At 61.8% G+C, this 847,917-nt stretch carries 825 protein-coding genes, 13 tRNA genes, 15 pseudogenes and 2 riboswitches; of the genes and pseudogenes, 374 read left to right on the top strand and 479 right to left on the bottom strand.

Going from position 1 to position 847,917, the window contains the following annotated elements; genetic code table 11:
- A partial coding sequence (locus ACFSOZ_RS13020; RefSeq protein ID WP_379098107.1) for a L,D-transpeptidase family protein occupies positions 1-1,285 on the top strand: 1,285 nt, incomplete at its 5' end.
- A gap of 1 nt (position 1,286) precedes the next feature.
- Here ACFSOZ_RS13020 and ACFSOZ_RS13015 read toward each other — a convergent pair.
- The 5 genes from ACFSOZ_RS13015 to ACFSOZ_RS12995 form a co-directional block, all read right to left on the bottom strand.
- Positions 1,287-1,769: a hypothetical protein gene (locus ACFSOZ_RS13015; protein ID WP_379098206.1), complete on the bottom strand. Its 483-nt coding sequence runs from the start codon at positions 1,767-1,769 to the stop codon at positions 1,287-1,289.
- Positions 1,770-1,913: 144 nt separating this feature from the next.
- A complete protein-coding gene (locus ACFSOZ_RS13010; RefSeq protein ID WP_379098104.1) occupies positions 1,914-2,393 on the bottom strand; it encodes a hypothetical protein in 480 nt (159 codons plus the stop codon).
- Positions 2,394-2,528: 135 nt separating this feature from the next.
- Positions 2,529-3,236, bottom strand: coding sequence for a lysozyme inhibitor LprI family protein (locus tag ACFSOZ_RS13005; RefSeq protein ID WP_379098203.1), 708 nt, complete (start codon positions 3,234-3,236; stop codon positions 2,529-2,531).
- Between the two features lie 194 nt (positions 3,237-3,430).
- Positions 3,431-3,688, bottom strand: coding sequence for a PepSY domain-containing protein (locus tag ACFSOZ_RS13000; protein WP_379098101.1), 258 nt, complete (start codon positions 3,686-3,688; stop codon positions 3,431-3,433).
- A gap of 156 nt (positions 3,689-3,844) precedes the next feature.
- Positions 3,845-5,515: a winged helix-turn-helix domain-containing tetratricopeptide repeat protein gene (locus ACFSOZ_RS12995; protein ID WP_379098098.1), complete on the bottom strand. Its 1,671-nt coding sequence runs from the start codon at positions 5,513-5,515 to the stop codon at positions 3,845-3,847.
- Between the two features lie 88 nt (positions 5,516-5,603).
- Here ACFSOZ_RS12995 and ACFSOZ_RS12990 point away from each other — a divergent pair, with 88 nt between their 5' ends.
- Positions 5,604-6,032, top strand: a complete 429-nt coding sequence (locus tag ACFSOZ_RS12990) for a hypothetical protein (protein WP_379098095.1) — start codon at positions 5,604-5,606, stop codon at positions 6,030-6,032.
- A 198-nt stretch (positions 6,033-6,230) separates the two neighbouring features.
- On the opposite strand, the gene ACFSOZ_RS12985 is transcribed toward ACFSOZ_RS12990, so the two are convergent.
- From ACFSOZ_RS12985 to ACFSOZ_RS12975, 3 genes are all read right to left on the bottom strand, one after another.
- On the bottom strand, positions 6,231-7,253 hold the full coding sequence (locus tag ACFSOZ_RS12985) for a glycosyltransferase family 4 protein (RefSeq protein WP_379098092.1): 1,023 nt from the start codon (positions 7,251-7,253) through the stop codon (positions 6,231-6,233).
- Entirely contained in the window at positions 7,217-8,074 is an 858-nt protein-coding gene (locus ACFSOZ_RS12980; protein WP_379098089.1) for a glycosyltransferase family 2 protein, read from the bottom strand. The genes ACFSOZ_RS12985 and ACFSOZ_RS12980 overlap by 37 nt, the downstream gene beginning before the upstream one ends.
- 251 nt (positions 8,075-8,325) lie before the next feature.
- Positions 8,326-9,000, bottom strand: a complete 675-nt coding sequence (locus ACFSOZ_RS12975) for a peroxiredoxin-like family protein (protein ID WP_379098086.1) — start codon at positions 8,998-9,000, stop codon at positions 8,326-8,328.
- 114 nt (positions 9,001-9,114) lie between these two features.
- Here ACFSOZ_RS12975 and ACFSOZ_RS12970 point away from each other — a divergent pair, with 114 nt between their 5' ends.
- Positions 9,115-9,528 (top strand): RraA family protein, encoded by a 414-nt coding sequence (locus ACFSOZ_RS12970; RefSeq protein ID WP_379098200.1) that lies wholly within the window; start codon positions 9,115-9,117, stop codon positions 9,526-9,528.
- 90 nt (positions 9,529-9,618) lie between these two features.
- Here ACFSOZ_RS12970 and ACFSOZ_RS12965 read toward each other — a convergent pair.
- Positions 9,619-9,876, bottom strand: a pseudogene (locus ACFSOZ_RS12965) (GcrA family cell cycle regulator); the annotation flags it as partial.
- 457 nt (positions 9,877-10,333) lie between these two features.
- Here ACFSOZ_RS12965 and ACFSOZ_RS12960 point away from each other — a divergent pair.
- Positions 10,334-10,687 (top strand): hypothetical protein, encoded by a 354-nt coding sequence (locus ACFSOZ_RS12960; RefSeq protein ID WP_379098083.1) that lies wholly within the window; start codon positions 10,334-10,336, stop codon positions 10,685-10,687.
- Between the two features lie 194 nt (positions 10,688-10,881).
- Here ACFSOZ_RS12960 and ACFSOZ_RS12955 read toward each other — a convergent pair.
- Positions 10,882-10,956: transfer RNA gene (locus ACFSOZ_RS12955), tRNA-Val, on the bottom strand.
- 143 nt (positions 10,957-11,099) lie between these two features.
- Positions 11,100-11,780 carry a phosphoglycolate phosphatase gene (locus ACFSOZ_RS12950; RefSeq protein WP_379098080.1) on the bottom strand — a complete coding sequence of 227 codons (681 nt, stop codon included), beginning with the start codon at positions 11,778-11,780 and terminating at the stop codon, positions 11,100-11,102.
- Between the two features lie 361 nt (positions 11,781-12,141).
- Here ACFSOZ_RS12950 and rpiA point away from each other — a divergent pair, with 361 nt between their 5' ends.
- The 4 genes from rpiA (at position 12,142) to ACFSOZ_RS12930 (ending at position 16,193) form a co-directional block, all read left to right on the top strand.
- The gene (gene rpiA, locus ACFSOZ_RS12945) at positions 12,142-12,873 is read left to right on the top strand and encodes a ribose-5-phosphate isomerase RpiA (RefSeq protein WP_379098077.1); all 732 of its coding nucleotides are present in this window, start codon (positions 12,142-12,144) and stop codon (positions 12,871-12,873) included.
- The gene (locus tag ACFSOZ_RS12940) at positions 12,860-13,480 is read left to right on the top strand and encodes a DUF2059 domain-containing protein (RefSeq protein WP_379098074.1); all 621 of its coding nucleotides are present in this window, start codon (positions 12,860-12,862) and stop codon (positions 13,478-13,480) included. The genes rpiA and ACFSOZ_RS12940 overlap by 14 nt, the downstream gene beginning before the upstream one ends.
- A 116-nt stretch (positions 13,481-13,596) precedes the next feature.
- Positions 13,597-14,985 carry a glutathione-disulfide reductase gene (gor, locus tag ACFSOZ_RS12935; protein WP_379098071.1) on the top strand — a complete coding sequence of 463 codons (1,389 nt, stop codon included), beginning with the start codon at positions 13,597-13,599 and terminating at the stop codon, positions 14,983-14,985.
- Positions 14,986-15,029: 44 nt separating this feature from the next.
- Positions 15,030-16,193 (top strand): serine hydrolase domain-containing protein, encoded by a 1,164-nt coding sequence (locus ACFSOZ_RS12930; RefSeq protein ID WP_379098068.1) that lies wholly within the window; start codon positions 15,030-15,032, stop codon positions 16,191-16,193.
- A 61-nt stretch (positions 16,194-16,254) separates the two neighbouring features.
- Here the strand turns inward: ACFSOZ_RS12930 and mgtE (ACFSOZ_RS12925) are convergent, their stop codons facing one another.
- Both mgtE (ACFSOZ_RS12925) and ACFSOZ_RS12920 read right to left on the bottom strand, forming a co-directional pair.
- Positions 16,255-17,619: a magnesium transporter gene (gene mgtE, locus ACFSOZ_RS12925; RefSeq protein WP_379098065.1), complete on the bottom strand. Its 1,365-nt coding sequence runs from the start codon at positions 17,617-17,619 to the stop codon at positions 16,255-16,257.
- 273 nt (positions 17,620-17,892) lie between these two features.
- On the bottom strand, positions 17,893-19,785 hold the full coding sequence (locus tag ACFSOZ_RS12920) for an ABC transporter ATP-binding protein/permease (RefSeq protein WP_379098062.1): 1,893 nt from the start codon (positions 19,783-19,785) through the stop codon (positions 17,893-17,895).
- Positions 19,786-20,457: 672 nt separating this feature from the next.
- Between ACFSOZ_RS12920 and ACFSOZ_RS12915 the strand changes: the two genes are divergently transcribed.
- The gene (locus ACFSOZ_RS12915) at positions 20,458-20,886 is read left to right on the top strand and encodes a hypothetical protein (RefSeq protein ID WP_379098060.1); all 429 of its coding nucleotides are present in this window, start codon (positions 20,458-20,460) and stop codon (positions 20,884-20,886) included.
- Positions 20,887-20,932: 46 nt separating this feature from the next.
- Here ACFSOZ_RS12915 and ACFSOZ_RS12910 read toward each other — a convergent pair whose 3' ends face one another.
- Both ACFSOZ_RS12910 and ACFSOZ_RS12905 read right to left on the bottom strand, forming a co-directional pair.
- Positions 20,933-21,613, bottom strand: a complete 681-nt coding sequence (locus ACFSOZ_RS12910) for a DsbA family oxidoreductase (protein WP_379098057.1) — start codon at positions 21,611-21,613, stop codon at positions 20,933-20,935.
- A gap of 17 nt (positions 21,614-21,630) precedes the next feature.
- The gene (locus ACFSOZ_RS12905) at positions 21,631-23,451 is read right to left on the bottom strand and encodes an extracellular solute-binding protein (protein ID WP_379098055.1); all 1,821 of its coding nucleotides are present in this window, start codon (positions 23,449-23,451) and stop codon (positions 21,631-21,633) included.
- 232 nt (positions 23,452-23,683) lie between these two features.
- On the opposite strand from ACFSOZ_RS12905, the gene ACFSOZ_RS12900 reads away from it, so the two are divergent.
- Complete coding sequence (locus ACFSOZ_RS12900) at positions 23,684-24,313, top strand: invasion associated locus B family protein (protein WP_379098052.1); 630 nt, start codon at positions 23,684-23,686, stop codon at positions 24,311-24,313.
- Positions 24,314-24,386: 73 nt separating this feature from the next.
- Here ACFSOZ_RS12900 and hspQ read toward each other — a convergent pair whose 3' ends face one another.
- Both hspQ and ACFSOZ_RS12890 read right to left on the bottom strand, forming a co-directional pair.
- On the bottom strand, positions 24,387-24,710 hold the full coding sequence (hspQ, locus tag ACFSOZ_RS12895) for a heat shock protein HspQ (RefSeq protein ID WP_379098049.1): 324 nt from the start codon (positions 24,708-24,710) through the stop codon (positions 24,387-24,389).
- A gap of 175 nt (positions 24,711-24,885) precedes the next feature.
- Complete coding sequence (locus ACFSOZ_RS12890) at positions 24,886-26,094, bottom strand: UbiH/UbiF family hydroxylase (RefSeq protein ID WP_379098046.1); 1,209 nt, start codon at positions 26,092-26,094, stop codon at positions 24,886-24,888.
- Positions 26,095-26,164: 70 nt separating this feature from the next.
- On the opposite strand from ACFSOZ_RS12890, the gene ACFSOZ_RS12885 reads away from it, so the two are divergent.
- The 8 genes from ACFSOZ_RS12885 to ACFSOZ_RS12850 all read left to right on the top strand — a co-directional run bounded on the left by ACFSOZ_RS12885 (position 26,165) and on the right by ACFSOZ_RS12850 (position 34,442).
- Positions 26,165-27,103: a DUF2182 domain-containing protein gene (locus ACFSOZ_RS12885; RefSeq protein WP_379098043.1), complete on the top strand. Its 939-nt coding sequence runs from the start codon at positions 26,165-26,167 to the stop codon at positions 27,101-27,103.
- Positions 27,104-27,117: 14 nt separating this feature from the next.
- Positions 27,118-27,732: a DUF1326 domain-containing protein gene (locus ACFSOZ_RS12880; RefSeq protein ID WP_379098039.1), complete on the top strand. Its 615-nt coding sequence runs from the start codon at positions 27,118-27,120 to the stop codon at positions 27,730-27,732.
- Positions 27,729-28,568 carry a phosphatidylcholine synthase gene (gene pcsA / locus ACFSOZ_RS12875; RefSeq protein ID WP_379098036.1) on the top strand — a complete coding sequence of 280 codons (840 nt, stop codon included), beginning with the start codon at positions 27,729-27,731 and terminating at the stop codon, positions 28,566-28,568. The genes ACFSOZ_RS12880 and pcsA overlap by 4 nt, the downstream gene beginning before the upstream one ends.
- A 22-nt stretch (positions 28,569-28,590) precedes the next feature.
- Complete coding sequence (locus tag ACFSOZ_RS12870; protein WP_379098033.1) at positions 28,591-29,568, top strand: quinone oxidoreductase family protein; 978 nt, start codon at positions 28,591-28,593, stop codon at positions 29,566-29,568.
- Positions 29,569-29,701: 133 nt separating this feature from the next.
- Positions 29,702-31,279 (top strand): ABC transporter ATP-binding protein, encoded by a 1,578-nt coding sequence (locus ACFSOZ_RS12865; protein ID WP_379098030.1) that lies wholly within the window; start codon positions 29,702-29,704, stop codon positions 31,277-31,279.
- Positions 31,276-32,406 carry an ABC transporter permease gene (locus tag ACFSOZ_RS12860; RefSeq protein ID WP_379098027.1) on the top strand — a complete coding sequence of 377 codons (1,131 nt, stop codon included), beginning with the start codon at positions 31,276-31,278 and terminating at the stop codon, positions 32,404-32,406. Before ACFSOZ_RS12865 ends, ACFSOZ_RS12860 begins: the two co-directional genes overlap by 4 nt.
- On the top strand, positions 32,406-33,326 hold the full coding sequence (locus ACFSOZ_RS12855) for an ABC transporter permease (protein ID WP_379098024.1): 921 nt from the start codon (positions 32,406-32,408) through the stop codon (positions 33,324-33,326). Before ACFSOZ_RS12860 ends, ACFSOZ_RS12855 begins: the two co-directional genes overlap by 1 nt.
- Before the next feature lie 48 nt (positions 33,327-33,374).
- Positions 33,375-34,442, top strand: a complete 1,068-nt coding sequence (locus ACFSOZ_RS12850) for a BMP family ABC transporter substrate-binding protein (RefSeq protein ID WP_379098021.1) — start codon at positions 33,375-33,377, stop codon at positions 34,440-34,442.
- Positions 34,443-34,489: 47 nt separating this feature from the next.
- On the opposite strand, the gene ACFSOZ_RS12845 is transcribed toward ACFSOZ_RS12850, so the two are convergent.
- The 7 genes from ACFSOZ_RS12845 to ACFSOZ_RS12815 form a co-directional block, all read right to left on the bottom strand.
- On the bottom strand, positions 34,490-35,596 hold the full coding sequence (locus ACFSOZ_RS12845) for an acyltransferase family protein (protein ID WP_379098018.1): 1,107 nt from the start codon (positions 35,594-35,596) through the stop codon (positions 34,490-34,492).
- Positions 35,597-35,694: 98 nt separating this feature from the next.
- A complete protein-coding gene (gene rimO, locus ACFSOZ_RS12840) occupies positions 35,695-37,008 on the bottom strand; it encodes a 30S ribosomal protein S12 methylthiotransferase RimO (protein WP_379098015.1) in 1,314 nt (437 codons plus the stop codon).
- A gap of 148 nt (positions 37,009-37,156) precedes the next feature.
- Entirely contained in the window at positions 37,157-37,816 is a 660-nt protein-coding gene (locus ACFSOZ_RS12835; RefSeq protein WP_379098011.1) for a TerC family protein, read from the bottom strand.
- Positions 37,817-38,001: 185 nt separating this feature from the next.
- Positions 38,002-38,409 carry a DUF930 domain-containing protein gene (locus ACFSOZ_RS12830; RefSeq protein ID WP_379098008.1) on the bottom strand — a complete coding sequence of 136 codons (408 nt, stop codon included), beginning with the start codon at positions 38,407-38,409 and terminating at the stop codon, positions 38,002-38,004.
- Positions 38,410-38,465: 56 nt separating this feature from the next.
- On the bottom strand, positions 38,466-39,164 hold the full coding sequence (locus tag ACFSOZ_RS12825; RefSeq protein ID WP_379098006.1) for a DUF2161 domain-containing phosphodiesterase: 699 nt from the start codon (positions 39,162-39,164) through the stop codon (positions 38,466-38,468).
- Positions 39,165-39,208: 44 nt separating this feature from the next.
- The gene (locus ACFSOZ_RS12820; protein ID WP_379098004.1) at positions 39,209-40,006 is read right to left on the bottom strand and encodes a sterol desaturase family protein; all 798 of its coding nucleotides are present in this window, start codon (positions 40,004-40,006) and stop codon (positions 39,209-39,211) included.
- Between the two features lie 104 nt (positions 40,007-40,110).
- Positions 40,111-41,034 (bottom strand): class I SAM-dependent methyltransferase, encoded by a 924-nt coding sequence (locus tag ACFSOZ_RS12815; protein WP_379098001.1) that lies wholly within the window; start codon positions 41,032-41,034, stop codon positions 40,111-40,113.
- Between the two features lie 145 nt (positions 41,035-41,179).
- On the opposite strand from ACFSOZ_RS12815, the gene ACFSOZ_RS12810 reads away from it, so the two are divergent.
- Genes ACFSOZ_RS12810 through ACFSOZ_RS12800 form a run of 3 tightly spaced genes read left to right on the top strand, consistent with a single transcriptional unit; the run spans position 41,180 to position 44,631 of the window.
- Positions 41,180-41,938: a TylF/MycF/NovP-related O-methyltransferase gene (locus ACFSOZ_RS12810; protein ID WP_379097998.1), complete on the top strand. Its 759-nt coding sequence runs from the start codon at positions 41,180-41,182 to the stop codon at positions 41,936-41,938.
- Positions 41,939-41,953: 15 nt separating this feature from the next.
- Positions 41,954-43,981, top strand: coding sequence for a glycosyltransferase (locus tag ACFSOZ_RS12805; protein ID WP_379097995.1), 2,028 nt, complete (start codon positions 41,954-41,956; stop codon positions 43,979-43,981).
- The gene (locus ACFSOZ_RS12800) at positions 43,981-44,631 is read left to right on the top strand and encodes a class I SAM-dependent methyltransferase (RefSeq protein ID WP_379097992.1); all 651 of its coding nucleotides are present in this window, start codon (positions 43,981-43,983) and stop codon (positions 44,629-44,631) included. Before ACFSOZ_RS12805 ends, ACFSOZ_RS12800 begins: the two co-directional genes overlap by 1 nt.
- A 74-nt stretch (positions 44,632-44,705) precedes the next feature.
- Here the strand turns inward: ACFSOZ_RS12800 and ACFSOZ_RS12795 are convergent, their stop codons facing one another.
- The 5 genes from ACFSOZ_RS12795 to ACFSOZ_RS12775 form a co-directional block, all read right to left on the bottom strand.
- Complete coding sequence (locus ACFSOZ_RS12795; protein ID WP_379097989.1) at positions 44,706-46,043, bottom strand: HlyD family type I secretion periplasmic adaptor subunit; 1,338 nt, start codon at positions 46,041-46,043, stop codon at positions 44,706-44,708.
- Entirely contained in the window at positions 46,043-47,836 is a 1,794-nt protein-coding gene (locus tag ACFSOZ_RS12790; protein ID WP_379097986.1) for a type I secretion system permease/ATPase, read from the bottom strand. The genes ACFSOZ_RS12795 and ACFSOZ_RS12790 overlap by 1 nt, the downstream gene beginning before the upstream one ends.
- Positions 47,837-47,853: 17 nt before the next feature.
- A complete protein-coding gene (locus ACFSOZ_RS12785) occupies positions 47,854-49,344 on the bottom strand; it encodes a calcium-binding protein (protein ID WP_379097983.1) in 1,491 nt (496 codons plus the stop codon).
- Positions 49,345-49,514: 170 nt separating this feature from the next.
- Positions 49,515-52,229 carry a M10 family metallopeptidase C-terminal domain-containing protein gene (locus ACFSOZ_RS12780; RefSeq protein WP_379097980.1) on the bottom strand — a complete coding sequence of 905 codons (2,715 nt, stop codon included), beginning with the start codon at positions 52,227-52,229 and terminating at the stop codon, positions 49,515-49,517.
- 662 nt (positions 52,230-52,891) lie between these two features.
- A complete protein-coding gene (locus tag ACFSOZ_RS12775; protein ID WP_379097977.1) occupies positions 52,892-55,156 on the bottom strand; it encodes a CAP domain-containing protein in 2,265 nt (754 codons plus the stop codon).
- Between the two features lie 600 nt (positions 55,157-55,756).
- Between ACFSOZ_RS12775 and ACFSOZ_RS12770 the strand changes: the two genes are divergently transcribed.
- Positions 55,757-56,110, top strand: a complete 354-nt coding sequence (locus ACFSOZ_RS12770; protein ID WP_379097974.1) for a hypothetical protein — start codon at positions 55,757-55,759, stop codon at positions 56,108-56,110.
- Between the two features lie 227 nt (positions 56,111-56,337).
- Here the strand turns inward: ACFSOZ_RS12770 and ACFSOZ_RS12765 are convergent.
- The 3 genes from ACFSOZ_RS12765 to ACFSOZ_RS12755 form a co-directional block, all read right to left on the bottom strand.
- Positions 56,338-56,427 (bottom strand) — tRNA-Ser (locus ACFSOZ_RS12765).
- A gap of 96 nt (positions 56,428-56,523) precedes the next feature.
- Positions 56,524-57,681: a tyrosine-type recombinase/integrase gene (locus tag ACFSOZ_RS12760; protein ID WP_379097971.1), complete on the bottom strand. Its 1,158-nt coding sequence runs from the start codon at positions 57,679-57,681 to the stop codon at positions 56,524-56,526.
- Positions 57,671-58,183 carry a hypothetical protein gene (locus tag ACFSOZ_RS12755; RefSeq protein WP_379097968.1) on the bottom strand — a complete coding sequence of 171 codons (513 nt, stop codon included), beginning with the start codon at positions 58,181-58,183 and terminating at the stop codon, positions 57,671-57,673. Before ACFSOZ_RS12755 ends, ACFSOZ_RS12760 begins: the two co-directional genes overlap by 11 nt.
- Before the next feature lie 156 nt (positions 58,184-58,339).
- Here ACFSOZ_RS12755 and ACFSOZ_RS12750 point away from each other — a divergent pair, with 156 nt between their 5' ends.
- From ACFSOZ_RS12750 to ACFSOZ_RS12695, 12 genes are all read left to right on the top strand, one after another.
- Positions 58,340-58,519 carry a helix-turn-helix domain-containing protein gene (locus tag ACFSOZ_RS12750; RefSeq protein WP_379097965.1) on the top strand — a complete coding sequence of 60 codons (180 nt, stop codon included), beginning with the start codon at positions 58,340-58,342 and terminating at the stop codon, positions 58,517-58,519.
- A complete protein-coding gene (locus tag ACFSOZ_RS12745; RefSeq protein ID WP_379097962.1) occupies positions 58,520-58,729 on the top strand; it encodes a hypothetical protein in 210 nt (69 codons plus the stop codon). It abuts the gene before it with no gap.
- Positions 58,704-59,078, top strand: a complete 375-nt coding sequence (locus ACFSOZ_RS12740) for a hypothetical protein (protein WP_379097959.1) — start codon at positions 58,704-58,706, stop codon at positions 59,076-59,078. The genes ACFSOZ_RS12745 and ACFSOZ_RS12740 overlap by 26 nt, the downstream gene beginning before the upstream one ends.
- Positions 59,075-60,202 (top strand): DUF3631 domain-containing protein, encoded by a 1,128-nt coding sequence (locus ACFSOZ_RS12735; RefSeq protein WP_379097956.1) that lies wholly within the window; start codon positions 59,075-59,077, stop codon positions 60,200-60,202. The genes ACFSOZ_RS12740 and ACFSOZ_RS12735 overlap by 4 nt, the downstream gene beginning before the upstream one ends.
- A gap of 100 nt (positions 60,203-60,302) precedes the next feature.
- A complete protein-coding gene (locus ACFSOZ_RS12730) occupies positions 60,303-60,776 on the top strand; it encodes a hypothetical protein (RefSeq protein WP_379097953.1) in 474 nt (157 codons plus the stop codon).
- Between the two features lie 50 nt (positions 60,777-60,826).
- Positions 60,827-61,804 carry a hypothetical protein gene (locus tag ACFSOZ_RS12725; RefSeq protein WP_379097951.1) on the top strand — a complete coding sequence of 326 codons (978 nt, stop codon included), beginning with the start codon at positions 60,827-60,829 and terminating at the stop codon, positions 61,802-61,804.
- Between the two features lie 175 nt (positions 61,805-61,979).
- Positions 61,980-62,195, top strand: a complete 216-nt coding sequence (locus tag ACFSOZ_RS12720; RefSeq protein ID WP_379097948.1) for a hypothetical protein — start codon at positions 61,980-61,982, stop codon at positions 62,193-62,195.
- A 217-nt stretch (positions 62,196-62,412) separates the two neighbouring features.
- Positions 62,413-63,021: a MerR family transcriptional regulator gene (locus tag ACFSOZ_RS12715; protein ID WP_379097946.1), complete on the top strand. Its 609-nt coding sequence runs from the start codon at positions 62,413-62,415 to the stop codon at positions 63,019-63,021.
- A 32-nt stretch (positions 63,022-63,053) separates the two neighbouring features.
- Complete coding sequence (locus ACFSOZ_RS12710; RefSeq protein WP_379097943.1) at positions 63,054-63,215, top strand: hypothetical protein; 162 nt, start codon at positions 63,054-63,056, stop codon at positions 63,213-63,215.
- A gap of 5 nt (positions 63,216-63,220) precedes the next feature.
- A complete protein-coding gene (locus tag ACFSOZ_RS12705; protein WP_379097941.1) occupies positions 63,221-64,135 on the top strand; it encodes a head maturation protease, ClpP-related in 915 nt (304 codons plus the stop codon).
- The gene (locus ACFSOZ_RS12700; RefSeq protein WP_379097939.1) at positions 64,135-66,384 is read left to right on the top strand and encodes a phage tail protein; all 2,250 of its coding nucleotides are present in this window, start codon (positions 64,135-64,137) and stop codon (positions 66,382-66,384) included. The genes ACFSOZ_RS12705 and ACFSOZ_RS12700 overlap by 1 nt, the downstream gene beginning before the upstream one ends.
- The gene (locus tag ACFSOZ_RS12695) at positions 66,384-66,701 is read left to right on the top strand and encodes a hypothetical protein (protein ID WP_379097937.1); all 318 of its coding nucleotides are present in this window, start codon (positions 66,384-66,386) and stop codon (positions 66,699-66,701) included. Before ACFSOZ_RS12700 ends, ACFSOZ_RS12695 begins: the two co-directional genes overlap by 1 nt.
- Before the next feature lie 130 nt (positions 66,702-66,831).
- Here the strand turns inward: ACFSOZ_RS12695 and ACFSOZ_RS12690 are convergent, their stop codons facing one another.
- The 3 genes from ACFSOZ_RS12690 to ACFSOZ_RS12680 all read right to left on the bottom strand — a co-directional run bounded on the left by ACFSOZ_RS12690 (position 66,832) and on the right by ACFSOZ_RS12680 (position 67,867).
- Complete coding sequence (locus ACFSOZ_RS12690; protein WP_379097934.1) at positions 66,832-67,272, bottom strand: hypothetical protein; 441 nt, start codon at positions 67,270-67,272, stop codon at positions 66,832-66,834.
- Between the two features lie 80 nt (positions 67,273-67,352).
- Positions 67,353-67,574 (bottom strand): hypothetical protein, encoded by a 222-nt coding sequence (locus ACFSOZ_RS12685; protein ID WP_379097931.1) that lies wholly within the window; start codon positions 67,572-67,574, stop codon positions 67,353-67,355.
- Entirely contained in the window at positions 67,571-67,867 is a 297-nt protein-coding gene (locus ACFSOZ_RS12680) for a hypothetical protein (RefSeq protein WP_379097928.1), read from the bottom strand. Before ACFSOZ_RS12680 ends, ACFSOZ_RS12685 begins: the two co-directional genes overlap by 4 nt.
- A gap of 556 nt (positions 67,868-68,423) precedes the next feature.
- Between ACFSOZ_RS12680 and ACFSOZ_RS12675 the strand changes: the two genes are divergently transcribed.
- The 6 genes from ACFSOZ_RS12675 (at position 68,424) to ACFSOZ_RS12650 (ending at position 74,531) form a co-directional block, all read left to right on the top strand.
- Positions 68,424-69,086, top strand: coding sequence for a hypothetical protein (locus ACFSOZ_RS12675; protein ID WP_379097926.1), 663 nt, complete (start codon positions 68,424-68,426; stop codon positions 69,084-69,086).
- Positions 69,076-69,342, top strand: a complete 267-nt coding sequence (locus ACFSOZ_RS12670) for a hypothetical protein (protein WP_379095150.1) — start codon at positions 69,076-69,078, stop codon at positions 69,340-69,342. The genes ACFSOZ_RS12675 and ACFSOZ_RS12670 overlap by 11 nt, the downstream gene beginning before the upstream one ends.
- Before the next feature lie 867 nt (positions 69,343-70,209).
- A complete protein-coding gene (locus ACFSOZ_RS12665; protein WP_379097923.1) occupies positions 70,210-71,454 on the top strand; it encodes a septal ring lytic transglycosylase RlpA family protein in 1,245 nt (414 codons plus the stop codon).
- A 103-nt stretch (positions 71,455-71,557) separates the two neighbouring features.
- On the top strand, positions 71,558-72,724 hold the full coding sequence (locus ACFSOZ_RS12660) for a D-alanyl-D-alanine carboxypeptidase family protein (protein ID WP_379097920.1): 1,167 nt from the start codon (positions 71,558-71,560) through the stop codon (positions 72,722-72,724).
- Positions 72,725-72,804: 80 nt separating this feature from the next.
- On the top strand, positions 72,805-73,479 hold the full coding sequence (gene tmk, locus ACFSOZ_RS12655; protein ID WP_379097917.1) for a dTMP kinase: 675 nt from the start codon (positions 72,805-72,807) through the stop codon (positions 73,477-73,479).
- The gene (locus ACFSOZ_RS12650; RefSeq protein WP_379097914.1) at positions 73,476-74,531 is read left to right on the top strand and encodes a DNA polymerase III subunit delta'; all 1,056 of its coding nucleotides are present in this window, start codon (positions 73,476-73,478) and stop codon (positions 74,529-74,531) included. Before tmk ends, ACFSOZ_RS12650 begins: the two co-directional genes overlap by 4 nt.
- Positions 74,532-74,653: 122 nt before the next feature.
- On the opposite strand, the gene ACFSOZ_RS12645 is transcribed toward ACFSOZ_RS12650, so the two are convergent.
- Positions 74,654-75,511 carry a hypothetical protein gene (locus tag ACFSOZ_RS12645; RefSeq protein ID WP_379097911.1) on the bottom strand — a complete coding sequence of 286 codons (858 nt, stop codon included), beginning with the start codon at positions 75,509-75,511 and terminating at the stop codon, positions 74,654-74,656.
- A 5-nt stretch (positions 75,512-75,516) separates the two neighbouring features.
- Positions 75,517-76,617: a hypothetical protein gene (locus ACFSOZ_RS12640; protein WP_379097909.1), complete on the bottom strand. Its 1,101-nt coding sequence runs from the start codon at positions 76,615-76,617 to the stop codon at positions 75,517-75,519.
- Between the two features lie 332 nt (positions 76,618-76,949).
- Between ACFSOZ_RS12640 and metG the strand changes: the two genes are divergently transcribed.
- The 3 genes from metG to ACFSOZ_RS12625 are packed head-to-tail and all read left to right on the top strand — an operon-like array spanning position 76,950 to position 80,119.
- Complete coding sequence (metG, locus tag ACFSOZ_RS12635; RefSeq protein ID WP_379097906.1) at positions 76,950-78,503, top strand: methionine--tRNA ligase; 1,554 nt, start codon at positions 76,950-76,952, stop codon at positions 78,501-78,503.
- Positions 78,503-79,297, top strand: coding sequence for a TatD family hydrolase (locus ACFSOZ_RS12630; protein ID WP_379097904.1), 795 nt, complete (start codon positions 78,503-78,505; stop codon positions 79,295-79,297). The genes metG and ACFSOZ_RS12630 overlap by 1 nt, the downstream gene beginning before the upstream one ends.
- Positions 79,298-79,300: 3 nt before the next feature.
- Positions 79,301-80,119 carry an MBL fold metallo-hydrolase gene (locus ACFSOZ_RS12625; RefSeq protein WP_379097901.1) on the top strand — a complete coding sequence of 273 codons (819 nt, stop codon included), beginning with the start codon at positions 79,301-79,303 and terminating at the stop codon, positions 80,117-80,119.
- A 16-nt stretch (positions 80,120-80,135) separates the two neighbouring features.
- Here the strand turns inward: ACFSOZ_RS12625 and ACFSOZ_RS12620 are convergent, their stop codons facing one another.
- Positions 80,136-80,852 carry a GNAT family N-acetyltransferase gene (locus ACFSOZ_RS12620; protein WP_379097899.1) on the bottom strand — a complete coding sequence of 239 codons (717 nt, stop codon included), beginning with the start codon at positions 80,850-80,852 and terminating at the stop codon, positions 80,136-80,138.
- Between the two features lie 318 nt (positions 80,853-81,170).
- Between ACFSOZ_RS12620 and ACFSOZ_RS12615 the strand changes: the two genes are divergently transcribed.
- Entirely contained in the window at positions 81,171-81,701 is a 531-nt protein-coding gene (locus ACFSOZ_RS12615) for a dihydrofolate reductase family protein (protein ID WP_379097896.1), read from the top strand.
- 178 nt (positions 81,702-81,879) lie between these two features.
- Here ACFSOZ_RS12615 and ACFSOZ_RS12610 read toward each other — a convergent pair whose 3' ends face one another.
- Positions 81,880-82,356, bottom strand: a complete 477-nt coding sequence (locus ACFSOZ_RS12610; RefSeq protein WP_379097893.1) for a RidA family protein — start codon at positions 82,354-82,356, stop codon at positions 81,880-81,882.
- A 197-nt stretch (positions 82,357-82,553) separates the two neighbouring features.
- Between ACFSOZ_RS12610 and ACFSOZ_RS12605 the strand changes: the two genes are divergently transcribed.
- A complete protein-coding gene (locus tag ACFSOZ_RS12605) occupies positions 82,554-83,249 on the top strand; it encodes a TetR/AcrR family transcriptional regulator (protein WP_379097891.1) in 696 nt (231 codons plus the stop codon).
- A gap of 55 nt (positions 83,250-83,304) precedes the next feature.
- Positions 83,305-84,216, top strand: coding sequence for an agmatinase (locus tag ACFSOZ_RS12600; protein WP_379097888.1), 912 nt, complete (start codon positions 83,305-83,307; stop codon positions 84,214-84,216).
- Between the two features lie 600 nt (positions 84,217-84,816).
- Here ACFSOZ_RS12600 and ACFSOZ_RS12595 read toward each other — a convergent pair.
- From ACFSOZ_RS12595 to ACFSOZ_RS12575, 5 genes are all read right to left on the bottom strand, one after another.
- On the bottom strand, positions 84,817-85,473 hold the full coding sequence (locus ACFSOZ_RS12595) for a glutathione S-transferase family protein (protein WP_379097886.1): 657 nt from the start codon (positions 85,471-85,473) through the stop codon (positions 84,817-84,819).
- A gap of 40 nt (positions 85,474-85,513) precedes the next feature.
- Entirely contained in the window at positions 85,514-86,386 is an 873-nt protein-coding gene (locus ACFSOZ_RS12590) for an aldose 1-epimerase family protein (RefSeq protein ID WP_379097883.1), read from the bottom strand.
- A gap of 200 nt (positions 86,387-86,586) precedes the next feature.
- Complete coding sequence (locus ACFSOZ_RS12585; RefSeq protein WP_379097880.1) at positions 86,587-87,303, bottom strand: Bax inhibitor-1/YccA family protein; 717 nt, start codon at positions 87,301-87,303, stop codon at positions 86,587-86,589.
- A 23-nt stretch (positions 87,304-87,326) separates the two neighbouring features.
- Entirely contained in the window at positions 87,327-88,100 is a 774-nt protein-coding gene (locus ACFSOZ_RS12580; protein ID WP_379097877.1) for an anti-sigma factor family protein, read from the bottom strand.
- Positions 88,097-88,630, bottom strand: a complete 534-nt coding sequence (locus ACFSOZ_RS12575) for a sigma-70 family RNA polymerase sigma factor (protein ID WP_379098198.1) — start codon at positions 88,628-88,630, stop codon at positions 88,097-88,099. Before ACFSOZ_RS12575 ends, ACFSOZ_RS12580 begins: the two co-directional genes overlap by 4 nt.
- A gap of 222 nt (positions 88,631-88,852) precedes the next feature.
- Here ACFSOZ_RS12575 and ACFSOZ_RS12570 point away from each other — a divergent pair, with 222 nt between their 5' ends.
- Positions 88,853-90,037: an amino acid aminotransferase gene (locus ACFSOZ_RS12570; protein WP_379097874.1), complete on the top strand. Its 1,185-nt coding sequence runs from the start codon at positions 88,853-88,855 to the stop codon at positions 90,035-90,037.
- An 89-nt stretch (positions 90,038-90,126) separates the two neighbouring features.
- On the top strand, positions 90,127-90,951 hold the full coding sequence (gene mazG / locus ACFSOZ_RS12565; protein ID WP_379097868.1) for a nucleoside triphosphate pyrophosphohydrolase: 825 nt from the start codon (positions 90,127-90,129) through the stop codon (positions 90,949-90,951).
- A gap of 6 nt (positions 90,952-90,957) precedes the next feature.
- Here the strand turns inward: mazG and hflX are convergent, their stop codons facing one another.
- The 8 genes from hflX to dusB all read right to left on the bottom strand — a co-directional run bounded on the left by hflX (position 90,958) and on the right by dusB (position 101,095).
- Positions 90,958-92,349, bottom strand: coding sequence for a GTPase HflX (hflX, locus tag ACFSOZ_RS12560; protein WP_379097865.1), 1,392 nt, complete (start codon positions 92,347-92,349; stop codon positions 90,958-90,960).
- Positions 92,350-92,595, bottom strand: a complete 246-nt coding sequence (hfq, locus tag ACFSOZ_RS12555; RefSeq protein WP_006202172.1) for an RNA chaperone Hfq — start codon at positions 92,593-92,595, stop codon at positions 92,350-92,352. It abuts the gene before it with no gap.
- Positions 92,596-92,740: 145 nt separating this feature from the next.
- Entirely contained in the window at positions 92,741-93,604 is an 864-nt protein-coding gene (locus ACFSOZ_RS12550) for a D-amino-acid transaminase (protein ID WP_379097862.1), read from the bottom strand.
- 100 nt (positions 93,605-93,704) lie between these two features.
- Positions 93,705-95,066 (bottom strand): nitrogen assimilation response regulator NtrX, encoded by a 1,362-nt coding sequence (ntrX, locus tag ACFSOZ_RS12545; RefSeq protein WP_023768848.1) that lies wholly within the window; start codon positions 95,064-95,066, stop codon positions 93,705-93,707.
- Positions 95,056-97,341 carry a sensor histidine kinase NtrY-like gene (locus ACFSOZ_RS12540; protein WP_379098195.1) on the bottom strand — a complete coding sequence of 762 codons (2,286 nt, stop codon included), beginning with the start codon at positions 97,339-97,341 and terminating at the stop codon, positions 95,056-95,058. The genes ntrX and ACFSOZ_RS12540 overlap by 11 nt, the downstream gene beginning before the upstream one ends.
- 129 nt (positions 97,342-97,470) lie before the next feature.
- Positions 97,471-98,931 (bottom strand): nitrogen regulation protein NR(I), encoded by a 1,461-nt coding sequence (gene ntrC, locus ACFSOZ_RS12535; protein ID WP_379097859.1) that lies wholly within the window; start codon positions 98,929-98,931, stop codon positions 97,471-97,473.
- Complete coding sequence (locus ACFSOZ_RS12530; protein ID WP_379097856.1) at positions 98,928-100,070, bottom strand: two-component system sensor histidine kinase NtrB; 1,143 nt, start codon at positions 100,068-100,070, stop codon at positions 98,928-98,930. Before ACFSOZ_RS12530 ends, ntrC begins: the two co-directional genes overlap by 4 nt.
- On the bottom strand, positions 100,067-101,095 hold the full coding sequence (dusB, locus tag ACFSOZ_RS12525) for a tRNA dihydrouridine synthase DusB (protein WP_379097853.1): 1,029 nt from the start codon (positions 101,093-101,095) through the stop codon (positions 100,067-100,069). Before dusB ends, ACFSOZ_RS12530 begins: the two co-directional genes overlap by 4 nt.
- A 243-nt stretch (positions 101,096-101,338) precedes the next feature.
- On the opposite strand from dusB, the gene ACFSOZ_RS12520 reads away from it, so the two are divergent.
- The gene (locus ACFSOZ_RS12520) at positions 101,339-102,562 is read left to right on the top strand and encodes a bifunctional 2-C-methyl-D-erythritol 4-phosphate cytidylyltransferase/2-C-methyl-D-erythritol 2,4-cyclodiphosphate synthase (RefSeq protein ID WP_379097851.1); all 1,224 of its coding nucleotides are present in this window, start codon (positions 101,339-101,341) and stop codon (positions 102,560-102,562) included.
- Positions 102,559-103,047 carry a CinA family protein gene (locus ACFSOZ_RS12515; protein WP_379097849.1) on the top strand — a complete coding sequence of 163 codons (489 nt, stop codon included), beginning with the start codon at positions 102,559-102,561 and terminating at the stop codon, positions 103,045-103,047. Before ACFSOZ_RS12520 ends, ACFSOZ_RS12515 begins: the two co-directional genes overlap by 4 nt.
- A gap of 83 nt (positions 103,048-103,130) precedes the next feature.
- Here the strand turns inward: ACFSOZ_RS12515 and ACFSOZ_RS12510 are convergent, their stop codons facing one another.
- From ACFSOZ_RS12510 to ACFSOZ_RS12430, 17 genes are all read right to left on the bottom strand, one after another.
- A complete protein-coding gene (locus ACFSOZ_RS12510; RefSeq protein WP_379097846.1) occupies positions 103,131-103,589 on the bottom strand; it encodes a type II toxin-antitoxin system RatA family toxin in 459 nt (152 codons plus the stop codon).
- Positions 103,590-103,703: 114 nt separating this feature from the next.
- Positions 103,704-104,669: a lipoyl synthase gene (gene lipA, locus ACFSOZ_RS12505; protein WP_379025166.1), complete on the bottom strand. Its 966-nt coding sequence runs from the start codon at positions 104,667-104,669 to the stop codon at positions 103,704-103,706.
- A gap of 136 nt (positions 104,670-104,805) precedes the next feature.
- The gene (locus ACFSOZ_RS12500; RefSeq protein ID WP_379097844.1) at positions 104,806-105,063 is read right to left on the bottom strand and encodes a GlsB/YeaQ/YmgE family stress response membrane protein; all 258 of its coding nucleotides are present in this window, start codon (positions 105,061-105,063) and stop codon (positions 104,806-104,808) included.
- A gap of 99 nt (positions 105,064-105,162) precedes the next feature.
- Entirely contained in the window at positions 105,163-106,608 is a 1,446-nt protein-coding gene (lpdA, locus tag ACFSOZ_RS12495) for a dihydrolipoyl dehydrogenase (protein ID WP_379097841.1), read from the bottom strand.
- A gap of 16 nt (positions 106,609-106,624) precedes the next feature.
- Positions 106,625-107,263: an SGNH/GDSL hydrolase family protein gene (locus tag ACFSOZ_RS12490; protein ID WP_379097838.1), complete on the bottom strand. Its 639-nt coding sequence runs from the start codon at positions 107,261-107,263 to the stop codon at positions 106,625-106,627.
- On the bottom strand, positions 107,260-107,682 hold the full coding sequence (locus ACFSOZ_RS12485) for a hypothetical protein (RefSeq protein WP_379097835.1): 423 nt from the start codon (positions 107,680-107,682) through the stop codon (positions 107,260-107,262). The genes ACFSOZ_RS12490 and ACFSOZ_RS12485 overlap by 4 nt, the downstream gene beginning before the upstream one ends.
- 14 nt (positions 107,683-107,696) lie before the next feature.
- Positions 107,697-109,067, bottom strand: coding sequence for a pyruvate dehydrogenase complex dihydrolipoamide acetyltransferase (locus tag ACFSOZ_RS12480; RefSeq protein ID WP_379097832.1), 1,371 nt, complete (start codon positions 109,065-109,067; stop codon positions 107,697-107,699).
- An 18-nt stretch (positions 109,068-109,085) separates the two neighbouring features.
- The gene (locus ACFSOZ_RS12475) at positions 109,086-110,471 is read right to left on the bottom strand and encodes a pyruvate dehydrogenase complex E1 component subunit beta (RefSeq protein ID WP_379097829.1); all 1,386 of its coding nucleotides are present in this window, start codon (positions 110,469-110,471) and stop codon (positions 109,086-109,088) included.
- Positions 110,472-110,486: 15 nt separating this feature from the next.
- Positions 110,487-111,524, bottom strand: coding sequence for a pyruvate dehydrogenase (acetyl-transferring) E1 component subunit alpha (gene pdhA / locus ACFSOZ_RS12470; protein ID WP_379097826.1), 1,038 nt, complete (start codon positions 111,522-111,524; stop codon positions 110,487-110,489).
- Between the two features lie 194 nt (positions 111,525-111,718).
- Positions 111,719-112,042: an FtsB family cell division protein gene (locus ACFSOZ_RS12465; RefSeq protein ID WP_379097823.1), complete on the bottom strand. Its 324-nt coding sequence runs from the start codon at positions 112,040-112,042 to the stop codon at positions 111,719-111,721.
- A 162-nt stretch (positions 112,043-112,204) separates the two neighbouring features.
- Positions 112,205-113,479, bottom strand: coding sequence for a phosphopyruvate hydratase (eno, locus tag ACFSOZ_RS12460; RefSeq protein WP_379097820.1), 1,275 nt, complete (start codon positions 113,477-113,479; stop codon positions 112,205-112,207).
- A gap of 485 nt (positions 113,480-113,964) precedes the next feature.
- Positions 113,965-114,330, bottom strand: coding sequence for a PRC-barrel domain-containing protein (locus ACFSOZ_RS12455; RefSeq protein ID WP_112395111.1), 366 nt, complete (start codon positions 114,328-114,330; stop codon positions 113,965-113,967).
- Positions 114,331-114,413: 83 nt separating this feature from the next.
- Positions 114,414-114,617 (bottom strand): dodecin family protein, encoded by a 204-nt coding sequence (locus ACFSOZ_RS12450; protein WP_019858016.1) that lies wholly within the window; start codon positions 114,615-114,617, stop codon positions 114,414-114,416.
- A gap of 116 nt (positions 114,618-114,733) precedes the next feature.
- Positions 114,734-115,579 (bottom strand): 3-deoxy-8-phosphooctulonate synthase, encoded by an 846-nt coding sequence (gene kdsA, locus ACFSOZ_RS12445; RefSeq protein WP_379097817.1) that lies wholly within the window; start codon positions 115,577-115,579, stop codon positions 114,734-114,736.
- Complete coding sequence (locus ACFSOZ_RS12440; RefSeq protein WP_379097814.1) at positions 115,576-116,466, bottom strand: VOC family protein; 891 nt, start codon at positions 116,464-116,466, stop codon at positions 115,576-115,578. Before ACFSOZ_RS12440 ends, kdsA begins: the two co-directional genes overlap by 4 nt.
- A gap of 44 nt (positions 116,467-116,510) precedes the next feature.
- On the bottom strand, positions 116,511-116,801 hold the full coding sequence (locus ACFSOZ_RS12435) for a Dabb family protein (RefSeq protein WP_379097810.1): 291 nt from the start codon (positions 116,799-116,801) through the stop codon (positions 116,511-116,513).
- Positions 116,802-116,899: 98 nt separating this feature from the next.
- On the bottom strand, positions 116,900-117,034 hold the full coding sequence (locus ACFSOZ_RS12430) for a hypothetical protein (protein ID WP_379097807.1): 135 nt from the start codon (positions 117,032-117,034) through the stop codon (positions 116,900-116,902).
- A 134-nt stretch (positions 117,035-117,168) separates the two neighbouring features.
- Between ACFSOZ_RS12430 and ACFSOZ_RS12425 the strand changes: the two genes are divergently transcribed.
- Both ACFSOZ_RS12425 and ACFSOZ_RS12420 read left to right on the top strand, forming a co-directional pair.
- Positions 117,169-117,234: a hypothetical protein gene (locus ACFSOZ_RS12425; protein WP_379098192.1), complete on the top strand. Its 66-nt coding sequence runs from the start codon at positions 117,169-117,171 to the stop codon at positions 117,232-117,234.
- A 161-nt stretch (positions 117,235-117,395) separates the two neighbouring features.
- Entirely contained in the window at positions 117,396-118,652 is a 1,257-nt protein-coding gene (locus ACFSOZ_RS12420) for a class I SAM-dependent methyltransferase (protein ID WP_379098189.1), read from the top strand.
- A 46-nt stretch (positions 118,653-118,698) separates the two neighbouring features.
- Here ACFSOZ_RS12420 and ACFSOZ_RS12415 read toward each other — a convergent pair whose 3' ends face one another.
- Together ACFSOZ_RS12415 and ACFSOZ_RS12410 are read right to left on the bottom strand one after the other, a co-directional pair.
- Entirely contained in the window at positions 118,699-120,681 is a 1,983-nt protein-coding gene (locus ACFSOZ_RS12415; protein WP_379097804.1) for a bifunctional 2',3'-cyclic-nucleotide 2'-phosphodiesterase/3'-nucleotidase, read from the bottom strand.
- Positions 120,682-120,830: 149 nt separating this feature from the next.
- Positions 120,831-122,096: an NAD(P)/FAD-dependent oxidoreductase gene (locus ACFSOZ_RS12410; RefSeq protein ID WP_379097801.1), complete on the bottom strand. Its 1,266-nt coding sequence runs from the start codon at positions 122,094-122,096 to the stop codon at positions 120,831-120,833.
- Between the two features lie 165 nt (positions 122,097-122,261).
- Here ACFSOZ_RS12410 and ACFSOZ_RS12405 point away from each other — a divergent pair, with 165 nt between their 5' ends.
- Positions 122,262-122,912 (top strand): 5-formyltetrahydrofolate cyclo-ligase, encoded by a 651-nt coding sequence (locus tag ACFSOZ_RS12405; RefSeq protein WP_379097798.1) that lies wholly within the window; start codon positions 122,262-122,264, stop codon positions 122,910-122,912.
- A gap of 713 nt (positions 122,913-123,625) precedes the next feature.
- Here the strand turns inward: ACFSOZ_RS12405 and ACFSOZ_RS12400 are convergent.
- On the bottom strand, positions 123,626-124,099 hold the full coding sequence (locus ACFSOZ_RS12400; protein ID WP_010909317.1) for an Lrp/AsnC family transcriptional regulator: 474 nt from the start codon (positions 124,097-124,099) through the stop codon (positions 123,626-123,628).
- 156 nt (positions 124,100-124,255) lie between these two features.
- On the opposite strand from ACFSOZ_RS12400, the gene ald reads away from it, so the two are divergent.
- On the top strand, positions 124,256-125,371 hold the full coding sequence (gene ald / locus ACFSOZ_RS12395) for an alanine dehydrogenase (protein WP_379097795.1): 1,116 nt from the start codon (positions 124,256-124,258) through the stop codon (positions 125,369-125,371).
- Positions 125,372-125,591: 220 nt separating this feature from the next.
- On the opposite strand, the gene ACFSOZ_RS12390 is transcribed toward ald, so the two are convergent.
- The 5 genes from ACFSOZ_RS12390 to ACFSOZ_RS12370 form a co-directional block, all read right to left on the bottom strand.
- Positions 125,592-126,059 carry a DUF1203 domain-containing protein gene (locus ACFSOZ_RS12390; protein WP_379097792.1) on the bottom strand — a complete coding sequence of 156 codons (468 nt, stop codon included), beginning with the start codon at positions 126,057-126,059 and terminating at the stop codon, positions 125,592-125,594.
- Positions 126,060-126,160: 101 nt separating this feature from the next.
- Complete coding sequence (locus ACFSOZ_RS12385) at positions 126,161-126,724, bottom strand: GNAT family N-acetyltransferase (protein ID WP_379097789.1); 564 nt, start codon at positions 126,722-126,724, stop codon at positions 126,161-126,163.
- A 5-nt stretch (positions 126,725-126,729) separates the two neighbouring features.
- Positions 126,730-127,581, bottom strand: a complete 852-nt coding sequence (gene sseA, locus ACFSOZ_RS12380) for a 3-mercaptopyruvate sulfurtransferase (protein WP_379097784.1) — start codon at positions 127,579-127,581, stop codon at positions 126,730-126,732.
- A 128-nt stretch (positions 127,582-127,709) separates the two neighbouring features.
- Positions 127,710-128,453, bottom strand: coding sequence for an alanyl-tRNA editing protein (locus ACFSOZ_RS12375; RefSeq protein WP_379097781.1), 744 nt, complete (start codon positions 128,451-128,453; stop codon positions 127,710-127,712).
- The gene (locus ACFSOZ_RS12370; RefSeq protein ID WP_379097778.1) at positions 128,453-129,487 is read right to left on the bottom strand and encodes a cysteine synthase A; all 1,035 of its coding nucleotides are present in this window, start codon (positions 129,485-129,487) and stop codon (positions 128,453-128,455) included. Before ACFSOZ_RS12370 ends, ACFSOZ_RS12375 begins: the two co-directional genes overlap by 1 nt.
- Positions 129,488-129,713: 226 nt before the next feature.
- Here ACFSOZ_RS12370 and ACFSOZ_RS12365 point away from each other — a divergent pair, with 226 nt between their 5' ends.
- Positions 129,714-130,535: an SDR family oxidoreductase gene (locus ACFSOZ_RS12365; RefSeq protein ID WP_379097775.1), complete on the top strand. Its 822-nt coding sequence runs from the start codon at positions 129,714-129,716 to the stop codon at positions 130,533-130,535.
- A 96-nt stretch (positions 130,536-130,631) separates the two neighbouring features.
- Positions 130,632-131,606 (top strand): alpha/beta hydrolase, encoded by a 975-nt coding sequence (locus tag ACFSOZ_RS12360; protein ID WP_379097772.1) that lies wholly within the window; start codon positions 130,632-130,634, stop codon positions 131,604-131,606.
- 104 nt (positions 131,607-131,710) lie between these two features.
- On the opposite strand, the gene ACFSOZ_RS12355 is transcribed toward ACFSOZ_RS12360, so the two are convergent.
- Positions 131,711-133,123: a DEAD/DEAH box helicase gene (locus ACFSOZ_RS12355; RefSeq protein WP_379097770.1), complete on the bottom strand. Its 1,413-nt coding sequence runs from the start codon at positions 133,121-133,123 to the stop codon at positions 131,711-131,713.
- 411 nt (positions 133,124-133,534) lie between these two features.
- Between ACFSOZ_RS12355 and ACFSOZ_RS12350 the strand changes: the two genes are divergently transcribed.
- Complete coding sequence (locus tag ACFSOZ_RS12350) at positions 133,535-135,067, top strand: acyl-CoA carboxylase subunit beta (protein ID WP_379097766.1); 1,533 nt, start codon at positions 133,535-133,537, stop codon at positions 135,065-135,067.
- Between the two features lie 60 nt (positions 135,068-135,127).
- Here ACFSOZ_RS12350 and ACFSOZ_RS12345 read toward each other — a convergent pair whose 3' ends face one another.
- Both ACFSOZ_RS12345 and ACFSOZ_RS12340 read right to left on the bottom strand, forming a co-directional pair.
- Positions 135,128-137,131 (bottom strand): hypothetical protein, encoded by a 2,004-nt coding sequence (locus ACFSOZ_RS12345; RefSeq protein WP_379097762.1) that lies wholly within the window; start codon positions 137,129-137,131, stop codon positions 135,128-135,130.
- Positions 137,128-138,660, bottom strand: a complete 1,533-nt coding sequence (locus tag ACFSOZ_RS12340; protein ID WP_379097759.1) for an NAD(P)H-hydrate dehydratase — start codon at positions 138,658-138,660, stop codon at positions 137,128-137,130. The genes ACFSOZ_RS12345 and ACFSOZ_RS12340 overlap by 4 nt, the downstream gene beginning before the upstream one ends.
- Positions 138,661-139,019: 359 nt before the next feature.
- Between ACFSOZ_RS12340 and ACFSOZ_RS12335 the strand changes: the two genes are divergently transcribed.
- Both ACFSOZ_RS12335 and glnA read left to right on the top strand, forming a co-directional pair.
- Positions 139,020-139,358, top strand: a complete 339-nt coding sequence (locus ACFSOZ_RS12335) for a P-II family nitrogen regulator (protein WP_006205430.1) — start codon at positions 139,020-139,022, stop codon at positions 139,356-139,358.
- Between the two features lie 64 nt (positions 139,359-139,422).
- A complete protein-coding gene (glnA, locus tag ACFSOZ_RS12330; RefSeq protein ID WP_379097757.1) occupies positions 139,423-140,832 on the top strand; it encodes a type I glutamate--ammonia ligase in 1,410 nt (469 codons plus the stop codon).
- Positions 140,833-141,576: 744 nt separating this feature from the next.
- On the opposite strand, the gene ACFSOZ_RS12325 is transcribed toward glnA, so the two are convergent.
- Both ACFSOZ_RS12325 and ACFSOZ_RS12320 read right to left on the bottom strand, forming a co-directional pair.
- Positions 141,577-142,041: a hypothetical protein gene (locus ACFSOZ_RS12325; protein ID WP_379097754.1), complete on the bottom strand. Its 465-nt coding sequence runs from the start codon at positions 142,039-142,041 to the stop codon at positions 141,577-141,579.
- Positions 142,042-142,207: 166 nt separating this feature from the next.
- Positions 142,208-143,248: a glutamine synthetase beta-grasp domain-containing protein gene (locus tag ACFSOZ_RS12320; protein ID WP_379097751.1), complete on the bottom strand. Its 1,041-nt coding sequence runs from the start codon at positions 143,246-143,248 to the stop codon at positions 142,208-142,210.
- Positions 143,249-143,564: 316 nt separating this feature from the next.
- On the opposite strand from ACFSOZ_RS12320, the gene ACFSOZ_RS12315 reads away from it, so the two are divergent.
- Positions 143,565-143,762, top strand: coding sequence for a DUF2735 domain-containing protein (locus tag ACFSOZ_RS12315; RefSeq protein WP_379097749.1), 198 nt, complete (start codon positions 143,565-143,567; stop codon positions 143,760-143,762).
- Between the two features lie 88 nt (positions 143,763-143,850).
- Here ACFSOZ_RS12315 and ACFSOZ_RS12310 read toward each other — a convergent pair whose 3' ends face one another.
- The 13 genes from ACFSOZ_RS12310 to ACFSOZ_RS12250 all read right to left on the bottom strand — a co-directional run bounded on the left by ACFSOZ_RS12310 (position 143,851) and on the right by ACFSOZ_RS12250 (position 158,939).
- Complete coding sequence (locus ACFSOZ_RS12310; RefSeq protein ID WP_379097746.1) at positions 143,851-145,740, bottom strand: MFS transporter; 1,890 nt, start codon at positions 145,738-145,740, stop codon at positions 143,851-143,853.
- A 192-nt stretch (positions 145,741-145,932) separates the two neighbouring features.
- Positions 145,933-146,724 carry an ATP12 family chaperone protein gene (locus tag ACFSOZ_RS12305; protein WP_379097743.1) on the bottom strand — a complete coding sequence of 264 codons (792 nt, stop codon included), beginning with the start codon at positions 146,722-146,724 and terminating at the stop codon, positions 145,933-145,935.
- A gap of 11 nt (positions 146,725-146,735) precedes the next feature.
- Complete coding sequence (locus tag ACFSOZ_RS12300) at positions 146,736-147,608, bottom strand: DMT family transporter (RefSeq protein ID WP_379098187.1); 873 nt, start codon at positions 147,606-147,608, stop codon at positions 146,736-146,738.
- Between the two features lie 47 nt (positions 147,609-147,655).
- Positions 147,656-148,636, bottom strand: a complete 981-nt coding sequence (locus tag ACFSOZ_RS12295; RefSeq protein ID WP_023757961.1) for an RluA family pseudouridine synthase — start codon at positions 148,634-148,636, stop codon at positions 147,656-147,658.
- Between the two features lie 60 nt (positions 148,637-148,696).
- On the bottom strand, positions 148,697-149,071 hold the full coding sequence (crcB, locus tag ACFSOZ_RS12290; RefSeq protein WP_379097740.1) for a fluoride efflux transporter CrcB: 375 nt from the start codon (positions 149,069-149,071) through the stop codon (positions 148,697-148,699).
- Positions 149,072-149,103: 32 nt separating this feature from the next.
- On the bottom strand, positions 149,104-149,475 hold the full coding sequence (locus ACFSOZ_RS12285) for a DUF779 domain-containing protein (RefSeq protein WP_379098184.1): 372 nt from the start codon (positions 149,473-149,475) through the stop codon (positions 149,104-149,106).
- A 123-nt stretch (positions 149,476-149,598) separates the two neighbouring features.
- Positions 149,599-151,116: an aldehyde dehydrogenase gene (gene adh, locus ACFSOZ_RS12280; RefSeq protein ID WP_379097737.1), complete on the bottom strand. Its 1,518-nt coding sequence runs from the start codon at positions 151,114-151,116 to the stop codon at positions 149,599-149,601.
- Positions 151,117-151,258: 142 nt separating this feature from the next.
- Complete coding sequence (locus ACFSOZ_RS12275; protein ID WP_379097735.1) at positions 151,259-152,230, bottom strand: helix-turn-helix domain-containing protein; 972 nt, start codon at positions 152,228-152,230, stop codon at positions 151,259-151,261.
- A 176-nt stretch (positions 152,231-152,406) separates the two neighbouring features.
- Entirely contained in the window at positions 152,407-154,065 is a 1,659-nt protein-coding gene (locus ACFSOZ_RS12270; RefSeq protein WP_379097732.1) for a hypothetical protein, read from the bottom strand.
- A gap of 339 nt (positions 154,066-154,404) precedes the next feature.
- On the bottom strand, positions 154,405-155,235 hold the full coding sequence (locus ACFSOZ_RS12265) for an aspartyl/asparaginyl beta-hydroxylase domain-containing protein (RefSeq protein ID WP_379097728.1): 831 nt from the start codon (positions 155,233-155,235) through the stop codon (positions 154,405-154,407).
- Between the two features lie 183 nt (positions 155,236-155,418).
- Positions 155,419-156,096, bottom strand: coding sequence for a DUF930 domain-containing protein (locus ACFSOZ_RS12260; protein ID WP_379097726.1), 678 nt, complete (start codon positions 156,094-156,096; stop codon positions 155,419-155,421).
- Positions 156,097-156,101: 5 nt separating this feature from the next.
- On the bottom strand, positions 156,102-157,409 hold the full coding sequence (locus ACFSOZ_RS12255) for a replication-associated recombination protein A (RefSeq protein ID WP_379097723.1): 1,308 nt from the start codon (positions 157,407-157,409) through the stop codon (positions 156,102-156,104).
- 42 nt (positions 157,410-157,451) lie between these two features.
- Positions 157,452-158,939 (bottom strand): DegQ family serine endoprotease, encoded by a 1,488-nt coding sequence (locus tag ACFSOZ_RS12250; RefSeq protein WP_379097721.1) that lies wholly within the window; start codon positions 158,937-158,939, stop codon positions 157,452-157,454.
- Between the two features lie 215 nt (positions 158,940-159,154).
- On the opposite strand from ACFSOZ_RS12250, the gene ACFSOZ_RS12245 reads away from it, so the two are divergent.
- A complete protein-coding gene (locus ACFSOZ_RS12245) occupies positions 159,155-159,685 on the top strand; it encodes a hypothetical protein (protein ID WP_379097718.1) in 531 nt (176 codons plus the stop codon).
- 70 nt (positions 159,686-159,755) lie between these two features.
- Here ACFSOZ_RS12245 and rplQ read toward each other — a convergent pair whose 3' ends face one another.
- The 31 genes from rplQ to rpsL form a co-directional block, all read right to left on the bottom strand.
- Positions 159,756-160,187 carry a 50S ribosomal protein L17 gene (rplQ, locus tag ACFSOZ_RS12240; RefSeq protein ID WP_056588614.1) on the bottom strand — a complete coding sequence of 144 codons (432 nt, stop codon included), beginning with the start codon at positions 160,185-160,187 and terminating at the stop codon, positions 159,756-159,758.
- A 39-nt stretch (positions 160,188-160,226) separates the two neighbouring features.
- A complete protein-coding gene (locus ACFSOZ_RS12235; RefSeq protein ID WP_023812081.1) occupies positions 160,227-161,237 on the bottom strand; it encodes a DNA-directed RNA polymerase subunit alpha in 1,011 nt (336 codons plus the stop codon).
- A 105-nt stretch (positions 161,238-161,342) separates the two neighbouring features.
- The gene (gene rpsK / locus ACFSOZ_RS12230; protein WP_006205444.1) at positions 161,343-161,732 is read right to left on the bottom strand and encodes a 30S ribosomal protein S11; all 390 of its coding nucleotides are present in this window, start codon (positions 161,730-161,732) and stop codon (positions 161,343-161,345) included.
- Positions 161,733-161,858: 126 nt separating this feature from the next.
- Complete coding sequence (rpsM, locus tag ACFSOZ_RS12225) at positions 161,859-162,227, bottom strand: 30S ribosomal protein S13 (RefSeq protein ID WP_006205445.1); 369 nt, start codon at positions 162,225-162,227, stop codon at positions 161,859-161,861.
- A gap of 191 nt (positions 162,228-162,418) precedes the next feature.
- Entirely contained in the window at positions 162,419-163,015 is a 597-nt protein-coding gene (locus tag ACFSOZ_RS12220) for an adenylate kinase (protein WP_379097715.1), read from the bottom strand.
- On the bottom strand, positions 163,012-164,352 hold the full coding sequence (gene secY / locus ACFSOZ_RS12215) for a preprotein translocase subunit SecY (protein WP_379097713.1): 1,341 nt from the start codon (positions 164,350-164,352) through the stop codon (positions 163,012-163,014). Before secY ends, ACFSOZ_RS12220 begins: the two co-directional genes overlap by 4 nt.
- 183 nt (positions 164,353-164,535) lie before the next feature.
- Positions 164,536-165,009, bottom strand: coding sequence for a 50S ribosomal protein L15 (rplO, locus tag ACFSOZ_RS12210; RefSeq protein ID WP_027028844.1), 474 nt, complete (start codon positions 165,007-165,009; stop codon positions 164,536-164,538).
- Positions 165,010-165,031: 22 nt separating this feature from the next.
- Positions 165,032-165,229, bottom strand: a complete 198-nt coding sequence (gene rpmD / locus ACFSOZ_RS12205) for a 50S ribosomal protein L30 (RefSeq protein ID WP_023736690.1) — start codon at positions 165,227-165,229, stop codon at positions 165,032-165,034.
- Between the two features lie 24 nt (positions 165,230-165,253).
- Positions 165,254-165,817, bottom strand: a complete 564-nt coding sequence (gene rpsE, locus ACFSOZ_RS12200) for a 30S ribosomal protein S5 (RefSeq protein WP_006333394.1) — start codon at positions 165,815-165,817, stop codon at positions 165,254-165,256.
- A gap of 135 nt (positions 165,818-165,952) precedes the next feature.
- The gene (rplR, locus tag ACFSOZ_RS12195) at positions 165,953-166,312 is read right to left on the bottom strand and encodes a 50S ribosomal protein L18 (protein WP_023757972.1); all 360 of its coding nucleotides are present in this window, start codon (positions 166,310-166,312) and stop codon (positions 165,953-165,955) included.
- An 87-nt stretch (positions 166,313-166,399) separates the two neighbouring features.
- On the bottom strand, positions 166,400-166,933 hold the full coding sequence (gene rplF, locus ACFSOZ_RS12190) for a 50S ribosomal protein L6 (protein ID WP_379097710.1): 534 nt from the start codon (positions 166,931-166,933) through the stop codon (positions 166,400-166,402).
- 92 nt (positions 166,934-167,025) lie between these two features.
- A complete protein-coding gene (gene rpsH / locus ACFSOZ_RS12185) occupies positions 167,026-167,424 on the bottom strand; it encodes a 30S ribosomal protein S8 (RefSeq protein WP_006205453.1) in 399 nt (132 codons plus the stop codon).
- 12 nt (positions 167,425-167,436) lie between these two features.
- A complete protein-coding gene (rpsN, locus tag ACFSOZ_RS12180; protein ID WP_013895695.1) occupies positions 167,437-167,742 on the bottom strand; it encodes a 30S ribosomal protein S14 in 306 nt (101 codons plus the stop codon).
- Positions 167,743-167,769: 27 nt separating this feature from the next.
- Positions 167,770-168,369: a 50S ribosomal protein L5 gene (gene rplE, locus ACFSOZ_RS12175; protein WP_111548980.1), complete on the bottom strand. Its 600-nt coding sequence runs from the start codon at positions 168,367-168,369 to the stop codon at positions 167,770-167,772.
- A complete protein-coding gene (gene rplX / locus ACFSOZ_RS12170; RefSeq protein ID WP_013531428.1) occupies positions 168,362-168,676 on the bottom strand; it encodes a 50S ribosomal protein L24 in 315 nt (104 codons plus the stop codon). The genes rplE and rplX overlap by 8 nt, the downstream gene beginning before the upstream one ends.
- Before the next feature lie 12 nt (positions 168,677-168,688).
- On the bottom strand, positions 168,689-169,057 hold the full coding sequence (gene rplN, locus ACFSOZ_RS12165) for a 50S ribosomal protein L14 (RefSeq protein ID WP_006205457.1): 369 nt from the start codon (positions 169,055-169,057) through the stop codon (positions 168,689-168,691).
- Positions 169,058-169,129: 72 nt separating this feature from the next.
- Positions 169,130-169,369: a 30S ribosomal protein S17 gene (rpsQ, locus tag ACFSOZ_RS12160; protein ID WP_010909280.1), complete on the bottom strand. Its 240-nt coding sequence runs from the start codon at positions 169,367-169,369 to the stop codon at positions 169,130-169,132.
- 11 nt (positions 169,370-169,380) lie between these two features.
- Positions 169,381-169,581: a 50S ribosomal protein L29 gene (gene rpmC / locus ACFSOZ_RS12155; RefSeq protein WP_006205459.1), complete on the bottom strand. Its 201-nt coding sequence runs from the start codon at positions 169,579-169,581 to the stop codon at positions 169,381-169,383.
- 13 nt (positions 169,582-169,594) lie between these two features.
- Positions 169,595-170,008, bottom strand: coding sequence for a 50S ribosomal protein L16 (gene rplP, locus ACFSOZ_RS12150; RefSeq protein ID WP_013531427.1), 414 nt, complete (start codon positions 170,006-170,008; stop codon positions 169,595-169,597).
- A 27-nt stretch (positions 170,009-170,035) separates the two neighbouring features.
- On the bottom strand, positions 170,036-170,761 hold the full coding sequence (gene rpsC / locus ACFSOZ_RS12145; protein ID WP_023672753.1) for a 30S ribosomal protein S3: 726 nt from the start codon (positions 170,759-170,761) through the stop codon (positions 170,036-170,038).
- A complete protein-coding gene (gene rplV / locus ACFSOZ_RS12140; protein ID WP_006205462.1) occupies positions 170,761-171,150 on the bottom strand; it encodes a 50S ribosomal protein L22 in 390 nt (129 codons plus the stop codon). Before rplV ends, rpsC begins: the two co-directional genes overlap by 1 nt.
- A 2-nt stretch (positions 171,151-171,152) precedes the next feature.
- Positions 171,153-171,431 carry a 30S ribosomal protein S19 gene (gene rpsS / locus ACFSOZ_RS12135; RefSeq protein WP_006205463.1) on the bottom strand — a complete coding sequence of 93 codons (279 nt, stop codon included), beginning with the start codon at positions 171,429-171,431 and terminating at the stop codon, positions 171,153-171,155.
- Positions 171,432-171,447: 16 nt separating this feature from the next.
- Positions 171,448-172,281 carry a 50S ribosomal protein L2 gene (rplB, locus tag ACFSOZ_RS12130; protein ID WP_027026960.1) on the bottom strand — a complete coding sequence of 278 codons (834 nt, stop codon included), beginning with the start codon at positions 172,279-172,281 and terminating at the stop codon, positions 171,448-171,450.
- A 22-nt stretch (positions 172,282-172,303) separates the two neighbouring features.
- Positions 172,304-172,597, bottom strand: coding sequence for a 50S ribosomal protein L23 (locus ACFSOZ_RS12125; RefSeq protein ID WP_379097707.1), 294 nt, complete (start codon positions 172,595-172,597; stop codon positions 172,304-172,306).
- The gene (gene rplD, locus ACFSOZ_RS12120) at positions 172,594-173,214 is read right to left on the bottom strand and encodes a 50S ribosomal protein L4 (protein ID WP_006333366.1); all 621 of its coding nucleotides are present in this window, start codon (positions 173,212-173,214) and stop codon (positions 172,594-172,596) included. The genes ACFSOZ_RS12125 and rplD overlap by 4 nt, the downstream gene beginning before the upstream one ends.
- Positions 173,214-173,927 carry a 50S ribosomal protein L3 gene (gene rplC, locus ACFSOZ_RS12115; protein WP_379097705.1) on the bottom strand — a complete coding sequence of 238 codons (714 nt, stop codon included), beginning with the start codon at positions 173,925-173,927 and terminating at the stop codon, positions 173,214-173,216. The genes rplD and rplC overlap by 1 nt, the downstream gene beginning before the upstream one ends.
- A 61-nt stretch (positions 173,928-173,988) precedes the next feature.
- Positions 173,989-174,297, bottom strand: a complete 309-nt coding sequence (gene rpsJ / locus ACFSOZ_RS12110) for a 30S ribosomal protein S10 (protein WP_010909272.1) — start codon at positions 174,295-174,297, stop codon at positions 173,989-173,991.
- Positions 174,298-174,366: 69 nt separating this feature from the next.
- A complete protein-coding gene (tuf, locus tag ACFSOZ_RS12105; RefSeq protein ID WP_013531404.1) occupies positions 174,367-175,542 on the bottom strand; it encodes an elongation factor Tu in 1,176 nt (391 codons plus the stop codon).
- Between the two features lie 66 nt (positions 175,543-175,608).
- Positions 175,609-177,699, bottom strand: coding sequence for an elongation factor G (fusA, locus tag ACFSOZ_RS12100; RefSeq protein ID WP_379078891.1), 2,091 nt, complete (start codon positions 177,697-177,699; stop codon positions 175,609-175,611).
- 29 nt (positions 177,700-177,728) lie between these two features.
- Positions 177,729-178,199: a 30S ribosomal protein S7 gene (rpsG, locus tag ACFSOZ_RS12095; RefSeq protein WP_008875664.1), complete on the bottom strand. Its 471-nt coding sequence runs from the start codon at positions 178,197-178,199 to the stop codon at positions 177,729-177,731.
- 75 nt (positions 178,200-178,274) lie between these two features.
- Complete coding sequence (gene rpsL / locus ACFSOZ_RS12090) at positions 178,275-178,646, bottom strand: 30S ribosomal protein S12 (protein ID WP_006333356.1); 372 nt, start codon at positions 178,644-178,646, stop codon at positions 178,275-178,277.
- A 463-nt stretch (positions 178,647-179,109) separates the two neighbouring features.
- Here rpsL and ACFSOZ_RS12085 point away from each other — a divergent pair.
- The 3 genes and pseudogenes from ACFSOZ_RS12085 to ACFSOZ_RS12075 all read left to right on the top strand — a co-directional run bounded on the left by ACFSOZ_RS12085 (position 179,110) and on the right by ACFSOZ_RS12075 (position 181,537).
- Positions 179,110-179,392, top strand: a pseudogene (locus ACFSOZ_RS12085) (transcriptional regulator).
- A gap of 16 nt (positions 179,393-179,408) precedes the next feature.
- Positions 179,409-180,521, top strand: coding sequence for a PLP-dependent cysteine synthase family protein (locus ACFSOZ_RS12080; RefSeq protein ID WP_379097702.1), 1,113 nt, complete (start codon positions 179,409-179,411; stop codon positions 180,519-180,521).
- Between the two features lie 89 nt (positions 180,522-180,610).
- A complete protein-coding gene (locus tag ACFSOZ_RS12075) occupies positions 180,611-181,537 on the top strand; it encodes a Gfo/Idh/MocA family protein (protein ID WP_379097699.1) in 927 nt (308 codons plus the stop codon).
- Positions 181,538-181,567: 30 nt separating this feature from the next.
- Here ACFSOZ_RS12075 and ACFSOZ_RS12070 read toward each other — a convergent pair whose 3' ends face one another.
- The 12 genes and pseudogenes from ACFSOZ_RS12070 to ACFSOZ_RS12015 all read right to left on the bottom strand — a co-directional run bounded on the left by ACFSOZ_RS12070 (position 181,568) and on the right by ACFSOZ_RS12015 (position 198,344).
- Complete coding sequence (locus tag ACFSOZ_RS12070) at positions 181,568-181,948, bottom strand: hypothetical protein (RefSeq protein WP_379097696.1); 381 nt, start codon at positions 181,946-181,948, stop codon at positions 181,568-181,570.
- 161 nt (positions 181,949-182,109) lie between these two features.
- On the bottom strand, positions 182,110-186,306 hold the full coding sequence (gene rpoC / locus ACFSOZ_RS12065; RefSeq protein ID WP_379097694.1) for a DNA-directed RNA polymerase subunit beta': 4,197 nt from the start codon (positions 186,304-186,306) through the stop codon (positions 182,110-182,112).
- A 131-nt stretch (positions 186,307-186,437) separates the two neighbouring features.
- Positions 186,438-190,574 carry a DNA-directed RNA polymerase subunit beta gene (rpoB, locus tag ACFSOZ_RS12060; protein ID WP_379097691.1) on the bottom strand — a complete coding sequence of 1,379 codons (4,137 nt, stop codon included), beginning with the start codon at positions 190,572-190,574 and terminating at the stop codon, positions 186,438-186,440.
- Between the two features lie 251 nt (positions 190,575-190,825).
- The gene (gene rplL, locus ACFSOZ_RS12055) at positions 190,826-191,203 is read right to left on the bottom strand and encodes a 50S ribosomal protein L7/L12 (RefSeq protein WP_095089666.1); all 378 of its coding nucleotides are present in this window, start codon (positions 191,201-191,203) and stop codon (positions 190,826-190,828) included.
- A gap of 54 nt (positions 191,204-191,257) precedes the next feature.
- The gene (rplJ, locus tag ACFSOZ_RS12050; protein ID WP_095089664.1) at positions 191,258-191,776 is read right to left on the bottom strand and encodes a 50S ribosomal protein L10; all 519 of its coding nucleotides are present in this window, start codon (positions 191,774-191,776) and stop codon (positions 191,258-191,260) included.
- A gap of 415 nt (positions 191,777-192,191) precedes the next feature.
- On the bottom strand, positions 192,192-192,890 hold the full coding sequence (rplA, locus tag ACFSOZ_RS12045) for a 50S ribosomal protein L1 (RefSeq protein ID WP_379097690.1): 699 nt from the start codon (positions 192,888-192,890) through the stop codon (positions 192,192-192,194).
- A 4-nt stretch (positions 192,891-192,894) separates the two neighbouring features.
- Positions 192,895-193,323 carry a 50S ribosomal protein L11 gene (rplK, locus tag ACFSOZ_RS12040; protein WP_006333334.1) on the bottom strand — a complete coding sequence of 143 codons (429 nt, stop codon included), beginning with the start codon at positions 193,321-193,323 and terminating at the stop codon, positions 192,895-192,897.
- 160 nt (positions 193,324-193,483) lie between these two features.
- Positions 193,484-194,011: a transcription termination/antitermination protein NusG gene (gene nusG / locus ACFSOZ_RS12035; protein WP_013531409.1), complete on the bottom strand. Its 528-nt coding sequence runs from the start codon at positions 194,009-194,011 to the stop codon at positions 193,484-193,486.
- A 27-nt stretch (positions 194,012-194,038) separates the two neighbouring features.
- Entirely contained in the window at positions 194,039-194,242 is a 204-nt protein-coding gene (secE, locus tag ACFSOZ_RS12030) for a preprotein translocase subunit SecE (protein WP_013531408.1), read from the bottom strand.
- A 412-nt stretch (positions 194,243-194,654) separates the two neighbouring features.
- Positions 194,655-195,779, bottom strand: a complete 1,125-nt coding sequence (locus ACFSOZ_RS12025; protein WP_379097687.1) for an NAD(P)/FAD-dependent oxidoreductase — start codon at positions 195,777-195,779, stop codon at positions 194,655-194,657.
- 87 nt (positions 195,780-195,866) lie between these two features.
- The gene (locus ACFSOZ_RS12020; protein WP_379097685.1) at positions 195,867-197,408 is read right to left on the bottom strand and encodes an amino acid ABC transporter permease/ATP-binding protein; all 1,542 of its coding nucleotides are present in this window, start codon (positions 197,406-197,408) and stop codon (positions 195,867-195,869) included.
- Positions 197,409-197,503: 95 nt separating this feature from the next.
- Positions 197,504-198,344 (bottom strand): annotated as a pseudogene (locus ACFSOZ_RS12015) (ABC transporter substrate-binding protein).
- A 205-nt stretch (positions 198,345-198,549) separates the two neighbouring features.
- Here ACFSOZ_RS12015 and ACFSOZ_RS12010 point away from each other — a divergent pair.
- Both ACFSOZ_RS12010 and ACFSOZ_RS12005 read left to right on the top strand, forming a co-directional pair.
- Positions 198,550-199,629: a LacI family DNA-binding transcriptional regulator gene (locus tag ACFSOZ_RS12010; protein ID WP_379097682.1), complete on the top strand. Its 1,080-nt coding sequence runs from the start codon at positions 198,550-198,552 to the stop codon at positions 199,627-199,629.
- 555 nt (positions 199,630-200,184) lie between these two features.
- Complete coding sequence (locus ACFSOZ_RS12005) at positions 200,185-202,221, top strand: NERD domain-containing protein (protein WP_379097679.1); 2,037 nt, start codon at positions 200,185-200,187, stop codon at positions 202,219-202,221.
- Here ACFSOZ_RS12005 and ACFSOZ_RS12000 read toward each other — a convergent pair.
- A protein-coding gene (locus ACFSOZ_RS12000) for an IS630 family transposase (RefSeq protein WP_379018015.1) occupies positions 202,193-203,136 on the bottom strand; the annotation gives its coding sequence in 2 pieces (ribosomal slippage) (positions 202,193-202,800 and positions 202,800-203,136; 945 coding nt in all). The two genes, ACFSOZ_RS12005 and ACFSOZ_RS12000, sit on opposite strands and share 29 nt — an antisense overlap.
- Before the next feature lie 111 nt (positions 203,137-203,247).
- On the opposite strand from ACFSOZ_RS12000, the gene ACFSOZ_RS11995 reads away from it, so the two are divergent.
- From ACFSOZ_RS11995 to ACFSOZ_RS38735, 6 genes are all read left to right on the top strand, one after another.
- A complete protein-coding gene (locus ACFSOZ_RS11995; protein ID WP_379097676.1) occupies positions 203,248-204,573 on the top strand; it encodes a hypothetical protein in 1,326 nt (441 codons plus the stop codon).
- 158 nt (positions 204,574-204,731) lie between these two features.
- Entirely contained in the window at positions 204,732-205,514 is a 783-nt protein-coding gene (locus ACFSOZ_RS11990; protein WP_379097674.1) for a HamA C-terminal domain-containing protein, read from the top strand.
- Entirely contained in the window at positions 205,501-209,019 is a 3,519-nt protein-coding gene (locus ACFSOZ_RS11985) for a DEAD/DEAH box helicase (RefSeq protein ID WP_379097671.1), read from the top strand. The genes ACFSOZ_RS11990 and ACFSOZ_RS11985 overlap by 14 nt, the downstream gene beginning before the upstream one ends.
- A gap of 15 nt (positions 209,020-209,034) precedes the next feature.
- Positions 209,035-209,799 carry a competence protein CoiA gene (locus ACFSOZ_RS11980; RefSeq protein WP_379097669.1) on the top strand — a complete coding sequence of 255 codons (765 nt, stop codon included), beginning with the start codon at positions 209,035-209,037 and terminating at the stop codon, positions 209,797-209,799.
- Between the two features lie 606 nt (positions 209,800-210,405).
- A complete protein-coding gene (locus ACFSOZ_RS11975; RefSeq protein WP_379097666.1) occupies positions 210,406-212,613 on the top strand; it encodes a KAP family P-loop NTPase fold protein in 2,208 nt (735 codons plus the stop codon).
- A 111-nt stretch (positions 212,614-212,724) separates the two neighbouring features.
- Positions 212,725-213,081: a hypothetical protein gene (locus ACFSOZ_RS38735; protein WP_465264459.1), complete on the top strand. Its 357-nt coding sequence runs from the start codon at positions 212,725-212,727 to the stop codon at positions 213,079-213,081.
- 163 nt (positions 213,082-213,244) lie between these two features.
- Here the strand turns inward: ACFSOZ_RS38735 and ACFSOZ_RS11965 are convergent, their stop codons facing one another.
- Positions 213,245-214,159 (bottom strand): ArdC family protein, encoded by a 915-nt coding sequence (locus tag ACFSOZ_RS11965; RefSeq protein ID WP_379097661.1) that lies wholly within the window; start codon positions 214,157-214,159, stop codon positions 213,245-213,247.
- A 610-nt stretch (positions 214,160-214,769) separates the two neighbouring features.
- Between ACFSOZ_RS11965 and ACFSOZ_RS11960 the strand changes: the two genes are divergently transcribed.
- From ACFSOZ_RS11960 to ACFSOZ_RS11925, 9 genes and pseudogenes are all read left to right on the top strand, one after another.
- Complete coding sequence (locus ACFSOZ_RS11960) at positions 214,770-215,939, top strand: ImmA/IrrE family metallo-endopeptidase (RefSeq protein ID WP_379097658.1); 1,170 nt, start codon at positions 214,770-214,772, stop codon at positions 215,937-215,939.
- A gap of 6 nt (positions 215,940-215,945) precedes the next feature.
- Positions 215,946-216,410: a DUF4411 family protein gene (locus tag ACFSOZ_RS11955; RefSeq protein ID WP_379097655.1), complete on the top strand. Its 465-nt coding sequence runs from the start codon at positions 215,946-215,948 to the stop codon at positions 216,408-216,410.
- 1,348 nt (positions 216,411-217,758) lie between these two features.
- Positions 217,759-218,901, top strand: a pseudogene (locus ACFSOZ_RS11950) (IS701 family transposase); the annotation flags it as partial.
- Between the two features lie 419 nt (positions 218,902-219,320).
- Positions 219,321-219,839, top strand: coding sequence for a Ros/MucR family transcriptional regulator (locus tag ACFSOZ_RS11945; RefSeq protein WP_379097650.1), 519 nt, complete (start codon positions 219,321-219,323; stop codon positions 219,837-219,839).
- 66 nt (positions 219,840-219,905) lie between these two features.
- A complete protein-coding gene (locus ACFSOZ_RS38730; protein ID WP_465264458.1) occupies positions 219,906-220,268 on the top strand; it encodes a sunset domain-containing protein in 363 nt (120 codons plus the stop codon).
- 789 nt (positions 220,269-221,057) lie between these two features.
- Positions 221,058-222,110, top strand: coding sequence for an ABC transporter substrate-binding protein (locus ACFSOZ_RS11940; RefSeq protein WP_379098181.1), 1,053 nt, complete (start codon positions 221,058-221,060; stop codon positions 222,108-222,110).
- Positions 222,111-222,141: 31 nt separating this feature from the next.
- A complete protein-coding gene (locus ACFSOZ_RS11935) occupies positions 222,142-223,023 on the top strand; it encodes an ABC transporter permease (protein ID WP_095204548.1) in 882 nt (293 codons plus the stop codon).
- Positions 222,999-223,745 carry an ABC transporter ATP-binding protein gene (locus ACFSOZ_RS11930; RefSeq protein ID WP_379097647.1) on the top strand — a complete coding sequence of 249 codons (747 nt, stop codon included), beginning with the start codon at positions 222,999-223,001 and terminating at the stop codon, positions 223,743-223,745. The genes ACFSOZ_RS11935 and ACFSOZ_RS11930 overlap by 25 nt, the downstream gene beginning before the upstream one ends.
- A gap of 48 nt (positions 223,746-223,793) precedes the next feature.
- A complete protein-coding gene (locus ACFSOZ_RS11925; protein ID WP_379097644.1) occupies positions 223,794-225,140 on the top strand; it encodes an LLM class flavin-dependent oxidoreductase in 1,347 nt (448 codons plus the stop codon).
- 429 nt (positions 225,141-225,569) lie between these two features.
- Here the strand turns inward: ACFSOZ_RS11925 and ACFSOZ_RS11920 are convergent, their stop codons facing one another.
- The 7 genes from ACFSOZ_RS11920 to ACFSOZ_RS11890 form a co-directional block, all read right to left on the bottom strand.
- On the bottom strand, positions 225,570-225,806 hold the full coding sequence (locus ACFSOZ_RS11920; RefSeq protein ID WP_143748446.1) for a hypothetical protein: 237 nt from the start codon (positions 225,804-225,806) through the stop codon (positions 225,570-225,572).
- Between the two features lie 74 nt (positions 225,807-225,880).
- Entirely contained in the window at positions 225,881-227,194 is a 1,314-nt protein-coding gene (locus ACFSOZ_RS11915) for an O-antigen ligase family protein (RefSeq protein ID WP_379097641.1), read from the bottom strand.
- Positions 227,191-228,330 (bottom strand): tetratricopeptide repeat protein, encoded by a 1,140-nt coding sequence (locus tag ACFSOZ_RS11910; protein ID WP_379097638.1) that lies wholly within the window; start codon positions 228,328-228,330, stop codon positions 227,191-227,193. The genes ACFSOZ_RS11915 and ACFSOZ_RS11910 overlap by 4 nt, the downstream gene beginning before the upstream one ends.
- 7 nt (positions 228,331-228,337) lie before the next feature.
- The gene (locus ACFSOZ_RS11905) at positions 228,338-230,713 is read right to left on the bottom strand and encodes a GumC family protein (protein ID WP_379097636.1); all 2,376 of its coding nucleotides are present in this window, start codon (positions 230,711-230,713) and stop codon (positions 228,338-228,340) included.
- A gap of 45 nt (positions 230,714-230,758) precedes the next feature.
- Positions 230,759-231,535: a polysaccharide biosynthesis/export family protein gene (locus tag ACFSOZ_RS11900; RefSeq protein ID WP_379097633.1), complete on the bottom strand. Its 777-nt coding sequence runs from the start codon at positions 231,533-231,535 to the stop codon at positions 230,759-230,761.
- Positions 231,532-232,344 (bottom strand): tyrosine-protein phosphatase, encoded by an 813-nt coding sequence (locus ACFSOZ_RS11895; protein ID WP_379097630.1) that lies wholly within the window; start codon positions 232,342-232,344, stop codon positions 231,532-231,534. The genes ACFSOZ_RS11900 and ACFSOZ_RS11895 overlap by 4 nt, the downstream gene beginning before the upstream one ends.
- Positions 232,345-232,672: 328 nt before the next feature.
- Entirely contained in the window at positions 232,673-233,182 is a 510-nt protein-coding gene (locus ACFSOZ_RS11890) for a hypothetical protein (protein WP_379097627.1), read from the bottom strand.
- Positions 233,183-233,940: 758 nt separating this feature from the next.
- On the opposite strand from ACFSOZ_RS11890, the gene ACFSOZ_RS11885 reads away from it, so the two are divergent.
- A complete protein-coding gene (locus ACFSOZ_RS11885) occupies positions 233,941-235,815 on the top strand; it encodes a hypothetical protein (protein WP_379097624.1) in 1,875 nt (624 codons plus the stop codon).
- A gap of 3 nt (positions 235,816-235,818) precedes the next feature.
- Here the strand turns inward: ACFSOZ_RS11885 and ACFSOZ_RS11880 are convergent, their stop codons facing one another.
- The 19 genes from ACFSOZ_RS11880 to nusG (ACFSOZ_RS11790) form a co-directional block, all read right to left on the bottom strand.
- On the bottom strand, positions 235,819-237,102 hold the full coding sequence (locus ACFSOZ_RS11880; protein ID WP_379097621.1) for a hypothetical protein: 1,284 nt from the start codon (positions 237,100-237,102) through the stop codon (positions 235,819-235,821).
- 304 nt (positions 237,103-237,406) lie between these two features.
- The gene (locus ACFSOZ_RS11875) at positions 237,407-237,853 is read right to left on the bottom strand and encodes a hypothetical protein (protein ID WP_379097618.1); all 447 of its coding nucleotides are present in this window, start codon (positions 237,851-237,853) and stop codon (positions 237,407-237,409) included.
- Positions 237,850-239,193, bottom strand: a complete 1,344-nt coding sequence (locus ACFSOZ_RS11870) for a DUF4910 domain-containing protein (RefSeq protein ID WP_198421179.1) — start codon at positions 239,191-239,193, stop codon at positions 237,850-237,852. Before ACFSOZ_RS11870 ends, ACFSOZ_RS11875 begins: the two co-directional genes overlap by 4 nt.
- Positions 239,186-239,986, bottom strand: a complete 801-nt coding sequence (locus ACFSOZ_RS11865; RefSeq protein WP_379097615.1) for an AAC(3) family N-acetyltransferase — start codon at positions 239,984-239,986, stop codon at positions 239,186-239,188. Before ACFSOZ_RS11865 ends, ACFSOZ_RS11870 begins: the two co-directional genes overlap by 8 nt.
- Before the next feature lie 179 nt (positions 239,987-240,165).
- Positions 240,166-240,561, bottom strand: coding sequence for a hypothetical protein (locus ACFSOZ_RS11860; protein ID WP_379097612.1), 396 nt, complete (start codon positions 240,559-240,561; stop codon positions 240,166-240,168).
- A gap of 283 nt (positions 240,562-240,844) precedes the next feature.
- A complete protein-coding gene (locus tag ACFSOZ_RS11855) occupies positions 240,845-242,038 on the bottom strand; it encodes a glycosyltransferase family 4 protein (protein WP_379097609.1) in 1,194 nt (397 codons plus the stop codon).
- 10 nt (positions 242,039-242,048) lie between these two features.
- The gene (wecB, locus tag ACFSOZ_RS11850) at positions 242,049-243,179 is read right to left on the bottom strand and encodes a non-hydrolyzing UDP-N-acetylglucosamine 2-epimerase (RefSeq protein ID WP_378925785.1); all 1,131 of its coding nucleotides are present in this window, start codon (positions 243,177-243,179) and stop codon (positions 242,049-242,051) included.
- 109 nt (positions 243,180-243,288) lie between these two features.
- Positions 243,289-244,227, bottom strand: a complete 939-nt coding sequence (locus ACFSOZ_RS11845; protein ID WP_379097606.1) for a dTDP-4-dehydrorhamnose reductase family protein — start codon at positions 244,225-244,227, stop codon at positions 243,289-243,291.
- 133 nt (positions 244,228-244,360) lie between these two features.
- Positions 244,361-245,389: a polysaccharide biosynthesis protein gene (locus ACFSOZ_RS11840; RefSeq protein WP_379097603.1), complete on the bottom strand. Its 1,029-nt coding sequence runs from the start codon at positions 245,387-245,389 to the stop codon at positions 244,361-244,363.
- Between the two features lie 13 nt (positions 245,390-245,402).
- The gene (locus ACFSOZ_RS11835) at positions 245,403-246,575 is read right to left on the bottom strand and encodes a glycosyltransferase (protein WP_379097600.1); all 1,173 of its coding nucleotides are present in this window, start codon (positions 246,573-246,575) and stop codon (positions 245,403-245,405) included.
- A 70-nt stretch (positions 246,576-246,645) separates the two neighbouring features.
- Positions 246,646-248,109 carry a capsular polysaccharide export protein, LipB/KpsS family gene (locus ACFSOZ_RS11830; RefSeq protein ID WP_379097597.1) on the bottom strand — a complete coding sequence of 488 codons (1,464 nt, stop codon included), beginning with the start codon at positions 248,107-248,109 and terminating at the stop codon, positions 246,646-246,648.
- Complete coding sequence (pseI, locus tag ACFSOZ_RS11825; protein WP_095204568.1) at positions 248,106-249,170, bottom strand: pseudaminic acid synthase; 1,065 nt, start codon at positions 249,168-249,170, stop codon at positions 248,106-248,108. Before pseI ends, ACFSOZ_RS11830 begins: the two co-directional genes overlap by 4 nt.
- Before the next feature lies 1 nt (position 249,171).
- The gene (gene pseH / locus ACFSOZ_RS11820) at positions 249,172-249,726 is read right to left on the bottom strand and encodes a UDP-4-amino-4,6-dideoxy-N-acetyl-beta-L-altrosamine N-acetyltransferase (protein ID WP_379097594.1); all 555 of its coding nucleotides are present in this window, start codon (positions 249,724-249,726) and stop codon (positions 249,172-249,174) included.
- Complete coding sequence (gene pseG, locus ACFSOZ_RS11815) at positions 249,723-250,850, bottom strand: UDP-2,4-diacetamido-2,4,6-trideoxy-beta-L-altropyranose hydrolase (RefSeq protein WP_095204569.1); 1,128 nt, start codon at positions 250,848-250,850, stop codon at positions 249,723-249,725. Before pseG ends, pseH begins: the two co-directional genes overlap by 4 nt.
- A 7-nt stretch (positions 250,851-250,857) precedes the next feature.
- Positions 250,858-251,559 (bottom strand): pseudaminic acid cytidylyltransferase, encoded by a 702-nt coding sequence (gene pseF / locus ACFSOZ_RS11810; protein WP_095204570.1) that lies wholly within the window; start codon positions 251,557-251,559, stop codon positions 250,858-250,860.
- A complete protein-coding gene (gene pseC, locus ACFSOZ_RS11805; protein WP_379097590.1) occupies positions 251,556-252,716 on the bottom strand; it encodes a UDP-4-amino-4,6-dideoxy-N-acetyl-beta-L-altrosamine transaminase in 1,161 nt (386 codons plus the stop codon). Before pseC ends, pseF begins: the two co-directional genes overlap by 4 nt.
- Before the next feature lie 30 nt (positions 252,717-252,746).
- Positions 252,747-254,003, bottom strand: a complete 1,257-nt coding sequence (locus ACFSOZ_RS11800; protein WP_379097587.1) for a lipopolysaccharide biosynthesis protein — start codon at positions 254,001-254,003, stop codon at positions 252,747-252,749.
- A 78-nt stretch (positions 254,004-254,081) separates the two neighbouring features.
- Positions 254,082-255,365 carry a sugar transferase gene (locus ACFSOZ_RS11795; RefSeq protein ID WP_244571432.1) on the bottom strand — a complete coding sequence of 428 codons (1,284 nt, stop codon included), beginning with the start codon at positions 255,363-255,365 and terminating at the stop codon, positions 254,082-254,084.
- A 439-nt stretch (positions 255,366-255,804) separates the two neighbouring features.
- The gene (nusG, locus tag ACFSOZ_RS11790) at positions 255,805-256,368 is read right to left on the bottom strand and encodes a transcription termination/antitermination protein NusG (protein ID WP_379098178.1); all 564 of its coding nucleotides are present in this window, start codon (positions 256,366-256,368) and stop codon (positions 255,805-255,807) included.
- 869 nt (positions 256,369-257,237) lie between these two features.
- Between nusG (ACFSOZ_RS11790) and glmS the strand changes: the two genes are divergently transcribed.
- The gene (gene glmS / locus ACFSOZ_RS11785) at positions 257,238-259,061 is read left to right on the top strand and encodes a glutamine--fructose-6-phosphate transaminase (isomerizing) (protein ID WP_379097584.1); all 1,824 of its coding nucleotides are present in this window, start codon (positions 257,238-257,240) and stop codon (positions 259,059-259,061) included.
- Between the two features lie 82 nt (positions 259,062-259,143).
- Positions 259,144-259,500, top strand: coding sequence for a VanZ family protein (locus ACFSOZ_RS11780; protein ID WP_379097581.1), 357 nt, complete (start codon positions 259,144-259,146; stop codon positions 259,498-259,500).
- Between the two features lie 1,482 nt (positions 259,501-260,982).
- Here ACFSOZ_RS11780 and ACFSOZ_RS11775 read toward each other — a convergent pair.
- Positions 260,983-261,378, bottom strand: coding sequence for a hypothetical protein (locus ACFSOZ_RS11775; RefSeq protein ID WP_379097578.1), 396 nt, complete (start codon positions 261,376-261,378; stop codon positions 260,983-260,985).
- 82 nt (positions 261,379-261,460) lie between these two features.
- Positions 261,461-262,834, bottom strand: coding sequence for an integrase (locus ACFSOZ_RS11770; protein WP_379097575.1), 1,374 nt, complete (start codon positions 262,832-262,834; stop codon positions 261,461-261,463).
- Positions 262,835-263,354: 520 nt separating this feature from the next.
- Between ACFSOZ_RS11770 and ACFSOZ_RS11765 the strand changes: the two genes are divergently transcribed.
- The 4 genes from ACFSOZ_RS11765 (at position 263,355) to ACFSOZ_RS11750 (ending at position 270,493) form a co-directional block, all read left to right on the top strand.
- A complete protein-coding gene (locus ACFSOZ_RS11765; protein ID WP_379097572.1) occupies positions 263,355-264,047 on the top strand; it encodes a hypothetical protein in 693 nt (230 codons plus the stop codon).
- A gap of 218 nt (positions 264,048-264,265) precedes the next feature.
- On the top strand, positions 264,266-266,725 hold the full coding sequence (locus ACFSOZ_RS11760; protein ID WP_379097569.1) for a beta strand repeat-containing protein: 2,460 nt from the start codon (positions 264,266-264,268) through the stop codon (positions 266,723-266,725).
- 1,505 nt (positions 266,726-268,230) lie between these two features.
- Positions 268,231-268,968 carry an antitoxin Xre/MbcA/ParS-like domain-containing protein gene (locus ACFSOZ_RS11755; RefSeq protein WP_379097566.1) on the top strand — a complete coding sequence of 246 codons (738 nt, stop codon included), beginning with the start codon at positions 268,231-268,233 and terminating at the stop codon, positions 268,966-268,968.
- Between the two features lie 367 nt (positions 268,969-269,335).
- Complete coding sequence (locus tag ACFSOZ_RS11750) at positions 269,336-270,493, top strand: porin (RefSeq protein ID WP_379097563.1); 1,158 nt, start codon at positions 269,336-269,338, stop codon at positions 270,491-270,493.
- 111 nt (positions 270,494-270,604) lie between these two features.
- Here the strand turns inward: ACFSOZ_RS11750 and ACFSOZ_RS11745 are convergent, their stop codons facing one another.
- Together ACFSOZ_RS11745 and ACFSOZ_RS11740 are read right to left on the bottom strand one after the other, a co-directional pair.
- Positions 270,605-271,000 carry a hypothetical protein gene (locus ACFSOZ_RS11745; protein WP_379097560.1) on the bottom strand — a complete coding sequence of 132 codons (396 nt, stop codon included), beginning with the start codon at positions 270,998-271,000 and terminating at the stop codon, positions 270,605-270,607.
- A gap of 573 nt (positions 271,001-271,573) precedes the next feature.
- A complete protein-coding gene (locus ACFSOZ_RS11740; RefSeq protein ID WP_379097557.1) occupies positions 271,574-271,825 on the bottom strand; it encodes a hypothetical protein in 252 nt (83 codons plus the stop codon).
- Between the two features lie 289 nt (positions 271,826-272,114).
- On the opposite strand from ACFSOZ_RS11740, the gene ACFSOZ_RS11735 reads away from it, so the two are divergent.
- Positions 272,115-272,555, top strand: coding sequence for a Ros/MucR family transcriptional regulator (locus ACFSOZ_RS11735; protein ID WP_379097555.1), 441 nt, complete (start codon positions 272,115-272,117; stop codon positions 272,553-272,555).
- A 69-nt stretch (positions 272,556-272,624) separates the two neighbouring features.
- Here ACFSOZ_RS11735 and ACFSOZ_RS11730 read toward each other — a convergent pair whose 3' ends face one another.
- Both ACFSOZ_RS11730 and ACFSOZ_RS11725 read right to left on the bottom strand, forming a co-directional pair.
- Positions 272,625-272,981: a DUF2958 domain-containing protein gene (locus tag ACFSOZ_RS11730; RefSeq protein ID WP_379097553.1), complete on the bottom strand. Its 357-nt coding sequence runs from the start codon at positions 272,979-272,981 to the stop codon at positions 272,625-272,627.
- Positions 272,982-272,990: 9 nt separating this feature from the next.
- Positions 272,991-273,200: a hypothetical protein gene (locus ACFSOZ_RS11725; RefSeq protein WP_379097551.1), complete on the bottom strand. Its 210-nt coding sequence runs from the start codon at positions 273,198-273,200 to the stop codon at positions 272,991-272,993.
- 212 nt (positions 273,201-273,412) lie between these two features.
- Between ACFSOZ_RS11725 and ACFSOZ_RS11720 the strand changes: the two genes are divergently transcribed.
- Both ACFSOZ_RS11720 and ACFSOZ_RS11715 read left to right on the top strand, forming a co-directional pair.
- Positions 273,413-273,652 carry a hypothetical protein gene (locus tag ACFSOZ_RS11720; RefSeq protein WP_379097548.1) on the top strand — a complete coding sequence of 80 codons (240 nt, stop codon included), beginning with the start codon at positions 273,413-273,415 and terminating at the stop codon, positions 273,650-273,652.
- Between the two features lie 254 nt (positions 273,653-273,906).
- Entirely contained in the window at positions 273,907-274,440 is a 534-nt protein-coding gene (locus ACFSOZ_RS11715; RefSeq protein ID WP_379097546.1) for a HEPN domain-containing protein, read from the top strand.
- On the opposite strand, the gene ACFSOZ_RS11710 is transcribed toward ACFSOZ_RS11715, so the two are convergent.
- Positions 274,383-274,676: a hypothetical protein gene (locus ACFSOZ_RS11710; RefSeq protein WP_379097543.1), complete on the bottom strand. Its 294-nt coding sequence runs from the start codon at positions 274,674-274,676 to the stop codon at positions 274,383-274,385. The genes ACFSOZ_RS11715 and ACFSOZ_RS11710 overlap by 58 nt on opposite strands.
- Positions 274,677-274,964: 288 nt before the next feature.
- On the opposite strand from ACFSOZ_RS11710, the gene ACFSOZ_RS11705 reads away from it, so the two are divergent.
- On the top strand, positions 274,965-275,426 hold the full coding sequence (locus ACFSOZ_RS11705) for a hypothetical protein (protein WP_379097541.1): 462 nt from the start codon (positions 274,965-274,967) through the stop codon (positions 275,424-275,426).
- Positions 275,427-275,492: 66 nt separating this feature from the next.
- Here the strand turns inward: ACFSOZ_RS11705 and ACFSOZ_RS11700 are convergent, their stop codons facing one another.
- Positions 275,493-276,074, bottom strand: a complete 582-nt coding sequence (locus ACFSOZ_RS11700; RefSeq protein WP_379097538.1) for a recombinase family protein — start codon at positions 276,072-276,074, stop codon at positions 275,493-275,495.
- Positions 276,075-276,297: 223 nt separating this feature from the next.
- On the opposite strand from ACFSOZ_RS11700, the gene ACFSOZ_RS11695 reads away from it, so the two are divergent.
- The 3 genes from ACFSOZ_RS11695 (at position 276,298) to ACFSOZ_RS11685 (ending at position 278,674) form a co-directional block, all read left to right on the top strand.
- Positions 276,298-277,287, top strand: coding sequence for a hypothetical protein (locus ACFSOZ_RS11695; RefSeq protein ID WP_379097535.1), 990 nt, complete (start codon positions 276,298-276,300; stop codon positions 277,285-277,287).
- Complete coding sequence (locus ACFSOZ_RS11690) at positions 277,287-277,715, top strand: hypothetical protein (RefSeq protein ID WP_379097532.1); 429 nt, start codon at positions 277,287-277,289, stop codon at positions 277,713-277,715. The genes ACFSOZ_RS11695 and ACFSOZ_RS11690 overlap by 1 nt, the downstream gene beginning before the upstream one ends.
- Before the next feature lie 206 nt (positions 277,716-277,921).
- Positions 277,922-278,674, top strand: coding sequence for a hypothetical protein (locus ACFSOZ_RS11685; protein ID WP_379097530.1), 753 nt, complete (start codon positions 277,922-277,924; stop codon positions 278,672-278,674).
- 142 nt (positions 278,675-278,816) lie between these two features.
- On the opposite strand, the gene ACFSOZ_RS11680 is transcribed toward ACFSOZ_RS11685, so the two are convergent.
- A complete protein-coding gene (locus tag ACFSOZ_RS11680) occupies positions 278,817-280,757 on the bottom strand; it encodes a ParB/RepB/Spo0J family partition protein (RefSeq protein ID WP_379097528.1) in 1,941 nt (646 codons plus the stop codon).
- 518 nt (positions 280,758-281,275) lie between these two features.
- Here ACFSOZ_RS11680 and ACFSOZ_RS11675 point away from each other — a divergent pair.
- On the top strand, positions 281,276-282,265 hold the full coding sequence (locus tag ACFSOZ_RS11675) for a hypothetical protein (protein ID WP_379097525.1): 990 nt from the start codon (positions 281,276-281,278) through the stop codon (positions 282,263-282,265).
- Position 282,266: 1 nt separating this feature from the next.
- On the opposite strand, the gene ACFSOZ_RS11670 is transcribed toward ACFSOZ_RS11675, so the two are convergent.
- The 3 genes from ACFSOZ_RS11670 to ACFSOZ_RS11660 are packed head-to-tail and all read right to left on the bottom strand — an operon-like array spanning position 282,267 to position 285,008.
- Positions 282,267-283,079, bottom strand: a complete 813-nt coding sequence (locus ACFSOZ_RS11670; RefSeq protein WP_379097523.1) for a ComEC/Rec2 family competence protein — start codon at positions 283,077-283,079, stop codon at positions 282,267-282,269.
- A gap of 4 nt (positions 283,080-283,083) precedes the next feature.
- The gene (locus ACFSOZ_RS11665) at positions 283,084-283,923 is read right to left on the bottom strand and encodes a hypothetical protein (RefSeq protein WP_379097520.1); all 840 of its coding nucleotides are present in this window, start codon (positions 283,921-283,923) and stop codon (positions 283,084-283,086) included.
- Between the two features lie 2 nt (positions 283,924-283,925).
- The gene (locus ACFSOZ_RS11660; RefSeq protein WP_379097517.1) at positions 283,926-285,008 is read right to left on the bottom strand and encodes a ComEC/Rec2 family competence protein; all 1,083 of its coding nucleotides are present in this window, start codon (positions 285,006-285,008) and stop codon (positions 283,926-283,928) included.
- Between the two features lie 447 nt (positions 285,009-285,455).
- Here ACFSOZ_RS11660 and ACFSOZ_RS11655 point away from each other — a divergent pair, with 447 nt between their 5' ends.
- From ACFSOZ_RS11655 to ACFSOZ_RS11640, 4 genes are all read left to right on the top strand, one after another.
- A complete protein-coding gene (locus ACFSOZ_RS11655; protein WP_379097514.1) occupies positions 285,456-286,304 on the top strand; it encodes a hypothetical protein in 849 nt (282 codons plus the stop codon).
- Between the two features lie 65 nt (positions 286,305-286,369).
- The gene (locus ACFSOZ_RS11650) at positions 286,370-287,899 is read left to right on the top strand and encodes a phospholipase effector Tle1 domain-containing protein (RefSeq protein WP_379097512.1); all 1,530 of its coding nucleotides are present in this window, start codon (positions 286,370-286,372) and stop codon (positions 287,897-287,899) included.
- 542 nt (positions 287,900-288,441) lie between these two features.
- The gene (locus tag ACFSOZ_RS11645; RefSeq protein WP_379097509.1) at positions 288,442-289,029 is read left to right on the top strand and encodes a hypothetical protein; all 588 of its coding nucleotides are present in this window, start codon (positions 288,442-288,444) and stop codon (positions 289,027-289,029) included.
- A gap of 95 nt (positions 289,030-289,124) precedes the next feature.
- Complete coding sequence (locus tag ACFSOZ_RS11640; protein WP_379097506.1) at positions 289,125-289,634, top strand: hypothetical protein; 510 nt, start codon at positions 289,125-289,127, stop codon at positions 289,632-289,634.
- A 427-nt stretch (positions 289,635-290,061) separates the two neighbouring features.
- On the opposite strand, the gene ACFSOZ_RS11635 is transcribed toward ACFSOZ_RS11640, so the two are convergent.
- A complete protein-coding gene (locus ACFSOZ_RS11635; protein WP_379097503.1) occupies positions 290,062-290,607 on the bottom strand; it encodes a hypothetical protein in 546 nt (181 codons plus the stop codon).
- 324 nt (positions 290,608-290,931) lie between these two features.
- On the opposite strand from ACFSOZ_RS11635, the gene ACFSOZ_RS11630 reads away from it, so the two are divergent.
- Both ACFSOZ_RS11630 and ACFSOZ_RS11625 read left to right on the top strand, forming a co-directional pair.
- A complete protein-coding gene (locus ACFSOZ_RS11630) occupies positions 290,932-291,093 on the top strand; it encodes a hypothetical protein (protein WP_167392335.1) in 162 nt (53 codons plus the stop codon).
- Positions 291,094-291,099: 6 nt separating this feature from the next.
- Positions 291,100-292,353 (top strand): hypothetical protein, encoded by a 1,254-nt coding sequence (locus ACFSOZ_RS11625; RefSeq protein WP_379097499.1) that lies wholly within the window; start codon positions 291,100-291,102, stop codon positions 292,351-292,353.
- Between the two features lie 328 nt (positions 292,354-292,681).
- On the opposite strand, the gene ACFSOZ_RS11620 is transcribed toward ACFSOZ_RS11625, so the two are convergent.
- From ACFSOZ_RS11620 to istA (ACFSOZ_RS11610), 3 genes are read right to left on the bottom strand one after another with little or no spacing between them, the layout of a single operon-like run.
- Complete coding sequence (locus ACFSOZ_RS11620) at positions 292,682-292,903, bottom strand: hypothetical protein (protein WP_095085189.1); 222 nt, start codon at positions 292,901-292,903, stop codon at positions 292,682-292,684.
- A complete protein-coding gene (gene istB, locus ACFSOZ_RS11615; protein WP_206073656.1) occupies positions 292,900-293,676 on the bottom strand; it encodes an IS21-like element helper ATPase IstB in 777 nt (258 codons plus the stop codon). Before istB (ACFSOZ_RS11615) ends, ACFSOZ_RS11620 begins: the two co-directional genes overlap by 4 nt.
- Positions 293,666-295,165, bottom strand: coding sequence for an IS21 family transposase (istA, locus tag ACFSOZ_RS11610; RefSeq protein ID WP_095085188.1), 1,500 nt, complete (start codon positions 295,163-295,165; stop codon positions 293,666-293,668). The genes istB (ACFSOZ_RS11615) and istA (ACFSOZ_RS11610) overlap by 11 nt, the downstream gene beginning before the upstream one ends.
- A gap of 1,157 nt (positions 295,166-296,322) precedes the next feature.
- Here istA (ACFSOZ_RS11610) and ACFSOZ_RS11605 point away from each other — a divergent pair.
- Positions 296,323-297,261: an HNH endonuclease gene (locus ACFSOZ_RS11605; protein ID WP_379097496.1), complete on the top strand. Its 939-nt coding sequence runs from the start codon at positions 296,323-296,325 to the stop codon at positions 297,259-297,261.
- Between the two features lie 52 nt (positions 297,262-297,313).
- On the opposite strand, the gene ACFSOZ_RS11600 is transcribed toward ACFSOZ_RS11605, so the two are convergent.
- The 3 genes from ACFSOZ_RS11600 to ACFSOZ_RS11590 all read right to left on the bottom strand — a co-directional run bounded on the left by ACFSOZ_RS11600 (position 297,314) and on the right by ACFSOZ_RS11590 (position 302,663).
- Complete coding sequence (locus ACFSOZ_RS11600) at positions 297,314-301,936, bottom strand: hypothetical protein (protein ID WP_379097493.1); 4,623 nt, start codon at positions 301,934-301,936, stop codon at positions 297,314-297,316.
- A gap of 145 nt (positions 301,937-302,081) precedes the next feature.
- The gene (locus ACFSOZ_RS11595; protein ID WP_379097490.1) at positions 302,082-302,438 is read right to left on the bottom strand and encodes a DUF2958 domain-containing protein; all 357 of its coding nucleotides are present in this window, start codon (positions 302,436-302,438) and stop codon (positions 302,082-302,084) included.
- 9 nt (positions 302,439-302,447) lie between these two features.
- Positions 302,448-302,663 (bottom strand): hypothetical protein, encoded by a 216-nt coding sequence (locus tag ACFSOZ_RS11590; RefSeq protein ID WP_379097487.1) that lies wholly within the window; start codon positions 302,661-302,663, stop codon positions 302,448-302,450.
- Positions 302,664-303,586: 923 nt separating this feature from the next.
- On the opposite strand from ACFSOZ_RS11590, the gene ACFSOZ_RS11585 reads away from it, so the two are divergent.
- From ACFSOZ_RS11585 to ACFSOZ_RS11570, 4 genes are all read left to right on the top strand, one after another.
- A complete protein-coding gene (locus tag ACFSOZ_RS11585; RefSeq protein ID WP_379098175.1) occupies positions 303,587-304,459 on the top strand; it encodes a phage integrase N-terminal domain-containing protein in 873 nt (290 codons plus the stop codon).
- A gap of 26 nt (positions 304,460-304,485) precedes the next feature.
- Entirely contained in the window at positions 304,486-304,761 is a 276-nt protein-coding gene (locus ACFSOZ_RS11580; RefSeq protein WP_379097484.1) for a hypothetical protein, read from the top strand.
- Between the two features lie 227 nt (positions 304,762-304,988).
- Entirely contained in the window at positions 304,989-306,704 is a 1,716-nt protein-coding gene (locus tag ACFSOZ_RS11575) for a type IV secretory system conjugative DNA transfer family protein (protein ID WP_379097481.1), read from the top strand.
- A complete protein-coding gene (locus ACFSOZ_RS11570; RefSeq protein ID WP_379097478.1) occupies positions 306,701-309,274 on the top strand; it encodes a M48 family metalloprotease in 2,574 nt (857 codons plus the stop codon). Before ACFSOZ_RS11575 ends, ACFSOZ_RS11570 begins: the two co-directional genes overlap by 4 nt.
- Positions 309,275-309,304: 30 nt before the next feature.
- Here the strand turns inward: ACFSOZ_RS11570 and ACFSOZ_RS11565 are convergent, their stop codons facing one another.
- The 10 genes from ACFSOZ_RS11565 to tuf (ACFSOZ_RS11520) form a co-directional block, all read right to left on the bottom strand.
- On the bottom strand, positions 309,305-309,751 hold the full coding sequence (locus ACFSOZ_RS11565) for a hypothetical protein (RefSeq protein WP_379097476.1): 447 nt from the start codon (positions 309,749-309,751) through the stop codon (positions 309,305-309,307).
- 21 nt (positions 309,752-309,772) lie between these two features.
- Positions 309,773-310,087: a hypothetical protein gene (locus ACFSOZ_RS11560; RefSeq protein ID WP_379097473.1), complete on the bottom strand. Its 315-nt coding sequence runs from the start codon at positions 310,085-310,087 to the stop codon at positions 309,773-309,775.
- 38 nt (positions 310,088-310,125) lie between these two features.
- Entirely contained in the window at positions 310,126-310,584 is a 459-nt protein-coding gene (locus tag ACFSOZ_RS11555; protein ID WP_379097471.1) for a hypothetical protein, read from the bottom strand.
- 80 nt (positions 310,585-310,664) lie between these two features.
- Positions 310,665-311,729 (bottom strand): MobA/MobL family protein, encoded by a 1,065-nt coding sequence (locus ACFSOZ_RS11550; protein ID WP_379097468.1) that lies wholly within the window; start codon positions 311,727-311,729, stop codon positions 310,665-310,667.
- A 209-nt stretch (positions 311,730-311,938) separates the two neighbouring features.
- Complete coding sequence (locus ACFSOZ_RS11545; RefSeq protein ID WP_379097465.1) at positions 311,939-313,156, bottom strand: site-specific integrase; 1,218 nt, start codon at positions 313,154-313,156, stop codon at positions 311,939-311,941.
- A 110-nt stretch (positions 313,157-313,266) separates the two neighbouring features.
- Positions 313,267-313,342: transfer RNA gene (locus tag ACFSOZ_RS11540), tRNA-Trp, on the bottom strand.
- Positions 313,343-313,422: 80 nt separating this feature from the next.
- Positions 313,423-313,974: a putative glycolipid-binding domain-containing protein gene (locus ACFSOZ_RS11535; RefSeq protein WP_379097462.1), complete on the bottom strand. Its 552-nt coding sequence runs from the start codon at positions 313,972-313,974 to the stop codon at positions 313,423-313,425.
- Positions 313,975-314,004: 30 nt separating this feature from the next.
- On the bottom strand, positions 314,005-314,487 hold the full coding sequence (locus ACFSOZ_RS11530; RefSeq protein WP_379097459.1) for a group II truncated hemoglobin: 483 nt from the start codon (positions 314,485-314,487) through the stop codon (positions 314,005-314,007).
- A 221-nt stretch (positions 314,488-314,708) separates the two neighbouring features.
- On the bottom strand, positions 314,709-316,376 hold the full coding sequence (locus tag ACFSOZ_RS11525) for a COG3904 family protein (RefSeq protein WP_379097456.1): 1,668 nt from the start codon (positions 316,374-316,376) through the stop codon (positions 314,709-314,711).
- A gap of 152 nt (positions 316,377-316,528) precedes the next feature.
- Positions 316,529-317,704, bottom strand: a complete 1,176-nt coding sequence (tuf, locus tag ACFSOZ_RS11520; RefSeq protein WP_013531404.1) for an elongation factor Tu — start codon at positions 317,702-317,704, stop codon at positions 316,529-316,531.
- 333 nt (positions 317,705-318,037) lie between these two features.
- Here tuf (ACFSOZ_RS11520) and ACFSOZ_RS11515 point away from each other — a divergent pair, with 333 nt between their 5' ends.
- Both ACFSOZ_RS11515 and ACFSOZ_RS11510 read left to right on the top strand, forming a co-directional pair.
- Positions 318,038-318,835, top strand: a complete 798-nt coding sequence (locus ACFSOZ_RS11515; RefSeq protein WP_379097453.1) for a DMT family transporter — start codon at positions 318,038-318,040, stop codon at positions 318,833-318,835.
- Between the two features lie 185 nt (positions 318,836-319,020).
- Positions 319,021-319,158 carry a hypothetical protein gene (locus ACFSOZ_RS11510; protein WP_164548697.1) on the top strand — a complete coding sequence of 46 codons (138 nt, stop codon included), beginning with the start codon at positions 319,021-319,023 and terminating at the stop codon, positions 319,156-319,158.
- A gap of 42 nt (positions 319,159-319,200) precedes the next feature.
- On the opposite strand, the gene ACFSOZ_RS11505 is transcribed toward ACFSOZ_RS11510, so the two are convergent.
- On the bottom strand, positions 319,201-319,458 hold the full coding sequence (locus ACFSOZ_RS11505) for a GlsB/YeaQ/YmgE family stress response membrane protein (RefSeq protein WP_379097449.1): 258 nt from the start codon (positions 319,456-319,458) through the stop codon (positions 319,201-319,203).
- Between the two features lie 129 nt (positions 319,459-319,587).
- On the opposite strand from ACFSOZ_RS11505, the gene ACFSOZ_RS11500 reads away from it, so the two are divergent.
- Positions 319,588-320,052 (top strand): YidB family protein, encoded by a 465-nt coding sequence (locus ACFSOZ_RS11500; protein WP_379097446.1) that lies wholly within the window; start codon positions 319,588-319,590, stop codon positions 320,050-320,052.
- Positions 320,053-320,198: 146 nt separating this feature from the next.
- Here the strand turns inward: ACFSOZ_RS11500 and ACFSOZ_RS11495 are convergent.
- Together ACFSOZ_RS11495 and ACFSOZ_RS11490 are read right to left on the bottom strand one after the other, a co-directional pair.
- Positions 320,199-320,272 (bottom strand) — tRNA-Gly (locus tag ACFSOZ_RS11495).
- Between the two features lie 88 nt (positions 320,273-320,360).
- Positions 320,361-320,445: transfer RNA gene (locus ACFSOZ_RS11490), tRNA-Tyr, on the bottom strand.
- A 202-nt stretch (positions 320,446-320,647) separates the two neighbouring features.
- Between ACFSOZ_RS11490 and ACFSOZ_RS11485 the strand changes: the two genes are divergently transcribed.
- The gene (locus ACFSOZ_RS11485; protein WP_379097443.1) at positions 320,648-321,502 is read left to right on the top strand and encodes a TrmH family RNA methyltransferase; all 855 of its coding nucleotides are present in this window, start codon (positions 320,648-320,650) and stop codon (positions 321,500-321,502) included.
- A 128-nt stretch (positions 321,503-321,630) separates the two neighbouring features.
- On the opposite strand, the gene ACFSOZ_RS11480 is transcribed toward ACFSOZ_RS11485, so the two are convergent.
- The 3 genes from ACFSOZ_RS11480 to gcl form a co-directional block, all read right to left on the bottom strand.
- Positions 321,631-322,566 (bottom strand): 2-hydroxy-3-oxopropionate reductase, encoded by a 936-nt coding sequence (locus ACFSOZ_RS11480; protein ID WP_379098172.1) that lies wholly within the window; start codon positions 322,564-322,566, stop codon positions 321,631-321,633.
- Positions 322,567-322,654: 88 nt separating this feature from the next.
- On the bottom strand, positions 322,655-323,452 hold the full coding sequence (otnI, locus tag ACFSOZ_RS11475; RefSeq protein WP_379097441.1) for a 2-oxo-tetronate isomerase: 798 nt from the start codon (positions 323,450-323,452) through the stop codon (positions 322,655-322,657).
- 23 nt (positions 323,453-323,475) lie between these two features.
- A complete protein-coding gene (gene gcl, locus ACFSOZ_RS11470; RefSeq protein ID WP_379097438.1) occupies positions 323,476-325,257 on the bottom strand; it encodes a glyoxylate carboligase in 1,782 nt (593 codons plus the stop codon).
- A gap of 213 nt (positions 325,258-325,470) precedes the next feature.
- On the opposite strand from gcl, the gene bhcR reads away from it, so the two are divergent.
- On the top strand, positions 325,471-326,292 hold the full coding sequence (gene bhcR / locus ACFSOZ_RS11465) for an HTH-type transcriptional regulator BhcR (RefSeq protein WP_379097435.1): 822 nt from the start codon (positions 325,471-325,473) through the stop codon (positions 326,290-326,292).
- On the opposite strand, the gene ACFSOZ_RS11460 is transcribed toward bhcR, so the two are convergent.
- The 4 genes from ACFSOZ_RS11460 to ACFSOZ_RS11445 all read right to left on the bottom strand — a co-directional run bounded on the left by ACFSOZ_RS11460 (position 326,293) and on the right by ACFSOZ_RS11445 (position 327,995).
- A complete protein-coding gene (locus ACFSOZ_RS11460) occupies positions 326,293-326,652 on the bottom strand; it encodes a hypothetical protein (protein ID WP_379097432.1) in 360 nt (119 codons plus the stop codon).
- A gap of 211 nt (positions 326,653-326,863) precedes the next feature.
- Positions 326,864-327,166: a BA14K family protein gene (locus ACFSOZ_RS11455; RefSeq protein WP_379097430.1), complete on the bottom strand. Its 303-nt coding sequence runs from the start codon at positions 327,164-327,166 to the stop codon at positions 326,864-326,866.
- Between the two features lie 224 nt (positions 327,167-327,390).
- Complete coding sequence (locus ACFSOZ_RS11450; RefSeq protein ID WP_379097428.1) at positions 327,391-327,588, bottom strand: hypothetical protein; 198 nt, start codon at positions 327,586-327,588, stop codon at positions 327,391-327,393.
- A 239-nt stretch (positions 327,589-327,827) separates the two neighbouring features.
- Positions 327,828-327,995, bottom strand: a complete 168-nt coding sequence (locus ACFSOZ_RS11445; RefSeq protein WP_379097425.1) for a hypothetical protein — start codon at positions 327,993-327,995, stop codon at positions 327,828-327,830.
- Positions 327,996-328,154: 159 nt separating this feature from the next.
- Between ACFSOZ_RS11445 and ACFSOZ_RS11440 the strand changes: the two genes are divergently transcribed.
- Positions 328,155-328,230 (top strand) — tRNA-Thr (locus tag ACFSOZ_RS11440).
- Positions 328,231-328,346: 116 nt separating this feature from the next.
- On the top strand, positions 328,347-328,937 hold the full coding sequence (locus ACFSOZ_RS11435; RefSeq protein WP_379097422.1) for a cupin domain-containing protein: 591 nt from the start codon (positions 328,347-328,349) through the stop codon (positions 328,935-328,937).
- Between the two features lie 27 nt (positions 328,938-328,964).
- Here ACFSOZ_RS11435 and ACFSOZ_RS11430 read toward each other — a convergent pair whose 3' ends face one another.
- Both ACFSOZ_RS11430 and ACFSOZ_RS11425 read right to left on the bottom strand, forming a co-directional pair.
- Positions 328,965-329,531 carry a DUF2569 family protein gene (locus ACFSOZ_RS11430; protein WP_379097419.1) on the bottom strand — a complete coding sequence of 189 codons (567 nt, stop codon included), beginning with the start codon at positions 329,529-329,531 and terminating at the stop codon, positions 328,965-328,967.
- Between the two features lie 112 nt (positions 329,532-329,643).
- Complete coding sequence (locus ACFSOZ_RS11425; RefSeq protein ID WP_379097416.1) at positions 329,644-330,258, bottom strand: TetR/AcrR family transcriptional regulator; 615 nt, start codon at positions 330,256-330,258, stop codon at positions 329,644-329,646.
- A 91-nt stretch (positions 330,259-330,349) separates the two neighbouring features.
- Here ACFSOZ_RS11425 and ACFSOZ_RS11420 point away from each other — a divergent pair, with 91 nt between their 5' ends.
- The 5 genes from ACFSOZ_RS11420 to ACFSOZ_RS11400 are packed head-to-tail and all read left to right on the top strand — an operon-like array spanning position 330,350 to position 334,926.
- Positions 330,350-331,441, top strand: coding sequence for a polyamine ABC transporter substrate-binding protein (locus ACFSOZ_RS11420; RefSeq protein ID WP_379097413.1), 1,092 nt, complete (start codon positions 330,350-330,352; stop codon positions 331,439-331,441).
- A 13-nt stretch (positions 331,442-331,454) separates the two neighbouring features.
- Complete coding sequence (locus ACFSOZ_RS11415; protein WP_379097410.1) at positions 331,455-332,318, top strand: ABC transporter permease; 864 nt, start codon at positions 331,455-331,457, stop codon at positions 332,316-332,318.
- A gap of 1 nt (position 332,319) precedes the next feature.
- Positions 332,320-333,102, top strand: a complete 783-nt coding sequence (locus ACFSOZ_RS11410) for an ABC transporter permease (protein WP_379097407.1) — start codon at positions 332,320-332,322, stop codon at positions 333,100-333,102.
- Positions 333,099-334,163 carry an ABC transporter ATP-binding protein gene (locus ACFSOZ_RS11405; RefSeq protein WP_379097404.1) on the top strand — a complete coding sequence of 355 codons (1,065 nt, stop codon included), beginning with the start codon at positions 333,099-333,101 and terminating at the stop codon, positions 334,161-334,163. Before ACFSOZ_RS11410 ends, ACFSOZ_RS11405 begins: the two co-directional genes overlap by 4 nt.
- 1 nt (position 334,164) lies before the next feature.
- Positions 334,165-334,926, top strand: a complete 762-nt coding sequence (locus tag ACFSOZ_RS11400) for an MBL fold metallo-hydrolase (RefSeq protein WP_379097401.1) — start codon at positions 334,165-334,167, stop codon at positions 334,924-334,926.
- A gap of 3 nt (positions 334,927-334,929) precedes the next feature.
- Here the strand turns inward: ACFSOZ_RS11400 and ACFSOZ_RS11395 are convergent, their stop codons facing one another.
- The 7 genes from ACFSOZ_RS11395 to ACFSOZ_RS11365 form a co-directional block, all read right to left on the bottom strand.
- Positions 334,930-335,628 carry a TetR/AcrR family transcriptional regulator gene (locus tag ACFSOZ_RS11395; RefSeq protein ID WP_379097398.1) on the bottom strand — a complete coding sequence of 233 codons (699 nt, stop codon included), beginning with the start codon at positions 335,626-335,628 and terminating at the stop codon, positions 334,930-334,932.
- Positions 335,629-335,739: 111 nt separating this feature from the next.
- The gene (locus tag ACFSOZ_RS11390; protein ID WP_379097395.1) at positions 335,740-337,167 is read right to left on the bottom strand and encodes an amidase; all 1,428 of its coding nucleotides are present in this window, start codon (positions 337,165-337,167) and stop codon (positions 335,740-335,742) included.
- A 98-nt stretch (positions 337,168-337,265) separates the two neighbouring features.
- The gene (locus tag ACFSOZ_RS11385) at positions 337,266-338,300 is read right to left on the bottom strand and encodes an ABC transporter substrate-binding protein (protein ID WP_379097392.1); all 1,035 of its coding nucleotides are present in this window, start codon (positions 338,298-338,300) and stop codon (positions 337,266-337,268) included.
- A 40-nt stretch (positions 338,301-338,340) separates the two neighbouring features.
- Positions 338,341-339,141, bottom strand: coding sequence for an ABC transporter permease (locus ACFSOZ_RS11380; protein WP_111548624.1), 801 nt, complete (start codon positions 339,139-339,141; stop codon positions 338,341-338,343).
- Entirely contained in the window at positions 339,134-340,054 is a 921-nt protein-coding gene (locus ACFSOZ_RS11375) for an ABC transporter permease (protein WP_379097389.1), read from the bottom strand. The genes ACFSOZ_RS11380 and ACFSOZ_RS11375 overlap by 8 nt, the downstream gene beginning before the upstream one ends.
- Positions 340,055-340,059: 5 nt before the next feature.
- Positions 340,060-341,151 (bottom strand): ABC transporter ATP-binding protein, encoded by a 1,092-nt coding sequence (locus ACFSOZ_RS11370; RefSeq protein ID WP_379097386.1) that lies wholly within the window; start codon positions 341,149-341,151, stop codon positions 340,060-340,062.
- 362 nt (positions 341,152-341,513) lie between these two features.
- Positions 341,514-342,479 (bottom strand): NAD-dependent epimerase/dehydratase family protein, encoded by a 966-nt coding sequence (locus ACFSOZ_RS11365; RefSeq protein ID WP_379097383.1) that lies wholly within the window; start codon positions 342,477-342,479, stop codon positions 341,514-341,516.
- 71 nt (positions 342,480-342,550) lie between these two features.
- Between ACFSOZ_RS11365 and ACFSOZ_RS11360 the strand changes: the two genes are divergently transcribed.
- From ACFSOZ_RS11360 to ACFSOZ_RS11350, 3 genes are all read left to right on the top strand, one after another.
- Complete coding sequence (locus ACFSOZ_RS11360) at positions 342,551-342,685, top strand: hypothetical protein (protein WP_379097381.1); 135 nt, start codon at positions 342,551-342,553, stop codon at positions 342,683-342,685.
- 522 nt (positions 342,686-343,207) lie between these two features.
- A complete protein-coding gene (locus ACFSOZ_RS11355; protein ID WP_379098169.1) occupies positions 343,208-343,981 on the top strand; it encodes an NAD kinase in 774 nt (257 codons plus the stop codon).
- Between the two features lie 191 nt (positions 343,982-344,172).
- Complete coding sequence (locus ACFSOZ_RS11350) at positions 344,173-345,759, top strand: DEAD/DEAH box helicase (protein WP_379097378.1); 1,587 nt, start codon at positions 344,173-344,175, stop codon at positions 345,757-345,759.
- A gap of 134 nt (positions 345,760-345,893) precedes the next feature.
- Here the strand turns inward: ACFSOZ_RS11350 and ACFSOZ_RS11345 are convergent, their stop codons facing one another.
- Positions 345,894-346,787 (bottom strand): LysR family transcriptional regulator, encoded by an 894-nt coding sequence (locus ACFSOZ_RS11345; protein WP_379097375.1) that lies wholly within the window; start codon positions 346,785-346,787, stop codon positions 345,894-345,896.
- A gap of 119 nt (positions 346,788-346,906) precedes the next feature.
- Between ACFSOZ_RS11345 and ACFSOZ_RS11340 the strand changes: the two genes are divergently transcribed.
- Together ACFSOZ_RS11340 and ACFSOZ_RS11335 are read left to right on the top strand one after the other, a co-directional pair.
- On the top strand, positions 346,907-347,788 hold the full coding sequence (locus tag ACFSOZ_RS11340; protein WP_379097372.1) for an NmrA/HSCARG family protein: 882 nt from the start codon (positions 346,907-346,909) through the stop codon (positions 347,786-347,788).
- Between the two features lie 47 nt (positions 347,789-347,835).
- On the top strand, positions 347,836-348,108 hold the full coding sequence (locus tag ACFSOZ_RS11335) for a DUF2798 domain-containing protein (RefSeq protein ID WP_379098166.1): 273 nt from the start codon (positions 347,836-347,838) through the stop codon (positions 348,106-348,108).
- A 185-nt stretch (positions 348,109-348,293) separates the two neighbouring features.
- On the opposite strand, the gene ACFSOZ_RS11330 is transcribed toward ACFSOZ_RS11335, so the two are convergent.
- The 8 genes from ACFSOZ_RS11330 to ACFSOZ_RS11295 all read right to left on the bottom strand — a co-directional run bounded on the left by ACFSOZ_RS11330 (position 348,294) and on the right by ACFSOZ_RS11295 (position 356,782).
- The gene (locus ACFSOZ_RS11330; protein WP_379097369.1) at positions 348,294-348,902 is read right to left on the bottom strand and encodes a hypothetical protein; all 609 of its coding nucleotides are present in this window, start codon (positions 348,900-348,902) and stop codon (positions 348,294-348,296) included.
- A gap of 344 nt (positions 348,903-349,246) precedes the next feature.
- Complete coding sequence (locus tag ACFSOZ_RS11325) at positions 349,247-349,897, bottom strand: YiaD family glycine zipper/OmpA-like lipoprotein (protein WP_013531371.1); 651 nt, start codon at positions 349,895-349,897, stop codon at positions 349,247-349,249.
- Between the two features lie 153 nt (positions 349,898-350,050).
- Positions 350,051-350,419, bottom strand: coding sequence for a GFA family protein (locus ACFSOZ_RS11320; protein ID WP_379097365.1), 369 nt, complete (start codon positions 350,417-350,419; stop codon positions 350,051-350,053).
- A gap of 152 nt (positions 350,420-350,571) precedes the next feature.
- Positions 350,572-350,949 (bottom strand): hypothetical protein, encoded by a 378-nt coding sequence (locus ACFSOZ_RS11315; protein ID WP_379097362.1) that lies wholly within the window; start codon positions 350,947-350,949, stop codon positions 350,572-350,574.
- A 182-nt stretch (positions 350,950-351,131) separates the two neighbouring features.
- Positions 351,132-351,548: a GFA family protein gene (locus tag ACFSOZ_RS11310; protein WP_379097359.1), complete on the bottom strand. Its 417-nt coding sequence runs from the start codon at positions 351,546-351,548 to the stop codon at positions 351,132-351,134.
- 64 nt (positions 351,549-351,612) lie between these two features.
- Positions 351,613-352,744, bottom strand: a protein-coding gene (gene prfB, locus ACFSOZ_RS11305; protein ID WP_379097356.1) for a peptide chain release factor 2 whose coding sequence is annotated in 2 segments (ribosomal slippage) — positions 351,613-352,677 and positions 352,679-352,744 — 1,131 coding nt in all. Because the reading frame shifts where the segments join, the coding sequence is not laid out codon by codon here.
- Positions 352,745-352,861: 117 nt separating this feature from the next.
- On the bottom strand, positions 352,862-355,318 hold the full coding sequence (locus tag ACFSOZ_RS11300; RefSeq protein ID WP_379097353.1) for a penicillin-binding protein 1A: 2,457 nt from the start codon (positions 355,316-355,318) through the stop codon (positions 352,862-352,864).
- Positions 355,319-355,531: 213 nt separating this feature from the next.
- Positions 355,532-356,782, bottom strand: a complete 1,251-nt coding sequence (locus tag ACFSOZ_RS11295; RefSeq protein WP_379097351.1) for an N-acetylmuramoyl-L-alanine amidase — start codon at positions 356,780-356,782, stop codon at positions 355,532-355,534.
- A gap of 650 nt (positions 356,783-357,432) precedes the next feature.
- Between ACFSOZ_RS11295 and ACFSOZ_RS11290 the strand changes: the two genes are divergently transcribed.
- A complete protein-coding gene (locus ACFSOZ_RS11290; protein ID WP_379097348.1) occupies positions 357,433-360,417 on the top strand; it encodes an Rne/Rng family ribonuclease in 2,985 nt (994 codons plus the stop codon).
- 110 nt (positions 360,418-360,527) lie between these two features.
- Here ACFSOZ_RS11290 and ACFSOZ_RS11285 read toward each other — a convergent pair whose 3' ends face one another.
- Together ACFSOZ_RS11285 and ACFSOZ_RS11280 are read right to left on the bottom strand one after the other, a co-directional pair.
- Positions 360,528-361,457 carry a glutaminase gene (locus ACFSOZ_RS11285; RefSeq protein WP_379097346.1) on the bottom strand — a complete coding sequence of 310 codons (930 nt, stop codon included), beginning with the start codon at positions 361,455-361,457 and terminating at the stop codon, positions 360,528-360,530.
- Between the two features lie 4 nt (positions 361,458-361,461).
- Positions 361,462-362,610 carry a pyridoxal phosphate-dependent aminotransferase gene (locus ACFSOZ_RS11280; RefSeq protein ID WP_379097341.1) on the bottom strand — a complete coding sequence of 383 codons (1,149 nt, stop codon included), beginning with the start codon at positions 362,608-362,610 and terminating at the stop codon, positions 361,462-361,464.
- Positions 362,611-362,755: 145 nt separating this feature from the next.
- Here ACFSOZ_RS11280 and ACFSOZ_RS11275 point away from each other — a divergent pair, with 145 nt between their 5' ends.
- The 6 genes from ACFSOZ_RS11275 (at position 362,756) to aat (ending at position 368,076) form a co-directional block, all read left to right on the top strand.
- A complete protein-coding gene (locus ACFSOZ_RS11275) occupies positions 362,756-364,150 on the top strand; it encodes a M48 family metalloprotease (RefSeq protein WP_379097338.1) in 1,395 nt (464 codons plus the stop codon).
- Between the two features lie 70 nt (positions 364,151-364,220).
- Positions 364,221-365,024 carry a DsbA family protein gene (locus ACFSOZ_RS11270; protein ID WP_379097336.1) on the top strand — a complete coding sequence of 268 codons (804 nt, stop codon included), beginning with the start codon at positions 364,221-364,223 and terminating at the stop codon, positions 365,022-365,024.
- 148 nt (positions 365,025-365,172) lie between these two features.
- A complete protein-coding gene (gene aroQ, locus ACFSOZ_RS11265) occupies positions 365,173-365,607 on the top strand; it encodes a type II 3-dehydroquinate dehydratase (RefSeq protein WP_379097334.1) in 435 nt (144 codons plus the stop codon).
- Positions 365,608-365,633: 26 nt separating this feature from the next.
- Positions 365,634-366,092: an acetyl-CoA carboxylase biotin carboxyl carrier protein gene (gene accB, locus ACFSOZ_RS11260; protein ID WP_379097331.1), complete on the top strand. Its 459-nt coding sequence runs from the start codon at positions 365,634-365,636 to the stop codon at positions 366,090-366,092.
- A gap of 10 nt (positions 366,093-366,102) precedes the next feature.
- Positions 366,103-367,446, top strand: coding sequence for an acetyl-CoA carboxylase biotin carboxylase subunit (gene accC / locus ACFSOZ_RS11255; RefSeq protein WP_379097327.1), 1,344 nt, complete (start codon positions 366,103-366,105; stop codon positions 367,444-367,446).
- Positions 367,447-367,458: 12 nt separating this feature from the next.
- Positions 367,459-368,076, top strand: a complete 618-nt coding sequence (gene aat / locus ACFSOZ_RS11250; protein ID WP_379097324.1) for a leucyl/phenylalanyl-tRNA--protein transferase — start codon at positions 367,459-367,461, stop codon at positions 368,074-368,076.
- A gap of 12 nt (positions 368,077-368,088) precedes the next feature.
- On the opposite strand, the gene ACFSOZ_RS11245 is transcribed toward aat, so the two are convergent.
- The 3 genes from ACFSOZ_RS11245 to ACFSOZ_RS11235 all read right to left on the bottom strand — a co-directional run bounded on the left by ACFSOZ_RS11245 (position 368,089) and on the right by ACFSOZ_RS11235 (position 369,681).
- Positions 368,089-368,475, bottom strand: coding sequence for a hypothetical protein (locus ACFSOZ_RS11245; protein WP_379097322.1), 387 nt, complete (start codon positions 368,473-368,475; stop codon positions 368,089-368,091).
- 75 nt (positions 368,476-368,550) lie between these two features.
- Positions 368,551-369,141, bottom strand: a complete 591-nt coding sequence (locus tag ACFSOZ_RS11240) for a DUF2155 domain-containing protein (RefSeq protein WP_379097319.1) — start codon at positions 369,139-369,141, stop codon at positions 368,551-368,553.
- A 141-nt stretch (positions 369,142-369,282) separates the two neighbouring features.
- A complete protein-coding gene (locus ACFSOZ_RS11235; RefSeq protein ID WP_379097316.1) occupies positions 369,283-369,681 on the bottom strand; it encodes an NADH:ubiquinone oxidoreductase subunit NDUFA12 in 399 nt (132 codons plus the stop codon).
- A gap of 242 nt (positions 369,682-369,923) precedes the next feature.
- Between ACFSOZ_RS11235 and panB the strand changes: the two genes are divergently transcribed.
- Both panB and panC read left to right on the top strand, forming a co-directional pair.
- Positions 369,924-370,754 (top strand): 3-methyl-2-oxobutanoate hydroxymethyltransferase, encoded by an 831-nt coding sequence (gene panB, locus ACFSOZ_RS11230; protein WP_379098163.1) that lies wholly within the window; start codon positions 369,924-369,926, stop codon positions 370,752-370,754.
- A complete protein-coding gene (gene panC / locus ACFSOZ_RS11225; RefSeq protein WP_379097313.1) occupies positions 370,751-371,602 on the top strand; it encodes a pantoate--beta-alanine ligase in 852 nt (283 codons plus the stop codon). Before panB ends, panC begins: the two co-directional genes overlap by 4 nt.
- Before the next feature lie 6 nt (positions 371,603-371,608).
- On the opposite strand, the gene ACFSOZ_RS11220 is transcribed toward panC, so the two are convergent.
- The 7 genes from ACFSOZ_RS11220 to ACFSOZ_RS11190 all read right to left on the bottom strand — a co-directional run bounded on the left by ACFSOZ_RS11220 (position 371,609) and on the right by ACFSOZ_RS11190 (position 377,189).
- Positions 371,609-371,953: a VanZ family protein gene (locus ACFSOZ_RS11220; protein WP_379097310.1), complete on the bottom strand. Its 345-nt coding sequence runs from the start codon at positions 371,951-371,953 to the stop codon at positions 371,609-371,611.
- Between the two features lie 169 nt (positions 371,954-372,122).
- Positions 372,123-372,821 (bottom strand): AIM24 family protein, encoded by a 699-nt coding sequence (locus ACFSOZ_RS11215; RefSeq protein ID WP_379097307.1) that lies wholly within the window; start codon positions 372,819-372,821, stop codon positions 372,123-372,125.
- Between the two features lie 159 nt (positions 372,822-372,980).
- On the bottom strand, positions 372,981-373,466 hold the full coding sequence (locus ACFSOZ_RS11210; RefSeq protein WP_379097304.1) for a GNAT family N-acetyltransferase: 486 nt from the start codon (positions 373,464-373,466) through the stop codon (positions 372,981-372,983).
- A gap of 16 nt (positions 373,467-373,482) precedes the next feature.
- On the bottom strand, positions 373,483-374,178 hold the full coding sequence (locus tag ACFSOZ_RS11205; RefSeq protein ID WP_379097301.1) for a hypothetical protein: 696 nt from the start codon (positions 374,176-374,178) through the stop codon (positions 373,483-373,485).
- A complete protein-coding gene (gene gatB, locus ACFSOZ_RS11200) occupies positions 374,175-375,680 on the bottom strand; it encodes an Asp-tRNA(Asn)/Glu-tRNA(Gln) amidotransferase subunit GatB (RefSeq protein WP_379097298.1) in 1,506 nt (501 codons plus the stop codon). The genes ACFSOZ_RS11205 and gatB overlap by 4 nt, the downstream gene beginning before the upstream one ends.
- A gap of 230 nt (positions 375,681-375,910) precedes the next feature.
- The gene (locus ACFSOZ_RS11195) at positions 375,911-376,342 is read right to left on the bottom strand and encodes a CBS domain-containing protein (RefSeq protein WP_379097295.1); all 432 of its coding nucleotides are present in this window, start codon (positions 376,340-376,342) and stop codon (positions 375,911-375,913) included.
- 88 nt (positions 376,343-376,430) lie between these two features.
- On the bottom strand, positions 376,431-377,189 hold the full coding sequence (locus tag ACFSOZ_RS11190) for a rhomboid family intramembrane serine protease (protein WP_379097292.1): 759 nt from the start codon (positions 377,187-377,189) through the stop codon (positions 376,431-376,433).
- Between the two features lie 390 nt (positions 377,190-377,579).
- Between ACFSOZ_RS11190 and ACFSOZ_RS11185 the strand changes: the two genes are divergently transcribed.
- The 3 genes from ACFSOZ_RS11185 (at position 377,580) to ACFSOZ_RS11175 (ending at position 379,844) form a co-directional block, all read left to right on the top strand.
- Positions 377,580-378,212, top strand: coding sequence for a PAS domain-containing protein (locus tag ACFSOZ_RS11185; RefSeq protein ID WP_379097289.1), 633 nt, complete (start codon positions 377,580-377,582; stop codon positions 378,210-378,212).
- Between the two features lie 119 nt (positions 378,213-378,331).
- Positions 378,332-378,949: a PilZ domain-containing protein gene (locus ACFSOZ_RS11180; RefSeq protein ID WP_378925879.1), complete on the top strand. Its 618-nt coding sequence runs from the start codon at positions 378,332-378,334 to the stop codon at positions 378,947-378,949.
- 286 nt (positions 378,950-379,235) lie between these two features.
- Complete coding sequence (locus ACFSOZ_RS11175; RefSeq protein WP_379097286.1) at positions 379,236-379,844, top strand: transglutaminase-like cysteine peptidase; 609 nt, start codon at positions 379,236-379,238, stop codon at positions 379,842-379,844.
- Positions 379,845-380,211: 367 nt separating this feature from the next.
- On the opposite strand, the gene ACFSOZ_RS11170 is transcribed toward ACFSOZ_RS11175, so the two are convergent.
- On the bottom strand, positions 380,212-380,409 hold the full coding sequence (locus tag ACFSOZ_RS11170) for a hypothetical protein (protein ID WP_379098212.1): 198 nt from the start codon (positions 380,407-380,409) through the stop codon (positions 380,212-380,214).
- On the opposite strand from ACFSOZ_RS11170, the gene ACFSOZ_RS11165 reads away from it, so the two are divergent.
- From ACFSOZ_RS11165 to ACFSOZ_RS11150, 4 genes are all read left to right on the top strand, one after another.
- Positions 380,374-380,577: a hypothetical protein gene (locus ACFSOZ_RS11165; protein WP_379098160.1), complete on the top strand. Its 204-nt coding sequence runs from the start codon at positions 380,374-380,376 to the stop codon at positions 380,575-380,577. The genes ACFSOZ_RS11170 and ACFSOZ_RS11165 overlap by 36 nt on opposite strands.
- A gap of 214 nt (positions 380,578-380,791) precedes the next feature.
- Entirely contained in the window at positions 380,792-381,178 is a 387-nt protein-coding gene (locus tag ACFSOZ_RS11160; RefSeq protein ID WP_379097283.1) for a hypothetical protein, read from the top strand.
- Positions 381,179-381,900: 722 nt separating this feature from the next.
- On the top strand, positions 381,901-382,653 hold the full coding sequence (locus ACFSOZ_RS11155; protein WP_379097281.1) for an NYN domain-containing protein: 753 nt from the start codon (positions 381,901-381,903) through the stop codon (positions 382,651-382,653).
- Between the two features lie 117 nt (positions 382,654-382,770).
- A complete protein-coding gene (locus tag ACFSOZ_RS11150; RefSeq protein WP_379097278.1) occupies positions 382,771-383,331 on the top strand; it encodes an ankyrin repeat domain-containing protein in 561 nt (186 codons plus the stop codon).
- Between the two features lie 38 nt (positions 383,332-383,369).
- Here the strand turns inward: ACFSOZ_RS11150 and ACFSOZ_RS11145 are convergent, their stop codons facing one another.
- Complete coding sequence (locus tag ACFSOZ_RS11145; protein ID WP_379097275.1) at positions 383,370-383,897, bottom strand: gamma carbonic anhydrase family protein; 528 nt, start codon at positions 383,895-383,897, stop codon at positions 383,370-383,372.
- Positions 383,898-383,916: 19 nt separating this feature from the next.
- Complete coding sequence (locus ACFSOZ_RS11140; RefSeq protein ID WP_379097272.1) at positions 383,917-384,258, bottom strand: DUF6949 family protein; 342 nt, start codon at positions 384,256-384,258, stop codon at positions 383,917-383,919.
- A gap of 124 nt (positions 384,259-384,382) precedes the next feature.
- Here ACFSOZ_RS11140 and ACFSOZ_RS11135 point away from each other — a divergent pair, with 124 nt between their 5' ends.
- A complete protein-coding gene (locus tag ACFSOZ_RS11135) occupies positions 384,383-385,114 on the top strand; it encodes a hypothetical protein (RefSeq protein WP_379097269.1) in 732 nt (243 codons plus the stop codon).
- Between the two features lie 170 nt (positions 385,115-385,284).
- On the opposite strand, the gene ACFSOZ_RS11130 is transcribed toward ACFSOZ_RS11135, so the two are convergent.
- The 3 genes from ACFSOZ_RS11130 to ACFSOZ_RS11120 form a co-directional block, all read right to left on the bottom strand.
- Positions 385,285-385,488, bottom strand: a complete 204-nt coding sequence (locus tag ACFSOZ_RS11130; RefSeq protein ID WP_006200852.1) for a DUF3126 family protein — start codon at positions 385,486-385,488, stop codon at positions 385,285-385,287.
- A 153-nt stretch (positions 385,489-385,641) separates the two neighbouring features.
- Positions 385,642-386,490 carry a serine O-acetyltransferase gene (cysE, locus tag ACFSOZ_RS11125; RefSeq protein WP_379097267.1) on the bottom strand — a complete coding sequence of 283 codons (849 nt, stop codon included), beginning with the start codon at positions 386,488-386,490 and terminating at the stop codon, positions 385,642-385,644.
- A 282-nt stretch (positions 386,491-386,772) separates the two neighbouring features.
- Positions 386,773-387,384 carry a VOC family protein gene (locus tag ACFSOZ_RS11120; protein WP_379097264.1) on the bottom strand — a complete coding sequence of 204 codons (612 nt, stop codon included), beginning with the start codon at positions 387,382-387,384 and terminating at the stop codon, positions 386,773-386,775.
- A 210-nt stretch (positions 387,385-387,594) separates the two neighbouring features.
- Here ACFSOZ_RS11120 and ACFSOZ_RS11115 point away from each other — a divergent pair, with 210 nt between their 5' ends.
- Positions 387,595-388,197: an HD domain-containing protein gene (locus ACFSOZ_RS11115; RefSeq protein WP_379097261.1), complete on the top strand. Its 603-nt coding sequence runs from the start codon at positions 387,595-387,597 to the stop codon at positions 388,195-388,197.
- 6 nt (positions 388,198-388,203) lie between these two features.
- On the opposite strand, the gene ACFSOZ_RS11110 is transcribed toward ACFSOZ_RS11115, so the two are convergent.
- From ACFSOZ_RS11110 to ACFSOZ_RS11095, 4 genes and pseudogenes are all read right to left on the bottom strand, one after another.
- The gene (locus ACFSOZ_RS11110) at positions 388,204-388,575 is read right to left on the bottom strand and encodes a hypothetical protein (RefSeq protein WP_379097258.1); all 372 of its coding nucleotides are present in this window, start codon (positions 388,573-388,575) and stop codon (positions 388,204-388,206) included.
- A gap of 26 nt (positions 388,576-388,601) precedes the next feature.
- On the bottom strand, positions 388,602-389,369 hold the full coding sequence (locus ACFSOZ_RS11105) for an alpha/beta fold hydrolase (protein ID WP_379097255.1): 768 nt from the start codon (positions 389,367-389,369) through the stop codon (positions 388,602-388,604).
- Between the two features lie 20 nt (positions 389,370-389,389).
- A pseudogene (locus ACFSOZ_RS11100) lies at positions 389,390-389,954 on the bottom strand (DUF192 domain-containing protein).
- A gap of 24 nt (positions 389,955-389,978) precedes the next feature.
- On the bottom strand, positions 389,979-390,575 hold the full coding sequence (locus ACFSOZ_RS11095; RefSeq protein ID WP_379097252.1) for a cold-shock protein: 597 nt from the start codon (positions 390,573-390,575) through the stop codon (positions 389,979-389,981).
- 217 nt (positions 390,576-390,792) lie between these two features.
- Between ACFSOZ_RS11095 and ACFSOZ_RS11090 the strand changes: the two genes are divergently transcribed.
- Entirely contained in the window at positions 390,793-391,233 is a 441-nt protein-coding gene (locus ACFSOZ_RS11090; RefSeq protein WP_379097249.1) for a VOC family protein, read from the top strand.
- 145 nt (positions 391,234-391,378) lie between these two features.
- Positions 391,379-391,672 carry a DUF2218 domain-containing protein gene (locus tag ACFSOZ_RS11085; RefSeq protein ID WP_379097246.1) on the top strand — a complete coding sequence of 98 codons (294 nt, stop codon included), beginning with the start codon at positions 391,379-391,381 and terminating at the stop codon, positions 391,670-391,672.
- Positions 391,673-391,683: 11 nt separating this feature from the next.
- Here the strand turns inward: ACFSOZ_RS11085 and ACFSOZ_RS11080 are convergent, their stop codons facing one another.
- Complete coding sequence (locus tag ACFSOZ_RS11080; RefSeq protein ID WP_379097243.1) at positions 391,684-392,244, bottom strand: DUF1697 domain-containing protein; 561 nt, start codon at positions 392,242-392,244, stop codon at positions 391,684-391,686.
- Positions 392,241-393,497 (bottom strand): threonine ammonia-lyase IlvA, encoded by a 1,257-nt coding sequence (ilvA, locus tag ACFSOZ_RS11075; protein WP_379097240.1) that lies wholly within the window; start codon positions 393,495-393,497, stop codon positions 392,241-392,243. The genes ACFSOZ_RS11080 and ilvA overlap by 4 nt, the downstream gene beginning before the upstream one ends.
- A gap of 206 nt (positions 393,498-393,703) precedes the next feature.
- Between ilvA and ACFSOZ_RS11070 the strand changes: the two genes are divergently transcribed.
- From ACFSOZ_RS11070 to ACFSOZ_RS11060, 3 genes are all read left to right on the top strand, one after another.
- The gene (locus ACFSOZ_RS11070) at positions 393,704-395,107 is read left to right on the top strand and encodes an aminopeptidase P family N-terminal domain-containing protein (RefSeq protein WP_379097237.1); all 1,404 of its coding nucleotides are present in this window, start codon (positions 393,704-393,706) and stop codon (positions 395,105-395,107) included.
- 100 nt (positions 395,108-395,207) lie between these two features.
- Positions 395,208-396,281 carry an alpha/beta hydrolase gene (locus ACFSOZ_RS11065; protein ID WP_379097234.1) on the top strand — a complete coding sequence of 358 codons (1,074 nt, stop codon included), beginning with the start codon at positions 395,208-395,210 and terminating at the stop codon, positions 396,279-396,281.
- 145 nt (positions 396,282-396,426) lie between these two features.
- Positions 396,427-397,590, top strand: a complete 1,164-nt coding sequence (locus ACFSOZ_RS11060) for an alpha/beta hydrolase (protein WP_379097232.1) — start codon at positions 396,427-396,429, stop codon at positions 397,588-397,590.
- Positions 397,591-397,710: 120 nt separating this feature from the next.
- On the opposite strand, the gene ade is transcribed toward ACFSOZ_RS11060, so the two are convergent.
- Entirely contained in the window at positions 397,711-399,528 is a 1,818-nt protein-coding gene (gene ade / locus ACFSOZ_RS11055; protein ID WP_379097229.1) for an adenine deaminase, read from the bottom strand.
- A 94-nt stretch (positions 399,529-399,622) separates the two neighbouring features.
- Entirely contained in the window at positions 399,623-400,000 is a 378-nt protein-coding gene (locus ACFSOZ_RS11050) for a SecDF P1 head subdomain-containing protein (RefSeq protein WP_379097226.1), read from the bottom strand.
- Between the two features lie 185 nt (positions 400,001-400,185).
- On the opposite strand from ACFSOZ_RS11050, the gene ACFSOZ_RS11045 reads away from it, so the two are divergent.
- A complete protein-coding gene (locus ACFSOZ_RS11045) occupies positions 400,186-400,851 on the top strand; it encodes an outer membrane protein (protein ID WP_379097223.1) in 666 nt (221 codons plus the stop codon).
- Between the two features lie 275 nt (positions 400,852-401,126).
- Positions 401,127-401,212 (top strand) — tRNA-Leu (locus tag ACFSOZ_RS11040).
- Positions 401,213-401,355: 143 nt separating this feature from the next.
- Here ACFSOZ_RS11040 and ACFSOZ_RS11035 read toward each other — a convergent pair.
- Complete coding sequence (locus ACFSOZ_RS11035) at positions 401,356-401,634, bottom strand: hypothetical protein (RefSeq protein WP_379097220.1); 279 nt, start codon at positions 401,632-401,634, stop codon at positions 401,356-401,358.
- A 1,134-nt stretch (positions 401,635-402,768) separates the two neighbouring features.
- The gene (locus ACFSOZ_RS11030; RefSeq protein WP_379097217.1) at positions 402,769-403,476 is read right to left on the bottom strand and encodes an SMI1/KNR4 family protein; all 708 of its coding nucleotides are present in this window, start codon (positions 403,474-403,476) and stop codon (positions 402,769-402,771) included.
- A gap of 571 nt (positions 403,477-404,047) precedes the next feature.
- Between ACFSOZ_RS11030 and ACFSOZ_RS11025 the strand changes: the two genes are divergently transcribed.
- Positions 404,048-405,469: a hypothetical protein gene (locus ACFSOZ_RS11025; RefSeq protein WP_379097214.1), complete on the top strand. Its 1,422-nt coding sequence runs from the start codon at positions 404,048-404,050 to the stop codon at positions 405,467-405,469.
- A gap of 2,329 nt (positions 405,470-407,798) precedes the next feature.
- Entirely contained in the window at positions 407,799-407,930 is a 132-nt protein-coding gene (locus tag ACFSOZ_RS11020; RefSeq protein WP_379097211.1) for a hypothetical protein, read from the top strand.
- Between the two features lie 39 nt (positions 407,931-407,969).
- Here ACFSOZ_RS11020 and ACFSOZ_RS11015 read toward each other — a convergent pair whose 3' ends face one another.
- A complete protein-coding gene (locus ACFSOZ_RS11015) occupies positions 407,970-408,548 on the bottom strand; it encodes an NUDIX domain-containing protein (protein ID WP_379097208.1) in 579 nt (192 codons plus the stop codon).
- Between the two features lie 154 nt (positions 408,549-408,702).
- On the opposite strand from ACFSOZ_RS11015, the gene ACFSOZ_RS11010 reads away from it, so the two are divergent.
- The 4 genes from ACFSOZ_RS11010 (at position 408,703) to ACFSOZ_RS10995 (ending at position 410,964) form a co-directional block, all read left to right on the top strand.
- Positions 408,703-409,806, top strand: a complete 1,104-nt coding sequence (locus ACFSOZ_RS11010) for an NADH:flavin oxidoreductase/NADH oxidase (RefSeq protein WP_379097205.1) — start codon at positions 408,703-408,705, stop codon at positions 409,804-409,806.
- A gap of 137 nt (positions 409,807-409,943) precedes the next feature.
- Positions 409,944-410,261 (top strand): SH3 domain-containing protein, encoded by a 318-nt coding sequence (locus ACFSOZ_RS11005; RefSeq protein ID WP_379097202.1) that lies wholly within the window; start codon positions 409,944-409,946, stop codon positions 410,259-410,261.
- 153 nt (positions 410,262-410,414) lie between these two features.
- Positions 410,415-410,693, top strand: coding sequence for a DUF982 domain-containing protein (locus ACFSOZ_RS11000; protein ID WP_258593171.1), 279 nt, complete (start codon positions 410,415-410,417; stop codon positions 410,691-410,693).
- A gap of 31 nt (positions 410,694-410,724) precedes the next feature.
- Complete coding sequence (locus tag ACFSOZ_RS10995; protein WP_013532013.1) at positions 410,725-410,964, top strand: DUF2188 domain-containing protein; 240 nt, start codon at positions 410,725-410,727, stop codon at positions 410,962-410,964.
- A gap of 141 nt (positions 410,965-411,105) precedes the next feature.
- Here ACFSOZ_RS10995 and ACFSOZ_RS10990 read toward each other — a convergent pair whose 3' ends face one another.
- Together ACFSOZ_RS10990 and ACFSOZ_RS10985 are read right to left on the bottom strand one after the other, a co-directional pair.
- A complete protein-coding gene (locus ACFSOZ_RS10990; RefSeq protein WP_379097198.1) occupies positions 411,106-411,384 on the bottom strand; it encodes a hypothetical protein in 279 nt (92 codons plus the stop codon).
- A gap of 53 nt (positions 411,385-411,437) precedes the next feature.
- On the bottom strand, positions 411,438-412,451 hold the full coding sequence (locus tag ACFSOZ_RS10985; RefSeq protein ID WP_379097194.1) for an alpha/beta fold hydrolase: 1,014 nt from the start codon (positions 412,449-412,451) through the stop codon (positions 411,438-411,440).
- Positions 412,452-412,630: 179 nt separating this feature from the next.
- Here ACFSOZ_RS10985 and ACFSOZ_RS10980 point away from each other — a divergent pair, with 179 nt between their 5' ends.
- The 6 genes from ACFSOZ_RS10980 (at position 412,631) to ACFSOZ_RS10955 (ending at position 420,463) form a co-directional block, all read left to right on the top strand.
- Positions 412,631-413,374: a competence/damage-inducible protein A gene (locus ACFSOZ_RS10980; RefSeq protein WP_379097191.1), complete on the top strand. Its 744-nt coding sequence runs from the start codon at positions 412,631-412,633 to the stop codon at positions 413,372-413,374.
- Between the two features lie 82 nt (positions 413,375-413,456).
- Positions 413,457-414,290 carry a universal stress protein gene (locus ACFSOZ_RS10975; protein WP_379097188.1) on the top strand — a complete coding sequence of 278 codons (834 nt, stop codon included), beginning with the start codon at positions 413,457-413,459 and terminating at the stop codon, positions 414,288-414,290.
- Positions 414,291-414,404: 114 nt separating this feature from the next.
- The gene (gpt, locus tag ACFSOZ_RS10970) at positions 414,405-414,905 is read left to right on the top strand and encodes a xanthine phosphoribosyltransferase (RefSeq protein WP_006200882.1); all 501 of its coding nucleotides are present in this window, start codon (positions 414,405-414,407) and stop codon (positions 414,903-414,905) included.
- 210 nt (positions 414,906-415,115) lie between these two features.
- A complete protein-coding gene (locus tag ACFSOZ_RS10965; protein WP_379097185.1) occupies positions 415,116-415,604 on the top strand; it encodes an NUDIX hydrolase in 489 nt (162 codons plus the stop codon).
- A 127-nt stretch (positions 415,605-415,731) separates the two neighbouring features.
- Positions 415,732-416,043, top strand: a complete 312-nt coding sequence (locus ACFSOZ_RS10960; protein ID WP_379097182.1) for a PilZ domain-containing protein — start codon at positions 415,732-415,734, stop codon at positions 416,041-416,043.
- 637 nt (positions 416,044-416,680) lie between these two features.
- Positions 416,681-420,463 carry a vitamin B12-dependent ribonucleotide reductase gene (locus tag ACFSOZ_RS10955; protein WP_379097179.1) on the top strand — a complete coding sequence of 1,261 codons (3,783 nt, stop codon included), beginning with the start codon at positions 416,681-416,683 and terminating at the stop codon, positions 420,461-420,463.
- A 164-nt stretch (positions 420,464-420,627) separates the two neighbouring features.
- Here ACFSOZ_RS10955 and ACFSOZ_RS10950 read toward each other — a convergent pair whose 3' ends face one another.
- From ACFSOZ_RS10950 to ACFSOZ_RS10940, 3 genes are read right to left on the bottom strand one after another with little or no spacing between them, the layout of a single operon-like run.
- Positions 420,628-421,242 (bottom strand): hypothetical protein, encoded by a 615-nt coding sequence (locus ACFSOZ_RS10950; protein WP_379097175.1) that lies wholly within the window; start codon positions 421,240-421,242, stop codon positions 420,628-420,630.
- A gap of 4 nt (positions 421,243-421,246) precedes the next feature.
- Entirely contained in the window at positions 421,247-421,768 is a 522-nt protein-coding gene (locus ACFSOZ_RS10945) for a hypothetical protein (RefSeq protein ID WP_379097172.1), read from the bottom strand.
- Positions 421,769-421,811: 43 nt separating this feature from the next.
- Positions 421,812-422,783, bottom strand: a complete 972-nt coding sequence (locus tag ACFSOZ_RS10940) for a DUF3592 domain-containing protein (RefSeq protein ID WP_379097168.1) — start codon at positions 422,781-422,783, stop codon at positions 421,812-421,814.
- 252 nt (positions 422,784-423,035) lie between these two features.
- On the opposite strand from ACFSOZ_RS10940, the gene ACFSOZ_RS10935 reads away from it, so the two are divergent.
- Complete coding sequence (locus ACFSOZ_RS10935) at positions 423,036-423,407, top strand: VOC family protein (RefSeq protein ID WP_379097165.1); 372 nt, start codon at positions 423,036-423,038, stop codon at positions 423,405-423,407.
- Positions 423,408-423,431: 24 nt separating this feature from the next.
- On the opposite strand, the gene ACFSOZ_RS10930 is transcribed toward ACFSOZ_RS10935, so the two are convergent.
- Both ACFSOZ_RS10930 and ACFSOZ_RS10925 read right to left on the bottom strand, forming a co-directional pair.
- Positions 423,432-424,040, bottom strand: coding sequence for a class I SAM-dependent DNA methyltransferase (locus ACFSOZ_RS10930; protein ID WP_379097162.1), 609 nt, complete (start codon positions 424,038-424,040; stop codon positions 423,432-423,434).
- A 53-nt stretch (positions 424,041-424,093) separates the two neighbouring features.
- Positions 424,094-424,255 carry a hypothetical protein gene (locus ACFSOZ_RS10925; RefSeq protein ID WP_379097159.1) on the bottom strand — a complete coding sequence of 54 codons (162 nt, stop codon included), beginning with the start codon at positions 424,253-424,255 and terminating at the stop codon, positions 424,094-424,096.
- 104 nt (positions 424,256-424,359) lie between these two features.
- Between ACFSOZ_RS10925 and ACFSOZ_RS10920 the strand changes: the two are divergent.
- A pseudogene (locus ACFSOZ_RS10920) lies at positions 424,360-424,653 on the top strand (LysR family transcriptional regulator); the annotation flags it as partial.
- An 84-nt stretch (positions 424,654-424,737) separates the two neighbouring features.
- On the opposite strand, the gene ACFSOZ_RS10915 reads toward ACFSOZ_RS10920, so the two are convergent.
- The 3 genes from ACFSOZ_RS10915 to istA (ACFSOZ_RS10905) are packed head-to-tail and all read right to left on the bottom strand — an operon-like array spanning position 424,738 to position 427,248.
- Complete coding sequence (locus tag ACFSOZ_RS10915; protein ID WP_095090155.1) at positions 424,738-424,986, bottom strand: hypothetical protein; 249 nt, start codon at positions 424,984-424,986, stop codon at positions 424,738-424,740.
- Positions 424,983-425,756: an IS21-like element helper ATPase IstB gene (gene istB / locus ACFSOZ_RS10910; RefSeq protein ID WP_095090157.1), complete on the bottom strand. Its 774-nt coding sequence runs from the start codon at positions 425,754-425,756 to the stop codon at positions 424,983-424,985. Before istB (ACFSOZ_RS10910) ends, ACFSOZ_RS10915 begins: the two co-directional genes overlap by 4 nt.
- Entirely contained in the window at positions 425,749-427,248 is a 1,500-nt protein-coding gene (gene istA / locus ACFSOZ_RS10905) for an IS21 family transposase (protein ID WP_379097156.1), read from the bottom strand. The genes istB (ACFSOZ_RS10910) and istA (ACFSOZ_RS10905) overlap by 8 nt, the downstream gene beginning before the upstream one ends.
- A gap of 630 nt (positions 427,249-427,878) precedes the next feature.
- Here istA (ACFSOZ_RS10905) and ACFSOZ_RS10900 point away from each other — a divergent pair.
- Entirely contained in the window at positions 427,879-428,703 is an 825-nt protein-coding gene (locus ACFSOZ_RS10900; protein ID WP_379097153.1) for a LysR substrate-binding domain-containing protein, read from the top strand.
- A gap of 9 nt (positions 428,704-428,712) precedes the next feature.
- Here the strand turns inward: ACFSOZ_RS10900 and ACFSOZ_RS10895 are convergent, their stop codons facing one another.
- The 5 genes from ACFSOZ_RS10895 to ACFSOZ_RS10875 all read right to left on the bottom strand — a co-directional run bounded on the left by ACFSOZ_RS10895 (position 428,713) and on the right by ACFSOZ_RS10875 (position 432,771).
- The gene (locus ACFSOZ_RS10895; RefSeq protein ID WP_379097150.1) at positions 428,713-429,810 is read right to left on the bottom strand and encodes a glycoside hydrolase family 25 protein; all 1,098 of its coding nucleotides are present in this window, start codon (positions 429,808-429,810) and stop codon (positions 428,713-428,715) included.
- A 185-nt stretch (positions 429,811-429,995) separates the two neighbouring features.
- Complete coding sequence (locus tag ACFSOZ_RS10890) at positions 429,996-430,784, bottom strand: phosphodiester glycosidase family protein (protein WP_379097147.1); 789 nt, start codon at positions 430,782-430,784, stop codon at positions 429,996-429,998.
- Between the two features lie 164 nt (positions 430,785-430,948).
- Positions 430,949-431,821 (bottom strand): undecaprenyl-diphosphate phosphatase, encoded by an 873-nt coding sequence (locus tag ACFSOZ_RS10885; protein ID WP_379097144.1) that lies wholly within the window; start codon positions 431,819-431,821, stop codon positions 430,949-430,951.
- A gap of 200 nt (positions 431,822-432,021) precedes the next feature.
- Positions 432,022-432,219, bottom strand: coding sequence for a hypothetical protein (locus tag ACFSOZ_RS10880; RefSeq protein WP_379097141.1), 198 nt, complete (start codon positions 432,217-432,219; stop codon positions 432,022-432,024).
- A gap of 153 nt (positions 432,220-432,372) precedes the next feature.
- The gene (locus tag ACFSOZ_RS10875) at positions 432,373-432,771 is read right to left on the bottom strand and encodes a GFA family protein (protein WP_379097138.1); all 399 of its coding nucleotides are present in this window, start codon (positions 432,769-432,771) and stop codon (positions 432,373-432,375) included.
- A 117-nt stretch (positions 432,772-432,888) separates the two neighbouring features.
- On the opposite strand from ACFSOZ_RS10875, the gene ACFSOZ_RS10870 reads away from it, so the two are divergent.
- Complete coding sequence (locus ACFSOZ_RS10870; protein WP_379097135.1) at positions 432,889-433,608, top strand: isopenicillin N synthase family oxygenase; 720 nt, start codon at positions 432,889-432,891, stop codon at positions 433,606-433,608.
- A complete protein-coding gene (locus tag ACFSOZ_RS10865; protein ID WP_379097132.1) occupies positions 433,506-433,946 on the top strand; it encodes a 2OG-Fe(II) oxygenase family protein in 441 nt (146 codons plus the stop codon). The genes ACFSOZ_RS10870 and ACFSOZ_RS10865 overlap by 103 nt, the downstream gene beginning before the upstream one ends.
- 49 nt (positions 433,947-433,995) lie before the next feature.
- Here ACFSOZ_RS10865 and ACFSOZ_RS10860 read toward each other — a convergent pair whose 3' ends face one another.
- The 3 genes and pseudogenes from ACFSOZ_RS10860 to ACFSOZ_RS10850 form a co-directional block, all read right to left on the bottom strand.
- A complete protein-coding gene (locus tag ACFSOZ_RS10860; RefSeq protein WP_379097129.1) occupies positions 433,996-434,952 on the bottom strand; it encodes an alpha/beta fold hydrolase in 957 nt (318 codons plus the stop codon).
- A 45-nt stretch (positions 434,953-434,997) separates the two neighbouring features.
- Positions 434,998-435,484: pseudogene (locus ACFSOZ_RS10855) on the bottom strand (SRPBCC family protein).
- Positions 435,485-435,609: 125 nt separating this feature from the next.
- Positions 435,610-435,858, bottom strand: a complete 249-nt coding sequence (locus ACFSOZ_RS10850) for a ParB N-terminal domain-containing protein (protein ID WP_008875526.1) — start codon at positions 435,856-435,858, stop codon at positions 435,610-435,612.
- Between the two features lie 154 nt (positions 435,859-436,012).
- On the opposite strand from ACFSOZ_RS10850, the gene ACFSOZ_RS10845 reads away from it, so the two are divergent.
- The 6 genes from ACFSOZ_RS10845 to ACFSOZ_RS10820 are packed head-to-tail and all read left to right on the top strand — an operon-like array spanning position 436,013 to position 442,075.
- On the top strand, positions 436,013-437,656 hold the full coding sequence (locus tag ACFSOZ_RS10845) for a N,N-dimethylformamidase beta subunit family domain-containing protein (RefSeq protein WP_379098157.1): 1,644 nt from the start codon (positions 436,013-436,015) through the stop codon (positions 437,654-437,656).
- Between the two features lie 10 nt (positions 437,657-437,666).
- On the top strand, positions 437,667-439,040 hold the full coding sequence (locus ACFSOZ_RS10840) for an aminotransferase family protein (protein ID WP_379097126.1): 1,374 nt from the start codon (positions 437,667-437,669) through the stop codon (positions 439,038-439,040).
- Positions 439,041-439,044: 4 nt separating this feature from the next.
- The gene (gene kce, locus ACFSOZ_RS10835; RefSeq protein WP_379097123.1) at positions 439,045-439,974 is read left to right on the top strand and encodes a 3,5-dioxohexanoate:acetyl-CoA acetone transferase; all 930 of its coding nucleotides are present in this window, start codon (positions 439,045-439,047) and stop codon (positions 439,972-439,974) included.
- Between the two features lie 41 nt (positions 439,975-440,015).
- Positions 440,016-440,525 (top strand): 2-thiouracil desulfurase family protein, encoded by a 510-nt coding sequence (locus ACFSOZ_RS10830; protein ID WP_379098155.1) that lies wholly within the window; start codon positions 440,016-440,018, stop codon positions 440,523-440,525.
- Positions 440,526-440,528: 3 nt separating this feature from the next.
- Positions 440,529-441,050, top strand: coding sequence for a GNAT family N-acetyltransferase (locus tag ACFSOZ_RS10825; protein WP_379097120.1), 522 nt, complete (start codon positions 440,529-440,531; stop codon positions 441,048-441,050).
- Positions 441,047-442,075: a histone deacetylase family protein gene (locus ACFSOZ_RS10820; protein WP_379097117.1), complete on the top strand. Its 1,029-nt coding sequence runs from the start codon at positions 441,047-441,049 to the stop codon at positions 442,073-442,075. Before ACFSOZ_RS10825 ends, ACFSOZ_RS10820 begins: the two co-directional genes overlap by 4 nt.
- A gap of 15 nt (positions 442,076-442,090) precedes the next feature.
- On the opposite strand, the gene ACFSOZ_RS10815 is transcribed toward ACFSOZ_RS10820, so the two are convergent.
- The 3 genes from ACFSOZ_RS10815 to ACFSOZ_RS10805 all read right to left on the bottom strand — a co-directional run bounded on the left by ACFSOZ_RS10815 (position 442,091) and on the right by ACFSOZ_RS10805 (position 445,070).
- Positions 442,091-443,359 (bottom strand): cysteine desulfurase-like protein, encoded by a 1,269-nt coding sequence (locus ACFSOZ_RS10815; RefSeq protein ID WP_379097114.1) that lies wholly within the window; start codon positions 443,357-443,359, stop codon positions 442,091-442,093.
- A 50-nt stretch (positions 443,360-443,409) separates the two neighbouring features.
- Positions 443,410-444,477: an aldo/keto reductase gene (locus tag ACFSOZ_RS10810; protein ID WP_379097111.1), complete on the bottom strand. Its 1,068-nt coding sequence runs from the start codon at positions 444,475-444,477 to the stop codon at positions 443,410-443,412.
- Positions 444,478-444,596: 119 nt separating this feature from the next.
- Positions 444,597-445,070: a hypothetical protein gene (locus ACFSOZ_RS10805; protein WP_379097108.1), complete on the bottom strand. Its 474-nt coding sequence runs from the start codon at positions 445,068-445,070 to the stop codon at positions 444,597-444,599.
- Positions 445,071-445,253: 183 nt separating this feature from the next.
- On the opposite strand from ACFSOZ_RS10805, the gene ACFSOZ_RS10800 reads away from it, so the two are divergent.
- Positions 445,254-445,631, top strand: coding sequence for a hypothetical protein (locus ACFSOZ_RS10800; RefSeq protein ID WP_379098209.1), 378 nt, complete (start codon positions 445,254-445,256; stop codon positions 445,629-445,631).
- A 57-nt stretch (positions 445,632-445,688) separates the two neighbouring features.
- Here ACFSOZ_RS10800 and ACFSOZ_RS10795 read toward each other — a convergent pair whose 3' ends face one another.
- Positions 445,689-446,195 carry a DUF1993 domain-containing protein gene (locus tag ACFSOZ_RS10795; protein WP_379097105.1) on the bottom strand — a complete coding sequence of 169 codons (507 nt, stop codon included), beginning with the start codon at positions 446,193-446,195 and terminating at the stop codon, positions 445,689-445,691.
- Between the two features lie 140 nt (positions 446,196-446,335).
- Here ACFSOZ_RS10795 and ACFSOZ_RS10790 point away from each other — a divergent pair, with 140 nt between their 5' ends.
- On the top strand, positions 446,336-447,388 hold the full coding sequence (locus ACFSOZ_RS10790) for a DUF1176 domain-containing protein (RefSeq protein WP_379097102.1): 1,053 nt from the start codon (positions 446,336-446,338) through the stop codon (positions 447,386-447,388).
- 29 nt (positions 447,389-447,417) lie between these two features.
- On the opposite strand, the gene ACFSOZ_RS10785 is transcribed toward ACFSOZ_RS10790, so the two are convergent.
- The 7 genes from ACFSOZ_RS10785 to ACFSOZ_RS10755 are packed head-to-tail and all read right to left on the bottom strand — an operon-like array spanning position 447,418 to position 453,761.
- The gene (locus tag ACFSOZ_RS10785) at positions 447,418-448,314 is read right to left on the bottom strand and encodes an alpha/beta hydrolase family protein (RefSeq protein WP_379097099.1); all 897 of its coding nucleotides are present in this window, start codon (positions 448,312-448,314) and stop codon (positions 447,418-447,420) included.
- Between the two features lie 32 nt (positions 448,315-448,346).
- Positions 448,347-449,957 carry an NTP transferase domain-containing protein gene (locus tag ACFSOZ_RS10780; protein ID WP_379097096.1) on the bottom strand — a complete coding sequence of 537 codons (1,611 nt, stop codon included), beginning with the start codon at positions 449,955-449,957 and terminating at the stop codon, positions 448,347-448,349.
- Complete coding sequence (locus tag ACFSOZ_RS10775; protein WP_379097093.1) at positions 449,954-450,658, bottom strand: XdhC family protein; 705 nt, start codon at positions 450,656-450,658, stop codon at positions 449,954-449,956. The genes ACFSOZ_RS10780 and ACFSOZ_RS10775 overlap by 4 nt, the downstream gene beginning before the upstream one ends.
- 6 nt (positions 450,659-450,664) lie before the next feature.
- The gene (locus tag ACFSOZ_RS10770; protein WP_379097090.1) at positions 450,665-451,003 is read right to left on the bottom strand and encodes an XdhC family protein; all 339 of its coding nucleotides are present in this window, start codon (positions 451,001-451,003) and stop codon (positions 450,665-450,667) included.
- A 49-nt stretch (positions 451,004-451,052) separates the two neighbouring features.
- Positions 451,053-452,303 carry a vWA domain-containing protein gene (locus ACFSOZ_RS10765; RefSeq protein ID WP_379097087.1) on the bottom strand — a complete coding sequence of 417 codons (1,251 nt, stop codon included), beginning with the start codon at positions 452,301-452,303 and terminating at the stop codon, positions 451,053-451,055.
- 4 nt (positions 452,304-452,307) lie between these two features.
- Positions 452,308-453,237: an AAA family ATPase gene (locus tag ACFSOZ_RS10760; RefSeq protein WP_379097084.1), complete on the bottom strand. Its 930-nt coding sequence runs from the start codon at positions 453,235-453,237 to the stop codon at positions 452,308-452,310.
- A complete protein-coding gene (locus ACFSOZ_RS10755; protein ID WP_379097081.1) occupies positions 453,234-453,761 on the bottom strand; it encodes a flavin reductase in 528 nt (175 codons plus the stop codon). Before ACFSOZ_RS10755 ends, ACFSOZ_RS10760 begins: the two co-directional genes overlap by 4 nt.
- 191 nt (positions 453,762-453,952) lie before the next feature.
- Here ACFSOZ_RS10755 and ACFSOZ_RS10750 point away from each other — a divergent pair, with 191 nt between their 5' ends.
- Both ACFSOZ_RS10750 and ACFSOZ_RS10745 read left to right on the top strand, forming a co-directional pair.
- Positions 453,953-455,023, top strand: a complete 1,071-nt coding sequence (locus tag ACFSOZ_RS10750; protein ID WP_379097078.1) for a branched-chain amino acid ABC transporter substrate-binding protein — start codon at positions 453,953-453,955, stop codon at positions 455,021-455,023.
- The gene (locus ACFSOZ_RS10745; RefSeq protein ID WP_379097075.1) at positions 455,023-456,048 is read left to right on the top strand and encodes a P1 family peptidase; all 1,026 of its coding nucleotides are present in this window, start codon (positions 455,023-455,025) and stop codon (positions 456,046-456,048) included. Before ACFSOZ_RS10750 ends, ACFSOZ_RS10745 begins: the two co-directional genes overlap by 1 nt.
- A gap of 9 nt (positions 456,049-456,057) precedes the next feature.
- Here the strand turns inward: ACFSOZ_RS10745 and ACFSOZ_RS10740 are convergent, their stop codons facing one another.
- Complete coding sequence (locus tag ACFSOZ_RS10740; protein ID WP_379097072.1) at positions 456,058-456,312, bottom strand: DUF2171 domain-containing protein; 255 nt, start codon at positions 456,310-456,312, stop codon at positions 456,058-456,060.
- A gap of 234 nt (positions 456,313-456,546) precedes the next feature.
- Here ACFSOZ_RS10740 and ACFSOZ_RS10735 point away from each other — a divergent pair, with 234 nt between their 5' ends.
- From ACFSOZ_RS10735 to purB, 3 genes are read left to right on the top strand one after another with little or no spacing between them, the layout of a single operon-like run.
- Complete coding sequence (locus ACFSOZ_RS10735) at positions 456,547-457,272, top strand: DUF2259 domain-containing protein (protein ID WP_379097069.1); 726 nt, start codon at positions 456,547-456,549, stop codon at positions 457,270-457,272.
- Complete coding sequence (locus tag ACFSOZ_RS10730) at positions 457,269-457,793, top strand: hypothetical protein (protein ID WP_379097066.1); 525 nt, start codon at positions 457,269-457,271, stop codon at positions 457,791-457,793. Before ACFSOZ_RS10735 ends, ACFSOZ_RS10730 begins: the two co-directional genes overlap by 4 nt.
- 59 nt (positions 457,794-457,852) lie before the next feature.
- Complete coding sequence (gene purB, locus ACFSOZ_RS10725) at positions 457,853-459,160, top strand: adenylosuccinate lyase (protein WP_379097063.1); 1,308 nt, start codon at positions 457,853-457,855, stop codon at positions 459,158-459,160.
- A gap of 74 nt (positions 459,161-459,234) precedes the next feature.
- Here the strand turns inward: purB and ACFSOZ_RS10720 are convergent, their stop codons facing one another.
- Positions 459,235-460,047, bottom strand: coding sequence for a VOC family protein (locus tag ACFSOZ_RS10720; RefSeq protein ID WP_379097060.1), 813 nt, complete (start codon positions 460,045-460,047; stop codon positions 459,235-459,237).
- Between the two features lie 91 nt (positions 460,048-460,138).
- On the opposite strand from ACFSOZ_RS10720, the gene ACFSOZ_RS10715 reads away from it, so the two are divergent.
- Together ACFSOZ_RS10715 and ACFSOZ_RS10710 are read left to right on the top strand one after the other, a co-directional pair.
- Positions 460,139-460,288, top strand: a complete 150-nt coding sequence (locus ACFSOZ_RS10715) for a hypothetical protein (RefSeq protein ID WP_379097057.1) — start codon at positions 460,139-460,141, stop codon at positions 460,286-460,288.
- The gene (locus ACFSOZ_RS10710; protein ID WP_379097055.1) at positions 460,285-460,839 is read left to right on the top strand and encodes an RBBP9/YdeN family alpha/beta hydrolase; all 555 of its coding nucleotides are present in this window, start codon (positions 460,285-460,287) and stop codon (positions 460,837-460,839) included. Before ACFSOZ_RS10715 ends, ACFSOZ_RS10710 begins: the two co-directional genes overlap by 4 nt.
- 6 nt (positions 460,840-460,845) lie before the next feature.
- Here ACFSOZ_RS10710 and ACFSOZ_RS10705 read toward each other — a convergent pair whose 3' ends face one another.
- Together ACFSOZ_RS10705 and ACFSOZ_RS10700 are read right to left on the bottom strand one after the other, a co-directional pair.
- A complete protein-coding gene (locus ACFSOZ_RS10705) occupies positions 460,846-461,619 on the bottom strand; it encodes an HpcH/HpaI aldolase family protein (RefSeq protein WP_379097052.1) in 774 nt (257 codons plus the stop codon).
- A 109-nt stretch (positions 461,620-461,728) separates the two neighbouring features.
- Positions 461,729-462,049 carry a DUF1476 domain-containing protein gene (locus ACFSOZ_RS10700; RefSeq protein WP_379097050.1) on the bottom strand — a complete coding sequence of 107 codons (321 nt, stop codon included), beginning with the start codon at positions 462,047-462,049 and terminating at the stop codon, positions 461,729-461,731.
- A gap of 275 nt (positions 462,050-462,324) precedes the next feature.
- On the opposite strand from ACFSOZ_RS10700, the gene purC reads away from it, so the two are divergent.
- The gene (gene purC / locus ACFSOZ_RS10695; RefSeq protein WP_111542508.1) at positions 462,325-463,119 is read left to right on the top strand and encodes a phosphoribosylaminoimidazolesuccinocarboxamide synthase; all 795 of its coding nucleotides are present in this window, start codon (positions 462,325-462,327) and stop codon (positions 463,117-463,119) included.
- 44 nt (positions 463,120-463,163) lie between these two features.
- Positions 463,164-463,406 carry a phosphoribosylformylglycinamidine synthase subunit PurS gene (gene purS, locus ACFSOZ_RS10690; protein WP_379098152.1) on the top strand — a complete coding sequence of 81 codons (243 nt, stop codon included), beginning with the start codon at positions 463,164-463,166 and terminating at the stop codon, positions 463,404-463,406.
- A gap of 39 nt (positions 463,407-463,445) precedes the next feature.
- On the opposite strand, the gene ACFSOZ_RS10685 is transcribed toward purS, so the two are convergent.
- On the bottom strand, positions 463,446-464,645 hold the full coding sequence (locus ACFSOZ_RS10685) for a hypothetical protein (protein WP_379097047.1): 1,200 nt from the start codon (positions 464,643-464,645) through the stop codon (positions 463,446-463,448).
- A 245-nt stretch (positions 464,646-464,890) separates the two neighbouring features.
- On the opposite strand from ACFSOZ_RS10685, the gene ACFSOZ_RS10680 reads away from it, so the two are divergent.
- The 5 genes and pseudogenes from ACFSOZ_RS10680 (at position 464,891) to ACFSOZ_RS10660 (ending at position 467,908) form a co-directional block, all read left to right on the top strand.
- A complete protein-coding gene (locus ACFSOZ_RS10680; protein WP_379097045.1) occupies positions 464,891-465,442 on the top strand; it encodes an RNA 2'-phosphotransferase in 552 nt (183 codons plus the stop codon).
- Positions 465,439-466,107 carry a phosphoribosylformylglycinamidine synthase subunit PurQ gene (purQ, locus tag ACFSOZ_RS10675; RefSeq protein WP_379097042.1) on the top strand — a complete coding sequence of 223 codons (669 nt, stop codon included), beginning with the start codon at positions 465,439-465,441 and terminating at the stop codon, positions 466,105-466,107. The genes ACFSOZ_RS10680 and purQ overlap by 4 nt, the downstream gene beginning before the upstream one ends.
- An 87-nt stretch (positions 466,108-466,194) precedes the next feature.
- Positions 466,195-466,860, top strand: a complete 666-nt coding sequence (locus tag ACFSOZ_RS10670) for a glutathione S-transferase family protein (RefSeq protein ID WP_379097039.1) — start codon at positions 466,195-466,197, stop codon at positions 466,858-466,860.
- Positions 466,857-467,264, top strand: a complete 408-nt coding sequence (locus ACFSOZ_RS10665) for a hypothetical protein (protein WP_379097036.1) — start codon at positions 466,857-466,859, stop codon at positions 467,262-467,264. Before ACFSOZ_RS10670 ends, ACFSOZ_RS10665 begins: the two co-directional genes overlap by 4 nt.
- A 4-nt stretch (positions 467,265-467,268) precedes the next feature.
- Positions 467,269-467,908 (top strand): annotated as a pseudogene (locus tag ACFSOZ_RS10660) (Pr6Pr family membrane protein).
- Positions 467,909-467,978: 70 nt separating this feature from the next.
- On the opposite strand, the gene ACFSOZ_RS10655 reads toward ACFSOZ_RS10660, so the two are convergent.
- Positions 467,979-468,230 (bottom strand): DUF1127 domain-containing protein, encoded by a 252-nt coding sequence (locus tag ACFSOZ_RS10655; RefSeq protein WP_379097033.1) that lies wholly within the window; start codon positions 468,228-468,230, stop codon positions 467,979-467,981.
- Between the two features lie 93 nt (positions 468,231-468,323).
- On the opposite strand from ACFSOZ_RS10655, the gene ACFSOZ_RS10650 reads away from it, so the two are divergent.
- The 4 genes from ACFSOZ_RS10650 to ACFSOZ_RS10635 all read left to right on the top strand — a co-directional run bounded on the left by ACFSOZ_RS10650 (position 468,324) and on the right by ACFSOZ_RS10635 (position 473,089).
- Entirely contained in the window at positions 468,324-469,742 is a 1,419-nt protein-coding gene (locus ACFSOZ_RS10650; RefSeq protein ID WP_379097031.1) for an aminotransferase-like domain-containing protein, read from the top strand.
- A 162-nt stretch (positions 469,743-469,904) separates the two neighbouring features.
- Positions 469,905-472,136: a phosphoribosylformylglycinamidine synthase subunit PurL gene (gene purL / locus ACFSOZ_RS10645; protein ID WP_379097028.1), complete on the top strand. Its 2,232-nt coding sequence runs from the start codon at positions 469,905-469,907 to the stop codon at positions 472,134-472,136.
- Between the two features lie 70 nt (positions 472,137-472,206).
- On the top strand, positions 472,207-472,725 hold the full coding sequence (locus ACFSOZ_RS10640) for a hypothetical protein (RefSeq protein WP_379097025.1): 519 nt from the start codon (positions 472,207-472,209) through the stop codon (positions 472,723-472,725).
- Between the two features lie 130 nt (positions 472,726-472,855).
- Positions 472,856-473,089, top strand: coding sequence for a BolA/IbaG family iron-sulfur metabolism protein (locus tag ACFSOZ_RS10635; RefSeq protein ID WP_010909092.1), 234 nt, complete (start codon positions 472,856-472,858; stop codon positions 473,087-473,089).
- Between the two features lie 19 nt (positions 473,090-473,108).
- Here ACFSOZ_RS10635 and ACFSOZ_RS10630 read toward each other — a convergent pair whose 3' ends face one another.
- Positions 473,109-474,308 carry a ZIP family metal transporter gene (locus tag ACFSOZ_RS10630; RefSeq protein WP_379097022.1) on the bottom strand — a complete coding sequence of 400 codons (1,200 nt, stop codon included), beginning with the start codon at positions 474,306-474,308 and terminating at the stop codon, positions 473,109-473,111.
- Complete coding sequence (locus ACFSOZ_RS10625) at positions 474,305-475,435, bottom strand: multicopper oxidase domain-containing protein (RefSeq protein ID WP_379097020.1); 1,131 nt, start codon at positions 475,433-475,435, stop codon at positions 474,305-474,307. Before ACFSOZ_RS10625 ends, ACFSOZ_RS10630 begins: the two co-directional genes overlap by 4 nt.
- 402 nt (positions 475,436-475,837) lie before the next feature.
- Here ACFSOZ_RS10625 and grxD point away from each other — a divergent pair, with 402 nt between their 5' ends.
- Positions 475,838-476,173 (top strand): Grx4 family monothiol glutaredoxin, encoded by a 336-nt coding sequence (gene grxD / locus ACFSOZ_RS10620; RefSeq protein WP_379027203.1) that lies wholly within the window; start codon positions 475,838-475,840, stop codon positions 476,171-476,173.
- A gap of 132 nt (positions 476,174-476,305) precedes the next feature.
- Positions 476,306-477,574 (top strand): multidrug effflux MFS transporter, encoded by a 1,269-nt coding sequence (locus ACFSOZ_RS10615; RefSeq protein WP_379097018.1) that lies wholly within the window; start codon positions 476,306-476,308, stop codon positions 477,572-477,574.
- Between the two features lie 83 nt (positions 477,575-477,657).
- On the opposite strand, the gene ACFSOZ_RS10610 is transcribed toward ACFSOZ_RS10615, so the two are convergent.
- The 4 genes from ACFSOZ_RS10610 to rpsD form a co-directional block, all read right to left on the bottom strand.
- A complete protein-coding gene (locus tag ACFSOZ_RS10610) occupies positions 477,658-478,065 on the bottom strand; it encodes a hypothetical protein (protein WP_379097016.1) in 408 nt (135 codons plus the stop codon).
- An 87-nt stretch (positions 478,066-478,152) separates the two neighbouring features.
- On the bottom strand, positions 478,153-478,980 hold the full coding sequence (locus tag ACFSOZ_RS10605) for an inositol monophosphatase family protein (RefSeq protein ID WP_379097014.1): 828 nt from the start codon (positions 478,978-478,980) through the stop codon (positions 478,153-478,155).
- Complete coding sequence (gene ttcA, locus ACFSOZ_RS10600; RefSeq protein WP_379098149.1) at positions 478,970-479,857, bottom strand: tRNA 2-thiocytidine(32) synthetase TtcA; 888 nt, start codon at positions 479,855-479,857, stop codon at positions 478,970-478,972. Before ttcA ends, ACFSOZ_RS10605 begins: the two co-directional genes overlap by 11 nt.
- Positions 479,858-480,109: 252 nt before the next feature.
- Positions 480,110-480,727, bottom strand: coding sequence for a 30S ribosomal protein S4 (gene rpsD, locus ACFSOZ_RS10595; protein WP_023773182.1), 618 nt, complete (start codon positions 480,725-480,727; stop codon positions 480,110-480,112).
- Between the two features lie 392 nt (positions 480,728-481,119).
- Here rpsD and ACFSOZ_RS10590 point away from each other — a divergent pair, with 392 nt between their 5' ends.
- A complete protein-coding gene (locus ACFSOZ_RS10590; RefSeq protein ID WP_379097011.1) occupies positions 481,120-481,317 on the top strand; it encodes a hypothetical protein in 198 nt (65 codons plus the stop codon).
- 118 nt (positions 481,318-481,435) lie between these two features.
- Here the strand turns inward: ACFSOZ_RS10590 and ACFSOZ_RS10585 are convergent, their stop codons facing one another.
- From ACFSOZ_RS10585 to ACFSOZ_RS10575, 3 genes are read right to left on the bottom strand one after another with little or no spacing between them, the layout of a single operon-like run.
- Positions 481,436-481,624 carry a DUF3008 family protein gene (locus ACFSOZ_RS10585; protein WP_378918235.1) on the bottom strand — a complete coding sequence of 63 codons (189 nt, stop codon included), beginning with the start codon at positions 481,622-481,624 and terminating at the stop codon, positions 481,436-481,438.
- 60 nt (positions 481,625-481,684) lie between these two features.
- Entirely contained in the window at positions 481,685-482,473 is a 789-nt protein-coding gene (gene murI / locus ACFSOZ_RS10580) for a glutamate racemase (protein WP_379097009.1), read from the bottom strand.
- A complete protein-coding gene (locus ACFSOZ_RS10575) occupies positions 482,466-483,386 on the bottom strand; it encodes an RNA methyltransferase (RefSeq protein WP_379097006.1) in 921 nt (306 codons plus the stop codon). The genes murI and ACFSOZ_RS10575 overlap by 8 nt, the downstream gene beginning before the upstream one ends.
- 873 nt (positions 483,387-484,259) lie before the next feature.
- On the opposite strand from ACFSOZ_RS10575, the gene ACFSOZ_RS10570 reads away from it, so the two are divergent.
- From ACFSOZ_RS10570 to ACFSOZ_RS10555, 4 genes are all read left to right on the top strand, one after another.
- On the top strand, positions 484,260-484,946 hold the full coding sequence (locus ACFSOZ_RS10570) for a right-handed parallel beta-helix repeat-containing protein (RefSeq protein ID WP_379097003.1): 687 nt from the start codon (positions 484,260-484,262) through the stop codon (positions 484,944-484,946).
- Between the two features lie 440 nt (positions 484,947-485,386).
- Complete coding sequence (locus tag ACFSOZ_RS10565; RefSeq protein ID WP_379097000.1) at positions 485,387-486,364, top strand: right-handed parallel beta-helix repeat-containing protein; 978 nt, start codon at positions 485,387-485,389, stop codon at positions 486,362-486,364.
- Between the two features lie 219 nt (positions 486,365-486,583).
- Positions 486,584-487,795, top strand: coding sequence for an NADP-dependent isocitrate dehydrogenase (locus tag ACFSOZ_RS10560; RefSeq protein ID WP_379096998.1), 1,212 nt, complete (start codon positions 486,584-486,586; stop codon positions 487,793-487,795).
- Between the two features lie 17 nt (positions 487,796-487,812).
- Entirely contained in the window at positions 487,813-488,436 is a 624-nt protein-coding gene (locus tag ACFSOZ_RS10555; RefSeq protein WP_379096995.1) for a glutathione S-transferase family protein, read from the top strand.
- A gap of 53 nt (positions 488,437-488,489) precedes the next feature.
- Here ACFSOZ_RS10555 and ACFSOZ_RS10550 read toward each other — a convergent pair whose 3' ends face one another.
- From ACFSOZ_RS10550 to recA, 3 genes are all read right to left on the bottom strand, one after another.
- Positions 488,490-489,320 (bottom strand): PhzF family phenazine biosynthesis protein, encoded by an 831-nt coding sequence (locus ACFSOZ_RS10550; RefSeq protein WP_379096992.1) that lies wholly within the window; start codon positions 489,318-489,320, stop codon positions 488,490-488,492.
- Positions 489,321-489,345: 25 nt separating this feature from the next.
- The gene (gene alaS / locus ACFSOZ_RS10545) at positions 489,346-492,015 is read right to left on the bottom strand and encodes an alanine--tRNA ligase (RefSeq protein ID WP_379096989.1); all 2,670 of its coding nucleotides are present in this window, start codon (positions 492,013-492,015) and stop codon (positions 489,346-489,348) included.
- 274 nt (positions 492,016-492,289) lie between these two features.
- On the bottom strand, positions 492,290-493,387 hold the full coding sequence (recA, locus tag ACFSOZ_RS10540; RefSeq protein ID WP_111542534.1) for a recombinase RecA: 1,098 nt from the start codon (positions 493,385-493,387) through the stop codon (positions 492,290-492,292).
- 202 nt (positions 493,388-493,589) lie between these two features.
- Between recA and ACFSOZ_RS10535 the strand changes: the two genes are divergently transcribed.
- Complete coding sequence (locus tag ACFSOZ_RS10535) at positions 493,590-494,471, top strand: IS1595 family transposase (RefSeq protein ID WP_379096985.1); 882 nt, start codon at positions 493,590-493,592, stop codon at positions 494,469-494,471.
- A gap of 61 nt (positions 494,472-494,532) precedes the next feature.
- On the opposite strand, the gene ACFSOZ_RS10530 is transcribed toward ACFSOZ_RS10535, so the two are convergent.
- Positions 494,533-495,087: a hypothetical protein gene (locus ACFSOZ_RS10530; RefSeq protein WP_379096982.1), complete on the bottom strand. Its 555-nt coding sequence runs from the start codon at positions 495,085-495,087 to the stop codon at positions 494,533-494,535.
- Between the two features lie 1,104 nt (positions 495,088-496,191).
- Here ACFSOZ_RS10530 and ACFSOZ_RS10525 point away from each other — a divergent pair.
- Complete coding sequence (locus ACFSOZ_RS10525; protein ID WP_379096979.1) at positions 496,192-497,136, top strand: carbohydrate kinase family protein; 945 nt, start codon at positions 496,192-496,194, stop codon at positions 497,134-497,136.
- A 75-nt stretch (positions 497,137-497,211) separates the two neighbouring features.
- The gene (locus ACFSOZ_RS10520; RefSeq protein ID WP_379096976.1) at positions 497,212-498,129 is read left to right on the top strand and encodes a pseudouridine-5'-phosphate glycosidase; all 918 of its coding nucleotides are present in this window, start codon (positions 497,212-497,214) and stop codon (positions 498,127-498,129) included.
- 11 nt (positions 498,130-498,140) lie between these two features.
- Here ACFSOZ_RS10520 and ACFSOZ_RS10515 read toward each other — a convergent pair whose 3' ends face one another.
- A complete protein-coding gene (locus tag ACFSOZ_RS10515; RefSeq protein ID WP_379096973.1) occupies positions 498,141-498,464 on the bottom strand; it encodes a TfoX/Sxy family protein in 324 nt (107 codons plus the stop codon).
- Between the two features lie 90 nt (positions 498,465-498,554).
- Between ACFSOZ_RS10515 and ACFSOZ_RS10510 the strand changes: the two genes are divergently transcribed.
- Positions 498,555-499,052: a GFA family protein gene (locus ACFSOZ_RS10510; protein ID WP_379096970.1), complete on the top strand. Its 498-nt coding sequence runs from the start codon at positions 498,555-498,557 to the stop codon at positions 499,050-499,052.
- A gap of 33 nt (positions 499,053-499,085) precedes the next feature.
- Here ACFSOZ_RS10510 and sufA read toward each other — a convergent pair whose 3' ends face one another.
- From sufA to ACFSOZ_RS10470, 8 genes are all read right to left on the bottom strand, one after another.
- Positions 499,086-499,466 (bottom strand): Fe-S cluster assembly scaffold SufA, encoded by a 381-nt coding sequence (gene sufA, locus ACFSOZ_RS10505; protein WP_379096967.1) that lies wholly within the window; start codon positions 499,464-499,466, stop codon positions 499,086-499,088.
- 88 nt (positions 499,467-499,554) lie between these two features.
- Positions 499,555-500,055 (bottom strand): DMP19 family protein, encoded by a 501-nt coding sequence (locus tag ACFSOZ_RS10500; RefSeq protein ID WP_379096964.1) that lies wholly within the window; start codon positions 500,053-500,055, stop codon positions 499,555-499,557.
- A gap of 7 nt (positions 500,056-500,062) precedes the next feature.
- On the bottom strand, positions 500,063-500,455 hold the full coding sequence (locus tag ACFSOZ_RS10495) for an SUF system Fe-S cluster assembly protein (RefSeq protein ID WP_379096962.1): 393 nt from the start codon (positions 500,453-500,455) through the stop codon (positions 500,063-500,065).
- A 5-nt stretch (positions 500,456-500,460) separates the two neighbouring features.
- Positions 500,461-501,702, bottom strand: a complete 1,242-nt coding sequence (locus ACFSOZ_RS10490; RefSeq protein WP_379096959.1) for a cysteine desulfurase — start codon at positions 501,700-501,702, stop codon at positions 500,461-500,463.
- Between the two features lie 105 nt (positions 501,703-501,807).
- Positions 501,808-503,076, bottom strand: a complete 1,269-nt coding sequence (gene sufD, locus ACFSOZ_RS10485; RefSeq protein WP_379096956.1) for a Fe-S cluster assembly protein SufD — start codon at positions 503,074-503,076, stop codon at positions 501,808-501,810.
- A 19-nt stretch (positions 503,077-503,095) separates the two neighbouring features.
- Positions 503,096-503,851, bottom strand: coding sequence for a Fe-S cluster assembly ATPase SufC (gene sufC / locus ACFSOZ_RS10480; protein WP_379096953.1), 756 nt, complete (start codon positions 503,849-503,851; stop codon positions 503,096-503,098).
- A 317-nt stretch (positions 503,852-504,168) separates the two neighbouring features.
- A complete protein-coding gene (gene sufB / locus ACFSOZ_RS10475) occupies positions 504,169-505,686 on the bottom strand; it encodes a Fe-S cluster assembly protein SufB (RefSeq protein ID WP_379096950.1) in 1,518 nt (505 codons plus the stop codon).
- A 187-nt stretch (positions 505,687-505,873) separates the two neighbouring features.
- Complete coding sequence (locus ACFSOZ_RS10470; RefSeq protein WP_379096948.1) at positions 505,874-507,037, bottom strand: cysteine desulfurase family protein; 1,164 nt, start codon at positions 507,035-507,037, stop codon at positions 505,874-505,876.
- Positions 507,038-507,278: 241 nt separating this feature from the next.
- Here ACFSOZ_RS10470 and ACFSOZ_RS10465 point away from each other — a divergent pair, with 241 nt between their 5' ends.
- Together ACFSOZ_RS10465 and ACFSOZ_RS10460 are read left to right on the top strand one after the other, a co-directional pair.
- Positions 507,279-507,953 (top strand): alpha/beta hydrolase, encoded by a 675-nt coding sequence (locus tag ACFSOZ_RS10465; protein ID WP_013532163.1) that lies wholly within the window; start codon positions 507,279-507,281, stop codon positions 507,951-507,953.
- 19 nt (positions 507,954-507,972) lie between these two features.
- Positions 507,973-508,641, top strand: a complete 669-nt coding sequence (locus ACFSOZ_RS10460; protein ID WP_379096945.1) for an FMN-binding negative transcriptional regulator — start codon at positions 507,973-507,975, stop codon at positions 508,639-508,641.
- Here ACFSOZ_RS10460 and ACFSOZ_RS10455 read toward each other — a convergent pair.
- From ACFSOZ_RS10455 to ACFSOZ_RS10440, 4 genes are all read right to left on the bottom strand, one after another.
- Entirely contained in the window at positions 508,638-509,294 is a 657-nt protein-coding gene (locus ACFSOZ_RS10455) for a phosphatase PAP2 family protein (protein ID WP_379096943.1), read from the bottom strand. The two genes, ACFSOZ_RS10460 and ACFSOZ_RS10455, sit on opposite strands and share 4 nt — an antisense overlap.
- 183 nt (positions 509,295-509,477) lie before the next feature.
- Positions 509,478-511,127 (bottom strand): ArnT family glycosyltransferase, encoded by a 1,650-nt coding sequence (locus tag ACFSOZ_RS10450; protein ID WP_379096940.1) that lies wholly within the window; start codon positions 511,125-511,127, stop codon positions 509,478-509,480.
- A 57-nt stretch (positions 511,128-511,184) separates the two neighbouring features.
- Positions 511,185-511,520 (bottom strand): lipid-A-disaccharide synthase N-terminal domain-containing protein, encoded by a 336-nt coding sequence (locus tag ACFSOZ_RS10445; protein ID WP_379096937.1) that lies wholly within the window; start codon positions 511,518-511,520, stop codon positions 511,185-511,187.
- Complete coding sequence (locus ACFSOZ_RS10440; RefSeq protein ID WP_379096934.1) at positions 511,513-512,247, bottom strand: glycosyltransferase family 2 protein; 735 nt, start codon at positions 512,245-512,247, stop codon at positions 511,513-511,515. The genes ACFSOZ_RS10445 and ACFSOZ_RS10440 overlap by 8 nt, the downstream gene beginning before the upstream one ends.
- A 419-nt stretch (positions 512,248-512,666) precedes the next feature.
- Here ACFSOZ_RS10440 and tyrS point away from each other — a divergent pair, with 419 nt between their 5' ends.
- Complete coding sequence (tyrS, locus tag ACFSOZ_RS10435) at positions 512,667-513,920, top strand: tyrosine--tRNA ligase (protein WP_379096931.1); 1,254 nt, start codon at positions 512,667-512,669, stop codon at positions 513,918-513,920.
- Between the two features lie 6 nt (positions 513,921-513,926).
- Here the strand turns inward: tyrS and ACFSOZ_RS10430 are convergent, their stop codons facing one another.
- Positions 513,927-517,298, bottom strand: coding sequence for a hypothetical protein (locus ACFSOZ_RS10430; protein ID WP_379096928.1), 3,372 nt, complete (start codon positions 517,296-517,298; stop codon positions 513,927-513,929).
- 95 nt (positions 517,299-517,393) lie between these two features.
- Here ACFSOZ_RS10430 and ACFSOZ_RS10425 point away from each other — a divergent pair, with 95 nt between their 5' ends.
- The 8 genes from ACFSOZ_RS10425 (at position 517,394) to ACFSOZ_RS10390 (ending at position 524,852) form a co-directional block, all read left to right on the top strand.
- On the top strand, positions 517,394-517,861 hold the full coding sequence (locus ACFSOZ_RS10425; RefSeq protein WP_379096925.1) for a peroxiredoxin: 468 nt from the start codon (positions 517,394-517,396) through the stop codon (positions 517,859-517,861).
- A 149-nt stretch (positions 517,862-518,010) separates the two neighbouring features.
- The gene (locus ACFSOZ_RS10420) at positions 518,011-519,315 is read left to right on the top strand and encodes a M23 family metallopeptidase (RefSeq protein ID WP_379096922.1); all 1,305 of its coding nucleotides are present in this window, start codon (positions 518,011-518,013) and stop codon (positions 519,313-519,315) included.
- 273 nt (positions 519,316-519,588) lie between these two features.
- Positions 519,589-521,028 (top strand): FAD-binding oxidoreductase, encoded by a 1,440-nt coding sequence (locus ACFSOZ_RS10415; protein WP_379096919.1) that lies wholly within the window; start codon positions 519,589-519,591, stop codon positions 521,026-521,028.
- Positions 521,025-521,768, top strand: coding sequence for a FadR/GntR family transcriptional regulator (locus ACFSOZ_RS10410; RefSeq protein ID WP_379096916.1), 744 nt, complete (start codon positions 521,025-521,027; stop codon positions 521,766-521,768). Before ACFSOZ_RS10415 ends, ACFSOZ_RS10410 begins: the two co-directional genes overlap by 4 nt.
- A gap of 2 nt (positions 521,769-521,770) precedes the next feature.
- Positions 521,771-522,208 (top strand): VOC family protein, encoded by a 438-nt coding sequence (locus ACFSOZ_RS10405; RefSeq protein WP_379096913.1) that lies wholly within the window; start codon positions 521,771-521,773, stop codon positions 522,206-522,208.
- Positions 522,209-522,298: 90 nt separating this feature from the next.
- Positions 522,299-523,327, top strand: coding sequence for an ABC transporter substrate-binding protein (locus ACFSOZ_RS10400; protein ID WP_379098146.1), 1,029 nt, complete (start codon positions 522,299-522,301; stop codon positions 523,325-523,327).
- The gene (locus ACFSOZ_RS10395; protein ID WP_379096910.1) at positions 523,327-524,100 is read left to right on the top strand and encodes an ABC transporter ATP-binding protein; all 774 of its coding nucleotides are present in this window, start codon (positions 523,327-523,329) and stop codon (positions 524,098-524,100) included. The genes ACFSOZ_RS10400 and ACFSOZ_RS10395 overlap by 1 nt, the downstream gene beginning before the upstream one ends.
- Positions 524,097-524,852: an ABC transporter permease gene (locus ACFSOZ_RS10390; RefSeq protein WP_379096907.1), complete on the top strand. Its 756-nt coding sequence runs from the start codon at positions 524,097-524,099 to the stop codon at positions 524,850-524,852. The genes ACFSOZ_RS10395 and ACFSOZ_RS10390 overlap by 4 nt, the downstream gene beginning before the upstream one ends.
- 26 nt (positions 524,853-524,878) lie before the next feature.
- On the opposite strand, the gene ACFSOZ_RS10385 is transcribed toward ACFSOZ_RS10390, so the two are convergent.
- Both ACFSOZ_RS10385 and ACFSOZ_RS10380 read right to left on the bottom strand, forming a co-directional pair.
- Complete coding sequence (locus ACFSOZ_RS10385) at positions 524,879-526,111, bottom strand: M20 metallopeptidase family protein (protein ID WP_379096904.1); 1,233 nt, start codon at positions 526,109-526,111, stop codon at positions 524,879-524,881.
- Positions 526,098-527,276: a M24 family metallopeptidase gene (locus ACFSOZ_RS10380; RefSeq protein WP_379096901.1), complete on the bottom strand. Its 1,179-nt coding sequence runs from the start codon at positions 527,274-527,276 to the stop codon at positions 526,098-526,100. The genes ACFSOZ_RS10385 and ACFSOZ_RS10380 overlap by 14 nt, the downstream gene beginning before the upstream one ends.
- Positions 527,277-527,397: 121 nt before the next feature.
- On the opposite strand from ACFSOZ_RS10380, the pseudogene ACFSOZ_RS10375 reads away from it, so the two are divergent.
- Positions 527,398-527,559, top strand: a pseudogene (locus ACFSOZ_RS10375) (SDR family NAD(P)-dependent oxidoreductase); the annotation flags it as partial.
- Positions 527,560-527,665: 106 nt separating this feature from the next.
- On the opposite strand, the gene ACFSOZ_RS10370 reads toward ACFSOZ_RS10375, so the two are convergent.
- Positions 527,666-528,652 carry a LuxR C-terminal-related transcriptional regulator gene (locus ACFSOZ_RS10370; protein ID WP_379096898.1) on the bottom strand — a complete coding sequence of 329 codons (987 nt, stop codon included), beginning with the start codon at positions 528,650-528,652 and terminating at the stop codon, positions 527,666-527,668.
- A gap of 171 nt (positions 528,653-528,823) precedes the next feature.
- On the opposite strand from ACFSOZ_RS10370, the gene ACFSOZ_RS10365 reads away from it, so the two are divergent.
- The 4 genes from ACFSOZ_RS10365 to ACFSOZ_RS10350 all read left to right on the top strand — a co-directional run bounded on the left by ACFSOZ_RS10365 (position 528,824) and on the right by ACFSOZ_RS10350 (position 536,507).
- On the top strand, positions 528,824-531,883 hold the full coding sequence (locus tag ACFSOZ_RS10365; protein WP_379096895.1) for a beta strand repeat-containing protein: 3,060 nt from the start codon (positions 528,824-528,826) through the stop codon (positions 531,881-531,883).
- A gap of 316 nt (positions 531,884-532,199) precedes the next feature.
- Positions 532,200-532,748, top strand: coding sequence for a hypothetical protein (locus ACFSOZ_RS10360; protein WP_379096892.1), 549 nt, complete (start codon positions 532,200-532,202; stop codon positions 532,746-532,748).
- A 38-nt stretch (positions 532,749-532,786) separates the two neighbouring features.
- Positions 532,787-535,987, top strand: a complete 3,201-nt coding sequence (locus ACFSOZ_RS10355; RefSeq protein ID WP_379096889.1) for a hypothetical protein — start codon at positions 532,787-532,789, stop codon at positions 535,985-535,987.
- A gap of 292 nt (positions 535,988-536,279) precedes the next feature.
- Positions 536,280-536,507 carry a hypothetical protein gene (locus ACFSOZ_RS10350; protein ID WP_379096886.1) on the top strand — a complete coding sequence of 76 codons (228 nt, stop codon included), beginning with the start codon at positions 536,280-536,282 and terminating at the stop codon, positions 536,505-536,507.
- A gap of 26 nt (positions 536,508-536,533) precedes the next feature.
- Here the strand turns inward: ACFSOZ_RS10350 and ACFSOZ_RS10345 are convergent.
- Positions 536,534-536,609, bottom strand: a tRNA-Val gene (locus tag ACFSOZ_RS10345).
- 217 nt (positions 536,610-536,826) lie between these two features.
- Between ACFSOZ_RS10345 and ACFSOZ_RS10340 the strand changes: the two genes are divergently transcribed.
- Positions 536,827-536,903: transfer RNA gene (locus tag ACFSOZ_RS10340), tRNA-Asp, on the top strand.
- Positions 536,904-537,397: 494 nt separating this feature from the next.
- A complete protein-coding gene (locus ACFSOZ_RS10335; protein ID WP_379096883.1) occupies positions 537,398-537,625 on the top strand; it encodes a hypothetical protein in 228 nt (75 codons plus the stop codon).
- A gap of 60 nt (positions 537,626-537,685) precedes the next feature.
- Here the strand turns inward: ACFSOZ_RS10335 and ACFSOZ_RS10330 are convergent, their stop codons facing one another.
- Positions 537,686-538,033 carry a hypothetical protein gene (locus tag ACFSOZ_RS10330; protein ID WP_379096880.1) on the bottom strand — a complete coding sequence of 116 codons (348 nt, stop codon included), beginning with the start codon at positions 538,031-538,033 and terminating at the stop codon, positions 537,686-537,688.
- A 501-nt stretch (positions 538,034-538,534) separates the two neighbouring features.
- Positions 538,535-538,726 (bottom strand): hypothetical protein, encoded by a 192-nt coding sequence (locus tag ACFSOZ_RS10325; RefSeq protein ID WP_379096878.1) that lies wholly within the window; start codon positions 538,724-538,726, stop codon positions 538,535-538,537.
- Positions 538,727-538,844: 118 nt separating this feature from the next.
- Between ACFSOZ_RS10325 and ACFSOZ_RS10320 the strand changes: the two genes are divergently transcribed.
- Entirely contained in the window at positions 538,845-539,912 is a 1,068-nt protein-coding gene (locus tag ACFSOZ_RS10320) for a cyclic nucleotide-gated potassium channel (protein ID WP_379096875.1), read from the top strand.
- A gap of 220 nt (positions 539,913-540,132) precedes the next feature.
- Positions 540,133-540,399, top strand: a complete 267-nt coding sequence (locus ACFSOZ_RS10315; RefSeq protein ID WP_379096872.1) for a hypothetical protein — start codon at positions 540,133-540,135, stop codon at positions 540,397-540,399.
- A gap of 158 nt (positions 540,400-540,557) precedes the next feature.
- Here the strand turns inward: ACFSOZ_RS10315 and ACFSOZ_RS10310 are convergent, their stop codons facing one another.
- On the bottom strand, positions 540,558-540,773 hold the full coding sequence (locus ACFSOZ_RS10310; protein ID WP_379096869.1) for a hypothetical protein: 216 nt from the start codon (positions 540,771-540,773) through the stop codon (positions 540,558-540,560).
- A 101-nt stretch (positions 540,774-540,874) separates the two neighbouring features.
- Between ACFSOZ_RS10310 and ACFSOZ_RS10305 the strand changes: the two genes are divergently transcribed.
- The 6 genes and pseudogenes from ACFSOZ_RS10305 to ACFSOZ_RS10280 all read left to right on the top strand — a co-directional run bounded on the left by ACFSOZ_RS10305 (position 540,875) and on the right by ACFSOZ_RS10280 (position 544,437).
- Positions 540,875-541,033: a hypothetical protein gene (locus tag ACFSOZ_RS10305; protein WP_379096866.1), complete on the top strand. Its 159-nt coding sequence runs from the start codon at positions 540,875-540,877 to the stop codon at positions 541,031-541,033.
- A 107-nt stretch (positions 541,034-541,140) separates the two neighbouring features.
- Positions 541,141-541,347 carry a hypothetical protein gene (locus tag ACFSOZ_RS10300; RefSeq protein ID WP_379096863.1) on the top strand — a complete coding sequence of 69 codons (207 nt, stop codon included), beginning with the start codon at positions 541,141-541,143 and terminating at the stop codon, positions 541,345-541,347.
- Between the two features lie 508 nt (positions 541,348-541,855).
- The gene (locus ACFSOZ_RS38725) at positions 541,856-542,140 is read left to right on the top strand and encodes a hypothetical protein (protein ID WP_465264457.1); all 285 of its coding nucleotides are present in this window, start codon (positions 541,856-541,858) and stop codon (positions 542,138-542,140) included.
- A gap of 45 nt (positions 542,141-542,185) precedes the next feature.
- Positions 542,186-542,540, top strand: a pseudogene (locus tag ACFSOZ_RS38720) (IS1 family transposase); the annotation flags it as partial.
- A gap of 31 nt (positions 542,541-542,571) precedes the next feature.
- Positions 542,572-542,856 carry a hypothetical protein gene (locus ACFSOZ_RS10285; protein ID WP_379096855.1) on the top strand — a complete coding sequence of 95 codons (285 nt, stop codon included), beginning with the start codon at positions 542,572-542,574 and terminating at the stop codon, positions 542,854-542,856.
- Positions 542,857-544,155: 1,299 nt separating this feature from the next.
- Positions 544,156-544,437 carry a hypothetical protein gene (locus ACFSOZ_RS10280; RefSeq protein WP_379096853.1) on the top strand — a complete coding sequence of 94 codons (282 nt, stop codon included), beginning with the start codon at positions 544,156-544,158 and terminating at the stop codon, positions 544,435-544,437.
- Positions 544,438-545,409: 972 nt separating this feature from the next.
- On the opposite strand, the gene ACFSOZ_RS10275 is transcribed toward ACFSOZ_RS10280, so the two are convergent.
- The 10 genes from ACFSOZ_RS10275 to ACFSOZ_RS10230 all read right to left on the bottom strand — a co-directional run bounded on the left by ACFSOZ_RS10275 (position 545,410) and on the right by ACFSOZ_RS10230 (position 554,309).
- Entirely contained in the window at positions 545,410-545,871 is a 462-nt protein-coding gene (locus ACFSOZ_RS10275; RefSeq protein ID WP_379096850.1) for a hypothetical protein, read from the bottom strand.
- A 358-nt stretch (positions 545,872-546,229) separates the two neighbouring features.
- Complete coding sequence (locus tag ACFSOZ_RS10270) at positions 546,230-546,475, bottom strand: hypothetical protein (protein WP_379096848.1); 246 nt, start codon at positions 546,473-546,475, stop codon at positions 546,230-546,232.
- Positions 546,476-546,801: 326 nt separating this feature from the next.
- Positions 546,802-546,993, bottom strand: a complete 192-nt coding sequence (locus ACFSOZ_RS10265) for a hypothetical protein (protein ID WP_379096845.1) — start codon at positions 546,991-546,993, stop codon at positions 546,802-546,804.
- 605 nt (positions 546,994-547,598) lie between these two features.
- Positions 547,599-547,901 carry a DUF1330 domain-containing protein gene (locus ACFSOZ_RS10260; protein ID WP_379096843.1) on the bottom strand — a complete coding sequence of 101 codons (303 nt, stop codon included), beginning with the start codon at positions 547,899-547,901 and terminating at the stop codon, positions 547,599-547,601.
- 251 nt (positions 547,902-548,152) lie between these two features.
- A complete protein-coding gene (locus ACFSOZ_RS10255) occupies positions 548,153-548,413 on the bottom strand; it encodes a hypothetical protein (RefSeq protein ID WP_379096841.1) in 261 nt (86 codons plus the stop codon).
- Between the two features lie 129 nt (positions 548,414-548,542).
- Positions 548,543-549,529, bottom strand: a complete 987-nt coding sequence (locus ACFSOZ_RS10250; protein WP_379096838.1) for a 2-hydroxyacid dehydrogenase — start codon at positions 549,527-549,529, stop codon at positions 548,543-548,545.
- Between the two features lie 28 nt (positions 549,530-549,557).
- A complete protein-coding gene (locus ACFSOZ_RS10245) occupies positions 549,558-550,514 on the bottom strand; it encodes a cyclase family protein (protein ID WP_379096836.1) in 957 nt (318 codons plus the stop codon).
- Positions 550,511-551,530: an ABC transporter permease gene (locus tag ACFSOZ_RS10240; RefSeq protein WP_379096833.1), complete on the bottom strand. Its 1,020-nt coding sequence runs from the start codon at positions 551,528-551,530 to the stop codon at positions 550,511-550,513. Before ACFSOZ_RS10240 ends, ACFSOZ_RS10245 begins: the two co-directional genes overlap by 4 nt.
- 29 nt (positions 551,531-551,559) lie before the next feature.
- Entirely contained in the window at positions 551,560-553,086 is a 1,527-nt protein-coding gene (locus ACFSOZ_RS10235) for a sugar ABC transporter ATP-binding protein (protein WP_379096830.1), read from the bottom strand.
- A gap of 101 nt (positions 553,087-553,187) precedes the next feature.
- A complete protein-coding gene (locus ACFSOZ_RS10230) occupies positions 553,188-554,309 on the bottom strand; it encodes a substrate-binding domain-containing protein (RefSeq protein WP_379096828.1) in 1,122 nt (373 codons plus the stop codon).
- Positions 554,310-554,554: 245 nt separating this feature from the next.
- Here ACFSOZ_RS10230 and ACFSOZ_RS10225 point away from each other — a divergent pair, with 245 nt between their 5' ends.
- Together ACFSOZ_RS10225 and ACFSOZ_RS10220 are read left to right on the top strand one after the other, a co-directional pair.
- Positions 554,555-555,535 (top strand): LacI family DNA-binding transcriptional regulator, encoded by a 981-nt coding sequence (locus tag ACFSOZ_RS10225; protein ID WP_379096825.1) that lies wholly within the window; start codon positions 554,555-554,557, stop codon positions 555,533-555,535.
- A complete protein-coding gene (locus ACFSOZ_RS10220; protein WP_379096822.1) occupies positions 555,532-556,563 on the top strand; it encodes a CobW family GTP-binding protein in 1,032 nt (343 codons plus the stop codon). Before ACFSOZ_RS10225 ends, ACFSOZ_RS10220 begins: the two co-directional genes overlap by 4 nt.
- A 28-nt stretch (positions 556,564-556,591) precedes the next feature.
- Here the strand turns inward: ACFSOZ_RS10220 and ACFSOZ_RS10215 are convergent, their stop codons facing one another.
- The 3 genes from ACFSOZ_RS10215 to ACFSOZ_RS10205 form a co-directional block, all read right to left on the bottom strand.
- Positions 556,592-556,960, bottom strand: coding sequence for a hypothetical protein (locus tag ACFSOZ_RS10215; RefSeq protein WP_379096820.1), 369 nt, complete (start codon positions 556,958-556,960; stop codon positions 556,592-556,594).
- Between the two features lie 232 nt (positions 556,961-557,192).
- Positions 557,193-557,504 (bottom strand): hypothetical protein, encoded by a 312-nt coding sequence (locus tag ACFSOZ_RS10210; protein ID WP_379096817.1) that lies wholly within the window; start codon positions 557,502-557,504, stop codon positions 557,193-557,195.
- Between the two features lie 398 nt (positions 557,505-557,902).
- Positions 557,903-558,085 carry a hypothetical protein gene (locus tag ACFSOZ_RS10205; protein WP_379096814.1) on the bottom strand — a complete coding sequence of 61 codons (183 nt, stop codon included), beginning with the start codon at positions 558,083-558,085 and terminating at the stop codon, positions 557,903-557,905.
- A gap of 312 nt (positions 558,086-558,397) precedes the next feature.
- Here ACFSOZ_RS10205 and ACFSOZ_RS10200 point away from each other — a divergent pair, with 312 nt between their 5' ends.
- The 8 genes from ACFSOZ_RS10200 to ACFSOZ_RS10165 all read left to right on the top strand — a co-directional run bounded on the left by ACFSOZ_RS10200 (position 558,398) and on the right by ACFSOZ_RS10165 (position 564,315).
- Positions 558,398-559,177 (top strand): alpha/beta hydrolase, encoded by a 780-nt coding sequence (locus ACFSOZ_RS10200; RefSeq protein WP_379098143.1) that lies wholly within the window; start codon positions 558,398-558,400, stop codon positions 559,175-559,177.
- A gap of 230 nt (positions 559,178-559,407) precedes the next feature.
- Positions 559,408-560,358, top strand: a complete 951-nt coding sequence (locus ACFSOZ_RS10195) for a helix-turn-helix domain-containing protein (RefSeq protein ID WP_379096812.1) — start codon at positions 559,408-559,410, stop codon at positions 560,356-560,358.
- A gap of 177 nt (positions 560,359-560,535) precedes the next feature.
- Positions 560,536-561,588 (top strand): type III polyketide synthase, encoded by a 1,053-nt coding sequence (locus ACFSOZ_RS10190; protein WP_379096809.1) that lies wholly within the window; start codon positions 560,536-560,538, stop codon positions 561,586-561,588.
- Positions 561,585-562,079 (top strand): isoprenylcysteine carboxyl methyltransferase family protein, encoded by a 495-nt coding sequence (locus ACFSOZ_RS10185; RefSeq protein WP_379098140.1) that lies wholly within the window; start codon positions 561,585-561,587, stop codon positions 562,077-562,079. Before ACFSOZ_RS10190 ends, ACFSOZ_RS10185 begins: the two co-directional genes overlap by 4 nt.
- Before the next feature lie 69 nt (positions 562,080-562,148).
- Positions 562,149-562,358, top strand: coding sequence for an NAD(P)-binding protein (locus tag ACFSOZ_RS10180; RefSeq protein WP_379096807.1), 210 nt, complete (start codon positions 562,149-562,151; stop codon positions 562,356-562,358).
- 195 nt (positions 562,359-562,553) lie between these two features.
- Entirely contained in the window at positions 562,554-562,949 is a 396-nt protein-coding gene (locus tag ACFSOZ_RS10175; RefSeq protein WP_379096805.1) for a BA14K family protein, read from the top strand.
- Between the two features lie 79 nt (positions 562,950-563,028).
- Entirely contained in the window at positions 563,029-563,523 is a 495-nt protein-coding gene (locus tag ACFSOZ_RS10170) for a DUF3455 domain-containing protein (RefSeq protein WP_379096802.1), read from the top strand.
- Between the two features lie 360 nt (positions 563,524-563,883).
- The gene (locus ACFSOZ_RS10165; RefSeq protein ID WP_379098137.1) at positions 563,884-564,315 is read left to right on the top strand and encodes a cupin domain-containing protein; all 432 of its coding nucleotides are present in this window, start codon (positions 563,884-563,886) and stop codon (positions 564,313-564,315) included.
- 88 nt (positions 564,316-564,403) lie between these two features.
- Here the strand turns inward: ACFSOZ_RS10165 and ACFSOZ_RS10160 are convergent, their stop codons facing one another.
- Positions 564,404-564,859, bottom strand: coding sequence for a carboxymuconolactone decarboxylase family protein (locus tag ACFSOZ_RS10160; RefSeq protein ID WP_379096799.1), 456 nt, complete (start codon positions 564,857-564,859; stop codon positions 564,404-564,406).
- Between the two features lie 209 nt (positions 564,860-565,068).
- On the opposite strand from ACFSOZ_RS10160, the gene ACFSOZ_RS10155 reads away from it, so the two are divergent.
- From ACFSOZ_RS10155 to ACFSOZ_RS10145, 3 genes are all read left to right on the top strand, one after another.
- Positions 565,069-565,866 carry a copper homeostasis protein CutC gene (locus tag ACFSOZ_RS10155; protein ID WP_379096796.1) on the top strand — a complete coding sequence of 266 codons (798 nt, stop codon included), beginning with the start codon at positions 565,069-565,071 and terminating at the stop codon, positions 565,864-565,866.
- On the top strand, positions 565,863-566,360 hold the full coding sequence (locus tag ACFSOZ_RS10150; protein WP_379096793.1) for a GNAT family N-acetyltransferase: 498 nt from the start codon (positions 565,863-565,865) through the stop codon (positions 566,358-566,360). Before ACFSOZ_RS10155 ends, ACFSOZ_RS10150 begins: the two co-directional genes overlap by 4 nt.
- Positions 566,361-566,452: 92 nt before the next feature.
- Entirely contained in the window at positions 566,453-566,938 is a 486-nt protein-coding gene (locus ACFSOZ_RS10145) for an SRPBCC family protein (protein ID WP_379096791.1), read from the top strand.
- A gap of 71 nt (positions 566,939-567,009) precedes the next feature.
- On the opposite strand, the gene ACFSOZ_RS10140 is transcribed toward ACFSOZ_RS10145, so the two are convergent.
- From ACFSOZ_RS10140 to ACFSOZ_RS10125, 4 genes are all read right to left on the bottom strand, one after another.
- Entirely contained in the window at positions 567,010-568,032 is a 1,023-nt protein-coding gene (locus ACFSOZ_RS10140; protein ID WP_379096788.1) for an acyltransferase family protein, read from the bottom strand.
- 176 nt (positions 568,033-568,208) lie between these two features.
- Positions 568,209-569,006, bottom strand: a complete 798-nt coding sequence (locus tag ACFSOZ_RS10135; protein WP_379096785.1) for an FAD binding domain-containing protein — start codon at positions 569,004-569,006, stop codon at positions 568,209-568,211.
- Positions 569,007-569,018: 12 nt separating this feature from the next.
- The gene (locus ACFSOZ_RS10130; protein ID WP_379096782.1) at positions 569,019-571,370 is read right to left on the bottom strand and encodes a xanthine dehydrogenase family protein molybdopterin-binding subunit; all 2,352 of its coding nucleotides are present in this window, start codon (positions 571,368-571,370) and stop codon (positions 569,019-569,021) included.
- A gap of 118 nt (positions 571,371-571,488) precedes the next feature.
- Positions 571,489-571,989: a (2Fe-2S)-binding protein gene (locus ACFSOZ_RS10125; protein ID WP_379096779.1), complete on the bottom strand. Its 501-nt coding sequence runs from the start codon at positions 571,987-571,989 to the stop codon at positions 571,489-571,491.
- Positions 571,990-572,253: 264 nt separating this feature from the next.
- Between ACFSOZ_RS10125 and ACFSOZ_RS10120 the strand changes: the two genes are divergently transcribed.
- From ACFSOZ_RS10120 to ACFSOZ_RS10105, 4 genes are all read left to right on the top strand, one after another.
- The gene (locus ACFSOZ_RS10120; RefSeq protein WP_379096776.1) at positions 572,254-573,438 is read left to right on the top strand and encodes an FIST N-terminal domain-containing protein; all 1,185 of its coding nucleotides are present in this window, start codon (positions 572,254-572,256) and stop codon (positions 573,436-573,438) included.
- A gap of 1 nt (position 573,439) precedes the next feature.
- Positions 573,440-574,780, top strand: a complete 1,341-nt coding sequence (locus ACFSOZ_RS10115; RefSeq protein ID WP_379096773.1) for a hybrid sensor histidine kinase/response regulator — start codon at positions 573,440-573,442, stop codon at positions 574,778-574,780.
- A gap of 23 nt (positions 574,781-574,803) precedes the next feature.
- Positions 574,804-575,217: a hypothetical protein gene (locus tag ACFSOZ_RS10110; RefSeq protein ID WP_379096770.1), complete on the top strand. Its 414-nt coding sequence runs from the start codon at positions 574,804-574,806 to the stop codon at positions 575,215-575,217.
- Positions 575,218-575,680: 463 nt separating this feature from the next.
- Positions 575,681-575,968 (top strand): hypothetical protein, encoded by a 288-nt coding sequence (locus tag ACFSOZ_RS10105; RefSeq protein WP_379096767.1) that lies wholly within the window; start codon positions 575,681-575,683, stop codon positions 575,966-575,968.
- A gap of 120 nt (positions 575,969-576,088) precedes the next feature.
- On the opposite strand, the pseudogene ACFSOZ_RS10100 reads toward ACFSOZ_RS10105, so the two are convergent.
- A pseudogene (locus ACFSOZ_RS10100) lies at positions 576,089-576,301 on the bottom strand (response regulator transcription factor); the annotation flags it as partial.
- 844 nt (positions 576,302-577,145) lie between these two features.
- On the opposite strand from ACFSOZ_RS10100, the gene ACFSOZ_RS10095 reads away from it, so the two are divergent.
- From ACFSOZ_RS10095 to ACFSOZ_RS10080, 4 genes are all read left to right on the top strand, one after another.
- Positions 577,146-577,628: a hypothetical protein gene (locus tag ACFSOZ_RS10095; RefSeq protein WP_379096764.1), complete on the top strand. Its 483-nt coding sequence runs from the start codon at positions 577,146-577,148 to the stop codon at positions 577,626-577,628.
- Between the two features lie 26 nt (positions 577,629-577,654).
- Positions 577,655-578,086, top strand: a complete 432-nt coding sequence (locus ACFSOZ_RS10090; protein ID WP_379096761.1) for a hypothetical protein — start codon at positions 577,655-577,657, stop codon at positions 578,084-578,086.
- Between the two features lie 181 nt (positions 578,087-578,267).
- A complete protein-coding gene (locus tag ACFSOZ_RS10085) occupies positions 578,268-578,993 on the top strand; it encodes a hypothetical protein (protein ID WP_379096758.1) in 726 nt (241 codons plus the stop codon).
- Between the two features lie 4 nt (positions 578,994-578,997).
- Positions 578,998-579,492: a hypothetical protein gene (locus tag ACFSOZ_RS10080; RefSeq protein ID WP_379096755.1), complete on the top strand. Its 495-nt coding sequence runs from the start codon at positions 578,998-579,000 to the stop codon at positions 579,490-579,492.
- A 63-nt stretch (positions 579,493-579,555) separates the two neighbouring features.
- Here the strand turns inward: ACFSOZ_RS10080 and ACFSOZ_RS10075 are convergent, their stop codons facing one another.
- A complete protein-coding gene (locus tag ACFSOZ_RS10075; RefSeq protein ID WP_379096752.1) occupies positions 579,556-580,239 on the bottom strand; it encodes a response regulator in 684 nt (227 codons plus the stop codon).
- 266 nt (positions 580,240-580,505) lie between these two features.
- On the opposite strand from ACFSOZ_RS10075, the gene ACFSOZ_RS10070 reads away from it, so the two are divergent.
- The 3 genes from ACFSOZ_RS10070 to ACFSOZ_RS10060 all read left to right on the top strand — a co-directional run bounded on the left by ACFSOZ_RS10070 (position 580,506) and on the right by ACFSOZ_RS10060 (position 583,030).
- Complete coding sequence (locus tag ACFSOZ_RS10070) at positions 580,506-581,201, top strand: fumarylacetoacetate hydrolase family protein (RefSeq protein ID WP_379096749.1); 696 nt, start codon at positions 580,506-580,508, stop codon at positions 581,199-581,201.
- Between the two features lie 4 nt (positions 581,202-581,205).
- A complete protein-coding gene (gene maiA / locus ACFSOZ_RS10065; RefSeq protein ID WP_379096746.1) occupies positions 581,206-581,856 on the top strand; it encodes a maleylacetoacetate isomerase in 651 nt (216 codons plus the stop codon).
- Positions 581,857-581,989: 133 nt separating this feature from the next.
- The gene (locus ACFSOZ_RS10060) at positions 581,990-583,030 is read left to right on the top strand and encodes a zinc-dependent alcohol dehydrogenase family protein (RefSeq protein WP_379096743.1); all 1,041 of its coding nucleotides are present in this window, start codon (positions 581,990-581,992) and stop codon (positions 583,028-583,030) included.
- A gap of 113 nt (positions 583,031-583,143) precedes the next feature.
- On the opposite strand, the gene ACFSOZ_RS10055 is transcribed toward ACFSOZ_RS10060, so the two are convergent.
- Positions 583,144-584,007, bottom strand: a complete 864-nt coding sequence (locus ACFSOZ_RS10055) for a DMT family transporter (protein ID WP_379096740.1) — start codon at positions 584,005-584,007, stop codon at positions 583,144-583,146.
- 107 nt (positions 584,008-584,114) lie between these two features.
- Here ACFSOZ_RS10055 and ACFSOZ_RS10050 point away from each other — a divergent pair, with 107 nt between their 5' ends.
- Positions 584,115-585,518, top strand: coding sequence for an aminotransferase-like domain-containing protein (locus ACFSOZ_RS10050; RefSeq protein ID WP_379098134.1), 1,404 nt, complete (start codon positions 584,115-584,117; stop codon positions 585,516-585,518).
- A 17-nt stretch (positions 585,519-585,535) separates the two neighbouring features.
- Here ACFSOZ_RS10050 and ACFSOZ_RS10045 read toward each other — a convergent pair whose 3' ends face one another.
- Complete coding sequence (locus tag ACFSOZ_RS10045) at positions 585,536-586,426, bottom strand: LysR family transcriptional regulator (RefSeq protein ID WP_379096737.1); 891 nt, start codon at positions 586,424-586,426, stop codon at positions 585,536-585,538.
- A gap of 132 nt (positions 586,427-586,558) precedes the next feature.
- Between ACFSOZ_RS10045 and ACFSOZ_RS10040 the strand changes: the two genes are divergently transcribed.
- A complete protein-coding gene (locus tag ACFSOZ_RS10040) occupies positions 586,559-588,019 on the top strand; it encodes an MFS transporter (RefSeq protein WP_379096734.1) in 1,461 nt (486 codons plus the stop codon).
- Between the two features lie 56 nt (positions 588,020-588,075).
- On the opposite strand, the gene ACFSOZ_RS10035 is transcribed toward ACFSOZ_RS10040, so the two are convergent.
- The 3 genes from ACFSOZ_RS10035 to ACFSOZ_RS10025 form a co-directional block, all read right to left on the bottom strand.
- Positions 588,076-588,573, bottom strand: coding sequence for a MaoC family dehydratase (locus ACFSOZ_RS10035; protein ID WP_379096731.1), 498 nt, complete (start codon positions 588,571-588,573; stop codon positions 588,076-588,078).
- A gap of 194 nt (positions 588,574-588,767) precedes the next feature.
- A complete protein-coding gene (locus ACFSOZ_RS10030; protein ID WP_379096729.1) occupies positions 588,768-589,196 on the bottom strand; it encodes a phasin family protein in 429 nt (142 codons plus the stop codon).
- Positions 589,197-589,305: 109 nt separating this feature from the next.
- Entirely contained in the window at positions 589,306-590,601 is a 1,296-nt protein-coding gene (locus ACFSOZ_RS10025) for a DUF445 domain-containing protein (protein ID WP_379096727.1), read from the bottom strand.
- A 271-nt stretch (positions 590,602-590,872) separates the two neighbouring features.
- Between ACFSOZ_RS10025 and rirA the strand changes: the two genes are divergently transcribed.
- Positions 590,873-591,337, top strand: a complete 465-nt coding sequence (rirA, locus tag ACFSOZ_RS10020) for an iron-responsive transcriptional regulator RirA (protein WP_258594224.1) — start codon at positions 590,873-590,875, stop codon at positions 591,335-591,337.
- A gap of 168 nt (positions 591,338-591,505) precedes the next feature.
- Here rirA and ACFSOZ_RS10015 read toward each other — a convergent pair whose 3' ends face one another.
- Genes ACFSOZ_RS10015 through hemP form a run of 5 tightly spaced genes read right to left on the bottom strand, consistent with a single transcriptional unit; the run spans position 591,506 to position 595,650 of the window.
- Positions 591,506-592,294, bottom strand: a complete 789-nt coding sequence (locus tag ACFSOZ_RS10015) for a heme ABC transporter ATP-binding protein (RefSeq protein WP_379096723.1) — start codon at positions 592,292-592,294, stop codon at positions 591,506-591,508.
- Between the two features lie 23 nt (positions 592,295-592,317).
- Entirely contained in the window at positions 592,318-593,421 is a 1,104-nt protein-coding gene (locus ACFSOZ_RS10010; RefSeq protein WP_379096720.1) for a FecCD family ABC transporter permease, read from the bottom strand.
- Positions 593,422-593,433: 12 nt separating this feature from the next.
- A complete protein-coding gene (locus ACFSOZ_RS10005; protein WP_379096717.1) occupies positions 593,434-594,342 on the bottom strand; it encodes a heme/hemin ABC transporter substrate-binding protein in 909 nt (302 codons plus the stop codon).
- A gap of 11 nt (positions 594,343-594,353) precedes the next feature.
- Positions 594,354-595,421 carry a hemin-degrading factor gene (locus tag ACFSOZ_RS10000; protein ID WP_379096714.1) on the bottom strand — a complete coding sequence of 356 codons (1,068 nt, stop codon included), beginning with the start codon at positions 595,419-595,421 and terminating at the stop codon, positions 594,354-594,356.
- 22 nt (positions 595,422-595,443) lie between these two features.
- A complete protein-coding gene (gene hemP, locus ACFSOZ_RS09995) occupies positions 595,444-595,650 on the bottom strand; it encodes a hemin uptake protein HemP (RefSeq protein ID WP_379096711.1) in 207 nt (68 codons plus the stop codon).
- A gap of 200 nt (positions 595,651-595,850) precedes the next feature.
- On the opposite strand from hemP, the gene ACFSOZ_RS09990 reads away from it, so the two are divergent.
- From ACFSOZ_RS09990 to ACFSOZ_RS09970, 5 genes are all read left to right on the top strand, one after another.
- Entirely contained in the window at positions 595,851-598,082 is a 2,232-nt protein-coding gene (locus tag ACFSOZ_RS09990; RefSeq protein ID WP_379096708.1) for a TonB-dependent hemoglobin/transferrin/lactoferrin family receptor, read from the top strand.
- 5 nt (positions 598,083-598,087) lie between these two features.
- Entirely contained in the window at positions 598,088-598,531 is a 444-nt protein-coding gene (locus ACFSOZ_RS09985) for a hypothetical protein (RefSeq protein WP_379096705.1), read from the top strand.
- 91 nt (positions 598,532-598,622) lie between these two features.
- Positions 598,623-599,645: a TonB family protein gene (locus tag ACFSOZ_RS09980; protein ID WP_379096702.1), complete on the top strand. Its 1,023-nt coding sequence runs from the start codon at positions 598,623-598,625 to the stop codon at positions 599,643-599,645.
- A 60-nt stretch (positions 599,646-599,705) separates the two neighbouring features.
- Entirely contained in the window at positions 599,706-600,020 is a 315-nt protein-coding gene (gene hmuQ / locus ACFSOZ_RS09975) for an antibiotic biosynthesis monooxygenase family protein (RefSeq protein WP_379098131.1), read from the top strand.
- A gap of 1 nt (position 600,021) precedes the next feature.
- The gene (locus ACFSOZ_RS09970; RefSeq protein WP_379096699.1) at positions 600,022-600,393 is read left to right on the top strand and encodes a bleomycin resistance protein; all 372 of its coding nucleotides are present in this window, start codon (positions 600,022-600,024) and stop codon (positions 600,391-600,393) included.
- A gap of 16 nt (positions 600,394-600,409) precedes the next feature.
- Here the strand turns inward: ACFSOZ_RS09970 and putA are convergent, their stop codons facing one another.
- Positions 600,410-604,018 (bottom strand): bifunctional proline dehydrogenase/L-glutamate gamma-semialdehyde dehydrogenase PutA, encoded by a 3,609-nt coding sequence (putA, locus tag ACFSOZ_RS09965; RefSeq protein ID WP_379096696.1) that lies wholly within the window; start codon positions 604,016-604,018, stop codon positions 600,410-600,412.
- A gap of 162 nt (positions 604,019-604,180) precedes the next feature.
- Between putA and ACFSOZ_RS09960 the strand changes: the two genes are divergently transcribed.
- Entirely contained in the window at positions 604,181-604,633 is a 453-nt protein-coding gene (locus ACFSOZ_RS09960) for an Lrp/AsnC family transcriptional regulator (protein WP_027029407.1), read from the top strand.
- 6 nt (positions 604,634-604,639) lie between these two features.
- Here the strand turns inward: ACFSOZ_RS09960 and ACFSOZ_RS09955 are convergent, their stop codons facing one another.
- Together ACFSOZ_RS09955 and ACFSOZ_RS09950 are read right to left on the bottom strand one after the other, a co-directional pair.
- Positions 604,640-605,839, bottom strand: a complete 1,200-nt coding sequence (locus tag ACFSOZ_RS09955) for a cytochrome-c peroxidase (RefSeq protein ID WP_379096693.1) — start codon at positions 605,837-605,839, stop codon at positions 604,640-604,642.
- A 7-nt stretch (positions 605,840-605,846) separates the two neighbouring features.
- Positions 605,847-606,296: a FixH family protein gene (locus ACFSOZ_RS09950; RefSeq protein ID WP_379096690.1), complete on the bottom strand. Its 450-nt coding sequence runs from the start codon at positions 606,294-606,296 to the stop codon at positions 605,847-605,849.
- A 151-nt stretch (positions 606,297-606,447) separates the two neighbouring features.
- Between ACFSOZ_RS09950 and ACFSOZ_RS09945 the strand changes: the two genes are divergently transcribed.
- Entirely contained in the window at positions 606,448-607,371 is a 924-nt protein-coding gene (locus ACFSOZ_RS09945) for a sugar kinase (protein ID WP_379096687.1), read from the top strand.
- A gap of 9 nt (positions 607,372-607,380) precedes the next feature.
- Here ACFSOZ_RS09945 and ACFSOZ_RS09940 read toward each other — a convergent pair whose 3' ends face one another.
- The 3 genes from ACFSOZ_RS09940 to ACFSOZ_RS09930 all read right to left on the bottom strand — a co-directional run bounded on the left by ACFSOZ_RS09940 (position 607,381) and on the right by ACFSOZ_RS09930 (position 611,098).
- Positions 607,381-608,403, bottom strand: coding sequence for an aldose epimerase family protein (locus tag ACFSOZ_RS09940; protein ID WP_379096684.1), 1,023 nt, complete (start codon positions 608,401-608,403; stop codon positions 607,381-607,383).
- A gap of 91 nt (positions 608,404-608,494) precedes the next feature.
- The gene (locus tag ACFSOZ_RS09935) at positions 608,495-609,952 is read right to left on the bottom strand and encodes an NAD-dependent succinate-semialdehyde dehydrogenase (protein WP_379096681.1); all 1,458 of its coding nucleotides are present in this window, start codon (positions 609,950-609,952) and stop codon (positions 608,495-608,497) included.
- Positions 609,953-610,147: 195 nt separating this feature from the next.
- Entirely contained in the window at positions 610,148-611,098 is a 951-nt protein-coding gene (locus ACFSOZ_RS09930) for an AEC family transporter (protein WP_379096678.1), read from the bottom strand.
- A 112-nt stretch (positions 611,099-611,210) separates the two neighbouring features.
- Between ACFSOZ_RS09930 and ACFSOZ_RS09925 the strand changes: the two genes are divergently transcribed.
- The 11 genes and pseudogenes from ACFSOZ_RS09925 (at position 611,211) to ACFSOZ_RS09875 (ending at position 621,828) form a co-directional block, all read left to right on the top strand.
- Positions 611,211-612,104 carry a caspase family protein gene (locus ACFSOZ_RS09925; protein WP_379096675.1) on the top strand — a complete coding sequence of 298 codons (894 nt, stop codon included), beginning with the start codon at positions 611,211-611,213 and terminating at the stop codon, positions 612,102-612,104.
- A gap of 26 nt (positions 612,105-612,130) precedes the next feature.
- Positions 612,131-614,230 (top strand): tetratricopeptide repeat protein, encoded by a 2,100-nt coding sequence (locus ACFSOZ_RS09920; RefSeq protein WP_379096672.1) that lies wholly within the window; start codon positions 612,131-612,133, stop codon positions 614,228-614,230.
- A gap of 97 nt (positions 614,231-614,327) precedes the next feature.
- Positions 614,328-614,876: a histidine phosphatase family protein gene (locus tag ACFSOZ_RS09915; RefSeq protein WP_379096669.1), complete on the top strand. Its 549-nt coding sequence runs from the start codon at positions 614,328-614,330 to the stop codon at positions 614,874-614,876.
- A gap of 204 nt (positions 614,877-615,080) precedes the next feature.
- Positions 615,081-615,154: transfer RNA gene (locus ACFSOZ_RS09910), tRNA-OTHER, on the top strand.
- 1 nt (position 615,155) lies between these two features.
- Positions 615,156-615,222, top strand: a tRNA-Leu gene (locus tag ACFSOZ_RS09905).
- 372 nt (positions 615,223-615,594) lie between these two features.
- Positions 615,595-616,737 carry a slipin family protein gene (locus ACFSOZ_RS09900; RefSeq protein WP_379096666.1) on the top strand — a complete coding sequence of 381 codons (1,143 nt, stop codon included), beginning with the start codon at positions 615,595-615,597 and terminating at the stop codon, positions 616,735-616,737.
- 177 nt (positions 616,738-616,914) lie between these two features.
- Positions 616,915-617,196: an acyl carrier protein gene (locus tag ACFSOZ_RS09895; RefSeq protein ID WP_010909964.1), complete on the top strand. Its 282-nt coding sequence runs from the start codon at positions 616,915-616,917 to the stop codon at positions 617,194-617,196.
- A gap of 56 nt (positions 617,197-617,252) precedes the next feature.
- A pseudogene (locus ACFSOZ_RS09890) lies at positions 617,253-618,444 on the top strand (beta-ketoacyl-ACP synthase).
- 50 nt (positions 618,445-618,494) lie between these two features.
- Complete coding sequence (locus tag ACFSOZ_RS09885; RefSeq protein ID WP_379096663.1) at positions 618,495-619,766, top strand: beta-ketoacyl-ACP synthase; 1,272 nt, start codon at positions 618,495-618,497, stop codon at positions 619,764-619,766.
- A gap of 36 nt (positions 619,767-619,802) precedes the next feature.
- Entirely contained in the window at positions 619,803-620,831 is a 1,029-nt protein-coding gene (locus ACFSOZ_RS09880; RefSeq protein WP_379096659.1) for a zinc-binding dehydrogenase, read from the top strand.
- A 13-nt stretch (positions 620,832-620,844) separates the two neighbouring features.
- Positions 620,845-621,828: a lipid A biosynthesis lauroyl acyltransferase gene (locus tag ACFSOZ_RS09875; protein ID WP_379096654.1), complete on the top strand. Its 984-nt coding sequence runs from the start codon at positions 620,845-620,847 to the stop codon at positions 621,826-621,828.
- 67 nt (positions 621,829-621,895) lie between these two features.
- Here the strand turns inward: ACFSOZ_RS09875 and ACFSOZ_RS09870 are convergent, their stop codons facing one another.
- Positions 621,896-622,324, bottom strand: a complete 429-nt coding sequence (locus ACFSOZ_RS09870; RefSeq protein WP_379098128.1) for a L,D-transpeptidase — start codon at positions 622,322-622,324, stop codon at positions 621,896-621,898.
- 217 nt (positions 622,325-622,541) lie between these two features.
- Between ACFSOZ_RS09870 and ACFSOZ_RS09865 the strand changes: the two genes are divergently transcribed.
- The 5 genes from ACFSOZ_RS09865 to ACFSOZ_RS09845 all read left to right on the top strand — a co-directional run bounded on the left by ACFSOZ_RS09865 (position 622,542) and on the right by ACFSOZ_RS09845 (position 629,013).
- Positions 622,542-623,822 (top strand): acetylornithine deacetylase/succinyl-diaminopimelate desuccinylase family protein, encoded by a 1,281-nt coding sequence (locus ACFSOZ_RS09865; protein ID WP_379096651.1) that lies wholly within the window; start codon positions 622,542-622,544, stop codon positions 623,820-623,822.
- A gap of 161 nt (positions 623,823-623,983) precedes the next feature.
- A complete protein-coding gene (locus tag ACFSOZ_RS09860) occupies positions 623,984-625,462 on the top strand; it encodes an ABC transporter substrate-binding protein (protein ID WP_379096648.1) in 1,479 nt (492 codons plus the stop codon).
- Between the two features lie 118 nt (positions 625,463-625,580).
- The gene (locus ACFSOZ_RS09855) at positions 625,581-626,528 is read left to right on the top strand and encodes an ABC transporter permease (RefSeq protein ID WP_379096645.1); all 948 of its coding nucleotides are present in this window, start codon (positions 625,581-625,583) and stop codon (positions 626,526-626,528) included.
- Entirely contained in the window at positions 626,525-627,394 is an 870-nt protein-coding gene (locus tag ACFSOZ_RS09850) for an ABC transporter permease (protein WP_379096643.1), read from the top strand. Before ACFSOZ_RS09855 ends, ACFSOZ_RS09850 begins: the two co-directional genes overlap by 4 nt.
- Positions 627,391-629,013 (top strand): ABC transporter ATP-binding protein, encoded by a 1,623-nt coding sequence (locus tag ACFSOZ_RS09845; protein WP_379096640.1) that lies wholly within the window; start codon positions 627,391-627,393, stop codon positions 629,011-629,013. Before ACFSOZ_RS09850 ends, ACFSOZ_RS09845 begins: the two co-directional genes overlap by 4 nt.
- A gap of 4 nt (positions 629,014-629,017) precedes the next feature.
- Here ACFSOZ_RS09845 and ACFSOZ_RS09840 read toward each other — a convergent pair whose 3' ends face one another.
- Both ACFSOZ_RS09840 and ACFSOZ_RS09835 read right to left on the bottom strand, forming a co-directional pair.
- Complete coding sequence (locus tag ACFSOZ_RS09840) at positions 629,018-629,503, bottom strand: NUDIX domain-containing protein (protein ID WP_379096637.1); 486 nt, start codon at positions 629,501-629,503, stop codon at positions 629,018-629,020.
- A gap of 45 nt (positions 629,504-629,548) precedes the next feature.
- The gene (locus ACFSOZ_RS09835) at positions 629,549-629,980 is read right to left on the bottom strand and encodes a TerB family tellurite resistance protein (RefSeq protein ID WP_379096634.1); all 432 of its coding nucleotides are present in this window, start codon (positions 629,978-629,980) and stop codon (positions 629,549-629,551) included.
- 151 nt (positions 629,981-630,131) lie between these two features.
- Between ACFSOZ_RS09835 and ACFSOZ_RS09830 the strand changes: the two genes are divergently transcribed.
- The 4 genes from ACFSOZ_RS09830 (at position 630,132) to ACFSOZ_RS09815 (ending at position 632,565) form a co-directional block, all read left to right on the top strand.
- Positions 630,132-630,917, top strand: a complete 786-nt coding sequence (locus tag ACFSOZ_RS09830; RefSeq protein ID WP_379096631.1) for a TSUP family transporter — start codon at positions 630,132-630,134, stop codon at positions 630,915-630,917.
- Between the two features lie 53 nt (positions 630,918-630,970).
- Positions 630,971-631,141: a hypothetical protein gene (locus ACFSOZ_RS09825; protein WP_023812274.1), complete on the top strand. Its 171-nt coding sequence runs from the start codon at positions 630,971-630,973 to the stop codon at positions 631,139-631,141.
- 102 nt (positions 631,142-631,243) lie between these two features.
- On the top strand, positions 631,244-632,074 hold the full coding sequence (locus tag ACFSOZ_RS09820) for a helix-turn-helix domain-containing protein (RefSeq protein ID WP_379096628.1): 831 nt from the start codon (positions 631,244-631,246) through the stop codon (positions 632,072-632,074).
- 71 nt (positions 632,075-632,145) lie between these two features.
- Positions 632,146-632,565, top strand: a complete 420-nt coding sequence (locus ACFSOZ_RS09815) for a VOC family protein (protein ID WP_379096625.1) — start codon at positions 632,146-632,148, stop codon at positions 632,563-632,565.
- 2 nt (positions 632,566-632,567) lie between these two features.
- Here ACFSOZ_RS09815 and ACFSOZ_RS09810 read toward each other — a convergent pair whose 3' ends face one another.
- Together ACFSOZ_RS09810 and ACFSOZ_RS09805 are read right to left on the bottom strand one after the other, a co-directional pair.
- Positions 632,568-634,043, bottom strand: coding sequence for a cobyric acid synthase (locus ACFSOZ_RS09810; protein ID WP_379096622.1), 1,476 nt, complete (start codon positions 634,041-634,043; stop codon positions 632,568-632,570).
- On the bottom strand, positions 634,043-634,657 hold the full coding sequence (locus tag ACFSOZ_RS09805; protein ID WP_379096618.1) for a dimethylsulfonioproprionate lyase family protein: 615 nt from the start codon (positions 634,655-634,657) through the stop codon (positions 634,043-634,045). Before ACFSOZ_RS09805 ends, ACFSOZ_RS09810 begins: the two co-directional genes overlap by 1 nt.
- Before the next feature lie 143 nt (positions 634,658-634,800).
- Between ACFSOZ_RS09805 and ACFSOZ_RS09800 the strand changes: the two genes are divergently transcribed.
- The 3 genes from ACFSOZ_RS09800 to mmsB are packed head-to-tail and all read left to right on the top strand — an operon-like array spanning position 634,801 to position 637,338.
- Positions 634,801-635,970, top strand: a complete 1,170-nt coding sequence (locus tag ACFSOZ_RS09800; RefSeq protein WP_379096615.1) for an isobutyryl-CoA dehydrogenase — start codon at positions 634,801-634,803, stop codon at positions 635,968-635,970.
- A gap of 55 nt (positions 635,971-636,025) precedes the next feature.
- Positions 636,026-636,394, top strand: a complete 369-nt coding sequence (locus tag ACFSOZ_RS09795; RefSeq protein ID WP_379096612.1) for a four helix bundle protein — start codon at positions 636,026-636,028, stop codon at positions 636,392-636,394.
- Between the two features lie 59 nt (positions 636,395-636,453).
- Positions 636,454-637,338 (top strand): 3-hydroxyisobutyrate dehydrogenase, encoded by an 885-nt coding sequence (gene mmsB, locus ACFSOZ_RS09790; RefSeq protein WP_379096610.1) that lies wholly within the window; start codon positions 636,454-636,456, stop codon positions 637,336-637,338.
- Positions 637,339-637,620: 282 nt separating this feature from the next.
- On the opposite strand, the gene ACFSOZ_RS09785 is transcribed toward mmsB, so the two are convergent.
- The 7 genes from ACFSOZ_RS09785 to ACFSOZ_RS09755 form a co-directional block, all read right to left on the bottom strand.
- On the bottom strand, positions 637,621-638,265 hold the full coding sequence (locus ACFSOZ_RS09785) for a cytochrome c oxidase assembly factor Coa1 family protein (protein WP_379096607.1): 645 nt from the start codon (positions 638,263-638,265) through the stop codon (positions 637,621-637,623).
- A gap of 89 nt (positions 638,266-638,354) precedes the next feature.
- Complete coding sequence (locus ACFSOZ_RS09780) at positions 638,355-638,720, bottom strand: hypothetical protein (protein ID WP_379096604.1); 366 nt, start codon at positions 638,718-638,720, stop codon at positions 638,355-638,357.
- A 146-nt stretch (positions 638,721-638,866) separates the two neighbouring features.
- Positions 638,867-640,246, bottom strand: coding sequence for an aspartate aminotransferase family protein (locus tag ACFSOZ_RS09775; RefSeq protein WP_379096601.1), 1,380 nt, complete (start codon positions 640,244-640,246; stop codon positions 638,867-638,869).
- A gap of 50 nt (positions 640,247-640,296) precedes the next feature.
- On the bottom strand, positions 640,297-640,422 hold the full coding sequence (locus ACFSOZ_RS09770) for a capsid protein (protein ID WP_379096598.1): 126 nt from the start codon (positions 640,420-640,422) through the stop codon (positions 640,297-640,299).
- Between the two features lie 157 nt (positions 640,423-640,579).
- A complete protein-coding gene (locus ACFSOZ_RS09765; RefSeq protein WP_379096595.1) occupies positions 640,580-642,652 on the bottom strand; it encodes a prolyl oligopeptidase family serine peptidase in 2,073 nt (690 codons plus the stop codon).
- A 70-nt stretch (positions 642,653-642,722) separates the two neighbouring features.
- Positions 642,723-643,898, bottom strand: a complete 1,176-nt coding sequence (locus ACFSOZ_RS09760; protein ID WP_379096592.1) for an MFS transporter — start codon at positions 643,896-643,898, stop codon at positions 642,723-642,725.
- Positions 643,895-645,076, bottom strand: coding sequence for an MFS transporter (locus ACFSOZ_RS09755; RefSeq protein ID WP_379096589.1), 1,182 nt, complete (start codon positions 645,074-645,076; stop codon positions 643,895-643,897). Before ACFSOZ_RS09755 ends, ACFSOZ_RS09760 begins: the two co-directional genes overlap by 4 nt.
- A 253-nt stretch (positions 645,077-645,329) precedes the next feature.
- Between ACFSOZ_RS09755 and ACFSOZ_RS09750 the strand changes: the two genes are divergently transcribed.
- From ACFSOZ_RS09750 to ACFSOZ_RS09740, 3 genes are all read left to right on the top strand, one after another.
- Entirely contained in the window at positions 645,330-646,907 is a 1,578-nt protein-coding gene (locus ACFSOZ_RS09750; protein ID WP_379096587.1) for a trimethylamine methyltransferase family protein, read from the top strand.
- Between the two features lie 82 nt (positions 646,908-646,989).
- Positions 646,990-649,560: a GcvT family protein gene (locus ACFSOZ_RS09745; RefSeq protein WP_379096584.1), complete on the top strand. Its 2,571-nt coding sequence runs from the start codon at positions 646,990-646,992 to the stop codon at positions 649,558-649,560.
- A gap of 9 nt (positions 649,561-649,569) precedes the next feature.
- Positions 649,570-650,925: a M24 family metallopeptidase gene (locus tag ACFSOZ_RS09740; RefSeq protein ID WP_379096581.1), complete on the top strand. Its 1,356-nt coding sequence runs from the start codon at positions 649,570-649,572 to the stop codon at positions 650,923-650,925.
- Here the strand turns inward: ACFSOZ_RS09740 and ACFSOZ_RS09735 are convergent.
- Positions 650,890-651,717 (bottom strand): phosphate/phosphite/phosphonate ABC transporter substrate-binding protein, encoded by an 828-nt coding sequence (locus ACFSOZ_RS09735; protein WP_379096578.1) that lies wholly within the window; start codon positions 651,715-651,717, stop codon positions 650,890-650,892. The two genes, ACFSOZ_RS09740 and ACFSOZ_RS09735, sit on opposite strands and share 36 nt — an antisense overlap.
- Positions 651,718-651,800: 83 nt before the next feature.
- Positions 651,801-652,811 (bottom strand): fatty acid desaturase, encoded by a 1,011-nt coding sequence (locus ACFSOZ_RS09730; protein WP_379096575.1) that lies wholly within the window; start codon positions 652,809-652,811, stop codon positions 651,801-651,803.
- Between the two features lie 229 nt (positions 652,812-653,040).
- On the opposite strand from ACFSOZ_RS09730, the gene ACFSOZ_RS09725 reads away from it, so the two are divergent.
- Positions 653,041-653,898, top strand: a complete 858-nt coding sequence (locus ACFSOZ_RS09725; protein ID WP_379096572.1) for a helix-turn-helix domain-containing protein — start codon at positions 653,041-653,043, stop codon at positions 653,896-653,898.
- Between the two features lie 131 nt (positions 653,899-654,029).
- Positions 654,030-655,052, top strand: coding sequence for a betaine--homocysteine S-methyltransferase (gene bmt / locus ACFSOZ_RS09720; RefSeq protein WP_379098125.1), 1,023 nt, complete (start codon positions 654,030-654,032; stop codon positions 655,050-655,052).
- Between the two features lie 19 nt (positions 655,053-655,071).
- Here the strand turns inward: bmt and ACFSOZ_RS09715 are convergent, their stop codons facing one another.
- The 3 genes from ACFSOZ_RS09715 to ACFSOZ_RS09705 all read right to left on the bottom strand — a co-directional run bounded on the left by ACFSOZ_RS09715 (position 655,072) and on the right by ACFSOZ_RS09705 (position 658,273).
- The gene (locus ACFSOZ_RS09715; protein ID WP_379096569.1) at positions 655,072-655,359 is read right to left on the bottom strand and encodes a hypothetical protein; all 288 of its coding nucleotides are present in this window, start codon (positions 655,357-655,359) and stop codon (positions 655,072-655,074) included.
- 203 nt (positions 655,360-655,562) lie between these two features.
- On the bottom strand, positions 655,563-657,710 hold the full coding sequence (locus ACFSOZ_RS09710) for a vWA domain-containing protein (protein ID WP_379096566.1): 2,148 nt from the start codon (positions 657,708-657,710) through the stop codon (positions 655,563-655,565).
- A gap of 2 nt (positions 657,711-657,712) precedes the next feature.
- Entirely contained in the window at positions 657,713-658,273 is a 561-nt protein-coding gene (locus ACFSOZ_RS09705) for an RNA polymerase sigma factor (RefSeq protein ID WP_379096563.1), read from the bottom strand.
- A 156-nt stretch (positions 658,274-658,429) separates the two neighbouring features.
- Here ACFSOZ_RS09705 and ACFSOZ_RS09700 point away from each other — a divergent pair, with 156 nt between their 5' ends.
- The 6 genes from ACFSOZ_RS09700 (at position 658,430) to ACFSOZ_RS09675 (ending at position 660,829) form a co-directional block, all read left to right on the top strand.
- Positions 658,430-658,753, top strand: coding sequence for an ArsR/SmtB family transcription factor (locus ACFSOZ_RS09700; protein WP_379096560.1), 324 nt, complete (start codon positions 658,430-658,432; stop codon positions 658,751-658,753).
- Entirely contained in the window at positions 658,750-659,160 is a 411-nt protein-coding gene (locus ACFSOZ_RS09695) for an SRPBCC family protein (RefSeq protein WP_379096557.1), read from the top strand. Before ACFSOZ_RS09700 ends, ACFSOZ_RS09695 begins: the two co-directional genes overlap by 4 nt.
- Positions 659,161-659,218: 58 nt before the next feature.
- Positions 659,219-659,440 (top strand): hypothetical protein, encoded by a 222-nt coding sequence (locus tag ACFSOZ_RS09690; RefSeq protein WP_379096554.1) that lies wholly within the window; start codon positions 659,219-659,221, stop codon positions 659,438-659,440.
- A gap of 10 nt (positions 659,441-659,450) precedes the next feature.
- Positions 659,451-659,897, top strand: a complete 447-nt coding sequence (locus tag ACFSOZ_RS09685) for a DUF1801 domain-containing protein (RefSeq protein ID WP_379096551.1) — start codon at positions 659,451-659,453, stop codon at positions 659,895-659,897.
- A 93-nt stretch (positions 659,898-659,990) separates the two neighbouring features.
- Positions 659,991-660,383: a VOC family protein gene (locus ACFSOZ_RS09680; protein WP_379096548.1), complete on the top strand. Its 393-nt coding sequence runs from the start codon at positions 659,991-659,993 to the stop codon at positions 660,381-660,383.
- A gap of 44 nt (positions 660,384-660,427) precedes the next feature.
- Positions 660,428-660,829 (top strand): DUF1801 domain-containing protein, encoded by a 402-nt coding sequence (locus tag ACFSOZ_RS09675; RefSeq protein ID WP_379096545.1) that lies wholly within the window; start codon positions 660,428-660,430, stop codon positions 660,827-660,829.
- A gap of 32 nt (positions 660,830-660,861) precedes the next feature.
- Here ACFSOZ_RS09675 and ACFSOZ_RS09670 read toward each other — a convergent pair whose 3' ends face one another.
- From ACFSOZ_RS09670 to ACFSOZ_RS09655, 4 genes are all read right to left on the bottom strand, one after another.
- Positions 660,862-662,040, bottom strand: coding sequence for a BaiN/RdsA family NAD(P)/FAD-dependent oxidoreductase (locus ACFSOZ_RS09670; RefSeq protein ID WP_379096542.1), 1,179 nt, complete (start codon positions 662,038-662,040; stop codon positions 660,862-660,864).
- Positions 662,041-662,103: 63 nt separating this feature from the next.
- A complete protein-coding gene (locus ACFSOZ_RS09665; protein ID WP_379096539.1) occupies positions 662,104-662,841 on the bottom strand; it encodes a dienelactone hydrolase family protein in 738 nt (245 codons plus the stop codon).
- 105 nt (positions 662,842-662,946) lie between these two features.
- A complete protein-coding gene (locus ACFSOZ_RS09660) occupies positions 662,947-663,636 on the bottom strand; it encodes a hypothetical protein (protein ID WP_379096536.1) in 690 nt (229 codons plus the stop codon).
- An 89-nt stretch (positions 663,637-663,725) separates the two neighbouring features.
- Positions 663,726-665,300 (bottom strand): trimethylamine methyltransferase family protein, encoded by a 1,575-nt coding sequence (locus ACFSOZ_RS09655; RefSeq protein ID WP_379096533.1) that lies wholly within the window; start codon positions 665,298-665,300, stop codon positions 663,726-663,728.
- A gap of 275 nt (positions 665,301-665,575) precedes the next feature.
- Between ACFSOZ_RS09655 and ACFSOZ_RS09650 the strand changes: the two genes are divergently transcribed.
- Positions 665,576-666,274: a corrinoid protein gene (locus ACFSOZ_RS09650; protein ID WP_027029468.1), complete on the top strand. Its 699-nt coding sequence runs from the start codon at positions 665,576-665,578 to the stop codon at positions 666,272-666,274.
- Positions 666,275-666,336: 62 nt separating this feature from the next.
- Here the strand turns inward: ACFSOZ_RS09650 and ACFSOZ_RS09645 are convergent, their stop codons facing one another.
- A complete protein-coding gene (locus tag ACFSOZ_RS09645; protein WP_111547486.1) occupies positions 666,337-666,492 on the bottom strand; it encodes an entericidin domain-containing protein in 156 nt (51 codons plus the stop codon).
- Positions 666,493-666,556: 64 nt separating this feature from the next.
- On the opposite strand from ACFSOZ_RS09645, the gene ACFSOZ_RS09640 reads away from it, so the two are divergent.
- Positions 666,557-667,189 (top strand): DUF1638 domain-containing protein, encoded by a 633-nt coding sequence (locus tag ACFSOZ_RS09640; RefSeq protein WP_379096530.1) that lies wholly within the window; start codon positions 666,557-666,559, stop codon positions 667,187-667,189.
- Here the strand turns inward: ACFSOZ_RS09640 and ACFSOZ_RS09635 are convergent.
- Positions 667,186-668,109: an NAD-dependent epimerase/dehydratase family protein gene (locus ACFSOZ_RS09635; RefSeq protein ID WP_379096527.1), complete on the bottom strand. Its 924-nt coding sequence runs from the start codon at positions 668,107-668,109 to the stop codon at positions 667,186-667,188. The two genes, ACFSOZ_RS09640 and ACFSOZ_RS09635, sit on opposite strands and share 4 nt — an antisense overlap.
- A 120-nt stretch (positions 668,110-668,229) precedes the next feature.
- Here ACFSOZ_RS09635 and ACFSOZ_RS09630 point away from each other — a divergent pair, with 120 nt between their 5' ends.
- The 7 genes from ACFSOZ_RS09630 (at position 668,230) to ACFSOZ_RS09600 (ending at position 675,019) form a co-directional block, all read left to right on the top strand.
- The gene (locus tag ACFSOZ_RS09630; RefSeq protein WP_379096524.1) at positions 668,230-668,805 is read left to right on the top strand and encodes a DUF4893 domain-containing protein; all 576 of its coding nucleotides are present in this window, start codon (positions 668,230-668,232) and stop codon (positions 668,803-668,805) included.
- A gap of 91 nt (positions 668,806-668,896) precedes the next feature.
- A complete protein-coding gene (locus ACFSOZ_RS09625; protein ID WP_379098122.1) occupies positions 668,897-669,670 on the top strand; it encodes a formyl transferase in 774 nt (257 codons plus the stop codon).
- 203 nt (positions 669,671-669,873) lie between these two features.
- Complete coding sequence (locus ACFSOZ_RS09620; RefSeq protein WP_379096521.1) at positions 669,874-670,176, top strand: virulence factor; 303 nt, start codon at positions 669,874-669,876, stop codon at positions 670,174-670,176.
- Positions 670,169-670,795: a methylenetetrahydrofolate reductase C-terminal domain-containing protein gene (locus ACFSOZ_RS09615; RefSeq protein ID WP_379096519.1), complete on the top strand. Its 627-nt coding sequence runs from the start codon at positions 670,169-670,171 to the stop codon at positions 670,793-670,795. Before ACFSOZ_RS09620 ends, ACFSOZ_RS09615 begins: the two co-directional genes overlap by 8 nt.
- The gene (locus tag ACFSOZ_RS09610) at positions 670,792-671,883 is read left to right on the top strand and encodes a methylenetetrahydrofolate reductase (protein WP_379096516.1); all 1,092 of its coding nucleotides are present in this window, start codon (positions 670,792-670,794) and stop codon (positions 671,881-671,883) included. Before ACFSOZ_RS09615 ends, ACFSOZ_RS09610 begins: the two co-directional genes overlap by 4 nt.
- Positions 671,884-671,964: 81 nt before the next feature.
- Positions 671,965-672,939: a methyltetrahydrofolate cobalamin methyltransferase gene (locus ACFSOZ_RS09605; protein ID WP_136621339.1), complete on the top strand. Its 975-nt coding sequence runs from the start codon at positions 671,965-671,967 to the stop codon at positions 672,937-672,939.
- Positions 672,890-675,019, top strand: coding sequence for an ASKHA domain-containing protein (locus ACFSOZ_RS09600; RefSeq protein ID WP_379096513.1), 2,130 nt, complete (start codon positions 672,890-672,892; stop codon positions 675,017-675,019). Before ACFSOZ_RS09605 ends, ACFSOZ_RS09600 begins: the two co-directional genes overlap by 50 nt.
- Positions 675,020-675,089: 70 nt before the next feature.
- On the opposite strand, the gene ACFSOZ_RS09595 is transcribed toward ACFSOZ_RS09600, so the two are convergent.
- Positions 675,090-676,094, bottom strand: a complete 1,005-nt coding sequence (locus ACFSOZ_RS09595) for an acyltransferase family protein (RefSeq protein ID WP_379096511.1) — start codon at positions 676,092-676,094, stop codon at positions 675,090-675,092.
- Positions 676,095-676,421: 327 nt separating this feature from the next.
- Here ACFSOZ_RS09595 and ACFSOZ_RS09590 point away from each other — a divergent pair, with 327 nt between their 5' ends.
- Complete coding sequence (locus ACFSOZ_RS09590) at positions 676,422-676,607, top strand: hypothetical protein (RefSeq protein WP_379096508.1); 186 nt, start codon at positions 676,422-676,424, stop codon at positions 676,605-676,607.
- 234 nt (positions 676,608-676,841) lie between these two features.
- Positions 676,842-677,789, top strand: a complete 948-nt coding sequence (locus ACFSOZ_RS09585) for an alpha/beta hydrolase (protein ID WP_379096505.1) — start codon at positions 676,842-676,844, stop codon at positions 677,787-677,789.
- A 133-nt stretch (positions 677,790-677,922) separates the two neighbouring features.
- On the opposite strand, the gene ACFSOZ_RS09580 is transcribed toward ACFSOZ_RS09585, so the two are convergent.
- Positions 677,923-678,822: a LysR substrate-binding domain-containing protein gene (locus ACFSOZ_RS09580; RefSeq protein WP_127291815.1), complete on the bottom strand. Its 900-nt coding sequence runs from the start codon at positions 678,820-678,822 to the stop codon at positions 677,923-677,925.
- A 228-nt stretch (positions 678,823-679,050) separates the two neighbouring features.
- Between ACFSOZ_RS09580 and ACFSOZ_RS09575 the strand changes: the two genes are divergently transcribed.
- From ACFSOZ_RS09575 to ACFSOZ_RS09565, 3 genes are all read left to right on the top strand, one after another.
- Positions 679,051-679,236: a hypothetical protein gene (locus ACFSOZ_RS09575; protein WP_378915037.1), complete on the top strand. Its 186-nt coding sequence runs from the start codon at positions 679,051-679,053 to the stop codon at positions 679,234-679,236.
- 339 nt (positions 679,237-679,575) lie between these two features.
- Complete coding sequence (locus tag ACFSOZ_RS09570) at positions 679,576-679,710, top strand: hypothetical protein (protein WP_013894968.1); 135 nt, start codon at positions 679,576-679,578, stop codon at positions 679,708-679,710.
- Between the two features lie 347 nt (positions 679,711-680,057).
- On the top strand, positions 680,058-680,996 hold the full coding sequence (locus tag ACFSOZ_RS09565) for a GlxA family transcriptional regulator (protein ID WP_379096501.1): 939 nt from the start codon (positions 680,058-680,060) through the stop codon (positions 680,994-680,996).
- A 127-nt stretch (positions 680,997-681,123) separates the two neighbouring features.
- On the opposite strand, the gene ACFSOZ_RS09560 is transcribed toward ACFSOZ_RS09565, so the two are convergent.
- The 12 genes from ACFSOZ_RS09560 to ACFSOZ_RS09505 all read right to left on the bottom strand — a co-directional run bounded on the left by ACFSOZ_RS09560 (position 681,124) and on the right by ACFSOZ_RS09505 (position 696,283).
- Positions 681,124-681,468 (bottom strand): peptidase inhibitor family I36 protein, encoded by a 345-nt coding sequence (locus ACFSOZ_RS09560; RefSeq protein ID WP_379096498.1) that lies wholly within the window; start codon positions 681,466-681,468, stop codon positions 681,124-681,126.
- Between the two features lie 112 nt (positions 681,469-681,580).
- Positions 681,581-682,426, bottom strand: coding sequence for a DUF1194 domain-containing protein (locus ACFSOZ_RS09555; protein WP_379096495.1), 846 nt, complete (start codon positions 682,424-682,426; stop codon positions 681,581-681,583).
- 94 nt (positions 682,427-682,520) lie between these two features.
- Entirely contained in the window at positions 682,521-685,082 is a 2,562-nt protein-coding gene (locus ACFSOZ_RS09550; RefSeq protein WP_379096491.1) for a GcvT family protein, read from the bottom strand.
- A 159-nt stretch (positions 685,083-685,241) separates the two neighbouring features.
- Complete coding sequence (locus tag ACFSOZ_RS09545; protein ID WP_379096488.1) at positions 685,242-686,000, bottom strand: FkbM family methyltransferase; 759 nt, start codon at positions 685,998-686,000, stop codon at positions 685,242-685,244.
- The gene (locus ACFSOZ_RS09540) at positions 685,997-687,229 is read right to left on the bottom strand and encodes a hypothetical protein (RefSeq protein WP_379096485.1); all 1,233 of its coding nucleotides are present in this window, start codon (positions 687,227-687,229) and stop codon (positions 685,997-685,999) included. Before ACFSOZ_RS09540 ends, ACFSOZ_RS09545 begins: the two co-directional genes overlap by 4 nt.
- A 23-nt stretch (positions 687,230-687,252) precedes the next feature.
- Positions 687,253-688,683: an aspartate aminotransferase family protein gene (locus tag ACFSOZ_RS09535; RefSeq protein WP_379098119.1), complete on the bottom strand. Its 1,431-nt coding sequence runs from the start codon at positions 688,681-688,683 to the stop codon at positions 687,253-687,255.
- 105 nt (positions 688,684-688,788) lie between these two features.
- On the bottom strand, positions 688,789-689,796 hold the full coding sequence (locus ACFSOZ_RS09530; protein WP_379096482.1) for an NAD-dependent epimerase/dehydratase family protein: 1,008 nt from the start codon (positions 689,794-689,796) through the stop codon (positions 688,789-688,791).
- On the bottom strand, positions 689,793-690,224 hold the full coding sequence (locus ACFSOZ_RS09525; RefSeq protein WP_379096479.1) for an EamA family transporter: 432 nt from the start codon (positions 690,222-690,224) through the stop codon (positions 689,793-689,795). The genes ACFSOZ_RS09530 and ACFSOZ_RS09525 overlap by 4 nt, the downstream gene beginning before the upstream one ends.
- 124 nt (positions 690,225-690,348) lie before the next feature.
- Positions 690,349-691,701 (bottom strand): FAD-binding oxidoreductase, encoded by a 1,353-nt coding sequence (locus ACFSOZ_RS09520; protein ID WP_379096477.1) that lies wholly within the window; start codon positions 691,699-691,701, stop codon positions 690,349-690,351.
- A gap of 2 nt (positions 691,702-691,703) precedes the next feature.
- Positions 691,704-693,137: a UbiA family prenyltransferase gene (locus ACFSOZ_RS09515; protein WP_379096475.1), complete on the bottom strand. Its 1,434-nt coding sequence runs from the start codon at positions 693,135-693,137 to the stop codon at positions 691,704-691,706.
- Positions 693,138-693,363: 226 nt separating this feature from the next.
- Positions 693,364-693,627, bottom strand: a complete 264-nt coding sequence (locus ACFSOZ_RS09510) for a hypothetical protein (protein ID WP_167392187.1) — start codon at positions 693,625-693,627, stop codon at positions 693,364-693,366.
- A gap of 166 nt (positions 693,628-693,793) precedes the next feature.
- Positions 693,794-696,283: a mechanosensitive ion channel family protein gene (locus ACFSOZ_RS09505; RefSeq protein WP_379096472.1), complete on the bottom strand. Its 2,490-nt coding sequence runs from the start codon at positions 696,281-696,283 to the stop codon at positions 693,794-693,796.
- 230 nt (positions 696,284-696,513) lie between these two features.
- Between ACFSOZ_RS09505 and ACFSOZ_RS09500 the strand changes: the two genes are divergently transcribed.
- From ACFSOZ_RS09500 to ACFSOZ_RS09480, 5 genes are all read left to right on the top strand, one after another.
- Complete coding sequence (locus tag ACFSOZ_RS09500) at positions 696,514-697,773, top strand: sarcosine oxidase subunit beta (RefSeq protein ID WP_379096469.1); 1,260 nt, start codon at positions 696,514-696,516, stop codon at positions 697,771-697,773.
- A 9-nt stretch (positions 697,774-697,782) separates the two neighbouring features.
- Positions 697,783-698,079, top strand: a complete 297-nt coding sequence (locus tag ACFSOZ_RS09495) for a sarcosine oxidase subunit delta (RefSeq protein WP_379096466.1) — start codon at positions 697,783-697,785, stop codon at positions 698,077-698,079.
- Positions 698,076-701,072, top strand: a complete 2,997-nt coding sequence (locus tag ACFSOZ_RS09490; RefSeq protein ID WP_379096464.1) for a sarcosine oxidase subunit alpha — start codon at positions 698,076-698,078, stop codon at positions 701,070-701,072. The genes ACFSOZ_RS09495 and ACFSOZ_RS09490 overlap by 4 nt, the downstream gene beginning before the upstream one ends.
- On the top strand, positions 701,065-701,652 hold the full coding sequence (locus ACFSOZ_RS09485) for a sarcosine oxidase subunit gamma (RefSeq protein WP_379096461.1): 588 nt from the start codon (positions 701,065-701,067) through the stop codon (positions 701,650-701,652). Before ACFSOZ_RS09490 ends, ACFSOZ_RS09485 begins: the two co-directional genes overlap by 8 nt.
- A gap of 171 nt (positions 701,653-701,823) precedes the next feature.
- Positions 701,824-703,266: an MFS transporter gene (locus ACFSOZ_RS09480; RefSeq protein ID WP_379096459.1), complete on the top strand. Its 1,443-nt coding sequence runs from the start codon at positions 701,824-701,826 to the stop codon at positions 703,264-703,266.
- Positions 703,267-703,343: 77 nt separating this feature from the next.
- Here ACFSOZ_RS09480 and ACFSOZ_RS09475 read toward each other — a convergent pair whose 3' ends face one another.
- Positions 703,344-704,048, bottom strand: a complete 705-nt coding sequence (locus ACFSOZ_RS09475) for a nitroreductase (protein WP_379096456.1) — start codon at positions 704,046-704,048, stop codon at positions 703,344-703,346.
- 204 nt (positions 704,049-704,252) lie between these two features.
- Here ACFSOZ_RS09475 and ACFSOZ_RS09470 point away from each other — a divergent pair, with 204 nt between their 5' ends.
- The 5 genes from ACFSOZ_RS09470 to ACFSOZ_RS09450 all read left to right on the top strand — a co-directional run bounded on the left by ACFSOZ_RS09470 (position 704,253) and on the right by ACFSOZ_RS09450 (position 711,892).
- Complete coding sequence (locus ACFSOZ_RS09470) at positions 704,253-704,816, top strand: helix-turn-helix domain-containing protein (RefSeq protein WP_379096453.1); 564 nt, start codon at positions 704,253-704,255, stop codon at positions 704,814-704,816.
- A gap of 99 nt (positions 704,817-704,915) precedes the next feature.
- Complete coding sequence (locus tag ACFSOZ_RS09465) at positions 704,916-707,369, top strand: GcvT family protein (RefSeq protein WP_379096450.1); 2,454 nt, start codon at positions 704,916-704,918, stop codon at positions 707,367-707,369.
- Complete coding sequence (locus tag ACFSOZ_RS09460) at positions 707,366-708,271, top strand: homocysteine S-methyltransferase family protein (protein WP_379096447.1); 906 nt, start codon at positions 707,366-707,368, stop codon at positions 708,269-708,271. The genes ACFSOZ_RS09465 and ACFSOZ_RS09460 overlap by 4 nt, the downstream gene beginning before the upstream one ends.
- Positions 708,264-709,445 carry a pyridoxal phosphate-dependent aminotransferase gene (locus ACFSOZ_RS09455; RefSeq protein ID WP_379096444.1) on the top strand — a complete coding sequence of 394 codons (1,182 nt, stop codon included), beginning with the start codon at positions 708,264-708,266 and terminating at the stop codon, positions 709,443-709,445. The genes ACFSOZ_RS09460 and ACFSOZ_RS09455 overlap by 8 nt, the downstream gene beginning before the upstream one ends.
- Positions 709,442-711,892, top strand: coding sequence for a GcvT family protein (locus tag ACFSOZ_RS09450; RefSeq protein WP_379096441.1), 2,451 nt, complete (start codon positions 709,442-709,444; stop codon positions 711,890-711,892). The genes ACFSOZ_RS09455 and ACFSOZ_RS09450 overlap by 4 nt, the downstream gene beginning before the upstream one ends.
- 46 nt (positions 711,893-711,938) lie before the next feature.
- Here ACFSOZ_RS09450 and ACFSOZ_RS09445 read toward each other — a convergent pair whose 3' ends face one another.
- Genes ACFSOZ_RS09445 through ACFSOZ_RS09415 form a run of 7 tightly spaced genes read right to left on the bottom strand, consistent with a single transcriptional unit; the run spans position 711,939 to position 718,501 of the window.
- Positions 711,939-712,526, bottom strand: a complete 588-nt coding sequence (locus ACFSOZ_RS09445; protein ID WP_379096438.1) for an NAD(P)H-dependent oxidoreductase — start codon at positions 712,524-712,526, stop codon at positions 711,939-711,941.
- Entirely contained in the window at positions 712,526-713,107 is a 582-nt protein-coding gene (locus tag ACFSOZ_RS09440) for an NAD(P)H-dependent oxidoreductase (RefSeq protein WP_379096434.1), read from the bottom strand. The genes ACFSOZ_RS09445 and ACFSOZ_RS09440 overlap by 1 nt, the downstream gene beginning before the upstream one ends.
- Positions 713,107-714,510 carry an FAD-binding oxidoreductase gene (locus ACFSOZ_RS09435; protein ID WP_379098115.1) on the bottom strand — a complete coding sequence of 468 codons (1,404 nt, stop codon included), beginning with the start codon at positions 714,508-714,510 and terminating at the stop codon, positions 713,107-713,109. Before ACFSOZ_RS09435 ends, ACFSOZ_RS09440 begins: the two co-directional genes overlap by 1 nt.
- The gene (locus tag ACFSOZ_RS09430; RefSeq protein ID WP_379096432.1) at positions 714,510-715,811 is read right to left on the bottom strand and encodes a cytosine deaminase; all 1,302 of its coding nucleotides are present in this window, start codon (positions 715,809-715,811) and stop codon (positions 714,510-714,512) included. The genes ACFSOZ_RS09435 and ACFSOZ_RS09430 overlap by 1 nt, the downstream gene beginning before the upstream one ends.
- Positions 715,812-715,815: 4 nt before the next feature.
- Positions 715,816-716,667 (bottom strand): ABC transporter permease, encoded by an 852-nt coding sequence (locus tag ACFSOZ_RS09425; protein WP_379096430.1) that lies wholly within the window; start codon positions 716,665-716,667, stop codon positions 715,816-715,818.
- Positions 716,654-717,484, bottom strand: coding sequence for an ABC transporter ATP-binding protein (locus tag ACFSOZ_RS09420; RefSeq protein WP_379096428.1), 831 nt, complete (start codon positions 717,482-717,484; stop codon positions 716,654-716,656). The genes ACFSOZ_RS09425 and ACFSOZ_RS09420 overlap by 14 nt, the downstream gene beginning before the upstream one ends.
- A 12-nt stretch (positions 717,485-717,496) precedes the next feature.
- A complete protein-coding gene (locus ACFSOZ_RS09415; RefSeq protein ID WP_379096425.1) occupies positions 717,497-718,501 on the bottom strand; it encodes an ABC transporter substrate-binding protein in 1,005 nt (334 codons plus the stop codon).
- Between the two features lie 265 nt (positions 718,502-718,766).
- Between ACFSOZ_RS09415 and ACFSOZ_RS09410 the strand changes: the two genes are divergently transcribed.
- Positions 718,767-719,150 (top strand): RidA family protein, encoded by a 384-nt coding sequence (locus ACFSOZ_RS09410; RefSeq protein WP_379096423.1) that lies wholly within the window; start codon positions 718,767-718,769, stop codon positions 719,148-719,150.
- A gap of 157 nt (positions 719,151-719,307) precedes the next feature.
- Positions 719,308-720,111, top strand: a complete 804-nt coding sequence (locus tag ACFSOZ_RS09405; protein ID WP_379096420.1) for a creatininase family protein — start codon at positions 719,308-719,310, stop codon at positions 720,109-720,111.
- 68 nt (positions 720,112-720,179) lie between these two features.
- Here ACFSOZ_RS09405 and ACFSOZ_RS09400 read toward each other — a convergent pair whose 3' ends face one another.
- The 6 genes from ACFSOZ_RS09400 to cobD form a co-directional block, all read right to left on the bottom strand.
- On the bottom strand, positions 720,180-721,037 hold the full coding sequence (locus ACFSOZ_RS09400; protein ID WP_379096418.1) for a sigma-70 family RNA polymerase sigma factor: 858 nt from the start codon (positions 721,035-721,037) through the stop codon (positions 720,180-720,182).
- 10 nt (positions 721,038-721,047) lie between these two features.
- On the bottom strand, positions 721,048-721,935 hold the full coding sequence (locus tag ACFSOZ_RS09395) for an alpha/beta fold hydrolase (RefSeq protein WP_379096415.1): 888 nt from the start codon (positions 721,933-721,935) through the stop codon (positions 721,048-721,050).
- Positions 721,936-722,049: 114 nt separating this feature from the next.
- The gene (locus ACFSOZ_RS09390; RefSeq protein WP_379096412.1) at positions 722,050-722,364 is read right to left on the bottom strand and encodes an EthD family reductase; all 315 of its coding nucleotides are present in this window, start codon (positions 722,362-722,364) and stop codon (positions 722,050-722,052) included.
- A 52-nt stretch (positions 722,365-722,416) separates the two neighbouring features.
- Positions 722,417-722,722, bottom strand: coding sequence for a putative quinol monooxygenase (locus ACFSOZ_RS09385; RefSeq protein WP_379096410.1), 306 nt, complete (start codon positions 722,720-722,722; stop codon positions 722,417-722,419).
- A gap of 98 nt (positions 722,723-722,820) precedes the next feature.
- Positions 722,821-723,333, bottom strand: coding sequence for a tyrosine phosphatase family protein (locus ACFSOZ_RS09380; protein ID WP_379096406.1), 513 nt, complete (start codon positions 723,331-723,333; stop codon positions 722,821-722,823).
- Positions 723,330-724,379, bottom strand: coding sequence for a threonine-phosphate decarboxylase CobD (gene cobD, locus ACFSOZ_RS09375; RefSeq protein ID WP_379096403.1), 1,050 nt, complete (start codon positions 724,377-724,379; stop codon positions 723,330-723,332). The genes ACFSOZ_RS09380 and cobD overlap by 4 nt, the downstream gene beginning before the upstream one ends.
- Here cobD and cbiB point away from each other — a divergent pair.
- Positions 724,378-725,346: an adenosylcobinamide-phosphate synthase CbiB gene (gene cbiB / locus ACFSOZ_RS09370; protein WP_379096400.1), complete on the top strand. Its 969-nt coding sequence runs from the start codon at positions 724,378-724,380 to the stop codon at positions 725,344-725,346. The genes cobD and cbiB overlap by 2 nt on opposite strands.
- A gap of 16 nt (positions 725,347-725,362) precedes the next feature.
- On the opposite strand, the gene cobO is transcribed toward cbiB, so the two are convergent.
- The 4 genes from cobO to ACFSOZ_RS09350 are packed head-to-tail and all read right to left on the bottom strand — an operon-like array spanning position 725,363 to position 727,509.
- Positions 725,363-726,007 carry a cob(I)yrinic acid a,c-diamide adenosyltransferase gene (gene cobO, locus ACFSOZ_RS09365; RefSeq protein WP_379096397.1) on the bottom strand — a complete coding sequence of 215 codons (645 nt, stop codon included), beginning with the start codon at positions 726,005-726,007 and terminating at the stop codon, positions 725,363-725,365.
- Position 726,008: 1 nt separating this feature from the next.
- A complete protein-coding gene (cobU, locus tag ACFSOZ_RS09360; protein ID WP_379096394.1) occupies positions 726,009-726,524 on the bottom strand; it encodes a bifunctional adenosylcobinamide kinase/adenosylcobinamide-phosphate guanylyltransferase in 516 nt (171 codons plus the stop codon).
- Positions 726,517-727,314 carry a CbtA family protein gene (locus tag ACFSOZ_RS09355; protein ID WP_379096392.1) on the bottom strand — a complete coding sequence of 266 codons (798 nt, stop codon included), beginning with the start codon at positions 727,312-727,314 and terminating at the stop codon, positions 726,517-726,519. Before ACFSOZ_RS09355 ends, cobU begins: the two co-directional genes overlap by 8 nt.
- A gap of 15 nt (positions 727,315-727,329) precedes the next feature.
- Positions 727,330-727,509 carry a CbtB domain-containing protein gene (locus ACFSOZ_RS09350; RefSeq protein WP_379096389.1) on the bottom strand — a complete coding sequence of 60 codons (180 nt, stop codon included), beginning with the start codon at positions 727,507-727,509 and terminating at the stop codon, positions 727,330-727,332.
- A 36-nt stretch (positions 727,510-727,545) separates the two neighbouring features.
- Positions 727,546-727,742, bottom strand: a riboswitch (cobalamin riboswitch).
- A 219-nt stretch (positions 727,743-727,961) separates the two neighbouring features.
- On the opposite strand from ACFSOZ_RS09350, the gene ACFSOZ_RS09345 reads away from it, so the two are divergent.
- Complete coding sequence (locus ACFSOZ_RS09345) at positions 727,962-729,137, top strand: aromatic ring-hydroxylating oxygenase subunit alpha (RefSeq protein ID WP_379096387.1); 1,176 nt, start codon at positions 727,962-727,964, stop codon at positions 729,135-729,137.
- 3 nt (positions 729,138-729,140) lie between these two features.
- Here the strand turns inward: ACFSOZ_RS09345 and ACFSOZ_RS09340 are convergent, their stop codons facing one another.
- The gene (locus tag ACFSOZ_RS09340) at positions 729,141-730,340 is read right to left on the bottom strand and encodes an MFS transporter (RefSeq protein ID WP_379096384.1); all 1,200 of its coding nucleotides are present in this window, start codon (positions 730,338-730,340) and stop codon (positions 729,141-729,143) included.
- Between the two features lie 221 nt (positions 730,341-730,561).
- Between ACFSOZ_RS09340 and ACFSOZ_RS09335 the strand changes: the two genes are divergently transcribed.
- Positions 730,562-731,557, top strand: a complete 996-nt coding sequence (locus tag ACFSOZ_RS09335; RefSeq protein ID WP_379096382.1) for a heparan-alpha-glucosaminide N-acetyltransferase — start codon at positions 730,562-730,564, stop codon at positions 731,555-731,557.
- Entirely contained in the window at positions 731,554-732,030 is a 477-nt protein-coding gene (locus ACFSOZ_RS09330) for a methyltransferase family protein (protein WP_379096379.1), read from the top strand. Before ACFSOZ_RS09335 ends, ACFSOZ_RS09330 begins: the two co-directional genes overlap by 4 nt.
- 37 nt (positions 732,031-732,067) lie before the next feature.
- Here ACFSOZ_RS09330 and ACFSOZ_RS09325 read toward each other — a convergent pair whose 3' ends face one another.
- Positions 732,068-733,243 carry an ROK family protein gene (locus tag ACFSOZ_RS09325; RefSeq protein WP_379096376.1) on the bottom strand — a complete coding sequence of 392 codons (1,176 nt, stop codon included), beginning with the start codon at positions 733,241-733,243 and terminating at the stop codon, positions 732,068-732,070.
- 114 nt (positions 733,244-733,357) lie between these two features.
- On the opposite strand from ACFSOZ_RS09325, the gene ACFSOZ_RS09320 reads away from it, so the two are divergent.
- The 5 genes from ACFSOZ_RS09320 (at position 733,358) to ACFSOZ_RS09300 (ending at position 739,826) form a co-directional block, all read left to right on the top strand.
- Positions 733,358-734,629, top strand: coding sequence for an ABC transporter substrate-binding protein (locus ACFSOZ_RS09320; protein ID WP_379096373.1), 1,272 nt, complete (start codon positions 733,358-733,360; stop codon positions 734,627-734,629).
- Between the two features lie 61 nt (positions 734,630-734,690).
- Positions 734,691-735,575, top strand: coding sequence for a carbohydrate ABC transporter permease (locus tag ACFSOZ_RS09315; RefSeq protein ID WP_379096370.1), 885 nt, complete (start codon positions 734,691-734,693; stop codon positions 735,573-735,575).
- Positions 735,575-736,426 (top strand): carbohydrate ABC transporter permease, encoded by an 852-nt coding sequence (locus ACFSOZ_RS09310; RefSeq protein ID WP_379096367.1) that lies wholly within the window; start codon positions 735,575-735,577, stop codon positions 736,424-736,426. The genes ACFSOZ_RS09315 and ACFSOZ_RS09310 overlap by 1 nt, the downstream gene beginning before the upstream one ends.
- Positions 736,427-736,493: 67 nt before the next feature.
- Positions 736,494-737,639, top strand: coding sequence for an ABC transporter ATP-binding protein (locus tag ACFSOZ_RS09305; RefSeq protein WP_379096364.1), 1,146 nt, complete (start codon positions 736,494-736,496; stop codon positions 737,637-737,639).
- Positions 737,640-737,681: 42 nt separating this feature from the next.
- The gene (locus tag ACFSOZ_RS09300; protein WP_379096361.1) at positions 737,682-739,826 is read left to right on the top strand and encodes a beta-galactosidase; all 2,145 of its coding nucleotides are present in this window, start codon (positions 737,682-737,684) and stop codon (positions 739,824-739,826) included.
- 42 nt (positions 739,827-739,868) lie between these two features.
- On the opposite strand, the gene ACFSOZ_RS09295 is transcribed toward ACFSOZ_RS09300, so the two are convergent.
- Both ACFSOZ_RS09295 and mgtE (ACFSOZ_RS09290) read right to left on the bottom strand, forming a co-directional pair.
- A complete protein-coding gene (locus ACFSOZ_RS09295) occupies positions 739,869-740,255 on the bottom strand; it encodes a MerR family transcriptional regulator (protein WP_006203215.1) in 387 nt (128 codons plus the stop codon).
- A 151-nt stretch (positions 740,256-740,406) separates the two neighbouring features.
- Positions 740,407-741,825: a magnesium transporter gene (gene mgtE, locus ACFSOZ_RS09290; RefSeq protein ID WP_379096359.1), complete on the bottom strand. Its 1,419-nt coding sequence runs from the start codon at positions 741,823-741,825 to the stop codon at positions 740,407-740,409.
- Positions 741,826-742,222: 397 nt separating this feature from the next.
- Here mgtE (ACFSOZ_RS09290) and ACFSOZ_RS09285 point away from each other — a divergent pair, with 397 nt between their 5' ends.
- The 7 genes from ACFSOZ_RS09285 (at position 742,223) to ACFSOZ_RS09255 (ending at position 751,125) form a co-directional block, all read left to right on the top strand.
- Positions 742,223-742,897, top strand: coding sequence for a LuxR C-terminal-related transcriptional regulator (locus ACFSOZ_RS09285; protein WP_379096356.1), 675 nt, complete (start codon positions 742,223-742,225; stop codon positions 742,895-742,897).
- Positions 742,898-743,032: 135 nt separating this feature from the next.
- Positions 743,033-744,223: an aminotransferase class V-fold PLP-dependent enzyme gene (locus ACFSOZ_RS09280; RefSeq protein WP_379096353.1), complete on the top strand. Its 1,191-nt coding sequence runs from the start codon at positions 743,033-743,035 to the stop codon at positions 744,221-744,223.
- A 13-nt stretch (positions 744,224-744,236) separates the two neighbouring features.
- Positions 744,237-745,217, top strand: a complete 981-nt coding sequence (locus tag ACFSOZ_RS09275) for an HpcH/HpaI aldolase/citrate lyase family protein (protein WP_379096350.1) — start codon at positions 744,237-744,239, stop codon at positions 745,215-745,217.
- 20 nt (positions 745,218-745,237) lie between these two features.
- On the top strand, positions 745,238-746,422 hold the full coding sequence (locus tag ACFSOZ_RS09270; protein ID WP_379096348.1) for a malate--CoA ligase subunit beta: 1,185 nt from the start codon (positions 745,238-745,240) through the stop codon (positions 746,420-746,422).
- 13 nt (positions 746,423-746,435) lie between these two features.
- A complete protein-coding gene (gene sucD, locus ACFSOZ_RS09265) occupies positions 746,436-747,335 on the top strand; it encodes a succinate--CoA ligase subunit alpha (RefSeq protein WP_379096345.1) in 900 nt (299 codons plus the stop codon).
- A gap of 77 nt (positions 747,336-747,412) precedes the next feature.
- On the top strand, positions 747,413-748,381 hold the full coding sequence (locus tag ACFSOZ_RS09260) for a 2-hydroxyacid dehydrogenase (protein ID WP_379096342.1): 969 nt from the start codon (positions 747,413-747,415) through the stop codon (positions 748,379-748,381).
- Positions 748,382-748,440: 59 nt separating this feature from the next.
- Positions 748,441-751,125: a phosphoenolpyruvate carboxylase gene (locus ACFSOZ_RS09255; protein ID WP_379096339.1), complete on the top strand. Its 2,685-nt coding sequence runs from the start codon at positions 748,441-748,443 to the stop codon at positions 751,123-751,125.
- A 136-nt stretch (positions 751,126-751,261) separates the two neighbouring features.
- On the opposite strand, the gene ACFSOZ_RS09250 is transcribed toward ACFSOZ_RS09255, so the two are convergent.
- Positions 751,262-751,346: transfer RNA gene (locus ACFSOZ_RS09250), tRNA-Leu, on the bottom strand.
- Positions 751,347-751,580: 234 nt separating this feature from the next.
- Here ACFSOZ_RS09250 and lipB point away from each other — a divergent pair.
- Positions 751,581-752,324 (top strand): lipoyl(octanoyl) transferase LipB, encoded by a 744-nt coding sequence (lipB, locus tag ACFSOZ_RS09245; protein WP_379096336.1) that lies wholly within the window; start codon positions 751,581-751,583, stop codon positions 752,322-752,324.
- 70 nt (positions 752,325-752,394) lie between these two features.
- On the opposite strand, the gene ACFSOZ_RS09240 is transcribed toward lipB, so the two are convergent.
- From ACFSOZ_RS09240 to mce, 6 genes are all read right to left on the bottom strand, one after another.
- Positions 752,395-753,645, bottom strand: coding sequence for a site-2 protease family protein (locus tag ACFSOZ_RS09240; RefSeq protein WP_379096333.1), 1,251 nt, complete (start codon positions 753,643-753,645; stop codon positions 752,395-752,397).
- A 523-nt stretch (positions 753,646-754,168) separates the two neighbouring features.
- Positions 754,169-754,861: an ABC transporter ATP-binding protein gene (locus tag ACFSOZ_RS09235; RefSeq protein WP_184873474.1), complete on the bottom strand. Its 693-nt coding sequence runs from the start codon at positions 754,859-754,861 to the stop codon at positions 754,169-754,171.
- Complete coding sequence (locus tag ACFSOZ_RS09230; protein ID WP_379096330.1) at positions 754,858-756,144, bottom strand: lipoprotein-releasing ABC transporter permease subunit; 1,287 nt, start codon at positions 756,142-756,144, stop codon at positions 754,858-754,860. The genes ACFSOZ_RS09235 and ACFSOZ_RS09230 overlap by 4 nt, the downstream gene beginning before the upstream one ends.
- Entirely contained in the window at positions 756,141-757,469 is a 1,329-nt protein-coding gene (gene proS / locus ACFSOZ_RS09225; protein ID WP_379096327.1) for a proline--tRNA ligase, read from the bottom strand. The genes ACFSOZ_RS09230 and proS overlap by 4 nt, the downstream gene beginning before the upstream one ends.
- A 629-nt stretch (positions 757,470-758,098) precedes the next feature.
- Positions 758,099-758,383, bottom strand: a complete 285-nt coding sequence (locus ACFSOZ_RS09220; protein ID WP_379096324.1) for a DUF1467 family protein — start codon at positions 758,381-758,383, stop codon at positions 758,099-758,101.
- Positions 758,380-758,784 carry a methylmalonyl-CoA epimerase gene (mce, locus tag ACFSOZ_RS09215; protein ID WP_379096321.1) on the bottom strand — a complete coding sequence of 135 codons (405 nt, stop codon included), beginning with the start codon at positions 758,782-758,784 and terminating at the stop codon, positions 758,380-758,382. Before mce ends, ACFSOZ_RS09220 begins: the two co-directional genes overlap by 4 nt.
- A gap of 155 nt (positions 758,785-758,939) precedes the next feature.
- Between mce and ACFSOZ_RS09210 the strand changes: the two genes are divergently transcribed.
- On the top strand, positions 758,940-759,836 hold the full coding sequence (locus ACFSOZ_RS09210; RefSeq protein ID WP_379096318.1) for an MBL fold metallo-hydrolase: 897 nt from the start codon (positions 758,940-758,942) through the stop codon (positions 759,834-759,836).
- Positions 759,837-759,855: 19 nt separating this feature from the next.
- Here ACFSOZ_RS09210 and ACFSOZ_RS09205 read toward each other — a convergent pair whose 3' ends face one another.
- The 17 genes from ACFSOZ_RS09205 to ACFSOZ_RS09125 form a co-directional block, all read right to left on the bottom strand.
- A complete protein-coding gene (locus tag ACFSOZ_RS09205) occupies positions 759,856-761,526 on the bottom strand; it encodes a ribonuclease J (protein WP_379096315.1) in 1,671 nt (556 codons plus the stop codon).
- A 35-nt stretch (positions 761,527-761,561) separates the two neighbouring features.
- Entirely contained in the window at positions 761,562-762,383 is an 822-nt protein-coding gene (locus ACFSOZ_RS09200) for a biotin--[acetyl-CoA-carboxylase] ligase (protein WP_379096312.1), read from the bottom strand.
- A 5-nt stretch (positions 762,384-762,388) separates the two neighbouring features.
- Positions 762,389-763,825, bottom strand: coding sequence for an NADH-quinone oxidoreductase subunit NuoN (nuoN, locus tag ACFSOZ_RS09195; RefSeq protein ID WP_379096309.1), 1,437 nt, complete (start codon positions 763,823-763,825; stop codon positions 762,389-762,391).
- An 18-nt stretch (positions 763,826-763,843) separates the two neighbouring features.
- Positions 763,844-765,349: an NADH-quinone oxidoreductase subunit M gene (locus ACFSOZ_RS09190; protein WP_379096306.1), complete on the bottom strand. Its 1,506-nt coding sequence runs from the start codon at positions 765,347-765,349 to the stop codon at positions 763,844-763,846.
- A complete protein-coding gene (gene nuoL / locus ACFSOZ_RS09185) occupies positions 765,349-767,322 on the bottom strand; it encodes an NADH-quinone oxidoreductase subunit L (protein ID WP_379096303.1) in 1,974 nt (657 codons plus the stop codon). The genes ACFSOZ_RS09190 and nuoL overlap by 1 nt, the downstream gene beginning before the upstream one ends.
- 10 nt (positions 767,323-767,332) lie before the next feature.
- Complete coding sequence (gene nuoK, locus ACFSOZ_RS09180; protein WP_019858930.1) at positions 767,333-767,641, bottom strand: NADH-quinone oxidoreductase subunit NuoK; 309 nt, start codon at positions 767,639-767,641, stop codon at positions 767,333-767,335.
- 1 nt (position 767,642) lies between these two features.
- The gene (locus tag ACFSOZ_RS09175) at positions 767,643-768,263 is read right to left on the bottom strand and encodes an NADH-quinone oxidoreductase subunit J (protein WP_379096300.1); all 621 of its coding nucleotides are present in this window, start codon (positions 768,261-768,263) and stop codon (positions 767,643-767,645) included.
- Between the two features lie 127 nt (positions 768,264-768,390).
- A complete protein-coding gene (gene nuoI / locus ACFSOZ_RS09170) occupies positions 768,391-768,882 on the bottom strand; it encodes an NADH-quinone oxidoreductase subunit NuoI (protein WP_023812382.1) in 492 nt (163 codons plus the stop codon).
- Positions 768,882-769,925: an NADH-quinone oxidoreductase subunit NuoH gene (nuoH, locus tag ACFSOZ_RS09165; RefSeq protein ID WP_095087231.1), complete on the bottom strand. Its 1,044-nt coding sequence runs from the start codon at positions 769,923-769,925 to the stop codon at positions 768,882-768,884. Before nuoH ends, nuoI begins: the two co-directional genes overlap by 1 nt.
- A gap of 2 nt (positions 769,926-769,927) precedes the next feature.
- A complete protein-coding gene (nuoG, locus tag ACFSOZ_RS09160; protein ID WP_379096296.1) occupies positions 769,928-772,009 on the bottom strand; it encodes an NADH-quinone oxidoreductase subunit NuoG in 2,082 nt (693 codons plus the stop codon).
- Between the two features lie 73 nt (positions 772,010-772,082).
- A complete protein-coding gene (locus ACFSOZ_RS09155) occupies positions 772,083-772,778 on the bottom strand; it encodes an NADH-ubiquinone dehydrogenase (protein ID WP_379096293.1) in 696 nt (231 codons plus the stop codon).
- Between the two features lie 101 nt (positions 772,779-772,879).
- Complete coding sequence (nuoF, locus tag ACFSOZ_RS09150; RefSeq protein WP_379096290.1) at positions 772,880-774,184, bottom strand: NADH-quinone oxidoreductase subunit NuoF; 1,305 nt, start codon at positions 774,182-774,184, stop codon at positions 772,880-772,882.
- 10 nt (positions 774,185-774,194) lie between these two features.
- The gene (locus ACFSOZ_RS09145) at positions 774,195-775,502 is read right to left on the bottom strand and encodes an NADH-quinone oxidoreductase subunit E (protein WP_379096287.1); all 1,308 of its coding nucleotides are present in this window, start codon (positions 775,500-775,502) and stop codon (positions 774,195-774,197) included.
- Complete coding sequence (locus ACFSOZ_RS09140) at positions 775,503-776,693, bottom strand: NADH-quinone oxidoreductase subunit D (protein ID WP_379025246.1); 1,191 nt, start codon at positions 776,691-776,693, stop codon at positions 775,503-775,505.
- Between the two features lie 9 nt (positions 776,694-776,702).
- Positions 776,703-777,308, bottom strand: a complete 606-nt coding sequence (locus tag ACFSOZ_RS09135; protein ID WP_379096284.1) for an NADH-quinone oxidoreductase subunit C — start codon at positions 777,306-777,308, stop codon at positions 776,703-776,705.
- A 4-nt stretch (positions 777,309-777,312) separates the two neighbouring features.
- Positions 777,313-777,894: a NuoB/complex I 20 kDa subunit family protein gene (locus ACFSOZ_RS09130; RefSeq protein ID WP_379096282.1), complete on the bottom strand. Its 582-nt coding sequence runs from the start codon at positions 777,892-777,894 to the stop codon at positions 777,313-777,315.
- On the bottom strand, positions 777,885-778,250 hold the full coding sequence (locus tag ACFSOZ_RS09125; protein ID WP_010910112.1) for an NADH-quinone oxidoreductase subunit A: 366 nt from the start codon (positions 778,248-778,250) through the stop codon (positions 777,885-777,887). Before ACFSOZ_RS09125 ends, ACFSOZ_RS09130 begins: the two co-directional genes overlap by 10 nt.
- Before the next feature lie 330 nt (positions 778,251-778,580).
- Here ACFSOZ_RS09125 and ACFSOZ_RS09120 point away from each other — a divergent pair, with 330 nt between their 5' ends.
- From ACFSOZ_RS09120 to ACFSOZ_RS09080, 9 genes and pseudogenes are all read left to right on the top strand, one after another.
- Positions 778,581-779,789, top strand: a complete 1,209-nt coding sequence (locus ACFSOZ_RS09120) for a winged helix-turn-helix domain-containing protein (protein WP_379096279.1) — start codon at positions 778,581-778,583, stop codon at positions 779,787-779,789.
- A 54-nt stretch (positions 779,790-779,843) separates the two neighbouring features.
- Positions 779,844-780,440 (top strand): DUF6348 family protein, encoded by a 597-nt coding sequence (locus ACFSOZ_RS09115; protein ID WP_379096276.1) that lies wholly within the window; start codon positions 779,844-779,846, stop codon positions 780,438-780,440.
- Positions 780,441-780,641: 201 nt separating this feature from the next.
- Positions 780,642-780,845, top strand: a riboswitch (cobalamin riboswitch).
- Positions 780,846-780,884: 39 nt separating this feature from the next.
- Positions 780,885-781,313, top strand: a complete 429-nt coding sequence (locus ACFSOZ_RS09110) for a DUF1636 family protein (RefSeq protein ID WP_379096274.1) — start codon at positions 780,885-780,887, stop codon at positions 781,311-781,313.
- 2 nt (positions 781,314-781,315) lie between these two features.
- Positions 781,316-782,353 carry a cobalamin biosynthesis protein CobW gene (gene cobW / locus ACFSOZ_RS09105; protein WP_379096271.1) on the top strand — a complete coding sequence of 346 codons (1,038 nt, stop codon included), beginning with the start codon at positions 781,316-781,318 and terminating at the stop codon, positions 782,351-782,353.
- Between the two features lie 18 nt (positions 782,354-782,371).
- Positions 782,372-785,947 carry a cobaltochelatase subunit CobN gene (locus ACFSOZ_RS09100; RefSeq protein WP_379096268.1) on the top strand — a complete coding sequence of 1,192 codons (3,576 nt, stop codon included), beginning with the start codon at positions 782,372-782,374 and terminating at the stop codon, positions 785,945-785,947.
- A pseudogene (gene cobG / locus ACFSOZ_RS09095) lies at positions 785,944-787,297 on the top strand (precorrin-3B synthase). The gene ACFSOZ_RS09100 and the pseudogene cobG overlap by 4 nt, the downstream one beginning before the upstream one ends.
- 2 nt (positions 787,298-787,299) lie before the next feature.
- Positions 787,300-787,932, top strand: coding sequence for a precorrin-8X methylmutase (locus ACFSOZ_RS09090; protein ID WP_379096265.1), 633 nt, complete (start codon positions 787,300-787,302; stop codon positions 787,930-787,932).
- The gene (locus tag ACFSOZ_RS09085) at positions 787,929-788,687 is read left to right on the top strand and encodes a precorrin-2 C(20)-methyltransferase (RefSeq protein ID WP_379096262.1); all 759 of its coding nucleotides are present in this window, start codon (positions 787,929-787,931) and stop codon (positions 788,685-788,687) included. Before ACFSOZ_RS09090 ends, ACFSOZ_RS09085 begins: the two co-directional genes overlap by 4 nt.
- Positions 788,684-789,448 carry a precorrin-3B C(17)-methyltransferase gene (locus ACFSOZ_RS09080; RefSeq protein WP_379096260.1) on the top strand — a complete coding sequence of 255 codons (765 nt, stop codon included), beginning with the start codon at positions 788,684-788,686 and terminating at the stop codon, positions 789,446-789,448. The genes ACFSOZ_RS09085 and ACFSOZ_RS09080 overlap by 4 nt, the downstream gene beginning before the upstream one ends.
- On the opposite strand, the gene ACFSOZ_RS09075 is transcribed toward ACFSOZ_RS09080, so the two are convergent.
- The gene (locus ACFSOZ_RS09075) at positions 789,436-790,194 is read right to left on the bottom strand and encodes a cobalt-precorrin-6A reductase (RefSeq protein WP_379096257.1); all 759 of its coding nucleotides are present in this window, start codon (positions 790,192-790,194) and stop codon (positions 789,436-789,438) included. The genes ACFSOZ_RS09080 and ACFSOZ_RS09075 overlap by 13 nt on opposite strands.
- 1 nt (position 790,195) lies before the next feature.
- Here ACFSOZ_RS09075 and cbiE point away from each other — a divergent pair, with 1 nt between their 5' ends.
- The 8 genes from cbiE to ACFSOZ_RS09035 are packed head-to-tail and all read left to right on the top strand — an operon-like array spanning position 790,196 to position 797,301.
- Positions 790,196-791,437 (top strand): precorrin-6y C5,15-methyltransferase (decarboxylating) subunit CbiE, encoded by a 1,242-nt coding sequence (cbiE, locus tag ACFSOZ_RS09070; RefSeq protein ID WP_379096254.1) that lies wholly within the window; start codon positions 790,196-790,198, stop codon positions 791,435-791,437.
- The gene (locus ACFSOZ_RS09065; RefSeq protein WP_379096251.1) at positions 791,434-791,820 is read left to right on the top strand and encodes a cobalamin biosynthesis protein; all 387 of its coding nucleotides are present in this window, start codon (positions 791,434-791,436) and stop codon (positions 791,818-791,820) included. Before cbiE ends, ACFSOZ_RS09065 begins: the two co-directional genes overlap by 4 nt.
- A complete protein-coding gene (gene cobM / locus ACFSOZ_RS09060; RefSeq protein ID WP_379096248.1) occupies positions 791,817-792,581 on the top strand; it encodes a precorrin-4 C(11)-methyltransferase in 765 nt (254 codons plus the stop codon). Before ACFSOZ_RS09065 ends, cobM begins: the two co-directional genes overlap by 4 nt.
- Positions 792,578-793,396 carry a uroporphyrinogen-III C-methyltransferase gene (cobA, locus tag ACFSOZ_RS09055; RefSeq protein ID WP_379096245.1) on the top strand — a complete coding sequence of 273 codons (819 nt, stop codon included), beginning with the start codon at positions 792,578-792,580 and terminating at the stop codon, positions 793,394-793,396. Before cobM ends, cobA begins: the two co-directional genes overlap by 4 nt.
- Positions 793,393-794,706: a cobyrinate a,c-diamide synthase gene (locus ACFSOZ_RS09050; protein ID WP_379096242.1), complete on the top strand. Its 1,314-nt coding sequence runs from the start codon at positions 793,393-793,395 to the stop codon at positions 794,704-794,706. Before cobA ends, ACFSOZ_RS09050 begins: the two co-directional genes overlap by 4 nt.
- Before the next feature lie 3 nt (positions 794,707-794,709).
- The gene (locus tag ACFSOZ_RS09045; RefSeq protein ID WP_379096240.1) at positions 794,710-795,486 is read left to right on the top strand and encodes an adenosylcobinamide-GDP ribazoletransferase; all 777 of its coding nucleotides are present in this window, start codon (positions 794,710-794,712) and stop codon (positions 795,484-795,486) included.
- 40 nt (positions 795,487-795,526) lie between these two features.
- Complete coding sequence (gene cobT / locus ACFSOZ_RS09040) at positions 795,527-796,537, top strand: nicotinate-nucleotide--dimethylbenzimidazole phosphoribosyltransferase (protein WP_379096238.1); 1,011 nt, start codon at positions 795,527-795,529, stop codon at positions 796,535-796,537.
- 23 nt (positions 796,538-796,560) lie between these two features.
- Entirely contained in the window at positions 796,561-797,301 is a 741-nt protein-coding gene (locus ACFSOZ_RS09035; RefSeq protein WP_379096235.1) for a hypothetical protein, read from the top strand.
- 69 nt (positions 797,302-797,370) lie between these two features.
- Here ACFSOZ_RS09035 and ACFSOZ_RS09030 read toward each other — a convergent pair.
- Positions 797,371-797,446 (bottom strand) — tRNA-Lys (locus ACFSOZ_RS09030).
- A gap of 208 nt (positions 797,447-797,654) precedes the next feature.
- Positions 797,655-798,563: a PhzF family phenazine biosynthesis protein gene (locus tag ACFSOZ_RS09025; protein ID WP_379096232.1), complete on the bottom strand. Its 909-nt coding sequence runs from the start codon at positions 798,561-798,563 to the stop codon at positions 797,655-797,657.
- Between the two features lie 101 nt (positions 798,564-798,664).
- On the opposite strand from ACFSOZ_RS09025, the gene ACFSOZ_RS09020 reads away from it, so the two are divergent.
- Genes ACFSOZ_RS09020 through ACFSOZ_RS09010 form a run of 3 tightly spaced genes read left to right on the top strand, consistent with a single transcriptional unit; the run spans position 798,665 to position 801,889 of the window.
- Positions 798,665-799,957 (top strand): efflux RND transporter periplasmic adaptor subunit, encoded by a 1,293-nt coding sequence (locus ACFSOZ_RS09020; RefSeq protein WP_379096229.1) that lies wholly within the window; start codon positions 798,665-798,667, stop codon positions 799,955-799,957.
- A 4-nt stretch (positions 799,958-799,961) separates the two neighbouring features.
- On the top strand, positions 799,962-800,669 hold the full coding sequence (locus ACFSOZ_RS09015) for an ABC transporter ATP-binding protein (protein WP_379096226.1): 708 nt from the start codon (positions 799,962-799,964) through the stop codon (positions 800,667-800,669).
- 2 nt (positions 800,670-800,671) lie between these two features.
- Positions 800,672-801,889, top strand: a complete 1,218-nt coding sequence (locus tag ACFSOZ_RS09010; protein WP_379096223.1) for an ABC transporter permease — start codon at positions 800,672-800,674, stop codon at positions 801,887-801,889.
- A 116-nt stretch (positions 801,890-802,005) separates the two neighbouring features.
- On the opposite strand, the gene ACFSOZ_RS09005 is transcribed toward ACFSOZ_RS09010, so the two are convergent.
- Both ACFSOZ_RS09005 and ACFSOZ_RS09000 read right to left on the bottom strand, forming a co-directional pair.
- The gene (locus tag ACFSOZ_RS09005; RefSeq protein ID WP_379096220.1) at positions 802,006-802,491 is read right to left on the bottom strand and encodes an SRPBCC family protein; all 486 of its coding nucleotides are present in this window, start codon (positions 802,489-802,491) and stop codon (positions 802,006-802,008) included.
- A gap of 13 nt (positions 802,492-802,504) precedes the next feature.
- A complete protein-coding gene (locus ACFSOZ_RS09000) occupies positions 802,505-802,867 on the bottom strand; it encodes an ArsR/SmtB family transcription factor (protein ID WP_379096217.1) in 363 nt (120 codons plus the stop codon).
- Between the two features lie 167 nt (positions 802,868-803,034).
- On the opposite strand from ACFSOZ_RS09000, the gene ACFSOZ_RS08995 reads away from it, so the two are divergent.
- A complete protein-coding gene (locus tag ACFSOZ_RS08995) occupies positions 803,035-803,277 on the top strand; it encodes a hypothetical protein (RefSeq protein ID WP_379096214.1) in 243 nt (80 codons plus the stop codon).
- 122 nt (positions 803,278-803,399) lie between these two features.
- Here ACFSOZ_RS08995 and ACFSOZ_RS08990 read toward each other — a convergent pair whose 3' ends face one another.
- Both ACFSOZ_RS08990 and ACFSOZ_RS08985 read right to left on the bottom strand, forming a co-directional pair.
- Positions 803,400-804,116 (bottom strand): NUDIX hydrolase, encoded by a 717-nt coding sequence (locus ACFSOZ_RS08990; protein WP_379096211.1) that lies wholly within the window; start codon positions 804,114-804,116, stop codon positions 803,400-803,402.
- A 6-nt stretch (positions 804,117-804,122) separates the two neighbouring features.
- A complete protein-coding gene (locus ACFSOZ_RS08985) occupies positions 804,123-805,235 on the bottom strand; it encodes an endonuclease/exonuclease/phosphatase family protein (protein WP_379096208.1) in 1,113 nt (370 codons plus the stop codon).
- Between the two features lie 184 nt (positions 805,236-805,419).
- Here ACFSOZ_RS08985 and ACFSOZ_RS08980 point away from each other — a divergent pair, with 184 nt between their 5' ends.
- Positions 805,420-805,962: a BA14K family protein gene (locus ACFSOZ_RS08980; protein ID WP_379096205.1), complete on the top strand. Its 543-nt coding sequence runs from the start codon at positions 805,420-805,422 to the stop codon at positions 805,960-805,962.
- Positions 805,963-806,079: 117 nt separating this feature from the next.
- On the opposite strand, the gene ACFSOZ_RS08975 is transcribed toward ACFSOZ_RS08980, so the two are convergent.
- On the bottom strand, positions 806,080-806,523 hold the full coding sequence (locus tag ACFSOZ_RS08975) for a MarR family winged helix-turn-helix transcriptional regulator (RefSeq protein ID WP_379098112.1): 444 nt from the start codon (positions 806,521-806,523) through the stop codon (positions 806,080-806,082).
- On the opposite strand from ACFSOZ_RS08975, the gene ACFSOZ_RS08970 reads away from it, so the two are divergent.
- Positions 806,413-806,970, top strand: coding sequence for a cupin domain-containing protein (locus ACFSOZ_RS08970; RefSeq protein ID WP_379098109.1), 558 nt, complete (start codon positions 806,413-806,415; stop codon positions 806,968-806,970). The genes ACFSOZ_RS08975 and ACFSOZ_RS08970 overlap by 111 nt on opposite strands.
- 203 nt (positions 806,971-807,173) lie before the next feature.
- Here the strand turns inward: ACFSOZ_RS08970 and ilvC are convergent, their stop codons facing one another.
- Positions 807,174-808,193, bottom strand: coding sequence for a ketol-acid reductoisomerase (gene ilvC / locus ACFSOZ_RS08965; protein WP_379096202.1), 1,020 nt, complete (start codon positions 808,191-808,193; stop codon positions 807,174-807,176).
- A gap of 25 nt (positions 808,194-808,218) precedes the next feature.
- On the bottom strand, positions 808,219-808,872 hold the full coding sequence (locus ACFSOZ_RS08960; RefSeq protein WP_379096199.1) for a TetR/AcrR family transcriptional regulator: 654 nt from the start codon (positions 808,870-808,872) through the stop codon (positions 808,219-808,221).
- Between the two features lie 154 nt (positions 808,873-809,026).
- On the opposite strand from ACFSOZ_RS08960, the gene ACFSOZ_RS08955 reads away from it, so the two are divergent.
- Positions 809,027-809,458: an anthrone oxygenase family protein gene (locus ACFSOZ_RS08955; RefSeq protein WP_379096196.1), complete on the top strand. Its 432-nt coding sequence runs from the start codon at positions 809,027-809,029 to the stop codon at positions 809,456-809,458.
- Between the two features lie 43 nt (positions 809,459-809,501).
- Here ACFSOZ_RS08955 and ACFSOZ_RS08950 read toward each other — a convergent pair whose 3' ends face one another.
- Positions 809,502-809,960: a MarR family winged helix-turn-helix transcriptional regulator gene (locus ACFSOZ_RS08950; protein ID WP_379096195.1), complete on the bottom strand. Its 459-nt coding sequence runs from the start codon at positions 809,958-809,960 to the stop codon at positions 809,502-809,504.
- Positions 809,961-810,138: 178 nt separating this feature from the next.
- Between ACFSOZ_RS08950 and ACFSOZ_RS08945 the strand changes: the two genes are divergently transcribed.
- Positions 810,139-810,867 (top strand): glutathione S-transferase family protein, encoded by a 729-nt coding sequence (locus tag ACFSOZ_RS08945; protein ID WP_379096191.1) that lies wholly within the window; start codon positions 810,139-810,141, stop codon positions 810,865-810,867.
- Here the strand turns inward: ACFSOZ_RS08945 and ACFSOZ_RS08940 are convergent.
- Both ACFSOZ_RS08940 and ACFSOZ_RS08935 read right to left on the bottom strand, forming a co-directional pair.
- The gene (locus tag ACFSOZ_RS08940; protein WP_379096188.1) at positions 810,815-811,999 is read right to left on the bottom strand and encodes an FAD-dependent oxidoreductase; all 1,185 of its coding nucleotides are present in this window, start codon (positions 811,997-811,999) and stop codon (positions 810,815-810,817) included. The genes ACFSOZ_RS08945 and ACFSOZ_RS08940 overlap by 53 nt on opposite strands.
- Positions 812,000-812,131: 132 nt before the next feature.
- Positions 812,132-812,542, bottom strand: coding sequence for a winged helix-turn-helix transcriptional regulator (locus ACFSOZ_RS08935; RefSeq protein ID WP_379096186.1), 411 nt, complete (start codon positions 812,540-812,542; stop codon positions 812,132-812,134).
- A 133-nt stretch (positions 812,543-812,675) separates the two neighbouring features.
- Here ACFSOZ_RS08935 and ACFSOZ_RS08930 point away from each other — a divergent pair, with 133 nt between their 5' ends.
- Complete coding sequence (locus ACFSOZ_RS08930; RefSeq protein ID WP_379096183.1) at positions 812,676-813,569, top strand: SDR family oxidoreductase; 894 nt, start codon at positions 812,676-812,678, stop codon at positions 813,567-813,569.
- Positions 813,570-813,609: 40 nt separating this feature from the next.
- Here the strand turns inward: ACFSOZ_RS08930 and ACFSOZ_RS08925 are convergent, their stop codons facing one another.
- From ACFSOZ_RS08925 to ACFSOZ_RS08915, 3 genes are all read right to left on the bottom strand, one after another.
- Positions 813,610-814,650, bottom strand: coding sequence for an SDR family oxidoreductase (locus tag ACFSOZ_RS08925; RefSeq protein WP_379096180.1), 1,041 nt, complete (start codon positions 814,648-814,650; stop codon positions 813,610-813,612).
- A gap of 34 nt (positions 814,651-814,684) precedes the next feature.
- Positions 814,685-816,604, bottom strand: coding sequence for a potassium transporter Kup (locus tag ACFSOZ_RS08920; protein WP_379096177.1), 1,920 nt, complete (start codon positions 816,602-816,604; stop codon positions 814,685-814,687).
- 103 nt (positions 816,605-816,707) lie between these two features.
- Positions 816,708-817,448: a pyridoxine 5'-phosphate synthase gene (locus ACFSOZ_RS08915; protein ID WP_379096174.1), complete on the bottom strand. Its 741-nt coding sequence runs from the start codon at positions 817,446-817,448 to the stop codon at positions 816,708-816,710.
- 113 nt (positions 817,449-817,561) lie between these two features.
- Here ACFSOZ_RS08915 and ACFSOZ_RS08910 point away from each other — a divergent pair, with 113 nt between their 5' ends.
- Positions 817,562-817,978 carry a SpoIIAA family protein gene (locus tag ACFSOZ_RS08910; protein ID WP_379096171.1) on the top strand — a complete coding sequence of 139 codons (417 nt, stop codon included), beginning with the start codon at positions 817,562-817,564 and terminating at the stop codon, positions 817,976-817,978.
- Positions 817,979-818,014: 36 nt separating this feature from the next.
- On the opposite strand, the gene ACFSOZ_RS08905 is transcribed toward ACFSOZ_RS08910, so the two are convergent.
- From ACFSOZ_RS08905 to ACFSOZ_RS08870, 8 genes and pseudogenes are all read right to left on the bottom strand, one after another.
- The gene (locus ACFSOZ_RS08905) at positions 818,015-819,142 is read right to left on the bottom strand and encodes an ATP-dependent DNA helicase (protein ID WP_379096168.1); all 1,128 of its coding nucleotides are present in this window, start codon (positions 819,140-819,142) and stop codon (positions 818,015-818,017) included.
- A gap of 168 nt (positions 819,143-819,310) precedes the next feature.
- Entirely contained in the window at positions 819,311-819,697 is a 387-nt protein-coding gene (locus ACFSOZ_RS08900) for a nitrile hydratase accessory protein (protein ID WP_379096165.1), read from the bottom strand.
- Positions 819,684-820,343, bottom strand: coding sequence for a nitrile hydratase subunit beta (nthB, locus tag ACFSOZ_RS08895; protein WP_379096162.1), 660 nt, complete (start codon positions 820,341-820,343; stop codon positions 819,684-819,686). The genes ACFSOZ_RS08900 and nthB overlap by 14 nt, the downstream gene beginning before the upstream one ends.
- Positions 820,340-820,945, bottom strand: coding sequence for a nitrile hydratase subunit alpha (gene nthA, locus ACFSOZ_RS08890; protein WP_379096159.1), 606 nt, complete (start codon positions 820,943-820,945; stop codon positions 820,340-820,342). The genes nthB and nthA overlap by 4 nt, the downstream gene beginning before the upstream one ends.
- Positions 820,946-821,019: 74 nt before the next feature.
- Positions 821,020-824,181: an efflux RND transporter permease subunit gene (locus ACFSOZ_RS08885; protein ID WP_379096156.1), complete on the bottom strand. Its 3,162-nt coding sequence runs from the start codon at positions 824,179-824,181 to the stop codon at positions 821,020-821,022.
- Positions 824,178-825,419: an efflux RND transporter periplasmic adaptor subunit gene (locus tag ACFSOZ_RS08880; protein WP_379096153.1), complete on the bottom strand. Its 1,242-nt coding sequence runs from the start codon at positions 825,417-825,419 to the stop codon at positions 824,178-824,180. The genes ACFSOZ_RS08885 and ACFSOZ_RS08880 overlap by 4 nt, the downstream gene beginning before the upstream one ends.
- Before the next feature lie 204 nt (positions 825,420-825,623).
- Complete coding sequence (locus ACFSOZ_RS08875) at positions 825,624-826,220, bottom strand: LysE family translocator (RefSeq protein WP_379096151.1); 597 nt, start codon at positions 826,218-826,220, stop codon at positions 825,624-825,626.
- Between the two features lie 130 nt (positions 826,221-826,350).
- Positions 826,351-827,297: pseudogene (locus ACFSOZ_RS08870) on the bottom strand (acyl-CoA desaturase).
- A 176-nt stretch (positions 827,298-827,473) separates the two neighbouring features.
- Here ACFSOZ_RS08870 and ACFSOZ_RS08865 point away from each other — a divergent pair.
- On the top strand, positions 827,474-827,869 hold the full coding sequence (locus tag ACFSOZ_RS08865; RefSeq protein WP_379096148.1) for a metalloregulator ArsR/SmtB family transcription factor: 396 nt from the start codon (positions 827,474-827,476) through the stop codon (positions 827,867-827,869).
- A 7-nt stretch (positions 827,870-827,876) separates the two neighbouring features.
- On the opposite strand, the gene ilvN is transcribed toward ACFSOZ_RS08865, so the two are convergent.
- The 3 genes from ilvN to ACFSOZ_RS08850 all read right to left on the bottom strand — a co-directional run bounded on the left by ilvN (position 827,877) and on the right by ACFSOZ_RS08850 (position 831,805).
- Complete coding sequence (gene ilvN, locus ACFSOZ_RS08860; protein WP_379096145.1) at positions 827,877-828,449, bottom strand: acetolactate synthase small subunit; 573 nt, start codon at positions 828,447-828,449, stop codon at positions 827,877-827,879.
- An 84-nt stretch (positions 828,450-828,533) separates the two neighbouring features.
- Positions 828,534-830,315, bottom strand: a complete 1,782-nt coding sequence (locus ACFSOZ_RS08855) for an acetolactate synthase 3 large subunit (protein WP_379096142.1) — start codon at positions 830,313-830,315, stop codon at positions 828,534-828,536.
- A gap of 257 nt (positions 830,316-830,572) precedes the next feature.
- Positions 830,573-831,805: a DUF6600 domain-containing protein gene (locus tag ACFSOZ_RS08850; RefSeq protein ID WP_379096139.1), complete on the bottom strand. Its 1,233-nt coding sequence runs from the start codon at positions 831,803-831,805 to the stop codon at positions 830,573-830,575.
- Positions 831,806-832,113: 308 nt separating this feature from the next.
- On the opposite strand from ACFSOZ_RS08850, the gene ACFSOZ_RS08845 reads away from it, so the two are divergent.
- Complete coding sequence (locus ACFSOZ_RS08845) at positions 832,114-833,916, top strand: NAD(P)/FAD-dependent oxidoreductase (protein WP_379096136.1); 1,803 nt, start codon at positions 832,114-832,116, stop codon at positions 833,914-833,916.
- A 54-nt stretch (positions 833,917-833,970) separates the two neighbouring features.
- On the opposite strand, the gene ACFSOZ_RS08840 is transcribed toward ACFSOZ_RS08845, so the two are convergent.
- The 4 genes from ACFSOZ_RS08840 to tmpA form a co-directional block, all read right to left on the bottom strand.
- Positions 833,971-835,128, bottom strand: coding sequence for a PcfJ domain-containing protein (locus tag ACFSOZ_RS08840; protein WP_379096133.1), 1,158 nt, complete (start codon positions 835,126-835,128; stop codon positions 833,971-833,973).
- Positions 835,129-835,634: 506 nt separating this feature from the next.
- Entirely contained in the window at positions 835,635-835,841 is a 207-nt protein-coding gene (locus tag ACFSOZ_RS08835; RefSeq protein WP_379096130.1) for a hypothetical protein, read from the bottom strand.
- Positions 835,842-835,871: 30 nt separating this feature from the next.
- Complete coding sequence (tmpB, locus tag ACFSOZ_RS08830) at positions 835,872-836,456, bottom strand: (R)-1-hydroxy-2-trimethylaminoethylphosphonate oxygenase (RefSeq protein WP_379096127.1); 585 nt, start codon at positions 836,454-836,456, stop codon at positions 835,872-835,874.
- Positions 836,453-837,604 (bottom strand): 2-trimethylaminoethylphosphonate dioxygenase, encoded by a 1,152-nt coding sequence (gene tmpA / locus ACFSOZ_RS08825; protein ID WP_379096124.1) that lies wholly within the window; start codon positions 837,602-837,604, stop codon positions 836,453-836,455. The genes tmpB and tmpA overlap by 4 nt, the downstream gene beginning before the upstream one ends.
- 118 nt (positions 837,605-837,722) lie before the next feature.
- On the opposite strand from tmpA, the gene ACFSOZ_RS08820 reads away from it, so the two are divergent.
- Positions 837,723-838,607 carry a LysR family transcriptional regulator gene (locus tag ACFSOZ_RS08820; RefSeq protein WP_379096121.1) on the top strand — a complete coding sequence of 295 codons (885 nt, stop codon included), beginning with the start codon at positions 837,723-837,725 and terminating at the stop codon, positions 838,605-838,607.
- Positions 838,608-838,611: 4 nt separating this feature from the next.
- Here the strand turns inward: ACFSOZ_RS08820 and ACFSOZ_RS08815 are convergent, their stop codons facing one another.
- Genes ACFSOZ_RS08815 through ACFSOZ_RS08805 form a run of 3 tightly spaced genes read right to left on the bottom strand, consistent with a single transcriptional unit; the run spans position 838,612 to position 840,056 of the window.
- A complete protein-coding gene (locus ACFSOZ_RS08815; RefSeq protein WP_379096118.1) occupies positions 838,612-839,139 on the bottom strand; it encodes a GNAT family N-acetyltransferase in 528 nt (175 codons plus the stop codon).
- A gap of 40 nt (positions 839,140-839,179) precedes the next feature.
- The gene (locus ACFSOZ_RS08810) at positions 839,180-839,488 is read right to left on the bottom strand and encodes a hypothetical protein (protein WP_379096115.1); all 309 of its coding nucleotides are present in this window, start codon (positions 839,486-839,488) and stop codon (positions 839,180-839,182) included.
- A gap of 4 nt (positions 839,489-839,492) precedes the next feature.
- On the bottom strand, positions 839,493-840,056 hold the full coding sequence (locus tag ACFSOZ_RS08805) for a helix-turn-helix domain-containing protein (protein ID WP_379096111.1): 564 nt from the start codon (positions 840,054-840,056) through the stop codon (positions 839,493-839,495).
- A gap of 155 nt (positions 840,057-840,211) precedes the next feature.
- Here ACFSOZ_RS08805 and ACFSOZ_RS08800 point away from each other — a divergent pair, with 155 nt between their 5' ends.
- A complete protein-coding gene (locus ACFSOZ_RS08800; RefSeq protein ID WP_379096108.1) occupies positions 840,212-842,047 on the top strand; it encodes an ATP-binding protein in 1,836 nt (611 codons plus the stop codon).
- 226 nt (positions 842,048-842,273) lie between these two features.
- Here ACFSOZ_RS08800 and ACFSOZ_RS08795 read toward each other — a convergent pair whose 3' ends face one another.
- Together ACFSOZ_RS08795 and miaA are read right to left on the bottom strand one after the other, a co-directional pair.
- A complete protein-coding gene (locus ACFSOZ_RS08795; RefSeq protein ID WP_379096105.1) occupies positions 842,274-843,065 on the bottom strand; it encodes a GGDEF domain-containing protein in 792 nt (263 codons plus the stop codon).
- Positions 843,066-843,194: 129 nt separating this feature from the next.
- Positions 843,195-844,163, bottom strand: a complete 969-nt coding sequence (gene miaA, locus ACFSOZ_RS08790; protein WP_379096103.1) for a tRNA (adenosine(37)-N6)-dimethylallyltransferase MiaA — start codon at positions 844,161-844,163, stop codon at positions 843,195-843,197.
- Between miaA and serB the strand changes: the two genes are divergently transcribed.
- Together serB and ACFSOZ_RS08780 are read left to right on the top strand one after the other, a co-directional pair.
- Complete coding sequence (gene serB / locus ACFSOZ_RS08785) at positions 844,153-845,040, top strand: phosphoserine phosphatase SerB (RefSeq protein WP_379096100.1); 888 nt, start codon at positions 844,153-844,155, stop codon at positions 845,038-845,040. The two genes, miaA and serB, sit on opposite strands and share 11 nt — an antisense overlap.
- Positions 845,037-845,609 carry a GNAT family N-acetyltransferase gene (locus tag ACFSOZ_RS08780; protein WP_379096097.1) on the top strand — a complete coding sequence of 191 codons (573 nt, stop codon included), beginning with the start codon at positions 845,037-845,039 and terminating at the stop codon, positions 845,607-845,609. The genes serB and ACFSOZ_RS08780 overlap by 4 nt, the downstream gene beginning before the upstream one ends.
- 48 nt (positions 845,610-845,657) lie before the next feature.
- Here the strand turns inward: ACFSOZ_RS08780 and ACFSOZ_RS08775 are convergent, their stop codons facing one another.
- The 3 genes and pseudogenes from ACFSOZ_RS08775 to ACFSOZ_RS08765 form a co-directional block, all read right to left on the bottom strand.
- A complete protein-coding gene (locus ACFSOZ_RS08775; protein ID WP_379096094.1) occupies positions 845,658-847,175 on the bottom strand; it encodes a DegQ family serine endoprotease in 1,518 nt (505 codons plus the stop codon).
- A 273-nt stretch (positions 847,176-847,448) separates the two neighbouring features.
- Positions 847,449-847,637 carry a DUF2065 domain-containing protein gene (locus tag ACFSOZ_RS08770; RefSeq protein ID WP_379096091.1) on the bottom strand — a complete coding sequence of 63 codons (189 nt, stop codon included), beginning with the start codon at positions 847,635-847,637 and terminating at the stop codon, positions 847,449-847,451.
- A gap of 6 nt (positions 847,638-847,643) precedes the next feature.
- A pseudogene (locus ACFSOZ_RS08765) lies at positions 847,644-847,917 on the bottom strand (hypothetical protein); the annotation flags it as partial.

Below are 847,917 nucleotides of genomic sequence, written 5' to 3'. Positions count from 1 at the left end.
CCGCTTCGAGATGGCGCTGTCGGCCCGCGTGCTGCGCTATGCCCATGATGCGCAGAACGGCCGCGTTGAGCCCAACCGCATGACCGGCTACTATGATTTTCCGGCCAAGCCGATCGACCTGGTGGGCGTGCTGAAAACGCTGGCGCACACCCAGGAAGTGCGCACCTACCTTGAATCGCGGCATCCGCAGAATGCGGAATACCAGGCGCTGCGTGTCGAACTGGAGTCCCTGCAGGCCAGCGCCGAGAACGAAATCGTCGTCGACCCCAAGCTGTTGCTGAAGCCGGGCGAAACCAGCCCGGAATTGCCGAAGCTGCTGACCTTGATCGCACGCAATCTCGACGACGAGATGGGCGGCGCCTATGGCGAAGTCCTGTCCAGGCTGGCCACCAGCCAAGTCTATGACCCGGAACTGGTTCCAATCATCAAGGCTGTGCAGCAGAAGGCAGGCATGAAGGGTGACGGCGTCATCGGTCCGCGCACCGTCGCGACGCTGGCCGGGACCTCCAAGGCCGACAAGCTGCTGAAGGTGGAAGTGGCGCTGGAGGAACTGCGCTGGCTGCCCTCCGACCTCGGCAGCCCGCGTGTCTTCATCAACCAGCCGGCCTTCACCGCGAGCTATATCGACAATGGCGAGGAAAAGCTGAAGACGCGCGTTGTCGTCGGCCGGACCACCAACCAGACTGCCTTCTTCTACGACCAGATCAAGCAGGTCGATTTCCATCCTTATTGGGGCGTGCCCCAGTCGATCATCGTCAACGAGATGCTGCCCAGATTGCGCAATGATCCCGGCTATCTCGACCGGGCCGGCTACGAGGTGACCGACTCGCGTGGCAAGCGCATCCCGTCGTCCGCGGTCAACTGGGGCGCTTATGGCGCCAACATTCCCTACAGCGTGCGCCAGCAGCCGAGCGAGGCCAATGCGCTGGGCGAGCTGAAGATACTGTTCCCCAACAAGCATGCGATCTACATGCACGACACCCCGCAGAAGTCGTTCTTCAAGCAGGACATGCGCGCGCTCAGCCATGGCTGCGTGCGGCTGCAGGATCCGCGCGGCATGGCGGCGGCGGTGCTCGGTACCTCGGTCGACTATATCGCCGAGAAGCTGAAGCACGGGCATTCGACCGAGGATGTGACACGCAAGATCCCGGTCTATGTCGCCTATTTCACCGCCTGGCCTGACATGTCCGGCAAGGTTGAATATTTCGGCGACGTCTACGATCGCGATTCGCGGCTGAAGCAGGCCCTGGACGCCACCGAAGCGGTTCGCTCACCGTCGAGTTGAGCTAACGCTGCAACAGCGGTCGCCGGAAGCCGGCGTCCCGCCCGGCGATCAGCCAATAGACCAATCCGGCGACAAGGCCGGCAGCGGCGATGATGCCGATGTCGGCCCAGCGCTCGGGGTCCATGTCCTCCGCTGAACTTGGCCAGATCAGGACGAAACCGGCGGCGGCGGCCGCGGCACCGAAGACCATGTGCAACAGGACGTTGCGCAACGAAAAGAGCTCGGCAATCAGCGCGAAGATGAGCGTCTGCAGCGCGGTCACGACTATGGTCAGGAAATAGACGAACAGGCCGAGCGGCGGCACCACCAGGACCGCTATCGGCGAGACGCCCATGACGTCGAAATAGCTGGGCGCGTTGGGCAGGGAACTGAGCGCGGCGTAGATCGCCGCGACCGCGATCAAGCCCACCAGAACCGCCACCAGGTAGCCGGCCAACATCATCAGTATGCGCTTCAGCACGTGCTTCGCCGTCGCCATGCCCATCCCCCATGCGGCGCCCAAGCGTCCAGTCAGCCATCAAAGCGGGACTGACGCAAGGGGAGGCGCGCCTTCGTGGTAGGTCAGCTTGAAATCTGACGCTGCGCTTTTTGCCGGGCGGCGTTCTTCGCTAGGCTCTGGACATATTTGTCAGTTCCTCGGCATTTGGGGTGGCACAAGTTGAACGTACGGCGTCGTCGGCTCCTTATCAGAGCGAATGCGGCTCGGGGCCGGCTTCCCGTGTTTGCCGAGCGACCTAATGTATTGATAGAGCGATTGCATATCGCTCTCCTCCATCGCTCGGAGATTGTACCAGGGCATCGGCGGAGACGTTCTAATGCGCTTCAGCATCCCTACGAATCCACGCTCGGTCATTACCGAAGCATCTATCCGAAGATTGGTCGCATAGGTCGTGCCCCAGGGACCGCGCCAACCGACCGAGCTGCCCATTAAAGCCTTTTCAGGATCAATCTTGCCTTCTGTTTCGCTGTAGCCTTCGGTATGGCAATCGTGACAACCGCCGATGATTGATACCTGCAACCCTCGTTCGACCGAGACTTCGCCTTGAGCGAAGGCTGCAATTGGCATCGTGAGGCCGGCCAATAGGAAAAACAGGCTTGTGACACGCATCCTTCCCTCCCATGCGTTCCGCTAAGCATATATGAGCCAACGTCCGAAGGCGACGGCCGCGTCAAGGCCCTCAAATTTCAAACTGATGCACTACCCGCTCCTTGGCAGGCCGTCGCGGAACGCGAAGCGGGCTGCTCAGGCGCCGCCACACAGATGCTCGGAGTCCGGCAGCGCCCATGATCCTTTGACGGCGAGATCGATGCCGTAGTAGACGCGGCCACGCTCATCGTCCTTGGGACAATCCCTGGGAATCGAGATCAGACACATCTCGACCGGTTCGCCGACCTTCGAGGCGGCTAGGCCAGGTTCTCGATCATAGGAGACGGCACCGCCGTCATTGGTGAATGTCGCGGCACTGCCTGCATCCGGACTGGCCGTTTCCAGCGGATCGTCGCCAAGCCGCGTGGTCAGCGTCTTGATATGCGTGGACGCGCATTGTCCGATTGCCGAGGGCAGGGGTTGATCGGTCCCGTCCGGGTTCCGCGCGGCGGTTTCCAGCGCCTTCTTGCCGATCAACGCGATGTTGTAGTCCTGCACCCATGACGGCGCATTGCCATAGGTTTGCAGCGCGTTGTTCAGAGCACTGACGATGCAGGCGGTATCGCCCCCGCAGGCATTGCGGTCGGCAATCAGCCCGCGGGCTATCTTGCGCTTGTCGCCGCCGAACGCCGGCTCGAAATCCTTGAACGCCCTGGAGACCAGCAGATCGATGGCCGACAGCTGCGGATCGGCACAGATCGCCCTTTCCGCCGGCAGGCTTGCCTTGCGGCAGTCGAAGGACGGTCCATCGGCCCGCGCCGAAGCAGTCCCGAGGATGCCGCAGGCCAGGATGGTCGCGAGCACAGCCAAAAAACAGGGTCGAACGGAAGATCGCATGTGTGCCCCCAAGCCAACACCCCAAGGCGCGCTCAGCGCCTTGACTTCGACATCATACGCCGAGAGTGGACAATTTTAGGCGAGGACCCGCTGGCCATTGAGAATGCGCGAAGAGCGGGCCGGCGCATCCGCAAAGGGACAGGATGTCTGCCGACGAACCTTTATTTTGGCTCGGCGGTCACAGGGTCGTAGGTGATTTCGACCTTCGCCTTGTCCGACGTGTAGTAGGTGACGACGTAAGCGCCGCTGTCCCAGTCGACCTCTTTCACATAGCGAAAGCCGTCGCGCTGCTCGACCTTGGCGAGGATCTCCGACAGCTTCTTGGCATTGGGCGGCGGCAGCGCAGCATCGTCCGCGGCAAGGGCCGGCCCGCCGGCGAGAAGAACGGCGACGCTTGTCGCCAGCAGAAATCTGGACATGGCTTTCCCTCAAAGTTTCGTCGGACAGAAACTCGCTGCCATGCCGGTTTGTTCCGCAACTGGAATGGGATGGCCATCCAGTCCGCCCACAACACAAAGGCTTCAACGGTTCTTTGCGGCCAATCGGACTTCTGCCGGGCCGCATACGGTCAGCCGTCACTCCGGCAAGCCCGCGAACCGCATGTGTCCGATCCAGCGATCGAGGGCTCCGGGGGCGGTGTAATTCTTCTCCCACTGCTTGCGTTGTTTGCTGATGGAGTCGCCGGGCGAGTCTTTGAGGAAAACCGCAAGCGCCTCCTTCGCCTCCCGCTGGTTGCCCAGGCAGGCGTGGATCCCCGCAAGCATTCGGTGTGCGCCGCTCGGGATTCTGGACATTTTCCGCATCGCCGTTAGCGCAGCCCCGCAATCATGCTTTTCGTAGAGCGCCCAGCCCATCTGCCAGTTGAACCAGTCAGGATAGAAAGGATCGATGCCCATGGCCAGCTCGATCCGATCGATCGCTTCGTCGATGCGGCCAACATTCAGCAGCACGCCCGCACTGTGGACGAGGATATTCGGGTCGCTGGGGTTCAGGACGATCGCCCGATCGTACCGCGCAATGGCTTGCTCGACCTCTCCGGCTTCGGAGTGGATTTGGGCGCGGGCAAAGTGCGCGTTGGCATCGTCCGGAGCGAGCAGGATAGCCTTGTCGGCGTATTCGGCGGCGCGCTTCAACGCCTCGTCGGGGTCATTTTCCTGCTTGTGCCAGAATACCGAGTCATTGCGATAGGACCAGGCCATCCCGATGTAGCCGAACTGCGAGTTCGGATCCGCTTCGATCGCCTTGAGGCTGAACTGCCGTAGCCGCTCGTTCCCCGCTAAAGAGAAATCCTCTTTGGCGGCTCTCCCCATCAGGTAATAGCGGAGCGCGCTGACCCGGGCGGCACCGCTCTCTGGCAAAGGTCGCTCGATCCTTACTCCGACCCGATCCGCAAGCGTTCGGATGATTTCCTCCTGGACGACGAAAAGATCGGCAATCTCCCGGTTGTAAGAGTTGGCCCAGACATGTGATCCGTCATGCGCATTCAGCAACTGGGCGGTCACTTTCAGCCGATCTCCGACCTTCTGCTGGCTGCCTTCGAGCAGGTAGTCGACGCCGAGTTCATCTCCGATCTGCCTGGTGTCGACCGGCTGGTCGCGGTACCTGAAGCTCGAGTTCCGGGCGATGACGGCATAAGTCTTGCTCCGCGAAAGCTCGGTGATAATCCCCTCGGCGACGGCATCGCTGAGATATCCCTTATCCGCGCCGGTACTCATGTCGTCGAAGGGAAGGATCGCAATCCTGGGCATGTCGCTCGAACGAACGGGAGCGGCTCGCCATGCTTCCGCGCCGTAGTATGCGCCAATCGCGACAGCGAAGAGAACGATTGCAGCAAGAATGAAGCCGCGCTGCGAGAATCGTGTCTTGGCACGTTCCGTGCCGGCTGCGGCGTTTGGGTCCGCCGCGTCCGACGGATCGGCATTCAGTCGGTAGCCTCTCCGTGGGACGGTTTCCACGATCACGTGCGCGGCGTCGCCCAATGCGCGGCGAATATCGGCAATGCATTGAGTGAGGCTGTCTTCGGTCACGAAGGTATCGGGCCAAACCGCCTGCATGATCGCATCCTTGGACACGATTTCGCCCGGTCGCGCCGCGAGCACGGAGAGCACCTCGACGGACTGGCTGCGAAGATTGACCGCTTTGCCTTCCACGGTTCGGAGTTCGTTGCTGTTCGCAAGAAAAACAAAACCGCGGAACGTGACCGTTTCAGCAGATTTCGGGTCAATTTCAGGGGCCGTTCGGGACATTTCACCCTCTTGGCGCGCTTCCTAGCATAGCCCATTCGGCCGTCGCCTCCAAGCGATCCAAGCAGCACTGGATGGGACGGAGGCTGACATGAAGCGGACCAGGTTCGTCATCGCTCTCGCTTGTCTTTTGGCAGGGCAAACGGCTGCAAAAGCGGATTCCCGCATCGCGAGGTTCTGTGGCCCTGACCATGTCAACGAGGTTGCCTCAGACGACGCCCGTCCCAACCCCGACGATTATTGTGTCGCCAGCCTCAAGTCGATGGATGACCGCGCCATGTCCGCCGCTATCGCTGTCACAATCCATCTGACCAACCAGGGGGAGCTAGTCAGGCTCCCCCAGGTGAAACCCATGACCTCGATGGCCGAGTGCAGAGCTTGGACCCATCAACAGGAGTTCATGCGCGCAGTTCCCGGCTATCTCGCCACCTTCCATTACTGCGACTACGCATCAGTGGCTGACGTACGAAGCGGTCAGCGACCTGTCGGGCAAATGGCCGGTGAGACGAGTGCCCGATGAAGCCCCGGCCCCTCGAGCGACATAGCTGCAAAACAGAAAATTCCGTGCGGCTGGGCAGATGCCCCTTTTCGGCATCATCGGGACCCAGCAAACCCGGGAACCGGCCAGGTCGTTCGGCCGTGCCGCCTCGTCAACCTTGCTGAGCGAGGTATGGGAAGAGAGCAAGGGTCCGGGAAATCTCGAATGGCGCTACAAAGGTCAGGTTTGGCAGGGCACGTCTGAAGCTGCACATCTCACAGGCTCGACCGTTCCGCCTGCGGTGAGCAACGAGGTAAACATGTGCGCGTAGTTCTCCGCCTGCACGCTCCAATCCCACTCTCGGATCGTCTCGATCATGCGGACGGCCATCCGCGACCGGAGCGATGGCGTGCCCCGCAACAGGGCGAGCTTGTTCGCAAGCCCCTCCGCAGTTCCATCGAAGAACAGCCCGTTGTCGCCATCCCTAATCAGCTCGGGCATGTTGCCCACACGGGTCGTCACCACGGGGACACCGCACGCCGCCGCCTCCAGGCAAGGATTGGGAGTGCCTTCGCTGCGACTGGCGCAGACATAAACGTCGAGATCCCGATAGAAGTCGAGCATCTCGTCATGGCTACGCCAGTGTTGCTCCCGAATGGCAGTCAGTAGTCGCGCGCCCGGCACGGCAGCGACCGCGGGCTCAATGACGTCGTGGAAGCCGCGATGTGCCGGACCATGGTTGCCGAGACTTCCCGCCCATCCGACGCGGAGCTCGTCAGAACAGGGTTGTGGTTCTTGTGGCGGACAAAAGAATGTCGTGTCGACTCCATTGGGCGTGTAGTGGACCGGAACACGCAGTAGAGGAGCGTATTCGCGCTCGAGCCGCCGATTGTTGACAAAGACGGCGCGCGCCAGCCGGTTCAGGGTAGCGAGCCCGCGCTCGCGGAATTCGCCCTCCAGCTCTGCGTGGCTGCAGATCCCGATGACCAGCCTGTCAGACCGCCGGGCGAGGACCGATTCCGGCAGGGGCAGCTTCGCGATCTCGAGCCAATAGAAGATCAGCACGATGTCCGCCGCGTCTACGTCGGACTCAGTCACATCATGCTGAAATCGTTGGACGATCTCGAACTTTCTTGCCAGCACGCGCCGGAGATTTTGGGTCTTGCGATCGATCGCCCAGCCGGGTCGGTCAGCGATCGCCAGGATGCGGGGGAGGCGTACATCGCTCACGAGGCGTACCGCTCGAGCCAGTGCGCCGACCATGGATTGGCCTCGTCCAGATCGTCGTCCGTGACAGTGGCGCGCACCTGGGTAGCGTCCGGCAGCCGGATATCCTCTGATCGCAAGCGGGGTCGCCATCCGTGCCAACCAAGATCAATGACCTCCTCGCTCAGGTATCGGCGGCCAGCATATTTGCGCGCGGCGTGCTCTGCGCTCAGGAACAGATAATGCTTCATGCGAAAACGCTCGGGGTAGAGCCTCACCGGACCCCCGAAGCGTACGCGATGGCCGCCTGACCACGCAATCTCCATGGGGCCGTCCTGTTTCTTGTACGCACGGACGCAGTGTGGGGAGGACGGCCGGAACGGGTAGTAGGTGCGCAGCGTGTCTTGATAATTGAGATTGTCGTGATTGGGGGCTTCCCGCGTTGGAATGAACGTGAACTCGGAAAACTCGATCGCGTTGCAGCCGAGTGCGTCGGCCGCCGCAATGGCGGAGACCAACGATGAGTGCGAAGTCGGCGGAAGGTGGATCTCGTCAGCGTCAAGGTGCATGAACCAGTCTGCTTCGAGCGACTGAAAGAGTTCCTCTTTGCGACGAAGAAGGTCCTCCCAGCAATACCAGCCGTTATGCGGGATGCTTTCGACTCCTATCAATCCGGCCCCGCGGTAGCGCTGGACAATCTCAAGCGTTCGGTCCGTCGACTGATTGTCGCAGACGTAGACCTGCACGCCTTGACGAAAGAGGTTCTCGAGACATCCGGCGACGAACCGTTCTTCGTTCCGTGTTGTAAGAACCGCGACGACTCGCGGGGAACTGCGATCAAGCGCAGCATTTGCAATGTGGGTGTCGAGATCGACCAAGTCCCTCGATCCTTCGTCGTGTGTTTGCGGATTCAGCCTAAAGACTCAGAGCGGCCATGCCAAGGAAGTGCAACACGCGCTCATAGCGGTTCCCGTCGCGATCGCAAGCCATTCCGGACGCCCACCACCGATAGCCAAATCAGCATCGACGACTGGGGGAAACGCTTCGCGCCGATGCGCGTCGACCCCGGCTCGAACCAACGGGTTGCATAACACCTGCTATCCGTGCACCCGCTCAGCGCACTGCGCCGCTACTGACCAATATGCGACGCGACCGACATCATCGCCTCAGAGTTCGGGTGGGCGCCCAAGCCGCCATCGAAAACTTCGGAGAACGTCCAGCGAACGACGCCGTCGCGGTCGAGCAGGAACTGGCCCATGAGCTGGCCCACGCCGGTCGCCATCATTTGCTGGTCCGCTTCAGTGATATCGTAATTGTCTTTTTTGTTCAGATATTCGAGCGTGGCAAACGGATCCATCGGCTCAGGCATTTCGCCTGGCACGTTGAGCCGCATCGCCTTCACATCGCTCATTGAGACCTTGTGCGGCAGTGCGCTCTCGCCCTCGGTTATTTCCATATTGGGCAATCCAAAGGCGCGGTGTGAAACGCGCTCCGGATCGGATGCAGCAAGCAAGCCAACCATCGGATGGTAGCGGAGATAAAGGCGCGCCCGCTCGATGGGCGTGTTCACCACCGTGAGGGTTTCGATGCCCTTTGCGTTAAGGGCTGGTGTGAGCAGCGAAACCGTCGCGATATGACGCCTGCAAAACGGACAATGCAGACCTCGATACAGCCCAACCAGCACTGGCTTCTCGCCGCGGAAATCGTCGATAGCTACCTTGCCCTCGCGAGTAATTGCGTCGAGTACGAAATTGGGCGCTCGTTCACCCAGTTGCAGAGGGCCTACGTCGGCGCGGTCAGACATGCTTGATCCTCCTCCCGGGTCAATCCAGTAACGAAAGCGCGGCGGTACTTCCGGCTCCAGCCCGTGTTCGGCACACACTTCCTGTGCGTGTTGAAATTGCAATATAGCACAGAGATGGGCGGACGTTGGGACGCTACCTTGGTGTCGGCACTTTCCGAGCCTGATTTCCGGCCATTTTCGCGTCTTCATCACGGACGGCCTCGTCCGCGTGTTGTCGGAATCGAGGCTGTCGGGCTGCCGATTTACTGTGCCGGGATCATCGCGAACGCGCCGGCGCGCAATGGTCCAGGCACTGTCGGATTTCCGGTGGTGTTGGGAGGCGTGACTATCTCGCCGGGAGACATACTGGTCGGCGACCGCGATGGCGTCGCCGTGGTGCCACGCCTGGCGGCTGAGACAGTGCTGGCGCGGCTAGCCGCCGTCAGGGCGGCCGAGCAGGCTCTTGATGCCCAGGTGCGCCAAGGTCTGGAAATGCCCGACTTCGCTGAGGCCGTCCTCAAGTCTGACAGGTCGCGCTTCGTTGACTGAAATTGGTCGCCGAATTGCAAAAGAGATTTGAGGGCCGACGCAATAGCCCCACCGCCAGCGCGCGGAGCACTTAGCCCACCAAAACGTAACCTATGCGGCGCGTCGTTGAGCGGGGTGGAGGCCTGAACGGGTTCGACGAGGGTCGACGGCGGTCACGATGCTGTGGTGGTGATCGCAATAGACACGATCCTGCGAAGTTGGCCCGGCACAAAAACGGTAACCGCCGGGTACTGACGCGTCTTCGCTCACCGGGAAGCGGCACTGATAGACGCCCAGCTGAATGAGGGGGACGTCTCTCGAAGTTGGTCTGATTTTTTCAGGCATGGTTTTCAGGTTCCTGGTTAATGGCCATTGCCGGCTGACGGCCGCAGTGCGACAGCGTCAAGGCGAGCTTCTCTCGTTTTGGAGGGCTATGGATCACCATATGGTGTTGGTCGCGGCGTCGATGAAGCCCCGAGGCCCTGCTTTGGGAAGCCAGTTGTTGCGACTTAAGGCCACACTTGGCGCCGGGGTGCTGTTGACAGCGCGAAGGCACCCGGCGGGCGATGTTGTCGTCCCACCGATCGCTCCGCCCCGGGCTAATCGGCAGGCGGGGGTGAGGGGTGGGGGCCCATCGCGCTGCGCGCATCCGGTTTTCAAGGCCCTCAACCAGTCGGCCCGAGGAGGGCGGGCTGCGGGAGCGAATACATTTTGTCAGCAGACAGTTTTGTCAGCAGACAGCGTGGTCGCGTCCCAGGGCATCTCTCCGAACCGTTGCGCCGGTGCTATGGTGTGCCTTCATGATCAGACAGCAGGGATATGAGGCATGCCCGAAGTCACCCGCCGTACACTTCTTGCGTTCGCCGCCGTGGCCTCGGTCGTTGAACCGGCGTTTTCTGAAGGGGAAGGGGCCTCACCCGAATTGCGGGCGCTGATCGGAGCCCATGAAGCCAGCTATGTCGGGCTTCACAGGGTTGTTCATCAAGCCGGCAGCAGCAGCCACGAACGCAAGAGGGCAGACCGGGTTGAACAGGAAGCATTGCTGGCCATCTGCTCCTATCCGGCGATCAGCCGAGGCGATCGCCGGGCTAAGGCCGAGTACCTGTTGACCGCTGAGGCTCGGGGTGAACTCGACCTGGAAGAGCACATGCAGGCCATCCTGCACTCGATGAAGCGCTGATCGCGGCTCGACCGGCGCATCTCCACCAGACATCGCTTCACCACCATGGCGACAAGCGGGTCGGGCACGCCGTTGTGTTATCGACATCCTGATGGGAAGGCCGGGGCCAAACTGATGAACGACGCTTTCAGGGCGTTGGTGGAAGATTTTGATCGGCGATTGAGGCAGCCGCAAATCGACTGCGGTACGGAGTTTGGTGGGCGATGCAGGGATTGAACCTGCGACCCCACCCGTGTGAAGGGTGTGCTCTCCCGCTGAGCTAATCGCCCGCTCGTTGCCCGAAGGCCAAGCGAGCCGCGATATAAGGGAGGCAGGTGCGGGAAGTCAAGGCAGTGTCCGGCGTTCCGGCACAGATCGGATTGTCGCCCTTTCGGGCCTGTTTCCGACGTGACGCCCGGCCGCTTTCCCGTCACTATCCCGCTGCGGCAATCAGCCTTTGCGACAGATCGAGCGTCAGCGCGTCGAAATGCGAGATCACCGCGGAAGGCTCGAACTCCCGCACATGGCGGTCGGTGTAGCCGAAATCGACCGCCACCACCGGAATGCCGGCGGCCTTGGCGGTGTCGATGTCGGTCTGCGAATCGCCGACCATCAGGGCGCGGTGCGGGTCGCCGCCGGCCAGCTTGATGGTCTCGATGAGATGGCGCGGGTCGGGCTTGCGGAATGCGAACGTGTCCTGTCCGGCGATTGCGGCGAAGTGCCTGGTCAGGCCGAGCGCCTCGATCAGCGCCAGCGAGTTGGCTTCGTATTTGTTGGTGCAGATGGCCAGGAGATAGCCGGCATTCTCGAAACGCGCGATCGCCTCGATGACACCGGGGTAGGGGCGCGATTTGCCGGGGATGTTGTCGGTGTAGTGGTCGAGGAAAAGCTTCAGCAGCCGGTCGTGTTCGTCGACATCGAGCGATCGCTGCTGCGCTGCGTGCGCTCGCTCGATCATCACACGGCCGCCGTGACCGACATAGCGCTTGAAGCCGGCCTCGTCGACCGCCGCGATGTGGCTGGCGGCAAGGCTGTGGTTCAGGCTGTCGAGCAGGTCCGGCGCTGTATCGACCAGCGTACCGTCGAGGTCGAACACGATGATCGGGCGAGTCATGGTCTGTCCTGCGCAGATTTGTACAAGGGGGAGGCGATAAAGGCTGCGGCGCGTCAAGGCAAGCCGGCTTGGCAAAGCTCGCCCAGGCAGGCCTAGGGGCCGGACATTTCGCGGCGAGTCGCCAGACATGAAAAACCCGCCAGGGCGGCGGGTCGTTGGCGCAAATCAGCACCATGGACAAATATCTACCATAGCTGCCGTCACCAGGTCAAGAAAAAATTCCTATCGGGCTGCCCGCGCTCACTGTCCGCGCGTGCACAACATGCCTCTCGCCAACGGCAGCAGGCCACCGCCAAGGGCTTTGACCCCGCCGGCAAAAATGCTACGAGCCCGGCAGCGAATTTCCGGGGCAATAACCGACATGGATGCAAGACAGTTGAAGGTCGAAGCCGCAAGGGCAGCACTCGCCCATGTGAGCGACGGCATGCGGCTCGGCATCGGCACCGGCACCACCGCCGAAGAGTTCGTGCGGCTGCTTGCCAAGAAGGTTGCCACCGGCATGACCATCATCGGCGTGCCGACTTCGGAGCGCACCGCGTCGCTCTGCCGCGAGCTTGGCGTGCCGCTGTCGACGCTGGAGGAAACGCCGCAGCTCGACCTCACCGTCGATGGCGCCGACGAGGTCGACCCGGAGCTGACCCTGATCAAGGGCGGCGGCGGCGCGCTGCTGCGCGAGAAGATCGTCGCAGCCGCGTCCCAGCGCATGATCGTCATTGCCGACCGGTCCAAGATGGTCGAGACGCTCGGCCGTTTTCCACTGCCGATCGAAGTCAATAAGTTCGGTCTGCGCGCCACCGAAATCGCGATTGGCGCCGCGGCTGAAAAGCTCGGTCTTGCCGGTCCGGTCATATTGAGGATGACGGGGGACCAGGCTTTTGTTACAGACGGCGGCCATTTTATCCTCGATGCATCTTTTGGCCGCATTCCGGATACAAGAGCGCTTTCGAATGCTCTCCACGCCATTCCGGGCGTGGTCGAGCATGGTCTTTTCATCGGGCTGGCGTCAGCGGCCATCATCGCCGGCGGCGACGGTATCCAAACTGTCCATGCCGCCCGAAAACCAGGGAGTTCTACCGATCATGATGTTGCATAACCGGGTTCGCAGCCTTTGCGCCGTTCTGGCGGCTTCGGCTGTTTTGGCCTTCTCTTCGCCGGCGTTTTCGCAGGATGTCACGGACTCGCACCTGAAGGCCGCCCGCGCGGCGGTCACGGCGATCCACGCCACCGACCCGTTCGACAACATCCTGCCGCAGGCCGCGGCCGCGCTCGAATCGCAGCTGATCCAGAAGAACCCGGACATGCAGGAGCTGATCGGCAAGACCATCAACGAGAAGGCGCTGGGGCTGGCCTCGCGCCGCGCCGACCTCGAGAAGGAAGCAGCACTCGCCTACGCAAAAGTGTTCTCCGAAAAGGAACTGACCGACATCGCCGCCTTCTACAGTTCCGATTCGGGCAAGAAGCTGTTGGACAGCGGTCCGATCGTGACGCGCGAACTGGTGAAGGCAGCCGACATCTGGCAGAACGGCCTCGCCCGCGATCTCGCCCAGCAGGTCGGCGAAACGCTGGCCGCGGCCGCCAAGGCAAAGGCGCCGGCGCCGGCAGCACCTGCCGATGCGGCAGCGCCGGCAGACGGAGCAGCACCTGCGGATGGTGCCGCACCCGCCGACGGTTCGGCCCCGGCAGACGACACGCAGAACTGATCCTGCGTTTCCAAACGGCCTTGCGGCCATCGATGAAGCCCGGCTTGTCCGGGCTTTTCTTTTGCTGCCTGGCAGCCTACCTGTCTCTGGATTTCTGAAGCTTGAGGAGCCGCTCCATGGCCGGTTACGACTACGATCTTTTCGTCATCGGCGGCGGCTCGGGCGGGGTGAGGGCGGCGCGCGTGGCGGCGGCACTCGGCAAGCGCGTCGGCATCGCCGAGGAGTACCGCTATGGCGGCACCTGCGTCATCAGGGGCTGCGTGCCGAAAAAGCTCTATGTCTATGCCTCGCAATTTCCCGAGCATTTTGCCGACGCCGCCGGCTATGGCTGGACGGTGCCGGAGGCCAGTTTCGACTGGCAGACGCTGGTCGCCAACAAGGATCGCGAGATCAGCCGGCTGGAGGCGATCTACAAGAGGAATGTCGAGGGCGCCGGCGGCGAGGCCTTTCACTCGCGCGCCATGATCATCGATCCGCATGTCGTGCATCTCCTGGGCGAGGATCGCGCCGTCACCGCCGACCAGATCCTGATCGCCACCGGCGGCCGCCCGGCGGCGCATCCGGCGCTGCCCGGTCACGAACATTGCATCTTTTCCAACGAGGCTTTCGATCTCAAGAAGCTGCCCAAGGCAATCATGATCGAAGGCGGCGGCTACATCGCCGTTGAGTTCGCCAACATTTTCCACGGCCTCGGCGTCGACACCACCCTTGTCTACCGCGGCAAGGAGATCCTCAGCCGGTTCGACATGGATCTGCGGCGCATGCTGCACGAGACGATGGAAAAGAAGGGGATCAAGATCCTCTGCCATTCCGTGTCCGAATGGATCCGCAAGCGGCCGGACGGCCGGCTCGACGCGCTCGTCACCGGCGGCAAGGTGCTGACGGTCGACCAGGTGATGCTGGCCATCGGCCGCATCCCCAACACCGAGAATATGGGCCTGGAAGGCATCGGCCTAGAGATGACCAAGACCGGCGCGATCGCGGTCGACCAATACTCGCGCACCAACATCGACAACATCTGGGCGATCGGCGACGTCACCAACCGCGTGCAGCTGACGCCGGTGGCGATCCACGAGGCGATGTGTTTCATCGAAACCGCCTTCAAGGGAAATCCGACGGCGCCCGACCACGAGACGATCGCGACTGCCGTCTTTTCACAGCCCGAAATCGGCACGGTCGGCCTGTCGGAAGACGATGCCGTCAAACGCTTCCCCGACATCGAGATCTACCGCGCCACGTTCCGGCCGATGCGGCACACGCTATCCGGTCGCGACGAGAAGATGCTGATGAAGCTGGTGGTCGATGGCGCGTCGAAGAGAGTGCTCGGCGCGCACATACTGGGGCCGGATGCCGGCGAGATGGCGCAGCTTCTCGGCATTCCGCTGAAAGCCGGCCTGACCAAGGATGATTTCGACCGCACGATGGCGGTGCATCCGACAGCGGCGGAAGAACTGGTCACCATGTACAAGCCGACCTACCACGTGAAGAACGGCCAGCGCGTCTGAGCTTTCGCCTGTCGCCGGTTCGCTCGTCGTCAAGGGAGCAATCAATGCACGCAACCACCGCTCCCGCGCCCCTCGACCATGACTTTGGCCGACGCGTCGATCAGGTTGTCGACAGGGCCATCGAGCCGGAGCGCATCGTCGGCGCCGTGATCCTTGTCGCCCGACGCGGCGAGATCCTTTACAGCCGCGCCGCCGGCTTTGCCGACCGCGAATCGAAGAAACCGATGACGGCGGACGCGATCTTCCGGCTGGCGTCGGTCACCAAACCCGTCGTCGCGACAGCGGCCCTTGCTCTTGTCGAAGCCGGTGCGATCGGCCTCGATGATCCCATAACGAAGTTCATCCCTGAATTCCGGCCGAAGCTGGCGGATGGCAGCGAGCCCGTCATCACCATCCGACAGCTGCTGACGCACACCGCTGGCCTGACCTATGGTTTCCGCGAGGCGGCCGACGGACCCTACCATCGCGCCGGGGTCTCCGACGGCCTCGACCAGCCGGGCCTTTCCATGACCGAGAATCTCAGCCGCATCGCCTCGGTGCCGCTGTCCTGTGCACCGGGAACAGGCTGGGGCTATTCGGTGGCGATGGATGTGCTGGGCGAGGCCATGGCGAGAGCCACTGGCGCCACCCTGCCGGAGCTGATCGATCGCCTGGTCGTCCAGCCGCTTGGAATGGATGACGCAGCCTTTGTCGTGCGCGATCGATCACGGCTGGTGACGCCTTACGCCGATGGACCCGACAAGGCCATCGCGATGGGCGAGCACCATCGCGTGCCCTTCGGCGACGGCGCCATCTCATTCTCGCCGGGGCGTGTCTTCTCCCTCGCTTCCTTCGCCTCAGGCGGCACCGGCATGAACGGCTTGGCTGGCGATGTCCTCAAGCTGCTCGAGGCGCTGCGCGCCGGAGGTGGGCCCGCTATCCGCCCGGAAACGGCCGCGGCGATGACCACGGACGCGATAGCGGGCCTGGAAACCACCATACCCGGCTGGGGCTGGGGTCTCGGATTTGGCGTCCTGCGCGACCCGATTGCCGCGTCGACGCCCCAGGCCGCCGGCACATGGCGCTGGGGCGGCGTGTACGGTCATTCCCGGTTCGTGGATCCGAAATTGGACCTGACGGTGGTCGCCCTGACCAACACGGCGATCGCCGGCATGGTGGGCGCCTTCCCCGATGCACTGCGCGACGCGATCTATGGCCGGCAGGCCTGAGACGGGCAGGGCGAACCCCACCGCCGGCCGTTGCTGCCGGCGGCGGAGAATAGGGGAGCTGCTACAGCAGCGTGCCGCGCAGGATCACCAGCGCCACCGAGAAATAGATCACCAGCCCGGTGACATCGACCAGCGTGGCGACGAACGGAGCCGATGCGCTGGCCGGATCAAAGCCGATGCGTTTCAAGGCAAACGGCAGCATCGACCCCGACAGCGAGCCGAAGGTGACGATGCCGACCAGTGCCGCGCCGACCGTGGTGGCGATCAGCGGCCAGTGCGGGCCATAGTCGTAGAAGCCCATATATTGCCAGAGCGCGATGCGGCAGATGCCGACCACGCCAAGCATGGCGCCGAGAACGAGGCCGGTGGGCAGCTCGCGCAGCGCCACCCGCCACCAGTCGCCAAGCCCGATCTCGCGCAACGCCATCGCCCGGATGACCAGCGAGGTCGCCTGCGATCCGGAATTGCCGCCGGAACTCATGATCAGCGGGATGAACAGCGTCAGCACGATCGCCTTTTCCAGCTCGCCCTCGTAGCTCTGCATGGCGTTGGCCGTCAGCATCTCGCTGATGAACAGCGCGCACAGCCAGCCGCCGCGCTTCTTGATCATGGCGAGGAAGCTCATCTTCATGTACGGCTCGTCGAGCGCCTCCATGCCGCCGAAACGATGCGCGTCCTCGGTCGTCTCCTCGATCATCGTGTCGATGATGTCGTCGATGGTGACGATGCCGAGGATCTTGCCGTGGTCGACGACCGGGACGGCAAGCAGGTCGTATTTCGAGATCGTCTGCGCCAGGGTCTCGCGATCGGTCAGCGGGGAGACCGTCACCGGTGCGCGATCCGGCGCCACGGTCATGATCGAGTCCTCCGGCTCACCGGTGATCAGCCGGCGCAGGCCGGTCGACCGCACCAGGAGATGCGTTTGCGGATCGACGATGTAAATCGCGTAGACGGTTTCGCGCGTCCGCTCGACCTTGCGGATGTAGTCGAGCGTGCGGCCTACGGTCCAGTCCGAGGGCACGCTGACGAATTCCGTCGTCATGATCGATGCGGCGCTGCCTTGGGGATAGCCGAGAATGGCAAGCAGCGTGGCACGCAGCGGTGGTGCAAGCCCGCCGAGCAGCTCGGAACGGGCCGGTTCCTCAAGCTCGCGCAGGATGTCGGCGGCGCGGTCGACCGACATGGCGGTGAGCAGCTTGCCCGCCTTGGCGCGCGGCAGCGCCTCCATGAGCTCGGACGCGCTGTCGAGTTCAGGCTGATCGAAGATTTCGACCAGCCGCTCGAACGTCACTTCACAAAGCAGTTCCGTCGCGGTTTCTCGCGGCTCCCTGTTCAGGGCCTCGACAATGTCGGCGACGTGATCGTTGGCTAGGATACGGGCGACTGCGACGGCTTCGTCGCTCGCCACCGGGGCAAATTCGTTCATGGCTCACTCCTTGCCGCCCGGCAGGACGTGAACCATGTGAGGTCACGTCTAGGCGGACGGCGGTTGCGTTCGACTGTGACTGTCGCCAGGCATGGCGCGGTGACCTTTCCGCTTGCGGGTTCGCGTTTGACTATCTGCAAGCGGGCGCAACATAGGAGCGCGCCTTGCCGAGTCAATCGCAGTGAGGACGGAAAACGGGGCCGAACGGCTTCGATCGCGACACTGTGATCACGGGCCGCGGCATGAACCTGTTTGACCGAGGTTGAAGCGTCGTTATTTCTGCTTCAGCCGGCGCGAGAAGCGCAGCCACTTGTCCTCGACCGGCCTTGGCTGGGCGAGAATGGTGGTGAGTTCGACAGGCAGGGTCGGAACCAGGGGCTTCTTGGTGGCGACGCCGTCGGCGATCGCGACGATGCTGTGATAGAATTCGCTGCCGGTCTGCGATCTCGGCGCCACCGCCTCGTGCATGACGCTGATCACCGTGACATCGGGACAGTTGTCCTTGATCGCCTGATGGAAGGCAATCTTGCCCTCCGGATCGAGCGCGCCGGTCGCCTCGTCGAGGAACAGCAGCCCTGGCTGCTGCAGCACGATGCGTGCCACCACCAGCTTCTGTTTCTGGCCGCCCGACAGAACCTGGTCCCAGCTTTTGCCTTCACGGCTTCCTTCGGCCAAATGCGAGATGAAGTCGCCAAGGCCGGCCTTGTACAGCGCCGCCGCGACCTGCGCGTCGCTATGACCGTGCTCGGAGCCCGGCAGGCAGACCAGCTGTTTCAGCGATACCGGCTGCAGCTTGACCTCCTGGGCGGCATAGAAACTCTTCACCCCCTCGGGGAAGACGATGGTGCCATGGCCATAGGGCCACAGGCCGTTGATCGCCTTGATCAGCGAGGTCTTGCCGCAACCGGACTCGCCCTTCAGGAAGGTCCACTCGCCACGCCGGAAGCGCAAATTGGCGGCGCTGAGGAAAGGCGTCGCGTCCTCGCCCTGATGCGCCAGTTCGAGCTTCTGGATGGTCAGGCCGAAAACCGGGTTCTGGCTGGCGTAGTGGAAATCGGAGCGACCGGTCTGGCTGTAGAACTCCTGCGGGTGCTGGACATTCTCGATCGCCTCCGCGAGTTCGGTCACGCGCTGGCTGTTGGCACGCAGCGTGGCGATGGCCGGCATGACGTGGATGAACCACGAACATTGGCCGATCAGCGAATTGACCAGCTCGGAGCCGGTTATGTAGCCCTTGAGATCGAGACCGTTGTGGATGAATGGCACCAGGCCGGGTCCGTAGGCGACAACGCGGGCGCCGATGAAATTGTAGATCAGCTCGAACGACATGTAGATGGTGTTGACGATGTTCAGCCGCGTCCATGTGCCGTCGATATCGACATAGAGCCGGCCATGCATGGTCCTCTGCACGCCTTCGCCCTGAGACGCCGCAACATGGAAGCTGCGGCGCAGGAACGTCGTCAGCTCGCCGCGATAGCTGCCTTCGGCTTGTTGCATCCTGACGTTGAGGCGCTCGAGCAGGCCGCCGAGCTTGACCGCAATCCATGTGTTAAAGGGGACGTAAATGGCGACCGCCAGCAGAGCAAGGGCGGCGCTGCCATAGCTTCCCAAGAACTCAAGTCCCTTCACCTCCACCGAGTTTTTCAGCAATGCGCCGCCAACAAAGTAGAACGAGGTGAAGACACTGAATACGCCCATGGCAAGCCCGATGGCGCCGCCGGTCATGTCCTTGATGGATTCCTGGACGCGCTGGTCGATGTTGTCGGGCGCGGGCGTGCCGCTGCCGGTCGACGCGTGCTGGGCATGAAAATGCGTATGGTTGGTGTCCAGCAATGCCTCGTTGAAGCGGCTGTCCAGCCAGCCGCGCCATTTGCGGTGCAATGTCGCCGAGACAAGATTGCGGATGCCGGTAAAGCCAGCGTCCTTGAGCACGACCAGCATCACGAGGATGCCGGCATTGACCAGCAGCGTGTGAAGCGGGGTGGTGTTGGCGGCATCGTGGAAGAAGGCGATCGAGTTGACCAGCTCGCCGGAGGCTTCGGCGAACCAGACTCCGGCCTTGCTGGACAGCGCCGTGAGCAGCGCGATCACCAGCGTCAGAGTCCAGGCTTCCTTCCACCGGTCCGAGACCCAGTAAGCCCGCATCAGGCCCCAGAAGCTGCGCATCGACGATACCGGCGTCAGAAGCGATGGCCTTGCGGCATCGCGAGGTGTTTTTTCCGGTACTGACTCTTGCGATGGTCTAACGACCCGAATCACGATCCCGCCCAAACCTTTTTTGTTTTGTTACGGATGGTAACACCAATTGATCATTTTCTATTAATTTTTAAAGCTGGCCAAAGGGATTACCCTGGTAGCCGTTGCGCTGAGGCAACAGATTGCAGGAGTGCAAGGCTCTCAAACCGATCGGAAGAAACGGAATATCGCCATTGATTTCAAAACGTTGTTGGCTCGAGCGGGCTGTCGGAGAAGCTTCCCTTGGGGAAGCCTTCCACACAGTTTTGTGAACTTGAAAATCTCATGGAGTGGTAAATTTCCTCATCGGGGACGGACCGGAATCACCGAAAATGCGCCGTTCGCGCTCTCGCCAGGCTTGCCGTCCTGCCTTGTCGGAGGCTGAAAAGTGACTGGAAATGGTCGTTGCAGCGGCGTCTGTCGATCACCGCTTCGCCGATCTCGAAACGAACATGATTCACCAGGTCGTCACCCGCGCGGGGCGGCATTCCACCCTGGTCAGATCCGGAAACGCGTTTGACAATTCCTTGGTTCGGGATTGAACCTTGCCGGGTCCTGTCGGCACCAATGCATGTCCGGTTCTCCAAGCAAGGAAGCTTCCCAATGCTCGTACGCGCGGCCGCAATCCTGGCCCTCTTCGCCTGGCTGCCCCTGGCGCATGCTGCCGAACAGAGCATTCCGGCGGGCGCCGAGGGCCAGATCGAGTTCAACACGCCGTCCGGCAACATCGGCTGCATCTACACGGCGAAGGGCGGCACCAGCACCTATCAGCCACAGGACGGCGGCCCGGAACTCAGTTGCTCACGCGTCGAGCCGAGCTATGTCACCATCATCCTGGGCCCCAAGGGTCCGGCGACACTGATCAAGAACCCCGGCGAGCAACCTTGCTGCAGCGATGTCACCAGGCTCGCCTACGGCAACAGCTGGAGCGCCGGGCCGTTCTCGTGCCAGTCATCGACCAAGGGGCTGACCTGCACGGCCACAAACGGCCACGGATTTTTTATCAGCAAGGCCAAGGTGACGGTGAAGTGACGTCTGCTCTTGTCGCATGCGCAGGAGCGCAGGAGGGTGGTTGGCCTCAGCCGACCTTTTCCAATTCGCCGCGCGCCTTGGCAGCCGCCACCTGACGGATGGCATCGGCCAGGGTGTCGACGTCCTGCGCGCCCATGACCGCGTATTTGCCCTCGAGCAGGAAGCACGGCACGCCTGATATGCCCATGCGCGACGCGGTGGCGATCTCGGTGCGGACCGCCTCGACATCGGCCTCGGTCGGCAAGAGCGTGGCAACCACGGATGCATCCATGCCGGCCTCGCGCGCGGCTTCGACCAGCACTGTGTGGTCGCCGATGTCAGCGCCTTCCTCGAAATTGAGCTGGAACAGGCGGCGCACCAGCCTGTTCTGCACGGCGTCGCCGGCGACACCCGCCCAGCGGATCAGGCGGTGCGCATCGAGCGTGTTCGGCGCCACCTTGATGGCGTCGAAGGCGAAGGAAATGCCTTCGGCTTCGCCCAGCGGTTCGATGCGGGCATGAATTTCGCGAATGCGCTCGTCGCTGCCGAATTTGGCCAGCATGTACTCGTGCCGATCCTTGCCCCGCGGCGGAATGGTCGGGTCGAGCTGGAACGGCCGCCAGCGGACATGCACCTCGGTATCGCCGACAGCTGATATCGCCTTGTCTAGCCGCTTCTGACCGATGAAGCACCATGGGCAGACGACGTCGGACACCACGTCGACGGTGATGGCGTTCAGCTCGCCCATCTCGATCTCCTGAATCTTCAGTTCGGCTTGCGCCACCAGCTTGGCAGTTGATACCCAAATATGGGCGTCTTTTGCGGATGTTCCAGATAGTTCCAGTAGGCAATCCATTGCTGCGTGTTGTACTGCGTCGGCACCATGTAATTGCCGGAGATCAGCAACCGGTCGAGCACGCGGACGGCGGCGACGTAATCTTCTTTCGACCGGGCTCGCAGCATCGCGTCGATCGCCGCGTCCACCGCCGGATCGGCGACCCCGGCCAGGTTGAACGACCCTTCGGCCTTGGCCGCCTCGGATCCCCAGCGTCCTAGCTGTTCGATGCCTGGCGACAACGAATTGTTGAAGCCACTCGAACCGATCAAAGCCTCGAAATCGAAGCGCTGCTTGCGCGACTGGATCTGGTCGCCGTCGAGGCTGCGAATCGTCACATCGATGCCGATCTTCTCCAGCGTGCGCTGGTAGATGCCGGCAAGACGCTCCTCATCCTGCGAAGCGACCAGAATCTCGAAGCCGAAGGGTTTGCCGTCGGGATCGAGCATTGTCCCGTCCTGCACATGATAGCCGATGCTTTTCAAGAGATCGAAGGCCGCTTTCAGCACTTTGCGATCCTGCCCTGACCCGTCGGTGACCGGTGGCCGGTACGTGCCGTCCATGACATCGGCCGGTACGCGGCCGGGGTAGGGCGCCAGAAGGGCTTTTTCCCTGTCGTCGGCCGGGTGGCCGAGCGCGGAAAGCTCGGAATTCTGCCAGTAACTCATCGCGCGCGCATATTTGCCGCCGAACAGGTTCTTGTTGGCCCATTCGAAGTCGTAGAGCATGCCGAGTGCACGCCGCACCACAGGGTTGGCGAATTTCTGCAGCCGCATGTTGAACAGGAAACCGGTCACCACGGGCGGAATGCCGGTGTCGAAGGTTTCGGCAACCACATCGCCCTTGTGGAAGGCCGGAAAATCGAGATCGCGCTCGCGCTTGACCGGATCGCTGTCGTCGTCGATGGCGCAAAGGCCTTTCTTGAACGCTTCGAGCTTGGCGTTGGCGTTGAGGAAATACTCGATGGTGATCTGGTCGTAATTGTCGAAACCGCGCTTGGCGGGGATGTCCTTGCCCCAATAGTCCGGATTGCGCTTGAAAACGATGCGTTGTCCAGGCTGTACCTGCGCAACGGTGTAGGGCCCGCTGCCGATCAGCGGCTTCAGCGTCGTCTTGTCGAAGGTCTCCTTGTTGATGGCATGTTTCGGCAGGATCGGCGTCAGCGCAATGATCAACGGCGTCTCACGATTGGCCTTGTCGTTGAAGGTGAAACGGACACTGTGGTCGCCGGTCTTTTCCAGCTTGGCGATCAGGCTCATCCGCGCGCTGTAGGGCGGTCGACCCTTGTCGGTATAGACATCATAGGTGAACAGCACATCCTCCGGCGTCACCGGCTCACCGTCCGACCATTTGGCTTTCGGGTTCAGATGGAATTCGATGCTCTTGCGCTCGGGATCCATGTCGGCGGTGTCGGCAAGCAAGCCGTACAGGCTGAAAGGCTCATCGTAGTTGCGCTGCATCAGCGGCTCGAAGACGAGATTGCCGTAGTTTTGGTCCATCATGCCGCGCGCCGTCGTGCGCAGGCTCTTGAGGATGAAGGGATTGAGGTTGTCGAAACTGCCGACGACGCAATAGGTGATCGAGCCACCCTTCGGCGCATCCGGATTGACGTAGTCGAAATGCGTGTAGTCGGGCGGCAGCGCCGGTTCGCCCTGCATGGCGATGGCGTGCTTCGGCTCCGAGGCGGCCGGCTGATGCGAAAGGGCGAGAAATGATATCGCGGTGATCAGCCAAACAAGAACGCGGCCCATGACCGTCTCCTTACTGGGTCGGCTTGATGATTCGATGCGCACCCTAGCATGAGGCAGCTGTGCGCCGGCCAACGGCGTCATCAAGAATTACAAGTGGCGGGCTGGATTCGACATCGCTTGCAGTGTAACACGCCGTCCGAAGTCATCCTGTTGCCTCATTTCGGCAACAGGTAGCTGGACCGCACGGCACGAAGAAGCCGGTCCTGGGATCATTTGAGAGGAAATGCACGACATGACGAGCCTGAACAGCAACGCGTACCGCCTGTCGGTCATGGCCGCTGGCGTGGTCGGCTTTCTGGGCGCAGGACTTCCCGCTGCTTCCGCACAGCAGCAACAGCAGATTCCGCAAGGCTGGTTCAAAGCCTGCACCAAGCAGGAAGACGTCGACATCTGCAACGTCCAGAACATCACCACCGCCGGCAACGGCCAGCTGATCACCGGCGTCAGCCTGATCGAGCTGAAGGGCAAGGTGAACCGCAAGGTGTTCCAGGTAACGGTCCCGACCGGCCGTCTTGTGCCTCCCGGCATTGGCCTGCAGATCGATACCGGCAAGGCCGTGAAGCTTGATTACGTCATCTGCTTCCCGGATCGTTGCGTGGCTGAAGTGCCGCTGACCGACCAGCTTGTCGGTGCCTTCAAGAAGGGCCAGGCGATCACATTGACCTCGGTCAATTTCCAGAACCAGCCCAATCCGATCAAGATCGCCCTGCAGGGCTTCAGCGGCGCCTATGACGGCCCGCCGCTGCAGCAGTCCGACATCGAGGACCGGCAGAAGAAGCTTCAGGATTTTGTCGCCAAGAACAACCAGGATTTCGCCAAGAAGCTCAAGGAAGAGCAGGACAAGGCGAAGACCGCCAACTGATCGGCCGATATTTGTCGGCTCATAAAAAAAGCGGGGTCATGCCCCGCTTTTTTTGCGCCGGTCGCTCGGTCGGTCAATGCCTTGATTGCCGTTTCGGCTCGTAGCGCCCGTCCGGCCTCTTGTCGAACATCTCCTTGATCTGCGAATGCCGGACCGGCTCGCCCGACTGATCCTCGAGCAAATTCTGCTCGGAGACATAGGCGATGTACTCGGTTTCCGAATTCTCGGCGAGCAGGTGATAGAAAGGCTGATCCTTGCGCGGCCGCACGTCGGCGGGGATGGCTTCGTACCATTCGTCGGTGTTGGCGAATTGCGGATCGACGTCGAAAATGATGCCCTTGAAGGGAAACAGCCGGTGTCGAACCACCTGTCCGATTGCGAATTTGGCTGTTTTCATCGTACTCACCACTGAATTCCTTAGCTTTATCTGGCGCAGGCTGCGCGTCAATTCAATCCCGAAGCGCTTGAACGCATTGAAGCTACGCGCGAAGCGACGCAAAGGTTTTGCCGCATACTGCTGATGTCGACGATCGTCGATGATGCAGACTGTCGGAATGTCCGGGAGATCGCTGTCAGCGCGCTGGCCTTCGCAGGCCGCCCGCCAGCGCCGCGAAGCCGCTGCCGGGACGAAGCCCTTCGCGCATGAAAAAGGCGCGAAGCGGCGCGAAGCCGCCGAGCACGCCGAGCCCGGCAACACGGGCCATCTGGGCCGGCAGCATGTCGGAAAGCAGCGACATGTTGAGCAGATTGACCGCGCTGCTGCGCGCCAGAATATCGGGGCGGCGCTTGAAATCGTAGGCTGCAAGGGCCTTGGCAGTGCCGGGATCGGTACGGTTTTCACCAGCAATACCAACGAGATCGTCGATATCCCTGATACCGAGATTGAGGCCTTGCGCGCCGATCGGCGGAAATACGTGGGCGGCTTCGCCGACAAGCGCCACACGCTCCCGCGCGAAACGCAGCGGCGTCACCGCCGACAGCGGGTAGATCTGCCGGCCCGGCTCGACCGTCACCCGGCCCAGCATCGACTGCATCTGCCGTTCGACCCGCAGCGAAAGCGTTGCATCGTCCAATGCGGCGAGTTCCGTTGCGGTCTCGGGCTTCACCACCCAGACAAGGCTTGAGCGATTGCCGGGCAGCGGGACCTGCGTGAACGGACCGGTCTCGGTGTGGAATTCGGTCGAGGTGAAGGCGTGGTCGCCACTGTGACGAAAATTGACGACCAAAGCTGCCTGCGGGTAGGAGCGGGCCGAGGTCGAGATGCCGGCCGCCTCGCGCGCCGGCGACAGCCGGCCGTCGGCGGCGACCGCCAGGGAAGCATCCACCTTGCTGCCGTCGGTCAGGACGGCACGGACATACTCGGCATCGAGATGCCAACTCGCCACCATCGCCCGTCGCCATTCGATACCGGTATGCGCGGCAACAGTGCTGGCGAGCGCCGGATTGAGGACGCTGTTGGGCAGGTTCAGCCCGAACTGGTCTTCGTCGATCTCGCTGGCGCGGAAGGTGACGACGGGGCTGCGGATCAGCCGGCTGGTCGCGTCGACGATGCGCATCACCTTCAACGGCGCTGCCTTGGGCCTGATGGCTTCGAGCACGCCCAGCCGCGCAAGCACCTGCAAGGCAGGGTTCATCAAGGCCGTCGTGCGGCCATCGGGGGCAGAAGCTTCGGGCCCGACCAGCGTCACCGGGAAACCGGCATCGGCGAAAGCGAGCGCCGCGATCAGCCCTGCCGGCCCCGTGCCAGCAACCAGTATCCGCGCAGTTTTCTGATGCTCCAAGATCGGCTTCCGGCTTGCTATGCGAGGCAGCCCACCCGACCTGCCAGTCGATCAGCATATAGGTCAATTCATGCCGCTTGATCAACGTGGCGATTCGGCCCATTCGAATGTCATGACCGGCCAGCACGACGACTTCAGCCATCTCGACCGCGCCGGCCGCGCCATGGCGAACATCGCGCGCAATCCTCGCGTCACGGTAAATGTCGTTGTCGGCGCCTGTATCCTGCTTGCCTGGCTGTTCCTCGCCGCGATGGCGATCCGCAGCGCCGAAGGTCGGATTGCAGGCGCCGGCGCCCCTGGCGACGCGCTCCTGCGCAACCTGCCGCCACTGCCGTTGCCGGACTTCCTGGAGCGGTTCTTCGCGCTCTGCCTCTCGCCGGCGCCGCTGGACGGAAGTCTCGGTCAGCAAACCGGCGCGCTGGTTTTGATGTGGTTCCTGATGGCGATCGCGACCATGCTGCCTTCGGCCGCGCCGATGATCCGCACCTATTGCGAGATCGCCGACACGGCTCGAACCAAGGGCGAGACGGTCGCCCATCCCCTGGTGCTGGTTGCCGGCTACCTCAGCGTCTGGCTCGCCGCCTCGGCGATGTTCGCGGCGCTGACCTTGGCCGCCCATGTGTCCACCTCGTCAGGTGCTCTGCTCGACCCGTTCATCGGCTTTGCCGGCGCGCTCGCCCTGTTGATTGCCGGCCTCTACCAGTTCAGCGGCCTGAAGGAAGCCTGCCTGAAGAAATGCAGGAACCCGTTCTCCATCCTGTTCGCGAACTGGAGCACGAGGCCTGTCCGCGTCTTCCGGCTCGGCATCGTCCAAGGCGTGTGGTGCCTCGGCTGCTGCTGGGCGTTGATGCTGGTGATGTTCGCCGTCGGGGTGATGAACGTCTTCTGGATGGCGTTGATCGGGCTGTTCACCCTGATCGAAAAACAAACGGCAAGCAGGGTGCCAACCCGGCTGGCCGGTGCGATACTGCTTGTCTGGGCAGCGGCGCTGCTAGTAGTCTCGCTATGAGTGGGGGAAAATCGATGGCAGATCAGAGCTGGGCGATGAAGGGAGAGCTCGTACTCTCCTGCAATTGCACGGTTTTTTGCCCTTGCGTGCTCTCCCTCGGCAATCATCCGCCGACCGAAGGCTATTGCCAGACCTGGGCCGGATTTCGCATCGATGCCGGCCATTTCGGCGACGTCGACCTGTCGGGTCTCAATCTCGGGCTGATCATGGAAATCCCCGGTTACATGAGCCGCGGCAACTGGACCGCCGGCCTGTTCATCGACAAGCGCGCCTCGGTCTACGCGGTCAAGGCGCTGACGAAGATTTTCACCGGCAAGGCGGGTGGAACCACATCGTTGCTGTCCATCCTTGTCGGAAAGTTCCTCGGCGTCGAACAAGTGCCGATCACCTATGAGACGCGTGACAAGACACGCATCTTCCAGATACCGAAGATCATCGACGGTGCGGTGACACCGATCCCCGGCAAGGACCGCGACAAGGATACGGTGATCAGCAATTCGGAATACTGGATCGCGCCTGAGATCATCGTTGCCAGGTCCGACAAGAGCAAGATGCGGGCTTTCGGCCGCAACTGGAATTTCGCCGGCCGTTCGGCCGAAATCTGCAAGCTGGATTGGCGGGGCCCGTGAGCAAGAACACAGCGGCCAGGAAGATCACGGCCAAGAAGCTGACTGATCGGATTCCGCGACCGAAGAAGAAAGTCACCTGGCCGCAGGCGAGGGCGTTCTCCGTCCATCTGCTGACCGCCTCCGGCTCGTTCCTGGCCTTCCTGTCGCTGGTGGCGGCGAGCGAACAGCGCTGGACGGCGATGTTCTGGTGGCTCGGGCTGGCACTGTTCGTCGACGGCATCGATGGGCCGATCGCCAGAAAGCTCGAGGTCAAGGAGATACTGCCGACCTGGTCGGGCGAAATGCTCGACAACATCATCGACTATGTGACCTACGTCCTGATCCCGGCCTTCGCGCTTTACCAGCGCGGCTTCATGGGCGAGGGACTGTCATTCCTGTCGGCGGCGATCATCGTCGTCTCCAGCGCCATCTACTATGCCGACACCGGCATGAAGACGAAGGAGAATTTCTTCAAGGGATTCCCCGTGGTCTGGAACATGGTGGTGTTCACGCTGTTCGTCATCGAGCCGGGACAATGGGTTTCGTTCGCGGTGGTGGTGGTGGCCGGCATTCTGACTTTCGTCCCGATCAACTTCATCCACCCGGTGCGGGTGGTGCGGCTTAGGCGCATCAATCTTGCGATGACGCTTTTGTGGTGCGCTTTCGGCGCGCTTGCGCTGGCGCAGGCAGCGCTCGCTGCCTTCTACGATCAGATCGGCGTGCTGGGCGAGCAGGTCAGCACCTTCACCAAGATCGGCATCACCATTACCGGGCTCTATCTTGCCTGCATCGGTGGCATCATGCAGTTCTTTCCAAATCTCGGTGCCAAACCAAATCTCGGTGCCAAAAAAACCTGACCAGCCCAAGGAAGCCCAACCCATGCCCAAAGCGATCCGCATCCACGCGAATGGTGGCCCGGAAGTCCTGGCCTATGAGGACGCCGATCCGGGCCGGCCGGGATCAGGGCAGATCCTGATCCGGCATACGGCGATCGGCCTCAATTTCATCGATGTCTATCACCGCACGGGCCTTTATCCGCCGCCTGGCGGATTTCCGCTGATTCCGGGCAGCGAGGCTGCCGGCGTGGTGCTGGAAGTCGGCCAGGGCGTCGACTGGCTGAAGCCGGGCGACCGGATCGCCTATTCGACGAATGTCGGCGCCTATGCCGAACAACGCGTCATTGCCGCCGACCGGGTGGTGAAGATTCCGGACGGCATAAGCGACGAACAGGCGGCCGCGATGATGCTGAAAGGCATGACCGCCGAATACCTGTTGCGCCGGACTTTCAAAGTGAAAGCAGGCGACACGATCCTGTTTCACGCCGCGGCCGGCGGCGTTGGGCTGATCCTCGGGCAATGGGCGAAACATCTCGGCGCGACTGTCATCGGCACCGCCAGCTCAACCGACAAGATCGAGCTCGCCAAGGAGCATGGCTTCGATCATGTCATCAACTACAAGGAACAGGATTTTGTCGCCGGCGTCGCCGCTATCACCGGCGGCAGCAAATGCGACGTCGTCTACGATTCGGTCGGCAACGACACGTTTCCGGCTTCGCTCGACTGCCTGAAGCCGCTCGGCATGTTCGTCAGCTTCGGCCAGTCCTCGGGACCGATCCCGCCGTTCAGCATGTCGTTGCTGGCCCAGAAGGGCTCCCTGTTCGCCACAAGGCCGACCTTGTTCGTCTACAATGCAAAACGCGAGGACCTCGATGCCTCAGCGGCCGCCTTGTTCGAGGTCGTGCTCAGCGGCGCCGTCAAGGTCAAGATCAACCAACGCTATGCGCTCAAGGACGTCGGCAAGGCGCATTCCGACCTTGAAGGCCGCAGGACGACAGGGACGACCATTCTCATCCCTTAGTCCGTTCTGCCTTGCTATCCCTTGAATTTCCGCTGAAATTCTTGAAGCTCTTTCAAGACGCGTGCCGCTTTCCGATGGGAGCAGGCCGCGCCTACCATGCTTGCGGGAACACAGAACATATCTGGCTAACCAGATGGGAGGCACTGTGAGTGCAAATCAGGACGGTACGAACCTGCTCGAGGTCCGTGGCCTCACCAAGATATTCGGTACGCTGACGGCGTGCGATCATATCGATCTCGACATCGCCAGGGGTGAAATCCACGCTTTGCTCGGCGAAAACGGCGCCGGCAAGTCGACGCTGGTCAAGATGCTGTTCGGCTCTCTAGAGCCCAATTCCGGCGAGATCTTCTGGAACGGCCAGGCGGTCAGGATTTCCAGCCCGGGCTTCGCGAAAAAGCTCGGCATCGGCATGGTGTTCCAGCACTTCTCGCTGTTCGAGGCGCTCACCGCGGCCGAGAACATCGCGCTGTCGCTGGATGACGGTTCGCCGATCAGCAGCATCGCGGCGAAGGCGAGGGCGCTTTCCTACAGCTACGGCCTGCCGCTCGATCCTGAATCGATGGTTGGCGACCTGTCGGTCGGCGAGCGCCAGCGCATCGAGATCATCCGCTGCCTGCTGCAAACACCGCAGCTCATCATTTTGGACGAGCCGACCTCGGTGCTGACACCGCAGGAGGCCGACAAGCTGTTCGAGACGCTGGAGCGTCTGCGCTCGGAAGGCAAATCCATCCTCTACATTTCGCACCGGCTTGAAGAGGTCAAACGCATCTGCGACCGCGCCACCGTGTTGCGGCATGGCAAGGTGGTCGGCCACTGCAATCCGCGCGAGGAAACAGCCTCTTCGCTCGCCCGCATGATGGTCGGCAACGAAGTGCAGGCCGTGGTGCGTGCGCCGGTCGAGGGGATCGAGAAGGCGCAGCCGCTTCTCGAAATCCGCAACCTCAGCCGCAAACCGGCAACGCCGTTCTCTATACCGCTCAAGGGTATCAGCCTGAACGTCCGCGCCGGCGAGGTGATCGGCATCGCGGGCGTCGCTGGCAACGGCCAGGGCGAATTCTTCGAATCCGTCTCCGGCGAGGTGTTGCAGCAGGATGCTGCCTCCGTGCGCATTCGCAACAAGGACGCGGGTGGCCTCACCATCACCGGACGCCGCCTGTTGGGCGCTGCCTTCGTGCCGGAAGAGCGCCTCGGCCACGGTGCTGCACCGCGCATGAAGCTTTCCGAGAACCTGCTGCTGTCGCGCCATGCCACCGACGGCAAGGCCTTTGTCGGCACCGGCGGAATGGTCAAGAGCGGCGCCATCTACGCCGCCGCCCAACGCATCATCGAGGCGATGGACGTGCGCAAGAGCGCGCCGGATCCGGAGGCCGCGGCACTTTCGGGCGGCAATCTGCAGAAATTCATCGTCGGCCGTGAACTCGACCGCCGGCCAAGCGTCATGGTGGTCAACCAGCCGACCTGGGGCGTCGACGCGGGCGCTGCCGCCCACATCCGACAGGCCCTGATCGAATTGTCTCGCAGCGGATCGGCGGTGCTGGTGATCAGCCAGGATCTCGACGAGCTGTTCGAGATATCGGATGCGATCGCGGTCATGCACAATGGCGAGCTGTCCAGGCCGCTGCCGATCGCCGAGGCGACCTTCGAGAAGGTCGGCTTGCTGATGGGCGGCGCCGAACCCGGCCACGCCGAACACACGCTGGAGACGGCATGATGCGCCTCGAACTCGTCAAACGCCCGCAGCGCTCCGCGCTGTTCTCGGCCCTGTCGCCATTCATCGCCTTCGCGCTGACGATCATCGCGGGCGCCATCTTGTTCGCACTGCTCGGCGTCAATCCGTTGACCGCGTTCCGGATTTACTTCATCGAGCCGGTGAGCCAGGTCTGGCAGTTGCATGAACTGGCGATCAAGGCGGCGCCGCTCATCCTGATCGCTGTCGGCCTGTCGGTCTGCTACAAGGCCAACATCTGGAACATCGGCGCCGAAGGCCAGTTCATCCTCGGCGGCATCGCCGGCTCGATCATTCCGGTGCTGCTTCCACAGTTCGAAGGCCCGCTGGTCCTGCCGCTGATGTTGTTGCTCGGCATGGTCGGTGGTGCCGCCTATGCGGCAATCCCGGCTCTGCTCAAGACGCGCTTCGGCACCAACGAGATCCTGACCAGCCTGATGCTGGTCTATGTCGCCCAGCTTTTCCTCGACTGGCTGGTGCGCGGACCGTGGCGCGATCCGCAGGGCCATGGTTTCCCGCAAACGATTCAGTTCAACGACTCGGCCGTGCTGCCGGAACTGCTGCCGGATGCCGGACGAGCGAACTGGGGTTTTGTGTTCGCGCTGGTCGCCGCGGTGCTGGTCTGGATCCTGATGAGCCGCATGCTGAAGGGTTTTGAGGTGCGCGTGCTGGGCTCAAGCCCGCGGGCAGGGCGTTTCGCCGGCTTCGGCCTCAACCGCATGGTGTTCTTCGCCTTCCTGCTGTCGGGCGCCTTGGCAGGCCTTGCCGGCATCTCGGAAGTCTCGGGCGCCATCGGCCAGCTGCAGCCCGTCATTTCGCCCGGCTACGGCTTCACCGCCATCATCGTGGCGTTCCTTGGCCGCCTCAACCCACTCGGCATCGTTGCCGCCGGCCTTGTGCTGGCGCTGACTTATCTCGGCGGTGAGGCGGTGCAAAGCGCGCTCGGCATCTCCGACAAGGTGGCGCGGGTGTTCCAGGGCATGCTGCTGTTCTTCGTGCTCGGCTGCGACACGCTCATTCACTACCGCATTCGCCTAATTGGCCTGGCACTGACCAAACCGGAAGGTGCCGCGAAACTCGAAGCCGCGCCAAAATTGAAGGAAGCCCGTTGATGGACATCACCATAAACATCCTTCTGACCATAGCCACCGCGGCAACGCCGCTGTTGATCGCGGCGATCGGCGAACTGGTGGTCGAGCGCTCCGGCGTGCTCAATCTCGGCGTCGAGGGCATGATGATCATGGGTGCCGTCGGCGGCTTCGGCGCCAGTTATCTCACGGGATCACCCTGGATCGGCTTGTTGGCGGCAATCGCCATGGGCGCGGTGTTCTCGCTGCTGTTTGCGGTGATGACGCTGTCGCTGGCCACCAACCAGGTGGCGACCGGCCTGTCGCTGACCCTGCTCGGCCTCGGCCTCTCCGGCATGATGGGGACGAGCTTTGTCGGCCAGCCCGGCGAAAGGCTGCCCAACCTCGACATCCCCGGCCTGACTTCGATCCCTGTCATTGGCAGGTTGCTGTTCGGGCAGGACCCTATCTTCTACATCTCGATCGCCCTGACCGCCTCCGTGATGTGGTTCCTGTTCAAGACCCGGACCGGACTGACGCTGCGCTCGATCGGCGACAGCCATACGTCAGCCCATGCACTGGGCATCCAGGTCATCCGCTACCGCTATCTCGCGGTGATCTTCGGCGGCGCCTGTGCCGGTCTCGCCGGCGGCCATCTGTCGCTGGTCTACACGCCGCAATGGGTCGAGAACATGAGCGCCGGCCGCGGCTGGATCGCGTTGGCGCTGGTGGTGTTCGCGTCGTGGCGGCCATGGCGGGTGCTGGCCGGCGCCTACATCTTCGGCGCGGTGTGGATCGGCCAGCTTCATGCACAGGCTTTTGGCATTCCAGTGCCATCACAGTTTCTTTCTTCACTACCCTATCTGGCAACCGTCGTGGTTCTCGTTCTAATCTCGCGCAACAAGCGTCTGACGATGATGAACACGCCGGCTTCCTTGGGGCAGCCATTCGTTCCGGATCGTTGACAATAAAAAAACGGGAAGCTCCAAGGCTTAACACAGAGAGGTAACACAATGAAAAAACTGCTTATTGCCCTGATGACCACGACAGCGGCATTGTCGCTGGCGGCGTCCGCAGAGGCAGCCGACAAATTGAAAGCCTGTTGGGTCTACACAGGCCCGATCGGCGATTTCGGCTATTCCTACCAGCACGACCAGGGCCGTCTCGAGGTGGAGAAGGCGCTCGGCGACAAGGTCGAAACCGCCTATCTCGAAAACGTCTCCGAAGGCCCCGATGCCGACCGCGCTTTCGAGCGTCTGGCGCGCGAAGGCTGCAAGATCATCTTCGGCACCTCCTTCGGCTTCATGGACCCGGAAGTGAAGGTGGCGAAGAAATTCCCCAAGGTGATGTTCGAGCACGCAACCGGCTACAAGTCCGGTGACAATCTCGGCATCTACAATGCGCGTTTCTATGAAGGCCGCTATGTGCTCGGCCAGATCGCCGCCAAGGAATCGAAGGCCGGTGTCGCCGGCTACATCGTTTCCTTCCCGATCCCCGAAGTGGTGATGGGCATCAATTCCTTCATGCTCGGCGCGCAGTCGATCAATCCGAATTTCAAGGCCAAGATCGTCTGGGTGAATTCGTGGTTCGATCCGGGCAAGGAAGCCGACGCCGCCAAGGCGCTGTTCGACCAGGGCGCCGACATCATCGTCCAGCACACCGATTCGACCGCCGCCCTGCAGGTGGCGGAAGAGCGCAAGCTGCACGGCTTCGGCCAGTCCTCCGACATGATCAAGTTCGCGCCGAACGCTCAGCTGACCTCGCTCACCGACGAATGGGGCCCGTACTACATCAGCCGGGTCCAGGCTGCCCTGGACGGCACCTGGAAGCCGGACAATGTCTGGCTTGGCATCAAGGACGGTGCGGTCAAGCTCGCGCCCTACACCAACATGCCCGACGACGTGAAGGCGATGGCCGAAGCCACCGCAAAGAAGATCGCCGGCGGCTGGAATCCCTTCACCGGACCGATCGCCAAGCAGGACGGAACGCCGTGGCTGAAGGATGGCGAGGTCGCCGACGACGGCACGCTGCTCGGCATGAATTTCTATGTGAAGGGTGTCGACGACAAGCTGCCGCAGTAAACGGCACAGGATACCAAAAAAGAAAAGGGCGCCCGTGGCGCCCTTTTTCATTCGGCGGCTTGCGTCCCGGCGTGGGTGCGGCGAAATCTCGCCAACCCGACATCGACCGCACGGCCGAGCCAAATCCTGAGCAGCCGCTGCGCCGGGCGTTCGCAGCAGCGAAAGATCGCCCACGAAACAACGAGCATGAGTGCGATACAGCCAAAGGCGGCAAGCCATTTGCCGACTAGGGGTGCTGCGGCATTGATGGCGAGATAGCCGATGTTCTGGTGCAGGAGGTAGAGCGGATAGGTCAGCCCGCCGAGCGCCAGGGTGAGGGCCGATGACCGGACACGATGGCGCAACAGCACCGCGCCGGTGAGCGCGCCATGCATGACGACATTGGCGACGACGAGATTGGCCGACGAAACGGCAAGGCCGTAGTGGTCCAACATCCAGTGCTGCGTCACGGATAGTGTGCCGCATGAGATCAGGAACGCGGCTGCGAGCAGCAGCAAGGCGGGCAGGGAACGCCCATGCGCATGGAGGTGGTGAACCAGCACGCCGGCGGCGAAGAACGGCCCGAACTCGGTGATGAACAGCAGTCTTGCCGCGCCGCTGCCGAGGAAGAATTCGTTGAAAGCCGAGATCGCCAGCCAGATGAAGATCAGCTCCAGCTTGCGTCTCTGGAAGAGCCCGGTGAACAGGGCCAGCGTCACCCAGCCGTAGAAAACCAGTTCAAGAACGATCGACCAGTAGACGCCATCCATGAAGGGCTGGCCGAAGGCCGGCGCGAACATCGACAGATTGGCGGCATATTGGACAAAAGAGGCCGGAAGCAGCGGTGTGCCAGAAAGGATGATGATCGCGAAAGTGATCGTCATGCAGAGCAGGAAGCCCGGATAGAGGCGAACGAAACGCGCCATCGCAAACTGGTCCCAGCTGCGGTTTTCCGCCGACCAGGCAATGACGAAGCCGCTGATCAGAAAGAACAGATTGACGCCGAGGTAGCCATGGATGGCGAACCGCGCGGCAAGCGGATACCCGTCGGCGAGAATGCCTTCGGCGGCCGCACCACGAAAGAAATAGTGAAAGAGCACGACTGCCAGCGCGGCAGCCAGCCTGAGCAGGTCCAGCGTGGCGATGTAATCCAGCCTGGCGGGTCTGACGTCCATCCGAATTTCCGCATTTACGGTCGGGAAGCCATACTGCGGATCGTGGCGGAGTGGGTTAAGAGGCTGAACTATCGCAAGATGTAGTAAATGCGGACCCGTCAGACCGCCGAACCGTAGAGGTCATAGGCATCGGCACGGTCGATCTTGACGGTGACGATGTCGCCGGCGCGCAGCGGGCGGCGCGACTGGATGTGCACCGAGCCGTCGATTTCTGGCGCATCGTATTTGGTGCGGCCCTTTGTCGATGTACCATGCGCTTCATCGATCAGCACCGGCAGGCGCTTGCCGACCTTCTTGGCCAGTTGTGTCGCCGAGATTTTCTGCTGGCGCTGCATGAAGCGGTGCCAGCGCGCTTCCTTGATCTCCTGCGGCACCTGTTCGAGACCGAGGTCGTTGGAGCGGGCGCCCCGGACCGGCTCGTATTTGAAGCAGCCAGCGCGATCGATCCTGGCCTCGTCCAGCCAGTCGAGCAGCATTTCGAAATCCTCGTCCGTCTCGCCGGGGAAGCCGACGATGAACGTCGAGCGAATGGCCAGATCCGGGCAGACCTCGCGCCAGCCGCGAATGCGTTCGAGCGTCTTTTCGCCATGGGCAGGCCGGCGCATGTTCTTCAGCACCTGCGGGGAGGCGTGCTGGAACGGAATGTCGAGATAGGGAAGGATCTTGCCCTCGGCCATCAGCGGGATGACGTCTGCGACATGCGGGTAGGGGTAGACATAGTGCATGCGCACCCAGATGCCGAGCTTGCCCAGCTCCTCGGAAAGATCGAGGAATTTCGCCCGCACTTCGCGGTCGCCGAACATGCTGGTCTGGTACTTGATGTCGATGCCGTAGGCGCTGGTGTCCTGCGAGATGACGAGGAGCTCCTTGACGCCGGCCTTGGCCAGCTTCTCGGCTTCGCGCAGCACATCGGCCGCGGGGCGCGAGACGAGGTCGCCACGAAGTGCTGGAATGATGCAGAAGGTGCAGCGGTTATTGCAGCCTTCGGAAATCTTGAGATAGGCGTAGTGGCGCGGGGTCAGCTTGACGCCTTGTGGCGGCAGCAGGTCGATATAGGGATCGTGCGAAGGTGGCGCCGCTTCGTGAACGGCAGCCATCACGCTCTCATAGGCCTGCGGCCCGGTGATCGCCAGCACATTGGGGTGCCTCTCGCGAATGACGTCCGGCTCGGCACCAAGGCAGCCGGTGACGATGACCCTGCCGTTTTCCGAAAGCGCGGAACCGATGGCGTTGAGCGACTCGTCGCGGGCGGAATCGAGAAAGCCGCAGGTGTTGACCACGACCAGGTCGGCGCCGTCATGCTTGCGTGCGATCTCGTAGCCCTCGGCGCGCAGGCGCGTGATGATGCGTTCCGAATCCACAAGGGCCTTCGGGCATCCAAGACTGACAAAACTCACGCGAGGAGCGGACATATAGCGTTTCCGGGCTTTTCAGGATTGCCGGCGCAGTACCACACTTATTGCGGCATTGGTATGGGCACGCCTTCGATGCGGCAAAACGCACGGCGATTGCGCTTCGGAACATGCATGTTCGGATCGAAGTAGCGGCAGGCGGGCGGCCTCAGCCGACCGCGCCGTTTACATGCGGCCAGACTTCCACCGCGCCACGATAGACCATGTCCACCGCCACATAGAGAATGATCAGCAGGCCGATATAGGCGATCCAGCGGTGGCGATGCAGCAGCTTGGCAATAAACGTCGCGGCGAGCCCCATCAGCGCGATCGACAACACCAGGCCGATGACCAGCACCGGGAAATGATCGCGCGCAGCACCAGCGACCGCCAGCACGTTGTCGAGCGACATCGACACGTCAGCGACGACGATCTGCAACGCGGCCTGGCCGAGCGTCTTGCGCTTCGTCTTGCCGGCCACCATCTTGTCGCTGTCGAGATCGGAGTTCGACAGCGCCTCGGTCGCTTCCAGCTCGTCGGCATGGGACGTGCGCAGCTCGCGGTACATCTTCCAGCAGACCCACAGCAGCAAGATACCGCCGGCCAGCAGCAGGCCGACGATCGCCAGCAACTTGACGGTAACCGCGGCAAAGCCGATGCGCAGCACCGTTGCCGCCAGCACACCGATGAGGATCGCCTTCTTGCGTTGTTCGGTCGGCAGGCCGGCAGCAGCCAGGCCGATGACGATCGCATTGTCGCCCGCGAGCACGAGGTCGATGGCGATGACCTGGAGCAGGGCGGTCAGGCTGGCAGCGCTGAAAATGTCCATCGACCGGAAGCCCTTGCTGATTTGCCGAGTGTTCGTCGATTATCCAGACGGCCCTAACTTGGTGGTCCCTTGACGTCAAGGGATCACTCGTTACGACGTGACCAAACCATCTTTGCGCCGAAGCCGGATTGAGGATCCGCGGCGCTCGCCTGCAGCCGGGCAAAACCACTACTGCCGATCAAAAATCAGTCGTAGAGATTGTACTTTGCCCAATCGGCTTCCGGAATCTCGTCGCCGATCCGATAGCGGAGCTGCAAGACTTCCATGTGATCCGGCGCCGTCTGGCACTTGAATTTCAGCCGGTACCATTGCCCCTTGCTGCGAAAGGCGGCACCCGGGCTCCTGATTGCATCAGCGCCCATCTCTGGCGTTGCGAAGGCGTAGGCGACGACGCGATCCGCCTTGAACTTGCGATCGTCGTGGGTGATCCGGTCGAGCACTTCGGCGTCGCAACGCTGTTCGAGCCGGGTTTGGGGATCGAGTTTCAACAAGCCGGCACGCAATGCACTGTCCATTGCGTTGGCTGGAAAACTCAGTGTCACGGACGCCAGGGCGGTCATGCAGAGCTTCTTCATGGGCGGGAGAAGCAGCATATTTTGTCGGAGAAATCAACCAAGGGGATCGCCTCGGACCCGGCATGCATCCTCAATTAGATGGCCGGAGCGTTCAACATTACGTGTCGAGATTCATCATGCGATGCCTGCGGCCAACGGACCAGCGAGGCGCGGCCGGCATCCGTGAGATCATAGAGGCCGCGGTCGACGCGCGCGAACCAGCCATAGACATTGTGCCGCAGAATTTTCGGCGCGATCGGCGTCAGCGCCTTCAGATCACGCGGGCGCTTGGGTCCATCCACCATGGCGGCAGCGCAGGCGAGGGCGCTCTGGCGATAGGCCGTCATGATCGGATTGCGCGATCCTCCTCCCGCGACAGGATCGCCGCGACGGCGCTGGTGCTCGTCGACCAGGCGAGAGCGCCGGCGCGCATTCTTGCGCGGCGCCACGGCGATCGGGCTGAGGAGCACCTCGACCCGGTCATTTGCACTGACGCCAAGCAGGCCGAAGCCAAGCCGGCGGCAGAGATTGCGAAACCGCGCATCGCCTTCGCGTCCCTTGCCCCGGGCCGACAGGCGCGCGGCCAGCCACACCTCGTCGCAGGCCGTCGCGCGGTCGACACCTTGCAGCACCAGCTCGAGATTGAACTGCAGCTTCAGCTCGCAGATGACGACGATGGGCGGCTCTCCATCGCGCAGCGCGACGATGTCGCAGCCGCCGATCTCGCCCTTGACGACAAAGTCGAGGCTTTCGAGGAACCGCTTCACCGGCGCATAGAGTGAGGTCTCGTTCATGCCTCAAAGGCTTAGCCGATTCGGCGCCAAAAGCCTTCCAACTGTCAGGCTTCGGTGCTCGGCGCAGTTCGGTTCGACAGCTTCCTGCGGCGCAGCAGCGGATAGCCGGTCTGACCAAAGTAGGTCGAGGGGATCGGATCATCGACGCCGTACTTCTCCGGCACCTTGTTGCCGGTGGCGTTGTAGGTGCCGAACACCACGTCCAGGAAAGGCAACTGACCGGCGAAGTTCTTGTCATAGGCCTCGCGCTGGTTGGCATGGTGCCAGCGATGGAATTGCGGGCTGGCGACCAGCCATTTCAAGGGTCCGAACGGAATCCGCACATTCGAATGAACAAGCAGCGTGTGCCAGAAGTAGATGCCCGAAAAGACGGCGATCGAGGCTTCGGAGAAGCCAAGGAAAAAGATCGGTGTCAGCGATATTGCCTTCGTGAGGATGGCGTCGATCGGGTGGGAATGGAAAGCCCCGAGCCAGTCCAGTTCCTCAATGCCGTGATGAACTGCATGGAACTTCCAGAGCGCAGGGATTTCGTGGAAGGCCCTATGCGTCCAATAGACGCCGATGTCGGTAATCAGGATGATTTCGGCAACCTGCAGCCATATGGGCTGACCACTGACGGCCTGGGTTATCGATTGTGGGACAAGGATTGCAGCGGCGCCGAGGGCACTGGCCGCCATCATGATGATGGCTGCCTTTATGATGAAGCCGTTGAACAGCACATAGATCAGATCGACAGCCAAGCCCTTGCGGAAGGTCTTCTGCGGCCGCTCGGCAAACAGATGTTCGAACGGAATGAAGATCAGCGCGCAGATCAACAGCGACTTGATGCCAAAGATATCCATTCGCCCGCCTCTGTCGCCTTGTCTTCGCCAGTGCGCCACTTGCGCTTCAGCTCATGAGAAGAACCACATCTCCCTTTCAAAAGGCTGAAGCGGTCTCCCACCAATCAGCGTGCAAAGCCACGTTTGATACGATCGACCACCGCCCTTACCGGGGTAGATGCACGCCACGTCGTGCTCGACAACATGGCGTCCAGGCGAGCCTGCGCGTCCCGGCTCGCCTCTCGCGTACGTTCAATCTCCTCGGCCAACCGCGAATTGTCCGAGCGCAGATGCTCCAGCTCGGCATCATTTTGGCGCGAGTGCACGCTGGCTATGTGAGACCATAGCTGCCGTTGCCATCGGTCCAGGGAAGTCTCCCGGTCCAACGCGTGAGGCTGGAGCTGATCCCGGACCGCGGATGCGAGCCTGCCGAGGCCCATCACGGCCACGGTGTCTGGAAGGAACACCGTCTCGTGCGTGATGCCGAGACGATCGAGAAAGCGCTCCGCATTGACAATCGCGTCCGCGATCAGGTTGGCGTCGTGGAAGGAAACGATGCAGTCCGGTTTCATAAGCGACAGAACGCCGACAAAGTCCGAAAAACAGGCCTGGTTCGTGTGCTCTGCGTCGATCAGCGCGAGCGTTGCCTTGGGCTCGATCGACTCCGGAGGTACAGCGGAGACGTCGCTATCAATGGTGGTCAGTTTGGCCATTGCGGCGGGCGGAAGCCTGTCCGACAGCAAGGCGATCATCCGGGCCGCCGTGTTGTCAGGGTAGTGAAAAACCTCGGCACGTTCGTCGGGCTGGGTCGCTGGACGCAGATCGACCGATATCGCCGCCTCACAGGCCGGATCGATCAGGTGCGGTAACAGGCTGCCGCCGATATCCGAGCCAACCTCGAGGTAGACGTAGCGGCCGAGCATCGATCGGGCGAAGTTCTGCACGCGCAGGAAACTTGTTTGGTCACTGAGCGTGCTTCCGCTATTGACCTGGAAAACAGCAGTGTCGAGCGTCTCGATCATGCCCATCGCTTGATTGGCGGTTAGCATTCAGGCGGCTCCGTTGGACAATTATTTTGCAGCTCGCTTGCATGGCGCGGCTGGGCTGGATCGTTGCAAATCCTGTTGCACTTCGGCTGGATATCCGCAACAGCGTATTTCGATACGCAACCGGTGATGCCTTGAAAGGTCGACGATGAACCGCCTCTATACTGACCTCCTGATCAAGATCATCGCCAATACAATCTACGGCTCTGGTTCGCAGGTGATCCATCCCTCGAAAATGGGAGAGTCGACCCCTTTCAATCGCGAGGATCGCCTCGTGGGTCGCGATTGGCCGACGGTTGCTCATTCGATGGCGGGCGTCAGGCGTCTGACGAATTTGCGCGATCTCGTCCAGCGCGCCATCGATGAGAACGTGCCCGGGGATTTCATTGAAACCGGCGTCTGGCGCGGCGGCTGCTGTATTCTCATGAGAGGTGTGCTTGCCGCCAACGGGATCGAGGACAGGAAGGTGTACGTTGCGGACTCATTCGACGGTTTGCCGCCGCCGGACCCCGAGAATTTTCCGGCTGATCGGGGTGACACGCTGCACGAGTACCGGCAGTTGGCGATCGATCAGGCACAGGTCGAATCCAACTTTGCCGCCTATGACCTCCTGGACGACCAGGTGGTCTTCGTCAAAGGCCTGTTTGGAGACACCTTGCCTGGCCTGAAAGCCGGTCCATTCGCCCTGATTCGACTGGACGGCGACATGTATGAGTCGACGACGGACAGCCTCGATGCGCTTTACCCAAGGCTGTCGCCCGGCGGATTCGCGATCATCGACGACCTTGCGCTTCCTCCATGCCGGCAAGCGGTCGAGGACTACCGCGCGCGCAACGGCATCAAAGCCGAGCTCCACGAGATAGACTGGACAGGCGGTTGGTGGCAGAAGCCAATGGCCGACAACTGAGCCACGGAAAGCGCGATGAAAACGAACTACCTGTCCGTCGTCGTTGTCGCCTACAACATTCCCCGAGAATTGCCGCGAACCTTGCTTTCGCTCTCATCGCCTTATCAGCAAGGCGTGACGACGGACGATTACGAGGTCATCGTCATCGACAACGGATCATCACCGGCCGTTGGTGAGGGCCTGGTCGCGGGCTATGGGCCGAACTTTCGCCTGTTGCGCATCGACGACGCATCACCCTCGCCCGCGGCTGCCGTCAATCGCGGGATCAAGGATGCGAGGGGGGACAAGATCGGCGTGATGATCGACGGTGCGCGGATCGTGACGCCCGGGTTGGTGCATTTCGCTCGCATCGGCCTGGACATGGCTCCGACGGCAGTCGTGGCCGCGCCTGGCTGGTATCTTGGCAGCGACACCCAGGTCAATGCGCGCGGCAATGGCTATACAAAGGCCATCGAGGATTCGCTTCTGCAATCGATCCGATGGCCGGAAGATGGCTATCGGTTGTTCGAGATCGGGACGATGGATGAGTCGTCTGTCGATCCATGGTTCACGCCGATATCCGAAGCCAATGCTCTGTTCATGAGCCGGGAGAGCTGGCAGGCGATCGGTGGAATGGATGAGCGCTTCATCTATCCGGGAGGCGGCTTCGTCAACATCGATACGCTCGAACGTGCGATGGAGATGCCGCGGGCAAAGCTCATCCTCACTCTGGGGGAAGCTACATTTCACCAGTTGCACGGGGGCATCGCCACCAACGCAAGCGTCGAGCAGCCCAAACACTGGCTCCTCTGGAAGGCCGAAAGGGATGCATTGAGGGGTCGCGAGGACTTTACCTTTCACGCCCCCTCGGCGTTCGTGGGATCGCTGCCTCCAGCGCTTGCGCCGCACCTTGCCCGCGCCATGATTGCGTCTCCACACGGCGTCGGGCCAGCCACGGCCGCGGGTTTCAGGGCGCAATTGAGGCCATCGGAAGAACCCGCGCCGACGAACCAGGCAGCCGCGACGCTCGTCGAATTGGCCAAGACCCAGTTCGAGCGCGGGAATTACAAGGCGGCGGCAGACATCGCTCGCATGGCAAGCAGCCATGCACCCGCCGAGCTCGCAACGTCACGCCTGCTTTTGTCCGCCGGCATTCTTTCGCGCTACAGTCAGGATCGGGATGCCGCCTATTTCACGGCGATCGGTGATGCGCACCGTGCCATCGGCGAGAACGAAACCGCTGATAGTCAATACCGCAACGCACTGGCGCTTGCCGCTGATAGCGTGGGTGCCCATACCGGCTTGGCCAGCATGCGGATGTCGGGGCCCTTCTACTACGACTGGCTGGAGCACCTTTATGCAGAGCTGAAGCCCGCCGTGGTGGTGGAAATAGGCGTCTTTGACGGCGTATCGCTTTCCAAGATCAAAGCTCCAACCCTTGCAATAGGCATCGATCCCAATCCACGCGCCACGGTGGCGCTCAGCGCGCAAACGCATATTTTTCCGGAGACGAGTGACGCCTTCTTTGATCGCGGTGGAGCGGACGCCTTGCTTGTCGGCCGCCCGGTCGGTGTCGGGTTCATCGACGGTCTGCACACTTTCGACCAGGTGCTGCGCGATTTCGCGAACCTTGAACGCTATTGCGACGCCGGCTCGGTTCTGCTCGTGCACGACACCGCTGCCCTGGACGACGCGACGCAAAGGGTTCCGCCGACAACGCAGTTCCACACCGGCGATGTCTGGAAATTGGTTCCGGCACTCAAGACGCTGCGGCCGGACCTCGACGTGTTCACCATTGCCACGCCCTGGACCGGGCTCACCGTCATATCCGGCTTCGGCAAGGGCAGATACGATCGTACATGGATGGTCGACGCGGGCCAACGCTTTGCAAACATGGAGTTTGCCGAGTTCGAGGCAAATCTTGGCGAAGCGCTTTGCCTGGTTGCAAACGAATGGGAGCCGGTGTTTGCGCGGCTCAGAGCCAACCTCGCCGGCAAAGGCGGTGGCAATCACAATCAAGGCAACTGGCGGCGGCAAATTGCGAAGCTGATGAAGAGGCTATGATGGGCGGGTTCCTGCATCAGTACTTTTTGAACAACAGCGGCAAGGAGATGTACAAGTGGCTGCACTATTTCGACGTTTACGAACGCCACTTCGAACGGTTCCGAAACCGGAGGCCGGTCGTCGTTGAAATCGGCGTCTACAAGGGAGGATCGCTCGAGATGTGGCGTGCCTATTTCGGCGAGGGCGCGCGAATCGTCGGAATAGACATCGATCCTGCATGCAAGGCGCACGAGTCCGAAGGGGTTGAGGTCTTCATTGGAAGCCAAGACGACCCTCAACTTCTCGATCAGATCGTCGAGAAATATGGCCCCATCGACATCGTCATCGATGATGGCAGCCACATGATGGATCACGTCATCGCCACATTTGAGCATCTCTACCATCACGTGCAGCCGAACGGGGTCTACTTCGTCGAGGACACGCATACGAGCTATTGGGATGACTATGGCGGCGGGCTGCGCAATCCGGGATCGTTCATGGAATTCGCCAAGGGAAAGCTCGACGAGATCAACGCGCATCACACGCGCGGCGCCTTGCCGCCGAGCGCCTTCACCAATGCAACAGACTCGATCTGTGTCTATGACAGCATTGTCGTCTTTGAAAAACGGCCACAGGGCAAACGTCAGTCCCTTTTGACAGGACAGGGATAGAATCCGCTCACGGGCACACGCGTCTGCGGGTCGGTCCGAACTGAAGGCAATCTGCGCCTACGATCTTGGGGCAATTATTCCCTGAAGGCCCGGGAGAGCTGATCGGTGATGGGTTTCATTAGATAAGACCAGACAGTGCGGTCACCGGTCTGGATATGCAATTCGGCGGGCATGCCCGGGATGAGCCGGGTTGCCGTTTTCAGGCAGGTCGCCTCGTCTGTAATGTTGATGCGGGCCTCGTAATAGGCAGTCTTGTTGGCTGCGTCCTTGACCAGATCGGGGGAGATCCGATTTACCGTTCCATGACACTCCGGCGTGGTGTTGCGGTCGAAGGCCGAGAAGCGGATGACGACCGCCTGGCCAAGGCTGACATCGTCGATGCGCAAGGGCGGAACCTGGGCATCGATCACCAGATCGTCCGTCTGCGGCACGATCAGCATCATGGTCTCGCCAGACGCGACAACGCCGCCAACCGTGTGGATCGCAAGTTCCTGCACGACGCCCGATTGCGGGGCCTTTATCGTCATATGACCCAGCTGGTCTATGGCCACCTGCTTGCGCTCCACCAGTTCGGCCTCCTTGCCTTCGGCCTCGCGCAGGTCGGCATTGGCGCTTTTGCGAAAGTCGTTGTCGAGCTGGATCCTGGCCAGCGCGTTCTCGCTGATGCGGCCTTCTACTTCGGCGATCGCGGCCAGGAGCCTTCCGGCCTCGCCCTTTTGCTGGATCGTCTGCGTCTTCAAAGCGGTCAGGCGATCCAACGATGCGAACCTCTTGGCGTAGAGATCCTGGATGATGGTGAGATCGTTGGTCGCCAGGTCAAGAGCTTCCAGGGCTGCGGCGCGCTGGGCTTTGAGGCCTTCGATCTGTTCGCGATATTGATCGTTGCGGGTTCCAAGCTGCGCCTTCTGGCTTTCCAGAAGCGTCATGTTGCTTTGATGCAATGCGTTTTCACCCGCGATCAGGATCGCCATTGCGGGATCGCTGGCCCGGGCGGACAGATCGTCCGGGATGATCATCTCGTCGCGGCCAATGGTCTCTGCCTCCAGGCGGGTCATCTGCAGCCGCGCGCGGTCCAGCTGTTGGCCGACGATGCCGAGATTTGCGCGTGCCACCGTATCGTCGAAGCGAACCAGGACCTGGCCGGCCGCAACCTTGTCGCCATTTCGCACAAGGATTTCGCTGACGGTTCCGCCAGTCTGCTCCTGCACCTTCTTCACATTCGATTCCACCACCACCGTTCCGTTGGCGATGACCGCACCGGCAAGGGATGTGGTCCCGGCCCAGATGCCGATGCCGCCGACAAGTGCCGCGACAACGACAAGGCCGGTTCCAATGGTCGATCGAACTCCGTCATCGCGCATCGATCGTTGCAATGCGGGCAGGGTTGCTGCGTGCGATGCCGCCTGGCTCATCATGGCCGCCTGTCATGCAAAGTCACGACCGTTGGTGCACGCTCGCCGCCAGGGTTCTGTTCAGGCCGCACATTGGCTGGGCGCGTCATCTTCGCCAGCACTTCGTCCCGTGGTCCCATCGCCTGTACCGTTCCGCCGGCCATGACCAGCACGTTATCGATATTTGCCAAAGCTGCAGGCCGATGTGCGATGACGACGATGATGCCACCTCGATCGCGCACGCCCCTTATGGCGGTGCCCAAGGCGATGTCGCCTTCGCCGTCCAGATTGGAATTCGGTTCGTCGAGAACGACGAGAAACGGATCGCCATACAATGCCCTCGCCAGACCGACCATCTGACGCTGGCCTCCGGATAGCGCGGAGCCGCCTTCGCCGATACGCGTCTGGAAACCGTCGCTCAGCCGCAGGATCATCTGTTTGACCCCGGCAGCTTCGGCCGCGGCAACGACGGCATCCGCGCTCGCATTGGCGTTGAAACGGTTGATGTTCTCGGCAACTGTACCCTCGAACAACTCGATGTCCTGCGGCAGGTATCCGATGTCGCGTCCAAGTGCTTCTTCATCGAATTGATCAAGTGCGGCCGCATCGAGACGCACAGTGCCGCGAAGCGGGGTCCATGCGCCGACGAGCGCGCGCGCCAGCGTGGACTTGCCTGACGCGCTTGCTCCGATGACGCCCAGCCCGGCTCCCGCCTGCAAGGAGAACGCCACATTCTGGATGATTGGTTTTTGCTGGCCCGGAGCACCGACCGAAATAGCCTCGACCGACAGCGTCTCCCGCGGCCGCGGAAGCGTCAGAGGCGCTTCTTGTGCATCGGCATTGCGCAGCATCTGTTTGAGCCGGCCATAGCTCTGTCTGGCAGACACCCATGGCCGCCAATTGGCAATGACGAGATCGACGGGTGACAGTGCCCTGGCAAGCATGATCGACGTCGCGATCATGACGCCCGGCGATGCCTCGCCTTCGATCACCAGGTAGGCGCCAAGTCCGAGCATCAGCGATTGCAGGATCATCCGCCACGTACGCGACACGGTGCCGGTGGCGCCGACGACGTCGGTAATGCGCAACTGATTGGCAAGATACGCTTCGCTCCGGTCCTGCCAGAGACGGCCGATACGAGGCCCCATGCCAAGCGCGCGGACCACCTCCGCATTACGGCGCCCGGCATCGGAAAGCTGCTTGCGGGAAATGGACGATTCCATCGCTCGTTTGACGGGTCCCCGGCTTAGCCCTTCGGCAACCAGCGTCAGCAGCACGCTCACGATCGCGCCGGCTGTCGCAAGCGCCCCAAGCAGCGGGTGGAGGAAGAAGATGCCGACCAGATAGAAGGGCAGCCAGGGTAGATCGAAGAATGCTGTCGGCCCCGATCCCGAGATGAAGCTGCGTATCTGGTCGAGATCGCCGATCGGCTGAAGCCGTGTGCCTTCCTGGCCGGACCTGAGAGGGAGCGACACAGAGAGAGCAAAGACAGCGGGTTGCAGGCTTGTATCGAAACGCCTGCCGATCCGTGCAAGGAGCCTGAGCCGCAGGAGATCAAGCAAGCCATAGGCGATATAAAGACCCGCCATGGCGATCGAGAGCACCGTCAACGTTGGAATGCTATGCGAAGGCAAGACGCGGTCATAGACCTGAAGCATGTAGAGCGAGCCGGTCAGGCCAAGCAGATTGATCATTCCTGAGAACAGGGCAACGCAAACCAGCGCCGCGGCGCACGACCTCAGCGCCCGGCTGGGCGCGGACAGGCCCGTTGGGGCGGCACGGGAGCCGCCACGGTTCTGTATCTGAATTGCCACGTGCCCCCGCTTAACGTTCAGACTACGACGAAATCGGCATTCGTCATCGCCAGGTTTGCGGCCAGCGTGGCGAAATGGGTCGAGCCGCCCGCCGCACTGCCGTTGCTGTCATAATAGAGCCAGCCGGTGTCGGTCTCGTAAATGATGTGATCGTTGCCGTCGCCGGCAAGACCTGTGGTGTTCTTGATGAACTGGTCGGCCGTCAGCGTGCCGTTGCCGCCGAGCGCTGCAAAGATCAAATTGTCGACCTGGAGGGTGTCGTCGACCACCGAGAAGTCGGTGATGTGGTCGACATTGGTCGAGGCATTGAGCGCCGTGGTGAAGACGAAGGTGTCCTGACCCTGTGCGCCGGACAGCGTGTCGTTGCCGCCGAGCCCGTTGATGACGTTGTTGCCGGAATTGCCGCCGATGACATTGGCAATCGAATTGCCGGTGCCGTTGATGGAGGCGGGGGTACGCAGCTGCAGGTTCTCCAGCTCCTGGCCGGTGAGGTTGAAGGAGACATAGGCCTGCACGTTGTCGGTGCCCTGGCCGATGGTCTCAACCACATGATCGCTGGCATTGTCGACATAATAGGTGTCGTTGCCCTGTGCACCGCTCATGGTGTCGGCGCCGCCAAGGCCGTTGATGATGTTGTTGCCGGAATTGCCGCCGATGACATTGGCAATCGAATTGCCGGTGCCGTTGATGGATGCGGCGCTGCGCAATTGCAGGTTCTCCAGCTCTTGGCCGGAGAGGTTGAAGCTGACATAGGCCTGCACGTTGTCGGTGCCCTGGCCGATGGTCTCGATGACATGGTCGCCGGCATTGTCGACATAGTAGGTGTCATTGCCTTGAGCGCCGCTCATCGTGTCGGCGCCGCCAAGGCCGTCGATGATGTTGTTGCCGGAATTGCCGTTGATGACATTGGCAATGGAATTGCCGGTGCCGTTGATCGAGGCCGCGCCGCGCAGCGCCAGGTTTTCGATCTCCTGGCCGCTCATGTTGAAGCTGACATAGCTCTGCACGTTATCCGTGCCCTGGCCATTCACCTCAATGACGTGGTCGCCGACATTGTCGACCCAGTAGGTGTCATTGCCGATGCCACCCTGCATGGTGTCGGCGCCTGCGCCGCCATTCAGGGTGTCGGCGCCGCCGAATCCATAGAGCACGTCGTGCAGAGGCGTTCCGTTCAGCGTGTCATTGCCACTCAGCGCAAGATTGAGCAGGCCCATCGTGTCATTGTTCAGGACGAAGCTCACAACGTCGGTGGCTGCTACGTTCAGGCCCGTGATCTGCAACACCGTGCCGCCAGCCACGACATACAGGACGGATGTGATCGTTCCACCGGTAGGGACGCCGGCGCTATAAGTGAATCCAGAGCCCTGAAAGAGTGTGTAATTCGAGGCGTCGTCAAAAAACCTTGCATATTGAGGCTGCGGGTCCTCGAAGTCGTAGTCGAGCAGTGCTCCCACCTGCAGCGTATCGAAATTCAGCCCAAAAACCGTACCACCGCTGACCACAGCCATGACGTTCTCCCAGCCAAGATTAATACCCCACCGTATAACTTACGAGGTTTCCTGAAGCAGTACAACTGACCGTTTTTACTTGCAGTTGGCCGGCGAGGGTAGGGACGGAATCGTTGCGATGGACTTTGGCGGCGGCGGCCACGTCCGCTTCGGACGAACGGCAGACCTCATTACACCACGACGAAATCGGCGTTGGTCACCGTCAGGTTGGCAGCCAGCGTAGCAAAAACGGTCGAGCCGCCTACTGCACTGCCGTTGCTGTCATAATAGAGCCAGCCGGTGTCGGTCTCGTAGATGATGTGATCGTTGCCGTCGCCGGCAAGACCTGTGGTGTTCTTGACGAACTGGTCGGCCGTCAGCGTGCCGTTGCCGCCGAGCGCTGCAAAGGTCGCATTGTCGACCTGGATGGTGTCTTCGACCACCGAGAAGTCGGTGATGTGGTCGACATTGGTCGAGGCGTCGAGAGCCGTGGTGAAGACGAAGCTGTCCTGACCCTGCGCGCCTGACAGCGTGTCGTTGCCACCGAGGCCATTGATGATGTTGTTGCCGGAATTGCCGCCGATGACGTTGGCAATCGAATTGCCGGTGCCATTGATGGACGCGGCGCTGCGCAGCTGCAGGTTCTCCAGTTCCTGGCCGGAAAGGTTGAAGCTGACATAGGCCTGCACATTGTCGGTGCCTTGACCAATCACATCGACCACGTGATCGCCGGCATTGTCGACATAATAGGTGTCGTTGCCCTGTGCTCCGCTCATCGTGTCGGCGCCGCCAAGGCCGTCGATGATGTTGTTGCCACTGTTGCCGTTGATGATGTTGGCAATCGAATTGCCGGTGCCGTTGATGGAAGCGGCGCTGCGCAATTGCAGGTTCTCCAGCTCCTGGCCGGACAGGTTGAAGCTGACATAGGCCTGCACGTTGTCGATGCCCTGGCCGATGGTCTCGATGATATGGTCGCCGGCATTGTCGACATAGTAGGTGTCGTTGCCTTGAGCGCCGCTCATCGTGTCGGCGCCGCCCATTCCGTCGATGATGTTGTTGCCACTGTTGCCGTTGATGATGTTGGCAAGAACATTGCCGGTGCCATTGATGGATGCGGCGCTGCGCAGTTGCAGGTTCTCCAGATCCTGACCGGAAAGGTTGAAGCTGGCATAGGCCTGCACATTGTCGGTGCCCTGGCCGATGGTCTCAACCACGTGATCGCCAGCATTGTCGACATAATAGGTGTCGTTGCCCTGAGCACCGCTCATCGTGTCGCCGCCGCCGAGGCCGTCGATGATGTTGTTGCCGGAATTGCCGTTGATGATGTTGGCGATGGAGTTGCCGGTGCCGTTGATGTTCGCTGCACCGCGCAGCTGCAGCTTCTCGAGCTCCTGGCCGGACAGGTTGAAGCTGACATAGGCCTGCACATTGTCGGTGCCCTGGCCGATGGTCTCAACGACACGGTCGCCGGCATTGTCGACATAGTAGGTGTCGTCACCGAGGCCGCCCCGCATCGTGTCGGCGCTGGCACGGCCATCCAGGACGTTGTTGGCGGAATTGCCTATCAGCGTGTCGGCGCCGAAACCGCCGTTGGCATTCTCGATTGTCGCCCCGAAGGCAATTGAAACATTGCCGTGGAGACCGCCGATGTTGGAGAAACTGCCTGCCGCCAAACTGATGAGCTGGGCTTGGCTGAAGCCGGACGCATCCAGTGTATCGACACCACCCGCATCCCAAATGCAGATCGCAGGCGAGGTGTTTATGGCGAAGTTGTACACGTCTCCTGCATTGGAACCAAAACCGTAGACGGAGTTGCCCGTGCGCGTCGTCATATTGGCGCCGTAGAGCTGCTGAACCGCCAGAATGTCATACAACATCAGCGTGTCAGGGTAGTCATTTAAGTCCGATGTCCCATAGGCCGAAGCCCCGGTGTTGGTTTCGTCAAAATAGCTCATCACGCTGTATTGGTTGCTGTCCTGGATGAACTGGGCATCGTTGTCGTAGGTAGGCCCTGATCCAGACCCGGCATTGTATTCGCCGGGATGTGACAGGCCGATCGCGTGGCCTGTTTCGTGCAGGATCGTCTCATAATCGTAAGAGCCGATCGGCAGACTTGCCGGGTTGACGGCGTCGGTGTTCAAATACACATCCCCGGAAATGTCGCCCGGCGCCGTCGTTCCCGGATAGATTCCGTAGGCTCCAGCAGGATCTGTTTCCGATGTGTAGTTTCCAAACAGCATCGTCGCGTTGTTGCTGGTGCCGCCGGGATTGACTTGCGTGAAAGTCAGGCCGCAGACCGACGAATAGAAGGCAAGCACCGACTTGACGGCAGCGACTTCCGCGGCGGTCAACTGGCTGAAGGGGGCAGCAACTAATTGCGAGTCCGTGCAATTGACGTCCGACGTACGCACGGCCCATGTCACGGTCGCCGCTTGCCCGGGCGCGCTGCTCCAACTGCTTGCCGGCCTCAGGATTGCGCCGGCCCCCATCAATTCGTCATAGCTGGCCCGGGTTCCGCTCACTACGGAAACGCCGTATTGCCCCGCGTAATCATCGTTAAATGAGCCGGCATTGATGAAGTAATCGCCGGTGGTCAAGGCCGTGTAGGTAATCGTCGAATAGCGGTACTCGCCCGAGATGACGTCATCGTTGGACGCAACCAATGTTCCAGATGCGTTCATGAGAGCCAAGAACGTATCCTCGACATTGTCGCCGACGGTTGAACTGACACGCGCGCCTTCACCGACTTCCGCAAATGTATAGGTCTGGCCCGCCACCAGGTGGACCCGGTACCAATCATGGTCGCTGCCCGAAGACAGATGGCCGGTCGCTGTCTGGCCGACTGCCAGGGTGTAGCTCGTGGCGGTGGATGCTGCCGCATCCGTTGTTTCGGTGACGTTTGGCATTGCCTTCCCCGTTTGCCCTTCCAGCGGCCGTACCGCTCAATATCCACAATGGCCGCGAGGTTCAGAACCTGCGCCTGTCCGACTGCCTTATTCGCTGCCGTTCACCTTGCCACTTCGAGTGCCCTCCGAAGAGCTTCCTGATTTTCCGCTGCCGGCGCTGCGGATCCGCGGGACAGGGTTGTGCTTGCTGAGGTCCGACAAATGCCACGACGATAGCGCCTTTCCGTGGACCGGCCTGGCCTTGACCAGGCGACCGCCCAAAATTTCTCGGCTTGGTGACAGTAGCGACCATCCATGCCTGCCGCCATCATGATCGGCCATAGTCGCATTCCGAAATATACAATCGTTTTCCGCGCAGCAGAACGCTGCCGGTCAACTGCTGAGCATCTGTTTTCGAAATCCTATGCCCAAAGCCCGCTAAATTGGTACTGTATGTCGTGCATGCGTTCAACGCGGTTCTTACTGACAGGCTGAAATTCTGCTTAATTCGCCCATGTACCGGCGCGCTTTGACGGTATTGGTTTGTTGTTGCGAACGAGCTGGGTAGTCCGTTGCCCCTGCGAGAATCTGAACGATCCAGTCGCAATTCTTGCGCATCACAAATTCTGAACCGTTGAGGAAACCGGCGGCTTCCTGCTTCTCATTGTTGGATTAGGCTTCCCTCACACCACGACGAAATCGGCGTTGGTCAGCGCGAGGTTGGCGGCCAGCGTGGCAAAATGGGTGGAGCCTCCAGCGGTGCTGCCGTTGCTGTCATAGTAGAGCCAGCCCGTGTCGGTCTCATAGATGATGTGCTGGCTGGTATTGGCAGCGGTGCCCGACGCGTTGGCGACAAACTGATCGGCCGTCAGCGTGCCATTGCCGCCAAGAGCTGCAAAGATCAAATTGTCGACCTGGATTGTGTCGTCGGCCACCGAGAAGTCGGTGATGTGGTCGACATTGGTCGAGGCGTCGAGAGCGGTGGTGAAGACGAAGCTGTCCTGACCCTGCGCGCCGGATAGTGTGTCGTTGCCACCGAGGCCATTGATGACGTTGTTGCCGGAATTGCCGCCGATGACGTTGGCAATCGAGTTGCCGGTGCCGTTGATGGACGCGGCGCTGCGCAGCTGCAGGTTCTCCAGCTCCTGGCCGGAGAGGTTGAAGTTGACATAGGCCTGCACGTTGTCAGTGCCCTGGCCGATGGTCTCAACGACATGATCGCCGGCATTGTCGACATAGTAGGTGTCGTTGCCTTGAGCGCCGCTCATCGTGTCGGCGCCGCCAAGGCCGTCGATGATGTTGTTGCCCGAATTGCCATTGATGATGTTGGCAAGAGCATTGCCGGTGCCGTTGATGGACGCTGCACTGCGCAGCTGTAGGTTCTCCAGCTCCTGACCGGACAGGTTGAAGGAGACATAGGCCTGCACATTGTCGGTGCCCTGGCCGATGGTCTCAACGATATGGTCGCCGGCATTGTCGACATAATAGGTGTCATTTCCTTGAGCACCGCTCATCGTGTCGGCGCTGCCAAGGCCGTCGATGATGTTGTTGCCCGAATTGCCATTGATGATGTTGGCAATGGAATTGCCGGTGCCGTTGATGTTCGCTGCACTGCGCAGCTGCAGGTTCTCCAGTTCCTGACCGGAAAGGTTGAAGGAGACATAGGCCTGCACATTGTCGGTGCCCTGGCCGATGGTCTCAATGACATGGTCGCCGGCATTGTCGACATAATAGGTGTCGTTGCCCTGAGCGCCGCTCATGGTGTCCGCACCGCCAAGGCCGTCGATGATGTTGTTGCCGGAATTGCCATTGATGATGTTGGCAAGAGCATTGCCTGTGCCGTTGATGGACGCCGAGGTGCGCAGTTGCAGGTTCTCGATCTCCTGACCGCCCAAGTTGAAGCTGACATAGGCCTGCACATTGTCGATGCCCTGGCCATTGGCCTCGATGACATGGTCGCCGGCATTGTCGACATAGTAGGTATCATTGCCGATGCCGCCGCTCATCGTGTCGGCGCCGGCCTTGCCGTCCAGGAGGTCGCCTCCCGAGGAACCATGTATGGCCTGGGTGCCGTCGGTGCCGGTCAGCGTCAAGGCGTTCGTGCCAAGTCCAAAAATGGTCGAAATGCCGTTCACAGCTGTCACCGATACTGACGTGCGGATTGTCGATTGGCCCATCAGGTCGATCTTGGCATTGAAGCCAGCAGCGATCGTCGCAGTGAGAACCACCGGCGTCACCTGATCGCCACCAGAAAACGTGATGGTTTTGAGGCCGGCCGTCACCTCTTCGGAATAGCCGCCGGCGCTGCCGCCGACCGTGCTCGGTCCGCCGCTAACGGAAACCGTTATGCCGGCGCGCCCTTCGCCGATCGAATAGAACTGGTCGGCAGTCACGGTGTCGTTGAAGGCGACTCCGGTAAGAAACTGGCGGTTGGCGCCTGGCCGGCCAAAATCTTCGGTCAGCATCGTCGCGTTCAAGCCCTCATAGAGGCCTTGGGCCTGGCCGACACCAACCTCCTGAAAGTCCGGATTCATCAAATTGACGCGGTGGCCACGGCCATCGATGCCTGCGTCGACAAACAGATCTTCATGGAGCTGCAGCGTCATCGCCGGTGTGAGAACGCCGGAAGTCGATCGAAACGCGATGTTTTCGCCTGCCCGATCGAAGCTGTAGCCAGCGGCCGTCATCCGTTCGAATGGATCGTGGCCGCCCAGATCGTCATGCGCGAAGTAGTCGTTGTCGATCATGTCCTGGCTATGAGCCCGCGCCACACTGAGCAGCGTATCGTTCATCGCCAGCGGCTGCTTCATCGCCGTGGAGATGGTCTCGTCGGACGGGACCCCCTCATTGAGGGCAATGCCGTATCGTGCGGCTTCCGCGGCTGGGTCGAGCCGCGCGCGATTGACCAGTTCAAGGATTGCCTGCTCGACAGCACTCTGATTGGCCATGGCCTGTCCCATTCAATATTGTCCGAGTATTATTTTAGGCAAAATATTGCCGAGCACCAGTCGGCTCGGAGCGAGCCTGCGCAAAAGCCTTGCCGTCCAACGCGTGAACCGGCGCTGACAGAACTGACTGGTGGCGGGCGTCCTCGACTAGGGCAGCTGGCCGACCACGCCGGCTCATGTTCTTGTTGGTAGCTATTGATCTTATTGCTTTTCCTTCAATTTTCATGGCGGAGGAAGTGCCCGCCGGTTTTGGCGTATTTGTCGCCTCTAACCTCTTGTAAAAGCTCCTACAAACCAGATAGTCGCAATCTTGGCTGTGAACGGTCGGCGGAGCAGCGCCGCTAGCGCTATCCATACCGTCAGTTTCACCTTGTTCATAGCAGGCAGGTAAGCAGCTACGGCCCGCGCCGAAATTCAAATGGCCGCGAGAGCGATAGCAAAAACTAGGGACTTCAGTCTTAGTTGAGCTATTGCTAATGTGTCTATAGTTTAGGCAGTGCGGGGGGACATCACACCTTTCCCGAGTGGCCGGTGCGGCGAGCTTCACCCAAGCATCCGATCGCACCGGCCATTTCAGTGTCGATATCGGGAATTGTCAGATTGGATGCTGCACGCATTAGCTTCGAGGCCAGGCGACGGGCAGACTCGGTTGCGCCGCCGCCCAGACTTGATCCTTTCTGGGCAAGTGCGGCGGAGGCGGCGATAGCCGGCAGCGTGGTTGCTGCTTTTTGTTGGCTTGGCGGCGGCAGTCACATGGCGGGTGCGATCGGCATAAGTATGATTTTGGCATTTGCGCTGCCGTATATCTATCTCCGGAGAAAGCAGCGGAAGAACAGTGAGGCCTTTGATACGGAGTACATCCGCTTGTTGGAACGAGAGAGGGCAAGAGAGAAAAGCTTGGCTGCCGCCAACCAAGTCGCTTCCGGTAAAACAAAAGCTCGCCTGACGAGGTGAGGGGTGAGGAGATTACGCCGAAGGCGGAGAAGCGAGAGTCTGAAGCCGATTGATGACGAGGCTTGGGCGGTGTGTCTATTGACGCCAGCAATGGCTGCCGAACTCGCAGCCTGATTGCGGACAGCCAAGCAACGAAGAGCCCGCTTCCAGCGGGCTTTTTTATGGTTAGGGCAGGGGTTATGATATACCCTAAATATGCACCTAAATAATTGATTTTATTATAGGTGTGGCGGAGGAAGTGGGATTCGAACCCACGGTGAGCTTGCACCCACGCCGGTTTTCAAGACCGGTGCCTTAAACCGCTCGGCCATTCCTCCGTCGTGATTTTTCAATCACTTAGGATCATCGCGCATCGGCCGTTTCTGGCAATTGGTACCGAAATGGTACCGGAGTCTTTGCCGACCGTTCGCGCTTCATTCCTCTAGGGCGCTGCGCAATGCGATGTCAACCACGGCGGCGGCGCCTTCCTGCTGCCCTGGCAGCATGTGCGCATAAATGTTCAGCGTCACCGATGGATTGGCGTGACCGGCGCGCGCCGAGACGACATGCACCGGAACGCCGCTGCGCAGCAGGTGAGTGATGTGAGTGTGCCGCAAACCGTGGAAAGTGACGTGAGGAACGCCAGCGACGGCGGCTTCGCGGGCAAACTCTTTCGAGAACGGGCGAGGGGTCCGAATGCGACCGTCCCAAGTTGGAAACGCCAGATCCTTGTCATCTTTGCCTTGGCCTAACTTCAGGCGATGCTCTGCAAGTTCCTTGCGATGCCGACGCAGCTCGACGACCAGACGCGCGGGCAGGGCGATGGTCCGCCGGCTGCGATCGGTCTTCGGTTCCTTGATCGCGAGGCCGGCTTTCGTTTCCTCGACGACCTGGGAGACCTGCAGGCTGCCGCGGTCAAGGTCGATGTCTTTCCAGCGCAACGCCAGCACCTCGCCGCGCCGCATACCGGTGGAAGCCGCCACCATGACAGGCATATAGATCGATCGGCCTTTCAGGTGCCGCAGGAGGCTCGCCAATTCGTTGTCGTCAAGAACCTGTATTTCCTCCGCGCGAACCTTCGGAGTGGTCTGGACGCCTGCCATGGGCGAAATGCGCAGCTTCCGTGCCTTCACCGCCGACGACATGATTTGCGACAGCAGCCTGTGGATATGCTGGACGGTCTGAGGCGAAAGCCCGCCCTTGCCATCGCGCCGGCCGGCGGTCCTTAGGTGCTGGTAAAACTCGTCGATCTTGGTGCCGTCCAGCTTCTGCAGAGCAGTCGCGCCGAGGCGCGGGATGATGTGCTGCTCGACAATCTCGCCGTAGCGTTCGAGTGTCTTCGCCGACGCCTTGGCCGGGGCGATCGTCGATATCCAATGCCGGCAATATTCCGCGACCGTGGCGACCGACCTTTCAACGAAGGTTCCTTCGTCGACCTGATGTAGGCGCCGGTTCAATTCGGCTTCAGCCTCTTTCTTGGTGCCGCGCACCGTGGCAACTTGGGTTAGGCGCTTCCCGGTAACGGGATCGGTGCCGAGGTCGAACTTAATGCGCCAAGATGACTTGCCGCGACGAGTGATGTTACCGCGCATCGCTGCCTCCCTTGGTGCTATCTGCCCGCACGCGCAGAAGCACTATTTCGCGCACCATGGCGGAGATGTTGATAATCAGCGCTCGCCTCGTTCCATGCAGCCGAATTTGCCGTACCTCCTTCCATTGGTAGTCGAAAGCTTTGCCATCGCCAGTGATCGGCGCGGCCATGAACCGGGGCTCGCAATAGAAGCAGAGTTCGTCCGCGCCCTGACGTCCAAATGCCTTCTTGAAGTGCTCGAAAATGTCGGGCCACGACTCTCGTATGAACGTCACGACAGTCGTAGGGTCGATGCCAAATTCCGCCAACTCGAGGCAGAAGGCCCACTGATACACCTGCTCGTCGTGGTACCAGATCTTGGTGCCACGCCCTGGGTGTGAGCCGAGTGGCACGCCCAGCCGCTTGAGGTGCTTCAACCTAGCCCTGAACGCTTTCCCCTGAACGTCCGATCCCAGCTTGTACATTCCGGCGAGCACGGCTTCGGCGGCTGCGTATGTGAGCATTTCAATTTCCCCGGTTGTCGCGGCTCATTCCGCTTTATCCCTGTGAGTAGTGTAAGTGTGCACTTGACGATTGTAAACCCCGTCCGATATCTATTAGTGCATCGGTGCACTAGTGGTTCGGGATGGTCCCGACCGGCACCGCGATAGGAGACTGGAATGGTCGAAGTCACTCGCCAGACCATCACGATCGCCGAGGCCGCCAAGGCTTTGGGGATTGGCCGCAACGCCGGCTATGAGGCCGCACACAGGGGAGAGATTCCCACGATCAAGATCGGCAAGCGGATCTTGGTTCCGCGCGCGGCCCTGGATAAGATGCTGCGCGGGGAGGCCGCGTAGATGGCTCCCGAGCGCGAAATCCAATTGATCCTGGCGGCGGCGGCATGGTTGGCCGCGACGCCGAAGAGCCAGAGGCCGAAACCCGTCATTGTCGAAATGCGTGAGCGGCACGGTTTGACTGCCGCCCAGGCGATTGTGGCGATCCGCTACTGCCAAGATTTTCAGAGCAAGGAGGAAGCAGTCAATGACAACTGCGCATTCTCCCTTTGAAACGCGAAGCTCGACCGCCAGGGCAGCGGCCGAGCCATCAGGAGAGTCGACGGGCGGGCAGCAAATCGACCGTTATAATGTTACATCACACAGCCCTGAGCAGCAAGCCGTGCCGGCGCCCGTCCTTTCGTCCGTCCGGATGGCGCGCGGCCACCTCCTGAACGCCGCGTTTCGTTTGGACGACGAAGGCTATAGCTGCCGCCTGCTCAACAGCCTCAACGATGGAACCGCCACGCTGCTCGCAGAATGGCATGGCCGGCGCCGGCCGAGCATCGCCGAGGAGCTGCCGTCCTATGTCGTCGCCGCCGCGATCGAGTGGCGAGCGCTTCGTGACAGGAGGCGCGCATGATGGAGGCCGACGACTTCGCCGCCGAACTGCTCGATGAGGTTTACAACTTCGTCGGCCGGTTCGTTGCCTATCCTTCCGAGGCCGCGCACGTCGCGCATGTCCTATGGCTGGCTCATTGCCACATGATGGACGCATGGGAATCGACACCCCGGATTGCGTTCCTGTCGCCGGAGCCGGGATCCGGGAAAACGCGTGCTCTGGAGATTTCCGAGCTGCTCGTCCCCAGGCCAGTCGAGTCGGTGAACGTCTCGCCGGCCTATCTATTCCGCAAGGTCGCGGACGAGGCCGGTGCGCCCACAATCCTGTTTGATGAGATCGACACGATTTTCGGCCCGAAGGCCAAGGACAACGAGGAAATTCGTGGCTTGCTCAACGCCGGCCATCGTCGCGGCGCGACCGCCGGCCGCTGCGTCGTCCGGGGCAAAATCATCGAAACCGAAGAACTGCCGGCGTATTGCGCGGTGGCGCTGGCTGGGCTCGGCGATCTGCCCGACACCATCCTAACCCGCTCGGTGATCATCCGCATGCGGCGCCGGGCTCCAGACGAGGCGGTCGAGCCGTATCGCCGCCGCGTGCATAAGCCGGCTGGCGATGTAGTGCATAAGCGCCTGGCAGGATGGGCCGAGTTCATCTCCGCAGACGTCGGCAATCAATGGCCGGAAATGCCGGCAGGCATAAAGGATCGCGATGCCGACGTCTGGGAACCGCTCCTGGCCGTCGCCGATGCTGCTGGCGGACATTGGCCGGCACGTGCTCGTGTTGCGGCTGTTGCGCTTGTTGCGCTCTCTAAGGAGAGTACACCCAGCCTTGGTGTTCGACTGCTCTCCGACATCAAGACCATCTTTTCGGATAGCGAGGTACTGGCAACCGAATCCATATTGACCCGGCTTTGCGCGCTCGATGAATCGCCGTGGTCAGACATGAGGGGAAAACCTCTCGATGATCGACAACTGGCACAGAAACTGCGCCCTTACGGCATCAAGCCAAGAGTTGTCAGGATAGGGACTGCAACACCACGCGGCTATCACATGGCCGACTTCATTGATCCGTGGCGCCGCTACCTGTCTACACCTCCCCAAGAAAGCGCAACAACCGCAACAAGCGCAACAGCGGTGGCGGCATGAAACCCGCCGACCGCGTTCCGTGCCTCGCAATTACATGCGCTTTCGTTGACAATGCAGGCAGATTGTTCACCAAACGGCAGGTAATTCTGAGGGCGAGGCCATGACGGTTCCCGCCCGCCTCGAGCCGATCGCCTCCCCGGCCGCGCATCTCATCTCGGCCTGCATCGCCGCCGCGACCGTCCGTCTTGTCCTGGCCGATCTCGGCGAGGATGAGCGTGTGGCCCTCGCATCAGTCGAGCCCGAATCCCTGCTCGCCTTCGCGGCCGCGCTCTCGCCAGCGCATCGCCAACGCGCATCTCTCGACGTCCGCGACGGTGCAATCCGGCAAATAGCCGTCTTGGGCTTCACTGCATCCGACATAGAGCGGGAGATGCGCAACTATGCCGGCAACGGCTGGCGCCGCGATCGGATTCTCGGCGAATGCCCGGGTCGCTACGCCGGCAGGCCGCAGGCCTGGCTATGGCTGGCTTTCAAGGCGCACCCTGTACCTCTCAAAAGGGCACGTATCTCCCAAGTCATTGAAAACGTTCAATCTACATGGCACTCCGTCACCCCTTCGGATTGCCAGCAATAGCTCGCATAGTGGGTCCAACAAACAATTTCCCTCAACCGGAGCCGCGCATCATGGCCTTCGCAACTCGGAACTTCGGCACACCAAGCGACGTCGCCGATCTGCTGCCGGCAACAGCGTGGGCGAGACTGGTGGCGCTGCGCGAAGAACGCGAGGATCTCCACGCGGCATTGATAGCAGTGACGGACGCGTACCAGGCAGCCTACAAGGCCAAAGGCGAGGCAAAAGGGCGCCTCGACATCCTCACGATCAAATCGGTCGCTGATCGCTATGGGCAAACCATCCTCCATAAGGACGATCATCCCTCAGTCGTCGCGGCCAAAGCCGACCTCGCCAAGGCCACAAAAGACGTGGAGCGGGCCACCGAGAAGCGCGACGCACGGTCTTTTCGCTGGAAGCAGGTGGCGAGTCTGGTCACAGCGGTAGAGCAATATCTGTCCTCGGCGCCTGGACCTCTTGCCGCCTTCACAGGCGCGGTCAAGAAGCCGGCCAGCATCGAGGCCGCACGCAAGACAATCGCAACACTCGTCGCCGATCGGCAGGAAGTGAAGGCCGCTCCAATCCCGTCCGCCAAGGTCAGGGCAACCATACGCGCCGAGATAGACTCTCTCGCCGAAAAGGGCAGACCGTCATTGTTCGGCGCCGTCGAATACGGTGAAGCCATCGGCTGGCCTAAGCTCGACCTGCCTGTCTCAACGCTCGGTCTGATGGTCAATAACGAGACCAACACTCACATCATCGGACGCGCCAATGCGGAAGGGCCGAACACCTTGGCCCTGTTCGCCTGGTTGCATCGTGATGCTTTGCTCGCCGCGCTCGACAAGGAGATCGCCGAGGTTGCTGACGATGGCGCCGCGCTCGACGACGAGACCAGGGGCAAGAAGCTGGCACAGATTACGGACGCTCTCCTCGACGCCGAGCGAGGCGAATGCGCCCTCATCGATGCCGACGGCGACACCGCAACATATCGATCCGACACCGATCCCCGCGCGATGTTGGCCATCACTGGCCCGGCACCGCGCGACGAATGAGGTTAAGCAAGGTGGTGGTGATCCTTCCCCCACATGACAAGGGACCGGGCGGCACACAACGTCGGCCGGTCTCATCTCATTGGCCGCGTGTTTCTGTCAGTTCGCGCAGCCATAGGGCCGGGAACTTCTCAGCGGTTGATCCCGGCCCGCTCAATTGCCGCGAGGAATACTGACCATGGACGATCAGGCAGCAGCCTTCCGTGAGCGCTTCGGCGACTTCGAAAGCCGCCGTGCGGTCGGCATCCACATAGGGCCGGGCCCTCGCCCTGGTGACATGATGGGGCTGATCTTCGACCTCGCCGGCGGCGGTACCGTGAAGGTGGCAATCCATACCGACATACTCATTGATGCTCTGCAATCGAATGGTCGATCGAAGGTGACGGTGTCATGAGCAGAATGGCGATGCTCTGCTGTTGGGTTGCATACGGCCCGCGCCCTGCAACTATGGCGGGTCCTAGTCAGACCGCTGCACGTATGCGGGGCGGCGTAGCACGAACCCTCTCTAGGCACAGGTGTCCAGAACTTGTGCATGACCACATGCAACCAGCTCAAACCCTTTTGCATCGCGACTTCCCGCGCAATGGAGAAGTAAAGTCATGTCAACCTTGATGAGCTTTTCGCAATATGCGGATGCGATCGGCGTAAATCCGTCAACGGTGTCGAGAGCGGTCGCCAAGGGCGCGATTCCGGTTGTGAAGTTGGCAGACGGCAAAAGGCTGATCGACCGCGCCGCTGCCGATTCCGCGAGGCGTCGAAATGGGAACATCAGCAGTGGCCATGGGGGCCGTGCTGACCGGACTGTTCGCCGGCACGCCACATGGAAAGCAAGGACAGAGACCGGATTCGAGCCGAGTGTGTTGGCGATCTTGAACGTCATGCGCAGCTTGTGGCCGCCGCTCATGAAGCAGGCAATGAGCGTGCTCGGCGCCGCCGAAATCGACCAGGCGCGGGCAGTGTTAGCTCTTGCCGAAATGTCCGCCTACCTCGCCGCAATGGTGCATCAGGAGTCCTCCAAATGTTGGGATTACCGCAAGGTGCTGGAGCCCTCGGCGCTACCGACATTCGAGGATGAAGAGGCACGGGCTTTCTACTTGAAGTGGTGCGACACGGAAGGCGCCGGCGCGGCCTGGATCGACGAGATCGAAGGCGATGGCCTGCCGGGCGGAATGGAAGTCGCCGACCTCATGTGCGACGCCGGCCATGCGGCCCGGCCATGATCCCAATTCTCACCCCGGCTTTGGTCGAAGCCTTGAGCCTCATCGATCCGCGAGTCCGCGTGATGGTGCGCTTGGGGAATATCGGCGCGGCGAGAGTTTGCGTGCGCCAGATCCTGGCCGACACGCCGATCGAAGCGATCAACGAAACGGAGCGGCGCCTTGCCGCGATCAATGGCAGGAAAACAAATCGATGAACGTTTTGCAGAATGGCGAAATCTGGCTTTACGGAACGGTTGGCGTAGGCGTTTCCGAAGATTTCGAGGGCTTTATCGCAACCGATGTCCGCGATGCGCTGGCGCAGATCGGGCCTTCCGACGTGACCGTCAGACTGAACTCTCCCGGCGGATGGTGTGTCGACGGCATAGCGATTTACAACCTCCTCGATCAGCACAAAGGCAAGGTCTCCATGCTGGTCGAGGGCGCCGCGGTTTCAGCCGGCTCTATCATCGCAATGGCAGGATCGGAAATCGTTCTCCGCACCGGCTCGTTCATGATGATTCACGACTGCTCGGGCTTGACCTACGGAAACGCGGCGACCCACGAAAAAGCGCTGGAGGAGTTCGAGGTCATCAATGCTGCCCTGGCCTCGATCTACGCCAAGCGAACGCGCCGGTCTGTATCGGAAATCCGCAAGGAAATGCGCGACGAAACCTGGATGACCGCAAGCGAGGCCGTGCAAAAGCGCTATGCCGACAGGGTTGAAACCGGTCGCGCCAAACAGCCTATGGCGGCCTTCGCCAACGTCTATTCCCATATGCCTGCACAGATGGCCGCGACGGCCACCAAAGCGCGACCATCGCCCGGATTCCTTGCCGCTCAGGCCAGATGCGAATCCGCGAAGAAAGCCGCGACCAATGAGGCCGTCACCGCGTTCTTGCGCGAATTCTGCCTCGGCCACGAACAGGATTCGGCCGTGGCGTCGATCGTGCAGCGGATGAAGGTGGAGGCACCGGCCGCCCATGCTCTGGCAATGAAGCTCGGGCCATCGGTTCGCGTCGATCGACATCCCCGTCGAGACGACGAGATCAGCGCTCGCCACAACGCGACCAACGGTCGAGACACTGGCTGGGTGTCGGCAATCGCCAAGGCGAACAAACTCCGGGGGATGAACTAATGGCCGGCAAAAACAACACGATCCAGCAAAGAATTTCGCTCTCGGGCGGCGACGACATCAAGTCACAGCTGCTCGCGCTTGGTGCTGCCGGCGAGAAAGCGTTCAAGCAACTGAAGACGGCGGTAGACAAGGCGAATTTCGCCAAATTTTCCGCGTCTCTCAGTAAGGCCCGGTCTGACCTTGCGACCGTAGGCAAGAACCTCGCTCTGTTGGGCACAGGGCTTGCTGCAGCGGCCGGGGGCGCAGGCGCGGCGGTGCTCGGCCTCGCAAAGTCCGGCTCGGAAGCTGCTGATGCGGCGGGCAAGGCAGCACAGAAAACCGGCCTGCAGATCGACGCATATGGAAAGCTCGAATTCGCCGCCAGCCAGGCCGATGTCAGCCAGGAACAGTTCGTCTCTGGCATGTCGAAATTGAACAAGGCGATCAGCGAAGCGGCGGCGCAGGGCACCAAGGCCGGCAAGGCGATTGAGGACGTCGGCGTTCATGTCACCCGCTTCGGCGCCAAGGCGAAGGATGCGGCGGCGGCGGCAAAGCCAGTTGCCGACATCTTCACCAAACTCGGCATCAGCGTCCGGGACGCCTCAGGAAAACTGAAGACCAATGAGCAGATCTTGCTCGAAGTCTCGGATGCCTTTGCGCGGATGCCGGACGGCGCGTTGAAATCTGCACTCGCCATTGAGTTGTTCGGCAAGGCCGGCGCGGAACTGCTGCCGTTCCTGAATGCGGGAAAGAAGGGTCTGATCGATCTTGGCAAGGAAGCCGTGGCCTTGGGAATTGTTTTCAGCCCGGAACAGGTCACGGCGGCCGAGAATTTCAACGACACCGTTGCTTCGCTCGGCAAGTCAGTACGCGGTACGCGCATCCAATTGGGCCTGCTGTTCGCGCCGCTGTTCACCGCGCTTGCGGGCGGCCTTCGCGATGAGATCAACAACAACCGGGTCGCCATTGTCGCCTTCGGGCAGAAGGTCGCGCAGGTCACGGCCGGCGCGCTCGGCGATCTCTTCCATTTGCTTTCCGGCAACACGCAAAACATCAAAAGTCCATTCATCCGGGAATGGGGCGCCGCCATCGTCCAGTTTGGCCGCGACGTCGCAGGTGTGGTCAACGGCTTGGTGATTCCGGCTTTCAAGGCGTTGCGGGAAGGCGCGCAGTTTGTCGCCGATGCCATCAACAAGGTCTTTGGCACAGACATCACTGCCGGCGAGCTTGCGCTCGGCACTGCCATCCTATCGGCCGTCGGGGCATTCACCTTGCTCGCCAGTGTGGTCGGTGTCGTCGTGTCCGGCATCGGCCTTCTGGCCGGCCTTGTAGGTGGCATCCCTCTGGCGATCGCTGCGGCGGCAGTTACGGCCGGCATCCTGATCGGCGTTTTTTGGGAAGACATCAAAGCCGGTGCGGCCGGCGCATGGCAGGTCGTTCAGGACGGCGCGGCCACGGCCTGGCAAGCGATCGTACAGGGCGCGACGGACTTGTGGTCGCAGATCGTCGGCGCCTTCCAGGCAGGCCAGCAGATGGCCGTGGATGCCTTCAATGCGATTGTCGAAAGCATTGTGTCAGTCTGGAATGGCCTTATCGATCGCTTGGGCTCGATCGCGCAGCAGATCGTCGACCGGATCGCTACTTGGTTCGGGACGTTGCCGCAGCGGATCACCACAATATTCAACAGCCTGGTGAGCATTGCCAGCAGCGTCCTCAACCGCGTGTCGTCGCTGGTCGACAGCATCGTCTCGAAGATCAAGTCGGCAATCGCGTTCGCGAAGCAACTCGCCGGGCTTGGCGGTGGCGATAGCGGATCATCCGGCGGCGGCTCGCAGGGCGGCTTTGCCCGAGGCGGCTTCCTGGCCCACGGACCGGGGACGTCGACTTCCGACAGCATCATGGCGCGGTTGAGCGTCGGCGAATTCGTGATCCGGGCGAAGGTGGTCAAGGCACTCGGGGCTGATTTCTTCCATGCCCTGAATAACGGCTTCCTGCCGTCGCTCAAGGGCCTTCAGGGCTTCAGCCTCGGCGGCGCGGTCGACCAGTTCAATCGCTCGATGTCGGTCCAGCGTTTCGCCAGTGGCGGCCTTGCAAAAACCAATCTGGCGCCGGCCTCCGGCTTCACTGGCAAGACGGTGGCGGTGAAACTCCAATATGGCCCAACGGTGCAGGATGTCATCGACCTGATCGGCCAGGCCGACCCGGTGACCCGGTTCCAGCAATTCGCCTTGGCCGAAGCGACGAGCAGCGCCGGCCGGAGGCCCCGCTGATGAGCGATCTACCCGAGTTCGACCAGAACACCATTCCCCACGCCTACAGCCCGCAGAATCCCCTCGTGCGAGCCAACCAGGCGGAATTCCAGCAAGAGTTTGGGGACTTCAAGGTCCACCACATCGCGGGCTTTCGTGTCGGGCCGGCGCCGAAGGGCGAGTGGGTCGGAATGCGCTTCGATATGGAGGACGGCTCAACGCTCAAAGTATCGATCCCGCTCACTCTCTGGCAGTCGTTCGGCAACGAATATGTTTGCGCGATGATGTCGGCGGGCGAGATCGTGCAGGCCGCCTATGGGCAAGAGGGCGCGGCATGATCGTCGCCTGGCTGGCCCTCATCGCTTCAATCGGCGTCGTCGGCGCGCTGGTGTTTCTGCATGCGTGACAGCGTCGCCACTGCTTGGCGGGTAGAAAGACCGGGCGAGATCGCCTCGTCGTCCTTACTAACTACTGACGCGTCGGCGGATCAGTCATACCGGTTCGACTTAGTGACGGCTCCAGTTGAAGCGCCGTTGCGAGCGATTCAAGTAGCAACCGAGCGCCAATTCTATCCACCTCAAAAGCCATGTGCTGGCCGGTCCGCGTGACGAAGTCGAACATAATTCCGTCCCCGGTGGTGGTGCCGATAGAGCCCTGCTTAATTTGAAAGACGCGGCGCGGGTTGCCTCCTTCCCGGCGCCGTTCGCATTCGCCGGCCACCTTCATCAGGACAGGCAGCATCTTATCGAGAAGGTCGGCTGCTAGCTGGACGGGGATTTCTGTTTTGAGATCGCGCTCAAGGAACACGATGCGCGCTAACCGGCCATCCTCGCTGCTACCGATGTCCTTAAAGCCGAAAGCTCGCGGCTCGTCGCCGGTTGCGTGGATAATGGTTGGTTCTTCTGCCAATTTGAAAATCCCCTGCACAATTTGCTACCCAAGGTGTGCAGGATGAGGTCGTGAGGCCTCTGAGTCCATCTCGTGCTCACTTAAGACGCTGGATGATCGGCGCTTCCAACTTCGTCGTAAGACCCCGACACCAGCCGAACCCGACCGCGCTTGTCGAGTTCTTTCAAAACGTCGGACCACACCATGACGGCGAGCGAAGCGAAGTTTTCGACCTTCGCCACGCATTCCATCATCATGTCGTCGTAGCCTTCCAAGGACTCTAATGTCATCGCATCTGCATGGATTGCGCGAAACGGCGTCATCCCACCGTCCTCTCGATCGTCACTTTCTTCCCGCGCGAAAGAGCGACAAGCAGCCCCAGAATGATATCCCCGAACAGCCAGAGCCAGAGCAACATGCCTACGGCGATCGTTCCGCCGATCGCGGTACCAGCTTGTGAAGCGGCATCGGCCGTTGCTTGGTAGTGCTCACTGGAGATTTTCACGGCATAGAATATCCACAGCCCCATCAGGGCGTTGAAGGCCAGGAACATCCACCAGAACAGCATCCCGAAAAAGCCACGCTTTCTCGTCTCGACGCGCTCAATATGCGGCATAGTAAAACCCCCTCCCTCTGTTTCCCCAATACAGCATTGCGCAACTGGCGCGCGCACGCAAGCGGCCTCCCCGAAGGGAGTGGCTTGACCATTTGGACGAATAAGAGGAACGTGCCAGGCGGAGCCTAGAAACTCCCGCGAATGGCCTTTGCCGGGCCATTGGCACCCCAGAGCGTAGGCAGGGCGATCCCTGCAAGGATCTTTCAGCCTACGAAAACGAACGCGCGCACAAGCCGTGAGCGCGACCGGCTGCACTATGTCGGGAAGGCCACGGCTATGCAATACCCGAAAGGGAAAGGCCGTGGCGCATCGTCTCTGGCGATGTTTCTAGCTTCCCGGCGCCAGTGCTGACCGCTGGCAACCGGCCCTAGAAAGCCGTAAATCCAGAGACCAAAACCATGATGAGCTACCTAGCAATATGCTTGCTGCTTGCCGCAGCAAGCCTCCGCACGCGCCTTGTGCGCCTGCACCTCGCCCTGAGGCTGCTTCGCCTCTCCAATGCCCTGCACGACGCTGGCGCCCGTATCATCGAACGGGAAGAGCGGAGGGTGGGCCAATGAACGCGATCAGCACATTGCAGCCCTTCGCCATGCCGGCTGGCATGGACCCGCGCACATGGCGGCAGGAAGTCGGGAAGCGCATCAACGAACTGCTCGACCAGTCGATGGCGCTGATCACCGCGCTGGACGTGATGGAAAGCGATTGCGACCTCGAAGACGGCGCCGACGCCGAGCCGTCGCTAGGCTGCCTCGATGATCTGGAGCTAGACAATTCCGACGACGAGGACGACGGCACCGCAGAGCCTATGCACGGGGCCATAGAGGGCCATCCCACGTCCAGAGACACAAACCCATATACGGGCGTAGCCATGCCTCGCAGCGGCGAATTGACGGTTCAACTCCTTGGCAGCAACTCGCAAGCGCATTGGGGTGGCGACAGAGCCACGGCGCCAAGCCATGACGAGTGCGAGGCCGAAAACGAGCATGGCGGCGACGTGCTGGACGAGCCGCACGACGAGGACGTCGACCGGGAGCCGTCGCTCGGCTGGACCACTGGCATCGACCAGCGCTTCACCATGAAGGTGGACGACACCGCATGGATCGAGGACGGCGAGCAGGACGGCGGCGACATGCGGGAAGGCGACGACGAGCGGGAAGCCGACTGCGCAGAATATGACGGCCCTGGCTTGATGACGGGAGGCAACGAAGATGGCCGCTGATCGTCCCCTGAACCCAAAGTATCCCGGCTCGGAAGCCGTCGACGAGGTTGACCATGCGCTCGATCTGATCCGCGTGGCACGGCTGGCAATCTGCGCGCATGAGGCAGACCCGACCAACGTCTCGAACGAGGATATGGCGGCGATCGGCTATGTCCTGATCTACGCGATGGACATTCTCAAGCCGGTGCGGGAGGCGCTGAACCGTGGCGTCGCCGAGGAAACCAAGACCGCTCTCCACGCTGCCGGCCGAGCCTGATCATCCGCAAGCGTAACGACAATGGCCCGCTGCCTCACGGTGGCGGGCTTTCGATCGCGGAGTTTTTCGTTTGGATCAACACCTTGCCGCGCCCGCACGGCAAGGATCAGCTCCTAGTCAAGGCGGGAAGCCACGAGCTTGTTACCCACGACAGCTACATTGATCTTTCACGAGTGGTCATACATGACGGTTGGGAGTTCGATGGCGCGAAAGAGTTCAATCAGATTCACAAGCCACTGTGTGCTTCAATTTTGGCGGCGATAGAGGCCGGCCTTGAAGTCATGCCACCGAGACACTCGGCAGCTATCCACCAGAGTCTTTCCGCCTTGGTGTGAGCCTTCCCGCAAAAATGACAGAACTGGTACCGCAATTGGTACCGGACGGGCAGGGAAGGGGCGGGACTGGCCGTGATAGCGAACCGCTTGCGGCAAAGAAAAAGCCCGGAAAACCGGGCTATTCGGGACTGTCAACGATCAGTCGGGACGGCTTTCACCACGTTTCAAGACCGGTGCCTTAAACCGCTCGGCCATTCCTCCGGCAGTCGCGGTCCACTGCTCTAGTGTGCTCGGCAAAGTCCTGTCAACCGGCAGGCATGTCCCGGCAGAGGTGGGGGAGGAGCCCTGCGGCAGGGGACGACATGACTTTTGCGCAGCAGAACGAAAAAAATCGTGACTTTTCAGGATGCTCAGCTAGGAGCCGCGCCACAATCTTGCCCGGTTCCGGCCACAATCGGTTAATACCGTGATAAACAATTCCTGCGCACAAAGGATCGGGGTTCAAGGCGTCGTTGATTGATCGAGAGAGTGTATTGGCATCCTCTGATGCTCGAGCGGCGTCTTGGCTGAGACTGTAGGGGACATCAGAAAAATGCAGGCTATGACGCGCCCGCGTCTTCGTCGCGCTGCTACTGTCGCATTGTTGGCGGTCTCGGCTGCCTTGCTGGCGGCTTGCGCGTCGCAGCCTGAACCGAAAGCGATGGTCTACAAAAAGACCCGCTCCAAGGAATATTTCTCCGAATCCGAATATGGCGTGAAGGCAAGCCCGCGCGTGGCCTTCCGGGGCGGGCGTCTGCAGCGTGGCGGCGGCCGGGACCAGCTCGGCAAGCCCTATCAGGTCCGGGGCCGGTGGTATTACCCCAAGGAAGACAAGCACTACGCCAAGGTCGGTCTGGCCTCCTGGTATGGCGATGCCTTCCACGGCCGGCTGACCGCCAATGGTGAAGTCTACGACATGACGCATCTGACGGCGGCGCATCCGACGATGCCGCTGCCAAGCTATGCCCGCGTCACCAATCTCAAGACCGGCAGCTCGGTCATCGTTCGCGTCAACGATCGCGGCCCCTATCATGAAGGCCGCATCATCGATGTGTCGGAGCGCGCTGCCCAGATGCTTGACTACGCCAATATCGGCACTGCGCAAGTGAAGGTCGAATATGTCGGCCGCGCACCGCTCGACGGCGATGACGACCAGTATCTGATGGCTTCCTACCATCCCGGCAACAGGGCGCCCGATCCGTCGGATGGACTGCCGACCGGCGTCATGGTCGCCATGAACGGGCCGTCGCCGAGCCTGCCTGTCGGTGCCGCTGCCGTACCGTTTCCTGGCCAGCTGACCGATTCAGGCCAGTCGACCGATTCAGGGATGGTTCAGCCGGTCATGTCGGCGCAATCGCCGGCCTATGGCGATCTGGTGTTGCCCGATTTCGGCCCGATCGTACCGGAACGCCCGGAGATCAACCTGCCGCCGCAATCACCGTTTGCCGTGGCCTCGCTGTCCTATGCGGACGAGCGGGTAGAACGGGCCACCAACGCCTTCGCAGCGCTCGGCGGCGACGGCATGTCACCGGCCGACCTGCTTCAATCGTGGAAGCGGCAATCGCCACCGGCGGGTTCCGACTATGTCGCGGCGGGTTCGTTCGAGGATGCGGCGGAGGCCAGGCGCATTGCCGCTCAGCTTGCCGCATTCGGCAAGATCGAGATCCAGCGTTCAGAACTCGATGGCGAGGATTGGTATTCGGTCAATCTCTATCCCGATGGCCACCGCAATCTGGATGATTTGCTGCAGGCGGCCTGGTCGCATGGCGCGCCGGACGCACTGGCCGTGCGCAACTGAGCGGAAGCCGGTTCGGATTTGCGCTGCGCGGTTGATCCGCCGCGGAAAAAGCCCGATACTTTTTGTGGGCTTGCCGGACGTTCCGGCCAACGGGTCGAACATCATGCAACTGCGCTTGTTCCAGCCTTTCGCCGGGCTTCTGGTTTTTTGCCTGCTCCTGCTTTCCCTGGCTCCAGCCAGCGCGCAGCTTTTCGAGACCAAGGCCACGCAGGTCTTCATGATCGACGCCGAGACCGGGACGGTGCTGTTTTCGAAAGATGCCGACAAGCCGATACCGCCGGCTTCGATGGCCAAGCTGATGACCATGGAAGTGGTTTTCAACGCCATAAAGTCCGGACGCCTGAAGCTCGACGATACCTTCGTGGTCAGCGAAAACGCCTGGCGCAAGGGCGGTGCGCCTTCGGGAACATCGACGATGTTCGCCAAGCTCAAATCGTCGATCCGGCTCGAGGACCTCATCCAGGGCGTAACGGTGCAGGCGGCCAATGACGGCTGCATCGTCATCGCCGAAGGCATGGCCGGGTCGGAGGACAATTTTGCCGCGCAGATGACCGAACGCGCCCGCCAGATCGGCCTCAAGACATCGACCTTCGTCAATTCGACCGGCCTGCCGGCGGACGGCCAGCAGACGACCGTGCGCGAGCTGGCGCTGCTGTCCGTGCATCTGTGGCGCGATTATCCGGATTTCTATCGCTACTATGGCCAGAAGGATTTTACCTGGAACAAGATCTCGCAGCGGAACCGCAATCCGCTGCTGGCGATGGACATCGGCGCCGACGGCCTGGCTGTCGGCGCGAGCGAGGCCTCAGGCTTCGGCATCGTCGGTTCGGTCAGTCACAATGGCACGCGGGTGATCGCGGCGATGAGCGGACTGGCCAGCGACAAGGAACGTGCTGAAGAGGCGCGAAAGCTGCTCGACTGGGGTGTTCGCTCTTTCGAGAAGACCGAAATCTTCGCCAAGGACGAGGTGGTCGGCGAAGCCGAGGTTTTTGGCGGCGCCAAATCCGGGGTGACGCTGAAGGCCAGGGGCCCGATCGAGATCTTCCTGCCGATCACCAACCGCGACAAGCTGACGGCCAAGATCGTCTACAACGGCCCGGTTGCAGCACCTGTGGAGGAAGGACAGCCGGTGGGTGCGCTGCGCGTCTGGATTGGCGACACGCTGAGCCAGGAGACGCCGCTTTTCGCCGCCGAGTCGATCGGCGTCGGCACATTGCCGCAACGCGCGCTCGACGCCGTCAAGGAACTGGCGGTCGGCTGGCTGCGCTAGCGCCGACGGCATAGACGTTTCCCCCGACGCGGACTATCTAGAGCGCTATAACACCCGCAAGCATGGCAGAGGCTTTTCGATTGGCGCGCGGATTTTTCATCACCTTCGAAGGCGGCGAAGGAGCAGGCAAGTCGACGCAGATCGAGCGGCTGGCCAGGAAGATGCGCGCCAAGCGATATGATGTCCTGCTCACCCGTGAACCAGGCGGCTCGCCGGGCGCCGAGGCGGTCAGGCATGTGCTGCTTTCGGGCGCCGCCGAACCATTCGGGCCGAAGATGGAGGCGCTGCTTTTCGCCGCCGCGCGCTCCGACCATGTCGAGCAGGTCATCCGGCCGGCGGTCGAGCGTGGCACCATCGTGCTTTGCGACCGCTTCCTGGATTCCTCACGCGTCTACCAGGGCGTCACCGGCGGTATCGACCCCGCGTTCATGGATACGCTGGAGCAGGTCGCCATCAACGGCATGATGCCCGACATGACGTTGATCTTCGACATCGATCCGGCGGAAGGCCTCAGGCGCGCAACGCTGCGGCGCGGCACCGAAGCAACCGCCGATCGCTTCGAGAAGGAGACGCTGGCGATCCATCAGGCCCGCCGAGAGGCGTTTCTGGCGATCGCCGCGGCCGAGCCGGAACGCTGCATCGTCGTCGACGCAGCCGCCGATCCCGATACGGTCGAGAATGTCGTCACCGCCGCCGTGTTCGCGGCCCTGGAGGCAAGAACGCCGACGCGCAACAGGCAGGTAACGCCGGCATGATCTTCGAGCGCATCGCACCGGAGCAGCACGATACGCTGGACGGCGTGCCAGAGCCATCCGAGACACCACGTCTGGTCGGACACCGGCAGGCCGCGGAGATGCTGACGGCCGCCTATAGTGCGGGAAAGCTGCCGCATGCGCTTATCTTCTCCGGACCGGTCGGCATCGGCAAGGCCACGCTCGCCTTCCACCTTGCGCATCATCTCTTGCGGCACCCGGACTTCGCGCAGGCGCCCGAAAGCCTTGCCATTCCCGATCCGGCTTCGTCGCTGTTTCGCCAGATCGCCACCGGCGCGCATCCTTCGGTGCTGCATCTGACCCGTCCGCTCAACGACAAGACCAAGAGCTTCAAGACTGTCGTCACCGTCGACGAAATCCGCAAGGTCAGCCGCTTCCTGTCACTGACCTCGCATGACGGCAGCTACCGGGTCGTCATCGTCGATCCGGCCGACGACATGAACGCCAATGCCGCCAATGCCTTGCTGAAGAATCTCGAGGAGCCGCCGGCACGAACGCTGTTCATCCTGATCGTCCATGCGCCGGGCAGCCTGCTGCCGACGATCCGGTCGCGCTGCCAGGTGGTGCGGCTGACACCGCTCGATGCCGACGACCTGATGGCGGTGCTGGAAACCGCCGAACCGCCACCGCCAAACGATCCGGCGGCGCGGGCAGCGCTGGCCGAGCGGGCAGGGGGCAGCGCGCGCAGCGCGATCCTGTTGACGCAGTATGGCGGGCTGGAGATCGCCTCGACGCTCGATGCCCTGGTGGCGGCAAGAAAGGGCGATGTCGGCGGCGCGTTTCGCCTTGCCGAGGCTGTCGCCGGCCGCGACCTGGCGATCCAGTTCGAGATCTTCAACCGCCGGGCGCTCGACCTTTTATCGGACGCGGCAAGCCGGGCTGCCTTGGCCGGCGATCTCGCCCGGGCCAAAACGCTGTCGGACACCTGGCATGAGGCGCTGGACGCCATATCCGAGACCGACACCTACAATCTCGACAAGAAGCAGCACGCCCTGACCATGATCGAGCGCCTGAATTCCGCAATGCGGATGTGACGATTTCTATGTGCATGCCGTTGCCCCAAAACCGGGGCCACTTTTGGGCGGCATGCATGGCCTCGGGATGGGCGGCCGCTTTCAGGCGCCGGTCGTGTTCTCCTCCAGCAGTCGGATCGCGCCTATTCGGGGCGCCGTGCGTGCTGGCTCGCTCGCTGCACCGCCAGCGCGGCATCATACTTTGCGCGATTGGCCCAATAGATGGTGGAAAACAGCAGCGCCTGGTCGCGGAAAGGAACGTGGTCCACCGTATCCGTGGCGGCCTCGGCTTCGATCCAGTCGGCGTGAAAGTCGGCGGCTCCCATCCTGTCGCCACCGAGAGCCATCTGCTGGAAGCGATACATATGGTCCTCGATCTCGAGATAGCGATCGGCCCAGACGATCGACCATTGCCGGTTTTGCATGGTGAATCTGCGAATCCAGCGCTCGCTCAGGTCCATGTCCCCTTCGGGTTTGGAATACATGACGTTCCGGCGCGCTTCGAGCAGTGTGTTGGTGGCGACGACTTCATTTTCGCGCCACAGAAGCCGCATGGCCGGATCGTTCAGAAATCGGTCTGCGTAAATGGGATGAGGAAACGCGCTTTCTCTCAGCCCATCTATCTTGAAATAAACCAGCAGTTCGGAAGCCACGCTCGCTTCGAGTTCGTTGCGCTCCATCTTGCCGTGGAAAGCCTCGAATCCGATACCCGGAATGAAGGGCATGTGCGCGGCGTGCCAGATTTCGTGCAGGAGGTAGAGATCCTCGATGGCCGCAGCCGCATAATCATCCCGGCGCATTGTCAGCCCCCACCAGGTGCAGAAGTGCGCGCGCTCCAGGCGGTCGTTGGTGGTCTCGCAGCTGAAGCGCGGCAGGCGGGCGTACTGATCGACAATGCTGTGAATATAGCCGCCTTCGCGATGCGAGGATCGGAATGCTTCCGTTTTCCAGTGCACCAAGCAGTGAGCGTGGACATCGTCGCTCGACACGAGCGGGATCAAATGTTTCATGAAAACGACCCCGAATTCGGACTGGCCATGCCGATCCGCTCCGCCATGCCTGGCGTCAGGCATACGCGTGGCCGGGCATCGATCGCGCCGGGCGCGCGCGTGAGATAGGAGACCAATTCCGGATCGACGTCCGCGCCTGGCGACGCCTGGGCAAGAATGAAGACGTCCGCCGGCATCAAGGTTAGGCCGAGAGCCAGGCCTACATGTTCGGCTACGCTCTGTTGAACACTGGCGTAGCGGCGCGCCATGGCGAAGACGTCGAACCGCTCCATGAGCCGGATACCCAATTGCAGCGATGTCAGATTCTTGAACCATTGATTGCCAAAAAGGCCGAGATTCTCCGATCGGCAGAACACCCCGCCTATGCGGTCGTAATAGGCGCCGAACGGCTTGGACAGGCTGATCACCACGGCGGTCACGCAAGGCGCGCCGGCGAGGATCGTCTCTGCCGGCGGTTCGGCGGTTGCCCCGACATAGGTCAGATCGAGGACAATTTGGGGCGGGTTCGCGCGCTCGCTCAGCCGGTGCAGAAAGGCATTGGCCTCCGGCCACACCATGCCGTCAATGGCCGAGGGTTGGCTGAGACAGAGCAGGTCCTGGGGATCAATGGTGTCGGCGACATCGCGCCAAGCGTGACGCTCTTGTTCCGTCACGGGAACGCCGCAGGCTTCCGCGTAAGCTTTGTAGCCTTCATACTCGCCCCGAAAGATCACAAGCCGAGGTGAAAACCGCTCGACCCGTGCGCGATTGCCGTAGTCGGAAATCAGGTGAAAAAGCGGCTCGCTTGCACCGGCGGTCGGATAGGTGAATGGAAAGTCAGCCGCGTTGAGAGGTACCATCGGCTTCGCCCAGCCGAGCCATGTGTCGAAGAACCGTCTGTGCAGCGCGTTCTGCTTTCCTGTCCAGGCATGGCGAAACTGATCGAGATAGGCGGCGCGGATCGGATCGGGGCCATTTCCCCCGCTATTGCCGAACAACTCGGCCTTCACTGTTTCGATCTCGGGGGTGACGAGGGCGTAGACGGTCTTGCTCGCGCCGGCCTGACGCAAGCGCAAATCAAGGTTCTGTCGCGGATCGTATTGAGAGGTCGTGGCCATGCCGGTCTGCCTTTGCACCGCCACGAAACTACGGGATCGTGGCCTCTCATTGCAACGGGTCCCACTGGAGGTGGTCGACGGGTGCCAGCGAAGCGATGCTGGCTGGAAACATCATCAAGGCCAGAACGCGCGATCCGGGACTTGGCATGGGGCGCTGGACGCTATATCTGAGACTGATACCGACAATCTCGACAAGAAGCAGCACGCCTGACCATGATCGACCGCCTGAATTCTGCAATGCGAATGTGACGGGGCCTCGGGATGGCAATCGCCGCCCCGATGCGATATCCACCGCCACGCCTTTCCATTCAGACATTCATGACGGTTCATTCATGTCACGCGACAAATTCTACATCACGACCGCGATTTCCTATCCAAACGGCAAACCGCATATCGGCCATGCCTACGAGCTGATCGCAACCGACGCGCTTGCCCGCTTCCAGCGGCTCGACGGCAAGGACGTGTTTTTCCTAACCGGGACCGACGAGCACGGCATCAAGATGCTGCAGACCGCGAAGCGGGAAGGCATTTCGCCGCGCGAACTGGCCGATCGCAATTCGGCCGATTTCAAGCGCATGGCGGAGGCGCTCAACGCCTCCAATGACGATTTCATCCGCACCACGGAAGAGCGGCATTACGAGTCGTCGCAGGCGATCTGGAAGGCGATGGCCGCCAATGGCGATATCTACAAGGGCGGCTATGCCGGCTGGTATTCGGTGCGCGACGAAGCCTATTACGGCGAGGAGGAGACGGAGGTCCGTCCCGACAATGTCCGTTACGGGCCGCAGGGAACGCCGGTCGAATGGGTCGAGGAGGAGAGCTATTTCTTCCGCCTCTCGGCCTACCAGGACAAGCTCATCGCGCTCTATGAAAGCCAGCCCGACTTTATCGGCCCGGCGGAGCGTCGCAACGAGGTGATGAGCTTCGTCAAGTCGGGCCTGAAGGATCTGTCGATCTCGCGCACCACCTTCGACTGGGGCGTGCCGGTGCCGGGCGACGAGAAGCATGTGATGTATGTGTGGGTCGACGCCCTGACCAATTACATCACCGGTGTCGGCTATCCCGATGAAAATGCTGACGATTGGCGTTTCTGGCCTGCGGATGCGCACATCATCGGCAAGGACATCGTCCGCTTCCACGCGGTCTATTGGCCGGCCTTCCTGATGTCTGCCGGAATCCCGCTGCCGAAGCGCGTTTTCGGCCACGGCTTCCTGTTCAACCGCGGCGAGAAGATGTCGAAGTCGGTCGGCAACGTCATCGACCCGTTCACCATGATCGAGCATTACGGTCTCGACCAGGTGCGCTACTTCTTCCTGCGCGAGGTGCCGTTCGGCCAGGACGGCAGCTACAGCCATGAAGCGATCGTCAACCGCACCAACGCCGACCTTGCCAATGGCCTCGGCAATCTGGCGCAGCGCTCGCTGTCGATGATCGCCAAGAACTGCGGCGGAGTGGTGCCGCTACGCAGCGCCCTGACGGATGAGGACAAGTCGATTCTGGATCAGGCAAGCGACGTCCTCACGGTGGCGCGCAAGGCCATGGCGGAGCAAGGCATTCATCTGGCGCTGGCGGCGATCTTCGGCGTGGTGGCGGAAGCCGACCGCTACTTCGCCGGACAGGCACCATGGGCGCTCAAGAAGAGCGATCCGGCCCGCATGGAAACCGTGCTGTGGACGACCGCCGAAGTCGTCCGGCGCGTGGCATTGCTGTGCCAACCCTTCATTCCGGGATCGGCCAACAAACTGCTCGACCTGCTGGCGGTGCCGGCGGACAGCCGCGATTTCGTGCATGTCGCGGCAGACCACGCGCTTGTCTCCGGGGTTGCATTGCCTGCGCCGGAGGGGGTGTTTCCGCGTTACGTCGAACAGCCGGACGCGAACGCCTGATGCTCGTCGACAGTCACTGCCACCTGGATTTCCCAGATTTCGCCGAGGAACGGGCGGCCATTGTCGCCCGCGCCAAGGCGGCCGGAATCGGCCGCATGGTGACGATCTCGACGCGCGTGAAGCGGTTTCAGCAAATCATTGAAATCGCTGACACTTTCGACGAAGTGTACTGTTCGGTCGGCACCCATCCGCACAATGCCGCGGAAGAGTTGGACGTGACCTCGGCAGATCTCATCCGTTTGGCGGCCCATCCGAAGGTGGTGGCAATCGGCGAGGCCGGTCTCGACTATTTCTATAACAAAGCGCCGCGCGAGGCACAGGCGCAGGGGTTTCGCGCCCACATCGCCGCGGCGCGGGAAACGGGGCTGCCGCTGGTCATCCATTCACGCGATGCCGATGATGACATGGCAGCCATTCTCGAAGACGAAACAGGGAAGGGCGCCTTCCCCTTCATCCTGCACTGTTTTTCCTCGGGGCGCCGGCTGGCCGAAATCGGCGTCGCGCTCGGCGGCTACGTGTCGTTCTCGGGTATCCTGACCTTCAAGAACTCGGCCGAGTTGCGCGCCATTGCCGCCGATGTGCCGCATGATCGCTTGCTGGTCGAGACCGACGCACCCTATCTGGCGCCCGTACCGTTTCGCGGCAAGCGCAACGAGCCGGCCTATGTCGCGCACACGGCAAAAGTGCTGGCCGAGACGATTGGCGTCAGCGAGGCTGAAATCGCTGATCTGACGACGAACAATTTCTTCCGTCTGTTCGGCAAGATGCCGCGACCTGCCGAGCAAAGCGCCTGAACGATGACTGACCGGCTGCGCCTCACCATTCTCGGCTGTGGCTCGTCGCCAGGTACGCCGCGCATCACCGGCGACTGGGGCAATTGCGACCCGGATAACCCGAGGAACCGGCGCACGCGCGCCGCCGCACTCGTCGAGCGGGTTGCCGCCAGCGGCAGCCGCACCAGCGTCGTCATCGACACCGGGCCGGATTTCCGCCAGCAGATGCTGCTGGCCTCGGTCAGACGCATCGATGCGGTCGTCTATACGCATCCGCATGCCGACCATATCCATGGCATCGACGATCTGCGCGGTTTCGTCCTCGACCAGCGCCAGCTGATCGATATCCATGCCGACAAACCGACAATGCTTCGGCTGCGGGAAGCGTTCGGATACTGCTTCGAGACGCCGCAAGGCAGTTCCTATCCGCCGATTGTCAGGCCGCATCTCATCGACCACGCCAGGCCGGTGGTCATCGAAGGAGAGGGGGGTGCCCTCACCCTCGAGCCACTGCCGCAGGTGCATGGCGACATCATATCGCTCGGCTTTCGCATCGGCGCGCTCGCCTATTGTCCCGACATCAGCGATTTTCCGGATGCCACCGTCGAACGGCTGCGCGGCCTCGACGTGTTGATCATCGACGCGCTGCAGTACCGGACGCATCCCAGTCATTTGTCGCTTGGCGAAGCGCTGGAATGGACCGAGCGATTGGCGCCAAGACACGCCGTGCTGACGCACATGCACGTGCCGCTGGACTACGCGACGGTGATGGCCGAGACACCTGCCAATGTCGAACCCGCCTATGACGGCATGGTGATAGAAATGCCTTATGAGTCAGCATGATAGGAAGGAGCTTTCATCACAATGCTGCGCTCCTTGGGCCAAACATGAACAGCGTTCCGATCCGCTCATAGCCAACGCGAGGGTATAGAAGCGCCCCTGTGTGGGTAGCGGTCAGCACGGAGCATCTCGAACCATGGGCCTGATCGTCCCACAACATTGCGAGGAGCAGCGCCTGGCCGATGCCACGGCGCCGGTGCGAGGGATCGACAAACATGTCCGCGCACCAGGTAGCGCCGACAGCCTCCACGCTGCGCACACGCCCAACAATGTCAGCTCGGTCGATTGCCACGTACTGGCGGAACGGAGCGTCATCGCCGAGCAAATCGTCCGGGATCGGCTGCCTGCGCGTGGTCTTTCCCAACCGGGCTGCCAGGTCAGCCGTGCGCACGCGTTCGATCGAAATCGCGGTCGGTGGCGGCTTTGGAATCTGGCCCAATTGCTGCACGAAAAAGCCTTCCGTGCCGAGCAGCCGATAGCCGAGTGCCTTGTATGCGCATCGCGTCGGCTCGTCCGGCTCCGCTGTCGCGATCATGGCGCCCACATAGAATCTTCCGCGCGCATGTTGGCGAGCAATCGCGTCGACATCCTCGGCGGCGACGTCATACGCTATCCATTCCTCCTTGCGGTAGTCGCGAGGGTTCTTGCGCGAAGCGTCGCGCATCAACCACAAAGGCCCGACGCGACTTGCCTCGTAGGGAAAGATACGGCTCTTGCCGGCGCTGTGTCCGTGCACGAACACTTCGATCGCAGACTCAATCGCTTGGTTTGACCTCGTCATCGCAGCAGCCTAGCGTTGCCGGACGGATCAAGGCAACACGCCGGCTGGCATCAAGCCGATGAAAAACATCGGCAATTTCCAGCTTCAGCCCAATGCGCCAGTTCCATAATCTATCTTATGCGACTTTTGTATGCCGTCGTTGATGTGTGGTTGGCTGGACCTCTGGTTATTCGTCGCACCGACAAAGCGGCGCGCAGTTTTGCGCCCAACCTCACTTTTGCGTAACGGCGGCCCAAGTTATTCTGAAAGATCTCAGGTTGGAGATCTTACAGCATGGCGAAGCTCATTTTCAGAATGAACCAGTCCCTCGACGGCTACGTCGACCACCTGGAAATACCGTCAGGCCCCATGATCTTTCGTCATTGGTTAGAGCAAGTGCGCGACTTGACCGGCAGTGTGTACGGTCACGGCATGTACGAGGTAATGCGTTATTGGGACGAAGACCGTCCTGAGTGGAGCGCGGAGCACCATGAATTCGCGGCTGCGTGGCGGAGCCAACCGAAGTGGGTTGTGTCGCGCTCGCTGAAGTCAGTTGGCCCCAACGCCACACTTGTTTCGGATGACATCGAGGCGGTGATACGTGGGCTGAAGACCCAGCTTGTTGGGGAGATTTCAGTTTCTGGACCAGACCTGGCACAAAGCCTGACCGAGCTTGGTCTTGTCGATGAGTATCAACTCTACTTCCACCCGGTCGTGCTTGGTCACGGCAAGCCATTCTTCGCTGGCCCCCGGCCGCCGCTTCGCTTTGTGGCCAGCGATCCGATTGGCTATGACGTGATCAGGTTGACCTACGTACCTACCTAATCACGCAATTCGCCCTACGAACCGGGTCTGCGCCGACGATCGTCGCCTCGGGATCATCCCGCGAGGGTACATCCCTGCCCTACACGACGTTCGGCGCAGGCAAATTGCGAGCGCGCGCCTCTCGGCGACGCGTTCGACCCGTTTCAATTCGAGCGATCGGGCCAAATGCGCCACCCCGCTATTCCAGAATGACGGTGGCTCCGACCTCGAAGAGCATGGGGTCGATCGCAAGCTTGGGAACAGGAACCAGAGTCTGCGCCGGCAGCGCCTCGCCGAACATTTTCCTGACGTTCCTGGTCAACACCTCAAGCTTGGACATGTCGTGGTCGACCACGAAGACCGTGAGCTTGGCGACCTGGTTCGGTTGCGCACCGATCCCCTCAAGCGCGGTGCGCAGGTTCGCGTATGCCTGTTCCACCTGGACAGCGAAGTCGGGGGACAAGGCTCCCGTGCTGTCTTGGCCGCCCTGCCCGGAGATGTAGGCCACGCGGCCTTCGCGGGGCGTGATCACCGCCGTGCTGTAGCCATTCGGCGACGGATCGTAGAGGTTTTTTGGATTGACGATGGTCAGCTTCAGATCATTCGCTGTCGTCACAGTGGGAACTCCCATGATGATTAGCCCTCCGATAAGCAGATGCTTGATTGCGCACGACATGATTTTTCTCTTGGCTCTTTGGACTGCGAACAACGTGCCCTCTCGGCCGACATGATTGAAATGAAACCACATCGTCCATACGATGAATCGTGCGATGTACGAGTAATCGTATGGTACGTCGTACGAGTCAAGCGCTCAAGATCGACATTCGTCGCGTTGCCGGTCAATATCGACGCTCTGAACAGTGAGGAAGACGGATGGCAGCCAAGCGTAGCGGCGCCCAGAGCAAACGGTCTCAACGGATCAGCGGGACGCTCCAGCCCACGCATGCGGCGAGCGATGAACCGGCTCTCTCTCGGGAACGCATCGTGGCGACCGCGGTGGAACTGCTGGACGCCCAAGGTCTCGACGGATTGACGATGCGTCGGCTGGCCGATCGCCTCGGCTCCGGCGTGATGAGCCTGTATTGGCATGTCGACAACAAAGAGGATGTCTTTGATCTGGCGCTCGACTCGGTGCTCGAATATCGCGGGCCGACGCAAACAGTTGAGTCTCAAGACTGGCGCGGAGACGTCGTTCATGTGCTCGAAGACTGGCGCACCAGCATGTTGCGCCATCCTTGGTCGGCATCGCTGTTGCCGCGCCGGGCGCTCGGCCCGAACATCCTCGGTCGCCTGGAACTGCTGAGCAAGACCTTGTCCAGGGCCGGTGTGGCGGACGCAGATCTGAACGTCGCGATATGGTCGCTCTGGAACTATGTGATGGGCGCCACCATCACCCGGGCGAGCTTCGACCTCTCGGACGAGGACCGGGCCGCCGCGCAGCAGCGCCTTGAGCGTCTCAGCGGACGCTACCCAGCAATCGAACGCTCCCACCTGCTATTGGATGACGATTGGGATGGCGCTTTCCGCAAAGGCCTCGACTTCCTGCTCGATGGCCTCGCCCCGAGATAGTGAACGCTCCTTCACGCCACACAAAGATTTCACCCAGACCCGCCGTCAGGACCAAATGACCACCTCGCCTCGCTTTCTCGGCTTTCCCGATCGACTTGCCGACGGCCGTATGCTCCGTGCGGTGATCTTCGGAGCCGGTCACGGCAGCACCTATCCCGGCAAGGACAGCAGCGGCCATGCCTTGGCCGCCAATACCATCCGCGCTGCGAGCCAGGACGATGCCACGCTCGTCGAGCACTGGGATTTCGATCTCGGCGGCCCGCTGTTCGACGGCAAGCCGGTCTGCTGCATCGACGCCGGCGATATCCAGACCACGCTGCATGACAATGCCGGCAACCGGGCCCGGATCGAGGCGAAGACACGCGAGGTCCTGGCATTGCCGACTGTTCCGATCCTGCTGGGCGGCGACTGTTCCGTGACCTTTCCCTTCCTCGCCGGCTTTGCGGATCACGGGCCGGTCTGGATCCTGCAGATCGACGCCCATATCGACTGGCGCGACGAGGTGTATGGCGAACGCCACGGCTATTCGAGCCCGATGCGCCGGGCGAGCGAGATGCCGCATGTCGCCGGCATGGTGCAGGTCGGCCTGCGTAGCGTCGGCAGTGCGCGCTTCGCCGACATTGAAGCGGCGCGGCAATATGGCAGCCGCTTCGTGACCGCCCGCGAGATTCACGCCCAGGGCGTCGAAGCCGCACTGCGGCATATTCCGGAAGGAGCGCGGGTCGTCGTCACGCTCGACTGCGACAGCCTCGATCCCGGCATCATGCCGGGCGTGGCCGCGCGGACGCCCGGTGGCCTCACCTACACGCAGGTGATCGACCTGATCGCCGGCCTCGGCAGGCGGGCCAGGATCGCAGGAGTCGACCTTGTCGAGCTCTATCCTCCCGCCGACATTGACGGCCTGTCGGCTTTGACCGCCGCGCGCATTCTGGTCAATGTGATCGGCACCATCGTCCGGCAGGTTTGAAAGCCGGCTTCCTCTCTCGTAGCACGATGGCAGACGGCACGGGCCAGACGCAAATCCGCTATAGGTTCAAGGCGTCATCTTCGAAGCAACTTCCCAAAGCGCCCAGGCTTTGCGGCGCGGGTGCCCCACCGCCTGCGTAAATTGCAGCGCTTCGGACGGTTTGCCCGGCGCGAGACGCTGCCTCGACCATGCTACCGTAGGGCAAGTTCTCAGTCGTTAGCGGTGCCGCAGTGCGGATCGCGTCCGCAGCCATGTCGAGCGCGCAGGATTGTGTCGGCTTGGCCTGGCACATGAGCGCGGTCAGGCTTTCCTGGGCTATGCCGGCGTTGGGCGCGGCAAGCAGCAGAGCGGCAAGAACCAAACGACGCATCGAATGCCTCCGGAAAGTGCGCCTTCACCGCATGGGGCTTGGCCCGACTGGGTTGCACGCGACGATAAACCTAGGCAGAGATTCGTTGGTTGGCCAACGGATCGCGGTTTCGTTCTGAATTCAAGGCGGCGACGGCGCTGAAATGACTTGGTCGCTGTAGAAGACGGCATTGATCATATGGAACTGTGGCGCGATGCCAGCCGTGAGTAAACTGCCAACACGCCTCGCCCTTAGCTCGCTGTCTCCGTTTGCGGGACCGGCGGCAATTCAGGCGCCTCCAGTCCCCTGAAGGGATCGCGCCAGGCGTCGATGTCTTCCAGCCGGCGATACCAGCGGCCGACAGAGGGATAATCGTCGAGCGGTAGTCTGGCGGCATCGTTGAACGGCAGAAAGGTCGCCATTCGGAAGTCGGCATAGGAAACCGAATTCCCGACCAGCCATTCCCGCTTGAAAAGCTCTGTCTCGAGTATTGCGGCGGCCGTGCGGAAGAGTCCCAACCCCTCTTCCACGCGCTGCTGATCGATCGGGCCTATGCCGTACCGCTGTTTGGTGCCACGTTCGAAATGCACCGTGTCGCAAGCGAATGCGAAGTGCTCCTTGCCCCAACTGAGCCACCGGATCATGTCGGGTTCGTCATCGCCGGCGCGCCAGAAATCGGAATGTGCGTCGCGCGAGAGCCGGCAGGCTATGGCGTCTGCTTCCCAAAGACTTTTTCCCCCGCCTTCTACAAGTATGGGCAGTGAGAGATTGGGATTTAACGGGCGATATTTCTCTGCTTGCCCCGGGGCGAATGGCGAGGCGAATTCAAACTCGACTTTCGCGTCGAGATAGCGTGCGACCGCGACCGCGAGCCGAGGATTGGGGTTGCGGCTGAAGTAAAGCTTCATTCCGTGTCTGCCCTGGCGCCAGAGAATTCTACGTGAAAGCTCAAAGCAACTGGATCTGATAGCTCAGCACGCGCTGCGCGCCTGGTGGAATCAGCATCAGGCCGGGCTTGTCGACAAAGTCGCCGTCGAAGTCCGCCGGACTTGCGATACCGTGCCAGGGCTCGATGCAAAGGAACGGCGCGCCGCCCGGCTTCGACCAGACGCCCAATTCCTGAAATCCCTGCCACTCCATTTCGATCGCCGGACCACGCTCGGCGGCATAACGTACGCTGGTGCTGGCGGGCCGGTCGAGAATGACCGCGTCCTCGTCGAACAGCCGCTCGGAGAGCGCGAGGATGTTGCCTTGGACGGGCGTCGGCCGCGGCGCTTTCAGCAGCAGGCCGTCCTTCAAGCGACGGATCGGAGCAGGTTCGGCATCAGCAAAGGTCAGCTGGTAATCCGACTTGGCCAGACCTGGCAGCAACGGCCAATTGAATGCCGGGTGCGCTCCGATCGACGCCGGCAGCGGCTCTTCGCCGGTGTTGCTGATGTCGAAGGTCACGCCAAGCTGATGGCGGTCCAGCGTGTAGGTCACGGCGAGGCGGAAGGCGAACGGATAGTGGGTGCGAGTATCGGCGTCGTCGGTGAGAACCAGCGTGCACGATCGAGGGTCCCTCGCCGCCCAGGCAAACGGCTTGTCGCGCGCGAAGCCGTGTTGCGTCATCGGGTAGGCCCGGCCCTGATGGCGCAGCTGATCTCCCTTCAGCCGGCCGACGATCGGAAACAGCACCGGCGAATGCCGCCGCCACTCCGGCCCGGCTTGCCACAGAAACTCTGTTCCTTCGGCATCGCGCAGGGAGACCAGTTCGGCGCCCTGCCCGACGACGGTCGCCGAGATGCCGTCACCGTGAATCGTCAGGCTGTCTTGTTCCATGCGTCCTCGCGGCTGTCTGACGTGGCCGGGAGGCTAGCAAAAGGCAACGCCTGAACTCAAGCAGACTTGTATCGCACCTCACTCAGCTGTGATGAACGATGCACCGCACACATGACAAATGCTGCCTCAAATGAAAACCGTGGCCGGAGGTTGCCCTCCGGCCACGGCAAGATGCGAAGTGTTGCCTGCTACGGTCCGGATTACTCGCGTTCGCCGGTGAAATTCAGCAGCAGCTGGAAGATGTTGATGAAGTTCAGATAGAGCGAGAAGGCGCCGAAGACGGCGAGCTTCTGGCGCGATTCCCCGTCGAAGTTCTCGGCATACTGTTCCTTGATTGTCTGCGTGTCCCAGGCGGTCAGGCCGATGAAGACGGCAATGCCGATCACCGAGATGGCGAACTGCAGCGCAGTCGAGCCGAGGAAGATGTTGACGATGCTGGCGATCACCACGCCGATCAGGCCCACGATCAGGAACGACGAGAACTGGGTCAGGTCGCGTTTGGTCGTGTAGCCGTAGAGGCTGGTGGCGCCAAACATGGTAGCGGCGATGAAGAAGGTGCGGGCGATGCTGGTTCCGGTGAACACCAGGAACACCGACGCCAGCGACAGGCCCATGACCGCGCAGAAGGCCCAGAACATCGCCTGGGCGCTGGCCGCCGACATGGTCTGCATCTTGAACGAGAACAGCATGACGAAGGCGAGTGGCGCCAGCATCACCACCCACTTCAGCGGGCTGGAGAAGATCGGCACGTAGAGCGCGGGCGTCGATGACACCATGAAGGCAACCAGACCCGTGACCACGAGGCCAACGCCCATGTAGTTGTAGACGCGCAGCATATGCTGGCGCAGACCCTCATCGTAGACGGCTCCGGTTCGGGCGCCAGCGCCCATGCGGTATCCCAGATTGGGGGTGTTCATTTGAATTCTCCTTTGTGGATCGGTCAGTAAAGCGTTTGGGCGAGTGTCTCGGCGGCGCGGTCGAGGTCGTGGACCTCACTTCGTCCGACCACCGCATAGGCGACCTCGCCGATCTGGAAATAGGCAGAGGAAATATCGCCCGAAGGCGCGACGGTCGGCTTGACCACGTCGAAGGTTCCCGGCCGGATCGCAAACAGCGAGACCAGCCCCATCTCCTTCGTCTCGACAGCCATCTCGACGCTCGGGCCAAAGCGCGACGGGTAGATCTGCACGTCGCGTACCTTCCAGTCCTTGGGCAGTGACGGCATGACGATGGCGGTCGCGGCGCGGATCTCGCCGGCATTGTAGTTGGGCGCCTCAGGCTGCGACGGCATGGTCTCGCGCACCAGCGTCGTCCTATGGGCTCGCACCGCCTCGTCGACATAGGCGGGCGGCTGCGGCGAGGCGACGACCTTGGTCACGGACATCGGCCCGACGATGCCGTTCGCCAGCCAGCCGACGGCGATGAAGGCGGCCACCGCCGCCGCGCGCTGCAACACGCCGAAGATGCGGCCACGGGCAAGCCCCCTCTCCAGCCGCCGCGCGGTGTCAGCGGTTGCCGGCCGCGCCATGCCCTTGGAGCCGGCAAGCGCCACGCGCAGTTCATCGCGGGTCCTCAGATCCGACATCACGCGCGCCGCGGCCTCCGGACGGGTGGACAAAAACGCCTCGACCTCGATGCGGCGGGTGACGTCGAGCTGGTCGTCGACATAGGCGTCGAGGTCGGTATCGGCCACGGGATCGACAGTTCCAGTCATGACGGTCCTCCAACGATCCTGAGGTGGTTTTTAGCCTTCGAGGGCGCCGCGTCCTCCATCTCGCGCAGTGCGGCGCGCGCCCTGCCGATGCGCGACATCAGCGTTCCCAGCGGCACGCTGCTGGCATCGGCCGCCTGTTGGTAGGAAAGCCCTTCGATGGCAACGAGATGCAGCGCCGAACGCTGTTCTTCCGGCAGGCTGAAAAAGGCTTCACGCACCTGAGCCAGGCGCACCGAATGCTCCTGCGGCGCCGGCGTGCAGCCGTCGGCCAGATATCCGGCCTGTTCGACGCGTGACGATTCAGACCTGCGGGACCGAATTTTGTCGATGAAGGTGTTGTGGACGATCGACAGCAGCCAGGCGCGCAAATTGCCGCCGGAGCGGAACGTGCCGCGCCGCTCATAGGCGCGCACCAGCGCGTCATGCACGAGATCCTCGGCATCCGTGCTGTCGCGCGTCAGCGATCGCGCGTAACGGCGCAGCGACCCGAGCTGTCCTATGATGTCAAAGCGTGGCATCGACCGTTTCATGTCCTGTTTACGGAGCATGTGGGGATTTTAATCCCTGCCCTGCCAATTTTTTCGCTTCGAACTGGCGGCGGGTGGGGCACCGAGAACATGTAGGGTCGCGATGCGGATGAGGCTGGCACGGGTTGCCACCACAGCTTTGCGCGGGCTGAAGCGGCAGGAAAAGCGCTGGCGAAATGCGTTCGATTTGCGTATCACTCCGCCGCGTCAATGGAACCATTGCCAATGTTTGAAGATCTGCAGCCAGCCCCCGCCGACAAGATCCTTGCCCTGATCGGCCTCTATCGCGCCGACCCGCGCCCGGACAAGGTCGACCTCGGCGTCGGCGTCTACAAGGATCGCGACGGCAAGACGCCGGTCATGCGCGCCGTGCGCGAGGCCGAAAAGCGCCTGCTGCAGGGCCAGGACACCAAGACCTATCTCGGCCTTGCCGGCGATGTCGGCTTCAACACGGTCATGGCCAAGCTCGCCTTCGGTCCAGGCGCCGACATGACGCGCATTCGCGCGGCACAGGCGCCCGGCGGCTCCGGCGCGCTGCGGCTGGTGGCGGAACTGCTGAAACGGACACGATCCGACGCGACCATCTGGCTGTCGGACCCGACATGGCCCAACCACATGCCGGTCATGCGCGCTGCCGGTCTGCAGATCCGCGAATACCCCTATTTCGATGCCGCTTCGGGCGCTGTTCGCTTCGACGACATGCTGGCAGCGTTGCGGATGGCGAAGAGCGGTGACGTGGTGCTGCTGCATGGCTGCTGCCACAACCCGACCGGCGCCAATCTGGATAGCGTGCAGTGGGCGGCCGTTGCCGATCTGGTCGTCGAGCAAGGCCTGCTGCCGTTTGTCGACATCGCCTATCAGGGCTTTGGCGATGGGCTTGAGGCCGATGCCGTCGGCTTGCGCCTGCTGGCCGCGAAGGTTTCGGAAATGGTCGTCGCCTCGAGCTGCTCGAAGAACTTCGCCGTCTACCGCGACCGCGTCGGCGCGGCGATGATCCTGGCCAGGGACGGCGCCCAGGCGGATGTGGCGATGAGCCAGATGCTGTCGGCGGCGCGCGCCATGTATTCGATGCCGCCGGACCATGGCGCAGCCGCGGTGCGCATCGTGCTGGAAGACGCCACCTTGCGCGCCGACTGGGAGGCCGAACTCGAAGAGATGCGCTTGCGCATGCTCAGGCTTCGGGTGCAGTTCGCCGAGGCGCTGCGCCGGCAGTCCAATTCCGACCGCTTCGATTTCGTTGCCAGCCATCGTGGCATGTTCTCCCGTCTCGGCCTCACGGAAGCGCAGGTCGAGCGGCTGCGCGCCGAGCACGGCATCTACATGGTCGGCGACAGCCGCATCAACGTCGCCGGCCTGCCCGAAAATGGAATGGATGAACTCGCCAAGGCGATCATCTCCGTGCTCGACTGACGAAGCTGGTACCGCGCACCTGTGGACAATGCCCCCTCGCCGGCTGACAGCGTTGGCCGCGCGAGCGGCCGCGCGATAGCATCCGCCGCATGACGCCATCCAAAGACATTTCGCGCCTGATCGAGATCATGGCGGCGCTGCGAGCGCCGACGACCGGTTGTCCCTGGGACATCGAACAGGACTTCTCGACCATCGCGCCCTATACGATCGAGGAAGCCTACGAGGTGGCGGATGCCATCGCACGCGGTGATCTCGGCGATCTGCGCGACGAACTCGGCGACCTCCTGCTGCAGGTCGTCTACCACGCGCAAATGGCCGAGGAAGCCGGCGAGTTCGCCTTCGGCGATGTGGTCCAGGCGATCACGACGAAGATGATCCGCCGCCACCCACATGTCTTCGGCGACGAGAAGGCCCGCAGCGCAGGCATGGCCAAGGGCATGTGGGAAAAGATCAAGGCCGAGGAGAAGGCGGAGAAACGAAGCGCCCGCCTCGCCCGCGGCCTCGACCCCGAGGACAATGGCAAGGGGTTTCTCGACAGCGTGCCGGTCGCCCTGCCCGCGCTGACGCGGGCGCTGAAACTTCAGGAGAAGGCCGCGAGCGTTGGCTTCGACTGGAGCGAGGCAGCGCCCATCCTCGACAAGATCGAGGAAGAGATCGGCGAGTTGCGCGAGGCACTGGCCAAAGTCGAGACGGCGTCGATCAAGGACGAGTTTGGCGACATGCTGTTTGCCGTGGTCAATCTCGGCCGTCACCTCAAGCTCGATTCGGAAGCAGCGCTGAGCGGCACCAACGAGAAGTTCCGCTCACGCTTCCATTATGTCGAGCAGGCCCTGGAAAAATCAGGCAACACACTGGAAAAGGCGAGCCTGGCTGAGATGGAAGCGCTCTGGCAGGAAGCAAAATACGCGAAATAAACAACGTTAGACGTTGTTTTTACGACGCAATCTGCTTTCGATCTCCTCGCGGGCGATTTGCGTGGCCTTGAGCGCGATGGTGGCGCTGCCGTCGTCATTGTCGGTTCGCGAAACGACGTCGCCATTGCGGTAAAGCCAGTCGACGAGGCCGAACTGTGCCGGCTCGATCGTCACCGTCAGGTCTTCGAGCTCGCCCGCCATCCGCGTTTCGATGATCGCCTTCAGCGCATCGATACCCTCGCCGGTCACCGCCGACACCGCAACCGGTGGCGCCTTGCTGGCGTCGGCGCCATCGGCAAGCAGCCGGTTCCTGTTGCCTTCGTCGAGTCGGTCGATCTTGTTCCACACTTCGATCACCCGCTTGGCGTCGCCCGCGTCGACACCAAGGTCGGCGAGGATGCGCTCGACATCCTCGGCCTGCGCGGCCGTGTCGGGGTCGGAAATGTCGCGCAGGTGAATGACGAGATCGGCCTCGACCACCTCTTCAAGGGTGGCGCGGAAAGCGGCGATCAGATGCGTCGGCAGGTCCGAGATGAAGCCGACCGTGTCCGAAAGGATGATCGGCGTCCCGTGCGGCAGGCGCACGCGCCGAAGCGTCGGATCGAGCGTGGCGAACAGCATGTCCTGCGCCAGCACGCCGGCTCCGGTCAGCCTGTTGAACAAGGTCGACTTGCCGGCGTTGGTGTAGCCGACGATCGCCACCACCGGAAACGGCACCTTCTTGCGCTTGGCGCGGTGCAGGTCGCGCGTGCGGCGCACGGTTTCCAGCTCATGCTTCAGCTTGATGATCTTGTCCTGGAGGACGCGCCGATCCGACTCGATCTGCGTTTCGCCGGGACCGCCGAGGAAGCCGGCGCCGCCGCGCTGGCGCTCGAGGTGGGTCCAGCTGCGCACGAGGCGGCCCTTCTGGTAGTTGAGGTGGGCGAGCTCTACCTGCAGCGTGCCTTCCTTGGTGCGGGCGCGCTCGCCAAAGATCTCGAGGATCAGCCCGGTGCGGTCCAGCACCTTGGCGTTCAGTTCCTTCTCGAGATTGCGCTGCTGCACCGGCGTCAGCGGATGATCGACGATGACCACTTCCGCATGACCCTCTTTGACGATTTCGGCAAATTCCGCGACCTTGCCGCTGCCGAGCAACGTCGCCGGGCGCGGATCGTTGACGGTCACCACCGCCGTGTGGATCAGATCAAGATTGATGGCGCGGGCAAGGCCGACCGCTTCGTCGTGACGGGCGTCAGCCGAACGCGTCAGCCGCGGACGGTTGGTATCGTCGTCGCCGCGCGGCTGGCGCGTAAGCACCGGCACAATGACAACGGCCCGGGTCGGACCCTTGGCTTCCGTCCCGGGATGATGCGTTGGTTTTCCGCGAACTGGTGCGTCCGCGTCTTTCTCACGTGCCAATCAGGCGCCCTGGCTTTCCTCGCCATCGAACATCTGAACCGGCTGGCTCGGCATGATCGTGGAAATGGCGTGCTTGTAGACGAGCTGGGAATGACCGTCGCGGCGCAGCAGGACACAGAAATTGTCGAACGAAGTGACCACGCCGGTCAGCTTCACACCGTTGATAAGGAAGATGGTGAGCGGGTTCTTGCTCTTGCGAACTGAATTCAGGAACAGGTCCTGAAGATTTTGCGATCGTTCCGCCATTGTTCTTGTCTTTCGCCGATCCCCTTCGGTTTGCAAGCCAATGCGCCAAATTAACCGGCACATGTCAAGCGCGCAAACACCCTCTTGTCGTCAGTAACGACAAGCAGAACGAGATATATTGATGTTCATTCCACCTGTGCGGTTATCAGGCTGGACTTTTTTCCGCAATGTCAAAAAAGGCCTGCCGCAAGGAAAGTGTTATTGAGCCGGGGTGTCCATTGGCGACCGGATCGCCATCGATGGCCACCACCGGCATGGCGATTGTCGTTGCGGAACTGATGAAGGCCTCGCGTGCCGACTTGGCCTCGGCGACGGAAAAGCCGCGCTCCTCGATCTTCAGGCCGAGCTTGGCCGCCACTTCGAACATGGTCGTGCGGGTGATGCCGCGCAGGATGCCATGCTCGGCCGGCCTGGTGACCAGAACGCCATCCCTGGTGACGATCCAGGCGTTCGACGAGCCGCCTTCCTTGACGACGCCGTCGCCATCGACGAACCATGCCTCCTGCGCACCGGCTTCCTTGGCCTTCTGCTTGGCCAGCACGTTAGGCAGCAGCCCGACGCTCTTGATGTCGACCCGGTCCCAGCGATTCTCCGGCACGGTAATGACCGCAATGCCGGTTTCGGCGCGCTTTGCGCCCGCGGCAGGATCGGCCTTTCTGGCGGTCACCACCAGGGACGGCTTGGTGTCCGCCGATGGGAAGACAAAGTCGCGGCTGGCAACGCCGCGCGTGACCTGGACATAGACCAGGCCGTTGGCGACGTGGTTGCGATTGACCACTTCGCGCAGGATGAGTGGCAACACGCCGCGGGTGACCGGCCAGGCGATCGACAACTCGGTCAGAGAGCGGTTCAGCCGGGCGAGATGGCGCGGCATGTCGACGATGAAGCCACGCGCCACCTCGCAGACCTCATAGACACCATCGGCGAACTGATAGCCGCGATCCTCGATATGCACGGAAGCGTCAGCGTGAGCGACGTAGCGCCCGTTGACATAGGCAATGCGCGGCATTGGCGACCCCTGGATAACTCTCGGGCTTTCTTATGCGATTCCGCCGTTGCCGTAACCGGCAAATGCTTGGCCCAGCGCGGCTGAACGAACGCCGCGCCTGTCAGACGCCCAGCGACTTCAGCTTGCGATGCAGAGCGGAGCGCTCCATGCCGATGAACTCGGCGGTCTTTGAGATGTTGCCGCCAAAGCGGTTGATCTGGGCGATCAGATAGTCCTTCTCGAACTGTTCACGCGCCTCGCGCAGCGGCAGCGCCATGATGTGCTGGTCGGATTGATTCGGCGTGCGCGGCATCACATCGCCGATCTCGGCGGGCAACAGATCCGCGGTGATCGGCGCATCGACATCGTCGCCGCGCGCCAGGATCATCAGACGCTCGACATTGTTGCGCAGCTGGCGGACGTTGCCCGGCCAGTTGTGCGCCTGCAGCACGGCCAGCGCATCATCGCCGATGCGGCGCGGCTTGATACCGGCCTGACGGGCGATCTGCTTCATGAAATTGTCGACGAGGTAGGGAATATCCTCGCGCCGCTCGGCCAGTCCCGGCACCGTGACCGGAACCACTGCCAGGCGATGATAGAGATCTTCACGGAACCGCCCGTCGGCAATCATCGCCTCCAGGTTCTGCGAGGTCGAGGAAATGATGCGGACGTCGACCTTGACCCGCTTGGTGCCCCCTACCCGCTCGAACTGCTGCTCGACCAGCACGCGCAGGATCTTGTTCTGCGTCTCGCGCGGCATGTCGGCCACTTCGTCGATGTAGAGGATGCCGCGATGGGCCTCCTCGAGCGCGCCGACCTTGCGCTCGACGCCGTTCGATTCGGTGCCGAACAGCTCGATCTCCATGCGCTCCGGCGTGATGTTGGCGGCGCTCAGCGTCACGAACGGCGCGCCCTTGCGCGCCGACAGCGTGTGGATGGCGCGCGCGGCCAGTTCCTTGCCCGAACCGGAAGGGCCGATGATCATGACGCGGCTGTTGGTCGGGGCGACGCGCTCGATGGTCTGGCGCAACTGGCTCATTGCCGACGACATGCCGATCAGATCGAAGGTTTCGCCGCTGCGCAGTTTGAGGTCCGAAACCTCGCGCCGCAATTTCGAGGTCTCGAGCGCACGTTCGGCAATGAGGATCAGCCTGTCGGCCTTGAACGGCTTTTCGATGAAATCATAGGCGCCGCGACGGATGGCGGAGACCGCCGTTTCGATGTTGCCATGGCCGGAGATCATCACCACCGGCAAGGTCGGGTGCATCGTCTTGATCTCGTCGAGCAGCGCAAGTCCGTCCAGACGTGAGCCCTGCAACCAGATGTCGAGGAAAATCAGCCGCGGCGCCCGGTCGGCGATCGCCGCCAGCGCGCTATCGGCATCGAATGCTGTACGGGTTTCGTGACCTTCGTCACTCAGGATGCCCGCGACGAGTTCACGGATGTCTTCCTCGTCATCGACGATGAGAATATCAGACGCCATTACCGACCTTTTCAGTTTCTCGTTCGTTTTCCGCCCTGCTTTCGCCGCGCGGGGACGCGGCGGCGGCAGGCGGCAGGATGATGCTGATCATCGCGCCGCGCCCATCGTGGAAATCCGCTGGGGCATCATGAAGTTCCAGCCTGCCACCATGGTCCTCCACAATCTTCTTGACGATAGCGAGACCGAGCCCGGTGCCCTTCTCGCGTGTGGTCATATAGGGCTCGAGCAGCCGTTGACGATTCTCGCGCGGCAGGCCTTTGCCATTGTCGATGACGTCGATGCGAATCGCGCCATTTTGTCGCCCGGCTTGAATCCGGATTATGCCGTGCGAACCATCCTTCTGTTCCATTCCATCGATCGCTTCGGCGGCATTCTTGATCACATTGCCGAAAGCCTGTGCCATCAGCCGGCTGTCGAACGTGCCCTTGAGCGGTTCGGTGCCGAATATCCGCTCGAAGGTGATGTCGGCGCGGCTGACTTCGACCAGGAATGAGGCCTCGCGCAGCGATTCGCGCAGGTCGATGGCCTTCATCTCGGGCTTCGGCATGCGCGCGAAAGCCGAGAATTCGTCGACCATGCGGCCGATATCCTCGACTTGCCGGATGATGGTGTCGGTGCACTGATCGAAAATCTCGCGATCCTCGGTGATGACCTTGCCGTAGCGGCGCTTGATGCGCTCGGCGGACAGTTGGATCGGCGTCAGCGGGTTCTTGATCTCGTGCGCGATGCGCCGCGCCACGTCCGCCCAGGCGGAGGAGCGCTGCGCCTGAACCAGATCGGTGATGTCGTCGACCGTCACGACATAGGATTTTTCCTCCGAGCCGTCGTCGCCGGCCTCGATGGTGATCTGCACGTTGAAGGTCCGCTCGGCACCGGCGCGATAGAAAGTCACCTGCTCGCGATAGACGGGTTTGCCGGACTTGCGGCCGATCTCGAAGACGCGGCCGACATGCGGCAGCACGGCGGAGAGGTTCTGTCCAAGTGCCGCGCTGGCGGATATGGCCAGCATCGCCTCGGCCGAGCGGTTGACGATGGTAACGATGCCGTAGGGATCGACGCCGATGACACCGGCGGTGACGCCGGCAAGCACGGCTTCCGAGAAGCGTCGCCGTTCGTCGATCAAATCCTTGGCGGACAGGATCTCGTTGCGCTGTGATTTCAGTTCGAGCAGCATCTTGTTGAAGGTGTCGCCGAGCGAAGCAACGTCGCCGTCCGAGGGCCGGACGGGAACCGCGACGTCGAGATTGCCGGTCGCCACCTCGTCGGCGGCACCGATCAGCTGCCGGATTGGCCGCACCAGGCGATCGGCGACGGCGATGCCAGTCCATATCGCGGACAGGATGATGATCAGCGTCAGCGACAGGTAGGGCAACGCGAAGGCCACCTGCGAGGTGCGCCTGTTATCTTCCAGCCCGCGATATTCGTCGGTGTTGGATCTGACGATCTGACGCGCCTTGATCACTTCGGGATCGACGAGGCGAATGGTGTAGAGATAAAGGCCTTCGATCTCGCGCAGCTTGACGATGGCACCCATGATGTTGCGCGTCTTCGGTTCGATCAGCACCGGCTTGCCGTCGACAGCGCTGGCCACGGCGCCTTCCGGCGGCTCGGGCATGGCGAAATCCGTGTCGGTCTTGGCGCTCATGACAAAAGAGCCATCCGGCTTGATCAGTGCCGCATGGGCCAGCGACCGACCCACGGCTTCCTTGTTCATCAGGTCGAGAAAGCCAGTCCGATCAAGGCCATAGAGCGTCCTTGACGCGTCGAGATCATAGGCCATCGACAGCGTCGTGCCTTGGAGGTTGCGGGCGTTTTCCTGGACATAGGCATCGGCGATCGACAGCGACGAATTGACGATCGTCTTGGTGCGGATCTCGAACCAGCGGTCGAGGCCGATGTCGAGCGTGATCGACGCGATGATCGCCACCATGATTGCGGGAATTGCCGCAACCAGGGCAAACATGGCGACGATGCGCACATGCAGCCGCGAGGCCGCCTTGCCGTGCCGGCGGGCCATCAGGATGCGGTGCACTTCGCGTCCGACCAGCGCGATGAGGAACAGGACGAAAGCGGCGTTGAGGGCAATCAGCGCCAGCGTTGTCGACTCGTTCGGCGTGATCGGCGTCGCGCCGACGAGGATGGTGAACGAGATCGCCGCCGTCACCAGCGCGCCGACAACCGCGACCACACCGGGCAGCGCCAGCAGCCGGCGCCCGTCGCGTGCGCCGGGTTCGCTGAAAAGCGGTTGGTTGAGTGTCGGTGCCTGCGGAGCCATGTCGCCGTCTAGAGCCATGATTGCGTCGGATGTATGCAACGCATTGTGGCGATTATGCAACAAGCGTGACCGAGACGGAAATCTTTCGCGCGCCCGTCCCCCGAAAAGCGCCTCAGGCTCAGATCGGGCTCAGCCCTGTCGTGATGATTTGTAGACGTTGACGCCGAGTTCGCGAATCTTCTTGCGCAGCGTGTTGCGGTTCAGGCCCAGCAATTCCGCGGCCTTGATCTGGTTGCCGCGGGTTGCCGTCATCGAGGCCAGGACCAGCGGATATTCGACCTCGGACAGAATGCGCTGGTACAGCCCCGCAGGCGGCAATTCCCCGGCAAACGACGTGAAATAGCGCTGCAGGAAATGCTCGACCGCCTGGCCGATCGAAAGGTCGTCGGGAATGAGATTGCCGCCGCCCGGCACCACCGGGCGCTCGCCGGTCTTGAGTTCGGCCTCGATGATCTCGGCCGAAATCTCGTCCTGCGAATAGAGCGCGGCGAGCCTGCGAACGAGGTTTTCCAGTTCACGCACGTTGCCCGGCCACGGGTAGCGCTTCATCAATTCGATGCCGCCCGAGGAGATGCGCTTGGTCTGCAGACCTTCCATCTCGCCGAGCTTGAAGAAGTGCCGGACGAGGTCGGGCACGTCCTCGGAGCGCTCGCGCAGCGCCGGCAGCCTTAGCGGCACGACGTTGAGGCGATAGAAAAGATCCTCGCGGAAAAGCCCCTGATTGATCAGCGTGCGCAGATCCTTGTTGGTGGCCGCGACGATGCGCACATCGGTCTTGATCGGGGTGCGTCCGCCGACGGTGGTGTACTCGCCCTGCTGCAGGACGCGCAGCAGGCGCGTCTGCGCCTCCATCGGCATGTCGCCGATCTCGTCGAGGAACAGCGTGCCGCCCTCCGCCTGCTCGAAGCGACCGGTGGAGCGGTTCTGCGCGCCGGTGAAGGCGCCCTTTTCGTGGCCGAACAGTTCCGATTCGATCAGATCGCGGGGGATCGCCGCCATGTTGATGGCAACGAACGGGCCGCCGCGACGGCGGCCATATTCATGCAGCGCGCGCGCCACCAGTTCCTTGCCGGTGCCGGATTCGCCTGAGATCATCACCGTCAGGTCGGTCTGCATCATGCGCGCCAGCATGCGGTAGATGTCCTGCATGGCCGCCGAGCGACCGACCAGCGGCATCGCGTCAGGCTGTTCTTCCGGTCGCGCATCGATCTTCGGCCGCCGTGGTTCGGAAAGCGCCCGGTTGACGATGTTGAGAAGCTCGGTCAGGTCGAACGGTTTAGGCAGATATTCATAGGCGCCGGTTTCGGATGCGCGGATCGCCGTCATGAACGTGTTCTGGGCGCTCATGACGATGACGGGCAGCTCCGGCCGCGCCTTCTTGATGCGCGGCAGCATGTCGAAGGCGTTTTCGTCCGGCATCACCACATCGGTGATAACCAGATCGCCCTCGCCCGCTGCCACCCAGCGCCACAGAGTCGAAGCGTTGGAGGTGACGCGCACCTCGTGGCCGACGCGCGAAAGCGCCTGGTTGAGGACGGTGCGGATCGCCGCATCGTCGTCGGCGACGAGAATATTGCCGCGAACGGTCATTTGCGCTCTCCTTCACCGTCTTCATCGGCGCCGTATGGCGCTTCTTTCCAGGCCGGCATCAGGATGCGGAATGTGGTCCCGCGCGGCGTCGATTCGCATTCGATAATGCCGCCATGCTCGCCGACGATCTTGGCGACCAGCGCCAGACCCAGTCCCGAGCCGTTCGGCTTGGTGGTGATGAAAGGATCGAACAGGATCGGCAGGATGTCTTCCGAGACGCCGGAGCCATTGTCGCGCACGCAGAATTCCAGCGGCAGCGATACGCGATCCTGCGTGCCCGGAACGGAAACGCGGATGCCCGGGCGGAAGGCCGTCGACAGCACGATCTCACCCTGCGGATCGCTGCCGATCGCCTCGGCGGCGTTCTTGACCAGGTTGAGGAAGACCTGGATGAGCTGGTCACGGTTGGCGAACACCGGAGGCAATGAAGGATCATAATCCTCCATTATCTTGATTCTCTTGGCAAAACCGTTCTTGGCGATCGCCTTTACATGATCGAGAACGACATGGATGTTGACCGGGTAGCGATCGATCGGCCGCTCATCGGAAAACACCTCCATGCGGTCGACCAGCGATACGATGCGGTCGGTCTCGTCGGTGATCAGCCGCGTCAGCGCGCGGTCCTCGTCGGAGGCCGACAGTTCGAGCAGCTGGGCAGCACCCCGGATGCCGGAGAGCGGGTTCTTGATCTCATGGGCTAGCATCGCCGCCAGACCGGTCACCGAGCGCGCGGCGCCGCGATGCGTCATCTGCCGGTCGATCTTGTCGGCCATCGACCGCTCCTGGAACATCACCACGACGGAGCCCGGAAACTCCGGCACCGGCGCGACATAGAGATCGACGACCTTCTCGATGCCGAGGCGCGGCGACGACACGTCGACCCGATACTCGTTGACCGGAGCGCGACGCTCGCGCACCTGATCGACGAGCGTAAGCAGCGGGCTGCCGAACGGGATCAGCTTGGACAGCGTGTTGCGCGCCAGCATTGTCGCGCTAGAGCGAAAAAAATCCTCGGCATCGGCGTTGGCGAAGGTGATGAACCCTTGCTCGCTGATCATGATCACCGGGCGGCGGATCGTGTTGAGCACGATCTGCGCGGCATTCGCCGTTTCAGCACCCTGGCCAGCGACGGCGTTCATGCGGCGCTCCGCAGGTTCAATGGTTGCGGATCGCGCGAAAACACATCGCGCAGCAAGGCAATGACGCGCGTCGGCTCGAATGCGGTCAGCATGGCCTTTCGGCTGTCGTCAGCGACGCCGCCGGCATGGCGGTCGAGATACCAGCCAAGATGCTTGCGCGCCTGGCGCAGGCCACTTTCGACGCCATAGAGTGCCAGCATGTCCTCATAGTGGGCCACGACATAGTCGGCCAGCGCCGTCGGGTCCTGCGGGATGTTGGGCGCCGCCTCGCCAGTAGAAGCCGCCGCGATGCTGCCGGCGATCCAGGGCGCGCCGTAGTGCGCGCGGCCGACCATCACGGCATCGGCGCCGGATTGATTGAGAATGGCAGCCGCTTCCGATGGCGAAGAAACATCGCCATTGGCGACGACCGGGATGGACACGGCTTCCTTGACGCGGGCGATGGCGCGCCAGTCGGCCTTGCCCTGATAGAACTGGCAGCGCGTGCGGCCGTGCACGGTCACCATCTTGACGCCGGCCTGCTCGGCGCGGCGCGCCAGCAACGGGGCGTTCAGCGCGCCTTCGTCCCAACCCAGCCGCATCTTGACCGTGACCGGCACGTCGACCGCACCGACCACGGCGTCGATCAGCGTCAGCGCATGGTCGAGATCCAGCATCAGCGCCGAGCCAGCATAGCCACCGGTGACCTTCTTGGCCGGGCAGCCCATGTTGATGTCGATGATGTCGGCGCCCTCGTCGGCGGCGATTCGCGCGCCTTCCGCCATGTGCGCCGCCTCGCGGCCGGCAAGCTGAACCATGTGAACGGGCAAGCCGGAATGACGGATGCGCAGGTCGCAACCGGCCCTGCCCTTGGCAAGCTCGCCGCTGGCCACCATTTCGGACACGACAAGGCCCGCGCCATGCGCGTGGGCACGCTGCCGGAACGGCTCGTCGGTAATCCCCGACATCGGCGCGAGAAACACGCGATTGCGGATTCTCACGCCGCCGACGTCGAGCGGCGCGGCCAATTTGGTCAAATCAGGCATGCACAAAAACCAAGCATGTTCATTCGCTGCTCATTCTCTAGCCAGAACTGCTGCAATGTGCAACGCGGAATGACGCCACATTAAGGCGCATTTGGGAAAATGCTGGCCATCGGCTTTGGCCGTGACCAAAGCGCCGCGCGTGCCTGAGGACGCGCGAAGGACGCTTTGAACGTTCATATTTGGCGCACGATCTTTTCCGAAAACCGATTACACTTTTCGGGATCGTGCGCTAAGCCAATCGGCATGACTGACGCAAGTGAAAACTCGAGTGCGGATGACAAGGTCGCGGTGGTTATCGTCGCCGCCGGCCGTGGCGCGCGCGCCGGGCAGGCCAATGGGCCCAAGCAGTATCAAAGCATAGGCGGCCACGCTGTCATCGCCCACACGCTGGAGATTTTTCTGGCCCACCCACGGACCAGCGAGGTTGTTGTCGCCATCCATGCCGACGACCACGAACTGTTCCGGCAAGCGGCAGGCGCCAACGCCGAACGGGTCATCGCCATCATGGGCGGGGCGACCAGGCAGGCTTCGGTGCGGCTCGGACTGCTTGCACTGAGAGGCCACGCGCCGGGACGGGTTCTGATCCATGATGCGGTCCGTCCGTTCGTCGACGCGGATTTGATCGACCGCACCATCGCGGCCATCGGCGATCGCGAAGGAGCGTTACCCGCCCTGCCCGTCGCCGACACGCTGAAGCGCGAGTCGGCCGCTGGCGTGGTCGGAGAAACCGTTTCCCGCAATGGACTTCATGCCGCCCAGACGCCACAGGGTTTTCCGTTCTGGCCGATCCTTGCCGCGCACGAGAAAGCCCATCACCTGGGAAAAATGGACTTCACCGACGACGCCGCGATCGCTGAATGGGCGCATATTCCGGTAAAAATCGTTCCGGGCTCGCCGGACAATGTCAAACTCACCTGGGCACGGGATATTGCGATGGCGGACCAGCGGCTTTCCGGCGAACGTGCGCGGTTTCCCGACATCAGAACCGGCAACGGCTACGACGTGCACGCCTTCGAACCCGGCGACCATGTCACCCTGTGCGGGGTCGCCATTCCGCACGACCAGAAACTGTCCGGCCATTCCGACGCCGATGTCGGCCTGCACGCGTTGACCGATGCGCTGCTGGCGACCTGCGGCGCCGGCGACATCGGCACGCATTTCCCGCCGTCCGACCCGCAGTGGAAAGGGGCTGCGTCGCGTATCTTCGTCGAACACGCGGCAAGGCTGGTGCGCGAGCGCGGGGGCCGCATCGCCAATGCCGATATCACGCTGATCTGCGAGGCGCCGCGCGTCGGCCCGCATCGTGAGGCGATGACGGCAGCCCTTTCGCAGATGCTGGCAATTTCCCCGGACCGCATCTCGATCAAGGCGACGACCAACGAAAAGCTCGGCTTTGTCGGTCGCCAGGAAGGCATAGCGGCAATCGCCACCGCCAGCGTGGTGTTTCCAGGCGAGGTGCCGGAATGACCAACAACGATCTGGCAAATGCGCTGCTGCAAGCCTGCCAGGAGCACGGCATCATGCTGGCGACGGCCGAAAGCTGCACCGGCGGCATGATCATCGCCGCCTTGACCGACATCGCCGGCTCCTCTGCCGTCGTCGACCGTGGCTTCATCACCTATTCAAACGAGGCCAAGATGGACATGCTCGGTGTGTCCGCCGCCACGCTTGATGCGCATGGCGCGGTTTCCCGCGAGACGGCGATCGAGATGGCAAAAGGTGCGCTTGCCCGTTCGCGCGCCGGGCTCACCCTGGCGGTCACCGGCATCGCCGGTCCAGGCGGCGGCTCAGCGGAAAAGCCTGTCGGCCTGGTCTGGTTCGGCGTCGGCATGGACGGCGAGACCGTGACCGCCGAACACAGATTGTTTGCCGACGAGGGTCGCGATTTCATCCGCCGTGAAACGGTCGGGCATGCGCTGGAACTGGGCTTGCGAACGCTCGGTCAGCGTTAAAGCGCGGCGCGCCGCGCTATAAGCCTTTGTATTGATGCATGTCGTTGGTCCCAAAACCGCTGCGCACTTTCGGGCGACATGCGTCAGCCTGACGGCGCTGCACCATAGATGACGTCGGCGCGTTTCTCGAAAGCCTCGGCGAACATGCGGAAGGCGCGATCGAACATGGTTCCCATCACCGCGCCCAGAATGCGGCTCTTGAATTCATAGTCGATGAAGAAGCGGACGGCGCAGCCGCTGCCGTCGGGTTCGAAACGCCAGACATTGCTCAGATATTTGAACGGACCATCGATGTACTTCACGTCGATGGTGTTCTCGTCGGGTTTCAGCAGCACCTGCGTCGTGAAGGTTTCACGGATCGCCTTGTAGCCGATGCTCATGTCGGCGAGGAGAACAGTGCGTCCGTCACGTTCCTTGCGCGAGCGAACCGCCAGCGCTTCGCAAAGCGGCAGGAATTGCGGATAGGCCTCGATATCGGCAACCAGCGCGAACATCTGTTGCGGCGTGTGGGCAACGCGGCGAGTGGCTTCGAATTTCGGCATGAAACCGGCTCTAAAGCGCGTCGCGTCGAAACGGATTCATGCGACGCGCTTTAGATTCTTTGTTTTTACGCATGTCGTTCTCCCAAAACCGAGGTCACTTTTGGGCGACATGCATCAGAGCGATTTCTTGAGAAGCGCTTCCCGTGCCGCGCGCAGCCGGGCGAAATCGTCGCCGGCGTGATGCGACGAGCGCGTCAGCGGGCTCGACGCCACCAGCAGAAACCCCTTGGTCCGGCCGATCGTCTCGAAGGACTTGAACTCCTCCGGCGTGACGAAACGGATCACCGGATGGTGCTTCTTCGACGGCTGCAGATACTGGCCGATGGTCATGAAGTCGACATTGGCCGACCGCAGATCGTCCATCAATTGCAGGATCTCGTTCCGCTCCTCGCCGAGGCCCACCATGATGCCGGACTTGGTGAAGATCGACGGATCGAGCTCCTTGACCCGCTGCAACAGCCTGATCGAGTGGAAATAGCGGGCGCCCGGCCGAACCGTCAGATAGTTCGACGGCACGGTTTCCAGATTGTGGTTGAAGACGTCGGGCTTGGCCGCCACGACGATCTCCAGCGCGCCTTCCTTGCGCAGGAAATCCGGCGTCAGGATTTCGATCGTCGTCAACGGCGTCGCTGCCCTGATGGCGCGGATCACTTCGGCGAAATGCTGCGCACCGCCATCGGCGAGATCGTCGCGGTCGACCGAGGTGATGACGACATGGGTCAGGCCCATCTGCTTGACCGCGTGCGCGACGCGGGCCGGCTCATCGGGATCGAGTGCGGTCGGAATGCCGGTGGCGACATTGCAGAACGCGCAGGCGCGCGTGCAGATCTCGCCCATGATCATGAAGGTGGCGTGCTTCTTCTCCCAGCACTCGCCGATGTTGGGGCAACCGGCCTCTTCGCAGACCGTCACCAGCTTGTGCGATTTCACGATTTCGCGGGTCTCTGCATAGCCCTTGGAGACCGGCGCCTTGACGCGGATCCAGTCGGGCTTGCGCAGCACGTCCTGATCGGGCTTGTGTGCCTTTTCCGGGTGCCGCAAGCGCGGTGCGTTGGCGATCGTGTCGAGGACAGTGACCATCTGAACCCTGGCTTGTTTCGCGACCACCCGTTGGCGATCGTCATCTCAACGTCATCTAGGACTTTTCAGCTCAAAGAAAAAGGCGGCGGCGGCGCATGCCGCTGCAACCGTTTTCGCATAGCGGGAACGATAACGACTAGCGGCGCACCAGGCGCCCTGCCCAGATCAGCAGGCAGGCTCCGATAAAGCCGGTGATCAGATAGGCAGTCCAGCCGACGCCAAACGGGCCGAAATTGAGCGCCCGCAGAATGGCGTTGAGGACCACGGCCCCCACGATGCCCAGGATAACATTCATGAAGATCCCGGTGTTGCTCTTCATGAACATCTCGGCAAACCAGCCCGCCAGGCCGCCGATGATGATGGCTGCGATCCAGCCCACGCCATTCACGTCCATATGCCCTCTCCTTGCACGCGCGAAAATGCATCCGGAAACGAACACCCTTGCCGCCGAGTTCCCGCAGCTTGCGCGTTTGAGTCTCGTGCGGCCAATCTATCATGCGTTCAGCGCGCGGCCATAGGCGTCGAGCACGCTTTCCTTCATCATCTCCGACAGCGTCGGGTGCGGGAAGATCGTGTGCATCAGTTCTTCCTCGGTCGTCTCTAGGTTCATCGCCACGACAAAACCCTGGATCAGTTCGGTCACCTCGGCGCCGACCATATGCGCGCCGAGCAGCTGACCGGTCTTCTTGTCGAAGATGGTCTTGATGAACCCCTGGTCTTCGCCGAGCGCGATGGCCTTGCCATTGGCGGCGAACTGGAAGCGCCCGACCCTGATATCCTTGCCTTCGGCCTTGGCCCTGGCTTCGGTCAGGCCGACGGAGGCGACCTGCGGATTGCAATAGGTGCAGCCGGGGATCTTGAGCTTGTCGGTGGCATGCACGCCGGGGACATTGGCGATCTTTTCGACGCATACCACGCCTTCATGTTCGGCCTTGTGGGCGAGCATCGGCGGGCCGGCGACATCGCCGATGGCGTAGATGCCCTGCACATTGGTCTTGCCGTAGCCGTCGACGACGATGCAGCCGCGTTCGGTTTTCACGCCGAGTGCCTCAAGCCCGAGATTCTCGATGTTGCCCTGCACGCCAACAGCCGAGATCATGCGGTCGGCGGTGATCTTCTCGACCTTGCCGTCCTTCATCTCGACATGCGCGGTGACCGAGTTGGCGCCTTTCTCGACCTTGGTCACCTTGGCCTCGAGGATGATCTTCATGCCTTGCTTCTCGAACTGCTTCTGCGCGAATTTCGAGACTTCGGCGTCCTCGACCGGCATCACTGCCGGCAGCAACTCGACCACCGTCACGTCCGCACCCATGGTGCGGTAGAAGGAGGCGAACTCGATGCCGATGGCACCTGAACCCATCACCAGCAGCGATTTCGGCATCTCCTTTGGCACCATCGCCTCGAAATAGGTCCAGATCAGCTTGCCGTCCGGCTCGATGCCGGGCAGCGCGCGCGGCCGGGCGCCGGTCGCCAGGATGATGTGCTTGGCAGTGTAGGTGCCCTCGCCCTTGACGCCTTTCGGCACTGGCGGCTGCGGCTCCATCGGCTTCTTGGCCGTCTTGGAAACCACGATCTCACCGGGTTTGGAGAGCTTGGCTTCGCCCCAGATCACATCGACCTTGTTTTTCTTCATCAGGAAGGCAACGCCGCCATTGAGCCGCAGCGACACCTTTCGCGAGCGGTCGACCACGGCTGACGTGTCGACGCTGACCTTGCCGTCGAGTTTCAGCCCGTAGTCCTTCAGGTGATCCGAATAATGCATGATCTCGGCCGAGCGCAGCAGCGCCTTGGTCGGGATGCAGCCCCAGTTGAGGCAGATGCCGCCGAGATGCTCGCGCTCGACTATCGCCGTTTTGAAACCAAGCTGGGCGGAACGCACCGCCGTGACATAGCCGCCGGGGCCGGAGCCGATGATGATGACGTCGTAGTTCTCAGCCACGATTTTTCTCCCTGATTCACAATTCGAGCATGGCGCGCACGACGGGCGTCAACGCCTTGCCGATGTTTCGTGTGTTTTCGGCATCGAGATGGACGCCATCGAGCGGTGTACATCTAGCGACGCTCGCGGCATCAAAAAAGCCGCAGCCCATCTCGGTGGCCGCGGCTTGATAAAAGCCGGCGAGCTTGGGCGACTCGATTGCACCCGTTCCCAACATTTCGGCGTAGTCCGCCTTGCGGGTTTCCACGATATGCGGCGGCGCAACCAGAACAATCCTGGGGGCGACACCGCCGAATGGATAGGCGTGCCCCCGCACGATCTCAACGAGGCGTTGCATGCCATAGGACGCTATGACTGCGCTGCCATGAATCGACGGTTTCATGTCGTTAGAGCCAAGCATGATGACTATCAGATCGATCGGCGAATGCGTGCTCAGGATCGTCGGCAATATCCGCGCGCCGTTTCGGTCCGCGCCCGACAAGAAGTCGTCATAGGCCGTGGTGCGGCCGCCCAGTCCCTCGGCAATGACGTGGAAGCTCGGTCCGAGCCCTCTCGCCAGTGTGGTTGGCCACTGGTCTTCATAATCATGTCGACACAAAGTCTCCGGGTTGTGTCCCCAGGTCAGCGAATCGCCGTAGCACAGAACAGTCTTCATGCACCCACACCCACCTGTGCCTTGATCAAACCGCGTCTCACCCGCCAGCGCACGAACAGCCAGTGAAGAATGATCGTCACCAGACCCGGCAGACCAAGGCCGGCAACCATGGGAATGTCATTCTTCACCACCGCTGCACTGCTGTCGGCGTAGAGGATCAGCGCGACAAGCAGGGCAAGCAACACCGCAAACACAATCAGCAGCCACTTACCCGTCATGGCAACTGCCGCGACCGGATCCGTCATGAACTGCGCCACGAAGAAGATGAAGGTGACGATGCATGTCACCAGCACCGAGAACATGAAAACGAGGATGTATTCTTCCTCCGCGCCAGTGGCGATGGCCAACCATTGCGCCACCAGCCCGCCTGCCAAACCGGAAAGAATGAAAGCGAAAAGGCTGGTGAAGAATGTCCGCACCGCCTTCTCCCTTCCTAGACCAGCATGCCCATCGGGTTCTCGATCAGCCGCTTGAAGGCGACCAGCAGTTCGGCACCCAGCGCCCCGTCGACGGCACGATGGTCGGTCGACAGCGTCACCGACATCACGGTGGCTATCTTGATCTCGCCGTTCTTGACCACCGCCCGCTCCTCACCTGCGCCGACCGCCAGGATCGTCGCATGCGGCGGGTTGATGACGGCGGCAAAGTCCTTGATGCCGAACATGCCGAGGTTCGACACCGCCGTGGTGCCGCCCTGATACTCTTCCGGCTTCAGCTTGCGGCTGCGCGCACGGCTGGCCAGGTCCTTCATCTCGTTGGAGATCGTGGACAGCGTCTTTTCGTCCGCCTTGCGGATGATCGGCGTGATCAGGCCACCCGGGATCGACACGGCGACACCGACATCGGCATGCTTGTGCTTGACCATGGCGCTTTCGGTCCATGAGGCATTGGCATCCGGCACCGCCTTCAGCGCCAGCGCCATCGCCTTGATGACCATGTCGTTGACCGACAGCTTGTAGGCTGGCACGTCGCCCTTGTCGGTCTTCTTCACCGGGGCTGCGGCGTTGATCTGCGTGCGCAATGCCAGCAGTGCGTCGAGTTCGCAATCGAGCGTCAGGTAGAAATGCGGGATTGTGGTCTTGGCCTCGACCAGGCGCCGCGCGATGGTCTTGCGCATGTTGTCATGCGGGACCAGTTCGTAGGAGCCTTGCTCGAACAGTTTCAGCACCTGATCGTCCGACATCGCCTTCACCGGCGCGGCAGGAGCAGCAGCCGGAGCCCCGGCAGGCGCCGCCTTGGCGGCAGGCTTGGCGCCGCCACCGGCAATCGCCGCATCGACATCGGCCTTCACCACCCGGCCGTGCGGACCGGTGCCGGTCACGGCAGAGACGTCGACGCCGGCCTCCTTGGCGATACGCCGCGCCAGCGGTGACGCGAAGGTGCGCTCACCAGCCGCATGGCCGTTGGCGGCCGGAGCCGCCCCCGCCTTGGCTGCGGCTGCAGGCTCGGCCTTTGGTGCGTCAGCCTTTGGTGTTTGCGCCTTGGGAGCATCCGCCTTCGGCGCCTCGGCTTTCGCTGGTGCGGCAGCGCCACCGCTTTTCGCGGCAGCGCCGGCGTCCTCGCCTTCGGCAGCGAGCACGGCGATCAGCGCATTGACCTTGACGCCTTCGGTGCCGGCCGGAACGACGAGCTTTGCAACCGTGCCCTCATCGACGGCTTCGACTTCCATCGTCGCCTTGTCGGTCTCGATCTCGGCGATGACATCGCCCGGCGAAACCTTGTCGCCTTCCTTGACAAGCCACTTTGACAGATTGCCCTCTTCCATCGTGGGCGACAGGGCCGGCATGGTGATGTTGATTGGCATTTAGTCCTCCCGCCCGGTTCAGCGATACGCGACGGCTTTGACCGCCTCGATGACTTCGCCGACATTTGGCAACGCCAGTTTCTCGAGGTTGGCCGCATAGGGCATCGGCACATCCTTGCCGGCAATGGTGATGACCGGAGCGTCGAGGAAATCGAAGGCACGCTGCGATACCTGGTTGGCGATATGGTCGCCGACCGAGCTCTGCGGGAAGCCTTCTTCCACCACGACCAGCCGGTTGGTCTTCTTGACTGAGGCGATGATGGTGTCGAGGTCGAGCGGGCGGATCGTGCGCAGGTCGATGATCTCGGCATCGATGCCCAGGCCGCGCAGTTCGGCTTCAGCCTTGACCGCGTAGGTCATGCCGATGCCGAACGAGACGATGGTGACATCCTTGCCTGATTTGTGGATGCGCGCCTTGCCGATCGGCAGCACGAAATCATCCAGCTTCGGCACGTCGAAGGACTGGCCGTAGAGGATTTCGTTCTCGAGGAAGATGACCGGATTGGGATCGCGGATCGCCGCCTTGAGCAAACCCTTGGCGTCGGCCGCGGTGTAGGGCATCACGACCTTGAGGCCGGGAATGTGGCTATACCAGGCTGCATAGCACTGCGAGTGCTGGGCGGCGACGCGGGCGGCGGCGCCGTTCGGTCCACGGAACACGATCGGCGCACCCATTTGACCGCCCGACATATAGAGCGTCTTGGCGGCGGAGTTGATGATCTGGTCGATCGCCTGCATGGCGAAGTTGAAGGTCATGAACTCGACGATCGGCTTCAGGCCGGCCATCGCCGCACCGACGCCGACGCCGGCAAAGCCATGCTCGGTGATCGGCGTGTCGACGACGCGCCGCGGCCCAAACTCCTGCAGCAGTCCCTGCGTGATCTTGTAGGCGCCCTGGTATTCGGCGACCTCCTCGCCCATGACGAAGACATCGCCGTCGCGGCGCATTTCCTCGGCCATCGCGTCACGCAGCGCTTCGCGCACCGTGGTCGAGACCATTTCCGTGCCGGCCGGAATGTCCGGATCGGCGGCGATTTCCGTCTTCGGGGCGGCTGCGACCGGCGCAGAGGCCTCGCTTTTGGCCGCCGCCGGCGCAGGCGCCGCGGTATCAGCCTTGGCAGGCTCTTCGCCGATGCCTTCGCCAGCCTTGTCGACGTCTTCGCCCTCAACCGCGAGCACGGCGATCACTGCGTTGACCTTGACGCCTTCGGTACCGGCAGGAACCACGATCTTGGCAAGCGTGCCTTCATCGACGGCTTCGACTTCCATCGTCGCCTTGTCGGTTTCGATCTCGGCGATGACGTCACCGGCGACGACCTTGTCGCCCTCGTTCTTCAACCACTTGGAAAGATTGCCCTCTTCCATGGTCGGCGAGAGAGCGGGCATGAGAATTTCGATCGGCATGTCCTTGCCCTCCCGTTACAATACGATATCGGTCCAGAGCTCGGACGGATCCGGCTCCGCGTCGTTCTGGGCAAATTCGGCGGCATCGGCGACGACGTCGCGAACCTCCTTGTCGATGGTCTTGAGTTCGTCCTCGGTCGCCCACTTCTTCTCGATCAGCCGCGCCTTGACCTGTTCGATCGGGTCATGCTCGGAGCGCATCTTCTGCACTTCTTCCTTGGAACGGTACTTCGCCGGATCGGACATCGAGTGGCCGCGATAGCGATAGGTCTGCATTTCGAGGATCAGCGGACCGTTGCCGCCGCGGCACCATTCGGTGGCCAGATCGCCCGCCGCCTTGACAGCGCGAACGTCCATGCCATCGACCTGGATGCCGGGAATCTTGAACGAGGCGCCGCGATGCGAAAAGTCCGTCTCCGCCGACGAGCGCGAGACCGAGGTGCCCATGGCATAGCGGTTGTTCTCGATGATGTAGATCACCGGCAGCTTCCACAGCGAAGCCATGTTGAAGCTTTCATAGACCTGGCCCTGGTTGGCCGCACCATCGCCGAAATAGGTCAGCGAGACATTGTTGTTGTCGCGGTAGCGGTTGGCGAAGGCAAGGCCGGTGCCGAGCGACACCTGCGCACCGACGATGCCGTGGCCGCCGTAAAAATGCTTCTCCTTGGAGAACATGTGCATGGAGCCGCCCTTGCCCCTGGACAGGCCGCCACGACGCCCGGTCAGCTCAGCCATGACACCGCGCGGTGAAAGCTCCATCGCCAGCATGTGGCCGTGATCGCGATAGGCGGTGATCATCTGGTCGCCTTGGATCAGCGCCATCTTCATGCCGGTGACGACAGCTTCCTGACCGATATAAAGATGGCAGAAGCCGCCGATGAAACCCATGCCGTAAAGCTGGCCGGCCTTTTCCTCGAAACGGCGGATGAGCAGCATGTGCCGGTAGGCGGCAAGCTCTTCATCCTTGGTGAAGTCGGCAGGCTTGGGGGCCGAAAGCCCCGATTTGCCGTCGGATTTGGATTTGGCAGGCGCTTTTCTGGCTGCGGTGGCCATGCATCACTCCCTGTTGGCGTCTCTTTGCGGACATTAGAGCAGGATCAAATCTGCTCTGGGGAGATCAGCTCCTCCCCACCGATTTCAGGGAGGCTAACACGCGTCAGGGCGTTGCGCCATGCCGAATTTGCATAGCTGACATGCGCCTAAGCGATTAAAATCATTGAAAATATTATCGATTAACTGAAAAGTGGTTACTTCACCGAGGCCGGCAACATGATGGTGATTTCGTCTGCCTGGGACAGATTGAGCGCCTTGCGCGCCTGCTCGTCGAGCATGTCCTTCTCAAGCGTGCCTTCATGCATGAGCCGAACGCGGCGCTCAAATTCCATCCGGCGTGCCTTGATCGCATCGAGTTGACCTTGCAGCGCAACCGTCTGGGCTTCCAGCTGATATTTCGAATTGATGCCGAATTCGCCATGGTAGGCGTGGAAGCCGAAATAGGCCAGGAATGCCACGCAGAGCGAGGGGACGATCAGCCGGCCGGTGTTTCGCTGCTTGTGCTGACGCGTCCACATGATCCAAATCCTCGCGGCCGCGGACTCATGCGGCTCCCGATCTTTTTCGCCCGATTGTGCTTAACGGACGGTTACGGATGACCGGTCTTGCGACGCCGAAATGAAAAAGGGCGGGAATGCTCCCGCCCTTCCGTCCAATATTCCACATCCGAATGTTCCGGATCAGCCCTTCACCACCGACTTGCCGGCGTAGCTCGCCTGCTTGCCGAGCTCTTCCTCGATGCGGATCAGCTGGTTGTATTTGGCCATGCGGTCCGAGCGCGACAGCGAGCCGGTCTTGATCTGTCCGCAATTGGTGGCAACCGCGAGATCGGCGATGGTCGAATCCTCGGTTTCGCCCGAGCGGTGCGACATGACCGCGGTGTAGCCGGCCTTGTGCGCGGTCTCGACGGCGTCGAGCGTTTCCGTCAGCGAGCCGATCTGGTTGACCTTGACCAGGATCGAATTGGCAACGCCCATGCGGATGCCGTCGCGCAGCCGCGCCGTGTTGGTGACGAACAGATCGTCGCCGACCAGCTGCGTCTTCTTGCCGATAAGATCGGTCAGGTACTTCCAGCCTTCCCAGTCGTCCTCGGCCAGCCCGTCCTCGATCGAGATGATCGGATAGTCGGCGGCAAGCTTGGCCAGGTATTTGGCCTGGGCCTTGGGGTCGCGGGTCTTCTTCTCGCCCTCATAGACGTAGTTGCCATCCTTGAAGAACTCGGTCGCCGCGCAGTCGAGGCCGAGCGCGATCTCTTCGCCCGGCTTGAAGCCGGCCTTCTCGATCGATTCCATGATGAAGTCGAGCGCCACCGGCGCGCTCTTCAGGTTCGGGGCAAAGCCGCCCTCGTCGCCGACATTGGTGTTGTGGCCGGCATCCTTCAGTTTCTTCCTCAGCGTGTGGAAGATTTCCGAACCCCAGCGAACACCTTCGCGCAGCGTCGGCGCGCCGATCGGCAGGATCATGAACTCCTGGAAGTCGATCGGGTTGTCGGCATGGGCGCCGCCATTGATGATGTTCATCATCGGCACCGGCAGGACATGCGCCTTGGTACCGCCGACATAACGGTAGAGCGGCAGGCCGGCGGCTTCGGCCGCGGCCTTGGCCACCGCCAGCGAGACTCCGAGGATGGCGTTGGCGCCGAGCCGGCTCTTGTTGGGCGTGCCGTCGAGCTCGATCATGGTCTGGTCGATGTGGATCTGGTTTTCGGCTTCCATGCCGCCGATCGCCTCGAACAGTTCGCCATTCACCGCCTCGACGGCCTTGAGCACGCCCTTGCCGAGATAACGGGCACCGCCGTCGCGCAGTTCGACAGCCTCGTGGGCGCCGGTCGAGGCACCCGACGGCACCGCCGCGCGGCCCATCGAGCCGTCTTCGAGAATGACATCGACCTCGACGGTCGGATTTCCACGGCTGTCCAAGATTTCACGCCCGACAATGTCGATGATGGCGGTCATTGCGATATCCTCGATTGATCTGAAAAAGCGTCGCGCACGTCTTAGCCAAAGCACCGCAAAACGCAATCGGCCCGCTCGCAATTATTGCCGTGGCGTCAGCCCAAGGCGCGTCGCGTTTGAACGTATTCAGGCGCCGCGCTCCAGGTCTTTGCTTTTATGCATCTCGTTCTCCCAAAACCGGGGCCACTTTTGGGCGACATGCATCAGGCGATTCACGAAGCACAAATCGCTGTCATCATAAGTCATGTGCGGCGGACCAGCTTCCGGCTATGGTGCAGGTGCGCGGGGCGAAACAGGAGGAGTTTCGCCATGTCCCAGTTGAGCGGTATCGTGAGTCTGTTCCTGATCGCGGCGGCGTTTCTGACGTCGTGCGACAATCAGCAGTCGCCACCCAAGGCAGGAGTGCTATCAGCCTTGCACAGCGAATAGGCGCCGCATCGAAGCCAAAAAAGGCCCCGTCTCGACGGGGCCTTTTTTTGCAGGCGTCAATGCCAGTAAGGCGTGACCTTGTAGTAATCATATGACGCGTCGCGCGCCGTCTCGCCATCCGCGCCAGCCAGTTCGTTGATCGAATAGGCGGGCGCAGCCTTCAGCTGGTCCTTGGAGAACGGCACGACATAGCCGCCCTTATCCTCGTCATAGTCGAGGCTTGCCCATGGAATGGCGTGGTACTTCTCGCCGATGCCGAGAAAGCCGCCAAAACCGATCACCGCGAACATGATGCCGTTCGAGGTCTTGTCGAGCATGATGTCCTCGATGCTGCCGATGCTCTTGCCTTCGGTGTTGTAGACCGACGTGCCGATGACTCGCGAAGCGGCAATGGCTTCGGTGTGGCCTGTCTGGGTTGTCATGATGTGCTCCTCATTGTCGTTGATCGGTACTTTGACAATGAGGGGCGCGGGCGAAAGTTCCCGACTTTTTCGGCGGCAGCCGGTCACTCCGCGAGGATGAAGGTGACCTTCATATTGACGCGATAGGCAGCAATCTTGCCGTCCTCGACGACGATCTTCTGGTCCTGGATCCAGGCGCCTTCGACGTTCTTCAGGGTCTTTGCGGCACGCGCAATTCCCTTTTCGATGGCGTCCTGAAAGCTCTTCTTCGACGATGAGGTGATTTCGGTGACGCGGGCGACAGACATGGCTTCCTCCTGCCAAAACGCTCATTTGCCGGTGAAGCGTACAACCGGCCCATGCCGACCACAAGCCAGCGCCCCCGGCCGGCGTCGCTGACGCTGGAGCCGTCCCTCAGGACGTTTCAGCGACCCTTGGCGATACGGTCGAACGCCATCAGCCTTTCCAGGAGTGCCGGCATGTCCTTCAGCGGCAGCATGTTCGGGCCGTCCGAAGAGGTCGAATTGTCCGGATCCTGATGGGTCTCGATGAACACGCCGGCAACGCCGACGGCGACGGCCGCACGGGCCAGCGTCTCGACGAAGCGGCGTTCGCCGCCCGAGGAGCCGCCCTGCCCGCCCGGCTGCTGTACCGAATGCGTGGCGTCGAAGATCACCGGCGCGCCGATCTCGGCCATGATCGGCAGAGCGCGCATGTCGGACACCAGCGTGTTGTAGCCGAACGACGCGCCGCGCTCGGTGGTCAAAACATTGGCGTTACCAGAACCGGTGATCTTGGCGACGACGTTCTTCATGTCCCAGGGAGCAAGGAACTGCCCCTTCTTCACGTTGATCACCTTGCCGGTCCTGGCGGCGGCGACAAGCATGTCGGTCTGGCGCGACAGGAAGGCCGGAATCTGCAGGACATCGACATGCGGCGCGACGATCGCGCACTGTTCCTCGGTGTGGACATCGGTCAGCACCGGCAGCGAAAATTCCTTGCGCAATTCGTCGAAGACGGGAAGTGCCGCGTCCATGCCGGCGCCGCGCGTCGCCGACAGCGAGGTGCGGTTGGCCTTGTCGTAGCTGGTCTTGTAGACGAGGCCTATCCCGAGCTTGCCGGTCAGTTCCTTCAGCGCGCCGGCCATGTCGAAGGCATGCTGGCGCGATTCAAACTGGCAAGGGCCAGCGATCAGCGACAAGGCCGCGTTGTTGTCGAAGACGACATTGCCGACGGTTACCGACGAATTGGGCGCCAGGGGCTTGCTCATTGGATCTCCCGGAAGATGAAAGCCGCGCCCTGTGCGGATGCCGGCTGCACGACAATATCATTGCCCGCTATATCGTGTCTGATGGAATTGGCTGCAAGCAGCCTCGCAGTGACATCGGCGCTAAGGACCGCAAAGACCACCGCGGCGAAGCGAAGGTCTGCCGGCGCGCCGGCAGGCAGGCCAAAGCGTGCGGTGAAAGACGCAGGGTCAAGCACGCTCAAACTTGCATTCGGCAAGTGAAACGCGCCGCCCTGCCCGCTGGCGGTCGGATCATTCACCGCCAAGGAAATCAGCCGGTGCTGTTCGGCAGGCCGCTCGCTGACCGCCACCACTTCGACAATGCCGGTGGCGCCGTTGGCGTGGGCCTGCAAAGCCGCGCGGTCCACTTTCGGCGCGTTGACCCGTTCGCAGGCAAACAGGAAAGCGTCCATGACCTTGCTGCTCGATGCAAAGGCGAGCTTGAACGATGCCATGTCGCTTTTGCCTGCCGTGTCGGTGAAGGCTCGCGAAAAGCTCAGCATGTCTCCCGCAGAGACGCCGGCTTCGACATAGCGTGCCTGGTCGGCATCTGCGTTGCTGGTGCCCAGCACCACGGCGGAAAATCCCTCGTCGCCGTGGCGGCTGCGATAGATACGGTCGCGCGCGACGAAAACATTGCCCTCGGCGATGGCCGTCAGCGCGGCCTGTTCATCGCCGACCGCCAGCGGCTCGAGATAGGTGCCGTCGGCGAGGAAGACGCAACAGTTTTCCGTTCCGAAGGGATGGATCCCGGTCGGGGCAACGACGAAGCCAAGCGCAGTGAGCCGGGCTCGCGCCACATCGAGGTTCTGCGTCGGCAGCACCAGATGATCGAGCGGATGAGTGCCGACGGTGTTTGTTCGGGTCATGCAGGCGCGATGTGCATCATTCCGCAAACCGGTTCAAGCCTCGATCAGCTGCCGGTCACCACATCGGCGGAATAACGCAGCTCGCGCAATGGTTTGACCTTGCTGGTCGTCTGCGCATAGAGCGGGTGCGCCTTGTAGGCGGCCAACGCCGCGGCATCGGCGAACTCCGCGTAGACGACCACATCGATCTCTTCCGATAGCGGATCGACCTTGGTGTTGAGGGTCACCTCGAACAGACTGGAATGGGGAATGTTGCCGAGCGCCTGCAGGCCGGTGCGCACGGCCTCCACATCCTCTTTACGCCGCGCGCTGAAGAAAACGATATGCCGGATCAACCCCGCCTCCTCGATCTAAGTGCCGGGGTCTTTTGTGACGACAGGACGGTCGCGTCAATCGACAAGGATGTCGCGGCAGTGAGTCGTTCGGATGGATGCTAGATCTTGCCGGTGATCAATCGCACGACGTGCGAGACACTCCTCACCGTGGTGTCGAGATACCGACCCTGATTGTAGAGGCCATCCCAGATCAGGAAAAAGGCGATGGCGGCAATGACGATTACATAACGCATGGCTAAAACTATCTCACAAGCACGGTTGCAGCCATAGGCGTTTGTGGCGTGTTCGGCCTTTGCTGTGTAAAAGGCAAACCCACGCAGGCGGGAGCCGGCCACGTGGCACAGCCCAGCTTGCAGCCTGCCTCTTGATGTTCTCCCTCATGACGTGGAAGATTGCCGCAGGGATTCACTGGGAAGCGCTGAAGCTCTGGTAAAAGGGCGCGCGCTTTCGTTCGAGCCCGCCCGTCACCGAACCGGTCCGCTGCCGGGATCAGGCAACGGCGCTCGAACCTGGCGAATGAACCGCGAGAACCGAGGCTCGGCAATTGGCGCCGACACCGCGGAAGTCCAGGGGCGTGAGATGGCACACCGTGAGATGGCACACAAGGAACATCATGGCGGAGCGTCAGGCGACGCGGTCAGGCTTGACGAATTCAATTTCGCCGAGATCGTCAAGGGCCTGCCGGCGAAGGCGCGCATGGTCCTGTCGGCGGCGATGAACCTGCCGCGCGGGTCGCTCAAGGTCAGGATGCCGGACGGCCGCGCCGTCCTGGTCGGCGGCAAGGGACCCGGACCAGACGCCGAACTTGTGCTCAAGAATTGGCGCTTGCCCGGACGCGCCTTTACCGGCGGCACGATCGGCGTTGCCGAATCCTACATGGACGGCGATTGGGAAAGCCCTGACGTCACCAGCTTCCTGGAGCTGTTCGTGGTCAATTCGGCCATCGGCGAACGCGTCGCCGGCGGCGCCAGCTGGCTCATCAACACCGTCCAGCGCATCCGCCACTGGTTCAACGAGAACACGCACACCGGCTCGAAGCGCAATATTTCGGCGCATTACGATCTCGGCAACGCCTTCTACAAGGAATGGCTCGATCCGAGCATGACCTATTCCTCGGCGCTCTATGCCACCGGCGCCAACGACCTGGAAAGCGCCCAGGCCGCCAAATATCGCGCACTGGCCAAGGATACGGGGATCGGCCCGAAGGACCACGTGCTGGAGATCGGCTGCGGCTGGGGCGGCTTCGCCGAATTCGCGGCACGCGAGATCGGCTGCCGTGTGACGGGGCTGACGATCAGCCGCGAGCAGCACGACTTCGCCACGGCGCGTATCGCCAAGGCCGGGCTTGCCGACAAGGTCGACATCAAGCTGCAGGATTATCGCGACGAAACAGGCACTTACGACCGCATCGCCTCGATCGAGATGTTCGAGGCAGTCGGCGAGAAATACTGGCCCGTGTTCTTCAGCAAGATGAAGGCTTGCCTGAAGCCCGGCGGCACTGCCGGCCTGCAGATCATCACCATCAACGAAGCTTCTTACGACACCTATCGCGCAAGGCCGGATTTCATCCAGCGCTATGTTTTTCCGGGCGGCATGCTGCCGACGCCGTCGATCCTCAAGGCGCTCGGCAAGGATCATGGCCTTGCCCATCTGCGCGAGCGCGTGTTTCCGGACGACTATGCACGCACGCTCGCCGAATGGCGCCAGCGGTTCTGGGCATCGTGGGAAAAGATCGTCCCGCTCGGCTTCGACGACCGCTTCAAGAAGCTCTGGGAGTTCTACCTGCACTATTGCGAGGCCGGTTTCCGCGCCAGCTACATCGACGTGCGCCAGGTGGTCTACAAGGCATAGGTCCACGCCGCCGTGACGGCGCAGACCTAAGTCTATATGGCAACAATCAGAGAAGGATGCGGTATTTCGCGAATCCCGCTTCGCCCTCACCCACCGGTTCGATCTTCAGCGACTTCACCTCGGCAATGAAATCCTTCGCCTTAGCGCCGGTTTCGAATATGGCGCTGGTTCCAGGCAGCGGCGCGAACGACCAGTTGTCGTCGGCCGACGGGTTGATCGTGCCCTCGCTGACGATGTAGCGAACGATGACGTCGCGATTGGTGTCCGGCGCCTCGTAGATGATCTTCGAGGCATTGATGTCGGGGAAATTGCCGCCGCCGCCGGCACGGTAATTGTTGGTCGAAACGACGAATTTCTGTTTTGGATCAATCGGTTTTCCATCGAACATCAAGTCGACAATACGATTGGCGCCGGCATTAGCCAGCCCGCCCTTGGCGTCATATTTCGGCGGCTGCGACAGGTCTATTTCGTAGGTGACACCGTCGATGACGTCGAAATTGTAGGACGGGAAGTCGGTGTTGATGAGTGGCTGGTCGGCCTTGCCAGGCTCGATCCTATTGAAGATGCCGGCCGACATTTCCAGCCATTCCTTGACCTGCGCGCCGGTGATTTCGACGGCCCGAACGGTGTTCGGGTAGAGATAGAGGTCGGCGACGTTCTTGATGGCGATATCACCCGCCGGCACGTCGGTATAGTAGTCAGCGCCGTTGCGCCCGCCGGCCTTGAAGGGAGCGGCGGCCGACAGCAGCGGCACATCCTTCCATTGCGTGTTCTTGAGAATATCCTTCAGGTACCAGGTCTGCGCCTGGCTGACGACCTGCACCGACGGATCGTCGGCGACCAGCGCGAAATAGGAATAGAGCGGCGCGGAAGTCTTGCCGACGGGACGCCGCACATAGGCCAATGTCGCCTGGTGGTCCTGCTCGAGTGCGGCGATGATTCGCTTGTCGTCCGGCACGGTCGGCTTGTTCTTGTTGTCGACGCGTTCGAAGATCGGCCGCGCTTCGGAAGTGGCGGAAACGACCTTCCATTTCGACCCGTCGCGCTCCAGCATCAGGTCGATTAGCCCCATATGCGAGCCCCAGAAGCCGCCCATGACGGCGGGTTTGCCCTGCAGCGTGCCTTTTTGCGAGTCGACTCCATCGAGCGACTGGAAATCCTTCTTGCCGGGGAAGACCAGATGCTGGTGACCGGTGAACACCGCATCGATGCCGTCGACACCGGCGACGAAGAACGATGCGTTCTCCATCATGTCGCCCTGCTGCTTCACGTCGATGCCGGAATGCGAGAGCGCAATGACGATGTCGGCGCCTTCCTCCTTCATCTGCGGCACCCAGGCCTTGGCCGCCTCGACGATGTCGCGCGTCTTGACGTTGCCTTCGAGATTCTTGAGGTCCCAGACCATGATCTGCGGTGGCACGAAGCCGATGATGCCGATCCTGATCGGCTGCTCGGCGCCTGAACCGTCCTTGATCTTCTTGTCGAGGATCACATAGGGCTTGAGGTAGAGCTTGTCGTCGCGCGGGTTCGCGGCAAGCTCGGTGCCGCGGATCAAATTGGCGCAGACGAAGGGAAAATTGGCGCCGGTTAGCACCTTGTCCATGAACGACAGGCCGTAGTTGAACTCATGGTTGCCAAGCGTCGAGCATTCATAGCCGAGCAGGTTCATGCCTTTCATGATTGGATGCAGGTCACCATCCTTCATGCCCCTCTCATAAGCGATGTAGTCGCCCATCGGATTGCCCTGCAGCAGGTCGCCATTGTCGATCAGCATCGAATTGACGGCTTCCTTGCGCACCGCGTCGATGAGAGACGCCGTGCGCGACAAGCCCATCGTGTCGTTCGCTTTGTCGGCGTAGTAATCATAAGGCAGCACGTTCACATGGATGTCGGTGGTTTCCATGATCCGAAGATGCGCCTGGTTGGCCTGTGCGCGGGCGGAGAACGGATGCAGCATGATCAAAGCCCCCGCGGCGGCGGCACCGCCAAGGAGATCACGGCGGGAGATGGGATGGAGCAGTCGCGACATGAGTTCTCCTTCTTCGACAACGTGACAGCCCTGCCCGGAAGCGAACTTCGCGCTGAAACCCATCTGAGTCCATTCAACAAGTCGCGCGCATCAAGCCACCAGTCGATCAGGAACAGATGACGTGCGGATGAAGGGCCTGGGTGACGAAATCAGCCCTTGTCGTCGTCGCCCTGGGTAATCAACCGCGCGCTGCGCTGACCCGTCGCGTAGATCCACAGCCAACTCAGCGACACCGCAAGCCGGTTGCGAAAGCCGATCAGGAAATAGATGTGCGCAATTCCCCACAGCCACCAGGCCGCCCAGCCTGTCAGCTTGATCCAGCCGAAATCGATTACCGCGGCGCGCTTGCCGATCGTGGCGAGATCGCCGTCATGCCTGTAGCGGAATGGCCGTGGGCCGGTGTTGCCGGCAAGCCGCGCCTTCAGCGTCGCCGCAACATGCCGGCCTTGCTGCTTGGCGGCCGGCGCAACGCCGGGAACGGGCCGCCGATCCGGCCGCAGCACATGCGCGGCATCGCCGACGACGAAAATCTCCGGGCTGCCCGGCACGCTCAAGTCACGCTCGACCAGCACCCTGCCCGCCCGGTCCGCCGCCGCGCCGAGCCATTCGGCGGCTGGTGAAGCGGCGACGCCCGCCGCCCACAGGATCGTGCTTGCCGCCAGATGCTTGTCGCCGAAGACGACGCCCTCGGCGTCGCACCGCGTAACAGCCCGGCCGAGTTCTATCGTCACGCCGAGCCGCTCGAGCGCCTTCATGGCATAGTCGGAAAGTTTCGGGGCAAAATTGGCCAGAATTCGATCGCCGGCCTCGATCAACACGACGCGCGTTTGCCGTGTATCGATGTTGCGGAATTCACTGCGCAGCGTGTCATGCGCCAGTTCGATGATGGTGCCGGCAAGTTCCACGCCGCTCGGCCCGCCACCGACGATCGCGATGGTCAACAGCGCCTGGCGCTTGGCGGGATCGGTCTCCCGCTCGGCCTGCTCGAAGGCCAGAAGTATGCGCCGCCGAACCGTGGTCGCGTCCTCCAGTGTTTTCAGGCCGGGCGCGAAGGGTTCCCATTCGTCATGGCCGAAATAGGCGTGGCGGGCGCCGGTGGCGAGCAGCAGCGTATCGTAGGCGACCGCACTGCCATCATCGAGCAGCACGCGCTTGCCGGCCCGGTCGACGCCGACGACATTGGCGAGCAGCGTCGTCACATCCTTGCGCTTGCGCAAGAGGTGGCGGATCGGCCAGGCAATCTCGGACGTCGCCAGCGCCGTGGTCGCCACCTGGTAGAGCAGCGGCTGAAAGAGGTGGTGGTTGCGCTTGTCGATCATGGTGATGCGGACCGGCGCCCCGGCAAGCGCTCGAGTGAATTCGAGACCGCCGAAACCCGCGCCGACAACGACGACATGATGGCTGGCCTGGTTCATCTCATTCACCCCAATGCATCTGACCTGATGTAGGTATTTTTGTGCACCGCAACAACGTTCCGTCCTCTGATGACTGCCTGGGAGTCGCCTTCGAATGTCGTGAATGCACATGTCGGACCCCGTGGCCGGGTATAGCGTTCTCGAAACAGCACGACGAGGCGAGGCATGGCTACCGATCATGACGACCAATGTCCGGCGCAGTATTCTTCGCCGCCCTGCTTCATGCATGAACTGGATCCGGAGTTTCGCGCGCCGTTGAGCGACTGGACCGACGTGAGACGCTGGCGCAAGGCCGAGCGCGAACGCCTGATCGCCGCGCGTCTTGCCGTTTCGGCCGACGCGCGAACGGTGATGTCGCAACGCATTGCGGGAGGCCTCGATGCGATTGTCGGCGAGGTCGCCGGCCGCCTGGTCAGTCTCTACTGGCCGTTTCGCGGCGAGCCCGACCTGCGGCCATGGATGGCCTCCATCAATGCGCGTGGCGGCCGCACCGCCCTGCCCATCGTTATTGAGAAAGGGCAGCCGCTGATCTTTCGCGCCTACGCGCCGGGTGACCGGCTGGAAAAAGGTGTCTGGAACATCCCGATCCCGGCCGAGGGCGATCCGGTGCTGCCGGACATCGTCATTGCGCCGATCGTCGGCATCGATCCCGGGAATTACCGCCTGGGCTATGGCGGCGGGTTCTTCGACCGCACGCTGGCTGCGATGCCGTTCAAGCCGCTGGTGATCGGCGTTGGCTACGAACTGCAACGCATCGCCACAATCTACCCGCAGCCGCACGATATCCCGATGGATCGGATCGTCACCGAGGCCTAAGAGCCTTTTTGGAAAATGAGACCGGCTGGATTTCTGTTTCGCTGCGAATATGATTCGCCCTTGAGATGGACACGACAGTAGCGACGCCGGTTGGCCGGGATCACCCGACGTAAAAACACCTCAGGTACGGACCAACGCGTTTCAATCGAAACATACTCCCGCCGTGTAGCAGCGCAAATGTCACATGACAAAAATCCGACCTGGTCGATAACCATGCTGCGGCGGACCGTTTCGACATGCGCTCTGGGCGGATCCAACAGTGTCCGGTCGTTCTTTAGATTGGCTGCTTCGCGACAGATGATGATCGGACGAACTATTGCGGCTACCCTTGCAATTGCGTTTTCCTTTTCGCCTTCGCATGCGCAACCACAGCATCGTTTACCGGGCGGTTATAAGTGGGGCCGCTGCCTGCTTGTTGTTAGCGGTCAGACTCGCATAACCGGAAGATGCTCTTATCAAATCGAGAAGGGTGGCGATTTTAATATCCAGGGGCCTCGGCAAGTTTTTGCAGGTATCGACTATCCTGATACGAATAGTGGGGCTGGTGAAATGTCCGAAGATTACTGGGCCGTTATCTACAAGGACGGTGATTTTTGGGAAGGCTATGGGAACTCGGACATTCGCGAAACTCACGGTGAACCAGGAGATTGGGGAGAACTTCGCCGCGATGGCGCATGCTATGTTGGGAAGGACGTCCGGGTGTGCCTTTGGCGTTAAGCCATTTCCGGCTTCATGCCCATCGCCGTGCGGTCGACGATCTCGCGCAAGGCGAACGACGAGTTGATCTTGGTCACATGCGGCATCGCTGACAGCCACTCCTTGTGGATGCGCTCATAGTCGACGAGATCCTTGGCCGCGATCCTCAGAATATAGTCATATTCGCCCGACATCAGGTGGCAGGACAGCACGTTCGGACAGCGTTTGATCGCCGCCTCGAAATCCGACAGCGTCTTCTCGAACTGTCCCGACAGCGATATATGCACGATCGCCGTCATCTGATGACCAAGTGCGGCATTGGAAAGCCGGGCGTGGTAGCCGCGGATGGTTCCGGATTTCTCCAGATTGTCGAGCCGGCGCGAGCACGCCGATTGCGACAGGCCAACCTTCTCGGCCAGTGCCGCATTGGGTATCCTGCCATCCTTCTGCAAAGTCTCGAGAATGGCGATATCGATCCTGTCGAGCGGCATTTTTGGTGAATCCTGCGAATATCCTACTATTTCGCGCAACGATTATCGAAACGCGCCCCTTGGCGCAAGCGCATTCGCAAACACCTGCGCAACGATTCGTGGTTCACTCCATCAATACAGGGAACGAGCCCAAAAGGGCCGGATCAGGAGAAGAAAATGCGCGTCGGCTGCCCCAAGGAAATCAAGAACCACGAATACCGCGTCGGCCTCACACCCGGCTCGGTCCGCGAATATGTCGCCCATGGCCATGAAGTGCTGGTCGAGACCGGCGCAGGGGCCGGTATCGGCGCTGACGACAACGCCTACCGTGCCGCCGGCGCCACGATCGCCAAGACGGCTGCCGACGTGTTCGCCAAGTCGGACATGATCGTCAAGGTCAAGGAGCCGCAGCCCAATGAATGGGCGCAGCTTCGCGACGGCCAGATCCTGTACACCTATCTCCACCTGGCTCCGGATCCGGAGCAGACCAAGGGCCTGCTCGCCTCCGGCGTGACCGCGATCGCCTATGAAACCGTGACCGACGACCGTGGCGGGCTGCCGCTGCTGGCGCCGATGTCGGAAGTCGCCGGACGGCTGTCGATCCAGGCCGGCGCCACGGCGCTGCAGAAGGCCAATGGCGGTCGCGGCGTGCTGCTCGGCGGCGTGCCCGGCGTGCTGCCGGGCAAGGTCACCGTGCTCGGCGGCGGTGTCGTCGGCCTGCACGCGGCCAGAATGGCGGCGGGACTTGGCGCCGACGTCACCATTATCGACCGCTCTATCCCGCGCCTGCGCCAGCTCGACGACCTCTTTGCCGGCCGGGTGCACACCCGTTACTCGACCGTCGAGGCGCTCGAGGAAGAGTGCTTTTCGGCCGACATCGTCGTCGGCGCCGTGCTTATTCCGGGCGCCGCCGCACCCAAGCTGGTTTCGCGCGAAATGCTGTCAGGCATGAAGAAGGGCTCGGTGCTGGTCGACGTCGCCATCGATCAGGGCGGCTGCTTCGAGACCTCGCATGCCACCACCCACGCCGAGCCGACCTATGAGGTTGACGGTGTCATCCACTACTGCGTCGCCAACATGCCCGGCGCGGTGCCGGTCACGTCGGCCCACGCGCTCAACAACGCGACGCTCCATTATGGCCTGCAGCTCGCCGACAAGGGCCTGAAGGCGATGGTCGACGACCACCACCTGCGCAACGGCCTCAATGTCCACAGAGGGAAGATCACCAACCGTGCCGTCGCCGAGGCACTCGGCTACGAGCTGGTTGAGCCGAAAGCCGTTCTCGCGGCCTGATTTCACCTTATGGCGACCTCCCGTCAGCCCGCCGGTTCATTCCGGCGGGTTTTTTCTTGACCTGACGGCGGGCAACAAAAAAGCGGAGCCAAAGCCCCGCTTCCTCGATATCGAGATTTCCCGCCGGTTCATCCGCGGTCGGCAAATCGATCGACAATCGCTTTCTATCGCGACTATGCGACAGGAGTACGACAGCCCCTCCGCCGGCGGTCTTAACGCCTCAGGCGCGCTCGATGCGGCACTGGTAGCAGTTGTTGCGCGCTGAGCGGACATGGACGTAGGCGATATCGTGGCGTTCGAACAAGGTTTCGGCTCGCGCCGTGATCGCTGCGGTCGGGATGACGCCCCCGCTGCCATAGACGATACGATCATCGCTGCCATAGCCGCGCACGATATAGTCGGGGCTTTCGAGAACCTCGGGCAGCGCGTCGGTCTCGGCGGCGCGGTCGCATGCTTCGGCATGCAGGAAGATCGGTCCGGTTTCGGCATAGGGCTGAAGACCCGGGAATGGCCGGTAAGCCAGAATGAGGTAGGCGTCGCCGGCGGCGATGTTTTTCAGACAGTGCCGGCAGGGCATGCCGTCACCGTCGGAGATCTTTCGCTCGGGCGTCTGGCCGTAGGCATCGGGGCCGCCGCGCTGCAGCGCCCTGACATCTTCGGTCGGCAGAGCTTTGAACTGGATGGTCATGATGAAATCTCCGGTGTCGTCGACCGGAAATTATACGCCCACGCCGCTGCTTCCCACCCGATTCCTGCCAAGTCTCGAAGGACCGAACGGACCAACTGATGTCACGGCCGCATGACGCTGGCCGAGCGCTCGGCGAAAGGCAGCGGGTGCACGATCTCCTTCTTCTGCGCCACCGGTGCAAAGCCGAGCTTCTGGTAGAGCGGCAGAGCCGCCGGATGATCGAGCGTACAGGTCTGCACCGTCACCCGCTTCGGCCCGTACGACCATGCCGCGGCAATCGCCGAGCCCAGGAACCAGCGGCCGATGCCTTGCCCCGTCGCATGTTCCATCATGCCGAAATAGGCGAGCTCGACTTCGTCCGGCAGATGCGGCTTGAGGTCGAAGAAGCCGGCCGGCGCGCCGTCGAGATAGAGCACCCTGACGTCGCGGTCCTCGCGGTGGATACCGGCTGAAAGCTCGTCGTCATCCAGCCTCAGCACATTGACCCAATGCCATTTGCGCCCCACCCGATCCATCAGGTAGCGGTAGAAATGCAGGGGAATTTCCTTGGTCTTCAACAGCGCGACCTGGCGGTTGTAGGGCACCGGTGGCGAATAGGCCGGCGGCACATGCATCTCGAGAAACGTCACCGTGACTTCGATGTCTTCCAGAGCGCCGTTTTCCATCGTCCTCATTCCTTGCCGGTCACGACGGGCGTGTCGGAGAGCCCACCCCATTCCGTCCATGAGCCGTCGTAAAGCCTGTTTTCGGTATGGCCAAGCGTTTCCAGCGCCAGCGTGACCACCGCGGCTGTAATGCCGGAACCACACGAGGTGATGACGGGTTTCGACAGATCGATGCCGGCCCCCTCGATCACCTTGCGCAGGCGGTCCTTCGACAGCATCTCGCCATTTTCCGACAGCGCCGAATAGGGCAGATTGCGCGCGCCAGGCATATGGCCGGAACGGATACCCGCGCGCGGTTCAGGCTCCGTGCCGGCAAAGCGGCCCGGTCCACGGGCATCGGCGATCTGGCTTTCCCCGGTGTCGACGATCCGGCGCACGTCGGCGAGGCTGGCGACGCGACCGGCGTCGAAATCCGCATGAAACACACTTGGCGCGATCTTGGTCGGTTCGGCCGTTACCGGCCGGCCGGCAGCTTTCCAACCATCAAAGCCGCCGTCCAGAATGTAGGTCTGGAAGACGCCCATGACCCGGAACATCCACCACGCCCGAGGCGCAGAGAAGAAACCCGGACCGTCATAGACGACGATGGTGTCGTCGGCCGAAACGCCCATAGAACCGACATACTGGGCAAAATGCTGCGGCGACGACAATGTATGCGGCAGCGCCGAAGCCGGGTCCGAAACCGCATCCTGATCCAGAAATCGTGCGCCCGGGATGTGGGCTGCCTCGTATTCGCCGCGCGCATCGCGGTTCTGCGCCGGCAGATACCAGGACGCGTCGACGATCGTCAGGCCGGGTTCGCCGAGGCGCTGCTGCAGCCAGTCCGCATCGACGGTGAAAGGGCTGTCCTCGGCCATCTTGTTCTCCTGCACGCCTTTTGGCGGTGACTGTCTGATTGAAGCGCGTCGCGTTGAAGCGGATTCAGGCGACGCGCTTTAAGTCTTTGTCGTTGTCCCAAAACCGGGCCACTTTTGGGCGACATGCATCAGGTCACCGGAATCGGGCCGAAACGGATCCGGAAGCGCCGGTTCTCGCGGCCCTTCTTCTCGATCTTGCCGATATGGATTTCGCCGACTTCGCCGGTGCTTTTGACATGCGTGCCGCCGCAGGGCTGGCTGTCGACCGAGGCGTTGTAACCGATGCAAACCAGGCGGATCTTGCCGGTGCCAACCGGCGGCCGGACGTTCTTGGATTTCACCAGGCCAGGGTTGGCGGCCAGTTCCTCGTCGCTGATCAGCCTGGTGAAGATCGGGTGATCGGCCCGCACCAGATCCATCAGGCTGGCCGTCACCTCTTCCTTTGAGAAGCTGGCATCGGGAATGTCGAAATCGACACGGCTGTCGTCCTCGGAAACCGCCGCACCCGTGATCGGGAACGGGCAGACGACGGTGAGCAGGTGACATGCCGCGTGCATGCGCATCAAGAGATGCCGCCGCTCCCAATTGATGGCAAGTTTCATTCGCTCGCCAACCTCCGGTACCGCTTGCTCCAACGCCGGCACATGGATGATCTCGTCCTTGGTCTCGCCGGTGATGGTGGCGGCAATGGCGATGCGGCTGCCATCGGCGCGTTCGAGATGACCGGTATCGCCCGGTTGGCCGCCCGAGGTGGCGTAGAAGATCGTCCGGTCGAGAATGATGCCGCCGCGGTCGTTGACGGCTATGACTGTGGCGTCCGCCGCGCGCAAATAGGCGTCGTCGCGAAACAGCGCTTCCGTCTTGTGCGCCATTACGCGACCTTTTCGAACGGTACCGAAATGGTGCTCTGCTGTTCCATCCAGCCCGGCACCGGCAGGTTCTTTTCGCGCAGGAATTCCGGGTTGAACAGCTTCGACTGATAGCGCGTGCCATAGTCGCAAAGAATGGTCACGATGGTGTGGCCGGGCCCAAGTTCGCGCGCCAGACGGATCGCGCCGGCAATGTTGATGCCGGTCGAGCCGCCGACGCAAAGGCCTTCCTCCTGGATCAGGTCGAAGACGATCGGCAGCGCATCCTCGTCCGGGATCTGGAATGAAAAATCCGGCGTGAAGCCATCGAGATTGGCGGTGATCCGCCCCTGCCCGATGCCTTCGGTGATCGAGCTGCCTACGGACTTCAACTCACCGCTGGTGTAGAAACTGTAGAGCGCGGCGCCCAGCGGATCGGCGAGCGCGATCTTGACGTCCTTGCTCTTGGCCTTCAGCCCGAAGGCGACGCCGGCCAGCGTTCCGCCCGAACCCACCGCCGAGACAAAGCCGTCGACCTTGCCACCGGTCTGGTTCCAGATTTCCTGCGCCGTGGTCCGGATATGGCCGTCACGGTTGGCGACATTGTCGAACTGGTTGGCCCAGATGGCGCCGTTCGGCTCCGTCCGCGCCATCTGCTCGGCCAGCCGCCCAGACAGTTTCACGTAATTGTTGGGGTTCTTGTAAGGCACCGCGGGCACCTCGATCAGTTCGGCGCCGAGCAGCTTGATGGTGTCCTTCTTTTCCTGGCTCTGCGTGTCGGGGATGACGATGACGGTGCGGTATCCCAGCGCCTTGGCGACCAGCGTCAGCCCGATGCCGGTATTGCCGGCCGTTCCCTCGACGATGACGCCGCCGGGCTTCAGCAGCCCGCGCTGCTCGGCGTCGCGGATGATGAACAGACCGGCGCGATCCTTGACCGATTGGCCCGGGTTCATGAATTCGGCCTTCCCCAGGATCTCGCAACCGGTTTGTTCAGACGCTTTGTTGAGGCGGATCAGAGGCGTGTTGCCGATCGCGTCGATCACAGAACGGGGCATTCAGGATTCCTTGTGTAGGTGCGCCGAAACCCTAGAAACCCGAAGCTTCGGTTTCAAGGCAAGAATTTGTCTGGTCCAGTCGCATTTGCGGCACTGTTATCGCGCCAACGCTCTCAACATCGCCTTCATGCCCCACAGTTCATTTCCGCCCGGCGATGAAAAGCACTCTTTTCATTCGATTTCTTCATCGCTAGAGCAAGACACGAACAAGTCGACAGGGCGCAGCATGACACTCTATCGGGCCAACCCGAAGCACGGCGTCGCCTGGATCACGGGCGGCAGCAGCGGCATCGGCCGTGCGCTGGCCAGGGACCTTGCGTCCCAGGGCTATGCCGTCGCGGTGACCGCACTCGACGACGATCCTATCGACACGCTTGTCGTCGAGACCGCGCAGATGCCGGGCAGTGTCACGGCCTTTCCCTGCGACGTCACCGACGAGCCGCGCATGGCAAGAACCGTCGCCGCGATCGAGAAGGAACTCGGTCCCATCGTGCTCGCCGTCTTCAATGCCGGAAACTACATATCGACACCGGGCGAGAATCTCGCCGTCGCCGACTTTCGCCAGTCCTTCGAGGTCAACTATTTCGGCATCGTCAACGGCCTGGTGCCAGCGGTCGAGCGCATGCGTGTGCGAGCGCGCGGCCACGTCGTGCTGGTCGGCTCGGTCACCGCCTATTTCGGCTGGCCGACCACGGCCGCCTATGGCGGCACCAAGGCGGCGATCAACATCCTGGCGGAATCGCTGAAGTATGATTTCGACAAGATGAACGTGCGCATCCAGGTGATCAATCCGGGCTTCATCGACACCCCGCTGACCGAGAAGAATATGCTGCCGATGCCGGGATTGATGCCGGTCAGCCGCGCGTCGCGCCTCATGGCGCGTGGTATCAAGTCCGGCGGCTTCGAAGTCACCTTCCCGCGCCGGTTGAGCTGGCCGCTGAAGCTGCTCAGCCTGCTGCCGAGGCCGCTGTGCAGAGGCGTGATCAGCCTCATGACCAGTTGGAAGGCGCGGCCGCTGCACTACGACCGCAAACCGCCAAGCGAGTAGAACGGCATCGCGATCGGCGAGCTGCCCGCCTCGGGCCGGCCCGTTGCCTGCTTGTGGTGCCGCCATAGGCTCAGAAATTGTTCGTTGGAGTCTGCGATGGAGCGACGGATCGTGCTTGCTGTGCTGGGCCTTGTCGCAGTCCTTTCATTGGCTTTCGTGCTTGGTCCGCGCGTTCCTGTCGACACCACAATCCGTTTCGATCCCTCGGTCATCGGCGACGATCCGCAGACCTATGTGGCGAAGACGGAAGCCGCCATACCCGGCATCCGTGACGGGCTGGAGAAGGAGATCGTCTGGGCCAATCCGATGGTGCATGCCAGGACGCCGCTGTCGATCGTCTATATCCACGGCTTTTCCGCCTCGAAGGGCGAGGTCCGCCCGCTGTCCGACGAAGTGGCCGATCAGCTCGACGCCAATCTGTTCTACACTCGCCTTACCGGTCACGGGCAGGACGGCGCGGCGATGACGCAAGGCAGCGTCAATGCCTGGATCAACGACTATGAGGAGGCGCTCGCCATCGGCCGGGCGATCGGCGACAAGGTGATCGTCATCTCGACCTCGACCGGCGGCTCGCTGGCGGCATGGGCGGCAACGCAGCCGGGCGCGTCGGACGGGGTGGCGGCGATTGCATTCATCTCGCCGAATTTCGGCGTCAAGGCTTCCGGCGCCGAGATCCTGACCATGCCGTGGGGCAAACAGATCGCCCAACTCGTCGCCGGCAAGGAGCACAGCTTCCTGCCGCGCAACGCCCTGCACGAGAAATTCTGGACCTATAAATATCCGATCGACGCGACGCTGCCGATGCAGGCGCTAACCGAACTCGCCTACGCCGCGCCAGTGGAGAAGGCGACCATACCGGCTCTCTTCATCTTCTCCGATTCCGACAGAGTGGTGCGGGAAGACCGCACCCGCGAAATCGCCGCGCGCTGGGGCGCGCCGCATGAACTGGTTCCGGTCGACGACACCGGCGATCCCGACAACCACGTCATCGCCGGCGACGCGCTGTCGCCGTCGACCACGGCCTTTCTGTCGCAAAGGATTGCCGTCTGGGTCGAGGCCGTGGCCAAGTAAGCGGACGAAAAAAGGGCGACCGAAGCATCGCTTCAGCCGCCCTTTCTTTGTCAGTCACGAGCAATCAACCAGCCTAGGCTTGACTGATTGCGAAGCGGTCTGGCTTACGCAGCCCGCGCCGCCGGACGCTTGCCGCCGAAGCGGCGCTTGTTGTTACCCTTGAAGGGCTTGGCGCCTTCCGGCTTGCGCTCGCCAGCGAAGGCCGGCTTGTCGCCGAAGCGCTTCTTGCCAAACCCGTTGCCCTTGTTCTCGCCACCGGGCCGCCTGCCGTCGCGACGACCATTGCCGTTGCGATCATTGGCCGGCTCGAAGCGCTCGTTCTTTTCAGCCGGATTGCGCTGCGGATCGGGGTTGCCGAGATGGTCGGCAACGATCGGCAGCTTGGTGCGGATGATGCGCTCGACCTGACGCAGCTTGCTGTTCTCCGAAGGATCGCAAAGCGTGATGGCGATGCCGTCCATGCCGTTGCGGCCGGTGCGGCCAATGCGGTGGACATAGCTTTCGGCTTCGTCAGGCAGGTCGAAATTCACGACGTGGCTGATGCCGGGCACGTCGATGCCGCGCGCCGCGATGTCGGTCGCCACGAGAATGCGCACCGAGCCCTCGCGGAAATCGTTCAGCGCCTTCTGGCGGGCGTTCTGCGACTTGTTGCCGTGGATGACGGCGGCCTTGAAGCCGTCGCGCTCGAGGTCCTTGGTCACCCTGTCGGCACCATGCTTGGTGCGCGAAAAGATGATGACGGACTTCATCGCCTCGTCGGCGAGCATCGTCGACAGCACCTGGCGCTTCTGCTTGGTGCGGGCGAAGACGACGCCCTGCACGATCTCGGCTGCCGCCGTGCTGTGGGGGGCGACTTCGACGCGGATCGGGTTCTTCAACAGGCCTTTCGCCAGCTCGGCGATTTCGGCCGGCATGGTTGCCGAGAACAGCACCGTCTGACGGTCCGGAGCGGTCGCCTTGGCAATGCGCTTGACGTCGTTGATGAAGCCCATGTCGAGCATGCGGTCGCCTTCGTCCAGCACCAGCCACTTGGTGTCGGCAAGCACGAGGTCGCCCTCACGCACCAGATCGGTCAGCCGGCCTGGCGTGGCGATCAGGATGTCGACGCCGGGCGCAACTTTCTTCACCTGGCTGAAGCGCGAGACGCCGCCGAGCACGAGCGCGGTCGAGACATGCGCGCCCTTGGCGAGCAGCTTGATCATGTCCTCGATCTGCACGGCGAGCTCGCGCGTCGGCGCCAGAATCAGCGCACGCGCCGTCTTCGGCCGGCGCTTGGTGCCGAGAGCGATGATCTTCGACAGGATCGGCAGCGCAAAGGCCGCGGTCTTGCCCGAACCGGTCTGGGCGATGCCGAAAATGTCACGGCCTTCCAGCTGCGGCGGGATCGCCTGGGTCTGGATCGGCTTCGGCTCGGTGAAGCCGGCGGCATGGGTCGCCTTGAGCAGCGCGCCCGTAATTCCAAGTGCTGCGAAACCGGAGAGTTCCCCTGTACCGAGCAAAGTGTTTTCGTTGGTCAAAATATTCTTCTTTCACGCGGCTCCTGGCCGCAAACATCAATGGCGGCAGGGGCGCAACCTGCCGTCGGATAAATTGTCATGAAACGACAAGGCGGGCGGACGGTTTCGTCCACTCGGCTGCGCTGTCGTGCCCGCAGGCATCATGCCACGGGGCTTTTTCGCCGCTTTGTGATGTACCGGAAAGAGGGGCCGATATACCGGAAAGAGGGAAAACAGACGCAACCAGTCTCATTTGTCGAGAAGGCCGGATTGTTCCCGGCCCAAGCGCCTATGTCGCCGCATATGGCCCAGTTCGCTGCCAAATGCAAGGGGCGTCATGCTGCAGCGCAACAAAACCGCAGCGCAAGCGGTGCTTGCACTCGCTTGCCGGCACGATTACCACGAAATGCCGCTGGCCTGGGAGGATAACCGATGAAGGACGTGCTGAAGGAACTCGAGCGCCGCCGCGACATCGCCCGCATGGGTGGCGGCCAGGCCCGCATCGATGCCCAGCACAAGAAGGGCAAGCTTGCCGCGCGTGAACGCATCGAGGTGTTTCTCGACGAGGGCTCGTTCGAAGAATTCGACATGTATGTCGAGCACCGCTCGACCGACTTCGGCATGGAGAAGACGAAGATCGCCGGCGACGGCGTCGTCACGGGCTGGGGCACCGTCAATGGCCGCCCGGTCTATCTCTTCGCCAAGGATTTTACCGTCTTCGGCGGCTCGCTGTCGGAAGCGCATGCCGAAAAGGTCATCAAGGTGCAGGAGATGGCGCTGCGCAACCGCGCGCCGATCATCGGCCTCTATGATGCCGGCGGCGCGCGTATCCAGGAGGGCGTCGCCGCACTCGGCGGCTATGCCGAGATCTTCCAGCGCAACGTGCTGGCGTCCGGTGTCATTCCGCAGATATCGCTGATCATGGGTCCTTGCGCAGGCGGCGACGTCTATTCGCCTGCGATGACCGACTTCATCTTCATGGTCCGCGACACCTCCTATATGTTCGTCACCGGACCGGATGTGGTGAAGACCGTCACCAACGAGACCGTGACCGCCGAGAGCCTTGGCGGCGCCTCCGTCCACACCACGAAATCCTCGATCGCCGACGGCGCCTACGACAATGACGTAGAGGCGCTGCTGCAGATGCGCCGGCTGGTCGACCTGCTGCCCGCCTCCAACACATCGGAGCTCCCGGAGATCGAATGCTACCAGTCGGTCACCGATCACGACCTGTCGCTCGACCGGCTGATCCCCGACAATGCCAACAAGCCTTACGACATCAAGGAGTTGATCTTGAAGACCGCCGACGAAGGCGACTTCTTCGAGATCCAGCAGAATTTCGCCAAGAACATCGTCACCGGATTCGGGCGGGTCGAGGGCCGCACCGTCGGCTTCGTCGCCAACCAGCCGATGGTGTTGGCCGGCGTGCTCGACTCGGACGCCAGCCGCAAGGCGGCCCGTTTCGTGCGCTTCTGCGACTGTTTCTCGATTCCGATCGTCACGTTTGTCGATGTCCCTGGCTTCCTGCCCGGCACGGCGCAGGAATATGGCGGGCTGATCAAGCACGGCGCGAAACTCCTGTTCGCCTATGCCGAAGCCACCGTGCCGAAGATCACCGTCATCACCCGAAAAGCCTATGGCGGCGCCTATGACGTGATGGCGTCAAAACACCTGCGCGGTGACATGAACTACGCCTGGCCGACGGCGCAGATCGCGGTGATGGGCGCCAGGGGAGCGGTCGAGATCATCTATCGCAAGGACATTGGCGATGCGGAAAAGATCGCAGCCCATACAAAGGCTTACGAGGATCGCTTCCTGTCGCCCTTCGTTGCCGCCGAGCGTGGCTATGTCGATGAGGTGATCATGCCGCACTCGACCCGCCGCCGGATCGCGCGCGCGCTGCGGATGCTGCGCAACAAGGATATGCAGAACCCCTGGAAGAAGCACGACAACATCCCGCTGTGAGGCATCCTAAGCCGCAAACGGCGGTATCTCAGTCGGCCGCACCAGCAATCGCCAGGGGGGTTATTCTACTTCCGCCGCACCAAACCCCGCTCCCATGGTGGCACGGACGGAACTGCTCCAGGGCGTCGCATGGTTGTCGATGCGCATCTGGAAGATGAAATAGGTCGGCGAACAGAAGCCGATGCCCCTGATCTTGCCGATGCCAGGCGTATCGGGCGGCAGCGATTGACACATATAGTCCTCGCGGCAGAAATGATCGGCCGAACAGGCCGGTCGGTTGCCGCGATTGACGGCGCCGCCAAGGCATTGGTCGAAATTGTTGGTGGCGACGCAGATGTCGAATTTCTTGCCGCCGACCAGCCCGCAGATCTCGTTCGGCATCGGCTTGCCGGCTTTGAAGGCCGCGAAGACACGGTCCTTGTCGTCGCAGCCGCGATAAGCAATTCCGGCAGGCACACCGATCTTCGGCGGACGGCAGGTGTAAGCGGTGCGGGAGACGTCCGGTGCGAAAGCCGCGAACTGGCCCGATATGCTGTAGCGGTCGTTGAACGGCTGCGCTTCGTTGCTGGCGATCGAGCCGGTCAGGCAGGGATGGCCGGAAAACATCTTTTCGCTGTCCTTGGGCAGCAGGCATTGTGCCAGCTTGGTCCGCACCCCCGATGCCGTCGCCAGCGGCGTGCAGACCGTGCCGCTGCCGCACTGCCAGGTGGTGCCGAAGCGGGCGGCATCTTCCGGCATCAGGCACGGCATTGCCATCTCTGCCGGCGCGTAGTCGACCGCGCCGGCGTCCGTCCAGGCAGCCGGCGGTGCAAAGGAGAGCGGACGGAAGCGGTTCGGCTCCTTGCCTTGCGCCATGGCGCGCAGCCAAGCCTGACGGCGCGGGATTTCGGCGTGAAGATGCGGCGAAATGCCGACCTCGATGCGGTTCAACGGCGACGTCGTCTTGTCGTCGAGACCAATGAAGTGGAACCCCGCCGTCGAACCAGCCTGATGGCACCCCTGGCAGGCGCCATTATCCAGCCGCTCGACCAGCGCTTCCGGCGTGCGCACCAGTTTCAGCCCGGAATAATCGAGCGACGCGAATTCCCCGGGTTGGAACAGCGGCGTGAACGGGTGGTTGGCCTGCCGCGCACTGCCGAAGGTCGACCAGGAGATCACCTTTCGGGCCAGGAACTCGTCGGGGATTTCGTAGACGCCTTCATCGATCGCCGGCAGATTGGCGGTGACATAGGCGGCGAGCTGTGCCTTCAGCGCCGCGTCTTGCGAGAGCCTTGCGGTGTCTGGCGTATTCTCCAGCGGCTTCTCGCTGACCGTCCCGCCATCGATACCCAATATCCGCATGAGATAGGCGGCCTGGCCACCGAACTCGGTTTCCTGGCCGGAGGGAAAGCGCACCACCTGTGCGTTGAGTTCCAGCTGCTTGAAGGTCAGCCCGGCTTTCTCCAGCGGTCCGCCGGTCAGCCAGCCGGCATCGACGGTCTCGTCAAGCTGTGGCGTCCAGCGTCCGGCAATGCCGACGCAGCCGCCGTCGGCATCGGGCGCCGCGCTGTAGACGGCGTTGAAATTGAACGGCAGGCGCGACGCCAGCAGCTTGCTGTTTTTCCGGAAACTGTAGGCAAGGCGGTAGATGAAGCGCACCTCGCCGCAGCTCTTGTCACCGAGCACGGCGGCGAAGTCGCGACGGTCGAGCCGGTTGACGACGCCGACCAGCCGGAAACGCGCGGCATCGGTCTTCAGCCAGCGCATGTCCATGATGCGGCCGACATTGCCGTCGGTAACCTCGTAGAGCGGCCGCCCGCCGGCCTTCATGTCGGCGCGCAGTGCGGCAACATCGGCCGCTACCGTGTCGACGACAGCGTGATAGGCCGGCGCCTTGTCGTAGAGGGCTTTCAGATCGCCCTCGCCCGCTGCGCCAAAAAGATCGGCAAAGCCATAACCCTTGGCATCAAGTGCGGCGAGCACGGCCGGATCATCCACGATCGTCACGGGACCTTCGGCGCGCGCTGCATGCACCGCGAAGACGACAAGGACGGTGGCGAGCAGCCGAGCCAGGGCGCGGCTCATCGAAGGTCCGGTTGGTTTTCGACCAATTCGCGCAGCACCGGCACCATTGCCATCGGCAGGTCCTCGGCAATCAACCCGGGACCGAAGCGGCGGCCGGCTTCAGCGTGGATCCAAACCGCGGCGCAAGCAGCGTGGAAAGGCGCCATGCCTTGCGCCAGCAGCCCGGCAACGATACCCGACAGAACGTCGCCCGATCCAGCCGTGGCGAGCCAGGGTGCGCCATTGGCGTTGATCGCCGCCCGGCCGTTCGGCGCCGCGATCACCGTGTCGGCACCTTTGTAGACGACAATGGCATTGGCACGCGCTGCGGCTGCGCGGGCCTTGGCGAGCTTCGACAGAGTTTCGTCGCCGGCGATATCAGGGAACAGCCTGGCGAACTCACCGTCATGCGGCGTCATCACCAGGGCAGGAGCGTTCGGTTGGCGAGAAGCTTCAAACATGACGTCGGGCGCCTCGCGAAATGAGGTGATCGCGTCGGCGTCGAACACGAGGCCGTCAATTCGGGTTGACGTATCCCGTAGGTGGCCCGAGGTAAGCAGCGCGAGTGCAAATTTCCGCGTCCTTTCGCCAACGCCGAAACCTGGCCCGAGAACAAAGGCCGACGGCCGGCGTTCGCCGATGAACGCGTCGATGTCGACGCTGTCGTCGGCCTTGCGCAACATGACTGATGTGAGATGTGCAGCATTTACCTGCATGGCATTGGCTGGCGACAGCACGGTGACCGCCCCTGCCCCGCTTCTCGCCGCGGCAAGTGCCGACAGCCGCGCCGCGCCCGTTGCGCTGGGACCACCGGAAAAGACGCCGACATGGCCGCGCTTGTACTTGTGTGCGTCGACCGCCGGCACTGGAAATTCCTGCAACCACAGGTCCGGCCCGTTCTCGAAGGTCGACACGGTCAACTGGGCAATGATGCCGTCGCCGATGCCGATATCGGCGAGCACGATTTCACCGCATTGCCCGCGTCCCGGGAGCAGCAGGTGCCCAGGCTTTTTTCGCGCGAAGGTGACGGTGACTTCGGCGCGAAACGCCCTGCCCATTATTTCACCGCCGGCTCCCGAGACACCCGACGGCAGATCGACCGCGACCACCGGCAGGTGCAGGGCTGTTGCGGTATCGACGGCTTTCGCAGCATCGCCGGACAGCGGCTTGGACAGCCCTGCCCCATAGAGCGCGTCGACCACGATCGAGCCGGCCCCGGCATCGAAACCAGACAGAGGCCGAGGCTTGAGCGGACATAGCGCGGCGGCGAGCGCCGCATCGCTTTCCGGCCTCGGCGTGCCACTTGCCCAGATCGTCGTGACGACGCCGCTGCCGGCCAGGATGCGGGCAACGACATAGCCATCACCGCCATTGTTGCCAGGTCCGCAGAGCACATGGACATGCGTGGCCGCCGGATAGCGCTTGAGCACCTCGGCCGCGACCGCTTCGCCGGCACGGCGCATCAGGCCGATACCGTCGGTTGGACCGGCGGCAATCGTCAGCCGATCGGCCTCGCTCATTTCGGCCGGGGAAAGAAGTTCGTTGCTCATGGATTGCCGATCCGCATTCGATCAAGCATTGTCCAATTTTCGATCCGAAGCAAACAAAGGGGAGTTGGCAAAATTTACCGCCATATTGTCGGGAGGAAGGCATCGCAGGCACAAAACTGCCCGCCGAATAGGCGATATGCCTAATTGTTATGCGGACGCAGGTGCTAGCGCTGTGTCGGCTCCAGCAGCCCATGCCGCACCTGATGCAGTGAATGACGCGAATTTGCATCCCGGCGCGGTGAGGCTTTGAAATCGTATGAGCCCGCTTCGAATCCATCGAATTGGCACAGTTCGTGCTTGATGGAGGCGCAAGCGGGGGCTCACAACCCGTTTTTTTGGCAGTGGAGGCCACTTTTTACATGAAAAAGATCGAAGCGATCATCAAGCCATTCAAGCTGGACGAAGTGAAGGAAGCGCTTCAGGAAGCCGGACTGCAAGGCATCACTGTCACCGAGGCCAAGGGCTTCGGGCGTCAGAAGGGCCATACCGAACTCTACCGCGGCGCCGAATATGTCGTCGATTTTCTGCCCAAGGTGAAGATCGAGGTCGTGCTTGGCGACGACGCGGTCGAAGGTGCGATCGAGGCCATCCGCAAGGCGGCCCAGACCGGCCGTATCGGAGACGGCAAGATCTTCGTCTCCAACATCGAGGAAGTCGTGCGAATCCGCACTGGCGAAACCGGCATGGACGCGGTCTGATCCACCCCGGCAATCTTCTGAAAACGTCATCATCAAAAAACGTCATCACACAGGGATAAATGACATGACGACAGCCAAAGACATCATGAAGCAGATCAAGGACAACGACGTGAAATTCGTCGACCTGCGCTTCACAGACCCGAAGGGCAAGCTGCAACACGTGACGATGGATGTCATCGAGGTCGAGGAAGACATGTTCGCCGATGGCGTGATGTTCGACGGCTCTTCGATTGCCGGCTGGAAGGCCATCAATGAGTCCGACATGGTGCTGATGCCCGATCCGGACACGGTTCATATGGATCCGTTCTTCGCGCAGTCGACCATGGTCATCCTGTGCGACATCCTCGATCCGGTGTCGGGCGAATCCTACAACCGCGATCCGCGCGGCACTGCCAAGAAGGCCGAGGCCTATATGAAGTCGGAAGGCATCGGCGACACCATCTATGTCGGCCCGGAAGCCGAATTCTTCGTGTTCGACGATGTGAAGTACAAGGCCGACCCGTACAATACCGGCTTCAAGCTCGATTCCACCGAACTGCCGTCGAACGACGACACCGACTACGAGACCGGCAATCTCGGCCACCGTCCGCGCATCAAGGGCGGCTATTTCCCGGTGCCGCCGATCGATTCCGCACAGGACATGCGCTCCGAGATGCTGACCGTGCTCGCCGAGATGGGCGTGCGCGTTGAAAAGCATCACCACGAGGTGGCTGCTGCCCAGCACGAACTCGGTATCAAGTTCGACACTCTGGTCCGCAACGCCGACAAGATGCTGATCTACAAGTATGTCGTGCACCAGGTCGCCAACGCCTATGGCAAGACAGCCACCTTCATGCCGAAGCCGATCTTCGGCGACAACGGGTCGGGCATGCACGTCCACCAGTCGATCTGGAAGAACGGCAAGCCGACCTTCGCCGGTAACGAATATGCCGGCCTGTCGGAAAGCTGCCTGTTCTACATCGGCGGCATAATCAAGCACGCCAAGGCGATCAACGCTTTCACTAACCCGCTGACCAATTCCTACAAGCGCCTGGTTCCTGGCTACGAAGCGCCGGTGCTGCTCGCCTATTCGGCGCGCAACCGCTCGGCGTCCTGCCGCATCCCGTTCGGCTCGTCGCCCAAGTCCAAGCGCGTCGAGGTCCGCTTCCCCGATCCGGGCGCGAACCCCTACCTCGCTTTCGCCGCCATGCTGATGGCCGGCCTCGACGGCATCAAGAACAAGATCCATCCCGGCCAGCCGATGGACAAGGATCTCTACGACCTGCCGCCGAAGGAACTGAAGAAGATCCCGACCGTCTGCGGTTCGCTGCGCGAAGCGCTGCAGAGCCTCGACAAGGATCGCGGCTTCCTGAAAGCCGGCGGCGTATTCGACGACGACCAGATCGACAGCTACATCGAGTTGAAGATGGCCGAGGTGATGCGCTTCGAAATGACCCCGCACCCGGTCGAGTACGACATGTATTACTCGGTCTAAGATTCGCCATACTATGCAAGCCCTTGAAAGATTTACCTCTTTCAAGGGCTTTTTGCTGCGCTCCGATAGCCGCATACCGCGATCGGTCGCGCTGCCGATCGGTCGCGCTGTTGTCGCGCAACAGTTGGGCCGAGCATTGCGTTTTGATTTTTCGACGATCGTTCGCATGCCGAGGCTTATGAGCCCTTTGGCAGGCCCAGCACGCCAGTCTTGATGACGCGTGTCCCAGGCTAAGCAATGTTCGGTGGACGATGAAGGGTGGCCATTCGGTCGCCAACATTAGAGCCAGGAGCGAGCGGAGCACTGCCTCAGGCTACAGTGACCGCTCGTCCGGCGCCCACGCCTATGCCGCCGTTCAAGTAAACCCCGCCCGTCCGAACAGCATTGCGTGACGTAACCCCAAGACTTGCGAAGTCGCATGCTGCACTGCGATCTGTCAACGCCGCTCAGCGGGGGTGCGGATCGCCGATTTTGACGCTTGAGCAGAGACTTATGCAATGGAGCGCAAGTACGCAGAGTCGCCGAAACAGGCTGTTTTCTGCGGTTTTTTGGGCTTTCGTGGTCCGCGACACGGCCTCACAGGAAGCCGCGCACCAGCCCGGATCGTCACCTCCCGACGGTCCTCGCAGCGATCTTTCCGCCTGACTTTTTTTGGGGGCTTTTGTCCAGCAAGGGCATCCCCACAAAAGAACCCCGGCCTGGGCCGGGGTTCCTACAGGAGCAGACCGTCGGAGGGACGTGGATCTACCCTGCAAGCTCGTCGGGACCATGCAGGTTCCAGTCCGTTCGCCTGGCCAGGACCAGCAGGTAATAGACCGCCGCCACGACCATGATCAGACCCGTGGCGATCAGACTCGAACGGCCGAAGCCGACGTCCAGGTAGTTCTGGTAAGCGACGTAGATCAGCGACAGGAGGGCGAGGACGGCCGGGACCGGGAACAACGGCATGCGATAGTGCCCGCCATCGGTGGTGCCGCTGCGGCGGCCGACAAACGCCGCCACGCACAACAAGGCATAGATCACCACCAGCGACGTGCCGCTGACGAGCAGCAGCAGGTTGATGTCGATGAAGCAGGCGGCAGCCGCCAGCACCGCAACGACGCTGGTGGCGATCCAGAGGGAAGCGTAGCTGCCATGGACCGAGGCAACGGCAGCGTTGATCGGACCGAACCAGGTCGCCAACCAGGAGATGATTGGACGCGACGGCAACCTCACACCTGCCCTGCCCCATGCGAAGGTCGTTGCTGCACTGAAGGCGCGTGGCATTGTCGCCGGCTGAGGTCGGACACACCGCGCCTTTCCCGCTCGATCCGGCAGCTGCAACAAAAAAGCCCCGGCGCGAACGCCGGGGCTTTCTTCATCTATGCCGAAACGCTTACGCTGCTGCCGAAACCTGGGCGCTCGCCGGTACCGAGGCGATCGTCTTCAGGATCTGCGAGGCGATCTGGTAGGGGTCGCCCTGCGAGTTCGGACGGCGGTCTTCCAGATAACCCTTGTAGTCGCTCTTGATGAAGGAATGCGGCACGCGGATCGAAGCACCGCGATCGGCAATGCCATAGCTGAACCTGTTCCACGGCGCGGTCTCATGCTTGCCGGTCAAACGCTTGTCGTTGTCCGGGCCGTAGACGGCGATGTGATCCATCAGGTTCTTGTCGAAGGCTGCCATCAGCGCTTCGAAATAGGCCTTGCCGCCGACTTCGCGCATATAAGCGGTCGAGAAGTTGGCGTGCATGCCCGAGCCGTTCCAGTCGGTGTCGCCGAGCGGCTTGCAATGGTATTCGATATCGATGCCGTATTTCTCGGTCAGGCGCTGCATCAGGTAGCGGGCCATCCACATCTGGTCGGCGGCCTTTTTGGAGCCCTTGCCGAAAATCTGGAATTCCCACTGGCCCTTGGCCACTTCGGCATTGATGCCTTCGTGGTTGATGCCGGCGGCGAGGCAGAGGTCGAGATGTTCCTCAACGATCTGGCGCGCGACAGAGCCGACATTGGAGTAGCCGACGCCGGTGTAGTACGGGCCCTGCGGCGCGGGATAGCCGCTCTCGGGGAAGCCGAGCGGGCGGCCGTCCTTGTAGAAGAAATATTCCTGCTCGAAACCGAACCAGGCGCCCTCGTCGTCGAGGATGGTGGCGCGCTTGTTGGAGGCATGCGGCGTAACGCCATCGGGCATCATGACTTCGCACATCACGAGCACGCCGTTCGTGCGGGCCGGGTCCGGATAGACCGCGACCGGCTTCAGCACGCAGTCGGAGCTGTGGCCCTCGGCCTGCATCGTCGACGAACCATCAAAGCCCCACAGTGGCAACTGCTCGAGCGTCGGGAATTCGGCAAACTCCTTGATCTGCGTCTTGCCGCGGAGATTGGGGACCGGGGTGTATCCATCGAGCCAAATGTACTCGAGCTTGTATTTCGTCATTCTAGCCTCTCGTTGCTTGATCACCGAACACTGGACGGCGTCGACATGCGTCTGCCGCCAGCAGCCGGCCTGCCGGATTACTAAAATGCAATTCGTGTGCCACTCTTGGTCTGGAGGGTGCGGCAAAATTGACGCGGCATTCGGTTGAAGTCGGCAAGCCGCCTAAGCAATGCGTCCTGATCAATCACAGTCGCAATGCGCACAAATAATGGGCAAATGCTGATCTTTTCGTAGGCATATTGCCTAACTTGATTGCAGACCTTATCTTCGAGACAAGTTGAATCGACAAGGTTCGGCAGAAGAAAGGAGCCCGACAATGGAAATCATTTCCACGCGTCCGTCGGCCAAAATTCTGATGTTCCCGGCGGCAGCGCGCATCTCTGCCTCAAATTTAAGCGGCAAGGCTAAGTTTGCAGCAGAGCTTGCCTCGCTGCGCGGTGTTCGGGCGGATTTCGGCGACGGCTGGTATCACGAGGCGGCCATAGAGGACGCGAGGCAGGACCGGCAAAGCTAACCGCCTGTCCTCGTCGCATATCGCCATGCATTGAAAAACCCGGCGCGATCGCTCGCGCCGGGTTTTCTATAGACTAGGGAGTGGTCGGTTACTGCTTGGTGTTCAGATCGGTTCCAAGCGTATCCCTGACGAAGATCATGCCGATGACCAGCGACATCGCGGCGATGATCACCGGATACCACAGACCATAGTAGATATCGCCCTTGTAGGCACTGAGTGCGAACACAGTCGCCGGCAGCAGACCGCCGAACCAGCCATTGCCGATGTGATAGGGCAACGACATGCCGGTGTAGCGGATGCGGGTCGGGAACATCTCGACCAGGATCGCGGCAATCGGGCCGTAGACCATGGTCACGAACAGGACCAGGACGAACAGGATGCCGATCGTCATCGGCCAGTTGATCGCCGCCGGGTCGGCGAACATGGCGAAGGGGCCGCCACCCGGTATGTTGTAGACGGTGACTTCAGGGGCGCCCGCGGCCTCATCCTTGGTCAGGATCTTGTCCTTGATCGCCTGGTCGACCGGAACAGTCGCCTTCTCGCCGGCGCGGATGGCGGCGGCATCGAGCTTCAACTCCGGATTGGCGGCAACAAAAGCATCGAGCTTCTGGTCCGACACTTTGATCGCCGCGCGCTTCAGCGGATAGCCGCCATCCTGCAGCGACATGTTGACGGCCTTGACGAAGGCGGCATCCTTGGCTTTCGCCTGATCGCCGGCGGCGATCGCATCGTAGGAGTCCACCGTTTCATTGCCGATCTTGACCGAAGCCGCAGTTCCGGCCGCAGCCGTCGACACCACGTCATAGGGAACCGAGTTCTTGGTCAGGAACGAGGTCGCGATGTCGCAGGACGTCGTGAACTTCGCCGTGCCGACCGGATTGAACTGGAATCTGCAGTCGCCGGGTGCCGCCGTCACCGTTGCACGCGTGTTCTGCTGGGCCTTGGCGAGCGCCGGATTGGCGGACCAAGTCAGCGCCTTGAACAGCGGGAAGGTGCAGACGATCGCTAAAGCGAGACCCGCCATGATGATCGGCTTGCGGCCGATCTTGTCGGAGAGCCAGCCGAAGACGACGAAGAAGATCGAGCCGAGGGCGAGCGCAATGGCGATCATGATGTTGACCGATTGGGCTTCGACCTTGAGCACGTTCTGCAGGAAGAACAGCGCGTAGAACTGGCCATTGTACCAGACCACGGCCTGACCGGCGGTAAGGCCGAGCAGCGCCAGGATCGCTATCTTGGCATTCTTCCACTGGCCAAAGGCTTCCGAAAGCGGCGCCTTGGAACCCTTGCCTTCGTCCTTCATCTTCTGGAAGGTCGGCGACTCGGAGAGAGACAGCCGGATCCAGATTGAAACGGCAAGCAGCACGAAGGAGACGATGAAAGGAATGCGCCAACCCCAGGCGGCGTAGTTTTCCTTGGTCAGTGACGCCTGCACGATCAGGATGACGATCAGCGACAGGAAAAGGCCGAGCGTCGCCGTCGTCTGGATCCATGACGTGTAGAAACCGCGGCGGTCATCAGGCGCGTGCTCGGCGACATAGGTCGCCGCACCGCCATATTCACCACCGAGCGCCAAGCCCTGCAGCATGCGCAGGATAATCAAGATCACGGGAGCCGCGATGCCCAAAGTCGCATATCCAGGCAGCAGGCCGACCAGGAAGGTCGATAGGCCCATGATCGTCATGGTGACGAGGAATGTATATTTGCGGCCGACAAGGTCGCCGATGCGGCCGAACAGCAGCGCACCGAACGGGCGGACCAGGAAGCCGGCCGCGAAAGCCAGCAGCGCGAAGATGTTGCGCGTCGCCTCCGGAATGGTTGGACTGAAAAAGGTCGAACCAATGAACACCGCCAGCGAGCCGTAGAGATAGAAATCGTACCATTCGAAAACGGTTCCGAGCGAGGAAGCGAAGATGACCTTCTTCTCTTCCCGCGTCATGCCGCGGCTTGCTCCGCCGGCAGTCGATGCCATTGCCATAGAATTGTCCTCCCGTGAGACCCATTGCCTCGATGCTGCGTGTCATTGTCCGCGTTCTCCTCCGAACACAGACTCAAGCACAGCGATCACGGAAAAAATGACAGAAAGCGCGCGCCAATGTCAGCGCGTCTTTGGGATTATGACTTTGGTATTAGGTGCACTGCGGGATGCAACGGGGCAAGCGGTGGAGCGTCAGCCCTTGAGCGCTTCCAGCAGACTGACGGCAGCCATCATGTCGCGCTTGCGGGCCGAGCGGCGCGCGACCGCCTCGGCGTCCTGTCCCCAATGCTCGATCTGCCAGTCCTCGTCGACATGGCCGGCGGCCCAGGCACCCTCGGCATCGAGTTCGCCGAAATCGACAGCCAGCGCCAGCAGCGCCGAACCGGTCAGCGAGGTCATGACATGGATGGCGGCGAGCCGCAGCGCGTCGGCCCGCTGGGCAAGGTGGCTGCCCAGTATGGCAATGGCTTCGCGCGGCTGCTCGACATGGATGATCCCCTCGGCGAGATTGAACCTTGCCCCGAGGCTGCCGCGCGCCCAATCGAGGACCGGGTCCCAATGTTCGTTCTGCCGCTCCACCAAGCCTTGCGGCACGTCGGCGCGATAGCAGAGCAGATCGGACGACGCGAAGCGCAGGATGTCCTCCAGCACCGCCTGCGGATCGCTGGCGACACCGTCGATGGCGGTGTTGACGAGGCGCATCACCGGCATTGTCACCGGGTTGATGGTTTCGCCTTGCGCGGCGAACTCGTCGGCGACGAGCGCAGCCGCCGCCTCGGTGGGCAGTGCCAGCAGCGCCTTGCCCGGCGTACGCACCGGCTTGCCGTCGAGATGCACGGCAAAGCCGTCTCCCACTGGTGCGACCGAGACGGTCTTGTAGAAGCGCTTCGGCAGATGCGTCTTCATCTGGATCTGGGCGCGGCGGACCGGATCCGGATCGGAAAGATATTTGCCCGCTTCGAGGTCGTTGAGGATGTCGCGCATAACAGTCTCTCTTACACGGGCGTCAGCTTGCGCCCCGGCCGGTTGACGATGATCAGGCCGGCGGCAATCAGGCCCAGAGCCAGGAAAATGCGCATGGTCAGCGGCTCATTCAAGAACATGGCGCCGCACAGCACGCCGAAAACCGGCGACAGGAAGGTGAAGCTGGACAGGCCTGACGCCGGATAGCGCCGCAGCAGCCAGAACCAAAGCACATAGGTGAAGGCGACGATGTAGACCGCCTGGAAAAGCAGGGCCAATGTCGACAGCACGCTGGGGTCGCGAACGGGCGGACCGGCGAGAGGCAGCACCAGCACGCCGACGATTGCGGCCCCGGCGAGCTGGTAGAGAAGCAGCTTCTCGGCGCTCGTCTCGACCAGCTTCGAGCGCTTGATGAGGATGTTGGTCAAAGCCCAGAAAAATCCGGAGCCGAGGCTCAGGAGGTCGCCGAACAGCATGTCCCCGCCACCGCCAAGCTTGTCGGAAAAGACCGCGGCAAGGCCGGCAAAAGCCAGCAGCAGACCGAGGAACTTGCGCAAGGTGATCTGCTCGCCCAGCAGGAAGTGGCCGCCGATCAGCATCCAGAACGGCATTGTGTTGACCAGCAGCGTGTTGCGGGCAACGGTCGTGTGCTCCAGGCCTACATAAAGAAAAAGGAACTCGACGCCGAAAAGCGCGCCGACCGCGATGCCGGCGAGCAATGTCCCATCGCGCGTGAAAAGCGCGATGCCACGCCAGCGGCACCAGGCGAAGACGCACAAGCCGCCGATGATCGAGCGCGCGATCGACAGGAAGACAGGATCGTAACCGGCGTAGGAGATCTTGGCGGCGACGTAGTTCAGTCCCCAGGAAAACGTCAGGCCGACCATGATTGCGGCGGCCGCCATGTCGACCGTGTCGCGCCGGTCGAGCGTATCGGTGGCGCCGCTCACGATCAGTCCTCCGCGCTGGCGTCGTCAAAGCCGATCAGGTTCCAGCTCTGGCGCATATGCGGCGGCATCGGTGCGGTGACATCGATAACGCCCTTGTCCGGGTGTGGAATGATGATGCGGCGCGCATGCAGATGCAGGCGGTTTTGTATGCCGCCGGGAAAATCCCAGTTGGTGTCGGCCTCGAAATATTTCGGGTCGCCGAGGATCGGGCAGCCGATATAGGCGGCATGGACACGAAGCTGGTGCGTGCGGCCGGTATAGGGCTCCATTTCAAGCCAGGTCATCGTCTGCGCCGCCTGCTCGATGATGCGGTAGTAGGACACGGCGTGGTCGGCGCCCTTTTCGCCATGCGCGGCGACGCGCACGCGATCGCCATCGGGCGTCGGCTCCTTGATCAGCCAGGTCGAGATCTTGTCCTCGCGCTTGGGCGGCACGCCCTTGACCAGCGCCCAATAGGTCTTCTTGGTCTCGCGGGCGCGAAACGCTTCGGCGAGCTTCATGGCGGCTAGCCGGGTGCGGGCGACGACCAGCACGCCCGAAGTGTCGCGGTCGAGCCGGTGGACCAGCCGCGGCTTCTCGCCCTTCTGGTTGCGCCAGGCCTCCAGCATGTCGTCGACATTGCGGGTGACGCCCGAGCCGCCCTGCACCGCAAGGCCGGCCGGCTTGTTGAAGACGAAGACCTTGGGATCTTCATGGATCAGCATTTTCGCCAGAACGTCGGCGTCGCCCTGATTGCGGATCGAGTGACCGGTCAGCGCACTCTCGCCCTTCTTGTCCACTTCCAGCGGCGGAACGCGGACCATCTGGCCGGGTTCGACACGGGTGTCGGCCTTGACGCGGCCGCCATCGACGCGGATCTGGCCGGAGCGCAGCAGCTTTTGCAGGTGGCCGAAGCCGAGGCCCGGGAAATGGGTCTTGAACCAGCGGTCGAGCCGCATACCCGCCTCGCCGGCCTCCACTGTGATCTGTTCAACGCCTGCCATATTTTTTCGCTTATCCGTTTCCCGAGCAGGGTTCGGCCCGCTCTCGGCGCGGCAATAACATTATGAAACGGTTCTTGCGAGCCAAAGTCCCAGAAACAGGGCGATAATGGCGCCAATAACGCTGGCAAGGGCATAGGCTAGCGCCGGCAGTGTGGCTCCCCGTTCCCACAAGGTGGCGAAATCGAGCGAAAACGCGGAAAAGGTGGTGAAGCCGCCAAAGATGCCGGTGGCGACGAACAGCCTGAGCTCGTTCGAACCGCCGCGGCGCGCCAGGGTGGCGATGAACAGGCCCATGGCGAACGAGCCGACGATGTTGATGGCCATCGTGCCCCAGGGATAGTTGGGGCCGACAAGGCGCAGCGCGCCGATGTTGGTGAGCTGACGAATGCCGGCGCCGATACCGCCGCCGACCACAACGAGAAGCAGATTGAACATAACCGTTTACTGCCCCCACAAGGGCGGTCTGGTCAATCCCCAGTGCGTGCGGCCGCCGGCACGGCGCAGACAATCGAGCGCGTCAGGAACCGCCTCTCGCGCCCATTGTCGAGCGAGAACATGCCGCCCCTGCCCGGCACCACGTCGATGATGAGATCGGTGTGCTTCCAGACCTCATATTGCGAGGCGCTGATATAGATCGGCGTCTCGCCGATTTCGCCCAGCATGACATCATGGTCACCGACGATGAAATCGCTTTGCGGATAACACATTGGCGAGGACCCATCGCAACAGCCGCCCGACTGGTGAAACAGCACCGGACCATGGTCGGCGATGATTTCGGCCAGAAAGGCCCGGGCCGCCGGAGTGGCCGAGACTTTTCCCAGGGAAACCTTGTCGAGCATGCCGTCCTCCACCACGAAGCGCCCTTGTTCACGAAGAGACAGGGGCGCGGCCATGTCAGCCGCGCCCCTTGCCTGGATCACGCATGATCTTCGGAAAGCATCATGCGCCGCCTCGGCAGGCGATCAGAAGAAGCCGAGTTTCTTCGGGCTGTAGCTGACCAGCATGTTCTTGGTCTGCTGATAGTGGTCGAGCATCATCTTGTGGTTCTCGCGGCCGATGCCCGATTGCTTGTAACCGCCGAACGCCGCATGCGCGGGATAGGCATGGTAGCAGTTGGTCCAGACGCGGCCGGCCTGGATGGCGCGGCCGAAACGATAGCAGCGGTTCGCGTCACGGCTCCAGATGCCGGCGCCGAGACCGTAGAGCGTGTCATTGGCGATCGCCAGCGCTTCGTCGTCATCCTTGAAGGTGGTCACAGACACCACGGGTCCAAAAATCTCCTCCTGGAAGACACGCATCTTGTTATGGCCCTTGAACACGGTCGGCTTGACGTAATAGCCGCCGGCCAGATCACCCGGCAGATGGTTCTGCTCGCCGCCGATCAGCACTTCGGCACCTTCCTGGCGGCCGATGTCGAAGTAGCTCAGGATCTTCTCCAGCTGCTCGCCCGATGCCTGGGCGCCGATCATCGTCGCCGGGTCGAGCGGATCGCCTTGGACGATCGCCTCGACGCGTTTCAGCGCACGTTCTATGAACTTGTCGTAGATCTTCTCATGCACCAGCGCCCGGCTTGGGCAGGTGCAGACCTCGCCCTGGTTGAGCGCGAACATGACGAAGCCTTCAATCGCCTTGTCGAAGAAGTCGTCGTCCTCGGCGGTCACATCCTGGAAGAAGATGTTGGGCGACTTGCCGCCGAGTTCGAGCGTCACCGGGATGAGGTTCTGGCTGGCATATTGCGAGATCAGCCGGCCGGTCGTCGTCTCGCCCGTGAAGGCGATCTTGGCGATGCGGTTCGAGGACGCCAGCGGCTTGCCGGCCTCGAGGCCAAAGCCATTGACGATGTTGAGCACGCCGTCGGGCAACAGGTCGCCGATCAGGTCCGCCCACAGCATGATGGTGGCGGGCGTCTGTTCGGCCGGCTTCAAGACGACGCAATTGCCCGCGGCAAGTGCGGGCGCCAGCTTCCACACTGCCATCAGCAGCGGGAAATTCCACGGGATGATCAGGCCGACGACGCCAAGCGGCTCATGGAAATGATAGGCGACGGTGTCATGGTCGATCTCGGAGATGCCGCCTTCCTGGCTACGCACGGCGCTGGCGAAATAGCGGAAATGATCGATGGCCAGCGGCAGGTCGGCGGCGGTCGTCTCACGGATCGGCTTGCCATTGTCCCAGGTCTCGGCGAGCGCAAGGAGATCGAGATTGTCCTCCATGCGGTCGGCAATGCGGTTGAGGATTAGCGCGCGAGCGGCAACACTTGTCTTGCCCCAGGCATCCTTGGACTTGTGCGCGGCGTCGAGTGCCGCCTCGATGTCCCTGGCGTCGGAGCGAGCGATCTCGCCCAGCGGCCGGCCCGTGACCGGCGATATGTTGTCAAAGTATTTTCCGGAAAGCGGAGCGACCCATTTGCCGCCGATGTAGTTGTCGTAGCGCTTGGCAAAGGGAACCTTGGCCGTGCGGGAAAATTCTACCTTGTTCATTCGTCTTCCTCCCAACGAGCAGCGCCGCGGGATGCGGCGCGTCGTTGGCAAGAGTTGCGGATGGGGTCGGACTTGTCAGCCCCGGCCAAGCACTCGCCGGCGCCAACTGTCGCAGATCTGCGACAGTTGCGAGTTGGAAAGCTCAGTGCGGCCGGCGGATGCCGAAGCGGGTGAGCTTGCGATGCAAGGTGGCGCGAGAAATTCCGAGATTGCTGGCGGCAGCCGACACATTGCCTTGGGCGCGCGCAATGGCACGCTGGACCACGCCGCGCTCTGCTTCGTCCAGGTCTTCGGCGGGTCTGGCCGAGTCGCCAAGAATATCAGCGGCCGGCAACCCCTTGGCCAAGGCCTGCTGGGTGATGCCGAGAGCGAGGCGCGCCGAACGCGTCGCGCCCACCACCAGATCGTCGGCATCGACGGCGATCAGCGCGCCGGTGCTGCGCTCGGCGACCGGTGCCAGCAAGATGCGGGCGTTGGCAAACCTCAGGCGAAAATTCTCGGCTTCGATGCGGCGCGCGGCATCGCCAACCGCAATGGCGATCAGGTTGACAAAGCCTTCGGTCAGGTCCGACCGGCAAGACGAGACATCGAGTGCTGCCGCCAGATTGCCTTCGTGATCGTAGATCGGCGCGGTGGTGCAACTGAGCAGCGTGTTGCGCGCGAAGAAATGCTGATCGCGGTCAATGGTGAGCGCGCGCTGGTCGGCAAGGCAGGTGCCGATGCCGTTGGTGCCCTCGGAGTCCTCGCTCCAGACGGTGCCGGTCCACAGGCCCCACTCGTCGAACGTGTCGTCGTCGGCGACAGCGCCGCGGCGTTCGACCGGGATGCCTTCGCGATCGGCAAGCAGCACGCAGCAGCCGACACCGCCAACGGCCAGATAGAGACGATCCAGGCTCGCATCGGCGGCGCGAAGCAATGGTTCCATGCGTTGCCTTGCTTCGCTCAGCTCGCCCGCGGTCAGGCGTCGTGGCGCCTTGCGCTCGGCCGGATCGAGACCGTGCAATGTGAACGAGCGCCGCCAGGAGGCGACCAACGCCGAGCGCGCCGCATCGCTGCTGGCGAGGGACGCCTGGATGTAATCCGCATGATGACCCGTCGGCTGCCGTCCGCTCACCTTATCCTCCCAAGGCGACTGTCGCTCCAACTCAAACGCTGCGTTATATCCGTTTAGATATATCCGCCGCATTGAGTTGTAGGGATCACGCGTCGATGAGGCTATAGGACGATGGTCCAACGACAGCCCCGGGGAGTGGCCGCACAGGCCCTGCCCGGTCGCGATCGCCCTGGTCGTCACCACTCAGGCGTTGTCCAGCCCGGGTATTTTTTCCGGAACTCGCTGTAAAGGGCGTCGATTTCCGCTTTGCTGACCGGGCGCACCTGTTCGTAAAGGTAGCCCTTGACGTCGTCGGACAAGCGGTATGCCGCAATGCGCTTGTAGGCGGCACCAATGCCTTTCCCTTCGACAATGTCCTGGTCCGGTATCGTAACGCAGATCTGCGCACCCGGTTGCAGATGCGTCACGGGAGGATCGGTTACGACGACATATCTGGATTTCAGCGCTTCCGGCCTGAATCGATCGCGACTGTCAACCTGGCAAGACCATTCGATACGAGGGTAAAGGTCCTTGTCCATTTCAAACAACAGCGAGTCATTCATGACCGCGCCTGAGGCAAATACCGAAAACCGGTCCTCAGGTCGCATCTCCCTGACAAGATCGTCGGTAAGGCGCCGGTATTCAGGAAGATTGTCGAGGTGGAGAGGAAGCGTGGCTTCCCGGGCAAAAACATAGCCGACCGGTGACAGCACTTGGCGGCCGAACGGGAAAAAGGTACCCAAATAGGCAGACCCGGCGACAACGGCTATGGCGACGGTTGACCATCGCGATCTCAGCGCCGGCATCGAAACGATCGCAACGATTGCCTGGGCGTATGCCGGAAAGAGCCAAAGAAACATCGGCATTGAATGGTGGCGGTCCGGATCCTGCGTCCGGGTAAAGATGAGGAAGGTCAATACCGAGGCAACAGCACAGAACAGAACAAAGCTGTTGCGCCGTATGACTGAGATATAGAAACCGAATAGGATCAACAGCCAGTTCACATAGCTGAGCCGGGATCCCACCTGGTCAACCTGCGAAACGAAGTCCGTTTTGTAGCCGCTGTAAAGGTCACCATAGCTGGTCCCCAGGATCTTGAGGATCAGGGGTTGCTGGAAGGCCAATGCGGCTCCGGCAATAACCAAAATCGCACACACACCGCCTAACACGGCGTTCCGGAGTGCCGCAAAATCGCGGTCCTTCGCGACCTGCAACAAACAAAACGCAGCCGCCGAAAGTCCGAGCCCTATGACGGAAAACGCATACCAGCGGCGCAGCATGAACGCCAACCACAGGGACACACCGACGCGTATTCCGCTGATCACCGGTTCCCGAGCGAGGAACCTTGAGTTCCAAAGAAAGTAGGTTGCCGCGGAAAGCGCGAGACAACCGGCGACATCCGGCAAGCCACGAAGCGTCGCCGCCCAGAACGGTGTGTACAGAAAGGCCGCAATCCAGACGGCAGGCCAGCCTCGGGAAGAAGATGTCTCGGAGGCCGCCTGCACATAGCTCATTCTTCCTATGAAAAGAGCGGTGGGGACCAGGTAAACCGTGACTATTCCGGCGACGTATGAAAGCCTTGAACCGCCAAAAACCATGTGAAACGGCATCAGGGGCACCAGAATTGCCACACTGTAATCATCCGTTCCGATTGAGGTCCTCAATTGGCTCAGCCACTGGAGAGGACTCTCGACCAAGAGAGCGCCTTGCCGATTAAACGTGTCGAAATAGGCAGCGAAGTCCCAATAGTAGACTGACTGTTCGAGGCTTATGTATAGGGCGGCAAAAGCAACGCCTAGCAAAACGGTGCATATGTAGATTCTTTGCCAGAATCCGAGGATTTCGTTCTTCGTCACTTGAGGCCGCCAAGGAGGGAAGAGGCAGGACTGTCGAGGTCAAACCGGGACCCCGCCGATGCAGCCAAGGGCCGTTCCGGCAAATAGAAATCCCACGCGATTCGTATCGGGAACTATTGAGCTTGACGGGGATGTATACTTGAACGGGTGGCCACCGCAAGCGTTGAGAGCGCCTTCAGAAGCCCGCGAGGATAGCGTTTTCCAAACCGGCTTTCAGTATATCAAGGCTTGGCGATGCACGGGGCGGTGGCATGAGTAGCGCGCAAACATGGCTAATTCTTGGACCTATAAGCCCCCCAAATGCGGCCGGCAGCGCCGGCAGCATTGATGATTTCAACCTCAGGTCGTCCCGACTTTCTTCGGCTTGCTCGAACCGATCATCTTCCAGTTCTTGTAGAACATCGAGTTGATGCGCTCGACGCTCACCGAGACGACAGCCAGCATGCCCGCGATCAACCCGGGAACCGGGGATGGGCGAATGATGTCCATGAACACGCAGTAGCGGCGGCCGTCATACTCGTTGACCGAGCGATGCAGCAGCGTGTCGTCGAAGATGAACAGCGGATTGTCATACCAGTAGTTCTTGACGTTGCCGCATTCGACGAAAATCTCCGACTTCACCGGGATGAGATTGTAGAGAATGCGCAGGCTGAGCCGCAGCGGCCCGAAGTGCCATGACGTCGATTCGCGCTTGCTGAAGACGGAAACAGCGATCGTCTTGATGTATTTGAAATCCTTGTTGAACTCGGCGACGTTGTCGATCTTGTGCTTGCCGTACCACTGATAGACATACATGCCGCGTCGGCCGGCGCCGAAATTGGCGTCGATATCGGCGATGATCTCGTCCTTGCGCGCCTTGAAGATGTCCAGGACCTCATTGACCTCACGCTGATAGTCGGCGGGAAATTGCTCCAGCTTCCAGACGCCGGGATTCCTGTAGCACAAGAGATCGACCAGCAGGTTGAAGGGCGAAAGCAGCCAGGTGAACAGGCCGTTGCCGAGGAAATAGCCGCTGAACAGCGACAGATCCTTGCGGTCGTTGCGCAGGACATCGATGAGGCCGAGGACGATAAAGACCGAAGTCAGGATCGGGATGAAATAGAAGCCAAGGGCGAGAAGCGGGATGGCAATGGCGAATTTGCGAAGGGTTTTGCGAAGGGTTTTTGTCATTTTTCCACGCGCGAAGCGCGATCCTGTTGCGAAAGAGTAGCGCCAAAATCATGGCATCGACCACCGCCCGGCCGTGCGCCTTGATAAGGTTTTTTGGGTCCCCGCACAACGCCCCCATCGCGGCCGACGCTCCAGCGCCTTGAGCGTTTTGGCAGTGCGAACGCGATCCGGGGCTAACGTCGGTCAATGCACCGCCGGCAAACCAAGTTCGTCCCATTTCTCCTTGGCCACGGGATCACCGACCAGAAACTCGAAGCCGATGACGCTTTCGCCGTCTTTCGCGAGCTGGCATTTGAACTTCAGGCCGTACCAGTTTCTCCGGCTGCGGAAGGCAGCACCATTGGCGGCGATCGTCGTGCCGGCAATCTTTTCTTCGACTGTGGCGTAAGGCACCACCCGCTCGGGCTGGAAATCCGTACGCCATTTGCGGATCTGATCCATGGCTTCGAGATTGCACAGCTGAACCATGCGCTCGTCGGAAGCAAAGGTAGCGAGGTCGGCGCGCGCCTGCCGGCTGCGCGGATCGGCCAGCGTCTTGGCCGACAGCATTTCGGTCGGGCGGATCATCGCCGGAGCTGTGGGCGGTTGCGCCCTGAGCGTGCCTAGAGCAGGCGGAGGCACCGCTGCAGGCGCCTCGGGCTGTGCCGGTGCCGCTGGAGCAGGTGGCGGCCTGGTCGCCGCCTCGAACTGCCGAGGCGTCAAGATGTCGACCGACACCCGCTCCTCCTCCAGCCGCTTTGGCCGCTTTGGCAACGGCATCAAGGCCAGCATCGCAGCCAGCAGCGTGTGGAGTACGACCGAAGCGGAAATGCCCCAGGGCGAAACCTCGTTTCGAAGCGTGACGACGACCGGGCCACGCAAGCCAGCTATTCCCGCTCTTTGCGCAGCTTCGCCCAATAATCGAGCCGCTTTCTGATGTCGCGCTCGAAGCCGCGTTCAGGCGGATCATAAAAGGTCTGTCGGCCCATCTTCTCGGGAAAATAGTCCTGGCCCGAAAAGGCATCCGGCTCGTCATGGTCGTAGCGGTAGCCGGCGCCGTAATCCTCCTCCTTCATCAGCTTGGTCGGCGCGTTGAGGATGTGCTTCGGCGGCAGCAGCGAGCCATGTTCCTTCGCCGCACGCGTGGCTGCCTTGAAGGCGGTGTAGACGGCATTGGATTTGGGCGCGGTGGCGAGATAGACGGTGGCCTCGGCAAAGGCGAGTTCGCCCTCGGGCGAGCCGAGATAATCGTAGGCGTCCTTGGCGGCGTTGGCGATGACCAGCGCCTGCGGATCGGCGAGGCCGATGTCTTCCATGGCCATGCGCACCAGCCGGCGGCCGAGATAGAGCGGATCCTCGCCGGCATCGAACATGCGCGCGAGATAATAGAGCGCGGCGTCGGGATCGGAGCCACGCACCGATTTGTGCAGCGCCGAGATCAGATTGTAATGGCCGTCCTGGCCCTTGTCGTAGATCGGCGCCCGGCGTTGGACGATACGCTGCAGACCCTCGGGATTGAAAATCTCGCCTAGCTTTGCAGCCCGCCACACCTCTTCGGCAAGCGTCAGCGAGGCGCGGCCATCGCCGTCGCTCATGCGGATGAGCATCGCCCTAGCCTCGTCATCAAGCGGCAGCGCCCTGCCCTCGGTCTCCTCGGCCCGCGCCATCAGCTTGGCGATGCTTTCCTCGCCCAATGAGTGGAAGACCAGCACGCGGGCGCGCGACAGCAACGCGGCATTCAGTTCGAAGGACGGGTTTTCGGTGGTGGCACCGACGAGCACGACGGTCCCATCCTCCATGACCGGGAGAAAGGAATCCTGCTGGGCGCGGTTGAAGCGATGGATCTCGTCGACGAACAGCAAGGTCTGGCGTCCATTGGTGCGGCGCAGCTTGGCAGTTTCGAACACCTTTTTCAGGTCGGCGACGCCTGAAAACACCGCCGATATCTGCTCGAAGGCGAGGCTGGTTTCACCGGCCAGCAACCGCGCCACAGTCGTCTTGCCTGTGCCCGGCGGCCCCCAGAAGATCATCGAGCCGAGCGAACCCGAACCAATCAGCCGGGTCAGCGCGCCGTCAGGGCCGGTCAGATGCTCCTGGCCGACGACCTCGCCAAGATTCTTCGGCCGCAGCCTGTCGGCCAGCGGCCGCCCGGGCGGCGCCCTTTCAGGTTCATCGACGCTGAACAGATCGGCCATGCACTTCTTTTTGGTTGGAGCATGAGCCCGAAGGGACCTGCCCTAATAACGCAACACCTGACGCAGTATCTGCCCGCCGCGCTCGACGGTAAAGCGCCACCAGCGAGTATCCGCCTTGGCGGCTTGCTCCAGGGTCGCCGCGGTATCGATGGTGGTGCCGTTCACCTCGCGCACGATGTCGCCCGGCTGGAAGCCGAAATCGGCGGCCGGCGAATCGCGGTTGATGTCGACCACGGTGACGCCCTTGATGTCGGTGCGCAGGCCAAGCTTCTGGGCGAGCCGGGGCGACAGTTCGGCGACCTTGGCGCCGGAGAACGGGCTGCGGCCGTGCAGCGTGACTTCAGCAGCCTTCATGCCTTCCGGAGCGCGTTCCAGCGCGATGTCCATGGCCGCCTGCTGGCCCTTGGTCAGAACCGCGAAGTTGGCATTGGTGCCGATCGACAGCGTCGCCATCCGGTAATCCAGCGCTTCGATGCTCTCGACCGGCTTGCCGTTGAGCTGCAGCACGACATCGCCGGGCTTGAGCCCCGCCTTGGCGGCCGGTCCGGTCGCCTCGACCGACGAGACCAGCGCGCCGGTCGGCTTCTCCATGCCGAGCGATTCGGCGATCTGCGGCGTCACCGCTTCGAACTCGGCGCCGATATAGGGCCGTTCGAAGAAATCCAGTCCGGCCTTGGCCGCGTCGGCGAAGGCGCGCACCATGTTCGCTGGAATGGCAAAGCCGATGCCGATCGAGCCGCCACTGCGGCTGTAGATGGCCGTGTTGATGCCGACCAGTTGGCCGCCCATGTTGATCAGCGCGCCGCCGGAGTTGCCGGGGTTGATGGCAGCGTCGGTCTGGATGAAGAAGCTCGAATCGGACACGCCGATATGGCTTCGGGCAAGGGCTGAAACGATGCCGCTGGTGGTGGTCTGGCCGACACCGAAGGGATTGCCGATGGCCAGCACCAGATCGCCGACCTCAAGCGCGTCGGAATCGCCGATGGCGATGACCGGAAACGGCTTGTCGGCGGAGATCTTGAGCACCGCGAGGTCGAGCGTCTCGTCCTTGAGCATCACCTTGCTGTCGAATTCACGACCGTCAGCGGTCGCCACCTTGACCTGATCGGCATCCTTGATGACGTGGTAATTGGTGACCACGATGCCGGTCGGATCGACCAGCACGCCGGAGCCGAGCGAGGACTGGGCGCGCGGCTGCGAGCGGCCGAAGAATTCCTCGAAGAACGGATCGCCGTCGAAAGGCGATGTCACCTTGGCGGTCTGCGAGGCATAGACATTGACCACGGCCGGCGCCGTCTGCTTGACCAGCGGTGCGAACGACAATTGCACTTCCTCGCGGCCGAACGGCACGCGCTTGTCGGGACCGGACGTGGAGTTCTCGCCTTCGACGCCATGCAGCAGGTCGGTCAGCACGTCGGACAGGCCGGGATCGGTCTTGGTTTCTTCGGCCAATGCCTGCCTGACCACCGGTGCGGCTGCGAACGCCATCATGGCGCAGAGCAGAACAAGGGACAGTCGGTTGGCGCGCATTCACGAATCCTCCAAAGCAAGTTCGGGGGCATTGTCCCGACGATTGTGCAAAATGAAAGGCTAAGCCGCTGAAATCCGATTATTTTGTGCAGCAAAGCAGCTATAGGTCGACCTGAACCTGAAAACCCTCGTCAGCCCTCATGAAAAGACAGTTCGTTTCATTCCGTGACTTTTTGAGGACCGGCAAACTGGGCCCGATGTTCCATGGTATGAAAATGATCGAGATCGCCGAAGTGCTCGGCACACCTGATCACGCCGATCCAGATTATTGGACTTTCGGAAAGCTCGAGATTTCCTTTGATGACGAGGCGCCGTGCCGGATGAACTGGTTTCAAATCGAAGAAGCCGCTTACCTCGAAGGCGATTTCGAGGTTCTTACCGAGACCCTTGCGCTTTCGCTAGATGGCTTCAATGGAAACACGAAGCCATCGGAATTCCTGGCTGCAGCCTTGTGGCCGCCAGAAGAGGTCATGCTCTTCTATACCGCGGCGGGCGGCGATATCGAGCTGAACATATGTGGCGGTCCCATCCAGATTCATTTCCGGGTTGATGCGGATTTCATCGAAGATCGGGACATCGGAAAATATCTAAACAGCGTGACGGCTTCCCAATTGATCAGCGATATCGACCGTCGAACGGCGATGAACAGCATCTACTCCTACCCGCATCCGGCGGTGGAACAGATTACACAGGCGATCGATTGGAAGCCGATTGGCGGTCGAGACTATCTCGACCTTGCCCGGTAAGGGACAAAGCCCCTTCAACAACAAAAAGGGGCCAGCAGGCCCCTTTAAATTCATTCCGGAAAGCCAAGCCTTATGCGGCAGCAGCGTCCGCGTCAGTGCCTTCGGCTTCGATGCGGGCGCGGTCGCCGGCGCCCTTGGCCGAGGTGTCGCGATCGACGAACTCGATGACCGCCATGGCGGCGTTGTCGCCGTGGCGGAAGCCCGCCTTCATGATGCGCAGATAGCCGCCGTTGCGGGTGGCGTAGCGCGGGGCGATGGTGTCGAACAGGCGCTTGACGACGCCTTCATTGCCGATTTGCGCGATCACCTGGCGGCGGGCGTGCAGGTCGCCGCGCTTGCCCAGCGTCACCAGCTTCTCGACGATCGGACGCAGGTCCTTCGCCTTCGGCAGGGTGGTGACGATCTGCTCGTGCTCGAGCAGCGACACGGCCAGGTTGGCGAACATCGACTTGCGGTGGCTTATGCTGCGGGCGAACCGGCGGCCCTTAAATCCGTGGCGCATGGCTCTTCTCCTTCATTGCGGGTTCAAGAGGCCTCAGCCTCAATACTGATCTTCGTAACGCTTGGCGAGGTCTTCGATGTTTTCCGGCGGCCAATCCGGCACTTCCATGCCGAGGTGCAGGCCCATCGCCGCCAGGACTTCCTTGATCTCGTTCAGTGACTTGCGGCCGAAGTTCGGGGTGCGCAGCATCTCGGCTTCGGTCTTCTGGATCAGGTCGCCGATATAGACGATGTTGTCGTTCTTCAGGCAGTTGGCCGAACGCACCGAAAGCTCGAGCTCGTCGACCTTCTTGAGCAGCGCCGGGTTGAAGGCGAGCTCGGTGACGGCTTCGGCGGCGACTTCCTTCTGCGGCTCGTCGAAATTGACGAACAGGCCGAGCTGGTCCTGCAGGATGCGGGCGGCGAAAGCCACTGCGTCCTCGCCGGTGATCGAACCGTCGGTATCGATCGTCATGGTCAGCTTGTCATAGTCGAGAACCTGGCCCTCGCGGGTGTTCTCGACCTTGTAGGAGACCTTCTTGACCGGCGAATAGAGGCTGTCGACCGGGATAAGGCCGATCGGCGCGTCTTCGGCGCGGTTGCGGTCGGCCGGCACATAACCCTTGCCGGTATCGACGGTGAATTCCATGCGGATTTCAGCGCCTTCGTCCAGCGTGCAGATGACGTGGTCGGGGTTGAGGATCTCGACGTCGCCAACCGTCTGGATGTCGCCGGCGAGAACCGCACCCGGTCCCTGCTTGCGCACGACCATGCGCTTGGGGCCATCGCCTTCCATGCGGATGGCGATTTCCTTGATGTTCAAGACGATGTCGGTCACGTCCTCGCGCACGCCGGCGATGGACGAGAATTCATGCAGAACGCCGTCGATCTGCACGGCGGTAACAGCCGCACCGCGCAGCGAAGACAGAAGAACGCGGCGCAGCGCGTTGCCGAGCGTCAGGCCAAAGCCACGCTCGAGCGGCTCGGCGACCAGCGTGGTCAGCGTCTTCTTCTTCGACGAGAACTCGATCTTGTTCGGCTTGATCAGTTCCTGCCAATTTTTCTGGATCATGATGCTTTCCTTCCGTTGACCCGCCACCATCCAATCGTGGCGGGCGACCTGGAATGCCGTGGAGGAGCGCCCCAAGGGGCGCTCGCGCGGCGTTCGGTAATTTTCTTAGACGCGGCGCTTCTTGCGCGGGCGGCAGCCATTGTGCGGGATCGGCGTCACATCACGGATCGAGGTGATGGTGAAGCCGGCCGCCTGCAGGGCGCGCAGTGCCGATTCACGACCGGAGCCGGGTCCGCAGACCTCGACTTCGAGCATGCGCATGCCGTGTTCCTGGGCCTTCTTGGCAACGTCCTCGGCAGCCATCTGGGCTGCGAACGGGGTCGACTTGCGCGAACCCTTGAAGCCCTGGGCACCGGCCGACGACCAAGCAATCGAATTGCCCTGCGCGTCGGTGATGGTGATCATCGTGTTGTTGAAGGTCGAATTGACGTGGGCAACGCCCGACGAGATGTTCTTGCGTTCACGACGGCGAACACGAGCGGCTTCCTTGGCCATGATAGTCCTTTCAGTTGATCTCTACACCGCCGTAATGCCAGCGGCTCCACCTTGCAAAAGCGAGTAGTGAGTAGCGAATAGTGAGACGACCCCCTATTCGCTACGAGCTACCCGCTATTCGCTTACTTACTTCTTCTTGCCGGCGATCGACTTGGCCGGGCCCTTGCGGGTGCGCGCATTGGTATGCGTGCGCTGGCCGCGAACCGGCAGCGAGCGGCGGTGACGCAGGCCGCGGTAGCAGCCGAGGTCCATGAGCCGCTTGATGTTCATCGAGACTTCGCGGCGGAGGTCGCCCTCGACCTGGTAGTCGCGGTCGATGGTTTCGCGGATCTGCAGCACTTCCGCGTCGGTGAGCTGGTTGACGCGACGCTCGGCCGGGATGCCGACCTTGTCGACGATCTCCTGGGCGAACTTCTTGCCGATGCCGTGAATGTACTGAAGCGCGATGACGACGCGCTTGTTGGTCGGAATATTAACGCCGGCTATACGAGCCATGTTCTTCTCTTCTCCATGTGGGCCGGACGAACCGGCGCTATCTTAAGTTGCCCCGCGTCCGGTGGAGGCCGGCCCATGCGGGAGTTTCCAGTTCAAAGCGGCTGCCTTGCCCTTGCGGACAAGCAAAGCCGATGCCTGATAGGAAGACGGGCCGCCATACCGCAGCGAACCGCTCCCGTCAAGTGCAATCGTTAAGTTCCCCGCGTTGCGTCCTTGAGCACCGCTTCGATCTGTCCGGTCACAGCATCGATATCGGCCATGCCGTCGACGCTCCGGAGCTTGCCCTTGGCGTAGTAGTAGCCAATCAGCGGCGACGTCTTCTTGTAGTACTCCCTCAGGCGCTCCTCGAAGACGACCGGATTGTCGTCCTTGCGGACGGGCAGACCGGCAGCCTGTGCCTCGTTGGCGCGCTTGACGATACGACCGACCAGCGCCTTGTCGTCGACGACAAGTTCAACGACCGCATCGAGGCCTTGCGAGCGATCCGAAAGCATCTGCTCTACCGCGTCCGCCTGCACCAGGGTTCGCGGGTATCCGTCGAGGATGAAGCCCTTCGCGCAGTCAGCCTGATCGATACGTTCGGCGACGATGGCGTTGACGATGGCGTCGGAAACCAGCTCACCGGCATCCATCACCGCCTTGGCGCGTTTGCCGACTTCGGTGCCAGCCTGGACTGCAGCACGCAGCATGTCGCCCGTCGAGAGCTGGGGTATGCCGTGTTTTTCTACCAGTCTTTGTGCTTGTGTCCCCTTGCCCGCCCCTGGCGGCCCAAGCAATATCAACCTCATCTGGCTTTCTTCCCCCCGCGCAGCTTCGACTTCTTGATCAGGCCTTCATACTGATGCGCGATCAGGTGGCCCTGAATCTGCGCAACCGTATCGAGCGTGACACTGACCACGATCAGAAGCGATGTGCCACCAAGGTAGAATGGTACGCCAGTCGCCGAGATCAGGAACTCCGGCAGCAGGCACACCAGCACCAGATAGATGGCGCCGACGACGGTGATGCGGGTGAGAACGTAATCGATGTAATCGGCGGTGCGCTCGCCCGGACGATAGCCCGGGATGAAGCCCGAATGCTTCTTGAGCTGGTCGGCGGTGTCCTTCGGGTTGAAGACAATCGCAGTGTAGAAGAAGGCGAAGAACACGATCATTGCCGCGTAGAATGCCATGTAGAGCGGCTGGCCGTGGCCGAGCGACGCCAGGACGGTGCTCGCCCAGGCCGGCATGTTGGTCGTCTGCGAGAAGCCGGCGACGGTGGCCGGCAGCAACAGTAGCGACGAGGCGAAGATCGGCGGAATGACGCCTGACGTGTTGAGCTTCAGCGGCAAATGCGAGGTATCGCCCTGGAACATGCGGTTGCCGACCTGGCGCTTCGGATACTGGATCAGCAAGCGGCGCTGGGCGCGTTCGAAGAACACGATGAGCGCAATGACGACGACAGCCAGAACGATGATCGCCAGGATCAGGCCGGTCGACAGCGCGCCGGTGCGGCCAAGCTCCAACGTGCCGGAGATGGCGTGCGGCAGGCCGGCGACGATGCCGGAGAAGATGATCAGCGAGATGCCGTTGCCGATGCCGCGCGCGGTGATCTGCTCGCCGAGCCACATCAGGAACATGGTGCCGCCGACCAGCGTGACGACGGTCGAGATGCGGAAGAACATGCCGGGATCGCTGACGATGCCGTTGCCGCCCTCCAGGCCGACCGAAATGCCGTAGGCCTGAACCAGCGCAAGCAGCACGGTGCCGTAGCGCGTGTACTGGTTGATGACCTTGCGGCCCTGTTCGCCTTCCTTCTTCAGCGCTTCCAGCGACGGGATGACCGAGGTCATCAGCTGCATGATGATGGAGGCGGAAATGTACGGCATGATGCCGAGCGCGAAGATCGCCATGCGTTGCACGGCACCGCCGGCGAACATGTTGAACATGCCGAGCACGCCCTTGCTCTGCGAGGAGAAGGCCTGGGCGAAGGCGTCGGGATTGATGCCGGGAAGCGGGATATAGGTGCCGAGACGATAGACGAGCAACGCGCCGATGGTGAACCAGATGCGTTTCTTCAGGTCCTCCGCTTTGGCGAAGGCCGAGAAATTCAGATTCGAGGCTAGTTGTTCAGCAGCCGAAGCCATGCCTGATTCTCCGCTTGGTAACGCTTGATGGCCCTTGAGGTCAGGCGGCGCGTTTCACCGAAGCTCACGAGATAAGCTCCGGGCTCTAAACATGCAAGCGGCCGCGTTGACGCGGCCGCCCAATTGAACAGATCAAAGCGCAATCGTGAGCCAAACGGATCCCGCTCGCGCTTCAAATTGCTGTTACTCGGCAGCTGCCTTTTCGGGCAGCTTGACCGAACCGCCGGCCTTCTCGATCTTCTCGATCGCGGCCTTGGAGGCGCCGGCAACGTCAAAGGCGAGCTTCGCCTTGATCTCGCCGTCCGAGAGGATGCGCACGCCGTCCTTGACGCGGCGGATGACGCCGGCGGCGACCAGCGATTCAGCCGTCACGGTTGCCTTGGCATCGAGCTTCTTGGCGTCGATGGCCACCTGGATGCGGGCCAGCGAGACGACGGTGAAGCTCTTGGCGAAGATGTTGTTGAAGCCACGCTTCGGCAGGCGCCGGTAGAGCGGCATCTGGCCACCCTCGAAGCCGTTGATGGCGACGCCGGAGCGCGCCTTCTGGCCCTTGACGCCGCGACCGCCGGTCTTGCCGGAGCCGGAACCGATGCCACGGCCGAGACGCTTCTTGGAGTGCGTCGCGCCGTCCTTGTCACGCAGATCGTTGAGTTTCATCTGGGTTCTCCTGCGCTCTGGCTCAGCCCTCGTCCACGACGCGGACGAGATGCTGGACGGCAGCGATCATGCCGCGCACGGAGGGTGTGTCTTCCAGCGTGCGCTGCTTGTGCATCTTGTTGAGGCCGAGCCCGACCAGCGTCGCGCGCTGTTCCTTCGGGCGGCGGATCGGCGAGCCGATCTGCTCAACGGTGACGGTCTTTGTTGCTTTCTTGGCCATGGTCAAAATCCCTGGTCAGATCGACTATTCTTCAGCCGCAACGGCGGTGCCGCGGCGGGCCTGAAGGGTCGAGTACTTGATGCCACGAGCAGCAGCCACATCCTTGGGATGCATCTGGCTCTTCAGCGCGTCGAAGGTGGCGCGAACCATGTTGTAGGGGTTCGACGAACCCATCGACTTGGCGACAACGTCATGCATGCCGAGCGTCTCGAAGACAGCGCGCATCGGGCCACCGGCGATGATGCCGGTACCTTGCTTGGCAGCGCGCAGCAGCACGCGTCCGGCGCCCCAGCGTCCTTCGACGTCGTGGTGCAGGGTACGACCCGAGCGCAGCGGCACGAAAATCATGTCGCGCTTGGCCGATTCAGTTGCCTTCCGGATAGCTTCCGGCACTTCGCGCGCCTTGCCGTGACCAAAGCCGACACGGCCCTTCTGATCGCCGACGACAACGAGTGCTGCAAAACCGAAGCGACGGCCGCCCTTGACGACCTTGGCGACGCGGTTGATGTGGACGAGCTTGTCCACCATGCCGTCATCGCGTTCTTCACGATCGCGGCCGCGGCCGCCATCCCTACGTTCCTGTGCCATATCCTGTTCCTTGTTTTTTTCCGGAAGCACGGTTGCTGATAAGATCCGGCGCCTCTGTGGGTCACCGGGGGCGAAATTTATTTTTTCCTTTGCATGATCTTATCCGAAAAGTCTGCAACTTTTCGGGATCAAGCATTAGAAGCTCAAGCCACCTTCACGGGCAGCCTCGGCGAGCGCCTTGACGCGGCCGTGATAGATGTAGGCGCCGCGGTCGAAGACGACTTCCTTGACGCCGGCCTTGGTGGCGCGCTCGGCGATCAGCTTGCCGATCGCGGCGGCAGCGGCGGTGTCGGCGCCGGTCTTGAGCGAACCCTTGAGGTCCTTCTCGAGCGTCGAAGCAGCAACGATGGTGTGGCCCTTGGCGTCGTCGATGACCTGAACATAGATGTTCTTCGACGTGCGGTGGACCGACAGACGCGGGCGCTCGCCGGCGACCTTCTTTATCTGACGGCGGACGCGCTGCGCACGGCGCTGCGTGGATTCCTTGGTACCCATGATAGTCTTCCTTGCCTTCAAAAAACGGGGGCCGCCATATGCGGTAGGCGAAAGCGCCTCCCGCGACCGCTCCCCGCGGCGTTACAATTACTTCTTCTTGCCTTCCTTGCGGACGATCTTCTCGCCAGCGTAGCGGACGCCCTTGCCCTTGTAGGGCTCGGGGCCGCGATATTCGCGGATCTCGGCGGCAACCTGGCCGACCTGCTGCTTGTCGATGCCGGTCACGGTGATTTCGGTCGGCTTCGGCACAGTGATCGTGATACCGGCCGGCGTCTCGTAGACGACGTCATGGCTGAAGCCAAGTGCCAGTTGCAGGTTCTTGCCCTGCATGGCGGCGCGATAGCCGACGCCGGTGATCTCGAGCTTCTTCTCGAAGCCGTCCTTGACACCCTGCAGGATGTTGACGATCTGCGTGCGCGACATGCCCCACTTGGAGCGCGCCGTCTTGGTCTGGTCACGCGGCTGGACAGCGATCTCGCTGCCTTCCATCTTGACCAGCACTTCTTCGTTCACCACGAACCTGAGCTCGCCCTTGGGGCCCTTCGCCGTCACGGTCTGGCCGTTGACGGTCGCGGTCACGCCCTGCGGCAGCGAAACGGGTTTCTTTCCAATACGAGACATTTTGTTGTCCTCGTCACTTCTCTTGTTTCAGGTCTCTGTCTTCGGGCATGATCCCGAAGACCGGATTCCGATTTTGCCGGACACACGCCAGATCAGAAGATCTGGCAGAGGATTTCACCACCGACGTTCTGTTCGCGCGCTTCGTGGTCGGCCATCACGCCCTTCGGTGTCGAAAGGATGGCGATGCCGAGGCCGTTGGCGACGTGCGGGATCGACTTGGCCGAAACGTAGACGCGGCGGCCAGGCTTCGAGACGCGGGCGATTTCGCGCACGACCGGCGCGCCGTCGAAATACTTCAGCTCGATTTCGATCTCGGACTTGCCGTTGTCGAAGTCGGTCTGGCTGTAATCGCGGATGTAGCCTTCAGCCTTCAGCACGTCGAGGACGCGGGTACGCAGGCGCGAAGCCGGCGTCGAGACGCTCGACTTCTTGCGGCCGTAGGCGTTGCGGATGCGGGTCAGCATATCGCCGAGAGGATCGCTCAATGACATGTTATATCCTCCTTACCAGCTCGACTTGACCAGGCCCGGGATCTGGCCGTTGTTGCCGAGATCACGGAGCGCGATGCGCGATACTTTGAGCTTGCGATAGTAGGCACGCGGACGGCCGGTGACTTCGCAGCGGTTGCGGATGCGGATCTTGGCCGAGTTGCGCGGCATGGCGGCAAGCTTGAGCTGAGCGCGGAAGCGCTCTTCCATCGGCTTGGACTGATCCATGATGATCGCCTTCAGGGCAGCACGCTTGGGACCGTACTGGTCGGCAAGCTTGCGGCGCCTGTTGTTCTTCTCGACTGAGCTGGTCTTTGCCATTTCAGATTTTTCCTTTTCTCGCTGCCGTTACTGGCGGAAGGGGAAGTTGAAAGCCTTGAGCAATGCCCTGGCTTCGTCGTCCGTCTTCGCAGTCGTACAAACGATGACGTCCATGCCCCAGATCTGATCAACCTTGTCGTAGTTGATCTCCGGGAACACGATGTGTTCCTTGATGCCCATGGCGTAATTGCCACGGCCATCGAAGCTCTTCGGATTGAGCCCGCGGAAGTCGCGGACGCGTGGCAGTGCAATGTTCACGAGGCGGTCGAGGAACTCGTACATGCGTTCCTTGCGCAGCGTGACCTTGGCGCCGATCGGCATCTTCTCGCGGACCTTGAAGCCGGCAATGGAGTTGCGGGCGCGGGTGACGACGGCCTTCTGGCCGGCGATCATCGCCAGATCTTCGGCCGCGATCGAAGGCTTCTTCGAATCGCCGGTCGCTTCGCCAACGCCCATGTTCAGCACGATCTTGTCGATGCGCGGAACCTGCATCTCGTTCTCGTAGCCGAACTGCTCCTGCAGCGCCTTGCGGATGGTCTCGTTGTAGACCTGCTTGAGGCGCGGCGTGTTCTGGGCCTTGGACTGCTTGCTTTCAGCCTTGGGCTTCGTGGTTTGAGCCTTAGCCATTGATGACTTCTCCCGAGCGCTTGGCGACGCGCACCTTCTTGCCGTCCTTCTGGAAGATGAAACCGACGCGGGTCGGCTTGCCATCCTTGGGGTCGGCCAGCGCGATGTTCGACAGCTGGATCGGCGCTTCCTTGGTGATGATCCCGCCCTCTTGGGACTGGGACTGCTTCTGGTGACGACGGATCATGTTGACGCCACGCACCAGCGCGGTGTCTTCCTTCGGCTGAACCGAGAGGACTTCGCCCGAACGGCCCTTGTCCTTGCCGGCCAGCACGACGACCTTGTCGCCTTTTCTAATCTTTTGCATTGGTCCGGCTCCTTACAGCACTTCAGGCGCGAGCGAGATGATCTTCATGTGGTTCTTGGCGCGGAGTTCGCGCGGAACCGGTCCGAAGATACGCGTGCCGATCGGCTCTTTCTTGTTGTCGACGAGAACGGCCGCGTTCTTGTCGAAACGGATCACGCTGCCGTCCGGGCGGCGGATGTCCTTGGCCGTGCGAACCACGACCGCCTTCATCACATCGCCCTTCTTCACGCGGCCGCGCGGGATGGCTTCCTTGATCGACACCACGATGATGTCGCCCACGGAAGCGTATTTCCGCTTCGAGCCGCCCAGCACCTTGATGCACATGACACGACGGGCGCCGGAATTATCCGCGACGTCGAGGTTTGTTTGCATCTGAATCATGACTGGCCGCCTTCTTCTTTTCTAACGGGACGGGCTCTAAGCCCCTCCCCGGTCTGTCCAAAATTCGTTTGTTTACGCCTGGTCCGAAGACACGACGATCCAGCGCTTATCCTTGGAAATCGGCTTCGATTCCTGGATGAACACCTGATCGCCAACCTTGTGGGCGTTGTTCTCGTCGTGCGCCTTGTACTTCTTGGTCATGCGCACGGTCTTCTTCATCACGGGATGCGTGAAGCGCCGTTCGACCTTGACGACTACCGTCTTCTCGTTCTTGTCGCTGACGACGGTGCCCTGCAGAATGCGCTTTGGCATGGTTTTCGTCCTTAAGCCTTCTTAGCCGCGGACTTTTCCGCAGCGATGGTCTTGATACGCGCAATGTCCTTGCGGACCTGTCTCACGCGCGCGGTCTTCTCGAGCTGGCCGGTGGCCTTCTGGAAGCGCAGGTTGAACTGCTCCTTCTTCAGGCTGGCCAGATCGTCGGTCAGCTGGTCCTGGGTCTTGGTCCGGATGTCTTCGGCTTTCATGATCAGCCCGTCCTTATTCTGCGATGCGCTGCACGAAGCGCGTCTTGACCGAGAGCTTGGCCGCGCCGAGACGCAGTGCCTCACGGGCGGTTTCTTCATTGACGCCGTCGATCTCGAACATGATGCGGCCCGGCTTGACGCGCGCCGCCCAGTAGTCGACCGCGCCCTTGCCCTTACCCATGCGGACTTCGGTCGGCTTCGAAGTGACCGGCACGTCCGGGAAAATACGGATCCAGACGCGACCGGCGCGCTTCATTTCACGCGTGATCGCGCGGCGGGCCGCCTCGATCTCACGTGCGGTGACGCGGTTCGGCTCAAGCGCCTTCAGCCCGAAACCACCGAAATCCAGGTTGGTGCCGCCCTTTGCGGTACCATGGATACGGCCCTTGAACTGCTTGCGGAACTTTGTGCGCTTTGGCTGCAGCATCGTTCTAACTCCAAATTCCTAAATGTCTCAGGCGTTTTCGCGACGACGACCGCGTTCGCGATCACCACCACCGCCATGTGCAGCATCGCCCTCGGTCGCACGACGCTCCGAAGCCATCGGGTCGTGCTCGAGGATCTCGCCCTTGAACACCCAGACCTTGACGCCGCAGATACCATAGGCGGTATGCGCTTCGGCCGTGCCGTAGTCGACGTCCGCACGCAGCGTATGCAGCGGCACGCGGCCTTCGCGGTACCATTCCATGCGCGCGATCTCGGCGCCGCCAAGACGGCCGGCGCAGTTGATGCGGATGCCTTCGGCACCGAGGCGCATCGCCGACTGCACGGCGCGCTTCATGGCGCGACGGAAGGCGATACGACGCTCGAGCTGCTGGGCGATCGACTGCGCGACCAGGGTCGCGTCGATTTCAGGCTTGCGCACTTCAACGATGTTGAGGTGCGTCTCGGACTTCGTCATCTCCATCAGCTTCTTGCGAAGCTTCTCGATGTCGGCGCCCTTCTTGCCGATGATCAGACCCGGGCGCGCGGCATGGATGGTGACGCGGCACTTCTTGTGCGGGCGCTCGATGACGACCTTCGAGATCGCCGCCTGCTTGAGTTCCTTCTCAAGATACTTGCGGATCTTGATGTCCTCATGCAGCAGCTTGCCATACTCGCCGGTGTTCGCGAACCAGCGCGAATCCCAGGTGCGGTTGATGCCGAGGCGAAGACCGATCGGATTGACTTTCTGGCCCATTATGCGGCCTCCCCTTTTTCTTCGACTTCACGAACGACGATCGTGAGGTGCGAGAACGGCTTCTCGATACGGCTGGCGCGACCACGGCCACGGGCATGGAACCGCTTCATGACGATCGACTTGCCGACATAGGCTTCCGCCACGATCAGTGCATCGACGTCTAGGTCGTGGTTGTTTTCCGCGTTGGCGATTGCCGATTCCAGAGTCTTCTTGACCGTGCCGGAAATCCGCTTGGCCGAGAATTCGAGATCGGAAAGCGCTGTCGCGACCTTCTTGCCGCGGATCAGCGCGGCAACGAGGTTCAGCTTCTGCGGGCTGATACGGATCGTGCGCAATACGGCGCGCGCTTCGTTGTCAGCAAGCCTGCGCGGAGCTTTGGCCTTGCCCATGATTATTTCCTCTTCGCCTTCTTATCCGCGCCGTGACCGTAATAGGTCCGGGTCGGAGCGAATTCACCGAACTTGTGACCGACCATGTCCTCGTTCACCGAAACGGGAACATGCTTCTGGCCGTTGTAGACACCGAAGGTGAAGCCGACGAACTGCGGCAGGATGGTGGAGCGACGGCTCCACATCTTGATCACCTCATTGCGACCACCTTCACGAACCTTGTCCACCTTCTTGAGAAGGTAGCCGTCGATGAAGGGGCCTTTCCAAATAGAACGAGTCACTTGGCGTTACCTCTTCTTAGCTCTTGCGCTGATGGCGCGAGCGCAGGATGAACTTGTCGGTCGCCTTGTTGGACCGCGTCTTCTTGCCCTTGGTCGGCTTGCCCCAGGGCGAAACCGGATGGCGGCCACCCGAGGTGCGGCCTTCGCCGCCGCCGTGCGGATGGTCGACCGGGTTCATGGTCACGCCGCGATTGTGCGGACGCTTGCCACGCCAAACCGTGCGGCCGGCCTTGCCGTCATTGATGTTGCCGTGGTCCGGATTGGACACGGCACCGACGGTGGCCATGCAGGAGCCGTGAACGACACGCTGCTCGCCCGAGTTGAGGCGCAGGATCGCCATGCCCTGGTCACGACCGACCAGCTGGCCATAACCGCCTGCCGAACGGGCAACCTGAGCGCCTTTGCCCGGCTTCAGCTCGATGTTGTGGACGATGGTGCCGACCGGCATCGAGGCCAGCGGCATCGCATTGCCCGGCTTCACGTCGACGGCTTCACCGGACACGATCTTGTCGCCGGGAGCCAGACGCTGCGGAGCGATGATGTAGGACAGCTCGCCATCGTCATACTTGATCAGCGCGATGAAGGCGGTGCGGTTCGGATCGTATTCGATGCGCTCGACCGTGCCGACAACGTCGAACTTGCGGCGCTTGAAGTCGATGATGCGGTACGAACGCTTGTGGCCACCACCGATGAAGCGGGCGGTGATGCGACCGTGATTGTTGCGGCCGCCCGACTTGGTCAGGCCCTCGGTCAGACCCTTGACGGGCTTGCCCTTATAGAGGCCCGAGCGGTCGACGATGACCAGCTGGCGGGTGCTCGGCGTTACCGGGTTGAATTTTTTCAGTGCCATTGTTCTGTCCTCGCGGCCTTGCTCAGAGACCCGTCGCGACGTCGATCGACTGGCCGTCGGCCAGCGTCACAATCGCCTTCTTGACGTCGCTCTGGCGGCCGATCGTGCCGCGGAAGCGCTTGATCTTGCCCTTGCGGACAAGCGTGTTCACGGCCATCACCTTGACGCCGAACAGCGCTTCGACGGCGGCCTTGATTTCCGGCTTCGACGCCTTCTTGGCGACGTTGAAGACGACCTGGTTGTTCTCGGAGGCCATGGTCGACTTTTCGGTGATCGCCGGCGAGACGATCACGTCGTAATGACGAAGGTCGGTCATTTAAAGCGCTCCTCGAGAGCCTCGACGGCGGCCTTCGAAAGGACCAGCGTGCCGCGGCGCAGAATGTCGTAGACGTTGATGCCCTGGATGGGCAGCACGTCGATGTTGGGGATGTTCGTCGCCGCCAGCTTGAAGTTCTTGTCAAGCTCGGCACCGCCGATCACCAAAGCGTTGGTCAGGCCCAGCGTCGCGAAATTCGCGATCAGCGCCTTGGTCTTGGCCTCGGTCAGCTTCAGCTCGTCGATGATGATGATCGACGCGCTCTTGGCCTTGGCCGAGAGAGCATGCTTGAGGCCGAGCGCGCGAACCTTCTTCGGCAGCTCGTGCTCATGGCTACGAACGACCGGGCCGTGAGCCTTGCCGCCGCCGCGGAACTGCGGAGCGCGTGCCGAATGGTGACGAGCGCGGCCCGTACCCTTCTGCTTGTACATCTTGGCGCCGGTGCGCGCGATCTCGGCGCGGCCCTTGGCCTTGTGCGTGCCCTGCTGCTTCTTGGCGAGCTGCCAGCGCACGACTCGCTGCAGGATGTCTTCGCGCGGATCAAGGCCGAAAATCTCTTCGGAGAGTTCCACCTTGCCGGCGTCCTTGCCGCCAAGCGTTGTGATCTTGAGATCCATTATTCCGCTCCCTCTGTGGCCGGAGCCTCGTTCTTAGCAACGGCGCGGATCGCGGCAGGCTTCGGCGCATTGGCCGGCAGTGCCACCTTGGCCGCATCGCGGACCAGGATCCAGGCGCCCTTCGATCCGGGAACCGCACCGCGGATCAGGATCAGGCCGCGGTCGGCGTCGGTCGAAACGATCTCGACATTCTGCGTGGTGACGCGGGTGTCGCCCATGTGGCCAGCCATATGCTTGCCCTTGAACACCTTGCCCGGGTCCTGGCGCTGGCCGGTCGAACCGTGCGTACGGTGCGAGACCGAGTTACCGTGCGTTGCACGACCACCGCCCATGTGGTGGCGCTTGATGACGCCCTGGAAACCCTTGCCGATCGTCGTGCCCGTCACATCGACCTTCTGGCCGGGGACGAAATGCTCGACGGTGATCTCGGCGCCGACATCGATCATGTTGTCGGCGGAGACGCGAAACTCGGCGACCTTCGCCTTCGGCTCGACGGAAGCGGTCGCGAAATGGCCGCGCATCGCCTTCGACGTGTTCTTCACCTTGGCAAGGCCAACGCCGAGCTGAACGGCGGTGTAGCCATTCTTCTCCTGCGTGCGCTGCGCCACGACCTGACAGTTCTCCATCTGGAGAACGGTGACGGGAACATGTTCCCCGGCATCGTTGTAGATGCGGGTCATTCCCACCTTCTTTGCAATCACACCTGAACGCATCGGTTCAATTCCTTTAGAGTTCCGGGCCAGGGGCACCGCCCCTTACCGCGCTCTCATTCCCTTAGAGCTTGATCTCGACGTCCACACCGGCGGCCAGATCGAGCTTCATCAAAGCATCGACCGTCTGCGGGGTCGGATCGACGATGTCGAGCAGACGCTTGTGCGTGCGCATCTCGAACTGCTCGCGGCTCTTCTTGTCGACGTGAGGCGACCGGTTGACCGTAAACTTTTCGATCCGCGTCGGCAGCGGAATGGGGCCGCGGACGTTGGCACCGGTGCGCTTGGCCGTCGACACGATTTCCTTCGTCGAGGCGTCGAGCACGCGGTGATCAAACGCCTTCAGGCGGATGCGGATATTCTGTCCGTTCATGCGTCACTTCCTTGTTCTGGCGCGGCGCGGGCAACTCCTGCGCCCGCGACAGATCGGTTTAAGTCCAAATTACTCTTTGATGGTGACGACGATGCCGGCACCGACGGTGCGGCCGCCTTCACGGATAGCGAAGCGCAGCTTCTCTTCCATGGCGATCGGCACGATCAGCTCGACATCGACCGTGATGTTGTCGCCCGGCATCACCATCTCGGTGCCTTCCGGCAGCGAAACGATGCCGGTCACGTCCGTCGTGCGGAAATAGAACTGCGGACGGTAGTTGGTGAAGAACGGCGTGTGACGGCCACCCTCGTCCTTGGTCAGGATGTAGGCTTCAGCCACGAACTTCTTGTGCGGCTTCACCGTGCCCGGCTTGGCCAGAACCTGGCCGCGCTCGACACCTTCACGGTCAACGCCGCGCAGCAGCGCGCCGATGTTGTCGCCAGCCTGGCCCTGATCGAGCAGCTTGCGGAACATCTCGACGCCGGTGCAGGTCGTCTTGGTCGTCGGACGGATGCCGATGATCTCGAGTTCCTCGCCGACCTTGACCACGCCACGCTCGACGCGGCCGGTCACGACCGTGCCACGGCCCGAGATCGAGAACACGTCCTCGATCGGCATCAGGAACGGCTTGTCGAGCGGACGAACAGGCGTCGGGATGTAGGCATCAACCGCAGCCATCAGCTCGCGGATCGCGTCCTCGCCGATCTTCTTGTCGGAATCTTCCAGAGCCGCAAGCGCCGAACCCTTGACGATCGGAATGTCGTCGCCGGGGAACTCGTTCTTGGTCAAAAGCTCGCGAACCTCGAGCTCGACCAGTTCGAGCAGCTCGGCGTCGTCGACCTGGTCGACCTTGTTCAGGAACACCACGATCGACGGCACGCCGACCTGACGGGCCAGCAGGATGTGCTCGCGGGTCTGCGGCATCGGGCCGTCGGCAGCCGACACAACCAGGATCGCGCCGTCCATCTGCGCGGCACCGGTGATCATGTTCTTCACATAGTCGGCGTGGCCGGGGCAGTCGACGTGAGCGTAGTGGCGGTTGGCCGTCTCGTATTCGACATGCGCCGTCGAGATCGTGATGCCGCGCGCCTTCTCCTCAGGTGCCGCGTCGATCTGGTCGTAGCGCTTGTATTCGCCAAAATACTTCGTGATCGCTGCCGTCAGCGACGTCTTGCCATGGTCAACGTGACCAATCGTGCCGATGTTCACATGAGGCTTGTTACGCTCGAATTTACCTTTTGCCATGTGATGTCTCCAATCCTGCTCGCCCGTGCGGGCCTTGAATTAAGTTACTGCTGCAACCCGTTCGAGTTACGCGTATTTCTTCTGTACTTCCTGGGCGACCGCAGTCGGCACAGGCTCATAGTGATCGAACTGCATCGTGTAGGCCGCGCGGCCCTGGCTCATCGAACGCAGGTTGTCGACGTACTTGAACATATTGGCGAGCGGCACCATCGCGTTGATGACCACTGCCACGCCACGTGCTTCCTGGCCCTGGATCTGGCCGCGACGGCCGTTCAGGTCACCGATGACGCTGCCGACGTAGTCTTCCGGCGTCACCACTTCGACCTTCATGATCGGCTCAAGCAACTGCACGCCAAGCTTGGGTGCGGCTTCACGGAAGCACGCGCGGCCGGCGATTTCGAAGGCCAGAACGCTGGAGTCAACGTCGTGGTAAGCGCCGTCGATCAGCGTCGCCTTGACGCCAATCATCGGGAAGCCCGCGAACGGACCCGAGGTCATGACGCTGTTGATGCCCTTTTCGACACCGGGGATGTATTCCTTCGGAACGGCACCGCCGACGATCTTGGTTTCGAACTCGAATTCGCTGCTGTCCGGGTTAGGTTCGAAGACGATCTTGACCCGGGCGAACTGACCGGTACCGCCGGTCTGCTTCTTGTGCGTGTAATCCTGCTCGTGCCGGCGGGTGATCGTCTCGCGATAGGCCACCTGCGGCGCGCCGACATTGGCCTCGACCTTGAACTCGCGACGCATGCGGTCGACGATGATGTCGAGGTGAAGTTCGCCCATGCCGGAAATGATGGTCTGGCCGCTTTCCTCGTCGGTCTTGACGCGGAAGGACGGATCCTCGGCGGCCAGGCGGTGAAGCGCGAGGCCCATCTTTTCCTGGTCGTTCTTGGTCTTCGGCTCGATCGCGATCTGGATGACCGGATCCGGGAATTCCATGCGCTCGAGGATGACCGGATGCAGCGGATCGCTGAGCGTGTCGCCAGTGGTCGTGTCCTTGAGGCCAGCCAGAGCGACGATGTCGCCGGCAAAAGCCTCTTCGACGTCGGCGCGCGAGTTGGCATGCATCTGCAGCATGCGGCCGATGCGCTCTTTCTTGCCCTTCACGGTGTTGTCGACCGAGATGCCCTTGGTGAGCTTGCCCGAGTAGATGCGGGCAAAGGTGAGCGAACCGACGAACGGGTCGTTCATGATCTTGAAGGCGAGCATCGACAGTGGCTCGTTGTCGTCGGCGTGACGCTCGATCTCGGCGTCGGTCTTGGCATCGACGCCCTTGATGGCCGGAACATCGGCCGGCGACGGCAGATATTCGACGACGGCGTCGAGCAGCGGCTGCACGCCCTTGTTCTTGAAGGCCGAGCCGCAGAACATCGGGTAGAACTTCACCGCGATGGTGCCCTTGCGGATCAGCGCGCGGATCTCGTCATTCGACGGCATCTTGCCTTCGAGGTAATTCTCGAGTGCCGTCTCGTCCATTTCGACGGCGGCTTCGATCATCTTCTCGCGGTATTCCTCGGCACGAGCCTGGAGGTCGGCCGGGATCTCGACGACGTCCCAGGCAGCGCCCAGCGTCTCGTCGCGCCACACCAGCGCGTTCATCTCGACGAGGTCGACAACGCCCTTGAACTCGGTCTCGGCGCCGATCGGCAACTGCATGACGACGGCATGCGCACCGAGGCGCGAACCGATCATCTCGACCGAGCGGTAGAAGTCGGCGCCGATCTTGTCCATCTTGTTGCAGAAGATCATGCGCGGAACGCGGTACTTGTCGGCCTGGCGCCAGACGGTTTCCGTCTGCGGCTCGACACCGGCATTGGCATCGAGCAGCGCAATGGCGCCGTCGAGCACGCGCAGCGAACGCTCGACTTCGATGGTGAAATCGACGTGTCCGGGAGTGTCGATGATGTTGAAGCGGTACATCTTGCCGCTACGACCCTTCCAGAAGGTCGTGGTCGCGGCGGACGTGATGGTGATGCCGCGCTCCTGCTCCTGCTCCATCCAATCCATGGTGGCAGCGCCGTCGTGGACTTCGCCGATCTTGTGCGACTTGCCCGTGTAATAGAGGACGCGCTCGGTGGTCGTCGTCTTGCCGGCGTCAATATGCGCCATGATACCGAAATTGCGGTAGTCTTCGATTTTGTATTCGCGGGCCATGGTAGCTGCCTCTCAGTCTCGTTCGCGCTTTACCAGCGGTAGTGCGCGAAAGCGCGGTTGGCTTCAGCCATCTTGTGGGTGTCTTCACGCTTCTTGACGGCGGTGCCGCGGTTGTTGGCCGCGTCCATCAGCTCGCCGGAGAGGCGGTCGACCATGGTCGTCTCGTTGCGGTTGCGGGCTGCGGCGATCAGCCAGCGAATGGCCAGCGCCTGGCGGCGCTCGGGGCGCACGTCGACCGGAACCTGATAGGTGGCGCCACCGACACGGCGCGAACGCACTTCCACATGCGGCGCGACATTGTCGAGCGCCTGATGGAAGACGGTGACCGGCTCCTGCTTGGTCTTCGACTGAACCTGGTCGAGCGCGCCATAGACGATGGTCTCGGCAACCGACTTCTTGCCGTCATACATGACGGCGTTCATGAACTTGGTGACGATCAGATCGCCGAACTTCGGGTCCGGATTGATCTCACGCTTTTCTGCACTGTGACGACGCGACATTTTTTCTCTGCCTCAATTATGCGTGGTGGCCTTGATCCCGGATGCTTGCCCGGGATGACCTTCGCTACGCTTCGGTCACTTCGGACGCTTGGCGCCGTACTTCGAACGGCGCTGCTTGCGGTTCTTCACACCCTGCGTGTCGAGCACGCCGCGGATGATGTGGTAGCGGACGCCCGGAAGATCCTTGACGCGGCCGCCGCGGATCATGACCACGGAGTGTTCCTGAAGGTTGTGACCTTCACCGGGGATGTACCCGATCACTTCAAAACCATTGGTCAGGCGGATCTTGGCCACCTTGCGCAGCGCCGAGTTCGGCTTCTTCGGCGTCGTTGTATAGACGCGCGTGCAGACGCCCCGCTTCTGCGGGTTCTGCTGCATGGCCGGGACCTTGTTGCGCTTCACCGGCGCAATGCGCGGCTTGCGGATCAGCTGGTTGACGGTAGGCATTAAACCCTCTTGTCTCTCAATTCCGTGTCTCGCCCGGTCAGGGCCGCTCAAAGCGTCATTTCCATACGCAAATTCGGGCCATAAACCGCGCCTCGCGGTCTTGCCCGAACAAATGGCAGAGGAAGCGGAAGCCGCTTCGTGCACGCCGGAAATGTCTTTTCGCTCGTAAAACGAACCCTGTTTGAGGCAAACTCCAAAGCGTGTCGCTTCGGAAGGGAGAGCCTCACATCGGTTCTGACTGGGCGGCTTCTACTCGTAAGCCCGCGAACCGTCAACCCCGGAGCGCCAAATATTGCATTGAAGCCGGGGCTTGGCAGCCATGCGAAAACCGCATGTAATTTTCTTTCGCCATTTTGCAAGCCCGAGGAAGAAAGTGACCGGCTTTTGGCTGTTGCACGGCAAGGCTTCATGCGAAAAAGGCGGCATGAACAGTACAAATCCCCTCGCCCGGAGGAATCGGCCCGTGAACGACAATGAGGAGCGCCCGGTCACCATCATCACTGGCCGGGTGTGGAAGAAAAAGGGCGGCAAGCCCGAAGGCGTGCATGTGATGCTGGTCGCCCCCCGACGACGATTCGGCGGTGCGCCGGGCGCTCGAATCGCTCGCGGCGGAAGGTTACGCCGAGGCGGAGCTCGACCAGATCGGCGACATGGACGGCGTGCCCGACGAAGAGCCGCATCTTTCCGCCTTCCAGGGCGCGCTCGAAGGCGAAGTGTCGATCGTTACGTTCGACGTGCCGATCTGAAACCAGGATGCCGATGATGGCCGGACCAAAAGCGGTTGGACCTGCGTCCCGGGCCTGGGCCGACCGGGCGGTCGCGGCAATCGAGGCCGACCAGCGCCGCTCGGCCGACACCCATCTGTGGAAGCTTGACCTGCCGGCACTGGCCGGCATCGACTTCTATTTCAAGGATGAATCGACCCATCCGACCGGCAGCCTCAAGCACCGGCTGGCGCGTTCGCTGTTTCTCTATGCGCTGTGCAACGGCCTGATCCGCGAAGGCGCGCCGGTGATCGAAGCATCATCGGGCTCAACCGCGGTGTCGGAAGCGTATTTTGCCCGCATGATCGGCGTGCCGTTCTATGCCGTGATGCCGCGCTCGACGTCGCGCGAAAAGATCACTGCGATCGAGCACTATGGCGGCAACTGTCACTTCATCGACGACGGCCGGCGCATCTATGCCGAGTCGTCCGAACTCACCGAGCGGCTCGGCGGCCATTTCATGGATCAGTTCACCCATGCCGAGCGCGCCACCGACTGGCGCGGCAACAACAACATCGCCGAATCGATTTTCGGGCAGATGCGTGAAGAGCGGCATCCGATCCCGGCCTGGATCGTGATGAGCGCCGGCACCGGCGGCACCACCGCCACGATCGGCCGTTTCCTGCGCTACAAGCAGCATGCGACACGGCTGTCGGTTGCCGATGTCGAGCGCTCCGCCTTCTTTGACGGCTATGCCACGCACGATCGCAATTGCCGCTGCGAACAGCCGTCGCGGATCGAGGGTATCGGCCGGCCGCGCATGGAGCCGTCCTTCGTGCCCGGCGTCATCGATCATATGCTGCGCGTGCCCGACGCGGTCTCGCTGGCGGCGATGCGGGTGTTGTCGCGCCGGCTCGGCCGCCGTGTCGGCGGTTCGACCGGCACCAATTTCATCGCCATGTGCTTTCAGGCCAAGCGCCTGATCGAGGAAGGCAAGACCGGTTCGCTGGTGACACTGATCTGCGATTCCGGCGACCGCTATGCCAACACCTATTATTCCGACGAATGGCTGGCCGCGAACAGCCTCGACCCCTCGCCTTTCGAGCCGGTGATCGAGGCCTTTCTGGCGGGGGGAAAACTGACCTTGCCGTTCGAGGAAAGCTGGGGCTGACTTTTCGGCTTCGGCTTGGCGGCTTCGGCTTGCCGGGGGCAAGTCTTCTGCTAAGAAACCACCACCATCATTCAACAGACGGAGCGGCCGTGTCCCAGCCCATCAAGATTGGCATTGTCGGTGTCGGCAAGATCGTCCGCGACCAGCACCTGCCGGCCCTGGCGAAAGACCAGGACTATCGCCTCATCGCGGCCGCCAGCCGGCATGGCAAGGTGGAAAACATCCCGAATTTTCCTGATATCGAAGCCATGCTCGGCGCAGTGCCGGAGCTCGAGGCTGTCTCGCTCTGCATGCCGCCGCAGTTTCGTTACGACGCGGCGCGCACAGCGCTGGAAGCGCAAAAGCACGTCTTCCTGGAGAAGCCGCCCGGCGCCACGGTCAGCGAGGTCGAGAATCTGAAGGCATTGGCCGTGAAGAACGGCGTCTCGCTGTTTGCCAGCTGGCATTCGCGCTATGCGCCGGCGGTCGAGGCCGCGCGCGCCTTCCTGAGTTCTGCCAAGATCAAGTCCGCCGCCATCAACTGGAAGGAAGACGTGCGCCGCTGGCATCCGAACCAGGAGTGGATCTGGACGCCTGGCGGCTTCGGCGTCTTCGATCCCGGCATCAATGCGCTGTCGATCGCGACCCACATCCTGCCGGCGATGTTCATCACCTCGGCCGTGCTTGATTTTCCAGAGAACCGTGCCGCCCCGGTCGCGGCACACGTCACCTTCCGGACTTCGAACGGATTGCCGGTGACGATGGATCTCGACTGGCTCCAGACCGGCCCGCAAAGCTGGGACATTGTCGCCGACACCGACAAGGGCGCGATGGTGCTTTCAGGCGGCGGCTCGAAGCTCGCCATCGACGGCCGCGTCGTCCATGACGAACCGGAAGCGGAATACCCGATGCTCTACAAGCGCTTTGCCGAGATTGTCCGGGCCGGCACCTCCGATGTCGATCTGACGCCGCTGCAGCATGTTGCCGACGCCTTCATGCTCGGCAAGCGCAATGTGGTCGAGGCGTTTTTCGACTGAGCGCCGGCGAATTCCGGCAAGATCGCCTGGTCAGCGGTCTATCTTGCTATTGGGATCGGGAAACTCTCCGGGTTGCGGAGCGGAAACACGTGACGTTGTCGGATGTCCGAATTCAAGTTCGTTCAGAATGTCCTGAACCGTTGCGTCGAGATCGGCCTGCCCCCAGCCGAGTTCAGCGATTTCGCCAAAGCGGATGAAAGTCGAACGGTCAAAGCCGTGTTCGAAGTCGTTGTAAGAGACGACGTTCTGCCCGATCAACGCAACAACCCAGAAGCTATGCTCGGCTTCATTAGCCGAGATGTGAGTCCATCTTTCAGGATTGATCCTGATCGCGTCCCAGAGCCTTTTCTGCGCAAAGTTCATGCGGTCCCGGCCAGCGTTTATCGAATCCCAAAGGGCAGCTTCGTCCAATTCCGGATTCCTTGGTCTTGCTCGTTGCCATGAATACCAACGGCGACAGGCGCTCGTAAACGAAAAAGCCGCCGGGTTGCCCCGACGGCCTTGTTGCCTGAGATTCCTAGGGCGGTTCATTGAAACAATGAACCGCTCTATTTTTTTGTTGGCCGCCGCGCTTACTGCGCGGCGGTTGTCATGTCGGCCAGCATCGGCTCGGCGACTTCCACACCGGAGGCCTTGCGGCGCTCGTCGATGATCAGTTCGTCGCGCGAGGTGGCGATGCGCCGGATCTGGCTCATCGTGCCGCCGGTGCCGGCCGGGATAAGCCGGCCGACGATGACGTTTTCCTTCAGCCCCTGCAGCATGTCGGTCTTGCCGGCAACCGCGGCTTCCGTCAGCACCCTGGTCGTCTCCTGGAAGGAGGCGGCCGAGATGAAGGACGGCGTCTGCAGCGATGCCTTGGTGATGCCCAGGAGCACCGGCTGGCCTTCGGCCGGCTTCTTGCCGTCCTCGATCAGACGCTCGTTGACCTCTTCCAGCTCGATCACGTCGACGTGGTCGCCCGGAATGTAGGTCGAGTCGCCCTGCGTGGTGATCTCGACCTTCTGCAGCATCTGGCGAACGATCACCTCGATGTGCTTGTCGTTGATCGACACGCCCTGCAGACGGTAGACTTCCTGGATCTCGTTGACGAGGTAGGAAGCAAGTGCCTCCACGCCCTTGATCGCCAGGATGTCGTGCGGCGCAGGATTGCCGTCGAGGATGTAGTCGCCCTTCTCGATGACGTCGCCGTCCTGGAGATGGAACGGCTTGCCCTTCGGGATCAGGTATTCGACCGGCTCAAGCGTCGAGTCATGCGGCTCGATGATGATGCGACGCTTGTTCTTGTAGTCGCGGCCGAAGCGGATCGTGCCGTCGATCTCGGCGATGATGGCGTGATCCTTCGGACGGCGTGCCTCGAACAGTTCGGCAACACGCGGCAGACCGCCGGTGATGTCCTTTGTCTTGGCGCTTTCCATCGGGATACGCGCCAGCACGTCGCCGGGGCGAACCTGAGCACCCGGCTCGACCGAAAGAATGGCCTCGACCGAGAGCAGGAAGCGGGCGTCGCCGCCCTTCGACAGCTTGCCGACCTTGCCCTTGGCGTCCTGGATGGCAATCGCCGGCTTGAGGTCGTTGCCGCGTGGCGTCGAGCGCCAGTCGATGACCTCACGCTTGGTGATGCCGGTCGACTCGTCGGCCGTTTCCTGAACGGAAATGCCGTCGACCAGATCCTCGTACGACACCCTGCCCTCGATTTCGGTGAGGACCGGGCGGGTGTAGGGATCCCACTCGGCGATACGCTGACCGCGCTTCACCTTGTCACCATCGTCCACGAAGATACGCGAACCATAGGTGAGACGGTGCGTGGCGCGCTCCTTGCCGGTTTCGTCGAGGATCAGCACCGCCATGTTGCGGCCCATGACCATCTGCTGGCCGTCGGAGTTGCGCACCACGTTGCGGTTGCGGATCTCGACCTTGCCCTCGTAGGAGGCTTCAAGGAACGAGCTGTCCACCACCTGCGCCGTACCGCCCATGTGGAAGGTACGCATGGTGAGCTGGGTGCCCGGCTCGCCGATCGACTGCGCCGCGATGACGCCGACAGCTTCGCCCTGGTTGACCGGGGTGCCGCGGGCAAGATCGCGTCCGTAGCAGACCGCGCAGACGCCAACCCTGACCTCGCAGGTCAGTGCCGAGCGGATGCGGACCGACTGCACGCCGGCCTTTTCGATCTTTTCCACGTCACGCTCGTCCATCAGCGTTCCGGCCTTGACCAGAATCTCGCCCGACACCGGATGGTTGATGTCGTCCAGCGACGTACGACCCAGCACGCGCTGGCCAACGGAAGCGACAACCTGGCCGGCATCGACGATCGGCTGCATGGTGAGGCCCTTGTCGGTGCCGCAGTCGACGGAGTTGACGATGCAGTCCTGCGCCACGTCGACCAGACGACGGGTGAGGTAGCCCGAGTTCGCCGTCTTCAAGGCGGTATCGGCCAGACCCTTGCGGGCGCCGTGGGTCGAGTTGAAGTACTCGAGCACGGTCAGGCCTTCCTTGAAGTTCGAGATGATCGGCGTCTCGATGATTTCACCCGACGGCTTCGCCATCAGGCCGCGCATGCCGGCGAGCTGGCGCATCTGGGTGGGCGAGCCACGCGCACCGGAGTGCGACATCATGTAGATCGAGTTCATCGGCTTCTGACGGCCATTGTCTTCGAACTCGACCGCCTTGATGCGGGCCATCATTTCGTCGGCGACCTTTTCCGAGCACTTGGCCCAGGCGTCGACGACCTTGTTGTACTTCTCGCCCTGGGTGATCAGGCCGTCATTGTACTGCTGCTCGTATTCCTTGGCCAAAGCCTCGGTGTCGGAGACCAGCTTGATCTTGGCGTCCGGGATCAGCATGTCGTCCTTGCCGAACGAAATGCCGGCGCGGCAGGCATGGCTGAAGCCAAGCGCCATGATGCGATCGCAGAAAATGACCGTCTCCTTCTGACCGCAGTGGCGGTAGACGGTGTCGATCATCTTGGAAATGTTCTTCTTGGTCATCTCCTGGTTGGCGGTCTCGTAAGGCACGTTGACGTTCTTCGGCAGCAGCTCGCCGATGATCATGCGGCCAGGCGTCGTCTCATGGATCTTCGACACGACCTTGCCGTCGGCATCGACCGTCCGGAAACGACCGCGGATCTTGGAGTGCAGCGTCACCGCCTTGGTCTCGAGCGCGTGCTGGAGTTCGCCCATGTCGGCAAACACCATGCCCTCGCCCGGCTCGTTCTGGTTGACGATCGAGAGATAATAGAGACCCAGAACCATGTCCTGCGACGGCACGATGATCGGCGCGCCGGAAGCCGGGTGCAGGATGTTGTTGGTCGACATCATCAGCACGCGGGCTTCAAGCTGCGCTTCCAGCGACAGCGGCACGTGAACGGCCATCTGGTCGCCGTCAAAGTCGGCGTTGAAGGCCGTGCAGACCAGCGGATGCAGCTGGATCGCCTTGCCTTCGATCAGGATCGGCTCAAACGCCTGGATGCCAAGACGGTGCAGCGTCGGCGCGCGGTTCAACAGCACCGGATGCTCGCGGATGACCTCGTCGAGGATATCCCAGACTTCCGGACGTTCCTTCTCGACCAGCTTCTTGGCCTGCTTGACGGTCGAGGAGTAACCCTTGGCGTCGAGACGGGCGTAGATGAAGGGCTTGAACAGTTCGAGTGCCATCTTCTTCGGCAGGCCGCACTGGTGCAGCTTGAGCTCCGGACCGGTGACGATGACCGAGCGGCCGGAATAGTCGACGCGCTTGCCGAGCAGGTTCTGACGGAACCGGCCCTGCTTGCCCTTGAGCATGTCGGACAGCGACTTCAGCGGACGCTTGTTGGCGCCGGTGATGACGCGGCCGCGACGGCCGTTGTCGAACAGCGCATCGACGGCTTCCTGCAGCATGCGCTTTTCATTGCGCACGATGATGCCGGGGGCGCGCAGCTCGATCAGCCGCTTCAGACGGTTGTTGCGGTTGATGACGCGGCGATAGAGGTCGTTCAGATCCGAGGTGGCGAAACGGCCGCCGTCCAGCGGGACGAGCGGACGCAGGTCCGGCGGGATCACCGGAACCACTTTCATGATCATCCATTCCGGACGGTTGCCGGATTCCATGAAGTTCTCGACGACCTTGAGCCGCTTCAGATACTTCTTCTGCTTCAGCTCGGAGGTGGTCGAAGCCAGTTCCGAACGCAGGTCGCCGGCGATCTTCTCCAGGTCCATGCCGGCCAGAAGGTCGTGAATGGCCTCGGCGCCGATCATGGCGGTGAACGAGTCCTCGCCGTATTCGTCGACGGCGATCATGTACTCTTCCTCGCTGAGCAGCTGGTGCTCCTTCAGCGCGGTGAGGCCAGGCTCGGTGACGATGTAGTTCTCGAAGTAGAGGACGCGCTCGATGTCCTTCAGGGTCATGTCGAGCAGCGTGCCGATGCGCGACGGCAGCGACTTCAGGAACCAGATATGGGCGACGGGCGCGGCGAGCTCGATATGGCCCATGCGCTCGCGGCGAACGCGCGACAGCGTGACTTCGACGCCGCACTTCTCGCAGATGACGCCCTTGTACTTCATGCGCTTGTACTTGCCGCACAGGCACTCATAGTCCTTGATCGGGCCAAAAATGCGCGCGCAGAACAGACCGTCACGCTCCGGCTTGAAGGTGCGGTAGTTGATGGTCTCCGGCTTCTTGATCTCGCCGAACGACCAGGACAGAATCTTCTCAGGGCTGGCAAGCGATATCCGGATGGAATCGAACACCTGCGCAGGCGCCTGCGGATTGAAGAGATTCATGACCTCTTGGTTCATGCCGTTCTCCTTTTCGGGGTCCTCGAAAACCCCTTGCATCTAGCGCGGGCCAAACGCCCGCCGTCTTGTGTCGGCCACCGGCCGAAGAATTGGTGCGCCCGGTCGCGGTTTCCCGCGGCCGGGCGTCTTGCTTACTCGGCCGCGTCGGGCAGCCGGACAGGGTTGTCGTCGAGCTTGGTGTTCTCCAACTCGACGTTGAGGCCGAGAGACCGCATTTCCTTGACGAGAACGTTGAAGCTCTCGGGGATGCCGGCCTCGAAGGTGTCGTCGCCACGGACGATCGCCTCGTAGACCTTGGTGCGGCCGGCGACGTCGTCCGACTTCACCGTCAGCATTTCCTGCAGCGTGTAGGCGGCGCCGTATGCTTCCAGCGCCCAGACCTCCATTTCGCCGAAGCGCTGGCCACCGAACTGCGCCTTGCCGCCCAGCGGCTGCTGGGTGACGAGCGAGTACGGTCCGATCGAACGCGCGTGGATCTTGTCGTCCACGAGATGGTGAAGCTTGAGCATGTAGATGTAGCCCATCGTCACCTTGCGATCGAACGGTTCGCCCGTGCGTCCGTCATAGAGCTGCGACTGACCGCTGGTGTGCAGGCCCGCCTGCTCCAGCATGATGTTGATGTCAGCCTCGTGCGCGCCGTCGAACACCGGGGTCGCGATCGAGACGCCGCGGCGCATCTGCTCGCTGAGGCGAACGATGCTCTCGTCGTCATAGTCGCGGACCGGCTCGTTGCGGTCGTTGGCCGGAATGAAGCTCTCGAGCGTCTTGCGCAGCGGCTTGATGTCGCCCGCCACCTTGTACGCGTCGATCAGATCGCCGATCTTCCTGCCCATGCCTGCGCAAGCCCAGCCCAGATGCGTTTCCAGGATCTGGCCGACATTCATGCGGCTCGGCACACCCAGCGGGTTGAGCACGATATCGGCATGCGTGCCGTCCTCGAGGAAAGGCATGTCCTCGACCGGAACGATCCGCGACACGACACCCTTGTTGCCGTGACGGCCGGCCATCTTGTCGCCCGGCTGCATCTTGCGCTTCACGGCCACGAAGACCTTGACCATCTTCATGACGCCCGGAGGCATTTCGTCGCCGCGCTGGACCTTCTCGACCTTGTCCATGAAGCGCTGTTCGAGCGCCTTCTTGGAGTCGTCGTACTGGCCACGCAGGGCTTCCAGTTCGCTCTGGAGCTTTTCGTTCTCCACCGCAAACTGCCACCACTGCGAACGCGGATACTCGTCGAGCGTATCCTTGGACAGCGTCGAGCCCTTCTTGAAGCCCTTCGGTCCAGCGATCGCTTCCTTGCCGACGAGCACGTCGGAAAGACGCGCGTAGACGTTGCGGTCCAGAATGGCCTGCTCGTCGTCGCGGTCCTTGGCGAGGCGTTCGATCTCCTCGCGCTCGATCGCCATGGCGCGCTCGTCCTTCTCCACACCGTGGCGATTGAAGACGCGCACCTCGACGACGGTGCCGAAGGTGCCCGGAGGCATGCGCATCGAGGTGTCGCGAACGTCCGATGCCTTTTCACCGAAGATGGCGCGCAGAAGCTTCTCTTCCGGCGTCATCGGGCTTTCGCCCTTCGGCGTGATCTTGCCGACCAGGATGTCGCCCGGCTGAACTTCGGCACCGATATAGACGATGCCGGCTTCGTCAAGGTTCTTCAGCGCTTCTTCCGAGACGTTCGGAATATCGCGCGTGATTTCCTCCGGACCGAGCTTGGTATCGCGCGCCATGACCTCGAACTCCTCGATATGGATCGAGGTGAAGACGTCGTCGGCGACGATGCGCTCGGACAAGAGGATCGAGTCCTCGTAGTTGTAGCCATTCCACGGCATGAACGCGACCAGCACGTTGCGGCCGAGCGCCAGATCGCCGAGCTCGGTCGACGGACCGTCGGCGATGATGTCGCCCTTGTTGACCCGGTCGCCCATGCGGACCAGCGGACGCTGGTTGATGCAGGTGTTCTGGTTCGAACGCTGGAACTTCATCAGCCGGTAGATGTCGACGCCGGACTTGCCCGGATCGAGATCTTCGGTGGCGCGGATAACGATACGCGTCGCGTCCACCTGATCGACGATGCCGCCGCGGCGAGCGCCGATGGCGGCGCCCGAGTCACGAGCAACGATCGGCTCCATGCCGGTGCCGACGAACGGCGCCTCGGCGCGCACCAGCGGCACGGCCTGACGCTGCATGTTCGAGCCCATCAGCGCGCGGTTGGCGTCGTCGTTCTCGAGGAACGGGATCAGGGCCGCGGCCACCGACACCATCTGCTTGGGCGACACGTCCATCAGATCGACGTTTTCGCGCGGTGCCATCATCACTTCGCCGGCACTGCGGCAAATGACGAACTCGTCGACGAAGCCGCCATTCTTGTCGAGCTCGGCATTGGCCTGCGCGACATGGTGCTTCGCTTCTTCCATCGCCGAGAGATAGACGACGTCATTGGTCAGCTTGCCGTCGACGATCTTGCGGTACGGGCTCTCGATGAAGCCGTACTTGTTGACGCGTGCGAAGGTGGCCAGCGAGTTGATCAGACCGATGTTCGGGCCTTCCGGCGTCTCGATCGGGCAGATGCGGCCGTAATGCGTCGGGTGCACGTCGCGCACCTCGAAGCCGGCACGCTCGCGGGTCAGACCGCCCGGTCCAAGCGCCGAGAGGCGACGCTTGTGGGTGATCTCCGACAGCGGGTTGGTCTGATCCATGAACTGCGACAGCTGCGAGGAGCCGAAGAACTCGCGCACGGCGGCAGCCGCCGGCTTGGCGTTGATCAGGTCCTGCGGCATCACCGTGTCGATCTCGATCGAGGACATGCGCTCCTTGATCGCGCGCTCCATGCGCAGCAGGCCGACGCGGTACTGGTTTTCCATCAGCTCGCCGACCGAACGCACGCGGCGGTTGCCGAGGTTGTCGATGTCGTCGATTTCGCCCTTGCCGTCGCGCAGTTCGACCAGCGTCCTGACCACGGCCAGGATGTCGTCCTTGCGCAGCACGCGCACGGTGTCCTCGGCCTTGAGCTCGAGACGCATGTTCATCTTGACGCGGCCGACAGCCGACAGATCGTAGCGCTCGCTGTCGAAGAACAGCGAGTTGAACATGGCTTCGGCGGTTTCGAGCGTCGGCGGCTCGCCGGGGCGCATCACACGATAGATGTCGAACAGCGCGTCCTGGCGGCTCTCGTTCTTGTCGACGTTGAGCGTGTTGCGGATATAGGCGCCGACATTGACGTGGTCGATGTCGAGAACCTTGATCTCGTTTTCGCCGGTGCCGAGCAGCACCTTCAGCGTCTTCTCGTCGATCTCGTCACCAGCTTCGAGGAAGATCTCGCCGGTGGCGTAGTTGACGATGTCCTCGGCCAGGTAGTTGCCAAGCAGATCCTCGTCGGTCGCCTTGATCGCCTTGAGACCCTTTTCGCCAAGCGCCCTGGCCTGGCGGGCGGTGATCTTCTTGCCGGCTTCGACAACGACTTCGCCCGTATCGGCGTCGACCAGGTCGCCGACGGCCTTGAGGCCGCGGAAACGCTCGACGTTGAACGGAATGCGCCAGTGGTCGCCGGCGCGCTTGTAGGTGATCTTGTTGTAGAAGGTCGACAGGATCTCTTCGCCGTCCATGCCGAGCGCCATCAGCAGCGACGTCACCGGAATCTTGCGGCGGCGGTCGATGCGGGCGTGCACGACATCCTTGGAGTCGAACTCGATGTCGAGCCACGAGCCGCGATAGGGGATGACGCGCGCGGCAAACAGAAGCTTGCCCGACGAGTGCGACTTGCCCTTGTCATGGTCGAAGAAGACGCCCGGCGAACGGTGCATCTGCGAGACGATGACGCGCTCGGTGCCGTTGACGATAAAGGTGCCGTTCAGGGTCATGAGCGGCATGTCGCCCATGTAGACGTCCTGCTCCTTGATGTCCTTGATCGACTTGGCGCCGGTATCCTCGTCGATATCGAACACGATGAGGCGCAGCGTCACCTTGAGCGGCGCGGCATAGGTGAGGTCGCGCTGACGGCATTCGTCAACGTCGAATTTCGGTCCTTCGAACTCGTACTTCACGAACTCCAGCATCGAGGAGCCGGAAAAATCGGAGATCGGGAAGACCGACTTGAAAACGGCCTGCAGTCCCTCGTCCGGACGCCCACCCTTGGGCTCCGCCACCATCAGGAACTGGTCATAGGATGCCTTCTGAACCTCGATCAGGTTCGGCATCTCCGCAACTTCCGGGATCTTTCCGAAGAACTTGCGTACGCGTCTGCGGCCATTGAAAGTCTGGGTCTGGGCCATCGTCGCTCCTTAGCTCTAAACTCGGGACGAGCCTCGCCGCGGCTCGCCTTGCATTCTGGGCCACCTGGGCGGCGACCCTCTGTCTGTTTTCCCGGCGCCTGTCGGCGGCCGGCTAAAACGGGAGAAAACCCGTTTCCTGAAGGCCGATTTTCGGCCCTCAGGAAAGAGGTTCTCGTACGTCTCGCGCTACGCGTGCTCCCTCCAGGCGAAGGGAGTGGCGGACGGCGCGAGGCCGTCCGCCGCTTTTACGCTTACTTCAGGTCGACCTTGGCGCCGGCTGCTTCCAGCTGGGCCTTGAACTTGTCAGCGTCGGCCTTGGAAACGCCTTCCTTGACCGGCTTCGGAGCCGCTTCGACCAGATCCTTGGCTTCCTTGAGGCCAAGACCGGTGATGGCGCGGACTTCCTTGATGACGTTGATCTTCTGAGCGCCTGCTTCGGTGAGGACGACGTCGAATTCCGTCTTTTCCTCGGCCGGAGCAGCAGCAGCCGCACCACCGCCAGCGGCGGCAACAGCCACCGGAGCAGCGGCGGAAACGCCCCACTTTTCTTCCAGAAGCTTCGACAGCTCGGCCGCCTCGAGGACGGTCAGCTTCGAAAGGTCGTCTACGATCTTTGCGAGATCAGCCATTGTTGTATTCCTTCATCAGGTTCGAACGTGTGTTTGTGATAGCGAGGAACGGCCTCATGCCGCCTCGTCCTTCCGGGCGTAAGCGCCGATGACGCGCGCGACCGAAGCCGCTGGCGCATTGACGATCTGGGCGATCCGGGTTGCCGGCGTGGCGATCATGCCAACCAGCCTGGCGCGCAGCTCATCGAGCGACGGAAGTGTGGCGAGTGCCTTCACACCGTCGGCGTTGAGCGAGGTGGTGCCCATTGCGCCACCGAGAATGACGAGCTTGTCATTTCCCTTGGCGAAATCGGACGCGACCTTCGGCGCCGCAATCGGATCCTCCGAATAAGCGATCAGCGTCTGTCCCTTGAACAGGTCGATGATCGATGCGGAGTCCGTGCCCTGAAGAGCGATTTTGGCGAGACGGTTCTTCGCGACTTTGACGGTGCCACCGGCGGCGCGCATTTTCGACCGAAGGTCGTTCATTTGCGCGACGGTGATACCGGCGTAGTGGGCCACGACCACTGAACCTGCGTTCGAGAACGCACCGTTCAGGCCCGTGACGAGTTCGCGTTTTTCCGCTCTGTCCACTGCCTATCTCCAGTTGACCCCCCATCCTCTTAGCGGGAACATTCCCATTCACGAGGACAGGCGTCGGGTTGCCTTTTGTCGGCCGGGCCATCCAGTAACGGATCTCCCGAACGACGCTCGAGGATCCTGCCCCCTTTCGCCACATCGACGGCCAAGCCGGCGATGCGCAGACAAAAGGCAAACACGGTTCGAACCTTTCATTGGAGCAGTCGCTCCGTTGTCCGGTCTTCACCCGTCTCATGCAGGCCCACACGAATTAAGGCCCCCCTTTTCAATCTAAGGCTTGGGCCGCCTGCAATCTCGGACAGGATGTCCGGAAGCCTTTCGACTTCCGGCACCGGGCCGCCAACCTAGATTGGAGGCCCGGAATTCTCTTGCGGATCAGCCCTTTAACGGCCGATCCCAATTACAATTATCAGGACGCTGCGAGCGTCGAGACGTCGAGCTTGAGGCCCGGACCCATCGTCGAGGTGACCGACACCTTCTTGACGTAGTTGCCCTTGGCGCCAGCCGGCTTTGCCTTGGTCACCGCGTCAGCGAAGGCGCGGATGTTCTCTTCCAGGGCCTTGACCTCGAACGAGACCTTGCCGACGCCGGCATGAACGATGCCGGCCTTCTCGACGCGGAACTCAACGGCGCCGCCCTTCGATGCCTTGACGGCGGCGGCGACGTCGGTGGTGACGGTGCCGACCTTCGGGTTCGGCATCATGCCGCGCGGGCCGAGCACCTTGCCGAGACGGCCGACGAGCGGCATCATGTCCGGCGTGGCGATGCAGCGATCGAAATCGATCGTGCCCTTCTGGACGATGTCGACCAGATCCTCGGCGCCGACGATGTCGGCGCCAGCGGCGCGAGCTTCGTCAGCCTTGTCGCCACGTGCGAACACGGCGACGCGAACCGAGCGGCCGGTGCCGTTCGGCAGGTTGACCACGCCGCGGACCATCTGGTCGGCATGGCGCGGGTCGACACCGAGATTCATGGCGACTTCGACGGTCTCGTCGAACTTGACCGAGGAACGGTCCTTGAGCAGCTTCAGCGCTTCACCCAGGGCGTAAGCCTTGTTGGGATCGATGCCTTCGCGGGTCTTCGATACACGCTTTGCAATCTTTGCCATGATCTTAGCCCACCACTTCCAGACCCATCGAGCGGGCGGAGCCCTCGACCATGCGCATGGCCGCCTCGACGTCGTTTGCGTTCAGATCCTTCATCTTCTGCTCGGCGATGGCGCGAACCTTGTCGCGGCCGATCGTGCCGGCCTTGATCTTGCCCGGCTCCTTCGAACCCGACGTCAGGTTCGCTGCCTTCTTCAGGAAGTAGCTCACCGGCGGCGTCTTCATGACGAAGGTGAAGGACTTGTCCTGGTAGTAGGTGATGACGACCGGAATCGGCGATCCCTTTTCCATTTCCTGGGTCTGCGCGTTGAACGCCTTGCAGAATTCCATGATGTTGATGCCACGCTGACCAAGTGCCGGGCCGATCGGGGGAGACGGCGTGGCCGATCCCGCTTTGACCTGGAGCTTGAGCTGGCCTGCAATTTTCTTAGCCATCTCTTTTCCTGCCTTTGTCTATGCCGGCCTTGCCGGCGGTTGCAGTCTGGTGGTGCGATCCATGCAGCCGGCTAAAGCCGCACTCGTCTCCCACCGTTCTCAAAGCCGCGCGATCTCCCGCACCGCCCTTCCCTGCCGCGCTTGGCGCAGGGATTTCGGATCAGCCCTTTTCGACCTGTCCGAATTCCAGATCGACAGGCACGGCGCGCCCGAAGATCGAAACTTCCACCTTGAGCCGCGCCCGCTCCTCGTCCACTTCCTGGACGAAACCGTTGAACGACGCGAAGGGACCATCCGAAACGCGGATCGCCTCGCCGATCTCGAACGTGACCGAAGGCTTCGGCCGCTCGACGCCTTCCTGCACCTGGTTCAGGATGCGCTGTGCTTCCGCCTCGGTGATCGGCACCGGCTTGGAGTCGCCCAGGAAGCCGGTGACCTTCGGCGTGTTCTTGACCAGGGAGAACACCGCGTCGGTCAGGTTGGCCTTCAGCAGCACATAGCCCGGGAAGAACTTGCGCTCGGCATCAACCTTGCGGCCGCGACGAACCTCGACGACCTTCTCGGTCGGCACCACGATCTGGTGGATGTCGGCGGACAGGCCCTTCTGCTTGGCCTTGTTCTCGATGTCCTCAGCGACCTTCTTTTCAAAGTTCGAATAGGCGTGGACGATGTACCACCGCGCAGTCATTTCAAGACTTCTCCGTAATCGCCGGACTTAGCGTCCGATGCCAAGAATCTGCTCGACCGCAAGGCCCATGAGCTGATCGGCTGTGAAGAAAAAGATCATCGCGATCACAGCGAAAGCCAGAACCATGACCGTCGAGATCATCGTTTCGCGCCGCGACGGCCAAGTCACCTTGGCGGTCTCCGCGCGAACCTGCTGGAGAAAGACGAAAGGATTTGTGGTTTTCGAAGCCATATGCCGCTCTGTCTTCAAGACCCGTTGGCCGGGTCCCCTGGATGATCCCGCTGGCCGGGACGTGCCGCATAGGCTGGTTTTCGCGCCGAATCAGCGCAAACATTTCGCCCATGCATATCAGACGCGTAAAGCCGGCTTCCCAGCTCCACGCGTCGCGTGTCTGTTTCGTCTACATAAAACCGATTCTTGATCCACGCAAGTGGCAAGTGTCCGCTTTATGACCAAACGCCGCCTCGGAACCATCCAGTCGTTCCGTCCCGGCTATGGCGCCCTTATGCCCCAATCGCGCTAATATGGCAAGCCGGCCGCCAGTTTTCAAAGGCCAACCCGGAGAAACCATCGTTTTGATGGCCATTTCGAGAAATGGCGCGGGCATCCATGTCGATCAGGCCACACGAAATGGTTCCGAAGCCTAAGCAAAGCGGCTTGGGCGGAACTTCGCAAGCAGCGGGTGTTCAACGCCGGTGGCGATCTCGCCGGCAAGCAGCTCGCCGGCAATCAGGCCAAGCGTCGCGCCGCTATGGCTGAAGGCGACGTAGTATCCCCTGATGTCCTTCAACAGGCCGAATACAGGCTCGCCGTCGCCGGGAATCGGCTTGGGGCCGACACCATAATTCTCCAACTCCAGCTTTGGATGCCCCTCAAGGACCGTCGCGGCTTCCTTCAGAAGCCCCTCAATCGTCGAATCCTTCACGCCATAGGTGCCGTCAGCATTGATGATCACCTCTTCTTCCGACCAGGCGGAATCGAGCGCGAGGGCTCCGTCCGGCGTCGGGCGGATGGCGACGCGCGGCGTGTTGAGCACGGCCCGAAGAGCCAAGTCGGCCGGCTTAGTCCTAACCAGCAGGGCGATCGGTGTCCCATCTGCGATATGCTGGCCTGAGGCCGCAACCATTCGCGGCACATCACCGCCGGTCGCCAGGAGGACTGCATCCGCAGGAAAGTTGATGCCGCTTGTCGTGGTGGCGCCAGTGGCACGACCGTCGACAACCGTGACCGTGGCCCTGCCGGCATCAGTGACCAGTCGCCCACCGCGCTCCACGAATTCCGCACTCAATACATCGATCAGCGACGGCAGGTCGACCCAGCCTTCGCCCGGGTTGAAAATGGCGCCCTGTGGCGTGACGGCGCTTGCGGCAACGCCTGGCGTGACCGCCGCTATGGCAACTGCGGACAGGTGCTGTGCGTCATAGCCGAGGTCCTTTTCATGGGCGAAGACATCCGCGATCTGGTTCGAGGCGTCGTCTGCATCCCATGTCAGGCCGCCGTCGAAACGCAGCCAGGCAGCATCCGGAGTTCTCGCCGACAACGTTCGGTAGCGATCGATACCGATCATGCGCAAGCGATGATACTCAGCCGACCGCTTGCGCGCTGAATTGAGCCAGGCGAGCGAGCGGCCGGACGCCCCCTTGGCGAGCGGTCCATCATTGACGAGGATCGTTTCGATGCCAAGCCGCACGAGGTGAACAGCTGTGGAGACACCGAAAATGCCGCCCCCGACAACGACGACCTTTGAGACCGGATGTGATGTAGCCATGGGATGTTCTTTCAATGTGCAGTGGATAGTTTGAGCGGCCGGGGCGAAGGCGTTTCCACGCGTCTCTCGGCCAAGCGATGATGCGGGCTAGAGCACTTCGGCAAGGAAGTGCTTCAAGCGCGCACTTTTCGGAGTGTCGAAGATCGCAGCGGGCGTACCGGCCTCGATGACACGGCCCTCATCCATGAAGATGACCTGATCGGCGACCTTGCGGGCAAAACCCATTTCATGGGTCACCACGACCATTGTCATGCCGCGCCGGCCGAGGTCCGCCATCAGGTTGAGAACGCCTTTCACCAGTTCTGGATCGAGAGCGCTCGTCACCTCGTCGAACAGAATGACTTCCGGGTCCATCGCCAGTGCCCGGGCGATTGCCACCCGCTGCTGCTGACCACCGGAAAGACTGCCGGGACGATGGTGTTTGCGTGCGGCAAGGCCAACATCGGCGAGGCGCGCCTCGGCGAGGCGCTCGGCCTCCTGCACCGGAATGCCCTTGACCTTGGTCAGCGACAGCATGACGTTTTCCAGGGCTGTGTGGTCGGGAAACAGATTGAACTGCTGGAACACCATGCCGACACGCCGGCGCAGTTTTTCGGGCTTCATCGCCAGGATGCTCTCGCCGTCGAGCAGCACGTCACCGCCCTTGGGCTCGACCAGGCGGTTAAGGCAGCGCAGCAGGGTCGACTTGCCCGACCCTGACGGACCAATGACGCAGGTGACGGTGCCGGGTTTGACTATCAGGCTGACGCCGTTCAGGACATCGAGGTCGCCATAGGCCATGTCGAGATTGCTGACGGCGAGACTACCGCCTTTGAACCGTGGAAGCGCCGAGCGGACTTCAGGGCTGGTCTCCGAAGGTGCGTCGCCGATGGCGCTTTCCAGTTCGCTAACCTCAGCAAGACCGCTGGTGACGAGGCCGCCCTTTTGCTTTCCGACCCGCAGCGAATTGTCGATGTAGTTGACCATATGGGTCAACGGCACGGTGATGACGAGATAGAACACGCCAGCCAGCAGCAATGGCGACAGGTTTCCGGTGACCACCGCCTGGTCCTGACCGACACGGAAAATCTCGCGCTCCGACGCGAGCAGACCGAGGAAGTAGACGAGGCTCGAATCCTTGACGTTGCCTATGAACTGGTTGACCAGCGCCGGCAGGACGCGGCGGATGCCCTGCGGGATCACGATCAGGCGCATGCCCTGCCCGTAGCTCATGCTGAGCGCCCTGCAGGCTTCCATCTGCCCGCGTTCGACGCTCTGGATGCCCGAGCGGAAGATTTCGCCGATATAGGCGCCGGCGATCAGGCTGAGGGCCAGAATGCCGAGCGGATAGGGCGAAGGCCCGAAGATTTCACGGCCGATGCGGGCAAAGCCCTGGCCGATCAGAAGAATCGTGACGATCGCCGGAAGGCCACGGAAAATGTCCGTGTAGACCCGGGCCGGAAGGCGCAGCCAGCGCGATTGCGAGATGCCCATGACTGCCAGGATCATGCCGAGAACGACACCCAGCACCGTGGACGCGGCGGCGAGGATCAAGGTGTTCTTCAATCCGATGGTGATCATGCTCGGCAGCACGTCCGCCATGGCTTGCCAGTCAAGGAAACTGCGCCGCAAGTTTTCAAGCCAGTTCATTCGGCCCCCTTTCGGTTGCGCTGTCCGCATCGCCGACATCAGACGCGGCCGCCCGTGGTCCGGCCGCCGGCGTAAAAGCCAGCGGCCGGGTGCGGTTACTTCTTGGGGAGGTATTGATCAGGCATCGGCGAGCCGGGGAACCACTTCTCATAGAGCGTTTTCCAAGTGCCGTCCTGCATGGTCGCATGAAGGGCGGTGTTCAATGCATCGCGGAACTTGTCGTTGCCCTTGCGCAACACGAAGCCGGCGGGGGCATCGAAGGAAGGAATATTGATCGCAATCACCAGCCCCGGATACTGCCCGCCATATTGCTTGGCAGCCTCGTAATCGAGGAAATGCGCGTCGACGGTTCCGTTGTTGAGCGCGGAAACGGCGGAGTTGTTGTCGGGGAATTTGACGAGATCCGTTCCGACAAAGTTCTTCGTCGCGTAGATTTCCTGGAGCGTTCCCTGCACGACACCGAGGCGCTTGCCCTTGAGCCCCTCCGCCGACGTGATCGCCTTGTCGGACGTAAGCACAGAGAGATAGCCTGCGAGATACCCGTCAGAAAAGTCGACGGTCTTCTTGCGTGCTTCCGTCGTGCCTATTGCCGCGACCGCGACATCGAAGCGCTCGTTGGCAACCGAAGGCATCAGCGCCGAGAATTCCTGACCGGAAGATCACCTGGTCCGGCTTGAATCCAAGGCGGCTGGCGACGTTGCGGAACAATTCGATGTCGAACCCGGTGAATGTGCCATCCGCTTGGGTGAAAGCGTAGGGCTTGGCATCACCCATGGTACCAACGCTGATGACTTTCGCATCAATAAGACCATAGGGATTGTCATCCGCGGCGGCTGATCCAGAAACCAAACCCGCGCCGATGCACACAGCCATAAGAACCATTGCGCCGGCCCGGACCGGTGACATCAACGACTTGAGAATTCCTATCCTGCTCATGTCTTCTCTCCACTCTGAAGGTCTGTTCTTCTTGGTATTTGCGTCGAGCCGGCAATCCCGCGCTTGCCGCCGCGACTGCGGCATGCGCCTCTTGGCTCGCAATTTTTTTAAAGAGACCGGTCTCTTGTTGATTGAGACCGGTCTCTTTGATAATCGTTATCGTCAGATTGACCTTCCGTCAACAACTCTTGTAGTCGTTCATCCGATGAAAAGAACCGCGCCCAAGACCCCGTCGATAACGGTCAGCGACGTCGCCCGCGCGGCCAATGTGTCGAAAGCCACGGCCGCGCGCGTGCTCGGCGGATACGGTGTCGTCAGCGACACGGTCCGCGCGAATGTCATGGCCGCCGCCAAGGCCCTCGACTACCGTCCGAACGAACTGGCCCGAAGCATGACGACCGGCAGGTCCGGCATCATCGGCGTGGTGGTCGGAGACATCGAGAACCCATTCTTCAGCCTCGCGGTGCGTGGCATCAGCGACGCGGCAAGGGCGGCTGGCTTCAACGTCATCCTGGCCAACTCCGGCGAGAGGATCGAGGCGGAAAAGACAGCTGTGCGGCTGTTGATCGGCAAGCGCGTCGACGGACTGATCGTCACGCCGTCGGAATCGCGTGACATCGCACACCTGCGCGACATCCATCGTTCAGGCCGGCCGCTCGCCCTGCTTGACCGCGCGCTGCCTGATCTCGATGTCGACACGGTTACGGTTGACGACCGAGACATCGCCATACGGGCGACCCGTATCCTTGTCGACGCCGGCCACAGCAAAATCGCCTATGTGACCGCGGTTGACGCCGAAGGCCATGAGTATCGCGACCTCGGGCAGATCTACACCTCATCGGTCCGGGAGCGCATCGACGGCTTTCTCAAGGTGTGCCGGGACGCCGGAGTTGATCGACCGGAACGTCATATCCGCCTTGGCGCGACAAGCCCCGACGAGACGCGGAAGCTCGCCGACAAACTGTTGTCCGGGCCAGATCGACCGACTGCAATCCTTGCCTCCGACAGCGTCATAGCCCTGGAGATCTTCAGGGTCATCCGTCAGCGCGGGCTACGCATTCCAGAAGACGTTTCGCTCATCACCTTCCATGACGCGGACTGGACGAGCGTCACGACGCCGCCCATCACCGTCGTCGACCAGCCCGTCTATGCGCTGGGCAAAAGCGTCGCGGAACTGCTCATTCGCCGCTTGAAGGGCGAAACACGGCCGGCCGAAAGGCTCGTTCTGCCGACCGGGATCATCGAACGCGGATCTGTTGGTCCGCCTGCTGACCATGAGCCGTAAACTCTCGAAGCCGAACGGTCTGAATTGACCCAAAGCGTAGCATGGAAGCCTATGCCTGAGCATCGGAGGTTTGTTTTCTGCGCCCGCATCCTTCAGACCGAAGTACCAATCCTTGGCCCTCGCCTGACGCGCCAATTTTTTGCCTTTGAGGACCGTCAAACAGTGCCAGACCGGACTGTCGTTGCGCCGATAGGGTGTACTTCCCTTCCAGATTCGCGTGATTTTCCGCTACAGCCAGACACGCCCTGCGGACGTGCAAGTTCGCGAAAGAGATGTGTAAGGGTAGTTTCGGCTTCCTAATCAAGAAGCGCTATTTCTAAGCGCCTGATTTCCCTAAGGAAATGGCACGGGCAGCAGGGCTCGAACCTACGACCTGCGGTTTTGGAGACCGAATAGCCTTTATCCATCTCATTGTTTACAAACGGATTATAGCCGATTTCACAATTGATGTGCAAGGATTTGTGTAACGGAAACGAGCCTTGCGGCATTAATGATAGCACGATTGGAACATAGATCTCTGATGAGGGTCGCCCCTATCTCGTGCATAATGAAGCAATGACCTCTATCGAAATTTTCATAGGCACCCCTATTGAGCACGCATCGGAGCGGGCCACCCTGGCTCGTGCGGTTGAGACCCTATCAGCATGTGGAATCCCAGCGGCTATCCTTGCCAACGTCAATTTCGGCGGCCGGCAAATTGATCTCATTATTGGTTTAGACCGGCGCGCTCTCGTTATTGAATCCAAGGGTTTTAGTTCCGCCGTGCGCGGCGGGGAAAACGGCACGTGGCAAGTGCAACTGGCGTCCGGCCAGTGGAAAGAAATTCCCAACCTCTACGCCCAAACCCTTGGCGAGAAAAATGCGCTCCGCGACGCGATGACGGCATTTGCGGGGAGATCTGTACCCTACCCCGACGCTGCCTTGGTCTTCGTTCCAGCTATCCCTGCCGGTTCGGCAGTTCCCAGCGGTGATTTCAAAATTGCGGTTGGCGGCCTTGATGCGCTGCCCGAGCTCATCACCTCGGCAGCGAACCGTGGCTGGTCGCTGGATCAGTGGCGTGCCTTTGCGGCCCATCACCGATTGATTGCTGTGGCTACACTCGACGCAGCCTTAAGCCCGGAACTGCTCCACGCGGAACGGCTGCTCTTGGCATATGGGGACGCATTCACGCGCACCTACGGCCCGGCCGCGTCTGAGATGGTCCCGGTCCGGTGCGTTCATGATGACGAAGCGGCCTCGTCGGACGCTATTGTCGAACGGGTTGTAGCGGACGGCAACGTCCTGCTGGCAGGCGATTCCGGTTGCGGCAAAAGCCTTCTCTCGTACAAGGCCGCTCTCTTCGCGCTCGGCCATGGTTACATACCGATCGTCATTCCGGCGAAGGATTTCGAAGGGAACTTGCGCGATGTAGCAAATCGTGAAGCAACGCTGCTCGACGCACAATCAGCGGCTGCCTTGGTCTCCGCTGTTCGGCTCTTAGATCGGCGTCTCGTTCTTGTTGTCGATGGCTACAACGAGTGCACTCCATCGGAGCGGCAGCGCCTAACCCGAAGCATTGCAGCGGCCGTTCGGCGCTATGACGCAATCGCGGTCGTATCGAGCAGGATTGCGCTTGAGCGCGGGGATCTCTTGCCTGCTACCACCTACACGGTGCAAGCACCGGATGTCGAAACGAAGCAGGCAATCGCCCGGAATGCCTCGGGCGGCGCATGGTCGGAAGGGTTTTCTGGCCTTCTTGAAATGGTGGGAAGCGGTCTCGAAGCCAGGATGGTCGGGCAGCTTGGACGAAGCCTCCTTGCCGGAACCACCAAATATGGTCTGTTCGATGCTTATGTGCGCGAGCGGCTTGGCTCGGCTGCTTCGGATGGTATCCGCGCCTTGTCTCGCATTGCAGGAGCAATGACCGACCGGGTTAGCTTCGGCCTGTCCGTTCGGGAGCTAGACCGCTTGTTGGATCGTGAAGGCGTTGCGGGCGGCCTGTTGCAGACGCTTCAGGCGGCGAACCTTCTGGACAGGCGCGGCGACCGGGTAAGCTTCAGCCACGAAATGTTCCTGAACGTGTTTGCCGCCGAGGCGATTTTACGCCGCGCGGGCGATGATCCTGAAGAGGTTGGCATGGCTTTGCAGCACCCACGGTATCTTGAGATGAGGCCGTTCGTGCTGGGCGCAATTGACGATGACCGCTTTCGCAGGCGGGTGCTGTCAGACGTTACCGATGCTGGGATAATAGACGCTTGCCTCACTGGGCAATTCGGCAGGGACGCCGAGCGCTGGGCGAACACGCGCTGCGATGAGGTGCTTGCGCGGCTCGGACAAGAAATCGAGACGGTGCGGTTCGAAGTGTCGAAAGAATTTGCCTGGAGTGTGCAGCCAAGGCCGGAGACATTGCAGGAATGGACGACGCACGACCGGGCGGTGCTTACCGCCATCGCAGGGGAACTTGTATCTGGGCGACGCCTTGATCAGGTGCTGGACCTGATTGCAAAGATGGATGCGCGGCTGGCCGAGGAACACAGCAGGCTGCTTGATGAGGCTAGGAAACACAAGCTAGAGCACGTCCGGGTTAATCTGGGTCATAACCTGCGGCCTTGAAGTAGTTCTGGCATTCGGCTGGGGTGAAGAGGTCGACGAGCGATCCGACGGCGGTCCACAGGGCTGTGATTGTCCTCTCGGCTTTGGCCCGCATAAGAGCCTTGAGTTTTGAGAAGGCGTTTTCGATCGGATTGAAGTCGGGGCTGTAGGGCGGCAGGAACATGAGCCTCGCGCCGGTCGTCTCGATTGCATCGCGAACGCCGGCGGCCTTGTGGGCGGGAAGGTTGTCCATCACGACGATGTCGCCCTCCGACAGGGTCGGGACCAGCACCTGCTCGACATAGGCCAGGAATACGTTGCCGTTCATGGCGCCGTCATAGACGAACGGGGCGGTCATGCCCGTCAGCCGCAGTGCGCCGGTGAAGGTGGTGGTTTTCCAATGGCCGTGCGGCACGCCCGCCCGGCAACGCTCACCGCATGGCGCACGGCCCCGCAGCCGGGCCATCTTGGTCGATAGTCCAGTTTCATCGATGAACACCAGCTTTGCCGGATCGAGGTCGAGTTGGCCGTCGAACCACGCACGACGGCGCTTCAGGATGTCGGGACGATCCTGCTCCAGTGCATGTGCGGACTTTTTTTGAACGTCCAGCCGTGCCGGCCAAGCCAGGCGCTTAAGGCGCTGCGACTGATCCGAGCCGATCGCTCGACCGCCAGCCGCTCTACCATCTCGTTCAGCGTGATGTCCTTGCGCTCATCGATCAACCCCACGATGAAGGCTTTATGCGCATCGAGGCTGGACGCGCGTCGACGGCCTTGCGGCCGCGGCGTCCGCTCGCCGATCTTCGCCCGTGCGATCCACCGGATTGCACTCGATATGCCGACGCCGAACCGCGCCGCCGCCTGCCGGGCAGACATGCCCGCGTCCGAAGCCTTCAAGACCCGCGATCGAAGATCGTCGCTCAGTGCTCTTCCCATCATCCACCTCATCAAAGTGGATGTTGAATCACCCGCGAAGCCCGACGTCACATCACAATCGATTCATTGATCGCGGGACGTGCTCTAGCCCTGCGAAGTGGCCTCTATGCAATGAGTTACACGGGGTTTGCAGGGCGCGATATCGGCATTGCGCATATTTGCGGGCCCGTCCATAGCGGGCAACTCTATGACGGGCCGAAAGTCGCGGCTGAGGCAAATCTCTTCGAGCGGTTGCGTTCGGAAACCCTAAGCCCCGGCCAAGTCGGTTTGCTTATCGAGCTGGACAAATATTCCGAGCGAGACGCTTCTTCAGTCGGCACCCTTTTGCCAGCCATCCTGAGCCGACTCTGGGCAAAGGCAGCAGGCCATTTGCGGATGGCACTTATGCATGCAGCCAGCATGAGCGCGCATGCTCTCACCGATGACGAACGTCAGGCCCTGATTGACGTCATCCACGATCTGCTACCCACGAACAACGGGTTCGATTCAACGGGCATGATCGATGCGCTGAAATTTCTCGGCGCGTTGGATAATGACCAGGAAGAGCATGTCGCAAGTGTTAAGCGCGAAATCGAGGTAGTGCTGGCCAACCGCGATGATCCGTTGATGACCGGTGTCGCGGCGGCTCTCTGGAGCTGCCAGTTCGACCATCCCTATGATGGCGCTTATTGCGAAGTGTGGAGTGCTTTGCCAAGTGATGACCGCAATGCGTTGTTGTTGTTGGCAGCGCAAGATGTCGACCGTCAGTCGATGTTCTCGGCACCATTGCTTGCGGAAGTGGCATCGTGTGGGGACCCGGCTGCCGGTCCCGCCATCGCACCATGGACGGCCCTGCCACCGAAAAAGGAAGTAATGATGCAGGACGCCGTTCGTACCTTCGAAATGGCACATGCGGCGCTTGCACGGTTGCATTGCCCCTTGCCCGATCGCTCGGCGGAAACAGCGTCGCTGGCAGACTGCGCATTTTTGGCCTGCGGCGCGATCATCTATTGGCTGAACCGCGATGATCTTCCGAGGGCCGAGCGCAAACTTAAATGCGCTGGGCCACTTGCAACATTGTCACGGCATGAAGACGGAGTGGCCGCGGCCGTAATCGGCGAGTTTTCCGGTCCCGGCCATCTGTTTGAGGAAAGTGCCCAACGGCTTCCGGGTTCAGAGCCGGTGGTCACATCATGGGCACAGGATTTCCTCAATGAAATCGCCGCGATTTACCGTGCTGCTTTGGAGCAACCTACACGTCAGGCGGGATATTTCGAGTTCTTTCGGACCGACGATGTGATGCAGAAGGCGCTAGCGAACCTCGGGCAATTTGGTGATGCCGACGATATCCCACGGCTTCGAGCATGGTCAATTCACCCCAGCTACGGGCATGTGGCGGTACGGGCGATTAAGAGAATTGAAGAGGGCGATCATCAGACGCTGGGAGCTGCTTCTTAAAAATACTCCAACTTTCTGAATATTATATTGCCAAGCGCTTACAGCGTGCTTGAATATCAAGTTGGCGTCGTGCAACCTCACATTTGTTCTTCAGGGTGACGTATACCACCACTAGCAGCAATGTGTCATCGCCCGAAGAGGCAAGTATTGGGGGGAAAGTGGGGCTATACGAAAAGTGGTTTGAAGCCACCAGAGAAAAAGATAAGCGCAAGCGCTATTGGACCTATGTCGAGAAAGAAGACGGTCGCGACGAAATTCGCGATGACCTCGCCGAGACCATTCGATCGCACTATGACCGCCTGGAACGCATCGCCGAAGATGTGAAGCGGCTTGGTTACACGTTTGCCGCCAAGATCCTCAGCGAGGCAATGCCGCAGACGCCCAGAGGCCGCTCCGGCGATCTCGGCGAGATTCTCGCGACTGAGCTGGTCGAAGAAGAGATCGGCCTTCGCGTCCCTGTGCGCCGGCTCCGCTACAAGGACGGCCGCAATATGGCTATGCGCGGCGACGACTTCATCGGTGCCGGATACGGTGGGCCTGACGAAAAGCTTTGGCTCCTGAAAGGCGAAGCCAAGAGCAACAAGGTGCTCGGCAAGGGCACGGTGACAAGCGCCCGCAAAGTGCTCAACCGCGACAATGGCCGCTGCACTCCCGATTCTTTGCTGTTCGTCGCTAATCGCTTGTTGGACAGCAACGATCCCGACGACAACGCTCTGGGCCGCAGTCTCCGTGACGAGGTGGGCCTGAAGTCGCTTCGCGCCGATCGCATCGACCACATGCTCTTCACGGTGTCGGGCAACGGCCCTCACGCATCGCTGAAGGCGGATCTCGACGGCACAGGGACCAATCGGGACCACTACGTCGTGAACATCCACGTCGAAGACCACCAGGACTTCATCGCCGCCATGTACAAGGAGGCTGAAGATCTTGGAGACGATTGACGAACTGGCTGCCTTCCTGACGACAGCTACTGTTGACGGTATCCTTGGGCGCCTGCTCTATCGCGGTGCCGCTTGGTCTCTCATGCGCGAGGAAGGCGTGTTGTCGCCGAATGCACCACAGCTCGGCCTGACGATCGAAACGGACCTTGCCGAACACGGCTTCGCGCTGCTTCGCGGCGCGATGGCGCTCCGCGCCCAAGCAGGCTCGTCGGATCTAACCAGCAAAGCCTTTGAGCGCGCCGCCAATGCCTTCGAGGCTCTCGTGCGCAATGGCGATCCGGATTCGCCCCACCGCGGTTTCCGGCGCACCATCGCCGCAGCAGCCTACCACCTGGCCGGTTTCTCCGCCGTCGCCTATTCGCTCTTCAACGAAATGGTGGACGACCTCAACGCTTCACCGGGCGAAACAGCGATCCGACACCTTATCCTGCGCGATCTTAGCCAACTGCGCAGATTCGTTCGCGAGTGGTTGGACGACGAAGCGCACGGCGACGAGCAGCTCGCCGAAGCGCTAACTGAAGAAGACCCCGACGACGAAGACCCCGACATGGACGACGTGCTGTCGACCATCCTCAACACAACGATCTGCAGGGCTTTGGCGCACTTTGACTTTGCGCTGGAGACGGGCGAGCCCGAGCCAATCGAAACCGCACGGGAATTGTTGGGCACTGCGGTCAACCTGGCGGACAACGCGGAGAATGTGCCGCTTTGGTGGATCTCGAACCTATGCCGTCATCTTATCGACGACCTCTGGCAGCACTCGCTGCACCAGAACCTGCCTACTGAGCCGCCCGAGGGGGCGGAAGAAAAATACCCGGACCTGCGTCGGCTGTTTATCGCGTCACTCTACGCCAGCAAGACGTCCGAGGTGGAGCTATGGCCATCGCAACGCGAAGCAGCCCAGCGTTCCACGGACGTCACTGACGATCTTGTCGTCGCCCTGCCGACCAGCGCCGGCAAGACGCGGGTGGCGGAGATCGCTGCGCTGATGACGTTGTCGCTGGCGCGCCGAGTGCTGATCGTCACGCCATTGCGTGCCTTGTCCGCCCAGACGGAGCGTTCCTTCAGAAAGACCTTCGCGCCGCTCGGATTCAGCGTCTCCTCGCTGTACGGCGCAAGCGGCCTGTCGGCCGGCGATGAAGACGCCTTACGCTCTCGCGAGATCATCATCGCGACGCCAGAGAAGCTCGACTTCGCCCTGCGAAGCGACCCGTCCCTGATCGATGATGTCGGTTTGATCGTGCTCGACGAAGGCCACATGATCGGCCCGAGCGAGCGTGAAATCCGCTATGAGACGCTTGTGCAGCGCCTGCTCCGGCGCGCCGATGCGGCGGACCGCCGGATCGTCTGTCTCTCTGCCATCCTGCCCAGCGGCGATGAACTCGATGACCTCACCGCATGGATGCGCTCCGATGAGCCGGGCGAGCCGGTGCGTTCCAACTGGCGCCCCACGAGGCAGCGGTTCGGCGCGCTCACCTGGCGGGGCAAGCACGCGCTGCTCCGGCTCGACCTCGACGATGATGGTCCGTTCCTCGACAAATTCGTTATACAGAAACCGGCACGGGGGAAAGAGAAGAAGCCCTATCCGCGTAAGAACTCGCATCTTGCCTTGTTCGCGGCATGGGAGTTTGCAAGCCAGGGCAAGCGGACCCTGATCTTCTCAACCCAAGCGAATTGGGTCGAGAGCTACGGCAAGCAGGTCGTGGACCTCTGTAGGCGCGGCTATCTTGACTCGCTGCTGGAGAACGAGGCGTCGATCGCTCGGGCCTTGGAGGTCGGCAAGGAGTGGCTGGGCGAAGACCATCCCGCCGTTGCCTGCTTGAAGCAGGGCGTCGCCATCCACCATGGCCGGTTGCCGAGCCCGTTCTTGCGCGAGCTGGAAGCCCTCTTGTCCGAGGGGGTCCTGAAGGTCATCGTCGCGTCTCCGACGCTCTCACAGGGCCTCAATCTCAACGCCGCCGTGCTTTTGGTGCCCGCGCTGTATCGGGCGGGCGAGAAAATCAAAGGCGAGGAGTTCGCGAACGTCGCCGGCCGCGCTGGGCGCGCCTTCGTGGATGTCGAAGGTCTTATCGTCCACGTCATGTTCGACAACATCGACTGGCGAAAGAAGGAATGGAGGAAACTCGTCGCTTCCGCCAAGGCCCGCACGCTTAAAAGCGGCCTCATCCAGATCGTCGCCGAGATCCTTGAGCGCCTGTCGCGCGAGGGTGTCCTGGATCGCGATGATGCGTGGGAATACCTAGCCAATGCCCGCGAAGCCTGGCGATCACCCAAGGAGGAAGCCGCAGTCGCAGAGCGGCTGGCCGCCGGCGTGGTATATGACGCAGATGACGACAACGAGGAAGGTGGCGGCGATGACGAGGAAGAAACCATCGACGAAGAGCCGCTCTCGCAAATCGTCGAACGCCTCGATGCGACGGTGTTCGGCCTGATCGAAGCACTCGACGCGGATCGCGCCGACCTGCCGAAGCTCTTGGACGAGGCGCTCAAAGGATCGCTCTGGGCGCGCCAGATCGCGCGGGAAGACGAGGACGTCGCCCCATTGCACAAGAAGGTATTCGAGGCGCGCGCCGATCTCATTTGGAGGACAACCACGGCGCAGGCGCGGCGCGGACATTTCGCCATGGGCGTCGGGCTTGAGGCTGGCCTCGCGATCGACACCATGGCCGACGATTTGGCCGCACTCCTAGACCGGGCTGATCAGGCGGCACTGAGTGGCAACATTGATGAACTTGCCGATGCGCTCAGTGGTCTCGGCGAGCGTCTGCTGTTCATGCGACCCTTCATCTCTGACAAAGCCAATGCGCTCCCGGCAAACTGGAAAGCCATCTTGCGTAGCTGGGTATCCGGCGAGGAGGTTTCCAAGATCGGACCCCAGAACATGCGGGCCGTCGAGGAGGCTTTTACCTATCGTTTGGTCTGGGCGCTGGAAGCTGTCCGAACGCGGCGCATGTCCCTCGGCTGGTCGCCGGAGACAGTGGCAGGCGGCGCCGCAGCGGCGGTCGAAACCGGCGTCCCGCAATTCATGATGGCGATGCTCATCCGCGCGGGCCTGCCCTCCCGACGCGCTGCGATGGCGGCTATCGAGGACGCCAAGCCGGTGTTCGTTACGCCGGCCGAGATGCGGGCTTGGCTAGAATCCGACGAGGTTACCGCCTACACCGACGCTGGCAACTGGCCAACGCCTGAGACTGCCGCGCTGTGGGCTCGCTTCCGCACCGAGGCCCTTAGCGGTGGCATCCAGAAATGGTCGGTCGAACACTACAAACGCCTGCTCGACATCGAGGCCGCCCCGCCTGCCGGTCTCTATCGGATCATCACAGATGAAGGCGATGGACGGACGTGGCTTGCAACGCCCGACTACCAGCGGGTCGCGGCGTTCAAGAAGCCGGCCGTCGATCCCAAACCCAGCCTCTTTTCAGGCCGCTTGCCGGGTAACACCAGGCTGGTGGAAGCCTTGCGCGTCGGCCGTGGGAAATTACGTTGGCCGCAGGCCGATGCGTAGCGGAGAGCGGTAGCCATGCTCTATGCTTGGGTCGGCGACCAGAAACGGGCGCCCATCGCAAAGGGAGAACGCACGACCTGCCGTGACTGCGGCGGCTTGCTCACCGCCGTCATGCCGGTCGAGAACATACCACACTGGCGCCACAAGGCGGGCGATTGCGATCCCTGGAGCGAGCCAGAGGGGGCCTGGCACCTCGGCTGGAAAGAACTCTTCGACATATCGTGTCGGGAGATCGGTTTGCGCGATCCGGTGACCGGGGAGCTTCATCGTGCTGACGTCTTGGTTGGTAGCGCCACCCCTATGGCCACCGTACTGGAGTTGCAGCACTCTTCGATCAGCGAGGACGAACGTATCGCGCGGGAGTCCTTCTACCGGCGCGGGCATAGGATGTTCTGGCTGGTCCACGTCCACAGCGAAAGCTCGTTCCTGGGGACTTACTTCGGCATGTCGCTCGATTTCAAATCTCACGTCGTCAATCTCGACGGCAAGGAATTCGCGATCATGCGGTGGATGGGACCAAACAAACAGTTCATTGAGAAGTGGAAGCGCGCCGCTGCCCACGTCTTCTTCAATGCGGGGCCGTACATCTTCTACCTCGCAGGCCCGGCGGCAACATCCCGCCTGGGGGGGCCCGTTGAGGCGTGGCGAATTTGCCCTTTGCGAGCTAACTCGCGACGAGTTTCTGCGAGCCGTGAAAGGCGAAGATCTTCGATCAGCGTAGCGCTGGTCAGAGCTCCGAAGGAAATACGTGATCGATCTATGAAGAGCACCTGCCGGTGACTGCGTCTTCAACCAAAACTGTCCAGTTACATGAAAGTTACATGAACTTGGCTAGCATCATAATTCTTCATTTAACTATTTGAAAAACCTGGTGCCGGCAGAGAGGATCGAACTCCCGACCTTCGGTTTACAAAAACAGCCACAGGCTAATATTACCGTAACACAAAAAAATATCATCATTCGTCATATCGTCATTTCTTGACATATACAGGCCCAAGGCCTCCGCTGGCCTGAAAGCAAGCTGCTGTTTCCCGTCACATACCGACCAGACCCAGCCCCGCGATAACTTTCGCAAGGGGCTCGAGCGGTTCAAGGCCCTACCCGGCGAGCCGGCTTATTTCCAGCTCTACGACCTCAAGCGGATTGCGATCTCGTTGATGCTGACTGGCCAAGGGGTGTCGCACGAGGCTATTTCCCATTACGTCGACCACAAGGGGAACCACGAAACGACCATGATCTACGACCTTGGCCTTGTCGATCCTCTGCGACCGGTCACCGAACGACTTGGCCCCTGCTCGGCGTATAGCACAGCGCGTCAATACACTGGCTCCTTTGATACCCAATGAAGTAAACCGACGATCTCCAAAATATCAGGACTTACGCCCCATGGAACTCACAGAAAATTATGCAGTACGAGGTGACCGCGCTTTGGGCGCAGGCGACGAGGATAAACTTGGGTTCCGCGAGGTAGCAAAGCGTATTGCCACGTCCTTGGTTGATCGAGCATCCGAGGACGGATTGGTTGTCGGGCTTGAAGGCGCCTGGGGGTCTGGAAAGTCGAGCTTACTGTTTTTGGTGGGGGACGAGCTCAGCAAATTACCTCTCGCGACCCGGCCAACAGTCATCCACTTCCGGCCTTGGCTGATTGGCAATCGAGACGCCCTTATCACCAGCCTCTTTACCGAGCTCTCCAACCAATTGGATCAGGTCGCCCTCGCGGCCGGGGACGCCACGCGGATTTCAATCACAAAGGCCAAAAAGGCTGGCAAAGCGCTTCGAAGCTTTATGTCCGCACTGAGCAAAGCGGGGGAAATGGTTGAGGTAGCAGGGGACGTCGCGGGGATTGGTGCGGTCAAATATGCCGGAAAGGGCCTGAAAGCCGCGGGGGGAATGGCCGGGACCAATGCTCCTCCCCAGTTGGCGGATCTCAAAGACCAACTCGTCACATCGTTGCGCGAGCTTGGTCACCGCTTCGTAGTCACTATCGATGACGTGGATCGACTGGAGCCGGGAGAAATTATGGAAATCCTGCGCCTGGTAAGGTCGGTCGTCGACCTGCCAAATGTCATCTATGTGCTCTGCTACGACAGTGAGGTGTTAGCACATAGCATTCAAGCGGCCGCTAGCGTTCAGAACGGTCGAGCTTTTCTTGAGAAGATCATTCAGCTAACGGTGATGGTGCCCAAGCCAGAAGCTTTCCAATTGCGCCAGTGGTTCGCTGAGGCATTACGGCAAATAGGCGTAGCCAAGGACGAGGACGAGCGAGAGCGGCTGCGCGAGGTAATCGATCACGAAGGCGGCCGACAATTGCGGACCCCCAGATCTGTGGTTCGGGCATTAGATTCAATTCGCTTTTTCTGGCCCCCTCTCCGGGAAATTAGCGCCGATTTGGCGGACCTCGTCTGGCTGCATCTGATCAAAGATGGCAATCCAGCGCTGTATCGATGGATCGAAGAGTACTGTGGCACGGCGGCCGCCCTGTCATTGGGAACGGCCCGGGTGGATGAAGCGGAGAAGAGCCAGCAATCGGCTGCAGTTGAGGCCGCAGCCGGCGAACACGTATTCGACAACGATCTCTATCGGCATTCTTTCTCGGCACAGCTTGCTGGTGTTACCCCGAACTTCTCAAAAAGCGGACCTGTATTCCAGCTTTTCGAAAGGGTTGATGACCGAACGAGGGATGAGGCAATTCAAAGTCGGCGCTTAGCGAGCCCGGACCACTACAGGCTCTACTTTGCGATGGCCACGCCATCTCATGCACTGAGACAAAGTGATTTCAATGCCTTATGGGACGCCCTGGCAACTGGTCCCGATCAAACGGCAACCGTGCTCTTATCGTTCCAACGCCAAGATGTGGCCGGAACACTTACCAAAACTGACTTGATGATAGAGCGGATAAAAGGCGGCGCCTACGAACTCCTGAACGCGAAGCAGTGTCGAAACCTTCTTATGGCATTGGCTAACAGCATGGACGAGGCATATCGTCTTCGTCCCTTCGACGGGTTTGCCTTCAGTTCCCTCTGGGACAGGACGCTTCCACTGGTAGGCTTGCTTTTGGCACGGCTAAAGCCGGCTCAACGCAGTATCGCAACCCGTGACATGTTCGCAAAGGGTGCTGCAATCGGGTGGCTTACGTTTGTGTTTCGGCATGAGATCTTTGCTCACGGCCGGTTCGGAGATCGAAGCCGTCACGAGGGCGAGTGGGTGTTGGCTTCGGAGCTGCAATTGGATGACGCAATCCGCATCACGCTATCGAGGTATAATGCGATGACTCTAAAAGACATTCAGCAATGTCCTCGCCCGCTAAGCCTCCTCTTCGCCTGGCAGCAAGCCGGCGATGAGGAAGGTCCGCGCCGACTGTTGGGCGCTCACAGCAAATCTGACGAGGGGCTTTTGCAAACCCTTGAGGGACTCACCTCTCAAATCAACAGCAGTGACCGAGGAATCTTCACCGTGCTCTCAAGACAGAATATTGAGCCGTTTCTTGATTACGAAGATGCGACGCGGCGTGTAAAGGCGCTAACGAAGAAAGCTAAACTCAAGGAGGCTGCTACTAAGATCATGACGCTTATCGCCGAGGGGAAGCGGTACTGAGCCTTTTTAACAGATGACCTTGTCACAAGGCGCTTGACGTCATTTTTTGGTGTGACGCAATGAACCGCTGCCGGTCTCCGGTCGTCAATCCCATCAAAGAAAGTCAGGCCCATGGAAGCCTTGCAGGCGGTCGTGCTGTCGAGCGCGCAACTGCGCGAAATGTTGATGGATGCGGCAAAGCTGGGAGCAGAGCTAGCCGTCCAGGCACTCCGGTCGCCCGACCGCAATCGGCGCGGCATGGCCTGTAGCCTTGGGCGTCGCGCATCTTTTCTTCTCGTGGTAGACGCGTTCGCAACCGGCCGCCATCAGGCGGTCAAGCTGGTCCCCAAGGTCTTGGCCGTCGGTCGAGACGCGCGCGTAACCGTTTTCATTCACATGCGCCTCCCTGCTGCTTCAAAACTCGCGAGATTTGCAACATCTCTACCGCGATATTTTTCTGCGCAAAAAAGCCAATTCCACGTTCGTTAGCGCGAGCTTATGTTTGAGCTCAAATCTCGTGACAGCTGAGCCTGCTTCGTCGCGAGCCATTCGTCGCCCCACAAACGGCGGGCGACTAGGCGACAGCGAACTGGTGCGATCTGGGCTGACCGCCATGGGCTTGTTAGATAGAGGAACTGGAAGTAGCCGCCGCTCACGCGGCGGCTACTTCGGAGGCGCTGGTACGCGACAGATAGTCTGCGGCGCGCTGCGCGTGCGCGGCGGCGGCGAAGATCGCTCGCTTGTCGTCCTTCAGCACGGACAGCCAGTGGCCGATATAGGCGGCATGGTCGTCCCGATCCTCGAGGCGCAGCCCCAGGTCGGCGCACAGGAACGCGGCACCCAGCTCGGCGACCAGCTCCTCGCGGGCATAGCCGTCGTCTCCGAAGCGCTTTCGACCGAAATCACGGTCAAGGCGCGTAGCGTGCCGGGTCCAATGCGTGGACTCGTGGGCAAGCGTGGCGTAGTAGGCCTGCGCATCCCGGAAGGCGGTGAAGGCTGGCATTTGGATAACGTCGAGAGCCGGACTGTAATAGGCGCAGTCACCTCCATGACGGATGTCGGCGCGCGTCGCAGCAAAGAAGGCTTCGGCGTGAGCGATGCGCTCATCCGGGTTCCGGACGCTTTCGGCACGGGCATAGTAGTGAGCCGGCAGCCCGTCGACCTGCTCGACATTGAAGACCGTGTAGGCCTTTAGGAACGGGATGAAGCGCTCGGCCTCATCGCCGGTGGCCTCGTCGGTCTCGGTGCGCCGCATGGTGTCGGCATACACCACGGGAGAGCCCTTCTCGCCCTTGCGGACACGGCCGCCCAGCTCGATGGCCTGCTTGAAGGTGATCCAGATCGGCGCGGCGTAATGCGCGGTCATCGCGGACGCCCAGAGCGTCAGGACGTTGATGCCGGCATAGGGCTGGCCGTTATGGCGAAGCGGCCGGGAGACGTGGCCGGCGGCATGGGCGGCGCTCCAAGGCTGCGTCCAGGGTTTCACGCCCTGCTCAAGGGCTTCGATGATCTGGTTGGTGATGCGGCTGTAGACATCCTGCCGCGGGGTTTCGTTGGTGTCCGACATGACCTTGCTCCTTTTGCGTTGGGTTTTTCTCAAGACGCGGAGAAGCTGGGTCGGGCGATTGAGCCGGCCGGTCAGGCCCTAACACGGTCCCGCCCGGGCGGGAGTGGTGCGGGCGGGGTTTGACCGGGCGGCGCGCCCGGCCGAAAGATCGCGGCAAATATTGAGGAAAGCGCGCCGCAATGAGCATGGACGGAACGCCGGAAAGCCAAACCGCGCGGCATCGGCGAAAGTCGACAGGAAGCGACCCTGCAAGGGCAGGCAGCACGCGAGTCAACGCAAATGGACGGCGCTGTGCGGGATCAACTTTGCCGCGGCCCTTTTTAAGGTACGGGGCCAGGGCTGGCCTGTGCGACTGGGAAAACAACGAGATCCGGGCGAGAGCACCACGACCGGGCTCGCGTCAGTTGCACCCCGATACGAGGATCACCGGAGAGAAGATCGCATGGGGCGGGAGAACGCCAAAAACGGTCCCGTGGCCTTCCGCCACGCCTAGCACTTGCGACGTCCTTTCGAGTATGACCGGGATGCAACGCCACCACTATCCAACGGCGTTAACTGGAACAAGAGGTGCGGGGGCCATGTTGACAGCTGTGATAGAGTAGGCGCGACCATGACCAAAAGCACCCTAGCCTATATCAATCCGGCCATCCTGCGATGGGTCCGGGAACAGGCCCGCCTCAGCCCCGAGGCGGCGGCCGAGGGTATTGGCATATCCGCAGACAAGCTGCAGGCCTGCGAGGCCGGCGACAAGCACCTGACCTTCCCGCAGTTTCTGGCCGCGGCGAACTTCTACAAGCGCGCACCTGCAATCTTCTATCTGAATGAGCCTCCGGTCGGATTTCAGCCGATTCAGGATTTCCGGCGCCTTCGCGAGACGCCAGAGGACGCCTTCAAGTCCGGTCTGGAATGGGCGATCCGGCAGGCCAGGGAGAGACGTGAATTGGCGCTCGAGCTCCGCAATGATTTGGGCGAGCCGGTTCAGCCGTTCAAACTGCAGGCCGCCGTCAAAGACAACGTAGAGACCGTTGGGGCGGCGATCCGGACCTACCTTGGCATCAAGCAGGTCGACCAGCAGACCTGGCGCGCCAAGGCTTTCGATAACTGGCGCACTGCCATTGAAACCAAGGATGTGCTGGTCTTCATGGTGCCGCGCTTGGCATTGACCGAAATGCGGGGCGTAGCGGTCGCAGAACCCAAACTGCCGATCATCCTGATCAATTCCAAGGATCGCACCAACGGGCGCACTTTCACCCTATTGCACGAATTCTGCCATCTGGTCGTCAGGGCCAGCGGTATCAGCGGTCTCGATTTCGTCGCACCCGAGCCCGCCGGCGCCGTCGTAGAGCAATTCTGCAACGCGGTCGCCGGCGCCGCTCTGGTTCCGAGCGACTGGTTGCTAAGCGAGCATTTGGTACGCACCAAGGGCCAGGTGAAGACTTGGGACGACGACGAGCTGGCCGCGCTGGCCGGCCGGTTCGGCGTCAGCCGCGAAGTCATTTTGCGCCGTTTGCTGGGCCTCGGCCGCACCACACAGGCATTCTATGAAAGCCGCCGTGCGAGCTTCCAAGCCGAGTATGATGCCTTGGCCGAGAAAAAGAGTAGCGGAGGTCCCGAGCGTCATCTGGTCGTGCTCAGCCAGCTAGGTCGTAGCTTCACTCGCTTGGTGTTGCAGGGCTACTACGATCGCCAGTTGACGCTGCGCGACGTTGCAAGCCACCTCAATATGCAGGTGACTGCCGTTCCGAACATCGAACGCGCCGCCTTCGGCCTTGCAGGGTAGCGCTACGTGGCGACGATTTATTGCATCGACACATCGGCCCTGATCGCCGCCTGGTACGAACGTTACAAGCCCAAGCGCTTCCCGAGATTGTGGGACGAGTTTGACAAGCTGATCGGTCAGGGCCGCCTGGTTTCGTCCCTTCTGGTCCAGGCCGAATGCGAGAAACGCTCCCCGGAGCTGCATGAGTGGCTGAAAGAGCGCGCGGACATGTTTGTCGCACCCGACCAGGCGATCCAGCAGCGCGTCCAGCATGTGCTGAACACCTACAAAGGCCTGGTCGCCGCCGGCAAAGAGAAATTTGCCGCCGATAGCTTTGTCATTGCCACGTCCGAGGTGTTGGGCCACACGCTCGTCACCGAGGAAACCGGCGTGGACAGCTTACGCAAGATCCCCGGCGTCTGTAACGCCATGAAAATACCCTGCATCAACCTGATGCAGCTGTTCGACGCAGAAGACTGGACCGTCGGTTAGCCGGAATGCCTTGGGGCCGGCTAAGCTGTCTGAGAGAGATAACTCCCTCTATGGAAAGCTCTCCAAGTTCCCGTCGACATTGCGAAGGCGCGATCCCTCCCCCGCGAAATTCGCAGGACGGGCAGCATACCTTCCCAATTGCTTCGTATCCTGCAGGGCGATGAACCTCATGGCCGACGTTCGCCGCTCGTGATTGAACCTGTGCCAAGCGGCGCGAAGAAGCACGTCCACCTCATCTTGTACCTGCCGACGCGAAACGTTGGCATTAAAGACTCGCAGATATGATACCGCTCATCCGGCGCGGCCTGGACGCGGTCCCTTGGGACAAACCACTCTCCCGTCGGCGGGTCATTCCGAGAGTAAGGTTCGGGTTGTTTGACGTAGTAGCCATCCTTAGTAGGTCTGACGTCGCTGGAATCGATTGGATGGCAATCTCGATTGCCGCAGCACTTAAAATGAAGAACAGGGTCAGTCTTGTCTTTATACCAATCGTGGGCGTTGGCATCGCTGGCCAAGACAAGCCACACCAATGCAATGCCCCTGTGCGACTTCCCCATGGCGTGCCCCCTGCAAAAGTCTGTGGGGCAAAGAGTTGGTCAATCTTGGCCTGGGGCGAGCCCGATTCCTGTTCTCTTGCATCTTGTGGGCGATGCTCACCCGTTGACCAGCATACGCCGTCGCAAGCGTGAGCCTCTCGAAAAGGTCTCCCTTACGTTGACCATAAATCTTCGCAATCCACGCACTATCAACCCCGGCCATCCCAGATGTCTTTATCTTCATCTCGAAAGTACTCTTCTGCAACCGCCTGATGCAGGTGAACAGATATCGACTGTGCTGAGATGCAGACAATTTCACGCCATGTTGTCACTTCAGCGCCCAAGGGACTCCCTTGCGTACTGTGAAATAGCACTGACAAACGCGATCATTTAGCACCTCATGCGCGCATACATGAAGTACGGAATGACGATCAGTGCTGCAAAATAAGGTTTCCACCTTCTACTTCGTCTATTTACTTCTTCGCAATCGGCTGCTTATCCGCTGCGATCCAACGCTTATTAAACATATCTAATTTTATTGCCCGAGCCTTGAAGCCATTCGCTCGTTTATCCTTCACAGCGATACTTGCATTTTTTGCTGCGTCGGTGTTATGGCAATCACGGGTTGTTAAGTCAAGTTTGTCCTGAACAAGAGAATGTGAGAGTGGAGAGGCACCCAAATTGTCGCCACGGCATTACTATTATCGGTAAAAAACAACGAAGAGCTGGGCTAGTATTACAATTGCGTTTCACATGTCAATTAGTTATTTTTTTCGATTTTGTGCCGGGCGGCCAAGGGGGAGGTATTGAGAATGGTTGAATCGATTGAAATGACACTGGCGATATGGGCCTCGGCACTACGCGAGGTGAAGTCCCTGATTAGGGGGCTTTTCCCTCAGGAACGTGTGGCGACTTCGGCCGGACTGTTCCTTGAAGGCCTGCTCCGGGACGAGCATCGCAAGACCGGCTGGATGCGCGCCGAGGCTGCGGGCGACCCCGGGCCATGGCGCCAACAGGCCATTCTGGGGAGGGTCAAATGGGATGCGGACGCTTTGCGCGACATCGTGCGCGAATACGCGCTCAAAACGCTGGCCGACAACGAAGCCGTCCTCGTGATCGACGAGACGGGGTTCATCAAGCAGGGCAAGACGTCCTGCGGGGTTGCGCGGCAGGTCAACGTCTCGACGGGCAAGATGGCCAACTGCCAGATCGGCGTGTTCGCGGCCTATGTATCCCGGCACGGGCAAGCGTTTATTGATCGCGCGCTGTATCTTCCGAGAGCATGGACGGATGACCCTGCCCGCTTGGCGCAGGCCCACGTGCCTGCGGGCACGACCTTCGCAACAAAGTCCCGCCTGGCACTGGTTATGATCTCACGCGCCGTCGCTGCCGACGTACCCTTGAGCTGGGTGGCATCTGACCGCGTCTTCGGTGGCGCCGACATCGAGATGGCCCTCCGACGCTGGTACAAGGGCTATGTGCTTAGCGTTAACGCCAACCATCACTTCTTTTGCCGAAATCGCTTCCCAGAAGGGGGAACAGCCGAAGATATCGCGCGGAACCTTGATCCCTCCCTGTGGCGGAGCTTGCCCCAAGGAGAAGCCCTCCAGGGTTCTGAATCATGGGCTTACTGCTCGTTCACTGACTTGGACGTCGCGGAATATGACAAAACCCGCTCCGGGCTCTGGACTCCGGGGCTCTTGATCCGACGCGATGCGAACCGGGCTCTCAGCTACTTTTCAACATGGTCTCCAGCGGGAACCGAGATCGAAACCCTAGTCGCAGTGAACCAATGCTGCAGGATTATCGAGGAAGGCCTACGCACGGCGAAGAACGAACTGGGCCTCGACCATAACGAAACCCGTTCCTGGCACGGGTGGCATCGCCACGTCTCCCTAGTCATGCTCGCTTTCGCGATGGTGTCGACCGTGCGCCACAAGGCGAGCCTCGAGCCCTCGGGAGCGGTCGGAAGGCTCATGGTGACTAGTCGCAGATTCGAACGCTTACCGAGGCCTCCCAGGAAGCCGAATCCGGGATCGCTCGGCGCGGCGGCCGCCCTCCCATGGCTAGATCAATCGGGCGAATGTGGCCGCGAGCCCTTGCCGAGCAAAACGCAATAGTAGCGTGAGGTTTCCACGGTGAAATTGTCCGTGAAAACGAGATCCACCCGTCTTCCAAACGAGGCCCGAAGGGCAGCCGGATTCGCCTGAAACGGGAGAAATGAAGAGGTGGTCATGCGACAAAATGCCGTCATCGGTGTCAGTACCCCAGTTCGAGATATCCGACCTGAGCCAGCGCGTAGCCAAGAGCTGTCCGATGTCGGTTTTCCGGCTAGAGCGAGTAGAAAAACTATCAAGAAGCAAGGAGCATGATTATGCCTGAAGACAATACAGAACGGACAATCGCAGAAGACGTCAATACTGAACAGACAGGCGTGAATGAGGAAAATACTGAACAGACAGGCGTGAATGAGGAGGATGCTGAACAGCCAGGCGTGGATTTGTTGGGCCTTACGGCAGATATCGTCGCGGCCTTTTTCCAGAAAAACCCGATCCCGGTCGCCGATCTTCCGGACTTGATCGCTAGCGTCAATTCTGCGTTGAGGGGGATTGTACAACCGCCTGCTCCACCAGAATCTAAGCTCGTTCCGGCGGTCAATCGCAAGCGGTCCGTCTTCCCCGACTATATCATATGCTTGGAGGACGGAAAAAAATTCAAGTCTCTCAAACGGCATCTCCGAGCCAATTACGGCCTCACACCCGACGATTATAGAGCGAAATGGGGACTTGGTCCTGACTACCCGATGGTGGCGCCGAATTATGCCTCTCGGCGGTCCCTCCTTGCGAAGTCCGCGGGTCTCGGCCGCAGGCCAGCCGTCAAAACGCAAGGGTAAAGCCCCCCCGCTTGCTCGCGAGTTCTGGACTTTTTGCTTTGCCAGACGCATCCTCTCTTCGGGGAGATGGCGATGGGGAATGCGGCTCAGCCATGGCGCAAACGGCGCATACCATGGTGGCGAACGCCGAAAGGCCGGCTTGCAATCGTTCTTGCGCTGCTTGCGATCTCGTCTGCCGCCTATGTTGCGGCTGACAACCGGCCCCGGCTCCCGGCCGTTCACTCCTATGGCGCGTCATCGAGCGAGGTCGCTGCCCGCAAGGTAGGTTGTGACATCAAGGGCAACATCAATGAGCGCGGCGAGCATATTTATCACGTGCCGGGCCAGGAATATTACTTGGCCACGCGGATAAACCCTGCGCGTGGGGAACGGTGGTTCTGCTCCGAATGGGAAGCATGGTGGGCCGGCTGGCGAAAGGCTAAGGTATGAATAAGCCTGGAACATCCTTTACCGGAGAGGAAATCGCGGCCGAGTTGGAACGCCGCCGGAACGCTGAGAGCCAGATCGAACATGATCGAGCGCGGGTAGCCCAACGTCTCCGTGAGTCCCGGAACGATATGCAGTGCATTCATTGCGGGCAGGGATTTTCGAGCGTCGAATCCTCCGCCGCTGAGGTCGGACTATGCAACCATTGCCTTCATAGGGACTGACGCTGACGTCGTAGTCGAGATGAGTGAGGCCAACATGCAAAAAGAAACGCGTCTTCGTTTCCCGCCTGCTCCGGCCTAGGGACGGCTCGGCTGCCGGCCGTGAACGCTACGGATGCAATCGCGAAATCGTGCTGTTGCTGACGTTGTAGCAATGCGCGATCTCACCCTCTCGCCTCCCCGGCGGCCAGCCGCGCCAACGCCTCTCGCCGCTGCTCCTGTGGGAGCTTGGGCTTGCGACCGAACTTAACGCCCATAGCCTTGGTGTCCAAGATCGTCACGGGAATGATGCCCTCGATCTTGAGCAACTCCTCCACGCGAGGCCAGAAGGGTTCGAGCGGATCGGCACGTGTGCGCCAGTGGCTCAACCGGACACCGTAATTGTCGCCGCGCAGGCGGCGGCCCCTCCCGCCTCTGTCGAGCGACGCATGCCCTCAAATGGGCATCGGAGGCGAACAGCGTTTCCCTCCGGCGGCAAAGAACAGCATCCGATACTTTATCGTCTACAAAATTGATAGACATAATACACAGCGAAAGTAGGAAGCCATTTCCAAATTGGAGCAAGACAAGGATGTTAGCTGTGGAGAGATTTTCGAGAAGAAGGTTTGGCGCCCTCGTGGCCGCTTTTGCGGTGACCTTGGTCGCTTCTTCCCCGCCATTCGGGGCTCAGGCGGGTAGTTCGGACGCCGGTAAACTGCCGACAGAAATCCCGCAGGGCACCGTGCTTCGCATCGGCGATCCCGAGACTCAAAGGGCGCTGGAACTCTCGGGTCTGATCGATCAACTGCCGTTCAAGGTCGAATGGGCCAATATCAGCGGTGGTCCACAAACAATCGAAGCTTTTCGCGCCAATGCGCTGGACGTTGGATCGGTCGCCGACATTCCGCCCATCCACGCGACCTGGACCGGGCTCAAGGTCAAGATCATTGCCGCGAAGTTCCGCAAGGAACCGGTTGCGCACCCGATTTATCAACTCGGCATTGCACCCGGCGTCGAGGTCAGGACGCTTGCGGACTTGCGCGGCAAACGGATTGCTTTCAGCCCGGGTCAGGCGCAGGGCGCGCTGGTGCTGAGGGTGCTGCAGGCCGCCGGCCTGAAAAAGGAGGATGTCAATCTCATCGAACTGCCCAGCAACGGCGATGCCTATCCGGTGGCACTTGCCAGCAAGCAAGTCGATGTCGCGCCGATCTGGGGCGTCCTCATCAAGCACTATCTGCACCAGTATGGTGCCGACGGCGCTACCACCATCCCGCATGGCTTGCGCGACGATCCAGCCCATCTCTATGCCCCGCAGGCGGTGCTGGACGACCCGGCCAAAGCTGCCGCTCTCGGCGAGTATGTGCGCTACTGGGCACTTGCGACCCGATGGGTGCAGGAGCATCCCAAAGAGTGGATCGAAGGCTACTATGTCGCCACCCAGGGGCTCAACAGCGAAGATGGCCAGTATCTCGTCGACGCCGACGGCCAGTTCGACATCCCGCCCGACTGGAACGACGTGATCACGCGCCAGCAGGCGACGATCGATCTCCTGGCCCGGGAACTGAACAGGCCCCCGATCAAGGCCGAGGATCTTTTCGACAGGCGCTTCGAGAAGATCGCCACAAATGCGCTGAACGCGTCATGACGCCCGTTTCTCAAGACTGGAGACGACGCAGATGAACGCATTCTCACACCCCGCCGCGGTTGCGCCCACCATTGGGTATGCATCTGATGAAAGGGCGTTGATCCCGCCCGCCGTAAAGCCCCGCAAGACCGGGACGAGGCGTCGCCTGGCGCTTGGGCGTGCGATCCCGTTTGGCGCGCTGATTGGGCCCGCACTTCTTCTTGTTGTCTGGTCCATCGGCAGTGTCGCCGGCCTGATCGATCCAAGAACGCTGCCGGCGCCTTGGTCGGTTGTCGGCACCGCCGTCGATCTTATCGCAGAAGGCAAGCTTCAGGGTCATCTGATGACGTCTGCCTGGCGGGCAGCGCAGGGGCTGGTGTTCGGCGTCCTGATCGGGACCGTGCTTGCCCTCATTTCAGGGTTGTCCCGGCTTGGCGAGGCGATCATTGACGGCCCTGTTCAGATCAAGCGGGCGATACCGACGCTCGCCCTGATCCCGTTGCTGATGCTGTGGTTCGGCATCGGCGAGGGAATGAAAGTGACGACGATCGCGCTGGCTGTCCTGATCCCTATCTATATCCAGACCCACAGCAGCTTGCGCAGCATAGACAGCCGCTATGTCGAATTGGCCCAGACCCTGCGAATGGGCTATGGCGAATTCATCCGCGAGGTTATCCTGCCAGGCGCCCTGCCCGGCTTCTTCCTGGGCCTGCGTTTCGCGGTGACCTATGCCTGGCTGTCCCTGGTGGTGGTCGAACAGGTCAATGCCACGAGCGGCATCGGCTATATGATCGATCTCGCACGCAACTACGGCCAGACCGACATCGTCATCGTGGGCCTCGTCCTCTACGCGCTGCTCGGTCTCGCCTCAGACGGCATAGTCAGCTTCTTCCAGGAAAGGTCGCTGTCATGGCGTCGCACCTTGGCGGATTGAGCGGCGCGCCCGTCGTGCGGGTCGAGAGCCTTGTCAGAAGCTTCGGGCCACGAACCATTCTCGACGGGCTCAGCCTCGACATCGACAAGGGGGAGTTCGTCGCCCTTCTCGGCCGTAGCGGATCGGGCAAGAGTACGTTGCTGCGCGCCCTCGCGGATCTCGATGACAAAGTTTCCGGGTCCGGCCGGCTGGAAACGCCCGATAAGAAATCGGTGGTGTTCCAGGATGCCCGACTGTTGCCATGGAAACGAGTGCTGGAGAATGTGATGCTTGGTCTCAACCTACCGGACGCAGCCAAACGCGGACGGGCAGCTCTCGAAGAAGTTGGCCTGGGCGGCCGTGAGAACGCTTGGCCGGTCGAGCTCTCTGGTGGCGAGCAGCAGCGGGTAGCATTGGCGCGCTCGCTGGTCCGTGATCCCGAACTGCTGCTGGCGGACGAGCCGTTCGGCGCACTCGACGCGCTGACCCGCCTGCGCATGCACGATCTGCTGCGTCAGCTTTGTGCCCGTCACCAACCGGCGGTCCTATTGGTCACCCATGACGTTGACGAAGCCGTGACGCTGGCGGACCGGGTTTTGGTTCTCGACAAGGGCGGGATCGTCGCCGACATCGCAATCGATATCCCAACGCCACGCGATCATGGCGGTCGCCGGTTCGGCGAGATTCGCTCCGAACTTCTGCGTCATCTCGGCGTCGAGACGAAGCCTGTGCTGCCGGTCTGACCGGTCGAAAACCTGTCGCTCAGAGTCACCACCCAAGAGGACCCACATATGCCCGCCGCATCACGACAGTTGAAGCTCAATCTTTTCATCTATCCTGGCGGCCATCATGAAGCTGGCTGGCGCTACAAGGATTCCGCCCCTGAGAGAGTGCTGGACATCGCCTATTATCAGGAACTGGCGAAAAAGGCCGAGGCGAGCAAGTTCGACGCGCTGTTCTTTGCCGATGGGCCGGCGCTCGCCGACAACATCCGCTACGCAAGCCGCTTCAGGCTGGAGCCGCTGACTTGGATTTCGGCGCTTGCCGCCGTGACGCAACGCATCGGCTTTATCGCGACCGCCTCGACCACCTACAACGAACCCTATAATCTCGCCCGGCTGTTCGCTTCGGTCGATCATCTGAGCGGCGGCCGCGCCGGTTGGAACATCGTCACGACGGGTGATGCGTCCGCGGCGTTGAATTTCGGCTTTGACCGACATCCAACCCATGCCGACCGTTACGAGCGCGCCGGCGAATTCGTTGATGTGGTGACCAAGCTCTGGGACAGTTGGGAGGACGACGCGCTCGTCTCGGACCGGGACTCTGGAATTTTTGCCGACACTGACAAGATCCACTCAATCAATCACATCGGCAAATATCATCGGGTGAAGGGCCCGCTCACGCTTCCGCGCTCACCACAGGGCCGTCCGGTCTACGTCCAGGCGGGTTCATCGGAAGACGGACGATCATTCGCAAGTCGCTATGCCGAGGCGATATTTACAGCCCATCAGACACTCGGCAACGCGCAGGAATTTTACGCTGACATAAAAGCGCGCGTGAAGTCGGTTGGCCGCAACCCTGACCACGTCAAGGTCTTGCCTGGGATCAGTCCCTTCATCGGTTCAACCGAGGCGGAAGCTCGGGCACTGCATGACGAGTTCAACGAGCTGACGCAGCCGGAATACTCTCTTCACCAGCTACGCCGCATCGTAGACGCCGACCTTTCCGGCTACGATCTGGACGGGCCATTTCCGCGCGAGCTCATCCGCGTTGAGGGCGAGCGCGGCGCGAGCAGCCGCTTCCACGTCGTACTTGACATCATTGAGCGCGAGAATCCAACCATCCGCCAGTTGCTGCACCGCCTCGCCGGGGCGCGCGGGCATTGGGTCCAGGCCGGGACACCCGAACAGATCGCCGACAAAATCCAGGAATGGTTCGACAATGGTGCCGCGGACGGCTTCAATATCATGCCGCCCTATCTACAGGGCGGGTTCGACATATTCGCCGAGGAGGTGGTGCCGATCTTGCGCAGGCGCGGACTTTTCCGGCACGACTATGACGGGGCAACGCTACGGGACCATTTCGGTCTGCCGCGTCCGCAAAGCACATTCAGCGGACTGCAAAGGGCGACCGCCTGATGCATCATGAAGACGGAGCTCTTAAACCCGATTATTGTGGTCCATCTGTCATATTTTCCAAGGCCCCTCTACGGTAGAGTTACCAGCAACGCAGGTAAAAACGGCTCAGACCGTTACGCTCTTTACAAGAGGCAAATCTCCCGAGGGATCGTCAACATGATCCGGCGGTCGGAAGGATCCGCCGGCTGAAGGAGGTCGGTGCCAATGGAGCGGACAGGAGATGGATTGGATGATCCACGCCAGGCATCTGCACGGATTACCTCCTCAAAATGGCGAGCCGGTCACGGAATTGAGCCACCGTCGCGAGCTTTTCGAGGCAGTGGAGGCTTCGCTGTCTGCTGTCCGCAGGGCGAAGCGCGCAGCAGATGAGAACCTGCGGCGAGTGCACGGAGCGCCGGATAGCGCGTATCGAGCAGCTCGGCTCGCTCCTCATCGTCGACGATGCCATCTCGCATCTCGCAGGATTTCGTTTGTGCGCTCGTAGAGAGCCCGAATGATTGGCTGGTCGCTGATGTCGGCGTTGGTGGCAAGCCAGCTCTGGAGGAACTCAACCTCGGCTTGATTGATCAAACCGTCAGCCGCGAGGCCGCGAGCAATCCCGATCAACTCGTCGATCTGGCACGCCGCCATACGTTCGCCGCCAAGAAGATCAAAGTCTTTCCCCATGTCGCCCCTCACAGTGTCAAGTTCTGCTCTTGGAACTTGGAACTTACGTGCACCATTCACTGCCTGTGCGGCGCCTACGGAGACGCTGCAACGGGAACAAGCAGCTTGTCGCCATTGTGGTCAACTTCTACCAGTACCGGCTTTTGGTTCATGCGCTCCGTGATCCCGCGATGAAAGATGATGGCATTCATATAGGCGAAGGTCATCACGAGCGCGGCGGTGCGCAACGGGTAGTCGACCAGAGAATGCACAAGCAAGAACGCTACAGAAAGAAACGCTGCTTTCTGAAAGGAGTCCCGGCGAATTCTGGCAAACGCAAACAGAAGAAGGAATAGGTACAAAGCCATCAAGAGGGCAGCGATCACGCCGCCCTCGAAGGCAATTTCAAGATACTCGTTATGGGCATGGTTCACATACGATCTGAATATCATCCCTTCCTTTTCGTATATCTGGTAGGCCTTCTGAAAATTCCCCAAACCGACTCCGGCAACCCAATTCTCTTCTATTCCATCGATGGTCGTGCGGGCAAACTCCGCGCGTCCGAAGGCAGAATCAAGCTCCTTTGCATCGATCGTCGTCCATGCTCCTATCGTGTAGACGGAAAGCCCAACGAAGAGGGCAAATACGCTAAAGCCCCTTATACTCGAGCGAGCCGAGAGAAAGATGACGGACACCAGGGTGATGGCCAACCCGATAAGAACGCCGGCACGAGACCCTGCCGCCAAAAGGAGCAGCAGAAGTGCGATCAGACCAATCGCCCCGGAGAGGAGATGTCCACGGAACAGGCCGTAGTAGATAACGAAGGGAATGGAGACGAAAAGCAAAGCCGAAAAATGGTTTCGGTTGGCGAAAAGTCCTGCATTGATCGTGAATGGCAACAACCCCTCGATCGCGATGTTATCTGAGAGCGAATATTGAATCGCTCCTGCCAATCCGTTGCAGATTGCACCCATGAAAAAGAAGGGGAGCAGACCGTAGACTTGGTCGGAGCGCAAACGCATGACACCCAGGAAAAAAGCTGCCGATGCTACCACGTACAGCAGACACTCGATTGTTCGCCCCACCCCGACGCTGATGAACCGAGTTTCATCAGTCAGCCACGGACCACCGAGCAGCAGTCCCGGCCGCAGACCGACAAAAAGGCTTGCCGGTAGCGGAACGATTTGAAGTACAAGCAACGCCACCGTCAGGAAAAGCAGCCAGAGAACTGACCCGGGCGTCGTTTGGGTTGACGTTCGAGACAAGGCAACCGCCGCCGAGATAAATGCCACGATCTCGATCAGCGTATCGGTATACAGGCCGCTGGCCGTACCGCCACCTATCAGCAAGGACGTGAACAGGACCGAGCCGAGGAGATATTTGTCCCATTCCGACGGTCGCGCGCTCAAGGTGAGATTCTCTCAATGTTCAATTTGTGCATGACCAAGGTACCGATATAGCGAAACCGCCAACTGTCAGCTATTGCCGAGGTCTCCAACCGCAACAACTGCATGGGGCATACGTCCGGTCCAACAGAAAATCCCTGGCTTAGACTCTGACGATTGAACGTGCCCTCAGGAATGTTAAACCGCGCTATTTCGCCCGCCGAACCCACACATCTAATGGTCCAGAACAGTTCTTTGGGGAGCTTCAGGTCTCGTCCGGATGCGACCAAGGAAATTCTGTAGGAACCTGGCGGCAGCTCGATATATTGTTGGAGAGCAGTGTTCTTCACCGGCGTGTCCAAAAACCGAACCGTCGCCCCTCCCTCCCCTTCAACAGCATCCTGGGATGTCACGAACGTCACTTCGAGGCCTGACTGGTCGCGAACCTGCCAATCGAAAGGCTTCCCCCCGTACCCGGGTTCAAAGGTGCTGTTAAAGACATATCCACCCAGCTTTCGCTGGTCATCGGGAAGACTGAAGAGAAACAGCCGATAAGCCTGTTCATATTCCTTCTGCGCGATATACCCGGTGATTACGGATGACAGTTCCCCCGATTTCGGTGGCGCACCGGATCCGGCCAAGTCAAGGAGCAGCTGATTTGCAAAATCGAGCCCCGGGCGTGTTTTTCCAAGAGCGGAAAACAAGTTGGCCCGCCACGGTGCTCCCGCTGCAATTGATGCCAGCACGGCGTGATATCCGTCAGGGTTAGAAAGCATTGCCGGAAGGCCCTCGGCGACGGCCGGAAACTGATCCGGCCAGCGCCGCAGAAGTGTATCGAGCTCGTTTACAGCCTTCGACAGATCACCGATCTCGATCGAATGGCCTATGGATCTCTGGAGCGCATGGATTTCCGTTTTCGACAGCCTTCGTGCCTGATCGAAGAGCGCGTACGCGTCATCCTTCTTGCCCTGCCGGTATTCTATCTCGCCGATTAAGCTATAGAGGCGTGCATCTCCGACATTAAAGCGAAGTGCGCCTTTTGCCCTGGCGGCAAGCGCGTCAACATCAGGGGGATTGGCGGTATCGTTCAGGTCATCGGAAATTTCGCCTATCAACGCGTCGACATTCAATGGATCCAGCGCCATTGAAATGGCTGGCATATCTGTCTCAAGGAGTCGACTTAGCCCTATCGACGAAGCCACTAATACTAGAACGGATGCGACGAACCAAATGCCTGAACGTCGAAGATTTTGGGCGAGAGGGCTGGTCTGCGCCGTCATCAACTTTACCCTCAAGTTTCGGGGCACTCGTGCCATAGTTATAATATTGATAGTTCATGTACTTATAGGCATAATTGTAGTCAAACTTGTTCACCGCAAACTTCGACATTGCTGCTCCAACCACGTTGGCGCCGGCAGCACGCAGACGCTTCAGGGCTGCCTTCGCCGACTTACGGGTGACCTGCTTCGTCGAAATGACCATCAACGTACCCTCAGCCAGCCGGCTGAGAATAGGGGCATCCGACAGGCCGACGATCGGTGGAGCGTCGATTATCACCAGGTCGTACCGCTTACTGAGATTGGTCACGATCAACGCCATTTTCGGCGAAGACAGAAGATCCGCAGGATTGGGTGGAATGGTACCAGATGTCAGAACCGTCACATTGGGATATTTAGTTGACCGGAAGAGGCCAGCTATGTCTTCCTTGCGGACAGTGCTAGTCAGCAGGTTACTCAACCCGATCGTATTGTCGAGACCAAACAGTCGGTGAAGGTTCGGCTTTCGAAGATCGCCGTCGACAAGCAGCACTCTTGCTCCAAGTGCCGCGAAATCTTGACCAAGCTTGAACGCCGTCGTCGACTTGCCCTCCGCCGGCTCAGAACTCGTGACCAGAAGCGAACGCGGCGCACCTTCAGCGCCGGAGAACTGTAAAGATGTTCGAAGCGACCGATAGGCTTCGGACAGACCTGACTTATGGTCCGCGATGCTGGCAATGAGCTCGCGATCATCGACGTGGGGCAAGATACCGAGCATCGCCAGTCCGAGTTCCTTTTCGATCTGCTCGGGATTGGTAAACGTGTTGTTCAGCAGCTCGATCACATAAATAATCGAGCTGCTGATCGCCATGAAGAGAGCCAATGCAATTGCGAGATTGATGCTCAGGCGAGGAGAATAAGGCGCCGTTGGCTGCGTCGCAAAATCCACGATCGCGGCGCTCTGTGTCTTGAGCTCGGAACTGACCCCGACCTCATTCAACTTGGCAATAAGACTGTCATACTGAGACCGATTTGAGTCGACTTCACGCTTGAGGATCGTATATTTGATATTCTTATCATTGAAATCGACCTGCTGCCTTTCCATATCGACAAGTTTGGTTCTAAGGTCCGCTTCCTTGTTTTGAGCTTCCTGGAACTTGAGCCGCAGCGAATCAGTAATCGCCAGCACACCGTTGTTATAAACGCGCTGCAGTTCTCTGATCTGGGCCTGCAATTGCTGCATTTCCGGAAAACCGGGCTTCAATATGCCGAGCTTCTGCTGATACTGGCTGTTGAGATCAGCCAACTTATCACTAAGTACCTGCAGGCCCTTGCTTTCGAGCACCGGGCCAAGGCTCGCACCGCGTCCCTTGTCGATCTGATCCACAACCGATCCGGCATCGGACCGCTCCTGGGTTGCTGTCTGGAGCGCCACATTGAGGGCCTCGATGTTCGATCCGATAAGCGACTTGTCGCTACCGGTGATCGTAATGCCCGCATCCCTCGCGTAAGCGACGAGATCCTCCTCGGATTTCTGGAGCTTCTGCTTGACCTGTAAGACCTGCTCTTGGATGAATTGCCGCGCTAAATCAGACGTCGCGCTGGTTTGATCCAACCGCTGATCGATATAACTCTGTGCGACTTGGTTGGCCACGTCACTAGCATATTTCGGCTTCTGGTCCAAAAAGGTGATCGATAACAGACTTGTGTTGGTTACCAGATTAACCGTGAGATCGCTCAAAACGCGCTTGATCGCAATGGCTTCACGTTGTTCCGGAGTTTTCTCTTCGATTGAGGGAGCTTTTGAGATTCTGAATGCACGATAGAAAATATTGCTTATCGAAAAATCCGGTGTCGGAAACAGGAAGTCCGGCTTTTCGCTAAGGCCCAGTTGGAAGACAACGCGTTGCGCCAATGCTCGGCTCTTCAACTTTTCACGGGCGGTCTGAAAGGCTCGGATATCGCTGTTTTCGGAAACCACCTCGATGTCCTGGAAGACCTTCGCCGAAGGGACTAAGACCTCCAGTTGCGTCGTTGCCTGATATTTGGGTGTCTGCATCATCGTCACGACGACGCCGCCAACAAGCCCGGCTGCCATCATCATGGCGATCAGCCATCGATAGTGGACAGCGTAGAAGAGCAGCTTGAGCGGATTAAAGCCCTGATGCTGTTCAGCATCGCGGCCGTAGGGGCTATAGTTTTGGCCGCCGTCATAGTAAAGATCCGAAGACAAGGCTTGGCCATGTCCCGGACCTGCTATTTGGTGTTGCCTGCTACGATCGAGCATGGTGCGGGCGGTCCTGGTTCATAAGGAGTTGACATGCCACCCGCGTCACGGCGCGAGTACGCCAATTCTCACTGCAGTTGACGCAACTCCGAGGGCGTCCTTCAGGTTGTTCAAGGCGATTTTCGATTTTGAAGGAAACACGACCACCTTGTCGCCACCATAGATGCGTGGATTGGGGCTTTTGCCAGCGCGAATGTTCTCGACATTATAGTTCGTCACGAGCGTATTTTGACCAATATTGCGATAAACAAAGACTTTTCCTGCGTCGCCAATAGTATTGAATCCACCGGCAAGAGCGATCGCGTCGATCAATGAAGCGTTGCTCGATACGGGATAGATGCCGGCCTTGGTGACTTCGCCATCAACGGTTATGCGCTGTCCAATCGATTCCTTGACGAAAATTGTCACGTCCGGGGATTGCAGATATTGCGCACCGTAAGCCGCTTCGATTTCCTTCTCCAACTGACGGACGGTTTTTCCTGCTGCCATCATTGTTCCGATCAGTGGAAGCGAAATTTGCCCGCTGGCGTCGACCTGAACCGTCCTGTTCAGATTGTCGACTTGGAACACATCGACCTCGAGCACGTCATTCGGCGACAACGGCTGCTCGCTGCCGTTCTGGCTATTTTGAGGAGCAGGAAGATCCTTCACAACCCGCAGAGCGCCACCGCTCGATAAGGGAACCGACGACGATGATGTGAGTTGCAGCGCGTCGATCGACGTCGGTGCCGTCGGCGAGGTGCTGGTGCAAGCCGACATGGTGAGGGAACCGAGCATCACGACTATAGCGGTCATGGCGCAGTTCATCAAATCGCGCATCATGAGGATACGCCCTTTAGCAAACGACCTATCCCCCCGAAGCGGCCGACCTTGTCGGGGCTTGGCATCTTTGCAAACGTACTTTTTCCAACAGGCTCAAGCGGCCGGTTCGCCAGTATGTCGCTCGGCCGCCTCACTACCATATTATAAGCCTCATCTTCCCCACACCGCTTCGCGGCGACATCAAACGCTTGCGAAAGGCCAGGCCGACGGCGCTTAGCACCATGAGTATCAGATGCGATAATATCGACCCGGCCTTCGCCTAGCAGCTTTTCCGAGTAGTAGTGGGCGGTACGCCCGAAAGCGCCAACAACCGAGTCTGCAGTAAGCTGAATAAGGCACCCGAGCCTATTCAGCCGTTCGACCACGTCATAATTCGCCTTGATCCAGGTTAAACGCTCCGGGTGAGTGAGGATGGGGACGAACCCGGCCTCTATGAGGCGCATAGCAAGTTCTTCCAACCGCGGCGGTAACACGTGGTGAGGCGGCTCGAACAGAAAATAGCGCGACCTGTTTAAAGTCGGCACCTTGCCGAGGGTCAGCTGATTAGGAAGATCTGGAGCTATATGGACGTCGGCACCCACATAGAGAGCGAGCGGTATGTCGGCGCGCCGCAACGCTTGCTCCAACGAATGGACCGCTCGAACGATATTCTCTGTCCCGTTTTCGTACATGCCGGGTACGACATGGGGCGTGCACGCCATATGGGTCGTCCCGTCGGCCACCGCCAACCTCGCCATTTCCAGCGATTCAGCAATATTGGGCGAGCCGTCATCGAGACCAGGCAAGATATGAGAATGCAGGTCGATCATAAGCGTTTCTGGCCACGTGGGGGCAATACTGCGATTTCGCTGCGAAAAAATACAAACTTATCCGCAATTGACACGGCTGATGACCGCAGAGTGGCGGTCGCGAAATTCCAGCTACCTGCTGACAGAATTTGCGTCACCTTGAAGACTTAGGAAGGGTGCTGCTGCACAACCCACAGCTACATCGCCCAGCAGAACGGGCACGAGCCGAGGGCTGGTACTAGCAGGAGTGACTGTCGCCCCTGGAGCGTGGGGCGACACGCACATACCGGCCTGCATTTGATTGACGTTCACTGACGCAAGACAATGAACTCATTGCCTCACAATCGCCCTATCGGCTCACGCCGTTATTATCATCCTGCGTTGCCGCAAGAACTCCGGCAGTGAGAAGCGCGCCTGCAAAAAATTGCGCAGGCAAGCCAAATGCAAACTTGCGGGACGGGTCAATGGCACCCGTCTGCTCGGGACTTACCGCGGTAGCAGTGTGTTCGGGATTCACGACCTTGAGACAGATTTTGTTTTCGATACGCGAAATGTCGAGACTTGCATTCGCCGGCACGCTCAGCCTGCAATCGCCAATCTGAACGGACGCCGAGCCCTTGGCACCAACCACCAAGCGACTGCCGAAGTCCAAAGCGCTTCCGGCTTTGGCAGGCACATAACCGGCCGTCTGCGAAACCATCACGTTGCCAGTTACATTTCGGATCGATCCGATCGGATTTGCTGGACCCTGATAAGCCGTCGCACAACTGCACGCTGCATCCTGAGCGAAACCTGGGACTGAGCCAAAACCGACCAATGTGACCAAACCGGCCAACGCACACTTTAAGATAACGTTCATCTGCTTCGATCCTTTGTTTGCGTCGTCAAGACGCTCCCAAGTCAATGTTTGCGATTAGCGCGTAACAGTTTTTGGTTCTGATTCCAACCTATTTCGCACGTGCGAGATAATCTTTTGATTTCAGCCGTGCCTGTTTGAGCACACTCTATTAGCCATAATGAATTAGACATGTCTTTGTACACATCAAGTAGATAACGCTTTTTCTCGGCTTGGTATAACGGATTTTCACTGCGATCATTATAATGTTAAAATTTCGAAGCGTCAAAAACGTCGCATTTCGATAAAGATTCACGCTACAGACAGTTATGTTTCAGTTATCCACCTTGATGCGGCCTTTTATGGACTTAGAGTTCTTATCGTAAACGTGACTATTAAGCAGTATATCATTTTATCAGAAATTCGCAGGACTTTCCTGTAATCGCGATGCGCAGCGCGGCCAATTTTAGTGGTTACTATTCTTGATATATTCTCGGCGTCATTTTGGCACTCACAGGGCTGCATCGCCAGTATTCTTCACCATACGCGCGTTGGCGAGACGGAGCCTCTATTCAACCAGAAGCCAAGGGGGAACATCTCACAGAATGTCGTCGTGGAGAGCTTGTAGACGCTCCCGCGAGCGACGTCCGACTAAGATCTGCCTAATTCAAAGGAACATACTATGGGTATTGGGCATCGGGCTGCCGAGCGGCACTTGGACGGCGAAGCGCCATCATTATGTACTGCGCTCGCCTCACAAACCTGCGACGAGGGAACGAAATATGGACCGTCGGCAATTTCTCAGCGCTACGCCGGCTCTTGGTCTAGCGACGTCGATCCCGACTGGCCCACCGGAAGCCACAAACGCGAAGACATCACCCCCATCCAGCTTTGCGACTGTCGCAGCCTGTCTGGCTGATACCATGCTTCGGTATTCAGACGGCGTTGGCAAAGCGCAGATCCGCGCCGGTGAAATCGTTCGGGCTCAAGGCTTCCGCTACCAGGTAGCGCCGTCTACTGCCAGGGACCAGCACATAACAACAGCAGGCGGAGTGAAGCTATATGTTCTTCCAGGAGAGGGAGGTTTCAATGTCCTAGCGTTCGGGGCCACGGGCGACTACAACAATTTCACAGGTAGCGGCACGGACGATACGTTGCCAATACGGGCAGCCTTCAAGGCCGCCATGACGCTCGGCCTTCACGTCCACCTCCCAGGTCGCCAATACCGGATCACCGACACCATACCCATGCCGGACGCTGATTATAAGCTGGCGTTCAAGGTCACTGGCGACAGCGGCAACTCGACCCGCATCTGGTTTGACAATGCGGTGGCCCACAAGAACATGTTTTACGGTGACCTCGACGTCAACTACATCAATTTTGAAGACATTGAGCTCCTGGACAAGACTCCCGGTACATCAAGGGCAATTCACTTGGTTGGCACCATGTCGGGCGGCCCGGCGTGGAAGCACCTCTTCAAGGGTATTCGTATTGTTGGGTTCCGTGAGGGAGTGCGGTTCGACGGCGGGGCAACTATCGTTGCAGATGCATATCAGTCAGAGGTGATGTTCCTGCACAGCAAGTTCAAGAATTGCAGGAAGAGCCTCATCTACAATAACATCCAGGCCGTCAATCACCAGTTGATTGGCCTCGACATCGAGAACGATGAGGCGGCCGACGCAACCGAAAAATGGCCGATGATCGTGTTCGAACGCGGTACCTTCATCAACCACGTAGGCGGCTCGGTGATCGGCTATGGTCCTTATGTGTCCTTTACTTACCCCGATTTCGGTGGTGCGTTCCAGGTAACCGGACAGTTTGCAAGCAGAGGTGTTCGGATGGAGGCACGTGGGGACGGCCCCTTTATCGACCACAATACCGCGAGCGTGATCACGACAAGCAACGCCTTCCGGCTGCACTTCGAAGACATGGGCATCATAGGGAGCCACTCCACAGCTCCCGTTCTGGCTAGGTTTGGCGGCCGTGTGTATGCTCGATTTGACAATGTGCACACCAACCATCCCATGGATGTGCAGGCCTACATGACCGTTAACCTCGGCGCGAACTCCGAGAATGGTAAGATTGAACTCAACCGGTGCCGGCTCTTGAACTACAAGCGTGTGGCAGACCAGACGGCCTATGGAAGCGGCGCTGTCCTCGCCTCCGATCGACGGGCTATTCCGGCTGAGATCAGCATGCAACAGGAGGGCCATGCAGGGGCCGTGGTGGATGGCTATTACCAACTCATTGCCGACCGGAAGACAATCTACTCCGGTAACTGGCAAGTCGCCGAGCTCAAAACCTTGACGTGGGCACCGAACGACGTCAGCGGCTTTGGTAGTGGAAGCAACCCTGCCACGTTACAGGTTGTCCTCCCGAAGTCCGCACGGCCCTGTAAGTTCCGGCTGTTGCGTGATGACGTTAACGCCGGCTTGACCTACGTATTGGAACTCTACTTTGTTGTGGCCGGCAAAGACATTTTGGTGGCCACGCTCGAACCAACGGATGGAGGACACTTCGAAACGAACATCAGAGGCGCCTCAAAGGCTCTGGTGAACTGGATCGCCGACGGCCTTGACTGGGACGGCAAAATGAAGATTGTCAAATCAGGAGCGCGCGACGGTTTTGTCGGCCTGATCATGGTCGACTATATGTAGTTTCTATCCGTTGTGAGGCCGGGGTTGCCGGCCGCCTGGCTCCCAAACTTTTCCTAAACGTGAGAGGGCCAAGATTGGGAAAATTACGAACCACGCACGGGCCCCAAATGCAGCCATGCCGCCCCAAAAATAGGTTAGAAGGGTCGCATCAAATGCGATTAGAGCCGCTACGCTGTTATTTCCTGAAAGCCAAGCGATTGCTCTCCTCGTCAGGATAACTGCTGTAAGCATAACCATCAATCCTATGGGGTAAGCATCCCCTAAGGTGAACAACTGATCACCTACGAACCCTAATGACACATTGTAATCTTCTCCTACTCCAATACGACCCCATAGGAAGTCAACGGAGTAATATCCGGCTCCTACTGGTTTGCTAACCCATTCGTCTCGCGGAAACCAATTTAAAAAAAACAATTCCAGTTGCTTCAGGTATGGTACCACCCCAACATCCCCATAACGCAGACCCGATCGAAGATACTCTGTGACCTTCATATGGTCAGTGACGCCGATGGCGGCGGCACTGGTTATGCTGTTAGCCTCTTCACCTCTCACTACCATTGCCCACCCCAGCAGAGCAGGCATAGCCAGCACGAGATATGAAAACTTGATGCCGATCCGGTGGTACGAGCACAACATCGCAAACGGCATAATAAGATATGCGGCAACGGCAAGCCTCCCGTAGCCTCCCCAATACAAAAAGAGGTTCCCCAAAATGGCGATCTCAAACAGTAGAAATACGAAAACGGATCCACGCCTTTCCTGACCGCGTTTAATCAGCGACTCCTGGAAATACAACGCAATACCAATGGGTATCATCAGGCTCATTTCAGGCCGAGGTGCTACAACTCCCACCAATACGATCGACAACAGGCCAACAGCGAGTCCGCACCACTGAAGCCATGTATTTCTCTCGTATAAGATCGGGATAAAGTCAGGCGTATTATCGAATCGGCGCAGAACGTCTGTAAAAATAACGAAAATAGAAATAATTACCGATGCATCTATTCCGTCAAAAATAAGAAGATTCGGAGCGAACGGCACGTACAACAGCAGGAACGAAACTCCAATCGCCAAATCGAGAGATGATCGAAAGTACCTGAGACAAAGCCTGGCGGTTTGGAACGCAATTAGAGCGAATAAATACTTCGATGTATATATCTCGGTGATTGATTGCCCCACAAAGCAAAGCGCAATCGTAACGTAGGTTAGTATAGTGAATGCTGAACTGAGCGCCGCTCCCTCATCTTTGTGGCCTACACCGGTAGGATTATACATTGCTGCTGACACGCCTGCCGTCCCTCAATCGCTTTTAGCCGGCTCGAACATAGGCCTTCTTTATCGTCCAGCAGGGATCCAAGCAAACAGCGGGCGGAAAACGCCGTCGCCGGAGCCACCGCTTGCACACCAAGCCACTCGGAACGTCACTGCTGCCGCATCAACTCCGAAAGACCAGCAGTTCGAGGTCCAGCTTTTTGAATAGGCTCGATTGCAATTTTCAAACACCAAGCGAGCTCGCGTAGTCGGCGTTGAACTAGGAAAGTGTCCGTAGCTCCCCTTTTCGTCGTTCCGCCGCTCTTCATATCAATCGAGATTAGCAAGCTTTGTAAATCGCCCCAATCTGGCTAGGCTGGCCACAGAGTAAGCCCCTTTGAGTAAGAATAGCCGCCAAGTCACCCCCGTCCTGCGTAAGGCACTGGACGACCACTGCAGCCCCCAACCTGGTTCCGGTCTTCCCATCGCAGGGAGTGCCTGAGCCGACCGGCTTGCAATTCAAAACCATTCCCTGAAAATCTCGCCGCGCTGCGTCCGTAACCATTCCACGTAAGGCCATCGGTTTTGTCGACGCGGCACCGCACAGGACAATTTTGCGGCCCCCAACCCGAAGATCGTCGATCGAAGGAATGTTGAGCTGCCCGGTGAATTGCGAAAGCGTGGCGCGTGGCAGCGGACGTGGTCTGCCTTTCTGCGAGACAATGACAGCCATGAAGCCAACCACAAACACCAGCCCGACAATGGGAATAGCGATCAACTTATTCATCGATCTTCCGTGGTGCAGGCGATGCGATGAGCATCCAGTCTGGCCCCGTGAAGCCGGAGAGGATTCCCCAACACAGGCTTGATAAGATCATGCTTGTGAAAAATATCCGCCAACTCAATGCATGCGCCGGGCGCCACACCGATCAGATCCGAAATGGCGATGATGTCATTCGTTCCATCGCAATAAGCCAAGAAGTTCATCCGTGTCCGCACCTCATCTTGTGCACTGCCGACACGAGAAAGACTCGGATAGAGCCCCCGCTTCCCGAGTTGCGGTTCGCCGAAAGTGGTAGCTCGCCATCGCTCGTTGTTCTCAATCAGTTCGATGCAACTGCGGTAGGCTTGAAAGCTTTCCTCCAGCCCATTTTGGGTTACAAACTTTAGGTCATCTAGAGAGGTGTGGTATTCTTGGAAGGTTCCGTATTTCGATCGCATGATCGATGCGACCGGAAGGTTTACAGTCGGCGCGCAGTATTGTCTTTCGTCACTCCCTCGTTCTAGAAAGCTGTAAACCTTGTGTTCGCGATCCCGTAAGACGGCCAGCGCTGCGCGATCAGCAAGTGTATTCCCCGATCGAGAGGGTAAGAAGGACCACGCGCGCTCGTCGCCTACACAAGTGACGATATAGCCTGCAATCGTCCGTTCCTGCATCGCCTCCAAGTGTTGGCTGAGGTAAATTATCGACCCGATCGTCTCTGGGATGAAGACGATACGATAGGTGTATTTGCGATTGGGAAGAGACGCAAGCCAGCGGGCCAGCGCTGTCGTCACCACCGGCCCGGATAGTTCGTTATTAGCCATGGACGGATGGCAAATATAGGTGGAAAGAAGAACTTCCTCTTTCCGTTCACCAGGCAGAATGACGTCGGCGAAGTCGAGGACACCATCGCGCAGATCGCTGTCGATCACGACCTTGTATCGGTCGTCGGTCAGTGCGGCTCTTTGGACCTCGGACAGGCAAAACCCCCATCGCTCGCTGTAATAGCTGGTGACATATGGGATGGCGGAGGGCTGGTCGGGCAGCGTGTAGAGATGCTTGTCTAAGTCATGGCGCGAAATGACGGCGTTGATGGGGGTCGAATAGCCGAGCACGTGCAGATTATTGCGCTTGAAATCGATTGCTCGGTTGCCGCTCATATCCTCGATGTACGCATCGCGGATCGTCCACTCTTTCGGCACAGTCCAATCGAATGCCTGATAGCCTGTCGGAACAAAATGTCGCCGCATCCCCGGTATTAGCTTGCCAAGGTAGTCCAGTGTATCCCGGACACCCTGGCCGGTCAGACTCCGGCACATAGGCCAAAGATCCTGCGCCCACTGATGCATACTCTGGTTATTCACTGTCGGTTTCCTTGCGGTAAAGCATACCGTGCGCGCGGCCTGAAGTGATGACGGACTCGGTTGCATCGAACATTGCCCTGGCGCTAATTACCCGAAGCCCGGTGCCCTCGTTCGGGCGGGAACCTGAATACAGGCTGCTATTCCAAAGCTCCTCGCCCATGGGATCGACGTACGTCTTGACGCCTTCCTCGATGTTCCTAACAAAAAGGCCGAAAGTTCGGCTTTCAGTTACGCCCGCGGCATCGGTATAAGGACCAGTGAAGGCTTTGTGGTATCTATATGGAACGGCGCACATTTCCTCGACGTAGTGGTAGAAAGTCATCGAATGCTGATCGGGGAGATCGAGAGATGCGATTTTGCCATCCATCTCTCGTAAGACGGCAAACGGGCTGTCAGGGCCGTACCCGCTGAAATTTGTGATCCCTTCGAACTCGGCAGCTCTCTTCCCAATGGCAACAAACGAATAGATAGGATGGCCTGTTCGAACCGCGCCCGGATGAAGCCTAGCAGCTTCCGTCAAAGCCCCCATTTTGCTCGGGGACGACCTGATATCGAACGGCAAGCCTGTCGTGAAATCGAAATTGAACAGCGGGAACACCAACGTTCCTTCGAGGCCCACGGATTCTAAAAAGCTCCTCAGGATAATCTCCGTTGAAGGAGAGACTCCGGCAGCCTTAAGTCGCCCGAGAGTGCGCCTTGCGCTGGAATGAATTAGTACTACATCACGATTTTCGAGGCCGCTAGATCGCCATCCGTCAGCTAGACTACGCGTCGCAATATCGATTGCAGACATAGAGTTCCCTCTCCTCGTGTTTAAACATCGATCTGACGCGGCTTCGGATTAAAGCTGCTTGGGAGGTGCTTGACAGCGGCGGGTCAGGGCGCCCGCCGCTGGCCAAGAAGAGTTGAGAGCCACCGCATAGCTTGATCACGGATTCGGGATCCACGACAGCAATTTGGCTCTAGGAGTCGCTATTTGCCGTACCGGCGCTCCAGCGCGTCGGCGATGCGTTCGCAGAGCAATTCTGACGTCACGACTGTGAGGTGGAGACGGAGGCGGACTCCGTGTGGATCAACCAGGGTAGCGACAATACCACGATCAGAGTACTCGTCGAGGTCGTGAACATCGTGGATGATGAAGTCTTGTGTTTCTCGAAGTCGCTTAGGGCGCTCATCCACCGTGTTCTCCCTGCAAATTGGTGGCTTTCCGGGCAGGCCGAGTCTCATTCGCTGGAGTTCGGCGTAGCTCTCGGCAAGGTCTTGAGCGTTGAATAAATGCAGAGTTACTTTGCCGTTTTCGACGACCTGAACAATCCATTGACCGTCGACATTTTTCAGCCGCACGTCATTCGGTTCTCCGGCAACCATACTGGCGATCCGTCTCAGCGATCAAAAAAGAGAAATGACAGAGGAAGCCCCAAGTCGCTGTGAAGACGGCATCGACAAAACCTCGGCATGTCGTTGAGCGCAGGGCTCCTGGTCACGCACCGCCGAAACCCGCCGCAGAAAATCGTCTCCCGAAATCATAGTACGCCGCAGGCCTGGCCTATAGCCGAATGGTCGCGGTCGGCTATTGCGGGAGACAGGGAGCAGTCCGACCGCGAAGGGGAAGCCAGCGCCCTCCCCTTGAGACCAAGATCGCGCGCAATAATTATGGCTTGGAAAGGGCTTCTGCGATTTGAGACACCGCTTGCTCGGCGGAAAACTGGCGATCGAACAATTGCCTGCAACGTCCGGGCAGGTCGGCATCCGTTTCAACTTGTACCAGTAGCCTTTCCGCCTTTGCCACCAGTTCATCCAGTTGATCGCTCTGGCACTCTTCGCCAACCCGCTCGTTTCGGATCAGCTCGGCCAAGTCGTTGCCTGGGTTCAAGCGCACGAGTGCAGGGAGGCCGTTTTGCATATATGTCAGGAACTTGCCCGGTATGTTGTGCGATCTATGGCGAAGATCCAACGAAACGATCCCAATCCGGCACTGTGCGTAGAGATCCGGAATTTCGTCGGGGTGGATCTCGTCGAAAAAGACTACGTTGGTGAGGCCGAGAGCTTGCGCCTTTTCCCTAAGTCTTCGGGCCTCACTGCCCCGACCGACCAGCAGGAAACCTACGTCGATCCGTGAGGCCATTCTCTGCGCCAAGTCCAGTACAATGCCGACGCTTTGAGCCACCCCCATGTTGCCCGCGTATACGAACAGCTTACGCCCGGCCAACGGTGTCTCGCTGACGCGGATTGAACAACGTACGTTTGAAGGCTTGTCCAGCCAGTTCTGCAGCACCTCGAGGACGCGCCCCGACTTCCGCCGCCACCGGTCGAAGTAAACAAGGTTGCCCGGCGTCTGGACGCCGATTACGTCAGCAACCGAGTACTGGTAGCGCGCGATAGAATCAAAGAAACGGTAGGGCAGACCGCGGCCCATCAGGCCCATATCAACCGCCCATTCGGGAAAGATGTCGCGAATGATCAGATATCCCTTGCAGCCGCTTTCGCGCTTAAGTGCGCTCGCCATAGGCCCATGGAAGATAGAGGGAGCATACCAAACGATCCCGTCCCATCGCTGCCCCGCCAGCGGGCTTTTGCGCAGATTGCGCAACATGGCAAAAGGCATGACGAACTCATTCCAGGTCCGCCTCACATAGCCAATTTCCTTGGTAGGCGGCGCTCGCAGGCGCAGCACCGTTACACCGTCAAGCTCCTCAATTGCCCAGGGGCGGCCCAGATCGGCCGCCGGCAGCATGACCGTCAGCCGATGCCCTTGCCGCGCAAATTCGCGCGAAAGATCCCTCAGTTGTACCGCGCCCGACGTTCGCAGCGGCGGGAAAGTATCCGCAATCAAAGCGATCCGCATCTGGCGCCGCTCAGTACTTCTTCCACACAACTCGATTCACATAGTCAGTATAGCTGTGGATTATGCGAACCACCTTTTCGCTGACATTGGGGATGTTATAGTCGGCAACCAGGCGAAGCCCACGCTCCGCGCCACGCGGTTGGTTTTCCAAGATTGCAAGGCCCTGACATACCCGGTCGACGTCCAAGCCCACCATCATTACCGTACCTTCCTCCATCCCCTCGGGACGCTCATGCGCCTCGCGCAAGTTGAGCGCCGGAAAATTCAGGATGGAGGACTCTTCCGTGATCGTACCACTGTCGGACAGAACCGCTTTTGCATTCATCTGCAGATGCACATAGTCCAAGAAGCCGAAGGGCTTCATAAAGTGGATCCTCGAGTCCATTTGGAGGTTCAACGAGTTCAGCCGCGAACGGGTGCGCGGGTGCGTCGAACAAATCAGCGGAACGTCGTGTTCCTGCGCTATGTGATTGGCGATGTCAGCAATCCGGGTCATTTTATCCGGTGAGTCGACGTTCTCTTCGCGATGAGCACTGATTACGAAGTACTTCCCTCGTTCAAGAGAGAGCTGACCCAAGACATCCGATTTGTTGATTTCATCCATATAGTAATTTAGGACTTCAAGCATCGGGCTGCCCGTCTTTATGATCTGATCCGGGGCAATCCCCTCTCGTAGCAGATAGTTTCGCGCGATGTCACTGTACGTGAGATGAATGTCGGCTACATGATCAACTATTCGGCGGTTTATCTCCTCCGGAACCCGTGAATCGAAACAACGATTGCCGGCTTCCATATGAAAAACAGGAATCCTCAATCGTTTGGCCGCAATTGCCGCGAGACAGCTATTTGTGTCCCCAAGCAACAAAACCGCCTCTGGCTGGCGCTCTCGGAGCACTTTGTCGGTCGCCTCGATTACGCGACCAATCGTTTCGGCGGCAGTGTTTCCTGATGCTTCAAGAAACACATCGGGGCGGCGAATCTTAAGCTGCTCGAAAAAAATTCCATTCAACTCATAGTCATAGTTCTGGCCCGTATGCACGAGACATTGGTCGCACGATTGATCCAACCGGTCGATGACACGCGACAATCGGATGATTTCGGGGCGCGTCCCGACGATCGTCATAACCTTCAGCTTGTTCACCAATCCACTCCCCACTTGAACTCTCCGGGCCGAGCGATGTTTTAGACCACCAGCCGAGGAAGCGAGCTACGTCGCAAATCCCCAAAGAGAAACAGCTGTAATTCGCTTCCTAGGAGCGATCCTGACCTGTCAAAGCGTCAAGCTCTTTACTGCCGACGACCTGCTGGTTGTACTTGAGATAGCTCTTATGCATGGTCGACACGAGGTCCGGCCACGGATCGGGTAGAAAGCCCGTCGTCCTCCTAAATAGGTCAGAATTCAGGGAGCGATCGACCCTGACGGACGTGTCGGCAATAATATCTATTTCCTTGCCGTAGACCCTCGAGACCAACGACAGAAGATCGAATTTGTTGATAGGATCAGCTGAAACATGAAAAAGACCCCTCAATTCGGCATTTGACACGACAAAATCTTTGATCACGCGCGCTATCTCTACCGCGGGCAAGCCAGAAAAAACAGCATTCTTGTAGCCCTTCACCTGGCCTTTCTGACTCAAAAACCAGTCGACCAGACTTTTTGAGCTCTCCAGCTCGTGACCGATGATTGACGTGCGGAGTGTCACCGCATTCGGGTAATCGACCTCACCCAGAAACTTCGTTCTCCCGTACAAATCGTTGGCATCGGCAAAATCGGATTCCAGGTAATTACCCTTGCTACCTGAGAAAACACAATCCGTGCTCACATGTACCAAACGGGCCCCGGCCACGCGAGAAAGTTGCGCCAAGCGATGAGGGAGAGAAGCGTTGATTGACAGCGACGTGAGATGGTTTCGCGAAGCCTCAAGCTGCTTGATGACTCCGACACAGTTTACCACGACATCCGGTTGGATTTCGGCGAACACGGCCGTCAGATCTCCGTCATTCCGAACATCAAGATTGGATATGAGGCTACCATGCTCGTGAGGCAGAAAATGGCGCTTTTTGGTCGATGATCGGAGGGTTCCAACGGTTGCGTATCGATGATCGGCCGAGAAGAACCGGAAGACCGCGTTTCCCAGCATACCTCCAGCGCCCAAGACAAGGATTCTGTTCGTTTTCACGTTACGCATCGCCTTTCTGGTGCGAACCTAAAACCATACCGATAAGAGATCTTAGTCTTAGACGCAGGCGGTTTGGTCCTCGCGAGCAAACAGCCAGCTTTCAACGACCTTTTCAAACGGAACCAAGGGCATGTCATCTGGCTCACTCTTCGGGTTCGACATGCTCGCCACGGACAATAGCTTGCACAAACCGAAGTTTCATCAATAAGGCCTGCATCTCCGCGACGTCCAATCTTGTGGTGTTGTGCGAGTTGTAATCTGTCGATTGCGAAATCTCGATCTCGCCTTGCTCGAAAAATTTTCCATAGTTCAGATCGCGCAAATCTGGTGGAACACGGAAGTAGTTGCCCAAGTCCTGCGCTGCCACTCTTTCCTCTCGGCTGAGCAGAGCCTCGAACAATTTCTCGCCGTGTCGCGTACCTATAATCCTGATCGGATGCTCAGGGGCCCCCAGCAGGCCGGTCAGGGCCCTGGCCAAGGTCTCAATCGTAGCTGCCGGGGCCTTCTGCACGAAGATCTCACCGGGATTGCCATGCTCGAAAGCGTAAAGCACCAGGTCGACCGCGTCGTCCAATGTCATCATGAAACGGGTCATGGCCGCGTCAGTGATTGTGATGGGCTGGCCGGCGCGAATTTGGTTTGTGAACAATGGAATTACCGAGCCGCGCGAAGCCATCACATTGCCGTAGCGGGTAGCGCATATGGCGGTTTTGTTGCTCGATCGCGACTTCGCGACGATGACCTTCTCCATCATCGCCTTGCTGATACCCATGGCATTGATTGGATATACCGCCTTATCCGTGCTCAGGCAGATCACACGCTCCACACCGCAGTTTATGGCGGCTTCCAGGGTGTTCTCCGTACCCAGCACGTTGGTCTTGACGGCCTCAAGCGGGTAGAATTCGCAGGACGGCACCTGCTTGAGTGCGGCGGCGTGATAAATGAAATCCACCCCTCGAACGGCGTTGAGGACGGACTGATAGTCGCGCACGTCCCCAATATAGAATTTGACCTTCGGGTTGTTGTATTTCTTGCGCATGTCATCCTGCTTCTTCTCATCCCGGCTGAAGATGCGGATTTCAGCTAAATCGGAATCGAGAAATCGGCGCAAAACGGCATTTCCGAATGAACCAGTGCCGCCGGTTATGAGGAGGGTCTTGCCGGTAAACATCGAGCGTCCTTTTCTACTTCAACAGGTTGCTGACAGAACGGAACATTGCCAGAGTGTCCGATCGCGCCCCGTCTGATGCGGCGTAGCGTTTGGCGAATTCAATCGCGGCCGTTTGGAGCAATCGTTGCTCTTGGGAATCTCTGTCCGCCGCGACCGCTAGTTGCTGTCGCCATATGTCGATAGAACCGAGCGGGACTACTGTGATTGCGCCAGATGAAACGGCCCGCCAAGGTGTTTGATCACTAACCAGGACAGGTGTACCGGCGCGCAGAGCCTCAAAGACAACATGCCCGAAATTTTCGCCGAGGGTAGGAAACGCGAACAGATCAAATGCAGCAAACGTTGCGGAAACCTCATCGGGCTCCAGCATTCCCCGATATTCGACGGTAATGTGGGATGGGAGGCGTTTGATCATAGCCTGGCATTTCTGCCAGTAGGCAGCGTCCTCTATAGGGCCAAAAATAGTGAGTTTGATCTTGCGATCCACTCGGGAAAGAATCTCGAGCAGGCCAGCCAGATTCTTCTTTGGTGATATGCGCGATATGAAGGCAATAGCCAGTTGACCCGCTGTTTTTCGCGGATGTGCTGGGGGCATGGAATATTTACCTGCCGCGGACACCGGATCGGCTGCAAGATGGATTTTCCCTCTCGAATGAGGAAACTGACGCTGAATATCTTCAGCTTCCAATGAGGTGGAGGCGTGCCAATGCACACCCCGATACAGTCCCGCCAGCCTGGCGCAACTCAGATATATCCGTTTTTTAAGACGTTTGATCGAGAGCGCCCCGGCAGAAAATTCGCCCCGTGGCGCGATGCAGACATTCGCGTAATTTCTCCGAACCAAGAGTTGTTTGAGGTAAATGGAAATAGAAGACCTATATCCAAAGAAGCTGTTCAGATACAGGACATCGAAGTCGTGTAGCTCCGCTGCCTTGGCCATGTGCCTGGCGTTAAATTTGCTGGGGTCGGCATAATACACAAAACCACTTGGTGAGCGCAGCCACTTATTGGTACGGACACCCGGATATGGCTCACCGGAGCCCAAATCACGATCCCTTGTAAAAATCAAAAACTCAACGTTACTGCCCAGAGCTTCACACATATTGGAAAGCGTGCGAATCGGCCCGCCCCCCCTGAAGCCCGGCAGATAAAAGTCGACGACACAAAGAACTTTGATCTTTTTCATTTCCGCACACGCAACGATATGCCTGCCTCCGCACCTTAAGGCGGGAGCCGTAGCTACTTAGGCGCGCCCTTTAAGCTGCGCTCTTTACCGGTGGGTATCCGTGCAATCGCCCAGACTTTAGCAATTCACGATAGATATGCTCGGCAGCTTGAGCGGCTGGCTCACGATCGAGCATAAGATTAAGTACTCCTGGCAGGGTCGACAGCCAATAGGCGCAGACGAAGTCATGATTGTACTGGTCGTCCCAGCTCGTCGTAGAGGCCAGGCTGTCTGATATAGTGCGACGGAGATTGGCAGGATTTACTACCGGGACGACGCCCTTGTGAAATCCGTAAAATACACGCCCATAGAGAAACACCTGCTTTTTAAGCAGAAGCGCCTCGTAACCGACAGTGCTTGTGAGAGTGATGACTCCGACAGACGATTTGATCAGTTGCTTTGTCGGTTCGTCCGGCCCCAGCAACCTTACATTGGGAAGAGACCGAATACGTTGGTAAAATTTGAGCGAGGGGTATGCCCAAGCGCTCATATGATCCTTGACATACAAGCGGACGCCCTCGGGCAGACTGAAGGCAATGTTGCGGATGACTTCATATTCGTCGAGGTAGGCCCCAGCGAGGATGGATGTCGAGGCTTCAGGGTGGAAGTGGATCGGGTACAAAAGAAACCGTTCACCAGCCACCGCTTTTTGATACATGCTGCGAACCCTGCCGACTTTGAGACGACGACGCACATTGCGCAGAAAGAGGCTTACATGTGTGCGCAGGGGATTGCCGATCTGGAACGAATTGGTACGGCTGTCGGACGCGTGGCGTATGAGTGCCTTGATCCTACCGAAGCGGCCACGCCGAAAGTACCGCTTAATCAAGGCGATACGTTCCAGCCCATTGATTTTCATGTAATCGGGAACGATCGTTTCTATGTTGGTGATGTAGTTCTCTACCCACTGGTGAACATCCGGCGCCACTGTCTTTTGACCATTTCGAATTCCAGCAAAAGCTTTCTCGACAGAGTCATCCGCCAAAGGATCTGCAGAAACGGAAAAGCGACCGGGTAGGCGAGAGCCGCCTAAACCAAAATAAACGGCGTGCCGTTCCTGGGCTACGAAAAGCGCGAAATGCGCAAACGTGTTGGAGACATTTTCATACAAGACGAGCTCTGTGCCATGCTTGTCGAATATCTCCTCGAAATACGTTAGCAGGGCGCTTTTTAGGTGATCGAAGAAATCGAGGTCGGCACCCTCTCCCCAGATCCCGTAGACCTGCGCACGCTCGAAGTCGGATAGTAGGGCAGAGTTCAAATCATATCCGGCATAGCGGGCTAGAATATCGAAATCGACATGATGGTTCGCAAAGAAGGACGAGAAGTCATAGATCGCAGCAAAGCCCGCGGAATCCAAGCCGTTCTCTTCGCGAGAAAACGCGCTGTCTACTGCAACAGCTACGGTGGCGCCGTCGTTGCTGAACCGCGCCGCGAGTGCGTTGAAGAAATGAAAGTAGTTCGGCGCGCTATTTGACAGAAGGAGAACGTTCATCGTGGCGGCCAGCTATCGATCAGTTCAGGGAGTACGGCCGTCGACGAACGAATGTCCCGGGTCACTGTACGGCCCAACACTGCTTCGAGATTCTTAGGCGCAAGCCCAAACCCGGGTCGGACGCTGCGTACGCTGTCTCGCGTAATGACATCCCCTGCCTTTAGGTCCCGTACAAAATACAGCGACCGGCGAAACTTGACGTTCCCCTGCTCGCTCGATTTGCGCCCGTAGTCCACTTTGCCGAGCGCCTGCCAGGCCGTTTTCGCGCCGGCGCACAAGGCCGCCATTTCGGTAGGTTCCAGCGAGAAGCTATCGTCTGGCCCACCGCCGCCGCGGTCGAGGGTGAAGTGCTTTTCGATGATCGAGGCCCCCAAGGCCACACTGGTAATGGCGGTAGTATTGTCCAGCGTATGATCAGAAAGGCCCGTGACCAGTCCGAACCGCTCAATCATGTCGCGCATCGTGTGCAGATTGTAGTCATCAGCCGGAGCCGGATAACCGCTGACGCAGTGCAGAATGGCCAATTCCCTGCAGCCGCCTTCCCGCGCAGCGTCGATGGCTTCCCGAATCTCCTCCGCATCCGCCATGCCGGTTGAGATGATCATCGGCTTGCCTGTGCTGGCGGCGTATTTGATCAACGGCAGATCGACAGCTTCGAACGAGGCGATCTTGTAAGCTGGCGCATTCAGGTCTTCCAGGAGATCAATCGCCGTACTGTCGAAGGGCGAGCTGAAGATGGTAATGGCCGCCTTGCGGGCATGATCGAAGAGGAGCTTGTGCCAATCCCAGGGCATATGCGCTTCCTGATAGAGATCATAGAGCGTGCGCCCATCCCACAAACCGCCCTTGATGCGGAACTCCTCGCCGTCGCTATCGAGCGTGATCGTGTCGGGTTTGTAGGTCTGCAGCTTGACGGCATCTGCTCCGGCCCTCTTGGCCTCCTCGACGATGCGTAACGCCGTTTCGATTCTGCCGTTGTGGTTGGCTGACAGTTCGGCAATGACATAGGGAGGCTGATCCGGGCCGATCCGGCGCCCGGCGATCTGGATTTCGTGGCCCATTTCACCGCCCCGTTTGAGTTTCAGATAGCTTGGCGTACAAGTTGTTACGGATGCTTGACCATTCCGGCGCGAGTAACCCTAACCTGTAGATATCGACATATTTACCATCGATCGAATGATGCTGGTGAAATACACCTTCGACCCGAAAACCAAACTTCTGATGCAACTTGATCACCGCCTCGTTAAAAGCCAGAACCTCGCAGTACAATTTGTGCAATCCCATCTGACCAAAAACATACTCTAACGCGAGGTATTCCATGCGGGATCCTACGCCCTTTGGCGCGTCCGTTGACGCATAAAAGGCCCACGAACAATTGGCATTAAGAAAATCTATTGACGTGATCCCTACAATACCATGTCCGATGCCGTTGCACTCGTACATAAAGTATTTTTGATCGTCACATCCGCTAGTTTGTTTCCACCAGGAAAGATGCTCCGCTTGTGAGATTTCATGTCTGGTATACATGTTGGCGCGTACAGCAGGTGCATTGCGCCAAGAACGCATGAGTTCAAGCTCGTCATCCTCTATGGCTCGGAGTTTTCCCAAGCTGCTCACGTGCCCTCCAACGTTTCGAGCGAAAGTCGCAAGAGATGGTCCGCTACGGTTGCCGCTCCCCCGCCGGCGCAGACCAATGCTGAAGAGCTTACGAGTGATTTTAACTGATCTGTGCCGAGTATAGATAGCAAGTTTGGAAGATCGGCTGAAAGGTCCTCTTTAGAGGCGGTGCCGATGACCGCACCTCTTTTCGCGAGGACTGCCGCCATTTCTTTTTGGTTGTCAGCTAACGCGATCTGTATTGTAGGCAAACCCAGACTGCAACGTTCCCAAGTGGTGCTCCCCGCCGCACCGATCGCCAGATCACTGCCCACCATCAGCCGAGCCATGTCACGTACGCCTGTCAGTACTTGGGTGGGCCTCTGCATTCTAAGGGCTCTGGCACGCACCTGCGGCAACCAAGGCGCATGCGGCCCCATGACGACCGTGATCCGCAGATTAGAGGGTGAGGTGCAGAGATCGAGCGCATCCAATACAAGGCCCGTGACGTTCTCCCTGTCTACACCGCCCATGGTTACGAGTACGTGCTCGAGTTTCGGTTGAAGCCGACGAGCAAGACTTTCTCCGCGCAGCTCTGCGAACTCAGGCCGCAGTAGCGCATAGTCCGGTCCGAGCAATGTGATGGCGTGGGCACTCAGCAGGCCATTGTAGTCCTGTTCGGTGCGACCGAGGCTCTGGTCGAGCAACAGATCGCAATTGTGCGGGCGGTCAGCCAGGTCGTCAATGATCATCAGGTGCCGACAGGCAGAACGAAGCTCTTCCTCCCAGCGGCGGTCTAGCCCGTAATGATCTACGATCAGACAATCCACAGCCGCGATGGCCTGGCACGTCTCTTGCGCATCTCGAGCCCAGTCCGTCCCCAGCCAGTAGGCATGGGGTGGAACCGCACACGTCTTAATGGCCTCCTTAGGCGGCTTGGGCAGCGCGACGGCCATGTATCCGCGCTCTGCTATGAGATCCATAAGGTGGCCATTGTGTAGACGGCAAATGAACTGGCATTCCGCCCCGCGCTCGCGAAGCGCGTCAGCCAGCGTAAGACAGCGCATGACATGACCAGTGCCAATCTCGATCGAGGCATCAGTTCGAAAGGCGACCTGCACGCGTTTCAATCGCCGCGGGGACATTTTTGGATCATTCCGGTCCCGTGTCCTGGTTTAGGATCTGGAACATAAGTTCCGCCCGCTTCCAATCCTCGGGTGTGTCGATGTCTTGCACACGATGGCGTGGCAAGAACACAGGGACGCTGCCCTGCCCCAACACAGGCTTGTTCTCGAGCCAAGCCTCAGCGCGACCCCAGTAGAATTGACCCGCATCGTGCCAGGCCTTCTCAAGGTCTTGCGAGCGGCTCCCAAGATGCTCCGGCTGGAACATCGCCACGCGTTGACCTGACGTGATACGCAACGCCCTGTGAATGGGAAAGGCGTAACTCGTCACCGAGAAGGCGAAGTCGGCCTCGGTCGCCCAAAGGATCTCTAGACCCTGTCGCAGGTCGCTCGCCTGCACAAATGGCGCAGTGGCATAGATGCAACAGACCTGTCTGGCAGGAGCACCCTCCGTCGCATGCCATTGGATGGCATGTGCCACAACGGGAACAGTTCCAGTGTGGTCGTCAGACAGTTCGCTCGGGCGCAAAAAAGGCACTTCTGCGCCGTATTCTTTTGCGACCTCGGCGATCTCAATATCGTCCGTGCTGACAATGATACGATCGAAACAGGCGCTCTGTACGGCTGCGCGAATTGACCACGCAACTATCGGCAGCCCGCAAAAGGTGCGGATGTTCTTGCGTGGGATGCGCTTCGAACCGCCCCGTGCAGGAATCACGGCAAGCCTCATAGCCCCATAGCCTCGCGTAGCACCTTAACCACGAACTCCTGGTCCGCGTCGGTCAATGCCGGGTGCATTGGGATACTGATAGCCTCCCGGTAATAGCGCTCAGCCTCCGGGTAGTCGCCGTTCCGGAAACCCATCTTCTGATAATAAGGTTGGGTATGCACCGGGATGTAATGCAGGTTGACCATGATGTCCCTGGCGCGCATTGCCTCGAAAACCTCTAGATGCGACACGCCTATCTCCTCCAGCTGCAGCCGGATCACATACAAATGATAGGCAGAGTAGCTATCTGGATGTTGCCACGGCAGCGTCAGCGGCAGGTTGGCCAAGAGCTTGTTGTAACGGTCCGCGATCTCGTGTCGCCGCTTCACGTAATGGGTCAGGCGAGCAACTTGGCTCACGCCTAGGGCAGCCTGCATGTCCGTCATACGGTAATTGTAGCCGAGAGCCACCTGTTGATAATACCAAGGGCCATCCATTTCCTGCGTCATGAGTGCTGGCTCTCGCGTGATGCCGTGACTTCGCAGTAGGCTCAAGCGCGTTGCCAGCTCATCATTGTTCGTTAAGGCCATCCCACCTTCAGCGGTTGTGATGATCTTTACTGGATGAAAACTAAACACGGTGATGTCGCTGTATTGGCCGCTTCCGACCGGCTCTCCCTTGTAGCGGGCGCCGATGGCATGCGAGGCATCTTCGAGGATCTTGAACCCGTACTTTTCACCAAGGGCGTGAATGGCCTCCATGTCGCAGGGCTGGCCGGTGTGGTGAACCGGGGCCACAATTTTCGGCAGGCGGCCGACCTTTTCAGCTTCAATGAGCTTTTCCTCCAAGGCCCGAGGACAGAGGTTATAAGTACGCGGGTCGACATCCACGAAGCTCACTTGAGCGCCGCAATAGAGCGCGCAATTCGCCGTGGCCACAAAAGTGTTCGGCGAGGTCCAGAGAAAGTCTCCAGGCCCTAGGTCCAGCGCCAGACAGGCGATGTGAAGTGCCGAGGTTGCGCTGTTGACGGCCACCCCATGCCTGGCACCAGTGCGCGCTATCACACTCCGCTCAAACTTCGGGATATTGGGGCCTTGAGTAAGGTTGGCGGACGTCAGAACGCCCACAACGGCATCGATGTCAGCCTGCGTAATATCTTGCTGTCCGTAGCGGATCATAGGTTCGCCTGTATTTAGCAAAAGTTTGAATTATGCCGACGACTTTGGCGGTAAGTGATTTGTGTCGAGGCGGTGGTAGGCGACCGCTTTCCAAATCATGATCAGAGTGAACGAGATCGTCATGCTGATGGGAACAGCTAGTTCGGCGTGGCTTTTGCTGAGGCACCAGGTGGATATGACAAATACCGGCAATGCGGCGATATGACTGTAGATGATGGGTTTGTCGAACCCACGGGCATAGAGAGCATAGTGAGGCACCATACCGACGGCATTGGTGATCGCGGCAAGTAGCACCCATGGGTATAGGCCGACGGCATCTTGATAGACCGCCTTTCCCACCCAATGTAGCAGGTAAGGCAGCAACGCCCAGCTTACGAGGCCAAACGCAACCGACATGGCCACGGTCTGAAAAAACATTTGCTGAACCGTCTTACGGGCCAGACTGTATTCCTGCTTGTGGCTGTGACTGATCAGTGCGGGATAACTGAACGAGAACACGCCCGCATCCAGAAAGACCATAAGCGTTCCTGCAACTCCGAGGAACAACACATAAGCGCCGACCGCTTCAATGCCGCCCAGGCTCTCCATCCAATATCGATCGGCTGTCTGGATACCGCGCAAAGCGAGGGTCGAAACCAGGAAGGCCGCGCTGACCGAGATCCCTTTTCCGACCCAGCGCCAATCGATCGGTTTCGACCAACCACCAATCGGGAGTTGCCTTAGTCTCCAAATACCCAGCGCTCCTGCAGCAAGCCCCGCGCATGCCCAGAGCGCCATAATGACGTTGAGGTTCCGGCTTTCTGGAAATCCGATCATCAGGGTTACAACGGCGATCGCCCAGCTGCCCTGGCGCACGAATAACGTTATGCTCGCCGCAACCTGGTCCGACAACACGACGAGCAGACGGGACACTTCCTGGTTGAAATGCTCCAGTGCCAGAATTGGAACGAACCAGCATAGAAGGGACGTTGACCAGCCCTCGAGCATTAAGATCAGGACAAAGGCTGGCAGTACAATCACGTAAAGAAGGCCGCATAACGTCAATTGGCCCTTCAGCATGGCCCCTCGCTGGTCGTCAGAGACTTGCAGTATCTCCCTCGAAAGGAAGACATAAAAATCCAAGCCGACCATATATAGACCGTAACTGACGGTGGCTGTGAAAAGCCCGTAGTATCCGACCGACGTCGGATCGATGTACCTGGCCAGGAAGAATACGAACAGAAACCGGGTCAACAGAGTGCCGAAACGCAAACCAATATTCAGCAGACGGGCTGCTCCGGCAACCAAGCGCTCATCTCCCCGCTGCAGGGGCGCCGATACCATGTTCAACGCCCAGCCTCGGCTTGACCTTGCACTCCCAGCCATTCAACGAGCGCCAAAGCCGGTCAGGACCGTCCTAATTGTCCGGAACACAATTAGCAGATCCAGCCACGGCGAGAAGTTCTTGATATAGTAGAAATCGTAGTGAAGTTTCTCTAGGACCTCTCCCACGGCCGCAACATGGCCCTGATTCACTTGTGCCCACCCTGTAATTCCCGGCCGAACGATATGCCGATACCTATAAAAAGGTAATTCAGCCTCGTACCATCTCGAAAGAACGAGCGCCTCGGGTCGAGGTCCTATCCAGCTCATTTCTCCGCGCAGGATATTGATAACTTGTGGCAGTTCGTCGATCCTCGACTTTCTCAACAACCGCCCTAATCGAGTAATACGCGCGTCACCGTCTTTTGTAATTGCCTGTTCCTTCTCATCAGTACCGCGAGCGCCAACTCTCATCGTCCTAAATTTGTAGACCCTATACACGTTGCCTCTGTAGCCCATCCGCTCCTGTTTAAACAACGCAGCTCCACTTGACTCAAGTCTGACCAACACGGCGACCAATAAGAGCGCCGGCGAAAGAAGAATCAGAGCAGCCAATGCCGCAGCCCAATCGATCACCTGCTTTATCTTCAAATAGGCCTGATTCGGATTTAGAGAGCCCAGAGTGTTTTCTGAAAGGTGTTCGATCTCGACACGCCCTGTCAGGGACTCGCTGATCTGCTTGATATGATAGACCGGCGTGCCGGAAAGCGCTCGATCGGCAATATAGCGCTCCCACTCGTCTGAAAGATCAGCCCGAAGGTCTGCGACCACTCCGCTTGCATGTTTTACAATTTCGTCAGACGAACGTATCCAATGCCAGGCCACGCCGGGTATATTTCCGAGCCGATCGACGTTTCCCCCAGGGACTACAGCCAGTCGGTACGGATCGAGCCGCCGCGTCACCACGCTTATCGCAAAGTACCAAAATGTTGACTGAAAGAAGCTGGCGGCCGCCTGGAACCGGCTGTAGTCAATTCGCAAAAAGAAAATCGTCAAAAACACGAGGCCGTAGGCTAACGCAAAGGTAGGCAGAATGTATCCAGTTGCTGCTACCCCGGGAAAATTCGCGATCCGGCGGTATGACATGTAGCCAATGATATGTGCGATAACCGCAGCGACGATCGTGATCTGCATATTTGATGAATAAATAACGCCGTACCCTATCGAAAGACGAATCAGAGCAGGCACAACGATGGCAAACATCAAACCGCCCACCAATTGAAAGCGCATCCGCAACAGAAGATGTCTTTGGTTCGGCAGATTGACGGCGCGAACATTCATGTTCATAGACTATCTGTCCGGTTATTTTGTCTAGAGATAGTTGTTGTCATGGCAGCATGAAATGGCACAAGCCGCGAAGTCGTTCGCCGACTTCTTCCCAGCGAAGAAGTGGAAATAGGGTATTTTGCCGCGAGAGCGGGAACGATTGACGCCTTTTGTCACCCTGGTCTGTGCCGATCGGCAAGCCGATCAGACCCGACATTCCAGCTACTGCCTTAAATGACAGGCACAACATGCTCCGTCTGAAGGCTCATCCATGAAATCTTCAAATGAAATCCAACCAGTGTGTAGTCCGTCCAGCCCGGACTAACGGTCTTGTTCTGCCCGCGCCGAGCAAAGTCCTTTGACGAATGTGCAAGACCACGGCTACCGCACTCCCGGGTGAAGCGGGGAGTTTTCACATGCAACGAGGGGGATCAAGCAAGCGACCAATAAAGCGCTTTGATCACGCGATTACGACAAGACCGCTCGATTCCAGATCAATAGGAATTTCGCCATTCATGATGGCGACGAGAACGCGGGCCCGCCCTGTGGAATCAAGCCGATCAAGGCGACCTATCAACTCCGCGAAAGGTCCCGATAGAATTCGAACAGAAGATCCCGGTTTGAGGCCACCGCTGAAATCAAGCAGGCCATCTTTGCCGGTTAATGCAATGAAGCGCTCGACCAACCCAATAGGGACCGGCGATGGCCTATCCCCTCGCATAATCAAAGAACGAATGCCGATAGTTCCGTTGATCGAGCGCCAGCGTTGCCGGTTAACGTCTATGGCGACAAACATATACCCAGGAAAATATGCTGCTGTCCGCGTCGAGAGCTGTCGAGCGTGACGAACTGTTCTCTTGCTACGCGGCACGTATGAAACAAATCCCTGCCTGTAGAGGTGTTGTTCAGCTATTGTCTCTTTTCCCAGAGATACACTGGCAACATACCACCTAACGCCATTATCTGCGGCTGGAGAATTCTGAACGGCACTCCGCTCGGTGCTCGCCAGTCCTAAGAGAGTCACAATACTGTTTCCATATTTCTTCAACCGCTATGGGCAGGTTATTTATGCTACATCTTTCAGACTCGCAAGGAACTATTTTTCTAAGAAGCGGCATTGCCTGAAAGATTATGAAATACTTTTGTTATCCATAACGGCAAATTAGCTGTCACTAATATTTCATCTATTGGCTGTAGCGATTGTTATGTACGGTATTTCATACTTGTGTGATTGCCGCATTTGTCATATTTCTCTCTCGCACGGCAGGCGCGCAAAAGCTTTGGCTAACGAACAGTTGGTCCGAGTCGATATTGCGGAGCCATATGATGCTTGTGCGTTAAACGCAAGTCTTGACTGATACGCTTTATCGCTACAATCGATTAAATAATAATCGCGTCAAGGAAGGTCTGTGGCGGGCTTGACAGGTTTTCCACGCGTTGTTAAGCGCCGCCTCGCCCCCTCTGCCTTAGCACTAGATCTTCAATCTCTGACTTTGTTTTGCATCCGTTCTTGTCGATTGTAAAATGATGCGCTAAGGCCCAGGGCTCCTGATAGGGCGCTAAAAATGAGTGGCTCATTTCAGCGCGTGAGACAGCATCGTTTATGGCGCTGTGTTGTGTGGCCCGATGGTTTATTCTTGATAATCACAAGGCGAGGCGACTTGTCACGTTTCTGTTAACGTAATGAACTATCGGTTGTTTTAAGGGTGGCGCTTAGGCAGTATTTCATAAGGCTGTTGTGTAGTCCTGTTGTTACTATTGCTAACATTTGTTGGCTATTTGTAGCAACATGTTGTGCAACGGTACGGTCGGGCACAATTTTCCACGTGGCCAGAGACTGACAACGCTGTGAACTAGGTCGGCTTTCTGTAGTGGATTGAAGGAACTGTCTGCATGTGCGGTATCATTGGAATTGTCGGCCAAATGCAGGTTGCGTCGCTCATTGTCGATGCCCTGAAACGGCTCGAATACCGCGGCTATGACTCCGCCGGCGTCGCTACCATCGAGAATGGCGAGCTCGGCCGCCGCCGTGCCGAAGGCAAGCTGATCAACCTCGAGCGCCGGTTGAAGGAAGAGCCGCTCGACGGCACGATCGGCATCGGCCACACGCGCTGGGCGACGCATGGCGTGCCCAACGAGACCAACGCCCATCCGCATTTTTCCGACGGCGTCGCCATCGTTCACAACGGCATCATCGAAAATTTCGCCGAATTGCGCGATGAGCTGATCCGCGACGGCTATACTTTCTCCTCGCAGACCGACACCGAGGTGGTGGCGCATCTGGTGGCGCGCGAACTGGCCAGGGGTCTGGAGCCGGTCGAGGCCGCACACCAGGCACTGAAGCGGCTGGAAGGCGCCTTCGCGCTGGCGGTCATGTTCAAGGGCGACGAGGATCTGATCGTCGGCGCCCGCAACGGTCCGCCGCTCGCCGTTGGCCACGGCGACGGCGAGATGTTCCTGGGCTCGGATGCCATCGCGCTCGCGCCCTTCACCAACTCTATCACCTATCTGGAAGATGGTGACTGGGCGGTGGTCCGCCGCAACAGCGTCGTGATCTACGACATCGACGGCAACAAGGTAGACCGCAAACGTCAGCAGTCGCTCTCGACCAGCTTCATGGTCGACAAGGGTAACCGCCGGCACTTCATGGAAAAGGAAATCCATGAGCAGCCGGAGGTGATCTCGCACACGCTGGCGCATTATGTCGATTTCGTCTCCGGCGTCTCGAAGCCGCTCGATCTGCCGTTCGATTTTGGCAAAATCGAACGGTTGGCGATCTCGGCCTGTGGGACCGCCTATCTCGCCGGCCTGATCAGCAAATACTGGTTCGAGCGCTATGCGCGGCTGCCGGTCGACATCGATGTCGCCTCGGAATTCCGCTACCGCGAGATGCCTTTATCCTCGAACGACGCGGCCTTGTTCATCTCCCAGTCGGGCGAAACCGCCGACACGCTGGCCTCGCTGCGCTATTGCCGCAAGGCCGGCATGAAGATCGGCGCGGTCGTCAATGTGCGGGAATCGACCATGGCGCGCGAATCCGACGTCGTGCTGCCGACACTCGCCGGGCCCGAGATCGGCGTCGCCTCGACCAAGGGCTTCACCTGCCAGCTTTCGGTTCTGGCTTCGCTGGCCGTGCGGGCCGGCGTCGCCCGCGGCACCATTTCGCCCGAGCAGGAGCGGATGCTGGTGCGCGAACTCTCCGAAGCGCCGCGCTTCGCCAGCGAGGTGCTGAAGCTCGACGGGCAGATCGAACGGATCTCGCGCGATCTCTCCCGCCACAAGGATGTGCTCTATCTCGGCCGCGACACCAACTTCCCGCTCGCCATGGAAGGCGCGCTGAAGCTCAAGGAGATCTCCTACATCCATGCCGAGGGCTATGCCGCCGGCGAATTGAAGCACGGGCCGATTGCGCTGATCGACGAGAACATGCCGGTCATCGTCATCGCTCCGCATGACCGCATTTTTGAGAAGACGGTGTCCAACATGCAGGAAGTGGCGGCGCGCGGCGGCAAGATCATCCTGATCACCGACAGCAAGGGTGCGGCCCAAGTGAGCGTCAAGACGATGGAGACGATCGTGCTGCCGGACGTGCCGGAAATCATCTCGCCGATCATCTACGCGCTGCCGATCCAGATGCTCGCCTATTTCACCGCCGTGTTCATGGGCACGGATGTCGACCAGCCGCGCAATCTGGCGAAATCGGTGACCGTCGAATGACTCTTTCAACCCAGCGTTCACCACAGTCGACCTTCCAACCCGTCGCGAACGGTGGTCAGGGTTCAGACTTGGTCGGAGCAGAATGAAATATTACAAAGTCGCCGAACGGGTCGCTTTTGGGGTTATGCTGGTTGTCGTCCTTGCATTCGCGTTGTTGCCGTTGCCTCGCCTAAAGGATTTTGGGATCGACATAGGCTTTCACTACGACAAGTTGAACCACATCACGGCGTTCGCCGTCCTGATGTTCCTTGGAAGCCTCGGCTGGCCCGAGCGAAAGATGAGGCTGATTATCTTCCTTGCGTTGGTTGGCGCCGGCATCGAGGTTCTCCAGGGGTTGCCGTTGATAGCTCGCGATGTTGATATGCTCGACTGGGTTGCTGATTGCGTCGGCGTGGCATGTGGCCTCGCCGCCGCGATCTGGGGGGAAAGGACTGCCTGATGATCGACGGTATTATGCCCCGAGCGTCGGAAAGCGCGCTATTGTCCGGCTTGTTGCCCTCGACATTGGGAAGGCAGCCTCGTTCGCGGCGGATGCAGTGGTTGCCTCGAACATTCTCGCCAAAACGGTTCCGAAGGTCATACGCCTTCAACGGTATCAGAGTGATATGCCGTCCCGCCTGATGGGAAGCGACCCAGTTTCATCGCCTGTGCTCGAATCAATTGTCTCGGCGGGTTTGGACACGTCGAGATAGATCAATAACACTACAGCGGCAAAATACCCTATCTGGAGAATGGTAGCGATGAGCATCGCCCAGCCTACCGTACGCCAGATCGAATCGGTTGTATGGTAAACCCAGATCACGACGACCAGCAGAGTGATCGTCGCACCGACAAGAAACCTTGGAAAATACATATCCCCAACCCCAACGCCGCGCTCTCGCGAAGCCCTGCCCGCCGGCCGCACAAGCGAACTAAGATATTCATGTTTCGCGCGAGCTTGCAAGCAAGCAGTCTACGTTTAGTTGCTTTTGTCCAAAGCATTGGAGGCATGACCTGATAATGGATCATGATGTCTTATTGTTTCAACGTAAAGACATCGGGGTTGAATGATTCTACGACCGAACCAATGCACTGCGTAACGTGACCGTCATTGAAACTAAATTTGCTACCGATACCATTGCAGCTTTGCCTATCACCACGTTGGACTCTTTCACTCCTCGCGTCTGGATTATCGCGCCGCGTATTGTTTGGTCAATATCACGTATCAAGTACACCTGCTGCCGATAACATAACAGTTGACACCAAAAGTCAGCGTCAAAACATACTTCGCCGTTCATAGGTTTTAAATACGTGTCTGTGCAATGATTTCCGCCGGAAGCTCGATCTGCCTACACATCTTAAGATCTGTCTGGATTTACCTCATCCGAGCTTATTTTTTTGGTGATCGCCTGTATAACATTACTGCGCGGCACGCGCCATTCGCAGGAAAGTGCCATGCCCTTCGCGTTGTTGGTAGAGGATCGTGGCATTCACCGTTGGCGATGATGTACTTCCCCAATCACAACGCATGGCTTACCTCTTCGAAGCGATCACAGATGCCTCCGTCAGCCTAGCGGTTAATCGTCGATTGGCTTTTGCCTATTGGACCACCAAATAAGGTAGATTGGGCCGAGCTTGACTACGGGCATCCGCCTCTGACGTTCTCGAGCGCGCAGTTCACGATAATTCTTGACCTTCAGCGTGCCACCGGGAAGCCTTATTCGAACAGTCACTGAAGAACCCCTAGCCTGGGAGCAAGAGACGGCTAGACAGCGCTTCCCAATCCGAAAGTCAAGACATACCTTTCAAAGTAAGTTACGTGCGTGAGCAATGTTTTGTGAGCCGGCGCTCTTATAGTTTGGGCGCGCTTGTTTGATCACTTCGGCTTTTGCGGAAGTTTCGCGAGCCTTGCACAAATAATAAAGCGATGTAGCCTCGCTGCTTACCCTTTGCGGTAGTAGGCATCCCATGCCAGCCTGATATCGGCGAAAGACCATTCTCTGCGGCGGCCATAGGCAGGACTTGGACGGGTGAAGCACTCGTTCAGTCCGGTCTCCCTCTGGAATCGCATAAACCACGCCGTGGATTTTGGCTTGCCGCGCGCCGTCGGCTGAATCCGGCGGATGAGCTCGCTATGCGCCCAATGGTCTTGCGGATTGGCAAGCGAGGCCGGGTCCGCCAGGTAGGCCCGGAGTTTCTTGAGGGTGGCGTCGTCGGGCGCCTGATGAAGTTCCGCACGCAATGACGCGACGGCCAAACTCGCTCCCTCTCGAGCAGCTTCCGTCAGCATGTCGCGCAGCTGGGTGCTGGTCAACACAAGCGCCTGCATGACTTCCATGGGCATAGCTTTCGTTGTGGATTGTCGCGGCTGAACATCGCCGCAGGCCCATTGCCTCACAAACGAAAAATGACGTCAAGCGCTAGACGCCGAGCAGGACGCCAAGCCGTTCAGTCACCGGGCGCATCGGGTCTACAAGGCCGAGGTCGTAGATCATGGTCGTTTCAAGATTTCCTTTGTGGTCGACGTAGTGTGACACGGCCTCGTGCGATACGCCTTGGGCTGTCAACATCAGGGAGATGGCAATCCGCTTGAGGTCGTAAAGCTGGAAATACTCCGGAACGCCCGGCATCGCTTTGAACCTGTCCAGCCCCTTGCGGAAATTGTCGCGGGGCTGGGTCATATCGGTGTGCGAGGGGAACAGTAACTTGCTTTCAGGCCAGCGGAGGCGTTGGGCCTGCACCATCGCGGCCACCCTAGGATGGATCGGCACCGAACGGTAGGCGTATTCATAGAGCGAACGCGACAGTTTGATGCCCTTGGTGTTGTGCTTGTGCCAGACAAGCTTCTCCAGATCAAAATGGTCGAATTCCGCCTTGGTCAGATCGCTGGGGCGGGCCATGGTCAGGAACAGGATGCCCATAAAATTGGAGAGCTCCTCCATCTGGTCGTTGGCGGTTGCCACCTGCCCCTTGACCAGAGCCATGTTCCGTTTGGCGAACCCTTCCAGGTGATCAATTTCAGGCGGTGCCTCGAACACCGGATAGAAGATGTGAGCTGCGATTTGGCGGATCTGCTCTGTTGAGTAATCCCGGCGTCGGCGTATAACCTTCCGGGCTCGGATAGGAGTGCAGGGGTTGCGCATGTCCACCAACTGCATACGGATGGCCCAGTTATAGAGCGCCAGTACGTGCCGCAGCGCGCTGTTGAACACGTATCCCGACGAAAATTGCTTCTGGAATTCCTCGATATTCAGCGGTTTGATCGAGGAAAGCGGCCGGTCGGCGAACATCGTCCCGAAATCTTTGTAACGACGCCGACTGTTGTGGCCGCGCTTGCTTGCCACCGTCGGCGTGGGCCGCAGCCAATGCGCCACAAAGATCGCGAAATTGTAGCGGTAGCCGGCGGAGAGGCCGTTCACATGGCTTTCCCAATAGCGGTCGATCGCCTCACGGACCGTTAGAAGATGAGCACGGCGAGGGTCGGTTCGGTCGAAATCTGGATTATCCCCGACCTCCAGGCGGCGTTGCCGTTTGCCGACCGCCAGCCGGGCAGAGGATACGTTGAGGACGACGGTAGACCCGAGCACTGTTCGATAACGCCTGCCATTGAACCTGTAAGCATGGACAAAGGCCTTGTGCCCCAACTCAGTAACACGGAGCCCCAGGCCCGAAACGGAGTCACTTCGTATACGACCGTCCACTCCAACTGGATAATCCCAGTATATTTCCTGGCCTTTCCCAAGTGGGCAACTTGCCGTAAAAACAAGATCGTCAGTCAAAAACAATTTAGGCATTTCATGTAACTTCCATGTAACCGATTTATAGCAAATGTTACATAGAAAGTGAAGTAATGATGTTGAGTACATCAACAAAAATGACCAGAAAACAAATGATTACGAATTTCAATAATCTCGTATTGTCGTACGGTTGGCGCTCCGAAGGAAGGGGTCATGCGTTCGAATCGCGTCGGGTGCGCCATATTATTCAGATGGTTACATGAAAACCGATCCAGTCGATTCTTCCCATGTATCTTTCATGTAACCGATCTTTGGTCGGGACGTTCATCCGGCACTAATAGTCACTGGAATGGGCGGAGGGGCGGATCGGGTTCTCCGTCCGCGACCGTGTCACCAACTGACCGCTCGCCCGATCTGTTTTGCGCGGCGCTTTCTCACGACCGAGCATCGCCCTTTGTACCCACTGGGCCAGTGCACAAATCACACACCGGCCTGTCAGAAATTTCCCCACCGCCTGTCAGAACATCTGGAGCGAGGTACCATAGGTCTCAAGACCCAACAATCAGCAAGGAACCTCATGACTAGTCAACTTACCTTCAACAATCTGTTTAGCCGTCTTACCTCCAACAAGGGCTATACCATCGACCAGACCATTTTGATCGTTGCCATTATTGCCATCCTCATCACCCTCGTGATCATCACCGTGGGTTGGCAGCTCATCAACCGCTCCAGCGGTACCAAGGCGGGTGCCCAGCTCAAGCAGGTTGAAGACGCCAACGGCCAGTTCTATTCCGGCCAGCACATGTGGCCCCAAAACGCGCTCACTACCGCCGGTACCCCCACCAGCAACCTGGCCGTGCTGGTTAACAACTCCATCCCCGCCGCCAGTTGGGCCAGCAACATCGACAAGTCCGACCTGCGCAACATCCTGCCCGGCTTCCGCATAACCGGCACCGGCACCTCCGCCGTGGTTTACCATGGTTTCGGTGGTGGCAGCTCCACGACCGGTATCATCACCGAACAGGCCAACACCATGGCCACCGTCGGTAGCGACCAGCGCATAGTTGTCCAGTTTGCTGACATGCCCTTGGCCGACGCGAAGGAAGCCGACAAGGCCACCGATGGCGCGATCGACGCCACCAAGGGCCGCGTGGTTTACGGCACCACTGCCTGCCTGAACAGCACGCTCGGCGGTGCGACCACCATCCCGACCGCTCAGCCAACCGCCAGCCTTGTAACCCTCTGCTACGCGGCCAACACCGTCAACTAAGCCTGAGCCTACCCAACAAGCCGCCCCACCGGGCGGCTTGTTGCGCTCTTACTCCGCCTCTCGTTCATTTTCGGCTCACCCCATCATCACGCGCCAGCGCCTGACCCAGGCGAAGTCGGCCGAGGTAAAACAGCCCAACGTGGCGAAGCCGCAACGGCGGTTGCCCCATTTGGCATCACTGGCGACGCCAAGCGGTTGAGGTTGCGGTAGAGTGGCCTATGCATCTCCTATGCCGCCTGTCGCTCCTCGCCGCCATGCTGGTGGTGGCGCCTGCGTGGGCGCAGGATTGGGGCCAGGTTGTCAACGTCTCTGCCACTATGGGCATCAATGGCAACCGGCTTTGCTATGGCGAGGCTAGCCGCGGGGATATCGGTTGCCCTTCAGATGCGCCAATAATTAGCGGCTCGACCATTTCGGGCACGTTTCTGGGGGATGGATCCGGCCTCACCGGCGTCACGGTAGCCACCGATCGCATTGTGAGCGGCACGAGCGCTGCGATTATCACCCCCGACGGAACCGTGACCATGCTCGGGCGACTGGAAATCGTGACTGGCACCAATGTGGTCTCCCTCGGCAAGGGTGCCGGGTATAGCAATACCGGGAGTAATGTTACGGTTGTCGGAAAGTCGGCCGGAAATTTCAACTCAGGCTCCAACGTCGCAGCGTTGGGCGATTTTGCCGGTCAGAACAATCCCGGGAGTGCCCTCACGGCGGTCGGGCATGCCGCCGCGCAGAACAACACCGGAAACAACGTCACCGCCCTGGGGGCTTGGGCTGGCACCTCCAACACCTTCAGCAACGTCACCCTGCTGGGCTACAACGTCTATACCGCCGACAAGTCCAACCAGGTGGTGCTGGGGAATGGCAACGTAGTTGAAGTAAGCACCAGCGGCGTTTATGTCGGCAAGGGCGTTAGTATCACAGGCACCATCTCCGCCACCAATTTCGTCGGTAACGGCTCCGGCCTCACTGGCATCAGCACGGTTACCGACCGGATCATCTCCGGTACAGCCAGCGCCATCATTAGTCCCAGCGGCAACCTTAACGTCCGGGGCCTGCTGGATATCGTCACCAGCTCCAATGTCGTCGGCATCGGTTCTAGCGCAGCCAAAAACAATACGGGCGTCCAGGTCACCGCCTTGGGCTATGCCGCAGCCCAGAACAACACCGCCAACTACCTCACCGCCGTTGGTTATGCTGCGGCGTTGTCCAACAACATGCCGAATGTCACCGCCGTGGGCACCAACGCGGGTTATAGCAACTCCGGCACCAACGTCACTGCGGTCGGTATGGCCGCTGCTCAAAACAACACCGGCAGCAACCTCGCCGCCTTGGGCTATTCTGCAGGCCAGAATAACAGCGGGGACTATTCCACTTTGGTCGGTGGCCTTGCCGGGCAGAACAACACTATGACCCACCTTACGGGCATCGGCTATTTCGCCGCAAAGGACAATACATCCGCCTTCGTGACGGCTGTGGGTGAAGAGGCCGGGCAGCTCAACTCTGGCTACGCTCTTGCGGCAATGGGCGTTGCAGCGGGAAAGTACAATACTGGCTCCAACTCCACCGTCATCGGCTCCTATGCAGGCCAGTACAATACGGGCCTTAACGCCGTCGCCTTGGGTTATCTTGCGGGGCGGAACAACATGGCCAGCAATGTGACCGCCCTGGGTGCCTATGCCGTCCAATCCGCCAGCGTATCCAATACCTTCATCAACGTCACCGGCGTTGGCTTCAACGCCCAGCCTAACAAGTCCAATCAGGTGATCTTGGGCGATGGAAACATCGTCGAAGTCTCAACTACCGGCATTTATGTCGGCGCAGGCGTCTCCACAACCGGTGCCATCTCCGCCACCACTGGCTACTTCTCCAGCAATGTCGGCATCGGCGTCACCTCTCCCAGCAAAACGCTGCATGTGGCTGGCCCTATCCTGGTTTCAGCTACAGGAACAGGCGCATGGCCAACCGACGCAGGCAATGTCCTGCTCTACGCGGCAGCCCCCACCGGCCCCTTTCCCGTCCTTCAATTCAACGTTAGCAATAATAAGCTGATGGTCGGCAACGGCGGGGCAAATTGGCAGACCGGCCTCGTCCTCATGGGTGGCAATGCCGATGTGATAATTGGTTCCACCTACGTTTCTAACAGCCTCGTATCCAAACGGGTCAGCGGCTACGTCGGTATCCAGACCACCAATCCTCAAACCATGCTGGATGTCGCCGGTTCCATCCGAATCTCTGCCGACGCCTCTGCCACGACTAATACCTGCGACACCAACCGTTCGGGGGCCATCCGCTACAACGGCTCCACCTTCCAGGTCTGCTACGGCAGCGGCGGCTGGGCCAACCTCGCCGACGCCTCCTCCACCGTCGCCACAGTCGACCGCATTACCTCCGGCACCGCGCAGGTCATCGCCAACGGCAACAGCGGATATGTCTCCCTCACAAACGGCGCCAGCACCTGGGGTTACCTGGGCGTCAGCCAGACCTATTTGGGCGCCGCCAATTTCGGCGGCAAGGTGGGCATAGGGACCGTTACCCCCGCGGTTGCTCTGGAAATCTCCGGCACCGTCTCCGCCACCGTCCTGCAACTGGCGGATGGCCCCGCCATCACCTGCGGCCCATCCACCTATGGCACCATGAAGATGGTCAACGGGCGTCCTTATTACTGCCGCCAGTAGAACAGTTTTAGGCGACTTTCCACTTATTCTGTGAATAAGCGGCTCACGGCTTGCCGACCACGCCGAACGAACGTAAAGACGCGCGTGCGGCAATCCTGCGTACTCGTCCATGGGTGTTTTATGCACGGTTGTGAAGAATTGCGAAAACAGCGGCGTCGGCGTGTTCTCAAAGGAGCGACGATACTGACAGGTATATCAAAATTCAGAGGTCAGGTGCACTGTTCGAAACATGCATTCCAAAGGTGCGGAGTTGCAGGTGTCAATCGAAGCGCGCGCTCCGGATGAATTCCTTCTCTACATCCCGATTGACGGCATAGGCTATAAGTCTGTTGTTAAGTGGCGACGAATGTAGACAAGATCGGTGTGATGTTTTTGAGCACAGAACCGAAGCCGCATTGGCACTACGGTTAAGTATAGGTTTTCGAACCAGCCTTAGCTCCATTTTAAAGAGAGTAGTACACCGAGACTCGTTTGCCCGCTCTTAGCCTTGCAATCGCTCACGAAGGTGCGGTCCATGGCAGTTCCATTCGTTCCGGATTTTGGTAATTGTCGGTTGCGAGGAAGCAGGTCGATGGAACGTTTCAAAGTCGAAGAGATGGACGGCTCAAAGATCGTCCGTAGCGTGTCAGTCGCGGCACAAAGCCATGTTCACGCAGTGGTGAAGGCGATACCGCGCCCCCTCAAGCCTGGTCGCGTACCTGGTGAGCCGTGGATACGCGTTACCGACCCCAGTGGTTCGTCCAGAGAGTTTTCTAGCGGATGCTAGCCCAACCCATGTCACTGCCCTCGCTCGCGAGCAGCTTGATAGTGTTCCTGTTGTGGTATGGAATGCTTACCGTTGGAGGAATGGAGGTTACGACGTGTTCGAAGATGGCGAATCTGGCCGAAACGGAGACCAGACGTGTATGTTCTGGATCGTCGTAACCGTTTTCGCGATAGCATTCGCCACTTGGTGGACGGTGTAAGGACAGAAGCCACGTGGGTGGACTGAGCGCACCTTTCCCTACTGTGTTCTCTGATGTTCTGACCAATGCGTCGCTGGCGAGTGGGGTTCTATGTACCGACCAATCGAGCGCAGGTAGGCAATGATCTCCGGTAGCAAAAAGTCACGATCGCCAAACTCTTTGCCTATGCGCTCGAGATTCCCCGGCGGCTGCCACCATCATCGACCATTGGGACATTCAACTCCCGCAGATGTCTTCCAGTGGCCAAGCTCCGCGGCCGCGCCCGAAGCAAAGCAGCAAGAGTGCAATAGTAAAGGTGCGTCACTCTATAAGGGCATCAAACAACGCGGTCTGTCGTGCATCTGTCACACACCACCCCTACACGCACACTGAGGCGTCCCGCAACTGACATTTCGGGGCAGCCAGTTGGGGTATGAAAAAATGCAAGACAGCTGCCTGTCAGGTCGCTGTGTCTATGGTCGTTACCATTCCGTCTGCCTGCTGTAGCCTTTCAACCGGCTACAGTTGGGGACGAGCGCGCGTGGCCGGCAAGTCAGATACATGACCAGATTTCCAAATCCGATGGTTGGGATATCCCACGAAGCCTTGGCGGGTCTGGTGGGCGAGGCGGTGCAACAGGCATTGACGCAGCATGGTGTCCTGCTTGACGCCGAGGCGCTCGTTTCCGTCAGCGCGATTGCGGGCAGTGTGGCCGCCGCCCTGCCCTTCCTGCCGCAGGCACAGTCGCTCGCGATCGGCTCTTTCAAGGGCGACTTGACTGCGCTCGCCTCCGAGTTCTTCCGCACGATGGCAAACAAGATCGCGCACAGCCACCCCGCCGAATCGGACCACGCTTCGGGGAGGCCGGCGCCGGCGGCCGGACCCGGCCAGCCTGCGTTCCAACACGTTGCCGAGGGAACCGCAGAGCTCCAATCGATGGTGATCGAGGACTGGGCGGGCGAAGTTGCCGGATCGACCTATTTGGAAGAGAAGCTCCGCATCCCGCGTTCCACGCTTCATCGCTGGCAAAGGCGCAACGAAGTCATTGCCTTGCGCAAGGGCGGCCGCAAGCATGTCTTCCCGCTGGCCCAGTTCATCGACGGCAGGCCAGCGCTAGGGATCAGTGAGGTACTCTCCCTGATTCCCAATCCAAGGCTGGCCTGGTTTTGGTTGGCCCGCCCTTCGCCAGATCTCGACGGTCGCATTCCCATTGAAATGCTCAAGCACGACATGGTGCACGAGGTCATACTGGCCGCACGCGACTTTTCATCGACCGGCAGTATCAACTCTTCAGTTTAACGTTCTGATTTTCAAATCGATTAGATTGAAATTGTAATACCGGTTTACTTGGCGAGTAACATCCCGTTGTAAAACAGTCATAAATAGAATCAACTCAGGCTAGTCCACGTTTCGTTTGTACATCTTGTGCAATATGTGCCGAATTATGGCATATATTCGTGATATTCCTGCAACAATACTTCTTAAAAAGCCAAAGAGCCGCTTTCCAGTTTCAATCTCCGTTTGTGCACTGCAGCGAAGTCGGCCATGTCGAGCGCGAAGAAGCCGCACGGTGCGCGACTTTTTCAACGATGAGGACGGGGGTGGCAGGAAAGCCCAAGTGACCTGCCGAAGCCTGTCTTGAACCTTTGACTGGAGATTCAAGAAAATGAACATCAAGAGCCTTCTTCTCGGCTCCGCTGCGACCCTGATCGCAGTTTCCGGCGCCCGCGCCGCCGATGCGGTCGTCGTCGCCGAGCCGGAACCGGCCGAATACGTCAAGATCTGCGACGTCTATGGCGCAGGTTACTTCTACATTCCCGGCACCGAGACCTGCCTGCGCATCGGCGGCTATATCCGCTATGACGCCGGCGTGGGCGACATCGGCACGTTCGATGGCGCTAAGACCACCGACGTACAAAACGGCAGCGAGAACAGCACCTGGTTTAAGAACACCCGCTTCACGTTGAAGACCTGGACCGGCCAGGAAACCGAGCTCGGCACGTTGAAGACCTACACCGAAACGCGCTTTAATTTCGGTGACAAAAACCTTGTCACTGATGCGCGCGGTAACGTCGACAGCAATCCCGCCGCCAACAAGCCGGTCGACCTGCATTTCGCGTGGATCCAGCTCGGCGGCCTGCGCGTCGGTAAGGATGAGACACCCTACGACGCGTTCATCGGCTATGCCGGCAATGTCATCCAGGACACGATCATCCCGTACGGGATCAAGGACACCAACGTCGTCAGCTACTACTTCGACGCTGGCAGCGGCTTCTCGGGCGTTGTCTCGCTGGAAGAAGGCTCCGGCGCCAACACGATCGACAGCTATGTTCCGCATGTCGTCGGCGGCTTGAAGTACAAGGCCGACTGGGGTGCGATCACCGGCGTTGTCGCCTATGACAGCAACTACGAGGAAGTGGCCGGCAAGGTTCGTTTGGACGTCAACGTCAGCAAGGAACTGTCGCTGTTCGTCATGGGCGGCTACGGCACCGACAACAACCTCACCGACCCCACCAACGCCGTCAACGCTCATGGCCGCGGCTTCTACAAGCCGTGGGGCGGCAACTGGGCCGTCTGGGGCGGTGGCACCTACAAGTTCAATGCCAAGACAGCGTTCAACGTCCAGGCTTCGGCCGATGACGACAAGAACATCGGTCTGGCTGCGAATGTCGCCTACACCATCGTTCCGGGCTTCACGATCACGACCGAAGTCGACTGGGACCATTTCGGTCACTTCGACGATGGCACTCCGTTCGGCAACTTCACCAAGGCCGACAAGAAGGATAGCGTTGGCGGCATCGTCCGTTTCCAGCGCAACTTCTGATCGAACCCCAGCCGATCAGAAGGGAAAGGCCCGCGACGTCGTCGCGGGCCTTTTTGTTTCGCCGAGAGCTGCCGTACCGACGCGAATGTGCCCTCCCGTAAGAAGCAACGCTCAGCCGGCTGGGAACGGGGCGAAGTGACCCGAGCCACGAAGCCTCGCGAGCAGGATGATGGCCGTTCCGCGGTGGTCACCCCTCGCCTGCTCACTTAGCGGCGACGCATCCCAGGCAGCCAATTCTGCCACCAAAAGGGCTGTGTCTCCGTTGATCGAGGCGCATCTAAGCTGTCCGCTCTTCTCCATTACGATTATCGCTGTGCCGGTTTCGCCATATCCAATCCCAGCCATCCGCTGAACGCAGATATCACCGTCGACACGTACATCGAATAGAACCGCTCCTGCGGTTTTCTCCGCAGCGTCAGCCACACGATCACCGAACGGTTGATGCAGGCCCTCGCGATTGCCGAACGACTGCTCAAACAACGCCAATTCAACATGCTCCGCCACCATGGTAGCCAGGGTGCGCGCCGGCTGGCGTAATCCGCAATAGGCCAGGCCTAATTATCCACATCCCAGCCGCCGTCCCGCAGCCGCTGCGACCTCGCAGCTGCGCTCCTGGCCGGCGCCACCTTCGCCTGTCCGCCTCATGCCAAGCGCCTTATCATCGCTAAAGTAGCCGAAGTTGAATTTAGAGCGTTTCGGCTTGCCGGAAATTAGGGTTTCCGAGGATAGACCAGCATGGCTTTTGGGGTGCTGCAGGGAAGACTAATGCGTGGACGTGGATTGATTAGAGCGTTGCGCCAGGACGACGCTCGACAGGTGCGCGCGCGCATTGCCGAACTGGAGCTCGACCTCATGACGACCGCACCTTTGGGACGCCATCGACGTTTCGAAGCCGGACATGAACTTCGCAGGGCGAAGCTTCGCCTGGAGAAGCTCGAGGAATGCATGGGCGAACTATCGGAGAGCTCCGGACGATAGCGGAAGCTTCACGCTCTTCGTCCGAGCCGCCGTCCGCGCATTTGGTCCATCAACTGGCAAAGAATTCGTGCCGATTCTATGGGCACTTTTGCGGCAAGGATTTCAAAAGCCGCTTGGATCCCGTAGAGTCAGCAGCCACACCACACGATCGAGATGGCTGCGAACCGCGTCGCGGGCGCGAACTGGCTCGTCCCACGGGTCGATTCCCAATATCTCCACCATCTCTTCTATGCTGGCTTCGTCGGACCACGCCTCCAGGAGCTTCAAATAGATGGGCTGATGCTCTCGATCGTAAGCAGTTATGTGGTCCGACCAAAGGACATAGATAGAAACAGCAGACGCTTTATTAGGCATTTGCAATCTATACTCCGTGATATCTCGCTTTGCATAACCTCAGACCCCGCCTTTGACGCCCTTAGCCTATCGTCAATTGAGGCAAGTGCAACATTCTTTGGTCCCGCACTAACCGGGAGGTTGGTTTGGCGTGGCTACGCTTTGCCACCAAACGAAAGTTCGCTTTTCCCCTGCGTCATACAGAAAAGCCAAATATCCGACTTGATTGGACAAAATCCAAATGGCATAGGTTGGGCGCATATCGTCTCTTTGACGGATATGAGAATATGGTGATTGAAGGAGCACGTCGATGCCCGGGGAACCAAACAATAATATGATTGAACTTACTGCCGATATCGTTGCCGCCTATGTCCAAAAGAACGCTGTTCCAGTGTCCGGATTGTCGGATTTGATCGCGAGCGTGAATTCGGCATTGTCGAATATTAGCCCGCCATCTCCCATACCAGAACCCCCGCCCAAGCCGGCAGTTAACCCCAAAAGGTCGGTGTTTCCGGACTACATCATCAGCCTCGAGGACGGTAAGAAATACAAGTCGCTTAAACGCCATCTTGCGACCAGTCATGGGCTGACGCCTGATGAATACCGGGCGAAATGGGGGTTGGCGAAGGACTATCCCATGGTGGCGCCGAGCTATTCGGCGACCCGTTCGGCTTTGGCAAAGTCGCTAGGCTTGGGAAGGAAGCCAGCTCTAGCCAAGAAACCTGCGACGAAACGTAAGGCCAGGGCCTGAGGTCTGGCCGCTATCGCCTTCGGCACTCAACGCCACCCGTAAGGATGGCGTTGAGCATCGTGACGAACGCTACGCCCGAATCCGACCCAGGCGACGAGCCTCGCGGGCATAGCCCGATAGGGCTCTGTCCGGCTTAAAGTGCCGGTCGCGTTCCACGGGTAGACCAAGGCGGCCTCGAACGGCAGCTAGTTCCGAGAGGCTCACGTTCCCGATCTCGGGACAACCAAGCCCAAGGTCACAGAGACCGAAGGCGATATCCGGGTCTTCTGGATCGATCTCGGTCAGGAGCCAGGTCGCGCCGGCATCCGGCGTGAACAGTTTGACGACCGGGACGAAGTCGATTTCGCTGCCGGTGCCGCGGAGAGGCTGCTGCTGGCGACCATTCGCCAGCAGCTTCTCCCGCAGGTCTTGGGTTAAGATCTGCATGGCGGCCTCCTACTCGTCGGCCTTCGGGGCGCGAAGGACGATGCGTCCGTCGAGCGGCAGGGCATCAAGGAGGAGCGTGCCGCCTTCGCCGTCATCGTGGGCGAAGAAAGAGCCGATGCGGGTCCAGAAGCCCTTCTGGCCTTCCTTGCCGTCGCGCACGGTGTAGGCGTGGTAGAGCGGCGATTTCGCCTCGGACTTGGTGTTGCGGTTATAGGTCATGGTCTTTTCCTTTGGTTGATGGTTTCTGTCCCGGAGGACGGTTCCAAAGGTGACGGCGCTCAAAGCGGGCTTGTCCCCAACACGGGAGCGCAGCGAATGGAGCGGGCAGGATCGGGACAAGACGGCTGCGCCGGCTAGAAGGGAACGTCATCGGATCCGGGCGGACCAGCAACGGAAAAGGCAACGCCCAACCGCATGGCACCGAGCGCCGCTTGACGTCATTTTTTGGCTGTGACGCAATGAATCTGCGGCGAGCTCTGCCGCAAATCCCATCAATGAAAGTACGGTTCATGGACGCTATGCCAGCGCTGGTGCTGACGAGTTTGCAATTGCGCGACATGTTAACGGAGGCAGCAAAGCAAGGAGCAGTGCTCGCGGTCCAAGAGCTTCGCGCCGACCTTCGCCAGGCGCCAGAAGACGCCACTTTAAAAACTACGCAGCTATCTGGCTGACCCCGCATCCCTTTCCAATCCGCGTGAGCATTGGGCCGACAGCGGCATCATTCGTCAGATTCAGCCCGCAGCGAGCGGCAAGCCCAAATCCACGGCCTGGTTCATGAAGTTTCAAAGGCAGACTGGCCTGAATGAGTGCATGACGCGGCAGAGCCCCGCGTACGGCCGACGGCGGGAATGGACATTTGCCGATATCGGCTTGGCGTGGGATGCTTACTACCGCAAACGGTAAGATTCCATATTGCGTGGGGGCGATGACAGAGGGCAAATATCCGGGGGAGCTCGCCTCCCCGGAGCAGATTCATGAATTGGCCGAAGAGTACCGCAAGGCGGCAACCGAGCTCCTTAAGCTCGGCCGATCCGGCAAGCCGCTTACGCGTGCGCCGCTCAGACTGTGCGCCATCCACGCGATCGAACTCTATCTGACCGCGCTTTTGCTCCACCGCGGGCACAATCCCAATCAGATCCGCAAGATGCAGCATGACTTGGCGGCGCGGTCGGCGCACACAGTCGAAGCTGGGCTGCGCCTTCGCGCGAAAACCGCCAAGCATCTTCAGTCCCTGAGCCAGAACCGGGAATATCTCATCACCCGCTATGGGCCCGAGCTCGCCACAACCGTCTCACAGATCAACCGCCTAACCGCCACCCTCGAAGAGGTGGCGGCAAAGGTTACAGTCCTGATCGCGAGGTCCCCCAGGCCGCAGATAGAGCCAACTGCCGCCGGAGAGGCTCAAGTCCGAATCTCGGCAGCCTCGTTGTCTGCGGCGCCCGCCAGTTGGGCGACATGAGGCATCAGAAATACATCAACGAGATACGCGGCGTAGTCCAACGAGATCGGCAGCATGGATGCTGTTATTTCATTGTCGATGTAACTCTCAGCGTCCCAATAGCTTCGAGTCAGTTCCTCGTTGGCCGGCTCCATCCGCTCGATTACCCTTTCGAAAGCGGCGTTGGCGGCATCGATAAGCACGGTACGGTCGGCACCGGCCACTGGCAGGGACGTAATAACGGCATGGGAATCCATGACGGCTGTTTCCTTTATGGAAGGGCGGTCTCTTGCCTCAGCATTTTCGGTCGCCAGGCCGATCCTGGTTCTTGAAGGGGTGGCTAATCGAGGCGCCAGGCGCCACCTTATGCTCACATGCACACCGGCAGAATACGCCGGATTTGGCAGGATTCAATCCAAAGCGGATGCAACGCTACCAAAGGTTCGATTTCGCTCATCCTCGGATACCCCCGGGTCGGCACCGGTTGCGGACACCAAGTAATTTGTTTTATGCAAACTGCTGGAAGCTAATGGGGGTGGCGAAGCGTGGCACGTCGAATTGTTTATGCAGAATCTCCACACTACTATGCGGATGACGACAGAAAGCCGCCGAAGATCGACGAGCGACTTGATATAGACTGGAGAACTCCCATTCATATAGACGATTGGACAGGCGATGTTTCGTCAGCGCGGCCAAGCTACGAAGTCAAGAGACTGGGATGGGCGTCGATGGGGGCGGTGGGACGGCTTACGGTACCAGATGAAATAGCATGGTTAGAGAAGGCAATGCTCAACGAGCCGGATGGCGGACTCGTTGCGCGCGTCAATGAAACTAACGTGAGCAATGGTGAAGGAGACACCAGCGGGTTTCGGATCGAAGTATTGACTGGAGCCGATGCCAAGGCTTTTTTCCGGAATGAAACGTGGGAGGATCGGAGCGCCTTTCTTGCCAAACATTGGTGGAAAATAGCCATCGCTATTGTCGTTTTATATTGGTGGCTCCGCTAGTTACCCCCCCTCGCGCCAACATGCGGCCCAACACGATGCCTGCGGAAAGCTTCGCTGACCGCGCCGTCAGCCTTCCAGTAATGCGTTAGAGGGGTGAGTAGCTTCCGACTGCAATCGAGAAATGGTGCTGCCACTGACATGCAACGAACTGGCAACATCAGAACGCGCCTCGCCCGCCGCTAATCTCGCCAGTGCCTCCCTGCGCTGCTGCATGGAGAGCTTCGGCTTACGGCCGAACTTCACCCCCATCGCCATGGCACGGGCGCGGCCATTCGCGGTATTCTCCAGAATTCTGCGCCGCTGCCACTTCGCCGCCCATCCGACCAGGAACAGCACAAGGTCGGACATTTCCGAGGTCGTGTCGATGAACGGTTCGTCCAGCAGTCTCAGAGCGGCGCCGGCTGCCGTGACGGTCCGCATGATACTCAGCAGATCGAACGGATCCCGCGCGACGCGGTCACTTACCACGGCGTAAACCACGTCCCCCGGTTTTAGCCCCCTCATGAGCCGTCTGAGTTGAGGCCGGTTCGCATCCTTGCCGCTCTTTTTTTCAAAAAAGATCCGTTCACAGCCCGCAGCCCTGAGCCGCTCCACCTGTGCTGACAAGTCCTGAGCTTCAGTCGAGACCCGCGCATATCCATATTTCATTCACGTGCGCCTCCCTGTTGTTCCAAAAGTCACGAGATTTGCAACATCCCTGCCCTGATATTTTTGCCCATATTCTCGAAGCTGGTCACGACTGTTTGCCTAAATTTTGCGCATAAAAGCCAACGCCGCGTTAGTTAGCGCAGCCTTATGTTCGGGCTCAAAAATCGTGAGTTCTGGATAGAGATTGAGCCCTTCTGTCCTTCCAGAAACAGGCACATCCTTGATGCTTCCCGCAATCGTTGCTGTCGTCTCGGCCGGCCTTCGCTCGGCATGCAATCCACTTTGGCGCCAACCTCGAACTCATCGAGCAACAGGTCCGACGATAAAAGCCAAATCCGTTGCGGCGTTGGGCTGTCTCCTGCTGGCTGCCGCAGGGTGCAGTGACAGCAACAAGCCCAAGACCGTTGTCGTAGACCTATCCCAGATCCCGGCCGTCACCATTCCGGCACCTTCTATAATCGAACAGGCTCGCCTTGACGCCAGTGCCGCGTTCTCGGGGATCGACGCTCTCAAGGGCGCCGGAGCTGGCATATCCACCGTAGAGCTTGAGAAGCGTCTAAAAGCGATGGGGTTCGGGGTCGAGGTCAAGAAGGACAACCTGCCCTTGTTCCTCGGCAACGTGGACGGCCAGTTCCATGGCGTTGTCTATCCCGAAGGCCGAACCACTATCTCCGCCATCAAGGGTTTTTCCAGCGGGGGACGCAATATGCTGGAGCGGTTCCGCGCGAACCTCATCCTCGACCGCATCGAGCGGGTCACCGACGAATGGTCGGTGGTGATTGGGAAGCTCCCTGCCGACATCGCCAACATCCCCTATTTCCTGCAGCCGAGTTTCGGCATGGAGGCGGACGATCGCGGGCTTGATCCCACCTTCGTCAATGTCCGCCTTGCGAGGTTCGGCGTCAAACTCCCCATGACCACTGATCATCGCGCCGCCGATCAGCCCCAGAGCTCGATCGGGAAATGCTTCACCCGAGGTGGTGATGCTCTACCCGACAAGGACTGCAAGGATGTCATCGTTGGATACTCGGCTTCCTATTTTGTTAAGGACGAGCAGTCTTCGACGGCGAGTGCCTGCCGCGGCGAGATTTGTGCCCTCAGTCTCTACATCAAGGACAGCCAGCTCGACTGGGACATCCAAAAGCAGATCTCAGGCGCTGGCAGGGCTATCTTTGTGAAGGCCTTTGGTGAGCCCGACCCTGAGACCAAGTGATGCGTTACAGTGCATGCAAACGACCGCTTCTCTGGGCTGTCGGCGCCGCCATTCTGGTGGCGGCCCCCGCAGCGGCCCAGGAAGAACCCACGCAGCCGATTCCGACCCAGAGGTTCAAGCTCGACCGGCGCGACGGGTGCTTCCGCTACATAGGCAATGCCGTCGAATTCGTCGGCCGCTTCAAGGCCGGGAGCTACATCGGCGTGTCCATGATCACCATTGGCGGCGACGGCATGCCGACCCCGCCCGCCGATGAGGACCGGACACCGGCAATGGATTTGCCGGCGTGGTCAAGTGCCTCACCCCATTCCTGGTTCGGCCCGACAACCAGCAGCCGCGATTACGCGATCACCTTCGCGCCCCGTGCCTTTTGGGGCAGCTCCGCTATCGTCACCATTTGCGGCCGCCAGTCCCCACCAGAAAACTGAGGGAGCGCTCACGGGTATAAATAGCCCGGTGACAGCCGCCAGAAAGCGGGAAGCTCCAGCCGCGTCATCGCTCCCGAACTGCCCGAGCAACCGCGATTGCCATTACATCAGGCGCGTCGTGTAATGAGCCTAAGGCTGAATCGCATTCGCCAGTTGCGCCGTGCCACGAAAGCATGCGGGGAACAGCCAGACGCCAGCGGTGACAAATGAACCTACGGGAAGTCATATGCGACAACATCTTCGCGCAGAGCGTATTGGAACAATGCAGCGAAAAAGTCTCCAAATTTCAGAACCCATTTGTCAATGCTGTTTATGATTGGCAACCCCTCCTGACTGGCGTTTTCGCCCTGATCGGCGCCTGTCTGCTTTGGGTCCAAATTCGAGACCAAAAACAACAATCCCGCCTTGAGAGAGAACAAATTGCGCTGGAACGGAGACGCGAGAATCTGGCAGCGCGGATCGGACTCCCGCACGCCCTTGCTGATCTGAACAAGTACTGGGCGGCTTGCTTCGAGGCGTGGAAGAAAAAGGACCCCGACAGGCGACCAAAGCCGCCACCCTTCGACGCGCTTAGAACTGTGATGGAAGCGGCTGTCCTTGTCGATGAACAAACATATCGCAGCATGCAGTTGCTGGTAATCCATGCGCAGGCGTTCGAATCCAGGGTGGACACACCCAAATCGGAGCGAGCGCTCAATTTCTTTGAGACGATGGTCTTTGATATCGCACGGCTGACTTACCTCACCAACCGCCTTTACGATTTCGGCAGAATGAGAGCCGACAAGGCGCCCTATACGGAGCCCACCCGCAAAGATCTCGAGAGCGAACTCTACCGCGACCTCGGTATGTACGCGCTGCCGTCAGGCCACGAACTCAACAAGCGGATTCGACAGGCGATGGACCAGCAATTCGGCAAATCCCCAAATGACCCGAAAGATGGGGCAGATTCTGCGAAATAACCCTGTGGGTCGGGCTGGAGCGCGAGGGCCGGGCCAGGGGCACCCTCGCCTGGCCTTGGCCGGTTCGATGCCGGCCTGAAGGACATTCCCGACGCAAAAAAGCCGGGGCATCGCTGCCCCGACCTAGAATAGCGGACCGTACTTACTCGGCGGCGATTGCCAAGCTTTCGCTCTCGACCTTGACCGGTGCCCGCAACGCTGCGGGAAGCCAGCCCTTGCCGTCGAGTTCCTTCTCGGCCTGCAAGACGCCTTCGGGTTTCGGGGCGCGTTCAACCGCCTTCGCCGCATCTTCCGTGCACCCCGCCTCTCGCATCACACCCGCGATGTCGGCTTTCGACAGCCGCGAGAGAAACGCCGCTTCTGGTGTCCACCACAGGCGCATGTCCAGCCCGACCGCCTCTGCCATCAGGTCGGCTTGGGCTATGCGTTCCCTGCCGGTTTCGTGGCGGGCAACCACGGCGTTGAGATTGGCGGCGGTCACCACCGCCAGCAGGTCAAGCTGCACGTCCTGTGGCTGCGCTACCAGCCACGGCCAGAGGTCGCTGGGGTTTCCGGGCAATCGGTGTCCCCAACCTTCCATTACCTCGTTCCACCCGCTTAAAGCCCGGCAAGCATCCGGCTCCTTGATGGACGGAACCAGATTGCGGCGCTGGCCGGTAACCTCCACCGCCGTCTCGATACGCCCATAGTGGTAATCGTAGAACACGCGGCTCACCAGCGCATGCAGGATGGCGACCAATGCCACTCCGGGCCGGTTCGACAGCTCGACGCGCAAGGCTGCGGTGCGAACGGCTGTCAGTTCCTCGGTGAGGGTCGCCGACATGCCCGAGGTCTCGACTTCGGCCTCGTCCACCTGACGCGCTTCGTCGCTCTCGTTTTGGTCATTGGCATCGTTGCTGCCCTGCGAGGCGGCGAGGGCCTTGCGGTCTTCGGCCTTCACCAGCCCCGGCGTGACCTGCAAGTAGCCGCCATGTGCCACGGACACGATACAACCTGCCAGCCCCATCTCTTGCGGGTCAAAGGCCTCCAACGCGTTCTGGATAGCTTCAATGCGACTTTCCAGAACTTGCAACTTAGCCTCATCGGCCTCCATTTGCGGGTCGCCCTCGGCATAGGCATCGATGGCCTCGGCCAGTTCGTCATACTGCCTGGCCAGCGCCGACAGTTCCGCTTGCTCGTCCTCGGTCGGGTCACGCCGCACCGCATGGATACGCCCGAACCCACCGCCATGGATGAAACCGCTGTCGAGGCTGATTTCCACCCACTTCCAGCCCAACGGACGCACTTCGCCTGCGGCCGCCTCGAGCCTTTCACCGGCAAGCTTCACCAGCAAGGGCCGGTCGGTCATGAAGGTCAGGCCGTCATCGGCGAACAGGTCGCGCAGCACCCCGCCCCCCGCCGCCTCATAGGCCTCAATCCCGACAAACTGGGCCAGCCGGTCAGTGCCGCGCACATGGGCGCTGGTCAGAAACGAGCGGATGTTGGATGGATCGCGGCTCCAGCCGTCCTGCTCGAACCACGCTGCTTCCTGCGCCATGTGGTCGTCGGACACGGCAAGGGCCTTGGCCTGTTCAAGGGTTACTTCATCGGCTCGCATGGCATCAAGAATGCGCGGTGAAAGGCTGGCGAGTTTGAGCCGCTGGCGCACTGTGACAACAGACTTGCCGAAACGGGACGCAATGTCCTCCGCCGCCATGCCCTGTTCGACAAGGTCGCGGTAGGCAATCACCTCGTCCACCGCGTGCATCGGCTGTCGCTGGTCGTTTTCCGCCAGCGAAATCTCAGTGTCATTGCCTTCCTCGGCCACGATTGCCCTGACCTGATAATCCTTGGTTACTGCCACGCCCTGCACCGTGCGGCCTTCATCCAGCAGCAGGCGCAGCGCGCCCAGACGCCGCCCCCCGGCAACGACCTCGAACTTGGCTCCCTTCGCAGCTTTACGGGTCACAAGATTATGGATGAGGCCGTGGGCCTCGATACTGGCGGCCAGTTCGGCCTTGCCTGCCTCGGAACTGACGCGGCGGACGTTGGCTTTGCTCGGCACCAGCTTGCCGAGCGGGATGGTGATTTCAGCGGTGTTCATGGACTTGCTCCTTTGATTTCTCGTTTCAGGTTCCCCGTTCCCTTCGGGTTCAGGTCCCCTGAACCCCTGCCTCGCGGCGAGTAGCGGGGAGAGAGGGGGCAAGTCCCGGGGGCGGAGGGGTCTCCCCGGTCTGCACGGAGCGAAGCGGAGGAAGATGGGGGAAACCGACCGCGGCGGCTTGCGGGGAGAGAGGGCCGCGCGCCTCTTCCCCTCACACAACAAGCGTGCCGCCAGGCACATCCCTATCGGCGCAGCCATGCCGCGAAGCGGCCCCAACAAAAAAGGGCGTACAAGGCGGAAGCACCGAAATGCCCACCAGCGGGACCAAGTCAGTTCGGTGCTGGAGAAAGTTCGTGGCCCTGAGACCGGTTCAACAGGGCGGCCTAAGGAGCGTCAGCATAGCGCCGCCGCAGGCGGGACGCGGGACTGACCGCCCCCGGCGAGGGGTGCCATTTGTTCAAATGACCACGAGCTTCCAAGTTTTGGTGTTCATGCTATGTTCAAGACTGGAGGGAAGCATGTTTGAAAATTTGCAGCGCGAACTTGAACGCCTTTCGAGAACGACCTCGATAAGTGTCCCGATAGAGTCGGATGCAGACGGGTATCACGACCGCGAATGCCCTGCTACGGAATGCATGTTCTCGTTCAAGATCCATAGCGACGACTGGCGGGATATCGTTCGCGACGAGGAAGTGTTTTGTCCATCGTGCCGTCATGCCGCGCCCGCGAAGTCCTGGTATACGACCGAGCAAGTTGAACAAGCCAAGGAATACGCGCTCAACAAATTGAAAAGCGGTATCAACGCGGCGATGCGTGCGGACGCCGATGCCTCCAAGCGCCGCCAGAACCGCAACTCCTTCATCCGGATAACGCTAGAGGTGAAAGGCGGCCATGATACCTTGCTGGTGCCTTTGTCGGCCGCCAAACCCATGCAGCTCAAAACAACCTGCGAAGGCTGCAACTGCCGCTATTCGTATATCGGCGCGGCATATTTCTGCCCCAGCTGCGGCAAGAATTCGGCGACCCACACCTTCACGCAGACCTTGGCTGCCATTCGGACGGCGGCCAATCTCGGACCCACGCTTCGTCAAACGCTCGACGTCGACGCCGCGGAGATCATGACGCGGACCTTGCTGGAGAAGGCTATGCAGGACACGGTTACGTCGTTCCAGCGACTTTGCGAGCAACTCTATGAAGCCAAAACAGGCGCCGCAGCCCGCCGCAATGCCTTCCAGAGCCTCGACGCCGGTTCTGACCTGTGGGAGCCGATTGTCAAGGAATCTTACGCTGATATGCTGGGAACAGCTGACCTTGGCCGGTTGCGGATATTCTTCCAGCAGCGGCATCTTCTGGCCCATCAGCAGGGTATGGTCGACAGTGACTATGTTCAGCGAAGCGGCGACGCCAGCTATCAGGTCGGGCAGCGCCTTGTGGTCCGCGACACGGGAGTACTCCAGTTCGCCGACCTCGTGGAAAGGCTCGGCGCCGCGCTCATCGCCAAGGTGTAGGTCAAAAGACGTCGATCATAGCCCCTTGCGGGCTCGTCTGGATCCGAACCCGGCCATCCTTGCGCGTGCTGAGGACGCGTCGGCGTTCTCCGTTAAGTTCGAACCCCCGGCATCGATGCCTGTACCAGCTCACTGTGTCTTGAGAGGCGTATTCCAGGCCTGAGTCGGATATGACAACGAAATAGGGTTTGAGGCCGGTTTCGTCGAAGAGACGCTCGCTGCACCCGTTGCGCCGGCCATGATGCGATGCAACGAGAATGTGGACCTCGCCCATGGCATCGCGGAAACCCTCGCGAGCCAACAGACGGTCCCACCCTGCAACCTCCATATCACCCGGAAAGCAAATCTTGATGCCATGGCTCTCGATGATAGAGACGAGACTGAGGTTGTTCTCGTCCTCGAAATCCGTCGGATAGCGGTTCCAGAAGCATTGAATCTTGAAGTCGCCATAGTCGACATTGCTGATGATCGGTCTGGTATATCTGGCCATCATATCCGCAAGGGCATCAATGCCGCGGCCTATCCCGCCGATCCCCTTCAGGCGCCGGAGGTTCTGCGGCGACACCGAGGGATTTTTCGTCAAGGTTCCTACGCTGACGGTGTCCACCAGATTGTGCAGGTCGCTCGCATGGTCTTCGTCGAAATTCGAAATGATGAGGTTGTCGATGTAGGAAATGCCTCGGCGCGGCAAATAGGTCGACGGCCGCCAGTTGGTGGTCGAGTTGTGGCCTGCATCAATCAGGACGTGCCTGTTGGTGCTGGTAACGATATGCGAGCACTGTCCGTGCTCGACATCGAAAATCCTGAGGTCCATTGGGTTAGTTGCCCGTAATCGCCGCATTGCGAGCAGCAGGCGTTTGCTGCAGCTGGACTTTGTCACAGGTCGCGAGCAAGGCCGTGGCGTACTGGATTCCAGCTTCATACACCCAGCGGTTCGAGACCACGAAGATCCAGATCAGTATCGCAAACGCGTTCACGGCCATGGCGGACAGCACCGCCGGACCCAGCGGGGTTAGGACCGTGATCGCGGCCCGCCACGCGTGTGCCTGGATGAGGTCAATGAAGCCGGGGTTGCTGTAGATGATGGCTCCTACCGAAGCTAGCAAGGTGATGACACATGCGGTGATGCCGATCGGCTTGAGGCCGCGCAGGTTGCGGCGAAAGCCGTACTGGGCATTTTCGCGGTTCACCATTGCGAATTCCTTCCCCCTAGCTCGCTCCTTGAGCCAGATCACGGCGGAATCGTAAACGGAATTGGCAGCGGCAGGATCCGCAGCCTCCTGCTCGGCGGTCGGGAACGCCGGCAGGTCTGGCACCGCGCCGCCCAGAAACGCATGGTAGCGCTTGCGGGTGTGCACATCGAGCTCGCTGGTGTGGCGAAGAAGGATTGTGGTCGGCCAGCCGCCCCACCGTTTGCGGAGCCCGGGTTCGATCCGGCGTCCCTTGGTTCTCGCCCATGACCCAAGCGCGTAGAGCAGCCCACACGACGTGGCAATCGTGAGCAACGTCGCTGCGACACTCGATAAGATTAACCAGGGAAACCACGCCATCACTGCCAGCAAAGGTGGAAAGATCGTCAGAAGGCCCGGAAACAATCGGGCCTGCCTGCCGTAGCCGTCGAACATCTGCGCGATATCAGTTGTGAGAGGAATTGCCATTGCTATTCCTCGTACTCGTCAGGATAGGTAGCAGGCGTCAGAGCGCTCCATCCGCTCCTGACAGGCGCACCGGCGGATGACGATCGAATATCCCGCCCCTCGGTCATATGCAGGTTGGCGCCGCGATGAATCACGGCGCGCATCACGACCTTTCGCGGATGATCTTCATCTTCCTTTGCCGAACTGATGATGGCTGTGAAGTGGCCTTGGGCAGGAGGATTATCGAGGCGTGGGCCCAAAATTCTATCTAGTAAGTCAGTAGTCAGGTTACGGCGCCCACCGTGATGCGGAACCTGAAAGCGATTGATGCCGGGGAGCGAAAGTCCTGCGGCAGGAGCGTAATCAATCAGTTCCGCCAAACCGTCGCGGCCGGTGTCGGCCGTTAGGAGAATCTTCTCGCCGCACATTTCAGCAAACTGCACCACGCTCATCTCGTTTTCGTTGCTTGTATCCTCTGCTGGGAACGCTTCGGCGCCCCATGCGGCCCTGATGAGAGCCACGGCCGTGATTGCCTTCTCGAGCAGGGTAGTGAAAATCCCGCCGCCGGTGACCTCCTCGACCCTGGCCTCCGGCGTCTTGTTTGACGTGACGATCAGATCGAGGAACCGTGCCCGGGTGGGAGCCATGACATGGAACGCGCCGATCCACGCGCCTTGGAAAGGTTCGCGGATTTCAATGCCCTTTTTGAGCGCGATATCCTCAAGGGCGGCCAAGTTGGCATAGGCTGACCGCAGGGTGGACCGCAAACGGTCGACGCTCGTGTAGGTTTCGAACCGCCCAATAAGCTCGTCCGCGTACAGCCATGGCCGGAGCATCCAAAGGACGCCGACCTCAAAATGCTCAAGAACAGCAATCAAGCCGCGTGCATGGTCACCATCGTTGTGGGTGGCCACGACATGGTCAATGAACGCAGGATTACCATAATGCGTGACAATATGATCGCGGAGAGTCTCCCCGGTCGTCGCGTAACCGCCGTCGACGACGTGGATATAATTCGTACCATCTTTCTCGTAGCGCAGCGCAATGGCGTCGCCGCTTTTCTTGGTCTCTACCCCAAGAAAATCGATCTCAAAATAGTCTGGCATGTGGTTTCCCCTCCCCTCGGCTCCTTGAAAACTACTACAAACGCTTTCCGTCGCAAAGTTTTGTTGTCAAGTGCGACTTCAAGCGCCTGATTACAAGGGCGCTTATACAGAGCAATGCGGAATGTCGGCAGCATCTTTGGGAACATAATCGACGGTAGGTGCTAGGCTGCCGGGCGCCTCGGCCATCGCGCTACCTGCTCTCCTATAGATCTGCCTTGGAAAAGACGGTCCGTGGTCCACGGATAGGTTGTCGCCCCGTAGGTTTCGCATCCGCTCTTCTCTTCGCTTGACTAAGTCCGGGGAAAACCGTGCAGATACCCAAAAAGTATCGGCCTAGCCCTCTGAGCCTCGAAAACTTGTTGACAGTCCCTTCCTTATGAAAATCTCGTTTTGTTTTTGCAAATACGGAATGCATTATTTGCGAAGCGGCAAAGGTGGGGACAGATCATGAAATTTTTCGTAAGGGGATCAATTGGAATTTGCTTGGCCGTTTCAGGGTGTGGAAGTGTTCCCAAGCTTCAAACCGACATCGGACTGCTGCGTATTTCGGACATTGTGGACAATATCCGGTGCGAGCTACAGGAAGGGCGAGACGGCAACACGAAGACAGGCGTCGGGCCGGCATCATTCCTGACCGAGAAAGAAGAGTGGAACGCTGGTGTCGACCTCTCTTTGAACGTGATTGCCGAAGGCGGTGGGAATGGAGCCGCCGGCAACGATGTGCCCTACATTCCACAAACCGCTACATTGGCTCTTTCCACGGACGTAACAGGCACGGCCGACCGGCAGGTCGGCTACAAGTTCACGATCGGCCTTGGCAAAAGGGATCAAATTGACTGCAACCACGATGCCGTTGAAGCACGCAGGTCGCATGGCATCCGCCTGGTGGGGGACCTTGGTATCGCCAGTTGGCTGGCCCAGTTGCAGGATGCCTATGCGGAGACGCGGACCAAGCCGGAATCGGTTGCCTATACCCTGAGTTTCAAACTCGTCCAGAAGGGGGAAGCCAGCGTAAAAATCGTCAAGATTCCCTTTGACACCGCGCAAGCTAGCCTTGGTTTTGGTTGGAAAGGCTCGTGGACGGACACGAACAAGATCATCATCACCTTTGCCCCCAAGCCCGCCAAAACACCAAAGAAAGAGGCCGAGCGGCCAAAGCGCGCAACCAAGCTTCCGGAAGGTCAGAAGCCCAGGACGGTCGTCCCGCCACCGCCACCACCCGTGGACGAGGGCTCAAAGGAGAGGCTCCTAAGGGATCTCGACTTCCTGATTTTGCAGCAGAAACTCCAACAATAGACACAACGTGACCGGCGACCAGGTCCGAGCTTACGTGACCTAAATACTCAAAGGGTATTTTTGAAATGAGCAAAAACATTGTCGTGTTCTCCGACGGGACCGGACAGGACGGCGGAGTTCGCGCGGAGCAACGGATGAGCAATGTCTACAAGCTCTATCGGGCATCTCGTGTTGGCCCGGAAAGCCCCATCAACCCAACAGCCCAGGTTTCATTCTACGACCCGGGACTGGGCACTGAAACGACTGCGACCGGCATGACCGACGTCGTCCGGCGGGTACAGAAGCTGCTTGCATCCGTTTCTGGCACTGGCATCACCACGAACATCGCTGATTGCTACGAATTCATCATCAATCACTATCAACCGGGAGATCGCATCTTCCTTTTTGGCTTTAGCAGAGGCGCGTACACCGCCAGAGCGGTTGCGAACCTTCTTATGCTTTGCGGCGTACCGAGCCGCATGGGAGATGACCGTCTTCCGCGGTTCAGGAAGGCGACGCGTGACATTTCAGAGGAAGCCGTGCACACCGTCCTCGAACATGGCGCTGGGCATCCTCGGAAAGACTTTGAGGATGAACGGCTCGAACTCGCGCGCCGATTTCGGGAAAAGTATGGCTCGCATCATGAGACCGGAGAGGTAAACCGCTCAAATGCAGCGCCTCATTTCATCGGTGTGTTCGATACGGTGGCGGCACTGGGCGCAAAGGGAATGCGGCGCGCCATAATCCAGATCGGTCTTTACGCCGGTGTGTTCGGTCTCGGCGCCGTGGTGGCGTTCGTTCCCGCACTGGTTATTGCGGCAATCGCCAGTTTCTGGATTTCGTTCTGGGGAACCTTCTGGACGATTGTAGTCGCCGGGGCAGCTGTAGGCATGGCAGTGCTCCACCACAAGCAGCGCGGGTCCGTGCGCAAAACCATCAAGAATTTCCCCAACCCGGGTGACGTGCACAGCCATATCGCGGAGTGGAAGGGGGACAACTTCGACCGCCTTCTCAGCCGGTTCGTCAACTTTGCGCGATCGGCAAATGCGATCGACGAAACGCGCGAGGATTTCGCGAGAGTCGGCTGGGGATCGACCGTGGCTGCGCCCACCACAATTGATGGCCATGAGGTCCTCAAACAGTGGTGGTTTGCCGGCAATCACTCGGACATTGGCGGAAGCTACCCCGAGGCCGAATCGCGTTTGTCCGACATAGCGCTCCTTTGGATGATCGAAGAAGCGACCGCCATCCCGGATGGACTTGTTGTGGGCCCGGTCGTGGTCAACGGGGAGAGTTTCGAACGATCGATGGAAACGGGTGCGGCGCTGCACCTCTTCCCTTCCGCCGACGGTCTCCAGCATTGTGAGGTGGCAGGCATGAAAGACTTGATTGCGAGCCGGACCCCTGCCTGGCTGTCATGGTTAACCGCCAAACTGGGTTACAAGGTGAAGCTCAGGGATATCAATCCGGAAGCTGTAGTCCATCCCACCGTCGACGCCCGCTTTGAGTTCGCCGATGTCCCGCAGTGCGCCGGATTCGGACCTTACCGACCTGAGGCCCTGCGTAACCACAAGAAGTTTGCCCATTTTTACATCGAAGAAGCCACGCCTATCTAGGCAGCTAGATCTAGAAAAGCTCTGTATAGCCTTTGTGCATAAACCAACGCACCCGTTCGAGGTGACTGCGAAGAGCCTGGCGGGCACGGATTGGCTCCTTCACCGGATCGATACCCAATATGTCCTGCGCCATCTCGTCTCCGCTGGCACTGTCGGCGCACGCGTCCATGAGCTGCAAATAGGTCGTGAGATGCCTGTTGTCATAAGCGGTTAGATGGTCCGCCCAAGGGACTTCTGTTGCGATAGTTGGATCAGGCTTCCGGCGCGATCTGCTTTTCATCCGCTTCCGCTTTATGCCGTGAACCCCTGCCGCCTCGACGTTCACATGTATCGGCAAGTGGCACACTTTCAATATGTCGCCAAAGACTGCCCGCGGGCCTTGCCCGCAAACCCTGCGTGCGGTGGGAAGCTACAGGAAATCGGTACCTACACGGCTTATCAAGCTGTTGGGCTTACCATCGAGTACATCCGGAGTACCCAAGCTTGCGTAGCCACTATTTTGAGCCATATAACAGGGACAGATTCAGATTGAGGATTCTCGTTTGAAAACGAAATCGGTCCATGCCAATCCCAAAAAGAAGTCCCGACTGAGCATCGATGAGGGCTTGGTGATAAAAGCCATCATCGAGGGAAGTAAGCTCGTGGATCAGTCAGGCAAGGTTGTGGGACGCCTTGGCAACCGCAGAGGCGATCTTGTGAAGGGCTTCGGCAGCCAGAATGTTGGTCGAAAGGGCTCCATTATTCTCACTGACGTTCGCGGAACGAAGATTTTTGAAGCAGTAGTTGGATCGTCAGAATTAGCTTCCCATCCTTACGATTTAAGTTACAGTAAAGTTGTTACTCCCACGAAGGGCCGACGTATCGGCTCTTCAAAGGGTCACATTGTCGCGCCCGACAAACTTGAAAGGGCACCGACAGTGCAACCCGATACCGTTTCACAACCCTCGCCAACCAACGCGATGCCCAGGCACAACGTTGATATGAAAGCTCTCTTTGCCGAGATTGATAAGGTCAACTCGCGAGAAAAACTCAAAAAGCGCGCCGCCAAGACGGTAGAGAAATTTGACAAGGAGTGGGGCCTACGGCCCGATCCCGAGGAAGAGTTCGTTACGTTTCGTAAATCTAAGTAGCCCTTCGGGGCTACTTTCGTGTTTGGGGGGGACTTTTGGAGGGTCGTTACATTACGGCCTATCACGGCACGACGTCGGATAGGGCCGAGGCGATTATGGCGGGTGATTTCCAGTTGTTTCCTCGACCAGGATCTTGGTTGGGAACCGGATTCTACCTGTTTTATCGCGCTCCGGGACGCGCAGCGGAGTGGGCTCGAACAGTAGCCGACCGTCGTCGCAAAAAGGTTCCTGGTATCGCTCCAGCAGTCATTGAGTGTGAAGTCGACCTCGCCGACACCATAAATTTGCTAGACGATTCCGATGGTCATTGGGAAGCGCTAAAACGACTGGCAGCAGGCGCCATTGGTACGCCGCGCCAACTGGGGCCTTGGTCGATGGTATTTGATCCATCCAACCCCGAGCTTTTCCGGAACTATGACGATAATGATCTCGTCAATGCGTATGTCGACATCCTGAGCCAGCAAAGACCGGTTTCCAGCATCATGGCCGCATTTATCGAAGGTGCCCCGCTCTTTCAAACGTCGTGGCTCTACGATCATTCCCACCTTTGCATCTCGGTGCTTACCAAGGATGCAATCCGAAGCCGCAAACTCTTCGAGCTCTGAGTTCCGTAGATCGCCGACGTTGCTCCGGAGCTTGGCATGCTCCTACCATGTGGCGGATATCTCTGTTAGCATTCCATACCGGCCCTGAAAGGAGCGTCGACCAATGTACCTTGGTGTCAGAATTCGAGTCAGCAGATCAAATCGAAATCGTTTGGACCTAGTTGACCTCGCCCGCAGGCAGGTCGATCATCTTGGGCCGGCCGGAATCCGCTCGAAACGCAACCAGACCAACGAGCGCTTTGTGACAAAGGGCTATTTGCGGTTTGCCCCATTAACTCGAAGCCAACGCAGGAAATTAATGGTTCGCATTTCGAACCTGGGCGAGCCGGCGATTAAGGTCCAGCGGATCAAGAACCCCAACCGTCGTCCCCGATGAATGCCGCGGCTGCGTCCCTCGCTTGCTTGTAGCCACGGTAAAGGCGATATCCTATTGCAACGAATCGCTCTGAGCTTCCCAGAAGCCGGTCGTAATTAACCACTGCGCCCGGGCCAAGTGCGATGTCCAGGCCCGACGCGCCATTTCCGGCTCACTCTGGGGATCTAATTTCAGAGTGACACGCGCTACGTGGCGCCAATCGGCACCCTCAGCCTCCGCCATCAGTAGGACCGCGTACGTCGCGATGTGCGCCACATCATAGGCCGTGACCTTGGACACGTCCGGTGCCACATCATCGATCTCGCGTTCTGAGGTGGGAAGTAGTTCCTCGAGCCAGGCCTCTGCCTCCGGCGGAGGCACGTCGATATAACGGCCAATCGAGGTCAGGTGCGCTGCGATCTTGTCGCGCAGATGGTCGCGACTACCATAGCGCGCGTCGATGTCGGCGAGCTTCGTGTACAGCCCTCTACGCTTGCTGCGCGGAACATCGGCATCGCCCATAAAATAGTGACCCCGGCCAAGCGCACAGATGTTGCAGCCGGTTGCGGCCACCTCCTGCACGAACGCCGGAATGTCCTTTTCTCGCATCCGCTTCATAGCAAAGCCTCTCAGCACGACCTGCCTACCACAATGGTTCGAACTTTCAACCCTGCCGTGCACTCGGCGGACGAAGTGCCGTTAGGCTGGCCATTTCGCAGCTATGGACCGGAACGATCCCGCGCATTTCTCCCGCATGCCAATTCTGTGAGGCAATCGCGTAGTCGGCTTCGCCTGGCGGGCTATGTCCTATGTCCCCAGACGTGCGCTGACCTCGCCGCCCAATTCCCGACACTCGGCACGAGCCAATGTCACGCGGCCCCTTGATGGACGAGCCGATTCATGTTCTTCCTTGGGTGGCTCCCGTTCTCGGAAAGAAGCGCGATGGACATCATCCTCTATGTGATCGGCGCAGTCATTCTCGCTGCCGCCGGATATACGGGGTTCAAGTATCTGAATAAATCCAAAAGCGTCTCTGCCCGAAACAATTCGATTGCCGCGGGCCGTGACGTGAGTATAAAATCGCGGGCTAATGACAAGAAGTAACTATGAATGGCTCTCGTAATCGCGAAGAAAGGAAGTATAGCTTCCGCGCGCGACGTCATTATTACGGTCAACATCCATCTCAACACCCCGCCCACCTCGACCAATCTCGCCAACTTGATCAGCACGTCGTTGCAGGCCGATCCAGACGCTGTGAGCAGCGTTGGGCCGTCGCCGGCCGATGAGCGCAGCGTCGAGGAAGTTGTCACTGCCTACCTCATGATGGCCAGTTCCAGCGCAGCCCTTCCGGACAATCCCTACGAGAAACAGTTCGCCGGCATCGACGAACTGCGGATCCTGCTGCGAACGGCGATCGGCCTGTTCAAATCGCATGCCTATCTGAAGGCCCACGACCTGTTCCGTCAGGCCCTAGCCTCCGATTATGCTGGAGACCTCAAGTCCCGTATCGTCTATGACTACTTGGTGAGCGGCTATGTCGGCTATTCGCTGGCCAGCGACACGGAAGGTATCCGGCAGTTGATCGCTTCGGTGCAATCCGCTTTCGCAGGCTATATCGACCGTTCCACCGAACTGGCCATGGCGGAAGCCCACCAAGAAGTTGCTACGCGCCAGACTGCGGATGATATGCTTTTTGAGAACAAGGGCATCCTAGCCGAGCTACTAAACAAGTTCGGCCCGGACGACATTGCCTGCCTCAATCTCCAGGGTTTGCTTTACCGGCGCCTCGGCGAACGGAAGAGTTCGGGCGGACGCCGAAAACATTTCCTTGAGCTCAGCCGCAGCATTTTCGATCATTTGGCCAGCTTAGAGCTCAACCTGTCGGTGGAGCATTCCAACAACCGCGCGATCACGTTGATTCGCCTCTATGAATTGACCGGCGACGCGATGGCGCTTGCGGAAGCCGAGACCATCCTGAGCGGCATCGACTATCGCGTCACCTCGCTTCCCCTGGCCGATTTCCTGGCGCTGCCCAAGGCGCTTAACAATCACGGCAATGTCTGGAAACAGAAGCTTCAGGCAAACCCTGATGCCGACAGCTACACCTCAGCCGTCGAGAACTATTCAAGGGCCGAACGGTATTGGAACGAGCAACAGTCCCCCTACGAATGGGCGATGCTCCAGAAAAACAAAGCCGACGTGCGCTGTGTCTACATGAAGATTTTTGGCCTGAAGAAAGCTACCTTCGAGCGAGCGATGACCGAGATCATCGACTCGCTCAAATACCGAAGTCCCGATCACGCTCCGTATCAATATGAACGCTCTATGGAGGTGAAGCGCGAGCTCGAGAAACTTTTGGCCTAATTGGGAGCCGGTCCACAGCATTGGGCCTGCGGTCCCATGGCTTGTCTAAATTAAGCCGGTGGCGAAAACCATACAGCCTTGGTTGGCCCCGGGTCGCTACGAATGCTTCGGGACAGGACCGATTGCGTACCACTTGGCAATGAGCCCGACACACTGTGTTACCGCGACAACGGCCAGGAGAAGCATAAGCACCAGCGTCAGCACGAAGAAGGCCGAGCAGTGTTGATGGCTTTTCAAAAGCGCGTCTAAACGACGACAAGCGTTTGGTGCTTGTGGACGGAACAAAAAGGCGGCCTTTGCAGGCCGCCGAGTGTGGAGGATGTGTGCTTTAGAGCGAGGACGGGGCTTTTTCGATATCGCTGTGATCGGTCGGTGTTCGTTGCTGCTCCTGGATAAGTTCCTGGAGTTGGACGCCGTAGTGAGACCAGATGCTATCGGCGAGATCGTTGAGGAGCTCGAAGACAGCGAGCGCCTGTTCGGGTGTCCATTCGGGATTGATGAGGAAGTGGATACCACGACTGAGGCCGGACGGTTGAGGATCTGGTTTCATGCTGCGGGCACCTTTTCGCCGGAGGAGCGGCTGGTGCGTTTTTCGCGCTGTGCCTTTGATCGCTCGGCCGCTTCCTTGAAGCGGTAGGAATCGCCTTCGATGGAGATCACCTCGGATCGGTGCATGAGGCGGTCGACGAGGCTGACGACGCAGGCGGCATTGGGAAAGACCTCCGACCAATCAGCGAAGGGTCTGTTGGTGGTGATGATGGTTGAGCGTTTTTCGTAGCGCCGGCTGATGAGTTCGAACAGCAGGTCCGCATGACGGTTCGAGTAGGACAGATACCCGACCTCGTCGATCGCAAGAACGTCGGCGGCGGCGTAGTGGTGAAGGCGTCGGCGCAAGGCTGCGTCGCTGTCGAGGGCGGCGAGTTCGCCGAGCATCTCGCTGGCGGTTCGGAAGACGACGGTGTGACCGCAGATGAGCGCCTGGTGAGCGACATTGCGAGCAAGTGTCGATTTCCCGACGCCGTTGGGGCCGATAAAGACGATGTTGGCGGCATCGTTCATGAAGGACAGGGTCATCAGATCCTCGACGGCGGCGCGGTCGATGCGGCGAGGCCAGTGCCAGTCATAATCGGACAGTTGCTTGAAGTGGCCGAGCCTGGCGGCACGCGTGCGTCGCCGCATCGAACGGTCGGAGCGCTCCTCTTCTTCCCATTGAAGGACGGCGGCCAGCCAGTCCGCGTCAGCGATTTCGTCCCAATGGGTGATCAGGCCATTGAGGCGCAACGCCTTGGCCCGGTTGAGCAGGATGTCGGGATTATTCATCATCTTTGCCTCCAAGGGTCAGTTGGTCGTAGCTGTCGAGGCGATGCGGCCGTACCGTCGTATCCTTGCGCCGCACGTGTTCGGGCAGGCTCGTTTCGACCGGCGGCGGAGCACCGCGGGCGACCCGGCGGCGTTCCAGTACGTCGCGAACCGACCTCGAATGGGAGGCGCCGGCATGCAAAGCTTCCTCGACGGCGGCCTGCAGTTCCTGCGCGCCGTACAGGTCAAGCAGTTTCAGCAACGCGTTTGTGATCGCACCGATATTGGAGCCACGCTCGGCGGCCCGGATCATCAGGGTCTGGCAGGCCGGCACGGCGCGGGTCAGGCTGTTGAGGCCGCGATGCTGGCGCGCCTCGCGCTTGATTGCGACGAGTGCCTTGAGGTGCTGAGGGTCCTCGATCTGCTGGTCGCGATCATAGCTGCGACGGTGACTGGCGATCATCTTTGCGCCGTCGAAGACGCGGACCAGGCCGAGATCGGCGCGCACGCTGAGCGTGCGCCGGACATGAGCATGCGGTACCGAGTAATCGTTGAGGTCGAAGCGCACATAGGGCGTTTTGCCAACCTTGGCGGCGACCTGCTCCTCGACGGGGTATGGGTTGGCGGGCAGCGGCAGAAGCAGTGGCTGCTCTTGCGCAAACGCCTGGCGGACCGTCATCGTCCGGTCCTCGGGGCATGGCCGGTCGGCTGCCTGGTTGCGGCACCACTGTTCGGCCTGGGCGTTCAGATCGTCGAGATCGGTGAACTTGCGGGCGATGAAGAATGCTTCCCTTATATGCCGTATGGCGCGCTCGACGCGGCCTTTTTCGTTGCCCCGGGCAACCGCGACAGGACGTGGCTCGAACCGATAGAAGCCGGCGAAGGCAAGCAGCGTCGGATGGAAGCGGATCGCATCGCCCTGGCGCTCGAGCACCGCACTCTTGAGATTGTCGTAGAGCAGGACCCTGGGCAGCCCGCACCATGTGTTGAACGCGCCGACGTGACCGCGCAGGAAGTTTTCCATGCGCGCGTCGAGGAAGAAGCGCAGGTAGATGTCGCGTGAGTAAGAAAGCACCATCACGAACGCCATGAGCGGCCGGCGGGCGTTGCCGATCTCGATGTGACCGAAGTGGGCCCAGTCGACCTGTCCCTGCTCGCCCGGCAATGTGCGCAGCCGCAGGAACGCCTCGGCCGGCTTGCGGGGACGGTGCAGGGCGACCAGGTGCCGAAAGTGCGTCGGCAAGCCCCGGTAGCCGCGCTCGCGCACCATCGCATAAAGGCGGCTGGCGGTCAGCGAGGGGAACTTTTCCAGCGTCTGCTCAATGAATGGAAGATACGGGTCAATGATTGAGGCTCTCTGCAGCGGCTTGTGCCGGGGCAATCCCGCCTGGGCCAGAACGCGATGCACCGTCGTGTGATGGACATGCAATTGCCTGGCGATGGTGCCGCAGCGCCACTTCTCGGCGTGATACAGGCGCAGGATCTGCGCTTCCAGTTCGGGGCTGATGGTCATGATACGGGCTCTCCGTCTGCGTAGTCAGCTTCACGGGCATAACGAGGCCCCCGGCGACGCACGAAGCCGGTGCGAACGAACGGCGACAGTCGACAGTCGCAGCGCCGACAGCACGGCGTGGGCATGACCGATGTCGTCGCCCGCCCGGCGACGTCAGCAAAAGCAGCGACGACATCGTTCGAGGGACTGACCAGTAGTGAACCGGCAGGAGATGCAGGTGGAGAATGATGCGTCACTTTATTGTGCCGAGCCCGATATCGTCGGGCCCGGACCGCATGAGCCAGGCGTCCCCGGCGGCTGCGCTGATAACGTCGCCCCGCCTCGCGCACACTCTCGCGGCGGGCAGCACGGGCGCAGTCCTGGCCGCAGTAGCGCTGTCCCCGGTCGCAGCTGCGGCAGATCGTTACCTGCGAACGGCAGCGGCCGCACAGAAAGAAGCGGCCCGTGAGCATCCGCGACGATCCTTTCGGAGCGCCGCTGGGAGTTCGGGGAAAAGGTCGACGGAATGCGCTGACAATGCGATAATGCAGTCGCGCACCGTCAGTGGAGCGTGACACCGAGCCCGGACTTGCCAGTTGAGATCGGTGTTACGCCGGATTGTTTCTGGGCGCTGATTACCCGCAGATCTACCACAAGGCACGCGCATGGCGGGGTACGTCGAAAGCCGCCTCAGGGCGGCTGGAGACGTGCCCCGCGTCTATCCCTTCAACCTCCCATGATCAGCACCGCGCCGCAAAGGCGGCCGCCCGCTACAGCGCTAGTTGAAGAGCGCGCGGGCGGCCGCCTTTGCTCTTCCAGCGCTTCAGATCTTGTCGTCGTTTATCAGCGGGTTTCGACCGTCTTCGACAAGCAGCCCGAGCCGCACAACGGATCCAGGACCAAGCCGCCTACCGGGCATAACGCGCCTACGAGCCTCTGCAGACGGCTCAGAGATCGTCTGCCCAGGCGACTGACTGAACCGTCGCGCCGACAAGGCCGCGCGGCTCACCGCCAGCCAGCATACAGAGGGTATAAAAGCCCCTACCCGCACCTCAAACTGCCCCCCAGCATTGGCGCTGGCGGCGGGAGGAGCGATCCGCGATTCTTTCTCGCTATCAGTCACAGCGCATTGTGTTCCCGATCTGTTCGGCGCGCAAGGGACGGTGTATCCTTCCCACATGGAATCATCCAACACTCAGTCCAGCCACATCGAAATGTCGCCGCAACGTCCGAAAGCGCTTGATAATTGCGCCTGCGTCTACTGCGGCGGCGCCCTTTCGGCCGGCAACACATCACGGGAGCACGTAATTGGACGCCGCTTCGTGCCGAAGGGCAAACTACATGGGCAATGGAATCTGATTCTGAACGCTTGCCGCCAATGCAACTCACATAAGGCTGATCTTGAAGACGATATTTCCGCGATCACTCTCCAGCCCGATGCCTGGGGCCGCTATGGCCATGATGACGTGGGGGCGATAGAGGACGCGCGTCGCAAGGCAAATGATGCTCGCAGTCGTCGTACCCGGAAAACCGTCAAAGATAGTAGCGAAGGGATTAATATCCGCAGCAGCCTGGGACCGGGCGTCAACATCTCGTTCCAATTTTCTAGCCCGCCACAGATCGACGACAATCGCGCGTTTGAACTGGCACGAATGCATCTGATGGCGTTCTTCTACATGCAAACCTATAATCGCGAGAGCCGTCGTGGCCTATACTGGCCTCACGGCTATCACCCGGTCATGACCGCTAACCGTAGCGACTGGGGCAACGGGTTGATGGCCGGTTTCATGCGCGCTGTTGAACATTGGGATTGTCGCGCACTTGCGATCTCTGCTGAAGGTTTCTTCAAGCTCATCACGCGCAAGCATCCGTCCGCAGAAACATGGGCGTGGGCCTTGGAATGGAACCACAACCGCCGCTTAATCGGCTTTTTCGGTGAACGTGAGCCAGCACAGGCAATCGTAGACAGACTGCCAAGGTTGAGAAAGCACACGGTCTACCAGGCTCCCAATGAGTCTCTCTCCTATCGGACTGACGTCCCGCTGAACGAGGAGGACGATACCCTTTTCTCGGTCTTCGGTGAATCTGCGGAGCCCGAAAGCGCTCCTCACAGCTGAAACAGCATTTGCTGCTGGGCCGTCTCAGTTCGTCAAATCGTTCGTAGGGCAATTACGCCCATGGGCTGATCCCAGGAAACGTCTTTCGCCCGAGGAACTGTTCAGAAAGGTTCTTCTCACGCTTCTCGCACGCTCGGAGCAACTGCGGCATGTTGAATATGACATGCGCGCGTTTTAGACGCTGCAAGCGATCGCCGGACCGCCACGGCGGGATCTGGGACTGAACCCAGCTTAGAACGCGTCGATCGGCGTTTTTCGTGAACATGATCCATGCTCCAAATGCCTCTTCGGGACTCGCGGCTGCCAGATATTTATTCCACCAGAAGCGTGCGCAGGCTTCTGTGAGACGCCACTTGGCCGCTTGATTTTTCCTGCTGGTGGCCGTGTCAATTTCCCCTTCGGGCCAGGCATCATCGACCGGCAGGACATTGTTCTGGCTGAACCCGGATAGGACGGTTGCGCGGAATTCTCTCCACGGCTCGCCGGACGACGAATCCTCTGCAACCACCCGAGAGAACCAATCGCTGCGCCCGTTGATCGACGCTGCGATTGCCAAATCCAAAAGATCTTTGTCGGTACCGGCGTTTTCCGGATCGAGGAGCTCTGCCAGCAGGCTCTCCGATTGGGGCGTTTGCCGGACCCGGAAGGGGACATGGATCAGCTGGGAAAATCCTGATTTGCCAATCGTTCTTATTGTGGCGACCTTGCGCAAACTGCGCCATAAGGTGGCACCCACTACGGGTTGTTCTCCCAAGGCCGCCTCACACAGGGCTATATAGAGGCCTTCCGCAGAAGAGACCCTCCGCCTGAAGTCAGACGAGATTTCTTCGGCGCCTTCAACCAGCTTGGCAATAACGTCCGGGGCCTCTCGGAAGAATGCGCGAAGGTCCTCACTGTCAAAGCCAGCCAGGATAAGCTGCGCGCCCGCAGCCTTGGCTTCATCCATGCGGGTTAGAGCTGTTTGAACGGCGCGCTGCCGCGCTTCTTCCCTAGCCTCAAGATCGAACGCAGCCTTGAAATTTGTTGCCAGATCAATGCTCTCATTGGGCAATGGTGAAATCGAAAAGGCGAAGGGATCTTCTTCTCGCCGCTCCATGTAGATGGTGACCGTTGCGCCCAGATCGACAGGCTCTGCTACAGAATGTGTAAGGGCTGCGCCAAGCAATTCTGCGGCCAGTAAGGTTTCCGAACCGGCCTGGCCGCGCAATCTGGCCGCTTTTGGCAACATCCATGGAGCCAATCTCGCGGCGAGTTGGTCGAACGGAACCGCACCAGCGGCGTCGATCAACGCGAGTGAGCCGTAGTGATTGACGAGTTCGGGGCCCGACGGTTCCCATGCCCAATCCCGAGCCAGCAAGGCTTCACCTAACCGCTTGATATTGAATTGAGCGAGGGTGGAAAGAGCCATAGAACGTCTGGTTGCTGTAGTTTCACTGAACGCGATCCCAAATAGCCAATTCCATGTCTGTTCGCTTAGGGGGGCGTGTGACACCATGAGCATGGCGAGTAAGCCGCCCAATGTGGCATTGTCCGCGTTACGGAACTCGGCGACAAGAGTGTCGGCGTCATCGGCAGAAATCTCTCCAACGATCTCCTCGAAATCGAGGTCGGCACCTAGCCCGGCTCGAAGGGTGCGCTGGAATTGTGCCAAAGCGGGCAGGTCCAATATCTCCATCATCATGAGATTGGTTGCCGCGAAATCTTCGCGATCTGAATCAACATCGGTGAATTTGACGCGCAATTGTCCAGCGGGCGCAGCACTTTTTTCGTCCCACATGAGGGTATGTTGCCGAATTCTCGCGGCTACAAAAAACCGGGATGCCTCGTTCCTTTTTCCCAACCCGGCGATCTTCCTTCGCACCAGCGTCGCCAGGGCATCCGGTGTCGCGCGCGCCCAGAACTGTTCATGCTGTTCGTAGCTATGGTCTGTAGGAGTCAGCGACATATTCGTATCGAGTTCCTGGACGGGAAAATTGCCTGCAGCGGTCTTGAGATCATCAAGGATATGGTCGGGGGGCGTGAAAGTTGGGTCGAGCCACACGTGCTGAGTCCTGTTCAGCTTTGTGAACAGACTGAGTGTTGGATCCTCCAAGACCTGTTTCACATGCGGTCGCTCAAGCAGGAAAAAACTGCGGCCGGGGTCGTTGGCATAGTCGCGCGCGTAACTCCAGGGCCGGTAGCGGTCTGGGGTGGCACCGAGGGAGGCACGATCATCGTCGGCGTTAGAGTTTAAAGCAAGCAGCAGGGCGCCTACCCGTTTTCCAAGGTCGGGATCGATGTCGGGTTCTGGTCGCCGAGCCATGACGTCGTTCGCAAGGGCACGATTGGCTACCGTTGCGACTGTCCGGTCGACTTTGTTGAGAAGCATCAACCACTTGAGACCTTCCCAGATTTCCTCGCGATTGCGAATGGCAAGACTCAAAGCCGCCGCTTCGAAGACCGGGCCAGCCTGTGCCAACGGAAAACCCTCCAGCAACGAAGGGATAGTCTCAACGGCGGTGGAGGCCGAATGGTCAACAAGGACTATCTCGACCCCAAGGACTGTGACCGGTCCCGACCGATCGATACCAATACGAGAGATGAATTTTTCCGATCGCCTCGCCTCCGCTTCGTCACTCGTCTTTTGCAACTCTACATCGCGAGGGACGTACCTTAGCCACCGCGCGGTCTCTTCCACGACTGCCCGGCCGTGACCAGGGTCATCGTGTGGCAAAGATCGGATGGCATTGATCGCCCAAAGGCGGGCCGACCGCTGTGCATAGCTGAAAAGCTTGATCGCCGATAGAATCGGTACGACGAGATACGCTGCCAGTGCCTTCAGATCAGACAGATGACTTGCCGGAATATTCTGGGTTTGCAGCCAGGCAACCAACACCTGTGTTGCATAGGCGGGCAGATCGACTGAACGTTCCACCATGATTGAAACTGCCGCCCGCAGGATTCCGGCGCGCTCGTCGAAACCGGAAATCGGGTCCAGCCACCCATCGAGGGTTGTTTGAGCATCTGCCGAACCTGCATTGTCGAGGTGCGTGAGCAGCGCCAAGCCCAAAGCATGACTGACGATTGCAGCCGTCGCCTGATACTCAGGTTCTTTGGCTTCAACGAAGTTTCCATCGACCAAGTCGCTGATCCGCGAGAACACTTCGGATTCGGTCAAGTCACTCCTGGAAGCGCTTTCTACCAGGGCTTTGTGTGTGAATCTCGCCCCATCACTGAAGAAGCGCTTGGCAAGTTCATGTAGCCATTCACGCCATTCACGCTCCGAGAACGAGCGTCCTCCTTGGGCGCCAAGTGTATCCTTTCCATACTCCCATAGGAGTCGATTAGGTGTGATGGAACCTGCCTCCACCAGGCGCTCTCGGAACTTAATCACAAGAGCAAACAGGCGGGGTGTCCGCGCAAGCGGTATCAGTTCGGGATGGAGATCGTTGCGCGTAAGGCCTTCGCACGCCAGCTTCGCGTCAAGCTCAGCGTCATCGTAAAGCCCGACCTTGATCGGCACTGGTTGAACCGCGAGCGGGCTCATTGAACGCAGGTTCTCTTCAAAGTGAAACTTCCGCGTTGTGGCGATGACGCGGACCCTGCCACCATAGACACCATCCTGGAGTGTTCGGAGTAGCGGCAACCAAGGCACAGACGCGTCCTGATTGAGGCCGTCGAACATCAGTGTGAGGACCGGCCCTTCCGAAGCTGGCCGTTTTAACAAGCGATCTAACCGCCGGCGCCAATGATTGGCATCTCGGACCCCGGTTAGGTCAAAGAGTTTGTCGGCGAGGAACCGACTAATCTCACCCGGACCCGTGGCCTTGAGACCGGCCATCGCAGCCGCTGGGATAATCATCGTGATCGGTAACTGCGTTTTCCGCTGGATCATCCAATCGAGACACGCCCAAGTCTTGCCAACACCGTCAGGGCCGATCACGGCGGCCGGAGCGTCTCCGGCCGCCGTGCCCCACCATTTGTCTAATTGGTCGGTGACGCTCGTCCGATGTATTGAATTAGCACGGCCGCCCCCGGCCGCATCTTGGCCGAGCTTCGCAATGGAGGTGCGTGGCACACTCCATATGGTGTCAAGTTCACTCAGCGCGACAGTCCTAAGCCGCTCGTACCCTAGCTGCCAAGCCTCGCAGTCCCGCCGTAGCTGTTCCAATGCTGCCCCGGCAACGGGTGCCAGGGCGCGGGCAAGGTCGCCTGCTTCTTTGGTCGCCAGCGAATCCAAAACATCAGGATCAGCCGTGCATAGCGCGGTCAAGCTCCAGATGTCGCTGTCAGGCTTGCAATCGATGACAATGACCGGCACGCCTCTCTCGTCGCCATGCTGGAAGAGTTGGTTTTCCAGTTGCTCCGGCACGCGCTTCGTTGCAGCCAGAAACCATCCCTCAAGGGCCGGGTCAGCTTGCAGAGCCTGGTCCAGTTCTCCAAGGAGTTCCCGAGTGCTCAAAGTGGTTTTGTCGGCATATCGCTTGGTCTCGATTCGGAAGCGACGGCCTTGGCGGCCTGCTGGTCCTGCATCACCACCGAATTGGAAGCCTGTCTTGGCGACCGCGATACCCACGTCGAGCATCCGACTTACCAGACCCGCGACAAGGCGCTCGAATTCATTGGTGTCGATCTCATCCTGTAGAATCTTCTTGAGGCGCTCTTGGTTGGCTTTTTGCGTCGCATCAATGGTCATCTTCAGCACCTAAAATCTTTGATCCGATTTCTTGCCCGAGTTGAGGTACATCAACTTGGTCTTACTAGTTGACTTCAGTTGAATGGCGCTGATTGTCAACAAAAATGAACGCCACTTTGAAGTGGCGTTCACTATCGCGATGCCCTCATCCTCCGATACGGCCGAGACGCTGAGCGTCGCTGGCATAAGCCGAGAGAGGCTTGTTCGCCCGGAAATGCCGGTCACGCTCGACCGGTAGGCCGAGACGGCCCCTGAGGGCAGACAGTTCCGAGAGGCTCACGCTGCCGAGTTCCGGACAGCCAAGCCCAAGGTCACAGAGACCAAAGGCGATATCCGGATCATCCGGATCGATCTCCGTGAGGAGCCAGGTCGCGCCGGCATCCGGCGTGAACAGTTTGACGACGGGCATGAAGTCGATTTCGCCGTCCGTGCCGCGGAGAGGAAGCTGCTGGCGACCATTCGCCAGCAGCTTGTTCCGCAGGTCTTGGGTCAAGAGCTGCATGGCGGCCTCCTACTCGTCGGCCTTCGGGGCGCGAAGGACAATCCGTCCGTCGAGCGGCAGGGCTTCGAGGAGAAGCGTTCCGCCTTCGCCATCTTCGTGGGCGAAGAAGGCGCCGATGCGGGTCCAGAAACCCTTCTGGCCGTCCTTGCCGTCCCGCACGGTGTAGGCGTGGTAGATCGGGGATTTCGGCTCGGGCTTCGTCTGGGTGTTGCGTTTGATGGTCATGGCCTTTTCCTTTGGTTGATGGTTTCTGTCCCGGAGGACGGTTCCAAAGGAGACGGCGTGCAGAGGCGGCTTGTCCCCAACACGGGAGCGCAGCGAAGGAGCGGGCAGGAACGGGACAAGACGGCCGCGCCGGCTAAAAGAACAGGCATCACTTCCGGACAGTCCATCAACGGAAAAGCCATGGCCAACGCGACACCGGACGTGGCGGGACGAATCCGGCAACACGACGACGCTGCAACGGCTGGGGCATCCCGGGGGGATGCTTCCGGCCCGCCTGCCTCCCACGCGGGGCGGAGGCGGTCGAAACGACAATCAAGCCTTCGGCCCTGACGCAGGGCCACCGCTTGCCGTGCCGACGAGCATCCGGGATCCGGGCCAACAGCGTTGCCAGGAACGCGGAAAGGCGTGACGAGCATGGTCGGGCATGGAATGTCCGACGATGCGGGCGGCCGGCGGTCTGTCACTCGCCAATACATTGGGGAGTGACAGACCGCCCTCAAATCCACGGTGGATGACGGGTTAGCGCAAACGCCACCACATGACCTGCAAATGACGCTGCGCTGCGCTGATCATTTCCGGTGCAATGCGCTGGCCACTGGCATGCGACCGCGTGCACTATCCCGGCAGGCAAAAAACGCCTGATCCATCTCACCCGACCATTTTCCCAACCAAAGGAGAGCAGCATGACTGCTTATCGCATACGTGCGCCGCCGCGGCGGCCACACCTCCGGTTTCGACCTCTCGGTAACCGGACGCCCAACAGGGCAAACCAATTCGGCCAGCCACCCGGCTGGCTAGGGAGGCTTATACCGTAAAGAAAACTACGCATTCCGGCCCTGCCGCGAATGACCTTCGCGGGGTGTCACGATCTACGGACGTGCATCGGCCATCAACACTCAGCCAAAAATAAAAAAGCGAGCATGATGGACGATTTAACCATGGACCTGGTGCGGCTGTGCCAACGCAACCGGGACGGCTCTTACGGCACGCAGAACAACCGCCGGCGCGGCCTGTCCGCAATGGCCAACGACCTCGTGGACCTCGGCTACAAGCTGCCGTCCGCGACCTCCCTCAAACCCAAGCATGTCGAGGCCCTCGTCGAGCGATGGCTCGATACCGACACCTCGGACGCAAGTATCCGCAATCGCCTTACCTGGCTGCGCTGGTGGGCCGAGAAAATCAACAAGGTCAACGTCGTCAACCGCGACAACGCCACGTACGGCGTCGCCGAACGGGGCGAGGTCACACGCAACCGTGCCCAGGCTCTTGATCACGCCAAGCTCGCTACCATTGAAAGTCCGCACATCAAGGCCTCGGTTCTGCTGCAAGCAGCCTTTGGCCTGCGACGCGAAGAGGCGATGAAGTTTCAGCCGCAAGCGGCCGCCCGCGCCGACCATATCGCCCTTCAGGCGAGCTGGACGAAAGGCGGCCGCGCTCGGACGGTACCGGTGACCACACTCGAACAGCGGCAAGTCCTCGAGCACGTGCTGCGCCTGGTTCCCGGCGCCGGCTCGTTGATCCCGCCAGAGATGAGCTATGTCGAGCAACTCAAGCGTTTCGAGTATCAGACACTCAAAGCTGGTCTGCGTAATACCCATGGCCTCCGCCATGGCTACGCCCAGCAACGCTATGCGGCGCTGACCGGCCGAATCTGCCCACTGCAAGGTGGCAAGCGCTGGGCTGATATGAGCGGGAATGAACGTGCTGCCGATCGGGCAGCGCGCCACAAAATCTCGGCCGAGCTGGGCCATGGCCGTCTGAAAATCACCGACACCTACCTCGGGAGTGCATTCTGATGAAACGCGCAGAAGGCAATTTCCTCATGGCCGCCAACAAGAGGACGAAATACGCAGAAGAGCTGTTCAAGTCGGCGGCCATCGCCGCCGCCGTCGACGAGACGGCCATGCAGGGCTATCGCCGCTATCGTATCGTGCAGGAGTTTCCGTTCGACCTTTCTGACACGGAGGCCGCGAAGGCGCTTGAGAAATGGCTCAATTCCGAGCAGTTTGAATACGTCTGGCGGCCGACGCGTCTCGAACAGGATGCGTACAGGCCGTCGATCTTGGCGGAATACCCTGAACTAGAGATCTCTTGGTAACAGAGCTGAAGGCGTGGCGTACGCCAGACCGGCTGAGGGGATGTTCATCCCCTTTCTTTGTGTTTGCCTCCGCTTCCGGAGGTGCCTGGAACAGCAGTTCTGCTGTTCAAAACGCACATTATCCAACAACAGCGCAAAACCGATCTCACTCAACTGAACAGTTCGAAAATCCCGTTGTATTCGGTTGATCAGTTGCTACAGTCTGATCATTCGGGCTGGGGTGGGACGTGGCCAACAAATACGATCCTTTTGGCGATTTAGATCGCGGTTTTGCGCTTGCCCTGAAGTGGGGCAAGTGGGGTCTTAAGGGCGGGAAGTACCTGGGAGCCCGCTACGCGCGGCGCCAAGTCGAGCAGCTCTATGGGCCCGAGGTGGCGGACGCCGTCGAGGCCGCAATCCGCTCCGGCCGGGATCCCGGCCCGATCATTGAGCGGGCCAAGCGCGAACAGGAAGAGCGTCAGGAACGCCAGCGTCAACTCGAAAATCCGCCGCCGCTTTATGGCTCTGCACGCTGGGCCACATCCGCTGACCTGCGCGCCATCCCGAGCGGCAAAATGTACCTGGCTGGCCGGTCTGCTTTCGACAATCCGTCCTCGATCCTGCTGGGCACTTATGCCGACGACGACACCGGCAGCGAGCCTCATTTCGTCCATTGGGACGACGACGGCCACCTGTTGACCATTGCGCCGACACGCTCGGGCAAGGCGGTCACGTCGATTGTGCCGAACCTGCTGCGTTACCGGGGAAGTTGCGTGGTGCTCGACCCCAAGGGCGAGCATTTCGAGAAAACGTCGCAATGGCGTAGATCCATCGGTCACGAAATCTACCGCATCGCTCCGTTCGACCACGGGTCGGGCTGGACGAGGCATCGCTACAATCCGCTCGCCCAGGTGCGCACGGAATCGGACGCGCGCTCCCTCGCGGAGCAGATGTTTCCGCGTGATCCGAAATCGCCGGAATTCTTCGCCGACGATGCGGCCGGGTTCCTCACCGCAGCCATGATGTACGTCAAATACAACGCGCCGCCCCATCGGCGTACCCTCGCAACCGTCTGCCAGCTGGCCTCGCAGAAGGGCCGCGATCTCCTCAATGTTGCCCAGAAAATCTCAGAGTTCGCGCCCACCTCCGAAGCCGGCAAGGCGGTCCTCGAAAAGACGCGCGATCGCGGCCTGAAGACGCTCGAAGCGACGCTGGAAAGTAAACTCGCCCTGTGGCGCGACCCGGATATCCAGACCAGCCTCAGCGGAACCGACTTTTCTTTTGAGGATCTGAAGGACCGGCCGATGACGGTCTACATCGATATCCCGTTCGGCAAAATGGAGCCGTATGCGCCTTGGTTGCGCGTCCTGCTGAAAGGCGCCCTTGATGCAATGGAGAGCAATCGCCGCACACCGGATATTCCGGTGCTGTTCGTCCTCGATGAGTTCTTGAACCTCGGACCTTTTCCGGAATTCCGCGCGGCCATTCGGACCCACGCCAGCGCGGGCGTCCGCCTGTGGTTCTTCCTCCAGGATGTCATGTCCCTCCAGGAGCATTATCCGGGCGACAGCTGGCAGCCGTTCCTCAACTGTTCGGTCAAACAGTTCTTCGGCATCGATGACCCCATCACCGGGGAGCTCATCGGCAGATACCTTGGCCATGAGACGCTGGCCTATCTGAGCCGCTCCAGCGGCCACAGCGGGTCTTCCCAGCTGGGACGATGGTACGGCGACGCCTCGGTGAACATCGGCACCTCCGGTAACGAAACCGTCCAGTTCCTGGGGCGGCCGTTGATGACCCCCGACGAAATTATGGAGCTGCTGTCCGGCTGGCAGCGGAACGGCTGGCGCTGGAGCATCAACTACGCTCGCGGCGCACGCCCCTTCAAAACACGGCTGGTGTCCTACACCGAGAGCGAGACGTGCCGGAAGCGGATCGGCACCATGGCGGAGGCGAAACCATGACGCTGGCAGCTACGGTTTTTGGCACGGAAACAAGGCTGCGGCGGCTCCTCAAGACAGTCCTTGTAGTCACGGTCCTGCGTGCCGGATGGCTGGCAATCAACATCCCCTATCCCGACATTCTTTCCCTGGGGTGGGCCGTGATCCCGTGGCCATGGCCCATGCATTCATGGATCGTCTGGGGTGCCGACCTCACGCTGGTCTTCTACCAACTTCGCGCAAGCATACGCACCGGCCGACTGCTGCTGTTAAGATACGCGCCGGGGCCCGCTGCATTTCTGGGGCTTTCCGCGGCCCCCATCGAGACCGGGGAGCACCTGACACCCCGCAACCGGTCCTGGTTGCCAACGGCGCTTCAGCTTTCCGCAATCCTGATCCTGAGCTGCTGCGTGCTGACGTGGCTCACGTTGATGGTCTGGTTCAGGGAATGGGCACCCTTCGACTTTTTGATGTGGAGCCCGTACGCCAACCTACCGCTGCTGGTCGGCTTGGGCCTGTCGCTGCTCGGCCTGATGTTCGGCGGTCGCTACATCTCCCGGGCCTCCGGCGATGTCAGCACCAGTTTCGGGGTGGTGCCGGTTGCGGAGGACCACTGGCTGGCCGTGCGGGTGCATGGATTCGCCGACCAGTTGAAGCTGCCCAGGCCCGCCGTTGGGATCACGAACGTCATGAACGCCTTCGCCATGGGCGCGAGCAGGAAGTCGTCCATGGTGGTCATCGGCAAACCGCTGTTCGAATTCGAAAAGGATGAGCTGGACGCGATCATCGGGCACGAACTCGGGCATATCTTGCATAACGATGTGGCGCGGATGCAGTTTGCCGAGGGCTTCCAGCGCATGCTGGTCGGCGTGGTCAACGTCCTGACCGTGTTCGGGATGTTCATGGCCGCATCCGCCTCGAAGAAACGGGCCAACGGCCGCCTGAACGCACACCTCGCCTGGGGCACCGGCGTCGTTGTCCGCAAAACCGTCTTTGTCGCCTCCGAGCTTGTCGCCAAGGGCATTTCGCGCAACCGCGAGTTCCATGCCGACGCGGTCGGGGCGCACGTCACGTCCACAGAGGCAATGGCCGGCGCCCTCCGGCGTATCCATGGCGTGACGGCCAGGCCGACCGCGCAGGAGTATCACTATGGCTACCTGATGTTCCGAGGCGCCGCTTTCGGCAACCTCTTTTCCACCCACCCCACGCTCCAGGCGCGGCTCAGGGCCTTGGATGCGCGAGCATCCGAACCCGTAAAGATGGCGATCTTGGAATCCGACGCGGGTACGGCAGCCAACGAAACCGTTGCAGGCTCTCGCCGCCTGGGACCTTCAGGCCCTTTATCCGGAAAGGCTTCGCCGTCACCGCTCTGGTCAAACCTTGGCGCCTTGACGTCCCGGCTCCTCCGCGCAACACGGCGAGCCGGTGTGAACCTGGGGTCCAGAGTGAACATACGGCGCGTCGGGATGGGGGTCGTCGCGTGCGTGGTTCTGCTGCTGGTGGCACCCGCGATTGTCAATTTTTACTCACTCGATCGCCGGTTCAATGACGCCACGACGTCAGCAGGGCATGCGCTGTCATCGTCCTGGGCCTGGGTGGCCGACACGACCAGGGCATTGATGGGTCACGCTGAAGACGCCCGTCTCACACAACTGGAGCAGCGCGAGCAAGCCCTCAAACGAGCCGAGGCGCAGCTAGGCGCGGACCGCCAAGCCCTCGTAACCGATCGCGAGGCCCTCGCAAATGAGGTGGCGCGCACGCAAGCGGCCTCGCCGGTCGTCACCGACCCGTTCGCTGATTCGCTGCAGGCGCAGATTGGACCGCTGAACAGGAAGGTGGCGGCCCTCACGTCAGAGAGGGACGATCTGCGAAATACGATCCTTGACCTCAAGCGCCAGATGGCACTGCAACAAAGCCCGGCCCCCGCCAGCACCAACAACTTGCTCTTGCAACTTGATGCAGCCAATGCCGACCGTGAGAGGCTGAGAGCACAGCTTGCAAAGCAGCAAAATCAGACGACCCTGCCAGATCAAATCGCGTCCCTCTCCGACCAGTTGGCCAAAATGACAGCCGACCGCGATGAGATGACCCACCGCAATGATGTCTTGCGTGACATGAACCTGGAGCTGAAGGGACAGATCGCCACTGGCGACATGGCGCGGCTCGACCTCGAAAAACAACTCACCGATCTCAAAACCCGGATCGACAATGTCAGCGCGGGTCAACCGACAGATCAAGGGCAATCCAACCTGCCCGGCATTGCCACAACGCCGCAGGGTGCTTTTGGCGCCATCGCGGTGGCAAGGAACGGCGCCGTGATCCTCACCGAGGGCGGTTACGCGAGTTATGAACTCGCGAGTGATGCTGCCATGGCGGAATGCCGCCGCTTCAGCAACGGAACCCGGTGCAACGTTGCGCAGGTCTTCCGCGATACTTGTGCCGCCGTGGCCCGCGTCAAACCGGTCAGCAAAGCGTCCCGCTATCAACTGGAATTCGGCGACACGCTGGAGGATGCGTCGCAGGCCGCTCTTGATGCCTGCTCAGGAAGCTTCGGCAGGGCGTGCCAGACGACACGTCAGGTCTGCGTGCATTAAAAAAAGGAGCGGCGGGCTTCCGCCCGCTGCTCAGCCCCGCCCCAGCCAGTCCAGATGGTCTTCTTGCGCCGGTTCGCGTTCCATCTCCCGCACCATCTCGTGTTCAGCCAGATCCTGCTCGTCAAGCTGGGGCGGGTTGTCGGCGAGTGACTGTTTGAACCAGTCGAGGTGATCTTCCCGCGTGACGGGAAGGGCCTCCTCAAGGCTGTCGGCGAGGACCCGCTCTTGCGGCTGCTCCTGCTCCTCGCGGCGGAGCTCTTCCAGGTCCTCGATCCGCGCCTCGGTCTTGCCGAGGTCATACATGTAGCCAAGCTGGGTGCTGTGGCGTTCCTGGAGGTAGGAAATCAACTGGCCGGGGTCGCCCCCGGCGGCAAGGTCATGGGCCGCGCGCTCGATGTCGTGGTCGAGCCCGGCGATCGACTTATCCAGTGAGTCGGCGTGGTCATGCAGCCGCGCCAGGTCTTCCTGTTTACCCATCGTGCAGTCTCCCAAAGCACCCTAGTGCTGGTAGTGGTAAGCGGCCTGATGTTCCGGCTGGTCTTGCAACTCGGCGACGAGGTAGGCCCGGAGCTTCTCCCCGGATTTCACCAGGTCCTGGGCGCGGCCATAAAAATGGAACGTCCCCTCCCGCAGGTGCGCCGGGAATTCCGGCATGGTTTCGGCCTGCGTTTTGCGCATGGTCCAATAGGCAAGCCGCTTGCGGCGCCGGATCAGGTCCGTTTCCAGCCATTCCAATTCCTTGCGCGCCCGGGCGCGCTGCTCGTCCGTCAGTTCGCGGATGCCGAAAACAGATCCTCTGTGTACCTTGGTCATGAAACTATGATGGGACGGCTTGCGGCATCCTGCAAGGGCTACCTGCGCTCCCGGTCCGGCTCGGGCATCTGGGGCTCCTCCCGGCCATCCGGGGGCTCCTGCGTGCCTGTGTCGAGCCAATCAAGGTGGTTTTCCGTGTCTGCCCGTAGGGGGCCATCGGATTGCTGGACCAGCGTCCCAATATGGGAGAGCCAATCCAGGTGGTTTTCGATGGCACGCAGAGGCTCACTGCTCAAGGTAGTGGGCTGCCTAGACTCTTCCAGCTCAAGGTCGCGGACCCGGAGTTCCAGATCCTCGATCTGCCCTTCCACCTTGCCCAATTGATGAATGTGCACGCGTTGAATGCTGTGCCGGTCCTGGAGGAACGAGATGATGCGTTTGGGATCGGAGTCGGCCTCCATCCGCGGTAGCCAGTGGTTGATCTCGTAATCAATGTCGCCGATGGCTTTTGTCAACGTGCGGGATTGGTCGTAAAGAAGTGCCAGTTGTTCGTCCATCGGAGTGCCCTTCGTCTTTTCCGAAATTTACGCGGAGACCCGGTAAACGGTAGCCAGGCTCAGGTCGGAAATGACGTACATTACCGCTCATCCCGTCCCGGTCTGTTCCACTCACGTCCGTCAGCGCCGTCTCCCGGTTCTGGCCGGTCGGTACCGAGCCAATCAAGGTGGTTTTCCCACCGCTCCAGGGTCGGGACGTCCTCTGGCCGCGTGTTGTCCTCAAGCCAGTCGAGGTGGTTCTCAGGCGCCAGCCGGTAGGCTGCGGCTTCGTCCTCGCCCACCTCACGGGCGTTCTGCTGGTCCACGGCCATCCTGGCGGCCTGTAGGTCGCCTTCGGTCTGGGAGGCCTCGCCCGGGACCGGGCGGTGCATATCGCCCAGCATGCGGTCCTCGGCGGCAGCCAATTGCTCCGGGTGGATCGGCGAACCGTCTGGGTCCGGCACCGGCAGGTCCTCGTCAGGGTCTCTGGGGGCCATGATGTCCCTTTCCCGTTGCGCTTGCAGCCTGCGTACTCGCCGTTCCTGAGGATTGGGGCCGTGGTGCCGCCCCGGCACATGCTGCAGCTTACGCTTTGCATAGCTGCGGCTGTCAACTGTCACGGCGTGACCCGCCTTACCCAGGGCCGCGTTGGCGACGCTCTCCCACAGCGCGCGCGCCTCCGTCACGAACTGTTTCCCGTCCGCGCTGCGGATCTTCAGCCCGAACCCGTCCGGGCCGACCCGGCGGGTCGACATCAACAGGTGGACGTGGGGATTGCGGCGGGCACCGTCGTCATGGATCGCCAGATCCACCACGAAGCCTTGCGCCGTGTACGCATCGGCCATGGTGCGGGCGACGTCGAGCCACGCGGACCGTGGCAGTTCGACAGGGAGCGCAAACTCCACCTCCTTCGCCAACCGGGCGTCGACCCGCTTCTCGGCCACCTCCACCGCGTTCCACAGGCTGGACCGGTTGGCCATCCACTCCGGTGCTCCTGCGGGCAGGCGGATTTCGGTCGCCACGACATCGCGACGCCCGCCGAAGTCCGACAGGCGCTCCTCGGCCTCATTGGGCAGGACTTCACCCGCGCGATAGGCGGCGGCGGTCACCACGGAGCGGCCGTCGCCCCGGCTGATGTTTTTGACATTCAGGTGGTAAATGGCCACGGGCCTCTCCACGGCTCGGACGGGGTTTCCAAAGGGGGTTTACCCCCTTGGCGCAGCTGCCGGTTTTCTCCGGTTTGCGCCCCGCAACCGGTTAGAAAACCGAGCAAGCGTCGCCCCCCACGTTGTAATGCGTACACGTTGGGGCGATGCGTAGGTGCGCTGTACGCATTGCAACAAATTCCGGTCAAATCCACAAGCTCACCCGGCCCTCAGTTTTCGAAGAGGTCAAGCGTCTCCGACGGCTTTTGTCGTTTCGCTGGCCTGGGCTTTCGGACGTTGATGGCAGCGGCATCGAGGCGGTTCTTGAGATGCACCGCATAGTGCTTCTCGATCATCTCGACGCTGGTCCGGCAGTTTTTGGCGATCTGGTAAATGTCGGCGCCCTCCAGCAACCTGAAGCTGATGTAGCTGTGACGCAGCGAGTAGAGCGTCCGCCGGTTGCCTTCGCGGTCGAGTTTGAGGCCGATCTTGTCGAGGATGCCGTTGAACTGCTTTTTGTGGTCCACCGGAAAGATCCGGTCAGTGGGTTTGGGCTTATTCCGGGTCACCATCCGCTGGAACGGAAACACGGCGCCTGAAGTGCTTTTGCAATACCCTACCCCGCGCTTGCCGCGCACCTGGATCTCCAGGATCTTCTGACCCGTCGGTCCGTCCTTAACAACCTCCACGTCCCGGTACTCCAGCCAGTTGGCCTCGTCCGGCCGCAAACCGGTATTTGTCAGAAAGAGAATCTTGTCGTGAAGCTGCTCAGCCAGCCAGACACGGTGCGCCTGCTCGCCCTTCTGAGCTTTGAGGCTAACTGCACGTGCATCATGAGCGTGGGCACGTGTCGCCTGGTACAGCTGTTTGTACTCCTCTGGCGTAAACCACGCCCGGTGAACAACCTTGGCGGATTTCTTGTAGGGCTGGGAGATGTCCGGCAAGTGCGCGACCCACCGATGACGGACGGCGGTTTTCAGGACCAACCGCAACGTCACAGTTTCGTGGTGGAGAGTGCTGCGTGAAGGGAGCTTCTTGCCCTCCTCCGGCGTCATGCGCGAGATACGGTACTCCTGCACCGTGCCGGCAGTGATCGTCGAAAGGCCCATCTTGCCGAAGAAGGGCACCAGGTATGTGCGGACACGCCGGTAGTGATCTTTGACCCAGCGAGCGTTCCGCTCCCCCTCGGTCAGCACCTCGTATTCCGTGATGAACTGGTCGGCAGCGTTTTTGAACGTCTTCTCGGTGACCAGCTCGCCGCGCCGCCCCTTATCCTTCAGGCCGAAGTACCAATCCTCGGCCCAATCCTTGGCCCTAGCCAGGCTGTCTTCCTTCGTGCTGACCCGCCAGTTTTTGCCTTTGTGGTACGTCGAACAGTTCCAAATCGGGCTGTCGTTGCGCCGATAGACGTGAACTTTTCCTTCGAGAATCGTGTGCTTTTCCGTCATCGCCAGACACTCCCTGAGCACGTGCAACTTTGTGCAAGAGATGTGTAAGGCTAGTTTCGGCTTCCACGCCACGCAAGGCGTTTTCTAAGTGCCTGTTTCCGTTGAGGAAATGGCACGGGCAGCAGGGCTCGAACCTACGACCTGCGGTTTTGGAGACCGCCGCTCTACCAACTGAGCTATGCCCGTACGTGCGCATGTCGGCGCAGCAGGCGCTTCCTAAAAGCTTCCGCACGCTCTGTAAAGAGTGGTTTGCAAGCAAACGCGCCTTAACCCCTGCGCCAGAAACCGGGATAGCTGACCACCAGCCCGTCGCGATCGATCTCGATCACGCGCTTGAAGTCGCTGACGCGCGATTCATAGAGATATCGCCTGCCCTGTTCGAGACATGTGTAGCGCTGCGGGTTGGCGACGACAGTGAGCGCCGGGAACTCGATGAAGGCGGTGGTGATCTCGGCACTTTGTCCGCTGGAAAGCCGCAAGCGCCGGATTGGCAGCGTGTTGGTGAACGGAGTGACGGTGAGATCCGGATCGAGCACGCCGTCGAGCTCGGGCATCGGCAGGCCGTCCCTGGTCCAGCGACCTTCGCCATCGGCGGAAAGAACAAGTGTCTGGCCACTACCGATCACGTCGACCATGACACTCCTGGCGCGCCAGTTCGCGTCGCAGGCGATGCGGTAGCGGACGGCAAAAGGCGTTTCACCGGAGCAGATGACGACAGAGTCGGCCAAAACTTCCCCTGCCCGCTGCCGCAACACCAGATGTTCGAGGCCGGGTCCATCCCACTCGTGCCAGCGCACGATCTTCATATCTTCCGGCATCAGCCCGACACCTCCCGTGGCGACTGAAGGCTACTTGGTTTCCGGTGGCCGATACGGCCCGCCCGGCACGCCCCAGCCCCAGGCCGGCATCGGTTCCGTCTCGGGGTCGCAGGTCTCGCCAAGATTGGAGTTCATCTTGGCCAGCCGCGATCCCCATTCGACATAGCCCATGAAGGCCGAGCGGAACTCGGGATCGTCGGGCAGTCCGACCGCGTCGGCGGCATCGGCCAGGAGATTGATCCAGCGGCGGCGCTGCTCCTCGGTCAGATGCTTGCCCAGGTGATGCATGACCATCTCACGATGGCCGCCAAATTTTTCGCTGTAGGTTTTCGGCCCTCCGAAAACCTCGCCGATGAACGCCGCAACATGGGCGGGATGGTCCGGCGACATGGTCCTGAACACCGGCCCGATGATCGGGTCGCGCAGCACCTTGTCGTAGAAGGTTTCCGTCAGGCGGTTCAGCGCCTCGGCGCCGCCAGCCCATTCGTACAAAGTCGGGACGTCCTGGCTCATTTTCGTTTCCTCCACTAGCGCCCAAGACGATGCCGTAGATGACGATAGCGGAACTGTCGGGGATGGCTCAACCTGCCTCGATGGCCAGTTCCGCGCCTCCAAGCATTTGGCGTAATTCCGAACGGAAAACCGCTACACACTTTTCCTGGAATTGCTCGATGTGCTTGTCGCAATTCCGAACGGAAAACCGCTACGCACTTTTCCTGGAATTGCTCCGGGCGCTAGGACTTGGTGGGCGCGTTGGCCTGGATCCTGGGCGCTGACACCAGGCGGCAATTGCCCGGCTTCGGTGCCGATTTGCAGATCGAGGCACCCGTCAGTTCATCCGCCGATTGAGGCCCCGTCGTCAGCCCGACTTTGAGCATCATCCTGGGGTCGAGCCGCCGTTGGCTGGAATGCGGCTTGATCGCCGCAAACAGACCCGGCCCGACCGCCATCTCCTCGAGGTAGGACTTGACCTTCCGGTCGAGTTCCAGCGACCGCAGGCTCAACCTTGCATGGGGACCGACGAGACGTCTGACACCGCCCGCAAGCATGATCGGACAGGCTGCGTCGCATTCGCCCAACGCATCATTCGTGAGCCCAACATAGACGCCGTCCTCAGCCGTGCAGCCCGGCTTGTCGGGCTCGCATTCCATGAACTCGGTGCGTGCGACCGCCACGTCGAGCTTGCGTTCGCGGATCAGCCTCCCTGTGGCGAGAGAGCCGGGCAGGTCACCTCCCGGCGAGCTGATCACGACCGGCAGCCGCCGATCCCCCAGGGTGCCCAGCAGTTGGCGCAGCTTCTCAGGCGTCTCGGCCGTAACTTTGCCTTCCGCCGAAATCCATTCGGGACAATCAGGATCGCAGAGGAAACTTTTGCCACGCACCAGAACGAAGCGCATGTCGGCAACCTGCTGCACGGTTTCGGATTTGGCCGGCGCGGCGGGCGCGGGCTCGGCGTTTGCAACCTTGGCATTGGCCGGTGGCGTGGCCCCGCTTGCCGGTGCCGGCACCTCCCGGCAATTCGCGGGCAGCGGATTGGCGCGGCATATGGCTCCCGCGGTCAGCAGGTCGACGGACTCCAGGCTGGTGACCATCTTCATCCGAAGCATGTTTTGCAGCTCCAGTTGGTGGATGCCGCTGGCCGGCGTGTTCTTCATCGTTTCGAGCACGCCCTGCTCGATGCCCATCCCGTTCAGATAGGCGGCCAGCCTTTTCTCCACCGACTTGCTCATCTCGTAGGTCTTGTAGCTGCCGGCACTCTTTCGACTGACGATTCTTGTGCTGAGCACCTTCTTCTTGCCGCCCACGATACGATAGGTGGTCCGATATTGCAGTTTGGTGCGGATATAGGTGGTTGTGATCTGGTGGACGCCGAGATAGGCAGACTCGCCGACCAACCGCCGGACACCACCGGCAAACATCAACGGACAGGCGGAATTGCACATCGCGCCGCTGGCGTAGGGTTCACCGAAGTAACGGGCGCCCTTGCCGTCATTTCCCGCGCAGCCCGTTCCATCAGGCAGACAGCCGTCGAACCGGGTCTTGCCGATGGCGATATCGAGCTTGTTCTTGCGGATCAGCTGGCCAAGCGTCAACGCCGCCTCGACATTGCCGCCCGGGGAATCGACGACGATCGGCAGCTTTCGGCCGCCGAGCGTTTTGAGCAAGCGTTTGAACAGAGCCGGCGTCCCGGCTTCTATCGAGCCCTCGGCCGAAATCCATTCCGGGCAGATCGGCTCGCAGCCCGGCGCATTGCTGCGGACAATGCCAAACCGCATCGCCGGACCGAGATCCGCCGCTGTATCCGCCGCAAAAGCGGCATGCCCCAAGACAAGCAACGCCAGCAGACAGGTCAGCCGCAGCGACCACAAAGCCTGACGATCTGGAAGGCGCCCTGGAACCATTTGGGAAAAGCCCCGCGATGCAACCATACTAGACAAGGTCCAAAGGCTTGCAACAGGGCAATACGGCACCCGGTCGCCGGGCAAAAGAAAAAGGGCGGCCCCCAAGGACCGCCCTTTCTGTTTGAGCCTGACCGGCAGGATGCCGGCGTCGGTTATTCCTTGATGGTGACGACGATGCCGGCACCGACGGTGCGGCCGCCTTCACGGATAGCGAAGCGCAGCTTCTCTTCCATGGCGATCGGCACGATCAGCTCGACATCGACCGTGATGTTGTCGCCCGGCATCACCATCTCGGTGCCTTCCGGCAGCGAAACGATGCCGGTCACGTCCGTCGTGCGGAAATAGAACTGCGGACGGTAGTTGGTGAAGAACGGCGTGTGACGGCCACCCTCGTCCTTGGTCAGGATGTAGGCTTCAGCCACGAACTTCTTGTGCGGCTTCACCGTGCCCGGCTTGGCCAGAACCTGGCCGCGCTCGACACCTTCACGGTCAACGCCGCGCAGCAGCGCGCCGATGTTGTCGCCAGCCTGGCCCTGATCGAGCAGCTTGCGGAACATCTCGACGCCGGTGCAGGTCGTCTTGGTCGTCGGACGGATGCCGATGATCTCGAGTTCCTCGCCGACCTTGACCACGCCACGCTCGACGCGGCCGGTCACGACCGTGCCACGGCCCGAGATCGAGAACACGTCCTCGATCGGCATCAGGAACGGCTTGTCGAGCGGACGAACAGGCGTCGGGATGTAGGCATCAACCGCAGCCATCAGCTCGCGGATCGCGTCCTCGCCGATCTTCTTGTCGGAATCTTCCAGAGCCGCAAGCGCCGAACCCTTGACGATCGGAATGTCGTCGCCGGGGAACTCGTTCTTGGTCAAAAGCTCGCGAACCTCGAGCTCGACCAGTTCGAGCAGCTCGGCGTCGTCGACCTGGTCGACCTTGTTCAGGAACACCACGATCGACGGCACGCCGACCTGACGGGCCAGCAGGATGTGCTCGCGGGTCTGCGGCATCGGGCCGTCGGCAGCCGACACAACCAGGATCGCGCCGTCCATCTGCGCGGCACCGGTGATCATGTTCTTCACATAGTCGGCGTGGCCGGGGCAGTCGACGTGAGCGTAGTGGCGGTTGGCCGTCTCGTATTCGACATGCGCCGTCGAGATCGTGATGCCGCGCGCCTTCTCCTCAGGTGCCGCGTCGATCTGGTCGTAGCGCTTGTATTCGCCAAAATACTTCGTGATCGCTGCCGTCAGCGACGTCTTGCCATGGTCAACGTGACCAATCGTGCCGATGTTCACATGAGGCTTGTTACGCTCGAATTTACCTTTTGCCATAGTCTCTTTCCTTGGACGGCCTGGACCTTCAGTTCAGTCGAATGCGGGGCGATTAGCGACAAAGGCCAAAAAACACAAGCGTCTTTTGGCCGGGTGCCGTCTCACTCAGTCCGAACCATTGATCCGATTGCGGGGATGTGGCGCTGATATAGGAAGGATCGAACCGAAATGAAATGGGCGACAGGCCGATCGATCGAAGCCGCGGCAGCGCTATCTTGCCTGCCCGGCCCTGTCTGATTCACCGCCAGGTCATGGCCCATTGCGGTCGTCATCGCGGTCTGATTTCTTCGCCGGATGCATTTCCTTCCGACCGCCATCCGCGGCCCCCTGTTCATGATCATCTCGACCGGGTCGTATCTCGTCAACGATACGATGATGAAGCTCGCGACGTCTGGCCTGCCGTCCTACGAAGTGCTGTTTCTGCGCGGCGCGGCGGCAACGCTGTGGGGCTTTCCGCTGCTGTTCGCGCTCGGCTACGGCAAGCAGATCCCGCTGATTTTCGACAAGCGCGTGCTGCGCAGGAACCTGCTCGAGCTGGCGGCGATCCTCTGCTACGTCGTAGCACTCGCCAACATGCAGATCGCGGATTCGACGGCGCTCGGACAGATCACGCCGCTGTTGATGCTGGTCGGCTCGTCGATCCTGTTTGGCGAGCGGATCGGCGGCCAGCGCATGGCGCTGATCGGGCTCGGCTTCATCGGCGCTCTGATGGTGGCGCAGCCGACCATGCAAGGCATTTCGATCTACGCCTTGCTGGCGCTCGGCAACGCGACGTTCGCGGCGGCGCGCGATCTTGCCGGCAGGCGTGTTTCGGCCGAGGTGCCGGGGATGATCGTGGCGATTTCGGCCGTCGTGGTGGTGCTGATCGGCGCCGGTGCCGCGCATCTGGTTTCCGAGCGCTGGGTCATGCCCGAGGCGCGCCATCTGCTGCTGATGGCCGGCGCCGGATTTTTCCTGATCTTCGGCCACTTCTTCATCTTCATGGCCTACCGGGTCGGGCCGACCAGCGCCGTGGCGCCGTTCTACTATTGCTTCACCGTCTGGGCGGTCATTTCGGGCCTGCTGTGTTCGGGCAATTCCCCAATGCGCTGGCCGTCTGCGGCATCCTGCTGGTGGTCGGCAGCGGATTGACCATCGTCTCGCTGGATCAGCGCCAGCGCCGGCTGACCGTCGTCGCCTGACCCCTGCTCAATCGGGCCAGGCGGGCGCTCACTCAGGTCTTCCACGCGCTGTTGCCGAGCCGAAAAAGATCGTCTAATCGGCGAAGGCCCGTCCATTCGACGACGGCATGATCAATCAGCCAAGGGAGTTTCCCCATGACGGATTTTGACCAGAACAAGAACTCCGACGCCGAGCACAAGGCCGCCATCCGCAAGTCGCTTGTCGGCTGGGCGGTGTTTATCGCGGGAACGCTGATCTTCTTCGCCGCGGCCGACGCAGTGTTGATGCCGTAGGCGAGTTGCGGCGTACCGGCGCGAAGCTGGTCTGGAATTGCTTCAGAGCGCCCGGCGGCCGCTGAACTGGTGGTAGGCCCACAGGACGACCACGGCGCCAATCACGGCGACGATCAGGCTGTAGATGTTGAGGCCGGTGACGCCCGACGCGCCAAAGGCGCTGAAGATCACGCCGCCGACAATGGCGCCAACGATGCCAAGCACGATATCGAGCAGAATGCCCTGGCCGCTCTTGTTGACGATCTTGCTGCCCAGGAAGCCGGCGATGACGCCGAGTATGATCCAGCTGATGATTGACATTTTTTCCTCTCCACCGCCCGCCAGCCGGACATTTTCATAGGATTGTCAAAACCTCAAGCCAACTTGAAATTCCGCCCGGATGCCCCATTGTTGAAATGGGCTGGGCTTGGTTGAGATGGAGGATCCACTATGGGACTTTTTGACAACGCCGTTCCCGGCGGCAACATCACCAAACCACTGATGATCGCGCTCGGCGCGCTGCTGGTCGGAAAAATGCTGAGCGGCAGAAGCGCCGAACAGCCGGACCAGCCTGAAACCCCAGCCCCGACCGGCCCTGCTTCCACCGGAACGACCTCCGCCGACGGCGGTCTGCTTGGCGGACTGGGCGGCCTGCTCGACAAGCTCAGGGATGCCGGCCACGGCAACGCCGCCGATTCCTGGGTCGGCACCGGGCAGAACAAGTCGATCAATGCCAATGATCTCGGCGCCGCACTCGGGCCGCAGATCATCCGCGAGATCGCGCAACGGACTGGGATGGACGAGCAGGAATTGCTCAAGCAGCTGTCCACGGCCTTGCCCGGCGTCATCGACAAGCTGACGCCAAACGGCCAGGTGCCGCAGCAACACCAGGTCGCATCGGCGTTCAACAGCTGAAGCAATTCCAGGACAAGTGTGAAGCGGTTCTCCGTCCGGAATTGCGTCAAGACAAAGCGCTAGCGCGGCGCGGACACCCACACACTTGGAGCGCTGCGCTCATTGCCGCGCGGTGTTTCGCCTTGCAAATCGTAGGGCTGAAAGTCTGGAGCGGGTAGCGGGAATCGAACCCGCATATTCAGCTTGGAAGGCTGCTGCTCTACCACTGAGCTATACCCGCGCCTTTCAGTGAAGTATCGGATTCCCCCGAAAACCGCTACACACTTTTCGGTCCGATGCTTTGCGTTTCAGGGCTTCCGGGCCGGCAGTGGTGGAGAGGGTTGGATTTGAACCAACGTAGGCATAGCCAACGGATTTACAGTCCGTCCCCTTTAACCACTCGGGCACCTCTCCAGTCTGCCGCCGGAGCCATGCAACAAGGCATCGACGCGTCGCGACCGCCTCAGCAGCCTTCCGCGAAGCGCCTTATGGCGGCACCGCCCAAAACTGTCAACCGCAAGATCCCGGCAAAACGCGCTGAATTTCGTCTGCCATCCGGCAAGCCGTTCGAACCAGCGGTATCCATTGCCGCGCGACACGGTTATAGAAGCTGGCCATGAGCAACGACAACAATTCCAAGACGCCGAAAGACACCCATTACGCCAAGCTGCGTCGCGCCTATCGCGACGAGAAAAGCGGCGGCGCGCCGGCATTCAGGCCTCGGCAGCCGGTTCCACCGGGCGAAAACGCCGCCGACGGCCTGGTGCGGCTCTATGGCCTGCACACGGTGCGGGCGGCACTCGACAATCCGCGCCGCAAGATCAGAAGGATGCTGGTGACGCGCAATGCGGCCGAACGCCTGGAGATAGCCGATCTCGCCGCGCTGCGCTTCAAGGCCGAACTGGTCGAGCCCAGGGATATCGACAAGATCACCGGGTCGGACGCGGTGCATCAGGGCGTGCTGATCGAGGCCGAGCCGCTGAAGCCGAAGCGGCTCGACGCCCTTGGCGATGCAAGACTGGTGCTGGTGCTCGATCAGGTCACCGATCCGCACAATGTCGGCGCCATCCTGCGCTCGGCGGTCGCCTTCGGCGCCGGGGCGCTGATTACCACGGCCCGCCACAGCCCGCAGGAATCCGGCGTGCTGGCGAAAGCTGCATCGGGGGCGCTGGAGCATATCGACCAGATCGAGGTAAAGAACCTGGCCGACGCGCTCGACCAGTTGCACGAGGCCGGCTTCCAGACCATCGGCCTCGATTCGGACGGGCCGGCGGAACTCGAAACGAGTTTTTCAGGTGAGAAGATCGCGCTGATTCTCGGCGCCGAGGGCAAGGGCCTGCGCCAGAAGACGCGCGAGACCGTAACGACGCTGGCGCGGCTCGACATGCCCGGCGCCATCCGCTCCCTCAACGTATCGAACGCCGCGGCGATCAGCCTCTATGCGGCTCGGGCATTTTTGAAGCGCGGCTGAGCCTCTCGAAACAGTAGGCGTTCGGCGAAACATCTCGAAATGCGAAACGGGCTCCGGCGACAGCGCAGGAGCCCGTTCTTCGACAGGCAAGAGTTGGCGGCTTGGGAACGTTGCGCCGCCCTCTCCTGCTATGCTGCCTTGCCTTTGACGTCGGCTGCGTTGCCGCCGACTTCGAAATTGGCCATCCGCTCCAGCGCCCTGACCAGCGCCGAATGATCCTCCTTGGCGCCGCCATTGGCAGCACAGGAATTGAACAGTTGCTGCGTGGTAGAGGTGTTGGGCAGCGACACGCCGAGCGCCTTTGCGGCCTCCAGCGCCAGGTTCAGGTCCTTCTGGTGCAGTTCGATGCGGAAGCCCGGCGCGAAGGTGCGCTTGACCATGCGCTCGCCATGCACTTCGAGAATGCGCGAGGCAGCCAGTCCACCCATTAGCGCCTGCCTGACCTTGGCCGGGTCGGCGCCGGCTTTCGAAGCAAAAACAAGCGCTTCGGCGACGGCTTCAATGGTCAACGCGACGACGATCTGGTTGGCCACCTTGGTCGTCTGGCCGACGCCGTTCGGCCCGACCAGGGTAATGTTCTTGCCCATCTTTTCGAACACCGGCCTGGCGCGCTCGAACGCCTTGTCCTCGCCGCCGACCATGATGGTCAGCGATGCCGCCTTGGCGCCGACTTCGCCACCTGAGACCGGCGCGTCGAGATAGTCGCAGCCGAGATCGTTGATCTTCTTGGCGAAAATCTTGGTTTCGATCGGCGATATCGAGCTCATGTCGATCACCAGCTTGCCCTTCGTCAGGCCGGACGCGACGCCGTTCTCGCCGAACAGCACATCGGCCACTTGCGGCGTATCGGGCACCATGGTGATGATGAGGTCGGCCGCTTTGGCCACGGCGGCATGGCCAGAGACTGACTTCAGACCCTTGGCGACGAGATCGGCCGGTGGCTTCGAGCGATGGTCGCTGGCGATGACCTTATAACCCGCATCCAGCAGATGCCCCGCCATCGGCGCGCCCATGATGCCGAGGCCGATGAAGCCGATGGTTTCCATTGTTTTTCTCCGTCGAATTTCTCTATTAAGGGCGCGTTCCTTCGCCCCCCTGGCCTGCCGGCGATCTCCCCCAGGGTGGGGAGATCGGTAGCTTCAGCGTCGGCAGCTAAGCCGCCGCACTTCCCTGCCCGGCCAGCTCCCGAAACCAGCCCAGCCCGGCCTCCGTGCCGGCCTTCGGCTTGTATTCCGCGCCGACCCAGCCGGAATAGCCGATGCGGTCGATGTGTTCGTAGAGGAAGGGATAATTGATCTCGCCCGTCCCCGGCTCGTGACGGCCGGGATTGTCCGCGAGCTGGATATGCGCGATGCGGCCGAGGTTTGCCTCGATTTTACGGGCGAGATCCCCCTCCATGATCTGCATGTGATAGATGTCGTATTGCAGGAACAGGTTCTTCGAACCGATACGGTCGATCAACGCCAGCGCCTGGTCGGAGTAATTGAGGAAGAAGCCCGGAATATCTCGCGTGTTGATCGGCTCGATCAACAGCCGAATGCCTGCCTGCTCCAGCTTCTCCGCCGCGAAGGCGAGGTTTTCGGCAAAGACATCCTCCAGCACCTTGCGGTCGGCGCCCGCTGGCGCGATGCCGGCCAGGCAATTCACCTGCTGGCAGCCGAGCGCCTGCGCGTAGGTGATCGCCTTGGCGATGCCCTGGCGGAATTCCGGCACGCGATCCGGCAGCACCGCGATGCCGCGCTCGCCCTTGCCCCAGTCGCCTACCGGCAGATTGAACAGCACCTGGGTCAGGCCGTTCTTCTTCAGCCTCGCGGCGACGACCTCGGGGGCGTGATCGTAGGGGCCGATATATTCGACGCCCTTGAAGCCCGCGCTGGCAGCTGCGTCAAAACGGTCAAGGAAATCGTGCTCGCCAAAGAGCATCGAAACATTGGCTGAAAATCGCGGCATTCTTTTTCTCCTTTTCCGCTAATCTAATCCAACATCACGATCGCCGTCGGCGCATCTTCATGGCTCTCGGCAAGGTCCTCGAATTCGGTGATCTTGTCGATCTCGGTGCCCATGGAGATGTTGGTGACGCGTTCGAGGATGAATTCGAGCACGACCGGCACCTGATGCTCCTTCATCAGCCGCTGTGCCTCCTTGAAGGCGGCGGCGAATTCCTCCGGCTTGCGCACCCTGACCGCCTTGCAGCCCATCGCCTCTGCCACTGCGACGTGGTCGACGCCATAGCCGGCCTCGGGATCGCCTGAGCGGTTGATGTTCTCGAAGGCGAGATTGACCTCGAAATCCATCGAGAAGCCGCGCTGCGCCTGGCGGATCAGCCCGAGATAGGCGTTGTTCACCACGACATGGAGGTAGGGCAGCTTGTGCTGCGCGCCGACGGCCAGTTCCTCGATCATGAACTGGAAATCGTAGTCGCCCGACAGCGCCACGATGGTGCGGTCGGGATCGGCGGCGCGAACGCCAAGGGCGGCCGGCAAGGTCCAGCCGAGCGGGCCGGCCTGACCGCAATTGATCCAGTTGCGCGGCTTGTAGACATGCAGGAACTGCGCGCCGGCGATCTGCGACAGGCCGATCGTGGTGACATAGGTGACATCGCGGCCGAACGCCTTGTTCATCTCCTCGTAGACACGTTGCGGCTTCAGCGGCACCTGGTCGAAATGCGTCTTGCGCTTCATGGTCTTCTTGCGGCCCTGGCATTCCTTCGCCCAGCCGGACCAGTCGCGCAGCTTGCCGGCCGTCTTCCACTCGGTGGCGACGTCGAGCAGCATCTTCAGCGCCGCGCCCGCATCCGAGACGACGCCAAGGTCCGGTGCGAAGACACGGCCGATCTGCGTCGGCTCGATATCGACATGAACGAATTTTTTGCCCTTGGTGTAGACGTCGACCGAACCGGTGTGGCGGTTGGCCCAGCGGTTGCCGATGCCGAAGACGAAATCGGCCTCCAGCATCGTCGCATTGCCGTAGCGGTGCGAGGTCTGCAGCCCGCACATGCCGGCCATCAGCCGGTGGTCGTCGGGAATGGCGCCCCAGCCCATCAAGGTCGGGATGACCGGCACGCCCGAAATTTCGGCGAATTCGATGAGCAGATCCGACGCGTCCGCGTTGATGATGCCGCCGCCGGCGACGATCAGCGGCCTTTCGGCCGCATTGAGCATCGCCAGCGCCTTTTCGGCCTGGGCGCGCGTCATCGCCGGCTTGAATGGCGTCAACGGCTCATAGGCATCGATGTCGAATTCGATCTCGGCCAGCTGGACGTCGACCGGCAGGTCGATCAGCACTGGGCCCGGCCGCGACGAGCGCATCAGGTGGAAGGCCTTCTGCAGCGCCATCGGCACCAGATAGGGCTCCATGACGGTGACCGCCCATTTGGCGACCGGTGCGGCGATGGCGGCGATGTCGACGGCCTGGAAATCCTCCTTGTTCAACCGTGCGCGCGGCGCCTGGCCGGTGATGCACAGGATCGGAATGGAATCGGCGGCAGCCGAATACAGCCCGGTGATCATATCGGTGCCGGCTGGGCCCGAGGTGCCGATGCACAGGCCGATATTGCCAGCCTTGGCGCGGGTAAAACCTTCCGCCATGTGCGAGGCGCCCTCGACGTGCCGGGCAAGGACATGGCGGATGGAGCCCCTCGCCTTCAGGGCCGAATAGAACGGATTGATCGCCGCGCCCGGCACACCGAAAGCGCAGGAGATACCTTCCTTTTCGAGAACGAGAACCGCGGCATCGACAGCGCGCATCCTGGCCATTTTCCAGCCCTCCACGGGTTTGTCATTGTTGGATGAGCTGAGAGTGTCACCAAGCCGGCTATTTTTCAATTTTTTCAGAATATTTTTTCATTTCTAAGAAACGACCCTTAGCCAATGAATTTGAATGGCTTTTCGTTTTCCACCAATTGCACGACTTTGCACAATGAAAAACTTTTTCATTGCCTATTGCGCTGAATTGCCGACAATGCAGCCATGGAAACCACCGAGAAACGCCAGCGTGGTCGCCCGCGCGCCTTCAACGGCCCATCCGAGGCCAGTTCGGTGCAGTCGCTCGATCGGGCGTTGCGCATCCTGGCCATTGTCGCCGAGGGCAGCGGCCTGTCGCTGAGCGAGATTGCCGCCAGTTCTGGACTGGCCGCCTCCACCGCCTACCGCATGCTGACGACGCTCGAAAACCACGGCATGGTCGAATTCGACACCAGCGACCAGCTGTGGTCGATCGGCGTCGAGACCTACCGCATGGGCGCAGCGTTCCTGCGCCGCCGCAAGCTGGTCGACCGCGCCCGTGTCGTCATGCAGGAGCTGATGGAAAGGACCGGCGAGACCGCCAATCTCGGCGTCGCCGAGGATGATTGCGTTGTGTTTGTCAGCCAGGTCGAGACGCACCAGGCGATCCGCGCTTTCTTCCGGCCGGGCACGCGCAGCCCGTTCCATGCATCCGGCATCGGCAAGGCGGTGCTGGCGCATCTCGAACCGGAGCGCGTCGGCACCATCCTGCGCAAGGCAGGCCTGCAGCGCTTCACCGACAAGACGCTTTCCGACATTTCCGCCCTTGCCCACGACCTGGCCACGACAAAACGGCGGGGCTGGTCGGTCGACGACGAAGAGCGGCACCCCGGCATGCGCTGCGTGGCGGCCGCCATCTTCAACGAATTCGGCGAGCCGATCGGCGGTGTCTCGGTGTCGGGGCCGACCGTGCGGGTGACGCAGGAGCGGCTGGCCGAAATCGGGCCGCTGGTGCGCGATGCAGCAGCCGAGGTGACCAGGATGATCGGCGGCGTGCAAGCTGGCTGATCAGCCTGCCCCGGGCAGCGCGCTCTTGGTCGCAATATCGAAGAAATCGAGCAGAATCGCCATGCCGACGCCGCAGGCGGTGAAGATGAGGCCGGCGATGAAGATGCGGTTGGCGTGTTCATAGATGCGCCGCTGCAGGGACTTCGTGTCGAGCAGCAGCGACAGCGCCCGCATCTGCAAGGCGATGCCGAGCAGGATCGGCAGGACGGCGACAAGATGGTAGGTCTGCCACGGGATCGGGTTGGCGGCCCAATGGGTGATGAAGCCCAGCGAAAAAGCCAGCAGGATGCCGACGGCGGTGACTGTGCCGTTGCGGAAAACCGTTTCGACCAGGTCTTCCTTCGGGTCCTGCTCGTCCAAGGGTCTCTCCCCACGTTCCCCACGTTTCGCGGTCAGAATAGACGCTCGGAAAATCGCTGTATACCGCCCAGGTCGGTCGCCAAGGCAATCGCTGCAGGTCTTTACTTGCCGACGTTGAAAGTCGACCGATCGAGCAAGCGCCGCTGCTATCGAAACAACAGAAAAGGGGCTCGCGTGAGCCCCTTTTGTTGCTGAAACGGTCCACCTCCTCTCAGAGCCGGCAGTAGTGGCGATAGCCGTCGTAGCCGACATAGGTGTCGGAGTCCGGATCGTAGCTCGCGTAGCGGTCGAAGCAGCGGCGCACGTGCCAGGAACCGCCGTCTTCGTCGACATAGACGGTGCGGGGCTGCTGGGCGAGCAGGCTGCCCAGGACGAAACCGCCAACCCCGGCGGCGATGCCGATGCCGAGGTCGTGGTGATGCGAATGCGCAGCCGAGGGCTGCACGGTGCCGGCCAGCATGGCGGCGGCGACGCCGGTGGCGATGAGGCCGGAAACGAGTGTGCGCGTGAACATGATGATCTCCTTGCTTCGTTGACCGAGGCGATCCATCCGCCCCTTGATCATCTGTCGCTGCGGCAAGGGAAAAGGTTCGAAACTTTTTTCGATTCTCCAGGAATCGAGGACATCGGCCAGTCAGAGACCTGTCGAGGCGATGCCTCCGCACCATGCGTTGCGGAAACAACCCGACAACGCAAAAAGGGCGGCCGAAGCCGCCCTTGGGGAATTGGGTCCCTCCATCAAAGGAAAATGATCACCCTGCCGTGCTTGTGGTGATGATGGTTGTGGTGCCACCACCAATGCTTCTTGAAGTGCTTGTGGTGATGATGGTGATGGTGATGCATGCCGTGGGCCGACGACGTGCCGACGGTGCCGGCGAGCGCGCCGGTGGCGACGAAAATGGCAACGAGGCCTGACGTAAGAGTGCGCTTGAACATGATGATCTCCTGGATCCTTGATCGAGGCGACCCATTCGCCTCTGACCATCAGTCGGCCGGGCGCGGGAAAAGGTTCGAAAGATCGCGGAGATTTTTTGTGGAGGAGGCGCTCAGAGCGAGTAGCGAGTAGCGAGTAGCGAGTAGCGAGTAGCGAGTAGCGAAGGCAGGCACACCAGGGTGCCACTCGCTACAATACTATTCCCTATTCCCTATTCCCTATTCCCTATTCGCTTACCCGTTCACCCCATGCCCGTGACATGGCGAAGCCAGAAGGCGAGCGCGATGAAGCCGATGATGGTGGTGACGCCGGTCCAGTCCACATTGGCCTTCTTCACATCGCTGATGATCTTCACCAGCAGCATCCAGGCTATGAAGACGATAGGGAGAATGATGACAAATCTAATCATGCCACACCCCTGCGCGAAGCGATTGCACCTTCTCATATGTAGGAAGCGATTTGGCGGTTTTCAGGATGCCCCTCCCCGACAGCCCATATGAGACGCCGGGTAACCGAAAAAGGAGTTTTGTCTTTACTGGCGCAACAAATATGCTAACCGGAGCGCCGTGCCCTTGTAGCTCAGCTGGTAGAGCAGCGGTTTTGTAAACCGAAGGTCGGCGGTTCGATTCCGTCCGGGGGCACCAGTTCGCAGTGAAACGTCGATCCTTTGACTTTGATGTGCCGGTGTTCCTGAAATAGGAGCTGATCCATGTCACGCTGTGGGGACGTCTACGAGAACAAGGTGACCGGTGAATTTGCGGTGATCCTGCGCGGCACCGAAGATCGCGGACAAGGACCTGGCATTGTTCACTTAACCGCTCGGCCGGGAGCTGCGGTCGTTGGCGAGCACTTCCATCCGAACATGACCGAACGGTTTACCGTTTTCAGCGGCCGGCTCGATGCCTCCATCGCCGGGGAGACGTTTTCTCTGGGGCCCGGCCAATCGGCAATGGTCGAGGCAGGCGTGGTGCACGATTGGTGGAACAGCAGCAAGACCGAGGAAGCACACGTCTTGATCGAAATCGAACGGGCGCCCGGCGCGGACCGGATTGACCCGAACCGTTTCGAGCTCATGATCGGCATGCTCTTCGGCCTCGCCAATGCCGGCCGGGTCGATAAGAGAGGAAGACCCTTCCCGCTTCAGGCGGCAGTCATCGTCAGGGAATTTGCCGACGTGGTCGTCTTCACCCAGCCTCCACCCGCGATTCAGCGTGTGGCGCTCGGCATCCTGGCGCCGCTCGCCAATCTGCTTGGCTATCGAGCGATCGACCCTGCTTTCTGCAGGCCACACGCACATGTCACTCCTGCCCCCGAAATCCTCGCTTTGGCAGGCCTTCCGCCGAGCCCCTAACCCTTCAAATATTCCAAATTGTGCTTTCTAGGAGGCGGGCACGACCCGGGAGGATGCTCTGACCCCGGTGAACGTGTTCCGTACCCTGACGGATTTGTAGACGTAAGCGACCCAGAGGCCGGTGAGGACAAACGACACTATAGGCGCGGCAAGTGCGTGTCCGGTGACCACTTGCCCAACCGGGACGCCGAGACCCGTGGAAATCCAGATCGCGTCCAGGATGAAGACCACCGGGATTGCAAGCCACTGGATGAGAAACAACTGCTTGAACCGAAGGCTCCGCCTCAGCATGGCAACAAGCACCACCAGTTGAAGCACCAGAAATGCCAGCAGCAGCGCAACCTCGCCATAGACCACCATGGGTCCGTTCGGCACCAGCATGAGCTGGTTGTAGCCATCGCGCGAGGAACCCAATGTGGCGAGCGTGCGCAACGGCGACAGGGTCTGGCCGATCGCAAGAAGCATCAGCCACCCTCCGAACCCAACGAGGTCGGCCGAATTCTGCGAGGGCTTGCGGGCAGACCGGAGCGCAAAGAAGACAGGAACGCCGATCAACAACAGAACTATTACCCAATGCCAAATGGAAAACTGCATTCACCCCTCCCCTAGAAATGCACTCATGGGTTGTAGCAGATTTCAGATTCGACTCAAGAGGGTTGAGTCGCGGCTTGGCCAAAAAATCGATTCTGCTGCCTTTTCCTGACAATCACACCGCAATCGCCGCCACCAATATCCGGTTCTGCCGGCGTATCGCCGCGCGCAGCTCCGGGATCTTCGCCTCGTCGCGTTTCACGAACTCGATGAACATCATGTTCATGTTGTTGAAGATCAGTTCGCCGAGCGCCGCGCCGTCGATGTCCTGCCGCACCAGCCCGAGCACCTGCAGCCGGGCGATCAGTGCACGGATCTGTTCGGTCAGCGCCCGGTCGAGCGCGGTGTAGGCCTGGCCGAACGGGCTGCCTGGCAGTTGCGTCGAGATCGCCATCGCCTGCCGCCACATCTCCTTGCTGAGATAGTGCAGAGAGTGCTCGATATAGATGCCGATCAGCGTGTCCAGCGCATCGCCGACATTGGCCGGCGGCCTGGCGACGACGCCTTGGCCGGCGTTCAGCACCTCGTTGACCTCAAGCGAGACGATGGCGCCGAGGATGTCGCCCTTGTTTTGGTAGTAATTGTAGATGGTGCCGACCGAGACTTCGGCCTGCGCGGCGATCGCCTCGATCTTGGCGCCTTCATAGCCAGCCTCGCGAAAAAGCTCGGCCGCCGCCTCGATGATGCGCCTGTGCCGGTCCGCCTTTTGCCTTGCCCGCAATCCGCTCATATCAGCCTCTTGCCATAAAAACAGAATTGACTCAATTTTAGAATTGGTTCAATTTTTTGCAAGAAGCCACAAAGGCAAGGGAGAACACTCGATGTCCGCTGAATCTGCATCCAGGAATCCGCTTTCCATCCTGAGGAGCCATCTGCACGCCGCGTGCGCCGCCACGGCACTGCTGCTCGGCGCCGGCAGCGTCGCCCAGGCCGCCGATCTCAACGCGCTGATCTGGTGCGATCATTCCGATCCCGCGCTGCTGCAGCCCTTCGAGGAGGCCAACAACGTCAAGGTCAACGTCAAGGAGTTCGAGGGAACCGGCGCTGGGCTGGCGATCGTCGAACAGTCGCAGCCGGGCGACTGGGACGTGATGGTGATCGACAGCATCGACATACCGCGCGGCGTCGAAAAGGGCCTGTTCGAGCCGCTGCCGGACGACAAACTGCCACTGGCCGACATGTTTCCGCAGGTAAAGATGGACGGCTCCACGGTGGTCGGCGGCAAGCGCTACGGCATCACCGAAAAGTTCGGCTACAACACGATCGGCTACAACAAGACCAAGGTCGATCCGGCCGACATGCAGTCGATGGCGGCGCTGACCGGCGACAAGTACAAGGGCAAGGTCGCCATCTACGACTATTATCTGCCGGTCATCGGCATGGCCGCACTCGCCATCGGCAAGAAGACGGCCGAGCTGACCGAAGCCGACCTGCCCGCCCTCAAGGAGTTACTTCTCAAGATGAAGGCCAACGCCAAGCTGGTCGGAGAAGTGACCGCCAGCCAGACTGCGCTGGCGACCGGCGAGGTCGATATCCTGGTCGGCGGCGGCGAATGGGTGACCGCCGGGCTGGCCAAGGAGAACCCGGCGCTGGACTTCTCCATTCCCAAAGAAGGCGCGGTGCTGTGGTCGCAGTCGCTGGCCATGTTCAAGGACTCAAAGAACAAGGACATGGCGCTGAAATTCATCCAGTACATCATGAGCCCGGAGGGCCAGGCGCGGCTTGCCACCTCGTCCTGCTACTGGGGCATGCCGGCGAACGCCAAGGCGGCGCTGAGCGACGACCAGAAGAAGATCCTGCGTTTCGAGGAGCAGCCGGGCTTCCTCGCCCGCGCCCAGGCCTATCCGGCGCCGAATGCCGACCTCGACAAGAAGATGCAGGACATGTGGACCGAAATGCTGCAGGCGAAATGAGCTGATACCGCTGATGACCACCGGGAACAACGGGCGTGCCCTGCCCCGGGCGGGCCGCGCCCTGCCCTGGGCGCTGGTCACGCCGGCGCTCGGCTGGACGCTTGTGTTCTTCGTGCTGCCTTTCATCGCCATGGGGCTGTCCAGCCTGACGGCGCATGAGCGCGGCGGCTTCACGGCGTCCAACTACAGCCAGTTCTTCACCAACCCCGCCTACTGGCAAGCGATGGTGAACTCGCTAGAGGTGACGGCGATCGTCACTGTCGTCTCGGTGCTGCTCGCCTACCCCTTTGCCTGGATCCTCGCCGAACAGGTGCCGGAACGCTGGCAGCGGCTGGCGCTGATGCTGGCCGTGCTGCCATTCTGGACCTCCTATGTCGTGCGCTCCTATTCCTGGCTGCTGGTGCTGGCGCAGAACGGCGTCATCAACCGGGCGCTGACGGGCTCCGGTCTGTTCAGCGAGCCCCTGCAACTCGCCAACACGCGTTTCGCCACCGTCACCGGCTTCGTGCATTTCTTCGTCATGCTTTTGACGCTGACGATCTTCGCCAATCTGAAGCAGCTCAGCCCGAGCTATCGCAAGGCCGCAGCCGATCTCGGCGCCGGGCCGGTGCGCACCTTCCTGCATGTCGTCCTGCCGCTGACCTTGCCCGGCATCATGGTCGGCGCCTTCCTCACCTTCGTGCTGTGCATTGGCGACTACATCACGCCGCAGATCCTCGGCGGCAACAACGAGCTTCTGATGCCGCAGCTGGTGATGATGCAGATCGGCCGCCGCGGCGACTTCCCGCTGGCCTCGGCGCTGTCGATCATCCTGATGGCGGTCGTCACCATCGCCTACCTCGCCTGCGCCCGCTGGCTGAAGATCGAGCGGGCCTGAGATGCACCGGATTGTCCGCATCGCTTCCTGGCTCTATGCGCTTGCGATCTACGCCTTCATCTTCCTGCCGGTGGTGGTGCTGGTGCTGTTCTCGCTCCAGGCGACGTCGTTCCCGATCCCACCCTTCACCGGCCCGTCATTGCGCTGGTACGACGCGGTTCTCTCGGACACGCGGCTGACCTCGGCGCTGGTCAACTCGCTGCTGGTTGCTTCGATCTCGTCGCTTGCCGCGGTCACGCTCGGTTTCCTCTCCGCCTGGGGCTTTGCCCGCTTCGTCCTGCCCGGCTCCGGCCCGTTGCGCGGGCTGATCACCCTGCCCTTGACGGTCAGCTATCTCATCATCGGCATGGGGCTGCTGGTGCTGTTCAACTGGGCCGGCGTGCCGAAGTCGCTGCTGGCCGCCGGCATCGGCCATGTCGTGATCAACCTGCCGCTGTGCTTTGCCATCATCTACAGCCAGATGGGCGACCACCAGATCAACATCGAGCGCGCCGCTCGCGACCTCGGCGCGCCGGAATGGAAGGTGCTGCTCCTGATCACAGTGCCGGTGATGGCACCGGCCATCTTCGCCGGCTTCTTCCTGTCGATGACCTTCTCTTGGGACGAGTTCGTCATCTCCTTCCTTTTGACACGCTTCGACACGACCTTGCCGGTGGAAATCTGGAACCTGCTGCGCTCCGGCCTCAATCCGAAAACCAACGCCGTCGGCTCGCTGGTCTTCGCCGTCTCGATCGTGCTGGTCGTGCTGTTCGAACTGACATTGCTGCGCAGGAGAAGAGCATGACCGCGCCCTTGGTCGATATAAGCTCCGTCTCGCATCGTTTCGGCCAGCAGACCGTGCTGAAGAACGTTTCGCTGCAGATCGAACCCGGCAGCTACACGATCCTGCTCGGCCCTTCCGGGTCCGGCAAGACGACGCTGCTCTCAATTCTCGGCGGCTTCGTCACCCCGAGCGAGGGCAAGGTGTTCATCCGCGGTGTGGACTGCACCTCGGTGCCGCCGGCCAAGCGCCCGACGACGACGGTGTTCCAGGATTACGCGCTGTTCCCGCATATGAGCGTCGGCAACAATGTCGGCTTCGGCCTGCGCATGCAGGGCGTCGACGGTGCGACGCGGGCCGCGCGGGCGCGCGAGGCGCTGGCGTTGGTTGGGCTGGCCTCCGCCTTCGACAAGAAGCCGCACCAGCTCTCCGGCGGCCAGCGTCAGCGCGTGGCGCTGGCGCGTGCGCTGGTGATCGAGCCGGCGGTGCTTTTGCTCGATGAGCCACTTGGCGCGCTCGACCTCAAATTGCGCCGGCAGATGCAGGACGAGTTGAAGGCGATCCAGAAGCGCGTCGGCACCGCCTTCATCCATGTCACCCACGACCAGGAAGAAGCGATGGCGCTGGCCGACCATTGCGTGGTGATGAATGACGGGTGCATCGAGGACGAAGGACCGCCCGAGCGCGTCTATGCCAGGCCGGCGACGCGCTTTTCCGCGACTTTCATGGGCGAAAGCACGATCCTTGCCGGCACGGTCACGGAAGCCAGTAACAGGACCAGCACCGTCGCGACGCCGGTCGGGCCGGTTTCGCTGCCCAGCGCGTTGCCGGTGGGCTCGACGGTCGGGCTCGCCATACGGCCGGAGCATCTTGTCCTCGGCGCGGCCAGCGGCAATGTCAGGCTTGGCACGGCTGAGGTGAGCGACGTCGTCTTCCAGGGCAGCTTCAAGCGCGTGCTTGCGGTTTCCGTCGAAGACCCTTCGCTGCGGTTCATCGCAAGGCTGCCAGCGGCAGCCACCGTCCAGCCGGGCGACACGGTCGCCGTTTCGTGCGATACCGACCAGATCATCCTTTTGACGGATTGAAATGGGCACGCTTCCGGTCATCGACGCCCCAGACTGGTACGAGATCATCCGCATGAGCGATGGCGTGACGCTGATCCATGAGCCATGGATCAAGCCGTTCTTCCGCTGCAACATGTGGCATGTGCGCGGTCGCGACCGTGATCTCCTGTTCGATACCGGCCTAGGCCATTTCAGCCTCAGGCGTCACGTGCCGCTGGTGACGGAGCGAAAGCTGACCTGTGTCGCCAGCCACACGCATTTCGATCACATTGGCTGCCATCACGAATTTCCCGACCGTTGCGTGCACGCGGCCGAGGCGGAGATCCTCGCCGATCCGCGCAACGAATGGACGGCGGCCGGCACCTATGCGACCGACGAGATGTTTGACGGCATGCCGCAAGGCTGGGACACGGCGCGCTACAGCATTCAGCCCGCACCGGCCGATCGCCTGCTCGCGCATGGCGACGTCGTCGATCTCGGCGACCGTGCCTTCGAGGTGATCCACACGCCCGGCCACTCACCCGGCGGCATCGCGCTCCACGAGAAGAAGACCGGCATCCTGCTTTCCGGCGACATCATCTATGACGGCCCGCTGATCGACGACGTATATCACTCGGACATTTCGGACTATATGGCGACGCTACTCGGCATGCGCCACCTCGATGTCTCGGTCGTGCATGGCGGCCATTTTCCGAGCTTCGGCAAGGTGCGCTACCGCCAACTCGTCGACGAGTATCTGGCGCACAAGCGGCAGGCTGGCTGCCACCTGCGGCAGCATCCATAAAAGTTAGCGCATCAATTCGAAATGCCGCGGAAACGACTGATGCAGCAGCATCAGCATCGTCTTTCTCAGCACATCGGAATTGCCCGCCGGTGGGTTGAGGTGATCCCAGATCCATGCGCCATGGACGAGATAGTTGAGGCTTTCAGCCAGCGTGTCCGGGTCGACATCGGTGTAGCCGCCGCTGTGCTTGATTTCGATAAGCAAGTCTCGCGCCTCGGCATTGTAGCTGAGATCGCTGGGCAGGCCGATTTCGTTGTAGATCTGCATGCTCTTGCGGTCGCTGGAGAACACGACGAAGACCGAAACCCATTTCGGATGCTGCCGCGCGAATCTTTGCGCGCATTCGACCGCGCCCATCAGCCGCTCGACCGGCGACAGGCCTGGCGCCCGCACCAGCGTCGCCCACAATTCATCGTACTGATCGCTGAGATACTGCAGCACGGCGCGAAACAGGTTCTCCTTGCTGCGAAAGTGGAAAACCACCAGCGCGTTGGAAGAGCCGACATGCTCGGCGATCCGCTGCATGGTGACGCTCGCCAGGCCTTCCTCGGCGATGAGATCGATGGTGGCGTCGATGATGCGCTGAATGCTCGCCTCGCCGCGCTCGCGCCGGCGATCCCTGGGAGCCGGTTCGACTTGCGTGTCCCCACCTTCGGCCACCATTGCCTTCCCCCGTGCCGCGGCAGCCTTGCGTTGCGCCATCCCTGTCCAACCCTTTTCAAACCTTGCGACGGCAATTTCCGGCCCCGCGCACCGGCTCACCATAGCCGAAGCGAGAGAGCGAGCACCAGCCAGCACGGGCCGCGTGACCGTTCAAAGCGACGGGCGTGTTTCGGCGTTTCCGTACCATTGGCCCTGCGCCGTTTCATAGGCCAGCGCTGCCCGGAAGACATCGGCGTCGCAATAGGTGCGCCCGACAATCTGGATGCCGGTCGGCACGCCACTCGCCGCCCGCCCCGAAGGTATGGTGAGAACGGGACAGCGGCTCAGCATGTTGAACGGCGTCGTCATCACCCAGCCAAGTGACGGGTTCACCTGCCTGCCGTTGATCTCGACAGTGTCTTTGGTGTGGTCGAACTCCGCCGGCACCGCGGGCAGCGCGTTCGTCGGGCAGATCAGCACATCATATGACTCCAGCAGCGGACCAAGCGTCTGATACATCCTGGCTGCCACCTCCAGGGTTGCGACAAAGTCCGTGGCCTTGGACTTTTGCCCATCCTCGGCGAATTGCCGCGCATAGCTGGTCATGTCCTTGCCGTGCTGCTTGAGCAGTTGCGACAGCGAGGCGCCGAAGAGATGCTCCAGATAGGCCATGCCGGCCTTGAGCACTTCGTCGCCCCAGCCCAGGTCGACCTCCTCGACGGTGGCGCCAAGTGAACGAAACACATCACAGGCGGCAAGCGTGTTCCTGCGCACCTCGGCATCCACTTCGAAGGAGCCGAGGTCGATGGAAAGAGCAATCTTCCAGCCCTTGATCGGCTTGTAGTCGAGCGGCAGGCGCAGTTTCGGGCGCAGCGTGGCGATGTCGAACGGGCTCGGACCCGCCATGACATTCTGCAGCAGGATCGCATCCCGGACGTTTCGTGCCAGCGGTCCGGTGTGGCAGTAGAAATCGAGATTGAATGGCGGCTCGTCCGGGTTGCGGCCGTATGGCGGCTTGAACCCGACAAGACCGCAGGCCGAGGCAGGAATGCGGATCGACCCGGCAATGTCCGAACCACTGGCAATCGACGATGTGCCCGCAGCCAGCGTCGCCGCCGCGCCGCCGGACGAACCACCCGGCGTGAAGTCCGGATTCCACGGATTGCGGGTGACACCCCAGCGCCTCGACCAGGTGACGCCGGCGCAGCTGAATTCGGGTGTCGCGGTGCGGGCGTGGACGATGCCGCCAGCCTTGATGATGCGCTCGTTCATCGTCGAGGTATGGCCGCCAATGGCATCCTTCGACAGCAGCGAGCCGTGCGATGTCGGCTTGCCCTTGATGTAGCTCTCGTCCTTGATGCCGATCGGCAGGCCCTCGAGCGCGCCGGTCCTGGCGCCCCTGGCGTATTTCGCCTCGGCCTTTCTGGCCAGCTCCATCGCCTCGTCGAAATGCGTGAAGGTGAAGCAATTGATCGCCGCTTTCGTCGCTTCGGCGCGGTCGATGGTCGCCTGCATCAAATCGACTGGCGAAAGTTTCTTCGCCTTGAACAGCCGCAGCGCCTCGCTGGCTGGCAGATAGCAAAGGTCGAGATCGGTCATGGGAAGTCTCCTGCGATCGCCAGATCGCCTTTTGCATAAGGGCGCCAAGCCGCGCGTCGTGGCGCGGCCTGGCGGTTCTCGATTGGTTTCCGTTCGGGCTACTTCTGCAGGTCGGTCCAGATTTTCGTGTAGAGCGCCTGCACGTCCGGCGGACAGGCCTGCATGAACTGTCCCTTGGCAGCGAATTCAGCCGGAACGTTCACTTCCGGCGCGTTCTTCATGTCGTCGGGCATGAAGGCTTCCGAGCCCTTGATGCCGTTCGAATAGCGCGCGAAGGCCGAGATCAGTGCGGCGTTCTGCGGGTCCATGATGAAGTTCTGGAAGAGCTTGGCGTTGTCGACGTTCCTGGCGTCCTTGAGGACGGCGACGTTGTCCATCCAGATCGGGTAGCCCTCTTTGGGATAGCCATAGGCGATCTTGTCGTTCTGCAACCGCTGACGCAGCGAAATGCCGTTCCAGTTGACGCCGGCGGCGATGTCGCCCTTGCCCAGGCCGTCGACGGCGCCGTAGTCGAAGGACAGCCATTTCGCCTTGGCCTCGACCAGCTTGTCGCGCACCTTCTTCAGCACCACCTTGTCGGCCGTGCAGTATTGGCCGCCTTCGTAGGCTATGGCGAGGAACATGACGTCACCCATTTCGGGCACGACATTGATCTTGCCAACGAGCTCGGGGGGCGGGTCGAGGAAGATTGCGGACGTGTTGATGTCGCCGGAATAGACCGACTTGTTGACCGACACACCTGTCGTACCCCATTGCCACGGAACGGTGTATTTGCGGCCCGGATCGAAGGGGACATCGACCCATTTGGGATCGACGTTCTTGAAGTTCTCCATCTGGTCGGGGCGCGATTCAAGCAGCAGCCCTTCGCTGATCCAGATCGGGACGACGCTGGCCGAAGGCACGACGATGTCGAAACCGGCACCGCCCTGGCGGATCTTGGCCAGCGCGGTGTCGTTGGAATCGAAGTCGGTGACGGTGACCTTGACCTTGTAGGTCTCCTCGAATTTCTTGATCAGATCGGGGTTGGTGTAATTGCCCCAATTGTAGATGTTGAGTTCGCCCTCGGCACGGGCCACGCCCGTCACGGCCAGCAGCGACAGCCCGATCGCCGTCGCGGTCAGTTTCAAGTTCATGCTCCATGCTCCCATTGTTGGGACCGTTGGCGTTGCCACCTCAGGTCCGTTTCCTGCTGATGAAAAAGAACGCCGTGACGATGCCGATCGACAGCACGAGGAAGGCCGTCGAGATCGCATTGACTTCCGGCGTCACGGTGCGCCGGAGCTGGCCGAGCATGTAGGTCGGCAGCGTGTCCTGGCCGCCCGATTTGACGAATTCGGTGATGACGACGTCATCCAGCGAGACGACGAAGGCGAGCATCAGCCCGGCGAGAATGCCCGGCCAGAGCAAAGGCAAGGTCACATGCCGGAAGGTCTTCCACTTGGTCGCATAGAGATCGGCCGCCGCCGTCTCGAGCGACAGGTCCATGCTTTCGAGCCGAGCCCGTATCGGCAGATAGGCGAACGGGATGCAGAAGGCGGTGTGCGCGGCGACGAGGTAGCCGAGCCCGGAATATCCGGTCCAGATCTTGATGCGCGAGAACACGATCAGCAGCGCCACCGCGGTGACGATCTCCGGCACCATCAGCGGCTGGTTGATGAAGGCGTATTTGAGGGTCAATCCCGGATACGGTTTGGTCCTGGTCGTCGCCAGCGCCGCCATCGTGGCGGTAATTGTCGCCAGCACGGCGGCCACGGCGGCGATCTGGAACGAGCGGATCGACGATTCTATGACCAGCGCATTGTTCCAGGCGATGTGGAACCAGCGCAGCGAAAAGCCTTTCCAGATCACCACGGAATCATTGTCGTTGAAGGCATAGACCACCAGCGTGGCGATCGGCAGGTAAAGCAGGAAGAAACACAGCATCGCCACACTGACGAAGCCGTTCTGCCGCCGGACGTCGAAGCGATTAGCCATGGGCGCCATCCGACCTGGTCGTGTTGCGGACATAGAACAGCAGCGCCACCATGACGATCGCCATCAAGGTGATCGAGAGCGCGGCACCGAGCGGCCAATTTCTGCCCTGGCCGAACTGCAGCTCAATCAGGTTGCCGACCATCAGATTGGTGCCGCCGCCGAGCACGCGCGGCGTCACATAGGCGCCGAGCGAAGGGATGAAGACGAGGATCGACCCGGCGACGATGCCCGGCGTGACCAGCGGGATGATGATGCGCCTCAACACCTCGAACCGCGTCGCGTAGAGGTCGTAGCCCGCCTCGACCAAGCGGAAGTCGATCTTCTCCATGCTGGCGTAGAGCGGCAGCACCATCAGCGGCAAGAACACGTAGACCATGCCGGCCAGGACGGCGAAGTTGGTGTACATGAGCTGGACAGGATGGTCGGTGATCCCAAGCAGCTGCAGCACCGAATTGATGATGCCGTCATTGCGCAGCACCTGCTGCATGGCGAAGGTGCGGATCAGTAAATTCGTCCAGAACGGGATGGTAATCAGGAACAGCCAGATGTCGCGCCGGTGATCCGGCCGCGTGGCAATGAAATAGGCGGTGGGAAAGCCGAGGATCAGGGTCAGCACGGTGGTTGCCAGCGACAACGACACCGAGCGCCAGAAGATCGACAAATATGCAGTGGCGAACGACAGCGTGTCGTCGAAGACGTCACGCTCGAACAGCACGCTCACCCAGGCATCGGTCGAGAACTGCCATTTCACATCGCCATAATTGCCCGGCGTCAGGAAGGAATAGACGACCACGATCAGCAGTGGCCCAAGGGCCGCGAGGAAGACGATCAGCAGCGCCGGGGTGGAAAGCAGCCAGCGTGACCTGATATCGTCGCGCTCTGCCTTTTCGGCGACCTCTTTCGCGGTTGCCATGGGCCCTAGTCCTTCAGCACTTGGGCTGCGTCGTCGCCGATCGAAATGCCGACCTTGTCGCCGTTTTCGAAGCCGCAGCTGGCGCTGCGCGAATTCTGCTGGCGCACCATGAAGACGTCGCCTTCGTCCAGCCGGACATGGACATGCGTGTCGGTGCCGAAATAGACGATGTTCTCGATCGTGCCGGTCAGGTCGCCGCGGCCTTTGACGAGCTTCGCATGCTCAGGCCGGACCATCAGCGTTGCGTTGCCGCCTGCGCGGAAGCCCGCGGCGGCGGTCGCGCAGATCTTCGCACCCGAGCGCAAGACGATCCGCGCCTGGCCGTTGCCTGCACTTTCGATCATGCCGGTCAGGAAGTTCGTCTCGCCGATGAAGTCGGCGACGAACCGCTCCGCCGGATGATCATAGATGTCCCAGGGCGAACCGACCTGCAGGATCTTGCCCGACGACATCACCGCGATGCGGTCCGACATCGTCAGCGCTTCTTCCTGGTCATGGGTGACGAAGATGAAGGTGATGCCGGTCTCGTGCTGCAGCCGCTTCAGTTCGATCTGCATTTCCTTGCGCAGCTTGTAGTCGAGCGCCGAGAGCGGTTCATCGAGCAGCAGCACTTTCGGCTGCGGTGCGAGCGCCCGCGCCAGTGCGACGCGCTGCTGCTGGCCGCCGGAGATCTGGCTGGTGCGCCGATTTTTCAGCTCCTGCATGTGGACGAGCTTCAGCATCGCGTCGACGCGCGCCTTGATCTCGGCCTTCGGCTTGCCCAGCATCCTCAGGCCAAAGCCGATATTCTCGGCGACCGTCATGTGCGGGAACAGAGCATAGGACTGGAAGACGGTGTTGACCGGCCGCTTGAACGGCGGCAGCGGCGCAATGTCCTGGCCATAAAGCAGGATTTCGCCGTCGGTCGGATAGTCGAAGCCGGCGATCAACCGCAGCAGCGTCGTCTTTCCGCAGCCGGACGGGCCGAGCAGCGTGAAGAATTCATTTTCGCGGATCGCGACGGAGACGTTGTCGAGCGCTCTGACCGAATCCTGACCGGTTCCCCGAAAGATCCTGGTGACGCCCTTCGCCTCAACGGCGGGCCGTGTGGCTGTCAAGATATTCCCCTCTCCTTCGTGGCCATTCACCGGCAGAAGCCGGCTGGCCAACTCGATCCTCGCCATCAGGGATAACTATGACTAAACATACAGTCAATATCTTTTTGCGACCGCGAGCAGGACATCGACCAGTGATGATGCGGCCGATGCGCCGGTGAACCCGGTGCGCTGGTTGTCGCCAATCCGGTCTAAGGGGGAGCGTCGGCCATAGACAACGCCGAGATGAGCGCCGAGCTTGCTGCAACAAGCCTGCGGTCCCTCGGTTTCACCGTCCGGCAAGTGGCTGACGGCGACCGATCATATCTGGTTTCGCCAGGTCTCTCAGTGCCACCAGGTGGCGCAGTGAGCGGCCGATTTTTGCGTCACACCCTCGACAGCATGTTCCCGGCGATCTGTTGGCGAAACCACTCGAAGGTCCGCTCGATACCGTCCTGATAATCGGTCTTCGCTTCCCAACCCGGAAGGACATGCCTCGCCAAAGTCAGGTCCGGGCATCGGTTGGTTGGATCCTGGGGGGCCGGAGGCTGGTGCTCGATGCGGCTGCCCGGGACAAGCGCCCTGACGAATTCAGCTACGTGCAGAACCGAAACCTCGTGATTGTTGCCGATGTTCAGCGGGCCATGGTGCGCGATGCTGTCGCGCCAGAAGAAGCGTTCCAATCCATCGACGATGTCGTCGACATAACCCCAGCTGCGCGATTGCGAGCCGTCGCCATAGACCGTCAAGATCCCTGTTGTCAGCGCCTGGATGACAAAGTTCGAAATGGCGCGGCCGTCGTCCATGCGGGTTCGCGGCCCATATGTGTTGAAGATCCTGACGACACGAACGTCGAGGCCACTGACGCGCTGCTGCTCGAACAGCAATGCCTCGGTGCAGCGCTTGCTTTCATCATAGGACGCCCTGGGACCGGTACAGTCCACCGATCCCCTGTAACTCTCGGGTTGCGGGGAAACCAGGGGATCGCCGTAGACTTCCGAGGTCGAGGCAAAGCAGAAACGACCGCCGGGCTTGAGCAGGGTCAGAAGATTGAGTGCGCCGCCGATGTTGGCCTTGATCGTGCGTGCCGGCTCGCGCATGTACCATATCGGCGAAGCGGGCGACGCGAGATGGATGATCTCATCGAAGCGCTGGCTGGATGCAAAGCTTTCGGCATCGGCAACCTGCAGGCTGAACCGCGGGTCGGTGATATGCGCAATGTTGTCTCGCGTCCCGGTCCATAGATTGTCGACGACGACCAGCTTTTGCAGATCGCTTCGCCGCAGCAGGCGGTCGATCAGATGCGAGCCGAGGAAACCGCAGCCACCGGAAACCAATACGCTGCGCGACATGGAAAATTCCCCCTCCAGACACCCGGCCAGTCAACGAGCCGCAGGGCTTGTTTCCCAAGAACAGCGGATACGTGGCCACCACCACCGATCCAAAAGCCTATCCGCCAATCATTGCTCTCATCTACGCCGCGAAGGGCTGCAAGCGCAACGAGCAAGCTTTGGCGCACGCCACCGACGCGCCACAGCCGACCGGCCTCTTGTTTTGAGGAGAAACTGCCAAGCGATCTCGCGCACCGAAGCAGGGGCAGACGCTGTCGGTCATCGGTCGACTCAGCATGTGTTCGGGAGTTACAGCGCCCTTTGCGGGCATGGCGTTCCGGCTGCATCACCGCAGCGCGACGCTGTGGGCTGAGGCCGGAAGCTCATCTCTTCGGACTGGCGGACCAGTTCGGCGAAGACAAGAGCAAAACTTCCCAGCATCAGAAAGACAATGATCAGGCGTGCTACCGGCAATATGTCGGCCTCGACTGGCTAGGCCCCACGCCACCCGTCCACTGCCGGCTAACATGACCGATCCGGCTTTACGAGAGTTTAAGCCCGGGGTTAACCATCACATTCGTGTCGCCTTTGACATGATACGCGAACGGCAAGTCCGCATCTCGCCGTTCTGCGATCGCCTCGCCGGCCGGAACAACGGCTCTCCTTTGCAGACGTGCCCCGCCCATGCTACCTCGGCGCTGGCGCGGCCCGGTAACCGGCCGCCGCCAACCGGTCGTCATCGGGGAGCCATGAGCCAAACCGCCAGCCGCATCGCCTTCGTTTCGTCCGACACCGCTGACGCCAAGACGGCGCTGGAAAGCCTGTCGGCGCGCTATGGCCAGTCCTCCATCGAGGATGCCGGAATCGTCGTCGCCCTTGGCGGTGACGGCTTCCTGCTGCAGACACTGCGCGACACGATGGGGACGGGCAAGAAGGTCTACGGTATGAACCGTGGCACCATCGGTTTCCTGATGAACGAGTATCGTTCCGGTGGCCTTACCGAGCGTCTCGCGGCCGCCGTCGCCGAAACGATTCGCCCGCTGGAGATGCTGGCCGTGACCTCGGAAGGCGAAACGGTTTCGGCACTGGCGATCAACGAGGTGGCGCTCTGGCGCCAATCCTATCAGACGGCCAAGATCCGCATCACCGTCGACGAGCAGGTACGGCTCGAGGAACTGAGCTGCGACGGCGTGATGATCGCGACGCCGGCGGGGTCCACCGCCTACAATCTGTCCGCGCACGGGCCGATCCTGCCGCTCGACGCGCCGCTGCTGGCGCTGACCCCGGTCAGCCCGTTTCGCCCGCGCCGCTGGCGCGGCGCGCTGCTCTCCAACAAAGCGACCGTGCGCTTCGACATTCTCGAGCCGGACAAGCGCCCGGTGAACGCCGCCGCCGACCACACAGAAGTCAAGGCAGTAACCTCGGTCACGGTCAGGGAATCGCCGACGGCGACGGCGACGTTGCTCTTCGATCCCAATCATTCCTGGAACGAACGCATTCTCGCAGAGCAGTTCCGCTACTGAGCCGGCACAGCGATCGACACCTCGATAAGCATCCCGATTAAGGTTACAACTTCACAATCGTGCCTTTCCCGCCCGTTTCTGTTGACAAATCGCGGGCTTGCGCCTAATCGCAATACCAATCTTGCAGGCGCGTGGCGCTTGCCGCGACAGACGCCGTTGCGCTTCCCCGAACCAGCCAAAGACAACAACACTTGTCCTCAGACACCACGATCGCTCCAGAAGCGTTGACCTTTTCAGACCTCGGCCTGTCGCCGAAGGTGCTTTCCGCAGTAACCGATGCCGGCTACACCCAGCCGACGCCGATCCAGGCCGGTGCCATCCCGCACGCCTTGCTCGGCAAGGATATTTTGGGCATCGCCCAGACCGGCACCGGCAAGACGGCTTCCTTCGTGCTGCCAATGCTCACCCGCCTCGAAAAAGGCCGGGCCCGCGCCCGCATGCCGCGCACGCTGATCCTGGAGCCGACGCGCGAGCTCGCCGCTCAGGTCGAAGAGAATTTCATCAGATACGGCAAGAATCACAAGCTCAACATCGCGCTTTTGATCGGCGGTGTCTCATTCGACGAACAGGACAAGAAGCTGGAGCGCGGCGCCGACGTGCTGATCGCGACGCCCGGCCGCCTGCTCGACCACCGCGAGCGCGGCAAGCTGTTGCTCAACGGTGTCGAGATCCTGGTCATCGACGAAGCGGACCGCATGCTCGACATGGGCTTCATCCCCGACATCGAGCGCATCTGCGAGATGATCCCGTTCACCAGGCAGACGCTGTTCTTCTCGGCGACGATGCCGCCGGAGATCACCAAGCTAACCGAAAAATTCCTGCACGCGCCGGTGCGCGTCGAAGTCTCGAAGGCCGCGTCCGCGGCGACCAACATCATCCAGCGCCTGGTCAAATCCGGTTCCAAGCCCTGGGACAAGCGCGAGACGCTGCGCAACCTGATGAAGGCCGAGGACGCGGAACTGAAGAACGCCATCATCTTCTGCAACCGCAAGGTCGAGGTGTCGGAGCTTTTCCGCTCGCTGCTGAAGTATGATTTCGACGCCGGCGCGCTGCATGGCGACATGGACCAGCGGGCGCGCATGCAGATGCTGGCCAATTTCCGCGACGGCAAGCTGCGCTATCTGGTCGCTTCCGACGTCGCCGCACGTGGCCTCGACATCCCCGACGTCAGCCACGTCTTCAATTACGACGTGCCGATCCATGCCGAAGACTATGTCCACCGCATCGGCCGCACCGGTCGCGCCGGGCGCTCGGGCAAGTCCTTCACCATCGCGACCAAGTCGGACACCAAGTATATCGACGCCATCGAGCGACTGATCGGCAACAAGATCGAGTGGCATGATGGCGACCTGTCGACAGTGGTCGCCAGCGAAGGCGGCGAGGACGATGCTCCGCGCCGTGGCAAAGGCGCGCCGCGCCGTGCCGGCCGCAAGGACGACGATCGCAAGGACAGGGGCGGTGAGCGCAAACCACGTGAACGCCACGCCAAGCACAGCGAAGAGGCGGCACCGGCGACGGTGCGCGAGGATCAGCCCGTGGTGGCTGAGGTCGAAGTCGCCGATATCGGCGAACGGCGCGCGCGCAAGGATGCAATCCGCTCGGAGAACACCGAGCGCAAATCTTCCGATCGCAACGAACAGCGCGCTCCGGAACGTGGTGACACAAGGCCGCAGCGCGACAGCAACCGCCCTGCCCGCCACCGCCAGGAAGACAACGACGCCACCGTCGGCTTCGGCGACGACATGCCGGCCTTCATGCGGATCGTCGCCAAGGTCTGATACCATAGAGCCGCGGGTCCCGAGGATGCGCAGCTTTCTTGGAGCCCGCTCCAGGATCAATCGGCGCCATGCGCGGTAACCGCAAAACAGGCCCGGTCACTCCTGACCTGGGCGCTTCAAATAGCCCGTCGATGCTACAGGCTTTTGAGTTCCAGGCGGGATGCCAATAAATCCAGAAATGTGCGAACCTTGGCCGAAGATGACCGGCCTTCCTGCCACAAGGCATGGATCGGCACGGGCGCCGGCTCGAATTCTGTCAAAACCAGCTCGACGCGACCATCGTCCACCAAATGTCTTATCTGCCAAAGAGGCGAGAAGCCCAAACCCAGTCCGTGGATTGCGGCAGCATAGACCGAGGTCATCAGATTGGAGCGAAAAGCGCCTGCGACCTTCACGGTCCGGGGTTTCCCGTCGATCTGAAACGTCCATTCACCTGGACGCTCGTTAACGGTTCTGATGATGCAACTGTGCTCATTCAGTTCGAAGGGATGGGTCGGCCGGCCGCACCGCGCAAAATAGGAAGGCGCGCCGAACACAACGCGCCGCAACGCCCCCAGGCGTTTGGCTTTCAAGTTGGAATCCGGCAAGTCGCCGATGCGTATTGCCAGATCGAGACCTTCGGCACCAAGGTCGGCAAATCCATCGGAAAGTTGAAGATCGACCTCGACCCGGGGATACGTCCGCATGTATTCGGCGATGACAGCCATTAGGACGTTCGGGCCAAACAGAACTGGCGCCCCGACGCGCAGGACGCCTGATGGCTCCGATCGTTGATTGATCGCTTGAAGTCTTGCGTCGTTTATTTCGTCGACCGCGGGTTTGATCCGGTTGAAAAAGGCTGCCCCGACTTCACTCGGTGTCGAGCGACGCGTTGTTCTGTGGACCAGCTCGACGCCGACTGATTCCTCCAGCGCCGCCAGGGACCGGCTGACCGACTGCAACGAGCGGTTCAGCCGACGTGCGGCAGTCGTCAGACTTCCATGCTCGATGATCGCGATGAAAGCCTCGAAATCGTCTATCCGGCTCATGCATTCTCCCGACAATCGACATAATCTATCGCAAAATCGAACAATTGTAACGCCGATTGCGACATCGTACCTCCCTGTAGGTTGTCCCGCGAGGACAGGCTTGTGGGAAGGGAGTTGTCATGCAAGCACTCAATCCAACCGTGCTGGTTGTTGGCGCCAGCGGTCGATTTGCCGGATTGGTCGTGCCCGAACTTGTGCGCCGCAATGCCACGGTTCGAGCGCTAGTCCATGATCCGGCGAACACCGAGAAGGCCCGAATGCTAGGCGCATCCGAGGTCGCCACTGGCGATTTACGCAATCGCCGGAGCCTCGAAAGCGCCGTCGAGGGCGTCGCCGGGGTCTTCCATATTGGACCGGCCTTTGCCCCCGATGAAGCCGCCATGGGGGTTGCCATGGTTGAGGCGGCGGCGCAGGCGGGCGTTCAAAAATTCGTCTTCTCGTCGGTTATCCAGCCGACCAATACGAAGCTGGAAAACCATGCGAGCAAGGTGCCCGTCGAGGACGCTCTCTACTCGACAACGATGGAATATACGATCCTGCACCCGGCCAATTTCATGCAGAATATCGCAGCGGCCTGGCCATCCGTCGTTGAGCATGGCGTTTTCTCGGAACCGTTTCCAAAGACAGCGAAGGTGGCGCGTGTCGACTACCGCGATGTTGCCGAAGTGGCAGCGATCGCATTGACCGAAGCGCGACTGTCCTATGGGACGATTGAGCTATGCGCGGGTATGCATAGCCGGGAAGAGATCGCGTCAATAATGGGAGAGGAACTTGGCCGCCCGGTCTTCGCGGGCGAGCCGACATTTGGCGAGTGGGCCGCGAATGCCCGCCTCCCCTACAGTGACCGCCAGATGCAATTGTTGGCCAAGGTATATGGCCACTACGCCGACCATGGCCTTGGCGGGAACAGTCTGACATTGCGCGCCGCCTTGGGCCGCGAACCGCGTTCGTTGCGCAGCTTCATTCGGAACCTGGCCCTGCAAACGGCGCATGCCACCTGATCGCGCTCAGCCGCGCATGCATTCACTTTCTGAACAGGAGATACTTGATGCGAGCGTTATCGGACAAGGTTTTGAAATCGAGGAAACTACCGCCCTCCTACAATGCGCTGGTAATGCCATTCGTTCTTTCCATCCTGATGTCGTGCATTGTTTCCGCGGTATCGACGCTGATCAATGCGGGCTGGACAACCGGTTTCGTGGCGAGTTGGCCGTATGCATGGGGAGCATCATGGCTTGTGGCGTTTCCGAGTCTGCTGGTGGTCTTGCCGATCGTGCGCCGGATCGTTGCGGCAATTGTCGATCAGCCGACCTCGTCCTGACGGCGTCGCCAAAGTCTGATCCCCGACCGCTTTCGAGGGCAAGCCGGCCATCCGGCTTGCCCTCTCGGCAAGCTCGTGGAGCGGTTCACCGTTTTACGGAGGGCCGAACCGCTCTCCTTGTTTTGACGCAATTCCCGCGACCGTTTCACACTCTTCCTGGAATTGCTCCTGGTCTGGCTCGCCCGTTACATCGGCCCAGGCATCATCTTGGTCGGTTTCTCCAGCATCGGAAACTCGGCCTTGCTGCATTTCACCTTCGGATTCGTCGGACTGAACATACCGTTCGGATTGTCCCTGAACAGCCAGGCGTGAAGATCGTAGTGGACGAACTCCTTCGGGATGAGCGGATAGTGCCCCTCCATTGGGCCCATGAAGGTTTGGCCAAACAGCTTCGGCGGCTCTTTGGTGTCCGGCGTCAGCGGCACAAGCCATTCCACCCCGACCAGGCGCAGACCTTTTTTCGTCGGTTCGTAGATGAGCACATTGGGGCGCATCGGATCGAGTTTTTGGCCGACACTTGGGACGTTGACGAAATGGATACCCATGGCGCCTTTCGGGTAGTCCATCGTGCCCGGTATCTTTTCTCCGCTGTAGTAGACGCAGCCGACTGTCGACAGATAGAGGTCGCGGACGGCGGCGGTGTAGTCCTCATATTTGGCGAGCGACTTTTTCAAGGCATCGATGTCGGCCTTGTTGGCGTCCTCGGCCCGAACCGCAGTGACGCCCAACCATGCGCCTGCAAGACTTGTTAAAACGAGGACGCCGCAGCGCCCAAGGCTGGCTGTTCTTGGCATGCATTCCTCCCAGATTTTCTGATCTGGCCGTGCAAGACCGAGGCGGGGAAAATGCTGATTGCGCGGCCAGTTGTACCGCCTCATCCCCTCTGGAACAGGGACGATGCTATTCCTTTCCATGACTGCGGGAAACTAGCCAATTAGAACTAGCTAATTCTCTAAAGTGCGTCGCGTTGAAACGGATTCATGCGACGCGCTTTAAGCCTTTGTCTCTATGCATGTCGTTGTCTCAAAACCAGGGCCACTTTTGAGCGACATGCATTAGTGCGCCAATCTGCGCCGACGTCCGCTCAAACAAAAACGGCCCCACGTGGGGCCGTTTTGCAATTCGCTTGCCGAACGGATCAGGTGAGCGGCGACAGCTGGATCTCGACGCGGCGGTTCTGGGCGCGGCCTTCCGCCGTCGCATTGGACGCGACCGGGCGCGTCTTGCCAAAGCCGGTAACGGCAAAGCGGCGCTGATCGACGCCCTGGCCCGACAGATAGTTGGCGACCGCCAGCGCACGACGCTGCGACAGATCGAAATTGTGCTGGTCGCCGCCGGTCGAATCGGTGTGACCGAAAACGTCGACCGTGGTCTGCTTGAACTTCTTCAGCACCAGTGCGACCGAATTCAGCACCTGGTAGAAGCCGGGCTTCACCGCATCCTGATCCGAGTTGAAGGTGATGTCGGACGGCATGTTGAGGATGATCTGGTCGCCGCTGCGGGTGACACTGACACCGGTGCCCTCAAGCTGCCGGCGCAGTTCGGCCTCGTTCTGGTCCATGGTGGCGCCGATGGCGCCGCCGGCGAGCGCGCCGATGCCCGCGCCGATCAGCGCGTTGCGGCGGTCATTGCCGCCGGCAAGCAGGCCAAGGCTGGCACCGGCCAGCGCGCCAAGGCCGGCGCCCGCGGCCGTGTTGGAAATCTTTTGGTCACCGGTATACGGATCGGTGGTGGTGCAGGCACTCACGAGCACAGCCGTCGCCACGACGACGAGCACAGTCTTTTTCATAGGATCGTCCCTCTCCAAGTCACGCCATTGCGATGGCGCCAAATCAGCCCTTCCCGCGACTTGTACCATGAATTGCGGCGAAATACGGAACGGCAAGAGCTCTCGCAATGGCTTTTCCCGGCGCCAAAATTGGCCGGTTGCCCTCCTGGCGAGCTACCAGAGATTCTTGCCGTCGATGACCACCACTTCAACCTTGTTGACATCGAAATCATCGAACAGCCGCGAATTGACGCTGATCTTGGGATTGTCGAAATCCGGCTCGCCGGTCGACCAGTCCGGCGTTTCCGTGAAGGTGCCGCAGCCACACGTGGCGCAAAAACCGTGCTTTACGGTTTTCGACCCCCACTCGTAGACAGAAACGTTCTCCGGCGGGCTGGTGAGCTTGAATTGCGACGGGATGTAGTAGGCCCAGAGCGAGCCGCGTTTCGAGCAGAACGAACAGGTGCATTGCGTCACCGTCTGCGGTGCCTGCGAAACCTCGAATGTCGTCGCCTTGCAATGACAGCTTGCCTTGATGGTCATCAACGAACTTCCTCCTGTCGCCAGCCGCCTCGTGCGGCAAGGGCAGCATAAAGAGGCGCTCCTGACAACTGTCTGTCAGCAGACCCGCCAGACACGCTGGCGCAGCCCGAAAACGACGCGTCGGCCTGATCCCTTCGGCCTAAGATCCAAGCCTAGTAGGACGATGGGGGCACGAACAAGCAGATGGTCTTGCCGGCATCGAGCCCGGCTTCATGCGCGCACCAATGGAATTCGCCGTCGGGCGACTCCTTGATTCGTCTGTCGCTGTAGGCCAACACCTCCCCGGTGTCCTTGATGACATAACCCTCCGGGCGCTCGCTGATCGAGGTCTGCGACACCTCGTGGCAATCGTAATTGGCGCAGCAGGCGAATGGATAGCTCCAGCCTTGCGGCTTCGCCGCGGTCGGCTTGGCGTCATGCGCCAGCGCAGGCGACGACAGCATTGCCATCATTGGAATTGCGAGCAGGGAAAACAGGAGTCGGCCGGCCGGTTGAACGGCTTTGGCCGATCTGGGTGTGGCAGCAGACATGGAAACGTTCCTTTCAAACGAGCATCAAGCGTTTCGCTTGCCCGTTCCCGGAACGTGTCTTCCCAGCGGCCGGATCGTCAGCTTGCAGATATGCCGCGCCCAGCCATAAATGCTTTTGCCTCCCGTGATGGTGATCGCAAATGTGAGTCGGCGCAAGAAATTGCTACGTGGCCGGCCGACGCCTATTCGTCGACAGCTCCGACGACATGCCCTTCATATTGCGGCAGGTCGTCGGTGATGGTGAACCAGCCCGCCTTCGAACCGACGAAGATGTGCGCGGTCGGGCGGATGGTCGGATCGTCGACAAGAGTGCCCATGGCGACATGGACAAAAGCCCCCTCGCGGACGAGCGAATAGAGCAATGAGCCGCACAGCCCGCAATGCGCGTCGTGGCCGCTTTGATCACCGAAGATCAGAAGCTTGCCCTCGCCTTCGGTGAGGACAAGTTTTTCGCGCTCGATACCGGCGAACGGCTTGAAGGCCGAACCCGTGGTCCGTCGGCAATTGGAACAGTGGCAGTTGGCCGCGTAGGCAAATTCGTCCCGAACGGCGTATTGCACAGCGCCGCACAGGCATTTCCCGACAAGCTTGCGAGCCATCGTCCAATCCAGGTCTATGTTAGGCCGCTGTCCTCGGGCCACTGCGCACTTTGGGCGAGGTGCATCAATCCAGGTCCGCCACCGCTTCACCCGCACCGCCTTCGATGCGCTGCGACAACGAGGCTTCCATGAAATCGTCGAGGTCGCCATCGAGCACGCTCGACGGGCTGGTGCTCTCGACGCCGGTGCGAAGATCCTTCACCAGTTGGTAGGGCTGCAGCACATAGGAGCGGATCTGGTGACCCCAGCCGATATCGCTCTTCGACGCTTCGGTGGCGTTCGCAACCGCTTCGCGCTTCTTCAGCTCTTCCTCGTAGAGACGCGAGCGCAGCATCTCCCAAGCCTTGGCCTTGTTCTTGTGCTGCGATCGTTCGGCCTGGCAGGCGACCGCGATGCCGGTGGCAAGGTGGGTGATGCGCACCGCCGAATCGGTGGTGTTGACGTGCTGGCCGCCCGAGCCGGACGAGCGATAGGTATCGATGCGGACATCGGATTCCGAAACGTCGATCTCGATCGTGTCGTCGATGACCGGATAGACCCAGATGCTGGCGAAGGACGTATGCCGGCGCGCATTGCTGTCATAGGGCGAAATGCGTACCAGGCGATGCACACCCGATTCCGTCTTCAGCCAGCCATAGGCGTTGTGGCCCTTGATCAGCAGCGTGGCGGACTTGATGCCGGCTTCTTCGCCGTCGTGAACTTCCAGCACTTCGACCTTGAAGCGGCGCCGTTCGGCCCAGCGCGTGTACATGCGCAAAAGCATCGAAGCCCAATCCTGGCTTTCGGTGCCGCCGGCGCCGGCATGGACTTCAAGATAGGTGTCGTTGGAGTCGGCCTCGCCCGACAGCAGCGTCTCGACCTGGCGGGCCTTCGCTTCGCCCTGCATCGAACGGATCGACGCTTCGGCCTCGGCGATGACGCCTTCGTCGCCCTCTTCCTCACCGAGCTCGATCAGGCCGATATTGTCTTCCAGCGCCTGTGTCAGGCCTTTCACCGAGGCGATGCCTTCCTCGAGGCCCTGGCGTTCGCGCATCAGCTTCTGCGCTTCCAGCGGTTCGTTCCAGAGGCTGGCGTCCTCGGCACGCACGTTGAGGTATTCAAGCCGCTTTATGGCCTGATCCCAGTCAAAGATGCCTCCTCAGCAGGGTAATCGCCTGCCTGATCTCGTCGACAATATTCTGCGTTTCCGCGCGCATGGCTGGCTGTTCTGTCCTGTTTGCTGAAATCGGTCGGCGCGATACATAGGGAGGCTGCCGCCGGCTGTAAAGCAAAATGGGCTGGCGTAAGGCCAGCCCATCCGCTCATGAAAATCGTCAGTAGAGGCCGCCTCCGCCAGACTGGATGGCCTGGTTGGCCTGCGGCGACAGCGCGCCGCCGGTGGCATTGGAGCCGTCGGCGCCCATGCCGATGACCCAATAGCTGTCGGCGGGACCGGTGCCCGGCTTGAAGGCTTCGATGATGGTGCCTGGATCACCCGAGGCGGCACGCATGCCGGTCTTGCGATTGATGGCGACCAGATTCATGCCTTCCGGCACCTTGAAGTCGACATTGGGCGTGCCATCCAGCGCTACGCGCATGAAGTCCTTGAAGATAGGGGCCGCGAGACCACCACCGGTAGCACCATGGCCAAGGCCGCGCGGCGTGTCGTAGCCCATATAGAGGCCGACGACGAGGTTAGGCGTGTAACCGATGAACCAGGCGTCCTTTTCGTCGTTCGTCGTTCCGGTCTTGCCTGCGATGTGGCGGCCGAGTTCGCCGATGGTGGCGCCGGTGCCGCGCTGTACGACACCTTCCATCATCGAGGTGATCTGGTAGGCGGTCATTGGATCGAGCACCTGCTCGGAATTGTCGACCAGTTCCGGCTCCGGCTGGTTCTGCCATTCGGGCGCATTGCAGCCCTGGCAGCCGCGTTCGTCCTGCTTGAACACTGTCTTGCCGTAGCGGTCCTGGATGCGGTCGATGAGCGACGGCTTGATCGACTTGCCGCCATTGGCCATGATCGAATAGGCCGACACCATGCGCATCACGGTCGTTTCGCCGGAGCCCAGCGCCATAGGCAGATAGGGCGCCAGATGGTCGTAGACACCAAAGCGCTCGGCATATTCGACGACCAGCTTCATGCCCATGTCATTGGCAAGCCGCACCGTCATCAGGTTGCGCGACTTCTCGATGCCGGAGCGCAGCGTTGCCGGGCCAGCGACGGTGCCGTCATAGTTCTTCGGCGTCCAGGTCGTGTTGCCGCTCTGGATGGTGATAGGACCGTCCATGATCACCGAGGCCGGCGTATAGCCATTGTCGAGCGCGGCCGAATAGACGATCGGCTTGAACGAGGACCCTGGCTGGCGCATGGCCTGGGTGGCGCGGTTGAATTCGGACTGCGCGTAGGAGAAGCCGCCGACCATGGCCAGCACGCGGCCGGTATGCGGATCCATGGCGATCAGGCCGCCCTCCACCTCGGGAACCTGGCGCAGGCTGTAGGCGCCATCGGCACCATCGTTCTTCTGCACAAAGATGACGTCGCCCGGCTTCAACACGTCCGCCGGCGACTTGGCCTTGACGGTCTTGCCGTCAACCACATGGCGCATGGCGAAGCCCATGTCCTCCTTGCTGACGGTGCCTTCGACGCGTTCCTTGACGATGTCGCCCGACGCCTGGCGCGCCGGCTGCAGGCCGATCGACAGGCCGGTCTCAGAACTGTCGAGCACGACGGCGAGCGACCATTCGGGGACATCCTCCAGCCCCTTGACGTTGCCCAGCGGCACGCCCCAGTCGCCGGACACGTCGATGTTCGTCACCGGCCCGCGATAACCGCGCAGCGTATCGTATTTTATCAACCCGTTCTGCATCGCCTTGCGGGCGATGAGCTGAACCTTTGGATCAAGCGTCGTACGGACGGAAAGGCCGCCTTCGTAAAGCGCATTCTCGCCATAACGGGCGATGATCTGGCGGCGCACCTCCTCGGTGAAGTACTCGCCGGCGAAAAGATAGGTGCCGTTGCGGCGCGGCGTCACGCCCAGCGGCTCGGCCTTGGCCTTGCCGCCTTCCTCGCGCGTCACATAGCCATTCTCGACCATCTGGTCGATGACCCAGTTGCGGCGCTCGATCGCGCGATCGGCATGCTTGAAGGGATGGTAGTTGTTCGGTCCCTTCGGGAGCGAAGCCAGATAGGCAGCCTCGGCCACGGTCAGTTCGTTGACCGACTTGTCGAAATAGGTCAGCGCCGCGCCGGCGACGCCGTAGGCGCCGAAGCCGAAGAAGATTTCGTTGAGGTAGAGCTCGAGAATGCGATCCTTGGGATAGGCCTGCTCGATGCGGAAGGCGAGGATCATCTCCTTGATCTTGCGCTCATAGGTCTGGTCCGAGGACAACAGGAAGTTCTTCGCCACCTGCTGGGTGATCGTCGAGGCGCCGACTTGGCGCTTGCCCGAGCCAAAATTCTGCAGGTTGACGATGATGGCGCGGCCAAGGCCGGTCACGTCGATGCCGGGGTGGTTGTAGAAGTTCTTGTCTTCCGCCGACAGGAAGGCCGCCTTGACGCGATCCGGTATGGCCTGGATCGGCAGATACAGGCGGCGTTCACGGGCATATTCGGCCATCAGCGCGCCGTCCGACGCATGGATGCGGGTGGTCACCGGCGGCTCGTATTTGGCCAGCACCTCGTAGTCGGGCAGATCCTTCGACAAATGGCCGATGTAGATGGCAACGCCCGCCGCGACCAGAAGGGCCAGCGTCGTGCCGATGCCGAAAAAATAGCCAATGAGACGAATCATACCCGCTCCAGTCCTTGGTTCGGGAATTTCCTAAACGAAGCCGCCTTCCACGCAAGCTTTCGAGCCGGTCCCAATCCGCAATCGAAAACCCATGTCGCCACCATGTGGACAAAATACGGCAATGCCTCAATTCGTGATCGCAAGCCGGAAATAAAAGCACCGGCTGTTGTCGTCGCGCAACGCTGCCGCCGGCTGTGGGCGACGCCGAGCATATCAGCCTCCGGTTCCAGCCCCGCCCTTGGCTGAAGCGAAAAGCGCGACGGCATTGGTTATACTTTGAGCCGCCTTGCCGCGCCAGTCGGCGTTGAGCAGCTGCGCCTCGTCCTTGGCATTCGAGAGATAGCCGAGTTCGACCAGCACGGATGGCACGTCGGGTGCTTTGAGCACCTTGAACCCAGCCGAGCGCTGCGGATTGTTGATAAGGCCGACGCTGGTCGACAATTGGCCGACCAGCGTGTGGGCGAAACTCATCGAGAAATTGTGCGTTTCGCGCCGGATCAGGTCGATCAGGATGTCAGTGACTTCCTTGTTGTCGTTCTTGATCTCCATGCCGGCGAACTGGTCGGAGAGGTTTTCGCGGTCGGCAAGCGCTTGCGCCTCGGGATCCGAAGCCTTGTCGGAAACGGTGTAGACGGTGGCGCCGCGAATGCCCTTGACGCTGATTGTGTCGGCATGGATGGAAATCAGCAGGTCGGCCTCGTGCTGCCGGGCAATGCGCACGCGATCATCCAACCGCAGGAATTCGTCGCTGTCGCGCGTCATAAACACGTCGTAGTTGCCGACGGCCGCGAGCTTGTCGCGCAACTCGGTGGCGAAGGCGAGCGTGACGTTCTTCTCGATGGTGCCGTTCAGGCCCTCGGCGCCACCGTCGACGCCGCCATGGCCGGGATCGAGGACAACGGTGAAGCGGTGGCCCGGATTGGAGACCGGTCCGGTGCCGACCCGCCCTCCCTTGTCGGTCGAAACCGTCGATCCGGTGGTCAGCGCCTGATTGTCAAGTGCCGCGTCGAACTCGCGTTCGGAGGCTGCCGACATGTCGATGGCAATGCGGTAGCCGGTTCCGTCCTCGTTCTTGAGCACATCGAGCTTGTCGACGGCGAACGGCCCCTTGCCGGTGAGGATCAGCCGTGAAACGCCCTCGCCGAGTTCGCCCAGGCGAACGCCCCTGACCAGGCCACGCGCCTTCAAATCCTTGGCGTTAATGGCGAATCTCGTATTCGCGAGATCGATGACAAGGCGATTGGGGCCGCGCAGCAGGAACCATTTGACGTCAGGTTCGCGGTCGAAATCCATGACGATGCGCATCTTGGCGGCATCGCCAGCCATCTTGTAGCCTTTTGCCACGAGCGGTGCGTCGGCGGCATTGGCAACGGAAGCGATCGCCAGCAACAGCAAGAGGCAGACGGCACTGATGATCTGGCCGCCAACACGACATCCCTTGTCTGTGAAGTCTGCCCGTCCCATCTCTCTTCCAGTCGCTCCCGGTTTGGCGCCAGGCGCCAGTGGTTTCGTCGAAATGCCGGCAAGGCCGTGAATTCAATTAACGATTGGTATCCAGAGAAGGTTAACCAAGCCTTTTCATGCGGGTCGGAGCCTGTTCTTACGTTACGGAACCGCTTTTTGCCGGCATCGGAAATCGGGGTTGCCTTCCACCCCGCCAAATCATAAAAGCGATGGTGGATCACTGCAATCCTGGAACCGCCCTCCTCCGCAGCTTCCTGCTACAGGGTCAGATGAAAGGCGGCTCCTTTCGCTTCACGCGAAAAGGACACAGGTGATCGCGACGAATTTCGCAGGTGTGCGCCCGTGGCGGGGGAATCGCCTGCGTGAGGAAAACGGCCGGGTTTGTTCCCGCGCCGGCTCTGTATGAGCAAACAAGCTGGTCCGGTTCGTCCGGGCTTTGGTTCAAAAGGTTCTGCTGGTGACGATGGCTTCAAGCGCAATCATGGAAAGGTCCGCATCAAACCGCGCCATTATGGCTGCGGGCGGCACCGCCATGGCGCTCAAGCGGCGGCCGGCGGACATTCAAGTATCCGGCACCCACACTCCAGACACGCAGCAGCAGGCATTGCCTCGCAAGCTGCGGCTGACGGCTGCCGGGGGGAAACGAAATAATGCCCAACAAAATGCTGATAGACGCCTCCCACCCGGAGGAAACACGCGTTGTCGTCGTTCGCGGTAACCGTATTGAAGAATTCGACTTTGAATCCCAGGACAAGAAGCAGCTCAAAGGAAACATCTACCTCGCCCGCGTAACGCGCGTCGAACCCTCCCTTCAGGCAGCCTTTGTCGAATATGGCGGCAACCGTCACGGTTTCCTCGCCTTCAGTGAAATTCACCCCGACTACTACCAGATTCCGGTCGCCGATCGTCAGGCACTGCTGCGCGCCGAAGCGCAGGAGGCTGAAGACGAGGAGGACGAGGACGGCGACGGTGAAGATCGTCAGAGCCGCGATCGCGGACGGCGCGGACGCCGGCGCGGCGGCAAGAGCCGCGACCGCGGTGAGCACAAGCGCGATGCAGCCGAATCCGGCGAGGCAAGCGAAGCTGCCGATGAGGCAAGCGAAAGCTCCGGCGAGCCAGGCGAAGGCAGCGGGAATGGCGACATCGTTCTCGAGGAGATCTCCCACACCTCCGAGATCATCGAACACGCAGCCGATTCGTCCGAACATTCCGAGACGTCGGGGCATGCCGATACGTCCGGCCACGATGAAGGTTCAGCCGAGCAGGACGAAACCAAAACCCGCGAGGGCGGCCCGACATCGATCGCCGCCGCGGTCGAAGGCGATGTGATTTCCGAATCCGTCCCGCAAGCGGAACAGGGCAGTGAAGTCACATCCGGCGACAATGATCGCGGCATGCTCGAGGAAGTGCAGTCCTCGCATCCGGATGACCATGAGATCGAATCGGTCGGTGCCGAGGATGCGCTGGAAGAAGTGCGCAACCGCCGCAAGCCGGTGCGCCGCCAGTACAAGATCCAGGAAGTCATCAAGCGCCGGCAGATCCTGCTGGTGCAGGTCGTCAAGGAAGAGCGCGGCAACAAGGGCGCCGCCCTCACCACTTACCTGTCGCTTGCCGGCCGCTATTCGGTGCTGATGCCGAATACGGCGCGCGGCGGCGGCATTTCGCGCAAGATCACCAGCGCGGTCGACCGCAAGCGCCTCAAGGAGGTCGTTGCCGATCTCGAAGTGCCGCAGGGCATGGGCGTCATTCTGCGCACGGCCGGCGAGAGCCGCACCAAGGCCGAGATCAAGCGCGACTACGAATATCTGATGCGGCTTTGGGAAAATGTCCGCAATCTCACCTTGCAGTCGACGGCCCCCGCCCTGGTCTATGAGGAAGGCAGCCTGATCAAGCGCTCGGTGCGCGACCTCTACAACAAGGATATCGACGAGATTCTCGTCTCCGGCGAGGAAGGCTATCGCGAGGCCAAGGACTTCATGCGCATGCTGATGCCGAGCCACGCCAAGGTGGTTCAGCCGTTCCGCGACACGACGCCGATCTTCGTGCGCAATGGCATCGAGGCGCAGCTCGACCGTATGCTGCAGCCGCAAGTGACGCTTAAGAGCGGCGGCTACATCATCATCAACCAGACCGAGGCGCTGGTCGCCATCGACGTCAATTCGGGTCGCTCCACCAAGGAGCATTCGATCGAGGACACAGCGCTCCACACCAACCTGGAAGCGGCCGAGGAAGTCGCCCGCCAGTTGAGGCTGCGCGATCTTGCCGGCCTGATCGTCATCGACTTCATCGACATGGAGGAGAACCGCAACAACCGCTCCGTCGAGAAGCGGCTGAAGGATCACCTCAAGAACGACCGTGCGCGTATCCAGGTCGGCCGTATCTCGCATTTCGGCCTGATGGAGATGTCACGCCAGCGCATCCGCGCCAGCGTGCTGGAATCGACCATGAAGCCCTGTGCGCATTGCGGCGGTACCGGCCATGTGCGCTCCGATTCGTCGGTGGCGCTGATGGTGGTGCGTGCGATCGAGGAATTCCTGCTCAAGGATTCGCGCAGCCACATCACGGTGCGGACACCGGCGGCGACCGCACTCTATGTGCTCAACCACAAGCGGGGCACGCTGGTTGAACTGGAAAGCCGCTTCGGCCTGACCATCACCATCGAGGCCGACGATTCTGTTGGCGCGCAGCACTATGCGATCTTCCGCGGTGCGCTGGCTGAAAAGCCGGAAGGCTTTGTCGAGGCACGCAGCTTCCCGGCCTATGTCGAACCGGAAGAGCCCGAAGACGAGATTGCCGTCGTCGAGGAAGACGACGAGGCACCGGTGCAGGCGGAGCAGCCACGCCAGCAGCCGCAGCAACAACAGCCGCGGCCTGCTGCCGGTGGCGAAGAAGGCGAAGGCCGAGACCGCAAGCGCCGCAAGCGCCGGCGGCGGCGCGGCGGCAAGGATCGCGACCGCGAACATGGCGCGCCGACGGAAGGGGCTTCAGTCTCCGCACCGGCGGGCGAGTTCTCCGGGTCAGCGGCCACTGCGAGCGATAGCGACGCGGAAGCGGACGACGACGCCCCTGTCGGTGTTGCCGAGACCGCTGAAACGGTTGAGGCTTCGGACGAAGGCCAGGGCAAGAAGCGCCGGCGCGGCAAGCGTGGCGGCAAACGCAATCGCCGCGAAGACGGTGAAGGCGAGGCCGAAGCAAGTGCTGGCGAAACCGACGAGGCATCCGACAGTGATGTCGCGGAAAGCGTGGCGGTCCCCAGCGAGCCAGTAGTTGTCGCACCGGCCGAAGAGCCAGTGGCGCTTGCTCCGGCCAATGACGACGCGCCAAGCACCGAAAAGCCGAAGAAGCCACGTCGTGCCGCCAAGCCGAAGAAGGCAGCAGCCGAGGTCGTCACCGAGGAGCCGGCTGCGGAAGTGGTCGCGGAAGCACCGGTCGAGACCTCGGTCACTGCGTCCATCGAGACAGCGGCAGCGACCGCCGAGGACACACCGAAGGCCCGCCCGTCACGGCGCAAGCCGGCGGCAGTGGATGCGCCGGTCGTGCCGGTGGTGTCTTCGACCGTTGCGGACGAACCAGCGGCGAAGACCGAAGACAAGCCGAAGCGCGCCGGATGGTGGCAGCGGAAGGGCTTTTTCTAAGCTTTTCAATTACTTGTGCTGATTATCTGATAAAAATCCCGCGCTATCGAAAAGATGGCGCGGGATTTTTCACATCTGGCGTTCTGTGGACCGCAAGAATGCTAACAATGCTACGGCGCGAAGATCGACCAGTTCATCATCCTGGCCAGCTTTTCCAGCGCGATCGACCCCAGCTTGGAATTGCCGTTGGCGTTGAGGCCGGGCGACCAGACGGCGAGCGAGGCGACGCCCGGCACGATCCCCAATATGCCGCCGCCAACGCCGCTCTTGCCGGGAATGCCGACGCGGAAGGCAAAATCGCCGGAGCCGTCATAATGGCCGCAGGTCAGCATCATGGCGCCGATGCGCCGCGCCCGCTCGGCCGATACCACGGAATGCCCGGTCGCCGGGTTCTTGCCGCCATTGGCCAGGAACCGGCCGGCAAGCGCCAGTTGCCGGCAGCTCATGGCGATGGCGCAGTGGTGGAAATAGACACCCAGCGCCAGCTCCGGCGCGTGGTTGAGATTGCCGAAGGATTTCATGTAGTTGGCAAGCGCAAAGTTGCGATAGCCGGTGGCCCGTTCGGACGCTGCCACCTCGCGGTCGATGATGATTGTTTCGTCGTCGGCAAGGAACTGGATGAAGCGCAGGATTTCGCCGATCGCCTCGCGCGGCTGGTGGCCGGCAAGCAGGATATCGGAAACGACGATGGCGCCGGCGTTGATGAACGGATTGCGCGGAATGCCGTTCTCGTGTTCGAGCTGCACGATCGAGTTGAACGGATTGCCCGAGGGCTCGCGTCCGACGCGCTGCCACAACGCGTCGCCGACATTGCCGAGCGCCAGCGTCAGGGTGAACACCTTGGAGATACTCTGGATCGAAAATGCCTGGTCGGCGTCACCCGCCATCAGCACGCGGCCGTCATTGGTGACGGCGGCGATACCGAATTTCTTCGGGTCGACCTTGCCCAGTTGCGGAATGTAGGTGGCGACGTCACCACGATCGGTGCGTTGCGCCATTTCGGCGGCGACTTCAGCCAGTGCCTGCTCGAGTTCCGGCATGGCTCTACCTCAACCAGCGCTCAATGCGCGCCATGGCCTCGACCATGTCGTCATGGCTGCCGGCATAGGAGAAACGCATGGTGCGGTGCCCCGCCTGCGTATCGAAGTCGCGGCCAGGCGTCGCCGCGACATGCGCCTCCGCCAGCATCTTTCGCGCGAAGGCCATGCTGTCATTGGTGTGCCTGGTAACGTCGCAAAAGGCATAGAAAGCGCCATCCATCGGTGCCGCCAGCGGAAAACCGAGTTCCGGCAGGCGCTTCATCAGGAGCTCGCGATTCCAGGCGTAGCGGCCCTTGACGGCCTCCAGCTCCTCGGTAGCGGCGAAGGCCTCGATCGCGGCGATCTGCGACAGTTCCGGCGGCGAGATGTAGAGGCTCTGGGCGACGCGCTCGACCGGCCGCACAAGGTCTTCGGGCAACACCATCCAGCCGATGCGCCAGCCGGTCATGCAGTAGTATTTCGAGAACGAGTTGATCACCGTCACGCTGTCCCCATAGGCGAGCGCCGTGGTGTCGGGGGCGGCATAGGCCAGCCGGTGGTAAATCTCGTCGGAAATCACGGCGATGCCGAGTGCTTCCGCCGTCCTCACCAGGGCCGCCAGTTCATCGGCCGGTATGACCGCTCCGGTCGGATTGGCCGGACTGGCGAACAGGACGCCTTTCAGCGGTTTTTCGCGATGCGCGGTTTCCAGGCGACCGGCATGCAGGTAGGCGGCGTCGCCGAGCTCGATCTCGACCACGTCGATGCCGAGCGCAGCCATGATGTTGCGATAGGCGGGATAACCAGGTGCCGCGATGGCGACGCGGTCACCCGGATCGAACATCGCCAGGAAGGCGAGATTGAAGGCGGCCGAAGATCCGGTCGTCACCGCGATCCGGCCCGGCGGAACTTCAAGCCCGTAGTGATCGGCATAGTGCTCGGCGATCGCCTTGCGCAAGGCAGCGAGCCCGAGCGTGTCGGTGTAGCCGATGCGCCCGTCCTGCAAGGCCTTGGCCGCCGCCGCGCGAACGCCGATTGGCGCCGGATCGGAGGGCTGGCCGACGGCCATGGAAACAACCGGCACGCCCTGCGCCTTCAGCCGGTTTGCCTCGGCCAGAATGTCCATGGCATGGAAGGGCTCGACATTGCCACGGCGTGAGAGCGAAACGACCATTTAACCAGTCTTCCCGATGGTTGAGGGCGCCGGGCTTTGGCGCATGCGCCGCACAAATGCCCGATTGATGTGAGGATCACAAGTTGAGGAAGTTTCCGGCGCCGACTTTTCATCTTTCGCCCGCTCGTCTACCAGTGGACACGTCATGTTGAGCCGACCCAGATTGACGATTGCCCAGACAGCGCGCGTCTTCGCGACGCTTTCGCTTGGCGTCGCCGTTGCGGTGGCGAGTTCGGTCAGCGCCTTCGCCCAGAACGTGCCGGTGGTACGCGATGCCGAGATCGAAGCGCTGGTGCGCGATTACGCGCGGCCGATCTTCAGGGCGGCGGGGCTGGCGAACGACGGCATCGACATCGTTCTGGTTAACGACCAGAGTTTCAACGCCTTCGTCACCGGGCGGCGGCTGTTCATCAACACCGGCGCACTGATGACGGCCGAAACGCCCAACGAGATCATCGGTGTCATTGCGCACGAAGCCGGCCATATCGCAGGCGGCCATCAGCAGAAGCTTCGCGACCAGCTCGAACGCGCCAAGACGATGGCCATCCTCGCGACGTTGCTGGGCGCCGGCGCCATCGTCGCCGGTGCCACCACCAACAGCCGCGGCCTTGCCGGCGCCGGCATGGGTGTGGCGGCGGGCGGCGGCGAGATGGCGCAGCGCAGCATCCTTGCCTATCAGCGCACCGAGGAGATGACCGCCGACCGCTCGGCGATCACCTATCTCAACGCCACAGGCCAGTCCGGCATGGGCATGCTGAAGACGTTCCATCGCTTCCAGACGGCGCTGTCGCTGTCGGGCGCGCAGGTCGATCCCTACCGGATCAGCCATCCGATGCCGCAGGACCGAATCGCCAACCTCGAAGTGCTGGTGAAACAGAGCCCCAATGTCGACAAGGTCGACCCGGCGGCGCTGCAGCAGCGGCACGACATGGTGCGTGTGAAGATTGCCGTCTACATGGAAGGCCAGGCGACCGCGTCGCGGCTGATGCGCAAGATGCAAGGCAGCCTCGCCGCGCGATATGGCGATGCCCAGTCGACGTATCTGTTCGGCAACATCGCCGCCGCGCTGGCCAAGACCAATGCACTGATCAAGGCGCAGCCGAAAAATGCGTATTTCCAGGAATTGCGCGGCGATATCCTGATGAAGGCGAACAAGCCCAAGGAGGCCGCGGAGGCCTATGCCAAGGCGGTCAGCCTCGACCCGGCACGGTCCGGATTGCTGCCTGTCTCCCTTGGCCAGGCGCTGATGGCCGTCGGTACGCCTGAATCCCTGAAGAAAGCCGTCGTGCAGATCAACAATGGTCTGGGGCGCGACAAGGAAAATTCCGCCGGATACCGTTATCTGGCACAGGCCTATGGCGAGTTGGGCGACATACCGGGCGCCGAACTTGCCACCGCCGAAGGTCACTTCTATTCCGGCAACTACAAGGATGCTAAGATTTTCGCCATGCGGGCGCAGCAGCAGATGAAGCGCGGCGAGCCGCGCTGGCTGCGCGCTCAGGACATCATAAACTACGCACCATCAACCAAGATCAAGTGAACCTTCCAGCCGCGCGCTGCGACACAGCCGGACAGACCGGCCCGGAAAACAGGTAAAAGGAACAGGAACGATGAAAAAAGCACTGCTGCTGGGCACCACGGGGGTTGCGGTCGCCCTCGCCATGCTGGCTTTCGGATTCGTGGCTGGAAGCCCACAGATTGCCAAGGCCGGTGCGGCGCAGCCCGTCCAGACGGCGGCGGCCGACACCAAGATCGACCGCACCGAGGTCGAAGGCATCATCCGCGACTATCTGCTGAAGAACCCGGAAGTGCTTCTGGAGGTTCAGGACGCGCTCGAAGCCAAGCAGAAGGAAGAGCAGCGCATCGCCCATCTCGGCGTGATCAAGAATGCCAAGGACCAGATCTTCAACTCCGCCTTCGACGGCGTTGTCGGCAACCCGAACGGCAAGGTCACCATCGTCGAGTTCTACGACTACAATTGCGGCTTCTGCAAACGCGCCATCGACGACATGCAGGCACTGACCAAGTCCGATCCGGACCTGCGTTTCGTGCTCAAGGAATTCCCCATCCTCGGACCGGATTCGCAGAAGGCGAGCGTCGTCTCGATGGCCTTCCACCTGATGATGCCGGAAAAATACGGCGAGTTCCACAATGCGCTGCTCGGCGGTCAGGGGCGCGCCACCGAGGCGTCGGCCATCAAGATCGCGCTTTCGCTCGGTGCCGACGAAGCGACGCTGCGCGAGAAGATGAAAGACCCGTCGATCACCGAGGCGTTTTCCAAGACCTTCGATCTTGCCAACAAGCTCGCGATCACCGGCACGCCGTCTTATGTGGTCGGCAACGAGGTCGTGTTTGGGGCGCTTGGACAGGAAGTGCTGGCTGAAAAGATCGAGGCGGCGAAGGCCGCGCTCTGATTTTGCTCACGAGCATATTCGTCACGGGCACATTTCCGCCTGTTGTGGACATTGAAAGAACGCACTTGCGCTCTTTTCGCAGGCGTCTATGCCCATTATAGAGGGCCCAGCGCGCCGGTTCATGTCGGCGCCGGGAAAGGTCGGCTTTTTGAAAACGGTTTTCGTCCTGAACGGTCCCAATCTCAACGCGCTCGGCAAGCGCGAGCCGGGCATCTATGGCGGCAAGACGCTTGCCGCGATCGCCGACGACTGCAAGCAGGCCGGTACGGCGCTTGGGCTCGAAATCGATTTCCGTCAGTCGAATCATGAGGGCGACCTTGTCGACTGGATCCAGGAGGCCGGCGACAAGGCCGCCGGCATCGTCATCAATCCAGGCGCCTATAGCCACACCTCGATCGCTATTCACGACGCCATCCGCGCCATCGCGCCGCTGCCCGTCGCCGAAGTCCATCTTTCCAACATCCATGCGCGGGAACCATTCCGCCACGTGTCCATGGTCGCGCCGGTTGCGGTCGGCATGATCTGTGGCTTTGGGCCGCTCGGCTACACGCTGGCGCTGCAGGCGCTGGCCGCACGCCTATGACCGGCCAACAAACAGAAGGCTCGAAAATGTCGATAAAGAAGACCGGTGTTGACCAGCAGCTGATCCGCGATCTGGCGGGCATACTGAACGACACCAACCTCACCGAGATCGAGGTTGAACTGGGCGACCTGAAGGTGCGTGTCTCGCGGCAGGCACCGGCCGTTCACGCGATCGCGGCGCCGCAGCCGGCCTATGCGCCGTCAGCCACCCAGCCCTCTGCCGCGGCAGCCCCGGCAGTGGCCGATGTATCGAAAAATGCAATAACCTCGCCGATGGTCGGCACCGCCTACCTGGCGCCGTCGCCGGACGCCAAGGCGTTCATCGAAGTCGGCCAGAAGGTCAAGGAAGGCCAGACGCTGCTGATCATCGAGGCGATGAAGACGATGAACCAGATCCCGTCGCCGCGCGCCGGCACGGTGACGGCTATCCTGTTCGAGGATGCGACGCCGGTCGAATATGGCATGCCCCTTGTCGTGATCGAATAGAGCGGGCCGGATGTTCCAGAAGATCCTCATCGCCAATCGCGGCGAAATCGCGCTCCGGGTGCTGCGCGCCTGCAAGGAACTCGGCATCCAGACGGTGGTGGTGCATTCGACCGCCGACGCCGACGCCATGCATGTGCGGCTCGCCGACGAGAGCGTCTGCATAGGCCCGCCGCCATCGCGCGACAGCTATCTCAACATTCACCAGATCGTCGCGGCCTGCGAGATCACCGGCGCCGATGCCGTGCATCCGGGCTACGGCTTCCTGTCGGAGAACGCCAAGTTCGCCGACATCCTGGCCGCCCACAACATCACCTTCATCGGCCCGTCCGGCGACCATATTCGCATCATGGGCGACAAGATCGAGGCCAAGCGCACCGCGAAACGCCTCGGCATTCCTGTGGTGCCCGGCTCGGACGGCGCGGTTACCGATGAAAAGGAGGCCAGGCGCATTGCCGGCGAGATCGGTTATCCCGTGATCATCAAGGCCTCGGCCGGCGGCGGCGGACGCGGCATGAAGGTGGCGCATACCGAGGCCGACCTCGAGGTTGCCTTGCAGACGGCGCGCTCGGAAGCCGGTGCTGCCTTTGGCGACGACGCCGTCTACATCGAGAAATACCTGGAAAAGCCGCGCCATATCGAGGTGCAGGTGTTCGGCGACGGCTTTGGCCGCGGCGTCCATTTCGGCGAGCGCGATTGTTCGCTGCAGCGCCGCCACCAGAAGGTATGGGAAGAGGCGCCCTCGCCGGCCCTAAATGCCGAGGAGCGTGCGCGCATCGGCGGCGTCTGCGCCAAGGCCATCGCCGACCTCGGCTATTCCGGCGCCGGCACGATCGAGTTCCTCTACGAGAACGGCGAGTTCTATTTCATCGAAATGAACACGCGCCTGCAGGTCGAGCATCCGGTGACCGAAGCGATCACCGGCATCGATCTCGTGCACGAGCAGATCCGTGTAGCGTCGGGCGGCGGACTTTCGGTCAAGCAGGAAGACATCAAGTTCAACGGCCACGCGATCGAATGCCGCATCAACGCCGAGGATCCGCGCACCTTCACCCCCTCGCCCGGTACGATCTCCCACTTCCATACGCCGGGCGGTCTTGGCATCCGCGTCGATTCCGGCGTCTATTCCGGCTACAAAATCCCGCCCTACTACGACAGCCTGATCGGGAAGCTGATCGTGCATGGGCGCAACCGCGTCGAGTGCATGATGCGGCTGCGGCGTGCGCTGGACGAGTTCGTCGTCGACGGCATCAAGACAACGTTGCCGCTGTTTCGCGATCTGGTCGGCAATGCCGACATCGCCAATGGCGACTATGACATCCACTGGCTGGAAAAATACCTGGCCAAGGAAGAGTAGTCCGGGGACGCGATGACCCGCCCCTACGCGCCCGGCTATCGCATCCCCACCGACCTGTTGCTCAAGGCCTATGCCTCGGGCGTCTTTCCGATGGCCGAAAGTGCCAGCGACCCGGAGGTGTTCTGGGTGCGGCCGGAGACGCGCGGCATCATCCCGCTCGATGGTTTTCACACGCCGAAAAGCCTCAGGAAAACGATCAAGAAGCATCCTTTCGACATCCGTTTCGATTTCGATTTCGAAGCGACAATCGATGGCTGTGCCGAAAAGCGCGAGGAGCGGCGGTCGACCTGGATCAACGCGCCGATCCGCGAAGCCTATGTGCAGTTGCACCGGATAGGGCATTGTCATTCGGTCGAGGCGTGGCGCGAGAATCGGCTGGTCGGCGGCCTCTATGGCGTGTCGCTGGGGCGAGTGTTCTTCGGCGAGAGCATGTTCGCCAGGGAAACGGACGCTTCCAAGACCTGCCTTTTTTATCTCGTCGAGCGGTTGAAGGCGCGAGGCTTTGCTCTGCTTGATACGCAGTTCACCACCGAGCACCTCAAGCGCTTCGGCGCGGTCGACGTGCCGCGCGGCAAGTACGAGAAGATGCTGGCCGATGCGTTGAAGGGTGAAGCCGTATTCTATCCCTGACGATTGAGCCTGTTACTTCCCGGCCGTGGCTTCCAGCGGCGTCTGGGAATGGAACATCATTTTCCAGCCGTTGACGCGATGGACATAGCCCGTGCTGACCAGCGCGGCGTAGGGCTCGCCGTTCTCCCGCGTCGCACGCGCCTCGTAGGTCAGCATGATGATGTCGCTGCCGGGCTCGATTATTCCCTTGAGCTCGATGTCGAGATCGCGCCAACGGTTGGGCTTGGTTGCGGTCTTGGCCAAATCCGCATTGTCCATCGCCTTGGCCATCTGCGGAAATGCCACCAGGCATTCGGTGTCGGCATTGGCCGCATAGTAGGCCGCATCGCCCGTCCAGAACCCTTTTTCAAGTTCCAACAGCTCTTTCTTGCTGGCAGTGATCCGCTTGCTGTCTGACATCGGAAAATCCTCCCTGCGCATAAAGACGCGGTCGTCCGTGGCTCAACGCATGGTGGCCATGACAGTTCCAGGGGATCAGTTGCTGTCGGTGGTGTCCGGTTCCGGTTCCGTGGAATCGGGCTGTTCCACATCCGGGCTGGCTGCAGCGTCCGGCTTGGCTGCGGCGGGCTTGGCCGCGGCGGGCTTCGAAGCGTCGGCCTTCGCGGCGTCGGGCGCCGGCACGTCCGACTTCTGCTTGCATTCCTTCAGCCAGACGTCATAGACGGCATGTTCGACGGCGTTGAGGCCGGGGCTTTCGGCGAACATCCAGCCGGTGAAGATGCGGCGGATCTTGCGGTCGAGCGTGATCTCGTCGACCTCGACGAAGGAATCCGTCTTTGGCTCCTCGGTCTGCGGCCGTGAATAGCAGACGCGCGGCGTGACCTGCAAAGCACCGAACTGCACCGTCTCATCGATATAGACATCGAAGGTGATGATGCGGCCGGTGATCTTGTCGATGCCAGCGAATTCCGCGATGGGGTTGGTGACCCGGTCCGCTCCCGCGGGCGGCGCCGGCGCGGGTGCCGGAGCAGCCGGCTCAGGCGAAGCGGCAAAGGCCGCGGCGCTGACTGCAAGGCCGGCAGCTAGCGTCAGACCGCCCATCGATATTCGGTTGAAAAAGCTCATCTAGGGATACCGGTGGTTCGCGCCCGGGTGATTCTCGTGATCGCCAAGGCTAGTCGCCGTTTTCTGATCAGCAAGCAGCTAAAGACCAATTGTGGCGATAAAGGACCGACCTGCACTTTGCGCCGTTACAACCCTGGGCCGTTACGACCCGGGCGTCCAGGCGTCATAGTCGCCCGTGACCTGCGGGCGATGCTGATTGGTCAGCACCGAGCCTTTGGGGCGATAGGCGGCCGGGCTGCCGGTCAGATTGGGCTGATGCGGCTTCTGCCAGTCGCGCGGCTTATAGTCCTCGCTGGACGGTGCGACATCGACACGGTGATGCATCCAGCCATGCCAACCGGGCGGTATGGCCGAAGCTTCCGAATAGTTGCGGTAGATAACCCAGCGCCGTGTGCGGCCTTCCGAATCGATGCCGCCTTCGTAGTAGACATTGCCTGTCTCGTCCTGGCCGACCTTCTTGCCATGCCGCCATGTGTGCAGGCGCGTTCCCAACGTCTGGCTGTTCCACCAGGTGAAAAACTGCGTAAGGAAAATCTTCATTTCTGAACCCTCGCGCCGGCGGCGCCCGTTTCCTGCTTATGGCGTCAGGCCTTCGGGAAGGCAAGGGTTTTGCCACGGAGACCGTTGAAATGGCTTGCCGGAAACCCGACACAAACCCGTGATCTTCTCGAACGCAGGGATGGCGCTTGCCAAGCCTTTGCGGTCTTTCTAAAGCTCTGCGCGCGCCCATGCGGGTATCCAGCCCGGCTGCAGGCCGAAGGAGGTGACGATTGGCCCCGGAAATGCCGACCGCCGACATTCGCATCAGCGCCGACGCGATTCGCCGCAGCAAGGGCGGCACACCGATTGTCTGCCTCACCGCTTATACCTATCCCATCGCCCGTTTGCTCGACGACCATGTCGACCTGCTCCTGGTCGGCGACAGCGTCGCCATGGTGCTGCACGGCCACAAGACGACGCTGGGTGCCTCGCTGGAGATGATGATCGCGCATGGCCAGGCGGTGATGCGCGGCTCGGCCAGGGCCTGCGTCGTCGTCGACCTGCCGGCGGGCACCTATGAGGATTCGGCGGAACAAGCTGTCGCCTCGGCGCAGCGAGTGGTCGACGAAACCGGCTGCCAGGCGGTGAAACTCGAAGGCGGGGTCGACATGGCCCGGCAAATCGCCGCCATCGTTGCTGCCGGCATTCCGGTCATGGGACATATCGGCCTTCAGCCGCAATCGGTCGAAAAGGATGGTGGCTACAAGATCAAGGGCCGCACCGAGGAGACTGTTGCGGCGCTGGTTCGCGATGCGCTCGCGGTCGAGAACGCGGGGGCTTTCTCGGTGGTCATCGAAGGCACGGTCGAGACCGTCGCCGCCGACATCACCCGCCGCATCGCCATTCCAACCATCGGCATCGGCGCCAGCGGCGACTGCGATGGCCAGGTCCTGGTCATCGACGACATGGTCGGTCTGACCGTCGACCGGGTGCCGAAATTCGTCAAGGAATATGCCACCCTGCGCAGGGTGATCTCGCATGCTGCCGAAAGCTACGCAGCGGAGGTGCGAAGCCGGACATTCCCCGGCCCCAGCCATGTCTTTTCGGCCGCGACGGGCAAGGACAAGACATGAGCCGGCCCGTCGTCGTCGACAGTGTTGCCGCGCTCCGCGCGCAGATCCGCGACTGGCGGCGCGACGGCCTTCGCGTCGCCATGGTGCCGACCATGGGCGCGCTGCATGACGGGCACATCTCGCTGGTCAGGATCGCCCTCGAAAAAGCCGAGCGCTGCGTCGTGTCGATCTTCGTCAACCCGACGCAATTCGCGCCGACGGAGGACCTCGACAAGTACCCGCGCCAGCTCGCCCGCGACCTCGACCAGCTGGGAATGGCGAAGGCCGACCTTGCCTTCACACCGACGGTTGGCGAGATGTATCCTACCGGCTTTGCCACAAAAATCTCGGTCGGCGGCCCCTCCGCCGGACTCGAATCGGACTTTCGGCCGACCTTTTTCGACGGTGTCGCCACCGTGGTGGCAAAGCTCTTCATGCAGGCAATGCCCGACTGCGCGATCTTTGGCGAGAAGGACTACCAGCAGCTTTGCGTCGTCAGGCAGCTCTGCCGCGATCTCGACCTACCGGTCGAGATCATCGGCGCACCGACGATACGCGACGGGCATGGCCTCGCCATGTCGTCACGCAACGCCTATCTCGGCGAAGCCGAACTCGAGATCGCCCGCCAGCTTAACGTGATCTTGCGCGACACGGCCGTGGCTCTGGCGGCAGGTGCCGACCAAAACGACGCAACCGCCGAGGCCAGCCGTGCCCTGATCGCGGCCGGCTTCCGCGAGGTCGACTATGTCGAGGCCCGCGAAGGCCTGACGCTCGCGCCATGGCGTCGCGACGGTGAAGGGCGCCTGCTCGCTGCGGCGTGGCTTGGCAAGACCAGGCTGATCGACAATGTGGACGTTCCCTTCGCCTAGGTCGATCTACGTCTCTGCTCTTCGTCCGCCGCGCCTGACGAGCAGTTGTCCGACGACGATCCCAACCACCCCGGCAAAGGCTTTCACAATTGCGTCGAGGAGGCGTGCGTGACGGCTGGGGTCGATGATCTGAAGCAATTCCAGAACGCCGGCGGTCGTAACCACAAAGATCGCGGCTTGATACAGGCGATCGGGGAAGCCGAGTGCCAGGGCGAAGCCCAGCAACACGTAAGCCAGGGCGCGCTCGACGTTCGCTTCGGCTATGTGTGGCCGCATCTGGATCGGCGACAATGTTGCAAAAATGATGATGGCGAGCAGCACCAGCGCTGCGATGCGGGACAGTTTGATCATGTTTCCTGCATATCCGTCGTAAGCGGGCACAGCAAACGCCGGGATGACGCATGCCAGGATGGGATCGATGGGAACCTCGCAGCCGATGCAGAGTGCGGTTGGCTATGCCGCGCCGGCTGGAACGACAGCGGCAACTGGCCGGCGTTGATCCATATCCCTATCCTCAGGCCTATTCCTCGGTTGGCATGTGAAGGTACATCGACTGGATGCCGACCCGGCCCGGTCCGGTGAAGCGGTTGACGATGAAATTCATGTTGGCGCCGAAGAAGCCGCTCGACAGGCGATCGATCTTGGTTTCCATCCTGACCGAGACATCCTTGAACAACCAGCCACCCGGCTCGATGTCGATGGTCTCGCCGGCGGCGAGCGTTTTCTCGAAGACATTGCCGTAGCCGTGCAGCCAGACGATGCCGTCGCCGACATCGCCACGAAACCGGTCGATGAAGAAGCCGCTCTGGCCGAACAGCATCGTCGCCAGGCCGCGCACGCGCTCGAAGGTGTAGTCGACATTGCCGGTGGCGGCGAGAAACTGGTGCTCGCGTACCTGGATCTCCTCGCCACGCCTGAGATGGATCGGCACGATGTGGCCAGGTCCATCACGGCTGAAGGCAATGATGCCCGCCCCCGACGCTTCGGTGACGAAGATCTGCATGCCCGCCATCATGCGCTTCAGCGCCCCCTTCAGCGACTTCAGGCCGATGGTGATGGTGGAATTCTTCCACAGCAGGATGTGGTGCTCGAAATAGACAGGCATGCGGGTCACATCGACCGAAAGCACCGGCACCAGTTCGCCAGCGATATGATAGGTGACGCCACCAAAGGTTTCGTCTGACAGCTGTGTCGGCATCAGTTCCGGCAAGCTCGGCATGGATCCCCTCAGCGCCGCCTTGCATGCCGGTCCATTCCGGCTTCCGCGCGGTCAGCTGCAGCAGCTTTGGTGCCGGACCCTTGGGTCGTCAAACGAAAACAGCCCCTTTGTCGCGCCGCTCGCGCGAAGGTGATCCAGACATATGCCGGCAGACGACGGTCAGCCGACAAGAGGCCTGCGGTAGACGAGCATCGGCTTTCCCGAGGCTTGTTCGCCGACATCGCTGGATCGCACGAAGCCGTTCGCCTCATAGAATGCGATGGCGCGCGTGTTCTGCTCCTCCACCTCCAGACGGATGGCGCGGGCCTCGGGGAAACTCTCGATGACTTCATCGAGGAGCATGCCGCCGATGCCCCGCCCCTGCAGGTCCGGGAGCACGTAGAGCTGTTTGAGGACAACCTGTTTACCGCTGTCGATGCTTTCGGCAAAAGCCACGCCGCCAATGCGCTTGCCGTCATCGGCAACGAGGAACTCGCTGACCGGTTTGGTCAGCCGCGCCTTCAGCGAGGCGATCGAATGCCATTCGTCGGTGATCTCCGTGACCTTGGCGGCGCCGTAGATTCCGTCATAGGTTGCGTGCCAGGTTTCGACCAGCAGCGCACGAATGGCAGCGAGGTCGCGGTCCCCGGCGGTGCGGACGAACATGGGTTCTTTCTCCCGCTTATGTTGCGACGCGATTGCGTCTGAAATCGATTGCCGCAAGCAGCACGACCCAGACAAGAAGCACCATGCTGCCCGGCATGTTGGCGGCCATGGCAATACCGGAGAAACCGGTTGCCGCGGTCGCGAAACCGCCGACCAGGACACCCACAGCGCCGGCGCCGCCAAGCAAGGACAGCCACAACGGACAGCGCCGGGCCCGATGCAGGGCGACGTTGGCGAGCAGAACCGTCAAGCCGAGCAGCATGGCGCTGATAGCGGCAAAGCCGACTTCGATCTGGCGCACCGCAAAGGCGGCGCTGAACAACGACGGCTTTGTCGCCGCATCGGCCATCGCCCAGGCATTGACCATTGCCTTCAACGCAATGCCGTCGACGGCCTGCAAGGCAGCTGCCGCCGCCAGCGATGCCGCGCCAAACAGGATCGTCAGAAGAGCCCAACCGCGAAGCGGGCCGTCCGACAGACGGCCAAGGATGAGCGCGAGGCCGGCGACCATCGACAGGACGCCGGCAAGCTGTGCCATGTGGCTGAACAGCCAGGTGGGATCAGCGGCATATTCACCGAAGGCGGCAAGCGCGTCATTCGGGTCCTCATGCATCGGATGCAGTGACGTGCCGACAAAAAGCAGCACGGCGCCGGCAATCAACAGGGCCGAGGAGACGCTTGCCGGATTGCCCGGCTTCGCGTCTCGGCTCATTGATCGGCGATGCCGAGCTTGGTCTTGACGAGATCGTTGACCGCTTGCGGGTTGGCCTTGCCGCCAGTCGCCTTCATCACCTGGCCGACGAACCAGCCCGCCATGCTCGGCTTGTCGCGGGCCTGTTCGACCTTGTCCGGGTTGGCGGCGATCACCTCATCCACCGCCTTCTCGATGGCGCCGGTGTCGGTGACCTGCTTCATGCCACGGCTCTCGACGAGCTGGCGTGGATCGCCGCCCTCGTTCCAGACGATCTCGAACAGGTCCTTGGCGATCTTGCCGGAAATGGTGCCATCCTTGATCAGATCGATGACTGCACCGAGCTGGTCGGGCGAAACCGGAGCGCTTTCAATGTCCTTGCCGGCCTTGTTCAATTGCCCGAGCAGATCGTTGATGACCCAGTTGGCGGCAAGCTTGCCGTCGCGGCCGGCGGCCACCTTCTCGAAATAGTCGGCGATCGGCTTTTCCGAAACCAGGATCGAGGCGTCATAGGTCGACAGGCCGAGCGAAGCGATGAGACGTGCCTTCTTGTCATCGGGCAGTTCCGGCAGTTCCTTCGCCAGCGCATCGACATAAGCCTGGTCGAATTCCAGCGGCAGGAGGTCTGGATCGGGGAAATAGCGGTAGTCGTGCGCCTCTTCCTTGGAGCGCATCGAGCGCGTCTCGCCCTTGACGGCGTCGAACAGCCGCGTTTCCTGGTCGATCTTGCCGCCGTCCTCGAGAATGGCGATCTGGCGGCGCGCCTCATAGTCGATGGCCTGGCCGATGAAGCGGATCGAGTTGACGTTCTTGATCTCGCAGCGCGTGCCGAACTCGCCGCCCGGCTTGCGCACCGAGACGTTGACGTCGGCGCGCATCGAGCCTTCGTCCATGTTGCCGTCGCAGGTGCCGAGATAACGCACGATGGTGCGCAGCTTGGTGACGTAGGCCTTGGCTTCATCGGCCGAGCGCATATCCGGCTTGGAAACGATCTCCATCAGGGCCACGCCGGAGCGGTTGAGGTCGACATAGGACATGGTCGGATGCTGGTCGTGCATCGACTTGCCGGCATCCTGCTCCAGATGCAGCCGCTCGATGCCGACCTCGATGTCCTCGAACTCGCCCTGGCGGTCGGGGCCGACCGAGACGATCACCGTGCCCTCGCCGACGATCGGCTGCTTGAACTGCGAGATCTGGTAGCCCTGCGGCAGGTCCGGATAGAAATAATTCTTCCGGTCGAAGACGGATTTGTGGTTGATCTGCGCCTTCAGGCCAAGGCCGGTGCGGATCGCCTGCTTGACGCATTCCTCGTTGATGACAGGCAGCATGCCCGGCATGGCCGCATCGACCAGGCTGACGTTGGCGTTGGGTGCGGCGCCGAAAGCGGTCGAGGCGCCGGAAAACAGCTTTGCTTCCGAGGTAACCTGCGCATGGACCTCGAGACCGATGATGATCTCCCAGTCGCCGGTGGCGCCCGGGATCAGGCGTTTTGCGTCGGGGGTACGGGTATCGATGAGGGTCATGGCGGCCTGCGAATTGCGGTGACTGAACTCACGTTTGAACGTGAATTTCACGTCGAACGTGGAAGTCATTCGCTAGTGCAAACCGCCAAAAGAGACAAGCACAAAGCCGCAGGCTGGCCTTTTCAGCGGCTTTCGCCCCAACGCGGGCTCGAAGTCGTCCGGTCCGAACTCGACAACAGGTGGCATTTGGCTCGGCCGGTCGGTTCACCGGCCGGCGGTTCCTTCGCCGCTCAAGCGGTGGCGATGTAAGCCCTGATCTCGTCGGCCTCGCGCTCGACATCCTCGATACGGCGCTTGACCACGTCGCCGATGGAGATGATGCCATCGAGCATGCCGTCCTTTTCCACCGGCAGATGGCGGAAGCGGTGCCTGGTCATGATCTCCATAACCTCGTTCACCGTATGGTTCTCGTTGCAGATCTTCACTTTCGGCGTCATCGCCGAACGCACGGCGATATCGAGCGCCGCCGCGCCTTCCCTGGCGACGACCCGCACGATGTCGCGCTCCGAAAGAATGCCGACAATCTTGCGATCGCCATTGGTGATGACGAGTGCGCCGATCTTGTGTTCGGCAAGGATGCGGATGGCTGCGCTAAGTTTTTCGTTCGGCCCAAGCGTCAATACGTCATGGCCTTTTTTCTCGAGAATTGCCTTAACCGTCATGGCGTCCTCCTCTGCTTTGCCTGCCGGTTTCCTGCCCTGACCGGCCTTCACATAAGAGTGAACATCGTGCGCCGTGATCTGTTGCATTTCAAGTGCGACGGTCGGTGGTCTCCCATTCAGGCGCCTGCCATCGCCTGTCGAACCAGCGTAGGCCGAAGAAGCCGGCGATGAAGCCGCCAATATGGGCCTCCCAGGCGATCTGGCCGTCTACCCCCGGGGCGAAGCCGAGAAGGCCTGTGGCGAGGTTGATGATCATCCACACGGCAAGGAAGATCACGACGCCGCGCGAGCGCAATACGATTGCGATGGGCAGCACAGGGCCGTCGAAGGCAGCCTTGCCGGCCGAGCGGTTGGTGCGGAAACCGAAACGCGCGGCGGCCGCCATCATGCCGGAAATAGCGCCCGATGCCCCGACCAGCGGCGCCTCTCCGTACGGATGCATGGCCCAATAAAGCACAACCGAAGCCAGCCCGGTCACGGCGAAAAACAACGCGAACCGCAGCGCGCCCAGGCGATTGGCCAACGGCGAACCGAAAGCGGCGAGCCAGACCATGTTGATGGCAATATGGGCAAAGCCGCCATGCATGAAGGCATAGGTGAACGGACGGGAGAAGAGAAACCAGTCGAAGCCATATTGTCCGGTGTAGAGAACGGGGATGAAGGCCCCGTCGTAAAGCAGGGTCAGTTGCTGCGCGTCGGTCAGCACGTACTGCTGCAACAGATAGACGACCGCGCAGATGCCGATCACTGCCAGCACGACAGGTGGCAGATTGAACACCGGCTCGCGCCGCTGTTCGGGTACATCCTCGATCGGCTCGATTTCCGAAGGGCCTACCGGTTCGCTCATATGAAATTGCACTCAAGCATGGGATTCGGGTTCGAGCATCTAGATCACCCCCGAACGAACCGCAAACGGCGAATCGCCCCACTGCGAATCAAAAAAAAGCCGTTCAAGGTTTCCCTTGAACGGCTGGTCGAGCCCCCTGCTCCCCCTAAAACTCTTGACTGAAGTGCTGCCGATCGTTGCGAAACGACCGCTTCTGGAGTGGTTTTCATGTGCCATGGAGCACGCCTCGGCGCAACGTCAACCACTTGTTAACCTTAACGGCCCCGACCCGTGAACAAGTGTTAACGACGCTGGCACGCTTCCTGCTCCGCAACGCATGTAGGTCATCGGAGGGCGCCCTTCTGTTCACCGATGGGACATCAGACGACAGATTGCGCGGAGCAGAATAGCATGAACCAGAACGGATCGATCACGCTGTTCCAATATTGGAACCGCCTGCGTGACGGACGCCCCGCCCCCAAGCGTTCGGAGGTCGAGCCGGCCGACATAAAGTCGCTGCTGGCCGACACCTTCATCCTGGAAAGGGACACGCGCGGGCAAGCCGTTTTCCGGCTGGCCGGCACCAGGCTTTGCGCCTGCTATGGCCGCGAACTCAAGGGGTTCTCCTTTCCGTCGCTGTGGCGCGAGAAGGATCAGCGGCTCGTCTCGCGGCTGATCCACGGCGTCTTCGACCAGAAGTCGGTCGTGCTCATCGCCTTTGAGGGTTTCAGCCGCAACGGCCGATCCAACAAGTTCGAACTCCTCGCCTTGCCGCTCGACGGCGGCGTCGAAAATCCGCGCTGCCTGGGCGTGATCAGCGCCGTGGAGAAGCCCTTCTGGCTGGGGGCAGATCCGATCACCGACGCCTTGATCGATTCGATCCGAGTCATCGATCCGGAGAAGGAACTCCTCAACAACCGCCCGGCGATCAATGTTCCCTCGCTCGTTCCCGACGAACTCGGGGCACCGGAGACTATATCGGCACTCGGCCGCGCGCGCCGCATCCGCCATCTCGTCGTATTCGACGGCGGGCGCGAGGAATAGGCGGCAAATCTCGCTCGTAACGGTACCTGCTTTTCCCCTTTGTTAACCCGCATTGTTGTACTTCTCTGATGAAGTTCCTCGCATCGACGCGCGGGATGCCAAACGGGGTGTAGGCAGTCATGAGGTCAGCGGCGATCGACTATGCGCCGTCCCAAGCTGAAAGGCGTAACTTTCAGCGCGTCCGGGTCAAGATCTACGGGCGCTTCATGCTGGAAGATCGCACCGAACACCCCTGCCAGGTCGTCGACATGTCGCCGGGCAATGTGGCGTTTCGCACCGACCGCATCGGCATGCCCGGCGAAAAAGTCATCGCCTATATCGACCATATCGGCCGCATCGAGGGTGTCGTCACGCGCACCTTGCAGGACGGTTTCGCGATGACCGTCATCGCGTCCGACCGCAAGAAGGACAAGCTTGCCGCGCAGTTGACCTGGCTGGCCAACAAGCACGAGCTCGACCTGCCGGAAGACCGCCGGCATGAGCGCGTCGCGCCGCGCAATCCGACCAGCGTGCTGCAGCTCACCGACGGCCGTCAGTACCAGTGCCGTATCATCGACCTGTCGCTTTCCGGCGCCGCGATCGAGATCGACGTCAAGCCGGCGATCGGCATCCAGGTCATGCTCGGCACCATGCGCGGGCAGATCGTTCGTCATTTCGAGGACGGCGTCGCCATCGAATTCGCCGTCATCCAGCGTCCCGAAACGCTCGATTCGGAATTCAACACGCCACGCGCCTGACAAAACCCGGCACAAGCACTCGATGAAACCGGCCCTCCGCGGCCGGTTTTGTGTTTCACGCCATCGTTGGCTGGATGCCTGGACAAGTTGCGGCCGCTGTGCGCAGGGTCCGCTTGACATCCGAGCCCTGGAAGGGCCGATCCCGGCAGGTCCAAACAACTCAATACTCAAATGATTCAAATTTTACGTTTATTATATTGAGGTTTTACTCAATATCTACTTCGCGCTTTTGCCTCAAATAAATCCACATGTGGCAATGTCTCCTTCGAACGGGGAGACTACAACAATGAAGAAGACGAGGGGCAAGCTGTTGCTGGCGGCAATAGCGATGCAGCTTTCCGCTTGGGGATCAGCATATGCCGCGGGACCGGCCTATATGCACACCGGCGGACGCACCACGCAGCCTGTTGGCCATTATGAATTCTGCCAGCGCATTCCTGGCGAATGCAGCGAAAGGACGCCGAAAGGCGCGCCGGTCGAACTGACCCGCAAATTGTGGGCGACGATCGTCAGCATCAACAATTCGGTCAACACAAGGGTCAAGCCGCGCACCGACATGGAAAATTACGGTGTCGAGGAATACTGGGCCTATCCCGACAATGGCTATGGCGATTGCGAGGACTACGCGCTGGAAAAGCGCCGCGAATTGATGGACGCGGGCGTGCCCGCCGGCAATCTGCTGATGACAGTCGCGCGCCAGCAGAATGGCGACGGCCATGCGGTGCTGACAGTACGCACCAGCCTCGGAGAGTTCATCCTCGACAATCTGCAGACCAAGGTGCTGTCCTGGACGGACACCGACTACACCTACCTCAAGCGCCAGTCCGACCAGAACTCCGGTGTTTGGGTGACGATCAACGACGGCCGCTCCGACGCGGTCGCCAGCGTCCGCTAAAACAGAGGTCAAGCGCGTCGCAAGAATGCGGCGCTCTTAAGGAGAACCCGGTCGAGTCCCCACCCTCCCCGTCCCCAACGACCGGGTCAAGGAGCCGGCCCCGTCCCCGGGCCGGCTCCACCATTTCTAGGATGACCCATAGAAATCATGGCAACGGCGATCGAATTGATCGTCGCCAAATTTTAGAGTATTAGAGGCATGTGGAAACGGTCTTCCGCCGCCTGCCACTAAAGTACTGCGGAGTGGCACTCTATAGGGTGCCGTCTCGTGCGAGGGACATCCCTTCCGAATGAGGGGCAATCGCTTACGGGGTTGCTGCACATCCGCTTCATGTTGATGAAGCAAAAGGATGTGTGACATGAGCGTATCAAACAAGCTGGCAAAACTCAGAAATAAGCAGGCCAAGAAGCAAAATTGGCGGTGCTTCTACTGCCGCTTCCGTATGTGGAATGGAGACCCGACACTCCTCGCAGCGCGATATCGTCTTCAGACCGGGTCTCTCGACCGCTTCCAATGCACTGCCGAACACCTGCAGCCCCGAACGAATGGCGGCGAAGATATACATGCGAACATCGTAGCGGCGTGCAAATTCTGTAATCAGACAAGGCATCGAATGAGCGAGGTGTTATCGCCCGCCGCCTTCCGGCAGCACGTCAGTAAGCGCGTAAGGACCGGAAAATGGCATCCCCGTGAGTTTCGTCCTTTGTCGAAGCGAGACACGACATCCCCTTGACAGGAGACCCAGCGCGGCCATGGCCTGCGCCTCGATTTGGAAGTCAGGGCGCAGTGCGGGCATGCCTTCAAAGCGATGCTCGCTACTACGTACGCGACGGCAACTTGTTCACAAGCAAAGCAGTAAGAGCCATCCCCTATCCAGCTGAAGGGAAGGCTTCTGATACCCAGTGGCATGCAAACCGCTCTGTATCGCTTGCCTGTGCAGGGTCAGGGTGCAAGACAAGGCAGTCGATCCTGAAATGTCGGCTCAGTTCACGTTGAATATCGCAGAACTGGACCCACCTAGAAGCGCGGCGACCAACCGCCCACTTGGCCCAAAATTGCAGTGGGGCGACTATGAAATTGCGTGTGGTAGTGAGGGCGTGTCTGCATCGTCCAGTCGCTATCGCCTCACTGCTGATGGCCTCAAGATTGTCGCGGACCACAGCCGCGTAGGCAAGCAGTTCCAGAAGTGCAATGACGGGGCTCTCGTTGCTCCGCCCAACCTTCAGCTCGACAAGGCCGAAGGCCCCGTCGCAAATTCCGACGAGATCGACCTTTCCAATTCCTGCATCCGAACGTGCAGCCTTCAAGGGGAATTGATAGTCAATGACCTGTAGCAGGTTCCCGTCAGGAAGGCGCAAGCTCCCTTGCTTGTAGAGACGTCTCGCGAGCCACTCTTCCGCCCGGTTAGATGCACCCTGAGTTCGGCCCTTACCAGCGTGGGAAACAAAATATGGCTGCTTGCGGAAAGGACCGCGTTGCACATCGTAGGCGTTCTTGAGCTGTGCCGCGCTCAGACTTGCAGCCATGTCACTCGATAGACGCGCTAGGCGAAGGTGATCTAGCAACGTTGAAGGGATTTCTTCCGCATCGGTCATAGAGCGTTCGCCGTGGATAATGTCTGCGACTATAGCATGACATCCCGGTTCTGACCTCCCATACGCCTCACATATCGGAGCCTAGGAAAGCCTTTCGCCCGAGCCGTCGCAGCAGTATCGGTTGATGGGTTTGTTGGGCAGATGTTACCAACGCGGTGCGGTATCCTAGCCGTTGCGATAAGCATGAGCCTGTTCGAGCAGAGACCGCAGCACTTCACGGTGCTTCTTCACATTCTAAGCTGCTGAATTTGCTAGAGAGATTGTCGCGCTTTCGAACCCCGGGCCGGCTCCACCATTTCTGGCGGCAACTCATTGAAATCTTGATAGATGTCACGATTCCAATAGCTTAGATTTCTGTTTGCCGCTCACCTCTGCTACAACAGCAAGTAGCGCGAACGGCGGTTCGGCAACGGTTTCGCCGGCTTCAGTTCGACGCTCGCGCCAGCCGCAGGAAGTGTCGCATGCCGACCGAACCCCGATCACCGCGCCTTGCGGTTCTTATCGACGCCGACAACGCCTCTGCCAAGATTGTCGACGGCCTGTTCGAGGAGATCGCGAAGATTGGCGAAGCCAGCGTCCGCCGCATCTATGGTGACTTTTCAAACGCCCGATCGAAGGGATGGGCTGACGTCTTGTCAAAGCATGCGATCATCCCGCAGCAGCAGTTCGCCTATACCACCGGGAAGAACGCGTCCGATATCACACTGGTGATCGACGCCATGGACCTGCTCCACAGCGGTCGTTTCGACGGTTTCTGTCTGGTCTCTTCCGACAGTGATTTCACCCGGCTTGCTGCACGCATACGCGAACAAGGCGTCGATGTGTTCGGGTTTGGGGAGCAGAAAACTCCGGAAAGCTTCCGGCAGGCATGTCGCCGTTTCGTCTACACCGAAAATCTTCTGCGTGGCACGGCGAACATTCAGGATGCCGCGCCCGCAGCCAAGCCGCTTCAATTGCCCGGTGCTGCGATGCCCATACTCAAGAAAGTCATTGGCCAGATGGAAAGCGAGGATGGTTGGGTCCTGCTCGGCACCTTCGGAAAACAGTTGTCAAACCTGTTCTCCGACTTTGATCCCCGTACCTACGGTTTCAGCAAACTGAGCGATCTGGTGAGGAGTACAGACGCATTTGAAATCGAAACCCCGACGGGCGGAGCCATGCGAATACGGACCAAGCCTGCGGCTGGGAAAAAGCCAAAAAACAAAGCCGCCTAGCGACGGCTGGAAGGGCACAGGCCCCATCGCCCCACCAAGCATATCAGACGACCGCCTTTCCACAGGCAGGAGATCGAGGCACTATAGGCCGTTGGTTTCGCCTTCTGGATCGCGGCGATGTTGGAAATCCCGGAAGATCGATGCGAGCGCCATCGTCTGTTCAAGACGATCGACGACGCCTTCAAGGCCGGCGATTTCGAGGGCCTCGGCGTGGCCCTGGGCGGCTCGCCCTGCTGGTTCGACGAGCGCATGCCGTTCGAACTCGGCCTCGGGCACCCGCTGGAATATGCAATCTATTGGAGCCCCGTCGGCTTCATCTCGACCTTGCTGGATGCGGGCTCGGATCCGAACTATCCGGATCACGGTGGGTTTCCGGCAATCATTGCGGCGCTGTCCACCGACCGCGCCGACAGGCTGGAAATCGTGCGGGTGCTGATCGACGGTGGCGCCGACCCCGACATGCGGGGCGTGAACGACTGGACGCCGCTTCACTATTCGGTGGCTATCCGCAGCGTCGATGCGATCCGCCTGCTTTTGGCGGCGGGCGCCGACCCGGCGCTCGAGACCCGCATCGATGACTACAGGACAGCCGCCGAGGAAGCCGACATTGCCGGCTTTGAAGCCGGCGCTTCATTGCTGCACGATGCGCTGGCCAACCGCAGTTCTAGCGGACAGTGAGTGGGGGGCGATGAAACCATCGGCGGGCAAGGCTGGCCTCAAACCTTCTTCAATCCCGCCTTGAAGCGCTTGCCATTGGCGACGTAATGCGCGGCCGAGCCGCGCAGTCTGGCAACGGCCGCCTCGTCCAGCACCCTGATCGCCTTGGCCGGCGAGCCGACGATCAGCGAATTGTCCGGAAACTCCTTGCCTTCGGTGACCAGCGCACCGGCTCCAACCAGCGAATTCCTGCCGATCCTGGCGCCGTTCAACACGATGGCGCCCATGCCGATCAGGCTGTTGTCGCCGATCGTGCAGCCATGCAGCAAGGCGCGGTGGCCGATCGTGCAGCCTTCGCCAATCGTCAGCGGGAAGCCGGGATCGGTGTGCATGACCGTGTGTTCCTGCACATTGGTGTCGGCGCCGATGACGATGGGTTCATTGTCGCCGCGAATGACGGTGCCGAACCAGAAGCCGGCATTGCGGCCGACGCGCACATCGCCGATCAGCGTCGCATCGGGCGCGATCCAGTTCGAGTCCGCATCCGCGAAGCTGGGCTCCGTTCCATCGATCGCATAAAGCGGCATATTCGGTCTCCGAATCGTCTCAGCCTGGAAGGCTGGAGCCTAGGAGACGGACCGTCCATGAAGCAATGGCGAGCACGACGACGCCCAGCGCCAGCGCCCAGGCGATCGCCGTGCAACCGCAGGACATCAGCGCCAAGGTCGAAATGCGGCGCTCCCGCCGGGCATCGAGGGCGTCGTTGACCAGCATGAAGGGGCCGGCACAAGCGGTGGCGAGCAGCGAGCGCAGCAGATGCGACGGCGACACGTAGGGCTCAGTGAAGGCGACCTTGCGGCCCGACACCAGCTCCATCATCGATCCAGCCAGCCCGCAGGCCGTCAAACCGACGACAAAAGCGAATACGGTGAGTGCCAGAGGGTCCATCTTTACGTTCCATTTACCATGAAATTGCACAGTCGTGCCATGAAGGCTGCAAGGGCCGTGCCGTGCGATGTGTGCCGCCCGGGGACACCCAAAGGCGGACAGCAGCCTGGATCCGAGGACTGAGATGAAGCAGGCAGCGACCGCCGACGGCCCCGAACTCACCGTGGTCGATTCCGTGCTGATGAGGCGGGTGTTCTACGCGTTCGCGGCGCTGGCGCTGCTGTCGGTAGCGATCAGCCTTGGCGGCAAATGGTTCGGCCATTCGATCGCCATGGCCGGATACACTGACGACGTGACGATCCACCGGGTCGTGATCGGCAACAATGTCATCGCCGTGCCGGCCAACGCCATCCGTTTCGCCCAGGCGCGGCGCGACGGCATCGCCTCGCGGCTCGACCTCTATCTGCGCTATCCCCAGATAGACGGCTACAGCGAGCCGGCGCGCGACGATTTCAATCACATGGGAGCGAGCCGGAACATCATCTTCCTGTCCTTCGAACAGCAGATGATGTCGCGCGACATGAGCGGCCGCTTCGCGCCGATCTACAGCGCTTTGATCACCCAACCCGGCATTGCCGGCCCCGGCGGCACGACGGTGTACGGCTTCAATGAAAAATCAGGCTACCTGAACGAGGTGCTGGTTGTCGGCAAGCGCCCCGGCAAGGACCCGTTCGTGGCCCGCTGCCTGAGCGGTCCGAGTGCCGAGGAATCGCTGGCGCCCTGCGAGCGCGACATCCAGGTCGGTGAGGAGCTCAGCCTCACCTATCGCTTCCCCAGGGAGTTTCTGGGCGATTGGCAGGCGCTTGACGCGGCAATCGCCACCGAAGCCGCGCGTATCCTGAAAACAGGACATTAAAGCGGTTCATCGTTTAACGGAAACGCAGAACCGCTCTATCTCTTTGCTTTGACGCAATTCCGGACGGAAAACCGTTTCACACTTTTCCTGGAATTGCTCTAGGGAAGCTCGGGAGATCGGGCTGGCCGGCCGCATTCGAGGCGGAGCCGGCCGAGCACTGGATTGCCGGCTCAGGCCAGATCGATGTCGAGGATCGCCATCGAGAAATTGTAGTCGCCGTCGTCCTCGTCCTTGAAGACGATGCCGAGGAACTCATCGCCGACATAGACCTCGGCCGAATCTTCCTTGCGCGGCCGTGCCTTGACCTCGAGCTTGGGGTTCTGGAAGACGCGCTTGAAATAGGCGTCCAGCTTTCTGATTTCGTCCGGCTTCAACAGTCTTCTCCGATCATCGGGCTTGCTCGTTCGAAGGCGCTTCTGGCACGTCGACAATGGCGATGTAAAGGCAAGCGGCCTGATAAGACGAGAACAACCGCCCGCTCCTGCCTCGCGGCTAGACTCCGGCTACAGGCAGCGGCCAGATGAAAATCAGATGTCGAAGCTGACGACCTGATCCATCGTCTGTGACGGCAGAAGCTGGTCCATCTGGCGCGACGGCTGATCGCAGCCGGTCTCGCCGACGACGCGGGCCGGCACGCCGGCAACCGTCTTGTTGTGCGGCACGGGCGACAGCACCACCGAGCCTGCCGCGATCTTCGAGCAATGGCCGATTTCGATGTTGCCGAGGATCTTGGCGCCGGCGCCGATTAGCACGCCGTAGCGGATCTTGGGGTGACGGTCGCCGCCGGCCTTGCCGGTGCCGCCCAGAGTCACGCCATGCAGGATCGATACATCGTCCTCGATGACCGCGGTCTCGCCGACGACGAGGCCGGTGGCGTGGTCGATGAAAATGCCCTTGCCGATGCGGGCGGCCGGGTTGATGTCGGTCTGGAAGACCGACGACGAACGGCTCTGCAGATAGAGGGCGAAATCCTTGCGGCCCTGCTTCCACAGCCAATGCGCCAGCCGATGGGTCTGGATGGCGTGAAAGCCCTTGAAATAGAGCACCGGCATGATGAAGCGGTCGCAGGCCGGATCGCGGTCGTAATAGGCCTGGATGTCGACGCGCACGGTTGTCGGCCAGTCCTTGTCGTCGGCCAGCATAGACTTGAAGGTCTGGCGAATGAGATCGGAGCCGATGTCCTGATGGTCGAGCCGCTCGGCCAGCCGATGGATAACCGCTTCTTCCAGGCTGTCCTGGTTGAGGATGGTCGAATAGAGGAACGCGGCAAGCAGCGGGTCGCGGTTGACCGCCTCCATCGCCTCGTCGCGGATCGAGCGCCAGATCGGGTCGACCGGCTGCAATGCGCTGTGTCGGGAAATGCTGATGCTGTTCATCGCCGTCTCGTCCTGCGTCCTGCCGGGCTTGCCTGTAGTGCGTGCCTGTTGTCTGGCGGCACATATAAGCCAGATCTTAGCACGATTGAACTCAATTTTCCTTAGTGCTGTGTCAAATGGATTTGGTTCGCGGGAATTCAAGCAGCCATGGAAAACGAACCCTTGATCGATGAGCCACCGAAAGCGAGCCTTCCGCGCTTGACCGCGGAAGGTGTAGCGGTCTGGTGGCCGGCGTGCCCAAGTTCACCGCGACGTCGATGACGCCGCCACAATGGCCGCTGTTCAAGTCGGCAGTGGTTTGCCGGCCTGTTCCGCCACCATGTATTCGGCGTACCAGTCGGGCCAGTTCTCATCCCGCTGTCCGCCGGTCCGCTTCTCGTGCTCACCATGCGCGGCCGCCGCACGCCGCAGCGCGGCGGCAAGCTCGGTCGACGAGGTGAATGTCGTGTCGTGGGCATCCACGCGCCCAGGCAATCGCTGGGTGATCTCCTGCAGCAGCCAGCTGTTGCCGTCCGGGTCGCTGAACGAGGCATAGGAGGAATAACTGCGCCCCTCCGGATGTCTGCCGCTGATCGGCGGCTGCCCGGGGCCCGCACGGTGGAACACTTCGCTTGCATCGACCCCGCGCGCCACGAGTTCGGCACGTGCCGCCTCGATATCGGACACCACGAGATAAAGTCCCTTTGCCGAGCCCGGCGCGGCGGTCGTCAGTCCCTTGCCGAAATGGATCGAGCATGGTGAACCCGGCGGCGTGAACTGCACGACCCGAAACGCATCGCCAACGACGAAGTCGGCGTCGAGCCTCCAACCCAGGCCACCATAAAAACGCTTGGCCCGATCGGCATCCGAAACGGAAATGATGACGGCCTCCAGCTTCATGTCGATAGTGGTCATGTCAGGCTCCTTGGGTTTGAGTGCTTTGAAAATGACAAGATGCATCCGAGCGGGTGACCGCGTGGATCCTGCTCATGGCAAGGAGCTTCCCGCCGTCGTGCGATTTGGTCAATCGAGTGCGGCACCATGAACCCCCCACCGCCTTCCGCTGTGCCGTGTTTTGGCCCTAGGATGCCGGAATTATTTCATTGGGCGGATAGCGACGCCGGCATGGAAAACGAACTCTTGATCGACGATCCGCTGAAGCGCGTGCTGTCCGCTCTCTACAGCGCGAAAGACCGCCACTATCACAACCTCGCCCATATCGAGGCGATGCTGGCGCTCGCAGGCGACTATCGAGGGCTGCTCGATGACCCCGAAGCCGTCGAAGCGGCGATCTGGTTCCATGATGCCGTCTATGACAGCAGGGCCAAGGACAACGAGGCGCAAAGTGCCGCCCTTGCCGAGAAAAAGCTCGCGGGCCGCACTGAAGCCGGGCGCCTCAACCGCATCTCGGCGATGATCGTCGCTACCGCCACGCACCTGCTGCCGCTGTTTGAAGACGCGACGGCAGCACGGGACGCCGGTCTTTTCCTCGACATGGATTTGTCGATCCTGGGTGCGGCGCCGGACGCCTTCGACGCCTATGAACGGGCGGTGCGGCGCGAATATGCCTGGGTGGAAGAGCCGATGTGGCGGGCCGGCCGCAGCGCGGTCCTGAAGAATTTCCTCGCCCGCCCACACATCTTCCACACCGAAGAGTTTCGCCAGCGCTTCGAACTGCAGGCCCGAGCGAACATGGCGCGGTCTCTGGAAGCCCTCACCGCCGGCTGAGAACAGTCAGGTGAAGGCGCCTATCGTCGATGCCATCGCCGCAAGGAGAGCCAGCCCTGCCATCACCGACAGGCCGTTGAGAATGATCCCGAGAATGCCAAGCGCACGATTGTCGTTCGAACGCACCAGCGCCATCACGCCGAAAACCGCACCGGTAACATGCGCCAACGGTGCGGCGAGCAGGAACACCGCCATGAAGAAACCCGTGGCGATGTTCTGGGTGAACTGCGAAGCATCGCTCGGCATCGCCACCAGGATGGTTATCGCAACCGCGCCTGCCGCGAATGCCGACAGCGCCAGGACGACTGAACGTTTGCCGAGCCTGCCCTGCACGACCGCGTCCGGTATGGCGGCCGTGCTTCTGCCCCATTGTGCCACTGTTGCCCGCTCCCCTCGCCGTCCGCTCAGAGCGGATTTTCGGCATAGAACTCCAGCACGCGCTGCTTGAAGGTCTTGTCCCCGACCGCCAGCATATGGTCGCGGCCTTCGATGTGAAAGGCCCTGGCGTTCGGCATCAGCGCTGCAAGCTCGTCGGGCGAGCCGCCAATGTCGTCCGTCGTGCCGACGGCAACCAGTGTCGGCTGGGCGATGCGCGCAAGATCCTCCTCGCTCAGCAATTCCCGCGACCTGGCGATACAGGCGGCCAGCGCACGGCGGTCGCTGCGGGTCTGGTCGGCGAAGGCGCGAAACGATCGGCCGCGCCGATGGGTGACCGTGGCCGGATCGTCGGCAAGAAGGGCGGTTGCAATCGGATCCCAATCGCCGACACCGTCGATCATGCCGATGCCGAGACCGCCAAAAACCAGCGTCGCCACCTTGTCGGGATCGGACAGCGCCAGGAACGCCGCGATGCGCGCGCCCATCGAATAGCCCATGACATGGGCGCGCTCGATGCCGAGATGGCCGAGCAACGCGGCGGCATCAGAAGCCATCTTGACCGGCGTGTAGTCGGCCTCGTCATAGCTCTTCGACGACGAGCCGTGGCCGCGATTGTCGAAGGCGATGGCACGGTAACCGGCATCGTTCAGCGTCTTGAACCAGCCGGGCGACACCCAGTTGACATAGTGGCTCGAGGCAAAGCCATGGATCATGAGCACCGGATCGCCCTGACCCGACGCCGGCTGGCGGTCGAGGAAGGCAAGATCGAAGCCGTCATGGGTGAAAACCTGCATCAGCGACCCCGCCCGCGCACTCAACCGGCACCGCCGTTGGGCGCATCGCCATTGTCCGCTGGCGGCATGCTGGGACCAGACACGGTGCCAACGGCCGGGTGGCGTAACAAGTCGCCATACTCGATGCCGTTCCTGGCGGCGGTGCCAGCCTTGAGCTCGAGCACGAAACGCACCGGTACGCCAGGCGAAATGATGGCCTCGGATTGCGGTTCGCCATGCTTGATCGCCCGGATCTTGCCGTCCTGGCCGACGAAAATCAGGTCCAGTGGCATCGGCGTGTTCTGCATCCAGAAGCTCACCTGCTGCTGGATATCGAAGACGAACAACATGCCATGGTCGTCCGCCATGTCCTGGCGGTACATCAGCCCAGCCTCGCGCTCCGAGGGGGGTGTCGGCGACTTCAATCGAAAAAGAGCGGTTCCCGCTTTTCGTCACCACAATTAGCGGCACCGAATCGACGGGAAGAAGCATCGCCCGGCTGTCCGCCGCGGTCGGCCGGTCGGAATAGAAGTAAGCGCCCGCGGCAACGGCCACGGCGACGATGGCGCACACCACACCCGCCGTCAGCCAGTTCCTGTGAGCCATTCAAAGTCCTCGACCGAAATCGTCCTAGTGCGAAGCCGGCAAGGTGCCCATATCGGGGTGAATTTCGGCAGCCATAAGGCCTTTGTCGCCGCGTCCAAAACGAACCAGCACAACTTGTCCGGGCCGAAGCTCGGTGATGCCGTAGCGGCGCAAGGTTTCCATGTGGACAAAGATGTCCTCGGTGCCCTCGCCGCGGGTGAGAAAACCAAACCCCTTGGTGCGGTTGAACCACTTCACCAAAGCGCGTTCGAGGCCGCTTTCCGGCGTCACCGCGATATGGGTGCGCTGCTCCTGCATTTCGGCCGGATGGACTGCGGTGGTCAGGTCCATGGAGAGCACCCGGAAGGCCTGCAATCCGCGATCGCCATGCTTGACGAGGCAGACCACGCGCGCGCCCTCCAGGGCCGTCTGGAAGCCGTCCCTTCGAAGACATGTCACATGGAGGAGGATATCGCCCGAGATGCCGTCATCCGGGAGGATGAAACCATAGCCCTTGGCCACATCGAACCACTTGATGGCGCCGGCGATTTCGAGCAGATCGGCGGCATCGCCGCCTTCGTCACGATGCAAGGCGTCGCCAAGGGGTCCGTCCCGCCCCGTCAAAGAGGCCTTTTCCCCCATAAGAATGCCCCCTTTTTTCAAGAACACCGCAACTGATTCTTGACGCTAGATTAACACTGCGGCTTCCGGTGTGTGCAAGACCTGACGTGCCTTTTTTCACGGTTCATTGGGGGAATACCGGATTTGTTCTTTGCCGGCACTGTGCACTGCCGAACGATTGCCCTTTGACCGGGTCGACCCTATGTTGCGCCGCAACGCAATTTATCGAGGAAATGACATGCGCTATCTGCACACCATGGTCCGCGTCGCCGACGTCGATGCCTCGCTCGACTTCTACTGCGCCAAGCTCGGCCTCAAGGAGGTGCGCCGCTACGAAAACGAGCAAGGCCGCTTCACGCTGATCTTCCTCGCCGCGCCGGAAGACGAGGAGAGCGGCGTCAACGAAAAGGCGCCGCTGGTCGAACTGACCTACAATTGGGACCCGGAAGACTACAAAGGCGGGCGCAATTTCGGCCATCTCGCCTATGAGGTCGACGACATCTACGCCACCTGCCAGCATCTGATGGACAATGGCGTCACCATCAACCGGCCGCCGCGCGACGGCAACATGGCCTTCATCAGGTCGCCGGACGGCATTTCGATCGAGCTCCTGCAGAAAGGCCCGGCCAAGGCCAAGGCCAAACCGTGGGCTTCTATGGCGAACACTGGAAGCTGGTAGGCTTCGACCCTGGCGCCGGGCAGAGATTGCCCGGCAGCCTTTGGCGTTTTGCACGACGGCACCTATCTATCCGGCTGTCGCGCCAGCCTGGCAAGTCTGGCGCCATGTCAAGCAATGGGCGCCTGCCCTCCCGGAGAATTCACTCATGCCGAACAGCCGTGCCGAAGTCGCCACCGAACATGCCAGCCGCTATTTGCAGCAGCTGTGCAAGCACTGGGCGCATAAATTCCCCGTCGAGTTCGATCCGAACCACGGCACGATCGATCTCTCGCTCGGCCGCACCGTCATGGATGCCGATGCGAGCGCACTGCATATCACGGTGTCTACCGAGGAAGGCGGATCGCTGGAGCGCCTGGAAAGCGTGGTCGCCGATCACATCAAGCGTTTCGCTTTCCGCGAAGAACTGATCTTCGACTGGAAGCCCGCCACGGTAGCGTAACCGGCTTTAAGCTACGCTCCGCCGGCCTGACCGGCCATCTCCTGCAGCGCCAGCACCGAGCGCCAGTTGCGCGCTGTGCCCGGCACTTTCAGTGTGCGCGGGATCAGCCCGGCAAAAACCGATTTGCCGAGCCCGTCCGGCGCGTGCAGATAGAGCACGTCGCCCTTGATCTCGAACCGTTCGGGGCCGGTACACTTTTCGGCCAACCGCGCCGCCTCATCGCCGGTCGGCTCGCGCTCCAGCACATAGGCATGGAGCTTGGTCGGCTCTTCGGCGATCTCCGGGTATGGATTGTCCGCGACCAGCCGCTCAAACCAGCCGCGATCGCGCACCATGATGCGCGAATGAAATCCCCATTTCTTCTCGAAGGCTGCCTCAATCTGTTTCGTCAGCGCCGCCGCGTCAGCCTTCTTCGCCCGGAACACGGCGTTGCCGCTCTGCACATAGGTGGCGACATCCGAAAAGCCGAGATCCTCGAAGAACGACCGCAGCTCCGCCATCCTGACGATGCGGTTGCCGCCGACGTTGATGCCGGAAAACAGGGCGACGAAGGTTATTCCTCGATCACTCATATGATGAACCCGGCCAGCGTCTCGTTGTCGGTGATGTCCTGATACTGGACGCCCTCGGCCTCAAAATTTGCCTTGAGCAGGTCGAAATTGCGGCGATCCCTGGTTTCGATGCCGATCAGCACCGAACCGAAATTGCGTGCCGATTTCTTCAGATATTCGAAGCGGGCGATGTCGTCGTCGGGCCCGAGCAATTCAAGGAAATCGCGCAACGCACCCGGCCGCTGCGGAAAGCGGATGATGAAATACTTCTTCAGGCCCTCGAAGCGCAGCGCCCGCTCCTTCACGTCCGGCAGCCGCTCGAAATCGAAATTGCCGCCCGAAACCACGGCGACGATGGTTTTGCCCCTGATCTCCTTCTTCGAAAAATCCTTGAGCGCGTCGATCGCCAGCGCGCCGGCCGGCTCCAGCACGACGCCTTCGATGTTGAGCATCTCGATCATGGTGGCGCAGAGCCGGTTTTCCGGGATCAGCCGCACCGTGTCGGCCGGAAAATCCTTGAGATACCGCAACGGCTCGCGGCCGATCTCGGCCACCGCCGCGCCATCGACGAAATTGTCGACCTTGGCGAGCTTCAGGCGCTTTCCGGCAGACAGGCTCTCGCGCAGGCTCGGCGCGCCGGCCGGCTCGCAGAAGACGAAGCGCGCTTCCCGGCCCTGATCGGCGAAATAATGGGTGACGCCGGCGGCCAGCCCGCCGCCACCGACCGGCAGCAGGATGATGTCGGGCATGCGTGCGCCCGGCATCTGATCGGCAATCTCATAGGCGACGGTCGCTTGCCCCTCGATGATGTCCTTGTGGTCGAAGGGCGGCACCATGTGGGCGCCTGAGCTTTCGGTGAATTCGAAGGCGGCGCGATAGCAGTCGTCGAAGAAGTCGCCGACCAGCCTGATCTCGACGAAATCGCCGCCGAACAGCCTGGTCTTGTCGATCTTCTGCTGCGGCGTCGTCACCGGCATGAACACCACGCCCTTCTTGCCGAAATGGCGGCAGACGAACGCGAAGCCCTGCGCATGGTTGCCGGCGGATGCGCAGACAAAGAGTTCAGCCTCGTTGCCGGCCGCGAGCGTCTTGCGGAAGAAGTTGAAGGCGCCACGGATCTTGTAGGAGCGCACCGGCGACAGGTCCTCGCGCTTCAACAGCACCCGCGCACCGGTCTTCTTCGACAGATAGTCGTTCTCCTGCAGCGGCGTTTCCGGGAAGATCTGTCGGATCGCTGCGGCCGCGACTGTAACGCGGGAAGAACAACTGTTCATCGGAAAACCACCTCGCACCGCATGACGTCTGCGGAACCTCTATCATTGATCGGGCCGCGCACCGGCTGGTTGTTGCGCACGCCGCAGCCGCGCGGCCCGATCCCGCCTATTGCATATCCGGCCCCGCGACGCCATTGTCCGGTCATCCATGCCCCTCCGCAACGGGCATTCGCAGAATCCTTGCAAGCACTTGGAGGCGTTTGTTCATGCCTGTCGCATCGGTTGGCCTGAAATCCATGTCCTTGCCGGAATTCGGTGAGCCGACAGTGATGCCGCTGGTTGCGCGCGCCACTCACGAAACCCGCATCGCGGCGCTGACGGCACTGGGCGCCGAGGCGGGCCTCGACGCCTTCGCCATCTACGGCGACCGCGAACACGCGGCCAATGTCTCCTATCTCTCAGGCTACGATCCGCGCTTCGAGGAAACGCTGCTGGTCATCGTTCCCGGCCGGCAGCCAAAACTTCTCGTCGGCAATGAAGGCTGGGGCTATGCCGAACTCTGCGACGGACCATACGAGCGCGTGCTCTATCAGACCTTCTCGTTGCCAGCGCAGCCGCGCGATCGCTCGGACGCGCTTGCCGACATTCTCGCCGACTGCGGCCTGAAACCCGGCCAGCGTATCGGCACCATTGGCTGGAAGCCGTTCGGCGCGGGTGACACCGGGTTCGGCGAAACGGCGCTCGACCTGCCCTCCTTCATCGCCGATACACTGCGCGCGCTCGCTGGCGACAAGGGCGCGGTTGTGAACGCGGCCAATCTGCTGATGAACCCCATCGACGGCCTGCGCGCCCTCAACGAGGCCGACCAACTGGCTGCCTTCGAGTTTGCCGCGACCTTCACCTCGCAGGGACTGCGCAATGTCCTGCAAGGCATCGAGCCCGGCATGACCGAACTGCAGGCGGCCCGGCTGATGGGCATGAACGGGCTGCCGCATGGCTGTCACCCGATGCTGTCGGCGGGCAAACGCGCCGCCTATGGCCTGCCCAGCCCGCGCCTCGATATCATCCGGCGCGGCGACCCGATCACGATGGCCTACGGCATCCAGGGCGCGCTCAATGCACGCGCCGGCTTCCTGGCCGAGGATGCCTCGGAGCTTCCTCCTGCCATCCGCGACTATGTCGAAAGACTGGTCGCGCCCTATTTTGCCGCCGTCGTCGACTGGTACGAAGCAATCGGCATCGGCACCACGGGCGGCACGCTGTGGAAGGCGGTGCATGACCGCATAGGCGATCCGTTCTTTGGCGTCTCACTCAATCCAGGCCATCTCGTCCATATCGACGAGTGGATGAATTCTCCGGTGTTCTCCGGCTCCGACATCCGGCTGCGATCCGGCATGGCGCTGCAGGTCGACGTCATTCCGGCGACCGGCAGCGCCTATTTCACCACCAATATCGAGGACGGCATCGCGCTCGCCGACGAGCCTCTGCGCGAGGAAATCGCCGCGCGCTATCCCGAGGCCTGGGGCCGCATCGAGGCGCGGCGCGGCTTCATGGTGGATGTGCTCGGTATCCGCCTCAAGCCGGAGGTACTGCCCTTTTCCAACATTTCGGCGTTTCTCCCGCCATTTTGGCTTTCGCGCAACAGTGCGATGGCCGTAACCGGGCGCTGATCACATTTCGGCCGGACACGACTTAGTTCTGCCGCACTCTGGCTGTCCGGGAGATGTCGCGGGGGTAGACAGGCCTTTTGGCCGGAGTTGGAATTTCTAAGTGCCTTTGAAGAAGATCTTTGCCGTTGTCCTCGCCTTGCTCGTTTCCGGCTGCGCCGGCACGCAAACACAGGAACTGCTTGGCAGCGCCATCGTCGCTGCGCCGGTGACGGAGATTGCCGGCAACCACAGCATCTTCATCGCCACGACGCGCAAGAAGTCCGACGATCCAAACAAGGTTTTCGACGGTGAGCGTTCGGCCACGCTGAACTACGCCCGCGTCAATGTCACGGTGCCAGGCGCCCACCAGACCGGCCAGATCGAGCGCCGTTCGCGCGGCAAATCGAATGACCCGGCGAAGTATTTCATGGCGTCCGAAGTCGTCGGCTACGACACACAGCCGAAATTCTCCGCCGCGCTCAACGCCGACATCGCGGCGCGTGGCGGCCGCGTCATGGTCTTCGTCCATGGCTACAACACCGGCTTCGACGACGCCGTCTACCGCCTGACCCAGATCGTCCATGATTCCGGCTATCCGGGCACGCCAGTCCTGTTCTCATGGGCCTCAGGCGCCAAGACCACCGACTATGTATATGACAAGGAAAGCGCCAGCGCGGCCCGTGACCAGCTGGAAGTGACGCTGCGGATGCTGGAGCAGTCCGGCGCGCGGCGCATCGACATTGTCGCCCATTCGATGGGAACCTGGGTCACCATGGAAACGCTGCGCCAGATGGCCATCAGCGGCGACCGCGATCTCGGCGGCAAGCTCGGTGACGTGGTGCTGGCCTCGCCCGACATCGATGTCGATGTGTTCAAGAGCCAGATGCGGCGCTACGGCAAGCCGGACAAGCCGTTCATCCTGCTTTTGTCCGACGACGATCGGGCGCTGAGGCTCTCCGGCCTGATCGCCGGCTCGCGGCCGCGCGTCGGCGACTACAAGGATGCCGCCGATCTTGCGTCCTACGGCGTGACGGTCGTCGACCTCTCGAAGGTCAAGGGAAGCGATAGCTTCAACCACACCAAATTCGCCGACAATCCCGAATTGGTAAAGATGATCGGCCAGCGGCTGCGCGAGGATGACGGTTTTGCCAGCGATCGCGACGTGACCGATCGCATCGGCCTGCTCGGACAATAGGTGCATTCGCGAGGTTTTCGCCGTGCCTATTCAGCATTGCGGACGCGTATCGGCTTACTTTGAACTGGACCGCGCCGGCCTCTGGCTTTATCGGAATAACCAGCGACGTCACGCGTTTGACGTCCCCCTTTGCGGGAGCCGGCGTGTGACCGTGCGTTTTAAGAGTTTCCTCATCGTCGCGATCGCGCTCGCTGTCACTGGCTGCGCCGGCCAGAAGACGCATGATCTGCTCAACAAGACGACGGTCGCGGTGCCCGCTTCCGACATTGCGGCGACGCATGAGATCTTCGTTGCCACGACACGGCAGAGGGCAACAAAGGACCCGCGACAGGTGTATGACGGCGATCGCTCGCTGACCACCAGCTTTGCGCGGGTCGACGTCACCGTTCCCAAAAGCCATAAGGTCGGCGCCATCGAGCGGGTCAAGGGCTCCGCAAACAGCAATCCGGCCAAGGATTTCACCGCCAAGGACGTCACCTTCTACGAAGGCGCGCCGCAATTTGCCAAGGCGGTTGGCGCCGACATCGCCATGCGTGGCGACCGTGCGCTGGTTTTCGTGCACGGCTTCAACAACGGCTTCGACGACGGCATCTACAGGCTGACGCAGATCGCCCACGACACGAAATATCCCGGCACGCCGGTGCTGTTCTCCTGGGCGTCGAGCGGCAAGACGACCGGTTATATCTATGACAAGGAAAGCGCCAACGCGGCGCGCGACGACCTCGAAGCGACGCTCAGGATGCTGGCCAAGACGCGCGTCAAGAGCATCGACATCATCGCTCACTCGATGGGAACGTGGGTGACGATGGAGGCGCTGCGGCAGCTCGCCATCACCGGCGATCGCGACCTCGACGGCAAGCTTGGCTATGTCATCCTGGCCTCGCCGGACATCGATGTCGATGTGTTCAAGAAGCAGATGATCCGCTACGGCAAACCCGACAAGCCGTTCGCCATCCTGCTCTCGGCAGATGATCGGGCTCTCAAGCTGTCCTCCCTGATCTCGGGCGACAAGCCGCGTGTCGGCGACTACGGCAATGCGGCCGACCTCGCCAGCTATGGCGTGTCGGTCGTCGACCTTTCCCAGGCCAAGGGCGGCGACCGCCTGAACCACGCAAAATTCGCCGACAACCCGATCCTGGTGCAATTGCTCGGCGACCGACTGCGCGCGCCCGCCGGCCTGGCCTCGGCCGAACCCGATCCGGCGCAGCTCAACAATCTCGGGCAGGGCCTCGGCAAGGCGGTCGGCTCGGTGGCCGAGATCGTCATCACCACGCCGTTCAAGGTGCTGACCATCGCCACCGGCGGCTGATCCGAACAGGTCAGGCCGAGTCGCAAACGTTGGGTTCCGAGAACCGGAGCGGAGCTTTGGATACATGAGCACCGGACGCGGCCATTCGCAGACCGGCCTCACCTGAATATCGACACACCCCTAAACGAACAGGTCGACCTTCTGGAAGGTCGTCACGTCGATCAGCCCGACGTCGGAAATCCTGAGTTCGGGAATGACCACCAGCGCCAGCAGCGAGTGCTGCATATAGGCGTTGTTCAACGAACAGCCCATCTTGCGCATCGCCTCGGTCAGCTTCTCCGCCTTGGCGGCGACGATTTCCGCCCGCTCGTCCGACATCAGCCCGGCGATCGGCATTTCGACCAGCGCCAGTTCCTTGCCTTTCGAGAACAGCACGACGCCGCCGCCGACTTCCCCCAGTCGATTGACGGCCAGCGCCATGTCCTGCTTGTTGGTGCCGACGACGATGATGTGATGGGAATCGTGCGCCACACTGGAGGCCATGGCGCAATCGCCCATGTAGCCGAAGCCGGAGACGAAGGCGTTGGTGACACCGCCGGTGCCCCTGTGGCGCTCGACCAGCGCGATCTGGCAGACATCGTTGCGGCGATCCATGGCGACCAGCCCATCCTCGACCGGCAGATCGGCCTCCAGCGCCCGCGTCGGCGCCTGGTTCTCGATGACGCCGATCACCCGCACCCGCACTTCGTTGGCGCCCTTGGGGGCCACAATGTCGAAGTCGCCGGCCTTGAGTTTCTTGCCGAGCTTGACGGTGTTCTTCGCCGTCTTCGGATAATCATAGGCCGGAATGTCGATTTCGAGCTTACCGCCCTTGGCCAGCCTGACGCCGCGCGCATAGACCTCATCGATGGTCATGGCGGAAAGATCCGAGACGATCAGCAGGTCGGCCAGCCGCCCCGGCGCGATCGAGCCGACCTCGCGTTCCAGTTTGAAATGCTGGGCGGTGTTGAGCGTCGCCATCTGGATTGCCGTCACCGGCTTCAACCCCTGTTGGATGGCGTGGCGCACCACCCGGTCCATATGGCCTTCATGGACCAGCGTGCCGGAATGGCTGTCGTCGGTGCACAGGATGAAATTGCGCGGATCGATGCCGCTCTCGGTCACCGCCTTGATCTGCGAGGCGACGTCATACCAGGCCGAGCCCAGCCGCAGCATCGCCTTCATGCCCTGGCGCACGCGGGCGACGGCATCCTCGGCGCGCGTGCCCTCATGGTCGTCCTCCGGGCCGCCGGCGACATAGCCGTGGAACAGCAGGCCGAGATCGCGCGAGGCATAGTGTCCGCCAACCGTTTTTCCTGCTTTCACGGTAGCCGCGATCTCGCCGGACATGACTGGGTCGTTGGCGGCGACACCAGGAAAGTTCATCACCTCACCCAGCCCGATGATGTTTTCCCACGTCATCGCTTCCGCCACATCGGCGACCGTCAGCTCGGCGCCGGCATGTTCCAGCCCCGGTGCCGAAGGCACGCAGGACGGCATCTGCACATGCACGTTGATGGGCATTGCGACGGCCTCGTCATGCATCAGCCGCACGCCCGGCAGGCCCAGCACATTGGCGATCTCGTGCGGGTCGATGAACATCGAGGTGGTGCCGTGCGGAATGACCGCGCGGCAGAACTCGGTCACCGTCACCATGCCGCTCTCGACATGCATATGCGCGTCGCAGAGACCGGGCACCAGATAGCGCCCGCCGGCGTCGACCACCTTGGTGCCCTGGCCGATGGCATGGCTGGCGTTCGGCCCGCAATAGGCGAAGCGCCCGCCGGCAATGGCGATGTCGGTCCCGGCAATGACCTCGCCCGAATGGACGTTCACCCAGCGGCCGTTGCGGATGACGAGATCGGCGGGTTTGCGCCCCATGGCGACATCGACCAGTTGCGTCGCCATTTCGGTCCAGGGTTTGGGTTTCGTCGCATGCGCCGACGGCTTCTTTGCCATGAAAGACTCCTGTTTGCCCGACTGTGCCAAGCCCGTGGGGTTTTGACCAGCGTCAAACAGCGGAGGCTTCAGGCCCACTGCGCCTTCACGGAGCCTACTGCGCCTTCACGTCGACCGTGACTTTCGCCTTTCCGGCCGAAATCCGTTCCGCCAGACGCCTGAGTTCGCCCTTGGCGAACCGGCCGCTGATCATGACCTCGCCGCCGAGGATGGGTTCGATCAGCCGCGGCGACATCACGACGCTGCCGCCCACGCTGAGATCGATCGTCTTTCCGACATTCGCCGTGGTGAAGGTAGCGAATGCCCGCGCACTGTCCGGTGTCATCTTGAGGTTGAGCGCCGCTTGTCCCGGCGCCGGATCGTGTACGACCACGGCCTTGGCAATGGCCAGCGTCAATGGCTCGGCCATGGCGAGGCCGCAGGCGAGGAGCGCGATGGCCGCTGCGGCGATCAGGCGAAACAGGGCACGCATCAGGATTTTCTCCACAAACCGCCGATCTTGCACGGCGACGCCGCAGCGGCAATGCCGCCTCTTCGGTCTGCCCTCCCCGGGCATGGCGAGAGCGACATCGGCCCGAAATAGGATTCCGTTTTGTTGCAAATCGGGTTAGGTTCCCTGCAAGGACCTTTCTGAACCGCCATTTCGGGGAGTTCGATGTGCGTCGCCTGATGGTCGCAAGTGCCGGTTTTCTTGCCGCTCTGGCCGTGCCGGCTTTCGCGGCCGACCCTACGGTCGACGTGCCGATGACCGCGCCCGGCTTCGACTGGACCGGCTACTACGCCGGCCTGCAGGCAGGATATGGCTGGGGCCAATCCGATATATCAGGAACAGAGGGCGAGCCATTTTCCGCCTCGCCCGACATCGACGGCGGTTTTGTCGGCGGCCATATCGCCGGCCTGTGGCAGTTCGATCAGGCGGTGCTCGGCGGCGAGGCCGACCTCAACTATTCCTCGGTCGACGGCACGACCGAAGCGGAGCCGGGAAACACTTTCGGCACCGACATCAAATGGTTCGGGTCGATCAACGCCAAGGCCGGCTACGCCATGGACCGCACGCTGGTCTACGGCATTGGCGGCATCGCCTTTGCCGGTATCGAAACCTCGCAAGCGACAGGAACGGCATTCGACAGCTCACGCACGAGCGTCGGCTGGACCGTGGGTGCCGGCGTCGATTACGCGCTGACCGACAAGTTCGTCGTCGGCGCGCAGTATCGCTACTACGATTTCGGCTCCGAGCACTATGACGCGTCCGGCGATTTCACCGACCGCGATCAGGATGTGAAGCTGAACACGGTCGGCATCAATCTGAGCTACAAGTTCTGAACCTCGCCGGCAGCGTGGCGCCACCGGCCAATATCGTAGCTGCGATTTCAAGGGGGCGGCCGACGCTCCCAGTTGGGCGGGGTAATGGGTTGGGCCTGAGAGGCGCCGGCCGTAGCGGATCTGATCCGCCGAAGAATATTGTAGCAGTACCAGCAGCGCGAATAATTCCGTGATCACACCAGTACCGCCACGCCAGCTGGTTTGGATTCCGCATTCAGACGTCGCCAAGAACACGACTTGACGGCCTGCGTCTGGCATCTGAAAAGGGCTGGCCTGCGGACGTGGCGGAATTGGTAGACGCAAGGGACTTAAAATCCCTCGATCTCTGATCGTACGGGTTCGATTCCCGTCGTCCGCACCACTCTTGGCTGCCCGTGCCTCCAGGCAAAGGAGGCTCCCTCGGACGAACCAGGGACCGCAGCCGAACGGAAGCTGGCGCGCAGTGTCTCGCCAGCGGCTTGGCGAAAAGGCTTTTCACGGCCCCTTCGGGTGAGGCCAGCGTCCTTACTTGATGTAAACCAGCACGTAGCGGTTCTTGTAGGGCTGGTAATACTTCGTCCCGCATCTCCAGACCACGGTGCCACCGCTGTAGGTGGTCTTCACGCATCCTTTGGGCAGGGTCGTGATGTAGATGGTCGTCCTCTGGATCACGACCGTTTTTGCTTCCGCCGGACTGACGAGGCGAAACCCCAAAATGCCGTCCAAGCCGTTGCCGGCCACCGAAGAGATCGCGAGCATGCCACAAGTGGCGACCGCGCGACAGAACAAGCTGCGACTGATCATAGGCTTCCCCCTTCCGCTCCTTGCCGCTCCGGCAGCCTATCAGCAACGGGCAAAGCCTCAAAGGACTTAAAATCCTCGATTCCCGTCGTCCGCACCATATTGAAATTGCTTTCTTATTTTCGTTCTGTCGTAGCGGCAGGCTACCCTTGCAAATGAGGCTTGGGGGGCCGCCAGGGTAGCCGTAACGGCAATTGGGAGGACATTTGCCGGCCCTAGAGCCTGCTTTCGCGGTATGCGGATTTCGCGCAAAAAGCGACCTGCCTTGCGTCTGACGCCGGCCAGCGGTCCACCTTTTGCTGCTTCCATCGTTCATATGGATAAGTGCCCCTTATATTAGCAGAGGCATATATATATTCGCTAGCCGGCGCCGCTCTCAACCCGCCCCGCCGGTCAGGCCCAGCGCTTAGCTGCCGGTCACCCCTGGCAACAATGCCGCTGGGCCGCCCCGCCCCGCGCGTTCTGGCGCTTGGCGCCGGAATCGGGTGGAAATACTCAAGAGCGCCGTTGCTGGGTTCGATTCCTTTTCCGCCTGACCGGTAGGGATCGAGCTTCGTCACCAGCCGCACTGTGCTGTTGTCGCGTTGAGCTTGTCGACTCCGGGATCACCGCCCGAAACAGAATGGCGAAACGATAGACCCTTGAGGGAACGGGTCGGTAGAGCGCGCGCCTAAGTGCGTCTGCAGTGCGCTGACCAAGTTCAAGCATGACGTTGTCGTATGTGTCGGAAATCCGGCAATTGGGGCAAGTTAACAGGTCGGATCCTTGCGGATCACTGACGCTGCTGAGTGGCACTTTGCATCGATTGCAGCCGATCTTGGGAGCGCTTTCGACCATATTGAGGGGAATCCCGCTGTTCCAATGAAACAGAGCAATTACGGTGCCAAGCGCAATTGATCCGTTGCGGGACATCCAAACTCGCTAAACTATGCCGCGTGGCACGCCTAAAAGCCCGCGCCATGGATGGCGCAATCGTGCGCGCCGCTGGAGCCGGCTCGGAACGGCGGCGTGACGCTTCAGATTGTGCGGGACTGGGTATTGAAGTTCAACGCGGATGGGCCGCCGCAAGGCGCCGGCGCGCAACTCGGAGTTAAGTAAACTGTCACCGAAATACGTGCGTCACCGAAATACGTGCCGTCATAGGAAGGGGCCAGGTGCGCCCAGAAGGCTTCGCGCGCTTTCGTGGAAGTCGTTTGATAAGGGGGCTTTCAATCGGAACCGGCGCAGCACTGGCTCTTCCGCCGCTTCCAACCTGAAATTGCCGCTTTCCAGCAGGCTGGCGATCCACTCGAGGAACTTGCCAAGGGATTCCGCAAGCACCGCCTTCACATCTTCGTCGCGCCCAAAGAGGATGACCTGGCCGACGCGACCGCTGGGCCAGGGATCGAAATCGAGACCGATATGATTGCCTGAGCCATCATGGGTCAGCGGTATCCAGCGCGGATTGATATAGGCCGGGTCAACCGCGTGTTCAGGCCACGCCCCTCCGGGAATTTCATAGCGATTGCCGCCGAAATCGGCGAGCACATCGACCCAGGCTTTCCATTGCGCCCCTGCCTGATGCAGCGGCAGCAGCGGAAGCCCATAGATATGGCCCCAACGGTCGTCGTTGTCGCCGTCGTGCCATCGGTATAGGTCGCGATAGGCGCGCGGCATCTTGAGGCCGATCAGGCGCTCGAACGCATCCAGTTGCGCGTCCGTGGCCGGCGGATTGAACACATATTTGTCTGGTGGCAGATGGGCAGCATACCAGGCATCAAGGCGCGCAAGCACCGCCGCGATATCTTCCACCAGCAACGGCTTGGCCTGTCCCGGCGGCCGTTTGGGATGGCTGGCTTCGGCCATGGGGGATTTTGTCCTGATTTGCCGTATCGCGCACATGGTAGGAAGCAGCCCCGCAAGGCTCAGGGCTCCGAAGATAGACGCACCGATCAGCACATTGCGCCTGCTCCGATCCATCACGGACATTCCGGCGCGATTGATCGGCGCCGCCACACAAGCCCCGAAGGCATCGCAGGTCTCGGCCCGGATTCGTTTGCCACCATTCAGAAGAAGTCCGAGTCTGGCGGGTAACGGTTGTCCATGATTACCTTCATAGCAGACACTATACCGGAGATCACCAATAGCGACCCGCCCTGAAGGGGCTTAAGCACATGGGTCGTCATCAGCGGGATTTGGTATAAGCAGTTCACTCCTCGAAAATCCTGCAGCGAAGCGTGCCGCAAGCCTTCCGCGCCGCACAAGTGCTTACGCGGCCGATCAGCCCCGGCTTGACCCATTGTGTCGGCAGCCGCTTCATGCCCTTAGGCGCCGTCCCTGCGAGGGTCTGGACGCGTGTCCAGAGCCGTTCGCGCATCTCGCAAGTGCATCTGGACACCAGCCGCCATGAGTCGCATTCTGCTCATGGGGGAAGGGCGTGGATAAACTTAACTTAGGTGCTGATCAGGCTAAACGTTGGCGAGACCGGGCTCTGCGCAGTCGCCGGGGGCGCCTTTCGCATAACGTCGTCTCGTGGGCGATCATCGGCTTGGCACTGGCTGCCGGCCTTGCTGTCAGATTCCTCGCCCGCGATTACACTCCAACCGATGCCGGCCTCTTCATCCAGTGGTATGATCTGGGTCTTTCGGCGGGGGCGGACAGCCTGCGGCAGGGGCTGACGAACTACGCTCCGCTGTACAGCTATGCATTCTATGCCATCACACTTCTGCATGACTGGCTGCCGATCTTCGCCTCCATCAAGCTGATATCGCTGCCCTTCGAATTGGGTTGCGCGGTTATGGCCTATCGGCTCGTCGCAATCTCGACCGACTCGCTCACTCGGCCAGCTTGGGCATTTGCAGCTGTCTGGCTGGCCCCGAGCGTCATCTTCAACGGCGCCCTGTGGGCCCAAGCCGATGCGATCTGGACGTTCTTCATCATGGTTTCTCTGCATGCGATCTGCCAAGGACGCCCGCTTCGGGCCACGGCGGCTTTCGCATTCGCCGTGAGCATCAAGCTGCAAGCCATTTTCTTCGGCCCCATGATCTTCGCTCTCGTTTTGCGACGCGAGCTCCACTGGGCATGGCTGGCTCTGGTCCCAATTGTCTATGCGCTGACCGCCGTTCCGCTGCTCCTACTCGGCAGGTCCATCCTTGACGTGCTGCTGGTTTATCAGGCCCAGGCCGAGTTCTTCCAAGAGCTCTCCAAGAACGCCGCGAACCTCTGGATCTTCGTGCCAAACGAGTTCTACCACGCAGGGGTCGTGGTCGGCCTGGTGCTCGCCGCGCTGGCGGGATTAGCGCTTTCATTGAGAGTTGCCCGTGAGGCAGCCTGGACGCCGCTGTTTGTCATCCTGGCGGCGGCTGTCTGCCTGCAGCTGATGCCTTGGGCGCTGCCAAAGATGCACGAGCGCTACTTCTACGCCTTCGAGATCTCCATGATGGTCGCCGCGTTCGCCGAGCCTCGCTTGACCTTTCTTGCCCTGGTCGCCCAGATCGACGCCCTCATCGCCTATGTCGGCGTCGACCTCAACGACCACAGCGGACTTGGCATATGGGGGCCTCCTTTTGCCGCCATGATCAATACTGTCCTCCTAGTTGCCATGATCCGCCGGCTGACAACAGCTCGCTATTTCGACGCAAGTCCCGCCTTCATGGCGGTGATAGCGTCATACGTTCTTTGGACCCTAGTCGTCGCGGGTGCGGGGCGCGACAGAATGTTGACCTACTGGCCGGCCGCGAAGAACGACATCGCGGGCCTTTCGGCTTTTCTCCTGATCCTCAGCCTGGTCTCCTCGTCGATCGCCGCATCTTCATGGATCATCCGCAGTCGTCGCAAGCGAGGCGGGGGCGTTCGGTGAGTTCGTGGTCCTGCTTTCCATCGAAGCCGCAAGTACGCCCGTGATCTCCCATTTTTGCCGCCGGCTTTTAGGGATACCGCTTTCGACCAGTTCCGATTTAGACTTTTGAACATGGAATCGGTTTTCGACGATCTCGGCAAAGCCCTCGAAGGCAAACGAAACAACGGTCGGGTCGCGGTCACCTTGTTGGTGCTTGCTGGCATCATCGCAGTAGGCCTTGGCATCGTGATTGCCTTGGACGGAAGATCGCCTACATCCGAGATCCGGCAAAGCCCTCACAATCTAAAGATGTGGGGAGAACGGCACGTCGTAGGTTAACGGGTCATCACTCCATGCTTTGGTCGATTGATAGCGACGTTCCAATATCTTGACTACCAGACGCTGCGCGAGAACTTGGCTAGGGTTTTCGGTGGTACAGGCTAGCGATTGCATCGGCGTCGGCAAAGCCGGCTTCGGCAGGATCGAACTCGCGTCACGAGGCCCTTGCGATTGAAACTACACCTTTCGGCGGTAGCCTTCATGCGGATGCGCTCTGGCTCTTATATTAGAGTGAGCGCATGCTTCGGCTCAGCCAGCACAGCGCCTCCTCGAGCCTGGCTGGTTAGGCCCAGCGGCCACCGCTGCTAGTCCCCCACGACCCAAGCCGCTGGGCCGCCCCGGTAAAAAATCCGCTCCCATCAGCGCTTTACCTTCGGCGTGATCTCCTCGACCCCACCTTGTCGCCGGTCTCCTTGCAGCCGCCAGCATTTGGCCTTGTCTCTGGTGGTCCGCACGGTCCGCCAATGCAGCTTCTCGAAAACACTCACGATCTAGGGGGGCCGGTTTGTGCTCCACCTTTGGCTACTACCTTCGTTCATATGGGTGTGTTCCGATAATATTAGCAGAAGCATATATATCGTCGCCAGCCGGCGCCGCCCCAACCCGCCCCGCCGGTCAGGCCCGGCGGCCCAGCTGCCAATCACACTGGCAACCAGGGCCGCTGGGCCGCCGGTGCCGGACCGTTTCCCACAGCAAAGCCGGCATCATCGAAACAGCGAAATGTGCTCCGCCCCCACTCGCGCTGAAATCGTCGAGCACCCCCGCGCGAGGCGCCCGCTTGCACTCGCCTTCGGGTTGCGCGATTATTGCCTTGGGGACGGACGAAGGGGAATCAGATGGCGGCTGAAAAAAGGGCAATAGCTCTCGCAAAAAGGACGATAGCTCTCGAAAAATGGGATGTAACGATGAGCGAGGAGATGGGCCAAGTCGTCTTGCGCATGTTCCCGACGGCAGGCGAACCGTTCCCGGTCCTCCTTAGCCCGGGTCAGGCAACGAGATTGGGCCGTGATCTACAGGCTCCAAAGTTTCTTCCGAAACTTACGGTTCAATGACTGCTTGGCGCTCTCGCAAGTCGGCTCCAGTCGCGATTGCGCTCGCTCTGCTGGCCCCGTAGTCAGGAGTGCCGGTGAAGAACACCGGTCTGCGCGGCCGTGATGTTTCGAGCAACCGAAGAGCCGCCACCAGATCCCAATGTTTTGAGCCGTGATCCGGGCCGAGCCTGTCGACCGGCGCCTGGATGCGACTTTGTCGCCTTGCAGCACACCTGACATCCCTCTGTTGCCAATACCCCGACGAAAGCTGCGCGGCCAATAGCGGGGGAAAACGTCCAAACAGGGTTCTGCTGCAGAGTTGCTAATATTAGGATTGGCTTCAGCCGGCTTGCCCCAACAAGAAACCCCAAGCCGGTTAGGCTCGGCGGCCTCTCGCCACCCCGACGGCTGTCGAGCCGCCTGAAGGCTTATGGCTGAATGAAAAGCCTCGCCGCTCCATTTGCGAAGCGGCGAGGCCCCCACCCGCCCCGATTGCCGGCCCCAACACCCGGCATTGCAGACACTGCAATTCTGGTGCCAGCGCAAATGACCCATTACGGGACATCTGCGTGCGCCGGCTCAGGCGGCGCCGGCCAGGATTGGTCCGGCGGGAAACGCGGGCTGGGCAAGCTTGGCACGGTTCTTGCTCCGATAACTTCAGGCATGCCGGCGCAGAGACGCTGTTCCACATCGACACCGGCGTGTGAGGTTAGGACAATGATGTCGCGCAAGCTTCTGTTCGGCCTTCCCGCAGTGTTCCTGGTCACGGCCCTGGGCATAGCCCTCTTGTCGTCCGACACCTCATGGGGATTTCTGACGGCGACCCAATCCGGTTCGGTCTTTTGTTCAAGCGGTCCATCACGCGAGACCGTATCGGCTTCGGCTTCAGCGTCGCGGACGTTGCCATCATGTGGATAGCACAGACAAAAATCGGCAATGAACAGGCTCCTGCATCAGTGGCGTCTTGCTGGGATTGGGTCATGGGACGTTGGGCCTTGATCACCCGGTTGGCATCGGCCTTTCGCGAATTCGTTGCACCGCGCTACCGGCCGGAACTCCACTATATGCGCGGCCCCGGACCGGCCTGTGCGCGCCGCATGCGCACACGCTGAAACCAAACGACAGGATTAACGCGCCAGAAAGCCGGCGCTTCAAGCAGGGATCGGGTTCAGCTTCAGGTGCTGGATCAGGATGATGGTCTTGGCGTCGATGATGCGGCCATCGGCGATGCCGGCAAGCGCCTCGTCGAGCGGCATTTCCAGCACTTCGATGTCCTCACCTTCGTCCGGAGCACCGCCGCCGGCCGAGATGCGGTCGGCGGGCGAATAGCGGGCGACGAAGAACCAGAGCCGCTCCGTGACGCTGCCGGGGCTCATATAGGGTGAAAACAGCCGCTCCACGTTCTGCAGCCGGTAGCCCAGTTCTTCCTCGGCTTCCTTGCGGATGCAGGTCTCCGGATCGTTTTCGTCCAACAGGCCGGCACAGGCCTCGATCAGCGGCTCGCGATGACCCGTGACGTAGGCGGGATAGCGGAACTGGCGCACCAGAAGCACGGTCGAGCGCGAGGGATCGTAAGGCAGGATCACCGCGCCGTCGCCGCGATCATAGGTCTGGCGGATCTGCGTCTCCCACTGCCCGTCACGCCGGCGGTAGTCGAGGACGGTCTTTTTCAGGACAGCCCAGTCGTCGGAGAGGATTTCCTCCGAACGGATGCGAATGCGATCTTCCATCGTGGTCTCCATGCTACCCAGTCGAGGCGTAGCGGCGAGCCGGCATTTGCGCAATGCAGGCAATCGGTCCAAAAAGGCGTGTCACCTTCTCGTGTGTGGCGCGCCTTCGATCCACTACCTAGATAGCGGCTTACCCCTCCCGGAGCCCATTTTCATGACAGCATCGCTTTTCCAGCCGATCACCCTCGACGGCCTCACCTTCCCCAATCGCATCGCGGTCGCGCCGATGTGCCAGTATTCCGCCGAAGACGGCTCGGCCAGCGACTGGCATCTCTATCACTGGATGAACCTTGCCATGTCCGGCGCCGGCATGGTCACGGTCGAGATGACCGATGTCGAGCGGCGCGGGCGTATCACGCATGGCTGCCTCGGCCTTTATTCTGAAGACAATGAGGCGGCCGCCCGCCGCACGCTGGATGCCGCCAGACGGGTCGCCGCTCCCGGCACGAAGTTCGGCTCTCAGCTTGCCCATGCCGGCCGCAAGGCCTCCAACCGCAAGCCGTGGGAGGGCGGTGGGCCGCTGCAGCCAAACGAGGATCCCTGGCAGACCGTGTCGGCCTCGGCCATCGCCTACGACACCGGCTCGAACGTTCCACGAGCGCTGGAAGAAGAAGAAATCCTGCAGCTCATCGAGCGCTTCGCCGAGGCGGCAAGGCGTGCCGAACGTGCCGGCTTCGATTTCCTCGAACTGCACGCGGCGCACGGCTATCTGATCTTCCAGTTCCTGTCGCCATTGTCCAACCAGCGCACGGATCGCTGGGGCGGCTCGCTCGAAAACCGCATGCGTCTTGCCGTCGAGATCGCCAAGGCGGTACGCAAAGCAACGCCAAAGCTGATGCTCGGCGCGCGGCTGTCGGTGAAGGACTGGGTCGATGGCGGCTTCGACGTTGAAGATGCGATCGAAGTCGCGAAAGCACTCAAGGACGTCGGCGTCGCTTATCTCTGCTGCTCGAGCGGTGGCAATTCGCCCCTGCAGAAATTGCCCACCGGCCCCGGCTACCAGGTGCACCTGGCGGAAGCCGTGCGCAAGGGCGCCGGCATTCCGACCCGTGCGGTTGGCCTGATCGACGACCCCAGGCAGGCCGAGGCGATCGTCGCCGAGGGCCGCGCCGACATGGTGGCGCTGGCGCGCGCCTTCCTGGCCGATCCACGCTGGGGATGGCGTGCGGCGGCCACGTTCAGCGAGACAATCCACCCGGCACCGCAGCTTGCCCGCTCGGTGACGACGATGCAGCACTGGATGAAGGCGGCGGGCTGATCGGCCCGTTCTGCCGATACCGGTGCGGTCCCTGCCCGTAGTTTCCGGACAGTGGCCACAGCCCCGCTTCAATTCTGTTCGCGAACTGTTACCTTGGGTGAGGCTGCGGCGGGCGCGGCCGGGCCTGGGAGGAAATCATGTCGTTCAGGGCATTCTTGCCGGTTGCAGCGCTGACAGCCGTGGCCGGCCTTTGGATTGGCGCATCGTCGCAGGCCGGCGCGCAATATTGCGAGGGCACGGTGCACGGCCTGTCCAGCCGCTACAATCTGGCGACCGGCAGCGGCTTTCTCGCGGTGCGGACACGGCCGAACTCGTCGTCGCGGATGATCGGACAGCTGTTCAATGGCGACCACACCGAAATCTTCGACCGGCGCGGCAACTGGTATCAGGTCGAGATCGGCGGCAGGACCGGCTGGGCAAACGCACGCTGGCTGCGCAACGATTGCGGCTACTGAGACGCCCGTGCATGGCACCCAAAAGTGGATCCGGTTTTGGGATAACGACATGCATCAAACAAAGACCTAAAGCGCGTCGCAAACGCGACGCGACTTTTGGGCGCAGGCTGAAGGCCATGGTTGCAACCAAATTGGCTGCTTTGCGTTGCGGCCATGATGGACAACAAACCTTTTGAAGTGCCGGTCGTCGTCGAACTTGGCCACGTCGGCAAATATCGCCATATCCGCAGTGCCCAGGAAGCGGCGGAGTGCCTGATGACCGTGTGGCCGCTCAATCGCGGCCAGCGTCATCGTGAAGCCCTCGACACTTGCCTCAAAGTGCTGGAAGGTTATCGTTCGACAGCGGATGCGCGCCGGGCGCTGATTGAAGCCGCCAAGGAATCCGAAGTGCTGGTGCCCGACGACAAGCTGCCCGACGACCGGCTGCATTGAGCAGACCCGGACCTTTCAACTGGAGGTTTTCATGGCGAAGCTGACTTACAAGATCGTCGAGCATGACGGCGGCTGGGCCTACAAGGTCGGAGCGACCTTCTCGGAGACGTTTCCCACGCATCAGGACGCGCTGCGCGCCGCTGAAATCGCTTCGGCCGAGCAGCAGGTCGCTGGAGCCACGGACGGCATCCAGTACGAGGACGCCGAAGGCAAATGGCACGAGGAACTGGCCGACGGGCGGGACCGGCCGCAGACGGAAGTCTCCGACTAATTTCAATATCGGGCAGGCAGGACGCCGACCGCAGACGTCCGGAGAGAAGACGTTCCGCGGCCAGCGACTGCCCTGCGGGCTCTATCTTTGAGCAAGATCTTTTCCGAAAACCGGCAGCCACTTTTCGGGATCATGCTCCGACTACTTGCCGCAGTACCGGTCGTTCACGTTCCCTTGCGCATTCGCATCGGGACCGGCGGTGTTGGAGGCACAAGGTCCGAGCGGGCCGGGATTGCCCAGGGTGTTCAATCCTGAGTTATCGCCGATGCTTCCGGTGGTGCCGTTGTCGACAGTTGAGGAATCCTCGTTGCCGAAGAGCCAGTTGTGGTGGCTGGAATTGGTGCTGTCCGACGATTGCGCCATTGCCGATGTGGCAAGACCGATCGTCAGAACGGATGCTGCGAGAAGTTTCGTGACCATTGAATTGCTCCGTGTCTTGGCCGCCTTGGGTGCGACACGGCTAAAACCGGCAATCAGCCGAATGGTTCAGTGAAATTGTCGTGAGGCCGCGGTGATGTCCGACCAGCGAAAGCCCGGTTGGCGACGCGCTCGATGAAGGCCACGATCCGCTCCGGCGCGACGAATTGCGGCATGTGTCCCATCCCCTCGACCACTTCGAAATCGAGCCCCTCGATCCTTGACCTCATCGGCGCGCCTTGGGTGTGAAAGCGGGTCACGCGATCGGCATCGCCGAAGAGGATGCCGGCCGGCATGGCGATCTCGCCATAGCGCCCCTCGATGCGGCCAAGGTCGCGCTCGATTGCCACGACATCGGAGGACATGGCATAGAAATGGGCTGGCCTGAGCCCGAGCCACCCGCCTCCCGCGACCATGTAGTCGCCGGGCAGGACTTGCGGCGCGAAGATGAACTCCATTGTCGGCCGCGCATATCTGAGGCTTGTCGGTATCGCCAGGGTATAGCTCATGATCCAGCGCCACAGGCGTGACGGAATGTAGAGTGAGCCGAACTTTTCGCGCCCATCGGCCTCCACGTGGGTCAATGGCGCCAGGAGCGCGATGCCGGAAATCGCCTCTGGGTGTTCCACCGCCAGGGTCAGCGCAATGGCACCTCCCAGGGAATGACCGACCACCAGCGGCTTTTCCAGCCTGAGCGCTTCGATGAAGTGGCGCACGATCTCGGCCTGTTCGGGCAGCCGGCCCGTCGCGCCGCTCGCCCGCACCGAATAGCCCGCCCCCGGTCGATCGAGCGCGATCAACCGGTAACCCGGACCAAGCCGCCCGAACAGAGTGTGCCGGAAATGATGGAGTTGGGCGCCAAGCCCGTGCAGGAAAACGATCGGCCGCCCCTCGCCCTGGTCGACATAATGGATGCGGTTGCCGTCGATTTCGATGAATTTTCCGACCGGCGGTACCAGCCTTTCGCCCTTCGCCGCGATCCACAGCGTCGCCAGCACAAGACTGGCGATCCCCAGGATCGCCAGCGACAACAGAACGGCAAGCAGCCACGACAGAATCGACAGGAGCATTGTTCACCCGAACCACAACCAGATTGAGCTTAGCCGCATCCAGTGCCGCTGCAACCTTGCATCGAAAACCGGCGACCCAAGGACCGCCCGTCGATCGATGATTTGCTGGTCCACTCACGCAGCATTGCGACGGCTGCCGCGCCGCGCTATCTGAGGCGAGCCGTCTTCCGGAGTCTTCCATGCCCGAAATCGTTACCGCCGCCATGCTCGTCATCGGCGATGAGATTCTGTCCGGCCGCACCAAGGACAAGAACATCGGCCACCTCGCCGATATCATGACGGCGATCGGCATCGACCTGAAGGAGGTGCGCATCGTTCCGGACGAGGAAGACGAGATCGTCGCGGCGGTGAATGCGGTGCGCGCGCGCTACACTTATGTGTTCACCACCGGCGGCATTGGCCCGACGCATGACGACATCACGGCCGATTCCATTTCCAAAGCCTTTGGCGTGCCTTGCGAATACGATGCCAAGGCCTTCGCCATGCTGGAGGCAAGCTATGCCGCGCGCGGCATCGAATACACCGAGGCCCGCAAGCGCATGGCGCGGATGCCGCGCGGCGCCGATCTCATCGACAATCCGGTGTCCGTCGCGCCCGGGTTTCGCATCGGCAACGTCCATGTCATGGCCGGCGTACCGTCGATCTTCCAGGCCATGCTCGACAATGTCGTTCCGACGCTGAAGGCCGGCACCAAGATGCTGTCTGCAACCGTGCACTGCCCATTCGGCGAAGGCCTCATCGGCGGACCGCTGGGCGACATCCAGAAAGCGCATCCGGACACGATCATCGGCTCCTATCCGAAATATGGCGATGGCAAATTCTGGACCGAACTTGTCGTGCGTGCCCGCAGCCAGGAAGCGCTGGATGCCGCTCGGGCGGACGTCGAGGCGATGGTGGCCGGGTTCGCCAGCAGTCCCGGCTGATCTGGTCCAGACCGGAACCAAGCACGACGCTGGAACGTTGCCTTCGCGCGAGTCCGGTCGCTCGTAAACTGAGGGATTTACCATGCGATTCAAAACCATCGTTGCCATTCTGCAAAACGAGCAGGACGCCGAGCGCGTGCTGGACTGTGCCATTCCGCTCGCCAACCGGTTCCAGAGTCATTTGATCGGGATCCATGCCGAAACGCTTCCGGTGCCCTACACCTCGGCCACCGGCTTTCCGGACACCGAGTTCCTGCAGGTTTCGGCCGACATGAACCGGGAGCGGGCCGAGAGGCTGCAAGCCATTTTTCTCAAGCATATCGAGAATTCCGGGCTTTCCTTCGAGTGGCGAAGCCTGGAAAGCTTTTCAGGCGACAGCGCGCTGACCGGCATTTCCAGCGTGCGCGCCGCCGATCTGATCATAGCCGCGCAGCGGGAGACGGGCGGCGACCCGAGCGCGGATGTCGATACGCTGGTCTATGATGCCGGCCGGCCAGTGCTGGTGGTGCCGCATGCGGGCCCGCTGGTCACCACCTTCAAGCATGTGCTGCTTGCCTGGAACGGCAGCAAGGAAGCCGCCCGCGCCGCCTTCGACGCGCTGCCCTTCATCATCGAAGCCGAGAAAACCGACATATTGGTCATCGATCCACCCGATACGCTCGACGAGAGCCCGGAGGCCGCCGGCGCCGAAATCGCGTCCGCCCTGTCACGCCACGGCGCCACAGTCAGCGTCTCGGTGCAGAGGTCGGGCGGCAACTCGATCGACGACATCATCCAGACCAGGATCGCGGAGACCGGCGCCGACCTGCTGGTGCTTGGCGCCTACAGCCACTCGTGGCTGCGCCAGCTTCTGTTCGGCGGCGTGACGCGCTCGGTGCTGCGCACGGCGCCGGTGGCGGCTTTCCTGTCGCGATAAGTCCACAGCGATCGCTGGTCCCTGCCCTTGCCAAGGCCAAGGCTTTCCAGTTAATTCCGCGCGCATTCCCCTGTTGTCTTGCGCGCGATCCCCGCGTGCTGCGGAGTGCGCGACATGTCCCTTCCCGAAAAAGCCTTTCCGGTCTCCTGGGACCAGTTCCATCGTGACGCCCGCGCGCTTGCCTGGCGGCTTGCGGGTGCCAACAAGGGGCAATGGAAAGCGATCGTCTGCATCACCCGTGGCGGGCTGGTTCCGGCTGCCATCATCTCGCGCGAACTCGGCATCCGCGTCATCGAGACGGTCTGCGTCGCCTCCTATCACGACTATACCAGCCAGGGGCAGCTGCAGGTTCTCAAGGAGATCACCCCCGCCCTGCTGGCCGACGACGGTGCCGGCGTGCTGATCATCGACGACCTGACCGACACCGGCAAGACGGCGGGCATCGTGCGGGCGATGATGCCGAAGGCGCATTTCGCCACCGTCTACGCCAAACCAAAAGGCCGGCCACTGGTCGATACTTTCGTCACCGAAGTCAGCCAGGACACCTGGATCTATTTCCCGTGGGACATGGGCTTCACCTATCAGAAGCCGATCGCCGACGACCACGCCGGCTGATTCGCAACAACTGCCTCTTCCAGATCAGCCGCCGCTGTCGGGCATCATTTGCTTCCGCGAATGGGCTTGGCGGGCCAGATATTTTGCGAAATCGACGTTCATCGGCGAAAATTGGCCAGACGGGCGAAAGTTTTTACTTTTATTGCTTATGATTGGCCGTAAGATTCGTGAGACGGCAAACGATTCTGGAGGCTGGGGCTAGCTTCTCCGATGTTGACGAGGCCAACGACGCACAATCATCTGGCCGAAAGGGTCCGGCGGCTCTTCGGCACGGCGCCATGCCGCCTGCAGGTCGCCGCCCTGCCCTGGCGCGACATTGGAAACGGTGTCGAGATCATGCTGATCACCAGCCGCGATACCGGTCGCTGGGTTATCCCCAAGGGCTGGCCCGAGGCCAAAGAGCCACTCTGTGAAGCCGCGGCGCGCGAGGCCGGCGAGGAAGCCGGGCTGCGCGGAACGGTGTCGCACCTTGAGGCCGGCCGTTACTTCTACGCCAAGGTGTTGGCTTCCGGCGAAGAAGTGCCGTGCGAGGTCCTGGTGTTTCCGCTGCACGTCGACAAGATCGCCGACCGCTGGAAGGAAAAACATTCTCGTACCCGCAAATGGGTCAGTTCCAGCGAAGCGGTGCGCATGGTCAACGAACCCGACCTTTGCCAGATCATCGCCTATTTCTGCGCCGACCCGCACAGGTTCCCCTGATCGTTGGCTTCCCCTTGCCGGCTCATCTCCCGCGTGTATCGCGGCCGATTCGCAACCCTGTGATGCGTCATGAAATGGTTTGCTAACCATTGGCGGGTACGAATCGGGTCGATCGGGCGCTTTATCGATGGCAAACCCTGTAAACCCACTTCACCAAGAGTCCGGCGAGCCTCAGCGCGAACGTCGTCCGCGCGTGCTCAAGGGCGGATCGATTATCACCGGGATTCAGAACTCGGAGGTCGGTTGCACGCTGCGCAATCAGCACGAGGGTGGCGCCGAACTGAAGATACCGCTGGAAGCACGGGTTCCCGATCACTTTCTTCTTTACGTGCCGCTCGACGGTATTGCCTATCGGTGCGAGGTTCGCTGGCGCCGCAATGACCGCATCGGGGTGCAGTTCACCGGCACCGAGCCAAAGCCGAAATTGCATTACGGCTGATCCGCCCCGGGGACGCAGACGGTTGTGTTTGGGCGAAGCATGGCGGCGCCAGCCCTGCCGGCAAAATCGCCTGCGCTGAAGCAATTCTATCCCCGTTATCCACATATGTGACACACAAGATGTTGGGGTCACAAAAGCTACGCAAACGAATCCTTGACGGCGCAAAACGAGTCGCCTTTTATAGGCCATGCGCTCCTGTTGAGAGTGCGACCGGAAAGTTCTGAGCCCGGTCTTTTTCCCGGATTATGTGTGTTTCTTCCCGCATTTCCGCCTGTTTACGAGGCCGGCGGAAGCGTTGGGATTGCGGGCGGGTTGGGGATGATAGGGAGAATTGTCGGACTGGAATAAATTGTCTGTTAACACTATATTTAGTGTTTGCAGGCAGGTTCGGCGCTAGATAGTGTGAATTTCCCTCGAGTGAGGGAATCGGAAAAAATCAGTTTTGAGGGACCCGCGGGTTCGTCGGCGCGTTGGACAGGCACTTCGCAAGGAGTTTGACCAGCAGGGCCGGCGGAGACTGCAAAATGGAGAGCCGGCCGTTTTCGAACGCCGGCAGGCGGCGGACATGCGCGTTTCGCATGGGGGGGCAGAAATCCCCTGACGAAAGCGCTATATATAGACAAAAGGGACCGGACCAATGCGCATCGAGCGTCGTTTCACCAAGCAAGGACAATCTGCCTATGCGGAGATCGAATTCCGCAAGGCGCTTTCGGAGATCAAGAATCCGGATGGTTCGGTGGTGTTTCGTCTCGACAACATCGATGTGCCGGCGCAGTTCTCCCAGGTCGCCGCCGACATCCTGGCGCAGAAATATTTCCGCAAGGCCGGTGTCCCCGCACGGCTGAAGAAGATCGAGGAGAACGACGTCCCCTCCTTCCTGTGGCGCTCCGTCGCCGATGAGGCCGAGCTTGCCAAGCTGCCGGAAGCCGAGCGCTACGGTTCCGAGATCGACGCCCGCCAGGTCTTTGACCGCCTCGCCGGCACCTGGACCTATTGGGGCTGGAAGGGCGGCTACTTCAAGGCGTCGGAGGAAGACGCGCGCGCCTTCCGCGACGAGCTTGCCTACATGCTGGCCACCCAGCGCGTGGCGCCGAACTCGCCGCAATGGTTCAACACCGGCCTGCACTGGGCCTATGGCATCGACGGCCCGAGCCAGGGCCACTTCTATGTCGATCCGTTCACTGGCAAGCTGACCAAGTCGAAATCCTCCTATGAGCATCCGCAGCCGCATGCCTGCTTCATCCAGGGCGTGCAGGACGACCTCGTCAACGAGGGCGGCATCATGGACCTTTGGGTGCGTGAAGCGCGCCTGTTCAAATATGGTTCCGGCACCGGCTCCAACTTCTCGCTGCTGCGCGGCGAAGGCGAAAAGCTATCCGGCGGCGGCCGCTCGTCCGGCCTGATGAGCTTCCTCAAGATCGGCGACCGCGCGGCGGGCGCCATCAAGTCGGGCGGCACGACACGCCGCGCCGCCAAGATGGTCATTGTCGACGCCGACCATCCCGATATCGAGGAATTCATCGACTGGAAGGTCAATGAAGAGCAGAAGGTCGCCTCGCTGGTAACCGGCTCCAAGATCGTCAAGAAGCATCTCGAAGCGATCATGAAGGCCTGCGTCAACTGCGAAGGCAATGCCGACGACTGTTTCGACCCGTCGATCAACACCGCGCTGAAGCGCGAGATCAAGGCGGCCAAGAAGTCTGCCGTGCCGGAGAACTACATCTACCGCGTCATCCAGTTCGCCAAGCAGGGCTACAGCTCGATGTCGTTCAAGACCTACGACACCGACTGGGATTCGGACGCCTATCTCACCGTTTCGGGCCAGAATTCCAACAATTCCGTGTCGCTGAAGGACAATTTCCTGCGCGCTGTCGAGGATGATGCCGACTGGCACCTCACCGCCCGCAAGGACGGCAAGGTCTTGAAGACGCTGAAGGCGCGCGACCTGTGGGAAAAGATCGGCTACGCCGCCTGGGCTTCCGCCGATCCGGGCCTGCATTTCAACACGACGATGAACGACTGGCACACCTGCGCCTCCGCCGGTGCGATCCGGGCGTCCAACCCGTGCTCGGAATACATGTTCCTCGACGACACGGCCTGCAATCTCGCCTCGATTAATCTGCTGCCCTACCGCAACGCCGATGGCACCATCGACATTGCCGCCTACGAGCACACGGTGCGGCTGTGGACGATCGTTCTCGAAATCTCCGTCATGATGGCGCAGTTCCCGTCGAAGGAGATCGCCAAGCAGTCCTATGAATACCGCACGCTCGGCCTCGGCTATGCCAATATCGGCGGCCTGCTGATGACGTCGGGCATTCCCTACGACTCCGACGAGGGCCGCGCCATCTGCGCCGCGCTCACCGCGATCATGACCGGCACGGCCTATGCCACCTCGGCCGAGATGGCGGCCGAACTCGGCGCCTTCGCCGATTACGACCGCAACGCGCAGAACATGCTGCGCGTCATGCGCAACCATCGCCGCGCCGCCTATGGCGAGAAGCAGGGCTATGAGAAGCTGGCGGTCAACCCGGTGCCGCTGGTCGCCTCCGACCTCAAGCAGCAGGACCTGGCCGTGCATGCCAAGGCCGCCTGGGATCGCGCCATCGAGCTCGGCGAAGAGCACGGCTACCGCAATGCGCAGGCAACGGTGATCGCGCCGACCGGCACGATCGGCCTGGTGATGGATTGCGATACCACCGGCATCGAGCCAGACTTCGCGCTGGTGAAGTTCAAGAAGCTGGCCGGCGGCGGCTACTTCAAGATCATCAACCGCGCCGTGCCGGAAGCATTGCGCACACTCGGCTACTCCGAAGCCCAGATCGGCGAGATGGAGGCCTATGCGGTCGGCCACGGCAATCTCAACCAGGCACCTAGCATCAACCCCGGCGCGCTCAAGGCGAAGGGTTTTACCGACGAGAAGATCGCGGCGCTCAATGCGGCGCTGAAGTCGGCCTTCGACATCAAGTTCGTCTTCAACCAGTGGACGCTCGGCGCCGACTGGGTGAAGGAGACCTTTGGCTTCACCGACGAGCAGCTCAACGACTTCTCGTTCGAGATCCTGCCGGCGCTGGGCTTCTCCAGGAAAGACATCGAGGCCGCCAACATCCATGTCTGCGGTGCGATGACGCTGGAAGGCGCGCCCTTCCTCAAGGCCGAACACCTCGCGGTGTTCGACTGCGCCAGCCCGTGCGGCAAGATCGGCAAGCGCTCGCTGTCGATCAACAGCCACATCCAGATGATGGCTGCAGCACAGCCCTTCATCTCCGGCGCCATCTCCAAGACCATCAACATGCCGAACGATGCGACGGTGGAAGACGCCAAGGGCGCCTACATGCTGTCGTGGAAGCTGGCGCTGAAGGCCAACGCGCTCTACCGCGACGGTTCGAAGCTGTCGCAGCCGCTCAACTCGTCACTGCTCGCCGATGGCGAGGACGACGAGGACGACGCCCTCGAGCAATTGATCGCTGCACCGGCGGCGGCGCGCGCGGCACAGATCACCGAGCGGATCGTCGAGCGCATCATCGAGCGCGTGTCGCGCGAGCAGGAAAAGCTGCCCGGCCGCCGCAAGGGCTACACCCAGAAGGCCAAGATCGGTGGCAACACCATCTTCCTGCGCACCGGCGAATATGACGATGGCCGTCTCGGCGAGATCTTCATCGACATGAACAAGGAAGGCGCGACGCTGCGTGGCCTTCTCAACAACTTCGCCATCGCCATCTCGCTCGGCCTGCAGTACGGCGTGCCGCTCGACGAATATGTGCACGCCTTCACCTTCACCAAGTTCGAGCCGGCCGGCATGGTGCAAGGCAATGACGCCATCAAGAGCGCGACGTCGATCCTCGACTACGTGTTCCGCGAATTGGCGATTTCCTATCTCGGCCGCAACGACCTTGCCCATGTCGACCAGTCGGACTTTTCCAACACCGCACTTGGCCGCGGCATCAGCGAAGGCAAGACCGATGCGGTCTCCAAGGGCCTGACCCGTGGTGCCTCGCCGGTGAAGCTGGTGTCGCGCGTCAGCGGCAACGATCCGAAAGGCTTTGCGGCTCCCTCGGGCGCCCCTGCCCGCTCCGTGCCGACCGCCTTCTCCGGCTCCAACGTGCTGGCGCTGAAGCCGGCTAGCGACGAAGCGGTCGCGTATAAGCGTGACTATGAGGAGCGGGCAAAGGAATTGGCCGAGGACATCGCCTTCGAAGAGGCGGCGGGTGTTGCTTCTGACGCCACGGCGGCTTTGTTCACCGACGCTGCCGCCAACGAAGCGGCCGAGGCGAAGAAACTCGCCAACGACCGCCGCGCCAAATCGCTGCTCCAGGGCTACACCGGCAATTCCTGCTCAGAGTGCCAGAACTTCACTATGGTGCGGAATGGGACCTGCGAGAAGTGCGACACCTGTGGTGCCACGAGCGGGTGCAGCTGAGGAATTCGAAAACGCTAAAACGCAACATCATCGGCCCGATCGCAAGATCGGGCCGCTTTGTTTTTAAGGGTCGCGATCCGGTGCGTCCCCCCTTCTCCCCTTGTGGGAGAAGGGAAGAGGCGCCCACCCAATGCGGATCAGGCTCGGATCGGGCTCAGACCGGCCTACCCCTTCGGCAACACCTGCAGCGTCTGCTCGTCAAACAACGGCTGGTCCTGGCCGATGCGGACGAACAGCAGCTTTCGCGCCGCACCAGCCGGCACCTCGAAATACTGGATGCCGTCAGGCATTTCGCCCCAATCGCCGCAGGGCGGGTCGGGGATCTCGTTGGGATCGGCAAGCGCTTCCAGTTCCTTCGCGTAGGCGGCGTCGGGGCTGAATGTGTAGCGTTTGACGCCCGCGGGCACGGTGCCCTCCGTGTAAGGCGCCAGCACGCAGCGTGCGCTAACGGTCTTGTCGGTCTTTTCCAGGAACAGCCGCAGCAAGGCAGCCTCGGCGGTTTCGCCGGGCTGGATATCGAACACCTCGACAAGTGGGGCGGCCGCGCCGCCGTCGCTGTATTTGATGGCGAGAGCGTTGCCGGCGAACTCGAAATGGATCTGGCGGAAGCCGAAATCGCAACGCTGCACCCAGGCGGCAAGCCCGACATTTTTGTCCGTCAGCCTTTCCCAGGCGCATTTGTCGATGGGCGGGTGCGACGGCGCCGGCTCGTCCGCACGCGCCACGGCCGATATCGCCACGGATGCAAACAGGGCACTGCCCCAGACAATCGATCTCATGGCGCTATTCATCGCTGCATCCTGTCAAAGTGAAGGCGTCCCATGCCGAGCCATTGGGATTGGCGTTGGCGAAATCGGCCCATTCGGTGAAAGCCGCGCCGAAATCGGGCAGCAGAAGCCCTTTCGGAGCCGGTGTCGCTTCGCTCGAATTCAACTGCTCGGCGCCGCCGCCGGTCAAGGCGTAGACCTGTCCATCCCATATCCTGCACAGTCCGCTGCCATCCTGCAGGCCCGCTTCGCGATCGTCGTCGGTGCAGGTGTGGCGGATGGTGCCGAGCGGAAACGAATTCTTGCCATTCGTCCAGGTGATGTCGGCCGGCAGGTGGGTGTCGGTATGGGGAACGGTGAGCGAAAATACCTCGGCCGTCAGCGCGGCCGGTTCGTTGGCGAGCGGCCGAAATTGCATGACCGCGCCCGAGCGCGGTTCCCGATAGGTGGCATGGCTCAGCAGACATTCCCCGGCACTCGCCGTCTGCGGCGGGCCGAGCAGGCCCAGGAACACGAAGGCCAGTTTGCGGATGATCATCAAATGTCTCTGGGAAGGCGTTGTGAGAGCCAAAAACCTGTCCTCACACCAGCCCGACCAAAAAGACAGCGCCGCCGAGAAATCCTGCCGAACAGACCCACAGCAGCCAGAGCCCGCGCACCCGGCATTCGAGCACGGCCGAGCCGGGGTTGGCGGGATCATAGTGCACGTCGACCTTGCTGCCCTCGACATAGCGACGCGCCTGGCCACCGACGAGGCCGGGCAGCGAAGCCGTGACCGTGGCTCCGAAGGTGACGCGGTCGGCGCTGTAGCGCTGGCCGGCGACGCCATAGCTGTAGACGATGCGAGATTTGAAAACGGTGCGCCAGCGTTGATAGCTTGAATGGGTTCGCAGCGCCTGCAGACCCGAGAAATCAATGCGACCGGCGGCGACCGGCCATTTTGCCGCCTGCTCGGCAAGCGACTTCTGGGCAAAGCCCATGCGCAGGGCGAACAGGCCCATGAACAGCAGCAATGCCGCGGCACCGAGGTTTTGCGGTTTGGGCAGATGCGGGCGGATCGCCTCGAGCACGCCGCCGACGGAAAACACCAGAACCGCCGTGCCGATCACCAAACCGGCCGAGAGCTGGACCATAAACTTGAAGGCACCATCCGGCATGGTGCGCTCGATTACGGCTTTGCTTGGGTCGGCTGGATTGTAGAAGACGGTCACCTCCGCGCCGCGGGGAAACTGCGCAAGGGTTTCGGGGACTTCAAAGTTCCCCAAATTCTCCTTCACGCTGTAGCGCGAGCTTTGAAATTTCTTGCCGCCGACTTTGTATTCGAAGGTGATGGCCGGGAAATTGCGCATCTCCGTGGTATCGGTGCTGTCCGAGCCAGCGCCCGAGCTTCTGACCTCACGCGCCTCGACGCGTGACGAGATGATCTTTCCCGGCGTCGGCAACCAGCGGCTGAGCGCCTGCACCTCTCGCCATTTCACAAAGGTGATGAGCGACAGCATGCCGGAGACCGCGCAGGCAAAGCCGACAAGCAGAAATTTGAGTTCCAGCTCCACCCTGATCCCCCCGGAGTGCAGGAACAGGCACTAGACAGCACTGCGGCGGCAATGTCCCGCTTATTCGCAAAGGCGCCGAAGTGACCGGCCCGGCGAATGCAAATAGCTCGGCGCTGCCGGCAGCGTCTCAGTCATCGATCGCCATGACACGAACATAGGCTTCGCATCATCGCGGTTCTCAAGCATCCGGTCCTCGACATCGGCTATGGCGATTGTCATCCTGCCCGTTCAACATTTCAGATGGAACGCGAAATGATCGATCATATCACCATCGAAGTGGGCGACCTGGAGAAGAGTAAGCTCTTCTACGAACGTGCTTTCGTGCCTTTGGAGTATCGCGTGTCCTTCGGCAAGCAGGGCCTGTTCTGGGCCTTCGATGTCGGCGATGGTTGCCTGTTCGAGATCCAGCGCACAGACCAGAAGCCACCGCTCACCCGCCTCCACGTCGCCTTCCGGGTGCGCAGCCGAGCGGAGGTCGATGCATTCCATCGGGCTGCACTTGAGGCGGGCGCCGGGGACAATGGCGCGCCAGGCCCGCGTCCGGATTATGCGAAGAATTATTACGCCTGCTTCGTGCTCGATCCCGATGGCTATAATATCGAGGCGATGATCAACGAGACGTAACGCGCGCTTGTCCTTTCCGCGGCTTCATGACGGCCTCACAGCCAGGAAGGTGTTCCATTCCTCGCTGTTGCGGCCAATGTTGAAATCGTCCCTGATAAGGACCAGCCCGGCGTTTTCGATGCGGGCAGCGAAGTCGTCCCTGCGCCAGTAGACCGTGTGATATTCGCCACCCGTCTCGCCATCGCCATTGCGCATCGATACGAGGAAGGCGCCGCCTGGCCGCAGCGATCCGGCTACCTTGGCAAGAACCTGGTCGGTCTGGTCGCGAGGCACATGGATCAGGACGCACAGGGCCAAGACTGCGTCATAGGGGCCGCCGAGATCATCGGTGATGAGATCGAGCAGCTCACCGTGCTTGCCGCGCGCGGCCTGCAGCTCGAGAAACCGCCTTGTCGCGTCGGTGCGCCGAACCCTAGCGCCCAAGGCCTCCAGAAAGTCGGCGTCGTATCCCGCTCCCGACCCGACTTCCAGAATCTGGCCGCCCGTGCCGGCGATCGCCACGAGGCGCCTTAGCGCTGCCTGTTCCCTCGGGTTGGGAACATGCCGCACGATTGCATCATACTGTTCCGCATAATCCTCGTAGGAGGAGATCGTCTGACGGCTCTTCGCCAGGGCCTCTGCAGATACGCTCATCTTTTCCTCCCGTTTGCACCAGTCAATGCACGCAAGTCAGCGGAGCACGCAAGTTAGCGGGTGCTGCCGGCAGGGGCGTGTCCGTCGAGCACGCCGATATCGCGCAGGAAATGATCCGACAGCGCACGGTGGTCGAGCACGCCGCGCGTGCGGGGTCTGAACGGAGCGGTGAAGAGGTCGAGCACCGGACGACGAAGTGTGTTGTAGAGGGTCATTGCCGTGTCCTTTCGGGTTCGAGTTGATGACCAGAGTATGCCTGTTCGCGGCCTTGGCTTCCAATCGAACGTCGCGTACTATGCATCAGGAGGATTGATGCGTCATGAGTTGGGAGCTACCACCGCTGGGCGCCATTCGCGTCTTTGAAGCCGCGGCGCGGCTGGGCAGTTTCACCAAGGCGGCCGAGGAACTCGGCATGACACAGTCGGCGGCCAGCTATCAGATCAAGGTGCTGGAAGAGCGCGCCGGAACGCCGCTTTTCATAAGAAAAACAAGGCAAATCGCCTTGACCGAAGCTGGACAGCAATTGGCGCCGCACGCAACGGGCGCATTCTCGGCCCTGGCCGACGCGTGGGTCGCCACAAAGGGTGGAGCGACTGGCGTGCTGTCCGTCACATGTTAACGGCTGCGAGAAAGCGCGGACAAATGGTGCCGAGGATTGTGGAGGAGAAAGCGGCCCGATGGGGCCGCTTTGTATTTTTTACCAGGAGGGATCGAGAGGATGGGGCTTTTGCCCTGTCTGCTCGTCGCTGGAAGGGTGCTGATCGTCAGGGGCTTGTTGGTGACGGACAAACTGCTGGATGTGGGGAGCGTAACGGCTCCAGATGCAGTCTCGCAGATCGTCGAGGAGTTCGAAGACGGCGGCTGCTTGCTCGGGTGTCCATTCGGCATTGACGATGAACTGGATTCCACGCCCGAGACCGGACGGCTGATGAGGATTTCCGGTCATGCTGCAGGCTCCTTTTCGTCAGCGGGGTGGCTGGTGCGTTGTTGACGCTGCGCCTTCGAGCGCTCGGAGGCTTCCTTGAAGCGGTAAGAATCGCCTTCGATGGGAATGACCTCACAATGGTGCAAAAGGCGATCGACCAGACTGACGACGCAGGCGGCATTGGGGAAGACCTCCGACCATTGCGCGAAGGGCTTGTTGGTGGTGACGATGGTCGAGCGTTTCTCGTATCGGCGGCTGATGAGATCGAACAGCAGATCGGCATGACGGTTGGAATAGGAGAGATATCCGACCTCGTCGATGACCAGGATATCGGGCGCCGCATAGTACTGCAGCTTTCGGCGGAGCATGGAATCGCTGTCGATGGCGGCGAGCTCGCCGAGCATTTCGCTGGCGGTGCGGAAGAGGACCGAATGGCCGGCGACCAGCGCCTGGTAGGCGACGTTAAGAGCGAGCGTGGACTTGCCGACGCCGTTAGGGCCAATAAGGACGATGTTGGCGGCCTCCTTGACGAAGGACAGCGTCATCAGTTCCTCGATGGCGGCGCGATCGATACGACGCGGCCATTTCCAGTCGTAATCGGCCAGTTGCCTGAAGTGGCCAAGCCTGGCGGCGCGCATGCGTCGCCGCAATGAGCGGTCGGAGCGCTCTTCTTCCTCCCATTGAAGCACGGCGGCCAGCCACGGCGCGTCGGCGATTTCGTCCCAGTGGGCGATCAGGCCATTGAGGCGCAGCGCCCTGGCGCGGTTGAACAGGATGCCGGGATTATTCATCGTCGTTGCCTGCGCAAGTGAGTTGATCGTAACGGTCGAGCTTGTGGGGCTGTACGACCGTATCCTTTTTGCGGACATGCTCCGGCAGCCTTGTTTCGACCGGCGGTGGAGCGCCACGCGCGATCCGGCGGCGTTCGAGCGCGACGTGAACCGATCTCGAATGAGAGGCCCCGGCCTGCAAGGCATCTTCGACGGCGGCCTGGAGTTCGGTGGCGCCGTAGAGGTCGAGCAGTTTGAGCATGGCATTGGTGATCGCGCCGATATTGGCGCCGCGCTCGGCGGCGTGGATCATCAGTTTCTGGCAGGCCGGCACGGCGCGCGTCAAACTGTTGAGGCCCCGATGCTGGCGCGCTTCGCGCTTGACGGCGACGAGCGCCTTGAGGTGCCGGGGGTCTTCGATCTGCTGGCCCCGGTCGTAGCTGCGGCGGTGGCTGGCGATCATCGTGGCGGCATCGAATATCCGGACCTGGGCGAGATCGGCGCGCACGGTGAGCGTGCGCCGGACATGAGTATGGGGAACCGAGTAATCGTTCAGGTCGAAGCGGACATAGGGTGTCTTTCCGACCTTCGCGGCGATCTGCTCCTCGATGGGGTACGGGTTGGTGGGCAATGGCAGAAGCATGGGCTGCTCCTGCGCAAACACCTGACGAACCGTCATCGTCCGGTCCTCGGGGCATGGCCGGTCGGCGGCCTGGTTGCGGCACCATTGTTCGGCCTGGGCATTCAGATCGTCGAGGTCCTTGAACTTGCGGGCGATGAAGAAGGCTTCCCGGATGTGGCGAATGGCGCGCTCGACGCGGCCCTTTTCGTTGCCCCGCGCCACGGCGACGGGACGGGGCTCGAAGCGATAATGGCCCGCGAAGGCCAGAAGTGTCGGATGGAACCGGATGGCATCGCCGTGACGCTCAAGCACAGCGCTCTTAAGGTTGTCATAGAGCAGCACCCTGGGCAAACCATTCCAGGCGTTGAACGCACCGGCGTGGCCGCGCAGGAAGTTTTCCATGCGGGCATCAAGAAAGAAGCGCAGATAGATGTCGCGCGAGTAGGACAACACCATGACGAAGGCCATCAGCGGGCGGCGAGCCTTGCCGATTTCGATGTGACCAAAATGCGCCCAGTCGACCTGGCCTTGCTCGCCCGGCAGGGTGCGCAGACGCAGGAACGCTTCCGCAGCCTTGCGCGGACGGTGGAGCGCGATCATATGCCGGAAGTGGGAGGACGAGCCCTTGTAGCCGCGCTCCTGCACCATCCCGTACAGGCGGCTGGCGGTCAGGTCTGGATATGTCTCAAGCGTCCGCTGGACGAACGGCAGATACTGGTCGACCTCGGCGGGACGTATCACCGGCCTGTGGCGGGGCAGACCGGCCTCCTTCAGAACCCGGAAGACCGTCGTATGGTGGCAATGCAATTGCGTTGCGATCGTTCCACAGCGCCACCTCTCAACGTGGTACAGGCGCAGGATCATCGCTTCCTTCTCGGCGGATATGGTCATCGGTTGGGTCTCCATAGTCGTGTTGACGGACATAGGCCCCTCGGCGACGCACGAAGCCGCCGCGAAAGAACGGCGGCAGCCGACAACTGCAGCGCCGGCAGCACGGAGCCGGAGGGATCGATGGCACCGCTTCAGCGGTGACGTCGTCCAGTGCGACGGTGCCGTCGATCAGGGGCGCGTTCAGTCGTGAACCATCCGGCAGACAAGGTGGAGACTGATGCGTCACGTTGTTTTTGCAGCGCTGGCGATATCGGCGGGAGCGGTCGGCGTGGGCAAAGCGGCCCCGGCGGGTGTTCTGGTAGCGCAGCCCCGCCGCACGCAGACTGTCACGGCGGGCTTCATGGGCGCAGTCAGAACCACAGAAGCGCTGACCCCGATCGCAATGCCGGCAAAGCAAGACCTGTGAGCGGCACCGTGCGCAGAGAAAGAAACGACCGGTTTGCATTGCGGCGGCGAACCTCTCGGAACGCCGTCGGGATTGCGGGGAAAAGCTCGACGGAATGCGCCAATGCCATTATGCTGGCGCATACCGTGAACCAGTCGGCATCAGTGCCCGGGGACCTGCAAGTCCCCTCACACGGGCCGTTGGGATAGGACATCGAGTTTACGTGGTAGTGGGTCGATGTCTGATTGCGGCGCTCCGCACATGTAGCATGCGCGGACGCAGCGCGGGATGCGCCTCAGTCGCCCTCCGGGCTCCTGTCGGCGCATCCCGCGCTCTCATCCCCAACCAAATCAGATCATCAGCGTCATTCAGCACCACTCCGAGCCGAATTCCGCATCAATTCCCTCTCGGCGCCATCTATACGCGGTTCTCAACCGCCATCGACAGTCACAACCTCGGAAACATTCGCATCGAACTGGCTGGCCGTTTGGCTTGGAACATTCCAGCTGATGCATCCCGATCTCGCCGTGAAGGTCAATACATCGTCCCGGCTGGTCGATTTCACGCGCGAGGACATGGATATCGGGATCAGAACCGGCACCGGAAAATGGCCCGGCCTGACAACTCACTATTTGTTCAAGGCGGACTATACGCCAATGCTCAGCCCGAAACTGGCCGAGAGCGTGGGCGGCATTCGCCACCCCGAGGACCTCTACAAGGTGGCGCTGTGCTGTGCCGACGATCCCTGGTGGAAAATCTGGTTCGAAGCAGCCGGCGTACCCTTCGAGCCCGATCGCGTCATCGCCGGACCGAACCTGGGCTCGCAGGCTTACGATGCAATGGCGGCGCTGACCGACCAGGGCGCCGCGATCCTGACCCGCAACATCTACAGCGCCCTGCTCGCAAAGGGCCAGTTGATACAGCCATTTGAAGTGCTGGGATCGGATGGTGACGGCTATTGGCTGGTGCACCTGGAAAGCCGCCGCAACACACCGAAGATCAAGGGGTTCCGAGACTGGGTGCTGGCCCAGACGGCTGACATACGCGAGCGCGAAGTACGCCGGGCCTGATGGACGATTTCAGTCAGCGTCGGCGACGGAAACCCGTCCGCCGGCCCAGGCGCGCCATTGCCGTTCGTCGCCGTGGAAGACGTTGAGGTCGATGCGGCCGGTGACGCCGTGCGACAGGCCGGAGCCGGAATACTGCCAGAACAGCCATTTGCGGTCGGGGTAGACCTTCGACGGATGCCGCGCCACTGCGCGCAGCCAGAAGGGATAATCGAGGAATTCGCCCCTGAGATTGTCGCGGTAGAAATCAGGCGCGGTGTAGATGATGGGCCGCTGGCCGTAATGGCGCTCCAGCTTGTCCATGAACACCTGCATCTTTTCCAGCACCTTTTCGCGCGACGGCCGCCGCTTGCAGCTGGATTCGCCATTATACTCGACGTCGATCACCGGCGGCAGCGCGCCATCCATCTTCGGCACATTGCGGATGAACCAGTCGGCCTGCTCACCCGCCGTGCGGCACCAGTAGAAGAAATGATAGGCGCCGCGCTTCAGGCCGGCGGCATCGGCATTGCGCCAGTTCTTCATGAACATCGGATCGAGATGGTCGCCGCCATCGGTCGCCTTGATGTAGGCGAAGTTGGCGCCCTGGGCGCGCAGCTTGTCCCAGTTGACGTTGCCCTGCCAGCGCGAGACGTCGACGCCATGCACGGCGAGGTGCCGGGGCGAGGACCGGCCGAAATTGATCGGCTTGGCGTCGCGAAAGCCGTAACGGGTGACCGGCCCGGCAAGCATAGCCGGGGCGGGACGTGTCAGGAGCCTCGGCGGCGACACCAGCGCGGCCGGCTCGACGGGCAGCCCGCCGATATCAGGCGCTTCGGGATCGGGCACTTCGGGCGGCGCAAACGCGACGGTCTCTTCCTCCTCCGCCAGGCCGAAAGGCCGAGCATTTTCGGCCGGACCATCGTCAGGCATTTGCGCCATCTGGGGCCTCGCCGCGCTCCTGGCCATTGCCTTCGGAGCGGCGGCGATCGGCGCTGGCGGCCGTATCACCGAACTGGTGGTTTCGTTGGACGGTTTCTGCAAATCCAGCGCATCGACGCCGGCCGTCGACGAACAGCCGGCAAGGCATAGCGATGCGACAAAGAAACTGATGACGCCCGGAATCCGCATCTGGACCTGTACTCAAAACACAACAGACCGAGGGCGAAACGACAGCCGACGGACAAACCAGATCAGTTATGAACGAGGAATTACCAATAAAGTTTGAATCAATTTTTTTTCGCGTGCGCCAGCACCGATGTCTGGCTCCCGGAGCAAGCGATCGACCAGCCTTGCGGAGCGGGTTGGTAAAGCCGCTAGGGCTTTCTGAAGACGCCGATCATCGGCCCCAGATTCCAGTAGTCGTCATTGCGGCCGATGGCCGGAGCGAACAGGCTGGATATGGTGCCGTCCAGAAACAGCGCGTTGTCGCAGCCGAGCGCATCGCGGAAAAGGCGGGCGAAGGCATGGAAGGTCACCGTGCCGTTCGAAATGGCAAAGACGGCGACGCCGTCCTTTCGCACGCCGACACCGTCGCGGGTCTTGCGCGAGGTGCTGTCGGCCTGGAATTTCGGATGCAGTTGGCCGTCGATCACCAGCATCGGCCCGGATTGCGTCGCATAGTCGAGCGGCGGCCGTTTTTTCACAAACTCCCTGGTGGAGCGAACTGCGGCCTTGCCGTTGCTCATGTAGAAAATGCCGTTCGGCTGCATCGAAAAATTGCCACTTCCCGATCCCGTCTTCACCGAGGCAATTTCCTTGCGGCGTTCGACATAGAGACCGACCGGATCGAGGTTGGGGTGATACATGCCGGCATTGATGGCAAACAGCATGGTGCGCCCGGCGGCCTGCTGCGCGGCATTGAGATTGTGCAGCGACTGAAACGGCTTGCCCGCCCGATCTTTCCAGAACAGTTCGACCTGATATCGTTTCGGATCGACCTCGCAAACGAGATAGCTGGTCGCCTCAAACGCAAAGTCCCGGCATGGCGGCAGCGAGGCGAGCCATTGGCCAAAGCCCATGCCGAGTGCCGCCACTGACGGCAGCGCGCCCTTGGCCAGCGCCAGCAACAGCGGCAGCGATTGCAGGAGGGTAAATAAATCCATGCGCGTACCGGAATCGAAGTTGAGGGTCCGATACGGATATAGCCTGTTTCAAGCGGTACTGTGGACGGGCCCTAAAGCGCATCGCGTTGAACGGAATGAGCGACGCGCTTTTGCTTTATGCATGTCGTTTTCCCAAAACCGGCGCCACTTTTGGGCGACGTGCATCAGGCAAGCCATCCCATCGCCACACCCAGCAGCAGGACAACGCCGAGCAGGCCGCGATAGATGACGAACGGCCAGGCCGAAAAACGCTCCAACACGCGCATCAGGCCCCATATGGCGAAGAAGGCCGAAACCGAGGCGACGACCAAACCCACCGCCAGAACCGACCAGCCGTGAGCATTGAGATGGACCTTGTGCAGTTCCCAAAGCTCCTTGAGGCCGGCGAGCGCGATCGCGGGCAACCCGAGCAGGAACGAGAACCGCGCCGCCTCGGCCCGCTTGAAGCCGAGCCCGAGCGCCGCCGTCAGGGTCGAGCCCGAGCGCGAGACACCAGGAATCAGCGCGCCGATCTGGGCGACGCCGACGAGCAGCGCATCGGCCAACGACGCTTCGCCCATGCTGCGTCGGTGACTGGCAAAAATCTCGGCAAGCGCCAGCAGCACCGCCATGGCGATGCAAGCCCAGCCGATCACCGTCAGGCTGCGCAGCGGCGAATTGCAGGCGTTGAGCACGCCCGACAGCGCCACCCCAGCGATGACGATCGGGATGGTCGCCAGCACGATCCACAGTGCCAGCCGGAAATGCCGGTCGGCGAAATCGCGTCGCGTCAGGGCGTCGAGCGAACCGAACAGGATATCCCTGACGTCGCTCCAGAAATAGCTGACCACCGCGGCAAGCGCCGCAAGCTGCATGGCGGCGGAGAAGGCAGAACCCGGATCCTGCCAGCCGAGCACGGCCGGCACGATACGCATATGCGCGGTCGAGGAAATCGGCAGCAATTCGGTGATGCCTTGCACCACGCCGAGGAACGCCACCTTGGCGAATCCCAGGCCGACAAAGCCAGTGTCGACGCCTTGAGTGCAGATGTCGGCCAATGTCGAATTCCATGTATGAGAGATCGGGCTTGCGCGGGATCGACCAGTGTCGGTCAATCCCGGGCAAGCCTTATCGTCATGGACCGGATAATCAATTTACGGATTTGTAAGCTGGCGCTGGTGCACCGGAATGCGTGGCGTTCAAAGCCAGGCCCGCCTTGGGCCGGCTTTGAGTGTTCATGCGGGAAATCGCAACGCGATTATGGGCAGAGCCAGAGTTTCTGGCATGTCCTGGCGATCACATGCGCCGGCGGAACGACAGGCTCGTCGACGGAAGGCCGGCGTGCCCGTTCGAGCAGCATGCGCACCTGTTCCGGGCGCACATGAGCGCACTCCATCACAAGCAGGACCATCGGATCGCTCAAAAGCTCGTCCAGGGTGCTGATGCTGTCGTTCATCGGTCGTCTCCTCGAATGCCGTGCCCGCGCCCCTTAAATAGGAAGACAATGATGGCCCGCCAATGACGCTTTGCCGGCTATCTCGTGTCTCTTTCGATTAAATTTTGGTCATGCTTGCGCTCTCCCTTCGCCCGCTTGGGAGAAGGGAAAAGCCTAGCCTGGCGGCGGTGCGCCTTCATATTGCGGCAGGCCGTCGTCGAGCATAATCCAGGCCTGCTTCGAGGCCGTGAAAATATGCATTTGCGGCCTGAAGACCGTGGGATCGTCGAGCGAGCCGGTGGTGATGCCGATGATGCCGGCGGAATCGCGCCGCGAGAACATCGTCGTGCCGCAGCTCGAGCAAAAGCCGCGCTTGAGATCCGGCGAGGTGTTCACCGTCGCCAACGGCCCGTCGACCGTCACATCATCGATGCGAAACAACACGCGTGCGTTGAAGGCGGCGCCGATCACCTTCTGGCAGAGCCGGCAATGGCAAACGCGCTCGTTGATGGGCGCAGCGTCCGTGCGGTAGCGCACCGCCTTGCACAGGCATCCGCCCTGGTATCTTGCCATTACCCTGATCCCATCGATGGAGAGAATAACCAGCAAGGTAAAGGCGGGGCCGATTGGGTCAATTGAAAAGCTTTGATACAACGCCATCGATTATCGTGATGCGGTGGACCTGAAGCCATGACGCCGGACATCGAAACCATCGGCATTGCCGATCTGTTCGGGCCGCCCTCGTCCGCTCGCGACCGCACCGATGCCAGGATCACGGCTGCCGCCTCCGGCATCGGATTCATGGCGGTCCGGGACTTTCCCGGCGACGGCTGGCTGACGCCGGAAAGAAGGGCACAATTGCTGCGCATCTTCGCGCTTCCCGACGACGAGAAGCAGAAACTGCTGCGCTGGAATTTCGACCGCACCAAGAAGAACGTCTATCGCGGCTGGTTCCCGCTGCAGCCGGCAGCTCCGTCCTACAAGGAAGGCATCGACATGGGACCGGACCTTGCCAATCCGGGTCTTGTCGACGCGGCTCATATTCCGGTTTCTGAAGATCCGTTGTGCGAGCCGACACCCTTGCCGGCCGAAGATGCCCTGCCCGGCTGGCGCGCGGCGGCAGCGGACTACTACCGCGCGATGGAGACTGTGGGCAACGCGCTGATGCGCTCGACCGCCCACGGCCTTGGCCTGCCAGAGCCGATCTTCGATGCCTGTTTCGAAGGCGGCATCTCGACGCTGCGCCTGATCCGTTATCCCTGCGGGACACCAATGCCGGCATCGACACCAGCGGGCCGGATTTTTCGGTGGTGCACAAGGGCGAGACGCGCACCATCATCGGCCGCGAGCATGCCGATTCCGGCTTCGTCACGTTGCTGGCGCAGGACGGCGTCGAGGGCTTGCAGGTAAAAAACCTCGCCGGCGAATGGATCGACGTGCCGCCTGCCAACGGCACGCTGGCGGTTAATTTCGGCCAGTTGCTGGAGCGCTGGAGCGGCGGACGCGTCCGGGCGACGCGACACCGGGCGATCGCACCGAAGGTGATCGCACCGAAGACGGCGCGGTTCTCGATCGCGTTCTTCTACGAGCCGCGCGTCGACGCGGAGATCGCGCCACTGCCGCTGACCGGCACAGAAGCCTTCGAGCCGTTTCTCTACGGCGACTATCTCTGGGAAGCGGCGACGAATTTCGTCGAGATGAGCGGCATCAAGCATCTCAGGCAGCCGCGCCGCGCCAAAGCTTCATAAACAAAACCACCAGCCATCTCGTCGGAGACGGCCGGTGGAATGGACAGGATTATTCGGTTTCGCTGACGACCTCGTCCCAGGTCTTCACCTTGGTCTCGCCGTTGAGGAACGGCAGTGCCGCAGCCGTCAGTTCCGGGGCGAAGAAGACGTCGTAGTGGGTGCGGTTGGGCAGGATGGCCAAGCGGTTCTGCGACAGGTTCTCGCGCATCCAGCCGGCGTCCTTCAGCCCGCCACCGAGCATCTGGTAGAACTTGATCTCATGCTCAGGCCGGTACATATCGCCGTCGCCATAGGCCAGCATGACGGGCATCTTCAGCTTGGCAACGTCGGCGGAATAGTCGTAATTCTGGCGCATGAAGTTGCCCAGCGTGTCGAGCAGTCTCGGAAAATCCTGCGGATGCGGTGCGACTGCCACGTAGGATTTGTACATCGGCGTGTCCTTCATGAAATCGGCGGCTGCCGCGCTGACCTGCGCCTGCTGGCCGCGCATCTCGGCGTAGAAGCCGTCCGCGGCATAGCCGGTCGACACCAGCACGAGGCGGCGCACCGCTTCGGGATGCTGGACCGCCATGCGGAAGGCGACGCCGCCGCCCAGCGAATAACCCATGACATCAACCTTGTTGTAGCCGAGCGCCTTGACGATAGCTGCCATGTCGTCGCCCATCGCCTCCAGGGTGAACGGCCGCTCGCCGAGTGCCGTGCGGCCATGACCTTGCAGGTCGACGGCGATGATGGCGCGGTTCTCGGCAAGCTTCGGCAGGATCGGCGCGAACATGTCCGAGGTGCCAAGACCGCCATGCAGCAGAAGCAGCGGCTCGCCCTTGCCGTAGATGGCGTAGTAGTAGTTCAGGCCGTCGATCGGCAGCAGGCCGGACTTTTCCGGCTTCGGCAGTGCGTTCGTTGCGGTCGTCATGGCAGGTTTTGCCTCCTCTGCGTTTGTGAAGCCCGGCGAAGCAAGAAGCGCTGCGGCCGAAGCAAGAATGGCGAAAAGCAAGGCTTTGGACATGTCGATCTCCTCTCGTCCTGCCGGTATCAAAGCGGCTTGGCCATATCAAAGCGTCTTGGCGAGCTCTTCGAGCTGGTCGGTGCACTGGCCCCAACCCCACGTGAAAACCCATTTTCTCGTGCTGCTCGCGTTCGGCGACACTCCAGTGCCTGACCCGCGCAATGTAGCGGATCTTGCCCTCGCCCTCGTCCTCGAAGGTCAGCACGCCGGTCATGAACGGCTTTTCCGACGGCTCCCATGCGTGGGTGTAGGCATCGGTAAAGACGATCTTCTTGCCGGGAACGACTTCGAGGAAAACACCGGGGTTGGGGAATTCATTGCCCTCGGAGCCGGCCATGACGACAAGGCTCGAGCCGCCGGTGCGCACATCCATCTCGGCGCGCGGGGTCGTCCACGGCTTCGGCGCGAACCACTGCGTCAAAAGCTGGGTGTCGGTCCAGCAGCGATAGACGTTGTCGCGCGGCGCATCGATGATACGCGCCACAACCAGTTCGCGGTCGTTGGCCGGGGCGATGTCGAGCTTGGTGGTCATGATGGTTTCCTCGGTTTTGTCTGGCTTCCGCCCCAAGGACGAAGGGCTGAAACGCAAGCCGACATCACCAACGAAAAATTCTGGAGGATGCGACGACTGGGCAGAGATCACGAACGAAGGAAGCGTCAGTGACGCTTGGCTTGCACCAGGTAGGCGTCGATCTCGGTCTCGCCGAGCCATTTTGCCGCTTCCAGCCGATGCAGTCCTTCGACCAGGATATGGCGCTTGCCGTCGTGGCGGACCTGGATCGGCGTCTTCATGCCGTTTTCCAATATGTCCTCGGCCAGATGCCGGACGGTCTCGGGATGCAGCGTCTTCTTGCGCGCTGTCGGCACGTAGATGTCGTCGACCTTGACCTTTTGCACTCTGAGCATGTCGACCCCCGTGGCGGAAACACCGCCCTCCCCTGAGATAGTCGGTTTGTTCAAAAGCACCAAGGGCGCGGCTAACGAATGCTGGCCCGATGGTTTCCATTTGACGCTCGACCGGCAGATCGCCGAAATGGCGCCGTTGAAACTTCAGGGCTTCATGATCAACCTTCCGACCGAATTCCCCGATTTCGGACTGACGCCGGAGCAGCGCCGTCACGCGGTGCGCGGCCACTATTACGAGTGGCCAGGCATGGACGGCGAGCGCGGCGAAATCTGGTGCTACAGCGACCGGTTTTCCTATCGTGCCGGCGATACGGTGGCGTTGCATGTCAGCTCGACGGCCCCGACCTTCAGCATGACGATCATTCGCGACGGCGGTGCCGAGACGAAAGTGTTCGGGAAATCCGCCATCGCGGCGCGCTGGCAGGATACGCCCGACCAATGCTCGGCCGAGGGCTGCGGCTGGGAGGCCTCGTTCGAATTTCGTGTCGGAAGCGACTGGCCGTCCGGAGCCTATCGGGTGACGCTGACCGCCGACGGTCGTGACGGCAAGCCGATCCAAAGCCACCACGTTTTCATCGTCGCTCCGCAGCCCGGCAGGAAGCCCGGCCGCGTGCTGCAGGTGGCGGCGACGGGAACCTGGCTCGCCTACAACACCTGGGGCGGCTCCAACCACTATCAGGGCATCACCGGGCCGAACCGCGACCAGTATTCGCCGATCGTGTCGACGCAACGCCCCTGGTGCCGGGGCTTCGTCGTCCTGCCGAACGATGCGCCGCGTGTGCCGCTGGAAGTCGCTGTGCCGCCGAAGACGGTGCCGCGCTATCCGCATATGGAATGGGCGCTCGCCACCGGCCATTCGAAGAAATACGCCTCGTCGGGCTGGGCGAGCTACGACAGCCACTTCTTCCGCTTCGCCGAACAAGCAGGCTATGGCGTCGACCTCGCCAGCCAGCACGATTTGCATTTCTCGCCCGAGATTCTCGACGGCTATGACTGCGCCGTCTTCGTCGGTCATGACGAATACTGGACCTGGGAAATGCGCGACGCCGTCGACGCCTATGTCGAGCGAGGCCGCCATGCGGCGCGCTTTGCCGGCAATTTCATGTGGCAGGCGCGGCTGGAGGACGAGGGTCGCCGGCAGGTCTGCTACAAATACCGCGCGCGTTCCGAAGACCCCGCCTATCTCCGCGGCGGCGACGTCACCCGCGCGACCAATTCCTGGGAAGCGCCGGAAATCGGCCGGCCGGGTTCGGCGACCTTCGGGCTCAACGCGACCCGCGGTGTCTATGCCGGCTGGGGTGGCTGCGCGCCGCGCGGCGTGCGCGGCTTTCCGGTCTACCGGCCCGAGCACTGGGCCTTTGCCGGCACCGGCATTTATTACGGCGACCTGCTCGGCGCCGACAGCCATGTCTATGGCTATGAGGTCGACGGGCTCGACTTCGAAATACGCGGCGGCCTGCCCTACCCAACCGCGACCAGCGGCGCGCCTGAGGGCCTGCAGGTTCTCGCGGTCGGCATGGCATCCCAGGTCGAGGAAAGCGCTGACATTCCGATCGAGGATCAGTTCCTCACCGACGAGGACGGCCGCTTCACCGCCGAAACGCTGTTCGGCGACCCGAGCGACGCCAATCTGGAAAAAGTCAAACGCGGCAATGGCATGATCGTCAATTTCCCGCGCGGCAAGGGCGAGGTGTTCCACGCCGGAAGCTGCGAATGGGTCGCCGGCCTGCTAAGACAGGACCCGATGGTCGAACGCGTCACCAAGAATGTAATCGACCGCTATCTCGGCGGAAAATAAGAGGGGTTGAATGATCGCTGTGCAGTCCGTTGAAACCGACCGCCGAGCGAACCTTTTCCATTTCACCCGGCTGCAACGGCCAATAGTGGACCGCGCCGATGGCATCTACCTATGGGACAAGAGCGGCCGCCGCTACATCGACGGATCGAGCGGCGCGGTTAACGTCAATGTAGGACATGGTAACCGCAACGTCATCGACGCGATGAAGCGGCAGCTGGATCGCGTCAGCTTCGCCTACATCTTTCAATTTGAGAACGAACAGGCCATCGAACTCGCACGGGGGCTGGCCGATCGGCTGCCGAACGGGCTCAACCGCATCTATTTCGTATCAGGCGGCTCTGAGGCGATCGAGGCCTGCCTCAAGCTTGCGCGGCAATGGGCGGTATCAACAGGTCAGGACAAACGCTGGAAAATCATTGGACGTATGCCCTCCTATCACGGCGTGACGATCGGCACGCTTGCCGTAACTGGCGACGACATACTCACCAAGACCTTCGACGCGATCGGTCGGCCGATGCCATTGGTGCCGGCCCCGTTTGTCCACCGCGATCACGACAATCTGTCGATGGAACAGCGGGGCATCCGCTACGCCGATATGCTGGAGGAGAAGATCTTGGAGGAAGGGCCGGAAAGCGTGCTCGCCTTCGTCATGGAACCGATCGGTGGTGCCGCGACCGCAGCTCTGGTCCCGCCCAATAGCTATTTTCCGCGTATCCGCGAAATCTGCGACCGCTACGGGATCCTGTTGATTCACGACGAAGTAATGACTGGCATCGGACGCACCGGAAAATTCCTGGGCGGCGACCATTGGTCCTGCCGGCCGGATATCGTCGCCCTGTCGAAAGGTCTTTCATCTGGCTATGCCCCGCTTGGCGCACTTGCCGCGACACAGAGGATCGTCGGGCCGGTTGTGGAGACCGGTGGCTTCCTGCATGGCCACACATATGGCGGCAACCCCGTCGCTTGTGCAGCGGGCGTTGCGGTGCTTGGAGAGGTCGACCGCCTTGGTCTGGTCGAGAATTCAGCCGTCATGGGCGAGTTGCTGAGGGGTGAACTCGAGGCCCTGACTCGCCGCTTTCCCTTCATTGCCGACGTGCGGGGCAAGGGGCTGTTCATGGGAGCCGAAATTTACGCGGACCCGCTGGCCAAGGAGCCGTTGCCGCAGGGCCTCAACGCCAATTTGAGGCTCATCGATCTTGCGTTCGAGCGTGGATTGATCATCTATTCGCGGCGCGTGCGTGGCGGGCCAGTGAGCGACAATTTCATGGTCTGCCCGCCTCTGATTGTGACCAGCGATCAGATCGGTGAGATCATCGCGGTCCTTGGCGACTCTCTGCAGGCGTTGGCCGCCGAACTCGACCTGCCGGTCGAAGGCCGGGGGTAAAGGGATGGCGCCGCGAAAAGTCATCATCACCTGCGCCGTCACCGGCTCGGTGCACACGCCGTCAATGTCGCCCTATCTGCCGGTAACCCCGGACCAGATCGCAGCAGATGCGATCGCCGCCGCCGAGGCCGGTGCCTCGATCCTGCATCTGCACGCCCGCGACCCCAGGGATGGCAGACCGACCGCCGATCCGGAAGTGTTCATGCAGTTCCTGCCGCGCATCAAGCAGGCGACCGACGCGGTGATCAACATCACCACCGGTGGCTCGTCGCTGATGACCCTGGACCAGCGGCTGGCAGCGCCATTGCGGGCCGAGCCAGAAATGTGCTCGCTCAACATGGGCTCGATGAACTTCGCGCTGTTCCCCATGCTCGACAAACCGAGGGAATGGCTGCACGAGTGGGAGCCGAAGCTGCTGGAAGCCACCCGCGACACCATATTCAAGAACACCTTCGCCGACATGGAGGGCGTGCTTGAGAGGCTGGGCAAAGGCTGCGGCACGCGCTTCGAATTCGAGTGCTACGATGTCGGCCACCTCTATTCGCTGGCGCATTTCCGTGACCGCGGGCTGGTGTCGGGACCGCTGTTCATCCAGTTCGTGCTAGGTATTCTGGGCGGCATCGGCGCCGACCCGGACAATCTCGTCCACATGAAGCGGATCGCCGACAAATTGTTCGGCGACAGCTATCAGTTCTCGGTGCTGGCCGCCGGCCGCAGTCAGATGCCGCTGATCTCGATCGCCGCGGCCATGGGCGGCAATGTCCGTGTCGGGCTGGAAGACAGCCTCTTTGACGGCCGCCAACTGGCGAAATCCAATGCCGATCAGGTGCGCCGTATCCGTGGCATTCTCGATGGGCTGTCGCTGGAGGTTGCCACGCCAACCGAAGCGCGCGACATGCTGGCGCTCAAGGGCGGCGACCAGGTGGCGTTCTGAGGGGAGTAACTGGAGGTCGAGTGGCAAAGGGAGGAGCTGATATCGAACGGGTTCTCGTTTCAGCCTGCCTGCTCGGCAGCAAGGTCCGCTACAACGGCTCCTACCGGCTCAACGACCATCCCATTCTTGCGCGATGGCAGGCAGAGGGGCGGATCGTACAGATCTGCCCGGAGGTTGCCGCGGGCTTCTCCACGCCACGTCCTCCGGCGGAAATTCGAAGCACAGGCGACGGCCGAGCAGTGCTTCACGGCCAAGGCCAAGTGGTCGAGCAAACGGGAAACGATGTGACCGGACTCTATCTCGAAGCCGGGCAGCTCGCGCTCGATCTCGCCCGACAAACAGGGTGTCGGTATGCGGTTCTTACCGATGGCAGCCCGTCCTGCGGCAGCAGTTTCATCTATGACGGGGGTTTCAGGGGTAACCGGGTGGCTGGCCAGGGCACGACCACCGCGCTGCTGGAAGCGAACGGCATTCGCGTCTTTTCGGAAGACGGCATTGACGAGCTTGATGACCTTTTGACCAGACCGGGTTCGGCCGGCGCCGCGGCCTGATCCATGCGAGAGGAAACCCAAGCCACCGACACCGTTTTCCGCCCCGGCCGCATCGACGATGTCGAAACCATCCACGCGGCGATCCTGAAACTCGGGAGCCACATCGGCGCGCCCGAAGAGATCATCTCGACGGCAGACGATCTCAGAACCTGGGGCTTTGGCGAAAAGCCTGCCTTCTCGACCCTGATTGCCGAGGTGGGCGGCGAATTTGCCGGTCTCTGCCTGCATTTCCCGACCTTTTCGACCTGGATGGGCCGGCCCGGCGTCTATGTGCAGGACCTCTATGTCGAGGACCGGTTTCGCGGCCGCAAGATCGGCGAGCGCCTGCTGCGGCGCGTCGCGGCACAGTGCCGAAAGGACGGCGGCGTCTATCTGCGGCTGTCCGTCGACACCGACAATGAGGGCGCCAAGGCGTTTTATGAAAGGCTGGGCATCGCCTGGTCGAGCTACGAGCAGACGCAGAAGATCATCGGCGATGCCTTTTTTGCCTTCGCCGACGCGCCGGAGAATGGGGAGCAGGAATGAAAGCCTTCTATGCCGAGGAACAAAAACGCCACGACCCCAAGGCCTTTCTTTCGAGCGGTGCGGCAAAACCCAATCCGGAAAAGCCGGAACGGGTCGAGCGATTGCTAGCCGGCGCAAAATCTGCCGGCTGCACGATCGAGCGGCCGCGGGATCATGGGCTCGGCCCGGTCGCGTCGGTGCATACGCCCGAATATCTCGACTTTCTCGAGCACATCTTCGAGCGCTGGCAGCGCATCGACGGCGCTTCGGCCGAGGTGATCCCCAACATCCATCCAATTGCGCGCAACGGATCCTATCCAGCCTCGGCGGTCGGCCAGGCCGGCTATCACATGGCCGACACCGCCTGCCCGATCTCGGGCGAAACATGGCAGAGCGCGCTGTGGAGCGCGTGGAGCGCGGTCGAAGCAGCTGAGACAGTGATGGCTGGCGCGCCGGCCGCTTACGCGCTGTGCCGGCCGCCCGGCCATCATGCCTTTGCCGATGTCGCCGGCGGCTTCTGTTTCATCAACAATTCGGCCGTCGCAGCTCAGGTTCTGCGCAGGACGGCGGCGCGGGTGGCGATCCTCGATGTTGACCTGCATCACGGCAACGGCACGCAGGGCGTCTTTTATGCACGGCCGGACGTGCTCACCGTGTCGCTGCACGCCGATCCAGTGCGCTTCTATCCGTTCTTCTGGGGCCATGCCGACGAGCGCGGCGAAGGCCCGGGCCTCGGCTATAATTTCAACCTGCCGCTGCCGCGCAAATCCGCCGATGCGGCGTTTCTCGAAGCGCTTGCGGTGGCGTTCCAGCGTATTCGTGCCTTTTCGCCCGACGCGCTGGTCGTGGCGCTCGGCCTCGACGCGTTCGAGGGCGATCCGTTCGGTGGACTTTCGGTGACGACACCAGGCTTTTCGCGCATTGGCGAGGCGATCGGCAAACTCGGCCTGCCGACGGTCATCGTCCAGGAAGGCGGTTATCTCTGCGGCGAACTCAGCGACAACCTCACCGCCTTCCTCACCGGCTTCGGTGGCAAGACGCGCTGAAGATCCGGACTGGCGTCAGGAGCGCTGCTGTCTGAGCATGGCGATGACCCGATGCACGCTCTCCAGCGTCTCGTCGATTTCGGTTGCCGTGTTGTAGTGGGCGATGCCGATGCGCACGACGCCATGCTCGGCTGGAATGCCGAGCTGGTGGACGATCTCCCAGGCGTAATTGTGCCCGGACCACAGGAAGATGTTTTCGGCGTTCATCTGCCGAACGATCGTCTCCGGCACGATGCCGTCGACGGTGAAGGAAACCGTCGGTACGCGCTCGCCGAGCCGCTTGGGATCGGTGATGCCGTGGATGGCCAGGCCCGAAATGTCGGACAGGCCGTCGATCAGCCTCTGCGCCAGCGGGTTTTCGTAGGCGATCGACACCTCGAACGCCTTGGCGATCTTCTGCCTTCGCGACCCACCCTCGCCCGCTGCCGCACCCAGTTCGGCGAAATAGTCGACAGCGGCCGTGAGGCCGGCCATCAGTTCGATCTGCGGCGTGCCGAGTTCGAACCGCTCCGGCAGGCCATTCGAAGAACAGCGGCATTTGTAGGGTTTCAGGCCATCTATGACGTCGCGCCGACCCCACAATATGCCCATATGCGGACCGAAGAATTTGTAGGCAGAGCAGATCAGGAAATCGCAGCCGAGATCCCTGACGTCGATCAGGCCATGCGGCGCGTACTGGACGGCGTCGACATAGACCAGCGCGCCGGCATTCCTGGCGATGGCGGTCAACGCCTTCACCCGATTGATCGAGCCGGTCAGGTTGCTGGCGTAGTTCAACGCGACCAGCCGGGTCTTGTCCGTGAGTAGCGCGGCCAACGTCGCCTCTTCGACCTGCCAGCTCTTTTCGTCGAACGGCAGCCAGCGCACGACGAGGCCAAGGTCTTCGGCCAGTTGCAGCCAGGGCGACACGTTGCCCTCGTGGTCCATGCGGGTGAGGATGATCTCATCGCCGGGCTTCAGCGTGCGGCCGAGCGTGCGCGACATGTGATAGGTCAGCGTCGTCATGTTGGCGCCGATGATGATTTCCTCGGGGCTCGCCGCACCGAGGAAATCGGCCATCGCCTGATGCGCCTCGTCGACGACAGCCTGCGCGGCAATCGTGGTTTCGAAATAGCCGCCGAGATTGGCGTTGGTGGTCAAAAGGCAGCGCGACACCGCATCGGCCACCGCTTGCGGCACCTGCGTGCCGGCGGGGTTGTCGAGATAGATGCGGCGCCGCCCTTTGTCGGCCAGCGAGAGGGCTGGAAATTTTTCGCGCACCGCCTCGATTGGAAAAGCCGTCATTGTCTCCACCCCTTTGTCATCCCTGGATAATTCTGCCCCCCGGGAGCCAATCAAGGACAGGGATTGCCGACGCGCTGATGGATTGCATCCACCGCCTTCTGCATCTCTTCGGTCCAGACGACATCCACGGAAGAGAGCGCCATGTCGAGCTGCGCAAGGGTCGTCGCGCCAACGATGTTCGCGGTGACGAAGGGCCGGCTCGACACATAGGCATTGGCAAACAGCGCCGGCTCCAGGCCAAAGGAACGTGCCAGTTCGTTGTATTCGAGCTGTGCTTCGGCCGCATTGGGGGTCTCGTAGCGCTGGCCGCGATTGAACAGCTGGGTGCGCGACCCCAGCGGGCGCGCGCCATGGTCGTATTTGCCTGAGAGATAGCCCTGCGCCAACGGCGAATAGGGGAGCAAAGATATCTGCTCGCGCTCGCAGACCTCGGCGAGGTTTACCTCGAAAGTGCGGTTGACGAGATTGTAGGCGTTCTGGATCGACGCGACACGGGGACCGACACCTTTGTCAGCCTCGGCCAGGAACCGCATCACGCCCCAGGAACTCTCGTTCGACAGACCGAAATGGCGGATCTTGCCGACCTTCACCAGCTCGTCGAACACGGCAAGCGTCTCGGCGATCGGCGTCTCATCGGTTGGTGCGCCGACAGAATCGGCACGGCGCGGCACGGCGCCGACGCGCGTCGGGTTGGCGCCCCAGGGGATGTCCCGTTCCGGCCAGTGGATCTGATAGAGGTCGAGATAGTCGGTGCCGAGCTTGGCCAGCGATTTGTCGATGGCATCAAAGATATCGGAGCGAACCAGTTGCGACGGCCTGTCGCCGCGAAACCAGCTGTTGGCCGTGCGGCCGACGACCTTTGAGGCCAGGATCACCTTGTCGCGGTTTCCCTTCGCCTTCATCCAGCTGCCGATGATCTTTTCGGTCCGCCCTTGCGTCTCCGCCTTGGGCGGGATCGGGTAGAGCTCGGCGGTGTCGATGAAGTTGACGCCGCGCGAAAAGGCCAGGTCCATCTGGGCGTGCCCATCGGCCTCGGTGTTCTGCTGACCCCAGGTCATGGAGCCCAGGCAGATCTGGCTAACAAGAAGATCGGTCCGACCGAGACGGCGTTTGTGCATGGAATTCTGCTCCGGAGGGAAAGCTTGCGAGGCGGCATGGGAAGGAAGCCGCATCTATAGGGAAAGCAGAGGCGCTCTCCAAGCCTCGCCAGACCGACTTTTGCGTGAACCAGCGGCGTTTAGCGGCGAGCGCCGGCCAGCGCGCGGCGCTTAGCCTCGTCGATCAGCATGTTGGCAACCTGCATGCGGATCATGGCGCGCTGGCGCAGGTGCGGAGCGACGCGGTCCGGATGGTTGGCGAAGGCAAAGCTGCGGCGTATGCGGCCAAAATCGGCGATCAGCTTCGGCTGACTGAGGCCAAGTTCGACCGCGATGGATTCCGGATCGATCGGCGGCAGCTTTTCCTCGGGCTTTTGCTCTTCGCTGGCGAGAGCCAGTTTGGCATGATCGAGCAATGCGGCGAATTCGGTCGCCAGATCGGCGCCGGCCTCGCGATATTCAGTAGCAAAGCCGCTGCCCGAAACCTTGATGCGGCCGGAATGGAGTTCATCCGCCACCGAGAGATAGTCGAAAGGGATGGACGGACGAGCGCCGGTCTCCTCGCCCTCAATTGCGTCGCTCTTGTCGGAGGCGACGAAGAGGTCGTCGAGCAACGAAGCGAAATCAGGCTTGGCGCCAGTAGCGATGTCAGCCTCCCTCTTGCCCGACCGTGCAAGCTTCTGAGCATAGAACCGGCTCGTTAAAAATGCATGCCACCGATGTTAACGAATTTAGTCTTCGCCTGGTTCGCCGTTCGCGCATTCGCAATCCCAAGACAAAAGCCGGACTGCACTTTCATGCAGTCCGGAATTCGCCAGGAGTGGCGAGGAAAAGCCGGCCATGTGCCAGCGTTCAAGCGTACGGTGCGCACCGCACCGAAGTTTCAGTCGGCTGCAAAATATATCTTCAGAAAAATCACGAACACATGGCTGCCATGCAAATGCTGCACTGCACAATTGTCACGATTCACCTATATTGGCAGCCGTGGAGGACCAACCAGGGGGCTAATCATGGGTTTCTTCACTGAAATGTTCGCCAGGCCGCGGCCGCAGGAACATCTGAGATATCGCTCGGCGCTCGCACTGCTTCTTTCGATGAGCAATGCCGACCGCGCCGACATCGGCATCAAGCCCGCCGATTTTCCGCGCATCGCCCGCGAAATGTCCATCCGCTAGGGAGCATGGAGGCCAAGATGTCCCGGCCCTCCGGGACATCTCGAAAACCTCAATTGCTCAGCGCGCGCCCAGGAATGTCGCCTTGCCCAGTGGCACGCCATTGTGGCGCAGGATGTCGTAGGCGGTGGTGAGGTGGAAATAGAAGTTGGGCATGGCCACATGCAGCAGATACTGCAGGCCGAGCATCGAGCTTTCGCGCCCGCCAAGCTTCAACTCGATCACCTTGTCATCCGAACCGTCGAACTCGGCAGCTGAAAATGTCGCCAGAAGGTCCAGGGTCTTCGTGATGCGCGCCTGTACTTCGGCAAAACTCGCTTCATTGTCCTCATATCTCGGCACTTCGCGCCCGGCGAGCCGCGACGGCGCGCCCTTGGCGTGATCGGTGGCGATCTGCACCTGCCGGGTCAGCGCATACATGTCAGGCGCCAGCCGGGCCGTCAAAAACACCTGCGGGTCGATCTTGCGGTCATGCGCATTCTGTTCGGCGGTCGCCAGTACGGTGGAAAGCGCCTTCAGCCTGGCCGAAAACACTGGCACGGATGCCTCATACATCGATATCGTCACGTCAAATCTCCTGTCCGGCCGGAACGCCGGCGGACGGGACGTAGCGCCTTCGCAAACGATTCTTCAAGCATCCCTCACGCCGCGTCACCACGTTGCCGCAATCGCCGTAGTAGAATCTCCTCATCGAGCGGAGATTCCCGATGAGACGCGCCCTTTTTGCAGCGACCGCCTTTCTCTCCCTTGCCACAACGGGCCAGACGGCACTCGCCGCCGACGATGCCCCCGAGGCGCCCTATGTCGACGATCGATCAAGCGCCGACGCCGTCGTCCGCTCACTTTACAGCGCCATCAACCGGCATGAATTCGCCCGCGCCTGGGGTTATTTCGGCGATACAAAGCCGGCAAAAGACTTCGACAGTTTCGTCAAGGGCTTCGACGGCACCGACAAGGTCGAGGTCGCGACCGGTGCCGTTTCGGACGAAGGCGCCGCCGGCAGCATTTTCTACAACGTCCCAGTCGCCATCCGCGCCACCGACAAGAGTGGCGGCGAAAAGGTGTTTGCCGGTTGCTATACGCTGCGCCAGGTCAATGCCCAGATCCAGGCGGCGCCGCCTTTCGACCCGATCCACATCGAAAAAGGTGCGCTGAAACCCTCCACCGCCGATTTCGAGGAGGCGCTGCCGCCAGGTTGCGGCGACGGGCCGCCGCCGCCGAAGAAGGACACGGCGCTGGAGCAGGCCAAGAAGGCCTTTCTGGCGACCTATGGCGACCAATGCGACAAGCAGTTGCTGGCCAACGAGCCAACCGTTTTTTCAATCAAATACAAGGACAAGGATGCGGCGCCCGGCGATCCCGACAAGGAAACGCGGTTGTTCCATTTTTCCTGTTCGGCCGCTGCCTACAATGAAAGCTCGATCTACTACATGACCGACGAGGTGTCGGGCGTGCAGCAATTGCAGTTCGCCGAACCCAAGATGGACATCCGCTACGAGAACAATGACAGCGACGGCAAATTGCTGGGGATGAGCATCGTCGGCTTCCAGACGACCGGCTGGGCGGTCAATTCCGACTATGACGAGGAAGCCCACACGATCACCACGTTCAACAAGTGGCGCGGCATCGGCGATGCGTCCGACGCGGGGACGTATCTGTTCCGCAACGGCAATTTCTCGCTGGTCCAGTTCGACGTCGATGCGTCCTATGACGGCGAGGAAAATCCGCAGACCGTTGTCGACTACAACACGGCGCCCTGAGCGTCAGAAGAGGTTCCGCCAAGCGGGAATCAAGGCGCCTTCGACAGCATCCAGTTGAGCGTGCCGCGCCAATCGGTCATACGGATCGGCGTGCCATGGGTGCCGGTCTCGAAGCGAACGAAGCGGGTTGGGTAGGGATAGGCCTTCGATTTGGCGATGATAGAGCGGAAGAAGGCCTCCTGCTTTTCCACGGGGAAAACCACGTCATGGCTGCCCTGGCCGAAGAAGACGGGGACGTGACGACTGAAGGCCGGGCTTGAGAAAAAACTCTCGTCCCATAGCGAGCCGAGCAGCAGCAGCCCGTTGATGCGCCGGCCCGTGTCGTTGCGGGCGGCAAGCTTCCAGCACAGAGCGCCGCCCATCGAGCCACAGGCGACGAAGATCTTCGCGCCCGGCGATTGTTCGGCGTAGTGGTCGATCAGGGCAGCGACCTGCGCCGCACCTTTGTCGCCGAAATCAGGAAAATCCGGGCTGAGATAGAGGCCGCCATTGGCGGCCATCAGGTTCTTGAGCCGGTTGAAATTGCCGCCAAATGTGAAGTCGTCGACGCCCTGCTTGCGGCTGCCGCCCTGCCCGTGCAGGTAAAGAACGATGATGCCGGCGCCCTCGGTCTTGCCGACGGCAACATGCCTGACATCGCCAGCATCGGTCTTCAGCAGCAAATCCTGCTGCACCTTGCGAACGCCGGTGTCGGTGTATTGGGCGTGCACCCGGCGCTCGGGCACCTCGTCACGCTGGTTGATGTCGCGCATCTCACGGTAATCGAGGACCGTGTAGGCGCCGTTGGTGTCGGACGACAGCGTCGCCGGATAGGCGAAAAGATCGTCCTTGAAGGGTTTTAGTGACGGCGCCTGACTTTGAGCGACTGACGACAACAGGGTTGTCGCGGTTACAAAGACGCAAAAAAAGCGGAAGCGGAAAGACATGCCCAAGGCATGCGTTTTTCGACTTCGGTTTGTCAATCCTGCAGCACCCCGCCAGCCCCTTCCAGCGCCTCGCGGGTGTCGACATCGACGGACGCCCCTGCTCCAATCTCGACATCGATGACATCGAGCCCTTCGGCCTCGACCAGATGACGTGCGCCCGTGTCGCCCTCGAGATGGGCGATCGCCGGAAACAGCGAGCGCGGCAACAGTACCGGGTTGCCGCGCTTGCCGTCATGCGAGGCACGCACCACCGAATTGCCGCCGGTCTTGCGGAACGCATCGATCAATCCATCGAGATCAGCCGACGCGACACCCGGCATGTCGCCGAGAACGATCATCACACCGGCGGCGTCTTCGGGCAGGTAGGCAATACCGGCCTTCAGCGACGTGGACAGGCCGTCGGTGAAATCGGGATTGTCGGCGAAAGCCACATCCAGCCCCGCCAGCGCCGCGTGCACCCGCTCGCGCTGGTGGCCGGTGACGACAATCGTGCCCGAGGCCTTCGAGCCGAGCGCACGCTCGGCGGTGCGGCGCACCAAAGGCTTGCCATCGAACAGCGCCAGGAGCTTGTTTGGTCCACCCATGCGGCTCGACCGGCCAGCCGCCAGAAGCACGATGCCGACCTTGAGCTGGCTTTTGGCCGGCAGCGGTTCGCGAGGCTGCGGCCGGGTCGGGATTTCCATCAACAGTCCGCCGACCCCCATGCCGGCGATATCCCTGGCGGTCACGTCAAGGCCAGCGATCAACCGGTCGAGCACCCAGTCGAAACCGTTCTCCTTGGGGCTGCGGGCGCAGCCGGGGGCGCCGATGACACGCTTGCCATCGAGCGTGCCGAGCACCAGCAGATTGCCGGGGTCGACCGGCATGCCGGCGCGGATGACAGTACCACCCGCCATTTCGATCGCCGCCGGAACGACATCGGCGAAATCGCTCATCGCCGAGGCGCCGAAGATCACCACCATGTCGTTGTCGCGCGCCAGCGAAGCCGCGGCCTCCGCCACCGGCGCGATCTCATGCGGCGTACGGCGCTCCGCCGTCAGCTTGCCTCCCGAGCGCGCCAACCGCGCTTCGGTGACGCGAAGCGTCTTGTCCAGCACACTCGGCTTGATGCCCGGCAGAACCGTCTGGATGACGCCAACGCGCACCGGCTGATAGGCGTTGGCTGCAAAGATCTCGCCACCGGCGCAGATTTTCGTGACCGCATCGACCAGCGCGGAGCTGACCGCGAAAGGAATGATCTTCACCGTCGCGACCATCTGGCCCTTCTCGACCGGCGCATGCTGCGCCAGCGTGGCGATGGTGATGGCGGGATCGACGGCGTTGACGGCGTCGATCATCGCGGCATTGACGGTGAAGATGCCCGCTGAGCTGGCATGGAGATTCACCCGCCCGGTGGCGGCCGGACGGACGTCGATACCGCGAAAGGCCATGCTCTCGGCTATTTCCTGCGCGGCGGCGTCTTCGCCGAGATCGTCCGGAGCCAACACGGCCGCAACGACCTGCGTGACACCTGCCGCCTTGAGCACCGAGACGTCCTCGGCGCTCAGCCTGTGCGCCTTGCGAAAACGCCGTTCGCCGGCGGTGGTGGCATGCGCCAGCACCGCACCTTCGGCCGCTTCGATCGGGATCGGGCCGAATTTCACGCTGCCGCGCCTTTGAACTCGAGGCCGCGCGAGCGGAAGGCATGGACAACCTGTGCTAGCACCGCGACGGCAATCTCGGCAGGGCTGGCAGCACCAATGTCGAGCCCGATCGGCGCATGGATGCGGGCGATCTGGTCGGCGCTCGCGCCCAACGCCAGCAAGCGTTCGACGCGCTTGGCATGCGTTTTGCGGCTGCCAAGCGCGCCGACATAGAAGCATCTGGCGTCGAGTGCTGCCTTCAGTGCGAAATCGTCGACCTTCGGATCATGGGTGACGGCGGCGAGAGCCGAGTAGCTGTCGAGCGGCTGGCGTTTCAGCACATCCTCCGGCCATTCGGCATGCAAAGCCACATCGGGAAAGCGGTCGGGTGTAGCAAAGGCCGTGCGCGGATCGATGATCTCCAGGGGATAGCCGGCGATCTTGGCCATCGGCGCCAGCGCCTGGCTGATATGGACGGCGCCGACGACAACGAGCCGCGGTTGCGGCAGATGCGCGTTGAGAAAGAAGGTCCGCCCCTCGGCCTCGACCGAACCGGAATTGCCGGTGCGGAACGCCCTGGCGATCGCAGCGCCGAGATCGCCGGCAACCTGATCGCCTTCGCGCACGATGCGGTCGCGGCCGTCACCGAGATCGGTGACGAGGATCGCCGCGCGGCGGGCCCGGCGTTCGGCGTTCAACGTTTTCAGCGCATAGGGATCCATAATAGGTCAGCCCAATCTTTCAACATAGACCTTGATCCGGCCGCCGCAGGACAGGCCGACCTGCCAGGCGGTTTCGTCGGCAACACCGAACTCGAGCATCCTGGCCTTGCCGCTGTCGATCACGTCGATTGCTTCCGTCACCACCGCGCCTTCGACGCAGCCGCCCGAGACGGAGCCGTGGAAATTGCCGTCGGCGTCAATGACCAGATGGCTGCCGACGGGGCGAGGCGCAGAACCCCAGGTCTCGACCACGGTGGCGATGGCCACATCCTTGCCATCCCTCATCCAGCCTTCCGCGATGATCAGTGGGTCGCGGGCCTCATCGAGATAGATGCTGTCTTCCATGATCGCTTCTCTCAGAGTCTGTTTTTCATATTTCTCGGGCAACATATGGTCACGCGGCGTGCCTCGCGCCAGCGTCCAGCCATCGGCGCGGATCGACAGACTGCGCCGATTTCTTGTCCAGCGAGGCGCAGAGATCGGCGAGTGCATCGAGATTGTGCACCGAGCGAAACTCGTCGACATGCGGCAGCATCGCCTTGACGCCGCGCGCGCGCGCCTGAAAACCGTCAAAGCGCAGCAACGGGTTGAGCCAGATCAGCCGCCGGCAGGATTTGTGCAGGCGCTCCATTTCCTCCGACAGGCCGGCGACATCGTCGCGCTCCAGCCCGTCGGTGATCAAAAGCACCACCGCCCCCTGCCCCAGCACACGCCGCGACCACAGCCGGTTGAACTCGGCCAGCGTGTCGCCGATGCGCGTGCCGCCCGACCAGTCCTTGACCGCCGCCGAACAGTCGGCAAGTGCGGCATCGGGATCGCGATGGCGCATCTGCCGGGTCAGGTTGGTCAGCCGGGTGCCGAAGACGAACGTGTGCACCCGCCGGCGTTTTTCCGTCAGCGCATGCAGGAAATGCAGGAAGATGCGCGTGTACTGGCTCATCGAGCCGGAAATGTCGGCCAGCACCACCAGCGGCGGATGGACCTCGCGCGGTGAGCGGAATTTCGGCAGGATCAGTTCACCACCGGTGCGCGCTGCCGAACGCATCATGGCGCGCGGATCGATGCGGCGGCCGTGCGCATCGGCCTTGAAGCGGCGGGTTCGCACCATGTCGAAGGGCAGCCGCAACTGGGCGATCGCCTTCCGGGCGTCGGCCATCTCGGCGGCGTTCATCTGGGCAAAGTCCTTGCCGCGCAGCACTTCGTTGCCGGAAAAGGTGAAGCGGGCGTCGACCTCGATCTCGGGAATCTCCTGGGCCGGCTGGTTCTTCTGATGGCCCTCGAACATCGCCTGGCTGACGCGGTTCTCAGCGGCACGCGGCTTCTGCTTTTCCCTGACATCAGGCGCCACCGGCGAAAACATCGCCAGCATCTTTTCGATCAGTTCGCGCGATTTCCAGAACAGCCGGAAGGCTTCGTCGAAGGTGGCGTGATCCTCGTGCCGCGACACCAGCACGGCATGCAGCGTCCAGTAGAAATCATCGCGAGACCCGATGCCGGCGACAAGCACCGCCTCGATCGCGTCCTTGACCGAGGCCGGTCCGACCCGCATGCCTGATTTGCGCAGGGTACGCGCGAAATAGACGATGTTGTCGGCGATGCGTCCGTCCGGCCGGGCTTCCTTGGGTTCAGGGCGCGACACCGCCATGGCCCTACTCCGCCGCCGAAAGCTCGGCCTTCACCTCGTTGAGGATGCGCCGGCCTTCGCCCTGTTCGATACGGGCAATGTCGTCCTGGTATTTCAAAAGCACGCCGATCGTGTCGGACATGGTTTCCGGATCGAGCGCCACCTTGTCGAGCTCGGTCAGCGCGCCGGCCCAGTCGATGGTTTCGGCGACGCCCGGCACCTTGAACAGTTCGATCTGGCGCAGCTTCTGGATGAAGGAAACCACCTCGGCCGAGAGCCGCTGGTTGGCCTGCGGCACCTTTCGGCGCACGATCTCCAGCTCACGCTCGGCGTTGGGATAGTCGACCCAGTGATAGAGACAGCGCCGTTTCAGGGCGTCATGGATCTCGCGCGTGCGGTTGGTGGTGATGATGACGATCGGCGGTTCTTCCGCCTTGATGGTGCCGAGTTCAGGCACCGTCACCTGGAAGTCGGAAAGAATTTCCAGCAGGAAGGCCTCGAATGCCTCGTCGGTGCGATCGAGCTCATCGATCAGGAAGACCGGGGCAGCACCTGTCTTGCCGGTCAGCGCATCAAGCACCGGGCGACGGATCAGGTATTTTTCGGAGAAGACATTGCGCTCCATGTCGGAGCGATCGACCTTGCCGGCCGCCTCCTCCATGCGGATCTCGATCATCTGCGCGGCATAGTTCCACTCGTAGACGGCGGACGAGACATCGAGCCCTTCATAGCACTGCAGGCGAATCAACCGGCGGCCAAGCGCCTGCGCCAGCACCTTGGCGATCTCGGTCTTGCCGACGCCGGCCTCGCCCTCGAGGAACAATGGCCGCTTCATGCGCAGCGACAGGAACAGCACGGTCGCCAGCGACCGATCCGCCACATAGTCCGCGCCGGTCAGGAGATCGAGCGTCTCGTCGATCGTCCGCGGCACGGCGCGCGGTTTCAGCTCGGTCATTCTTTCTCCGTGAACGCCGGCGCTCCGCTGTCCAGAACGTGGTAGCCGCGGGCGTGGTAGATCAGCGGCCGCAAATTATCGCCGATGCGCAGGCCTGTCACCTTGCCAAAAAGCACACGATGCGTGGCCAGATCCTTGGTGTCGATCAGCTCGCAGTCGAACACCGCGAGCGCGCCCTTCAGCGTCGGCGCGCCGGTGGAAATCACGTCCCACTCGCCGAGCGCGAAACGCTCCTCGACCGGCAGGCCGGTGATGCCGGAAAAGCCTTCCGACAGCGGCTCCTGGTCTGAAGCCAGCGTATTCAAGGCAAATCTGCCGTTTTTCACGAACGGCTCGTTCTTGGGATTTTCACGGTTGAGGCAAACCAGAATGGTCGGCGGCGTATCCGATACCGAACAGGCGGCGATCACCGTCGCGCCGCGCTTGCCCGCCGGCCCGTCGGTGGTGACCACATGGACGTGGCCGGCAAAATGGCTCATCGCGTCGCGATAGGCCTGCGGCCCAATGTCGTTCTTCTTCAGCACCGGAAATTTTCCACAGTCAGAACCCTACCGCTATATATGGCGACATACGACATGCCACAAGCGAGGCTACGGCTGGGCCTGGGCTCCTTCTCCCCAAAATTCGCGTGTTGCACCAAGCCCGGCCAGCCTTTAGGTCTTGGCGGAATTGGCGCCAGCAAAATGTCGCCAGCTTGGAGGAATTCTTCATCAGGATGCGCCCCAGGGTAACGATATCGGCCCCGTTGGCCTGGCTGTTCATGGCCAGCGTCGCCAGCGGCCAGACGCTGCTGGTTGGCGTCGCGGCACCCTTGTCGGGACCATCCGCCATCCTCGGCAAGCAGATCGACGCCGGCACCGGTCTCGCAGCCGAAGCGAATGGCATCGAACTCAAAACCGTCGATGACGCCTGCACCGCTGACGGCGGCGCTGCCGCGGCCAGGGAATTCGTGGCCGCCAAGGTCAATGTCGTGGTCGGCTTTCTCTGCACCGAGGCGATCGAAGCGGCGATGCCGATCCTCAAGGACGCCAACATTCCGGTCATCACCGTTGGCGTGCGAACCGAAAGCCTGACCGACCGGCGCGTCAAGACCGGCTGGCCGGTCTACCGTCTCGGGCCTCGCGGTGACGATGAGCGCAATGCGGTCGCCTCCAGCCTCACCCATCTGTGGCAGAACGACTTGTTCGCCATCATCGATGACGGCACCATCTATGGCCGCGAAATCGCCGAGACGCTTCGCGCGGCGGCCGAGCAGGCGGCGCTGAAACCGGTTTTCGTCGACACGTTCCGGCCGCAGCTCGACAACCAGATCGGAATGATTGGCCGGCTGAAAAAGGCAGGCGCCACGCATGTCTTTGCCGGCGGCGACGGCGAAGACATCGCCATCATGGGCCGTGACTCGGCGCAGCTGTCTGCCGGCATCGTCTTCGCCGGCGGCGAAAATTTGCGCACACCGGGCGACGTGCCCTATGCGGTGGGCACGCTGATGATCGCACCGCCTGAATGGGCCGATGTCGCCGATCCAAAGGTCCTGGAAAGCTTCTCGGCACAGAAAATCGAGCCGGACGGCTACACATTACCGGCTTATGCGGCGGTCGAGATCGCCAAGGCGGCGTCAGGCCTGTCCGAAACCTCGGGCAAGCCGCTCGCCGACGCTCTGACCGGGCACGATTTCACCACTGCGATCGGGCCGGTCCGCTTCGACGCAAAAGGCGACCTCAGCCAGAGCCCCTACCGTGTCTTCCGCTTCGATGGCACACGCTTTGCGCCTTTGGAAAGCAACTGATGTTTCGCACCGGCCCGCGCAATCTGATCACCGACGTTGCCGGCCTGCGCGTCGGCAATGCTTCCGACGCCAGGCTGAAGTCCGGCGTCACGACCGTGCTTTGCGACGGGACGGCGGTGGCCGGCGTGCAGATCCTGGGCGGTGCACCGGGCACCCGTGAGACCGATCTGCTCGAACCGCACAATTCGGTCGAGGCAGTCCACGCCGTGGTGCTTTCGGGCGGCTCGGCTTTCGGCCTCGACGCAGCATCAGGCGTGCAGGCGGCGCTGCGCGAGCGCGGCATCGGGCTCGAAGTCGGTGGCTTTCGCGTGCCGATCGTGCCGGCGGCGATCCTGTTCGATCTGCGCAATGGCGGCGACAAGGATTGGGGGCGTTATCCACCCTACCGCGACCTCGGCTATGAAGCGGTACAAGCCGCCAGCACCGAATTCCAGCTCGGCACGATCGGCGCCGGTACCGGTGCCCTCACTTCCGGGCTGAAGGGCGGCCTCGGCTCGGCCTCGACGCTGCTGGACAACGGCATCACCATCGGCGCGCTGGCCGCCATCAATCCGACCGGCTCGGTGACCGTCGGCCGAACCCGCCATTTCTGGGCGGCACCGTTCGAAATCGGCGACGAATTCGGCGGGCTTGGCTATCCCTCGCCGATGCCGGACGATGCGAAGCGGATCCTGTTGAAATACCGCGACAAGCGTGTCGGCGGACAGATGGAAACCGGCGGCAACACCACCATCGCCGTCATTGCCACGGACGCGGTGCTCACCAAGGCCGCCGCAAAGCGCCTGGCGATATCGGCGCATGACGGGTTCGTGCGCGCCATCTGGCCCACGCATACGCCGGCCGATGGCGACCTGGTGTTTGCGCTGGCGACGGGCACGAGTGGTGTCGAGCTTGGGGCGGACGCGGCAATAGACCTTTACGCCGCGGCCGGCGCCACCATGGCGCGCGCCATCAGCCGTGGCGTGTTTGCCGCGACGCCTGCCGATGACGACCTGTTTCCGGTCTGGTCGTCGCGCTCGGGGTGAAGCAACCGATCAGACCGGATCGGATTTTTCTTCCTCGAAGGTCACCGCGACATCGGAATTCGCCGACAGCCACACCTTCTTGCCGTCGACCTCGGCAAGCAGGCTCAGGGGAATGTAATGATGGTGGCCCTTGTGGGCGCCACCGCCGCTGTCGGCCTTGGTCAGCTTGATCCGCTCACCCTCGACCTTGTCGACGGTGCCGACATGCACGCCATCGGCGCCGACGACTTCCATATGCTCACGAATTTTGCTGGTGTCGGTCATGGTGGTTCTCCATTGGGACTGCCGACAATAACAAACGACTGGCCGATTGGATGCATCGGCTTCGGACTGCACGACGTTTTGATTCCGTCGTGCTAATGCATGTCGCCCAAAAGTGGTTCCGGTTTTGGGAGAAAGACATGCATAGAAAGAAAGACCTAAAGCGCGTCACCTGAATCCGTTCAAACGCGACGCGCTTTTGGGGATTGGAACGACGACAGCTTCCGGAGTGAACCGATGCGATTGCTTTTTCTGTTAGCCGTTTCGCTGCTTGCACAGTTTGCGACGTCGATCGCCGCCCATGCAGGCGATGTTGCCGAGCTTGAAATCCTCGGTTTCACCAAGGATGGCGGCGTCTTCGCCTTCGAGGAGTATGGCGTCCAGGATGGTTCCGGCTTCCCCTATGCAAACCGCTACTACATCGACACGAACGACGACAGCTTTCTCAAAGGAACGCCGATCCGGGTCCGGATTGACGATGAGAATGCCACGCTCGAAGCGGCCCGCCTCGAGGCCCGGCAGAAAGGCGAAGCGATCGTCAAACAGGCTGAGTTGACCGCGAACAAGGGCATCACCGCAGGCTTCAACCCGGTGACCGAGCTTTCGGCCGATCCGCACCGGATGGCGGTCAACCCGCGCCCGATCTTCACGCCGGTCGACCAGCCGCTCGAATTTCGGCTCGACGAGATCGGCATGAACAACACCGAAGGCTGCGACAACCAGGGTGAGATCAACGGCTTTCGGCTGCTGCGCATCGAGGCGCAGGATGGCGGCACGACCAAGCTGTTGCATGAGGACAAGTCGATCCCCAAGAGCCGGGGGTGCCCGAGCGGTTACCGGATCGGCGCGGTGCAGACATTTTCCATGGACAGTTTGAGCGGCTATGCGGTGCTGATCACGGTGCGCCAATACGGCTTCGAGGGGCCGAACTTTCGCTGGATCGCGGTGACCGGCCGCCTGTGACACCGCTTGTTCAACCCGCCGGGCGCAATCGTGCCCTGAGCCGCATTCGCCGCGCCGTACCGACGCCGCGTACAGCGCTTTTCGGCGCCTTGTTGTGGGCCGCGACGATGGGCGCCAGCGCGCTCGTCAACCTGCTGTTGGACGACTGGGAGACGCCGGAGAAAATCCGCACCGTGTCGCTGCTCTATGCCTGCGGCGGAGCGCTCGCCTTTCCGCTTGGCCTGTTCGCGGCACGGCTGGTCTCGCTTGGAAGGCGCTGGGAGGTCGCCTTCGCGGCGGCGTTCGTGTGCCTGCTTGGCGCAACGATCGGCCTGACCGGCGGGCTGTTTGCCCTGCAGTACCGCTCTTACTATGCCGAGTGGCATGCCCCGGCTTTCACCCACACCTGGGCCCTCCAGTTCGTCTTCACGATGTTGATTGCGCTCTACCAGTTCGTGGTGCTGGGCATCCGGCTTTATTTTCCGGTTGGTTTCGTCGCCTTGTTTGCCGTCAGCGTCTGGTTTGCACGGCAGCAGCGTTGAGCATTTTGCCCGCCTCTGCTAGGACGCGGGCAAACTCCTCGACAAATCAGGACTGACCGATGATCCCTCGTTATTCCCGGCCGGAAATGGTCGCGATTTGGTCGCCCGAAACCCGGTTCCGCATCTGGTTCGAGATCGAAGCCTATGCCTGCGACGCGCTGGCCGAACTCGGCGTCATCCCCAAGGAAGCGGCAAAAACCATTTGGGAAAAGGGCGGTGCCGCTAAATTCGATGTCGAGGCGATCGACGAGATCGAGCGTGTCACCAAGCACGACGTTATCGCCTTCCTGACCCATCTTGCCGAATTCGTCGGACCCGACGCCCGCTTCATCCACCAGGGCATGACATCGTCTGATGTTCTCGACACCTGCTTTGCCGTGCAGCTTACCCGGGCGAGCGACATCCTTCTCGCCGACATCGACTCGCTGCTTGCAGCACTCAAGCGGCGTGCCTTCGAGCACAAGGACACCGTCACGATCGGCCGCAGCCACGGCATCCATGCCGAGCCAACGACCTTCGGCATCAAGCTGGCGCAAGCCTATGCCGAGTTCTCGCGCTGTCGCGAGCGGTTGGTGCACGCGCGTGAGGATATCGCCACCTGCGCCATTTCGGGCGCGGTCGGCACCTTCGCCAACATCGACCCCTATGTCGAGGAACATGTGGCGGCAAAGCTCGGCCTGAAGCCGGAACCGGTGTCGACGCAAGTGATCCCGCGCGACCGCCACGCCATGTTCTTCGCCACGCTCGGCGTCATCGCCTCGTCGATCGAGCGACTGTCGATCGAGATCCGGCATCTGCAGCGCACCGAGGTGCTGGAAGCGGAAGAGTATTTTTCGCCGGGACAAAAGGGCTCGTCGGCAATGCCGCACAAGCGCAATCCGGTGCTCACGGAAAACCTCACCGGCCTCGCCCGCATGGTGCGGTCCATGGCGCTGCCGGCGATGGAGAATGTGGCGCTCTGGCACGAGCGCGACATTTCACACTCTTCGGTCGAGCGCATGATCGGGCCGGACGCCACGGTGACGCTCGACTTCGCGTTGTCGCGGCTGACCAGCGTCGTCGACAAGCTGCTCGTCTATCCCGACAACATGCTGAAGAACATGAACAAGTTCCGCGGCCTCGTGCATTCGCAGCGCGTCATGCTGGCGCTGACGCAGGCCGGTCTGTCGCGTGAGGACTCCTACCGGCTGGTGCAACGCAACGCCATGAAGGTATGGGAACAAGGCGCTGATTTTCTTGAGGAATTGTTGGCCGACAAGGAAGTGACCGCAGCGCTGCCGGAATTCGAGATCCGCGAGAAGTTCGACCTCGGCTATCACACCAAGCATGTCGACACGATCTTCAAGCGGGTGTTCGGGGAAGCCTGAGAGCAGTCCGATACAAAAAGAGGCCCGGCCGTAGGCCGCGGGCCTCTTCTTCTTCGGAATTCCCGAAAACCTGATCAGGCCTTGCCGGGAACGGTCCTGATCACAGTCCCCCACGGGTCTTCGCGGGTTACCGGGCTGGTCACGTTGTCGGAACGCATCTCGACCCAGGCAAGACCCGAGCGGCTCGGATCGCGGCGGCCGGCGCCCGGGCTGCGCCAGGCGTTGGCGCCGATGTGGTGATGATAGCCGCCGGACGACAGGAACACCGCCTGACCGCCATATTTCGCCACCGTGTCGAAGCCGAATTCCTGGTTCCACCAGGCTTCGGCGTCTTCGGGCCTGCCGACGCGCAGGTGGACATGGCCGACAATGCTGTTTTCCGGCGCGCCTTGCCAGCCCGCATCACCAGCGGGCACTTCGGCAAGCACTGAAGGAATGTTCAGCCGCTCGGTCGCCATGGCTATCTTGTCGCCGTTCCACTTCCAGTCCTGCGGGAGGCGGTCGGCGTAGATCTCGATGCCGTTGCCTTCGGGATCGGTCAGGTACAGCGCTTCGCTGACCAGATGGTCGGAAGCACCATCGATGGCGATCTTGCTGGCGATGGCATGGTTGATCCAGCGGCCGAGATCGGCCCTGCTTGGCAGCAGGAAAGCGGTGTGGAACAGGCCGGCGCTTTGCGGATCATCCGGCTTTGCCGCCGCATCTGCCTCGATCACCAGCAGCGGACGGTTGGCGGCACCGAGGGTAATCGCGCCATCGGCGCGGCTCAACTCCTGCAGACCGACGACGCTGCGATAGTAGGCGGCAAGACTTTCGGCATCGCGCGCCTTCAGCCCGACGCGGGCGACGCTGACGGCAGTGGTGGCGGCAAAAGGCAATTCACTCATCAAATTCTCCGTTCGGCCGGCCTGCGGTAAAACTCCCAAGGCAAAGAGCCCCGCGCCGCCAATCATTGTAGGCCGTGTGGGGTTCCCGCACATGGCTGTTTCTATTCCTGACGACAAATCGTCCATCGGCATCGTTCACACAAGACTTGAAGAAGCGAACATCGTGTTCACCATTGTGATCAAGAGCGCGGTTCATGGCCCGTTGCACGAAGCGACGCCGCTCGCTATTTCAGCGCCATGAAGGTCAAAGACACAGATATTCTCATCGTGCCGGGCTACACCAATTCCGGCCCCGACCATTGGCAGAGCCGCTGGCAGTCGAAGCTGTCGACGGCGCGCCGCGTCGAGCAGGCGGAGTGGTCCAAACCGGTGCGCGAGGACTGGACGGCGAGCGTGGCCAAGGCGGTCAACGAGGCCGAGCGGCCGGTCGTCATCGTTGCGCATTCGCTTGGCGTCGCCGCGGCAGTGCAAGCCATGCCGCAGTTCCGCAAGCCGGTCGCTGGCGCCTTCTTCGTGGCGCCGCCCGATGTCGCCAATCCCCAGATCAAGCCCAGGCACCTGATGACCTTCGGTCCCTATCCGCGCGAACCGCTGCCCTTTCCTTCGATCGTGATCGCCAGCCGCAACGACCCGTTCTGCGCCTTCGATGTCGCCGAGGACATTGCCGGCGCCTGGGGCTCGCTGTTCATCGACGCCGGCGAGACCGGTCACCTCAACGCCGATTCCGGCTTTGGTCCGTGGCCCGAGGGATCGATGACCTTCGCCAAGTTCCTGACCGACCTGAAACCCTGAGCTTCCTCAGGAGCCGATCGAGTCCCTGACGCTCTTGATCAGGGTTTTTGCACCGAGCCCGATCAGAGCGTGTTCCGAGCCCATGGCCAGCAGCCGGTAGCCCATCGAGACGACGCGGCCGGCAATCGCCGGCTCGACGACATAGATCGCCGCATGTTTTCCCGCCTTGCGGGTGCGTTCGGCGACCGACGCCACGGTCTCCATCATGCTTTCCAGCGTCGAATTGACGGTCGCGCCGTTGCTCCAGGCGATCGAGAAATCCGACGGGCCAAGGAAGATGCCGTCGATGCCAGGCGTGTCGAGAATGCCGTCGAGCGCGTCGAGTGCCGCGCGGGTCTCGACCATGGCGAAGGCCATGGTGCGCTGATTGGTGTCGCGCAGCCATTCGGCTTGGTCGCCCTTGCCGTGGCGCGGAAACGCATAGGTCGGGCCCCATGAGCGCTCGCCAACCGGCGGATATTTCATGGCGGCGGCAAACAGTTTTGCGTCGGCCACCGAATTCACCATCGGCGCAATGACAGCCTCGGCTCCGAAATCGAGCGCGCGGCTTGCCATGTCGAAGCGGCCGACCGGAATGCGCACCAGCGCCGGCTTGTTTGCAGCGAGCACAGGCACGAGACCGCGCAGCACGCTGTCCTCATGATGGCCGCCATGCTGCATGTCGAGGGTGACGGCATCGAAGCCCTGCTTGGCGACGATCTCGACGGTCAAGGCATCCGGCACGCCGGACCATGCGGTGAACAGGGTTTCATCGGCCGCAAGGCGGGACTTCAGGGACATCTGATCTTTTCCTTGTTAACGACAGCAGTTTCAGCCGGAAACCGCTGCAAAGGCAAAGAAAAACCGCCCGGATAGGCCGGGCGGTCGATTGGTCCAGCGCGTGTTGGGATCAGGTGTTCTTGATCTGCTCGATCGCCTGCGCCATCAACTCGTCCATGGTGCGGCGGATCTGGTGGTCCGACTGGTCGACACCGGCGTCGTCGAAGTCCTTGCGGATCTTGCGGAATACGTCGTGATCGCCGGCTTCCTCGATGTCGGCGACGACCACCTGCTTGGCATAGGCGTCGGCATCGGCGCCCGATTTTCCGAGCTTTTCGGCTGCCCACAGGCCGAGCGCCTTGTTGCGGCGCGCCGAGGCCTTGAACCGAAGTTCCTCGTCGAATGCGAATTTGCGCTCAAAGCCCTCTTCGCGATCCTTCATGCTGCTCATGGCATCCCTCCGATGGAAATCGATTCGCTGGTGAAGATGTATATGTGTTGACGAAGCACAAACCAAAAGGTCGCGAGCCGGTCAATACGCTTCGTAGCATGCTGCGCTGCGGCATTTCAGTCCCGAAAGCGGTTGATTGGAAGGATTTGCCGATTGAGCAAACGATGTGATTGGGATAGACCCGGCATTGAACCCTACCGTAGCCGCACTATTTCAGGCAGACGGGCAGGAAATGGTCGCTTGCCGCCTGCCCGGAACTCCAGAGAAAAAATCAGATGAAAAATCGCCGCCGCATTTATGAAGGCAAGGCCAAGATCCTCTATGAGGGACCCGAGCCGGGTACGCTCATCCAGTTCTTCAAGGACGACGCAACCGCGTTCAACAAGAAAAAACATGAAGTCGTCGACGGCAAGGGCGTGCTCAACAACCGCATTTCCGAGCACATCTTCAACCATCTCAACCGCATGGGCATTCCGACCCACTTCATCCGCCGGCTCAACATGCGCGAGCAGCTCATCAAGGAAGTCGAGATCATTCCGCTCGAAGTGGTGGTGCGCAATGTCGCGGCCGGCTCGCTGTCCAAGCGCCTCGGCATCGAGGAAGGCACCGTTTTGCCGCGCTCGATCATCGAATTCTATTACAAGGCCGACGCGCTTGACGATCCGATGGTGTCGGAAGAGCACATCACCGCGTTCGGCTGGGCGAGCCCGCAGGAAATCGACGACGTCATGGCACTCGCCATTCGCGTCAACGACTTTCTCTCCGGCCTGTTCATGGGTGTCGGCATCCAGCTCGTCGACTTCAAGATCGAATGCGGTCGCCTGTTCGAGGGCGACATGATGCGCATCGTCGTCGCCGACGAGATTTCGCCGGATTCCTGCCGCCTGTGGGACGTGGCGACGCATGACAAGCTCGACAAGGACCGTTTCCGCCGCGACATGGGCGGCCTCGTCGAAGCCTATCAGGAAGTTGCCCGCCGCCTCGGCATCATGAACGAGAACGAGCCGCCACGCCCCACCGGCCCGGTGCTTGTCGCCTCCACCGAAGGCGTCAAAGGCAAGCCGCACTGATAGCGGCTTGCAACCCGATATTTGAGAACAGGAGCATGTCCAGCGTGATCAAGGCCCGCATTACCGTCACCCTCAAGAACGGCGTGCTCGACCCGCAAGGCAAGGCAATCGAACACGCACTGTCCGGACTGGGTTTCGGCGGCGTTGGCGCGGTGCGGCAGGGCAAGGTGTTCGATGTCGAGCTTTCGGAGACCGACAAGGCCAAGGCCGAAGCCGACCTGAAAGCCATGTGCGACAAGCTGCTGGCGAATACGGTGATTGAGAATTACAGCGTAACGCTGGTGTGATGCCGATAGCGCCCGCCGGTTTGCGGGCGGTGATCCGGTCTAGATCGGGCGTGGGCTCTGCGGCCTGCGAAACCAAAGATAGTAGATCGCGACGGCGCCTGAGATGATCGCGAGCAGTTTGTAGAACATTCGTTTGACATCGCCGCCGTCGAAAACCTTGTCGATCCCCTCGGGATTGGCCGGATTTCGTAACACCTCGATTTCGGTGCCGACCGACGTCGGCATTTTCACATAGAAATCTCCAGTCACCTCAAACGAATATTCGCCACCTCGCGGAGGGCGATAGGCGAGCTTTGCGGTTGGAATTTTCGTGATGCGCCACGCACCCTCGCCCGGCGCCGGGGTCGAAGGAACTGTCACGGCAACTGAAGAGCAATCGGCGCGGGACCGCTCTACCCAGTTACGCCTGACTTTCACTTCCAGCACACATTGCATGCCGGTCTCGACCACGTTCGCCTTTTGCCGCTCCCATGTGAACGTGTGAATGAACCGGACGACGGCCGGCTTCATCGACCACGCGCCGGAATAAAACAGCGCAGCCGCTAGCACCGTCATCGCAACCTTGAATACGATTCGCCCGCTCGCCTGGCGTCGTTGAGCCAATTCTAGGACTCGCAACTGCATTTCCCGGGTCCGCGGATCGTCAGAAAGCTGGCTCGGATCGCGCCCGTCGGCGATCGCGCGTCGCAGAACCAACTGCACCATTATGCTTATCCAGCCAGCAAATACGACTATCAGCAGGCGGCCATGCAGCCTGTAGAAAGTGGTATGGTGGCTGGCAATGCAGGCGTTCGCGAGATCGATCCGCGACACTCCGTGATGGCCACCCCTGTCCCAAGTGCCTTTTCCAAAAAAAAGAGGCAGAAGGAAAAATATCGTCAGGCCCACTCCGAGGAGCAGAAGCTTGCGGTAGACCCTGAAGCTTCTCTTGTAGCTGAAGACATCAACTGCGTTCGACACGACCAGGCCCGCCGAAATGATCCCCAGGCCAATCGAAAGAGCCGTCGCCACCATCAACAGGCGCGCGAAAGACACGGCGCAATCACCCAAATCCGTGTTGAGAGAGAGCCACGTCGAAAACAACGATCGCATGGATGCCGAAGCATCCCAGAACAACATGAAGGCGAAGGCAGCGAGCGACGCCACGACGGTGACTGAAGCCCACATCGCGCGTCGACCGTATTCGCGTGCTCTAATCTTATCGTAATCCACCAGAGCCTCGAACTGCTGCAGAAGCATCTCTCTTGCAGCAGTGGTCCTTAACAACGTGGTTTTCTACTGAACGATTCTCCTAGATATCGATCCTCGATACAGATCAAGACAAGTGTATAATTAACCAAGTGCTAAGCACCTGCTGCACTTGCTTGTCGAGCTCTGTGCCCGTTTGACCGACGTCCGCGACCTCGCTACACACGGCGTGCGCAGTCAAAATCGGCCGCGCCTTCGAGACGCCGCCGTCGACACTTGAAAACCGCCTTGTTGCGATGCCGAACGACACACAGATTTCAAAGTTCATGAGCCTGGTCCTGCGACATGCGCCGCAGGAGGCCGGACTGTCGCTCGACGAAAACGGCTGGGCCGATTTCGACGCGCTCTGCGCGGTGATACAGTCGAAGTTCGGCGCATCGATCGCCGATGTTTCGCGCATCGTCGAAGAGAATCCGAAAAAGCGCTTTGCTATCGACGGCCAACGCATCCGTGCCGTGCAAGGCCACAGCGTCGATGTCGATCTCGGCTTGTCGCCATCGATCCCGCCGGCAACCCTCTACCACGGCACCAAGGAAGAGGTTCTCCCCAGCATTCTCCGCGAAGGCCTGACCAGACAGTCGCGCCAGCATGTTCACTTGTCAAAGGACGCCGAAACGGCTCTGATCGTCGCACGACGTCGCTACGGAAAAAGTGTTATCCTCCAGGTCGACTCGGCAGCCATGATGAGGGATGGGGTATCATTCTTTCTCTCCGACAACGGCGTCTGGTTGACCAACCACGTTTCACCCCGGTATCTGGTTCAGATGCTCGAACGGGAATTGCCATGAAATCCGCCGTCGTCCTTCTGCCTGGCCTCAACCGCGACCGCGACATGATCGCGGCGCTGACCAAGATTTCGGGAAAACCACCGGTCACGGTCTGGCAGACCGACACCGAAATCCCGGATGTCGACCTGATCACCATTCCCGGCGGTTTTTCCTTCGGCGACTATCTGCGCTGCGGCGCGATTGCCGCGCGCATGCCGGTGATGCGGGCGGTCGCTGAAAAGGCGGCCCAGGGCGTGACTGTCATTGGCGTCTGCAACGGTTTCCAGATCCTGGTCGAGGCGGGCCTGCTGCCCGGGGCGCTGATGCGCAACACCTCGCTCAAATTCGTCTGCCGTCAGGTGAAGCTGCAGATCACCAACGCCAACACCATGTTCACCCGCCGCTACCAGCCGGGTCAGATCATCCGCTCGCCGGTCGCGCATCATGACGGCAATTACTTTGCCGACTCCGACACACTTGCCCGCCTCGAAGGCGAAGGCCAGGTTGTATTCCGTTATGCGGACGGCACCAATCCCAACGGCTCCATCAACGACATAGCCGGCATCATCAACGAACGCGGCAATGTGCTCGGCCTGATGCCGCACCCGGAAAACCTGATCGAAGCAGCCCACGGCGGCAGCGATGGTCGGGCGCTGTTCGAGAGCGCGCTTGGCATTGCCGCCTGACATCATCGAGGCGGATGCCTTGAAAACAGCCGGACATTCCTGTCTCTTTACGGGAGCAAGTCCGCATTATTGGGGAGAGAGACGGTCATGAAACTCTATTCGCGACCGTTGTCGCCCTACTCGTCGATCGTGCGGGCACTGGCCTACATCAAGGACGTGCCGCTCAAGATCATCGCGCCGCCGCCCGGCTTTCCGATCCCTGAAGAGTTTCGCACCATCTCACCGCTGAACCGCATTCCGGTGCTGATCACCGGTTCGGGCGAAACGATCGTCGAATCCGTGGTCATCGCCGAGTATCTCGAGGAGCGCTTTCCTGAACCGGCGCTGTTGCCGCCCGATTCCAAGGATCGTGCGCTGGTGCGCATGTTCGCCCGCATCACCGATCTCGACGTACTGACCCCTATGATGAAGCTTTTCGAGCTTCATTTCGTGCCGAAGCGAAACAGTGCCGAGATCGACGCCCAGTTCGCCCGCCTGCACCACGGACTGGCGGCGATCGAGGAACGCATGGCGCAAGGCCCCTTCGCGCTCGGCGACGATATCAGTTTCGCCGACGCCTGGCTGACGCCGACGCGGTTCATCTTCAACCAGTTCCGGGCCATGACGGGGCGCCACGACCTGCTCGACGCCTATCCCAAATTCGATGCCTATCAACAGATCGCCTCGCAGCATCCGGCATTGTCGCGGGTGTGGGGCGAAATGACCGACGGCCTGAAGATTTTTCTGTCCGAACTTGAGATGGGTGCCGCTTGACTAGGAGCAAGACGATCGCGCTGGTTGCCGCGGCAGGCTTCGCCTTGGCATCCTGCCAATCGAGCCCTAAGAGCACGCCTGTCCCCTCGGGCAAAAGTGCTGCGTTGCTGGCCATGGAACAAGTGGCGATCGCTGCCCACAAATGCTGGATCGCCAGCAAGGATCCGGCCTTCAAGCAGTATCAGATGGCCAACGAGCTGAATTCGTTCAGCGGCACGCCGCGTTTCCTGCTGGTGCCGGCCAAACACTATGGTGGCAAACCGTTGCTGGTCGTGCAGGCGCAAGGCAATTCAAGCCGGGTCGACGTGTTTGGACCGCTGATGAACGACCCGCTCGGTGCGCGCATCGGCTCCGACATCGCCCGTTGGCAGGCCGGCAATCCCTCCTGTTCGGCGGCCGCATAGGGCAATGGGCCGGTTCCTGCAGATCGCGGGGCTGGTCATAGGTCTGGCCGGGCTCGTCCTGCAGTTCTGCATCAGCATTCCGGCGTCGATGGAAGCGGGCCGTAGCCTGCTTGGCTCCATCGTCTTCCTTTTCAGCTTCTTCACCATCCTGACCAACATCGGCGCGGTGCTGGTGTACACATCGCTGCTGTCGTCCACCGGCTATGCGTGGCTGCCTGCCTTCGCGGGATTCCGGATGCGGGCGGGCATTGCCGTTTCGATCACTCTGGTCTTCATCGTCTATGCGACGGTGCTTTCGCAGCTCTGGCAGCCGCAGGGGCTGTTCCTGCTCTGCGACGTCCTGCTGCACTATGTGACGCCGGTGCTGTTCGTGCTGTGGTGGCTGGTCGCAGGCGCCGACGGCAGGACGCGGTGGCACGACATCTCCTGGTGGATGCTCTATCCCGTGGCCTACCTGGTCTATGCGCTGGCGCGGGCGCCGCTTGCCGGCGAGGTGCCCTACCCTTCTCGATGTCGCCAAGAATGGTGCAGCCAGCGTCGCCATCTCAGCGGCGGCCGTCACCGGATTGTTTCTCGTGCTGTGCGTGGTCGCCGTCCTTGTGGACCACGGCGTTTCACGCATCAGGGCAACAAGCGTCCGTTAAAGCCATCCGGACCTCCGGTACAAGCCTTGACCCTGATCTCAAAAGCCGGGTTCGTACCTTGGGATCATGGTCAGTCCCAGAACGGCCTGATGCCCTCGCTGTGGGCATCGCAGCGCGAGACGCCGATGTCCTTGAGCTGATCATCGGTCATTTCCAGCAGCACCAGCCGGCTGCGCCGGCGCTCCAGCAGATGGTCGATCCATTTCGCCAGCGACCTGACCACATATACCAGACGGCCGGCAAAGCCGCGCCGGCCCGATGGGCGTGTCGATTGGCCTGACAACTCGGCTCTCGAAGGGCGGATTGTAGCGATTGTATTCATTTTCTTTCTACCAGAATTCCAAATTGCACCCTATTTGGCGCAAGGCTGATATGTATTGACTCACAATTCGGTGCAATATAGAAAATTGTCACCATGACAAATTGGCTTCCAGACCTCACCACCGGCTCCGGGCCGCTGTATCAGCGGCTTGCGGATTCCATCGAAACGGACATCGACCGGGGCGTGATCGATGCGGGAGCAAAACTGCCGCCACAGCGTGACCTCGCCTACGACATCGGCACGACCGTCGGCACGGTCGGCCGGGCCTATCAATTGCTGCGCGAGCGGGGGCTGGTGAGCGGCGAAGTCGGCCGGGGTACCTATGTGCTCGGCCAGCGCGCCGTTGGTGCGAAGCCGGACTTGCTTGCCGCGGACGTCAGTGGCGAAGGCACACGCTATATCGATGCGCCGCGCGGCAAGCTGCGTTTCGACAGCACTGCAGCGCCCGACATCGGCCAGGGCGCTGATGTCGCCGATGTCCTGTCGCGCACGGCGCAGGACTATCCGCACGAGATTTCGAGCTACACGCGGGATTTTCCGGACCGCTGGTACGAAGCCGGCGCCCGCTGGCTGTCGCGCAATTCCTTCCGCCCAAAAGCCGACGCCATTGTCCCCACGCTCGGCACCCATGCCGCGGTGATGGCGGCGATCGCAGCGCTGACAACGCCCGGCGATTATGTCGCCTTCGAGCACCTCACCTACTCGCAGATTTCGCGCAGTGCCGGGCTGATCGGCCGTCGGACGGCCTTGGTGGCGTCGGACGAAGGGGGCGTCGACCCGGCCGATTTCGAGCGCGTCTGCGCGCAAAAACATCCCCGGATGATCTTCCTGATGCCGACGGCGCAGAATCCGACGCTGGTGACCTTGTCGGCGTCGCGTCGCGAGGCAATCGCGCGCGTCGCACGCGAATACAATGTCGTTCTCATCGAGGACGATCTCTATGGCAACCTGACCGATGATCCGACGCCGTTGCTGGCCGAATATGCGCCCGAACGCACCATCGTCGCAGGCGGCCTGTCGAAGTCGGTCGCGGCCGGTGTGCGCGGTGGCTGGCTTTCCTGCCCGCCCGCTTATCGCCACCGCATCCGTGTCGCCCACAAGATGATGACCGGCGGCATGCCCTTCCTGCTGGCGGAGGTGAATACCCGGCTGGTGCTGTCCGGCCAGGCGGACGAGATCCGCAAACGCAGCATCGCCGAAATCAATGCCCGCATCGCGATCGTGCGCGAGACACTGGCCGGCTTCGCGTTCAAGTCACACGACAAGGTGCCTTTTGTCTGGCTGACCCTGCCCGACCCATGGCTTTCCGGCACGTTCAAGAATGCCTGCCTCGAGCACGGCGTGCTAATCGACGACGAGGACGAGTTCAAGGCCGGTCGCTCCGAGCAGGTTTTCCACGGTGTCCGCTTCGGCGTTTCGCAGCCGAGACAGCGCAAGGACATCGCCGAAGGCGTCGCGGTCATCAGGCGTCTGCTGGATGAGGGCCGCGCCGGCTACGACAGCTTCTCCTGAGCCATAAGGCACCTCGGGCGCGAGGGATCGCTACCTGCCGAGGATTGCCCTGTGGCTTTGTCCGGTTTTCGCGCGTTTTCCGCGATCCATGGGTGTATCGGCGTCAAAGCTTGCGATAAGACGGGACTCAAATCCCAACGCCCCGGATACAAATCGCCGCCCATGACCATTTCCAATTCCGTGCCGATCACCCCCGAGCTCATCGCCGCGCATGGGCTGAAGCCCGACGAGTATCAGCGCATCCTCGATCTTGTCGGCCGCGAGCCGAGCTTCACCGAACTCGGTATCTTCTCGGCGATGTGGAACGAGCATTGTTCGTACAAATCCTCGAAGAAGTGGCTGCGCACGCTGCCGACCACCGGCCCACGGGTCATCCAGGGACCGGGCGAGAATGCGGGCGTGGTCGACATCGGCGACGGCGACTGCGTCGTCTTCAAGATGGAAAGCCACAACCACCCCTCCTACATCGAGCCCTACCAGGGTGCCGCGACCGGCGTCGGCGGCATATTGCGCGATGTCTTCACCATGGGCGCACGGCCGATCGCAGCGATGAATGCGCTGCGCTTCGGAGCTCCCGACCATCCCAAGACCAGGCACCTCGTTTCAGGCGTGGTTTCCGGCGTCGGCGGCTATGGCAACGCCTTCGGCGTGCCGACGGTCGGCGGCGAAGTCAATTTCGACGCCCGCTACAACGGCAACATCCTGGTCAACGCGTTTGCGGCCGGCATAGCCAAGACCGACGCGATCTTCCTGTCGGAAGCCAAGGGCGTCGGCCTGCCGGTCGTCTATCTCGGCGCCAAGACCGGTCGCGACGGCGTCGGCGGCGCCACCATGGCTTCGGCCGAATTCGACGACAAGATCGACGAGAAGCGCCCGACCGTGCAGGTCGGCGACCCCTTCACCGAAAAGTGCCTGCTGGAGGCCTGCCTCGAACTGATGGCCTCGGGCGCGGTCATCGCCATCCAGGACATGGGTGCGGCCGGCCTCACCTGTTCGGCAGTCGAAATGGGTGCCAAGGGCGATCTCGGCATCGAGCTCGATCTCGACAAGGTGCCGGTGCGCGAAGAGCGCATGAGTGCCTACGAGATGATGCTTTCGGAAAGCCAGGAGCGCATGCTGATGGTGCTGCGCCCGGAAAAGGAACAGGAAGCCGAAGCGATCTTCCACAAATGGGGGCTCGACTTCGCCATCGTCGGCAAGACCACCGACGATCTGCGTTTTCGCGTGCTGCACCAGGGCGACGAGGTCGCCAATCTGCCGATCAAGGATCTCGGCGACAAGGCACCGGAATATGATCGTCCCTGGATCGAGGCCAAGAAGCCGGCGCCGCTTGCCGCCAACGACGTTCCGCAGTCCGACGTCGCCGAGGCGCTGTTGAAGCTGCTCGGCGGACCGGATCTTTCGTCGCGCCGCTGGGTCTGGGAGCAATACGATACGCTCATCCAGGGCAATTCGCTGCAGCTGCCGGGCGGCGATGCCGGCGTGGTGCGTGTCGACGGCCACCCCACCAAGGCGCTGGCCTTCTCGTCAGACGTGACGCCGCGCTATTGCGAGGCCGATCCCTATGAGGGCGGCAAGCAGGCGGTGGCCGAGTGCTGGCGCAACCTGACCGCCACTGGCGCGCTGCCGCTGGCGGCAACCGACAACCTCAATTTCGGCAATCCGGAGCGACCCGAGATCATGGGCCAGCTGGTCGGCGCGGTGAAAGGCATCGGCGATGCCTGCCGTGCGCTCGGCTTCCCGATCGTCTCCGGTAATGTCTCGCTCTACAACGAAACCAACGGCCAGGGCATCCTGCCAACGCCAACCATCGGCGGCGTCGGGCTGATCGCCGACTGGTCGAAGATGGTGCGGACCGGCTTTGCGGCGCAAGGCCAGATGATCCTGCTGGTCGGGGCGCCCGCTTCCTGGGGAACGCATCTCGGCCAGTCGGTCTATATGCGCGATATTCATGGCCGAACGGACGGCCCGCCGCCGCCGGTCGACCTCGAGCATGAAAAGCGTGTCGGCGACCATGTGCGCGCCTTGATCGCGTCCGGCATCGTCACGGCGGCGCATGACGTTTCCGATGGCGGCCTCGCGGTGGCCTTGGCCGAAATGGCGATGGCGTCCGGTATCGGCGCCACTGTTCCCGGGCTTGTCGGCACCGATCCGATCCCGGTCTGGTTCGGCGAGGATCAGGGTCGCTATCTCCTGACGCTGTCGATCGATCCGGATAGTGATGAATGGGACACCATTCGCAAGCAGCAAAGCGAACTCGGCATTTTCGCGCCATGGATCGGCTCGACCGGGGGCAGCGCGCTGAAGCTTGGCGAGGCGCGGGCGATCCCGGTTGGCGGACTGAGCGCCGCGCACGAAGGCTGGTTCCCCCGCTTCATGGATCAGGCCAGTTGACGAGAGCATGATCCCGAAAAGTGGAACCCGGTTTTCTCGGACAAACGGAAAACCGTTTTGTCCAGAGAGCATGCTCAATCACAGGAAACTGGCTGCCCGGGCGCTGCTTGCAGTCGTTTTCTGGCCGTCGCTGTTCTTCTTCTGGTTCCTCGGGCCGTTCGTCTTTTTCCTGCTGTCGACGACATCGAGCGAGGTTTGCACCCGGCTGGAAACAGGCTCGGAGTTCCTTGCCGCGGCCAATGGCACCATTCCGATGCTCGCCGCGCAGAACCTCATCTACGCGATTCCGATCCTCTGCCTGGTGCTATGGGATCGGCTTTCGCCGGATCCAGCGCGGGCAAGGCATGTTGTCACCTGCATCAAGCTTTTCGCGGCAGCGGTGCTCGTTGGAGCGCTGTGGGAGTACGGCTCTTCGCTTGTCTGCGATGGCTACGGTCAGCCATTCTTCTCCCCATTCTGGCAGATGACGAGCTTTCTCCCCATTGTCAGCGTCGTGCTCAACGTTCCGCTCTATATCCTGGCCTTCAGCCTTGGCCGCGCGTTCTCGACACGCGAGGATGCCGAGGACGAAGCGAGCCCACCGGCTTAGGCCTGCTTCCGAAGTCCACGGGCCCTTCTTGCCCGTGGCAGGACAGAACGGCTTCAATCCGGACCCGAAAGGCTCTAGGCTCCGGCGAGTCACATGGCCGGGCTCCGGCCGCTCGAAACAGGATTTTGCCATGGCAATGGATGCCCACGACATCGAAAAACTGATCAAGGACGGCATTCCGGACGCCAAGGTGACGATCCGCGATCTCGCGGGTGACGGCGACCACTACGCGGCCGAGGTGGTGGCCGAGAGCTTTCGCGGCAAGAGCCGCGTCCAGCAGCACCAGATGGTCTATGATGCACTGAAGGGCAATATGGGCGGCGTGCTGCACGCGCTGGCGCTGCAGACCAGCGTGCCTGACTGAACCTCGAGACCGGCGCTGTTCAGATTTTGACCAGCATCGCCGTGAGGTACATGAAGCCTACTCCGGCTGCCAAACCAGCCATCGCGCTCGGTGCAAGCAATGCCCGTGTGCCGTCTCCCCGCTGGCGAAACTGCATCGAAACAAGCTCGACGATCACCTGCAGGATTGCACCTGCGCCGACAGCCAGCGCCAGCGCCGACCATTGCGGGGCGTAGGCGAGGCTGCCGATCCACAGGCCGACGACGGCGGGGCCGCCCGCGAGCAGCGTCAGTCCGGCGAAGGTCCGCAATGACGGGCGCTGCTTCAGGATCGGGGCAGCGATGCCGATACCCTCGGTGATGTTGTGCAATGTGAAGCCGAGCACGAGGAAGGTGCCCAGCCCCGCCGCGCCCGAGGCGAAGGCGGCGCCGATCGCCAGCCCTTCGCCGAGATTGTGCAGGCCGATGCCGAGCGCGATGAAGGTGGCGAGCGCCAGACCGGTCGGCGTCCCGCTCCGCCGGCCTGCAGCCATCAGCAGGAGGAAACTGGCGGCGGCGGCAAGCACAACCATCGTCGGCCCCTGGAACAGGGCGGCGGCTTCGCCGGCCAGTTCGAACGCATCCTCCAGGGCATCGACGAAAAGGAAGGCGAGCAGCCCGACGGTCAGCGACAGAAGAAAGTCCATGCCGCCCCGTCCGACGCCGCGGAGCGCGGGATAGAACATAAGGCCGATCGCCACCGGCAGGATGCCGACAAAGGCGCCGAGCACCGCCTGCGCGGCGAAGCTCAGCGAATCGCGTGTCGGCGTGGGCACGGCTACGGCGATCTCGTGCCCGAACGTCGTCCCGGTGCTGGTCACGACGTTGATCGCATGCGCCTCCCCCAGCACCCAGGGATATGGCAGGCTGATCCAAGCCGTGGCGCCGCGCGCGATCGGTCCCGGAGGATCCTGCGTGAACTGCCAGAAGGCATCGTCGACCTGGACCTGCGCAACGGTCATCGCTTCCGATCCTCCGCCCCGGACAAGGACCCGGATGCCGTCGGCCCCCAGTATCGTCCGCTCGAAGGTAAGGTTCTCGACCGGCGGCGCGCCATTGCGGAAGCTCGACAGCGGGTCAGAGGAGACCAGCCAGGCGATGGCTAGCCCGAGCACAACGAGCGGCAGTGCGACCCAGAGCAGATAGGCAGACCTCGGGCGGCCGGCGCGTGGATCGGCAGAAGTCTGGCTCAGGTCGGTCACGACACGGCCTCCACGACATCGAACATGCCGGACCAGCCGAGTTCGGTGAATTCCGACTGATGGGGATGGAACATGTAGAGGCCCGGTTCGTGGTCGCGGAAATGGAACTCGAGGATGCCGCGCTCGGCCTGGCATTGGGTGATCAGGTCGACGGTCTTGAGCGTGGGCGTCAGGGTTGTGCCCTGATTGTAGTAGTCGAAGAAATTGGCATGCAGGTGGAAGGAATTGATCGGATCGAACTCGACGACATTGACGAGATAGATGCGGACGGGCTTGTCCTTCAGCACCCGGATCGGCTTCTTGGCATATGCGTGGGCGACCGTGTTGACGGCGTAGACCTCGTTCTCGTTGTCGAAGTTGGTGTCGAAGGCGTTCATCACCATGACGAATTCCTGCCAGCCGGCATTCTCCGGAGTGCCGAGCAAGCGCGATCGGGCGACAGTTTCGTGCTCCGGATGCCGGACCGGATCCGGGTCGATCACGAAGGCGCCATACATGCCCTTCTGGATGTGCCGCTTCAGCGGCAGGGCGTGGCAGTGATACAGGTGACAGCCGAACGGCCTGGCATCGAACTCGTAAACGAACTCCTCGCCCGGCCCGATCAGGCCGGCGCCCGGAACACCGTCCATGCGCGCGGCATGGATACCGTGAAAATGCATCGAATGCGGATGCGAGCCTTGGTTGCGGAAGACGATCCTCAGCCGCTCGCCCTCGGTCGCACGCAACGTCGGTCCTGGCACACGACCGTTGTAGGTCCAGGCGGGGAACATGATGCCGGGCGCGATCTCGATCTCCTTGTCCTCGGCCGTGACCTCGAAGGTGCGAAGCGTCCGCCCATCCGGCAGCATCGACACGGTTCCGGTGTACCAGTCGCTCAGCATCTTGGATGGATCGAAGCCGTTGCGTGCGTCGTCCACCTCGCCGACCGTGATCATGGCGCCATGGGCTGAGAGATGCGCCGACGGCCCTTCAGCGGCAGCGGCAGCCGGCATCTCGTGGCCGGCGTGGCTTGTCTGACCGAGGGCGGCATTCGCAGCGACCACGGTGCCGCCGGCAGCCGCAAGGCCACCGGCCAGAAGCAGCCTTCGATCGAGCTTTCGCTCCAGCCAGAGTTTCCCCTCGCGCATGCCAGCATCCTCCATGCAAAAACTTGCGATCACAATAGCGCAAGCTTCAAGAGTTAGCTACAGCTATATTTCGGCTTTGGCGCCACCCGATCACCAGCGTCGGACTGGGTGGCGGTTGCCACATCCGGCCTGGCGGCGGCGTAGGCGTTCGTTTCCAGGATGATGGGCGGGCGCTGCGGCTATCTGAACCACCAGATCAGAAAGCCTACGAAGACCTCCCCACCATACCGGCTTTTCATCGCGCCCCGAGGCTTCTGAATGCCCACCTGTTTGGCCCAATATCAGGCGATCCTTTGCGCCATTTCCGCGGCGGCGGCGCAAACATCTTGTTTCGGGCAACCTATGGGTTTATTTGATGGCTATGTTTCCAGCCTGACTCCCACAGGCGTGAAAGGATCGTCCATGAGCGGTATTAACGACTACATCGACAACGAAGTGAAGGGCAACGACGTCGTCCTTTTCATGAAGGGCACGCCCGGTTTTCCGCAGTGCGGATTTTCCGGCCAGGTCGTCCAGATCCTCGACTATATCGGCGCCGACTACAAAGGCGTGGACGTGCTGACCTCGGCCGAGCTGCGCCAGGGCATCAAGGAATATTCCAACTGGCCGACGATCCCGCAGCTCTACGTCAAGGGTGAATTCGTCGGCGGCTGCGACATCGTCCGCGAGATGTTCCAGGCAGGCGAGTTGCAGACGTTCCTCGTCGAGAAGGGCGTCAGCGTCAAAGGCGCCGCCTGATTTCTGTTTTGCGCATAGACTAGGCGCCAGGGCAGCCCCACCTCGGCATTTTTTATGTCCCTGATATCGGGACCAAGACGAGCCAATGCGCCGGCCCGCCGGCGCATTTTCGTTTGAGAGATCGGACTTGCCGTGGACCAGCCAACAGCCGCGCCGCAATCGGCAAGCAAACTGCCCATTCCGCGCTGGGAGTTCATCGCGCTGTGCGCCGCGCTGATGGCGCTGAACTCGCTGGCCATCGACATCATGCTGCCGGCCCTGCAGCAGATCGGCGCTTCGCTCGGCGTCGAGAACGAAAACCATCGGCAATATGTCATTACAGCCTATATTCTGGGCTTCGGCGGCGGCCAGCTTTTCTTCGGTCCGATCTCGGATCGTTTCGGACGTCGCGCGCCACTGGTTGCCGGGCTGGTGATCTATGTCGCCGCGGCTGCGGCGGCGGCTGTTGCGCCAAGCTTTGCGACGCTTCTGTTGTGCCGGGCCGTACAGGGCATAGGCGCGGCCGCGACCCGCGTCATCGCCGTCTCGATCGTGCGCGACACTTTCGACGGCCGGCGCATGGCCGAAGTGATGTCGCTGATCTTCATGGTGTTCATGGCCATCCCGGTCATCGCGCCGGGCGTCGGCCAGTTCATCATGCTGTTTGCAACCTGGCATTGGATCTTCGTCACCATGGCCGTCGGCGCTCTGATCGTGTCGGCGTGGTCACTGTTGCGCCTGCCTGAAACGCTGCATCCCGAATATCGCCGGCCACTGACCGTCAACTCCATCGTCGGCGGTTTCCGCATCGTGCTCACCAACCGCATTGCCATCTGCTATGCCTTCGCCAGCACCTTCATTTTCGGGGCCATGTTCGGCTTCATCGCCTCGGCGCAGCAGATCTATGTCGACATCTTCAACGTAGGCGAGATGTTCCCGGTCATCTTCGCCGGGGTTGCGGGCGTGCTTGCTTTCTCCAATTATCTGAACTCGCGTCTTGTCGGCCGTATCGGCATGCGCCGCCTGTCGCAGAGCGCGCTGCTGTTGTTTCTGGTCGTCAGCCTGGCCTGGCTCGTCGTTTCGCTGGAAATGAAGATGCCGCTCTGGCTTTTCATCACCTTCTTTGCCAGCGCCATGCTTCCGTTCGGTGCGCTCGGCGCCAATTTCAACGCGTTGGCCATGGAGCCGCTCGGCCAACTGGCCGGCACGGCGTCGTCGATCCTGGGTTTCATGCAGACCTTTCTCGGCGGCATCCTCGGCACGCTGATCGGTCAGGCCTTCAACGGCACGGTGACGCCATTGGCCGCCGGCTTCTGCAGCGTCTCGGTCGCTGCGCTGCTGATGATTTTCATCGCCGAGCGCGGCAAGATGTTCCAGCCTCAAAACCCACCCGTCTCCGGGCATATCGCCGACTTGCATTGAATTGTTGTTTTTGCGCGTGGTGAGCAGCGGAAGCGCAGGAAACCGCCGTCTGCAGGCCGGCCTCATCTGAATATCAACAGACCTTAGGATGCACCTTCAAGGGCCGCCGTGAAGCGAGGGACAAGCGTCCGCCCCGCGATTGCACCGCCCATGCTGTCCGAAAAAGGCAAAGGCAGAGCGTCATCGAGTGCCCTCAGGATGGAAGCCACGAAGGCCCGGTTGAGCTGGGTATCGGCCCCCAGATCGGAATAGGTGGCGCGAGGCTTGCCAATCAGCGTGCCGTTGCGGCGAAGCGAGAACTGCAGTGTCAGGGACATGCCGGCGGTTCCGGCGGGCGGCTTCCAGCACGCGAAGATCGCGTCGGACATTTCCTTGATGGTGTCGACAGGATCGGGACTGCGACAGGTGCGTTCCTGCGATCTTGCTTCGTTCGAGCCGGCAAACACGGCGATGCCAAGGGCCGCTGCAAAAATTGCGGACCAAGGTTTCACGCGGTAGTTCTCCCGGTTTGCACGAGATTGCATCAATCTTTTCGGCGCACAACCCGGCGATTTAGACGGTGGCCGTTGGAATTGATCCTATTCTGCCCAGAGTTCGCGGCGCAACTCGTGCCAGCTTTCCCGGTCGGGCGCGACAAGCAAGCCACCATCCAGATGCGACGGCAGATAGGCGCTGCCGTCGAAGCGCGCGGCGTGGCCGCCGGCCTCGGCATGGATCAGCACACCGGCCAGATGATCCCACGGCATCAGCTTGTTGTAGACGACGAAATGGGCATGGCCACTGGCCAGCAGGCGGTATTCGTGCGCCGCGCAGCGATAGGCGAATTGCGACAGGATCTTGGTCTGGTTGCGCGCCAGTCGTGACCGCTCCGGTTCGGGCATGTATTGCCAGGAGACGGAGCCGGTCATGTCCGCGATCGGCGCAGGCGCCGCGACGCGCACCTTCTCCAGGCTGCCATGCGCATGCCTGATATGGCTGCCGGCGCCCTTGGCGCCGATCAGCCAGTCCTTGCCGACCGGATCGTGGATGATGCCGGCAACCGTCTCGCCCTTGACCACGACCGCCAGCATGACGCCGAACAGCGGCACGCCGGATGCGAAATTGAAGGTGCCGTCAACCGGGTCGATGACGAAAGCCAGATCGGCATCGCCCAGACCATTGAGCAGCGCCGGATCGTCGGAACAGGCTTCCTCGCCGACGACCATCGCCGAGGGATAACGCGCGCGCAGCCTGGCGGTGATCAGCCGCTCGGCATTGACGTCGGCCTCGGTCACCAGGTCGGCGGCGGACGTCTTCTGCCGGATGTCGCCGTCGCCCAGCCGGCGAAAGCGCGGCATGATCTCGGCCTGGGCTGCCTCGGCCAGAAGGCTGGCCAGCCAGTCGATCGCGGAGTCGTCAAATGTCATCGGGAACATCTTGCCTGGTGGTGAGGGTGTCGTTGAGCGCGGCGAAGTCGAACAGTTTTCTGTCGAGCAGGTGCGATGGCCTGCCGTTGGACAGCGCACGCAGCATCGTGTCCTTGCGGCCGGGCATGCGCTTTTCGATATCTTCGAGCATCGCCTTCATGGCGTTGCGCTGCAGGCCTTCCTGACTGCCGCAGAGATCGCAGGGAATGATCGGGAACCGCATCGCCGCGGCAAATTTCTCAAGGTCGGTTTCGGCGCAGTAGCTCAGCGGCCGCAGCACCATGACGTCGCCCTCGTCGTTGAGTAGTTTTGGCGGCATGGCGGCAAGACGGCCGCCATGGAACAGGTTCATGAAGAAAGTCTCCAGAATGTCCTCGCGATGGTGGCCGAGCACCAGCGCCGAGCAGCCCTCTTCCCGCGCGATGCGATAGAGATGGCCGCGCCTGAGCCGCGAGCAGAGCGAGCAATAGGTGCTGCCCTCGGGCAGCTTGTCGGTGACGACGGAATAGGTGTCCTGATACTCGATCCGGTGCGGAATGGCGTGGCTGTCGAGATAGTCGGGCAGGATGTGTTTGGGGAAATTCGGCTGGCCCTGGTCCAGGTTGCAGGCCAGCAAATCGACAGGCAACAGCCCGCGCCATTTGAGGTCCAACAGCACGGCGAGCAGCCCGTAGGAATCCTTGCCGCCAGACAGCGCAACCAGCCAGCGCTGGCCGGGCTTCACCATCGAGAAATCCTCGATCGCCTGACGGGTGAGACGCAGCAGCCGCTTGCGCAATTTGTTGAACTCGACCGAGGACGGCACGTCGGCAAACAGCGGATGGAAGCCGCCATCGCCGTCGGCAATCGGTTCAAGCGCTTCGATGTCTGGCAGCATGTTCACGGCATGTCGCTTTCGGTGGACCGGTCATCGTTTCAAGGAAACGCCGACCGCTCTATCACTTTGTTCGGAGCAATTCCGGACGGAAAACCGATTCCCACTTTTCCCGGAATTGTTCGGAGCGCCCGGATTAGCGGACATGGCCGACAAAGAAAAGGCCGCCTCGACGGGCGGCCTTTGGAGGGTATCGCAAATGCGTTCGCTCAGCGCGAATAGAATTCGTCGCTCGGCGCGAATGGAATTCGTCGCTTAGCGCGAATAGAATTCGACGACCAGGTTCGGTTCCATCTGCACGGCGAACGGAACGTCAGCCAGGCCGGGGATGCGCGAGAAGGTCGCGACCATCTTGTTGTGATCGGCTTCGATGTAGTCCGGCACGTCGCGTTCGGCCAGGCCCACCGATTCCAGAACGATGACCAACTGCTTCGACTTTTCGCGGACTTCCACGACGTCGCCCGGCTTGCAGCGGTACGAGCCGATGTTGACGCGCTTGCCGTTGACGTTGACGTGGCCGTGGTTGACGAACTGACGGGCGGCGAAAATCGTCGGCACGAACTTGGAACGGTAGACGACCGCATCGAGACGCGACTCGAGCAGGCCGATCAGGTTCTCGGAGGTGTCGCCCTTGCGGCGATCGGCCTCTTCATAGACCTTGCGGAACTGCTTTTCCGAAACGTCGCCATAGTGACCCTTCAGCTTCTGCTTGGCGCGCAGCTGCAGGCCGAAATCGGAAAGCTTGCCCTTGCGGCGCTGGCCGTGCTGGCCGGGGCCGTATTCACGCTTGTTGACCGGGGACTTCGGGCGGCCCCAGATATTTTCGCCAAGACGGCGGTCGATCTTGTACTTCGCGGATTCGCGCTTGCTCATCGCATTCCCTTTTCAAAACAACACACCCGGAACCTCATGGTCCGGGTGAAGGAAACGCGCCCTCCTCTGGCCTCCGTTTTCGAGACCTGACAGGGTTTTCCCACGCAACGCGGCGGAAAACCCACGGGACACGTCATTTCAAACAAGATCAGAACGACTAGGCATCCTGATCTTGCGCATACAAAACAAACACCGGACATCGCTGCCCGGTGGTGACGGCTGGTTAAACCGAGATTTAACCGGTGTCAAGCTTGTGACTGGCATCGGGCATGGCAAGGCGATACCGCTTCCCATGTTGATGCAGTGCCGGATGTGGCGGGAGCTTATTGCGCCAATGGCATCAGGAAAAGACTGGGCATCGGAGAGACTGGAGTTAGAGGAGCGCGATTCTTATGAAGAAATTCTTCCTTGCCCTGGCAGGTGCTGCGGTGCTTGCGGGTTCGATGGCGGTGGCGCCGGAACCGGCGATGGCGCGTCATTGGCACGGACACAAACAGGTTTGCCGCATCATCGTGAAGAAGAGAGTGGTGTGGCGGCATGGTCACCGGAGGGTGATCGTCCACAGGGTACGGCGCTGCCACTGGTGGTGACACCGGCCTGGGCCCGGTAGACCGGGAAATAATCCATCCATCGCAATGATCGAAGCCCGCAGCTTTATCCGCGGGCTTTCACTTTGGTGCTTCTCTCCCAGACGACACGCGACCGGGGTCAGCTGTCCGATTTCTTTTCTGGCAGACCCTTGCGCTTCGTCTCGGCGAACTCCTCGAGCTGCTTTTCGCTCATCGATTCATACATTTCCTTCGATGCGCCTTTGAGCTCGCTCTTTTTGGTGTCGCCGCGCTTGGCCGACAGAGCGGCGCCGGCGGCTTTCTGCTGGGCTTTCGAGGTGGCTGGCATGGCTGTTTCTCCCTTTATCGCCTGGGAGAAAACGCAACGACCCCGCCAATGTTCCGGACATCAGGCGACCGTCAGGCCAAAGCCCTGCATGAGCCGGCTGGTGGCAAAATCCACCTTGCCGGAGGTGAAGACCGCAATGTCAGGCTCACCCACCGGCAGTGGTCCATTGACCGGCGCGAGCAGCGACATGGCACGGCGGGCGATCGCTTCGGCCGGATCGATCCAGTCGACCGGCCAGGGCGCGGTCTTGCGCATGCGGTTGGCCAGGAACGGATAATGCGTGCAGCCGAGCACGACAATGTCGGTGCGGGCGCCGTCCTTCTCGACGAAGCATGGCGCGATCTCGGCGCGGACGATCTCCTCGTCGACGAACCCCTCGCGCATGTAGATTTCCGCCAGCGGCGCCAACCGGTCAGAGCCGACGAGCCGCACATGGCATTTCTGCGCCCATTTGCTGATCAGGTCGCGCGTGTATTGACGCTTGACCGTGCCCGGCGTCGCCAGCACCGCGACAAGTCCGGAGCGCGTACGCTCCGCCGCCGGCTTGATCGCAGGCACCGTGCCGACAAAGGGATGACCGGGGAATTTCTCGCGCAACGCGTCGATCACCAGCGTCGAAGCGGTGTTGCAGGGAATGACCGAAATCTCGGGCTGGAATTTTTCCAGCAGCGCGCCGAACAGGCCGAGGATATGGGCGTTGAGGGCCGGCTCCTCCCAGGCGCCATAGGGGAAGGCGGCATCATCGGCGACATAGACAAAGCGGCGGTCAGGCATCAGCACACGCGCCTCGCGCAGCACGGTGAGCCCGCCGATGCCGGAATCGAACATCAGGATCGGCCGCTCAGTCATTGTCGGTTCCTTTTCCGCCGAGCGGCGGCATGTCGTCGTCTTTGCCGGTGGCCTTGCCGGCGAGGCGATCGCCCTCCGCCTTGCGGGCGCGCGCTACGGCTGCGGGCAATCGTCTTGGATCGTCGCCCGGAGACCCCTCGCCACGCGGCATCGCCGGTGAAAATCTGTCCAGCGACGAGATGATGCCGCGCAGCACCTTCAGCTCCGGTTCGGCAAAGCCGGCACGCGTCAGCACGGCGCGCAGATTGTCGACCATTTTCGGCTTCTTCGGTGCGGGACGGAAATAACCGCGCGCTTCCAATGCGCCTTCGAGATAGGCGAACAGGCCGTGCAGCTCTTCCTTGCTTGCCGGCTTCATGTCTGGACCGGAAAAATTGGTTTTGGTTTCGTCTTCCAGGCCAGACTTCATCCATTCGTAGGACATCAGCAAGGCCGCCTGGGCGATGTTGAGCGAAGAGAAATCGGGATCGACCGGGAAGGTGACGATCTCGTCGGCAAGGCCGACCTCGTCATTGTAGAGGCCGAAGCGCTCGCGTCCGAACAGGATGCCGGTGCGCTGCCCCATTGCGTGACGGGTCCGGAGCACCCTGCCCGCTTCCACCGGGCCGCGCACGGATTTGAAGCCGTCGCGCTGCCTGGCCGTGGTTGCGAAAACGAAGTTCAGGTCGGCGAGCGCCGAGGCCAGATCGTCGAACACTGTCACGGCGTCGATGACATGGTCGGCGCGGCTGGCGGCGGCGCGCGCCTTCTCGCTCGGCCAACCGTCGCGCGGATTGACCAGGCGCAGCTCCGAAAGGCCGAAATTGGCCATGGCACGAGCGACCATGCCGATGTTCTCACCGAGCTGCGGCTCGACGAGGATGATCGCCGGGCCAGCGGTCATGAGGCCGCGCTGAAAGTCCGTTCCTGCCATGTGTTCCAGGTGATTGCGCCACGAAGTCTTCGCGTCCTGCCATATCGATACGACTTTTTGAAGAGTTATCGGCCGCCTGACAGACAAATACCCTTCTGCCGCTCCCCCTGGTTTGCGCGAAAAATCCAGATGCGCGTCACCGGAGGGCTCGCGCAAATGCCAGGCTTGTACAAGCAGATGAGCCGCGCGCTCCGTCCCTCAAGAAATTGGTGGGATGCGGCATCGCACTCGTGCTGTTGGCGACAAGACATCTGGTTTGTTGCGGCAAATGGCTCAACCATGACGACCCCAAACCGCTGACAAACGGATCGGCCCGTGCCGCTTTGCTATTGACGATATTTTCCATTTGTAGAAATCATCTACGATCCGAATGAACGTTTATTTACGATGACGCATCGCGTGACTGGGAAACAAATTTAGAAAGCGGTAATGTCGAAACCGCTTGGGTTCAATTTTTATCGACGAATAGTATTTGGAACGATGGAGTGTGTTTTGCACGCTCCTGTCATTTATCTATGCCCCAAGCATCCAACACGGGATTCAATGGCCGACGAAGCGTCAGCCAAAACCTAGGAGGGGTAAATGAAAGTCGTACGGTTTTTCCTTTCACTCGCTGTCTTGCTTCTGGCGTCAGTCTTCCTGATTGCGCCAGCTTCCGCGCAGGCAACGCGGACGTGGGTTTCCGGCGTTGGCAACGACGCCAATCCGTGCAGCCGAACTGCACCTTGCAAGACGTTTGCCGGTGCCATCTCGAAGACGGCGACGGCCGGCGAAATCGACTGTCTCGACCCAGGCGGCTTTGGCGCGGTCACCATCACCAAATCCATCACCATCGACTGCAAAACGACGGAAGGTGGTGTGCTCGCGTCCCTCGTGAACGGCATCGTCGTCAACACGCCCGTCGGCTCCTCAGTGCATCTTCGCGGCATCAGCATAAACGGTGTGGGCAACGGCCTCGACGGCGTGCGTATGATCGGCCAGGGTCAATTGCATATCGAGGATTCCAACATTGAGCGGATGGCCGGCAACGGCGTCGAATTTCTCGCCAACGGGAACAGCGAACTCTATATAACCAACACGCGCATAGCCGAGACAGGCGCTGAAGGCGTTCTCATCAAAACGACTGGGGCCGTTGGGATCAATGCCATCCTTTCGAGGGTGGAAATTACCAACAGCGCCAGCGGCATTCTTATCGACGGCACCGGCAACACCGTTGCCATGAACCTGACACTGACCAACAGCCTTATCAGCGGCAACACCGGCAACGGGGTGGTGGTCAAATCCGTCGCTGCGGCATCGCCGGTGCGCGCGACGATTACCGGTAATACGATCAGCGCCAATGCCGGCACCGGCGTCAACGCGAACGGTGCCGCTGCCAGCGGCAACGGAAGCGCCATCGCCTTTCTCGGCGGATCGACGATATTCGGCAATGTCACCGGGGTCAGCAATACCGGGAGCGGCGCCGTCCAGTCGTTCAAGAACAACATGATCTCCGGCAACCTGACCGACGGCACGCCGCTCACGGCCTTCCCGGGCCCTGGCGGTACGCCATTGCAATAAGCGCCTGCCGCCCGCGCGTCAGCATGAACAAAGGCGATGCCGGCTGCCCTCAAGGAATGGTGCGGCATCGCCAGTTTGTTACCGATTGCTATAGCGGAAGTCTGCGTCTGCGTTGCCCCGGCACCGCTCGACCATAGCGCCCCAAACCGCCGACAAATGGACCGGCCGGTGCTCGCTGTCGGCATTAGCGATGTTTTCCATTTGTAGAAATCATCTACGATCCGAATGCATATTTATTTACGATGACGCACCGCGTGACTGGAGAATCAAATTAGAAAAAGGTAGTCTCGCAGCCGCTTGGGTTTTCAATCTGTATCGACGGTTGGTATTTGGAAGATGGAGTGTGTCTTGCACGCTCCCGTCATTTATTTATGCCCCAAGCATTTCGACACGGGTTTCCATGGCCGACGAGGGCGTTGGCCAAAATCTAGGAGGGGCAATTGAAAGTCGTACGGTTTTTCCTTTCACTCGCTGTGTTGGCACTGGCGTCAGTCTTCCTGACCGCGCCAGCTTCCGCGCAAGCGACACGCACGTGGGTTTCCGGCGTTGGTGACGACGCCAATCCGTGCAGCCGCACGGCACCTTGCAAGACGTTTGCCGGTGCTATCTCGAAGACGGCGGTAAGTGGTGAAATCAACTGTATCGACCCTGGCGGTTTTGGCGGGGTCACCATCACCAAATCCATCACCATCGACTGCAGGAACACTGAAGCGGGTGTGCTTGTCAGTGGTACGAACGCCATCATCGTCAACGCGCCTGCCGGCGCCGCGGTTCATCTTCGCGGCCTCGACATATTCGGTGTGGGCACCGGCCTCGACGGCGTGCGTATGGTCGGTCAAGGTCAACTGCATATCGAGGACTGCAACATCGAGCGGTTTGCCAGCAATGGCGTCGAATTTCTTCCCACCGCGAACAGCGAACTCTACATAACCAATACGCGCATAGCCGAGGCAGGCGCTGAAGGCGTTCTCATCAAGACGACTGGGGCCGTTGGAATCAATGCCATCCTTTCGAAGGTGGAAATTACCAACAGCGGCAGCGGCATTCTTGTCGACGGCACCGGCAACACCGTTGCCATGAACATGACGCTGACCGGCAGCCTTATCAGCGGCAACACCGGCAACGGCGTGGCGATCAAATCCATCGCCGCGGCATCGCCGGTGCGCGCGACGATTGTCGGCAACACGATCAGCGCCAATGCCGGCACCGGCGTCAACGCGAACGGTGCCGCTGCCAGCGGCAACGGAAGTGCCATCGCCTTTCTCGGCGGATCGACGGTGTTCGGCAATGTCACCGGGGTCAGCAATACCGGTAGCGGCGCCGTCCAGTCGTTCAAGAACAACATGATCTCCGGCAACGTAGCCGACGGCACGCCGATCACGGCATTCCCGGGTCCTGGCGGTACGCCATTGCAATAGCCACCTGCCGCCTGCGCGGCAGCACGAAACAAAGGCGATGCCGCCTGTCCCTCAAGGGCAGTGCGGCATCGCCTTTTTGTTACCGATCGCTACGGCAGAAGCCTGCGTCTTGCGCTGCCGTCGGTTTGCACCGCCCGGATCGCTTTGCTATAGGCGAAGTCCCTACTCTGGCGGGGCCTGCCCCGCCATCACCCAACTGTTGAACGAGGCATTCTTTCCATGGCGAAGATCAAGGTGGCGAACCCGGTCGTCGAACTCGACGGCGACGAGATGACCCGGATCATCTGGCAGTTCATCAAGGACAAGCTGATCCACCCTTATCTCGACCTCAAGCTTGAATATTACGACCTCGGCATCGAGCACCGTGACGCCACCAACGACCAGGTGACCATCGATTCGGCCAACGCCATCAAGAAATACGGCGTCGGCGTGAAATGCGCGACGATCACGCCCGACGAGCAGCGCGTCGAGGAATTCAAGCTGAAGAAGATGTGGAAGTCGCCGAACGGCACCATCCGCAACATCCTCGGCGGCACCATCTTCCGCGAGCCGATCATCATGAAGAACGTACCGCGCCTGGTGCCCGGCTGGACCAAGCCGATCATCGTCGGCCGTCACGCCTTCGGCGACCAGTACCGCGCCACCGATTTCCGCTTTCCCGGCAAGGGCAAGCTGACGATCAAGTTCGTCGGCGAGGACGGCAAGGTGATCGAGCACGATGTCTACGATGCGCCGGGCGCCGGCGTCGCCATGGCGATGTACAATCTCGACGATTCGATCCGCGAGTTCGCCCGCGCTTCGCTGAACTACGGCCTGCTGCGCAACTATCCGGTCTATCTCTCGACCAAGAACACCATCCTCAAGGCCTATGACGGCCGCTTCAAGGACATTTTCCAGGAAGTCTACGAGGCCGAGTTCGAGGCCGAGTTCAAGTCGAAGAAGCTGTGGTACGAGCATCGGCTGATCGACGATATGGTGGCCTCCAGCCTGAAATGGTCGGGCGGCTACGTCTGGGCCTGCAAGAACTATGACGGCGACGTCCAGTCCGACACCGTTGCGCAAGGTTTTGGTTCGCTTGGCCTGATGACCTCGGTGCTGATGACGCCGGACGGCAAGACGGTGGAAGCCGAAGCCGCGCATGGCACGGTCACCCGCCACTACCGCCAGCACCAGAAGGGCGAGGAGACCTCGACCAATTCGATCGCCTCGATCTTTGCCTGGACGCGCGGCCTCGCTCACCGCGCCAAGCTCGACGACAATGCCGAGCTGAAGCGCTTTGCCGAGACGCTGGAAAGGGTCTGCATCCAGACCGTCGAATCCGGCTTCATGACCAAGGACCTGTCGTTGCTGATCGGCCCCGATCAGCCCTGGCTCTCGACCACCGGTTTCCTCGACAAGATTGACGAGAACCTGCAGAAGGCGATGGCCTGACCAGCCAGGACCCGGGGGTGGGCAAGCCGGTCGTCTACGGCGCGGACTATAGCGTCTATGTGCGCATCGTCCGCCTCGTGCTCGCGGAAAAGGGCATCGACTACGCGCTTGTGCCGGTCGATGTCTTTGCCGCCGAGGGCATTCCCGCCTGGTATCTCGAGCATCATCCGTTCGGCCGCATCCCGGCCTTCGAACATGACGGGTTCCGCCTCTACGAGACCGGCGCGATTGCCAGGTATGTCGACGAGGCCTTCGAGGGGCCGGCGCTGCAACCGAAGGATCCGCGCGGCCACGCGCGGATGAACCAGATCATCGGCATGCTCGACGCCTATGCCTACAGGTCGATGGTCTGGGACGTCGCCGTCGAGCGGCTGGAGAAGGACGCGCCCGACGAGATCCGGATCGCCAACGGGCTTTCGCAGGCGGGCAAAGCGCTTCAGACGCTCGCCTCGCTGAAAGCGCCGGGGCCATGGTTTTTGGGCGACCAGCTGACGCTGGCCGATCTGCATCCGGCGCCGATCATCGGCTATTTCGTCAAGGTCACCGAAGGGCAAAAGCTGCTCGCCAGGTTCCCCGAGATCCGGGCCTGGTGGGACCGGATCGCGGCCCGTCCAAGCTTTGCCGCGAGCGGTCCGGCCTGATCGGCCTGCACCTCGCCGTTCATTCCGGCCCGCCATTCATTCCGGCCCGCTGTTCATTCTGGAAGGTAGATTTCCGCCTTCATGAAGGTCCTGGCGCGGCCCTGGATCAGCACGCGATCTCCGGCCAGATCACACAGCAGATGCCCGCCGCGCTGTGAACACTGGAACGCCGACAGATGGGCCTTCCCGAGTTTTTCAGACCAGTAGGGCACCAGCGTCGCATGGATGGAGCCGGTCACCGGATCCTCGGGAATGCCTGCTCCAGGAACGAAATAGCGGGACACGAAATCATGCGCTTGACCGCGCGCGGTAATGACCAGGCCGAGCGGATGGAAGGTTCCGATCCTGAGCAGATCGGGTACGAAGGACCGGACGGACTGCTCGTCGGCGAGCTCGACGAACAGGTTCTCAAAATTGCGAAAGCCCGTAACCGGATGCGGGGATAAAATCTCCTGCAGCGCCGACATGGTTTTGCCATCGACAGGCTGCGGCGGAAAACATGGCAGATCGAGCTGGTAGGCGCCTTGCCGCTGCGAGACCCGCAATTCGCCCACGCGCGTGGCAAAGGCCATGTCATCAGCCACATTGTGTTGCGACGCCAGCACATGGGCGGTCGCCAGCGTGGCGTGACCACAGAAGTCGACTTCGTGAACCGGTGTGAACCAGCGCAAATCCCAGCCTTTGCCGTTCGGCCGCGCAAAGGCGGTTTCGGCAAGATTGTTCTCATTTGCGACGGCCTGCATCACATCGTCCGCCAGCCAGTCCTGCAAGATGAGGACGGCTGCGGGGTTGCCCTGAAAGGCGCGGTCGGCAAAAGCGTCGACCTGATACATGGTCAGCGTAGGCACATCATCCCCCAAGATGTCCGCCGGGCCGGCTGCCACGCCAGCCTCACCTCACTGGCGCCGGTTACGCCGCCTCGCTGATCGCAGCCCTGACCGCGGCGATCGCATCATTGGCTTTCGAGGCGTCGGGGCCTCCGGCCTGCGCCATGTCGGGGCGGCCACCACCGCCCTGCCCGCCTAATGCGGCGGAGGCCACGCGCACCAGATCGACGGCGCTGAAGCGGCCGACGAGGTCGTCTGTGACGGCGACCACGACGCTCGCCTTGTTGTCTTCGCCGGCGCCGACGAAGACGACGACGCCGGAGCCGAGCGAGCTCTTGCCGGCATCGGCCAGCGGCTTCAGATCCTTCGGCGAAACACCCGAGACCGCCTTGCCGAGGAAGCCGACACCCGCCACGGTCTCGTTCTCCGACGGCGCACCCGCCGCGGCACCGCCGCCCAGCGCAAGTTTCTTGCGCGCTTCGGTCAGTTCCTTCTCGAGCTTCTTGCGCTCGTCGAGCAGCGCTTCGACGCGCGCCGGCACGTCGGCCGGCGAGATCTTCAGCGTCGAAGCGACCGATTTCAGGCGCCGGTCCTGCTCGTCGAGATACTTGCGCGCGGCTTCGCCGGTCAAAGCCTCGATGCGGCGCACGCCGGCGGCGACCGCGCTGTCCGACACGACACGCACCAGACCGATATCGCCGGTCGCCCTGACATGCGTGCCACCGCAGAGCTCGACCGAATAGGGCCGGTTGGCCTTGGCACCATGCAGGCCGGTGCCCATCGACACGACGCGCACTTCATCGCCGTACTTCTCGCCAAACAGCGCCATGGCGCCCTCGTCGATGGCGTCGTCGACCGACATCAGGCGCGTGGTCACCGGGCCGTTCTGGACGACGATCTCGTTCGCCATGCGCTCGACCTCTTCGAGATCCTCCGGCGAAATGGGCTTGTTGTGCGAGATGTCGAAGCGCAGGCGCTCGGGCGCGACCAGCGAGCCTTTCTGCGCGACATGGCTACCCAGCACCTCGCGCAGCGCCTCATGGATCAGATGCGTCGCGGAATGGTTCGCGCGCAGCCTGGAGCGGCGCGCATGGTCAACCTTCAGTTCGACGGCAGCACCCGTCTTGACCGTGCCGCTGGCCACTTTGCCGATATGGACGAACAGCCCATCGGCCTTCTTCTGCGTATCGGAAATCTCGATCGAGAAGCCCTCGCCTGACATGACGCCGGTGTCGCCCATCTGGCCGCCGGACTCGGCATAGAACGGCGTCTGGTTGACGACCACGGCAACCGCGTCGCCCTTGCCGGCGCTGTCGACGGTCTTGCCGTCCCGGACCAGCGCCTGGATGAGGCCTTCCGCCTGCTCGGTCTCGTAGCCGAGGAATTCGGTGGCACCGGCCTTCTCGCGCACCGGGAACCAGACAGTTTCGGTGGCCGCGTCACCGGAGCCCGCCCAGTGTGCCCGCGCCTCGGTCTTCTGCCGTTCCATAGCATTGGTGAAGCCGGCAAGATCGACCGAGATGCTGCGCTGGCGCAATGCATCCTGCGTCAGATCGAGCGGGAAGCCGTAGGTGTCGTAGAGTTTGAAAGCCGTTTCGCCATCCAGTATGTCGCCGGCGCCCAGCGTTTCCGTCGCCTCAGCAAGCAAGCCGAGGCCACGCACCAGCGTCTTGCGGAAACGGGTTTCCTCGAGCTTCAGGGTCTCGGTGATCAACTGCTCGCCACGCACCAGTTCCGGATAGGCCTGGCCCATCTCGCGCACCAGCGCCGGCACAAGGCGCCACATCAGGGGATCGCGGGCACCGAGCAACTGCGCATGGCGCATGGCACGGCGCATGATGCGGCGCAGGACATAGCCACGGCCTTCGTTCGACGGCAGCACGCCATCGGCCACCAGGAAGGAGGACGAGCGCAGATGATCGGCAATGACGCGGAAGGACGCGACCGTCTCCTTGTCGGGACCGTGCCCGATAGCGGACGACGCCGCGTCGATCAGATGACGGAACAGATCGGTCTCGAAGACGCTTTCCACCCCCTGCAGGATGGACGCCATGCGCTCCAGGCCCATGCCGGTGTCGATCGAAGGGCGCGGCAGGTCGATGCGCTCCGCCTTCGTCACCTGTTCATACTGCATGAACACCAGGTTCCAGAATTCGAGAAAGCGGTCGCCATCCTCCTCGGGGCTGCCGGGAGGTCCGCCCCAGATGTGTTCGCCGCGGTCGATGAAGATCTCCGAACACGGTCCGCACGGTCCGGTGTCGCCCATCGCCCAGAAATTGTCTGAGGTCGCGATGCGAATGATGCGGTCATCGGAAAACCCGGCGATCTTCTTCCAGAAGCCGGCCGCCTCGTCATCCGTGTGATAGACGGTGACCAGCAGCTTGTCCTTGTTCAGCCCGAATTCCTTGGTGATCAGGTTCCAGGCAAGCTCGATGGCGCGCTCCTTGAAATAGTCGCCAAAGGAGAAATTGCCGAGCATCTCGAAAAAGGTCAGATGGCGCGCCGTGTAGCCGACATTGTCGAGGTCGTTGTGCTTGCCGCCGGCGCGAACGCTCTTCTGGGCGGTCGAGGCGCGCGAATAAGGCCGCTTCTCCAATCCGGTGAAGACGTTCTTGAACTGCACCATGCCGGCGTTGGTGAACATCAGCGTCGGATCGTTGCGCGGCACCAGCGGGCTCGACGCGACGATCTCGTGACCCTCCTTGCGGAAGTAGTCGAGAAAGGTCGACCGGATCTCGTTCACGCCACTCATGAATACTGCCTTTTCGAGAGAGCCGCCGGCAAACCGGCGGAAATGGACATGGCCTTTTAGCCGTCACATCGCACCCTGTCCAGAAACACGGAATTGGTCCAATTCGCGGCATTTGCCGGCCGTTCGAACCCGGGCTGCTTCGCCGCCAAAACGAAAAACCGCCGGCACGAGGCCGGCGGTTTGGACACGAAAACACAGAACTCAATTACATAAGCTTGAGGTAATGGAACAAGATTATGGCCGAACTCCGGCCAGCATCTTGCGCACGAAGTTGCTACATCGCGCCGGATTCCTCCTCGAAACCGTCGTCGCCGCTCTCGGCGCCGCCATTCTCGAGGAATTTCTCGGCGATCAACCCGGCATTCTGCCTGAGCGCCAGTTCGATCTCGCGCGCCGTGTCGGGATTGTCGCGCAGGAACAGTTTGGCGTTCTCGCGGCCCTGGCCGAGACGCTGCGAATTGTAGGAGAACCAGGCGCCCGACTTCTCGACCACGCCGGCCTTGACGCCGAGATCGACCAGTTCGCCGGTCTTGGACACGCCCTCGCCATACATGATGTCGAACTCGACCACCTTGAAGGGCGGCGCCAGCTTGTTCTTGACCACCTTGACGCGGGTCTGGTTGCCGACGACCTCGTCGCGGTCCTTGACCGAGCCGATGCGGCGGATGTCGAGGCGGACCGAAGCGTAGAATTTCAGCGCATTACCGCCGGTCGTGGTCTCGGGCGAACCGAACATGACGCCGATCTTCATGCGAATCTGGTTGATGAAGATGACCATGGTGTTGGAGCGCGAGATCGAGGCGGTCAGCTTGCGCAGCGCCTGGCTCATCAGGCGGGCCTGCAGGCCGGGCAGCGAATCGCCCATCTCGCCTTCGATTTCGGCGCGTGGCGTCAGCGCCGCGACCGAATCGACCACCAGCACGTCGATGGCACCGGAGCGCACCAGCGTGTCGCAGATTTCCAGCGCCTGCTCACCCGTGTCGGGCTGCGAGATCAGGAGGTTCTCCAGATCGACGCCAAGCTTGCGGGCATAGACCGGATCGAGCGCATGCTCGGCATCGACGAAGGCGCAGATGCCGCCCTTCTTCTGGGCTTCGGCCACGGTGTGCAGCGCCAGCGTCGTCTTGCCCGAGCTTTCCGGCCCGTAGATCTCGACGATGCGGCCGCGCGGCAGGCCACCGACGCCAAGCGCGATGTCGAGGCCAAGCGAGCCGGTCGGCACGGTTTCGATCTCGACGACCTGCTCGTTCGCGCCGAGCCGCATGATCGAGCCTTTGCCGAAAGCCCGCTCGATTTGCGACAGCGCCGCATCCAGAGCCTTTGATTTGTCCACCGCTTTGTCCTCTACCAGCCGCAAAGAATTCTGAGCCATGATACATCACCCCTTGGTCGTCAATGAAGGCCGGACAATCCGTAATCCCTGCCTATTTGTACCTTTTTTGTTCTCGTTTGGCAAGGGGGTTCAATTATCTGAAAAACAATCAATATCCGGATTTGTTCTTTTTTTGTCCTAGGGATTCGATCAGGGATGTATCCCCTTGAAACATGTAAAGGGTCGTGCTATATAATCAGACATGAGCACGAACACCAAACTCCCAACGATTCGCCAGTTCCTTGAACGGTTCCCGGATGACGAGACTTGCCTCGATCATTTGATGATTACCCGCTACGGGAAGCGGCACACTTGCGCCAAGTGCGGCAAGGAAGCGAACTTCCATCGCGTGAAGGCTCGTCGCTGCTACGAATGCGATTTCTGCGGCTATCAGGTCTACCCGACCGCTGGCACTCCATTCGAAGCGACGCGCACGTCCTTGCGTGACTGGTACACCGTCATGTTCCTGTTCTGCTCATCCCGCAACGGCGTGTCTGCGAAGGAAGTCCAGCGCACCATCGGCGTGACCTACAAGACCGCTTGGCGCATGTGCAATCTCATCCGCCAGTACATGGGCTATGTCGATGGTGATGCGCCGCTTGGTGGCGTGGACGGCGGCATCGTGGAAGCCGATAAGATGTTTTACGGCGGCAAGGACAAGCAGGGCGAGGACGACAAGACGGTTGTGTTCGGTGCCATCGAACGTGGCGGCGAGGTCATTACGCGCATTGTGCCGGGCCGTGGCCGTAAGCACGTCATGCCTGCCATATTCGATTGGATTAAGCCCGGTTCGCGCGTCGCGACGGATGAGGCTGGCGTGTTCAAGGAACTGTCAGAACTTGGCTACCTGCATGGCACCGTGAACCACAGTGCTGGCGAGTACGTGAATGGTCAGGTCCACACCAACAACATCGAAGCTTTCTGGTCGCACGTTAAGCGTTCGATGCGCGGGACTTACGTTTCAGTTTCTGAGAAGTGGCTGCAGACCTACCTTTGGGAGTTTGAGTTTCGGCAGAACCTGCGGAAGCATCCCCACTTGATGTTTGACCTCTTGCTGCAATCGTTCCCGCGCCCGGAACGGTAAGCGGTGGCTTGGTCGCCATCGCCGTTAGAAGCTGGTCGAAACGTTTTGTGGGATCCACAGACTATTTCCCCGCTGAGATGATCGTGTTGAATTGCCGGATGCACCTTACAAAATTCACAACGATAAGACCCAGGTTATAGAACCAGAGCCATATGATGCCCTGCATTATGGACCACGCGGCCACGTCCTTTGGCGCCATGATAACCAGAACGTACGATGCGAATATCATCGCAGCCGACCATACGAGAGTAAAGCGCAAGAGCCTAAGCATGGCCTTGAACGTCATTGTGTTTTGAATTTTCGCCAAGAATTCGTTCTGCCGAGCGCCAACGAACACGAAAAACGTGGCGATAAAGCCCGTAAACACGGTCAGAAGGTCAAATATGCCGGAATAAATCGCCAGCGAATTGATATCGCTATCGCGCGAAGCCCACGTTGCCAGAATGGTTCCGGCAACGGAAAAGACAGCCGCTTGGGCCAATGGCCTATGCGACAAGAAGGTGGCGCTCCACCTCGAAATAGAAATACCAGCAAAATCAACCATTTCCATAAAGCCGCTCGATGGTTCTAAAGTGTGCATCAAAAGTTTGTCGTAAAAATGACCGACGAACTTCAAAGTTAGCGTCCGCGACGGGGGGGTAGGTCCAATTCTCTGCTTGCCTTAATTTGCTCAGACAGCACGTCAATTGGGTCTTGTTCTTCCAAGATTTTTATCTTTAGCTTCTCAACGTGGCTTCTGTTGTTCGCCGACCATCCCAATAACCTTCTGATGCCATCGCGAGACAAGACTCCATCTTGATTACCGCGAGGCCACGAAACGCGCACCTCGACGTTAGGGCCACCAAACGTATTCGAGAGCCTGCCAAGATTGCCCTCAATGTCCAATGGGTCGCCCTCCACCACAGCCAGATCGGCTGGACGAGCCACTCTAAACTCGATTGCACGCGGAGTGCCACCACGCAATCGATCTAGCGCCGTCTCTGACAGGCACGGAGAGATATGGAACCCCTTGTGACGCCTGATCTTGTGACTTACCAGAAGGTTAATTCGCCCCGGAGTTACAGCTTCCCTGCGACTTTCCAAAAGCAATACGTTCAATCGTGGATGATAGCGAAACGCGCACCGGTGGCCTAGTGGCCTATCCTGATCTTCAAGCGGGCCTACATCGGGAGCTATTGGCGGGATATTGTCGCGCTGCTGCCGGACAAATTCGCCCTCAACGAAATCGGCGTTGTCGGCAGCATCTTGGTAGCGCAAGAGTTTAATTCTTATCTCAGCCGCTACCTCTGTCCATTGATCCCTGTCGGCGCCTGCCCATATCGATTGCAGGCAATCGAAAAACGTTCTGTCGCGAGCCTCTAGAGGTTCAACTTGGTAAAATCGAGCAACAACAGTCCTGTCCATTAGTCCCCCCTGCCAAGACTGAGCCATCAAAGCACAGTTCTTTCAAAGGGGCGACTCTACCTAACGGTCGTGCACGTTTCTATTTGTGTCTAGGGGGCCGACCGGTGGCGGCCACGAATCAGTTGGAGGCATTCCTCGCAAAAGCTTCGACCTCTTACATGTCTAAAGGGGATACATCCCTTCGATCAGGAATGCACCTCGCATTGGGCCAGGCAGCTCGATTGTTTCGATCTGCCGAATCGCTGTCTTGGATGCGAAGCTTCGTCACGCAGCCTAGCGCTTGTGCGGCTGGAATAACAAAGGTCATATCGCCGGCATGCTGAAATCCGCGAAGATTCTGGCCGTAGGTGGCGCCCATATCGACCGGCGTGGCCAGGTGTCCGGCCCCTACGTGCCCGCCGCGTCCAATCCCGGCACAATGCGCGAGGATGTCGGCGGCGGTGTCTTCAATGCTTTGCGCAGTGCGGTTCGTCGCGGCGTCTCCGCGTCGCTGCTGTCGGTGCGCGGCGGCGATGCGGCCGCGGATACCGTTTCACGAGCCATCGCCGAGGCCGGTATTGCCGACCTGTCCGCCGTATTCCTCGATCGCACGACGCCGAGCTATACGGCCCTGATCGACAGCGAGGGCGAATTGATCGTCGGCTTCGCCGACATGGCGCTCTATGAGCTGGCGTTTCCCAAGCAGGTCAGGCGCTCCAAGGTGCGCGAGGTTGTCGCCGCCGCCGATGCCGTCTTCTGCGACGCCAACCTGCCGACGGCAGCACTGGAGCGGCTGGTGGCACTCGCCGCCGGCAAGCCCGTCTTCGCCATTGCCATTTCGCCGGCCAAGATCGTGCGCCTGAGGCCGGTGCTCGCCAATCTGGACGTCGTCTTCATGAACCGGCGCGAGGCGCTAGCCCTTGCCGGGCTGGACGGTGCGGCCTCAGGGCAGGACATTGTCGACGGGCTGAAACGCGCAGGGCTCAAAAGCGGCGTGGTGACAGCGGGCGGCGCTGCCATGCTGGGCTTCGATGAAGCCAGCACCTTCTCGATCCTGCCGCCGACGCCAAGAAAGGTCGTGGATGTCACCGGCGCCGGCGATGCGCTGGCGGGGGCGACGGTCGCCGCCTTGCTGCGCGGCATGCCCCTGCGCGCAGCGCTGCGCGAAGGCATTGCCGCGGCGACGCTGGCCATCGAGAGCGCCGACGCCGTTCCCGATTTCACCGCAGCTGATTTCACCGAGGCGCTGGCTCTTGTGCCGGATGCGCAGGAAGTGGCATGAGACCGGCCAGTTCATAGCACCGGCATGCAGCTGCGCGTCCAGATGGATGCGCCGCACTCCGGGTTGGAGATCAAGATGACGCCAGAAACCGCCCGCCCCTTCATCGACATCCATGCGCCAGTGGCGCAAGCCCTGGCGGCCGGGCGGCCGGTGGTGGCGCTGGAGAGCACCATCATCACCCATGGCATGCCCTACCCCGACAACGGCGCCATGGCAGCCGATGTCGAAAAGATCATCAGTGATGGCGGCGCGGTGGCCGCGACGATCGCCGTGGTTGGCGGTCGCATCAAGATCGGCCTGTCGGACGGCGAGCGTGAGTCCCTTGCCATGACCGGCGACGCCATGAAGCTGTCGCGCGCCGACCTCGGCTTTGCGGTGGCGCAAGGACGCACCGGTGGCACCACGGTCGCCGCAACGATGATCGCGGCGCACATGGTCGGCATCAAGGTGTTCGCGACCGGCGGCATTGGCGGCGTGCACAAGGGCGCGGAAAAGAGTTTCGACATTTCCGCCGACCTCGACGAACTGGCGCGCACGCCGGTGATCGTCGTGTCGGCCGGCGCCAAGGCCATCCTCGACATCGAAAAGACGCTGGAGGTGCTGGAAACGCGCGGCGTGCCGGTGGTCGGCCATGGCTGCGAAACGATGCCGGCCTTCTGGTCGCGGCATTCGGCGTTCCGCGCACCGCTGACCTTGCACAAGCCGGAAGAGATCGCGCATTTCTACCAGACGCGGCAGGCGCTGGGGCTCGCCGGCGGCATGCTGATCGCCAATCCGGTGCCCGAGAACCACGAAATCCCGGCCGAAGAGATGGCCGGTTACATCGAAGCCGCACAGAAGGCTGCCGAAGCGCTCAACGTGACCGGCAAGGCGGTGACGCCGTTCCTGCTGTCGAAAATCCTCGAACTGACCGGCGGCCGGAGCCTGAAGACCAACATCGCGCTGGTTGAGAACAATGCGCGGCTGGCGGCGAAGATCGCGAAGGCTTTGTAGTTCCGACGCAGCTACTTGCCGGTGCGCCGCCCTGCCTCATAGGCGCGGCGTGCCCAGGCCGTCATCTCGTCGGGATCATCGAAGGCGCTGTCGGGAATGGTCCAGTACGGCATGGAGACCAGCTTGCCGTGGCGAGAGCCGGTATAGGTCCACTGCCGGCAGCCGGCAGCTTCGAAATCGGGCGCGCTTTCCGCATCGGCCTTCAGCATCAATTCGCCACGCAGCACGATGGCGACGATGACACCGTCGAAATAGATGCCCTTGCCGCCGAACAGTTTGCGGATGCTGACCGTGCCTAGGCCCTCGAAGAGTTCGGCGATGCGTTCATTGTCCATGCCGCAATCATGTCACCGGCATTTGGCATTGTCATGCCGCAACCAAAATCATGCTGACAGGTTGAGAGCCATCCGTCGGAGTTTTTTGTCATGCCGCTTCTGCTGAAAGGGTCCTGCCGCTGCAATGCCGTCCGCTTCGAGGTGGGGAGCCACACGCCGGCACCATTCATGCTGTGCTACTGCTCGATCTGCCGCAAGCAGCAAGGCGGCGGCGGCTTCGCCATCAATCTCGGCGCCATCAACGACACCCTGAAAATCAAGGGCAAAAGGAGCCTCGGCGTTTACCGGGCCGAGATCGAGGACGACGAGCATCCGAATTGCGAGATATCAACGGGCGAGCGCAACTTTTGCCGCAACTGTGGATCGGCACTGTGGCTCTACGATCCGACCTGGCCAGAGTTGGTACACCCCTTCGCCTCGGCGATCGACAACGACCTGCCCGAGCCGCCCAGCCGGGTGCATCTGATGCTGAAATACAAGGCCAACTGGGTCGAGCCAGTGATCGGCAAGGGCGACAAGACGTTCGATGCCTATCCGGAGGAATCGATCGCCGACTGGCACAAGCGAACGGGCATGTGGGTGGATTGAGGTTCTTCGCCCCGTAAACGGGGCGAAGGAAACTCAGGCCGTTGCGCGTGCTTCCGCGAGCGCCTTGAGATCGGCCGGCTTCAATTCCACGGATTCGCCGCAGCCGCAGGCCGAACTCTGGTTCGGGTTGTGGAAGGTGAAACCGGTGCGCAGCGTCGTCTGCTCGAAATCCATCTCGGTGCCGAACAGGAACAACGCGGCCTCAGGCGCCACATAGACATGGGCGCCGTCGCGCTCGATGTGGTCGTCCTTGGTGTTGGGCTCAGTCACTAGGTCGACCGTGTATTCCATGCCGGCGCAGCCGCCCTTCTTGATGCCGAGGCGGATGCCATGCGCACCGTCGCGCGTGGCGACGATCTCGCGCACCCGGTCAGCGGCCTTTTCGGTCATCGTGATGACGGCAAAGCGTCCCATTCTATTTTCTCCGCATTCACGCAGGTTCAAGGCCTGCGGATCATTTCATAACTCAAAATGGTTATATCAGTGTCGTACTGCAAGGTCTTTATTGCCAGCGTGCGTCCAGCGCTGCAGTCGCATATGCAGCGAGCGCAGCTTCGGCCGATTCGCTGTTATTTTCTTCCAAAGCATAGAACGCGTCATCCAAGGCGTTGAAATTTATGCCAATTCCCCCAACCTCGCCCACGATCTCCATTCTTGCCAAACGCTCTTCAGGAAAACGTTCGCCCAGCAAGGCGCAGGCCTGCCGTGTCAGTTCTGCATGCTTTTCCAGACCCATCGCGCGGAAACCTTCAATGGCTCCCTGGGCCGTTATCCCATAGGAATTCCAAAAATATTGCCTGAAGCCGCCATTGAGGACCTGCCAACTTAGTAACTCGACGCAAATGACGTTCCTGATCGCGACAGGTATTGCACCGATAACTTTGTGGTATTCGGACGGTTCATCGAGAACGTCGAGAACCGGAGCGCCCCAGACCACGACTACTTGCGCCGAAGGTGGAATATCACCTTCGCTCAAGGCCCTCTGCGGAGATTTGTCGAACATCTATGCTTCAGTACCAGCCCACCGCGACCTGCGCCTCTTCCGACATGCGGTCGGGCGACCAGGGCGGGTCGAAGGTCATGTTGACCTCGACGCCCGAAACACCTTCGACGGCGCCGACGGCGTTTTCCACCCAGCCGGGCATTTCGCCGGCGACAGGGCAGCCGGGGGCGGTCAGCGTCATGTCGATCTTGACCCCGCGGTTGTCCTCGATGTCGATCTTGTAGATGAGGCCGAGTTCGTAGATGTCGGCCGGGATTTCCGGGTCATAGACCGTCTTCAGCGCCGAAACGATGTCGTCGGTCAGCCGCGCCAGTTCGTCGGCGGGAATGGCCGAAGCGGAAACCAGCGGATTGATGGCCGGTTCCGGCGCGGTCTCGGTGGTGTGGCTAGCGTCATCCATGGTCGTCACCCAAAAAACTTGCGCGCTTTCTCAAGCGCTTCGGCCAAAGCGTCGACTTCGGCCCTGGTATTATACATGCCGAACGATGCCCTGCATGTGGAGGTTACGCCAAAGCGTTTCAACAGCGGCTGGGCGCAATGGGTGCCGGCGCGAACGGCAACACCTTGCCTGTCTATCACCATCGACACGTCATGGGCGTGAATGCCTTGCAGTTCGAAGGAAATGATGGCGCCCTTGCCCGGCGCGTCGCCGAAGATGCGCAGCGAATTGATGGCGCGCAGCCGCTCATGCGCATAGGTTTTGAGATCGGCCTCATGCGCTGCGATCTGCTCGCGGCCGATCTTTTCCATGTAGTCCAGTGCCGCGCCCAGCCCGATCGCTTGCACGATCGGCGGCGTACCAGCCTCGAAGCGGTGCGGCGGCTCGTTGTAGGTGACGATGTCTTCCGTCACCTCCTCGATCATCTCGCCGCCGCCCATGAACGGCCGCATGCCTGAGAGAATGTCTTTCTTGCCGTAGAGCACACCGATGCCCGAAGGACCGTAGACCTTGTGGCCGGTGAAGACGAAGAAGTCGCAGTCGAGGTCCTGCACGTCGATCGGCATATGCACGGCGCTCTGGCTGCCGTCTACGAGGACGGGAATTCCACGCGCATGCGCAATGCGGACGATCTCCTTGATCGGCGTCACCGTGCCCAGCGCATTTGACATCTGGGTGATGGCAACCAGTTTGGTGCGGTCGGTCAGCCGCTTTTCGAATTCCTCGACGTGGAAGACGCCGAGATCGTCGACCGGCACCCAGACCAGTTTCGCGCCCTGCCGCTCGCGGATGAAATGCCACGGCACGATGTTGGAGTGGTGCTCCATGATCGACAGCACGATCTCGTCGCCCTCGCCGATGTTGGGCATGCCATAGCCATAGGCGACCGTGTTGATGGCCGAGGTCGTGTTCGAGGTGAAGACGATGTTGTCGGTGCTCGGCGCGTTCAAGAAGCGGCGCACCGTCTCGCGCGCCTTCTCATAGGCGTCGGTCGCCGCATTGGAGAGGAAATGCAGGCCGCGATGAACGTTGGCATATTCCTGGCTGTAGGCGTGCTGAATGGCATCGAGCACCGCCTGCGGCTTCTGTGCCGAGGCGCCATTGTCGAGATAGACCAGCGGTTTGCCGTAGACCTCGCGCGACAGGATCGGGAAGTCGCGGCGGATCGCCTCGACGTCGTAGGGGATGTTTTCGACTTTCTGGTCCATTTCGAAGTCCTTGCCGCCCTAGGCCGCGTTCCTTCCAGCACCCCTCATCCGTCTTGGCGCTTCGCGCCAATCCACCTTCTCCCACAAGGGGAGAAGGGAGGGAGCTTACCCGTGTGTCACAAACCAGTCGTCGAGCTTCGCTTCCAGCGCCTCGACGATCGTCTCGTCGTCCAGTTCCTCGATCACCTCGGCGACGAAGGCTTTGACCAGAAGGCCGCGCGCGGTCTTCTCGTCGACGCCGCGCGCCATCAGGTAGAACAGGTGGTCGTGGTCGATCTCGGTGACCGTCGCACCATGGCCGCAGACGACGTCGTCGGCGAAGATTTCAAGCTCGGGCTTGGTCGAGAATTCGCCATCATCCGACAACAGCAGCGTGTTGCAGGCCATCTTGGCATTGGTCTTCTGCGCATATTGATGGACGTTGATGCGGCCCTGGAAAACGCCGCGCGCCTTGCCCGTCACCACGTTGCGGATGACTTCCGTCGAGGTCGTGTGTGGCACGGCGTGGTCGAGCACCATGGTCACGTCGGTGTGGGTGTCGCCAGCCAGGAGGTTGATGCCGCGCAGTTTGAAGTCGGCGCCGTCGCCAGTCGTCCGGACCATGATCTCCTGGCGCACAAGCTTGCCGCCGGCGTTCATGACAAACAGCGTCAGTTTCGCATTCTTGCCGAGATGGGCCTTGAACTGCGCCAGATGCGTCGCCGTTTCCGGCTGCTCCTGGACGATCAGCCACGTCACCTCGGCGCCTTCGCCGAGCACGAGCTGGCTGACCGAGCTGACCAGAGCAGCCCCGTCGCCGGCCTGACGTTCGACGATGACAGCCCTGGCGCCGGCGCCGACACGCACCGGCAGGCGCACATGCGTCTGGCCACCGGCCTGCAGGTTCTGCAGTTCGATCGGCTTTTCCAGCTCGGTGCCATCGGCGATATCGACAAAGTAACCGTCGGCCACGAAAGCCGTGTTCAGCGCGCCGATGGCATCGTCGCTGCCATAGGGATCGAGCCCCGGCGCGATGCTGCCGTCGGTCAGTTTTTCCGACAGGCGCTGCACCGTGACGCCTTCGATATCAGGCACTTTCGCGCTCGACACGCCGTTGAGGACCGCCAGCACGGCGGAGCCTTCCACGATCGGCGCAACGGCTTTGACCGCGGCGGCCGGATCGAAGTCCGGCACCGCGTTCAACAGCCGGCGCAGGTCGGTGTAGTGCCAGGATTCGATGCGCCGCGTCGGCAGGCCGTGCTTGATCGCTTCGATGGCGTCGTCGCGCTTCAGCATCACCGCGCCGTCGCCCGGCAGCAGCGACAGCCGGTCGCCGAACGCGTCGATCAACGCTGTTTCGGCCGGTGTCCGCTGCGGTTGTGTGTGCATATTCATCGGTATTACCTCGGGCATCTCACGCGGCTTCGCCGATCACGCCGGCATAGCCATTGGCTTCCAGATCGAGCGCCAGCGACTTGTCGCCCGACTTGATGACCTGACCCTTGTAGAGCACGTGCACGGTGTCGGGCACGATGTGTTCGAGCAGGCGCTGGTAGTGGGTGATGACCAGGAACGCGCGGTCCGGCGCACGCAGCGCGTTGACGCCGTCGGATACGATCTTCAGCGCATCGATGTCGAGGCCGGAATCGGTCTCGTCAAGCACGCAGAGTTTCGGCTCCAGCAGCTTCATCTGCAGGATCTCGGCGCGCTTCTTCTCGCCGCCGGAGAAGCCGACATTGAGCGGCCGCTTCAGCATCGCAATGTCCATGCTGAGCGAGGCCGCGGCTTCCTTCACCCGCCTCAGGAATTCCGGGATCTTCAGCGGCTCCTCGCCGCGCGCCTTGCGCTGCTCGTTCATCGCCACTTTCAGGAATTCCATGGTCGCCACGCCCGGTATCTCCATCGGATACTGGAAGGCGAGGAAAATGCCCGACGTGGCACGCTCGGCCGGATCCATTTCGAGGATCGACTGGCCGTTGTAGAGGATGTCGCCCTCGGTCACCTCATAGTCCTCGCGGCCAGCGAGGATGTAGGACAGCGTCGATTTGCCCGAGCCGTTCGGCCCCATGATCGCGGCGACCTCGCCGGCTTTCACCGTAAGGTTCAGGCCGCGGATGATCTCGGTGCCGTCATCGACGATGCGGGCGTGCAGGTTTCTGATTTCAAGCATTGTTCTTTTCTCTGAAATAGTCGTCGTAAGTGACGGTGTAATTGGTGTTGCGGGCAGTCATCGAGATCACCCGACGCTCCCGCTATCGGCTCTGCGCTGCGTCCTCGGTTTTATCCGGCCAACGTAACGGAACAGAACAAGGGCAGCAAAAAAGCAAAAACCTCCCGTGGCAGCGACAGAGGCTCCGACATGCTTCAGGTTTGGAAAGTCCCAGATAGAGCCGACAAGCGCCACCACTGCGCCTGCGATAGCCAGAAACAGCGCTATCGCCAGTGAGCCTACCAACAGGTTTCCCAAGGCCTTCAGCATTTTCTCAGTTACCCAACGCTGCCTTCCAGCGAGATGCCGATCAACTTCTGTGCCTCGACAGCGAACTCCATCGGCAGCTGCTGGATGACGTCCTTGACGAAGCCGTTGACGATCAACGCGATCGCTTCCTCTTCGGGAATCCCGCGCTGCATGACGTAGAATTTCTGGTCCTCGGAAATCTTCGACGTCGTCGCCTCGTGCTCGAACTGTGCCGTCGAATTCTTGGCTTCCATGTAGGGCACGGTGTGCGCGCCGCACTGGTCACCGATCAGCAGGGAATCGCAATTGGTGAAGTTGCGGGCATTGGTCGCCTTGCGGTGCGCCGAGACCTGGCCGCGATAGGTGTTCTGCGAGAAGCCGGCGGCGATGCCCTTGGAGATGATGCGGCTCGACGTGTTCTTGCCAAGATGGATCATCTTGGTGCCGCTATCGACCTGCTGGTAGCCGTTCGACACGGCGATCGAATAGAACTCGCCGCTGGAATCGTCACCGCGCAGGATGCAGCTCGGGTACTTCCAGGTGATCGCCGAGCCGGTCTCGACCTGCGTCCACGAAATCTTCGAACGGTCGCCACGGCAGTCGCCGCGCTTGGTGACGAAATTGTAGATGCCGCCCTTGCCCTCGGCGTCGCCGGGGTACCAGTTCTGCACCGTCGAATACTTGATCTCGGCATCGTCGAGCGCCACCAGTTCGACGACCGCGGCGTGAAGCTGGTTCTCGTCGCGCTGCGGCGCCGTGCAGCCCTCGAGATAGGAGACGTAAGCCCCCTCCTCGGCGATGATCAGCGTGCGCTCGAACTGGCCGGTGTTCTTCTCGTTCATGCGGAAATAGGTCGACAGCTCCATCGGGCAGCGCACGCCCTTGGGCACGAAGACGAACGAGCCGTCGGTGAACACGGCGGAGTTCAGCGTGGCGTAATAGTTGTCGGAGGTCGGCACGACCGAGCCGAGATATTTCTTCACCAGTTCCGGATGCTCGCGGATGGCTTCCGAGATCGAGCAGAAGATGACGCCGGCCTGCGCCAGTTCCTTCTTGAAGGTGGTGACGACGGAGACGGAATCGAACACCGCGTCGACGGCGACGCGGCCCGATTTGTAGACATTGTCGCTGACTTCCTCGAGTTCCGAGGCGTCGGTCTTCTGCACGCCGGCGAGGATTTCCTGCTCCCGGAGCGGAATGCCGAGCTTTTCGTAGACCTTCAGCAGTTCGGGATCGACGTCGCTCAGCGACGTCGGGCCGGGCGTGCTCTTCGGCGCCGCGTAGAAGTAGATCTCCTGGAAATCGATCTTCGGGTAGTGAACGCGCGCCCAGGTCGGCTCGTCCAGCGTCAGCCAGCGGCGATACGCTTCCAGGCGCCATTCCAGCATCCAGGACGGTTCGTCCTTCTTGGCCGAAATGAAACGGATGATGTCTTCGCTCAGGCCCTTGGGGGCCTTGTCCATCGCGATTTCGGTCTGGAATCCGTATTTGTATTGGTCGACGTCGATCTTTCGGACCCGATCGATCGTGTCCTGCACAGCAGGCATATGCGTTCTCCATCCACGCCGGGGTCAAGGCCCGACAGTTTTCAAACTATGGCACCGCCAAATGAACGCCGAAGGGCATTCGCGGCAGCGTAAGTTTCATATAGTGCGTTCCGACCGGAAATTCACCCGGCCAATATGAAACGCACGGCTCTACCAGGCCAAAGGCCTGTCTGTGTCCGGCCGCTGTTCAAGCGGCCTTTTCCCTGTTCGCCCGGCGTGCGGCGATTGCCGCCAGCGCGGTGCGGAACAGTTCGATGTCCTCTGCGCCCGTCGCGGAGCCGATCGAGACGCGCAGGGCGCCAAGACTGTCACCGTACCCCATGGCTTTCAGCACATGGCTCGGCCCGACCTTGCCCGACGAACAGGCGGAACCGGCCGACAGCGCCACACCGGCCAGATCGAAGGCGATCTGCGCGGTTTCGGCTTTGACGCCCGCAATAGCGAAGAATGTCGTGTTGGCAAGCCTTGGCGCACCGGTTCCAAAGATTTCCGCGTCCGGCACCAGCATTTTCACCATGGCCTCGATCTCGTCGCGGCTATGCCGCACCGCATCCATGGCCGTCAATCCGGTCAGGGCTTCGCGTGCAGCGGCGCCAAAGCCGGCAATGGCGGCGAGGTTTTCCGTGCCGCCGCGATGGCCCTTTTCCTGGCCGCCGCCGTTGATCAAGGGCTTCGGCATCATCAAGTCCGAAGCCGCGACGACGGCGCCGACGCCCTTGGGGCCACCGATCTTGTGCGAGGACAGAATCAGGTAATCGGCGTAACCCGCTGATAGGTCTATCGAAATGCGCCCGGCGGCCTGAACCGCGTCAACGACGAGGACGCCGCCCGCCGCCTTGACGATCCCGGCAATGCGATCGATCGGCTGGATGACGCCGGTCTCGTTGTTGGCGGCATGGATGGCGACCAATGGCAGGCCCTCGGCCTTGTCGTGATGGGCGAGTGCGACCGCCAACGCGTCGAGATCGGCAATGCCGTTGCCGTCGACGCCGATCCGGGCGACCTGCGCCGCCGGGAAGCGTCCGCCATTCAACAGGCAGGGATGATCGGCCGCCGACACGTAAAGCCGGCTCATGCGCACGCTGCCGCGCCCCATCTGCCAGTTTGATGTCAGCAGCGTCGAGGCGGCTTCCGTCGCGCCGGAGGTGAACACAACGTGCTCGGCCTTGGCGTTGACCAGCGCCGCCACGTCACGCCTCGCGTTCTCGATCAGGCGCCGTGCGGCGCGCCCCTCAGCGTGGACCGACGACGGGTTGGCGGCAACGTCAAGTGCCGCGACCATAGCCTCGCGCGCCGCGGCAAGCAGCGGAGCACTGGCATTGTAGTCGAGATAGGCGCGTGTTCCGGCCATTTTCGTCCGTTTGGTCCCGTCAGAAGCCATTCCGCTGTCGTATCGCGTTATTTCCTTGAAATTCCAAGGCGAGCCGTCCTATTTACGCGGCTTGCGGCGCGGGTGGCCGGGCTCGACGTTTGGCCACTCAGTTTTGAACAATTCTAAACTAGCTTCTAAGAAGACGCTCGCCCTGCGTCAAGGCCAGAGGAAAGACACGTTCCGGGCGCCGCGCATTCGCATTACCCAAGTGGAGTATTTCATGCCTGAGGTCATTTTCACCGGTCCTGCCGGCCGTCTGGAGGGACGCTACCAGCCTTCCAAGGAAAAGAGCGCGCCGATTGCCATCGTCCTGCACCCGCATCCGCAATTCGGCGGCACGATGAACAACAAGATCGTCTACGACCTCTTCTACATGTTCCAGAAGCGGGATTTCACCACACTCCGCTTCAATTTCCGCGGCATCGGCCGCAGCCAGGGCGAGTTCGACCACGGCACCGGAGAGTTGTCGGACGCCGCTGCCGCGTTGGACTGGGTGCAATCCCTGCATCCGGATTCCAAGAGCTGCTGGGTCGCCGGTTACTCCTTCGGCTCCTGGATCGGCATGCAGCTCCTGATGCGCCGGCCGGAGATCGAAGGCTTCATCTCGATCGCGCCGCAGCCCAACACCTATGATTTCTCGTTCCTGGCGCCCTGCCCGTCCTCTGGCCTGATCATCCATGGCGATGCCGACAAGGTGGCGCCGCCGAAGGACGTGCAAGGCCTGGTCGACAAGCTGCACACGCAAAAGGGCATCACCATCACGCAGAAGACCTTGCCCGGTGCCAACCACTTCTTCTCCAACGATGCCGACCTGCTGCTCGAGGAATGTGCCGACTATCTCGATCGCCGGCTGGCCGGCGAATTGTCGGATCCGCGGCCGAAGCGGTTGAGATAGGCAAAGGAAGCGGGCAGCGATGTACGAGCCTCCTCATTTCAGGGAAACGCGGCCGGAAATCCTGCACGGGCTGATCCGGGCGCATCCGCTCGGCCTGTTGATTTGCAACGGAGCCGAGGGGCCGGTCGCCAACGCCATCCCGTTCCTGCTCGATGCCCCCTCTGGGCTTGATCAAGACCTGCCGCCGAACGGCAGGCTGCGCGCCCATCTGGCGAAGGCCAATCCGCAATGGCAGCTGTTGGCCGACAATCCGGCATCGCCGGTGCTGATCGTCTTCCAGGGCACCGATGCCTATGTGACGCCGTCCTGGTACGAGACCAAGGGCGAGACCGGCAAGGTGGTGCCGACCTGGAATTACGCCATCGTGCAGGTCCGCGGCACCGTCAAGGTGATCGATGACCAGGGCTGGCTGGCGCAGCAGATCGCCGATCTGACCGCGTCCCAGGAAGGCGCCCGCGCGGCGCCCTGGGCGGTGACCGATGCGCCGGCACCCTTCATCCAGTCGCAGATCAAGGGCATCATCGGACTGGAAATCGAGATCAGCGAAATCCACGGCAAGTGGAAAGTCAGCCAGAACCGGCCGGTCGCCGATCGCGCCGGCGTTGCGCAAGGGCTCGAAAACGAAGACCACAGCTCGCCCGACATGGCCCGCCTGGTCAGATCCTATGGCGGCCTGGACGGCAATTAGGTCAGCCGAAACGTTTCCTTGCGGACCGGCAAGCCCGACGGCATTTGACGAAAGATAAAGCCGAGCCGGGCAAAGACCAGCCCGCACGCCAGAGCGAAGGCGCAGCCGAGACCGAAGCCGGCGACGGTGTCGCTGGGATAGTGCGCGCCGACGAAGACCCGCGTCGATGCAATGCAGGCCGTGATCGCCAAGGCGATGGTCCAGCGCCGCGGAAACAACAGCAGAGCGACCCCGAACACGGCGCCCATGGTGGTGGCGTGGCCGGACGGGAAGCCGGCGAAGCGCGCATCAAAAGCAAAGGGATGCAAAGCCAGCACGCCAAAATCGTCGAAATACATCGGGCGAGCCCGACCGATCGCATATTTCAGCACATTGACGGCCAGCCCGGACAGGCCGGCGGCGCTCAGCATCAGAAAAGCCAGGCAGGTCCAGTTGTAGACCAGCATCAGCGATCGCCTTGAAAGGCTTCGCCAGTCCGTCAGGTTGGCGGCGACGAGCAAAAGCGCTGATGGGATGAGATACCAACCACCCAGGCCGAACTGCGTGAAGAAGTCGGCCAACCGGACGAACCCTGGCGACCATTGGCCGTGAAGCATTCCTGCCGGGATGTCGAGGCGAACGAACGCCGCCGCCGTCAGCAAGACCCAGACCAAGCCCCAAACCGGCCATACGATGTTCGGGTATCTGGCGGGACGAGCGGCGAAGCGCCTTCTTGCGATCTGCAGCGTATCGCGAAAATTGTCGAGGGACCGGCGCCCCACTCCAAGGAGCATACCGGAAACGGAAGGGCGCGATTTCACGAGCATTGGAAACTCGACCCTGTCATCGACGAGCCGTCATTGGGCCACACGATAGAGGCCGAGCGACAATTTGTCTCCCGACGAATAGTTGAGCCCGTCGATCCGGGCAACGCGGTTCACCGATTTGCCGTATGCCGCCAGCATGCCATTCAGTTTCTGCTCGTCAGCGACCGATGCCAGCCCCAGCGCGCAGGCCGGATCGGTAAACAGATGCCTGGCGACGCCTTCGACATTGGTCAGCACCGTTTTCGTGCCGACCAGGAACACCAGGCTCGGTTCGTGAAACTCCGCAGAGGCGAGCACCGTGGTGTCGCAAGGCCGGTTGGCGCGAACCGCCGCCTCGATCGCCGGGCTCAGCCAAATCGGCTTCAGCGACGGCGCGATGACGCCGAACAACAAGGCATAAGTGATGCCGGCAGAGACCGCGATGGCGCCGATGCGGCGGAGCGGCACTTGCAACTGCCGCGAAAAGGCGAAGTAGCCTGCGCCCAGTGCTGCCGCGGCAGCCGGAATGCTCCACCAGGAGAAGCTGCCGGTGAGGTAGATCGGCGCGCCGATGCAGACCGCCGCCAGACCGAGGCTGACCACGGCCAGACCGAACGCGGTCGACCACCACAACCAATCCTGCCAGCGCTTGAGCGGTGCGTTCGCATCCTGCGGCTGCAACGTCAGCAGCCAGCCGATCAGCAGCGCCATGCCGGGATAGGCCGGCAGGACATAGTGCGGCAGCTTGGTCGGGATCAGCTCGAACACCAGCCAGAACGGGATGTACCAGGCGAGGCAGAAGCGCAGCCTGGGATCGTCGCGCAGCCGGTTGAGGGCCTGGAGCCCGGCGCCGACCGCGATCAAGCCGAACGGCCACATGAACAGCGAATAGGTCAGCATGTAGAAGCCGGGCGGCAGGCCGTGCGATTCCTCGCCCGACGCGACCTTGCCGATCATGTCCTTGCCGACGGCCTGCTGCAGAAAGGCGCCGCCGCTCTTCCAGGTGATCAGCGCGAGCCAGGGCAGCACGATCAGCACGACGAGCGCCAGGCCGCGTCCCGTCTTGAGCTTCGACAGCCAGCGCCCGTCACGCTCGAAGGCGAACAGCACGACGATGGTGAGCGCCGACAGCAGCGGCGCGATCGGCCCCTTGATGAGGATCGCCGCACCTTGCGCTATCCAGAAAATCCACCAGAGATGGCCAGCAACAGGTTCGTTGCGGCGCGACGCCAGATAGATCTGCGCCAGCGCGCCTTGCGCCGCCACGCAACAGGCCAGCAGCATGGCGTCGGTCTTGGCGTCGCGGCCTTCGAAAGCGGTGGCGAAGATCGCCGCCATGACAAGGCCGGCGGCGATGCCGGCATTGGCCCCGAACAGATTGGTGCCGGTCCAGGCGATTGCCAGCACCGCAATGGCAATGCCAAGCGCCGAGACCGTGCGGTAGACCCAGATCGGCGCAGCAGAGCCCTCGCCGCTCAGCGCCACGGCCGCCGATTGCAGCCAGTAGATGCCGATCGGCTTCTGGTAGCGCGAGGCGTCCTGAAAGCGGATGTCGACATAGTTGCCGGTCTCGGCCATCTGCTTGGTGGCCTGGACGAAGCGCGACTCGTCGCGGTCGATCGGCGGCATCGAGGCCAACCCCGAAACCGTCATTACCAGGCTGAACAGGAAGAGAAGGATGTAATTCCTGTTCACCGCCATGTTCTCAGCCTCTCCAACCGTTCTCTTGATGCGCCAGACCTATCAATCGACCGCTGCTCAATCGACCTTGGTCATCGCCGCCGCCTTGCGCTCATTGGCGATCAGCCAGAGATTTCTGATATAGATGAACATGCCCATGGCCTGGCCGGCGATGAACACAGGATCCTGGCGCACGATCGCATAGATCAGCAGCAGGCCGCCGCCGAACAGGGAAAAGAACCAGAAGGCGACCGGCACGACGCTGCGCTTGGCCTTTTCGGAGGCGAGCCACTGCACGACGAAGCGCATGGTGAAGAAGAACTGGGCGATGAAGCCGAGCAGGATCCACGCATCGAACTGCTTGACGAAAACCTGGTGAAGCCATGTCACCAGTTCCTGAAGCACGTTAACCACGGCTGATTTCCTCTACTTTGGGCATTCTGCGGCGCCGGCGGCGCAGCCACCAGACACCGGCGAGATCTAGAACCCCCTGCAGGCCGCGATCGAAAATGCCGTAATTCGACTTGCCATGCCGGCGCGAGCGATCGACCACGTCGCAATGCACGACGCGATAGCCCTCCTGGATGACCAGAGCCGGGACAAAGCGGTGGGTGCCGTCGAAGAACGGCAATTTGCGCAGGATATCGGTGTGGATGGCCTTGAGGCCGCAACCGGTATCGCGCGTGTCGTCATTCAGGATCGCGCCCCGAAGCCAGTTGGCAAAACGCGACGCCAGTTGCTTGACCTTGCTGTCGCGGCGCTTGAGGCGTTGGCCCTGCGCCGCGCCGAAATCGGGGCCGGCCTGCCGCAAGGCATCGACCAGCATGGGTATGTATTGAGGGTCGTTCTGGCCATCCCCGTCGATCGTGGCGACGATGCCGCCGCGCGCCGCCCAGGCGCCGGAACGCACCGAAAGGCTCTGGCCGGCGGATTTCCGGTGCCGCAATTCCCGCACCGGAAACGGGCGAAGTGCTGCCTGCGCGGCCAGCACCGAAGCAGTGTCGTCGGTCGAGCCATCGTTGACGATGATCAGCTCGAAGTCGCGCCCGGCCATGGCAGCCTCGACCTCGTCGATCAACAGCGGCAGATTGGCCGCCTCGTTCCTGCAAGGAATGACGATGGATATCAATGCGTCCGGCATGTCGCGTCGGGGCTCTGTCGTCGGATATGGCATTTTGTGGATGCCGTGCGGTGCCGCTTGAGGTCGTGGACTACAAGAACCTTTGGCGCGGCGCCTCATTACGCCAGCCGAAACGATGAAGCAAGCATGGGAGCCGGACGGTGGATTGCGGCAAATGGCCGGTGGGCAGCAGCGGCTGCCGCTCCCAACGCGCGATCGTGCCAAAACCGGATTCCACTTTTGCTGATCGCCACTCCCCGGGTTAAGCGCGATCGGACGCAAAACCGGATTCCACTTTTGCTGATCGCCACTCCCCGGTTAAGCGCGATCGGACGCAAAACCGGATTCCACTTTTGCTGATCGCGCTTGGGTGCTAAACGCCCGCGTTCATGCACGCCACGCCTGGGCCAGATTGGCCGGACGCTTTCGGGAAACAAAAAATGCCTGCCTTCAAATCCGATTTCCTGCGCACGATGAGCGAGCGCGGTTTCATCCACCAGACTTCGGACGATGCCGGCCTCGACAATCTCTTCGCCACGGAGACGGTGACGGCCTATATCGGCTTCGACGCGACCGCCAGGAGCCTGCATGCCGGTTCGCTGATCCAGATCATGATGCTGCACTGGCTGCAGCAGACCGGTCACCGGCCGATCGCTCTGATGGGTGGCGGTACCTCGATGATCGGCGATCCGTCCTTCAAGGACGAGGCGCGCAAGCTGCTGACGCCGCAGGACATCGACGACAACCTCGCCGGCATCCGCCGCAACTTCATGCCGTACCTCAAATTCGGCAGCGGGCCGAATGACGCGATCATGGTCAACAATGCCGACTGGCTGATGGAGATCAACTACGTCAATTTCCTGCGCGACGTCGGCCGTCACTTTTCCGTCAACCGCATGTTGGCCTTCGATTCCGTCAAGCTGCGGCTCGATCGCGAACAGTCGCTGTCGTTTCTCGAATTCAACTACATGATCCTGCAGGCCTATGATTTCGTCGAGCTCTACAAGCGTCTCGGCTGCCGCCTGCAGATGGGCGGCTCCGACCAGTGGGGCAACATCATCAACGGTATCGATCTCGGCCGCCGCATGGAGGACGCGCAGCTTTATGCGCTGACGACGCCGCTGCTCACCACCTCATCGGGCGCCAAGATGGGCAAGTCGGCGTCGGGCGCGGTCTGGCTCGATGCGGACATGCTGAGCCCGTATGAGTTCTGGCAGTACTGGCGCAACACCGAGGATGCCGATGTCGGCCGTTTCCTGAAACTCTATACGACGCTGCCCTTGGACGAGGTTGCGCGGCTTGAGCAGCTCGGCGGATCCGAGATCAATGAGGCGAAGAAAGTCCTCGCCACCGAGATCACGGCCTTGCTGCACGGTCGCGCTGCCGCCGAACAAGCCGGGGACACAGCGCGCAAGACGTTCGAGGAAGGCGCACTCGCCGAATCGCTGCCGACCGTCGAGGTGGAAAATGCCAAACTCCAAGCCGGCGTCGGCATCTTGTCGCTGCTGGTGACCGCCGGACTGGCGGCATCGAACGGCGAGGCGCGGCGGCATGTGCAGGGTGGTGCGGTGCGGCTGAACGATCAGCCGATCAGCGACGAGCGCAAGCTGGTGACATCTCAGGATTTGAGCCCGGAAAACGTCGCAAAGCTTTCACTCGGCAGGAAAAAACACATTCTCGTGCGGCCTGTTTGAGGTCGGTCACCGGTACTCGAAGATCGACCTGAATATTCCAGGCGCGATCACCGACAGCGGATTGATGTCCAGCACCGGCTTGTTGGCGTTGCCCTTCAGCCGGTAGGTGACGCCGATCAGGCCGCGGTCGCGGCCATTGCCGAGAAGCGCGCCAACGATGGGCAATTCGCCAAAGATGCGATTGAGGCCGTAGACCGGCATGAACGTGCCGGTCATGTCCATGTTGTTGTTCTGGTCGTAGAGCGTGCCCTGGAACGTCGTGCCAATGCGGGGGCCGCGCAGCACGCCATTGGCCAGTTTCAGATAGCCGCTGCCCTTGTCGATCTCGGCGTAACCGCGTTCGAACTTCACCCGCGACGTGTCCAGATTGCCCTTGACCGCCTGATTGAGGCTTCGGCTGTCGCCGGCCGGCGTGGTCGAGACGATGGAGGCCAGTTTCGGTTCGTTGACCACGAAAAAGTTGCTGGTATCCACCTTGCCCGTCAGCGATCCGTCGCTCGGCCCCGCCAGCGCCAGGGTGATCGCTCCGCCTTCCATATGCTCGTAGATGTTGAGAAACCGAAGGATCGCGCCGGCGTCCGCGGACTGCATGTTGAGCGTGCGCCGGCCGGCGCCGGTCGTGTTGCTGATGGTTATGGCGGCGCCCGAACTTGCCGTGGCGCTGACCTTCAGCCCGTTCACTCGCGAACCGGCCGCACTGTAGTCGAGCTTCAGATTGGACAATTGCTCGTCGTGGAATCCCGTCAGCTGATCAACATCGGCGCTGACCGAAATGGCATCGGAACCGGTGGTCTTGGTTGCCGTGTCGACGTCCGAGGTGAACTGCTTGATCAGCGAGCGGGCATCCAGCGCGTTGCCTGATATGTTGACCGCATAGCCCTTGCCGGACCGCTTCACGGACACCGCGACATCGTCGCCCCTGTTCAAGGTGACCTTGCTGAACTTTGCGGAAGACAGCGCGCCATTGACCAGCACGATGTTGCCATCGACGGAGAAACTCTTTCCGTCGAGTTCGAAGTCGGACAGCGTCGTGGTGTCGCCGGACTTGGTCATGACGAATGTGACATTGGCGGGAACCCCCGCCCCCTTGCTCCAGCCGGCCCAGGGAATGTCCAGCCTGGCGTTGGTCAGATCGGCCGAGACGTTCTGGTCGCCGCTGCCGCTCTTGTCGATCGCGACCTTCACCGTTCCGCCAAGCAGCGGCGTCAAGCCGGGCATTGCGGCGGCACGGATCTTGTCGTCGAGAACCAGGGCTACCTTGCGGCTGGGCGCCGGCCCGTCGTCTCCAAGCGGCTCGATCAGGTCGAGTTCGGCCGGAATGCCGTTCAGCGATGCCTTGGCGGAGATCACCGCCTTTTCCGGGTCGACGGTGATCGAACCGTCGGCATCCGTCACGGTCTGGCCCTCGAAGGGCTTGGCCAATGACATGCCGCTATAGTCGAGCGACACCAGCCAATCGAGCTTCGAGGAGTCAACGCCGGACTGCAACGGAATGTCAGCCCTGACATGACCGGTGACGCTGCCCGACAGGTCTTCCGGCAGAAAGCCGATATGGCGCATGGCGTTGATCGGCTCGTACGAGGCGAGTTCAGCGATCGCCGGCGCTTCGCCTTCAACGTCGATGTCGAGCGCGCCGATGACCGGCGGATGATTGGCCGCCTTGACCGTCAGCGTGCCATTGCTGGCCGCCACGGTGCGGCCGCTGGGCATATAGACGGTGCCCGAGGACAGGGAGACGTCGACATCATTGCCGTGGAAAGCAACAACGCCGACAGCATCGCGTATCGGCGGAATGCGGCCGGCCGTGTCAAAACGCGATCCCTCGATCTGGAAGCGGCCGAACACCTCATCGGCGGACAGCGGCACGCCGTTGCCAAGGCGGCCCGGGACGACCTGGAACTGCAGGTTGGCGTCGACGACGCGGCCGCCAAACAGATTGGCCAGCACCCACAGCCGGGCGTTGCGTGCCGAAAACCATGGCCAAAGCTGCTTGACGTGAGAGACCTGCATGTTGTGGAGGTTGAACGCCAGATTGATCCCCGGTGCCTGGCCGTCGACGAATTCCACGGCGGCGGTGCCAAGCACCTCGCCGGAGGCGGCGGACCGAATCGCGATCTGATCGGCCACGAGCTTGTGGCTCACTGTGTTGTAGACACCGGCAATCCGAGCGAGGAAGGAAAGCGCAGGCTCGGGCGAGTCCGAAGGAGCCAGCGACGAACCGTCGCTGGTCAGGTCGTAGCGATAGGACGACTCCTCACCTGCCGCTCCGGTTGCCGGCTTCGGCCCGACCGAACCGGCAAAATCGAATGTCGACCGGCCGGTCTTCAGCAGCAATCTGTCCACCTGGACCTTGTTGCTGCCCGCAACCAGCGTCGCGTTGACATCGACATCCGCCGGCAGCAGCCCGCGTGCGCCGAGATCGAGCACGGAACCCGTCGAGGACAGAGTGGCCGTCAGCCGCGATGCATTCGTGCCGGCCCCTTCCGATCCCGACAGCTTCAGCGTGACCGCGCCCAGCTTTCCGGCAACGGCCGTGGTGTCGCCGGCCAGATCGATGCTCGCATCCAGCGCCGTCACGCGGTGTGCCGTGACATCGCGGGCGGCGGACGCGGCAACGGCGACCGCCCTGCCGTCGACATCCGCCTCGGACGAAAACTGCATGCCGCCCGCTCCCGACTGCGCGACGGTGGCGTCGGTGATCTTGATCAGCTTGATCGTCCCGGCTTCGGGCAGCACGAATTCGACATTGCGAAATTCGATCCGGCGCAGTGAATCTTCCCGCACGGCATCGAGCGCCCGGTTGACGTTGCCGAACACCGCAGCGGACAGCTTCTCCGGATCGATGAGGCCGTCCTCGTTGCGCAGGACAGCGGTCCAGTCGCCGGACGGCATCGCCGCCACGTCGATGCGCGCATCGGAGATCCTGGCGCTGGTCAGCCGCACATCCCCCCAGAGCAGCGGTATCAGGCGCACGCCGAAGCGCACGCGGCCCGCATCGGCCATCGGCTTGCCGCCGGCGGTCTTCAGGCTGACGTCGCTGACCTGCAACGCAATGAAGCTCGATCCATCAAGGGTGATGCGCGCCGGCCCGACCGAAACATCGACATCGACACCGGCCAGTTTCTCGATGGCGGTTTCCGCTTCCGCCCGAAGCCGCTCGGAGCCAACGCCGGACACACCGACCAGATAGACAATGACTGCTGCCAACAAGACGAAGCTGGCGAAACCGGCGAACACCCTTGCCAGGATGCGAAAGCCGCGTCCGATCCGCGCCTGACCGAGCGGCGGCACGCGGCACGCGGACGGAAAGGTCGCCAGGTCGGTGATCTCATCCCGCCTGAACCGTATCTTCTCGTGCTGCGGTTGCTCCTGATCCACGCATTTTTCCGTTGTACGAACTCGATCGTGGACGAATCCCCGCTCGACACTATATCGGTGTGGCGTCGCGCGTAACCACAAACAAGGGCATCGGTATGACTGACCTCGACGTAGGCGATCTCGCGCCGCAATTCGACCTGCCGCGGGACGGCGGCGGATCGCTCAGCCTTGCCGCATCCTCCGGCAAGCCCATTGTGCTCTATTTTTATCCGCAGGACGACACAACAAGCTGCACGCAAGAGGCGATCAGCTTCTCGCAGCTGAAGCCGGACTTCGAGAAGGCGGGCGCCGTTGTGATCGGCCTGTCGCCTGATAACGTCAAAAAGCACGACAAGTTCAAATCGAAATACAGTCTCACCATCGACCTCGCCGCCGACGAGGAGCGCAAGGTGATCGAGGCCTACCATCTGTGGGTCGAGAAATCGATGTATGGCCGCAAGTACATGGGTGTCGAGCGCGCGACGTTCCTGATCGGCCGCGACGGGCGGATCGCCAGGATCTGGCGCAAGGTCCGGGTCAAGGGCCATGCCGAGGAAGTGCTGGCGGCTGTCCGCGCGCTTTGAGTTTGTCGGCACAGCCGACGCGCCTTGCCTACAACCTGATGCCCGCCTGGCTGGCAATCGTTGACGGCGAGCCGGCAACGCAAAACTTTGTTAACCCTAATAATGTGTAATCAAGCTTGTCGTAGTGTCGTAAACGAAAGCTTGGTCCCGTGAAGGCAACCGGTCAGTCAGCAGTCTTCGGCAGGCGTAAAGAGCCCCACACGATCATCATAGCCCGGGGCAATGAGATCAGGCACTTCACGATCCGACCATGGCTCGCGGCCTTTGTCGGCTCGGCGCTGGCGGCAATCGCCATCGGCTACCTCCTGGCCACCTCCTATCTCGTGCTGCGCGACGACCTGATCGGCGCCACCACTGCGCGGCAGGCACGCATGCAGCAGGCCTATGAAGATCGCATTTCGGCGCTTCGCGCCCAGGTCGACCGCATCACCAGCCGCCAGTTGCTCGACCAGCAGCTGATGGAAACCAAGGTCAGCGAACTGCTTGAACGCCAGAGCCAGTTGAGCCAGCGTCATGGCCGCCTCGGCCCGCTGCTCGAACGCGCCGAAAATGACGTCGGCACGGCGCCGACCGAGGATCCGGCTGCGGCTGGCAAGCCGGATAAGCGCGCCGAGGTGACCGGCAGCATCAACCCACCAGCGCAGACCTACGCGGTCGCCAGCCTGAGCGCCGACCTTGGTGTAGGCGACACCAGGCCATTCTCGCTATGGTCGACCCGCTCCGATCCGCTGCCCAACGATTCAGCCGCCGACCGTGCCGACAGGCTGTTCGTGTCGATCAACCAGTCGCTGAAATCCATCGAGAACGAGCAGCTGACCCGCATCAGCACGCTTGCCGACAACGCCTACAAGAGCGCCGACGCCATCACCCAGGCCCTGCAAGCGGCAGGCTTGCCGGTCGACAGCGATTTCGGCAAGAACGAGAGCGACGTCGGCGGACCACTGATCCCGCTCGACAGTTCGATGATGTTCGACAGCAAGGTCAAGGAACTGGACGAGGCGCTGGACACGCTCGACCATCTCAAGAAGGAAGCGCGCCAGCTGCCGCTGACCAATCCGGCCCCCGGCCATTCCGTCACCAGTCCGTTCGGCGTGCGCACCGACCCGATCCTCGGCACCGCCGCGCTGCATTCCGGGATGGATTTCAGGGCGCCGATCGGCATGGCCGCAAAGGTCACCGCACCAGGCGTCGTCACCAAGGCAGGTTGGAACGGCGGCTATGGGCGGATGGTGGAAGTCGACCACGGCAATGGTTTTGCGACGCGTTACGGACATCTCAGCGAAATCGACGTCACCGTGGGCGAGAAGCTGGATGCCGGCGCCGTCATCGGCAAGACCGGCAGCAGCGGCCGTTCGACCGGACCGCATCTGCATTACGAAGTCCGCCACAATGGCGAAGCCATCGATCCCGTGCGCTTCCTGACGGTCGGCAAGAAGGTCGCCCAGTATCTCTGAGCGTCGCAAGCGCTGAGCTGATCGGCGGCACGACAACTCCAAACCCAATTCTGCCTCGCTTTGCGAACTCCGGCGAGCCAGACAACCGCCATTCATGCCGGCCTGACTGCCGGGCGGTCGTTTCGCGCCCCCGAAATCATCGACCTGACCAGCACCTCGCTCTGAAGGCCCGGAAGGCGACCGGCCCGGCCACGTGGCTTACCCCGTTGACACGATTTAAGTTGTAGGATGATATGTATAAGCATACACACCTGCATCAAAGCCGGCCCGACAATGACCATCCACGGCATCTCGCCTGACATTCTCACTGCCCTGGAGCATGTGCTGGGGCAGAGCGGCGTGGCTGCCGACGCGGCGGGCATGGCCAGATATCTCGCAGACTGGTCCGGCGATCATCGTGGCGGTGCCCTCGCCGTGCTGAAGCCGGCTTCGGTCGCGGAGGTTCAGGCCACTGTCCGGCTGTGCGGCAGGCTGGGGCTGGCGATGATCCCGCAAGGCGGCAACACCGGTCTTGTGGCGGGCGCGATCGACATCGGCGCAGGCCGGGGTGCGGTGATCATCAGCCTGGAGCGGCTGAACAAGATCCGCCTGGTCGACGCCGACAATTTCATCCTGCAGGCCGATGCCGGCTGCATCCTTCAGCACATCAAGGATGCCGCCGAAAACCGGGATTGCCTGTTTCCGCTTGCGCTCGGCGCCCAGGGAAGCTGCCAGATCGGCGGCAACGCGGCCAGCAATGCCGGCGGCGTCAACGTGCTGCGTTACGGAATGGCCCGCGATCTCATTGTCGGCCTGGAAGTGGTGCTGCCGGACGGCGAATTGTGGAGCGGCTTTTCCGGCCTGCGCAAGGACAACCGCGGTTATGACCTGAAGCAGCTGTTCGTCGGCAGCGAAGGAACGCTGGGCATCATCACCGGCGTCGAGGTCAAGCTGTTTCCGAAACCCGGCCGGGTCGAGACGGCGTATCTGGGCCTCCCCTCGTTCGAAGCTGCCATCGCGCTGTTCGGGCAAGCCCGACGCGGATGCTCGGACCTGATATCCGCCTTCGAGATCATCGGCTCGGAATGCATGGAGCTTGCGCGTCTGATCGATCCGGACGTCGTCGCGCCGGTCACCGCCCCCGTTCATGTGCTGATCGAGTTGTCGGCGAGCGCTGCCATCGACCTGCGAACGCTGCTGGTCGACTTCCTTGCCGACGCCATGGAAAAGCATCTCGTCACTGACGCCGTTCTGGCCGAAAGCGGCGCACAGGCCAAGGCTTTCTGGTCCATTCGCGAAGGGCTGGTCGAGGGCCAGGCCAAGCGCGGCTACCACGTACGCACCGATCTTTCCGTGCGCATCTCGGACATCCCCGTGCTCATCGCCCAGGCCCGCCAGTTTGTCGCGCTGGAGCATCCGGGCTGGATCCCCCAGGCCTATGGCCATGCAGGCGACGGCAACATCCATTTCAACGTGCTGCCGCCGCTCGACCTTGCCGAACCAGAGGCCCGCGCCAGGGGCGCCAGGATCACGGCCGGGCTCTACGACATCGTCAACGCCCTTGGCGGCTCGATCAGCGCCGAGCACGGCATCGGGCGCACCCGCCAGCGCGTTTACTGGGTTGGACTATCCCCCGTTCACCGCCGGCTCGTCGGCGCGCTCAAAAATGCCATCGATCCGAACAGGCTGATGAATCCCGGCTGCCTCTTTCCCTCGACGGAGACCATTTCATGAAACAAAGACTGGCTGCCATCGGCACTGTCGAGGCGCTGCCGCACAGGGTCGCAGCGTTCCTCAGCCGCGAGATCGAGTCCGGTGATCTCAATCCGGGCAGCCTGCTGCCGACGGAGCAACAGCTTTCGGAGAAATTCGGCGTCAGCCGAAACGTGGTGCGCGAGGCAATCGCGCAATTGCGCGCCGATGGCATGGTGGAGGCGCGACAAGGCATCGGCTCTTTCGTCCTGGCGCCGGAGCAGCGCGCGACGATCCGCATCGACCGCGAGACGCTGAAGGAAGGGCAGAACATGGAGCGGCTCTTTGAGCTGCGCTGCATCCTCGAGGCGGAATCAGCAGCACTTGCCGCCGAGCGGCGCGGGCAGGAACATCTCGACGCCATCAAGGCGGCTCTTGACCGCATGAGCGGCGAGGAGCGCTGGGAAGACGGCAGCATCGACGCCGACCTTCTGTTTCATCGCGAAATCGCCCGGGCGACAGGCAACAGCTATATCCACACCTTCATCTCCTTCGTCTGCGAACAGATCCGCCGCTCGATCTACTACGCGCGTCTCACCAACCCCTTGCACGACCTGGTGGAAGTCAATGTCGGTGAGCATGTGCGCATCTACGAGGCGCTGGTCGCCGGCGATCCGGCAGCCGCCGAAGCGGCGATGCGCGCGCACATCATCGGCGCTGCCGACCGCGTCGGCGTCAAGCTGCCGGCGTCGCGTGCCCAGCGGGCCGACGAAAGGAAATAGCCATGTCGCTCGGCACCGCATACCGGATTTCTGACGTCTGCCTGCTTGTCGAGGACATCGAGCGCACAGTGGCGTTCTACGTCGACAAGCTCGGCTTCCGCCTGCGCCGGCGCGCCGAGGGTTTTGCCGACTTCCATGGCGAGGGCGTGACGCTTGCTGCCTGGGAGATCGACCATATCAGTCAGCATACCGGCGTGTCGAAGCTGCGTTCGCCGCGCCATGCGCACAAGGTTTGCGTGGCGGTCAAACTCGACGCGCCCGGCGAAATCGACCGCCTCTACGCCGATCTGACGGCCAAGGGTGTGCCCTTCCAGGGCCCGCCAGGGGATTATGTCTGGAACGCGCGCTGCGCCTATTTCACCGACCCGGACGATACGCTCTGGGAACTCTACGCCTGGCTCGACGGCGGCCCCGGCGACTACCACGAAGAACGGCCGTAGACGACACCGCACCGAAGGACCGGCGCGCAATGAAGAGACAGACAAGTCTTGCAACAGGAGCGAAAAATGAGTGGGAACAAACATTACGACATGAACCGCCGCAGCTTCATGAAATCCGGCATGGCGGCCGTTGCCGCCGCATCGGCAGGGATGCAACTGGTGCTGACCCCGGGTGCGAAGGCGGCCGGAAAGGTCGTCATCCAGTATGACTGGCTGATGTCCAACGGCCAGATCGGCGACATCGCGGCCGTCGCCAATGGCTATTTCAAGGATGCCGGACTCGACGTGGAATTCAGCCCGGGCGGCCCCAACGCCTCGACAGTGCCACCGGTGATCTCCGGCGCGGCACAGCTCGGCCAGTTTTCCGAAACGCCGCAGCTTTTTGCGGCGCGCGCCAGCGGCGTACCGGTAAAGATCATTGCCTGCGGCTTCCGCACCGGCCCCTACGCCTTCACCTCGAAGGCGGCAAACCCGATCCGCGGCATCGCCGACCTCAAGGGCAAGAAGATCGGCATCCAGCCGACCGCGCGTTTCGTCATCGACGAGATCCTGGCCAAGAACGGCCTGAGCCCATCCGACGTCACCGTCGTCAATGTCGGCTTCGACAAGGCGCCACTGATGCGCGGCGATGTCGATGCCATCGGCGGCTGGATCACCAACACGCAGGCGTTGAGCGTCGTTGGCGATGATCGCATCGACCTTCTGGTGCGTGATCTCGGGCTGAATTCCTATGCCGATGTCTATTTCGCCACCGACGCCGCGATCGAAAAGGATCCAGACACGCTGGCGAAATTCATCGGCGCGGTCGCCAAGGGCTGGGGCTGGGCGCAGGCCAACCCGCAGGAGGCGGTGAAGAAAATGGTCGCCGCCTATCCGGAAATGGACCTCGGCTGGGAAGAGAAGACCGTCAACCTGGTGCTCAAGCTCTCCTTCGATGCGGCAACGGCCAAGGACGGCTGGGGCACCTTCGATCCAGCCTCCATCGAGGAGCAGTTGGCGTTGCTCGACAAGGTGGGACAATATCCGAACGGCCGGCCGGCGGCCGCCGATGTCTACACCACCAAGATCCTCGAACTTTCGGCCGCCGACCGGCCGAAGCTCGACGCGCCCGCCGCCTGATGGCGAACGCGATCGAAACCCGCGGACTGGATGTCGGCTATGGTGGCCGCCAGGCCGCCGTCAAAGTGCTCTCCGGCCTCGACCTCGACGTCGAGGCCGGATCCTTCATGGCGATCCTCGGACCTTCGGGCTGCGGCAAGTCGACCTTGCTCAGGGTGGTTGCCGATCTGCTCGATCCGCTTGGCGGCACCATCAACGTGCTCGGTGACACGCCGCATGCGGTGCGATCGCGCCGCGATGTCGGCTTCGTCTTCCAGGATTCGACCCTGCTGCCCTGGCGCACGGTGCGCGACAACGTTCGCCTGCCGCTTGGCGTCGGGCAAGGCAGCCTGACCCGCAGCATCGAGGATCGCAGCGACGAATTGCTGGAACTGATGGGGCTTGCCGGCTTCGGCGAGCGCCTGCCGCACCAGCTCTCCGGCGGCCAGCGCCAGCGTGTGGCAATCGCCCGTGCACTGCTCGGGCAGCCGAAGCTGCTGCTGATGGACGAGCCGTTCGGGGCTCTCGACGAGATCACCCGCGACCGCCTCAACGACGAGTTGCTCGCTCTTTGGCGGCGCACCGGCACGACGATCCTGTTCGTCACCCATTCGATCGCCGAAGCCGCCTATCTCGGCGAACGGGTCATCGTGCTCGCCGCCAATCCGGGGCGACTGGCCAAGGACATCGACATGCGGCCGTTCAAGCAGGATGGCAACCGCTGCTCGCGCGAAGACCCGGCGATCGTCGCCGCCATGGCCGAGCTGCGGACCGCGCTGGAGCGCGCGTCATGAGGCCGGCACCACTGTCTCCGCAGATGGCAATCGCCCTGCCCGTTCTCGGTGCGGCGTCGATCCTTCTCACCTGGCAGTTTCTGCTGCCCGCTCTCGGCGTGCCGGCCTATATCGTGCCAACGCCGACGGCGATATCAGGCGTCTTCCAGAAGAATGTCGCGCTGCTCGTCGACAATCTCAGGCCGACGCTGATCGAGGCGCTGGCCGGCTTCGTCATCGGCAATCTGGCGGCCGTGCTGCTCGCCGTTCTGTTCGTCCACAGCCGCATCCTTCAGGCGGCCTATTTTCCGATCGTGCTGTTCTTCAACACCATTCCGATCCTGGCGCTGTCGCCGATCATCACCCTGATCTTCGGGCTGGGCATGACGCCGAAGATCGTCATCGCGTCAGTGGTCTGTTTCTTCCCGACGCTGGTCAACATGATCCGCGGCCTGGATTCAGCCAGCGACAACGAGCACGAACTGTTTCGCGTGCTGTCGGCGACGCGCTGGGAGATCTTCTGGGGCCTGCGGCTGCCGCGCGCGCTGCCGATGCTGTTCTCCTCGCTCAGGATCGCGTCGGCGACAGCGGTGATCGGCGCCATCGTCGGCGAATGGATCGGCTCGGACAAGGGCCTCGGCGCGCTGATCATCCAGGCGAGCTTCAACTACCAGTCGGACCGGCTTTACGCCGCGATCGTGCTGTCGTCATGCCTGTCGATCGCGCTGTTCTGCGCCGTGGTGCTGGTCGAGCGCCGGATCATCAAATACTGAACAGGCGACCCGCTTTCACTGATTGATCAGCTGGGATTTTCCCGTTGCATCGACAGAAACGTCGTGGCCGCGGAAACCAAGGTCGAGGCGCCGACTTTCAAGGCGGCCTCGTCGACGCGAAACCTCGGATGGTGAAGCGGAAACACCGATCCGACGTCTTCATTGCGGATTCCGAGCCGAAAATAGACCGACGGGCGCTTCTCGCTGTAGTAGCCAAAATCGTCCGCGATGGTCCATCCAGGCGTGTTGAGGACATTGTCAGCGCCGATGCAGGCCTTCGCGCTGGCGACAATCAGCTCCGTCATCTCGGCGTCGTTGACGACCCCCGGTTCGCCCTTGTGGATGTCGAGTTGCACGCTGGCGCCGTGGCTCGCCGCTATCCCCTCCAGTATGGCACGGACGCGGCGCCAGGCTCGCTCACGCGTTGCGTCGCTGCCGCTGCGGATGGTCCCTTTCAATGCGACCTTGCCGGCGATCACATTGTAGGCGCTGCCGCCATTAATCCCGGTTACGGAGATGACCAGCGGATCGTAGGGGTCGATCTCGCGCGAGACGATCTTCTGCAGTTCGCTCACCATGGAGCAGGCCACGGCAATCGCATCGATGCCCTCATACGGCTTTGCCGCATGTGCCGCCTCGCCTGTGACCAGCGCATCGAACGTATCGCACGCCAGAGTATACGGCCCGGAATTCACAGCGATCTTGCCGGATGGTGTGTACGGATCGACGTGAACGCAGATGGCGGCGTCGACATCGTCGAGAAGCCCCTCTTCCACCACGCGTCTGCCGCCCGACGGCTCGTCTTCCTCGGCCGGCTGGAAGATCAGGCGGACGGTTCCGCCAAACTCATCCCGCGACCGGTGAAGATGCGCGGCAACCGCGAAGGCCATCGATGCGTGGGCGTCGTGGCCGCAGGCATGCATCACACCTGGATTGATCGACGCAAAGTCGACACCGGACGCCTCTTCGATCGGCAAGGCATCGATGTCGGCGCGTATCGCCAGCTTTCGATTTGACGGCTTGCCGGTACCGACAATGTCGACGGCCAGGCCAAAGCCCGCGACGTCGCGGATGTCGGCAATTCCCTGACCAGCCAGCATCTGCCTGAGGTAACGCTGCGTATTGGCTTCGTGGTTCGAAAGCTCCGGATTGCGGTGCAGATGGCGGCGGACCTCGATCATCCGATCGAGAATTCCGGCATCGATTTCGATCGTGTCGGCATGCGCGTCTGCCGGGGCCGCACTCTCAGGATTTGACATGGATCTCTCGCGGAAATTTCGTCAGCGTCTCATTGCCGGTTTCGGTGACCAGGATGGTCTCGCTGATCTCGATGCCCCATCCGTCCTTCCACATGCCAAGAATGGCATGAACGACGTTGCCTGATACAAGCACCGTCTTGTCGCCCGGCCTGAGGCTGATCGTGTGTTCGCCCCAATCCGGCGGATAGGCGACGCCGATGGAATAGCCGATACGCGACTCCTTCTTCAGTCCGTAGCGCTGAATGACCTTGCGCCATGCGGCCTCGACGGCTTCGGCGGTCGTTCCCGGCCTGACCGCATCGAGCACCGCGTCCATGCCCTCGATCACCGCCTTTGCCGTATCCGAGACATTTGTCGGCGTCTTGCCGAGCTGCAGGGTTCGCGCCAGCCCAGCAGCATAGCGGCGGCAGACACCGGCGAGTTCCAGGGCGATCGTCTCGTTTTCACCGAACCGCCTGTCGCTCCACATGATATGCGGCGCGGAGGCATTCTCGCCGCCGAGAATTGTTGGCGGCAAAGCGGTGATGTCACCGGCGAAGTCAGGACTGCCGGCGATCTGCGCCGCCTGGATGGCGGCAATGGCGTCGCACTCGCGAACACCCGGCGCGATCACCTCGAAGGCCCGCGAGACCGCCGCTTTGGCCAAGGTTGATGCCTTGCGCAAATACGCGATCTCGGGCGCCGATTTGACCGCGCGGATCCAGTTCACGAGGAGATCGGCATCATGCCATTTCGCATTGGGAAGTCCGGCGACAAGCCGGGCATGCCCTTTCGGGGAGAAATAATAGGCTTCGAGCTCGATGCCGATATGCCTGATACCCCAACCCTTGGCGACGATCCAGGCCGCGATCCAATCCATGGGATGGCGATCGGCACGCTGAACGTGGTCCTCCGGAAAGCCAACCACGTTCTCGGGCTTCATCCAGGCAGTCAGAAGACCGCCAGCCGCATCCATGGCGCGCCCGATCCAGACCGGCTCGACATCTTCGATTGGAACCAGCACCACCTGCGGCGTGTAGAACGACCAGCCATCATAGCCGGTGATGTAATGCTGGTTGGCAACGTCGTTGACGATCAGGAGTTCGAGACCGCGCTTCGTCATCTCGGCGCGGATCTTTCGAAGCCGTTGCTGGTACTCGTCGCGGGCAAACGGCAATTCGATCATCTTTGCTCCATGCATTGTTGGATCAACGGTTGCGGGCTCGCTCACCCTTGAAGCGGTTTCGACATCGCGGCAATCGGCCAAGGGCAGCATTTGAGCAGGTCCTAACCCGGATAGGAATCACGGGCCTGTCACCAGCCCCGGCCATGGCCACTGTTCGGCCAGCAAGGCCGGCATCAACGGCTTCATCCGTCCCGCGGCACTGGAGTTCTCCAGCTACGGCATCACCGGCAACGGCGTCGAACCCGGCAACATCCTCACGGAGAAGGGGAAGGCAACTACCAGCCGCTACGAATCGGGTGTCTTGCAGAGTGAAATGTCTTGACCCGGCTAAACGCCATTCCTGTCGTCGCGACCAGTCGAGGCAGCGACGGACGCGTTATCGCCAACCGTCATGCGATGTCCAATGGGACGGCACCCGGACTGAGCGGCGCACCAATATCAGAGACAAGCTTGACGAGCTCCGCCTGCCGCGTCGTGTTGGTCTTGGCAAAGATCCGGCCAAGGTGGGTCTTGATCGTGTTCTCACCGACCCCGAGCGACAGCGCACTCTTCTGCGTGGTCAGTCCGCCACCCACGGCCAGCAAAACCCGCACTTCCGCTGGCGTGAGATCGAACAGTGTCGTCAGCACCGCCTCCGAGGGCGGCGCGGCCGAAATTGTCGTCGAGATAAAGACGGCGGCGCATGCGGGACGGAAAGCGGCGCGCGCGGTCCCCTCGGCCAGTGGCAATACATAGGCAACGGCTGGTGGCTGGCCGGCTGCGGATAAGGGCAAGCCGATGCCGCGCGCGCCAAGCGCCGCATCGGCATGAGCGGCTCCCGATATCGCTGTCAGCAGCGCGCGAGCCGTTATCGGATTTTGTGCCTGGAGGATGCCGTTTCTGGAAAAGATGGGCTGCTGCGTCGAGAGCATCGCCTCGGCACGGCCGTTCGCATAAAGGATCGCGCCATCCTCGCTGGTAAGAACGACAGCGCATGCAAGATTGTCGAGCGTCGCGCGATAGAGACTGGCGGTCACGCGCGCCTGATCGAGCAGGTCGCCGATCAGCGAAGCGCGGCGCAAATGCGGCGAAAGGAGCGCAATAAAGCGCTGCTCCTCCGCAGTGATGGCCCCCCTGCTCGCGCGCGTCGTGAAGCTCACGAGGCCGATCCGATCCGAGGTGTGCACGAACTTGGTGACGCAGCCCTCGCGCAATCCCTGCGGGCCAGCCCAGTTCCGGTAGAAAGGTGACTGTTGAAGCTCGGCTTCGCTCATGCTCGACAATGTCGACAACGGGGTGTCGATGTCGCCGAAGACCACGGCCTTCAGACCTGGGATGTCCTCGAAGCCGTAGTCCTGCTTAGTGGGCGGCGCAAAGCAGGTTCCAGAGCGCGCCAATTCAGGTGCCCTGGCCCTGAGTAGCGTCGGCTTCCAAGACTGCTTCCAGGCGCAACGACTCAGGAAAACTTCTGCTTCAATTGAGAATTTGTTTTGACGGGGGTCAGCATGTCGGTTTGGAATAGTCTTGCAGGTGGCGCGTGGTTCACCACTTCAAACTGGACTGGCGGCGTGCCTGACGCAATCGGTGCTACAGCCGATTTCAGCAATCTCGCCGGTGCCAGCCTCACGCATCACATCGACCTGGCGGTTCAAGGTCCATTCACGGTCGGCACCTTGAATCTGGCGAGTTCCGCAATCGAGAATTATAGTCTCGAGAACGGCACACTCATCATGAACAAGGCGGGCGGTGCGCTCATCAGCGTAACGTCGAGCGGCAATCCACTGGCAAGTGTTCTGGCGTCGTCGCTGACGCTGCAGCTCAACGCGGCAACGTTGATCGCGACGACCGGAGGCAACACGACTCTCGACGTTCAGGGGCAGATTACTGGAACGGGACTGCTGACCAAATCCGGCGTCGGCACCCTGAAGCTGTCTGATGCGACCAACAACTGGTCGGGCGGAACGCAAATCAATCAAGGCATGGTTTCGTTTGGCGCCGCCGCGTTCGGAACGGGAGACATCGCGTTCGCCGGCACCAGCACGTTCCGGTCTACAGGCATCACGACGCTTGCCAACGATCTGGTCGAACTCGCCGGCGTTTCAACATCCATCAGGGCACAGACGGGCACGTCACTTACGTTGACCGGTACCTTCGCAGCGCTCGGCGGGGCCGGGACCGCGGTGCATTTTGGCAGCGCAACGGATAAGGGAACGATTCACTTTGTCTCAAGCAGCATCACCACCGATGATGCGGGCTCGCTTGCCATTGACGGCGGCACGCTGAGCGTGGGCGCGGCGTTCGCGTCCTTCACCAATGGGCTGGCCAACACCAATATCGCGGCCGGAGCGGTCCTCGACGCCAATGGCTTCAATCTGGAACTGAACCATCTGACCGGGGCGGGCGTGATCAGCAACAACGGCGCTTCCGATGTTGTCGCGAACGTCTATGAGGCCGGCAGCTCCAGCTTCTCGGGCGTTTTCGCGAATAGCTTGAGCCATATGGGGTTAAACAAGATCGGCACCGGGACCCTGACGTTGTCGGGGCTCAATACCTATTCCGGCGCAACCACTGTCTCGATCGGAACATTGCGGGCGGGAGCCGACCACGCGTTCAGCGCTGAGAGCGTTGTCACCGTAAACGCCGGCGCGACGCTCAACATCGGCGCTTTCGATCAAACGGTTGCAGGGTTGTCCGGCAGCGGCGAAGTCCGGGCCGACACTGTGACCTCGGCCACGCTGACAGTCGACCTCGAATTGGGAGCACGGACGTTTGATGGAGTGATCTCGGATGGCTCCGGCGTCTTCGGGAGCCTTAACCTGACGAAGAGCGGTGACGGCACCCAGGTGTTTGCGGGCGCCAACACCTATACGGGGGCGACAAATATAGCGGATGGTTCGCTGTATCTGATTTCCGCCGGCACAATAGCGAGTTCATCGGGTCTGGTCATCGCCGCCGGAAGCGCTCTCGACATATCCGGCATCTCCGCAAGCGGGACGACGATCCAGGACCTGATCAATCACGGGGGCATTGGCCTGTATGGCAAGTCATTGACCCTTTCGCATCAGTCGACGAATGTGACTGGTACCTTCTTTGGCGGCGACGGAGCCGACAATCTCGTCGTCAGTCTGGACGCTATGGCCGCGAACGTCAGCTTGTCGACAACAGTCTTCGCCAACAATTGGACTGACACGAGCGACGCTATCACTGTTACGGGCAACGGTCTTGCCAATACGATCACCGGGTCGTCCCACGCTGATACCATTAGTGGCGGCCTCGACAACGACGTGCTGATCGGCGGAGGCGGCGAGGACAATCTGAATGGTGGCGACGGTTCTGATACGGCCTCTTATGCAAGTGCTGCCGCAGGCGTCATTGCGAACCTCTCAAATCACAAGGTCAATACCGGTGACGCCGACGGCGACAGCTATTCCCTCATCGAAAACCTGACCGGGTCGGGCCATACGGACCAACTTTACGGCAATGATGTTGCCAATATTCTGGACGGCGGCATCGGTGCCGACACGATGAACGGTGGACAGGGCAACGACACCTACTATGTCGACAATGCCGGCGACCTTGTGGTCGATGTGATTGGCCAGGGCACCGACAATGTGCAGGCTTATGTCAGCTTCAATCTCTCCGGTCAGGAACTGGAGAACCTGCAGCTGCGCACCAGCGCCTCGATCAACGGCACCGGCAACTCCATCGCCAACATCATCACCGGCAATTCGGGCGTCAACATCCTGATCGGCCTTGGCGGCAACGATACGCTGGACGGCAACACGGGTGCCGACACCATGCAAGGTGGCATCGGCAACGACACCTATTATGTCGACAATGCCGGCGATCAGGTCATCGAGACCGTCGGCCAGGGTACCGACAATGTACAGGCCTATGTCAGCTTCAACCTTTCCGGCCAGGAGCTCGAGAACCTGCAATTGCGCAGCGCCGCTTCCATCAACGGCACCGGCAATTCGATTGCCAACATCATCAACGGCAACAGTGGCAACAACATCATCGACGGCCTTGGCGGCGCCGACACGATGAGCGGTGCACAAGGCAACGACACCTATTATGTCGACAATGCCGGCGACCATGTGGTTGAGACCATCGGCCAGGGCACCGACAACGTGCAGGCCTATGTCTCCTTCAACCTCACCGGCCAGGAGCTGGAGAACCTGCAGCTGCGTACCCCCGCCTCCATCAACGGCACCGGCAATTCGATTGCCAATGTCATCGGCGGCAATTCCGGCAACAACGTCATCAATGGGCTCGGCGGCAACGATACACTGTCCGGCGCCCAGGGTCAGGACAGCTTCGTCTTCACCACGGCGCTCAATGCCTCGACCAATGTCGACCACATCACCGACTTCTCGGTGGTCGACGACACCATCGAGGTCGACAATTTGATCTTTGCAGCGCTCGGCGGCAACGGCACGCTGACAGCCGACCAGTTCATCAAGAACACCACAGGTCTTGCCGGCGACGGCAACGATCACATCATTTACGAGACCGACACGGGCTGGCTCTATTATGACAGCAACGGTAGTGCGGCGGGCGGTTCCACCCACTTCGCCACCCTCGCCGCAAACCTGGCGCTGACCAACGCCGATTTCGTCGTGGTGTGACGCCGAATGTTAGGGATGCGCGCGCCTGCGCTACGACGGATAGTAAAAGGCGCGGGCACGGGGGCGATCTGCCTTCCACGGCCACAGCTACCTCCGAATTAAGTATTGGACTATTAACCTTAAATAAGATATCACTAAAATAAGGGAAAAACTGGGGAAGCTACCCAAAAAAGGGCGGCTGCGGAGATAAATTCGGGAGGCCTCAACCATCCGAAGTGGGTCACTTGTTGCGCAGAGCGGACTAACCGCCAGCAGCGAGCTCCGAGCTACTCCCATCACGGGGTAAAACCCCATGGTATTGTGAGGGATGTGTACCATGGTGAGCAAGTTGCCAAAAATAATAAGGCCGCCAAGTACGGCATTCTCTGCCGGCAAGCAGACGCTTATGCAGCTTGGCTCGGATGTGGCAGTGACGTGCAACGGCACTACGGTCACGCTCGCTGCTGTCACCATAGATGAATTGCTGGATGCCGATTTCGCGTTCGCCGACGGTAGCGTCGTTCGTTTCGATACTTCTAATCAGCTGACGGGGTCGGACCAAGCCGACTATTTCTATTTTCGCAACAGCAGTTCTGACGCCGTAACGGCCGGCGCCGCGGACGACACGATCGTTGTGGGAGATCACCTAGAAGCAACCGATGCCATAGATGGCGGCGGCGGCAACGACACGGTGACCGTTTCTGGCAGTCTCTCGGTCGCGCTTTCACCAACAACGATCACTGAAGCGTCAGGGATGAGCATCACAAGCGTCGCCACACGCTGTATTGGCTTCAGGCGGTTCCGGATCGCTCTGACCGGGCGAAAGCGATCCCACCCTGTCCGGTCAAAGCGCGCTTCTGTCGCTCCACACATAAGTTCTCAATGAACGATTTTCGACTGCATTGAAGTATCTGGGAGGGTGAAATGGCCGACAGGTTTGGAACCAATGGCAGCGATGTCATCAATGGCACGGCGGACGACGATTTCATGTCTGGCGGTCCCCAGGGCGGGGACCCGGCGCTCGAGACCGGGGACGACGTGATCAATGGCGAGGGCGGCAACGACACCATCCTTGGGCTTGGCGGCAACGACACGCTGACCGGGGGCGACGGCGAAGACGAACTTCACGGCGGCGCCGGCGATGACACGATGCTCGGCGGCGATGGCTCGGACGTGTTCCACGGCGGGGCAGGCAATGACACTTTTGACGGCCAGGGCGATTTCGATGACGTCTGGTACTTCGGTGAGGGTGGCCTGCAGGGGGTTGCCGTCGATCTGGCTGCCGGGACCGCGACGGATACGTTCGGCGATACCGACACGCTGACCAGCATTTCCGGCATCGCCGGATCTGATCTCGCGGACACGCTTCTCGGTGATGACGAAGACAACATTATCCGTTCCTTCCGCGGCAACGACATTGTCGACGGACGCGGCGGCAGCGACGAAGCGCACTATGCCAATGACCAGAATCTCATCTCCGTGACAGTGAACCTGGCCTTGGGCACGGCGGTGGAGGTCTATGGGGATGGCACGTCCACCGACACACTCATCGGGATTGAGCGGATCCGAGGAAGCCTCGGTGACGATTCACTCACTGGCGACGACGGGAGCAACAGAATCCGAGGTATTGCAGGCGACGATTTGATCAATGGCGCCGGCGGCCGCGACATGGCGGATTACAGCCAAGACGCGCGGTACGGCGGCAACCAGGGGGTAACTGTCAATCTAGACACAGGCAGCGCTGTCGACGGATTCGGCGACACCGACACGTTGACGGGTATTGAAGACGTTCGCGGCACCATGTTTGGCGACATTCTTACTGGCGATGATGGTGAGAACCAACTGGAGGGCGATGGCGGCGACGACACCATCAATGGCCTTGGCGGCGCCGACACGATGAGCGGCGCTCAAGGCAACGACACCTACTATGTCGACAATGTGGGCGACCAAGTCATCGACGTGACTGGCCAGGGCACCGACAGCGTCTTCAGTTCGGTCACCTTCAATCTTTCCGGCCAGGAACTGGAGACCCTGACATTGACCGGCGCGGTGTCCATCAACGGCACCGGTAATTCCATTGCCAACATCATCACCGGCAACAGCGGCAACAACATCATCAACGGCCTTGGCGGCGCCGACACCATGCAGGGCGGTCTCGGCAACGACACCTACTATGTCGACAATGCCGGCGACAAAGCCATAGACGCGACTGGCCAGGGCACCGACAACGTCTTCAGTTCGGTCAGCTTCAACCTCTCCGGCCAGGAACTGGAGACCCTGACGTTGACCGGCGCGGTGTCCATCAACGGCACCGGTAATTCCATTGCCAACATCATCACCGGCAACAGCGGCAACAACATCATCAACGGCCTTGGCGGCGCCGACACCATGCAGGGCGGTCTCGGCAACGACACCTACTATGTCGACAATGCCGGCGACAAAGCCATAGACGCGACTGGCCAGGGCACCGACAACGTCTTCAGTTCGGTCAGCTTCAACCTCTCCGGCCAGGAACTGGAGACCCTGACGTTGACCGGCGCGGTGTCCATCAACGGCACCGGCAATTCAATCGCCAACATCATCACCGGCAATTCAGGCATCAACACGCTGATCGGTCTCGGCGGCAACGATACGCTGGACGGCAAGGCAGGTGCCGACACCATGCAAGGCGGCATCGGCAACGACACCTATTATGTCGACAATGCCGGCGATCACGTGGTTGAAACCACCGGCCAGGGCACCGACAATGTGCAGGCCTATGTCTCCTTCAACCTCTCCGGCCAGGAACTCGAGAACCTGCAGCTGCGTAGCTCGGGGAACATCAACGGCACCGGCAATTCGATTGCCAACATCATCAACGGCAATTCCGGCAACAACATCATCAACGGCCTTGGCGGCGCCGACACGATGAGCGGCGCTCAAGGCAATGACACCTATTATGTCGACAATGCCGGCGACCATGTGGTTGAGACCATCGGCCAGGGCACCGACAACGTCTTCAGTTCCGTCTCCTTCAATCTCTCCGGCCAGGAGCTGGAGACCCTGACACTGACAGGCGCAGCGAACATCAACGGCACCGGCAATTCGATTGCCAACATCATCACTGGCAACAGCGGTGTAAATACACTTTTGGGCCTCGGCGGCAACGACATCTTCAGAGGAGGCCTCGGTCACGATGTTATGGATGGTGGAGATGGCCTCGACACGGCCGACTACAGCAACCAAACCGCTGCTGTTGCTGTAAGTCTAACCAAGGCCGTTGACGCTCAAGTCACGATCGGCGGGATCGCGGAAGATACTATTCGCAACATCGAGAATGTCACCGGCGGCAGTGGTGGCGACACATTGACCGGCGATGGTTTCGTCAACGTTCTCATCGGTGGAGGCGGCAACGATACAATAAGCGGCAGGGACGGGAACGACACGCTCATTGGGGGAGACGGGAATGACATCATCAACGGCAACTCAGGCGACGACAGGCTGATTGGCGGACGTGGAAATGATACGATCAATGGCAATTCCGGCCTTGACACGGTCGACTACAGTACCGACGTCAACAGCGGCGCAGTACATGGTATCGTCGTCAATCTCTGGGCTGGCGGCGCGCAACTCGGGGTGGCAGCCGATACCGCAACGGATTCGTTTGGGAATACGGATGTCGTAACCAATATCCGCAATGTCACCGGTACGCAGTTTGCGGATCAGATATTTGGCGGCGGGCATGACAACATCCTGACTGCCGGCGCGGGCAACGACGTCCTCGACGGCCACCTGGGCAACGACACACTGATCGGCGGAACTGGCAGCGACTTCTTCGTTTTCCATACAGCGCTCGACGCGTTGACCAATGTCGATACCATCACCGACTTCGCGGTGGTCGACGACACCATCCAGGCCGACAATTTGATCTTTGCAGCGCTTGGCGGCAACGGCACGCTGACGGCCAACCAGTTCGTCAAGAACACCACTGGTCTTGCCGGCGACGGCGACGATCACATCATCTACGAGACCGACACGGGCTGGCTCTACTATGACAGCAACGGCAGTGCGGCGGGTGGTTCCACCCATTTCGCCACGCTGGCCACAAACCTCGCGCTCACCAACGCCGATTTCGTCGTGGTGTGAGGAGAGCGGTTACGCCCGGCCGCTCTGCTTTCATGGCGGCCGGCGCGATCGAGCGCATTTTACATCGCGCCGCATTTTGCGCATGGCCGGTGGCTTTCGCCGGCCAAAACGCACAACTCTCGGTTCAACGGATCTGCCCAGTGGCAGAATTACAAGGATCGTGCAGTATCCCCGAGCAACCGATCCAGCGGTTCCACTCCCTGCGTGACAAGCCTCACCTGCGAAAACAGTACGGAACGCAAGCACCTTTCAAAGGTTGTTGATCAGACAACAACCGGCAGAGGGGCTGGAAATGATCAATCCGCTCAGAACCGATCACATCTTTCAGCGGGCGCACGCGCTGGCAGAAAGCGGTACCCATGGCAGTCCGGCCATCATCATCGCCACATTGGTTGCCGAGGGCTATCCGGAGGCGACCGAGCTGTTGAACTCCGACAATATCCGCGCCGACCTCAGCCGCGTCTGTGAAGCCGCCGCCAATGGGCGGCCAGCCGCACCCTATCGCACGCTTCGCCATTGACGCGGCACCGGAAGTGTTCCGTGGAATGGTGGGCGATGACGGGCTCGAACCGCCGACATCTTCGGTGTAAACGAAGCGCTCTACCAACTGAGCTAATCGCCCGCTCCGGGCCGGACCTTTAAGCGGTCGGGGTCGGCTTCGCAAGGCCAAATGAGTGCGCGACGCCCTGGTTGGAGGCCAGTTTTGCCAACAAAACGCCGGCTGTCAAAAAACCTTCTCCTGATTGCTGTTATGCTGTCCCGTCGCGCTTGACACCCGGTGGCGAACCCCTTATCCAGCGCCCCAACGACGAACACGGCTGACACGTGCTCGTCTATGCGCGGGTGTAGCTCAGTTGGTTAGAGTGCCGGCCTGTCACGCCGGAGGTCGCGGGTTCGAGCCCCGTCACTCGCGCCATTTAACTTACTGATAGTTAAATGGTTTTCGCGCTAAGTAGGCTTCGGCCATGTCAGGCAATTTTGCTCATGTAAGCAGCGGGAATGAATAGCCCGCCAGCGCTAGGCGGCAAACCCCGACCCCGATAAGTTGCGGAAATCCGGCTGAAATCCAAACGGACACGGAGGAATCGGACGATGCCGACGGTAGTGGGCTTAAAGCAGGTGTCGGCAAATCTATGGGAGATGCCCCAGCCATTGGGCATGTTCGCCGGTGACCTGCTCAAGCGCGGAATATCGTACTACCAAGCATTCCAGATCGTCGCAGAGCGCGTTGAGCCCGGACTTACCTCCGGCCTATTTCCTGCTCGCCCATGCCGTTGAGGTCGTCCTCAATCGTATCTAGTGTCGAAGGGGACTCCGAAAAGCGCGTTGGGCAAGGCGCCATTGCGGCACAACGTCGGACTAGTGTTCGCGGAATGTGAAAAGCAGGGACTTGCCGTCGCGGATCAACTGATGAAACCACTGGCAAAGCAACTCGCACACATCAATGAAAACTATGATCTGCGCTACCCCACGGGTTTCAATTTATCGATCCCCAGCCCCTCGCTGTGCATCCCAGCCGTCGACGCATTGATCGCCACGATTGCTCCTGGTGTGGAAGCAAGTGACATCAAGGCGCAGCTGCAATTTGCAGTCGACACGCGACACATTCGCCCAAGCAAAGTTCGGTGGAGCGACTAAGGAAATAGAAAAGCTTGCCACCGTGAAGCAGCGGGCCGGGATGCGCAAATTTGCTCAGGCTCAGTTATGGTCGGGCTGCTCGGGCGCGTCCCCCCCGTCAAACTCGCCGTCTTCGAACCAGACCGATTGGTCGACCTTCCCGGCGAGGCGCTGGTCGACATGATTCGTCCAGCCAAGCGATGGCTCGCTGTCCTCCCATGTTTCGCCAAGCTGACCGCCTTGGGCCTCGTCGTTGATGTCGCCCCCATGCTCGTTTTCGGCTTCGCATTCGGCGCGGCCTGGGAGCGTGGCGCGGGAGCCCGCCCAATCCTCTTGCGAGTTGCTGCCGTAGTGCGAGACCGTCAATTCGCCGCTGCGGCCCCATGGGCTTTCCCGTGACGTAGGATGGCGTTCGATAGCGCCCATCATTGGTTCGTCGTCGGCGCCGTCTTCGTCGTCGCTGTCGTCCTTTTCCAGATCGAGCGTGTTTCCGGGTCCGCAGCCGGACGCTAAGTCGTCAAGCGCTACTCCCTTTGGGGAGCCAGCTTGCGCTAGCGCCTCTTCGGCTTCGGCGTGATCGTCTCGACCCGCACCTTGTCGCGGATATCCTTTGCCGTGGCCAGCGCCTTGGCCTTGTCCTTGGTGGTCAGCACGGCCCGCCCCGCTCACGACGTGTCGCGTTCCTTCATTCGATGCTTCACTTTAGATTAGCAGGAGCGCATAAAGTTTCCAGCCGGCTGCGATGTTTCGCGAGCATCCGGTCGGTTAGGCCCGGTGCCCCCGCCCCACCCAACCAAGGTGCCGGGCCGCTCCGTCGAAACCCTCACTGCCGAAAGGCCCGCCGCTCCATTTGAGAAGCGACGGGTCGTCCTCCGCCCCGGCCCACATACTGTGGCTCTCTATCTAAGCTATTATCATATTAGAGACAGCTCAACTAAGACTGAAGTCCCTAAGTCCCGCGACCAAAGGTCGGTTTTCAGTCGCGATTGCGCTCCCGCCGGCATTGGCCTCGACCGCGCCGGAACGCCGCATGTCCATCAGCCGGCGCTTCTCCCCTGCCCCGAACACCAGCGTGCGCAGATCGGCAAAGTCGTCGACCAAAGAAACCTTGGTGTAAGGCACGCCGGGGCGCGGCCAGCCGCCCTTCGGTCCCGGTACACATCGCAGTGACGGTAAGCACCTTTGCGCTTGCCTTGAAGGCATCCTATTCTGGAGGGTAGTAGCCGCTCGTGGGCATAGAATGTCGGTACTGCCTTTCTTAAGAATCTACGCGCCGCTCAACGCGGTGCTGGCTGCGCCTGGGCTTCTGGCGGTGGCTGCGCTCACGACACCGAACATGTCCGGACGAAGCAGACTGGCTATGGCTGCCCTGCTCGCTGTCATTTGGAGCGCCTATCTTCTGCAGATGGCGGCGACGCTGCTCAAGCGCCGGGCTGGAGACGTACGAAACAGGACGCCGGCAATCGCCATTGATTTGCTCGCGGTTTTGGTTCCACTCGCCGCATTTCTGCTCGTCCGCACGCCCGACCGGAGCCTCTACTGTGCTGTCTGGCTGCTGAAACCGCTGCGCGACTCGACTTTCTTCCCGGTGCTGGGCAGGGTGCTGGCCAACGAAGCGCGCAACCTGATCGGCGTCACCACGCTCTTCGGCGTCGTTCTGTTCGGTGTCGCGCTTGCGGCCTATGTCATTGAGCGCGACATCCAACCGGAAGAGTTCGGCAGCATCCCCCAGGCAATGTGGTGGGCGGTGGTCACGCTGTCCACCACCGGCTATGGCGATGCTATTCCGCAAAGCTTCGCCGGCCGTGTCCTCGCCGGGGTGGTCATGATGAGTGGCATCGGCATCTTCGCGCTGTGGGCCGGCATTCTTGCCACGGGCTTCTATCAAGAAGTCCGTCGCGGGGAATTCGTCCGTAATTGGCAATTGGTCGCGGCCGTACCGTTGTTTCAGAAGCTCGGCCCGGCCGTACTAGTCGAGATCGTGCGCGCGCTAAGACCTCGCACTGTGCCGGCAGGCGCCGTGATCTGCCGCAATGGCGAGCCCGGTGATCAGATGTTCTTCGTCGTGGAGGGGCGCGTCAGCGTCGCGACGCCGAACCCGGTGGAGCTTGGCCCTGGCGCCTTCTTCGGCGAGATGGCGCTGATCAGCGGCGAACCGCGTTCGGCGACCGTCAGCGCCGCAACGGCGGTCTCGCTCCTATCGCTGCATGCGGCGGATTTCCAGATGCTGTGCAGCAGCAGCCCGGAGATCGCGGAAATCATCCGCAAGACCGCGCTCGAGCGGCGCGGCGCGGCACCGATAGCGTGACCGTACCAGGTGTGCAATCCCGGGCTGTAATGGTGCATCATCGATTCTGAGTCGTCAGGAGGAGCATGCGATGGCAAGGTTGCCGATGCCGGTGGTACCGCCGATAGACGTAATTGCGTAGTTGCTAATATACCCATAAATTAATCAGTGCGGCAGAAACAAACCCACCGAGAGTGGGCCGGTACGCTGCATGACTTTGGCAATTGGCGTTGGAGATCTGGTGGCGGTCACGGCCACGGTGCGCAGGCGGATTGATGATGAGCGCGTCAGCGTGTCAGTCGCGAACTATGATTGCCCGCAGTCGATACGGAGCTATGACTTTGCGCTTTCGCTCCGTACCAAGGTGCAGCGGGGAGATCAGGTCGAGCTTGCTGGCGAGGTCACCCGGATCGATGGCGAGACGGTGACAATCGACCTGGGGCCCCTGGTGACGGTCGAAATCGATATGGTCAGGCTTATCGAGAGATACCGCGGCGCAAGGCGATAAAGCGCGTTTGCCTGGCAGCACTATTCGTAACGGCGGCTCTATCTGCTCACGCGGATGTGCGCTGGAGCATGATGGCGGCATGCGAGTCGGCAGTCTGGATGACAGTCAGGATCAGGTCGGGAGTCGGGATCGTTCACCCGTATTTCGTCTATCGGTTCCTACACGCCAAAGACGATTCCGCGCGCGCCGCAACGATTGAGTACGCGACGCAGGACGACCACGGCACATTCGTCCATCATTCGGCACAGTGCTATTTTTGGCATCGCCGCCTGAGTGCGATGAGTATCGACGGAGATGTCGAGGGACACATCATCATTGATTGACCCGCTGCCGGCGTAGCGAGCCACGCATCGACTAGCAAAGCGGTCGCGCAAGAATGGTCTCCGCCTTAGATTAGCAATCGCTAAGCACTGGTGCGATAACGCCATCAGTGAGGGGATTCCCATTTAGCTGGATCCGATCTAGAATCTTGGGCATGGAAGCGATCTTTGACGACCTTTCCTACGCCCTGAGAGAGCCCCGCACCGATGTCTGGGGTTCCGTTCGTGCCTTCGCCCTCGATCTAGCCTTCAAGCTCGTTGGCGGCCTCGCCATCGGCCTTGGCATAGCGATTGGGTACGCGTTGGCCGGCTAAACTTTACGGCGCGCTGGATTTGTAGGGGTGACCTCCTGCCAGACGATGCGCCACGAGGCAGGCTCGGCCATCAGGGAACGATTTCGCCACCCATGTGTTAGAAACTGATGGACACCATGGAACCCCACGGCCACGGGATGGCGGCCGATATCTTGACGTCGGAAGTTGCCAATGCCAGGCAGCGCATCCTTCGGGCCGAGATCGCACTCGAACGCACAGAACAAATGCTGGCCGAGAATATCGGCCTGCGCGGCAAGATGCGGTGTCTGGTCGAGGCCGCAGACCGCCTGGTGAGGATCGATCCCCCCGGTTGAACCACCCAGTCCGGCGGTGCCTCGCGCCTTTGTTCGGCCGATCTCATTCCGCCGCCTCCGCTGTGGTACGCTTTATAGCCCATAGCCGACCCTCACGAGCAGCCCTTCCTCGCACATCCGGGAGAGATAGCACCTTGGCTTCCCCATGTCGGTGAGATCGCGGTCCGCACCTGCCAGCAGTGTAGGTTCGTCAGCCATGCACAAAACGCACCAGGAATCCCGGGAGCGGTCAACCTGAACGAATTCTTGCTTTCCAAATCCTTCCTGCGACTATCGGCGGGTCCGCGCGACATGGAGGTGACATAGGAGAGGATATGCGAGGAGCGCTTTTCGGCGTCGTTGTGGTTGCTGCCTTGGCCGGTTGCTCGAACGGCGAGCCTCGGTATCAAGTCTCAGAGGGCTCGATCGCGGCCTACATGAGTCCGGGCCAGTCGCAGCCGACAACCGTGTTGACAGACAGACCGCTCAGACTTGGTTCTTGGTCGCGCACCGCCACCGGTGAAATCACATGGTTGCCTCTTGCTGCACCAATGATGTTGAAATGAGGTTCTTCCGGGCCGCGGCGTTGGTTTCAGTCTTGGCCGGCTGCGCGCCCAAGGCTGACGACTCCGTCATCTACACGCTCTACCGAACCTCCGCTGCCGCCGAAATGCGGATCCATGTGGCAACCTTCGATGCGATGGAGGCAGAGGCCTACAACCGCGAGAATTGTCAAATTGCAGCCGTTCTGTTTCAGGCGCAATCGCGTATCGCTGTCCATTATTGGTGCGAGAAAGGGCGATACAGAAAATAGAGAAGCCCGCCATGTGAGGCAGCGGGCTCGAAAGTTGCTAGTGTCTCCCCCGCCGCCTGCACCGGCGCGACCAAGACGCGGATTGAAGGCAATCCCGATCCGGTGCATGTCAGCACGTCGCATATCGAGCGCGCCAATCTCACAATGCGCATGGCCAATCACCGCTTTACCCTTCACCAATGCGTTCTCAAAGAAGTTCGAAAACCATGTCAGCATGGTCGCGATCTACGCGGTTTGGTACAACTTCATCAAAATGCACAAGACTCTGAAAATGACGCCAGCAATGGCCGCTGGCGTTTCCGCAACGCTCTGGTCAATGGACGATCTTTGCGAGAAGATGGATGCAGTTACGCCGAAGCCGGGGCCGCGCGGCCCTTACAAAACGAAAGCCGTCGCCTGATGCCGATAGAAGATAGCACCGGGAGGGCCGCGTGAAACGCGCGTTTCTATTTGGGCTCGCGGCCCAGCTAATCTTCATTGGCGCGATCTTTCTAGTTTTTGATGATCTAATGCTGCCAATGACGCGGTCTCCGGTCATTGGCATTGTCGCATTGGGTTTGGGCGTCGCGAGTGCATTTTTCGCTTGGAGGGCGATCCCTCATTCGTCATGGCTGGTCAAAATCGGGATGTGGATTGCCGGCCTCCTTGCCATCTACGTGGTAATCCCCCTCATCGAAGTCGTCCTCGTGCTGATCATTCCGCTAATTTCAACCTGAGACACAACCCGAAAGTTTGAACTATTCCGCAGTCTCAGCATTGAAGCTATATTACGTCGCGGAGGCGAAGGGCGATGGATACGGTAACGTCTGCCATTATGGTGCTGTTGTCGTGCAGTCCCGATTTGATGCTATGCCGAGCGCCGGCCGCAAAGCCCATGATCTTTTCGACCACGTCCCAATGCGAAGAAGCGCTGGCTGATCGGATATCGAGAGTTCCGCACGCTGGTCAAAAAACGGTTGGACGTTGCCAGGTGATCAGAGATGAGAATGATATCGCTAGATGGGGCGTCTCGCCGAATGGCGAGCTATTTTACGCCAGCGCGACGGACGTGATCGGGACAGTAGCCTCGACCGCAACCGCTGCCCCTGCAAAGAGCGGACCTGCGACAGTGCGCGTCACGCGTGGTAACGGTTCCGGCGCGGTGACAACGTCGTACACAGTACTTAGCACCGGCTCAAATTAAACCAGAGAAAAAGCCATAAGGCAGCGGGCCATTTGGTCAGCTGTGCCGGCGGTCAGGAATTCTTATCGCCGTTTGGATTGGGCGCCGGTGCCTCTCTCACATCTCGCGGTGGCGGATCGACATGTTTCGGCTCCGGCGACGCATTCTTGTCAGGACGACGGACTTGCGTCTTCTTCGGGTCGGGCTTCGGTGGCCGTTCTATGATTTTATTTGCCATATCCATTTCTCCCATCCCTTGAAACCGGATCGCCGCTCCCTTGTTCCCATAGGCCGTTGAAAAGCCCGCCACCGTTGAGGGAGCGGGCCATTGTTTCTTAGGCGGAAACTTTCAGTTCACCGGCGAATGCGACTGGCCGAGTAGGCGCCGTGCTGCCTCCTTGGCTCCAGTAGCATTGGATATTGCGACCATCGTGTCGGCCGTCATGATGAATTTTGCAATTGGCGCCCCGTTCTTTGTCATCCTAGTCTTTTGGGGGATTATCGATGCCTTCCTGATCTCTGGCATGGTGCGAAGCGAGCCGAGGGCGTAGCTGCTGGCCGCTCTCTATGTCGCGGCTCTTTATGTCGCCGCCATCACCGTTTCCATGTTCGCTGGCGCCGTCTGGCGATATCGGCGCACGACATCGTAGGCATGTCCGCTTGCCTCCTGATGGCCGCTTGTAGGTCATCGGCTGGCGTTCCTTAGTTCGCATGCTTGCTAATATTGGCAGGCACCGCCAATCGACTCACCGCCCTCCTGATGTCAACATGGCCATATCATTCAAGTCCCAATGAGCCGCGCATGGTCGAACAGGCAATTCTTCGGAGATGGTGTGGGACGGTGCGCACTCAGATGGCTGCCGAATACTCGCGCTACGTGGCAGGGACTGGTGGCGACGAGCTTAGCGCCACCAAGGGCAATCTCGGTCACCAGATCACGCTGCGCGACCTTGGCGACGGCGTTACGGAGATATGCGCTCTGAGTTGGTGGGCCGATATGGAAGCCGTAAAGGCCTATGCGGGCGAACAACTTGAGCGGGCTCACTACTATCCCGAGGACGATCACTACCTGATCAACAAGCCGGAACTCGTCGAGCATCACGTAGTCGTCTATGGCAACCTGGTCGGCCCGTAGGACTGGCAGAATGTCACAACGACTTAGGCGGCACGTACAGGCGAATCGTGTTGTGAAACCTATTGCGATCGACCTCTCCGCGAAAACAGTTCGGCAGTGATTTCGTCTCTGTCCCCATTATGCCTGGCGATCAAGGCCAGCGCTTCCTGGCGGCCAATGTTGCCGAGCTTCATGAGGTACGGAACCTCAAACGTTCTCTTGTTAAGGCGCCATTCTGGCACGTACCGTGTTGCTGCTTTTCGCGCTGTTGTTCCATCTTGACGCATCATTTTGGCTCCTCTCCCTGATATGATGATGCAGTCGCGAATTCCGTGCCACGTCCCGCTTCGGAAGGGTATTCGAGGTTACATCTTTCGGCAGTAGCAGCTTCATGCGCATGCGCTCTGGCCCTTGCATTGGAGGGAGCGCATGCTTCGCGGCAGCCAGCACAGCGCCTCCTCGAAGCCAGACTTGGTCAGTCCCAGCGGCCGCCACTGCTAGCCCCCTAGCAAATCGCTGGGCCGCCCCGGGCTCTTGTCGCCGATCCCTTCGCTATTGCCAGCGCCTTGGACTTATCCTTGGTGGTGGGCACCGTGCGCCAATGTTGTGGCCGGTTTAGGTCCGGCTGGCATACTTCACCCTGCCCCACCGGCTGCATTGAGGACACAAAGGACGGAGATAGGCCAACTTGTCACCCGGAATATTTCCGGAACTGGTGATCGTCAGGCTACCGCCTTTGAAACCCTCCAAGCTGTAGGATTCCCAGGTGCCGCTAAGGGGCTGATCGTCTTCTCGTAGCTTCAAATACCCGGTGCGACCGCATTCGCAAACCAGCTTTTCCCGTAAGACAGTTGAGAGCACTTAGGACTGACCTTGCGATGCGGCAAACAAGCCTGATACTACCATGGGCATCTTACGCTTGCCGCCATTCATTGTGATGATTGCGGATAACGCTATCGGATAACTCTATCGAAAGTCGGTTTCCAGTCGCGACTACAGGCGGGGTTTTCTTACGGGCACGCGGGGTCTTCTTATCGTCAGGCGAGCTTTTGTTACCGGTAGCGATCTGGTTTTGGCGACAGCCAGGCTTTTCTCTCTTGCCCTCTCTAGTTCCAACAAGCTGATGTACTCCCTATTAAAGGCCTCACTGTTCTTCCGGTCCTGGCTCCTGAGATAGAAATACGGCAGCGCAAATGCCAAAATCATGACTATGCCGATCGCACCCGTCATGTGACTGCTGCCGACAATCCAACAAAAAACAGCAACCAGGCTGCCGGCTATCGCCGCCCCGGCCACACTTGCCCAGAAAGGATCATATTTAGGCGGCGGAGCAACAGAGTCTGCCCGTTGTCTGGCCTCGAAGCTAATGCGTGCAGCATCCAATCTGACAATTCCCGATATCGATTGCACTTTAGCAATTTCTAATGACACGGCAAAGCGCGCGCCATCGTCCAAAAGGCTGTATTCCGACAACTCTAGCGAGAGCGCTATAATTCAATACTCGGCGTCGCTTCCCTCAAAGCGCCGCCGGTAAAGGCTCGGCGCCCCTCTGGTTTGTTCAGTGTCAAAAGCAGGGCGCCGGGCTGCTGAAGCAGCGCTACCCAGCCGCAGGCCGCACCGACCCGAACCATTGAACGAACCGCGCATCCTTGCCAGCGATTTCTCGGATAGATTTTGGGAACGCTTCATGCGCGCCCTGGAGCGCTCGATAGTGGACGCAGGCAGGCGATAGAAGCGGCTTGACGATGCTCTTATGGAGCGCCTCCGCCGCCGTCAGAAAGCGCTCGATCTCAGCCTCTGGAAGTCGCTTGGCCTACTCCGCAGGTGTTTCTTCGGGCGGCGGCGTCAAAACTGTGATGTCCATTCTGGCGATCTTCGATGCGGCGTTGCCCTGCGAGTTAGGATCTGTGTCGCCCGTTTCTGCAACCATTGCCTTGGCGCGATGTCCTACGCTGTCGGCGCTCTTGCCTGGCGCAAATCCTTCGCCTGTTTCTGGCTTTGCCGCTTTCAATTGAGTTTCCGGTACCTGCCGATGCTGACTTGCAATAACCGAAACCATCGATCCCTCCTTTGGTGAGGGCACCATGGTATCTGCCATGGCTGTTGCGAGACTTACCATGCTGCGCTCAAAGCTTTGAGCAGGGCGGCGGCAAGGTGCCGCAATGAGTACATCTTTCGGCGGTAGCCCCTCATGCGGATGCGCTCTGGCTCTTGCATCAGAGTGAGCGCATGTTTCGGGTCAGCCAGCACAGCGCCTCCTCGAGCCTTACTGGTCAGGCCCAGCGGCCACCGCTGCTAGTCCCCTAGCAAGTTGCTGGGCCGCCCCGGTAAATGAAACCGGCTCCCGTCAGCGCTCACCTTCGGCGTTATCTCACCAACTCGGACCTAAAAGGCAGCGCCGATCTCGGTATGCGGCGCAAAGAAACAGCGGGTGTCGCCCTTTCTGAAACTTCCCTGATCCAGGTTGAGAAATTCCGATTGATAGATGCAACCGTGGAACTGCCAATCACGGCTATGCTGTACGCGAAGATGCGGGATGAACTCGCCGGTGGGGAGATAGATATAGCCGCCCGGCATTTCTTTGACTTCAGATTCCGGGATCGGTGCGCACTCCGGCCCTGTGCAGCAGCCGAAGCCTGTGACGGGATCCGTCTTCCCGTATACCACTCGTGGGCCATGGCCTCAGTCGAAACGACGGCCAAGGCCGGGACGAGAATTTCGACAGACCTGCGCATGTATCCCCCGCGTAACCCAGCTGGGCAGCTCGATCCCTTGCGTTCCTTCATTCATGCTTCGAGAACATTAGCATTGGCGCAAATGTTTGCCAGCCGCGCCGTCCCCTCAAGCCCGCCGGTCAGACCCGCCCGCTTTGATTAGAGAATTCGCCGGCAGCGACGACATCATCGATCCTGAGTTGCTGGAATTGTAAGTAGCCAGCGCTACCGGACGCAAAAGAAATGGCCGGTGCGGTTAGATGCTTGGGTGAAGCGCGCCGCACCGGCCACTGCGATTGCGGGAAAAGCCCCCGCGCCGACAAGCTTATATCATATTAGAAGTCGCGCAATTAAGACTGAAGTCCTTGGTTTGCCGGCCCTAAAGACCCGCTTTCGCGGTGTGCGGACTTCGCGCAAAAACGTCCGGCCATCTGTGTGATGACAGCGCTAGAGTGAGCCACGACATCGTCACACAGCGGGTGTTGCGATCCCCTCGAGCGCGATAATTCTGGTGCTGGCGCAACGCTTGCGGATCTCGATAAGGCGGGCGTATTCCGGCGAATTGTACCAACCCATCAATGACGCCATGTCGGGGAATTCGATAATAACCAAACGGTGTGGCTCCCAATCACCTTCCAGAACCTTGGTCGCACCGCCACGACCCAGGTATCGCCCACCGTAACGCTCCTCGGTGGCCGGCACATCCCGCCGGTATTCCTCGAACACTGCAGCGTCTTTTATGTCTACATCCGCGATCAGATAGGCGGCCATTTGTGGTCCCTCCTTCTCAGCAGCGGCCGAGCCTTTGCGCTCCGAGCTTTAGCCCCAGAGGCCGCCCCGTATCGCTGCATGCTTCGCTCGCCCTGAGCGCACTATCGCCCCCAGCAATGTTGGGAGTAGCGATTTCCGCTTCCTGCCCCCTACCCATTGTGACACTCCCCTTAGTCAAACGGCTTATATTAGCAGTCTCTTGACTATTATATTAGCAGTCTCTTGACTAACGGGCCAGCAGCGTCAGAATCCTATGCTTGGCGCGGCAGATCAATACCGGTGACAGGTTGCCGATCAGCGTCACCGTGGGCAAGCGTATCGAATGGCGAGACGGTGGGGCAGATGGTTGGGAAAGAGGTGATCGCGGTCAAAGACTGGTCTTGCGCCATGAGTGACGAGCGCGGCCGTGTGGTCCTGACCATCAACCCGACTGAGGGCGAGTCTATCTTCGTTTTGATGACAATTTTCCAGGCAGCAAAAATGGCCCAGGAACTGCGGTCGCCGAAACTCATCCACTTATCCGCTCAATGACACCAAGCGCCGGCACGAAGCCAACAGAAGGGTGAAAGCTGCGGTAGCGCGGTTCATTCCCGCCGGATGGCTAGGCAGGATATCGGCACTATCAAACTCGCCAGGCGGCCTCACTCCACCCGGGTAAGAAGCGCGCGCCCTCCGAAATATGCGTCCGCGTTCTGGATCACCAATTGGCCCATGGCCAAACGCGTCTCGTAGGTAAAGCTGCCGATATGAGGGGTGAGGACGACGTTTTCCAGCCTCAGCAATTCCGCCGGTACGTTGGGCTCGTCGGCAAACACGTCGAGCGCCGCGGCGCCCAGACTGTTCGAGTCGAGCGCTGCAACGAGGGCAGCCTCGTCCACGACGCTTCCGCGCGACACATTCACCAGCAAGCCGCCGGGGCCAAGAGCATCGAGCACTCTGCGGTCGATCAAGCGAAGCGTGCCTGCACCGCCCGGCACCGCAATGAACAGCACCTCGCAATACGCCGCGAGGGAAACCGGATCGGGAAAATATCGGTACGCGATGTCGCTCGCCGGCTCGGACTTGCAATAGGCGATCTCGGCGTCGAACACGGCGAGGCGGTTGGCGATGGCTTTTCCGATCCGCCCCATGCCGACAATGCCGACCTTGCGGCCCCTTGCGCTCTGCGGAAGTCGCGACTGCAGGGGCGCCGACCATTGTCCCGCGCGTACCGCACGATCACCTGTCGCGATCAGGCGAGTTGCCGCGAGGAACAGCCCGATGGCGAGATCGGCGACGTCGTCGGTGAGAACGTCTGGCGTATTGGTCACGCTGATGCCACGTCGGCGGACGGCCGCGAAGTCTATGGCATCGACACCCACACCGTACACGGTGATGAGTTCGAGCGCGGGCAAGCTGTCGATGAGACGTGCTTCTGCTCCGCGACCGCCAGTGGTTACCAGGCCGCGGATGGAATGGCCGTGTTCTCCAACCAGCGCTTCTAGTCCCGGGCTCTCGAAAGCGTTGTAGCACGTGAACCGGGCGCTGAGTTCAGCCATGGCGGCCGCGGGCTCGAGCTTCGACAGCACAAGGATTTCGGGAGCACGTCCGGGAGCGTCGGCCGGTTGCGAAGTATCGTGCGTCTGCATTGCAGCGTCCAGGACGTAAGAGGGCCGATCAGATGATCGCGAATGGCGTGCCGGGCGATCCGGTCGCCCCCACGATCGGCACCGGCGCGAACACATAGGCGAATTCGCTGACCCCGGTCGCCGCGATGGCATCGAGCGCAAGGCCTTCGTGCAGGTGGATGCCATGCTGCATGATCAAGTGCTGATGGCAGGGGTGGAACACATCCGGATCGACCGGTGGCACCACGTCGACGGCAAAATTGTCGGCTCCAACCAGTGATGGCTGGAACGGCGCTAGCCATTCGGCGGCCGCCAGCCCGAGGCCGGGCGCGCCATCGTAGAAAGTCGCCGCCTCGGTCCGGAAGCGGCTGCCGTGCCCCGTACGCACCAGGATTGCGTCGCCGGGAGTCAGCGCCGCCTCGCTGAGGCCCTGCCGTTGGAGGCAGGCCTTGAGATCGGCTACGGTGATCTCCTCACCTGGATCGAGCACGCGCTGCTTGAGCGCCTGCACATCGAACAGGATGCCGCGGGTGAAGAAGATCGGGGCATTCTCGATGCCGAGCCGGCGCAGGCCGTAGGGCGACCAGATTTCGGAAAGCGGGGTGCCGTTGTAGAAGAGGATGTTGCCGTGATCGGAGGCATCGCCGACCTGCCGGCCGAGATGGCCGAGCGCGTCCATGTGCGTGCCGATCTGGCCAATCTCGGTCGTCAGGAACTCGTCGTTCCAGACGGTTCGGCTGCGGGCGCCGTGCGGGCCTCCCGTCGGCCCGCCAGGCATGCGCAAGCCAAAGATGCGCCCCGGCGCGAGCGGGATCTGGGCATCGTAGCGATGACCGAGGGAAACGATCTCTCCGGTTCTGACCAAGGCGAGCGCCTCCATCACCTTGTGTGCCCCCTGCAGATTGCCGTTGCCGCGCTGATCGTCCGCGCCCCAGCGCGAGGGGTACCAGTGCGCACCAAGCGCGGGACTGCTGTCGGCGGGTCCGTCGGATGGGTTGCCAGTCATTTGCTTACTCCCTCGGCAGGTGTGGCCGGCACATCGGTGCCGCTTCGCGCCGCGGCGTCGGCGGCAGTGCCAGCCACGGTCCGACGCTTGCTCGCGGTGACGGCCAGCCCCACCGCGATAATCAGCGTTGCGCCGTTGAACAGGGACTCGACGAAGAACGGGGCCCCCAGTTGGTTGAGACCGGCAACGGTGACGGCGAGCACCGCCACGGCGAGCACGGTGCCCCAAACGTTGACGCGGCCCGGCTTGATGGCTGTGGCGCCAAGCAGCGCAGCCGTGAAGGCGGGAAGCAGGTATTCCTGGCCCACGGAGCTCTGGCCAACCTGCAACTGCGACTGCAGCACGATGCCGGCAAAGGCCGAGAGCACGCCGGCGGCGACGAGGGCCCCGGTGACGTACTTCTTTTCCGAGATACCGTTGAGCTGGGCGGCGCGCGGGTTCATGCCGAGCACATAGACGAAGCGGCCGACGGGCAGGAATTCGAGCACGATCCAGAGAACGATGGTGATGATCAGGACGTAGACCGCCGGCAGCGGTACGCCATAGACGACGCCGGACAGTGCGAGGAAGGAATCGGGCAGGTTCGCCAGCACCTGCTGACCGCCAGTGTACCACTGGTTTATACCGAGCAGAACGGTGCCCGTACCCAGCGTGGCGATGAAGCTGTCGATGCCGACCACGGTGACCAATATGCCGTTGATCAGGCCCACCAGCGCCCCGAGCAGCAGGATCAGCACCACGACCACCGGCCAAGGAATGCCAATGCCCTGGAGGCCGATCGCCAGCACCTGGGCGATGCCGAGGACGAAGGCGACCGACAGGTCGAAGCGGTTGGCGGCGATGGGGATCATCGCGGCGAGCGCCACGATGGCCTGGATCGATTTGCTGCCGGCGAGCGCCTGGAAGTTGAAATAGGTGAGGAAAGTGTCGGGCTTGAGCACCGAGAATAGGGCGATGAGGGCGACGAGGACAATCAGCAGCCCCCATACCGAAACGAACCGGGTGGCCCGCGCCATCGCGCTTCCGCGCTGGGGGAGTTGTGCAGTCATGCTGTGGCCTCAAAAGTTTCGGCGCCGGCTGCCAGTGCAGTCAGGCGTGACACCGTCAACTGGTCGCGAGGTATTTCGGCCGCCACCCGCCCGCGATTGAACACAAGCGCCCGGTGACACACCTTGGCTATCTCCTCGAAATCCGACGAGACCAGAAGCACTGCCATACCCTTGGCGAGTGACCTCTGCATCAGGGCGTAGATCTCGGCTTTCGAGCCGACGTCGACGCCTGTCGTGGGTTCTTCGAGAATGAGCAGATCGACCGCACCCTCCAGCCAGCGGGCAACGATGACTTTCTGCTGGTTGCCGCCGCTCAGCGTCGCGATGGCACGTTCCGGATCGGACGGACGGATCGAGTAGCGGGCGATGACGGCGGCCGAACGGGCCCGCTCTCCCGCCGGATCGATCCAGCCCGAGGGTTTCATCCCCGTCAAGGTAGGGTTGAGGTAAAGGTTCTCGCGCACGCTGAGCGAGGCGGCCATGCTTTCCTCGCCGCGCTTGCTCGAGATGAACCCGATGCCGGCTGCCATTGCCTGCTCGGCGGTGGCCGGCGCGATCAGGCGACCGCCCAGCGTCACCGTCCCGGCATCGATCGGTCGATCGCCGAACAGAGCGCGGGCGATAGTGTCATGGCCGGCGCCGCGCAGGCCGACCAGCCCGAGCGTCTCCCCGGCCGTCACGGAAAAGCTCACGGGCCCGGCGGGGCCAGACTGCAGCTCCGACACCGTGAGCAGAGGCCGGACGGATGCCGGCGGTGGTGTGAGTTCGGTTTCGACCAGCTCCCGGCCGACGATCATCGCGACCAGCCGGTCGGGCACGGTATCCCTGACCTCGGCAGTCGCGACCTTGCGTCCGTCACGCAGCACCGTCACACGGTCGGCAATGCGAAACACCTCATCCAGGCGGTGCGAGACATAGATAATGCCGAGCCCGTTCGTCCTGAGGCGGGCGAGCGCCTCGAAAAGCCGGCCGACATCGGCCTCTGGCAGGGACGCCGTCGGCTCGTCCAGCACCAGTACGTCGCAGCGCGTGGCCAGGGCGCGGGCGATCGCCACGATCGACTTTTCGGCGGCCGTCAGCGTTCCAACCCGAGCCTCGGGACCGATGTCACTGGCCATTGCCGTCAGTGCCCGGCGCGCGGCCCGGTCGGTTTCGCGCCAGTCGATCAAGTAGCGGCGGCGGGAATAGCCGGCGGCGATCGCGACATTCTCGCCGACGCTCATGGTGTCCACGAGCCCGAGGTCTTGATGGATGAAGTTGATCGGCAGCCGCTCGGTGATGGGGTCTGCCAGGCGGCCTGCGACGCGGATGTCACCGCTGAGCGGTGGGTAAACGCCGGCAAGAATCTTGATCAGCGTCGATTTGCCGGCGCCATTCTGACCGAGCAGGGCGTGGATTTCGCCACGCCGCAGGTCGAAATCGACTCCGTCGAGTGCGAGCGTTCCGGTAAACGCCTTTGAAAGACCGGTGATTGAAAGCACCGGTTCGTCGCCCCGGTTTGGCGGGGATGGCTCAATCGGCATGTGCGGTACTCAGGCTGGCCGCGCGAACATGCGGTCCGCGCCCGAAGAACTAGGAGGCGTCGTCCGAAGGAACGACGCCTCGCTTGTCGTTGCGGAGCAGTCTACTTGACGCCCCAGTTGCTCAGATAGTGTTCCTTGTAGCCGTTCGACGGCACGAAATTGTTCTTGTCGCCGCCTTCCTTGTCGACGTTTTGTGGCGTCACCAGATAGGGCGGCTGCACGAAACCGCTTGGCGCCTGCTTGTTGAAGGCGCGGTTGAACTCGTCGACCGCCTGATAGGCCTGCAGCTCGATTGGCTCGGATACCGTCACGGTCTGGTAGGTGCCCTTGCGGATGCGGTCATAGGCCGACCGGTTGCCGTCCGCGCCGATCAGTTTGACGTCAGCCGCCTTAAGCCCGCCCGTCCGCAGCACGGGCACGGCGAAGTCGAAGTCGTTGTCACCCACGGACGTAATGTAAAGCGGCGTCCCGAAACGCTGAATCCAGCTCGTGGTCAGCTGCGGCATCCGCTGAGCCGCTTCGGAGGCCGGCGAGTTCGCATATTCGACTACCTGACAGGTCGTGCACTTGGCGATCTGGTCGCGCGTCGCCATCGATTTGGTCTCGGCGATCTGGTACTCGTTGTGGGTCAGCACGACGACCTTTGCCTTCCCGTCGCTGTCGGCGATCGCCCAGTCAGCTTCGGCCGCGCCGATCTCGCGCGGATCTTCCTGGATGTTCACGAACAGTCCGAGATCAGGCTGCGGTCCGGGCAGCGAGGCGGCATGCATGCCGATCACCGTGATGCCGGCCTTGTTGGCTGCTGCGATCGGATCCTTGAGGCTCGCCGCGTCGGCAAAGATCGCAATGCCGTTTGGCTTCAGCGCGATCGCCTGGTTGAACCCGGAGAGCCACCTGGTCGGGCTGCCCTTGCCGTCGATAACGGTTACATCCCAGCCGAGCTTGGCCCCGGCTTCCTTCATGAACTGTCCATAGAGGTGCGAGATGTCATTCTGCTCGTCACCCGACAGGAACACCAGCTTCATGCCCTTGGCGGGAGCGGGCGCGCTGGTCGGCCCCTCCCAGGTAGTCTGCGGGCCGGCATATTTGGCGACCGCCGCCTTTGCATTCGCCACGGCGTCATCGGCGTGAGCCAGGCCGGCGAATCCCGCTGCCTGCAGCGCCAGGAGGGCAACCCCTCCCCACCGCAGTGCCGGACCGCCTCGTCCAAAGCGCTTATGCATTTCGTTCTCCATCCCATTGAACACCACCTGAGCACGAGGAACCGATCTCGTGGGTGGTACCGGCACAACAATTGCAAATCTCCACACGCTACGCAACAACTTTTGCATCGATCTAAAAGCTTGACCACGACCAAACCGGGTTCTATTGATCCAAAGGCGACCTTGTGCGATGGACATTTATGGATCGATCCAAGACAATTCGGAAGGAAGGCCGCCTCTCGCCTTCCCCCAGCGCCGAAGAGCGCGTGACCCTCAGCGACATTGCGAAGTTCGCCGACGTATCGCGGTCGACCGTGTCGCTGGTGCTCCGCGAGAGCCCGCTGGTGGCGGAGATGACGCGGGTCCGCGTGCTCGAGGCGATTGCCGAACTCGGCTACGTTTACAATCGAGGGGCTGCCTCGATGCGCTCGGGGCGCTCGCAGACGGTGGGGCTGGTCGTTGCCGAAATCACCAACCCCTTCTACGCCGAACTTACTGCCGGCATCGAGCGCGTGCTCGAGGAAGCAGGGCTGCTGACCTTCCTCGCGAACACCAACGACAGCACCGAGCGGCAATCGCGCTTCATCCAGCGCATGCGCGAACAGGGCGCCGACGGCATCATCCTCAGCCCCGCCGAGGGAACGGACCGCAAGGTCATCGAGGAATTGCAGCGCTCGCGTGTACCGGTGGTGCAAATCCTCAGGCAGGTCGCCGGCACCGTGACGGATTACGTCGGCGCCGACTACCGGCTCGGCACTGAACTCGCGACCGAGCATCTCATCGAGCGCGGACACACGAGGATCGCCTTCATTGGCGCCGACCGGCAGACCTCGGCTTCGGCCGAGCGCTTGACCGGGTTCACCAGCGCTCTCCGCCGGCACGGGCTGAATCCGGCCCACGTCATGCCCTGCCCGTCCTTGCGGGTTGAAGCCGCCGAGAGGGTCATGGCCCTGCTGGCCGGCCCGAATCGGCCGACGGCGCTACTCTGCCACAACGACGTCATCGCCCATGGTGCGCTCAGCGCGCTCTACCGGCTCGACCTGGAGCCGGGCCGCGACGTGGCCGTGATCGGGTTCGACAATGTCGCCGAATCGGCGATCAGTCGGCCGCCGCTGACCACGATTGCGGTCGGCACCAGCCATATCGGAGAGGTGGCCGCCCATCGACTGCTGCAGCGCATCGCTCATCCGACGGCAACGCCCGAACGGATCATCCTGCCACCGCGCCTCGTCATCAGGGCCACATGAGCAGCGAACCGGACGGACTTCCGCGCTGGCCCGTCACGCTGCTGATCGGCATGCTCGGCAGCGGCAAGACGACTTTGCTCCGACACATTCTCCTTGACCCAGCCATGCGCGGCACTGCCGTGCTCATCAACGAGATTGGCGAGATCGGGATAGATCATCACCTGATCGAAAGGATCGATGGCGAAACGGTCCTGATGCGCAGCGGCTGCCTGTGCTGCACCATGCGCGCGGACCTGCCGCAAAGCCTCAACGCCTTGCGGCGCCGCTGGCTGGGCGACGATCGCCTGGATCTGCGGCGCGTCGTGATCGAGACAACCGGGCTGGCCGTGCCCGGGCCGATCTTGCGCGAGCTTGCGACGAACCCGCTGGTTGCCAGCGATTTCCCGCTTTCTTCGGTGGTCGCGACGGTTGATGCCCAGCACGCCTTGCGCCAGACCCGTTCCCGCGAGGAAGCACGCCAGCAAATCGCCGTGGCCGATATCGTCGTCCTCACCAAAACCGACCTCGCGAACAAGGCGACAACAGCAGCCGTTCGCCGTGAAGTCTCGGGACTCAATCCGCGCGCGCCTGTCATCGCTGTGACGTCAGGTGTCGTGGATGCAAAGCGTCTCATTGCCGACCATGATCGCAAGGAAGAAGACATCAGAGCGTGGGCCGATGTCGATGGCGCTCCCGATCCGCTTGGCCATGTGACCCATGCGCCGCACAACGGCATCGGAACCCTGTCGCTCGAAGCCCGGGATCCGATCGCCTGGGCCGCACTCACCGCCTTCCTATCCGGCCTCGTCGGCGAATTCGCGCCATCCCTTCTGCGCTTCAAGGGCATTCTCAACGTGCTGGGGTCGGACCTGCCGGTGGTCGTGCACGGGGTCCATGATGCCTTCTACCCCGCCGAAACGCTGGAGGCATGGCCGACGCAAGACCGCAATTCGCGTCTGGTCCTCATCCTCGACCGGATGGCCCAGCAGCGCGAAAAACTCTCCCGCCTGATTGGGTCGAGCGGTATCGACTGGTCTATCGCCGGCTGACCCGGCACAAGCGCAGCCGGTCGAAACGTCAGACTGCAAGCTTGGCGACGCCCTCGAAGGCATGCTGGGCGCCTGCCCCTTGTGCGGGTTCGCAAATATGGTGGCGTACCCTGCCATCGAACAACTTCAACAATTCGGCGGTGACGCCCCGGCTGACGGTCCGAACTTCTGACTGCAGCGACATGCGCAGGGTCGCCAAGTCCGGATAGTGGAAAGAGAGGACCAAGGGGCAGGATGGCACTCCTTCGTCATGCTCGACTTCGAACGAGACCGTAACGTTCTGGCATCCCGGAAACTTCGTCCAGAGCGGAATCAGACGCTCGTGGACGATGCTCCTGAACTCGGCCTCCCGGCCCGGGTGGATGTTACCTTCGAAGAACGCGTAACGAACCGTCATGCTGCTGCAGCCCCATGGACATTGCCCGCCAAGCCGCGAAACCGCCAAGCCCGCCATCCGGGACAGGCCAGTCCTGCAAAGCGCAATCAAGGCACGCAGTAGCTTCTATCGCCCCCTTTGCCCGCCTGACAAGCCGGCGCCCGGTTCACGTTGACCGATGCGCACAAGTTCGCGCAAAGCCGCCGGTCCGCTCGGCTCTGCCCTTGCTCGTCCCGACCACGCTTCCGCATCCTTAGACGCGCGTAGTGCCATTCTCCAGGCTACCAAAATGGCGTGCCGGTGGCGGCTGATCGGCGCTTCGCCCTTGGTCTGACCCGCAACCCACTTCGATGATTCCGACCAGTGCGCGAACAAACGCAACCATATCGTTTGCCGTAATGGCTGCCTCGTCCGGACTTTGCCCAATGTGCTCGGCGGCTGCGCAACATGAGAGGCGAATGAGATCGTAGTGTAAATCCCTTTCATCCTCCGGCAGCGCGGCCAATTTCATGGCTCGGCGATGAATCAACCGCAGCAATTGTTCGAGAGCTGTTCCGACACTCATGCGTTGGCTCTGCATCTGGTCAAGCGTCCCGCTGCTCCAAGGGCGCGCGTTGGAGCGTCGATGAGGAGGTGCTTCCTGTGGAAAAGGCTGCACCACAGCCGTTAATATATCGTTTCTTGCTAATATAATGCGCTTCGCAGAAGCCGCTCTGCACAGGCCGGGCGGCGCCCGATGCCGTCGGGGTTCACCGAACACACGGCCAAGGACGCGAAAGCAGGATCTCTGTCCATCCGTCACCGCGGGCATGACGTGCGTCCATTTGCTGGCAGCCTTGCGAGGAATCCTGCAGCGAGGCACGTCACCAATCTTGCTCGCCGCGCGGATGTTTGACACCGGCGGTTAGGCCAGGCATGACCCGGTTGTGTCGCGGGCCTTGGGTTCCCTACGTTCCCTGCCCTTCAGCACGCTTGACGTTGGCCGACCGACCGTTTCGGCTTCGGTTTCGGTTTCGGCTTGACTTCCTCTATCCGGACCTTGTCACCGATCTCCTTGGCCAGGTCGAAGGCTTTGGCTTTGTCGTTCGTTGACAGCACCGTGCGCCAATGCGGCTTCTCGAACACGCTGACGATGTAGGTTGTCATGGGTTTGTCCCTGCGTTCGACACTCCATTATCTGCGTATCTACTAATTTAGACAACGCCACTAAGTAGCGTGTCATCGACCCCGCGGAGGCGCCGTGGTGACTGACCTTGTTGATGAGGGTGACGTTCCAAAATCCAGCGGCGGCATCGTGAAAGACGGCGTGTGCCCCAGGCAAGCGATCACGAAGCAGTGACGGCCGTAACGAGGGCTCGGCAGGCTGCGAAGATTGGACGTGAGCGTCGCGCAAAGCATTTGCGGCGCCATCCGGCCGCAGCTTCGGCGCGGATCTGCCAATCCTTCAAGGAATCCACGATCATGTTGAATAGACGTACTTTCTCCACCGCGCTTGTCGCCGGGGTGGCCGCGAGCATACTGGCCGGCTCCAGCAAGACGCGAGCCCAGACGGCCCCCAAGGTTCGCAATGTCGTCCTGGTCCACGGCGCATATGCGGATGGCTCGTGCTGGTCAGAGGTGGTTGGCATCCTGCAGCAGGCCGGCCTCAGGGCAACCGTCGTCCAGCATCCGCTGACCACGCTGGAGGCGGGCGTCGAGGCAACGCGCCGTGCGATCGCGCTCCAGGATGGTCCGACGATACTTGTCGGACATTCCTTTGCCGGCATGATCGTCACCGAGGCGGGGATGGATCCAAAGGTTTCCTCACTCGTCTATGTCGCGGCGCGCGCTCCTGATGCGGGCGAAGACTACACGGCGCTTGCCAAGACTTTTGCAGCACCCCCCGCCTCCGCCGGCCTTATCTGGACCGCAGGCTACGGCAAGCTCAGCGAAGAGGCTTTCCTGCGGGATTTCGCCGGCGGAATTCCTCGTGAGAAGGCGCGTATCCTCTATGCCGTCCAGGGGCCGATCTCGGACAGGCTTTTCACCGGAAAGACAACGCAAGCGGCCTGGCGCTCGAAGCCAAGCTGGTATGCCGTCTCGACCGAGGACCGCACGATCAACCCGGATCTCGAGCGCTTCATGGCAAAGCGCATGAACGCAAGGACCATCGAGGTGAAGGCAAGCCATTTGTCGCTGATCTCCCATCCGTATGAGATCGCCCAGCTGATCTCGCAAGCCGCCGGGCAGCTCGGCTAGCGAGGTTGGCTGGGACGCATGGAAACCAGCCGGCTCACGGTCAGCTCGATCGAATGCCTAGCCGCAAAAAACCGCAAGGAGATTGGCTGCCAGCCGACGGCTGGACGCTGCGGCCTCTGGTCGCGCCACGGGATTGAACCGCTAGACGATTCCGTTGGCGGTACCAGATGGACCACCGGGCGGCTTCAACACGAGTCTTTCAAAACCAGCCATTTGGATTGGACGCCACGATGCTTCAGAGCGACAATTTTGTCGGATCGCCACAGCTGAATTTCGAGGCGTGGAGAGACACACTCCGCGCCCTGTGCGGAGGGTATAACCCGGAAGGCACCGAACCCGACACCTTTACCGGTTGGGTGCGACCTCTGAGCGCCTGCGGGTTCACGGGGCTGAACCTAGGTTGCAACGCCGAGCGGATCGAGCGGACCTATCAGGATGTTCGCCGCGACAGCGTGGACCATTACTTCGTCTTCTTTCAGGTCGCTGGCCAGTCGGCGATAACCCACAACGACCAAGCCTTGCAACTTGCCGTGGGCGATGTCGCATTCGTCGATGCGGCCCGGCCCGCGACATACTTCACCAACAACGGCAACGAGGCAGGGATCACCGCGACGACTCTCGATTTGCCACGCGAGTCACTGGTGTCTCATCTTGGTTTCGAGCCACAGGCTGGGCTCTACCGGCCTGGCGGAACGTCCGCCGGGCGTCTGCTCTTCGATCTTGTCCGGGATGCCGCGCAAACCGAAGGATCAGCCCTCTCGCCCGCCGATTCCTACATGCAGCTTGCGGTTTACGATCTTGTCGGCGCGCTGTTCGCACCATCCGAGCGGTGGCTCGGTTCACGTCATTCGGACACGCTGTTCAGGCGTATCCAGAGCATCGTCAGGGACGGCTTTGCCGATCCGGATTTCGGCCCCAACGAAGTGGCGGCTGAAATGGGGATATCGCTGCGCTACCTCCAGAAGCTCTTCACGGAACGCGGCTCGACCTGCAGCGAACTCATATCGGCGCTTCGTCTGGATCACGCCGAGCGCCTTGTGCAGCGCCGGGCGTCACTGCGAACAAGCCAGCCTCTCAGCGAAATCGCCTACGCCTGCGGCTTTCGTGACTACACGCATTTCGCACGAAGGTTTCGCCATCGGTTCGGTCACGCCCCAGGCGTACATTCGGAAGAAACCTGATCGCGCTGGCTAGGAAGTTAGTGCGCGCCGGTACCGGTGAAAGTGCGCCTGCGGCTCACGACGTCCAACCTCGCGCGATCTAGGCTCCTTCGCATGCGGATCGAGAACCGCCGGCGGTACCTCGCTACCAGCGTGGCGTGTTCTTCCCGTCGTCCACAATGACCGGGAGCCAAGGCCTTGAACGCAACAGTCTATCTTTCGGGCCTTGGCCTGGCGGTGCCGGACAATGTCATCCGGCAAGCGGACGCCGCCGCCCTGGCCGAGGCCCTCTTCTCCGACCGGATAAAGGGATATCGGCATCTCGCCCCCATTTTCAGCAATTCCGGCATCCGCAAGCGGCATATGGTGCAGCCGCTGTCATGGTTCGTCGAGCCGCATGGCTGGGCGGAGCGCATGCAGGCCTATGTCGAGGGCGCAAGCCGGCTGTTCGTGGACGCGGCGACGCGGGCGATCCGGCAGGCAGGGCTGGCGGCCGGGGACATCGACTGCATCGTCACAGTGTCGTCGACCGGGTTCTCCGTCCCCAGCATCGAAGCTCGCGTCGCCGGTGAAATGGGTTTCCGCCCGGACATCGAACGCGTCCCCGTCTTCGGCCTCGGCTGCGCCGGCGGCGTTTCCGGCTTCACCATCGCGTCGCGCCTTGCCGCGGGCCGGCCCGGCGCAAGGGTCCTCCTGGTGGCGATCGAACTCTGCTCGCTCGCCTTCCGGCTCGATGAGCCGACCAATGTCAATCTCGTCGCTTCGGCCTTGTTCGGCGACGGCGCCGCCGCTTGCGTCCTCACGGCCGGCGAAGGGGGCATGGCGAACGTGGAATCGACGGGCCAGCATCTTTTCCCCGATACGCTCGACATCATGGGATGGACGGTCGACGATCCCGGATTGGGCATCGTGCTGGCGCAGTCGCTGCCGCATTTCGTCCGCTCACGGATCGGACCGGTCATCGCCGAAATGCTCTCCCGCAACGGTCTGGGCGCGGCCGACATCGACCGCTTCATCTGCCATCCCGGCGGCGCCAAGGTGCTCGATGCGCTGGAAGGTGCACTGGCGCTCGGGCAAGGCACGCTCAACGACGAACGCCAGGTTCTCGCGGAATACGGCAACATGTCCTCGCCCACCGTGCTTTTCGTGCTCGACCGAGCCATTCGCACCGGTCTGCCGGAACGATCAGCGATGATCGCCATGGGACCAGGGTTCTCGGCAAGCTGCGTCACCTTGAAAAGGGCGGCCTGATGTGGACCTCCATGGCGCTCCTCGGCTTTGTGACGCTGCAGCGTCTCGCCGAACTCATCCATTCCCGGCGTAACACGGCACAGCTTCTGGCTCGGGGCGCGCATGAGGTTGCGCCGGGGCATTACCCTTTCATGGTCGTGCTGCACGCAACGTGGCTGATGGGCTTGTGGCTGCTTGCGCCGGCGCGACCGGTAGCGGCTTTCTGGTTCGCGGTGTTTGCCGTGGCGCAGATCGCGCGATTGTGGGTGCTTGTGACGCTGAAGACGCGCTGGACGACGCGCATCATTGTCCTGCCTGGCGCTCTGCTCGTGGCGACCGGCCCCTATCGCTATCTGCATCACCCGAACTACGCCATCGTCGCCGTCGAGATCGCGGCGCTGCCGCTCGCCTTCGGCCTGCCTGCCTATGCGGCCGGCTTTTCCGTCCTGAACGCGATGATCCTGATCGTTCGGTTGAAGGCCGAGAACAGGGCCCTCGCCACTGCTCCTTGACCGAAAGACACCGTTCTACCTCGGGGCGCGCAGCCTGTTCCGAAATGACCCTGACCAGGAGCGTGACACATGAGGCATACGGCCCGGAACTCGATCCAGCCCGCATACGATCACATCATTATCGGCGGCGGTTCAGGCGGCTGCGTTGTTGCGGCGCGCCTTTCCGAACGGGGCGACTGCCGCGTCTTGCTTGTCGAGGCCGGTGGGCCGATCGCCCCTCTGGCGCCGACCCTGGTGATCGCGGAACGGGCCGCCAGCATGATCAGCGCAAGCTCGTAGCCCTGAAGCCGAAGCAAGTGCGCGTTCGGACCGGTGAAAGTGCGTTGCCGGCTCACGACGTCAAGGCTCCTTCCATCTAACTTCCTCCGCAAGCATCTGATCCAGCACGACAGGGACATCACTATCCGTCCAACAAAGAGCCGCGCTTGTGGCCGGAGAGACCGGCCGGATGCCTTAACTTTGAAGGAGCATGTTATGAAAAACTCAGCAGCAATCCTTGCAACGGTCGCGTTGGGCGCCGTGCTGGCGATCGGCTCGGCGACGGCGTCGATGGCTCGCGGCGGCGAGATTGGCGGTCATGGCGGCGGCGGTATGGGCGGCGGCCATGGCGGCATGGGCGGCGGCGGAACGCCATCCATCATGAACCACGGAAGCGGCTCCGGTGGCGGCCGCAGCTTCGGCGGCAGTCATGGCTTCGGTGATGGGCACCATGGTTTCCATGGACGCCACGACGCAAACGCCTTTTTTGGATTTGGCCCCTTCGCATACGATGACGGCACCGCCGCTTACTGCGAGCGGCTCTACCGTTCCTATGATCCTGCCAGTGGTACCTATCTCGGGCAGCATGGGCTTCGCCATTACTGCTCGTGATCCACTTGGCCAGCCGCATCCAATCCGGCCCCTGCAGACCGGATTGGAGCATTCGATACAAGCTTCGATTGGAAACTCCATGCTCACCCGCCTGTCATTCACCTTCGCTGCTCTTGTGCTTTCCTCGCTGTCAGCGGTCGCTCAGCAGATCCCTGCCGAGCTTGCACTTCCGCAACGGGGCACGCTGTTGGGCAAGTACCCGGCCAAAGGTGTTCAGATTTATGTCTGCCGCGTCAAAGGGACCGGAACGGTGTGGGATTTCAAGGCGCCTCAGGCCGAACTTTCCGACGCACAGGGCAGACCGTTTGCCAGGCACTATGCCGGGCCAACCTGGGAAGCGGCCGACGGCTCGAAGGTCGTCGGCAAGGTTTTAGCAAGCGAACCCGCTCCGAAGGCGGGCGCAATTCCCTGGCTTCTCTTGTCGGCGGAACCGCCAGCATCGGGGATACTTGCCGGGGTGCGTTTTGTGCAACGGGTCAACACCTCCGGCGGAGTCGGGCCGGCCGGCGCGTGTCCGACGGCCGGAACCGAGCAGCGCGTCGACTACACCGCCGACTACATCTTTTACAAATGATCAGGTTCGCTGGCAGAGCTGCCAATGGGCCAGTGCGCGCCAGTACCTGCGATCGTGCGCCCGGCGCTCACGACATTCGGCCCTTGGCGACCTAACCTCGCTACAGACCATCCGCACCCGCTGACAGTCCCGGCAGACGAGAGTCATGCCGGCTTCACCCAAAATCTGCATCTACGGCGCCGGTGCCATCGCAAACCGATCACCAAAATCAGAGACTATCGAGAATTCGCATTTCGCGGCTTCGTCGATCCCGGCGGCCAACATTTTTCAAAGATAGATCAGGGTGCACTCCGCGGCGCCCAGCAGATGCTTGCACGCGGATGGCCGCCGCGCGATGCTGGCGCGGGGGTGGAGCGAATCATGCGAAACATTCTGATGTCAGGGCTGCTGCTGGCGGCCGCGTTTTCCACAAACCCCGCCCATGCGCTGGACAGCAGCGGCACCCCCGTCGTCGTGACGCCACTGGCATCACGCACGACAACCGCATCCGGCCAGCCGATCACGCTGCCGCAGAAAAACGTGCAGGTTCTGGTCTCGACTTTTGACATCGCGCCGGGCGCGACCTTGCCGGTCCACAGACACCCCTTCCCGCGCTACGCCTATGTCCAGGCCGGGACGCTGAAGGTCACCAATGTCGAGACCGGCAACAGCAACACCTACAAGACCGGGGATTTCATCATCGAAATGATCGGCCAGTGGCATCAGGCCACCAACATCGGCGACGGTCCGGTCAAGCTGCTGGTGATCGATCAGGTCGAGGAAGGCGCCAAGAATACGGAGTTGCGCCAGTAGCGGCCAAGGCCGATATCCGCGCCCCAATGGCCGAGAGTGTACGCCGCGCATCACCGCACCGTCGCGTACAACCACCCGCCCCCGGAGTTCATCCCCAAGCACCGGCCATCTGCCGTGTCGTGGCGTTGAGCCGGTTGAAGGCGTTGATCAGCGCGATCTGGATGACCAGGGCGGCAAGCGCTTTTTCGTCATAGTGTCGGACGGCTTCGTCCCAGACATCGTCAGGCACCGCATCGGGCCGGTCGGCGAGCCGTGTGCCGGCCTCGGCCAGCGCCAGCGCCGCGCGTTCGGCATCGGTGAAGTACGGCGTCTCCCGCCAAGCCGCCAACGCAAAGATGCGCTCGTCCTTTTCGCCGGCCTTCTTCAGCTCGCGTGCATGCATGTCGACGCAGAGGGCACAGTTGTTGATCTGGCTGGCGCGCAGATGGATGAGCTTGCGCGTCACATAGGGCAATTCGGCCGCCTCGGTCGACTTGTCCAGCGCCAGCAGCGCCTGCAGCGCGCCGGGAATGAGCACCACCGGATTCTTAATTCTTGCTTGCATGATCTTCTCCTTTGAAGTGTGGCGTCGGGCGTGTTTTGCCGGGCCCGGATGGCCGCGCATCCAGGTCTTTTGAGTTCGGCTAGCGAAATCAATAACCATAAGGTTATTGATTAATCCATAACTCAACAGTTATTAGACTGTCAAGCGGGGGATAATTCGCCTGGCCCAAATGGCGGCGCGCTGTTCACGCTTTCGCGCCAACCGGCCTGATGCTAGGGCTGCGGCGACCTCATCGATTGGATCGCCCCTTGACCAGAGAAACTCGCCTGCCGCTGATCGAAATCTGTGTCGAAGGCATTGACGGCCTGCTGGCCGCGCAAGCTGCCGGCGCTGATCGGGTCGAACTGTGTGCCAGCCTCGTTGAAGGCGGCATCACGCCGAGCCTCGGCACGGTGCGCGCCGCGCTCGACCAGGCGACGGTGCCCTTTCATGTCATGGTGCGGCCGCGCGGCGGCGATTTTCTCTACAGCGGCACCGAATACGCCTCGATGCTCGCCGATGTCGCAGCGCTGCGCGACCTCGGCGTGCCCGGCGTGGTGTTTGGCTGCCTGAACGCCGACGGCACCATCGACGAGGCGCGCATGAGTGAGCTGACGCAGGCTGCCGGCTCCTTGAACGTCACCTGCCACCGCGCCTTCGACATGACGCGCGACCCGGCCGAGGCGCTCGAAGCGCTGATCCGCAGCAAGGTCGGCCGTGTGCTGACCAGCGGCCAGCGCGATACGGCGGTCGAGGGCACAGTATTGTTGGCGGATCTGGTGCGGCAGGCCGGCGACCGCATCGTCATCCTCGGCTGTGGCGGGCTTGACCTCGGCAACATCGCCGAGGTGCGCCGACAAACCGGGTTGGCCGAAATGCATTTTGCCGCCCTCAGGGACGTGCCGAGCGCCATGGATTACCGCAACCCGCATGTCGGCATGGGCGGCTCCGACCTCGACCGCGAGTACCGCAACACCTTGACCGACACGGACCTCGTGGCGGCCACCATTGCGGCTGCGAAGGCATGAGCGCGACCCCTGCACCGATCAGCCGTGTATCGGCCGAAGACGAAGCAGCGATCCTGGCGCTCAACAACGAGCACGCAGCCGAACTGTCGTGGCTGGAGCCCGAGCGGCTGTCCTTCCTGCTTCGTGAGGCGTTTTATGCGCGCCGCATCGGCGATCTCGAAGCCTTCATCATGACCTTCGACCAGGATGCCAACTACGACAGCCCGAATTTCGTCTGGTTCCGCGAACGCTACCCGCGCTTCGTCTATGTCGACCGGGTCGTCGTGGCGGCACAGGCGCGCGGCCGTGGCCATGCCCGCCGGCTCTATCAGGATCTGTTCGGCCATGTTGAGCGCGCCGGCCACGCGCTGGTCACCTGCGAGGTCAACACCGACCCGCCGAACCCCGCCTCGGATGCCTTCCACGCCGCCCTCGGCTTCACTGAAGCCGGCGACGCTGTCATCCACGGCGGCAAGAAGGCGGTACGCTACTACATCAGACGGATTTCCGTCTGATGCGTCACGCGATCTCCGCCTGACCCGCTGGCGCTGGCCACACAAAGAGGCCACAGCTAATGTAGATGTTTCCGCCAATCGGAGGAAACGCGATGCCGAGCAACGTCTTCCGCTTCGACGAAAGCTGGCACATCCCCGAGGGCACGCCGCAGGAAGTGTGGGAGGTGCTCTCGGATGCCGAATTGCTGCCGCTTTGGTGGGGCGACGTCTACAAGGAGGTGGTGCCGCTCGACAGGGAGGGCAAGGCGACCATCGGTTCGCGCGCAAGAGCACGGGCTCGCGGCGCCCTGCCCTATGAGCTGAACTTCATCATCGAGGCCGCTGAACTCGAACCCGGCCGGCTGGTGGTGGTGAAAACCCTCGGCGATTTCGACGGGCTGTGGCGGGCGGAACTGTCGCCGTCCGGCACCGGCACGCATGTGCAATTGACCTGGCAGGTCACGGTGCTGCGGCCGATCCTCAAATTCCTCGCACCACTGCTGCGGCCGGCCTTCGCCTGGAATCATCGCTGGACAACACCGCGCGGCGAAGCCGGTCTCCGACGGTATCTGAGCGAGAAAAAGGGCCGATCGGCCTAACGTCGAAATCCAGCCCTCGGCCGCGACTTTGTTCGGCGCCATTGGTTGTCTTGCGGGCAAGACGACGGCATTCACCAGTTGCGGTTAAGCCATTCGCGCGCCGGCCGTTCGATGACGTAATAGCTGCAGAGCGCGCAGACAAAGACCCCGGCCAGCATCGGGATCGGCGCGCTGCCTTGCTCATAAACGAATTTGTAGAACGGCTGCTGCCACAGATAGAGCGAATACGACCACAGCCCCAGCGTTGCCATCGGCCAGGACGACAGCAATCCGGTCAGATAGCGCGGGCTGAAATCGAGCGCGTTGACGGCCAGCGCCAGCAGCGGCACCGCGAAGAGATAGTGGATTGGTGTCGGCACCCGATCGAGGAACAGCACAACGGCGCAGATCGATGCCGCGAGCGCCACATGCTTGCCTCTGAACACCGCCGGCAGCCGGCCGTCGGCCTTGAGCAGGCAGATCGAAGCCGACAGCAGGATCGACGCAATATGCACATCGGTGCGCCAGTAGGTGGCTTCGTAGCCCATCCCGAACACCCAGTACGAGACAGCGCCGTTGGCCATGGCAAGCAAGGCCAGCGCCAGGAGCAGCACGACGACGCGAGAGCGGCTTGAGACGATGACGCTGATCAGCGCCAGGATGATATAGGCGTGCTCCTCGATGCAAAGCGACCAGATATGGTCGAGCGCGCCTGCCCGCGTAACGAGAATGCCGGCATAATTGTAGGTGAATGTCAGCGCCGTCAGCGCCGCCTTCCATTTGAAGGCGATGAATGTGCCGGAGAGCGCAACCATGGCGACGATGACGAAGACCAGAAGTGCGGGATAGATGCGGGAGAAGCGGCGCTTGAAGAATTTCTTCAGCGGATAGCGTTCGATGAACAGGATCTCGCCCATCAGCCGGCCGCTGAGCACGAAGAAGAATTCGACGCCGAGCACGCCCAGATTGATTCCGGGAACGGGAAAGAAATGGCCGATCAGCACCAGGGCGATCGACAGGCCGCGCCAGCCATCGAGATAGGCCAGTCTTGTTCTGGCCGCTCTGTCGGCGACGGGTCGGGACGGGACGACATGCGTCGCGGAGATGTCGGTCATGCCGGCTCCCTTCGCATTGAAATATTCGAAGGGTCGCAGGTCGTGATGACACTCCGAACCCGGCTCGCGCTTGGTCACCGGTATAGTGCAGTGCAATATCCCTTTGTGCAAGTGCGAGATTGCCACATGCAAAAAGGGGCCCATAGGCCCCTTCACGCATCAGGATCCGGTTGACGTCAGGCGGTGGCGGCAGCCACCGCGCGCTTTGCCATCACCGCGATCAGATTGGCGCGGTAGTCCGCCGAGGCGTGGATGTCGGTCATCAGATTCTTCGCCGGCACCTTCACGCCTTCGAGTGCCGAGGCGGCGAAATTCTTGGCCAATGCTGCCTCGATCTCCTTCGACCGGAAGACGCCGTCATCGCCGGCGCCAGTGACGGCAACGCTGACGCCATCCTTGCCCTTGGCCACGAACACGCCGACGATCGCATAGCGCGATGCCGGATTGCGGAATTTTTCATAGGCCGCCTTGGCCGGCGCCGTGAAGGTGACCGCGGTAACGATCTCGCCTTCCTTCAGCGACGTCTCGAACAGGCCCCTGAAGAACTTGTCGGCAGCGATCTGGCGCTTGTTGGTGACGATGGTGGCACCCAGTGCCAGCAGCGCCGCTGGATAGTCGGCCGCAGGATCGTTGTTGGCGATCGAGCCGCCGATCGTCCCCCGGTGGCGCACCGCCGGATCGCCGATCAGCGACGCCAGATGGGCAAGCGCCGGGCAGACTTTCTTCAGCTTCTCGTCACTGGCAACGTCAAAATGCGTGGTGGCGGCACCGATGGTGACCGTCTTGCCCGACACCTTGACCCCCTGCAACTCCTTGATCTTCGACAGGTCGACAAGGTCCGAGGGCGCGGCGAGCCGTGTCTTCATCGCCGGGATCAGCGTCATGCCGCCCGAGAGCAGCTTGGCGTCACCCGTCTTGACCAGCTTGGCGGCATCAGCGACCGAGGCGGCGCGGTGATAATTGACCGAATACATGCTCGTTCCTCCTCAGTGTTTCGTCGCCGCGCGGATTGCTGCCCACACGGTGGACGGCGATGCCGGCATGGCAAGATCGTTGCTGCCGATGGCGTCGGTGATGGCGTTGATCACCGCTGGCGGCGAGCCGATGGCACCGGCCTCGCCGCAGCCCTTGATGCCGAGCGGATTGCCCGGGCACGGCGTGTTCGAGGTCGAGACCTTGAACGACGGCAGGTCGCCGGCGCGCGGCATGGTGTAGTCCATGTAGCTGGCGGTCAGCAGCTGGCCGCTATTGTCGTAGTGGGCGCCTTCGAGCAGCGCCTGGCCGATGCCTTGTGCCAGTCCGCCATGCACCTGGCCTTCGACGATCATCGGGTTGATGATGTTGCCGAAATCATCGGCGGCGACGAACTGGATGATCTCGGTCATACCGGTTTCCGGGTCGACCTCGACCTCGCAGATGTAGCAGCCGGCCGGGAAGGTGAAGTTCGACGGATCGTAGAAGGCCGTCTCCTTCAGCCCGGGCTCCATGCCGCCCGGCAGATTGTGGGCGGTGTAGGCGGCGAGCGCCATCTGGAACCACGGCACGTTCTTGTCGGTGCCGGCCACTTTCAGTGCGCCGTTCTCGATGATGATGTCGCCTTCGTCGGCCTCGAGCAGGTGCGCGGCGATCTTCTTGGCCTTGGCCTCGACCTTGTCGAGCGCCTTGACGATGGCCGACATGCCGACCGCGCCGGAGCGCGAGCCATAGGTGCCCATGCCCATCTGCACCTTGTCGGTGTCGCCATGGACGATGGAGACGGAATCGAGCGGCACGCCGAAGCGCTCGTTGACCAGTTGCGCGAAGGTCGTTTCATGGCCCTGGCCGTGGCTGTGCGAGCCGGTCAGCACCTCGATCGTGCCGACGGCATTGACCCGCACTTCCGCCGATTCCCACAAGCCGACACCGGCGCCAAGACTGCCTACAGCCGCCGACGGGGCGATGCCGCAGGCCTCGATGTAGCAGCTCATGCCGATGCCGCGCAGCAGCCCCTTCTTGGCGGCGGCGGCCTTGCGCTTGGCAAAGCCGGCATAGTCCGACGCCTTCATCGCCGCGTCGAGCGAAGCGGCATAGTCGCCGGCGTCGTAGCACATGATGACCGGCGTCTGGTGCGGGAACGAGGTGATGAAGTTCTTGCGGCGCAACTCTGCGGGTGAGACGCCGAACTGGCGCGCGGCGGTCTCCATCATGCGTTCCATGACGAAGGTTGCTTCCGGCCGCCCTGCCCCGCGATAGGCATCGACGGGTGCGGTGTTGGTGTAGATCGCCTTCACATTGGCGTGGATGGCGGGGATGTTGTACTGGCCAGACAGCAGCGTCGCGTAGAGGTAGGTCGGCGTCGCCGACGAGAACAGCGACATGTAGGCGCCGAGATTGGCCTTGGTTTCGACCTTCAGGCCGAGGATCCTGTGATCGTTGTCGAAGGCCATTTCGGCGTGGGTGTGATGGTCGCGGCCATGCGCGTCGGTGAGAAAACTCTCGGTGCGGTCGGCCACCCATTTGACCGGCACGCCGGTCTTCTTCGACGCCCACAGGCAGACGATCTCTTCGGGATAGATGTAGATCTTCGAGCCGAATCCGCCGCCGACATCGGGCGCTATGACGCGCAGCTTGTTTTCCGGCGCGACGTTGTAGAAAGCGCTCATCACCAGCCGTGCGACATGCGGGTTCTGTGACGTCGTCCAGCAGGTGTAGTGGTCCTCGGCCTTGTCGTAATGGCCAAGAGCCGCGCGCGGCTCCATGGCGTTGGGCACCAGGCGATTGTTGACGATATCCATCTTGACGACATGGGCCGCCTTCTTGAACGCCGCCGCCGTCTCGTCGGCGTTGCCGATATCCCAGTCGAAGATCAAATTGTTGTCGGCCTCGGGGTGGACCTGCGGCGCGCCCTTGTCCATCGCCTTCGAGGCATCGACGACGGCCTTCAGCTCCTTGTAGGTGATCTCGACCGCCTCGGCGGCATCGCGCGCCTGGCCCTTGGTCTCGGCCACCACGACCACGACGGCATCGCCGACATAACGGACCCGGTCGAAAGCGAGTGGCGACCACGCGCCCATCTTCATCGGCGAGCCATCCTTGGAATGGATCATCCAGCCGCAGATGAGGTTGCCGATGCCGTCGGCCTTGAGTTCCTTGCCGGTCAGCACGCCGATGACGCCGGGCATGGCTTGAGCTTTTTTGACGTCGATCTTCTTGATCTGCGCATGCGCGTGCGGGCTGCGCACGAAGGCCGCGTGCTTCATGCCGGGAACCACCATGTCGTCGACATAACGGCCAGCGCCGGTGATGAATCTTTTGTCTTCCTTGCGCGCGACCCGAGCGCCGACACCTTCAATGCCCATCAGAAATTCCTCCCGAAAATTTTAGGGGAGTAGGTGAGTAGGGCAGTAAGGCAGTAGGGAAACTGGCTGTTGGTTCCCTACTGCCTTGCGGCCTTACTGCCCTACTGCCTTGTCTATCTCACGCAGCCTGTTTCGCTTTGCTCTTCGACCCCTTGGACATCGTCTTCGATGCGGCAAGGATCGCCTTGACGATGTTGTGGTAGCCGGTGCAGCGGCAGATATTGCCTTCGAGCTCGGCGCGCACCGTTGCCTCGTCGAGGCCTTCGGGGTGGCGGTTGATCATGTCGGTCGCCGTCATGATCATGCCCGGCGTGCAGAAGCCGCACTGCAGCCCGTGATGTTCCTTGAAGGCGGCCTGCACCGGATGCAGATCGGCGCCATTGGCCAGGCCCTCGATCGTCACCACGGTCGAGCCCGAGGCCTGCACCGCGAGCATCGTGCAGGATTTGACCGCCTTGCCGTCGACATGGACGACGCAGGCACCGCATTGCGAGGTGTCGCAACCGACATGCGTTCCGGTAAGACCGAGATTCTCCCGCAGGAAGTGAACCAGAAGTGTTCGGTCCTCGGCAGCGCCGCTGACCCGCTTTCCGTTCACCATCAACGAAACGTCCGACATAGTCCCTCCCTGGGTATCAACCTTGGTCATCACGCTGCCGACGCGGTGTTGGCGCTTCGGCCACGCGTTAGTCGTACACCGCACAACGGACAAAAAACAGCACGTCTAAAACTCGGCACATTGTACTTTCGGTCATGGCCGAGCCCAAACGTGCGGGCCCTGTCGCCCCATTGCCAAACCATGGATTGAGGGCAACAATGTTTTCCGACGCCCGCGCGCCAGTCGCGCACAAAAACAGTCGCGCATAAAACAGCGTCGGAGGAAATGCGGAGAACGCCGCTGGCCAGTTCACGGACGCGCTATGCATGCGGCCTGTCGGCGCTCACCACGGACGAGCCCGACATGGACGCGTTCGCCACGGCGATCGCGCTGGAAGCCGCGGCAATCGACGCCGGCTTTGCCCTGCTGTTTTTTTCCCAGAGCCTGGTCGAGGCCGACGCCCTTTCCCGGGCGCTCATGACCCACGCGCCGGCGCTCCACCACGCGGGCTGCTCGACCGCCGGCGAAATCACGCCGCAGGGCCTCGAGGACGGCCACGTGCTCGCCATGCTGCTACCGTCCGCCGCGTTCACCGCGGTCAGCGTGATGGTCGACAACCTGTCCTCGTCGGGCATGGACAGGATCACCAGCGAGGTCGAGGCTTTGCGGCGGTCGCTGCGCGGGCCCCTGGGCTATGATCGCACCAAAGGCACGTTCGCGCTTTGCTTCATCGACGGGCTTTCCTATGCCGAGGAAGCGGTGAGTTCGGCTATCCACTGGGGCCTCGACGACATACCGCTGCTCGGCGGCTCGGCCGGCGATGATTTGAAATTCGAGACGACGCGCCTGATCTGGAACGGCAAGGTCACTTCCGACAGCGCCATCATCGTGCTGGTCGCCACCGAAATTCCCTTCCATGTCTTCAAGACCGACAATTTCGTTCCCACCGATGAAAAGCTGGTGGTCACGGCGTCCGATCCCGATCACCGCATCGTGCGCGAGTTCAACGCCACCAATGCGGCGGAGGAATATGCCGCTTCCGTCGGCATCGTCCCGCAGACGCTGACGCCGCTGAGTTTTGCCTCGCATCCGGTGGTGGTGAAGGTGGGAGGCGAATATTACTGCCGGTCGATCCAGAAGATGCACCCCGACGGCTCGCTGTCGTTCTTCTGCGCCATAGACGACGGCGTCGTGCTGTCGATAGCCCAGCCCAAGGACATGGTCGAATCGACGCGCGCCGCCCTCCGGGACGTCGAGGAGCGGCTCGGCGGCATCGACATGATCCTCGGCTTCGACTGCGTGCTGCGCCGGCTGGACGCGCGCAACCGCCAGGTCTTTCGCGACATCTCGGAGCTCTACCGGGTCAACAATGTCATCGGCTTCGGCACCTATGGCGAACAGTACCGGTCGATGCATTTGAACCAGACTTTTACCGGCATCGCCTTCGGCGAGCGACAGGCGGCCGAATAAGATGCCGCTCAGGGACATAAACGATCTCGAAAAGCTGAAGAAGATCAACGCCGCACTGGTCAGCCGCGTCGAGCGGTCGATGGACCAGCAAGGTAATGCCTTCTCGCTGTTCCAGACCGCGATTTCGCTGGAAAATCGGGTGCGCACGCGCACCGAGGAACTGCACTCGACCTTGCGCCGGCTGGAACAATCCAACATCGACCTCAGCGCCGCCAAGGAAAACGCCGAACTGGCGAACCTGTCCAAGACCCGCTTCCTCGCCGCCGCCAGCCACGACGTGCTGCAGCCGCTGAACGCGGCCCACCTCTCGGTTTCGGCGCTGGCCGAAGTGCAGACCAGCGACGAAGGCCGGAAGCTGGTGCGGCAGGTCGAGCGCTCGCTGGAGACGATGGAAGACCTGCTGCACACCCTGCTCGACATCTCCAAGCTCGATGCCGGCGTGGTGCAGCCCGACATCGGCGACGTCAGCCTGGAGGCGCTGTTCTCGTCGCTGCGCTCGGATTTCCAGCCGGTGGCGGAACTGAAGGGACTGTCGCTGAAGTTTCGGCCGGTCAATGCCGTGGTGCGCTCCGACCGCACGCTGTTGCGCCGCATCCTGCAGAACATTCTCTCCAATGCGCTCGGCTATACCCGCTCCGGCGGCGTGCTGGTCGGCACCAGGCATCGCGGCGACACCATCCGCATCGATGTCGCCGACACCGGTTGCGGCATTCCCGACGACCAGCGCGAGGCAGTGTTCGAGGAATTCCATCGCGGCACCTCGTCGGCCAATGCCGAGCTGGACGGCGGCGGTCTTGGGCTCGGGCTCGCCATCGTGCGCCGCATGGCCAGCGCCCTCGGCCATCCCGTGACATTTTCATCGAAGGTCGGGCGCGGCACGATCTTCCACATCGATGTTCCGGTCGGCATCGGCGCCCCGGCCGACGCCATCGCCAACAGCGCCGACATGGAACGGCCGCGCGGCTACGGCCTGTTCGGCACCAAGGTGCTGCTGGTCGAGAACGATGCCGAGGTGCTGGAGGCCATGACCTTCCTGCTCGAACGCTGGCAATGCCTGGTGCGGGCCGCGACCTCGACCGACGATGCGTTGGACATGCTGGGCGACACCGACTGGGTGCCCGACATCGTCATCGCCGACCAGCATCTCGACGGCGGCGATCTCGGCACCGCCACCATCGCCGAGGTCCGCGACTACCTCGGCCGCGCCGTGCCGGCGCTGATCGTCACCGCCGACAGTTCCGAGGCCGTCGCCAAGGCGGCGCGCGCGGGCGGCATCGAACTGATGCGCAAGCCGCTGAAGCCGGCGCAACTGCGCGCCCTGTTGGCGCATTTGCTGGCTTAGGGACCGGCCTCGATGGAGCAGGAATGAGCCGTCAGAACTTCATAGTCCGTGCGGTGGCAGATAACTGGCATGGCAATTTGTCGAATGACGAAGAGTTTCATCTCCCTTCCATCGAAGCAATTTCCGACCTGATTGGGTTGCTCAATGCAAACGACAGAACGATCATATCTCTTTCCGGCCGCAACGGCTCATCTCTAACGATTGGCGGCGGAAGCGATCAGTACATTGTCTTTGCTTCGACACCAGATGAGAATCTGTGGAACTTAACCTCGGAAAGAATTGAAACAGAAAAAAACATCGTTTTGAAAATTGGCGGTCAGGAAGGTGACTTCTCGCCCCGCGAGGTGGTCGATAGAAAGACCGTGGACGACGCCGTGCGATCCTTCTTTGTAGATGGAAGATTGCAGCCTTCAAGTCGCTGGGAAAAGCCGGCCTAGTCGGGCCGAGCCGCTCCGGGGAGCTGCGACATGGTGTGGTGGCTGCTCGCCATAAAGGCATGGAGGGAATGATCAATAATATTCACGTCGTGTCTGTCGACGCCCAAGGCCGAGAGCATCGGTCGGCCGGTGGGCAGCGAAGCCTTTCTGGACCGCATTGCCGGGCAATTCGGAAAAGCCATGAAACCGGGGAAACCAGGCAGGCGGCGGAACGAAAATAGTGCACTGTCACCGTAATTACATATGCAGGAAATCCATAGGTGGAGCCCTCCCGTGGTCAAATCGTATTCAGAATCTGACGTGAAAATAATAACGGGCGCGCTAGGGCATATAGCCAGCAATCCAAGGATGCATATCGGAGATAAGTACGTTCCAGAGAATCTCATTGCAAGATTCGTGGGCGATTTGATGCTGGCCGGATCTAATACTATAGCAATTGAAAAAAAATAATGGGTGGTGGAAAGTGTCGTCCAACGTAGATTGGCTTCAGACGGAAGATGGAGAAATATCTTATGACGAGTTCTACTCACTTGTTCCGATAAAAGGAGCAAAATTGTTTAGAGATAAGGCAGGCGTTATACTTAATGCTTTCTCGACCGCCTTGGTTACAGTTGGGATCGACGGAGTAAAGGTGATAAATGGCAGTTACGAGAGCGGAGATCTTGCGCTAGATGATAACTATATTAAAGATGTTGTCGGTAGAGAGATGTTTGTAAAGCTGCCGTCCGAAATTTTCATACCCCAGGCCTGACTGATCTGTCGAATGTGCACTTCGGTGACAGTGCACTTTTTACCGGGCTCATCCGGCCGACCCTCACCCCGCTCCGCTTCGCGGAGCGACCCTCCCCGCAAGGGGGCGGGCAAAAAAACCTCAAAACCCCGTCTGATCCCGAAACAATTCCGCATTGTCCAGCTTCGACACCTCGATCACCGCTTGCGTGCGGCTGTAGACATTGAGCTTGCGCAGGATTTCCGACACGTGCGCCTTGACCGTGGTTTCGCCGACCTGCAGTTCGTAGGCGATCTGCTTGTTGAGCAGGCCCTGGCGCAGCATCTGCAGCACGCGCAGCTGTTGCGGCGTCATCGTCATTCTCAGTGGTGAAATGAGATGAATAATCGAGAAGAAGAGTTAATATTAAGTCTATCCTTAGATAAGATAAGCAAAGACGAATTCGTAAAGGATTACCCTGCGGACGTTCAGGCTGACAAGAATTACGTTTGCCAACAGCTAGAACTGGCATAAACGGCGATAACGTTGAGCTAATATTATTACTTGGATTCAACTTTGGCTTCGACAAAAACTGTTCCGCCGTATTATCTAAAATTCTACCCGACGACTGGCACCATAGCCACGAAGATATCGTAACTATACTTGGGAACATGAAAGACAACGGAGTAACTAGCGCTATATATCAGGCGGCGATTTCCAAATATGAATATCTGTCGTATAACAATTTTGCAAATCTTGGAGTAAAATGCTGTATATCGCTGTACATAATCAATACACCCGAATCGAAAGAGAAACTTTCCATGCTTCGACAATCAAATGATAACATTATAGCAGATAAAGCAAGTTGTCTTTTGGGCATTTTGGAAAGATAACCGTCATCTTGTATGTGGGAGACTATACGGTAATTCAATGGGAAGCAGGAAGATTCCTTTCTCAATATTCCCGAGCTCGACAAGACAATGGATATCGTGAACCATCGCCGCGATAGATGCGATTGATAAGGCTGACCTACGAACCCGTCGAACTGGGCAAATGGAGCGTACTAAAGTGAAATGAGTACGCAGGAAGAACGGTCGTAGTGCGCCTGCGTCATCTCTTTGCGCCGCTGGGATTGGCTTAAAAAAGACGGCAAAAGACGCAGGCCACTATACAGCGATGTTTCCTGGCGCTGTCACCAAGGAATTGGCACAGGTGTGGAATGACCTCTTCAAATGATTTCTTGCGCGAGTTCGCACGACATCGCGGATCAAATCGCAATCCCCATTTTAGGATGATCATACCGTTTGACTTTTACGACGGCCTAGAAACGGGAGTTGCATTGATTTCGTCTGGCGGAGCCGTCAGAATTTGGTCTCTTGGTGACTCCCGATCGCGCCTTTTTCGCGCCCTGGGGCTGGCGCCCATTGGTGGAAATTGGTTGGAGACCGAATGGATTTCGAAGCAATCGGATACAGAGCACGGCTCTTTTTTGGAACCCGACAACAGTGAAGCCCTCCTGAAATTAGAGGCGGACGTCATGGCGGCGCAAGCGACCGGTTATTTTGTTGGACTTGGCTCACCCTATTTGAATTGTATCGAAATAGTGGAGGTAGACGAAGATGAACTTAATATTTTACAGCAGGACGGCCCTTGCGTTGAAAATTTTCGGCGGATTCATAGCCTTTTGAAGCAGTCCCGCTGACTCCCAATTGAGTGTATAGTACCGGAATGACTAATAATATTCTTGGCTATCTGGGAAAGCCTGCGGCATCGCTTTTGACGTCGCCACCGTTTAATTCCTGGGAATTCAAAAGAACTGTTGATGATGACCTTCCCGAGATTCGCATTGATTACGTTTCTGTGCGCAATAAATTTTCTATCACCTGCGACAGAGATGAAAAAATAGACACCATATTTATAGAGTCCGAGAAGTTGGGGCGAGTTTTCCTTGGTATAGCCTTTTCATTTAGTCGCAACGATGTGCTGAATATCCTTGGTTCGCCCTCGAAAAGCGGCGAAGCACGGAGGGATCCCTTTTTGGGCGAGTATGGCCCTTGGGACCGATTTGACGAGGCGCATCATTCAATACATGTGTCATATCAAGCCCACGCAGATCGGATAAGGATGGTAACGCTGATGCGCTCCGACGTGGTGCCGTGAATAGCCGAGGGCTGAATTACGGTACGGAACTACGTGACAGTGCACTTCTTGCCATGCTTGCCCGGCCTCGTAATTCGCAATTCAAGAAAATAATGCACTGTCACCGCAATTCGATAGATGCGGTTGATAAGGCTGACCCTACGAACCCGTCGAACTGGGCAAATGGAGCCTACTGAGGGAAATGAGTACGCAGGAAGAACGGTCAAGCGAAGAAGATGCCCGTGCATACAGAGAAATCCGAGCGCTGATCGATAAATGGAAAAATCTTGGCCATAAAACGTATCCAGACGGAACTGAGTGGATCGGCCATACGCCTGATCGAGCGCCTGAATCATATTTGCATCAGCTTTATGCTCCACTTGGTGCTATCGGAATTAGGCAGCTGGAGTTTGAAGTTTCAAGTCGAATTCCTGATAATTTCTGTTGTTTTCTCACGCTTCACAACGGGATAAGTTTGTTTGCAAATTTTATAAACGTATATGGACTGAGAGGTAGCTGGTCACGTACAAATTTAGTGGAGGCTGGTCAACAACCCTTCTCCATACTGGTACCGAATATAAGGAGACGACCGAGCAATGCACCGGACGATGTGATTTTTATTGGCTCCCTCAGAAAGAATAGAGAGTTAATTGGCATGAATCCGGACGGGAGGGTCTTTCACTGGGCGAGCAGTGATCCTCTGTCCGGTTCGATCAAATCCTACTCAAGCGTGTTCACCCTCCTGCTGGAAGAAGCCAACGAGGTTGCGGCCCTATTCGACCCAGATGGGCGTAGACGCGATTTCTCATGGCTGATGAATTCCGGCGGCATGGCACCCTTGATGTTCATACACCAGGCTTCTTACGCAGATCGCATGCATCGCCTTGCTAACATTGTCGTCCCTGCTGCCCCGCTCGCGGAGATGTAATAACATGCGATTCAAAAATGAGACGGATAATTATTTTACTGAGAGTCTAGAACGGTTTGACGTAAATTTCGAAATTATCCAGGGTGCCAATTTTGATAGCATGTACTTGGATTTAAAAAATCGATTTGGAAAGCTATTCTCACTTAAGCCGATTTCGGCTCGAGATGTGGAAGGAATTCCCTGCTTTGCGTATAGAACCCAAGGCGCGCCATTTTTTACCGCTTTCTATGCGGTGTATAAAAAGCTAATCGGAGGCCCCTTGTATGTATTAACTGAAATACGCGGCGAACCTTCGGACCCAGATACGATATTTAAGCTTTCAAGCTCGGCTGGACTAGCAGCATCTCATGGTTATCTAGGAGGAGTTGACCATATATGCTTCACGTCTGATTTTTTGTTTACGACGATTAGGGATCAAAATGACATAATTATCGGCTACGGCAAGGCGATTGAATGTGTAAGAGAGTTTCGAGATGAATACCCGGAATTTGTCGTGTGATTGTTGTAGCTCGGCAAACAGTGCGCTTTTGCCATGCTCACCTGACCATCGCTGCGGGCGAGCTCAAAACCCTGCCTGATCGCGAAACAATTCCGCATTGTCCAGCTTCGACACCTCGATCACCGCTTGCGTCCTGCTATAAACATTGAGCTTGCGCAGGATTTCCGACACGTGCGCCTTGACCGTGGTTTCGCCGACCTGCAGTTCGTAGGCGATCTGCTTGTTGAGCAGGCCCTGGCGCAGCATCTGCAGCACGCGCAGCTGTTGCGGCGTCAGCGTCGATAGGCGCTGCACCATGTCGGCGCGGTCGATGCTGTCGGCGTCCGGCGTGCGGCCTTCATAGGTTTCCGGCACATAGATCGCGCCTTCCATCACCGAGCGTATGGCGGCGGCGAGGTCGCTCTTGCGCGCCGATTTCGGAATGAAGCCGGCGGCACCATAGGACAGCGCCTCGGAAATGATTTTCGGCTCCTCATGGCCGGAGACGATGACCACCGGCAGGCGCGGATAGCGCGTCCGGAGCTGCAGCAAGCCTTCAAAGCCGTGCACGTCGGGCATGCTGAGGTCGAGGAGCGCGAGATCGAACGGCTTGGCGCCAGCCAGAAGGTCGAGCGCCTCGGTGATCGAGCGCGCCTCCACCGTGTCGACTTCCGGATAGGCCATCTGCACCGCGCTGTGCAGCGCCTCGCGAAACAGCGGGTGGTCGTCGATGATAAGGAACCGGGCGCGATCGTGGACTGCGGTCATGGGGTTCATTTCGGTTCAGGGGCGGTTGATGCATGTCGCCCAAAAGTGGCCCCGGTTTGGGTGAACGGCATGCATGAGACAAAGACCTAACGCGCGGCGCCTCAAATCCGTTCAAACGCGACGCGCTTTAGAATAACCTCGCCACCATGGCCAGATTATTGCCAAATAGTATATCGCCACCTCCGTCGGAAAGCACCGCCGGCGCTTTCTCGATTGCCCGGGCGCCCAAATCGGTCGAATGTTCCGGCAACCAAGCAGAGACCCACATGACAGAATTCGTCCTTCCCTCGCCCGCAACATCATCGGTGGCCGTTGCAGGGTCGCCCGAACGTTTTGCGGTGCGCCGCATCTTCTGCGTCGGCCGCAACTACGCCGCCCACATCCGCGAGCTCGGCAATGACGAGCGCGATCCGCCCTTCTTCTTCACCAAGCCGGCCGACGCTGTGGTCGATTCCGGCGCCACAATCCCCTATCCGCCCTTGACCGGCAATCTGCACCACGAGATCGAGCTGGTTGCCGCGATCGGCAGGCCGGGCTTCCGCATTGCGCGCGAACGGGCGCAGGATCATATCTGGGGCTACGGCGTCGGCATCGACCTCACCCGCCGCGATCTGCAGGATGAAGCCAAGAAGATGGCGCGGCCCTGGGACTGGTCGAAGGCATTCGACTGCTCCGCCCCTTGCGGCCCGCTGATCCCCGCGGCAAAATCCGGCCACCCGCAAAAGGGCCGCATCTGGCTCGCCGTCAACGGCAAGGTCAGGCAGGATGCCGACCTCGCCGAGCTGATCTGGCCGATCGCCGATATCGTGTCCATCTGCAGCGAGGCGGTGGAACTCGAGCCCGGCGACCTGATCTTCACCGGCACGCCGGCCGGTGTCGGCGCGGTTCGAGCCGGCGACACGATGACCGGCGGCGTCGACGGCATCGGCACGATCGAAGTTACCATCGGCCAGCCGAAGTGAGCGCATGAGCGACATCGTCCTGCACAACTACTATCGCTCCTCCACCTCTTATCGGGTGCGGATCGCGCTGGAGATGAAGGGGCTGAGCTATGACTACGTCCCGCACCACCTGCGCCATGGCGAGCATCTCGAGCCCGCCTATCTCGCGGTCAATCCACAGGGTCTGGTGCCGGCGCTGATCCTCGACGACGGCACGCTGCTGACGCAATCGCTGGCGATCATCGAATTCCTCGACGAGACCCACCCCGAACCGGCGCTGCTGCCCAAGGACGCGCTTGGCCGGGCGCGGGTCCGGATGCTGGCGCAGATGATCGCCTGCGACATCCATCCGGTAAACAATCTTCGCGTGCTGACCTCGCTGCGCACCCTGTTCGGCGCCGGCGACCAGGATGTCGTCAACTGGTTCCGCCACTGGGTCAACGAAGGCTTTCAGCCGCTCGAAAAAATCCTGGCTTCGTCGGCTGAGACCGGCACATTCTGCCATGGTGAGGCGCCGTGCCTGGCCGACATCTGCCTGGCCGCGCAAGTCACCAACAATGCCCGCTTCGGCGTCGACATGACCCCCTACCCGACGATCGCGCGCATCAACGCCGCCTGCATGGCCCTTTCGGCCTTCCAGAAGGCGGCGCCCCAGAACCAGATCGATGCCGAGTGAGATTTCATTCGCCGACAAGTAACATCAGCACCGGCGCGACCGGCCGCCATGTCTGGCGGAATCGATTTCCGCTTGACCCGACAAGGAATCGGCTATCGTTTCCTGCGGGCCGTGTGAAGGTTGGGAGTTGCCAATGAAAGCCGTCGTCTTCGAGAAATTCGGCGAAGCGCCGACGATCCAGATCGTTCCCGATCCGAAGCCGGCTGCCGATGGCGTCGTCATCAAGGTCGAGGCGACCGGGCTGTGCCGCAGCGACTGGCACGGCTGGATGGGCCATGATGACAGCATCCGCCTGCCGCATGTGCCAGGCCATGAGCTGGCCGGTGTCGTGGTGGCCGCCGGCAAGCAGGTCACCCGCTGGAAGGCCGGCGAACGCGTCACCGTGCCGTTCGCCGTCGGCTGCGGCCGCTGCTTCGAATGCTCATCGGGCAATCACCAGGTCTGCGAGCATCAGACGCAGCCCGGCTTCACCGGCTGGGGTTCGTTTGCCGAATATGTCGCCATCGAACACGCCGACACCAATCTCGTGCGCTTGCCCGACGAGATGGAATTCGCCACCGCCGCCAGCCTCGGCTGCCGCTTCGTCACCTCGTTTCGCGCCATTGTCGACCAGGGCCGGGTGACGCCAGGCGAATGGGTGGCGGTGCATGGCTGCGGCGGCGTCGGCCTGTCGGCGATCATGATCGCCAGCGCCATGGGCGCCAATGTCATCGCCATCGACCTCACCGACGAGAAGCTCGAGTTCGCCAAGAAGATCGGCGCCGTCGCCACCATCAATGCTTCGAAAACGCCGAATGTCGTCAAGGCGGTCAAGCAGATCACCAATGGCGGCGCGCATATGTCGATGGACGCGCTCGGCCACCCCACCACGTCGTTCAATTCGATCGCCAATCTGCGCCGGCGCGGCCGCCATGTGCAGGTCGGCCTGATGCTGGGCGAGCACGCCCGCCCGCAGGTGCCGATGGACAAGGTGATCGCCTTCGAGCTCGAAATCCTCGGCAGCCACGGCATGCAGGCCTATCGCTACCAGGCGATGATGGAGATGATCCGCAATGGCAAGCTCAAGCCCGAACTGCTGGTCGGCAAGAAGATTAGCCTCGACGAAGCGCCGGCCGCCTTGATGGCGATGGGCGGCTTCGAAGGCATCGGCATCGGCGTGGTGACGAAGTTCTAAAGCAATTCCAGGAAAAGTGTGAAGCGGTTTTCCCGGGAAAAGCGCGTAGCGCTTTCCCATAGGGAATAGCGTCAAAACGAAGAGACACAGCGGCGGGAGCCGCCTCCCCGGCGCTATCTCGCGAATTTCTTGGCGCCGAACACGCACAGCACCACGCCGAGCGTGACGACGACCATCAGCGAACTGACCTGTTCATGCAGCAGCGTCGCCGCCAGCGCGAGGCCGAAGAAGGGCTGGAGCAGTTGCAACTGCCCGACGGCCGCGATGCCGCCTTGCGCCAGGCCGCGATACCAGAACACGAAACCGATCAGCATGCTGAACAGCGAGACATAGGCAAGACCGATCCAGGCATTGGAGCCAACGCTGGCAAAAGATGGCGGCTGCGTCGCAAAGGTCAGCGCCAGCATGATCGGCAGCGACAGCGTCAGCGCCCAGCAAATCACTTGCCAGCCGCCGAGCTTGCGCGACAACGCCGCCCCCTCGGCATAGCCCAGGCCGCAGGCGACGATGGCGGCCAGCATCAGACCATCGCCGACCGGCGAGGCGGTCACGCCTTGCATCAGGGCAAAGCCCGCGACGAGCGCGCTGCCCACACACGAAAACAGCCAGAACGCCGCGCGCGGACGGTCGCCGCCGCGCAGCACGCCGAAGATCGCGGTCGCCAGCGGCAGCAGGCCGACGAAGATGATGGAATGGGCCGTGGTGACGTGCTTGAGCGCCAGCGCGGTCAGCAAGGGAAAGCCGACCACCACGCCAAGTGCGACGATCAACAACGACAGCAGATCCCCGCGCTCCGGACGTTTCTGCCGGAACACCAGCAGCATTGCCACGCCAAGCAGTCCGGCAATCGCCGCGCGCGCCGTCGTCAGGAAGATCGGATCGAAATCCATCACCGCCACACGCGTCGCCGGCAGCGAGCCGCTGAAGATCAACACACCGACGAATCCGTTCATCCAGCCGCTCGCGGTCTTGTCCATTCCAGGGCTCCATTTGTTTCGCCCTCTATCGGGCCGGCACCTATGGTGTCGCCAGAGACAATGGAGTACAATTTTACGAAACTGTAATGGCCAACAAGGCAGTACGGATGACGGAACTCGCGCTGGAAACCGAAGACACACTCACCCTGATCGAGAGCGTGATGGCGACCATCCGCCAGCGGATTGCCGCGCGCAGCCTGACGCCGGGAGCACGGCTGCCGTCGATCCGCGCCTTCGCCAAATCCATGCAGGTCTCCAAATCCACCGTGGTCGAAGCCTATGAGCGCCTCGCCGCTGAAGGCGCCATCCGGTCCCGGCCGGGCTCGGGCTTTTATGCCGCCGGGTCACTGGCGCCGCTGTCTCTGGCCGAGATTGGCCCCCGGCTCGACCGCGCCGTCGATCCGCTATGGATCTCGCGCCAGTCGCTGGAGACAGGCGATGACGTCCTGAAACCTGGCTGCGGTTGGCTGCCGGCCTCCTGGATGCACCAGGCAGGGTTGCGCCGGGCATTGCGCACCGTGGCGCGTGCCGACGATGTCGCGCTTGCCGACTACGGCACGCCGCTCGGGCTGCCGCCGCTGCGGCAACTGCTTGCCCGGCGCATGGCGGAGCACGGCATCGAAGCCTCGCCCGAGCAGATCATGCTGACGGAATCGGGCACGCAGGCCATCGACCTGCTGTGCCGCTTCCTGATCGAGCCCGGCGATACGGTGCTGGTCGACGATCCCTGCTATTTCAATTTCCACGCCTTGCTGCGCGCCCACCGGGCCAAGGTCGTCAGCGTTCCCTACACGCCGTCGGGACCGGATATCGAACTGTTCGCGCAGGCGTTGGCCGAGCACCGACCGCGCCTCTACATCACCAATTCCGCCATCCACAATCCAACCGGCGCGATCCTGTCGCCAGTCACCGCCCACCGGTTGCTCAAGCTCGCCGATCAATCCGACCTGACCATCGTCGAGGACGATATCTTTGCCGATTTCGAACATGCGCCCGCCCCGAGGCTGGCGGCGTTCGATGGCCTCAGCCGGGTCGTCCAGATCGGCAGTTTCTCCAAGACGCTGTCGGCGGCGGTTCGCTGCGGCTACATCGCGGCACCCCGCGACTGGATCGAGCGCCTGACCGATCTCAAGATCGCCACGACCTTCGGCGGCGGCCGGCTTGCGGCCGAACTGGTGCTGACGCTGCTGAAGGACGGCAGCTACCGCAAGCACATGGATTTGCTGCGGGCGCGGCTCTCGCGCGCCATGGGCGACACCAGTGCCCGCCTGAAGGCGATCGGCATCACGCCCTGGATCGATCAGCCGGCCGGCTTGTTCCTGTGGTGCAGCCTGCCGGATGGGGTCGATGCCGACGAAATCGCCCGCCGCGCTCTGGCCGACAACATCGTGCTGGCGCCCGGCAATGCGTTCAGCCTCTCCCGGACAGCCAGCCGCTTCCTGCGCTTCAACGTTGCCCAGTGCGCGGACGAACGGATTTTCAAGGTGCTTGAAACGGCAATGGCGCGTTGATTGCGCACGGTTGTCGGTCAGCGGACCGCACAGACCTCCCGCACGCAGTCGCGCAACCAGCGCTGTGCCGGATCGGCATCGAGGCGCGGATGCCACAGCATGGAAATGGTGACCTCCACCGTGGCAACCGGTAGGGAAAAACTGTGCATGCCGGCGCGTGCGCCTTCAGTGTGCCGCTCGGGCACGCTGGCGATCAGGTCGGAGGCGCGCGCCATGGCAAGCGTGGCGGAAAAACCAGACACCATGCACGCGACGGTCCGCTGGAGTCCAAGCCGCTCCAGGGCCTCGTCGATCGGTCCTTTCTCACGGCCACGCCGCGAAACACTGATGTGGCGGCCGGCCGCGTAGCGCTCGGGCGTCACGACGCCCTCGCTCAAGGGATGGCCAGCTCGAACGGCACCGATGAAGCGGTCGCGAAACAGAGCCTGAATGCGCATCTCGGGTCCGGTTTCACCGGCGACGCCGATTTCCAGGTCAATCGCAGCCTCGCGCAGCAACGTGACATCCTTGTCGAACTTCGGCGCGAAACGCAGCCGCACGCAAGGCGCCTCCGCTTCGATGCGGGCGACAAGGCGCGGCGCGAACTCCTCGACGAAGCTTTCATTGGTGCGCAGCGTGAAAGTCCTGGCGAGGCCCGAAAGGTTGAGGAGCTTGACAGGGCGCAGCAGTGCTTCCGCATCCTGAACGACGCGACCAGCCTGCTGCTGCAACTCCTGCGCACGCGGTGTCGGAACCAGGCCGCGACCGGCGCGAACCATCAGCGGATCGCCTGTCGCCTCGCGCAGCCGCGCCAGCGTCCGGCTCATCGCCGAGGGGCTGAGACCAAGACGATTGGCGGCGCGCGCCACGCTGCCTTCGGACAGCAGAATATCGAGCGCGACGAGCAAATTGAGATCGGGCGATGCCATCGGCGGACCATAGCATGGGATATGGCGTTTGGCGCATGAATAAGATGCAAATGCTGCGCCTTCCGCCATATCACCTGAGAGACTAGATCTCCGACAGCTCCGGTTTCTGGAGCCGATGGAAAGGAGATCGCCTTGGCAATCGCTGAGAAAAATCGGGACGAGCGCGTATCGGCGCCGCCACAGATCCAATCCGCCCGCCGGGCGCTGGCAAGCCTGTCGCTTGCCACGCTGCTGTCGTCGCTTGGAACCAGCATTGCCAGCGTCGGCCTGCCGTCGCTGATGCAGAATTTCGGCGCTTCGTTCCAGTCCGTGCAATGGGTTGTTCTCGCCTATCTGCTCGCCATCACCACGCTGATCGTCAGCGCCGGACGGCTGGCCGACATGTTCGGGCGCCGGCCGTTGCTGCTTGGCGGCATCGCGTTGTTCACGCTGGCATCGGTGCTCTGCGGCCTGGCGCCGACACTCTGGTTGCTGATCGCGGCTCGGGCCGTGCAAGGGCTTGGCGCAGCGCTGATGATGGCGCTGACGCTGGCTTTTGTGGCCGAAACGGTGAGCAAGGCCAAAACCGGCAGCGCCATGGGCCTGCTCGGCGCGATGTCCGCGATCGGCACGACACTTGGACCGTCGCTGGGCGGGTTCTTGATCGCGGGCTTCGGCTGGCGGGCGATTTTCCTTGTCAGCGCCCCGCTGGGCGTGCTGACCTTCGCTCTCGCCTGGCGTGCCCTGCCAGCCAGCAGCAAGGCGACTCAGACTGATCGAGGCAAGTTCGACGCCGTGGGCACCGCCCTGCTGGCCCTGACGCTGGCCGCCTATGCGCTGGCCATGACGCTTGGCAGAGGCAATTTCGGCACGCTCAACATCGGCCTGCTGATAGCTGCCGGCATTGGCGCCGTTCTGTTCGCCGCTGCGCAGGCGACAGTGGAGAACCCCTTGATCCAGCTTGCCAGCTTCCGCGACCTCCAACTGAGCGCCAGCCTGGCCATGAGCCTCATCGTCGCCACCGTGATGATGGCGACCCTGGTGGTTGCCCCGTTCTACCTGTCGCGCGGGCTCGGGCTCGATGCCGCAATGGTCGGCGTCGTGCTTTCGACCGGCCCGCTTGTCTCGACACTGTCGGCGCTGCTGGCCGGACGGCTGACCGATCGCTTCGGAGCCCACGGAGTGATGGTCGCCGGTCTGCTCGCCCTTGCCGCTGGCGCGTTCCTGCTGTCGCTCGCCATGACGAAACTCGGCATTGCCAGCTACATCATTCCGATCACCATTACATGCATCGGCTATGCGCTGTTCCAGACGTCCAACAATGCAGCCGTCATGACCGGCGTCGGCGCCAGCGAGCGTGGCGTCGTCTCCGGCCTGCTCAACCTTTCGCGCAATCTCGGCCTCATCACCGGCGCATCATTGATGGGTGCCGTCTTCGCCGTCGCATCGGCTTGGGAACAGCAAGGCATAGGCGGGGCCATTCTGATTTCAGAGGCCGCCGCCCGGGGAATGCAGGTCACCTTTCAGGCGGCAACGGCGCTGGCGCTGGTCGCGCTGTTCCTTGCGCTGCTCTCGGCCAACGCCGCTGGCCGCGCGCAGCCTAAAGTTTCGTGACCTGCGACCAATTTGGCGGCAGGCGATCGAAGCGTGATATCCTGTGGGACCGCGGCTCAGGCCCCTGCCCGCTTGCGCCGCTCATAGAGCATGACCAGCGTTTCGGCCATCAGGGCAGGCTTTTTCTCGCCTTCAATCTCGACCGTGTTGGCCGCCTTCATCAGATACTGGCCAGGCCCCCTGTCCTCCATGGATAGCAGGGTGGTGCGCAGCCTGATGCGCGCGCCGACCTTGACCGGCGCCAGGAAACGCACCTTGTCGAAGCCATAGTTGAACGCGGCCTGGGTATTCTCCGGCACGATGCCCATGCCGAGCGCCAGCGCGCCGATGATCGACAGCGTCAGGTAGCCATGCGCGATCGTCGTGCGGAACGGGCTTTGCCGTCGCGCCCTCTCCCGATCGACATGGATCCATTGATGGTCGCCTGTGCATTCGGCGAACTGGTCGATGCGATTCTGGTCGACCGTCGTCCACTCCGACACGCCAAGCTCCTGCCCGGCCATCGTCCTCAACTGCGCGTAGGTCAGCGGCGTCTTAGGCCGTATTTCAGTCATTCCTGGTTTCCCGATCGCATCCAACGCCTCCGGACCACGAACTGGCAGCCCCTGTCAATTCGGTCGGTGCAAATCCGTTCCGCCGATTTCGGCCGCGATCGTGCCACTCCGCCCGGCGTTGTGGCAGGGCAAATCGGGATTTCCTGGCTTTCAGGGGCTGCCGGCGGCAACAACGCCGCCCTGGCCGCAGAACGCTACTTCCTGTCGTAGCCGGCGCGGATTTCCTCCATCGCCTCCTTGATGCGCGTGCGCAGGATGTCGACCGATTCGGTGCCGGATTTCTTGACCAGTTCAGCCACTTCGCCGGCATTCTTCAACGCAGCCTCGAAGGATTTGCGGGCGAATTCGGTCTGTTTGGCCATCAATTCCTGCGGATTGCCCGGCGCTCTGTAGCTTTGCGCCATCTCGGTGACCTCGCGCAGCGTATCCTGCAGCATCTCGCGCTGCCTGGACAACAGCGACGACGCGCCGGCAGCACCGGCTCGGGCCGATTTCTCCAGCGCCTCGATGTTCTTGCGATGATGCGCGAGGATCGCCTCGACATCGACGTTGGGCACCTTCAGGTCGCGGCCAAACTTGCCGAACATGTCCATGAAGGAATCGGATTCCGGTTGCTTGGCCATGATCATCTTCTCCCCTGTCGCCGCCGATTGGGCTCCCGGATGGAGAATAGCACCGAAGTGCTGGCTGTCCATTCGAACGCCGTGGAATCGACCCAGGCTCGACCGCTCGTCAGCCGACGAGGAAGAGCCGCTCGGCGACATAGAGCACGACGCCGGCTAGCCCGCCAATGATCATGCCGTTGAAGCGGATGTATTGCAGATCCCTGCCGATGTTCATCTCGATCAGCCGCGTCAGCTGCGCGAGATCCCAGCGCTTGACCTGGTCGGCGATGAATTTCGACACGCCGCTCTTCTGGCTCTCCACAAACGAAGCCAGCGCCACGACGAAGCCCTGGTTCATGTCGGCCCGGATCTGTGCATCGCTGGCGAGATGCCGGCCGACCTCGACGAACATGTTGGCGAGATGCGCACGGATGATCGACTCGGGTGCCTTGGTATCCTGCTCGATGAACTGGCTGAGGCTCGCCCACATGTCGCCGGCCAGTCCCCTGACCTCCGGCCGGGCGAGGAAATCGCGCTTCAGCTTCTCGGCGCGTTTGGCATATTGCTTCGATGTCCTGAGCTTTTCGATGAAGGCTTGAGCGAAACGGTCGAATTCGGCGCGCATCGGGTGGTCGGGATCGGCCCGGACCTCGTCGAGCAGTGAACCGGCCGAAGCGACGATCTTCTTCAAGAGATAGGCGTCGGCGCGGAACAGGTTGAACAGCGACGGCAGCTCCTCGCGGATCTTCTCGCGCATCGTCGCCAGCGCCTGCTCGTCATTGAGAAACCGGCCGATCACCTTGGTGAATTCGTCGAACAGCTTCTGGTGACGGCGATCGTCGGTGAGCGCCGACAACAGCTCGGCGGCCAGCGGTGCCAGCGGCACCTTTTCGATCTGCTCGAGCATGCGGCTGGTGACGAAGCCACGCAGGCCGGATTGCTCGACGGCGGCAAGCGTCTGCGGCACCAGCCGCACGACGAAGCGCGACAGGCCGGCGGCGCGTTCGGCATCGGCCAGCCAGTCGGCGACGAGCGCCGAAAAATCGACCTCGGCAAGCTTTTCACGCACCGGTTCAGGAGCGAGGAAGTTGACCTCGATGAAGCGGCCGAGATTGTCGGCAATGCGGCTCTGGTTCTCGGGGATAATGGCGGTATGCGGGATCGGCAGCCCCAGCGGCCGTCGGAACAGCGCCACCACCGCGTACCAGTCGGCCAGGCCGCCGATGGTCGCGGCCTCGGCAAAGGCAGCAACGAAGCCGAGCCATGGATAGGTGTGCTCGAACGATTTGGCGACCGCAAACACCAGCACGCAAAACGCCAGCGCTGCCGCTGCCACGAGTTTGGTACGCCGCAACGCGGAAAGCTTGGCGTCCGCGTCGGCATCGAAACGGACAGGCGCCAGGGACGGAGCCGATTGGGACATGGAAGAGCCGCTCCTCATCGATCTCGGGCCTACTTAGTGTTTCATCAGGCAAAATGCCCGTGACAGCGGATTTCGCACCGCGTCTGGCCCGGCTGCGCACACAAAGTTGAGGAGGATATTCATCTATTATGCGAAGCCAGTCTGGAATTGTTCCAAGGTATAGGCCATATTCGGCTCAGGCTAATGTGGCGAATCCGAAATTTTCAAAGCCGCATCGGCAAGTTTTGAAATCTGGCGTGGTTGCACCGCACCAGTGCCTTGTGAGGACAAAATGCGGCTTACGCGCCAGACCAACTATGCCATGCGCATCCTGATGTATTGCGCGGCGAATGATGACCGATTGAGCCGCATCCCCGAGATCGCGGCCGCCTATTCGGTGTCGGAGCTTTTCCTGTTCAAGATCCTGCAGCCACTGGTCGAGCATGGCCTTGTCCAGACCGTGCGTGGCAGGAATGGCGGCGTCAAGCTTGGCCGGACGGCCGAAGCCATCAGCCTGTTCGATGTCGTGCGCGTGACCGAAGAGAGCTTCGCCATGGCCGAATGCTTCGAGAACGATGCCGCCGAATGCCCGCTGGTCGACAGCTGCGCACTGAACTCGGCGTTGCGTGAGGCGCTGAACGCGTTCTTCGCCGTGCTCGCCCGCTACACGATCGCTGATCTCGTGGCAGCGCGGCCGAATGTGCGCAACCTGCTCGGCATCGACATGCTGGTGGAGCGCCGCGCACCCGCTGCCTGAGTCCGGCCACCCCGTATCTGAGTTAGGTCTTGTTGAGATTCAGGTCAGGCCGAGTCGAGAATGGTGGGATCCGAGAACCGGAACGGAGCGTACGTTTGGGTACGTGAGTACCGGAAGCGCAGGAAACCGGCCATTCGCAGGCCGGCCTCACCTGAATCTCAACAAGACCTACGCCGCTGATTGCGGCAGCACGAACGGCATGTTGCCGGCCGGCAGCACGCCGACCCTGAGCCGGCAGTCGAACACTTTTTCGATCAGATCGTCGCTCAGCACATCCTGTGGCGACCCAGTGGCGGCGAGCCTGCCGCGATGCATGACAAAGATCCGGTCGGCAAACATGGCCGTCAGATTGAGGTCGTGCAGGATGGCGACCACACCGCCGCCCCGTCTGGCGAAGTCGCGGGCGATATTCATGATGATCAGCTGATGCTTGATGTCGAGGCTGGAAACCGGCTCATCGAGGAACAGATAGCGCGGCTTGCCGTCGAGCACCGGCGCCCAGACCTGGCACAGAACCCGCGCGAGCTGGACACGCTGTTGCTCGCCGCCCGAAAGCTCCTGGTAGAAACGTCCGGCAAAGCCGTCGAGGTCGACGCGCGCCAGCGCCCGTTCCGGCAGCCGCGCATCCTCGCCCGGCAGGACACCCGAGCGGCCGCCGACAAGGCCAAGCTTGACCACCTCTCGCACCGTGAATGGAAACGACAGCGTCGTCGCTTGCGGCAACACCGCTCGCTGGGTGGCAATCTCGACCGGTTTCATGGCCGAGAGATCGCGGCCATTGAGGGCCACATATCCGGCATAAGCGAGTTCGCCGGACAACGCCTTGAGGAAGGTCGTCTTGCCGGAACCATTGGGGCCGACGATGGCGGCGATCTCGCCGGGCCGCGCAGCGAGATCGACACCGGCAACGATGCGCTTGCCGGCGATGTCAACCGAAACATCCCTTGCCTCGATCATCCAAGCCTCACAGGTCCCAAATCTCACAAATCAACTACGCCGCGCTTGCGCAGCAGGATCCACAGGAAGAACGGCGCACCGGCGATCGCCGTGACGATGCCGATCGGCAATTCGGCCGGCGCCACGATTGTTCGCGCGACCGCGTCAGCCAACAGCAGCAGCGCGGCGCCGAGCAACGCCGATGCCGGCAACAAATAGCGATTGTCGGGACCGATCAGCAGGCGCAGCAGATGCGGCACCACGATGCCGACGAAGCCGATGCCACCGCTGACGGCGACAGAGGCGCCGACCGCCGCCGAGACGCCGACGATGGCCGTGTATTTCAGCCGCTGCACCGGGATGCCGAGATGAGCGGCGGTCGCCTCGCCCAGCGCCAGCGCGTTGAGGCCGCGGGCCACAAACGGCATCGCCGCCAGCGCCAGCACGATGATCGGCCCGACCGAAGCGATCTTCGCCCAGGTCGCGCCGCCGAGCGATCCGAGTTGCCAGAAGGTCAGGTCGCGCAACTGGCGGTCGTCGGCCATGAAGATGAGGATGCCGGTCAGCGCCATCGCGAGCGCCGCCAGTGCGATGCCGGCGAGCAGCATGGTGGCGACCGAAGTTTGTCCCCGTTGCGTCGCAACCTGATAGAGCACCAATGTGGTGGCGAGCCCGCCACAGAATGCCGCCAGCGGCAGCGCAAGCGTGCCGAGCAATGCCGTCACTGGCGCCAGCACCGTGGCGCCGAGCACGATGACGGCAACCGCACCGAGGCTGGAGCCGGCCGAAACGCCGATCAGGCCAGGGTCGGCCAGCGGATCGCGGAACAGCCCCTGCATGACCGCGCCGGAGACGGCAAGCGCCGCGCCAACCAGCATGCCGAGGATGACGCGCGGCAGGCGGATGTCGTAGACGATCAGGCTGTCGCGGGCGCTCAGCGCGGCGTTATCAGGCACGGTGCCGAACAGCCAGTCGCTGATGACGTTGACGGCCGATGCGTCCGACGCTCCTGACGTGAGCGACAGCAATACGGCAATGACGAGACCCAGGCACAGCAGAAGGATGACGACGCGGGCGCGGCCGGAGCGGTCGCCTTCGGATGCACTCGTCATCACCTCGACCGGGCCGGCGATCAATTGATCGACCATGATCCGCCCCGCTCAGTCCGTGACCTGCCCGCCATAGAGCGAGACGGCGAGGTCGTGGATGGCGTCGGCCGTGCGTGGCCCGAAGCCGAGCAGATAGCCGCCGTCGATGCGGATCAGCTTGCGCGCGGCACCCGCCGGCGTCGAGGCGATCGACGGATTGGAGAACAATTCGTCGTCCGATACCGGAGGCCCGGCGTTGCTCATCATCAGGATGACGTCCGGCCTGGCGGTGATGATCGCCTCGTCGGACATCTGCTTGTAACCGGAAAAGCCCTCGACGGCATTGACCCCGCCCGCCAGCTCGACCATGCCGTCAGCGGCGGTCTCGCTGCCAGCGGCCAGGATCTTGCCGCCCTGTATCGACAGCACGAACAGGATGCGCTTGCGCTGTTTGATCGAGACCGTCTGCTGTTCGGCAGCCGTGAGCTTGGAATCAAGCTCCCTGGCCAGTACCTCGGCCTTGGCGTCGACGCCGAGCGCCTTGCCGACAATGCGGACCTTTTCCAGGATGCCTTCGTGGCTGTAATGCTCCGGCACTTCGATGAACGGGATGCTCGTCTTCATCAGCACATCGACGGCTTCCTTGGGACCGCTGCCGTGCAGAGCCAGGATGCCGGTCGGATTAACCGACAGGACACCTTCCGGCGACAACTGGCGCATGTAGCCGACATCAGGCAGCTCAAGCGCGGCTTTCGGATATCGGCTGGTGGAATCGCGAGCCACCAGATGCTTCTCCTCGCCGAGCGCATAGACGATCTCGGTGATCGAGCCGCCAATGGCCGCTATCTTCGAGGGATCGGCAAAGACCGTCGCGCCCTCGGTGGCGTTGCCAGGTTGCAGCGCGACAAAAGCCAGGGAAAGACCGATCGCCGGCCCGAGCGCCAACCTGAGGACATGCGCCAGTTTTAAGAAGGAAACCATTTCTGTAATCCTCAGGCTGCGGTCGGGCTTGGGATGCGCGGCAGGTTCTCCGCCAGGAATCGCCAATCGTCGCGCTCGCCCTCGCCCTCGCCCTCATGGCGCTTGCCGAAGAACTGGATGATCATCTTGCCGTCGGCGTCATAGACCTCGAGCGAGGTGACATGACCGTCCTTGGTCGGCTTGCGCACCGCCCAGACCTCGTGGATGTGGTCGGTTCGCAGATGCAGGTGGAAGCTTTCGTCCAGCACATTGATCCATGGCCCCATCGGCTTGATGGATTTGACCGGACCGGAATGGATCTGGATACAGCCGCGATTGCCGACAAAGCACATGATCGGCATCTCCCCCTCGGCCGCATGATGGAACATGGCACGGACGGCATCGTTGTCGAGCAGCCAGGCATAGTCCTGGCCGACCATGCGCACCGCCTGCCGGCGGCTGAGCTTCAGCGTCTTCAGCATGCCGAAGAACTGGTGCACGTCGGTCAGCCGGCTCCAGCGGTCGCGCAGATCGTCGAGACTGGCGGTCATCTCAGCGCCATGGACCTCGTCGTCGGAAATCTGCCCTGAAATGTCGACCGTCGGCTCCTGGTTCGACGATTCGAGCGCACCGATCAGCTTCTGATAGGCATAAAGGCTGGAAGCCGGCCGCAGATGCACCTTGTGCACCGCCTCGCCTGCCGCGTCGAAGAACTGCAGGCTGCGGCGGATGTCGTCGCCATCGCGCTTTTCCACGGCAAAACCGTGCGCCCAGACTTTCGGGAAGATGCGCAGGTCGATGTTTTCGCCGAGCACCATGGCATTGTAGTTGCCGGTGACGACCTTGTCATAGACGCCGATCTTTTCGTGCACGGCGCTTTCATTGCGGGTCAAAGCCATGACCTCGCCGACGGCTTCGAGGCCGGTTAAAAGATCGTTGACGCGAGGCTCGATGCGAACGACCCCGTCGCCGCAATGCGCGGCGACCAATTCGGCTTCCGAAATGCCGAGTTGGGCAGCCAGATCACGCTCGCGCGCCTTCGGATTCTCTGTCCGCGCCCGCCGGATTTCATGCGGGGCGGGTTTTACGCGCTGGTCCATGTCTCGTCCCTACTGCCTTGTCTTACTTGTTGAGAATGAGCTTGCCCTGGCGGGTGATCTTCAGCCGGTAGAGCGCGCCGTGATGCTCGATGCCGATCTCGTGCTCGCCTTGGAACAGCGCGTTGCTGGAGAGGGTTCGCACCGCCAGCGGAACCCGGTCGAAACGGGCCGAGGTGTCGTCGGAACGGCGGACGCGATAGCGAAAGTCATTGGGATTGTGCGTGTTCATCTGGATTGATCCCTTTCCTGTGCCGGGCGCCTGGCTAGGCGTTGCATAAATGCCGGTTCATTTCTTGACTCGAATAATCATGTTTATTAATCAGTGCAATACCGGAGCAAATGAGTCAAGATTTAAGACGCCGGACACGATCAAAAATGCCAGCCAGCCCCGGGCCAGCCAGCATCGAACCTGGACTTTGGAGTTGGGGCATGGGGTTGATGAATTGGGAATGGCGCAGCCGGTTTGACATCGGCCCGTCTGATCAAGGTCTTGGCGGGCGATCCGCGACAAGAGGAATGGCAGCCTTGCTGGCAAGTGTGGCGGCAGCCGCGTTGCTGACGCCACCGGCAAGCGCCCAGCAGGCCGCCGAGCCGGCCGCCGAACAGCAGGCGGCGCAATCACAGAAGGTGGAAGAGACAAAGCCTGCCCCGGCGGGCGCAACGCTGCTCGACAAGATCCTGGTGCTGAGCCGCACCGGCGAGACGGCGATCGAATCGCTGGCCTCCGCCAGTCATGTCGACCAGGAACAGCTCGATCGCCGCATGGCGACGACGCCGAACGAGATGCTGCTGGGTGTTCCCGGTGTCGCGGCACAGGCCGACGCCAGGCGCGTCAGCACCAGCATCAACATCCGCGGCTTGCAGGATTTCGGTCGCGTCGCGGTAATCGTCGACGGCGCGCGCCAGAATTTCCAGCGTTCCGACCACGGCACGCAGTCGACCTTCTATATCGATCCCGAGCTCGTCAAATCCGTCGATGTGATCCGGGGCCCTGTCGCCAACACCTATGGCTCGGGCGCCATCGGCGGCGTCGTCTTCTTCGACACCAAGGACGCCGCGGACTTCCTCAAGCCCGACGAGACCTGGGCTGGTTCCGTCACCGGACGCTATGAGAGCAACGGCAAGGGTTGGACCACCAGCGCCTCCGGCGCCTATCGCCTCAACGAGAACTGGGACGCGCTCGGCAACATCGTCTACCGCAACTATGACGACTACAAGGATGGCGGTGGGGACACCGTCAAGGGCACCGGCTTCGATGTGCTGAGCGGCCTGCTCAAGACCACCATCCGGCCGACCGACAACAGTGAATTGAAGCTCGGCTGGGTCGGCTCAAGCGACAGCTGGAACGAGATCAGCGGCGGTGTGCCGGTGAATGACGTGGACCTGAAATCGAATGCCTTCACCGCTCGCTACAACATCACTGATGAAGACAAGAGCTGGCTCGATCTCCACATCAACACCTCCTACAACAAGACAAATCTCGACCTGACCAGCCTTGTCCCCCAGAACCGCTTCGACCCCGTCACAGGCCTTCCGATTGTTTTGCCGGCGGGATCGCAATCGACGTTCGACGTCGGCACCACCGGTATCGACATCTGGAACACGTCGCGCTTTGAAACGGGCGAGATCGCTCACGAATTGACCTATGGCGGCGACTGGGTGGGGGACAACGTCAAGACCGGCGGCACCGCCGGCGGCGACAGTTTCTACACGCCATCGGGCAAGCGCAGCGTGTCCGGCGCCTATGTCCAGGACAAGCTCACCTGGGAGTGGCTCGAAGTCATCGCGGGGCTGCGCTACGACAATTACAGCCTCAAGGATGACACCCACGAAACGTCAGGTGACAGAGTGTCGCCGCGCATCACCGTCGGCGTCTCGCCCTTTGAAAGTGCGGGCCTCGCCGGTCTGCAATTCTACGGCACCTATGCGGAAGGCTACCGTTCGCCCTCGCTGACGGAAACGCTGATCAGCGGCAACCATCCGGCCGGCGTCAGCTTCCCGTTCCTGCCCAATCCCAATCTGCGGCCTGAGACCGGCAAGACGACCGAATTCGGCGTCAACTACAAGCAGAACGACATCCTGGAGGCCGGCGACGCACTCCGCATCAAGGCGGCCTATTTCAACAACAATGTCGACGACTATATCGACGGCGTGACACTGTCGCCGTTCGACCCGACCAGTGGCTGCCCGTTCGGCCCCGGCATCCCGATCTGCTTCCAGTACCAGAATTTCGCCAAGGCGAAGATCAACGGCTTCGAGATGGAAGGCGTTTACGATGCAGCATGGGGCTACGCCGGACTTTCCGCCTCCATCATCAATGGTCACACCATTTCCTATGACGGCGACCGGGCGGACCTCGCCACCATCCCGTCTTCGCAGGTCACGGCCCAGCTCGGCCTGCGCTTCCTCGAGGACAAGCTGACCGTCGGTGGCGAGGTGCAGTACAATGGCAAGCCGAAGGGCAATGCGGTGGCCAAGGACTATACGCTGGTCAACGCCTTCGCCAGCTATCAGGCGACCGACAATCTGAAGGTCGATTTCCGTGCCGACAATCTGTTCGATGTCAAATACGCCAACCCGTTGAACGGCAGCACGACAGTTGCGGTCTATGAACCGGGCATAACGCTGAAGCTGGCGGCAACGATGCGATTTGGAGGCTGACGGCAATGATGCGCTTGATCACATCCCTTCGTCTGCTGACCTCGACGTTAGCGATGTCGCTTGCAATGGTTCCGGCGTGGGCACAAGTGTCCGCGCCGGTCCCCGCACTGACCCTCGAACTCAATGGCGCACAAGCCTCCGACAAGGGTTGTCGCCTGACCTTCGTGGTCAACAACGATCTCGGCGCTGACCTCTCCAAGGCGGCGTTCGAGATCGCATTGTTCAACGAGGCCGGCGTCGTCGACCGGTTGACCGTGCTCGACTTCAAGGAATTGCCAGCCGGCAAGACCAAGGTGACGCGTTTCGACTTGGCCGGCACCGACTGCGCCAAGGTCAGCCGTGTGCTGATCAACAGCGCGACGGAATGCGCCGGCACCGGCGTTGAACCGAATGCCTGCATGCGCAAGCTGAAGACGGACACCAAGACCGGTATCGCTTTCGGCGTCTGAAGTGGGGCTGCATCCCGCATTCCTGCAAAACACCGTGGCTTGGCCCCAGGCCGGCTGCGGCCGACTGCCGCTGGCAGCAAACGAACTTGATTTGACAATTCTGCTAGGGTCGCTGCAGGTCTCGCGGCGAGACATGCCGGATATCAGCTCCCTCCCCGAAGCCAGCGCCGAGCTGGCTATCACGCCAACCGAGGCGCTTGCACCGCCGCGGCCATCCGCCTGGAACCGCAAATGGACAGCGGCGGTCGTCGCCTCCTGCCTGCTCCATGCCGCGGTGGCGGCGGCTTTTCTGATTTCGCCTTCAGGGACATTCGATACCCAGGACGCCATGCAGTCGGAAGGCAGCGATCAGTCGGGCACAAATGTTGTCGGCAGCGCGCTGGATCGGGACCCCGCTGCAATAAATGTTGCACTGGTGCCGAACCCGCAACCGGCCAAACCAGAGCCGGCAAAGGCGGCCAGGCCGGCGTCGCCTGCGGAGCCCCCTGAGCCCACGAGGGACGCGACAAAGCAGCCCGTCGAGCCTTTGCCGAAAGCCGTTAAACAACCAGCGGTGACGCCGGACATACTGGTGGCCGGCGCCCCACGCTCCGATGACCATAGCGTGGCTCCGAAGACTGAGAAGCCGGCACAGCCGACTGTTCAGGCCGAAAGCACCGAGGCGCCTGCCGCCGTTCCAGAGCAGCCACCGATCGCAAGCGCCAGGCCAAGTCCGGCAGCCGCGCCGCCCAGAACCAGCCAAGCGGATGACAAGCGCGGCACGGCGGACGGCCTGGACCGGTTGGCGCAGGCAGCCAGCAAGGGCAAAAAGCAGAAAGAGGCAGGCCGCGCCGCGGAAGACAGCTACCGCGGTGACGTCATCAGGAAGCTCAGCCGTGTCAATCGTGGCGTTCCGCCTTCGGTGCAATTGGCCGCTCGCAACAATGCCGTTGTGGCATTCGCCATAGGCAGCCGTGGCGGCATCGATGACCTGCGCATTCTGCAGAGCTCCGGATCGCCAAACTTCGATCAGGTCGTCCTCGGCATCGTCCGCAAGGCAGCGCCCTTCCCGCCAATTCCATCACAAGCCGCAAGCAATAGTTTGGAGTTCGAGGCCGAAATCGGCCCATTTTGAATGTTCACAGAACAAACTGTTGCGGCGCCAACCATCAACATCCGCATGAAAGGAACCGCCATGTACATCGCCATGAACCGCTTCAAGGTGCAGACCGGCTCGGAGGCTGACTTCGAGGCCGTCTGGAAGAACCGCGACTCCAGCCTTGCGGAGATGAAAGGGTTCCGTGAATTCCATCTGCTGCGCGGTCCGGTCAACGAGACCGAAGGCTACACACTGTTTGCCTCGCACACGGTGTGGGCGAGCCACGACGATTTCGTCGCCTGGACCAGGTCGGAGAATTTTCGCGCCGCCCACAGAAATGTCGGCACGACAAAGGTTCATTACCTCGGCCATCCGCAATTCGAGGGCTTTTCCGTCGTCGAAGGTGCCTGAGATGGCAACGCCTGCCGAGGACCTCGCGCGCAGCATTCCGGTCCTGCCTTCACCCGACATTGTGGAGACTCGCGATTTCTATCGCGACGAGCTCGGCTTCGGTGTCGTCGGGCCGGAGATGGACGACTATCTGATCGTGCGCCGTGGCGACATCGAGATCCATTTCTGGAAGAGCGGCGACCGCAAACTTCCCGAAGTCTCGTCCTGCTATATCAGGGGCGGCGAGGTGCCGGCGCTGCATGCCGAATTTTCATCGCGCGGGGTGAGGCAACTCAGTCCGTTCACGGTGCGGCCGTGGAACATGAAGGAGTTCTATATCCGCGACCCGCACGGCAATCTGCTGAGGTTCGGCTGCGCACCCGAAGAGGTGTAAGCAGCCGTCCGTTGAACTAGGAGCCGGCCAGCAGGCTCGCATTGCCGCCCGCAGCGGTGGTGTCGACGCAGACGGCGCGTTCATGCGCATAGGCCGCCGGGTTGAGCACCTCGCTGACCAGCGGCACGATCGGCCCGCTGCGGTCGGCGATAACCCTGCGCACGATGCGCGCGGCCTCGGGCGTGCCAGAGAAAGCGACCACGTCGACGCGCAGCGAGCGAGCTTCGACCGGATCCGGCCGGCCGTCGATGGCGGCCAGCGGCAGGCCCTTGCCGGTCAGCGCCGAGAGCGCCACCGGTGCGCCGGGCGCGACAGCCAGCACCGCATTGCCGGCGGCGAGCGCCTGGATCGTCTGCGCAAGCAGCGTGTCGCCATCGGGGCCAAGGCACAGCACTCGTCCACGCGGTGATAGCGACAGCGTGTTGGCCTCGCCGGTCGGCCCGGCCAGGTCGACCTGGCCGAAGTCGATACCGGCGGCGGCGCCAATGGCTGCCGCGCCCTTGCCGCGCAGATGCTTTCTCAGGATGGCGACCCGGTCGGGCCGCGTCGACCAGCCGCCCAGCGTCGGATCGGGCAGATTGTCGGCAAGCTCGGTCGCCGTCACCTTGTGGCCTTCGGCGATATGCGTGCCGGCCTCCGGCCCCTTGCGAAAGCGGCGGAGATAGTGCGGGCCGCCGGCCTTCGGTCCGGTGCCCGACAGCCCCTCGCCGCCAAATGGCTGCGAACCGACGACGGCGCCGATCTGGTTGCGGTTCACATAGATGTTGCCGGCATGGATGCCGTCGACGAAATGTTGCACGCGGCCCTCGATGCGGGTGTGCAGGCCGAAGGTCAGGCCATAGCCCTTGCGGTTGATGGCGGCGATGACCGCATCGATCTCGTCGGCGTCGAACGTCGCGACATGCAGCACTGGCCCGAACACCTCGCGCTCCATGTCCTCGATGCCCTTGACCCGGAAGACATGCGGGGCGACGAAGCGGCCCTCCTTCGGCGCCTCGAGCTTGGCGATCAGCCGGCCCTGCAGCCCCATCTTCGTGCAGTAGTCGCGGATTGAAGTCTGCGCTTCGTCGTCGATGACCGGGCCGACATCGGTCGAAATCCGCCAGGGATCGCCGATGCTGAGTGCCTCCATGGCGCCTTTCAGCATCTCCAGCATCTTCTTCTCGACATCCTTCTGCACGTAGAGCACGCGCAGCGCCGAGCAGCGCTGGCCGGCGCTCTGGAAGGCCGAGGCCAGGATATCGCGCACCGCCTGCTCGGGCAGCGCGGTGGAATCGACGATCATGGCATTCAACCCGCCGGTCTCGGCGATCAGCATGGCATCGGGCGCGGCAGTCTCGGCCAGTTGCTTCTCGATCAGCTTGGCGACCTCGGTCGAGCCGGTGAAGCAGACGCCGGCAATGCGCGGATCGGCGGTCAGCGGGCCGCCGACCGAGGGGCCGTCGCCGGGCAGAAGCTGGATGACGTCTTCCGGCACGCCGGCCTCGCGCAGCATTTCGACGGCGCGGAAGGCGATCAACGGCGTCTGCTCGGCCGGCTTGGCGATCACCGAATTGCCGCTGACGAGTGCCGCCGCTATTTGGCCGGTGAAAATGGCGAGCGGAAAATTCCACGGCGAAATGCAGACGATGGCGCCACGCGCCTGCGTGCCCGGTTCGGCATTGGTCGCCTCGGCGGCGTAGTAGCGCAGGAAGTCGACCGCTTCGCGCACCTCGGCCACACCGTCAGCCAGCGATTTGCCGGCCTCGCGCGTCGCAAGTGCGAAGAATTCGACGGCATTGGCCTCGTAGAGGTCGGCGGCGCGGTTGAGGATGGCGGCGCGCTCGGCGACGGGACGCTTGGCCCAGGCCGGCTGCGCCTCGACGGCAATGCGCACGGCGGTCGTCACCTGCTTGGCGGTCGCCTCGCTGACCGTGCCGACCACTTCGGAAGGCTTGGCCGGATTGACGATCGGGCGCTGCTTGCCGTAGCCGGCGGCCCGCGTGATCGGCTTGGCATGCCAGCGGTCGGGGCCTGCGAACGCAGCCTTGGCCTTGTCGATCGCCGCCAGCGTCACCGTGTCGGTGATGTCAAAACCCTTCGAATTGCGGCGGCCAGCGCCGAATATCTGGGAAGGCCGGGCAATCGCCGGATTGGCGGCGGGGCCCTGGTCCTCGACCGTTTCGAGCGGATCGCGGGCGATGTCCTCCGGCTCGACCTCCTCGTCGGTCAGCTGATGCACGAAGGAGGAATTGGCGCCGTTCTCAAGCAGCCGACGGACCAGATAGGCAAGCAGATCGGAATGCGCCCCGACCGGCGCATAGATGCGGCAGCGGGTGCCTTCGGACCGGCGCACTGTTTCATGCAGGGCCTCTCCCATGCCGTGCAGGCGCTGGAACTCGAAGGAATCGCGGTCCCCGGCCATCGACAGGATCGCGGCAACCGTGTGGGCGTTGTGGGTGGCGAATTGCGGATAGATGCGGTCGGTCATCGACAGCAGCTTTTTGGCGCAAGCAATGTAGGAGACGTCGGTGTTGGCCTTGCGGGTGAAGACGGGATAGCCGGTGAGCCCGAGCGTCTGCGCCCGCTTGATCTCGGTGTCCCAGTAAGCGCCCTTGACCAGCCGCACCATGATGGTGCGGTCGTATTTCTTGGCCAGCGCGTAAAGCCAGTCGATGGCAAAGGCGGCGCGTGGCCCATAGGCCTGGACGACGACGCCAAAACCGTTCCAGCCGGCGAGCTCCGGCTCGGCCAGCACCCGCTCGATGACGTCGAGCGACAGATCGAGGCGGTCGGCCTCCTCGGCATCGATGTTGAGACCCATGCGCGAATGCCGCGCGGCGAGTGCCAGCGACAACAGCCGCTCGGCCATGACAGGCAGCATCTCGTCCTTCTGCGCCACCTCGTAGCGCGGATGCAGCGCCGACAGCTTGACCGAAATGCCGTGGTTCTGGCGGATATCCGGGCCGTTGGAGCCGGCGTCGAGCGAGGAAATCGCGTCGGCGTAAGCCTTGTGATAGCGCAATGCGTCAGCCTCGGTGCGGGCCGCCTCGCCCAGCATGTCGAAAGAATAGAGATAGCCCTTCTGCGTCATCGACCGGCCGCGCTTGACGGCTTCGGTGATGGTGCGGCCGAGCACGAACTGCTCGCCCATCTCGCGCATGGCGGCGGCCACCGCCTTGCGGATGACCGGCTCGCCCAGTCGGCGCACCATCGAGCGCAGCGTGCCTTCGATGCCGCCCTCGCCTTCGTCGAGGACGCGGCCGGTCAGCATAAGCGCCCAGGTCGAGGCGTTGACGAAGATGGAGCTCGAACCGCCCGAATGCGCCGACCAGTCGTGCGGCGCGATCTTGTCGGCGATGAGGTCGTCCATGGTCTCGGTGTCAGGCACGCGCAGCAGCGCTTCGGCCAGACACATCAGCGCCACGCCCTCCTTGGTGGAGAGACCGTAGGCAGAAAGGAAGACTTCCATCAATCGTGGATCGGAAGAGCCGCGCACCGCCCGCACCAGATCGGCGGCGCGGGTCGAGATCGCCTTGCGGTCTTTCGCGGAAAGACCCGTCGCCTCGGCCAGTCGTTTCACCGCCTCGTCTTCGTCGGGCAGATAGTTGGCGCGGATCTGCTGGCGGATGGAATCTAGGGGCATGGCGGTCCTGCGGAGCGAGCATCAGGGAGCGGACCGGCGGTCACCGGACCGAATGGCGCAAGCTAGCACAGGTACGAATTTCAGTCGGTCCAAAGAAATCGACACGGTGGATCAATCGATCTATCATCGCAGCCGAAAACAGGCATTTGGACTGCGCTTTTGATGACAGAAGACCAATTGGACCGCATCGACCGGAACATCCTGTCAGCGCTGGCAAGCGATGGCCGGCTCTCCATGTCCGAACTGGCGGCAAAGGTCGGCCTGTCGAAGACGCCGGTGCAGGCACGGGTGAAGCGGCTGGAAAAGGACGGCTACATCAGGGGCTATCAGGCAATCATCGACCGCGAGCGCATGGGTGAAGGCCATGTCGCCTTCGTCCAGGTGAAACTGTCGGACACCCGTTCCGCAGCACTCGATGCCTTCAACCGGTCCGTACAGGCGGTGCCGGAGATCGAGCAGTGCCACATGATGGCGTCGAGCTTCGACTACCTGCTGAAGGTCCGCACCCGGGACATCGCCGCCTATCGCCGAGTGCTTGGCGAGCGCATCTCCGCCCTGCCCCACGTCGCCCAGACCTCGACCTTCGTGGCGATGGAGACCGTGAAGGATCGGTAGTCTAGATCACTCCGCCAGCGTCTTCAGGAAAGCCACCAGCGCCGCGCGCTCGCGATCCGACAGCTCCAGCGGATGGATTTCGGATGTCCCCTCGACGCTAGGCACGGCCTTGGCGTAGTGCGCGACCACCTCGTCAAGCGACGAGAATTGCCCGGCATGCATATAGGGTGGGCGCGTCGCCGCGCCGCGCAACGAGGGTGTCTTGTAGGCCCGCATCAGTTGCGGCCCATCCTTGACCATGAAGCGCAGTTCCCCGCAGGCGCCGGCATCGCCGTCACGAAAGGCACCCAGGCAGTTGAACGGGTCGGCCTCGACCTGCGCGACGGCATCGATGCGGCCGCGATCCGGCGGCAGGTCCGCAACGGGTGGCACGCCGGTGTTGTGAAAGCTGTTGTCGGTGAAACGCGGGCCGTCGTGACAGGTCACGCAATTGGCCTTGCCGATGAACAGTTTCAGACCGAGGATTTCCTCTTGGGAAAAGCCGGCATCGCCTTTCGGCTCGGCACCGGTGACGAGATCCAGCGCAAAGCGGTCGAAACGGGTCGGTGCCGGCTCGATCGATCGTTCGAAGGCGGCGATCGCCTTGCCGATATTGGCATAGACGCCGTTGATCGCGTCGCGCTGCGCACCGCTCATCGCGTTCCAGGCGGCCTTCTCGGCATCGTTTCCGAGCGGGCTGGCATTCAACGGCATGCCGGAAAAGTCAGGCAGCGGTCCAAAGATGCGCTCATAGCGCTCGCCGAAGCGCGCCTTGATGTAGTGCGCATAGGCGGCGCGGTTTCCCGCCTGCTCCAGCGGATTCTCGAGCGGCGTCAGCGCTTGCGCCCACAGGCTGTCGCGGCGGCCGTCCCAGAAAAACCAGGGATCACGCGCCACGCCGGCCAGCGGCATGGTGCGCCGGTTGGTGTGGCCAACGCCGACCGCTTGCGGAAGGTCGTCCTGGAACTGCCGGTCGATCTTGTGGCAGGTCGAGCAGGAGACCGTGCCGTCGCGGCTCATCCCCTGGTCAAAGAACAGCGTCGAGCCGAGTGCGGCGGCGGCCGGCACATCGGCGAAACGATTGGTGGTGTCGGGCTTCAGCGGCGGCAGCGCCGACAGCGCCAGCGAGGCGATGGTCTTCTTCTCGGCGTCGGAAAAGTCAGGCTTGCCGCAACCTGCAAGGACGACGACCACCATCAGCGCCAGAAACCGCGGAAAGTGCCTCATCGATCGCTCACAGCACCACGTTGAACAGCACCGTGTCGGAACCGGCGGTGGCCGAAATGGCGAAATGCAGCTGCCACCAGCCGTTCATCGTGAATTTCACCCCTTCGATCCGGTAGCGCCCGTCGCCGAGATAGTCGGTCGCCTGCGGGCTGGTAGGCAGGCCGTGATTGTGCAGTGGCATGCCGCCGGAGATCGCGATCGCGGCCCCCTCCACTGGAACTCCCGTCTTTGTCTTCAGCGTCAGCAGCCAGGATTCCAGTTCGCCTTGCCGCATGACGCCCCGCTCCGGCGAAAAGCTGGCCACGAACAGCCCGTTGTCGGTGTTCTTCGTCCGCGAGACATCCGGGCCGGCAGGCTGGCCCGATCGCGGCGCCGTCAGATAGACGACCGCGAGAATGCCGGCCAGCAAGGCAGCCAGACCAAGACCCGCCAGAAGATAACGCCATAACGATGCCAAACCTGTTCCTCTTCTGCAGACAACGTTTTGCCGGACGGATCGCGTCCCGCCAGCCTGTGGGAAAACGCTGTGGCGGAAAAAACCCTGCTTGCCAAGCATGGCGCTGCCGGTGGCAAAAAGCTACAGCACCTCGATCACTGGAGGATTGTAGATGGCGGGAAACGGCGTCGCCTCGATCGGCGAATGCATGCTCGAACTGTCGGGCCAGACAGGCCCGAATTGGCGCATGGGCTTTGCCGGCGACACGTTCAACACGCTGTGGGCGCTGCACGCATTGAGCGCTGAGCGGCCAGCAACCTATGTCTCGGCCTTCGGCGACGACCCGTTCTCGCAAGGCCAGATCGGCTTCTTCGCTGAAAACGGCATCGGCATCGGCTCCAGCCCGGTCATAGCGGGCGCGCGGCCCGGCCTTTATGCGATCACTTTGACCGGCGCCGAGCGTTCCTTCACCTACTGGCGCGGCGACGCCGCCGCCCGGCAGCTCGCCTCCGATCCGGCGGAATTGTCGAAAAACCTGGAAAATCAGGCGCTTGTGTACTTCAGCGGAATCACTTTGGCAATTCTGGACGATGCCGCACGCGCCACGCTTTTGGCGGCCGTGGCCAAAGCACGCGCGGCGGGCTCGACTATCGCCTTCGATCCCAATTATCGGCCACGACTCTGGCACCGGCGCGAGGACGCGCAGGCCGCGATCGCCGCAGCGCTTGCCGTCACCGACATCGCCTTGCCGACCTTCCCCGACGAGCAGATGCTGTTCGGCGATGCCACGCCGCAAGCGACCACTGAGCGGCTCGGGCAAGTGGTCAGCGAGGTCATCGTCAAGAACGGCGATGCGCCGGCGCTGATTGCCGAAAATGGAACATCGCACGACGTGCCGGCGATCCATGTCGCGGCGCCCGTCGACACGACAGGCGCCGGCGATTCCTTCAATGGCGCCTATCTGGCCGCACGCCTCGCCGGCCACGCCCCGGCAGATGCCGTCTTGCGCGCGCATCGCGTCGCCGCCGCCGTGGTTCAGGTGCGCGGCGCCCTGGCGCCGTTCGAGACATTGCGAGCGGCGTTCGAAAACGAATGACCTGAAGAACTACGGAAGCCTGAACCGATATTCCGTCACATGATGGTAGATCGCGCCGGGCCACAGCGTCGCCTGCGGGAAATACGGCCGGTTCGGCGCATCCGGCCACACTTGCGGCTCCAGGCAAAAGCCGCAGAAAGCCTTGTAGTCTCGCCCTTCCAACCCCTTGCGCGGCGTCACGTACTGGCCGGTGTAGAGCTGGACCCCGGGCTCCGTGGTCCAGACCTCCATCTCGACACCGGAACTCGCCCCTTGCGTCCAGGACGCCTGCTTGAGCGGCCCGCGCGTCGGGGCGAGGCAGAAATTCTGGTCATAGGGCAGCTGTTCGCCTTCGGTCTCCATGCGCAGCGGCCGCGCCTGGCGGAAATCGAAGGGCGAGCCGTCGACCGGCTTGACCACGCCGGTCGGGATCATGTCGCCATCGACCGGCAGGTAGGCGCCGGCATTCAGCATCATCCTGTGGTCGAGAATGTCGCTGGCGCCGCCATCATCGAGGTTGAAATAGGAATGCTGGGTGAGATTGCACAGCGTCGGCTCCTCGCAGGTCGCCGCCAGTTCGACGCTAAGCGTGCCGGGGATCTTCAGCCGGTAGGTGCAGGTGACGTCGAGCGCGCCGGGAAAGCCCATCGTGCCGTCGGGATCATGCAGCGTCAGCGTGACGAAATCCCTGCCATGCAGCGAAACCGTCCACGGCCGATGGAAATAGCCTTGCGAGCCGCCATGCAGAGTATGCTTGTCGAGGAAGTTTCGCTCGGTCTGGTAGCGCTGGCCGGCGATGGTGAAGCGGCCGTCGCGGATGCGATTGGCATAGCGGCCGACGACCGCGCCGAAGAAGGCGGTGTCGGTCTCATAGGCTTCCAGACTGTCATAGCCGAGCACCAGCGGTGCATCGTGCCCGGTCAGCCGCAAATCCTGGACGATCGCGCCGAGCCCGATGATGTTGGCGGTGAGGCCGCCGCCCCTGATCGTGAAGCGACGCACCGGCTCGCCTGCCTGCGTCGTGCCGAAACCCTCGCCGTCCTTCATCGCCATGCCCGCAAACGTCAGTTGATCCAGAGGATTTCGGCTGGTTTTCTCACGCAAGATGGGCAGGCCATTGGCCTCCCCATCTCAGGACAGTCTATCAGAGGCCGAGGCCGCCGATGCAGACATATTTGGTGTCGAGGTAATCCTCGATACCCTGATGTCCGCCTTCCTTGCCGAGACCGGATTCCTTGACGCCGCCGAACGGCGCCTCCGGTGTGGTGATGAGGCCTTCATTGACGCCGACCATGCCGTATTTCAGCCCTTCCATGACGCGGAAGGCGCGGCCGAGATCGCCGGTGTAGAAATAGCAGGCGAGGCCAAACTCGGTGTCGTTGGCGAGCGCGATGGCCTCTTCTTCGGTCTCGAACTTGAACACCGGGGCTACCGGGCCAAAGATCTCTTCCTTCATGAAGCGCATCTTGGGCGTGGCGTTGGCGATGACGGTCGGCTGGAAGAACGAACCGCCGAGCGCATGGCGCTTGCCGCCGGCGACAATCTTGCCGCCTTTCGAGGTCGCATCGGCGATCAACTCCTCGACCTTCTCGACCGCCTTCTCGTCGATCAGCGGTCCCTGCTGCACGCCGTCCTCGAGGCCGGACCCGACCTTCAGCCCGTTGCTGGCGGCAGCGAGCTTCTCGACGAACTTGTCATAGACTTCAGCCTGAACCAGGAAGCGGTTGGTGCAGACGCAGGTCTGGCCGGAATTGCGGTACTTGGCGGTGATCGCACCGGCAACCGCACGCTCGAGATCGGCGTCGTCGAAGACGATGAACGGCGCGTTGCCGCCAAGTTCCATCGACACCTTCTTGACGGTGACCGACGACTTCTGGATCAGAAGCTTGCCGACCTCGGTCGATCCGGTGAAGGTGATCTTCGACACCAGCGGATTGGCGCAGATCTCGTCGCCGATCTCGCTGGCTGAACCGGTCAGGATGTTGATGACCCCCTTGGGGAAGCCGACTTCCTCGGCGAGCGCGCCCCAGGCCAGACCCGAGTACGGCGTCTGCGAGGCCGGCTTGACGACCGCGGTGCAGCCGGCGGCAAGTGCCGGTCCGAGTTTGCGGGCCAGCATCGAGGACGGGAAATTCCACGGCGTGATGGCGGCGATGACGCCGACCGGTTCCTTGGTCACCAGGATGCGGCGGTCCGCCCATGGCGACGGCACCACGTCGCCATAGGTGCGGCGGCCTTCCTCGGCGAACCACAGGATGTAGGACGCGGCCGAGCCGATCTCGCCCTTGGATTCGAACAGCGACTTGCCCTGCTCGATGGTGAGCAGTTCGGCCAGCACATCCTGGTTATCCATCATCGCGTCATGCAGCTTGCGCAGCAGCTTCGAGCGCTCGAGTGCGGTCGTCTTGCGCCACGATTTGAAGGCGGTTTCGGCAGCCTCGATGGCGCGGCGGGTCTCGGCCTTGCCCGACTTCGGCACGGTGCCGATCTTGAGGCCGGTGGCCGGGTTGTTGACGTCGACCGTCTGGCCGCTGTCGGCCTGCACCCATTCGCCATTGATGAGATTGGCCTGCCGCATGAAATGGCTGGTTTTCTGAAGCATGGTCTATCCTCCGTTTGGCGCACTGACGGGCCGGTCTGTGAAGTCTTCGGCGAGCGTGCGCGATGGACTGAAGCCGGCACGCCGGAGCCAGTGCTCTTTACCTAGGGCAAGGCCAGCAAGCAATCGCAAGATGGCATATAGGGGTTGGGCCAGCGCGAGACGAGGGCAAGCAGGCATGAACGCGCCTCAAATACCCTACCCGAATACCTGCACGACCACCGTCAGCCAGAAAGCGGTGGTGACCGCGGCGCAGGCCGTGGCGATGGTCATCTGGTTCGACGCCAGCGCCTGGCCGGTGTTGAACTGGACAGCGATGAGATAGGAATTGATGCCGGACGGCAGCGCCGCGACCACGACCGCCACCTTGGCCGTCAAGGGCGGCAGGCCGAGCAGCCAGACGAAGGCAAGAACCAGCGCCGGCATCAGGAACAGCTTCAGCACCGAAAGCGCCAGCGCCGGCCGGACATTGCCGGAAATGCCGAAGCGGCGCAGGCTGAGCCCCATGGCGAAAAGCGCCACGGGCCCGGCCGTATCGGCCAGCGCATCGACCAGCTGCATGACAAGGTCGGGCAGCGGCACACCGCTGAGGCGCCATGCCAGCCCCGCCAGAATGCCGATGATCAGCGGATTGATGAACAGCCGTCTCAGGAAACTGCGGATGATGCGCAAGGGATGCATCGGCTCGCCGCCGCCCCGACCGAACATCTCGAACAGCACGATCGACGCCATCATCATGATCGGCAGGTGCACGGAGACCAGCAGCGACAGCACTTCGAAGCCGCTCGGGCCGAATATGCCAAGGATGAAGGGAGCGCCGAGCAGCACGACATTGGAGTAGGCCGACGACACCCCGCCGACGACCCCGGCGCGTCCATCCCGCCCGAAAATCCGCGTGGTGACGACATGGCCGGCGGTCCAGGTGATTGCCACTGCCGCGAAATAGGCGCCCCAAAGGGACCATGGCGCGACACCGTGGAAATCGGCATTCACCATGGTCTGGAACAACAGGAGCGGCATCGCCACGCTGACCGCGAAATCGGATATCCCCTCGCCGCTCGCCGGCTTCAGATAGCCCGTGAACCCGGCGAGATAGCCGAGCGCGACGAGGCTGAAGACGAAGAGGACGGTTTCGGTGAGCGGAGACATTTTTCCAGGGATAGGCGAGCCACGGTCGCGGCGCAATCGCGCCTGAATTTGATCATCGTCGGCTGGCAGCGTTATAGAGGGATTGAATTATCAGGGTGGGCGCGGACGACAAATGACCTTTGTCGAACCTTCAAAGCGTAATCTTGTCCGGCAGGCGTGGCTGACAGCTTTCGTCGCCGCCCTGTTTTGCCTTGCCGCGACAGCGCTTCAGGCCGCCGAAACGAAAAGCCTCAAGGGCGTGGCGCTGATCATCGGCCAGTCGAAATACGAACACATCGCCGCCCTCCCCAACCCGGCCAACGATGCCCGCGACATGGCCAAGATGCTGACCGACCTCGGCTTCGACGCGCGCAATGTCACCGACCGCGACGCCGCCAAGCTGAAGCGGGATCTGGAGCGTTTCACGGAGGATGCCGAAGGCGCCGATGTCGCCTTCATCTATTATTCTGGCCATGGCATCGAGGCCGGCGGCGAGAACTATCTGGTTCCAGTCGATGCCGACGTGTCGTCCCTGAAGGATGCCGACGCCACCCTGGTGCCGATTTCCGCCGTCATGGACGCTTTGAAAAAGACCGTGCCGGTGACGATCGTGCTGCTCGATGCCTGCCGCACAAATCCGTTTCCGGCGGACGCCGTGGTGCGACGCGCGCCAACAGCCTCCGCCTCGCCCATTGGCGCCGGCGGGCTGGAACCGGTGCGTGGCGCCAAGGCGCTCGGCAACACGCCGGCGACAGACGAAAGTCTGGGCACCGTGGTCGGCTTTGCCGCCGAACCGGGCCGCCCGGCGCTCGATGGCGCCGCCGGCGAAAACAGCCCCTATGCGGCAGCCCTGCTGCGCCATCTGGCGGCAATGAAAGGCACCGAGTTCGGTTCGGTCATGCGCATGGTGACGGAGGAGGTCTATCTCGACACCAAGGCCAAGCAGCGCCCTGGGTCAATGAGAGCCTGCGCCGCCTGCTCTATTTCGGCATTGCACCACCGGAACCGACCGGCGACGACGGGTTGATCACCGGCGAGCGGCGGCAGCTGCTGTTGACCATTTCCGACCTGCCCGACCCGAAGCGGGCGCAAGTGGAATTGGCTTCGCTGCAGGAAGGCGTGCCGCTCGACGCGCTCTATGGCGTGCTGAAGGCGCTCGGCACGGAAAAAATCCCCGAGGATCCGACAGATCTGCAAAAGGTGCTCGACGCCCAGGCCGAGCGCCTGAAGAAGATGATGTCCGAGCGCGCCGCGCTGCGCACCGACGATCCCGAAATCAAGCGCCTGGTCGCCTCCGCCGACAAGGCCATCGGCCAGGGCGCCATCGTGACGGCGCGCAAATTCCTCGATGACGCGGTCGGCCGGGTCGAGCAGACAAGCGATGCGGTCGATGAAGCCGAAGATCTCGTCAAGCAGAAGCGCCTTGCCGATGCCGCGATCTATGCTAGGCGGGCCGATGCCTCGGCGTTGGTCTTCGACTACAAGTCCGCCGCCAACGATTACGCCAAGGCGTTTTCGCTGGCCGAAAAATGGGACGACAAGCAGCGCTGGAACTACAAGAACCAGGAAGCCGAGGCGTTGAATGCTTTCGGCTATGCCACCGGCGATCTCGATGCGCTGCAGCACTCCATCGAGGCCTATCGCATCATCTTGAACTTCATTCCCAATGGCGAACAGAATCGCGACTGGGCGATCACCCGCAACAACATGGCGGTGGTGCTGCAGACCATCGGCGAGCGCGAGACCGAAACCGCGCGTCTCGAAGAGGCGGCGCAGATCTTTCGCGATTCCCTCATCGTGTTCGAGCGCGAGAAGGACGATCTCAACTGGGCCGCCGCGCAGAACAATCTGGCCAATGTGCTGTTGAAGATCGGTGAGCGCGAGAGCGACCCGAAGCGCCTGAACGAAGCGGTGGCGGCGATGCGCGCCACGCTGGAGAAGCGCCCGCGCGACGAGGTGCCGCTCGACTGGGCGGCTTCGCAGAACAATCTCGGCCTGGCGCTCTATGCGCTGTCCGAGCGCGAGGCCGCCGGCGAGCATCTGCCGCAAGCGGAGGCGGCCTACCGGCTGGCGCTTGAGGAATACACCCGCGAAAAAGCGCCGGTGGAATGGGCGATGGTCGAGAACAATCTCGGCAACACGCTCGTGTCGCTCGGCATCCAGCTCAACGACAAGGCGAAGATCAACGCGGCGACCGATGCGTTCCGCGCCGCACTCGAGGTGCGAACCCGTGAAACCTTCCCGGTCTCGTGGGCGACCAGCCGGCTGAATCTTGGCAACGCGCTGAGCGGCGTCGCTCGCTTCGACCTGGGCACCGGCGCGCTCGAAGAGGCCGCGGCGGCCTATGACGATGCGCTGACGGTGTTTACCCGGCAGCGTTTTCCGATGGACTGGGCATCCGCCCAGAACAATCTCGGTTCGATCTACCAGACGCTTGGCCAGCGCACCCTCGATGCGGCCAAGCTCGAACAGTCGGCCGCGGCGTTCCAGGCCGCCCGACAGGTTTATGTCAGGCGGAAATTCCCCCTCGACTGGGCAATGAGCCAGTACAATCTCGGCAACACGATGCAGCTTCTCGGCGGTGCGACCGACAAGCCGGAACATTACGGCGCGGCCATTGCCGCCTATCGCGATGCGTTGCGCGAATACAAGCGCGAGACGAACCCGCGGCAATGGGCACTGGCCCAGGCCGGCGTCGGCTCGGCGCTGCACTGGCTGAGCATGAGCAATGCCGATCCCAAGACCTTGCTTGAGTCCATCGCCGCCCGCAGGGCAGCACTTGAGGTGCTGACCATCGAGGCGGCGCCCGTCGACTGGGCCAATGCGCAGAACGGCATCGGCATGAGCCTGCTCAACCTCGGTAATCTCCAGCGGACCGACAAATATCTCAGCGACGCCGAGGCGGCTTTCACGGCAACGTTGAAGGTGTTCACCCGCGAAAGCCTGCCGATGCAGTGGGCGTTCGAACAGAACAATCTCGGCGACATCCACTGGAACCGCGCCAGCTATGGCGGCGGCAAGGCCGAATATCAGAAGGCAATCGAATTCTTCGAGAACGCCAAGCAAGGCTTTACCGAAGCCGGCTACACGATGCCCATCCCGTTGACCGACCAGAAGATCGATCTGGTGAAGAAGCAGTTGGCGAAGAAGTAGGGCTCCGTCCGACCGCGCCTTGTCTTTCGGCCGGCTTTACCGTCCCTATATGTCCAGTCACCGGAACCCATTGCCGGGAACCGGAGAAGGATAGCCTATGATTCGCTTTGCGCTGGCTTTGCTTCTGCTCGCCATCCCGGCCGCAGCCCACGCCACCGACGCCGGCTGGGCGCTGTTGCGCGACGGCGGACATGTCGTGCTGCTGCGTCATGCCATGGTCACCGGCACCACCGATCCGGCCAATTTCGACATCGACAGCTGCGCCACCCAGGTCAACCTGTCGGCGCGCGGCAAGCAGCAGGCGAGCAAGATCGGCGCCCTGTTTGCCGCCCGCGCGGCACCCATCGAGCGCGTGCTGTCCAGCCGCTACTGCCGCTGCCTCGACACCGCGCGGATCGCTTTCGAGGCCGAGCCGGAGCTCTTCGCGCCGCTCGATCTGCTGAAGGGCGACGAGACGCAGAAGGTGGCGCAGATCGCGGCGATCATGAAGGAAATCCGCGGCTATTCCGGCTCCGACAATCTGGTCATGGTCACGCATCTGGAGGACATCGTGGCGCTGACCGGCGTTTCGCCGCGCGAAGGCGAAGCCGTGGTCGTCGAGCCGCAGGGCGACGGCCTGCGCGTGCTTGGCCGCGTCACGTTCTGACCTCGGCTGTGTTGCAGAAATGCCACCACTGAAAGAAGCCGCAAATTGGCCACGACAATGCCGCTTGCGACAACCCGTCGCAGGGGCTATAGGCGCGCTCCCGGTCACGAGAACCGAGGTGAGCACAACGGTTGGAGCTTTCGTCTCCGCCCGTGCAGGCGGCTTTGCCGCCCTGTGTACGGCGCCGCTTTGGGGATTGGGATCGCGGATATAGCTCAGCGGAAGAGCGCCGGATTTGGGTCCGGAGGTCGCAGGTTCGATTCCTGCTGTCTGCACCACGGATAGCTCAGTTTGGTTAGAGCATCAGATTTAGGTTCTGATTGTCGAAGGTTCGAATCCTTCTCCATTGGCTGATAAGCCAGCACCCTGCCACGGTGTTATCTGAAAAACGGTCCGGGGACTGGAATGCGAAAGACCGGACGGACGGCCCAAGCCCTCGGGCGCGGATCATCCAGAAAGTCTGACGCCATCGGCCCGCGGCCAGGCCAGCGGTGACGATCAAGGCGCAGCATCGCCGGCAAGGGAGGCCAAAGCCTCCGGCGCCCGCTTCGCTGCCCCGCGATCCGCTCCCGAAGGCCCGCCACGGATGGATGCCACCAGTCCCCGGATCATTCGTGCCGGTCTATGACGATAGAAATGATGTGAAACGAGAAACGAAGGGAAGATCGACGCATGACTTGACGCCTCGCATGGGGCCATGCCCGACAGGAGTAAGACAATGACCATTCTCGACAAGGTTCTTGGACGCGAGCGCGTCCTCGTTAGGGAAAACGAACGTGCCCTCACCCTCTACAAGGGTGAGATCAAGGCTGTCCTGTTGCCGGGCGAGCATTGGCTCGCCAACCGGCGCGGAAGCCTCGAGGTGTCGCGGCACGATCTGAAGAACCCGGAATTCGTTTCGGCATACGAGAAGGCGTTGTTCGACAAGCTCCCGGATGTGGCCGCGCGTCATTTCACCGTCGTTCGCACCGGGCGCACGGAGGTCGCCGTCATCGAGCGTGACGGCAACCTGCACGCCGTGCTGGCGCCGGATCGCAAGCTCTTGCTGTGGACGGATGCCGGTCCGTGGAAGGTGACGGTGATCGACACCTCAGCCGATCTCGCCATCGATGCGGCGGTCATGCGCCGGCTCGGCCAGGCCCGGAAGACGGAATTGATGTCCGTCCATCCGGTCGTCGACGGTCAGGCCGGACTGCTGTTCATCGACGGTGTCCTGGTCAGGACGTTGACGGCGGGCGTGCATGGCTTCTGGAACGTCGGACGCATGGTGCAGATCAAGGTCGTCGACCTCAAGCGCCAGTCGCTCGATGTCGCCGGGCAGGAAGTGCTGACCAAGGATCACGTCACGATCCGCGTCAACATCGCCGCCGAATACCGGGTCGTCGATCCGGTCAAGGCGGTGAGCGCGGTGAAGGACTTCTCCGAAGCCCTCTACCGCGCCCTGCAGTATGCCTTCCGCAAGACGCTGACCGCGCTGACGCTCGACCAGATCCTTGAAAAGAAGGTGACGGTCGACGAGGAGGCCGCGACCAAGGTCCGCGCCGATATGGCCGAGATCGGGGTGGAGGTCAGCGATATCGCCCTCAAGGATGTCATCCTGCCGGGCGAGATGCGCGAGATCCTCAACCAGGTGGTGTCGGCTGAAAAGCAGGCCGAGGCCAACATCATCCGCCGCCGAGAGGAGACGAACGCCACGCGTTCGCTGCTCAACACGGCCCGGGTGATGGCGGAGAACCCGGTGATGCTGCGGTTGAAGGAGCTCGAGGCTCTGGAAACCATCGCCGGCAAGGTCGAGCGGCTGACCGTCCACAACGGAACGGGCGGGCTGCTCAACGACCTGGTCAAGCTCCGCGACAGCTGAGCTGACGTAACGTCAAAGGGAAGGGCCGCCGGGTCAACCGGCGGCCCTTCTTGCGTTTCTTGAGCACCCTACCCATCTGCGCCCGGCGTATCAGGCCTTTTCCTGCCGGGAAAAACCGATTAGACAGCGCCCAAACACATGCGGACAGATTCCGCCCGCAACCGAAGGAAAAGCCCCTTGTCCACCACGTTCGACAAAGTCGCCAAGATCATCGCCGACACCAGCGAGATCGATATCGACACCATCACGCCCGAGAGCCACACGATCGACGATCTCGGCATCGATAGCCTCGACTTCCTCGACATCGTCTTCGCCATCGACAAGGAATTCGGCATCAAAGTGCCGCTGGAAAAGTGGACCCAGGAGGTCAATGACGGCAAGGCTTCGACCGACGACTACTTCGTCATGAAGAACCTGTGCGCCAAGATCGACGCGCTGGTCGCCGCCAAGACCGCCTGACGTCAGTTGAGCGCGCGACCTTGACGCGCTCTGCCGCCTGACCCACAAAGCCGCTCATGAGCAGCCCCCACGACGTCGTCATCACTGGTATCGGCCTTGTCTCCTCGCTGGGAGAGGGTCCGGACGCCCATTGGCAGAAGCTCGCGCAGCCGGGTCTGCAGCCGGTGCTCGAAGCGGCGCGCTTCGCGCCCTACACCGTCCATCCGCTGCCGGAGATCGACTGGAACCTGCAGATCGCCAAGCGCGGCGACCAGCGTCAGATGGAGACCTGGCAGAGGCTCGGCACCTATGCTGCCGGCCTGGCGCTGGATGATGCCGGCATTAAGGGCAATGACGAACTCTGCACGACCATGGACATGGTTGTGGCGGCCGGTGGCGGCGAACGTGACGAAGCGGTCGACGCCGCCATTCTCGCCGCTTCCGAAAGCCGCAACGACCGCGACGTGCTGCTCAACGAGAAGCTGACCACCGAATTGCGGCCGACGCTGTTCCTGGCCCAGCTTTCCAATCTGCTCGCCGGCAACATCTCCATCGTCCACAAGGTAACCGGCTCGTCGCGAACCTTCATGGGTGAGGAAGGTGCGGGCGTCTCCGCCGTCGAGACGGCCGCCGCACGTATCCGCTCCGGCCAGTCGACACACATCCTGGTCGGCGGCGCCTTCCAGACCGAACATTCCGACATGCTGCTCGGCTACGAGCTTGCCGGCTATCTGCATCGCGGCCCGTGGAAGCCCGTCTGGCAAAGACAGGGTGCCGAGGGCGGCGGCGTGGTTTCAGGCTCCGGCGGCGCCTTCCTGGTGCTGGAGCAGCGCGAACACGCGACTAGCCGGGGCCGGAAAATCTATGCCGAGCTCGGCCCGGTCGTCTCCGGCCGCGCCAGGCGGTCACGGGGGGGAACTCGATACCGAGATCGCCGCACTGCTCAGCAAAGCGGCATTGCCGAACGGCAAACTGCTTGCCCTGTCGGGCGCATCGGGCGCGCATGCCGCAACCAATGCCGAGAAAGCAGCACTCGATGCCAATCCGGCGATCGCCGCGCGCGGCTTCTCGACGCTGACCGGACATATGAAGGAAGCGCAGTTTCCGTTCGCCGTGGCGCTGGCCGCACTCGCCGTCGACCGCAAGGCCGCCTACCCTGTTTTTGATGCCGCAGCCGAAAAGCCGTTCGAAGGCGTTCCCGCAAGCGTCCTTGCAACGGCGATCGGCTATCACCAATTCGAGGGCATGGCGCTGGTCAACGCCGCCTGAGGCGGCGCTACGCAATCCATGTTGTAACGATAAAAGGTCGAGGGCTCCGGATGGCCAATCTGAACGATCACATGGGCAGGCCGATCGTCGCCGTCACCGGCATCGGCGTGGTGACCTCGCTTGGCGTCGGCAAGGCCGACAATTGGGCGGCGTTGACTTCCGGCAAATCGGGCATCCACCCGATCACCCGCTTCCCGGTCGATCATCTCAACACCCGCATCTCCGGCACCGTCGACTTCCTGGCGTCGAGTTCGAAAGGTGCCAGCCCCCTCACCTATGAGCTTGCCGAAACCGCGGCGCACGAGGCCGTGGCCGAAGCCGGTCTCAATTCCGGCGACTTTGGTGGTCCGCTGTTCCTGGCTTCGCCACCGGTCGAACTCGACTGGCACGAACGCTTCTCGCTCTATAATTCCGACAAACAGGATGCCGGCGCCGAAAGGCTGCTGCGGGTGGCCCGCGGGCTGAAGGCGACAGACATTTTCGAGACCACCCAGTTCGGTTCGATCGCCGACCGGCTTGCCGACCGCTTCGGCACGCGCGGCCTGCCGATCACGCTGTCGACCGCTTGCGCCTCCGGCGCCACCGCCATCCAGCTCGGCGTCGAGGCGATCCGCCGCGGCGAATGCGACCGGGCGCTGTCGATCGGCGCCGACGGTTCGGCGACGGCCGAGGCACTGATCCGTTTCTCGCTGCTGTCGGCACTATCGACCCACAACGACATTCCGGAAAAGGCATCAAAACCCTTCTCCAAGGACCGCGACGGCTTCGTGCTGGCCGAGGGTTCGGGCGCTCTCGTGCTGGAATCGCTCGAAGCCGCGCTGGCGCGCGGCGCCACCGTTCTCGGCATCCTGCGTGGTTGCGGCGAGAAGGCCGACGATTTCCACCGCACCCGCTCCAAGCCGGACGGTTCACCGGCGATCGCCGCGGTTCGTGCCGCCCTTGCCGATGCCGGCCTGAGCAAAGACGAGATCGACTACGTCAACGCCCATGGCACCTCGACGCCGGAAAACGACAAGATGGAACATCTGTCGCTGTCGACGGTGTTCGGCGAGCGGATCGGCTCGATGCCGGTCTCGTCGAACAAATCGATGATCGGCCACACGCTGTCGGCGGCCGGCGCCGTCGAGGCGGCGTTCTCGCTGATGACGATGCGCGAAAGCGTCATTCCGCCGACCATCAACTACGACAATCCGGACCCGGCGATCGTGCTCGACGTGGTACCGAACAAGAAGCGCAACGCCGAGGTTCGCACAGTTCTGTCGAACTCCTTCGGCTTCGGCGGCCAGAACACTTGCCTTGTCATGGCGCGGGAACCGGTCTAAGCGACCTTTTTCCGCCAATCAGAACTGACAGGCTCCATGCGCGCACTGCAACTTATCGAGGACCGCCGTCTTGAGACGGTGGACCTGCCGCCTCCGCCACCGCCGGCACTCGGCGAAGTCACGCTGCGCATCAAGGCAGTTGCCTTGAACCACATCGATGTCTGGGGCTGGCGCGGCATGGCCTTCGCCAAGCGCAAGCTCCCGCTGGTCGTCGGCGCCGAGGCCTCAGGCGAGGTCGAGGCGGTCGGTCCCGGCGTTTCCAGCCTGCTGCCTGGGCAATTGGTGTCGATCTACGGCGCGCGCACCTGCGGCTTGTGCCGTGCCTGCCGCGAAGGCCGCGACAATCTCTGCGAACATGTTTCGGGCGTTCACGGCTTTCATCTCGACGGCTTCGCGCAGGAGAAGATCAACCTGCCGGCCCGCCTGCTGGTCCCCGCCCCGCCCGGCGTGACCGATATTGGTGCTGCGGTAGCGCCCGTCACCTTCGGCACCGTCGAGCACATGCTGTTCGACAACGCCCGACTGCAGCCCGGCGAGACCATTCTTGTCCATGCCGGCGGCTCCGGCATCGGCTCGGCGGCCATCCAGTTGGCGAAGCGGATGGGCTGCACGATCATCACCACGGTCGGTTCGAACGACAAGATCGACAAGGCCAAGGCGCTCGGCGCCGACCACGTCATCAACTATCGCGACGACCGTTTCGAAGGCGTCGTGCGCAAGCTGACCAAGAAGAAGGGCGTCGATGTCGTCTTCGAACATGTCGGCGCCGACACTTTTGCCGGCTCGATGCTGTGCCTGAAGCGCGGCGGCCGCCTGGTGACCTGCGGCTCCACCTCGGGCGTGTCGACGCAGATCAATTTGATGCAGCTGTTCCAGCAGCAGTTGAAACTGCTCGGCTCGTTCGGCTGCCGCATGGAGAACATGGCCAACGCCATGCAGAAAATGGCGGCGGGACAGGTCGCACCGGTCATCGACACCGAAGTCGGCTTCAACGAGATCGATGCCGCGCTGAAGCGCATGGAAAGCCGCGACGTGTTCGGCAAGATCATCCTGCGCGTCGGCTAAGGCCCTGACCTCAGTGTTCAAGAAGTTTCGCCGGGATCTCAAATTTCGCTATGGCAGGCAGCTGCGCCAGTTGAACTACTGGCTGGTTGCGCGCGCGGCGATGATAATCATCTCGATCCTGCGCCTCTTGCCGGCCGACAGCGCGCTGAATTTCGCCGACCGCGTCGCGCGCCGTGTCGGCCCCTGGGTGGGGCGCCACCAGGTCGCCGTCGACAATCTGCGCAAGGCCTATCCGGAAAAGAGCGAAGCCGAAATCCAGGCCATCGCCTCGGACATGTGGGGCAACATGGCTCGCCTTGCCGCCGAATACATCTTTCTCGATGCCTTGTTCGACTACGATCCCGCCGCCACCAGCCCGGGTCGCGTCGAGGTCAAGGGGATAGAGCATTTCGTCGAGATCGCCGCCGAAAAGCAGCCGCATATCGTCTTCACCGGCCATCTCGGCAATTTCGAATTGTTGCCGGTGGCCGCCGCTACCTTCGGCATGAACATCACGGCGCTGTTTCGCCCGCCCAACAACCCCTACCTCGCCGACTACATCCTTTCGACGCGCCGCTCGACCATGGGGTCCCTGCTGCCATCGATGGCCGGCGCTTCGTTTGCATTGGCGGGAGTCCTGGAGAACGGCGGCAACATCGGCATCCTTGTCGACCAGAAATTCTCCAACGGCCTGGAGACGACATTCTTCGGCCGTCCCTGCCAGAGCAATCGGGTGCTGGGCACCCTTGCCCGTCACTACGACTGTGACGTCTATCCGGCGCGCTGCGTCAGGCTGCCGGGTAACCGCTTCCGGCTCGAGATCGAGGACAAGCTGACCTTGCCGCGTACCGCTGACGGCAGCGTCGATGTCCACGCCACCACACAGCTTCTCGCCGACGTGGTCGAGCGCTGGGTGCGCGAAGACCCCGGCCAGTGGATGTGGTTCCACAAAAGGTGGGAGATCGGCGGCGGGCGGAGAAAGCGTCCCCCACAGCCGGCTCCGATTGCAAGCACCTGAGCCAATCCGCTGGCGGGAAAGCGAGTTCCACGCCAGCCGATAATACCACGGTCAGCGAAACCGGGCTTCAGTTCGTCACGACAATCCGCGTGTTGCCGAAACCCACTTCCCGCACCATCGAATAGAAGGCTGCGGCATTGGCCGTGTGCAGCCGCACGCAGCCATGCGATGCCGGGCGGCCGAGCTGCCTGACGGCGCCTGTTCCATGGATGGCATAGCCGCCATGGAAGAACACGGAATAGGGCATCGGCGACATATGGTATTTGCGCGAATACCACATCCGGGCCGTGCGTTGCGGCCGATAGGTGCCGCGCGGCGTGAAATAGCCGGGTCGCGCGGTGGACACGCTCCACCGGTAAACCGAAAAGCCATATCTGACCGTCATCGTCTGCGAAGATACGTCTATGTTTGCAACGAGGCTGGCTGCCCAGCCCTGCCCCGCAGCACCGAACAGCATCGCGACAAACACGGCTGCCATGAGAACTGTCTTTTTCATGCGATCAAACCCCTTTGATTGCCCCTTGCCTGCCATCACGTTGTTTTTCATCTTTTTAATGGCAGGTGAACGGGATAACACACACTCCTTGACCAATTCGCCAATGCGATGCAGCGAATTTGAATGATTTCCCGCGATAGTTGCCGCTACGACACGCCGCACGGATCTGATACGAGCGGGCTTGCAAAACCGCCGATATCGCTGCTCAACTTGTCGCATGAACGAGCGACTCCTCAAGGCAATCGATGACCGGCGCGACGATGTCGTCGCGCTGACCGCCGACCTGATCCGTTTTCCCACCATCAACCCACCCGGCGAGGCCTATCGACCATGCGCCGAGTATCTCGGTGCGCGGCTGAAGAAGAGCGGCTTCGAGACCGAATTCATCCGCGCCGAAGGCACGCCCGGCGACACCGATCGCTACCCGCGCGTCAATGTCGTCGCCCGTTTCGACGGACGGTCGCCGGGCGCCTGCGTCCACTTCAACTCGCATATCGACGTTGTCGAGGCCGGCGACGGCTGGACCGTCGACCCCTTTGCCGGGGTCGTCAGGGACGGCAAGGTCTACGGCCGCGGCGCCTGCGACATGAAGGGCGGCCTGGCCGCCTCGGTCATTGCCGCAGAAGCCTTCATGGAGGTGTTTCCCGACTTTCCCGGCGCCATCGAAATATCGGGCACCGTCGACGAGGAGTCCGGCGGCTTCGGCGGCGTCGCCCATCTGGCCAGGCTCGGCTATTTCTCGAAACCCAGGGTCGACCACGTCATCATTCCCGAGCCGCTGAACAAGGACCGCATCTGCCTTGGTCATCGCGGCGTCTGGTGGGCGGAGATCGAAACCAGGGGCGAGATCGCGCACGGCTCGATGCCGTTCCTCGGCGACAATGCCGTACGCCATATGGGCGCCGTGCTGCAGGCCTTTGAGGATGAGCTGTTTCCGGCGCTCGACCGCAAGATGACGCGCATGCCGGTCGTGCCCGAAGGCGCAAGACGCTCGACTATGAACATCAACTCCATCCATGGTGGCCAGACCGAGGATTTCCGGCCCGGCCTGCCTTCGCCCAACGTGCCCGATTCCTGCCGGCTGACCATCGACCGGCGCTTCCTGCTCGAAGAGGATCTCGGCACGGTCAAGGGTGAAGTGACCGGCATTCTCGACCGGCTGAAGCGCGAGCGGAAAAAATTCGACTACGAGATCCGCGACCTGATGGAAGTGCTGCCGCTGATGACGGAGCGCGACGCACCCGTGGTCAAGGCGGTGGCGCAAGGCATCATGGCGGTCTTCGACCGCGAACCGGACTATGTCATTTCGCCCGGCACCTACGACCAGAAGCACATTGCCCGCATCGGCCACATCTATGATTGCATCGCCTATGGCCCGGGCATCCTCGACCTCGCCCACCGGCCGGACGAATGGGTCGGGATCTCGGACATGATCGAATCGGCCAAGGTGATGGCGATCGGGCTCAACGTGCTCTTGCGCGGCACAGCCGCGGGATAGCCCGGCATCCCGACAAGCTTCGACCTGCCGATGGCACTGCAACGGCAAAAACATTCCCAGCCATCCTGCCGGGCAGAACGAAACGCAATTTACTCCGTGGCAAAATCACGCTTCTATCGCCCGGGTTTGAGCACGTGTCTGAAACGCATGGGAGTTGCACGATGAGATTGTGGAAAACCATTCTAGCCGCCGCAGTGCTGTCGCTGGCCGCTGGAACCGCGGCATTCGCCGCGCGAACCGATCTCGTCATCGGCATTCCGCTCGAACCGCCGCACCTCGATCCGACGGCCGGTGCCGCCGCGGCGATCGACGAGGTTCTCTACGCCAATGTGTTCGAGGGCCTGACCCGCATCGGACCGAATGGCGAGGTGCTCCCGGATCTGGCCGAAAGCTGGACCATTTCCGATGACGGCAAGGTCTACACCTTCAAGCTTCACACCGGCGTCAAATTCCATGACGGCACCGATTTCGATGCCAGCGACGTGAAATTCTCGCTGGATCGCGCGCGCGCCGACAACTCGGTCAATGCGCAGAAGGGTCTGTTCGCGGCGATCGACAAGGTCGACGTCGTCGATCCGGCGACGGTCAAAGTAACGCTGAAGAACCCGCAAGGCTCCTTCCTCTACAATATGGGCTGGGGCGACGCGGTGATCGTGGCGCCGGAATCGGCCGACACCAACAAGGAGAAGCCGATCGGCACCGGCCCGTTCAAATTCCAGAGCTGGGCCAAGGGATCGTCGATCACGCTGGTCAAATCGGACAATTACTGGGGCACGCCGGCGTTCCTCGACAAGGCCGAGTTCCGCATCGTTCCCGATGCCGCGGCCTATGTGCCGGCACTGCTCTCGGGCGACATCCAGGCTTTCCCGTTCTTCGATGCCGACAGCGTCGCGCAGGTCAAGGACGATCCGCGCTTCAAGGTGGTGATCGGCGCGACCGAGGGCGAAACCCTCCTGTCGATCAACAACAAGAAGCCGCCCTTCGACAAGCTGCAGGTGAGACAGGCGATCTCCTATGCGCTCGACCGCAAGGCGATCATCGACGGTGCCTCGGCCGGCCTCGGCGTGCCGATCGGCTCGCACATGTCGCCGGCCAACAAGGACTATGTCGACCTCACCGGCCGCTATCCGCATGATGTTGCCAAGGCAAAGGAACTGCTGAAGGAGGCAGGCCTCGAGAACGGCTTCAAGGCAACGCTGAAGCTGCCGCCGCCCACTTACGCGCGGCTCGGCGGCGAGATCATCGCCTCGGAGCTTCGCGACGTCGGCATCGATCTTGAGATCGTCCCGGTCGAATGGGCGCAGTGGCTGGATCAGGTGTTCACCAAGAAGGACTACGACCTGACCATTGTCTCGCACACGGAGCCCAACGACATCGATATCTATTCGCGCAAGGATTATTACTTCAACTACGACAATCCGGCCTTCGACAAGGTGATTGCCGATTTGAACCTCACCTCCGACGAAGCCAAGCGCAAGGAACTGCTGGGGCAGGCGCAGAAGATCCTGGCCGACGATGCCGTGGTCGGCTTCCTGTTCGAACTGCCCAAGGTCGGCGTCTGGGATGCCAAGCTGCAAGGGCTGTGGGAAAACGCGCCGATCCAGGCCAATGACGTGACCAGGGTGAAGTGGAGCGAGTGAGGCTGTTGGCCAAAAGGCGACGCTTGCGCTCCTTCGCGTCCTCCACTGAGGGGGGCGCCGCAGAACGATACTGTAGCCCGATCTTTGGGACCGGGAACGCAGCTGTTCTTTCACCTCCATGACCGCCTATCTTCTCAAGCGCCTTGCCATCGCGCTCGCCACGCTGGTGCTGGCCTCCATGGTGGTGTTCGCCGTGCTGGAGATCCTTCCCGGCGATCCGGCGCGGCTGATGCTGGGCATGAACGCCAGCGCCGACCAGGTCGAGCTGCTGCGCAACCAGATGGGTCTCGACGCGTCGCTGCCTTGGCGCTATCTGCACTGGGCCGGCGGCCTGCTCAGCCTCGATTTCGGCCGCTCCTACACCTATTCGGTACCGGTCATCGATCTGGTGCGCGAAAGGCTTGCCGTCTCGCTGCCGCTGGCGCTGATCGCGCTGGCGCTCTCAACCATCATCGCCATCCCGGTTGGCCTGTTTTCCGCCAGCCGGCGCGGACGGGCCGGCGACACGCTGGCGATGGGCGCCGCACAGCTTGGCGTCGCCGTGCCCAATTTCTGGTTCGCGCTGATGCTCATCTATGTCTTCGCCGTCTGGCTGCGGCTGGTCCCGGCCGGCGGCTTTCCCGGCTGGAGCGCCGGCGTCTGGCCGGCACTGAAATCGCTGCTGTTGCCGGCAGTGGCACTTGCTCTGCCGCAAGCGGCGATCCTGGCACGCGTTACCCGCTCGGCGCTGATCGAGGTGCTCAACGAGGACTATATCCGCACCGCCCGCGCCAAGGGCCTGCCCTACCGCGCCGTGTTGTGGCGGCACGCACTGCGCAACGCCATGATTCCGGTGCTGACCATTATTGGCCTGCAATTCGCCTTCCTGCTTGCCGGCACCATCATCATCGAGAATGTCTTCTACCTGCCCGGCCTCGGCCGGCTGGTGTTCCAGGCGATCACCCAGCGCGACCTGATCGTCGTCGAAAGCGTCGTCATGCTGCTGGTTGCCGCCGTCATAGCCGTCAACCTCCTCGTCGATCTTTCCTATGCGATCGTCGATCCGCGCCTGAGAGGCCGGCAATGACGCTGCACATCGACATCCCCGAGGAGACGTTCAGCAGCATCCTGGCCAAGGCGTTCAGGAACACCGCCTTCGTTGCCGGTTTCGTCATCACCTTGCTGATCCTGTCGATGGCGATCGTCTCCTATGGCTGGACGCCCTACGACGTCACGAAACTCGTGATATCAGACAAGACGCAAGGGCCCTCGCTGGCGCACTGGTTCGGCACCGACCATTTCGGCCGTGACATCCTGTCGATGGTCATGGTCGGCGCCCGCAATTCGATTGCAGTGGCGCTGGTCGCGGTCGGCATCGGCATGGGGGTCGGCGTGCCGCTCGGCGCCTTTGCCGCGGCCCGCGGCGGCCTCGTCGACGAGGCACTGATGCGGCTGAACGACCTCGTCTTCGCCTTCCCTGCGCTGCTGTCGGCCATCATGATCACCGCCATCTTCGGACCGGGCGCCGTCAATGCCATCATCGCCATCGGCATCTTCAACATTCCGGTGTTTGCCCGCGTCGCCCGCGCAGGCGCACTGGCGATCTGGCCGCGCGAGTTCATTCTTGCCGCGCGCGCCGCCGGCAAGAGCAGCACGCAGATCAGCATCGAACATGTGCTGCCCAACATCGCTACGCTGCTCCTGGTGCAAGGCACCATCCAGTTCGCGCTCGGCATCCTGGCCGAAGCCGGGCTTTCCTATCTGGGCCTGGGCGCGCAGCCGCCAATGCCGAGTTGGGGCCGCATGCTGTTCGACGCGCAGACCCGTATGGTGGTGGCGCCATGGATGGCGATCTTTCCCGGCATGGCGATCGTCGTCACCGTGCTTGGCCTGAACCTCCTGGGCGATGGCATCGCCGATATCCTCGACCCGAAATCGCGGCGGCAGCGATGAGCCTGCTCGACATCGAGAACCTGTCGCTGGCCATCGGCGACACGCCGATTCTGAGCGGTATCGACCTTTCCGTCGCGCCCGGCGAAGTGATGGGGCTGGTCGGTGAATCCGGTTCGGGCAAGTCGATGACCGCGCTGACGGTGATGCAGCTTCTGCCCCATGCCGCGCGCGCCACCGGGCGCGTCACCTTCGACGGCATCGACATCCTCGCGGCAACCGAGGACCAGATGTGCGCGCTGCGCGGCGACGACATCGGCATGGTGTTCCAGGAGCCGATGACGGCACTCAATCCGGTCAAGACCATCGGCGAACAGGTCGCCGAAGGCATACGCTGGCACACCAAGGCAAGCCGCGCCGACGCCGAGGAGCGGGCGCGAAAAATGCTCGACCGCGTCGGCCTGCCCTCGGCAAAATTCCCGCTGTCGCGCTATCCGCACGAACTGTCGGGCGGCCAGCGCCAGCGCGTCGTCATCGCCATCGCCTGTGCGCTGAAACCCAAACTGCTGATCGCCGACGAGCCGACCACGGCGCTCGACGTGGTGCTGCAGGCGCAGATCCTCGACCTGTTGCGTGACCTCGTCGCGGAGAGCCGCATGGGCCTGTTGCTGATCTCGCACGATCTCGCGGTCGTGACCGAGATGGCCGATCGCATCACCATCCTGCGCCGTGGCGAGGTGATGGAAGCCGGCGACACCGCACGCACACTGTCCGAACAGCTTCACCGCTACACGCGCCAGTTGGCGCAAGCCTCGATGCATGTGCCGGCGCGGGCAAGACCGCAAGGCGTCGCATCGGGCCAACCCTTGCTCCAGGTCGAAAGCGTGACCCGCGACTATCCCGGCCGGCGCACCTCGCTGCTCAAGCGCGCAGCCTCGATTCGTGCCGTGGACGACGTATCACTGTCGATGGCGCCGGGCCAATCGGTGGCGCTGGTCGGCCGCTCCGGCTGCGGCAAGTCAACGCTCGCGCGCATCATCCTGGCGCTGGACCGGCCAAGCTCGGGCACGATCCGGTTCCGCGGCGAGACCATCACCGGCAGGAACGAAGCGGAACTGAAGCCTGCCAGGCGCGACATGCAGGTTGTCTTCCAGGACCCCTATGGCTCCTTCGACCCGCGCCAGAAGGTCGAAAAACTGGTCGCCGAACCCCTGCATGTGCTGGACAAGAAGCCGACGCGCGCCGAGCGCCGCGAGATGGTGGCGCACGCGTTGCATGAAGTCGGCCTCGACCAGCGCGACATGGACAAATATCCGCACGAATTTTCCGGCGGCCAGCGCCAGCGCCTGTCGATCGCCCGCGCCATCATCACGCGCCCCAAGCTGGTCGTCGCCGACGAGCCGGTCTCGGCGCTCGACGTCTCGATCCGCGCCCAGATCCTCGACCTGTTCGCCGAGCTCAACCAGAAGCTCGGCATCGCCTATCTCTTCATCACCCACGACCTGACCGTCGCCCGCGCCATCACCGACGAGGTGCTGGTCATGCATGACGGCAAGATCGTCGAGCGCGGCAAGACGAACGAAGTGCTGGATCACCCGCAATCCGAGGCGGCCAAGGCGCTGGTCACCGCCGCACCGGACCTGCACCGGGCAATCACTCGGCGTATGCAGGAGCAGGGTTAGCCCTTCAGATCATCTGGAATTTTCCGGTGGTCTTGAATCGGAGATAGGCCTCGATGCTGCGCGCCATATTGGGCAGCATTTCGGGCAAGCTGCCAACGGCGAACCAGCCGACGGCGCTGCTCTCGTCGTCGGTGACGGCCGGCTCGCCTTCAAAGGAGCGAGTGTAAAACATCAGCGCGAAGAACTGGGCGCGATCGCCATTCGGAAACTGAAAGGTTTCATAGTGCGGGTCACAGCCAAACCCGAACGGCTCGACATCGCTGACGATCAACCCGGTTTCCTCGAGTACCTCCCGGATCACCACGGTCTCCAGGCCCTCGCCTTCCTCGGCATTGCCGCCGGGCAGGCCCCACAAGCCAAAATCGGTCCGTTTCTGCAGCAGGATGCGGCCGTCGGCGCGTTCGATGACGATGCGCGCGCCCGGCATCAGCACCAGACGATCACCGATCAGCGCCCGTAACTGTCCCAGATAGCTATCGGCAAAGCTCACACAAACGACCCTCAGCGCCGGCGATTGGTTCTGCCACGCAGCGCCTCAGCCTTCCGGCTTGACCACATCGACCGGACTGATGTCGAGCAGGTCGAGCGTGCGGCGCAGCAGCCGCACCTCGCTCTCGGCCAGCTGCGAATCCGCCTTGGCGATCTCGGCCATGTGGCGGGCCAATTGCTTGCGCCGCTCAATGTCGAGGTCACGGAACAGCGCAATGGCCTGCGAGCCGTTGGTCTCGTAGCCGAACTCGTTGAGATATTCGATGACGCTGTCGATGCTGGTTTCGGCGATGCCGAAGGCGTCCTTGCATATCCGCCGGAAGGCAACCATCTCACTCTCGCTGACCGACCCGTCGGCCAGGATCATGCGGAACAGCATCAGAAGTTCCGCCGACAAGACCGGATCGTCCGCCACCTTGCGCACGCCCGGGTCGCCGTCGAAGATCGAGCGTATCTGGTCCAGCAATGCGAATGCCATCAGGGGCCTCTTTCCGATTCTAGCGCGTCGCATGATTCCGTCCAAACGTGACGCGCTTGGATAGAGGTAGCGCGGAATCGGCCTTGCGCAAACAGGGCGGTCGTGGTCGAACGCCCGATATCTCAGCCGACCGGACACATCCATACATCAGATGATCGACCTTAGCACCCAAACCGTCGCCATGCTGGCGTTCGCCGGCTTTGCCGCGGGCTTTGTCGATTCGATCGCCGGCGGTGGCGGACTGATCACCATCCCGGCGCTGCTGCTTGCCGGTTTCTCGCCGGTCGAGGCGCTTGGAACCAACAAGCTGCAGGGCATGTTCGGCTCCGGGTCGGCGACGATCCATTACGCCTCCAAGGGCCATGTCGATTTGCGCCGACAACTGCCTTCGGCGCTGCTCGCGCTTGCCGGAAGTGCTGTCGGCGCCTTGCTGGCAACGATCGTGCCAGGCGATCTCCTGCGCGCCCTCCTGCCCTTGGTGCTGATCGCCATCGCGCTCTACTTCGCGCTGAAGCCCAACATGAACGACGTCGATCGCACTGAGCGCCTGTCGCCATTCCTGTTCGGAGTGACCCTGGTTCCCGCCATCGGCTTCTATGACGGCCTGTTCGGGCCGGGCGCCGGCTCCTTCTACATGCTGGCCTTCGTCGCCCTTGCCGGTTACGGCGTGCTCAAGGCGACGGCGCACACCAAGCTGCTCAACTTCGCTTCCAACATCGGTGGCTTCATCGTCTTCGCCGCCGTCGGTGTCGTCTACTGGAAGATCGGCCTGATGATGGGTGTTGCCCAGTTCCTTGGCGCCCGCGTCGGCGCCAGCCTGGCCATGCGCATCGGTGCAAGACTGATCAAGCCATTGCTGGTGATCGTCTGCCTGGCGCTGGCCGTGAAGCTCCTGGCCGACCCGGCGAACCCGCTGCGTGTCATGATTGGTGTGTGATCACACGCCCTGATAGAATGCCGCTGTTCGAATCATGTTGCGAGGAGCCAGACATGAATCTTAGCGCACCCACCCAGATCGTTTTTATCATTTCCGTTGTTATCGCCATCATCGGCGTTCTCGCCGCGCTTGGCGTTCTTGCGTTCATTCCACTCGCATCGGTGTGGATTGTTCTTATTGCTTTCATCGTGCTTGCCGGCGGCTGCTTGATGCGCGGCGCCTGACACATTTCCCTTGAAGTGGGGACCATGAGCGCCCGGCCAAAAGCCGGGCGCTTTTGATTCTGGTCTGGGGTCTGCTAGATTTCTTTCCGCGGAAGGATGCCGATGCCAGTCGAGATGCAACGCCAGCAGGAACAGGACCGGTCGGTCGCCGGGCGGTTCGAGATGCGCCGGCGTCTTCCCAATCCTGCGCTTCAAGGCACTATCACCGACATTTGCGGCTATCGCGAAATGGCGCCCGGCCATTTGCGCAATGTCGAATACGCATCGCTGACCGTGCCGCTGGTGATCAGCTTCGCCGAGCCTTTCGCCATCGGGCTCGGCAAGGCGCCGGGCGACAATGATCGCTTCGCCAGTTTCGCCGCCGGCCTCTTTGCCGGACCGGTGGTGATCGAATCCTTCGGCGGCGCCTGCTGCGTCCAGGTCAACTTCACACCGCTTGGCGCGCGCCGGTTCTTCCGCCGGCCGATGAGCGAACTGACCGACAGCATGGTCGTCCTCGACGACGTGCTTGGCGCCGAAGGCATGGCGCTGCGTGAACGGCTTGGCAACGCGCCGGACTGGGCGGCGCGTTTCGATATCGCCGAAGCCTTCGTCGCCGCCCGTCTCGAGAACGCCGCCGAAACGCCGCTCGAAATCGCCTGGGCCTATGACCGCATTATAACCTCTGGTGGCCGGACCCGCATCTCATCGCTTGCCGAAAGGCTGGGCTGGAGCCGCAAACATCTTGCCAGCGGCTTTTCCAATGCGATCGGTATCGGCCCCAAGACGCTGTCGCGCATCGTGCGCTTCAACCGGGCGCTGGGCCTGTCGAGGCAGCCGACTGCCGACTGGGCGGATATCGCCGCGGACTGCGGCTATGCCGACCAGGCACATCTGGTGCGCGAGTTCCGCGTCCTTGCCGGCGAGACGCCGACGGCGCTTTCGGTCAGGTAACATTTCTTCAAGACGCTGAAACGGCCTTCGAACACAGTGGGTTATCGACCAACCCAATGAAGGAGATTGACATGCCCACCACCCCTGAAGCGCCCCGCCTCTACCCCGCCCTGCGCTATAAAAACGCGGCAAGAATGATCGACTGGCTGTGCGAAGCCTTCGGCTTCAGCGTCCGTGCCCGCTATGGCGAAGGCGATGTCGTGCACCATGCCGAATTGGTTTTCGGCTCTTCGATGATCATGCTCGGCACGGTGCGCGACGATGACTACGGCAAGATGGTCGGCGAGCCCGGCTCGAGCGGCGGCAAGTCGATCTACATTGCCGTCGACGATGCCGATGCAGCCTATGCCAAAGCCAGGAAGGCCGGCGCCACGATCATCCAGGAATTGACCAACCGCGACTATGGCAGCCGCGAGTTCATCTGCCGCGACCCGGAAGGTAATGTCTGGTCGTTCGGCACCTACTGGCCGAAGACAGGCGAAAAGGCGTAGCCCTACCGGGCCAGCGCGAAAATCGCGTCGCAGTCGAGGTGGGTTTCCAACTCGGCTGCGACCTCGTCCAGCGCCCGCTCGACTTCGGCCCGATAGTCGATGCCGCCACCCTTGATACCGAGGCTTTGGAGGAATTTCCCGCGAAAGCCGTCGGCGCCGAACAGGCCATGCAGATAGGTGCCGACCACCTTGCCGTCAGCGGAAACGGCGCCATCCTCGACGCCATTGATGATCGCCGACGGTCGCATCATGTCCGGACCGGTGGTGCGGCCGAGGTGGATTTCGTAACCTTCGAGCGGCAGGTCGAACAGCACCGAGCGGGCGCTGACATTGCGCACCGTCTTTTCCGGTTCCATCACTGTTTCGACGTCAAGCAGGCCGAGCCCTTCGGCCTCGGTGACGCTGCCTTCGATGCCGTCGGGGTCGCGCACTGTCCGGCCAAGCATCTGGAAGCCGCCGCAAATGCCGACGACATGGCCGCCCCGCTTGCGATGCGCGAGCAAATCGCGATCCCAGCCGTTCTCGCGGAATTTCAGGAGATCACCGATCGTCGACTTGGAGCCTGGGATGACCACCAGTCCGGCATCGGCGGGCAATGGCTTTCCGGGCGGAATGAACACCACCTCGACCTGCGGTTCGGCCTTGAGCGGATCGAGATCGTCGAAATTGGCAATGCGGCCAAGCATCGGCACGGCAATCTTGAGCGCACGCGCCTCGCCGGACGCCAGCCGTTCCAGCACCACCGAATCCTCCGAAGGCAAGCGGGCTGCCGCCTTCAGCCACGGCACGACGCCAAAACAGCGCCAGCCGGTGAATCCTGTGATCGACCTTATGCCGTCGTCGAACAGCGAGACGTCGCCGCGGAACTTGTTGATGAGGTAGCCGACGATCATGCGCCGGTCCTCTTCCGGCAAGATCAGATGCGTGCCGGCGATCGAGGCGATGACGCCGCCGCGATCGATGTCGCCGACCAGTACCACCGGCACGTCGGCGCGCGTCGCAAAACCCATATTGGCGATGTCGCGGCTGCGGAGATTTATCTCGGCGGGCGAACCGGCGCCCTCGACAATGACCAGATCGGCGCCCTCGCCAACCTTGCCCCAGGAGTCGAGCACGGCATCCATCAGCCGGCCCTTCATCGCCTGATAGTCGCGCGCCCGCGCTTCGCCGAACACCTTGCCCTGCACGATGACCTGCGCGCCGACATCGGTTTGCGGCTTGAGCAGCACCGGGTTCATATGGACCGATGGCGCCACACCGCAAGCGATCGCCTGCAGCCATTGCGCGCGGCCGATCTCGCCGCCGCCGGCATTGTTGTCGCCGGGCATGTCGGCGACGGCGGCATTGTTCGACATGTTCTGCGGCTTGAATGGCCGCACCTTCAACCCGCGCTTTTTTGCTGCGCGGCAGAGGCCTGCGACCAGCACCGTCTTGCCGACATCCGAGCCCGTGCCCTGCAGCATGATCGCCTTGGCCATCAGCCCCTGCCCTGAGTAGCGGTGCCGGTAATCGTGGATTTCGCCGCCAGCGGCCCGCCGCGCCAGATGTAAAGCGCCAGCAATGGCTCTTCGGCCGTTCGCATGGCGTGGTTGACGTTGGAAGCGTGGTGGACGACCTCGCCGGCCGCGCGCCGGCGAAAGCCGCCCTCACCCATGCGCCATTCGGTCCCGCCGGTCAGCGGCATGTAGATTTCCTCGGCAACGTGATGATGGTCGGGATAGACGATATCGGGGCCAAGGATCAGCAGGCCAGCGGCGACTTCTTCGTTGGCGAAGTGGCCGCGCGTGCCGAACATCTCCAGCCAACCGTAATTGTCGATGAATGCCTTGCCGAAATCCGCCTCGCCATAGGTCTGTCCCCAGCGCAGATCGTTCCGGTGCTCCGCCAGCCATTGCACCAGCGGCTTCGCAGCCGGCGGCGCCAGTTCCACGGCGCGAGCGAGGTGGCGCAGGCAGCCAAGCGGATGCGGCTCCAGCGCGCGCGCTGGCATGTCCCACGCGATCCGCGCCACGGCATCGCGCACCAGGGCGTGATCCACGGAAGCGAGATAGGCGTGGAACCGCCCCAGCAGCTCATCGAACTTTGTCGTCACATCTTGCTCCGGACATGTATTGGTGCACCGCCGTCCGCGGAAGGTCGGGTTGCGCGGCGGCATCATTGGTCTAGATTGGTGCGCGCGCAAAGCCAAAAACGACAGGCCGGCACCTCAGCCGGCCAGCACATAGGGAGCACGCCATGGACGCCGCGGTCGATGCGAGCACCAGCCAGTTCGAACTCAACGAGGAGCAGCGTGCCATCCAGGAGATGGCACAGGCCTTCGCCGCCGACCGCGTCGCGCCGAATGCGCTCGATTGGGACCGCAGGAAACACTTTCCCGCCGACGTGATCCGCGAGACCGGCCCGCTCGGCCTCGGCGGCATTTACACCCGTGACGATGTCGGCGGTTCCGCGCTTGGCCGGCTCGACGCCGTGCTGATCTTCGAGGCGCTATCGCACGCCGATCCGGCCTTTTCGTCGTTCATCTCGATCCACAACATGGTGGCCTCGATGATCGACCGTTTCGGCAATGACGAGCAGCGCCAGCGCTTCCTGCCCAAGCTCACCTCGATGGAATGGCTGGCGAGTTATTGCCTGACCGAACCCGGTTCCGGATCCGACGCTGCGGCGCTGAAGACGCGCGCGGTGAAGAGCGGCGGCGACTATGTGCTGAACGGCACCAAGCAGTTCATCTCGGGCGCCGGCGACAGCGACGTCTACGCCGTGATGGTGCGCACCGGTGCTGACGGGCCGAAAGGCATTTCCACCATTGTTGTACCAAAAGATGCGCCCGGCCTCTCCTTCGGCGCCAACGAGCACAAGATGGGCTGGCACATGCAGTCGACCCGCCAGGTCATCTTCGAGGACTGCAAGGTGCCGGCGGAAAACCTGCTCTCGGGCGAAGGCGCCGGCTTCGGCATCGCCATGGCGGGGCTCGACGGCGGCCGGCTGAACATCGCCGCCTGTTCGCTGGGCGGCGCGCAATCGGCGCTCGACAAGGCGCTCTCCTACACTGCCGAGCGCAAGGCTTTCGGCTCCAAGATCAACCAGTTCCAGGCGCTGCAGTTCAGGTTGGCCGACATGGAGACCGAGCTGCAGGCGGCGCGCATCTTCCTCTATGCCGCCGCCTCGAAGCTCGACCGCAAGGCGCCGGATGCCGGCAAATGGTCGGCCATGGCCAAGCGCTTCGTCACCGACACCGGCTTCAACGTCGCCAACGATGCACTGCAACTGCTCGGCGGTTACGGCTATCTGCACGATTACGGCATCGAGAAGCTGGTGCGGGACCTGCGCGTGCACCAGATCCTCGAAGGCACCAACGAGATCATGCGCGTCATCATCGCGCGGGCGTTGATTGGAAGGCAGTAGGCAGTAGGCAGTAGGCAGTAGGCAGTAGGCAGTAGGCAGTAGGCAGTAGGCAACGATGACCGGCAAGATAGATTGGTACAAGGATCTTATTGTATGGCAGCAGGCGATGGATCTGGCTGTCGCCACCTATTCGTTGACCAAGGCGTGGCCAAAGGAAGAATTGTATGGGTTGACCAGCCAAATCCGCCGTTCAGCGACTTCTATCCCTGCAAACATCGCCGAAGGTTATGGCCGAGACAACAGAGGCTCATATCAGCAATTTCTCCGGATCGCCCAAGGCTCACTGAAGGAGTTGGAGACACACCTTCAGATCGCCGAACGCATTGGCCTTGCCACGCATGATCAAGCTGATCACTTGCTGACATCGACCGAGGGCATCGGCAAAATGCTTCGCCAACTCATTCTCAGACTTACGCCAGAATAGACAGCCCTACTGCCTACTGCCTACTGCCTACTGCCTACTGCCAATCCCGGAGCACCACTATGACCACCATCGCCTTCATCGGCCTCGGCAACATGGGCAATCCAATGGCCGCCAACCTGGTCAAGGCCGGGCATGCCGTGCATGGCTTCGACCTGATGCCGGAGAATCTGACGGTCGCGCGCGAGCATGGCATCGTCATCATGGCCAACGCGCCGGCCGCGGTGAAGGATGCCGATGTGGTGATCACCATGCTGCCGGCCGGCAAGCATGTGTTGTCGGTCTATGAGGACATTGCCCCCAGGGCGAAAAAGGCCGCGTTGTTCATCGATTCCTCGACCATCGACGTCGAATCGGCGCGCAAGGCGCATGCCATCGCCGCCAATCACGGCCTGCTGTCCATCGATGCGCCCGTCTCGGGCGGAACCGGCGGCGCGGCGGCCGGCACGCTGACCTTCATGGCCGGTGGCACCGTCGATGCCTTCGCCGCCGCCGAGCCGATCCTGAAGCCGATGGCTGGGCGCATCGTCCATTGCGGCGGCGACGGCGCCGGACAGGCAGCCAAGATCTGCAACAACATGATCCTCGGTATTTCCATGATCGGCGTCGCCGAAGCCTTCGTGCTGGCGGAAAAGCTCGGCCTGTCGCATCAGGCGCTGTTCGATGTCGCCTCGACGTCGTCCGGCCAGTGCTGGTCGTTGACCACCTATTGCCCCGTGCCCGGCCCTGTGCCGACCTCGCCCGCCAATCGCGACTACAAGCCCGGCTTTGCCGCCGCACTGATGCTGAAGGACCTGAAGCTGGCGCAGGAAGCAGCACAAGGTTCCGGCGCGGTGACCCCGCTTGGTGCTGAGGCCGCCCAGCTCTATGCGCTGTTCAACGCCCAGGGGCATGCCGGCGCCGATTTTTCCGGCATCATTAATTTTCTGCGTGGCGCCAATCCATAAGCTACTAAAATGACTGGGTTTTTTCGCACATCTTGAGAGAAACCCCGTGAAATTTAGGTTTGCTTAAGGTCTCGCTAACCCCCCGGTAACGATGTCCCTATAAAACGGAATGCGAGGCGGACATATCGCGTCCGCCCGGCGCTCCGGATCAGGTCTCGCGTACCGGAGCCCGTAAGTTTCGCCAAGTGTTTGAGTAGCGAAGTGCCTGCGTATCTGGCAAAGCCGCGTTCCCGATGGAGCGCGGTTTTTGCGTTTCTGCGGGTTTATCCGTGCAGCCTGGTTTTATATTCCGATTGCCGCGTTCGGGATCGAGACATGATCTTCATTGATCAGCACGATCGGTGCATCGGCTCCCTCGACCCTGACAACCAGCAGGCGCAGGCTCCACGTGCCGGCTGTCCGGACAGCGGTTGAGTACGCGGTGCCCTTGCCCTTGGCGCCATGGACCGGAATGCTGAACTGGGCGTCGCCCGCCCCATTCGCATTGACATTGAAATGGCCACCGACCCAGAAACTGTCGGCCACGCCATCACCGAGAGCGGCCTTGACGCGATCGTCGGCGCGAAGCTTGTCCATCGTCATGTGATAGGCATCGCTGCCTTTCAGGACGTAGGGAATGCCGCCGACGATCGCCGCACAGCCGCCGATGCTGACCAGCCAGACGGCAAGGCCGGCGATTGCCCAGTTGCGTTGCGTCTTGCGGAACTGTTCCGCATCGCGCCAGGTGCGGTTCTGCCAGGCCCAGCGGCTGCCGCGCGCACCCAGCACGATGATCATGACGATGTTGACGACAGGGATCAGCGCCAGCAGGGCGATGAAGGTGCTGTTGCCGATACCCCAGATCCAGTTGAGGAAGAAGGCACCCCAGTTCCAGCGGTCGAGTTCAGCCGGAATTTCGGCGGGCTGGTTGAGCGGTTGTCCGGCCATGACGTTCCCCATCGGCAGATGTGCCTGAAAGGGTTCTAACGTATGACCTCGAAAAACGGGAATCGGTTTTCTGGATCGGCCTTTCGTTGTCAGCCCTTGTTGGACAGCCGGCGAAAGTTCGCTTTCACGGCACGGCTGGCCGGCTTCAGCGCGGCGCTGATCGACTGTTCGGCCGCGACGCCGTTGAGCAGCGACGGTGTGCGACCGGAAAAGATTTCCGGCCAGAACCGAGACGCCGACTGCAGGAAAGACATTTGCGCCGCAAGCGCGCCTTCGGTCATTGCCACGGTCTTCTCGCTTACCGCACGCGCCGTCTCGGTGCCCCATGGCTGGCTGCTCCCGGCATCCATGGCCATCAACGGCAGCCGCATCATCGCCACCAGCGGCGCCAGCATCAGGTCACCGCCGATGCTGGCCGCTTCTTGCGTCCGTCGGCTCTTGCCGGTCTTTCTCATGAAAACAAACCCCTTTTCGCGGCCGAATCAGTCGCTGCCCCACACACTACGCGCTGGCGATGGTATTCGTTCCCAATGTTTCTCGAGGCCGGGTTTCTCGAGGCCGGGCGTTCTTGTCGAAAGAACGCCCGGTCGAGGGTCGGGCTCTACCGCTTGCGCAGATCCGCCTGCGCCAGGTCCAGCGCCATGGCGATACGATCACAGGCCATGTCGATCGTGTCGCGGGTCCAGATCAGTGGCGGCGACAGGATCATCGTGTCGCCGGTGGCGCGAAGCATCATGCCTTGCGCGATCGCGTGGTCGCGCACTGTCACCGCCGCACTTCCCGACGGCAGGAACCGCTCCTTGGTCGCCTTGTCCTTGACGATCTCGATCGCGCCCATCAGCCCGATCGAGCGCACCTCGCCGACCAGATCATGCCCGGCAATGCGCTCCTGCAAGGCCTTGGCGAAATAAGGACCGGTATCGTTCCTGACACGGTCGACCAGCCCTTCCCGTTCGATGATCTCGAGGTTCTTCAGCGCCACGGCACAGGCCACCGGGTGACCGGAATAGGTGTAGCCGTGATTGAACTCGCCGCCTTTCTCGACCAGCGTCGCGGCGATGCGGTCGCCGACCAGCAATGCCGACAGCGGCTGATAGCCCGAGGTCAGCGCCTTGGCCGTGGTGATGGTGTCGGGCTCGATGCCGAGCGTTTGTGCTGCAAACCACTCTCCGGTGCGGCCGTAACCGGTGATGACCTCGTCCAGCATCAGCAGGACATCATATTTGCGGCAGATGCGCTGCACTTCCGGCCAGTAGCTGACCGGCGGTATCTTCACGCCGCCCGCTCCCATCACCGGCTCGCCGATGAAGGCTGCAACCTTGTCGGCACCGGCTTCGAGGATCGCATCCTCGACGGCCTTGGCCGCCCGCAGGCCGAAATCATGATCGCTCTCGCCAGGCAGCGCCAGCTCATAGGCATAAGGCATCATCACATGGACGATGTTGGGCACCGCACCGCCGAGCTGCTTGTGCATGCCATCCATGCCGCCGAGCGAGGTGCCGGCAACGGTCGAGCCGTGATAGGCCATCTTGCGGGAGATGATGCGGTTCTTCTCCGGCTTGCCTTCCAGCACCCAGTAATGGCGCACGAGACGCAGCGCCGTGTCGTTGGCTTCCGAACCGGACGAGCCGTAGAATACCTGGTTGACGTGTTTCGGCGCGATCTCAGCCAATTTCTTGGACAACAGCACCGGCGTCGGCGTCGAGCATTTGAAGAAGGAGTTGTAGTAGGGCAATTCCTTCATCTGCTCGTAGGCGGCATCGGCCAGTTCGTCGCGGCCATAGCCGATGTTGACGCACCACAGCCCGGCCATGCCGTCGAGGATCTCAGCCCCTTCGGAATCGTAGATGAACGGGCCGTTGGCACGGGTGATGATGCGCGAGCCGGCTTCGCGCAGTTCCTTGTGGTCGGTGAACGGGTGGAGATGATGCGCGGCGTCGATCTGCTGAAGCTGCTTCAGCGAATAATTCTGATAGGTCATGAATCTGATCTTTCCTCTGGATTCTATCCGGCTGGGCCGGGGTGAATGCGTCAGAGGAAAGCAGGTGGCGAATAACCGATGCGGGCGCACAGCCGCAAAAGCTCGGCGCGCAGCGTGCGCGGTGACGGTGTCACCGCGACCCGGAATGCGCGAGCCGATATCCTGACGAAAGCCATGGACGGCACCTTAGAGCAATTCCAGCGAAAGTGTGAAACGGTTTTCCCGGGAAAAGCGCGTAGCGCTTTCCCTCAGGGAATTGCGTCAAAACAAAAGAGCGAGCAAAGGGCGGTCGAGGTGAACCACCCTTTGCGTCCGCGGCGCCCAGGCCTCATCTCAAGCCTTGCCGCTTAGCGCCCTTTGCAGGAAGACATATTTCATCGCCGTCTGCGCCGCCTGCGGCCGGCGGTCGCCGCGTCCACCGTGTCCACCTTCGGTCTCTTCGAAGAACAGCGTCCGCGCATGGCCGGCCTCGTGCAGGCGGGCGGCCATCTTGCGCGCATGGCCGGGATGGACGCGGTCGTCCGCCGTCGAGGTGGTCAGCAGCACCGGTGGATAGGCGGCACCGGCATCGACATGCTGGTAGGGCGAGTAGGCCGAAAGCCACTTCGCATCTTCCGGTTTCGACGGATCGCCATACTCAGCCGCCCATGAGGCGCCGGGCGGCAATTCGGTGTAGCGCAGCATGTCGAGCAGCGGAACCTCGATGATGACGGCGCCGAAAAGCTCGGGATGCTGCGTCAAGGAAACACCGGTCAGCAAGCCGCCATTCGAGCCACCCTGGATGCCGAGCGAAGCGGCTGTGGCAATGCCGCGCCTGACGACATCCTGCGCAACAGCGGCGAAATCGTCGAACCCGTTCTGGCGATTGCCCTTGAGCGCGGCCTGATGCCAGGCCGGACCGAATTCGCCGCCGCCGCGGATGCAGGCCTGCACATAGGCATTGCCCTTCTCCAGCCACAGCCTGCCGCGCACGCCGGCATAGCCGGGCAGCAGCGGCACTTCGAAGCCGCCATAGCCATAGAGCAGCGTCGGCACCGGACCCTTCTGGTCGCGTTGCCGGACGACGAAATAAGGGATCATCGTGCCGTCCTTCGAGCGTGCCTCGAACTGTTCCGAAATCAGCGGCGAGGCATCGAAACGCGCCGGCTGCGATTTCACGGTGGCCAGCGTCTCGCCATTGTCATCCGACCAGATGATCGAGCTCGGCGTCAGGAAATCGGTGAAGGAGAAGGAAACGCTGGAGCCGAAATGTTCGGCGTGGCTGAGGCCGACATTGCCGTTTTCGGGCAGCGCCACAGGCTTCAGCGCCCAGCTTCCATCGTTGCGTTCGCAGACGACGACCTTGCCGCGCACATTGTCCATCAAATTGATGAACAGACGGTCCTGCGTGCGGGCAATGCCGGCAATCGACACGCGATACGCGGGCTCCAGCAAGGTCTCCACCGGGCCGAGCGTCCCGGTATCGACCCAATGCGCCAGATCCAGCGAATAGAGGCCGTCAGGCTTGCACGATGTGCCATCGGGCGCCGTCCACGGGCTGCGCACGCCGAAGACGAGCTGATCCCGAAAGATCGCGGTGTCGGTCATGTCATCCGGCAGCGGCAAACGCTTGTTCTGACCCGAAGGCAGCCGCAGGAAGATATGCGAGGCGAAGAAATCGAGCGTCCGGGCCAGGATCAGATAACGTCGGTCGCCATCGAACTCGACGGCGGCACCGACAGCGAGATCCTCCTTCTGCGCCTCGAAGATCGGTGTCGCGTCTTCCAGCTTGGTGCCGCGCTTCCACAGCTTGATCACGCGCGGATAGCCGGACTGCGTCTTGTCGGCCTCTTCGAAGGCCGCCGAGACGATGACGGTGTCCTTGTCCAGCCAGCCGAAGCCCGACTTCGAGGCCGGCGCGCGAAACCCGTCCTCGACAAAGGATTTGCTCTCGATATCGAATTCACGCATCTCGCTGGCGTCACCGCCATCCGGCGACATCGAGACAAGACAGAGGTTGAAGTCCGGATAGAGCCGGCTGGCGCGGCTGAACACCCACTTGATCCCATCCTTCGCCGCAAGCTGGTCGAAGTCGACGATCGTTTCCCAATCCGGCTTCTCGGTCTTGTAGGAAGCGACAGTCGTGCGGCGCCACAGGCCGAGCACATTGGTCTTGTCCTGCCAGAAATTGTAGACATGGCCGGCTATGGCGGCGCCGACCGCGATGTTGTCCTCGGCCGTCATCAGGTCGAGCGCGGTCTGGAACGCCGCCTGATAGGACGGATCGCCCTGCAATTCGCCAACCGTGACCTCGTTCTGACCATGCACCCAGTCGAGCGACTCTTTGCTGGTCCTGTCCTCCAGCCAGAGGAACGGATCGTCGGTCGAAGGGGTGGAATTGGACGTCTTGGTAATGGGCTTGGTCATGAGATCTCCGATAAACGCGTCGCTTTTGGCACTGCCAACATCGATATGCTTTGTCCGATATTCAATATGTTCAGCCGACGATTGAGGCTTTCCGTCGGCCAGCAAGGCTCGCAATCGCCAGTGCCAGACATAGCAGGCCGAGTGTGATCGGCAGGCCCCTTGCCCCCACAATGTCCATCGCAGTGCCCGCCATTGGCGGCACGGCGATGCCGCCAACGCCCCACATCAAAGAAAATGCCGCGTTGCCGGCAACCAGTGCCGAACCGGTGAAGCGTTCGCGGAGCTCGATGATCGACATCGTGTAGATGCCGTAGGAGACAGCGCCCCAGACAAAGATCATCGGCCAGATCAGTGGCGTCTCGATGAGGATCGGCAGGAGCAGGCAGCCGAGCACCGTGATCGCGACACAGGCGAGCCGCACAAGGCGCGACGAGAGCCTTTCCGCCAGCAGGCCGAGCGGCACCTGCATGGCGATGTTGCCGGCGATCATCACCGACAGCAGCGCCGACATGCGGGTCTCGGGGATGCCGTGATGGGTGCCGTAGACCGGTAGCAAGGCCAGCGCGCCCTGCTCGAAGCCCGCGGCCACGATCACGGCAAACAAAAGCAGCCACGCCAGCGGCACGAAGCCAAGGACGGAAACCTGATGCCCGGCCTCGTCGACCTTGGGCAAGCGCGGCAGCACCGAGGCCAGACAGATGCCGCACAACACAAAGGCGAAAATGCCGACGAGGAATGGCGGCCAGCCTTCCGTGCCGACAGCAAGCAGGCACAGCGGCCCGGCCGCAAAGCCGGCCGAGATGATCGTCGAATAAACGCCCATGACGCGGCCGCGCCGCGCCGGCGGCGCCAGCGCGATCACCCAGATCTCGCTCAGCACGTAGAGCGGGTTGGTCACCACGCCGATCAGGAAGCGCAGTGGAAACCACAGATAGACATTCTGCGTCCAGCTGATCAGCGCCAGAACGATTGCCGAAAGCGCCGCACAGGTGAGCGCCGTGCGCCCTGCCCCGAACCGGCGCGCCAGCGCCGGGATCAGCGGCGACGAGACGATGAAGCCGACCGGTGTCATTGCCGCCGACAGGCCGATCATCGCTGGTGAGACGCCCTGGCGCTGCAGGATGAAGCTCAGCAGCGGATAGGACAGCCCCTGCGCGATGGCGAACACCGAGACGGTGGCGATCACGCCGGTGATCGCAGCCCATTGCATTCCCATCTCACTGTTGCCCGAACCGCTCGCGATCATGCTTTGCCGCTCCGCCGCACGGACGAGCGATACAGCGCGAACATCACCAGCAACGCGTCGAGGCCGGCGATCACGACCGGCAGGCCAAGCGGGCCGATGCCTTGCATGAGCAGGCCGGCGCCGGGCGGGCCGACGATGCCGCCGGCGCCCCACATCAGCGCAAAGGCGGCGTTGCCAGCGACCAGCACCGAGCCTTTGAACCGGCTGCCCAGTTCGACCAGCGCCATCGTGTAGACGCCGTAGCCGACCGCGCCCATCACCAGCAGCACGACCCAGATCAGCGGCGTCATGATCAGCAACGGCAGCAAGAGTGCGCAGGTGGCGGTCGCCAGCGCACAGACGATGATCATGGCGCGGCCGCCAAAACGCTCCGCCAGCAGGCCGAGTGGAATCTGCAGAAGGATGTTGCCCAGCGAAAGCGCCATCACCAGCGAGGCAAGCACGGCTTCCGCCAAGCCGTAGCTGGCGCCGAAGACCGGGACCAGCGCATAGGTGCTCTGCTGGACCGCGGCCGAAACCAGAACGGCAAGCAGCAGCGCCGGCGCCACCCTGGCAAAGCCGACAAGGCCGCTGGCGGGCTGGCCGTCCTCCTCGAAACCGGTGAGCTTTGACGAGACGGCGCGCAGGATCACCGCGCACAGCGTGAAGCCGGCGACACCGACCAGGAAGGGAGCCCAGCCCGACGTGCCCAACAGGGTCAGTGCGAATGGCCCGGCCGCATAACCGGCCCCCATCAGCGTGTTGAACACGCCCATGACCCGGCCCCGCCGCGATGGCGGCGCCAGCGACAGCGCCCAGACCTCGCCGAGGATGTAGAGCGGGTTGATGACCACGCCGATGATGAAACGGATGACGAACCAGGCCACCCAGTCCTGCAGATAACCGATGGCCAGGAAGCAGAGCGCGCCGATCAGCGAGCAGCCGACCGCCAGCGTGCGTGCGCCGACCAGCCGCACCGCAGCCGGCACGAAGGAAGCCGACAGGATCAGCCCGAGCGGCATCATCGCCGCCGACAGGCCGATCAGCGCCGGCGACATGCCCTGTTTCTGCATCAGCAGCGTGAACAGCGGCGAGCTCAGCCCTTGCGCCGCGCCGAACATGGCAAGTGCCGCGGTGACGCCGGCAAGCGCTGCCCACTGCGTTCCCGCTTCGCCTTCGCTCGAGCTGGTCGCGACCATGCTGCAATCCACGTGAAGTGCTGGCCAACCGGCCGGCAAGCCCGACTAGCTACTGGTTCGATCCGGGGAAAGGAAGGGCCGGTGGGCGAAATCCGCTTGCGCCAATGGGCCGGTGCGACCAAGCCGATCTCCTGGCCGCGCAACTGCCGTTCCGGCATGTCGCTTCCCTCGCCCTAGTGGTCGCCGCCTCCGCAATGGCCGGCGGGTCGCCGGTCCATTATGCCGCCCGCTATTGCATCGTACGAGGACCATCATGACCGCCGCCCTACAACCTGCAGAACCGGCATTGGCCACCGACCGCGCCCGTCGCGGCGGCCGCGCCGGAAAGCGCGCCGGCGGCTCGACCGCGTTCGAGCAGCCGGCTTTCCGCCAGCTGAAAAACCCGCTGACGCCAACAAAGCTGGTTTCGGACGACGAGCTGGAATCGATCCATCTCGCCTCCTTGCGCGTGCTGCGGGAAATCGGCGTCGATGTTCTGCATGACGAGGCCCGGCGCATCATGAAGGCGCACGGCGCCGACGTGCGCGACGGCTCCGAGCGGGTGCGCTTCGACAGCGACATGATCCTCGAGCTGGTGTCGCACTGCCCGTCGGAATTCACCATCCATGCCCGCAATCCCGCGCACAATGTGCGCTTCGGCGGCAACAATGTGATCATCTCGATGATGGCGTCGGCGCCCAATTGCTCCGACATCGATCGCGGCCGCCGGCCAGGCAACCAGCAGGACTACCGCAACTTCCTCAAGCTTGCGCAGATGCACAACATCCTGAACTGCACGGGCGGCTATCCTGTCGAGCCGACCGACATCCATCCGTCGGTCCGCCACCTCGAATGCATTCGCGATCTCAGCGTGCTCACCGACAAGGTGTTCCACATCTATTCGCTCGGCAAGGAGCGCAATGTCGACGGCATCGAGATCGCCAGGATCGCGCGCGGCATCAGCCACGAGCAGCTGCTGGAGGAGCCGTCGGTCTTCACCATCATCAACACCAATTCGCCGCTCAAGCTCGATGTGCCGATGATGGAAGGCATCATCCAGATGTCGAGCAAGGGCCAAGTCGTCGTCGTTACGCCATTCACGCTGTCGGGCGCCATGGCGCCGGTGACCATCGCCGGCGCGCTGGTGCAGCAGAATGCCGAGGCGCTGTCCGGTATGGCTTTCGCGCAAATGGTGCGCAAGGGTGCGCCGGTCGGCTATGGCGGCTTCACCTCCAATGTCGACATGAAGTCCGGTTCACCGGCCTTCGGCACGCCGGAATACATGAAGGCGCAGCTGGTCGGTGGCCAGCTTGCCCGCCGCTACAACATCCCCTACCGCACCTCCAACACCTGCGCCGCCAACACGGTCGACGCGCAGGCGGCTTATGAAAGCGTGTTCTCGCTGTGGGGCGCCATCCAGGGCGGCGGCAATCTGATGATGCATGCGGCCGGCTGGCTCGAGGGCGGCCTGCGCTGCTCCTACGAAAAAACCATTCTGGACATCGACCTGTTGCAGATGGTGGCGGAGTTCCTGACCCCGCTCGACCTTTCCGAAGAAGCGCTCGGCTTCGACGCCATCCAGTCGGTCGGCCCCGGCGGCCATTTCTTCGGAACCCAGCACACGCAGGACCGCTACAAGACCGCCTTCTACTCGCCGATCCTGTCCGACTGGCGCAATTTCGAGACCTGGGCGGAAGCTGGATCGCCGACAGCACTCGAAAAGGCCAACAAGGTGTGGAAGGAGCGGCTGGCATCCTACGAAGAACCCTATATGGACCCGGCCATCCGCGAGGAACTCAACGACTTCGTCGACAAGCGCCGCTCCGAGGGCGGCGCGCCGACCGATTTTTGATCGCCCGGCATCCAACTTTGGCATCGCGGCGCACCGCACACCAAACAACTGATTCAGTTTACGCAAAAACGGACCTATCTTGATGAAATCTCACGTAAAAGCGGTTGTCATCGGCGGCGGCGTCGTCGGCTGCTCGGTTCTCTACCATCTCGCCAAGGCCGGCTGGACCGACATCATGCTGATCGAGCGCTCGGAACTCACCTCCGGCTCGTCCTGGCACGCAGCCGGCGGCTTCCATACGCTGAACGGTGATCCCAACGTCGCCAAGCTGCAGGCCTATACGGTGCAGCTCTACAAGGAGATCGAGGAACTCTCCGGCCAGTCCTGTTCGCTGCACCTGACCGGCGGCGTGATGATGGCTGACACACCCGAGCGCATGGACTTCCTGCGTCTTGCCCACGCCAAGGGCCGCTATCTCGGCATGGACACCGAGCTGATTACGCCGTCCGAAGCCAAGGCAATGTTCCCGCTGATGGACGAAACCAACTTCGTCGGCGCCATGTGGGATCCGGTCGAAGGCCATCTCGATCCGTCCGGCACGACGATCGCTTACTCCAAGGCGGCCAAGAAGCTGGGCGCCGAGATCGTGCTGCGCAACCGCGTCGTCGAGCTGACGCAGGAGGTCGACGGCACCTGGAACGTCGTCACCGAACAGGGCACGGTGAAGGCAGAGCATGTCGTCAACTGCGGCGGCCTGTGGGCGCGCGAGATCGGCCGCATGGTCGGCGTCGAACTGCCGGTACTGGCGATGGAGCATATGTACCTGCTCACCGAGCCGATGCCGGAGGTCGAGGAATTCAACAAATCGACCGGCCGCGAAATGATCGGCGTGCTCGATTTTAAGGGCGAGATCTACACCCGCCAGGAGCGCAACGGCATCCTGCTCGGCACCTATGAGAAGGCCTGCAAGCCGTGGTCACCGGTCAACACACCGTGGGATTTCGGCCATGAATTGCTCCCCCCCGATCTCGACCGCATCGCGCCGTCGCTGGAAATCGGCTTCAAGCATTTCCCCGGCATCGAGAAGGCCGGCATCAAGCAGATCATCAACGGCCCCTTCACCTTCGCGCTCGACGGCAACCCGCTGGTCGGCCCGGTGCAGGGCTTGACCAATTTCTGGTGTGCCTGCGCCGTCATGGCCGGCTTCAGCCAGGGTGGCGGTGTTGGCCTGGCGCTGTCGAACTGGATGGTCCATGGTGATCCCGGCTTCGACGTCTGGGGCATGGATGTCACCCGCTTCGGCGAATGGGCCGGCTTGCGCTACACCAACGCCAAGGTGCGCGAAAACTATTCGCGCCGCTTCTCCATCCGCTTCCCCAATGAGGAACTGCCGGCGGCGCGTCCGGCGCAGACGACGCCGCTTTACGACACGATGTTGACCAACAACGCCGTCATGGGCGACAGCTGGGGTCTCGAGACCCCACTGTGGTTCGCGCCAAAGGGCAAGGAGCCGAAGGACGTCGTCTCCTTCCACCGCTCCAACGATTTTGGGCCGATCGGCGAGGAAGTGCGCGCCACGCGCGAGCGGGTCGGCGTCACCGAGATCGCCAACTTCGCCAAATACGAAGTGTCGGGACCGGGGGCGGAAGAATTCCTCAACCGGCTGATGACCAACCGCATGCCGAAGACCGGCCGCATCGTGCTGACGCCGATGATCAACGAATTCGGCAAGCTGATCGGCGACTTCACCATCGCCAAGGCCAGCGAAGACCGCTTCATGATCTGGGGCTCGTCCGCCGCGCAGAAATACCACATGCGCTGGTTCGAGAAGCATTTGCCCAAGGATGGATCGGTGCGGATCCACCGTTTCGACCAGACACTGGTCGGCCTGTCGATCGCCGGACCAAAATCGCGCGACCTCTTGCAGAAGCTGGTCGACGTCGACATCTCGACAAAATCCTTCCGCTTCATGGATTTCCGCGAGATGGCGGTCGGCGGTGCGCCCTGCCTGGTCAACCGCATCACCTACACCGGCGATCTCGGCTACGAGATCTGGATGGCGCCGGCCTACCAGCGCCTCGTCTACAAGGCGATCAAGGACGCTGGCGAGGAATTCGGCCTCGTCGATTTCGGCATGCGCGCCTTGCTCTCCATGCGCCTCGAAAAGAACTTCCCGACCTGGTTTCGCGAATTGCGGCCGATCTACGGGCCGTTCGAAGGGGCGATGGACCGCTTCATCAAGCTCGAGAAGAACGACTTCATCGGCCGCGAGGCCGCCGCCAAGGAACAGGCGGAGGGACCAAAACTGCGCCGTGTCTCCTTCATCGTTGACGCCGCCGACGCTGACGTCATGGGCGACGAGCCGATCTGGGCCAGGGTCAGCAAGGACTACGGCACGGTGGAAAAACCGCATGGCTATGGCGCGCCGCGCTTCGACACGGCCGGCAAGGATATTCGCGGCTCCAAGGCTGCGGAAGGCGCCTCCGCCGTACGCGGCATCGTCGATGGTGACTGGCGTGTTGTAGGCTGGGTGACGTCAGGCGGCTATGCCCACTATGTGCAGAAGTCGATGGCCCAGGGCTACGTCCCGGCAGCGCTCGCCGACGATGAGAGTGCAGGACTGTTCGAGATCGAGATCCTCGGACACCGGCGCCCGGCCCGCATCAATGTCGAGGCGCCTTTCGACCCGAGTGGCGAGAAGATGCGGACCTGAGGTTCGACCATGGACAACGGGGCGCCAAAGGGCAGCTTTGGCCGCCATCGCAAGATCATGCCGTTCGAGCCCGGCTCGATCGAAGCGCTGCGCGACGCGTCCCGCCAGAAGGCGGCGTCGCTCAACCAGCATGTGCTGGGTTATGGCGCGCAAGCGGAAGCTGAATGGGCCGCGGCAGGCAATGCCGCCCCCGACCTGCCGGCGATGCGCCAATACCGGCTGGACCGCATCCGCGCCGAACTGAAGCGCCGCGACTATGCCGGCGCCCTGCTCTACGACCCCGTCAACATCCGCTACGCCACCGATTCCACCAACATGCAGTTGTGGGTGGCGCACAATCCGACACGGCATTGTTTCGTCGCCACAGAAGGGCCGGTGGTGCTGTTCGACTATTTTTCCTGCGAGCACCTGTCCGACCATTCCGGCGTCGTCGACGAGGTTCGCCCCGCCGTCTCGTGGATGTATCTCTATGGCGGCGAACTGACCGAACTGAAAGTGCGCCGCTGGGCCGCCGGTATTGCCGATCTGGTCAGGGAACATGGCGGCGGCAACAGCCGCATCGCGGTCGATCACATCAACCCTGAAGGCGTCGAGGAACTCGCTCGCCTTGGTGTTTCGATCGGCAATGGCGAAGCGGTGATGGAAAACGCGCGGCTGATCAAATCATCAGACGAAATCCTTGCCATGCGCCGCGCGATCGTAGCTTGCGAGGCGGCGATGGGCGAGATGGAGCAGGCTCTGCAGCCAGGGATTTCCGAGAACGAGCTGTGGGCCGAACTGCATCGCGGCAACATTGCGCGTGGTGGCGAATGGATCGAGACGCGGCTGCTGACGTCAGGCCCGCGCACCAACCCGTGGTTCCAGGAATGCTCGTCGCGCGAGATTGAAGCCGGCGACCTCGTCGCCTTCGACACCGACCTGATCGGCCCCTACGGCTTTTGCGCCGACCTGTCGCGCACCTGGCTGTGCGGCGATGAAAAGCCGACCGACGAGCAGCGCGGCCTGTTCCGCATTGCCGCCGACCAGGTCGAGCACAACACTCAATTGATGCAGCCCGGCATTTCGTTCCGCGACCTTGTCGAGCGCTCGGCGGTACCGCCCGGAGATTGTTTTCCGACCCGCTACGGCGTGCTTTATCACGGCGTCGGTCTGGCCGATGAATACCCGACCTTGCCGCATGCCAGCGACTGGACCGCGGACACCCCGGACGGTGTCCTCGAACCCGGCATGGTGCTGTGCGTGGAAAGTTATATCGGCAGGCTTGGCGGGCGCGAAGGCGTCAAGATCGAGGAGCAGATCCTCATCACCGAAACCGGCAACGAGAAGCTTTCAACCTACCCGCTGGATGCGAGGCTGTTCGGCTAGTCCGGCAAGTGCCTCGCGCAGCGCCTTGACCGTTTTTTCCGGTGTCGTGGCGGCGGTGATGAATGGCAGGCCTTTGCGCCGCCCTGTCCAGCCAACGATCACGACTTTCCGCGCCGCCGGCTCGAAGCGCTGCGCCAGCGCCCAGCTTCCGCAGTCTATCGCGGCAACATCCGCCTTGCCTTCGGCGACAGCGACAATCGAGCCGCGATGGCCGCCGCTTTCGCTGCGCGATGAAAGGATATCAAGGCTTTCGCCGGCCGCTTGCAAGTCGCGCGTCAGCGCAATGATGCCTGACATGGAATCGAGGCTGTTGAAGGTGAAGCGTTTGCCGCGGATTAGATCGAGCGGGATGAGAGCGCGGCCGTCCGCAGGCGATCGAACCTCCGGCCCCTCGCCTGCCCGCATCACCAGCGCGCTCGAATAGAGTTCGCCCTGCCCGCCTTCACAAGCGTCGTAGCTCGGCTGGCCGACCACCTGGACGTGCCTGGACAGGCCGAGTTCCATCGGTCCCCAGCAGGTCTGTGCGAACAGCAACGCCGGATGCAGCCAAAGCTTGTGAAAATCGAGTTCGTCCGGTGGCAACGTCGCCGGGTCTGGCGCGATCAGTTTTCCCTGGGCATCATGAATGCCGCCCAGCACCGGCGGCAGGTCGCCATTGCGGTGCACGATCGATTGTGGCGCGTCGATCCCCTTTTTCCGGAAAGCGTCGCGCAACCGTGCCCATTGGGCATCGACCTCGTCGCGCGCCTCCGGCCAGTCATACATCGGCAACGCCGCAACCAATTCGCTCATGCCGGGATCTGACCGTTAATCTGGGATTGAAGGGGACCGACCGCAGCCAGTCTAGCAGACGGCACCTGCTCGCCGCAAAAAACTCATTCCTTGGGCGGCTCGGCGGGAACCGGTGCACTGCCGAGCCCATTGATGCTGCGCGCCCTGATGCGTGGCTTGAACGCCCTGCCCGGCTCCGGCGCACGCCGCAGCACCGGATGCACGATCGGCTCTTTCGCCTTGAAGGCATAGGCTTTGATCAACGCGAAATAGTTCGGATAGGCATAGCCATTGTTCATCCGAAGCCATTCGTCGCGTCGGTCGCGAAACAGTTTCGGCAACCGGTACCAGGCCACGGTCGGGCTCTTGTGGTGGACGAAATGCAGATTGTTGTTGAGGAACAGGAACGACAGCGGCGAGCGTTCGACGATCACCGTGCGGCCTTCCGGATGTTCCGACCATTGATGCTCGGCAAAGGTTCGGATCGAGATCAGCGACTGGCCGAGCCAGACCGGCACCAGGATGTAGAGCCACAACGGAATGCCGAAGCCGAACTGGACGATCGGCACCACGATCGCAAGCCCGATCGCATGCAGCAGCCAAGCCTTGCGGATCACCTTGTCGCCGGCGATCATCTGCTTGGCGTCGTCGATGAAGAAGCCGACGCAGGACAGCCAGGGTCCGAGCACGAAACGGCCAGCCATTGTGTTGTTGATCTTGAGCAGGAATTTCATCGTCGGCGGCAGATCATCATGCTGCCAGAGCGCCTGGTAGTAGCTCTCGGGGTCATCCAGCGGATCGGTCAGCCGCTCGTCGGCATGGTGGCGCAGATGAATGGTCTTGAAGCGGCGGAACGGCCAGACGAGGCCAATCGGCAGGAAGACGAAGGCTTCGTTGACCCGCGCGTTGCGCGTCGGATGGCCGTGCAGCACTTCGTGCATGATCGAGGATTGCAGCGCGGCGGTAAAGGCCAGGAGGGCGAGCGCCAGGATGGGATAAGAGGGCCAGAGCAGGAAACCGGTGGCAAACCAAGTTCCGTAACAGAAGAAAGCGAGAACCACGGTCGGCCATTCGATGGCCGGTACGCTACGCTGTCTGATGCTCTTGCCCGTCATGCTATCGACCACTGTTCCTCAGTCGCCGGAACCCCAATTGGTTCCTGACAGTATTGTGTCAGGAGAAGTGATCCCACTCAACGAGACAAAGTGCACGAACTGTTGCGATTGCGCATTTTTGACCGCATATGTTACACATTGTAAACAGACTTAGGGATTCATTTGCGCCTGAGACGCCCATTCGGCAGCTTCGGCGCAAATTTTTCCTCCCGATTCGCGGAGTCAGGTGATGGACAAACGAGACCTGTCAGCACTCTTTCGGGAGCGTCTGAAGCTGCTCCTGACACGCTCCGACCTCAACCAGTCGGCTTTCGCGACGGCGGTCGGCATCGACCGCTCGGCGCTTTCGCAACTGTTGTCCGGCGCCTCGACCCGCCTGCCCCGCGCCGAGACGCTGCTCAACATCGCCGCCGAATTCAAGGTGTCGCTCGACTGGCTTCTCGGCCTCAGCCAGGACGAGGGTCTCACCGGCGAAATCCGCGAGAGCCTCGAGATCGAGGAGGCGCCCGACGGCTTCGACCGCACGCTGCTGGCCAAATGGCACGCCGAGGCTGCCGGCACCAAGATCCGCTATGTGCCGGCCGGCATTCCCGATCTTCTGCGCACCGAAGCGCTGGTCGACTACGAAGCAGGCATCACCAACAAGAGCCGCCTGGCTCAGGCCGGCGAAACGCAATACCGCATCGACTACAACCGGCGGCCGGAAACCGACATGGAAGTCTGCATGCCGCGCCACACGTTGGAGATTTTCGCGCGCGGCCTTGGTGTTTGGGACCGTTTCCCGGAAGCTGACCGCCGTGCCCAGTTGCTGCACATGGCGACGCTGCTCGACGACCTCTATCCGACCTTCCGGCTGTTTCTCTATGACGGGCGGATGCGATATTCGATCCCCTACACCATCTTCGGGCCCTATCGCGCCGCCATCTATGTCGGCGACATGTATCTCGTGCTCAACGCCACCCAGCCGATCCAGACGCTGATCCAGCATTTCGACAATCTGATCCGCGCCGCCGATATTAATGCACACGAGGCGGCTGGCTTCGCGCACAAGCTGGCCGGAATGTCGTTCCCCTCAGGCACGGCCTGAGCTTCGGCAATGATGATCATTTGGACGGAAACCGGCGTCCGCATCGGCGACGCCGCCCCAGCTATTTCATTGACTACACATAAAGACTTCTTTATATCCTTATTCGAATTCGAAACATGAAAGCCAATCCGATGACGACGACCAACCCGATCGATGCGCTACTGGCTGAGAAGGGCGTGCTGCTGGCCGATGGCGCCACCGGCACCAACCTGTTCGCCATGGGCCTGGAGGCTGGCGAAGCGCCGGAATTGCTGAACGAGACGGCGCCCGACACCATCGCAAGCTTGCATCAGAATTTCGTCGATGCCGGCGCCGACATCATCCTGACCAATTCCTTTGGCGGCACCCGTCACCGGCTGAAGCTGCACCATGCACAGGACCGCGCGCACGCGCTGAACAAGCGCGCCGCGGAACTCGCGCGTGCCGTCGCCGACAAGGCCGGCCGCAAGGTGATCGTCGCCGGCTCGGTCGGCCCGACCGGCGAATTGCTGGTGCCGCTTGGCGCCATGACCTATGACGAGGCGGTCGATGCCTTCGCCGAACAGATCGAGGGTCTCAAGGCTGGTGGCGCCGAAGTCGCCTGGATCGAGACCATGTCGGCTCCCGACGAGATCCGCGCCGCCGCGGAGGCCGCTATTCGTGTCGGCCTGCCCTACACCTACACCGGTTCCTTCGACACCGCCGGCCGCACCATGATGGGGCTGCTGCCGAAGGACATCCACGGCGTCACCGACGGGCTGTCGCAGGCGCCGCTCGGCGTCGGCGCCAATTGCGGCGTTGGTGCCTCCGACATCCTGGCCTCGCTGCTCGACATGACCGAGGCGAAGCCGGAAGCGACTGTCATCGTCAAGGGCAATTGCGGCATTCCCGAATTCCGTGGCACCGAGATCCACTATTCCGGCACGCCCGAACTGATGTCCGACTATGTCAGGCTCGCCGTCGATGCCGGCGCCAAAATCGTCGGCGGCTGCTGCGGCACCTCGTTCCAGCACCTCGCCGCGATGCGCAAGGCGCTAGACGCGCACAACAGGGCGGATCGTCCGACCGTCGAAAAAATCGTCGAGCGCATCGGTCCGATGCGCAACAAGGTGGCGACGGAAAACACCGCCGAGACCAGTGAAGCCCGCCGCGAGCGTCGTCGCAGCCGGGCCTGACGCGATATCGTTTTTTCGATTATTCGCTGTTGTCGGCGTAGCTCGACTGCGCCGACTTGAAATCGGTGCCGGCACCAGCGGCTGTATCGCCGCGCATCGTCATCAACGCACCGGATGCGCTGGGATCGGTGATCTGCTCCAGCATGACGCGAAAGCGGTCATTGTTCAGTGCTGACAAGGCGGTGTGACGTGCCTGGGCGACATCGTCGCTGATACGCCTGGATTCCGCCGACGGCGCGGACGAAGCCGCCGATCCCAGCGCCGGCATATCTCGTGAGATCGAGTTCGCAACAGTCCTGATCAGCAATTCCGGCTCCCTCAAGCCCAAACATCAGCCTCTACGTAACAAGAGGAAATTGCGATCATGTACCGGAAATCCAACGCAATTTAACAATCCGCAAAAAAAGGCCGGCAAGGGAATGAATCCCTCGCCGGCCTGCCTCACCCGCCCGTGGGTCGGTTTCCCGTATCAGAACGATCCCATCTGAAAGAAACCGGCCGTCATCACCACTACCGGTTACCGCCCAGCGCCGAGGCAAGGCGCACAAGCGAGAGGAACTCGGACCTGTACCCAAACGGGTCGGCTCCTCGAGCGGCAGTGGCAATCTCCATGATCTTGTCGTAACCGAACTTCGCGGTAGCATCCTCGTCGCGCAGCTTCTGGCCGAAAGCCGCGACCGCCACGGAGAAGCGCTGGTCGGTGCTGGCCTGGTCGAAGGACGAGATCTCATTCTCCGAGGTCACCGGCGTCGTGATCAGCTTCGAGACGTCCTCGTTGGGCAGCTTGTAGCGGATCTTGACGAAGGCATATTCGCCCGCATTGGCGACGCCGCCATTGTCCACCGACGCCTGGCCGTAGCGCAGCGGATCGATCTGCTCGCCACCGCTGCCCTTCGGCGTGATCTCGTAGATCGCGGTGACCGAATGACCGGAGCCGATATCGCCGGCATCGACGCGGTCATTGTTGAAATCCTCGCGGTTCAAGGCCCGGGTCTCGTAGCCGATCAGGCGGTATTCCGAGACCTTGTTCGGGTTGAACTCGACCTGGATCTTTACGTCCTTGGCGATGGTGAACAGCGTCGAGGATGCATCCTCGACCAGCACCTTTTCCGCTTCGGCCAGCGTGTCGATATAGGCGGCGGTGCCGTTGCCGTTCTGGGCGATGGTCTGCATCATCTGGTCGTTCAGATTGCCACGGCCAAAGCCGAACACCGACAGGAAGACCCCGGTCTTGCGCTCACTCTCGATCAACCGCTTCAGATCGTCGTCGTCGGTCTGGCCGACATTGAAGTCGCCGTCGGTGGCCAGCATCACCCGGTTGACGCCGTCCTTGACGAAGGACTGCTGGGCAAGTTTGTAGGCTTCCTTGATACCCGCCTCGCCGGCCGTCGAGCCGCCAGGCTGCAAATTGTCGATGGCATTGAGGATCTTGTCCTTCTCGGCAACCTTGGTCGGCATCAGCACGGTGCCGGCGTCACCCGCATAGGTGACGATCGAGATCGTGTCGTCGGCCTTCAGCTTGCTGACCAGCAGCCGGAAAGCCGACTTGAGCAGCGGCAGCTTGTCCGGCTCGTCCATCGAGCCGGACACGTCGATCAGGAAGACCAGATTGGCCTTCCGCTGCTCGGTCGGCTTGACGTCGAAACCCTTGATGGCGACGTGCATCAGCTTGGTATGGGTGTTCCACGGCGTCGGCATGACGCTGACGGTCGAGTTGAACGGTGTCGTGGCGGAGTCCGGACCTTTCCAGTCATAGGGGAAGTAGTTGATCATCTCCTCGACGCGGACCGTATCGGCCTGCGGCACGAACCCTTCCTTCAGCGAACGCCGCACGAAGGAATAGGAAGCCGTGTCGACGTCGATCGAGAAGGTCGACACCGGATCCTCGAGCGCGGCGTGCACCGGATTGGTCTTGAAATCTTCGATGCGGTCGCGGTTTGCCTCTTGCGGCTGAACCTGGTCGGCCGGAGCCATGGCCGGCTGCTGCGCCATCAGCTTGGACCCGGTCGGCGCGAGACCCCGCGATATGCTGGGGGCGCTTACAGTGCCATCCAGCGCAAATTCACCTGTCGGGGCCGATGCCGGGGGTGCACTATTCATTGCCACACTTCCGGCGCCAGTAGCATCCTGTCGGGGAGCGCCCGTCGCCGCCTCCTTCTGTGCACCGCCGACAGCAACGGTCGATTCGGATTTCGGCGGCGAGGCCGGCGCGACAAGCGCATCGGTGGCATCGCGGCTTTCCACATCCGCGTCGGCCTTCTTGTCTTTCTCCAGCTCGGTGCGGACCGGCTTGGGCTCGGCGGTCGTTGGCTTGAGCGTCGCCGGCTTGTCGGCCAGCGTTTCGGTGATCTTCTCGTCGCCACCAAATTTGGGCGGCTGTTCCCTCAGCATGTGGAAGGTGGCGTATCCGGCGATCGGCAGGGCGACGAGCCCGGCAAGGGCCGGCGCGGCAATGAGTTTCTTTTGCATGATCTCGCTCCAGAGCTTTTGTGCTCGCTCTGTGAGACGAAGCCCGCCAACCGATCCTTGGGTGAGCGTCGAAATATTTTCCTGATCGTAGGCGCGCATGGCGGCTTCGAAGGCACGTGCCTTCGCGCTCTCGCCCGGTGCCGGTGCTGCGATGTCGCGCAGTCTCTTGAGTTCGTTGTCGTCGACCATGGTCACACTTCCCCGGCCGAGCGCATCAGCGTCTTCAGCCGTTTCTTCGCTTCATGGATGTGCCAGGAAACCGTCGTCTCCGAGATCGCCATCGCCTCGGCGGCGGCCGCATGGCTCAGGCCCTCGCCATACACCAGCAGCACCGCGTCGCGCTGTTTGTCCGGCAGTTGCCGTACCGCCGCCCACAACGCCTCGGCCGGGTCTTCCGGTTCGGCCGAAGCCTCGCCCGAGGTCAGCGCGTGAACGCCGTAGGCCTCGGTCTTTGCCATGTCGCGGGCGGACTTGCGCATCATGTCGCGCGCGGCGTTCAGGGTCACGGAGTAGAGCCATGTCGTGAAAGCGCCGCCGCCGCGATAGTCGCGGATCGCCCGGCCAAGCCGGACGCAGACTTCCTGGGCGATGTCTTCGGCGTCGGCCTTCTTGCCGCACCAGCGATAGGCGGCGCGATAGACGAAGTCGTAGTGCCTTTCCAGCAATTTGCCGAAGGCCCCCCTGTCTCCGCCCTTCGCCCGCCCGATCAGTTCGGCGTCGGAGGCTTCGCTCTCATCCAGCATCATCGCCATCATTTGCCTGTTGGACGAAGGCTAATGGCGATTCCTTGGGGCAATGGAAAGATTTTTTTGGAAAGCGGCGGATCGTGGCCATCGATGCCCCCGCTTGACACATACATATCTCTGCGGTTATACGTCAATCAATAGCCACCGGGTTATCGATCCCAAATGACCAACGCTCACGACGTCCTCTTCAGAACGCTCTCCGATCCGACGCGTCGGGCGATCTTCGAGCGCCTGTGCCGGGAAGGTGAGCAGACGGTCGGCGCTCTGACGGCGCAGTCGGGGGTCTCGCAACCGGCGGTGTCAAAGCATCTCGGCCTGCTGAGGCAGGCGGGGCTGGTGCGCGACCGCCATGAAGGACGACAGACCCACTACACTGCCCAGCTCGCCGCACTTTCCCCACTGATCGACTGGACGAACCAGATGAATGCATTCTGGCAGAGCCGGTTCGACGACCTCGAAGATCTGCTCAAAAGAATGGACCAATGACCAACATTGTGACCGAAACACGCTCCGTCATTGTCGAACGCGAGATCCCTTATCCGCCGGAAAAGATCTGGCGCGCGCTCACCCAACCGCATCTGATCGAGGAGTGGCTCATGAAGAACAACTTCAAGCCAGTCGTGGACCACCGTTTCAATCTCAGCGCGGACTGGGGCGGCGTCGACTGTCAGGTCCAAACAGTCGAACCCAACAAAACGCTGTCCTACACATGGGACACCAAGGATCTGGAGAGTGTGGTCACCTGGACGCTTACCCCCACGGGCACGGGAACCCATTTGCGCATGGAGCAGACGGGCTTCCGGCCGGATCAGCAGCCGTACTACCGCGGCGCCACGGTCGGCTGGCAGAGGTTCCTTGCAGCCCTGGAACAGGTCCTGGCGCGGATAGATTGAGACCCGCCCGCAAGCGGGTCGCGCTGGTCCGCTTCGGCGCGTTTGAGAGGAGGTGCCATTGGACTGGAACAAGTGGGTTCGGCAAATTCATCGCTGGCTGTCGATCATCTTTACGCTGACCGTCATCGCCAACTTCGTCGCCATGGCATTGGGGCAGCCTCCCGCCTGGATTGTCTACTCACCGCTCTTGCCGCTCTTCTTGCTGCTGTTCAGTGGCCTGTACATGTTCGTGCTGCCGTATGCCGCCAAGGGACGCGGCGGCCAGCGTGCCGGCGGATAGGATGGGCAGAATGGCCAGGACGCAGGAGCAGTCGACCAAGGTCGCAGCCAAGGCACCGATCCTGCTCTCGGGCGGCAACCCGCAAATCGCGAAGGGGGACGGCGACACCCCGGTGCAGGCCTACATCGCCGCAATGCCGGGCTGGAAGCGCAGCCTCGGCGAGCGCCTCGACGCGCTCATCGTGCGCAACGTGCCTGATGTACGCAAGGCGGTGAGATGGAACTCACCATTCTACGGCATCGAGGGCCAAGGCTGGTTCGTGACGTTCCATGTCCTGACCCACTACGTGAAGGTGACCTTCTTCAGCGGCATGTCGTTGCGACCGATCCCGCCCGGCGGCACGGTGAAGAGCAAAGAGGCGCGCTGGATCGACATCCGCGAAGCCGACGCGTTCGACGAGGCGCAGATGGCGGACTGGATCAAGCAGGCCGCTGCCCTCCCCGGCTGGGTCCCGTAGCCGCGGCAGCGGACAGATTGAAGCCTGCCAGTACAATTCAAAATCCCGCCCTGCCGACAGGGCGGCACCGAACGCGACAGAGGAGAAATAGCGATGAAGATCAAGCTCACCAGCGTCTATGTGGACAACCAGGAAAACGCCCTGCGCTTCTACACCGACGTGCTGGGCCTTACCAAGAAGGCCGACTTCAGCAATGGGCCCTATCGCTGGCTGACCGTTGCATCGGCGGAAGAGCCTGATGGAACCGAACTGCAGCTGGCGCTCAACGACAACCCGGCGGCCAAGGTCTATCAGCAAGCCATCTTCAAGCAGGGCCAGCCGGCGGTGATGTTCTTCACCGACAACGTCAAGGGCGACTACGAGCGCATCAAGGCGAACGGCGGCGAGTTCACCATGCCGCCGACCGAGGTAACCGGCTCGACCATCGCCCAGCTGAACGACACCTGCGGCAACCTCGTCCAGATCACACAGTTGGCCAGCTGGTAGGCTGCAACCAGAACGCATCGAGGCAGAGGAATTCGAGGTACCCAATGACTCCATCGGAACAGATCGACCAGTTGATCGCAGGACTGACGGACTGGCGTGGCAAGACGCTCGCCGGCGTCCGCAAGGCCATTCTCGAAGTCGACGGCGAGATCATCGAGGAATGGAAATGGATGGGAAGCCCGGTGTGGTCCCGCGACGGAATGATTGCCGTCGGCAACGCCCACAAGGACAAGGTGAAACTCACCTTTTCCCACGGCGCCAGCCTGCCGGATCCCGGCAAGCTCTTCAACGCAGGCTTGGAGGGCAAGGTGTGGCGCGCGATCGATCTTTTCGAAGGCGATGAGCTTGATGAGCGCGCCCTGAAAGAGCTCGTCCGGGCCGCCATCGATTTCAACCAGGCCAAAGAGAAGAAGAAAGCACCTGCGGGCGCTCGTGCGAAGAAGTAGCATCATCGCCATTCGAACCAGCGCTTTTGACCCTAGGCCGCCTGCCCCGCGACCCAGCCCGACGACCACGCCCACTGGAAATTATAGCCGCCCAGCCAGCCCGTGACATCGACGACCTCGCCGATGAAGAACAGCCCCGGCACGGATTTCGTCTGCATAGTCTTCTGGTCCAGTCCGTTGGTGTCGACCCCGCCCAGCGTCACTTCGGCGGTACGATAGCCCTCCGAACCGGCAGGCTTGATGCGCCAGTCGTTGACCGCGGCGGCGACGGTTTTGATCTGGGCGTCCGAAAGATCGGCGAGGTTGCCGTCGATGCCGGTGCGCTCGGCGATCGACTGTGCAAGCCGTTTCGGCAGGTGATTTGCCAGCACCGTCTGCACCGCTTGCCGCCCGTTGCCGCGCTTGGCGGTACGAATGAGGTCCGCCACATCAACTCCCGGCAGCATGGCGATGCGGATTTCGTCGCCCTCGCGCCAATAGGACGAGATCTGCAGGATGGACGGTCCGCTGACGCCGCGATGCGTGAACAGCATCGCTTCGGAAAATCGCTTCTTGCCACAGGCGACTTCCGCTTCGGCGGCGTTGCCGGCCAGGGGCGCCAGCCGCTCGAGCGTTTTTGCGTCGAAGGTCAGCGGCACCAGCGCCGGCCGCGTTTCGACGATGGCAAGGCCAAACTGTTCGGCAAGCTCATAGCCGAAGCCGGTCGCCCCCATCTTGGGGATCGACTTGCCGCCGCACGCCACGACCAGGGACTGGCAGGTGACCGTGCCGGTGGAGAGGGTGAGCGCAAACCCCTCCACGGTTTTGCGGACATCCCTCGCCTCGGTCGACAGTGCCAGTTCCACGCCCCTGCTCTGCATTTCCGCGACCAGCATGTCGATGATCTGGCGTGCGGAGCCGTCGCAAAACAATTGCCCCAGCGTCTTCTCGTGATAGGCGATGCGGTGGCGTTCGACGAGCGCGATGAAATCGCGCTGCGTGTAGCGGCTGAGCGCCGAGATGCAGAAATGCGGATTGCCCGAGAGAAAGTTCTTCGGACTGGCATGGATGTTGGTGAAATTGCACCGCCCCCCGCCGGAGATGCGGATCTTTTCGCCAGGCATCGCCGCGTGATCGAGGATCAGCACCGAACGGCCGCGCTTGGCGGTCTCCACGGCGCACATCATTCCGGCGGCACCCGCGCCGATGATCACGACATCATAGGTTTGCATCCTGCAGTCTCTACCCGTTCGGTACGACCGCAGGCAACGCTTCGACCAGCGTTTTTAGGTCTGTTAGATCAGCGTCTCGGCAAAGAGCGTCGTCAACCGCTTCCAGTGGCGCTCGGCACCCGCGGCGTTGAAAACGCTGTGATCCGGCACGCACCAGCCATGCGCCACGCCGACATAGTTCTCGATCACGTGGTCGACTTCCGCAACCCGCAGCGCCTCGGCAAGCCGCGCCGACTGCTCCGGCGGGAAACTTCTGTCGACGCCCGACGTGCCGACATAGACACGTGCCTTGATCGAGGCTGCCTTGCGATGCGGGCTGTCGGCGGCGTCGCTGGCCAGATTGCCGCCATGGAAGCTGGCGGCGGCTTTTATCCGTTCGGGATGGGTTGCAGCGGCATTCAATGCCCGGCCACCACCCATGCAATAGCCCACCGTCCCGATCGGCCCGGTGATGCCTTCCGCCGCCAGCGCATCGAGGAATGCACCGCTGTCGCTGATGGTCATCTCCTGCGTCGTCCCGGTGACCAGCGCCATCAGCGCCGCCTTGGTCTTTTCCACGGTGAAGGCGGTCTTGGCGTCGAACGGCCCGTAGGGCGCATTGCGGTAGAACAGGTCCGGCACCAGCACCGCATAGCCTTCGCCCGCCAACCGTTCCGCCATGCCATCGAGCGCAGCGCGCGGCCCGAACGCGTCCATATACAGGATGACGCCGGCCTTGGCCGGGGAGGCGCTTGCCGGGCGGAACAGTCCTGCCCTGGCAACGCCATCCCTGGTCTTGATCTGAAGGTCTTGTTTCGTCATCGCCTGCTCCGTTCGTCAGATGCGCGATACATATCCGCGCGATCCGCCAGAGCAAGGCGTTCCCTGAACCTGGCAGTCAACATTTCGTGCAGGATCGCGTGACGACTACAGACCGGCGAATGCCGCCATATAAAACGCCTGAGCCTCCGGGGGATAGCTATAGGCCGTGCCATACGGGCAGGCGTTGCGGTCGAGGCAGCCGCCAGTCCGGCACGGTCCGCCATTCGCTCCCCGCACATGCGCCAGGCAGGATTGATAGGCGAAACCTTGTGCGGAATAAGCCTCGACCGGACAGGATTTCAGGCAAGGTTTCTCGGCACATGCATCGCAAAGGTGAATTGGCGCCTCGGCGGCTTCAATCGGAAGCTCTTGCTCGAACAGCAACGCACCGCGATAGGCGTGCCACAGCCCATATTGCGGATGCATGAGGATGCCGAGCGGCGACGGCTTCAGCCCCTCCGCCCGCATCGCCCATTGCTGGAACGGCAGATAGGGCTTGTCGGATGGCGAAATGGCCCTCGCCCCGAATGTCTCCGCCACCGCCCCGATCACTTCGCATGACCAGGTGTCGAGCGGATTGGCGATGGCCCCTGATTGTTTTTCCCGCCAGCGCAGGAACTGCGGCCACGGCGCGGCACCCGCCTGCCCCACCAGCAGGACGGCCTTGGCGGGAGCGGCTGAGGGACCAAGTGGTGGCGTTTCGCCCGGGGTAAAATTGAAACCACCACGAAGAATAAGGCCGTTGGCGAGAAGCGCCGTAGCGATGCGGTCGACGCTGCCGGCAGGCGCAATCATTCCTTCTTGACCGGGTCGGAGAACGCGCTCCGCCAGACTTCCTTGTGGATGATGTTGGCGACTTTAGCCCCGCCTGACTCGGGCTCCTTTCAAGTGAAGGCGTCGGGCATCGACCCCTTCTTCTTGGCGATGAAGTCCTTCAAGGCTTCGTCGATGCTCGGATCGAGATAGGGCGCCTCATAGCTTTCCAGCCAGCGGCGGGCGAGTTCGTTGGCACGCTGCGGTGCGGTCTTTTCACCCTCGGCCAGCCACTGCTCATAGGAATTGTTGTCGGCGATGTTGGAGCGGTAGAAGGCGGTCTGGAAATTGGCCTGCGTGTGGTCGCAACCGAGATAATGGCTGCCCGGTCCAACCTGGCGGATGGCGTCCATCGCCTGGCCGTTTTCCGACAGGTCGACGCCTTCGGAAAACTTCTGCGTCATGCCGAGCTGGTCGATGTCCATCATGAATTTTTCGTAGCAGGAGGCGAGACCGCCCTCGAGCCAGCCGGCCGAGTGCAGCACGAAGTTGGTGCCGGCCAGGATGGTCGAGTTCAGCGTGTTGGCGCTTTCGTAGGCGGCCTGCGCGTCCGGAACCTTGGACGCACAGAGCGAACCGCCGGTGCGGAATGGCAGGCCGAGGCGACGCGCCAACTGTGCCGCGCCGTAGGACACCAGCGACGGCTCCGGCGTGCCGAAGGTCGGCGCGCCCGATTGCATCGAGATCGACGAGGCAAAAGTGCCGAACAGCACCGGCGCGCCCGGCCGGATCAGCTGGGTGAACGAGGCGCCTGCCAGCACCTCTGCCAGAACCTGCGTCAACGTACCAGCGACCGTCACCGGGCTCATTGCGCCGGCGAGGATGAACGGCGTGACGATGCAGGCCTGGTTGTGGCGCGAATAGACTTTCAGCGCGCCGAGCATGGTCTCGTCGAACACCATCGGCGAGTTGGCGTTGATCAGGCTGGTGAGCACCGTGTTGTTTTCGACGAAGTCGTCGCCGAACACGATCTTGGCCATGGCGACGGTGTCTTCGGCGCGCTCCGGCGCGGTGACCGAACCCATGAACGGCTTGTCCGAATATTTGATGTGGCTGTAGATCATGTCGAGATGGCGCTTGTTGACCGGCACATCGACTGGTTCGCACACCGTGCCGCCCGAATGGTGGATCGACGGCGCCATATAGGCGAGCTTCACGAAATTCTGGAAATCCTCGATCGTCGCATAGCGCCTGACGCCGTTGAGATCGCGCACGAAGGGCGGACCATACACCGGCGCAAAGACGGTGGCGTTGCCGCCGATCTGCACCGAGCGCTCGGAATTGCGGGCATGCTGGGTGTAGACGGAAGGCGCGGTCTTCAGCAGCGAGCGGCAGAGACCCTTGGGAAAGTGCACACGCTCGCCCTTGACGTCGGCGCCGGCTTCTTTCCACAGCTGCAACGCTTCCGCATCGTCGCGGAAGATGATGCCGATCTCCTCTAGCACCGTGTCGGTGTTCTTCTCGATCAGCGCCAGGCCTTCCTCGTCCAGCACCTCGTAGACGTTGATCTTGCGCTTGATGTAGGTGAGCTGGGTGCCGGGGCCGCCGCCCGAACGTGCCGCACGCCGGGCAGCCGCCCCGCCGCTGGCGCCGCGCCCGCGTCGCGCGTTTGACGCTTCCTGATCGACTGCCGCGTGTTCGCTCATGATCGCTCTTCCCTGAATTTGTTCTTGTCCGGAATCCATTGCGGCAGCGTATCGCCGCTTCTTGCCGGATCGTAGCCATGCACCCTATTCGAAACGGCCCGTCAGCGCCAACGCCTGTCGCAAAATCGACAAGAATTCCAAGAGAGTTACGGTCGCTTTCCTTTTGCGGGAAGTCGCAAATCAGCTATGGATACATGCCCCCAGCGGGTTAGGTATGAACGCGTATATTTTGTGCCTTGCGACGCAGTCGCGATGCCGGCAGGAGCTTGATACAAATGTCCGACGACGAGATCATTCTTTCCGAACTTTCCGACGACGAGTTGGTGCAGCAGATGCACGACGATCTCTATGACGGGCTGAAGGAAGAGATCGAGGAAGGCACCAACATCCTGCTCGAGCGTGGCTGGGTGCCCTACAAGGTGCTGACGGAAGCTCTGGTCGAAGGCATGCGCATCGTCGGCGAGGATTTTCGCGACGGCATCCTGTTCGTTCCCGAAGTGCTGCTGTCGGCCAATGCGATGAAGGCCGGCATGTTCATCCTGCGCCCGTTGCTTGCCGCCACGGGCGCGCCGAAGCAGGGCAAGATGGTCATCGGCACCGTCAAGGGCGACATCCACGACATCGGCAAGAACCTCGTCGGCATGATGATGGAGGGTGCGGGCTTCGACGTCATCGACCTCGGCATCAACAATGCGGTCGAAAAATATCTCGATGCCATCGAACAGCACCAGCCCGACATCATCGGCATGTCGGCGCTGCTGACCACGACCATGCCCTATATGAAGGTCGTCATCGACACGATGAAGGAAAAGGGCATCCGCGACGACTATGTCGTGCTGGTCGGCGGTGCACCGCTCAACGAGGAATTCGGCAAGGCCGTCGGCGCCGACGCCTATTGCCGCGACGCGGCGGTGGCGGTCGAGACCGCAAAGGACTTCATGAAGCGCAAGCACAACGTCCGTGCTTCGGCCTGAAAAAGAAAAGGCCGCCCAATCATGGCGGCCGTTTTACTTGGGCAGAGCTTGCTCCCGCGAGGCTAGTTCGCGGCGGTGGCAACTCTCTTGCCGGCGTTCTGGGTAGCGTTGACGGTGTTGGCAGCATCCTTGCCGACGCCACGGATCGTGTTTGCGCAGGCCGAAACCAAAAGCGCACTGGCGAGCAGCGCGATGACTGCATATGTGGATGTTTTCATGGACGGTTTATCCCTCTCTCGGTAGACTCGCCCCACAGCAACGAAAGCCGGCTCAGCTGGTTCCATGGCCAAGACAAAAAAGAGGAAACCAGACCAAGCGGACAGGCTGCTCGTCATCGCCTGCGGAATGATTGCGCGCGAGGTGTTGGCCGTAAAGGAACAGCTCGGACTCAATCACCTGGAATTGACCTGTCTGCCGGCGGAATTTCATTTCTATCCGGACCGCATCGCACCGGCCATGGACAAGGCGATCGAAAAGGCCAAGGCGGAAGGCTACGAACACATCTTCGTCGGCTATGCCGATTGCGGCACCGGCGGCTTGCTCGACCGAATCTGCGAGAAGCACGGCGTCGAGCGCATGGCCGGCCCGCATTGCTTTGCCTTCTATCAAGGCATGGAGGCCTATGCGAAAATCGCCGACGACGACATGATGTCCTTCTACATGACCGACTTCCTGTGCCGTCAGTTCGACGCCTTCTTCATGAAGCCGCTCGGCCTCGACAAGCACCCGGAGCTGGTCAAGGACTATTTCGGCAATTACGAGAAGCTGATCTACCTCGCCCAGACCGACGATCCGGAGCTCGACAAGGTCGCCGAAAAGGCTGCAAGATTGCTCGGCCTTGCCTATGAACGCCGCGCGACGGGCTACGGCGACCTGCCGGCGGGAATGGCGAGCGCCGCGGCCATCGCTGGCTAGGCAGCCCCCACTTCCGTCCGCAGTTCCGCAAGCACATCGGCAAAGCTCGTCTTGCAGACGAAACCCAGCCTCTCCCTCGCCCGCGACGCGTCATAGACGCGGTCGATGGAGGAAAACATCTTCCAGCCTTTTCGCGCGTAGAGCGCCGGGAATTCCGGAAAATAGCACGCGACGACCGGCGGAGCGTCGGCGATCAGTGCCGCGCAATCATCGGGCCGGAACGGCGTCGGCGCCGACACGATAAAGATGTCGAAACCGAGCTGCGGCGCCTTTTCGAGAGCAAGGATGTGGGCAGCGGCCGCGTCCTCCACCGTCAATCGGCGAAACAGCAGTTCATTGGCCTTGGTGTTGGCATCCGACTGTTCGATCGCATGCGCCATGTCGTCGGCTTCGGGAAAGAAGCGGGCCGTGCGCAGCACCACCACCGGCAGCCCGTGCTGGATGTGGTAGAGGCGGCAAAGGTGTTCGGCCGAAAGCTTGGTGACACCGTAGATGTTGCGCGGCTCGGGCGACATCGCCTCCGTCAGCCAGGCGGCCTTGCGCGCGCCACCTTTGAACCCGTCGCGTATAGTCAGCGAAATCATCAGCGAGGTCGTCGACGTGAAGATGAAGCGGTCGACGCCGCACGCCACCGCCGCATCGAGCAGGTTGAGCGTTCCTTGCACATTGGTGGCGACGAAATCGCTGTTGGCGCGGTTCTCGATATTGGGTTTGTGCAGCGCGCCACTGTGGATGATGGCTTCGATCCGGTTGTCGCCGACCGTGCGCTGGACAAGGTCGCGATCGGCGATCGAGCCGACAATCTGGGTCTCCGCTGATGGAACGGGATCGAGGCCGGTGACATCGTGGCCAAGCGCCCGCAGGCGCGGCGCCAGCGCACTGCCCAGCCAACCCGACGACCCCGTGAGCAAGATTCGCATTCGTCACACCATGATTTTTGAGCGTGACGCTGTTAAGCACGGATGACAGGCGCCAGCGACCCGATAAATTGTGCTCCAGATGGCAGCGGCGCTGCTCCAGACATCAACAGGAGGCCTCCCATGACCCTTCGTCCACTGCTCGCCGCTATCGGTCTGCTCTGCTGCACCCTCCCCGCGCGCGCCGATGGCGAGGTGCAGAAACTCATCACCCCAGCCGACAAGACACGGCTCGACAAATATGGCGAGACGCGCAAGACGGCGCTGGCCGAGGCGAAAGCGGGAGACGCCGCCGAGGTCAAACAGCTCGATGCCTTGCTGGCAAAACCGCTGGTGGCCTTCTCCGACAAGGATTTGACCGGGAACTGGCAGTGCCGCACCATCAAGGCCGGCGGACCTTTGCCGCTCGTCATCTATGGCTGGTTCAAGTGCAAGGTGACCGACGACGGTTCCGGCTGGCGCCTGGAAAAGATCAGCGGCTCGCAGCGCACTAAGGGCCGCTTCTTCGACGATGCCGAGAAGCGCGCGATCTACCTCGGCTCGGCCTATGTCAACAGCGACCCGGCAAAGCCCTATGGCAGTGGTCCGCAAACCGACCAGGTCGGCTACGCCTTCCGCAACAGCGCCAGCGAATGGCGCATCGAATTTCCGTCGCCCTATTACGAATCGAAGCTCGACATCCTCGAATTCAAGCGCTGATCCCGTCACCAAGGATTAACCCGCACGCCCTAGCATGCCGCAAGCCAGGGCCGATACCGGCCGCATCTTGTCCAACGGCGCGTCGCGAACCATGGAACCCCTGAAGTCGAACATCGTCGTCGTCACCGAAGGCGGCCCGCACATCTGGGCGGTCATCAACGCCATCGTCGACCGGCTTGGCCCTGTCAGCGTCATCCTCGAAGCCCCTGAATCCAAAAAGCACTTGCTGCTCAGGCGCGCCCGCCGGCTGGGCTGGGTATCGGCCATCGGCCAGCTTGGCACGATGGTGCTGACGCGTCTGGGAAAGCGCTTCTTTGCTGGCCACGCGGCTCAAATGATCACTGAACAGAAGTTGCAGACCGAACCGAAGCCGGGCCAGTCGATCACCCACGTTCCCTCGGCCAATGCGCCGGAATGCCTGGACGCCATCGCACGGATCCAGCCAGGCGTCGTGTTTCTCGCGGGTTGCCGCATGCTAACGCGGGAGACGCTGTCGAAAATCGCTTGCCCCGTCATCAACTACCATGCCGGCATCACGCCCAAATACCGCGGCATGAACGGCGGCTACTGGGCGCTGGCGACCAGAGATGCCGAAAACTTCGGCACCACCGTGCAGCTGGTCGATGCCGGTGTCGACACCGGCGGCGCGCTGCGGCAGGTGCGCGGCAAGCCGGAGCGCGGCGACAGCATTTCTAGCTACGCGCTACGCCAGGCGGCATTCTCGCGCGACATCTGTGTCGAGGCGGTTAGCGACGTGCTGGCCGGAAAACTCGCCACGATCGACCCGGGCCTGCCGTCGCAACAATGGTATCACCCGACGATCTGGTTCTACCTCTGGACAGGCCTTAGAACCGGCATCTGGTAGCGTATTTTTCGTTCGCAATCGCGCGCACCGCGCCGGCATTTCCGACGCGTCGAACCTGCCGCAGGCATACGGCGCAAACGAATAAACGCACCTTTCATTTTACGACATCCAAATGCGTCGCTTTTGAATGCGCGCGCGTCGTCCCATAACAAGCGGCCCAACTGCGCTTGCGGCAATGCTCGTGCATCGAGGAGTGAGAATTCATGGCCGATCTGATCGTCGTCTACTGGCGCGACATCCCTGCCCAGGTCATCGTCAAGAAGGGCCGGCAGAACGCCAAGCGCGAACTGCCGCTGCGCTTCACCGAGGCGATCGACATGTGCGCGATGCGTACCGGCGCCGGCGGTACCGACGACTATCTGGCCGAATGGCGCAAGGCCGATCCTGTTCCGGTCGGCGACGACCTCGAAGCCGAGGTCGAAAAGGCTTTCCAGGACATCGACACGAAATACGACCGTGAGCGGCTGGTCGCTCTGGTCAAGGCGGGCGGCAAAGAAAATGTCTGAAACCACTCCTGCCAAAGATGGGCCGGCGGTTACCCAGGCCACTCTGGTCAAGAAGGCAGCGCCGAAATCCGACTACAAGCCGGCCGACGTGTCGCCGCAGCGGCGCGTGCAGCGTTCCTTCGCGGTCAGGCTGTGGTCGATCAGGCACTCACGGCTGCTCGAATGGTTCTATGGCAGATTCGCCGACATGTTCCTGCTGCTCCACCCCTTGTGGAAGGGCATCGGCTACGGCCGTGTCGAAGGGCCGATCAAATTTGTCGAGAAGCGCGTCAAGGGCTTCATGTTCGACTGCCGCATGTGCGGCCAATGCATATTGTCCTCGACCGGCATGTCGTGCCCGATGAACTGCCCCAAGCAATTGCGCAACGGCCCGTGCGGCGGCGTACGCGCCAACGGCAATTGCGAGGTCGAGCCTGACATGCCCTGCGTCTGGGTCAAAGCCTGGGAAGGCTCGCAGAACATGGTCCACAGCGACAGGATCCTGACCGTGCAGAAGCCGGTCGATCAGTCGTTGCGCGAAACCTCCGCCTGGCTGCGGGTAACCGCGCAGGCGGCCGCCGCGCGCGAAGCAGCCGCAGCCGCCAAGAATGGGGCGGCAAACACCGGGACATCGGCATGATCGGACGGCAGCTCGACGAGAACCCGGCCGGCATCGATCTGCCGCTCGACCCCCTGCCCGGCCACACCTCGCGCGGCCGGCTGGAGCGCGTCCTGCGGCGCGGTGAATTCGCGGTGACGACGGAGCTCAATCCGCCCGACAGCGCCGATCCTGAGGACGTCTACAACCGGGCGAAGATCTTCGATGGCTGGGTCGATGCCATCAACGCCGTGGATGCGTCGGGCGCCAACTGCCACATGTCGTCGGTTGGCATCTGCGCACTTTTGACCCGCATGGGCTATGCGCCGATCATGCAGATCGCCTGCCGCGACAAGAACCGCATCGCCATCCAGGGCGACGTGCTGGGCGGCGCGGCAATGGGTGTCGCCAACATGCTGTGCCTGACCGGGGACGGGGTGCAGGCCGGCGACCAGCCCGGCGCCAAGCCGGTGTTCGACCTCGACTGCATGTCGCTCCTAGAAACCTGCCGCATCATGCGCGACAACGGCAAGTTCCTGTCCGGCCGCAAGCTGACCACGCCGCCGCAGCTTTTCCTCGGTGCGGCGATCAACCCGTTCGCACCGCCGATCGACTTCCGCCCGCATCGGCTGGGCAAGAAGATCGCCGCCGGCGCGCAATTCGTTCAGAGCCAGTACTGCTTCGACGTGCCGATGTTCCGCACCTACATGCAGAAGGTGCGCGACCTCGGCTACACCGAACAGTGCTTCATCCTGGTCGGCGTCGGACCGCTGGCCTCGGCCAAGACGGCCAAATGGATTCGCTCCAACGTACCCGGCATTCACATCCCCGATTCGGTCATCAAGCGGCTGGAAGGCGCGCAGGACCAGAAGAAGGAAGGCAAACAGCTCTGCATCGACATCATCAACGAGGTGAAGGAAATTTCCGGTGTTTCAGGCGTCCACGTGATGGCCTATCGCCAGGAAGAATATGTCGCCGAGATCGTCGATGAATCAGGCGTTCTGAAGGGCCGCCAGCCATGGAAACGCGAGATCCGCCGCGACGACCAGATGGTCGCCGATCGGCTCGAGCACATACTGCACGACGACATTACCGAAACGCAGGTGGACATGGTGAAGACCGCGCACTGACGGTGCGGACGACCACCCATTCGCTTGAACGAAACCAGACAACGATATAAAGAAATCTTTATATCACGGCGGAGAGAATTCATGACCCGGACCATCGTCGCCTCGGCGACACGAGAAATCATCATTGGCTTCGACCAGCCGTTCTGCGTGATTGGCGAACGCATCAATCCGACCGGCCGCAAAAAGCTGGCAGCCGAGATGATCGCGGGCAATTTCGAGACAGTCATCCGGGACGCGCTCGAGCAGGCAGCCTGTGGCGCCACCATGCTCGACGTCAATGCCGGCGTCACCTCGGTCAACCCGAATGAGACCGAACCCGGCCTGCTGGTGCAGACGCTGGAGATCGTCCAGGGCCTGGTTGACCTTCCGCTGTCGATCGACTCCTCGGTCACCGCCGCGATCGAGGCCGCACTGAAGGTTGCCAAGGGTCGCCCGCTGGTCAACTCCGTCACCGGTGAGGAAGAAAAGCTCGAAGCCATCCTGCCGCTGGTCAAGAAATACAACGTGCCCGTCGTCGCCATCTCCAACGACGAAACCGGCATTTCGATGGACCCGGACGTACGCTTTGCCGTCGCCAAGAAGATCGTGCAGCGCTGCGCCGATTTCGGCATTCCGGCGCATGACGTTGTCGTCGACCCGCTGGTCATGCCGATCGGCGCGCTGGGCGATGCCGGCCGCCAGGTGTTCGCGCTGCTGCGCCGTCTGCGCGAGGAGCTCAAGGTCAACACCACCTGCGGCCTGTCCAACATCTCGTTCGGCCTGCCGCATCGCCACGGCATCAACGCTGCTTTCATCCCGATGGTGATCGGCGCCGGCATGACGAGCGCCATCATGAACCCGGTGCGGCCGCAGGAAATGGAAGCCGTGCGCGGCGCCAATGTGCTGAACGGCACCGACGAGAACTGCACCAACTGGATCCGCACCTACAAGGACTACAAGCCGGCCGAAGGCGGCCAGGCTGTCGCCGCCCCGACGCAGGTCAACGCGCCGGGCGAAGGCGCCAACAATGGCGGGCGCCGCCGTGGCGGCCGTGAAGCCCGGATGGGTCGGGGATAAGCGCGCAATCGTGAATTCACCTGCCAACATCACCGATCCGCTCGTGCTGTTCATGCCGTCCGGCAAGCGCGGGCGGTTTCCGGTCGGCACGCCGGTTCTGGATGCCGCGCGCCAGCTCGGCGTCTATGTCGAAAGCGTCTGCGGCGGGCGCGCCACATGCGGGCGCTGCCAGATCGAAGTGCAGGAAGGCAATTTCGCCAAGCACAAGATCGTCTCCTCCAACGACCACATCACCCCCAAGGGCGCCAAGGAAGAGCGCTATGAGCGCGTCCGCGGCCTGCCCGAACGGCGCCGCCTCTCCTGCTCGGCGCAGATCCTCGGCGACCTCGTCATCGACGTGCCGCAGGACACGGTCATCAACGCGCAGACCATCCGCAAGGATGCCGACACCAGGGTGATCGCCCGCGATGCGGCAATCCGCATGTGCTATGTCGAGATCGAAGAGCCCGACATGCACAAGCCGCTCGGCGATCTCGATCGCCTGAAGATCGCGCTGATGCATGACTGGGGCCTGAAAAGCCTCGATTTCGATTTTTATCTGCTGCCGCAGGTGCAAGGCATCTTGCGCAAGGGCAACTGGACCGCGACCGCCGCCATCTACAAGGATGCCGACACCGAGACAGCGCGCGTCGTGGCACTGTGGCCCGGCCTCAAAAACGAGGCCTATGGCCTCGCCTGCGATATCGGCTCGACCACCATCGCCATGCATCTGGTGTCGCTGCTGTCGGGCCGCGTCGCCGCCTCGTCCGGCACCTCGAACCCGCAGATCCGTTTCGGCGAGGATCTGATGAGCCGCGTCTCCTATGTGATGATGAACCCGGATGGCCGCGAAGGCATGACGGTGGCCGTGCGCGAGGCGATCTCCGGTCTTGTCGACAAGGTCTGCGCCGAAGGCAATGTCCAGCGCAACGACATCCTGGATTCCGTCTTCGTCGGCAATCCGATCATGCACCACCTGTTCCTCGGCATCGACCCGACCGAGCTTGGCGGCGCGCCCTTCGCGCTGGCCGTTTCGGGCGCAGTGCACATCAAGGCCTCCGACATCGGCCTGAAGCTCAACCAGGGCGCCAGGCTCTACATGCTGCCTTGCATCGCCGGCCATGTCGGCGCCGACGCGGCGGCGGTGACGCTGTCGGAAGGCCCGCATCGCCAGGACGAGATGATGCTGATCGTCGATGTCGGCACCAATGCCGAGATCGTGCTTGGCAACCGTGCGCGGGTCGTGGCTGCTTCTTCTCCGACCGGACCGGCCTTCGAGGGTGCGGAAATCTCCGGCGGCCAACGCGCGGCGCCCGGCGCCATCGAGCGCGTGCGCATCGACCCCGACACGCTGGAGCCGAAATACCGCGTCATCGGCTCGGAACTGTGGTCCGACGAGCCGGGCTTCCTCGACAGCGTGCAGGCGACCGGCGTCACCGGCATCTGCGGCTCCGGCATCATCGAGGTCGTGGCCGAGATGTATCTCGCCGGAATCATCTCGGAAGACGGCGTCATCGACGGCGGGCTTGCCGCACGCTCGCCGCGAGTCACCGCCAATGGCCGCACCTTCTCCTATGTGCTGAAGGAAGGCGAACCGAAGATCACCATCACCCAGACCGACGTGCGCGCCATCCAGCTTGCCAAGGCAGCGCTTTATGCCGGCACCAAGCTGCTGATGGAAAAGCAGAACACCGAACATGTCGACCGCATCCATTTCGCCGGCGCCTTCGGCTCCTTCATCGATCCGAAATACGCCATGGTGCTGGGCCTAATCCCGGATTGCGATCTCGACAAGGTTTCGGCTGTCGGCAACGCCGCCGGCGCCGGTGCCCGCATGGCGCTGCTCAATCGCGGCTATCGTCGCGAGATCGAGGACACGGTCAGCAAGATCGAGAAGATCGAGACCGCGCTGGAACCGAAATTCCAGGAGCATTTCGTCTACGCCATGGCGTTGCCCAACAAGGTCGATCCCTTCCCGAAACTGTCGGCGGCGGTGAAACTGCCGCCGCGCAAGACGGTCAGCGAGGATGGCGTCGCCGGCGACGCCGCCCCGCGCCGGCGTTCGCGCGAAGGCCACGCCGCCCGGCGCGGCCGGGAATAGAAAGTGCGGCGTTACAACGGATTCAGGCACCGCGCCTTACGCCTGTGTTTCAATCTGCGGCAGACGCAAGTCAGACTGCGGCCTGACCTGCGGCAGGCTTTTGGCGCGTGACGGATTTGAGCAAACCGGTCAGCGGTTTTTCAACAACCAGATAGAGCGCCGCGGAAATCGCAATGCTTACAAAGGCAATCGACGCCGGCTGCCAGCTTGACGGAACTCCAAACCGCAGCATGATACCGGTCACCACGACAGCCACCAGCACGTGCCAGATGTAGATCGAATACGAGGCATTGCCTAAAAATGTAAGCAAGGCCATGGGCCTGAACGGGCTCGCGCGCTCGGCAAAAACCGCGCCGGCAACGACAAGGGTCGCCGGAATGCCCCAACGCAAGACGCGGGGCATTTCAGGGTCAAGCATCTGGGCGGTCATCAGCAAGAGAAATCCGCCAACAAACAGCGCCAGCGCCAGCATAAGCTGGAGCCGGATATCCTTCATCCACAGCCGCCCGACGACAACACCGGCCGCGAACTCGAGCACGATGGGAGAGGTAAAGGCCCCCGGGTACCCTTGCAGCAGGAAAAAGTTCATTGCGACCATCCCCAGCATCGCGCCGATCAGCGCTCCAAAACGCTGCTTCTTGGCCAGCAAGAGCGACAAGGCGAAAACGATGTAAAACATCATTTCATAGCATAGGGTCCAGCCTTGGATCACCACGGGATGAAGTGACCCGTTCTGCATCATTGGAAAAAACAGCAGCGACCCGAAAAAATTTGCAGGGCTCAGCACGTGTCCGAAGAGAAACTGCGGCTTGACGAAAATTGCCAACGCAGTCAGCAACGTAACTATCCAATAAAGTGGCACGATGCGAACAATTCGCTGCCACATGAAGCGCTGTGCAGCGACAGGGCGATCGACCGTCGACACCCACATGATGAAACCGCTAATTACAAAGAAGATGTCAACGCCTGCTGCACCAATCGCGAACGGGCCGTTGAACTGCTCGTTGATATGAAAACAGACTACTGCGGAAGCGGCAAATCCACGAAGATACTGAATACTATGGATTTCATTCAAACCTGTACCCCTTAACGACCCCTCCCATCAAAAATGTTGCATTGCACAATAGCGAATATCTAGCGCCATTTGTCAACTTGGCAAAATCTTAAGGTGGAAATTCAGCATTCCATTTGCTCGTTTTTCACGCAGCCGACGATAGCCCGCTCCGGCGTCGATCAAATGCAATTTCATTTGTATGCAAATGTTTCCGGATCTGCCTGATCCGGAAACCGAAGCGTTGTTTTCGTGAAATCCGCTGGAAACATGCGCGGCGCATTTAAGCCGTCATCGAAGGGCCGGCCGGAAATGTCTTCCTGCCGCTGTGACCTTCCGGAGGAAACCAAAATGTCGATGTTCGAAAGCCTCGGCCGCTATGGTGTGGCCATCAAGATTGCCCACGACAGCAAGAAGTCGATCCGGGCCATGAACAACCTGCCGGCGCACGTCCAGAAGGATATTGGTTGGCCGGCATCGCCGCCGAACGACCCGCAGGCCGCGCTCATCTCGCTGCTTCTGGGTACGGCGCGCTGATGACATTCGCCGACAAATGCAAGCTGCTCGTCAGGCGTCGGAGCCCATATGCGGCCTCGGCGCCTGGCAACATCCGGCTGCAGGCCGCACTTCTGCTGCGTCGCTGACAAACGCGGCGCGGATCACACCACCGTGTAGACATAGCGTAAAACTTGACATTTTCGGCCACGGCACGATCTTCGCAAGCGAGGGGGAATTCTCTTAGTCGGCTGCAGCCGGAGTTCGTGTACCCGCATGCCAAGTTTCAAAAGCCACTTTGTATCGTTCGTGCTCCGGCACAGCCGCAAAAAGGCGTTTGCCAGCCCGGAAAACCTGCAGCGCTGGATCGCTGCCGCGCGCAAGACCGAGAACCACCAGCCGCCCGTCTCGCTGCGTCAGCGTCTCGACATCGAGATGCATGCGGTCGATGGCTTTCCCGTCTATGAAATTGCCCCCAGGGCCGGCGAGCAGAAGCGAATTCTTTATCTGCACGGCGGCGCCTATGTCTTTGAAATCACGCCCTATCATTGGCACCTGATCGCCGACATGGCCGACCGGCTGGGTTACGGTATCACCGTGCCGATCTATCCCATCGCTCCCGAACACGATTTCCACGCCATGTTTGGCATGGTCGGCGACGTCTACCGCCAGATGCTCGACGAGACGGAGGCTGAGGATATCGTGTTTATGGGCGATTCCGCCGGTGGCAACATGGCCGTGGTGCTGACCATGATGGCCGCGGAAGAGGCCCTGCCCCTGCCGTCGCGCCATGTGCTGATTTCACCTGGCCTCGACATGTCGCTTTCCAACCCAAAGCTGTTCGAGGCCGAACGCAATGATCCGTGGCTTGGCATACCCGGCGGCCTGGAGGCGATCCGGATGTACAGTGCCGGCATCGACCGCAACGACTGGCACATCAGCCCGCTCTATGGCGATCTGTCGGTATTGCCGAAAACGCTGCTGTTGACCGGCTCGCACGACCTGCTCAGTCCCGACAATCTGATCTTCGCCGAAAAGGCGCGTGCCGCCGGCGTCGAAGTCAATGTCGTCTATGAGGAAGGCATGTTCCACGTCTGGCCATTGATCGACATGCCGGAAGCGCGCCGCGCCCGCCAGCATATCGTCGCGTTTCTGAGCGAGAGCCGCACGCCGATCAGGCAAGATACAAGCTTCGAAATGCCGGCCGCCGAAGCGGCGGAGTAGCGCTTCTGCTCTCGGTCGACGCTGGAGCTATTCCAGGAAAATGTGAAAACGGTTTTCCGTCCGGAATTGCGTCAAAAAAAGAAATAGAGCGGTTCTGCGTTTTCGCGAAACGATGAACCGCTCTATTACCGGATCAGAACTTGCCGGTTTCCCGGAACACTTCGAAGGTCGCGCGGATATGGTCGGCGACGGCCTTGACCGGCGCGCTGGCGTCCGGCGCCACCACCATTGCCAGATTGTAGGTGCCTATGTCGGGCATGCCGTCCTTCGGGCAGAGTTCGACCATGTCGTTGCCGAGGAATGACTTCGGCAGCGGCGCCACGGCGAGATCGGACATGATCGCAGCGCGCTGTCCGGCCGTGTGGGCGCTCATATAGGCGATGCGGTAGTTGCGGCCCTCGCGGCCAAGCGCATCAAGTGCGCCCGCCCGCCAGGCGCAGCCCTCTTCCCACAGCGATACCGGCAAGGGTTCGCGCAGATGCGCGCAGCCGCCCTTGGCGCCGGCCCAGACGATCGGCTCGGTGAGCAGCACCTCGGCGCCCAGCGCGCTGGTCTTGTATGAATTGGTCAACAGCGTGATGTCGAGCGCCCGGTCGTCCATGCGCCGGCGCAGATTGCTGCTCTGGTCGATAGTGACATCGACGGCGATCGACGGATGCGATTGCGCGAAACGCTTCAGCACATGTGGCAGCACGCGTTCGCCATAATCATCCGGCGAGCCGAGCCGGACAACGCCGACGATGTCGGGAATGATGAACTTCGACACCACCTCGCGGTTGATCGACAGCAGCCTGCGGGCATAGCCGAGCAGCATTTCGCCATCCGTGGTCAGCGACACCGAGCGGGCGTCGCGCGCGAACACCGAGCGGCCAAGAATGTCCTCCAGCTTCTTGATCTGCATGGAGACAGCCGACGGCGTGCGGAACACGGCATTGGCGGCGGTGGTGAAGCTGCCGGTCTCTGCAATCGCCACGAAAGTGCGCAAAACGTCGAGATCGAGCAGTGGCAGTGGATGATTGAGCGGGGCGTTCATGGGAATTGACCTTCAATTTTTCTGATACAAAGCATCATTCCATTTCGTTTGATTGAACATCAGATTGGGAGGATAGTCAACACCATCGAGGCAGGACGCATTGGAAGTGGCCCCGAAACGGCCACGAGACAAACCTGCAATCGACATGAAATGGGGTTGAAACACGCCGCGTGCAACGCCTCACATCCAGGGTCGGACTGTTCCGCCCCGCCACCAAAGGAGAATGAAATGTCTATCCTGTCGTCCATCGGTCGGATCGCGACCGAATTCAGCGCCGCCCGCGCCCGCTACCAGACCGAACGCGCCATCCACTCCCTGCCGATCGAATTGCAGAAGGATATCGGCTGGCCTGAAGCTGCAGACACCAAGACCGGTCTTCGCAATGGCGTCGGATCCTGGGCTGGAGCAAAGTAGATCGTGTGTAGCAAGTGCTGAAGGCCTGCCGCGCAGCCCGCCCGGCAGGCCTTCTCTGTTTTATTTGTATTCAAATGACTTTTGAAGCCATGTCGCCAGCGCATGACGCATATGAGCAAGCCGCATAGCGACCCACTTCCCCAATTAGTGCCTTGTAAATAATCGTAAATTTCTGGCATCTTGCCCAAAATTGTCGCAATCGGTGTCGCATTTCATATCAAGCGCTTCGCTTTTGCGATTTAGTTTTACGCAGCACAAGCCTATATCAGCGCCAGCAAACGAGCTGCCCCACTCCATCAAGCGAAGGCGACCCGTCTGAGCAACCGAATGGAGATGATCATGAAGCTTTTTGCCCGCCTCTTCGCCCGCCGCGAAATGAACCTGACCACCGCTCTCGAGCGTCAGCGCCTCGCCAACACCATGCCCGGCCAGACCGGCGCGATGGCTGCGGCGCGCCTCGGCTTCGTCGCCTGAACTTTTTTTGCAAGCAGCGCTTCCCTGCCGCTGCTTTAAAACTGTAACGCCGCCTGGCTCCAGCCAAGGCGGCGTTTTTGTTCTGCCACAAGGCGCAATTTGCCTGTCCCTTGAACAGTTGGGTGCTGCTTCCAGGCCTCGCTGCACGCCGATTGCCCATTTGCGACCCGTGTCGCAAATTTAATCTCGTCCTGGCAGCGTAGCCGATTGACAGACATGGTTTTTCCTGATGTCGCTATGCTATTCGCGACATCCTGTTCGCGCCATGGCTGTGTGAGGTTCCTTTGAACGCCGTTAAGCATCCGATCAAGCGATCGTTTGTATTCTTCCTTGTCCCCGATTTCACCATGATCGCTTTTGCGACCGCACTCGACCCGCTGCGCTCGGCCAACCGCATGCTCGGCTATGAGGCCTATCGCTGGCGTCTCGCCAGCATCGACGGCAAGCCGGTGCGTGCCTCGAACGGGGTCGAATGCGCGGTCAACACCTCGCTGGAGGAAGAGCGCAAGAAGATGGCAGGCCCTGACCGGCCGAACATGGCCATCGTCTGCAGCGGCATCAATGTCGAGCGCTATCAAAACAAGTCGGCCTTCGCCTGGCTGCGCGAGGAGTACAATCGCGGCGTCGCCGTCGGCGGCCTCTGCACCGGCGCGCATATCCTTGCCGCCGCCGGCCTGCTGTCCAACAAGCGCTGCGCCATCCACTGGGAAAACCTGCCGGGCTTTTCCGAGGCGTATCCGAAGGCCAATGTCTTCGCCGACCTGTTCGAAATCGACCAGAACATCTACACCTGCGCCGGCGGCACCGCCGCACTCGACATGATGCTGAAGCTGATCGGCGACGATTTCGACGAGAACCTCGTCAACCGCGTCTGCGAGCAGGTGCTGACCGACCGCGTGCGCAGCCCGACCGACCGCCAGCGCCTGCCGCTGCGCGCCCGCCTCGGCGTCCAGAACTCGAAAGTGCTGACCATCATCGAGCTGATGGAGGCGAACCTGTCCGAGCCGCTGTCGCTGATCGAGATCGCCGACCATGTCGACCTGTCGCGCCGCCAGATCGAGCGGCTGTTCCGCACCGAGATGGGACGCTCCCCTGCCCGCTACTATCTGGAAATCCGGCTCGACCGCGCCCGGCATCTGCTGATCCAGTCGTCGATGCCGGTGGTCGAGGTCGCGGTTGCCTGCGGCTTCGTCTCGGCCTCGCATTTCTCGAAATGCTACCGAGAGCTCTACGCCCGCTCGCCGCAGCAGGAACGCGTCGACCGCAAGCAGCTGCTGGCCGCTTGATCCGATAGATTTGGGAAGCTACGCCGGCTGCGTCTGTGCAGTGCGCATCGCTTCGACGCGGATATCTTCGGTCAGCCGGGCGGCCGGCCGGCGAAACGGCACTGGCCGCCAGAAATCCGGCATCGCTTCAATAGTCGTCGCAATAACACTCCGCCGACGAGATGCGGTCGTTCCACTCGCTGCCACCGAAATTGCGGATCCTGCGCCTGATCTCGATCGAACGGCCTTCCAGTCGCGAGTCCTCATAGGCAATGAGCGTGCAGCCACGGCGAACGATCACCGACGACACGCGGTCGTTCCAGAACTGACCGCCGCGAAAGTTCACGGAATCCTCAGGCCCCATTCCGATAGACCGCCCGCGAAAATTGGCGTGCTCGAACATGATGCAGGCGGGCTCATCGACATATTGGGCGCTGGCGCCATCGGCACAAAGCACGGACGCGACGGCAGTCAGGATGGCAAGACGTTTCATCTGGTGTTTCCTCGGTTCTAACCGCGGCGCCCGCCGCGGGATCGCGCGTTCTCGCAAGTTTGCCATTGCTTTGGCCGGAGAGGCAAACCTGGCGGCTGCCGGAGAGGCAAGCCTAGCGGCTGTCGAACATCCAGCTGCGGTTGCGCCACATTTTCTCGCCGACCAGGCAGTCGCTGGCGGGCTTGTCCTGCGCCAATACAACAGGCGGATGCGCGGCTTCTTCCGCCGCCCATTGCGGCGAGGCCGGACCGGCAAGCTCCAGCACCAGCTTGCGGCGGATGGCCTCGGGAAATTGCGTCCAGTCGTTGACCGGGATCATGAAGGCACCAGGGCCGCCGATGACGCAGTCGCTGTAGTAGCGATCGAGATTGTTGACGTCGTAGGCGCCGGAAAAGCCGCCCCGGGTCATCAGTGGCAGGCCGTTGATGACGATGCCTTGCTTGATCAGGTCGTCGCGGGTGAGATTGACCGGCGCGCCCTGGTTGTTGGGGCCGTCACCCGAAATGTCGATGACCCGCTTCGTCCCCTGGTAGCCGCTTTCGGCGAAAAGATCGTAGCCGAATTCCAGCGCGCCGGAAATCGAGGTACGCCGCGCGCTGCCAGGCGGCTGGGCGGACAATTGCGCGACCACCCGCTCCGCGTCGGCACGGCTGGCGATCACCGTCCACGGCACGATCACGCGCTGCCAGGTGGTGCCGGCCCATTCGACATAGGTGACGGCGATCTTGCCGTGGGCACCATCGGCAATGGCCTGCAGCACGTTGTCGTGCGTCAGCGCCGCTGCGTAGCCGTGACGCTGGATTTCGAGTTCATCCGGCGACATCGACAGCGAAACATCGACGGCCAGCACCAGCTCGACATCGACCTGTTCGTCGGCGAGGCACACCGGCGTCAGCCAGAACAGCGCCAGCGCTGCACCGCCCGAGAGGAAATGTCTTGCACAAGAAAAAGCAGACATGCCGCAAGGGTAAGCGAGAATCGCCCGTTTAAAAAGAGAAAAGCCCGGCCATGAGCCGGGCTTTGCATCACGCTGTTTCGCGCCCTGCGAGCACTCAGCTGCGCGGCTTGATATTTTCCGGGTCGTAGAGCGGCTTGTAGCCGACCGCCGCGATTTCGACCGGGTAGGTCTCACCGAAATACTCGATGGAGAGCTTGCGGCCTTCCTGGGCATACGCCCACGGCAGATACGCAAGACCGATGTTCTTGCCGATGGTGGGCCCATAGGCCATCGACGTCGTGAACGACCGGCGGCCGAGTTCGTCGACCAGCGTTTCGCCCGTCTTCGGGTCCATCACCGGCATCGTGCCGACGGGATAGCGGGCAACGCCTTTCGCATCGACATTCTCGGTCATCACCAGCGTGCACAGCATGGCCGGCTGGTGCTCGCGGGCGCGGTATTCAACGTGCTTCGCCTTGCCGCAAAAGTCGTTCTCCTTGACCTTCGGACGGGCCAGATCGGCTTCGAGCAGGTTGTACTCGGTCAGAAGGTCGGCGTTCTGCAGGCGCAGGCTCTTTTCCATGCGGCGGGTGTTGGCATAGGTCTCGACGCCAAAGGGCATCACGCCGGTCGAACGCAAGGCATCCCAGACTGCCAGGCCGTCCTCGTAGCGCATATGCAGTTCCCAACCCTGCTCGCCGACATAGGAGATGCGGAAAGCCGTGACATCCTTGCCGCCGATCCTGACCGGCTTGATCGCCGCGAACGGGAAGTTTTCAATCGAGAGCCCGTCCGGAGTCTCGACCACCTTCTGCAAGGTCGCGCGCGCGTTCGGACCCCAGATGCCGACGGTAACGAATTTCTCGGTCACATCGGTGATGGTGACATCGAAACCTTTGTCCTGCGCCGTGCGGCGCAAGTACTGGAAGTCGCGCGGGCCGGCATCCGCCCCGTCGATCAAACGACAGCGGTCGGCCATGCGGATGACGGTAAAGTCGGCGCGCACCATGCCTTCCTCGTCGAGGAAGTGGGTGTAGATGCCCTTGCCGATGTTGTTGTCGCCACCGATCTTGGCCGCGCACAGCCACTCCAGCAGCGCGACATGGTCGGGACCTTCGATATCGTACATGGCGAAGTGCGACAGGTTGACGATGCCGCAATCCTCACTCATGGCGAGGTGTTCGGCATTGGAGACGCGCCAGAAATGGCGGTTGTCCCACTCGTTCTCACGCAAAGGCACGCGGTTGCCGAATTTCTCCAAGAGATGCTCGTTAGCGGCGTAGCCATGGGCGCGCTCCCAGCCGCCCAGTTCCATGAAATAGCCGCCGAGTTCCTTCTCGCGCTCCCAGAACGGCGAGCGTCGGATGTTGCGACCCTTCGAGAACGGTTCGCGCGGATGCACCGCCGGATTGTAGACCTTCATCGCCGTCTCGGTGCAGCGATCCCAGATGAACTGCTCCTTCGTCTGGTGCGGATAGAAGCGCGCATAGTCGATGGCGTGATGGTCGATCGACGTGCGGCCGTCCGTCATCCAGTCGCCGATCAGCTTGCCCATGCCAGGCCCGTCCTTGACCCAGATGGCGACGGCATACCACAGGCCCCTGACCTTCTGGCTTTCGCCCATCGAAGGGCCGCCATCCGCCGTCACTTGCAGAAGACCGTTGAAGGAATGGCTCTCGTTGTAGCCAAGTTCACCCAGGATCGGCGTCAGTTCCATGGCGCGCTCGAGCGGCCCCAGGATCTGCTCCATGTCGAGGTCGCGCTGCGAAGGCGAGAGCCGCGCTTCATGCTTTTCGAGGAGATCGCGCGGATGGCAAAGGCGCGGATTGGTCTCTTCGTAGTAACCCCATTCGATCTGCCCGCCCTCGGCCGTCTTGGGGTCGCCGGTGTCGCGCATATAGGCCGAGTTGCCCTGGTCGCGCAGCAGCGGCCAGCCGATCTCCTTGCCGGTGCCGGCGAACTCGTTGTACGGGCCGAAGAAGGTGAGCGGATGGTCGATAGGCATGACCGGCAGGTCTTCGCCGACCATCTCGGCGATCAGTCGACCCCAAATGCCGGCGCAGACGACCACGTAATCGGCCTCGATGGTGCCGCGGTCGGTCACCACACCGGTGATGCGGCCGTCCTTGACTATGAGTGACCTGGCCGGTGTGTTGGCGAAGGACTTGAGCTTGCCGGAGGCTTCCGCCTGGTCGACCAGCTTGCCGGCGACAGTCTGCGAGCGCGGGATCACCAGACCGGCGTCTGGATCCCACAGGCCGCCCTGTACCATCCCTTCTTCGATCAGCGGAAATTTCTGCTTGATCTCGGCGGGTTCGATCAGGCGGGCGCGCGTGCCGAAAGCTTTGGCCGAGGCGATCTTGCGCTTGATCTCTTCCATGCGGCTGTCGTCGCCGACGCGGGCCACTTCGAGGCCGCCGATGCGCGCGTAGTGGCCCATCTTCTCGTAGAAATCGATGGAGTAGAGCGTCGTCCAGCACGACAGGAAATCGTGGCTGGTGGTGTAGCAGAAGTCGGAGGCGTGCGCCGTCGAGCCGATGTCGGTCGGGATGCCGGACTTGTCGATGCCGACAATATCGTCCCAGCCGCGTTCGATCAGATGATGGGCGATCGATGCGCCGACAATACCGCCCAGGCCGACGATGACGACCTTCGCCTTTTTCGGAAACTCTGCCATTGCCCGCGACTCCAAAGTGATAAAGCGGGCGGACTATAGGGCGGAGCGGTGGGCCTGATGAAGCCTGTTTGCGACATTGGCAAAAAGCCGAGCGACCAGACGGCCGAATGGTTCACATCGGGCGCCTTGGGCGGTTCTCTTTTCGATCGAAAGATCAGCTCAGGCGAAGGCCCAGATATCCTCGGCCTGGAAGCCGACCTGGTATCCTGATGTCTTCAGCTTGACCACGACCTGGCCGATCTCGGCGGCCGGCAGAGCACCGACCTCGACCTTGATCATGCCTGGGCGATAACGCTGGAGGTCGAGTTGTTCGAACACGATCCAGTCGGCGCCCTCGCAATCGACGAGGAAGGCGTCGATATGGCTGATGCCGTTGCGGTCGAGCAGCGTCTGCAAAGTCTCCGACGGCACCTCGATGTCCCTCAGATGCGGCGCGAACTTGTTGAAATTGGCGTCGGCCTCGCCCCAGGCATTCTTGCCCGACATCAGATTGGTGTCGGTGACCGACGAGCAGCCGATGAACTCGATCGGCAATGTGCCTGCCTCAAGTGCGGCGGCATCGAAGGTGTGGACGGTGATCGTGCCCTTGCTCTTCGTCACCGCCACCGGCTCGATGATGAACCGGCTCGTGTCGGGATAGTTGGCGCGCAGCCGCTTCTGATTGTACGGGATCGGCTCGACCAGCATGGCGCGTGCGCCAGCTATGCGGTGCAGCCACGGCGTGACGTCATCGAACAGCGCGCCGTCGCAGGCGCCGACATTGACCATCTGGAACGGTCGCCCCGCTCCACCAAAGCGCGCCTTCAGCGCCGCCTTGGCCAGGAACTTCGTGCCGCGCAGCGACGGCCCGCGATCGAGAACGCCTGTGGGAAGGCCGAGCGAAAGGGCAATGCGCGCCAGGTTGGATACGGAACTCATGACTTGTCTCCGGGAATGACGTGCAGGGCGGCGCGATGCTGGCCATGGGCCACTGTCGCCCACAGCGCCATCAGCGGCGTCGCCAGCAACAGGAACGGCGGGATCAGATTGGGGAAGTAGATGCGGGTGTCGTGGATCGGGAAGACCGCGAATTTCGCCAGCACGCCGAGCACCAGCGCCGCAAACAATATGCCGGCGCGGCGGTCGAGGCGGAAGCCGGCGCGGCCGGCCGCATACCAACCGGCCAGCGCCAGCACCGACACGCCGACCCAGCTGTTCAGGCTGACGGCGCGCAGCAGTGATGTAGCAAACGCCCTGAGATAGGCGGTGACCGAGAACGCCGGCTCGAACCCATCCATATTGTAATGCTGCTCGATGCTGGAGAACCACAGATGCGGCCACCAGCCGGGATGATGCGCCCAGTGCGAAATGGCGAAATAGGCGACGAAGGACGCGGCAAAGCCGGCCAGCGCGCCCCACGCCTTCTGCCGGAGAGTGACCAGAAGCACGGCGAAAATTGCAAGGAAAACAATGTTGTCCGGCCGCGCCATGAAGGCAAGGAAGAGCAGGATCGCCGTTGCCGCCTCACGGCCGCGGACATAGGCGTAGAGCCCGCCGAGGAACAGCGCCGAGCACAGCAGGTCAGGCGTCGAAGCGCGCGCCACGTCGCCGAAGTCGGCCATGATCAGCACCGCGCCGACCACAGGCGCCAACGCCAGTGCCCGCTCCGAGCGCAGCCAGAGCAGCGCGATCGCGCCGAACAGCAGCACGAAAAGCACCGAGACGAGCCGCATCGCCTCGACCGGCGACATCACCGAACTCATCGTCGACAGGATCTCGGCATAGAGGAACTTGATCCGGTACATGCCAAGCAGCGAATGAAAGTCGGCGGCATTCTCCGTCATATGGCTGCGGAAGCCGCCGTCATCGTCGGTCAGCGCCTTGTAGTCGCCCGCCGACACGCCGGCCTTGACGGTGCTGTAGGCATAGTCATGCAGCGCCTGTGGATCGGGATAGGTGCCTTCCTCGGCGATGGCGAGATAGGGCAGCATGTCCCAGTTGGCGTCCGGCATCACCCATGCCGTGAACGCCGTCAACAGGATGTAGAGCGCGAAAGCCGCCGCGCCGATGGGTGCCGCCAGCCGTGCATAGGTCCCCTCGCCCCACGCCAGACCGGCCTCGGTGAGCCGGTCGAGTGGGTTTTTCGCTGCAGGAGACTTGGTCAGCATGATCTTGCTCGGCGAGCTTTGCTTTAACGGACTTGGCTTTTGACGAAATCCTTGACGATCGACACGATGCCGCGCGACAGCAGGCTGTCGAAGGCATCGACGAAGCGGTCGACATGCTCACGCTGGCAGATCAGCGGCGGCTCGAGCCGGATGACGTTGCGGTTGTATTCGGTGAAGGCGACGAGCACGTCGTAGTCGCGCAACAGCAACGCCCCGACGAAGCCAGACAGCGACCCCTTCAGCTTGTCGTCGAGCACGCTGACGATCGGCCGCAGCACCATCGGCAAGGTCTGCGAGAAGTCGTGGAACTCCAGCCCGACCATGAACCCCCTGCCGCGCACATCCTTGATGATCTTCGGGTATTTGTCCTTGAGCACCTGCAGCCGCTGCAGCAGGTAATCCCCGGTGACGGCGGCGTTGTCGATCAGCCCCTCGTCATAGAGCACGTTGAGCCCCTCGATCGAGGTGACGCAGGCCTCGCCCATGCCGCCGAAGGTCGCCATGGCATGGATCATCGCCGTCTTCGGCGTGCCATAGGCCTTCATATAGACCTCGCGCCGCGCGATCATCGCGCCGACCGCCGCCTTGCCGGCGCCGAGCGACTTGGCCAGCGCCGTCACGTCCGGAATGACACCGTAGTGTTCGAAGGCATAGAAGCGGCCCGAGCGGCCATAGCCGCACTGCACTTCGTCGGCGACCCACAGCACGCCATACTGGTCGCACAGCGCGCGCAGCTTCTGCCAGTATTCGGCCGGCGCCTGGATGATGCCGCCGCCGCCCTGGATGGTTTCAAGCACGATGACGCCGACCTCCGGATCGGAGCGGAAAAGGCGCTCGACCGCTTCGATGTCAGCAAACGGAATGCGGACCGTATTCTGCGCCATCTTGAAGTCGGCGCGGTAGAGCTGGCCGTCGGTGATGCCCAGCACACCCTTGGTCTTGCCGTGGAACGAATTCTCGGCATAGACGATTTTCGGCCGCTTCGGGCCGGCGGCGCGCTCGGCGAGCTTCACCGCCGCTTCCATCGCTTCCGAGCCCGACGAGCCGAGGAACACCATGTCGAGATCGCCTGGCGAGCATTTGGCGATGTTGTGCGCAAGTGCCGCCGCATATTGCGACATGAAGGCAATGGCGATTTCCTGGCGCTTCTCTTCCTGGAATTTTTTCCGCGCTTCCAGGATGCGCGGATGGTTGTGGCCGAACGCCAGCGAACCGAAGCCGCCGAAGAAATCGAGGATCTTGCGGCCGTTCTGGTCGATGTAGAACATGCCGTCGGCGCGCTCGATCTTGATCTTGTGGAAGCCGAGCAGCTTCATGAAATGCAGCTGGCCGGGATTGAGATGCGCCTTGAACAGGTCGGTCATGCGGGCGACGTCCATCGCCTTAGCCTGCTCGACGCTGATCAGGTCGGGCTTGGCGATGGTGACGGGCGACAGCGCCGGCGCGCTGACCATGGTGCGCGCGCTGGTCTGTTCGGGCTTGGCCATGACGGTCATTTCAATCTCCTGTCTGCGCGCATGACCAGGATCGTGCGCAACGAAAGCTGTTTTGCGAGCCCGCTATTCGGCGGGCACTTGTTTGGTGGCGACGGCGTGACCGGCCTTCTTGGCACGGTACTCGCTGTAGGCAGCGATCAGCATGTCCTCGTCGCGGTATTGCGGCACCCAGCCGAGCTGGCGCTCGGCCTTGGAGACATCGAGCACGCATTCCTCGTCGGCGATCAGATACTGCTCCGGATCCATGATCGGCATGTTCAAGAGGTCAAGCAGGTCGAGCGTGCGCTTCACCGCCCAGCCCGGCGTCGGGATCAGGATCGATTTCGAACCAGCATGCCTGATCAGGTCGCCGAGCAGCTTCTTCACCGGCGGCGGGCTGAGCGAGCCGAGATTATAGGCCTCGTTCGGCACCCCGGCCTTCCAGGCGGCACGCGCCGCCTCGGCGCAGTCGAACACCGAGATGAACTGGTAGGGGTTCCTGCCCGAGCCGATCATCGGCACCGGAAAATTCCAGTCGATCAGCTTGAACAGCTTTTCGAGAATACCGAGCCGGCCGGGGCCAATGATCAGGCGCGGGCGAAACAGCGAGATCGACATGCCGCGCTTGCGCCATTCGGCCGCCAGTTCCTCTGTCTTCTGCTTCGACCAGCCATATTCGCCAAGCGGCGCCACCGGATGCTCCTCGGTCATCGGCTGGGTCACCGTGTGGCCGTAGATCATGTCGGTCGTGTAGTGGACGAGCTTGGGCGCGCCGGCCTTGTCCATGGCTTGCATGATGTGCTCGGTGCCATGGAAATTGACCGGAAAGAAGAAATCGTGCCGCTTGGCGCGCACCTGGATCGGCGACAGCATCTTGGCCGACAGGTTGTAGACCATGTCGTCGGCCTTGAGCCCAACCGCGGCGACCGAGGTCGGATCGGTGACGTCGCACTTAATGAAGCTGACGTTGCGGTAATGCGGCAGGTCGCTCCTGGCGATGTCGGCGACGACAACCTCTTCACCATCGGCCACAAGTTTCGGGGCAAGGTGGCGGCCGACGAAGCCGTCGCCGCCGAAAATCACATGTCTCATCGAATAATCTCGCTGTGAATCTTGTCTGACGAAAGAGAAGCCGTTTCCTCGTCATGCCCGCGCCCACTCTGGGCAATCAGCACCGTGCCGACGCAGATGCAGGCGATGCCGGCGATGCGCCAGCCATTGAGATCCTCGCGGAAGACGAAATAGGCGAAGATCGCGACGGCGACATAAGCGAGGCTGAGGAACGGATAGGCGAAGGAAAGCTCGACCTTGGACAGCACATAGAGGTGCGAGGCCATCGAGATGACAAAGGTGCACAGGCCGAGGAACACCCAGGGGCTGAAGACGATCTGCAACAGCTTGACCAGGGGATTGACGCCCTCGAACGAGATCGGCCCGAGCGACATCATGCCTTGCTTCAGCATCAGCTGCGCAGCAGCATTGGTCATGACCGTAAAGAGAATGAAGACGATGTATTTCATGTGTTCCCAACCACCCCTTCACGCTTCCTATTACAAACCCGCAAACATTTCGTGAAGCCACAAGAATGTTTTGAATGAACTGTAGAGTTAGCGATACGCCAACCAAACTTACTTCAAATTTTACCTATTCCGCAGCCTCGACGGCACCGTGCCGCATGTCGAGCTTCTTTGCCGTCCGCGCCCAGAAACTCGACATGAAGGCGGGATCGCGGAGCCCCTCCAGGCGTGGCCATTCGGGAAAGGACGAGGCGAAGATGTCGGCACCCATGCGGGCATCCTTGTAGGGATTGACCCCGCCGCCGGCCTCGATCGTGATGCGATCGAGCTCCCGCAGCAGCGCCAGCGTCGCCGCCCCCCTATTGGGGAAATCCAGCGTCAGCGTGTAGCCGGGACACGGGAACGACAGCAGTGCCGGCGAGCGGATAGAGCCAAACCGCTTCAGCACCGTGAGGAACGACCCCTGCCCGGCCCGCCTTGCAGCCGCCAGCAGCGCCGGCACCGCCTCGCTCGCCGTCTCTTCCGGCACCACGCTCTGGTGCTGGAAAAGCCCTTTCGGTCCGTAAAGCCGGTTCCAGTCGCGCACACCGTCGAGCGGAAAGAAAAAACCCTGGTAACCGACCTGGCGCGGCGCCGTCGTCCGCCCCTTCTTCCACCGGTAGGCGGCATTGAAGGCGGTCAGGAACGGCCGGTTGAGGACATTGAACGGCGGCTGGACCGGCACCGAGAGATTGCCGCCGGCGCGCGAGGCGGCGTGCGAGCCGTGCTCGGCATGATTGCCGGTGAACAGCAGGCCACGGCCGCTGTTGCGGCCGCCGGCCAGCTGGTCGATCCAGGCGACCGCGTATTCATTGGCCTGGTCCGCCGCCTCGGCTAGCCCGAAAAATTCGCCGAGATCGCGAAACGGCGTCGCCGTCTCGACAATGTCGAGCGAAGGCACCCGCATCAACCGGATCGAGGCCGACAGGATGAGGCCGGTCAGCCCCATGCCACCGATCGTCGCCCGAAACAGCCGGGCATTGTCGGTCGCCGAACAGCGACGGGTCCTTCCGTCGGACCTCAGCAGCGTCAAGGTCGCGACATGGCAGCCGAACGTGCCGCGCCGATGATGGTTCTTGCCATGCACGTCATTGGCGATGGCGCCACCGAGGGTGACGAATTGGGTGCCCGGAACAACCGCCGGGAAGAAGCCGTAGGGCGCAGCGTATGCGATGATGTCGGACAACAGCACGCCGGCATCCGCCTCGAGCAGGCCTGTCTCGGCATTGAAGGCGTGGATCCGGTTCAGCGGCCGCATATCGACGACGGTGCCGGTCTCGTTCTGGCAGGAATCGCCATAGGAGCGGCCGTTGCCATAGGCGAGCAGCGACGCCGGTTTCGCCTGACCGCCCTTCAGCAGCGCAATGCCATCGTCGGCACCGATCGCGCGGGGCGCCGGCGGCGTGGCAAGGCCAAAGCTTGGGAAGCGTTCGGCAACCACGCCTACCAGCCCCCGATGACCAGCATCACCGCGCCGATCAGCACCACGATCTGGCTGCGCCAGTCGCGGATGATGAAGACGACCGGGTCGTCATGCATCTCGTCGCGGCGCGCCAGGATCCACACGCGCATGGTGAGATAAAGCACGATCGGCGCCAGCGGCCAGATCAGCCATGGATGCGGATAGAGCTCACGCACCGCGACGCTGTCCATGTAGAGCGCCAGCACCAGTGCCGAGGAGAAGGCCGAAGCCATGCCGGCCTGGGCGACGATCTCCTGATCTTCGGTGCGATAGCCGCGGCCGGCAATGCGCTCGCCGGGTGGGATGGCGGTGGTGCGCAGTTCGACGAAGCGCTTCACCAGCGCCAGCGACAGGAAGAAGAAGATCGAGAAGGCGAGTAACCAGAACGAGACGTCGACACCGGTCGCGGCCGCACCCGCCAGGACGCGGATCGTGTAGAGGCCGGCAAGCGTCAGCACGTCGACCAGGAGCATGCGCTTGAACGACAGCGAATAGGCCGTCGTGACCACCATATAGCCGCCGAGCACCGCCAGGAATTCGAGCGATATCAGGGCGCCGGTGCCGATGCCGATCGCCAGAAGCACCGCGATCGCGCCAAGCCCGAACGGGATCGACAGCGCACCGCTGGCGAACGGCCTGTTGCGCTTGGTGGCGTGCTTGCGGTCGAGCGCGAGATCGAAGAAATCGTTGAGGATGTAAATGGCCGACGCCACCGCGCTGAACGAGACGAACGCCACCAGGCATTGCCAGATCATGTTGGTGTTGAAATATTCATGCGAGAGCACCATCGGCACGGCGATCAGCGAGTTCTTCAGCCACTGATGCACGCGCAGCATCTTGACGACAGTCCGCAACGTCGGCTTCGGCACTGGCATCGCTTCGGCGCCATGTGCAGCCTGCCAGCGCGAGGCATGACGGTCGGGCGCCACGACGATTGCCGTGCGCGCCGCGTCGAAGACCGGGAGGTCATGGCGACTGTTGCCGGCATAGTCGAAGCCGCCATCGCCATAGGCCGCGATCAGTGAGGCGCGCTTCTTGCCGGAGGTGAGATTGTCGGGACCGTCTGTGGCCAGCACCTGGTCGAAAATGCCGAGATGGGCAGCGATGGCGTCGGCGAACTTGCGCGGCGTGCCGGTCGCCAGCACGATCTTGCGGCCCTCGGCGTGCTCGGTCCGGAGGCGGCGAAGCAGCACCTCGCGATAGGGCAGCGAGGCCGGATCGATGTCGATGCGTTGGGCGATCGCCTGTTTCAACCGGGCCGGCCCGCCAGCGGCCCAGAAAGGTATGAGGAAGATATAGAGCGGGTTCTTCTTGAGAAGGATGAACAGCCCTTCCCACAACAGGTCGGTCGCGAGCAGCGTGCCGTCGAGATCGACCGCAAGCGGTATTGCGTTCCTGTCCGACCGCGCGTCCATGTCTGTCCTGCCCTGCCAGCGTGTGATCCGGAAAACCGGAAACTCGATGCGCGCCGCGTTTCGGCGTCTTGAAGCTGGTATAGCGGGGAACGGCATAGCGAACGTTAAAACGCCCGGTGTGGGCCGCTTCGTGCCGCGGTATTTCCCCTGTCATCGTTAAGCAGCAATGGCCGGAAACAATAAAAGGCCGGGCAAATGCCCGGCCTTTCCAGTCATGCCGTTGGAATTACTTGATGCGGGCGACGCCGCCCGAGATCTCAACCGTTTCCGAGCCGGTGAGAGCTTCGAGGTCGCCATTGGGCAAGGTGACGAAGCAGCCGTTCGGGCAGAATTCAACGGTTTCGCCAGCGGCCAGCGCAAGGTCAGATTTGCTGCCGCCCTCGGTCACGATCAGCGTGCGGGTCTCGGCGTCCTTGTTGACCGCGCTGGCGGCATGAGTCGAGCCGATGGCGGCGGCCAGGGCGACGGCAGCGACGAGAGACTTCCACATGTTGCAATATCGGTGTTCCCACCGCCTCTGTTGCATTTCGCAAGGCATTCTTGCCTTTGCATGGGAGCTTATATGAGATGGAAGCTGAACCGCAACTGAATGCCGCATTCATGCCGCAATTGGCTTTGGAGGGTTACGAGCGGGCGCTGCTGACTATCAGGACAACCTAGTCGGGATCTGGCTTGCGCACCTTGCGTCCCGATTTGGCGAGCCGCTTCGCCGCTGCAGTGGCCTCCACCTTGGCCTCCTCCTGTTCAACGAAATCGGCCTCGATCTTGTCGTCGTCGGTCGGCCAGGCCTTGGGCTTGTGGACCTCGACGACGGCGCGCGGCGTCGAGGGAATCTCGATGTGCTCGCCGCTGAATTTCTCGAGCACGGCAAAACGGATGTCGTTCTGCGCGATATTGCCGTTCATCACATCGGCCAGGAACACGCGGATCTCGAACTCGAGTGCGGCCGCGCCAAAATTGGAAAACAGAACGAAAGGTTCCGGGTTCTTCAGCACCAGCGGGTGGCTGCGGGCGATGTCCAGCAGGATGGCGTGAACCTGTTTGACGTCGCTGCCATAGGCGACGCCGACCTTGATGTCGACGCGGCCGAGCTTGTTGCGATGCGTCCAGTTGCCTACGGCATTGTTGATCAGGTTCGAATTGGGCAGGATCACCGACTGCCGCTGGAAGGTCTCGATCTCGGTGGCGCGCACGCTGATCTTCTTGACGGTACCGCTGACATCGCCGGCGACGATCCAGTCGCCGACTTTGAATGGCCGCTCGGCCAAAAGGATCAGGCCGGAGACGAAATTGGACACCACATTCTGCAAGCCAAAGCCGATACCGAGGGAAAGAGCACCGGCAACCAGCGCAAGACTGGACAGGTCGATGCCCGCCGCCGATATGCCGACCAGTGCCGCCAGCGCGACACCGGCATAACCGACCGCCAGCCGGATCGAGTTGCGCACTCCGGTATCGACCTTGCCGCGCGCCATCACCGACCCGTCGAGCCAGCCCTGGAACCAGCGCGTCAGGAAATAGCCGATGATGAAGACGACGATGCCCGAAAGAATGCCGGTGACCGAGATCGTCACCGAGCCGATGGTGATCCCGGTTGCCAGCTTGTAGGCCCAGGCCTCGATGTCGCCGGGCTGGAAGCCCCACATCAACAGGATCAGCGGCAGGAACACCAGCACGATCATCAGATTGATGGCGACGCTGACGACGAGGCCGAGCTGATCGAGGGCGGCGTCTTCGTAACTCGAATTGGCCGACAGCCAGCGTCCGACGGACGTGTCGGCGAACGCGCCCTCCTCGCCGATCGCCCGCGCCGACAGGAAACCGATATAGGCGGTGATCAGGGCGGTGCCGGTAACAACGACCTGTATTGCAACGAACAGGGCAAGGCCGATATAGCCGAGCAGCGCCGCAACGATGGTGAACAGGCCAAGCGCAAGCGATGTGTAGCGCAGCCATGCCGGCCACGGCCGCCAGCTTCCGTCATGCGCCTTGAACGGCCTCAGCATCGCCATCAGGATCAGGATGACGCCAACGATGATGGTGGAGCCGAAACTGCGGGCGATGGTCAGCGACAGCGGCGAGCCCATCTTGTCGTTGACGATCGACAGGAAATAGTTGACGCCGATGACCACGGCCATGGCGGTGGTCAGCCGGACCAGCCACCGCGCCGGGCCGGTTTCGACGGGAATGAGCCGCCAGTTCGGCAGCCGCGGCTCGAGCGCCGCATTGGTCAGCCGGTTGACGCAGAACACCACCGCGATGACGGCCGCCAACGCATTCAGGAAGACGCCGATGTCGCCGCGCAACACATTGTAATAGTTGAAAAAGAACACCGTGGAGGCCAGGAACACGCCGACCGCCAGCGACGGCAGCAAGGTCGACCAGAACGCCACCGACAGACGGCTGAGATAGGATGGTTCCTCGACCGTCGGATCGGCTTCGAACACCCGCCCGAACAGGCGCCTGCCACCGACCAGCAGCACCAGCGCCAAGCCGAGCGCCACGAAGGTCGCTGCCAGGATGGCCTTGAATTTGAACTTGAAGGCAAAGCTCAGCCAGGACGCAACTGCCTTGTACAGGTTGGCGTATTCGTCCGTGGCGTCCGAGAAGACCTCCGGGCTCAGGGCATCGGACAGCACGTAGCGCTTGGTCAAAAGGTTGCGGAACAGCGCGCTGCGCATGTTGCCGATCTTGTCGATCAGCCCGCTGATGCGGATCGACAGGTTCTGCGCGCTGGCGACGACTGCGTTGATCTCGGCCTTTTCCGACGCCAGCGCCTGGCGTTCGCCGGTCACAATGTCGGGCTCCTGCGGCTGCCCCGCCGCTGGCGGCGGGCCTAGCGTCTCGATCCGATTGTTGATGTCGGTGAGACGCGAACGAAACGCCAGCGCACTGGTGAGTGCCGCCCGCGACATGTCCTCCAGTTGCAGACGGATATCAACGAGTGAGGCATCGTCCTCACCGTTCTCCTGGATCTTCTTCTCGAGGTCGTCAGTCTTGGCCGTCAGGCCCTGGATGACTTTCTGCTGATCGGTGATCAATCCGGCAGCGCCCTGACCAAGCGCTTGCGCCATCGCGTCAAACGGAGGCGGCGCCGAGACAACAAGCGCGAGGATCAAAATGAGGCGAAGCAATCGAAAAAGCATGATTTGTTGGCGACTCATGGGCGGCAAAGGCAATTTGAAAGCCTGTCCTTGATAAAGACGGCCATATCATGGGGCAAGCCATCGCGTCCGATCGCCGGCCTCATCCGATCGCTGATCCCATTCGATCATTGCCCCAGGCGTCGGCCAGTCGAAAGGCAATGGCGCAATATTGGCTTTGCGGATGCGGCCTGCTCTATAGTCTGCCGCATCGCCCGAACCGGATGACACTGATGGCAGAGTACTCGGCCTTTTCGCTGCTCGCGAATGCGCTCAAGGGAAACAAAGACTGGAAGCCGGCCTGGCGCAAGCCGGATCCGAAGGCGTCCTATGATGTCATCATCATCGGTGGCGGTGGTCATGGGCTGGCAACCGCCTACTATCTCGCCAAGGAACATGGCATCACCAATGTCGCGGTGCTGGAAAAGGGTTGGCTTGGGTCCGGCAATGTCGGCCGCAACACCACGGCCGTGCGCTCGAACTATCTGCTGCCCGCCAACACCCGCTTCTACGAACATTCGATGAAGCTGTGGGAGAACCTGTCGCACGAGCTCAACTACAATGTCATGTTCTCGCAGCGCGGCTGCCTGAACCTGGCGCACACGCCGGCCCAGTTCGACGACTATGCTAGGCGCGGCAACGCCATGCGCCATCTCGGCGTCGATGCTGAATTGATGACGCCAACGCAGATCAAACGTCTGATCCCGGCGCTCGATATCTCCGACAGCGCACGCTTCCCGGTGGTTGGCGGCCTGATGCAACGGCGCGCCGGCACCGCCCGCCACGATGCGGTGGCCTGGGGCTATGCGCGCGGCGCCGACCGGCGTGGTGTCGACATCATCGAGAATTGCGAGGTCACCGGCTTCCTGCGCGATGGCGACCGCGTCACCGGCGTCACGACCTCGCGCGGCGACATCCGCGCCAAGAAGGTGGCCGTCGCGGTCGCCGGCAGCACCGGGCGTGTCATGCAGCTGGCCGGCGTCGAGACGATGCCGATCGAGAGCCATGTGCTGCAGGCCTTCGTCACCGAATCGCTGAAACCCTTTATCGACACCGTCGTGACCTTCGGCATGGGGCATTTCTACATGTCGCAGTCGGACAAGGGCGGCCTCATCTATGGCGGCGATATCGACGGCTACAACAGCTACGCCCAGCGCGGCAACCTGCCCATCGTCGACGAGGTGATGAGCGAGATGCTGGCGCTGTTTCCGGGCCTTGCCCGCGTGCGCATGCTGCGCTCCTGGGGCGGTGTCTGCGACATGTCGATGGACGGCTCGCCGATCATCACTGCGGGCCCCATGCCCGGCATGTATCTCAACTGCGGCTGGTGCTATGGCGGCTTCAAGGCGACGCCGGCTTCCGGCTGGTGCTTTGCCTGGACCATCGCCAAGGATCAGCCGCACGACCTCAACGCCCCCTTCACGCTCGACCGCTTCCATCGCGGCCTGGTGATCGACGACAAGGGCCAGGGTGCAAACCCTAGGCTCCATTAGGAACATCCCGTGCTGATCACTTGCCCCTATTGCGGCCCTCGCGACGTCATCGAGTTCACCTATCAAGGTGACGGCAACCGCGAGCGTCCCGACCCCGCCTCGCAGAATTTCGAAGCGTGGAACGCTTATGTCTACGACCGGCTGAACCCGGCCGGCGACCACAACGAAATCTGGCAGCATTCCGGCGGTTGCCGCGCGCATCTAAGGGTCGTGCGCAACACGCTGACGCATGAGATTTCCAGCGTCGCCTTTATGCGCGGTGGTCATATTTCGGCCGCGCGCCGCAAGGCGGAGGACAAGTCATGAGCCCACGCCGCGCCGACACCGGCGGCCGCATCGATCGGCTGAAAACCATCCGCTTCACCTTCGACGGCGCGGCCTACACCGGCCATGCCGGTGACACGCTGGCGTCGGCGCTGCTGGCCAAGGGCGTCACCCTTTATGGCCGCTCGTTCAAATACCACCGCCCACGTGGCCTGCTAACCGCCGGCGTCGAGGAGCCCAACGCCCTGGTGACGGTGCTGAAGGGCGAGGTTCGCGAGCCCAACATTCCGGCGACCATGGTCGAGATCCATGACGGACTGGTCGCCATCAGCCAGAACCGCTTTCCCTCGCTTGCCTGGGACATCAATGCCGTCAACCAGCTCGGCGGCAAGATCCTGTCGGCCGGCTTCTACTACAAGACCTTCATGGGACCGGTTTTCGGTCCGCTCAAAGGTACGCGCTTCTGGATGTTCTGCGAGCATTTCATCCGCCGTGCCGCTGGTCTCGGCAGCGCCGGATCGGCGAAGGATCCGGCGCGCTACGAACGCATGAACGCCTTTTGCGACGTGCTGGTGGTCGGCTCCGGCCCAGCCGGGCTGATGGCCGCCAAGGCCGCCGCCGATCAGGGCGCCCGCGTCATGCTGGCCGATCTCGAGCCGCGCTTCGGCGGCTCGGCCAACTGGTCTGATGAAACCATCGATGGCGCGCCGGCTGCCGACTGGGCCCGCCGCACCGTCGCCCAGCTCGAAGGCCGTGACAACGTCCGGCTTTTGCCGCGCACCACGGTCTGGGGCTATTACGACAACAACACGCTTGCGGCGTTGGAGCGGGTCAGCGACCATAAAGAGCAGCCGGGCAAGGGTGAGCCGCGCCATCGCTACTGGGCGATCCGTGCCAGGTCCGTGGTGCTGGCCACCGGCGCCTTCGAACGGCCGCTGGTGTTCCCGGGCAATGACAGGCCGGGCGTGATGCTGGCGCATGCCGCCGAGCGCTACGCCAACGAGTTCGGCGTGCTGCCGGGCGAACGGATCGCGCTGTTCACCAACAATGACAGCGCCTATCGGGCGGCCGTCGCGTTGAAGAAGGCGGGTGCCGCGGTCGTCGCCATTGCCGACGTTCGGCCAGAGCTTTCAGCCGAGATGCGCAAGCTGGCCACCGAGGCCGAGGCCGAGATCTTTGCCGGTCATGCCGTCGTCGCCACCGAGGGCGGCAAGGCGCTGTCCGGCCTCAAGCTGCAGCGCTTCGACATGACCAATGGCACGCTCACCGGCGACGCGCGCAGCATCCATGCCGATTGCCTGCTGATGTCGGGTGGCTGGTCGCCGACCATCCATCTGGCCAGCCAGGCCGGGGCCAAGGCGGAATGGAATGCCGCGCGGCAAGCGTTCCTGCCGCCCAAGCCTACGCAGCAGCAGTGGATTGGCGCCGGCGCCTTCACCGGCAGTTTTTCCACCACTGAGGCCATCGCCGAAGGCCGCGCCGCCGGCCTCGCCGCGGCCGGTGGAACGAGCACGCCGGCGGCGTTGCCCACCGTCGAAGCCGCACCCGGCGATCCCGATCCGGCGCCAGTGTTCGAGATCAGGGCCAAGGGCAAGAGCTTCGTCGATTTCCAGCACGACGTGACTGCAGAGGATGTGCGGCTGGCGCATCGCGAAGGCTTTGTCTCGGTCGAGCACCTGAAGCGCTACACCACGCTTGGCATGGCGACCGACCAGGGCAAGAGCTCCAACGTCCCCGGCCTTGCCATCATGGCCGAAGCACTGGGCAAGCCGATCCCCGAGGTCGGCACGACGCGCTTCCGCCCGCCCTTTGCGCCGGTGTCGATCGGCTCGCTGGCGGCCGAGCGCTTCGGCGACCTGAAACCCGAGCGGTTGACGCCGATGCATGACTGGCATGTTACCAATGGCGCGACGATGTATTCCGCCGGCCTCTGGGACCGGCCGATGATCTATGGCCATGCCGGAGAGACGGTCGAGCAGGCCTATGTGCGGGAAGCCAAGGCGACGCGCGAAAGCGCCGGCATCGTCGATGTCTCGACACTGGGCAAGATTGCCGTGCAAGGGCCCGACGCCGCCGCATTCCTCGACCGCGTCTACACCAACATGTTTTCGACGCTGGCCGTCGGCAAAGCTCGCTACGGGCTGATGCTGCGCGAGGACGGCCTCGCCTTCGACGACGGCACCACCTGGCGGCTTGGCGAGCAGGATTTCCTGATGACCACCACCACGGCGAACGCCGGCAAGGTCATGCAGCATCTGGAATATTTCCTCGACGTGATCTGGCCGGAGTTGAAAGTGCACGTCACCTCGGTGACCGACGAATGGGCGGGCGCCGCGATCGGCGGACCCAAGGCCAGGCAGATCCTCGCCTCTTGTGTGACCGGCACGTCAGTCGACAATGCCACACTGCCCTTCATGGGCATCGTGCGCGGCGAGATATCGGGCGTGCCGGTGATGATCTGCCGGCTGTCCTTCTCCGGCGAAATGGCCTTCGAGGTCTATTCCGGTGCCGGCTACGGTACCCATGTCTGGCAAGCGTTGATCGAGGCCGGCAGACCGTTCGGCCTGGTCACCTACGGGCTCGAGGCGCTGGGCACGATGCGCATCGAAAAAGGCCATGTCACCGGCGCCGAGATCGACGGCCGTACCACGGCGCGCGATCTGCATCTCGACTGGATGCTGTCGAAGAAGAAGCCGTTCATCGGCTCGGCGATGATGGATCGCGAGGGCCTGATCGCATCTGACCGTCTGGAACTGGTCGGCCTGATCGCGCTCGACAACCGGCCGCTCAATGGCGGCGCGCACATCGTCGAGCAGCTGGACGAGGCCAATCCGCATGGCTCTATCGGCCACATCACCGCCTGCTGCTATTCGCCGGCACTCGGCAAGCATATCGCGCTGGCGCTGGTCAAGGGCGGCAAGGCGCGGCGCGGCACACGCGCCCATGTCTCCGATCCCTTGCGCAACCGGTTCGGACCGGTCGAGATCGTCTCCAACCACTTCTTCGATCCGGACGGGAGCCGCATGCATGGTTGAGCGCCAATCGCCACTCGAACCGGAGTTTCACGTCGGCTCGCACGGCAATTTCGAGCATGGCGTCGAGATCATCCTGACCGAGACGCGGCCGGGCTCGATCGTGCAGCTTGCCGCCTGGCCCGGCGAGGAAAAGAAGCTGATCGCCGCCATCCGCTCCGTCACCGGGCTTGCGCTGCCCGATGGTGCCGGTGGCGGCCTGAACGACGGCGTGAAGTCGGTGTTCGGCTTTGCGCCGGGAAAATTCACCGTTGCCGATGAAGCCGAAGGGCTGGCCGACGCCTTTGCCAAGGCGGTGACGCCGGCCATCGGCACAGTCACCGACCTGTCGCATGGCCGCACCGCCATTCGCATCGCCGGGCCGAAGGCCGAATGGGTGCTGGCGAAATTCTTCGCCATCGACTTCGCACTGCCCGCCTTTCCGGTCGGCGCCGGCCGCTCGACCACCCATCACGATGTCTTCGCCCAGATCCAGCGCACCGGCGCCGACCAGTTCGACCTCTATGTCTTTCGCTCATTCGCGCGCTCGTTCTGGAAGGCGCTCTGCCATGCCAGCGAGGAAGTCGGCTACGAGGTGCAGTAGTCGCACGGCCGGATGGCCGCATCGTTGCTGCTGGCATCAAGGCCAGCCGGTTCTGCCGCTAGAGAATCGCGCCGCAGGCGGCCATGATGGGAAACGTGGCCGCCAGACCGGCCCAAGGGGTATGAAAACCCCGTCTCAGACTCGGCACATTCGTTTGGTTCGAACATCCCCATGACCGCAGAAATATCCGCCGGCGCCACCGATCGCGCCGATGTGTCGGCCAGAGCCATGCTCTTGCTGCCGCTGACGGTCGCCTGCGGTGTCTTCATGACCAGCCTCGACCAGAATGTCGTGGTGACGGCCCTGCCCGGTATCGGCGAAAGTCTCGCCCGCCCGCCCAGCCAGCTCGGCCTCCTGATCACCGTCTATGTCGCCAGCCTGATCATCTCGATGCCGCTAGGCGGCTGGGCTGCCGACCGCTTCGGCCTGCGCAATGTCTATTGCTTTGCCTTGCTGGTGTTCGCCACCGCATCGGCCCTGTGCGGGTTGTCTGACAACATCTGGATGCTGGTCGGCGCACGCGCGCTGCAAGGATTCGGCGGCGCACTGATGGGCACGCTCGGCCAGGTCGTCATCCTGCAGACCTTTCCGCGCAGCCGCACGCTGAAGATCAACATGTATATCTCGCTTGCCGGCCAGTCCGGGCCGCTGGTCGGCCCGCTCGTCGGCGGCGCGCTGACCACCTACATTTCCTGGCGCTGGATCTTCTTCATCAATGTGCCGTTCGCGCTGGCGGCGGCCTTTCTTGCCGCCTCGCTGTTTCCGACTGTCACCAAGCCGGTGCGCACGCCGTTCGATTTTCCAGGCTTTCTGCTGGTCGGCAGCGGCATGGTCCTGCTGGTCTTCGGCATGGATTCGCTTGCCGCCAAGGACGCGGCCGGCGGCGTCATCGCCGGCGAACTGGCGCTGGCGCTCGTCATCCTGACGGTTGCGTCGTTCTACTGCCTGCGCGTGCGCAATCCGCTGCTCGATCTCAAGCTCCTGCGCATCCGCACCTTCCGCATCTCGTTCCTGACCGGCGGCGGCCTGGACACGATCGGCCTAAGCTCCGTCGTCTTCCTGCTGCCGTTGATGTTCCAGCTCGGCTTCGGCATGAGCGCGGTGCAGGCGGGATCGCTGACCTTCGTCGCCGCGGTCGGCTCGGTAGCCATGCGGTTCTTCATGCCGCGCGTCCTCAACCGGTTCGGCTTCCGCCGCGTGCTGGTCTACAACACGCCGATCGTCGCCGCCATGGTCGCCGGCTTCGCCTTGATGCAGGCAACCACGCCGGTCTGGATCGTGCTTGCCTACATCTTCATCTTCGGCGTCTTCCGCTCCGCGCAATGGGCATCGACCGGCAATCTCGCCTATTCCGACATCGCGCCCGAACAGCTCGCCCGCTTCAGTGCCCTCTATTACATTCTGTGGCAGCTGGCGGTGGCGATCAGCGTCGGCCTCGCCGCTGCGGCACTGTCGTTTCTGGCCGGCGGCGGCCCGGCCGTCGCCGACGATTTCCGCATCCTGTTCGTGATCGAGGGGATCATCACGCTCTGCGCGCTGCTCGCCTATCTCAAGCTGACGCCGCAGGACGGCGCCCATGTCAGCGGCCACGGCATGCAGATGAATACCGAGTAGTGCATGTGGCCCAAGAGTGAGCAGCGGTTTTGGGATAACGACATGCACAAGAGAAGGTCAGCCGCCAGCGGGCCGCTTCACTCGCTGAACGTCACCCAGTCTTCCAGCGGCACGCGGTCGGTGCGGAAGGCGTTTTCGGGCTTGGAAATGTCCTCATGGCCGAGCGCCATGCCGCAGACGACGATTTCCTCGTCTGGAATGTTGAGCACCGGCCTGATCTGCCGGTGATAGGGCGCGAACGCCGCCTGCGGGCAGGTGTGCAGGCCCCTGCCCCGCGCCGCGACCATGATGTTCTGCAGGAACATGCCGTAGTCGATCCATGAGCCCTGGTTGAGCCGGCGGTCGATGGTGAAGATCATACCGACCGGTGCGTCGAAGAAGACGAAGTTGCGGTCGTGCTGGGCGCGCATCTTGTCGACCTCCCGGCGGCCGATGCCGAGCGCGCCATAGAGGCCGAAGCCGTTGGCGCGGCGGCGGGTCAGATAGGGCTCGAAGAACTGGGTCGGATAGTAGCGGTACTCGTCCCAGTCGGCCTTTTCGGCGCGGATGCCGGAATTGAGAATGGCATCGGTGATCTGCTGCTTGGTCTCGCCCTTGGTGACGTAGACCTTCCATGGCTGCATGTTTGTGCCGGACGGAGCGCGCGCCGCAACCGCCAGAATGGCGCGGATGGTGTCATCGTCGACCATGTCGGGCAGGAATGCACGCACCGAGCGACGCGACAGAATCGCCTCGTCGACGATCTCGGCGTCATCCACGATTCGAGCCTTGTTCTCCAGCATGGGCCGTCCCTTACCCTTTATCTCGATCGGACGTCCCCACTCGCCGCTCGCGGCCGAGCCTTTGCATGAACCGCCAAAATCGTGCAAGCAAATCTTGAGCATTGGTGAAAATCTGCTTGATTTTTTCACGAGCTTGTTTTCTCATGAAATTTGACTGGAACTTTTCATGAAGTGGCCGTTTTGCCTTCACCTACCGCAAGAACATTGCAGGGACCTGACGAACGTGTGCTGGCCAGCGATATCAGGGCGCTGCGCAAGGCGCGTGGGCTGACTCTCGCGGAAATCGCCCTGAAACTTGGCCGTTCGGTCGGCTGGGTCAGCCAGGTCGAACGTGGTCTCTCGACGCCATCGCTCAGCGACCTCAGAGCCTTCGCCGAACTGTTCGGCGTGCCGATCAGCCTGTTCTTCAGCCATGACGTGCCTGTCGAAAGCGAGCGCGGCGTGGTTGTGCGCGCCGGCAGGCGCCGCACGCTTGGCACAAGCGAATCCGGCCTCGTGGAGGAGCTTCTGTCGCCCGATCTCGGCGGAAGCTTCGAGATGGTGCGTTCGGTCTTCGCGCCGGGCGCGGAGCTGAAAAACGAAGCGCGCCGGCCGACCGAGGAGGCCGGATACGTCGCGTCCGGACTGTTCGACATCGAGATATCAGGCGTCTGGCATCGGCTTGGCGAAGGCGACTCCTTTCGCTTCGAAGGCAAGCCCTACCGCTGGCGCAATCCGGGTGCCGAGCCGGCGGTTGTCATCTGGGTGGTTTCGCCACCGGTCTATTGAAAGCATGTCGCCCAAAAGTGTGCAGCGGTGGGATAACGACATGCATCAAAAACAAAAATAGAAAGCGCAACGCGCTTTAGCTTTGTTGGGGAGAAAAACATGGCCGGTTTGCCGAGCACGGCACGGGTGGTGATCATCGGAGGTGGTGCCGTCGGCACGTCCTCGCTCTATCATCTGGCCAAGGCGGGCTGGACCGACTGCGTGCTTTTGGAAAAGAACGAGCTGACCTCCGGCTCGACCTGGCATGCCGCCGGCAATGTGCCGACCTTCTCCTCGTCCTGGTCGCTGATGAACATGCAGCGCTATTCGACCGAGCTTTATCGCGGGCTGGCCGAAGCGGTCGACTATCCCATGAACTACCACGTCACCGGTTCGCTGCGCCTTGCCCATACGAAAGAGCGCATGCAGGAGTTCCAGCGTGCCAAGGGCATGGGCCGCTATCAGGGCATGGACATCGACGTGATCGGCGTCGACGAGGTCAAACGCCGCTACCCCTTCATCGAGACGCATGAGCTGAAAGGCGCGCTCTACGACCCGAGCGACGGCGATATCGATCCGGCGCAGCTCACCCAGGCGCTGGCCAAGGGCGCGCGCGACATGGGCGCCAGGATCATCCGCTTCTGCCCGGTCACCGGCGTGCGCCGCGAGAACGACGAGTGGGTGGTTGTCTCAGCGCAAGGCGAGATTCGCTGCGAGATCGTCGTCAATGCCGCCGGCTACCGCGCCGCCGAAGTCGGCAAGATGTTCGGCCGTGAGGTGCCGATGATGGTGATGAGCCATCAGTACATCCTGTTCGAGGAAATCCCCGAGCTGGCGGCATGGTCGAAGGAACAGGGCAAAAAGCTGCCTCTGCTGCGCGACGTCGACACCTCGTACTATCTGCGCCAGGAAAAGAACGGCATGAACCTCGGCCCCTATGAGCGCAATTGCCGCGCGCATTGGGCGACCCACAACGACCCGATGCCGGAGGACTTTTCCTTCCAGCTGTTCCCCGACGATCTCGACCGGCTGGAACATTATCTGGCCGATGCCGTCGCCCGCGTGCCGATCCTGGGCACGGCCGGCCTGTCCAAGGTCATCAACGGGCCGATCCCCTACACGCCGGACGGCAATCCGCTGATCGGCCCCATGCCTGGCGTTCCCAACGCTTTCGTGGCTTGCGTCTTCACCTTCGGCATCGCCCAGGGCGGCGGCGCCGGCAAGGTGCTGGCCGAATGGGTGACGCAGGGCCAGACCGAATGGGACATGTGGTCGTGCGATCCGCGCCGCTTCACCTCCTTTGCCGCGGCGCCGGACTACTGCGTCGCCAAAGGCATGGAGATCTACGGCAACGAATACGCCATCCAGTTCCCGCGTCATGCCTGGCCGGAGGGCCGCGACCGCAAGCTGTCGCCGATCCATGATCGCATCAAGGCGTTCGGGGCCTGTTTCGATGCCTATAATGGCTGGGAGCGCGCCACCTGGTACGCGAAAGACGGCGACGACATCTCCGAGGAAGCGACACTGACCTTCAGTCGCGAAGGGCCGTGGCAGCGTCGCGTCCGCGAGGAATGCCTGGCCGTGCGCGACGCGGCCGGCATCCTCGACCTGCCGGGCTTCTCGCGCTTCAACCTCGACGGTCCGGGCGCCGCCGAATGGCTGAGCCTGCAGGTCACTGGCCTGGTGCCGAAGCCCGGCCGCATCGGCCTCGTCTATTTCGCCGACGACAAGGGCCGCATCGTCACCGAAATGTCCGTCGTGCGTCACGACGAGAATCTGATGACGCTGATCACCGCGGCGGTCGCGCAATGGCATGATTTCGAGTGGTTAAAGTCACGCATGCCCAAGGACGCGCCGTTCAAGCTGATCGACCGCACCGAGGAATTCTCCACCCAGATCCTGGCCGGCCCCAACTCGCGAAAAATCCTCGCCGATGTCTGTGACGCCGACCTCGCTCTGCCATGGCTGACGCATCAGGAGACCAAGATCGCCGGCCGCTGGGCGAAGCTTATTCGCGTTTCCTTCGCCGGCGAGCTCGGCTGGGAAATCCACACCCGGGTCGACGACACTGCCGCCATCTTCGACGCCATCTGCGCGGCAGGACAGCAGCATGGGCTGAAGCCATTCGGCATGTATGCGCTGGATTCGCTCAGGCTCGAAAAAGGCTACCGCACCTGGAAAGGCGACCTGTCGACCGACTATTCGATCCTCCAGGGCGGGCTGGAGCGCTTCGTCAAATGGGACAAGCCCGACTTCCGCGGCAAGGCGGCCCTGCTGAACGAGAAGCAGCAGGGCGTGAAGAAGCGCTTCGTCACGCTGGTGGTCGAGAACCCCGGCGACTGCGACGTTCCCTCTGTTTCCACGCTCTGGCACGACGGCAAGATCGTCGGCGAGACGACATCCGGCGGCTGGGGTCATCGCATCGACAAGTCGATCGCGCTCGGCATGCTGCGCGCCGATCTGGCGGAACCAGGCACGGCGATCGAGGTCGAAATCTTCGGCGACCGTTTTCAGGCGGTCGTGCAGAAGGACGAGCCTTTGTGGGATCCGAAGAACGAGAGGTTGCGCGCATGAAGAAAATCATCCTCACGGATGGCGGCATGGGTCAGGAACTGGTCCGCCGCAGCAAATCCGAGCCGACGCCACTATGGTCGGCCAGGGTGCTGATCGACGAGCCGGATCTGGTGCGCGACCTGCACGCGGAATTTATCCGTGCCGGCGCCCGCGTCATCACCATCAACACCTATTCGGCGACACCCGAACGCCTGGCGCGCGAGGGCGCCGAAGACCTCTTCAAGCCATTGCAGAAGCGTGGCATCGAATTGGCCAAGCAGGCCCGCGACCAGGCCGGCGATGCAGCGATCGCAGGCTGCCTGTCGCCGCTTTTCGGCAGCTACGCGCCCGCCCTGACCATTTCATATCAGGATACGCTCGACATCTATCGCCGCATCGTTGCCGAGCAGGCTGATGGCGTCGACCTGTTCCTGTGCGAGACCATGGCGTCGGCCGAGGAAGCGCGCGCGGCAGTCACAGCCGCGTCGGAAAGCGGCAAACCCATATGGGTATCGTGGACACTGGCCGATCACGGCAAGCCACGCCTGCGCAGTGGCGAGACAATAGCCGCCGCGGCAAGCGCTCTCGACGGCCTGACTGTCGCCGCGCGGCTGCTCAATTGCTGCCGGCCGGAAGCGATCGCCGCGGCTTTGCCTGAAGTGATCGACCTCGGCGGCCCGGTCGGCGCCTATGCCAATGGCTTCACCTCCACCGAAGCGCTCAAGCACGGCGGCACCGTCGATGTTCTGCGTGCTCGCCACGACCTCGGTCCGGACGCCTATGCCGACCAGGCGATTGGCTGGGTCGAGGCCGGCGCGGACATTGTCGGCGGCTGCTGCGAAGTCGGACCGCCGCACATCGCCGCGCTGCGCGACCGGCTCGAACGGGCCGGCTACGAAATTTCGGGAGTTACACATGCCTAGACCATCATCGCGCATTTCCGGCATCGTGCCTTCGGGCAAGGACGGCTGGGAAGTCCATTCGGCCGCCTGGGCCCGCAAGGCGGCCGGCGAAGACATCATCATGCTGTCGGTCGGCGACCATGATTTCGACACGCCTTCGGAAACGATCGAAGCCTGCGTGGCAGCGGTTCGCGGCAGCAACCACCACTACACCCCGCTTCCCGGCCTGCCGCGCCTGCGCAGGGCAATGGCGGCAGCCTCAAGCGCCTGCACCGGCGTCGAGACGACGCCGGATCAGGTCATCGCCACGCCGGGCGGCCAGGCCGCACTCTACGCCGCTGTGCAAGCTGTGCTCGACCAGGGCGACCATGCCATCGTGGTGGCTCCCTACTACGCCACCTATCCCAACACGTTCAGCGCCGCCGGTGCCAGTTTCACCGTGGTCGAGACGCCGGCCGAGGATGGCTTCCAGCCGCACGCCGACATGATCCGCGCGGCACTTCGGCCGAACACGCGCGCCATTCTGATCAACACACCGAACAACCCGACCGGTGCGGTCTATTCGCGCGAGCGGCTGGAGCAACTGGCTGAGGTCTGCAGGGAGCATGATCTCTGGCTGCTGTCGGACGAGGTCTACTGGACACTGGGGGGCGGCGAGCATGTCTCGCCGCGCTCGCTGACCGGCATGGCCGAGCGCACCCTGGTCATCAACTCCATGTCGAAGAGCCATGGCATGACCGGCTGGCGCATGGGCTGGCTGACAGGCCCCAGCGAAATGATCACGCTGTTGACCAATCTCAATCTGGTGACGACCTATGGCTTGCCGGCCTTCATCTCGATCGCCTGCGCCGAGGCGCTCGAGAACCGTTATGGCGTCAAGGAGGTCGCCGAACGCTACGCCGCGCGCCGCACCGTGCTGCTCGACGCCGTGCGTGGCATGAACGATGTCACCGTGCGCGGTTCCGAGGGCGGTATGTACGTCATGCTCGACATATCAGCCGTCGAACCCGACGACGAGAAATTCGCCTGGGCCTTGCTCGACAGTGAAAGGGTCGGCGTGATGCCCGGCTCCAGCTTCGGCGAGGCGGCCGCCGGTCACGTTCGCATCAGCCTCTGCCAGCCGGAGCCCGTGTTGCAAGAAGCAGCGCTGCGGCTGCGCCGTTTTGCTTCCAGCTATCGCCGCGAGGCCGCATGACCGCCAAGGCTATGCCCACGAAAGCCCGTGCCGTCATCATCGGCGGCGGCGTCTCCGGCTGCTCAGTCGCCTACCATCTGGCCAAGCTCGGCTGGACCGACATCGTGCTCCTGGAACGCAAGCAGCTGACGTCGGGCACGACCTGGCACGCCGCCGGCCTGATCGGCCAGTTGCGTGGCTCGCAGAACATGACGCGGCTGGCGAAATATTCCGCCGACCTCTACGTCAAGCTGGAGGCCGAGACCGAGGTCGGCACCGGCATGCGCCAGGTCGGCTCGATCACCGTGGCGCTGACCGAGGAGCGCAAGCACGAGATCTACCGGCAGGCGTCGCTTGCCCGCGCCTTCGATGTCGATGTTCGCGAGATTTCGCCCAACGAAGTCAAAGAGATGTACCCGCATCTCAATGTCTCCGACGTCGTCGGCGCCGTGCATCTGCCGCTCGACGGCCAGTGCGACCCCGCCAACATCGCCATGGCGCTGGCCAAGGGTGCGCGCCAGCGCGGTGCCACCATCGTCGAGAATGTGAAGGTCACCAAGGTCCATACCAAGGGCGGCCGCGTCACCGGCGTGTCCTGGGCGCAAGGCCAGGAGCAAGGCACCGTCGAGGCCGACATCGTCGTCAACTGTGCCGGCATGTGGGCGCGTGAGCTTGGCGCCCAGAACGGCGTCACCATCCCGTTGCACGCCTGCGAACACTTTTACCTCGTCACCGAGCCGATCCCCGGCCTCACTCGCCTGCCGGTGCTGCGCGTGCCGGACGAGTGCGCCTACTACAAGGAAGACGCCGGCAAGATGATGCTCGGCGCCTTCGAGCCGGTGGCGAAGCCATGGGGCATGGACGGCATCCGCGAGGATTTCTGCTTCGACCAGTTGCCGGAGGACATGGACCATTTCGAGCCGATCCTCGAAATGGGCGTCAACCGCATGCCGATGCTGGCGACCGCCGGCATCCACACCTTCTTCAACGGTCCCGAAAGCTTCACCCCCGACGACCGCTACTATCTCGGCGAGGCGCCGGAGCTGTCCGGCTACTGGATGGCGACCGGCTACAATTCGATCGGCATCGTCTCATCCGGCGGCGCCGGCATGGCGCTGGCGCAGTGGATCAATGACGGCGAAGCGCCCTTTGATCTGTGGGAAGTCGATATCCGCCGTGCCCAGCCGTTCCAGAAGAACCGCCGCTACCTCAAGGAGCGCGTCTCGGAAACGCTGGGCCTGCTCTATGCCGACCATTTCCCCTACCGGCAGATGGCGACGTCGCGCAATGTCAGGCGCTCGCCCCTGCATGAGCATCTGAAGGCGCGTGGCGCCGTGTTCGGTGAGGTCGCCGGCTGGGAGCGCGCCAACTGGTTCGCCCGCGACGGCCAGGAGCGCGAATATCGCTATTCCTGGAAGCGGCAGAACTGGTTCGACAACCAGCGCGCGGAGCATCTGGCGGTCAGGAACAAGGTCGGCCTGTTCGACATGACCTCGTTCGGCAAGATCCGCGTCGAGGGCCGCGACGCCTGTGCCTTTCTGCAGAAGCTCTGCGCCAACGACATGGACGTGGTGCCGGGCAAGATCGTCTACACCCAGATGCTCAACCAGCGCGGCGGAATCGAGAGCGACCTCACCGTCTCGCGGCTCTCCGAGACGGCGTTTTTCCTCGTCGTCCCCGGCGCGACGCTGCAGCGCGACCTCGCTTGGCTGCGCAAGCATCTGGCCGACGAGTTCGTCGTCATCACCGATGTCACCGCCGCCGAAGCCGTGCTCTGCCTGATGGGCCCGGACGCACGGAAATTGATCCAGAAGGTCAGCCCGAACGATTTCTCCAACGAAGCCAACCCGTTCGGGACTTTCCAGGAGATCGAGATCGGCATGGGCCTGGCCCGCGCCCATCGCGTCACCTTTGTCGGCGAACTCGGCTGGGAGCTCTACGTCTCGACCGACCAGGCAGCCCATGTCTTCGAGGCAATCGACGAGGCTGGCGCCGATGTCGGCTTGAAGCTCTGCGGCCTGCACACGCTGGATTCCTGCCGCATCGAAAAAGCCTTCCGGCATTTCGGCCACGACATCACCGATGAGGACAATGTGCTGGAAGCAGGCCTCGGCTTCGCGGTGAAGACGGCCAACGGCGACTTCATTGGTCGCGATGCGGTGCTGCGCAAGAAGGAGACCGGATTCAACCGCCGGCTGGTGCAGTTCCGGCTGAAGGACTCGCAACCGCTGCTGTTTCACAACGAGGCGATCCTGCGCGACGGCAAGATCGTCGGCCCGATCACCTCGGGCAATTACGGCCATCATCTCGGCGGCGCCGTCGGGCTGGGTTATGTGCCGTGCCAGGGCGAGAGTGAGGCGGATGTGCTGGCCTCATCCTACGAGATCGAGATCGCCGGCGAACGTTTTGCTACGGAAGCGTCGCTGAAGCCGATGTATGATCCGAAGTCGGAGCGGGTGAGGATGTAGCGCCTTGTCCTTCTCCCCGTGAAACGGGGAGAAGGACGCTATTCCCTCAAAACCGCTCCAGCTTCGCCCGCACTTTCGCCAGAAACGCGGCCCGTGTCCGCGGTGTTGAGGCATCCATCAGATAGTGCGCGAGAAAGAAGGTCCGGCAGCGCGTCGCGCACAGCGCCCGCATGCCGCGCAGCAGGGTCTTGCGTCCGGGCTGGCCGACGACGACACTCCACCAGGTCGGCGCGCCGCAGGTGGTGATGACACCGACCTTGGTCACATGCGTCATCAGCGACTTGATCCGCCCCTTGCCCACAGGCAGCTTGAAGGCGACGTCCGTCGCCCACACCCGGTCGAGCCAGCCCTTCAGCATCGCCGGCAGCCCGTACCACCAGGTCGGATAGACGAACAGGATCGCTTCGGCCCAGTTGAGCAGCTCGAAATGCGGCTTCAGCGCCGGATCCTGCGGCGCCTGGTCATTGTAGGAGCGCCGCTCGTCGCAGCCCATCACCGGATCGAATTTCTCGGCATAGAGATCGAGCAACCGCACCTCCCAGCCCCTCGCCTTCAGCACTTCGACGGCAGTGTCGCGTATAGAAGCGCAAAAACTCTCCGGCACTGGATGGCAGTAGACCACCAGAGCGCGCATCAGAAGGCGTCCATGCTGGCCGCGACCTTGACCATGAACACCTTGCGCGTCTCGATGGTCGACAGGTTCATCGCATAATGCGCGAGATAGCTCACCGGCGCGCCCGGCTTTACCGTGGCGCGCAGCATGCGCTTGATCAGCTTGCGTGGCGGGTCGCCCATCAGCATGGCGCGGAACCGGCTGCCGCCATAGGTGGTGACCGCCGCGACCTTGACTATGTTGTGCAGCGACGGTTGCACCTTGCCATTGACCAGTCTGAACGACACGCCAGGCAGGAAGACGCGATCGAAGAAGCCCTTCAGGATCGCCGGAAAGCCGTAATTCCAGACCGGATAGGAAAGCACCAGCGCATCGGCTCGCAGCAGGCGCTCGACATAAGGCGCTACCGTATCGGCGGGGCCGCGCTGATTGTGATAGTCCAGCCGTTCCTGGCGCGTCAGCCGCGGATCGAAATCCTCGGCGTAGAGATCGCAATCATCGACCGTATGGCCCGCTGCCGTCAGCCGCTCGACGATCATCCGGTGCAGGCCGGCGTTGAAGCTGGCCTCGACCGGATGGGCATGGAGGACGAGGATGTTCATCAGCCTGCCTTTTGCAGCCCCTTGAACAGGAATGTCCGGCCCGAACGGTAGTCATAATCCGGGTTTTCCCAGGCGATCATCTTGCCGGGGTTGAGCAGGCCTTGCGGATCGGTCTCGCGCTTGAAGGCAAGCTGCACCGCGTCGGTCTGCTTCATGCCACCCTCTTCCAGCGTGTAGCGGTGCGGGTTGAAGATCGGGCAGCCATTCTCCTCATGCAGGCGCACGATCTCGTCGAGCCGCGCCTCGGTGGTGAACTTGACCAGCGGCAGCCCGAAGCAGGTGATGTTGCCGTCCAGCCGAACGAATTCGAGATGCGAGAACACTTCGCCGGGGAACATCGCATCCATCTTCTCGACCAACGCCAGCTGGTTGGGAAAGGGATAGAGCGATTGCAGATAGGTGATCGAGGGGTCGACGCGCAGCGCCCTCAGCGTGGTGTGGTTCCAGGCCAGCTCATAGGCCGGCGGCAGGCCCTTCTTGTCCTCCGGCGTTGCTGTGGCGGCATTGAAGATCACCTCGCCACCGGCACGGCGGGTGAACGCGAGGAAGGCGTCCAGCCCATGCTGCGCCACCATGACGACACAGATGCTCTGCCCATCGCTCAGGAACTTCTGGTGCCGCTTGAAATAGAGCTGCGGCACGGGCGCTGCTATCGGCGTGATCAGCTTGGTCAGGATGCCGTCCTGGCAAGCCAGCGCATTGCCATAGCGGGCCGCATCCATGAAGACGTCGAAGCCGACGATGACATCGACCCAGTCGTAAGCTGATGTCAGCGGCATCTCGACTTCAGTGATGATGCCGTTGGTGCCATAGGCGTGGGTCACCTTGTGCAGATCCTCGCCGGTGAGTTCGAGCGCTTTCGGCTCGGCCTCCATGGTCACCACGCGCAGCCGCAGGACATTGCCGAAATCGCGCAGGCCGCCGAAATTGATCGAGCCGACGCCACCCGAGCCACCGGCGATAAAACCGCCGATCGACGCGGTGTTGTAGGTCGACGGCGACAACCGGAGTTCCTGTCCCGAATGCGCCCGCGTTGCCTTGTCGATGTCGGCCAGAACCGCGCCCGGGCCGGTCACCACGCGACCCGGCGCGATCGACTTGATCTCATTCATCTCGGCGAGATTAAGCACCACACCGCCCGAAAGCGGCATCGCCTGGCCGTAATTGCCGGTGCCGCTGCCACGCGGCGTCACCGGCACGCCATGCCGGTGACAGGCGGCAAGCACGCGGATCAGTTCGGTCTCGGTCTTCGGCGTGACGATCAGATCGCCGGTGACATGATCGAGCTGCTGCTTCAGCACCGGACTGTACCAGTAGAAGTCGCGGCTCTTCTGCTGGACGATGGCTGGATTGTCTTCGAGCTTCAGCCCGTCGAGATCGCGTTTGAGCGCCGAAACGTCCATCATTCCACCATCAGTCCGTCGAGTTCGGCATAATCGGGCAGTTGCCGGTCGATCGCGCGCCCGGCGCGCACGACGATGCGATCCGATTCGGGCCGCGACAGCAATTCCGTCCAGCTCCGGCCCCTGAACACGACGAAGTCGGCATCGCCGCCAGCGGCCAGCGTGCCGAAACCTTCGAGCCGCATCACCTTGGCCGGCGTCGCGGTGACCGCTTGCGGCCAATCGGCGACAGGATGATCGAAATGCAGGATGCGGGTCGCCATGCGGTAGACCTCCAGCATGTCGAGATCGCCATAGGCATAGAACGGATCACGCGTGTTGTCGGAAGCAACCGCCACCGGAATGCCCCTGGCTTTCATCTCATGCAGCAGCGTCACGCCACGCCAGCGCGGCGTGGTGTGGTCAGCACGCCGGTCCTGCAGATAGAGGTTGCACATCGGCAGCGACACTACGGCGAGCCCCACCTTCGCCATTTTGTCCAGCGTGTCGAGCACATCGAGGTCCGGCTGGCGCGCCAGCGAGCAGCAATGGCCAACGAGGATGTTGCCCTCGAAACCGTTCCAGAGTGCCGCCTCGGCAATCTTCTTCAGCGAGATCGCAGCGATGTCGTCCGTCTCGTCGGCATGGAAATCGAGATCGAGGCCATGCTTGATCGCCTGCGAGAAGACGTGGTCGAGCAGCTCTTCCAGATCCGGCACCATATAGGTGACGACACCAAGCACACCCTTGGCCGCGGCGACCCTTTTTGCCAGCCTGTCGAACCATTTTCTGTCGCGCACCCCCTCGATGCCGATCAGGCATGCGCCCTGCAATTCGATGCGGCCGCGCCATGTCTCACGCATCGTCTCGAACACCGGCCAGGAGATTTCCTCCTGCGGCGCGACGCTGTCGAGATGGGTGCGCAGCGCCCTAGTGCCATGCGCGTAGGCCGAGCGCAGCGAGAAATCCATGCGCCGCGCCACGTCCTCGGCGCTCCATCGGGCGGCGCGGTCGGCACCGGTGGCATTCAGCGCCCCCATGAAGGTGCCGTCGGGATTGGGTTTTCGCGGCCAGATATGACCCTTGTCGATGTGGGTGTGGCAGTCGACGAAGCACGGCAGGATGATACGCCCGCCGAGGTCGACGGCGTCCACCGCTAACGCTGTACGGCCATGTGCGGCAATGCCTGCGATTTTGCCGTGAGCGACGGCGATGTCGGCAAGTGCAAAGCCATCGCTGTCGAAGGCCGCGACAAGGCCGGGCGTTAGGGACGCGTGAAGCCGGGCGTTGGTGAGGCGGTATGAACCTGTGTTCGGTACCAAGAAACTAGCGCTCCTGCTTCAGCGCGCTTTCGTGCCAGCGCCTTAGAATGAGATGCGAAATCAGCGACAGCACTAGGAAGATCAGGATGCCGGTGAGCGAGATCAGGAACAGCGCCGCGAACAGCCGCGGCGCGTTAAGCCGGTAGCCGGCCTCGATGATGCGCGAGGCAAGCCCGGACGACTGGCCGGTCGTGCCGGCGACGAACTCGGCCACCACGGCGCCGATCAGCGACAGGCCGCCGGCGATCTTCAACCCGCCGAGGAAATACGGCATCGCCGCCGGCAACCGCAGATACCGCAACTGCTGCCAGCGCGTCGCACCATTGAGCTTGAACATATCGCGCAGATTGCGGTCGACGGAGTTGAGGCCGAGCGTGGTGTTGGACAGGATCGGAAAGAAGGCAACGATCCAGGCACACAGCAGAAGCTTCGTCGTCTGGTTGTCGACATAGATGTTGATCAGCGGAAAGATCGCCACGATCGGCGTCACCTGAAGCACGATGGCGAACGGGAAGAACGACATCTCGACCCATTTCGATTGCGCGAACAGCACCGCCAGTCCGACCCCGCCGACAACAGCGAGAAGCAGGCTGAGGAAGGTGATGCGCAAGGTCACCAGCAGCGAGGAGAACAGCAGCCCGGCATCGTTGTAGAGTGTGAACAGCACGACACCTGGGCGCGGCAGGATGTATTGCGGGATTTCGTTCCACACGCAGATGCGATCCCACAGCCAGATCGCCAGGATCATGATCGCCAATGGCAACACCCAACGGCCGACCCGCTCGAGCCGGTCCTGGCGCACGCGGCGTGCTTCCTCGGGGTCGAGTTTGAGGACGCCCTCGTCAATGGCCGTCATGATGCACGCCCGCTGTTGAATTGATGGCCTTGACCAGCACATCGGAGGCCTGCCGGCAAAGTGCCGCATAGTCGGGCGAGGTGCGAAACGCCTCGTCGCGCGGATAGGCCGCCTCGATCGCGAGTTCGTCGAACACCCTGCCCGGCCGCGCCGCCATGACGACGACGCGGTTGGAGAGAAACACGCTCTCGAAGACGCTGTGGGTGACGAAAACGACGGTGAAGCGTTCGTCCTGCCACAGCTCCAGAAGATCGTTGTTGAGCTTGAAGCGGGTGATCTCGTCGAGCGCGGCGAACGGCTCGTCCATCAACAGCACGCGCGGCTTGGTCACCATCGCGCGCGCGATCGAGACGCGCATCTTCATGCCGCCCGACAGTTCGCGCGGCATTGCGTCTTCGAAGCCGGTCAGGTGCACCCGCGCCAGCATTTCCGTCACCGCCGGTGCCGCCCTGGCGCGGCTGACGCCCTTCAGCCTGAGCGGCAGCCAGACATTGTCGAAGACACTGGCCCAGGGCAGCAGCGTCGGCTCCTGGAACACGAAGCCGATGTGCGAGCGGTCAAGCGAGCCGCCGCCGCGCCACTCGAGCACGCCGGAGGTCGGCGTCGACAGGCCGGCGATCAGCCGCAGCGCCGTCGACTTGCCGCAACCGGACGGCCCAAGCAGGCTGAGGAAATCGCCTTCCCGGATCGTCAGATCGACATCGCTGAGCGCCGTCACCCCGTTGGAAAAGACCTTGCCGACGCCACGCAGCGCCAGCAACGTCGGAGCGACATCCGACGCGCTTGCCGGCGCTTGCGCCACATTCTCCTGCATCATGCCGGAACCGGACTATTTCTTCAGGTCGAGCCCGACGCCCTTGTTGACGAAGGTCAGCGTGTAGGCCTTCTTGATGTCGATACCGGCTGGCGTGACCTTGGCCTTGACCATCTTGTCATAAAAACTCTGGATACGCGCGTCGGTCATGGCGCCGATGCCGAGCTTCTCGGTGTCGCCTGAATCGGCAAGGCCGAACTTCTTCATCTGCTCGATCGAGAAAGCGATCTGCTCGTCGCTCATGTCGGGATTGTCTTTCTTGATCATCTCGTTGGCGGCCTTGTTGTCGCCGTACAGATATTTGTACCAGCCCTTGGCCGAGCCATCGACGAAGCACTGGACCACCTCCGGCTTCTTGTCGATCGTATCCTGCATCACCTCGATCGTCGTCGAGTAGGTGTCCCAGCCATAGTCGGCAAGCAGGAACTGGTTCGGCACGAAGCCGCCTTCCTTCTTCACCGCGAATGGCTCGGAGGTGACGTAGCCCTGCTGGATCGACTTCTTGTTGGCGAGGAAAGGAGCGGTGTTGTAGGTGTAGGGCGCGCGTTTGGCGGCATCGAAGCCGAGTTCGATGACCATCCACTGGAAGAAGGTCTGCACACCCTCGTCGCCCAATATGTACTGGTCGGCGTTCTTCAGATCTTCCCATTTGTCGAGCCCCTCGCCGGGGTGGGACATCATGACCTGCGGGTCCTTCTGGAAATCCGCCGCCACCACGCGCATCGGAATGCCTTGCTGGACGGCGTCGAAAGCCGACAGCAGATTGCCGCCCATGTAGAAATCGATCTTGCCGGCCAGCAGCATCGGCCGGCCGCTGACCTGCGGACCGCCCTGCATGATGGTGACGTCGAGGCCGCAGGCGGCGTAAGTGCCGTCGGCCACCGCCTGATAATATCCGCCATGTTCCGGCTCGGCCAACCAGTTGGTGCCGAAGGTGACTTTTTCATTCGCCGCGGCGCCCAGCGTGCTGGCCGCCAGCAGGGCCACCACCGCCACCGAGATCTTCTGTCTTCCGTACATCGACACCACCCTTTGTTTGCTCCGGAGCGCCACGCGCCAGGCTCGACACCAAAGATTCAAGAAGCAAGACACATGCCACCGGCGCCTTGCACCGGGACCGCCCGCTTGCTCCACAGCCATCTGCGAAAGCCGGACGGGTCGTGCTGCACCGGAGGCATGGTGCCTATTTTTTGAACGCCTGTCCATAATCGCCCCGGCGACATGCACCGCCATCTTGAAGGGACAGTGCATCCGGTCCTAGGCTACCTGCAAACCGGAGATTGCCATGTTCAAGTTCCTCAGCCCCAAGTCGATCAAGCCACCCTTTGCCCGCTACAGCCATGGTGTCGAAGTGCCTGCCGGCAAGCGGCTGGTGCTGTGCTCGGGCCAGGTCGCCATTACGGCGGACGACCAGATACCGGAAGACGCCGGCGCGCAGGCCGAGCTCTGCTTCCGCAACATCGCCGCAGTACTCGGCGAGGCTGGGCTCGGTCTGCAGGACATCGTCCGCATCAACACCTATGTCACCGACCGCGCGCACCTGCGGCCCTATATGGATGTCCGTGACCGGCTGTTTTCCAGCCCGGCGCCAGCCTCGACGCTGATGATCGTCTCCGGTTTCGCGCGGCCCGAATTCAAGGTCGAGGTCGAGGCCATCGCGGCTGGGTGATCGACAGGCCGCCCTTGCCGCGCTAGAGCAATTCCACGAAAAGTGTGAAACGGTTTTCCGTCCGGAATTGCGTTAAAACAAAGAGATAGAGCGGTTCGGCGTTTCCGTGAAACGGTGAAACGCTCTAGGTCTAGCCTAATCATCGAAGAGGCATGACATGACTGTTGCGAAGAAGCGCGTGTGGTGGGGCGACTACCGCACAACCGAATACGCCTCGATCGATCCGGAGGCGACGATCGCCGTCCTGCCGGTGGCGGCGATCGAGCAGCATGGTCCGCATCTGCCGGTCTCGACCGACACCTCGATCATGAACGGCATGCTCGACACGGTGATTGCCCGCCTGCCCGACGATCTCGACATCCGCATCCTGCCGGTGCAGGCGGTGGGCAAATCGAACGAACATCTTCACGCACCGGGCACTCTCACCCTGCCGGCAACGACGCTGGTCGACGCCTGGACCGAACTTGGCCTGTCGATCGCGCGAGCCGGCGTGCGCAAGCTGATCGTCGTCAATTCGCATGGCGGCAACGAGGAGATCATGGGCATCGTCACGCGCGAACTGCGCGTGCGCGAAAATATGCTGGCGGTGAAGACCAGCTGGCAGCGCTTTGGCCGCCCGGCCGGCATGTACACCGAGCTCGAGGACCGCCACGGCATCCATGGCGGCGATGTCGAGACGTCGCTGATGCTGCATTTCCGGCCGGATCTCGTCGACATGGCAAAGGCCGACACTTTCGTTTCCAATGTCGCGAAGGCCGAAAAGGAATTTTCGCTGCTGCGCCACACCGGCACCCATGCCTTTGCCTGGATTGCCAGCGACCTCAATCCGAATGGCGTGGTCGGCGACGCCAGCATCGCGACGGCCGAGAAAGGCCGGCTGACCGCCGAACATCAGGCCGACGGTTTCATCGACCTGCTGCGTGATGTGCGCAAGGCGAAGCTTGCCGACTGGCTGAAGTAGCTGCGCTCAGTCCAGCGGATGAATGGCTGGCGGCCTCGTGGGCTGGGTTGGAAATCCGGCCAAAATTTTTATCCCAACCGCACCCAATCTATGGCTTCGAGCACATAGGGAGCGAACAAGAAATCCCGGATCTCGACGATCCGGCTTTCCGACCAGTCGATCAGGACAAAATGCGCAGGTCTTTCCATCGGGCCGGTGCTGTCGAAGACCAGCATGGCTGGCTGTCCTTCCACCGCGCCGAGGGCGAACCGCCATTTCGTCTCTTCCGCATAGCGCGTGAAATAGAGGCCAATCTTGTCGCGCCCTTCCAGTTGCAACCGGTTCACCAGATCGAGCCTCACGTCGTCTGCGAGCATGGCGCGGATTGCGTCGAAATCGCCGCTCTGAAACAGATGGACATAGGCGGCGATCTTCCGCCGGTCCTGATCGGACATCAGCGGCAGCCTTGTGTCTTCAGGCGCCTGCGCGAGCCGCCGCAGCGCAGCGCGCCCGCGCTGAAGCGCCGATTTGGCGGCTGCCGGAGAGCACTCGGCGATGCCTGCGATCTCGTCGACCGAATGACCCAGAACATCCTTCAGGATCACCACGCAGCGCTGAAGTTCAGGCAGCCGCAGAAACGTCTGAAAGCTGATCGCGACGATATCCGCCTCGGGTATGGGCGCCGCTTCGATGTCTTCGGTGAGCGGAACAACCGTGTTCCGGGACCTGTCGCGCAGGAAGTCGAGGCTCGCGTTGTGGGCTATGCGAAACAGCCAGCCCTCGAGATTATCCACCCCAGTGCCCTGGGCTCGCGCGTGAAGGGCCTTGACGAGGGTATCCTGCAATACATCCTCGCCATTGACCGCCGATCCGGTCATGCGCGCGCAATAGCGATGAAGGCGTGGCCGCAGCGCTTTCAAACGATCCTCGAATTCGTCCGTGTGCATGTATCGAGACCTACAGCGCTTCCGCGCTCTGTTGCGCCAAGGATTGGACAGCGATATCGATGAGAATATTCGACAGATTGGCCGGTTGTGACAGGAATGGCGAGTGGCTGCTTTCCAAAGTATGGGTCATTGTCTTGCCGCCGATGGCGCCGTCAACCGTCTCAATCATGTGATCCTGACCGGTCAAGGGAACCGCGCAATCCTGTGTGGTGCGGATGTAATGGCGCGGCACCGCGCCAAATCTTCCAGGCGTAATTTCCGATGGGGCTAGGGCGCCGGCGTTCGATTCGTCATAATGAAGCTGCGACGCAGCCTGCGCGAATTCAGACTCCGACACGTCGCCATAAAACGAAGCTTTGAGTAGCGATCTGTAGGCTTCGTCGGTTGATCCGGCATTGATTCTCGTCGCGCCAATGACGGCAGGGTCGCCCACGAACAGCCCGGGCGACAGAGCCGAAGACATGGTTTCATGTTGGAGCATCGCGAGCAACGGCATGCCGTTCGGCACCATGAACCCGGCAATGTATACGACCGCGAGAAGCAGGTTCGGAACCCGCTCGGCGACCGCCGAAATCGTCATCCCGCCTGCCGAGTGCCCGACCAGGATGACCTTGCCGTCGCTGAGTGACGCAGCTTCTTTTACCAGCGCGACTACCGCTTGCGTCCGCTCCTCCTGCGTCACGCCAGCGGTGGGTGACCGCTCGGCGGCGAACGCAGCACGGTCGAACGGGCGAACACCGAGCGACGTTGGTGCTATCGCATTTACCCCCGCGCCAGGAAGGTCGAGCGTCAAAGCCACAAAGCCGTTGGCTTCAAGTATTGGCGTAACTCTGTCCCACGCCGAATGGTTGTGCCACCCGCCGTGGATCAGGACAAAAACTGCCTTGGTTGCTGACATCGCTGAGCCCTCTTCGTCTGATTTTACGATTTTTACGGCCTGCACAAGCGGCCGCCCGCCATTTCACCGCCATTTTACCTCTCGGCCCGCCGAGACGAACAAAGGGGGATGTGTTCAGACTTCCCTGTTGTCGAAAAGGAACATCTGAACGCCCGAGTCATCAGGCGCAAAAAGTCGGCGATCCGCCCCAGCCGCTTGTCCCTCCGCGCTTGCAAACGCCTTCTCGATCGCCGCAAGGTCGTCGAAATGCAGCGTTCCGATCCGATGAACCCTGGAGGTTCCTACCGGTGTTGCGATGGGGCCGTCGCTGACCTCGTATTTCCTGAGACCCGGAATCTTCTTGGCGAGAGGCACGTGGATCTCGAAGTAATGCCGATCAAATGTCTCGACGTTCTTCGGCGTCGGGTAAATCACGACCATCCGAGCCATTGCGGTTCTCCTTTGCTACTTGCGTGACGCAAACTTGCTTGTGTGTTCACCCTCACCGGGTTTCGCTCGACACCGCCGAGCCCACGATCGAGTCCAGGCTCGCCAGTTCGATGATCTTCGGGAAATAGGCTTTCATGCGCGGATCGCTGCGCATCGCCTCGACGGCTGCGGAGGTCTTCCACTCGGAGTAGATGACGACGCCGGCGCCGTCCTTTGCCGCGATCAGCCGGGTCGTCTTCCAGCCATGGAGCGTGCGGACCACCGTATCGGTGTTCTGCTTCAAGAGCGCGATCAGCGCGTCCTGCTTCCCGGGTTTGACCTTCAGCAGATTGATCAAGATGACGGACTCGTCGGACATGGCATGTCTCCTTCTGTTTCGGACACACCAAGGACGACCCGAAGGGTGGAAACGGATCGCGACATAGAAGATTTTTTGGAAAATGATCTCGAAGCGGCCTAGTAGCTGTCGATCGTCAGTTCAAAGGGCGTTCCCTCGAAAGCGTCGGCGCCGCGCCCGATCGCCTCGATCGCCTCAATCATGCGGCCGTTGCGGTCGAGCAACACATCGGCCACCGCAATGAGTCGAGGATTGGGTGTCGCTGATGGCGACAGCGCCCGCAGCGTCCGCGCCAGTTCGGCTTCGTCGCGCTTCGGCGCCAGTGCGGCGACGATGATATAGGCCGAAGCGGTCGAGCGGCTGATGCCGGCATAGCAATGCACGACCATCGGCTTTGCCCGGTCCCACCGGCGCGCGAAATCGAGCAGGTTGCGGACATGCTCCTCGCCCGGCATGGTCATGCCGTCTTGCGCCACCGCGATGTCGTGCATGACCAGATGCAGATGGTTTTCCGGGGCGATCGAAGCCGGGCGGACCACCTCCGTGCCGGCGGCGAGCAGCGACAGCATGCGGTCGGCGCCGGTCCTCGCAACCGTTTCCTCGACCTTTGCCAGCGAGCAGACATGGATCATTGTTTCGAACCCTTCGATTGATCCTCGCGCCGCGACGCCCATTCGGCAAGAGCCGATTCGAGCCGCTGCCACTCTTCCTGACTGCCCGGCAGGCCGGCGCGCAGGACACCCGGACGGTCGACGAAATGGCGAAGCAGGATGCCGCGCTCGCCAAGCGCGGAAAACAGATCGGCGGCATCGGGCATGCGGAGGTAGCGGAACAATGTGGTGCCGCCCACGACAGGAGCGCCGAAGCGGCCGAGCAGCCCATCGAGCCGCGCCGATGCATCCGCAAGGGATGCCCGCATCGCGTCCTGCCAGCCGATATCGGCAAGCGCGCGGATGCCGTATTCCAGCGCCGGGCCGGCGACGGCCCATGGTCCGAATTGCGTGTCCACCCGGTCGACCGTCGCTGCATCGGAAAGCACAAAACCGAGCCGCAGCCCGGCCAGGCCAAAGAACTTGCCGAACGACCGCAGCACCACGATGCCACCCTGGCCGACATCGCCGGCGAGGCTGTGTTGGCGTGGGCCGACATCCATGAACGCCTCGTCTACGACCAGCAGCCCGCCCTTGGCCCGCATCCCTGCGGCCAGCGCCAGCAGCCGGTCGCGCTCGATGATGCGCCCATCCGGATTGTTCGGATTGACGACGATGGCAAGGTCTGCCTCTGCCAGGGCCACGAAATCGCCGACCTCCGCCACCTCATGTCGGGCGATCGCCGCTGCCCGCGCATGTTCGGCATAGGTCGGCCCCAGCACCAGCGCCTTGCCGGGCGCGATCAGCGATGCGACGCGCGGCAACAGGATCTGCGTGCCGGGTGCCGCCGCCACATTGGCTGGCGAAGGCGCGCCGTAGGCGCGCGCCGCGATCTCGACCAGCTCGCGGGCGCGTCCGGCTTCCGGCAACCGCGACAGGATGGTGGCGGGCAGGCCGAAAAGCGGGTAGGAGTGCGGATTGATACCGGTCGAGAGGTCGACGAAAGGCTGGGGTGCGTTGGGGAAAAGCGCCCTCGCCCGGCCTAGACTTCCACCATGGTCCACCGCCGCCCCATCAAGAAGCTTCATGTCAGTCCTGATCGCTTTCCTGTCATTGGCCGTCGAATTCGTCCTGGGCTACCCGGACTGGCTGTTTCGCGCCATCGGCCATCCGGTGACGTGGTTCGGCAGGCTGATATCCTTTCTCGACCACAGGCTCAACCGCGCCACTGATCCCGACGCGCTGCGTCGCAAGCGTGGTGTCCAGGCGTTGCTGGTCATCGTGCTGGTGCCGGCGGCGATCGGGCTCGGCGTGCAGGTCCTGCTCTGGTTCATTCCCCTGGGATTGATCATTACCGCCCTTCTGGCGACATCGCTTCTGTCGCAGAAGAGCCTTTACGAGCATGTCGAGGCCGTGGCGGACTCACTCGACACCGGTGGCCTCGCTCTGGGTCGTGTCGCCGTCTCGCGAATCGTCGGCCGCGATCCGGAAACGCTGGACACGGCCGGTGTCTGCCGCGCGGCGATCGAGAGCCTGGCCGAGAATTTTTCCGACGGCATCGTCGCTCCCGCCTTCTGGACCGGCGTTGGCGGGCTGGCAGGCGGCGCCGCCTACAAGGCCGCCAACACCGCCGATTCGATGATCGGCCACCGCACCCCGCGCCACGAGACCTTCGGCTGGGCAGCGGCGCGCTTCGACGATTGGATCAACCTGCCAGCATCGCGGCTGACGGCACTGCTGATCGTGTCGGCGGCATTCCTCGTCAAAGGCACGGATGCGAAAAATGCCTGGCACGCGGTGTGGCGCGATGCGAAAAAACACCGCTCGCCCAATGCCGGCTGGCCGGAAGCGGCGATGGCCGGCGCGCTCGGCCTGGCGCTCGCCGGACCGCGCAGCTACGGCGGCGTGCTGATCGACGACGTCTTCATGGGCGAAGACGGCCGGCGCGAAGCCGACAGCATCGACATAAGGCAGGCGTTGAAACTTTATCGCGTCGCCGACTATCTGCTGATCGCGCTGTTCGGTTTGGTCTCGGCGATCGTCATTGTGGTGTGACGCATCGAGGCGCCGTTCAGAACTCGATCCCCTGCTGCGCTTTCACGCCCGCGGAAAAATGGTGCTTGGTCACGCCCATTTCGGTGACGAGGTCGGCCGCCTCGACCAGCGCCGGCTTGGCGTTGCGGCCGGTGACCACGATATGCAGGCCCTCACGCCGCGCTGTCAGCGCCGCAACCACCTTGTCAAGGTCGAGATAATCGTAGCGCAGCGCGATGTTCAGTTCGTCGAGCACCAGCAGGCTGATCGACGGATCGGCCATCAGCTCGAGCACTTTGGCCCATGCGGCTTCGGCCGCGGCAATGTCGCGCTTCAGATCCTGCGTCTCCCAGGTGAACCCCTCGCCCATCGCGTGCCAGACGACGCGGTCGCCAAAGGCGGCGAAGGCATCTTTCTCGCCGGTGTGCCACTTGCCCTTGATAAACTGGACGACGCCGACACGCTTGCCATAGCCGAGCATCCGCAGCGCCAGGCCAAAGGCGGCAGTGGTCTTGCCCTTGCCCGGCCCGGTGTTGACGATCAGAAGCCCCTTCTCGACCGTCTTGCTCGCCACCTCGGCGTCCTGCACCGCCTTGCGCTTGGCCATCTTGGCGCGGTGGCGTTCTTCGTCCCGGTCTTCGATGGGCCGGTCTTGGATGGGCTTGTCGTCGGGATCGGTCATCTCATTTCACCTTGAGCGGCAGCCCCGCCACCATCAGCAGCACCGTATCGGCGACAGCAGCCACCTGCTGGTTGAGCCGGCCGGCGGCATCGCGGAAGCGGCGCGCCAGTGCGTTGTCCGGCACGATGCCTTGGCCGACTTCATTGGACACCACGAACCAGGGCCCGCGCGGCCGCGACAGCACGTCCACCAGCCGACGGCATTCCAGATCGAGGTCGTGTTCGGCCAGCATATGATTGGTCAACCACAGTGTCAGGCAGTCGACAAGCACCGGCTGATTGTCCGGCAAGGCCTCGAGCGCGCCGGCGAGATCGAGCGGTGCGTCGATGGTCGTCCAGCCTTCACCGCGCCGCGAGCGGTGCAACACGATGCGCTCATGCATCTCGTCGTCATAGGCTTGCGCCGTGGCGATATAGGCCCATGGCGGCGGCAAGGTCGTCGCCAGGGTTTCGGCGTGCGCGCTCTTGCCGGAGCGCGCACCACCGATGATGAAGGTCAGCTTGCTGCGATCAGGCAAAGCTGTCGCGCAGGCTGGTCGCGGTGCCGGTGAAGCGGCCGCGCACCACGCCGACGATCGCGCCGAGCACCAGCCAGAACACCAGATTGGTCACCGTCACTGCAACCACGAACTGGTGATGCAGACCCTCCGGGATCGGCGTCTCGAAACTGTCGGGCTGCGGTGCGCCGACAATATGCGGCGCAATGATCAGCAAGACGGCAAGGATCACAAGCGGCAGCGACTTGCGGAAGGCGATCAGGCCGATACCCGCCGCGGTCGCCGCCACGGTTGCCCACCACCAGATCTGGCGCTGCGTGAGATCGGCAGCAGGCATCGCAGGCAATTCCGGCGGGAGGCCGAGGCCAGGCGCCAGCGTGAACACGGCAAAGCCGGCCAGGCCCCAGAACACGCCCTGGCGCCAGTTGCCGATGCCACCGGCGAATTCGGAAACCGCGACCAGGATCAGTGCGAAACCGATGCCGGTGACGATATTGGCAACCACGCTGAAGGCGAAACGCTCGAAACCGTCGGCCGGCGCCCAGCCTTCGTCTTCCACTGCCGGAGCGGCTGCTTCCGCCGGCGCTGGGGCGGCAGAGCTCATGGCGTTCCCCGCCGGGGCGGCTGTGCTCATGGCATTGGTATCCGTTGCGGCCGGAGCGGCATGGTGATGGCCGCCGCCGGCCTGCTCGTAGACTTCCGCCTTGAGGATCAGCGGCACGGTGGCATAGGCCTGCATGCAGGCGAGAACGACGCCAGCCACGAGCCCTGCGATCGCCGCGATGAACACGACGTTGCGAAACAGGTTCATGATGTCAAATCCTCGTCAGTGGCAGGGAAACGCCATCGAATGGCGATAGTCGTGAGCCGCATTGTGGACCGCATCGATATGCGAGAAGCCGACAAAACCGACAACGAAGATGCCGAGCAGCGCCACGAGCGCAAGCTGCATGACGCGCGACTGCGAGGAGACGGAGGCGCCGAGGGAGACGGAAGCGGTAGTCATGTCTTGTCCTTTCGCCCTCCACCCGAGGGCATCGAAGTCAGTTTCCTGTCGCCGGCAGGTCTCCTGGCTCGCGGATCAGCGCCCTTCCCCACCTTCCCGAAGAAAAACCTTCAGTGGCATATGGAGAGGACTACCGCACACAGTTGCGGGGGCAGCCACGGCATTGGGCAAGACATTCGCCCGCACCGCATTCCCTCTTGGCTCCAAACGGAACCGACGACAGCGCGACTATAGGGAAAATCGCCGCGACCGGCAAACCAAATTCCGACAATGCATGTCGCCGAAAAGTGCGAAGCGGTTTTCGGAATAACAACCTGCATAAGCAGGAACGCATGTCGCCCAAAAGTGCGGAGCGGTTTGGGCGACATGCATGAAGCAAGATCGGACACCGGTACAACAATTGACAATTCTCGTGGCCGGGTGTCGGCTAGCAACGCTAGAGGAAGCCAGCCATGCAGCCCATTGCCAGCGACCGCGATCCCTATAACGGCTTGACCCGGGCCGAACCGATGCTGCCGTCCTCCGCCTATTGGGACATCAATGCCTATCAGCGCGACCTCGATGCCATCTGGTACAAAAGCTGGCTGCTCGTCTGCCGCGAGGCAGACCTTGCGCAGCCGCTTTGCTTCCGCACCTTCCGCGTCGGCACGCAGGAAATCGTCGTGCTGCGTGACGAGACCGGCGAACTGCGCGCCTTCCACAACACCTGCCGCCATCGCGGTTCGCAGCTTTGCCAGGAAAGCGAAGGCCGGCTGAAGGCGCGGCTGATCACCTGCCCCTATCATGCCTGGTCCTATTCGCTGCGCGGCGATCTCGTGCGCGTTCCGTCGAAATCGCTGCCGGACGATTTCGACAAGGCCGATCACCCGCTTTATCGCGTGGCACTCTCGGTGTGGCGCGGCTTTGTCTTCGTCAATCTTGCCGAGGATGCCGCCGGCTCCGCACAGACATCCTTCGATCCGGCGTCCAGCGATCTCGGCAACTGGCCGCTGGAGACGCTGGTGACCGGCCATGTGCTGCGCAAGGTGATGAACTGCAACTGGAAGATTTTCTGGGAAAACTTCAACGAGTGCCTGCATTGTCCGGGCGTCCACAAGGACCTGTCGCGGCTGGTGCCGATCTACGGCCGCGGCCTCATGGGGCGGCACGACGATCCCGAATGGGCTCGCCACGCCGATAATGACGCACCGGAGTTTTCCGGCGGCCTGCGCGCCGGCGCCGAGACCTGGTCGCGCGACGGCCAGACGCACGGGCCGGTCTTTGCCGGCCTGACACCTGCCGAGCGCAGCGCCGGCCAGACCTACGCCACCAACCTGCCGTCGATGTTCGTCGTCGGCCATGTCGACTATGTCAGGACCGTGCGGCTGGTGCCGCTCGGCCCCGAGCAGACCGAGCTTGTCGCCGAATGGCTGTTTGCGCCCGAAGCGCTTGTTGCAACCGATATCGACAACATCGTCGCCTTCGGCAAACAGGTGCTGGAGGAGGATGCGGGTATCTGTGAGGTCAACCAGAAAGGCCTGCGCTCGGTGCGCCACGAAGCCGGCGTGCTGATGCCCGAGGAATATGATCTGCACCGCTTCCACAACTGGGTCCGCGAACGGCACGCAACGCTTCCCTCCAAGCCTTGAAGATCACAGCGATTTCGGCAGATACCGCCAGGTCACGAAGCCGCAGATCGCCGCCAGCATGCCGAGCGTGACGAACACCGAGCCCAGCCCGAAGAACGCCAGCACCACCGAATAGACCAGTGGCGGCGTCAGCTCGGAAAAGTCGAGATAGGTGCGGTAGACGGCCGCCATCTGCGACCTTTCATAGGAACGCACCGAGCGCATGAAGGCGGTCGAGCCCAGCGCGTCAAGCGCAATGGTGAAGAAAGCGCCGCAGAGCAGGAAGGCGCCGGTAAGCAGCGGCACGGTTTCGCCGACCGCACCCGCCGCCAGCAGCATGGCCGACATGGCGAAATAAGCAAATGTCATGGTCCGGCGGCCACCAAAGCGCTTGCCCGCCTTGCCCCAGAAAATGGCCATGAACAGCAGCGCATTACCGACCGAAACCAGCAGGCCGCCGGCGAGCTTGCCTTCGCCGGTGATGACCATGAACAGCGGCCCGTAGACGAAGAACGTCGTCCAGAAACAGGAGCGGCCAAAGGCGATCAGCCACGCCAGCCGCAACCTGGGCTGGACGACGAAGCGGCCGATATTGGCGAGCGGATTGGCCGGCCGCGTCTTGCCGGGGCGGATCGACGGGTTGTCGCCCAGCCGGTAGGTCCAGAACAGAGCCAGCAAGGCCATCGCGAACACCGCCACCGCGCCATGCGCGGCATAGATGCCGAAGCGCGTGTAGAGGAAAATGCCGAGCGTCGGTCCGCCGGTCCAGGCGAACATCGACCACGCCATGCGCAGCGATTCGGCCTGCATGAAATCGGTCTTGCGGATGTGGTCCATGATGTAGAGGTTGAGCGTGATCGACAGCGCGCTGGCGCCCATCACCCGGCACAGCATGCCGGCCAGTTGCCCGGCGAGCGTATGGGTGACGAAGAACAGCGAGCCGATGGCCAGCAGGCAGGCGCCTGCCGTGTAGACCCAGCGCCGGGCAAAGCGGCGGATCAGCATCGGCATGAACAGCGTCACCGACAGGCCGAGCATCGCCACGATGGTGTAGAGGATCGAGACGATCTGCTCGTTATGCAGGATCTCGTAGGCCTGGATCGGGATGACGCTCGACACCGTGGCACGGGCAAAGGATTCGAGCGCATAGAGCGACGCGAAGGTGCGCGCATCCGCGGCCTTGAGGGCCGGTAGCCAGATCGGATGGCGCACATGGGTGGACATTGCTTCCCCAAAGCAGAAACGCTGGGCCAAATCTGCCGTGGTGATCCCAGCGCCAATAAGAGGAAACCGACGCCTATCCGGCGAAAAGCGAAGTCGGCCAAAGGCTTTCCGGCACTGGCCTAAAGCGGCGCCTGATCCGGCATCTGCCGAAGCGCCCGGCCTTCTTTTGTGCCGGGCAACCGTGATAGTCGTCGTGCGGGGCTGAATCAGAATACGAGACCATGAGTCACACACCGACCGCACCCGTTCAGGATCGACCGAAGCGCATCGTCGCCATCGACATCGTGCGCGGCATCGCGCTCATCGCCATGGCGAGCTACCATTTCACCTGGGATCTGGAATTCTTTGGCTACACCGATCCCGGCCTCACCGCCTTTGGCTGGTGGAAGATCTACGCGCGCTGCATCGCATCGACCTTCCTGTTCCTGGTCGGCGTCAGCCTGTACCTCGCCCATGGCCGAAAAATCCGCTGGAACGGCTTCTGGAAGCGTTTCGCCATGGTCGCTGGAGCGGCGATCGCGATTTCGGTCGCCACCCGCATCGCCACCCCGGACGGCTTCATCTTCTTCGGCATATTGCACGAGATCGCATTGGCCAGCTTGCTCGGCCTGCTGTTCGTGCGGCTGCCGGCGCTGCTGACGTTGCTTGTGGCAGCGCTGGTCATCGCAGCGCCCGTCTATCTGCGCGTCGAGGCATTCGACCATCCCTGGCTGTGGTGGATCGGCCTCTCGGCGATCAATCCGCGCTCCAACGATTATGTGCCGCTGTTTCCGTGGTTCGGCGCCGTACTTGTAGGCATCGCGGTGACGAAACTCGCCGCCGCTTCGGGCCTGCTTGCCCGGCTTGCCGAATTGGCACCCGGTCGCTGGGCCAACCCGCTGGTCTTCATCGGCCGCCACAGCCTGGCCTTCTACCTGATCCATCAGCCGCTGCTGATCGGGTGTGTGTGGCTGTTCGCACAAGTGATGCCGGCCAAGGTCGAAACCCCGCAGGTGAACTTCCTGAGGACCTGCCAGTTGTCTTGCGAGCAGTCGCGCGACACCGAATTCTGTTCGAGCTACTGTGTCTGCATGCTCGATACGCTCGAGGGTGAAGCCTCGCTTGATCGGCTCTACAACAACGACCAGACTGCCGAATGGAAGGCGCATATATCCGATCTCGCCGGCATGTGCACCGCCAAGACCGACGACAAGATGATGGAGGAAGGGGTCAAATGACCGAGAACCAGCCGAAGGCAGGGCTCATACCGTGGCCGCCGCTGATCTACATCGCCGCCATCGCCATCAGCATCGCACTCGGCCTGCTCTATCCCCTGCCCTGGATCGGTGACCTCTTAGGCGATATCCTATTCGCCGCCGGCTGGGTGGCCCTGTTCGGCGTCGCGGCACTCTGGTTCACCGCCATCCGCACCATGATCCGGGCCAAGACAACACTCAACCCCAACGCGGTGCCCGATCACCTGGTCACCACAGGTCCCTTCGGCATCACCCGCAATCCGATGTATCTGGCCAACACGCTGCTGTTGATCGGCGTCGCCTTTGTCTCGGGGATCGCATGGTTCCTGCCGCTGGCATTCATCGCGGCCTATGCCACGCAGAAGGTCGCGATCGAGGGCGAGGAAAAGGTGCTGGCGGCGAAATTCGGCAAGAAGTATCGGGACTACGCGAAAAGGGTCCGGCGCTGGATTTGAGCCGGCACCACCGCGGATGTCAGAGTTCGAGATGTTGCTATGCAGCCGCGATTTCTCCAGGCCTGCTTTCGAAATCGAACAGCCGCTGGGTAGCTAGCGCGGCGGCGCCCCTGGCCCAGGAATCGTCTGCCCAGTCCGGCGTGATCGGCGGTGGGGCCCACATGGCGTAGCGCCGCAGCGCGTCGCGCATGGGCTCGAAGAGATAGTCGCCGAAGGTGACGGCTTCGCCGCCGCCGACAATCACTTCCGGATCGACGATATTGCAGAAACTGCCCAGAGATCTGCCGATACCTTCGCCTGCTTCGCGCAACAAATTCACGGCCGCCTCGTCACCGGCCTGGGCCGCTTCGAGCATGTCGTAGCGGTCAACATCCCCTGCGATGCCCTTCGCTTCACGCCACCGCTTCACCAATGCCGGCTCGGAAAAAAAGGTCTGAAGGCATCCGCGTCGGCCGCACTCGCATTGCGGCCCGTTCGGATCATGGATGGAGTGACCCAGCTTGCCCGCGGCCCCGTTCGCGCCGTGATGGACCGAACCGTCGATCACCACCGCGCAACTGATACCGGCGCCGATGGCCAGCGCCCCGACAGTGCGGTGATGCCGGCCGAGGCCGAACAATTGCTGTGCGAGTGCGAAAGCGTTGGTATCGTCGTCGGCCCAGACGGGCACATTCACGAGATCGGCGAGCATGGCCGCTATCGGCACGTCGGTCCAGCCGAACCGATGACTGAGCCGGCATACCCCATTGTCGATGACCCCAGGCACGGCGATGCCGATACCGCTGAGCTGCGCGCCAGTTGGCGCTGCGCGATCGGCAAGCAGCTGGCTGACGGCGGCGGCGCAGGCTTCTACCGTGGTTTGCGGCGACTGATCAGGCAGCGTTACCCGTTTGGAGACAAGGGGCGTCGTGGCCAGGTCAGTCAGCACACAATCGATCGCACCGACCATCAGCTTGAACCCGACAACCAGGCGGCCCGCATAATTGATGTTGATCGGGATGGGCCGTCGCCCCGGCGCTCCGATGCTGGCTTCTCCCTCAACCAGGATGTTCTCGTTCAACAGATCGGCGACGACGAACGTCACCGCTGCCGGGCTCAGTCCGGTGACCGCGGCGATCTCGGCGCGGCTGATCGCCCCTTCCCTTCGCAACAGATTGAGGATCAGTCGACGATTGATCGAACGCGACGTCTGCTGGTCGCCCTTGAGTTTCATTCTTGCCTCATTATTAATTTTGTAAATTAAATATTGACCGACTTCACCTGCATACGCTACGACTTGCCCCGGTTCAATTGGAATCCGGCTGTTCTCAGGGAGGAGATAAAAGCCATGACCATCACCGTCACAAGTCTGTCCACGACAAGGCGTCGCTTCCTGAAGGGCACGGGCGCAGCTCTCGCTGCATCCGCCACCGGAAGCCTTTGCTTGCCTGCCCTGGCGCAGTCGCAGGAAATCAACATCATTTCCAATCTCAGCAATGCCGAGCAACGCGACATCCTGCATAGGCTCGCAGCCGAATACGAGACAAAATCCGGCGCCAAGATCACCATCAACAACATGGATCACGAGGCGCACAAGACCGCGATCCGCAGTTACCTCGTCGTCGGCGCTCCCGACATCTGTTTCTGGTTTTCCGGCAATCGGATGAAGGCCTTCGTGAACAAGGGTCTGTTCGACGACATCTCCGATCTGTTCGCCCGGGAGAACTACAAGAGCGTGCTCGGCGCCACGACAAATGCAGTCACCGTCGGCGACAAGCAGTATGGCCTGCCCATGGGTGGCCTTCTCTGGGGCCTGTTCTATCGCAAGGACGTCTTTGCCGAACACAATTGGACGCCGCCGAAGACCTGGGCCGATTTTCTCGCCTTCGGAGAGGCCGCGAAATCCGCAAGCATGATCCCGATGAGCATGGGCACCAAGGAACTGTGGCCGGCAGGTGGCTGGTTCGATCATATGAACCTGCGCATCAACGGCCTCGACAAGCACATCGCGCTGATGGACGGCAAGGTCCAGTACACCGATCCGATGCTGACCCCGGTCTTCGACAAATGGAACGATCTGATCAAGGCCGGTTTCTTCTCGCCCAACCACAGTTCCTTCGGTTGGGAGCAGGCCGGTGCCGCCCTGGCGCAGAAGAAAGCCGCGATGATGGACCTCGGCGGATTCGTCAGGTCCGCCTTCCCGGAGGCGGACATCCCGCAGCTCGCCTACGCGCCATTCCCGGAGGTTGCGCCTGGTGTCGCCAGATATGAGGATTTTTCGGTCAACTCCGTTCATGTCCCAGCCAATGCCAAGAACAAGCAAGGCGCCCGCGACTTCCTCGCCTATTTCTACAAGCCGGAAAACCTTGGAGCCTTTCTCGCCGCCGAGGGCGCTATCCCGCCGCGCAACGACTGTCCTCCCAGCAAGGATCCGTTGGTCAACGCGGCCGTCGAGGAACTGAAGAAGGTGGTTGGCACGTCGCAATACTACGATCGCGACACCGATCCGGACATGGCCCAGGAGGGCATGACGGGGCTCCAAGAATTCATGGTCAAGCCCGAACGGCGCGATCAGATCCTCGAGCGGCTGGAAAAGACCCGCAAGAGAATTTTCGGCTAATCCTCCCGGACCTGGCGGGAGGCGGCCTGGGGCCGCTCCCGCCCCTTTTTGGGTGAATCCAATGCCCCGTTTCTGGCGCAGAAATCGTCACTGGTTGACACCGGCGCTGTTCCTTCTGCCGGGCCTCATCCTGTTCAGCCTGGTGATTTTAGCCGCCTCCGTCGAGACGGTCTGGATCTCACTGCACGACTGGGACGGCATCGGCGCGAAGACCTGGGTCGGCCTCGCCAACTATGTCGAGCTGGCCGACGACCCGCAATTCTACGTCTCGCTCAAGAACAATGTCATCTGGCTGCTGATCTTCATGCTGGCGCCACCGATCGGCCTTGCGCTGGCGCTGATCGTCAACCAGCAGATCAGCGGCATGCGCATTCTGAAGTCGCTGTTCTTTGTCCCGCTGGTGCTGGCAACGGTGACCGTGGGCGTCGTGTTCGGCTGGGTCTATGATCCGACCTATGGATTGCTACAGTTGATCTTTGGCCTGTTCGGCGCCACAGCGCCGGCGCTGCTTTCCGATGAGAATTTCGCCACCTTCGCGGTCGCCGCCGCTGGCCTTTGGCCGCAGATCGCCTTCTGCATGGTGCTGTTCCTGGCCGGACTAAACAACCTCAACGAGGACCTGATCGGCGCCGGACGCGTCGACGGCGCGCGCGGCTGGCGCATGCTCCGCCATGTGGTCCTGCCGCAGCTGTCGCAGGTCGGGTTCATCGCCATCGCGGTGACGGTGATCGGCGCGCTGCGCTCTTTCGACATGGTCGCGGTCATGACCACCGGCGGCCCTTACGGCTCGTCGACGGTCCTCGCCTACCAGATGTACGAGGAATCGATCTTTTCCTATCGCTTCGGCTATGGCGCGGCGATCGCCACGGTTCTCTTCGTGATCATGATCAGCTTCATCGCCTGGTACCTGCACGGTCTCATCAAGGCCGAACGGAGCAACGCCTGATGTACCCGCGCCCGATCCCCGAAGACGCGAAAATCCAGCGCGCGCTCTATGTCGGCGGCGTGACCCTGGTGGTCGCGCTTTGGCTGCTGCCGCTGCTTGCCGTGATGCTGACGTCGATCCGCTCTAACGAGGAACTGATGGCGGGCAACTACTGGGGCTGGCCGCAGAAATTCAGCTTGGTCGAGAACTACACAGCGGTCTTCGAGCAGACCGCGATGCTGCGCTTCTTCCTCAACAGCCTGCTGATCACCATCCCCTCGGTGATCGGCGTCCTGATCCTGTCGACATTGACCGGCTTCGTGCTGTCGCGCTATCCGTTCCGCGGCTCAAATCTCATTTTCGCGCTGTTCGTCGGCGGCAATTTCCTGCCGGCCCAGGTCATGATGATCCCGGTGCGCGACCTCATGGTGAGGCTAGGCCTCTATGACACTGTCTACGCGCTGATCGTATTCCACATCGCCTTCCAGACCGGCTTTGCGACGCTCTTCATGCGCAACTTCATCGCGGCGTTGCCGGGCGAATTGTTCCAGGCGGCGCGTGCCGAAGGCGCATCGCCAGGCCAGATCCTGCGCCATGTGGTGGTTCCCCTGGTGCGGCCCGCGCTGGCGGCGCTCGCCATCCTCACCTTCACCTTCATCTGGAACGACTATTTCTGGGCGATCGTCCTGACCCAGAGCGATGCGGTCAAACCCGTCACGGCCGGGTTGAACAATCTGCGCGGCGAATGGACGTCAGCCTGGAACATCGTGTCGGCGGCAACGATCTTCGTCGCCCTGCCCCCGGTCGTCATGTTCTTCCTGATGCAGAAGCACTTCATCAGCGGCCTCACCATGGGGGCGGTCAAGGGATGATTTCGGTTCGAGGAATTCATGCTGGACCACACAGACGCAACCGGCAAACACGGAAAGGCGCTTGGCAATGAGCAGCGTGGAATTGCGCAAGGTCGACAAGCACTATGCCGGCTATCATGCCCTGAGGGCGATCGACCTGACGATCGAGAAGGGCGAGTTCGTCGTCATGGTCGGGCCGTCCGGCTGCGGGAAGTCGACCTTGCTGAAGACGATCGCCGGACTTGAGACCATCAACTCCGGCCAGGTCGTGATCAACGGGCGCGACGTCACCAAGGAAGAGCCCGGCGATCGCGGCATCGCCATGGTATTCCAGTCCTACGCGCTTTATCCGCACATGACCGTGGCCGAAAACATGGGGTTCGGCTTGCGCATGGCCAAACGGCCAAAGGCCGAGATCGATGCCGCCGTCAAACGCGCCGCACAGATCCTTCGCCTCGAGGAGCAGCTGGACAAGCGCCCGAAGCAATTGTCGGGCGGCCAGCGCCAGCGCGTCGCCATCGGCCGCGCCATCACGCGCTCGCCGGAGGTGTTCCTGTTCGACGAACCGCTGTCGAACCTCGATGCGGCGCTGCGCACCCAGATGCGGGTGGAGCTTTCCAGCCTTCACGCACAGCTCGGATCAACCATGATCTATGTCACTCACGACCAGGTCGAGGCCATGACCATGGCCGATCGCATCGTGGTGCTGAACAAGGGCCAGATTGAACAGGTCGGCTCACCTCTCGAACTCTATGCCAATCCGGCGAATATCTTTGTCGCGGGCTTTCTTGGTGCCCCGCGCATGAACTTCGTCGAGATGAAGGTGGAAACCGCAGAGGCGACTGGCGTCAAGCTGGCAACCGCCGGCATGCCCACGCTTGCCATGAACGGCATCGACGGGACCAAGCTCTCCATCGGAGACACGGTGACTGTCGGCATCCGGCCGGAACACCTTCACGTTGTCGAATCAGCCGGCGCTGGCCTGACGTGCTTCCCGGGCCAGGTGCGACTTGTCGAACATCTGGGTCGGGAAACCGTTCTCTACCTCGACGCCTCCCCTCTCCAGACGACCAACTCCGACAGCGGCACCGGCAATTTCACGATTCAACTCAACAAGATCTCTCCGGCCAGCGTCGGCAGTCGGTTGAGCATCGGCTTCGAGATCGGCAACGCGTACGTCTTCGGGCCGGATGGCCGGACGCTCACGCCAAAGAAACCCGTCGTTTTGACCTGACCTTCAATCCGCCTGCCCCTTCAATCCGAAAGTATCATTCGCATGCAACGCAAGCCGCCCGCCCCGCTTTCCGTTTGGCGACCACTCAATCTCGACCGCTTCCTGATGGGAGCACCGCATTATCCCGAGCATGTCGATGAAAGCAGTTGGCGGCGCGATGCCGAACGCATGGCTGCGGCTGGCGTCAACACGGTCCGGATGGGTGAGTTCGCCTGGCATATTTTCGAACCCTATGAGGGAAAATTCGATTTCGGGCTTTTCGACCGGGCAATCGACGTCCTCGGCGCTGCGGGGATCGACACGATCATGTGCACGCCGACGGCGACGCCGCCGCGCTGGCTGACCGTCAACTACCCCGAGGTGCTGCGCGTCGACGTCAACGGCCACCCCACAAGCCATGGATCGCGTCAGCACGCCGACACCACCAGCCCGGTGTTCCGCGGCCACAGCCGCCGCATCACACGCGCCATGGCCGAGCACTACAAGAACAATCCGCGCGTCATCGGCTGGCAGACGGACAACGAACTCAACACGACGGTTTCGGAGTCCTTCGCGCCAGCGACGCGGCTCGAATTCCAGAAATTCCTGCAGCACAAATACGGTGCGATCGACGCGCTGAACTTCGCCTGGGGCGGCCATTTCTGGGCGACGGCCTATGACGATTTCTCCCAGATCGAACTGCCACGGCCGCTGATGCCATCCTATCCGAGCCCCGGCCATGTGCAGGACTACCATCGCTTCCTGGCAGCCGCGACGGCGGCTTTCCAGCACGACCAGGTCGAGATCCTGCGCGCCACCAATCCGGACTGGTTCATCTTCCACAATCTTGGCCAGCTCGTCGACATCGACTTCCGCGGCCAATTCGGACAGGACCTCGATTTCATCGCCTTCGACATCTACCCGATGCTGTACGACGAAATGCGGCGCACGGGCGGGCATGCGGCCACGCAGGCGCTGCATCTCGACATCTGCCGCTCGTATTCCGGCAACTACATTGTGCCGGAGCAGGCCTCGGGCTTCGGCAGCCAGCCGGGCTTCTCGACCATGACCCCGGAGCCCGGCGAGATGCGCCGCATGGCGATGACGTCGGTGGCACGCGGCGCCGACGGCCTCATGTTCTTCCGCTGGCGCCCCGCCCATTTCGGTGCCGAAATCTACTGGATGGGCGTCATCGATCACGACGACGTGCCCCGGCGCCGCTATGACGAGGCGAGCCGGTTCTTCCACGAGATCGCCGCCATCAAGGATCAGATCCTTGGCACTGTCGTGCGCATGGATATCGGCATCGCCGGCGCAGATTTCGATAACCAGGAAGCGCACAAGACCTATCCGATGGGATTGCCGAGTCCGCTCGACGACGCCATGCTGCTGCACCGGCACTGCTACCAGAACGGCCTAGCCTGCGGCTTCATCCACCCCGAAGACGATCTGTCACGGCTCAAGGCGCTCTATGTTCCGCATTGGGTGATGTGGAAGCAGGAATGGAATGCCGCGGTCGAGACTTTCGTTCGCAACGGCGGCACTCTGATCCTGTCGGCGCTGACCGGTACCCGGGACGAGAACAACCACATCGTGCGAGACCAGGCACCAGGGCGCGAGCTTTCGGCGCTGAGCGGCGTCAAGGTCACCGAGTTTGGCCGCCTCGTTCCGGAGGGCGGCACCGGATTGTTTCCCTTGTTCCGCCAGGCCGCGATGGGCGCCTATGTACCGCCATCGCCGCTCCCCGCCTCATCGGTGGAGCGCAAATATCACTTCACGTTCGGCAACAGGCAGTTTCAGGCCGAGCACCTCTACGAACTGCTCGAGGTCGAGCCGGACACCGAGGTGCTTGGTACGTGGTCGAACCGCTTTTGCGCCGGACAGCCGGCGATCACCTCCCGGCAAGTCGGCAAAGGCCGTGTCGTCTATGTCGGCACCTATCTGACGCAGGAGCTTGTCGAGGCAATCGCCGATGTCGTGCTGACCAAGGCCGGCGTGGTGCCTTTGCTGCCCGAACTGCCGGTCGGGGTGGAGGTGTCGATGCGAGAAGCCGACGGCCGCCGGCTGGTGTTCATTCAGAACACCAGGGACAATCCCATCACCGTGCCAAACGTGCCGCCGGGCGGCGACCTCCTGACGGGCCGGCCGGTTGTCGGCGGCATTGAACTCGAGGCCTATGGCTGCTCGATTGTTTCGCTCGACTTGTGAGACAACGCGGATTTGCCGGGAGCGGCGACGATCATTGGCCGTTCACGTATTGACGCCGAGCTCGACCAACCGCTCGACACAAGATTCCTCGGCCTGGTCGAGTTCGGCTAGCGTCTCTTCGAGGTCGCGGCGCTTCTGCCTGAGATCCTCGCGCTTTTCCTCGATGCGCTTGATCATCAGCTTGAGTTGACCGACCTCGCCGGGCGGCTCCTTGTACATCTGGATGATTTCGCGGATCTCGTTGATCGAGAAGCCGAGCCTTTTTCCCCGCATGATCTGGCGAATGAGGTGGCGGTCGGACGGGCGAAACAGCCGCGTCCGGCCACGCCGCACCGGCTGCACCAGTCCCTCGTCCTCATAGAAGCGCAGCGTCCGCGTCGACACGTCGAATTCGCGGGTTAGCTCGGTGATCGAATAATATTCCCGCATTGTCACTCCCACTCGCCGGAATCCCGGGTGATCGCCATGCGGCGTCGCCTTCTGTCCCGAACCAAACCCGTGCCATGCCGGAATCGACACGGCGCCCCGCGCAAGCCTCGCACGGCATTTACGTAAAAGTCAATTGAGGGCGCGAGCGCCTTCACGGCACCCCGAACCACCACGTGGCAATGCCGAGAAAGGCAAAGAAGCCGACGACATCGGTGACCGTGGTGACGAAGACCGCCGAAGCGACCGCCGGATCGATCTTGAAACGGTCGAGCAGCAGCGGGATCAGGATACCGGCCAAGGCGGCCGCGAACATGTTGATGATCATCGCCGCCGCGATGATGCCGCCCAGATTGTTGTCGTGGAACCAGATCGCGGCGACGATGCCGATCAGGATGGCGAAGACGATGCCGTTGATAAAGCCGACGCCCATCTCGCGGCGAATGATGCGGCCGGCATTGTAGATGTCGATATCCTTGGTCGCCAGCGCCCGCACGGTGACGGTCATGGTCTGCGAGCCGGCATTGCCGCCCATGCCGGCCACGATCGGCATCAGCACCGCCAGTGCCACGATATGCTCGATCGTGCGGTCGAACAGGCTGATCACCGACGCCGCCAGGAATGCGGTCAGGAGATTGATCAACAGCCAGGGAACGCGTGAGCGCGAGGTGGAAAAGACACTGTCGGACAGCTCTTCGTCGCCGACACCGCCCATGCGCATCAGATCTTCCTCGGCCTCCTGTTGGATGACGTCGACGACATCGTCGATGGTCAGCACGCCGACCAGCCGCTCGTTCTCGTCGACGACGGCGGCCGACAAAAGGTCGTACTGCTCGAATTCCCGCGCCGCCTCTTCCTGGTCCATGGTGGCGGGAATGGCGTGCCGCGTCTCGTGCATGACCTCCCCGACCTTGACCGCGCGCCTGGTGCGCAGGATCTGGTCGAGGTCGATGGCGCCGAGCAGCTTGAAGGTCGGATCGATGACGAAGATCTGGCTGAAGCGCTCAGGCAGGTTCTTGTCCTCGCGCATGTAGTCGATGGTCTGGCCGATCGTCCAGAACGGCGGCACCGCGACGAACTCGGTCTGCATGCGACGGCCGGCCGTCTCTTCCGGATAGTCGAGCGAGCGGCGCAGCCTGATCCGTTCGGTGAACGGCAGTTGCGACAGGATCTCGTCCTGGTCTTCCTTTTCAAGGTCTTCGAGAATGTAGACCGCGTCGTCGGAATCGAGCTCCTGCACCGCTTGGGCGATCTGCGCATTGGGCAGATTGTCGACGATCTCCATACGGATCGCCTCGTCGACCTCGGTCAGCGAAGAAAAGTCGAAGTCGGCGCCCAGCAACTCAACCAGCACGCGGCGCTGTTCGGGGTGCAGCGCCTCAAGCAGGTCGCCGAGCTCCGACTGATGCAGATGGTCGACTTCATGCTTGAGCGTGAGCGTGTCGCGGTCGGCGATCGCCGCACCGATCTGGGCAAGGAAGGACGAAAGGACAGCGCCGTCCTCGCCATAGATATCGGCGTGGGCGTCGTCAGCGGCCCTGGCGCCGGTCGTCCGTTCGTCCTGGCCTTCCACCGGCGCCTCCCGCCATCGCAATCCCGGAAAAGGTGCATCTTCAGGTCTAGAGCATCGGCCGCCAAAGTGGAAACCGGTTTTGGGGAAAATCCGACGCTCATTCCAGAGATAGCGCGCCAGCATGAATCGATTTGGTAATTTGTCGCTCTAACGCACGGAATATCAAACGAAATGCGCGCGCTCTTGCCTGGTTCCCTTCACCGGGAGACAGCATTGCCGATGCCCAGCCTGACAACGCCTGTCGTGTCAAAACCAGCGGGATACCGGTTCAGGTGGCGCGACAGCGCATGTCGCTGGGGAAAGAGCACCCTTGTCCGGTTGCGGCGATTGTCATGGCACAGGGTCCGGATATCAGCCGGATCCGCCCATATCCGCAACCGGTCCAGAACGGAAGCCCTTGAGCGCAAGGTCAGCGACAACGAACGAGGCCACATCAGGACAGCAACGCGTTCGCGTCGTTGTCGCCGAGCGCAATCCGCTTGTCATATCGGCGCTACGCGAAATGCTGGAATGCGACGGACGTTTCGAATTGCTGAGCGCCGTGCAGAGCGGCAGGCAACTCCTGGATCTGGCGGTGAAGACCAGGTTCGATGTCGCCGTCATCGGCTGGAGGCTCGCCGACATGGACGGCGCGGATGTTCTGGCCGAGGTCCAGAGCCGCAAGCTCGATATGCGCATCACGGTGTTTTCCAACGACCATGACATCGGCATCCTGAAGCAGTGCGTGCGACTCGGGGCTCAAGGCTACTGCTTCCAGTTCGACGATCCGCATATCATCTTCGAGACGATCCTGGCGGTCGCACACGGCCGCATCTGCATCCCCTATATCGACATCAACAAGGTCAACGACACGCCCCTGGCACAGCTCACGGTGCGCGAGCGCGAACTGCTGGCGGTGCTTTCCGACGGCTGGACCAACCTTCAGATCGCGACGCGCACGGGAATTTCCGAGAATACGGTGAAATACCACCTCAAGAATCTCTACGACAAGCTTGACGTCCGAAACCGGGCGATGGCCGTCGCCCTCTATTCGAGCGAGAAGCGCCGCACTCCCAGGCTGCCTCTCGGGTAGGCCGACCGGGTAGGCCAAGTGGGTAGGCGCGTCCCACCCGCGCGCGGCGAGAACTTACCCACCAAGGTGTTGTTGTCCCTCGCCGTCGAAACGACACTCCCTCCACAAATCTCTAAACATCGGAGGAGTTCACGCATGGCTGGGTTCACCCACCTTTTTATTCCAGGACCCACCAACATTCCGGAGCAGGTCCGGCAAGCGATGAACCTCCCGATGGAGGACATGCGCGCCGGATCATTCCCCGATTTCACGCTGCCGCTGTTCGAGGACATTAGAAAGGTCTTCAAGAACGAAACCGGCCGTGTCTTCATCTACCCGTCGTCGGGCACCGGCGCCTGGGAGGCGGCCATGACCAATGTGCTCAGCCCCGGCGACCGCGTGCTGATGTCGCGCTTCGGACAGTTCTCGCATCTGTGGGTCGACATGGCCGAGCGCCTCGGCTTCGAGGTCGACGTGATCGACTGCGAGTGGGGAACCGGCGTGCCGCTCGACCTCTACGCGGAAAGGCTGAAGGCGGACAAGGCACACCGCATCAAGGCGGTCTTCTGCACGCAGAACGAGACCGCGACCGGCGTCACCAGCGACGTCGCCGGCTGCCGCGCCGTGCTCGACGCGGCGAACCATCCTGCCCTTCTCTTTGTCGACGGCGTGTCGTCGATCGGCTCGATCGACTTCCGTCAGGAAGAATGGGGTGTCGACTGCGCCGTCAGCGGCTCGCAGAAAGGCTTCATGCTGCCGGCCGGCCTCGGCTTCCTCTCAGTCAGCAAGAAGGCGCTCGTCGCTTCCAGGGTTGCGACCCACCGGCGCTGCTTCTTCTCGTTCGAGGACATGATCCGCGCCAACGACGCCGGTTATTTCCCCTATACGCCAGCGACGCAACTGCTGCGCGGCCTGCGCGCCTCGCTCGACCTGATCGCCGAGGAAGGGCTCGACAACATCTTCGTCCGCCACCATCGCCTCGCCGAGGGCGTGCGCAAGGCGGTCGACGCCTGGGGCCTGAAGCTCTGCGCGAAGGCGCCGAAATGGCACTCCGACACCGTCAGCGCCATCCTGGTGCCGGAAGGCATCGACAGCGCTGACGTCGTCAAGCGCGCCTATCAGACCTACCGGACCTCGCTCGGAGGTGGTCTCAACAAGGTGTTCGGCAAGGTCTTCCGCATCGGCCATCTCGGCTGGCTGAACGAGGTGATGGTGCTCGCCTCGCTGTCGGCGGCGGAAATGGCGCTGCTCGATTGCGGTGTCCGGCTGGCGCCAGGCTCGGGCGTCGGCGCCGCCATCCAGCACTTCCGTGCCTCGGCCGAGGTACCTGTCGCCGAAGCGGCGTGAGAGGAACGCGACCATGAGCCACACGATCAACCATCTCAAAAAACTCAGGCTGCAGCGCAGCGAACTCGCTGTTCCAGGCTCCAGCCCGGAGATGATCGAAAAGGCGGCGAACAGTTCCGCCGACTTCGTCTTCCTCGACATCGAGGACGCGGTGGCGCCGCCTGACAAGGAACGCGCCCGCAAGAACATCATCCAGGCGCTCAACGACATCGACTGGCGCGCCAAGGGCAAGACCGTTTCGGTGCGCATCAACGGCCTCGACACGCACTACATGTACCGCGACGTGGTCGACGTGATGGAACAGGCCGGCGACCGGCTGGACACCATCCTGGTGCCGAAAGTCGGCGTTCCGGCCGATCTCTATATGGTCGAGGCCATGGTCAACCAGATTGAGATGGCCAAGGGCTACAAGACCCGCGTCGGCCTCGAAGCCCTCATCGAGACGGCGCTCGGCATGGCCAATGTCGAGGCGATCGCCGCTACGCCCGGCCGCCTGGAGGCGATGCATTTCGGCGTCGCCGACTATGCCGCCAGCAACAAGGCGCGCACCGTCAACATCGGCGGCCTCAATCCCGACTATCCAGGCGACCAGTGGCATTTCGCCTTGTCGCGGATGACGGTTGCCTGCAGGGCCTACGGCCTGCGCGCCATCGACGGGCCGTTCGGCGATTTCTCGGACCCTGACGGCTACACGGCGGCGGCAAGGCGCGCGGCGGCACTTGGTATCGAGGGCAAATGGGCGATCCACCCCTCGCAGATCGCGCTAGCCAACAGCGTGTTCTCGCCGCCGGAAAAGGAAGTTACCCGCGCCAGACGCATCCTGGAAGTGCTGAGGGAAGCCGAGGCGCTCGGAAAGGGCGCCGCGGCGCTCGACGGCAAAATGATCGACGCGGCGTCGGAACGCATGGCGCGCAATGTGCTGGTGGTCAACGAAGCCATCGAACGCGCCGGCCAACTTGATAGCCAACAACAGCCGCACGCCGCCGCACACTGAAGGTTTTTGGGAGGGACGAGATGGACATTCACGAATACCAGGCCAAGGAACTGCTTGCCCGCCACGGGATTCACGTTCCGCGCGGCGGCCTCGCCTACAGCCCCGAGCAGGCAACCTATCGGGCGCGTGAGATCGGCGGCGGCAAATGGGTGCTCAAGGCGCAGGTTCATTCCGGTGCCCGCGGCAAGGCCGGCGGCATCAAGCTCTGCGCCAATGACGAGGAGATCTCCAGCGCGGCCGAAGCAATGCTCGGCCGCAAGCTGGTGACCCAGCAGACCGGCCCGCGCGGCAAGCTGATATCGCGGCTCTATCTCGAGGAGGCCGTCGACATCGCGCAAGAGCTCTATGTCGGCTTCGTGCTCGACCGCAAAGAGGAGCGCGTCATGATCGTGGCGTCGGCCGCGGGCGGCATGGAGATCGAGGACATCGTCGAGAGGGCGCCGGATTCCATCATCCGGACCACGGTCGATCCCGGAGTCGGCATGCAGCGCTTCCAGGCGCGGGAGATCGCCTTCGGGCTCGGCCTGGATCAAAACCTGATCGGCAAGGCGACCGAAACGATCTTCAGCTGCTACCAGGTGTTCCGCGACTTCGACGCCTCGATGCTGGAGATCAATCCGCTGGTGGTGACCCGCGACGGCAACCTCGTCGCGCTCGACGCCAAGATGTCGTTCGACGAGAACGCATTGTTCCGGCGGCCGGAAATCTCCGAGCTGCGCGACAAGAGCCAGGAAGATCCGCGCGAGACCTTCGCCAGCGACCGCGGCCTTTCCTATGTCGGCCTCGACGGCAATATCGGCTGCATCATCAACGGCGCCGGCCTCGCCATGGCGACGATGGACATGATCAAGATCGCCGGCGGCGAGCCGGCCAACTTCCTCGACATCGGCGGTGGCGCCTCGCCGGAGCGGGTCGCGAAATCGTTTCGGGCCGTGCTCGGCGACAAGAATGTCGAGACCATCCTGGTCAACATCTTCGCCGGCATCAACCGCTGCGACTGGGTCGCCGAAGGCGTCGTCAAGGCAATCCGCGAAGTCGGCGTCAACGTCCCCCTGGTCGTGCGACTTGCCGGCACCAAGGTCGAGGAAGGGCGCCGCATCCTGGCCGATTCCGGCGAGGCGGTTATCGTCGCCGAAACGCTGGCGGAAGCCGCCGAAAAAGCCGTCGCCGCCTGGCGTTCGGCAACGCTCAAAAAAGCAAGCTGAGGGAGCTGAAAATATGGCAATCCTGCTCAACCGCGGCACGCGGGTCATCGTCCAGGGCTTCACCGGCAAGATCGGCAGCTTCCATGCCGAAGACATGAAGCGCTACGGCACCAAGCTCGTCGGCGGCGTGACGCCCGGCAAGGGCGGTCAGAAGCATCTCGGCCTGCCGATCTTCAACACCGTCAAGGGCGCGGTGCGCGAGACCCGCGCCGAGGCCAGCATCGTCTTCGTGCCGCCGCCTTTCGCCGCCGACTCGATCATGGAAGCCGCCGATGCCGGCATAAAGCTATGCGTCTGCATCACCGACGGCATCCCCTCGCAGGACATGATGCAGGTGAAGCGCTACATGCTTCGCTACCGTTTCGAGGACCGCATGCGGCTGATCGGTCCGAACTGCGCCGGCGTGATCACGCCCGGACAGGCACTGATGGGCATCATGCCGGGCAGCATCTATCTCCCCGGCCGCGTCGGCATCGTCGGGCGCTCGGGCACGCTCGGCTATGAGGCCGCCTCCCAGATGAAGGCGCTCGGCATCGGTGTCTCGACCAGCGTCGGCATCGGCGGCGATCCGATCAACGGCTCGTCCTTCAAGGACATGCTGAAGCTGTTCGAACAGGACGACGAAACCGATGCCGTGGTCATGATCGGCGAGATCGGCGGACCTCAGGAGGCGGAAGCCGCGATCTGGGCGCGCGACAACATGCGCAAGCCGCTGATCGCCTACATCGCCGGGCTTTCCGCGCCGAAGGGCCGGCGCATGGGCCATGCCGGCGCCATCATCTCGGCGTTCGGCGAGTCGGCGCAGGAAAAGGTCGAAATCCTCAAAGAGGCCGGCGTCGTCATCGTGCCGACGCCATCGTCTTTCGGGGAGGTCGTGGCCAATACCCTGGCCGGGATGAAGAAGGCGGCCTGACGGTCGCATGGCGCAAAATGCGAAGTCTGTTTCGGGTCGGCGGATGCATCGCGGCCCATCGATCGGCAGGAAATCCGATGAAACCGCGTTTGATTGTCACCCGGAGATGGCCGGCCCCTGTTGAAGCGATCCTCGCCGAGCGCTTCGACACGACGCTCAACGCCAGCGATACGCCGCTGAGCCCTGCCGTAATGACATCGGCATTCGCGAATTTTGACGCGATCCTGGCAACGGTCAGCGACCGCTTGCCTGTTGCGGTGTTTCCTAAGAACGCCGCCCGCACCCGGATCATCGCCAATTTCGGCGTCGGCTTCAGCCATATCGATGTCGCGGCAGCCCGCGAACGCGACATCGTGGTCACCAACACCCCGGGCGTTCTGACCGATTGCACCGCCGACCTCGCCCTCAGCTTGCTGTTGGCTGTCGCGCGCCGGACCGGTGAGGGCGAACGGCAGCTGCGGGCCGGAGAGTGGCGGGGCTGGTCGCCAACCCATATGGCCGGCGCGAAGGTGTCGGGCAAAACCTTGGGTATTGTCGGCATGGGGCGCATCGGCAAGGCGACAGCCAAGCGCGCGCATTTCGGCTTCGGTATGAACATCGTGTTCTTCAATCGGTCGCCGGTCGATGATGACGAGACGCGCGCCATGGGCGCGGTCCAGATGCCAACTTTGGAAGATGTGCTCACAACATCTGATTTCGTGTCGCTGCACTGTCCGGGCGGCGCGGAAAACCGCCATCTCATCAATGCTCGAAGCTTGCGGTCGATGAAAGGCGACGCGTTCCTGATCAACACGGCGCGCGGCGACGTTGTCGACCAGGATGCCCTGATCGGTGCACTGGAAAGGCGCGAGATCGCGGGGGCGGGTCTCGACGTCTTTGCCGACGAGCCGGCCGTTCCGGAGGCGCTGAAGCGGTTGGAGAACGTGGTGCTGTTGCCGCATCTCGGGAGTGCGACCGAGGAAACGCGGGTCGCAATGGGCATGAAGGTGGTGGAGAACCTGACCGCCTTCTTCGAGGGTCGCCCGGTCCCCGATCGGGTCGCCTGAGGGCAGGCGCCGCCTTCGGTTCAGCAGCGGCATCGGCGCGGACGAAGCAGGAAACCGGTTTGGAACAGAGCAGACGCATCAACTTTCGTGAGGACGAGCGCAGCCTTCTGTTGCGCTTGCTACTTCAGGTCGCAAGCGCGCGTGAGCCCGAGGTCGCCGCCGTTCTGGCCGGACGTCGGTCGCTTGTCTCCCTCGCCGCGGAGCAGCGCATCCCGGCGCTTCAGGCGAGCGGCGTATGGTTCCAGTTGCTGACGATAGCAGACGAGCTGCTTGCCATGCGGGCGCGCCGCGAACTCGAACAAGGCGCGGGTATCGACGAAGTGCCAGGGTCCTTCGCCAGCGTGATCGCGCAGATGGCGGCGAATGGCCACTCGGCGCAGGAAGTCCAGGCGACGCTTGATGAGCTTTGCGTCGGCCCGACCATGACCGCGCACCCGACGGAGGCCAAACGCGTCACGGTGCTGGAGATCCACCGCCGTATCTATCGCAAGCTGACCGAGCTCGACCAACCGCGCTGGGCGCCGCGCGAACGCTCCCTGTTGGTCGCCGATCTGGAAAGCGAGATCGAGCTTCTGTGGATGACGGGCGAACTGCGGCTGGAGCGCCCGACGGTCGAACGCGAAATCGCCTGGGGCCTGCATTTCTTTCGCGAAGTCATCTTCGAGGCAACGCCGCAGCTCTATGGCAAGCTTCAGGCCGCCTTCGAGCGTCACTATCCGGGAGAACCGATCAGAATTCCCTCATTCATGCGCTATGCCTCGTGGATCGGCGGCGACCGCGATGGCAATCCAAATGTGACTGCCGCGGTCACCGCCCATGCCATGGCCGAATACCGCAATACCGCCATAGGCTGGTATCTGACGCAGGTGCAGCGGCTGGTGACGGTGCTCAGCGCCAGCTCGAACGTCATCGACCTGCCGGCCAGCTTCAAGCCGGTGCTGCAAACGGCGCTTGATAAAAGCGGACTGGCGCACGTGATCGCCGCCCGCAACCCTGACGAACCGCTTCGCCAGTTCGCCTCGGCCTTGCTTGCCCGGCTGGAGGCCACGCGAGACAGCGGTCCGGCGGCATATCTCTCGGCAGAGGCGTTTCGTGCCGATCTGAACGGGCTGTCTTCCGTTCTCGAAGCGATCGGAGGGCGCGCGGTAGCCAAGCGTTTCATCCAGCCTCTGCTTTGGCAAGTCGGAAGCTTCGGCTTCCGTACGGTCTCGCTCGACATCCGGCAGAACTCCACCGTCGTCAACCGGGTGCTGGCCGAGCTGTTTGCGCTCGCAAATCCCGCCGATCCGGTCGTAGCCGGCACGCCGCAATGGTCGGCGCGCATTCGCGCGGCCGTCAGCCAGGGCGAGCGGCTGGAGATCGACGCAGGCCGGCTCTCGCCTGAAGCAGGTGAACTGCTTTCGACATTCTCCGTCATCCGCGAGCACATCTCCGGCTCGGATGCCGACGCTGTCGGCTCCATCGTTCTCAGCATGACCCGCTCGGCCGACGATCTGCTCGCGGTCTATCTGCTGGCGCAATATTGCGGACTTTCAACCGCGCCCGGTGGCGGCGGCACAATCAAGCTGCGGATCGTGCCATTGTTCGAGACCATCGCCGATCTACAGGCCGCACCGGGCATCCTGAATGGATTGCTCGGCGTTTCACTGGTGAGGCGGACAGTGCGGGATTTCGGCGCGCGCCAGGAAATCATGCTTGGCTATTCAGATTCCAACAAGGACGGCGGTTTTCTGGCTTCCAATTGGGAACTGGCAAAAGCGCAAAAGCGCCTCGCCGCCGTCGGGCGCAAGCACAACGTCAGGATCAGTTTCTTTCACGGTCGCGGCGGCTCTGTCAGTCGTGGCGGCGCGCCGACCGGCCGGGCGATCGCCGCACAACCGGAAGGCACTGTAGCCGGAACCATGCGCGTGACGGAGCAGGGCGAGGTCGTATCGTCGAAATTCGCCAATCGCGGCACCGGCCTCAACCAGCTCGAGGTTCTCGCCGCTGGCGTGCTGGCCCACGGTGTTGAATCGGCCGGTGATGTCGAGCCGAAGGAAACGCCGGAATTCGACGAAGCGCTGGAAGCACTGGCAGGCATGTCGCAGGCATCCTACGCCGGGTTGATGGCCGAGCGCGGTTTCCTCGATTATTTCAACCAGGCGAGCCCGGTCGCGGAGTTGGCGCTCCTGAAAATGGGGTCACGGCCGGAGCGCCGTTTCGGCGCCAACGGCATTGCTGACCTGCGCGCCATTCCATGGGTGTTCGCCTGGAGCCAGAACCGTCATCTGCTGACCGGCTGGTATGGCATCGGCAGCGCGCTTAGCTCTTTCGTCGCCGTGCGCGGCGAGGCCGGGCGCGAACTTCTGGCTCGCATGTTCGAGCACTCGCGCTTCTTCCGCTTGATCGTCGACGAGGCCGAGAAGACGCTCTACCAGTCCGACATGGAGATCGCGGGGCTCTACGCCCGCCTGGTGCCCGACAGCGATGCGGCCCGGCAAATCTACGCCCGCATCGCCGCTGAATACGAGTTGACGCGACGCCTGATTGGTGACCTCACGGGAGGCGATCTTTCCGCGCGCTTTCCCATGTTCAAGCGGCGTTTCGACAGCCTGCGGCGACAGATGGATGACATTCACCGACTGCAGGTCGATCTGCTGCGTGAAGTTCGGGCAAATACCGGCACGGCGGATCAAAAGCGGGCGACCGACGCTCTGCTTGTATCGATCAATTGTATCTCGGCTGGCCTGGGCTGGACGGGATAGGTCCTAAAAAGCGAAGCGGCGGCGTGGTCTGAATGACGCGCCGCCGCTGCCGTTTCGATCCCCGGAAAGCCCTGTGGCCGCGACGTGTCATCGCCTGCCGTCAGAGCTCGCCATAAGCAATCTGTCTGGGAAATTTTGGTGCGGTCGAGAAGACTCGAACTTCCACGGGTTGCCCCACAGCGACCTCAACGCTGCGCGTCTACCAATTCCGCCACGACCGCACGTGGTAGGAGCCGGAACCGACCGGCTCGCGGCGTGTAGCAAATCGTTTCCGGCGAAACAAGTGCGCGGCAAGCAATAATCGCCAGCGATTGGCATAACGTTCCACAGAATTGGAATGCATAGCCGGAACTGGACGTTTCGGCCTGATAGCGCCATATGGGAGGCAAATGCATCCCGCCCGAAAGCGCAATGCGGTTTTTGGGATCATGGCATGCATAACGAAACGAAAAGCCATGCCAGAACGCAGCCAGATCGCCACGTCGTTCCTGCCGCTCCCCGGCTCAGCACCGGTCGAATGGCGCATCGAGCCTGGCCTCACCGCATATCCCGATGCGCTTGCCTTCATGGAGGCGCGCGCCGAGGCGATCCGAAGCGGCGCCGCCGGCGAAATGGTCTGGCTGGTCGAACATCCGCCGCTTTACACCGCCGGCACCAGCGCCCGCAGCGAGGACCTGATCGACGCCAACCGCTTCCCGGTGTTCGCGGCCGGGCGCGGCGGTGAGTACACCTATCATGGGCCGGGCCAGCGGGTCGCCTATGTGATGCTCGACCTGAAGCGCCGGCGCGAGGATGTCCGCGCCTTTGTCGCCGCGCTCGAACAGTGGATCATCGGCACGCTCGCCGCCTTCAACGTGCACGGCGAACGCCGTGAGGACCGGGTCGGCGTCTGGGTGGTGCGACCGGATCGCCCTGCCCTGCCGGACGGCTCGCCGGCCGAGGACAAGATCGCCGCCATCGGCATCAGGCTGCGGCGTTGGGTGAGCTTTCACGGCATCGCCATCAATGTCGAACCGAACCTAGACCATTTCAGCGGCATCGTGCCGTGCGGCGTGCAGGACCACGGCGTCACCAGCCTTGTCGACCTCGGCTTGCCTGTAACAATGGCGGACCTCGACCTGGCCCTGAAATCTGCCTTCGACGACGTCTTCGGTCCCGCCACGGCTTTGCCTGTCGAAGCCGCCCGCAAGGCCGGCTGACCCATCCGGCCTGGAAACGGCTCAAGGTGGTGTTGATATCTCAGGTCGGCATCATCTGAATATCAACACCTCAGATGAGCTGCGCCGACGCCCACAGAACGCCATAGCCATGAATGGCGAACACCGCCAGCAGCGCGCCGGCGATGACAAAGCGGTCGACGGTGCGGATCGGCTTCAGTTCGTTGCGTGGCTTGACCCCGCTGCTCATCGTCAGCAGGCTGAGGATTGAAAAGACCGCGCCCGCAGCGAGCAGAAAGCCGGGGGAAAAGCCGGCCTGCCGGCCCAGCGCAAGGAAGGCCGAGAGCAGGGAGAACGAGGCCACAGCCAAAACGATCGGCCCCGGGCAGATCTGGCGCAGCACCTGGCCGCCATCGAACTTCCATACCGGCACCAGATTGGCGATGTTGAACAGGGCAGCAAAGCCCGCCAGCGCCGCCAGCAGCGTCGCCGCCAGCCGATGTCCCTCCGCGCCGGCAAAGGTGCTGGCGGCGATGACGACCGGCACCAGGAAGGCGGAGAAGCCGGCGCCCATCAACGCCACGAAGGCCACTTCGAAACGGCTGTCATATGGCCGCCCGCCAATGGCGATGCCGCCGAGCAGCGGGATGAAGATCATGCGCGCCTTATTGTGACCCATCAGGCGAAACGCCGCCATGTGGCCGAGTTCGTGCAGGGCCACAACCGATGTCAGGATCGCGGCCAGCGCCAGTCCGCCGAGGTGAAGACCGAAGAACGGCCACAGGATCAATGCCGACAATGCGGCGAAGCCGACCTGGCTGAGCGGATGCTCGAACCAGCCGCCTTTGCGATACTGCCCGGTCGTTGCCCAACGCTGCAGCTTGGAGAGTTCCCGGCGCATGGCGAAATAGCGGAACACCAGGAAGGCAAAGCCGCGATAGCGATCGGTCTGGCCAAGCGTGACCCGCGTGCCGCCGCCTTCGGAAACGAGCTCGGTGGTCTCGCGAAAATCCTTCCAGAACGAGGTATCGAGCGCGGTATCCTCGATGACCCGCATCGAGAACCGGCTGCCCTCGACAACGTCATCAAACCGAGACTTGCGCTCGATCGGCTTGCCGTCGCGGCCTTCCCAGGACAGCATGATGCGGGCCATACCCTCCCCGTCCAGCGCCTCGGCCGAAAGAATCTCACCGGACCAGCCGGCATCGCTGCCGAGTGGCCACAGCGCCTGCCAGAGACGCTGCCGGTCCATCGCTACCACGCGGCTGAGCCTGATCGTGCGCAAACCAAGCGGCACGGTCATCAAGAGAAAGATCAGTCCGAGATTGCTGGCCACGAGGATGACCGTGACGATGGGCGACACGCGACGCTGCTCCCTGTCTTGGAAGGCACACCCTAACGTCACCGCGGCAAGAAAGGCTTAACGGCGGAACCCGCTTCCCGATGTCGAACCATCCGCATTAGCGCCTCAATGGAGGCATGGCGCCAAAGTTGACGCCCCCTCTCCCCGTTCCTCACGGGGAGAGGGTAAGTGTGAGGAGTGGCGCGCCCGAGGGACGCTTGCGTTCGCGCCACGTCCTCAACGCCAAATCACATGGCTCCGATCCAGATCGCCATGGAAATGAGAAAGGTGCTCATGCAAACCAGCGAGATGACATCCTGAGCCAGATCGGTCATAATTCTCTCCTGTTGTTGATATGTTCGCAATTTGTTCTAATTTTGTTCGAATGTCAACGATCGGAATCCGACCGCGTCCAGAATTTCCGGGTGATCAGATCGGCAGGGTTAAGAAAAGGTTCACCGACGTGCGTCAGCTATCAACGGAGCGGAAACGCGCTCTGGTGGCGGACCGTCCGCGATCCCGCCAGGTCCTGTCCAGGTTGATGTCAGCCCGAGCCGAGCGGCACCACTTTGCCATCGGCAAGCGTGACGCGCCGGTCCATGCGCGATGCCAGTTCGTGATTGTGGGTGGCGATCAGCGCCGCGAGGCCCGATTGCTTGACCAGCGCCGCCAGCGCCTCGAATACATAGGAGGCGGTGACCGGGTCGAGATTGCCGGTCGGCTCGTCGGCCAGCAGCACCAGCGGCGCATTGGCAACCGCGCGGGCAATGGCGACGCGCTGCTGCTCACCGCCGGAAAGCTCGGACGGACGGTGCGACGCGCGCTTGCCGATCTGCATGTAGTCGAGCAGCTGCGCCGCGCGCTCGGACGCCTCCTTGCGGCTCAGCCCCTTGATCAGCTGCGGCATCATGATGTTTTCCAGCGCCGAGAATTCCGGCAGCAGGTGATGGAACTGATAGACGAAGCCGACATCGTTGCGGCGGATCGCCGTGCGCTCGTCATCGGACAGCCGCCCGCAGGCACGGCCGGCCAGGATGACGTCGCCGGCGTCGGGACGTTCCAGCAGGCCGGCAGTGTGCAGCAGCGTCGACTTGCCGGTGCCCGACGGCGCCACCAGCGCCACCATCTCGCCGCGCTTCAGCGAGAAATCGGCGCCGTTCAGAATGGTGAGCTTGCGCGGCCCCTGCACGTAGTGCCGCTCGACGCTCTTCAGTTCGATAATGGCCTCGGCCATCATTCATACCTCAAGGCTTCGACGGGATCGAGCCGGGCGGCCCGCCACGCCGGAAACACCGTTGCCAGGAAGGACAGCCCGAGCGCCATCAGGATGACATAGGTCGTCTCGCGCGGGTCCATCTTCGCCGGCAACTGGCTGAGGAAATAGAGCTCCGGGTTGAACAGAACCTTGCCGGTCATCCAGGAGAAGAACTGGCGGATGGATTCGATGTTGGTGCAGATCAACACGCCGAGCAACACGCCGGCGATCGTGCCGGTCACGCCGATCGCGGCGCCCGTCATCAGGAAGATGCGCAGGATGGCGCCGCGCGACGCCCCCATGGTGCGCAGGATGGCGATGTCATGCCCCTTGTCCTTCACCAGCATGATCAGGCCGGAAATAATGTTCAGCGCCGCCACCAGCACGATCAGCGTCAGGATCATGAACATGACGTTGCGCTCGACCTGCAGGGCGGAGAAGAAGGTCTCGTTGCGCTGGCGCCAGTCGACCATGTCGATCGGCCGCTGCGCCGCTTCTTCGACCTTCGGTTTCAGCGCGTCGACATCGTCGGGATTGTCGACATAGATCTCGATCGTCTGCGCCCGGCCGTCCATGTTGAAATAGAGCTGCGCTTCGGAGAACGGCATGTAGACGATGGAGGTGTCATATTCGGACATGCCGACTTCAAAGATCGCCGTGATCTTGTAGCCCTTCATGCGCGGTGTCGTGCCGATCGGTGTCACGTCGCCATCGGGCGATATCAAGGTGATGGTATCGCCGAGCGCCAAGCCGAGATTCTCGGCCATGCGCTTGCCGATGGCGACGCCCTCGCCGGCGTCGAAATCGGCGATCGAACCCTGCTTGATGTTGCTGGCGACGATGGCGATCTTGCCGAGATCCTCACCGCGTATGCCGCGCACCAGCGCGCCGGTTCCGCCGCCGACATTGCCCTGCGCCAGCACCTGGCCGTCGATCAGCGGGATGGCGTATTTGACGCCGGGCACCCCATTGATTCGGCCGGCGACCTGCGCATAGTCCTCAAGCGGCGAATCGAGCGGCTGCACGATCAGATGGCCGTTGACGCCGAGAATGCGCGTCAACAGTTCCGCCCGGAAGCCGTTCATCACTGCCATCACCACGATCAGCGTGGCGACCCCTAGCATGATGCCGAGGAAGGAGATCGAGGCGATCACCGAGATCACCGTCTCCTTGCGCCGCGAGCGCAGGTAGCGCCAGGCAACCATGCGCTCGAAGATGGAAAAGGGCCCGGCGCCCACCGTTCTTGCCGCCGCCACGTCGCTCATGCGGCGACACCGAAGCGTTTTTTCGCATCGGCGATCGGCAGCGTCTCGCGCTCGCCGGTCTTGCGATTCTTGATCTCGATCTCGCCGCTAGCCACGCCGCGCGGCCCAACGATGACCTGCCACGGCAGGCCGATCAGATCGGCGGTGGCAAACTTGCCGCCCGGCCGCTGGTCGGTGTCGTCGTACAGCACATCCTTGCCGGCGGCGACGAATGCGGCATGCAACTCGTCGCAGACGCGGTCGCATTCGGCGTCGCCCGCCTTCATGTTGATCAGTCCGATGTCGAACGGCGCCACCGCTTCCGGCCAGATGATGCCGTTGTCGTCATGGCTGGCTTCGATGATCGCCGCGACCAGGCGCGACGGGCCGATGCCGTAGGAGCCGCCGGAGACGAAATGATCCTTGCCGTCGGGCCCGGTCACCTTGGCGCCCATCGGCTTGGAATATTTGTCGCCGAAATGGAAGATGTGGCCAACCTCGATGCCACGCGCCGAAACCTTGTCGTTGTCGCCGATCTTTTCCCACGCCGCCTCGTCATGCATTTCGTCGGTGGCGGCGTAGGGCGTCGTCCATGTCTTGACGATGTCGCCGATCTCGGCGTCGTTGGCGAAGTCGGTCTTCTCTCCAGGCACATCGAGCGAAAGATAGTCGCGATGGCAGTAGACCTGGCTCTCGCCGGTATCGGCGAGGATGATGAATTCATGGCTGAGATCGCCGCCGATCGGTCCGGTGTCGGCCCGCATCGGAATCGCTTGCAGACCCATGCGGGTGAAGGTCCGGAGATAGGACACGAACATCCTGTTGTAGGCCGCCTTTGCACCCTCGAAGTCGAGGTCGAAGGAATAGGCGTCCTTCATCAGGAATTCGCGCGAACGCATGACGCCGAAGCGCGGCCGCACCTCGTCGCGGAACTTCCACTGGATGTGGTAGAGATTGAGCGGCAGGTCCTTGTAGGACTTCACATAGGCGCGGACGATCTCGGTGACCACTTCCTCATTGGTCGGACCGTAGAGCATGTCGCGGTCCTGCCGGTCCTTGATGCGCAGCATCTCCTTGCCGTAATCGTCATAGCGGCCGCTTTCGCGCCACAGATCCGCCGACTGGATGGTCGGCATCAGGATTTCCAGCGCACCGGCGCGATTCTGCTCCTCGCGGATGATGCGGCAAACCTTGTCCAGCACCCGCTTGCCGAGTGGCAGCCACGAAAAACTGCCCTGCCCCTGCTGGCGGATCATGCCGGCGCGCAGCATCAGCCGATGCGAGACGATTTCGGCCTCGCGCGGGTTTTCTTTGAGGATAGGCAGGAAATAGCGCGACAAACGCATGGACTGGTCCGTGAGTGAGGATGGCCGCGCGGGAATCGGCGCGACACGGGCTGCTTGCCCCGGCTTCATAGCCATTTCATGGCGGAATGGAAACCCGGACGCATCGGCCCCGAAAATCGGAAATCGGTTTCTGGAAAGGCATGATGCGTGGGTGGAAACTGTCAGAGCGTCCTTTGCGCGTCCCGCGGACACGCGGCACTCCAAGGCGCCGCAGCGCCGCGGCGTCTTACTGGTCGTTTCCCAAGCAAAGCCTGCCACACTATTGTGCAGTGCAGCACGAGAATGCCTGTTTCGAGGCAAAATTCTTCGTGACATTTTCATTCGCCTTAGGCTAGTGTGCCCCGATAACCGAGAGGGTAGAGAAAAATCTGCTCTCCTACGCGGTCAAAGTCTTGGGAGGATGCGATCTAGGCGCGGTTACTCGCTGCCGCCGGAAACCGGAAACAGATCGGACGCGTTTAAATTGCAAGGCCTCGTGCCTTGCATTTTTTTTTGTGCAAACATCTGGTTAGCACCAAAGACTGATAAACCACTTGACCTTGCGTCAGCCGGCGCAAGGCCAGAACCGCCGCGGGCCAAGCGACATCGTGGCGATCTCGAATGTGCTGAAGCGCTGCCCTGAAAACGGTCTATTTCGCTGGGGTCTGGCTGAATTCCGGAATGATGTGCGGGACCTCGTCGAGGCTGTATCCCAAGCCTTTCGTCAGGCCATAGAAAATGCCCATGAGAACCGCCGTGGCGACGGTGGTGCGCAAGACGGCGCGCAGCATATGCGGCCCGCGTGGCGCACTTGGAACCGTGCCCAGCGTCACGTCGTGATCGTCGTCCTGTGTCCTGACGCTGAACGGCAGCACGACGAACAGCACGATCCACCAGGTGGCGAAGAATAGTGCGGTGAACGAAACCCAGCTCATGATTGCTCCAGTTCGATCAGCGTACCGAAGAAATCCTTCGGATGCAGGAACAGCACCGGCTTGCCATGCGCACCTAGCTTCGGGTTGCCGTCGCCCAGTACCCGCGCGCCGGCAGCCTTGAGCTGATCGCGTGCGGCCAGGATGTCGTCGACCTCATAGCAAAGATGGTGCATGCCGCCGGAAGGGTTCTTCTCCAGGAAGGCGGCGATCGGCGAGCCCTCGCCCAACGGCTCCAGAAGTTCGATCTTGGTGTTGCCGACATTGACGAACACCACGGTGACGCCGTGCTCCGGCAGTGCATGCGGCTCCGTCACTTCGGCACCGAGCGTGTTGCGATAGGCGGCAACGGCAGCAGTCAGGTCCGGCACCGCAAGCGCGACATGGTTCAGGCGTCCGAGCATATCCGAGCTTTCCCTCCCGGGTCCAATGGCTGGCGTCATACGTCAAATCGACTGATATCAACAGCCTTTCACGAGGCGCGCACTGTCGCACTTTGATGAGCAGTCTTCGAACTCCCTCGAACGAGCAGAGGGATTTCAAAATCACGACCCAGGCTATGCCGATCGACAACTGCGAAGTACAAACGGCAATGTTTGACACCCACCCTGCTCGCCCACGCGTTTTCACATTTGGTCTTGGGTCATTCAAAGTTGCCGCTTTGCTCGATGCCGTCGACGCTCGCGACAACCTTGCGTCGGCCCTAGCACCTGGACAGTCGCCAACCGCAGTGCACGAACTCGCCGTCTCGAACTTCATCGACCGCGATCGCTACGAACACTGCTTCATCCCAACGCTGATCGACACCGGTTCCGAAAAGATCCTGTTCGACACCGGATGCGGAGACGCGGACAGCTCACTCCTGGAATGCCTGCGGGACCTTGGGCTCGGACCGGGTGACATCGATGTGGTGATTATCACCCACGGGCACCCGGATCACATCGGAGGGCTTGTGAAGAATGGCGAACCCGTTTTTCGGCGGGCACGCTATGTATTCGGCGCAGCGGAATTCAGCTTCTGGACCGGGGGAAATGCAGTGCGCGAGGCCAGGTTGGCCAACCGTGATCTATTCAGACGAATTTGCAGCAGCCTTACAGACCAGGTGACATTCATAGCGCCCGGAGATGAGGTGCTGCCGGGCATTACCGCCATCGACGCAGCCGGTCATTCCCCCGGACTCCTGGCGTTTCTCGTCGAAAGCGACGGCCAGCAATTGCTCATCTGGTCGGACGCCTTCCTGCATTATGTCGTGTCCATCCAACACCCGGAGTGGCGTGCTGATCTGGATGACGACAAGGACCAAGCCGTCGAAACCCGCAAGCGACTGCTCAAGATGGCCACGGAGCAGCGCCTGCTGGTCGCCGGCCATCACATGCCATTTCCGGGTCTGGGCTACATCGAATCGGTGGACGGTTCTGTTCGCTGGCTTCCCGTCAGCTATCAGTTGAACGTCTAGCGAACGGCGGCTGCCACCCTCACCGCGTGACGAATACAGTCACCAGCGGTTTCTTGCCCCAGGCTTCGTTGGCGGCGCCGCGCACGGCGCGCCGTACCGCCTCTTGGACCAGGTCGAGATCCTTTCGGCGCTGACGGGGGATCGAATCCACCGCGCCGACCGCCGCATCGATCATCAGATCCTCAAGCGTCTCACCGCCGGCATCGGCTTCGGCGACGCCGATGGCGACCAGATCGGGGTCACCGGCAAGTTCATATTTGTCGTCGAGCACGACATTGACCGCGACATGGCCGGCAAAGGACAGTTTGCGCCGGTCGCGAATGCCCATCGCCTGATCGGTGCCGATCAAATTGCCGTCCTTGTAGATGCGGCCGAACGGCACCTGGTCGATGATGGTGGCAGGGCCGGGCGCAAGCCTCAGCATATCGCCGTCGCGCACCTGCGCCACCTGGCCGATGCCGGAGGTCGACATCAGCGACCCCTGCGCAACCAGATGCGCTGCCTCGCCATGCACGGGAACGCCGATCTGCGGCCGCACCCATTCGTACATCTTGCGCAATTCGCTGCGCCGCGGATGGCCGGAGACATGCACCAGTGCATCGCCATCCTCGATGATCTTGATGCCGAGGTCGATCAGGCGGTTCTTGATCTCGAGGATCGCCTTCTCATTGCCGGGAATCGTGCGCGAGGAAAACACCACCGTGTCGCCGGCCGTCAATGACACCGACTTCATCTCTTCGCGCGACAGCTTGGCAAGGGCTGCCAAGGGCTCGCCCTGGCTGCCGGTACAGATGATGACCAGGTTTTCACGCGGGATGAAGCCAAAATCCTCCTCGGCGATGAACTCCGGCAGCCCGTCCATGTAGCCGAGTTCATCGGCGACATCGATGACCCGCTTCAGCGAACGGCCAAGCACCAGGCACTGACGGCCTGCATCGCGCGCCGCCTTGGCAATGGAGACGATGCGGCCGACATTGGAGGAAAAAGTGGTCACGGCAACACGGCCCTTGGCAGCCTGGATGACGCCCTTCAGTCCTTCGCCGACGGCGACTTCCGAGGGCGACTCCCCTTCCCGCAGCGCATTGGTCGAATCGCAGATCAGCGCCAGGACGCCCTTGTCGCCATAGGCGCGGAAACGCGCCTCGTCGGTTTTCGGGCCGATTGTCGGTTCCGGATCGATCTTCCAGTCACCGGTATGGATGACGGTGCCGGCTGGCGAGGTGATCGCCAGCGACATCGGCTCGGGGATCGAGTGTGCGACCGGGATAGCCTCGATCTCGAACGGACCGACGGTGAATTTCTCGCCCGCCCGGTAAATCGTCAGCGGGATCTTCGGCGCGCCCTGCTCGCCCTGCCGCTTGGCCTCCAGCAGACCGGCGCTGAACGGCGTCATCCACACCGGCGCCTTCAGCTTCGGCCAAGTGTCGAGCAGAGCACCGTAATGGTCTTCATGCGCATGCGTGATGATGATGCCGCGCAGATTGGCGAGGTTCTCCTCGATGAAGCGCGTGTCGGGCAGCACCAGGTCGACGCCGGGCAGGCTGGCATCGGGGAAGGTCACGCCGACATCGATGACGATCCACTCGCGCGCGCTGGGCGGGCCGTAGCCGTAAAGGGCGAAGTTCATGCCGATCTCGCCAACGCCGCCGAGCGGCACGAACACGAGTTCGGCGTTTTCCGCTTTCGCCATGATTTTTCCCTTCCTGGCCCTCAGGCCAAGCCCCTTTAGACCCTGGCCGACGCGACTGCGCCAAAATGCACGTCGCCGGCGGCAATCGTCAAAACCGAACCTTCATCGTCGCGGATCACGAAACGGCAGTCCTCGTCAATGGTTTCAAACACCCCACGCACCACATTACCGTCAATTCTGACAGCAACCTCGCCGCCAAGTCCCGCTGCGCGTGCCAGCCAGCGTCGCCTGACGGCGGCAAGTCCGCGCCCTTCGTCCCACAACCGGGCATTCTGGCTCCAGGCATCCGACAGCGCCAGAAACAGCGTTTCCGCATCGCATGTCGCGCCCAGTGCGCGCAATGATGTTGCCGGATAAGGCAAATCCTCGGGATAAGCCACAACATTGACGCCGATGCCGACCGCCACCGCGAAGCGGCCGCCGTCCAGGATCGCCGATTCCAGCAGGATGCCGGCCAGCTTGGCGCCGGAGGCAAGCACGTCGTTCGGCCATTTCAGTTCGAAACGGCTTTTTCCGGCGCTTGCGCCGTCGAGGCCGATGGCGATCCGGCCCTTCGGCACCACCGCATCGAGTGCATCGGCCAGCGCCAGCCCGGCGACGAAGCCAAGCGTTGCGGCAAGGCGAAGCTCGGCAGTGGTGATGACAAGCAGCGTCGCCGCCAGATTGCCCTCGGGCGTCGCCCAGACGCGACCGCGCCGTCCGCGCCCGCTTTCCTGCTTCTTGGAAACGACCCACAGTCTGCCCGCGTCGCCTGCCCGGGCATGGTCCAGCGCCAGCGCATTGGTGGAGCCGACGCTGTCATGCGCCTCGAGCCGGAACCCTTCCGACGCCGAGGTTGGAGCCAGCCGAAATGCCATGCCGTCTAGAAAAATGTCTTGGCGGCAGCTTCGGCATAGGTGCCGATCGGCCCGCCGATCAGCACATAGAACAGCACGAAGGCGCCACTGACGCCGAGCACGAGGCGCAGTTCCGTCGCCATCGGCACGAAGCCACCGACCGGCTCGTCGAACCACATGATCTTGATGATGCGCAGATAGTAATAGGCGCCCACCACCGAGGCCAGCACGCCGATGATCGCCAGCGCGTAGAGGTTGGCGTTGATGGCGGCGAGGAACACGTACCATTTCCCCCAGAAGCCGGCGAGCGGCGGAATGCCGGCCAGCGAGAACATCAGGATGGTCAGGATCGTTGCCATGATCGGGTTGGTCGACGACAGGCCGGCCAGATCGCTGATCTGTTCGACATTGCCTTCCTTGCGCCGCATGGCGAGGATGAAGGCGAAGGTGCCGAGCGTCATCACCAGATAGATCAGCATGTAGATGGCAACGCCACGCACGCCCGCCTGGCTGTTGGCGGCAAGGCCGACCAGCGCATAGCCCATGTGGCCGATCGACGAATAGGCCATCAGCCGCTTGATGTTGGTCTGGCCGATCGCAGCAAAAGCGCCGAGCGCCATCGAGGCGATCGAGATGAAGACGATGATCTGCTGCCAGTCGGAGGCGATCGGCTTGAACGCGCCCATGGTGACACGCACCATCAGCGCCATCGCCGCCATCTTGGGTGCCGCCGCCAGGAAGGCCGTCACCGGCGTCGGCGCGCCCTCATAGACGTCGGGCGTCCACATGTGGAACGGCACCGCCGAGATCTTGAAGGCAAGGCCGGCCAGCACGAAGACGAGGCCGAAGACCAGGCCGAGCTGGCGCTCACCGCTGCCCAGCGCCGAAGCGATTTCCTGGAAGCCTGTGTTGCCGGTGTAACCGTAGACCAGGCTGATGCCATAGAGCAGCATGCCCGACGACAGCGCACCGAGGACGAAATATTTGAGGCCGGCTTCGGTCGAACGCAGATTGTCGCGGTTGATCGCGCAAAGCACGTAGATCGCCAGCGATTGCAGTTCGAGGCCGAGATAGAGCCCGATCATGCTGTTGGCCGAGATCATCAGCATCATGCCGAGCGTGCTGAGCAGCACCAGCACAGGATACTCGAACTTGTCGAAATGCTCCGCCTTGGCAAAGCGCATCGACATCACCAGCGTCACCGCCGAGCCGGTCAGCGCCAGCACCTTCATGAAGCGGGCGAAGGAGTCATGGATGAAGGCGTTGCCATAGGCGCTGCCCTGTCCGGTGTGGAAGATTAGCCAGGCGCCAGCGATCACCAGCACGGCGACGGCAAGGCCGGTCACCGTGTTGGCGGTGTTGGCGCGCGAATAGGCGCCAACCATCAGCAGCGCCAGCGCACCGATGGCAAGGATCAGCTCTGGCGTCGAGAGCGACAGGCTGGAGAGAAGGTCCGGCGTCATGGTTCGCAAAACCCCTGGTCAGTTCGCCGCCGCGGTCTGCGCGGCGCCGATGGATGCAGTGACATTGGTGACGAGCGACTTGACCGATTCGGCCGTCGCGTCGAAGACGGGCGCGGGATAGACGCCGAAGAAGATGACCAGCACGACCAGCGGGTAGATAATGACCTTCTCGCGCGTCGACAGATCCAGCAGGCCCTTCAGGCTGTCCTTGGTCAGCGCGCCGAAGATCACCCGGCGATAGAGCCAGAGCGCGTAGGCCGCCGACAGGATGACGCCGGTGGCGGCGAAGAACGCCACCCAGGTGTTGACGCGGAACACGCCGAGCATGGTCAGGAACTCGCCGACGAAGCCGCTGGTGCCGGGCAGGCCGACATTGGCCATCGTGAAGATCAGGAACACCGTGGCGTATTTCGGCATGTTGTTGACCAGGCCGCCATAGGCGGCGATCTCACGCGTGTGCATGCGGTCATAGATGACGCCGACGCACAGGAACAGCGCGCCGGAGACGAGGCCGTGGCTAAGCATCTGGAAGATGGCGCCCTGCACGCCTTCCTGGTTCATGGCGAAGATGCCCATGGTGACGAAGCCCATATGGGCGACCGACGAATAGGCGATCAGCTTCTTCATGTCCTCCTGCATCAGCGCCACCAGCGAGGTGTAGATGATGGCGACGACCGACAGTGTGAACACCAGCGGCGCGAACATTTCGGACGCCAGCGGGAACATCGGCAGCGAGAAGCGCAGGAAGCCGTACCCGCCCATCTTAAGCAGGATTGCGGCCAGGATCACCGAGCCTGCGGTCGGTGCCTCGACGTGCGCGTCCGGCAGCCAGGTGTGCACCGGCCACATCGGCATCTTCACCGCAAACGAGGCGAAGAAGGCGAGCCATAGCCAGGTCTGCATGTTGGCCGGGAAATTGTGCGTCAGAAGCGTCGGAATGTCTGTCGTGCCGGACTGATAGAACATCGCCATGATGGCGAGCAGCATCAGCACCGAGCCGGCCAGCGTGTAGAGGAAGAACTTGAACGAGGCGTAGACGCGCCGCTTGCCGCCCCAGACGCCGATGATGATGAACATCGGGATCAGGCCGGCCTCGAAGAAGACGTAGAACAGCACGATATCCAGCGCGCAGAACACGCCGATCATCAGCGTCTCGAGCAGCAGGAAGGCGATCATGTAGGCCTTGACGCGCTTCTCGATCGCTTCCCACGACGCCAGGATGCAAAGCGGCATCAGGAAGGTCGTCAGGATGACGAACAGCATCGAGATGCCGTCGACGCCCATATGGTAGGAGATGCCGGAGTCGAGCCAGGCAACCTTCTCGACGAACTGGAAACCGGCTTGCGAATTGTCGAAGCCGGTCCAGATGAACAGCGAGATGATGAACGTGAAGGTCGTCGTCAACAGCGCGATGGCGCGGATGTTGCGGCGCGCATTTTCACTGTCATCGTTGATGAACAGGATGAGCAGCACACCAACCAGCGGCAGGAAGGTGACCAGCGAGAGGATTGGCCAGGCGGTCATCAGAGCATCATCCAGGTGACGAGTGCGGCAACGCCAATCAGCATGGCGAAGGCATAGTGGTAGAGGTAGCCGGTCTGCAGCTTGACGACGCGGTTGGTAACATCGACGACGCGCGCCGAGACACCGTCCGGGCCGAGGCCATCGATGATGGTGCCGTCGCCGGTCTTCCACAGGAAATGGCCAAGGCGCTTGGCGGGCCGCACGAACAGGAAGTCGTAAAGCTCGTCGAAGTACCACTTGTTGAGCAGAAAGGCATAGAGCCCGCGATGGTGGGCGGCCAGATTGACGGGCATTTCCGGCGAGCGGATGTAGAACTTCCAGGCCAGCGCGAAGCCAATCAGCATGGCAATGAAGGGCGACAGTTCGACCCACAGCGGCAGTTCGTGGATCTCGTGCAGGATGTGGTTGTCCGGCAGCGTGAACAGCGAGGCCTTCCAGAATTCGGCATAGCCCTCACCGATGAAGGCGCCGTGGAAGATGATGCCGGCAAACAGCGCGCCGGCGGCGAGGACGAACAGCGGCACCAGCATCACCGGCGGCGATTCATGGACGTGGTGCATCACCTCATGGCTCGCCCGCGGCTTGCCGTGGAAGGTCATGAAGATCAGCCGCCAGGAATAGAAGGAGGTGAAGCAGGCGGCGATGACCAGGAGAACGAAGGCGAGGCCGGCGACCGAATTGTGGCTGGCAAAGGCGCTCTCGATGATGGCGTCCTTGGAGAAGAAGCCGGCGGTGCCGATGACCGTCACCGGGATGCCGACGCCGGTCAGCGCCAGCGTGCCGATCACCATCATCCAGTAGGTGGTCGGGATCAGCGACCTCAGGCCGCCCATCTTGCGCATGTCCTGCTCGTCGGAGACGGCATGAATGACCGAACCCGAGCCGAGGAACAGCAGCGCCTTGAAGAAAGCATGCGTGAACAGGTGGAAGATCGCCGCACCATAGGCGCCGACGCCGAGCGCGACGAACATGTAGCCAAGCTGTGAACAGGTCGAATAGGCGATGACGCGCTTGATGTCGTTCTGGACGAGACCGACGGTCGCGGCGAAGAAGGCGGTGAAGGCGCCGATGAAGGTGACGACCGTCAGCGCCGAATGCGACAGTTCGAACAGCGGCGACAGCCGCGCCAGCATGAACACACCGGCGGTCACCATGGTGGCGGCATGGATGAGTGCCGAGACCGGCGTCGGGCCTTCCATGGCGTCCGGCAGCCAGGTGTGCAGCGGCACCTGCGCCGACTTGCCCATGGCGCCCATGAACAGGAGCAGGCAGACGATCGTCATGGCCGACTGCTTGTCCAGTGCATAACCGAGGAAGGTCAGCACGGCAGCACCTTGCGGCGCGCCTTCAGCCGGAATGAAGGTCGCCGCATTGGCGAAGATGGTGCCGAGATTGACGGAGCCGAACAGCACGAAGACGCCGAAAATGCCGAGCGCGAAGCCGAAATCGCCGACCCGGTTGACGACGAAGGCCTTGATGGCGGCGGCATTGGCCGACGGCTTCTTGTACCAGAAGCCGATCAGCAGGTAGGAGGCGAGGCCCACCCCTTCCCAGCCGAAGAACATCTGCACCAGATTGTCGGCCGTCACCAGCATCAGCATGGCGAAGGTGAACAGCGACAGATAGGCGAAGAAGCGCGGCCGGTTCGGATCGTGGTGCATGTAGCCGATCGAATAGATGTGGACCAGCGCCGACACCGTATTGACCACCACCAGCATCACCACCGTCAGCGTGTCGATGCGCAGCGCCCAGGGCGCCTCCAATCCACCCGACTGGATCCAGCGTAGCACCGGCACGGTGAACACCTCGCCGTGGCCGAAGCCGACGGTGAAGAAGGCAACCCACGACAGCACCGCGGCGATCACCAGGAAGCCGGAGGTGATGTATTCGGATGCCTTGGCGCCGAGGGACGTGCCGAACAGGCCGACGATCAGGAAGCCGAGCAGGGGAAGGAAGACGATGGCTTGATACATGGTGGTTCCGTCAACCCTTCATCATGTTCACGTCTTCGACCGCGATAGAGCCGCGGTTGCGGAAGAAGACGACGAGAATGGCAAGTCCGATGGCAGCCTCGGCCGCCGCGACCGTCAGCACGAACAGCGCGAACACCTGGCCGACCAGATCGCCGAGTGCGGCGGAGAAAGCGACGAAATTGATGTTGACCGCGAGCAGGATCAGTTCGACCGACATCAGGATGACGATGACATTCTTGCGGTTCAAAAAGATGCCGAACACGCCGAGCGTGAACAGGATCGCCGATACGGTCAGATAATGTGCGATGCCGACGACCATCTCAGACTCCTTCGCCCGACTTGACCTTGCGGATTTCCATGCCGGTCGCCGCGGTGCGGCCGACCTGGGCGGCGATCGACTGCCGCTTCACCCCTTCCTTGTGGCGCAGCGTCAGCACGATGGCGCCGATCATGGCGACCAGCAGCACGAGGCCCGAAATCTGGAAGTAGTAGAGGTAGTCGGTATAGAGGATGTCGCCGAGTGCGGCCGTGTTTGTCCGTGTGGCGAGATCCGGGATCGGTTTCGACACCGTCGAGGCCAACTGCGGCGCGAATGTATAGCCGCCCAGTACGACGATCAGCTCCGCTGCCAGGATCAGCCCGACCAGCGCGCCGATCGGTGCATATTGCAGCGCGCCTTCCTTCATCTCGGCGAAATCGACGTCGAGCATCATGACGACGAACAGGAACAGCACCATGACCGCGCCGACATAGACGACGAGCAGGATCATCGCCAGGAACTCGGCGCCGGTCAGCATGAACAGGCCAGCGGCGTTGAAGAAGGTCAGGATCAGGAACAGCACCGAATGCACGGGGTTGCGCGACGAAATGACCATGAACGCCGACGCCACCGCGACAAAGGCGAAGAGGTAGAAAAAGGCCGCCTCTAGTCCACTCAGCATGGGGTTCCCCCGGGTTCCTGTCCGAACACGACGCTCGCGTCCTGCTCGATCTTGCTTGCCGCCGCCTCCGGTCGGCAAGTTTCGTTGTCCTTAGACGAGGCCCCTCGCCCCGTCCATGCGTCAAATATCAGCGGTACGGCGAGTCCAGCGAGATGTTGCGCGCCAGTTCGCGCTCCCACCGGTCGCCATTCGCCAACAGCTTGTCCTTGTCGTAGTAGAGTTCCTCGCGCGTCTCAGTGGCGAACTCGAAATTCGGCCCCTCGACGATAGCATCGACCGGGCAGGCTTCCTGGCAGAAGCCGCAATAGATGCACTTCACCATGTCGATGTCGTAGCGCACCGTACGGCGGGTGCCGTCGTTGCGGCGCGGGCCGGCCTCGATGGTGATCGCCTGCGCCGGGCAGATCGCCTCGCACAGCTTGCAGGCGATGCAGCGTTCCTCGCCATTGGGATAGCGGCGCAACGCATGCTCGCCACGGAAGCGCGGGCTGGTCGGCCCCTTCTCGTGCGGATAGTTGATCGTTTCCTTCGGCGCGAAGAACTGGCGCATCGACAGGAAGAAGGCGCTGACGAAATCCTGCAGCAGCAGCGATTTTGCGGCTTGGGACAGAGCGGACATCACGCAAACCCCGTGATCTTGAGGAAGGCGGCGGTGGCGACCACCATGAACAGTGAGATCGGCAGGAACACCTTCCAGCCGAGCCGCATCAGCTGGTCGTAGCGGTAGCGCGGCACGAAGGCCTTCACCATGGAGATGCCGAAGAACACGAAGCAGACTTTCAGCACGAACCAGATGACGCCAGGCACCCAGGTGAACGGCGCAAAGTCGAAGGGCGGCAGCCAGCCGCCGAGGAACAGGATGGTGGCCAGCGCGCACATCAGCACGATGGCGACATATTCACCGAGGAAGAACAGCAGGAACGGCGTCGATGAATATTCGACCATGTGACCGGCGACCAGTTCCGATTCGGCTTCCACCAGATCGAAGGGCGGGCGGTTGGTCTCGGCCAGCGCCGAGATGAAGAAGATGACGAACATCGGGAACAGCGACAGCCAGTGCCAGTCGAGGAAAGTGTTGGGCAGGCCGAGCTTGGTGCCCAGCCCATCCTGCTGCGACAAGACGATGTCGGACAGGTTGAGCGAACCGGCGCACAAAAGCACGGTGACGATGACGAAACCGATCGAGACTTCGTAGGACACCATCTGCGCGGCGGAACGCAGCGCGCCGAGGAACGGATATTTCGAGTTGGACGCCCAGCCGCCCATGATCACGCCATAGACCTCGAGCGAAGAGATGGCGAAGACATAGAGGATGCCGACATTGACGTTGGCGATCGCCCAGCCCTGGTTGACCGGAATGACCGCCCAGGCCGAGATCGCCAGCACAGCCGAGACCAGCGGCGCCAAAAGGAAGACGCCCTTGTTGGCGCCTGACGGGATCACCGGTTCCTTGAAGACGAACTTCAACAGATCGGCGAAGGCCTGCAGCGTGCCCCAGGGGCCGACGACGTTCGGACCGCGGCGCAGCTGCACCGCCGCCCAGATCTTGCGGTCGGCGTAGAGGATGTAGGCAACGAAGATCAAAAGCACGACGATCAGCACGACCGACTTGAGAAGGATCAGCAGCGCCGGCAGCACGTAGAAGGAGAAGAAAGTGTCCATGCTTATTCCGCCGCCTGCTTGAAGCCGCTCTTGGCCAGCGCCGAGCATTCCGCCATCACGGCCGATGCCCGCGCGATCGGGTTGGTCAGGTAGAAATCCTTGACCGGCGAGGTGAAGGTGCCCTTGTTCAGCCGCCCGCCGAGCTTCGCCACCTCAGTGATGTCCTCGGCATTGCCAGCCGCGACCTGATCGATGCGGGCCAGATGCGGATACTCCCCATAGAGCTTCGCACGCAGCTGCGGCAACGAATCGAACGGCAGCTTCTTGCCCAGCACATCCGACAGCGCCCGCAGGATCGCCCAGTCTTCGCGCGCATCGCCGGGCGCGAAGCCGGCGCGGTTGGTCTGCTGCACGCGGCCTTCCGTGTTGACATAGGTGGCCGATTTTTCGGTGTAGGCTGCCGCCGGCAAGATGACATTGGCGCGATGCGCGCCGTGATCGCCATGCGTGCCGATATAGACGACGAAGGCGCCGCCGGTCTTGCCCATGTCGATCTCGTCGGCGCCGAGCAGGAACAGCAGTTCCATCTCGCCCAGCATGCCGGCGACGTTCTTGCCGCCCTCGCCCGGAACGAAGCCGAGATCGAGGCCGCCGACGCGGCCGGCCGCATTGTGCAGCACGGCAAAGCCGTTCCAGTCCGCCCTTGCGGCGTTGACGGCGCCGGCGAGCTTTGCTGCCTGGCCGAGCACGGCCGCGCCATCGGCGCGTGCCAGTGCGCCCTGGCCGACAATGATCAGCGGATGTGTCGCCTTCTTCAGCGTCTGGAAGAACTTGCCATTGCCGTCGGCCAGATCCTTCAGCGAGTCCGGTCCGGCGCCCAATTGTTCATAGTCGTAGCGCGTGTCGCCGACATCGCCGATGACGCCAACCGGCAGATTGCCGATCCGCCAGCGCTTGCGGATGCGGGCGTTGAGCACCGAGGCTTCATAGCGCGGGTTGGCGCCGATGATCAGCACCGCATCCGCCTGCTCGATGCCCTCGATGGTCGGATTGAAGATATAGCCCGCCCGGCCGAGCGCCGGATCAAGTGCGGCACCGTCCTGACGGCAGTCGGTGTTCTTCGAGCCGAGCGAAGCCATCAGCAGCTTCAGCGCGTAGATTTCCTCGACCGCGGCGAGATCGCCGGATATGGCGCCGATCTTCTCGGGTGCCGCCTTCGACACCGCGTCCTTGATCGCGGCAAAAGCCTCCGCCCAGTTCGCCGGAACCAGCTTGCCATCCTTGCGCACATAGGGGCGGTCGAGGCGCTGCGTGCGCAGACCGTCCCAGATGAAGCGGGTCTTGTCGGAGATCCACTCTTCGTTCACCTGCTCGTTGACCCGCGGCAGGATGCGCATCACTTCGCGGCCGCGGCTATCGACGCGGATCGCCGAACCGACGGCGTCCATCACGTCGATGGATTCGGTCTTGGTCAGCTCCCACGGCCGCGCCTGGAAGGCGAACGGCTTGGAGGTCAGCGCTCCGACCGGGCAAAGGTCGATGACATTGCCCTGCAGCTCCGAGGTCATCGCCTGTTCGAGATAGGTGGTGATCTCGGCGTCCTCGCCACGCCCGATCAGGCCAAGCTCGGAAATGCCGGCGACTTCCGTGGTGAAGCGGACGCAGCGCGTGCAATGGATACAGCGGTTCATCACCGTCTTTACCAGCGGTCCGATATACTTGTCTTCGACGGCGCGCTTGTTCTCGTGATAGCGCGAGGAATCGACGCCGAAGGCCATCGCCTGGTCTTGCAGGTCGCATTCGCCGCCCTGGTCGCAGATCGGGCAATCCAGCGGATGGTTGATCAGCAGGAATTCCATCACGCCCTCGCGGGCCTTCTTGACCATCGGCGTGTTGGTGAAGATTTCCGGCGGCTCGCCGTTCGGGCCAGGACGCAGGTCGCGCACGCCCATGGCGCAGGAGGCCTGCGGCTTGGGCGGTCCGCCCTTTACCTCGATCAGGCACATGCGGCAGTTGCCGGCGATCGACAGCCGCTCATGGAAGCAGAAACGCGGCACTTCCGCGCCAGCGTCTTCCGCTGCCTGCAGCAGCGTGTAGTGGTCGGGTACAGTGATCTCTTTCCCGTCGACCTTGAGCTTTGCCATTCGCCTCAAACCCCTGCGGATTTCCCGCAATCTCTTGTCCCGGGCGCGGTCGAAACCGCAGCCGGCATTTCATTCATTTCCTGACGGCGAGTGCCGCCGCCTGGGCAGTCCAATCGTCACGGCCGATGCGGCCGGTGAGCGACAAATAGTCCTCGACCCACGCAACCTCTTCCGGCGCCCATGCCGCGATCTGGGCATATGTCCAGATGCCCAGGCCATTGAGAACCTTCTCCAGCTTCGGGCCGACGCCCGATATCGCCTTGAGGTCGGACGGCTTCGCGGGCTTGTCCATGGCCTTTGGCTGCCTGAAATCCTCGGGCATCACCCTGGCCGGAACCGCGCCCGCTATCGGGCCCGCATCGACGACCGGAAGGGTGTCGGCTGCTTCCCTGGCAGCCATGTCGGTCACGTCCTGCGCGAAGGATTGCGCTTCGGCGATCAGGGTCTTGGTCGCCGCGCGGGCCTTGGAAGCGTTCTTTTCCGTCTCCGAAAAGCGCTCGCTGCGCGCCTCGAAATCATCGACGATCGGCTGCAGCAGCCGTTGCGAGGCCTCGGTAGCCCCCGAAAGCGCGCCCAGCCAGACGCCGAAGGCGTGGTTGACGAGCCCGATGCCGAGCGCCGACATCGCCGCCGCACCCGCGACGGGGTGCGCGAGAAGGTTGACGGCACTCGCCATCTCCTTCGGCATCATCCTGGTCAGATCCTGGTTCATCTTCTCGAGCTGGTCCAAATTGGGCATCAATGAGTAGGGTGTCGAATACGGCGCCATAGAATCTCCTGGTCGTTTGTTCGTTCGCCCCGCCCCGGTTGTCTCAAATCGGGCACTTGCCCGTATTTCGCTTCGGGCTTTCGCCCGCATTCACAAAGTCTCTATTCCGCCGCCACCATCACCGGCTCGGCCCGGTGCGCATTGCGCGAAAACTCGTCGATGCGCCGTTCCACCTCGCCGCGGAAATGCCGCATCAGGCCCTGGATCGGCCATGCCGCCGCGTCGCCCAATGCGCAGATCGTGTGGCCCTCGACCTGCTTGGTGACGTCGAGCAGCATGTCGATCTCGCGCTTCTGCGCTTCGCCGCGCACCAGCCGTTCCATCACCCGCCACATCCAGCCGGTGCCTTCGCGGCACGGCGTGCACTGGCCGCAGCTCTCATGCTTGTAGAAGTAGGAAAGCCGCGCGATCGCCTTCACGATATCGGTCGACTTGTCCATGACGATGACCGCCGCCGTGCCGAGACCGGATTTGAGGTCGCGCAACGCGTCGAAATCCATCGGCGTGTCGATGATCTGCTCGGCGGGCACCAGCGGCACCGAGGCGCCGCCCGGAATGACCGCCAAGAGATTGTCCCAGCCGCCGCGAATGCCGCCGCAATGCGTCTCGATCAGCTCGCGGAACGGGATCGACATCGCCTCTTCGACCGTGCACGGGTTGTTGACGTGGCCGGAAATGCAAAACAGCTTCGTGCCGACATTGTTGGGCCGGCCAAAGGACGAGAACCAGGCCGCGCCGCGGCGCAGGATGGTCGGCGCAACGGCGATCGATTCGACATTGTTGACCGTGGTCGGGCAGCCATAAAGGCCGACATTGGCCGGGAATGGCGGCTTCAGCCGCGGCTGGCCCTTCTTGCCTTCGAGGCTTTCGAGCAGCGCCGTCTCCTCGCCGCAGATATAAGCGCCGGCGCCGTGGTGCATGTAGATGTCGAAGTCATAACCGGACGTGTTGTTCTTGCCGATCAGCTTGGCTTCGTAGGCCTCGTCGATGGCGCGCTGCAGCGCCTCGCGTTCGCGGATGAACTCGCCGCGAACGTAGATGTAGGCGGCAACCGCACCCATGGCGAAGCCGGCGAGCAGCGAGCCCTCGACCAGCGTGTGCGGATCATTGCGCAGGATGTCGCGATCCTTGCAGGTGCCGGGTTCGGACTCGTCGGCATTGACGACGAGATAACTCGGACGTCCGTCGCTCTGCTTGGGCATGAACGACCATTTCAAGCCCGTCGGGAAGCCGGCGCCGCCACGGCCGCGCAGGCCTGAGGCCTTCATTTCGTTGACGATCCACTCGCGCCCCTTGGCGATGATGCCGGGCGTATTATCCCAGGCACCACGCGCCATCGCGCCGGCCAGCGACTTGTCGAAGAGGCCGTAGATGTTGTTGAAGATGCGGTCTTTGTCCTGAAGCATTTTTCGTCCCTCAGACCGGTTTCTTGCCGAAGACGCGGATGTATTCGGCGACACCACCCTTGGCGAGCGCCTTGGCCTGCTTGACCCAGTCGTCGCGATCGATGCGGCCGTGGAAAGCGAGATAACCGTCCACCCAATCGCGCTCAGCCTTCTTCCAGGACGCAACCTGCGCGAAGGTGAAAATGCCCAACGAATGCAGGACACCCTCGATCTTGGGGCCGACACCGGAGATCAGCTTGAGGTCGTCGACCAGCGCCGGCCTGTCGATACCGGCCGGGCGGTTCTTGTCCTCGAACGACGGTTTGGCCGGCTTGGCAGCCTTCGCGGCTGGCGCCTTGACTTCCGGTGCCTTGAAGGCGGCCGCCGGCTCGGCCTTGGTCTTCGGACCATTGCGCTGCTTGGAAACTTTTTCGACTTCCGGTGCTGCCGTGTTGGCATTGGCCGCGGAATGCAACGGCGCCGAGACGCTCGCCGCCTTTTCCGCCGCCGGCGTGACCTTGGTGGCCGAGGGCGTCTTCAACGCCGGGCTGGTTTCCGGCGCGTCGGTCTTCGGCTTGCCGGCATTGGACGGCGCGACAGGGGCGGCCGGTGCCTGCGCCGCCGGAGCGACTGGCGCGGTTGCGGCCGGGGCAGCAGACGGCGCCGCATTCTGGGCGGCCTTGGTCGCCGCCTTGGCTTCCTTGTCGCGCGTGCTCTTGAGAATTGCCTTTTCACTGGTCAGCGTCGTCAGCCCGGTGATCGGCTCCGACCCCATGCGGCCATCCTGTGGCCCGGGCGTCACCGAGGCGCCCTTGCCGGCCTCAAAGAGATCGATGATTTCGCCAAGCCGTTCCGGCGTCAGGTCCTCGAACGTGTCCTTGAAGATCATCACCATCGGCGCGTTGACGCAGGCGCCGAGGCATTCGACCTCCTCCCACGACAAGGTACCCTTGGCATTGGCGTGGAACTGGTCGTGATGGATCTTCGACCGGCACACATCCATCAGCGCTTCCGAGCCGCGCAGCATGCAGGGCGTCGTGCCGCAGACCTGGATGTGGGCGCGGGTGCCGACCGGGCTCAGCTGGTATTGCGTGTAGAAGGTAGCGACCTCGAGCCCTCGGATACGGGGCATGCCGAGCATGTCGGAAATCGTCTCGATCGCCGCCTTGGTGACCCAGCCCTCCTGCTCCTGAGCTATCATCAGCAAGGGGATGATAGCCGACTGTTCACGGCCCTTGGGGTATTTCTTGATCCATTGCTTCGCCGCTGCCGCGTTCGCCCGGTTGAAGGCGAAGGTTGCTGGCTGGACGCTGGCTTCTGCGAGACGGCGGACTGACATTTAGCGATCGACCTCACCAAACACGATGTCGAGGGAGCCGAGAACGGCGGTGACGTCGGCCAGCATGTGGCCGCGGCAAAGGAAATCCATGGCCTGCAGATGCGCGAAACCGGGCGCGCGCAGCTTGCAGCGGTACGGCTTGTTGGAGCCGTCGGAGACGAGATAGACGCCGAACTCGCCCTTCGGCGCCTCGACCGCCGCATAGACTTCGCCGGCCGGCACGCGGTAGCCCTCGGTGTAGAGCTTGAAGTGATGGATCAGCGCTTCCATCGAGCGCTTCATCGCCTGGCGCTTCGGCGGCACCACCTTGCCATCGAGGTTCGACACCGGGCCGGTGCTCTCCTTGCCGAGCAAAAGGTCCACGCACTGGCGCATGATCTTCGCCGACTGGCGCATTTCTTCCATGCGCACGAGGTAGCGGTCGAAACAGTCGCCGTTCTTGCCGATCGGAATGTCGAAATCCATTTCCGAATAGCATTCATAGGGCTGTGACTTGCGCAGATCCCAGGGCGCGCCCGAGCCGCGTACCATCACGCCCGAAAAGCCCCAGGCCCAGGCATCGGCCAGCGACACCGTGCCGATGTCGACATTGCGCTGCTTGAAGATGCGGTTGCCGGTGAGCAACTGATCGAGGTCGTCGATCGACTTCAGGAACGGATCGATCCACTTGCCGATATCCTCGACCAGCTTCTGCGGCAGATCCTGATGCACGCCGCCGGGGCGGAAATAGGCCGCGTGCATGCGCGAGCCGGAGGCGCGCTCATAGAACACCATCAGCTTTTCGCGCTCGACGAAGCCCCACAGCGGCGGCGTCAGCGCGCCGACGTCCATCGCCTGCGTCGTCACATTGAGGATGTGCGACATGATGCGGCCGATCTCGCAGTAGAGCACGCGGATCAGCTGGCCGCGCTTCGGCACATCGATACCGAGCAGGCGCTCGGCGGCCAGCGCGAAGGCATGCTCCTGGTTCATCGGCGCGCAATAATCGAGCCGGTCGAGATAAGGTATGGCCTGCAGGTAGGTCTTGGCCTCGATCAGCTTTTCGGTGCCGCGATGCAGCAGCCCGATATGCGGATCGACGCGATCGACAACCTCGCCGTCGAGCTCGAGAACCAACCTCAAAACACCATGCGCTGCAGGGTGTTGAGGCCCAAAGTTGATGTTGAAATTGCGGACGGAGGTCTCAGCCATTCTGGCGCCTCAATTCGTCTTGGCTTTTTCATCGCCCGGCAGGACGTAGTCCGTCCCTTCCCATGGCGAAAGAAAATCGAAATTGCGGAATTCCTGCTTGAGCTCGACCGGCTCGTAGATGACGCGCTTGGCCTCGTCGTCGTAGCGCACCTCGACGAAGCCGGTCAGCGGGAAATCCTTGCGCAGCGGATGGCCTTCGAACCCATAATCGGTCAACAGGCGGCGCAGATCGGGATGGCCCGAGAACAGCACGCCATAGAGATCGTAGGTCTCGCGCTCGAACCAGTCGGCGCCGGGGAACACGCCGGTGATCGACGGCACCATCGTCTCTTCGTCGGCCTGTACCTTGACGCGGATGCGCACGTTCTGTTTCGGCGACAACAGGTGATAGACGACGTCGAAGCGCTTGGCCCGCGACGGATAGTCGGCGCCGCAGACATCGATGATCGAGATGAACTGGCAGCGCGCATCGTCGCGCAGGAAGGTCATCACCTCGACCAGATCGCGCGGCTCGACATGGACGGTGAGTTCGCCATAGGCGATCGCCGCGTCATTCACGCGGCCGATCAGCTTCTCGCCGAGATAGGTCGACAGTTCGCTCAGGGATGCGGTCATGGATTTACCGTTCGATCGTGCCAGTGCGGCGGATCTTCTTCTGCAGGAGAAGAATGCCATAAAGCAGCGCTTCGGCGCTCGGCGGGCAGCCGGGCACATAGATGTCGACCGGCACGACGCGGTCGCAGCCGCGCACCACCGAATAGGAATAGTGGTAGTAGCCGCCGCCATTGGCGCAGGAGCCCATCGAGATGACGTAGCGCGGCTCCGGCATCTGGTCGTAGACCTTGCGCAACGCCGGCGCCATCTTGTTGGTCAGCGTGCCGGCGACGATCATGATGTCGGACTGGCGCGGAGAGGCGCGCGGCGCGACGCCGAACCGCTCCGAGTCGTAGCGCGGCATCGAGGTGTGGATCATCTCGACCGCGCAACAGGCGAGGCCGAAGGTCATGAACATCAGCGAACCGCTGCGCGCCCAGGTGATCAGCGCTTCCGTCGAGGTGACGAGAAAGCCCTTGTCGGCCAGTTCGTTGTTGATCTCGAGGAAGAAAGGATCATCCGCCCCAACCGGCCTGCCGGTGTTGGGATCGATCAGGCCCTTGGGCTTCGGCGCGACGAGCGTTCCGGAACTGTCGTTCAATCCCATTCCAGCGCTCCTTTTTTCCATTCATAGGCAAAGCCGATGGTCAGCACCGCCAAAAAGACCATCATCGACCAGAAGCCGAGCATGCCAATCTTCGAGAACGACACAGCCCACGGAAACAGGAAGGCCACTTCCAGATCGAAGATGATGAACAGGATCGACACCAGGTAGAAACGGATGTCGAACTTCATGCGGGCGTCGTCGAACGAGTTGAAACCGCACTCGTAGGCGGAAAGCTTTTCGGGATCGGGATTGCGGTAGGCGACCAGGAAGGGTGCGGCCAGCAGCGCCAGGCCGACGACCAGCGCCACGCCGATGAACAGGACGATGGGCAGGTACGAACTCAATAGTGCGTTCATGCTCGGCTTTCCGTTGGCGCAATCCACTTTGATTACAGCACCGGACCCTAATGCGGAAGCGTGACAGATTAACCGCTGAACCGTTTTAAGGGCCTATGCTGCAACGCGGCGAGGGTTAGCGCAGCACTTCCAGCGAAGCAAGTCAAACCTTGTTCAAAACACGGTGCTGGACGGCATATCCGAGGAAACTGGTCCGATCCGCTCCTGTTTGATTTCCTTCGCTTTTTACTCCACTTTTCTCTCCTGACATGGTTGCCGCCAAAACCCTGCTAGCATGGGCCGGAATCACCCATCGGAACTTCGGCCAACCACCCTCAGAGTGACGCCTGCATGAAGGAAAAAATCTCGCTTGCCATGGCCCGGCGCATCGCGCTCGCCGCCCAGGGGTTTCTCGATCCCCGCCCCGCCGGTACGCCCGACCGCCGCCACTTTGCCCGCGTGCTGGCCCGCACCGGCCTGCTGCAGATCGATTCCGTCAGTGCGGTGGTGCGCGCTCACTATATGCCGCTCTATTCGCGCCTTGGCCCCTACCCGCTTGCCTTGCTCGACAACGCGGCCGTGACGCGCAATCGCACGGTGTTCGAATACTGGGCGCACGAGGCCTCCTTCCTGCCGGTCGAGACATATCCGCTGATGCGCTGGCGCATGCAGCGGGCCGAGCGCGGCGATGAAATGTATCTCGGCCTCGCCAAATGGGGCCGCGAACACGCTGGCTACATCGAACAGATCTACCGCGAGGTCGTCGATCGCGGCCCGATCGCCGCTTCCGCGCTGGAAGGCCAGAAAGGCTCCGGCGGCTGGTGGGGCTGGAGCAATGCCAAGCATGCCTTCGAATGGCTGTTCTGGGCCGGGCGCATCACCACGGCGCACCGTCGCGGGTTCGAGCGGTTCTACGATCTGCCAGAGCGCGTGCTGCCGCAGGCGATCCTCGACCTGCCGGTGCCGGCCACCGAGGACGCGCACCGCGAGTTGCTGCGCATCTCGGCCCGCGCCCACGGCATCGCGACGGCTGGCGACCTACGCGACTACTACCGCCTGTCGCCCGCCGACATGAAAGGCCGGCTCGAGGAACTGGTCGAACTTGGCGAACTGTTGCCCGTGCGTGTCGAAGGCTGGGACAAGCCGGCTTATCTTCATAAGGACGCGCGCCTGCCACGCAAACTCGAGGCCCGCGCCCTGCTGGCGCCGTTCGATCCGGTCGTCTTCGAGCGGTCGCGCACCGAGCGACTGTTCGATTTCCACTACCGCATCGAGATCTACACCCCGGCCGAAAAGCGCCAATACGGCTACTACGTCCTGCCCTTCCTGCTCGGCGACAGGATCGTCGCGCGCGTCGACCTCAAGGCCGACCGGCCGGCTGGCGTGTTACGCGTCCATGCTGCTTACGCCGAGCCCGGCGCGCCCGCTGAAACCGCTGGTCAGCTGTTCGAGGAACTGAAGCAGATGCAAGGCTGGCTTGGACTAGAGAGAATGGAAATCACACCGGCCGGCGACTTGGGTCCGGCACTGCTGAGCTTGAACCATCAGGGCCGCTCTTGACATCAGCCGTCGGCCGCAGACGTTTGAGGGAGTTTTGTCGGCCCAGGTTCAATCATGGCATCGCAAGAGGTTCTCGACCTGATCCACGAGGCGTTGATTGCACATGGGATCAACACCATCCGTGGACAGCACGATGTCAGTCTTGAGCTGGAAAACCTGCGGTTTGAAGCCGAAATCTTGGATAGGGAGCAGCGAGACTCGACACTCTGGCTTGTCGTCGAAATCCATATCTTCTCGCCGTTACTGGGCACTCAGCCCGTCATCGAATCGTTCGTTGGAATGGGCGACACACGTCAACAGGCGACATTCCAGGCATTCGGAAAGTTCCTGATCGGCGTATTTCATGTGTTGATCGAGGGCCTTGCAAAGCATGTTTGCGACAACATGCAAGCCGACATCGAGTTCTGGCAGCGCAATGATGCCAGCTGGAAGGTGTATGCCGGGCCTGTCATTACCCAGGCTGTAGTGGAATGCACGCTTAACCGGACATATCCGGCGTTCTATGCCCAGCTGGAAAAACTGTTCTCCGCCAATGTGCGCCCCGGCAGTCATTTCGTCCGGATTTTCGTAGCGAGCCATGGCGGAGAACTTATCGGCAAAGAAGTTCTCCTGGACAACGAAACATGGCCTGAAGGCCAAGCTGCTTGTTAGTCAGGATTGGCATCACGGCGATGGGTATCAGGCATTGCGCCATGTCATTCTTGCGTTGCCAGAAGAGAAGGCTGCCAAACCGAGTTTGTTGGGCACCGCCGCAAACTGGTTAAGAGGTCGCACTAAGAAGCCAATGGATACATGATGGACATCAAGCCGCAACTAACGCTCACCCCGCGTTGACACCGCTGCCTGCAAAAGCCTAAATCCGCTCCAGACGGTCCCCTGCCCGCAACGGCAAGGGCCAAGAGGGAATGCGGTGCGGGACAAAAATCCCAAATCCGCGGCTGTCCCCGCAACTGTAAGCGAAGAGCCAAGGCCGAAAGCCACTGGGACGGTCCCGGGAAGGCGGCACCAAGGCGATGACCCGCGAGCCAGGAGACCTGCCGTCTACGACTACAGAATCCGATCGCCCGGCGGGTTTCCGGGCAAGGAGTTCGATTTTTGGACCATGACAGCAGTTTTTCGGCTGGCACAGCGGACAATTCGTCCGGCGAGAGCGATGCTCTTGCCGGCGTAACCGTCATCGTCTGTGCTTCCTGTCGCGATGAAACCGGTTCCGACGCTCATCCCCGCGCCGGCGAACTGCTGGCGCAGGATGCGCGCCGCGCCGCTTCTGGCGAAGATGTCCGGGTCTTCAGCGTCGAATGCCTCGGCAATTGCAAGCGCCGGCTTAGTGCCGCCATCCTGCGCGATGGCTGCTGGAGCTACGTCTTCGGCGACCTGACCGCGACCAGCGGCGCCGACCTCGTCTCCGGAGCAAAACTCTTCGCCACCTCGACGGACGGCCTCATTCCGTGGCGCGGCCGCCCCGATAGCCTGAAGCGCGGCCTCGTCGCCCGCATCCCTCCCCTCGACCTATTGAAGGACTGATCATGACCGCTTCCGTCTCCCGCGTCCCCTGCACCGTCGTCACCGGCTTCCTCGGCGCCGGCAAGACGACGCTCATCCGCCACCTCCTGGAAAATGCCGGCGGCAAGCGGCTGGCCATCATCGTCAACGAGTTCGGCGACATCGGCATCGACGGCGAGATCCTGAAGGGCTGCGGCATCGACACCTGCCCGGAGGAAAACATCGTCGAGCTGGCCAATGGCTGCATCTGCTGCACCGTTGCCGACGATTTCGTGCCGGCACTCGACCAGATCCTGTCGCTGACACCAAAGGTCGACCACATCCTGATCGAGACCTCCGGCCTCGCTCTGCCCAAACCGCTGGTCCAGGCTTTTCAGTGGCCGACAGTGAAGAGCCGCGTGACGGTCGATGGCGTCATCGCCGTCGTCGATGGACCAGCACTGGCCGAAGGCCGTGTCGCCAACGACATCGACGCACTTCAGGCACAGCGCGCACAGGACACGACGCTCGATCACGACGATCCGGTCGAAGAAGTGTTCGAGGATCAGATCGCCTGTGCCGACCTGATCATCCTGTCGAAGAGCGACCTGATGGACGCCGCCGGCTCCGCCCGCGCCAACGCCATCATCAACGAGCACATCGCCCGCGCGGTGAAAATCGTGCCGACGTCGCAGGGCAAGGTCGATCCGTCGGTGCTGCTCGGCCTTGGCCTTGCCGTCGAGGACGACATCGAAAACCGCAAGACCCATCACGACGACGAGCTCGACCACGAGCATGATGACTTCGACAGTTTTATTGTCGACATAGCCTCGATCGCCAATCCGGATGAGCTGGCAAAACGCGTCGCTACCGCCGCCGAGGAAGAAAACGTGCTGCGCGTGAAGGGCTTCGTCGAGGTCGGCGGCAAGCCGATGCGGCTCTTGCTGCAGGCTGTCGGACCGCGCGTCAATCATTACTATGACCGCGCCTGGACGGCGCAGGACGACCGCCGCTCGCGCCTCGTCGTCATCGGCCTGAAGGGGCTGAACCGCCCGGCAATCGAGCGTATACTCGCCGGCTGACGCACACCACGGGCCGCGATGCACATCCTCACCACGACATCCGCCTCGCTCGACGATCTCGCCGAGCCGGTCGATCTGCGGCAGACGCCGGCGGATATCGTGGCCCTGTCCTTCACCGACAGCGATCTCGCCGGGCTGGCGGCGGCGTGGAAGGCCGACGCCGACCGCCTGCCCTCGATGCGGCTGGCTGCCCTCCGTGACCTGCGCCATCCCATGTCCGTCGACCTCTGGGTCGACAGCGTCGCCCGCCACGCCAAAATCATCCTTGTGCGCATCCTCGGCGGCTACGACTGGTGGCGCTATGGCTGCGACCAGCTTGCCTTGACCGCCCGCGCTCGCGGCATAAAACTGGCGCTGCTGCCCGGCGAATGCCGCGACGAGGATCTGCGCCTGATCGAAGCCTCGACGCTGCCGCGCGAGGAGCTTGACGCTCTGCTCGACTATTTCCGCGAGGGCGGCCCGGCGAATATGAGCGCGCTGGTACAGAAGCTGGCGCGGCTGGCTGGAGCCAGGAGCACCGTCACAGCACCGGTCGCGGTACCAAAGGCCGGATTTTATGAGCCAGGACGCGGCGTCGTTGACGACCCGAGTGCTGTCCGGATCCCGATGAACGGTAGCGATCCTGCCCACGTCCGCGCCCCCGTCACCCCCATCCTGTTCTACCGCTCGATGCTGCTGGCGGCCGATGTCGCGCCGATCGGCGCGCTTTTTGAAGCGCTGCGGCAGCGCGGCATCAACCCGGTCCCCATCTTCGTCTCCAGCCTCAAGGATCCAGCATCCCTGACGTTCGTGGAAACCGCACTGACCACGCTCAAACCTGCCGCCATCATCACCGCGACCGCCTTCGCGTCCGGCGCCGAACCCGGCGTTGAAACCCTGTTCGACCGCGCCGGCGTGCCTGTCTTCCAGGTCATCGTCGCCACCACCCGCCGCGATATCTGGGAAAACAACCAGCGCGGGCTGGCACCCGCCGACCTCGCCATGCATGTCGTGCTGCCGGAGCTCGACGGCCGCATCCTGGCCGGTGCGATTTCCTTCAAGGGCGAGAGCGAGGTCGATCCCGCACTTGGTCACCGCGCCTTCGCCAACCGGCCGGAGCCCGACCGCGTCGCGCAAGTCGCGGACCGCGTCGCAGCCTTCATCAAGCTGCAGGAAACGCCCCGCGCCGAACGCAAGCTGGCGATCCTGATCCCCGATTATCCGAGTGCGCCCGGCCGCACCGGCTATGCCGTCGGCCTCGATGTGCCGTCCAGCGCGGTGGCCATGCTGCACGACCTCAAGGAACAGGGGTATGCGGTTGACGGGATTCCGCAAACGCCTCGTGGGCTGCTGGATTTGCTGGAAGTGGCCGGGCAAGGGCTGAAGCTGGAGGATTATCTCGACTTCTCGACAGAATTGCCAGTTGAGGCACTCGCTGCCGTGGAAGCCGCTTGGGGGAAAGTAGAAGACGAAACCGGCTTGTGCGAGGCGCCCCCCTCTGTCCTGCCGGACATCTCCCCCACACGGGGGGAGATTGCGCCCTCATCACTGCGTTCGCCAATTTCCCACGCTGTAGCTCAAGAGCCAACAACGGAACTGCCAATCTCCCCCCAAGTGGGGGAGATGTCCGGCAGGACAGAGGGGGGCGCGACAGAACGCCAACCTTCGCGGTTCGTTGGCGAAAAACACTTCCCCTTCCGCGCCGCCATCTTCGGCAACATCACCGTGGCGCTCGCCCCCGATCGCGGCCGCTCGGCGGACCGCCGCGCCGACTATCACGACCCGACACTACCGCCGCGCCATGCGCTGATCGCCTTCGGCCTGTGGTTGCGCAAATCGCTCGGCGTCCACGCTCTCATCCATGTCGGCGCCCATGGCACGCTGGAATGGCTGCCCGGCAAGACGGTTGCGCTCTCGGAAAACTGCTTTCCCGAGATCGTCACCGGTCCCCTGCCCGTCATCTATCCCTTCATCGTCTCCAACCCCGGCGAAGCAGCACAGGCCAAACGGCGCATCGCCGCGGTCACTCTTGGCCATCTGCCGCCGCCAATGACCGGCGCCGGGCTGGACGAGGATCAGCACAGGCTTGAGCGGCTGGTCGACGAATATGCCCAGGCCGACGGTCTCGACCGCCGCCGCCGCGATCGTCTGGCCAAGCTGATCTTCGACACCGCGCAGAAAACCGGCCTCGCCGCCGAAGCCGGTGTCGCCGGAACCGACGCGCCCGACGAAGCGCTGCGCCGCATCGACGCCTGGCTCTGCGACCTCAAGGATTTCGCCATCAAGGACGGGCTGCATATCTATGGCCGCGCACCCGAGGACGAGCCCGACGCCATGCGCCGTCAAAGCGCGGACGCAGAGAAGACGGCGCTGTTCGCGGCACTGGATGGCCGCCATGTCAAGGCCGGCCCGGCCGGTGCGCCGGCGCGCGGTCGCTCCGACGTTCTGCCCACCGGCCGCAACCTGTTCACGTCGGATCCGCGCACCATGCCGACGCCGACGGCCTATGATCTCGGCAGGGCTGCAGCCGAAGAAGTCGTGCGCGGCTACATGCAGTCGCATGGCGACTGGCCACGTTCGCTGGTCATCGATCTCTGGGGCTCGGCCTCGCTGCGCACCGGCGGCGAGGAAATCGCGCAGGGCCTGGCGCTGATGGGCTGCCGGCCGCAATGGGATACCTCGACCGGCCGCATCACCGGCATAGAGGTGCTGCCGCCGGCCGCCCTCGGACGCCCGCGGGTCGATGTCACATGGCGCATATCGGGCCTGTTCCGCGACATGTTCCCGACCCAGATCGCACTGATCGATGCCGCCGCCAACGCCGTTGCCGCCCGCGACGAGGAGGATTCGGAAAACCCGCTCGCAGCTCGGAGCCGCGCGGATGGCAAGATCAGCCCGCGTATTTTCGGCACCTCGCCCGGCACCTACGGCGCCGGCGTCGAGGACCTGCTGTCGAGCGGCGACTGGGCGGCGCGCGAGGAGATCGGCCGCGCCTATCTCGACGCCACCTCGCATGCCTATGGCGGTGCCGAGGGCGAAGGTGTCTCAGCACCCGGCGCCTTCGAGGGCCGCATCGCCGAAGCCGATCTTCTCGTCCACACCGGCGACGACCCTGGCCGCGACATTCTCGAAGGCTCCGCCGACGTCGCCTTCATCGGCGGCTTTTCGGCCGCGCTTGCGGCGCTCGGCCGGAACGCCGATGTCATCGTGCTCGACACCACGGATCCGCAGAAACCGAAGCCGCGTTCGATCGGTGAGGCGGTAGCCCGCGTCGTGCGTGCCCGCGCCGTCAATGCCCGGTTCATATCAGGCCAGATGCGCCACGGCCCGCGCGGCGCCTCCGAATTCGCCGAAACGGTCGACCGGCTGGTCGGTTTCGCCGAAACCACCCATGCCATATCGGGCGCGCTGATCGAAGCGGTGCATGATGCCTATCTCGGCGATCCCCGGGTGCGTGCCTTCATCTTGCGCGAGAATCCCGCCGCCGCCAAAGTCATTGCCGAGCGCTTCCTGTCGGCGCGCCGGCGTGGCCTCTGGCATCCCTTGCGCAATTCCATCGACGACGACCTCGCCGCGCTGATTGCCGAGGCAGAAGCGCTTGGGGTTGCGGCATGAACGCCTTCTCGCGTCGCGGTGCCTGCCCCGCTCTGGCAGCCCCCATGCAGACCGGCGACGGCCTGCTGGTGCGGCTCAACCCGGTGGCTGGAGGATTGTCGCCGAAGCTTTTGATCGCACTCGCCGAATCCGCCTTGCGGTACGGCAACGGCATCTTGGAAGTCACCGCGCGCGGCAGTTTGCAGATACGCGGCCTGACGCCGGAAAGCGCGGCTCTTCTGGCGACGGAGGTTGATGCGCTAGGCATCGTGGTGCGCACCGGTGTTCCGGTCGAGACCGGACCGCTGGCCGGCATCGACCCGCAGGAGATTGCCGATCCCCGTCCGCTGGCCGAGCGGATCAGGGCGGCGGTCGAAGAGGCTGGGCTGACGCAACGGCTCGGGCCGAAGGTTTCGGTCATTGTCGACGGCGGTGGACAACTTGGACTGGATTCGGTGACGGCCGATGTGCGGCTTGTCGCAACGCGCACCGATACGGGAATTCGGTGGCGCGTGTCTGTCGCGGGTGATGGGCAGAATGCAAGGCCACTCGCCACGGTGGACGACGATACGGCGCGCGATATCGCCGTTGCGGTGCTCAGGATGGTTGCCGAAATAGGCCGCGACGCCCATGCAAGGGATTTGTCGGAGAGGCAGCTGACATCTCTCGCCGGTTGGCATTCCTTCGCGCCCCCCTTTGTCCTGCTGGAAATGTCCGGCAGGACAAAGGGGGGGCGCGAAAGATCGCCGACCCATTGGAACTTTCGACCTGACCACAGCCATCGCTACCCTCGGCATCGGCCTGCCCTATGGCAGCATGCAGGCGGACAAGATCATCGGCCTTGCGCAGGGTGCCCTCGCCCTCGGCGCAATCGAAATCCGCCTCTCCCCTGGCCGTGCCTTGCTTTTCCTCGGTCAGCCGGCGGCCGCCAACCAGCCCCTTCAGGACGCCGCAGCCACTCTCGGCTTCGTCACTGACCCAGCCGATCCGCGCACGCGTATCGCAGCCTGCCCCGGCACGCCGGCTTGCGCTTCCGGCCGGATCGCCACACGCGACATTGCCGAGACGATTGCGGCTGAAAATGCCGACATCCTCGACTTCACCCTGCACGTTTCCGGCTGCGCCAAGGGCTGTGCCCATCCGGGCAAAGCAGCGCTTACCCTGGTCGGCGGCGAAAACGGAGCCGGACTTGTCGTGAACGCGACGGCAAAGGGCCTTCCTGCCGGCTACAGGCCGGGCTATGACGCCGCGCGCGGCATCAGCCGCGTCGCGGCAGCGATCCGCAGCGCACGACTTCCCGGCGAAACCGCCGCCGCTTGCCTGACAAGGCTTGGCGCGGCCGGCATCGCCGAAGCTTACCGACAGGAATGAGCATGGCCGCCTACGACTACATCCACGACGGCGCGGCGATCTACGAGCGCTCCTTCGCCATCATTCGCGCCGAGGCGGATCTCACGCGCTTCTCCGAAGCCGAGGCCGATGTCGCCATCCGCATGATCCATGCCTGTGGCCAGGTCGAAGCTGCCAGCCATTTCGTTTTCTCGACCGATTTCGTGGCCGCCGCGCGCACGGCACTTTCGGCGGGCGCACCGATCTTCTGCGACGCCGAGATGGTCTCGCATGGCATCACCCGCGCCAGGCTGCCGGCCGGCAACGAGGTGATCTGCACCTTGCGCGACCCGCGCACACACGAAATCGCCAAGGAGATCGGCAACACCCGCTCCGCGGCCGCGATCGACCTGTGGGGCGAGCGCCTGGCCGGTTCGGTGGTCGCCATCGGCAATGCGCCGACCGCACTTTTTTATCTGTTGGAAAAGCTTCGCGACGGCGGGCCGAAGCCGGCAGCCATCATCGGCATGCCGGTCGGCTTCGTCGGTGCGGCCGAATCCAAGGATGCGCTGGCCGAGAATTCCTATGGCGTGCCCTATGCCATCGTGCGCGGCCGGCTTGGCGGCAGCGCCATGACCGCCGCGGCACTCAATGCCTTGGCGAGGCCGGGCCTGTGAACGAGTTTGCCAAAGGTCGTCTGGTTGGCGTCGGCACCGGTCCCGGCGACCCCGAACTGTTGACGCTAAAGGCTGCACGCGTCCTGGCTGAAGCCGATGTCGTGGCGTATTTCGCCAAGCGCGGCAACAACAGCAACGCGCGCGCCATCGTCGAAGCGCAGTTCCGCCCCGGCATGACGGAACTGCCGCTGCTCTATCCGGTCACAACGGAAATCGACAAGGATCACGACGACTACCGGTCGCAGATCGCCGGTTTCTACGAGGAATCCGCCGAGAAGGTCGCCGAGCATCTTCAGGCCGGCAAGATGGTCGCCGTGCTGTCCGAGGGCGACCCGCTGTTCTACGGCTCCTACATGCATCTGCATGTCCGCCTCGCCCATCGATTCCCGACCGAAGTCATTCCCGGCGTCACCGCCATGTCGGGCTGCTGGTCGGCCACCGGCCTGCCGATCGTCCAGGGTGACGACGTGCTGACCGTGCTGCCCGGCACAATGAGCGAGTTCGAGCTGACGCGCCGGCTGGCGGATACCGACGCCGCCGTCATCATGAAGGTCGGCCGCAACCTGCCCAAGATCAGGCGGGCGCTGGAGGCGACCGGCAAGCTGGCGCGCGCCGTCTATGTCGAGCGCGGCACCATGGCCGGCAGCGTCTCGATGCAACTGGCCGACAAGCAGGACGACAAGGCTCCCTACTTCGCCATCGTGCTGGTCGCCGGCTGGTCCGGCCGGCCCGGCGTTTCGGGAGCACAAGCATGAGCGGCCGTCTCACCGTCATCGGGCTTGGACCGGGCAATGCCGATCAGGTGACGCCGGAAGCCAGCCGTGCCGTGGCGCAGGCAAGATTCTTCTATGGCTACAAGCCCTATCTCGACCGGCTGGAATTGCGCCCGGACCAGACCCGCGTTGCTTCAGACAATCGCGAAGAACTCGCCCGCTCCAAGGACGCCTTGATCAAGGCCGCGGAGGGCCATGACGTCGCCGTCGTTTCCGGTGGCGATCCCGGCGTGTTCGCCATGGCAGCCGCCGTCTGCGAGGCGATCGAGGCCGGCCCGACCGAATGGCGTGCGGTCGATGTCGCCGTCGTGCCCGGCATCACCGCCATGCTCGCTGTCGCCGCCCGCATCGGCGCTCCGCTCGGCCATGATTTCTGCGCCATTTCGCTGTCCGACAATCTGAAACCGTGGGAATTGATCGAGCTGCGGCTGCTGGCGGCGGCCGGCGCCGGCTTCGTCATCGCGCTCTACAACCCGATCAGCAAGGCGCGCCCCTGGCAGCTTGGCCGCGCCTTCGAATGCCTGACCGCGATCCTGCCGGGCACCACGCCGGTGATTTTCGGCCGCGCCGCCGGCCGTCCGGATGAGCGCATCGAAGTCTTCCTGCTGGCCGATGTCGACGCTTTGAAGGCCGACATGGCGACCTGCATCATCATCGGCTCGCCGGAAACCAGGATCATCAAGCGCGGCGACAGACCGGCGCTGGTCTACACGCCGCGCTCGTCGACGGGTCAGAGAAAATGATCGGCCCCAAACTGGTTGACAATAGCGGCCAGCGCTTCGACGGTTTCAGCCGAGGCAACGTCCGGCAGCGCCGGCCTGCGGACCATCACCACCTCGATGCCAAGCGCCCGTGCCGCCGCGATCTTGCCATAGGTCGCCTCGCCGCCACTGTTCTTCGACACGACGATTTCGATGCGATGCTCTTCGAGCAGCGCCCGCTCTTCCGCCTCGGGGAATGGCCCCCGTGCCAGCAGATAGCTCGCCTCCGGGACCTTCAGCCTGGGCTCGACCGGATCAACGCTGCGAATGAGATAATGATGCTGGGGTGCTGCCTCGAAGGCGGCGACCTCCTGCCGGCCGAGCGCCAGGAAAACGCGCCGCGGCGCGGGACCCAGTGCGTGCACGGCGTCGCCGACCGTGTCGACCTGCGTCCAGCGGTCGCCTTCGACTGGCTCCCAGCCCGGCCGCCGCAGGGCCAAAACAGGCACGCCGGCCAGGCGCGCGGCTTGCGCCGCATTGGCCGAGATCTGCGCCGCATAGGGATGCGTGGCGTCGATCAGCAGGTCGATGCGCGTCTCCCGGAGATAGGCAGCCAGCCCATCGGCGCCGCCAAACCCTCCGGTTCGCACGGGCACGCCTTGCGCAACCGGGCTTTCGGTGCGGCCGGCCAGCGACAGCGTGACCGCGCAATCGGCGCGCGCTGCCAGTTGTCCGGCCAGTTGCCGGGCTTCCGTAGTGCCGCCGAGGATCAGAATGCGGTGGGTCATCATGCCTGCTGAGGGTCCGCGCGGCGCCAAGCACAACTCAAGATGGCTTTCCATCGTCGGCATCGGCGAGGACGGTTTAGCCGGTCTCGGCGACGAGGCCAAGCGGCTGATTGCCCAGGCGGAAATCATCTTCGGCGGCAATCGGCACCTCGCCCTTGTCGCCTCCTTCGCCAAGGGTGAACCACGTCCCTGGCCAATTCCCTTCGATGCCGAGATGGCCGATGTGCTGGCGCTTGCCGGCAGAAACGTCTGCGTACTCGCCTCTGGCGACCCGTTCTTCCACGGTGTCGGCGCCACCCTCGCCCGCAAGGTGAAGGCTCGGGAGATGCAGGTTATCCCCGCACCGTCAGCCGTTTCACTGGCAGCCGCTCGCCTTGGCTGGGCTTTGCAGGATATCGAGACCGTCTCGCTGCATGGCCGGCCGCTCGACCTGATCCGGCCGCTGCTGCAGCCGAACGCACGCATCCTGGCGCTGACATCCGACGCGGAGGCACCCGCTGCAATCGCGCGCCTGCTCGTCGAACTCGACTTCGGCGCCTCGCGGCTGACGGTTCTGGAGGCCTTGGGAGGGCCGAAGGAAACGCTGCGTGCGACCCGTGCCGATGCCTTCGAACTCGAAAACATCAATCCGCTCAACGTGCTAGCGGTCGAAGTTGAACCCGGTCCGGATGCGCGCGTCCTGCCGCTCACGGTTGGCCTTGCCGATCATCTGTTCGACCATGACGGCCAGATCACCAAGCGCGAGATCCGCGCCATCACCCTGTCGGCGCTGGCGCCCAGGCTCGGCGAATTGCTGTGGGACATCGGCGCCGGCTCCGGTTCCATCGGCATCGAATGGATGCTCGCCCATTCCTCGCTGCGTGCCATCGCCATCGAGACCAACCCGATCCGCGCCGCCCGCATTGGCCGCAACGCCGCTGCCTGCGGCGTTCCCGGCCTTGTCGTGGTGGAAGGAAGCGCGCCCAAGGCGCTTGCCAGGCTGGACACGCCGGATGCGATCTTCATTGGCGGTGGCGGCAGCGATGCCGGCGTGTTGAACGCAGCCATCAAGGCCCTGCGCGCCGGCGGTCGTCTTGTGGCCAATGCGGTGACGTTGGAGATGGAAGCCCTGCTTCTCGCCAGCCATATCTCACTTGGCGGCGACCTGACCCGCATAAACATATCCCGCGCATCGCCTGTCGGCTCGATGCAGGCCTGGCGGCCGGCCATGCCGGTAACCCAATGGAGCTGGGTGAAGCCATGATGGTCGCGGGCATCGGCAGCCGAAAAGGCGTGAGTGCTGAAGACGTGCTTGCGGCGATAGAAACCGCCCTGGAGACGCATGGGCTGGCGATGACGGCGCTTTCAGCGTTGGCCACCGCCCCCTTGAAACGGGACGAAAAAGCCATCTTCGCCGCCGGACATCAGCTCAATCTTCCGGTCATCGTCGCCGATGCGGCCGCTGTCGAGGCCGCCTCATCAGCCACGATCAGCCTCTCCAGCCACTCGCAGGATCTGGCCGGCACGCCATCGGTTTCCGAAGCATCCGCCCTTGCCGTCGCCGGCAGAGGCGCGAGGCTGCTCGGAGCCCGCACAGTGCTCGGCCCGGTCACCTGCGCCATCGCCATCAGCGGAGATGCGCCATGACCGTGCATTTCATCGGCGCCGGTCCTGGTGCCGCCGATCTCATCACGCTGCGCGGTGCCAAGCTGCTGGCAAGCTGTCCGGTCTGCCTGCATGCCGGTTCGATCGTCGCGCCCGCATTGCTGGAGCACTGCGCGCCGGGGACAAAACTGATCGACACCGCTCCGATGTCGCTCGACGAGATCGAGGCCGCGTATCTCGATGCCCACAAAGCCGGCCATGATGTTGCCCGGCTGCATTCCGGCGACCTGTCGGTATGGAGCGCCGTTGCGGAGCAGATCCGGCGGCTGGAAAAGCACGGCATTCCCTACACGCTGACACCGGGCGTTCCCTCCTTCGCCGCTGCTGCCGCAGCACTTCGCCGCGAGCTGACCATTCCCGAAGTCGCACAAAGCCTGGTGCTGACTCGCGTCTCCGGCCGCGCGTCGAAGATGCCGCCCGGCGAAACGCTGGCTGGTTTCGGCCGCACCGGCGCCACGCTTGCCATTCACCTTGCCATCCACGCCATCGATCGCGTCGTCGCCGAGCTGACGCCGCATTATGGTGGGGATTGCCCGGTGGCGATCGTCTTCCGCGCCTCCTGGCCGGACGAACGCGTGCTGACCGGCACGCTGGAAACGATCGAAATGTTGCTCGCGGCCGATCCGATGGAGCGCACGGCGATCATCTTCGTCGGCCGTTCGCTGGCGGCGGAAGATTTTGGCGAGAGTTCATTGTACGACGCCCACTACCAGCGGCGTTTTCGCGGACGGGACGGATTGTGAGCGGCAGCACCAGGAACAAGGGCGAGAACGCCACGCTCGAACAGGCATTGTCCCGGCTGAACTTCAAGCCGCGCCGGCTGGAGCCGGGCCATGTCTGGCTGGCCGGCGCCGGCCCCGGCGACCCTGGCTGCCTGACGCTGGAAGTGCTGGCGGCTTTGTCCGAGGCGGATGCCGTTGTCTACGACGCACTGGTCTCCCCCGATGTCGTCGCCGTTGCCGAGAGCGCCGAGCTGTTCTTTGCCGGCAAGCGCGGCGGAAAACCGTCGATGAAGCAGGACGACATCACCGCGCTGCTGGTCCGGCTGGCGCGCGCAGGCCGCCGAGTCGTCAGGCTGAAGGGCGGTGATCCCTATATCTTTGGCCGTGGCGGCGAAGAAGCTTTGGCGCTGGCGCGGGAAAACATCCCGTTCCGCGTCCTGCCCGGCCTGACGTCGGGGCTCAGTGCGCTGGCAGCCACCGGCATCCCGGCCACCATGCGCGGCATCAACAAGGCGGTGATCCTGGCGACCGGCCATGCCGCCGGCACCGATGACGACATCGACTGGGCAGCAATCGCCCGCACCGGCCAGCCTGTCGTCGTTTATATGGGCATGGCCAATTTGCCCCTCATCGCCGCCGCATTGCTCGACGGCGGCTTGGCGCCGTCGACGCCGGCGGCTGTGATCGTCGCCGCGACGACACCGCAGGAGCGGATCGTCGTTGCCACGCTCGCTACCATTGCCGAGGAAGCGGCCGCCGCCGGGCTGACGGCACCCGCGTTGATCGTCGTCGGCGGCATCGTCGCCATGCGCGCGGCACTGGCGGGGGAAGCATGACCGCCCGCGCCATCATCGTCGGCGCGCCGCGCTCCGGTTCGGGCAAGACCAGTGTCACCATCGGCATCTTGCGCGCGCTCACCCGGCGGGGCTTGAAAGTGCGCGGCGCCAAATCCGGTCCCGACTATATCGATCCCGGCTTCCATACAGCTGCGACGGGACTTTCCGGCGTCAATCTCGACAGCTGGGCCATGCCGCCGTCGCTGCTCAATGCGCTCGCCGCGCAAGCGGCCGACGACACCGATTTCGTCATCCTCGAGAGCGCCATGGGGCTGTTCGACGGCATTCCGGCGGCTCCCGGCCGCACCGGCTCCGCAGCCGACCTGGCGCGGCTCTACGGCCTGCCGGTGTTGCTGGTGCTCGACGTGTCCGGCCAGTCGACCACGGCGGCCGCCGTCGCCAAGGGATTTGCCACCTATGATCCGGATGTGCGCATGGCCGGCGTCGTGCTCAACCGGCTGGGCAGCGAGCGGCACCGCCGGCTGTCCGGCGATGCGATCGAAGCGATCGGCCTGCCGGTCGTTGGCGCCATCCTGCGCGATCCCACACTTAACCTGCCCGAGCGCCATCTCGGCCTCGTCCAGGCCGGCGAATATGATGACCTGATGGCGCATCTCGACCGGCTGGCCGACATGGCCGAAAAGTCGCTCGATCTCGACGCCATCATGGCCCTGGCGACACCCTTCACCCCAGCAGCCGGAGGTTTCGACGACGCACTGACGCCGCCTGGCCAGCGGATCGCGCTGGCTGAAGACGCCGCCTTCACCTTCCTCTATCCGCACGTGGCGACCCACTGGCGCAAGGCCGGCGCGGAGATCGTCCCGTTCTCGCCGCTCGCCGACGAAGCACCCGACGAAGACTGCGATATCTGCTGGCTGCCCGGCGGCTATCCCGAGCTTCACGCCGGCCGGCTCGCCGCCGCCGCAAATTTCCGCAAGGGAATGGCAAGATTCGCAGCGACCAAGCCCATCCATGGCGAGTGCGGTGGCTTCATGGTGCTTGGAGAAGCGCTGGAGGACGCGTCGGGCGAAACGCACGGAATGCTCGGCCTGCTCGGCCATTCCACCAGCTTTGCCAAACGCAAGATGAACCTCGGTTACCGCGAGGCGCGGCTGCGCGCCGATTGCCCGTTAGGCGCACAAGGCGCGCTAATCCGTGGCCACGAGTTCCACTATGCGCAGATGCTCGCTGCCGGCAATGACGAGCCGCTGGCCGACCTCGCCGACGGCCAGGGCAACCAGATCGGCGCCTCGGGTTACCGGCGCGGCCACGTGAGCGGCACCTTCTTCCACGCCATTGCGAGGGGCTAGGACATGAAGCTTCGGAACTTGACCCTTTCCCCCCGGCAGGTCCTCGACGACATCGCGCTTTGCCTGGTCTTCTTCACCCGGCTGCCACTGGCCGTCCTCGACTTTCGCGGGCGCAGCCTGGCCGCAGCGATCTGGGCAGCACCCGTTGCCGGTCTTGTCGTCGGCCTGATCGGCGCGATCGTCTTTGCCACGGCGGAACGATTTGGCCTTGGCATGGGCCCGGCGGCAGCCCTTGCGCTTGTTTCAACCGTGCTCACCACCGGCTGCCTGCATGAGGACGGGCTTTCCGATGTCGCCGACGGCTTTGGCGGCGGCAAGTCGCGCGGCCGAAAACTCGACATCATGCGCGACAGCCGCATCGGCGCCTATGGTGCCGCGGCGCTCACTCTGTCGCTGCTGATCCGGTGGAGCGCGCTTTCGGAATTCGTCGAGCCCACGCAGGCCCTGTTCGCCCTGATCGCCGCGCACACAGCCTCGCGCGGCGTGCTGGGCGCCTTCATGCACCTGCTGCCCGCCGCCCGGTCCGAAGGCCTCTCGGCCGACGCCGGCACCGTTTCGTTCGAGACCGCTATCGCCGGCGCCGTGGTCGGCGCGATCCCGCTGCTCCTGCTCGGGCTCGGCGGCGCCGTTTTCGCGCTGATCCTGCTTGGCCTGCTGTTTGCGGCGTTCCGCGCGCTTTGCCTCAACCAGATCGACGGCCAGACCGGCGACACGATCGGCGCCTTGCAGCAGCTGAGCGAAATCGCCGTGCTGCTCGTCGCTTCCGTAGCCCTCTCCTGATTCCCCTTTGACCTGATTCCCTTTCGGAGACTTTGCCCCCATGCCCTTCAAATCGCTCGATGAACTGCGCGCCGCCTGCGTCGATCTACCTGCCGGCAGCGATGCCGCCGCAAGCGCGGTCGCCCGCCGCCAGGACACGCTGACCAAGCCGCAAGGCAGCCTTGGCCGGCTGGAAACCATCGCCGCCTGGCTGGCGCGTTGGCAGGGCCGCGACATGCCCAAGCTTGATCGGGTGAAAGTCTTCGTCTTCGCCGGCAACCACGGTGTCACCGCGCAAGGCGTGTCGGCCTATCCTTCGGAAGTCACGGTGCAGATGGTGGCGAATTTTGCCGGCGGCGGTGCCGCCATCAACCAGCTCGCCCGCATCGCCGGCGCCGAACTCGACGTCATCCCGCTCGACCTCGACCATCCGACCGGCGACTTCACGCAAGGTCCGGCCATGGACGACAAGGCGTTCCTCGCCGCCGTCTCGACCGGCTATGACGCGGTGACGAAGGACCTTGATCTGGTCTGCTTCGGCGAAATGGGCATCGGCAACACCACGCCGGCAGCCGCCATTTCGGCAGCGCTGTTCGGGGGCGGCGCTGAAAAATGGACCGGGCGCGGCACCGGCGTCGACGACGCTGGCCTCAAGCGCAAGGTGGTCGCCATCGAAGCCGGCCTGAAGCGCCACGCCGCAGCCCTTGCCGATCCGCTGGGCGTTGCCGCCGCACTTGGTGGGCGCGAACTCGCCGCCATCTTCGGTGCCACGCTCGCCGCCCGCCATTTGGGCATACCCGTGCTGCTCGACGGCTTCGTCTGCACCGCTGCTGCCGCCCCGCTGGCAAGATTGCACCCGACCGGCCTCGCCCATACGATCGCAGCACACGTCTCGGCCGAATCGGGCCATCGCGGCCTGCTCGAAGCGCTCGGCCTGCCGCCGCTGCTCGATCTCGGCATGCGGCTTGGCGAAGGCTCCGGCGCCTGCCTCGCCGTCAACATCGTCCGCTCGGCGCTGGAGTGCCACACCCGCATGGCAAGTTTTGCCGAGGCGGGAGTATCGGAGAAGTAGGCCCAACGCCCGGACTGCGTTTGATGAACGAGCCCTCACAGATTTTCGGAGACCCCAAACAGGGGCTTCGCGATATTCTTGCTCGGATTATCGGAGATTTCGACAGCAAGAGCGGAGCTTTTGCAGGGCTGAAATACAATTCGCCGTGGATACTGGCGACGGAGGACTGGGCAGAGCGATCGGGCCATACGGTCGAAGAACTGCGCGAGATGATTTCTCAGTGGCGGATTTCAATCTATTCCGGTGCGCAGAAAAATCCAAAAATCATTCAGATTTTCGAAGATCTTCGCAATGCTGCCGAGGAGTGGAGAACCGAAACGGTTTACGTCGATCAGCCATTTCATTTTGATCCTGAAAAGGCAAGATTCCCCAATCGCAAAGAACTGAAAGCCCATACTCTCAAGGTTTGGAGTTCTTTGGGATTGGCGAAGCAATGGCATAGCAACGATGCCAAGGACCTTAGTTTTAGCGGAATTTTCGAAGACAGATTTGGTCACGATGTTAGATTCTCGATGACCTTCAAGCTTGGATATGGCGGCCCAATAAGGCTGTTTATTCAATTTCCTTATTATTCGGATGGCGAACCGAGGTCACTGGACCTCTTTACGCTTTCGGGCAAGTTTGTATGTAAGGACCTTCGTTTACCCGAAGAAGCCGAACTCGAATGGGTCGTCGGCAAAAGCAAGACGAACTTCGAAGCTGTCGACGGCGTCCTCGCCATAACGCGAGCGATCCTCAGCTATCTGCGACCAACTATCCAATAGCGTCGACTGTCGCCAGACGGCGACGAAACATCCCGCTTTCAGGTCTTTCCACCAAGTCTTTGAAGAATTTGGTGGGTGCGCACAGGATTGAACTGTGGACCCGCTGATTAAGAGTCAGCTGCTCTACCAACTGAGCTACGCACCCACTCGGCCGGCAAAAACCGGCGTTGGCGGGCATATAGCCGCCACCATCGGTCCTGTCCAGCCCTGCCGGAATCATTTCCCGACAAATCGCCTGGAGCATCATCCCGAAAAGTGGAATCCGGTTTTCGGAAGAGATCATGCTCATACAAAAAGACCGAGCCCCATCCCGATTTTGTCGGGATGGAACAGGCTCGAAGCGCCGCAGATGATCAGACGAACAGTCTGCCTTCCGCCACCTTGACCGCGTTGCCGCCGATGCGCGCCGAGGCCAGTTTTCCGCCTTGAACGGTCAGTTCGAGGCGGATGCGCGATGGCCGGCCCATCTCCAGCCCCTGCTCGATCCACAACTGCGAAACACCATCGGTCGGCGCGTCGAAATGCATGATGGCGCCGGCGAAAGCCGCCGCTGCCGAGCCAGTCGCCGGATCCTCGTAGGATGGCGTGCCGGGCACGATCATGCGCACATGGAACGCGCTTTCGTGGTTCACCGTCTCGCGGCAATAGACATAGGGGCTGGCGAAGGCCCACTCGCTCTTGCGCGGCGCCAGTTCGGACCAAGCCTGGTTGTCCAGCCGGATTCGGCCCGCCGCTTCGAGATTGGCAACCGGGATGGTCACGTAGGGCACGCCGGCCGACCAGAACGCGACACGGTGATTCTCGAAGCCGATTTCATGCGGCGTCAGGCCAAGGGCAGCACCTATCGCCTCCGGGTCGGCCTCGAGCTTGAGCGGCTCCGGCAGCTTCGCCAGGTCGAATTCGGCGAAAGTGTTGCCATCATGCTTGCTGACGGCGCAACGCACCGGGCCGATGTTTTCTTCCAGTACGAAGATGCCGGCACCGCCCTCTTCCGCCAGTTCGGCCAGCGCGATCGCGGCGCCGACGGTCGGATGGCCGGCGAACGGCATTTCATAGTCGGGGGTGAAGATACGGATGCGGTTTCGGTGCTTGGGATTGTCCGGCGGCAGCACAAAGACCGATTCCGACAGGTTGAACTCGCGCGCGATGGCCTGCATCGCGGCCGTGTCCAGACCTTTGCAATCCAACACCACGGCCAGCGGGTTGCCGGCCAGTCGCTCGGTCGTAAACACATCGTAAAGCAAGTAATTCCGGGTTTGCATTCCTGCCTCAATCCCAACATGGGCGAAATTTAATTTGATATTTGAACCAGTAAGCCTGATCTGTGCACAGATAGGGACATTGCGCATCATAGGGGTCCGACGTGGACCAGATTGTCAATCTGCCAAAGACGGAATCGGATTCCGCCATCGAGACGGCGCTCGGTCTCGACAGACAAGGTCTGCGCAAGACGCGCCGGCGTGGCTGGCTCTATGCGCTGCTGACATTGATCGTGCTCGCCGCCGGGCTTGGCGCCTATCAATGGTACGCCGGCTCGCCCGCCAAGATTGACTACACCACCGTGCCGGCCGCCAAGGCCGATCTCACCGTCGAAGTGTCGGCGACCGGCACGCTGCAGCCGCTCACGCAGGTCGACATTTCCAGCCAGCTCTCCGGCATCATCCGTTCGGTATCCGTCGAGGAAAACCAGCAGGTCAAGAAGGGCGACGTGTTGGCAGCGCTCGACACCGCGAAGCTGCAGGTGCAGATCGAACGGGCCGAGGCGTCCGCCAAGGGCGCGGCTGCCAATGTCGAAGACGCCACGGTAACGCTCGCCGAGAACGAAAAAGCGCTTGTCCGCGCGGCGGCGCTGACCAAGCGCGGCATGGCGACCGACCAGTCGCTGGAGGCGGCAGCCGCGACCCGCGACCGCTCCAAGGCGGCACTCGACAGCGCTCAGGCCAATCTCGCCATCGCCAATGCCGATCTGAAATCGCAGCAGACCGACCTTGCCAACAGCACCATCTATGCGCCGATCGACGGCATCGTGCTGACGCGCTCGGTCGATCCCGGCCAGACGGTCGCCTCCTCGCTGCAAGCGCCGGTGCTGTTCATCATCGCCGCCGATCTCAGAAACATGGAACTGGTGGCGGCGGTCGACGAGGCCGACATCGGCGCGGTCAAGACCGGCCAGCATGCCCGTTTCACCGTCGATGCCTTCCCGGACCGGCCGTTCGACGCCGAGATCCGCGACATTTCCTTTGCCTCGGTCACCACCGACGGCGTCGTCACCTACAATGCGCGGCTTGAAGTCGACAACAACGAGCTGTTGCTGCGACCCGGCATGACCGCAACCGTTTCGGTCGTCACAAGGCAGGCCAAGGACGTGCTCACCGTACCCGCCACAGCCTTCCGCTATCGCCCGGCGCAGCAGGCGGTCCGCGGCTGGAGCCTGAGCGACCTGTTTACTGGCCGCATGGGGCGCCCCGGCGGCAACCGCCAGCGCCAGGCCGCGACGGCGCCCACCGACGGCTCGCGCACGCTCTATGTGCTGGAGAATGGGCGGCCGCATCCGGTCAACGTCAAGATCGGTTCCACCGATGGCGAACTGACCGAGATCACCTCGGGCCTCAAGGAAGGCGCTGAGGTCATCACCGCGTCGCAGCAGCGGAGCTGAGGCCGTGGCTGCCGGTGCTGCCCTCATCACCTTCGACAAGGTCTGGAAAAGCTATGGCCAGGGCGAGGCCAAGGTCCATGCGCTGGCCGGTGTCGGCCTTGCCATCCGGCGCGGCGAATTCGTCGCCATCATGGGCCCGTCCGGCTCCGGCAAATCGACGGCGTTGAACATCATCGGCTGCCTCGACACGCCGACGGCCGGCACCTATGCCTTCATGGGCATCGACGCCGGCAGGCTCGACCGCAACCGCCGCGCCATGCTGCGCAACCTCTATGTCGGCTTCGTTTTCCAGGGCTACAATCTGTTGGCGCGCACCACGGCGGCGGAAAATGTCGAACTGCCGCTGATCTATCGCGGCGTTGCCGCCCGCGAGCGCCGCGACCTTGCTATGCAGGCGCTGGCCCAGGTCGGCCTTGTCGGCCGCGAGCACCATACGCCGGCCGAACTGTCCGGCGGCCAGCAGCAGCGCGTGGCGATCGCGCGCGCCATCGTCACCCGCCCGACGCTGCTCGTCGCCGACGAGCCGACCGGCAATCTCGACACCGCGCGCACGCATGAGATCATGGAGTTGCTGACACAGCTCAACACCGAGCTCGGCCTGACCATCGCCATGGTCACCCATGAGGCCGACGTCGCCGGCTATGCCGAGCGCACCATTCACTTCCTCGACGGCCACGTCGCCTCCGATTCCAAGAATCTCGAGGTGGCCTAACCATGATCTGGGAAACCGTCCGCCTCTCGCTCCGCTCGATCCGCCGCAACGTGCTGCGTTCGTTCCTGACATTGCTCGGCATCGTCATCGGCGTTGCCGCCGTCATTGCCATGCTCACCATCGGCTCCGGCACCACCGAAAAGGTCAAGGCCGACATCTCCAAGCTCGGCAGCAATCTGCTGGTCGTCCGTTCCGGCCGCCCGGCCGGTCCCGGCGGCCCGGGCGGGCTCGACCAGGTGGTCCGTCCGCTCGCCGAAAAGGACCTGGCGGCGCTGGTCGCGCATCTGACCGGCGCGCGCGCCATTTCGCCGGCCTCGCAAAAACAGGTCCGCGTCATCTTCGGCACCGAAAGCCTGACCTCGGGCGTCACCGGCACCGACAGCGCCTATCTCGATGCGCGCGATTGGAAGCTGGTGTCCGGCCGGCCGTTCAGCGATTCCGAGACCCGCTCCGGCACCGGCGTCTGCCTGATCGGCGAGACGGTGCGCCAGCAATTCTTCGGCGCCGGCGACCCCGAGGGCGAGATCATCCGCGTCAACCGCACCTCCTGCAAGATCATCGGCCTGCTCGAACCCAAGGGCTATACCGGCTTCGGCCAGGACCAGGACAATGTCGTGCTGATGCCGCTGCATGCCTATCAGCGCCGCATCGCCGGCAACCGCGACATCGACAACATCTACATCGCCGCCGACGATACCACGCCGACCAGCGAACTGCAGCCGCGCGTCGAGGACATCTTGCGCGATGCCCGCCGCATCACCCCCGACCGCGAGAGCGATTTCGCCATCCGCGATATGACCCAGATCGCCGACGCCATGGCCAGCGCCACCACAACCATGACCGGCATGCTGGGTGCCGTCGCCGGCGTCAGCCTGCTGGTCGGCGGCATCGGCATCATGAACATCATGCTGGTCTCGGTCACCGAGCGCACGCGCGAGATCGGCATCCGGCTTGCCATCGGCGCGCAAGAAAAGCACATCCTCATCCAGTTCCTGGTCGAGGCGACGGTGCTGTCGCTGCTCGGCGGCATCATCGGCATCCTGATTGGCCTGGCGCTGGCCGGCCTCGCCGCGGTGGCGCTGACCATCCCCTTCGCGCCAAGCCCCGCGGTCATCCTGCTCGCCGTCGGTTTCTCGGCGCTGATCGGCATGGTGTTCGGCTTCTTCCCGGCTCTGCGCGGCGCCAGGCTCGACCCGATCGACGCGCTGCGGCACGAGTAAGCCCAGGCCAGCTCCCCACGGCTATGTTGCATGCGCGATCTGATGACGTAGTTCCACTCGCCATGAAGCTCTTCGCACTCGAAGGAGCCAGTCGACCAACCGCGAGATCGGCGACTTCATGACCCTCCCAAGTTCGCGCCGAGGATGACGAGAAGCTCGTCCAGCTGTTCGAACTGCTCGGGCATCCCATCCTCCATCCCGGCGATGGCCTCGTCGAGCGCTTCCTTCGAGGGATAGAGTTCGTGCAGCACCAGCAGCGTCTTGCCGCCTTTTTCCTCAAAGGTCACCGTGGTCACGGCGGCGTCCTCACTTTCCTCATTCGTCCAGACGAGGCGCGAGTTAGGTATCACGTCGATGTACTTACCGAAGAATGCCATAGCGCTTGAGGCATCGTGGCCAAACGCAACACGGTACCCGCCTCCGACACGAACATCCATCTCGCAGGAAAGCAGAGGCACGCCCATCGACTTCGGTGCCCACCACCGCATGAACAGCTCGGGCTTGGTCCACGCCTCGTACACGATGCGCGCCGGGCCATTGAACGTTCGCGTAATGACGAGCTCACGCTCGGACTTCCGTTCGATCGTCATGCGGTTGTTCATGGGGGTGGGCTCACTATGTCTTCGTTCGTCCATCGGCTTGCTCCATCCGTTTCAGTTCCTCGACAACCTTGTCCAACTCGTTGAAGCGTGCGTCCCACAGCTGGCGGTACCTCTCGATCCAAGCCGCCTCTGCCTCCAGTTCGCGTAGGCCGAGCTTGCAGGTCCGCACGCGCCCGACCTTCTCCGTGGTGACGAACCCCGCCTGCTCCAAGACGCCGACATGCTTCTTCATGCCCGTGAGGGTCATGTGGAACTTCTCGGCAAGCTCCGTGATCGAAGCGTCTGCACGTCCGAGCTGCTCCAGAACGCCGCGTCGGGTGGCGTCCGAGAGCGCGGCGAACGAGGCATCCAAGTGGGTCCGAGCATACTGAACCATGTGGTTCAGTATCTAACACGCGAATTGGCGGCATGCAAGGAAAGGCCGAGCGCGCTGCGTTGCCGGCCGCCTTCACTCCCAAATCGGCATCATTTCGATGCGGATTCGATCGACTCGGCGATCCTCAGGCCCTAAGGCAAGATATCTCTGGTCGGGGGGAATGACGCATGAGCAAGAAGACACGACTGATCCTGGCGATGGTGATCATCGAGGCCGTCCTTGCAGGCATCTGGTGGTATCTCGCCAGCTACGGCATGGCCAATCCCGATCGCGTCACCGCCGACTTCCAGTCGGTCGTCGGCCAGACCATGGGAATGGCGATGGGCGGCTTGCTGGGTCTCGGCTTTATCTTGTTCTTCGTCGCCGCCAGCAACGATCGCAAGGCAGCGCAGAACAAGACGCGTCGCTAGAGGGATTCATCGTTTCACGGAAACGCAGAGCCGCTCTATCTCTTTGTTTCGACGCAACTCCCCAGGGAAAGCGCTACGCGCTTTTCCCGGGAAAACCGTTTCACACTTTTCCTGGAGTTGCTCTAATCCACCCCGGCAAAATGCCATTCGACCAGCGGCTTCATGCGCGACGCCAGCCCGTCCGGAAGGTCCGCGGCGTGGCGGATGATGACTGGCCCCTCGATCTCCGGGTCGGTCTCGGTGGCAACGAACGCTGATATCCGACGGGCAATCTCGTCGGCCGGCGCCGTCGCGTGAAAACGCCGAAACATCACCGTACCGCTGGCCGTCGACAGGACGTGATAGCGCTTGCCGCGTGGCGCGTCCGACAGATCGAGACCGGTCTCCTCGCGCACCTCGCGGATCATGTTGAAATCGACGTCGACCTGGCCGTCGCGAAAATCGATGGGCTCGAACGAGCCGGCGGCGAAATAGACGCGCCCGGCATTGACCGTGTGTGAACCCATGCGGATCGCCACCAGCGCATTGTCGCCGGCCACCAGCACGGCATGGGCATAGGCATGCTCGGCGCCCGAATTCTCGCGTCGCTTACGCCAGAGCATGAAGGTCGAATAGTCGACCGCATGGCAGCGGCCGACCAGACGGTTGTCGCGGTACGCGAGTTGCGACAGCAGCACCACGGTGCCGTCGAACAGCGCCGGCTTGGCTGCTATCTCGCGCTGCCAGTTCTCGGCGATCGCCTCCGCATTATCCACCGCGAAGGGGTGCGGGCCGGGATCGAGCCGGACGTCGATGGCATCGACCGGCAGGATGACATTGCGCGGCAGGTCGAAACTCATAGCGTATCAGGTCATGTCCAAGGTAATCGCCACCGGGCAGTGGTCGGATGCCTTCGGCCGGTCCCAGCCGGCGCGCGGGAACCGCTCGACCTCCTGGCCGGGCGGGAAAATCGTGCGCCAGGGCTGGCCGTTGCGGATGATGTCGGGAACGGCCGTCGCGTTGCTGGCGGCGAGGCCCTTCGACAACAGGATGTAGTCGAGCTGGCACAGATGCCGCTCTTCCGGTCCACGCGTGTGGTAAAAACTCCAGCGGTTCATCTCCGGCCGCCGCTCGACGACGTTTTCGCAGAAGCCGCCTTCTGTCAGCACGTTGATGCAGGACTGGTTCTCGTTGACCACTTCGAAGCGGTAGCCGTCGATCGTGTCGCCGGCGATCTTCACGCGCTGCCGGTAATCATTCATGTCGCCGCAGATCGCCCAGCGCTTGTCGGCGGCGTGGTCCTTGCCGAAGCGCTCCTCGATGATCCGCCGCACGGCTCGAGCCTCGGCGATGCGCACCGGCATCGTCGCTTCGCGCCCGTCGAGCCCGTTGCGCGGCGGGCCCATCGACTTGAAGTGCACGAGATAAAGAGTCAGCGGCACTCCGCCCACTGTGATGTCGACTTCCAGGCAGTCGCGCCGGAAGATGCGCTCATTGGCCTGGTTGCCGAGTGCCGCCAGTTCGGGCGTCTGCAGCCCGAACTGTTCATAGGTGACGTAGGCATGGCTGGTCATGCGCACGAATTCGATCGGCTGGCCCTGCGCGGTTTCGTTGCGCATCATCACGGCGACGTCGATGCCGCGCGAATCATTGCCCGATGTGGTGTATTTCTGCCGGTAGCCTTGCCCCACCATCTTGAACAGATAGCCGTATTCGAAGGCCTTCAGCGCCTCGATATTGTCGACCTCCTGCATGCAGATGATGTCGGCGCGGGTGGCCGCGATCGCCAGCGCCGTCAGTTGGCGCGTGTCGTCGGACTGGGCGATGGCGCGGGCCTGCTCCAGCATCTTGTATTCCGCCTCGCTCTGGATATCGAACAGCGCCAGCGTGCGATCCTCGTTGAGCTGGTTGCGATAGCCGGAAAAATCGAACCTGTTCATCAGGTTCTCGACATTGAAGGTGGCGAGGCGCAGCGACATGCCAAGACCTTTGCCCGCAAGCGCGGCAGAAAACAAGGTCGCCGGACCAACAGCGGAGACCGATGGTCCTGATGCCGCTCGCGCCATGGTTGACGGAACCTTTCCGTTCATCCGCCGTTCAGATGCAAACGTCCACAGTAGGCCCCTAGAGTAGGCGTGGGGCCTGTGTCTCTTGGAGAGTGCAATGAACTCGCTCTTTTCTTCCACAGTCAAATCCGGGCTTATAGCGCTCGGTATCCTCTCGGGCGTCACGGCGCCGTCCACCGCCGGCCCGATCATGCAGCCGGACCTGTCGATTCCCGCAAGCACGGCAGCGCCGACGGCGGTCCGCGACGGCTGGGCGGGCGGCAATAACAACGGCGGAAACTGGAGATGGCGCCGGTCCGGCAACTGGAACGGAGGCCACGGACACTGGAACGGTGGCGGCGGAAACTGGAACGATGGAGACAATTGGCGTTGGCGCCATGGTCGCCATCACTATCGCGGCGGCCGTTACTACGATGACGGCGCGGCTGCCCTTCTGGGCCTTGGCCTTGGCCTCGGCATCGGCAGCATGTACAACAATTACAACTACTACGACGCGCCGCCGCGCCGCTACTACCGCACTCAGCGGGTTTCGAGCGCCCATGCCCAGTGGTGCTATAACAGGTACCGGTCGTATCGCGCCTGGGATAACACGTTCCAGCCCTACAACGGCCCGCGTCAGCAGTGCTACTCGCCCTATTGATGCGCAGCGCTGATTGACGAATGCCCATGCGGCGCCGCCCATCGCGGCGCCGTTTTTGTCCACGGGAACCGCGAGCACAGTGACGTCAGCACGCCGCCGCGATCGTTCGGCTGACTCCTAGCCCGGATATTTGGAGTGACGGTCCTGCGCCCTCGCGGACAGCTGCTTCAACACGTCAAGGAAGTCGTTGAACCGCTGCTCACCGATCTCCTCCGCCCATTCCGCGTGCAACCGCCGCAGGCAGGTGAAAATCGTCTCGGCAATCGGCCGCCCGCGCGCGCTCAGGTAGATGAGGCGCCGATCGCTGCCCTCGGGAGAGCGCCGCTCGACATAGCCGAGCTCTTCGAGCTGAATGAGGAGGTAGTTGATCGCCTGCCTCGACATGCGTTTCTGGCGAGCCAGTTCCGACGGCCTTACCCCATCCGGAAGGGGATAGGAGAACACGGCGAAGTGAGCGTCCTGAAAGTCGGTGAAGCCGGCATCATGAATGGCCTCGTGCATCTGGGTGCGAACGTGCTGCCAGGTGATGCGCAGGAGAGCCCCGAAGAAGGGCGGGCGCAGCTCTCTGTCGAGCTTCGGAGCATGTCGATGGAAGCGGGTACACAGAGCGTCTTGAGGATCGGTGAGCTGGATTTGCGCTTCCTGGTCACCGACAAGGGTGCAACCGTGTTTGAATTCATTGTCCCGTCCCGCGCCCGCGTACCAGCGCCCCACTACCATCAGGAGGCGGACGAAACGCTGTATGGGCTGGAAGGCATCTTGACGATCACCGTTGATGATCGAAAGCAGGAACTCGGCGCCGGCGATGCCATCTTCATTCCGCGCGGAAGTGTCCACCACCACGAGAACCTGCACGACGGTGTGTCGCGGACTTTGGCCGTGCTGACGCCGGGGTCCATCGGGCGCCGCTACTTCGAGGAAATTGCCGAGGTGATCAATGTCCCCGGCAAGCCCGACGTGGCCAAGGCCAAGGAGGTCATGCTCCGCCACGGGCTCGTGCCCGCGTAGGTTCCCAGCCGAGGCGGCCCCAAGCGGTGCTGGTGTATCGTCACGACAAGCTCGCCGCGACCAACTCGCAGTGAGCCTGATTGAGGTGTGACTGAGTCCGGACCCCAGTTCTTGGCCTTGTCGACCAGCTTGTTCCTGGAAATCCCCCGCGCGCCCGCGGGGCGAAGCCCGAGGACGCGCAAGGCAAGAACGTGGATTTTCGTTCAGTTCTTGGCCTTGTCGACCAGCTTGTTCTTGGAAATCCACGGCATCATCGCACGCAGCTTGGCGCCGACTTCCTCGATCTGGTGGCTGTCATTGTTGCGGCGGATGCCCTTGAAGCGCGACATGCCGGCGCGGTATTCCTGCATCCATTCCGAGGTGAATTTGCCGGTCTGGATGTCCTTCAGCACGCGCTTCATCTCGGCCTTGGTCTCTGCGGTGATGATGCGCGGGCCCGAGACATATTCGCCCCATTCGGCGGTGTTCGAGATCGAGTAGTTCATGTTGGCGATGCCGCCCTCGTAGATCAGGTCGACGATCAGCTTGACCTCGTGCAGGCACTCGAAATACGCCATCTCAGGCGCGTAGCCGGCTTCCACCAGCGTCTCGAAACCGGCGCGGATCAGTTCGACCAGACCGCCGCACAGAACGACCTGCTCGCCGAACAGGTCGGTCTCGCATTCCTCGCGGAAATTGGTCTCGATGATGCCCGAACGGCCGCCGCCGACGCCGCAGGCATAGGACAGCGCCAGGTCGAGCGCATTGCCCGAGGCATCCTGGTTGACCGCGACCAGGCACGGCACGCCGCCGCCCTTCTGGTATTCGCCGCGCACCGTGTGGCCGGGGCCCTTCGGCGCGATCATAACGACATCGACCGAAGCCTTCGGCTCGATCAGGCCGAAATGCACGTTGAGGCCGTGCGCGAAGGCGATTGCAGCGCCGTCACGGATGTTCGGCGCGATCTCGTTCCTGTAGATGTCGGCCTGCAGTTCATCAGGCGTCGCCATCATCATCAGGTCGGCCCATTTGGCAGCGTCCGCCACGGTCATCACCTTGAGCCCATCGGCCTCGACCTTCTTGGCGGTCGCCGAGCCGGCCTTGAGGCCGATGGCGATGTCCTTGACGCCGGAATCCTTGAGATTGAGCGCATGCGCCCTGCCCTGGCTGCCGTAGCCGATGATGGCGACCTTCTTGCCCTTGATCAGGTTGAGATCGGCATCGCGATCGTAATAGACACGCATTTTGTCTTCCTTCCCGTTTTATGAATCAGAGGCCTTGCGACCCGGTTGTTGCTCCGAAAAGAGCGAGAAACTGCTGCGTCGCCCGCGCGGCATCGCCGCCGATCGCCGCCTCAGTCAATTCCAGCCGGTCGCCGAGCAGCAGACGGATCTGCACGTCGCGGGCGACCAGCCCGAAAAAGGTGCGGAACGCCGTTTCGGCGTCCGAAAAATCAAGCAGTCCGGCCTGTCGTCCGGCTTCAAGCACCGGCTTCAGCCGCTTGGCCAGGGCGAAGCGGCCGTTCTCCAGCACCACGGCGCCAAGGTCATCCTTGCCAGAACCGGCATGGCCGACCGCCACGCGGTTGAGCGCGATCGACGTGTCGCTGGAAATCACCTTCAGCCAGTCGAAAGCGAAGCGTTCGAGGCTTGCGGTCAGCGAGGCAAGATCGAGCCCCTTGCCGTCGACCAGTGAGACCCGCACCTTGGATGCCTGCCACTGCACCGTTGCCGTCAGCAGCCCGTCGCGGTCGCCGAACCATTTGTAGAGCGTTTCCTTGGAACAGCTCGCCCGGCGCGCCACGGCGGTCATGGTCAGTTGATCGCCCTCCTTGACCAGCAGCCGCAACGCTGCGTCGAGCACGGCTTTCTGCCGCTCCGTCAGCGCTTCGCTGGTGTCGATCTCGGGCACGATGTGCAACACGCTCTTCTCTCGGCAGGCAAGGCCGCCCGGTCATTCCGGCAAGCCGTACCGTACGTTACGGTTCGCCACTTCTATGACGTATTGTTCTGAGCCTTGCAAGCCCCTATTTCTACTGCACGGCGTCGGTGCCGGACGGCTTGCGCGGGGAAAAATGTTGATCGAATTGCTTGCCCTGACGGTTGCCGCCGCATTTTCCGGCGCCGCGATTTACGTCAGTGTCGCCGAGCAACCGGCGCGGCTTGGTCTCGACGACATGGCGCTGCTGCAGGAATGGCAGCCTTCCTACAAGCGCGGCGCCGCCATGCAGGCGTCAATTGCCATTGTCGCCTGCGTTCTCGGTCTCATTGCCTGGTGGCAGACTGGCGGTTTCGCCTTTCTGGTTGGCGCGGTGCTGATCATCCTGCCCTGGCCGTGGACGCTGATCGCCATGATGCCGACCAACAGGGTACTGGAGGCGATGGACGCGGGCGCCGGCAATCCACAAGCCAGGTCCCTTATCGTCAAATGGGGCAATCTGCACCTGGTTCGCGCAGCCCTTGGCGTGCTGGCGACACTGGCCTTCCTCTGGGGCAGCCATCTGGGCTGACATTGGCCGGATCTTGCGAGGCCTTGCTCTCGGCACAATGGCATCAGTCCGCAACGGGCGGATGGCGCAGCCGGCCAAGCAGTGCCGACACCATGGTCAGTTCATCCGCAGAGAGTTTGGCGCCGACCAGTTCGGTGATCGACCGTCCGTAGACAGCCCACATGTCGCGACGGGTCTCGCGGCCCCTTGCCGTGATGCGGATGGTCTGGCCGCGGCCGTCATCGGCCACCGGCAGTTTCTCCACCAGCCCGTCAGCCTCGAGCCGCGCCAGCAGCCGCGAGATGTTGTATTGCGCAAACAGGGTGCGCTCGATTAGCTGGAACGGCCGCAGCCCGCCCTCACCCGCCTCGGCGAGCTCATGCAGCACGTCATACCAGGCGAGAGGCGGCAGGCCACCGGCCTTCAACGTCTCTTCGGCGCTTTCGACCAGCTGGCGCGAAACGCGCATCAGACGGGCCCAGGCCTTGATGGCTTCGGGCGAAGGCATAGCTTTCTCAATCATGGCCCAGCATAGGCAATAGATGCAATTGCATCAAGCTTGACGATAAATGCATCTGCATCTATATGAATGCAATTGCATCAATATCCGAAGGCGCCCATCCCATGAAACACGAAATCTGCAAGATCGCCGACGACGCGCGTCGAGGACGGCGCGTTGAACTATGTCTGGGGAGAGTGAGATGACCGACAAGCTCATTCTCGTCAGCCACCCTCTCTGCCCCTATGTGCAGCGCGCCGCGATTTCACTGGCCGAAAAGGGCGTGCCGTTCGAGCGCGTCGACATCGACCTCGCCAACAAGCCGGACTGGTTCAAGGCGATCTCGCCGCTCGGCAAGGTGCCGCTGCTGCGCGTGCAGCGACATGGCGAGGAAACGGTGATCTTCGAATCCGGTGTCATTCTCGAGTTCCTCGAGGAGACACAAGCCAATCCCCTCCACCCCGCCGACCCTTATGCCCGCGCCCGGCATCGCGCCTGGATCGAGTTCGGCTCGGCCACACTCAATGCCATCGGCAGGTTCTATTCGGCCCAGACTGAGGCCGGCTTCCTCGCCGAATCCGGCGCACTGTCGGCGATGTTCGATCGTCTCGAGGCGGAGCTGGCGGACACCGAACGGAACGGACCCTGGTTCACCGGCGAACGCTTCTCGCTCGTCGATGCCGTTTACGGCCCGATCTTCCGCTACCTGGACACATTCGACCGGATCGGCGATTTCGGCGTCCTTGACGACAAGCCGCTTGTCCGCGCCTGGCGCAAGGCGCTGAATGAACGCCCATCGATCAGCCAAGCCGTCGCCCCGGACTACCCGCAGCGCCTGCACGCTTTCCTGGAAGCGAAGGGATCTTACCTGTCGAGGTTCATCCACCGAAACGATCCGGCCACAGCGCTTCGGTCAGTCCGATCCGCCTGAACGGATCGATCACCGTGCCGGCCACCATCGAGGCAAGGAACTGCGGCGCCGGTGGGATTTTTGCCACCGTCGCCACCAGCCTGTCGCGGATGAAGGGCAGCGCCACGGAATCCGACTGGTAGAACGGTGTGAACGCCAGCGACAGCGCCTGGAAGACCCGCACATGCCAGCGCCGCGCCTTCGCATAGGCTTCAAGCGCCGCCTCGATGTTTGGCATCCGCGCCAACGCATGGCTGAGCGCCGCCGCGTCGAGCAGCGCCATGTTGGCCCCTTGCCCGAGCTGCGGGCTGGTCGAATGCGCCGCGTCGCCGATGACGGCCAGGCGCCGGCCGGCCGGTAGCTTCATCGTGTGGTGGCCATAGCGTGCCAGCGAGAGCTGGTCGAAATCCTCGATCTGGCTGGTGAATGCCTCGCATTCGGGCCACAGCCGAACCACCCTCTCCTTCCAGGCATCGAGGCCCACCGCCCGCACGCGCTCGACATCGGCCGGCTTCAGGCTCCAGAAGAAGGCGGCCATCTTTTCAGCGCCCGGCTCCGGCCGGCCGATCGGCAGCACGCCGATCATCACGCTGGCCTTGTCGTAAATTTGCAGCAGCGCGTGCTCGTCGAAACCTTCGCCGCGCCAGCCGAGCGACGCCCAGAACGCGCCATAGGTGAGCGGGCGTGGCGCGCTTGCATCGCCCGTGCGCTGCCGCAGCTTCGAGCGCGAGCCGCTGGCGTCCACGACCAGATCGAACGGCCCTGCACTTCGCCCGTTGCCACAGATCAGCGTTGCCCGTTCGCCGGTCTCCAGAGTCTCGATTTCGACACCCGTCTCGATGGCGATCGACTCGCGCTGCACAGCGCGAAAGAGCACGCCGAACAAGGCCGCCCGATGCACCGCCAGCCCGAAGCGATGGCCGCGTTGGGCATCATAGCGAACGTCGAGCACGGTGCGCCCGGTGCTGGCATCGGCGCCATGCAGGCGGTCGATGCGGCTGCCCAGCGCCAGCATGTCGTCGAGCAGGCCAAGATCAGCCAATACCGTCAGCCCGGTCGGCTGCAGGATCAGTCCGGAACCGACCGGCCTCGGCTCGTCGAAGCGCTCGAACACGGTAACTCCATGCCCGGCGCGCTTGAAATAGAGCGCCATGGCGAGCCCTGCCGGGCCGGCCCCGGCAATCGCGATATCGTAGGAAATGCCAATGCCCCCAAAGCCGAACTGGCCGGGACAATCCTTCAGCGGGGGGACTAAATCAAGCCGCAGCCCCGGTCTTTGTCCTGCTCACCCTTGCGCGGCATCAAAACCGGCGCGCGCGTCGCGCACCGCGTCATGGTTGAGCTCGGCCCACAGGATCAGCTGGTGCAAGGCGCCGAACATCGACCGTCCGAGGTCGGTCAGGCTGTATTCAACGCTCGGCGGTTTGGTCGGGAACACTTCGCGATGCACATAGCCGTCGCGCTGCAGATCGTAGAGCGTCTGGGTCAGCATGCGCTGTGAAATGTCGGGCACCAGGCGCCGCAGCTCGCCGAAGCGGTACGGCTGCTCGGCCAGGGCTCCCATCAACAGCGAACTCCATTTGCCGCTGAGACCCTGGATCACGTCGCGGACCGGGCAATCGGCAATGTTGCCGCCATTGCTCATGGATTTGTAGATCTCGAGCTTGGATCTCAGATTGACGATCGTGCTGTCCACGGCTGGTTCCTTGGCTGTGCCTACCTCCCGAAAAACTGCCTTCTTTACGGCCCTGGGTCAATTCCTATTTTAGTGCTGGTCTCTTTTTGAGACCACCAATGCACTCTCCTCTGACCCTTGCCAGGATCGCCCCATGAGCAAAACTCTTCTCGTCACCGGCGCTTCCGGCCAGCTCGGCCGCGGCGTCATCAACCACCTGCTGGACACGTTCAAGGTCCCAGCGGCGCAGATCATTGCCACCACCCGCACGCCGGCCAACCTTGCCGACCTGGCGGCGCGCGGCGTCGGTATCCGGGCGGCCGATTTCAACGATAAGACATCGCTGGAGAACGCGTTCCAGGGTGTCGACAAAGTGCTGATCATCTCAACCAGCGAAATGGACCTGAAGGACGGCCGGCGCCTGAAACAGCATGAGGCGGCGGTTGCCGCGGCGAAAAAGGCCGGCGTCGGCCATCTTCTCTACACCTCGATGCCCAACCCCGAGCCGGTGTCGCCGGTGCTGTTTGCCAATGATCACTACGGCACCGAGCAGGCGATCAAGGCAAGCGGCATTGCCTACACCATCTTCCGCAACGGCTGGTACCAGGAGAACCTGTTCATGGCACTGCCGCAGGCCATCGCCTCGGGACACTGGTATACGTCCGCCGGCGACGGCCGCATTGCCCATGGCGCGCGCGATGATATGGCAGCGGCGATCGCTGCCGGCCTCGCTGCCGTTTCGAACGAAAGCAATACCTACACGCTGACCGGCCCGCATGCCTACACAACGGCCGAGATTGCCGCCCTGGTCAGCGAGGTCACCGGCAAGCCGCTCGATGTTGTGCAGGTTTCGGATGAAGCCCTGACCGAAGGCGTCAAGGCGGCGGGCATTCCCGAGGATTTCGCTCGCGTCATCGCGTCCTTCGACGCCAACACGCGCGCCGGTCGCATCGCCACGGTGACAGACGCAGTCGAGACGCTTTCCGGACGAAAGTCAAAAACGCTGAAGCAGTTCCTGGAGGCCAACAAGGCCGCTCTGGCCGGTTGAAATCCGCGCGGCGGGAAGTCTTGTTCGATTTTCCGCCGCGCTACTTCGCTTTTTTGAGCAGCCCGAGCCGGATCAGGCTTTCGCCGGTGGCCACCAGCGCATCTTCCCGCGATCGCGGTGCCCAGCCGAGCAGGCGAACGGCCCTCGCCTTGGTCGCATTCTTAACCTTGCCCAGTTCCGGCACCAGCTGTGCGGCTTCCGGGTTGAACAGGCCCATGATCCGCACCAGCCAATCGGGAAGCTCCCGCGTCGAGACGCGCGTCCCGGCATCGCCCAGCCGCATTTTCAAAATCTGCGCGATCTCCCGCACGGTCATGAAATCGCCGGCAACCGCCAGGAATCGCTTGCCCCTGGCGGCAGGATTGGTCATGGCACGCACATGCAGGTCCGCCACGTCACGCACGTCGACAACGCCGAACGACAGGCGCGGCAGCCCCGGCATGGCACCGTTCAGCATACGCTGGACAAATTCGGTGGAGGTCGAATGGTCGGGCCCGAGAACCGGTCCGAAGATGCCGACCGGATTGACGACGGCGAGTTCCAGTTTGCCGCCTTCCGCGGCAATGAAATCCCAGGCGGCGCGTTCCGCCAGGGTCTTCGATTTCACATAGGCGCTCACCTTGCCCGCCGGATCGGTCCAGTTCTCCTCGGTGAACGGCTGGCCGCCGGGCGGCGGCTTGCCATAGCCGATAGCCGCGAAGGACGAGGTCAGCACGACGCGCTTCACGCTCGCATCCCGCGCCGCGCGCAACACCCGTAGCGCACCCTCACGGGCCGGGATGATCAGGTCGTCTTCATGCTTCGGCACGCCGGGCGGAAATGGCGAGGCGACATGAAGCACATAGTTGCAACCGGCCACCGCATCCGGCCAGCCGGCATCGGCCATGAGATCTGCCACGGCGAAGGAGAGCGTGCCGCCAGGCTCGGCGCCGCCGGCCTTGAGCATGGCGAGCACGTCGGCCTCGCGCTTGGCCGAGCGCACGGTGGTGCGCACGCGGTAGCCGGCCTTCAGCAGTTCGAGAATACAATGCGCGCCGAGGAAGCCGGAGCCGCCGGTAACAAGCACCCATTCGCCGCTCATTCCGCCTCCTCAGCCAGTCATCGGTAAGAGACCGTCAAATGGCTACCTGCGTACCGATCTCGACCACGCGTCCGGTCGGGATCTGGAAATACTCGGTCGCGTCGGCCGCCGTGCGCGCCAGGCCGATGAACAGCCGATCCTGCCACACTGGCATGCCGGAATTGGGCGATGCCTTGAGCGAACGCCGCGACAGGAAGAATGAGGTCGTCATGATGTCGAACTTCCAGCCCTGCTTGCGGCAGATCGCCAGCGCGCGCGGGATGTTGGGCTGCTCCATATAGCCGAAGGTCAGCGTCACCCGCATGAACAGCTCGTTGACCGTCTCCATCTTGACCCGGTCGCTGTCGGGCACCACCGGCTGCGGCGCCGTCACCACCGAAAGGATGACGTTCTGCTCGTGCAGCACCTTGTAGTGCTTCAGGCTGTGCATCAGCGCGGTTGGCGCACTCAAGGGATCGCTGGTCAGGAACACGGCGGTGCCGGATACCAGCTGCGGCTTCTTCTTCAACAGGTTGCCGGCGAGAAAATCGAGCGGGATCTCGTTGCGGCGGGTCTTGTCGAACAGATAGCGGCTGCCGCGCACCCAGGTCCACATGGCCAGCACGATGGTGAAGGCCACGGCCAGCGAAGCCCAGCCGCCCTCGAACACCTTGACGATGTTGGAGGCAAAGAACCCGACGTCGATAAAGGCAAACAGCGCCGTCAGCGAGACTGCCAGCCACAGCTGCCATTTCCAGATCCGCGTCATGACGACATAGAGCAGCACCGTCGTCACCAGCATGTTGCCGGTCACCGAAATACCATAGGCCGACGCCAGCTTGCTGGACTCGCCGAAGCCGACGACCAGCATCATAACCACCAGCGCCAGCAAGAGGTTGACGCGCGGCATGTAGATCTGGCCGGACTGCTTTTCCGATGTGTGCAGGATTTCCAGGCGCGGCAGCATGTTGAGCTGCACTGCCTGCCTGGTCAGCGAAAAGGCGCCGGAGATCACCGCCTGGCTGGCGATCACCGTCGCCGCCGTTGCCAGCACGACCATCGGGATCAGCGTCCAGCCCTCGTTCATCTCGAAGAACGGGTGACCGACCACGCCATTTTGCGCCAGCACGAATGCGCCCTGTCCGGCATAATTGAGCAGCAGGCAAGGAAACACGATTGCCAGCCAGGCCAGCACAATCGGCTTGCGACCGAAATGGCCGAGATCGGCATAGAGCGCTTCGGCGCCGGTGACGGCGAGGAAGATAGCGCCGATGGTGACGAAAGCGACGTCGGGCGAATTGATCAGAAAGGCGACGATGTAGTGCGGGCTCACCGCCCACAGGATTTCCGGATCGGCGATGATGTGGTTGAGACCGGAAAGGCCAATGGCCATGAACCATACTGCGGTCACCGGGCCGAACACCAATCCCACCCCGCCCGTGCCAAAGCGCTGCACCGCGAACACCATGGCGAGGATGACCAGCGTTAGCGGCACCACATAAGGCTGGAAGGTGGGGGTGACGACATTCATGCCCTCGACCGCCGACAGCACCGAAATCGCCGGCGTGATGACGGCGTCACCGAAAAACAGCGAGGCGCCGACGATGCCGATGCCAAGCATCAGCGCCGAGCGCTTCGGGAAACTGCCGCGCGCCAAAGCCATCAGCGACAGCACGCCGCCCTCGCCGCGGTTGTCGGCACGCAGCACGAACATGATGTATTTGATGGTGACGATGATCGTCAGCGACCAGATGATCAGCGACAGAACGCCGAGAATATCGCCACGCTGGGCGACATTGCCGCCCGACGACGCCACCAGCGCCTCGCGAAAGGCGTAGATCGGGCTGGTGCCGATATCCCCATAGACGACGCCGAGCGCGCCCAGCATCAGAACCTTGGTGCTGTGCTGTTCGACTTCTGAATGGCTCGATTGTTCGACGGGTTCTGCCTCATTACCAGCATTGGCAAGGGCCATGGGCGACACTCCGATAAGCGCGCGGTGCTCTACGCTTGCTGCAATGCAATATCAAGTGCCGTCGCGTGATGGCTGCCATGCTTGCCCTGCGAGGCTGCCATCGCTACCACCCGCAGGCCTTGAGAAATCGCCCCACCGTGCCAGCCATGCCATACTCCAACGCGTCGGCTGTCAACCCATGTCCGATCGAGACCTCCGCCAAGGCGGGAATGCGCCTTGCCAGTGCCGGCAGATTGCTGATCACCAGGTCATGCCCGGCATTGACCTGAAGGCCGGCGGCAAGCGCGGCGTCGGCGGTTTTTCCCAGTCTTTCCAGCTCCTTGGCCGCTCTGGCGGGATCGGAATGATAGCTGCCGTACGGACCCGTATAGAGCTCTATGCGGTCGGCGCCGGTGTCACGCGCGGCCGTCACGCCTTCGAAATCCGCGTCGGAAAACAGCGACACACGGAAGCCCCCCTTCTTCAGACGCTTGACGATCGGTATCAGGAACGCGGCCTCAGCCGCAAAATTCCAGCCGTGGTCCGACGTCGCCTGCGCCGGATCGTCCGGCACCAGCGTCACCTGCTCCGGCTGATGCTTTTCCACAAGCAGTAGGAAATCCTCGGTTGGATAGCCCTCGATGTTGAATTCCGCGTGCGGGAACTCATCGTCGATCAGCGACCTGATCTTAGGCAGATCGGAGTGTCTTGTGTGCCGCTCGTCTGGGCGCGGATGCACTGTCAGCCCATGCGCCCCGGCTGCGAGTGCAATGCGGCCGAGGCCGGTCACGCTGGGCCACGGCAGGTCACGCCGGTTGCGCAGCATGGCGATGGCATTGAGATTGACGGAGAGCTTTGCAGGCATGGAGGCGGCCTCGGAAATCGTTCGACGCGCCACCTATAATGCCTTTGGCGGGAACAGACAGGGGGTTTCGAGTGTTCCAAGCCTGATGAACGATGTCCGTGAAAGGAAGCGCCATGAATTTTCTCGATTCCGTGCCGGCGATCCGTCGTATCGAGACCAGCCGTGACGACCTTCTCGCTATTGATGTCGTCGGGCACATCTCCGCGGCCGATGGCGAAAACCTTTTCGGCTTGATGGAGGCAGCCTATGCCCTTCACCCGCGCATCGATGTTCTGGTGCGCCTTGTCGACCACGATGGCGTCGACTGGGCCAATATCGCGGAGGAAACCCTGAAGCAGGGCACCGCCCATGCGATGGAACATGTTGGCCGTTGCGCGGCGATCGGCGAGCCGGACTGGACCGCGGACGCGCGACACGCCCTGCGCGATTCGCCGTCAATCGAGTTCAAGCATTTCGAGACCGAGGACGAAGCCGCAGCCTGGCTATGGCTCGGCGTTCAGCCGACCGGGAAGCAGCAGGGTCGTGGCTAAAACACGACATTTCCGCAAGGTCCCGGCGAGTGCTTGCTACCTGACGATCGTCAGCCGCTCGGCCGCCCGGGTGATGGCGGTGTAGAGCCAGCGCTGGCGGGTTTCCTTGAAGGCCCAGCTTTCGTCGAACAGCACGATCTCGTTCCACTGCGAGCCCTGTGCCTTGTGCACGGTCAGCGCATAGCCATAGTCGAAATCGTCGAAGCGCTTCTTCTGCTGCCAGGGAATGTCAGCATCCGGATCCTCGAAGGCCGCCTTGAGCAGCTTGATCTTGGCGACGCCGCGATCCGGATCGTCTTCTTCGGGAGAAACCAGCAAGTTGATGCCGGGCTTCACCGTCTCACGCGACGAGGTCATCACCTTCCACAGCGAGCCGTTGAGCAGACCCTTGGCCGGATCGTTGCGCAGGCAGACGAGCTTGTCGCCGGCCTGCGGATAGTCGGCATTGAAGCCTTTGAGCTCACGCAGCCGCTGATTGTAGCGGCGGCGCGTCCGGTTGGTGCCGACCAGCACCTGGTCGGCCTTCAGCACCAGCTCCTGGGTGACGTCTTCCTTGCCGATCACCTGCGCCGTGCCGTAGTCGCCGCGCATGAATTCGCGGCCCTCGCGCACATCGAGCGCCAGCCGCAGGATCGGGTTGTCGCGCGCCTGCCGATGGATTTCGGTGAGCAGGAAGTCCGGCTCGTGGTCGGTGAAGAAGCCGCCACCCGAAATAGGCGGCAGCTGGCCGGGGTCGCCGAGCACCAGGATCGGCGTGCCGAAACTCATCAGGTCGCGGCCGAGCTGCTCGTCGACCATCGAACATTCGTCGATGACGACCAGTTTCGCCCGCGAGATCGGGCTTTGCCGGTTGAGCGAAAAGGTCGGCGACATGGAGGTCTTGCCGGTGACCTCGTCCGATACCGATTCCTCGCCTTTCGGCCGATAGATCAGCGAGTGGATGGTGCGGGCATTGACCGCGCCCTTGGAGCGCAGCACCTGCGCCGCCTTGCCGGTGAAGGCGGCGAACTGCACCTGGCCGTCGACATGCTCGGCGAAATAGCGCGCCAGCGTCGTCTTTCCGGTGCCGGCGTAACCGAACAGCCGGAACAGCTGCGGCCTTCCGGTCTTCAGCCAGCGGGCAACCGCTTGCAGCGCCTCGTCCTGTTGGGGAGAGAATTCCATCAGCGCGAGAGACCGGATTCGCAAGGGAAAGACAAGATAGCTGCCACCACCATCGACGCGTCGGGGACGCGTCAGTGCCGCCGACACATCAGACTATCAGGCGCGAACAAGAACGTAAAGGGAACAGATACCGCACCACCACAACCTATCCGGTCGGGCCGCCACGACCTATGGTCGGGCCGCCACGACCGATATGGTTGGGCTGGGATCGTTGTCCAGCAGGATGGGCTTGCCGTGCGGGGTAGCATGTGCGGCGCGCTCCCAGGCTTCGGCCATCGCGTCGACATCGGCCTTGGCTGCCAGCCCTTTGGAGGCAAGCAGGCTTTCCAGCGCCGCCAGCCAATGTTCGTAATAGTCATGGCCGTCAGCCGCGGCACCTGGCTTCTTCACCTCGGTCGATAGCGCCTGCGCCCATTCGCTCCACGAAAACAGGCCCTTGCCATGCAGCGCCACCGTCATGGCGAACGCTTCGGCCTGCCATGGCTCGGCAAAGACCGGCGCATCGACGCCCGGCGGCAAATCGGCGGCGTGTTCGTCTGCCTCACGCCGGCTCAAGATAGCTCTCCCAGGCATCGATCGACACGCTCAGCGTCGGGTCGGCGCCCTCGCCCCAGATTTCCGGCCCGTCGAAAACCACGGTGTAGACCCATTGCGGATTCTCGCCCTGGCCATGTGCGTTGCTGTCGGGGAACACGAACCCATCGTGCACGGCCTCGACCGTTCCATGCTTGCCGCGTGCATAGCGCGGCAGCCGCGTGTGACCGGTCGAGCTGAAGTTTTTGGTCCGCACGGGATCGCCCGCCTTGAACCGCGCAGGTTGCGCCATCGGCCGGTCGCAAGGACCGCCCTTGGCCAGCACACCAGGCACGTTTTCGGCCTTCAGCACCCGCTTGGGTACCGCTGCCGGATCGACTGCCGTGCCTGCCTTGAGATCGCGCTCGGTGACGAACCCGTGGCGCTTGAGCAGCACTTCCAGCGCCTTGATCCAGATCTGATAGTAGCTGGAGGCATAGTAGTCGGCGGGATGCAGCGATTCCCGCGCATGCCGGCTCTCATCGATGTTCCAGGCACCCATGGCGCCGGCACACAGCGTCACACCGAGCGCCCGCCTTTCCCAGGCTGCATGGAAATACGGCTCGTCCTTTTCGGGTGCGACCGGCCCGAACCCCATCTGCCCACCGAGGTCCTGCGGCCCGTTCATGCCGGCAGCCTCGCCAGTCCGGTGCCGATCATCGCGTCGCGGCTCACCAGATCGGCCAGCCGCTCCTCGCTCCAGCCCTCGGTGCCGTCCGGCCGCATCGGCACGACGAGATAGCGCAACTCGGCGGTCGAATCCCAGACGCGGACCTTTTTGTCGGCCGGCAGCGTCAGTCCGAACTCTTCCAGCACCCCTCGCGGATCGATGACCGCCCGCGAACGATAAGGCGGCGCCTTGTACCAGACCGGAGGCAGGCCGAGCACCGACCACGGATAGCAGGAGCACAGCGTGCAGACGACGAGATTGTGCGTCTCCTCGGTGTTGAAGACCGCCTGCATATGCTCGCCCTGGCGGCCGGTATAGCTGAGCGATTCGATCGCCGCCGTCGCGTCGCGTTTCAGCCAGTCGGCAAATTCCGGGTCGGCCCAGGCCTTGGCCACCACCCTGGCACCATTGCGTGGGCCGATCCTGGTCTCGTAGGTGTCGACGATGACATCGATCGCGGCCGGATCGATCAGCCCCTTGCGGGTGAGGATGGTTTCCAGTGCGCGGACACGTGCGGCAAACGGATCGAGTTCGTTGTCGTGGTCATGATCGTGGGACATGACCGCAAAATACGTTTCCGATCATCCCGCCGCAAGCACGACGGCTTGGGCCAGACCTTTCGCGAACTCGACTTCTATTCGGCGGCCGCCTTCTGCGGCTCGCCCTGCATGTCGTCGCTGGCGTCGAACAGCGACGGCTGGTCCACCGTTTCGACCACGTGCAACTCGGGCTTGCGCTTCGGCATGAGCCCGACCAGCCAGCCAGAGAAATTCTCCATGTAGACATAGATCACCGGTGTGACGAACAGGGTCAACGCCTGCGAGGCAAGCAGACCGCCGACAACGGCAACGCCCAGCGGCTGGCGCAGCTCGGCGCTGGCGCCGGTGCCGAGCGCTATCGGGAATGTGCCCATCAGTGCCGCCAGCGTCGTCATCATGATCGGCCTGAAACGCATCAGGCAGGCCTTGTGGATCGACTCGGTGGCCGACATGCCTTCTCGTCGCAGTTCGAGCGCGACATCGACCATCATGATGCCGTTCTTCTTGACGATGCCGATCAACATCAGGATGCCGATCACAGCGATCACCGACAGATCCATGCCGGCGAAGCGCAAGGCAACAACCGCCCCCAGCACAGCCGACGGCAGGCCGGTGAGGATTGTGAGCGGATGGATGAAGCTCTCGTACAGAATGCCGAGCACGATATAGATCGTCAGGATCGCGCCGCCGACCAGCAGGCCCTGGTTGGCCAGCGAGTCCTGGAAGGTCTTGGCGGTGCCGGCAAAGGTGGTCGAGATCGCCGTCGGCATGCCGATCTGCTCTTTGAGCGCGTCTATGCGCGTTACGCTGTCACCCAGCGCCACGCCCTGCGGCAGGTTGTAGGAGATGGTCACGGCCGGAAGCTGGCCGAGCTGGTTGACAGTCAGGGCGCCGGCCGTGCGATCGACGCGGGCGAAGGCGCCAAGCGGCACCAGACTGCCGCTCGCCGTCCTCATCTGGATGGCGAGCATCCGCTCGGGTGACCATTCGATCTTGGGATCGAGTTCGGTGATGACTTCGTAGCTGTCGGCCGAACCGAAGATTGTCGAAACCTGGTCGGTGCCGAACCCGCCATAGAGGGCGGAGCGCAGCGTGTCGGTATCGATGCCGAGCTGGGCGGCCTTGTCGCGATCAATGACCAGCGATGCCTGCAGGGCGTTGTTCTGCAGGTCACTGGTGACGTCGGTGAAGGTCGCATGGTCGGCCACCATCGCGTCATTCAGTTTTTGCGCCCACGTATCGGTCAGGCCAGTATCGAGGCCCTGAACCACGAGCTGGTAGGCGCTGGCCGACGAGCGCGAGCCCAGCCTCAGGTTCTGCACCGGCTGCATGTAGGTCTCGATGCCCGCCACGCCAGCCAGTTGCTTGCGCAGATCCGAAAGCACCTTCTCGATATCGGGACGCTGGTCCTTGCCCTTGAGCTGGACGAAGAGCTGCCCCTGGTTGAGCGCATTGTTGCCGCTGCCCGCCGACCACGCCACATGGTCGACATAGGGCGAATGCGAGAAGACGCTGGCCACCTGCCCTTGCAGCTTGGCCATGGCGTCGAACGAGATGTCCTGGCGCGCGATTGTGGTCACCGATATCTGACCGATATCCTCCTGCGGGAAGAAGCCCTTCGGCGAGACCTCGATCAGCCACACCGACGCTGCCGCGGTGCCGACAAAGACGAGGAACACCAGGAAGGTGTGCCGCAGGCAGAAGCTCAAGATTCGGTCATAGCCGCGTGTGACGAGGTCCTGCTTATGGCCAGGGCCATGCTTGTCGCGATCGGCCTTCGTGACCGACAGCAAACGCGAGCACAGCATCGGTGTCAGCGTCAGCGACACGAACATCGACGCCAGGATGGCGACCGTGACCACGACGGCGAACTCGTTGAAGATGCGTCCGATGACGCCGCCCATCAAAAGCACGGGGATGAACACCGCCACCAGCGAGATCGAGATCGAGATGATGGTGAAGCCGATTTCGCGCGCGCCCTTCAGCGACGCATCGAAGGCCGACAACCCATCCTCCTCCATATGGCGGAAGATGTTTTCGAGCATGACGATGGCATCGTCGACGACGAGGCCGACGGCCAGCGTCAGTCCCATCAACGAGATGTTGTCGATGGAAAAGCCGAACAGGAACATCGCGCCGAGCGTGGCGATCAGCGAGATCGGCACCGCCACGGCCGGGATGATGGTCGCCGTCACCCGGCGCAGGAACACGAAGATCACCATCACCACCAGCGCGATGGTCAACAGCAGCGTGAACTGTACGTCGTCGACGGCCTGGCGGATCGAGCTCGAACGGTCGTTGAGCAGCTTGATCGAGGCAGCGGCCGGCATCTGGTCCTGGAAGGACGGTAGCATCGCCTTGACCTTGTCGACGACGTCGACCGTGTTGGCGTCGGGCTGGCGCTGCACCGCCATGATGATGGCGCGGGTGCCGTCATACCAACTCGCCGTCGTCGTCGTCTCGACCGAATCGACGACGCGGGTCACCTCGCCCAGCCGTACCGGGTGACCGTCTTTGGTGGCGATGATGATGTTGGCGAAGTCGGCGGCGTTCATCAGCTGCGTGTTGGCGGTGATGGTGAGCTGCTGCTTGTTGTTCTGGAGCACGCCGAGCGGCGTGTTGCTATTGGCCGAGGCAACCGCCGTCTGCAGCTGATCGATCGAGATGCCGCGCGCGGCAAGCGCGGTGGGATCGATCTGGATGCGCACGGCGTATTTCTGCTGGCCGTAGATTGAAACCTGCGCGACGCCGTCGATCGTCGACAGCGACGGCGAGATCACGTTCTCGGCAAAGGCGTCGAGGTCGGTCAGCGGAACCGTGTCGCTGACCAGCGACATCAAAAGGATCGGCGCATCGGCCGGGTTGACCTTGCGATAGCTCGGCGGCGCAGTCATCTGCGGCGGCAGCGATTTCTGGGTGCGCGCAATCGCGGCCTGCACGTCCGCGGCCGCGGCGTCGATGTCGCGGTTGAGCACGAACTGGATGGCGATCGAGGTCTGGCCGAGCGAGTTGGTGGTCGAGATCGAATCGATGCCGGCAATGGTGGCGAACTGCTTGATCAGTGGCGTCGCCACCGAGGTCGCCATCGTTTCCGGCGAGGCGCCGGCGAGCTGCGCCGACACATTGACCACAGGAAATTCGGCGCTCGGCAGTGCTGCCACCGGCAGGAACTTGTAGGCGAACAGCCCGCCCAGCACGAGGGCGAACGACATCAGAAGGGTGGCGACGGGCCTGCGAATGCAGAATTCGGAGATCATTGGGCCGCCTCGGCCACCTTGGGCGCGGCAGCACTCGCCGTGGCCTTGCCCTCATGCACGGCAGCACCGTTCTTCAGCCGCGTCTGCCCTTCGGTGACGACCTTCTCACCGCTTTTCAACCCCTGGCTGATGGCGCTGATCTCACCTTCGGTTAGCGCCACCTGCACCGGCCGCATCTCGACGGTGTTGTCCGGCTTGACCACATAGACGAACGGGCCCTTCTGGCTCGGCTGGACCGCAACGGTGGGAACGGAGGTCATCTGCGGCATGATGCCGGCGTCCAGGATGACGTTCACATACTGGCCCGGCCATAGCGAAAGATCGGCATTCGGAATGCTTGCCCGCGTGGCGATCGTGCCTGACGCGGTATCGACACTGGAATCGACGAAATCGAGCGTACCCTTGCCGATCGGCGTCGGGTCGCCGTCCTTGGTCAGCGTGACCGCCCCTTGCTGCGGATTGATAAGCGCCTTGTGCAGCAGCGCCAGATTGCTTTCCGGCAGATTGAAGTTCACCTGCAGCGGGTCCATCTGGGTGATGGTGACAAGCGGCGTCGCGGTGCTGCTGTTGCCATTGCTGACGGTGACGAGATCGCCAACGGCGACGCTGACTGCGCCCAGCCTGCCGGAAATCGGCGCCGTGATGGTGGCAAAGCCGAGTTGGACATTGTCTGCGTCGATCGTCGCCTTGTCTGCATCGACGGTCGCCGCCGCGGCTTTCTGCGCGGCCACTGCCTGGTCATAGGTTTGCTGCGTGCCGGCCTGCTTGGCGACAAGATCCTTGGCGCGAGCGAGATCTGCCGCCGAACTGGCGAGCATCGCCTGGTCCTTGGCCAGCGTGGCCTGGTCCTTGGCCAGTTGCGCCTTCAACGCGCGGTCGTCCAGCGAAAACAGAACGTCGCCGGTCTTCACCATCTGCCCGTCCTTGACGTCGATCGATACGATCTGGCTGGACACCCGTGCATTGATGCTGACGACGGCCGGCGAGGAGACGAAACCGATCGCATAGCGCCGGATCGGAAAATCTGCCGTCGAGGCGACGGCCGAGAGGATGGATGCCGAGCGCGCCGCATTGGCGGCCTTTTTGTCGGAAGCCGCGGCCGGTTGGTCCGCCGCGGCAGCCTGCTTTTGGCCGATGAGCTGTTGAACCTTGCCCAACGCGTCTGGCGAAAGATAGAGCCAGGCCGCCCCGCCCAGGCAGGCGACGGCAAGCAACGAAAGAACGACTTTTCCACGCATTGTCAAAAGGCCCTCTCCACCCGACACGCCGTGGTCCGATGGTCATATTCTAGCGCAAACTACGGCCCATTGCCGCAGTGTCGCCGAATAGATAGGACACGCCTTTGTCGGAAAAGGGCCAAAACACGGCATTACGAAGATTTAATGTGCACTGCACAATGGCTGTGCAACGCGGTCGTCACTCCGAACGGGACGGCCTGTGACCTAACGCAGCATCGGCCAAAGCGTCGCCGCCAGCAGCACGCCCATGGCGATGTTGAACCATTTCAACCGCACCGGGTCCGACAGAAAACCGCGCAGCGCGGTGCCGAAACCCGCCCACACCGAGACGCTCGGCAAATTGACGACGGTGAAGGCTATCGAGATCAACACCACCGACAGGAACGGACGATCCGGATTGGTGTAGACGGCCATGGCGGTGATCGCCATCACCCATGCCTTGGGGTTGACCCACTGGAACGCCGCCGCATCGATGAAGCGCATTGGCCGCGCTTTCGTCTCGCCCTTGCCAGTCAGGGTGCGCGACATGGCGATCTTCCAGGCGAGGTAGAGCAGATAGGCGCCGCCGGCGACCTTGAGCGCGGTATGCAGCACCGGAAACGCCGTCAGCACGGCGCCAAGGCCAAGGCCCACGGCAACCAGCAGCACCAGAAACCCGATGCTGATGCCCAGCATGTGCGGAACCGTCCTGACGATGCCGAAATTCACCCCAGATGCCAGAAGCATGAGATTGTTCGGCCCGGGCGTGATCGACGTCACGAGGGCGTAGACGAGCAGGGCAAGGAATGCGTCAAGGGACATCGGGACCACAAAGTCAGCAATACTGCCTTAGATAACCGAGGCACCTGGCGCAACAACGATCCGTTGGTCCACCCAAAGCCGCGGGCCGCACCTTGATCATGACTTCAGCCCGCCGGAAGCTGAAACGCGATCATCTGCCGTGAGACTGCGCCGGCAACCGGTTGTTCGCGACAGCTATGGTCTCCTGCCGGTCGCGCAGGCGGCGCAACCCCTTTCGTTTTGGGGTGTTCTCCGGCAGTTTCACGCCGTGGGCGAGACCGAGACCAGCAAGAACCCGGATGAAGATCCAGCCGAGGTCGATCTGTCCCGGTTCCAGGCCCAGCCGGGCGGATTCGGGAAATGCGTGATGGTTGCCATGAAAACTCTCGCCGAACGTCACCAATCCGAAACGCGGCAAATTATAGCCCCATCGACGCACCATCCCTGGTCCCCGCGCCGATGCGCGAAATGCCCGACCAGCCAATGTCCGGTAAGGGATGCGCAAACACGCACCGCGATGCCCCAGACCACCCAGCTCCAGCCGCCAAGCAGCAGGAACAGAATGGCCCATGGCAGCTGCTGCAGCATCCAGGTGCGCTCCAGGAATTTATAGAACCGGTCATTCCTGATCGACGGCTCGATGACGAATACCGGCGGATTGCGCAACGCGACCGCGCAATGCATCTGCCAGAAGGCGTCGATGAAAAATGGCCGGCGGTGGGCGTGCAGGTCGTGGCAGGCCGTCTGACGCTGTGCCCAGTCGCGGATATCGTGCGCATGGATCATTCCAAAAGGGCCAGCCATGCCGACCAGCACGCCGAGATAGACCAGCGCGTGTTCGATCCAGATATGAACCTTGAACGACCGGTGGATGAGCAGGCGATGCATTCCGACCGAGTGCCCGGCGCAGATCGTCACCGCTGTCGTCACGACGAACAGGACAAAGCCGCTCCAGCTGAAGGTGAGCGGGCCGAATATGATAGCGACAATCGTCATCGCACCGATCCAGATCGACTTGGCCGGCATCCAGACGACCGTCCCATCCTGCGCGTCGCTATCTTGTCGAGAAATCATCCTGCCCGTGGATATGGTCTTCATCGGGAACCCTCCTTGCATGAACATTTCCGAACCACAGCCTTGCCTTTTGGCGCGCCGGCCATTATTTAGGTGGTAAGCTAATCATCTATTATTCAAAATTAGGTATTTAGGCAATAGTCTAAATACAAATCGGACGAAGGCGCTTCGCTGGCGCCTGCCCTCAGAGGTACAAAGCAGTGGTCGAGGAAACAGAACAGGCATCGGACGCTGAAAGCGCCATCGGCGCCAGTGGGGCGATCCAGCGCGTGTTCGAGGCGCTGTCGTCAGCGCCCCGGCGCAAGATTCTTGCCTATCTCGCCCACTCTTCGCTGACAGCGGGCGAGATCGCGGCGCGCTTCGATATGTCGAAGCCATCGATCTCGCAGCATCTGAGCATTCTGGAGACGGCCGGCCTCATCGCCAGGGAGCGGCAGGGGCAATTCATCCACTATTCGCTGGTCGAGAACAATCTGGTGAACACCCTGAACGGGTTCGTTCAGGATGTATGCCCCGTGTCGCGTCCGTTAAAAAGGGAAAGCAAGGCACTGGCCGGCGGCAAGATCGAGGTCCAGCCGGCAAAATCTGACGACTAAGGCAGCCCTACATCCCTTGCGGGCCGCGGTTCAGTGCAGCCACGCCAGTGCGGCAGATTTCGACCAGACCGAGCGGCTTCATGATGGCGATGAACTGGTCTATCTTGGTGCCCTTGCCGGTGATCTCGAAGATGAAATGCTCGGTGTTGGCGTCGATGACGCTGGCGCGGAATGCGTCCGCCAGCCGCAGCGCCTCGACGCGGGCCTCGCCGGTGCCGGCAACCTTGACCAGCGCCAGTTCCCGCTCCAGCGGCCGCTCCTGGCCGAACTCGTGCGAGCGCACGGTCAAGTCGACCACGCGGTGAACCGGCACGATACGCTCGAGCTGGTGCTTGATCTGCTCCAGCACATGCGGCGTGCCGCGCGTCACGATGGTGATGCGCGACAGGTGCTTCTCGTGCTCGGTCTCGGAGACGGTCAGGCTCTCGATGTTGTAGCCTCGCCCCGAAAACAGGCCGATGACCCGGGCAAGCACGCCCGGCTCGTTGTCGACCAGCACGGAAAGCGTGTGGTTCTCGGGCTTTTCCGTTTCCTTGGCGATGAAGTAGGCGGAGCCGGTCGGTTGTAGCTGTGCGTTCATGACATGAATCTCGATTTCAAACTCTTGATCTAACTCTCTGTATACGCACGGCTTCTTGCGACAGCCCTGCCTCGGCTGGGCTGACTACACCAGTTCCCTGCCCTTGGCGTCGATGGCGTTGGCCACCGCCTCGTCGGTCGCCTCGTCGGGCAGCAGCATCTCGTTATGCGCCTTGCCCGACGGGATCATCGGGAAGCAGTTGGCAAGCGTCGCCACGCGGCAATCGAACAGCACCGGCTTCTTGACCGCGATCATCTCCTTGATCGCGTCGTCCAGCTCGTCCGGCTTCTCGCAGCGTATGCCGTGGCCGCCATAGGCATCGGCCAGCTTGACGAAGTCCGGCATCGCCTCGGTGTAGGAATGCGACAGCCGGTTGCCATGCAGCAGCTGCTGCCACTGGCGCACCATCCCCATATACTGGTTGTTGAGGATGAAGATCTTGATCGGCGCGTCATGCTGCACGGCAGCGCTCATCTCCTGCATCGTCATCTGCACCGAGGCGTCGCCGGCGATGTCGATGACCAGCGCGTCGGGATGCGCGATCTGCACGCCGAGTGCTGCCGGCAGGCCGTAGCCCATCGTGCCCAGCCCGCCTGACGTCATCCAGCGGTTCGGCTTCTCGAAATGATAGTGCTGCGCCGCCCACATCTGATGTTGGCCGACCTCGGTGGTGATGTAGGTGTCCATGTTCTTGGTCAGTTCGTAGAGCCGCTGGATGGCGTATTGCGGCATGATCACGTCGTTGTTCATCTTGTAGGCGAGCGAGTCGCGCGCACGCCATTTGGCGATCTGCTCCCACCAGGGGTAGAGCGCCTTCTTGTCGGTCTTGGCGGTCGCCCGCCACAACCGCACCATATCCTCCAGCACCCGGCCGACATCGCCAATGATCGGCACCTCGGTGTGAACGTTCTTGTTGATTGACGACGGATCGATGTCGATGTGGATCTTCTTCGAATTCGGCGAAAACGCGGTCAGCCGCCCGGTGATGCGGTCGTCGAAACGCGCGCCGATGCAGATCATCACGTCGCAATCATGCATGGTCATGTTGGCTTCATAGGTGCCGTGCATGCCCAGCATACCCATCCAGTTCTTGCCTGATGCCGGATAGGCGCCGAGCCCCATCAGCGTCGAGGTGATCGGGAAGCCGGTGAGATCGACCAGTTCGCGCAGCAGATGGCTCGCTTCCGGGCCGGAATTGATGACGCCGCCGCCCGAATAGATGATCGGCTTCTTGGCGCCGGCCATCAATTCGACAGCAGCCTTGATCTTCTCCAGGTCGCCCTGGACCTTGGGCTGGTAGCTGGTGCGCGGCGCGATCTGCGGCGACACGTAAAAACCCCTGGCGAACTGGACGTCCTTCGGGATGTCGACCACGACAGGACCGGGGCGGCCCGTGGTGGCGACATGAAAGGCCTCGTGGATGGTCGCGGCGAGCTCGTTGACGTCCTTCACCAGCCAGTTGTGCTTGGTACAGGGTCGCGTGATGCCGACCGTGTCGCACTCCTGGAAAGCGTCGGAGCCGATCAGCGAGGTCGGCACCTGTCCGGTCAGGCAGACCAGCGGGATCGAATCCATCAGCGCGTCCTGCAGCGGCGTCACCGCATTGGTGGCGCCAGGACCGGAGGTCACCAACATGACACCGGCCTTGCCGGTCGAGCGCGCATAGCCTTCCGCCGCATGGCCGGCGCCCTGCTCGTGGCGGACCAGAATGTGCTCGACCTCGTCCTGCTGGAAAATTTCATCGTAGATTGGGAGAACCGCGCCGCCCGGATAGCCGAAGACATGCTTGACGCCATTGTCCTTCAGCGCCTGCACCACCATTTCGGCGCCCGTCATTTCGCGCCGCTCACTTTGTCCGTTGCTCATCGGTCTGGTCCCGTACTGTCCGCCATCTGGCGATTGCTGGTCGTTTAGTCGTGTTTCAGGCAATAAAAAAGGCCCCCGAGGGAGCCTGTGTGTGCGCATGGGGGGTTTTCGCCCGGCGGTTACACCGCCTTGCCCACGCGCTTTCCTACGAGAATGAGTGCCGTTTTCATGGTGGCGGACACTAAGGGCGGGAAAGGCAGCCTGTCAACGGGAAAAATCGCGCCGGCACGTGGAGCGTGCCGGCGCAACTGCGGTGGTCAGCCCGGCGCCTTGCAGCGGGAAACGCGCGGATCGCATTTGGCCGCCTTCTTGGCCTGCATCGTTGCCGGTGGGTGGTGAGGCGCGACTTTCGCCGGACCATGGTGCTGGGACATTGCCAGCGCCTGCTGGTGCGGCTTTTGCGGCCCCGCCCCGCGTCCGAGACGCTGGCCAGAAACCGCCTTGGGTTGAGCCGAGTTGGGCGACGACTTCACCACGACACGCCCATTGCCTGCTGTCTTGTTGGCATGGGCCTTGAGCACATCGACTTTCGAGCCATTGCTGGCGACCATCCGCTTGCGGACACCCGGTGTCGCGACGGCGGGATTGCCCGCCGTCACGGCGCTCTGGGAAATCGCCTTGTTGCCGGTCAGCGTCTTCGGCCCATGACCCGAGACGGTCGGCCCGCTCGCGTTGGCGGCCGTCGCGGCCGGCGCTCCATTGCCGGCCAGCTTCTTGATCTCCGCGCCTCTCGACGTATCGAGCCGCGCACTGGCGATCACCCCTTTGCGGGGCGGAGCCAATTTTGCCGCCTTGATCGAGGCTATGACGGGCTTCGGGAACTGTTGCAGCCTGGGTCCGGCATTAATCGCGACGACCTGGTTGCCGAGCCGCACATGCGGCGCGTTGTTGACCACGACGGTCTGGTTGATGATCGACGTGTTGCGCACGATCACGACATTCTCAGTGGCAGGCCGCACCACTCTGACCAGATCGACCGCGCCGATCGCCGCCACCGGCACGAAACACCACCAGGCGTCGTCGAAGGCGACGTCGACATCGGGCGGCGCCGGAGCCCAGCCGACATCGTCGCCACCCTGGCGCCAGACCACCCAGGCTGGCGCCCATTGGTCGCCGGCGATCCACACCCAGCCGAAATCGGGATCATAGGCCCAGCGGCCGTAGTGGTAGACGACATCGCCGAACGGCTCGGCGGATTCCCAGTACCAGCCGTCGTCGGTCCAGACCCATCGGCCGTCGGTGTAGGGCCGCCACTCGGCACGGACCGTCGGAACCCAGACCTCGCCGAAGCGGCTTGAGGTGCGCCATCCGCCATAACTTGAAAGCCTTTCGCGGATGGTCACGGAGATCTCCGCCGCATGCGCGGACTGGATTCCCGGCAACACCAGCGGGCTGGTCAAGGTGGTGCTCAGGGCCATGACCAGAGCCACTGCAGCGGCGCGTGTGCGCCGGCCGATAGAGAGAAATGAAGACGCTTGCATAACGGGCATGACGGGCTCCAGAGTTCCGCATCCAGAAAATCCCGGGAACCGCCCTGTTGCCCGCCTTCGCTTCCCGGCTTTCCGATCGGTTGTCCTCAGCCGCGGTGACCGCATTGCGGCATATAATCATCACGTTTGCGCGACCGGCACGGCATTGACACCGGCCTGATGATCTCAATTTCCAGACAAACCATTGAAACCACTGGAAACTATGGTGGGGCGTGACGAAGTCTGTCATCTCTGTCGATACTTCATCGTCCGGCCGGCGCGTCGGGCGGAGCCACCATGACGATCTGGATTTCACGGGAGGAAAGCTGATGCTCGACAAGGCCCCAAACAAGAAACTGTCCGACCTGCTCGACCAATTCGGCGCCGCCCTGGCCGACCATGACATCGAGAAAGCGGTCGATTGCTTTCAGGAGGATTGCTACTGGCGCGACCTCGTCACCTTCACCTGGAACATCAAGACCATGGAAGGTCGCGACCAGGTCCGCGACATGCTGAAAAGCCAGTTGTCGAAGACCAGGCCATCCCATTTTGCCATCGCCAAGGGTGAGGATGCGACCGAGAGCGGTGGGCTGATCGACGGCTGGATCAGCTTCGAGACCGAGGTGGCGCGCGGCTTCGGCCATGTCAGGCTGAAGGACGGCAAGATCTGGACGCTGCTGACCACCATGGCCGAGCTGAAGGGCCACGAGGAGCCGGCGGGCTTCGCGCGGCCGATGGGCGCCAAGCATGGCTCGGGCAAGAACCGCCCGACATGGAAAGAGGAGCGCGAGAGGGAAGCCGCCGAACTTGGCTTCAAGACGCAGCCCTATACGGTCATCATCGGTGGCGGTCAGGGCGGCATCGCGCTCGGCGCACGGCTGCGGCAGCTCGGCGTGCCCACGATCATCATCGAGAAGAACGAGCGGGCCGGCGACAGCTGGCGCAAGCGTTACAAGTCGCTCTGCCTGCACGACCCGGTCTGGTACGACCATCTGCCCTATATCGACTTCCCGAAGAACTGGCCGGTCTTCTCGCCCAAGGACAAGATCGGCGACTGGCTGGAAATGTACACCAAGGTGATGGAGCTGAATTACTGGTCCTCGACCGAGGCAAAGAGCGCTTCCTATGACGACAAGACGAAGGAATGGACCGTAATCGTCCACCGCGACGGCAAGGACATCACGCTGAAGCCGAAGCAACTGGTTCTGGCCACGGGACAATCCGGCAAGGCCAATGTGCCGAAATTCAAAGGCATGGAAACCTTCAAGGGCGATCAGCATCACTCCTCGAAGCATCCCGGTCCCGATGCCTATGCCGGCAAGAAAGCCGTTGTCGTCGGCTCGAACAATTCCGCCCACGACATAGCCGCGGCACTTTGGGAAGCAGGCGCCGATGTCACCATGGTGCAACGCTCGACCACGCACATCGTCAAGTCCGACACGTTGATGGAAATCGGGCTGGGGGCCCTCTATTCGGAACAGGCGATTCAGAGCGGCATGACCACGGCCAAGGCCGATCTCGTCTTTGCCTCCCTGCCCTACAAGATCCTGCACGAATTCCAGATTCCGGCGTACGCCGAGATGAAGAAGCGCGATGAAAAATTCTACACGGGTCTCGAGAAGGCCGGCTTCATGCTCGACTGGGGCGATGACGATTCCGGCCTGTTCATGAAGTATCTGCGGCGCGGTTCGGGCTACTACATCGATGTCGGCGCTTCCGACCTGATCATCGATGGCTCGATCAAGCTGAAAAGCGGTGTCGACGTGGCCGAGATCAAGGAGCATTCGGTGCTGCTCAGCGAGGGGTCGGAATTGCCCGCCGATGTCATCGTCTACGCCACGGGCTACGGCTCGATGAATGGCTGGGCGGCCGACCTGATCTCCAGGGATGTCGCCGACAAGGTTGGAAAATGCTGGGGCCTCGGCTCGAACACCACCAAGGATCCGGGTCCATGGGAGGGCGAATTGCGCAACATGTGGAAGCCGACGCAGCAGGAAGCGCTGTGGTTCCATGGCGGCAACCTGCACCAGTCGCGTCACTATTCGCAGTTCCTGTCGCTGCAACTGAAGGCCAGACAGGCGGGCCTGCCGACGCCGGTCTATGGGCTGCAGCAGGTGCACCACAAGGGATAGCCAGCCGCCCTCGTGCAGCCCGCGCGGCGTTTCCGCCGCGCGGGGTCTTTCGTCTCAGGCCATGAGCCGCACGCCCCTCGCCTTGGCCCAACGCTCGATGATCTTGCGCTCTTCCAACGAGTCGAGACGGTTGCCGAAACCGCGCACCTGCACCGCGCGGTCTTGCGGATCGAGTTCGATCGTCAGCAAACGTTCGATCTTGCCGAGCGCCTTGCGCCGCAACACCCAGATCGAGGCGTTGCCGGCAATGCATTTGGCCGCATACATCGAGACGCAATGATGCATCGCCCGGCTCTCGGCAACAAGATCCTCGGCCGTCTTCAGCTGGCGAATGAAGAACCACTCGCTATGCGCTTTCGCCTCCTTGGTCGACGGCTGCCATTCCCAGTCCTCGAGGCGCGAGCCATCCCAGGCACGCCCTTGCGCCTGCTTTTCGGCAGTACGCGGAGCCCGCCCGGCAGCGCGGCGGCGCATTGCCTCGATGCGTTCGATCGCGGCAATGTCGCGATGCCATTCCGACATCTGCCGACGCAGCGAGGCGAGCGTGCGACCGTTCAGGTTGTACGCCGCATTGCGCTGGTGCATGGCGGCGATGTAGTCGCACAGATCGTCGATCTCCTCCTTCGAAGCGGGATGCTGGCAGAAGAAGCGCGCCACCTGACGCCAGAAGGCCACCTCTCCACGCGGCGTGCGGGCGATCTTCGTGCGCGCAAGTCGTGCAGCCAGCCCGCAATCCTCGGTAAAGGACCGCGCGATCGCGAACCAGAACGCCTCGCCGAAGGTCAAATCGCCGGACACGTTGAGGAAACAATGCACCTCCTTACGCGACAGCCAGGCATTGGCGCCTGCCTTGTAGAGCGAATTGCCGCCGGCTGCTGCGATGTACCAAGCCTTGCGCAGCTTGATCTCGCTCGCATCGAGCCCGGAGCTGTCAAGCCAGATCGCTTCGAGCGCAGCCGGGACAGGGTAGAGGGCAAAGAGATGACGCGCTGCCGCCAGCCGCAAACGCGCGCGGTCGCGCGTCTTCAGCTTCGGACGCCATAATTTGCCGTCGCGAACCGCCATGCCGAAGCCGCGGTGTGCTTCCTCGACCGCCCGCTCGAAATCCGGAGCCGGACGCGGCATGGCGGAAACTCGCCGCAGCGATGCTCGATATGCCTCAATGCGTTCGCGCTCGGCGTCCTGCCTGCGCTGGATCATGGACTTTGCCATGGCCGTTCTTCCTGATTGGAACCCTGTCAGCCGCACGCAATTCCAGCGTCGGCACGGAATGTGTCGATCTGGTTTGCCGGGACATTGACAGGTCTCCTTTCAGGATGACGGGTTAGGAATGGCGCGGTCTCTAGGCTCACGAGAAACTCGGCGCAAGTGCCATTCCTTCAATGTTTACAATGGCCTGTCGGAGTGTTGCAAAGCTGCATCTTTGATTTTCAGGCAGCCGCGATCGTCGACGGGGAGCTCTAGGCTTCCCACCGTTTTATGGACAATGCGGCTCAACGCCGTCGCGGGTTTCGCAGCTCGCGTAGACGACAACTGCTGCCGCGCATTGCAGCACGGCGGTCCTCAGTGTGTCAGGAAGTTGGAACCCGCTGTGACGCGGGTCAGCCGACCGTCCGGCGCGGAGGCAAAATGCGTGAACAAGATCTCATCGTCGCCTCCATCAAAAGTGTGGTCGATACGGTGCGGCCAACGAAAAAGCGGGCCGCATGTTGGCGCGGCTAATACAGCGGAACAGGCGCACCGGCAAGATGGCGAGTGTGCTCGGCCTCTGCGAACTCGAACGAACCGGCAGCGGAGTGCTGGCCGGGCTCGCCGCCGAAAGCGATCGGCGACGAGGCGCGAGCGCTTGCGGCAGGCAGGCGCTCGCGGCAGTCATCCGGCCGGTATGCAACCACCGCACTTTCGCCGTCGAAGCTGAAACACATGGCTGTCTCGTCCACGATGATGAGTTGCGGTCAGGCGCGATCGCGAAAGTCGCGAACGACCCGCTGCAGCAGCGGCACATAATCGCGAAACGTCCGCGTCTTCATGTTGGCGATCTTGCCGCTCTCATCCCAGATGCGGACCCGGACCGCTTCTTCATGGAAGGGGTTCTTGCGGAACTCGGCCACCTCATCGGCGCTCATCGGCCCGCCTTGCAGCGACAGCGTATGCACTGAAGCCTGCGAAAGCTTGCCGAAATAGGTTGGGTCGGTGGCGCAGAGATAGCGCTTGGCCGAGACATGCAGCCTGACGCATTCGACGATGACAGGCGGAAAGAACGGCGCCAGCACCTCGCCGCCGGCTTCGTCATGATGCTTGTCCAAGACATCCTCGGGCGAATAGGTGCCGAACTCGCTGGTGTAATGGCCGATGTCATGCAGCAGGGCCGCAGCCACCAGCTCGTCCGGCGCGCCGTCCTGCTCCGCGAACCACGCGCCCTGCAGCATGTGCTCCGACATGGTGACGGGTTCGCCGAGATAGGATTCCGCCCCCCGGCGTTCGAAGATGTCGGCGATGAACTCGACGATGGTGTCCGCGTTCAAATCCTGGCCGCTCATTCCGCAGCCTCCTTGAACCCGTGTTCGATCGCCGCGAGCGTCGACAGCAGACCGTCCTTGTCGGCGTAGCAGCCCTGCAGCCAGCGCTTGCCGGTGCCGGAAAACGCCTTGCGCGCATGCATGACCCGCGTGTTGTCGACGATGAACGCTTGCCCCGCTTCGAGCTTGAAGGTCACTTCGAAGGATGGATCCTCGATCAGCTCGGCAAACCGGCGATAGGCGGCATAGTACGCCTCCATGTCGGCGAACGGCACATCGACAGTCGGCGCCAGCGAACGGTTGTTGAAGCGGATGCAGATCAGCTCGCCATCGGGCCCGAGCTCGATCATCGGCCGCTTCGCCTGCAGCCGCACGCCGGACGAACCGGCATATTCGAAACGAGCCGGGCATGAGCTCAACAGACAGAAGCCTTCGGGGTTCTCGGCCTGCAGCGCCGCCGCGACGGCAAACCCGTCGACGACACTGGACTCGCCACCCTCCACCGTATTTTCGATGCAGGACAGGATCTGCAGCGTCGGCACCGGATCGCGATAGGGATTGTCGGTGTGCGCCTGGAGGCCGAGATTGGTGTAGGCGAGATTGCTGGGATTGACCTCGGCCCGCACTTCGAACCAGCGGCCGTAATTGGTTTCCCTGATATAGCCGAACAGATCGGACACTTTGCAGAGCGCCCCGGATTCGGCCGGCAGATCGTCCATCACCGCGAAGCCATAGGCTTTCACCGCCGTCAGCCATTGCCGCAAGACAGTGCGGTCGCGGCTGGCGGCAGAGTAGCCGGCGCGCGGTACCGAATTCTGCATCGTGGCCTTTGTCCATCGCACGGTGTCCTCGCCTGTCCAGCCAGCTTGGCGGGCCACATTGCGATCATAGGCATTGGCGCTCAGCCATATCGAGGGAAAGCTCACCGTCTTTCCTTCCGGCACGAAGCTGATCTCAAGGGCATCGTCCTTGATCGACGCCGTACCGATCCTCGTCTCGGCGGGGATATCGAGGATGGTGATCAGCCGCTGGCCATTGCCGGCGCTGCGCGTCTTGTCGTCCAGCGCGTTGTCGCGCAGCCACATGGCGTGAAAGCGGGTGCGCGTCCCGTCCTTCCAGCCAAGTTCGATTGTTCTGCCTTCGTCGCCGATCAGCGCGTGGGTGAGCATGGAGATCCGTTCCTGTCCGCTGCGCCTGCGGTCCGATCCGCAGGTTTCGATTGCATGTTGACCGCGCGATAGGCATAACTCAAATTATCATTTTTTGGCCAATGACCATAAATTGCTAATGTCTCGAACGATCCTACCCTTGCCGCCGCTTGACTGGCTGCGCAGCTTCGAAGCCGCGGCGAGGCTGTCGAATTTCACCGCCGCGGCGGCTGAACTCGGCCTGACCCAGGCGGCCGTCAGCCAGCACATCCGGCTACTCGAGGAACGGCTGAAGACGCGCCTGTTCTCCAGGCTTGCGCGCGGTGTCGCGCTGGCGCCGGAAGGTGCCGCCTACCTGCCCCACATCCAGTCGGCCTTCGCCACCATCGGCAACAGCACCGCGGAATTGTTCGAGCCGCGCGCCGTCCAGACCGTGACCGTTCGAGCGCCGATCTCCTTTGCTCTGCTGATGCTCGTCCCGGCACTGCCCGATCTGGCGAAGGCGCTGCCACGCATCCAGCTCGATTTGGTGACGATCCATCGCCCAACCGACTACGACCTGCCGGGCTCGGTGCTCGACATCCGCTTCGGCAACGGATCCTTTCCCGGCCGCGAAGCCGACAGGCTGACCACCGAGCGGTTGGTGCCCGTGGCCGCCCCCGGCCTGGCGAGCGGTGCCGACTGGACCTCCCTGCCGCTGCTTCTGGTCGCCGGCGCGCGCGAGATGTGGGCGGAATGGTTCGCGGCCTCAGGATTGGCTGGCCACCCCAGGCGATCGCATCGCTTCGACAGTTTCGTCGCCGCCATGGAAGCGGCGAGCGCCGGCGCCGGCGTGCTGCTGGGCTCACGGCCTTTGGTCGATGCGGCGCTCGACGCCAGCACGCTGGTCAGGCTTTCCGACTTCGAACTTTCCAGCAGTTCGGGCCATTTTCTGACGAGGGCCTCGACCGCGCGCCTGACCGGCGCCGAGCAGGATTTCCGCCAATGGCTGCTATCGCGTCTCTCCGATTCCGCGCCGGCGTGACTGGTTACAGCATTGACCCGATCCGCTTCCAGTAGATGAGCGTGCCGGTCAGCTCGCCATGCGGCTTCAAGGCATAGTCCGGGATCTCGCCCGCCAGCGTGAAACCAAGTTTCTCATAGAGGCCGGAAGCGCCCTCTTCGGTGGCGGTATCCAGAACCAGAAGCGTGCGACCCTGCTGCACGGCGAGGCTCTCGGCCGCCCGCATCAGGCGCGTTCCCACGCCCCTGCCCCGATAATCGACGCGTGTCATCAGCTTGGCGATCTCGGCCCGGTGCGGCTGGTTGGGCGGGCAATCGAGCAGCAAGGTCACGGTGCCGACCAGAACCTTGCCGTCCCAGGCGCCAAGCACCGCCCTTTCCCCTCTTGCCGCCGCAGCCAGCGACTTCTCCCAGAATGCGCTTGCCGCTTCCGGCGCCAGCGGATGCATGAAGCTGACCGATCCTCCGGCCGCTACCGTTGCGACCAGCAGTTCGGCCAGCATGTCCTGCGACTCGGCAGCCGGGTTCAGGGTTCCGATCTCGATCGAGCTCATGTGCAGGATGTCCTGTGATTGCGATGGCACGGCACTGCCGTCAGTCCAGATGGCGCGCGCGGCGACGCTTTCGTGCCGCCTTGATGGCGCTGATGCGTTCGGTGTCTTCTTCCCTGAGATGCCGCCCGCGCTCCAGAATCTCGAGCGTATACTCCTCATAGGTCAGGCCCAGCCTTTCGGCCTTGTCCATGCGCAGCAGCATGATCTCGCGGCTTGGCGCCTTCCACGCCTTGGCATGAGCGGCCTGCCAGGCAAGGAAGATGTAGGGATCGCCCTTGCCCCATGGCGGCCCCTTGTACTCATCGAGAGGCGGCCCCCCATTGTGGGAGCGCTTTGGTCGTCTGGCCATCAGTTCAACCCCTGACCAGCGCGACGAGATAGTCGGCGCCCGGTTCCAGGGCGTTAAAGGTGCAGTCCGATGGTGCGCCGAGCGCCAAGCAGTCGCCCGGCTCCAACCTGTGCACCACATCGCCCTCGGTGAAGTCCAGCCGCCCCGAAATCAGCCATATCTGCTGCTTGATGAAAGCGTAGGAAGCGGCGGGAAAACTGACCCTGGCGCCCGCCGGCAACTGGACCCTGATCAGTTCCAGCGGCATATCCGAGGCGGGCGACAGATGCCGCCTGACATAGCCGGTATCGGGATCGCGCCACACCGGTTGATCGGCTACGCGCAGCAGCCCGCCGCCTTGCAATTCGGCGCGCGCGATGAGCGTCGACAGCGTCATGCCGAAGGCCGCCGCGATACGCACCAGAAGTGCCGCCGTCGCGCTGGTCTTGCCGCGCTCGATCGTGCTCAGCATCGCCTTCGACACAGCCGACCGCTCCGCAAGCTCGGCCAGAGACCAGTCCCGTACGATCCTCTCGGCGTGTATTCTTCTGCCTATGGTCGAGGAAATATCGTTCGCTATATCATCCATACGTCCATTATAACGAAATACCACCGATGGAGAAGAGCGGTCTCGCGACAATTTTCACGGCAACCTTAATCGTCTCTACACCATCCGACCTCACCCCACCTTAACCCCATTCCTGTAGGATCGATGCTCCAGGGGAAATGGGGATTGGCCTGTCCATGTATGTCGAACGCGAAGCCTCCGTTGGAGAACCGACATCGCAGGAGCGCCGCACCGCGGAGCAGAACGACAGGCGCATTCTGGGCAATGTCGTGCAATGCGATGGCGCGCGCGCCACCATCAGCGCCTATGCGGACGATGTTGACGGCGCGGTGACCGGCCTGTGGACGGTCGGCAAGATGATTTCCATCAATCTCGGATCCACGCGAACCGTCGGCCTGGTCTACGGGATCGGCAAGTCGGACCGCGCCTGGAGCAATGAAGGCCAAAACCCGATCGAGGTCAGCATCGAGCTGATCGGCGAAGTCCGCGACGGAGCCGAGCCCGGCGCCAAGCCGATCTTCGACCGCGGCATCACCACCTATCCGCATATCGGCGCCATCGCCCATCGCATCCGCACCCGTGACTTGCAGGCGGTCTATGATCTGGCCGGGCGTCATTCGATCACCATCGGCACGCTCTCCCAGGATGAGACGATCGCCGCCAACATCGCCATCGACGATACGCTGGCGCGTCACTTCGCCATTGTCGGCACCACCGGCGTCGGCAAATCCACCGCCGTCTCGCTGCTGCTGCGCAAGTCGATCGCGGCGCGGCCGGACCTGCGCATTCTGATCCTCGATCCGCACAACGAGTTCGCCGCGTCGCTGCCCGAATATTGCGTCAGGGTCGATTCCAAGACGCTCGACCTTCCGTTCTGGATGTTCAGGCTGGAGGAATTCGCCGAGGTGCTGTTCCGCGGCCGCGAGACCGTGCCGGAAGAGATCGACGCCTTGCGCGACCTTATCCCCGCCGCCAAGAACCTTTACCGCAATCCGAATTCGGGCAGCTACATCAGGCGCGGCAGCGATGCGCTGACCGCCGATACGCCGGTGCCTTACCGTATCGCCGACCTTATCAAGCAGATCGACGAGCGTATGGGCATGCTCGAAAGCAAGACCGATCGCCCGACGCTGAAATCCCTGAAGACGCGCGTCGAATCGGCGGCTGCCGATCCACGCTACCGCTTTATGTTCAACTCGCGCCTGATCGAGGACACCATCCACGAGACGATCGGCAATCTCTTCCGCGTGCCGCATCATGGCCGCCCGGTGACCTGCTTCGAGATGGCCGGCATGCCGTCCGAAGTGGTCAATTCCGTCTGTTCGGTGCTGGCGCGCCTGGCCTTCGACCTTGCTTTGTGGAGCGAGGGCAAGCTGCAGCTTCTGTTTTTGTGCGAAGAAGCGCACCGTTATATGCCGGCCGATCCGCGTCTCGGCTTCGCGCCGACCAGGCACGCGCTGTCGCGCATCGCCAAGGAAGGCCGCAAATATGGCTGCTATCTCGGCGTCGTCACACAGCGCCCGGGTGAGCTCGACCCGACCATCCTGTCGCAATGCTCGACCTTCTTCGCCATGCGGCTTGCCAATGAGCAGGACCAGGCGATCATCCGCTCGGCGATTGCCGACTCCTCCGCCTCGACGCTGGCCTTCCTGTCGTCCATGGGCCAGCGCGAAGCCATTGCCTTTGGCGAAGGCGTGGCGACGACCATGCGGCTGAAGTTCGAAAAACTGTCCTCGGAATTGCTCCCCGGCACAGCCAAGCGCGAAGAGGCCGCATCATCGAAGTCAGGCGACGATATCGATCTGGTGGCGATCGTCGAGCGGCTGCGCAACGTGCCGAAGCCGACACCGCAGGCGATGGCCTTCGCCGAAGTCGTCGATTCCGGCCGCCAGGCCGGCGATCCCGACTACCGCAAGCCGCCGGCCACCACCCGCGTGCAATCGGATGATGATTTCGACATGCGCTACGGTCTCAAGCCCGCGACCTTCGGCCTGCGCCCGCAAAACGATTGAGCCTACAGGCCCACGCCGTTCCTCCGACCGGTTGAGAGCCGCGTCAAGCTTCCAAGGGCTCTGCGTGGTTGGCGAGCTTGGGTAAATCCCGAAAGGGAATTCATCAGGCCGAGTTGAATGACGTGGCTTTCGAGAAACCGGAGCGGAGCGGACATTAGGTCCGTGAGCGCCGGAAGTCGAGAAAGCCGCGTCAGACGACCGGCCTCATGAATTCTTCTTCAGGATTTTAGGCGCAGACGCGGTTGCGGCCTTGCCTCTTCGCCTCATAGAGCTGGCGGTCGGCGCGGCGATAGAACTCTTCCGCGGTTTCCTTGCGGTCCCATACGGCCAGACCGACGCTGGTGGTGATCTTGAGGCGGACATTGCCTGACAGCACCGACATGTTGGCGATCGCCTTGCGGATGCGCTCGGCAAACTTGCCCAGCAGTTCGGCATCCATGTTGGGCGTCACCACGGCGAACTCCTCGCCGCCCAATCGCGCCACCACGTCGTGATAGCGTGTCATGTCCTTGAGGCAGTTCGCGACGGCCTTGAGCACCTCGTCGCCGACGTCATGACCATGGGTGTCGTTGACCTGCTTGAAATGGTCGAGATCGAGGATCATCAGCCCGACGGGCTTTTCGATGCGCCGAAACTCCTCGAGATACTCCTTCAGCGCATCGTCGAAATAGCGCCGGTTCTGCATGCCGGTCAGGCCGTCGGTCAGGGCCGCATGCTCGAGCGTCTCTGAGCGGGCGCTGAGCGACACCGTCATGGCGCGCAGCTTGCCTTCCTCAGTCGCCTGTTTGCGGATCAGCGGATAGATGAAGAAGATGCCGAAGAACAGCGCCGTGGCCAAAAGCACGCCGGTCGCGAACAGCAGCTTGTTGAGATAGATGACCTTGTCCATGCCCGAAGCCGTATGCAGCTCGGTGGCGAAGGATTGCAGAAGCCCAAAGGCATGCAGCGTCACCAGGCCGGCGGCCAGGATCACGAAGATAAAGACGAAAAATGCTGATTCCGCCTTGTGGAAACGCATCTGCTCCCCGTTGGAAAAGTGCCCACTGACCTTATGGCATGGGCGGGCTTACGGAGGGTTAATCCCGACAACCGCAACGCGAACCTTTGCTTGCAAGTCAACTTTTCAGGTTGCAGGGGAAACAAGCGATCAGATCGTGGTTTCCAGATCATCACCGGGGCGCAATCTCAGCCATTCCGGCCCCAATTGATGCCTGAACCAGGTCGTCTGCCGCTTGGCATATTGCCTGGTTGCGATCTTGGCGCGCTCGATCGCCTCGGGAAAGCCAATCTCGCCTGCCATCGCGGCCTGCAGTTCGCGAACGCCGATCGCTTTCATCGCCGGCAGGTCGGGATCGAGGCCAAGCGCCGATAGCCGCCTGACCTCGTCCAGCGCGCCCTTGTCCAGCATCTGGTCGAAGCGTCTTTCGATGCGGTCGACCAGCGCGGCCCGGTCCGGGTCGATCACGAAGAAACGCGCGCTCTGCCTGTCGATGAGCGGCTGGCCGCGCTCCGCCTGCCAGTCCCGGATCGAACGGCCCGACGCGTCGAGCACCTCCAGTGCCCGCACGATGCGCTGGCTGTCGGTCGGCTTCAGCATCATGGCTGACGCCGAATCCTCGCGCAGCAGCAGGCTGTGCAGCTTGACGGCGCCCTGCTCCTTCAACTCATAGCGCCAGCGGTCACGGATCCGCTGCGGAATGTCGGGCATTTCCGAAATGCCCTCGGCAAGCGCACGGAAGTAGAGCCCGGTGCCACCGACAAAAATTACAGGCCGTTCGAAAACCGTGCCGTCAGGTCGCCCGCAGAGCGTACCGTCGTCGATCAGCTTCATCACGTCGCGCAGCCAGGCGCCGGTGGAATAGGCTGTGGCCGGGTGGACATGGCCGTAGAGAAAATGCGGCGCGCGGGCGAGGTCGGCCGCTCCCGGCCGGGCGGTCAGCACGTCGAGCACCGAATAGCCCTGCATGGAATCGGTGTTGACGATAACGGCGCCCTTGCGCTCGGCCAGATCGAGCGCCAGTGCCGACTTGCCGCTGGCGGTCGGTCCGGCTATCAGGATCGCGTTCTTCACGCGGCCCTCGCCCGCCTGTCCGCCGGAATCTTCCATGCCGCTCATCGCCACGCTTGTTTCCCGTCCCGCCGACCGCGCTTTGTCGCTGTCGCTTGCGAATATGGCGTCACGGTCGGTCGGCGCAAGCGCTGTTGTCTGGCTTGCCGACGGGATTGCCTGCGATCTTGCCTTGCCGCGGGAGGCTGACGCCGCCGAGACGAGTGCCGCCTTGCGCACCGCACTCGCTACTGAACCGGTCGACGTGATCGTCCAGCAGGCGGAAACCCGGCGCAAGAAGATCCTCATCGCCGACATGGATTCGACCATGATCGACCAGGAATGCATCGACGAGCTGGCCGACGAGATCGGCGTCAAGGATCGGGTTGCCGCCATCACCGCGCGGTCGATGAATGGCGAGATCGCGTTCGAACCGGCCTTGCGCGAGCGGGTGGCGTTGCTGAAGGGCCTCGATGCCGCCGTGGTCGACCGGATCGTCGCCAATCGCCTGACGCTGGCCTCGGGTGGCCGCACGCTGGTGCGGACCATGCGCGCCAATGGCGCCTGGACGGCACTCGTGTCCGGCGGCTTCGAGGTGTTCACAACGCGCATCGCGGCCATGCTTGGCTTCCAGGAGAACCGCGCCAATCGCCTGCTCGAACAGGACGGCCGCTTCACCGGGCTGGTCGGCGACCCGATCCTCGGCCGCGCCGCCAAGGCCGATGCGCTGCTCGAGATTTCCACACGCCTCGGCCTGACGCCCGCCGACGCCATCGCTGTCGGCGACGGTGCCAATGATCTCGACATGATCCGGCTGGCCGGCACCGGTGTCGCCCTCCATGCCAAGCCGACGGTCGCGGCGCAGGCAAAGGTCCGCATCGACCATGGCGACCTGACCGCATTGCTCTATATACAGGGCTACAGGCAGCAAGAGTTTGTGCAATGAAACCAATGCGTACCGAGCGCCTGATCCTGCGCAACTGGGAGGATCGCGACCGCGAACTGTTCCACCGGATCAACTCCGACGAACAGGTGATGGAGTTCTTTCCGTTCCGCCGCGACCGCGCCGCCGCGGATGCCAAGATGGACGAGGTCCGCGCGTGGATCGATGAGGACGGCCATGGCTTCGCCGCTGCCGAGATTGCGGCGACGGGCGAGTGCATCGGCTTTGTCGGGCTGACCGGGACGGAAGATATCGACGTCCTGCCTGCCGGCACGATAGAGATCGGCTGGCGTCTCGCCCCGGAATTCTGGGGCAAGGGCTACGTCACCGAGGCGGCCGAGGCCTGGCTCGCCTACGGTTTCGAAACGCTCGGCCTGGACGAAATCGTGTCTTTCGCGGTCTACGACAACCATCGCTCCACCGCCGTCATGAAACGCCTCGGCATGAGCGTCGACCCGGCCGGCGATTTCGACCATCCCGACGTCCCGGACAGCCACCCAGCGCTCAAGCGGCATGTCCTCTACAGATTGTCGCGCAAGGACTGGCAGGCAAGAAAAAAGGCGGCTCGATAGCCGCCTTTTTTCTACTCAAAATCAGGGCATTACAAGCTTTTCCCGACTTCAGTCCATCCGGATCGTCACGAACCTGAGCTCGCCGGTCTTCGACGCCAGCATCAGCAGCGCGTTCTTGCGTCCCTGTTCCTTCAAGGCGCCGATCCGGTCCATGACGTCCTTGGGCGTGGCAACCGACTCCTGCGCGATCTCGGTGATCACTTCGCCCGGCTGGATGCCACGTTCGGCGGCGGCCGAGTCCTTGGTGACGTCGGTGATGACGACGCCGGAAACGTCGGCGGCAATGCTGAACTTCTTGCGTGTCTCATCGTTCAGTTCGCCGACGGTCATGCCGAGCACCGAAGCCGTCGAAACCGCCGGAGCCTTGTCGCCCTTGTCCTGGTCGGTGTTGCTGCCGTCCTCGCCGCTGGCGAGCTTCTCGCCGTCCTCGAGCCGGCCGAGCGTCACCTTCACGGTCTGCTCGACGCCCTTGCGCACGATCAGCACATCGACCGCCTTGCCGACCGGGCTTTCGGCGACGACGCGCGGCAGGTCGCGCATTTCATGGATATCCTTGCCGTCGAACTTGATGATGACGTCGCCGGCCTGGATGGTGCCGTTGTCGACAGGGCCGCCCTTGATGACGCCGGCAACCAGCGCGCCCTTGGCGGTCGCCATGCCAAGGCTCTCTGCGATGTCGTCGGTCACCGGCTGGATGCGCACGCCGAGCCAGCCGCGCCGCGTTTCGCCGAACTGACGCAACTGGTCGACGACGCCGGAGGCGAGCTGCGAGGGGATGGAGAAGCCGATACCGATCGAACCGCCGGACGGGGAAATGATCGCGGTGTTGATGCCGATGACCTCACCCGCGCTGTTGAACAGCGGACCGCCGGAATTGCCGCGGTTGATCGCGGCATCGGTCTGGATGAAGTCGTCATAGGGACCGGAATTGATGTCGCGGTTGCGGGCCGAGACAATACCGACCGTCACCGTGCCGCCGAGGCCGAACGGATTGCCGATCGCCATGACCCAGTCGCCGACGCGCATCTTGGTGGAATCGCCGAACTTCACCGCCGTCAACTTGTGGCCTTTCGGGTCGACCTTGAGCACCGCGACATCGGTCTTGGTGTCGGTGCCGACCAACGTCGCCTTCAGCGTGATGCCATCCGAGAAATTGACTTCGATGTCGTCAGCATCTGCGATGACGTGGTTGTTGGTGACGACGATGCCTTGCTCCGCGTCGATGACGAAGCCGGAGCCCAGCGACTGCACCTTCTGCCCGCCATTGTCCTTGTCGCCACCACGGTTCTTGAAGAAATCGTCGAAGAAATCCTGGAAGGGCGAGCCCTCTGGCAACTGCGGCATCGGCACCGCTCCCGGACCTTCGGTACCCTTCACCGTCTGCGAGGTCGAGATGTTGACCACCGCGCCAAGCAGACCTTCCGCCAGATCGGCGACCGAAGCGGGTCCGTCGGCGGCAAATGTCGGCGTCACGAAGGATGGGACAGCGGCGGCGCTGACAAGAAGTGCTGCCGCGCCGGCGATGAACGTCCGCCGTGCCGCGCGCAAAAGGGTGTTGGATGTCATCGAGAAGCCTCCCGGTATTCTTGAAAAGAAAAGCGCTTCGACGAAAACGCCGCGTCGCGCCATGTTGGCAAAAAATACGGCACGTTTGCGGCTATGACTAACGGCAGAGGATAAATCATCCGTTATCCCTTGGATCGAAGCTCGTATCCCTGGATCGAAGCTCGTATCCCTTTGATCGAAGCTCGTATCCCTGGATCGAAGCTCGTATCCCGTGGATCGAAGCTCGTGTCCCGGGATCGAACCTCGTATCCCGGGGACCGAAGCTCGCCGCAGTCACCCGCTTCGCACCAGCCAGACGATGCCGACGCCGATCGCAATTGCCGCCAGCCCGGCAACCCGCAACGCGTTCTCGGGCAGCGACAGAACTTCAGTGGCGAGCTTCCTGGCAAGGCCGGGAAAGCCGCCATAGACCAGACCTTCTATCACAAGGACGAGGCCCATGGCAGCGAGAAAATCCTGCACCGGCCGCTACTGGCCGGTGCTCGGCTGTGCCGCCGGCGCGGCGGGTGCCGTCGCCGGAGCGGTTGGCGCGGGCGAAACCGGCTTCGCCGGTCCCTCCTTGCCGTCGGGATCGCGGAAGAAGCGGAAGAACTCAGAGCTCGGCGACAGCACCATGGTCGTCCCGGTGTTGTCCAGCGCCGTACCATAGGCATTCATCGACCGGTAGAAGTCGAAGAAAGCCGGATCGCGCTGATACGCATTCCGCGAAGGTGGACACAAGCGCGCTATGGGACTATACGCA

The organism is Mesorhizobium newzealandense (assembly GCF_042682145.1).
GTDB lineage: Bacteria > Pseudomonadota > Alphaproteobacteria > Rhizobiales > Rhizobiaceae > Mesorhizobium > Mesorhizobium newzealandense.
This window is presented reverse-complemented; position numbering and strand designations above follow the sequence as displayed.

Excerpts from the sequence above, each read along its gene's own strand:
- ACFSOZ_RS13015 (WP_379098206.1), bottom strand. The coding sequence starts at position 1,769 with ATGGGCATGGCGACGGCGAAGCACGTGCTGAAGCGCATACTGATGATG.
- ACFSOZ_RS13010 (WP_379098104.1), bottom strand. The coding sequence starts at position 2,393 with ATGCGTGTCACAAGCCTGTTTTTCCTATTGGCCGGCCTCACGATGCCA.
- ACFSOZ_RS13000 (WP_379098101.1), bottom strand. The coding sequence starts at position 3,688 with ATGTCCAGATTTCTGCTGGCGACAAGCGTCGCCGTTCTTCTCGCCGGC.
- ACFSOZ_RS12995 (WP_379098098.1), bottom strand. The coding sequence starts at position 5,515 with ATGTCCCGAACGGCCCCTGAAATTGACCCGAAATCTGCTGAAACGGTC.
- ACFSOZ_RS12990 (WP_379098095.1), top strand. The coding sequence starts at position 5,604 with ATGAAGCGGACCAGGTTCGTCATCGCTCTCGCTTGTCTTTTGGCAGGG.
- ACFSOZ_RS12985 (WP_379098092.1), bottom strand. The coding sequence starts at position 7,253 with ATGGTCGGCGCACTGGCTCGAGCGGTACGCCTCGTGAGCGATGTACGC.
- ACFSOZ_RS12975 (WP_379098086.1), bottom strand. The coding sequence starts at position 9,000 with ATGTCTGACCGCGCCGACGTAGGCCCTCTGCAACTGGGTGAACGAGCG.
- ACFSOZ_RS12970 (WP_379098200.1), top strand. The coding sequence starts at position 9,115 with ATGGGCGGACGTTGGGACGCTACCTTGGTGTCGGCACTTTCCGAGCCT.
- ACFSOZ_RS12960 (WP_379098083.1), top strand. The coding sequence starts at position 10,334 with ATGCCCGAAGTCACCCGCCGTACACTTCTTGCGTTCGCCGCCGTGGCC.
- ACFSOZ_RS12950 (WP_379098080.1), bottom strand. The coding sequence starts at position 11,780 with ATGACTCGCCCGATCATCGTGTTCGACCTCGACGGTACGCTGGTCGAT.
- rpiA (WP_379098077.1), top strand. The coding sequence starts at position 12,142 with ATGGATGCAAGACAGTTGAAGGTCGAAGCCGCAAGGGCAGCACTCGCC.
- ACFSOZ_RS12940 (WP_379098074.1), top strand. The coding sequence starts at position 12,860 with ATGATGTTGCATAACCGGGTTCGCAGCCTTTGCGCCGTTCTGGCGGCT.
- gor (WP_379098071.1), top strand. The coding sequence starts at position 13,597 with ATGGCCGGTTACGACTACGATCTTTTCGTCATCGGCGGCGGCTCGGGC.
- ACFSOZ_RS12930 (WP_379098068.1), top strand. The coding sequence starts at position 15,030 with ATGCACGCAACCACCGCTCCCGCGCCCCTCGACCATGACTTTGGCCGA.
- mgtE (WP_379098065.1), bottom strand. The coding sequence starts at position 17,619 with ATGAACGAATTTGCCCCGGTGGCGAGCGACGAAGCCGTCGCAGTCGCC.
- ACFSOZ_RS12920 (WP_379098062.1), bottom strand. The coding sequence starts at position 19,785 with ATGCGCAGCTTCTGGGGCCTGATGCGGGCTTACTGGGTCTCGGACCGG.
- ACFSOZ_RS12915 (WP_379098060.1), top strand. The coding sequence starts at position 20,458 with ATGCTCGTACGCGCGGCCGCAATCCTGGCCCTCTTCGCCTGGCTGCCC.
- ACFSOZ_RS12910 (WP_379098057.1), bottom strand. The coding sequence starts at position 21,613 with ATGGGCGAGCTGAACGCCATCACCGTCGACGTGGTGTCCGACGTCGTC.
- ACFSOZ_RS12905 (WP_379098055.1), bottom strand. The coding sequence starts at position 23,451 with ATGGGCCGCGTTCTTGTTTGGCTGATCACCGCGATATCATTTCTCGCC.
- ACFSOZ_RS12900 (WP_379098052.1), top strand. The coding sequence starts at position 23,684 with ATGACGAGCCTGAACAGCAACGCGTACCGCCTGTCGGTCATGGCCGCT.
- hspQ (WP_379098049.1), bottom strand. The coding sequence starts at position 24,710 with ATGAAAACAGCCAAATTCGCAATCGGACAGGTGGTTCGACACCGGCTG.
- ACFSOZ_RS12885 (WP_379098043.1), top strand. The coding sequence starts at position 26,165 with ATGCCGCTTGATCAACGTGGCGATTCGGCCCATTCGAATGTCATGACC.
- ACFSOZ_RS12880 (WP_379098039.1), top strand. The coding sequence starts at position 27,118 with ATGGCAGATCAGAGCTGGGCGATGAAGGGAGAGCTCGTACTCTCCTGC.
- ACFSOZ_RS12870 (WP_379098033.1), top strand. The coding sequence starts at position 28,591 with ATGCCCAAAGCGATCCGCATCCACGCGAATGGTGGCCCGGAAGTCCTG.
- ACFSOZ_RS12865 (WP_379098030.1), top strand. The coding sequence starts at position 29,702 with ATGGGAGGCACTGTGAGTGCAAATCAGGACGGTACGAACCTGCTCGAG.
- ACFSOZ_RS12860 (WP_379098027.1), top strand. The coding sequence starts at position 31,276 with ATGATGCGCCTCGAACTCGTCAAACGCCCGCAGCGCTCCGCGCTGTTC.
- ACFSOZ_RS12855 (WP_379098024.1), top strand. The coding sequence starts at position 32,406 with ATGGACATCACCATAAACATCCTTCTGACCATAGCCACCGCGGCAACG.
- ACFSOZ_RS12850 (WP_379098021.1), top strand. The coding sequence starts at position 33,375 with ATGAAAAAACTGCTTATTGCCCTGATGACCACGACAGCGGCATTGTCG.
- ACFSOZ_RS12845 (WP_379098018.1), bottom strand. The coding sequence starts at position 35,596 with ATGGACGTCAGACCCGCCAGGCTGGATTACATCGCCACGCTGGACCTG.
- rimO (WP_379098015.1), bottom strand. The coding sequence starts at position 37,008 with ATGTCCGCTCCTCGCGTGAGTTTTGTCAGTCTTGGATGCCCGAAGGCC.
- ACFSOZ_RS12835 (WP_379098011.1), bottom strand. The coding sequence starts at position 37,816 with ATGGACATTTTCAGCGCTGCCAGCCTGACCGCCCTGCTCCAGGTCATC.
- ACFSOZ_RS12830 (WP_379098008.1), bottom strand. The coding sequence starts at position 38,409 with ATGCTGCTTCTCCCGCCCATGAAGAAGCTCTGCATGACCGCCCTGGCG.
- ACFSOZ_RS12825 (WP_379098006.1), bottom strand. The coding sequence starts at position 39,164 with ATGAACGAGACCTCACTCTATGCGCCGGTGAAGCGGTTCCTCGAAAGC.
- ACFSOZ_RS12820 (WP_379098004.1), bottom strand. The coding sequence starts at position 40,006 with ATGGATATCTTTGGCATCAAGTCGCTGTTGATCTGCGCGCTGATCTTC.
- ACFSOZ_RS12815 (WP_379098001.1), bottom strand. The coding sequence starts at position 41,034 with ATGCTAACCGCCAATCAAGCGATGGGCATGATCGAGACGCTCGACACT.
- ACFSOZ_RS12810 (WP_379097998.1), top strand. The coding sequence starts at position 41,180 with ATGAACCGCCTCTATACTGACCTCCTGATCAAGATCATCGCCAATACA.
- ACFSOZ_RS12805 (WP_379097995.1), top strand. The coding sequence starts at position 41,954 with ATGAAAACGAACTACCTGTCCGTCGTCGTTGTCGCCTACAACATTCCC.
- ACFSOZ_RS12800 (WP_379097992.1), top strand. The coding sequence starts at position 43,981 with ATGGGCGGGTTCCTGCATCAGTACTTTTTGAACAACAGCGGCAAGGAG.
- ACFSOZ_RS12795 (WP_379097989.1), bottom strand. The coding sequence starts at position 46,043 with ATGAGCCAGGCGGCATCGCACGCAGCAACCCTGCCCGCATTGCAACGA.
- ACFSOZ_RS12785 (WP_379097983.1), bottom strand. The coding sequence starts at position 49,344 with ATGGCTGTGGTCAGCGGTGGTACGGTTTTTGGGCTGAATTTCGATACG.
- ACFSOZ_RS12780 (WP_379097980.1), bottom strand. The coding sequence starts at position 52,229 with ATGCCAAACGTCACCGAAACAACGGATGCGGCAGCATCCACCGCCACG.
- ACFSOZ_RS12775 (WP_379097977.1), bottom strand. The coding sequence starts at position 55,156 with ATGGCCAATCAGAGTGCTGTCGAGCAGGCAATCCTTGAACTGGTCAAT.
- ACFSOZ_RS12760 (WP_379097971.1), bottom strand. The coding sequence starts at position 57,681 with ATGCGCGGTAACATCACTCGTCGCGGCAAGTCATCTTGGCGCATTAAG.
- ACFSOZ_RS12755 (WP_379097968.1), bottom strand. The coding sequence starts at position 58,183 with ATGCTCACATACGCAGCCGCCGAAGCCGTGCTCGCCGGAATGTACAAG.
- ACFSOZ_RS12750 (WP_379097965.1), top strand. The coding sequence starts at position 58,340 with ATGGTCGAAGTCACTCGCCAGACCATCACGATCGCCGAGGCCGCCAAG.
- ACFSOZ_RS12745 (WP_379097962.1), top strand. The coding sequence starts at position 58,520 with ATGGCTCCCGAGCGCGAAATCCAATTGATCCTGGCGGCGGCGGCATGG.
- ACFSOZ_RS12740 (WP_379097959.1), top strand. The coding sequence starts at position 58,704 with ATGACAACTGCGCATTCTCCCTTTGAAACGCGAAGCTCGACCGCCAGG.
- ACFSOZ_RS12735 (WP_379097956.1), top strand. The coding sequence starts at position 59,075 with ATGATGGAGGCCGACGACTTCGCCGCCGAACTGCTCGATGAGGTTTAC.
- ACFSOZ_RS12730 (WP_379097953.1), top strand. The coding sequence starts at position 60,303 with ATGACGGTTCCCGCCCGCCTCGAGCCGATCGCCTCCCCGGCCGCGCAT.
- ACFSOZ_RS12725 (WP_379097951.1), top strand. The coding sequence starts at position 60,827 with ATGGCCTTCGCAACTCGGAACTTCGGCACACCAAGCGACGTCGCCGAT.
- ACFSOZ_RS12720 (WP_379097948.1), top strand. The coding sequence starts at position 61,980 with ATGGACGATCAGGCAGCAGCCTTCCGTGAGCGCTTCGGCGACTTCGAA.
- ACFSOZ_RS12715 (WP_379097946.1), top strand. The coding sequence starts at position 62,413 with ATGAGCTTTTCGCAATATGCGGATGCGATCGGCGTAAATCCGTCAACG.
- ACFSOZ_RS12700 (WP_379097939.1), top strand. The coding sequence starts at position 64,135 with ATGGCCGGCAAAAACAACACGATCCAGCAAAGAATTTCGCTCTCGGGC.
- ACFSOZ_RS12695 (WP_379097937.1), top strand. The coding sequence starts at position 66,384 with ATGAGCGATCTACCCGAGTTCGACCAGAACACCATTCCCCACGCCTAC.
- ACFSOZ_RS12685 (WP_379097931.1), bottom strand. The coding sequence starts at position 67,574 with ATGACGCCGTTTCGCGCAATCCATGCAGATGCGATGACATTAGAGTCC.
- ACFSOZ_RS12680 (WP_379097928.1), bottom strand. The coding sequence starts at position 67,867 with ATGCCGCATATTGAGCGCGTCGAGACGAGAAAGCGTGGCTTTTTCGGG.
- ACFSOZ_RS12675 (WP_379097926.1), top strand. The coding sequence starts at position 68,424 with ATGAACGCGATCAGCACATTGCAGCCCTTCGCCATGCCGGCTGGCATG.
- ACFSOZ_RS12670 (WP_379095150.1), top strand. The coding sequence starts at position 69,076 with ATGGCCGCTGATCGTCCCCTGAACCCAAAGTATCCCGGCTCGGAAGCC.
- ACFSOZ_RS12665 (WP_379097923.1), top strand. The coding sequence starts at position 70,210 with ATGCAGGCTATGACGCGCCCGCGTCTTCGTCGCGCTGCTACTGTCGCA.
- ACFSOZ_RS12660 (WP_379097920.1), top strand. The coding sequence starts at position 71,558 with ATGCAACTGCGCTTGTTCCAGCCTTTCGCCGGGCTTCTGGTTTTTTGC.
- ACFSOZ_RS12650 (WP_379097914.1), top strand. The coding sequence starts at position 73,476 with ATGATCTTCGAGCGCATCGCACCGGAGCAGCACGATACGCTGGACGGC.
- ACFSOZ_RS12640 (WP_379097909.1), bottom strand. The coding sequence starts at position 76,617 with ATGGCCACGACCTCTCAATACGATCCGCGACAGAACCTTGATTTGCGC.
- metG (WP_379097906.1), top strand. The coding sequence starts at position 76,950 with ATGTCACGCGACAAATTCTACATCACGACCGCGATTTCCTATCCAAAC.
- ACFSOZ_RS12630 (WP_379097904.1), top strand. The coding sequence starts at position 78,503 with ATGCTCGTCGACAGTCACTGCCACCTGGATTTCCCAGATTTCGCCGAG.
- ACFSOZ_RS12625 (WP_379097901.1), top strand. The coding sequence starts at position 79,301 with ATGACTGACCGGCTGCGCCTCACCATTCTCGGCTGTGGCTCGTCGCCA.
- ACFSOZ_RS12615 (WP_379097896.1), top strand. The coding sequence starts at position 81,171 with ATGGCGAAGCTCATTTTCAGAATGAACCAGTCCCTCGACGGCTACGTC.
- ACFSOZ_RS12610 (WP_379097893.1), bottom strand. The coding sequence starts at position 82,356 with ATGTCGTGCGCAATCAAGCATCTGCTTATCGGAGGGCTAATCATCATG.
- ACFSOZ_RS12605 (WP_379097891.1), top strand. The coding sequence starts at position 82,554 with ATGGCAGCCAAGCGTAGCGGCGCCCAGAGCAAACGGTCTCAACGGATC.
- ACFSOZ_RS12600 (WP_379097888.1), top strand. The coding sequence starts at position 83,305 with ATGACCACCTCGCCTCGCTTTCTCGGCTTTCCCGATCGACTTGCCGAC.
- ACFSOZ_RS12595 (WP_379097886.1), bottom strand. The coding sequence starts at position 85,473 with ATGAAGCTTTACTTCAGCCGCAACCCCAATCCTCGGCTCGCGGTCGCG.
- ACFSOZ_RS12590 (WP_379097883.1), bottom strand. The coding sequence starts at position 86,386 with ATGGAACAAGACAGCCTGACGATTCACGGTGACGGCATCTCGGCGACC.
- ACFSOZ_RS12585 (WP_379097880.1), bottom strand. The coding sequence starts at position 87,303 with ATGAACACCCCCAATCTGGGATACCGCATGGGCGCTGGCGCCCGAACC.
- ACFSOZ_RS12580 (WP_379097877.1), bottom strand. The coding sequence starts at position 88,100 with ATGACTGGAACTGTCGATCCCGTGGCCGATACCGACCTCGACGCCTAT.
- ACFSOZ_RS12575 (WP_379098198.1), bottom strand. The coding sequence starts at position 88,630 with ATGAAACGGTCGATGCCACGCTTTGACATCATAGGACAGCTCGGGTCG.
- ACFSOZ_RS12570 (WP_379097874.1), top strand. The coding sequence starts at position 88,853 with ATGTTTGAAGATCTGCAGCCAGCCCCCGCCGACAAGATCCTTGCCCTG.
- mazG (WP_379097868.1), top strand. The coding sequence starts at position 90,127 with ATGACGCCATCCAAAGACATTTCGCGCCTGATCGAGATCATGGCGGCG.
- hfq (WP_006202172.1), bottom strand. The coding sequence starts at position 92,595 with ATGGCGGAACGATCGCAAAATCTTCAGGACCTGTTCCTGAATTCAGTT.
- ACFSOZ_RS12550 (WP_379097862.1), bottom strand. The coding sequence starts at position 93,604 with ATGCCGCGCATTGCCTATGTCAACGGGCGCTACGTCGCTCACGCTGAC.
- ntrX (WP_023768848.1), bottom strand. The coding sequence starts at position 95,066 with ATGGCGTCTGATATTCTCATCGTCGATGACGAGGAAGACATCCGTGAA.
- ACFSOZ_RS12540 (WP_379098195.1), bottom strand. The coding sequence starts at position 97,341 with ATGGCTCCGCAGGCACCGACACTCAACCAACCGCTTTTCAGCGAACCC.
- ntrC (WP_379097859.1), bottom strand. The coding sequence starts at position 98,931 with ATGACCGTTCGCGGCAATATTCTCGTCGCCGACGACGATGCGGCGATC.
- ACFSOZ_RS12530 (WP_379097856.1), bottom strand. The coding sequence starts at position 100,070 with ATGAACGCCGTCGCTGGCCAGGGTGCTGAAACGGCGAATGCCGCGCAG.
- dusB (WP_379097853.1), bottom strand. The coding sequence starts at position 101,095 with ATGCCTGATTTGACCAAATTGGCCGCGCCGCTCGACGTCGGCGGCGTG.
- ACFSOZ_RS12520 (WP_379097851.1), top strand. The coding sequence starts at position 101,339 with ATGACTGACGCAAGTGAAAACTCGAGTGCGGATGACAAGGTCGCGGTG.
- ACFSOZ_RS12515 (WP_379097849.1), top strand. The coding sequence starts at position 102,559 with ATGACCAACAACGATCTGGCAAATGCGCTGCTGCAAGCCTGCCAGGAG.
- ACFSOZ_RS12510 (WP_379097846.1), bottom strand. The coding sequence starts at position 103,589 with ATGCCGAAATTCGAAGCCACTCGCCGCGTTGCCCACACGCCGCAACAG.
- lipA (WP_379025166.1), bottom strand. The coding sequence starts at position 104,669 with ATGGTCACTGTCCTCGACACGATCGCCAACGCACCGCGCTTGCGGCAC.
- ACFSOZ_RS12500 (WP_379097844.1), bottom strand. The coding sequence starts at position 105,063 with ATGGACGTGAATGGCGTGGGCTGGATCGCAGCCATCATCATCGGCGGC.
- ACFSOZ_RS12490 (WP_379097838.1), bottom strand. The coding sequence starts at position 107,263 with ATGAAGACTGTTCTGTGCTACGGCGATTCGCTGACCTGGGGACACAAC.
- ACFSOZ_RS12480 (WP_379097832.1), bottom strand. The coding sequence starts at position 109,067 with ATGCCAATCAACATCACCATGCCGGCCCTGTCGCCCACGATGGAAGAG.
- ACFSOZ_RS12475 (WP_379097829.1), bottom strand. The coding sequence starts at position 110,471 with ATGCCGATCGAAATTCTCATGCCCGCTCTCTCGCCGACCATGGAAGAG.
- pdhA (WP_379097826.1), bottom strand. The coding sequence starts at position 111,524 with ATGGCCACCGCAGCCAGAAAAGCGCCTGCCAAATCCAAATCCGACGGC.
- ACFSOZ_RS12465 (WP_379097823.1), bottom strand. The coding sequence starts at position 112,042 with ATGTGGACGCGTCAGCACAAGCAGCGAAACACCGGCCGGCTGATCGTC.
- eno (WP_379097820.1), bottom strand. The coding sequence starts at position 113,479 with ATGACCGCCATCATCGACATTGTCGGGCGTGAAATCTTGGACAGCCGT.
- ACFSOZ_RS12455 (WP_112395111.1), bottom strand. The coding sequence starts at position 114,330 with ATGACAACCCAGACAGGCCACACCGAAGCCATTGCCGCTTCGCGAGTC.
- ACFSOZ_RS12450 (WP_019858016.1), bottom strand. The coding sequence starts at position 114,617 with ATGTCTGTCGCCCGCGTCACCGAAATCACCTCATCGTCGAAGAAGAGC.
- kdsA (WP_379097817.1), bottom strand. The coding sequence starts at position 115,579 with ATGAGCAAGCCCCTGGCGCCCAATTCGTCGGTAACCGTCGGCAATGTC.
- ACFSOZ_RS12440 (WP_379097814.1), bottom strand. The coding sequence starts at position 116,466 with ATGACCCGAACAAACACCGTCGGCACTCATCCGCTCGATCATCTGGTG.
- ACFSOZ_RS12430 (WP_379097807.1), bottom strand. The coding sequence starts at position 117,034 with ATGCGTTATGTAATCGTCATTGCCGCCATCGCCTTTTTCCTGATCTGG.
- ACFSOZ_RS12420 (WP_379098189.1), top strand. The coding sequence starts at position 117,396 with ATGGCACACAAGGAACATCATGGCGGAGCGTCAGGCGACGCGGTCAGG.
- ACFSOZ_RS12415 (WP_379097804.1), bottom strand. The coding sequence starts at position 120,681 with ATGTCGCGACTGCTCCATCCCATCTCCCGCCGTGATCTCCTTGGCGGT.
- ACFSOZ_RS12410 (WP_379097801.1), bottom strand. The coding sequence starts at position 122,096 with ATGAACCAGGCCAGCCATCATGTCGTCGTTGTCGGCGCGGGTTTCGGC.
- ACFSOZ_RS12405 (WP_379097798.1), top strand. The coding sequence starts at position 122,262 with ATGGCTACCGATCATGACGACCAATGTCCGGCGCAGTATTCTTCGCCG.
- ACFSOZ_RS12400 (WP_010909317.1), bottom strand. The coding sequence starts at position 124,099 with ATGCCGCTCGACAGGATCGATATCGCCATTCTCGAGACTTTGCAGAAG.
- ald (WP_379097795.1), top strand. The coding sequence starts at position 124,256 with ATGCGCGTCGGCTGCCCCAAGGAAATCAAGAACCACGAATACCGCGTC.
- ACFSOZ_RS12390 (WP_379097792.1), bottom strand. The coding sequence starts at position 126,059 with ATGACCATCCAGTTCAAAGCTCTGCCGACCGAAGATGTCAGGGCGCTG.
- ACFSOZ_RS12385 (WP_379097789.1), bottom strand. The coding sequence starts at position 126,724 with ATGGAAAACGGCGCTCTGGAAGACATCGAAGTCACGGTGACGTTTCTC.
- sseA (WP_379097784.1), bottom strand. The coding sequence starts at position 127,581 with ATGGCCGAGGACAGCCCTTTCACCGTCGATGCGGACTGGCTGCAGCAG.
- ACFSOZ_RS12375 (WP_379097781.1), bottom strand. The coding sequence starts at position 128,453 with ATGGCGCACAAGACGGAAGCGCTGTTTCGCGACGACGCCTATTTGCGC.
- ACFSOZ_RS12370 (WP_379097778.1), bottom strand. The coding sequence starts at position 129,487 with ATGCCCCGTTCTGTGATCGACGCGATCGGCAACACGCCTCTGATCCGC.
- ACFSOZ_RS12365 (WP_379097775.1), top strand. The coding sequence starts at position 129,714 with ATGACACTCTATCGGGCCAACCCGAAGCACGGCGTCGCCTGGATCACG.
- ACFSOZ_RS12360 (WP_379097772.1), top strand. The coding sequence starts at position 130,632 with ATGGAGCGACGGATCGTGCTTGCTGTGCTGGGCCTTGTCGCAGTCCTT.
- ACFSOZ_RS12350 (WP_379097766.1), top strand. The coding sequence starts at position 133,535 with ATGAAGGACGTGCTGAAGGAACTCGAGCGCCGCCGCGACATCGCCCGC.
- ACFSOZ_RS12345 (WP_379097762.1), bottom strand. The coding sequence starts at position 137,131 with ATGAGCCGCGCCCTGGCTCGGCTGCTCGCCACCGTCCTTGTCGTCTTC.
- ACFSOZ_RS12340 (WP_379097759.1), bottom strand. The coding sequence starts at position 138,660 with ATGAGCAACGAACTTCTTTCCCCGGCCGAAATGAGCGAGGCCGATCGG.
- ACFSOZ_RS12335 (WP_006205430.1), top strand. The coding sequence starts at position 139,020 with ATGAAAAAGATCGAAGCGATCATCAAGCCATTCAAGCTGGACGAAGTG.
- glnA (WP_379097757.1), top strand. The coding sequence starts at position 139,423 with ATGACGACAGCCAAAGACATCATGAAGCAGATCAAGGACAACGACGTG.
- ACFSOZ_RS12320 (WP_379097751.1), bottom strand. The coding sequence starts at position 143,248 with ATGACGAAATACAAGCTCGAGTACATTTGGCTCGATGGATACACCCCG.
- ACFSOZ_RS12315 (WP_379097749.1), top strand. The coding sequence starts at position 143,565 with ATGGAAATCATTTCCACGCGTCCGTCGGCCAAAATTCTGATGTTCCCG.
- ACFSOZ_RS12310 (WP_379097746.1), bottom strand. The coding sequence starts at position 145,740 with ATGGCAATGGCATCGACTGCCGGCGGAGCAAGCCGCGGCATGACGCGG.
- ACFSOZ_RS12305 (WP_379097743.1), bottom strand. The coding sequence starts at position 146,724 with ATGCGCGACATCCTCAACGACCTCGAAGCGGGCAAATATCTTTCCGAT.
- ACFSOZ_RS12300 (WP_379098187.1), bottom strand. The coding sequence starts at position 147,608 with ATGGCGGCCGCCGCAATCATGGTCGGCCTGACGTTTTCCTGGGGACTG.
- ACFSOZ_RS12295 (WP_023757961.1), bottom strand. The coding sequence starts at position 148,636 with ATGGCAGGCGTTGAACAGATCACAGTGGAGGCCGGCGAGGCGGGTATG.
- crcB (WP_379097740.1), bottom strand. The coding sequence starts at position 149,071 with ATGTTCAATCTGCTTCTCGTTGTGGTCGGCGGCGGTATCGGCGCCGGC.
- ACFSOZ_RS12285 (WP_379098184.1), bottom strand. The coding sequence starts at position 149,475 with ATGCTCGACAAGGTTTCCCTGGGAAAAGTCTCGGCCACTCCGGCGGCC.
- adh (WP_379097737.1), bottom strand. The coding sequence starts at position 151,116 with ATGAACAAGGTAGAATTTTCCCGCACGGCCAAGGTTCCCTTTGCCAAG.
- ACFSOZ_RS12265 (WP_379097728.1), bottom strand. The coding sequence starts at position 155,235 with ATGACAAAAACCCTTCGCAAAACCCTTCGCAAATTCGCCATTGCCATC.
- ACFSOZ_RS12255 (WP_379097723.1), bottom strand. The coding sequence starts at position 157,409 with ATGGCCGATCTGTTCAGCGTCGATGAACCTGAAAGGGCGCCGCCCGGG.
- ACFSOZ_RS12250 (WP_379097721.1), bottom strand. The coding sequence starts at position 158,939 with ATGCGCGCCAACCGACTGTCCCTTGTTCTGCTCTGCGCCATGATGGCG.
- ACFSOZ_RS12245 (WP_379097718.1), top strand. The coding sequence starts at position 159,155 with ATGATCGAGATCGCCGAAGTGCTCGGCACACCTGATCACGCCGATCCA.
- rplQ (WP_056588614.1), bottom strand. The coding sequence starts at position 160,187 with ATGCGCCACGGATTTAAGGGCCGCCGGTTCGCCCGCAGCATAAGCCAC.
- ACFSOZ_RS12235 (WP_023812081.1), bottom strand. The coding sequence starts at position 161,237 with ATGATCCAGAAAAATTGGCAGGAACTGATCAAGCCGAACAAGATCGAG.
- rpsK (WP_006205444.1), bottom strand. The coding sequence starts at position 161,732 with ATGGCCAAGGAAGCCGCTCGTGTTCGCCGTCGTGAACGCAAGAACATC.
- rpsM (WP_006205445.1), bottom strand. The coding sequence starts at position 162,227 with ATGGCTCGTATAGCCGGCGTTAATATTCCGACCAACAAGCGCGTCGTC.
- ACFSOZ_RS12220 (WP_379097715.1), bottom strand. The coding sequence starts at position 163,015 with ATGAGGTTGATATTGCTTGGGCCGCCAGGGGCGGGCAAGGGGACACAA.
- secY (WP_379097713.1), bottom strand. The coding sequence starts at position 164,352 with ATGGCTTCGGCTGCTGAACAACTAGCCTCGAATCTGAATTTCTCGGCC.
- rplO (WP_027028844.1), bottom strand. The coding sequence starts at position 165,009 with ATGAAACTCAACGATCTGCGTGACAAGGACGGCGCGACGCACTCCAAG.
- rpmD (WP_023736690.1), bottom strand. The coding sequence starts at position 165,229 with ATGGCCAAGAAAGCAACAAAGACCGTCACCGTTGAGCAGATCGGCTCG.
- rpsE (WP_006333394.1), bottom strand. The coding sequence starts at position 165,817 with ATGGCACAGGAACGTAGGGATGGCGGCCGCGGCCGCGATCGTGAAGAA.
- rplR (WP_023757972.1), bottom strand. The coding sequence starts at position 166,312 with ATGGGTACCAAGGAATCCACGCAGCGCCGTGCGCAGCGCGTCCGCCGT.
- rplF (WP_379097710.1), bottom strand. The coding sequence starts at position 166,933 with ATGTCTCGTATTGGAAAGAAACCCGTTTCGCTGCCGCAGGGCGTGACC.
- rpsH (WP_006205453.1), bottom strand. The coding sequence starts at position 167,424 with ATGTCATTGAGCGATCCTCTCGGCGATATGCTGACCCGCATCCGCAAC.
- rpsN (WP_013895695.1), bottom strand. The coding sequence starts at position 167,742 with ATGGCAAAGACCAGCTCAGTCGAGAAGAACAACAGGCGCCGCAAGCTT.
- rplE (WP_111548980.1), bottom strand. The coding sequence starts at position 168,369 with ATGGCTAAGGCTCAAACCACGAAGCCCAAGGCTGAAAGCAAGCAGTCC.
- rplX (WP_013531428.1), bottom strand. The coding sequence starts at position 168,676 with ATGCAAAAGATTAGAAAAGGCGACAAGGTCGTCGTGCTGGCCGGCAAG.
- rplN (WP_006205457.1), bottom strand. The coding sequence starts at position 169,057 with ATGATTCAGATGCAAACAAACCTCGACGTCGCGGATAATTCCGGCGCC.
- rpsQ (WP_010909280.1), bottom strand. The coding sequence starts at position 169,369 with ATGCCAAAGCGCATTCTGCAGGGCACCGTCGTCAGCGACAAGAACGAG.
- rpmC (WP_006205459.1), bottom strand. The coding sequence starts at position 169,581 with ATGAAAGCCGAAGACATCCGGACCAAGACCCAGGACCAGCTGACCGAC.
- rplP (WP_013531427.1), bottom strand. The coding sequence starts at position 170,008 with ATGCTGCAGCCAAAGCGCACAAAGTTCCGCAAGCAGTTCAAGGGCCGT.
- rpsC (WP_023672753.1), bottom strand. The coding sequence starts at position 170,761 with ATGGGCCAGAAAGTCAATCCGATCGGTCTTCGCCTCGGCATCAACCGC.
- rplV (WP_006205462.1), bottom strand. The coding sequence starts at position 171,150 with ATGGGCAAGGCCAAAGCTCCGCGCAGGCTTGCTGACAACGAAGCGCGC.
- rplB (WP_027026960.1), bottom strand. The coding sequence starts at position 172,281 with ATGGCACTGAAAAAATTCAACCCGGTAACGCCGAGCACCCGCCAGCTG.
- ACFSOZ_RS12125 (WP_379097707.1), bottom strand. The coding sequence starts at position 172,597 with ATGACCGACCTTCGTCATTACGACGTGATCGTCTCGCCGGCGATCACC.
- rplD (WP_006333366.1), bottom strand. The coding sequence starts at position 173,214 with ATGGATCTCAAGATCACAACGCTTGGCGGCAAGGACGCCGGCAAGGTG.
- rplC (WP_379097705.1), bottom strand. The coding sequence starts at position 173,927 with ATGCGTTCAGGTGTGATTGCAAAGAAGGTGGGAATGACCCGCATCTAC.
- rpsJ (WP_010909272.1), bottom strand. The coding sequence starts at position 174,297 with ATGAACGGACAGAATATCCGCATCCGCCTGAAGGCGTTTGATCACCGC.
- tuf (WP_013531404.1), bottom strand. The coding sequence starts at position 175,542 with ATGGCAAAAGGTAAATTCGAGCGTAACAAGCCTCATGTGAACATCGGC.
- fusA (WP_379078891.1), bottom strand. The coding sequence starts at position 177,699 with ATGGCCCGCGAATACAAAATCGAAGACTACCGCAATTTCGGTATCATG.
- rpsG (WP_008875664.1), bottom strand. The coding sequence starts at position 178,199 with ATGTCGCGTCGTCACAGTGCAGAAAAGCGTGAGATCAATCCGGACCCG.
- rpsL (WP_006333356.1), bottom strand. The coding sequence starts at position 178,646 with ATGCCTACCGTCAACCAGCTGATCCGCAAGCCGCGCATTGCGCCGGTG.
- ACFSOZ_RS12080 (WP_379097702.1), top strand. The coding sequence starts at position 179,409 with ATGGCCGGACCAAAAGCGGTTGGACCTGCGTCCCGGGCCTGGGCCGAC.
- rpoC (WP_379097694.1), bottom strand. The coding sequence starts at position 186,306 with ATGAACCAAGAGGTCATGAATCTCTTCAATCCGCAGGCGCCTGCGCAG.
- rpoB (WP_379097691.1), bottom strand. The coding sequence starts at position 190,574 with ATGGCCCAGACCCAGACTTTCAATGGCCGCAGACGCGTACGCAAGTTC.
- rplL (WP_095089666.1), bottom strand. The coding sequence starts at position 191,203 with ATGGCTGATCTCGCAAAGATCGTAGACGACCTTTCGAAGCTGACCGTC.
- rplA (WP_379097690.1), bottom strand. The coding sequence starts at position 192,890 with ATGGCAAAGATTGCAAAGCGTGTATCGAAGACCCGCGAAGGCATCGAT.
- rplK (WP_006333334.1), bottom strand. The coding sequence starts at position 193,323 with ATGGCTAAGAAAATTGCAGGCCAGCTCAAGCTCCAGGTCAAAGCGGGA.
- nusG (WP_013531409.1), bottom strand. The coding sequence starts at position 194,011 with ATGACTGCGCGGTGGTACATCGTCCACGCCTATTCGAACTTTGAAAAG.
- secE (WP_013531408.1), bottom strand. The coding sequence starts at position 194,242 with ATGGCTTCGAAAACCACAAATCCTTTCGTCTTTCTCCAGCAGGTTCGC.
- ACFSOZ_RS12025 (WP_379097687.1), bottom strand. The coding sequence starts at position 195,779 with ATGGCTACATCACATCCGGTCTCAAAGGTCGTCGTTGTCGGGGGCGGC.
- ACFSOZ_RS12020 (WP_379097685.1), bottom strand. The coding sequence starts at position 197,408 with ATGAACTGGCTTGAAAACTTGCGGCGCAGTTTCCTTGACTGGCAAGCC.
- ACFSOZ_RS12010 (WP_379097682.1), top strand. The coding sequence starts at position 198,550 with ATGAAAAGAACCGCGCCCAAGACCCCGTCGATAACGGTCAGCGACGTC.
- ACFSOZ_RS12005 (WP_379097679.1), top strand. The coding sequence starts at position 200,185 with ATGACCTCTATCGAAATTTTCATAGGCACCCCTATTGAGCACGCATCG.
- ACFSOZ_RS11995 (WP_379097676.1), top strand. The coding sequence starts at position 203,248 with ATGAGTTACACGGGGTTTGCAGGGCGCGATATCGGCATTGCGCATATT.
- ACFSOZ_RS11980 (WP_379097669.1), top strand. The coding sequence starts at position 209,035 with ATGCTCTATGCTTGGGTCGGCGACCAGAAACGGGCGCCCATCGCAAAG.
- ACFSOZ_RS11975 (WP_379097666.1), top strand. The coding sequence starts at position 210,406 with ATGGAACTCACAGAAAATTATGCAGTACGAGGTGACCGCGCTTTGGGC.
- ACFSOZ_RS38735 (WP_465264459.1), top strand. The coding sequence starts at position 212,725 with ATGGAAGCCTTGCAGGCGGTCGTGCTGTCGAGCGCGCAACTGCGCGAA.
- ACFSOZ_RS11965 (WP_379097661.1), bottom strand. The coding sequence starts at position 214,159 with ATGTCGGACACCAACGAAACCCCGCGGCAGGATGTCTACAGCCGCATC.
- ACFSOZ_RS11960 (WP_379097658.1), top strand. The coding sequence starts at position 214,770 with ATGACCAAAAGCACCCTAGCCTATATCAATCCGGCCATCCTGCGATGG.
- ACFSOZ_RS11945 (WP_379097650.1), top strand. The coding sequence starts at position 219,321 with ATGCCTGAAGACAATACAGAACGGACAATCGCAGAAGACGTCAATACT.
- ACFSOZ_RS38730 (WP_465264458.1), top strand. The coding sequence starts at position 219,906 with ATGGCGATGGGGAATGCGGCTCAGCCATGGCGCAAACGGCGCATACCA.
- ACFSOZ_RS11940 (WP_379098181.1), top strand. The coding sequence starts at position 221,058 with ATGTTAGCTGTGGAGAGATTTTCGAGAAGAAGGTTTGGCGCCCTCGTG.
- ACFSOZ_RS11935 (WP_095204548.1), top strand. The coding sequence starts at position 222,142 with ATGAACGCATTCTCACACCCCGCCGCGGTTGCGCCCACCATTGGGTAT.
- ACFSOZ_RS11930 (WP_379097647.1), top strand. The coding sequence starts at position 222,999 with ATGGCGTCGCACCTTGGCGGATTGAGCGGCGCGCCCGTCGTGCGGGTC.
- ACFSOZ_RS11925 (WP_379097644.1), top strand. The coding sequence starts at position 223,794 with ATGCCCGCCGCATCACGACAGTTGAAGCTCAATCTTTTCATCTATCCT.
- ACFSOZ_RS11920 (WP_143748446.1), bottom strand. The coding sequence starts at position 225,806 with ATGGGGAAAGACTTTGATCTTCTTGGCGGCGAACGTATGGCGGCGTGC.
- ACFSOZ_RS11910 (WP_379097638.1), bottom strand. The coding sequence starts at position 228,330 with ATGCCAGCCATTTCAATGGCGCTGGATCCATTGAATGTCGACGCGTTG.
- ACFSOZ_RS11905 (WP_379097636.1), bottom strand. The coding sequence starts at position 230,713 with ATGCTCGATCGTAGCAGGCAACACCAAATAGCAGGTCCGGGACATGGC.
- ACFSOZ_RS11900 (WP_379097633.1), bottom strand. The coding sequence starts at position 231,535 with ATGATGCGCGATTTGATGAACTGCGCCATGACCGCTATAGTCGTGATG.
- ACFSOZ_RS11895 (WP_379097630.1), bottom strand. The coding sequence starts at position 232,344 with ATGATCGACCTGCATTCTCATATCTTGCCTGGTCTCGATGACGGCTCG.
- ACFSOZ_RS11890 (WP_379097627.1), bottom strand. The coding sequence starts at position 233,182 with ATGAACGTTATCTTAAAGTGTGCGTTGGCCGGTTTGGTCACATTGGTC.
- ACFSOZ_RS11885 (WP_379097624.1), top strand. The coding sequence starts at position 233,941 with ATGGACCGTCGGCAATTTCTCAGCGCTACGCCGGCTCTTGGTCTAGCG.
- ACFSOZ_RS11875 (WP_379097618.1), bottom strand. The coding sequence starts at position 237,853 with ATGAATAAGTTGATCGCTATTCCCATTGTCGGGCTGGTGTTTGTGGTT.
- ACFSOZ_RS11865 (WP_379097615.1), bottom strand. The coding sequence starts at position 239,986 with ATGTCTGCAATCGATATTGCGACGCGTAGTCTAGCTGACGGATGGCGA.
- ACFSOZ_RS11860 (WP_379097612.1), bottom strand. The coding sequence starts at position 240,561 with ATGGTTGCCGGAGAACCGAATGACGTGCGGCTGAAAAATGTCGACGGT.
- ACFSOZ_RS11855 (WP_379097609.1), bottom strand. The coding sequence starts at position 242,038 with ATGCGGATCGCTTTGATTGCGGATACTTTCCCGCCGCTGCGAACGTCG.
- ACFSOZ_RS11845 (WP_379097606.1), bottom strand. The coding sequence starts at position 244,227 with ATGCGTAACGTGAAAACGAACAGAATCCTTGTCTTGGGCGCTGGAGGT.
- ACFSOZ_RS11840 (WP_379097603.1), bottom strand. The coding sequence starts at position 245,389 with ATGTTTACCGGCAAGACCCTCCTCATAACCGGCGGCACTGGTTCATTC.
- ACFSOZ_RS11835 (WP_379097600.1), bottom strand. The coding sequence starts at position 246,575 with ATGAAAAAGATCAAAGTTCTTTGTGTCGTCGACTTTTATCTGCCGGGC.
- ACFSOZ_RS11830 (WP_379097597.1), bottom strand. The coding sequence starts at position 248,109 with ATGAACGTTCTCCTTCTGTCAAATAGCGCGCCGAACTACTTTCATTTC.
- pseI (WP_095204568.1), bottom strand. The coding sequence starts at position 249,170 with ATGGGCCACGAAATCCAGATCGCCGGGCGCCGGATCGGCCCGGATCAG.
- pseG (WP_095204569.1), bottom strand. The coding sequence starts at position 250,850 with ATGTCCCCGCGGCGATTGAAACGCGTGCAGGTCGCCTTTCGAACTGAT.
- pseF (WP_095204570.1), bottom strand. The coding sequence starts at position 251,559 with ATGAGGCTTGCCGTGATTCCTGCACGGGGCGGTTCGAAGCGCATCCCA.
- pseC (WP_379097590.1), bottom strand. The coding sequence starts at position 252,716 with ATGATCCGCTACGGACAGCAAGATATTACGCAGGCTGACATCGATGCC.
- ACFSOZ_RS11795 (WP_244571432.1), bottom strand. The coding sequence starts at position 255,365 with ATGAACATGAATGTTCGCGCCGTCAATCTGCCGAACCAAAGACATCTT.
- glmS (WP_379097584.1), top strand. The coding sequence starts at position 257,238 with ATGTGCGGTATCATTGGAATTGTCGGCCAAATGCAGGTTGCGTCGCTC.
- ACFSOZ_RS11780 (WP_379097581.1), top strand. The coding sequence starts at position 259,144 with ATGAAATATTACAAAGTCGCCGAACGGGTCGCTTTTGGGGTTATGCTG.
- ACFSOZ_RS11775 (WP_379097578.1), bottom strand. The coding sequence starts at position 261,378 with ATGGAAGTCATGCAGGCGCTTGTGTTGACCAGCACCCAGCTGCGCGAC.
- ACFSOZ_RS11770 (WP_379097575.1), bottom strand. The coding sequence starts at position 262,834 with ATGCCTAAATTGTTTTTGACTGACGATCTTGTTTTTACGGCAAGTTGC.
- ACFSOZ_RS11765 (WP_379097572.1), top strand. The coding sequence starts at position 263,355 with ATGACTAGTCAACTTACCTTCAACAATCTGTTTAGCCGTCTTACCTCC.
- ACFSOZ_RS11760 (WP_379097569.1), top strand. The coding sequence starts at position 264,266 with ATGCATCTCCTATGCCGCCTGTCGCTCCTCGCCGCCATGCTGGTGGTG.
- ACFSOZ_RS11755 (WP_379097566.1), top strand. The coding sequence starts at position 268,231 with ATGACCAGATTTCCAAATCCGATGGTTGGGATATCCCACGAAGCCTTG.
- ACFSOZ_RS11750 (WP_379097563.1), top strand. The coding sequence starts at position 269,336 with ATGAACATCAAGAGCCTTCTTCTCGGCTCCGCTGCGACCCTGATCGCA.
- ACFSOZ_RS11745 (WP_379097560.1), bottom strand. The coding sequence starts at position 271,000 with ATGGTGGCGGAGCATGTTGAATTGGCGTTGTTTGAGCAGTCGTTCGGC.
- ACFSOZ_RS11740 (WP_379097557.1), bottom strand. The coding sequence starts at position 271,825 with ATGCCTAATAAAGCGTCTGCTGTTTCTATCTATGTCCTTTGGTCGGAC.
- ACFSOZ_RS11735 (WP_379097555.1), top strand. The coding sequence starts at position 272,115 with ATGCCCGGGGAACCAAACAATAATATGATTGAACTTACTGCCGATATC.
- ACFSOZ_RS11730 (WP_379097553.1), bottom strand. The coding sequence starts at position 272,981 with ATGCAGATCTTAACCCAAGACCTGCGGGAGAAGCTGCTGGCGAATGGT.
- ACFSOZ_RS11725 (WP_379097551.1), bottom strand. The coding sequence starts at position 273,200 with ATGACCTATAACCGCAACACCAAGTCCGAGGCGAAATCGCCGCTCTAC.
- ACFSOZ_RS11715 (WP_379097546.1), top strand. The coding sequence starts at position 273,907 with ATGACAGAGGGCAAATATCCGGGGGAGCTCGCCTCCCCGGAGCAGATT.
- ACFSOZ_RS11710 (WP_379097543.1), bottom strand. The coding sequence starts at position 274,676 with ATGGATTCCCATGCCGTTATTACGTCCCTGCCAGTGGCCGGTGCCGAC.
- ACFSOZ_RS11700 (WP_379097538.1), bottom strand. The coding sequence starts at position 276,074 with ATGAAATATGGATATGCGCGGGTCTCGACTGAAGCTCAGGACTTGTCA.
- ACFSOZ_RS11695 (WP_379097535.1), top strand. The coding sequence starts at position 276,298 with ATGCTTCCCGCAATCGTTGCTGTCGTCTCGGCCGGCCTTCGCTCGGCA.
- ACFSOZ_RS11690 (WP_379097532.1), top strand. The coding sequence starts at position 277,287 with ATGCGTTACAGTGCATGCAAACGACCGCTTCTCTGGGCTGTCGGCGCC.
- ACFSOZ_RS11685 (WP_379097530.1), top strand. The coding sequence starts at position 277,922 with ATGAACCTACGGGAAGTCATATGCGACAACATCTTCGCGCAGAGCGTA.
- ACFSOZ_RS11680 (WP_379097528.1), bottom strand. The coding sequence starts at position 280,757 with ATGAACACCGCTGAAATCACCATCCCGCTCGGCAAGCTGGTGCCGAGC.
- ACFSOZ_RS11675 (WP_379097525.1), top strand. The coding sequence starts at position 281,276 with ATGTTTGAAAATTTGCAGCGCGAACTTGAACGCCTTTCGAGAACGACC.
- ACFSOZ_RS11670 (WP_379097523.1), bottom strand. The coding sequence starts at position 283,079 with ATGGACCTCAGGATTTTCGATGTCGAGCACGGACAGTGCTCGCATATC.
- ACFSOZ_RS11665 (WP_379097520.1), bottom strand. The coding sequence starts at position 283,923 with ATGGCAATTCCTCTCACAACTGATATCGCGCAGATGTTCGACGGCTAC.
- ACFSOZ_RS11660 (WP_379097517.1), bottom strand. The coding sequence starts at position 285,008 with ATGCCAGACTATTTTGAGATCGATTTTCTTGGGGTAGAGACCAAGAAA.
- ACFSOZ_RS11655 (WP_379097514.1), top strand. The coding sequence starts at position 285,456 with ATGAAATTTTTCGTAAGGGGATCAATTGGAATTTGCTTGGCCGTTTCA.
- ACFSOZ_RS11650 (WP_379097512.1), top strand. The coding sequence starts at position 286,370 with ATGAGCAAAAACATTGTCGTGTTCTCCGACGGGACCGGACAGGACGGC.
- ACFSOZ_RS11640 (WP_379097506.1), top strand. The coding sequence starts at position 289,125 with ATGGCGGGTGATTTCCAGTTGTTTCCTCGACCAGGATCTTGGTTGGGA.
- ACFSOZ_RS11635 (WP_379097503.1), bottom strand. The coding sequence starts at position 290,607 with ATGAAGCGGATGCGAGAAAAGGACATTCCGGCGTTCGTGCAGGAGGTG.
- ACFSOZ_RS11630 (WP_167392335.1), top strand. The coding sequence starts at position 290,932 with ATGGACATCATCCTCTATGTGATCGGCGCAGTCATTCTCGCTGCCGCC.
- ACFSOZ_RS11625 (WP_379097499.1), top strand. The coding sequence starts at position 291,100 with ATGGCTCTCGTAATCGCGAAGAAAGGAAGTATAGCTTCCGCGCGCGAC.
- ACFSOZ_RS11620 (WP_095085189.1), bottom strand. The coding sequence starts at position 292,903 with ATGAAACCAGATCCTCAACCGTCCGGCCTCAGTCGTGGTATCCACTTC.
- istB (WP_206073656.1), bottom strand. The coding sequence starts at position 293,676 with ATGATGAATAATCCCGACATCCTGCTCAACCGGGCCAAGGCGTTGCGC.
- istA (WP_095085188.1), bottom strand. The coding sequence starts at position 295,165 with ATGACCATCAGCCCCGAACTGGAAGCGCAGATCCTGCGCCTGTATCAC.
- ACFSOZ_RS11605 (WP_379097496.1), top strand. The coding sequence starts at position 296,323 with ATGGAATCATCCAACACTCAGTCCAGCCACATCGAAATGTCGCCGCAA.
- ACFSOZ_RS11600 (WP_379097493.1), bottom strand. The coding sequence starts at position 301,936 with ATGACCATTGATGCGACGCAAAAAGCCAACCAAGAGCGCCTCAAGAAG.
- ACFSOZ_RS11595 (WP_379097490.1), bottom strand. The coding sequence starts at position 302,438 with ATGCAGCTCTTGACCCAAGACCTGCGGAACAAGCTGCTGGCGAATGGT.
- ACFSOZ_RS11590 (WP_379097487.1), bottom strand. The coding sequence starts at position 302,663 with ATGACCATCAAACGCAACACCCAGACGAAGCCCGAGCCGAAATCCCCG.
- ACFSOZ_RS11585 (WP_379098175.1), top strand. The coding sequence starts at position 303,587 with ATGGACGATTTAACCATGGACCTGGTGCGGCTGTGCCAACGCAACCGG.
- ACFSOZ_RS11580 (WP_379097484.1), top strand. The coding sequence starts at position 304,486 with ATGGCCGCCAACAAGAGGACGAAATACGCAGAAGAGCTGTTCAAGTCG.
- ACFSOZ_RS11570 (WP_379097478.1), top strand. The coding sequence starts at position 306,701 with ATGACGCTGGCAGCTACGGTTTTTGGCACGGAAACAAGGCTGCGGCGG.
- ACFSOZ_RS11565 (WP_379097476.1), bottom strand. The coding sequence starts at position 309,751 with ATGGGTAAACAGGAAGACCTGGCGCGGCTGCATGACCACGCCGACTCA.
- ACFSOZ_RS11560 (WP_379097473.1), bottom strand. The coding sequence starts at position 310,087 with ATGACCAAGGTACACAGAGGATCTGTTTTCGGCATCCGCGAACTGACG.
- ACFSOZ_RS11555 (WP_379097471.1), bottom strand. The coding sequence starts at position 310,584 with ATGGACGAACAACTGGCACTTCTTTACGACCAATCCCGCACGTTGACA.
- ACFSOZ_RS11545 (WP_379097465.1), bottom strand. The coding sequence starts at position 313,156 with ATGACGGAAAAGCACACGATTCTCGAAGGAAAAGTTCACGTCTATCGG.
- ACFSOZ_RS11535 (WP_379097462.1), bottom strand. The coding sequence starts at position 313,974 with ATGCCGGAAGATATGAAGATCGTGCGCTGGCACGAGTGGGATGGACCC.
- ACFSOZ_RS11530 (WP_379097459.1), bottom strand. The coding sequence starts at position 314,487 with ATGAGCCAGGACGTCCCGACTTTGTACGAATGGGCTGGCGGCGCCGAG.
- ACFSOZ_RS11525 (WP_379097456.1), bottom strand. The coding sequence starts at position 316,376 with ATGGTTCCAGGGCGCCTTCCAGATCGTCAGGCTTTGTGGTCGCTGCGG.
- tuf (WP_013531404.1), bottom strand. The coding sequence starts at position 317,704 with ATGGCAAAAGGTAAATTCGAGCGTAACAAGCCTCATGTGAACATCGGC.
- ACFSOZ_RS11515 (WP_379097453.1), top strand. The coding sequence starts at position 318,038 with ATGATCATCTCGACCGGGTCGTATCTCGTCAACGATACGATGATGAAG.
- ACFSOZ_RS11510 (WP_164548697.1), top strand. The coding sequence starts at position 319,021 with ATGACGGATTTTGACCAGAACAAGAACTCCGACGCCGAGCACAAGGCC.
- ACFSOZ_RS11505 (WP_379097449.1), bottom strand. The coding sequence starts at position 319,458 with ATGTCAATCATCAGCTGGATCATACTCGGCGTCATCGCCGGCTTCCTG.
- ACFSOZ_RS11500 (WP_379097446.1), top strand. The coding sequence starts at position 319,588 with ATGGGACTTTTTGACAACGCCGTTCCCGGCGGCAACATCACCAAACCA.
- ACFSOZ_RS11485 (WP_379097443.1), top strand. The coding sequence starts at position 320,648 with ATGAGCAACGACAACAATTCCAAGACGCCGAAAGACACCCATTACGCC.
- otnI (WP_379097441.1), bottom strand. The coding sequence starts at position 323,452 with ATGCCGCGATTTTCAGCCAATGTTTCGATGCTCTTTGGCGAGCACGAT.
- gcl (WP_379097438.1), bottom strand. The coding sequence starts at position 325,257 with ATGGCCAGGATGCGCGCTGTCGATGCCGCGGTTCTCGTTCTCGAAAAG.
- bhcR (WP_379097435.1), top strand. The coding sequence starts at position 325,471 with ATGGAAACCACCGAGAAACGCCAGCGTGGTCGCCCGCGCGCCTTCAAC.
- ACFSOZ_RS11455 (WP_379097430.1), bottom strand. The coding sequence starts at position 327,166 with ATGTTCACGCGCACACTCGTTTCCGGCCTCATCGCCACCGGCGTCGCC.
- ACFSOZ_RS11450 (WP_379097428.1), bottom strand. The coding sequence starts at position 327,588 with ATGTTCAAGCGCACTCTTACGTCAGGCCTCGTTGCCATTTTCGTCGCC.
- ACFSOZ_RS11445 (WP_379097425.1), bottom strand. The coding sequence starts at position 327,995 with ATGATTAGATTTGTCATCATTCTCCCTATCGTCTTCATAGCCTGGATG.
- ACFSOZ_RS11430 (WP_379097419.1), bottom strand. The coding sequence starts at position 329,531 with ATGCAGTTTTCCATTTGGCATTGGGTAATAGTTCTGTTGTTGATCGGC.
- ACFSOZ_RS11425 (WP_379097416.1), bottom strand. The coding sequence starts at position 330,258 with ATGAGCGGATTGCGGGCAAGGCAAAAGGCGGACCGGCACAGGCGCATC.
- ACFSOZ_RS11420 (WP_379097413.1), top strand. The coding sequence starts at position 330,350 with ATGTCCGCTGAATCTGCATCCAGGAATCCGCTTTCCATCCTGAGGAGC.
- ACFSOZ_RS11415 (WP_379097410.1), top strand. The coding sequence starts at position 331,455 with ATGACCACCGGGAACAACGGGCGTGCCCTGCCCCGGGCGGGCCGCGCC.
- ACFSOZ_RS11410 (WP_379097407.1), top strand. The coding sequence starts at position 332,320 with ATGCACCGGATTGTCCGCATCGCTTCCTGGCTCTATGCGCTTGCGATC.
- ACFSOZ_RS11405 (WP_379097404.1), top strand. The coding sequence starts at position 333,099 with ATGACCGCGCCCTTGGTCGATATAAGCTCCGTCTCGCATCGTTTCGGC.
- ACFSOZ_RS11400 (WP_379097401.1), top strand. The coding sequence starts at position 334,165 with ATGGGCACGCTTCCGGTCATCGACGCCCCAGACTGGTACGAGATCATC.
- ACFSOZ_RS11395 (WP_379097398.1), bottom strand. The coding sequence starts at position 335,628 with ATGGCGCAACGCAAGGCTGCCGCGGCACGGGGGAAGGCAATGGTGGCC.
- ACFSOZ_RS11390 (WP_379097395.1), bottom strand. The coding sequence starts at position 337,167 with ATGACCGATCTCGACCTTTGCTATCTGCCAGCCAGCGAGGCGCTGCGG.
- ACFSOZ_RS11385 (WP_379097392.1), bottom strand. The coding sequence starts at position 338,300 with ATGAACTTGAAACTGACCGCGACGGCGATCGGGCTGTCGCTGCTGGCC.
- ACFSOZ_RS11380 (WP_111548624.1), bottom strand. The coding sequence starts at position 339,141 with ATGGCTAATCGCTTCGACGTCCGGCGGCAGAACGGCTTCGTCAGTGTG.
- ACFSOZ_RS11375 (WP_379097389.1), bottom strand. The coding sequence starts at position 340,054 with ATGGCAACCGCGAAAGAGGTCGCCGAAAAGGCAGAGCGCGACGATATC.
- ACFSOZ_RS11365 (WP_379097383.1), bottom strand. The coding sequence starts at position 342,479 with ATGTCGCGCAGCGTATTGGTTTCCGGTGGCTGCGGTTTCCTCGGCTCG.
- ACFSOZ_RS11355 (WP_379098169.1), top strand. The coding sequence starts at position 343,208 with ATGAGCCAAACCGCCAGCCGCATCGCCTTCGTTTCGTCCGACACCGCT.
- ACFSOZ_RS11345 (WP_379097375.1), bottom strand. The coding sequence starts at position 346,787 with ATGAGCCGGATAGACGATTTCGAGGCTTTCATCGCGATCATCGAGCAT.
- ACFSOZ_RS11340 (WP_379097372.1), top strand. The coding sequence starts at position 346,907 with ATGCAAGCACTCAATCCAACCGTGCTGGTTGTTGGCGCCAGCGGTCGA.
- ACFSOZ_RS11335 (WP_379098166.1), top strand. The coding sequence starts at position 347,836 with ATGCGAGCGTTATCGGACAAGGTTTTGAAATCGAGGAAACTACCGCCC.
- ACFSOZ_RS11330 (WP_379097369.1), bottom strand. The coding sequence starts at position 348,902 with ATGCCAAGAACAGCCAGCCTTGGGCGCTGCGGCGTCCTCGTTTTAACA.
- ACFSOZ_RS11325 (WP_013531371.1), bottom strand. The coding sequence starts at position 349,897 with ATGAAAAAGACTGTGCTCGTCGTCGTGGCGACGGCTGTGCTCGTGAGT.
- ACFSOZ_RS11320 (WP_379097365.1), bottom strand. The coding sequence starts at position 350,419 with ATGACCATCAAGGCAAGCTGTCATTGCAAGGCGACGACATTCGAGGTT.
- ACFSOZ_RS11315 (WP_379097362.1), bottom strand. The coding sequence starts at position 350,949 with ATGTCTGCTGCCACACCCAGATCGGCCAAAGCCGTTCAACCGGCCGGC.
- ACFSOZ_RS11310 (WP_379097359.1), bottom strand. The coding sequence starts at position 351,548 with ATGGCTCGCAAGCTTGTCGGGAAATGCCTGTGCGGCGCTGTGCAATAC.
- ACFSOZ_RS11300 (WP_379097353.1), bottom strand. The coding sequence starts at position 355,318 with ATGATTCGTCTCATTGGCTATTTTTTCGGCATCGGCACGACGCTGGCC.
- ACFSOZ_RS11295 (WP_379097351.1), bottom strand. The coding sequence starts at position 356,782 with ATGGGACGGGCAGACTTCACAGACAAGGGATGTCGTGTTGGCGGCCAG.
- ACFSOZ_RS11290 (WP_379097348.1), top strand. The coding sequence starts at position 357,433 with ATGCCCAACAAAATGCTGATAGACGCCTCCCACCCGGAGGAAACACGC.
- ACFSOZ_RS11285 (WP_379097346.1), bottom strand. The coding sequence starts at position 361,457 with ATGCCGGAACTCGAGCAGGCACTGGCTGAAGTCGCCGCCGAAATGGCG.
- ACFSOZ_RS11280 (WP_379097341.1), bottom strand. The coding sequence starts at position 362,610 with ATGGTCGTTTCGCTCTCACGCCGTGGCAATGTCGAGCCCTTCCATGCC.
- ACFSOZ_RS11275 (WP_379097338.1), top strand. The coding sequence starts at position 362,756 with ATGTTGAGCCGACCCAGATTGACGATTGCCCAGACAGCGCGCGTCTTC.
- ACFSOZ_RS11270 (WP_379097336.1), top strand. The coding sequence starts at position 364,221 with ATGAAAAAAGCACTGCTGCTGGGCACCACGGGGGTTGCGGTCGCCCTC.
- accB (WP_379097331.1), top strand. The coding sequence starts at position 365,634 with ATGTCGATAAAGAAGACCGGTGTTGACCAGCAGCTGATCCGCGATCTG.
- accC (WP_379097327.1), top strand. The coding sequence starts at position 366,103 with ATGTTCCAGAAGATCCTCATCGCCAATCGCGGCGAAATCGCGCTCCGG.
- aat (WP_379097324.1), top strand. The coding sequence starts at position 367,459 with ATGACCCGCCCCTACGCGCCCGGCTATCGCATCCCCACCGACCTGTTG.
- ACFSOZ_RS11245 (WP_379097322.1), bottom strand. The coding sequence starts at position 368,475 with ATGTCAGACAGCAAGCGGATCACTGCCAGCAAGAAAGAGCTGTTGGAA.
- ACFSOZ_RS11240 (WP_379097319.1), bottom strand. The coding sequence starts at position 369,141 with ATGAGCTTTTTCAACCGAATATCGATGGGCGGTCTGACGCTAGCTGCC.
- ACFSOZ_RS11235 (WP_379097316.1), bottom strand. The coding sequence starts at position 369,681 with ATGAAGATTTTCCTTACGCAGTTTTTCACCTGGTGGAACAGCCAGACG.
- panB (WP_379098163.1), top strand. The coding sequence starts at position 369,924 with ATGCCGACCGCCGACATTCGCATCAGCGCCGACGCGATTCGCCGCAGC.
- panC (WP_379097313.1), top strand. The coding sequence starts at position 370,751 with ATGAGCCGGCCCGTCGTCGTCGACAGTGTTGCCGCGCTCCGCGCGCAG.
- ACFSOZ_RS11220 (WP_379097310.1), bottom strand. The coding sequence starts at position 371,953 with ATGATCAAACTGTCCCGCATCGCAGCGCTGGTGCTGCTCGCCATCATC.
- ACFSOZ_RS11215 (WP_379097307.1), bottom strand. The coding sequence starts at position 372,821 with ATGCCGAGCTTGCCGGAACTGATGCCGACACAGCTGTCAGACGAAACC.
- ACFSOZ_RS11210 (WP_379097304.1), bottom strand. The coding sequence starts at position 373,466 with ATGTTCGTCCGCACCGCCGGGGACCGCGACCTCGCTGCCATTCGTGCG.
- ACFSOZ_RS11205 (WP_379097301.1), bottom strand. The coding sequence starts at position 374,178 with ATGAGCCGAGACGCGAAGCCGGGCAATCCGGCAAGCGTCTCCTCGGCC.
- gatB (WP_379097298.1), bottom strand. The coding sequence starts at position 375,680 with ATGACCCTCATCGATACCCGTACCCCCGACGCAAAACGCCTGATCCCG.
- ACFSOZ_RS11195 (WP_379097295.1), bottom strand. The coding sequence starts at position 376,342 with ATGACGGTTAAGGCAATTCTCGAGAAAAAAGGCCATGACGTATTGACG.
- ACFSOZ_RS11190 (WP_379097292.1), bottom strand. The coding sequence starts at position 377,189 with ATGAGCGAACCGGTAGGCCCTTCGGAAATCGAGCCGATCGAGGATGTA.
- ACFSOZ_RS11185 (WP_379097289.1), top strand. The coding sequence starts at position 377,580 with ATGAACCAGAACGGATCGATCACGCTGTTCCAATATTGGAACCGCCTG.
- ACFSOZ_RS11180 (WP_378925879.1), top strand. The coding sequence starts at position 378,332 with ATGAGGTCAGCGGCGATCGACTATGCGCCGTCCCAAGCTGAAAGGCGT.
- ACFSOZ_RS11175 (WP_379097286.1), top strand. The coding sequence starts at position 379,236 with ATGAAGAAGACGAGGGGCAAGCTGTTGCTGGCGGCAATAGCGATGCAG.
- ACFSOZ_RS11170 (WP_379098212.1), bottom strand. The coding sequence starts at position 380,409 with ATGTATATCTTCGCCGCCATTCGTTCGGGGCTGCAGGTGTTCGGCAGT.
- ACFSOZ_RS11155 (WP_379097281.1), top strand. The coding sequence starts at position 381,901 with ATGCCGACCGAACCCCGATCACCGCGCCTTGCGGTTCTTATCGACGCC.
- ACFSOZ_RS11150 (WP_379097278.1), top strand. The coding sequence starts at position 382,771 with ATGTTGGAAATCCCGGAAGATCGATGCGAGCGCCATCGTCTGTTCAAG.
- ACFSOZ_RS11145 (WP_379097275.1), bottom strand. The coding sequence starts at position 383,897 with ATGCCGCTTTATGCGATCGATGGAACGGAGCCCAGCTTCGCGGATGCG.
- ACFSOZ_RS11140 (WP_379097272.1), bottom strand. The coding sequence starts at position 384,258 with ATGGACCCTCTGGCACTCACCGTATTCGCTTTTGTCGTCGGTTTGACG.
- ACFSOZ_RS11135 (WP_379097269.1), top strand. The coding sequence starts at position 384,383 with ATGAAGCAGGCAGCGACCGCCGACGGCCCCGAACTCACCGTGGTCGAT.
- cysE (WP_379097267.1), bottom strand. The coding sequence starts at position 386,490 with ATGAACAGCATCAGCATTTCCCGACACAGCGCATTGCAGCCGGTCGAC.
- ACFSOZ_RS11120 (WP_379097264.1), bottom strand. The coding sequence starts at position 387,384 with ATGACCACTATCGACATGAAGCTGGAGGCCGTCATCATTTCCGTTTCG.
- ACFSOZ_RS11115 (WP_379097261.1), top strand. The coding sequence starts at position 387,595 with ATGGAAAACGAACTCTTGATCGACGATCCGCTGAAGCGCGTGCTGTCC.
- ACFSOZ_RS11105 (WP_379097255.1), bottom strand. The coding sequence starts at position 389,369 with ATGCAGGTTTTCACCCATGACGGCTTCGATCTTGCCTTCCTCGACCGC.
- ACFSOZ_RS11095 (WP_379097252.1), bottom strand. The coding sequence starts at position 390,575 with ATGGGGGAAAAGGCCTCTTTGACGGGGCGGGACGGACCCCTTGGCGAC.
- ACFSOZ_RS11090 (WP_379097249.1), top strand. The coding sequence starts at position 390,793 with ATGCGCTATCTGCACACCATGGTCCGCGTCGCCGACGTCGATGCCTCG.
- ACFSOZ_RS11085 (WP_379097246.1), top strand. The coding sequence starts at position 391,379 with ATGCCGAACAGCCGTGCCGAAGTCGCCACCGAACATGCCAGCCGCTAT.
- ACFSOZ_RS11080 (WP_379097243.1), bottom strand. The coding sequence starts at position 392,244 with ATGAGTGATCGAGGAATAACCTTCGTCGCCCTGTTTTCCGGCATCAAC.
- ilvA (WP_379097240.1), bottom strand. The coding sequence starts at position 393,497 with ATGAACAGTTGTTCTTCCCGCGTTACAGTCGCGGCCGCAGCGATCCGA.
- ACFSOZ_RS11070 (WP_379097237.1), top strand. The coding sequence starts at position 393,704 with ATGCCTGTCGCATCGGTTGGCCTGAAATCCATGTCCTTGCCGGAATTC.
- ade (WP_379097229.1), bottom strand. The coding sequence starts at position 399,528 with ATGGCAAAGAAGCCGTCGGCGCATGCGACGAAACCCAAACCCTGGACC.
- ACFSOZ_RS11050 (WP_379097226.1), bottom strand. The coding sequence starts at position 400,000 with ATGCGTGCCCTGTTTCGCCTGATCGCCGCAGCGGCCATCGCGCTCCTC.
- ACFSOZ_RS11035 (WP_379097220.1), bottom strand. The coding sequence starts at position 401,634 with ATGATCAGTCGCAGCTTGTTCTGTCGCGCGGTCGCCACTTGTGGCATG.
- ACFSOZ_RS11030 (WP_379097217.1), bottom strand. The coding sequence starts at position 403,476 with ATGGCCGAAGCCAGCCATCCCAAACGGCCGCCGGGACAGGCCAAGCCG.
- ACFSOZ_RS11020 (WP_379097211.1), top strand. The coding sequence starts at position 407,799 with ATGGGACGTTGGGCCTTGATCACCCGGTTGGCATCGGCCTTTCGCGAA.
- ACFSOZ_RS11015 (WP_379097208.1), bottom strand. The coding sequence starts at position 408,548 with ATGGAAGATCGCATTCGCATCCGTTCGGAGGAAATCCTCTCCGACGAC.
- ACFSOZ_RS11010 (WP_379097205.1), top strand. The coding sequence starts at position 408,703 with ATGACAGCATCGCTTTTCCAGCCGATCACCCTCGACGGCCTCACCTTC.
- ACFSOZ_RS11005 (WP_379097202.1), top strand. The coding sequence starts at position 409,944 with ATGTCGTTCAGGGCATTCTTGCCGGTTGCAGCGCTGACAGCCGTGGCC.
- ACFSOZ_RS11000 (WP_258593171.1), top strand. The coding sequence starts at position 410,415 with ATGATGGACAACAAACCTTTTGAAGTGCCGGTCGTCGTCGAACTTGGC.
- ACFSOZ_RS10995 (WP_013532013.1), top strand. The coding sequence starts at position 410,725 with ATGGCGAAGCTGACTTACAAGATCGTCGAGCATGACGGCGGCTGGGCC.
- ACFSOZ_RS10990 (WP_379097198.1), bottom strand. The coding sequence starts at position 411,384 with ATGGTCACGAAACTTCTCGCAGCATCCGTTCTGACGATCGGTCTTGCC.
- ACFSOZ_RS10985 (WP_379097194.1), bottom strand. The coding sequence starts at position 412,451 with ATGCTCCTGTCGATTCTGTCGTGGCTGCTTGCCGTTCTGTTGTCGCTG.
- ACFSOZ_RS10980 (WP_379097191.1), top strand. The coding sequence starts at position 412,631 with ATGCCCGAAATCGTTACCGCCGCCATGCTCGTCATCGGCGATGAGATT.
- ACFSOZ_RS10975 (WP_379097188.1), top strand. The coding sequence starts at position 413,457 with ATGCGATTCAAAACCATCGTTGCCATTCTGCAAAACGAGCAGGACGCC.
- gpt (WP_006200882.1), top strand. The coding sequence starts at position 414,405 with ATGTCCCTTCCCGAAAAAGCCTTTCCGGTCTCCTGGGACCAGTTCCAT.
- ACFSOZ_RS10965 (WP_379097185.1), top strand. The coding sequence starts at position 415,116 with ATGTTGACGAGGCCAACGACGCACAATCATCTGGCCGAAAGGGTCCGG.
- ACFSOZ_RS10960 (WP_379097182.1), top strand. The coding sequence starts at position 415,732 with ATGGCAAACCCTGTAAACCCACTTCACCAAGAGTCCGGCGAGCCTCAG.
- ACFSOZ_RS10955 (WP_379097179.1), top strand. The coding sequence starts at position 416,681 with ATGCGCATCGAGCGTCGTTTCACCAAGCAAGGACAATCTGCCTATGCG.
- ACFSOZ_RS10950 (WP_379097175.1), bottom strand. The coding sequence starts at position 421,242 with ATGAGATCGATTGTCTGGGGCAGTGCCCTGTTTGCATCCGTGGCGATA.
- ACFSOZ_RS10945 (WP_379097172.1), bottom strand. The coding sequence starts at position 421,768 with ATGATCATCCGCAAACTGGCCTTCGTGTTCCTGGGCCTGCTCGGCCCG.
- ACFSOZ_RS10935 (WP_379097165.1), top strand. The coding sequence starts at position 423,036 with ATGATCGATCATATCACCATCGAAGTGGGCGACCTGGAGAAGAGTAAG.
- ACFSOZ_RS10930 (WP_379097162.1), bottom strand. The coding sequence starts at position 424,040 with ATGAGCGTATCTGCAGAGGCCCTGGCGAAGAGCCGTCAGACGATCTCC.
- ACFSOZ_RS10925 (WP_379097159.1), bottom strand. The coding sequence starts at position 424,255 with ATGACCCTCTACAACACACTTCGTCGTCCGGTGCTCGACCTCTTCACC.
- ACFSOZ_RS10915 (WP_095090155.1), bottom strand. The coding sequence starts at position 424,986 with ATGACCGGAAATCCTCATCAGCCGTCCGGTCTCGGGCGTGGAATCCAG.
- istB (WP_095090157.1), bottom strand. The coding sequence starts at position 425,756 with ATGAATAATCCCGGCATCCTGTTCAACCGCGCCAGGGCGCTGCGCCTC.
- istA (WP_379097156.1), bottom strand. The coding sequence starts at position 427,248 with ATGACCATATCCGCCGAGAAGGAAGCGATGATCCTGCGCCTGTACCAC.
- ACFSOZ_RS10895 (WP_379097150.1), bottom strand. The coding sequence starts at position 429,810 with ATGCGGATTCCGGGCGTCATCAGTTTCTTTGTCGCATCGCTATGCCTT.
- ACFSOZ_RS10890 (WP_379097147.1), bottom strand. The coding sequence starts at position 430,784 with ATGGATTTATTTACCCTCCTGCAATCGCTGCCGCTGTTGCTGGCGCTG.
- ACFSOZ_RS10880 (WP_379097141.1), bottom strand. The coding sequence starts at position 432,219 with ATGAACGACAGCATCAGCACCCTGGACGAGCTTTTGAGCGATCCGATG.
- ACFSOZ_RS10875 (WP_379097138.1), bottom strand. The coding sequence starts at position 432,771 with ATGGCAAGATACCAGGGCGGATGCCTGTGCAAGGCGGTGCGCTACCGC.
- ACFSOZ_RS10870 (WP_379097135.1), top strand. The coding sequence starts at position 432,889 with ATGACGCCGGACATCGAAACCATCGGCATTGCCGATCTGTTCGGGCCG.
- ACFSOZ_RS10860 (WP_379097129.1), bottom strand. The coding sequence starts at position 434,952 with ATGTCCAAAGCCTTGCTTTTCGCCATTCTTGCTTCGGCCGCAGCGCTT.
- ACFSOZ_RS10850 (WP_008875526.1), bottom strand. The coding sequence starts at position 435,858 with ATGCTCAGAGTGCAAAAGGTCAAGGTCGACGACATCTACGTGCCGACA.
- ACFSOZ_RS10845 (WP_379098157.1), top strand. The coding sequence starts at position 436,013 with ATGATCAACCTTCCGACCGAATTCCCCGATTTCGGACTGACGCCGGAG.
- ACFSOZ_RS10840 (WP_379097126.1), top strand. The coding sequence starts at position 437,667 with ATGATCGCTGTGCAGTCCGTTGAAACCGACCGCCGAGCGAACCTTTTC.
- kce (WP_379097123.1), top strand. The coding sequence starts at position 439,045 with ATGGCGCCGCGAAAAGTCATCATCACCTGCGCCGTCACCGGCTCGGTG.
- ACFSOZ_RS10825 (WP_379097120.1), top strand. The coding sequence starts at position 440,529 with ATGCGAGAGGAAACCCAAGCCACCGACACCGTTTTCCGCCCCGGCCGC.
- ACFSOZ_RS10820 (WP_379097117.1), top strand. The coding sequence starts at position 441,047 with ATGAAAGCCTTCTATGCCGAGGAACAAAAACGCCACGACCCCAAGGCC.
- ACFSOZ_RS10815 (WP_379097114.1), bottom strand. The coding sequence starts at position 443,359 with ATGACGGCTTTTCCAATCGAGGCGGTGCGCGAAAAATTTCCAGCCCTC.
- ACFSOZ_RS10810 (WP_379097111.1), bottom strand. The coding sequence starts at position 444,477 with ATGCACAAACGCCGTCTCGGTCGGACCGATCTTCTTGTTAGCCAGATC.
- ACFSOZ_RS10800 (WP_379098209.1), top strand. The coding sequence starts at position 445,254 with ATGCAGTCCGGAATTCGCCAGGAGTGGCGAGGAAAAGCCGGCCATGTG.
- ACFSOZ_RS10790 (WP_379097102.1), top strand. The coding sequence starts at position 446,336 with ATGAGACGCGCCCTTTTTGCAGCGACCGCCTTTCTCTCCCTTGCCACA.
- ACFSOZ_RS10785 (WP_379097099.1), bottom strand. The coding sequence starts at position 448,314 with ATGTCTTTCCGCTTCCGCTTTTTTTGCGTCTTTGTAACCGCGACAACC.
- ACFSOZ_RS10775 (WP_379097093.1), bottom strand. The coding sequence starts at position 450,658 with ATGGATCCCTATGCGCTGAAAACGTTGAACGCCGAACGCCGGGCCCGC.
- ACFSOZ_RS10770 (WP_379097090.1), bottom strand. The coding sequence starts at position 451,003 with ATGGAAGACAGCATCTATCTCGATGAGGCCCGCGACCCACTGATCATC.
- ACFSOZ_RS10765 (WP_379097087.1), bottom strand. The coding sequence starts at position 452,303 with ATGGCGGTGTCGCGCCCTGAACCCAAGGAAGCCCGGCCGGACGGACGC.
- ACFSOZ_RS10760 (WP_379097084.1), bottom strand. The coding sequence starts at position 453,237 with ATGACCGAGCTGAAACCGCGCGCCGTGCCGCGGACGATCGACGAGACG.
- ACFSOZ_RS10750 (WP_379097078.1), top strand. The coding sequence starts at position 453,953 with ATGCGCCCCAGGGTAACGATATCGGCCCCGTTGGCCTGGCTGTTCATG.
- ACFSOZ_RS10745 (WP_379097075.1), top strand. The coding sequence starts at position 455,023 with ATGTTTCGCACCGGCCCGCGCAATCTGATCACCGACGTTGCCGGCCTG.
- ACFSOZ_RS10740 (WP_379097072.1), bottom strand. The coding sequence starts at position 456,312 with ATGACCGACACCAGCAAAATTCGTGAGCATATGGAAGTCGTCGGCGCC.
- ACFSOZ_RS10735 (WP_379097069.1), top strand. The coding sequence starts at position 456,547 with ATGCGATTGCTTTTTCTGTTAGCCGTTTCGCTGCTTGCACAGTTTGCG.
- purB (WP_379097063.1), top strand. The coding sequence starts at position 457,853 with ATGATCCCTCGTTATTCCCGGCCGGAAATGGTCGCGATTTGGTCGCCC.
- ACFSOZ_RS10720 (WP_379097060.1), bottom strand. The coding sequence starts at position 460,047 with ATGAGTGAATTGCCTTTTGCCGCCACCACTGCCGTCAGCGTCGCCCGC.
- ACFSOZ_RS10715 (WP_379097057.1), top strand. The coding sequence starts at position 460,139 with ATGGCTGTTTCTATTCCTGACGACAAATCGTCCATCGGCATCGTTCAC.
- ACFSOZ_RS10710 (WP_379097055.1), top strand. The coding sequence starts at position 460,285 with ATGAAGGTCAAAGACACAGATATTCTCATCGTGCCGGGCTACACCAAT.
- ACFSOZ_RS10705 (WP_379097052.1), bottom strand. The coding sequence starts at position 461,619 with ATGTCCCTGAAGTCCCGCCTTGCGGCCGATGAAACCCTGTTCACCGCA.
- ACFSOZ_RS10700 (WP_379097050.1), bottom strand. The coding sequence starts at position 462,049 with ATGAGCAGCATGAAGGATCGCGAAGAGGGCTTTGAGCGCAAATTCGCA.
- purC (WP_111542508.1), top strand. The coding sequence starts at position 462,325 with ATGAAAAATCGCCGCCGCATTTATGAAGGCAAGGCCAAGATCCTCTAT.
- ACFSOZ_RS10685 (WP_379097047.1), bottom strand. The coding sequence starts at position 464,645 with ATGCTTCTGCAGCAGTTCGAGGCTCTGGTGGATTACGATAAGATTAGA.
- ACFSOZ_RS10680 (WP_379097045.1), top strand. The coding sequence starts at position 464,891 with ATGCCGAACGACACACAGATTTCAAAGTTCATGAGCCTGGTCCTGCGA.
- purQ (WP_379097042.1), top strand. The coding sequence starts at position 465,439 with ATGAAATCCGCCGTCGTCCTTCTGCCTGGCCTCAACCGCGACCGCGAC.
- ACFSOZ_RS10670 (WP_379097039.1), top strand. The coding sequence starts at position 466,195 with ATGAAACTCTATTCGCGACCGTTGTCGCCCTACTCGTCGATCGTGCGG.
- ACFSOZ_RS10655 (WP_379097033.1), bottom strand. The coding sequence starts at position 468,230 with ATGAATACAATCGCTACAATCCGCCCTTCGAGAGCCGAGTTGTCAGGC.
- ACFSOZ_RS10650 (WP_379097031.1), top strand. The coding sequence starts at position 468,324 with ATGACAAATTGGCTTCCAGACCTCACCACCGGCTCCGGGCCGCTGTAT.
- purL (WP_379097028.1), top strand. The coding sequence starts at position 469,905 with ATGACCATTTCCAATTCCGTGCCGATCACCCCCGAGCTCATCGCCGCG.
- ACFSOZ_RS10640 (WP_379097025.1), top strand. The coding sequence starts at position 472,207 with ATGCTCAATCACAGGAAACTGGCTGCCCGGGCGCTGCTTGCAGTCGTT.
- ACFSOZ_RS10635 (WP_010909092.1), top strand. The coding sequence starts at position 472,856 with ATGGCAATGGATGCCCACGACATCGAAAAACTGATCAAGGACGGCATT.
- ACFSOZ_RS10625 (WP_379097020.1), bottom strand. The coding sequence starts at position 475,435 with ATGCGCGAGGGGAAACTCTGGCTGGAGCGAAAGCTCGATCGAAGGCTG.
- grxD (WP_379027203.1), top strand. The coding sequence starts at position 475,838 with ATGAGCGGTATTAACGACTACATCGACAACGAAGTGAAGGGCAACGAC.
- ACFSOZ_RS10605 (WP_379097014.1), bottom strand. The coding sequence starts at position 478,980 with ATGACATTTGACGACTCCGCGATCGACTGGCTGGCCAGCCTTCTGGCC.
- ttcA (WP_379098149.1), bottom strand. The coding sequence starts at position 479,857 with ATGCTGCCAGACATCGAAGCGCTTGAACCGATTGCCGACGGCGATGGC.
- rpsD (WP_023773182.1), bottom strand. The coding sequence starts at position 480,727 with ATGAGCAAGCGCGAATCCGCGAAGTACAAGATCGACCGCCGTCTTGGC.
- ACFSOZ_RS10590 (WP_379097011.1), top strand. The coding sequence starts at position 481,120 with ATGAAGAAATTCTTCCTTGCCCTGGCAGGTGCTGCGGTGCTTGCGGGT.
- ACFSOZ_RS10585 (WP_378918235.1), bottom strand. The coding sequence starts at position 481,624 with ATGCCAGCCACCTCGAAAGCCCAGCAGAAAGCCGCCGGCGCCGCTCTG.
- murI (WP_379097009.1), bottom strand. The coding sequence starts at position 482,473 with ATGACTGAGCGGCCGATCCTGATGTTCGATTCCGGCATCGGCGGGCTC.
- ACFSOZ_RS10575 (WP_379097006.1), bottom strand. The coding sequence starts at position 483,386 with ATGGCAGGAACGGACTTTCAGCGCGGCCTCATGACCGCTGGCCCGGCG.
- ACFSOZ_RS10560 (WP_379096998.1), top strand. The coding sequence starts at position 486,584 with ATGGCGAAGATCAAGGTGGCGAACCCGGTCGTCGAACTCGACGGCGAC.
- alaS (WP_379096989.1), bottom strand. The coding sequence starts at position 492,015 with ATGAGTGGCGTGAACGAGATCCGGTCGACCTTTCTCGACTACTTCCGC.
- recA (WP_111542534.1), bottom strand. The coding sequence starts at position 493,387 with ATGGCTCAGAATTCTTTGCGGCTGGTAGAGGACAAAGCGGTGGACAAA.
- ACFSOZ_RS10535 (WP_379096985.1), top strand. The coding sequence starts at position 493,590 with ATGAGCACGAACACCAAACTCCCAACGATTCGCCAGTTCCTTGAACGG.
- ACFSOZ_RS10525 (WP_379096979.1), top strand. The coding sequence starts at position 496,192 with ATGCTGAAATCCGCGAAGATTCTGGCCGTAGGTGGCGCCCATATCGAC.
- ACFSOZ_RS10520 (WP_379096976.1), top strand. The coding sequence starts at position 497,212 with ATGACGCCAGAAACCGCCCGCCCCTTCATCGACATCCATGCGCCAGTG.
- ACFSOZ_RS10515 (WP_379096973.1), bottom strand. The coding sequence starts at position 498,464 with ATGGACAATGAACGCATCGCCGAACTCTTCGAGGGCCTAGGCACGGTC.
- ACFSOZ_RS10510 (WP_379096970.1), top strand. The coding sequence starts at position 498,555 with ATGCCGCTTCTGCTGAAAGGGTCCTGCCGCTGCAATGCCGTCCGCTTC.
- sufA (WP_379096967.1), bottom strand. The coding sequence starts at position 499,466 with ATGGGACGCTTTGCCGTCATCACGATGACCGAAAAGGCCGCTGACCGG.
- ACFSOZ_RS10500 (WP_379096964.1), bottom strand. The coding sequence starts at position 500,055 with ATGTTCGACAAATCTCCGCAGAGGGCCTTGAGCGAAGGTGATATTCCA.
- ACFSOZ_RS10495 (WP_379096962.1), bottom strand. The coding sequence starts at position 500,455 with ATGGATGACGCTAGCCACACCACCGAGACCGCGCCGGAACCGGCCATC.
- ACFSOZ_RS10490 (WP_379096959.1), bottom strand. The coding sequence starts at position 501,702 with ATGGACCAGAAAGTCGAAAACATCCCCTACGACGTCGAGGCGATCCGC.
- sufD (WP_379096956.1), bottom strand. The coding sequence starts at position 503,076 with ATGAATATGCACACACAACCGCAGCGGACACCGGCCGAAACAGCGTTG.
- sufC (WP_379096953.1), bottom strand. The coding sequence starts at position 503,851 with ATGCTTGAAATCAGAAACCTGCACGCCCGCATCGTCGATGACGGCACC.
- sufB (WP_379096950.1), bottom strand. The coding sequence starts at position 505,686 with ATGCCTGCTGTGCAGGACACGATCGATCGGGTCCGAAAGATCGACGTC.
- ACFSOZ_RS10470 (WP_379096948.1), bottom strand. The coding sequence starts at position 507,037 with ATGGCCGGAACACGCGCCTATCTCGACTACAATGCCAGTGCTCCGCTG.
- ACFSOZ_RS10465 (WP_013532163.1), top strand. The coding sequence starts at position 507,279 with ATGCCTGAGGTCATTTTCACCGGTCCTGCCGGCCGTCTGGAGGGACGC.
- ACFSOZ_RS10460 (WP_379096945.1), top strand. The coding sequence starts at position 507,973 with ATGTACGAGCCTCCTCATTTCAGGGAAACGCGGCCGGAAATCCTGCAC.
- ACFSOZ_RS10450 (WP_379096940.1), bottom strand. The coding sequence starts at position 511,127 with ATGGCGGTGAACAGGAATTACATCCTTCTCTTCCTGTTCAGCCTGGTA.
- ACFSOZ_RS10440 (WP_379096934.1), bottom strand. The coding sequence starts at position 512,247 with ATGCCGGACGCATTGATATCCATCGTCATTCCTTGCAGGAACGAGGCG.
- tyrS (WP_379096931.1), top strand. The coding sequence starts at position 512,667 with ATGCCTGCCTTCAAATCCGATTTCCTGCGCACGATGAGCGAGCGCGGT.
- ACFSOZ_RS10425 (WP_379096925.1), top strand. The coding sequence starts at position 517,394 with ATGACTGACCTCGACGTAGGCGATCTCGCGCCGCAATTCGACCTGCCG.
- ACFSOZ_RS10415 (WP_379096919.1), top strand. The coding sequence starts at position 519,589 with ATGACCATCCACGGCATCTCGCCTGACATTCTCACTGCCCTGGAGCAT.
- ACFSOZ_RS10410 (WP_379096916.1), top strand. The coding sequence starts at position 521,025 with ATGAAACAAAGACTGGCTGCCATCGGCACTGTCGAGGCGCTGCCGCAC.
- ACFSOZ_RS10405 (WP_379096913.1), top strand. The coding sequence starts at position 521,771 with ATGTCGCTCGGCACCGCATACCGGATTTCTGACGTCTGCCTGCTTGTC.
- ACFSOZ_RS10400 (WP_379098146.1), top strand. The coding sequence starts at position 522,299 with ATGAACCGCCGCAGCTTCATGAAATCCGGCATGGCGGCCGTTGCCGCC.
- ACFSOZ_RS10395 (WP_379096910.1), top strand. The coding sequence starts at position 523,327 with ATGGCGAACGCGATCGAAACCCGCGGACTGGATGTCGGCTATGGTGGC.
- ACFSOZ_RS10390 (WP_379096907.1), top strand. The coding sequence starts at position 524,097 with ATGAGGCCGGCACCACTGTCTCCGCAGATGGCAATCGCCCTGCCCGTT.
- ACFSOZ_RS10385 (WP_379096904.1), bottom strand. The coding sequence starts at position 526,111 with ATGTCAAATCCTGAGAGTGCGGCCCCGGCAGACGCGCATGCCGACACG.
- ACFSOZ_RS10380 (WP_379096901.1), bottom strand. The coding sequence starts at position 527,276 with ATGATCGAATTGCCGTTTGCCCGCGACGAGTACCAGCAACGGCTTCGA.
- ACFSOZ_RS10360 (WP_379096892.1), top strand. The coding sequence starts at position 532,200 with ATGGTGAGCAAGTTGCCAAAAATAATAAGGCCGCCAAGTACGGCATTC.
- ACFSOZ_RS10355 (WP_379096889.1), top strand. The coding sequence starts at position 532,787 with ATGGCCGACAGGTTTGGAACCAATGGCAGCGATGTCATCAATGGCACG.
- ACFSOZ_RS10350 (WP_379096886.1), top strand. The coding sequence starts at position 536,280 with ATGATCAATCCGCTCAGAACCGATCACATCTTTCAGCGGGCGCACGCG.
- ACFSOZ_RS10335 (WP_379096883.1), top strand. The coding sequence starts at position 537,398 with ATGAAACCACTGGCAAAGCAACTCGCACACATCAATGAAAACTATGAT.
- ACFSOZ_RS10330 (WP_379096880.1), bottom strand. The coding sequence starts at position 538,033 with ATGATGGGCGCTATCGAACGCCATCCTACGTCACGGGAAAGCCCATGG.
- ACFSOZ_RS10320 (WP_379096875.1), top strand. The coding sequence starts at position 538,845 with ATGTCGGTACTGCCTTTCTTAAGAATCTACGCGCCGCTCAACGCGGTG.
- ACFSOZ_RS10305 (WP_379096866.1), top strand. The coding sequence starts at position 540,875 with ATGGAAGCGATCTTTGACGACCTTTCCTACGCCCTGAGAGAGCCCCGC.
- ACFSOZ_RS10300 (WP_379096863.1), top strand. The coding sequence starts at position 541,141 with ATGGACACCATGGAACCCCACGGCCACGGGATGGCGGCCGATATCTTG.
- ACFSOZ_RS38725 (WP_465264457.1), top strand. The coding sequence starts at position 541,856 with ATGGTTGCCTCTTGCTGCACCAATGATGTTGAAATGAGGTTCTTCCGG.
- ACFSOZ_RS10280 (WP_379096853.1), top strand. The coding sequence starts at position 544,156 with ATGGCTGCCGAATACTCGCGCTACGTGGCAGGGACTGGTGGCGACGAG.
- ACFSOZ_RS10270 (WP_379096848.1), bottom strand. The coding sequence starts at position 546,475 with ATGGTTTCGGTTATTGCAAGTCAGCATCGGCAGGTACCGGAAACTCAA.
- ACFSOZ_RS10265 (WP_379096845.1), bottom strand. The coding sequence starts at position 546,993 with ATGCCGGGCGGCTATATCTATCTCCCCACCGGCGAGTTCATCCCGCAT.
- ACFSOZ_RS10260 (WP_379096843.1), bottom strand. The coding sequence starts at position 547,901 with ATGGCCGCCTATCTGATCGCGGATGTAGACATAAAAGACGCTGCAGTG.
- ACFSOZ_RS10255 (WP_379096841.1), bottom strand. The coding sequence starts at position 548,413 with ATGAGTTTCGGCGACCGCAGTTCCTGGGCCATTTTTGCTGCCTGGAAA.
- ACFSOZ_RS10250 (WP_379096838.1), bottom strand. The coding sequence starts at position 549,529 with ATGCAGACGCACGATACTTCGCAACCGGCCGACGCTCCCGGACGTGCT.
- ACFSOZ_RS10245 (WP_379096836.1), bottom strand. The coding sequence starts at position 550,514 with ATGACTGGCAACCCATCCGACGGACCCGCCGACAGCAGTCCCGCGCTT.
- ACFSOZ_RS10240 (WP_379096833.1), bottom strand. The coding sequence starts at position 551,530 with ATGGCGCGGGCCACCCGGTTCGTTTCGGTATGGGGGCTGCTGATTGTC.
- ACFSOZ_RS10235 (WP_379096830.1), bottom strand. The coding sequence starts at position 553,086 with ATGCCGATTGAGCCATCCCCGCCAAACCGGGGCGACGAACCGGTGCTT.
- ACFSOZ_RS10230 (WP_379096828.1), bottom strand. The coding sequence starts at position 554,309 with ATGCATAAGCGCTTTGGACGAGGCGGTCCGGCACTGCGGTGGGGAGGG.
- ACFSOZ_RS10220 (WP_379096822.1), top strand. The coding sequence starts at position 555,532 with ATGAGCAGCGAACCGGACGGACTTCCGCGCTGGCCCGTCACGCTGCTG.
- ACFSOZ_RS10215 (WP_379096820.1), bottom strand. The coding sequence starts at position 556,960 with ATGACGGTTCGTTACGCGTTCTTCGAAGGTAACATCCACCCGGGCCGG.
- ACFSOZ_RS10210 (WP_379096817.1), bottom strand. The coding sequence starts at position 557,504 with ATGAGTGTCGGAACAGCTCTCGAACAATTGCTGCGGTTGATTCATCGC.
- ACFSOZ_RS10205 (WP_379096814.1), bottom strand. The coding sequence starts at position 558,085 with ATGACAACCTACATCGTCAGCGTGTTCGAGAAGCCGCATTGGCGCACG.
- ACFSOZ_RS10195 (WP_379096812.1), top strand. The coding sequence starts at position 559,408 with ATGCTTCAGAGCGACAATTTTGTCGGATCGCCACAGCTGAATTTCGAG.
- ACFSOZ_RS10180 (WP_379096807.1), top strand. The coding sequence starts at position 562,149 with ATGAGGCATACGGCCCGGAACTCGATCCAGCCCGCATACGATCACATC.
- ACFSOZ_RS10175 (WP_379096805.1), top strand. The coding sequence starts at position 562,554 with ATGAAAAACTCAGCAGCAATCCTTGCAACGGTCGCGTTGGGCGCCGTG.
- ACFSOZ_RS10170 (WP_379096802.1), top strand. The coding sequence starts at position 563,029 with ATGCTCACCCGCCTGTCATTCACCTTCGCTGCTCTTGTGCTTTCCTCG.
- ACFSOZ_RS10165 (WP_379098137.1), top strand. The coding sequence starts at position 563,884 with ATGCGAAACATTCTGATGTCAGGGCTGCTGCTGGCGGCCGCGTTTTCC.
- ACFSOZ_RS10160 (WP_379096799.1), bottom strand. The coding sequence starts at position 564,859 with ATGCAAGCAAGAATTAAGAATCCGGTGGTGCTCATTCCCGGCGCGCTG.
- ACFSOZ_RS10155 (WP_379096796.1), top strand. The coding sequence starts at position 565,069 with ATGCTAGGGCTGCGGCGACCTCATCGATTGGATCGCCCCTTGACCAGA.
- ACFSOZ_RS10150 (WP_379096793.1), top strand. The coding sequence starts at position 565,863 with ATGAGCGCGACCCCTGCACCGATCAGCCGTGTATCGGCCGAAGACGAA.
- ACFSOZ_RS10145 (WP_379096791.1), top strand. The coding sequence starts at position 566,453 with ATGCCGAGCAACGTCTTCCGCTTCGACGAAAGCTGGCACATCCCCGAG.
- ACFSOZ_RS10140 (WP_379096788.1), bottom strand. The coding sequence starts at position 568,032 with ATGACCGACATCTCCGCGACGCATGTCGTCCCGTCCCGACCCGTCGCC.
- ACFSOZ_RS10135 (WP_379096785.1), bottom strand. The coding sequence starts at position 569,006 with ATGTATTCGGTCAATTATCACCGCGCCGCCTCGGTCGCTGATGCCGCC.
- ACFSOZ_RS10130 (WP_379096782.1), bottom strand. The coding sequence starts at position 571,370 with ATGGGCATTGAAGGTGTCGGCGCTCGGGTCGCGCGCAAGGAAGACAAA.
- ACFSOZ_RS10125 (WP_379096779.1), bottom strand. The coding sequence starts at position 571,989 with ATGTCGGACGTTTCGTTGATGGTGAACGGAAAGCGGGTCAGCGGCGCT.
- ACFSOZ_RS10120 (WP_379096776.1), top strand. The coding sequence starts at position 572,254 with ATGCGGAGAACGCCGCTGGCCAGTTCACGGACGCGCTATGCATGCGGC.
- ACFSOZ_RS10115 (WP_379096773.1), top strand. The coding sequence starts at position 573,440 with ATGCCGCTCAGGGACATAAACGATCTCGAAAAGCTGAAGAAGATCAAC.
- ACFSOZ_RS10110 (WP_379096770.1), top strand. The coding sequence starts at position 574,804 with ATGAGCCGTCAGAACTTCATAGTCCGTGCGGTGGCAGATAACTGGCAT.
- ACFSOZ_RS10095 (WP_379096764.1), top strand. The coding sequence starts at position 577,146 with ATGACCTCTTCAAATGATTTCTTGCGCGAGTTCGCACGACATCGCGGA.
- ACFSOZ_RS10090 (WP_379096761.1), top strand. The coding sequence starts at position 577,655 with ATGACTAATAATATTCTTGGCTATCTGGGAAAGCCTGCGGCATCGCTT.
- ACFSOZ_RS10085 (WP_379096758.1), top strand. The coding sequence starts at position 578,268 with ATGAGTACGCAGGAAGAACGGTCAAGCGAAGAAGATGCCCGTGCATAC.
- ACFSOZ_RS10080 (WP_379096755.1), top strand. The coding sequence starts at position 578,998 with ATGCGATTCAAAAATGAGACGGATAATTATTTTACTGAGAGTCTAGAA.
- ACFSOZ_RS10075 (WP_379096752.1), bottom strand. The coding sequence starts at position 580,239 with ATGACCGCAGTCCACGATCGCGCCCGGTTCCTTATCATCGACGACCAC.
- ACFSOZ_RS10070 (WP_379096749.1), top strand. The coding sequence starts at position 580,506 with ATGACAGAATTCGTCCTTCCCTCGCCCGCAACATCATCGGTGGCCGTT.
- maiA (WP_379096746.1), top strand. The coding sequence starts at position 581,206 with ATGAGCGACATCGTCCTGCACAACTACTATCGCTCCTCCACCTCTTAT.
- ACFSOZ_RS10060 (WP_379096743.1), top strand. The coding sequence starts at position 581,990 with ATGAAAGCCGTCGTCTTCGAGAAATTCGGCGAAGCGCCGACGATCCAG.
- ACFSOZ_RS10055 (WP_379096740.1), bottom strand. The coding sequence starts at position 584,007 with ATGGACAAGACCGCGAGCGGCTGGATGAACGGATTCGTCGGTGTGTTG.
- ACFSOZ_RS10050 (WP_379098134.1), top strand. The coding sequence starts at position 584,115 with ATGACGGAACTCGCGCTGGAAACCGAAGACACACTCACCCTGATCGAG.
- ACFSOZ_RS10045 (WP_379096737.1), bottom strand. The coding sequence starts at position 586,426 with ATGGCATCGCCCGATCTCAATTTGCTCGTCGCGCTCGATATTCTGCTG.
- ACFSOZ_RS10035 (WP_379096731.1), bottom strand. The coding sequence starts at position 588,573 with ATGACTGAAATACGGCCTAAGACGCCGCTGACCTACGCGCAGTTGAGG.
- ACFSOZ_RS10030 (WP_379096729.1), bottom strand. The coding sequence starts at position 589,196 with ATGGCCAAGCAACCGGAATCCGATTCCTTCATGGACATGTTCGGCAAG.
- ACFSOZ_RS10025 (WP_379096727.1), bottom strand. The coding sequence starts at position 590,601 with ATGTCCCAATCGGCTCCGTCCCTGGCGCCTGTCCGTTTCGATGCCGAC.
- rirA (WP_258594224.1), top strand. The coding sequence starts at position 590,873 with ATGCGGCTTACGCGCCAGACCAACTATGCCATGCGCATCCTGATGTAT.
- ACFSOZ_RS10015 (WP_379096723.1), bottom strand. The coding sequence starts at position 592,294 with ATGATCGAGGCAAGGGATGTTTCGGTTGACATCGCCGGCAAGCGCATC.
- ACFSOZ_RS10010 (WP_379096720.1), bottom strand. The coding sequence starts at position 593,421 with ATGGTCGATCAATTGATCGCCGGCCCGGTCGAGGTGATGACGAGTGCA.
- ACFSOZ_RS10005 (WP_379096717.1), bottom strand. The coding sequence starts at position 594,342 with ATGGTTTCCTTCTTAAAACTGGCGCATGTCCTCAGGTTGGCGCTCGGG.
- ACFSOZ_RS10000 (WP_379096714.1), bottom strand. The coding sequence starts at position 595,421 with ATGGACCAGCGCGTAAAACCCGCCCCGCATGAAATCCGGCGGGCGCGG.
- hemP (WP_379096711.1), bottom strand. The coding sequence starts at position 595,650 with ATGAACACGCACAATCCCAATGACTTTCGCTATCGCGTCCGCCGTTCC.
- ACFSOZ_RS09990 (WP_379096708.1), top strand. The coding sequence starts at position 595,851 with ATGGGGTTGATGAATTGGGAATGGCGCAGCCGGTTTGACATCGGCCCG.
- ACFSOZ_RS09985 (WP_379096705.1), top strand. The coding sequence starts at position 598,088 with ATGATGCGCTTGATCACATCCCTTCGTCTGCTGACCTCGACGTTAGCG.
- hmuQ (WP_379098131.1), top strand. The coding sequence starts at position 599,706 with ATGTACATCGCCATGAACCGCTTCAAGGTGCAGACCGGCTCGGAGGCT.
- ACFSOZ_RS09970 (WP_379096699.1), top strand. The coding sequence starts at position 600,022 with ATGGCAACGCCTGCCGAGGACCTCGCGCGCAGCATTCCGGTCCTGCCT.
- putA (WP_379096696.1), bottom strand. The coding sequence starts at position 604,018 with ATGCCCCTAGATTCCATCCGCCAGCAGATCCGCGCCAACTATCTGCCC.
- ACFSOZ_RS09960 (WP_027029407.1), top strand. The coding sequence starts at position 604,181 with ATGACAGAAGACCAATTGGACCGCATCGACCGGAACATCCTGTCAGCG.
- ACFSOZ_RS09955 (WP_379096693.1), bottom strand. The coding sequence starts at position 605,839 with ATGAGGCACTTTCCGCGGTTTCTGGCGCTGATGGTGGTCGTCGTCCTT.
- ACFSOZ_RS09945 (WP_379096687.1), top strand. The coding sequence starts at position 606,448 with ATGGCGGGAAACGGCGTCGCCTCGATCGGCGAATGCATGCTCGAACTG.
- ACFSOZ_RS09940 (WP_379096684.1), bottom strand. The coding sequence starts at position 608,403 with ATGGCGATGAAGGACGGCGAGGGTTTCGGCACGACGCAGGCAGGCGAG.
- ACFSOZ_RS09935 (WP_379096681.1), bottom strand. The coding sequence starts at position 609,952 with ATGCTTCAGAAAACCAGCCATTTCATGCGGCAGGCCAATCTCATCAAT.
- ACFSOZ_RS09930 (WP_379096678.1), bottom strand. The coding sequence starts at position 611,098 with ATGTCTCCGCTCACCGAAACCGTCCTCTTCGTCTTCAGCCTCGTCGCG.
- ACFSOZ_RS09925 (WP_379096675.1), top strand. The coding sequence starts at position 611,211 with ATGACCTTTGTCGAACCTTCAAAGCGTAATCTTGTCCGGCAGGCGTGG.
- ACFSOZ_RS09915 (WP_379096669.1), top strand. The coding sequence starts at position 614,328 with ATGATTCGCTTTGCGCTGGCTTTGCTTCTGCTCGCCATCCCGGCCGCA.
- ACFSOZ_RS09900 (WP_379096666.1), top strand. The coding sequence starts at position 615,595 with ATGACCATTCTCGACAAGGTTCTTGGACGCGAGCGCGTCCTCGTTAGG.
- ACFSOZ_RS09885 (WP_379096663.1), top strand. The coding sequence starts at position 618,495 with ATGGCCAATCTGAACGATCACATGGGCAGGCCGATCGTCGCCGTCACC.
- ACFSOZ_RS09880 (WP_379096659.1), top strand. The coding sequence starts at position 619,803 with ATGCGCGCACTGCAACTTATCGAGGACCGCCGTCTTGAGACGGTGGAC.
- ACFSOZ_RS09870 (WP_379098128.1), bottom strand. The coding sequence starts at position 622,324 with ATGAAAAAGACAGTTCTCATGGCAGCCGTGTTTGTCGCGATGCTGTTC.
- ACFSOZ_RS09865 (WP_379096651.1), top strand. The coding sequence starts at position 622,542 with ATGAACGAGCGACTCCTCAAGGCAATCGATGACCGGCGCGACGATGTC.
- ACFSOZ_RS09860 (WP_379096648.1), top strand. The coding sequence starts at position 623,984 with ATGAGATTGTGGAAAACCATTCTAGCCGCCGCAGTGCTGTCGCTGGCC.
- ACFSOZ_RS09855 (WP_379096645.1), top strand. The coding sequence starts at position 625,581 with ATGACCGCCTATCTTCTCAAGCGCCTTGCCATCGCGCTCGCCACGCTG.
- ACFSOZ_RS09850 (WP_379096643.1), top strand. The coding sequence starts at position 626,525 with ATGACGCTGCACATCGACATCCCCGAGGAGACGTTCAGCAGCATCCTG.
- ACFSOZ_RS09845 (WP_379096640.1), top strand. The coding sequence starts at position 627,391 with ATGAGCCTGCTCGACATCGAGAACCTGTCGCTGGCCATCGGCGACACG.
- ACFSOZ_RS09835 (WP_379096634.1), bottom strand. The coding sequence starts at position 629,980 with ATGGCATTCGCATTGCTGGACCAGATACGCTCGATCTTCGACGGCGAC.
- ACFSOZ_RS09830 (WP_379096631.1), top strand. The coding sequence starts at position 630,132 with ATGATCGACCTTAGCACCCAAACCGTCGCCATGCTGGCGTTCGCCGGC.
- ACFSOZ_RS09825 (WP_023812274.1), top strand. The coding sequence starts at position 630,971 with ATGAATCTTAGCGCACCCACCCAGATCGTTTTTATCATTTCCGTTGTT.
- ACFSOZ_RS09820 (WP_379096628.1), top strand. The coding sequence starts at position 631,244 with ATGCCAGTCGAGATGCAACGCCAGCAGGAACAGGACCGGTCGGTCGCC.
- ACFSOZ_RS09815 (WP_379096625.1), top strand. The coding sequence starts at position 632,146 with ATGCCCACCACCCCTGAAGCGCCCCGCCTCTACCCCGCCCTGCGCTAT.
- ACFSOZ_RS09810 (WP_379096622.1), bottom strand. The coding sequence starts at position 634,043 with ATGGCCAAGGCGATCATGCTGCAGGGCACGGGCTCGGATGTCGGCAAG.
- ACFSOZ_RS09800 (WP_379096615.1), top strand. The coding sequence starts at position 634,801 with ATGGACGCCGCGGTCGATGCGAGCACCAGCCAGTTCGAACTCAACGAG.
- ACFSOZ_RS09795 (WP_379096612.1), top strand. The coding sequence starts at position 636,026 with ATGACCGGCAAGATAGATTGGTACAAGGATCTTATTGTATGGCAGCAG.
- mmsB (WP_379096610.1), top strand. The coding sequence starts at position 636,454 with ATGACCACCATCGCCTTCATCGGCCTCGGCAACATGGGCAATCCAATG.
- ACFSOZ_RS09785 (WP_379096607.1), bottom strand. The coding sequence starts at position 638,265 with ATGGCCGGACAACCGCTCAACCAGCCCGCCGAAATTCCGGCTGAACTC.
- ACFSOZ_RS09780 (WP_379096604.1), bottom strand. The coding sequence starts at position 638,720 with ATGAGAAAGACCGGCAAGAGCCGACGGACGCAAGAAGCGGCCAGCATC.
- ACFSOZ_RS09775 (WP_379096601.1), bottom strand. The coding sequence starts at position 640,246 with ATGACCTATCAGAATTATTCGCTGAAGCAGCTTCAGCAGATCGACGCC.
- ACFSOZ_RS09770 (WP_379096598.1), bottom strand. The coding sequence starts at position 640,422 with ATGGCTTTCGTCAGGATATCGGCTCGCGCATTCCGGGTCGCGGTGACA.
- ACFSOZ_RS09765 (WP_379096595.1), bottom strand. The coding sequence starts at position 642,652 with ATGACCAAGCCCATTACCAAGACGTCCAATTCCACCCCTTCGACCGAC.
- ACFSOZ_RS09760 (WP_379096592.1), bottom strand. The coding sequence starts at position 643,898 with ATGATCGCGAGCGGTTCGGGCAACAGTGAGATGGGAATGCAATGGGCT.
- ACFSOZ_RS09755 (WP_379096589.1), bottom strand. The coding sequence starts at position 645,076 with ATGGTCGCGACCAGCTCGAGCGAAGGCGAAGCGGGAACGCAGTGGGCA.
- ACFSOZ_RS09750 (WP_379096587.1), top strand. The coding sequence starts at position 645,330 with ATGACCGCCGCCCTACAACCTGCAGAACCGGCATTGGCCACCGACCGC.
- ACFSOZ_RS09745 (WP_379096584.1), top strand. The coding sequence starts at position 646,990 with ATGAAATCTCACGTAAAAGCGGTTGTCATCGGCGGCGGCGTCGTCGGC.
- ACFSOZ_RS09740 (WP_379096581.1), top strand. The coding sequence starts at position 649,570 with ATGGACAACGGGGCGCCAAAGGGCAGCTTTGGCCGCCATCGCAAGATC.
- ACFSOZ_RS09735 (WP_379096578.1), bottom strand. The coding sequence starts at position 651,717 with ATGAGCGAATTGGTTGCGGCGTTGCCGATGTATGACTGGCCGGAGGCG.
- ACFSOZ_RS09730 (WP_379096575.1), bottom strand. The coding sequence starts at position 652,811 with ATGACGGGCAAGAGCATCAGACAGCGTAGCGTACCGGCCATCGAATGG.
- ACFSOZ_RS09725 (WP_379096572.1), top strand. The coding sequence starts at position 653,041 with ATGGACAAACGAGACCTGTCAGCACTCTTTCGGGAGCGTCTGAAGCTG.
- bmt (WP_379098125.1), top strand. The coding sequence starts at position 654,030 with ATGACGACGACCAACCCGATCGATGCGCTACTGGCTGAGAAGGGCGTG.
- ACFSOZ_RS09710 (WP_379096566.1), bottom strand. The coding sequence starts at position 657,710 with ATGGTCGACGACAACGAACTCAAGAGACTGCGCGACATCGCAGCACCG.
- ACFSOZ_RS09705 (WP_379096563.1), bottom strand. The coding sequence starts at position 658,273 with ATGGCGATGATGCTGGATGAGAGCGAAGCCTCCGACGCCGAACTGATC.
- ACFSOZ_RS09700 (WP_379096560.1), top strand. The coding sequence starts at position 658,430 with ATGACCAACGCTCACGACGTCCTCTTCAGAACGCTCTCCGATCCGACG.
- ACFSOZ_RS09695 (WP_379096557.1), top strand. The coding sequence starts at position 658,750 with ATGACCAACATTGTGACCGAAACACGCTCCGTCATTGTCGAACGCGAG.
- ACFSOZ_RS09685 (WP_379096551.1), top strand. The coding sequence starts at position 659,451 with ATGGCCAGGACGCAGGAGCAGTCGACCAAGGTCGCAGCCAAGGCACCG.
- ACFSOZ_RS09680 (WP_379096548.1), top strand. The coding sequence starts at position 659,991 with ATGAAGATCAAGCTCACCAGCGTCTATGTGGACAACCAGGAAAACGCC.
- ACFSOZ_RS09675 (WP_379096545.1), top strand. The coding sequence starts at position 660,428 with ATGACTCCATCGGAACAGATCGACCAGTTGATCGCAGGACTGACGGAC.
- ACFSOZ_RS09670 (WP_379096542.1), bottom strand. The coding sequence starts at position 662,040 with ATGCAAACCTATGATGTCGTGATCATCGGCGCGGGTGCCGCCGGAATG.
- ACFSOZ_RS09665 (WP_379096539.1), bottom strand. The coding sequence starts at position 662,841 with ATGACGAAACAAGACCTTCAGATCAAGACCAGGGATGGCGTTGCCAGG.
- ACFSOZ_RS09660 (WP_379096536.1), bottom strand. The coding sequence starts at position 663,636 with ATGATTGCGCCTGCCGGCAGCGTCGACCGCATCGCTACGGCGCTTCTC.
- ACFSOZ_RS09655 (WP_379096533.1), bottom strand. The coding sequence starts at position 665,300 with ATGAGCGAACACGCGGCAGTCGATCAGGAAGCGTCAAACGCGCGACGC.
- ACFSOZ_RS09650 (WP_027029468.1), top strand. The coding sequence starts at position 665,576 with ATGTCCGACGACGAGATCATTCTTTCCGAACTTTCCGACGACGAGTTG.
- ACFSOZ_RS09645 (WP_111547486.1), bottom strand. The coding sequence starts at position 666,492 with ATGAAAACATCCACATATGCAGTCATCGCGCTGCTCGCCAGTGCGCTT.
- ACFSOZ_RS09640 (WP_379096530.1), top strand. The coding sequence starts at position 666,557 with ATGGCCAAGACAAAAAAGAGGAAACCAGACCAAGCGGACAGGCTGCTC.
- ACFSOZ_RS09635 (WP_379096527.1), bottom strand. The coding sequence starts at position 668,109 with ATGCGAATCTTGCTCACGGGGTCGTCGGGTTGGCTGGGCAGTGCGCTG.
- ACFSOZ_RS09630 (WP_379096524.1), top strand. The coding sequence starts at position 668,230 with ATGACCCTTCGTCCACTGCTCGCCGCTATCGGTCTGCTCTGCTGCACC.
- ACFSOZ_RS09625 (WP_379098122.1), top strand. The coding sequence starts at position 668,897 with ATGGAACCCCTGAAGTCGAACATCGTCGTCGTCACCGAAGGCGGCCCG.
- ACFSOZ_RS09620 (WP_379096521.1), top strand. The coding sequence starts at position 669,874 with ATGGCCGATCTGATCGTCGTCTACTGGCGCGACATCCCTGCCCAGGTC.
- ACFSOZ_RS09615 (WP_379096519.1), top strand. The coding sequence starts at position 670,169 with ATGTCTGAAACCACTCCTGCCAAAGATGGGCCGGCGGTTACCCAGGCC.
- ACFSOZ_RS09610 (WP_379096516.1), top strand. The coding sequence starts at position 670,792 with ATGATCGGACGGCAGCTCGACGAGAACCCGGCCGGCATCGATCTGCCG.
- ACFSOZ_RS09605 (WP_136621339.1), top strand. The coding sequence starts at position 671,965 with ATGACCCGGACCATCGTCGCCTCGGCGACACGAGAAATCATCATTGGC.
- ACFSOZ_RS09600 (WP_379096513.1), top strand. The coding sequence starts at position 672,890 with ATGGCGGGCGCCGCCGTGGCGGCCGTGAAGCCCGGATGGGTCGGGGAT.
- ACFSOZ_RS09590 (WP_379096508.1), top strand. The coding sequence starts at position 676,422 with ATGTCGATGTTCGAAAGCCTCGGCCGCTATGGTGTGGCCATCAAGATT.
- ACFSOZ_RS09585 (WP_379096505.1), top strand. The coding sequence starts at position 676,842 with ATGCCAAGTTTCAAAAGCCACTTTGTATCGTTCGTGCTCCGGCACAGC.
- ACFSOZ_RS09580 (WP_127291815.1), bottom strand. The coding sequence starts at position 678,822 with ATGAACGCCCCGCTCAATCATCCACTGCCACTGCTCGATCTCGACGTT.
- ACFSOZ_RS09575 (WP_378915037.1), top strand. The coding sequence starts at position 679,051 with ATGTCTATCCTGTCGTCCATCGGTCGGATCGCGACCGAATTCAGCGCC.
- ACFSOZ_RS09570 (WP_013894968.1), top strand. The coding sequence starts at position 679,576 with ATGAAGCTTTTTGCCCGCCTCTTCGCCCGCCGCGAAATGAACCTGACC.
- ACFSOZ_RS09565 (WP_379096501.1), top strand. The coding sequence starts at position 680,058 with ATGATCGCTTTTGCGACCGCACTCGACCCGCTGCGCTCGGCCAACCGC.
- ACFSOZ_RS09560 (WP_379096498.1), bottom strand. The coding sequence starts at position 681,468 with ATGAAACGTCTTGCCATCCTGACTGCCGTCGCGTCCGTGCTTTGTGCC.
- ACFSOZ_RS09555 (WP_379096495.1), bottom strand. The coding sequence starts at position 682,426 with ATGTCTGCTTTTTCTTGTGCAAGACATTTCCTCTCGGGCGGTGCAGCG.
- ACFSOZ_RS09550 (WP_379096491.1), bottom strand. The coding sequence starts at position 685,082 with ATGGCAGAGTTTCCGAAAAAGGCGAAGGTCGTCATCGTCGGCCTGGGC.
- ACFSOZ_RS09545 (WP_379096488.1), bottom strand. The coding sequence starts at position 686,000 with ATGAGTTCCGTATCCAACCTGGCGCGCATTGCCCTTTCGCTCGGCCTT.
- ACFSOZ_RS09540 (WP_379096485.1), bottom strand. The coding sequence starts at position 687,229 with ATGCTGACCAAGTCTCCTGCAGCGAAAAACCCACTCGACCGGCTCACC.
- ACFSOZ_RS09535 (WP_379098119.1), bottom strand. The coding sequence starts at position 688,683 with ATGGTCAGCGCGCCGGCGCTGTCGCCCGTCACCATCGCCAAGCCCGAC.
- ACFSOZ_RS09530 (WP_379096482.1), bottom strand. The coding sequence starts at position 689,796 with ATGAGACATGTGATTTTCGGCGGCGACGGCTTCGTCGGCCGCCACCTT.
- ACFSOZ_RS09525 (WP_379096479.1), bottom strand. The coding sequence starts at position 690,224 with ATGAAATACATCGTCTTCATTCTCTTTACGGTCATGACCAATGCTGCT.
- ACFSOZ_RS09515 (WP_379096475.1), bottom strand. The coding sequence starts at position 693,137 with ATGGACGCGCGGTCGGACAGGAACGCAATACCGCTTGCGGTCGATCTC.
- ACFSOZ_RS09510 (WP_167392187.1), bottom strand. The coding sequence starts at position 693,627 with ATGTGGAAGTCTCTCGTCGCTGCCGTCGCCCTGGCCGCCGCCATCGGC.
- ACFSOZ_RS09505 (WP_379096472.1), bottom strand. The coding sequence starts at position 696,283 with ATGCTTTTTCGATTGCTTCGCCTCATTTTGATCCTCGCGCTTGTTGTC.
- ACFSOZ_RS09500 (WP_379096469.1), top strand. The coding sequence starts at position 696,514 with ATGGCAGAGTACTCGGCCTTTTCGCTGCTCGCGAATGCGCTCAAGGGA.
- ACFSOZ_RS09490 (WP_379096464.1), top strand. The coding sequence starts at position 698,076 with ATGAGCCCACGCCGCGCCGACACCGGCGGCCGCATCGATCGGCTGAAA.
- ACFSOZ_RS09485 (WP_379096461.1), top strand. The coding sequence starts at position 701,065 with ATGGTTGAGCGCCAATCGCCACTCGAACCGGAGTTTCACGTCGGCTCG.
- ACFSOZ_RS09480 (WP_379096459.1), top strand. The coding sequence starts at position 701,824 with ATGACCGCAGAAATATCCGCCGGCGCCACCGATCGCGCCGATGTGTCG.
- ACFSOZ_RS09475 (WP_379096456.1), bottom strand. The coding sequence starts at position 704,048 with ATGCTGGAGAACAAGGCTCGAATCGTGGATGACGCCGAGATCGTCGAC.
- ACFSOZ_RS09465 (WP_379096450.1), top strand. The coding sequence starts at position 704,916 with ATGGCCGGTTTGCCGAGCACGGCACGGGTGGTGATCATCGGAGGTGGT.
- ACFSOZ_RS09460 (WP_379096447.1), top strand. The coding sequence starts at position 707,366 with ATGAAGAAAATCATCCTCACGGATGGCGGCATGGGTCAGGAACTGGTC.
- ACFSOZ_RS09455 (WP_379096444.1), top strand. The coding sequence starts at position 708,264 with ATGCCTAGACCATCATCGCGCATTTCCGGCATCGTGCCTTCGGGCAAG.
- ACFSOZ_RS09450 (WP_379096441.1), top strand. The coding sequence starts at position 709,442 with ATGACCGCCAAGGCTATGCCCACGAAAGCCCGTGCCGTCATCATCGGC.
- ACFSOZ_RS09445 (WP_379096438.1), bottom strand. The coding sequence starts at position 712,526 with ATGCGCGCTCTGGTGGTCTACTGCCATCCAGTGCCGGAGAGTTTTTGC.
- ACFSOZ_RS09440 (WP_379096434.1), bottom strand. The coding sequence starts at position 713,107 with ATGAACATCCTCGTCCTCCATGCCCATCCGGTCGAGGCCAGCTTCAAC.
- ACFSOZ_RS09435 (WP_379098115.1), bottom strand. The coding sequence starts at position 714,510 with ATGGACGTTTCGGCGCTCAAACGCGATCTCGACGGGCTGAAGCTCGAA.
- ACFSOZ_RS09425 (WP_379096430.1), bottom strand. The coding sequence starts at position 716,667 with ATGACGGCCATTGACGAGGGCGTCCTCAAACTCGACCCCGAGGAAGCA.
- ACFSOZ_RS09420 (WP_379096428.1), bottom strand. The coding sequence starts at position 717,484 with ATGATGCAGGAGAATGTGGCGCAAGCGCCGGCAAGCGCGTCGGATGTC.
- ACFSOZ_RS09415 (WP_379096425.1), bottom strand. The coding sequence starts at position 718,501 with ATGTACGGAAGACAGAAGATCTCGGTGGCGGTGGTGGCCCTGCTGGCG.
- ACFSOZ_RS09410 (WP_379096423.1), top strand. The coding sequence starts at position 718,767 with ATGTTCAAGTTCCTCAGCCCCAAGTCGATCAAGCCACCCTTTGCCCGC.
- ACFSOZ_RS09405 (WP_379096420.1), top strand. The coding sequence starts at position 719,308 with ATGACTGTTGCGAAGAAGCGCGTGTGGTGGGGCGACTACCGCACAACC.
- ACFSOZ_RS09400 (WP_379096418.1), bottom strand. The coding sequence starts at position 721,037 with ATGCACACGGACGAATTCGAGGATCGTTTGAAAGCGCTGCGGCCACGC.
- ACFSOZ_RS09395 (WP_379096415.1), bottom strand. The coding sequence starts at position 721,935 with ATGTCAGCAACCAAGGCAGTTTTTGTCCTGATCCACGGCGGGTGGCAC.
- ACFSOZ_RS09390 (WP_379096412.1), bottom strand. The coding sequence starts at position 722,364 with ATGGCTCGGATGGTCGTGATTTACCCGACGCCGAAGAACGTCGAGACA.
- ACFSOZ_RS09385 (WP_379096410.1), bottom strand. The coding sequence starts at position 722,722 with ATGTCCGACGAGTCCGTCATCTTGATCAATCTGCTGAAGGTCAAACCC.
- ACFSOZ_RS09380 (WP_379096406.1), bottom strand. The coding sequence starts at position 723,333 with ATGATCCATGTCTGCTCGCTGGCAAAGGTCGAGGAAACGGTTGCGAGG.
- cbiB (WP_379096400.1), top strand. The coding sequence starts at position 724,378 with ATGTCAGTCCTGATCGCTTTCCTGTCATTGGCCGTCGAATTCGTCCTG.
- cobD (WP_379096403.1), bottom strand. The coding sequence starts at position 724,379 with ATGAAGCTTCTTGATGGGGCGGCGGTGGACCATGGTGGAAGTCTAGGC.
- cobO (WP_379096397.1), bottom strand. The coding sequence starts at position 726,007 with ATGACCGATCCCGACGACAAGCCCATCCAAGACCGGCCCATCGAAGAC.
- ACFSOZ_RS09355 (WP_379096392.1), bottom strand. The coding sequence starts at position 727,314 with ATGAACCTGTTTCGCAACGTCGTGTTCATCGCGGCGATCGCAGGGCTC.
- ACFSOZ_RS09350 (WP_379096389.1), bottom strand. The coding sequence starts at position 727,509 with ATGACTACCGCTTCCGTCTCCCTCGGCGCCTCCGTCTCCTCGCAGTCG.
- ACFSOZ_RS09345 (WP_379096387.1), top strand. The coding sequence starts at position 727,962 with ATGCAGCCCATTGCCAGCGACCGCGATCCCTATAACGGCTTGACCCGG.
- ACFSOZ_RS09340 (WP_379096384.1), bottom strand. The coding sequence starts at position 730,340 with ATGTCCACCCATGTGCGCCATCCGATCTGGCTACCGGCCCTCAAGGCC.
- ACFSOZ_RS09335 (WP_379096382.1), top strand. The coding sequence starts at position 730,562 with ATGAGTCACACACCGACCGCACCCGTTCAGGATCGACCGAAGCGCATC.
- ACFSOZ_RS09330 (WP_379096379.1), top strand. The coding sequence starts at position 731,554 with ATGACCGAGAACCAGCCGAAGGCAGGGCTCATACCGTGGCCGCCGCTG.
- ACFSOZ_RS09325 (WP_379096376.1), bottom strand. The coding sequence starts at position 733,243 with ATGAAACTCAAGGGCGACCAGCAGACGTCGCGTTCGATCAATCGTCGA.
- ACFSOZ_RS09320 (WP_379096373.1), top strand. The coding sequence starts at position 733,358 with ATGACCATCACCGTCACAAGTCTGTCCACGACAAGGCGTCGCTTCCTG.
- ACFSOZ_RS09315 (WP_379096370.1), top strand. The coding sequence starts at position 734,691 with ATGCCCCGTTTCTGGCGCAGAAATCGTCACTGGTTGACACCGGCGCTG.
- ACFSOZ_RS09310 (WP_379096367.1), top strand. The coding sequence starts at position 735,575 with ATGTACCCGCGCCCGATCCCCGAAGACGCGAAAATCCAGCGCGCGCTC.
- ACFSOZ_RS09305 (WP_379096364.1), top strand. The coding sequence starts at position 736,494 with ATGAGCAGCGTGGAATTGCGCAAGGTCGACAAGCACTATGCCGGCTAT.
- ACFSOZ_RS09300 (WP_379096361.1), top strand. The coding sequence starts at position 737,682 with ATGCAACGCAAGCCGCCCGCCCCGCTTTCCGTTTGGCGACCACTCAAT.
- ACFSOZ_RS09295 (WP_006203215.1), bottom strand. The coding sequence starts at position 740,255 with ATGCGGGAATATTATTCGATCACCGAGCTAACCCGCGAATTCGACGTG.
- ACFSOZ_RS09280 (WP_379096353.1), top strand. The coding sequence starts at position 743,033 with ATGGCTGGGTTCACCCACCTTTTTATTCCAGGACCCACCAACATTCCG.
- ACFSOZ_RS09275 (WP_379096350.1), top strand. The coding sequence starts at position 744,237 with ATGAGCCACACGATCAACCATCTCAAAAAACTCAGGCTGCAGCGCAGC.
- ACFSOZ_RS09270 (WP_379096348.1), top strand. The coding sequence starts at position 745,238 with ATGGACATTCACGAATACCAGGCCAAGGAACTGCTTGCCCGCCACGGG.
- sucD (WP_379096345.1), top strand. The coding sequence starts at position 746,436 with ATGGCAATCCTGCTCAACCGCGGCACGCGGGTCATCGTCCAGGGCTTC.
- ACFSOZ_RS09260 (WP_379096342.1), top strand. The coding sequence starts at position 747,413 with ATGAAACCGCGTTTGATTGTCACCCGGAGATGGCCGGCCCCTGTTGAA.
- lipB (WP_379096336.1), top strand. The coding sequence starts at position 751,581 with ATGCCAGAACGCAGCCAGATCGCCACGTCGTTCCTGCCGCTCCCCGGC.
- ACFSOZ_RS09235 (WP_184873474.1), bottom strand. The coding sequence starts at position 754,861 with ATGATGGCCGAGGCCATTATCGAACTGAAGAGCGTCGAGCGGCACTAC.
- ACFSOZ_RS09230 (WP_379096330.1), bottom strand. The coding sequence starts at position 756,144 with ATGAGCGACGTGGCGGCGGCAAGAACGGTGGGCGCCGGGCCCTTTTCC.
- proS (WP_379096327.1), bottom strand. The coding sequence starts at position 757,469 with ATGCGTTTGTCGCGCTATTTCCTGCCTATCCTCAAAGAAAACCCGCGC.
- ACFSOZ_RS09220 (WP_379096324.1), bottom strand. The coding sequence starts at position 758,383 with ATGAGCTGGGTTTCGTTCACCGCACTATTCTTCGCCACCTGGTGGATC.
- mce (WP_379096321.1), bottom strand. The coding sequence starts at position 758,784 with ATGCTCGGACGCCTGAACCATGTCGCGCTTGCGGTGCCGGACCTGACT.
- ACFSOZ_RS09210 (WP_379096318.1), top strand. The coding sequence starts at position 758,940 with ATGCCGATCGACAACTGCGAAGTACAAACGGCAATGTTTGACACCCAC.
- ACFSOZ_RS09205 (WP_379096315.1), bottom strand. The coding sequence starts at position 761,526 with ATGGCGAAAGCGGAAAACGCCGAACTCGTGTTCGTGCCGCTCGGCGGC.
- ACFSOZ_RS09200 (WP_379096312.1), bottom strand. The coding sequence starts at position 762,383 with ATGGCATTTCGGCTGGCTCCAACCTCGGCGTCGGAAGGGTTCCGGCTC.
- nuoN (WP_379096309.1), bottom strand. The coding sequence starts at position 763,825 with ATGACGCCGGACCTTCTCTCCAGCCTGTCGCTCTCGACGCCAGAGCTG.
- ACFSOZ_RS09190 (WP_379096306.1), bottom strand. The coding sequence starts at position 765,349 with ATGACCGCCTGGCCAATCCTCTCGCTGGTCACCTTCCTGCCGCTGGTT.
- nuoL (WP_379096303.1), bottom strand. The coding sequence starts at position 767,322 with ATGTATCAAGCCATCGTCTTCCTTCCCCTGCTCGGCTTCCTGATCGTC.
- nuoK (WP_019858930.1), bottom strand. The coding sequence starts at position 767,641 with ATGGTCGTCGGCATCGCACATTATCTGACCGTATCGGCGATCCTGTTC.
- ACFSOZ_RS09175 (WP_379096300.1), bottom strand. The coding sequence starts at position 768,263 with ATGCTGAGTGGACTAGAGGCGGCCTTTTTCTACCTCTTCGCCTTTGTC.
- nuoI (WP_023812382.1), bottom strand. The coding sequence starts at position 768,882 with ATGTCCGCTCTGTCCCAAGCCGCAAAATCGCTGCTGCTGCAGGATTTC.
- nuoH (WP_095087231.1), bottom strand. The coding sequence starts at position 769,925 with ATGGACACTTTCTTCTCCTTCTACGTGCTGCCGGCGCTGCTGATCCTT.
- nuoG (WP_379096296.1), bottom strand. The coding sequence starts at position 772,009 with ATGGCAAAGCTCAAGGTCGACGGGAAAGAGATCACTGTACCCGACCAC.
- ACFSOZ_RS09155 (WP_379096293.1), bottom strand. The coding sequence starts at position 772,778 with ATGGCGCCGTATTCGACACCCTACTCATTGATGCCCAATTTGGACCAG.
- nuoF (WP_379096290.1), bottom strand. The coding sequence starts at position 774,184 with ATGCTTCAGGACAAAGACCGCATCTTCAACAACATCTACGGCCTCTTC.
- ACFSOZ_RS09145 (WP_379096287.1), bottom strand. The coding sequence starts at position 775,502 with ATGTCAGTCCGCCGTCTCGCAGAAGCCAGCGTCCAGCCAGCAACCTTC.
- ACFSOZ_RS09140 (WP_379025246.1), bottom strand. The coding sequence starts at position 776,693 with ATGGCTGAGACCTCCGTCCGCAATTTCAACATCAACTTTGGGCCTCAA.
- ACFSOZ_RS09135 (WP_379096284.1), bottom strand. The coding sequence starts at position 777,308 with ATGACCGCATCCCTGAGCGAACTGTCGACCTATCTCGGCGAGAAGCTG.
- ACFSOZ_RS09130 (WP_379096282.1), bottom strand. The coding sequence starts at position 777,894 with ATGGGATTGAACGACAGTTCCGGAACGCTCGTCGCGCCGAAGCCCAAG.
- ACFSOZ_RS09125 (WP_010910112.1), bottom strand. The coding sequence starts at position 778,250 with ATGAACGCACTATTGAGTTCGTACCTGCCCATCGTCCTGTTCATCGGC.
- ACFSOZ_RS09120 (WP_379096279.1), top strand. The coding sequence starts at position 778,581 with ATGAAGGAAAAAATCTCGCTTGCCATGGCCCGGCGCATCGCGCTCGCC.
- ACFSOZ_RS09115 (WP_379096276.1), top strand. The coding sequence starts at position 779,844 with ATGGCATCGCAAGAGGTTCTCGACCTGATCCACGAGGCGTTGATTGCA.
- cobW (WP_379096271.1), top strand. The coding sequence starts at position 781,316 with ATGACCGCTTCCGTCTCCCGCGTCCCCTGCACCGTCGTCACCGGCTTC.
- ACFSOZ_RS09100 (WP_379096268.1), top strand. The coding sequence starts at position 782,372 with ATGCACATCCTCACCACGACATCCGCCTCGCTCGACGATCTCGCCGAG.
- ACFSOZ_RS09090 (WP_379096265.1), top strand. The coding sequence starts at position 787,300 with ATGGCCGCCTACGACTACATCCACGACGGCGCGGCGATCTACGAGCGC.
- ACFSOZ_RS09080 (WP_379096260.1), top strand. The coding sequence starts at position 788,684 with ATGAGCGGCCGTCTCACCGTCATCGGGCTTGGACCGGGCAATGCCGAT.
- ACFSOZ_RS09075 (WP_379096257.1), bottom strand. The coding sequence starts at position 790,194 with ATGACCCACCGCATTCTGATCCTCGGCGGCACTACGGAAGCCCGGCAA.
- cbiE (WP_379096254.1), top strand. The coding sequence starts at position 790,196 with ATGCCTGCTGAGGGTCCGCGCGGCGCCAAGCACAACTCAAGATGGCTT.
- ACFSOZ_RS09065 (WP_379096251.1), top strand. The coding sequence starts at position 791,434 with ATGATGGTCGCGGGCATCGGCAGCCGAAAAGGCGTGAGTGCTGAAGAC.
- cobM (WP_379096248.1), top strand. The coding sequence starts at position 791,817 with ATGACCGTGCATTTCATCGGCGCCGGTCCTGGTGCCGCCGATCTCATC.
- ACFSOZ_RS09050 (WP_379096242.1), top strand. The coding sequence starts at position 793,393 with ATGACCGCCCGCGCCATCATCGTCGGCGCGCCGCGCTCCGGTTCGGGC.
- ACFSOZ_RS09045 (WP_379096240.1), top strand. The coding sequence starts at position 794,710 with ATGAAGCTTCGGAACTTGACCCTTTCCCCCCGGCAGGTCCTCGACGAC.
- cobT (WP_379096238.1), top strand. The coding sequence starts at position 795,527 with ATGCCCTTCAAATCGCTCGATGAACTGCGCGCCGCCTGCGTCGATCTA.
- ACFSOZ_RS09035 (WP_379096235.1), top strand. The coding sequence starts at position 796,561 with ATGAACGAGCCCTCACAGATTTTCGGAGACCCCAAACAGGGGCTTCGC.
- ACFSOZ_RS09025 (WP_379096232.1), bottom strand. The coding sequence starts at position 798,563 with ATGCAAACCCGGAATTACTTGCTTTACGATGTGTTTACGACCGAGCGA.
- ACFSOZ_RS09010 (WP_379096223.1), top strand. The coding sequence starts at position 800,672 with ATGATCTGGGAAACCGTCCGCCTCTCGCTCCGCTCGATCCGCCGCAAC.
- ACFSOZ_RS09005 (WP_379096220.1), bottom strand. The coding sequence starts at position 802,491 with ATGAACAACCGCATGACGATCGAACGGAAGTCCGAGCGTGAGCTCGTC.
- ACFSOZ_RS09000 (WP_379096217.1), bottom strand. The coding sequence starts at position 802,867 with ATGGTTCAGTATGCTCGGACCCACTTGGATGCCTCGTTCGCCGCGCTC.
- ACFSOZ_RS08995 (WP_379096214.1), top strand. The coding sequence starts at position 803,035 with ATGAGCAAGAAGACACGACTGATCCTGGCGATGGTGATCATCGAGGCC.
- ACFSOZ_RS08990 (WP_379096211.1), bottom strand. The coding sequence starts at position 804,116 with ATGAGTTTCGACCTGCCGCGCAATGTCATCCTGCCGGTCGATGCCATC.
- ACFSOZ_RS08985 (WP_379096208.1), bottom strand. The coding sequence starts at position 805,235 with ATGTCGCTGCGCCTCGCCACCTTCAATGTCGAGAACCTGATGAACAGG.
- ACFSOZ_RS08980 (WP_379096205.1), top strand. The coding sequence starts at position 805,420 with ATGAACTCGCTCTTTTCTTCCACAGTCAAATCCGGGCTTATAGCGCTC.
- ilvC (WP_379096202.1), bottom strand. The coding sequence starts at position 808,193 with ATGCGTGTCTATTACGATCGCGATGCCGATCTCAACCTGATCAAGGGC.
- ACFSOZ_RS08950 (WP_379096195.1), bottom strand. The coding sequence starts at position 809,960 with ATGATTGAGAAAGCTATGCCTTCGCCCGAAGCCATCAAGGCCTGGGCC.
- ACFSOZ_RS08945 (WP_379096191.1), top strand. The coding sequence starts at position 810,139 with ATGACCGACAAGCTCATTCTCGTCAGCCACCCTCTCTGCCCCTATGTG.
- ACFSOZ_RS08940 (WP_379096188.1), bottom strand. The coding sequence starts at position 811,999 with ATGGCGCTCTATTTCAAGCGCGCCGGGCATGGAGTTACCGTGTTCGAG.
- ACFSOZ_RS08930 (WP_379096183.1), top strand. The coding sequence starts at position 812,676 with ATGAGCAAAACTCTTCTCGTCACCGGCGCTTCCGGCCAGCTCGGCCGC.
- ACFSOZ_RS08925 (WP_379096180.1), bottom strand. The coding sequence starts at position 814,650 with ATGAGCGGCGAATGGGTGCTTGTTACCGGCGGCTCCGGCTTCCTCGGC.
- ACFSOZ_RS08920 (WP_379096177.1), bottom strand. The coding sequence starts at position 816,604 with ATGGCCCTTGCCAATGCTGGTAATGAGGCAGAACCCGTCGAACAATCG.
- ACFSOZ_RS08915 (WP_379096174.1), bottom strand. The coding sequence starts at position 817,448 with ATGCCTGCAAAGCTCTCCGTCAATCTCAATGCCATCGCCATGCTGCGC.
- ACFSOZ_RS08910 (WP_379096171.1), top strand. The coding sequence starts at position 817,562 with ATGAATTTTCTCGATTCCGTGCCGGCGATCCGTCGTATCGAGACCAGC.
- ACFSOZ_RS08905 (WP_379096168.1), bottom strand. The coding sequence starts at position 819,142 with ATGGAATTCTCTCCCCAACAGGACGAGGCGCTGCAAGCGGTTGCCCGC.
- nthB (WP_379096162.1), bottom strand. The coding sequence starts at position 820,343 with ATGAACGGGCCGCAGGACCTCGGTGGGCAGATGGGGTTCGGGCCGGTC.
- nthA (WP_379096159.1), bottom strand. The coding sequence starts at position 820,945 with ATGTCCCACGATCATGACCACGACAACGAACTCGATCCGTTTGCCGCA.
- ACFSOZ_RS08885 (WP_379096156.1), bottom strand. The coding sequence starts at position 824,181 with ATGATCTCCGAATTCTGCATTCGCAGGCCCGTCGCCACCCTTCTGATG.
- ACFSOZ_RS08880 (WP_379096153.1), bottom strand. The coding sequence starts at position 825,419 with ATGCGTGGAAAAGTCGTTCTTTCGTTGCTTGCCGTCGCCTGCCTGGGC.
- ACFSOZ_RS08875 (WP_379096151.1), bottom strand. The coding sequence starts at position 826,220 with ATGTCCCTTGACGCATTCCTTGCCCTGCTCGTCTACGCCCTCGTGACG.
- ilvN (WP_379096145.1), bottom strand. The coding sequence starts at position 828,449 with ATGAACGCACAGCTACAACCGACCGGCTCCGCCTACTTCATCGCCAAG.
- ACFSOZ_RS08855 (WP_379096142.1), bottom strand. The coding sequence starts at position 830,315 with ATGAGCAACGGACAAAGTGAGCGGCGCGAAATGACGGGCGCCGAAATG.
- ACFSOZ_RS08850 (WP_379096139.1), bottom strand. The coding sequence starts at position 831,805 with ATGCCCGTTATGCAAGCGTCTTCATTTCTCTCTATCGGCCGGCGCACA.
- ACFSOZ_RS08845 (WP_379096136.1), top strand. The coding sequence starts at position 832,114 with ATGCTCGACAAGGCCCCAAACAAGAAACTGTCCGACCTGCTCGACCAA.
- ACFSOZ_RS08840 (WP_379096133.1), bottom strand. The coding sequence starts at position 835,128 with ATGGCAAAGTCCATGATCCAGCGCAGGCAGGACGCCGAGCGCGAACGC.
- ACFSOZ_RS08835 (WP_379096130.1), bottom strand. The coding sequence starts at position 835,841 with ATGTGTTTCAGCTTCGACGGCGAAAGTGCGGTGGTTGCATACCGGCCG.
- tmpB (WP_379096127.1), bottom strand. The coding sequence starts at position 836,456 with ATGAGCGGCCAGGATTTGAACGCGGACACCATCGTCGAGTTCATCGCC.
- tmpA (WP_379096124.1), bottom strand. The coding sequence starts at position 837,604 with ATGCTCACCCACGCGCTGATCGGCGACGAAGGCAGAACAATCGAACTT.
- ACFSOZ_RS08820 (WP_379096121.1), top strand. The coding sequence starts at position 837,723 with ATGTCTCGAACGATCCTACCCTTGCCGCCGCTTGACTGGCTGCGCAGC.
- ACFSOZ_RS08815 (WP_379096118.1), bottom strand. The coding sequence starts at position 839,139 with ATGAGCTCGATCGAGATCGGAACCCTGAACCCGGCTGCCGAGTCGCAG.
- ACFSOZ_RS08810 (WP_379096115.1), bottom strand. The coding sequence starts at position 839,488 with ATGGCCAGACGACCAAAGCGCTCCCACAATGGGGGGCCGCCTCTCGAT.
- ACFSOZ_RS08805 (WP_379096111.1), bottom strand. The coding sequence starts at position 840,056 with ATGGATGATATAGCGAACGATATTTCCTCGACCATAGGCAGAAGAATA.
- ACFSOZ_RS08800 (WP_379096108.1), top strand. The coding sequence starts at position 840,212 with ATGTATGTCGAACGCGAAGCCTCCGTTGGAGAACCGACATCGCAGGAG.
- ACFSOZ_RS08795 (WP_379096105.1), bottom strand. The coding sequence starts at position 843,065 with ATGCGTTTCCACAAGGCGGAATCAGCATTTTTCGTCTTTATCTTCGTG.
- serB (WP_379096100.1), top strand. The coding sequence starts at position 844,153 with ATGCCGCTCATCGCCACGCTTGTTTCCCGTCCCGCCGACCGCGCTTTG.
- miaA (WP_379096103.1), bottom strand. The coding sequence starts at position 844,163 with ATGAGCGGCATGGAAGATTCCGGCGGACAGGCGGGCGAGGGCCGCGTG.
- ACFSOZ_RS08780 (WP_379096097.1), top strand. The coding sequence starts at position 845,037 with ATGAAACCAATGCGTACCGAGCGCCTGATCCTGCGCAACTGGGAGGAT.
- ACFSOZ_RS08775 (WP_379096094.1), bottom strand. The coding sequence starts at position 847,175 with ATGACATCCAACACCCTTTTGCGCGCGGCACGGCGGACGTTCATCGCC.